Consider the following 922,746-nt stretch of genomic DNA (forward strand, 5'->3'; position numbering starts at 1 on the left):
ACAAGCTTCAATCAGTACAATACCTTCTGTTTTAATGTCGGCATCTGCTAGTTTCAGTACATTTTCTTCACAGATTATTGCTAGTGCATCAAGTTTATCTGTTGTTAATGCACCTATCGCAATGTTGAAGATGCAAATTATGACAATTACACCAGCGTTAGCAATGGCATCTGCTGGATTTTTAATGTTTGGAGCACAACTTAGCGTAGTTGCTGCAGCGTTTATCAGAGTTGGTTCAATGGCAGATATGACAGCTACACAGATTAATCAAGTGGCGACATCTTGTTTACTTGTATCTAGCGCATTTACTTCAATGCAGAGTGCAGTGCAATCAGCTATGCAGGCTATTTTGAGCACTGTTAGATCAGTCGGCTCTCAGATGCAAGCTGAGGGTACTAGAATTGGTAGACAAACAGCTCAAAATATAGCTAGTGGTATAAATGGTGGCATTGGATCAGCGGCAAGTGCAATGAATGCGTTAATGTCAGCAGTGCACTCTGCTGGAATGAGCGGTGTTGGTGCTATGCGTGGTATTGGTGCAATGATTGGCCAAGGTTTGGCTCAAGGTATGTATTCAGCGCTTGGAGCAGTAACAGCTGCAGCTAATGCACTAGTTGCCCAAGCGGAGAGAGCAGCACAAGCTAAGGCTAAAATTCACTCACCGTCTCGACTCTTTAGGGACAATGTAGGCCGTTATATCGCTCAAGGTATTGCAGTTGGTATTGAGAAAAATACTTCTGATGTAACAGATAGCCTAGCCTATGTTCAAAAAGAGATGTCATCCTTTAAGTTTGATGTAGAGGACTTAATTGGTTTAGGCAACGGAACATTGTCAAGTCAACTTAAACTTAAATCAAACACTGAGCAATCTATCAAGGCTGATCTTACTGCTAAAAAAGAGAAAAATGACAACTTAATCAATAAAGCTCTGGAAATCGCTAAGAAAGCAGTTGAGAAACCAACACATATTGATGTTAACGGTGAAACTATTGCCACAGCAACGAAAAATGAGACTTACAAAGTCCAAAAAGAAGTTAAAGAAAACATTGATAGGATTGAGGGATTATTTGCATGAGTGAGTTAACAGTTAAATTTAATAATGTTGATTTGTCACCATTTTTTAGAGTGGTTGACATTGACAGAGCAAATCAAGATGAGATTGTTCTCACTGTAAAAATGAAGACATCAGACAGTCGCAGTATGCAACAAAAAAAACGTGAATTACGCAAGATTGTGATGACTGATAACTATTATGAACTAATTTTCAGTGATGAACCTGAGTTAATGTACTATGCCAGAGTTGTTGAAAGATTTGATGAGTCAAATGGGATTTCATGGTTTCAAGATGTCAAAATCAAATTTCAAACGCTTGATGGCTATGCATACAGTACAAGTTATGAAGATATACCATCTGACAAGATAACGACAGCCAACAACATCATCACAGTTGATTTTGATAATCAGGGCACAGCACTAGCTTGCCCGATTATTGAAATGACTAATAATGCCGATAATGGATTTGTAGGGATTGCTACTGACAATAGCAGCCTTGAGATTGGCAATGTTGAGGAAGTTGATACTGTAACCGCTCAAAATTCAGAAATGATGGTTAATTTCAAGCCATTTAATGCTAATTTGATGTTATCATCTGGAACTCAGAGGGTAGGTATCGCCAATGACAAGTATCAATCGCTAACAGGAACGCTTGGAATTGTCAAACGAACAAATGGTATCTCTGATGTTGATTGGCTTTATCTTGCAAACTCTGGGACAGAAACCAATACACTTAACGGGCAATCATTGACCTATTCAGCAAAAGCTGATGTCAATGGTGAGGTTGGGACATTGTTCGACACGATTTATTGGCGTCAAGTGTTTCACACTGGTTTATTGCCTCAAAAATCGGCAATTAAGGTTTGTGTATCTGATGAAAATGGCAATTTCTTGTACGGTGTTGAGACTATCAAGAGATCTAACTCAAATATCGCAGAATTTAACTGTATGATTGCAAATCCTAACAATCCCGTTGGTTATGACATGGTTAGACGCTCAACATTCTTGGCTAGTCATATCCTGAACGAAAATCCGTTTATGAACTCAAATGGACATATGGCAATGTATAGAAATGATGATGTAATCACATTTTACGAGAGAGGGTATACAAAGCATCAATCCGATTATCTGAAAGGCAAGAAGAGCGCTAAAGTGCATGTATTTTTACTTAAATACAAAGGTAGTCAACAAGTGACAGACATGTTCATTAGTGATTTTATGTGGCAAAAACATCACGTTCCCGTAATTTTGGACGTTCCAAACAGGTATCCTAATAATGTAAATATTATTTTTAACAATGAGATTGGCAAAGTTACAGTTGATGGCATGCCAGAAAGCACAGTTTTAGGGTCAGAATATATCAAGTTGCCACCTGGAAAATCAACTATGAAAATGCATTTTTCAAGCTTTTTGACGACATTGCCAACGGTTAAAGTCAAGTATAGAAAGAGGTTTAGATAGTGCAAATAACGTTTTATGACAAAAATATGCATGAGACGGCAGTTGCTGATAATGCATTATTAAATGCTATCAAAATTAATAAAGCATCCTTGACCTCATTTTTTGAAGAGTCTACACATCAGGTTGAGTTTGAATTTTCAAAGGAAAGCGGTGAATGGTGGGGTATCAAGGAAAATGGTTATCTTGCATTTAGATTTTTAGGTGATTTCTTTAGATTTTCAATTGTTAAATTTAAAGAAAATGCCAAATCAAAAACCATTTCAATAATTGGTGATTATTTCAATCTTGAAATGTTAAGTGAAAATTGCTTAGCTTATGAAAATCAACCAGCTAGGACAATTGTTGAACATTTAACCGCAATGGAGTTTTTTCCATATGCCAATTTTGAAATTGGTGTGAACGAACTAGCAACAAGTAAGAAAACCCTCAAATATGAGGGTGAAGATGTTAAGTACAAACGTTTGATATCAATTATCAACAATTTTGGCGGTGAGTGTGAGTTTGAAATCAAGCAAAAACGTAATGGCCAATTTGATAAGCTGATCCTTAACATTTATAAAGCCAATGATGGTGTGAACTATCAGGGTGTTGGCCGAAATAGACGGGATTTTGAAATCACGATTGACAACTCAAATGATGTCAGCCGAACTTTTGATATGACTGATATTAAAACAGCCATTGAACCTATTGGCAAAGATGGATTGAGGCTTGGTAATCGTGGCACAGTTTGGAAAAACGAGCAAGGTCAAACTGAGTTTTATCAAAAAAATAATCGCATCTATGCACCGATAGCTGCTGAAAACATGCCAAAAGTGCTAGATATAGATGATTACTTGCTATGGAAATTAAACATTGATACTGATGATGTCGCAAAACTTGAGTCTGAGGGGTTGAAGTGGCTAAAAAATGTTTGTTACGGCAAAGAAACTATTGAAGTTACAGGGTCATTTGATGTCAGAGTTGGCGACACTGTAATTCTCAACCACAAAGGGATTGGTCGTTATGGCATCTTAGGATCATTACGAGTGATGAAGATTACTTGGAATTTGCTAACAGGTACAAACGAAGTCACATTTTCTAATTTCAAACGTTTAGCATCAAAAATTTCAGCTCAAGGTTTAGCATTACAAGACACAATTGAGAGTCCTGCTAGCTATGACATCGCATTTAATACGACAGCTGGAACAGTATTTAAAAACAATACAGGTGTATCAACAGTATCATTCAATTTCAAAAAGAATGGTTTGGATGCTGCTGTAATTGGTCAAAGATGGTATTCAGGAACTCAACTATTATCAACAGGTTTAGAATTCATGGTCAAACCTGCTAATTTAACCAATGATTTATTGACATTGAGATTAGAGGTTGATGTTACAACTGGAATCACATTCAGCAAAGAAATCACTTTCTTGAATGTAAATGATGGTGCAAAAGGTGATACAGGTAATGGGGTTGTATCAACTGAAAATTATTATTTAGTATCAGCTAGCAAAACAGGTATCTCCTCAACGACTGTTGGATGGGTTAAAGGTACTCCTCAAATTGCAACAGTGATAAATAAATATCATTGGCATTATCATGTTGATATATACAGCAATGGCACTAGAAAAGAAACTACTCCTGCAATTATTGGTATTTATGGTGATAAAGGTACTGACGGTGTCACATATTATCCTCATACTGCTTATGCAAATAAATCAAAAGATATTTTCTACGATTCACTACCTAGTTTTGCTAATTTACCTGGTTATCAAGGGGCATTGGTTTCATCAGTTCCTGAAAATGGTGCTTATAAGATAACTACTACCGGCGGAACTCATGTTTTGAAAACATTCGTTGGAATAAATGGTACATCTGGAAAGGCTTTGTGGACAATTGTCAGGTTAAAAAATACACATTCAACAAATAACCTAAGACTTGTCTTTAATGGCATAGGTGATGGTACGGTACTTAATGGTAGTTTTCCGACAATAGTAATAAAACCAGGCGAAGAATATTTTTTCATGAAGTCTGGAGTTGCTAGGAGTGATTACGATTTTATTCAGATAACTTTCCAAAGTGACTCTGCTGATAAAGATTTAGCTTTTACTTTGTATGAAGCTTCATTTTATAATTCCTCTCCATTTGTAAATTTTTCGTTTGTGCCTAATAATCATGATTTTCTTGGTTATTATACTGATGCATCAGTTAATGCAAGCACAGATATTACAAAATATAACTGGAATAAAACAAAAGGCGCATTAGACGAAGCACAGGTTGCTGAAATGAACAGCAAGATTGACACCAAAGCAGATGACGCTTTAACCCAAGAGCAACTAAATGCTCTCAATGAGAAAGCAGGTATTATACAAGCTGAACTAGATGCTAAAGCTAGTGCTGACACATTGGACAACTGGATTAAGGCTTACCAGGACTTTGTAAAAGCTAACGACGCAGCAAGAGCACAGGCTGAAAATGATTTGATTTCAGCCAGTCAGCGTGTCTCTACTATAGCTAAAGATCTTGGGGAACTCTCTGACCGTTGGAATTTCATTGATACCTACATGAGCTCATCAAATGAGGGTTTAGTTATTGGTAAGAATGACGGTAGTTCAAGTATGTTGTTTAGCCCTAATGGTCGTATTTCTATGTTTTCAGCAGGGGTAGAGGTTATGTATATCTCTCAAGGCGTTATTCACATTGAAAATGGTATTTTCTCAAAAACCATCCAAATTGGACGCTTTAGAGAAGAACAGTATCACCTAAATCCTGACATGAACGTTATCAGGTATGTAGGTTAGAAAGGAGTGATTTATGGCTGAATTTTGGTCAAATAATGACCGTGGATACCGTATTCGTCTATGGATAGACCAAACCTCTCAAAGTATTTCAGGAAATAGTAGTCAGGTTAGAGTAAGACTTGCCTTGCTTAATACAACAACTACTTTTGCACAGTATAGTTGTTCTGCATATGTTGACCTAAATGGTCAGCGGTTGAATTGGTCAGGTAGTCCAAATATGACCAGCTACAACTCTACAATCATGCTGATAGACCAAACTATCACAGTTGGTCACAATGCAGATGGTACTAAGACTTTTGGACTGGTGGCAAGTTTCTCAGGTAGCGGTGGTTGGTCTCCTGGAACATTAACTATCGGTGGTAATTCATTTACACTTACTACTATCCCACGCTCTAGCTCTGTTAGTGTTGGTGCTGGCGTTATTGGCAGTGCTATCACTATAAACATCAATAGACAAAGTTCTAGCTTCAAGCATACTGTCCGCTATGCTTGGGGAAGTAAGTCAGGAACCATTGCAAGTGGTGTGGATACTTCTACCACTTGGACTATTCCTCTTGATTTTGCTAGTGACATCCCAAACTCTACCAGTGGTAACGGCACTATCTATGTTGATACTTATTCAGGAAGCACACTGACAGGTACACAGTCAACAACACTGACAGCAAGTGTTCCAGATAGTATAAAACCAACATTTTCAGGAGTTTCACTATCCGATTTGAACACGGCAGCTCAAAATCTAATACCAGGTAACACCTTTATTCAGATTATCTCTAACATCAAGGTCAATTTTAGCGGTGAGGCTGGGTCTTATGGCTCATCTATCACTGGATACAAAGCTGAGATAGTTGGTAAGAACCAAACAACCAATGTGAACGGTGGAACCTTGGGCATTATGAACTATAACGGTACCGTCACTATCAGGGCAAGTGTTTCTGATAGTCGTGGTCGTTGGTCTGATACTAGAGATGTCTCAGTTACAGTGCTTGAGTACTTTGCTCCAGCACTTAGTTTTAGTATTGCTAGAACTGGCTTAACCTCTAGCACATTTACGGTGACAAGAAATGCTAAAGTGGCCTCTCTAACAGTTGGAGGTAGCCAAAAAAACACTATGACCCTCTCATTTAAAGTTGCTAAGTTAGGGACTACAACCTACACTGAAGATACAGGAGCGGCTTCTGGTACATGGACTAGTTTATCTAATCTGACAAACTCGCAGGCTAATATGGCTGGCAGCTATGTAGGTAATCAATCATGGGTTGTCATTGGGACACTTTCTGACAAATTTACTCAGACAGAGTTTGCTGTCAATGTTGCTACGGAAAGCGTGGTTTTTTCTTATGACCGTTCAGGTATCGGCGTTAACAAAATTAGGGAACGCGGTGTTATCGACGCTCAGGGTGATGTATATGTTGGCGGTAACATTTTTGCTAATGGCAAGCAAATTCAACAATTAATGCTTACAACAAATGACGGAACTCAAATAACAATAGCCGGTGATCTTAATAATTATAAGACCACCGGTTTTTATATGGGTAGTAATACAAACCTGACCAATCTGCCACCGGCAGTTTCTGGGTCACACACTTGGCATCATATCATAGTCCAACGGTACAGTCACCAATATGTGTTACAACAATCCGTTGATTTCAATGGTGTTATTACTGCATTTAGGGTTTGTCGTTCCGGCACTTGGCAAGGTTGGCAATATCTAACGCAAAGCACACACCCGAATCTGGTAAATACAGGCTGGATTTCAACTGGCGTGAGCGGTGTCTACTATAAGCGGACAGGCGATTTAGTCACTGTTAAAATGGAAGTGACAACAACAGCAAATGCTAACATGGATATTGGTAAGGTTCCATCATCACTTGTTCCTCCAAATGGTCTAATGTTACGTGTTACCGCATGGACAACAGACCATTTATTTGGTCGTAATTTACAAATAGGGGCTGAAGGTGGAATGACACTCATAACGACAGGCAGAGGCGATTTATTCAGAACACAAGTATCTTGGTTAATTTAAAGGAGAATTAATATGGCAGTAAATTTACCGTTCGAATACGTTCGGAAGTCTTTAAACTATGACGCTAGCGGTTCGCCGTCTGAATTAGTAGTATATCTAAATGTAAACGGCCAGGAAACGCCGTTTTTCTTATCGACCGAACATGAGAAAAAAACTAATACAGAATTATTTGATTTAGTGATGGAGTCAATCTATCAAGTCAATTTTCCCATGAGAGCTGAAAATGAAAAATTCAACTTACTTGGCACTAAAATCGCAGAAGTTGATAAGGCTACCGAAGAGTCAAAAAAAGCAACTGAAGATTTAATAGCTCAAACTGAAAAAACTAAGCAAGAGTTGCAAGATAAAATTGATAATGCAGTTGTAGAGCTTACAACTCTAATCACTTCTAGTCTATCTGGTACTGCTTAATGGAAAATATATTAAATATAATAACTACACTATTTTATATGTTAAAAAAAGGAGAATTTACTATGATTTTTACAACAAAACATTATATTGTCGACGTTTGGTATCGTAGAGTTGCAAATGGCATTTGTTCATTTGAAGAAGTACCTAAATTATTCAACCTGCGAGATGTAGTAAAAGAGTTGCTTGATCAAAAAGTAACTGACCAACCTGTTTCTGAATAACGAGGTGCATAAATGACAAATGATATTACACCAAACGTTGCACTAACAGACTTATTCGTTAACATGAAAGATGTTTTTCAAAGTCCTGTTTTTCAGTTTTTTATTTTCTTATTAGTAGTTGACATTTTAACAGGATATTCTAAAGCTTTTAAAACAAAGAAATTTGACAGCAAGATAGGCACAAACGGAATGCTACGGCATTTAATTGTAACTATCACTATTATTGCTGTTGGAGTTTTTGCTCGTGTTTTTGACTATCAATTGGTCTCAGTTTCTTATTGTATGTTTTATATCTGGACTTATGCTTACTCAATTTTGGAAAATTGGGAAGTATTAGGGTGGGGGTTCCCACCACAACTTAAACCATTTGTAAATCAAATGAAAAAACAAAGTGATCAGAAAGTAGCAGATGTATTAAAAGTTGATACTTTGAAAGTAGTTAATCCTGAAGTATCTGCTGAGCGAATAAAAAAGGGGGAATAAGATGACAGATAGTATATTAGAAATGCGTAGATTACAATCAATTCCTGTTAAATACGATATGGGAGACAGGTACGGAAATGATGCTGATCGTGATGGTAGGATTGAGATGGACTGCTCATCTGCGGTCTCTAAAGCTCTTGGCATCAGTATGACAAACAACACAGAAAGCTTGCAATCTGTACTACCTACAATTGGATATCCTAAGATTTTTGATGCGGTTGATGGCACTTTTGATATGCAAGCTTATGATGTCATTATTTGGGCGCCACGTGACGGTTCTAGCTCGTTAGGAGCTTTCGGGCATGTACTAATTGCGACAAGTCCAACAACGGCAATCCATTGCAATTATGGATCGGACGGAATAACTGAAAATGATTATAATTATATTTGGGATTTAAACGGTCGGCCTCGTGAAATTGTCTTTAGGAAAGGTTCTTCTACTACTGTTCAATCAGCACCTCAGTCTGATTTTGATAAAGAGCTAGCCGTTGAGGCTCGACTGGAGAAATCTAATCAACCTTACTACGAAGCTACGCTATCTGAAGATTACTTTGTAGAGGCAGGTCCTACAATTACTGCAAAAGACAAAGAATTCTTGCGAGCAGGAACACGTGTTAGAGTGTACGAAAAACTTAACGGTTGGTCACGAATTAATCATCCAGAGTCTGCACAATGGGTTGAAGATAGTTATCTTATTGACGCAACAGATATGTAAATGCGCTATTGATTATTAAAATATGTTTTGACTGTTGTACTAAACCACTCAAATCACTTGACACTAAAATAAAGATAATGTAAGATAAAGATAAACATACGAATCAAAATCTGTTAGCGTTTGTGTGTTGTAGTCTCAAAAGTCTACCTTTCCAGTTGGTAGCAAGAAAAAAATTGTTAAAGGATTTATATCCAACCTTCTAAAGCGCAGTTTGCAGACTGCGCTTTTTTTGTTTTGTTAGAATGTAAAAAAAGAGCTAGGATTGCAGTCCTAACTCTATGAAAAAAATTGTTATGCACGGACTATCGTTTGTGGCGACGGTCATGTACAACATCAGCTAAAATATTTGCCGCGAAAGAAACAGCAAATGCTCCAACTAATGCAAGGATGGTATCAACCATAGTCCAACCTCCTTTTTTTAAAATTGCTATTTTACTGGTAGCTCCAGCCCATGAAATCCTTAGGACTTAATGTTAATAATAATTATATCTAAATATTAAAAATAAAGAAAGTTGTTCTTCTCTAAAAAACACAATATTTTGGGGCCATAAAATAAATTACAATACAATAATTTTTTAAGTTTTTTCCGAATAAACAATCAGGAGGAAAAAATATGGACATCAAAATAGAAGACCGTGGAAAAATTATGATTAACAAAGTTGGCGAGTTATTAACAGTGAGGAAACGAATCAAAATAATGAAAATCTATTCTGGTTATATGACAACAATAACCAGAGACTGTGAATGCGACGAATTTTTTCTATCACTCTGCAATTATATCTACGTTGGTTATTCACCAGAGTATGATCTGTATTTGTATATTCAAAGTATATTTAAAGTCTATTTAAATGGACTTTTCACAATTAGTCTGTTTAAACAGCAAATTATATCGTGAATTTTAGTTACGATCATTGAAATGCTAATGGTCCTTCTGATCATCAGCGTGCTCATGCTCTTATTTATTCCCAATTTAAGCAAGCAAAAAGAAAAGGTAACAGATAAAGGAAATGCTGCAGTTGTGAAAATTGTAGAAAATCAAGCGGAGCTCTATGAATTGAATGAAGGGAAAAAACCTAGCTTAAGTGAGCTAGTACAAAAAGGAAATATTAGTGACAAACAACAAAAAGCTTATAATGACTATTATCAAAAACATAATGACGAGAGTCCAATACTATCAAAGTAAAGCCTTCACCCTTGCGGAGAGTCTGCTCTGTCTGGCAGTGACGACCTTTACCATTCTGTTGCTAAGTAGCTCTCTGGCGGGTGTTTATGAAAGTGTGGAAAGAGAGTTGTTTTTCATTTCCTTTGAACATTTTTATCGCCATTGTCAAAAAATGAGTGTTTTAAAACAAGAAGAAAGTGCTTTGCACTTTACAGCACATCGTATCACATATGGTCAGCGAGAATTAGTGATTCCAGATCATATTCGATTGTTAAATCAAGGGACTATCCCTTTTAACAAAACAGGTGGTAGTCATTCCTTAGCAAGAATTGAGTGGCAAACACCAAGGGAGAAAATGACATATCAGCTAAACTTGGGGAGTGGGAATTATCAAAAACGAAGACATTAAAGCTTATATCCTATTAGAAAGTCTTATAGCTCTTGCCATTATGGTTTTTATCGTCTCATTACTTTTATCGGCATTAAAAGAGTCTCAAAAGGATATTGCCCTTATGAGGCATAAGGAGGAAGTTATGGCAACAGGGCTTATGGCTATCCAAACCAAGCAGAGACAACTGGAACTAAATGATTGTCATGTTACCATAAATAGTGATCAAGGAGGACTCTCAATTTTAGAAAATGATCAAGAAATACTCAAAATTAGTCGCTTGTCCAACTAAAGCCTTTACACTTTTGGAAGCTCTAGTAGCCTTACTGGTAATATCAGGCTCGCTGTTACTCTATCAGGGCTTGACCAAATCTATTTTTTCTCAGATGACTTATTTAAGAGAAAACAATCAGGATAGATGGTTACTCTTTTCTCATCAGTTGCGAGCGGAGTTTATGGGTTCTCGTTTTCGAAAAGTTGAAAAGAATAAAATTTATGTGACCAAGGATGGTAAGGATGTAGCATATGGGCTTTCAAAAAGGGACGACTTTCGCAAAACATCGGCAAATGGTCATGGCTATCATCCCATGTTATTACACTTAAGTCAGGCCACAATTGAAGAAAAAGAAAGAACTGTCACCATTCATTTTGTTTGGAAGGATGGTCTGGAGAGGACATGGCTATATGATTTTAAAGAAAACCGTTAAAGGGGGAATTTTACTTTATGCTATCTTAATGACATCCATATTTCTCTTACTGGTGCAAGTATACTTGAAACAGATGGAAGCTTATAAGAGTGAATTTCGGGCCCAGAGATTACATGCTCAAGCACATATGATGGCAGAATGGGTCCACAGCTATGCAGAGAAAGACAAGGATGCTATTGCATTTAGGGAAGGTGACGCCCAATATCAGAAAAAGGATCAAATGCTTGAGGTCATCATTTCACTCAAAGATGGGCAAAAGTATCGTTTTAACTATCCTTTAACAGATGACAAGAAAGCGCAGGAAAGAAATGATGAGACGAAGGAAAAAGCTTCTTAGATTAGCTTCTTTCCATTTACCAGTGATTTTGTTATCATAGGTTTATGAACTTTGAAAAAATTGAAAAAGCTTACGAGCTAATATTGGAAAATGCCCAATTAATTGAAAATGATTTAAAAACTCACATTTATGATGCCTTAATCGAGCAAAATTCTTTTTATTTAGGTAGCCCAGGTGCTAGTGACCATGTTGTAAAAAACAATGAAGCGTTAGCCGCCTTGTCTTTAAGCAAGGAAGAATGGCGGAGAGCCTTTCAGTTTGTCTTCATTAAAGCTGGTCAGACGGAACAATTACAAGCCAACCATCAGTTTACTCCTGACAGTATTGCCTTTATTCTCTTATTTTTGTTAGAAGAATTGAGTTCAAATGATACCTTGGATATTCTAGAAATTGGAAGTGGTACTGGAAACTTAGCCCAAACTCTTCTAAACAATAGCAAGAAATCATTGGATTATCTAGGGATTGAATTGGATGATTTGTTGATTGATTTATCCGCAAGTATTGCTGAGATTATAGGATCTTCAGCACGTTTTATTCAAGAAGATGCTGTGCGACCTCAAATCTTAAAAGAAAGTGATGTGATCATCAGTGATTTGCCAGTGGGCTATTACCCGAATGATGACATAGCAAGACGCTACCAAGTGGCCAGTCCAAATGAGCACACTTATGCCCATCATTTATTGATGGAACAGTCATTGAAATACCTTAAACAAGGTGGCTATGCTCTATTCTTGGTGCCAAGTAATTTACTGACAAGCCAGCAAAGTGATTTGTTAAAAAAATGGTTGACAGATTATGCGCAGGTCATGGCTCTTGTTACTTTGCCTGAAACGCTTTTTGGGCATCCTTCAAATGCAAAATCGATTTTAGTTCTCCAAAAGAAAGCTGAAAAAGTGGGTGAAACCTTTGTTTATCCTCTAACTGATCTTCAAAATCCAGAAAACATTCGTCATTTCAGGACAGAATTTAAAAAGTGGAAACAAGATAATGTTTTTTCATAAAATTTTTGATATAATAAAATAGCATTACAGAAAACGATTTCAAGAGAGGTAAAACATGTCAAAAACAATTGCAATTAATGCCGGTAGTTCGAGTCTTAAATGGCAACTTTATCAAATGCCAGAAGAAACTGTTCTTGCACAAGGAATAATTGAACGTATTGGATTAAAAGATTCTATTTCAACGGTTAAATTTAATGGCAATAAAGAAGAGCAAGTTACGGATATTCCAGATCATACAACAGCTGTTAAAATCTTATTAAATGATTTGATTCATTTGAATATCATTTCAGCCTATGATGAAATTACTGGTGTTGGACACCGTATCGTTGCGGGTGGTGAGTATTTCACAGATTCTGTTCTAGTTGACGAAAAAGTTATTGAACAAGTAGAAGAACTTTCAGCATTGGCTCCGTTACATAATCCGGGTGCAGCTGCAGGAATTCGCGCTTTCCGTGAAATTTTACCTGATATCACAAGTGTTTGTGTTTTTGACAATGCTTTCCATATGACCATGCAAAAACATACTTATTTGTATCCAATTCCTCAAAAATATTACACAGAACATAAAGTTCGTAAATATGGGGCACATGGTACTAGCCACAAGTATGTTGCACAAGAAGCAGCTAAAATGCTTGGTCGTCCACTAGAAGAATTAAAATTAATTACAGCTCACATCGGAAATGGTGTTTCTATTACAGCTAACTACCATGGTCAATCAGTTGATACGTCAATGGGATTCACTCCGTTGGCAGGTCCTATGATGGGTACTCGTTCTGGTGATATTGACCCAGCTATTATTCCATACATTATTGAACGTGACCCTGAATTAAAAGATGCGGCTGATGCTATTAACATGCTCAATAAAAAATCTGGACTTGGTGGTGTATCAGGCATCTCTAGCGATATGCGTGATATTGAAGCAGGTTTGCAAGAAAAAAATCCTGATGCCGTTCTTGCCTACAACATTTTCATTGATCGTATCAAAAAATTCATCGGTCAATATTTTGCAGTCCTAAATGGTGCGGATGCTTTAGTTTTCACAGCAGGAATGGGTGAAAATGCACCATTAATGCGTCAAGATGTTATTAAGGGTATGTCTTGGTTTGGCATGGAAATTGATCCAGAGAAAAATGTTTTTGGTTATCGTGGTGATATTTCAACTCCAAATTCGAAAGTAAAAGTATTGGTTATCTCAACTGATGAAGAGCTTTGCATCGCGCGTGACGTTGAACGTTTGAAAAAATAAGCAGTTAAAAATGCTACCTGAAAATGAGGGTAGCATTTTTTTATCTTTTCAGTTGACAATAAATGTAAAGTTTACTATACTATAAATGTAAAGTTTATTAGACATTTTGGAGATCATATGGACAATCGAATACAGGAACTCCGCAAAGAGCATAAAATTAGTCAAGCTGAATTAGCAGAGGCCATGGAAGTGACACGGCAGACCATCATTTCGCTCGAAAAAGGTCGCTATAATGCTTCCTTGGAACTAGCTTTTAAGCTAGCAACCTATTTTAATCTTAGTATTGAAGACATTTTTATATATAAAGAAAGCGGGTATTAAGATGTTCGTTAGATTTTTTCAAGAGTTAAATAAGCCAAAAAGTGAACAAGACTTTATCAAGCGTTACCGCTTCTGGTCTCGATTTTTGCTGATTCTTACCATACTAATGGTAGCGCTCAATTTTCACTTAGATTTGCCATCTTACAGTAAAGGATTTTTGATAGGAATGTCCATTGCTTTATTGGCTCTTGCGCTTCGAAACTTGGTTAACTTAAAGCGACCGGCTTATTTGCATGGCTTATATATCAAGAGTCGCGATGAGAGGAATACCCAGATTGCACAAATCAGCAGTACCATTACCATGTTTATTCAAATTCTTTTGGTTGCTCTTTGTTTGATTTTGAACGCCTTTTGGCAGATTGACTTTAATTTTCGTCTTTTTCTGATAGCTGATTTATACATCATGCTTATTAGCCTCTTTGGGCTAACCTTCCTTTTAGAAAAATACATGTAGGAGATATTATGGAAACAGTATTAACAAAGTTAAAATGGCTTTTCATGGCCATTGGGATTCTAGTTGTGGAGCAAGCTCCCATGCTATTCATGAAAAAAGGGCAACCTCTTTGGCAGGTCATCGCTTTGACTGGTGTCATGCTTTTGGTTGTTCTAGCTTCCTTATGGATAGCCCAAAAATTGGGTTTCTTCGCTAAAGATCAAGAGAAAGCCCACGACAATGCCATCCTATGGATTGGCTTAGGTTTTGTAGCCTTAACGGCGGTTAAACTCTTTGGTGGCATTCTTCTTTACTTGCAACATGGTGCAGATGCCAATACGGTCAATCAAGCAGCCCTTGAAAAAGCAGGACTTCATCCAATCCTTCTCTTTACCTTAGCGGCCATTGTTGCGCCGGTAGTAGAGGAGCTCATATTCCGAGGCTTACTCTTTGGAAAACTCTTTGGACACAAGTCCATCATAGGCTTGCTTTTCAGTAGTTTTCTCTTCGGCCTCATTCACATGCCTTCTGATTTTGGTTCTTGGTTTATTTATGGTGGAATGGGCCTTGTCCTAGGTTTTGTTTATTACAAGACCGACAAATTGCATTACACCATGTGGATCCATTTCCTCAATAACGGCATAGCTGTGGTCTTAATGTTAATCATGCAACAAATGACGTAAAAAAAAGCTGATATCATCAGCTTTTTTATAATGTTTTGGCTTTTTCGATGGTTTTGTCAATAGCAGAGCTGACAGCATGCGTCAAGCCAGTCCGTTCAAGTTCCATAAGGCCTGCGATCGTTGTGCCCCCGGGACTGCAAATTTTATCAATCAGTGTATGAGGGCTATCTTGGCCCTGTAATAATTGTAAAGCGCTAGCCTGTACAGTTTGACTGACAATTTCCAAGGCAGTTTCTTTTGCGATACCATGTTTAACGCCCGCTTTGGCCATAGCCTCAATGAAAAGGAAAATGTAGGCTGGACTGGATCCTGCCAAGGCGGTGAAGGTATCAAAGTCTTTCTCAGTAATGTTGAAGCAAGAACCGAAACTTTCAACCATTTCCCTAACAGCTTGTAGGAGTGCGGGGTCCACTAAGTCGTTATGGGTTAAAGCGGTAGTGCTTTTTAAAATTTGGGCATTCATGTTTGGCATAATTCGAAAGAGAGGGACATGGTTTCCGATGAGTTCTTCAAGACGAGCTATGGTAACCCCAGCGGCCATGGACATGACGGGTTGTTTGAAGCTTAGGGGAGCCAGAACTGTTTCATAAAGTTGGGGTTTAATGCCTAAAATGACAAAATCAGATTGGTCAATAAGCTCTTGGTGGTTTTGGGCATAATCCACTTCCAGCTTCTGACCTATTTCTTTGGAACGTTCTAGGGAGGATCCAGAAATGATAATGTCATGACTTGTCGTTTTAAGGCCTTGGATGATAGCTGTTGCCATTTTACCAACACCGATAAATCCTATTTTCATGGGGAGAACCTCTTATTTTTCCTAGTACTTTTTGATTAAATCAACGGTTGAACGGTCAAGTTTCTTCACAATGGCTTGAAGGAAGGCTTGTGCTTGTAAGAAATCATCCATAGCGTAGAGGCTTTGATGAGAGTGAATATAACGTGCACAAACGCCAATTGTGGTTGACGGAATACCATGGTTTTTCAAATGAGCGACCCCAGCATCTGTACCACCTTTAGCGCAGTAATACTGATATTTAATGCCGGCTTCCTCAGCAGTGGTCAAGAGAAAATCACGCATGTCTTTTAACATAATATGACCAGGATCATAGAATCTAATGAGTGTCCCTTGTCCAATGGCTCCTTGATTACCATAAATATCTCCAGCAGGGGAACAATCCACTGCAAAAAAGAGCTCTGGATCAAATTTTGTGGTAGAGACATGAGCTCCTCGTAATCCCACTTCTTCTTGCACGTTAGCGCCAGCAATTAAGGTGTTATTTAGAGATAGGTCTTTTAAGTGCTCTAGCAACTCAGTGACCATTAGAAGTCCATAACGATTGTCCCAGGCTTTGGAAATGATATTTTTTTGGTTAGCAGTTAGTATTGTCTCGGATTGTGGGACAATAATATCTCCAGGAGCTATTCCAAAAGCTTCAGCTTCAGCCTTGTCGGCAAAACCACCGTCAAAAGGAATATCCTCAACTTTTGGCAATTGTTGGCCAGCCCCTCCGCGAAGGAAATGTGGCGGAACAGAGCCAGAAACGACAGGAATGGCTTTACCAGCGCGTGTGTAAAGGGTGAAGCGTTGGGAACTTACCACAAGGGGATTCCAACCACCAATACCAACAACGGAGAAACTGCCATTGGGATTAATATGGCTTAGCATAAAGCCAACCTCATCCATATGAGCAGCAACCATAATTCGCGGAGCATCCTCGGCCTGACTGTCTTTAATCCCAAAAATGCCTCCCAAGCCATCTGTTTCAACACGGTCAACTAAGGGACTTATTTTCTGACGCAAATAGTCTCTAACAGTGTGTTCGTATCCGGCAATGCCGTCTAATTCGGTTACTTCTTTAATTTTAGAAAATAGTTCTGACATTTTCATAATCCTTTCCGCTTTAACACTTTCCCAGCAAGGAAGGCGTCTAATCTTCTCTATTTTACCACTTTTAAAGCCTAGTGGCCAATTGCCCTCTTTCAAGTGATGCGCTAGCCTATTTGCCCTCTTTTATGATAAAATGAAAAGTATGAATAAAAAAACGAAAATGACGTGGACCGGTCTCATTGGAATTCCAACAGCAGCGGTGCTTGCCCTCTTGCTAAAAGAGAAATACCAGGATTATCAGCAAGAAAAAATGACAGCAGACATTCGTCAATTCTTCTCACAAAAGGGAGATATTGAACTTGTCTATTTTGATGTACCTCAACCACAGTCAAAAGAAAGAAATGGTGGTCTTGTGATGTCAGATGGACGTCAATATAGTTTCACTTATCAAAAAGGGGCCATCATCTATCAGGAGGAAAAAAATGATTGAACCAAAGAGTTACGAAGAATTGGCGCAAATCATCGAGAAACCCGAAAAAATTGTTTTGTTTTTCACAGCGGATTGGTGTCCAGATTGTCAATTTATCTATCCAGTTATGCCAGAAATTGAAGCAGAAAATACCGATTTTACCTTTGTACGTGTTAATCGTGATAACTTTATGGAAGTGGCACAAGAATGGAATATTTTTGGGATTCCAAGCTTTGTGGTCCTTGAAAATGGCAAAGAAATTGGTCGTCTAGTCAATAAATTGCGAAAGACAAAAGCTGAAATTAATGACTTTTTAGCAAGATTATAAAAGAGAAAAGGAATACAAATGATTTTTGCATATAACAAAGAACAAGTTGGTGATGTTTTGATGGTTATCCTTGAAGATAGCAAAGCCATAAAACGTCAGGTTGAGCGACATGGTAAAGTAGCCCGTGTCTTTGCTGAAGAAGGTGGTAGAACCCTTGCTTGGAATATTTTTGAGACGTCAACCCTCATTCCTATCCAAGGTAAGGGTCAAGTCTTTCCAAGTTCTGAAGATGTGGCTGTCTTAAATAAAGAATTAGCCAAAGAAGGATTTACAGAAGAGCTTGAGGTAAGTCCAAATCCTGTTTTTGTTGTCGGACAAATCATGGAAATGGTTGCTCATCCAGATAGTGATCACCTTAATATTTGTCAAGTCCAAGTAGCTGCGGATCAAAAAGTCCAAATAGTAGCAGGTGCTCCAAATGCTAAAGTTGGCTTAAAAACTATTGTAGCTTTACCTGGTGCTATGATGCCAAATGGAAGCCTTATTTTCCCGGGAAAACTACGTGGCGAAGATTCCTTCGGAATGATGTGTTCACCACGTGAATTAGCCTTACCAAATGCCCCACAAAAACGTGGTATTATTGAACTAGATGAGTCAGCTATTGTGGGCCAAGCCTTTGATGCTGATAAACATTGGCAAGGCTAGAAAATTTGTAATAAACGATTTAATGGAGACTCACAGCAAAATGTGAGTCTCTATTTTAATTGACTTTTGTCACTAAAAATAGTGATTTTTGTCATCTTAACAAAGTGACATATGTTTGGTGATAACGTTTTCTTATTTTGCTATGATCAATCTAAAGGTAAATACTGTCCCTATTCAAAAGGAGAAAGGAATTATGAAGCAAGAAAAGAAATGTGTTAATTGGTTTATGCGCAAGCGGGGGAAACAATGGATTTATGGTTGTGGCATTTTAATTTGTGGCTTGGTTTTCGGAGTTGAAGCTACTTCAGTCGCTGCTGAGACTATTCCAACAACAGCAACAGTTGAGACTTTAAATTCAGATGTAACAAGTAAGACATCTCAAGAAACACAGAAGACTACTGAAATAGCAACACCAGTTTCAGAAATAGTTATGCCATCTCAACAAAAAGTTGTTGAGGAGGTAACTCAAGAAGTTAGCGTACAAAATCAAGAGACGGTCATAAATATGCCTGTGTTAACTCAAGGAGTAAATATAGCAGGACCAAATGAAACGGCTATATTAACGGATTCGATTGTCCAAAACAATGTTCAACCTATTGATAGAGTTGAGAAAATGGAAACATCCTTTTCTACCGAATTGACTAAGAAAGCTGAAAGTAGCTATAATACAAATCTTCAAGATTTGAATTATGATCCAAATGTTTGGGAAGTTCGTGAAGATGGTTTGTATAGTAACGCTGTTGGAAAAGGTGACAATTTCCTATTTTCAGCATCAACTGGTGAAAACTTTATCTTCCAAACAGACGTAACCTTTCTTCAAAATACCGGAGCAGCTTCACTCGTTTTCCGTTCAAACAATGATCCTGAAAATCTCAATGGTTATGTTGTTAATCTTGATGGAAATTCACACAAAGCAAGGTTATGGCGTTGGGCTGAAGCAAATTTAATTAATGACAAAGAAATTCTAGCCAGTCCGGACAATAAATATTTCTTAAAAGTAGTGGCGACTAACGGATGGATTTCATACTACATTAATGGTATTTTGATTGCAAACTTGAGCGACTACACTATACAACGTGATGACCTTGGTCAAACGACATATATTAAAGATGGTCATTTTGGTCTTTTGAACTGGAATGGTGAAATGGTCTTCCAAAATACCTTCTACCGTGAATTGACAAATGAAGAGTTACCTCTTCTTAATGATGTGACGGTAACGTCAAAAAACGGTCCAGTTGAATCTAAAGGACAATTTTTTTCAGAGAGTTCAGTTTATATTCAATATGTATCAAACGATGCCTCAACGGTGGACTTGAGCTTTGATGCTAATAATTCAGATGCAATAATAACAGTGACTGATGCTCATGGTAAAGTTTATTCAAATCCAAGCGCAATTCCTGTAACTGTTGGACCAAATTATCTCACGGTGACAAGTACTTACACAACAACAGATGGCTACGTAATCCCCTCAACATACCGTATTAATGTTCACCGGCGTCAACCACAGTCAGTTTATTATAATGAAAACTTCCGTGATCAATATCATTACTCTGTTAAAGATGGCTGGGCAAATGATCCTAATGGATTAGTTTACTATAATGGTGTTTATCATATGTTTTACCAATTCTACGATGATACAAAATGGGGGCCAATGCATTGGGCACATGCAACAAGTACTGATTTGATTCATTGGGAAGACCAACCAATTGCTTTTTATCCAGACTATAATGGAACCATGTTCTCAGGCTGTATAGTGGCAGATGTTAATAATTCTAGTGGACTTTTTGATAGTGAAAATGGTGGATTAGTAGCTCTCATTACGATTAACGGAGAAGGGCAACGCATTAAACTTGCATATAGTACTGATGAAGGGAAAACCTGGCAAAAAGTGGATGAAATTGTAGCGGATTGGACTACAGACCCACTACAAACTCGTGATTTTCGTGACCCTAAAGTTTTCCGTTGGGAAAATAAATGGTTTATGGTAATTGCAGGTGGACCACTACGTCTTTATTCATCAGATGATCTTAAAAATTGGACTGTGGAATCAACGTATCCAGATCTTCATACAGAATGTCCGGATCTTTACCCAGTCTTGGCGGAAGATCAGACAGTGAAATGGGTTCTTTCTCGCGGTGGTCGTTATTACAAAGTTGGTGATTTACAACAAACTGACGGAAATTGGAAATTCATACCAGATGCTAATTACCAAGAAACAGATAGTATCATGAATTTTGGTAAAGATTCATATGCTGCGATGACATACTATGTACAAGATTTTGGTACAAAAGCTAATCCAACTATTCCAAAGATTATTGAATTGAATTGGATGAATACTTGGGATAACTATTGCAACCTTGTAGCTGATCGCTTAGGTCAGTCATTTAATGGGACTTTTAACCTTAATTTAGAACTTGGTCTTGTCAAAGAAGGTGATAAGTATGTTCTTACTCAGACACCGGTTGAAGCTTATGAAAGTTTACGTGATAATGACAACAAAGTTGAATACAAAAATGTTGTCGTTGGTAAAGAAAATGACCTTTTTAAAGATTTTTCTGGAGATACTTATGAAATTGTTGCTCACTTTAAACCGAGTGACAAAACAACAAAAGTTGGTTTCAACCTTAGAGTTGGTTCGGGGGAGATGACTAAGGTTTACTATGATTTGATAGCAGGACGAATCATTATCGACCGAAGTCAATCAGGCATTATATTGACGGAACTTTTTAGTAATATTGATAGTCAGGCTGTAACACGTAATATTGATGGAAGTATTGATCTACACATTTTTGTTGATCGTGCTAGTGTTGAAGTTTTTTCAAAAAATCATACAGTAGCAGGGGCTAACCAAATTTTCACATCAGCTCAAAGTCTAGGATTGGAAGTACTCATTGATGGTGAAGATGCTAAAGCAGATATTGTCTTATATCCATTAAAGAGCATCTGGAAAAATAAAATTATTGATACAACACCCCAAATTGTTATTCCAGCTAGTGAACCAAAAGTACGGATGAATGTGGGTGATAGCACAACCGTAAAAGCTTATGTTTCACCAGTTGGGGCGAGTCAAGATCTTATTTGGAATATTAGCAATCCAAGTCTAGTTTTAGATCAAATATCAGGTAATCAGGTTTTTCTTAAAGCGATTAAGAAAGGACAAGTTATTGTAAGAGCACAGTCACAATCTAATCCAGCAGTTTATCAAGATTTTATTATTGATATTTTAGAAGATAACTTCAATACAAATGTTAAAGATGTGAATGTATTTTCTGGCGATTGGTACGTTGATGGCGAATCTTTGAAAGTTGCAAATCACAATTCAAACGACATTTACATGTCAGCAGATAAGATACCATATGAAAATTATCAAATGGACTTGGATATAAAATATGGTCGAGGAATTGTAAATATCTTCTTTGCTTCAGGTAATCCTGACGCTAACAACGCTTATACTATCCAATTTGGTAGCAATAATTCAGTTCGTTTGTTCCGCTTCTACAGAGATACTATTTTTGAGGCGCCAATGATAGATGTGATTAATGACAATCAATTCCACCATGTTCGATTGGTGAAATCAGCAAATGTCATCCATGTTTATGTTGATAATGAAATGGTAATGTCTTACACATTTGATCAAGTTGAAGAGTTTTTCAACAATCCATACCTTGGCCTAGGTCTTTGGGATGGCGAACTAGCTGTTCAGAACTTTTATGTAATTGATTTAGATGCGCAAAATCCTGTTTTTGTTGAAGAGCATGAGAAAGAGAAACTACTATCAGAATTAAAAAAATCAGTGGTTAAAACAAGTTCATATTCAACTCTAAAAACAATAGAGACGTCTTCAAAAACAAATTCTGAGAACTTAGAAGCTCCAACTGTTTCTAAGAAAAACTTACCTATGACAAGTGATAGTAACAATAATTTAGAGGAACTGGGTATATTAGCAATTCTAACGACTTTAGGAGCTTTTTTAGGACGCGTTATTTTAAAAAAAGAAAAATAATCAAGAGAAAATTATATTTAGGATAATCAAATTATTAGGCGTAGTAGTATTTAAACTATTGCGCTTTATTTGTTGATTATTGAGAGTTTCGGTGGAAAAAATATTGAGAATATTTTTCTTATTTCCCCAACTATTTTCGAATGAATAGGTAGGAGGATATTTGATGTATAATAAAGTAATTTTAATAGGACGTTTAGTGGCTAATCCGGAATTGATTACCACTCCTAAAAACAAACAGGTTTGTCGGGTTTCGGTAGCTGTCAATCGCCGTTATAAAAATGCGGAAGGGGAAAGACAAGTTGATTTCATTAATTTAGTGCTTTGGGGGAAATTGGCAGAAAGTTTAGCCTCTTATGGAAGCAAAGGCAGTTTAATTTCCATTGATGGCGAATTGCGAACCCGTAAATATGAAAAAGATGGCAAGACCAGCTATATGACGGAGGTTTTAGGTCATTTTTATCAGCTCTTGGAGAGCCGTGCTCAAAGGGCTATGCGTGAAAATAACATGACTGATGATTTAACCGATTTGGTCCTTGATGAAGAGGAGGAGCTTCCTTTTTAAAAAATTTTTTGACATGACTTTTTCTCTTTCTCTAACCTCTCTTAAAAAGTAGTCTTATCAACCTTTCTGACGCCCTGTCATTGTCAGAATATTTCCAAAATAAGATGGTTTTTGGGAAAAAGTTTTGATTTTTGGCTTGACAGGTCTTTTAGAATGCATTATAATTTATAAAAATTAAACGAAGGAAAAAGGAGGTTGCTGTTATGGTAAACAATCAGTCAACTCATACACTTACTAAGCGTTATTACTTTAGCTTCTTTAGATAGTGTTTGTAGTCATGAGTTTCATGGATACAAACACGTTAAACGTTACGTTTGTATCTATGAGGCTAAGGACTTTTTGAGTTGTTTGTCCACATAGATAAAAATATCTAAGTGGACGCTACCATACAGCAAGAGTTCAGTGTATTTTCACCTACCTCTTTATATGTGTCAGACCATTTAGATATTCTAAATGGTCTTATTTTTATGCAAAAAAGAAAGAGGGTAGAAATGAAAAAAGGAATGCGATTTAGTCTCATCTTATTAGCTTTAATGACACTAACGGCTTGTCGTCAAGTCAGTGATAAATCTGGTCAGAGCGTTAAGGTCGGCATTGTTCAATATGCCGAGCATCCAGCCTTGGATGCCGCTCGACAAGGATTTATCCAAGTACTAGCTGATGGCGGCTATAAAGAGGGAAAAAATTTAAAACTGACTAAGAAAAATGCTCAGGGAGACCAGTCAAACCTTCAGACCATGGTCGAACAATTAGCAGGCAAAAATGATCTTCATTTTGCCGTTGCTACCCCTGCCGCGCAAGCTTTGTTAAACGCAGACCCTGATACACCAACCGTCTTTACTGCAGTCACAGACCCTGTTTCTGCAAAGCTGGTTAAGAGCTTAGCAAAACCCGGAGGGAATATCACAGGAACCCTTGATGCTACTGATGTTAAGCAGCAGATTGATCTGCTGACCAAGGTAGTCCCTCAAGCTAAAACTATCGGTATTTTCTACAATTCCAGTGAGGTTAACTCCCAAACCCAGGCTAAAATGGCGGAAAAAGCCATTAAGAAGAAAGGTCTCAAAGCAGTCGTCAAAACGGTGACAAGTAGTAACGATGTGCAACAGGTCATGACTAGCCTTGCCGGCCAAGTGGATGCCATCTACCTGCCAACTGATAACACCGTAGCCTCAACAGCAACAACCATTGGTCAAATCGTCAAAGAAGCCAAAGTACCAACCATGGGCAGTGATGATGCCTACCTAGATTCTCTTTTACTAACATCAGGCGTCAATTACAAGGAAATTGGTAAAGAAGCAGGGAAAAAGGCTCTTCTTATCTTGAAAGGCAAGAAGCCGTCAGAAATCCCCGTCGGAAAACCTAGAAAACCATTGGTTAAAATCAATCCTGACATGGCCAAGGCTTTGGGATTGGACGTGAAAACACTAGAAACAATTGTCGGTCAATAGCATAAAGGAGTACATAATGAAACTAAAAACTTATCTTCTCTTAGGCTTAACCAGCCTTCTCTTAGTCGGATGCCGAAACACAGAAAGTAGTCCAAATAAATCTTCCCAAAAAGTCACTGTCGGTATTTTACAATACATGGAGCATGATTCTCTAACAGCGGCCCGCAAAGGTTTTGAAACAGCACTAAAAGAAGGCGGCTATGAGGCAGGGAAAAACCTGACCATTGATTATCAAAATGCCCAAGGAGATCAATCAAATCTTCAAACCATGTCAGAGCAATTGGTCAAAAAAAGTGATGTGGTCCTAGCCATTGCTACTCCATCAGCTCAATCTCTGGCAACAGTTTCGACGGAAACGCCTGTCCTCTTCACAGCTGTGACGGATCCCTTATCCGCCAATCTTGTGAAAAGCATCAAAAAACCTGGTGGCTTGATAACAGGAACAAGTGACCAGGCTCCCATTGATAAGCAGGTGGACTTGCTCAAACAAGCTTTGCCACAAGCCAAAAAAGTTGGTATTCTTTACACCAGCAGTGAGCGCAACTCAGAAGTACAAGTCAAAGAGGCAGAAAAAGAACTGAAAAAAGCTGGGTATGAGATTGTTAAAAAAGGCATTTCATCAAGCAATGACGTGCAAGATGCAGCTACTAGTTTGATGAAAACATCAGATGCACTTTTTGTTCCGACAGATAATACAGTGGCTTCAACCATGACCATGCTTGGGCAACTATCCCTTGACAATAAGGTTCCCGTCATTGGAGGCTCAACGGATATGGTGGATGCCGGCGGCCTCTTAACCTATGGAACCAACTATACAGAACTTGGTAAACAGGTGGGCAAACAAGCCTTGAAAGTCTTGAAAGGACAAAAACCAGCTACAATTCCAGTTGAATACCCTAAAAAATTGGAATTGCATGTCAACCAAAAACAAGCAGAAGCATTAGGAATAGATGTTTCTCATCTGTCGCTAAAAAACTAAGAGACTAGAATTAAAGACAATCAAAAAGGAGATTTCATGGCACTCATATTATCTAGTATTTCACAAGGGCTTTTATGGTCAGTTATGGCCATAGGGGTTTACCTGACTTTCCGTATTTTAGACATTGCCGATTTGACGGCTGAAGGCTCCTATCCTTTGGGGGCAGCCATTTGTGCAAGCAGCATTGTTTCTGGTATGAACCCACTTTTGGCGACATTTTTAGCCTTTCTTGGAGGTATGTTGGCAGGCTTAATGTCTGGTTTTATTCACACCAAGTTAAAAATTCCTGCTCTCTTAACAGGGATTATTTCCCTGACGGCTTTGTATTCTATCAACCTAAAAGTTCTTGGTAAGGCCAACGTGGCGCTTTTGGGGCAAAAAACCTTGGTGTCGCAACTCTATGATATGGGCTTTACCAAAACTGCTTCGGTCATGATTGTTGGAGGGATCTTTGTAGGACTTGTTATTGTCTTACTCACCCTCTTAATGAAAACACAAATTGGTCTTGCTCTGCGATCCACCGGGGACAACATCCCAATGAGTGAGGCTAACGGGATTCAGACGGATCATATGAAACTCTTGGGCTACATGCTGTCTAATGGTTTGATTGCCCTTTGTGGGGCCTTGTTGTGTCAAAATAATGGCTACGCTGATTTGAATGCTGGTGTTGGAACTATTGTTATTGGGCTTGCGTCCATCATCATTGCTGAGGTGGTTATTCGTAACCTAAGTATTGGTTGGCGTTTGCTGTCGGTGGTTTTGGGTTCGGTGATTTACCGTCTCATTATCTTAGCCATTTTATCGATTCCAGGCATGGATGCGGATCTGGTTAAGCTCTTTTCAGCCATGTTACTGGCCGCCGTCCTTTACCTGCCGGAATGGCAAGCAAAACTCAAACTCGGTCAAGCTAAATTAGGATAGGAGTGCATATGTCATCATTATTATCAATCCAAAACATACATAAAGTTTTTGAAGCAGGAACAGTTAATGAAAACCATGTCTTGCGTGGTCTTTCTCTTGATGTTAACGAAGGGGATTTCATCTCCATCATCGGAGGCAATGGTGCGGGCAAGTCCACACTCATGAACTGTTTGGCGGGCACGCTCAGCCTTAACCAAGGGGACATTTTACTGGAGGGTCAATCCATAACTAACCAGTCTGCCGCCAAAAGAGCCAAAGCTATTAGCCGTGTTTTCCAGGATCCCAAGATGGGAACAGCTTCGCGCTTAACCATTGAAGAAAACATGGCCATCGCCCATCGTCGAGGCAAAAAACGGGGCTTAAGCTGGGGCGTTAAAGAAGACGAGCGTCTGATTTACAAGGAAGCCCTGAAAGAATTAGGACTCAATTTGGAGAACCGTCTCAAAGTTGATACCCAATTCCTTTCGGGTGGTCAACGGCAAGCATTGACTCTTCTCATGGCTTCGCTGGAAAAACCCAAAGTGCTACTACTTGATGAGCACACAGCTGCCCTAGACCCTAAAACCAGTGATATGGTTATGGCATTGACAGACAAAATTGTTAAAACACATGGGCTAACCACGTTGATGATTACCCATAACATGGAAAATGCCATTGCCTATGGCAATCGTTTGGTTATGCTCCATCAGGGCCGTATCGTGGTCGATGTCAAAGGCCAAGAAAAAGCCAACCTCACCGTCAACCAACTCATGGGCCTCTTCCAAAAAAATAGCGGCCAAAACCTAAGCGACGACGCATTGGTGTTGGGGTAAAAAGGCTTGAAAAGCCTTTTTTTTTGATATTTTTCAGATTATTAATTTTTATAATATTTTGATATTTTTCAGATTATTAATTTTTATAATATTTTGATATTTTTCAGATTATTAATTTTTATAATATTTTGATATTTTTCAGATTATTAATTTTTATAATATTTTGTTATTTTTAATAAAAATTATCAGTTAAAATGGATAAGTAGATATTTGTGCAAAATAAAAGTGAAACAAAATCTACTACATTTATCTTGGAAGCGCTTTTATAATATAGATAGACGAGGGATAACAAATGAAAAGTAGAACTATCAACCTGTTACATAGACTTTTACATTCAAAAATACCATTAACAATAAAGTATTTAGCTACAGAATTTGAGGTGAGTGAACGTACAATTCGAAATGATATTAGTGAAATTAATGAATTGTTGAATGAAAAGAATTTAAAACCAGTGACATTTAAAAGATCTAAAGGTGTTATTCTAAATTTAACTGATGATGAACAACAAAGGCTTTTTGAAGAAAATATAGAAGAAAGATACTTAAATAGAGAGGAACGAATAAGAGATTTAATATTAGATATTGCATTTGGTAACGATCCTGTTTTCTTAAATAAAAAAGAGATACTGTATCAAGTTTCGAAGTCTACTATTGATGAGGACATGAGACAAGTTCGAAAATTATTTAATAAATTTCAAGTGGAAGTGGTAAGTACTCCGAAATTAGGTTTACAATTGCAAGGTAAAGAACAATATTTGAGAACGATGCTTTTTTCTTTGTTGAATTATGAAATCTCAAAAACAAATTTTGAAGAAATTTTTGAAAAACATGTTTCTAAAGATATTTGGAATACACTTGATTTAATTTATAGTCAGTGTATTTCAGAAAAAGAAGACAGCCATTATAGAACCAATTTTAATTTATTGACATTGATTTGGCTTCAAAGGTTAAGTCAAGGGAACACTCTTCCTTCTTCAAAAATAAGCATAAATGAAACACTGACTAAAAATTATATTCTTAATTATATCAATTTGGTTTTACAAGAGTTTAGCTTTTCAGTATCCAAAACAGAAAAAAGATATCTATACTTTTTACTTAGTACACTTGATAACAATATTGATTTTCATCCCACAAATTGGTTGGATATTCAATTGATGATTTTAAAACTTATCGAATTTGTAGGAAGTGAGACTGGAATTCCGTTTGATAAAAAAGAGACTCAATTACAACAAGCTCTTTACAGTCATATTTCTAGCATGGTAATTCGTATAAACCAAAATTTACAGTTAATAAATCCCTTAAAGGAAAAGATTAAACAAAGCTACGGAATTGTATATTCAGCAATTGAAAAATTTATGAATTCTCCAGAATTTAATTTTGTTAATTCGATAACTGATGATGAAATTGCATTTTTAACCATTCATTTTTCTACAGCTTTAAGTGAATTAAATCAAGAAAGTACCTATTGGTTTCGAGCTATTGTAATTTGTAATTATGGAATTGCAACAGGTAAATTACTAGCAGAAAATTTGAAAGAATTTTTTAATATTGAAGTATTGGCAGTTTTGAGTAGCCGTGAAGTAGGATTAATTGAAAAGTTTGATGCTGATTTAATATTTTCAACTATCGAAATTCACTATAATTTGAAACCTGTCATGGTCATTGATTCTATTTTCAATGAAGAAACAAAGTTGCTTGTAAGTAACTTTTTAGAGGGTCACCGTGAATATAGAAGAATAGGACCTATTCAAAAGGACTATACGGAAATGTTTCAAAAAATTTTATCAATGATTGAATTAGAAAATGGAAGTGTTAGTAAAACTTTATACAACTCTATTGAAGAATTATTTCAGAATAACGATTTAATAATTAATGAAAGGGATATAAAACCTATGTTACAGGACTTATTAGAAGATAAATATATCATTTTTGAAAAAGATGAAACTGAATGGCAGAATGCCATAATCAAATCAGCAAAGCCTCTACTAGATAATGAAATTATTAATCAGGATTATATTGGCGCTATGATAGAGAGTGTGAAAGAATATGGACCATATATAGTCATAGGAAAACATCTTGCCTTAGCCCATGCTAGACCAGAAGATGGAGCATTAAAATTAGGATTAAGTCTGTGTCTTTTTGATAAACCAGTTATTTTTAATCATGAATTTAATGATCCTGTAAAAATCATATTTTGTTTATCCGCCATTGATTCTTATTCACATTTAAATGTTATGAAAGCTATTGTAAATTTGATTAAGGAAGACAATAATTTGAATAAGTTGTTAGAGGCAAAAGACATCGAAACAGTAAAAAAAATATTATATAAAATCGAGGAGGAAAATTAAATGGCAGGAAAGATTAATATTTTATTTGTTTGTGGAGCTGGACTTGGATCAAGTTTTGCTGCCCAAATGGCGGCAGAAGACGTGTTAAACAAATATCAAATTGATGCAAGGTTAGACCATGTTGATATCTCCACAGCAGCTTCTGTAGGACCAGATATTATTATTACGGCACAAAATTTTGAAAAACAATTTGCTAAATTTTCAATTGATGAGTCAAAAACATCTTTAGTGTTTTTAAAAAATATTGTTTCAAGTAAAGAAATTGAAGAAAAATTAATTCCAGTTCTAAAATCGCGTAACTTTATTTAATGGAGGTTATTTATCATGGGTGTAGTAAATTTTATTATTAATAATATTCTTACTCAAGCATCAATTACAATTGCATTAATCGCAATGTTAGGATTGATTTTACAAAAGAAGTCAGTAGGTCAAATAATTTCAGGTACTCTTAAAACTTTGCTAGGATTTCAAGTACTAAGTGCAGGATCGGGGATTATTGTTGGAAGTTTATTGTATTTTGGTGAAATCTTTAAAAAGGGATTTCATACTCAAGGTATCGTACCTTCTATTGAAGCTATTAATGGTCAAGCGATGAATGAACTTGGTCTGGGAAGTAGTATTGCACTAACTTTTTTAGCGATATTTATTTGTAATATTATTATTGCTCGTTTTACAAAGTGGAAATACATTTTCTTAACTGGTCAGGCATTACTTTGGATGGCCACTATGACAACTGTCTTTGGTTATTTTGCAGGTTTAAGAGGAATTTCACTTATTATTGTTGGAGGAATTGTAGGTGGTATCTTTACGGTTGCAATGCCAGCAATTGCCCAGCCGATTATTCGTCAAGTAACAGGTAGTAATGACATTGCGCTAGGACATTTCTGTACTATTGGTTATTTATTTGAAGCTGGGGTTGCAAAAATTTTTGGAGAACGAGGAGAAAACAAAAAATCTATTGAAGATATTGAAATGCCACAAGCATTTGAATTTTTACAAGATACATACCTCTCAGTAATGGTGGTTATGGTTCCACTGTACATAATTACTGCAATTTTTGCTGGTCCTCATGCTGTTGATACTGGTTCTCAAAATTATATTATGTATAGTTTCTTGCAATCTATTCAATTTGTTGTAGGTGTATACGTCTTATTATCAGGAGTTAGACTTCTATTAGGTGAAATTGTACCAGCCTTTCGAGGAATTGCTATGAAGTTAGTTCCTGATGCCATACCTGCTTTAGATTGTCCTGTATTCTTTCCGTATTCTCCTAATGCGGTAATATTAGGTTTTATTACAACTACAATAGGAACAGTTTTAGCAATGTTTCTTTTGCCAACAGTTGGCTTAGCAATGATTTTGCCTGGTATGCTAACAAACTTCTTTGCGGGAGGAACAGCAGGTATTTTTGGTAATGCGGTTGGAGGTAGAAGAGGAGCAATTATAGGTGGTATAGCGCATGGGTTCTTTATAACACTTTTACCGGCATTGCTAGTTACAGCATTTAATAAACTAGGATTTGTTAATGCAACAGCAACAGATGTGGACACTGTGACTGCAGCTCTACTTTATTATTGGATTTTAAATCCTATATTTAAAATGTTTTAATTTGTCATTACAACGCTGGTAAAGGAGGTCATGATGTTTAATTTTTTCAAAAAAAATCAAGATGAAAAAGCAGTCGGAGCTGTTGAAAATGTAAATACTCTAACTCAAGATGAAAAAGAATTACTTGAAAAAGAATTACGACTATTACTGGAAGAAAAAGAAAAACATCTAGAGGATGCTAGATATTTTGAACAGCTGGGAATGTTATATGCTAAGTTATCAAAAATGGATCAATCAATCAAAATGTTAGAAAAAAGCTTATCTTTGGAAATATCGATTGGAGAAGGCTATAAGCAACTAATGGCTTATTACAATCAAAAAAGGAAAGAAGCTGCCATTGATAAAGACGATGAACTCATTGAATATTATATGAATAAACTGGATGAAATGAGGAATATTGCTAAGAAAGGGACTTTAACTTCAAAATAGAGGGGTGATGAAAATGTATAGAACATTAAAAGAAGTAACTGATTATGCTGAAAAATTAAATATGACTATTGGTGCATTTAATATGCATAATTTAGAAATGTTACCTGAAATGATTAGAGCTGCAAAAGAAATGGGTGTTCCAATTATTATACAAACGAGTATAGATACTGCAAAATATATTGGCTATGACGTTGTTGTTGCGGTATGTAAGCAAATGGCAGAGAATAATATGGTAGATGTCGTATTACATTTAGATCATGCTCGTGATTTTGAGGCAATAAAAGATGCTATAGAAGCGGGCTATTCAAGTATTATGTTTGATGGATCTAATTTACCATTTAAAGAAAACATTGCAAAAACAAAAGCGGTAGTTGAATATGCTCATCAAAGAGGAGTATCTGTCGAAGGGGAGCTTGGGACAATAGGAGGTACAGAAGAAGGGATATCTGTATCTGAAAGTGATAAAGAATATACTCGACCTGAAGACGCTGTAACTTTTATAAAGGAAACAGGGGTAGATGCTCTTGCAGTAGGAATAGGAACAAATCATGGCCAATTTAAATCTAAAACAAATGTTAATATTCCATTGTTAAAAGAAATATATAAAGTTGTCGATAGACCATTAGTAATTCATGGAGGTACAGGAGTTAAGGAGGAAGATTATCCAGAACTGATTAATAATGGAATTAGAAAGTTTAATGTTGGTACTGAATTATTAGTAAATTGGACTCAGAAAGCAAAAGAATGTTTTGAAGAGACTGAACTAAATAAATCATTACGGTATAATATTATTCCATGTAATTTAGCAGTGAAAGAAATTGTAAAGCATAAAATTGGTTTATTCATGAATATAAATAATCAATAGGAATGGAATTTAGATTATGAAAAAGTATCTAATTTTAATTGCGGGGCCCCCGGCTACTGGGAAATCTTATTTGGTTGACTTAATAGAAGAAGTTTATCCAAAACTTTATAAAGTAACCCCAGATGAATTTAAAGAAGATATTTATGACAGCCAAGGTTTCAATAGTTTAAAGGAAAAAGAGCAGATTGAAAAAATTGTTTGGGAATCCTATTATTCTGCTTTGAATGCATATATGGCTATTGGAAAAAAAGTTATTTTAAGTGAATATCCATTTTCAGATAAACAAAGAGATAAATTGAATAATTTATGTTTACAATTTGATTATCGTCCAATTACTATCAGGCTAATTGCAGAATTCAGTATTCTTTGGAATCGTAGATATCTTCGTGACAGGGAAAAAGATAGGCATTTAGGCCATATTATGAGTCATTATCATTATGGTGATAAACTTGATGAAAGAGACTTAGCAGATAATCATATAACAGAAAAAGAATTTTATGATATTATCAATAAGAGAAATTATAATCATTTTCAGTTGGGTGAGCTATTTGAATATGATGTGAATGACTTCTCTCGAGTAGATTATTCACCAATATTAAATTATTTATCGAATTTAAATTTTTAAATAGTTAATCCCCCTATCTCAATAGAGTTAGGGGGATTTCTTTTTATAGTAAATCGAGTTCTTTGAGTTTGGTGTCAACCATTTCGAGCACGGTTTTGAGGTCGTCGGGGTTTTGGACGAAGTCCAGTTGGTTGCCGTCGATTTTCATTTTAGGGGAGACGTGGTAGTTTTCGTACCAGTCTGGGTACTCCCCGTGGACTTGGGCGTAGTAATCTTCTAGTCCTGGGTTGTCGTCTACCTGTTCAAAGGAACGGCCACGTTTTTCGATGCGTTCTAGCATTTTGTCAAAGGAAACATCGATGTAAATCAAGAGGTCTGGGCGTTTTTTAGGCATACCTTCTAATTCTTCTAGCATGTTGCCTAAGAGTTCTTGATAGATTTCCAATTCTGTCTTAGTCACATTGCCGTTTTTGTAGTTTAAAGTCAAAAAGAGCTCGTCTTCAAAAATGGAACGGTCTAAGATATTGTTGTCGGCCTTGTAGGCTTCCTTGATGGATTTGAAACGTTTGTTTAAAAAGAAAATTTGCAACAAAAAGGCATATTTCTTAGGGTCTTGATAATAAAGGTCAAGGACAGGGTTGTTGTCAACGGCTTCATAGAAGACCTCAGTTCCCAAATGCTCCCCAAGAGCAGCAGCAAGTGAACTTTTCCCTGCACCAATAGTTCCGGCTAGTACAATCAACATGATTCTCCTTCTATGGTATTAACGAACTTGAGCAAAAATACTTTCAACCTCAGCCAAAGTCTCCGCGCGTGACACGGCACCACGAATCTTAGCTGCACCTGCCGTACCACGTAAATAATGCGGCGCTAAACCACGAAACTCACGCACAGCAATGTTTTCGCCCTTGAGGTTAATCAAACGGCGCAAGTGGTCTTCAGCAATATCCAGTTTTTTGTCGAAAGGAAGATCAGGCAACTCTTCACCGGTTTCGAAGAAATGGTTGATTTGGGTAAATAAATAAGGATTGTTCATGGCTGCGCGGCCGATCATGACAGCGTCAACTCCGATTTCCTCAATCATAAATTTCGCGTCCTGAACCGTACGCACATCACCATTACCGATAAATGGAATTTTCGTAATGGCCTTCGAAACACGGGCTAAGGTTTCGTGGTCACAAGTACCAGTGTACATTTACTCACGGGTACGCCCATGCATGGCAAGGGCTGACACCCCAGCCGACTCCGCAGCCAAGGCGTTCTCAACAGCCAGTGAACTATCTGCCCACCCTGTACGCATCTTAACGGTCAAGGGAATGTCTAAAACAGAAGTCACTTCCGAAACAATGTGGTAGATTTTATCTGGGTCACGAAGCCATTTGGCCCCAGCTTCATTTTTAACCACTTTATTGACCGGGCACCCCATATTAATATCGACAATATCTGCCTTGGTGTTGGTTTGAATGAAGTCTGCCGCTCGTTTTAACCCTTCGGCATCTCCCCCAAACAACTGAATAGACATTGGGTGTTCGTTTTCATCAATGTGGAGCATGTGTAAGGTTTTTTCATTGTTGTAAAGGAGGCCTTTTTCGGAAATCATTTCCATGACCACCAGTCCAGCGCCGAACTCCTTAGCAATGGTCCGGAAGGCCGAATTGGTTACCCCGGCCATAGGGGCTAAAACAGTACGATGGGGAATCTCCACGTTCCCAATCATAAAGGAAGAATTAAGCTTTGTCATTGATAATCCCTTTCAAGTCGTCTTCTGAGAACTGATAACGTGTCTGACAGAACTGGCAGATGATTTCTGCACCATGGTCCTGGTCGATCATGTCTTGTAAATCCGTATTTGGTAAGCTCATGAGAGCTGACTCAAAACGGTCTTTTGAACAGTCACACTGGAAACTCAAGCTGTCTTCAGACAGGCGTTTGTAACCCTCATCCCCATAGATAGCAGCCAAGAGGGCATCGCTTGGGTCTTCAGCAGCTAAGAGTGTCGAAATAGCAGGCATTTCTTGCAGGCGTTTTTCATAACGGGCGATTTCTTCCTCAGAAGCTCCCGGTAAGGCTTGCACCATAAAACCACCAGCCACTTTAACCTTGTCTTCCTCGTCTAAGAGAACGTTAAGGCCAACAGCAGATGGTGTCTGTTCAGATTCTGTCAAATAATAGGCAAAGTCTTCCCCAATTTCACCTGTAATTAATGGTGTTGTTGAAGTGTAGGGATTGCCGGTACCATAGTCAATAATTGTGACAAAATGGCCATTGCCCATAAAAGGTCCAACCAAGACCTCACCGGTGGCTGTTTTTTTGATGTCGACACCTGTGTTTTGAATGTAACCTTTGACATGTCCTTTCGTATCAGCCACGGAAATGATGTGACCAAAAGAGGAGTCCCCAATGACCTTAACCGTGATTTTGCTGTCGCCTTTTTGGTTAGCCGCCAAGATTTGATTGGCAATGAGGGTGCGGCCAAGGGCTACTGTCGAAGATGACAAGGTTTGGTGCTTTTCTTGAGCTGTCTTCACAGTCTGTGTGCTGTCAAGAACAAAGGCTCTAAAAGAGCCTGTTTCTGAGATTGATTTAATGATTTTATCCATACCAAATATTATAGCATAAAGACTAGCCTCTGACCCAAGAGATGCCCTCAATTTTTTATGAAATGGTTTTCTTATCCGACCGCCAATGGTAGGAAAAAACTTAAGGTAAAGGGTTATTTAGTCACTGGCAAGGCTTTGGTTTATTCTTCCTTCGGTTCTTCTAAGAAATGCTTCTGAATTTTTTTCTTGAGGAACTTGTTCAGTTTTTCCAAGGCGATGCTTGGCACTAGCTGGCTAAAGTAGATGATGTCGACACCATCTACCACTTCTAAGGTCTGATCGGTCAGCACCACATCGTACTCCTCTTTGATCTTGTGCATATCAATCTGGTGATGCTCATGAATAGCAATGTCAAAGTACTGACCGGCATAAGCAATTAAAAACTGACCGGAATTGCAGGTTCCCTTTTCCACCACCAAGACCTTTTGCTTATCAATAGCACGGCTAATGTGGAAGAAAAGATTGTCCCAATTGACCAATAAAATGTAAAGTAAGTGGTTCTGCCTTTCTTTGGCTAGCTCCACGCCCTTGGCTTTAAAAGGGGATGACAAAGCCTCCTGAAAGGCCTCTAAAAGCTTAGGATAACTGTCCTTAAAGTAGGCAATATATGGCTCTCGGTAGTCATAAACCAAAAAGTTTTCATAGATATCATGTTCTTTTAAAATCAAGGCATTGTAAATCAAGAGACTGATTTCCGACTTATTAGCAATGACCATCCCGAAACGCTCTTCAATCCCCTCCAAAGTCTCAAGCATGTCCTCATAGGTCACCCCTTCAACTTCCTTATCCGTGTTTTGCCGATCCAATTCGGCATTTAAAATCAAGTCTTGACGAAAATAAGTCGAAAACATCTCCGACAAAGCCACCTGGTCTAAAGGTTTGCCAAAGTCACGCCAAAAGAGTTCGGAAAGATGCAGAAAAGTCGGATCCTCTTTAAGCTTTTCATAAAGGGAATAGCTGCGCGGGTAGACTTCATTAACACGATAACCTTTGGAAAAACGGATCAGATTGACCGCGCTCATGATTTTCAAGTAGGCAAAGAGCGAATGCGTCACTCGATGAGAGAACTTACTGGTTGTCACATCTACTAAGCTTGTCAGAGCAATCTCGTTGATACTATCTAAGAATGGCCAAGCGTAGTAGTCGTAGACTTCGGTAAAATATTTCAAATAGAGCAAGCGAACCGAGTGCTCAGGACCAACGATGCGTACCGATCGAACGTTAATCACGCAATTAAACCCCAACTGTAAATAAACATTGGTACGCTTAATCAGCCGTTTTAAAGTAGATAAGCTGGTAAAAAGAGCTTCCGCCAGTTCTTCTAAAGAGTCAAAGTCCTTATAAAAGAGAGCTTCTACCAAGCGCATCGAGGGGGTCTCGTTTAAGATGGATTGAAACAATTTTTGTGGACCAAATTCTGGTCGGTACTGAACTTCCAAATGGGGTTCCACATAAGGGAGAGCCCGAACTTCTCCAAAGGAAGCTAAATGTGCAATCTCTGTTTGCAAGGTTAAAAAGGAACAGTGCAAGTGCCGGCAAATGTGGGTATAGTCACTAGGTTCCTCACCATGGTTCAAGAGAACGGCCAGTTTGAGGCCGCGTAATTGCTGATTGGAAAAAAGGTTTTGTTTGATATACATCGGATCTCCTTAATATGGACCAAGAATCGGTCGCAATGATTATGATGTGATAAGGTGCTTCAACTTTCTACTATTATTAATACGAGAAAACCTGTCTCCTTTTGTGAGGAAACAGGAAATGATCTCAATCTAGCATTATATAGCGATAAAAACTCATTTATCATTCATTATTTTAATCAAAGATTAAAAAGTTGAGCTTTATTATCACAATAAACTAATATATACTAATTTTGTAGTTTCGAAAAGCCCTTTTAGCGTGCCTAAAACGTTATCATTTCAGCTTTTTACAAAAACTAACAAAATGAGAAAATTCTATTATAAGGAGAAGAAAATGGAAATCAAACAAAAACACCGCAAACATGCCCTACGCAAAGCGGTCACCGCAGCGGTCCTAGCAGGAACAGCCTTTTCAAGCCTAGGAGGCTTCGCAGGAGCAGTCACGACAGTAAAGGCGGATGAATTTATTTCTCAAATGGATGACAATGACAGTGAGAAACTTATTAGGATAGCAATTGAGAAGCGTTACGAGGATGACGACGCTACAGCTTTAGAGAAATTAAGAACCGTTTTAAGAGATGCAAAAACTGAAACTTTGAATGCTTTAATGTCGGGATTAGATAATGCTCGGTATGATTATTCAGATAGTAATAGTATTTATAACTTATATGCTACCTATATCGGTTCGTTTTCAAAAGAAAATGATGATTGGACTCATAAAGAAAAGTTAACACTTGCATCACTTTTAGTACAAGAACTTAAAAGTAGGGTAAAGCAAAATGAACAAAGAGGAAAAGAACTTTCCAAAAAGGAAGAAGAGCTAAAAGAGAAAGAAGATCAAGTTCTAAAAGCATTAAAAGAAAAAAGACATTTAGAGTCTGAACTAGATGAAAAAAAATCAGAAATTTCTAAGAAAGAAGATGAGCTTAAAGAAAAAGAGAAAGAAATTGCGGAAAATAATGAAGAGTTAACAAGTGCTTTAGGTGAACTTTATAAGGCTGAAGAAACAATTGAAGAAAAAGAAGCTAAAGTTAAAGATTTAGAAGAAAAACTTGAATCTTCAAAGAAAAACCATGCGGAGCTTGCTGAAGAGTTCGAAAAAACAAAAGCTGACTACGAGAAAGAATTAGCTGATAAACACGTTGCTTTAGGTGAAGCCGAAAAACAAAATCAGGATTTAACTAACGAAAACAAAGAACTGAAAGAAAACTTAGGTACAGCCGAAGAAATTACAAACGATCTTCAAAAGAAAGTCATGAATGCTGAAAAAGCCATGAAAGAACTTGAAGCAGAATTGAAATCTGAAAAAGAAGCTTTGGAAGCTGAGAAAGCTAAGTTAGCTGAGTCAGAAAAAGCTAATGCAAAACTGACTGAAGAACGTGATGCTGCTAAGAAAGAAGCAGAAAAAGTTCCTGAACTAGAAGAGCAAGTTGAAAAATTAGTTGAAGAAATTACTGCTGCTAAGAAAGAAGCGGAAGAACTTCAAGCTAAAGCAGAAGCTCTTGAAAAAGACTTTGAAGCCGTTAAAGCTGAGAAAGAAAAACTTGAAGCAGAGATTGCTAAGATGAAAGAAGACCACCAAAAAGAAGTGGACGCTCTCAATGCACTCCTTGCTGATAAAGAGAAAATGCTTAAGAACTTGCAAGACCAGCTTGACAAAGCTAAAGAAGAAGCTATGAAGAACGAGCAAATGAGCCAAGAGGAAAAAGCCAAATTGCAAGCTGAGTTGGACAAAGCTAAACAAGAATTGGCAGAAAAAATCAAAGACATGCCAAACAAAGTGGCTCCTCAAGCCGAAGGCAAAGCCAACGCAGGTCAAGCAGCTCCAAACCAAAACCAAAACAACCAAGCACAAGCAAATCAAACTAAGAACGGCAACAACCTCCCATCAACAGGTGACAAACCAGTTAACCCACTCCTAGTGGCAAGTGGTCTCTCCCTCATGATCGGAGCAGGTGCCTTCGTCTACGCCGGCAAACGCAAAAAAGGCTAAGCCATAACAAAGGACTTCCAGAAACTTTCCTAAAAAATTATTTTCTATTCATACTAAGACAGAAAACTCCCCTTACCAGTTGGTAAGGGGAGTTTTAGTTTGCTTAAAGGTAAATTGGCAACTCTGGGAAGAGAGCTTGTAAAATTTTAGGGGTGATGGCTTGGCCTGGCCCTTCCTGACAGTAAGTATGCATATACATGGAGGGGTTGAAGTTGAGCTCAATGCAATGGCAGTTAGGCTCTTCAAGACTAGCCTTTTGACTCGGGTCAGGAATAATCAAGTCCACACCACAGACCCAAGCCCCCATGGCATCCGCCATTTGAGCCGCTAATGCCTTGTAAGAAGGGTCCATCTCATCGGTCATATCAACCGAGTCGCCCCCAGTTGAAATGTTGGAGTTGCGGCGAAGTTCGACCTTCACCCCTTTGGCTAAGACGGAGTCGGGACCGTATCCCTCTTGAGCTAACATCAGTTTTTCAATATCACCTAATTGGATTTTCTCTAAGGGTGAACGGTGGTCAAGTCCTCGTAAAGGATTTTGGTTTTTCATATCAATCAATTCTTTGACCGTATGGACGCCGTCGCCCACCACATTAGCCGGTAAACGCAGTAAAACGGCCTCGCACTTGCCATTCAAGGTGAAGAAGCGGTATTCAGTACCGGCAATAAATTCTTCCACCAAGATGTCGCGGTCTTCCGCAAAGGCAATTTCCACGGCTTTTTCATAGTCAGCTTGACTGGCCGGCTTTTGGAAGATGGAAATGCCCAGTCCAAAATTGGTTGATTTAGGCTTGACCACAATGGCCTTGTCCGCTATCTGATTGAAGTAACGGATAGCCTGGTCTTTGCTGGCAAATTCCTGCCCTTTGGGAGTTGGAAAACCAGCTTGATCCAAGATTTTCTTGGTCACGGTTTTGTTGGCCATGGCCAGAGGAACCACATAGTTATCTTTGGAAGTCATGTTGCCGTTTTTAACATACTCGACATGGTCGCCGTGCCAGATCTTCAAAAATTGGTCATTTTCATCCAGGATGTCCAGATGAAGCCCCTTTTGGATAGCATCGAACATGAGCATTTGCGTTGACAACTCCATGCTTTCATAACCTTTGAGTGCGTAGGGAGCCTGGGTAGCCTCTTGGTGGTAGGTTTTTGCTTGGTCTAAGCCAAAGGCAGCCAGAGAAGCGTTAGCGATTTTGCCAAAAAGGTGTCCAGAGATGGTTCTTTCAGGTTCCTTGATAGCCAGTTCTAGGTCTGCCACCAAGTCTTGGTAGTAAGCATCCAAACCGAAGTGTTGAATCAGTTCTGTCATGGCCTTGAGGACCGGTCTTGCCCGTTCTGGGTCAGGCAGTGGGCTCATGGGGTGGGATAAGGCCACTTCTTCGTTGATTTGACGGGCTTTTGTCAGTTCTTGGTCGCTGTCTTTGAGGTCGTCTAGCCATAAGAGGCTGAGGAGGAAGAGGTGGAAGCTGTCTAAGGTTTTTTGGCTGATGCCTAGCTTGTCGAAGGGGTTGATGTCGAAGTTGCGGAATTCTAGGTAGGTGATGCCTTCTGACAAGTAGTCACGGCTATGTTTGCTGCCGCGGAGGCGGACTGGGGAGTAGAATTCTTTTTCTAGGGACAGGATACCGGTGTCCAAGGCATTTTCCATATCCTTGACATAGTTTCCAAGGGAGGAGAAGGAAATGGACAATTCCTCGTGGTTGCTGTATCCGTAACGGCGGCTAGCTCTTAAGGAACGGACGAGATCTGTTGGCATCTGAGGGTAGAAGTCTTTTTCGGCTAGTGGGCTAGCGCCAAAAAGGTAGGTGACCAGCCATTGGTAGTTGAGGAATTGGCGAGCCAACTTCATATAGATGGCATTTTTGAAGTCTTTAAGGTCTTCTTGGTCACTAAGGGCAAACAGGCTTTGGGTTAAGTTTTTACCTAGTTCTATGTTGTAATGGATACCGGAAATGGACTGAAGTTTTTTGCCGTAAGTTTGGGCGAGTTGTTCCCGGTAGCGGACTTCTTCGGCTTTGTCCAGTTTAGCAATCTGAATCTGGTCTTCTTCGATATAGGGGGGGATGGAAAGGGGCCAGATGACCTGGTCTTCTTCAAGACTACGCTGTGCGACATCAAAGATGGCGCCTAGGCGTCTTCTAGCCTCCTGTGTCGACTGAGAGATGGGGGTAATCAATTCCAGTTGTTGCTCACTAAAGTCGGTTTGGATATAGGGGTGGAAGCTTCGTGAACCAAGGGCTTTAGGGTGGTCTGTTTGGGCCAATATGCCTTCTTGTGTTAGGCGAAGGCCTTCACGTTCCAAGCCGAAAGTTGCCTCCAAAATGTCTGTATTTTGAGGGAGTTTTTGTAAGAGCTGATTAAGCATGCAAATGTCTCTTTTCCATAGTATTCTTCTTGTTACAGTTTACAATTTTAAAGGTCGAAATTCAATTTATTGATACGCTTTTCACAAAAAACCTGTTGAAACATCAACAGGTTTTGGAATAGGGTTATTGATTGAATTCAATTTAGCTATAATCAGTATAGGTTAATATATTTTAGGTCAGTGTCATGTCAATAAACTAATGCGTCTGAATAAATATTAAAATATCCTCAAAAGATAAATTAGATGAAGCTACTCCAATACCAAGATAGACTAATTCTTTATCGGTACAATCTAAAACAATACCATTAATCTCAAGTAAAACTAGCATAGCAAAGATACCAATTCGCTTATTTCCATCTAGAAAAGCATGATTTTTAATAAGTGAATAGCAGAGTCTAGCAGCTTTTTCTTCGATACTTTTATATTTTTCAACTCCAAAATAGCTATCAAATACATTAGCAATTGCTGATTCAACAAGTCCTTTATCTCTAGTTCCTTCAATACCTCCAGTTACTGAAATAAGTTGAGAATGTAGGGATATGATTTGTTCAGGTGTTAATTTCTTCATTTAGCTAGTTCCTTAAAGGCATCTAAATGCTTTGACAGGACAGCGTTTGCTACTTTGTCAAGGGTGTTTTTATCTGTTATTTCTACTTCCTTATGTTCTTCATTGATTAAAGTAGCGTAGTCAAGTAATACATATTTAGGTTTATTATTTTTGAGAATAACAGCTGTTCCCTTACTGTCAACCATACGGGCAACTTTTGAAAAATTTTGGTTTGCTTCTGTTATTGGTACTAGGTTTTCAAGATTAATTTGCATGATAAATTCCTCCTTAGAGTGATCATAACATCATTTATAGACAATTACAAGAAAAATAGGATGAATATATCCTATAAATAAAAAATAGTCAAAAGCCAAAACGTTTAAAGTATCAAAATGGTTGCTTTTATAGCCGTCTACTAATGCTTGCCAACTATGCAAAAAATGCCCATTTTAAAATGGGCATTTTTTTATTTCTCCACTTCTTTTTGTTGTTCACGTCCTTGGTCCAGGAGAGCTTGGACGATTTTTTCATCTCTGAGTTTGACGGAATCATTGATGGTTTCTGCCGACTGAATAATGGCGTGTTCCAATTGAGCGCGTTTATGGCGTCCGTCATCAATAGCAGCGATAATGCCATTGTTTTGTTCCACTAAGCTTTCAGCTAGGGCCGTGACGGATTGAATAGACAAGGTTGGGTTTTGAGCAGATCTTTCCAAAGCAGGGATAGCTTCCTTGCTGGTTTCCGCTAACATTTGAAGGGCTGCATTATTGGCATTAACAATAGCGTCAGCAGTAGCTCCCGATTTAACAGACTGTTGCAAAATGCCCAGTTGAGCAATGGAAAGTTTCATGGTTGGAATGGTGTTACGACGCAACATGCCTAATTTTTGGCGCATATCTGAGGAGACTTTGACCAAGTTGCGCATTTGAGGCGTCGTTGCCCAAGCCACGTAAAGGCGGCTGACATACTCAGTGTGTTGTTGCTCCAAGGTGTTGACCACTTCAGTTGTCCGTGCCAAAAGATCCGTTTTACTTTGGTATTCTGGCGTTACAGCGTCTAAACTCTTGAGTTCTGTTTGTAAAGCTTGCGCTCTTTGAGTCGCTTCCTTCAAGCTAGCTTCTACAAAAGCAATGACTCCAACTAAGTTTTCAATGGATTTGGTATTGTCTTCAATCAGAAGCTCTGCTGAGACGATATTTCGAGCGAGGGTGTCTTCTTGTTTGACCACAGCTGCCGCCATGCCATCCATTTTCTGCTCAATATTTTGGGCATCAAAGTAGAATTCTTGCAAGGTATTTTTGCTTTGCTTAAAGAGTTTTTGAAGTAGATTTGGCTTTTTCTCAAGGTCAGCAGGTCCAACGTCTTTGTATTTGGCTACAAAGCCATTTAATTCTTGATTGGTCTTTTTCAGCAAGTCATCCACTTGTGGGATTTCCAATTTCTTTTGTTCCCTTAAAATATGGTTGACGGTTGCATTGACTCCCTCAACGGCAGATTGACCAAAATCCAACAAGGTATTTTGATTGGCCATAAAGGAATCTACTAAAGCAGGTGCCTTGCTTGAAATGGCACTTTGTTGCTCTGGGCTTAGTTTTTCATAAAAGGAAATGGTCTTGCCGGATGTGTCCACTTGGTCAGTGATGATTTCTGTGGTTTTGTCATTTTTTGAGATGGCATTGTTAGCAATTTGGTCAATATCAAAGTTAAATTCTGACATGGTAACTCCTATTCTAGATCAGGTGCTATGGTATTTTGTTTCGATTTATCTTGCATCATGCGTAGGCTGACGTCAAAATCTTTGAGTTCACTTTCATTCAGTTTACGGAGGGTTTCATCAAGGTCTAAGTCAAATTGTTTTAGAGCTTGAAGGGCAGAGGCCAAACGTTCTTCTGCCTTATAGTAATCTTTGGGTGACGACTTGATTTTGAGGTAGCCGTTTAAGATGTCGTAGAAATGATCCATGCTGCTTTCTTGTAGTGCCGTTAGCTCGGCTTTGTCGTCAGCGGCTTCAATTTTTTCAAGGATGGTTTTGTTATCTCTGAGGACATTTTGGTAAATCTCTTGAATTTCGGGTGCCTGTTCCGTGATGATTTTATCAATCACGAATTGTTGGCTCATGTGGCTATCAATCTCTACCTGTTCCAACTGCAAGACGGTGTCAACGCGGACTTGATCCGCCTTATGATTGATGCGTTTGTAGACATCACTAGGGATGTGTCCTTGGAGCTGGTAGGATTCTTCTTTGATAAAATCCAGTTTAGGCAGTAATTGATTAGCCACAAGTTGGAAATTATGAGTGTCCTTATCAATCAAATACTGGTTCAAGAGTTTACTTTGTTTATCAGCTATCTGGACGGTATCTTTAAGTTGTTGAATGCGTTTGGCCAGCTGTTGTCCGCGAAGAAATTTTTGCCTTTTGCCGGTGTAGCGAAAGGCCATCCCTAGGCCAATTGCAGCGATTAAAAAAAGACCATCATGGACCACATCGCTAATGACACCTAGGCAGACAAAGTAGACGATTAGCCAAATCCATCCGGGAATGCGAGGAAGGTGTTCAATCAGTTTGTCAAAAGATTTTAGGTTCATATTGATTCTCGATTTCTATCTTACTATTCGTTTTTTCTATACTCTATTTTACCTCAAAAACCCCTTTTCTTAAAGCGTTTACCGTTAATTCTGCTAGCGCAGCTGAGATTTCAGCACTTTTGGAGTGGTAAAAACAGTGTAACGCTTTCATGTAAAATGTTCGTGTTTTACTTTTTTTCTTAAAAAATAGAGAAGCTTCAATGGTTTTTTTCTTAATTATTTTTTATGGGATGGCAATTTTTTTCATTTTTTGCTATAATGAATTGTAAGACAAACTCGCAGGTGAGATTCCTGCCATGTTTCTCAAGAAAGGTGAAGGCCTCTGCTTTTAGCATGCCGGTATCGTAAAAACATATGACATCAGTAGTAGTAGTTGGCACCCAATGGGGTGATGAAGGTAAAGGAAAAATCACTGACTTTTTATCTGCAGATGCAGAAGTGATTGCGCGTTATCAAGGTGGTGACAATGCAGGTCATACCATTGTGATTGATGGTAAGAAATTCAAATTGCATTTGATTCCGTCTGGTATTTTCTTCCCTGAAAAAATTTCTGTTATTGGTAATGGCGTTGTGGTCAATCCAAAATCATTGGTTAAGGAATTGGCATATCTCCATGAAGAAGGTATCACAACAGACAACCTTCGTATTTCTGACCGTGCGCACGTTATCTTGCCATACCATATTAAATTGGATCAATTGCAAGAAGATGCCAAAGGTGACAACAAAATTGGAACAACCATCAAGGGTATTGGACCAGCTTATATGGACAAGGCTGCGCGTGTAGGTATTCGTATCGCTGATCTTTTGGACAAAGAGATCTTTGCTGAACGCTTAAGAATTAACTTAGCCGAAAAAAATCGTCTCTTTGAAAAAATGTATGATAGTGAAGCTCTTGATTTTGATAGTATTTTTGAAGAATACTATGCCTATGGTCAAGAAATTAAAAAATATGTGACTGATACCTCTGTTATCCTTAATGATGCCCTAGATGCAGGTAAACGTGTTCTTTTTGAAGGGGCACAAGGGGTTATGCTTGATATTGACCAAGGAACTTACCCATTTGTAACCTCATCTAACCCTGTTGCTGGTGGTGTTACCATTGGTTCAGGTGTTGGCCCAAGTAAAATCAACAAGGTTGTAGGTGTATGTAAAGCTTACACTAGCCGTGTTGGTGATGGTCCATTCCCAACTGAACTCTTTGATGAAGTTGGCGATCGTATCCGTGAAGTTGGTCATGAATATGGGACAACTACAGGACGTCCACGTCGTGTCGGTTGGTTTGACTCAGTTGTGATGCGTCATAGCCGTCGTGTTTCAGGCATTACAAACCTATCACTTAACTCTATCGATGTGCTTTCAGGTCTTGACACGGTTAAAATCTGTGTGGCATACGACTTAGATGGTGAACGTATTGATTATTACCCAGCTAGCTTAGAACAATTGAAACGTTGCAAACCTATTTATGAAGAATTACCAGGTTGGTCTGAAGACATTACAGGAGTTCGTAGTCTTGATGATCTTCCAGAAAACGCTCGTAACTATGTTCGCCGTGTGAGTGAATTGGTTGGCGTTCGTATTTCAACCTTCTCAGTAGGTCCAGGCCGTGAACAAACAAATATCTTAGAATCTGTTTGGGCAAACATCTAACAAAGAATAAATCATTTTTTCTAGTGAAGACAACCTGATGTTGTCTTCGCTTTTTTGATATGTTTCTAATATGTTTTTTTGACTTAATTATTGTAGAATAATGAAAAAGGAGGAAATAACGATATGAAACATCTAAAAGGTAGATTTAACATCGTAGATACGGATTTTGGGACACAAATCATTATTGATAATGAGACAGGTGTGGAATATTATAAAAATGGATATCAGATCATTCCACTTCTAGAAGCAAATGGGAAACCCAAATTGAACAAAGACTGGTTGGCAAACCAATCGTAGCCTTTAGGATTGTAAAGTTAGGGCAGTAACAATAATGGAATTTTGTCTTTGGTGGAAAGGAAAAGAGGTCACAGTTATAAGATGTCACATAAAGTGTTTCAAATGGCCTTTGCCTCAATTTATCAGGCTTTGGTGGCAAAAGTAGAGCGAAAAGGGGGGCAGTCAGAGGATGTCGATGCCCTCATTTCATGGTTGATGGGCTATTCTGCAGAAAGGCTAGTAGCCTTAAAGTCGTCTCAAATAACTTATGGGGATTTCATTGACCAAGCCCCTCATTTCAATCCAGATCGCCAAAATATCACTGGTAAAATCTGTGGTGTACAGATAGAAGCCATAGAAGATGACCGCATGCAAAAATTACGACAATTGGATAAGTTAGTGGATTGGTTGGCAAAAGGGAAAAGTCCCCAAGAAGTGATTGCTAAATACAGTAAATAAGAAGTCCACATAAGATGACTGCTTACGGGCAGTCATCTTTTTATAATGAGTCTTAAAAACTACTTTTCTTATTTTTACAAAACTTAATGTTCGGAAATAGACTTTATTTTGAATAAAAAGAGAAAATTTTCTTAATAATATTCTGATATTGTGCTAGAATGGAAGTCTGTTGAAAAAAGAGTTTAAAAACTCACTGATTTACTACAATTTGGAGGAAAAACCGAACATGAATAAAAAATTAACATCCCTTGCCTTATTATCAGCTGCTATTATCCCATTAGCGGCATGTTCTCATAAAGGCCAAAAATCTGCTTCTTCATCAGATTTAAAAGTAGCCATGATTACTGACCAAGGGGGTGTTGATGATAAATCCTTTAACCAATCAGCTTGGGAAGGTCTACAAGCTTGGGGCAAATCAAAAAATTTGAAAAAAGGAAGTGATTTTAATTATTTCCAATCAACCAATGAATCAGAATATGTGACAAACCTTGATACTGCAAAGTCAAATGGTTTTAATGTCATCTTTGGTATTGGCTTTAACCTGACTGATTCTATTAAAAAAGCGTCTTCTGATAACGCAGATACAAAATACGCTATTGTCGATGATGTGATTGAAGGAAAAGACAATGTTGCAAGTATCACTTTTGCCGACAACGAAGCAGCTTATTTAGCTGGTGTTGCGGCTGCTAAAACCAGCAAAAGCAAACAAGTTGGTTTTGTAGGTGGTATGGAAGGAACCGTTGTTAAACGTTTTGAAAAAGGCTTTGAAGCAGGTGTTAAATCAGTTGATCCTTCTATCAAAGTATCAATCGCTTACGCAGGGTCATTTGCGGATGCTGCTAAAGGAAAATCAATTGCAGCAACACAATATGCAAGTGGTGCTGACGTCATCTATCAAGCAGCAGGTGGAACGGGTGCTGGTGTTTTCAACGAAGCCAAAGCTATTAATGAAAAACGTGCCGCTTCAGATAAAGTTTGGGTCCTTGGTGTAGACCGTGACCAAAAAGCTGAAGGTGAATACACTGATAAAGATGGTCAAAAAGGAAACTTTGTCCTTGCTTCAAGTATCAAAGAAGTTGGCAAAACCATGCAAAAAGTCATTGGTATGACTGAAAAAGGTGACTTCCCTGGTGGTAAAGTCAATACCTTTGGTTTAAAAGAATCAGGTGTTAACCTCACCACAAAAGATCTTCCAGAAGATGTTAAAAAAGCAGTTGAAACAGCACGCCAAGACATTATCTCAGGTAAAATCAAAGTCCCAGAAAAATAAAAAAAAAACAAACCAGTTGGCAACAACTGGTTTTTGGCTTTAAAAATAACATTTGATATGGTGATTGACAAAGACTTGGCGATACTCTTCCAGGTCTTCTGGGTGATAGGCTGGCACATTGGCCATGGCATAATCACGGTTTAAGAGTTTGTATTTGTTTTCGCCAAATTGATGGAAAGGCAAGAGTTGTACCTTGTCAATATCCAGTTGGTTAAAGAGTTGGCTAAAAGCTTGGGCATCTTCTAAGGAATCATTAAAGTCTGGGATGACTGGAATGCGTAAGACGATCTCTTTGCCTTGGGAGAAAGCGTAATGGATGTTGTCAACAATCAGGTTGTTGGTGACACCAGTGACTTGGCGATGCCTTAAGCTATCGTAATGTTTTAAATCAGTGTAAATAAAATCAACATATTGGATGAGATCTTTAAAATGTTCAGGTTTAGCATAGGCGGTGGTTTCAATAGCGGTGTGCAAGCCATTGGCTTTAGCTTCTTTTAAAATGGCTTTTGCAAAAGGGTATTGGGCAAAAATTTCGCCGCCAGATAGGGTCACCCCTCCACCAGATTCCTCATAGAAATCACGGTCTTTTAAGACTTCCTCCATCACTTCTGAGACTGTTTTTCGTTCTCCAACGGTTTCATGCCCCTTGCAGTCAGCTGTCAGCATCTCTTCTGGTGCCTTCTTTTGGGATTCGGGATTGGCACACCATGGGCATCGTAAAGGGCAACCTTTTAAAAAGACCGGTGTCCGAATGCCAGGGCCATCGTGAATACTAAAATGTTGAATGTTAAAAACAATACCTGATTCTGTCATAAGTCATTACCTTTCTTATTATCCTAATCATACCAAATAAACGTAAACAAATCAATTACGTTCGAAAGTTATTTTTTTCTTTTTATTTTGTTTAGAAACCTGATATAATAGCATTTGAGGTGTAAAATGAACAGATTAGAGAAAATTATCCAGTTAGTATCAGATCACAAACGCATAGATGTTAATAGCTTATCAGAATTACTAGGTGTTTCGAAAGTAACTGTTCGAAAAGACTTAGATAAGTTAGAAAGTAAAGGCTTGTTACGTCGCGAGCATGGTTATGCCGTTTTAAACAGCGGTGATGACTTGAATGTCCGCTTGTCTTACAATTATAATGTCAAACGTAAAATTGCTGAAAAAGCAGCGGAGTTGGTGCAGGACAACGACACCATCATGATTGAATCAGGTTCAACCTGTGCCTTGCTTGCTGAAGTCTTGTGCCAAACCAAACGCAATATTAAAATCATTACCAATTCTTGTTTTATTGCCAACTTTTTGAGGCAATATGATTCTTGCCAAATCATTCTCTTAGGAGGAAATTACCAACCTAACTCCGAAGTAACTGTCGGGCCATTGCTCAAACAAATGGTTGACCTTTTTCACGTGGATCGGGTTTTTGCGGGGACTGATGGCTTTAGCCCCGAGGTCGGTTTTATGTGTAAAGACATGATGCGTTGCGAAGGGGTGCAATACATGGCTGACGCAGCGGAAGAAACCATTATTCTAACCGATTCAAGCAAGTTCTCAAAACCTAGCTTGGTTCATCAGCTCAGCCTAGACCGGGTAAGTCGTGTCATTACAGATAAGGAGCTTGATGAAGAAAACCGCAACTTGTTAGGCTCCTTTGGGATTGCCCTAGATTTTGTCTAAACGATAAGGTGAGAGATGAGAGAAGAGAAACGGCGCTTATTGGCTAAATTAGCCTATATGTATTATATTGAGGAAAAAAGTCAGACGCAGATTGCTTCGGAAATGGGGATTTATCGAACGACGGTTTGCCGCATGTTGGCAAAGGCCAAGGAAGAAGGGATTGTGAAGATTGAGATTTCCGACTACAATCCGGAAATCTTTGCTTTGGAATCCTATGTGCAGGAAAAATATGGCCTTAAAAAAGTAGCTATTATTCCTTACCATGCTACGGACAGTCAGGCAGAAAGATTTGATCGCATTGCCAGTGAAGGGGCGGAATTTTTAAGGTCCATGGTTAAGGATGATGAGATGATTGGCATTTCTTGGGGGTCGACTATTAGTCGGATGATTGATCGGATGGACCCTAAGTCGCTTAAAGGCATTTCTGTCTACCCACTTGCTGGTGGGCCTAGTGCTATTAATGCCAACTTTCATGTCAATACCTTGGTCTATCGTCTGGCCCGTTTGTTCCACGGTCAGAGTTCCTTCATTAATGCAACCGTCATTCAGGAGAACCCAAATATTGCCCAAGGGATTCGGGAATCCAAATACTTTGAGAAGACCTTAGAGGCATGGAAAAAGCTAGACTGGGCTATTGTGGGCATTGGGGCAGAACCAGATTCTCAGAAGGAAAGCCAGTGGCGGGATTTGCTTATGGGCAGTGATTACGAAGCCTTACGTCGGTTGTCCGCTGTGGGAGAAATCTGTTGCCGCTTCTTTGACAAGGATGGGCAACCAGTCAATAGTCACCTGCAAGAACGCACTATTGGGATTAGCATTGAGGAGCTGCAAAAAGTACCAAAGGTCATGGCCATCGCTCATGGCCATGAAAAGGCAAGGGCTATTTTAGCTGCCTTAAAAGCTAATTGTATCAACTACTTGGTGACAGATGAGGCTACTATAAGGGCTCTCTTAGTGGCCGATGGAGATTCCTTTAGCCAGTAAAAATTTGTCCCTTTATGCACCTTTGTGCTTTTTAGGGGGCATTATACATTTTATGTGTAAGTATGCTTTTTTTGGAATATTTATCTTTGAAGCAGAATCAATCTATTGGGTGAGGATTGGACTGCTTTTTTGCTTTTTTTGAAAAGCGTGAAAATTTTGTTTTGGCCTTTCATGGAGAGATGAAAGCATAGTGGTTAAAAACACTTTCTGCTAGCTCGCTATGGGGAAAGCTTGTTGAGTTTTTGGTCACAGTGATTTTTCTGGCCAGGATCGGTGTGACGCTGGGCTTTTCTTTTGAAAAGAAAAATGAAAACCTTCCTTAATGGTCGGAGTTTTGACAGGATGCTTTTACCTTGGTTTCTTTTTAGGGGGATCTTTAGTCTGTTTAGAGGGGGAGGGGGTGGCTAGATTTTGGCAAAATTATAATTATTAATCTATGCAAATTATCTCCTTTTTTAAGGGATTTTCTTCCTTTTTTCCTTGCATTTTAAAGTTGACAGTTATTCAAGGCCCTTGTTATACTGTGAAATGTAACCGCTTTCGGTTCATGGTCTTACTTACGTTACTTAAAAATGCGCGCAAATAGTCAACTTAAGGAATCCATTTCACTTTACCCCTAAAGGAGAATTTACGCATGAGCGTTAATAACGAAGTACTCGCAAGAAATACAGAACTTGCTCCTAAAACTCTAGGATCCCATACTGTAGCCTTTTCACACTACAATAATTTTTCTGCTCAATTACCACTTGACCCTAAAACAGGTCAATTGGTTGAAGGAGGCATTAGAGAACAAGCTCAACAATGTTTTGAAAACTTAAAAGCAGTGATTGAAAGCATTGATCATGTCTTGTCAGATGTCGTAAGACTTTCTATTTTCGTTAAGGACATCCAAGATGTCGATACCATCAACTTAGTGCAAAAAGAATACTTCCCGACTTATGCACCATCACGTACTGTGGTTGCTGTTGATGATTTGCCAATGCAGGCTAAAGTTCAAATGGATGCTATCATCTCTAACGGTGAAGGGACTATTCCTAATGCTCCACAAGCTGGCGATTTAATCAAATTAACGAACAACACATACAATGCACCTGTTTCAGCTTTATCAACTCAAACAGTAGCTTTTTCACACTATAATAACGTGACTGCTCAATTACCAATTGACCCTAAAACAGGTCGCTTGGCCATTGGTGGTGTGAAAGAACAAGCTATCCAATGTTTGAAAAACATCAAAGCTGTCCTTGAAAGCATCGATGTACCTCTTGATGATGTTGTTAAAATGAATGTTTACCTAACTAACTTAGCAGATCTTGACGTCGTTAATGAAGTATACAAAACATTCTTACCAGATTCAGGTATTGCACGTGCTGTTAATTATTTACCAGCTCGTACTGTTGTTCCAGTTGCTGCTCTTGAAATGGGTGCATTAGTTCAAATGGAAGCAACTGTATCACACGGTGATGGTACTCCTCCACAAGCAATCGAAGACCGTCATGGCCTTATCATTGAACACTTTAACACTGAAAAAGCTCCTAAATGTGACTATTCTAGCCAAACAGTGGCTTTCTCACACTACAACCACATTTCAGGTCAACTTCCAGTTGATGCAACAAGTGGTGAATTAGTTGTTGGCGGTGTTAAAGAGCAAGCTCAAAAAGCCTTCGACCACATCCAAGCAATCATCGAAAGTGTAGATCACGTGATGGCAGATGTTGTTAAAATCAACGTTTACATGACTGATCTTAATGATATGGCTGCAGTAGAAGAAGTCTTCTCAGCAATCTTTGTTGAAACAAAACCAGCCCTTCGTTTCGTAGGTGTTTCTGAATTACCAAAAGGTGCCTCAGTTCAAATCGACGCAACAGTTGGAAACGCTGAAGGAACTCCTCCAGTAGCTTAATCTGAATAGCGGGAGTCATTGATCTTTATCGTAAAGAAAATGACTGATTGCGCCTTTAAACGAGAGAACGAATGTCACACACTTGAAGAATATTGCACTATTGTGCAATATTCTTTTTTCTTGGAAGAAGGTCACAGATGGGATAGAGCAGGACACTTTTCTATGATACAATGGTTGCGAAAGAAACAAAAATGTTTACGAAAGTAATAAGGAGCTGTGACCATGACCCAAACAAAACACTATTTTGGCCAATTAACAGATAGAATGAACAAGTATCGTGAAGCAGTCTTAACCAAAAAACCTTATATTGATGCGGAACGTGCCTTGCTAGTGACTGAAACTTACAAAAAACACATGGATAAGCCGGCCAATCTCAAAAGAGCATATATGTTGCAAAACATTTTGGAACATATGACCATTTATATTGAAGATGACAGTTTCATTGCTGGTAACCAAGCATCCTCTAATAAAGATGCTCCCATTTTTCCAGAATATACTCTGGAATTTGTCATCAATGAACTAGATCTCTTTGAAAAACGTGATGGGGATGTTTTCTACATCACTGAAGAAACCAAAGAACAATTACGTTCTATTGCGCCTTTCTGGGAAAACAATAACTTACGAGCACGCGCAGGAGCTCTCCTTCCAAAAGAAGTGGATGTCTACATGGAAACCGGCTTCTTTGGTATGGAAGGCAAAATGAACTCAGGCGACGCGCACTTAGCTGTTAACTATCAAAAAGTGCTAGAATATGGGCTTAAAGGATTTGAAGAAAGAGCGCGTGCTGCTAAGGATGCCTTAGATTTAACGGTTCCAGAAAACATCGATAAATACCATTTTTACGATTCCATTTTTATTGTCATTGATGCCGTTAAAACTTATGCGCATCGCTATGCTTCATTAGCTCGCGAAATGGCTGAAAATGCCAGTCCAGAACGCAAATCAGAATTGCTAGAAATTGCCCGTATTTGTGACAAGGTGCCTTACCAACCAGCGGAGACTTTTGCGGAAGCTGTCCAATCAGTTTGGTTTATCCAGTGTGTCCTTCAAATTGAATCAAATGGCCACTCCCTATCCTATGGCCGCTTTGACCAGTACATGTACCCGTATGCCAAGGCTGATATCGAAGCAGGCCGTGAAACAGAAGATTCCATTGTCGAACGCCTCACTAATCTATGGATTAAAACCCTAACCATCAATAAAGTGCGTAGCCAGTCTCATACCTTCTCATCTGCTGGTAGCCCAATGTATCAAAACGTAACCATTGGTGGTCAAACCAGAGACAAAAAAGATGCTGTCAATCCTATGTCTTACATGGTCTTGAAATCTGTAGCCCAAACTAAATTACCACAACCTAATCTAACAGTACGTTACCATAAAGGCTTGGATAATCATTTCTTGAATGAATGCATTGAGGTTATGAAACTTGGCTTTGGAATGCCTGCCATGAATAATGACGAAATCATTATTCCTTCCTTTATCAAAAAAGGTGTACTAGAAGAAGATGCCTATGACTACTCAGCTATTGGCTGTGTGGAAACAGCAGTACCTGGGAAATGGGGCTACCGTTGTACGGGAATGAGCTATATAAATTTTCCTAAAATCCTTTTGATTACCATGAATGATGGTATTGATCCGTCATCAGGCAAACGATATGCCAAAGGCCATGGTCATTTCACAGAGATGACCTCTTATGAGGAACTCAAAGCGGCATGGGATGAAACCCTACGTGAAATCACACGCATGAGTGTCATTGTGGAAAATGCCATTGACCTCGGGTTGGAGCGTGAATGCCCAGATATCCTGTGTTCAGCCCTAACTGATGATTGTATTGGTCGTGGTAAGACTTTGAAAGAAGGCGGAGCTGTCTATGATTACATCTCTGGCTTACAAGTAGGTATTGCTAACTTATCAGACTCCCTAGCAGCGCTGAAAAAATTAGTCTTTGAAGAAAAACGATTGACCACTAGTGAACTTTGGCGGGCCTTGGAGACTGATTTTGCTGGAGACCGAGGAGAAGAGATTCGTCAAATGCTCATCAATGATGCACCAAAATATGGTAATGACGATGATTATGCCGATCAACTTGTGGTGGATGCCTACGACACTTACATTGATGAAATTGCTAAATACCCTAATACGCGCTATGGTCGGGGACCTATTGGTGGGGTGCGTTATTCAGGTACCTCATCGATTTCTGCCAACGTCGGTCAAGGTAAAGGGACCCTGGCAACTCCTGATGGCAGACATGCCGGAACACCTCTAGCGGAAGGCTGTTCTCCGGAGCACAGCATGGACAAAAAAGGGCCAACCTCAGTTCTGAAATCTGTTTCTAAATTGAGGACGGATGAAATTGTGGGAGGAGTCCTACTCAATCAGAAAGTTAACCCTCAAACATTGGCTAAAGAAGAAGACAAGCTGAAATTGATGGCCTTGTTGCGGACCTTCTTTAACCGTCTACATGGTTATCACATTCAATACAATGTCGTTTCTCGTGAAACCCTGATTGATGCCCAAAAACATCCTGAAAAACACCGTGATTTAATTGTCCGTGTTGCTGGTTATTCCGCTTTCTTCAATGTGTTATCAAAAGCAACTCAGGACGATATTATTGAAAGGACAGAACATAGCTTATAGGAGGAAATAGATTTATGGAATATATGTTAGATACACTGAATTTAGAGGATATCAAAAAATGGTCTGCTATTTTACCACTAGCCGGTGTGACCTCTAACCCAACGATTGCTAAAAAAGAAGGAGACATTGATTTCTTTGAGAGAATCAAAGAAGTTCGCTCTATTATTGGTGAAGAAGCTTCTATTCATGTGCAGGTAGTTGCTCAAGATTATGATGGTATTTTAAAAGATGCCGCTCGGATTCGTGAACACTGTGGTGATAGCATTTATATCAAAGTGCCTGTGACAAAAGAAGGTTTGGCAGCTATGAAGACTTTGAAAGCTGAAGGCTATCGTATTACGGCAACGGCTATCTATTCTATCTTTCAAGGTTTATTGGCCATTGAAGCAGGAGCTGATTATTTAGCGCCCTATTATAATCGAATGGAAAATCTTAATATTGATGCCGAAGCAGTTATTGGACAATTAGCAGAAGCTATTGATAGAGAGTGTTCGGACAGTAAAATTTTAGCTGCCAGCTTTAAAAATGTTGGGCAAGTAAATAAGGCATTTGCTTTGGGAGCACAAGCTATTACTGCAGGACCAGATGTCTTTGAAGCAGGGTTTGCTATGCCTTCCATTCAAAAAGCCGTTGATGATTTCAGTGCTGACTGGGAAAGTGTTCATGGTCAAAAACAGATTTGATAACTAATGCCTGTGTGAAAATTAAAGCAGTCAAAAAAGGAAACACTTTATGGTGTTTCCTTTTTGTGGCTATCATCATTAACATATGGAACTGTTTTTTCTAATATGGGGAAATCAGTTTTTTTCTGTAGAAAAATGGCATTTTTTCGAACTTTTACAATACTTTTACAAAAAACATACGTGAACTTTAAGCTTAGTCGCTATACTTGAGATAGAGTTTGAATGAAGGAGCTTGTTATGGCCATTGTTTATTTATTGTTAGCCATACTGGCAGAAGTGATTGCCACCTCTGCTCTTAAGTTAACTAAGGGTTTGACCCTTTTGTGGCCCTCGCTTTTTTGCATTAGTATTTACATGATTTGTCATTATTACTTTGCTAAGGCCATTCAAGATTTAAATTTGGGCATTGCCTACGCCTTATGGTGCGGAGTTGGTATTCTCGTCACGGTTTTTGTTTCGGTACTTTTTTATAAAGAAAGTCTTTCTGTTACAGGAATCTTGGGAATCTTACTGATTTTATCAGGATGCCTTCTAGTGAATTTGGGAGGAAACTAGTTCATGTCACTTCAAAAAAGTCGACTTAGTAACAGCTTTTTAGTAGCTATGTTCGTATTGCCTGCTTTGATTCCTCTGTTTGTCTTTTGGATTTACCCTATATTACGAACAGTTTGGCTAAGTTTTACGGATTGGAATTTCATGTCACCAGATTATCAGATTGTTTTATGTGATAATTATAAGAGTCTTTTGACCGATTCGCGTTTTTACAATGCTTTGGTCAATACCTTAGTCTTTACTTTAGGGACACTTGGTCCAACCATTATTGGCGGTTTGATATTAGCACTCTTACTTCAAAAGAAGACTGCAGGTAGTGGCTTCTTCAAATTTATTTTATTCTCGCCATGGATTACGCCGACGGTAGCTATTTCTATTGTTTGGACCTGGATTTTTGAACCCAAAGGTGGTATCGCCAACCTCATTTTGGAGGCTATGCATTTGCCAGCCTTGAGTTGGTTGAAAAGCTCACAGACAGCCATGTTAGCCGTGATTATCGTGACAGTTTGGAAAAGTTTGGGCTATGCCATGATTTTCTACCTGTCAGCTTTGGAAAAAGTTCCTAAAGACATTTATGAAGCGAGTTCATTAGATGGTGCAAAACCTTGGCGTCAATTTATTGATATGACCTTACCAAGTATTTCACCGACAACTTTTTTCCTTATGATTATCACAATGGTAAATTCATTGCAGGCCTATGACCAAATCCAAATTTTGACTCAGGGTGGTCCGAGTGGTAGTACCAGAACCTTACTTTACATGTATTACCAATTAGGGTTTGAAGAATACAATATGGGGCAAGCAACAGCTGTTGCCGTTATCATGGTCCTAATTACCATTGTCTTATCCTATATGCAGTTTGTGGGTTCTAAAAAGTGGGTTCATTATTAAGGAGATCTTATGGAAAACCAAAATCAGCTTACGCTACAAGGGATTTTAGGGAAATGCCTTAAGTGGTTCCTACTCTTGTCCATCAGTCTTTTTACAGCATTTCCATTTATATGGATGTTAATTTCTTCGTTAAAAACGAAAGCAGAAGTGATGAATACAGAGGTCATTTGGCCTCATATCCCTCAATGGGGAAATTATCTAGAGATTTTTACGCAATCACCTATTCCAAAATACATTTGGAATAGTTTGTGGACATCTGTTGTCATTGTATTGATTCAAATTGTAACTGGAGCCATGCTTGCCTATGCCTTAGTTTTCTTGAGGTTTAAGGGGCGTCAGCTCATCTTTGCTATTGTTATGGGAACTTATATGTTACCAGCAGCAGCGACTTATATACCCAGTTATATCATCTTATCAAAAGGGGGGATGTTAAATACATTAACGGGTCTCATTGTATCAAGTACTATTAGTATTTTTGGAATTTTTCTTCTCAGACAAGCCTTCATGCAAGTTCCAAAGAGCTTAATTGAGGCCTCTCGCATGGATGGGGCTTCCCATTTTCGAGTATTGTGGGAAATTGTCTGCCCAATGACCAAATCGTCGTTTATTACCTTCGGTTTAATGAGCTTTATTGCAGCTTACAACAGCTACATGTGGCCTTCCTTAATTACAAATGATCAGCCAAAATATCTGGTTTCACAAGGATTGCGAAGCTTCTTTATTGAAGGCGGCGCCTATGGTACAGAATGGGCAAAAGTGATGGCGGCAAGTTCTGTCATTGTCTTACCTTTATTAGTGATATTTGCTTTCACACAAAAATGGTTTATTAATGGAATTGGTGGCGACACCGGAGTAAAAGGATAAAGAGGATCGTAAAATGAAAAAGAATTGGTTAACACTTGCATCAGTTGCTTTATTATCAACAGTTACACTTTCTGCTTGTGATGGCTCATCATCAGCAGCTCCAAAAACAAAAGATGGCAAAGTAGAAGTTGAATTTTGGTTTGCTGGTGGAAAAACAGCCGTAAATGTTTGGAAAGACATTATTAAAGAATACAATGCTTCTCAAGACAAATACGAAATTAAAGCTGTCACACAAGCTGACTATGAAGAAACATACACAAAACTACAAGCAGCAATTGCAGGTAACAAAGCTCCTGACTTAGTACTTCTTGATACCGCACCTTCACGTAATTTAGATAAGAAAAAACTGTTAGCAGATATTAACAGCTTAGCAAAAGATGACAAAGACTTTAAAGCGGATAACTATGTCAAAGTTTTTGCAGATCAAGGGACTAACAAAGAAGGTAAACGCTACGGTTTGCCAGCTTACGGTACAACTCAAGTCATGTACTACAACCAAGAAGCCTTTAAAGCTGCTAATATCCAACCAGAGTCTATCAAAACTTGGGAAGATATGGGTAAAGCTGCTAAAGCCATCAAAGATACTGGTAAATTTACCTATGGTTGGGAACCAATGTGGGGACCTTACAACTTGATTGATGCATCTTTAAGCAATGATGCCAAAATGTTCAGTGAAGATGGGAAAAAGGTTACCATTAATGCTAAAGAATGGGTTGATGTCTGGGAACAGTTTAGAAGCTGGATTCATGATGATAAAACCATGACTGTTAATTCTGGCGGACAAGGTTGGGAATATTGGTATAAGACCATTGATGATGTCTTAAACAATACTGCTGGTGGCTATATTGGTTCATCTGGAGACCAAGCTGACTTAGATTTCACCAAAGTACAAGCAATGGAACAACCTGCATGGGATGCAGATTCTAAATCTGCACCAGCAGCAGATGCTCTCTTAATGGATGTTCTTGCTAAGTCAACTAAGGAAGAACAAAAGGGTGCATTTGACTTTATGAAGTATTTTACAAATGTTGAAAACCAAGTCAAATGGACAAAAGCAGTTGGTTACGTTGCTGTGAATAAAGCTATCACAGAAAATGCTGACTACAAAGCCTATGTTAAAGATCATCCACAAGCCCTCGTACCATTTGAACAAGCTAAACATGGATCCGTTTTACCTGTTGATCCAACGGACGGTGCCATTTATGATGCCTTAAAAGTTGCTGCGGATAAAGTAGAACTCGAAAACGTACCTGCACAAGAAGCATTAGACCAAGCTCAAGAAACAGCTCAAAAAGCACTTGACAAGGCTCTCGAGAAAAAATAAAAGGAGTTGAGAAGATGAAGGAAACCTATCATTTTCAATTAGATAAAGACCAACAACGGTTATCAAAGGCAAGTTTTCAAATGCCTGAACAGTGTTCAGGGATAAGCTTGACTTACTCATTAGAAGAACCTTATACCATGTTAGTTCTTTTAATGATTCGGGATGACAAGGGTAGAATTCGTTTTCAAAAACAACTCAGTTACAGTAGTAAAACCATCTCCTTGAGTCAAGAATCAAAAACAACAACTATTGGTGGCTTACCAGGACAACTTGATCCTGGTGAGTGGACCATAGAAGCCATTTACAATCAAGAATATGGCAAACATTTTGATAAAGAAGTGATTGCTTTTGACATCGACTTAGTCTTTACAGAAAGTGACGTCAAAGAATCTATCTCAGGCCCCATTTGGGTTAATGAAGACTTTGAATACCGTTATTTGGACACCATCAAAAAGTATCAAAAAGGGAAACGCTGGTATAAAGGCGATTTTCATACCCACACCCAATTGTCTGATGGTAAAGAATTAATCCCTACGGTTACTGAAAAAGTGCTTGAAGAAGGATTAGATTTTTACATTGCCACTGAACATAACCTCTTGCATACTGGTTGGCAGAAAACACCGTTAATGGTTCTTCCAGGAATGGAGATGACAACCAATTTTGGACATGCCAATGTCTTTGGTTTAACCAAGAGACCAGAAACCTTGGATGACATTATTTTTAAGAGTGGTGAAAAAGATGTTCTTAAAGCTATCGATGCTTTTATTCAAGAGTGTCATGACAATGACTGGTTGTTTTCAATCAATCATCCCTTCTTATATTTATGGAAATGGCAGTTTAAGGATTTAGAACTGAGTCGATTAAACTGTTTAGAAATCATCAATGATCCCACTTATGAATTGGAGCCTAAGGCCCAAGGGAAATTAGCGAATCAACAAGCAGTTACTTTATCAGACTTATTTTGGTCCGAGGGCTACCGCATTTGTGCTATTGGAGGAAGTGATTCCCACATGTTGAAAGGGGAATGCTATCCAACGGCTCAAACCCCATCTGTACCAGGGGATCCAGCAACTTGGATATTGATGGATAACTTGACGGCACATGATTTGAAAGATGGACTTAAGGCTTGCCATAGTTATGTCACTCGTTTTTGTTCACTTGATATTACTTTACGCAGTGATTACGGGGAAGATATCTATTTTGGTGATATTTTGCCAGAACAAGCTCACTATTTAGACTTTGACATTCAGATTGCTATTGAGGACCAACCCATTTTCTTTTATATGATGAATCATCAAAAAGTCGTGGTTCCAACCGAAGAAATTGGAGCAGGATTATACCGTGCTTCAGGTCATATTCTGTTGGAAGCAGAAGACTATCAATGGGTCCGTTTTGGTGCTGAAACTCAAGACGGAGACTTCCGTTTTTATGCCAATCCGATTACCAAAGGACATAAAACACCTGAACTGAAAACTTTTGGTCAGGCTATTAAAGCATTAGGGATAGATCTATGATTAAAGGAATTTTATTTGATAAAGATGGGACCATCATCGACTTTTTTAAACTTTGGCAACCAGCAGTGGCACCTGTTTTAAACCGGTTGATTGACGATTATCAGCTTTATCCAAAAAGCCTTTATTTTCCGAAATTGGAAAGAGCTATTGGGATTTTGGATGGTCAAATTGATCCTGAGGGTGCCATAGCTTGGAAACCCTATCAGTTAATAGCCGAAGATTTGGGGCAAGTCATTCAAGAAGTCCAGGTGGATTTGGATTATCAGTTACTGACCCACCGCTTACAAGACTATTTTGCAGAAGCAGTTGCAGCCTTTAAAGGGGAAATTCCGACCTTCACAGATATGATATCACTCTTTTCAACATTAAAAGAAGAAGATATCGCTATTGGCGTCGTGACCACAGATACTTTCTTGTCCACATGGGATACGATGAGAGAACTTGGTTTGGACCACTTTATCTCATTTGTGGGAACCTGTGATAACAGCCGACCAATTAAACCAGATGGAGAATTGGTCAATCAGGCAGCTAAACTATGGGGTTGCCAAGCTGATGAAATTGTAGTCGTTGGAGATACACCAAATGATATGCGTTTTGCAAAAAATGGCAAAGCCGTCGCAGTTGGCGTAACTAGTGGTGCAGCAACAGAAGAAAGTCTGTCACATTACACTGCCTATATCATACCATCAGTCGCTGATTTACTGCCTTTACTGGAAAAGTTATAAGAAAAGAGGTACTTTGTGTCCAAGGTAGAATTAAAACATGTCAATAAAATGTATGGTGATAGTAAAGCCGTAGATGATTTTAATCTGGTCATAGACGATAAAGAATTTATTATCTTTGTAGGCCCATCAGGATGTGGAAAATCAACAACCCTTAGAATGATTGCAGGTCTTGAAGAAATCAGTTCGGGTGATTTATTTATGGATGGCCAAAAAATGAATCATGTCAGTCCAAGTGACCGAGACATTGCAATGGTTTTTCAAAATTACGCCCTTTATCCCCATATGACTGTTCGTCAAAACATTGCTTATTCCTTGAAAATTCGAGGCATGAGCAAAGAGGTTATTGCTGAGAAAGTCGCTGAAGTGGCCAAATTACTAAAACTAGAGCCATACTTAGATCGTAAACCGGGTCAATTATCAGGTGGGCAAAAGCAGCGGGTGGCCATGGGGAGAGCCATGGTAAGACATCCCAAAGTCTTCTTAATGGATGAACCCTTATCCAACCTTGATGCCAAGTTGCGTGGTGAAATGCGTATTGAAATTGCAAATCTGTATCAAAAATTAGATGCCACATTTATTTATGTGACACATGATCAAACTGAAGCAATGACTTTGGGCACACGGATAGTGGTGATGAAGGACGGGAAAATTCAACAGATTGACACGCCGAAAAATCTCTTTGAACACCCAGCAAATTTATTTGTTGCTGGCTTTATTGGGACACCACCAATGAACTTTTTAGATGCTACTTTAGACAAGGAGCGTGACTGTGTCTATCTCCAGACCAACCATCACGAACAGGAAATTAGTCTTGCCAAAGCTCAGGAATTTGAAGAAAATGGGGCTTTTGGCAAAAATCTGGTCTTAGGTATTCGTCCAAACGATGTTATTATCTCACAAACAATGACACCTTCAAGTTTAACAGGAAAGGTTCAAGTATATGAAATGCTTGGCGAAGATGCCATCGTTCATGTTCGTTTAGAAGAATCCCGTCAAACGGTCATTGTCAAGTCACCATCAACAGATAGCTATCAAGTGGGGGATAGTGTTTATCTCACATTCCCAGAAGATCGCCTTTATCTCTTTGATAAAGCAACGGAAGTAGCTTTAATAAATTAAGCAAAAAAAGCCTATGAAAATAGGCTTTTTTACTTGGGTGAGTTTTTCTGGGTGTTTGTGATGATTCTTAGATACCACCAATAAAGGCATCAATTAGATTTTTATAGTCGTAGTTACTATCTGCGTCACTCGTATCAACTGTCCATTTTCCGGTATCAGTATCTTTTGTCAATTTCAATTCATAGCCATCTCCAGGCATGTAATCAGGTGTTGACAATTGTGCAGCATCGTACCGTGTATGAACATTTTCAAAAATGAATTTTTCAGCATCACGGTAAAGGGCATCATAGTCCGAAAAGTTATCATCTTTATGTTGTTTGATGTATTCGTCTTTCAAACTGTCGGTATCGATGTCATTAAAGTTGATAACAGATGGTTTGACAGTAACAGTAGCTGATGTTGGTAAATAATCTTTAACAGTATATTCTACTTGTGCTCGTTTGGAATTAGCAGCAATATATTGTTGCGCAAATTTTTGAGCCTCTCCATCACCAGGTTTATAGTAAGACCAACCTTCTTTGGCTGCTTCAACGAAAGCTTTCATATAAGCAGAACGGTCCTCGTCAGCTTTATTTGCCAGTTCCCACTTGTCTGATTTTTCAGTTTTCTTAGCAAGAAGTTCCACTTCTGCATCACCGCTTGTGCTAGCAGCTTCAGCATCAGCACCATCAATAGTGGCTTTGTCATCAAGGAAGGTTTGTGTTACAAATGTTTTAGCTAGATCTTTAACTTTTTCACTGTTATCATCGTATTTGCTTGCATTGATCGGAATCTTAACTTCTGTTTCATCCTCACCAGGAATTGTTGACTCAACGACCAACTCATAGTCTTTTTCTTTTTTGTCAACTTCGTAGACTAAATAGCCAGATTTTGTTTGTCCTTTTGACACTTTTCCATAGCTAATGGTTTTAAATTGATTTTGAGAATCGTAAACATTACTTGGCTCAATAGCTTCGCCATCCTCTTTGGTGGTTAATGAGAAAGAGTCAGTTCCATAAGGGATGCTCTTGTCACCTTTATTTGTCAATTTGACTTGTAAGGCTAAGTAACCTTTTGATGAACTTGAGGATTTTAAATCCTTAGTTGTAATGTATTCACCATCCATTATTTTGACTTGTAAGCCATTTTTGGTTGTAGAACTATCTTTTGACTGCCCAGAACAGGCTCCTAAAATAAATACGGATGCTAGGGTAATAACACCTAAACCAATTGTTCTTTTTTTCATAACTATTCTCCTAATCCCAAACAATTGCAAAAAGCCAATAATTAAAAAAAGTTAATGTTTTTGTTATTTTTAATTGTTGCTTTTTTGCCCTTTACGCTTTCATAAATTCCTATAATATCACCTAAAATATACTCAGAACATCCCTCCTCCTTTTAAAATATTGTATCAACTTCATGTAAGGGCTGTCAATTATTTACCTAATTTTTAAACTATTTTCATAAAAATGGGTAAAAGCAGGTGAAAAAAATCAAATTCTCTATTGTTTTCATGAAAAAAGGCCCTGATAAACTTAACAAAATTAAATTGAATTAACAATTAGAAAAAATGACAGCTCTTAAAGCTCTCATTATACTTAAGAAAAAGTTTTATCAGATTTATCTCTTGCAATAAAGAAGCGAGAAATTCTTGGCTTGATTGGTCTTTCAGGTTCTGGTAAATCAACTTTAATTAAGTAAGCCATGGGCATGGAGAAGCCAGATTTTGGGTCATCACAGATTTTAGGATGTCATATGCCTAAACGACTTATTTTAGGAAAATTGGACTATATGGCCCAATCAGATGCTCTCTATCAGTCATTAACAGGCTATGAAAATCTAGTCTTCTTTGCACAGATGGCTGAAAAAGGCAGAGCTAGCAGAATCCATCAACCAGGTGGCAGCAATTGTTGATCTGACAGCTCACCTAGGCTAAAAAGAAAATGTCAAAGAAGCTTCAAAAAGAGTTGTTACCAAGTCAAAATCTTTACCAAAGTTTTACAGAAAAAAGGGGAGAATTTTACAATTGGTCACTATAATGGAATTATGGGGTACGTCACATCCTAAGGGAGTCTCCAACAGAATAAAGGCAAAAAAAGTTATCTCAGTTTTTCCTCCTAAAAAAGCTGCTAGATAATGTTAAGATCACTGAATCCTAATCCAATCAGTGGTCTTTTTTCTTTCCTTTAGATAACTGGTTCATTAAAACTTTACAGAACTTTTATAATAATCGTCATAAAATTTTACAATGACTCTTTAAAATAGACATGTAGACAAATGATTTAGGACAACAAAGGAGATTATGATGTCACCAAAGAAAAAATCACTCAAAAGCTTAGGTATGCTCTTGTTAGCTTCTTCACTAGTTTTAGGTGCTTGTTCACAAGAATCGGCTTTGAAGATTGACACTGATGCAGCCAACAGTAGCAAAAAAGCAGAAAAGACAGCTAATGGGAAATCTGTTCAAATGTACGACAGCAAACGTCCTAAGACAGAAGATTATTCTAAAGTGAATGATCATCAAGCTAAATATGTTTTCCTCTTTATTGGAGATGGTATGGGAGTCACTCCAGTCACTGCAGCTGAAAACTATTTAGGTTACACCAAAACCAATAAAGGTGAAGTTTATCCAACTCGAATGAATTTTACGGAAATGCCAGTCATCGGTTTGAAGTCACAGTATGATTGTCATTCCTTCATTCCGGACTCAGCTTCAACAGCGACAGCTTTTGCATCAGGAATCAAAACACAAACCAATACAGTTGGATTATCGGGTGATTTTGAAAAATCAAGTGATAGTGTTGCGGAAAAAGCAAAACGTGCAGGAAAATCCGTAGGGATTTTAACAACAGTGACCCTCAATCATGCTACGCCAGCAGCTTTTTATGCTAACGCAGAATCACGTTCTTCTTATTATGACATTGGTCTACAAATGGCGGACTCTAATTTTGATTTCTTTGCTGGAGGTTCCTTAAAAGATAGAACTGGTAAAGAAAATGACCAAAAAGATCTCTATGATGTCATGAAGGAAAAAGGCTATAATGTTGTTGAAACAAAAGCAGAAGCTGAAAAAGTAGATGCTAAGGCTAAAAAAACCTACATCGTCTCTGAAGAATTGCAAGATGATGGGGCAATGCCTTATAACATTGATAAAAAAGAGAGTACTCAAGATCTAAATGACATGGTCAAAAAAGGGATTGAGGTTATGGAAGATGATCCAGAAGGTTTCTTCATGATGGCAGAATCAGGTAAGATTGACTGGGCTGAACATGCTAACGATGGGGCGACGACTGTTAATGAAGTGATTGGTTTCCAAAAATCCATTCAAACAGCCATGGATTTCTATAATGAACATCCTGATGAAACCTTGATTGTTGTTACTGCAGACCATGCGACAGGTGGCTTTACTATTGGTAATGAATCAACAGGTTATGAAACATATTTTGACCAATTAACGAAACAAAAAGGGTCTCAAATTGAATTTGACAAAATTGTTACCAAGGCTTTGGAAGAAAATCCAGATATGACTTTCGAAGCATTTGCACCAAAAATTGAAGACTTCTTTGGCTTGAAACTTGATAAAAATGCTCCTTCAGAAAAAATTAGTGTTGAACAAGAAGAGGACTACCTTAAAAAACAAGCAGAGAACAGATCTCTTTGTTCACAAGAAGAATACAAAGCCTTGGAAGAAGCTTTTGAAGAATCTAAAAAAGCTCCAGAACAACAAAATACTAATTATGGTGAGTATATTCCGGTATCTATCACAGCAACTCGTATCTTAGATAAGAAAGCAGGCCTTGCTTGGTCAACTACTGACCATTCGGGTGAAAAAGTTCCCGTTTATGCCATGGGTTCAGGTGCAATCATGTTTGATGGAGAATACGATGACACGGATGTTGCTGTTCGCCTTGGTGAGGCCATGGGCTTTAACGGCAAAGATTCTAAACCCAAAGAACAAGTTGAGAAAAAAGCAAAAAAACCAAGTGGTGTAGGCTTAGAAGCACCAAAAGAAAAATAAAAAGTAAAAAAGGACCGAAAGGTCCTTTTTTACTTTTTATTGGTAATAGCACTTTTATCTGGGTCATTATGTGCTAGTCGGCTGGCTGCTGCTGCGGCAATGGCACAGACAATATCATCTAAAAAGGTATGGCAAGATTTGCCGTCTTTTGAATTAAGGCTGGCGATAATACCTGGTTTTTCTTTGTCCAGATAACCATAGTTGGTAAAACCAATAGAACCGTAGAGATTGACAATAGAAAGGGCTAAGATTTCGTCAATACCATAAAGACCTTCATCTGCTTTTAAGATGTCAAGGAGAGGTTGAGACAATTGATTCTGTTCAGCTAATTTATCCATTTCAATGCCTGTAATAATAGCATTTTGGACTTCACGTTTCTTTAGCACAGCTTGAATATTGTCTAAACATTCTTCCAAGGTTAAACTTGGGATGTACTTGTTTTGTAAGGAAAGTACCAGTTGGGCAATATCATTGAGATGAACCCCTCGCTCAGCTAAGAGCTGATAAGAAACTTCTTGTAATTGTTGATCACTTTTCATATGACGCCTCCTTTCTTTGATTATATCATAGTGCAATTCCTTTACCTATAAAAAGAGATAAGATAAACCTGTCACCTTTTGACCTCAAAAAGTAATGAAAATGTTCCATAAAAATGAAGAAAATTTTATGAAATTAGGGTATAGTAGATAATATACTATTGCTATCAAAGGCTATGTGGTAACCATAGACATGCTGACACCATAAAAATGAGATTTTTTTAATATTTTTAAAACCTCTGACTTTTTAAAGTTGGTTATTTTTAAAAACAATATTTTAAAAACTTAAATAATCAGTCATATCTGTGTAAAATGGATTTTATGAGGTAAAAAATGTTATGGAAAATAAAATTTTACAGGAATACATTTCAAAAAGAATACGACTGCTGAGGTTAGAAAAAGGCTTAACGCAGGAACAATTGGAAGAAAAAGCTGATCTTGGAACAAACTATGTTTATAAATTGGAAAATCAATCAACAAATATCAAAGTTAATACTTTGGAAAAAGTTATGACAGCATTAGACGTTGATTTTGAAGAATTTTTTGACATCAGTTTAGTGGAACAAAACTCAGACTTATCTGACTTAATGGTTCAGATTAAAGAGCTGTCATCGGGGCAACAAGATCGTGTCATTAAAGCATTATCAACATTAGTTGGAGAAATAAAAGGAAAATAATTCCTAAGTCCTAATCCTGTAGGGCTTTTTTCTTTTACCTTAAAAGGCACATTGATAATACTGCATTTTGATATTCTAATTTTTCAGACTATGATACAATAATGAGGGAACCAAGCAAAGGAGAGACTTATGGAAAAATTTTGCCAGTCATGTGCCATGCCCTTAACGCCAAAGGGACAAGATTTTAGAGGAAATAATGCCGATGCTAGTAAATCGGATACTTATTGTTACCTCTGTTATCTTAATGGGCAGTTCACAGAACCAAATATCACCTTCGAAGAAATGGTAGCAAAGGGTCAAAAAGGCATCGAAGCCAGTCCCGGAAATGCCATCAGTAAATGGGTGATGAAAAAATCTTATCCCATGATGCTTAAAAAAGTGAGCAGATGGCAATCATAGTGACTCAAAAGGCAAGAAGCGTTTGCCTTTTTTGTGTTGCCAAGAGCCTTTGACTCTATGCTATAATAAGTTTATGAAATTTCAAGACAAACACCCGATTCTTCTTGGCTCTTTAGCAGCCTTAACCTGTGAAAGTCTCTTTGGACTTTCTTATCTGTTTACAAAATCCGCCACCAGTCAATCCTCCCCTTTAGCCTTGTTGGGATGGCGCTTTTTATTAGCATTTTTGTTCATGCAATTGCTAGTTACTTTGGGTTGGGTTAAACTGACCATAAAAGGGAAATCCTTAGGACAGTTGGTAAAGATTTCATTTTTTAGTCCTGTCCTCTACTTTATTGGAGAAACCTTCGGCATCAAAATGACCACAGCCTCTGAGAGTGGTGCTTTTTTAGCCACCATACCGGTCATTGCCCTTATGGCTTCAAGCATTCTTTTAAGAGAAAAGCCAAATCGGCATCAGGTTATGGGGATTGGTTTGACCTTGGTTGGTGTACTTTTAACCGTCTTTGCCTTAGGCTTGTCAGCCAGTTTTTCCATTCCTGGCTATCTGATGCTGATCTTGGCTGTTATTGGTTATGCCTTTTATAGTGTTCATGTTGAAAAGGCCACAGCCTTTTCCGGAGCAGACATGACCTATATGATGCTCTTAGTTGGGGGCTTGGTTTTTCCCATTTTGGCTTTGGTAGAAGCGGTGCTAAAGCATCAGTTATATGAACTCCTCTTGTTACCTATTAGACATCAAGCTTTTTCCATAGCGGTGCTTTACCAAGCATTAGCTTGCTCAGTGATAGCCTTTTTCCTCTCCAATTTTGCTATTTCTAAAATCGGTGTTAACAAGGCTGCTTCATTCATTGGGGTTTCAACCTTGGTATCAATCCTAGCAGCAGTCCTCTTTTTAGGCGAAGCCTTTAGCCAATACCAAACTTTTGGTGCTTTTTTAATCATTCTTGGTGTCTATTTATCTAATATCCCTATCAAACAAAATAAGCCTTAGAGAATTCCTTTTCTTGAGGCTTTTTATGTTAGAATAGAAGAAATAATTGAGAAAATGAGAGTATCGAGATGACGATTTTAAGCCGTTTTGCTGAGAAAGAAAATTTTACGCCAACCGAGCAACTAATCATTGACTACTTGCAAAGCCATCAAGAAGAACTGGAATCACTGACTATTGGACAGCTGGCCAAGGGGACCTTTAGTTCAAATGCTAGCATCATCAGGCTTTGTCAAAAATGTGGTTATCAGGGTTTCAGGGATTTTCGCCTGGCCTTGGTATCAGAGTTGACGTCCAGTCGTTATCTGGGTAAAATCGTTGATTTTTCAAGACCTTTCCAGATTAAGGAATCCAGTCAAGAAATGGTCAACGGCCTGTTTTCTCTTTATAAAAGTAGTATTGACCAAGTCCAGTCCTTGCTTGATATTCCACAATTGGAGGAGATGGCAGAGCAGATTGCCCAGTCAAATCGTCTCTTTTTATTTGGTTATGGTGATGTCAAGTTAACCTTGAAGAGTTTCAGTAATAAATTGGTCAAAATCAACTATTTTCCAATTATGGCGACGGAAAACGAAGAGGAACATGAAATTGTTCCCCACATAACAAACGGGGATGTCGCCTTATTCGTTTCATACCGTGGAAAAAATGAAAAAATGGCTCAACACATTGTCTCCTTGAGACGACAAGGTGTTGCCACCTTTGTTATCACTGCTAATCAAAAGAGTCCTTTATTACCATACAGCAAAGGCTATCTCCTCATTCCAGATTTGGAAAAAGAGGATAAAATTGGAACCTTCTATTCTCAACTCTCTTTTGACTATCTCTTGAACCTGATTTACACCTTTCTTTATAAAAAACACTATGATTAATGGACTTTTTGTCCACCAAAATACTTGTTTTAGTGACAAATGATGAACCTTTTGACCTCTTTGGGGTCAAAGGGTTTTCTTCTGAACAAAAAAGCATAAACTGGAGGTATCAGATGGATTAAAGGAGAAATAGAATGAAATTAGGCATTATTGGAACAGGGATTATTGTTCAAGAATTTTTACCAAAATTAGTCAAGATTGAAGGGATTGAGGTCTTAGGGCTACAAGGCATTCCGCAAGAAATGGATTTGGTTAAACAACTGGCTGCTGAAAATGGGGTGGCCCATGCTGTTTCAGATTTTGAGGCTCTAGCTGCTTTAGCTATTGATACCGTCTACGTGGCCGTACCGAACTTTTTACATACGCATTATAGCAAGCAAGCTTTGCAAAGAGGTTTGAATGTTATCGTTGAAAAACCAGCGACCAGTAATGATAAAGAACTGCTTGAGTTAAAAGGCATAGCTAAAGAAAATGATGTCTTTATTTTTGAAGCCGTGACGACCCCTTACTTAAAAGGCTTTGCCAAAATCAAAGAATGGTTACCAGAAATTGGTGACATCAAATTAGTTCAAAGTCAGTACAGTCAATATTCTCGCCGCTATGATGCTTTTAAGGAAGGAACCATTTTACCAGCCTTTGATCCTCAAAAATCAGGGGGAGCCTTGATGGATTTGAACCTTTATAATTTGCATTTTGTCATGGGCTTATTTGGACAACCGCTATCAAGCACTTACCTAGCAAATATGGAAAAGGCTATTGATACCAGCGGTATTTTAAGCATGACCTATCCAAGTTTCCAAGCATTATGTATTGCTGCTAAGGATAGTAAAGGGATGACTGGTGCTCTCATTCAAGGAGATAAAGGGCTAATTAGAACCTTTGCGCCAGCCAATGCCATTGGCAAAGTGGTTTTAGAAAAATATGATGGGACAGTATTAAGCTTTGAAGAAGACTCCTTTGAGAATCGTCTCATTCCAGAATTTACAGAGTTTATCACGGCAATCAATACGAAAGACCAAGAATTCTATGAGGAGGCTATGGCTAGAAGTCTAGCTGTTAGTCGACTCCAAACACAAGCTCGTTTAGCCAATCAGATTATTTTTCCGGCAGATCAGGCATAGCAAAAGTGTAAAGGATAACCCTATATTTGTTATAATGGAAGAAAAATCAAAGGAGAAAAGCTATGGATGTGTTAAAAGATCAAATTCGCTTACGACATGGCGCCGTTTTAGATAGTCCGATTGTGCAACCGCCTATGTTAACCTACTCAGGTAAAAAGGGAGGTTTTGCCAGCGAGGAAACCTTAGCCTATTATGGGGCTAGGTCTCAATCGGCAGGCATGGTGATAACAGAATTTCACTATGTCTCTGAAAATGGTGGTCCCTGTTCACCGCTAGGTTTTCCAGAACAACTCGGTATTCAAGACGATGACCATATTGCCTCCATTCAAGCGATTGCTAAAACCATCAAAAAGGATGGCAGTAAAGCGATATTGCAGATACATCATGGGGGCTACCAAGCTGGGGCGCGTGCCGCTCAGGGAAAAGAAGTCCTGGCTGTTAGTGAGCTTGATGTTGACTTTTTACCTTATCCTGTTCGTGAAATGACAAATGAGGAAATTGAAGAGATTATCAAAGACTTTGGACGCGCCACAAAACGTGCCATCCAAGCAGGATTTGATGGGGTTGAAATTCATGGTGCCAACCATTATTTAATTCAACAATTCTTTTCCAAAACCTCTAATAGACGTCAGGATAAGTGGGGAGGTAGCCTTGAAAAATGCATGACTTTTGCACTGGAAGTGGTTAAAGAAGTGAAAGAGGTTATTGCTAAGGAAGCTCCAACCGACTTTATTTTAGGCTATCGCATTTCTCCTGAGGAAATCCATGGCTCTACGGTTGGTTATACTTATAAAGAATCGTTAGCACTTGTTAGCCAGTTAGCAAAAGAAGACTTTGATTACATCAGTTTATCTATTTGGGGAGGCTACGCTTCAAAACCAGTTGGTAGTGAAAAATCCTATGGACAACTGTTTAAAGAAGTCGTTGGCCCAGAAACCAAGATTATGCTTGTTGGTTCGGTCTTCACAGAGGACCAAGCCCGCGATGCCATAGAACATCACACCGACCTGATTGGAGTTGGACGAGGAACCTTGATAGACCCCCAATTTGCCCTTAAAATCAAGGAAAATAGAGGGCAAGACATTGTCCAAACCATCTCTCCAGAACAGGTAGCAAAAACAGGCTGGACAAGAGGTCTTCGGGAACAGTTTACCAAAGCAGACGCTGGCGGTTTACCCCCACTACCAGGACAAGACAGTATCCTTTCCCTACATCAAGGATTATTTGACTAAAAAGAAGTTCCGCAAGGAACTTCTTTTAATTCTTTTGAGCCACTAACATGTCTGCTGCGACTGTAATCTTGTGGATTGAGGCCAAGGGAATTGCTTTTGTGTTGACATTAAAGAAAAGTGGTGTCATTTGGACAAAATGAGCTAATGCCTTATCTTCTATTGGATAAGTTTGGCTGAGATGCGTCATGTTGAAATCAGGAAAAGCTTCTGCGAAGTGGTCAACAATGGCTTGATTTGAATAGGTCTTGGATTGTAATTGCGCAGCTGCTGCCTCACGCAACTCTTGAAGGTGGTCACTTGCTGTGACCATTTTTATCAGTTTGCCGCCCGGCTTTAACACCCGAAGAAATTCCTGATAGTTTGCAGGTGAGAAAATGTCAAGAATCACATCGACACTGTCATCGGCAAGGGGAAGTTTTGCTAAGTCTCCGACAAACCAGGAGACCCGCTTTTGGGGGTCTTTTTTGGCTGCTAATAAGACGGAGTCCTTTGATAAGTCGAAGGCTAATAGTTGGTAGGAAGGATTTTCGGACAATGCGCGTGCATAGTAGCCTTCTCCACAAGCGACGTCGAGAATGGTTAGACGATGATTGGAATCTAGTTCTTCTTTAAGAGCTTTTAAAATGTGACTGTAAAAGCCAGCCTCCAGAATCCGGCTACGCTGGATAAAGGAGTTTTTGTCATAATGAGGATCTTTTTTAGCATTCAATAGGAGATTGACATAGCCTTGCTTGGCCATATCAAAGGTATGCCTTTGCGGGCATAAAAGACTTGTCCCTGACAAATGGAGCGACATATGGCAAATTGGGCATTGAAACAGCGCAACAGATTGCGAAAACGAAGACATTTAAAACTTCCTTTCAAGATGAATCACTTGCTATCTATTATACACTAATATGAGGTGGGTGACTTGGGAAAATCTCTCTGTTCGTGTTTTTTGAGATTGAATAGAAAAACTATTGTGATATAATAGTGAAAATTATTTTGGGGGTATCTATGATTAAAACCGTTGGTATTGTTAGTCTTTCACGTGGCTTATTGGGTGAAGACTTTATCAAGCATGAATTAGACCTTGGCATTAAGCGACTCGAGGACTACGGATTAGAAGTTAGGTTCTTACCCAATGCTTTGAAAGGTATCGATTATATAGAGGAACACCCAGAGGCGCGTGCATCAGATTTACTTGAAGCTATGGCCGATGACTCCATTGACATGATCCTCTGTGCCATTGGTGGTGATGATGCCTATCGCCTCTTACCTCACCTTTTCGAAAATAAGCAATTGGAAAAAGTGGCGAAACAGAAGATTTTTCTAGGTTTTTCAGACACAACAATGAATCACTTCATGCTTCATAAAGTTGGCATAAAAACCTTTTATGGTCAGTCTTTTATCGCTGATATTTGTGAGTTAGATAAGAATATGTTGCCATATACTGAGCGCTATTTCAGAGAATTAATGCAAACTGGAAGTATTTCTGAAATTCGACCTAGTGAAGTCTGGTATGAAGAGCGTCAAGATTTTAGTGAAAATGCCTTAGGGACGCAGAGGATAGCCCATTCGAATCAGGGTTTCGAATTATTAAGAGGACCAGCAACTTTTTCTGGACCAATTTTAGGGGGCTGTCTAGAGTCTATCTATGATATCTTTGATAATAGCCGCTATTCAGATACTGTTGAGCTTTGCGACAAGTATAACCTTTTTCCTAGTTTGGAAGATTGGCGTGGCAAAATACTGTTATTAGAAACTAGCGAGGAGAAACCAAGTGTAGAAGAACATCGAAAAATGTTAGAAAAGCTCAAAGCTACTGGCCTTTTTAATGTTATCAATGGTATTATTGTTGGTAAACCTCAGGATGAGAGTCATTATCAAGCGTACAAAGAGAATTTCTTAGAGGTTATTGATGCTGATATTCCCATTCTCTATAATGTCAATGTCGGTCATGCAACGCCAAGAGCCATTGTTCCCTTGGGGCTCATGGCTCACGTCGATGCTGAAGAGCAAGTCATTCGCTTTGAAGACTAAAAATACTATTTGAGACAACATTTCCACAAAAAAAGCCCGCAAGGGCTTTTTAGTTATTCAACATCTAATTGATAGTAGGGTTGGTAATCAATACTAGCTCCTAAGCTAGATCCGTATATCCATTTTTCCCCTTTTAGACTGTTAAAGTTTTCTGACTTTCCGGTTAAAATAATTCCAGCAAAGCTGAGTTGATCAACATCTTTAATGTGTTTGTTATCCTTCAAGTAGTTATCTAAATCAGAGTAGATATTAACATTATTAATTCCAATATGAGGACTATTTTTTGAAACATTGAACATTGTGTTTATAGCTGAATGTATATTCTCGGTATCTGTACCAAATTGATTTGGCCATTGCGAAGTATCTAGTGTGGTATAGGTACCAATCCATAACCAATTTTGCTTAAGGTTTTTTGGCAGCATGGTCTTTATTTCTTTGTAAGTATATGGTTTATCAAAAGTGATAGCTACTTCAATGACCTTATCTTCTAGCTGGTTAAGGTATTTAAGATCTTGACTTGGACTGGTTTTGACGTCATTTTTGCTAAACTTGACCTTTGTGTTATAAAATTGTGGAATTTTCTGTAGGTTACCTCTATCATAAAGGAGTTTATTCTTGGAAAAAACATCACTTGCTCCAGCATTAAAGGCACCTGTCAAGCTATAATTGGCTTCGAAAGGCGAGTATGCGACTGGAATGCCATCTAAATCTTTGAAACGGTCGGCATGAACCTTACCGGAAAATTGTCCAGTTGGAAAATAGTAAAGACTATTATAAGAAATATTTGGGTAGGCAATCTCAGCCAACTGTTGGTAGTCATTATAAACTTTCTGCCCATTTTTGGCGGTCATATTGCTCAGCAATTTAAAACAAAGAGCAAAGAGGAGAAGAGTAGCTAGGAGACTGAAAACTATAGTCATTAAAAAGGTTTTTCTTCGGCGTTTTTTGGCTAGAAGGGCTAAGGGATCATTTGATTTCATGATGAGTGTATCCTTTCGATTGAAGTTCTTGTTTGAGCTGACGTCGAGCGCGCATCAATGTGATTTTAATATTAGATTGAGATTTACCGGTAATTTCAGCGATTTCCTTAATGGAGAAATTTTGAAAATAGAAAAGATCTAGGAGAATTCGGAATTTTTCATTCACTTGACTAATGGCTTCATCAAGCATGTCATAGCCTTCTTGATCGTAAGGGTTTAGGCTTTCTTGGGAAAAGAAGTCTCGCTTAAGGATATCGTAGTAGTGTTTATCTCGTCGATAGAGGTCAATGTAACGGCGAATGGCTGTGCGATACATCCATGCTCGAAGCTTACTGGAGGGTAAGCTATAATTAGCTTCCAGTATTTGGACAAAAACGTCTTGTGTCACGTCCTGTGCCTGATCAGGAGAAACCCCAGATTTCATCAAATAGGCTATGATTTCATTGGCATAGGACATCATTTCTTCTTCATAAGCATCAATATTAATGTGGAGATCCTCCTTTCTACTGTCTTTTCTTATCTTCACTAGTATAACGAATGGCAAGACCAAATAGTTACATGATTAAGATTTTTTTATATTTTATGATTATTGCTATATATTTTTCATTAATTTATAATGAAAGTGATAAAAAAGCAAGGAGATGATTTTCATGCAAAAACGGATTTTAGAAATGCCTACAAAAAGGTATCAGAAATTGCCTGCTTGGCTAATGATTCTACTAGCTTGTGGAATGGTGCAAGGCTTTATGCTTGTTGGTGGCCTATTAGCAGGGATGGTTTTTCTTCTCTTTATTCTCTTTATGATTATCCTTAGAGCTGGTGATACATCCATTCTGAGTCATCTGTCTAGCATGATGAACGGCTTGTATTTTCAATTAGCTTGTTTCGCTTTCTTTAGCTTGACAGTCATGGCCTGGGTCAAATGGTATGAAAGACGGCCTCTTCTTAGTCTTGGTTTTTACAAAGACAAATGGTTTTTTGAAATTCTAAAAGGTTGGCTGATTGGGACCCTTTTATTTGCTTTAAGTGTTGGTTTGTCCTATCTATTAGGAGGTTTAGCCTTTAAAGGATTTGATTTTTCTCCTAAAACCTTATGTTATGTGATTGGCATTATTCCGTTGTGGTTCATTCAGGGGGGGACGGAGGAACTCTTGACCAGAGGATGGTTACTTCCTCTGATTGCAAAACGAAGTCAATTAGCAACAGCTATTATCATTTCGAGCAGTCTTTTTGGAATGATGCATTTAGCTAATGACCATGTGACCGTTCTATCAGTCGTCAGTATTATACTTGTCGGTATTTTTATGGCTCTCTATATGCTTAAAACAGATAACATTTGGGGAGTTGCTGGTATTCATGGGGCTTGGAATTTCACTCAAGGAAATCTATGTGGCTTAGCTGTCAGTGGCCAAGCTTCTGGTCCGTCGATTCTGCAGTTCGACTCTAAAGTTGGCGCTCCAGAATGGCTTTCAGGCGGAGCTTTTGGGACAGAAGGTAGTCTGGTAGCAAGCTTGGTATTATTGTTTGGTATTCTCATTTTGGCTTGGCAATTTAAAAGGGAATATTCTGGAAAAAAATAAAAAGCGGGAAACTTATTTCACCGCTTTGATCATGGTATAGGCTGGGTAGCGTTCTCCGTCAATTAGTTTACCTTCTGTGAAGCCACATTTGTGGTACATCTCTTTTGCTATGGTATTGGGGTGATCGACTAGGAGGGTAATATAGTCGATATGGGGGAATTCTTTTTTGAGGAATTGAGGCAATGCGAGTAGAGCTGATTTGGCATACCCTCGATGCAAATGTCGCTTATCTGTTACAAAAGAACGGACATAAATGCTATTTGGTAGATCAAAGTCCTTCTCGAACTCGCTATGTTCTTGCAAGACAAAGAAGACGACGCAGTCACCATCATTATTGAAACCTAAGATTGGCTTACGACTAGGAACTTTTTCACTTAAGGGAATGTTATCTTGAGGAGATCGGACAAATAAGAGTTGTTCCCTTGTTACCTGAAAGTCTTCAATGTCTTGTTTAAATTGGGGTTGGTAGTGTTTTAGCTTCATCGGGATTACCTTTCATCTTCATGATTTTTTTATAGTATAACAAAAATTGTTAGAGGATATGGGATTGATAATTGATATGTAAAAAATCTTCCCTGGAAAAATAAACTATCCTTCTAAGGTATATATAAAACGACATAAGAAATAGTCTTTAATGAAAGGCTTTTTTGTCTTTAACAGGAAATTATTCCATTGTTGCTGCTTTTTCAGGGGTCAAAGAATTAAACTATTTGAGATAGCTAGTCAATATTCACAATTACCTGTCATCAAAAAATAGGTTAAGAAATGACATTCATCACTAGGAAGCAACTGTTTATCGTGTTAAACTCAGAATAAAAGGAGTTTTTATGGTTAGCATTATTTTTTCTGATATAGATGGTACCCTACTTAATGATCAGCATGAAGTTAGTTCTCGAACGAAGACAGCCATTAAGGAATGTTTGAGTAAAGGGATTTTATTTGTTCCGGTTTCTGCTAGAATGCCAGAAGCAATTAAGCCAATAACCTGTTCATTTTTGCCTGAAATACCTATCATTTCATATAATGGGGCATTTGTCCAAGATAAGACGGGCTATCCAATTAGCTCCTCACCAATGCCTTTTGATGTAGCTTTATCAATTTGTTCTACTGTTGAGGAGCAATTTAATGATATTGTCTGGAATATTTATAGCGGTGCAGAGTGGATTTCTCAAGATAGAGACAATAAGTGGGTAAAACGCGAGGAAGAGATTGTTTCTGTTACATCAATACAGATGGCCTTAGAAACTATTAGTCACTCCTTGACAATTCATAAGCTTTTATTAATGGGGGAGCCAGGTAGTATTGTAAAGGCAGAGCGCCTTTTTAAAGAAAACTATTCAGATTTATCAATTGCTCAGTCCTATCCATATTATTTAGAAATAATGGCAAGTGGGATAACAAAAGGCAAGGCTGTTACAGAATTAGCTACTAGTTATGGAGTAGAATTGGGAGATACGATTGCATTTGGTGATAACTTTAATGATTTGGATATGTTACAGACAGTTGGTAAAGGTTATGTCATGGGGAATGCTCCTACGGATCTTAAAAGTTTAATCGGGAATGTCACGACTGATAATAATCACGATGGTATAGCAGAAGTGCTTGAAAGAACGATCCTAACTTTATAGAATGGGTCTTAAAAGTAATTAATCTAAATTGGAGTTCTACTAGATAAGGTATTTTAAAAATGCTATACTCTTAACATCGTAATGATAAGGTAAGGTGACTAGATGAGACATTGGCTACAAAAATTTTCACTTTTTCTCATATTGTTAATGACAAGTTTATTGCTAATTGTTTATCTGATTGATCAACGTATCGAAAACTTAACCAAGCAAAGATTGTCTGTTGGAACAACTTATATGACCATGAATAACCCTTTTTATCAGGTTATTAATGCAGAAATTGAAAAAGAGATTACTGAAAAAGGAGGTATTGTCTATACTAGAGACTCTTCCCTTAATAGTGCTAAACAGGTTGAACAATTACATTATTTTATCAAAACAGGTGTTGATGTTATTGTGATTAATCCTGTGAAAAGTAAGGATAGAAATATCAAAAAAGCTGTTGAAGAAGCTGAACAAAAAGGAATCAAGGTAATTGTTATTGATAGTCAATTGTCAAAAGATGTGAAGGTAACATCTACTATTGTGTCAGACAATTACCATGCAGGAGAACTTCTGGCCAAAGATTTAATGTCCAAGAAGACAGCTGCTAGGATATTATTATTGGAGCATAAGGATGCTGTTTCTGGTGAACAAAGAATAAAGGGTTTTCTTGACACCATATCAGCTCAAAGACAATTTAAAGTCATGACGAAACTGGAGAGTTTAGGTCAAACAGAAATCGCTATGCCTGCGGTTGAAAAAATCATACAGTCTCAAAAAGATTTTGATGTGATAATGGCTTTAAATGATCAAGCTGCCATTGGTGCAGTTGCAGCCCTTGATAAACAAAAAGTTGATCATCCTATCTTAGTTTATGGAGTAGACGGTTCGCCGGATATGAAAAATCTGTTGGCTACCACATCTGATGTGACAGCAACGGTGTCACAGTCCCCGCTAAAGATGGGGAATCAAACGGCAAGGATTGCCATTAAAGTCGCTAATGGTGAGAGTGTTCCATCAAAAGTGACTGTTCCTGTCAAAATTATCACTAAAAAAAACATACAGGATTTTGATACGAAAGGGTGGCAATAATCATGAGGGGAATCAAACTGGTTCAGTTCAGTAAGTATAGTTTGTTACTTATCAATTTTCTGGCCGTTATTTTTTATGCTTCTGTTTTTCTTTTTGCCACTCAATTTATTTCAACTCAAAACGAAAGCCATGCTTTACTCGAGCAATTAAATGCGGTTCCTTATAAGCCAGAACTAATTTTTACAGTGACGGTAGTTCTCTTTTTTACTCTCATGACAATAATTGTTTTTAGAGATTATTCTAAGTCTTATAAAAACAGAGATTCAATTGATCAGTTGCTGTTGGCAGAGTTAATTGTTGCTTTAGGTTTATTAGTTAGTTTGCATTTTTCTTATAATGGTTTTTTATTACTAGTCTTTGCAGATGTCTTTTTTCACTTCAAAGATATGTATAATCTTATTGAAAAACGTTATTGGTTATTTTTCTTAATTCTCAGTTTTGGCTTACTTCTGTTAACTGATGCAAATGTCCTATCAACGTTCCTTCCTCTACCAGATATTAACACCTATATTAATTTTTTTCCTATTTATTTACGGATAGTGCTCATTTTTGTCAAAAACTTTTTGACCTCCTTAAACTTAATCGTTTTTATCATATCCTTAATTTTTTATATCATGAATGCTATTACAGAGAAACATAATTTAGAAGAAGAAGTGAGAATGGTTTCTCAGGTAAATGTTGAATTGAATAACTACGTTGCATTGACAGAAAAAATTACAGAAGATAGAGAACGTAAACGTATTTCTCGTGAGATTCATGACACTTTAGGACATGCTTTAACTGGGATATCTGCTGGAATCGATGCGGTTAAAGTCTTGATTGACATTGATCCTAAAAAAGCAAAAAACCAACTGGTTAGTGTCTCAAATGTTGTTCGAGAAGGAATTGTAGATGTTAGACGATCCTTAAAAAAACTGAGACCAGATGCCTTAGAAAGCAGAACCTTGCAAGATGCATTGAATAAAATTATCAATGATTATCAAGAAATTTCTCAAATTCAAATTGACTTTCATTATGACTGGCAAACAGCAGATTTGAGTGTGGCAGTTGAAGATATTATATTTAGGGTTATTCAAGAATCTATTACCAATTCATTACGACATGGACATGCTTCTAAAATTGACATCACCATGTCAGAAAATAATGACTATACCATTACAATCAAAGATAATGGAATTGGTGCAAAAGAATTTTCGCTTGGTTATGGGTTAATGCAAATGAGAGAACGCCTAGCTATAATCGGGGCACAGGTGACTTTTAATGGTGAAGATGGGTTTGAAACTTTCATTACCATACCAAAGACTAGGAGTAATTATGATAAAAGTAATGATAGCTGATGATCAGGAATTAATTAGGGAATCGTTGAAAATCGTTCTTTCGACACATAAAGATATTGTTGTGACCGCGTCTGTTTCAGATGGTTTTCAAGTGCTTGAAGCATTGGAAAAAGAATTACCTGATGTCATCTTAATGGATATTCGGATGCCCAAAATGGATGGCGTGGTTTGTACAAAAGAGGTAAAAAAACGCTATCCCACTATTAAAATTATTATCTTAACCACCTTTGATGATGATGAATTTATTTTTTCTGCCCTTAAATATGGGGCTTCAGGATATTTGCTTAAGGGAGTTTCAATGGAGGAGCTACATCAAGCGATTCAAACAGTCTTTAACGGTGGGGCTATGATTAATCCGGATATCGCGATTAAGGTATTTAAGGCGTTTTCAGAACTCCCAACGCTGAATAACACCATTAAAGTTTTTGAAGATGAAGTTGAGTCACTTTCAAAAGCAGAATGGAAGATTATCCAACAAGTGGGATTTGGCCTATCCAATAGGGAAATTGCTCAAAAACTCTTTCTTTCAGAAGGGACCGTCAGAAATTATTTATCGAATGTGTTGGCTAAACTACAGTTGCGTGATAGAACTCAGTTAGCGATTTGGTCCGTACAAACAGGTGTAACAGTCAGAGAAATTGAGGATGATGATGATTAAGTTTGAATCAAAAAAGGGCCAAAAACTTTTTCTATTTGGTCTGATAATGTGTTTTTGTTTTTATTTCCTGACACACCAAAAAGCGGAAACGGTTATCACTTTAGGAATACATGAAGGATCAAGTTGGGATGTTCCTCAGGGGCAAGATAATCATGTCTTAGATGATATTATAAAAAATTTTGAAAAGAAGCATCCAGGTGTTAAAGTTGTTTATGATAGCGGTATACGTAAAAGTGATTACTCGGATTGGTTAGCTGATAAAATTGTGACAGGGAAACAACCTGACGTGTTCATGGTTCCAGAGAAGGATTTTAACTTGTTTGCAACAAATGGGGTCCTCTATCGTTTAGATAAACTAATAAAAAAAGATATTAAACCTAATCAATTTTATTCTGTATCCTATCGTTCAGGAAGTTTTAGAAATTCACAGTATGCTCTTCCTTTCGAAAGTAATCCGATGATGATGTGTATTAATAAAGACCTTTTAAACCAGTCTGGATTTGATATTCCAAATCAAAATTGGACAATGGAAGATTTTTATACTATCGTTAAATCAACGACAAAAGATACCGATGGGGATAATCAAATTGATCAGTTTGGGATTGTAGATTATGACTGGTCGTATGGAATGTCTGCATTTGGGAATGCTATTTTCACCAACGATGGAAGTCACGTGAGACTAAATACCAGTCGCACAAAACAAGCCATGCATTTGATTACAAATTTGAATAGTTTATCAGGTTCTTATCAGGTTAGTACTCAAGATTTTGATAAAGGAAAAGTTGTCTTTAGACCAATGACTATGGCTGAGTATCGAACTTACAAACCCTACCCTTATCATGTTGCTAAGTATTCTAGCTTTGAATGGACATGTGTACCAATGCCTAAAGAAAAAGGATTGCATCAAACTTCTCAGGTTGATACCTCCTTATTTGCCATTTCAAAAAGAAATAAGAATGTGAAACTTTCTTGGGAACTGCTCAAATCACTTACCTATGATAAAAGATCACAACAAGAACTTGTGAAACAATCACAAGGGGTTTCTGTATTAAAAGATGTTATGAAATCATCTACAACCAAAAAAATCCTGCAAGAAGATAATTTTGGTAGTAATTCATTGAGGGTTGAAACCTTAGATCGGATTTTAAAAGACGGTGCAGAAAAACCCAAATTCAAACTATACAATAAGTTAAATGAGGAAGCTGATTATCTTATTTCTCAGTCTCTGAAACATGATACTATTGATCTCGATTTGGCTTCCATTGAGAAAAAATTAATTGAGAGTTTAAGACAATAAGAGCTAGTAGAAAATCTACTAGTTTTTTTTGATGACAATTGTCACTTAAGTGATGACATTTATCACTTTCTTTTGATGACAAATGACAATGGGCTAGAAATCAATAAAAGACTATACTGAAGTCACTAAATAAAGGAGATGGATCCATGAAATACTTAATACTTGTCAGTCATGGTGATTTTGCAATTGGTTTAAAAAACACATTAGCCATGTTTGTTGAAGAAAAAAGCAATCAGGTGATGGCATTTGGCTTAAAAGTCGGTGCCTCAGTTGAGACTTTCGCTGAAGATTTCCGAAATCAAATCAAGGATTTGACAGTAAATGATGACATTATTTTACTTGCTGATATTGTTGGCGGAAGTCCTTTGACGACAGCCCTAGAGGTTTTGAGCGATCGAAATCTTTTAGGACAAGTTACAGTTCTTGGGGGTATGAATTTACCTATGGCGGTAACTTCACTCTTAATGAAAGATGAGTTAGAGGGAGCAGCTTTTGTTGAAACTGTTCTATTTGAAGCTCGAAATGGTTTACAAGAATTTCAATTACAAGGGTTTGATTCTGATGAATTGGAAGAAGACATTTAAGGAAAAAAGGAAGAGGTAAAAAATGACAGTAACATTTGTTCGTATTGACGACCGTATGATTCACGGTCAGACAGTTACACGCTGGGCAAAGGAATACCCCTGTGATGGTTTAATTGCCGTAAATGATGCAGCAGCAACAAATAAAGTACTTACTCAGGCCTACAAAGGTGCCTCAGATAAAAAAACATTTGTTTGGTCTGTTGATGATTTTTCTAAAAAATCACAAAAAGTTTTAGATTCAGATACACGTTATTTTGTGATTACCAAAAATCCCATTGACATGAAAAAACTATTGGTAGATCAAGGATTTGTTCCAGGAAATATTAAAGAGATTATTATCGGTCCTGCAAATGACCGTCCGGGTGCCATTAAATTGGGAAACAACCAGTCTATTACTAAAGATGAAGCAGCAGCGATAGAAGAGATTGAAGCATTAGGTTATCGCGTTAAATTCCAATTGTTACCAGATGTTTCGATCGGTTACTGGTCTGATTTCAAAAATAAATTTGGTTATTAAAAAATAAGGAGATAAATGATGACAATATCATGGTTTCAAGCTGTTTTGTTGGGTATATTTGCTAGTTTAGCATCTATGCCAGGTATGGGTGGCTCAAGTATCGGTAATTATACTTTGGGTCGTCCACTTGTTGGTGGACTCGTTTGTGGCCTAATTCTCGGAGATTTAAAATTAGGAATTGTCTGTGGTGTCGCTATGCAATTGGTTTATATTGCCCTTGTAACTCCAGGTGGTACAGTATCTGCAGATGTTCGTGCCGTTTCTTATATTGGGATTCCCTTAGCAATGGTTGCCATTACCGCACAAGGCATCTCGGTAGGATCTGCTTCTGCGGCTGACTTGGCTAAATCAATGGGAACCTTAGTTGGTACAGTTGGTACGGTATTATTTTATGGGACAGCAACTCTTAATTTGGCTTGGCAACACATTGGTTGGAAAGCTGTTGAGGAAGGCAATTTTAAAAAATTGTATATGGTAGACTGGGGACTTCCATGGATTTCACACTTTGTTTTCTCTTTTTTACCAACACTAATCATGTGTAAATTAGGTGCTTCAGCAGTTACAGCTCTTCAATCTGCATTACCAATGGATGGTATTGCGATGAAAACACTCTTTACCGTAGGTGCATTGCTTCCATGTGTTGGGATTGCTATTTTGTTGAAACAATTAGTAGAAAAGGTTACTGATTTTATTCCATTTTTTGTAGGTTTTACTCTAGCTGCTTCTCTTGGCCTCAATCTTGTAGCCAGTGCTGTCATTTCGCTCATTTTTGCTTTGCTATTTTACGAAATTGACATGGCAAAATTAAAAGTTGCTTCACGTGCGGTGACAGATGCTACAGATTTAGATGATTTTGAGGAAGAGGAGGATATTTAAAATGGTTGAAATCAAGAAAATTTCTAAAAAAACGTTAACAAAGTCTTTCCATCACTGGTATTATGGACATTTAACATGTTTTTCACAAGAACACATGCAAACTTTTGGTTATTTAACCTCAATGCTTCCTATTATCGAAGAGCTTTATAATGATAAGGAATCACAAAAAAAGGCGATGCAAACTTACACAGCTTTCTTTAATACGGAACCTCAATTAGGAACCATTGTTGTTGGGGTTACAGCTGGTTTGGAAGAAGCGCGTGCAAATGGAGAATCAGTTGATGATGAAGCCATTAATGGTATGCGAGCAGGACTTATGGGACCAATTGCCGGTATTGGTGATTCACTCATTGTTGGAACTTTGATTCCAGTTTTATTGGGTATTGCACTAGGACTTTCTACGGATGGTTCACCAGTTGGGGCTATTTTCTATATCATTGTATGGAACTTATTAGCTTACTTTGGAATGAAATTTGCCTACTTTAAAGGTTATGAGTTGGGAGATAAGGCTGTTGAATTTCTTGTTGGCCCTCAAGGAATAGCTATTCGAAAGGCAATTGGAATTGTTGGAGGTATGGTTATTGGGGCAGTTGCGGCAACCTGGGTTTCTGTTAAAACCTCCTTCCAATTAGGAAGTGCCAAACACCCTTATCTTGTTTTGCAAAATCAATTAGATGCTGTTTATCCAGGTTTACTGACTGCTATTTTTATCGTATTTTGTTGGTGGTTAATGGCTAAGAAGAACATGTCCCCTATAAAAGTTATGCTTTTATTAGTTGTAATTGCTTTTGTCGGTGTATTGGTTGGTTTCTTCAATCCAGGTCTATCCTATTAAAATCATTCGTTAGAGGTGTTAATATGCTTAGTAAAGAAATTGTTGAAGGGTATGAGACTGAGATTTCATATCAAAAACATATGATTGAAAATTTAGGTAGGTGGTTATCCCTATTTCTTTTAATCTCCAGTATAGGGATTGTTTGGCTCTATTTTTTCTATCAGACAAGTATTTTCTTACAAGCAATTGGGTATTTCTTGCTATTTCTTGGAATTTTTGGGATGTCTATTTTTGGCTATGGGATTTATAAAGGGAAAAAGAATCTTCAAACTATTATTTTTCACTTTGAACAAAAAATAAAATATGCCAATACCTCAAAAGACCGAATGCTTAAAAATTGACTAGGAATGCGTATGTAGGTATACAAAAAAGCCTTCTTAAAAGGCTTTTTTGCTTTTGTCATGAGAAAAAGAAGTTAAGTTTTGGATTAATCTGCTTCCATTCCTGTTTGCATATAGTAAGCTGCCAAGATATCTTTGGTAATCCCGTGTTTTTCATAAATTTTATCAGCTTGCTGAGTTAGGATAGCCAGTTTTGCGTTGTATTGAGCTGTCTCTTGATCAAGGAGTAAGTCATTTTCTTTTAATTTTTTTTGCAATACCTCATCTTTATTAAAGTAGTCCTTTAATAGCTCTTTTTCAGAAGGTGAGAGAGTTGTCTCACTAATTAAATTGAGTGCTTCTTCTTTAGTATTCCAGATACGATTGCCAATTTTCTGATAAAACTTTTCTAATAGAGTTTCATTAAGATTTTCCAGTTGTTGAATTTCTGTTGTAATAGCTATTTCAGCAGGTTTAAAGCGGCTTGCCTTAATTTTTTCTATATTCATTTGAATACTATCCATTTCTTTGTATAATGGCTCTGCCTCTTTGTCAGCAATAGCTAACTGACCATCAATGGTTTTAATATTGACTGATGAGGATGACTCAGGATCTTGTGCATAGACTTTAGAATATTGAGTTGCTGAAAAGGTAGCAAGTGATAAAAGGGTCAAAAGTGATAAAGATGTTATTTTTTTGTAGTTTGCCATAAAGGTGACCACCTTTCTTTTATTAGGATAGCTTTAGTATAAGACAAGTGGACATTTAATTCCTCGCAATTTTGCGGAAATCGTGTGGCAATTTTGTGGCATTAAAAAGAAATGATGAACTGCGTTTCCTCGGGGTGACTGGTAACTTTTACTTTACCCTGATGTTGTTGAACAATCTCTTTAACCAGTGATAGTCCTATTCCGGTTTGCCCTTTTTCGCCTTTATAGAAGCGATCAAAAATGTAAGGAAGATCTTTTTCAGCAATTGGCGGTCCATCATTTGCTATGATGATGTGATGGTCACAAGCCCTAATGATGATATAGTTTTCAGCATAACGTAGGGCATTGCTTAGGATATTTGAGATAGCTTTTTCTAATAAATCGCTATTTCCAGTAATCATCAATTGGAAGTCATCATAATCTTGAATTAGTTGTAAATCTTTTTGCATGATGACGGGTTTAATATAAGAGACTGATTCTTGTAGGACATCATAAAGGGAAACAGCTTGCTTGTGGGCTTGCTTTTTACTATCTAAGCGAGATAGGAGCATGATGTCATCGACCAAGGTTTTCATTTTTTGGCTTTCTTCCAAGATGATCTGATAGGCTGATGACTCATCAAGGATGCCTGCTTGTAATCCTTCTGTATAACCTTGAATAGACATAAGGGGAGTTCGTAATTCATGTGATGCGTTTTGGAAGAAGGTTAATTGGCTTTTTTCGGCTTGTCGGATGCGCTCAGCCATTTCCTTGCTTTCTTGCAATAAGGGGTCAAAATCAGAAAAAATAATCCTCTCTTTTTTTGTTGATTTTTGATTATTCTCTCGCCATAAATGAGAAATATAATCCTGAACACTATGAATGGATTTTTGAATTCCTTTAAAGGTTCTTTGCATGATAAGGAACATGCAAAAAAAGATAATAATGAGTATTAGAAAAAGGAATAGATTGATTTGATCGATTAATTTCTGAGTATTGGTTATATCCGAAAAATTAATGACATGAAAGGGTTGTGAATTCCCATTTTTGGCTTTAAAAATGAAATCGTCTTCTAGTTTTCCATGATAATCTTTAACCATCACATAGTAGGTCTTGCCCTTCCAGGGGACAAATAACCCGTTTCGGGGACTAGCTTGAGACCAGAGATGATGCCTATTAAGGTAGGATACAATTGCATTGCTAATTTTTTTCTGATCTGAATTAGTGTATTTTAACTGATAATCTTTATCATAGATAGCATAGTTGGCCCAAACATAGATACTATCCTTTTTAGCAACTTGGTTGTCGGGAATGGGTTTGTGCTCATAAATACTATCAATAATGGTAAAGTTACCCTGTATAGCATTTGCTGTCATTTGTTGAACATAACGGCGAGCCACTTGATTAACAGAGAAAAAAATTAAGCAGAAGCCTAGAAAAAGGGTCAGACTATTGATAATAAAAAGTTGATTAATTAAATGTTTACGTTTCATAACTCTTCTACACTCAATTTAAAACCATATCCCCAAACGGTTTCAATGATGACAGGACTGTGGTGAGCCTTCAGTTTTTTTCGGAGTCGTTTGATGGTATCGTCAACAGCTCGACTTTCAATATCTTCAAAGCCCCAAATGCGATTTAATAATTCGTCCCGTGGAAAGGCTGTTTCGGGCTTTTGAATCAATACCGATAACAAATCAAACTCCGTTTTTGTGAGAGCTAGTTCTTTATCATCTAAAAGGCAGAGCCGTCTGTCAAGATTTAATGAAAGGCCTTTATATTGGAACAGTGTGCTTTGCTCAAGGGGAGTGGAAACTGTTCTTTTGAGGAGGGCTTTAACATGCAAGACTAATTTGATAGGAGAAAAGGGTTTGGTAAAGTAGTCATCACTACCTGCTTGAAAAGCTGTAATAAAATCAGCATCGGAATCCCGTGCGGTTAGCATAATAATTGGAAGTTGATCTCCCCTTTGCCGGATTTTTTTCATAATGGTTAAGCCGTCACTTCCAGGCATCATAATGTCTAAAATAATCAAATCGGGTTGGTTTATGAGGTATTCTTGATAAAGTAAATCCCCATTCTCAAAGGCTTTAACCTTAAAACCATCATGTTCTAAAAAGGGAATTAATAAGTCTCGAATATTCTTTTCATCATCGGCTAAATAAATAAGTTGCGTCATATATTCTCCTATAGCAACAAATGAGACAAGACTCTCATTTGTAAAATACTGTCTACCTAAATATAACAAAATCTCCCCTTTTTTTCTTGCAGAAATTGAGGCAAAGTTGTGGCAATTGGTTTTTTCTTGAAAGTTGAAGATTTTGGAAATGTGAAAGAATTTCCAAGAGAGTCAAAGATTTTTCTCTTTAAATTTGCAAACGCTTTATTGCTTAAATGGAAAAACATGGTTATAATTATAGAAAGTTTAATAATTTAACCCCTAAATTGATCAAGCATGTTATACAAATGATAAGAAAGAGTGCTATGGAAGAAAAATATTTTGAAATATTAGAATTATTATCGGAAGATTCTTATTGCTCTTCTGTTAAGCTTTCTGAGAAATTGGGAATCAGTGAAAAAACGGCTAGAACGCGTATCAAAGAACTCAATCATCAATTAGTAACATTTGGAGCCACTATTACATCCAAGAGAGGCTTGGGCTATAGTCTTGTAGTGACTGATCAAAAACAGTTTTTGGAGTCTGTAAATCGGTCAAGTAAGAATCGATCGGATGGTGATGTCCAAGATGAACTCTTTAGATTTCTATTGGATATGGAGGATTATCAAACCATTGATGATATCTCAGCTCAGTTATATATCTCCAGAAGTGTACTCACCAACCATTTAAAAAAAATTGAGACCTTGCTAAAACTTTATGATTTATCCATTGACCGTAAGCCACATTACGGTATCAAAATTATTGGAAGTGAAGCTAATAAAAGAACCTGTATTCAAACCAATAACTTATATCCACTTGATGATAGGGATTTGATTAGAAAATTAATGGATTACATCATAGTTGGTAACCAAAAATATCAGGTTTACATGTCTGAAGTTGCCATGGAAGCCTTAATCAACTATATTATGATCTCAATTTCTCGAATTAAACATCATTTTCCCATTGAACAGATTAAAACTGACCGTCAGGAAATTAGCCAAGCTAGTCAGAAAATTATTAGTGATTATATCAATTTCATTTTTAAAGAAACAAAAGTTTATTTTAATCAATATGAAAGAGATTATTTGGCTTTGCAGTTTACATCAAAATTAGCATCGAATTCCCTAAGTAAATTTGGTCCTAATTTTATTATCAGTTCACAAATTGATCAGCTTACATTTGAGATGTTAGACAGGGTTTATAAGCTTTTAAATCTTGATTTTAGAAATAATTTAGAACTGCGTATGGCCCTAAGTCAGCATTTAGTGCCAATGGATATTCGACTGCGCTACAATATCATGTTAGAAAATCCATTATCAGAACAAATACAAAAGGAATACCCTTTTCCTTATACCATTGCCAGCACAGCAGTGACAGTTCTAAATGAGTTTTATCAAAAAGATATTTCTCAGGGGGAAATGGCTTATATTGCTCTTATTTTTGCATTAGCAACTGAAAAAAGAAATCGAGACATTGCGAAGAAAAACATCCTATTGGTATGTATTTCAGGAACAAGTAGTTCCCAACTATTTAAATATAAGTATCTTCAAGCTTTTGGAGATTATATTAATAAGGTTTATGAATCATCCGTTTCAGATTTAGATTTCTTTGATTTCAAAGGTAATCACATTGATTATATTTTTACAACAGTTCCCTTAAGTAAAAAATACCCTATACCGATTTATGAAATTAATCTCTTTATTGATACAAATGATATTTTGACTTATAAACAGTTCTTTGAAGAAGGGGAGAAGAACTACCTTTTAGATTATTATTCCACTAATCTCTTTCTTCCACATTTAAAAGCAAGTACAAAAGAGGATGCCTTAAAACAAATGTGTCAACATATTTCCCGTTATGGAATAACACCTGATAGATTTTATGAGGCAGTTCTTCAAAGGGAAAGCTTAGGTCAAACCGCCTTTGGCGATATCGCCCTACCCCATCCTTATAAAGTTCTAACGGAAAAATCATTCGTTTGTGTTGCCATTTTAGAAGAGCCGATTTTTTGGGAAACAAAAGAGATTCAAGTCATTTTTTTAATGTCCATTGGAAAAGAGAAAGCTGATTCTTTAGAAGAATTTTACAAGACTACTAGTAATATTATGTTCAACGAGGAGGCTGTCAAAGCGTTAATTGAGACCCCTACCTTTGAAAATCTATTACAACAATTAAAATAGAACCGAAACCAACACCCTTTCTTTATTGACTGAATAAGGTTTTCAGAAGATGAATGTAAAGGTGTTGTTTTTTTGTGCTCTTTTTACCGTTATGCAACGGTAAAAAAAATAATGGTAGTTTCAATACAGATAACTTATGATTAACATGTAAAAACATTTGAAAGGACTATTATTATGAGTCAAGAAAAAATTTTATTAGTATGTTCAGCTGGAATGAGCACGAGTTTACTAGTGACCAAGATGAAAGATTATATCAATGCATCGGGTCTCGATTATGAGGTTAATGCTGTCGCATCTTCCGAAGCTTTAGATTATGCTGTGGAAAATAAAGTTAACGTTATTCTCCTCGGTCCACAGGTACGCTTTATGGAAGGTCAATTTAAAAAAGCACTTGCGGAATACAATATTCCAATTGATTTAATTTCACCTGTAAATTATGGAAGTATGAACGGTGCTAATGTTGTGAAACAGGCTCAAGAGTTGATGTCTAAATAAAAGGTGACTAGATGGAACAAAAAGATTTAGAAACCTCAATGAATTTAATCATCCATGCTGGGAATGCAAAATCCTCCGCCATGGAAGCTATTAGCTTAATTAAAGAAGGTAAGGCAGAAGAATGTGCTTTGAAAATGAAGGAAGCCGATCAGGAAATTGCGGAAGCTCATAAGGCTCAGACACAATTACTGACAAAAGAGGCTAATGGCGAGGTAACGCCATTCTCCTTATTACTGGTTCATAGTCAAGACCACTTAATGACTGCTATTACCTTTCTTGATTTAGCAAGGGAAGTTATTGACATTTACAAACACTTATAATTTTTTCAGGAGACGAAAATGGGAAATAAATTTTTAGACAAAATGACCACTGTTCTTGGCGGCTTTGCCAACTGGGTCAATTCTTTAAGATATATCATTGTTATTAAAAATGCCTTTGCTGCTTTGATTCCAGTAATCATTACCGGGGCTTTCGGGACATTGTTCTCTGCAATGGTATTTAATGCTGAAACAGGTTTAGCAAGATTTGAAGCTTTGCGATTCTTGGCAGACTTGCAACCAATCTCATCAGCAATCAGTTATGTAACTTTGAGCTTTTTAACCATCTATGTTGTTTTCTTAATGGGTATTGAGCTTTCAAAACTAAACAACCAAAATACTGTTTTTGCAGGTATCGTAGCTGTAATGAGTTACTTATCTGTTAACCCAACCGTTTTTGAATTTATCACAGAAACACAAAAATCTGTCATGGTTTCAAATGCCTTGGCAAAACAATATACTGATACAAAAGGTCTTTTCTTGGGAATGATTGTTGCTGTTCTTTCCATTGAATTATACTGCTGGTTAGCTCGTCAAGATAAACTCCAAATCAAAATGCCTGATACAGTACCGCCGAGTGTTGCCAAAAGTTTTTCAGCATTATTCCCAACTGTCATAACTGTTGCAACCATTGCTACTGGTGGATTTATTGTCAAATCAATCACTGGTTTATACGCTTATGACATCATCTATAATATCGTTCAAAAACCTCTAGAAGGTGTCGTTCAAGGTCTACCTGGAATTTTATTACTTGTCTTTGTCGCTCAAGTTTTCTGGGTTATTGGTATTCATGGAAATCAAATGGTAAAACCAATCCGCGAACCATTGTTATTAGCTGCAATTGCTGTCAACACAGAAGCCTTCCAAGCAGGTAAAGAACTTCCAAACATCATTACTATGCCTTTCTGGGATATGTACATGAGTATGGGGGGATCAGGTGTCACAATTGGTTTATTAGTATCAATCTTCTTAGTTGGTAAACGTGATGACATGAAAGAAATTACCAAACTTTCAATTGGTCCAAGTATTTTCAATATTAATGAGCCAGTTATCTTTGGTATGCCTATCATGCTTAATCCAATCCTAGCAATTCCATTTATCATCACACCATTAGTTACTGGTACCATTGGTTATTTCGCAACAGCAATGGGATTTGCAGCTAAAGCTGTTGTTATGGTTCCTTGGCCAACACCACCATTAATCAATGGTTACCTTGCAACCGCAGGAAACTGGGGAGCTGTAGCAACTCAAGCAGTATGTATTCTCGTTTCAATTCTTATTTATCTACCATTTGTAAAAATTGCAAATAGAGAACAATTAGCACAACAATAGGATTAAAAATGAAAATAAGGATTCCAGAAAATTTTATTCTTGGGGCTGCCGCATCAGCTTGGCAAACAGAAGGCTGGGTCGGTAAAAAGCCTGGCCAGGATTCATTTCTAGACAAATGGTATCAGGAAGAACCCTTTGTTTGGCATGCTGGTCAGGGTCCCAACATTGCGACAAATTTTATGGAGAAATATCAAGATGATATTGCATTAATGTCTGAAATTGGGATTACACACTACCGTACGTCCATTAATTGGTCTCGATTCTTTCTAGACTATGAAGAACTCGTTGTGGATGAAGATTATGCAATGCATATTGATAAGGTCATTGATGGATTATTAGCTTATAATGTTCAACCTATTATTTGTATGGAACATTATGAGTTGCCATATGCCCTCATGGAAAAATATGATGGTTGGTCAAGTAAAACAGTTGTTGAATTATTTGTAAACTATGCAGACATATTATTTGAGCGATATGGTGACAGAGTCCATCAGTGGGTGACCTTTAACGAGCCAATTGTGACGCAAACAAGGTGTTATTTGGATGCCATTCGTTGGCCACATGAACGTAACTCGAAAAAATGGATGTTATGGAATTATCATAAAACATTAGCAACTGCAAAAGTTGTTAAGCTTTTCCATGAGAAAGGTTTTGCTGGCCGTGTTGGATGTATTATCAATCCAGAAATGGTTTATCCCAGATCATCCTCAACGGAAGATTTAGAAGCTGCTCGCCTCTATGACTTGTTTTACAACAGGGTCTTCTTGGATCCAATGATTAAAGGATCCTACTCAGATGAATTCTTGCAGCTTTGCAAAGAAAATGATATTTATTTTAACCCAAGTCAAGAAGAACTAGCACTGATTTCAGAAAATACCCTTGATTTTGTAGGTTTAAATCAATATTATCCCAAAAGGGTCAAGTCGCAACGCTTTGAATGGCGAAAAGGTGAACCATTTCATCCGGAGAAATATGTCGAAGACTTTCAACTCCCAGGTCGACAAATGAATCAGTCCAGAGGTTGGGAAATGTATCCTAAAATCATGTATGATCTTTCCTTATATATGATGGAATATTATCCTGAAATTCCGTGGTTTATTGCTGAAAACGGGATGGGACAGGAAAATGAATCTCGATATATAGATGACTCGGGGATCATTAACGATGACTACCGCATTGATTTTATTGCAAAGCATCTTTATTATCTCTTAAAGGGAATTGAAGAAGGATCAAAATGTGAAGGTTATATGTTGTGGGCATTCACTGATTGTGTTTCTCCAATGAATGCCTTTAAGAACCGCTATGGTTTGGTATCTATTGATTTAGAACATAACAGAGAAAGACGCATGAAAAAATCAGCATTTTGGTTCAAATCCTTAATTGAAAATCACTCATTTGATATCAAATGATCGGATGAAACCATTTTGATAGACTGTTATCCAGTCATTACAAAAAATGACATGTTATATAGTAATCAAATTGCGCACATCCTGTTGAGCGCAATTTGTTTTTGAAATAGAAAAAGGTGAATGATGTTTGGAATTATCGGATTAGGAAAAATGGGATTAAATTTATCCTTTAATGGCGTTGATCATGGACAAGAAATGGTTGTCTATGATATCAACCAAGAAGCTGTCGCTACAGCTGCGCAATACTCTGAAAAAATTACGCCAGCAACAAGTGTTGACGAGCTTATCAGTAAATTGCCAAGTCCACGAATTGTTTGGGTGATGTTGCCTTCAGGTGATATCACAAATACCATGATTGATTATTTAATCAACCATCTGTCCCATAAAGACATCATTATTGATGGCGGTAATTCAAATTACAAGGACAATTTAAAACAGGCTGAAGTTGCTAAAGCAGCTGGCATTAACTATTTTGACGTCGGCACATCAGGTGGCATGTCAGGTGCTCGAAATGGTGCCAACTTTATGATTGGTGGAGATGAAGAAGCTTGGCCACTTGTTGAACCGATTATTGCAGCACTTGCTCAAGAAGATGGCTACCTCTTTACAGGTAAAGTTGGTAGTGGTCACTATTTGAAAATGATTCATAATGGGATTGAGTATGGTATGATGCAAGCCATCGCCGAAGGTTTTGAAATTTTAGATGCAAGTCCATATGATTACGATTTTGAAAAAGTGGCTAAACTTTGGAACCATGGATCTGTTATTAGAAGTTGGTTAATGGAGTTAGCTGAGCAAGAATTTGCGAAAGACCCTCATTTGGATAAGATTCAAGGACGCGTTCAAGCATCTGGTGAAGGTAAATGGACAGTTGAAGAGAGTTTAGATTTAGAAGTACCAGCTCCAGTTATTGCCCTTTCATTAATGATGCGTAATCGTTCCTTACAAGATGATACCGTGACAGGGAAAGTTCTTGCAGCTTTAAGAAATGGCTTTGGTGGTCATGATGTCACACGCAAATAGTAGGTGGACCTATGAAAGAAAATGATACATTTCCTAAAGATTTTCTCTTCGGTGGTGCCATAGCTGCCAATCAAGCAGAAGGAGCATGGAAAGAAGGTGGCCGAGGAGAAAGTAACATTGACTATATTCCTCATGGTAATGACCGCATGACAGTTAAATTAGGTTATCAACCAAATCCAATCCTCGATGATCAGCATTACTATCCTAGTCACACCGGTATTGACTTCTACCATAAATATGATCAAGACTTTGATCTACTTGAAGAACTTGGTTTGGATATTTTCCGAACATCGATTTCTTGGAGTAGGCTTTATCCAAATGGGGATGAGAGTCAACCTAATCCAGAAGGCATAGCCTTTTATAAACAGCTATTTGAATCCTGTCGTAATCACCATATGAAATTATTAGTGACTCTTGCTCATTTTGACATTCCAATGGGGTTGGTTCGAGGCTATGGTTCATGGAGAAATAAGAAAGTTATTGACTTTTATGTCAGATTTGCAGAAACATGCTTTAAAGAATTTGGTGACTATGTGGATTATTGGATTACCTTTAATGAAATCAATATCGTCATCCACAGTCCATTTTCTGGAGCAGGTTTGGCTATTCAAGAAAATGAAAACAGAGATCAAGTTCTCTTTCAAGCTGCCCACCACATGCTTTTAGCCAGTTCATTAGCGGTGAAATCCTTCAAGACACTTTGTTCTAATGGTCAAATCGGTTGTATGATTGCCGGAGGCAGTTTCTACCCTTACTCTTGTGCCCCAGATGATGTATGGCAAGCCATGATGGATGACAGATTAAACACTTTCTTTGTTGATGTTCAGGTAAATGGTCGATACCCATTCTACTTTAAAAATATTCTGAAAGAAAAAAATATCAGTTTGGAAGTGACTCCTGAAGAAGCCGAGATATTGAAATCGACTGTTGATTTTGTGGCTTTCAGTTATTATTCTTCAAGAACATCGATAGGTGATACCAGTAAGGTTGAAATGAATAGTGGGAATGTGGTTAAATCAGTCAAAAATCCTTACCTCAAACAGAGTGATTGGGGATGGGCTATTGATCCTAAAGGTCTCCGAATTACCATTAACAACCTCTATGAAAAATATAAAAAACCATTATTTATTGTTGAAAATGGTTTTGGAGCACAAGATGTTTTAGAGGAAGATAATGCCATTCATGATCCTTATCGCATTTCATATATGAATGAGCATTTAAAAGAAGTTGCAAATGCACTTGATGACAATATTCCTTTAATTGGATATATCTCTTGGGGCATTTTAGACTTGGTTTCAGCTTCAACTGGTGAAATGAAAAAACGATACGGTGTCATTTATGTTGATAAGGATGATGCTGGAAACGGAAGCTTTGCACGATATAAAAAAGATTCTTACTATTGGTATCAAAAGGTCATTGCAAACCGAAAATTAACCTAGAAAGAACAAAATGATGAATTATATTTTAGGCATAGATATTGGAACGACAGCTACTAAAGGTATTCTTTATAAAAGTGATGGACAAGCCATTTCTAGTCATAGCAGATCTAATCAATTGTTACGTGGAACAGATGGGCAGGCAGAACAAGATCCCAATGCAATTTATCAGGGAATTGTAGAACTTATTCAGGAAGTCACTGCTCGTTTGACTCCTGAAGATTGTCTTGATGCGGTGGCTTTCAGTTGTCAAATGCATTCATTGATTCTTTTAGATGACAATTGGTCTCTGTTGACGCCATCTATAACTTGGGCTGATACTAGGGCGCAATCCTATGCGGAGGCTATTAAGGACTCAGAAGTGGGGCAGAAATTTATGGGCACTTCTGGGACGCCAATACACCCAATGAGTTGGCTAGCTAAAATGAAGTATTTCAAAGTTGAAGAACCACAGTTAATAGCTAAAACCGCTCATTTAATGGGGATAAAGGATTACGTGTTTTATCAATTTTTTGGTGTTAATCTAACTGATATTTCAAGTGCGACGGGAACTGGTCTGGTTAATCTTGAATTATCTGATTGGGATCAAGGCATTTTAGACTATCTTGGTCTGTCAAACCAATTATTACCAGAAATTAAGGATTCCATAGATTATATTGAAGGCATTCCACAGGTACTACATGGCCTTAATGGAATAACAGATAAGACTCGCTTTATCTTTGGGGCAGGTGATGGCCCTATGGCAAATTTGGGAATTGGTAAAATGCCGGAACATGCAGCTGTTATCACAGTAGGCACCTCATCAGCCGTCCGTTTTATGTCTAAGGATTTACAGGTTGAAGAAAATGGAAGCCTCTTTACCTATGCCGTCAAAAAAGGCCTTTGGGTTATTGGGGGACCAAGTAATTCAGGAGGAAACATCTTAGAGTGGCTTCACAAAACTTTTTACGAAAGCCAGCCAATGGAAAGGATTTTCCAAGACATAAAAAGCGTAGAAATAGGTGCAGAAGGACTTTGTTTTCTCCCTTACTTAGGAGGTGAGAGGGCACCAATTTGGGATTCGGAAATCAGAGGTTCTTTCCATAACCTTACCTTTACCCATCAGAAAGCCCACTTTGCGTGTGCTTGTATGGAAGGACTTTTTTATAATATCAGAATGATTTTGGAGACTATTGAGGAGCACTTCCCAGTAGATACCCTTTATGTCAGCGGTGGACTCTTTCAAACGCAATTGTTTATTGAGCTCCTTGCTGATGTCACTGGAAAAGTGGTGGTTCAATCAGAAGAAAAAGAGGTAGGTTGTCGTGCCGCATTTCTGTTATCCAAAGAAGTGCTTGGTCAAGGTTTTATCAGTCAAAGCATTGAAAAAAGATACCTCCCTAACCCAACTCACTTCCAACGCTATACAAAATCTTACGAGAAAAGCTTTAAACCCTTACTCAAAAGGTAAGAAGCAAGAAAAAGAACGAAGGATAATTCCTTTGTTCTTTTTTGATGGCTTTATTGATTTGTGGGTAAAGTGATGTAAAAGCGACTTCCTTGGCCTGGGGTGCTTTCAAAATGAATGCTACCATTTAAGCTATCAATGATTTTTTTGACAATGGCGAGCCCCAAGCCATTGCCTTCTTGTGCGTGGGACTGATCTGCTTGATAAAATTGTTCAAAGATATGTCTTTGATTTTCTTTGGCAATTCCTATTCCTTTATCAGAAATAGTGACAAGAACTTTATCAGTTGCTTGCTTCACATCAACGTTTAGAAAGACCTGGTCAGAAGAGTATTTAATGGCATTGTCAATGACATTAACCCAGACTTGCATGGTCAAATCTGGATCAGTTTGACACATCACTGCTTCACTGTCGAACTCCAAGTGGATGGTTTTGTTTTTCCATTTTTCAGTCAACATAATCAGAGCTTGTCTGATTTGCTCGTCTAGGGCTACTGATTCTAACTGTGGGGAAAGGTGATTTTCTAGCTTTGTTAGGTTTAAAATGTCATCACATAAGCGGCTTAGGCGTAGACTTTCCGATTGTAAGATAGTCGTTAATTCCGTTCGGGTATCCTTTTCCAAAGAATCTGTCAGCAATAAGTCACTGATACCAACCAATGACGAAATAGGCGTCTTCAATTCGTGGGAGAGATTTGCTATGAACTGAGAACGGTGGCGGTCAGCATTTTTGATGTCTTCAGCCATTTGATTGATATTTTGCGACAGTTCATCGATTTCATTATGATAAGTGGCGCGATCCTTGGGATATGATTTGCGCACAATCTTACGGCTTAAATCTCCCTGAGAGATAGCTTTTACCGATTGGTTGAGGTCCGATAGGGGCTTTGTTAAATGGGTAGAACCGAACCACATGACTAAGGCACCAAGTATGAGAATGACGATGCTATAAATCAAGAGCCACAAGGTAAAACTGCCTGTCACATGGAGGCATTCTTTCAGAAAAACAATGGTCGCCATGCCGAATAAACTGGTTATCAAAAAAATAATCAGATAGAGTATTACAAAGTAGCGTCTTAAGGAAATTTGATAATCTTTTTTGTCAGTCATTTCGGAGACTCCCTTTATAGCCTAACCCCCGAACCGTTAGGACGTCAAAGTCAGGATTATTTTGGATTTTTTGGCGGAGCCGTTTAACACAAGCGTCGACCAAGCGTTCGTCTCGATCTTCTTCCATTCCCCAAATATCATCCAATAAGTCTAGGCGCGTAAAAATTTTCTCGGGATGACTCATTAATTTATAGAGGAGTAAAAATTCTTTTTGAGGTAATTGTAGCCGTTCATTTGAGTCTAAATAGGTTAATGTCTGGGCATCAAAATCAAGACGGGATCCTTTGAAGCTTAATTGACGATCACTTTCTAACTGAGACCTTCTTAATAAGGCTTGCACGCGTAAAGAAAGTTCAGGGAGTCGAATAGGTTTGACCAAATAATCATCAACCCCCAACTTAAAAGCAGTTTCTAAGGATTCTAATTGAGATTTTGCTGTAATCATGAGAACAGGTGTTTTGTAAAGTGTTTCTCTCAGCGTTTTGAGCAAGGAGTAGCCATCCACAATGGGCATCATAATGTCTGTAATGATGAGATCAATCTGATGGTTTTCCATGACTGAAAGGGCTTCTTGACCATTCGTAACAGAGTGGACAGTATAATGCTCTTGTTCCAATTTGGTAGTAATCATTTTATTAATAGCAAAGTCATCTTCAGCAACCAGTATGGTAAACATAGGCCTCTCCTTTCACATCATTATAACATAGGGCTTAAGAATGTTTGATTAATTGACCGTCGCTTAGGCTATAAATCGTATCAACATATTCCAAAATGGAACGGTCATGGGTCACCATTAAGGCTGCTTTTTCTTTTTCTTTGACTTCTTTTTGGATCAGTCGGGCAATTTCTTGTCCTCGTTTGGGATCCAAGCTGGCAGTCGGTTCATCTGCGAGTATCAACTGCGGATTTCCGATGAAGGCGCGTGCTATGGCAGCGCGTTGTTTTTGGCCACCGGACATCTGTTTAGGGTATTGTTGATAAGAGTCTTCAATACCTAATTCAGCAAGCAAGGTCTTAATGCTCTCTTGATTTTCTGCCTTGTCTTGGGACCCTTTCATCTTGGCGACTAAGTCTAATTGTTCTCCGATAGTCATATAAGACAGCAATTGATGGTCTTGAAAGATAAAACCGAGCAACTCTTTTCGTTTTTGGGTCCATTGGGCTTGTTTGAGTTGGGTCAAGTCTTGTTCTCCAATGATAATGTTTCCATTATCTGCAGATAATAAGAGTCCAGCGATTGATAGTAGGGTAGATTTTCCTGAACCTGAAGGTCCCAAGATGGCTACAAACTCTTTGGGGTTCACTTTTAAGGAGACGTCTTTCAGAATTTGTCGCCTTTGATTTCCATCTTGGAAGGATTTTGAGATGTGATTTAAGGTTAGTATTGGCATATTATTCTCCATTTACACCGATAACATCGAGAGGGTCTACTTTTCGAATCTTAAGTAGAGATAGGGCACCACAAGCAGTGGCTATCATGACAAAGCTGATAGAAACAAGAAGACTACTCTCAAGGGTCATGTAAAAAGGCATGCTGCTTGGAAGAACTTGAGCTAGCAAGATGGCAAGTGACAGTCCAGAAATAACCCCAAAAAGGGCGAGGAAGCCAATTTGGCTTAATTGGATCACACTGATTTGTGTCATGGACATGCCAATAGCTTTTAGGACCCCAAATTGTTTGAGTTTTTGCAAGGTTAAAATATAGAAGAAAACCCCTAAAATAGCAGAAGAAGCTATTAAAAGCACCCAAGTAATCAGGGTTAATGTCAAATGTTCAGCCATATAACCCGGAATTTTTTGAATGATAGCTTGTTTCTGATAAGCCTTGAGATGATTTGGAAGTTTTATTTGCGAAAGGTTTTGTTTGGTAACCAAGGCTTGAGCCTGCCAGCTATAATGGGGGTCTTTCTTCTGACGCATGGCAGTATAGGTATCAGCACTTATAAAAGCAAGGGCACTATGGCCATAAAAAGCTTCCTTAGCAAAACCCCTCACCGTCAAAGTAACTTGAGAAGCTTTATCAGTGACTTGATCTCCTAAGGCAATTCCCTTAGCCTGAAAGGAATCATCCAAAATTACCTCATTTTTCCCTGGATAAAAGGCAGTGCCATCCTCCTTTTTAGCTTGTAAAAAGCTCTGATGATTTGTCGCAAAATAGGTTAAATCGAGAGTTTCTTTTTTCTCTTTTGGGATAATAGCAGAGCGTTGAATCACAAGTTCGCCAAGTTGATCCTCTTTGAAAAGTGACTTGTCATTATTTTCAATACTGGAAAAGGGAATAATCCCTTCAGCATCCTCGGAAAGCAAATAGGTAACCGAACCATAATGATCAATCTGAGCAGAAACAGCTCTTCCCAAACCATTCGTTAACCCTGACAAAAAAATCACCATAAACATCATCAATACAATCAGCAATTCAATAAGTAAAAACTTTTTGGGCTGATAACGGATTTCACTCCAAGAAACCTTCATTTTCTATCCTCCTTAATCGTTAGTGACACCATTATAAAGGAGAAATATGACCTCAATATGACCAAAAAAGCCCCAAAGGGGCTTTTTTGATGTGATGACTAGCTAAATAGTTGGTTTTTTAATTACGTTTCCGATAGCTCTTTCAGCCATTTGTTGAATCTTAATGGTAGAGTTGTTTTGGTAAATCACACCATTGACCAGGGATCCATGGGCATAGAGAGTCGCTAAAATCCCATATTTTGGGGAAATCACTTGGCCGGTCTGGGGCAAAATGCTAAGCCCACCTTCGGGATCGATTTGAACCAAACCATCTCTAATCACTTGTTGAATCAAGGTCGTTGCTTGATGGACATTGGACTCTTTCAAATGGTAACCCGTTGCATTGATGACTGTTGCGACACTAAGCTCCTTTCCAACTTCTCGCTTAAGGACAAAACCGTAGTTACCCGCCTCAATGTCAGTGACAGCTTCAATGATTTGTAAGCGTCCTTGAGCAGTGGCTTCAATCAAGAGTCGACCAGCCTCTTCAGGCATAGGATTACGTAGATTAATAATAGCTTTCCCATAGTTTTCCTTATAATATTGGCGATTAGACAGGGTCATTTTAGGCCAAAAATCTGTCAACCAATCAACCAGGTGAGAAGCCAATTGTTGCAAAAGAAAGAGCTGTGCTGGGAAAGCTAGTGATAAGCTAATACCTGGAATACCTTCTGCCAAGAATTGACGACAGGTCTCTTCCCAATTTTGGAAACCTAGAGCTTGTAATTCGGATAAAAAGAGGTTTTCGAGACTTTTGAAATTAAAGCTGTTTTCTTCGAAGAGTTTTTGCTTGTTTGTATCAGTCAAAGATTGCCAATCAATGGTTTCCGTTTTAAGAATCCTTACAGTTGGAAATGTCATGGAAGGCGAAAAAGCAAGCAAGTCTGCTTGGCTATTCTTCAAAAGCCACTTTAGGGTATCAATAGCAGCGAGACCAGTTCCGATGATGGCAATCCGGTCCTTTTTGCCAGGCTGTTTGGGTAAGTTTTTGAGGGGATAGGGGTCAGCAATATAATTAGGGTTGCCTTGGAGATGGTAGGGGTCGAGGACAGGGAGTTCACCACAAGTTAAGTGGACTTCATCAAATCGTGTGGGGATGGTCCTTTGACTTGTGCCAATATTCCATTTTTGGCTGTCGGGTTCGTAGTTTAGTTGTGTGACCTTTTCGTGAATGACACTTGCCTTAAGTTTTTGAAGCAAGTCATGAGCTCTTTCGGTCATGTAGCGTCCATAGAGGGAACGGGGAACATAGCTTTGATCAGTGTCTAGACCTTTTTGTTCCATCCAGTTTTGAAAGTCATTCATGTCATGATAGTCATAGGATATGGCATCGATGGGCGAATTAATCCAAGCTGTTGAACTATCCTCTTGGAAGGGAATTCCTCTTCCAAAATGTTTTGGCTCGTCAAAACAAGTAATGTCTATCTTCTCTAAAAACTTATCTGGCAATTGCGATAGAGCTAACAAGACTGCTAACCCACTGACTCCCATCCCAATAATAGCCACCTGTTTTTTCACCATACCTAATCTCCTTATCTCCTTTTAACTACCCTATATGATAGCATAAAATAGGTGCTACTTCTAAGTATTATGTTATTGTTTATTGAATATAAAAAAAGGTTTAAAAGATGATTCTTTTAAACCTTTTTTAGCATTTTAGGATTTCAGTCCTTAAGGATTAGGATTTGACTTTTTTATGTTTCAATAAGTAACCGGCTATTCCTAAAATAAGTGAAAGTCCAATAAAGGTGAACAAGCGACTTCCTCTTTCTCCAGCCATTGGTAGGCCTTTTTTGACTTCTCCATGACCTGGCGCTTTTTTGTTGGCACCATTAGCATCGACTTGTTTTTCAGGAGCTTTTTCTTTTGCTTCTGATTGGTTTTGCTGAGGCATGTTTCCTTCTTTGCTTTCAGAGGTTTTTTCCAAATTAGTAGCAGCCTCGCTTGCTGTATTTTTAGGGCTTTCCTTCAGGATTTGATCAGCTCTTAAAAAGACATTACGGCTTGTATCTGGTTGAGTAGCATCAATTGTTTGACCATTTACAGCATAGGTGTAAAAGACACCATCTAATAGCTTGTCTGTGAAGATGACTTTCCCATTTGCATCTGTATTTGCTTCACCAATAACTTCTTTTAGGGGGTTGCTCAAGGTAACTTTTTGGTTAGCTAGAGGTTCACCTTCCTCATTAAGAACGCTAATCGTAATGGTTTTGTCACTGTATTTTGGTGTGTTTGTTCCCTGTCCATCGACATAGAAGGCAGATGAACGCACTTGTCCATTTTCACTGGTACGAGTGGTGTAGCCTTGAGCCACATCATCAATAAACACGGATAGATTTCGGTTGAGTGGTAACTGAGAAAATGATGCGATACCATTTTGATCAGAGACGGCACTCTGCACCAAAGTTCTGTTACCATCAGTAATGTCATAAAGACTTACGGTTTTACCAGCGACAGTTTTGCCGTTTTTTCCTAAAATAGTTGCTGTGAAAGTAAATCCTTCTTTAGCTAGTTGATTGGACTCTAAAAAGACACTTCTTTTTGAATCTGGCTGAGCAGAATCAATTGCTTTTCCGTTGACAGCATAGTTGTAAAAGACACCATCTAAAAGTTTATCCTTGAAAACAACATGACCATCTGCATCAGTCATTGCTTCGCCAACAACCTCTTTTAGGGGATTAGTTAAGGTTACTTTTTGATTGGCAAGTGGCTCAGCTTCCTCATTTAGGACACTAATAGTGATTGTCTTATCACTGTATTTTGGTGTGTTTGTTCCCTGTCCATCAATATAAAAGGCAGAGGAGCGTACTTGTCCACTTTCACTAGTACGTGTTGTGTAGCCTTGAGCGACATTATCTACAAAAACGGATAGATTTCGGTTGAGTGGCAACTGAGAAAATGATGCGATACCATTTTGGTCAGAGACGGCACTCTGCACCAAAGTTCTGTTACCATCAGTAATATCATAGAGACTAACCGTTTTCCCGGAAACTGTTTTGCCATTGTGATCTAGAAGAGTTGCATTAAAGTTAAAACCATTACTAGTGACAGTGGTTGTTGGGGATGTTGTGGGATTTTCAGCCAAAACAGAAGTGCTTTGCCAACCAGTAGCTAATACAGTTGTGGCAAGAACAGAAGTTGTGATTAGACCGTAACGACGTTTCAAATAAGATTTCATGTAATCTCCTTAAGATTCATTTATTTACTTAACCAGTTAAGTAAATAAATGATAACAAAATTAAAAATAAAGGTCAAGCCTATTTTCTATCAATTAATGTTGTTCAAGCAAAATAAAAAATGTACTGCTCATTAACCCCCAGCATGACAATTAAGAAGTCACTGAATGAGGTTAGCAAACAATACAGTTATTCATAAGCTTTTAATGGATTGACATCAGTTGTGCAATTAAGAAGAAAACATGTAAAAAGAAGAGCAAAAGTGCGAGAATAAGAGAAATTATCAATTTAACAGTATGTTTCCCTTGAGATGTTACTAAGTAATAAATGATAACGATGACATTAACAAATAGTAAAAAGCTACTTAGTTTAGGATAGCCAACAAGATAAATACTGGTAACTGAGACTAAATAGGTCAATAGTATGATTGTTAGAAGCCTATTTTCTTCTCTTATTTTAGGTAAATCATTCTTAACCATAGATTTCAATCAGTTTAGCAAGGCTTTCTTTTTGCCAAGGTGCTCCAAGCAATACCTTATTGATTAAAAAATGAGTTTTCTTATTTTCAGTATCGATAATAGTCATTTTATAAGAAATAGGCCCTTTTTTTAGAATGACTTCTTGAATCGCATCATGTGAAATAAAGAAGGATTTATCTTTCAAGAGTTTGTTACTGTAAGTGCTACGCTGAATGAATAAGAGACCATCTTTTTCAAGAGATAGATTGTAAAATTTAGAAGTTAGTGCGGCCAAATGACCGAGTAGCATGATTCTACCAAAAGAAGCAGCATTATTGCGGACATGGATATTGAGACTATCTGAATCATAGCCCAATTCTGCTTTAACGCGATTGATATAGTCTGGTTGATAATATTTGAACACTAGAAGGTCTCACTTTCTTTTTTTGTTATTTTTTAATTATAACTTAATAATGTCAAAAAGACAAAAAATTAAACTCAAAAAATAACGTAATAATAATAGAATAATGCAATTAAAATGAAAAAAGCTAAGGAGAAGATCCTTAGCTGCCTTGAATTATCGATAATTTCTAATGCTTGGTCCTTTATAGCTTTTTATAAAAGTTTCTATTTCTGTGAGATCATCCGAAAAAAGGATGCTATCTCTGTCTGATTGACTTAGGAATCCTTCAAGCACCATATGATCAAACTGATCCCTTAAAGCATTAAAATAACCATTGATATTAAAAAGGATACATGGCTTGTCATTTTGACCAATACGAGACCAGGAAATGACCTCTGAAATTTCTTCCAAGGTTCCGGGTCCTCCAGGCAAAGCAATAAAAGCTTGCCCCAAAGCCATCATTTTAGCTTTTCGTTTAGGCATGTCATCCACCACAATAAGTTCTGTCAGATAATCATGAGCAATCTCCCTGTCCTTTAAAAAAGTCGGCATAACGCCAATAGCCGTACCTCCATTCTCAATGATAGAGTCAGCGACAACACCCATTAAGCCAACTTTTCCCCCACCATAGACCAAGTCATGATGTTTATCAGACATCCATAAGGCTAATTCTCTAGCCCTTTCCCCTAAAAGGTCTATATGTCGTTGTAAGATAAAGAAAAAAGACTATATCTAGTAGGGTTATAAGATTTTCATTATAAGCGTATGAAACTGTTGACAGTACTTTCAAACAGGATTATAATGAGTTCAATTTATAAGATTATTAATGATTAGAAAGTGTGATTCCTATGGAAAACTTGGGACAAATTCTTGCATTTATCGTTTTTCTATTAGTTGTCTGGTTTATCTTTTCGTCTTTATTTAAAGGAATGGCTAAAGCGACAAAAACACGTGGTTACAACTATACCATCCATTTTGTGAATACAGACAAAGAGATTGAGTTAACCGAGAATTCACGAGTCATGGCACTCCTTCAAATCATTTCACATAGCAAGGGCAATAATGTCTATACCGTTCTTTCTAAAAGAAATGATAAGACCTTAAAGGAACTCTTAATGGTAGAATACCATTTACAAGCCAATCAAGTGGCCATAACCCCATTACAAAATGCTGGCCCTCTAGCATCTGTCTAAAAAGAAGCAGGTGACAATATGTTAACAAGTTTTTTAATCGCAAGCGAAAAAACAACAATAGTAGTTGGTGAAATAGCAGTCTTATTATTAATCATTGGCTTTTGTTACCAACTGTTTCGCCTTAAAAATCTAAAAAAATCAGAGAAACCCTATAGAACACTGATCAAAGTGACTGATCCCACAATACAAATAGATGATTTCCCGGAAATCAAAGCAATGACCAATTGGACCTTTCAAAGTTCCCAAAAAGCTTGGATTGGCCAAACAAGCCTACATCCCAATGAAATGAGACACCTAGTCAAAGAGCACTACCCCACAAAGGCCGATGCCATCACTATCCAGTTGATACCCTACACCTGGTGGACCATAAACAAATGAAAATAAGAACACGAAAAAGCTACTTGTGAACGCAAGATAAAATGATTAAAGGAAAAGACTTTCAGCATAAAGAGATAAGACATCATGTAAAATACAATAATCCCTTTAATGCTCAATTTTGTTTTATTTTACTACCAAATTTTTAGTCTATGAAATGCGGTGACCATGTCTCTAACTGATATTATAGGCATCGAGAGTTTCATATTTTTAGAATAACTTCTTACCATACTAACCAAATCTGAATTTAAAATCCGGATAATATTCATTTATGAATATTATCCGGATTTTCTTGTTTTTTTGATAACATAGTTAAAAAAGAAGAGGTATAAAATTTGAAATTAGAACAAATAAAAGAAAAAAACTATGAACAAGATTACAAAAATACAGTAAATGATTTTTTTGATTTTACTTATTCGAAAGTATATTCTGAACTATTGGATATTGAATTAGAATTTCAAATTAATTTTTTAAAAAACCAATATCTGATTGATAAAAGTAATAATTTTAAAGTTTTAGATTTATGTTGTGGTACTGGTCGACATATCAAAAAATTAAATGAGGATAATTTTCCAGTTGACGGAGTTGATTTCAACTTAGAAGCAGTAAAAGTTGCTAGAAAAAATGTTAGACTTGGAAAAGTATATTTGTCAGATGTTCAAAATTTTAATCCTGATGTTAAATATGATTTAGTTTACAGTATGGAAAGTTCAATAGGGTATCTTTCAGATAGTAAAACTATTGAAATATTTAAAAACATAAACAGGAATATAATTTCTGAAAAAGGAACTTTTATTTTGCATCTAACAAATAGAGATTATTTGATGCAAAATTTAACTCCTCGGATATGGTTTGGAAATAAAATTAGTGGCTATTTACTTGAAGATAGACAATTTAATTCAGAAAAAGGAATCTTAAAGATTAATCAAGTCAGAATTATCGAAGGCAATGACAATAAATATTCTATAGATTTACGTTTATACACTCTAAATGAAATAAAATATCTACTTAATGAAGCTGGTTTAGATATCGGGAAAGTTTATGGAAATTATGATTATGAAAACTATAGTATAAACTCTCCTTACATGATTGTTGAGTGTCATAAATAAAAATTTGAAAGGGGGTGATGATATGACCACAGTAAAAGGTCTCATTATCATTGCATAGTTTTGCTGTGTATTGAGTGAATGGTGATAAAACTAATTTTCTCCATTTACAAAATGCCTATTTAGTTAAAGCAAAATGTGATATGAGAATATTTCTTTTATCACATTTTGTTTTTTTCATTAAATATCATTAAAGCTAGGGAATAACATGACGACTTTTTTTCAAAAAAATAAACTCTTTGTTCAATTTGCCACCATTAATTTGTTGTCAAAGCTGGGAGATAGAATTTTTTACGTAGTAATGCTGACGGTGGCATCATCTTTACCAAAGGCTAACTTAGCCATTATAATTGTTTCCTTTTCAGAAACATTTCCTATTTTGCTAAGTTTGTTTTTGGGTGTAATTGCCGATAAACAAAAACAAAAAATTGGGCAGTTAATTGGAAGTTCACTTTTTCGAGTTGTTATGTATTTGGTTATTGGTTTGATATTTAAATATCCGTCAACATTAACTTTAGTAATCTTTGTTTCACTGTTGAATCTCTTCTCGGATATAAGTGGAAATTATTCAACTGCCTTATTTTCCCCTTTTACAAAGGTTCTGGTTAATCAAGAAGACATGGAGAAAGCGCAAGGTTTTATTAGTCTTGGAACACAGCTAGTTACTGTGTTATCGACCTTTATTGGAGCATTTTTATTAGGTATATTTTCTAAAAGTATACTTGCATTTTCCAATGCTATTCTATTCTTGTTCGTTGCTTTGTTTTATTGGACTATTCAGTTTCCTCTAAAAGCACAGACCAGAAATGTCAAGACATTAGAGCATGACGCAATGTTTACGATTGTAAAAGAAAATATTAAATCTATTCTATCTGATGATACATTACTCATTAATCTTATTCAATTATCAATGCTCAATGGCTTCTTTGGGGGTCTTACACCACTCTTTGCTTTATATTTAAAAGATAATAGTGACTTGGGTTTTCTAAGTCATCCAATTAAGATATCACTCTTGTCAGGAATGATTACCTTGTTCATGGTTTTAGGAAATAGTTTAACGGCATCGTTGTTTAGGAAATATTCTATTTTTCAGATAACTATTTGGTCGGATATGATGATTTTCTTAGTTGGAGTAGGTTTTATTGCTAATAGTATTTGGATTATTTTTCTATCTAATGCTTTCCTCTCTTTTTTTATAGGAATTGTTGCTCCTAGATTTTCTGCAGATATTATTAATCGATACTCAGTTGAGAGAATTGGTGGCATTATTACATCTGTCAATGCTTTTTTGGCCATAGTGCCCCCGTTGACCAGCTTGATTTTTCCAATTTTGTCAACAATTAGTTTACCATTTGCTTATAGCTGTTTTATTGTCTATGCCATAATACTGATTATAGTAAGTTTATTTTTAATAAAAAAGAACAGCTCATTTTAAACGGCACCCAAAAAGTTAGATTTTGTTTCTAATTTTTTGGGTGTAGTTCGTTTTTAGTGAGTCTTTTTTTATTATTAAATGAAATGATTCATACTCTCTTGAAGAAAGCTTGCAACTTCATTATGTCCCATATGATTCAAACTAGAAATGAAACGTTCTAAATCGTTCACTTTAACAGTCTTTTTTTGATGATAATCTAGAATAAGCTTTAAAAAGTTAAGTACAGTCTTTCCAAACATATCTTGATAAGTCAAAATAGATTCTAATTGTTGTATAAAATAACCAGAATAGTAGAATTGCTTTCGTTCCATTAAACTAAAAATAATATTTAAAAAGACTATTTTTGTTCGATCATTGTGATATGGGATGGATAAGTAAAGTGAACTCCGTTCAGTAAATGCCTTAGCAAGATATATAAGGTCACTATCTGACAAGACATGCAAGGTATTTCCAAAAATATAGAGTTCGTATTCCGTCCACTCGTCAATGCTATAAAGGTAAGTTGTCATAAATTCTTTATCATTTTCTGAAATTTTGTGATTCGGATTTAAATGATTAATAGCACATCGTATGACAAGTTTGTTAAGTCTGTTATAGACGTCGTATGTTTCTGGATTATCATCATAGAAATCTAAGAGTTCATGAAGCTTTTTGATATCTTTTTGTGAATGGTACTCAGAAATCAATTTTGCTTGTTTGAAAAAAGGTCTCTCTTCATATTGGTAATAGACATGTTCGAATTCAGCAAAACTCATATGTATGGCTGCTAATGCAATGAATAATTTATCAGCAGATAACATTGTTTGACCATTTTCAAATTTAGACAGATGTGCTTGTGATAATTTTTCATTAACAACATCTTTCATCTTCAGACCTCGAGCCAAACGGAGTTCTCTATAGAGTTCCCCCAGATGAAATGCATCTAATGGTGCCAAGGCATTTACCTCCAATTTAGATTTTGTTTCAATTTCTTATATGATAACATATAGAATTTATCTCAGAAACAAGTAATAGCAGTAACCTTACAAAAAGCAAGTGGACTTGGTATAATAAAGTGGACACGAAGTTAAATGATAACGAGGGAAAACATTATGCCAAGAAAGATATTTGATAGAGCATTTAAATTATCTGCTATCAAACTCATTATCGAGGAAGAACAGTCTGTCAAAATAGTTAGCTCGACTTTAGGGATTCATCCAAATAGTCTTTATCGTTGGGTCCAAGAATACGAAAAAGATGGAGGAAATGCGTTTCCAGGACATGGAAGTGCTCTTCGTCATGCCTAATTCGAGATTAAAAAACTCGAGAAAGGGAATAAACTATTATTAGAGTAGTTAGCTCTCCTAAAAAAGTTCCAGCTCTTCTTGAAGCCAAGCCGGAAATAAAGTTTCAGTTTCTACAAGAGAACAGAGATATCTTAACTATTGAGCATGCTTGTCAAACGCTTCAAGTTTCACGTTCAGGCTTCTATGCGTATATAAAACGCAGACCACCTTCAAGGAAAGTAGAAAATGAAGCATTAAAAGAAATAAGGAGTTAAAATGAATTTTAAAAAGATTGTATATATTCTTTTAGGGTTATTAATTGCAGTAGGTATTTTAGTAGGAGGACATAAATTGCAAGAAAAACGTGAATATGATCAAATGGTAGAAATAGTTGAAAGTAAAGAAGTTAAACAGCTTATTGAAGATGATTTTAAGTATTTTGACAAAAGTGCTTTAAAACAAGATGCAATTATTAAAAGTTATCATATTGAAAAAAATACAATTCGAAAAAATCCAATGGGAGGTATTATGTTCAAAGTTATTGTAAACAATCAAAAAGATCATTATATTAGATATACAATAATAAAAGGAATTAACGGAAAAGACATTGATGTTAGTGGACAAGTTATTTCTGAAGAGCTTAACAGAGAATTGAAAGATCAAAAATTATGAGTAAGGAATATAATGATTTTAATCGACAAAAAGTTGCAAGATTAGAATATGAGGAGCTTGACATCATTACATGTAAAAATAAATATATAAGTTGACTTTATTGTATACTATAAGTAAATTATTTAAGAGTTTGTTTATAGGATATTATAAAGGAGTTAAAATGAATTTAAAAAAGATTGTATATATTCTTTTAGGGTTATTAATTGCAGTAGGTATTTTAGTAGGAGGACATAAATTGCAAGAAAAACGTGAATATGATCAAATGGTAGAAATAGTTGAAAGTAAAGAAGTTAAAAATCTTATTGAAGATGATTTAAAATTCTTTGATAAAAATGCGTTATCAAATAAAGGTAGAGTTAAAGAATATAGTATTGATAAAAAATCAATAAAAAAAAATCCAATGGGTGGTATTAGTTTTGTAATACATGTTAACAATAATAAACGATATTATATCTCTTATACACTTGTAAAAGAATTACCTGATAAAAAGATAACGATAGGTGCTTCGGGGATGTCAGGTGATTTAGATATGTTAATAAAGGATAAAACAAATGAGTAAAGATAATTTAACAGAATTTGACCGAAGACTAATTACTGGAGAAGGATATTCTAATTACTCACCGAATGATAAAGTGAAAGTTATTAGTAAAGGTGAAAGAAAAGATATTGGTACTGTCCGTGAAGTCGTTACTGATGACTTCGGTCAAAAAGCTTATGTTATTCAAAGTGTTGATAAAAAGGAAGTTTCTGTTATCTACAGAGGATCAGAAGGACCAGGTACGAAAGGCTCTGCTGTGGATTGGCTCGAAAATGATATTCCAATGGCAGATAAAATCATAAATGGGAAAAAGGGGGTTACACCTCAATTAGCTACATCTGCAAATACTCTAAACAATGTTTTAGCGAATGATGACTATAAAGGTGCAGACATTGTCGTTTATGGTCATTCATTAGGTTCAATGGATGCTCAATATGCTTTGGCTAATGTAAAAGATCCTTCACGTATTAAAGGGGCTTATATTTACCAAGGGCCAAATATCTATGGAACTCTTTCAAAAGAGCAACAAGAAAAAGTAGATAGTATGAAATACCGTATTCAGAATTACGTTGACGAGAAGGATATCATTCCAATTGGGTACTTACCATATGGAAGTACTCAAGCAGTAGGTATAGTACATCACGTTGATAGTAAATGGTCAACATTTGATCCTAATATAACCAAAACAATTGGTGATCAACATTTGTGGGGAGGGTATCAGTATAATGCTGATGGTTCCTTGAAAATATTAGATACGACATCCCAAATGGAGACAACCTATTCTGAAGCTCTTGATGTAACAGCCACAGGTTTATATGTCTACGAGCAAGACAAGAAAAAATTCCAAAAATCTGGCAAGGGTATAAGCTCACATGAAAAAATCTTCTTGGATGCTGAACAAGCTACAGTTATTGCAAGTGGTTTAGTCTCTACTGCTGAAACTGCCTTAGAAGAAATCAAATCATCTGCGAAAGCAGCTGTTGAAGAAGCTGAAGAACTTTGGAATACAACTAAAAGCATGCCTTTTGGTATTACAGAGCTTACGGAAGCAGAGTTGGCAGAAGCCTATGCAGAAGGTGGTGTCACCTATGAGAGCATAGTAACTAAAACAGAGACCCATTTTGATAAAAAAGTCGCTAAAGCAGAAGAATTGGTAACTACTTACACGACTTTGAAAAGTGATATTCAATCTGGTGTTGAAACCATGTTGTCTAAGGATAGTGAATTAGCAGGAGATTTTAAAGCATGGGAAGCATAGACTCTTTAGATGATGAGCTCATGAAAAGTCAAGAAGATTTAGAAAAGTTGGAAGATCATTACCATCTAAATAGCTTAGCTATTTCCGAAAAATTCTATGAATTGGAAGATAGGCGTTCAGAATTTGAAAGGATGCTTCAGGAGACTTACGAAGCAACTAGTCATCAACTTCGTCAAGATGAATTTGTAGATGAAGAAGCCTTTATGGGCCTGACTCAGATTATCGAGTCATTTCAAGATGATTTTGATACAGAGTATGCTAAAGAAAACAGAAGATTAAGGACTTTAGAAGAAGATACGAACCAAGCGTATTATAAGAAACGACAGGATATCGAGAGAAAGATGGATCAATTGATGTCAGAAAGGAGAGACAATGGGAATCGTTGGTGATTATGTCACGGGGAAAACAGATATCAAAGCTTTAAAGAAGAAACTGGATAAATTGCTTGTCACAAGTGTTCATGCCCCACGCAAAAAACATAATCGAAGAAGTATTGTTTCTACATATGATGACAAGATTGAGACCACTGCTAGTACAGCTAAAGCAAGTATTACAGCAATTGCAGGTCAAATAGATACTGCTATTAAGGGACAGTTTAGAAGCAAAGTTGAAACGGTTCTTGATAATAACAGTACAAAATATGATGATATCTAAGAATTATATTTACTTATGGCATACGAGAATGGTTAGGGCTAAATAGTTTAGCTCTTTTTAATATTCTAAAGTTATCCTTTTTTGAATAAATAAATAACTTACTTTTTTCGGGGACAAATAGTGGGACGAATCCTCATTAGACAAGAAAAAAAGCCTTTAAACAAAGGCTTTTTCTTATATAGTTATATGCCCCCTACAGGATAAAACTGAGGTTTGTTAAAGTGCGATAAGTGATGTTATTAGGTGTTTAAGGCTGTTTTGAACCGATAATTAATGTTAAGTGATGTCATAAATTGAAATTTTGGTGGGCAATCGGTGGGCAAATAAGTAAAAATATAGAATAAATAAGGAAGTATAATTTTCGTATTTGTTGTGTATTTATACAATAACAAGAAATTGGTATCTTTTTATAAAATATTAGTGTTTTAATAAACAAAGTATTATAATGAGATTATAGAAAAGAGGATGCTTTATGTCACAAATAAAATTAACACCAGAAGAACTTCGTACATCAGCGCAGAAATATACAACTGGCTCACAATCTATTACAGATGTGTTAACTGCTTTAACGCAAGAGCAAGCAGTTATTGATGAGAATTGGGATGGTACAGCATTTGATAGTTTTGAAGCACAGTTCAATGAACTGTCACCAAAAATCACACAATTTGCACAATTGTTAGAAGATATTAATCAACAATTGCTTAAAGTAGCAGATGTTGTTGAACAAACAGACTCTGATATTGCTTCACAGATTAATCGGTAATTGGCTTTTTCCCATTCATAAGTATAACTTAGGAGGGCGTAAGCCTTCCTATTTTTAGTATGTTTAGTAGAGGGTATTTTATTGATTACATTAAAGGAGTTAAAATGAATTTTAAAAAGATTATATATATTCTTTTAGGGTTATTAATTGCAGTAGGTATTTTAGTAGGAGGACATAAATTGCAAGAAAAACGTGAATATGATCAGATGGTAGAAATTGTTGAAAGTAAAGAAGCAAAACTAGTTTTCGAAAAGACAATTTTTAATATAGAACCTAAAGCTTTTAAAGATGGAGCTATTATACAAAAGTATAAAATTGATAAAGATTCAATCAAACATAATCCTATGGGAGGGATAAATGTGACTTTAATTATTAATAATGACAAAACTTTAAAAATATATAGTTTACTAAATAGAGAAAGTGATGGTAAGTTAGTTGAAGAGGGTGGGGGATATTCAAAAAATCTTGTAAGGTTATTGGAGAAGAAAAATGACTCAATTAAGTGATCGTGATAGGATAAAGATAGCAAAACAAGAATATGAACCATATGGAGTTGGGGATCAAATGGTTGCTGGTTCAGAGACTGTAGGTACTGTCCGTGAAGTCATTACTGATGACTTCGGTCAAAAAGCTTATGTCATCCAGAGTGAGGATAAAAAAGAAGTATCAGTCATTTATAGAGGATCTGAGGGTCCAGGAACACCAGGATCAAAGGTTGATTGGCTCGAAAATGATATTCCAATGGCAGACAAAATCATAAATGGGAAAAAGGGGGTTACACCTCAATTAGCTACATCGGCAAATACTCTAAACAATGTTTTAGCGAATGATGACTATAAAGGTGCAGACATTGTCGTTTATGGTCATTCATTAGGTTCAATGGATGCTCAATATGCTTTGGCTAATGTAAAAGATCCTTCACGTATTAAAGGGGCTTATATTTACCAAGGGCCAAATATCTATGGAACTCTTTCAAAAGAGCAACAAGAAAAAGTAGATAGTATGAAATACCGTATTCAGAATTACGTTGACGAGAAGGATATCATACCAATTGGGTACTTACCATATGGAAGTACTCAAGCAGTAGGTATAGTACATCACGTTGATAGTAAATGGTCAACATTTGATCCTAATATAACCAAAACAATTGGTGATCAACATTTGTGGGGAGGGTATCAGTATAATGCTGATGGTTCTTTGAAAATATTAGATACGACATCCCAAATGGAGACAACCTATTCTGAAGCTCTTGATGTAACAGCCACAGGTTTATATGTCTACGAGCAAGACAAGAAAAAGTTCCAAAAATCTGGTAAAGGTATAAGTTCACATGAAAAAATCTTCTTGGATGCAGAACAAGCAACGGTTATTGCTAGTGGTTTAGTCTCTACTGCTGAAACAGCTTTAGAGGAAATCAAATCATCTGCACAAACAGCTGTTGAAGAAGCTGAAGAACTCTGGAACACTACTAAAGATATGCCCTTTGGGATAACAGAGCTTACGGAAGCAGAGTTGGCAGAAGCCTATGCAGAAGGTGGTGTTACCTATGAGAGCATAGTAACTAAAACAGATACCCATTTTGATAAGAAAGTCGCTAAAGCAGAAGAATTGGTAACCACTTACACGACTTTGAAAAGTGATATTCAATCTGGTGTTGAAACCATGTTGTCTAAGGATAGTGAATTAGCAGGGGATTTTAAAGCATGGGAAGCATAGACTCTTTAGATGATGAGCTCATGAAAAGTCAAGAAGATTTAGAAAAGTTGGAAGATCATTACCATCTAAATAGCTTAGCTATTTCCGAAAAATTTTATGAATTGGAAGATAGGCGTTCAGAATTTGAAAGGATGCTTCAGGAGACTTACGAAGCAACTAGTCATCAACTTCGTCAAGATGAATTTGTAGATGAAGAAGCCTTTATGGGCATGACTCAGATTATCGAGTCATTTCAAGATGATTTTGATACAGAGTATGCTAAAGAAAACAGAAGATTAAGGACTTTAGAAGAAGATACGAACCAAGAGTATTACAAGAAACGACAGGCTATCGAGAGAAAGATGGATCAATTGATGTCAGAAAGGAGAGACAATGGGAATCGTTGGTGATTATGTCACGGGGAAAACAGATATCAAGGCTTTAAAGAAGAAACTGGATAAATTGCTTGTCACAAGTGTTCATGCCCCACGCAAAAAACATAATCGAAGAAGTATTGTTTCTACATATGATGACAAGATTGAGACCACTGCTAGTACAGCTAAAGCAAGTATTACAGCTATAGCAGGTCAAATAGATACTGCTATTAAGGGACAGTTTAGAAGCAAAGTTGAAACGGTTCTTGATAATAACAGTACAAAATATGATGATATCTAAGAATTATATTTACTTATGGCATACGAGAATGATTAGGGCTAAACAGTTTAGCTCTTTTTAATATTCTAAAGTTATCCTTTTTTGAACTAAATAAATAACTTACTTTTTTCGGGGACAAATAGTGGGACGAATCCTCATTAGACAAGAAAAAAAGCCTTTAAACAAAGGCTTTTTCTTATATAGTTATATGCCCCCTACAGGGCTCGAACCTGTGACCCATAGATTAAGAGTCTACTGCTCTACCAACTGAGCTAAGAAGGCAAAAAAGAAAGCTGTATTGGCACCGGTGGTTCGCGTTTTGTATTGAACCCGCGCAATTAAGCAGGTGGGTAACCTGTTTTCTCTTTGCAGTTGCTTCCGCGTGAAACGGCTTGCATACTAGAGAAAAAACTTGTTTCCCGATAATACAAAAAAATAGTCGGTCAACACATAGATGCGAACTCGTATGCCACAGCAATTCTGTTTTTCTATGTCTTTATCATACCACTTTTTGGAAAATTTTCAAGTCTTCTTGACGATTTTTTGGAAACGGTTACCCAATTTCATGGTTTTTCATCACTGAGAAAGCTTGTCAATACGCGCTTTGTTAGCTCCTAGCGCACGTTCATATTTTCCTGTTTCATTGGCCTCAAAGTAATGACGTCCCACCAATTTGTCAGGCAAATATTGTTGTTTGACCCATTTTTCGGGGTATGCATGAGGATAGAGGTAATTTTGGGCGTTGCCCAGTTCTTTACTTCCGGAATAGTGGCCATCGCGAAGGTGTCTCGGAATTGGCAAGTTGCCTGATTTTTTAAGGTCACTAATTGCAGCATCCATGGCTTGGTAGGCAGAATTGGATTTTGGTGAAAGCGCCAAGTCGACTACAACGTTGGCAATTAATATCCTGGCTTCCGGAAACCCAATCTTTTGGGCGGCATCCAGTGCCGTAACGGTGTGAATTTGTGCATCAGGGTTGGCTAAGCCAATATCTTCGTAAGCAATGACCGTTAATCTTCTGGCAAGGCTTGGCAAATCACCAGCTTCTACCAATCTTGCAGCATAATGGAGACTGGCATTGACATCCGAACCGCGAATGGATTTTTGTAAGGCGGATAAAACATCATAATGACCATCTCCATTTTTATCCATAGTGATATAACTGCGTTGAAGACTGTTTTCCACGGTATCAAGTGTGATGTGTCTAAGACCGGCCTCGTTTGCTTGAGTCGACATAACGGCCAGGTCTAGTGAATTATAGGCAGATCTCAGGTCGCCATTAGTCGCTGTGGCTATGAAATCAAGAGCATCCTGATCCAATTCAATGGGGAAGTTATAGCCACGTTCTTTGTCCTTAATGGCTGTCGCGATAGCTTTTTTGATAGCCTCGTTAGATAAGGGTTCTAATTCAAAAATTTGGACTCGGCTTCGGATAGCTGGTGTAACTGAGAAAAAGGGGTTTTCTGTGGTGGCCCCTATCATGATAATATTGCCATTTTCTAAGAGGGGTAAGAGGAAGTCTTGTTTGGTTTTATCTAAGCGATGTATTTCATCTAGTAGGAGTACCAAGCCTCCTGAAAATTTGGCTTCTTCAGCGATTTCTTGGAGGCGTTTTTTGCTGTCGGTTGTAGCATTAAAGGTACGAAAGGCATATTGTGTTGTTCCGGCAATGGCGCTAGCAATTGAGGTTTTTCCAATTCCAGGCGGTCCGTAAAGAATCATTGATGACAACATATTAGCATCCACCATTCGGCGAATGATTTTGCCTTCCCCAACAAGATGTTCTTGTCCAATCACTTCGGAAATAGTTCGCGGTCTCATTCGTAATGCTAGATTATCTGGCATGACAGCCTCCTCTTGACGTTTGATAAGTATCCTTATTGTATCAAAAAATGAGAATTCTTTCAGTCTGCCTTGTTGTGACAAAAAGAAAAAGAACAGCAAAGTGTTCTTAAGATTTAAAATACCGGTATATATAGAAGACGCCACAAATAATGAGAAACAACTTAATAAGACAGATTAACCACATGAAATGATAGACAACATATACGATGACATGTGTCAGTAAAGTCCACCAAACAATCCAATTATCAAATATCATATCAAAGGGATTTATACATCTTTGCAGATTGATCAAGCATTTTTTCTAAAAGGCCACTGTGTTCTACAAAGAGATTGTATAAGGTATCTTCACTAAGTATGCTGAATGCGTCAGCATCGTTTGGGGTTTGTCGACTCTCATACCAGTCGTCACTTCCGTAAAAGGCTCTTAACTGGACAAAGTCTTGATAGTTTTGCTGGTAGTTTTCGAGGGTTTCTGCAAATTGTGCTTGTATCTGGGAAAAGTGTTGATACTTTTCTTCTAAGTTTGGTAGGGTATTTTTTTCCATATAATGCTGCTCAATTCTATGATGTAAAGATAATTAACCATTAACTTGGTAAAGTTCACAATATTGTTTAAGAGATTTTTTAAAGTCTATAGCTTCTTGCTCTGTGTCAAATTTAGTAACGGTTGGAACAGGTCTCCAACGTTTTGATTTTGTCATCGTTAAAACTTCCCAATGCATAGCAAACCTCATCGTTATCTCATTTAAGTCTATTTTTTTATAAATATTAATTTTAATATAACACAGTTTATAGGATACTTCAAATAGGGACCTATTATTTTTATTAATTGTTCGGAAAAATTAAAAAATCATAACCTAGATAGATAGGCTTAGCTAGCTACTTATATGTTATAATAAAGTGACAAGTCTTATGTAAATGGTAGGTCTTTGGTACCTCTTGGTAGCAATGACAACACACGTAAATAGAGAATAAAGGAAGAAAAGATGGCAAAATTTGGATTTTTATCAGTGTTAGAAGAAGAAATGGATAAACATTTTCATTATGATTATGCTATGGATTGGGATAAGAAAAACCATGCGGTTGAAGTGACCTTTGTTTTGGAAGCTCAAAATAAGGCTGCTGTTGAGACCATTGATGATCAGGGTGAAGTTTCTCAAGAAGATATCGTCTTTGAAGATTATGTGCTTTTCTACAATCCTGAAAAGTCACAATTTGATAAGGAAGACTACTTGATAGCCATTCCTTATGAACCCAAAAAGGGCTTGTCTCGTGAATTCATACAGTACTTTGCACAATTTCTCAACGATGTGGCGACTGAAGGGCAGGGCGATCTCATGGATTTCTTAGAAGATGACAGCAAGATTGACTTCGCTTTGGACTGGGATGCGGAAGCTTTTGAAAAAGGCAAAGCCGATTTAGAAGAAAAAGAATTCTTCGCCTATCCTCGATATTAATAAAGGAGTACTGACAGATGAAGACATGGCAAGAATTAACGATTACTGTGCACCGTGATGCCGAAGAAGCGGTTTCTAATATGTTGATTGAGGCGGGGAGCCAAGGGGTGGCTATCAGTGATAGTGCTGATTATTTGGGACAGCCGGATCGTTTTGGGGAAATTTTCCCAGATGTCACTCAGGATGATATGATTACGATTACTGGCTATTTTCCAGAAAGTTTTGCTATTACTGAAGTGACAGCAAGCCTTGAGAAACAAGTGGCTACCCTTAAATCAACGGGCTTAGAAACAGGTCCAGTGTCCATTGCTTCTCACGAATTGGAAGAAGAAGATTGGGCTGAAAACTGGAAAAAATATTATGAGCCAGCTCGTATTACCCATGATTTAACGATTGTGCCTTCTTGGACAGATTATGATGCAAAACCTGAAGAAAAAGTCATTAAATTGGATCCTGGAATGGCTTTTGGGACAGGGACACACCCAACCACAAAAATGAGCCTCTTTGCTTTAGAACAAGTTCTCCGTGGTGGTGAAACGGTGATTGATGTTGGAACAGGCTCTGGGGTCCTCTCCATTGCAAGTTCTCTTTTAGGTGCCAAAGAGATTTATGCCTATGATTTGGACGATGTGGCTGTGCGGGTGGCACAAGAAAACATTGACCTAAATGCCAATACAGAAAACATTCATGTGGCTGCTGGAGATCTCCTTAAAGGTGTGACTATTCAAGCAGATGTGATTGTTGCCAATATTTTGGCAGATATTTTAATTCATTTGACAGATGATGCCTATCGTTTGGTAAAAGATGAAGGCTATCTCATCATGTCAGGCATTATTTCAGAAAAATGGCCGATGGTAAGAGCCTCGGCTGAAAAAGCAGGATTTTTCCTTGAAACGCATATGATTCAAGGTGAGTGGAATGCTTGTGTTTTCAAAAAAACAGATGATATGTCAGGAGTGATTGGTGGCTGATGCAACAGTATTTTATGAATAGCCAAGCGCAAAGTCAGTTTCAGGTAACAGATAGAGAGACACTTAAACACATGTTTCAAGTCATGCGACTTTCTGAGGATGATCACGTAGTCATCGTTTTTAGCGACCACAGAAAACGTTTGGCTAAGGTCTTGGACAGTCAAAACCATCTTTTTGAAATTGTGGAAGAATTAGATGATAATGTGGAATTGCCAGTCCAAGTTACCATTGCCTCTGGCTTTCCCAAGGCTGATAAATTAGACTTGGTTACTCAAAAAGCTACCGAACTTGGAGCACATGCCATTTGGTCATTTCCAGCAGACTGGTCAGTGGTCAAATGGGATGGTAAGAAGTTAGCCAAAAAGGCCGAGAAACTGGAGAAAATTGCTTTAGGCGCAGCGGAACAAAGCAAGCGGAACCTGGTTCCAGAAGTTGCCCTCTTTGAAAGGAAAGTTGATTTTTTAGCGGAGCTGTCTCACTTCGACAAAATCTTTATTGCATATGAAGAATCTGCTAAAGATGGTGAAAAAGCAGCGCTTGCCAAAGCCCTATCAAGCCTTAAAAAAGGCGATAAGATCCTCTTCATTTTTGGTCCTGAAGGGGGCATTTCACCAAAGGAGATTGCTCTTTTTGAAGGGGCGGGAGCTATTAAGGTTGGTCTAGGACCTCGGATTATGCGGACCGAAACGGCTCCTCTTTATGCTTTAAGTGCAGTCAGCTATGCTTTAGAATTGAATGCCTAGACAGGAATCCTTGAAAAGGGATTCTTTTTTTGTCTTGACAGTTTTTGCTTAAATGACTATTCTATTAAAAAAGAGAAAGATTGGGGTATTCTTGACGTGGTTACCATAAAAGATGTTGCGCGATTGGCAGGTGTTTCACCGTCGACGGCTTCGCGTGCGATGCATGATAATGAAATGATTAGTCAGGCGACGAGAGATAAAGTCAAAAAAGTCATGGAAGAATTGAATTATTCTCCCAATTATTCTGCACAAAATTTGGTTAAGCGTCAGTCCAATACTGTGGGCATTATCTTACCCGTAAGAGAGAGCCAAGAAGCTTTAGGAGATAATCCTTTTTTCATGCAAATTATTCAGGGTATATCAGGAATCTGTACGAAAGAAGGACAAATGGTGTCCTTGGCAACAGGACAAAAAGAAGAAGATCTGTTAAAAAATGTTCAGAATATGATTCGAAGTGGTAATGTGCGAAAATTTATCTTTTTGTATTCCAAGACTGATGATCCCGTTTTTGACTTTATGAGAAAAGAAAAGGTTCGTTGTGTTGTTGTTGGACAACCCTATGACCAATCTCAAAAACAAGCCTATTTTGTCAACAATCATAATCAAGAGGCTGGTAAAGATGCCACGAATTTTTTACTTGATAAAGGCTATCAAGCTATCAGCTATGTCTATACAGATATGGACGAATTGGTGCAGGCAGAGCGATATATGGGCTATGCTGAAGCGATGAAAATAAGAAATCACCAAGCGCAGTCACTAAATGTCAGTTTAGTGGATCATGAAGCATCCAAAAAACAATTGTTGCAGCATTTAGAGCAAAGAGATGCTCAAGCATTTGTCACTAGTGATGATATGCTAGGCATTCATTTGCAACGTCTTTTAAAAGAGATTGGTCAGGAAAACAAGGCAATCATCAGCTTTAACAATTCCGTCTTAGCACAACTCGCCAACCCTGCTTTAACATCGGTTGATATTTTTCCATATTTACTGGGAGAAAGAGCAGCTAGTGTTCTTTTAAAGACGCACCAGGCCAAAGACGCCATTGACATTATCCCTCATAAAATTATTGAAAGAGAATCAACGCCCAACTTCCTAATCTGATTAGGAAGTTTTATTTGTAGAAAACGCTTTACAAAACACTAAAAGGCGAGTATAATATGGTTTAAGAAAAGACGCAAACGTTTGCGTAAAACGTTTGCGAAAGTCGTAAACGCCTGTTTATGGGAAAAGGAGATTCAGAATGAAAGCATCATTCAAACAGTTTTTTTCTTTCGAATTTTGGCAAAAATTCGGAAAATGCTTAATGGTTGTTATTGCTGTTATGCCAGCTGCTGGTTTAATGGTAAGTATCGGGAATTCTATTCCAATGATTAATCCTGATTCAGCAGTTTTGACTACAATTGGCCATGTGACTGCCGAAATTGGTTGGGCTGTTATTGGGAATTTGCATTTATTATTTGCTCTAGCTATTGGTGGTAGTTGGGCTAAGGAACGCGCTGGAGGAGCCTTTGCTTCAGGATTAGCTTTTGTTTTGATTAACAGGATTACAGGAGCAATCTATGGCATTAATGCCACTATGTTAGCTGATCCAGATGCTAAAATCAAGAGTTTTTTGGGAACTGAAATGGTTGTCAAAAATTACTTTACCAGTGTTTTGGAATCTCCTGCTTTAAATACCGGTGTTTTTGTAGGGATTATTGCTGGTTTTGTTGGTGCGACAGCCTATAACAAATACTATAATTATAGAAAATTACCTGAAGTACTCACTTTCTTTAACGGGAAACGTTTTGTACCTTTTGTGGTTATTTTACGCTCAACAGTGGTTGCGCTTCTTTTAGCACTTATTTGGCCAGTTATCCAATCTGGTATTAATGGCTTTGGGATGTGGATTGCTTCTTCACAAGATACGGCCCCTATTTTAGCACCTTTCTTATATGGTACATTAGAACGTCTTCTCTTACCTTTTGGTTTACATCATATGTTGACCATTCCAATGAACTATACAGCACTTGGTGGAACTTATGAAGTTATGACTGGGGCTGGTGCAGGTACAAAAGTATTTGGTCAAGATCCACTTTGGTTAGCTTGGGTTACCGACTTAGTTGGCCTTAAGGGTGCAGGTAAAACAGAAGCTTACCATCACCTAATGGCAACCGTGACTCCAGCTCGTTTTAAAGTTGGTCAAATGATTGGTGCAACAGGTACATTGATGGGAATTGCACTTGCTATGTACCGTAATGTCGATGCTGACAAAAAAGGCAAGTACAAAATGATGTTTATTTCCGCGGCTGCTGCTGTATTCTTAACAGGGGTAACGGAACCTCTTGAGTACATGTTTATGTTTGCAGCTATGCCACTTTATGTGGTTTACGCACTTGTTCAAGGAGCTTCATTTGCCATGGCTGACCTTGTTCATCTCCGCGTTCATTCCTTTGGGAATATTGAGCTGTTAACACGTACACCTATGGCCATTAAGGCTGGCCTTGGCATGGATATAGTCAACTTTGTTTGGGTATCTCTTCTATTTGCTGCTATCATGTATGTCATTGCAGACTTCATGATTAAGAAAATGAACCTTGCCACTGCTGGTCGACTTGGAAACTATGATGCCGATATGCTTGACGATGCTGCTCCTGCAGAAACAGGGAAAGTGGCAGATGGCAACTCTCAAACAGTTCAAATCATTAACTTACTTGGTGGCCGTGAAAACATTTCAGATGTTGATGCTTGTATGACGCGTCTACGTGTAACTGTAAAAGATGCTAACCAAGTGGGTTCAGAAGACTTATGGAAAAAAGCTGGCGCTATGGGACTTATTGTAAAAGGTAATGGTGTACAAGCTGTCTATGGTCCAAAAGCTGATATCTTAAAATCAGATATTCAAGACTTGTTGGATTCTGGAGCAAGCATTCCCGTGTCGGATTTTAATAAGTCAGAAAAAGTTGTGGCAAGATCAGTATTTAAAGGGATTAAAGAAGACATACTTTCGGTAGCTGACGGTCGGGTGATGTCAATTACAGAGGTTAATGATCAAGTTTTTGCTGGTAAAATGATGGGAGACGGCTTTGCTGTTGAGCCGGATTCAGGAAATATTTATGCTCCTGTATCTGGTGTGCTAACTAGTGTTTTCCCTACCAAACACGCTTTCGGGATTTTAACTGATAATGGGCTAGAAGTCTTAGTACATGTGGGACTAGATACTGTTGCCTTAAATGGCGTACCATTCTCCCTTAAAGTATCCGAAGGCCAACGTGTTGAAGCAGGGGATTTGTTAGTTGTTGCTGACTTAGCAGCCATTAAATCAGCTGATCGTGAAACCACGATTGTCGTCGCTTTCACAAACCAAAACGAGATTGAATCAGTGGCACTTGATGTGAGAGGTCAACAAGCAGCTAAGACAAAAGTCGCAACAGTGACACTATAAGGGACAGAGATAAAAAGAGTGATTTCTAAGGAAAGCTTTCCTGGTAATTGCTCTTCTTATCATTTTAAGGAGAAATGAATTATGGCTAAGTTCTTAACGCTTAATACCCATTCTTGGATGGAGGCCAATGCCTTGAAGAAGTTGGTGGATTTGGCAGAACATATTTTGGCTGAGAAGTATGATGTGATTTGTTTGCAAGAAATCAATCAGTTAATTAACAGTGAACTGGCTGAGGAAGATTTCTTTTACCAGCCTATTCCAGGAACACCTGCTCTTCACAAAGACAATTTTGCCTTGCTTTTAGTGAATTATTTACAAAAGCGGGGCCAGCATTATTATTGGTCTTGGGCTTATAATCACATTGGTTATGATATTTATCATGAAGGCGTAGCTATTTTTTCAAAAAAACCAATCACAGCGACAGATATTTTAATGAGTCAAGTTGATGATGAGCATGATTATCATACCAGAAGGGCCTTGTTGGCCAAAACCGAGATTGATGGGAAAGAAACGGCTCTTGTTTCTCTACATATGTCGTGGTTTGGAAAGGGGTTTGAAGGGGAGTGGACTACCTTGGAAACTGAGCTAAATGCACTAGGAATACCTTTAATGATCATGGGGGACTTTAATAATCCGACAGATTTGGAAGGGTATCAATTGATTGAAGCTAGCCCCCTTGGTTTGCGGGATAGTCATAAGGTTGCTGACAAGGTTTTTGGAGATTATAGTATTGTTGCGGATATTGATGGTTGGAAAGATAATAAAGAATCTTATAAAGTGGACCATGCCTTTGCAAGCAAGGAGTTTGATATTCTGAGGTCTGAAATTACCTTTGAAGGTGGATCTGCTCCAGTTATTAGTGATCATTTTGGTCTTGAAGTTACAACAAAATGGAAATCATAAAAAGAGCTAAGGAAACTTAGCTCTTTTTGGGTTTCTAGAAATAAAGGTAGAGATAGGCTATCAAAAAATAAAACTTACTCTTTTATAGTCTAATAATAGCCTCCGAATTGACGTTCGATTTCTTCCATGACTTTTTCAGGCTTCTGACCGGTGGTATTTAGGGTAATGTTTATCAGTGGATATCCCATTTTAAGATTGGCTTTTGTTGTCAGTCTTTGTAGAACGGTCATTTTTTTGAGATAGCTTTGCTGATCTTTGACGCTGATGCTAATAAAGGTCTGATTGAATAATGAGGTCAGTTGAATAGCTTCAATATCTTGCCAGGGGATAAAGCCGATGGCAATAGCTGTTGAATGATCGTAAACCCCTAAGTCATTAATCAATAAGATAGGTGTCTTATTGACGATTCTCTTTAGAAAGGTGATAAAACAGAGACCAAAGAAAAGAATGGTGATGACTCCAATGAACTGAATTAAAATATCAGGAATGAGACACATAAAGAAGCCGAAAAAAACAAATAGAAAAGACATTACAGCATAAAATAAGTTTCCGAGTTTATTCCTTGGAATGATAATAGGTTCAGTCATAGTGATTTCCTTTTTACGACTGTTGACTAGTAGCTTTAATCAACCATTGGACTTTTGAGGTAGGCATCCACCAGTTTTTCAGTAGCTTCAACAGAGTCACGGTGGGTGCGTTCGTATGAGTGGCTTGATTCAATGCCGGCTCCTAGGAGGGCATGTTTTACCTCGGCACCAGAGCGCATGGCAGCTGAGGCATCAGATCCATAGAATGGGTAAATGTCAAGTTTATAAGGAATGTTATTAGATTGACAGAGAGCAACCATATGTTGACGGAGTTCGTAATGGTAAGGTCCGGACGCATCTTTGACACAAATAGAGACGGTGTATTCATCTGTCGCTTGGTCATCACCCATAGCTCCCATGTCAACAGCCAAGTATTCAACAGCTTCTTTAGGGAGACTTGAATTAGCACCGTGTCCAACTTCTTCAAAGGCTGAGAAGTAGAAGTGTGTGGTGTATGGCAAGGTAACCTTATTTTCTTTATAGTCTTTAAGCAATTCAATCAGAATGGCGGCTGAAACTTTATCATCCAAATGTCGTGATTTGATAAAGCCAGATTCAGTGACCACGACACGAGGATCGAAGGAAATAAAATCACCGACTTCGATGCCCAAGGCGCGTGTTTCATCGGCAGTTCTAACCTTTTCATCCAAGCGAACTTCCATATTAGCTTGGTTGCGTTCAGCAGTTCCAGCATCTTTGTAAACATGCACGGAAGTTTGGTGGATGAGAATAGTACCAGAGATCTCTCTGCCATTTTTAGCGACGTGAACAGTACAGTTTTCGCCTTCAATGGCGTTATAGACAAAACCACCTACTAAATCCATTTTCAAACGGCCATCGGGTTTGATAGCGCGCACCATTGCACCTAAGGTATCAAGATGAGCTGTTACGACACGGTGTTTGCTATCATCTTTACCTTTTACGGAAACCATAACCCCACCTTTATGAGTACGAACAGGTTCATAGCCAAAGCTGGATAATTCAGAAGTGAGGTAGTCCATAATGGTTTTTGTAAATCCTGTTGGGGAGGGGATTTGAGTGAGTGTGGTAATGTAGTCAACGGTAGTTTTCACAAGATTTCCTCTTTTCATCATCAAAAATATGCTTACTTCTATTATAGCATGGGATTGCTGAAATGTGAGCTCATACTATCTTTGTGATCTAGTCTTTTAGAAAGGCTTCTTTCTCAGCCACAATAATCTTGGCAAGCCTTTCAATATCTGAGATGGTTCCACGTAATTCGAAATCTCCAATCATTGGAAAACCAAAACGTTTGGCATATTGCTTTGCTGTCAGGCAGTATTGATTATTAAAGTTTCGATTGCCAGAACCAATAATACCAAAGCAGCGCTTGTAATTATCATGAGCAGCGATGAAATCACCTAAAGGATTGGTAAGAATTTCAATATCACCAGAATCTAAGCCGTTTCCGCCTTCGAGATAAGTCGGTAAGATGGCTACAAAGGCTTCTTCAACCGCAAAAGTTTGATGATTTAATTCCTTGATGTTTATGGTTTTTGTTTCGATATCATAGCCTTCTTTAAGGTGTTGTGATAAGCGTTTGACAAAACTGAGGGTGTTGCCACTTAGGCTGATAAAAACTACGGTTACTGTAGACATTTGGTCTCCTTATACTATATCTTGTAATACAAGGTTTAGTTTACCACAAGATATAGTTGCAAACAAGTCATCACCTCTTTTTTAATTGTTAAATGGCATCAAAAAAAGCAAGCTCTAAAGCTTGCTTTTGAAAGATTATTGTCTTTCTTCTTTTTTCGTGATTAATCCGGCTAAACCAAGTAAGCTTAAGCCCATGAAGAATAAACCTTTAGACTCTTGGCTACCAGCTTTTGGTAATTCAGCCTTAGTAGTACTTGATGATGTCGCTTTTGTTTGATTGTAAACATGCGCAGCTAATTGATGAATTTCTTGACGACGGTTTTCAGTCAATTGGCTACCAGTTTCTTGTGGTGTTTCCACTGGATTTGCAGGTGTTTCTGGAGTGGCTACTGGTAATTCTGGTTTAACATATGTAAAGACGAAGTCACCAAAACCTTCAATAGTAGAAGGGCCGGCATAAGAAATATCAGCTTGGTCACCAATTAAATTCTTAGCAGTATCTGCACTTAAGAAGTGCAAATCAAGTCCTTGAATGGTATCTGCAAAGTACCAGTTGTTATCTGCACTTGGGTTAATGGTTTTTTCAGAAACAATATAATTGATGATGGCTTGTCGATTTTCAAGGTTAAGCAATCGATTAATGGTTGCATTTTTTACCCCTGGGAAACTTCCACTAGCACGGTAGTTATTAGTGACAACCATGAATTCTTGATTTGGATCGATTTCTTTACCTTGGAATTTAAGGTTACGAACACGACTAGCATTAGGGTTAAGAAGATTACCTTTGGCATCATACTTGTTAGGTTGTGTTACATCAAACTCGTAAGTAACGCCATCAATCACATCAAAGTTGTAAGTTCTATAATCCGTATTGACTAGGTTTTGAGGTCCAGCCACATTTGGATCGATGGTATTAAATTGTCCTGCTGACATCTCTAACCATTCTTTGATATCTGCACCTGTCAGTTTAAGGATAGCAGTGACGTTATCATATAAGTATAGGTCGGCAACGTTTTTAATGGCAATTGGTCCAGCCGGGATATCAGTATAAGCGGTTGGGTCATTACGAGTACCAGCTTTAAATGGTGCTGCTGCTGAAAGAAGAGGTAAGTCAGCTTCTGGAGTACCAGCTAATTGTTGTTTGGCATACCAAAGTTGTGCATTATTGACAATTTGAACAGATGGATCATCTTTGACTAGAGCGAAGTAGCTGTTAATTGGTGCAGTTGTTTCACCAACAGTTTGACGCACGTAATCAATTGTTCCAAGGTGAGATGCTTGAGCCAAAGCTAAAATATCAGCATCGGCGATGGTTGATTTGGTATCAATTTTACGGATTTCTGCATGGTTTTTATCGCGATTAACTGTCCATTTACCACCTGTATAGGACACATTTAAATCAATAATACCGATATGATCCCCGTATTTTCCTGCCATGGTAACAGGTGTTCCGTTAATTAAACCAGACACCCCGTCGACACCATTATAGGATTCGTAGAAACCAGTATCTTGTCCTGAAGGGAATTCTGCATGTGAGTGACCTGTTACGACCGCGTCAACACCAGCAAGACTTGCAATTTGGTAGCCGACATTTTCTTCACCAGTTTCATAAACATCATCACCGATACCAGTGTGGGCAAGGACTAAAACGATGTCAGCGCCAGCATTTTTGATGGTAGGAATGATTTCTGTCACAGCTTGCACGGCATCTTTGACCGTAACTTTACCTTCGAGGTTAGCCTTATCCAAAGCATGATTTGAGGTGGCACAATACCTGTGATACCAATTTTTAGGTCGACAGCTTGGCCATTAGCATCCGTAAAGCTTTTCGTAACGATAGCGTAAGGTTGGAAAAGGTATTCTCCTGTTGCTGCATCAAAGACGTTAGCATTTAGGATTGGTAGTCCAGCTGAAGCAATGGCATTTTCGATGAAGGTAAGCCCATAGTTGAATTCGTGGTTACCTAAAGTTGAAGCGTCAAAACCAAGTTTATCAAGGGCTGCGTACATTGGGTGCACTTCACCTGGTTGTAAAGGATCAATCAATGCTTCATAAGTTCCGAGTGGTGTACCTTGTAAGATATCACCGTTATCAACAAGAACAGCATTAGGATTTTCAGCTTTTGCTTGATCGATAAGAACGGCAGCTTTCGCTAAACCGATAGTTTGAGATGCTTTATCTTGATAGTAATCATAGTTGACTAAGTTAGAGTGAAGGTCAGTGGTTGAGATGATGCGCACATCAACTGTTTGGCCTTCAACTGGAGTTGTTGCCATTGTGTTAGCTGCTGGCGCAAGGCTAGCACTAGTGACATTAGTTGTAGGTTGAGCAGTTGCTGTCACAGGAGAGATGGCTGCTGCCTCCACTGGACTTGGAGTAGTAGTACTTGTTGTACCACTAGCATCAACGGTGATATTAGTATTTGGATCAAGAGCAGATGTCACAGTTGAAGTCGTGTTCGTTGTTGGAGTCGTACTTGCAGAGGCATCAGTAAGACTTGTTGCTGGGCTAGTTGTAGTTGTTGGTGTCTCAGCTTTTACGAATTGAGCTGAACCTGTTGCAACTAACATGGCTAAAAAAATGGCACTTTTTGAAACATAATGTTTTCTCATTTTAATCTCCTTATTTTATGTAAAAAATGCATTTGGACAATTATTATACCTTGAAAAAGGGCTTTCATCAATAGGATTTACGAACATTTTAAGGAAAATTTACAAAAAAGATACAATTGATGGTGGTGTTTTTTTAATTTTCTAATTATTAAAAACGTTTTATCTTATGCATACCATAAAGTATTCTGCCTTTTTCTTTTGTAGGGAACGTGTTAAAATAGGTAAAAGAAATTGATAGAGGATAAAAATGGCAAAAGAAAAAAATTTATCAGGAGAAGAAGTTGTATCCATTGCAGCGTCTTACATGAATAAAAAGGATATTGCATTCGTCAAAAAGGCATTGGATTATGCGACGACGGCACATTTTTATCAAGCAAGAAAATCGGGTGAACCCTATATCATTCACCCTATACAAGTTGCCGGAATTCTAGCTGATTTGCATTTAGATGCGACCACAGTTGCTTGTGGTTTTTTACACGATGTTGTTGAAGACACCGAAATAAGTTTAGATGATATTGAAGCCGAATTTGATAAAGATGTCAGAGATATCGTAGATGGGGTGACCAAACTAGGTAAGGTGGAATACAAATCTCATGAGGAGCAGCTGGCAGAAAATCACCGGAAAATGCTCATGGCCATGTCTAAAGATATTCGGGTTATCCTTGTCAAGTTGGCAGATCGTCTGCATAATATGAGAACATTAAAACATTTGCGCAAGGATAAGCAAGAACGTATCTCGCGTGAAACAATGGAAATTTATGCCCCTTTGGCCCATCGTTTGGGGATTAGTAGAATCAAATGGGAACTTGAAGATTTAGCCTTTCGTTATTTAAACGAGTCGGAATTTTATAAGATTTCTCATATGATGCGTGAAAAGCGTCGTGAGAGAGAGGCTTTAGTCGATGAAATCGTCGCAAAAATCGTGACTTATACCAATGAACAAGGCCTCTATGGAGATGTCTATGGTAGGCCAAAACACATCTATTCGATTTACCGTAAAATGCGGGACAAGAAAAAACGCTTTGATCAAATCTTCGATTTAATTGCCATTCGTTGTGTCATGGAGACCCAAAGTGATGTTTATGCTATGGTAGGTTATATCCATGAATTGTGGCGTCCAATGCCAGGTCGCTTCAAGGACTATATTGCTGCGCCTAAGGCCAATGGCTATCAATCAATCCACACAACGGTTTACGGTCCTAAAGGGCCAATTGAAATCCAAATTAGGACCAAAGAAATGCATCAGGTTGCTGAGTACGGGGTTGCAGCTCACTGGGCCTATAAGAAAGGTATTAAAGGTAAAGTAAACCAAACAGATCAAAAGGTTGGAATGAACTGGATCAAGGATTTGGTGGAACTCCAGGATGCTTCCAATGGAGATGCCAAAGATTTCGTCGATTCCGTCAAAGAGGAAATCTTCTCTGAACGTATTTATGTCTTTACCCCAAATGGAGCTGTCCAAGAACTGCCTAAAGATTCCGGTCCGATTGATTTTGCCTATGCTATCCATACACAAGTTGGCGAAAAAGCAACAGGGGCTAAGGTTAATGGGAAAATGGTGCCCTTGACTTCCAAACTGAAAACTGGGGACGTTGTTGAAATCGTGACAAATCCAAATTCCTTTGGGCCAAGCCGGGATTGGATTAAAATTGTAAAAACCAACAAAGCACGCAATAAAATTCGTCAATTCTTTAAAAACCAAGACAAAGAATTGTCTGTCAATAAAGGAAGGGAACTCTTAGTTAACTTTTTCCAAGAACAAGGTTATGTTGCCAATAAATACTTAGACCGAAAACGCATTGAGGAAATTTTACCGAGAGTAAGTGTTAAAAGTGTTGAATCCTTATATGCGGCAGTTGGCTTTGGCGATTTAAGTCCAGTTTCCATCTTTAACAAGCTAACCGAAAAAGAACGTCGTGAAGAAGAACGTGCTAAAGCCAAAGCAGAAGCAGAGGAATTGGTCAAAGGCGGCGAAGTTAAGCATGAGAATAAGGAAGTTTTAAAAGTTCGCAGTGAAAATGGTGTTATTATTCAAGGTGCTAGCGGCCTCTTGATGCGTATCGCTAAATGTTGCAACCCTGTTCCCGGTGATCCGATTGAAGGTTACATTACAAAAGGTAGAGGTATTGCCATTCACCGAGCGGATTGTAACAATATTAAGAGTCAAGATGGCTATGAGCAACGTTTGATTGAAGTTGAATGGGACCTTGAAAATTCAAGCAAGGATTATCAAGCAGAAATTGATATTTATGGCTTAAATCGTACAGGTCTCTTAAATGATGTCCTACAAATTTTGTCTAATTCAACAAAAACCATTACAACCGTCAATGCCCAACCAACCAAAGACATGAAATTTGCCAATATTCACGTCAGTTTTGGTATTGCTAATTTGGCTAGTCTATTGACTGTTGTCGAAAAAATCAAAGCGGTACCTGACATCTATAATGTCAAACGAACCAATGGTTAAAGGAGTTACACATGAAAATTGTCATTCAAAGGGTTTCAGAAGCCTCAGTCGCCATTGAAGGTGAGATAGTTGGTGCTATCCAGAAAGGGTTGTTACTTTTAGTGGGTTTTGGTCCTGAAGATGGTCAAGAGGATGTGGACTATGCGGTTCGGAAAATCACACAAATGCGCATTTTTTCCGATGCGGAGGATAAAATGAATTTATCACTTCTAGACATTAAAGGATCTATCTTGTCCATTTCACAATTTACACTCTTTGCCAATACCAAAAAAGGTAACCGCCCTGCTTTTACAGAAGCAGCAAAACCAGAAATGGCAAGTCAGCTGTATGAACAGTTTAACCAAGCTTTATCAGCTTTCTGTCCTCTTGAAAGAGGGGTCTTCGGTGCTGATATGAAAGTGTCGCTGGTCAATGATGGTCCAGTGACGATCATTTTAGATACGAAAAATAGATAGTCTGTTAAGAGACATGACATTCCCCTCGTTCATTTGGATGAGGGGTTCTGTGTTATAATATCTATAAGAAATGTCATATAGAGGTAGTTATGGATATCAAAACAATCTTTCCTGAGGTGAGGGTAAGCTCAGGACCAGCTAATGAAGAACAGTGGGTTTCAATTGAAGACGGTGACCAATTCTTATTATTTCCAAAGGAACAGTTATCATCGCGGGAATTGGCTTTACTGGAATTCTATTTGTCACCAGTTAAGAAGTCTTCCAAAAAAAGGACAGCTTGGGAAAAGTATTTATTAGAGGATGGTGCAGAACTTCCTGAAAGGCTTGAAGAGGGGCAATTTATTTATCTTAGCCATCAGTTGCCAATCCCTTCTGAAATGGTCGAGCTTTTGGAATCGATTTTTGGACAGCCAAAAGCCATTTTGTCTCTGAGTCAGACTCAGACGGTCTTTTTGTTAACAAGATCAGACTCCTTTGGGCAAATTGCTCTGATTAAAGATATTCTTCCAACACTTGAAAATGATTTTGGTTTGGCTTTAAGACTATTTATTGGGAATCATTGGTCATCTTTAACAGCTAATCAATTGCGAGACTATTTTCTTGAGGAAAGAGTTCTGTATGATGCTTACAGGACTCAAAATAGTGACGAGACCCTTATTCTCTATTCCAAAATCCTCTTATGGGCTTTAAATGCCGATCATATCCCAAAAGCTATCTGTCACTATTATCAAATGGTTTTAGGCAATCAAAAAGAAACAAGAGAATTGGTGGAAGCATTATGGGATTCACATGGAAATCTAGTCCAGACAGCGCAATCTTTATATATTCATAGAAATTCTCTCCAGTATAAATTAGACAAAGTATACCGTCAAACGGGTCTCCAACTGAAACAGTTAGACGATTTAGCTTTTGCTTATCTTTTTCTTCAAAAATCCTAATTTTGTGCAAGGTGCCCAAAGACTTTTGGGCGCCTTGTCTGTTTTATGAAAACGCTATCTTTGATATACTAAAACTAACAAAACAAGGAAAAGGTGTTCTCATGGTAGAATTAAATTTAAATCATATTTATAAAAAATACCCTAATACAAGCCATTATGCTGTTGAAGATTTTGACTTAGATATCAAAGATAAAGAATTTATCGTCTTTGTAGGACCTTCAGGATGTGGGAAATCAACAACCCTACGTATGATTGCGGGATTAGAAGACATTTCAGAAGGTGAATTGAAAATTGACGGTGAAGTTGTTAATGACAAATCTCCTAAAGATCGTGATATTGCCATGGTTTTCCAAAACTATGCCCTATACCCACACATGACTGTATACGATAATATGGCTTTTGGTCTTAAATTGCGTAAATACAAAAAAGCAGATATTGACCAACGTGTTAAAGAAGCAGCCCAAATCTTAGGATTAACGGAGTTCTTAGAACGGAAACCTGCTGATTTGTCTGGTGGACAACGCCAACGTGTTGCCATGGGTCGTGCTATCGTTCGTGATGCCAAAGTATTCTTAATGGATGAGCCTTTGTCAAACTTAGATGCTAAATTGCGTGTGTCAATGCGGGCAGAAATTGCTAAAATTCACCGCCGTATTGGTTCAACAACCATTTATGTTACCCACGACCAAACAGAAGCTATGACTTTGGCTGACCGTATTGTTATCATGTCAGCGACAAAAAATCCTGAAGGTAATGGAACAATTGGTAAAATTGAACAAGTTGGTTCACCGCAAGAATTATATAACCAACCTGCTAATAAATTTGTTGCCGGCTTTATCGGAAGCCCGGCGATGAACTTCTTTGATGTGACAGTGGAAGGTACACGTATTGTCAGCGAAGATGGTCTTGATATTACTATCACTGAAGGTCAAGCCAAAATGCTTAAAGAAGCTGGCTATGATGGCAAAAAAGTGACATTTGGTATTCGTCCAGAAGACATTTCAGCTAACCTTCTTGTCGAAGAAACATTCCCAAATGCCAATGTGGAAGCAGAAGTCTTAGTGTCTGAACTGTTAGGGTCTGAAACGATGCTTTATGTGAAACTTGGTCAAACAGAATTTGCCTCACGTGTTGATGCGCGTGATTTCCACAATCCAGGCGAAAAAGTGAGCCTAACCTTTAATGTTTCTAAAGGACATTTCTTTGACCTAGAAACAGAAAAAGCAATTCGTTAAAACGATTATCCTCCTATGAATAACACAAAGTCCTCGAAAGCTATTTTTGAGGACTTTGTGTCCCTTTGAAGAAAAATGAGAAAGTGAGACAAATGAAAAAACATTGGTGGCATCAAGCGACAATCTATCAAATATACCCACGCTCTTTCCAAGATACCAGTGGAAACGGCATCGGTGACCTCAAAGGCATCACCCAACATTTAGATTATTTACAGAACCTTGGAATCACAGCTATTTGGCTTTCACCTGTCTACCAATCCCCAATGGATGACAATGGCTACGACATTTCAGATTATCAGGCTATCGCTGATATCTTTGGTGACATGGCTGACATGGACCACTTGCTTTCAGAGGCCAAGAAGCGTGATATCAAAATCATAATGGATCTAGTGGTCAATCATACATCAGATGAACATGCATGGTTCATCGAGGCTCGGGAGAATCCGCAGAGCCCTGAAAGAGACTTTTACATTTGGAGAGACCAACCAAATGATCTCATGTCGACTTTTTCAGGCTCCGCTTGGCAACAAGATCCAGCTTCTGGCCAGTATTATTTGCATTTGTTCAGTAAGAAACAACCGGATCTGAATTGGGAAAACCCTGACTTACGACATAAAATCTATGAGATGATGAATTTCTGGATTGCTAAAGGTATTGGTGGTTTCCGCATGGATGTCATTGATTTAATTGGGAAAATTCCAGATTTGGAAATTACAGGCAATGGACCTAAATTACATGACTACCTAAAGGAAATGAATCAGGCAACTTTTGGTAAACATGATTTATTAACTGTTGGAGAAACTTGGGGAGCAACACCAGAAATAGCCAAACAATATTCTTGTCCAGAAAATAAAGAATTATCCATGGTCTTCCAATTTGAACATATTGGCTTACAGCATAAACCTAATCGACCAAAATGGGATTTTGTTGATGAATTGGATGTCCCAGCCTTAAAAAGGATTTTTAGCAAATGGCAAACAGAGTTGGAATTGGGACAAGGTTGGAATTCCCTATTTTGGAACAATCATGACCTGCCCCGAGTTCTTTCTATCTGGGGAAATGACCAAGAACACCGCCAAAAGTCTGGTAAAGCTTTAGCCATTTTACTTCATCTGATGCGCGGAACGCCTTACATTTACCAAGGGGAAGAAATAGGGATGACCAACTATCCATTTGACACTTTAGAGCAGGTGGATGATATCGAATCTGTCAACTACGCAAAGGAAGCTTTGGCAAATGGGGTATCTGAAGTTGCTATCATGGAAAGCATTCGCAGAATTGGTCGAGACAATGCCAGAACCCCAATGCAATGGGATGATAGTCTTCATGCGGGATTTACTAGCGCTGATAAACCATGGTTAGCTGTTAATCCTAACTATAAAGAGATTAATGTTGCTAAGGCCTTGGCTGACAAAGAGTCGCTTTTTTACACTTACCAAAAATTGATTACGCTCCGTAAAGAGCAGGATTGGTTGGTGGATGCAGATTTCAACTTGTTAGAGACTGCTGACAAAATCTTTGCCTACGAACGTCGACTTGAAAAGGAGACTTACTTGATTGTTGTCAACCTTTCTAATCAGACACAAGATTTCGAAGGCCTACCTGCCCACTATCAGACCATCATTTCCAATACCGATTTGAATCACATTGAAAAGACAGGACAATTAGCTGCCTGGGACGCCTTTTGTATCAAGAAATAAGACAAAAAATCCTTCATTTCGTGAAGGATTTTTTATAAATTGAAAAATGACAATTTGATTAATATATTAATTAAATATTGATATAAAATGAATTATATGTTAATATATAATTAGAAAACGTTTTCTTAAAAATGTTAATGAAAGGAAAACAATATGATTAATAAAAAAATTATATTTACAAGTTTGACAGTAATATGTATATCAAATTGTAACATTGTTTCCGCAGAAGATAAGGTAAGTAACGAATCGTACTTTCCGTCAAACCAAATTGAAAAATGGGAGAGAGATATACTAGAAAAGGCTGACCGAGATATACCAGTAGGTGATATAAAAGCAAATGATGGAAAAATTTTTCGTTCTTCTACTGGTTTATGGTCATGGAGGGATGGAATAATTTGTATTACTGACTCACATGCTAAAAGTCCTTTGTTTAACAATGGTCATGCGGGTATTGTTGCTGCGGCACCATACTATGATGCTACAATTGAAGCAAATCCTAATGATGGTGTTCAACCAAAATATGGTAAGTGGGATGAAAGATTTGGAGGTAGCAAAGTTTATCAATATGGTGTAACTAAAACAAGTGTTATCCAGGATCAAAACGCAGCTATTTGGGCGGCAAAACAGATTAATAAACCCTATAATCATAATTTCTTTGATATAGGCCGAAGAGATAGATTTTATTGCTCACAACTTGTCTGGGCAGCTTATAAAGATATTTCAGGAATTGATATTGGAACATGGGAATGGGGACATGCAATTCATCCTTTTGAGCTTATGAACTCAAAAGAAACGACATTACTTTACAGAAATAAATAAGCATGATGTCTAAAATTGTGAAGAAAATTTTCTTTTTAACAGCATTTTTGATAATATTTTTTCTTTCAGCTTGTGCCGCAAAACAGGCAAAAAAAGAATTTCAATTGGCTGTTTTTGATAAAAAGACGGTTCACACGTTTAAATTCTCTGGTAATCAAGTAGTTCCGGTAGAAAAGCTCTCAAGAAAGGGAAATATGTCTTTTGCTAGAGAGTCTTTTAAATCTGCTGGACAGCGTTATGTTACCAAAACCTTAGAAGGTGATGGTCTGACAGTATATCTAGAAAGCATTGATGGTAAAACTCTCGAAGAGACCATACAGCCTGCTTTAGGGAATGATGCCTATACCTCTACAACAGATGGAAATTATTTTTATGCAACAGCTGTCTTTACAGATCGTATTGATTGTTATAAATATGATTTACAGATGAAGAAAATTTTAAAAAAATCTATTCCTAATAACGAGGTTATTAATGCAAGTAATCAATTTTTAGTGATTGACAATTCATTGTATCTCTTGGTTTCTTATGTAGACAAATCGACCCAGCAACCAGGAACCTGTCTTTGGAAAATGAACAAAGACTTTAATATCCAGGAAATCATTGATTTAAATGATTCCTCAGCGTATCTACGTATGGCAAATGTTGGGGAAGTTCTATATATACCTGAATCTTATAAAGGGAGTGACAGTAATGGTGAGCCAAAAACAGGTAAGCAAATCATGGTTTTCGATTTAGTAAAACGAGAAAAACGTTATCTTCCGACTTCAGCCAAATATCCTAAATCGATTGTTTACAACCAGGAGAGTGAAAGCATCATCATTGAAAATGATGGCGCTTTCACCAAGGCTTTTTCCTGGACGATTCACAATTTACAAACTGGTCAAGAAAAATTGTTAACTCTTCCTGTTTCATATCGTCGAGGCTACCTACCTCCTTTTGTGAGCTATCAGAAAAATAGGATTTATTTTCTCTTTTCAGATTACCTCATACAATATGATATCTTGTCTGAAAAGATAGTTACCATTGACTTAAAAAAATATCATATTCACAACGCTCACGCTATGATTTTGAAGTGAAAAAACAAAATCTGTTGTAGCCATTTTTTAAGGACCCCGGCTTACATGAAACAATTATTACCAACGTTTGATTTGGATTTTGCTAGGGGATTAAAAATAATAGCAAAAGCTAACCCTTGTGGTTAGCTTTTAGTAATGAGTCAAAGTTGCTATTTATCTTAAGGATGCGTATAATGACATAAGAGAATAAGGTGTAAAAAAGCTAATGCCTCTTGAATTAGGATGAGTTTTTACACTCAGATTTGGATGCTTTCTTGGTTGGAAAGAATCGGATAATCTTAAACAAAGGAGAAATCTAATGGCGATATTAGTACTTGGTGGAGCGGGTTATATTGGTTCACATATGGTGGACTGGTTAATTGAACAGGACAAGAAAGAAGTTGTGGTGGTGGATAATTTAGTGACTGGTCATCGTCAGTCAGTTCATCCGGCTGCAAGATTTTATCAAGGAGATTTAGCTGATCAACCTTTTATGCGTCGTGTTTTTTCAGAAAATTCCATTGAAGCTGTCATTCATTTTGCTGCCTTTTCTCAGGTTGGCGAATCTATGCAAAATCCCCTTAAATATTTTGATAACAATACTGTAGGTATGGTTAAACTCTTAGAAGTTATGGCAGAAGCTGGTGTTAAACAGATTGTCTTTTCTTCAACGGCTGCGACCTATGGTATACCTGAAGAAATACCAATTAAGGAAGAAACGCCCCAAAACCCTATTAACCCTTATGGGGAAAGTAAGTTAATGATGGAAAAAATCATGTACTGGTGTGATCAAGCTTATGGTATTAAATATGTTGCTTTACGCTACTTTAACGTTGCTGGCGACAAACCTGATGGTAGTATTGGAGAGGATCACAATCCTGAAACGCATCTCATCCCAATCGTCCTCCAAGTAGCACAAGGTGTTCGTGATAAAATCACTATTTTTGGAGACGACTATCAGACAGCAGATGGAACGAATGTACGTGATTATGTTCATCCATTTGATTTAGCACAAGCCCATAGTCTCGCAGTGGATTATTTAGCCAAAGGTAATCCATCGACGGCTTTTAATCTAGGCTCTTCAACAGGATTTTCCAATCTTGAAATTCTTGAAGTGGCTAGAAAAGTCACAGGCAAGGAGATTCCTGCTGAAATTGGACCACGTCGTTTAGGTGACCCGGACAGTTTAATTGCTGACTCAAGCCGCGCCCGAGATATACTAGGCTGGAAACCCCAATTTGATCACATTGAAAAAATCATTGAAACAGCATGGACTTGGCATTCAAGTCATCCAAATGGATATGAGGATAACTAAGTCAATCAAATCATAACTGAGAGCATGAACTATAAAAATTAAAAAACGTAGGAAAGGATTATAAAAATGGATTTTCAAGAGGCTGTTTCTGGTTTTGAAGAAATCAGTATTTCAACGTTAGAGCAAAAGCTAAATTCCGAAGATGCTATTATCGTTTTCTTTGGACGCTCGACCTGTCCTTATTGTAGACGATTTGCCCCAAAGCTTGCTCAAGTAGCACAGGAAAATGCATTACAGGTCTATTTTATAGACACTGATAATCTTGCAGACTTCGAAGATATCCAGGATTTTAGGTACCAATACGGCATTAAAACCGTTCCCGGACTGCTTGTTGGGAATACTGAAAGTGTTGAGGTAGTTTGTGATTCCAGTTTGTCACCAACAGAAATAGCGACTTTTATCCTGGGCGGCGCCGAGAAATAATCAGCCCTTTCTTGCTAAGAAGCCTTAATTTTGATATAGTTAAACATGACTTTTATAAATTATTAAGGAGCAATTATGGGATTATCTACAATTTTAATGTTCGTTGTCATGCTAGGATTAATCTTTTTCATGCAACGTCAACAAAAGAAACAAGCGCAAGAACGTCAAAACCAATTAAATGCCATTCAAAAAGGCGATGAAGTGGTAACCATTGGTGGTATGTATGCCATTGTTGACGAAGTTGATTCAGTGGGCAACAAAATCGTTTTGGATGTCGATGGGGTTTTCTTGCCATTTGAATTATCAGCTATCAAGAGAGTCGTTTCAAAAGGTGATCACTATCCAGAAGCAGCAGTGGTTGCTGAATCAGAAACAGTGGTTGAACCTGAATCAGAAGTTGTTGAAGAATCAGCTATTGACAGTCATGATTCGAATGATTCCGCTATCGAATCACATTAAGTTAATTCAAAAGACCTATTTTTAAAAGGAGTCTTGGGTGGTCAAAACCAGTATTTTTTGACGCCTAAGGCTCTTTTTTTAAGGAAATCAATGTTAAAAGGCAAGTCAAATGGGTCTCTTTATGGTAAAATAGGTAGTAAGTACGCTCATGTAAGGAAAAAATATGTTACGTTTTAAGATGAAATCGAAAGAAGAAACAATCGAAAAAATTCCCAAACATATCGGGATTATTATGGACGGAAATGGTCGATGGGCAAAAAAACGCTTAAAACCACGTGTCTTTGGCCATAAGGCTGGAATGGATGCTTTGCAAGAGGTTACCATTGCCGCATCTCATTATGGGGTAAAGGTCTTGACAGTCTATGCTTTTTCAACAGAAAATTGGTCTCGTCCTCAAGATGAAGTTTCTTTTATTATGAATTTGCCGGTTGAATTTTTCGATAAGTATGTGCCGGAGTTAAACAAAAATAATGTTCGCATTCAAATGATCGGAGAAACACATCGTTTGCCAGAAGCTACCCTAAGTGCACTAAACAGGGCTATCGAGGCTACTCGTAAAAACTCAGGATTAGTCTTGAATTTTGCTTTAAACTATGGCGGACGTGCTGAAATCACCAATGCTGTGAAGTTGATTGCCCAAGATGTCCTTGATGCTAACTTAAATCCTGGAGATATCACTGAGGATTTAATTGCCAATTACTTGCTAACAGATCATTTACCTTACTTGTATCGTGACCCTGATTTCATTATACGAACAAGCGGAGAGCTTCGATTAAGTAATTTTTTACCTTGGCAATCTGCTTATAGTGAATTATACTTTACTCCAATTCTTTGGCCGGATTTCAAGAAAACAGCCTTTGAAGAAGCTTTGAGAGAATACAACCGTCGTCACCGTCGCTTTGGTGGCTTGTAAAAGGAGAAAACATGAAAGAACGTGTTATTTGGGGAGGGATTGCAGCGGCAATCTTTTTACCCTTTTTGCTAATTGGTAATCTACCTTTTCAATTATTTATAGGTATTTTAGCCATGCTTGCCGTCTCTGAATTGATGAAGATGAGACGTTTGGAAATTTTTTCTTTTGAAGGTGTGCTTGCTATGCTTGCTGCTTTTGTCTTAACAGTTCCAATGGATACCTATCTAACCTTTTTACCTATTGATGCTAGCTTTGCTAGTTTCGGCCTTATGGTATTTTTGCTATTAGCAGGAACCGTTTTTAATAGTGAACGCTATTCATTTGACGATGCGGCTTTTCCAATTGCTAGCAGTTTATATGTGGGAATTGGATTTCAAAATCTTGTTCATGCCAGAGTGTCAGGTATTGACAAAGTTTTACTAGCACTCTTTATTGTATGGGCAACTGATATGGGAGCCTACTTTATAGGGCGCCGATTTGGGAAACGCAAATTGTTAGCTAAAGTATCTCCTAATAAAACCATTGAAGGCAGTTTAGGTGGTATAGCTTCAGCAGTAGTTGTGGCTATGGTTTTCATGTTAATTGATAAATCAGTATATGCCCCATTTAACTTCTTTATGATGTTAATATTAGTGGTTTTTTTCTCTATCTTTGCTCAGTTTGGGGACTTAGTGGAAAGCGCCATTAAACGTCATTTTGGTGTTAAGGACTCTGGAAAGTTGATTCCTGGCCATGGTGGTATCTTGGATCGTTTTGATTCACTGATTTTTGTTTTTCCGATTATGCATCTCTTTGGCTTATTTTAAACAGTAAAACCAAGAAATACTTGAAAGGAAATCTATGTTAGGATTAATCACTTTTATCATTGTTTTTGGAATACTAGTCATTGTCCATGAATTTGGACATTTCTATTTTGCCAAAAAATCAGGAATTCTTGTCAGAGAATTCGCCATCGGAATGGGGCCAAAGCTTTATTCTCATGTGGATAAAGAAGGAACTCTTTACACCATCAGAAGTCTTCCTTTAGGAGGCTATGTTCGCATGGCAGGCTGGGGAGACGATAGTACAGAAATTAAGACAGGGACGCCGGCTAGCCTAAGCTTAGATGCCTCAGGTAAGGTAACACGCATTAACCTGTCACAAAATCGACTAGATCCCAATAGTTTACCAATGCATGTGACGGCATATGATTTAGAAGATAAATTGACCATCACAGGACTGGTACTAGAGGAGACAAAAGAGTTTGATGTGGCTCATAATGCTACAATAGTAGAGGAAGATGGCACCGAAGTTCGTATCGCACCACTTGATGTCCAATATCAAAACGCAAGTATTTGGGGAAGATTAATCACCAATTTTGCTGGTCCGATGAACAATTTCATTTTAGGCCTACTCGTCTTTATCTTTTTGGTCTTTTTACAAGGCGGAGCTTTGGATACTAATAGTAACCATATTAAGGTTGTTGACAATGGCGCAGCTGCCAAAGCAGGAATCAAAAGCGATGACCAGATCCTTCAGATAGAAAACATACCTGTCAGCAACTGGCAGGAATTGACAGGAGCCGTAGCTAGCTCCACAAAAGACTTGAAAGAAGGTCAATCACTGACGGTTAAGGTGAAATCTCAAGGAAAAGTCAAAGAACTATTCTTGAAACCACAAAAAGTTGGTGGCAAATTCGCTATCGGTGTTCAATGCCGCTTAAAAACCGGCTTTAAAGATAAACTTTTGGGTGGTTTTGAAATGGCCATTAATGGAGCGCTTTTAATCATAACGGCCTTGAAAAATTTAATGACTGGTTTTAGTCTAGATAAATTAGGCGGCCCTGTTGCCATGTATCAAATGTCATCACAGGCTGCAGCAAGCGGCATTGAGACAGTCTTGTCCATGATGGCCATGCTATCTATCAATCTAGGGATTTTCAACTTAATTCCTATCCCTGCTTTAGATGGTGGAAAAATACTAATGAATCTGATTGAAGCCATCCGCAGAAAACCTTTAAAAAGGGAAACCGAAACCTATATCACCTTTGTAGGTGTTGTCATTATGTTAGTCTTAATGGTCGCAGTTACTTGGAATGATATCATGCGCGCTTTTTTCTAAAATAGAGGAGAAATACAGATAAATGAAACAATCAAAAATGCTTATCCCAACCTTGCGTGAAATGCCAAGCGATGCGCAAGTTATTAGTCACGCTTTAATGATGAGAGCAGGTTATGTCCGACAAGTTTCTGCCGGAATTTATGCATACTTACCATTAGCTAATCGTACCATTGAAAAATTAAAAACCATCATGCGTCAAGAATTTGATAAAATTGGTGCTGTTGAAATGTTGGCGCCAGCCTTATTGACGGCTGATTTATGGCGTGAATCAGGTCGTTACGAAACCTATGGTGATGACCTCTATAAATTAAAAAACAGAGAGAGCTCTGATTTTATCTTGGGACCAACCCACGAAGAAACCTTTACCACATTGGTTCGTGATGCTGTCAAATCATACAAGCAATTACCTTTGAACTTATATCAAATTCAAGCCAAATACCGCGATGAAAAACGTCCTAGAAATGGTTTGTTAAGAACTCGTGAGTTCATCATGAAAGATGGTTATAGCTTCCATCAAAATTATGAAGATCTGGATGTGACTTATGAGGATTATCGCAAAGCTTATGAGGCTATTTTTACACGTTCGGGATTAGAATTCAAAGGCATTATTGGTGATGGCGGAGCTATGGGAGGAAAAGATTCTCAAGAGTTTATGGCTATCACACCTGAAAGAACCGATTTAAGCCGCTGGCTTGTCTTAGATAAGTCAATCCCATCATTAAGTGATATTCCTGAAGACGTTTTAGAAGAAATCAAAAAAGAACTAGCATCATGGCTCATCTCTGGGGAAGACACTATTGCCTATTCTAGTGAATCCAGTTACGCTGCTAACTTAGAAATGGCAAGCAATGCCTTTAGCCCAACAACGAAAGTTGCTGTAGCAGAAGACTTAAAAGAAGTTGCCACTCCAGATTGCAAAACGATTGATCAAGTTGCTGATTTCTTAAACATTTCAGCTGAGACAACCATCAAAACCTTATTGTTTATTGCCGATGAAAAACCTGTAGTGGCATTATTGGTTGGTAATGATCAGGTGAATGACGTCAAGTTGAAGAACTACTTGGGGGCAGACTTCCTTGATCCAGCCACTGAAGAAGAAGCCTTCCAAGTGTTTGGTGCACATTTTGGGTCACTAGGACCAGTTAACTTGCCAGACTCTGTTCGCATTATTGCTGACCGTAATGTTCAAAACCTTGCCAATGCTGTTTCCGGTGCAAACAAAGATGGCTTCCATTTGACTGGTGTTAACCCAGAGCGTGATTTTAAAGCAGAATTTGTTGATATCCGTGAAGTGAAAGAAGGCGAAGCTTCACCAGATGGTCATGGACATCTTCAATTTGCGCGTGGAATCGAAGTTGGACATATTTTCAAATTAGGTACCCGTTATTCTGATAGTTTAGGCGCAAACATTTTGGATGAAAACGGCAAATCTATTCCGATTGTTATGGGATGTTATGGTATTGGGGTTAGCCGTATTCTTTCAGCCGTTATTGAACAGCATGCACGCTTATTTGTTTCAAAAACTCCAAAAGGGGAATACCGTTATTCATGGGGCATTAATTTCCCTAAAGAATTAGCACCATTTGATATTCATTTAATCACTGTAAATACCAAAGATGAAGAGGCACAAACCTTAACAGATAAACTTGAGAAAGAATTGATGGCAAAAGGTTATGAAGTCTTGACAGATGATCGTAATGAGCGTGTTGGTTCTAAATTCTCAGATAGTGATTTGATCGGCTTACCAATTCGAATCACAGTCGGGAAAAAAGCCTCAGAAGGAATCGTTGAAATTAAGATAAAAGCAAGTGGTGATAGCATCGAAGTAAATGCCGAAAATGTTATCGAAACCCTTGAGATTTTAACCAAAGACCACTAATCCCAAAAATCAAGTAAAAACCTGTGAAAGTCCAACTTTCCAGGTTTTTTTGTTATACTAAGGTCATGAAAAAGCAAATGACCAAAAATGACCTCAAGTTACTTCTTAGGGAAAATAAAGAGCTAATGGAAATACTCAGTATTGTGCAAGAGCTTTCTTTAAAGGATAGTTGGGTGGCTGCGGGTGCTGTTAGAAATGTCATCTGGAATGCATTATCAGGCAAAGCAGGATTTGATTGGAATTCAGATGTGGATCTTGTCTTTTTTGATCCCAATATGACCTATGAGGACAGCCTTAAGATAGAAGAAGAGCTTAATAAACGCTATCCTATTTATCAGTGGCAAGTCAGAAATCAAGTCCATATGCATAGACATAACCCCAAGACGGCTCCCTATCTATCTGCCTGTGATGCCATATCTAAGTATCCTGAAACCTTTACAAGCATAGCCCTTCGCTTGCAAGGGGATGAACTAGACCTTTTTGCTCCCTATGGCATTGAGGCTAACCTAACGTTTGAATGTCATCCAACTCCATATTTTCTAGAAAATCCAGAAAGAATGGCAATCTACCGAAAACGGTTTTCACAAAAAAATTGGAGACAGAAATGGCCACGTTTAACCTTTTTTGAAGATTAGCCTAACCAATTGAAAGCACCATTGAGACATTTTCATAGGCTTAGATGACTGTCTTACCTAAATGGAAATGGTCGAAAATTTAAGAGGATTATGGTAAAATAAAGGTTAAGAAAATCAGGAGAAAACTATGTCAGACTTATTCGTTAAACTAATGGAACAAATAGAAATGCCACTTGAAATGCGAACTTCAAGTGTTTTTTCGACTGCTGACATTATTGAAGTAAAGGTTCATTCCGTCTCTCGACTTTGGGAATTTCATTTCCAAATGGCAGAAATCTTACCAATTGCTATTTATAAAGAGTTAGACTATCGTCTCAAAACGACCTTTGAACAGGCCGACATTAAAGCCGTTTTTGATATAAAGGCAGAAAGCATTGATTATTCAGATGATTTCTTGCAAGCCTACTATCAGGAGGCTTTTGAACACGCTCCCTGTAACGGTGCCTCCTTTAAATCGACTTTTTCGAAACTCAAGGTGCATTATGAGGACGGAAAATTACAGATTGCCACACCTCAATTTGTTAACAACGATCATTTTCGCAAAAACCACATTCCCAATTTAGCCAAACAAATGGAAGCCTTTGGCTTTGGCCCCATAGAAATTGAAATGGTTCCTGATGAAGAGATGACTCAGGTTTTAAAAGAGAACTTTACCTCTAGCCGTAAGGCCCTTTTGGAAAAAGCGGTGCAGGAAACCTTGGAAGCACAGAAATCCTTGGAAGCTATGCAACCTCCTGCTGAAGAGGTGACAAGTAAGCCGGTCTTCGACTATAAAGAAAGAGTGGCACAAAGACAAGCAGGTTTCGAAAAGGCAGAAATTACGCCGATGATTGAAATCGAAACAGAAGAAAATCGCATTGTTTTTGAGGGCTTGGTTTTTGATGTTGAACGCAAAACCACTCGTACGGGTCGTCATATCATCAATTTTAAAATGACGGACTATACCTCTAGTTTTGCAATGCAAAAATGGGCAAAAGACGATGATGAACTTCGTAAATATGATTTGGTTGCTAAAGGCGCCTGGTTACGGGTTCAGGGGAATATTGAAAATAATCCCTTTACCAAGAGCCTAACCATGAATGTGCAACAAATCAAAGAAATTGTGCATCATGAGCGTAAAGATTTAATGCCTGAAGGGCAAAAACGTGTGGAATTACACGCCCATACCAATATGTCAACCATGGATGCTTTACCAACAGTTGAAACCTTAATTGATACAGCAGCCAAATGGGGACATCCAGCCATAGCAATCACTGACCACGCTAATGTGCAATCTTTTCCTCATGGCTACCATAGAGCTCGAAAAGCTGGCATTAAAGCTATTTTTGGACTAGAGGCCAACATTGTTGAAGATAAGGTTCCTATTTCTTACCAACCGGTTTCAATGGATTTACATGAAGCCACTTATGTTGTCTTTGACGTGGAGACCACAGGTCTGTCAGCAATGAATAACGATTTGATTCAGATTGCTGCTTCAAAAATGTATAAGGGCAATATTATTGAACAATTCGATGAATTTATTGATCCGGGGCATCCATTGTCTGCTTTTACAACGGAATTAACGGGGATTACAGACAATCATCTAATTGGTGCTAAACCCTTGTTACAGGTTCTGGAAGAATTCCAAGCTTTCTGTCACGACACTGTCTTAGTGGCCCATAACGCAAGCTTTGATATTGGCTTTATGAATGCCAATTATGAGCGTAATGGTTTGCCACAAATTACCCAACCGGTCATTGATACTTTGGAGTTTGCGAGAAACCTATATCCAGAATACAAACGTCATGGTTTAGGTCCATTAACCAAACGTTTCCAAGTTTCATTGGAACATCACCACATGGCTAACTATGATGCGGAAGCCACGGGACGTTTGCTCTTTATCTTCTTGAAAGAAGCTAGAGAAAAACATGGTGTCACCGATCTTTTGGATTTAAACATCAAGCTTGTGGCAGAAGATTCTTATAAAAAAGCCAGAATTAAGCATGCAACGATCTATGTCCAAAACCAAACGGGTTTAAAAAACATCTTTAAACTGGTTAGTTTATCAAATGTTAAGTATTTTGAAGGTGTTCCAAGGATTCCTCGGACGGTTTTAGACCAATACCGAGATGGGTTATTACTGGGTTCAGCTTGTTCTGAGGGGGAAGTATTTGACGCCGTGCTAACCAAGGGGGTTGATGCTGCGACGGAAGTTGCTAAGTACTATGACTTCATTGAAATCATGCCTCCGGCAATTTACCACCCCCTTATTGCTAAAGAATTAATCAAAGACCAAGAAGGTGTTCAACAAACTATCTTGGATTTGATTGAGGTTGGTCGTCGCTTGAACAAGCCCGTTATTGCGACTGGGAATGTCCATTATATCGAACCTGAGGATGAGATTTACCGCGAAATTATTGTTCGTTCACTGGGTCAAGGTGCTATGATTAATAGGCCGATTGGTCGAGGGGAAGCGGCACAACCAGCTCCTTTACCAAAAGCTCATTTTAGGACCACAAATGAAATGTTGGACGAGTTTGCCTTTTTAGGAAAAGATTTGGCTTATCAAGTGGTGGTTCAAAATTCGCAAGAATTTGCTGATCTCATTGAAGAAGTGGAAGTGGTTAAAGGTGATCTTTATACGCCATTTATTGAGAAAGCTGAAGAAACCGTTGCGGAGTTGACTTATCAGAAAGCCTTTGAAATTTATGGGAATCCTCTTCCTGATATTATTGACCTTCGTATTGAAAAAGAATTAACCTCAATCTTGGGAAATGGCTTCGCGGTGATTTACTTGGCTTCTCAAATGTTGGTTAATCGTTCCAATGAAAGAGGTTATTTGGTTGGTTCTAGGGGGTCTGTCGGGTCAAGTTTTGTTGCGACCATGATTGGAATAACAGAAGTCAATCCAATGCCTCCTCATTATGTCTGTCCAAATTGCCAGCATTCAGAATTCATTACGGATGGTTCTGTCGGGTCAGGTTATGATTTACCCAATAAAAATTGCCCACAATGTGGTAGTCCTTATCAGAAAGATGGTCAAGATATCCCATTTGAAACCTTCCTAGGATTTGACGGGGATAAGGTACCTGATATTGATTTGAACTTTTCTGGTGATGACCAACCCAATGCCCACTTAGATGTTCGTGATATTTTTGGCGAAGAGTATGCTTTCCGTGCCGGAACTGTTGGTACGGTTGCCGAGAAAACCGCTTACGGCTTCGTAAAAGGTTTTGAACGTGACTATGGAAAATACTACCGTGATGCAGAAGTCGATCGTCTAGCTGCCGGTGCGGCTGGTGTCAAACGAACAACAGGTCAGCACCCGGGTGGAATCGTTGTAATCCCTAACTATATGGATGTTTATGACTTTACACCAGTACAATACCCCGCCGAAGACGTCACAGCTTCTTGGCAGACAACCCACTTTAACTTCCATGATATTGATGAAAACGTCTTAAAACTCGATATTCTGGGTCATGATGATCCTACCATGATACGGAAATTACAAGATTTGTCTGGTATTGATCCCAAGTCTATTCCGGCAGATGATCCTGGTGTCATGGCTTTGTTTTCGGGTACTGACATTTTAGGCGTTACCCCAGAACAAATCGGAACACCAACTGGAATGCTTGGTATTCCCGAATTTGGAACCAACTTCGTCCGTGGAATGGTTAATGAAACGCATCCAACCACTTTTGCCGAATTGCTGCAATTGTCAGGTTTGTCACACGGAACGGATGTTTGGTTAGGAAATGCTCAAGATTTGATCAAAGAGGGGATTGCTACCCTAAAAACAGTTATCGGTTGTCGGGATGACATCATGGTTTATTTGATGCACGCGGGCTTAGAACCGAAAATGGCCTTCACCATCATGGAACGGGTGCGTAAGGGCATGTGGTTGAAAATTTCTGAAGATGAACGCAATTCCTATATTCAAGCCATGCGGGAAAACAATGTCCCCGATTGGTATATTGAATCCTGTGGAAAAATCAAATACATGTTCCCTAAAGCCCATGCAGCTGCTTATGTCTTGATGGCTTTGCGCGTGGCTTACTTTAAAGTACACCACCCGATCATGTACTACTGTGCTTATTTCTCTATTAGGGCAAAAGCTTTTGAATTAAAAACCATGAGTGGAAGCTTAGATGCCGTCAAAGCACGCATGGAAGAGATTGCACTGAAAAAGAAAAATAATGAAGCGTCTAACGTTGAAAATGACCTCTATACCACCTTGGAAATTGTCAATGAAATGTTGGAAAGAGGCTTCAAATTTGGCAAATTAGATCTTTATAAGAGTGATGCCATTGAATTTCAAATTGAAGGGGATACCTTAATCCCACCATTTGTTGCTTTAGAGGGTCTTGGGGAAAATGTGGCCAAACAGATTGTTAAGGCTCGTCAAGATGGTGAATTTCTCTCCAAAATGGAATTACGCAAACGTGGCGGTGCCTCTCAAACCTTGGTTGAAAAAATGGATGACATGGGTATATTAGGTAACCTTCCTGAAGATAACCAATTGAGTTTGTTTGATGATTTCTTTTAAAAAGCCCTTAGCATAAAACAAGATAATTGATTTTATCACTAACTAGTTATAAAATAAGACAAAAAGAAAAGGAGGAAGTATGGGAGAATTTAAAAATGCTGCTGTTAAATCAATGGTCGTTATGCGTAAAGCTTTTCGAACCATTGATGCAAAAGTATCTGAAAGCTACAAAGAATTTGAACTTACCCCCACTCAATTTGCTGTTTTAGATGTCTTATATGCAAAAGGTACTTTGAAAATTGGTGAGTTAATCAATAGTATGCTAGCGACGTCTGGTAATATGACTGTTGTTATCAAAAATATGGAAAAAAAGGGTTGGGTTGAACGCATTATGTGCCCAAATGACAAACGCTCCTTTTTAGTCAGTTTAACGGAAGAAGGAGAAAGGGTCATTAAAGAAGCACTCCCTAAACATATCGAGCGGGTAGAAGAAACCTTTTCCGTTTTAACAGAAACTGAACAAGAAGAATTGATTCGCTTGCTGAAAAAATTTAAACAGAGTTAATCAACCATGATGACTAACTCATGCTATGATAGTAAAAAACTTGTAGGTCATTCTACAAGTTTTTTATTTCAAGTTAAAATTCTTGACATTACTAATTAGTAATAATATAATAACTACATAGTATTAATAAATCACTATATAGTGACTTAAAGGAGACAAGATGTCTATTATTGCTAAACTTAAAGGTATGTTTAAAGGAGAAAAAGAAATGAAAAACATTTTATTCATCGACGGATCATTACGTGAAGGATCATTCAACCATCAATTAGCTGAAGAAGCTGAAAAAGCATTTGCGGGTAAAGCAACAGTTTCTTACCTTGATTGGGCACAAGTTCCTGTATTTAGCCAAGATTTAGAAGCTAATGCTCCTGAATCAGTTGTTAAAGTTCGTGAAGCTATCCAAGCAGCAGATGCTATCTGGATTTTCTCACCAGTTTACAACTTCTCAATTCCAGGTTCAGTGAAAAACCTTCTTGACTGGGTATCACGTGCTCTTGACTTATCTGATCCAACTGGTCCATCAGCAATCAATGGTAAAGTTGTTACGGTATCTTCAGTAGCAAACGGTGGACATGAGCAAATGTTTGCTATTTACAACGATTTAATTCCATTTATCCGTACAACTTCTGCTGGTGAGTTTACAAAAGCTACTGTAAACCCTGAAGCTTGGGGAACTGGAGTTCTTGAAATTTCTGACGAAACAAAAGCAAGTTTAGCTGCACAAGCAGAAGCACTTTTAGCTGCTGTTTCAACTGAAGCTTAATCTGAAGCATAGTAAAAAAATCACAGAGCAATCTGTGATTTCTTTTTTTTATTCAATGATCAACATGCCTTCTTTGATGGCAAATGGGTTTTGACTATTAATGCGATCATAGAACATAATGCCATTAATATGATCAATTTCATGTTGGACAACAATGGCGTTATAACCTTTGAGTTTTATACGGTGTTTATCACCCTTTTTATCATAGTAATCAACAGTTACGCGTGAGTGGCGAACCACATAGCCTTCGACCAAACGATCAACAGACAAGCAACCTTCACCGTCAGCTAAAGCGGCTTCCTGTACAGAATGAGCAACAATTTTTGGGTTGTACATGATTTCTTGTAAGCTATAGGCTTCTTTTGGTGGATTACCCTCACTATCTTCCATATTGGGTACTAGAACTGCGATAATGCGTTTAGAAATATCCAATTGCGGAGCAGCTAATCCAACACCACCCCTTAAGCCTAGTTTTTCAGCCATAACGGGATCTTGGGAATGTTTTAAAAATTGCATCATTTTCTCACCGAGAATGATATCTTCATCACTAAGAGGAAGGCTAACTTCACTTGCTTCTTTTCGGAGAGTCGGATTTCCCTCGCGGATAATATCATCCATAGTGATCAAATGGCTTGCTTTAATGATTTTATCTTGTGCAGACATTATAACTCCTTTAGTATTCTTGGAAATACTATAACACAAATTCAGCTTTTTTAAAAGCCGAGCTTCTATTAGTCATTGCCTTCAATGATGTCAACCAATAAAGGCAAGTAATAAATAATAAGAGGAAAAATCGAGGCTTAAAGAAGCTAAGATATCAGTCGGGAAATGGTCTCGTAAATAAACCCGTGATAGTAATACCAATAGTGTAAAAACAAAGGTTATACAACGAATGCATAAACTTAAGAAAGTAGGATTCTCTTTTAATAGGAATAAAACCATCAATAACAACAAAACAGCACAAACACTATGACCACTCGGGAAGCTGAAGCCGGAATCTGGTAAGAGTTGATATAAAGGACGACTTCTATGGATAACCAATTTTAAAACTAGTGCAAGAGCACTTGTTCCAAAATAGAAGGTCATCAAGAAAAGAGCTTGCTTGCTTGACTGGCGATAGATGAGTATCAGTAAGATGAGAAGTAGGCTTGTGATGGCTGGACTTCCTATGTTGGAAATGCCAATCATCACCCCTGTTAACCAAGGGGAATGGTAATCGTATAAAAGATTGAACAGACCGTTATCAATGTAGGTCATCACTTTAAAGTGATTAATAATAGCAAACGCCAATAAAGTAAACATACTTGCTGATAACAGACTATAACGTAAATATTTCTTACTAGACATGGTTTCTCCTTATAATGATGCCTTAGTTTACACTGGAAAGCTTAAAAAATCCAAAAAATAGCAGAAATAAGTGGCCTATCTTTTTTAGACTAAAAGGAGATACTTGATTGGATTTGACCATACAAGTAGGATAAAACTGATTTTTTCTTTTCTTTTTTTGTAACAGACTACTTGTTTTTTTTATTAGCCTCCTGTATAATAAATCCAATCTCCAAACATAAGATTCTTCTAAAGAGAGAGAGAAGAAGATAGGACAATTAAAAGGAACCCTGCTGGGTTCCCTTTTTTATTTATTGATGAAATGATTCCAGAATTTGCGAAGCGGTGATTTTCTTTTGACTTTTTGAACAGATTCAAGTCTCAGTTGTCTCTGAAATTGTTTTTCAGCTTCGTCTATAAAGGTATCTTGTGACGAAAAGGCTTTTTGACCTTTAACCACAGGGATGGCTAAAAATTCTCCTTCTGGTGAAATCTTTCGACCTTTTAAAGTATCTGAGAATTGTTTGGTCATGTATGTCATGATACGTTTTTGAATTTTTTTATCATAAACTGGCGCAGCGATTTCAACCCTTTCTTCCATGTTTCGTGTCATCAAATCGGCTGAAGAGATGTACATAGCCATTTGGTCATCTTTACCAAAAATGTAAACACGAGGATGTTCTAAATAACGCCCGACAATACTATGAATCTCAATATTGTCGGTTACGCCTTCAACACCAGGTAAAAGACACGTAATACCTCTAATGATCAATTTAATGGTACAACCGGCTTGGGATGCCTCTACTAATTTATCAATGAAGACCTTGTCAGTAAAGGAATTGCATTTAAAGAAGAGGTAGCCATCTTTTCCTTTGGCTATTTCCCTGTCAATCAATTCCACAAATTGCTGACGCAAGCTTGATGGTGCTTGGAGAAGATGTTTATACTTGCCATTTAAGTTACCAAGAGCTAAGTGAGTAAAGAAATCATTTGCATCCAAACCAATTTCAGTATTCGCTGTTAGTAATGAGAAGTCGGTATAAATCCGTGAGGTCTTTTCATTATAGTTACCAGTACCTAATTGTGTTATGAAATGGATATTTTGGGAACTGTCTTTGAAAATAGCCAGGAAGACTTTGGAATGGGTTTTGAATTCTTCGAATCCATAGATGACATTGCAGCCAGCTTTTTCTAAGATGCTAGCATATTGAATATTGGATTCTTCGTCAAAACGAGCTTTTAACTCCATCAAAACGGTAACATCAATGCCATTTTCAGCTGCTTTAATTAACTGCTCTGCAATTTTAGACTGAGATGCCAAACGGTAAATGGTGATTTTGATGGCACGACATTGAGGGTCTTCCGCAATTTCTTTCAAAAGGGCAACAAAGGCATCGATATCATCATAGGGATATGACAAGAGTTGATCTTCTTGGCGAATCTTCTCAATGATAGATGGTGTATTCTTATATGGATTATAGGCATTAATTTTAGGATAGAGCATGTCATTTTTAACAGCTGACGGAACAATATCCATGACTTTAAAGACAAACTCCATGCTTAGAGGTGTTTGACTTTCTAAATAATGATCTTCATCAAGTCCTAATTTATCAAATAAAAATGCTTTACTTGTTTCTGAAAGAGGACCTTGTGATTCTAGTCGGACGATATTTAGACGTTTTCTTTTCTTCACAATAGCCTTCATGAAGTCACGATAGTTATCAAACATATCTTGATTTTCATTATCTGTATTCAAGTCAGTATTACGTGTGACAGCAATAATGCCTTTATTTAAAACCTTATAGCCATTGAAGATTTTCTCGATTTTCTCAAGAATCAATTCTTCGGTAAGTATATAATCCACTTGATGTCCAGGTAAGGTCAAGACTTGTTGGAAATCTTCTCTGATAGGAAGCAAGCCAAACATTTTTTGGTCATCTTTTTCCAACTCTGTCAAAATGTAATGTCTTTTATTTTCCAAAAAAGGAAGTGGATGACTCATGTCAATGATTTGCGGTGAAATCAGTTCATCAACCCTTTGTTTGAAAAAGCGATTGGCAAATGTTTTTTGTTCTTCGTTTAATTCCGAAAAACGGAGTTGTCTGATATGAAAATCTCTTAAATCAGACATAATGGTTTGATAAATGCGATCGCGTTTTTGGTATAAAGATGGCATCATGGCCAAAATGGCATCAATTTGTTGGGCTGCGGTCATGTCAGATTTGGAATCGATTTTATGTTTTTTCATTAACATTAAATCATGTAAAGTTCCAACTCGAACCATGAAAAATTCATCTAGGTTACTAGTAAAAATAGCGATGAATTTTAATTTTTCAAGTAAAGGTACTTCGGCAGCTTCTGCCTCGACTAAAACACGTTCGTTAAAACGTAACCAGGCAAGTTCACGATTTTGCATATATCTCGTGGGCATTATAAACCTCCTCTCCACTCAAATGCTTAGTTTGTAGTCTTCTTGTTTAGATAATCTAATAGATAGCCTTCACGAATACCTTTATTAGAAATGCGAATGGTTTTAACTTTAAAATCTTTGCAGGCTTCTAATAAAATAACGACTCCAGGAGTCAAGGTATGGATACGATCAGGAGCCACTTTGAAAACAGCCACCAAGGTTTTTTTATCCTTTTTCAAGAGTTTTTTAGACAAGGTTTTTAATTGATCAATGGTAAATTCAAGGGGGCTATCCAGATTTTCATTTTTTTGAATCACTTTTCCAATGGCCCGAACACTGCCGCCAATCCCAATTAAGGTGTCAAAGCTTGGTAAGTCATCGCTGTTTTTCTTGAGTGATTTTTTGACTTTATCAGACATTTGACTAAATTCATCTTGTGTTGGTAAAATCCCTTCAACATATTTCTTGTAAAATGATAAGCTACCATCAGATAAGTTAAAATCTTTCACAATTTGCTTGTCTTTGAAAATAGCAATCTCTGTTGACCCACCACCAATATCGATGGAAAGACCATTTGATTGGCCATAGACTTCTTCAATACCGATGTGTCCTAAACGAGCTTCTTCACTTTGGGCTAATAAATCGATAGTGACATTTAGGTCATCTTTAACTTCTTTGATAACCTCATCTTGATTGCTGACATTTCTTAAAGAAGCTGTCGCAAAATAATGGATGGATTCAAGTTCAACAAATTGAGTGACTTCCTCAATTGAAGAAATCGTCCTTTTCAAGGTGTCAATGCCATCACGGCTGAGTTTCCCATCTTCCACATAGGAAGCTAAACTGGCAGTATATTTTTTGGTAAATAATATGGAATATTCTTTTTTGTCAAGGCGGTAAATGTTCAGGCGAATGGTGTTAGAACCAATATCAACAATTGCAATGTTCATAAATATCTCCTTTTATCCCTATTATATAGGAAAATAAATGCCTTTTGTTCGACTTTGCTTAAAATTTACAAAATCTTTACAATAGTCCGATTCTTTACCAAAAGTGTCATTAAAATCCTTTCAGGAAAATCAAAATAAGAGATTATTCTTCTTTCAAAGCTAAGGCTTCTAAAGACTTAAAATCAGTAATACAATAGCTTTTGAAAGCTTGTCGTTCAATAATGTTTTGACTGATCAGTTGTTGAATGACTCGATGTATATGGCGGTAACTGGTCCCAAAAGAATCTGCTAAGAGGGATAATTCTAAACCAAAGACACCGTTGTTCTCTTGATCTAAAATATGTCTGGCCAAACGCTCTTTGACCGTATAGCCCATATTTTGAGTGGACTTGACGTTTTGTTGGTAAAAGTTATTTGCCAATACTTGGCCAATTCGATAGAGAAAATCTGGGTCTTTTAAAAGCTTTTTTTTGTCTCTAAGGGGCAGATAAATGAAGTAAGTGGACTTTAAGGCAATGACCGAAGTAACAGCCTTTTGATTAGTCAAGAGTTCAATATCTCCAATCAAAGATGGCCTGGCATGTGTTTCTAAAACATGCTCCTTACCATTTGGCAACCGTCTCACAATTTTGACAGCTCCTTCTAAAGCATAGCCAATAAAATCCAAGTCCTGATCTTGTAAACAAATGGCCTCATTTTTTTGAAAAAGCAGCAAGTGAAGGTCTTTTTGAACCGTACTTGGAAAAAAATGACTAAGTCCATGTTTCTTTAGTAGTTTATTTAATAAGTTGGTGTCTGAAATCGTCTTCATCTCTTTTTTATGACCTAGGTCCTATTTTTATTTCTTGCTATTGATTATACTGGAGATAACTTAAATAAACAAGACATGAGGAAACGAATCGCGATGAAAGACCAATTGAAAAAAATAAGCCTACTAAGCCTCTCTTTAATGATGATTTCACCCTTTTCGGTAGCGCCAGCCTTACCCCAAATGATGGCCGAATATAACGCAAAAGGTTACAGTGCCAGTCAGGTTACCATCCTCTTTTCCCTATCCTCCTTTGCCATCTTAGCCATGCTTTTCCTAAATCCAATCATCAGCCCCTACCTAACAGAACGAAAGATCATCAGTTCTGGCCTGCTTTTAATAGCCTTAGGAGGGGGCTTACCCCTAGTGACACAAGCTTACCCACTTGTATTTACCTCACGCCTCTTACTTGGAGCAGGCATTGGGCTCATCAATGCCAAAGTGATCAACATCATCAGTGAACGTTACCAAGGTAAAGAAAAAGTAAGGCTATTAGGTTATCGCTCCTCAGCAGAAGTGTTAGGTTCCTCAGTTTTTACCTTTTTAGCAGGATTTTTAGTCACCCTTGGTTGGTCAAAAAGCTTCGCTATTTACCTCTTTGCCTTGCTTATCCTAGCTCTCTATCTTCTCTTTGTTCCCCAACTTAAGGAAGACAAGCAAAAACCAAGAGCCACACAAATGGATAAGAAATCCTTTAATAGCAAAGATCGCTTAATGATTATAGGAATGGCAGTTTACGCTGGATTTGTCATCCTCATCAATACCTCAAATACCCTTCGGATCCCACTCGTCATCGAAAAAATGCAACTCGGAAGCCCAAAAGAAGCCAGTCTTATCCTAAGTTTGATGATGCTGATGGGCATCTTATCAGGAATCACCTTTAGCCGTCTCTTAGATATTTTCAAAGCATTTTTGTTACCAATAGTTGCCATCTCACTAGGGTTAGGCATGTTAGTCTTATGGGCAGCTGATAATCTCATCCTTGTCGGGCTAGGCGCTCTTGTGACAGGTTTTATCTACAGTGTCGGAGTCACTGTAGTCTTTAATCAACTGTCAGAAAAAATACCACCCCAAGAGCTTACCAAGGCAACAACCTATGTCCTCATTGGTTGCAATCTAGGTGGAGGCGGCGCAGCCATCGTGCTTGACCTTTTTTCTCACTTTCATCACTCGATTACTCTTCCCTACTTGGTATATGCCCTGCTGAGTTTAACGCTCGGTGTCATAATGCTTATCTGGATCAAAGGAAAGATTAAGCTGTCGGTCACTTTCAAGAAAAAGAGAAAATCTTGACCATAATGACTTAATTTGGTAGAATAGATAAGTCGCAAGACACACCAACTTTTTCTTGGTTTTAGGAGTGCCAATCCTAGGACTCGGATTAAGCAAAAAAAGGAGAAAAATTATGGCAATCTCAAAAGAGAAAAAAAATGAAATCATCGCTCAATATGCACGTCATGAAGGCGATACTGGTTCAGTTGAAGTTCAAGTAGCAGTACTTACTTGGGAAATCAACCACTTAAACGGACATATCAAAGAACACAAAAAAGACCACGCTACATACCGTGGTTTGATGAAAAAAATTGGTCACCGTCGTAACTTGTTAGCGTACTTACGTCGTACAGATGTTAACCGTTACCGTGAGCTTATTCAATCTCTTGGTTTACGTCGTTAATTTCAAGTTTAAAAAGCCCTCTGCCGTCGTTAGCTGCGATAAGGTAATCCCAAGATTAACCTTATCTTGCTGCCTAGGCAGTGGGCTTTTTAATTCTTGAAATACTTGATATTTGTATATATATTTCTTCGAATGGGCTTTGTCTGCGACACTTTATTCAGGGAACGATCTTTTTCCTGAATAAAGTTAGTCTGTCCTTTAGCTAAGTTCGCGATAGAACTTAGCGCGTTAAATCGGACGCCAGTCCAGATTTAACTAAGGAGAGGCCTTGTCAGAAGGAGATTTTAAATTTAATCAAAAGGACAGTTCGATTTTGAACTGTCCTTTCATTATGCCGTCGAAAGCTGCGATAAGGTAAACTTGAGTTTAACCGAGTGGGAGAGAGCCTACGACGCTTTTTTCAGGGAACGATGTTTTTCCTGAAAAAAGCTAGTCTGTCCTTTAGCTAAGTTCGCGATAGAACTTAGCGTGTTAAATCAGATGCTAGGCTAGGTTTAACTAAGGAGAGGGGCAGAGGGCTTTTTATTTATTGAGATACTTGTTAAATTGCATATAGATTTCCTCAAGGGGTCTTGTCAGAAGGAGATTTTAAATGGAATCAAAAAAGTTAGCTCATACTTGGGCTGACTTTTTTATATACCGTCGTTAGTTGCGATGTGTTAAACTTAAGTTTGACCGAGTGGGAGGGAGCCTTCGACAGATTTTCAGGGAACCATATGTTGACTAGGAATGACATGTTCTGACATTATCATTTTTGATTCAAAATATTTAGATAGGAGACGCTTTGATAATGGGGGTGTCTTTTTTTGCTATCACGGATTTTTTTGAGTTATCTCTTTTAAATCCTGGTTTTGATAAGTCTTTTTTAAAATCTTCTTTTGACAGCTAGGAGAAGGAAAAGTCTCTGGAAAGTGGTTTTAGCCCTGTGCTATTTTCATGATTTTATGGTAAAATTGTTTAGATACGACGTTTGATACAAAGAGGAGTTTAAGACCATTTCTTAGGTTGCTCTTTGTAGGAAAACATCGTATACCGAAAAATACCGAAAAACTTTTTGAAAGGAAAGAATGACTGAAGATGTCATTCTTCTAAGGAAATGATTTTATGTCAAAACAAACCTTTAGCACAACCTTTGCTGGCAAACCATTAGTTGTTGAAGTTGGCCAAGTGGCAAAACAAGCAAATGGAGCAACCGTTGTCCGTTATGGGGAATCAACTGTCTTAACAGCTGCTGTCATGTCTAAAAAAATGGCAACAGGAGACTTTTTCCCACTCCAAGTCAATTATGAAGAAAAAATGTACGCTGCAGGGAAATTCCCAGGTGGTTTCATGAAACGTGAAGGTCGCCCATCAACAGATGCAACCTTAACAGCACGCCTTATCGACCGCCCAATCCGCCCAATGTTTGCAGAAGGTTTCCGTAACGAAATCCAAGTGATTAACACCGTTCTTTCTTATGATGAAAATGCTAGCGCACCAATGGCAGCTATGTTTGGTTCATCATTAGCTCTGTCTATCTCAGATATCCCCTTCAACGGACCAATTGCAGGTGTTCAAGTTGGTTATATTGATGGTGAATTTATCATCAACCCAGACAAAGCGCAAATGGAGGCTTCGCTATTAGAATTAACAGTAGCAGGTAGCAAAGAAGCCATCAACATGGTGGAATCTGGAGCAAAAGAATTATCAGAAGACATCATGTTGGAAGCACTTTTGAAAGGCCATCAAGCCATTCAAGAATTGATTGCTTTCCAAGAAGAAATTGTGGCAGCCGTTGGTAAAGAAAAAGCAGAAGTTGAGCTCTTACAAGTTGATGCTGATCTACAAGCTGAAATTGTAGCTAAATACAATGCGGATCTTCAAAAAGCTGTACAAGTCGAAGAAAAGAAAGCCCGTGAAGCAGCTACTGAAGCTGTTAAAGAAACAGTTAAAGCAGAGTACGAAGCCAAATTTGCTGAAGATGAAAACCTAGCAACCATCATGCGTGATGTTGCTGAAATCTTAGAACAAATGGAGCATGCTGAAGTTCGTCGCCTGATCACAGAAGATAAAGTGCGCCCAGATGGACGTAAAGTTGATGAAATTCGTCCCTTGGATGCCCAAATTGATTTTCTTCCAAAAGTTCATGGATCAGGTCTCTTTACACGTGGACAAACGCAGGCACTCTCTGTTCTTACCTTGGCGCCAATGGGAGACACACAAATTATTGATGGCTTAGATGACGAGTACAAAAAACGCTTCTTACATCACTACAATTTCCCACAATACTCTGTTGGTGAAACAGGACGTTATGGTGCAGCTGGTCGTCGTGAAATCGGACATGGTGCTTTAGGTGAACGTGCCTTAGAACAAGTCTTACCAAGCTTAGAAGAATTTCCATATGCCATCCGTCTTGTTGCAGAAGTTCTTGAATCAAATGGGTCTTCATCACAAGCCTCTATTTGTGCGGGCACACTTGCCTTGATGGCTGGTGGTGTCCCAATTAAAGCGCCGGTAGCTGGTATTGCTATGGGTCTCATCTCAGATGGTACTAACTATACTGTGTTAACTGATATTCAAGGTCTTGAAGATCACTTCGGAGACATGGACTTTAAAGTAGCCGGAACACGTGACGGAATTACGGCCCTTCAAATGGATATCAAGATTGAAGGAATCACACCGCAAATCCTTGAAGAAGCCCTTGCTCAAGCTAAGAAAGCCCGTTTTGAAATCCTTGATTTGATTGAGGCAACCATTCCAGCACCACGTCCGGAATTGGCACCAACAGCACCAAAAATTGATACCATCCAAATTGATGTGGATAAAATCAAGATTGTTATTGGTAAAGGTGGCGAAACCATCGATAAAATCATTGCTGAAACAGGCGTTAAAATTGATATTGATGAAGAAGGATTGGTTCAAATCTTCTCAAGTGACCAAGCCGCTATTGATCGCACCAAAGAAATTATCACTAGCCTCGTTCGTGAAGCTAAAGTTGGTGAAGTTTACCATGCTAAAGTGGTCCGTATTGAAAAATTTGGAGCTTTTGTCAACCTCTTTGATAAGACAGATGCCTTAATCCATATTTCAGAAATTGCATGGACACGTACCGCAAATGTTTCTGATGTTCTTGAAGTCGGTGAAGAAGTAGATGTTAAAGTTATCAAAGTCGATGACAAAGGTCGTGTTGATGCTTCAATGAAAGCATTGATCCCACGCCCACCAAAACCTGAGAAAAAAGAAGAAAAAGCCTCTGAAGCTAAGGAAGCAAGTAATGACCAAGCTTCAAAAAGCCAATCAGAAACAGCAAGTGAAGAAAAATAGGAACCTTAAGGATGAATGAATTAGATACACGTCTTAGAGCTTTTATCAATAGTCCCGATAATTTTCTTGATAGTGTGGCATTGGTAAATGCCTTTCATCATTTTCCAGTTTGGGCAAGCAAAGAGTTTTATACCATCACTATTGAAGGTCAAGAACTAGTTCCAGTTTTTACAGATAAAGATGATATGGCCCTCTTTAAAGCGGATCAAACAGATGCTCAAAGCCAATATTGGTTAGAACGCTCAGCTATTGCCGTCCTAGAAGAAGTCATTAAAAAAGGCGCCTCTGGACTGGTTTTCAACCTCAAGAAAAAAGGGGATTTTGGGAATTCTACGGTTTTTAAAAGCAGTGATATGATTCGGTTTTTAAATACCTTTACCACCATCTTAAATCAGGTGATGAGTGATGAGAATCAAGAAGCTGACACCTTCGAGAAGATTTATTTCGTTCCAGCATTTGTTCAAGTAAAAAGCGAGAACTACTATGATCGTTTTTTCCCTACAATGTCGACACCAGAAGGAAAATCTTATATACCGGCCTTTTCAAATCTTCAAAGTTTTGCCAAATGGTATAACCAAGACGATTTTGGCGGTGCCTTTCGAAAAGCACAAGGTGTCATTCTGACCTGGAAATTGGAAGATATTTACCAACCACGTAATGGTGAAAATGAAAGAGATGAAACAGTCGGAGTAGCTGTTAATCCTTTCGATGAAGAACAGATTTTAATCGATTGGACAGATATCGAAAAGTAAAAAGGAGAATGAATGGGCTGGTGGAAAAAAAGCATTAATATTGTCAAAGACTTGGACCCGGCTGCCCGAAATTCCCTGGAAGTTCTATTAACCTACCCTGGAATAAAAGCTCTGGCAGCCCATCGCCTCTCCCATTTTCTATGGGAACACAACTTTAAGTTATTGGCACGAATGAATAGTCAGTTTTGGCGATTTCTGACCAACATTGAAATTCACCCTGGAGCCAAGATTGCTGCTGGTGTCTTTATTGACCACGGTGCAGGTTTGGTCATTGGTGAAACGGCTGAAGTTGAAGAAGGGGTTATGCTATACCATGGAGTAACCCTAGGAGGAACTGGTAAGGATAAGGGAAAACGCCACCCTACCATCCGCAAAGGAGCTCTCATTTCAGCTCATTCCCAAATCATTGGCCCAATTGAAGTAGGCGAAAATGCAAAAGTGGGTGCCGCTGCAGTCGTCTTATCAGACGTTCCAGCCGATGTAACAGTCGTTGGCGTACCGGCCAAAGTTGTCCGTGTTCATGGGCAAAAAGATGCCATTACCATAAAAAGCATGGAAGAAAAAAGAGAGGAATCTTATTATTCCTCAAAATTGTAAGCAAGAGTATAAAAAGGAAGACGGAATGATCAAAATATATGATACCATGACACGTCAATTACGTGATTTTAAACCGATCAATGACAATCAGGTCAATATGTATGTCTGTGGACCAACCGTTTACAACTACATTCATATCGGAAATGCCAGATCAGCAGTTGCCTTTGATACCATCCGTCGTTATTTTGAATATTCTGGCTACCAAGTCAACTATATCTCAAATTTTACTGATGTTGATGATAAAATTATCAAAGCAGCAGCAGAAAATGGTGTCACTCCCAAAGAACTAGCCGACCGCTTTATAGCAGCTTTTATGGAGGACACGTCGAAACTAGGCATTAAACCTGCCACAAAAAATCCACGCGTCATGGACTACATGGATGAAATCATTGCTTTTATTTCGGTTTTGATGGAAAAAGGCTTCGCTTATCAGGTAGCAGGTGATGTCTACTTTAGAGTAGCCAAGTCCGAAAATTATGCCCGCTTAGCCAATAAAACTTTGGCGGATTTAGAAGTCGGAGCAAGTGGACGCACAGATAGTGAAACAGACTTAAAAGAAAATCCCTTGGATTTCGCCTTGTGGAAATCCGCTAAAAGTGGCGAGATTTCTTGGGAAAGCCCATGGGGACCAGGAAGACCAGGCTGGCACATTGAGTGTTCGGTCATGGCTACGGAACTGTTAGGCCATACCATTGACATTCACGGTGGCGGTGCGGACCTGGAGTTTCCACACCATACCAACGAGATTGCCCAGTCAGAAGCAAAAACGGGTCATACCTTCGCAAACTATTGGATGCATAATGGTTTTGTCAATGTTGACAATGAAAAAATGTCTAAATCCTTGGGTAACTTTGTGACGGTTCATGACATGTTGAAAACTGTAGATGGACAAGTTTTACGTTTCTTCCTTGCAACCCAGCAATACCGGAAACCCATCAATTTCACAGAAAAAGCCATTCATGATGCCGAAGTGAACCTCAAGTATTTAAAAAACACTTATAGACTTCCAGTAGCTGAAACAAGTGATCTAGGCTATAAGACCTACATTGAGGCCTTTAAAGCAGCCATGGATGATGACTTTAATGCAGCCAACGGCATCACTGTCGTCTTTGACTTTGCCAAATGGATTAACTCTGGGCATTATTCAGCGGAAATCAAGACTGCTTTTGAAGAGATGCTAGCGGTTTTTGGTATCGTCTTTGAAGAAGAGGTTTTAGATGCTGATATTGAGGCCCTAATTGCCGAGCGCCAGGAAGCACGTGCTCAGCGAGATTTTGCCAAAGCCGATCAGATTCGGGATCAACTGGCTAGTCAAGGTATTAAGTTATTAGACACTAAAGATGGCGTGAGGTGGACACGTGACTAACGTAGATGTCAATCTGATCAATGGTATTGCTTTAGCTTTTGAAGGAGATGCGGTTTACTCTTATTATATCCGTAAGCACCTGATTTTTTCAGGGCAAACCAAGCCAAGTCAGTTACACCATATGGCGACGCGTTATGTGTCGGCTAAAGCACAAGCAAGCCTGATTCAAAAAATGTTAGAAGCCCAGCTTTTAACCGAAAAAGAAGAGGACATATACCGTCGTGGCCGTAACAGCCATAGCCATACCAAGGCCAAAAACGCTGACGTGGTGACTTATCGCATGTCAACGGGTTTTGAAGCTGTCATGGGTTATCTGGATATGACGGATCAAAAAGACCGTTTGGAAACATTGATCAATTGGTGTATCCAAGAAGTGGAAAAAGCTTAAAAGAGACATGGTCTCTTTTTTTCTGTCTTTAGATTAGGGAATTGACCACTCCATAAAAATATAGTGTGGTAAATATTTGAAACTTGTCATTTTTTTCTTTATAATGAAAAAAAGAAAGAATAAATGGAGGTTTTTTATGATTAAAATGAGAAAATTACAGTTGTCAGTCAGTCTTGCCCTTTTTGCCTTACTAACTTTTGTGGCTTCACCTATTTATGCCTTACAAACGAATCAAAACCAAGCTGGGCAAGCAGTCCAACAAGATAGTCTTGCTGTTACGGCCATTTTACAAGCTCAAAAACCTCTTTTAGATATTGCTATTCAGATACCAGCTCAACTGGCTCAAGGAGGTCAAGCTAAAGTGGAATTGCTTGATCAAACAGGTCAGGTCAAAAATACCATTAGCTATGACTTGCAAGCAGGATGGACACAAATGTCAGCCTGGTTTGACATGACAGGTTACCCAAGTGGTGATTATAGTGTTAAGGTTACCTACAATGGCATTAGCCAACAATCATCACCTATTCACTATTAAATGCTAGTCCCAAAAAGCTCTAGTATTGGCTAGGGCTTTTTTGAATGGAAATTAAATCACTGGCCGGTCACTTTTTAGAGACATTCATGGTATAATGAAAACTATGAAAGATAAACACTTACAAGAAACAACTGACATGGTTTACGGCGTGCATGCCGTCACCGAAAGCCTCAATGCCAATACCGGTAACAAGCTTTACATTCAAGAAGATTTACGTGGCAAAAATGTTGATGCCATTAAAGCTCTGGCAACAGAAAAGAAGGTCTCAATCTCTTGGACGCCTAAGAAGACCCTGTCTGAAATGACTGAAGGGGCAGTCCATCAGGGCTTTGTTTTGCGTGTGTCTGAGTACGCCTACGCTGAACTAGCAGACATCCTCAAAAAAGCTGAAAGTGAAGAAAATCCGCTAATCATGATCCTTGATGGCATTACCGATCCTCACAACTTTGGCTCGATTTTGAGAACGGCAGATGCTACTAAGGTTTGTGGGATTATTATTCCCAAGCACCGCGCTGTGGGGGTAACACCTGTCGTCTCCAAAACCTCAACAGGTGCAGTAGAACACCTCCCAATCGCCCGGGTTACCAATCTCAGCCAAACTTTGGATAAACTTAAGGAAGCGGGATTCTGGATTTTTGGGACAGACATGGATGGCACTCCCGTGCAAAAGTGGAACACGTCAGGCAAATTAGCCTTAATCATTGGCAGTGAAGGCAAGGGGATTTCTCACAATATCAAAAAACAAGTGGATGAGATGATTACCATTCCCATGGATGGCCATGTACAAAGTTTAAATGCCAGCGTGGCAGCAGCTGTGCTTATGTACGAAGTCTTCCGCAATAAACTCTAGGAACAAGTATGAAGAAAAGACGACTACTGGTTGATGGCTATAACATGATTGCCTTTTGGGAAGAAACACGACAACTCTTCAAAACCAATCAATTAGATCAAGCCAGAACAGTACTGCTGAATAAGCTCAATAACTACGCCCATTTTGAGAAGATTGAGATCACCTGTGTCTTTGATGCCCAGTTTGTCCCAGGTGTCCGCCAACGCTATGACCAATACATGATTTCAGTGATTTTTACTGAGGAAGATGAAACAGCAGACGCCTACATTGAACGCATGGCCGCAGAGTTAAATACCAGTCTAAACCTGGTCGAAGTGGCAACCAGTGATCTCAATGAGCAATGGGCCATTTTCTCCCAAGGCGCCCTGCGCGTCCCAGCCCGTGAATTAGAACGCCGAGTCAACACTGTCAAATCCGATTTGGAAAAAATGTCCAAATCCATCGAAATGAAAAAACCAAAACTCCGCCCCTTTGAGGAAGCTAATCTTCAAAAACTCAAAGACTTTATGGATGATTTGGGATGAGTGAGTTAAAAGAAAGAAGCACTTGGGTGCTTTTTTGTTTTCAAGGCAAGAAAACAGTTTCATGACAGATGCCCTTGCAGGACCCTTTAAATTTTGTTAGAATAACACAATAATAGTTTGATAATCAAACTAATCAAAGAAAAAAGGAGATGCTATGTCATTTGTATTATTGACAGATTCCACTGCTGATTTAGATGGCCAGTGGGCTAAAGCAAACAAAGTTGATCTACTAGGCTTAACCATTGAATGTGACGGGATTACCTATGAAACAGTGGGCCCCAATGCCCTTGACAGTGAGACTCTGCTGGCCAAAATGACGGCTGGCAGCAAGCCTAAAACCAGTCAAATCAACGTAGGGACCTTTGAAGAATATTTCCGACAAAAAGTCAAAGCAGGCCAAGCCGTTTTATATATAGCCTTTTCATCTATCCTATCGGGGACTTACCAGAGTGCTGTCATGGCCCGTCAAATGGTTCTAGATGACTATCCAGAAGCTGTGATTGAAATTGTGGATACCCTAGGTGCAGCTGGTGGTGAAGGCTACCTGGTCATGTTGGCGGTCGAGGCGCGTGATCAGGGACAGTCACTGGAAGCGGTCAAGTTGTTGATTGAGGATACCGCACCGCGCTTGCGGACCTACTTTTTGGTGGATGACCTTTATCACTTGATGCGTGGAGGCCGTTTGTCTAAAAGCTCCGCTATTCTAGGAAGTATCGCCAGTATCAAACCCATTTTGTGGATAGATGCTCAAGGGAAATTGGTGCCCATCTCCAAAGCGCGTGGTCGTAAAAAAGCCTTACGTGACATGGAAGAACGCATTGCCAGTGACATTGACGATTCACGGGTAGTTATTGCCCATTCCGTAGATCCAGAAGGGGCAGAGCAGTTAAAGGCAAGCTTGTTGGCTAATCCTAAGATTTCAGACGTGCTTGTGATGCCACTAGGACCAGTCATTGCCGCCCATGTTGGCCCCAAAACCCTTGCCGCTTTTGTCATTGGACACAAGGAAAGATAAGTCAGCCTGTAAAAGGAATAAAAATAAAAATAATACTGTCAAAGTACTTGCTAGCCACAAGTATTTTTGTTATTATAGTAGGCGGTATTGTTTACCCCATTTGAAAGGCCCCGGAACCTTCCAAATACCCTTTGATGGGACGGAACACCCATCAACACTTGTAAACAAATATTACGAATTCGTATAGGAGAAATCATGAACAAAACAACTTTTATGGCTAAAACTGGCCAAGTTGAACGCAAATGGTACGTTGTTGACGCAACAGATGTACCTCTTGGACGTCTTTCTGCAGTAGTTGCTAGCGTACTTCGCGGAAAAAACAAACCAACTTTCACACCACACACTGATACAGGTGACTTTGTAATTGTTATCAATGCTGAAAAAGTTAAATTAACTGGTAAAAAAGCAACTGATAAAATTTACTACACTCACTCAATGTACCCAGGTGGATTGAAAGCAATCTCAGCTGGTGAACTTCGTTCTAAAAACGCTGTTCGTTTGATTGAAAAATCTGTTAAAGGCATGCTTCCACATAACACTCTTGGACGTGCACAAGGCATGAAATTAAAAGTATTTGTTGGACCTGAGCACACACACGCTGCACAACAACCAGAAGTACTTGATATTTCAGGACTTATCTAAGAGGAAAGGAGCATTTAAATAATGGCACAAGCACAATATGCAGGTACTGGTCGTCGTAAAAACGCTGTCGCACGCGTTCGTTTAGTTCCAGGTACTGGTAAAATCACAGTTAACAGCAAAGATGTTGAAGAATACATCCCACACGCTGACCTACGTTTAGTTATCAACCAACCTTTCGCAGTAACATCTACTGAAGGTTCATATGACGTTTTCGTAAACGTTAATGGTGGTGGATACGGTGGTCAATCAGGAGCTATCCGTCATGGTATCGCTCGCGCATTGCTACAAGTAGACCCAGACTTCCGCGATTCATTAAAACGCGCTGGACTTCTTACACGTGACGCACGTATGGTTGAACGTAAAAAACCAGGTCTTAAAAAAGCCCGCAAAGCATCACAATTCTCAAAACGTTAATATCAGTGATATATCAACGTTTACAGGCACTTTGCAAGTCATTTGCAAGGTGTCTTTTTTATTGCCATTTTTACTTTTGATACCTTTTTTGATACCGTCTCGGAAATCTTTTGACTTGGTTTGTTTTGTTAAATTTGATTTTTTTAGATATTCAGCAAATTGTTTAATAGATTTATCTTCACCAACTGCTGTAGCATGACTATAGGTATCAAGAGTCATTTGACTGCTAGCATGTCCTAGTCTCTTAGCAGTATTAACTGGATCAACACCAATTTCAATCATTAATGTTGCATGAGTGTGTCTGAAACCATGAGGACTAATTTTTTTTAGATTATGTTTTTTAATGATTTTATCTAATAGGTTATTGATATAGTCGGCATGGAGAGGCTTTATATCCCCATTTCTTGAACAATAAGTGAAGAGATAATCGTTATCAATCGAAAGAGGTGCAACTGAAAGTTGTGCCTTTTTCTTTTAAACTAATGTCTTTCCATTGTTTTAGGATGCAAATTGTCTCAGAGTCAAGCTTAATTTGCCTAGTGGAAAATTGATTTTTAGTGCCTTTTTCAATAGCATGCCCATCAATCCGACCTAAACTTTTTGAAACAGAAAGTATTTCAGTAATGATGTTTAAGTCTTTCCACTTTAGAGCATATAACTCTCCCTTTCTCAAACCACTATAAGCTAGTAGTCTAAAGAGTGCATAATGTTTATATGGTTCTTCCTCGTGAACGATTGATAAGAAATGCTTTAGTTCATTAACTGACCAAAAATTATTAACTTGCTTTGTATTATTTCTAGGCATAATGACATCACTAATTGGATTATGTTGTAGTAATTTCATCTTCATTGCAAAGTCAAAAATCTGACCGGTATAAGACTTGATTTGTTTGATATTTTTAAATGTTTTAGCTTTATTAGTGATAAAGTTTTGACAATCAAGTGGGCTTATTTTACTAATTGGAAGTTGCCCAAATTCTGGAAGAATATGAAGACGAAACATATCATATGTTCGGGAAGCAGTCGTTTGCTCTACGGTACCTAAATAGGCTTGATACCATTCTTTGAACACTTCTTCATAGGTACGTTGGACAGGTTTAACAAAATCTTCTAACTTCCCAGAAGATTTTAGGTAGAGTATTTTCGCTTCATAGTCTTTAGCTTCTTTTCTAGTTCGAAAACCTCTTTTTATATGATCGTGTCGCTCACCGTCACGTATCATATAAACTTTAACAAAGTATAAATAACCTGATTTGGCTTTTTTGCTGGGATATTTGTGAATGGACATTGTAATTTCTCCTATATTTCTTAAGGTTAAAATAAAGAAATTACTAATTTTATTTCCAAGATTTAAAAAATGGAATACCTTGTTCGTCTATCTTTTTTAAAACATCTTCATTTCGTTTGATTTTTTCAGGTTCTTTTTCCCAAGATTGCCATAAGTAATGAAATTTACTTTTTGGATCACCACTTCTATTAGCTATAGCTGGGAGTTCTTCAATTTTTTCGTTTAAATTTTGCTTTAATAATTCAACAACTGCTGAAGGATATTTATTGGAATATAGTATATCTATATAGTTATCTAAAACTTGTTTATTTAACATATCATCCATTATTTCTACAATTGCATCCAGATATGGAGTAGAAGTAAGCATCATATCCAAAGTTTTACGACCCTTAATTTGTTCAGTTAAGCCCTTTACAATACTTTCATTAGTAAAATCTAGAATTTGTGGATTATTATCGAGTCCTAAAATATATGGTGTTGATACCCCAAAATAGTTAGCTAATTTCTGAGCATTTTCTTTCTTAGGAGTTCTGATTCCTTGATTATATCCAGAAAGTGTTGGATAAGCAATACCAGTATCTTCGCTAATCTCTGTAAGTTTTTTCCCACTTTCTTTGATAAGTTTTTCAATATTGTTCATATGATTCCTTTCATAAAGTTATTATAGTATATATTTTAACATAAATTATTCAAAATGAATAAAAAAAGATTGACATAAATTCAAAATGAATTTATAATGAATAAATATAATTCAAAATGAATTATTTCGGAGTTTATAAAATAAAGAATGGAGTCATGATGGCTTATAGTTTAGAAGAACAGGAAACATTTATCCAATTTGATGCTTTAACTAAAACTTGGACAATTGAAAGTAGTTATTCACCTCATGTGAATAGAATGCTCAAACAACCAGATGCATATAAAATACTTAATACTGAAGTAGAAGATGATAGGGTTATCTGGATGCAAGCTAATGTACTTATTGGGGAAGACTTTTCAATAAATATTTTTCCAAGAAAAAAGAGGAAATTAACTGAGGAGCAACGTAATGAATTATCTGAATGGATGAAAAAGACACGAGTGAGCCAATGAAAATAGGAGAATTTATAGATACAAAGCTAGGTTCGTGTTAATAACCAATTCTATTTGTATGCTTTACTTAATCAATGTAAATAGGAGATAAACTACTCTATTTAAATAAAATATAAGGGGAAGAAAGATGTTAGATGGAATAACAGTTCAACTGCCAAAAGCAACTGAGAAAAAAATTTTTGCAAAATACGATAGTATGGTTCAAATAGCCATTGCAAAAGCATTAGAAGATAAAGAATTACATAAGCCTTTAGTCCGTATGGCTGGGTTATGTAGGTGGTTGGATGTATCGACAACAACAATTGTTAAGTGGCAAAAAGAAGGGATGCCACATATGGTCATTGACGGAGTGACCTTATATGATAAACGTAAAGTAACCCAATGGCTAGAACAGTTTGAAAGGTAGTTGGTGAATATAATGGGTGATGTAAAATGGATCAAAATTACAACAGATATTTTTGATGATGAGAAGATTCAACTTATTGAGTCGATGCCTGAAGGAGATTCTTTAATAGTTATTTGGTTGAAATTACTTGTTTTAGCTGGAAAACAAAATTATAGTGGTGTTTTAGCACTTGGAAATAAAGTGTTTTACACAGAAGAAATGTTGACGACTGTTTTTAGAAAAAAGCCAACTACAATTAAACTTGCATTAAAAGTTTTTGAAGAATTCGGTATGATAAGATTTATTAATGGAGCTATTACAATTCCAAATTGGCAAAAACATCAAAATATTGAAGGAATGGAAAAAATAAGGGATCAGACTAGGGAAATAGTTGCTCGACATAGAGATAAGCAAAAAAGATTGGCAAATGGTGAAGTTGATATTTTATTAGAAAGTAACGTTACTAGTAACGTTACAGTAACGGATGGTAACGATGAAGTAACGCAACAGATTAAGAACAAGAAAGAGAAAAAGAAAAAGAATATTGATATTAGTTCTAGAGAGAAGTATCCAGAAGAATTAAAATCAGAGAATTATTATATTAAAACTGAATATTACTCACTACTACAAGTTATAGCAGATAAATATAATGACAAGTTTTGTTTTCCGAATGGCTATACTTTAACTCATCACCAAAAAATGAAAATTGGAGAGTATTTAAGTGAAAGGTTTGTAACTAGTGATGAAGTATTGTCTATTATAGAACGGATTCCTGAGGATGTAGAATCTCCGTTAGCCTATTTATTAAGTTCAATCGAACGATTGAAGGAAGAGAGAACAATTGAACAAAAAGCTATTGCATACGAAAATGATAGAAGAAGTCATAGTTGAGTAATTAAATATTATAAAATAACCTCATATAAGATATTAGGTTATTTTATGTTATTATATGTTTAAAGGAGCAAAACTATGTCATAAACTTATCAAAGGACTTTAGAAATTGAAGTTTTGAATGAATTAATTGCAGGTGCGGTAGCAACTCAATTTCATAAAACAAATGAAAAACCAAATAGATATAATAAAATGCTTTTAAATCAGCTTGAACAAGCCGAAAGAATTAATTTATTTGAGTTGGAGCTAGAAGAATTAAAAGAACTAACACTATACTGGAAAATGATGAATCAGTTAGTCTTGAAATCTTAAGTTGGTTTATGACCGAAAAGTAAAATAATGGATTTAAATCTTATATAAAATTTTAGAGATTGAGATCATAACTGAAGCTATTCAGGAATATAAAAGCAATGACTTAACAAAGTATTAACTCAAGTATTAGAAACTGATAACAACTTAATTTTTGATACTTTAATTCTTCAAAAAACGAAAAGCGTTAAACGTATTGAACTTTTTAACTGTAAAAAGAATGAACTTAAAAATATACTCTATTGTTCTGTTATGAATAATTTTACTCAAGTATAATTGATTAAATTTTATGAAAAAACGATATTAAGAATTATTTGATGTTGAATGTGATTAAGTATGATAAAAATAATAGGGATTTTACAAGGCACATGGAAAATAAGGATAAAACTGTGGGAAACTTTTTCTTAAGAGTTAATCAAATTAATAAAGTGATAACAGATGAATATCCAGAAGTAAAACGATTGAAAGACAAAACATTATCAAGTCATTCATTGGGATGTACATCACAGCAAATAGATATTCCAAAGATAGAAAAGTTTATATTAACAATTAATCAAATTAATTTAGCAATAACAGATGAATATTTTGAAGTAGTAGGATTGAATGATAAAGTTTTAATAAGAGATTATTTTGAAACTACATTACATGATATAGATGTCCAAGAAATTATAAAATTACGACTTGTATTTCATGAATCACTCAATGATTATTTAATGAAAACAATGACTGGAGATTTACCGCTTTTGTATCGTGTGAAATCATCGGAAAGAATTCAGAAAAAAATAAAGCAAAATATATCTGAAGGTGGAAAAGATATAAAAGAAATATTAAATGATATTCTTGGATTTAGGCTTATTTTAAACTCTTCACTAATTGAAGAATTACTGATAAATTTTGAAAGGTTTAAGAAGGAATATGGATTAATAAATTTGATTTCATATGAGCAAAAAGATTATCGTGGACTCCACCTATATTTTGAACAAGTAGGCTGTTTACCTTGGGAACTACAAATATGGGATGAGAAAGATTTATTATCGAATATTGAATATAAAAGATACGTTCACAAATAAAAAATGCTGGCTTAACTCATTCTAAATGATTTTCAATTAGAATGAGTTAAAGCCTATTTATTTTAAATTGGATTCTTTGTTGGAGAAAAATAGTATGTTCTTAAAACTTTCCCTTTAAAAATTATCTTAATAATTTTCAAATGCGCTCTTATACACCATAAAATTTTTCAAATTATTAATGGTATCCGTGCAGAAATTTTTTCTAAAAATTTCAAAGGCGCACTTACACACCACAAAATTTTTCAAATTTTATTATATTGTTTGTACTTGTTAACGAGTGAGAGTTTTAAGTATAAACCATATGTTGAAATTGTATTCGAGTAAGTAAAAATTTAAAATCATATATGATTTGGCCATCTTCTATTAAAAATTTGATGATATAATATAATAGGAAGAATACTTTATTAAAAATCAACTTAATAATTTTGAGGAGAAATATAGCTGTAAATGGAGTTAGTTTAAAAGCAAGTATGAATAAATATATTCAAGCAATCATGCCATTGGACGAAGAGAAACAAAGTTTTAATAGAAAAATTGTAAAATACTTATCGAGCTTGAAAAAAAACAAAAATGAAACGGAAGAGTTTCAAAAAAATTTACTAAAGGACTTCTTAGTAGAAGTACTTCCTAACAACTTCATGAATACGTCGAAGAATATTGATCTTGCTATATATAATTTTAAAGATTCGGAATCCACTTTAGGAGTTATTTTTGAATGTAAAAGTTTGAATAATAAGTTTGAGATGATGTCCAAAGAAAACTTTAATTCAAAAGCTTTTCAAGAAGCAGTTGCTTACTATTTGAAAGAAAGGATTGTTAATAAAAACATAGAGATAAAGAAGATTTCTTATATTACTGAAAGTGAAGGAAATTATGAGGTGTTTTATTATGGACGATGATTATATTTTAGCTAAGCGACAAGTTATTAAATCAATGAATGATAACTCTCTCATTCTATTTGTAGGAGCTGGAATCTCAGTAAATTCTGGGCTTCCAACTTGGGAAGGACTAATTAGTTCTTTTAAAGATGAGCTACAAATTTCAAAAAATGAAAAAAGTGCCAAAGATAATTTGAGAGTTGCACAATATTATTATGATACATTTGGTCAAAACCATTATATAAAAAAAATTGAGGATATGTTTTCTAAAGGTGAGACCCCATTACCGAATGAATTACACAGGCAAATCGCTAAAATCAGACCAAAACACATTATTACAACAAATTATGATACATTACTTGAACAACAATTTGACCAAGAAATTTTTAAATACAATGTAGTTGTTGAGGACAAAGATATTCCGTACACAGATTCGGAAAATTACCTATTAAAAATGCATGGAGATTTGAACAAAAAAAATTTTGTTCTTAAAGAGGATGATTACTTAGATTATCATTTGAACTTTCCGATGTTAATTACACTTATACAATCATTGATAATGAACAATACTTTATTGTTTGTCGGATATTCATTAGAAGATTCAACATTTAATTCAATATTTAGACTAATTCAAAATAGTTTTTCTTATGATGCCAAAATTGCCTATTTTTATACTACTTCCAAACCATCAAATATTGTTAGAGAATATTATAGAAAAAAAGGTATATACATAATCTCAAATGAAAGTGATGAATTAAAAGATGAAGCAAGTAGAAAAGACATTGATTCTAGATATTATTTAACACAGATATTTTTTAATGAAATTTTAGAAAATAATCAGGATAATATTATCAATAGTATAAGATTATGGGATAAGATATCGTTCCTGGATAAAATGAATTTTGTTGAGATAAACGATATACATAAATATTCCAGACTTTCTAATAGAGCAATACATCTTGATGATAAATATAATTGGGTTAAAGAAAGTGAAAGTAATTTTGATATAACAAACATCGAACTGATAAACTTTGTTAAAGAAAAAACTCTTCTAAGGAGTTTCTTTAATATAAACTTACCAGACGAAAGACAAATAAGAAAAAATGATTTATTATTTGAACCATATCAACTTTACAAAGAAAAAAAATATAAACTTGCTAAAGTGAAATATAGGGAGATTGCTAATTTATCATTTCAACGAAAAGATTATATTAACTTTTTGATTTGTGAATTTAATTTTAATCACATACATGATTCCTGGGGTCCTGAAGAAAATGACTATCCAAATCCTATAATATCAGTTGAACTAGAACAATTGACTCAACAACTAATCGATTCTTTATCAGGAGATGATAAAAAAATAATTGAATATTTTAGAGATAATATTCTTAATATGCATTTTTTGTATAGTAAACTGGAGAAAATTAATGATTTGTTTGATAAAATTCGTGATGAAAATCAGAATTATAGAAATGGAGGACGTTCTTTCAATAATAATCTAAATAAATCAGCATTTTTAATACGTAATCTACAACAATTCTTAGATTCAAATTGTTTATGTGTGGAGCAATACGCAATTTATAAATCAATAATAAACAGATATCTTGAAATATTACTTCTAAGTTACGATAATGCTAATACCGTACCTAAAACTACTATGTTTGGTAATGAAACAACATCGTCTATTTTGAAGGAAATAGATTTAGAAGATGTTAAAATTATTTTGCCTAATATTGATAAAAACAAAATTAAATATTACTTATCAAATTATTCTTTGAGTAGAATAAAAATATCTAAAGAGGCTAAAAGTTATATTTTTAAGCGTTTTGATACACTGGTTAATATGAATTTTTCTATGATTGATGATAATTTTCATGAATACAGACGAATCCTAACTTTATTGTCAATGATTGACTATGATGAGTTAACAAGTTTAATAGAAGCTGTAGGAAAAATAAATGTAAATTATGAACTAAGCTCAGAAATAAGGGGGATATTAAAAACAATAATTGAATACTCAGATTTGTTGACAGTAGAAGATAAGTTATCTCTTGAAGAAATTTTGATAAATCAAATATCGCTAATTGAAGAAAGTAATCATTCCACTTTTTATTCACTATATGAGTTATATAAGATAATTTTAGATATGTGTAATACTGATGAAAAAAGAGAAATAAAAGTAGAAAAATTAGAAATACAGTTATTGAAAATAAAATATAATAAAATTGAATCGAGCAATATTTTTGCATTTCATTCATTATTCCTTCATTTTTTTAATTATCTATCTGAAGAAACACAGAGTTTAGTATTGAAAATATTATCTACTTTTACAGAGGAGAATGTTAGTTCAGAATATTATCACAATATTATTGAAATTATGGACAAAAAAATATTTGATTTCCCAAATTTAAGAAATTTTATTTATGATAGCTTGATTAATGAAATTAATAAAAAAAATCAGGTTAGAGGAATACAGATATTTCCAGATCCTTGGAAAAGATCAATTTCACAACTTTTTAATCTGTGGAGGAAAGGATACTTTAATGATAAAGAAATATTATCAGATATTGAAGCTGAAATTGAAGGTATCTTTCCTGAGGTTGATTGGGTTTGGTTTAACAATCACAGTGAAAAAGTTATTGAAAAATTATTAGAGGACCGTGAATTATCAAATATTAAAGAATATTTTGCCACGACTATCGAAGAACAAAGAGAGTTGGATAATTATGTTGTTAAAACATATGATAAAAAAAGAATTAAAAAATAGTATAAAATTGGATAAACTTTTTGTTTCTTTATTTTATAAGCTCCAAAATAATTTTGATACCTTTTTGATACCGTAATGTATAATTTATTTGTGTATAAGTGAAAGATTTTACTATTTTATTATTAATAAATACTGTTAATACAGATATTTGTGTACAAGTGAGAATATTAACCAAAAACCAGGTCTTAAAAAAGCCCGCAAAGCATCACAATTCTCAAAACGTTAATATACTGTTATATCAACATTTGGAAACACTTCATGGTTCACACTATGGGGTGTTTTTTTTGTATTACTTCCTAAAGTGTGACGAAATTGACCTAGCTGTTGTGACTTTAGTCGCTTACAGATAAGACTGTAAAGGAAACGAAGTTTTAGTGATTCAATACGGATGTATTGTATTAGAAATTTTTTTAAAATTAATATCATGTGAGTTTTATATGTGAATCTAAAGATCAAAAATGCTATACTATACTCAATGAAAATTAGAGAAAATGTCACTTTCAAAATGGATATAAGAATAAAGTGTAATTTATAGATGTGAGTCTGGCTTTGCTTTTGACAACTTTGAAGTGTCATTTAAAAAAAGTCACTTAAAGTTTATAACTTGCCGAGTTATTAGAAAACATCAACCAAGTACATCCCTAAGTGTAGGAAGTTGCAACTCAAAATGGTTGAGGTATTTGTTCACAATTTTATTAATCCAATGATTGTAAGAAACGTTTAGGAAGGGATACGCTTTTTTGAATAGATGAGATAGGAGAGAGTATGGGAGAAGTTAAAAGTGATGCTGGTATAGCAGGGGATATCGCAAATTCAATACAAGCCGGTGTTAATGGTATTTCTGACGCAGGAACAGTATCAAAAGATGGAACCAGTCACTATCAAGGTAATACCAAAGCATCGTCTTATATAGATAAAGAGAATCAATACAGTATTGACTTATCATCAACAGTTACACAACTGATTGCTAGCATAAATAATATCCATAGTGACTTTGAGGCAATGGATGTTAAAATCAGTAATGAAATATCGAGCAATACTAACTCAACTAAGAAGTCGACAACTCCTAGACCTCATTTATTTCCAAGATAGGAAGAATCATGACGAAAATGACCTTAGACGAGTTGGAAGAAAAGAAAAAGTCACTCCAAGTTCAATTAGAAATTATTCAAGATAGAAGACGACAGTTGAGAGAATCTCAAGTTGAAACACAAGGGATACAAGTAGAAATCCTACAAAGTATGCGTCAATCTGAGTATTATATAAGTACTGAAAATGAAATGTCTACTCATCAAGATATATCTAAAGAGATAAGTCATCATTATCAGTTGATTGACGATTATTACGACCAACAATTTCAAAAATTGAAAAATGAAGAGGATCAGACTTTGGACTCAATTGACGATTTAACACGTGAGCAACAAAAACGATATTATCAGGAAGATGGAGGGCTAACTGACAATGGTTAAAGTGGATACCGGAACAATGGCTAGTCAAGTTTCCTCGGTCACAACTGTCATGGCAAACCGTGCAATAGGTTTACAAACAGCAAAATCTGCATTATCTGCCTTTGGTTCAACAGATGCATTGACTGGTTCAGCCTATTCAAGTGCTAAAAACTATTCAACAAGTGTTATCATTCCGTTAATTGATGGGATGACACTTTTATCAGATAGTTTAGAAGTTAGTGTGACTCAATGTCAAACACTTTATGATGAGATTTGTGATGGTGAAAGTCTAGATTCGGATGTACTAGAAGCAAAAATTGCATCAGATAAACAGACCTTATCATTAGTGAGAGAATTAAAAAAACACTTAAAAAAGCAATCTGCTACCCTATCAAAAGCATTTGATGGTGTTGAAGATAGTCTTGAAGTTGCCATCAAATCCAATCAGAAAAAATTAGATAATCTCATGAGATTTGATGGAGAATCGGTATCTGCTTTTAGTGATATGAAGGAGTTGAATACTGCCGTTAAAAATGGTTTAGGGACTGTTCAATCGGATATCTCAGCCTTTAAATCAGGTACAAGTCTCCCAGTATACACTGAAGACCAGTTGCCTTGGCAAAAAACGATTAAAGAACAGGAAGAAATCATTTATTCTAAAACTGTTGATGCTTATGTTGATATAGAGTTGAAGGATATGCCCAAAGCTGAAAAGGAAGCTATCCGTAAAGAACTAAAAGGTGATGTCAAATCATTAGGGGACGATGGTTGGACCTTAAGAGCTCTTAACAAAGGCTACCTGAGACAAGGAAAGAAACAAGAAGCAACAATCAAATCCTTGGATGATGCTCAAAGTCACTATAAGGATGCTCATATTGTCGGTTCAGAGACTTTCACATCTATGACAAAAGAAGCTTATAAGAATTCGAAAGAAGGACAAAAAGCAACCATAGTCATGCTTACAACAGTACTTGGTGGTGTCGTGGATAAAAACAACTTCCTTCAATTGGAAAAGGTTAAGTTCAATGATAAGAATCAGAAAGCAAACTACACCTTTACCAAAGACATTAATCAAGCGATAGCCTTTGATAATGCATTTGCTTCAATTGTTCAAGAGGCTTATCCAAAAGGCTTGCCTACTAGTGCAAAACCAGGAACGGCAGACTATAATTTAGCCCAAAAGACGCATCAATTCAGATATTATTTAGACAAACAAAATAACGACGCCCTAAGAGCAAGTTACCCTAAGGAAAAAAATGACTTAGAGCGCATAAAATCTTATAATAAAGATGAAAAAGCAGAGAATCACTTTAAAGGTGAAAAGGCAAGATTGCATAACAAATATCAAGGCTCACCAGAAAATTTTAAAAAGACATTTCCTTCCGTAGAGGATCAAAATGTAAAATACGTTACTTCTGAAAACGGGTTCCATAGTGAGTTTATTGTAGATAAAAACAATCATTTAGTTAGCCAGTGGAATGCTTATGGTGAACCGGATGAAAATGGACATTTCAAATCTTCTCCGCCTAAAAATGGCTTCACCCATGATCAGGAAAGTCAAATCGTTAATGGGAATAGTGTTAACTTTTCAGAGGATGCGGATACTTTACATTCGGAATATGATTCAAACCCAGTAAAAATGTACGATTCTGAAATTAGAGCAAATGTTGAAAAATGGAAAAGTCCTGTCACAGGAAATCGTAATAGAAATCTAGAAGATTATTTTGATGTTAATAAATCAGAGGAAGGGGCAAATAGAAGGATAAATGAGTAGAATAAAAAGATACGGGTTATTAATTGGACTGTTTCTTATAATTAATGTTGGAATTATAGGTTGTAATATGCAAAAGAAGATTAGTGTTGAAAAAATTCATGATGAAATATCATTTTCAAAAACAAATGAAACTGAACTGGTACAAAAATATGGAAAACCGGATACTATAGTAAATAAACCTAAATTAGTTAATGAAAGATATTTTTGTATTGGTAAAGATTCAAAAAGTATTATGAACAAAATTCAGAGTGGTAGTAAATTCGAGGAGACACTATCAATTGATACGAAAAAAATAGATAGACTTCTTGATAAGACAGAGGATGCTCCTTTTGATAAATACTATCAATATGATAATGTATCAGGACTGAAATATGTTAGATTCTATATTAGCAAAAATAAGGTTTACGATTATGAGTTTGGTGAAATTGTAGACAAAGAAAAGGCTAAGAAAGATAGATATCTCAGTCAAATAATGGATTAAAATCAGTTTACAAAACTGATTTTTCTTTTTGATAATGCATTTGCTTCAATTGTTCAAGAGGTTTATCCAAAAGGCTTGCCAACTAGTGCAAATCCAGGAACACCAGACAATAATTTAGCTCAAAAGACGCATCAATTCAGATATTATTTAGACAAACAAAATAACGACGCCCTAAGAGCTAGTTACCTTAAGGAAAAAATGACTTAGAGCGAATAAAAGCTTATAATAGAGATGAAAAAGCAGAGAATCACTTTAAAGGTGAAAAGGCTGCTCTACATAATAAGTATAAAGGCCCACCAGAAAACTTTAAAAAGACATATCCTTCCGTAGTGACCAAATGTAAAATACGTTACTTCTGAAAGTGGGTTCCATAGTGAGTTTATTGTGGATAAAAACAATCACTTAGTTAGCCAGTGGAATGCTTATGGTGAACCGGATGAAAATGGACATTTCAAATCTTCTCCGCCTAAAAACGGCTTCACCCATGATCAGGAAAGTCAAATCGTTAATGGGAATAGTGTTAACTATGCAGAGAAGGATGGAAGAAAACATTATAAAATTGACTCAGATTCAGTAAATAAATATGATTTTAATATTAGAAAAGTCATAATGAAAAACTGGGATAATCCTTCAAATGACAGTCGATCTGAAAAATATTTTCTACAGAGAAGTCTGAAAGTTATGCTAATTCTAAATTAGAGGTTCAGAATGAAAAAAATAAATTAATATTGATTTTTGTATCATTAATATTTATGCTGACACAATCTGCTTGTGTTCATAAAGAAACATTAACAACAGTTATACATGATCGTATTATTTTTGGGAAAACTAACACCAAAGAATTGGAAAATCAGTTTGGTAAGCCAAATGAGGTTGTTCATTCACTTAATAAAGTTAACCGAAAATTTGAAGCTGATAATTCAAAAGAAGGCTCAACAAATGACCTATTAGATGAATATACTAATTATTTTACTACTTTAAAGTATGCTAAAGGAACTCATAATGGTATCTATGAAGCTTATTATGAATATCAAAATAAGGATTATGGACTGGAATATGTTAGATTTTTTATAATAGATAATAAAGTTGAATATGCAATGTATGGTGATATTGTAGACGAAAAAAGTGCATCTAAAGATCCGTACTTAAAAAAGCACTCTCATTAAGTAAAGAATAGGAAACCTGCTGATAATAGGAAATTAGGTTATTTTAATATAACTAAAGCAGAAGAAGAGTTAAAAGAAGAATAATTGAATAAAATAAAAAAATAATAATTGAATAAAATAAAAAAATAATAATTATCTTTTGTTTGTTACTAACCTTGAGCTAGTAGCATGTAAAACTCATAAAAATATCACATTATCTTCAATAAGTAATTCAATAATTTTTGGAAAGACAACATCTGATGAACTTGCTAGATTTTTTGGAGAACCAAATATAATAGAGTGAAGCAAGACTACTGTGAATGAAAAAAGGAATAAACGATTAAATCAATGAAAAATAGTAATTATATAGAAAAATTAAACCATCAAACTTTACCTATTACTATTATTTTATTATTACTACTATTTTTATTAGGGCGATGTAGTTTGAAAAACAATCAATTAAGTTTAGAAAGTATTCAAAAAAATATTGTTCTTGATAAAACAACTGATTCTGATTTGGTAGAATATTATGGTCAACCTGATCTAATTGAAAAAAACAAAAATAAAGTTAAGCAAGAGTATCATTATTGGGAAAATCAAGAATCTGGAACCGATTATTTATTAGAAATGGATACAAATTATTGGGATGATTTAAAATCGAGTGAAAATATTGAGGAAGCCCACTATCCTGATAGTTATTATAGATATGAAAATAATCAAGTTGGATTAGAAAATATAACATTTTATATGAAGGAAAACAAAGTTTATTATTTACATTTTGGTAAAATAATAGATAGAAATGAAGCTAAAAAAGATAAATATCTCAGTCAAATTATAGATAAATAATATGAGGTTGTGATTATATAATAATTTGTTACTTGTATAATAGTAATAAAATTCTTCATTTTATAAGCTCCGAAAACGAATTTTTTGATAACCTTTTAATAACACCTCCGCTACCATATTGTAATACATAGTACACTATATCACACTATATATTACAGTTATCAGAGAAAACCAGGTCTTAAAAAAGCTCGCAAAGCATCACAATTCTCAAAACGTTAATTTGTTTGGATTTATATGCAATATACAAAAAGCATTCCCAATGGAATGCTTTTTTTGATTGAGCAATATTTATTATCACTGTTATCCATGTTTGAAGAGTGTAGAATTAACTATATGGATTTTTAAACGTGTTAAGTATACTGATTTTCAATTTCGAAACTCAATCGATATTAGAAAATGGAACGTTCTTTTTCAGCATTTTTTGAAGTTCTTCATCTACAGCAAAGAGATATAAACCATTTACACCTCGTGTCAATAAAACGTTTAACTCATTTTGGAGTAATGTCTCTCCAAATGACAGTTTACGCCCATCAGACAGTGTTCGACGTTCTTTAGCTTTGGCATTTTTACTTTCACTAGGATCAAAAACAACTTGGCCATTGCGATATTTAACGGAAGGTCCAATGATGACGGCAGCATAGTTTAAATCAAAACCTTGGATAGTATAAGTTGATCCAACCTCATCAATTGTTTGGGATTGTTCAGCCCAAGATAAATCCTTTTCTTTCCTAGATTTAGGTAATTGAAGATTCCAAGGGAGTTTGAAGTCTCCTATTTCTACGTAATAATAATCTTCTTCCGATTTAGTGTTTTTAAATGTCCAATCATAAGTTGCCAAAAGTCTGGAAATACCATTATCTTGGTTTATAGATTTTTTCTTAATTGCTGCATACATTTCTGTTGGAGAATCAAAAACTTTTAAATCATAAGTATTATCAGGAATATAAGGTTTAATCAGACCATCATCAATGAATTGTCGTATCCATGTAATTGTAGAATTATTAGCATTAATTCGCATTTGATTTTTTAACTTTATAACATCTCTTGCATCTAAACGAATTTCAGCCAAATCTTGAGACTCCCAAATTTGCTCAGCAGTTAAAATTTGTTTCTCATCAAAAACAGCTATAACTACTTTAGCATTTTCCAGAATATCCTTGAGATGATTCTTACCGCGATAAGATTGTTTTCCTCGAGTAAGTAGTAAATGAGCTTCGTCAATAATGACAATGTCGGCCTTTTGGTTACATTTAGATTGTTTATTTATGAAACTTGTTGGTTTAGCGACAACAGGCATTTTGTTTCTATTTTTAAGTCCTAATTTTTTAGATAATTGTTCGTAAACAACTAATTGTTGATCATGATTGACAAGTAAATGGATAGATAATTCATTGTTTTTTATGGGAAGTGATTCATCGCTAAACAAGTCATAAAGCAGATTACTCATTAAGACTGTTTTTCCAGAACCAGCTTCTCCTTCAACTAATAATAGTTGCCCTTCTAAATTCTGACTTAAAATTGAAATGGTTTTTAGGATGATGTCATTTTTAGCATCAATCTGTTCATCCGTTAATTTATGAAATGGAGAAGCTTTAAACAAAGCTGAATCTCTAATAATCGATTCAGTCGGAAAAAGTTCGGGATTCGTGCGATGCAATTTTCGCCATACTTTTGAAAAAATTGTTTCCATTGCTTCAGAAGTATAGTAGTTATTTTGTGGGTTTTCTTTTCGATTATTAACTTTTACTACAGCTTCAACACTTGATAGGTAATGTAATAACTTATTTTCTATATCTAAGGTAAGTGATTTATTGAAGTATTTATGCCCGATAATGAACATTTCAGCAGTAGTTGAATCACTTAATTCTATAAAATCTTCTCGGCCGTTACGAATATCATCGTATAAATGTTGTTTTGTTCGTCGACTGATATCATTTGTTTCTCCAATATAGACAATATATTTAGACTTTTGTTTACTGTCTTTATCATTAATAATGTATACGGTAGGATAGTCTAAGATTAAGGATTGATCATTTTCATTAAGTTTTTGAGATTTGATAGAATTTACTGTGAGTGAGTCATAGTTAACTTTAGTAATTACTGGACTATAATTGTTATTTAGTGACATCATAACTCCTAAATAGGTGATAGGTTTATTTTATCATAATTCATACTAATGTAATATAAGTTATGGTAGAATAATAATTAAGAGGTATAAGATGAAGAGTATAATTGACGAGATAAATACATTTAGAGATGAGAGAGAATGGCGACAATTTCATAGTGAGAAAGATTTAGCGATTTCAGTTTCCTTAGAAGCTAATGAATTACTCGAATTGTTTCAGTGGAAAACAAGTGAGGAGGTTATTGAAACGAAACGAGAAAATTTAAAAGAAGAAATTGCGGATGTTGTAATCTATGCATACATGTTAGCTGACAATTTAGGGTTTGATATGGATTCAATAATAAGGGAAAAACTTGCAAAAAATGCAGAAAAATACCCTGTTTCGAAAAGTAAAAATAGTAAAAAAAAATACACAGAATTATAAAAATGGGATATTAAAAGCCAACATCTGAAGATGTTGGTTTTTAATATAGTTTTAGATTCCTTTCTTAAAGCCTTAGCTATTACTATTAATGTTTCTCTATAATTCATTTTACAAAATATGAAATTATAAGATTTTATTTTTTATTCTAATTACCAAATATAGGTAATAGTCCGAAAATGATTATTAAATGAATCCAGTGGGCAAAAAGACTAGCTAAAGCAAGAATGGTAAATCTCATTTCTCTGGTGATTATTGAGATGAGTAACGATATAACACCACAAATGGGTAAGAGTACGTTTGCAACAATAAAGTAAGGATCTTGTCCCATAATTGTTATATCCCAAGGGATCAGTAAGGTAAAAAACCAAATGATGATAACAGAATATAAGTACAAACTTTTATATTTAGTGATGATTTTCTTAAGTTTTAGCATTTGATTACTCCTTTCTTTACCCAAAATAGCTTTTCTAAAGAGAAAAACGTATTATTCTATCTGGTGATTGAATTTTTCTAAGATTTGTGGTGATTAAACTAATAATAGTAAATCAAATCGATGAAGTCGAAACAACTTTTTAACTAATTGTAAAATGATGACAGTAATGAAGAATGATTTTCCTTGAATTCTAAAAGTTAGTCTAAAATTCTAGCAATTAGAGTATTTTTTATCAAAAGAATAAAATAATGATATTTTTTTCGAATGAATAGATAAGGAACTATTTTATAGTGATAGTTTAGTATTTATTAATTTTAACGACATAGGAGGACATTCAAATATGAGATTTTTAGAAACTGTAAACAACCAATTCAAATTAGCTACCCTTCAGTATATCAATCAGTTACATGTGAAATATGAAGATAGAATAGAAAACAGATGGATTTGGATTGTTGTTGCAATGATAGTGCTTGCTGCTATAGGGCTTTATGCCTGGTATTGTACAAGTCGTGGCTATTCTTTTGCCTTCAATATCAAGTATAATTGGCCCAAATCTGGTCAAATGGGCATCGCTTGTAAATAAGAACTGTTAGGAAGGAGCTTAGTGACTTTCAAGCTCTTTCTTTTTTGGGGGGTCTCATGTATAAAATTCATCATCTAAAAAAATCATATGGAAATAGAAGTGTTTTAAATGGGATTAATTGCCAATTTCCTAATAATGGGGTAGTCATTTTGGTGGGAACAAATGGATGTGGTAAAACAACATTTATGAATGTTTTGACAGAAATGACTAGCTTTATGTCTGGAAAAATTTTCTGTAACCAATTTGCTATTGGCAGTAGAGAGTATAAGGAACAAATATTTTATATTCCATCTGATTTTTATTTACCCGAATTCATGACTGGAAGAGAATATTTAGACTTTATCCTGAAGCGATATAAAACGTCAGATTTTAATAATATTGAGATATTACTTGAAGTATTTGATTTGAAAGGATTTGAAAATGAACTCATTGAAAAGTATTCTTTTGGAATGAAAAAGAAAATCCAAATTATTGCTGCATTTTGTTCAGGGACTCCCTATATCTTAGCGGATGAACTATTTAGTGGGTTAGATTTTGATACGGTCATTTTGTTAGAAGATATCATTGAATACCAAAAAAATAAGAAGTGTTTTATTATCGTATCACATGATAGAAATACTCTAGAGCGGTTTCCAAATCATATCTATATCATGTCAAAGGGTAAATTGCTCTCTTATCAGGATAGGGATAAATCTGTAAGTGATATGATTAGGCAAATGGGAGGGATAAGTGGAAAAATCAGTAAATTACAAGAACGTTTTGGAAATGATTCATCTCTTCCTTAATGACTCCTTTCATGGAATATGCAACCGATCTATTTTAAGAAATGCATATGGACGAGTTATTTTATCAATTTTATTTTGTTCAGCATACTTTTTATATTTTTATGTTAACGCCATAGAGTTTGCAAAACTTGGTCAAACACGACAGATATTTTCTGTTGAAGAATTAAATAAGGTGATTAAGCTTTCTATTGCAAGCTATAACAACTTATCTTTTATTTTAGGAATACTAATTTACCAATTAGCACAATATCTTATTTTAATCAAAAATAGCTCTTTATTTATTGTTAAATCCCTTCCTTACCCTAACAAAGAAATCAATTTTGCAATTCATCTCTTTAAACTTGGGGTATCTAGTATCATTTATGAATTATTTTTTATTGTATTGATGCCGGGATTGCAAGTCATTGGATCCGTAAACATAGCACTTTTTTTATTCTGTTCCTGTCATTTATTTTTTTTAATTGGTTATTTGACAAGCTTTCATGCCTATCGACTGGCTAATAAGTATTTGGACGTCATTTATTTGAAGATTAAACCGATCATTTCAGTGATTAACTTAAGTTTGACAGCGTATTACTATTATATTGGGAGATTTATAGTTGAATTCGCCTTATCAAAACAAGTAAGCAATGCATTAGAGTTAGCAATAGATAGTTTTATTTTTTCACTAGTGATAAGTATCCTACTCTTTAGTTTCTTTTCATTTCAAAATGAAGAATACTTTTTCAAGAACGTTTACCTACCTTTAGCGTTTCCAAAATATGTACCTCGATTATTACTTGGATTGCTTAGAACAAAATTGTTTGCTATTTCGAATGGCATATTGTTCCTACTGTCTTTGTACACCTTTACGATAGCTGGGTGTAAGGCGATGTTGGAAGTGACAGCTCCATTATATCCATTATTAAACATAATCTTTTTACGGTATATTGACACGACGATACATGTTCGAAAACTTTTTAATCATTTGAACATAACTGTGATTCAAGAATGGTTGAGTATTTTATTGAGTATACTCATTTATCAACTTCCTTTAATAGTGTTACAACTTGTTTTACCAATGGATTTCCGTAATGTTTGTTTTGGACAAGCTTTGGCATTGGCGTCAGTCATTATAGGCTATTTATTTCCTAAATCAGAAAGTAGTCTAAATGATACGGTAGCAGTGATTTTACTCTTTTTAATAGTAGTCATCATAATAATGGTAAAATCCTCGACTTTGTCAATTGTAATAGCCTATTCAGGGCTCAGTTTGTTCTTGTTTTATTTACTTGTTAGAGAAAGAAGGTTAACGTGATACAAAAATATTCAAAACAATTCTGTTATGTCAACTTATTTTGGGTTATTATCTTTTTAATTGATTATGGAATTGAATTATTCCAAGTCAGCAATTCCGAACGCATTACAATGATGGGTTTATTCATAAAGAATACAGAAAATGATAATGGCATTTACACAATATTTGGGATGACACCAAAATTATTTATGGTTTATTTTAGCATTGTGTTAGGGTGGTTGATGATTTATGCTATTTTTGAAAAAATTTGGAGGAAATCATAACATTGTCCACTTACTTATTGATGATTTTGATTACTTTTCTATTAGTATGTGTGCATGAAGGAATTCATTTTTTAACGGCTTATGTTATGGGATTGTCTCCAAAGTTGAATTGTCATGTTTTAAAACCGTCGGTTTATTTTAGGAATAAACGGAATGACATTAAAAATCTAATTGTCGCAGCAAGTTCCCCTTTACTACTAACTATTTATGGGGTAATGATGAATCCTGAAGATATCCTTACTTTATATACAAAAATACTTTGTCTAACAAATCTTTTAAATTTTTTACCTTTCACCTCGGATGGTGAAGTTATTTTAATATCTATTATCAATTTAGTGAGGCGAAAATGAAACGATATTTGCTTGTCTTATTTTCTTTTATGATCATTCTATTACTGTTAAATTCTGTTGCTTATAGAATGAATACTAGGGAAGGACAATTCGAAATTGAAAAATCGATCAGCTTGCTCCAAGAACCTGTTGATGTAACAATGAATCATTTAAGTCATAAAAAACCAGGAATTTATTATTTTGGGTATCAAAAATGTCCTTGGTGTGAGGAATTTATTCCCATACTTGATGAAGTGTTGAAGGAAAATAATCAAAAATCTATTGTTGTAAATATTAAGTCTAAGTCTTTTACTAAAAAGCATAAACGAGCGTTAAAGCAATTTTATGAGACTTATGAAAAAGGGGAAGTATCGGTCCCTTATCTCGTTATAATAAATTCAAAAGGTAATGTTTATACTCATGTTGGGACATTATCAGAACATAATGCGCACAAAGAAAAGCTAACAAATAGTCAAAGAAATAAACTAAAATCAGTATTACGAAGAAAATTAAGATACTAAAATCATACGAGTCAATATAAAAATAGCTTCTATATTGCTAACGTCTCTAAAGTTCCATTTAAGAAATCTGTGTTACACTTAAGCTATTATCTCGTTTTGAAAAGGGGTTTGTGGTGAATTTTAGGAATGGTGTGTCGGATGCGACGCTTGTGGAGCGCGGTTTTAAGACGGTTCTTTCTTTTAAGTTGCTTTTTGCTATTGGGGAGACCTTGTCTGGCCTTTTGCTCTTTCTATTTAACAATGCGACCATTCATCGTCTGATTGATGTTTTGACTGCTGGAGAATTGATGGAGGATCCCCACTCATTTGTGGCTCGGCATTTAGTCCAGTTAGGGCAAGTGATTACCTTATCCGGTCAACGGATGGCAGCTCTCTATCTTTTGTTGCATGGTATTCTGAAGTTGGGCACACTCTTGCTTTTATTTCGGAAAAAACTATGGGCCTATCCCTTATCCATCTTATTATTTATTGGATTTATCGGCTATCAAATCAGAGAATTTTTAGCCACACATCACATCAGCATGATTGCCTTAACACTGTTTGACTTGCTCATGATTGTCCTCACTTTTCTGGAGTACAAAGAGCTAAAAAAAATGTTTTGAACTCAAATCTTAAAGCTTTAAAACACTCCTTTTCACCAAAATAAGCTACAATAAAAGTATCAAAAAGTGAGGCAAGAGATGCTATTTCATACAAAATCAGGTCATCATATTTATTACGAGGTTCATGGCAAAGGCAAAGCCATGGTTTGCTTTCATGGCAACGGTCAGTCGGTTTCCTACTTCAACCCCCAACTACCCCTAGCGGCAGCTTTTCAACTCATCCTCATCGACACACCAGGGCATGGACAATCAAGTCCCCTAAAGGAAAAATTAACCTTTGCGGCCATTGCGACAGAGGTCAAAGAACTTTTAGATAGCTTAGATATGGAGGATTATGTTTTGGTTGGCCATAGTGATGGTGCCAATCTGGCCATCGCCTTTGAGAATGTATATCCCCAAAACGTCACAGGAATGTTATTGAACGCTGGAAATATCCGCTTTATGGGCTTAAAAGCGCATTCGGTTTTTAGCATCAGCCTTAAAGTCTTAAAGTTGGCGCTTCACAGTTTCTTTAATCCTAAACTCAAAAATGCTTACCATGTTGCCTGGTTAATGATGGCTAACCAGACCATAATCCCGTCAAGCTATTCCAACCAGATTCCCGTCTATGTCCTTGTCGGTGAGAAAGACATGATTCGTGCCAACCATTCACTGGCCATCGCTAAACGCTATGACAAAGGACGCCTAATCACCCTGCCTTACATGGGTCACAATGTCAATAAAAAACCAGAAGTCTTTAATGACATCATCACCCAACTGATGCAGGAGGTGGTGGGAGAAAATATTAAAAAATGAAGATTTTTATACAAATTAACTCTAGAGCTAAAAAAATAGTTCTCTTTTTGTAGCCAAGAGGAGACCTAGTGGATTGTTGGAAATAGAAAAAATGTCAATGGATACTCCTAAAGTGAAATATTATGATACATTAGGCACGTAAATGTGGCTGAGAAGAAAAAACTTTTCAGGAGAATGAGTAAGGATTTTATGATGCAATTTTGTTAGTAAGTATGATTCTATACCGTTTGAGATAGATTTGATGATAAGGCAATTGTATGTAATATTTTCTTTTGTCATGGTAGCTCTTCATGTTTTCTTAAATCCTGCCCTCGAAAAAGCTTTTCACTTTGCTCTAGATGGGTCATAATGTCAAAAAAACCAGAAGTCTTTAATCATATAATCCTAGAATTGGAAAAATAGTCATCTTTAGAATGACTATTTTTTGTAAGAAGTGAGTAAAAGGAAGTTACTGCTAGTAATATTGTTCCTATCTAAATTTAAGTCTTTTAATGTTATTATGGAAAACGATTCCAAAAAATGATAAGATATATGTAAATTAAGTAAAGGAGGTCTCTAATTCACTAATGAACAGAAAGTCATTTACCATGAAAGATGTTGCAAAAAGAGCTGGCGTTAGTGTTGGTACAGTTTCTCGAGTTATCAATCAAGAGTCAGGTATAAAAAAAGTAACACTAGAAAAAGTAACAAAGGCAATAGCTGAATTAAATTATGTTCCAGATAATTACGCTAGGGGAATGAAAACAAATAGAACAGAAACGGTAGCTTTGATTGTTCCGACCATTTGGCATCCATTCTTTTCTGAGTTTGCATTCTATATTGAAAAGGAACTTAGTAATATTAATTATAAGTTATTATTGTGTAATACAGATGGTGTAAAAAAAGAAATCGAGTACATCAACATGTTACAACAGAATAAAGTAGATGGAATAATTGCAATCACGTATAGTCCCATTGAAGACTACCTAGCAACAAATATTCCCTTTGTAAGTATTGACAGATCGTATGGAAATAAGGATATTCCTTGGGTAAGTTCGGATAACTATGCTGGTGGGCAAAAAGCAGCAGAGGTTTTAGTTGAGAATGGCTGTAAAAACTTACTTTTTGTAGGTAGTCATAATCAGACTATTAATGAAACTAAGAATAGAAGAAATGGGTTCGAAGATTTTTTAAGAGATAAGGGTGTTCATTTTAGTAGTTTTGATTTGGAAGAGCCAATTGAAAACTTTAATGAACAATTATATGAGTATTTAGCAGAACATTTAGAAATTGATGGTATTTTTGCTATTAATGATTTTACAGCTCTTGATATCATAGATGCCTTGGCAAAATTAGGAAAAAACGTTCCGCATGATGTACAAATAATTGGTTATGATGGAATCAAATTTGCTAAAGAAAAGTCTTTTCCGGTATCTACAATTAAACAACCATTAAAAGAAATGGCACAAGAAGCAGTTCGTATTGTATTAAGCATTATTGAGAATGAGCCACATAAATTACAGGTTACCCTACCAATCTCATATATTGATGGACCGACGACAAAAAAATAATATTTTGTATTGACAGAAAGCGCTATCAATGATAAAATTTACGTGTAAATAAGTTAGTTTACTTTTTTTATCACATAAAAATGAAACGTTTCAAATAGAGAAGAGTCTTACTTCTCTATTAAAAAAGCAAAAAAATGAAACGTTTCAAAAAGGAGCAAAGGATGAAACGTGAGGCTAAGAAAAATAGCTTTTTAGATAGGGTTAAGAGACAAAAACTTTTATTGTTAATGTTACTACCTGGTCTGATTTTGACATTTGTGTTTAAGTATATTCCTATGTATGGTGTTTTAATCGCATTTAAAGATTATAATCCGCTGTTGGGAATTTTAAAAAGTCCATGGGTTGGCTTCCTAGAATTTCGTCATTTTTTAGCCTCCCCTAATTTTTCTATTTTGCTATTTAATACGATTAAACTAAGTGTTTATGGCTTGTTGCTTGGCTTTTTGCCACCTGTATTTCTGGCGATTATGTTGAATCAATTAATGAGTGAGAAAGCCAAAAAAAGGATTCAGTTAATACTGTATGCTCCAAATTTTATCTCAGTAATTGTCATTGTTGGTATGATTTTCTTATTCTTTTCAGTTGAAGGGCCAGTAAATGATTTTTTGAAAATTTTTGGAATGAAAACGGATTTCATGACTAATCCGGGCTACTTCAGACCACTTTATATATTGAGTGGTATTTGGCAAGGTATGGGATGGGCTTCCACTCTGTATACTGCAACTTTGGTTAATGTCGATACCTCATTGATTGAAGCAGCGCAATTAGATGGTGCAAATATTTTTCAACGCATAAGGCATATTGATCTGCCGGCATTAAAACCAATTATGGTTATTCAATTTATTTTAGCGGCAGGAAATATTATGAATGTTGGTTATGAAAAAGCTTTTCTGATGCAAACTTCACTTAATTTACCTACTTCTGAAATTATATCAACCTATGTATATAAAGTTGGTTTAGTGTCTGGAGATTATTCTTACTCAACTGCTGTTGGCTTATTCAATTCTGTTATTAATATGATTTTATTATTTTCTGTTAATAAGTTTGTTGAAAAAATAAATGATGGTGAAGGGATATAGTGATAGGATGAATACGAATTTATATTCTGATTTTGACAAAAGGATTTTAATCCTTAATAAGATTATCATTGCTTTTTTAGTGTTAATAACGGTTTTGCCAATGGGCTATATCTTGATTGCTTCATTTATGGATCCCCAAGTTTTAGCTAATCAAGGCATCAGTTTAAATCCTCAAGATTGGACAGTCGATGGTTATAAACGTGTTTTAGGTGATAATGCCATACTAAGAGGATTTATTAATTCATTAATCTATTCTACGGCTTTTGCAGTATTGACGGTAATCATTTCCGTTTTAACAGCTTATCCACTTTCAAAAAAAGATTTAGTGGGTAGGCGTTGGATTAACTACTTTTTAATCTTTACCATGTTTTTTGGTGGAGGTTTAGTGCCTACTTATCTACTTATTAAGAACTTAGGTATGTTAAATACCATGTGGTCAATTATCGTTCCTGGAGCGGTTAATGTTTGGAATATTATCTTAGCGCGAACCTATTTTCAAGGTTTGCCTGATGAATTGGTTGAAGCGGCTGTGATTGATGGCGCTAACGATTTCCAAATTTTTTTAAAAATCATGTTACCGTTAGCAAAACCTATTATGTTTGTCTTATTCTTGTATGCCTTTGTTGGGCAATGGAATTCTTATTTTGACGCGATGATTTACATCAAAGATCCGAATCTTGCGCCACTTCAGTTGGTTTTACGTAATATTTTAATACAGAGTGAAGTTAGTCAAAATATGATTGGGGCACAAGCAGCCATGAATGAAATGAAAAAAATAGCTGAAATGATTAAGTATGCCACAATCATTATTTCAAGCCTACCGTTAATTGTTATGTATCCTTTCTTCCAAAAATATTTTGATAAGGGTATTATGGCAGGCTCTCTTAAAGGATAAAAAATAAATTAATTATAAATCAAAGGAGATTTACAATGAAAAAAAGATGGATTGCATCAAGTGTTATCGTACTAGCTAGTACAATTGTTTTAGGAGCCTGTGGTTCAAAAAATACAGTCTCAAGTCCTGATTACGAGTTGAAAAAAGTATCTTTCCCCTTGAAAGATAAAGTGACCTTAAAATTTATGACGAGTAGTTCTACCTTGGCACCAAAAGATCCAAACCAAAAATTAATCTTAAAGCGCTTGGAAAAAGAAACAGGTGTAAAAATAGAATGGACAAATTACCAATCAGATTTTGCTGAAAAACGAAATTTAGATATCTCCAGTGGGGATTTACCAGATGCAATTCACAATGATGGTGCTAGTGATGTCGAATTAATGTCCTGGGCAAAACAGGGTGTCATTGTACCTGTGGAAGATCTTATAAAGAAATATATGCCAAATCTTCAAAAGGTTTTAGATGAGAAACCTGAATATAAGTCAATGATTACAGCGCCTGATGGACATATTTATTCCTTCCCGTGGATTGAAGAATTAGGCGAAGGAAAAGAATCAATTCATAGTGTTAATGACATGGCCTGGATTAACAAAGCTTGGTTAGATAAGTTAGGCTTAAAAATGCCTCAAACCACAGACGAATTAGTAAAGGTTTTGGAGGCCTTTAAAACGCAAGATCCAAATGGAAATGGTAAGGAAGATGAAATTCCAATGTCATTTATCAATAAACCAGGTAACGAAGATTTTAAAGTCTTATTCGGTTCCTTTGGAGAAGGTGATAATGATGATCATCTTATCGTTTCTAATGACAACAAAGTGGATTTTACAGCAGATAATGATTCATACAAAGAAGGAGTTGCATTCATGCGCTCCTTACAAGAAAAAGGCTTAATTGATAGTGAAGCCTTTGAACAAGATTGGAATACCTATATTGCAAAAGGTGGAGAAGACCTTTACGGAGTTTACTTTACTTGGGATAAAAATAATATTTCAAAAAATAAAAGTGACTATGAAGTGTTACCAGTATTAGCTGGACCTAATGGACAAAAAAATGTGACACGTACCAATAATGTCGGTTTCTCAAGAGATCGCATGGTTATTACGAGTGCAAATAAGAATTTAGAATTAACTGCAAAATGGATTGATCAACAATATGCTCCGCTCCAGTCTGTTCAAAACAATTGGGGAACGTATGGTGACAAAAAACAACAAAATATTTTTGCGTTTGATAAAAATCAAAAAATGTTGAAACATTTACCGTTAGAGGGAACTGCACCAACTGAGATTCGTCAAAAAACGGAAGTCGGAGGTCCGTTGGCTATTTTAGATAGTTACTATGGAAAAGTAACAACTATGCCAGACGATGCGAAATGGCGTTTAGACATCCTAAAAGAAAATTACGTGCCTTATATGAAGAACGAATCTATTTATCCTAAAATCTTTATGAAAGAAAAAGATTTGGATAAAGTAGCGCAAATCGAGGCTGACATGAATGATTACATTGCTCGTAAGAGAGCAGAATGGATCACTAAAGGTGGTATTGATAAAGAGTGGGAGTCTTATAAGAAAGAGTTAGAGCGTTATGGATTAACTGAGTGGCTAACTATCAAACAAAAATATTATGATGATTATGTGAAAACTAAGGATAAGGAATAATAAATGATAGAAAAAACGTTTACGGTTGAAAGAGCTAATCACTTTATTGATAAAAATCAATCAATGGTTATTGATACTTATAAACCAGATGTACATTTTACTGCTCCAGTTGGTTGGATAAATGATCCAAATGGATTTGTCTATTTTAGAGGAGAGTATCATCTTTTTTATCAATATTATCCCTATGACAGTGTATGGGGACCAATGCATTGGGGCCATGCGAAAACTAAAAATTTTATAGATTGGGAAAATTTACCAGTAGCCTTAGCGCCAGATATGCCCTATGATAAAGATGGTTGCTTCTCTGGAAGTGCTTTTGTCAAAGATGATACCTTATGGATAATGTATACAGGTAATATCATTGACGAAGTGAATGGTAACAAGCAAGTGCAAAATATTGCTTTTTCTAAGGATGGTGTGAACTTTGAAAAAATAGCTACGAACCCAGTAGCTACAGGTGACATATTACCAGATACAATTGTAAAATCCGACTTTAGAGACCCAAAATTATTTGAAAAAGATGGTCGGTTTTATGCAGTGGTTGCCGCTCAGCATAAAGATAATGTAGGTTGTATTGTCTTATTAGGATCAGAAAACTTAATCGAATGGTCATTTGAGTCTATTTTATTGAAAGGTAATCATTCACAAGGTGTTATGTGGGAATGTCCAGATTATTTTGAGATGAATGGTCATTCGTACTTAATTCTTTCTCCAATGAAGTATCCCAAAGATGGCTTACATTTCTCCAATCTCAATTCCTCCATTATTATGAAAGGTACTGTAGACTGGGAACAGAAACAATTTCATGTGACATCCGTTCAAGAGCTAGATCAAGGTCATGATTTTTATGCTCCTCAGACCTTAATTGATGATAAAGGACGACGTGTGATGATTGCTTGGATGCACACATGGGGAAGAAGAGTTGTGACGCATGATTTCAAACATCATTGGTCAGGACAAATGACAATGCCAAGAATTTTATGCGATGAAAAGGGTATTGTGAAACAAAAGTTGCCAGAGGAAATAATGGCAAATCTCCCTACTTTATCTCTAAATAATGTTGTTAAAAATGCAGGTGTCTTATCTCTTGAAGGAGATAAATCTCATCATTTCATTCTTGGGAATGATGACGATTATATTTCATTTGGATATGATGATTTAAAAGAACTCGTTTATATCGATCGCAGTCAACAAGCCATTATAATAACTGGTGAAGAGGATTGGGACACTAACATGAAAGCAGCTGAAATCAAAGCTAGTAAATTAGATATTATCATTGATAAAAATACGATAGAAATATTTGTCAATGATGGAGAAGCTACCTTGAGTTCCACTTACTTTATTCAGAAACAACCAATATTACAAGAAAAAGTCTAGAGGAGAAACATGTCATGTATGCAAGTATTGAAGCAGGAGGGACAAAATTTGTCTGTGCTATCGGAAATGATAATTTAGAAATCATTGAAAAGACACAATTTGCAACGACAACTCCAGAAGAAACATTGAAAAAAACAATTGAATTTTTAAAGCCTTTTGAAAAGCTTTTGCAATCGATTTCGATTGGTTCTTTCGGTCCCATTGATGTCGATAAGAATTCTCCTACTTATGGATATATTACTTCGACGCCCAAAAAACATTGGAGTAATGTTAATCTTGTGGGGTGTTTAAAAGAAGCTTTTGATTTGCCGATTTATTTCACAACTGATGTCAATGCATCAGCTTATGGAGAGATGATTAGTCGTCAAAAAATAAACAACTTGGTTTATTACACAATAGGTACAGGTATTGGAGCAGGTGCTATTCAAGATGGTCAATTTGTTGGTGGCTTAGGACATACAGAAGCTGGGCATACCTATGTTATGTCGCATCCGACTGATATTGAAAATGGATTTACCGGTGTTTGTCCATTTCATACGGGATGTCTTGAAGGTATGGCTGCTGGACCAAGTTTAGAGGCAAGAACTGGTATCAGAGGTGAGCTGATTTCAAAGGATTCGCCAGTATGGGACATTCAAGCTTTCTATATTGCCCAAGCAGCTATACAAGCAACTATGCTCTATCGACCTCAAGTGATTGTTGTTGGTGGTGGTGTTATGGCTCAAGAGCACATGGTTGAAAGGGTTCATCGCCAATTTGAGAGTTTACTTAATGGGTACCTTCCAGTGCCAGATTTAAAATCGTATATTGTCACCCCAGCTATTGAAAATAATGGATCTGCAACAATTGGCAATATCGCATTGGCAAAATCTCTCGTAAAAAACACATGATTCACACCAAGCGTTCGCTATCTGTCACCATTCAGTAAGATAAAAAACCAGTAGGGTCTAGAAGGGCTTTACTGGTTTTTCTTTTGCTTTCCTTAGTTTTTCTGATTTTTTAGGTATATAATAATGGTAGGGGTTTCACTGAAAGGTGGATCAAAATTCAGAGATAGGTAAAGGAGTTTTGTATGGCTATTTTTAGAGATGATTTTCTTTGGGGTGGTGCCATTGCTGCCAATCAAGTAGAGGGTGCTTGGAATTTGGATGGTAAAGGCATGTCTGTTGCTGATGTGGCTAGCTTCAAGCCGCATTTGGATGTGAAGGATTATGCTGGACACAATAAAGTGACCTCGCAAATGATTGAGGAAGCTATGGCGGCGGGAGATTCAAAGGATTACCCCAAACGTCGAGGCATCGATTTCTATCACCATTATGAAGAAGATATTGCCTTGTTTGCTGAAATGGGCTTTAAAGCTTTGCGTCTGTCTATTGCCTGGACACGTCTTTACCCAACTGGGGAAGAAAGTGAACCTAATCCAGAAGGTATTGCTTTTTACAAGAGGGTTTTTGAGTGCCTTAAAGCACATCATATCCAACCCATTGTAACCCTATCTCACTATGAGATGCCCTTGCATTTGAGTGTCACTTACAATGGCTGGGTGGACCGTTCTATCATCGATCACTTTGTACGCTTTGCTGAAACCTGTTTCCGAGAATTTGGAGACTATGTGACCTATTGGTTGACCTTCAACGAAGTGGATTCTGTCGGTCGACACCCCTTCACCACAGCAGGTATCATTCCAGACCGTTGCACCGACTATAGTTTAGAAGAAGCAGTCTACCAAGCTCTTCACCATCAGTATGTCGCGGCAGCTTTGGCCACAAAGAAAATGCGACAACTCATCCTGGGCAGTCACATGGGCTGTATGCTAACCAAATTAACCACCTACCCTAACACCTGTCACCCTAACGACGTTCTCCTGTCCTTGTCTAAAAATCTGGAAAACTACGCTCATTCCGATGTTCAAATTTTCGGTTGCTACCCAAGGTTGTATCAGCATTTCTTGGCTTCCAAGGGCATTAGGATAAAAGCAGAGCGAGGAGATCATGCTATTCTGGCTGAAGGGAAAGCCGACTACCTAGCATTCTCATATTACATGTCGCGGACAGAATCAGCTGACCCCACTAAAGAACAAGTGGCGGGCAATACCATCATGAGTGTTAAAAACCCTTATCTAGCCTCAACAGACTGGGGTTGGCAGATTGATCCGGTTGGTCTACGTATTTCTCTCTTGGAACTCTATGACCGTTACCAAATTCCCTTGATGATTGTTGAAAACGGTATGGGAGCCCTTGATCACCTGGAAGAAGACGGGAAAATCCACGATTCCTACCGCATCGACTACCTCAGAGAACACATTGCTGAGATGGCAAAAGCAGTGGAAATGGGGGTTGATTTGTTGGGCTATACTAGCTGGGCTCCTATCGATTTAATCAGTGTCTCCACGTCACAAATGTCTAAACGCTATGGTTACATTTATGTGGATCAAGATGATTTAGGGCAAGGTAGTCTAGAACGTTACCAAAAAGATTCTTTCTATTGGTATCAAAAAGTCATCCAAAGTAATGGTGAGGATTTGGAGTAAGTCTTTCGGACGAGAGATAAAGGCCTCCTTATAAGCTTTCTTTATGGCATCGATAGGGAATTTCTAATACCAAGCTAGTGGCTTGTGTGCTAGAATTATCCTTATCATCTGACAGAGGGAAAGAATATGACAAAGCGACCAATCATTGGCATAACAGGAAATGAAAGCAAAGGCAAAGAGTCTTGGGAAAATGGTATTACCCGGACATACACGTCTAAGATTTTTTCAGATATTATCATGGAAAGTGGCGGACTGCCTATCGTGCTACCCATTGCCCATCCCGACTTTGTTGAAGACTACGTCGCAAGTATTGATAAATTAATGCTAACAGGTGGTCAACATGTTTTGCCTCACTTTTATGGGGAAAAGCGCAGCATCCAGAGTGATGATTACAATGAAGCGCGTGATCTTTACGAATTGCGATTGGTAGAGGAGACTTTAAAACAAGGGAAGCCTATCCTAGGCATTTGTCGTGGGTTACAATTAGTCAATGTTGCTTTAGGCGGTAGCCTAAACCAAATGCTCGCCAATCATTGGCATGAAACAGCACCAAGTCGTGGCCATCAGACGATTCGGATTGCGGATCAAAGCATTCTACATGATATTTTCGGAGATTACCACGACGTAAACAGCTTACACCTCCAATCTATTAAAACCTTAGCTACAGATTTAGAAGCAATTGCTTGGGATAGCAATGATCAAACCATAGAAGCAGTCATCAGTAGACGACATGCCATTTTAGGTTTGCAATGGCACCCAGAATTAATGGTCAGACAAAATCCAGTCAGCCAAAAAATCTTTGACTATTTTGTTAATGACATGGCATAAAAAAGCATACAAAAAATCCTGTCATCGACAGGATTTTTCTTATAGAAAGGGATTGTAAAATCTCCCCTTATTGAGGTAGAAAAGTAAGAGTGATACCAACAAGAGACTGACAGCCAATAGCACCGTCAATGCATCATTAAGATTAAAGGCTTGATACTTATACCAGGTCCTTTTTTTGAATTTGCCAAAGCGTCGCAGTTCCATAGCGGTTGAAACCGTATCGATGCGTTCCAAAGAACTAAAAATCAAGGGAATCAGAATCTGAAGATTGCCTTTAATGCGATCCAGGAGTTTGGCTTTTTTGGATAATTCTAAGCCTCGAGCTTCCTGAGATGTTCGAATCATAAAAAACTCTTCCTGAACATCAGGAATATAGCGCAAGGTCAGACTGACCGCATATGCGACTTTATAAGGTACCCCGATCTGATTAAGACTAGAAGCGAATTGACTGGGGTGGGTGGTTGTCAGGAATAAAATGGCCAAAGGCACTGTCGAAAAATACTTTAAACTCAGATTGACAAGGTAAAAGAGTTCTTCCAATGTTAAATAGAATGGGCCCATGCCTTCAAATAAGACTGTTCGAGAGTGGTAAATGCGTTCGCCATAGGAAGGGGCAAAAAGATAGACCATGACTACATTTAATATGGCAAAAAAGCTAACAAAGGTGATGATAAAAGAGATTTTTTGCCAAGGAACTTTGGCTATTTTTAACAGGAAAAGAGACAAGAGGCCAATGACAATAATGAGTCTGGTATCATAAGTGGTCATACAAGCGACCGACACTAAAATAAAGAAAATCAGTTTACTGGCACCAGACAAGTTATCAAAAAAAGGATTACCCTTCTGATAGCCAAGGAGTTTCTGTGACATGTCTTTTCCTTTCCATAGTAATGTAATAGTCGGTCAAATCCAGTGGTGAACAATGGAGCTTTTCAGCTAAGTGAAAGAGACTAGTCTTTTTCAAATAAGCCTTTTCCAAAATGTCAGCATCAGAAAGTATAGCTTGTGGTTGGTCATCAGCAATGATTTGGCCCTGACTCAATACAAGCGTCCGATCACAATGTTCTAACATCAGCTGCATATCATGCGTTATCATGATGATGGTGTGTCCTTCTAGATTCAAATGATCTAAAAAGGCCATCATCTCAGAATAATGTTTCTTATCCTGTCCGGCCGTCGGTTCATCAAGAACAATGATTTCAGGGTTCAGAACCAGGATAGCAGCAATGGTAACCCTCTTTTTTTGACCAAAGGAGAGGGCCGAAATCGGCCAGTTGCGAAATGGAAAGAGACCGCATACCTTAAGGGTTTGTTCAACCTTTTCGGTGACCTCATCCTCAGAGATTCCTCTTAACCGTAAGCCTTGAGCAACTTCATCAAAAAGCATAGTCTGACTAATCATTTGATTAGGGTTTTGCAAGACATAACCAATGCGGTCGGCTCTTTCTTTGATAGAATCAGCAGAAATATCATTGTCTTTATACAAAATGCTAGCATCACTCTCTAAAAAGCGACACAAGACCTTAGCCAAAGTAGACTTACCGGCGCCATTTTGCCCGACAATAGCAAGACGCTCCCCCTTACCAATCTGCAGATTGATCTCTTTTAAAATAGGCTGGTCTGACTGGTAAGCAAAATTCAGATGGCGTATGTCAAGTAGGATTTTCTTTTCCTCTTTAGGGGAATCGCTCCGCTTATTAGTGAGTTCAAGGCCTGCTAAATTTAGCGCATCCAGTTGACTTAATGGTTCCTGGTCAGAGACTTTGAAACCAAGGTCTTTGAGGCAAGTCAGGTACAAGGGTTCACGAATTCCATTTTGAGCCAATAAATCCGTAGCTAAAAGCTGGTCAGGACTGCCATCAAAGAGAATTCGACCATCGTTGATTAAAATGATTTTATCCACTGGATGATAAAGCACTTCTTCTAAGCGATGCTCGATGATAATAGTGGTTGCCTCAGTTTTTTGATGGAGTTTATCAATCAAATCAATCGTATCTAATCCCGTTTTAGGATCTAAATTGGCTAAGGGTTCATCAAAGAGTAAAATAGGACTCTCATCAACCAGAACACCTGCTAGGCTAACCCTTTGTTTCTGTCCACCAGATAAATCTTGTGGGCGGTGTTCCAAGTAGTCGGCTAATTCTAGTCGCTCGGCCCAGGTAGAGACGGTTGATTGCATCTCAGACTGTTGGATACAATCGTTCTCTAGAGCGAAAGCAATATCCTCAGCAACTGATAAGCCAATAAATTGGCCATCTGGATCTTGGAGGACGGTAGAGACCAATTTGGATTTGTCATAAATAGAAAGATCGAATGCATCCTGTTGATTAATCACTAGCTCCCCTTGATGAGTACCACTAAAATGGTTGGGGATAATGCCATTGAGACAATTGCCTAGAGTTGATTTGCCGCTTCCAGACGGTCCGATAATCAGGACTTTTTGACCTTTTTCAATAGTCAACTGGATATTTTTTAGGGTTGGTTCAGATTGGGCGTCGTATGTGAAACTAAAGTTGTTAAATGTGATAAGGTTTGTCATGGGGCTGACTACCTAATCTTTACGAAGACTGCCGGCCTTAGGACGAGAATTAGCATAGGCAATCAATAGCAATGTTCCACCAATACCAATGGTAAAGGTGTTGGCAAAGGCAGCAAAGAGTCCCTGTGTGAAGACCTTATTGGCAGGTTCTTGGTAAATCAGAATATCTCCCAATGGTGCTACAATAGCCCAAGAGATAAGATTGACAAGTGCTTGAACCAGGTTAAAACTAAGAATATCTTTTTTGCTGAAGATACCTTTATCAACCTTAAGGCGATTTTTTAGGCTACCAATCCCTAAGCCGACAAGTCCACTTGGTAAGACCCAAGACCACCAAACCCCATAGCCAGCAAACATGTCTTTGAGCATGTGGCCGATAAAACCAATAAAGAAACCAGCAACTGGTCCAAATAAAACAGAGAAGAGGGCTTGCACCGCATACTGCAATGAAATAGTGGTATTGGTAAAAATGGTAATTGGGACAAACAAACCAATAATAACAAAAAGTGCAGCGCCAATACCAATAGCAACGACAGTTTTAATAGAAGTGTTTTTCATGATAATCTCCTTTAAGCAATTTTCTTAATGGCAACATGCCAGTTTTGGCCTACACCAACATTATAGGCCTTTGCAAAAGACCCTTGGTTAATGGCAATGCCAACGCGATATAAAGAGTTGATATAAATAATAGGTTGACCGATGCGTACATCAGCAAATGACTTGCCATATGTCACTTGGTTTTGATAAACAAGCATATCGTTGTTATAAATAGTGACCTCAAAGCGGTCGCCAAACTCAGGAGTGAGATATAAAAATTCTTCTCGAGTAATAGAGGTCCAAAGTGAGCCAAATCGAACATCTAGGATATCAATGACACCAACAATGCCATCGTCTTCAATAGTAGTATCCACAACAGGAACCTCAACAATAGCATCGACGGATAATTCCGGCCCAACTTCTTCAAATGTGATATGGCCACTCGCTAGTTTTGCTCCTGTAAAGGCATAGACATCGCGTCCGTGGAAAGTATAGGAAAGTTCTGTGTTTTGGCGTCTATTTTTTGCCTCTGAAATTTCACGAATGGCTTTAATACCAATGTGTTTTTTAATATAAGAAAGTGTCCCATTATCAGGAGTGACAATGTAATGGTTGTTGGCTGTTAAAGCAACAACGCTCTTACGTTTGGAACCGACGCCAGGATCAACAACAGAAACAAAAGTTGTTTCCTCAGGCCAGTACTCAATTGTCTGAAAAAGACGGTAAGAGGCTTCAAAAATATTATAAGGTGTTATATCGTGTGTTAAGTGATGAATGCCTAAAGATGGATTTTCCTGTAAAGCGACTCCAATCATGGCAGAAACGGCTCCGTCGACTAAACCAAAATCGGATTGTAAAACAAGTAAGTTATTGCTCATTAAGACTCCCCTTTTCATTAAAATGGTGATACAACTTTATTCTAACATAAAGAGAAGGCAAGCTAAATAAGGAATCGAAGGCGTAAATCTATAGTCTAAAACTATAACGTCACATGAACAAGGAAAGTCAAGTATAAAATTGATATGTTATAATGGATTAGTTAAAGGAGATTTTATGTATAAATTAATTGCTTTTGATATGGACGGTACCCTTTTACAGTCAGATAAATCCATTGCAGAAACAAGTCTTTCTTCTATAAAAGATGCTTTCCAAAATGGAAAAGAAGTGGTATTGGCCACTGGCCGTCCAAAGTCAGAACTACACATGTACCAAAAGGAATTAGCAAATATACGTTATGGTATTTTAGAAAGTGGCGCCATCGTTTATGATTTTGTTAATGATAAGGTATTAATGAAAGAAGTTATCCCCAAAGATATCTCTGATAAGGTTTATGATATTGTTCAAACAAATGATGTGATGGTTGTCTTAATGATTGATGGACAAGGCTATATTCAACAAGACCATTTTGATCATATTGCGGATTACCATATGAGCATTTATGAGGATCTCTATCGAGACTCTGCGATATTTCTAGACAGTATTCTCCCTAAAATGGAGACTGAAGCAGGTCAATTTGAAAAGATTAATCTCTACTTTAAAACGAATGCTTTACGGGACCACTATTACAAAGTATTAAGCAATGAAAATGTCACCCTTGCAAAAGCAGAAGAAACTGCAATTGAAATAACAGCAAGAGGAGTTGAGAAAGGTCAAGGCCTCAAAAAACTTTGCCAAATTCTTGGCTACTCTATTGTAGAAGCTATCGCAGTTGGTGATGCCGACAACGATGAAAGCATGATTAGAGATGCAGGACTTGGTGTTGCCATGGCTAACGCTAACCAAAATATCAAAAAATTAGCAGATGTTATCGTATCTTCCAATGACAATGGTGGTATTCAGGAAGTTATTGAAAAATTTTTATTAAAAAGCTAAATAAAGCTATTGACAAGTTTGTGACATGTGGGTATACTAATAAAGCTGTCAGAAAGCGCAAGTTGATGGATAAAAAAGAAATAAAAAAGAAAAAATCTATTGACAAACGGCTCGTAACCTGATAGAATATAATAGTTGTCTCGCAAGAGACCAAAGACCTTTGAGAACTGAATAAGACAAAGAAACCAAACGTGAGGGTGATATGTTAGCGCATATTACCTGTCAATTAAGAAACACAATAAATCTGTCAGCGACAGAAACGAACGAGTAAGTTCAAACTAAAATGAGAGTTTGATCCTGGCTCAGGACGAACGCTGGCGGCGTGCCTAATACATGCAAGTAGAACGCTGAGGACTGGTGCTTGCACTGGTCTAAGGAGTTGCGAACGGGTGAGTAACGCGTAGGTAACCTACCTCATAGCGGGGGATAACTATTGGAAACGATAGCTAATACCGCATGACAATAGGGTACACATGTACCCTATTTAAAAGGGGCAAATGCTTCACTATGAGATGGACCTGCGTTGTATTAGCTAGTTGGTAAGGTAACGGCTTACCAAGGCGACGATACATAGCCGACCTGAGAGGGTGATCGGCCACACTGGGACTGAGACACGGCCCAGACTCCTACGGGAGGCAGCAGTAGGGAATCTTCGGCAATGGGGGGAACCCTGACCGAGCAACGCCGCGTGAGTGAAGAAGGTTTTCGGATCGTAAAGCTCTGTTGTTAGAGAAGAACGGTAATGGGAGTGGAAAATCCATTACGTGACGGTAACTAACCAGAAAGGGACGGCTAACTACGTGCCAGCAGCCGCGGTAATACGTAGGTCCCGAGCGTTGTCCGGATTTATTGGGCGTAAAGCGAGCGCAGGCGGTTTGATAAGTCTGAAGTTAAAGGCTGTGGCTTAACCATAGTTCGCTTTGGAAACTGTCAAACTTGAGTGCAGAAGGGGAGAGTGGAATTCCATGTGTAGCGGTGAAATGCGTAGATATATGGAGGAACACCGGTGGCGAAAGCGGCTCTCTGGTCTGTAACTGACGCTGAGGCTCGAAAGCGTGGGGAGCAAACAGGATTAGATACCCTGGTAGTCCACGCCGTAAACGATGAGTGCTAGGTGTTAGGCCCTTTCCGGGGCTTAGTGCCGGAGCTAACGCATTAAGCACTCCGCCTGGGGAGTACGACCGCAAGGTTGAAACTCAAAGGAATTGACGGGGGCCCGCACAAGCGGTGGAGCATGTGGTTTAATTCGAAGCAACGCGAAGAACCTTACCAGGTCTTGACATCCCGATGCCCGCTCTAGAGATAGAGCTTTACTTCGGTACATCGGTGACAGGTGGTGCATGGTTGTCGTCAGCTCGTGTCGTGAGATGTTGGGTTAAGTCCCGCAACGAGCGCAACCCCTATTGTTAGTTGCCATCATTAAGTTGGGCACTCTAGCGAGACTGCCGGTAATAAACCGGAGGAAGGTGGGGATGACGTCAAATCATCATGCCCCTTATGACCTGGGCTACACACGTGCTACAATGGTTGGTACAACGAGTCGCAAGCCGGTGACGGCAAGCTAATCTCTTAAAGCCAATCTCAGTTCGGATTGTAGGCTGCAACTCGCCTACATGAAGTCGGAATCGCTAGTAATCGCGGATCAGCACGCCGCGGTGAATACGTTCCCGGGCCTTGTACACACCGCCCGTCACACCACGAGAGTTTGTAACACCCGAAGTCGGTGAGGTAACCTTTTAGGAGCCAGCCGCCTAAGGTGGGATAGATGATTGGGGTGAAGTCGTAACAAGGTAGCCGTATCGGAAGGTGCGGCTGGATCACCTCCTTTCTAAGGATAAGGAACACGTTGGTTAAGTCTTATTTAGTTTTGAGAGGTCTTGCAAGACGCAGAGACAAACTGTGGGGCCTTAGCTCAGCTGGGAGAGCGCCTGCTTTGCACGCAGGAGGTCAGCGGTTCGATCCCGCTAGGCTCCATAGGATACAGTTCAACTGACCTTAATAGAAGTGAAGTTTCATTGTATCTTAGTATAGTCCATTGAAAATTGAATATCTATATCAAATTCCACGATCATGAAAATGATTGTAGAAAAGTAACAAGAAATAAACCGAAAAAAAGATAAACGCGAACATATTAAAAAAAATCAAGAAGGTCTAAGGACTGGAAATAAGGTTAAGTTAATAAGGGCGCACGGTGGATGCCTTGGCACTAGAAGCCGAAGAAGGACGTGACTAACGACGAAATGCTTTGGGGAGCTGTAAGTAAGCGCTGATCCAGAGATGTCCGAATGGGGGAACCCGGCATGTAATGCATGTCATCCATGACTGTTAAGGTCATGAGAAGGAAGACGCAGTGAACTGAAACATCTAAGTAGCTGCAGGAAGAGAAAGCAAACGCGATTGCCTTAGTAGCGGCGAGCGAAACGGCAGGAGGGCAAACCGAGGAGTTTACTCCTCGGGGTTGTAGGACTGCGAAGTGGGACATAAAGTTAATAGAAGAATTACCTGGGAAGGTAAGCCAAAGAGAGTAACAGCCTCGTATTTAAAATTGACTTTAGCCCTAGCAGTATCCTGAGTACGGCGAGACACGCGAAATCTCGTCGGAATCTGGGAGGACCATCTCCCAACCCTAAATACTCTCTAGTGACCGATAGTGAACCAGTACCGTGAGGGAAAGGTGAAAAGCACCCCGGGAGGGGAGTGAAATAGAACCTGAAACCGTGTGCCTACAACAAGTTCGAGCCCGTTAATGGGTGAGAGCGTGCCTTTTGTAGAATGAACCGGCGAGTTACGATATGATGCGAGGTTAAGTTGAAGAGACGGAGCCGTAGGGAAACCGAGTCTTAATAGGGCGTCATAGTATCATGTTGTAGACCCGAAACCATGTGACCTACCCATGAGCAGGTTGAAGGTGTGGTAAAACGCACTGGAGGACCGAACCAGGGCACGTTGAAAAGTGCTTGGATGACTTGTGGGTAGCGGAGAAATTCCAAACGAACTTGGAGATAGCTGGTTCTCTCCGAAATAGCTTTAGGGCTAGCGTCGATGTTAAGTCTCTTGGAGGTAGAGCACTGTTTGGGTGAGGGGTCCATCCCGGATTACCAATCTCAGATAAACTCCGAATGCCAAGTAGATATAATCGGCAGTCAGACTGCGAGTGCTAAGATCCGTAGTCGAAAGGGAAACAGCCCAGACCACCAGCTAAGGTCCCAAAATAATTGTTAAGTGGAAAAGGATGTGGGGTTGCACAGACAACTAGGATGTTAGTTTAGAAGCAGCTATTCATTCAAAGAGTGCGTAATAGCTCACTAGTCGAGTGACCCTGCGCCGAAAATGTACCGGGGCTAAAACAATTTACCGAAGCTGTGGATCCCTTAGGGGATGGTAGGAGAGCGTTCTATGTGTGAAGAAGGTATACCGTGAGGAGTGCTGGAACGCATAGAAGTGAGAATGCCGGTATGAGTAGCGCAAGACAGGTGAGAATCCTGTCCACCGTAAGACTAAGGTTTCCAGGGGAAGGCTCGTCCGCCCTGGGTTAGTCGGGACCTAAGGAGAGACCGAAGGGTGTATCCGATGGCCAACAGGTTGATATTCCTGTACTAGTATGTATAGTGATGGAGGGACGCAGAAGGCTAACTAAAGCGTGCGACTGGAAGTGCACGTCTAAGCAGTGAGGTGTGAGATGAGTAAAATGCTTATCTCTATAACATTGAGCTGTGATGGGGAGCGAAAATAAGTAGCGAAGTTAGTGATGTCACACTGCCAAGAAAAGCTTCTAGCGTTTAAATACATACTACCCGTACCGCAAACCGACACAGGTAGTCGAGGCGAGTAGCCTCAGGTGATCGAGAGAACTCTCGTTAAGGAACTCGGCAAAATGACCCCGTAACTTCGGGAGAAGGGGTGCTGTCAGCGATGACAGCCGCAGTGAATAGGCCCAAGCAACTGTTTATCAAAAACACAGCTCTCTGCTAAATCGTAAGATGATGTATAGGGGGTGACGCCTGCCCGGTGCTGGAAGGTTAAGAGGAGTGCTTAGCGTAAGCGAAGGTATGAATTGAAGCCCCAGTAAACGGCGGCCGTAACTATAACGGTCCTAAGGTAGCGAAATTCCTTGTCGGGTAAGTTCCGACCCGCACGAAAGGCGTAATGATTTGGGCACTGTCTCAACGAGAGACTCGGTGAAATTTTAGTACCTGTGAAGATGCAGGTTACCCGCGACAGGACGGAAAGACCCCATGGAGCTTTACTGCAGTTTGATATTGAGTATCTGTACCACATGTACAGGATAGGTAGGAGCCATCGAGAACGGGACGCCAGTTTCGTTTGAGGCGTTGTTGGGATACTACCCTTGTGTTATGGCTACTCTAACCCGGATAGGTGATCCCTATCGGAGACAGTGTCTGACGGGCAGTTTGACTGGGGCGGTCGCCTCCTAAAAGGTAACGGAGGCGCCCAAAGGTTCCCTCAGAATGGTTGGAAATCATTCGCAGAGTGTAAAGGTATAAGGGAGCTTGACTGCGAGAGCAACAACTCGAGCAGGGACGAAAGTCGGGCTTAGTGATCCGGTGGTTCCGCATGGAAGGGCCATCGCTCAACGGATAAAAGCTACCCTGGGGATAACAGGCTTATCTCCCCCAAGAGTTCACATCGACGGGGAGGTTTGGCACCTCGATGTCGGCTCGTCGCATCCTGGGGCTGTAGTCGGTCCCAAGGGTTGGGCTGTTCGCCCATTAAAGCGGCACGCGAGCTGGGTTCAGAACGTCGTGAGACAGTTCGGTCCCTATCCGTCGCGGGCGTAGGAAATTTGAGAGGATCTGCTCCTAGTACGAGAGGACCAGAGTGGACTTACCGCTGGTGTACCAGTTGTCTTGCCAAAGGCATCGCTGGGTAGCTATGTAGGGAAGGGATAAGCGCTGAAAGCATCTAAGTGCGAAGCCCCCCTCAAGATGAGATTTCCCATGATTTTATATCAGTAAGAGCCCTGAGAGATGATCAGGTAGATAGGTTAGAAGTGGAAGTGTAGTGATACATGTAGCGGACTAATACTAATAGCTCGAGGACTTATCCGAAAAAGATAAAAAGTTTATTGACAATGAGGTCAACTTCTTGATAAGATATAGATATTCAATTTTGAGTGGGTTAGCTTAAGTAATGAGAACGTAAAGAAATCTGTAAGAAAATAGGAAACAGACGCTGTGTCGCAAGACACAAGGAAGTTTATCTTTTTCACTAAGATTTTAGTTCGAATACAATTAGAGACCAACCGAAAAGTTAAGTGACGATAGCCTAGGAGATACACCTGTACCCATGCCGAACACAGTAGTTAAGCCCTAGAACGCCTGAAGTAGTTGGGGGTTGCCCCCTGTTAGATACGGAAGTTGCTTAGCTTTTATCCGCCATAGCTCAGTTGGTAGTAGCGCATGACTGTTAATCATGATGTCGTAGGTTCGAGTCCTACTGGCGGAGTCTTTAAAGATAGGGTCTCCTATCTTTTTTGATTTAAGGATAGTAACGTGTTATACTATTATTAGGTAAGCACCCTTAGCTCAACTGGATAGAGTACCTGACTACGAATCAGGCGGTTAGAGGTTCGACTCCTCTAGGGTGCATCAAAAAAAGAACATGACATTTGTGTCATGTTCTTTTTCTTTCCTTTTTTCTATAATTGAAAAATCTATTTGAAAAAGGCGTCGTACAACGCTTTAATAGCTTTCTTTTCATCTTTTGATTTCACAACAAACATTATGGAGAATTCACTGGAACCTTGAGACATCATGGTGATATTAATTTGATTGTCGGAAAGTGCTTTTGCAGCAGTTGCAGTTACCCCGATATGACTCTTCATATTTTCACCAACAATCATAATGATGGAGAGATCTTTTGTAATGGACAATTGATCGACTTCAATATTATGAACGAGCTGATTGACAATTTCATCTTGTTTTATAGGTGTTAATTCATGCTCACGAATGACGATAGATAAGTCATCAATTCCAGTTGGCATATGTTCCCAACGAATATTTAAATCTTCAAGGATTTGTAGTACTTTACGGCCAAATCCAACTTCTCTATTCATCAAATATTTGGCAATATTGATGCTGACAAATTTACCGTCTCCTGAAATACCTACAACTGGTGACTGGTTTTCTTTCCGTTCTAAAACGATTTTTGTTCCAGGGTGATCTGGATTATTTGTATTTTTGATGACTAAGGGGATTTTACCACGGTAAGCTGGGATTAAAGCTTCATCATGGAGTACTGTAAATCCTGCATAAGCCAATTCTCGCATTTCTTTGTAGGTTAATTCTTTAATAGAATGTGGTTTATCAACAACACCTGGATGGGCTGCAAAAATACCGTCCACATCCGTAAAATTCTCATACAGTTCTGCACCAACTGCTGCTGCAATTAAGGACCCTGTAATATCTGATCCACCTCTTGAAAAGGTACAAATATCTCCTTCAGCTGTGATACCAAAGAATCCTGGAATGACAAGAACCCCTTCATATTCTTTTAGTTTTTCTAATTTATCATAACTTGACGGAAGAATTCTGGCATTTTGAGGTTCACCAGTAACGAATAGTCCAGCTGTCTTAGGGTGCATGTAGCGCGCCATTAAACCATTACTACGGAAATATTCAGCAACCAGTTTAGCATTGTTATCTTCTCCAGCTGCTAAGAATGTGTCGTATAAAAATGGATTGTCTTCAATTTGATTTTCCGTTAGAGATAAAATGGATTCTTTGATTTGCTCCATAATTTTGTTATGAATATCTAAGTCTTCTGCTATATCTTGATACCTTTTAATAATCCAATTTTGGATTTGTCGGACGTCTCCACCTGTAACAAAAGTATCATGATAGGTGATTAGAGCGTCTGTAATTTTAGTATCTTTGGGATCCTGTTTTCCTGGAGCTGAAACGACAATAATTTTTCGCTCGGAATCTGACGCTACAATGTTAAAAACTTTTTTTAATTGGTTTGCAGATGCTAGTGAACTACCACCAAATTTTGCTACTTTCATCTCATGTCCTCAATTTTATGAATATTAGCACTAATTATAACAAAAAGCATAGAACTTGTCAGTAGTCTTGGCATCTTTTCTTAGATGTGTACGGGGACAGATAGCTAAAATTATATGTGACATCTGATTATTTCGTGCTAAAATGTTAACATGACTAGATATAAAGCAATTATTTCATATGACGGCAGTCAATTTCAAGGTTTTCAACGGCAATCCCATGCCAGAAGTGTTCAAGAGGAAATTGAAAAAACATTAACTAAATTAACAAATGGAAAAGAAATAAAAGTTCATGGTGCAGGAAGAACGGACTCTGGTGTTCATGCTTATGGTCAAGTTCTACACTTTGATTTAGATCAGGATCGTGATTTGGAAAAATTGCGATTTGCTCTGGATACACAATCTCCAGAGGATATTGATTTTATTAGTGTTGAGAAAGTTTCTGATGATTTTCATTCTAGATATACTAAACATCTTAAAACTTATGAGTTTATTGTAGATATTGGGAGACCTAAAAATCCAATGATGCGGCATTATGCGACCCATTTTCCTTATCCATTAGATTTGGACAACATTCAATTAGCAATAAAAGACCTGATTGGTACGCATGATTTTACAGGTTTTACAGCTTCTGGGACGACGATTGAAAATAAGGTAAGAACTATTATTGATGCTAGTGTTAGATATGAAGAGGATAAGAACTTCTTAATCTTCACCTTTACTGGGAATGGTTTTTTATATAAACAAGTTCGTAATATGGTCGGCACATTATTGAAAATCGGGAATAATAGAATGCCTGTTGATCAGATTAAAACCATTCTGGAGAAAAAAGATCGTCAACTGGCTGGTCCAACGCCAGCAGGAAATGGCTTGTACTTGAAGGAGATTATTTATGAAGACAAATAATATATTAGCAATTTCTGGTAATGATATCTTTAGCGGAGGTGGTCTTTATGCGGACCTAAATACTTTTGCCCATTATCAATTGCACGGTTTTTTGACAGTTACATGCTTGACTGCAATGACTAAAAGTGGTTTTGAGGTTTTTGGTATCGATAAAGCTGTTTTTAAACAACAATTAGATAGTCTCAAAACGGTTCCTTTTGAAGCCATCAAGATTGGTTTATTACCAAATGTCGAACTGGCAGAAATCACTTTAGATTTTATCAAAGGACACACAGATATCCCTGTCATTTTGGACCCGGTACTTGTCTGTAAAGAAAAGCAAGATGTTGCTGTAAGTCAACTGCGTGATGAGTTATTGAAATTCTTTCCTTATGTCACTCTCATCACTCCTAATTTGGTGGAAGCGGAGCTTTTGGCCCAAAAGAAAATTAGGACAGTTGATGATATGAAATTAGCTGCTCAAAAGCTTTACGCCTTAGGTGCTCGTCAAGTGGTGATAAAGGGTGGTAATCGCTTAAGTCAAGAGATGGCGATTGATTTGTACTATGATGGGACAGAATTTACCATTTTGGAATCCGCTATTTTAGAAGAAAATAATATCGGAGCAGGTTGTACTTTTGCTTCGGGTATAGCTAGTCAGTTGGCTTTGGGGATTTCTCCGCTAGACGCTGTTAGAGAGGCGAAATCATTTGTCTACCAGGCTATTTTACATTCAGATCAATATGGAGTGAAACAAATTTATGATGAAAACTAAGACAAGTCAAATGACTCTATTATCTATTTTAACAGCCCTTACAATCATTTTAGGGAAATTTGTGAGTATTGGGACCCCAACAGGTTTTTTGACATTGTTGGATGCAGGCATTTATTTTACGGCCTTTTATCTAGGAAAAAAGGAAGGCATGATTGTTGGTGGACTATCAGGCTTTCTGATTGACTTGATTTCAGGTTATCCCAATTGGATGTTTTTTAGTCTAATCGCCCACGGTGCACAAGGCTATTTTGCTGGGATGACAGGTAAACAAAGACCTCTTGGAATAATATTGGCTTCACTAGCTATGGTTGCGACCTATTTTGTAGCAACTATCCCAATGTATGGAATGGGAGCAGCAATCTCTAGTCTCCTAGGAAATGTGTGTCAAAATCTTTTAGGGATGATTGTTGGCTACCTTCTCTATATCAGTTTTTCAAAAGTGAAAAAGGCCTAAGAAAGGAGCAAATCAGCTATGATTTCATTAACAGACTTAAAAGTAGAAACACAAGCTATTGTTGTAGATATTGTAGAGCGCAGTGGTATCAAAAAAGGACAAGTTTTTGTTCTAGGCTTATCCTCTAGCGAAGTTCTAGGCGCTAAAATTGGAAAAAATTCAAGCCTTGAAGTTGGTGAAGTTATTGTCGAAACCATTTTAAAAGTCTTAAGGGAAAAGGGAATTTATTTGGCAGTTCAAGGTTGTGAACATATTAATCGAGCCTTGGTTGTAGAAGAAGCTGTCGCAGAGGATAAAGGATTTGAAATTGTCAACGTATTACCTAGCTTACATGCAGGTGGTAGCGGTCAATTAGCAGCCTTCAAATTAATGGAAAACCCTGTTGAAGTTGAAGATATCGTGGCTCATGCCGGTTTAGATATCGGTGATACCTCTATTGGCATGCATGTTAAAAAAGTACAAGTGCCATTAGTACCAATTCAAAGAGAATTAGGGGGAGCACATGTCACAGCTTTGGCTAGTCGACCTAAACTAATTGGTGGTGCTAGAGCCTTATATCAAAGTGATTCTATCCGTAAGAATTAAAAAAAGCCATATTGTAGAGCTCCTATTTGTTAGAAAATTTTCTAACTTTAAGGAAGTCATACAATAAAGGCTTTTTTATTTTGCTGTGGTGTGAATGGTGTTACTAGTTGGCAATTCAATGCCTTCTTTTAACAAGGCTTCTTGATACAACTTATAAAAGGTATGGTAGATATGATATTGTTGACCATTCTCTGTGAAGATAGCAATTCGGAATGAAAACTGACCATTTGTTGCTATTTGAGGTCCTAAAACATTTGGTTTGTCAATAATTTCAGGGAAGTGGCTGACTTCTCTCTTATTGACACTTTCGATAATATCTGAAACTTTTTCTAAATTTGTTGTGGAATACAAGGGGATTTCAATTAATGCTCGCATGTTTCCACGTGATTTATTACTAACAACGGTTATACTTCGGTTGGGAATAAAATGAAGGGTACCATCATATCCTCTCACTTGTGTCGTCCGAATTCCAACACTTGAAATGGTTCCATCGATTGATGCAATAGAGACATTGTCGCCAACTTCAAATTGATTTTCAAAAAGAATAAAGAAGCCATTAACGACATCGGATAAAAATCCTTGTGCCCCAAGACCAATAGCTACCCCAGCAATTCCAGCTCCAGCCAGTAAACTTGAAACAGGAACATTCAGAAGTGAAAGGACCCAGTAAATCAGTAAAAAGTATAAGAAATAATTTAAAAGATTATGGATTAATTTGGTAAGTGTATTTTTGCGAGCTTGACTCTGTCTTGAAAATGAGAAGGATTTTAGAATAGCTTTTTCAAAGAAACGATTAGTGAGTTGCTTTAAAATAGCAAAAAAAAAGGAACAATAGTATAAGCGAAATAACTTTTGAAAACAGTGTTACTAGTATTTCCTCAAGCTGCAGATGCTCAAGATAATTCATAATAAATGTCATGGTGAATCCTTTCTATCTAAGATAGTCTAACAAAAAAATGTCAAAATGAAAACTTTCTGGATAGAAATATCTTTCAATTACGCAAGTATCCGTGATTTAAAAGCATTTCAGTTGGAAAAGGGGGAAACTCTTTAAAAAATCACAAAAGAGGAAACTATTCAAACTGCTTTTCAGAAGTCTTGGCTTTTGCGATAAAAGACTTTAAAATAGCGCTAAAATATGATAGAATGAACTGTATCTAAATTATTTTAAGGAGAAATGACTTAATGTCTACATCATTTGAAAACAAAGCTACAAACCGTGGCGTCATTACATTTACAATTAGTCAAGATAAAATCAAACCAGCTCTTGATCAAGCATTTAACAAAATTAAAAAAGATTTAAACGTTCCAGGTTTCCGTAAAGGTCATCTTCCACGTCCAATTTTCAACCAAAAATTTGGTGAAGAAGTTCTTTATGAAGATGCTTTAAATATTGTATTACCAGCAGCTTACGAAGCAGCAGTAGCAGAACTTGATTTGGCTGTTGTTGCTCAACCAAAAATTGATGTGGTTTCAATGGAAAAAGGTAAAGATTGGGAAATTTCAGCTGAAGTTGTTACAAAACCTGAAGTAAAATTAGGTGAATACAAAGACTTAGCCGTTGAAGTGGAAGCATCTAAAGAAGTTACTGATGAAGAAGTAGACGCAAAAATTGAACGCGAACGCCAAAATCTTGCTGAACTTGTTGTTAAAGAAGATGCAGCAGTTGAAGGTGATACAGTTGTTATCGACTTCGTTGGTTCTGTTGATGGTGTAGAATTTGACGGTGGTAAAGGTGAAAACTTCTCACTTGAACTTGGTTCAGGTCAATTTATCCCAGGTTTTGAAGACCAATTAGTAGGTACAAAAGCTGGCGAAACAAAAAATGTTGAAGTTACTTTCCCAGAAGATTATCAAGCTGAAGATTTAGCTGGTAAAGCAGCAACATTCGTGACAACTGTCCACGAAGTAAAATCTAAAGAAGTTCCTGCTCTTGACGATGAATTGGCAAAAGATATTGATGAAGAAGTTGAAACGCTTGATGAATTAAAAGCAAAATATCGTAAGGAGCTTGAAGCTGCTAAAGAAATTGCTTTTGATGATGCCGTTGAAGGGGCAGCTATTGAATTAGCCGTTGCAAATGCTGAAATCGTTGAATTACCTGAAGAAATGGTTCATGACGAAGTACATCGTGCTATGAATGAATTTATGGGTAACATGCAACGTCAAGGTATTTCACCTGAAATGTACTTCCAATTAACAGGTACAACTCAAGAAGACCTTCACAAACAATATGAATCAGAAGCTGACAAACGTGTGAAAACTAACCTTGTTATCGAAGCTATTGCTAAAGCAGAAGGCTTTGAAGCAACTGATGAAGAAATTGAAAAAGAAATCAACGACTTAGCAACTGAATACAATATGCCAGTGGAACAAGTTCGTACGCTACTTTCAGCTGAAATGTTAAAACATGATATTGCAATGAAAAAAGCAGTTGAAGTGATTACAGAAACAGCAAAAGTAAAATAAGCAAAATAACTGTTGAAAAGAGAGATTGAAGTCATTGATTTCAATTTCTTTTTTTCGCTATTGGAGGGAAATAATGTTAAAGGCTGTCATTTTTGATATGGATGGTGTTATTGTCGATACTGAATACATTGATTTTCAATTACAAAGTGACTTTATTAAATCCATTGCCAAACATCCAGAACAATTGACTCATCATGATTTTTCGCAACTGGTTGGACGTTCAGGTCGAGATTTACTGGAAAGAATCCAAAGTTTATGTCAATCAGACATCAGTTTTGCAGAAATCTATAAGGGGTTTGATGCTATCAATGACCAAAAGTATAGCCAAGAAATGATCAAAACTCATTTCCGAAAGGATATTGTTAAGATTATTGAGTTTGCGAAAAAACATGGCATTGCTTTAGCTATTGCTTCTTCGAGTTCTAAACAACATATTCTCAAGGTATTAAAAACCTGTCGGATTGACGATGCCTTTAACCTCATAGTTTCGGGTGAAGATTTTAAGGAAAGCAAACCAAATCCTGCGATTTATCAGTTTGTTTTACGACAATTAGATATTCATGCTTCTGAGGCAATTGTCATTGAAGATTCTCCATCTGGAATTGCTGCTGCGAAGTCGGCTGGTATTCCTGTTATTGCTTATGAGGAAAAAAGAATGCTAGTCGATCAGAGCCAAGCAAATATTATTTTGCCTAATATGCAAGCTATCTCTGAAAAAATAATGAAAATAGTCCAGGAAGAAAAGATTTTTACTGAGAAAAACTTTGACGAATGAGGCATTTTAGCGTAAAATAGTAAGGAATGATAAAATAAGGAGAACTGCCTTGAAATTAGACATATTTGCGGGACAAGAAAAAAGCGAGCTATCAATGATTGAAGTAGCACGCGCTATTTTAGAAGAACGTGGACGCGATAACGAAGTTTATTTTAGCGATTTAGTGAATGATATCCAAACTTTTTTAGGAAAATCTGATGCGGATATCCGTCAAGCCTTGCCATTTTTCTATACCGATTTAAATACCGATGGTTCTTTTATTCCATTAGGTGATAACAAATGGGGACTTCGTTCTTGGTATGCCATTGATGAAATTGATGAAGAAATCATTACATTAGAAGATGAAGAAGACGGCGCTCCAAAACGCAAGAAAAAGCGTGTCAATGCCTTTATGGATGGTGATGAAGACGCAATTGATTACAGCGATGATGATCCAGAAGATGAAGATTTTACGGAAGAAACTTCTGATGTCGAATATGACGAAGAAGATCCAGATGATGAAAAATCTGAAGTGGAATCTTATGATTCTGAATTAAATGAAATCATTCCTGAAGATGACATTGAAGAAGTGGAAATCAACGAAGAAGACGACGAAGATGATGAGGAAGAAGAATAATTAGTTGTTTTTCCTTAGCATGTGATAATGTAAAAAAAGATATTTCTTGTATTTGACAAACAGTTAGATATAGTTTATATTATTATTCGGGCACCTCTTTAAGAGGTCGAATTAGGCTCCCTAGTAATAGGGAGCTATTTTTGTTTTTTCAGGCATAATCTTATGGATTTGGCAACTGTTTTGCCACTTAGGTGAGATTTCCCCAAATATAGAGATGTGACAGTGGTTACCGATTTGTGAAAGGTAACGTTTTTAAAAAAGGAGTTTAAATGACAAAGTACATTTTCGTAACTGGTGGCGTTGTTTCTTCCATTGGTAAAGGTATCGTAGCAGCAAGTTTAGGTAGATTACTGAAAAATCGTGGATTGAAAGTAACGATTCAAAAGTTTGACCCTTATATTAATATTGATCCAGGTACAATGAGTCCTTATCAACATGGTGAAGTCTATGTAACAGATGATGGTGCAGAAACCGATTTAGACTTAGGTCATTATGAGCGTTTTATCGATATTAACCTCAATAAATACTCTAACGTCACAACTGGTAAAATTTATAGCGAAGTTCTTCGTAAAGAACGTAAAGGTGAATATTTGGGAGCGACTGTGCAGGTTATCCCTCATATTACAGATGCCTTAAAAGAAAAAATCAAACGTGCAGCAACAACAACGGATTCGGATGTCATTATCACGGAAGTAGGTGGGACTGTAGGAGATATTGAAAGTCTTCCTTTCTTAGAAGCGCTTCGTCAAATGAAAGCAGATGTTGGTTCTGATAATGTCATGTACATCCATACGACCTTGCTTCCATATTTAAAAGCAGCGGGTGAAATGAAAACAAAACCAACCCAACACTCCGTAAAAGAGTTGCGTGGGTTAGGAATTCAACCAAACATGCTTGTCATTCGGACGGAAGAAGCTGTTGAACAAGGTATCAAAAATAAATTAGCACAATTTTGTGATGTTGAACCAGAAGCCGTTATTGAATCTCGTGATGTTGAACATTTATATCAAATTCCTTTGAATTTACAAGCCCAAGGCATGGATCAAATTGTATGTGATCATCTTAAATTAGATGTGCCTCAGGCAGATATGACGGAATGGACAACAATGGTAGATAAGGTGATGAACCTAAAGAAAACAACCAAAATTGCCTTAGTTGGAAAATATGTAGAATTACCAGATGCTTATCTTTCAGTCGTTGAAGCCTTAAAACACTCAGGCTATGAAAATGATGCTGCCATTGATTTAAATTGGGTTAATGCTAATGATGTGACTGAAGAGACTGTTGCTTCCCTACTTGGCGATGCTGATGGCATTATTGTCCCAGGTGGTTTTGGACAACGTGGAACAGAAGGTAAAATACAAGCCATCCGTTATGCGCGTGAGCAAGATGTGCCGATGCTTGGTATCTGTTTAGGTATGCAGTTAACCTGTATCGAATTTGCTCGCCATGTCCTAAATCTAGAAGGAGCTAATTCATCCGAGCTTGACCCAACAACACAATATCCTATTATCGATTTAATGAGAGATCAAATTGATATTGAAGATATGGGTGGGACCCTCCGTTTAGGTCTATACCCATGTAAATTAAAAGCAGGCTCAAAAGCGGCCGCAGCTTATGACAATCAAGAGGTTGTTCAAAGAAGACACCGTCATCGTTATGAGTTCAATACAAAATTCCGTCAAGAGTTTGAACAAGCTGGCTTTGTTTTCTCAGGAGTTTCACCAGACAATCGTCTAATGGAAATTGTCGAACTCCCAGAGAAAAAATTCTTTGTCGCAGCTCAATACCACCCAGAACTACATAGTCGTCCTAATCATGCTGAAGAATTGTACACAGCCTTTATCAGCGCAGCAATTGCTAACCAAAACTAAAGGTTTACTTGAAAGACGCCATTTAAAGGTGCTATAATAACCCAAAGAGGTTATCACATGATTACACTATTATTACCCCTACTCGAAAGGGTAGGACTCATTATCCTCTTGGCTAATCTTCTTATGATTAGCCCTTTTTATAAGCGGATGATGTATCATCGAGATACCTTGCGCCTGCGTTGGCTACTAATAGTCACCTTTAGTTTGTTTGCCATCATTAGTAATTTTACAGGAGTGCTAGTGAACGCTCCATTTGATATTGGAAACGGTGGCCTCGTAAGCCTTTTGTCTCATACTTCCATAGCCAATACCCGAACCTTAACCATTGGGATGTCAGGTCTCATCGGAGGACCCTTTGTCGGATTTTTTGTCGGACTCATCTCAGGAAGTGTTCGCTGGCTACAAGGTGGCAATGCTCCCTACACCTATTTCATCTCTTCCTTAGTCATTGGAACCTTATCAGGATTTGTTGGGCAAATCAGCTTGCGCAAAAAGACCTATCCAAAAATCTGGCAAGGAAGCTTATGTGGGGCATTAATGGAAGTCTTCCAGATGCTTTGTATCTATTTCTTATCGCCGGACAAGGCACAAGCGGTAGCATTGATTCAAACCATCGCCTTCCCCATGGTCTTCGTTAATGCACTAGGAACTGGCATCTTTCTTTCTATCATTTTAGGAACTTTGAGTCAGGAAGAAAGTATGAAAGCCATCCAAACCTATGATGTCTTAGAACTAGCAAACACGACCTTACCCTATTTCAGACAGGGTCTCACTTCGGAATCTGCAGAAAAAGCAGCCAAAGATTTTGGACAGGTGGAAGAATCCATGGGGTCAATAGCCTTAGTCATAGTGGGAGTCATTGTCACAGTAGTTGTTCCTATCTTTAGTAACCTCCTTCTTTAATAGTTTAAAAAAAGAAAGAATTTGCCTCTTTCTTTTTTGCTATCATTAAGGTAAACTAATAGTATGAAAATAGTTCGATTGTCAAAGTATTTAATGCTGTTATTTTTAGTTCTTTCAGTAATTAGTGTAGGTGCTAGTTTTTACTTCTTCCATGTGGCTCAAATCAGGGAGGAAAAATCCTTCATAAACACTAAAAAAAGGGGCAAAGAGGATCCCTTATATGATAAAGAAAAAGCTTTTGACGCCTTAAAAGTAGAAGAAAGGGTTATGTATAATAGAGGAAAACGTCAAGTAGCTTGGTATCTCCCGGCAGCTCAGAAAAGTCATAAAACAGCAGTCGTTGTTCACGGTTTTTTAAATAGTAAGGCTGGGATGAAGCCTTATGCCATGTTATTTCATGACTTAGGATATAATGTGTTAATTCCTGACAATGAAGCTCATGGACAGAGTCAGGGCCAAATCATAGGTTATGGTTGGAGTGATCGTGAAAATGTGATTGCCTGGACAAAAGAATTGATCCGCGAGGATGAGGCTAGTCGTATTAGCTATTTTGGACTGTCAATGGGTGCAGCAACCGTTATGATGGCAAGTGGTGAAAAGCTTCCAAAACAAGTTGTCAACATCATTGAAGATTGTGGCTATTCAAGTGTTTGGGATGAACTGAAATACCAAGCTAAGGCCATGTACAATCTCCCCGCTTTTCCAATACTATATGAAGTTTCAGCGATATCGAAATTAAGGGCTGGTTTTACCTACAAAGAAGCAAGTTCTGTCAAGCAGTTACAGAAAAATAAGCTCCCTGTTCTTTTTATTCATGGTGATAAGGATGATTTTGTGCCTACTCAAATGGTTTATGACAACTATAAAGCGACTAGAGGGCCAAAAGAACTCCTGATCATTAAAGGGGCTAAACATGCAGAAGCCTATAAAGTGAATATGAAGGAATATCAAGAAAAAATCAAAGATTTTTTGAAAAAATATCAATAGATTCTATTGACATCAAATCTCATAGTTGCTATAATATATGATGTTGCTGATGAGAAGCGGGGATGGCGGAATTGGCAGACGCGCAGGACTAAGGATCCTGTGACCGCTTTAGGTCGTGAGGGTTCAAGTCCCTCTCTCCGCATAGTTAAAGATGGGATTTCCCATCTTTTTTTGCTTTTAGTGATTAAAAATCGCGACAAACTCATTTTCCGACTTTGGAAAACGCTTTACCGTCATCAAAGACTAGAATTTTTTTGGCTATTGTGCTAAAATGAACAAGTAAACGGGTATAACCCGAAAAATTAGAGGAGGCCTAACAAATGGCAATCGTTTCAGCAGAAAAATTTGTACAAGCAGCTCGTGACAACGGATATGCTGTTGGTGGATTTAACACTAACAACCTTGAATGGACTCAAGCTATCTTGCGTGCAGCAGAAGCTAAAAAAGCTCCAGTTCTTATCCAAACTTCAATGGGTGCTGCTAAATACATGGGTGGTTACAAAGTATGTCAATCACTTATTTCTAACCTTGTAGAATCAATGGGGATTACAGTTCCTGTAGCTATTCACCTTGACCATGGTCATTATGAAGATGCTTTAGAATGTATCGAAGTTGGTTACACATCAATCATGTTTGACGGTTCACACCTTCCAGTTGAAGAAAACCTTGCTAAAACTAAAGAAGTTGTAGCTTTAGCACATGCTAAAGGTGTTTCTGTAGAAGCTGAAGTTGGAACTATCGGTGGTGAAGAAGACGGAATCATCGGTAAAGGTGAACTTGCTCCAATCGAAGATGCTAAAGCAATGGTTGAAACTGGAATTGATTTCCTTGCCGCTGGTATTGGTAACATCCACGGTCCATACCCAGAAAACTGGGAAGGTCTTGCTCTTGACCACTTAGAAAAATTAGCAGCAGCTGTACCAGGATTCCCAATCGTATTACACGGTGGATCTGGTATCCCTGATGATCAAATCAAAGCAGCTATCAAACTTGGTGTAGCAAAAGTTAACGTAAATACTGAAAGCCAAATCGCATTCTCTGATGCAACTCGTGAATTTGCACGCAACTTCGAAGCAAACGAAGCTGAATACACTGGTAAAAAATTATTTGACCCACGTAAATTCTTGGCTCCAGGTATGAAAGCTGTTCAAGGTGCCGTTGAAGAACGTATCGACGTTTTCGGTTCTGCTAACAAAGCTTAATCATAAAGCCAAATATAAAGAAAACTCACTTGAAAAAGTGGGTTTTTCTTTTGGAAAATCAAGCAAGGCTAGCTGACCTTTAATTTGAGAATATAAGAAAAAAAGTAGATAGAAAACTTGTTATAAAAAATCCTTGTCAAACGACTTGGCTTATGATAGAATAGTTTGGTATGTGGTGCTAGCACATCCGTAAACATATTCTACCTAGGAGGAAATCGATAAAATGGCTAAAGTATGTTATTTTACAGGTCGTAAAACAGTATCTGGTAACAACCGTTCACACGCTATGAACCAAACAAAACGTACAGTTAAACCAAATCTTCAAAAAGTGACTATCCTTGTTGATGGAAAACCAAAAAAAGTTTGGGCTTCAGCTCGTGCGCTTAAATCTGGTAAAGTTGAACGCGTATAATTGAAATGAGCCTTCGGGCTTTTTTTCTTTTCTTTCTTTTGCATTTTTTGGCTTTCACACCTCTCAGACTGATATGTTTTTACATTAGGCTCAAGATATGGTAAAATAAACTGATAAAAACTTTTTGAGGTAGTAAAAATGACTGTAAAAATTAATACAAAAGATGGTCTTATCGAACTTTCTGATGACGTTATTGCAACTGTTGTCGGTGGTTCTGCAACGGAAATTTTCGGCGTTGTCGGTATGGCTAGTAAAAGTGCATTAAAAGACAATTTCCAATCACTACTTCGCAAAGAAAACTATGCTAAAGGTGTGGTTGTGAAAGCAACAGATATGGGTATTTCTGTTGATGTTTATACTGTAATGAGTTACGGTGTTAAGATAAGTGAAGTCTCTAAAAATATCCAAGAACGTGTTAAATTTAATTTAGAAAGCCAACTTGGCTTAACTGCAGATATGGTCAATGTCTATGTGCAAAATATTAAAGTTGTAGGAGAAAACTAGTGTCAAAAATTACAGCAAGCTTGTTACAAGAGATGGTTCAAGCAGCCGCAACTCGTTTAGGAAAACAAGCAGAATATGTAAATTCACTTAATGTCTTCCCAGTACCAGACGGTGATACTGGTACCAATATGGGGATGACTATGGATAATGGTGCCAAAGAGGTTGCTGATAAGCCAGCTGATACTGTTGGGGAAGTTGGACAAATCTTATCCAAAGGTCTTTTGATGGGTGCACGTGGGAACTCAGGTGTTATCACATCTCAAATTTTCCGTGGATTTGGGCAAAGTATCAAAGGAAAAACTGAATTAGACGGTAAAGATTTAGCACTGGCTCTTCAATCAGGTGTTGAAGTTGCTTACAAAGCTGTCATGAAACCTGTTGAAGGAACTATTTTAACGGTTGCTCGTGGCGCTGCTAGTGCAGCTTTGAAAAAGTCTGATTCTACAAATGATGCTGTTGAAGTCATGGCTTCAGCTCTTAAAGGAGCGAAAAAAGCTCTTGCAAAAACACCAGAATTACTTCCTGTGTTAAAAGAAGTAGGCGTTGTCGATTCAGGTGGTCAAGGACTTGTCTTTATTTATGAAGGTTTCATGTCTGCATTAAATGGGGACTATGTGGCTTCTGAAGACTTCAAAGCAACTCCAGCGAATATGGCAGAAATGATTAATGCAGAGCACCATAAAGCTGTCGTTGGCCATGTCGCAACAGAAGATATTACTTATGGCTATTGTACTGAGATTATGGTTGCACTCCGCCAAGGCCCTACCTATGTTAAAGAATTCAATTATGAAGAATTCCAAGGCTACCTAAGCAATCTCGGTGATTCATTAATGGTTGTTAATGATGATGAGATTGTTAAGGTTCATGTTCATACGGAAGATCCAGGCCTTGTTATGCAAGAAGGTTTAAAATATGGCTCACTTGTAAAAGTTAAAGTGGACAATATGCGTAACCAACATGATGCTCAAGTTGAAAAAACAAATATAGCGACTAAACCACAAGAAGAAGCAAAAGAATTTGGTTTGATTGCTGTTGTAGCTGGTCAAGGCTTAGCAGATATTTTTAAAGCACAAGGGGTTGACTATATCATCTCTGGTGGACAAACCATGAATCCATCAACAGAAGATATCGTTAAAGCCATTGAAGCTGTTAATGCGAAACAAGTAATTATCTTACCAAACAATAAAAACATCTTCATGGCAGCCCAATCTGCAGCTGAAGTCGTGGATATTCCTGCACGTGTGGTTGAAACACGCACAGTACCTCAAGGATTTACGAGTCTATTAGCTTTTGATACAACTAAAACATTAGATGACAATGTTGCCAATATGACTGCTAGTCTATCTGAGGTTACCAGTGGAAGTATTACCTTAGCTGTTCGTGATACAACTATTGATGGTCTTGAGATTCATGAAAATGATTATCTTGGTATGGTTGATGGTAAAATCTTAGTTTCTGATGCAAACTTGGAAGCAGCCTTAAAAGCAACGTTTGAACAAATGATTACTGAAGACAGTGAAATTGTAACTATTTTTGTTGGTGAAGATGGTGAAGTGCCACTTGCAGAAGAACTTGCAGACTATCTTGAAGAAAAATATGAAGATATTGAAGTTGAAATTCACGAAGGAAATCAACCAGTTTATCCATATTTAATGAGTGTTGAGTAATTGAACAAGGCAATTGATGCCTTGTTTTTTTCTGTCAAAAAAATTTGAAAACATTAATATCATATTTGACAAAAAATAGAAATATCTTATAATTGTATCATAACAATAAGTCAAGATGCAGCAGATGGATTTTCCTAAAGAGCTAGCACGGACTGAGAAGGAGATAAAATGCTTTATTCATTAATCATTTTTAGTTTTTGGGCTATTTTTGCTTTAATTGTGATTGCAAGTAGCTTATATGTTGTTCGTCAACAGTCTGTTGCCATCATCGAACGCTTTGGGAAATACCAAAAAACGTCTCAAAGTGGTATTCATATTCGTATGCCTTTCGGTATTGATAAAATTGCTGCACGTGTCCAATTGCGACTCTTGCAAACAGAGATTATTGTTGAGACAAAGACAAAAGATAATGTTTTCGTTACCTTAAATGTTGCCACTCAATATCGTGTCAATGAAAACAATGTTACAGACGCCTATTATAAATTGATGAAGCCAGAGGCACAAATTAAATCTTATATTGAAGACGCCCTTCGTTCATCCGTACCTAAACTAACTTTGGACGAACTGTTTGAGAAAAAAGATGAAATCGCCTTAGAAGTTCAACATCAAGTGGCAGAAGAAATGTCAACCTATGGTTATATCATCGTTAAAACATTGATCACCAAAGTGGAACCAGATGCGGAAGTGAAACAATCGATGAATGAAATCAATGCTGCCCAACGCAAACGCGTAGCTGCCCAAGAATTAGCTGAAGCAGATAAGATTAAAATTGTCACAGCGGCATCGGCAGAAGCTGAAAAAGATCGCTTACACGGAGTTGGTATTGCCCAACAACGTAAAGCAATTGTCGACGGTTTAGCAGAATCTATCCAAGAATTAAAAGATGCTAATATTAGCTTAAGTGAAGAACAGATAATGGCTATTCTTTTAACCAATCAATATTTAGATACATTGAATACATTTGCCAGTCGAGGAAACCAAACTATTTTCTTACCAAATACGCCAAATGGAGTGGATGATATCAGAACACAAGTTCTCTCAGCACTTAAAGTCAAATAAAAAAAGCACCTAAGACGGAGGGATTTGTCTTAGGTGTTTTTTGTCTGACTTTATTTTTGAGAAGGTCTATTTTTTACCTGATCTCTTGTGCTCATGAATAATCTTTAAAGCACGTTTTTTTGTTTTAATGTTAGGACTTTTTAGTCTGCGATAAGCTGACGCCAAGTCAGTTTTTTCAGCCATAAGTACCTCCAATCACATAAATTATTAACGTTAACATCCTCAGTATAACACAAAATACTTAACTGGTAAAGTAAAAAACAAAAATTAAAGAACTCAAAATGAACTGCCCCCAATCGTTAGAATTTTTGTCTAATGATTGGGAAGCAGTTCAAGAGATTCTTTTATTTTAAGAAGCGTTGTAAAAATTCTTTTGTGCGTTCCTCTTTTGGATTTTCAAAAATTTCTTGTGGTGTACCTTCTTCAGCAATCACACCTTTATCCATAAAGATGACTCGGTTTGATACTTCTTGGGCAAAATCCATTTCATGGGTTACGATGATCATGGTTAATCCTGATTTAGCCAAATCTTGCATGGTTTTTAAAACTTCGCCAACCATTTCAGGATCAAGTGCAGAAGTAGGTTCGTCAAAGAGCATAGCTTCTGGATTAACAGATAATGCACGAGCAATAGCAACCCTTTGCTTTTGACCTCCGGAAAGTTGTTTTGGTTTTGCTTTCCAATATTGCTCGGTCATTCCAACCTTGTTAAGGTTTTCTTTAGCGATTTTCTCAGCTTCCTGACGACTTCTTTTTAAAACAGTGGTTTGTGCAACAATAGCATTTTCTAAGACGTTTAGATTATCAAAAAGGTTAAAGGATTGAAAAACCATTCCTAATTTTTCACGGTAGTGAATCAGATTATAATTGTCGTCTAGAACATTATTCCCATGGAAAAGAATTTCCCCAGCTGTTGGTTCTTCCAAAAGATTAATGGATCTCAGTAGTGTAGATTTACCAGAACCAGACGAGCCGATAATGGAAATAACTTCTCCTTTATTGACTGATAATGAAATATCTTTAAGGACTTCATTATTGCCATAAGATTTTTTTAAATGTTTGATTTCAATAATTGGGTTAGACATTACTCGTCTCCTCTCAAGGCAATTCATTAACTGTAGTTGTGTAATTGTCATCATCAATACGACGTTCTACATAGCGAAGAATGCGTGTAACGGTAAAGGTGAGGATGAAGTAAATGACAGCAATCACAGAGAATGTTTGGAAATATTGGTAGTTTTGAGTGGCAACAGTATTCCCTGAGAAATAAAGCTCTACAACGGAAATAACGTTTAACACAGAGGTGTCTTTGATATTAATGACAAATTCATTACCAGTTGCTGGTAAGATATTTCTTACAACCTGTGGTAAAACAATCTTACGCATGGTTTGGCCATGGGTAAAACCAAGAGCTGTCGCTGCTTCAAATTGGCCTTTATCTACTGCGAAAATACCACCACGAACAATTTCGGTCATGTATGCGCCAGTATTAATAGAAACAATAAAGATAGCGGCTAAGGTTCTATCGATAGAAATACCAAAGGCTTGAGCTGTTCCATAGTAAATAACCATAGATTGTACAATCATCGGAGTTCCACGGAAGACCTCAATATAAACATTAAGGAACCATCCAAATAATTTTTGGAAAAAAGCTAAAACCTTATGCTTTGATTTAGGAGCTGTTCTATAGATACCAATTAAGAGACCAATGATAAGCCCCACAATGGTACCAATGGTTGAGATAAGAAGGGTTAAACCAGTTCCTCGTAAGAATTGTTTCCAGTTCTTCGTTACAATAGACCACATCTGGTCAAGGAATGATGGTTGCACACCATTTTCGGCTTTCTTTTCTTTTGGCTGTAAAGTAACCATCTTATCCATCAAATCAAGACGATCATTAGCAGATAAATCAGCTAAAACAGTATTAACTTGAACAATTCTAGGATCGTCTTTACGCATACCAACAGCAATTGCGGCATCGGATTCATTGACAGTAAATGCTTTTTTTAAGACAACCATCTTAAAGGCTGAATTGACATTTTCAGCTGTCATTGCTTCAGGTCTTTCAGAGATATACCCATCAATGACACCTGATGAAAGGGCTTGACGCATTTGAGAGAAGTCTCCCATTGGTGTTTGTGCTTTAACACCATTGATTTGTGGAATGAGATTAACATGCCATACCCCTTGTTGGGCGGTGATTTTAGCTCCTGCAAAATCATCCAATGATTTGGCCTTTGCAAACTTGCTATCTGCTTTAACAACGATAACGGGTTCGCTCGTATAATAGCTATCAGAAAAAGCAATTTCTTTTTTACGTTCCTCGGTAGGACTCATACCAGCTGCAATCATATCAATTTTTCCTGATGTTAGGGCTGGAATCAAGCCTGTCCATGATGTTTTAACAACTAAAAGTTTCTTATTTAGTGATTTGGCTACTTTTTTAGCGACTTGAACATCATAGCCGTTTGCATATTGGTTGGTTCCTTCAATTGGTACGGCACCATTTGAATTATCATCTTGTGTCCAGTTGAATGGCGCGTAAGCTGCTTCCATTCCAACTCTTAAATATTGGTCTGCATCTGCCTGACTAACTCCTGCAAAAAGGAGGAGAAGAGCAGCGAAACAGCTCATTAAAAATTTCCTCATAAAAGACTCCAGTCTCAAATTATTATTATTACTTATTTTACAGTAAATAGGATTCTATTTCAATGTTTTGAGTTCAAAGAAATGGAAAAATATACAAAATATTGTTTAAAAATAAATAAATTTTAAAAAAATTAAATAAGATAGCGTTTTCTTAATCTGTTAAGATATGCTAAAATATATTTTAGAAAGTTAGGTGATGACATGAAAAAATGGTTTTTTTTATTCATACTATTTTTAGGTTTTTTTGGACAAAACATTTTGGCATCTGAAGTTGACTATCGTATTCCATTATATGAGGGATTTTTGACGGTCAATGAAGACAATAGTGCTGATTTTCGTCAAGAAGTGACTTATATTTTTTCATCGGATTACAATGGTCAGTACCTTAGTTTAGGAAAAGCTGGTAATATGCCTGATGGTTTTGGAATTGATCAAAATCCACAAGTTCAAGCCTATAAAAACGGTCAAAAAGTGGAAGTCTCTAGCTTCCTAGAGGATTTGGGTGATGGCTATCGCTTGAAAGTTTATAATTCTGGGCAAGCAACAGACAAAGTAAAAATTGTGGTAACCTGGAAGCTTCGCCATTTATTATCCAAATATCAAGATATTGCAGTCTTGAATTGGAAACCTATCTCAGACTGGGATGAAACTCTTGAAACTGTTCATTTCGCGATAAAAAGTCAGAAAACCAGCCAAGAACAGGAGATGTATCTTCATAGAGGCTATTTTTTCCCTGGTGCACATGAAAAAGGGAAAAATCAGATTGACATGAGAGCATCTAAAGTTAGTGGTGTCCTAGAATTTCATGGCTACTGGGATAGTAGCATTGTGACGGGAATGGCCGAAAATCAAAACTATTTGCCGAAATTTAAGAAGACAGAAGAAACAATAGCTAAAAACACGCGCTTAGCCAATAACATTGTCAACTACTACATCTATATAGTCGTCGCACTCCTTTTCTTATTGGCAGGTTTTTGTTGGTATCTCTTTAAAAAATCTGTTTTTCGATATAGCAATCATAAAGATGAACGGCTTTATGCCTTGCCTGGTGACCAGGCTCCCCTTGTCATTGCTCAAAAGATTTTTCATTTAGATCTTCAGAAGTTAAACCCAAGCCAGTCAATCCTTAAGGATGATAATATTAGCTTTGAAAATCTTGTTCAAGCAACTTTACTTGATTTAGTTGACCGCAAAGCTATTATGATGGAGAAAGAAGACAATCATTATTATTTAAGTTTAGTAAATGATAGCCATTTGTCTGATTTTGAGAAAGCTTTCGTCCGCATGGCATTTGGTGATCAGAAAAAATTAAAAACAGATCAGTTATTTGCGGATTACTTCTTTGACTCAGGTATTGAAAAGAAATTAAAAAAACAATATAAAGGTCAAGAGTTGCAACGCCAGGTGAATCAGCGAGGCAAGGAGCATTTAGATAAATTGGACCGCGCCTTTCGGAATCTGACGGAACTTGTCAAGAATCACATTGGTACAGAAGGTGATCACTATTATCGCTCCATGACTGTTAAAGAGAAAATCTATTTAGGGTTGGCTAATGCTTTCCTAGTTTTTATTATCATTATCCTTTTTTGCCTTGGATTTTATGTTATGGCTATGGCCAATGGTCGCAATCTCATCATTGATATTGTTTTAGCACTTATTGCCATTGTTGGCATTTATCAAATGACTAAACAGACCAGTAAAGACCTTCTGCAAGGCGTTCTAACACAAGAAGGACAATTGGCTCGTCAGCCTTGGGATGCTTTTATCCATATGCTCAAAGATATTGATCATTTTGAAAAAGCAGAGGTTGAAAGTTTAGTGGTTTGGAATAGAATGTTAGTTTATGCAAGTATGTTTGGATTTGCTGAACAAGTTGAAAAATACATGATTTTACATGGTATTCAGCTTGAGGATAAGAATCTAGGGCATCAGTATGGCTCGATTCACCCCTTCATGTATGGCATGACAAATAATCTAACAAGTTCTAGCATGGCCGCTTCAAATGCCAGTCATTTCAGTGTTTCTTCTGGAAGTAGTTCTGGTGGCTTTTCAGGTGGTGGCTTCTCCGGCGGTGGCGGAGGAGGCGGTGGTGGAGCTTTCTAAAAAGGGAAATGATAAGAAAATTTTAAGTTTTTCTGATACAATAGTTCTATCATTATTTTAGGAGACATCATGTTATTTTTTGAAATATTAAAAGCCATCTTTTTTGGAGTTGTTGAGGGAATAACGGAGTGGCTTCCAATTTCTAGCACTGGCCATCTGATTTTGGTTCAAGAGTTTATTAAAATGAATCAAGATAAAGATTTCATGGACATGTTTAATATTGTTATCCAACTGGGCGCGATTATCGCTGTTATGGTCATTTATTTTGAACGCCTTAATCCCTTTCAACCTGGTAAGTCAGCGCGTCAAGTCCAATTAACATGGCAGTTGTGGTTAAAAGTTGTCATTGCCTGTGTACCATCGGCTATTTTTGGATTATTGCTTGATAATTGGATGGAAGCTCACTTCTATAATTTTGTAGTTGTTGCTCTCATGCTCATTTTGTATGGCTACGCCTTTCTATGGATTGAAAAACGCAATGAAAAAGTTGAACCAAAGGTGACGGAACTATCTCGAATGTCCTATAAGACTGCCTTCTTAATTGGATGCTTCCAGGTACTCAGTATCGTCCCAGGAACAAGTCGTTCAGGGGCAACTATTTTAGGGGCAATTATCTTAGGAACAAGTCGACCGGTCGCTGCTGATTTCACTTTTTTCTTAGCCATTCCAACCATGTTTGGTTATAGTGGCTTGAAAGCTGTTAAATTCTTTTTAGATGGAAATCATTTAGCTTTTTCACAAATATTGATCTTACTTGTGGCTAGTTTGACAGCTTTTGTGGTTTCTATGTACGCGATTAAATTCTTGACGGATTATGTGAAAAAACATGATTTTACAGTTTTTGGGAAATATCGTATTGCTTTGGGATCGGTTCTCATTCTCTATTTCTTTGTTAGTTTATTTATGTAATAAGAACCAGCTTTTCTAAAGCTGGTTTTTCATTTCTTTGCCCATCGAGCACAAAATTGCGATTTCTATCTAATTCTAGTATAATAGAATGACTACGCGTGCGAGGTAATAACTATGGAAATGAAACAAATCAGCGAAACAACGCTAAAAATCACTATTAGTATGGATGATCTGGAAGAAAGAGGAATGGAGTTAAAAGACTTCTTAATCCCTCAAGAAAAAACGGAAGAATTCTTTTACACTGTCATGGATGAGCTAGACTTACCTGATAATTTTAAAGACAGTGGTATGTTAAGTTTCCGAGTTACTCCAAGAAAGGACCGTTTGGATGTCTTTGTCACCAAATCAGATTTGAATAAAGAAATTAATTTTGATGATTTGGCAGACTTGGGAGATGTTTCTCAAATGACACCTGAAGACTTCTTCAAAACAATTGAGAAGAGTATGATTGAAAAAGGTGATGTTAACGCTCATGAGAAACTCGAGAAAATTGAAGAAATGATGGAAGAAGCAGTGGATGCTGTTATGACGCAAAATGCTGAAGAGCAAAAGGAAGAAGAGTCACCTTTTGAACCTCTAGATTATGTGCATTACGTTTTGGATTTCATGACCATTCAAGATGCCATTACCTTTTCTAAAACAGTGACCTTCCCGATAGAAGCTTCTGAATTATATAAAAGTTCTGACCGATATCACATGACCATTTTATTGGATATTCAAAACCAACCTTCTTATTATGCCAATGTCATGTATGCTAGATTAATTGAGCATGCACTCCCAGGTAGTAAGACTAGAGCTTACTTGCAGGAACATGCCCATCAATTACTGGAAGATCATGCAGTAACAGAATTACAAAAAGTAGAGTTGGTGTAATGGCTTATGTTTCCATTTACGTTTGATTATGTTTTAGTGCTTATAGGGGCTTTTCTCATTTCACTCATTGCAACGCCATTCATCCGTTTTTTGGCTTTTCGTGTCGGAGCAGTGGATAATCCCAATGCTAGACGGATCAATAAGGTACCAATGCCAAGTAGTGGAGGTTTGGCGATATTTATAGCCTTCTTCATGGCAACACTGGTTTTTATGCCTTTTGTAAATCCTCAGGTTTTTATGAATGGCCATAGCTACTTGAGCTACATTTTGCCTGTTGTTTTGGGTGCCTTGATGATTGTGACGACTGGTTTTATTGATGACATTTATGAAATCAGACCTAAACTCAAAATGTTGGGCATTTTCTTTGGTGCCTTTATCATTTGGGCCTTCACCTCTTTCCGTTTTGATAGTTTTAAGATCCCTTTTGGGGGACCATTGCTCCATTTTGGACCAATTGTCACTTTCTTTTTGACGATTTTGTGGATTGTTTCCATCACCAATGCCATTAATTTGATAGATGGTTTAGATGGACTTGTTAGTGGTGTTTCTATCATTAGTTTAGTGACAATGGCCATTGTTTCTTACTTCTTTCTACCACAGACAGATTTCTTTCTTACGGTAACCATCTTGATTTTGATCGCATCGATTGCTGGCTTTTTTCCTTATAATTACCACCCAGCCATTATTTACCTAGGTGACACGGGTGCTCTATTTATTGGTTTTATGATTGGTGTTCTTTCATTGCAAGGTTTAAAGAATGCAACGGCAGTAGTCGTTGTCACTCCGGTCATAATATTAGGGGTTCCTATCATGGACACTGCAGTTGCTATTATTAGACGGAGTTTATCAGGTAAGAAGTTTTACGAGCCAGATAAAATGCACCTTCATCACCGTTTGCTTTCCATGGGATTTACCCACCGTGGTGCAGTCTTGGTGGTTTATGGTATCGCATTGCTTTTCTCTTTAACTTCATTGTTGCTTAATGTATCCAGTCGTGTCGGTGGACTTTTGCTAATGTTTGGTTTCCTCTTTGGACTTGAAGTCTTAATTGAAGGACTTGAAATATGGGGTGAAAAACGAACACCCTTGTTCAATATTTTGAAATTTATAGGGAACAGTGATTTTCGTCGAAGTCAAAGCGAAAAATGGAAAAAGAAAAAATGATCCTACTTTAAAGCTAAAACAAATAGTAGACTAGATAAAAAAGTAAAAGAGAATCCAAAGGATTCTCTTTTTTTATGGTTTTATAATTAGAAATAAACGATAAAATAATTATTGGTTAGGAAAATGTGTCAAAAAAAGATTGGCTTATTCAAATAAGAGATAAGAACAGGCCATCATTCAAAAAAACGTTGATTTTAAAGGGTTTTGCTTATAAGGTAAATGAGCTAATGTTACATAGAGATTATGTTAGATGTCATTTTTGTATTAATACCAAAAATTGTTGACAAATAAACATTAAATTCCTATAATAAAAACATAATCATAATTAAAGGAGAATTAAAAATGACATCTTTATTGAAAAAACTTTTTGTAACAGGCTTAGTAGCTTGTTCTATCGGTGCAGCAACAACATCAGTTTCTTATGCTGATGAAAAGCCAACAATTGACGAGATTGAGACTGCCAAATTTGGTGGTTATAATAATGCAATTAGCGGTGAAGAGCTAAATAATCCTTATAATAAAGAAGTTGAACCAGAGTTATACGAATTTTATGAAACATTTTATCAACATGGCACACTAGTTAAAAACAATGGGGAGAAAAATCCTTTTATTAGATTGTTTGAACATTTTTCATTAGAAAGAAAAAAATTAGAACAAAATAGATAGTTGTAACTAAGTACAGAATAAACTTTGTACTCGAATAGGGATTTAACTTGTGTATCTCATTATCCATTTTAATAAATAACTGTTTTTTAGCAAAAGAGAGAAAATCTTTCTCTCTTTTTTGTTGCCAAAATGAACTGTCGCTTTTATAAAGAGGTGCAGAGAATCTTTTTAAGAATCAAAAAGTGCATTGACTTTGGAAAGGACTAGCAATAGTAACAGAATAGAGCCAAAAAGGGAGCCTTATGTGGCTTTTTTTGTTAAAATAGAAATGTTAATATTAAGATAAGTGAAAATGAGAATGTCTCATTTGACTATAGAAAAAGAGGTATAAGATGTCTGTCCTTGAAATCAAAAATTTACACGTTTCTATCGAAGATAAAGAAATTTTAAAAGGGGTTAATCTAACCCTTAAAACAGGTGAAATTGCCGCAATCATGGGACCAAATGGTACTGGTAAATCTACCCTATCTGCGGCCATCATGGGGAATCCTAACTATGAGGTCACTGAAGGAGAAATTCTTTTGGATGGTGTTAATATCCTTGACTTAGAAGTGGATGAACGTGCTAGAATGGGACTCTTTCTAGCCATGCAATACCCATCTGAAATTCCTGGAATCACAAATGCCGAATTTATGCGTGCTGCAATGAATGCTGGAAAAGAAGATGATGACAAAATTTCAGTCCGTGATTTCATTACAAAGTTGGATCAAAAAATGGAATTATTAGGGATGAAGGAAGAAATGGCAGAGCGTTACCTTAATGAAGGTTTTTCAGGTGGTGAGAAAAAACGCAATGAAATTTTGCAACTCCTCATGCTAGAACCAAAATTTGCCCTTTTAGATGAAATTGATTCAGGTTTGGATATCGACGCCCTTAAAGTGGTTTCAAAAGGTGTCAATGACATGCGTCAAAAAGATTTTGGAGCCATGATCATCACCCATTACCAAAGACTCTTAAATTACATCACACCTGATTTAGTGCATGTGATGATGGATGGACGTATTGTCCTTTCTGGTGATGCACAATTAGCCCAACGACTTGAAAAAGAAGGCTATTCCGGAATCGCAGAAGAATTAGGCATCGACTATAAAGAAGAAGTTTAAAAATGATCTTTTTAGGGTCTGGGCTTTTGAAAAAAAGCGACGCCTTTAAAGGTCAGATCCAATAGTAAATGATACTCAGTAAGGTTAGAAGAGGAAAGATCATCATGACATTTGATAACATATTACGATTTTCGCAAGCAAAGGCAGAACCCGACTGGTTAGTTCAAAGACGCCAGGATGCCTTTAAAAAAATAGATGAACTGGAATTGCCAAGGATCGAACGGGTGAAATTTCATCGGTGGAACCTAGGCGATGGTAGTATTCAAGAAAGTCCAGAAGTAACAGCAGTGCCTGATTTCGTGGCCATTGGAGATAACCCAACCCTCCTTCAGGTTGGGACACAAACAGTCTTGGAACAGCTGCCAATGGATTTGATAGAAAAAGGAGTTGTTTTTACAGACTTTTATCAAGCTTTGGAAGAGATTCCAGAAATCATTCGAGACTATTTCGGAAGTGCACTAGCATACGACCAAGATAAATTAGCAGCCTATCATCATGCCTATTTTAATAGTGCTGCTGTTTTATACGTCCCTGATTTTGTTGAGATTTCTCAACCTATTGAAGGTATTTTCTTACAAGACAGTGATAGCGATGTTGCCTTTAATAAGCATATTCTCATTATTGCTGGGAAAGGAAGTCATTTTACCTATTTAGAAAGACTTGAGAGTATTGGACAAGGGTCAGCTAAAGCTAGTGCCAATATTAGCGTTGAAGTGATTGCCAAAGCGGATAGCCACATTAAGTTTTCTGCAATTGACCGACTTGGTGAAACGGTGACAAGCTTCATTAGCCGAAGAGGTCGACTCGAAACCAATGCTAGTATTGATTGGTCACTAGCCCTAATGAATGAAGGCAATGTCGTGGCAGATTTTGATAGTGACTTAATCGGTGACGGAAGTCAGGCAGATTTGAAAGTTGTTGCGGCCTCAAGTGGTCGTCAGGTTCAGGGGATTGATACACGCGTAACCAACTATGGTAAAAACTCAGTGGGTCACATCTTACAACATGGTGTTATTCTTGAACGTGGGACCTTGACCTTTAATGGCATTGGCCACATCATCAAAGGTGCTAAGGGTGCGGACGCCCAACAAGAAAGCCGTGTCTTAATGCTTTCTGATAAGGCACGCAGTGATGCCAATCCAATCCTTTTGATTGATGAAAACGAGGTGACTGCGGGACACGCAGCCTCTATTGGGCAAGTGGACCCAGAAGACATGTACTATCTCATGAGTCGTGGCTTAGACAAGGATACCGCAGAAAGACTTGTGATCAGGGGCTTTTTAGGGGCTGTGATTGCAGAAATTCCAGTCAAAGAAGTCAGAGAAAACATCATTTCTGTCTTGGATCAAAAATTAACAGCTCGGAACAAGCTTTAAGGAGCCATTTGTGATAAATAGTCAAGAACTTAAAAAAGACTTTCCAATATTGGATCAATTGGTGCATGATGAAGGTTATACCTACCTTGATAATGCAGCAACAAGTCAAAAACCTAAGCAAGTTTTAGATAGGATTCGTAGGTATTACGATTATGACAATGCGAATGTTCACAGGGGGGTCCATACGCTAGCAGAAAGAGCAACGCGAGATTATGAGGCCAGCCGTCAAAAAGTAGCTAACTTTATCAATGCCAATAGTAGCAAAGAAATTGTGTTCACCCGTGGGACAACAACCAGTCTCAACTGGGTGGCTCAATTTGCCAAGCAAATCCTAAAACCAGGAGATGAAGTCTTGATTTCCATTATGGAGCACCATGCTAATCTTATCCCTTGGCAAGAGGTCTGTCGCCAAACGGGTGCTTCATTGGTTTATGCTTATCTCAAAGAGGGAACTCTAGATTTGGATGATTTCAAGGCAAAAGTCACCTCCAAAACGCGATTTGTTTGTATGGCTCATGTCTCTAATGTACTAGGGTGTGTCAATCCTATTCAAGAAATAACAGCCATCGCCCATGGTGTTGGAGCTTATATGGTTGTTGATGGTGCGCAATCAGTTCCTCATATGGCAGTCGATGTCCAAGCGTTAAACTGCGACTTCTTAGCTTTCTCAGGTCATAAAATGTTGGGCCCAACAGGTATTGGTGTTTTATATGGAAAAGAAGAAGTCTTGAAACTCATGGACCCTGTTGAGTTTGGTGGGGAGATGATTGATTTTGTTTATGAGCAAGAAGCTTCCTGGAAAAGCTTGCCCTGGAAACTAGAAGCTGGCACTCCTAATATTGCGGGTGCCATAGGGCTTGCTGCAGCTATTGATTATTTAGAATCACTTGGCATGTCAGCTATTCAGAATCATGAAAGAGAACTGGTTTCGTATATTCTACCGAAATTACAATCCATTGACGGGCTTAAACTATATGGTCCGGGCAACCCTATGGACCAAACAGGTGTTCTTTCCTTCAACTTGGACGGTTTACACCCCCACGATGTCGCGACTGCTTTAGATTACGAAGGAATAGCCGTTAGAGCTGGCCATCATTGTGCGCAACCCTTATTGCGGCATTTGGGAATTTCGGCTGCGGTTAGAGCCAGTTTCTACATCTACAATACCAAGGAAGATTGTGATCGTTTAGTTGAGGCGATCCTTAAAACAAAGGAGTTTTTTAGTGGCACTCTCTAAATTAACGAGTTTATATATGGCAGTGGTCGCTGATCACTCCAAACACCCACATCACCAAGGGACTTTGGACGGGGTTGAAGCGGTGCTTTTAAACAATCCTACCTGTGGTGACGTCATCTCATTATCTGTCAAATTTGACGGGGATGTGATTGAAGATATTGCTTTTTCTGGAGATGGTTGTACCATTTCCACAGCTTCTGCAAGTATGATGACGGATGCTGTTATCGGAAAAACCAAGGCTGAAGCTCTTGAACTAGCTCGTGCCTTTTCAGATTTAGTTTCAGGTTGTCAGAATCCAAAACAAAAGGAACTAGGCGAAGCTGAATTACTGGAAGGAGTATCTAAATTTCCACAAAGGATCAAATGTTCAACCCTTTCTTGGCACGCCTTAGAAAAAGCTATTGAAAGAAGTCAAGAAGGGTCTGACGAAGAGTAATAAAGAAAGTGAAGTGACTTATGTCTGATAAAAATGAAAAAGTTGAACCAAAGCCTATTGATTTAGGGGATTATCAATTTGGTTTTCACGATGATGTGGAGCCTATTTACTCCACTGGTAAAGGTTTAAATGAAGCTGTTGTCAGAGAGTTATCTGCTGCTAAAGGTGAACCAGAATGGATGTTGGAGTTTCGTCTTAAATCCCTGGAAACCTTCCAAAAAATGCCTATGCAAACTTGGGGTGCTGACTTATCAGATATTGATTTTGATGACATTATCTATTATCAAAAAGCCTCAGATAAACCGGCTCGTTCTTGGGATGATGTTCCTGAGAAAATTAAAGAAACCTTTGAAAGAATTGGAATTCCTCAGGCTGAGCGTGCTTATCTTGCTGGAGCATCTGCTCAATATGAATCTGAAGTTGTCTATCATAATATGAAAGATGAATTCGAAAAATTGGGTATTATTTTTACGGATACTGATTCGGCATTGAAAGAATACCCTGATTTATTCAAACAATATTTTGCTAAATTAGTGCCACCAACTGATAATAAATTAGCTGCCTTGAATTCTGCTGTTTGGTCGGGCGGTACTTTTATCTACGTGCCAAAAGGGGTTAAGGTGGATATTCCACTTCAAACCTACTTTAGGATTAACAATGAAAACACTGGTCAATTTGAACGTACGCTAATCATTGTGGATGAAGGTGCTAGCGTTCATTATGTGGAAGGTTGTACTGCGCCAACTTATTCAAGTAATAGTCTTCATGCTGCTATTGTTGAAATCTTTGCCTTAGATGGTGCCTACATGCGCTATACCACCATTCAAAACTGGTCAGATAATGTTTATAACTTGGTAACAAAACGTGCCCGAGCTCTGAAAGATGCTACAGTGGAATGGGTAGATGGTAATCTAGGGGCCAAAACCACTATGAAATACCCATCGGTTTATCTAGATGGTCCTGGTGCGCGTGGGACAATGTTATCAATTGCCTTTGCGAATGCTGGGCAACATCAAGATACTGGAGCAAAAATGATTCATAATGCTCCGCATACTTCCTCATCTATTGTTTCGAAATCCATCGCAAAAGGTGGCGGAAAAGTGGATTATCGTGGCCAAGTGACATTTAACAAAGATTCGAAAAAATCAGTTTCTCATATTGAATGTGACACCATTTTAATGGATGATATCTCCAAATCAGATACCATCCCATTTAATGAAATCCACAACTCACAAGTTGCCCTAGAACACGAAGCAAAAGTCTCAAAAATATCAGAAGAACAACTCTACTATCTCATGAGCCGCGGCCTATCAGAAAGCGAAGCAACCGAAATGATCGTCATGGGCTTCGTCGAACCATTTACCAAAGAATTACCAATGGAATACGCCGTCGAACTCAACAGACTAATCTCGTATGAGATGGAGGGCTCAGTCGGATAACACAACTGTCTAGTAGACAGTTGTGTCCGACTGAGGTGGGAAATAAGGAAAACGTCAGTTTTCCTCATTAATAGATAAAAAAAGCAATTGAGTAGCTATGAAGCTACTCAATGCAATATCATCACCTACTGAGGTGGGAAATAGGGAAAACGTAGTTTTCCTCTCAAAATCTAATAAAAAATCAGCGACTTACAAGAGTCATGAAACTCTTGTAGTCCAAATTTTACCAACTGAAGTGGTGGATACGGAAAACGTCAGTTTTCCTCATTAATTAAGGATTCAGACGGACAAGTGGTTAAAGTAACAGTTGATGGTTCAGATAATTCAACCATCGACTCAGGATTCGTTAAAGTTGAACAACCAACACCAGGAAGCAATAGTTCTTCAGAATCATTATCACAATCAACAACACAATCAAGCAGCCAATCATCATCAGCAAAACCAGTGGCAAGTCAAACAGCAGCAGAACTTCCACATACAGGACAAGCTGAAAACAATGGTTTGTATGGTAGTGCAGCACTTGCAATCCTTGCAGCCCTTGGATTAGCAGGTAAAAAACGTGATGAAAAGTAAAAAATAATTTCCTTATTTAAATTCCGTTCGTTTTTAAGCTAGAAGACAACAGTCTTCTAGCTTTTTTTATGACAAAAAAACCACCAAAAATTTTTGGTGGTTTTTGATTATAGTTAATGAATGGCAAGGAGACTTAAAATGAGGACAAGTACAATAAAAATGGCAAGTCCGATAAATATAAAGGAGTGATTTCGATCAACAAATCTTTCGAATTTGTGAAAAAAACTTTGTCCCTGTTCGTGTTGACTTTTTTTGGCGGATGGTCTTCCAGAACTAGTTTGCTTTTTTTCATGGAATAAGTTCGAATATGGTATGTTATTTTTTTGTTTCAAGTCAGAGAAAGCTTTCTCTGTTAGAGCGTTGATAAAGGGATGTCTATAATATTCACCATCCTGATCTGACCAATCGCCAACTCCCATTACAATGGTGATAAGACGTTTCTGATTTCTTTTCGTTGTGACAATAGCATTAAATGCTCCACTTGGACTAGAACCTGTTTTTAGTCCATCAACCCCCGTCATCCCATAACGGTCACCCGGCAAGGAATAATTATAGGTTGTAAATTCCTCTTCATAAGGTGTCCCAACCATAGTTTTTACAATCCGTTGATTCGTATAGGTGACAATTTCAGGATATTCCTTCAAAAAATGATATGTCAGAATTGCTAAATCGTGAGCACTTGTTTGGTTGGGAGCAGATAAATCATACTTGTCGGGATTATAGAGTCCCTTAAAAGCCTCGGCTGCAGCCCCACTGGCATTAGAAAAAAAGGTGTCATGCATTCCTAATTCTCGTGCTTTTTGGTTTATTCGATCAATGAAAGCAGATGCATCATTATTTGACAAATAATTTGCAATCATGACAGTTGCGGCATTAGAAGAAGGAACAGCAGTCATAAAAATCAAATCTTTAATCGGGTATTCAACGCCAGAAATAATCTTATTATTGCTAATTTCATAGATGCCACTAATAGCTTGATCACGGTCGGTGGCAGTAATTGTTGTCTCTAAAGAAAGTTTCCCTTTTGATAAATCTTCAAATAAAAGATAAAGGGTAAACAATTTAGACATACTTGCAGGATCTCTATGTTCATTAATGTTGTCCTCCCAAAGAATATCACCATTCTTTGCATCAATGACGATAGACGATTTAGGTTTGTTTATCTCTTTAACAGAATAACCAGCTTTACGCGTAATGGTCATAATATCGTCAGAATCCTTTTCATTAGCTATGACGGGAATAGTACTGATAGTCACGGCAAAAATGGAAAGAAATAATAGGATTTTTTTGATCACAGAAAAAAGCTCCTTGTAAAATTTTATGATTATTATATCATTAAACTAATACAAAGCAAAGCTTTTTTTAATATTATTGCCATAGAATGGAATTAGTTAAAGCGAAACCATTTTTCAAAAAGTGATAATTTTTTAACAGTTTCAAATGAAAAAATGGCAACACTTGGTTTTTTCTTTAAATAGTCCGAAGAATCAATGAACTGAATACGACCAAGTTTTTCATCTTTCTCAATCGGAGCTTTTGTTTTTGATTTTTCTTGTATGACTTTGTAATTGATGGAATCATCATTTTTAGGTTGAACAATAGTGAAATCCTTATGGCTGATAAAGGCTACCTTTTTTTTCTTACCATCAATGATAGCTAATTTTGTTGCGTAAGGCTTAGCTTTGGGAATAGTTATTGATTGAAAATTTTGAAAAGCAAAATCAAATAATTTATTGGCCTCAACAAAGCGAGCCTCTGAATCTTGTTCAGCATTATTGGCATGAAGGATGACAACAATAACCCTCATATTATCCTGAACAGCAGTACCGATATAGGTTTGCCCCGCACGACCTGTTGTCCCCGTTTTCAAACCATCAACTCCCAATCTCCCCATACTTAAACCAGGGAGCAAATGATTGGAGTTTTGCAAAACATCATTTCCCCAATAAAGCTGTGATTGCGAACTAATCGCGAGTATTTCAGGAAATTCTGAAATGAGATGGCTAGCAACAATCGCCAAATTTTTAGCACTTAGTTGATTTTCATCGTTTGGTTTTGACTTGGGGTAAAGGTGCCCGTTTAGCATACTATTGTTGAGACCAGATGCATTCACTAATTGATAGTCTTGTATCCCCCAAGTTTGCAGTTGTTTTTTCATCATATCGACAAACTGTGGTTCGGATCCAGCAATTGTTTCAGCAAGAGAAATGGCTGCGCTATTAGAACTTACGACCATACTTGAATCGATCAATTCTTTAACCGTAAAGGTATCCTTATAGAGGCTTGGGTTACTCACATCAGGATTATTTGCAAGTTCCTTTGCATAGTCAGACATTTTTACAGGAGTATCCCAACTAATCTTCCCATTTTTAATCTCTTTTAAGGTGAGGTAAACCGTTAATATTTTTGTCAAAGACGCAATGGGAGCTTTTTGATTAGCCTCTTTTTGGTATAAAATTTTACCAGTTTCACATTCAACAGCAATAGCTTGCTTAGCATTAATAACCAATTTTTCTTGAGCAAGAACAAGAGTCGAAGGTGTCCAGAGGAAAAGACCTAGTATTATAGTAGAAAGAATCGTTTTTTTCATGGTTCTATTCTATCAAGTAAAAACTTAATGGTCAAAAAAAGAGGACAAGTAAAAACCTATCCTAACAGTTACAATTTAGTATTGACATAGTTGACAAAATGATTCCACCAAACCTTTAAAAAGAAACTCTTTTGCACATCTTTAGCTGCGCCTAAAGAGATAGTTGGTGTTTTGTCTAAATATCCAGTTCCAATGATTTCTTTGTCATTAAAACTAGCTCTTGCTAATGCTTCATTTCTTTTTACAGGCGCAAAAGTGCGCTTATTCTTATTATCAATTGTCACACTATCACCGTCTTGGCTACCAATTTTGCGAATCCCAATTAGGTTTTTTTTGGCAATTAAATTAACAGATTTTTGTTTCCCATCCAATAAGTTAAGTTTTGTTTTTGGAACCTTTTTGCCTTTTTCTAATAAAATAACAGGCTCAAAATGGTTTGAAATATAATTTAACAGGGTATTTGTTTCTCTGAAATGCCCTAATTCTTCCTCATTGCTTTGCTCAGCATTAAGAACAACTGTCACCACGGACATGTTATTTTCTGTGCTACTCGCAAGAAATGAAGCTCCGCTTTTCTCCGAGTAAGCAACAAAAAGACCATTCACTCCGTCTCGATAGTTCGGCATTCCTTTCAACATATAGTTGTATGAAAAGATTTTTTGGTTAGAAAATGTGGCAGATGCTTTCTGAGTTTGTTTGAGGACTTCAGGAAATTCACTTAACAAATGATTGCTAACAATCGCTAAATCTAAAGCGCTCATTTGATTTTCATCGTCGGATGTTGAGTGAGGGTAAATGTGATCTCCTAATATAGCATTTGATAATCCAGTTGCATTTACTAGCTTAGCATCTTTTATACCCCATTCTTTTAATTGCTTAGTCATTAAATCGACAAATCGAGGTTCAGTACCACTGATTTTTTCAGCTAAGGCAATTGCCGCGCTATTAGCGTTTGTTACTAATACCGCGTTTAAAAGCTCTTTCACAGTATACTGACGAGCATCGAGTGGTACATTACTTATAGAATAATTGGTTGTTAATTCGTAAGGATAATTTGAGATAGTAACTGGAGTATCCCAGGATAGTTTTCCGGATTTAACTTCTTTGTATACCAAATAAGTCGTTAATACCTTGCTCAATGAGGCAACAGGGAGAACTTCTTTTTCATTTTTTTGGTAAAGAACCTTCCCGGTTGAAACATCAAAAGCAATTGCACTTTTAGCCTTGACATGAAAGTCTTCAGTGGAGTCCGCATTAACAAAGTTAATCGGAAAAAGTATTAGAAAAATAAAACATAGTAATAGCATTTTTTTCATCAGATTACTTTCCTTAGTTAGTTCATTTCCAGTTCATTATAACATAAACAAGTAATGTTACCTAAAACCAAAGTAAATCATGTCTTTTAAAAAATTTAAAAAAGTCTATTGACAATAGAAAGAGAAGTGGGTATACTAATAAAGCTGTCAGAAAGCGCAAGTTGATGGATAAAAAAGAAATAAAAAAAGAAAAAATCTATTGACAAACGGCTCGTGACCTGATAGAATATAATAGTTGTCTCGTAAGAGACCAAAGACCTTTGAGAACTGAATAAGACAAAGAAACCAAACGTGAGGGTGATATGTTAGCGCATATTACCTGTCAATTAAGAAACACAATAAATCTGTCAGCGACAGAAACGAACGAGTAAGTTCAAACTAAAATGAGAGTTTGATCCTGGCTCAGGACGAACGCTGGCGGCGTGCCTAATACATGCAAGTAGAACGCTGAGGACTGGTGCTTGCACTGGTCTAAGGAGTTGCGAACGGGTGAGTAACGCGTAGGTAACCTACCTCATAGCGGGGGATAACTATTGGAAACGATAGCTAATACCGCATGACAATAGGGTACACATGTACCCTATTTAAAAGGGGCAAATGCTTCACTATGAGATGGACCTGCGTTGTATTAGCTAGTTGGTAAGGTAACGGCTTACCAAGGCGACGATACATAGCCGACCTGAGAGGGTGATCGGCCACACTGGGACTGAGACACGGCCCAGACTCCTACGGGAGGCAGCAGTAGGGAATCTTCGGCAATGGGGGGAACCCTGACCGAGCAACGCCGCGTGAGTGAAGAAGGTTTTCGGATCGTAAAGCTCTGTTGTTAGAGAAGAACGGTAATGGGAGTGGAAAATCCATTACGTGACGGTAACTAACCAGAAAGGGACGGCTAACTACGTGCCAGCAGCCGCGGTAATACGTAGGTCCCGAGCGTTGTCCGGATTTATTGGGCGTAAAGCGAGCGCAGGCGGTTTGATAAGTCTGAAGTTAAAGGCTGTGGCTTAACCATAGTTCGCTTTGGAAACTGTCAAACTTGAGTGCAGAAGGGGAGAGTGGAATTCCATGTGTAGCGGTGAAATGCGTAGATATATGGAGGAACACCGGTGGCGAAAGCGGCTCTCTGGTCTGTAACTGACGCTGAGGCTCGAAAGCGTGGGGAGCAAACAGGATTAGATACCCTGGTAGTCCACGCCGTAAACGATGAGTGCTAGGTGTTAGGCCCTTTCCGGGGCTTAGTGCCGGAGCTAACGCATTAAGCACTCCGCCTGGGGAGTACGACCGCAAGGTTGAAACTCAAAGGAATTGACGGGGGCCCGCACAAGCGGTGGAGCATGTGGTTTAATTCGAAGCAACGCGAAGAACCTTACCAGGTCTTGACATCCCGATGCCCGCTCTAGAGATAGAGCTTTACTTCGGTACATCGGTGACAGGTGGTGCATGGTTGTCGTCAGCTCGTGTCGTGAGATGTTGGGTTAAGTCCCGCAACGAGCGCAACCCCTATTGTTAGTTGCCATCATTAAGTTGGGCACTCTAGCGAGACTGCCGGTAATAAACCGGAGGAAGGTGGGGATGACGTCAAATCATCATGCCCCTTATGACCTGGGCTACACACGTGCTACAATGGTTGGTACAACGAGTCGCAAGCCGGTGACGGCAAGCTAATCTCTTAAAGCCAATCTCAGTTCGGATTGTAGGCTGCAACTCGCCTACATGAAGTCGGAATCGCTAGTAATCGCGGATCAGCACGCCGCGGTGAATACGTTCCCGGGCCTTGTACACACCGCCCGTCACACCACGAGAGTTTGTAACACCCGAAGTCGGTGAGGTAACCTTTTAGGAGCCAGCCGCCTAAGGTGGGATAGATGATTGGGGTGAAGTCGTAACAAGGTAGCCGTATCGGAAGGTGCGGCTGGATCACCTCCTTTCTAAGGATAAGGAACACGTTGGTTAAGTCTTATTTAGTTTTGAGAGGTCTTGCAAGACGCAGAGACAAACTGTGGGGCCTTAGCTCAGCTGGGAGAGCGCCTGCTTTGCACGCAGGAGGTCAGCGGTTCGATCCCGCTAGGCTCCATAGGATACAGTTCAACTGACCTTAATAGAAGTGAAGTTTCATTGTATCTTAGTATAGTCCATTGAAAATTGAATATCTATATCAAATTCCACGATCATGAAAATGATTGTAGAAAAGTAACAAGAAATAAACCGAAAAAAAGATAAACGCGAACATATTAAAAAAAATCAAGAAGGTCTAAGGACTGGAAATAAGGTTAAGTTAATAAGGGCGCACGGTGGATGCCTTGGCACTAGAAGCCGAAGAAGGACGTGACTAACGACGAAATGCTTTGGGGAGCTGTAAGTAAGCGCTGATCCAGAGATGTCCGAATGGGGGAACCCGGCATGTAATGCATGTCATCCATGACTGTTAAGGTCATGAGAAGGAAGACGCAGTGAACTGAAACATCTAAGTAGCTGCAGGAAGAGAAAGCAAACGCGATTGCCTTAGTAGCGGCGAGCGAAACGGCAGGAGGGCAAACCGAGGAGTTTACTCCTCGGGGTTGTAGGACTGCGAAGTGGGACATAAAGTTAATAGAAGAATTACCTGGGAAGGTAAGCCAAAGAGAGTAACAGCCTCGTATTTAAAATTGACTTTAGCCCTAGCAGTATCCTGAGTACGGCGAGACACGCGAAATCTCGTCGGAATCTGGGAGGACCATCTCCCAACCCTAAATACTCTCTAGTGACCGATAGTGAACCAGTACCGTGAGGGAAAGGTGAAAAGCACCCCGGGAGGGGAGTGAAATAGAACCTGAAACCGTGTGCCTACAACAAGTTCGAGCCCGTTAATGGGTGAGAGCGTGCCTTTTGTAGAATGAACCGGCGAGTTACGATATGATGCGAGGTTAAGTTGAAGAGACGGAGCCGTAGGGAAACCGAGTCTTAATAGGGCGTCATAGTATCATGTTGTAGACCCGAAACCATGTGACCTACCCATGAGCAGGTTGAAGGTGTGGTAAAACGCACTGGAGGACCGAACCAGGGCACGTTGAAAAGTGCTTGGATGACTTGTGGGTAGCGGAGAAATTCCAAACGAACTTGGAGATAGCTGGTTCTCTCCGAAATAGCTTTAGGGCTAGCGTCGATGTTAAGTCTCTTGGAGGTAGAGCACTGTTTGGGTGAGGGGTCCATCCCGGATTACCAATCTCAGATAAACTCCGAATGCCAAGTAGATATAATCGGCAGTCAGACTGCGAGTGCTAAGATCCGTAGTCGAAAGGGAAACAGCCCAGACCACCAGCTAAGGTCCCAAAATAATTGTTAAGTGGAAAAGGATGTGGGGTTGCACAGACAACTAGGATGTTAGCTTAGAAGCAGCTATTCATTCAAAGAGTGCGTAATAGCTCACTAGTCGAGTGACCCTGCGCCGAAAATGTACCGGGGCTAAAACAATTTACCGAAGCTGTGGATCCCTTAGGGGATGGTAGGAGAGCGTTCTATGTGTGAAGAAGGTATACCGTGAGGAGTGCTGGAACGCATAGAAGTGAGAATGCCGGTATGAGTAGCGCAAGACAGGTGAGAATCCTGTCCACCGTAAGACTAAGGTTTCCAGGGGAAGGCTCGTCCGCCCTGGGTTAGTCGGGACCTAAGGAGAGACCGAAGGGTGTATCCGATGGCCAACAGGTTGATATTCCTGTACTAGTATGTATAGTGATGGAGGGACGCAGAAGGCTAACTAAAGCGTGCGACTGGAAGTGCACGTCTAAGCAGTGAGGTGTGAGATGAGTAAAATGCTTATCTCTATAACATTGAGCTGTGATGGGGAGCGAAAATAAGTAGCGAAGTTAGTGATGTCACACTGCCAAGAAAAGCTTCTAGCGTTTAAATACATACTACCCGTACCGCAAACCGACACAGGTAGTCGAGGCGAGTAGCCTCAGGTGATCGAGAGAACTCTCGTTAAGGAACTCGGCAAAATGACCCCGTAACTTCGGGAGAAGGGGTGCTGTCAGCGATGACAGCCGCAGTGAATAGGCCCAAGCAACTGTTTATCAAAAACACAGCTCTCTGCTAAATCGTAAGATGATGTATAGGGGGTGACGCCTGCCCGGTGCTGGAAGGTTAAGAGGAGTGCTTAGCGTAAGCGAAGGTATGAATTGAAGCCCCAGTAAACGGCGGCCGTAACTATAACGGTCCTAAGGTAGCGAAATTCCTTGTCGGGTAAGTTCCGACCCGCACGAAAGGCGTAATGATTTGGGCACTGTCTCAACGAGAGACTCGGTGAAATTTTAGTACCTGTGAAGATGCAGGTTACCCGCGACAGGACGGAAAGACCCCATGGAGCTTTACTGCAGTTTGATATTGAGTATCTGTACCACATGTACAGGATAGGTAGGAGCCATCGAGAACGGGACGCCAGTTTCGTTTGAGGCGTTGTTGGGATACTACCCTTGTGTTATGGCTACTCTAACCCGGATAGGTGATCCCTATCGGAGACAGTGTCTGACGGGCAGTTTGACTGGGGCGGTCGCCTCCTAAAAGGTAACGGAGGCGCCCAAAGGTTCCCTCAGAATGGTTGGAAATCATTCGCAGAGTGTAAAGGTATAAGGGAGCTTGACTGCGAGAGCAACAACTCGAGCAGGGACGAAAGTCGGGCTTAGTGATCCGGTGGTTCCGCATGGAAGGGCCATCGCTCAACGGATAAAAGCTACCCTGGGGATAACAGGCTTATCTCCCCCAAGAGTTCACATCGACGGGGAGGTTTGGCACCTCGATGTCGGCTCGTCGCATCCTGGGGCTGTAGTCGGTCCCAAGGGTTGGGCTGTTCGCCCATTAAAGCGGCACGCGAGCTGGGTTCAGAACGTCGTGAGACAGTTCGGTCCCTATCCGTCGCGGGCGTAGGAAATTTGAGAGGATCTGCTCCTAGTACGAGAGGACCAGAGTGGACTTACCGCTGGTGTACCAGTTGTCTTGCCAAAGGCATCGCTGGGTAGCTATGTAGGGAAGGGATAAGCGCTGAAAGCATCTAAGTGCGAAGCCCCCCTCAAGATGAGATTTCCCATGATTTTATATCAGTAAGAGCCCTGAGAGATGATCAGGTAGATAGGTTAGAAGTGGAAGTGTAGTGATACATGTAGCGGACTAATACTAATAGCTCGAGGACTTATCCGAAAAAGATAAAAAGTTTATTGACAATGAGGTCAACTTCTTGATAAGATATAGATATTCAATTTTGAGTGGGTTAGCTTAAGTAATGAGAACGTAAAGAAATCTGTAAGAAAATAGGAAACAGACGCTGTGTCGCAAGACACAAGGAAGTTTATCTTTTTCACTAAGATTTTAGTTCGAATACAATTAGAGACCAACCGAAAAGTTAAGTGACGATAGCCTAGGAGATACACCTGTACCCATGCCGAACACAGTAGTTAAGCCCTAGAACGCCTGAAGTAGTTGGGGGTTGCCCCCTGTTAGATACGGAAGTTGCTTAGCTTTTATCCGCCATAGCTCAGTTGGTAGTAGCGCATGACTGTTAATCATGATGTCGTAGGTTCGAGTCCTACTGGCGGAGTCTTTAAAGATAGGGTCTCCTATCTTTTTTGATTTAAGGATAGTAACGTGTTATACTATTATTAGGTAAGCACCCTTAGCTCAACTGGATAGAGTACCTGACTACGAATCAGGCGGTTAGAGGTTCGACTCCTCTAGGGTGCATCAAAAAAAGAACATGACATTTGTGTCATGTTCTTTTTCTTTCCTTTTTTCTATAATAGCGATAATTATTATTGAAAGAGGAAAGAAATGTTTAATCATGATTTTGAAAACTGTTTTGAACAAGTATTACCAATTATTTTGAAATTGAAAAGAAGTTTTTATATACAATTATGGGATAGAGATGATTGGTTACAAGAAGGCCGGATTATTTTACATCATCTAATGGAGGATAATCCTGACTTAGCAGATAATAGAATGAAACTACTATGCTATTTTAAAACAAAGTTTACATCACATATTAAAGATACTTTAAGGTACCAAGAAAGTGCTAAGAGGAGATTTAACAGATTGCCATATGATGAAATTGGGGATGTATCACATAAAATTGCAGAGGATGGTTTAAAACTCGATGATATAGTTGCCTTCCATACCATTTTGAACCACCTAACTCCCAAACTTTCCGAAAACGAAATGAATCAGATTCAAGCGTTGTTTAGTAATAAAAGATTTTCAGGCCGTAAAAAACTATTACGGAAGTTAAAACCTTTTTTTGTTGATTTCCAGGATAATTTATAGTAATTTTTTAACTCAATTTCTATCAATAGTTGAAAATTTTAAGTACAGTTCATTTTCTTAATGTTATAAATGTCACACTGAATGATTATCTCTAATCCACTTACTTTAAGGCGATACAAGGGTTTCTTTCACAAAAAATGGCTTAAATAAGTATCCTAGACTGTGTTGGAAATATCTTAAAATTATATATAAAATATGATATAATAAGAGGTAATAATTTTTTTGGAGATAAAATGAGTATTGACGATTATAGGCCGACCTTTATGGTCGAAGCAGTATACGATTTAAGAGCTGATGATTTACTTAGACATGGAATTACAGCAGTATTTGTTGATTTAGATAATACATTAATTGCTTGGAATAATCCTGATGGAACTCCTGAAGTGAGAGCCTGGTTAGATGAAATGACAATTGCAGATATATCTGTTGTTGTTGTTTCCAACAACAATTATAAAAGGGTAGAAAGAGCAGTATCGCGTTTTGGTGTTGATTTTATAAGTAGAGCTATGAAACCATTTGCTCGTGGTATTAATATTGCAATTGAGCGTTATGGTTTTGATCGTAGTGAAGTGATCATGGTTGGTGACCAACTAATGACTGATATCAGAGCAAGTCATCGAGCAGGAATTAAGTCGGTTCTCGTAAAACCATTGGTCAAGTCTGATGCATGGAATACGAAAATTAATCGTTTTAGAGAAAAACGAGTTTTTTCAAAACTAGAAAAAAAGTATGGTAAATTAACATACCAAAAAGGAATTTAATGGAAGAATTATTTTGTATCGGTTGTGGAATCAGAATTCAAACTGAAGATAAAAACTTAGCTGGCTTTACGCCTAAAGCAGCGCTAGAAAAAGGATTAGAGTCTGGTGAGTTATATTGCCAACGTTGTTTTAGACTTCGTCATTATAATGAAATTACAGACGTCCATATAACTGATGATGAGTTTTTAAAACTTCTTCATGAAGTCGGTGATAGTGATGCACTGGTTGTCAATGTTGTTGATATTTTTGATTTTAACGGTTCAATCATACCTGGTCTTTCAAGATTTGTTGCAGGAAATGACGTGCTCTTAGTTGGAAATAAAAAAGATATCTTACCGAAATCTGTTAAAGATAGTAAGGTTACTCAGTGGCTCATAGAACGTGCCCATGAAGAGGGGTTACGACCAGTGGATGTCTTTTTGACTAGTGCTCAGAATAAATATGCTATAAAAGAGCTTATTAGTCGTATTGATCAATTACGTAAAGGAAGAGATGTATACGTTGTAGGAGTGACAAACGTTGGAAAATCAACTCTAATTAATGCTATTATTCAGGAAATAACCGGTGACAAAGATATTATTACAACATCTCGTTTTCCGGGTACAACCTTAGATAAGATTGAAATTCCATTGGATGATGGTTCCTTTATTTTTGATACACCTGGAATTATTCATAGACACCAAATGGCACATTATTTATCGGATAAGGATCTTAAGTATGTCAGTCCTAAAAAAGAAATTAAACCAAAGACTTATCAATTAAATCCTGAACAAACACTATTTTTAGGTGGTCTTGGTCGTTTTGATTTTGTAAGTGGGGAAAAACAAGGTTTTACAGCTTATTTTGATAATAATCTTAAGATTCATAGAACAAAACTTGAAGGTGCCAGTGATTTTTATCAAAAGCACTTAGGTAGCTTATTGTTACCACCTAATCATATTGATAAAGAATCATTTCCAAAACTTTCGTCCTTTGACTTTACAATCAATTCAAAGATGGATTTAGTTTTCTCTGGTCTGGGTTGGATACGTATTAATGGTAGTGAAGATAAGCCTGTAAAAATTACAGCTTGGGCTCCGGAAGGAGTTGCTGTTTTAACACGTAAAGCCATCATTTAAAAGTCTATAAGACAACTTATAAGGAAATATTATAGGATTAAAAAGGAATAGAACATGCTTACAAGTAAACAAAGAGCTTTCCTGAAATCGGAAGCACATCATTTGAAGCCAATTGTCCAAATTGGTAAAAATGGGTTAAATAATCAAATCAAAACAAGTGTCCGAAATGCATTGGATGCTCGTGAATTAATTAAGATTACACTACTTCAAAACACAGATGAAGACATAAATGATGTTGCTGATATTTTAGAAGAAGAAATTGGTTGTGACACAGTATTAAAAATCGGCCGAATCTTAATCTTATATAAAGTATCTGCTAAAAAAGAAAATCGAAAACTATCGCAAAAAGTTAAAGAATTATAAACAGTAATTTTTCTTTAGTTTGTAAAACACATATAAAAATAGTTTGAATTGTACGGAGAAATTATGGCTATAGAACTTTTGACCCCTTTTACAAAAGTAGAATTAGAAGTCAAAGAGAAGGATAAAAATAGAAAACAGATTGGTATTTTAGGTGGAAATTTCAATCCAATTCATAACGCCCATCTTATTGTGGCAGATCAAGTTAGACAACAGTTAGGGTTGGATAAAGTTTTTTTGATGCCAGAATATCTTCCTCCTCATGTTGATACCAAGTCTACAATCGATGAAAAACATCGTTTAGAAATGGTGAAACGAGCCATAGATTCAGCCGAAGGATTAGATGTTGAGACACTTGAACTTGAACGAAAAGGGGTCTCATACACCTATGATACGATGAAACTCCTCGTTGAAAAAAATCCAGATGTGGATTACTACTTTATCATTGGGGCTGATATGGTTGATTATCTGCCTAAGTGGCATAAGATTGATGAGTTGGTTAAAATGGTTCAATTTGTTGGTGTTCAAAGACCTAAGTATAAAGCAGGGACATCTTATCCATTGATTTGGGTGGACGTACCACTTATGGATATTTCTTCAAGCATGATTCGTCAATTTATTAAATCAAAACGTCAACCTAATTATTTACTACCGAAAGCAGTTTTGGAATACATTAATAAAGAAGGGCTCTACAAATGAGTTATCAAGATTATGTTCCTTATACTCGGGAGGAACTTTTAGAAAAAATTGCTGCGCAGATGTCTGAAAAAAGATTCAAACATGTTTTGGGAGTTGAAAAGGCAGCAATTGCTTTAGCTGAAAAGAATCAATGTAATACAGATAAAGCAGGATTAGCAGGACTTCTTCACGACTATGCCAAAGAATGTTCAGACGATGTTTTTAAAGATTATATAAAGAAATATAACCTTGATTCAGAACTTCTTGATTGGAATAATAATGTTTGGCACGGCATGGTAGGTATTTATAAAATACAAGAAGATTTTCAACTGAAAGATCCAGACATTCAGAGAGCTATTGAGATTCATACAGTAGGCTCAAAAACAATGTCTTTACTTGACAAAATTCTTTATGTAGCCGATTATATAGAGGAGGGGAGAGATTTTCCTTTGGTTGATCAAGCAAGACGGATTGCTGATGATAATTTAGATAAGGCAGTAGCCTTTGAAACAGTTAATACGGTTGCTTACTTGGCTTCTAAAGGCCAACCTATATATCCTCAAACCATAGAAACTTATAACGCATTTTGCCATTTTTTAAAGGAAGAATAAAAATATTATATGAAAAAAGAAGAACTTTTAGAAATTGTTGTTAAAGCTGCTGATGAAAAGCGTGCAGAAGATACTTTGGCGCTAAACCTAGAAGGCATCACAAGTTTAACGGACTACTTTGTGATTACTAGTGCTACTAATAGCCGTCAATTAGAGGCGATAGCTGACAACATTCGAGAAAAAGTTAAAGAACAAGGTGGAAATGCTAGTCACATTGAAGGTGATAGTGCATCAGGATGGGTTCTTTTAGATTTAAATGATGTTGTGGTTCATATATTTTCTGAAGAGCAACGCTATCATTATAATTTAGAAAAACTTTGGCATGATGCTCCAGTTGTTGATATTGCACCACTTTTAGCATAATAACAAATAAACAGTCTTGAATAGGCTGTTTTTTCAAAAAAAAGGATAGTTATGACGACATATGAAACATTTGCATCCGTTTATGATGCTATAATGGATGATTCACTCTATGATAAGTGGACTGATTTTTCTTTACGCCATTTACCTAAAACAAATGAAAAAAAGAATCTTTTAGAGTTAGCTTGTGGCACAGGAATTCAATCCCTACGTTTTTCTCAGGCAGGGTTTAGCGTTACTGGGTTAGATCTCAGTCATGATATGTTGGCTATTGCAAGAAAGAGAGCAGAAGCAGGTCATCAAAAGATTCACTTTATTGAAGGAAACATGTTGGATTTATCTGAGGTAGGGCAATATGACTTTGTTACTTGTTATTCAGATTCTATTTGCTATATGCAAGATGAAGTCGAGGTTGGAGATGTTTTCAAGGAAGTTTACAATTGCTTGAATCCGGATGGCATTTTTATTTTTGATGTCCATTCGACATATCAAACAGATGAGGTTTTTCCTGGCTATTCTTATCATGAAAATGCGGAAGATTTCGCAATGGTTTGGGATAGCTATGAAGATGATGCACCACATTCAGTTGTTCATGAATTGACATTTTTTATTAAGGATAACGACGGTCGTTTCACTCGTCATGATGAGGTTCATGAAGAAAGAACATACGATATTTTAACCTACGACATCCTTTTAGAACAAGCAGGTTTCAAATCCTTTCAGATATTTGCTGACTTTGAGGATAAGGAACCAAGTGAGAAAAGCCAGCGCTGGTTCTTTGTGGCACAGAAATAAGGAATTACTAAGGAGGTTTTATGGCTGTAACAGGTATTGTTGCTGAATTTAATCCTTTTCATTACGGTCATAAATACTTGCTTGAGCAAGCGGAGGGACTGAAAATTGTGGCCATGTCGGGCAATTTCGTCCAGAGGGGTGAACCGGCCATTGTGGATAAGTGGACTCGGGCTCAAATGGCATTGGAAAATGGTGCTGATATTGTGGTTGAGCTTCCCTTTCAAGTGGCTGTTCAGTCGGCTGACTATTTTGCGCAGGGAGCTGTCGACATTCTTTCTGCAATGGGTGCAGATACTTTGGCATTCGGCACAGAAGAAGACCTTGATTATAGTGAGATTGCTAGGATTTATGAAGAAAAAGCTGAGCAAATGACAGCTTTTCTAGAGACGCTAGATGATTCACTCTCATACCCTCAGAAGACACAAAAAATGTGGGAATCCTTTACAGGAATTGATTTTTCGGGTAATACTCCAAATCATATTCTGGCTTTAGCTTACGCAAAGTCTAGCGCGGGTAAGAATTTACGATTACAACCAATCAAACGGCAAGGCGCCGCATATCATTCCCAAGAGAAAAATCAGATGATGGCCTCCGCAACGGCCATCCGAAAACATATTTCAGACCGGACATTTGTGTTACAATCGACACCGAGTTCAGAGTTATTGCTTATGGCTCCACAAGTTAATTGGGAGAATTATTTTGATTTAGTAAGGTATCATATTCTGATTCAGGAACAATTGGATCATGTTTTTCAAGTCAATCAAGAAATAGCCAATCGTTTGAAATCTGCTATTCTGCAAGTTCATTCAATTGAAGAACTTGTGGACAAAGTGTCAACAAAACGGTATACTAAGGCACGTGTTAGACGAATTCTAACTTATATTCTAGTTAATGCAAGAGAAAATAACTTGCCAAATGGAGTGCATGTCTTGGGATTTACTGAAAAAGGGCAGGAGCACTTAAAAAAAATGAAGAAATCCATTTCTATTGTCAGTCGTATTGGAGCAGTTCCCTGGGACCAACAAACACAAACAGCAGATCGGATTTACCAGCTAGGGCACTCAGATATAAAGGAACAAAATTTTGGAAGAAGTCCAATTAGAATAGAAAAACTTGGTTGAACCAAGTTTTTTTCTTGTCCTTGACCCTAACCCTAGGTAATCGTTTATACTAGAGATAAGCTAGCTAAGATAAGGAAAGAAAGACAGAACGCTAACCGTTAAATAAGTTAGTCTACTAAGGGGTGTCACCATTTGAACCCTTTCATCATTATGATAAGATTGGTCTTCTAAAAGCGGCTCTAATTTAGGACAATGGCTATCCTTATTATGATGATGAGAATTTGCAAAGATTACAAGAGATATTTCTTATTAGAGAGTTGGAATTTCCACTTAAGGCTATTGATAAGATTATTAATCACAAGACTTATGACCGAAAAAAGGCTTAACGGACCACCATATTAAACTACTGGAATTAAAAGAAAGCAGGATAAACGTCATATTAACTTATGCTAGAACATTAGAAAAAGGAGTAGTCACAATGTCATTTGAAGTTTTTAAAGACAAAGAATATAAAGAGTTCCAAGCTGAGGTTAAGGAGCGCTGGGGCTCAACTCAAGCTTATGCTGAATTTGAGGAGAAAAAAGACAAAGTAAATTATCAGGCGGTCAGCCAAGAGATGGCGGCAATTTTCGCCCAATTTGGGGCCTTAAAAGATTTAGGAGCAGACCACGAAAAGGTGCAAGCTCAGGTTAAAATATTGCAAGATTATATAACTGAACATTTTTATACCTGTACTAATGACATATTAGCTGGCCTAGGACAAATATATATGTCGGATCAACGCTTTAGTGAGAATATTGACCAAATGGCTGGTCCTGGTACATCGGCCTTTGCCTCTCAAGCTATTGCCATTTATTGTCAAGATTAATTAAAGATGATATGATAATTGTAAAATGACTTAGGAGAAAAAAATGACTGAATTATCCCCACTACAATGGACCTTTATTTCAGAATGTCAGATTCCTGATGACGTTCGTGATATTCTTGTTTCCGGTGAAGAGCCAATTGCTGCTTATAAGACTATTCGTGACACAGCTATTTTTACTTCAAAAAGACTGATCGTTAAAGATGCTCAAGGTTTAACTGGAAAAAAAGTAGAGACGTACTCTTTACCATACAAATCAATTAACATGTGGTCAACTGAAAATGCAGGAACTTTTGATTTTAACTCTGAAGTTGAGCTTTGGACAAGAGCTGGCCATATCAAAATTCAATTAAAACGAGGCATCGACATTCGCCGATTTGATCGTGTTATTGCCAGCGTTCTTTTATAAATAATTATTCAAAGTGCCATAAAAAATGGCACTTTTAGCTTTTGGAAAAAGGAGATTATCATGACAAAAATTGCGATTACAGGTGTGACAGGCAAACTTGGTGGCTTCTTAGCTGAAGAATTGGCGCAAAAAGGTCTTGAAGCCCGCCATTTAGCCAGAAGTCCAGAAAAGGCTAAGCAATATCCAAAGGCAGAGATTAGGCAGTCTTTCTATGATGACTCTGAGCTAACCATTGCTTCCTTGAACGGGGTAGATGTTCTATTTATGGTTTCGGCTCGAGAGAGCCAGACACGCCTTGATGAGCACAAAGCCTTTTTGCGTTCTGCCCAAAAAGCTGGCATTAAGCATATTATCTATACCTCATTTATGGATGCAAAACCCAACTCAACTCAACCTTTACTCTGGCCCACGATCATGCTTGGACCGAGGCCTATATCAAAGAATTAGGCTTTACCTACACCTTTTTGAGGGATAATTTTTATCAGGATATGTTTTTGGAAATAGCTGAGCAGTCTAGCTTATTAAGAGGTCCAGCAGGGCAAGGAAAAGTTTCTGCAGTTCTTCGTTCCGATGTGGCGGCTGTTGCTTTAAGAATCCTCCGAGAACCCGCAAAATGGGAAAATCAAACCTTGAACTTAACGGGACCGCAAGCCTTATCTCTAGAGGAGATGGCTACTTTATTGTCCCAGTATTTAGGAAAAGAAGTTACTTCTTACGATGAAGGGAATGAAGAAGCTTATGAGTGGCGTAAGCAGTGGCCAGTTGAAGACTGGCAATATGATGCTTGGGTATCAACCTATACAGCTATTGCCAAAGATGAATTATCTATAGTCTCTAATGACATTGAAAAGGTCTTGGGTAGACCGGCAACTTCTTTGGAAGACTTCTTGAAAAATCGTTGATGGATTTTTCAGCTTTTGGCAGTTAATTTCCATTTTACCAATTGTCCTCAAAGTGCTATAATAATAGAGTTAATGGATAGCTCTGCTATTTGCAAAAAGAGCATTAAAAATATATTTCTAACGAGGAGAATCCAATGGGACGTAAATGGGCAAATATTGTTGCTAAAAAGACTGCAAAAGATGGTGCAACTTCAAAAGTATACGCTAAATTTGGCGTAGAAATTTATGTAGCTGCTAAGCAAGGAGACCCTGATCCGGAATCAAACTCAGCCTTAAAATTTGTTATTGATCGTGCAAAACAAGCTCAAGTACCTAAGCACGTTATTGATAAAGCTATTGATAAAGCAAAAGGAAACACTGATGAAACTTTCGTTGAAGGCCGTTACGAAGGTTTTGGACCAAACGGTTCAATGATTATCGTTGATACTTTGACATCAAACGTTAACAGAACGGCAGCTAATGTTCGTACCGCTTATGGAAAAAATGGTGGTAATATGGGAGCTTCAGGTTCAGTTTCTTACATGTTTGACAAAAAAGGAGTCATTGTCTTCGAGGGAGATGATGCGGATACTGTCTTTGAACAATTGTTAGAGGCTGATGTGGAAGTTGATGATGTTGAAGCAGAAGATGGAGCAATCACTGTTTACACTGCGCCAACTGATTTGCATAAAGGGATTCAAGCTCTTCGTGATAATGGTATTGAAACATTCAAGGTCACTGAACTTGAAATGATTCCTCAATCAGAAGTCACTTTAGAAGGTGATGACTTGGCAACATTTGAAAAATTGGTTGATGCCCTAGAAGCTGACGACGATGTTCAAAAAGTGTACCATAACGTTGCAGATTTTTAAGAAATCAGTTGAAAGAGTTGATATCATCAACTCTTTTTTTGTGTGATAGAGAACTATTATCATAGCGATAGTGAATCACTATTAGTCAGTACGATTCAGAGATGGTAAAATAGAGCAAACTAATAAAGGAGCAAAATGATGACATTGAAAAAGAATTTAGGGATCTTGAGTCTTACGTTGGGAACCTTAGCCATTTTAGCGGCATGTGGCAATAAAGCGTCAAACAATTCGGGAAAAGAAGAGGTCTTCTTTGCAACAGTAGGTACAACGGCACCTTTTTCCTATGAAAAGGATGGAAAATTAACTGGATACGATATTGAAGTTGCCAAAGCAGTCTTTAAAGATTCTAGTAAATATAAGGTAAGCTTTAAGAAAACGGAATGGTCTTCAATGTTTACTGGACTTGATTCTAGCAAATACCAGATGGCAGGAAATAATGTATCCTTTACCAAAGAAAGGGCATCAAAATATCTCTTTTCATACCCAACAGGTACCACTCCATCAGTATTAGTCGTGCCAAAAGATAGTAACATAAAAACTTACGACGATATAAAAAATCATTCAACTCAAGTTGTGCAAGGAACCACAACAGCGGCTCAACTAGAAGACTATAATAAAAGTAATCCTGATCATCAAGTAACCTTAAAATACACAAATGAAAATATTACGCAAATTCTAGCCAATTTAAATGATGGTAAGGCTGACTTTAAAATTTTTGATGCCCCTACGGTTAATACAATTATTAAGAATCAAGGGTTGGACCATTTAAAAACAATTCCTTTAGAAAGTAAAGAACAACCTTACATTTACTTTATTTTTGGACAAGATCAGAAAGATTTACAGAAATTTGTCAATAAACGCTTAAAAGAACTTCAAAAAGATGGTACTCTGCGACAATTAGCCAAAGAGTATCTTGGTGGAGAGTTTGAACCCCAAGCAGATCAACTAAAACTACCATAATAAAACAAAAAACTTCCTTATATTTAAGGAAGTTTTTTAATGACAATATAACTGCTTTGACAACCTATAGTTTTAAGCTATACATATAACTAAAATTTATCAATTTGAAAACTATACCTCAATGAGATACAATAATGACATTACAAATTGAAAAGAGGAATCTCAGATGTCATATAAAAAAATTCTCGGACTTATTGGACTTACATTAGTCTCTTCAGTATTGGTTGCATGTGGTAGTGATCAAAATGATAATAAAACCTTAACAGTAGGTGTGATGACCAAGACCTCATCAGACGATGCTAGATGGAAAAAAATAGAATCATTATTGAAAAAAGATGGCATCAAACTCAAATATAAAGAGTTTACGGACTATTCTCAACCCAATAAAGCTGTAGCAAATGGAGAAGTTGATATTAATGCATTCCAACATTATAACTTTTTAAATAATTGGAATAAAGAAAATAAGGAAAACTTAGTTTCTATTGCTGATACTTATATTAGTCCAATTCATCTCTTCTCTGGAACAACTCAAAAAGGCAAAGCTAAGTACACAAGTGTAGAAGATCTACCAAAGGGTGCACAAATTGCTATTCCAAATGATGCCACAAATGAGAGCCGTGCTCTTTATGTCTTACAGTCTGCGGGTCTGATTAAATTAAATGTTTCTGGCGACAAATTAGCCACAATAGCAAATGTCACAGAAAATAAAAAAGATCTGGATATTAAAGAATTGGATGCAAGTCAAACTGCACGTTCCTTAACATCAGCAGATGCAGCAATCGTCAATAATAGTTATGCCGTTCCTGCAAAAATTGACTATAAAACGTCTCTCTATAAAGAAAATGTCGATCAAAATTCTAAACAGTGGGTCAACATCCTAGCAGGGAAGAAAGATTGGGAAAAATCCGATAAAGCAGCTGCTATTAAGAAATTAGTCAAAGCCTACCATACGGATGAGCTTAAAAAAGTTGTTGAAGACACATCAGAAGGCATTGATGTTCCAGTTTGGTAAAAAATAGTTTGATAAGGCTAAGACCTAGAGTCTTTGCCTTTATCACTTTTTAGAACTTGAAAATAAAATGGACTATTTTAGGTCACATAAAGGGAGAGTTTGAGATGAATCAAAAGACAAGTCAATTGAGTCAAAAAATATTTGAAAGCAATCCTGTCATTACGTTTTACATTGATAAGTTAAATGAACTACTATCCATTAAATCTATTTTTGCCCAAGATGTGGGTCTGGAAGAAGCAGCCAATTTTTTGTCGTCACTTTTTAAAGAGGCCGGTGCAGAAGTAACACTGGATAAGAGTTTCAAAGCACCTTTTCTTATTGCACGCTTTAAGAGTTCATCTCCCAATGCCAAAACGCTGCTTTTTTATAATCATTATGATACAGTTCCTGCAGATTCTGACCAAAAATGGCACTTTGAACCTTTCACATTAAGTATTAAGGAAAATAAGATGTATGGTCGAGGAGTAGATGATGATAAAGGGCACATCATTGCTAGGCTGACAGCTGTTATCAATTATTTGAATAACCATAAAGACTTACCAATAAATGTGACCTTTATTATGGAAGGTGCGGAGGAGTCGGCATCTGTTGACTTGGAATCCTATTTATTAGCTCATCAAGAAGAGTTGTCAAAAGCGGATCTTTTAATTTGGGAGCAAGGGATTAAAAATGAGAAGAATCAATTAGAATTGACAGGTGGTAATAAGGGCATTTTGACATTTGACATGGCTGTTAAGAGTGCAGATAGTGACATACATTCAAAATATGGAGGAGTTGTGGATTCTGCCACTTGGTACTTGTTAAGAGCTATTTCAAGCTTACGTGATGATCAGGGACACCTTTTGGTTGATGGCATTTATGACAAAATCAAGCCTGCAAATCAACGTGAATTAGCTTTAGTGGAACAATTCGCCGTCGAAAACCCAGAAATTGTGAAAAAACTTTACGGACTTAGCCTACCTATGTTACAATCAGACAGACGTGCATTTTTGAGACGTTATTATTTTGAACCATCTGTAACCATACAAGGTATTTCCTCTGGTTATTTGGGGAGTGGGGTTAAAACCATCATTCCTTCCTATGCTTCTGCTAAAATGGAAATCAGATTGGTTCCTGGTCTTGATCCGAAAGAGGTTTTTGAAGCTGTTTCAAACCACTTGCGTGTCCATGGATTTGGTCTTGTGGAACTTAATTATACCTTGGGTGAGAAAAGCTATCGAAGTGATTTATCTTCGCCAGAAGTTAAAGCCTTGATTGATCTAGTATCACAAAATCATCCAGGAGGGGTTTGTTTGTTACCAACTTCGGCTGGAACAGGTCCGATGCATACGGTATATAGTGTTTTAAAGGTACCAATGGTTTCTTTGGGCATGGGAAATCCAAACAGTTCGGACCATTCAGGAGACGAAAACGTTCTAATTTCAGACTATCTAGAACATATCACACTTATTGAGGAGTTAATAAAAAGTTATGAGTGAAACCATGATTCAATTAGATCATATTGATATCACTTTTCATCAAAGAAAGCGCCAGATTGAAGCTGTCAAAGATGTTTCAATCGCTATTAATAAAGGGGATATTTATGGGATTGTTGGCTATTCAGGAGCAGGTAAGTCCACTTTGGTACGTGTCATTAATCTCCTTCAGATACCAACAGCGGGAACCATTACTGTGGACGGTGATAGAACTTTCATGGATGGAAAAGTTCAATTATCAACTCAAGAATTGCGTCAGAAAAGACGCGACATCGGGATGATCTTCCAGCATTTCAATTTGATGGCCCAGAAAACAGCCCGTGAAAATATTGCCTTTGCTTTAAGGCATTCAAAACTGTCAAAAGATGACATCAATCAAAAAGTAAATGAATTGTTAGCCTTAGTCGGTTTATCTGATCGTGCTGACAATTATCCCGCTCAATTATCTGGTGGTCAGAAACAAAGAGTTGCAATCGCGCGTGCTTTAGCAAACAATCCTAAAATCTTGATTTCTGACGAGGCGACATCAGCTTTAGACCCCAAAACAACTAAACAAATTTTAGCCTTATTACAAGAATTAAATCGAAAATTGGGATTGACTATTGTGATGATTACGCATGAGATGCAAATTGTTAAAGACATCTGTAATCGAGTTGCAGTTATGCAAAATGGTAGTCTGATTGAAGAAGGATCTGTTTTAGATATTTTTTCAAATCCTCAAAGACCATTAACTAAAGAGTTTATCACAACAGCTACTGGTATTGATGAGGCTTTGGAGAAAATTAATCAACAGGAGATTGTTCAACATCTTCCTAAAGATGCTTTACTAGTACAATTGAAGTATGCAGGTACCTCGACAGATGAACCCATTTTGAACCAAATTTATCGTCAATACGAAGTAACTGCCAATATTTTATATGGGAATATTGAAATTTTGGATGGTGTACCTGTGGGTGAAATGGTGGTTGTTTTAGAAGGTCAATCTCAAAATATCAAAGCAGCGGAAAAAGCATTGGTTGCTGCAGGTGTTTCTATTACAATTTTGAAGAGAGGGGCATAAATGTCTGAGTTATTACAAACTTATTTGCCAAATGTATATCAATTGGGATGGACAGGTGATGCTGGTTGGGGATTAGCCATTTGGAATACCCTTTATATGACTGTCGTTCCCTTTATTGTAGGCGGAGCCATTGGACTTTTTTTAGGTTTAATGTTAGTTTTAATGGGTCCAAATGGGGTAATTGAAAATAAAGCAGTTTGTTGGGTATTAGATAAATTTACTTCTATTTTTAGAGCTATTCCCTTTGTAATCTTAATTGCTATCCTTGCAAGTTTTACCTACATGATAATGGGGACAACGCTAGGAGCAACAGCAGCTTTAGTTCCCTTAACATTTGCGACCTTCCCATTTTTTGCGCGCCAAGTTCAAGTCGTTTTCTCAGAGCTTGATAAGGGTGTCATTGAAGCTGCCCAAGCTTCTGGAGCTACTTTTTGGGATATTGTTAAGGTTTATCTTGGTGAAGGGTTACCAGATTTGATTAGAGTATCAACAGTCACTTTGATTTCCCTGGTTGGCGAGACAGCCATGGCTGGCGCTATTGGGGCAGGTGGACTTGGGAATGTAGCCATTTCTTACGGATATAATCGATTTAATAATGATGTCACCTGGGTAGCGACACTTATTATTTTGCTGATTATTTTTGCTATTCAATTTTTCGGTGATTGGCTAACCAAGAAATTTAGTCATAAATAAAGCTAAGCTGATTTACTCAGCTTAGCTTTTTTTTATTTTTTTGATAAGAAGACTCATCACTGTTCCAATTATTGCAAATGGAATCCATCCTAAAGCAAATTGTCCAAGTGGCACCGTTTTTTCAAAAAATTGAGATAAGAGTGTAGGAACTTGAAAGAGTCCTGTCATTTTTGAAAGGGTTGATAAAGCATCATAAAGAGCAGGAATCGTAGTGAATAAAACTGTTATTCTATACACGAGGGCATCATTACCAAAGAAGTCCTTACATAGAACCAGAAATATGATGACAATGGTGAGAGGATATAAAAGGTAAAGAACTGGTGCAGACCATTTAATAATTTCATTTAAACCACCAAAATAAAAGAAGGTTGAAACAAGTGTAAAGAGACTTGCCCAGACAAAATAGGAAACTTTAGGTAGAAGTTTGTGGAAAAACTCAGCACTTGATGAGATAAGCCCAGTGGAAGTGGTTAAACAGGCTAGAAAAATGATAATGGCTAAACAGGTTTGCCCCAATCTGCCTAAATAAAAGTGAGCTGCATGGCTTAAAATTTGTCCTCCATTGACAGGGCGGTGATGTAATGTAAAATGACCATCTGAAAAAGAAAAGAGGTTTTGTGAAGTTGCACCAATACGGCCAATAAAAATGTAGACAAATGCTAAAAGCCCAATAGCAATCAGACCAGAAATGAGAGTCATTTGTGTAACTTCTCTATCTGACCTTGCTCCAAATTGTTTAACAGCATCTATGACAATAATGGAAAAAACTAAGGAAGCTAAAGCATCCATTGTTCCATAACCTTGGATTAATCCAGCCATAAAAGGAAAATCTTTAAAAGCATTATTAATTCCTGAATCCACATTGATGCTAGTGCCATAGGATCCTGCCGGATGTAAAAAGGATGAGATAATCAAAATAGCAATAACGATGAGAAGCGTAGGTGTTAAAAATTTCCCAATGTTTTCAGCTAAACGACTTGGACGAATAGCCAGATAATAAGATAGACCAAAAAAGAGCATGGCATAGAGACATTTGATGATAATGTTATCCCCAAAAATGGGTGCGATACCAACCGAAAAGGAAGTAGCTCCAGTTCTTGGTATGGCAAAAAAAGGACCAATTGATAAATATAATAGTGAAGAATATACAATTGCGAACCATTTTGAAATTGGAGCGGAAAGACTTTTGACATCTTCAGAACCAGATTTTGAAATAGCGATGACACCAAGTAAGGGCAATGAAACTCCTGTTAAGCAGAAACCTAGGATTGACCAAATAAGATTTTTCCCAGAGTATAAACCGAGAAAAGCAGGATAAATCAAGTTTGCAGCTCCAAAAAAAAGTGCAAAAAGCATAAATCCAATCATAATATATATTTTATGTTGTTTCATAAGACTCTTTCTAGTATTGTTTGTTTTGAATTTTCTAACAATTCAACCAACTAATTTAGAAAAAACGACATTTGCTATTATATCGAAAGAGTCTATATTCGTCAAGTATTGATAAATCAGGCTAATTTCTTGTTGTCAAAATAATCAGTTATCTTAAAAATTGATAAAGCATTTGAGGCAAAAAAAATAAGATTCAAGATCTTGAATCTTATTTTAAATAACCTAAATAATCAAATTTTTCAAAGGTGTGATCATTAGCAATAGCTGCTAAAATAGTATGTTCTTTTAAAGGTTCTATTGGGTTAACATTTGGATTTAAATTACCGTCTTTTTCAAGACGAGTACCGATGATATTTAACTCGTATTTTTGCCTAATGTCAAGTTCTGTAAGAGACTTTCCAACCCAAGATTTGGGAATTTCAAAATTAATAAGGGAAATACCATGTTCTAAATAAATGATACTTTCGATATGACGTTTTAAAATATTGGAGGCAACGCGTTTACCAGAATCTCTTTCTGGTGTGATAACTTTTGTGGCTCCAATACCATAGAGGACCTCTTCAAAAGTTTTATTTTTAGCTTTGGCAATAATAACTGGGACTTTTAATTTTTTACAATGCATGATGGCTAGAACTGAGGATTCCAGATTATTCCCAGTAGCAATCACAACAATATCACACTGGTCAATACCAATAGCTAATAAAAAATCTTTATCAGTCATATCCCCGACAGCGGCCTTAGTAACAAAGTCACCTATTTCGTCTACATAATGTTCATTGGTATCAATGGCAATTACATCTTGATCAAACTGACTCAATTGCTTAGCAACTGTTCGACCAAAAATACCAAGTCCTAGAACAGCAATTGTTTTTCGTTTCATTTTTATCTCCTTATCCTACTAATATATCAGTTGTTGCATATCGTATCGTTTTTTCTTTTCGTGCAATTAAACTCAATAAGAATGTAATAGGACCAACTCGTCCAATAAACATCAGTAACATAATGATAATCCTACCTGGAGTTGATAATTTTGGAGTTACATTCATTGTGACGCCGACAGTGTCAATAGCAGAGATGGCTTCAAATAATAAGGCGACAGGATCAATGTAAGGTTCAACGGCTAACAGAAGAATATAACCTATGGTGAGTATTGTGAAGAAGAATATTAAGACTGACATGGTTTGTTTGACGGTTTTACTTGCAATCATCCGATGATGAAAGGTTACTTGAGATTGTGCTTTTAATTCAGATTTTAACAGTAAAAAGACAATCGCAACTGTCGTCACTTTAACCCCACCTGCTGTACCCCCTGGAGCTCCTCCAATAATCATTTGAATCATGTATAAGAAGTTGGTTGGGGCTAAAGTGTCAGTATAGGAAAGGGTAGCAAAACCTGCGGTACGCATGGTGACTGTTTGGAAAAAACTAACCATCAATTGTTGCCATAGATTATAGTTTGCAATGGTATTAGGATTATCTTTTTCCAAAAACCAAGTGATTAAGGTACCTGTAATTAATATAATAAGTGTTGTTTGTAAAATCAGACGTGTTTGATTGGACAACTTTTGATAAAAGAGGCCATGACATTTTGGTTTATCATAAAAATAACGTTTTAAATTATTAGAGAGGTCATACCATACTGCAAAACCAATACCACCAAAAATAATGAGTAATGCAACGACAAAATTGATGGTAGGGTTGACGACAAAATCCGTCAAGCTGTTGGAACCAAAGTTATCAAAACCAGCATTACAAAAGGCAGACACAGCTAAGAAGAGGCTATTGAAGATACCATTCTTTAACCCAAATCGAGGAATAAAATCTGTCAAGATGACCAGAAATGCAATGCTTTCAATAGCAAATGTTACCTTATAAGCAAAGAAAAGGTAATGTTTGAGATTTGTACTATCATTTCTATTGAGGGCGGATTGTAATAAGGAATGGCCGGACAAATCCATTTTCTTTTGCAATGCAAAAGTACTAAAAGCAATCAAGGTAACTAATCCCAGTCCACCAATTTGCATTAAAATAATAGCAACCATCTGACCAAAACCGTTGTATACTTCAGAGATAGGGATTACTGAAAGTCCGGTTACACAAACCATTGAGACAACATTAAACAAATGGTCCAAATAGACAGACTCACTAGCATTTTGGTATTGAAAGAATGGAAGTGACAACAAGATACTTCCAATTAGAATCACCAAGGCAAAACTAAAGGTAAGCCGTCGTGTAATTGACCAGGTTCTAATCCATGAAAAAAACATAATGCCTCCTAAAATGTATCACTTTCATCATATCAAAAAAGAATGAAAAAAGCTAAATCAATATCTTTAATTTAGCTTTACAACAGTTATAATGGTTTTTTGTTAGGAGTGCCAGCTTTACGTGGGTATTTTCTAGGAGTTTCTTTTTTCTTTTCAACAATCGTAATATACCTAGAATCACCATTTGGAAGCTGATAATGATTGTTTTCAATAACTTGTGAGAACAAAAGTTTCAATGCATTTTGAGCGTCGGTTAATTCTTGATCGACGGCTTGAGCTTTTAATGCTAATAATTTTCCATTGAGTTTTAAAAAAGGAATGGTTAATTCGGATAAAATCTGCATTCGAGCAACTGCACGAGCCGTGACAATATCAAACTGAGCACGGAAGTTTATATCTTGCCCAAAATCTTCTGCCCTCCCGTGAAAGAAGTGAACACCTTCTAAGTGTAAGACTTCTGAAAGTTGTTTTAAAAATGTTATACGTTTGTTTAGGGAATCAATAATGGTGATATCTAATTGTGGATAAATAATTTTCATCGGGATACTAGGAAAACCTGCCCCTGCCCCAATGTCCAATAATTTGATAGGTTCATTTTTGATATAGCCATGTAAAATTGGCGCGATGGAATCATAAAAATGTTTTAAATAGACGTCATTTTTTTCTGTAATAGCTGTCAAATTTATTTTGTCATTCCACTCGACTAATGTTTGAAAATAGATGTCGAATTGTTCCTTTTGAAAATCATTGAGATGAATATCAAAATCTTCAAGAGCTTTGTAAAATACTTCGGGTGTCATTTTCTGCCTCAATCTTTAATTTTAATCTATTTTAACATAAAAGACAGGATAAAAAAATCATTCTTATCAGATAATAGGGATGTATATAGTTGCTATTACAGCAGAAATTGCTATAATTGAGACAAACGACATAAAGGAGAAAAAAGATGCCAATGTTTTTAATTATTTTAATCGTATTAGGACTGTTAGCGGTCTGGGTAATGATCAATTACAATAGCTTGGTGAAAAGCCGAATGCATACTAAAGAAGCTTGGAGTCAAATTGATGTACAATTAAAAAGAAGAAATGATTTAATTCCTAATTTAATTGAAACAGTAAAGGGCTATGCCGCATACGAAGAAAAAACCTTTGAAAAGATTGCTGAACTTCGTTCACAAGTAACCCATGCAGCAACTCCGGTTGCAACTATGGAGGCGTCAAATGAACTCACTAAGCAAGTTGCTAGTTTAATAGCCGTTGCTGAAAACTATCCTGAACTAAAAGCCAATACAAACTTCTTGAAACTTCAAGATGAATTAACCAATACGGAAAATAAAATTTCTTATTCCCGTCAATTGTTTAATACTACAACGTCTCAATATAATATGAAATTAGAAACATTTCCTAGCAATATTGTTGCAACTATTTTTGGATTTAAACCAAGTGAATTTCTTCAAACGCCAGAGGAAGAAAAAGCAGTTCCTAAAGTTGATTTTAATGTTTAAAAATTCATAAGACTGATGAGGAGAAAGGGAGTAGATGCTTTATCAACAAATTGCACAAAATAAACGAAAAACCATTTTCTTAATCCTTGCATTTTTCTTCTTGTTAACAGCTATTGGAGCAGCAGCTGGTTATCTATTAGTTGAATCTTATCAGTTTGGAATCGTCCTTGCCCTTATTTTGGGTAGTATTTATGCTTTTAGCATGATTTTTCAATCTACTAATGTGGTCATGGGAATGAATAAAGCTCGTGAAATCACAGTTGATCAAGCACCAGATTTTTTTCATATTGTTGAAGATATGGCAATGGTAGCACAAATTCCTATGCCCAAAGTTTACATTATAGATGACCCATCGTTAAATGCCTTCGCAACTGGTTCAAGTCCAGAAAATGCGGCAGTTGCAGCAACAAGTGGTCTTCTACAAGTGATGAATCGTGAAGAATTAGAAGGTGTTATCGGTCATGAGATCAGTCACATTCGAAATTATGATATCCGTATTTCCACAATAGCTGTTGCTTTGGCAAGTGCCATTACGTTAATTGCAAGTATGGGTAGTAGAATGATGTGGTATGGAGGAGGACGACAACGTCAGAATGATCGTGATAATAGTAGTCTGGGTATTGTCTTCTTAATTTTTTCACTGCTCTCTTTGATTCTTGCTCCGTTAATTGCAAGCATGGTTCAACTGGCTATTTCACGTCAACGTGAATACCTAGCTGATGCTAGCTCAGTTGAACTCACTAGAAATCCAGAGGGGATGATCAGAGCATTGGAAAAATTGAGTCAATCCCAACCGATGTCACATCCAGTTGATGATGCTAGCTCAGCATTATACATTAATGAGCCACAAAAAAGGGAAAGCCTTTCTTCGCTGTTTAGCACTCATCCACCAATCGCAGATCGAATTGAACGATTACGTCACATGTGAGAGTTTAAGGAAATCTTAAGCTCCTCTTTTTATGATTAGTTTAAATTAAATTATCAGTAAACGATTCGATATTCTAACTTTTTTAATGAAATGGAATTGGTTTAACCCTATTAAGAAAATAAAAAGCCAGATTCAGTTTATTTTTAAAGAAAAAAGTTGACAAAAGGAAAAAATAATAGTAAAAATAAATTAGAGTTTTATTAGGAGAAAATATGATTTTTATTTCAGACTTGAAAAAGAAACAAGAGCCTGTTCATTTTAAGGAATCGCTTGATATTAAAGATAAACTTTTGGAACGAAACAAAGATATCCTTGATATCAAAGACGTCCTTGCAATTGGAACTGTAAGCTATGAAGAGGGAATATTTCTGTTAAACTATCATCTTAGTTACACCCTAACCATGCCATCAAGTCGATCAATGAAAGCAGTAACTCTTTATCAAGAAAATGATATTAATGAGTTATTTATTGAAGAGAGTCAGGTCACTCAGAATAAGGATATCGTTGAAGAAGAACTCGTCCTAATTTTATCTGGAGAGACGATTGATATTGAAGAAAGTGTTATTGATAACATTTTATTAGATATTCCGCTTCAAGTTTTGGCCCCTGAGGAAGAAAATTCTGTTGACATGCCAAAGGGAAAGGAATGGACTGTATTAACAGAGGAACAATACCAATCTATGAAAGCTGATACGGCGAAAGAAAATAACCCGTTTGCAAGTTTAAATGGATTGTTTGATGAATAAAACTGACTATTTAAGAAAATTGTAATTTTTAATTGAAATATAGTTATTACTTTGGTATACTCTATACAGTATCTGATTAGTTTATGACATGCTTGTTTGAGAGTATTTAATGGATAGACATCTTTGTCCCGAACTAACGGATGATAAGACTGTCTATGGACAAAAAATAAGTGTGAACCTTTCATATATAAAAATAAAAATTGAAGGGAATAAGGAAAAAATATGACAAAGAAAATTTTAATCGTTGAAGATGAGAAAAATCTTGCGAGATTTGTATCTTTAGAATTACAACATGAAGGTTATGAAGTAACAGTCGAGGTAAATGGGCGTGAAGGTTTAGAAACGGCTCTTGAAAAAGACTTTGATTTAATCCTTTTAGATTTAATGTTACCTGAAATGGATGGTTTTGAAGTGACACGTCGCTTACAGACTGAGAAAACAACCTATATCATGATGATGACTGCACGTGATTCTATCATGGATGTCGTGGCAGGTTTAGACCGTGGTGCGGATGATTATATTGTTAAACCATTTGCCATTGAAGAGTTATTAGCACGTATCAGAGCGATTTTCCGTCGTCAAGACATTGAAACAGAGAAGAAAGCTCCCAATCAAGGAATCTATCGTGATTTAGTTTTAAATCCACAAAATCGTTCAGTCAACCGTGGTGATGATGAAATTTCATTAACAAAACGTGAATATGATTTGTTAAATATTCTTATGTCAAATATGAACCGTGTTATGACACGTGAAGAATTATTATCAAACGTTTGGAAATATGACGAAGCAGTGGAAACAAATGTTGTTGATGTCTATATTCGTTACCTTCGTGGAAAAATTGACATGCCTGGAAGAGAGTCATACATTCAAACAGTTCGTGGAATGGGATACGTAATTCGCGAGAAATAGAAAATGAAAAAAGAAATTCAGAAGAAACAAAAGTATAAAAGGTCACTTCCAAAACGACTTTCTAATTTATTCTTTGTCCTCTTTTTCTGTATTTTCTCTGCCTTTACTCTGATTGCTTATTATTCAACCGACTATTTTTTAGTCAAAAAAGAAAAGCAGTCATTGACACAAACCGTTAATTTAGTTAGAGTTCGTCTTTCGGAGGTGGACTCTAATTTTTCATTTGATAACCTGGCAGAAGTTTTATATAAAAATGATAAGAGTAATTTAAAGATTGACTCATCAGGTGATTCTGATATTATTAGAAGTCATAGAGATATAACTAATATATTAGATGCAAAACAAGAAATCTATATTTATAATGTAGAGAAACGGATGATTTTTACAACAGATGATGAAGAATTTTCTTATCAATTAGAAGGCCCACTAAATAAAGTCTTTACTGATGCTGTTGAAAATCAATACCGTGGCTTTTCAATCATCAAAAAAGTTTATTCTAAGAAAACGCAAAAAGTAATAGGTTATGTGCAAATCTATCAAGATTTAGAAGACTATTATGTTATTCGGGCTCGCTTACTGCTATGGTTGATTTTTGTGGAATTATTTGGCACATGCTTAGCCTATCTCATCATTTATTTTTCAACTCGAAAATTTTTAGAACCGATTAAAAATCTACATGAGGTTATGAGAAATATTTCCAAAAATCCCAATAACTTGGCCTTGCGTGCTCATATACAATCTGGTGATGAGATTGAGGAGTTGTCTATCATTTTTGATAACATGTTAGACAAGGTGGAAAATTATACGACCTTACAATCACGATTTATTAGTGATGTCAGTCATGAGTTGAGAACACCAGTTGCTATTATTAAAGGTCATATTGGTCTCCTTCAGAGGTGGGGAAAAGATGATCATGACATTTTAGAAGAGAGTCTTTCGGCAACCGCACATGAAGCAGACCGCATGGCTATTATGATAAATGACATGTTGGATATGATACGTGTTCAGGGGAGTTTTGAAGGTCATCAACACGATACCACACAATTGGAATCTTCTATTGAGACGGTTATTGGTAATTTCAGAGTCTTAAAAGAGGACTTCACCTTTAACTGGACACCAAGGGACAGCAAGACGCTTGCTAGAATTTATAAAAATCATTTTGAACAAGCTTTAATGATTTTAATCGATAATGCTATTAAGTATTCAAGAAATGAAAAAGTTATTTCAGTTGATTTAGACTGTGATGACCAATATGCTATATTGAAAGTATCTGATCGAGGTGAAGGCATCTCAGAAGAAGATATCAAGCATATCTTTGAACGTTTCTATCGAACGGATAAATCACGAAATAGAACTAGTACTCAGGCTGGATTAGGAATTGGCTTATCCATTCTTCAACAAATTGTCGAAGGCTATCATCTATCCATGAAAGTTGAAAGTCAGTTGAATCAAGGTTCTACTTTTATTATTTTCATCCCATTAGCTCAGCAAAAAGGGATTGAATAAAACTGTGACTGTGAGTCATAACAAAGAAGGAAAAGACTAGTTGTAACAAACTGGTCTTTTTGATTGACAACAGCTGATTTCGAAAGGATATATCCTTTTGAAATATGATTTTTTATGTTAAAATAGAGTACTAGATTAATTTGATAGAATTGGGGTGTTTGCGTGCGTTGTCCGAAATGTAATTATAATAAATCAAGTGTTGTTGATAGTCGTCAAGCCGAAGATGGAAATACGATTAGACGTCGCCGAGAATGTGAAAAATGTCATACAAGATTTACGACTTTTGAACGTCTTGAAGAACTCCCATTACTCGTGGTAAAAAAAGATGGTACTCGTGAACAGTTCTCGAGAGATAAAATTTTAAATGGTGTCGTTCAAAGTGCACAAAAAAGACCAGTTTCTAGTACTGATATCGAAAATTTGATCTCTCGTATTGAGCAAAAAGTTCGTGCAAATTACGAAAATGAGGTCTCAAGCACAGCTATTGGGAATCTGGTCATGGAAGAATTGGCGGAGTTAGATGAAATAACCTATGTTCGTTTTGCTAGTGTCTACAAAAGTTTTAAGGACGTGGACGAAATTGAAGCATTATTGCAACAAATTACTAACCGTGTCCGTGGAAAAAAGAAGAGTAGTATAGATGATGAAACCCATTGATACTTTTTATTACATCAAACATAATCAGGTACAAGTAAATGTAGGAAGTCTCATACAACTTTATTTCCCTATTATTGGTGGGGATGCTTTTGCACTCTATCATTACTTCACGCAATTTTTTGATAACGGCAGCAGAAGTCATAAATTGACAGAAGTTTTAAATCACTTGCAATTTGGAATGCCGCGGTTAGAAGAAGCTCTTTCCTTATTGACAGCTTTAGATTTATTATCTCTATATCAATTTTCAGATCATTACTTAATAAAAATTAATCCTCCATTGGACAAGGATACTTTCTTGTCAAATCCGGTATATAAAAGCTTGTTAGAAAAGGAAATTGGAGAATTAGCTCTTAGCGACATGATGATGACGGTGCCTTATGAAGCCCGTGAAATGTCTAAATCTTTTTCGGAAGTCTTTGGATCAAAAATCACAACAAGTGAGGCAATGACAAAGGCAAAAGCTTATGTACCAAAAATTCACTTCGATCTGGATAGTTTCAAAAATCTAATGATCAGGGACGGCCTTCAGTTTGAGGATGAAAAGAGTGATATTGTTCAATTATATTCCCTTATGGAACAATACAAAATGACCTGGTTTGATCTTTATCAATTGGCTAAAGAAACGGCCATAAATGGTAAAATAGCACCGTCAAGACTTCTAGTCAAAAAACAAGAAAGCCAACATATATCAGTAGATACTGCTCAGTTTACGGCTGCAGAGCAAATTATTCTTAAAGAAGCTAAGAATGATACAGCTCTTATTTTTCTAGAAAAGATAAAAAATGCTAGACATGCAAGGGTGACCAAAGATGAAAGAGAACTCTTAATTTCTTTGGCAAAAATGAATTTTTTAGATGAAGTTATCAATGTCATGGTTCTTTATACCTTCAATAAAACCAAGTCAGCTAACTTGCAGAAAAATTACCTCTTAAAAATAGCAAATGATTTTTCTTATCAAAGAGTTACTCGAGCAGAAGATGCCATTTTAAAAATGCGAACTTTTGAGGAACGTAAGTTACAAAGCACAGCTTCCACCAAGAAAGTAACTAAAAGCAACGTCCCGGCATGGAGTAATCCGGATTACAAAGAATCCACAAGTCCGGAGCAGCAAGCAGAGCTAGACCGTTTCAAAGAAGAAGCACTAAAACGATTAGAAAATTTAAGTAAAGGCGGTGAATAAATGGAAAAGATTGGAAACACCATCAGTAAGTTGCATCAAGCTAATCGAGGAAATTCCGAACAGCTTATTGAAAACATTCTGTCAGATCCAGAGGTCGCTGACTTCATTTCAAGCCATCATTTGACCCAAGATGAGATCCGTCTCAGTTTATCCAAGTTTAATCAGTTTTTAGTTGAAAGACAAAAATATCAAACGAATGATAATGCATACATTGCTAAGGGATATGCCCCGATTTTAGTCATGAATGAGGGGTATGCGGATGTTTCATATCTTGAAACCAAGGAATTGATCGAAGCTAAAAGGAAAGCTGCTATTTCCGAACGGATTAATCTGGTTAACTTGCCTAAATCGTATCGACATATTAAGATGTCAGATTTTGATATTAATAATGCCAGTCGTATGCGCGCCATGTCAGAAATTTTAGATTTTGTGGAAAATTATCCAAGTGCAGGGCAAAAGGGACTTTATTTATATGGCGATATGGGTATTGGCAAATCCTATATGATGGCAGCAATGGCTCGTGAGTTGTCCGAGAAAAAAGGTGTTTCAACAACACTCTTGCACTTTCCAACATTTACCATTGATGTGAAAAATGCGATTTCTTCTGGATCTGTCAAGGAAGAAATTGATGCTGTTAAAAGTGTACCAGTTTTAATTTTAGATGATATTGGTGCCGAACAAGCCACATCCTGGGTGCGAGATGAAGTCTTGCAAGTTATTTTACAATATAGAATGTTAGAAGAATTACCGACCTTTTTCACTTCTAACTATAGTTTAAGTGATTTAGAAAGAAAATGGGCTAATATTAAAGGAAATGACGAGACTTGGCAAGCTAAGCGAGTCATGGAACGTGTTCGCTATTTGGCGCGTGAGTTTCACTTAGAAGGTGTTAATCGTCGTTGATGAGAAATGTTTAGGTCATTCATTGAATGAGAAAAGAGAAGGAGAATCATGGTTTTACCTACAGTTGCCATTGTTGGACGTCCAAATGTTGGCAAGTCCACACTATTTAACAGAATTGCAGGAGAACGCATTTCCATCGTCGAAGACGTGGAAGGTGTAACACGTGACCGGATTTATGCGACGGGAGAATGGCTTAACCGTAAGTTTTCGATAATAGATACTGGTGGTATTGATGACGTTGATGCACCGTTTATGGAGCAAATTAAGCATCAAGCACAGATTGCTATGGACGAAGCGGATGTCATTGTATTTGTAGTATCTGGTAAAGAAGGTGTAACGGATGCTGACGAGTATGTAGCAAAAATGCTCTACCGAACGAATAAGCCTGTTATTTTAGCGGTTAATAAGGTTGATAATCCAGAAATGCGTAATGATATTTATGATTTTTATGCACTTGGATTAGGAGATCCTTACCCAGCTTCATCTGTTCATGGTATTGGTACTGGTGATATATTAGATGCTATCATCGAAAAGTTACCAGTTGAAGAAGAAGAAATTAATGATAATACCATACGTTTCAGTTTGATTGGACGTCCAAATGTTGGTAAATCAAGCTTGATAAATGCCATCCTTGGTGAAGAAAGGGTCATTGCTAGTCCAGTAGCTGGAACGACACGTGATGCTATAGATACACATTTTACAGATCAAGATGGCCAAGAATACAATATGATTGATACAGCAGGTATGCGTAAATCTGGTAAAGTATATGAGAATACTGAAAAGTATTCAGTTATGCGTGCTATGAGAGCCATTGATCGTTCGGATGTTGTTCTATTAGTCATTAATGCGGAAGAGGGGATTCGGGAATACGATAAGCGTATTGCAGGCTTTGCTCATGAAGCCGGAAAAGGGATGATTATTGTCGTAAACAAATGGGATTTACTTGAAAAAGACAATCATACTGTGGCAAAATGGGAAGCTGATATTCGCGACCAATTCCAATTTCTATCATATGCACCGATTATTTTTGTATCGGCACTTACCAAACAACGTCTGAATAAATTACCAGAATTGATTAAAAAAATTAGTGAGTCTCAGAATAAACGTATCCCATCTGCTGTACTTAATGACGTTATTATGGATGCTATCGCTATTAATCCGACGCCAACTGATAAAGGCAAACGTCTTAAAATTTTCTATGCTACCCAAGTATCCGTTAAACCGCCGACATTTGTTATTTTTGTAAATGAGGAAGAATTGATGCACTTTTCATACCTTCGTTTCTTAGAAAATCAGATTCGTGCAGCTTTTACCTTTGAAGGAACACCAATTCATTTGATTGCACGGAAACGCAAATAAGGTAGCTTAATTAAACTGCTTTTGCCATTGAGGTTTGAGTTTTTCTCGGCCTCTTTTTTGATGTAAACCTTTTGTAAAAATAAGATTTTTTAGAGTATTCCTCTTCTAAATTTGTTATAATTGAGGGATAAGGAAAAGGTAGGAGAAGTATGGCTAGATTAATTCCAGGACGTATCAGAAATCAAGGAATTGACCTTTTTGATAAAGGTCTTGTCTCCATTAATCATGAAAAAAAGGGTTTGATTAGTGCCCAAGTTGATTCTTACCAAGTCAGCTATGGTATTGAGGACAGTATGATTTCATGTCAGTGTTCTTTTTTTGAAACTAAAAAATATTGTCAACATATTGCGGCATTAGAACATTTTATGAAAAATAGTCAAGAAGGTAAAACCCTATTGACACGGTTAACTGACCAAAATAAAGAAAAAGATGAAGTAGACAAAATGACATCCTTTGGAAGTTTATTTCTAGACTCTTTAAAGATGAATGAGGATGATACAATTTCCTATAAACTTTCAGCAGTTGGTAGTAGGAGCCCCTTTTCATCAGATTTTTGGTGGAGTTTAAAAATCAAGCGTCTACCTGATCAAAGAACTTATGTAATCCGTGATATTAGAGGCTTTTTATCAATTGTGGAGAAAGAGGGCTATTATCAGATTGGAAAAAATTACTATGAACCTCTGTCATTAATTCAATTTGATATAGTAAGTCAGGAACTCATCCAATTTTTATGGCGTCTTGCACCAAATTTTGAAAAAACTGAAAATAGTCTCTTATTCCCCAATCATGCAAGAAATCTTTATTTGCCCTGCGGTTTTTTTGAAGAAGGCATCCGCTTGCTAACAGACTTAGAAGATTTTTCATTTGAAGGGCCACAAAAAACTTACTCACACGTTTGGGTAAGACCTTTAGATAATCAATTCGATTTATTTTGTTTCCATGTAGAAGTTCATCGAAAATCCATTGAATTGCAGATTAAAGAAAAAGCGATGCAATTTTTGTTTGATAATGAATATATCTTATTTCAGGATACCTTTTATCACCTTGATTTAAAACAACGGAAAATGGTAGCCGCGATTAGGAGTTTACCGATTCAAGCCGATTTGACAAAACATGTCCATTTTGACTTAGATGATCAGGCAAAGTTGGCAGCAAGTTTACTTGATTTTAAGGAGTTAGGGACTGTTACGGCACCAAAAAGTTTTGATATTAGAGATTTTGATGTCACCTTTCAGTTTTCCTTAGAAGATGCAAAAACGATACAGTTGCAGTTAATCTTTGATTTTGGAACTATCCAAGTTAGGGGTAAAGCAGATTTGGATCAGTTGCCATTTGCTAGCAACTACAAAAAAGAAGAGAAAATTTATCGTTCCTTGAAACAGTTTGGTTTTAGAGGTCATTTTATTTCCCGCTATGAGTTTCATGATGCCCATGATCTTTTTGATTTTTTCATGCAAACATTGCCTCATTTTGAAACCTTGGGTAAGGTCACAATAACAGAACAATTGGAAGCTTTAAGATTTACCCAATCCCCTCAGATAATAGTTGATAAAATGGGGAGCCTTTTAGATATTTCTTTTGATTTTTCAAGTGTATTTGAAAGTGATATTGATCAAGCGATGAGGGCACTTTTATCCAATAAACCGTATTTCGTTAGTGAAAAAGGTCAATTAGTTATCTTTGATGATAATACTCAAAAAATTAGTAAATCGTTGCAAGAATTGCGGGCCAAACAAGGATCAAATGGCCATATACAAGTAGATGGTATTGCTGCTCTCCAGGTGACGCAAATGTTTAATGGCATGGAAAATGTTCAATTGACCCAAGAAATTGCGGAACTTGTGATGGATTTGACCCATCCAGAGAATTTTGACCTACCAAAGCTGTCAGTTAATGCTACCCTTAGGGATTACCAAATTCATGGTATTAAATGGATGTCAACGTTGGATAAATATGGTTTTGGAGGTATCCTAGCAGATGATATGGGATTAGGTAAAACGTTGCAGACCATTACTTTTTTGGCAACGAAAATGACTTCGGAAACAAAAGTCCTTATTTTGACGCCGTCCAGTCTTTTGTATAATTGGTTGGATGAATTTGAAAAATTTTTACCACAATCAGACGTTGCAGTGGCTTATGGCTTAAAGCAATATCGTGATCAAGTTATTTCTGAAAATCATCAAATTACGATAACCAGTTATGCCTCTTTTAGGCAAGATTTCGACCGTTATCAAGATGATACTTTTGACTATTTGATTTTAGATGAAGCTCAGGTAATTAAAAATGCACAAACTAAAATTGCCCAAAGTTTAAGACATTTTAATGTTAAAAATTGTTTTGCACTTTCTGGGACGCCAATTGAAAATAAATTATTAGAAATTTGGTCCATTTTCCAAATTGTATTACCAGGTCTTTTACCTTCAAAAAAAGACTTTCAAAAAATGAAGGCAAAAGAAGTGTCAAAACGGGTTCGTCCATTTGTTTTACGTCGGAAAAAAGAAGATGTTTTACCGGAATTACCTGATTTAATTGAAATCACTTATACCAATGAAATGTCTGATGATCAAAAGGCGATTTATTTGGCACAATTGCGTCACATGCAAGATCGCATTAAAAATGCCTCAGATGCTGATATTAATAGACAAAAAATTGAAATATTATCAGGGATAACACGTTTACGTCAAATTTGTGATACCCCTAGTCTTTTTACGGAATATGATGGTGATTCTGGCAAATTAGAAAGCTTAAGGACACTATTACTACAAGTTAAAGAAAATGGTCATAGAGCATTGATATTTTCACAATTTAAAGGCATGCTAGAAATTGCTGAAAAGGAATTAGAAGAGATGGGATTGAATTCCTACAAAATAACGGGTTCAACTCCTGCAAATGAAAGACAGGAAATGACAAGAGCTTTCAATAATGGCTCGAAAGATGCTTTTTTGATTTCTCTAAAAGCTGGAGGTGTTGGACTAAATTTAACGGGGGCGGATACTGTTGTTCTGATTGATTTATGGTGGAATCCAGCTGTAGAAATGCAGGCCATCAGCCGTGCTCATCGCATTGGGCAAGATGACAATGTCGAAGTCTATCGTCTCATTACGCGAGGAACTATTGAAGAAAAGATCCTTGCCTTACAAGAAACAAAACGTAACTTAGTCACAACTGTTTTAGATGGTGATGAAAGTAGAGCTCACTTAACTGTTGAGGATATAAAAGAGATATTGGGAATCTCGTAAATATAGTAAAGAATAACATCTTAGCATTTACTCTAAGATGTTATTCTTTTTTTAAAAAAGAGTCTATTTTACTCTGGAAAAAATGGGATTAGCCTGATGGATTTTAAATAGTAAGGTAATGTATATTATCCAAGAAAACATAAATAGCACCATTTTAACTAAAATACTATGATCAGTATATGGACTGTTCCATGCAATATGAAGGAAGATAGGACAAAGGATAAAAAGATTAATAGCCCATTTTTGAGCTTTGGACTGCTGTTTCAAAAAGTAACTTCCAATCATCAAACTGGTCATCAACCAATGAGTAGCAAGTCCGAATTCAACTCTGGAAAATGCTTCAGTTATTGGAGATTGTTTGTCAACTATTGCTGCAATCAAATAGGTATAATCTTCGGAGATTTGAAAACCGAGTCCAACAGCTAGTCCAATAATTAGACAATGCCAAATATTATGAATTTTTGCAAGAAGTATGATAATGATTGCAAGTAAGAATTTTAGGACTTCTTCAAATAATGGTGGCGAAATACTTGGTGTCCAGTTCTTGATGAAATCTGAATGTGGGAAAAGCTGATTTAAAAGATTAGTGACATTGATATTAATCCAACCAGAAATTTGTCCAATGACAAAAATACCAAAGAATAGTGACATAAAAAACCAAATTAGAGAAATCTTTTTCTTGTAAAGAAATAGAATGCTCATGAAAGAGAGAGGCAGAATATAAGAAATGAGTAATATTCCAATTGCTGTAAATAAAGTTTGAAGCCCTCCTTTATCTAAGTTGAGCTGTAGCAATATTAGCAATTCTTGAAAAATCCTATAGGTTGAGAGAATCACAAGTGTGAAAAAAATACATTTGTTTTTCATAAATCCTCCGATTAAACAGCTATTATAAAATAACGAACTATGCTTAAACCTAATATATCAGCGATTGTATGTGATAGAAATATAGGATAGAGATTTTTGGATTTATTATTATAAAACCAAAAGTAGGTTATTCCGAGAAAAAGACCAATTCCAATTGCTGATAAGAGCCCTTGGTAGGTATGAAAAGAGATTCTGATGATTAACGAAAGAACAAAAATGAGCTTTTTTGCCTTTGGGATAATATAATTACAGATACCAATAAAAAATAATTCTTCATAAACACCATTTAATACAGCATAAAGTATTAAAGGAAAGTTTTTAAATTGGAGAATAATGTGCTTAACCCCCTCAGAGAAATTCCAGGGATAATAAAAAAGGGCATTTCGGAAATTTTCATCCAGAATAAAAAATAAGAGGTCCATCATTATAGCTAAAGTCAGAAATAGGAATAAAGCTATTGCAGTTGATTGTAGAGAAAACTGACACTGCCACTGTCTAAAATCAAATCTTCTAAAGTAAAGATAAGTGAGAGCAATTAGAATTAAAATTCCTTGAAAAATAATCATTTGAAAATTTTGAAGACTGCTAGTATAAGTTAAAGTTGAATCACCTAAACCTTTAGTATTTAAAAAGGATAAAGTAGATGAATAAATTGCTTGTCCGAATAAAATAATAGTTAAAATAATGACATCTACTATTTGTAAGTATTTTAGTTTTTGCAAAAGTTATGCCTCCAAATATTTATTTTTAGAGATATAATAATCTAATAAACTTAAACTAAAGTTAATTAAAAATTACAAAAATAACGAATTTTATCATAAATATTCTAAAAACCTTTTCAGATGCCAATTTTTAAGGGAATATTTTGAAAAATAATAGTATTTAGTTTATAATAGGGAATGCTATAGGAAGGTTGGATCAATTATGGTGAAAAATCAATTTCCACTTGTTGCTGATGATATGCCAGTGATTGAAAGTGGACGTCAAATGAATCTTTATGAAAATGAAGATCTTATTTCAAATATTCACGGCTTTTATCAAGACAAAGACTATAATGATGTGACTAGAGACTATCAACCAACATCACAACTACAAGCGGACTCATTTAATAATGGTCGTCAAGCTGTTATTGATGCAGGGCGAAGCTACGCTGAAGAAGCAAGAAAAAAAGCACGTCAAGATTTAAAAGAAAAACGCCAAGCTTATTTATCTAAAGAGCTATCTTATAATCCTAAGCAATCATTTCAAAAGTCAAAAGTGGAGAATCCAGCTGAACAGAGGACAAGACTTCGTCCTGAAAATAAATGGAGCCGATTAACACAAAAATTAGGTCAAGATTCTTATATCTTGGCAGAGCTTCCAAAGCAACAGCCAGAACCAAATACTGCTGCTGATAAGAAACAAGCTAAAAATAATTATGATTTTTTGAAACGAAGTCAAATATATAATAGTCAAGAAACCAGAATACAAAGAGAAAAAAGTATAGCACAAGAACTGAATTTGACCCGATTAGATGGCGTTAATTAAAACAAGTTTTTGGTACTAAATTTACAAGGAGTTAGAATGTCGTCAAAAACCTATCATTTTATTGGGATTAAAGGGTCAGGAATGAGTGCTTTGGCACTGATGTTACACCAAATGGGCCATAAAGTTCAGGGAAGTGATGTTGAAAAATACTATTTTACGCAACGTGGACTTGAAAAAGCAGGGATTGAGATTAAACCATTTAACAAGGATAATATATCGGAGGAAATGGAATTAATTGCAGGAAATGCTTTCCGAAAAGACAATAATGAAGAGCTTGCATATGCTATTGATAATCACATTCCATTCAAAAGATACCATGAATTCTTAGGGGATTTCATGAAACAATTTATCAGTTTTGGAGTTGCTGGAGCACACGGGAAGACGTCAACAACAGGTCTGCTTTCTCATGTCTTAAAAAATATTACAGATACTTCATTTCTAATTGGTGATGGTACTGGCCGTGGATCAGCAAATGCACAATATTTTGTTTTTGAATCTGATGAGTATGAAAGACATTTTATGCCATATCACCCAGAGTATTCTATCATTACAAATATTGATTTTGACCATCCAGATTATTTTACTGGGATTGATGATGTATTCTCTGCCTTTAACGATTATGCAAAACAAGTCAAGAAAGCTTTATTTGTTTATGGTGAAGATGAGGAACTTAAGAAAATAAGTGCAAACGCTCCTATCTATTATTATGGATTTGAAGACTATAATGATTTTGTAGCCTACGATATTACAAGAACAACCAATGGTTCAGATTTCAAAGTCAAACATAAGGATAATGTTATTGGATCATTCCACGTTCCTGCCTATGGTAAACATAACATTTTAAATGCGACAGCTGTAATTGCCAATCTTTATATCGCTGGCATTGACATGGATTTAGTTGCCAAACACATGTTAACCTTTTCAGGAGTTAAACGTCGTTTTACAGAAAAAATAATTAATGAAACCATTATTATTGATGACTTTGCCCATCATCCAACAGAAATTGTTGCGACGATAGACGCAGCAAGACAAAAATACCCAAGTAAAGAAATTGTGGCCATTTTCCAACCACATACGTTTACGCGGACAATCGCTTTGCTGGATGATTTTGCCCAAGCCTTGAATGAAGCTGACAGTGTCTATCTAGCTCAAATCTATGGCTCTGCGCGTGAAGTTGATAAAGGTGAGGTAAAAGTCGAAGATTTAGCGGCTAAAATCATCAAACCATCTAAAGTGGTAACTGTTGAAAATGTTTCACCTCTCTTAGATCATGATAATGCTGTTTATGTCTTTATGGGAGCTGGAGATATTCAATTGTATGAACGCTCATTTGAAGAACTCTTAGCTAATTTAACACATAACAATCAATAAAGAAATCCTGCCAATGGCAGGTTTTCTAGTAAAGAGGAATAACGATGCAAATTAGACATGTCAGAGAAGAAGACTGGCGGACTGTTTTTGCTATTGAAAGTAGCAATTTTTCTGAATCTGAAGCTGCGACTGCTACAGTTATTGAAGAAAGAACACGTGTCATTCCAGACACATTTCTAGTTGCGGAACTAGATCAAAGAGTAGTTGGTTACATTGAGGGACCTGTTGTTAAAGAGCCGAAATTAGTGGATTCCCTTTTTCATGGTGCTTGTCAAAACCCTGAAACAGGTGGTTTTGTTGCTGTGACTAGCTTGTCTATTGATCAAGCTTACCAAAAGCAAGGTATCGGAACAGCCTTAATAGCAGCTTTAAAAGATTTAGTCATTTTACAAGAGCGTCAAGGAATCGTTTTGACTTGTCATGATTATCTCATTGCATACTATGAAATGAATGGATTTGAGAATTATGGTTTGTCTGAATCAGAACATGGTGGTAGCGTCTGGTATGACATGGTTTGGAAAAACCCTCAGCTCTTGTCATCTGAATGAGAAAGCTTTATTAAAAATGAGTAACAAATATAAGAATTAATTGCTTTTAGAAGGTATTTGGGTTATAATTGCGATTGATTATGTTTAGGAGGAGTTGCTTTGACCGATGTAAAGGACGATGGGCAGAAAACTCAAAAAACGATGAGCTTTAAAGAGCACATTTTAGCTGAGTTAGAAAAAGCTAATCAAATTCGAAAAGAAAAAGAAGAACTATTAAAGCAAGGATTAGAAGAAGAAGAACTTCGTATCAAAGAAAAAGAAGCTCAAGAGGCAGCTAAGCGTACACTTGAGTTGTATAGAGAATATCAAGAAGAGGATTTGAAATCACGTCAAGCGCAAGTATATGATGATAATCAGGAAAAGCTTGTGAATGAGACAAGATCAGAAGAGGTTGATAAAGATAAGCAACCTGAGTCAGATATTCCAACAAGTGATACTTCAGATGCCAGTAATGCAAAGGACAAGACGATCTCTGATACTTATTCTAATCCTATTGACAAAAATAGGAGAGGTGACTCTCTTGAAGAAAAAGATTTTTCTGAAACGATTCCCTTCACACCCATAACAATCTTGGACCAATCCCAGTTGGGAAATCTGGAAGAGGTTCAGCATGGTGAAGAAATGGAACAAAATGACTCTAATCAATCTGAAGGTGATGTTGATCATGACAGAGTGACTAATAAAGAGAATCAGGGTTCAGAAAATCCTTTGCTGAGAGCACAATCTTCAAAACGTCATAGAGCAGACCGAGTGGCAAAAAAGATTTCGATGATGCTGATATCATCTATTCTCATTTTGATTATTCTTGGTGGTCTCTTGGCAACTCTTTTTGTTTATAATGCTGTTAATCCAGTAGATAAAAAAGATGATAAATATGTTCAAGTTGAAGTTCCAATGGGATCTGGGAATAAATTAATTGGTCAACTCTTAGAAGAAAAAGGCCTCATTAAAAGTGGTACCGTTTTTAATTTTTTCACAAAATTTAAGAATTATGGTAACTTCCAAAGTGGTTACTATAACTTCCAAAAGAGCATGTCTTTAGAGGATATTGCTAAAACATTACAAAAAGGTGGGACGGATAAACCGACCAAACCAGCACTAGGTAAGATATTAATTACTGAGGGATCAACAATAAAGCAAATGAGTGTTGCTATCTCAAACAATGTTAATACGAAAACAACTAAAGATAAGACCCCATTTAGTGCAAAAGAATTCTTAGATACGGTTCAAGATGAAGCTTTTATTAAAGAGATGGTTAAAAAATACCCTCGTCTCTTATCAAGCATACCTTCAAAATCAGAAGCAATTTATCAATTAGAAGGCTATCTTTTCCCGGCGACTTATAACTATTATAAGGAAACAAGGATGAAAGATTTAATTGATGAGATGTTGGCGACGACTGATGCAACCTTGTCACCTTACTATGAATCAATTGCAACTAGTGGAAAAACTGTCAATGACGTTTTGACCTTAGCTTCATTAGTGGAAAAAGAAGGTTCAACAGATGGCGATCGACGAGATATTGCGAGTGTCTTTTACAATCGTTTGAACAATGGTATGGCTCTTCAATCTAATATTGCTATCTTGTATGCAATGAATAAGCTTGGAGATAAGACAACACTTGCAGAAGACGCTTCTATTGACACCACAATTAAATCCCCCTATAATATCTATACTAATACTGGTTTAATGCCTGGTCCAGTTGCTAGTCCAGGGCTGTCAGCAATTGATGCTACCATTAAACCTACTAATACTGACTATTTATACTTTGTAGCAAATGTAAAAACTGGAGAAGTCTTCTATGCCAAGACTTACGAGGAACATTCAAAGAATGTTGAAAAATATGTCAATAGTCAAATTCAGTAAAACAAACATGGTGCAACTGCATCATGTTTGTATTTCTGAAATCAAATAAGAGAAAAGAGAGAACAAAAATGGCTGAAAAAACCTACCCAATGACAAAAGCTGAAAAAGAACAATTGGAAAAAGAATTAGAGGAATTAAAATTAGTCCGTCGCCCTGAAGTGGTAGAACGTATTAAGATTGCTCGATCATATGGAGATTTATCTGAGAACTCAGAATATGATGCAGCAAAAGATGAGCAAGCATTCGTTGAAGGTCAAATTTCGACATTAGAGACTCAAATTCGCTTTGCTGAAATTATTGATAGTGATGCCGTTGCAAAAGATGAAGTTGCAATTGGGAAAACAGTAGTTGTACAAGAAGTTGGAACAACTGATAAGGATACCTATCACATTGTTGGTTCTGCTGGTGCAGATATCTTTTCAGGAAAAATTTCAAACGAAAGCCCTATTGCTCAAGCCTTAATCGGCAAGAAAAAAGGAGATATCGCTGATATTGTTTCACCGGCTACTACTTATCAAGTAGAAATCATTAGTGTTGAAAAAACAAAATAAAGAGGTTGCTGGCAAACAGCGCTTTTTTATTGTCAAAAAGACCTCCCAAAATATTTTGGGAGGTCTTTATCATAGGCATAACCTAGCGATTTTTTTGTTTTCCGGCGTTACGATTTTTTCGATTCGTATTCGCTTTTGTAGAAATAGCTTGATTCTTTGAAGGTGTAACATCTTTTCGAGTTGATCCTGCTTTAGATGCTTTTGGTGGATTGTTTTTAAATTCTTCTTCAATTTGTTGACGAAGTTTTGGTTTTAAAACATAGGTTGTAATTAATTGTTGAATAATACTGAAGAAACCACCGACCAACCAATATAGTCCTACGCCCGCAGGTAAACTTAGCGTCATAAAAATCATCATAATTGGCATGGTATACATCATGGTTTTCATTTGCGCACGTTGTTCTTCTGCTACAGCTTGCATAGACAACCATGATTGGAAATAGTAGAGAACTGCAATAATTCCAGTTAAAACAAGGCTGCGACTTCCTAAATCAATTCCCATGAAAGTACTTGTAGAAATACCTTTAGTGTGTAGAGCGGCAAAGTACATGGCAGAGAAGAAAGGCATTTGAATCAATAAAGGAAGACATCCCATACCACCTAGCATATTGATACCATTTTCACGCTGTGCAGCCATTAATTCTGTTTGAGCGGCTAACTTTTCTTCTTGAGTTGTAGCATTTTTCATCTTTTGATTAATGGGATCAAAGATAGGTTTTAAAAATGCCATTTTTTCAGATTGGTAACTTGCTTTCCAAGATTGGTATAAGCCAAGCGGTAAAATCAATGTTCGCACAATAATGGTTACAATAATAATCGCAAGTCCAAAACCTAGACCAACATTATTAGCAAAATAGTTGATAAAATAAGACATTGGTTTGCCAAGTAAGTCCCAAATAATCCCTTTTGGATTGCCATGCGCATCACGGCCAACACACCCTGTTAAGGTAAACAGAATAGAGAGTGCTAGACCCGAAAAGAGAATACGATTTAATTTAATTTTCAATGTTATAATCCTTTTACATTTTAATATACTTATCTATTTTACTTTTTTTTCTTCAATTTAACAATACTTCCGTAGGCTGATTTTTAATTGGACATTTTAAAGTCATGAAAGTCTTTGAAGTTATCCATTTTAACGTCAACATAGGTTACTTTGGCCCATTTTGACGGTCCTTTACGAATTTCTTGAATAAACTTAGCCATCTTATCGGAGTTCTGTGATTGGGCTAATATTTCTACAGTACCATCATCATTGTTCCATACTCTACCATAGATATTACCAATTTCTAAGGCCAAAGCATAAGTGGAATAACGAAAGCCTACGCCCTGCACTTTTCCTGATACAATTATGCGTACTTTTTTCATAGGGGCCTCCTTTTTGTTCTATTATACCATAGTTCTATCCTCTAGATTCTTTGTACCCATTACTTAGAGTCAGTGAAATCTATGGTATAATGAAAGCATGATAATAAGTTCTAAAGCCAATCCAATAATTAAAAAAACAAAGAAGCTTCTTCAAAAAAAACATCGTAAAAACTCCTATTTGATTGAGGGGTGGCATCTCTTTGAAGAAGCACAAAAATCAAAACAGCCTATTTTATCAGTCTTTCTAACAGAAGAACTTGAAAACTTTAAAAATAGTGAATGCCCTATCTATATTGTGACACCAGAGGTTCTGAAAGAATTAACAGAATCTCCAAGTCCGCAAGGCATTGTAGCTGAAATTGCTATGCCGGATTCTCCGCTGCCACTTAGCCAAAAAGGGAAGTATCTTTTGCTAGAAGATGTGCAAGATCCTGGAAATTTAGGAACGATGATTCGAACGGCAGATGCAGCCTGTTTTGATGGGGTCATTTTATCAGAAAAAACAGTTGATCTTTACAATCAAAAAACCCTAAGGTCTATGCAAGGGAGTCATTTTCACCTTCCAGTTTGGCGAACAGATGTTTATAGCTTTTGTCAAACCATTCAGTCTAATGGAGTACCAGTTTTGGCAACAACCCTATCTAAGGACTCTATTGATTATAAAGCTCTGCCTCAAAATGATTCTTTTGTATTAGTAATGGGGAATGAAGGGCGAGGTATCAGTGATGAGATGGCTGCGCTTGCCAATCAACTGGTCCATATTAACATGCCTGGTCAGGCAGAAAGTTTAAACGTTGCCGTAGCCGCAGGCATACTTATTTTCAGCTTGATTTAAGGGATTATGTTATAATGTTCCTACGAGGTGAAATCTATGGAATATAATCAAGACCAAGAATTTATGGAACTCGTTGGACAATTGATTGAACACCCCAGATTTCAAAAATTAGAGTCAATTGTCCAACATCACCATTCAACTCGCTTTGAACATTCAATTAATGTAGCATATACAAGTTATAAACTGGCCAAACGTTTTGGTTGGGATGAAAGAAGTACGGCACGAGGAGGCTTGCTTCATGATTTCTTCTATTACGACTGGCGAGTTACCAAATTTAAAAAAAGTCATGCATGGGTTCATCCCAGAATAGCCTTACGTAATGCTAAAAAATTGACAGATATTAACAAGCGAGAAGAAGATATTATTTTGAAACATATGTGGGGAGCAACGGTTGCTTTTCCTAGATATAAGGAAAGTTATATTGTCACAATGGTCGATAAGTATTGGGCTGTGAAAGAAGCTGCAACTCCAATGCGAAACCGTTGGGCAAATCGCCGTTTGTTTAGAAGGAAAACCCTCAATAGTCATAATCGTTAAAAGGAGATTGCAATAATGAATGATAATGTTATTTATACTGAAACCGATGCTGGATTGAATCGTTTCTTTGCTAAAATATATAGTTTAGTGGGAATGGGAGTTGGCTTGTCAGCTTTTGTCTCTTATCTCATGTTGTTCCCATTTAGAGAAAATTTAATCTCTATTATTTCACAACATCCCTTTGTATATTATGGTGCAGCGGCTGTGGAATTGATTTTAGTTTTTATAGCTAGCTCTGCAGCACAGCGTAATACGCCAATGGCATTACCATTATTCCTAATCTATTCTGCATTAAATGGTTTTACGTTAAGTTTTATCATTGCAGCTTACACTGGAACAACTGTATTAGAAGCTTTTGTCTCTTCAGCAGCGGTCTTCTTTGCAATGGCCTTTATTGGTGCCCGTGTAAAGAAAGATTTATCAGGTATGCGTAAAGCAATGATGGCTGCCTTGATTGGTATTATTTTGGCTAGTGTCATCAATATTTTTATGGGTAGTGGTACGATGAGTTTTATTATTAGTATCATATCCGTCCTCATTTTTTCAGGATTGATTGCTTCTGATAACCAAATGATTAAACGTGTCTATGAGGCAAATAATGGTCAAGTTGGTGATGGTTGGGCAGTAGCGATGGCATTAAGTCTCTATCTTGATTTTATCAACTTATTTATTAGCTTACTTCGTATCTTTGGAAGAAATGATTAATAAGAACGGAAGTCAGTCTTCACTTTTGAAGACTGGCTTTTTATCTTGTCTTTCATTTAAGCATTGTGTTATACTATTTCTAATATTTTGAAGATTGGAAAAACAAAGCATGAAAAAACCGTTCATCAGCAAAGAAAAACTAGAAGATATGACGTCACAATACCCAACTCCCTTTCATCTATATGATGAAGCTGGAATTAGACAAAAAGCTCGAGAGGTGAACAAGGCTTTTTCTTGGAACAAGGGCTTTAAGGAATATTTTGCAGTAAAAGCAACACCAACCCCAGCCATCTTGAAAATATTACAAGAAGAAAACTGTGGTGTTGATTGTGCAACAGAAGTTGAATTAATGATGAGTCACGAATTGGGATTTAAAGATATTATGTTTTCTTCCAACAATACCCCGGCGCGTGAATACCAATATGCTCAAGAAGTTGGTGCGACAATTAATTTGGATGCCTATGAACAGATTGCTTACCTCGAAGAGACGAGTGGTCTTCCTGAAAAAATTTCTTTGCGCTATAATCCAGGTGGCGTTTTTGCTTTAGGAACAGATATCATGGATCATCCTCAAGATTCTAAATTTGGGATGACTAAAGAACAACTGTTTCAAGGTTATAAAGAACTAAAAGCTAAAGGTGTTAAGGAATTCGGCATTCATTCATTCCTTGCTTCTAATACTGTTACCAATGATTACTACCCCCAACTAGCTCGTCAACTTTTTCAATTAGCGGTTCAAATAAAAGAAGAACTTGATATCTCTCTAAGTTTTATCAATTTATCTGGAGGAATTGGTGTCAATTATTTACCAGACCAAAAAGAAAATGATATTGCTCAAATTGGTTTAGGTGTAAAAAAAGCATTTGAAGAAATTCTTGTACCAAATAATCTCGGTCACATCAGTATTTACACTGAGTTGGGACGATTTATGTTGGCTCCGCACGGCCATTTGATAACGCGAGTTCTTCATCGCAAAAAAACCTATAAAGATTATATCGGAGTAGATGCTTCAGCAGTCAATTTGTTAAGACCTGCAATGTATGGTTCTTATCATCACATCACAAATATTTCTAATCCAGATGGAGAAGTTGAACTGGTAGATGTGGTAGGCTCGCTTTGTGAAAATAATGATAAGTTTGCCAAGGACCGTGAATTACCTCAAGCGAGGCCTGGAGACTTATTAGTCATTCATGATACGGGAGCACACGGCTTTTCAATGGGGTATCAGTATAATGGGCGCTTGCGTTCTGCTGAAATGTTGCTTGAGGAATCGGGACAAGTTAGAATGATTAGACGTGCAGAAACCCCAGAAGATTACTTTTCAACTATCAGAGGTTTTGAGTTTTAATGAGTATAAAAAGAGAGTCTGATTGATATTGTTGTTTGTCAATTAGTATGAAATTTGGTATAATAGGTAGACTAAAAAACGAGGAGAAATTTTATTATATGTCTACAGCTATTTGGATTTTATTAATTGTACTTGCATTAATTGGTGGCTTATTTGGAGGGGTTTTTATTGCCCGTAAACAAATCGAAAAAGAAATCGGAGAACACCCACGTTTAACACCTGAAGCCATTCGTGAAATGATGAGTCAAATGGGTCAAAAACCAAGTGAAGCTAAAATCCAACAGACTTACCGCAATATTGTCAAACAATCTAAGGCTGCTGCAGCTAAAGGGAAATAAAAACCAAATTGGATTTTGGTGAAGTGAACAGTCATTGATGAGAAAGTTTTATAACTTTTTATTTCGAGTAGAGTTGTCAACTGTTCAGAGTTCAAAGAAAAACTCAGTTGGCTTTTTCCAACTGAGTTTTTTAGTGTCAATTAGGAAGTAGAAAAAATGGACAATAGACCGATTGGTTTTCTTGATTCTGGTGTAGGGGGCTTAACAGTTGTTCGAGAATTGATGAGACAACTGCCTCATGAATCTATCGTGTACGTGGGAGATTCTGCTAGAGCTCCTTATGGCCCAAGACCTGCAGATCAAATCAGGGAATTTACCTGGGAGCTTGTTAATTTCTTACTGACCAAAAATGTAAAGATGATCGTTTTTGCTTGTAATACAGCGACAGCAGTTGCTTGGGAAGAAGTCAAAAATGCTCTTTCTATACCTGTTTTGGGTGTTATTTTACCAGGCTCTAGCGCAGCCATTAAGTCAACGACCTCAGGAAAAGTAGGAGTCATTGGGACACCCATGACAATTCAATCAGATATATACCGCCAAAAAATTCAGTTGTTGGCCCCACAAATTGAGGTTTTGAGTTTGGCTTGTCCCAAATTTGTTCCTATTGTTGAGTCTAATGAAACAAAATCAAGTGTGGCTAAAAAGATTGTTTATGAGACCTTGGAGCCTCTTGTTGGAAAAGTAGATACTTTAGTACTGGGATGCACCCACTATCCCTTGCTTCGCCCTATTATCCAAAATGTGATGGGATCACAGGTTACCTTGATTGATAGTGGAGCAGAATGCATTCGAGATATCTCAGTTCTATTGAACTATTTTCAAATTAATGCTAGTCGTGAAGAAAAGAAAGCAGACAATCTTTTTTTTACCACTGCTGGCACCGATACTTTTAAAGAAATTGCCAATGCATGGCTAGAAGAATCTATTGATGTGGAGCATACGGATTTATGAGTGAAAAAATCTATGAGTATAAAGATGACAAAAACTGGTTTATCGGAAAATGGCAAGGTTATAATACCATCAAAAGATTAGGTCAGGGCATAAGTCAGGACTTGGACAGCTTATCAAGTCGTTTATCACAGTTTAATACCAATGATATTGAAGACAATTGGGAAAGCTTTGGTTATGATGTTGTCATTGTGACAAAAGACCAAGAATCAGATGTAGAGTTAGTAGCATTTGTACTTGATATGATAAACCAGGAATGTCACCGTCATTTACGTGTCACACATTTCCAAGGTGCACATTTAATTGTTGAAGATGACAAACTGTACGATATCTTTTTACCAAAATCTGGCATCTCGGCAGATGCCTTTCAAGACGACAATAAACTGATGTGGGATGATACTATACTGATAGCAACCCATAATAAAGGAAAGACCAAGGAATTTGCGGAATTATTTGGCCAATTAGGTTACAAGGTTCAAGATTTAAATGATTTTCCAGATTTACCAGAAGTTGAAGAAACAGGCATAACATTTGAAGAAAATGCTCGTTTAAAAGCTGAGACCATTTCAAACCTTACGGGAAAAATGGTTATTGCTGATGATTCAGGATTGAAGGTTGATGTTTTAGGTGGTCTCCCTGGAGTTTGGTCTGCTCGTTTTTCTGGACCAGAAGCTAATGATGATAAAAACAATGCTAAATTACTGCATGAATTGGCAATGGTTTTTGATCAGAAAGCACGCTCTGCGCAATTTCACTCCACCTTGGTTGTAGCTGCACCTGAAAAAGAAAGTTTAGTGGTGGAAGCGGATTGGCCTGGTTATATTGCCTTCCAACCAAAAGGAGATAATGGTTTTGGTTATGACCCCTTATTTATAGTAGGTGAAACAGGAAAACATGCTGCTGAACTCTTACCTGAAGAAAAAAATCAAATATCGCATAGAGGTTTAGCCTTTAAGAAGCTAATGGAGGTATTTCCAGAATGGCAAAGAAAACAACAATAATCGTTATGAGTGATTCTCATGGTGATCGTGAGGTTGTTGAGTCTATAAAAAACCGTTATTTAGATCAAGTGGATGCTATTTTTCATAACGGTGACTCAGAATTAAGAAGTACAGATCCCATCTGGGATGGCATTCATGTGGTTGCCGGAAACTGTGATTATGACAGTTCATATCCTCAAAAACTAGTTGTTCAATTAGACTCCTATGTGATTGCACAGACACATGGTCATCTCTATAACATCAATTTTACTTGGGATAAATTGGATTATTTTGCAAGAGAAAGCCAAGCTGATATTTGTTTATATGGGCATTTACATCGTCCGGCTGCTTGGCAGATTGGGCAGACCATTTTTGTTAATCCAGGTAGCGTTTTGCAACCTAGAGGTGACATCAATGAAAAATTATATGCGAAGATAGAAATGACAGAAAAAACCATAACTGTTGATTATTTTGACCTTAATCATTCTCTTTACCCTTCGCTTTCTAAGGAGTTTGAGCGATGATTGCTAAAGAATTTGAAAGCTTTATTTTGCAACACTTAGATAGTTATTTAATTCCTGCAGATGATTTAGCTATTTTTATTGATACTCATAATTCAGATCATGTCATGTTAATTTTGGTTAGTAATGGATTTTCAAGAGTACCAGTCATTTCAAAAGATAAAATTTTTAAAGGTACTATTAGTATTTCAGATATTTTAAATTATCAAGCTAAACATCAGTTAACAGACTGGGAGTTAAATCAAACCGACATTGGAGAAATGGTAAATACCAAAATAGAATCCATTTCCTTCAAATCCAGTTTAACCCTCATTATGCATAAATTGGTGGAATATCCCTTCTTACCAGTTGTTGATGATGAGAATCATTTTATTGGGATTATTACCAGAAAGTCCATTTTGAAAGCTGTCAATAGTCTCTTGCATGATTTCACTAATGATTACACAATAGAGAAAAAGCATGATTAAACACATAGAAGCATTTCTGGCTAGCAAAACTATTTCAGAGAATACCTTAAAATCCTATCGTTATGATTTGAATCAATTTTTGACGCTCATCGACCATAAGTTAAGCGATGAGAAATTAGTTCTTTATCAGAAGAGTTTGAATCATTTAAGTGCTTCTGCAAAAAAACGCAAGTTTTCCACTGTAAATCAATTCTTACATTATTTATACAAAGTTAATGTTACAGATCGTTTTTTTGAGCTATCAGGAAAAGTGTCCTTGCCTTCAACCAAAGTGCCTTTCACTTATCAGCTTGATGACAAGCGCTTTTACCAAAAAACACAACATCCCAGTGGACAACTGATTGCTTTACTTATTTTAGAATTGGGTCTTCTTCCAAGTGAACTGTCAAAGCTGCGCCTTTCAGAAATTGATCTGGATTTTCAGTTAATTCGTGTGGATAATGGGTCAACTGTAAAAGTGTTATCTTTTTCTCAAGCTTTTTTAAAACACTTAAGCGAAATGGAAGTTGGTTCGACATACCTTTTTGAGAATAAGGGGAAACCCTACTCAAGACAGTGGTTTTTCAATCAACTAAATGCTTTTTTGCTTGAAATTGGATATGACCAGCTGTCTGCCCAATCCTTACGAGAACAATTTATTATCAGGGAAAAAGAGAAAGGGACTTCGCTGATGGAGCTTACACAAAAACTTGGGTTGAAAAGTCCCATCACACTAGAAAAATATTATAGACTCTAATGGATATAAAAATAAACGATTTCGAAGGACCCCTTGATTTGCTCCTTCACCTTGTGTCAAAATACCAAATGGATATTTATCAAGTGCCAATTGTTGCAGTCATAGAACAGTATTTGGCCTATATTGAGACCTTGCAGGCTATGAAATTAGAAGTTGCGGGGGAATATATGGTCATGGCTAGCCAACTCATGTTAATAAAAAGTCGAAGACTTTTACCAACTATTACTGAAGTGAGTAGCGAGGAACTTGATCCAGAAGAAGACTTGCTTAGTAAAATTGAAGAATACAGTCGCTTCAAAGAACTCAGTCAGCAATTGGGATATCAACATGATCAGAGGGCCTTACTTTTTTCAAAACCAAAACAGGAACTCATTTTTGAGGATGCTGTACTAAATGAAGATAAAAGTATTACGGACCTTTTCTTAGCTTTTTCAAAGATTATGGCCATTAAGCAAGAGGAAGTCAAAAACAATCATACTGTTATTGAGAGAGATGATTTTCGTATTGAGGATATGATGGATCATCTAGACACAGTTCTAAATGCTAAAACAGAGATAACACTTTCGGAAGTTTTTAAAGATTGTACGTCCATAAATGAAGTCATCACCATGTTTTTAGCAACCTTAGAGTTAATCAAGATTCAAGCAGTGACAGTATTCCAAGAGGATAATTTTTCTGACATTATTTTAAGAAAGGAGAGCAGATGACATCTTATTTAGCACAAATTGAGGCCTTGTTATTTGTGGCTGGTGAAGAAGGCCTTTCCTTGAGAAGTTTAGCTTCCATGATAAATGTCAGTCCAACAGCTATTCAACAGCAACTCGAAAAACTAGCTGAAAAATATCAAGAGGATGATCAATCTGCTATATGCTTATTAGAGACTTCTCAAACCTATAAATTAGTTACTAAGGAAGAACATGCTTCATTGCTTAGAGATTTTGCCAAAGCTCCCATCAATCAAAGCCTTTCTAGAGCGACTTTAGAAGTTTTATCTATTATTGCATACAAACAACCCATTACCCGACTTGAAATCGATGAGATTAGAGGTGTGAATTCAAGCGGAGCTTTAAGTAAATTAATTGCCTTTGAATTAGTCAAAGAATCTGGAAAAAAAGAAGTAGTTGGAAGGCCAAATCTCTACGTGACTACAGATTATTTTCTAGATTTCATGGGAATTAACCACCTAGATCAATTGATTGATGTCTCAACAATAGAGATTCAAAATCAAGAGACTGCACTTTTTCAAAATAAAGATTAAAGTGCCTCATAGCGTCATAGAAAAGAGTAATTATGAGAATCAATAAATATATTGCACACGCCGGAGTTGCTAGCAGACGAAAAGCAGAAGAGTTGATAAAACAAGGCTTGGTAACTTTAAACGGCCAAGTGGTTAGCGATTTAGCGACAACAGTGAAATCAGGAGATACCGTTGAAGTTGAAGGAAGCCCCATCTATAATGAGGAGAAGGTCTACTATCTCTTAAATAAACCACGTGGTGTCATTTCCAGTGTCTCGGACGATAAAGGCCGTAAGACAGTCATTGATTTATTACCACAAGTCAAAGAACGTATCTACCCAGTTGGTCGATTAGATTGGGACACCTCTGGCTTATTGATTTTAACAAATGATGGTGATTTCACAGATAAAATGATCCATCCTAGAAATGAAATTGATAAAGTTTATTTGGCCCGAGTCAAAGGCATAGCCACAAAAGATAATTTACGTCCCTTAACTCGAGGGGTCGTTATTGATGGCAAAAAAACAAAGCCTGCGCGTTATAACATTATCCGCGTAGAGGCAGACAAGAACCGTTCCATCGTAGAATTAACGATTCATGAAGGTCGTAACCACCAAGTTAAAAAAATGTTTGAATCCGTTGGTTTAATTGTTGATAAATTATCAAGGACACGTTTTGGGACACTTGATTTAACAGGACTACGTCCTGGAGAATCAAGAAGACTGAACAAAAAAGAAATTAGTCAACTGCACAATGCAGCCGTAACAGATAAATAATGAAAAGTATTATTATCAATTTTGTCAGACTCTATCAAAAATGGATTTCGCCATTATTTCCCCCCTCTTGTCGCTATCGACCGACTTGCTCAACCTACATGATTGAGGCAGTGGAAAAACATGGGATCAAGGGTGTCTTAATGGGGATTGCACGTATCCTTCGGTGTCATCCCTTTGTTGAAGGTGGTGAAGATCCAGTACCAGATGAATTTACATTGAGAAGAAATCCCCAAAAAGGAAAAAAATGAAATTTTTTCTTAATTTTATCTTCAAAATGATTGACATGAGTTATCAAAGTGTTATAATAACAAATAAGAATTCGTTGGTTTAAATCAAACCTGTTATGATTTAAGGTAACGAATCACCACCAACCACATTGTTTGCTGAGATTGACTCCGGGCAGTGTGGTTTTTTAATGTTTAAAAAAAGTGAGAATTAAAATGCCAGTTGATGTTGAAAACCTAACTTATAGAGAAAGAAAATCCAAAAACCATGTTGTCTTGTTTGAACCTCAAATTCCACAAAATACCGGGAATATTGCAAGAACCTGTGCTGCCACAAATGCCCCTTTACATATTATAAAACCTATGGGCTTTCCCATTGATGATCGCAAAATGCGACGTGCCGGCTTAGATTATTGGGATAAATTAGATGTCAGATTTTATGATAGTTTAGATGATTTTGTTGAAAAATGTGACGGCAAACTCCATTTAATTAGTAAATTTGCTGAAACCGTATATTCAGATGAACGATTTGATGATGGGGAAAATCATTATTATTTATTTGGTCGAGAAGATAAAGGCTTGCCAGAAACATTTATGAGAAAGCATCCCGAAAAGGCCTTACGTATCCCAATGAATGATGAGCATGTTAGAAGTCTCAATCTCTCAAACACTGTATGTATGATTGTTTATGAAGCCTTAAGGCAACAATCCTTTGAGGGCCTCGAGTTAACGCATACCTATGCCCAAGATAAGTTGAAATAAGAAACTAGATAAAAGAGTAATGCTAAGAATCTTTAGCTTCTTTGATACAGAAAAATTTGAGTAATAGTCACTTTATTTTAAGGTCAATGATAAATGAAAACAGTCATGTGAGACTGTTTTTTTTTTTAGATGAGACAAAGGTCTTGCTATGGAGTAATATTTTTGCTATGCTATAAGTGTCTTCAGGGCAGGGTGAAATTCCCGACCGGCGGTGACTAGTCAACTAGAAGTCCGCGAGCGCAAGCTGATGTGGTGAAACTCCACAACCGACAGTAGAGTCTGGATGAGAGAAGACCGGGTTTTTTGAGTATGCTTTTTTGTGCTACTTAATTACGAAGGAACTTCTTTCAATTTGAAAAAATTGGAGGAATTTTTTATGTCAAAAACACATCGTTTGGTTATGGTTGCAATACTTTCAGCCATTTCATTTTTACTAATGTTTTTTAGTTTTTCAATTATCCCAGGTGCAGATTTCCTGAAAATTGAATTATCTATTATCCCTGTTTTATTGGGATTGGTTTTAATGGACTTAAAGAGTGCTTACGCTATTTTAATTTTGCGGTCACTTTTAAAACTAATCTTAAACAATAGTGGCGTGAATGACTTTATTGGTTTACCAATGAACATTCTTGCTTTAGGAATTTTCGTCACTGTTTTTGCCGTGATTTGGAACAATCAAAAAACCTTGAAACAATATATAGGGGCAAGTCTTATTGGAACGCTATCCTTGACCACTGCCATGCTAGCATTCAATTACTTTTATGCTATTCCCCTTTATGCTAAATTTGCAAATTTTGATATTGCTGCATTTATTGGCATTGCAAAATATCTTCTTGCAATGGTACTTCCTTTTAATATCATTGAGGGGTTCATATTTGCTATTTCATTCTATATTGTGTATATTGCTAGTAAACCTGTGTTAGAAAGATATACAAAATAATTTATGAAAAACAAACAAGACTACTTTATTCGTTCATCATTTGCTTTTTTATTTTTTGTGATGTTGGGCTATACTGTTCGTTTTTACCCAATGTCTTTAGTTACTTTTGATGATACCATTCAGAATGCCGTTAGAGGAAATCTCCCTAATAGTTTTACCCTTTTTTTTAAACATGTCACTGTGCTTGGTAACGTCCTGAGTCAGGTTATGTTGGTAGCAAGCCTTTCCCTTATTTTCTATCTTAAAAAATGGAAGGCCGAAGCCCTGTTTTTGCTAACCAATGGTTTAATGTCAGGTTTAGTTGTTATGATTTTTAAGCTAATTTACCAACGTTTGCGTCCAAGTTTGGAACATATTGTCTATGCTGGAGGGTTTTCTTTCCCAAGTGGCCATGCATTAGGATCAATGATGATTTATGGTGCTTTGTTAATTATTTTTTTAGGTCGTGTGACAAACAAGAAATGGCGATATCTATTAGTGTCATTTATGACAGGTCTCATCCTTTTGATTGGGATATCTCGTATCTATTTAGGTGTCCACTATCCAACTGATGTTATTGGCGGTTTTGTTTGTGGCTTTGGTTTCTTAAATCTTTTTTTCCCTTATTATCAAGAAAAACGTTTTAAATGGCGTTTTCAATCAAAACAAGAATAAACAAGAACATCTCATTTGGAGTTGTTCTTTTTTAGTGGTATTGTGCTAAAATAGGGATATGAAGAAACGATATAATACCCTAAACGACTACTATAGACAATTATTTGGGCAAAAGATTTTTAAGGTTCCAATTGATGCTGGTTTTGATTGTCCTAATCGAGATGGTACCGTGGCCCACGGAGGGTGTACTTTTTGTACAGTGTCAGGTTCAGGCGATGCCATAGTTGCTCCAGATGCACCAATAAGGGAGCAGTTTTACAAAGAAATCGATTTTATGCATCGCAAATGGCCAGAGGTCAGTCAATACCTGGTCTACTTTCAAAATTTCACAAATACGCATGCTCCAGTTGAAGTCATTAAGGAACGTTACGAACAAGCTATAAACGAACCAGGAGTCGTGGGCATTAATATAGGAACAAGGCCGGACTGTTTACCGGATGAAACGATAGCCTATTTAGCAGAACTGTCTCAACGAATGCATGTTACAGTCGAATTAGGATTACAGACAACTTATGAAACTACTTCAAAACTCATCAATAGGGCTCATTCCTATGACTTATATAAAGAAACAGTCAAACGGTTAAGAAAGTATCCTAAAATCGAAATTGTCTCGCATTTAATTAATGGTCTACCAGGTGAAACGGCTGAGATGATGATTGAAAATGTGAGACGCTGTGTAACGGATAATGACATACAAGGCATCAAATTGCACCTCTTACATTTAATGACGAATACACGCATGCAACGCGATTTTCATGAAGGCAGATTACAATTACTTAGTCAAGAAGAATATGTTTCAATTATCTGTGATCAATTGGAAATTATTCCCCAAAACATTATCATTCACCGGATTACGGGAGATGCCCCACGGGAGATGTTAATTGGCCCTATGTGGAGTCTAAATAAGTGGGAGGTCCTAAATGCTATAGATTTAGAAATGGAAAGACGAGGGTCTTTCCAAGGATGTCGTTTACTTTAGCAAAAAATATTGCTTAGTCGTCAAAAGGAGAAAAAATGGCTGAAAATATTATTACCATCGATCATCTCTCAAAATCTTATGGTCGTCATTTAGCTTTAGATCAGTTAAGCTTAACTGTTGAAAAAGGAGAAATTTTTGGTTTTTTAGGTTCAAATGGGGCTGGAAAATCAACAACCATTCGATGTCTTTTAGGACTCATAAAATACCGAAAAGGAAAAGTGACCCTCTTTAATGACCGTTATCATAGTTTGGAAGAAAGCTTGGACCATATTGGTTATATGCCTTCAGAAGCCATGTTTTATCCAAATATGACTGTCAAACAAGTCATTGACTTTGCTGCCAAAGCCCATCCAAATCATGATTGCAAAAGAGAAGCAGATAGACTTTGTAAACTTTTAGAAGTTCCCTTACAGAAAAAAATCCAAGATTTGTCTCTTGGAAATCGAAAAAAAGTGAGCATTGTTTGTGCCCTACAGCACCAGCCAGATTTACTTATTTTAGATGAACCAACCTCAGGTTTAGATCCATTAATGCAAGAGCGCTTTTTCCAAATCATTCTGGATGCTAAAGAAAAAGGGAAGACCTGCTTTTTATCTTCGCATGTCCTTTCTGAAGTCAAGGCCTATTGTGACCGAGTGGCAATCTTAAAAAAAGGGAAACTACTTGCCGTTGATAGGGTTGAAAATATCATGCATAGCCAGAAAAAGCAAGTGACCATTTGGAAAGATGGTCAATCCATTACAAAAACCTTTGAAGGGAAACTGTCTGATCTCCTTTCTGATTTATCAGAAATAAAGCCAGATGATTTACTCATTGAGGAACCAAGCTTAGAAGATTTATTTATGCATTATTATAAGGAGGATGTCAAATGATAAGACATGAATTACGGCAAGGCCGAAAGAGCCTCCTTATTTGGGCGATATGCGTTGGACTTAGCAGTGCCTTATGCATCCTCTTATATGAAAGCGTTGCAGATAGTATTAAAGAGATTGCCAACCTCTATCAAAATATGGGGGGTGTCTCCAAGGCTTTGGGAATGGACAAAGTCTCCATAGCGACATTAGGAGGCTATTATGCATCGGAGATTGCATTGATTTATTCCATAGGCGCAGCCATGTATGCAACCATGATAGGAATATCACTCTTGTCTAAGGAAGAAGAAGCACATACAGCTGAGTTTCTCTTTAGCCTACCAATTGGACGGGCCAAAATCTTGCGTCAAAAATTTGTCAGTATGTTATTTTCACTCATCATTTTTAATGGTATTGCTATTAGTATCGAATACCTGGCATTGGTTAAGGTAAATATGTCCTTTGATTATGGGGCCTTTGCTAGTTACCATTTGCTAGTCTTTTTATTACAAGTTGAAATGGCTAGTTTTTCTTTTATGATTTCTGCTTTTTCAAGAAAAAAACTGATTGGTTTTGGGATGGGATTAGCATTAATGGGATATTTTATGGATATTATTTGCCGTTTGGTGGATAAGGTCGATTATTTAAAATATGTGACACCTTTCTATTATGCTAATGCTACTGATCGCTTTGCAGGTGAAACATTAGATTGGCTGATGCTTCTCATTGCGGTAAGCGTTATTGTGATTTCCTATCTCATTGCTCATATTGTCTTTCGTAATCGTGATTTAGCAAGTTAAGGAGAAAAAATGAAAAAACCAATTCAAATGTCACATGACTTTTTAGAAGAATGGGTGACCAAAGATAGTATTTTTGTGGATGCTACTGTTGGAAATGGGAATGATACCCTGTATTTTGCACCTTTAGTTAAAAAAGTGTATGCATTTGATATTCAAAAAGAGGCGATCAGTCGTACCCAACAAAAATTAGAAGCCAATGGCATTGAGAATGTCATTTTGATTCATGATGGCCATGAAAATGTTAATCACTATGTGCAAGACATAGATGCAGCCATTTTTAATTTAGGTTATCTGCCTCATTCAGATAAAAAGATTGTCACCAAGTCTTCGACAACGCTTCAGGCCATCGAAAAAATTTATGAGAGACTGGTAAAGGGCGGTAGAATTGCTTTAATGGTCTATTATGGCCATGATGGAGGAGAAGAGGAGAAAGATGCCATTTTACAGTACCTAAGTACAATGGATCAAAAGCAAACAACAGTTATGGTCTATCAATCCCTTAATCAAGTTAATTGTCCCCCTTATTTAGTCATGATCGAGAAGTTAGCCAATTAAGACAATGATTTTTAAAAGATTAGTCTAAATTTTAGAATATTTAAGGATAAAACAAAGCTCCCACTATAAAACTATGATATAATGAATGTACTATAAACTTTTTTAGGAGTATCTATTAATGGAAGACCCTGTGAGTCAGCCCTTATATTTTCAATTATTATTGCTTATTTTCTTTACTATTTTAAATGCTTTTTTCTCAGCCAGTGAGATGGCTTTAGTTTCCTTAAACCGATCAAGAGTTGAACAAAAAGCAGCAGATGGTGATAAAAAATATATCCGCTTACTTAATGTCCTAGACAAACCTAATCATTTTCTATCCACCATTCAGGTTGGTATCACTTTTATTAGTCTGTTACAAGGGGCTAGTTTATCCGCTTCCTTGGGGGAAGTTATTTCAGGTTGGCTTGGTGGTTCAGCAACTGCCCAAACAGCCGGTACGGTCATTTCATTGATTTTCCTGACTTATATTTCGATTGTTTTGGGTGAACTTTATCCAAAACGTATTGCGATGAATCTCAAAGATAAGCTTGCCATCATCTCGGCTCCAGTTATTATCGTTTTAGGAAAAATCGTTAGTCCCTTTGTTTGGTTATTATCTGCCTCAACGAATCTTTTAAGCCGCATCACACCAATGACATTTGATGATGCTGATGAACAGATGACTCGTGATGAAATTGAGTACATGTTGACCAATAGTGAGGCAACCCTGGATGCAGAAGAAATAGAGATGTTGCAAGGGATTTTCTCTTTAGATGAGTTGATGGCGCGTGAAGTCATGGTGCCTCGAACAGATGCATTCATGATTGATATCAATGATGATACTTTGGAAAATATCCAAGAAATCTTGAAGCAAAGCTTTTCACGAATTCCAGTTTATGATGTGGATAAAGATAAGGTTATTGGGCTTGTCCATACCAAACGTCTCTTAGAAGCTGGCTTTAAAAAAGGCTTTGAGAATATCAATATGCGTCGCATTCTTCAGGAACCTCTCTTTGTCCCTGAAACGATTTATGTTGATGATTTATTGCGTCAATTACGTATTACACAAAATCAAATGGCGATACTACTCGATGAATATGGGGGAGTGGCAGGTCTTGTCACTCTAGAAGATCTTTTAGAAGAAATCGTTGGAGAAATTGACGATGAAACCGACAAGGCAGAACAATTTGTCCATGTCATTGGGGAAGATACCTATATCGTTGTTGGAACGATGACCCTAAATGAGTTTAACGAGTACTTTGAAACGGAACTTGAGAGTGATGATGTCGACACTATCGCTGGTTTTTATATAACAGGAATTGGAACCATTCCAAGTCAAGAAGACAAGAAACCCTTTGAATACGAAAGTAATGGCAAGCATTTAACTTTAATCAATGATAAAGTTAAAGATGGTCGCATTACCAAATTAAAATTGTTGGTTTCTAATATAGAACAGATAATTGAGGAAGACTAGGATAAGACCTAGTCTTTTTTATGAAAAATGATATAATGAAAATGTAAAAACGGTTACAAAAAACAAAGGAGCTGACATGGAAGAAATAGATTATGGACAAGTAACGGGAATGATTCATTCCACAGAAAGTTTTGGGTCTGTGGATGGTCCAGGAATCCGCTTCATCATTTTTATGCAAGGCTGTAAAATGCGTTGTCAGTATTGCCATAATCCAGATACCTGGGAAATGGAAACCAACAAGTCAAGAGAACGAACAGTTAGTGATGTCCTTAAAGAAGCATTACAATACAGACACTTTTGGGGCAAAAATGGTGGTATAACAGTATCTGGAGGCGAAGCTATGCTCCAAATTGATTTTATCACTGCACTCTTTATAGAAGCTAAAAAACTAGGTATTCATACCACTCTGGACACTTGTGGTTTTGCTTATCGTCCTACCCCTGAATACCATCAGATCTTAGATAAGTTATTGGCTGTCACTGACTTAATCCTCTTGGATTTAAAGGAAATTGACGAAGAGCAGCACAAGATTGTGACACGACAACCCAATAAAAATATTCTCCTTTTTGCACACTATTTGTCAGATAAAGGGATTCCGGTCTGGATTCGTCATGTCTTAGTACCGGGATTAACAGATATAGATGAGCACCTTGAAAGACTTGGTGACTTTGTCGCAAAACTAAAAAATGTTGATAAATTTGAAATCCTCCCTTATCATACAATGGGTGAATTCAAATGGCGTGAACTAGGTATTCCTTATCCATTAGAAGGTGTCAAACCTCCCACAAAAGAAAGGGTACAAAATGCAAAAACCATCATGAAAACAGAATCCTATACGGAATACATGAATCGCATTCACCGTTCGTAAGTAAGACTGAGAGTTTTTAGCTTTCAGTTTTTTTCATTTTTAGTAATTGACATACTTTGATTTTAGCTTCCATTTCTGCTAAAATAAAGTGAATAAAGAGAACGAGGTACTATAATGTCTAAAGTTTTAGTTTTTGGTCATCAAAATCCAGATACAGATGCTATTGCATCTTCATATGCTTTCGCCTATTTAGCAAAAAATGCTTACAAAATGGATGCTGAAGTGGTTGCTCTAGGTGAGCCAAATGAAGAGACAGCATTTGCGCTTGATTACTTTGGTGTTACTGCTCCCAGAGTTGTTGAATCAGCAAAAGCGGAAGGTGTTGACACAGTGATCTTAACTGACCACAATGAATTCCAACAATCCCTTTCTGATATTAGCGATGTTACTATTTTTGGAGTTGTGGACCATCATCGTGTTGCTAACTTTGAAACAGCTAATCCACTATTTATGCGTGTTGAGCCTGTTGGTTCAGCGTCATCAATTGTCTACCGTATGTACAAAGAAAATAATCTAGAAGTGCCTAAAGAAATTGCTGGTCTTTTACTTTCTGGTTTAATTTCAGATACATTACTTTTAAAATCTCCAACAACTCATATGACTGACCATAAAGTTGCTGAAGAGCTTGCAAATCTTGCTGGCGTTAACCTAGATGAATATGGTATGTCTTTATTGAAAGCAGGAACAAACTTAGCTAGTAAATCAGAGGCTGAATTAATTGATATTGATGCCAAAACCTTCGAGTTAAATGGTAATGCTGTGCGTGTTGCTCAAGTTAATACTGTCGATATTGCTGAAGTTTTAGAACGTCAAGATGCTATCGAAACAGCTATTTCGGATGCCATTGTAAAAGAAGGTTATTCAGATTTTGTCTTAATGATTACTGATATTGTAAACTCAAACTCTGAAATTTTAGCATTAGGTTCAAATATGGACAAGGTAGAAGCAGCCTTTAACTTTAAACTTGAAAATAATCATGCCTTTTTACCAGGTGCTGTATCACGTAAAAAACAAGTTGTCCCACAATTAACTGAAAGCTTCGGCGCATAACATGTCTTACATTGTTAATTTTAAAACAGTTGAAACGTCATTGTTGGAAGAGAGTCCGGTAAAAGATGTTCTAGCTGGTTTAAGAGCCAATGAGGCCCGTTATTTCTGGAATAAATATAAAATAGAGTACGAAGTTTTTACTCCAGAAGAAAGACCAGAAATTCTTCCATTTATCGAGTCAGTTTTAGCAGAACGTGATATGGTTTTTCCATATAAAGCACTATGTGTTTCGCAAATGGAAGTAGATGGCATCAATTGGTCTCATGTTTATTATGAAAATGGTTTAGCCGTTAATGTGCTTTATACCTTAGCAGAAGGTGGCAAGAGAGCTGTTGGTTTTAAATTATCCAATGGTATTGAGATTCCTAAAGAATTTGAAGGGAAATTCAAATTTGCCCGTCAACGCTCCAAATTAGCAGGAGAAATAAGAGGAACTTTCTTTGTTGTTAAAGGCAGTTACCTCTGAGAAAAAGTGGGCTAGCCCACTTTTTTTAGCTATCAGTCCGTCCAGAATTTGGTATAATAGGTCCATGTTAACAATTATAAATCCCAATAAGATGACCAAAGACCCATTTTTTCTAGACTTAATCAATTACCTGGATTCAGAAAATGATGTGACTTTAAGGCAATTAAAAAAAGCCTTTTCCCATATTCCAAACCTTGATCGGAAACTGGATACCTATATCAAAGAAGGTTTTGTTAGTCGTGCTAACCGAAGGTATCAATTAATGCTACCAGCCTTGCCTGAGTGGTCTGAATTAAGATTGGATCAGATGCTCCTGCTATCAACAACTAGTCCTTTTTATCAAACTTTGCAAGAATTAGAATTTGTAACAGAGCTCTGCAATCAAACAAATGAGTGTCTCATTTTAGAAAAGACCCGTTTTGAACGGCAAGAATTAAGCCTATCAAACTATTTCTACAAGCTCAAAAACGGCTATAAGCTAAGTCCAGAGCAAGAACCATTATATGCCTTGCTTGGAGATGTCAATCCAGAATATGCCCTAAAGTATATGAGCTCATTTCTTTTAAAATGTCTTAAAAAAGATAGTTTTAAACAGAAAAGACCCGATATATTTTGTCAGGCCTTGCTTATTTTGGGTTATCTTAAGGAAGTTGATTTTCAAACCTATGCCTTGAACATGGCAGTAGATAAGGAAAGGTTCATTTTTACAGCATTTTAAAAAGAGTTGGTTCCAATCAACTCTTTTTTGGTTTTTCTTGCATTAAATAAAGGAAATAAGGTGCTCCTAGAAGAGAGATAATGATTCCTGTAGGAATGTTTGAGCCCACTAAGAAGACGCGTGTCAATGTGTCAGCAAGTAGTAGGAAAATCATACCAAGCAAAAGACTTAAAGGGAGATTTAGGCGATGATCATCACCAATAAAGTAACGACTGACATGTCCAGCAATTAATCCAATAAAAGTGATGTTTCCAATCAAGGTCACACTGATTGCTGCGAGGCAGGTTGCCAGTGCAAGTATGATTTTTCGCTCTCTTTGGACATTCATCCCTAAGGCAGTTGCCATATCATCACTCATAAGGAGGATGTTTAAGGTATAGGATTTGCTGTAGGTAAAACCCCATAGAAGAACTAAGAGTGGTGCTGTTAACAGAATGGCATTCCAATCATCACCAATGATGCGGCCGCTTAACCAATTAAGAACGTAATCCACCTTATAACGATTCACATGACCCACGACAGCAATCATTAAACTGGATAACATCATGGAAAAACCAACACCGGTAATGATTAAAGCTGTCGGTTGAATGGTTTTTTGTTTGGATAAAGATGCCATATAAACAAGTACAAGTGTCAAAAGTGCTCCCAAAGTTGCCAAAAAAGGAAGGAAGGCCATATTTAAGGAATTGTCACCTTTTCCATGACTAATCAGCAAAGCAATCATAAACCCAGCCCCTGCATTAATCCCTAAAATTCCTGAATCAGCAAGAGGATTTCGGGTTAAGGTTTGAAGTAAGTTTCCGGCTAAAGCCAAAGAGGCTCCACCAAATAAGCAGGCTAGAATTCTGGGTAGTCTAATTTTTGTGATTATGAAGGTCATAGCTGGACTAGCCTTCCCAAACAAGCAATCCCAGACTACATGTATCGAAAAGCTAGAATCCCCAATGGACAGAGAAAGGAGTATTAATAGGATTAGGATAAGAGATAGACAAATTCCAAAATAGAAAAGCTTTTGTTTCTTCATTCTCGTCCTCCTTTTCTGACAAGCCATAGAAATACTGGTAAACCAACCAAACTAATGACAGCAGTTAATGGTGTCTCGTAAGGGGGGGTGATGGTTCGACAAATCAAATCAACGGCCATCATAAAAGTAGCACCGCTAATGGCAATTAAAGGCAGACGTCTTTGATAGGTAGATGGAAAAAGTGCTTTAACAAAGTGAGGAATAATAAGTCCAAGAAAGGAAATATTTCCAGCAAGAGCAACAGAAGCTGAAGCCATTAAAAGAACTAAAGCCATAAAAATAAGCGTCAGTAGCAGTGTATTTTGGCCTAAAGCTTTTGATCTTGTCTCGCTAAGGCTAAGAATCGTTAACTGATGAGCTAATAATTGTGTCATAATGAGGCCAAAGCCAATAATAGGGGCAATATGATAAAGCATTTGCCAATTGACTGCGACAAAACCACCTGCTTGCCAACCGATAATTCTGTTAGCGAGCTGAAAATAGGTTGTGATAGCCTGTCCTAATGCTGTCAAAAATGTTGATACCATAGCACCGGCAAGAATTAAGCGTAATTGTTGGTAGCCTTTTCCAATTTGATAAGAGAGACTAAAAACCATCAATGAAGCCAGAATCGAACCCGATAAACAGACCAGTATAATACTTGTGTAATGTAATTGATGGAAAAAAGCATAGGCAACCACTAATCCAAGGCCTGCACCGCTATTGATTCCGAGTAAGCCTGGGTCAGCAATAGGATTTCGAGTAATGCCTTGCATAACAGCACCAGATACAGCAAGTGCAGCTCCAACAATGATAGTGGCTAGTACTCTTGGGAGTCGGATATTTAGAAATGTAAGTGTCAAGCGTGATCTGTCAGTTGGGTTTTGGATGATATCTCCTAATGTGTCGTGTGAAAATGTGACAGCACCAAAACGAAGGCTGACATAACCTACAATAAAAAAGAGAAGTCCTAATGTGAAAAAAACAAGCCAAAAAGATTTTGGCTGTTTTAAGGAAGTTTGGTTTGTGTCCGTCATAAAAATCTTCCTAGTTGTGAGTTTTCTGAGTCAAGATAGCATCCGTTAAGGTTTTTAATTCATACTCTAATGACAGAGGGTCAGTGAAATAAAAGGTATTCGCATTAACTTTTATGACATGATTTTTTTGAACGGCTGGTATATTTTTCCAAAGGTCACTTTCATAAAGAGAAGAACCTGTTTTTTCATCCTCTGCAGCGACAACGACATAATCACCAATATAATCTGGAAGAACTTCTTGTGAAATGGACAAATAGCCTTTTGGGAAAACCTCCGTTTTTACTTTTTCTGGAGCTTGATATTGGAAGGCTTGGTGAATGATTTCGCCACCACGACCCCAATCTTTACCGAAAAGATAGATATCTTTCTCATATAATCCCATTATGGTAAAGGTAGCATCATTACCTGTAACTGCTTTAACGTCACTTTCAAAAGAAGCTGTTTTTGTTTTCCATTCCTGTAACCATTTGTCGGTTTCTTTGGTTTTGTTAAAGACTTTACCAAAATCTGAGAATACCTGTAAATAGTCATGTTTGCGGTATTCAATGGAAATAAGCGGAGCGATTTCAGCTAATTGACTGATATTTTCTTCATTTGAACCCACAATAATTAAATCAGGTTCCAAGGCCGTAATGCTTTCTAGGTCGGTTGCAGAGACAACTTTAGCATCCTTGATGTATTTCTTTAAGACGGGATTTTTGTGATCATAAGAAGTGATTCCAACTAGTGGGATATCGAGCTTTGCCAAATAACCGGTGTAGGTTGAAGATAAACTAACTACTCTTTTAGGGTTTTCTGGTACCTTCCCTTTATAGGTAAAACCAGAGATCTTTGGCATTTGTGATAGTTTTGTTTTATGTTCTTCTTGCTTTGTGCTTTGTGATGAACATGCAATCAATGATAATGTGCTGAAAATCAACACTAATGTGACAAGTAATTTTTTCATGAATTCTAATCTCCTAGAACAAATTTATATGAGTTTATAAGATAAAAGGATAGGACAGTTATAAATGGGATCTTGGGTAAGATGAGCTTCAATTCCAAAAATATCCCTGATAATTTCAGGAGTCATGATTTCAGAAGGGTCTCCTTGGTAGGCGATTTTACCATCTTTAATGCTAACCAAATAGTCTGAATATCGAGACGCTAGGTTTAAATCATGCAACACCATGATGATTGTCTTCTGAGATTCTTTATTTAAGGATTGGAGCAATTCCAAGATTTCCAATTGATGATTAATATCGAGATAGGTTGTAGGCTCATCTAAGAAAATTAAAGGAGTATCTTGGGCTAGAGCCATTGCAATCCATACACGTTGTTTTTGACCACCAGAAAGTTGGTCGACCAATTGGTTGGCCAGTTCTTGGGTTTTTGTCATTTCCAAGGCCCAATCAATGATCTTTTTATCGTCTTCGGTTAGCTTTCCTAAGCGACTTTGATAGGGATACCGACCGAATGAAACCAATTCATAAACACTGATGCCATCTGTAATGTCTTGCACCTGTGGTAGAAGTGCCATTTTTTTGGCAATTTCCATTGTAGGCATTTTAGCAATGTCTTGGCCATCTATCAGGATGTTCCCTTTTTGATTGGGAATGATACGAGTCAATGCTTTCAAAAGTGTTGATTTCCCACAACCATTAGAGCCTATCAGCGATGTTATTTTTTGACTGGGTAGGTTGATGGTCAAATCGTTAATGATGACTTTTTGGTCGTAAGCGACAGATAGATGATTGGCATTAATGGTTGACATAGGTCACCTCCTTCGTTAGGGATACTTACTAAAAGCTATCTCATTATAGCATAGAAAAAAGCCATCAGAAAGGTTTTTAAATGAGTTTTTTATTATTTTCTTTAAATAGTTTTTTAATTTAGAATGGTTAAAAAGAGTAGCAATAATGGTTATAAATAGTAAGAAAAAAGAAGGCTATCTGGCCTCCTTTTTGTAGAACAACTTTATGACAATGCTTTTTTGGCGATGGCTAAATCACCAGCATATTCTTCTTTTTTACCATTTACAATTTGGTAAGCATCAGCACCTTTTCCAGCAATAATCAAGGCATCACCACTTGTATGACAGTGTTTTAATCCCTCAATAATGGCGTTTTGTCGATCAACAATGATTGACACGTGTCGATTCACATGACTGGCAATTTCTTGACAAATGGTTTCAGGATCTTCAAAGTTGGGATCATCAGCTGTCAAAATCACATTAAGATTTGGATGATTATTGATAACACGACCAAAATCAGCACGACGACTTTCCCCTTTATTTCCTGTTGAACCAATGATTAAACTAATCTGGCCTTTTTGGTGGGTTTCAACGACAGAAACTAATTTTTCTAAGCTATCGCCGTTATGAGCATAATCCACAAAAACTTTTGCTCCATTAGGATGTGAAACGACTTCCATACGACCTGGTACCGTAGTTTGTGCGATGCCTTCATGAATATCAAGATGACTAGCACCAAGTTTTTGACAGGCTAGTCCAGCAGCAATAGCATTTTCTTGATTGAAACGACCGATGAGTTGGATATCATAGTGGCCAGCAATTTGTCCATTTACAGAGAATGCAAAGGCTTGGCTTTCCGTTAAGGCATTTTCGGACTGATCCCCATAGAAGACATGGTCTTTGTCTGCGACTTGTTCAGCCAAAATGTCAAAATGATCCATTCCACTATTAATGACAACTGCTCTGCTATTTTCCATTAAAAGGCGCTTATGGTAAAAATAATCTTCAAAAGTTGGGTGCTCAATTGGTCCGATATGATCTGGACTGATATTTAAAAAGACACCAACATCAAAGGTTAATCCATAAACACGGTCAACAAGATAAGCTTGGCTTGAGACTTCCATGATGACATGTGTCATACCATTTGAAACACAGCTTGCCATCATTTTAAAGAGATCTAGGCTTTCAGGAGTTGTTAGTTGAGATTTGAAGAATGTCTGACCATCTAAAGTGGTGTTCATGGTTGAAAACATTGCTGGTTTATAGTTTTGTTTTAGAATGTGATAGGCAAAATAAGCAGCAGTTGTTTTCCCTTTAGTACCGGTAAAAGCAAGGAGTTTCAGCTTTTCTTGAGGATTGCCATAAAAAGTCATTGCAATGATACTCATGGCTTTTTTGATATCAGAAACAATTATAGCAGGGATGCTTAATTGGTAATCTATTTCGGAAACGTATGCTTGCAATCCTTGATCTATGGCTTTTTTCAGATAGTCAACTTTAAATTGTGCCCCTTTGGCAAAAAATAAGGTATCTGCATCTACTTCACGACTATCATAACTCAGTTTCTGAAAACTTAATCCAGAGTAATTAAAATAATAGTGTTCTTGATGGATGACTTCTCTAAAGTTATGGTCTTTTTTTAAAAGTTCAATGGTTTTTTCAATTGTTATCATAATCCTTATTTTATCTCTAATGTTCAAGATTTACAAGTAACATGCAAAAGTTTATAATATAGCTAATAATGAAAAGAAAGTATAGCTATGTCAAAAAATAGAAATGATCTGACGCAAGAAGAACTGATGTTACAAGGGACTGTTTGGTCCACAGTTAGTAATTTTACCAGCCGTTTATTAGGTGTTATTTATGTTATCCCTTGGTTTATGTGGATGGGGGAACATGCTACTCAAGCTAACGCATTGTTTAATATGGGCTACAATGTTTATGCCTATTTTTTATTGATTTCAACAACGGGTTTAAATGTTGCCATTGCCAAACAAGTGGCTAAATACAATTCTATGGAGCAAGAAGAGCATAGCTACCAATTAATTCGAGGCACCTTGAAATTAATGGTGGTCTTGGGGCTGATTTTTTCAGCCATTATGTATATCACTGCACCTGTCTTTGCCAAATTATCAGGAAGTGATCAGCAACTGATACCAATCATGCATAGTTTATCCTTGGCGGTCTTGGTTTTTCCAACCATGAGTGTTATTCGTGGCATTTTTCAGGGATATAATAACTTAAAACCATCTGCATTAAGTCAAATTGCTGAGCAGATTATTCGCGTCATTTGGATGCTTTCCACTACCTTTGCTATCATGAAGTTGGGATCAGGGGATTATCTAAAGGCTGTGACGCAATCAACCTTTGCGGCTTTTATAGGAATGATTGCTAGCATGGCAGTCTTGATTTACTATCTAAAACAACAAGGCCTCTTGAAAGTGATTTTTTCAAAACCTCAATTGGAAACCCCTATTGATACCAAAGGCCTACTTATTGAAACCTTGAAAGAGTCCATTCCATTTATTGTGATAGGAAGTGCTATTCAGTTATTCCAGTTAATTGATCAATGGACATTCACTAATACAATGCTCCTTTTTACACAGTATACAAGAGCACAATTATTAATCCTTTTTGGTTATTTTAACGCCAATCCTGCCAAAATCACCATGATATTAATCGCAGTAGCAGCTTCGATAGGTGGCGTTGGGATTGCTTTATTAACTGAAAACTATGTCAAGAAAGACATGAAAGCCTCTGCCAAACTGATTATCAACAATATTGTTATGTTGTTGATGTTTATCTTACCGGCTTTAACAGGCGCCATTATTTTAGCAAGACCACTTTATTCGGTCTTTTATGGCTTTAGTGAGGCGCAAGCTATCTCTCTCTTTAGGGCTGTTTTGTTACAGACCCTCTTGTTGGCTTTTTATTCCCTACTTGCTCCAATGTTGCAGGCCTTATTTGAAAATCGCCGGGCCTTGACTTATTTTGCATACGGTATCTTGATTAAACTAGTCTTTCAAGTACCATGTATCTATTTGTTCCATGCCTATGGACCACTTCTTGCGACAACACTTGGATTATTAGTTCCAATTTACCTTATGTTCCGTCGTCTCCATCAAGTGACTAAATTTAACCGTAAACTCTTGTTTAAACAAAGCCTTTTAATTCTCATCTTAACAGGAATTATGGGCCTATTTGTGGCCATAGCAAATTGGTTATTAGGTTTTGCTTTTGTCCCGACAGGACGTCTATCAAGTCTCCTCTATCTCTTAATTGTGGGAACTTTTGGTATGTTAATCTATGGCTATCTAACCCTTGTTACGCGTCAATTGGATAAACTGATCGGAGAAAAGGCAGAGACTCTACGTAAAAAATTAAGAATCAATGTCTAACTTTTTTAAACTGGCTTTGCTTTACAGGGAGCAAAGTCTTTTTATATCTTTTCCTATCTGAAGCATTCATGATAAACTAGATAAGAGGTGACGAAAAATGATAGAATATGATTTTAAAAAACAACCCAACCGCTTACACGAATCTTCTGTAAAATGGAGAGAAAGTGAAAATAATCCAAATTTATTGCAACTTTGGGTTGCTGATATGGATTTTCAAGTCATGCCAGAAATTCGAGAGGCTTTGATTACCCATGTTAGTCAAGACATTTTAGGATATACCTATCCCAGACAAGACTTGTATCAAGCTATCATCAATTGGGAAATGATAGAACATGGCTATGGCATCTCTAAAGATTGTCTTTTATTTATTGATGGGGTGGTCCCAGCTTTATCAATTGCGCTTCAATCCTATACTCAGGAAGGGGATGCTGTATTAATCAATAGTCCCGTCTACCCTCCTTTTGCCAGAACCATTCAGGCCAACAATCGAAAAGTGGTTCGAAATGAATTGGTGATAAGTGAAGGACGGTATACCATAGATTTTGAGCAATTAGAGAAACAAATCAGTGAAGAGCAGGTCAAACTTTATTTTTTATGCAATCCTCATAATCCTGGTGGACGTGTTTGGTCACAGGAAGAGCTTTTTAAGATTGGTACTTTGTGTCAAAAATATCAGGTTTTATTAGTTTCGGATGAAATTCATCAAGATCTTGCTTTATTTGGAAACAAACACCATTCCTTTAATACCATTAGGAGTGATTTTAAAGACTTTTCGATTATCCTCAGCTCAGCGACTAAAACCTTCAATATTGCTGGAACCAAAAATAGTTTTGCAATGATTGAAAATCCTATTTTGCGCAGGCTTTTCAAAAAAACGCAAATTAAAAATAATCAACTGGAAATTCCAACTGTGGGCTTAGTGGCGACGGAAGCGGCTTATACTTATGGACGTGACTGGTTAAATCAATTGAAAAAGACCTTGGAAGAAAATATTACTTTTGTGACAGATTTTCTAGGGGAATATACTAAGATAAGAGTGATGAAACCAGAAGGAACTTATCTGATTTGGTTGGATTTTACAGCTTATGGTTTGGAGCAAAAAGATTTAATGACTAAGCTTAAGGAAGAAGCACATCTTGTTTTGAATGATGGTGAAACATTTGGAAAAAGTGGTAAAGGCTATGCTCGCTTTAATGCAGCAACTCCCATGTCTGTAATTGTTAAGGCCTGTCAACGTCTTGCAAGAGTATTTCCAAAATAAATTTAAAAAGATGCTTATTTTACTAAGCAAAAGGCAATCTTTTTTGGTATAATATTCAAAGTGTAAAAAATGAAGAAGGAAGTAAATCATCATGGGAAAATGTCAAGTTATTTCACATCCACTTATTCAACACAAATTATCCATTTTACGTCGTGAAGACACCTCTACAAAAAATTTCCGAGAGTTAGTCAATGAAATTGCCATGTTAATGGGGTATGAAGTGTCTCGTGACCTACCTTTGGAAGATGTTGAAATCCAAACTCCGGTTGCTAAAACCATTCAGAAACAATTGACAGGAAAAAAATTAGCCATTGTTCCAATTCTTAGAGCAGGTATTGGTATGGTTGATGGTTTCTTAAGCTTGGTACCAGCTGCAAAAGTAGGTCATATTGGTATGTACCGTGATGAAGAAACACTTGAACCTGTTGAATACTTGGTTAAACTTCCTGAAGACATTGATCAACGTCAAATCTTTGTTGTGGACCCTATGTTAGCAACTGGTGGTTCAGCTATTTTAGCAGTCGATTCCCTAAAAAAACGTGGTGCTGGCAATATTAAATTTGTTTGTTTAGTAGCTGCTCCAGAAGGTGTTAAGAAATTACAAGAAGCACACCCAGATGTTGACATTTACACAGCAGCATTAGATGAAAAACTTAACGAACATGGTTATATCGTCCCAGGCCTAGGTGATGCCGGCGATCGCTTGTTTGGTACTAAGTAAACATCCAGTGGATGTTTACTTAGGCGAGACTAGAAATTAAGACCCGAGCCACATCCAGTGGATGTTTACTTAGGCGAGACCAGAAATTAAGACACGAGCTACATCCAGTGGATGTTTACTTAGGCGAGACCAGAAATTAAGACCCGAGCCACATCCAGTGGATGTTTACTTAGGTGAGACCAGAAATTAAGACACGAGCCACATTCAGTGGATGTTTACTTAGGCGAGACCAGAAATTAAGACACGAGTCAAGTCCATTGGACATTACTTGTGTTCAAAAATGATTGGTTTTGCAAATTGTAAACGGATGACTTAGCTTCTTGCAAAGTAGGAATAACTTTCTAGTTACGACTGGAAAGTTTTTTAAAGAATAGTTATTATTTGACCTTATTTGACCAAAAGATTATAATAGGTTCAGTATTAAAAACTCTTACAGTAGTTTGTTAGAGTTAAAGAAAGATTGGAGAAAAGATATGATTCCTGTAGTTATTGAACAAACAAGCCGTGGGGAACGTTCTTATGATATTTACTCACGTTTACTGAAAGATCGTATTATCATGTTAACTGGTCCTGTTGAGGATAATATGGCAAATTCCATCATTGCTCAATTGCTCTTTTTAGATGCACAAGATAATACAAAAGATATTTATTTATACGTCAATACACCTGGCGGTTCTGTTTCAGCTGGACTTGCCATTGTTGATACAATGAACTTTATTAAATCTGATGTTCAAACCATTGTTATGGGTATGGCTGCTTCTATGGGTACCATTATTGCCTCATCAGGTACAAAAGGGAAACGTTTCATGTTACCAAATGCAGAATACCTCATTCACCAACCAATGGGTGGCACAGGAAGTGGCACACAACAAACCGATATGGCCATTGTTGCCGAACAACTTTTGAAAACACGTAAACGCCTTGAAAAAATCCTTTCTGATAACTCTGGAAAAACCATTAAACAAATTCATAAAGATGCCGAACGTGATTATTGGATGGATGCAAAAGAAACCTTAGAATATGGGTTCATTGATGCCATCATGGAGAACAACGAACTAAAATAAACAAAAAAACTAACTTATTCTTTTTAAGTTAGTTTTTTTACTATCGAGACAACTATAAAGAGTTATTTTTTTTACATAATAATGTTTTAAGACATTTCTAATAGGATGTGATATACTAATTATATATCCAAATATGACAATATTTGGGGAGAGAGAGTTAGTACCGTCATTTTGACGGTACTTTTTAAACCAGACTTGTTAAAGAAACCCTCTAAAAATAAACTTTATGATATAATCAAATTATGTTAGTCGTAAATGAAGAGTTAGTAAAGATTGATGATGCTATCGATTGTCTAGTTGATGATCTTTTAAAGTGCAAAACATTTCAAACTTATCTTGAAAAGAAGTCTCTTTTTGAAAATGACAGTGTTTTACAAAAAGATATTTTGACTTTTAAAGACTTAGCAGAAGAATATGATAAAAGGAAACATTTAATTGCCTTTCGTCCAGAACTATTGGACTTAAGGAAAGAAGTCTATGCTAAAAAACGTGCTTTGGATTTACATCCAAAGGTGGTTGACTTACGCCTAGCTGAAGTGGATTTTCAAGAAATTTTGGCCCAGGTCACCCAGGCAATTGCTGATACTGTGTCTTCACATATTTTTGTTGACACTGGTTTGCCTTTATCCCCCAAAAAAGAAAGATTTTCTCTTGGTATCTACCAAAATATTAAAGAAAAGGATAGCTAATGTTTGAAAAACAAAAACGAGTTGGTTTAGTTGTTTATCTTTATTACAATAGAGACGCTCGAAAAGTTCACAAATATGGAGACGTTTATTACCATTCCAAAAAAGGAAGATACTTGGTGATGTATGTCAATCAGAATGACCTCGAAGAAAAAATGAAAGAGTTGCAAAAACTGAAGTTTGTCAAAGAAGCAGTGGTTTCTGCATTTGATGAGATTGATCATCAATTTGTAGGCAATTTACATCGAGAAGCTAATTAATATAGTGAAGGGAGTTTGATGTTTTCATCGACTCCTTTTTTCTAATAAAAAAAATAAGTTTAAACTATTGACAATTTTCTGATAATTCTGTATTCTTGAAGACATATTAAATTAAGTATAGGTCGTGAGGAGTAAACTATGAAGAAGAAACTATTGGTTTCGACAATAGCTTGTTTATCGTTATTATCATTAGCTGCTTGTGATGCTGCTCCGCCAAGTAGTACATCCAATGCTAAAGGAACCAAAATTGGCAAAACAATTAAATTAGGACTCAATTTGGAACTGACAGGCGGAGTTTCGGCATATGGAAGTGCAGAAAAAGTAGGTGCTTTGATGGCTGTTAATGAAATAAACCGTTCTGGTGGGGTTGATGGAAAAAAGATTGAAGTCATCTCAAAAGACAACAAGTCTGAAAATGCAGAATCTGCGACAGTAACCACAAGTCTGGCGACACAGAGTAATGTAAATGTTATTATTGGCCCAGCAACTTCTGGTGCGGCAGCTGCTGCTTCTCCCAATGCCACCTCTGCAGCAGTTCCCCTGATTACACCATCGGGGACTCAGGATGATCTAACCATAGCAAAAGATGGTAAAACTTATGACTATATTTATAGAACAACATTCATTGACTCTTACCAAGGTGATGTGCTTTCAAAATTTGCTACTGAACAGCTAAAAGTCAAAAAAGTTGCTCTTTTTTATGACAATTCTAGCGATTATGCCAAAGGTATTGCAAAACGCTTTAAAAAAGTATTTAAGGAAACCATTGTTTCCGAATCTACTTATCAATCCGGAGATACTGATTTTCAATCTGCATTAACAAAAATGAAGAATCAATCCTTTGATGCCATCATTATGCCAGGTTATTATCAAGAAACGGGAACCATCATTAAACAGGCAAGAGAGATGGGAATTTCTGTTCCAATTGTTGGTCCAGATGGATTCGCAGATGCTAAACTTGTTGAATTGGCTGGGCAAGAAAATGTTAATAATGTCTATTATCTCTCAGGTTATTCAGCATCAACTTCTGAGAAAGCGTCAGCTTTTGCCCAAAAATATAAGAAAAAATATGGAGAAGAACCCTCAATGTTTGTTGCTTTAGCCTATGATTCAGTTTATATGATGGCTGATGCAGCAAAAGGAGCGAAAACCTCTAAAGACATTTCAAAAGCTTTAGCGCAATTGAAAGATTTTCAGGGTGTTACTGGTACAATGACAATTGATCAAAAACACAATCCCATCAAATCAGTGACAGTTATTGGTTTGACAAAAGGTAAAGAAAGTTCTGCTACGGTCATCAAAGCTGAATAAGAAAGTGTCTTAAAAAATATTTAGAAAGTATGGTAACTGAATGCTACAACAACTTGTTAATGGACTTATTTTAGGTAGTGTTTATGCCCTTTTAGCCTTGGGTTACACTATGGTTTATGGCATTATCAAATTAATCAACTTTGCCCATGGGGATTTATTTATGATGGGAGCTTTTATTGGTTTTTACCTGATTAATGTTTTCCATTTGAATTTCTTTTTGGCACTGGTGTTAACCATGATATTAACAGCTATTTTAGGGATGTTGATTGAATTTTTAGCTTATCGTCCACTCAGACATTCAACACGGATTGCGGCCTTAATCACCGCAATTGGTGTTTCCTTTTTGCTAGAGTATGGAATGGTTTATTTGGTCGGTGCTGAAGCGAGAGCCTTCCCACAAGCTTTGAAAACCGTTAAATATAATCTAGGACCAATTGCCATCACAAATGTTCAAGTCATCATTTTAACGGTTTCTTTACTATTGATGTTAGGTTTGCAATTTATTGTCAAACAAACGAAAATGGGTAAAGCCATGCGCGCCGTGTCAGTTGACAGCGACGCAGCTCAACTAATGGGGATTAATGTTAATTCAACCATTAGCTTTACCTTTGCCTTAGGGTCAGCATTAGCTGGCGCCGCTGGTGTATTAATTGGGCTTTATTACAATTCGATTAATCCTTTGATGGGTATGACACCGGGAATTAAAGCTTTTGTCGCTGCCGTTTTAGGCGGAATTGGTATCATTCCGGGCGCGGCTTTGGGTGGATTTATTATTGGGCTTTTGGAAACATTCTCGGTTTCTATTGGATTGTCGAGTTATAGAGATGCTATTGTCTATGCCGTTTTAATCGTCATCTTGTTGATTAGACCTGCGGGCCTATTGGGAAAAAATATAAAGGAGAAAGTGTAAGGATGAAGAAAAATAGTAAATCCATTATGGCGTGGTTTGGCATCATTGCACTGGTTTACCTGCTTTTATCTTTTTTAATTGGTAAGGATATAATAGGTCCATATTACGTCCAAATTTTAATGGGGATTGGTATCTCCATCATTATGGCTATGGGGACTAACCTTGTCTTAGGGTTTTCAGGTCAATTTCCTTTAGGACAAGCTGGTTTTATGGCAATTGGTGCTTATACCACAGCGATTTTTACTAACTCAATGCCAACTTATCTCGGTTTCTATCTTTCAATGGTATTAGGAGTACTTATAGCGGGTCTTGTGGCCGTTCTTGTTGGTTTTCCCACCCTACGTTTGAAAGGTGATTATTTAGCCATTGCAACTTTAGGGGTAGCTGAAATTATTCGTATTGCCATAGTTAATGGTGGAGATTTGACCAATGGAGCTGCCGGATTAACAGGGGTATTACGCTATACTTCTTGGCCAGTTGTCTATGCTTTTGTTATTTTAATCATCATCTTGACAATGAATTTTCTACGGTCCTCAAGTGGAAGGCAAGTCATTTCTGTTCGAGAAGACGAAATTGCGGCAGAATCAATGGGTGTTAATACGACTAAGATGAAAGTTATGACTTTTGCTTTTGCTGCAATGACAGCTAGTATTGCAGGTTCACTTTATGTCGGCTATATTGGAACAGTTGTTCCTAAAGATTTCACTTTAATGCGTTCAATTGATTATTTAATCATTGCTGTATTAGGTGGTTTAGGATCTATGACAGGTACTATTGTGGCCGCAATCGTCCTAGGTGCCTTAAACATGTACTTACAGAGTTTTTCAGATGTTCGAATGATTATTTACTCACTAGCATTAATCTTAGTTATGGTCTTTAAACCAAGTGGTTTGTTGGGGACAAAAGAATGTCAACTGTCTCATCTTTTTTCAAAGAATGACAAGGAGGGCAATTAATGGCACTACTAGAAGTTAAGAACCTAAGCAAACATTTTGGCGGCTTAACTGCTGTAGGTGATGTTTCAATGGAGCTTCATGAGGGAGAATTGGTCGGACTTATTGGACCAAATGGTGCTGGAAAGACAACACTATTTAACTTACTGACAGGAGTTTATGTTCCAAGTGAAGGGACAATTACTTTAGACGGTACCCTCCTCAATAAAAAAACACCCTATCAGATTGCTTCCTTAGGTTTATCCAGAACATTTCAAAACATCCGATTATTCAAAGATATGACGGTTTTGGATAATGTGTTAATCGGCATAGCCAACCAAGAAAAACCGCATCTTTTATCAAGCTTGCTTAGATTACCTTATTATTACCGTTCAGAGGCAGAGCTAAAAGAAAAAGCTCTACAATTATTAGCAATATTTGATTTAGACGGTGAAGCAAATACCTTAGCAAGAAATTTACCTTATGGACAACAAAGAAGACTTGAAATCGTAAGAGCACTTGCAACCAAGCCTAAAATTCTTTTTCTGGATGAACCAGCTGCGGGGATGAATCCTCAAGAAACGGCAGAACTAACGTCATTAATTCGTCACATTAAAGATGATTTTGGCATAACAATTATCTTAATTGAGCATGATATGAGTTTGGTAATGGAAGTGACAGAAAGGATTTATGTTCTGGAATACGGCCGTTTAATTGCTCATGGCAAACCTGACGACATCAAGAAAAATAAACGTGTTATTGAAGCTTACCTTGGAGGTGAAATCTAGTGGCTATGTTAACTGTAGAAAATTTATCCATTAACTATGGTGCTATTGAGGCTGTTAATGAGGTTTCTTTCCGTGTTGAAGAAGGGGAAGTGGTCACTCTAATTGGTGCCAACGGTGCTGGAAAAACCTCTATTTTAAGGACTATATCTGGCCTGGTTAGACCAAAAAGTGGTCGGATTTCATTCTTAGGGGAAGATATTCATAAATCGCAAGCGCGGAAGATAGTTGCCAAGGGCTTGTCCCAGGTACCCGAAGGGAGACATGTTTTTGCTGGTTTAACAGTAATGGAAAACCTTGAGATGGGAGCCTTTTTAAAGAAAGATAAGGCAGATAATCAAAAGACTCTCAAGATGATTTTTGATCGTTTTCCAAGGTTAGAGGAGCGTAAACATCAGGATGCTGCGACCTTATCTGGTGGTGAGCAACAGATGTTGGCAATGGGGCGTGCTCTTATGAGTAAACCTAAACTTTTGCTTTTAGATGAACCATCGATGGGTCTTGCTCCTATCTTTATTCAAGAAATTTTTGACATTATTCAGGACATTCAAAAGCAAGGTATGACTGTTCTTTTGATTGAACAAAATGCCAATAAAGCACTTTCGATTGCAGATAGGGCATATGTTTTAGAAACAGGGAAAGTTGTTTTATCTGGAAAAGGATCTGAATTGTTAGCATCAGACCAAGTTAAAAAAGCTTATCTCGGTGGTTAAAATCACTAAATGAGTGGTCTTAGAATGATCAATGTTACAATGGTTTAAAAGAAGATTGAGGATAAAAAAATGTCTGTAAAAGATTATATGACCAAAGACGTCATTGCTATAAGCCCTGAAACAGGAGTGGCCAAAGCTGCCGATATTATGAGAGATAACGATGTTCGTCGTTTGCCTGTATTAGAAAAGGGAAAATTAGTTGGTTTGGTGACGGCCGGAACAATGGCTGAAGCCAGTCCATCCAAAGCAACGAGTTTATCGATTTATGAAATGAACTATCTGCTGAATAAAACTAAAATACGTGATATCATGATTAAAAAGGTTATTACGGTGTCGCCAAATGCTAGTCTAGAAGATGCTATTTATCTGATGTTGCAACATAAGATTGGAGTTTTGCCAGTATTGGACAAGGATGAACTCTGTGGCATTATTACTGATCGTGATGTTTTCAAAGCATTTTTACATGTTTCAGGTTATGGCATTGAAGGGACAAGACTTGTTTTAGAGGCAGATAATGTGGTTGGTGTTTTAGCTAAAGTAGCTGATGCCATCTCAAAAGAGAACTTGAACATTCGCCGTACTGTGGTGGATTCCCGTCCGTCAGGAAAAACGGTGATTGAAATCCAAATTGATGGACATGGAGAAACGCTAACTCTTAAAGAGAACTTGGAGAAAATTGGTGTCATAGTTTCATCAATTGAGAAAACAAGTGAAAAGGAAAGTCTCCTTTAATCGGAAACGCTGTCAAAGAATTGACAGTGTTTTTTTGCTTATTTTTTGGTAGAATAGAAGTATAAAAACATGAAGGAAAGCAAATGACAAAAGGAAAAATTATCACACTCGAAGGACCAGATGGAGCTGGAAAAACAAGTGTTCTTGAACAACTTGTTTTGAAATTAGAAAAAGACAATGAGCAGTCTATTGTGACAACTAGGGAACCAGGTGGTGTGGCTATTTCAGAAAGTATCCGTAACATCATTTTAGATGTTAATAATACTGAGATGGATTTTAAGACAGAGCTTTTATTATATATTGCTGCTAGACGCCAACACTTAGTGGAAAAAGTACTTCCAAGTCTTTCGGCAGGCAAGCTTGTTTTTATTGACCGTTTTATTGATAGTTCAGTTGCTTATCAAGGCGAAGGAAGAGGTTTGAATAAAAGCGACATTGAGTGGTTAAATGATTTTGCTACTGATGGTATCAAACCAGATTTAACCCTTTTGTTTGATGTACCTTCAGAAATTGGCATAGCGCGCATTAATCAGAACGTCAACCGTGAAATTAATCGCTTAGATTTGGAAAAACTAGAAATGCATCAAAAAGTTCGTCAAGGCTATCTTGAATTAGCAAAAGCAAATCCTGATCGGATTGTCCTTATTGATGCCTCTAAACCATTAGATGACGTTGTCGATGAAGCATACAGAGTGATCAAAGAAAGATTTGCTCATTAAGAAAGAGTGACAGAAGTGACTATTGAAACCCAGGCCCCGAAGGCTTATTCGGCATTTAAACAAGTGTTACAAGAAGACCGATTAAACCATGCCTATTTATTTTCAGGCGATTATGCAAATCTTGAAATGGCTATTTTTCTTGCCAAATCTTGTTTTTGTCAGGAAAAAACGAATGGTCTCCCTTGTCAACATTGTCGAACGTGTCAATTGATTGAAAACAATGAATTTTCTGATATGACCTTGTTAGAACCATCAGGTCAAGTCATCAAAACAGAGACTGTCAAAGAAATGATGAAAAATTTTTCTCGGACAGGCTATGAAAGTGAAAAACAAGTTTTTATTATTAAAGATTGTGAGAAGATGCATGTTAATGCTGCTAATAGTCTCTTGAAATATATAGAAGAACCACAAAGTGCCTCCTATATTTTTCTATTAACAAACGATGATAATCTTGTTCTTCCAACTATAAAAAGTCGCACACAAATTTTTCATTTTCCTAAAGATGAAGCTTTTTTATCCCTTGAGGCTCAAAAAAAAGGACTCTTAAAAAGTCAGGCGGACTTATTGGCTAAGCTGGCTAAAAATCCCAAGGACTTAGAGCGATTGGCATCTGAAAATAAAGTGCTTGATTTAATGACACTTTGTCAAAAATTTGTATCAGTACTTATTAAAGACAAGGCCAAAGCCTATCTTGAAGTCAATCGTCTTAATCATGTAGCCAGTGAAAAAAGTGATCAAGATACGATTTTGAAATTATTAACTTTTATTTTGGCCAATAATTATAGTCAACCAAATGCCCTCCATTACCTTGATGCGCTTTATCAGGCCCGACTCATGTGGCAGAGTAACGTATCTTTCCAAAATAGTCTAGAATATATGGTGCTATCATGACAAAAACAATAGGACTTCATTTTCCAGAATTTAATGCCATCAAATATGTAAAAACAGATAAGGATTTTCCGCTTGGAACCTGGTTGCTTGTCAAAGATGACAAAGGTAGTCGATTAGCACAAGTTAAACAAGGCATGAAGCAACTGCAGCAGGCACAGTTGCCAGGTGATATGCCTTACGTGATTGGGAAAGCAAGTGATATGGATATGAAGGCATACCGCGCCAATTTAGCCTATGCGGAGGCATCTAAAGCGGATGTTAAGGCCTTAATTAAGCAAAACCAGTTGTCCATGAAGGTCATTGATATCATTTTCCCATTGGATAGAAGCTACGTCCTCATCACTTTTTCAGCAGAAGAACGAGTGGACTTTAGACAATTATTAAAGGATCTGGCTGCGCTTTTTAAAACACGCATTGAGTTAAGGCAATTAAATAATCGGGAAGAAGCAAAGGTCTACGGTGGTATTGGACCTTGTGGCAGACCTATTTGTTGTTCAACATTCTTGGGAGAATTTCCAGCAGTCTCTATTAAAATGTTGAAAAATCAGGATTTATCATTGAATTCAGGTAAATCATTGGGCTATTGTGGTCGTTTTTTGTGCTGCTTACAATACGAAGATGCCTTTTACAGTGACCGAAAGAAGAGGTTTCCTGATTATGGCACTTTAGTTGAAACAAAAGAAGGAAAAGGTAGAGTTGTTTCTGTTAATATTTTTGAGGAGACTGTAAAGGTTGCCTTTGAAGATAAACAGTCATGCATGACCTATATACTAGAGGAGATTAAGATTGGTCAATAAAAGAGAATTATTTGATGCTTTTGAAGGCTTTTCACAAAATCTAATGGTCACATTAGCTGATGTTGAAGCCTTAAAAAAACAAGTTCAAGGACTTGTTGAAGAAAATACGGTTTTACGGCTTGAAAATTCAAAGTTACGTGAACGACTTAGTCAAATGGAACATGAAACGAGTCCAAAGCCTAGCTCAAGAAATACCAATGACCATTTAGAAGGCATTTATGATGAAGGTTTCCATATTTGTAATTCCTATTATGGTCAAACGCGTGAAAATAGCGAAGAATGCCTATTTTGTACAGAGCTTTTAGATAGAAAGATGCATCATGAAGATTCAAAAAAGTTTTAAAAAAGACCAAATATTTGGGACACTCTATCTAGTACCAACACCAATCGGAAATTTACAAGATATGACATTTCGAGCTGTATCAACCTTAAAAGAGGTTGATTATATTTGTGCAGAAGATACACGTAATACAGGTATCCTACTGAAACATTTTGGTATTGAAACGCGACAACTTTCCTTTCATGAGCACAATGCTTTTGACAAGATACCGCAATTAATTGCTTATCTCAAGGAAGGCAAATCTTTGGCACAAGTCTCAGATGCAGGCATGCCTTCAATCTCAGATCCTGGCCATGATTTAGTTAAAGCAGCTATTGCTGAAGATATCAGCGTTGTTGCTTTACCAGGGGCGTCTGCGGGGATTACAGCTTTAATTGCAAGTGGTCTAGTTCCACAACCACATATCTTTTATGGCTTTTTACCCCGAAAATTAGGTCAAAAATTAGAATTCTTGCAGGATAAAAAGAACTATCCAGAGACACAGATTTTTTATGAATCTCCTCATCGAGTGAGTGACACTCTCAGACATATTAAGGATGTTTATGGGGATCGACAAGTTGTCTTAGTCAGAGAATTAACAAAGTACTATGAAGAATATCAAAGAGGCACAATTTCAGAATTAATAGAAGCTATTGACCAAGCCCCTTTAAAAGGTGAATGTCTTCTCATTGTTGAAGGTTATTTAGCAGACAAGCAAGTAGTTCTTGAGGACTTGGATCTTTTTTCACTCGTCAAAGCAGAAGTTGAACAGGGACTAAAACCCAATCAGGCCATTAAAAAAGTAGCAAAAACTTATCATATCAATCGCCAAGAAGTATATAATGCTTATCATGGATTGGATTAAGAGAATCACAAAAGCTTGATTCTCTTTCTAATGTGATATAAAAAATGACAAAAATATCATTTTTTTGTTATGATAGTCTTAGATAAGAAAAATGATCTCTAGGATCTGCTTGTAAAGGAGATATCATGACAGAAGACGAATTAATGGGATTGGTGATTTTAAGTGTTTATGGCATCATATTAGTTATTGTTGCCATTTCAGCACTATTAACAGTTATAGGGAATTGGCGATTGTTTGAGAAAGCTGGACAAAATGGTTGGTATGCTATCATCCCTTTTTATGGAGGTTTTATCAAACACAAAATTACATTTGGTGAAGCAAACAAGTGGTTATATTTTATTAGTTGGGTTTTTGCCATTTACTATGCTTATACTCACTTTTGCTATGTCAGAGCATTTGGTGGCTCAAAAGGTTTGGCAGTATTAAGTCTCTTTTTCCCGGGAATTACAACATTAATTCTCGCTTTTGGTAAGCTCTATCATGAAAAGAATTATCATGTAGTTCCCCACATTATTAATTAAAAAAATCAACAGATTTTCTCTGTTGATTTTTTTTAGACGATTTTTGTTCCGTGCAAGATGATGCTTCCGCTTTCTTGACTTAATCTAAGGGCATTTTGACTAGTAACTCCCCCACCCAACATGATTTCAATTTTCCCATTGGCATATTGAATCAAATCTCTAATATGGTCAAGGTTTTCAAAAATGTCATTCGCTTCAGTCGAACCATGTAGGAGAATGCGGATGAAACCATAATCTACCAAAGTATCAATAGCTGTTTTTTGATCTTTTTCTGGGATGTGGTCAAAGGCCATATGAAAGACCAGGGGTAAGCCTTGTGTTGCTGGTAATAATTGTTCGATAGCATCGCAATCTATTTGGTTATCTTTGGTTAAGAGTCCCATGACCAGAGCATCTGAACCTGCTTCAACTGCCTTTAAAATGTCTTCCTCCATTGCTCTTAATTCAAGGTCATTGTAGACAAAATCACCACCTCTTGGTCGAATCATTGTAGCAACGGTAATGGATTTTTCATGGAGTAAGTCACAAGCTTCCTTGATAACACCGAAGGATGGGGTTGTACCACCAACAGCAAGATTATCGCATAGTTCAACTCGATTAATCTGTTGACTGTTAAGCTGGGAAAGATTTGTTAAATTTTCAGCACAAAATTCTTTGATTAACATAATAAAATCTCCTTTTTATACCTTTTATTATATCATTTTTTGACTTGGAAAAAGCTCGAAAAATCTTTGTAAAATTCTGAAAATTATGCTATACTCTGTATTATTATACGCGGAGGTGTTTACATGACAATTTATAATTTTTCTGCAGGTCCTGCAGTATTGCCAAAACCCGTGCTTGAAAAGGCACAAGCTGAAATGCTTGATTACCGTTCCAGTGGTATGAGTGTTTTGGAGATGTCGCACCGATCCAAAGAATTTGATGCTATTATAAAAGATGCTGAGTATTTATTACGCGAATTAATGGCTATTCCTGATCATTATCGTGTATTATTTTTACAAGGTGGCGCATCGACGCAATTTTCTATGATTCCGTTAAATTTAGCAAAAGGAAAAAAAGCTTATTATCACGTGGCTGGTTCTTGGGGTAAAAAAGCTTATACTGAAGCCGTTAAACTCTCTAAAACAATTCCTTTTGAACCTATTTTATTGGCTTCTTCTGAGGAAGAAACTTTTAGCTATGTTCCAACGTTTGACAAAGACGTCATTGATCCTGATGCAGCTTACGTTCATTTAACAACGAATAATACGATTGAAGGCACAGCGCTTTACGATATTCCTGATACAAATGGTGTGCCTATAGTAGCAGATATGTCATCAAATATATTAGCAGTACGGTATAAGGTTAATGATTTTGGAATGATTTATGCAGGAGCTCAAAAAAATATTGGGCCTGCAGGCGTTACAGTAGTCATCATTCGAAATGATTTGCTGAATTCTGAGCCTGCATTATCCAGTATGTTGGACTATAAAATTCAAGCGGATGCTCAATCCTTATACAATACACCACCTGCTTATAGCATTTATATTGCCAAAATGGTTTTTGAATGGGTAAAATCCTTAGGCGGTTTAGATCAGATGGAAGTCAAAAATCGTGAAAAATCTGGCTTGCTTTATAGTTTTATTGAACAATCAAGCTTTTATCAAAGCCCGGTTAAAAATCCTAAGGATCGCTCGGTTGCAAACATCCCATTTACAACACCGAACAAAGACTTAGATGAAAAATTTGTGAAAGAAGCTGAAGCAGCAGGATTTAAGAATATTAAGGGACATAGAAGCGTAGGTGGAATGCGCGCCAGCTTATACAATGCCTTTCCTGTTGAAGGCGTCATTGCTCTTATTGATTTTATGAGAGTTTTTGAAAATCAAAATAGTCAATAAAGGGGAAAATCTTTTATGGAAATTAGATTGGCATTTCCAAATGAAATCCAAGATATCCTTGCCTTGATTGAAGGTGCTAAGGAAGTTATTGCTTCTTACGGTAGTGATCAGTGGCAAGATGGCTATCCTAACGAAGAAGTGATCATTAATGATATTTTATCTGGTCAGGGATATGTTGCTTTGGTTGATCATCACATTGTAGCCTATGCTGCTGCGATTTATGGCAATGAAGAGGCTTATAACCATATCTATGATGGCCAATGGTTGGTTGATAACCAAGATTATTTGACCTTTCATCGCATTGCTGTCTCAAAAGATATGCAAGGTCAAGCCTTGGCGCAAACCTTTATTCAGGGATTGATTGAAGGCTTTGATTTCAAAGATTTTCGTTGTGATACCCATGAAAAAAATCTTGCCATGCAACATATTCTACAAAAGCTTGGCTATCATTATTGTGGTAAAGTCCCTCTAGCTGGAATGCGACTTGCCTACCAAAAGATAAAAGAAGACCATGAAAGAGCGGACTATCAAGAAATTGATGAAGATAGTCGTTATGGCATTTAGTAATAGAAAAGACAGAAAAGGAGTGCTGGGGTGAAAACACCTCAGCTTTTACAACATATGGTATATAGTGTTAAAACGTTTAATAATATTAATCAAATTGGTTTAAAAGAATTGGGCAATGCTTTTCAGATAGATGGTGATTTATCTGAAAACCCAGATGCATATATTCTCAGAAGTCAAAACTTACATGGCCATCAATTTCCAGAAAAACTAAAGGCAATAGCAAGAGCGGGCGCAGGCACAAATAATATTCCTATTGAAGATGCTACAGCATCAGGTATTGTTGTTTTTAATACCCCTGGGGCGAATGCAAATGCTGTGAAAGAAGCGGTTATTGCTGCGATTCTCTTATCTGCTCGTGATTATCTAGCCGCCAATAAATGGGTAAATACGCTTACGGGTGATGATGTTCCAAAACAGATTGAAGCTGGAAAAAAACAATTTGCTGGCTCTGAAATTAGTGGAAAAACCTTAGGAGTAATTGGCTTGGGTGCCATTGGGGCTCGTATTGCTAATGACGCTTATCGTCTCGGGATGAATGTCTTAGGTTATGATCCTTATGTATCTATTGAGACTGCTTGGAACATTTCAAGTCATGTTAAACGTGTTAATGATATTAAGGAAATCTTTGCCTCAAGTGACTACATTACAGTACATGTTCCACTGACAGAGGATACCCGACATACCTTTAACAAGGAAGCTTTCCAATTGATGAAGAAGGGGACAAGTATCATCAATTTTGCCCGCGCGGAACTTGTTGATGAATTAGCACTCAATGATGCTATTGAAACGGGTGTGGTAAAGAATTATGTGACTGACTTTGGTCATCAAGGATTATTGAATCAAGATAAAATCACGGTTTTCCCACATGTAGGTGGCTCAACAGAAGAAGCTGAATTAAACTGTGCTATCATGGCCAGTCAAACCATTCGTCGTTTCTTAGAAACAGGTGAAATTACAAATGCTGTGAATTTTCCCAATGTTCATCAAGCTTTGTCAGCACCCTACCGCATTACCTTAATTAATAAAAACGTTCCAAATATCGTAGCTAAAATTTCAACTGCTGTTTCTGATTTGGATATAAATATTGATAACATTATTAACCGCTCAAAAGGAGATTATGCCTATACCTTATTGGATTTAGATGAATGTGACCGTGGGAAAATCGATCAACTTGTCGAAGAATTTGAAAAAAGCGACAACATTGTCCGTGTTCGATTAATTACAAAATAAAGTACAGCCTTGAATGACCTCAGGGCTTGCTTTATCAAGAGGAATAAGATGACTTTATATAAGACTATTTATCAATCACCCCTAGGTCCAATCTCCTTAATTGCGGATGAGTCAGCCCTAATTGGAGCCTGGTTTTTCAATCAAAAATACTTTGAAGATGGAATAAAGCAAGTTCCACTGGAGGGAGTCAACGCACCCTTAGCAGCGGCTTGTCAATGGTTGGACGCTTATTTTAAGCAGGAAAAGCCTGCTGCAGCTGACTTTATTGCTTTAAAAGGGACCGATTTTCGCCAGCGGGTTTGGACCTATTTGCAGACGATTCCCCATGGAGAAACAAGAACTTACGGTCAAATTGCCAAGGCTTTGAATTGCCAGTCGGCTCAGGCGGTCGGGGGAGCGGTTGGTCATAATCCCTTAAGCATTTTTGTGCCCTGCCATCGTGTTCTGGGATCTCAGGGTCAATTAACGGGTTATGCCGGTGGCCTTGATAAAAAAATCTGGCTATTAGAAAAGGAGAAAGGACAGACATGTACACTTTTTATGAATACCCAAAATGTTCCACTTGTCGAAAAGCCAAGGCAGATTTGAAGCAGTATATCTCCGATTTTGAGTCGGTCGATATCAAGACCACACCTCCTAAGGCAGAGCTTTTGAAGGAGTGGATGGAGACTTCAGATTTCACCATGAAGAATTTTTTCAACACCAGTGGTAACTCTTACAAAGAAATGGGTCTAAAGGATAAGATTGACGATTTAAGCATTGAGGAAGCTGCACAATTGCTCTCCCAAGATGGCATGTTAATCAAACGTCCCATTTTAGTAAAGGATAAACAAGTCATCCAAATTGGGGCTCGTAAACCCTACGGAGAATTATTTAAGTAAAAAAAGAAGTTAGGATTTTTCCTAACTTCTTTTTAGAAAACAAATTCTAGATGAATTTGATCAAATTTTTTTCGTAAATGATTCAATAAATCTGCCTTTTTTAAAGCAAACTGTGTGATAATGTGATGACTTTCAAGATCTAAAATTAATATTCTGACGTTTATTTGCATTCCTTGTTTATGAACAAAAATGTCATAATCATCTTGATGTTCTTTTAGATGGTGATTAACGATATAAACGATTGCTTCTTCAAGTTTTTCATTTTGAACTGTCGAATAGGCAAATTCTTTAAAGGAATGGATTAATATCGTTAAGGGTTCTTTAAAGGAAAGAAGCACTAATATAACCGTGATAAAAAAATCACCTGTGTAATGGAAAAAGCCCAGATGTCCATCTTGACTGATGAAATTTAGAAGAAAAACGGTTATTCCGATACCAATGGAGATAAGACCGTCTACTAAATTTGCCTTGCTTTCAGCATGTAAAATTGTACTAAGATTATTGATTGCCTTATTTTTTCGATAGTTATAGTAGGAAAGGGCGAAGCAAAGCATACCTGTTAGAATTGTATAGGGTAAAACGGGACCTGTGTGGATGAGTTCACCTTCACCATATGTAAAATATGAATAAGCGACTGCGCCACTTTCAAGAAGTGCAATCAGTAGTAACATTAAAGTAGCTATTGATTTTAATACCCCAAATAATGGCTCCAAGAAATAGAGACCCCTAGGAAAATTATCTGTTTTTTTGTGGCTATTTTTACTAATATAGATAGCAGCAATTGAAGAAACAAGTCCAATGACCGAAAAGACACTATCTAATAAAAGTGCGTTTAATCCCGTGATAATATAAATAAAAATACCAGCGAAAGCATTAATGCCATTAACAATTGAAGAGATTAAAAGTGCTTTTTTTTCTATATTTTTGTAGTTCATTTTTCCTCCTTTTTAATAATTATAATATTATTATATCATGAGAAAATTTAAAAAACAAAAGTGACTCTAAATGATGCAACTGATGATGTCTCTATCTGATTGAAGACAAATGTTATGTTTTAGGTATTTCTATTAAGATTTAATTGAATTCAAGTTCTAAAATAAGAAACTTTTCTTTTGAGCAAAACATAAAGTATAATAAGCAACTCGAAAATCATGAGTCGCTTAGGGCTCATGATTTAGGCATGTAATTACTGGGTTTTTCTCAAACAGTCAATTCACTGACTGTTTGACCTACCGTCCGAAACCGAAATAGAAAAGCATTAAAAAAGTAAAGTCTGATATTTTGTCTTTATATGCAAAGAAGTTAGGATTCTATTCCTAACTTCTTTTTGGATTAGTTTGCTAATTCAGTGTTGATTTGCCACATGATACCGAATTGGTCGATAAAGTTTGCATAAGCTGGGCTCCAGAACATTTCTTGGAGTTCCATAACGATTTCTTGAGCGTTTACTGTTAATTTAGCATATAGCTCTTGAGCTTCTTCAATGCTATCAACGATAAGTGCTGCTGACATGTTACCACCAACTTTGTATTCAAAATCAGGATTTTCATCTGATAATTGAAGACGGATGCCGTTAAATTCCATTTGTGCATTCATCACAAGATCTTCGCGATCTTTAGGGCAATCTGGAACACCATCTTTCCAGAACATTAAATTAGTGATTTCAGCATTGAAAGCGTCTTTGTAGAATTCAACAGCTTCTTTACCATTACCATTTGTAACTAAGTAGACATTAAGTGCAGTGACCATGTGTTTTCTCCTTTTAGAAAATTAAATTGTTTGACGAACAGCGATGTAGTTACCTTCATTATCTTGAAAGGTAAAATGAACCATGCCTTGGTATTCCATGATAGGATTAGTAGCAACTCCGTTTTCAGTAAGGGTTTTGTATTCAGCTTCTAAATCATCAGCTTCAAAAAGAAGTGATGGGAAGTCAACGTTCATTCCTGGGTTTGCTTGAGCAACCATATCTTTGTTGTGGATTCCAAATTTTGTTGCTGAATCTAGTGATGGGGCAACTTCAAAAGATTTGAAACCTTCTGAGTCAGCTTGGTCAGTAATGACAAAGCCCATTTTTTCAGTCCAAAATGTCATTGCAGCTTCAGTGTCATTAACATAAAGCATGGTTGTAGATTTAGAAATCATTTCGTGTCTCCAATTATTAATATATAGTGATGAGTTATTATATAATGATAGCACTAAAATAACAATTGATTTAACTTAAAATAATCAAAAAATTTAATGGATATTATGTTTGGAGAATAGAAGCCAATTGTCGTCTTTTTTAAAGGTACTTACTGGCTTCCCTGATAGAAAGTGGGGCTAACTTATCTCGATAAGTAGCAATGAAGTTTTTGACCCAATCAGGATTGATTTTAGAATAATCTCTTAGGGACCAGCCGATGGCTTTATTGATGAAGAATTCTGACGAGCCCAGATTGTTCAAAATAATAGCAGCCAAAAGTTCCGGCTTGGTTTTATCCTTCTTGCCCAACTGATGATCAATGGCGATGCGTCGCAACCAGAAATCCTCTGATAGCGAGAGCTCCAACATGAATGCATCCCGCCTGTCGTCCTCAATGCTTCCCAAAATGTGGTCAAAATGGTCTATGGTATCCCACCATTGGTTACTTTTAGCAAAACCAAGTATGGTTGGCACATCCTGGAAGCTCAGCCATTTTCCCAAAGCCTTAAGATAATCACAGACAAAGTAGTGCATTTCCCGTTTGGGACTGGCCCAAGCAAGGTCGAGCAAGTTCCAGTCGATTGACTTAGTCTTTTTATCGGCCGCGATGATATCTTTGTAGATGAGGCGACGAGGGCCCGCAGGAATGCCGTAAAAGTCAAAATGGTTTTTCATATAGGCCGCCATTTTTTCAGCTTGTCCGGCATCAGCTTGGGAGGTCATACGCTGCTCAAGCAAATCAAATTTTTCTTGGCTTGTCATCTTAGAGGTCAATTTCAAGTAGGATAGGAGTATGATCTTGGCGTTCCCCAGAATGGATCATTTCAGATTTGATGACTTTGTCAGCAATACGATTTGAGGTTAACCAATAATCAATTCTCCAGCCTGTATTGTTGATTTTACTGGTTTTACTGCGTTGAGCCCACCAAGTGTAGACATTTGGAATATCCCCGTGAAGATATCGGAAGGTATCGGTGAATCCTTTTGCCAATAATGCTGTAAATCCAACACGTTCTTCGTCCGTAAATCCAGCAGAACGTCTGTTGCTTGCAGGATTGGCGAGGTCAATTTCATGATGGGCAACATTATAATCACCTGTTGCTAAAACAGGTTTGTTTCTATCTAGTGATGCCAAATATTCTGCGTATTTAATATCCCACTCTTGACGCTCTGGAAGACGACGCAGTTGATCCCCGGCATTTGGCGTGTATACTTGTGTTACGTAAAAGTCGTCAAATTCGAGGGTGATAATACGTCCTTCAGCATCCATTGGATCTGGTGCACCTATTTCAGGAAAGGTCACTACTGGATTTAGAGTATTTCTATAAAGAAATAAGGTACCAGCATATCCTTTACGGGCAGGTTCTACGGAAGAGCGCCAAACATGAAGATGGTTAGGAAAATAACTAAGAAGTATTTCCATGTGTTTCTTTGTTGGCCCTGTTGCTGATAATTTTGTTTCCTGAATAGCCAAAATATCTGGGTCTTTAGTGACTAGAGTATCTAAAACAGCACGTGATAATAGAGCGCGTGGCGATTCACCGGTAAGGGCAGCATTTAAGGAATCAATGTTCCATGAGATTAGTTTCATAGTGTTCACTTTCTAAACTTCTTTTTTCGACTCTATTTTATCAGAAAAGAAAAGGTCTAGCGACTTTTTGGGTTTAAATCTATTTTAAAAAATTTCGAAATAGTTCTTGCATTCTCTGGAAATAGTGATACAATCTATTTAGAAATATTTCTAAATAGAAATAAGGAGGTAAATGCATGAGTTTTGCTCAGACATTTAAGGCTTTATCAGACCCTATTAGGAGAGACATTTTAACCCTTCTAAAAGATGGTCAAATGTCGGCAGGTGATATCGCAAATCAATTTGATTTGGCGCAAGCTTCCATTTCTTATCATCTCATGATTTTAAAAAAGGCTGATTTGATACAAGAGACAAAGGTTAAAAATTTTATTTATTATGATATTAATACATCTGTTTTAGAGGATATCATGATTTGGTTAAAAGAAATCAAAGGGGATTCTAAACATGAAAATGAATAAAAAATTATTAGTCTTAACAAGTTTTATTGTCTTAATACCAATTTTTATTGGACTTGCTTTGTGGAATCAAATACCGGATCAAGTACCAACCCATTTTGATTTTTCAGGAAATCCAGATGATTACTCAAGTAAGTTTCAAGCTGTTTTCTTCCTACCTTTTTTTCTATTAATCTTACATCTTTTCTGTTTATGGATAACGACCAAAGACCCAAAATCTGGTCGATTAGGAAAAGTGCAATATCTGGTTTATTGGATTGTTCCAATCATTTCTATTTTTGTGCAGACAATGGTTATTTTATCTTCAATTCATAAGGGTTTCCAATTTAATGCCAACCTATTTATGGGATTTCTCTTTCTCATATTAGGCAATTATTTACCAAAAATAAGGCAAAACTATACTGTTGGGATAAAAATTCCCTGGACCTTAAATAATGAAATGAATTGGAATAAAACACATCGCCTTGCAGGAAAAATATGGGTCACTGGAGGAATTTTATTTCTTTTAATGGGCATGTTGGGGATTACAAATCCTTTCCCTGTATTCGGATTGTTAATCATTTTGATTCTTATTCCAATGGCCTATTCTTATTGTCTTTATAAATATAAACAGCTCTAAAAGACTGATTTTTATCAGTCTTTTCTTTTTACATTGTGACCGATTTCATATGGTATAATAGAAGTATAATAGATTGAGAAAGATAGAGGTAGGCCTTATGAAGAAAAGAGTACAGTTGTTAGCTGCGGTGGTTTCCTTTTTTGTTCTAGTGAATTATTATTGGATGCATCTCCCACCAATCAATTTACTTAGTGGTGACTTTTGGCTATTTATGATTCTTATCTTATTTCTTATAGCCATTAACCTCATTATTGCTTCAGCATCAAACGGCTTAAAATTACTTTTTGGAAAGAAATCCAAAGTTAAAAAGGTGAAAGATGTTACTCAGTATGTTTCCCTTTTTTCACGTCCAATTCGATGGATTTTCTTGACCATCTTAGCCATTAGTTTAGGCTTAGGCATGATTTCCTTTTTTAATGGAAAAATGTTTAGAGCTAAAAGCTATGCAAATGTCATCAAGGTTAAAAATGCTGATTTCAAACAAGATTTTCCTGAAAGCAATCTTTCTACTTTAGCTTTGCTGGACAGAGAATCAGCTGAGAAAATAGGAGATACCTATTTAGGCACTATTGATAAGGTTTCGCAATTTGGCATTTCCAAAGATTATCGACAAATAACAATCGGTAAACAACCATTTCGGGTATCGCCTTTGGAGTATAAAAGCTTTTGGAAATGGTTGACCAATCGTCAGGTTGGGATAAATTACTATGTTAAAGTCAATCAAACAACAGGGAAAGCTGAGCTTGTCAAATTAAAAGAAGCAATGAAATATTCTGATTCGGAATATTTGTTCAGAGATACCAAGAGACACCTCCGCTTTTTGCATCCCTTTACCATTTTTGGTGATCCCTCATTTGAGGTTGATGATCAGGGGCATCCCTACTATGTAGCGACGACTTATGCACCGAAATTTGGTTTATCTTCTTTGGACCCTAATGGTGCCATACTATTGAATGCTGTGACAGGTAAAACCAAATATTATCACCTAAAAGATATTCCTAAATGGGTTGATCGTGTTTATTCTGCAGAAAATGTATTATCGAGGGTTAACGATCATTACACTTATCAAAAGGGTTATTGGAATACAGTCTTTAGTCAAACAGGAGTCAAACAAACGACAGACAGCTACAACTATATCACCATTGGTTCAAATATCTATTTATATACGGGGATTACCTCTGCCACTGCAGATGCTTCTAATTTAGGGTTCATCCTTGTCAATATGAGAACACGTGAAGTAACCAATTATCAGTTGGCCTCTGCCACTGAAAAATCTGCAATGACATCTGCTGAAGGAGAGGTTCAAGAAAAAGGCTATTCGGCTACAGCGCCAACCTTAGTTAAATTAAATGGCAAAGCTTACTACCTAGTTTCCCTAAAAGATGGCGGAAGTCTTGTGAAATCATATGCCCTCGTAGATGCTGAAGATTACCAACAAGTCACGGTTAATAATGATATTGAAACCTTGATTTCTCAATTTACAGATCGAGATACGAGTGGCTTAAGCTCAAACAGTTCAACTGGTAAAAAAGCTAAAATTGTTAGCGGACAAGTGGATCATCTTGCAAGTCAAATCATTTCAGGAACAACAGTCTATTACATCCTCTCTGGAAATGACATCTATAAGGTTAGAGCAAGTAAGGACACTCCGGATGAATTACCATTCCTTAAAATAGGTGATCACTTTAAAGCTGAATTAGGGGAGGCTAATTACCTTCAAAATCTTAAAATTAATGATGAAGCAGAAGAAGTGAAAAGTCAATGAGACCCTGTAAGTGAGAACAGTTCTGTTCTCACTTTTTTCGTTTAAAGATCTCATTACCTATTGTCTCAGACTATTACTTATGCTATACTAGCCTTAGTTTTTGGAGGATTACCCAAGTCTGGCTGAAGGGAACGGTCTTGAAAACCGTCAGGCGTGTAAAAGCGTGCGTGGGTTCGAATCCCACATCCTCCTTAATAAGTCATAAAATACTGTTAATCAGTATTTTTTTCGTGTAGTTAGAAAGGAAAACATGTCAAAGCGGAAAAAACAAAAGTACTTTGTTCACGAAGCACTACGTTGTGCAATTAGTTTGACCTTTATATCGGGTTATGTGAATGCTTTTACCTTTATGACCCAAGGACAACGATTTGCCGGAATCCAATCTGGTAATGTTGCTTCGCTAGCAATGAGTTTAGCCCAGGGTGATTATAGGAGGGCATTGGATTTTCTTTTGCCTATAGTTGCTTTTATGTTGGGGCAATCTTTTACCTACTTTATGCATCGATGGGCTAATAAGCATAAAATCCATTGGTATTTGTTTTCAAGCTTTGTTCTAACAGCCATCGCTTTTTTGACCTCTCTCTTAACCCCAATGCTATCTTCTTTTTACACGGTTTTTGGTCTTGCTTTTTTTGCATCCATTCAAGTTGATACCTTTAAATCGCTTCGTGGGGCAACCTACGCTAATGTCATGATGACAGGAAATGTAAAGAATGCTGCTTATCAACTGACAAAGGGACTGTATGAAAAGAATAAGGAAATCATTACGATAGGCCGAAATACGGCCTTAGTTATCATTACCTTTATCTTTGGTGCAATGCTTTCTACACTATTGTCACTTAAATATGGGGAGTATTCGTTAGGCTTTGTTCTTTTACCCTTAGCTTATGTGAATTATTTATTAGGTAAAGAGTATTATCATATTCAAACCAAAATAAAACCGTTTATGACAGATTATTCTGAGGAATAAACGGTTTTTTTGCTGTCTTTTATATGGTATAATCAATAATAGCCGCTCTATGAGCAAAATAATTCAAAAAGGTTTCATTAGCCTTGAAAGGAATCAAAATGACTGATAAAAAACCATTTTATATTACAACCCCAATTTATTACCCTTCTGGGAAATTGCATATTGGCTCAGCTTACACAACGATTGCTTGTGATGTCTTAGCGCGTTACAAACGCATGATGAACCATCAGGTTTTTTATTTAACAGGTTTGGATGAACATGGCCAAAAAATTCAAACAAAGGCTGAAGAAGCAGGCATCACTCCTCAAGAATACGTTGATGGCATGGCCAAAGGCGTTAAAGAATTATGGGAGCTCTTAGACATCTCATATGACAAATTCATCCGCACTACAGATGATTATCATGAGGAAGTCGTTGCAGCAGTATTTGAAAAACTATTAGCTCAAGATGATATTTATTTAGGGGAATATTCAGGTTGGTACTCAGTTTCCGATGAAGAATTTTTCACTGAAAGTCAATTAGAAGAAGTTTTCCGTGATGAAAATGGTAAAGTTATAGGTGGAATAGCCCCTTCAGGTCATGAAGTGGAATGGGTTTCAGAGGAATCATACTTCCTTCGTCTTGGCAAATACGCTGACAAGTTAGTAGCATTCTTTAACGAACATCCGGAATTCATTCAACCTGAAGGTCGTATGAATGAAATGATTAAAAACTTTATCGAACCAGGACTGGAAGACTTGGCAGTTAGTCGTACCACTTTTACCTGGGGTGTTAAAGTACCTTCTAATCCTAAACATGTGGTATATGTATGGATAGATGCCCTTTTAAACTATGCAACTGCACTTGGATATGGTCAAGAAGACAAGGCTAATTTCGAAACATTCTGGAACAATGGAACAGTCTTCCATATGGTTGGTAAGGATATTTTACGCTTCCATTCCATTTATTGGCCAATTCTTCTGATGATGTTAGATATGAAATTACCAGAACGTTTGATTGCCCATGGTTGGTTTGTCATGAAAGATGGTAAAATGTCTAAATCCAAAGGGAATGTTGTTTACCCAGAAATGTTAGTTGAACGTTTTGGACTTGATCCATTACGTTATTACCTCATGCGCTCTTTACCAGTTGGTTCTGATGGAACCTTTACTCCAGAGGATTATGTGGGACGTATTAACTATGAACTTGCCAATGACTTGGGAAATCTTCTTAACCGCACGGTCGCTATGATTAATAAGTATTTTGGCGGTAAGATTCCAGCATATACTGAAAATGTGACCTCATTTGATGGAGAGTTACAAGACTTAGTTACTGAGAAAATCACTGACTACCATAAACAAATGGAGACAGTTGATTACCCACGTGCCTTAGATGCTATTTGGGCAATTATTTCACGCGCTAACAAATACATTGATGAGACAGCTCCATGGGTACTGGCTAAAGAAGATGGTGATAAAGAACAATTAGCTTCTGTCATGGCTCACTTAGCTGCAAGTTTACGAGTGGTTGCTCATCTTATCCAACCATTTATGATGACAACTTCAAATGCTATCATGGAACAACTTGGTTTAGGGCAAAGCTTTGATTTGGAAAATCTTTCATTAGCTGGAATGCCGTCAGATATCACTGTTATCTCTAAAGGGCAACCTATTTTCCCTCGACTTGATATGGAAGAGGAAATTGCCTATATCAAGGAGCAAATGGAAGGTGGCTCAGCTATTCCTCAAGAAAAAGAGTGGATTCCTGAAGAAGTGGACCTAAAATCCGAAAAAGAAGAAATCAAATTTGAGACATTTGACGCCTGTGAAATTCGTGTTGCTGAAGTTAAGGAAGTTTCAAAGGTCGAAGGTTCTGATAAATTGCTACGCTTTAGATTGGACGCGGGAGATGGAGAAGATCGTCAAATCTTGTCTGGAATTGCTAAATTCTATCCAAATGAGCAAGAATTAGTTGGGAAAAAACTCCAAATAGTGGCTAACTTAAAACCTCGCAAAATGATGAAAAAATATGTCAGTCAAGGAATGATTTTATCTGCGGAACACGATGGAAAACTAACCGTCTTAACAGTTGATCCAGCTGTTCCAAATGGTTCAATCATTGGTTAATAGATTTTAAAGTGGAAGTTTAACCTTTCACTTTTTTCTTAAGCTTAATTTTATAAAAACTGTCTATGATAGAAGAAAATAGTTTAAGGATTCAAACATGAGATTTTTTCAAAAACTCCAACTCTTAAAAAGCAAGAATAGCCAGCTTACTCTAGATATACTGACAAACATTGTTGTTTATGTCATGGTTGTTTTATTTTACCTATCCGGAATATGATTACTAGTCACGATACCATCATCAACTTACCTATCATAAAAGATCGCTTTTATGGGCTTGCAAGTATTGTTTTGGTGAGGCAGGTTCCAAGTTTGGTTTTAGGCTTTGCACTGCTTATTTGTGGGAGGGCAATCGCCAATCGTAATGCGCGTGCTTTTTACCCGACCTTGGTTTTTTGATCCTTATTACTTAAACCATAGTAAGATTGCCTTATTAAAGTCCAATAATGGAACAGTTGTCGCTTTTGCAACTGTCGAAAAATCTCATTCAGAAAATTCTCTCTCAGTTGATTTTATGCCTTATTTAAATGAAGCTCCCAAAGGGGTTATGGATGTTTTATTCATTCATTTAATCCATTGCGCCAAAGAAGAAACTATTTCTACCTTTAACATGGGAATGTGTCCATTACCCAATGTTGGGAAAAACCGCTTTAGCTTTTTTAATGAAAAATTAGGGCACCTCCTTTATCAATTTGGATCACATATTTATTCCTTTGATGGGTTAAGACACTACAAAGAAAAATTTGCCAGTCATTGGCACCCTATTTTATATTGCTTACCCCAAACAAAGCCATTTTCTATGTGTGACCATGGCCTTATTATTGGTCTCCTATCAGTCAGAATAAGGTCAAGACCCGACAAAAAGACAAGCATTCATATGCAAGTCTTTTTATTTTGATAAATTTTTAGAAAATTTTGAAAAATCACTAGAAAATCTGATGTTTTTTGTTATAATAGAAAGCACTTATTTTGTTTTGGATACTGTTTTAAAGATGACAATTCAAATCAAAGATGAATTTTTGAGAAAGGTGTAAACGACCGTTTACAAAGTGGTATTTTATGGTTAAAAAAGGTTTTCTAACAGGATTGCTTTTATTTGGTATCTTTTTTGGAGCCGGTAACTTAATTTTCCCACCAGCTCTAGGGGTTGCTTCAGGGACAAACTTTTGGCCAGCGATTATTGGATTTTGTCTGTCAGGAGTTGGCTTAGCCATTATGACCTTATTGGTAGGCACCTTAACGAATGGTGGATTCAAACAGGAAATGGATATTAAATTCAGTCCATGGTTTTCCCTAAGCTTCCTGGTAGTCCTCTACTTAACCATTGGCCCACTTTTTGCTATTCCTAGAACGGCTACCGTTTCCTTTGAGGTCGGTCTCTCACCCCTTGTTGGTAATAGTCAATTGGCTTTGATGATTTTTTCCCTTTGCTTCTTTTTAGCGGCTTTTGCATTAGCCTATAACCCCAACAAAATCATGACTAGTGTGGGCAAGATTTTAACGCCGCTATTTGCTTTGCTGATTCTTTTGTTAGTAGTCGTAGGTGCTTTTAAATACGGACATGCTGACAGTGGCAAGGCTAGCGCTGAATATGTTGCTTCTGCCTTTGGAGGAGGTATTTTAGCCGGGTATAATACACTAGACGCCCTAGCATCAGTTGCCTTTTGTTTAGTAGCAACGGAGACTCTCAAGCAATTTGGTTTTTCAAGTAAAAAAGAGTATTTATCGACCATCTGGGTGGTCGGTATTGTGACTAGCCTAGCATTTAGTATCTTGTATTTGGGGCTTGCTTTCCTAGGAAATAAATTTCCTATCCCAAGCGCTGTATTAGCTGATCCTTCTATAAACAAAGGGGCTTATGTTTTAGCGCAAGCCTCCTATCAATTATTTGGTTCCTTTGGACGCCTTTTCCTCAGTGTCATGGTAGTATTAACATGTTTCACTACAACAGTTGGTCTGATTGTAGCTGTATCAGAGTTCTTTGCGAAACATTTTAAGGCACTATCCTATAAAGTGTATACCATTCTGTTCACCTTAGTTGGTTTTTTCATTGCGAATTTGGGTCTAAATACAGTCATTGCTTTTTCGGTCCCTGTCTTGACCCTACTTTATCCGATTGTCATTGTTCTTGTTATCATTATTTTACTCAATAAAGCTTTTGCGCTTTCAAAAAAAGGAATGTCATTGACCATTGCCTTGGTTACTGTAACTTCCTTCTTTGAAGTATTTGCTGGCCTCCTCCCTAAAACAGCTATTGCATCGCTAGTTGCTCACATTCCTTTCCATGCAATGTCTATGGGCTGGGTTCTGCCAACACTGATTGGACTAGTCATAGCTTTTGTCCTACCCGATAAAGTCAAAGGAGAAGCCTTTGACTTAAGTCAGTTTGAAGATCAAGCCTAACTAACCAAAAAAGAGCCAATAGGCTCTTTTTTTTGAGTTTATCTAAGTTTCCCTCTCAATTCAAAAAAATCAATTTGTGAATGCACTTTAGGGATAAACTTTCATTATTATTGTGTAGGGAATCTATAAGCAAGAGTATCAACAATGAGGTCTGAATCTGATAGCTGGTATTGATTCTTAAGCATTTCTTTTAGTTCTTTTCCATTCAGATGTGATGTTACTGAATAACTATTATCAGAAGGATGAGAGATAATGCTGATGTTTTGCATCATATTTTTATTTTCTCTTAAATCAATAGTAGGATTGTTTTTGAAGGTAATATGATAATTATGACCTCTTATTTGACTAGCAACTCGATTTCCTTTTGATGAAAGATGGACTATTAGCCATGTTATCACTAAGAAGACAACTAGGGCTGCTATTTTTAGAAAAATACTCATAGGATAACCTTTCCTTTAGTAGAATGACTAGATTATACGCTTGTTTGAAAACGTTGTCAATGGATTGCTATCTTTTTTAGAGTGAGTGACTAAATAGTAGGAGAAACTTTAAATGCTTTATCTGGTTATCCTGTATTTGTAAGGACTGATTCATGGTATAATGAAAAATAAGAATTGCAAAAGATAAAGGAGAAAAATATGACATTTGAAGAGATTTTACCAGGCTTGAAAGCCAAGAAAAAATATGTCAGAACAGGTTGGGGTGGGGCTGAAAATTATGTGCAACTTTTTGATTCCATTGAGCAGAATGGTCAAGCTCTGGAAGTGACACCCTATTTTCTGATTAATGTGTCAGGCGAGGGAGAGGGGTTCTCTATGTGGTCACCAACACCATGTGATGTCTTGGCTGAAGATTGGGTTGAAGTCCATGACTAAAAAAGTTCTTGTGACTGGTGTTTCGTCAGGCATTGGTCGAGCTCAAGCAGAACATCTTTTAGCAAAAGGGTATCAGGTTTATGGTCTGGATATCAGTCTCAAACCGGAATTAAAAGGAGACTTTCATTTTATGCGATTAGATTTGTCAGAAGATTTAAGTCCACTTTTTGATTGGCTACCCCAGGTTGATATTCTCCTTAATACAGCAGGTATCTTAGACGCTTATAAACCTCTATTAGAAATGCGTCAAACTGATTTTGAAAAGCTCTTTGCGACAAATTTCTTTTCTGTGGTTAAGCTTACCCGTTTTTATTTGGAAAAAATGCTAGCGCAACAAAGCGGAATCATCATTAACATGTGCTCAATTGCTAGCTTTCAAGCGGGAGGTGGCGGAGCTGCCTACACAAGCTCAAAACATGCCCTGGCTGGCTTCACTCGACAATTAGCTTTGGATTATGCCAAAGCAGGCATACAAGTTTTCGGGATTGCCCCAGGAGCTGTCCAAACAGGCATGACCGCTAGCGACTTTATAGAAGGTGGCCTTGCCGATTGGGTTGCCGAGCAAACCCCAATCGGAAGATGGACACAAGCTGAAGAAATAGCTGACCTGACAGATTTTTTAGTCTCCGGTAAAGCAGCTTCCATGCAAGGTGAAATTGTTAAAATTGATGGTGGTTGGACTTTGAAATAGGTTTCTGATTTCCCTTATGAGGAAATTAGGAATTATATTTTAAGGTAGAATTACTCTAAATAAGGAATTAAGTTCAAAAATAAGGAGAAAGATGACATGAAATTAACAGTAGTTGGAACAGGAAAAATCGTAGAAGAAGCCTTACCAATCATTACAGCCACAAATGGCATACAAGTCCAAGCCTTGGTTTCAACGCCTCGCAGTCAGGAAAAAGCCAAAGCTTTGGCTGACCACTATCAGATTCAAGATCTTTATACTGATTTAGAGGAGGCCTTAACTAATCCTAATACAGATACAGTTTATGTTGCTACGCCTAATCATTTGCACTATGAGATGACCAAGGCAGCTCTTTTAGCAGGTAAACATGTCATTTGTGAGAAACCATTCACCTTGAAGGAAGCTCAAGCACAAGAATTGGCAGAGATTGCTAAAAGGAAACAATTAATTCTACTAGAGGCTATTACCAATCTCTATTTAGAGAATTTTGCTGTCTTAAAAGAAGAATTAGCCAATTTGGGGGATATTAAGATTGTTGACTGTAACTATTCTCAATATTCGTCTCGCTATGATGCTTTCAAAGAGGGTGTGATTGCGCCAGCTTTTGACCCGGAAAAGGGAGGAGGGGCTCTTAGAGACCTTAATATCTATAATATTCATTTGGTGGTTGCTTTATTTGGTCTGCCGAAAACGGTCAATTATTTGCCAAATATGGAACGAGGAGTTGATACGTCAGGTATTCTACTTATGGATTATCTTGATTTCAAAGTGGTTTGTATTGCTGCCAAAGATTGTAGTGCAGAAGTTCGAACAACTATTCAGGGAAATCGAGGGTCATTAATTGTCGCTGGGGAAAGCAATACTTTGCCACAAGTTCAGGTAACGGAAAATGGTATCGAACCAAGAGTCATTAACAAAAACGGTTCGGAACATCGGATGGCAGCAGAGTTTAGAGTCTTTCAAGCCATTATTGATGAACGAGATTTTGAGCGTGCTCAAGAAGCATTGGACCATAGTTTGAAGGTTATGAAGGTACTTGATTTGGCCAGCCAAGGATTGTAACTCATATGAAAAAGCGAGCTGAGCTTTTTAGGGAAAGGATTTCTTTAAAAAGTCAGCTTTTCATTTTTCTGCAAAAAGCCTATTTCTATGCTATAATAGTAAGGAATTTTAAAAGATAAAAGGACATATTATGACAAATTACGCTATTATTCTAGCAGCGGGTAAAGGGACTCGCATGAAATCAGATCTACCAAAAGTTTTACATCAAGTTTCTGGTTTAACAATGTTAGAGCATGTTTTTAGAAGTGTTGCACATATCAATCCTCAAATGAACGTTACAGTCATTGGGCATAAGGCTGAACTGGTTCAAGAGGTCTTAAAAGAAAAGTCTGAATTTGTTTTACAAACTGAACAACTTGGTACTGGCCATGCTGTGATGATGGCAGAAGAAAAATTAGCTGACCTTGAAGGGAATACCTTAGTTATTGCAGGTGACACCCCATTAATTACTGGTGAAAGCTTAAAAAACCTTATTGATTTTCACGTTAACCATAAAAATGTAGCAACCATCTTAACTGCAAAAGCTGAAGATCCTTTTGGTTATGGCCGTATTATTCGAAATCATGATGATGAAGTGGTTAAAATTGTTGAGCAAAAAGATGCTAATGAGTATGAACAAAAAGTCAAAGAAATTAATACTGGTACTTATGTTTTTGATAATAAACGCTTATTTGAAGCATTGAAAAATATTAATACAAATAATGCACAAGGTGAGTATTATTTAACAGACGTAATCTCAATCTTTAGAGAAAACAAAGAAAAAGTAGGTGCATATGTCTTGAGAGACTTTAACGAAAGTCTGGGGGTCAATGATCGTGTCGCTCTTGCTACTGCAGAATCTGTCATGAGACGTCGTATTAACAAAGCGCACATGATTAATGGTGTGACCTTCCAAAATCCTGATGCAACCTATATAGAAGCAGATGTTTCAATTGCAGCTGATGTTATGATTGAAGCAAATGTTTCGTTAAAAGGGAATAGTTGCATTGGTGCCAAATCAGTTCTGACAAATGGTACCTGTATTGTAGATTCACAAATTGGTGAATCGGTGGTCATTACAAATTCAACAATCGAAGAATCATCTATTGCCGATGGTGTTACTGTTGGACCATATGCCCATATCAGACCGGGTTCTCAATTAGATAAGAATGTCCATATTGGTAATTTTGTTGAAGTTAAAGGCTCTCACATCGGTGAGAATACTAAAGCAGGTCACCTAACTTATATCGGGAATGCTGAAGTTGGTTCAGACGTTAATTTTGGAGCTGGCACCATCACTGTTAATTATGATGGAAAAAATAAATATAAGACAGTGATAGGAAACAATGTTTTTGTCGGCAGTAATTCCACACTGATTGCCCCTCTTGAAATTGGAGACAATGCTTTAACTGCAGCAGGTTCTACCATCACAAAAAATGTAGAGCCAGATAGTATTGCTATCGGAAGAAGCCGTCAAGTGATAAAAGAGGGCTACGCCAAAAGGTTACCCCACTATCCCCAAAAATAAGAAACAACTAGGAGTAGGATATGGATTTTGAGGAAGTCACTTTAAAAAGAAAAGACATTTATAAGGGAACTATTTTTGATGTCGTTGTTGATGATGTTCAATTACCGAACAATCTTGGGACCTCTAAAAGAGAACTCGTTTTACATCGAGGAGCAGTATCCATTTTAGCTGTAACCCCAGAAAATAAACTGGTTATTGTTAAACAATATCGAAAAGCTATTGAAGGTGTATCATTCGAAATTCCTGCTGGAAAACTTGAAATGGGTGAAAATGGGTCAGAGCTTGAGGCTGCTAAACGAGAATTAGAGGAAGAAACAGGTTATTCGGGTGATTTAGAACTCATCTATGAATTCTACACAGCTATTGGTTTTTGTAATGAAAAAATAAAGCTCTACTTAGCGACACAATTAAAAAAAGTAGAGAATCCAAGACCACAAGATGATGATGAGGTCTTAGAAATATATGAATTGTCTTATCAAGAATGTCTGGACTTGATTGAAACAGGCGAAATCTGTGATGCGAAAACCATAATAGCCATTCAATATTTTGGACAGCAGTATGGAGGTGATTTAGGATGAGAAAAGCCTTATTAACGGATGACATTATTGAGAAAGCTAAGCGCGGTGATGTCATTGAGGATGATTTTGATGTTGATTCTGAGACAAAAATCATGACTTTTTCTGATGACCGTGATGATTCCCATTCAAATAGAATTTATAAAAGTCGCAGAATAGAAAATGCTAAAAGAAATCAATTTCAGTCTAAGCTAAATCTCTTACTGATTGCTTTGGTATTGTTGATTGCTTTATTAATCTATGCTGTTTTCAACCTCTAAAGGAAGGTAAATAGAATGAAAATTGGTATTATTGCCGCCATGGAAGAAGAACTTCGCCATCTTGTCGATCAATTAGAGGATCGGCATGAAGAAATCGTCATGTCTAATCGTTACCATTTAGGTAAAATAGCTGGACACGATTTGGTCTTGGTTCAATCAGGTGTTGGTAAAGTCATGTCAGCCTTGACAGTTGCTATTTTAGTGGAAACTTTTAAAGTAGATGCTCTTATCAACACAGGATCAGCTGGCGCGGTTGCTTCCCATCTCCAAATTGGTGATGTCGTGGTTGCAGATCGATTGGTTTACCACGATGTCGATTTAACAGCCTTTGGCTATGATTATGGTCAGATGTCAATGCAACCCCTTTATTTTCAGGCAGACACTAACTTTGTAGAAACTTTTGAAGAAGTTCTAAAAAAAGAAAAGAGTCGACACGCCATCGGCCTCATTGCGACAGGGGATTCCTTTGTTGCAGGGCAAGATAAAATTGACGCCATTAAAAATCACTTTTCAGATGTTCTTGCTGTCGAAATGGAAGGTGCTGCTATTGCACAGGCAGCTTTGGCAACTGGCAAACCATTCATAGTCGTTCGTGCCATGAGTGATACGGCAGCACATGATGCCAATATTACCTTTGATCAGTTTATTCAAGAAGCTGGTCAAAAATCAGCAGAGACATTGATAAGATTTTTAGAACAGTTAACTTAAAAAAAGATTGGACTTTGATCCAATCTTTTTTAAGTTATTGAGGACTGACAAACAATTGTTTGGCAATGTGTTCAGGGATAATCAATTGTTTATCGTCGAAAGAGATAGTGTAGGTTTTAGCATAGCTATCGATTTGTTCAAGTTGAAAAAGTGTGTTTAGGGTAAACTGGTGCTGTTCCAAATAATTTAGCAAATCAAATTGATCTTGTACCCTTGTTAAACGATAACCTCCACATTTTTCCATTTGATAAAGCGTCAAATGATTAATTTCTTTTAAAGCCTGTCCTTTTCGGGGGATTGTGCCACCATGGGGACAAAATTCTGGAAATCCAAGCATTTGGTCAAGTCGATCGATGAAGGTTTCTGAAACGGTATGTTCTAAAATTTCAGCTTCTTGGTGAACTTCCTGAGAACTATAACCCAATTGATGAATTAAAAAGACTTCAATCAAACGGTGTTTACGGTAAAGGTTAGCGACCAAATCAACCCCTTTTTCTGTTAAAAAATAGCCTTTTTGTGAATCTTTAACAATCCAATCCTGAGCAATCATTTTTTTGATCATTTCTGAGACTGCAGGTGGAGAAACTTGCATCTTCTCAGCAATTTGTTTATTTGATATTTTTTTCTTTTCCTGACCAATTTCATAAATACACTTCAGGTAATCTTCTTTGTTAGGCGTCATAATAATCTTGCCTTTCTCTTATTTATAATCATTATTATAACAAAAAAATTGAAAAAAATCTTGACAAAAAGAAAGTTGTAATATATCCTAATTATATAATTAACCATACTTAATTAATTATATAATATAAATTAAGGAGAATTGAATGAAGAAGAAGTTATCGTTAGCAATCATGGCTTTTTTAGGTCTTCTAATGCTTGGAGCCTGTTCAGTAGGAAATGGTAGAAAAGCAACAGATGGCAAGTTGCAAGTAGTTGTAACTAATTCTATCATTGCTGATATGACTAAAAATATTGCAAAAGATAAAATTGATTTGCATAGTATCGTTCCTATAGGTCAGGACCCTCATGAATATGAACCGCTACCTGAGGATGTTCAAAAAACCAGTTCAGCTGATCTTATTTTTTACAACGGTATTAACTTAGAAGATGGTGGTCAAGCTTGGTTTACCAAATTAGTTAAAAATGCTGAAAAGAAGAAAAATAAAGATTATTTTGCTGTCAGTGATGGTGTTGATGTTATTTATCTTGAAGGTCAAAATGAAAAAGGAAAAGAAGACCCACATGCTTGGCTTAACTTAGAAAATGGCATGATTTATGCTAAAAACATTGCAAAACAATTGAAGGTAAAAGATCCTAAAAACAAAGATTATTATCAAAAAAATCTAGATCAGTATCTAGCAAAACTTGAAAAACTAGATCAAGAAGCTAAATCTAAATTCAACAAAATACCTGAAGCTAAAAAGTTAATTGTTACTAGTGAAGGCTGTTTCAAATACTTTTCAAAAGCCTATGGCGTTCCTTCAGCATATATATGGGAAATCAATACGGAAGAAGAAGGAACACCGGATCAAATTTCAAGTTTATTAGCTACCTTGAAAACCAAAAAACCTTCAGCACTTTTTGTTGAATCAAGTGTTGATAACCGTCCAATGAAATCTGTATCAAAAGACAGTGGTATCCCAATTTATTCTGAGATTTTCACCGATTCTATTGCAAAGAAAGGAAAAAACGGCGACAGTTATTATGCAATGATGAAATGGAATTTAGATAAAATTTCTGAAGGTCTTGCGAAGTAATAAAATAAAGCACAATATCACATTTTTGATTTGTGCTTTATTTATTTTAAGGGGGGAATATGATTACTACGGAAAATTTAACAGTTACTTATGACAATCAAAAAGAAATATTGCATCAAATAAATATAAATATTGAAAGTCCTGGTATTTATGGCATTCTTGGTCCAAATGGTGCTGGTAAATCAACATTTATGAAGGCTCTTTTAAATCTTATACATTATGATGGTAAAGTGCAAATCGGAAAAAGTATGAAATCTTTACTGAAACACCAAGTGGCTTATGTAGAACAACGGAGCAATATTGATTTAAACTTTCCAATAACGGTGAGGGAATGTGTCTCTTTGGGAACATTTTCCGATTTAAGGATTGGCCAAAAAGTGAAGAAAAAACAATATGACAAGGTTGACTTTTATTTGGATAAAGTTGGTCTGACGGATTATGCTAATCATCCAATCAAAGCTTTGTCTGGTGGTCAATTTCAAAGAATGTTAGTTGCAAGGTGTTTAGTTCAAGAACGTGATTATATATTTTTAGATGAACCTTTTGTCGGCATTGATTCAGTCAGTGAATCTATAATTGTAAATCTTTTAAAAGAACTTAAGGAAAAGGGAAAGACAATCTTAGTGGTTCATCATGATTTAAGTAAAGTCGAAAATTATTTTGATCAGATTATCTTACTAAATCGAAAATTGATTGCTTTTGGAGAAGTTTCACAAACTTTTACTGTTTCGAATTTAGCCCAAACATATGGTGATCAGTTGATTTTTTGTGGAAAGGAGTAAGTTTTGTTTAAATTTTTTGAAGCTTTAATGACCTATCACTTTTTACAAAATGCTTTGGTCACAGCCCTAGTCATAGGAATTGTTTCAGGTGCAGTTGGTTGTTTTATTATTTTAAGATCTATGTCACTTATGGGGGATGCCATCTCACATGCTGTTCTTCCAGGAGTAGCCTTATCCTTTATTCTCGGTATTAATTTCTTTATTGGGGCAATTGTTTTTGGCTTATTGTCTTCTTTATTGATTACCTTTATTAAAGAAAATAGTGTCATCAAAGGGGATACAGCAATAGGGATTACCTTCAGTTCTTTTTTAGCCCTTGGTGTTATTTTAATAGGAGTAGCTAATAGTTCAACAGATTTATTTCATATCTTATTTGGAAATATTTTAGCTGTTCAAGACAGTGATAAATGGTTAACCATAATAGTCTCAGCCACAGTATTGGCTTTGATAGTTTTATTTTTTAAAGAATTGTTGTTAACTTCATTTGATTCCGTTCTAGCAAAATCTATGGGCTATAATGTTGGTTTTTACCATTATTTGCTGATGGTGTTATTAACCTTAGTAGCAGTTACCGCTATGCAGAGTGTCGGAACAATTTTGATAGTAGCTATGCTTATTACTCCAGCAGCGACAGCTTATCTCTATACTAATAGTCTAAAACATATGATTTATTTGTCTTCAGGATTAGGAGCTCTTGCTTCATTATTAGGACTTTATCTAGGCTATACCTTTAACATAGCAGCTGGTTCAAGTATTGTCTTAACATCAGCTTTAATCTTTGCGGTTAGTTTTTTCATTTCACCCAAACAAAACATCCTCAAGCGAAACACTAAAAAGATTTGACTTGTATCCTAACAGTTAGACAAACAATAATAAATGGGGTGGATTTAGTATGATAAAGTGGATGTGAAAATTAGTGAAAACGAGAGAAATCTAATGCTAAGACTAGTATTTGATATCACATGTCAAATATCTCTTGTTAAACGCATTATCGAGGAAGAAGCAGTCTGTAAAATGGTTTGTCCAATCTTAAGGATTCATCCAAAACTCTATATAGTTGGTTTTTAGAATACGAAAAATAAGAAGAAAGAGCGTTTCCAGAAAATGGGACGCTCTTTGACATATCTAGTAGTCAATTAAAAACTCAAAAAGAGCTTGTCAATGATGCACATTTAGCATCTATTGAACAAGCCCAGATTAAACTTTTTAAATGATATTGAAATCTAAAACCAAAAGTCCTCAGTAAGCAATTGATTTGTAATCATCAATAGAGATTGAAAGAAGTCTATTGTATTAACTTTTATGACTAGCTTTTCTTTACGAGACCCTAAATACAATCATTTTATCCTTTTAATTTTTGTGTTTAAAATCATAATCTTTTTGAATGGTAATTGATGTGATAACAATATTTTCTTTAGGTTTATCATTAGCATCAACTTCTGACTTAGCAATGGCATCAACGACATCCATGCCAGCAGTTACTTGACCAAAAACAGTATAAGAGCCATCTAAACTAGGATTTCCACCCTTATGATAAGCTTCTATAATGGGTTTTGGATAATGTTCTTTGGAAAGAGCCTTTTCCTGATTTTCACTGTTTTGATTGATGAAGAATTGGCTACCATTTGTATCTGCCCCAGCATTTGCCATGGCAAGAGCACCTCGAATGTTATATAAGTAAGGACTGATTTCATTGGCAAAGCCGTTTCCAGAATCAATTTTAGGATCCTTACCATTCCAGATGGATTGACCACCTGTCCCATCACCATTTGGATCTCCAGATTGAATCATAAAGTCAGAAATAACTCGGTGGAAGGTGAGATTGTTATAGTAACCTTTTTTTGCATGAGTCAAAAAATTTTCAACTGCAAGTGGGGCAAATTTTGGAAAGAGTTTGATGGTAATATCACCTTTGCTCGTTTTTAAGAGAACCTGTGCTTGATTATCTTTCAATTCAGTGGAGAGTTGAGGGAAGTCATCTTTGTCAGCAACCATTGCTTTTTGAATCTGTGCTTCATATGCTTTGGCAGCTTGCTCGTTTTTTTTATTGGCAATTTGTTCATCAACATATTTGTCACCTTTAATGGCACGGTCAATACTTTCGCAAGCACTTAAACTAAATAGGCTAAGTGTTAACAGTGCGAAGGAAATAATCTTTTTCATGGAGACTCCTCGATATGATTTTTCTTTATTTTATCACAAAGCTGCTCTAATGATAAGTATATTTAATTATTACTAAAAAATGGTATAATGGTTGCATGGCTATAAGAAATCAACAGAAAAAAGGTGCTGGAAAAAAGCGCCAAACAAAAGCAGAAATTGAAAAACAAAAAGCAGTGAAACGAATGGTTTTTTCCATCTTATTGGCTTTCGTTTTGCTTTTTGCTGCAATCAGATTAGGTATTTTTGGGATTACAGCCTATAATGTTATCCGATTCATGGTAGGTAGTTTGGCTTATCTCTTTATTTTTGCCGTGATTACCTATCTTTTCCTCTTCAAATGGCTTCGTCAGCAAGAAGGGTTAATTGCGGGTTTTATCACAACCTTTATTGGCTTGTTAATTGAGTGGCACGCTTATCTTTTTGCCTTACCGACAATTAAGGACAAAGAAATTTTTACCTGGACAGCCCGTCTTGTGACCAGGGATTTACTGCATTTTAAAATCGAAACCTTTGTTGGTGGCGGTATGATTGGGGCCTTGCTCTACAAACCGGTTTCCTTCTTGTTTTCAAACATTGGTTCCTTTTTCATCGGTGCTCTAATTATCCTCTTGGGAATTTTTTTAATGACTCCTTGGGATGTTTACGACTTGGCTCATTTTGCTAAGTCTTGGTTGAAAGGCTTAGCCGATTACCATTATCGCAAAAAAGAGGAGAGCTTTATTAAACGGGAAGAGGCAAAAGCGCAGGCTGCGCAAGAACAATTGGAACGAGAAGCTATGGAAGCTGAACAAGCATTGCAAATGCAGAATCGTTCGGTGGACTATGAAACAGGTGAGATTTTAGAACACACAGATATCATTCCACTTGAGGGACAAGAAAATCAAATGGAAATGCTGGAACCTGAAATTATTGCTTATGAGTCTCATCCTGCTTCAGAATTGATTGATTTTCCTTTAGATGATTTGGAAAATATAAGTCAAGGTCAGGACAGTATAGCTGATGGGAACCCTCTGGATGAGATGATGGCAGAGGATGGTGACGATGAACCTGTCGAGGTTGATTTCACAGCCAAAGCAAACCTTCTATACAAATTGCCCACTATTGATCTTTTTGCACCGGACCGACCAAAAGACCAATCCAAAGAAAAGAACTTGGTGCGTAAGAATATTAAAGTTTTAGAAGACACCTTCAGGAGTTTTGGTATTGATGTTAAGGTTGAACGTGCTGAAATTGGCCCTTCTGTTACCAAATATGAAATAAAACCTGCAGTCGGAGTTCGCGTTAATCGCATTTCCAACTTGGCAGATGATTTGGCCTTAGCCTTAGCAGCTAAGGATGTTCGTATCGAGGCGCCTATTCCTGGTAAATCATTAGTAGGGATTGAAGTGCCTAATTCGGAGATTGCTACTGTATCTTTCAGAGAGTTGTGGGAACAGTCCAATACTTCTGAAGACAAACTTTTAGAAGTACCTTTAGGAAAAGCTGTCAATGGGAAGGCTCGTAGCTTTGATTTAACACGGATGCCTCATTTATTAGTAGCTGGCTCTACAGGTTCTGGGAAATCAGTAGCTGTCAATGGTATTATATCTAGCATTTTAATGAAAGCAAGACCTGATCAAGTTAAATTCTTGATGGTAGATCCAAAAATGGTTGAACTCTCGGTATATAATGATATTCCTCATTTGTTAATTCCAGTCGTTACCAATCCTCGAAAAGCTAGTAAGGCTTTGCAGAAGGTTGTTGACGAAATGGAAAACCGATACGAACTCTTTAGTAAAGTGGGGGTTCGTAATATTGCTGGTTATAATGCAAAAGTAGAAGATTATAATAGTCAGTCGGAACAAAAACAAATACCATTGCCTCTCATCGTTGTTATTGTCGATGAGTTAGCAGACTTAATGATGGTTGCTAGCAAAGAGGTAGAAGATGCTATTATTCGTTTAGGTCAAAAAGCGCGTGCAGCTGGTATTCACATGATCTTAGCCACACAACGTCCGTCAGTTGACGTTATCTCTGGTTTAATTAAAGCTAACGTTCCTTCACGGATCGCTTTTGCGGTTTCATCTGGAACAGATAGCCGTACGATTTTAGATGAGAATGGTGCGGAAAAATTACTTGGGCGTGGGGATATGTTATTTAAACCAATTGATGAGAACCATCCAGTCCGCCTTCAAGGGTCGTTTATCTCTGATGATGACGTGGAACGCATTGTTGACTTTATCAAAAATCAAGCTGATGCAGATTACGATGATGCTTTTGATCCTGGTGAAGTGACTGAAAATGATTTTTCTTCTGGCTCAGCTGATGCTTCAGAAGGTGATCCACTTTTTGAAGAAGCAAAAGCCCTTGTTTTAGAAACCCAAAAAGCTTCTGCTTCAATGATTCAAAGACGTCTTTCGGTTGGTTTCAATCGTGCCACTCGTTTAATGGATGAACTCGAAGAAGCTGGAGTCATCGGACCAGCAGAAGGAACGAAACCTCGAAAAGTATTGCAAACACAATAAAAAGATTGACTAGAGATAGTCAATCTTTTTATACTTTTGTGCTAAAAATCAGGATAACTAAAACCAGATAAGCAAACAGAGTGATTAAAAAGCCAATTCGCCAAAATAATTTAAAAAAACGAGGGTAATGAAACTTTTGTGACTTCATTACTAGCGTTAAGGAAATTGCAATAGCTAGCAATGATAGGACAATAAAATAATAAGGAAGTAGGTTGTTATCATAAAATTTCCCAGATACAAGAGCAATTTCAAGAGCAAACAATACAAATGCTAGGTCAGGGAATTTAATCCCATAGCGCTCAAGACGAAACAGTTTTACCATGATTTGGGAAAAAAGGGGTGTCAAAACAATAAATAAAAGTGCAATTAATTTATAGGTTATCATGCTTTTATTTTATACCCTTTCTAGGGTATTGTAAACTCTTTATTATCTACTGATTCTAAAATATCTGATCACTTTTATATAAAATAGAAGTGACTTGAATGACTAAATATATTTAATCAGAATTCACACAATTTAGCTTGCATTTTTTGAGAACTAGTGTATAATAGTAAGGTATGCTATATGCATACCTGTGGGAGGTAAAAATCTTAATTACCGCCAAAACCACAACAGGAGGATTTTAAAAATGGCTAAAAAAGTCGAAAAACTTGTAAAACTTCAAATTCCTGCTGGTAAAGCAACACCAGCTCCACCAGTTGGACCAGCACTTGGTCAAGCAGGTATCAACATTATGGGATTCACTAAAGAATTTAACGCTCGTACAGCTGATCAAGCTGGTATGATCATCCCAGTTGTTATCACAGTTTATGAAGACAAATCGTTTGATTTCATCACAAAAACTCCGCCAGCAGCAGTTCTATTGAAAAAAGCTGCAGGTGTTGAAAAAGGATCAGGCACACCTAACAAAACGAAAGTTGCAACAGTTACTCGTGCACAAGTACAAGAAATTGCTGAAACTAAAATGCCAGATTTAAACGCTGCAAACCTTGAGTCTGCAGTGCGTATGATCGAAGGTACTGCTCGTTCAATGGGATTCACAGTAACTGACTAATCAGTTTTGAACCCTATTACCCGCAAGACTTCATCATAATTTGATGAGTGACGTGGGAGATTTTAAATCAAATCGATATGACCACATTACAAGGAGAATTTTAAAATGGCTAAAAAAAGCAAACAAATGCGTGCAGCACTTGAAAAAGTGGATAGCACAAAAGCGTACAGTGTAGAAGAAGCTGTAGCATTAATCAAAGAAACTAACTTCGCAAAATTTGACGCATCTGTAGAAGTTGCCTACAACTTAAACATTGATGTTCGTAAAGCTGACCAACAAATCCGTGGTGCAATGGTATTGCCAAACGGAACTGGTAAAACACAACGTGTTCTTGTATTTGCACGTGGTGCTAAAGCTGAAGAAGCTAAAGCTGCTGGTGCAGACTTCGTTGGTGAAGATGATTTAGTAGCTAAAATCAATGGCGGATGGCTTGATTTTGATGTTGTTATTGCAACACCAGATATGATGGCAATCGTTGGTCGTTTAGGACGTGTCTTAGGACCTCGTAACTTAATGCCAAACCCTAAAACTGGTACAGTAACTATGGATGTTGCTAAAGCAGTTGAAGAGTCTAAAGGTGGTAAAATCACTTACCGTGCTGATAAAGCTGGTAACGTTCAAGCTATCATCGGTAAAGTATCATTTGATGCTGACAAACTTGTTGAAAACTTTAAAGCTTTCAACGATGTTATGGTTAAATCAAAACCATCAACAGCTAAAGGTACTTATATGACAAACGTGTCAATCACATCAACACAAGGTGTTGGTATCAAAGTTGACCCATCATCATTATAATGACAAGAAAAAAACTATCTTCGGATAGTTTTTTTGTTTGATTAGCAGTCAAAATTTCTTAATGACTCCTAACCATTGTCCTATTCATATTTCATCATTTATGGTAAAATAGTAAAGACAAAATAAGGAGATAAACATAGTGGAACCAAAATATCAACGTATTTTAATCAAATTATCCGGTGAAGCCTTAGCGGGTGATAAAGGTGTTGGAATTGATATCCCAACGGTACAAACCATTGCTAAAGAAATTGCTGAAGTTCACCAATCGGGTGTTCAAATTGCACTTGTAATTGGTGGTGGTAATTTATGGCGAGGCGAGCCAGCTGCAGAAGCAGGTATGGACCGTGTTCAAGCTGACTACACTGGAATGCTTGGAACAGTCATGAATGCCTTAGTTATGGCAGATAGCCTTCAACATTATGGTGTTGACACACGCGTACAAACAGCTATTCCGATGCAAAATGTTGCAGAATCCTATATCAGAGGACGTGCCTTACGTCATCTCGAAAAAGGTCGTATAGTTGTTTTTGGAGCTGGTATTGGATCCCCTTATTTTTCAACGGACACAACTGCGGCCTTACGAGCTGCGGAAATTGAAGCAGATGCCATTTTGATGGCCAAAAATGGCGTTGATGGGGTCTATAATGCTGACCCAAGAAAAGATGCCAATGCTGTTAAATTTGATGAATTGACCCATGGTGAAGTCATTAAACGTGGCCTAAAAATTATGGATGCAACAGCCTCAACACTTTCAATGGATAATGATATTGACCTTGTCGTCTTCAATATGAATGAAGCGGGCAATATCAAACGTGTTGTTTTTGGAGAACATATCGGAACGACAGTTTCCAATAAAGCAAACGACTAAAGAGATTATCAGTATTTAAGGAGAAAAAAGAAAACATGGCAAATGCTATTATAGAAAAAGCAAACCAACGCTTTGAACAATCATTTCAATCATTATCACGTGAATATGCAAGTATTCGTGCAGGTCGTGCAAATGCAAGTTTATTAGATCGTATTCAAGTTGAATATTATGGGGTTCCAACACCTTTAAATCAGTTAGCTTCAATCACAGTTCCAGAAGCTCGTGTATTATTGATTTCACCATTTGATAAATCATCTATCAAAGATATTGAACGTGCCATCAATGCTTCTGATTTAGGGATTACTCCGGCAAATGACGGTTCTGTTATCCGTTTAGTTATTCCAGCATTGACGGAAGAAACACGTAAAGAATTGGCTAAAGAAGTGAAAAAAGTCGGCGAAAATCAAAAGATTGCCATTCGTAACATCCGTCGTGATGCTATGGATGAAGCTAAAAAACAAGAAAAAGACAAAGAAATTACAGAAGATGAGTTGAAAGCTTTGGAAAAAGATATCCAAAAAGCAACTGACCAAGCTATCAAGCATATTGACGGCATGACTTCTGAAAAAGAAAAAGAACTGTTAACTGTCTAATAATGGCAGATAGTCCTTTTTCAACAATATCATTATCATAAAAGGAGGTAGACAATCATTTCAAAAATCTTTGTTTTGAACGGTTGTCTCCTTTTTTAAAAGAAAGAAAAAAACATGAATGAATTATTAGCAACAACAGTTACCGGATTAATTAGGGAAGAAAATGAACAGTCTTACTTTGTTCAAAAGGATGGTTTTATCATCACCTTGTCCAAAGAAGAGGGCCAACATGCCATTGGTGACATGGTAACCGGATTTGTCTATTTGGATATGAAACAAAAATTACGGATGACAACAAAAGCCATTCAATCAACTCGGGATAGTTACGGTTGGGGCGATGTTGTTGATGTACGACGTGATTTGGGGGTTTTCGTCGATACAGGCATTCCGGAAAAAGAAATTGTTGTCTCTTTAGACCTTTTACCTGAGATGAAGGAATTATGGCCTAAAAAAGGAGACCGTCTTTACATCAAACTGGAAGTAGATAAAAAGGATCGCATCTGGGGAATCCCTGCTGAACCAGAAGTATTTCAAAAAATGGCTGATCCCGCTTATAACAATATGCAAAATCAAAACTGGCCTGCGATTGTCTATCGCCTAAAATTATCAGGAACCTTTGTTTATTTACCAGAAAATAACATGTTGGGCTACATACACCCGAGTGAGCGTTATCAGGAGCCACGTCTTGGACAGGTTCTAGATGCTCGCGTTATTGGTTTCAGAGAGGTAGACAGAACCTTAAATTTATCCGTAAAACCACGATCATTTGAAATGTTAGAAAATGATGCCCAAATGATTCTTACCTATTTAGAATCAAATGGTGGCTTTATGACTTTAAATGATAAATCGACACCGGATGAGATCAAAGCGACCTTTGGCATTTCAAAAGGTCAATTTAAAAAAGCACTGGGTGGGTTGATGAAAGCAAAACGCATTAAGCAGGATGCAAGTGGCACTGAATTAATATAAAGCAGTGATAGAATTAAAAAACTTTGCTCTGGGCAAAGTTTTTTGCTACAATAAGTCCATTAGATTTTGTGATAGGAGCAGTTATGGAAAGAGCTATTTTTGCCGGTGGTTGTTTTTGGTGTATGGTTCAACCTTTTGAAGAATTGGATGGGATTGTTTCCGTACGCAGTGGCTATACAGGTGGACATGTACCTAATCCAAGCTATGAGCAAGTTTGTTCTAAAACAACAGGGCATACCGAAGCCGTTGAGATTATTTTTGATCCTCAAAAAATAGATTATTCTGATTTGGTTGAACTATACTGGCAGCAAACAGATCCGACAGACGCCTTTGGCCAATTCGAGGATCGTGGTGATAATTATCGCCCCGTTATTTTCTATTTTGACGAGCGCCAAAAGGAAATAGCCGAGCAATCCAGAGAAAACTTACAGTTATCAGGTCGCTTTCAAGACCCAATTGTCACTCAAATTGAAGAGGCTCAGCCTTTTTACCTAGCAGAAGACTATCACCAAGCTTTTTACAGAAAGAATCCAGAACGCTATGCGCAGAGCAGTAAACAAAGACACGACTTTTTAGAGGAGAATTGGCATTGAGAAAATCCTTTTACAGCTGGTTAATGACACAACGGAATCCCAAATCGGATGAACCGGTGGCAATATTAGCAGATTTAGCTTTTGACGATACAACATTTCCCAAACATAGCGATGATTTTGAGGTAATCAGTCGTTATTTAGAGGATCAAGCCATTTTTTCCTTTAACTTAGGTCACTTTGATGCTATTTGGGAAGACTATCTTAATCATTAAAACAGAGCTTTGCCAATATGGGCAGGCTTTTTTTAGTTGCTCATTTTGTTAGGAAGGCATGCCATGTAAACTTTAAAAGTTATCACTGTCTTCTCTTTTCTTTTAAAAAGGATTTATAATCACACCTTCTTATTTTTTTGTTATAATGAAAGTAGATATTGATAGAAAAGGAAGACACTTTTGCAAGAATACTCTGTTGAAATCACACTTAATCATCCAGATGATGTTTTAGCTTTATTTGGCAGCAATGAGCGTCACTTAAAACTAATTGAAAACCATTTAGAAGTTATCATTCATGCAAGAACAGAACGCGTTCAGATTATTGGCGATGACCATGACAATGTGGAACTGGCACGACTAACTATCCAAGCTCTGCAAGTGCTAGTGGGTAGAGGCATGATGGTAAATACTTCAGATGTAGTCACAGCGCTTTCCATGGCTGAAAAAGGGACCATCGATAAATTTGTGGCTCTCTATGAAGAAGAAATTATCAAAGATAATAATGGTAAAGCCATTCGTGTCAAAACACTGGGACAAAAAGTCTACGTTGATAGTGTTAAAAAACACGATGTTGTCTTTGGGATTGGCCCTGCGGGGACAGGAAAAACCTTTTTGGCAGTCACTCTAGCCGTTACAGCCTTAAAAAGAGGACAGGTTAAACGGATTGTATTGACCAGACCTGCAGTTGAAGCTGGCGAAAGCTTAGGGTTTTTACCAGGTGATTTAAAAGAGAAAGTGGATCCTTACCTCAGACCAGTTTATGATGCCCTTTATCAGATTCTAGGCAAAGAACAGACGACTCGACTGATGGAACGTGACATTATTGAGATTGCCCCCCTCGCTTATATGCGTGGAAGAACCTTAGAGGATGCATTTGTCATTTTGGATGAAGCCCAAAATACAACCATCATGCAAATGAAAATGTTCCTAACCCGTCTTGGTTTCAATTCCAAAATGATTATCAATGGTGATACCAGTCAGATTGACTTACCGCAAAAAGTAAAATCAGGTCTCGTAGATGCTAGTCAAAAGTTACAACACATCAAAGCCATTGATTTTGTTTACTTTTCTGCAAGTGATGTTGTACGACATCCAGTGGTAGCTGATATCATCAAAGCCTATGAGCATAAGGAAAGAGGCGGTGATATGGCTGGCGCGGGACAGAATCAACATGACATACCAAAAGAAAATGCTCAGACATCTGGCTTAACAAGCTATGAGGTTATCGGAGAATTACCTGAAGATAAGATTGACAAATAAAACGAGCTCTTCTTATGAAGAGCTTTTTGTGAAAGGAGCGCATCGTGGACAAGATTTTCAAAGAGATTATGGCTGATCCAGATAATAAGGCCTACACGGAAAAAGGGATAGAGCCACTGTATTCCTCGCCCAAAACTGCAAAAATTGTCATCGTTGGTCAGGCACCTGGAATTATAGCACAGGAGACCAAATTATTCTGGAATGATCGTAGTGGTCTGAAACTGAGAGAGTGGTTAGGCGTCGATAATGATACTTTTTATTACTCTGGCCATTTTGCCATTTTACCAATGGATTTCTATTATCCTGGTAAAGGAAAGTCAGGTGACCTACCACCTCGCAAAAATTTTGCTCCAAAATGGCATAAAAGGCTATTAGATCGTTTAGAAGAAGTTGAGTTAATCATTTTAGTTGGCCAATATGCCCAAAACTATTATTTGGGTGAGCGTCAGAAGAAAAACCTGACAGAGACTGTAAAAGCCTTTCAAGATTATCTACCAACATACTTTCCTTTAGTGCATCCTTCTCCACGAAATCAGATTTGGCTTAAGAGAAATCCCTGGTTTGAAGAGGAAGTTGTCCCGCAATTGCAAAAGAAAGTACAAAAGATTCTCCGTTCATAAATGCCCTTAAACTTGCCTCTTGGTAGCTCCACTCCCATTTTATCGGCTCTTATGATATAATGGACTGACAAAAGCATTGGAAAGAAGAAACTATGTACATTGAGATGATTGACGAAACTGGTTTGGTTTCGCAAGAGATTATGGAGCAAACGCTTGATTTGCTCAACTTTGCTGCTCGAAAAACGGGTAAAGACGAAAAAGAAATGTCAGTGACCTTTGTCACAAATGAAAGAAGTCATGAATTGAATTTGGAATACCGTGATACGGATCGTCCAACCGATGTGATTTCTTTAGAATACAAACCGGAATCTCCTATTTTGTTTGATGAAAGGGACTTGGAAGAAAATCCTGACCTAGCAGAAATGCTGTCTGAGTTTGATGCTTACATTGGAGAATTATTCATTTCCATCGATAAAGCTAAGGAACAAGCTCAAGAGTATGGTCATTCCTTTGAAAGAGAGATGGGCTTCTTAGCTGTTCATGGCTTTTTGCACATCAATGGTTATGATCATTACACGCCTGAAGAAGAAAAAGAAATGTTCACACTACAGGAAGAGATATTAACTGCTTATGGCCTTACAAGACAATCATAATTCCCAACGCAAATGGAAAAATAGAACAGTCACTTCAAGCTTAGAGTTCGCACTAACGGGGATATTAACGGCTGTTCAAGAAGAACGCAATTTAAAAAGTCATTTAGTATCAGCCTTTTTAGCCAGTTTTGCTGGTATTATCTTTAAGATTTCGGCGGTGGAATGGCTCTTTTTACTGTTGGCCATTTTCTTGGTGATTTGTTTGGAAATCGTCAATTCGGCTATTGAAAATGTTGTGGATTTAGCCAGTAGTTATCACTTTTCAATGTTAGCCAAGAAAGCAAAAGACATGGCTGCAGGTGCTGTTCTTGTGATGTCGCTTTATGCGGTATTAACAGGACTAATCATCTTTTTGCCCAAAATTTTTGCCCTTATATTTTAACTATCAGAAATCGGAGTTTATATGTCATTTAAATCAGGCTTTGTTGCCATCTTAGGTCGACCAAATGTCGGCAAATCAACTTTTTTGAATCATGTTATGGGTCAAAAGATTGCCATCATGAGTGATAAAGCGCAAACGACCCGTAATAAAATTATGGGGATTTACACTACAGATAAAGAACAAATTGTTTTTATTGATACCCCTGGAATTCATAAACCCAAAACGGCACTTGGTGATTTTATGGTCGAGTCAGCTTATAGTACCTTAAGAGAAGTCGACACTGTTTTATTTATGGTGCCTGCTGATGAGAAAAGGGGGAAAGGCGATGACATGATCATGGAACGGCTCAAAAATGCCAAAATTCCAGTTATCTTAGTCATTAATAAAATCGACAAAGTCCACCCAGATCAACTCTTAGAGCAAATTGATGACTTTAGAAGTCAAATGGACTTCAAAGAAGTGGTGCCAATATCTGCCCTTCAAGGAAACAACGTGCCAACTTTGATCTCACTCTTAACAGACAACTTAGAAGAAGGCTTCCAATACTTCCCTGAAGATCAAATTACCGACCACCCAGAACGATTTTTAGTTTCCGAAATGATACGTGAAAAGGTGTTACACTTAACACAACAAGAGATTCCGCATTCAGTTGCAGTTGTGATAGAATCCATGAAACGTGATCAGGTTACCGACAAAGTTCATATTAGAGCAACCATCATGGTTGAACGTGATAGCCAAAAGGGCATTATTATCGGAAAACAAGGTTCGATGCTCAAGAAAATTGGCCAAATGGCTCGACGAGATATTGAACTCATGTTAGGGGATAAGGTCTACCTAGAAACATGGGTTAAAGTCAAAAAGAATTGGCGCGACAAAAAATTAGACCTAGCCGACTTTGGCTATAATCAGAAAGAGTACTAAAAAAGTCCAGTGGACTTTTTTAGGTTTGAGCCTAGAAACCGAAGAGCGAGAAAAAGTCCAGTGGACTTTTTTAGGTTTGAGCCTAGAAACCGAAGAGCGAGAAAAACATTCAGTGGATGTTTTTAACCCGAGTTAGGAAACCAAAAAGAGTGGGTTTTTTTAGGTTTTCGAAACAAATGTTGAAAAACAGCTTAATTTCAAAAATATAACTAATACAAAATAACGAACACAGTTAAAAAGAGCTGTGTTCTTTGTTTTGTAGCGATTTCAGGACTTTTTTGACTTATAGGAAAAATGTATAAATGATGGTAAAATATCATTTATTAATTGAAATGATAAAAAAAGAAATAGCATTAAAATCGAATAAGTAAGTAAGGGAATAACAAAACAATAGAAATGAGGTATCAACGATGAAACGTAAGATAAGTCTCTTCTTATTCTTAGCAAGCATTTTTGCTACAACAAATAGTGTCTTTGCTGGAGCAAGACAAATAGGACAACTATCACATTTTCGAATTACACCTAGTTTTAGTGGGACAAGCTATCTGCAGAAAATGAATGATAGTTATTATGTTGTTAATTTGGAATCTAAGAATCCACAAATCAAAGTAAAACATTATCTAGCAAATTCGCAAGGTGTTAGAAGAAGCGATATCGATATGACCTGGACTGGTCAGAGAGGTGTTTACACGAACTTTGCGAAAAGTCATTACATCTATAATTTGAATTTGGCTCGAGAAAACTTCTGGGATAAAGGCTTCTTTATCGATGGGAGTTGGTCTCCAGATTCAAAATAAATTGAATTAAATTAAAATATAACTCATTTGTTATTCCCGATATTTTAAAGGAGAAGTAATGATTACGCTAAAATTATTGCCTTATAAAAAAACTTTTCTCTTAATCTGTTTACTATTTTTTCTCTTAATCTATAATCAAGCTTTCTTTCATATCTTGTTTTTTGATGACAGTGCTGCAGATATTGTCAAAGTTCATGGAGAATCGGTAAAGTTCAAATTTTTTTATGGTCTTTTATCTTTAAATAATGGACTATTTGAATATAATTTTTTCCAATCTTTTATGTTCCCCTTGTTAATGATTGTTATTGGAAAAGCTTATCACTACCTTAAAAATAGGTATTGTCGCTATTATTTGGGCAGGACACAATCCTATTATCCCACAATAAAAAAACTAAAGATTATTTTATCTATACTTAGTGTATTTATTTTTTCCCTTATTTTAGTCTTTATCATTACTGTATCTAAAGGAGTTGGCAAATTTGTTTTAAGTGGAATTGAATATTATTTTAATAACCATTCCATTCTTTCTTTTTTTGGGACAAGTACTATAAATTATCTGATTTATTATTTTTTAGTGAAGTCTTTCGCACTTTTAGCAGAGTCATTCTTAATATTTAAGATGATTGATTATTTCAATAATTTTACAAAATCTGCACTCGTTTATCTTCTATTTATGTGGGGAACAGCTCCCATATTATATTCCTTCTTGCCTTTTTATTTAGTCCCTATTTCCCATATTATGATAACTTCTTATGGCAATGTTTCCTTATGGATGATTTTAGCCTCTTACCTTCCAATTTGTATCTTCTATGCTTATTTAAAAAGAAAAAATGCCTATGATATTACATAAGTTTCGATATAGAGTGATAACGACCATTCTTACTTGGACAATTTGTTTCCTATTGCTAACAACTTACAATGAAAATAAAAATCTAGATTTGATTCATTTAGTGATTAATCAGTTTCTAAATCCACTCTCTTTTTCTCCTGGTCAAAAGTTACACTATTTAACCATTGTTATGCTTTTGGGTCTCTATTTTCTAAGTTTTTTTAGAACTTATCGGGTAATAATGGAAACGGCCAGCACCATAAAAGGAATGCTAAAATATCACTCAAATACACTTTTTTGCTACCAACTATCACTATATAACATTTTAATGGGTTTTTATATCAGAGATTTCATTTATCTGATAGGTTGCATCATTACAAGCTTATTTGTAATCAAACCCACGACTGTTACGATTATGGGCTTGGCCTATCTCGTTTGTATATGGTTTTTAGTCGATACATTAACATACTTTTGGATAGTCTATTTCTGCAATGACCATCTAGCAATTATTCTATTCATTTGTCTTGAAATTATTTTTAGATATATGCTGATGAAACTGTTCCTTGTCGTGGTAGTCGTCACAATCCTATGTCTTATTATTTTGTCTTTAAAGGAGGTTACAGGTGTTAGAAATTCAAAATGGAAGCATAATAAAAGGTAATCGTGTGTTATTAGATGAAATCAGTTTAAAGTTTGAAAATCAGAGAGTTTATGGTCTAGTTGGTATCAATGGTTCAGGAAAAACAATGATTCTCAAGGCTATTACGGGATTTCACCGTTTAACAAAGGGGCTCGTCTATCAAAATGGGACAATCATTGGACCAGGCAACAGAACGATATCAAAGACGGGATTAGTCCTTGGTGATCAAGAATTTATTTCCTATTTTACCCTAAAAGAAAATTTAACATTAATAAAGAAAATATGTCCAAATGCCAAAACAATTGATTTAGAGTATTGGATTAAACTCTTTCAAATTGAAAAGTACCAGGATATTCCTTATAAAGATTTATCTTTAGGAACAAAGAAAAAAATGGTTATTATTCAAGCCTTTATGGATAATCCAGATATTCTGATTTTGGATGAACCCATGAATGCTCTAGATGAAAAAAGTGTGGCAATAACCAAAATGTTGATCAAAAAACAAAAAGAAAAAGGCTTAGTTATTATGACCTCCCACTATAAAAATGATATTGAGGATTTATGTGACACCATCATACATGTACAGGAAGGAAAAATCCTTAAAAAGGATTAATCTTTGATGTGTGAGAAAGTACTAGGAAAAATTTTAAGACTCTTTCTTACAGATTTTAGTAACGAAGAGACTTTAAATTAAAATTCTTTTCAAAAGATGACATTGATTCTCTAATTAATATATCAGACAAACACAGGTTGATGTTAAAAGAATATTTTAATAACATTTTTAAATTAGGGTGGTAAGAATAAAGAGAAACACAGCTTAATGGTTGTGTTTTTTTGTTGACTTAAAATACTGGCAAAAGAATAGAATTAGAGAAGACTCTACAAATTATGATAAATGCCAAAATTTTCAATTGATGAAAAATAAATAAAAAATAATTGATAATAATTAGTTTAAAATGTATAATTGATAATAAAAAATTCAAGAAATTGAATAATACCATTTGTTATTATTCAAAATAATATATGCATTGGAGTTTTAGGTGAATATTTATATACTGGAAGACAATTTAAGTCAGCTATTCTACCTTGAAAAATTGATAAAACAAATACTTTTACAAAAAAATAGGCAAAATTGTAAAGTTAAAACTTTTGAACAACCGAAGGATTTAATAAATAATGTGAAAGAAAGAGGAAATCATCAATTATTTTTTCTTGATATTGAATTAGGTCAAAATGATAAGTTAGGGCTATTAACTGCAAAAAAGATTAAAGAACTTGACCCTTTAGCAATTATAGTATTTATTTCAAGCCATTCAGAGTTTTTGCCTTTAACTTTTAGATATCAAACGGAAGCCTTTGATTTTATTGATAAAAACCTATGCACGAAAGAAAAAATTGAAAGAATAACAAGAGCAATAAATTTTGTTATTAACAATAGTCATTCAATGAAGACTTCATTCTTTTTTGAAAATCAAAATAACATCCTGCAAATTCCTTTTGAAAAAATATTTTTTATTGAAACTTCGTCAGAATCACATCGACTTATCTTGCACGGGAAAAATGAAATTATTGAATTTTATGGAAGTATTTCTGAGGTATTAAAACAAGAACCAAGACTATTAAAATCTCATCGTTCTTATATAATCAACCCAAATAATGTGGTCAAAATTGATAAAAAAGAACGAACTATTTATTTTGAAAGAGGGATAAAGTGTTATGCTTCCCGTTCAAAATTAAAGTTTATTACAAATAGTATCAGTAACATAAGAAAGGAGAAATGAGCTGTTTATCTTCTTAGCAATTTTGGAAAAAATTTGTGACATTGCTGTCCCCATATTTTTATTTTATTTTATTACAAAGAGAAAAATAAAATTTAATGAAGTAGTGATTGGAGTATCAATAAGGCTATTATTGATATTACTATTTGTATTTTTTTATGAAAAATTGATTATTAGTGATATATTTACATATTTATCATTACCTTTATACATGTTTCTTTTTACTTCATATATCTATAAGTTTAATGTGAACCTGTTAACTATCTTTTATGCTCTATTTCCAATTACCTTATGGAATCTTATTTATCGAACTATTGTATTCTATCTATTACCCATTTTGGGAATTACTAATTCATACTTTCAGAAAAGTCTATTATTTCTACCTGTATATTTGTTATCAGTTACAATTTTAGTTTTATTTTTAGAAGCTTTTCATTATGATTTTTCAACGTTTTCAGAACAACAATTCAGTAAACAAGAGAAAAAACTAATAAGATTTGTAAATTTCTTTATGATAACTTACTATTTCATGATTCAGATCATTTCATTTTTTGATTATCAATTAGCAATTGATACTCTATTTTATCGTCAACTTATTGTAACTTTATATTTTTTATTATTTTTAGGTATTTTGAATTCTTTGGACAAGCAAATTAGAGAGAAGCTTCAAAAAGAAATTATTTTTCAAAAAGAAATTCAATTTCAAAACCTTGAAAATTACAGTCGACATGTTGAAGAGTTGTATGATCAGGTACGACATTTTAGACACGATTATGCTAATATCTTATCAACATTAAAGATTGGAATTGAAGAAGATGATATGACTATTGTAAAGGATGTATTTGAAAAAGTTTTAAAGGATTCAAATAGAGAATTGGAAAGTCATAAGTATGATATTACACGATTAGTGAATATCGAAGACAGAGCTCTGAAGAGTTTATTGGCTTCTAAATTTATCCGAATGGAAGAAAAAGGAATAACTGTTTCTCTAGAAATTCCTTATAAAATAACAATTTGTGAGATGGAATTGATAGATTTTATAACGATTGTATCAATATTTATTGATAATGCAATTGAGGAAACATTTTTATCAAAGAACCCTAAGATAACATTTGCATTTTTTGAGGATAGTAATAGACAAATCTGTATCATTGAAAATAGTACTCGAAATAATCAAATTGATATAACAAATATCTTTAATGAATTTGAAACTTCTAAAGGTAAGGGCAGAGGCATTGGACTTTATAAGGTATCAAGAATATTAAAAAAATATCATTCTGTAAATTTAAAGACCCAAAGCCTAGACTATAAATTTACACAAATATTAGAAATTATTTTTGAATAGGAACTATCTTTATCTTGAAAAGTTTCCAATTTTAATTGCTGCATTTTTAGTAGTCTTATTAAAAATAGAATTTATTGTCCGCCACAATGACTTTCCTCCAATTATTTGATTTAATTCCGATTCTGAAAGTGTTGAAAATTGTTTAAAATTATTCATAACATTTATTTTTCCTATCTTATTGTAAAAGATTTTTAAGAATTTAATAATTGATAGTAGGCACCTTTTCTTGAAATTAATTCTTTATGACTTCCCATTTCAGAAATTTTACCTCTATTCATTACAATAATTCGATCAGTTTTCTCAGCGATAGCTAATCGATGTGCTATAAAAATAATGGTTTTATTTTTTAATTTCAAGAGATTATTTATAATCAATTTTTCTGTTTGAATATCCAATCCACTCGTTGCTTCATCTAATATGAGAATGGGAGAATCACTTAACAATGCCCTAACTAAAGCGATTCTTTGCTTTTGTCCTCCAGAAAGGCCAAATCCATCACTGAATTTGGTATTAAATTTGAGTGGCATTTTCTCTATATCTCCTAGTATTGCAGCAATTCGACAAGCTTCCTCAATTTTTTCTTGAGAGATATCTTTATAGATACCAAATGTCAAATTTTCTATTATCGTCCCTGTAAATAAATAGGGTTGCTGTGGTAAATAGTTAATAAAATATCGGATTGTTTTTTTATTAATCTTATCCATATCATAATTATTAATAGTTATTTTACCTTCAGTTGGTTTTTGGAAACCAACAATCAACTTTGCAAGTGTCGTTTTTCCAGAGCCGCTAGTTCCAATTATACAAATTTTTTCTCCCTCCCTAATTGTTAAATTAATATTTTTCAAGAGATCGTGACCAATCCCATATTTAAAGGAGATATTTTTTAAATCTATGGTACGAAGTTTATCAATTTTTAATTTTGTATTCTGATTATTTTCGAATTCTGATTTCTCATAATATACTTCATTAAGTCTGTTATTTGCTTCTTTTGCAGATTGTATCTTATTTTGTAAATTTATTATATTTTCAATAGGAGTAGTGAAGTAAACAAGTAGTGCATTGAAAGTAATTAACTGTCCAATTGAAATTTTTCCAGAGATAACCAATTTTGCTCCAACCCACAAAATAATAACATTTAATATTTGTTGGGTACCTTTTTTTAAAGCACTCTGAAGTACTGTTAATTTTTGTAAACGAAATGATTTTTGTAGGACCTCTCTAAATTCATCATTAATTCTTTTAAAACTTTTTTCTTCACAAGATAGGGCTTTGATAGTTTCTATACCATTTAAATCTTCAATAATTGTTGAACTAACCAATGCATTTGCTTGCATTAATTCTTGATTCATTTTCTTAAATGATTTATAAAAAGATAATATGAGTATGGTATAAATTGGAATTCCAACTAAAGTAATAGTAAATAATATTTTATTTTGAAAAAAGAGTGTCATTCCGACACAAATTGTCATCAAAAAATCCAGAAAAATCGTTAATATAGTTGATGCTATGGCATCTATAATAGAATTAGCATCATTAAATCTAGAGGTTATTTCTCCAGTTCGCCTAGTTGAAAAAAAGGATAAAGGTAATTTAAAAAGATGTTGAATATAGGCTAATATTATATCAATACTTAGTTTTTGATTTAATAGGATAAGTAGGTAATCTCGAAAATAAGTTAATATTTCTTGAAGAATGAAAGTGCTAATTAATCCGAATGTGATGATTTCTAAAGCAGAAAACATTTTATTCGGAATGTAGAAATCTATCGTGGCTTGTAGGTAATAGGAAGATAATATACTTATAAGAGTAATTATTAAACTAATTATTGTTATCAGAAAAATCAGTGTAAGACGCTTACTAATGACTTTTGTATATGATACAGGAGAGAAAAAATTTTGATTTGTAGGAGAGTAATTTCGACTAGGTTTAAAAAGTAGGGCAACCCCAGTCCATTCCTCAGCAAACTTATCCTTTGCCATTTTTACGATTTTAACTGAGGGATCAGGATCTCCAATGAGGAGGTGATTTCTATATGATTTATAAACAATATAGTAATGTGCCAATTCATTATTTTTAATGACATGAACAATTAATGGGAAATCCAAATTTTTAATGTCAAAAAGTGATATATCCGCTTTAATAGCTTTTGTTTTGAAACCAAGTGCGTTTGCTGCATTTATTATTCCAAGAGCTGTAGTTCCTTCGCGTGTAGTATTAGCTAATTGTCGAAAATAGCTAATAGAATAATGTGATCCATAATATTTTGCAATAGAAGCTAATGCCGCCACTCCACAATCATTTTCGTCAACTTGTGAAGTATAGCTTTTGTAATAGTAGAACATAATATTTCCCTTCTAAATATTCCAATATTTACATTATGACAAAGATTTTGCAATGAAAATTCATTAATACCTAAATAACATGATTTAGTATTTATTGAAATATCAATAATAAATTTTGAGCCGTTCAGGCAATAATTGAACCATTTAGGGAAAAATCATTTTTCGAGACTTGAAAGTGATATATTTTGTATATCTCGAGATAAATACTGATATGGAGAAAGGAAATTTTCATAAAAACACTCGAAGATTTTTCAGATTTGAATAATACCTATCTTTGTGAAATTAAAGGTAGGGGAAAAGTTAACTGGGGTAAGGTAGGAACTTGCGCTGCTGGTATTGCTGTTGGAGCTGGTGAAGGGGAATTAGCAACAGCTGGAGGTACTGCTTTCTTAGGTCCATATGCATTTGGAACTGGAGCGATTGGAGCAGTTATAGGAGGAGTTGGTGGAGCGATAACTTGTTAAAAATAATGTAGAAATGAGAAAAATATTGGTAAACCAAAAAAATTAAATAAATTAAGATTAATAAGATTAGTTACAGGACAATTACCCATTTTTTATCTTATTTATTATTTAGTGATAAATCATGATGTGCTTAAGCATGTTTCTTTCCAAAGTGGATTTGTTTTATGTATGATCTTAGTGAACTCAGCAATCTGTAACTATTTTTTTACAAAAGAGATAAGAAAAGAGAAAGTAAAAGAAAACTTGACATCGAACATACTATTTTCTCAATTAATATTTATCGTTATTTTTATTACCTTAGGGATTACTTGTTTTTATCGTTTTTTTTTGTATTGAAAATTTAGTGTTTTACCAAAAAATAATAACAATCATTGTTGGTATTATTTCAATGATTTTCACGGTTTTATTGATTTGGGGAATAAAATATATAGATAAGTCGGATAAACATTAGAGCAAACAAGAAAAAATGTTTGATAACTATAAGATATGACACTTAAAATTATGATAAGTAGTAATTAGTTAGAGGTTACCTGTCAATTTTGAGTGGAATAATAAAGTATTTTAACGAAAATAATATTGGAAAAATTATTATTTCAGAAAAGAAAGGTGGACATTTTGATGAATTCAAATATCGAATTTGATAGTATTGATACAGAATTGCTTGAGAAAGTTATTGGCGGGAAAAATAATTGGCAGGCCAATGTTAGTGGTATTCTTGCAGCAGGTGCAGCAGGCGCGGCAATAGGAGCTCCAGTTTGTGGACTTGCATGTGGATATATTGGAGCAAAGACGGCAATTACATTGTGGGCAGGGGTAACTGGCGCTACTGGAGGATTTAAATAGGAGTATAGTTATGGATAAACATTTGGTACTTTCAAATCAACAATTATTAGATGTGGTAGGGGGGAATGCACCAGGGAATGCAGTATTAGGAGGACTGGGTGGATTGCAAACTGGAATAAAATATTGTAAAGTTCCTCATCCAGTTTTAAAAGGGGTATGCATCGTTGGTTTTACTACTGCAGGGGCATATTTAGCATACAAGGCAAATTAAATGACCTTCACGTTATTCATAATATTATTTTCATGTTTATTACTTTTTATTTTATATGACAGTTTAAAAGCAAAAGAGTTTAGAAAATTATCATCATATGTTGTATTTTTAGTATTTTTCCTATTATTACATAACGAAAAAAAGGTAAATTCTCTTTCAATTTTACTACTCATTTTATTTTTTGACCTCTATAATGAAAATAGAAAAAGATAAATATATTGTTTTCAATATGTTTCTTTTGTTAAAAGGGTTACTTCCGCTTAGTTTGACAACAATCTTAATAATTGTCTTTGGAAATGTATTAAAAATAGATTCTTGGAAATATACGAAATTAATTCTTAGTGCAGTCACTTTTGAATTAGTCTGTTTTCTCCTGTCCAGACCAAAAGATAAACACTATCTTTCATTAAAGGCAACTATCCAAAAATTTTCAACATTTATTAGACAAACAAAATATTTCTCTTCTAAATTCTCAAATATTAATATTTTGACAAAAAATACTTGAAAAATTACTATAATGCCAAAATAACATTTTATTACTTAAATTGAACTTTTAAGTGGTCAAATAATACCGTTTAAGTTATATTTGGACTTTTTAGGAAAAATAAAAAAACTAGCAAAGGAAAAGTGCTAAATTGTATTAGTCTCGAGATAAAAAATATAGGAGGTATTCTAAATGAAAACAAAGAGTAGTAAACAATTCACTGAATTAACAGTGAAAGATCTCTCTGCCGTAATTGGTGGTGCTAAAGGTGTCTGTAAGTATGTTTATCCTGGTTCAAACGGTTATGCATGTCGATATCCCAATGGTGAATGGGGATATATTGTCACAAAAAGTAACTTTGAAGCTACCAAAGATGTTATAGTAAATGGATGGGTTTCTTCATTAGGTGGTGGTTATTTCCACGGAAATAGAGGGTAAACATGAAAATAGATAATAATGAAATTATAAATGATGTTTATAATTTAATTTTAAGTAAATCACTAAAAAATGAAGAACGTGTTATTCTTACAAGATTTAAGGATAATATAGTTAATAGTAAAAATGTAAAAAAAGATATCTTAGAATTATCAGAAGAGTTAAGACAGTTAGCTGTTAAGAACATATCAAGAAAAGAAGTGATGAGTCGTGAACTAAATGAATTTTATAATAAAATTTCAGCCATTAAAGAAAAGGAACTCAACATTGGCAGAGGGATAGGTTCATTTGGTGTAGTAAGGTAGGAACTTGCGCTGCTGGTATTGCTGTTGGAGCTGGAGAAGGGTATATAGCAACAGCTGGAGGTACTGCTTTCTTAGGTCCATATGCATTTGGAACTGGAGCGATTGGAGCAGTTAGAGGAGGAGTTGGTGGAGCGATGACTTGTTAAAAATAATATAGAAATGAGAAAAATATTGGTAAACCAAAAAATTAAATAAATTAAGATTAATAAGATTAGCTACAGGACAAGTACCCATTTTTTATCTTATCTATTATTTAGTGAGAAATCATAATGTGCTTAAGCATGTATCTCTCCAAAGTGGCTTTGTTTTATGTATGATCTTAGTAAACTCTGCAATCTGTAATTATTTTTTTACAAAAGAGATTGAAAAGGAAAAAAGGCTTATGAACATGAGCCAAACTAATCTCGAAACACAAATTACTTTAATCCTTCTTTTTGTGATTTTAGCTGTTCTCTGCTTGTATCGAGTTTTTACTGTCCATGAATTTTATCAACAAGTGATTAGTGGTATTGGATTGATCATTTCTCTAATATTCAGTGGCCTTCTTCTATGGGGGATAAATTTTCTTAAAAATCATAAAAAACAATGACAGATATGAAAACTATTGAATCATGAAAGATTTCGGATAAGGATGCTCAAAGTCAGCTTTTATTAGCTAACTTTGAAATTTTTGAAAGGTAGTTAGATGGATTGGAAATCATTTTGTTTAGGTCTTTTCCTGGGTTTTTTATTACTCAAATGGGATAAGATTTTTATTAAATGACTAAATGCTATAAAGAAAAAAGGTAGTTTTTTAATGTAACAAAAGGAATTAAGTAAAATAGGAGATATTTAGAATGAGTAAAATGAAACAATTTAAGGTATTAAATGAGGAGTTACTGAAAAAGACTCTTGGAGGAACAAATGTTGCACCAGGTATTTATTGTGTTGATAAAAATGGAAAAGCTAAATGTTCGGTCGATTATAAAGAACTTTGGGGATATACAGGTCAAGTTATTGGAAATGGTTGGATTAATTATGGTCCTTGGGCTCCAAGACCTGGTTTTGGAGTGATTATTCCCTAAATAAATTATGTTATAAAAGTATTACTAATTAAATAGATGAAAGTCCTTAAAATGAATAGCAGGTATAGAAATAAAATGGGAACTAAAGAAGAGTTAGTAGTAAATGAATTTAAAAAATTATGTAATGATACGGAATTAAAACATTTTCCTGAGCTAAATACTCTAATCGTCACCTATTATGATAAATTAAATCAAGAAAACAAAGCTTATTTTCGATTGAAGTTAGTGGCAGAGTTGAGTAATGAATTATCTTATTATTTACTAAAGAATCGATTTCAAGCACCGAAATCAGTAATCGACTTTAGTCTTTTAATTGCAAAATCACAATCTCAATTTAGGGGGAAATTAGCAACGTTACAAATGTTAGCTTTTTCTTTAATGAATTCATTAAAATAGTCATTTCAATCCCAAATATAGCGACTAAATTTAGGAAAGTAAGAAAAAATAATTTGTCGATAAATGTAGCAAATTTAATCCTTAGTTCAGTTGTTAAAGAAGAAAGACAACTTTTAATAACATATAACAATCATATTGAGGATTATGAGGATATAGAAAACAGTATGATGAATTTATTCAATGAACGAAGACTATTAGCTGTCAAAAATATATCCTCATAAGAAGTAATGATTAGACACGTCAATGACTTTTATAAAAAATAAGTTCTTACAATAAATGACATAAAAATATTGCGCATGGATTAGGATCCTTAGGAATTGTGGGGTAGAAAATTGTGAAACTAAAAGTTTTTATTCCGATAAGTTTGTCAACCATCTTAATAGTTGTCTTCGGAAATGTGTTAAAAGCAGATTCTTGGACAATTACCAAATTAATTCTTAGTGCTGTCATTTTTGAATTAGTCTGTTTTCTCCTGTCCAGACCAAAAGACAAACACTATCTTGCATTAAAGGCAACTATCCAAAAATTTTCAATATTTATTAGACAAACAAAATATTTCTCGATTTTCTACCTTTTTTTCTTGATTTATGAACTTTGGAATGAGACTAATGTCTTAAATTTATTATTCTATATTCATATCATTTTTGTTTTTTATTCCATTGGATTCATCCTAAGTATGAATAATGTTCAGATGAAAGAGTAAAAAATGTTTGTGGTAGTTTTGTCTAATTAATAGAGCAGTGATTAATCGCTTTATCAATCATATTTTGGGAAATGAATTCTCTGGTTTTATAAGATAGTAAACCATTAAAGGAGTAGCTTATGTCAGATTTAAAATGGTTTTCAGTTGGTAAAGATAGAAAAGAAGAAGCAGTGACAATTCTTGATTTGTTGATAGCTTTGCATGCTCAAGGGAATAATCCTAGTCAGCGTTTTGTTAAGGTTTTGCGTCAATACCGCGATGAACTGCAATCAAATGGGACTTCGGTACCTTTAATTCTCAGTCGAATGAATGTTAAACTTGCTTCTGTCCTTAAAGAAGATAAGATTTCCTTAACTTCTCAAGAGTCTGACTATTTGAAACAATTGCGGGCGATTTCCAATATCCGCTATGGTTATTAGATGATATATTTATTTCACAAAAAACAGGCAAGTCATAACTTATGGGCTTGCTTTTTCATTACTCAGCTCTCCTTTTATCATGTTATAATAGGTGTAATGATGGAAATCAATGTCTAAAGAAACAAGAGTGTTAGTCAACATTTTGGATTAAAAAATAATGACTTGAACAAGGAGGAAGCATGCCAGAATTACCTGAGGTTGAGACAGTTCGTCGTGGCTTGGAAAATTTAATTATTGGGAAAGAAATCGCATCGGTGACTATAAAAGTGCCTAAGATGATTGTTTCCAATCCTGATACTTTTGCTGGCGATTTGATGGGGCAAGAAATTCTTTCTATTGGTCGCCGTGGTAAGTATTTGATTTTTCATTTCAGTGATTTAGTGATGGTTTCTCACCTACGCATGGAGGGGAAGTACTTGCTTTTTGAGGGCGGCATTCCGGAAAATAAGCATTTTCATTTCTTTTTCCATTTCACAGATGGCTCAACCTTGGTTTATCAGGATGTGCGTAAATTCGGCACCCTGGAACTGCTTGCTCAGGATGGGCTTGATTTGTACTTCAGTCAGAGGAAGCTTGGTCCTGAGCCGACGAAAAATGCCTTTAAACTTAAAGCCTTTGAGGCTGCTCTGCGATTGTCCAAAAAGCCAATTAAACCTTTACTTTTGGAGCAGAAGTTGGTAGTTGGTTTGGGGAATATTTATGTGGATGAGGTTCTTTGGGCGGCCCAGGTTCACCCTTTGCGGCTAGCATCAGAATTGAAAAAAGCTGAAGTAAAGAGGATTTACGATCAGACTATTGCCATTTTGGCTTTCGCTGTTGACAAAGGTGGTTCGACTATTCGGACTTATCAAAATACCCTAGGGATGAATGGTTCTATGCAAGACTATTTGCAGGTATATGGTCAAAAGGGGTCTCCTTGTCCACGTTGTGGGACAGAAATTGAGAAAATTAAAGTTGGAGGGAGAGGGACACATTTTTGTCCCAAGTGTCAAAAAATATGACGGTTATCGGAATTACAGGAGGAATAGCCTCTGGGAAATCAACTCTTGTGAAAGCCATTAGGGAAGCTGGTTTCAAGGTTATTGATGCTGACCAAGTGGTTCACGATTTACAGGCAAAAGGGGGGCGCTTGTATGAGGCTTTGGTGCAAACTTTTGGTCAGGGTATTTTGACATCTGATGGTCATTTGGATAGACCTAAGTTATCGGAGATGATTTTTTCCAGTCCAGAAAACAGGGAACTCTCATCAAGCATTCAAAATCATATTATTCATGAGGAATTAGCAAAGGCAAAGGACACATTAGCTGCTACAGAGGCTATTTTTTTCATGGATATTCCCTTATTAATTGAGTTGGGCTACCAAGAGTGGTTTGATGCTATCTGGTTGGTCTATGTGTCTCCTGATGTGCAAATTCAACGTTTGATGTCCAGAAATCATTACAGTAAAGAACAGGCTGAAAAACGCTTGGCGACGCAATTACCGATGGACCAAAAGAAAAAGTTTGCAGATGTCATCATTGATAATAATGGGTCTATTCAGGACTTAAGGGATCAGCTCGATCAGGCTCTAAAAGGACTAAAATAGGAGGATAAAATGGCATCTTTTATACCTATGACACCTTGGACGGGTAAACATTTGTGGTCCTTAGAACCCGTATCTCTTCTGGTTTTAGTTTTGGGATTAATACTATTTGGATTAGGGGAATCTTTTTTAGTCTTAGCTAACTTCGGTTCTGCCCCTTGGACAATCCTATCACTGGGGCTCTCGCAAACAACGGGTATGCCCCTTGGTTGGATGACTTTATTGATTAGTAGTCTTATCATGCTCTTATGGGTACCTTTGCACATCAAGCCTGGCTTAGGGACGGTCCTCAACATTCTCATTATTGCTTTTGTCATCGGTGAAGTGGTATCACATGTTCAACCGCCACAATCTTTACTTTTAAGGGTAACGCTATTAATAAGTGGTGTCTTGCTGGTTGGTATTGCTTCAGCTTTGTATTTAACCTCTCATAAAGGAGCAGGTCCCAGAGACGGACTTCTAGTTGGGCTTTGTTTGGCGACAGGCTGGCGTGTAGCTATTGTACGTACATTGCTAGAAGGGACAGTGTCTCTCATCGGTTGGTTTTTTGGAGGCCCCTTAGGTATAGGGACCCTCTGTTTTGCTTTTGGAGTTGGCTGGGCCATGCAATTGAGCTTATGGTTCTTGTCCAAGTTTTACAAAGCCTTAAATGTAGGTAACTAGCAGTGCTAGTAGAAAGCATTTTCACCAGTTTATGATATAATTGATTTAAATATTATAGTTTCAAAATGAAGTCTGACCTTCATCTTGTAAAGTACAGAAAAGAGGGTAATAATGGCAACCGTTACAATTGCGAAAGGAAATCAACCTGTTGATATCCAATTGAATATGCTTAATCGTCATGGCTTGATTGCAGGAGCAACCGGTACAGGTAAAACTGTAACCCTTAAAGTCTTAGCAGAACAGTTGAGCCTTTCTGGAATCCCAGTTTTTTTAGCCGATATTAAAGGGGATTTAAGTAACCTAGCAAAAGCTGGTCAAGTGACTGAAAAACTACAAGCCCGTCTTGATAAGTTGGGAATCTCAGATTACCAAGCTCAAGCTTTTCCAATTCGTCTTTGGGATGTGTTTTCTGAGGCTGGCCAACCTGTCCGTACGACGATTTCTGAAATGGGTCCATTGATGTTAGCCCGACTAATGGATTTGAATGATACGCAAACAGGTGTTTTAAATATTGTGTTTAAAATTGCTGATGAACGCGGCTGGCTTTTAATTGATTTAAAAGATCTTCAAGCAATTTTAAAAGAAGTTTCTGATCATTCCAGTGCCTATTCAGGTCAATATGGTAATATTGCAAAACAATCAATTGGGGCAATTCAAAGAAATCTATTGACCTTGGAACAAGAAGGTGCAGACCTTTTCTTTGGTGAACCTGCCCTTGATCTTGCGGATTTTATTCAATTGGATGTTGCTAGTGGACAAGGGGCAATCAATGTCTTAAATGCAACCAAACTCTTTAATTCACCAACCTTATATACCACTTTTTTACTTTGGATGCTTTCAGAACTTTATGAGTTACTTCCAGAAGTTGGTGATCTTGATAAGCCTAAAATGGTCTTCTTCTTTGATGAAGCGCATTTACTATTTAAAGATGCTCCCAAAGTATTTTTGGAAAAAGTCGAACAAATTGTCCGTTTAATCCGTTCTAAGGGCGTTGGTATTTTCTTTGTGACACAAAACCCACTTGATTTACCGGAAACTGTTTTGGCTCAATTAGGGAATCGTATTCAACATGCCCTTAGAGCTTATACGCCTAAAGAGCAAAAGGCAGTTCGCGTAGCGGCTGATACTTTCAGACAAAACCCAGATTTAGATGTGGCTACTGTGATTACGGAATTGGAAGTTGGTGAAGCTTTAATCTCTGTTTTAAATGAAAAAGGTCAGCCAAGTGTTGTTGAGCGTGCTTATATCATGCCACCTAGAAGCAGTTTTGAACAATTAACGGATGGGGAGTTACAAACATTAGTTCAATCATCACCTTTTGCAAGTAAATATGGTCAAGCCATTGACAGAGAATCTGCTTTTGAAAAATTAGCCCAAAAAGTTTTGGGAGAAGAAAAAGCTGCTCAAGAAGAGGCATTGAGACTTGAACAAGAAAAAGCAGCCAAAGAAGCTGCTAAAGAACGAGAAGCCGCTGACCGCCAAGCGCGTCGTTCTATGGGTCGTCCACGTAAAACAGTTGTCGAAAAAGCAACTGACGCCTTTATCAGTACGACTGTTCGTACCATTGGCCGTGAGTTGGTGAGAGGTTTGCTTGGTTCATTACGGAAATAAGCTGTTACCCTTTCCTTATCACTTTTGTTGAAAATGTGTTATAATGGTCGGAGCAGTTTTGAAAGAAGTGATGTCCTATTAGTAAAAATGTAGTAACAAAAGTAAATTGGAAACAAAATTTGAAAGTGGCTTGGCTCGGTACCTTTTTTACTGGGGCAAGCTTTTCGCTTGTCATGCCATTTATGGCTCTATATGTTGAAGAACTTGGTGTCGCTAAGAATCAAGTTGAGTGGTATGCCGGACTAGCTGTTGCTATTTCTGCCTTTGCTTCGGCTGTTTTTGCGCCGATATGGGGCCGTTTGGCCGATCGCTATGGTCGAAAACCAATGATGATTCGAGCTAGTTTGATGATGACTTTCACAATGGGGGGCTTAGCCTTTATCCCAAATGTCCAATGGTTATTAGTCCTAAGACTTCTAAATGGTATTTTTGCTGGCTATGTGCCTAACTCAACAGCTTTGATTGCCAGTCAAGTGCCTCGAGATAAGTCAGGCTATGCTCTGGGGACCTTGGGAACTGGTGTTACGGCAGGTATGCTAATTGGTCCCTTAATTGGCGGAGTGTTGGCCGAAATGTTAGGCATTCGTTTAGTCTTCCTTTTGGTTGGTCTTATCCTCTTACTGTGTACGTTTTTAACGGTTTACTTTGTCAAAGAAGATTTTGAACCGGTCAATAAAGCGGAGGTTGTTCCGACGCGTCTTATTTTAAAGCAGGTTAAGAGTCGGAAAATCATGCTTAGTCTTTTTGTCACAAGTATGATTATTCAGATTTCAGCCCAATCTATTGCCCCGATTTTACCTCTGTACATTCGTCATTTAGGACAAGTTCATAACTTGATGCTTATATCTGGTCTCATTGTTTCTGCAATGGGAGTTTCGAGCCTTCTAAGTAGTTCTACTTTGGGAAAACTTGGGGATAAGATTGGCAATCATAGGATGTTATTACTGGCTTTAGCTTATAGTTTTATCATGTATTTCTTTAGTGCCTTAGCTACAACTAGTATCCAATTAGGAGTGTTACGTTTTGCCTATGGATTTGGTGTGGGGGCTTTGATGCCAAGTATTAATTCCCTATTAACACGTATGACGCCAAGAGAAGGCATTTCCAGAATATTCTCCTTTAATCAAATGTTTATGAATATTGGTCAAGTAATAGGTCCTTTTATTGGTTCTAATGTGGCCATCCTCTTTGGCTATCGTTCGGTCTTTTTTGTAACAAGTGCCATTGTCTTTATCAATCTAATCTGGTGTATGATTAATTTTAGAAAATATCTTAAAGTTAGGGAAATTGCGTGAGAGTAAAAATCAATTTAAAGTGTAGTGAATGTGGTAGTAAAAACTACCTGACCAGTAAAAATAAAACGACACATCCTGATAAAATCAAGGTTCCTAAGTACTGTCCAAAAGAGAGAAAAGTAACCCTACATGTTGAATCTTAAAGGGATTTATGTTAGAATGATTGAGACTATAGTGGAGGAAAGAATATGTACAACTTACTACTGACAGTATTGCTTGTTTTATCAGTTTTACTTGTGATTGCAATCTTTTTGCAACCTCAAAAAAATCCAAGCAGTAATGTTTTTGATAGCAGTGGTTCAGAAGCCTTATTTGAGCGTACCAAAGCTCGTGGTTTTGAAGCATTCATGCAACGCTTTACAGCAATTCTAGTATTTTTCTGGCTAGCTATTGCACTTGTGCTTGCCGTATTATCAAGTAAATAAGGAGTGAGCTTGACAGAGTTAGTCTAGCTCATTTTTTTATGATAGACTCCCTATATTGACAGAAATAGAAAAAAGGTATTATGAGAGAAAACATTATTCAGTATCTAAAGGAACATGGAAAATCGGATATCAATACGATTGCTGCTGCTTTAGATATGGCTGGAGCTAAAAAGTTTCCAAGCTTAATTAAAGAAATTTCCCAAATGGAAAGCAAAAGGTTGTTGCGCTTTTCAGATGACGGTACGATTGCACTTCGAAAGCCGAAGGAAGAAAAAAAAGAGATTACTATACAAGGCGTTTTCCGAGCAAACAAGGCAGGCTTTGGTTTTTTACATGTCAATGATGATGAAGACGACATGTTTATAGGTCGCAATGATGTTGGATATGCCATTGATGGTGATACAGTTGAGGTTATTGTCAAAAAAACAGGTGACCGACTAAAAGGGACAGCAGCCGAGGCAAAAGTCGTTGGCATTGTTGAGAGATCCCTTCAAACAGTTGTCGGAAAATTTATTTTAGATGATGAAAAGCCTAAATATGCTGGGTATATTAAGTCTAAAAATCAAAAAATACAACAGAAGATTTACATCAAAAAGGAACCTGTACTCTTAGATGGAACTGAAATTATCAAAGTTGATATTGAAAAATACCCAACTCGAGGACATGATTATTTTGTTGGAAATGTCCGTGATATTGTGGGACATCAAGGGGATGTCGGTATTGATGTATTGGAAGTTTTAGAATCCATGGACATAGTCTCAGAATTTCCTGATGATGTTCTTGCTGAAGCTAATGCGATTTCCGATTCTCCAAGCTCCAAAGACTTAATCGGTCGCGTCGATTTACGTCAAGAAATAACCTTTACAATTGATGGCGCTGATGCAAAAGACTTAGATGACGCAATCCATATCAAGCCTTTGGGCAACGGCAACTATGAATTAGGGGTTCATATTGCGGATGTTTCTTATTATGTCACTGAAGGCTCAGCCTTGGACCGCGAAGCGGTGGCACGTGGGACCTCAGTCTACGTTACAGACCGTGTGGTACCAATGCTGCCAGAACGTTTATCTAATGGCATTTGCTCATTAAATCCTAATGTGGATCGCCTAACCCAGTCTGCCATTATGGAAATTGATTCCAATGGACGTGTCCTTAATCACCAAATTTGTCAGTCTGTGATTAAGACGACATATCGGATGACTTACAGTGCCGTTAATGACATGATTGCTGGAGATCAGGAAAGCCTTGAAACTTATGCTGCAATAGCTGAATCAGTGGAACATATGGTTAAACTTCACAAGATTTTAGAAAAGATGCGTGTCAAACGAGGGGCGCTCAATTTTGATACCTCTGAAGCTAGAATCATTGTCAATGATAAAGGGATGCCGGTTGATATTGTTGTTCGACAACGTGGAATTGCAGAGCGGATGATAGAGTCCTTCATGTTGGCAGCAAATGAGTGTGTGGCAGAACATTTTGCCAAAGCTAAGCTTCCATTCATATACCGTATCCATGAAGAACCTAAAGCTGAGAAACTGCAAAAATTCATTGATTATGCTAGTGTTTTTGGCATTCAAATTCAGGGATCTGCCAATAAAATTACCCAAGAAGCCTTGCAAAACTTTATGGCTAAAGTAGAAGGGAAACCTGGTGCGGAGGTTCTTAATATGATGTTATTAAGGTCAATGCAACAAGCCCGTTACTCTGAAAATAATCATGGTCACTATGGTTTAGCTGCTGAATACTATACCCATTTCACGAGTCCGATTCGTCGCTATCCGGACTTATTGGTTCATCGTATGATTCGTGACTACACACAAGCTACTGAGGATAAACGTGATCACTTTGCACAAGTTATCCCTGAGTTAGCATCATCATCATCTCGTTTGGAAAGACGTGCCATCGATGCGGAACGTGTAGTAGAGGCAATGAAAAAAGCGGAATATATGGAAGAATATGTTGGTGATGAATTTGACGGTATTGTTGCTAGTGTTGTCAAATTTGGACTCTTTGTTGAATTGCCAAATACCATAGAGGGACTAATTCACATCACTAGCTTACCAGAATATTATCAATATAATGAAAGAACAATGACTCTTCAAGGTGAAAAATCTGGAAAAGTCTTTAAAGTTGGTCAAGCAATTCGGGTTAAATTAACAAAGGCAGATAAAGAAACAGGCGATATTGACTTTGAGTATCTACCGAGTGAATTTGATGTGATTGAGAAAGTGAGCAAAGAGACGAAATCTAAAGCTCATAATCATAAAGGACCACGACATCAGAAAAAAACTCCTAAAACCGAACAAGAGGAGAAAGCAGGTTCTAAAAAAAGAAAATCAAGAAAACCTTTTTACAAAGATGTCGCAAAAAAGAAAAGTCGTAAAAGGAGTTAAGTATGGCAAAAGGCGAAGGTAATTTACTCGCACAAAATAAGAAGGCTAGCCATGACTATCATATCGTTGAGACTATTGAAGCGGGGATTGTGTTAACAGGGACTGAAATTAAAAGTGTCCGAGCTGCCCGCATTCAACTAAAGGATGGCTTTGCACAGATTAAAAATGGTGAAGCTTGGTTAATAAATGTTCACATTGCCCCATTTGAGCAAGGGAATATCTGGAATGCAGATCCTGAGAGAACACGAAAACTATTGCTCAAAAAACGTGAAATTAACCATCTTGCAAATGAATTGAAAGGGACAGGGATGACCCTGATTCCCTTAAAAGTTTACCTAAAAGATGGTTTTGCCAAAATCTTACTAGGTTTAGCGAAAGGTAAACATGATTATGATAAACGTGAGTCAATAAAACGACGCGAACAAGACCGTGACATTAAACGAGTGATGAAAAGCATTAATGCACGCTAAAAAGAGCTCCCAATTCATTTTGGGAACTCTATTTTTTTTCTTTAACGATATAGACAGGTCTTTTTTTAGTTTCTAAGAATATTTTTGAGATGTATTTACCAATAATCCCCATGCAGAAAAGTTGAATTCCCCCCATAAATAAGATAATGGAAACTGTACTAGCCCAGCCAGATACAGGGTCATCAAAGAGGAGCTTACGGACAACAATAAAGATGATGGCTAATAGGGAAAGAAGAAAGCTAAGGGTGCCTACCCAGGTTGCTAGTGCGAGTGGTACTTCCGAGAAATTGATAAAGCCATCTAAAGAATAGCGGATTAAGTCAAAAAAATGCCATGATGTTTTGCCCTTTTGCCGTTCACGGTTATCATAACTGATATAAGTCGTTTTGAAACCAACCCAGGAGAAAATACCTTTTGAAAAGCGATTTACTTCCCCAAGTTCCAGAATGCTTTCAAGGACCTGTCGGGTCATCAAGCGGAAATCTCGAACCCCATCGATCATTTCAGTGTCTGATATTTTTGCAATAAGGTAATAAAACAGTTTTGAGCAGATAGACCTAATAAAGGGTTCCCCTTTGCGGTTGATTCTTCGCGTACCAACCACGTCATAACCTTTTTGCAATTGTGCATACATCATTGGAATTAATTCTGGTGGATCCTGTAAATCAGCATCCATAACGGTAATGTAATCTCCTTTTGCTTCCTCTAACCCGGCTAATAGCCCAGCTTCTTTCCCAAAATTTCTTGAAAAAGAAAGGTAGTGAACATTGGCATGATTTGCATGTAATTGTCTTAGAATGTCTAGAGTCTTGTCTTTTGATCCATCATCAATAAAAATATACTCAAAAGTTAAGTCTTGTGTCATGGCATGCTCGATGACCTGCATCTGTTTAAAAAAAATCGGTATTGTTTCTTCCTCGTTAAAACAGGGAACAATGATTGATAATAATTTCATAGTCGCACTTTCATCTTTTTTGTCTATTGACAAATTGTAACATAAAAAGGTCTTGAATGAAAAGAAAAGGAGAGACCGAAGCCTCTCCTAATAGTTGTCATTATCTATTCAAGTCGATCACTTCAATTTTATAGCCATCTGGATCTTGGATAAAGTAATAGCGTGCCGATTTGTCTGTTAAACCTTTTATATCAGTCACAGAATAGCCTGCTTGGACATGTTTGTCATAATCAGCTTGGAAATCTTCTGAACCAATCGCAATATGGCCATAGCCATTACCTAAGTCGTAGGCCTCATGACCATAGTTATAAGTAAGTTCTAATTCGTAGTCTTCACCTTCAAGAGCAAGATAGACAAGTGTAAATTTACTATCTGGGAAATCACGTCGTCGCGTTTCCTTAAAAGGAAAAGCAGTGGTGTAGAATGCTAGGGATTCTTCTAAATTTTTAACACGGATACAAGTATGTAAAGCTTTCATTTAGGACTCCTTTTATTTAACAATTGAAATAACATCTTCGCGAGCTTTGCGCGTTTGTGGATGACGAGGATCTCTGAGACGATATCCAAGTGATAACATGCTAGCAATGCCTTCTTTCTCAGGGTCAATCACACCATGTTTCGCCAGAATGTCATCAACTTTTTGATAGTCAAAGCCTTCAATAGGACAGGAATCAATGCCCATGAGAGCAGCATTGGTCATCATGCTTCCAAGTGCAATGTAAGTTTGCTTAGCTGTCCAGTCAAACAAAGCGCGTGGATTGTCTGCCATATCCATATCACGTTTTTGAAATTCCTCATAGGTTTTCAAACGGCTTTTTAACCCATCTTCATCTGTGATGCCCCTACGAATCAAACTATCCAGATGTGATTGGCCGTCATAACGAGCGTTTTTTTCTGCTAGGAGTAAAATGAAGTGACTAGCTGTTTCTAATTGATATTGAGCACCCCATGCCACTTCTTTAATTTCGGATTTAATGTCTTGATTTTCCAAAACAACAAATCGCCAGCCTTCCAAACCAACGGAAGAGGGACTACGCCATGCCCCATCCAGTAAAAGATTCAAATCGTCATCGGAAATTTTCTGATCATTATAAACACGAACAGCAGTCCGGAAATAATAAGCATCATGAATGCGTTTTCTGATATCGTCCATATGTGAATATCCTCCCTGTTTCTGATACTTTTATGATAGCACAAAGCTAAGCGGAAAACAAAAACTCTTCTTGAAAATCCTGTCATCAAATATCAGATTGCTTAAGCATTGGTGCCCTTATTCGGGGCTATAGTTGAAAAAACATGCCAGAGGAGTAAGCATTCACAAATCACAGCAAGGCTCTTAAATAGGAAAATATCAGAAAAGTATTGACAACGCTTACATATGAGGGTATAATGCTTTTACGAAAGGCAAGACATTCTTTATAAAGGAGACATATGATGTTAGAAGTCTTATTGATTGTATCAACATTTTTTCTGTTCATAATTTTTATCTCCTTATTAATTGGGATAAAAAGAAGAAGTAGCCAGATGAGTGATCACCAATACCTTGTTTATTTTGAACAGGTCAATCACACCATTGATCTAAATGATAACAGTAATCTGAAAAATAAAGTGACAATACTTTCCGAAAATCCCGAAAAAGGAATTTATACCATAAGAACACACTTGACTGATATTAAGGTTAAAGAATTATTGATGAGGGAATACCGATTGACCTTAAGCCAAGTGTTTGTCATTACAGAACAGATTGAACACCAATTAGAATTAGTCTAAAAGCAATTACCAAAGGGGGTAATTGCTTTTTTAATAGGGAAAAATTTTTTGTCAACTTTCCAATTTCCGCATCATTACGGAAATAGTGTGTGTTGAAATTGAAAGCGTATACACATATAATTAAAATGTAAACAAAATAAATAAACATTAGGAGGCAGTCATAATGACTAAAGCGTTAATCATCTGTGCCGGAGGCATGTCATCATCACTCATTGCTAAAAAAACTCAAACTTTGCTTGCGGAACAAGGTGTTGAAGTTGAAATGAATGCCGTAGGTGTTCCAGAAGGAGCAAAACGCATCGCATCTTCTGAATATGATTTATATTTAGTAAGTCCTCAAACAAAAATGCACTTCAAACAATTTGCAGATGCAGGTGAAAAAGTTGGCAAACCAGTTGTTCAAATCCCACCTCAAGCTTATATTCCAATCCCAATGGGAATTGAAAAAATGGCTACACTTGTTAAAGAAAACATCTAATTTAATTTTTTGAAAATTTAGTATAATGGAGATAGGACTTTTTCAAAAAGGAGACAACAGATGTTGGGACAAAAAGAAAAACTTATCTTACAATACCTGTACTTAAATAGAGGAAATTTTGTCACGAGTAAGGAGTTGGCAGAACATCTATCTTGTTCGGATAGGACTGTTAGAACTTACATTAAAACCTTGATTTCATTTATTGAAAAGAAGGAAGGGCTAGAAATCATCTCAAAGCAGGGATATGGGTATCAGTTGGACTTAGCCAATGAATCTGTCTATCTTAATTTGATTTCGGATAATAACATTCGTTTAGGTACTGAAAATATTGACATTAACGATCGTCATAATTTCATCATTAACCAGCTTATCTTTGAACAGAAAGAGATTTTCTTTGATGATTTAATGGATCAATTATATGTCAGTAGATCAACATTATCCTCAGATTTTAAAAAAATTCGACATGAATTGGCTCGCTATGATTTAAAGATTGAAAGCAGAGCAAATAAGGGTGTCTATGTGAGTGGCGCTGAACATAATAAGCGCCACTTCATTATGGATTACTTCTTTAGTGGCAATTTCTTAAAAAATATTCATCAGTATGTTGGGGATGATTTCTTCAAGTTACCCATTAGTTTTGAAGAATTAACCATTATTGTTTTAGATGAATGCCGTAGTCAGTCTTTGAAACTATCTGACTTTGTTATTCAAAATTTAATTGTCCATATTGCTTTAGCTATTTCTCGAGTTAATGACGGATTTAAAATTTCTCAATTAAGCATTGATGAAAAAAAATTCAAAACAGAAATTTTAGTAGCCACTAATATACTTAGACGTGTGGAATATGTGACTGGAACAGATTTTCCAACGGAAGAAATTAACTACATTGCTTTACATTTGATTTCGGAGAGCATTCATACTGATAATTCAGAGTCCCTCGAACGGATTAGTTTAAGACAAGATTTGTCAGAAGCGGCAGCCGAGATTGATTTGCATTATGGTTACCAATTTGCACAAGATTTCACTTTTATTGAAGGGTTACTTAAACACCTAGAAGTGCTCCTGGAACGTGTTAAAAATAATGTCCGTTTGGATAATCCACTTTTAGATGACATTCAGTCGCAATATAAGGAAGCTTTTGTGATTTCCAGAAGTTTAATGAGTCATCTTAATTACTTTAAAGATTTTCACTTATCAGATGATGAAATTGCCTATGTGACCTTACACCTTTTAGCAGGCATTGAGCGTTTTTATCAAAACAATAAGATGAATGCTTTGGTTATTTGTGCGACGGGTTATGGTAGTGCACAAATGTTACGTATGCGTTTGGAAAATGAGTTGGGAAGACAGTTAAATATCGTCAATTTGGTCGGCTATTATGATATTACCGATGCCAGACTGGAAGGTATTGATTTGATTATCTCGACGATTGATTTATCGAATTTGGTCTTTTCAGTCCCTGTCTTTACAGTTAGTGTTTTTCTAAAGGATGAAGAAGTTCAAATGATTAAAGACGGCTTACTTCATTTAGAGTCAAAACACCATAGAAGTCAAAAGGAATCAGGTTCCTTATCAGACCAATCTAGCTTCAGTCGTTATTTCTCAAAAGATCGCTTTATCATTTTAGAAAAAAGCGATAAAAAAACAGTTCTTTCCAAACTAGTCGCTTTATTAGATGATGGTGATTGTGAGGAATACCAAGTTTCCATGCTTGACTTAATTGCTAATAGGGAATCCATGAGTACGGTTATTTTTGATCAAGAAATCGCTGTGCCTCATCCACTAAAAGCCATTGATAAGGAAGGGAAAATTGGGGTAGCTATCGTTCCTGATGGTGTCGATTGGGAAGAAGGATTTAACGCCATTAAGATTATCTTTCTTGTTTCCCCATCCATTTACAAGAATGACGGTCTAGCAAGTATGACCAAATTAATGGTAGATTTAACAGAAAACCCACAAGCAAAAGAAGCTATTATCAAATCTCAAACTTTTGATGAATTTAAAAACATAATATTAGACATGAAATAGGAGAATAGAATGACAACAGATGAATTACAAATGGCTGCTTTTGAAATTATTTTAAACAGTGGCAATTCTAGAACAACAGTTCATGAAGCATTTGCAGCAATGCGCGAAGGCAACTATGACAAAGCAGCGGAATTACTAGAGTCTGCTAACGAAGAATTACTTTTAGCGCATAAAGCACAAACACATCTCTTGCAAGAATACGCAGGTGGAACTGAAATCAAAATTGAAATTATTATGGTACATGCGCAAGATCACTTGATGACAACCATGACACTTAGAGAAGTAGCCTTAGAAATGTTGGAACTGTATAAAAAAGTACAATAAGGATTTAAGCAAAAGGAGTTTTTAGATGAACAGAGCAGAAAAAGAAAGAGTGGAAACACTACGTAAAACAAATGCGATTAAGACAATGTACTATACACGTTATTTTATGGTTCGATATGTCGTCACATTTTTCTTCTTTGTCAATCTTTATTGGGCAATTATGCTTTATTTATCAAAAGCTTCAGCAGTTGCTTTTCTTCCAATTTTATTAGGAGCTTTTGCAGGATTTGCCATGTGGGAACAGTTTAGAATGTTTACAACAGAGCAAAAAGAAGCAAAAGTTAGCAAATTATTTTTCAAAACAACGATTGCGGTAAACAGTTGTTTAATGATTTTGGCATTGACAGGTCAATCTCACTTTTTATATCCATTTTTCAATGAGAGTCAAGCTAGTCTGATTGTTATCATAACGTTATTAACTATTGGAATGCTCTTATCATTATGGATGTTAGTTAAAATATACCGCATTGATGCAAATAAAGACCGTCAATACGTTCGTATTAACCGTTATTTAGCATCACTCAAACTTGGCAAACATTATTAATGTAAATAAATTAGGAGGTAAGATTAATGTTTGAATTATTAGAGAAGTACCTCATGGGACCAATGGGTAAAGTTTCTACCTGGCGTCCTGTGCGTGCGATTGTGGCTGCTGGGATGGCAAGTATCCCATTAACAATCGTCGGTTCCGCTTTCTTGGTTTTAGGAGTTCTTCCTCAAGCCTTTCCATTCTTAGCTGGTATCTGGGCAGGTTCATTTGACAAATTTGCTGCACTCACTTTACTTGCTTATAAATGTTCAATGGGTATTTTAACCCTTTACTTCGCATTGGTTATTGGTTACGAATACACAAAAATCTATGCAGAAGAAGATGGTATCAATCTTGACCCATTAAATGGTGGTATTCTTTCAGTATTTGCTTTCTTCATGACCATTCCTGAATTAACATTTACTAAAGGAAGCATGGCTTTAGTAGCTTCTGAAACAACTATTAATGGTTGGACAGTTGGTGGCGATAGCTTAGCTCGTCTTTCAACATCAGGACTTTTCACAGGTATCTTAATGGCTATTCTTGCTGTTCAATTATACCGTCTCTGTGTTGTTAGAAACTGGGTTGTTAAAATGCCAGACGCTGTTCCTGAAGGGGTATCTCGTTCATTTACAGCATTGATTCCAGCATTTATCGTTGCTATCACAGTTATCCTTATCAATGGTGCCTTCATCATGATGGGAACTGATATCTACAAAGTTATCGCTATCCCATTTGGTTTCGTTAAAAACATTACCAACTCTATTGGTGGTATCATCGTTATTTACTTCCTAGTTCATGCTTTATGGTTAGTTGGTATCCACGGTGCAAACATCGTTATGGGTCTTGTTAACCCTATCCTACTTGCAAACATGGCTGAAAACGTTAATGGTGCACACTTTGCCTTCGCAGGTGAGTTCACTAACGCTTATGTAACAGTTGGTGGTTCAGGTGCAACTCTTGGTGTATGTCTCTTCATGGCATTCTTGGCTAAATCAGAACAATTGAAAATGTTGGGTCGTGCCGCTATTGGTTCATCAATTTTCAACATCAATGAGCCATTAATCTTCGGTTTACCAATCGTTTATAACCCAATCCTTGCTATTCCATTTATCACTGCTCCAGTTGTTTCAGCAGTATTAGCATACGTTGTAGTTAACTTAAACATTGTAAAAGAAGCTATCGTACAAACCCCATGGCCAACTCCTGGCGGATTTGGTGCCTTCATCGGATCTGGTGGGGATATCAAAGCAGCAATTCTTGCAATTGTATGTATTACTGTAGCATTCTTGATTTGGTTACCATTTATTAAATATTATGACAATAAATTATTAGCTGAAGAAAGAGAAGTTGCAGCAACTGTAGCATAATGCATTAAAAATACCTTGACTCACTTTGTGGATTAAGGTATTTTTTTACTAAAGGAGGAATTCTTATGGGAAAATTAGGTATATCCATTTATCCGTCTAAGTCCAGCATGTCTGAAATGAAAGCCTATATTGATTTAGCAGCCAAATATGGTTATCAACGCCTTTTTACGTCTATGTTAGAAGTCGCTGATAATGCTCAGGAAACAGTCGCTACCTTTACTGAAATCATTCAGTATGGAAGAGAAAAAGGCCTTAAAACCTCTTTGGATGTCAATCCCAATCTCTTCAAAGCCTTAAACATTTCCTATAATCAATTGGAAGTATTTGCAGAGATGGGCATCGATGCTCTTCGCTTAGACGAAGGATTCACAGGCTACGAAGAAGCTATGCTAACTCATAATAATTTTGGCATCACAATTGAATTAAATATCTCACGTGGCCAACACTACATCGATATGGTTAACGACTTTGGTCCAAACCAAACACAATTAATAGGATCACATAATTTTTATCCACAAGCCTATACTGGACTGTCCTTTGACTATTTCCTAAAAACGGCCAAACAGTATAAAAAATATAACCTAGAGACAGCAGCCTTTATTGATAGTCCTGACGGGAAAATAGGCCCTTGGCCACTCTCAGATCGGATGGTATCAGCTGAGTTGCAGCGGGATATGTCTTTAACTGCCCAAGTTTCCCTCTTGAAAATGACAGGTCTTATCGACGATATCTTGCTCTCATCAAGTCTTTTATCGGAGAAAGATTTGAAAGAAGTGGCTGACGCCTTCAAACAATCCTTACCTGTATTTCCAGTTAAGGTTCAGCAAGAATTATCGGCTGTAGAAAAAGAAATCCTTCTAGATAATCAACACCTTTATCGAGGAGACAAGTCGGATTACATGATTCGCTCAAGTCAACCTCGCGTGCTCTATAAAGACCATTCCATTGAACCATTCAATACAATTCCAATTAAAAGAGGAATGGTAACCATTGGTAATAATAATGCGGGTCAATATAAAGGTGAATTGCAAATCGCACTAAAAGATCGACCAAATGATGGCCGTCAAAATGTGGTCGCTCAGATTTCCCCTGAAAATGATATCTTGATTGATCTCTTAAGATTATGGCAAAGCTTTTTATTTATTGAAGAATAAAAAATGCGAAGACGCTTACGTCTTCGCATTTTTGGTGTTCCAGTCTTAAGAAGTGTCAAATTAGCCTTCAAAGTAGAGCAATTCTTTAGAAGTTTTGGTAAATGGTTGGAAACCGTCTTTAGTCACATGACCACAGTCTTCAATACGGACCCCAACTTTTCCTGGAATGTAAATACCAGGTTCAATAGAAAAGCACATGCCTTCTTCAATAATCATATCGTTACCGGCCATAATGGAAGGAAACTCGTGGACATCCATACCTAAGCCATGACCGAGACGGTGGTTAAAGTATTCACCATAACCAGCTTTTTCAATAACAGAACGAGCTGCGGCATCAACTTCTGCAGCCGTAACACCAGGTTTAACAAATTCTTGGGCTTTTAATTGGGCTTCGAGGCAAAGCTCGTAAATATCCAATTTGAACTGGTCAGGTTTGCCAACCGCCACTGTTCTGGTCATGTCACTGGTATAACCCAAGGTTTCCACTCCTAAGTCAAAGAGAAGTAGGGCATTGTTTTCAATTTTATTAGTACCAGGAATACCATGAGGGTCTGCAGCGTTATCTCCGGTTAAGACCATGGTGTCAAAACTCATTTTACTGATACCTTGTTTTTTCATTTCAAACTCAATCTGAGCAATAATATCAGTCTCAGTAGCTTCTAATGAAATATTGTCAAAACCAACCTTTACGGCTTTGTCAGCAAAATCTCCGGCAATCATCATTTTTTCAATTTCATCAGCCGATTTAATTAAACGCATGCCTTGAATAAATGGTGTTAGGTTTTCAAAACGACCTGAAAATACAGTTTGCAATCCTTGAAACTTGGTTACATTGAGATGATCAAATTCAGCATAAATGGTTTTAGCATCTGTGTTGGGTAATACCTTGCGGATTTTTTCCCAAGGGTTTTCAGAGTCCATGTAGCCAAAAACTGGGAAGTTGACGATTTTGCTGGCTCTCGCGACCTCCAATGCAGGAACAAACAATACGGGTACCAGTTGTTCATAAATAAAAAGGAACATCTGGCGTTCATGAGGGTCACAGGCAAAACCAGTCAAATAGTTAACAGTGACTGGATCTGAGAAAATGGCAAGTTCAGCCTTTTCTTCTGTTAAAAAATGTCTAATATGATCAATTTTAGTCATGAAAATACCTTCTTTCTACCCCTATTTTTTCAAAAAAATGGAGAAAATGCAAGCTTTCTCTCAAGTCTTGAAAACTTTTCAAAAATTAGCCTTTTATACTTGAAAGTGGTTTCAATTCATGCTAAAATAACGTTGAAAGCGTCATTTTCATAGAGAAAGGAAGATAAAAAAATGAACACAGATGATACCATTACGATTTATGATGTTGCTCGTGAAGCTGGTGTTTCAATGGCAACTGTCAGCCGTGTTGTAAATGGAAATAAAAACGTTAAGGAAAATACACGCAAAAAAGTTTTAGAAGTTATCGATCGTTTAGATTATCGTCCTAACGCCGTCGCTCGTGGACTTGCAAGTAAGAAAACAACAACTGTTGGTGTTGTTATTCCAAATATTGCCAATGCCTATTTTTCAATTTTAGCCAAAGGTATTGATGATATCGCAGCCATGTACAAATATAACATTGTCTTGGCATCTAGTGACGAGGACGATGATAAAGAAGTCAATGTTGTCAATACCCTCTTTGCCAAACAAGTTGATGGGATTATTTTCATGGGTCACCATTTAACAGAAAAAATTCGTGCAGAATTTTCACGTTCTAGAACCCCTATCGTTTTAGCAGGTACCGTTGACCTTGAACACCAACTTCCAAGCGTTAATATTGACTATCAAGCAGCAGTCGCTGAGGTTATTGATATTTTAGCAGAGAACCATAAGAAAATCGCATTTGTATCAGGTCCACTTATTGATGATATCAATGGTAAAGTACGTCTTTCTGGTTATAAAGAAGGCCTTAAAAAGAATAAATTAGATTATAAAGAAGGCTTAGTCTTTGAAGCCAATTATTCTTACAAAGAAGGCTATGAATTGGCACAGCGTGTGATTAATTCTGGAGCAACTGCAGCTTATGTCGGTGAAGATGAATTAGCAGCTGGTTTATTAAATGGTCTCTTTGCGGCAGGAAAAAGTGTACCTGAAGATTTTGAAATCATTACAAGTAATGATTCACCTGTTGTTGAATACACTCGTCCTAACTTGAGTTCAATTAGTCAACCAGTTTATGATTTAGGTGCCGTAAGTATGCGTATGTTAACAAAAATCATGAACAAAGAAGAATTAGAAGAAAAAGAGATTCTATTAAACCATGGCATCAAACGTCGTGGAACAACAAAATAAATCTGCCTTTTTAGGCGGATTTTTTTCTTAGGAGTAAGGCATGACAAATGAATTAATGTTTCAAGCTTTTGAATGGTATTTACCAGATGATCACAATCATTGGAAGAGGTTAAGAGAAGCTATCCCAGACTTTCAAAAAATGGGAATCAGTAAAATCTGGTTACCTCCTGCATTCAAAGGAACAGGCTCTAACGATGTGGGGTATGGTATTTATGACTTATTTGATTTGGGAGAGTTTGATCAAAACGGTACAGTTCCAACGAAATATGGCAGTAAGGAGGACTATTTAGCTTTAACAGCTGCCTTAAATGAAGCAGGCATTATGCCAATTGCAGATATTGTCCTCAATCATAAAGCTAATGCTGATCAAAAAGAAACCTTTCATGTTCTTAAAATGAATCCTGATAACAGACAAGAGCCTATTTCTGAACCCTATGAAATTGAAGGGTGGACGGGCTTTACCTTTCCAGGTCGTCAAGGCAAATATAATGATTTTACGTGGCACTGGTATCATTTTACAGGATTGGATTACGATGCTCGACACAATGAAACTGGTATTTTTTTAATCACAGGAGATAATAAAGGTTGGGCTAATCAAGAAAGTGTTGATAATGAAAAGGGCAATTTTGATTACTTGATGTTTAATGATATTGATTTTAAACATCCAGAAGTTCAAGAACATCTTAAGGTCTGGGCCAAATGGTTTTTAGATACCACAGCTGTCAAAGGATTTCGTTTGGATGCTATCAAACATATTGATGCCAACTTTATGAATAACTTTATTCGCTACGTTCGTGATCATTTTGCTGAGGATCTCTTTGTTTTTGGTGAGTATTGGAAAGACGATAGCGATGCTACTCACCATTATTTGGATGAAGTTGACATGCAATTTAATCTTGTTGACGTTGCACTCCACATGAACTTTTATGAAGCCAGTCATTCAGGTAATGCTTTTGATATGACAAAAATCTTTGAATCTAGCTTAATGCAAAGCCATCCAGATTTTGCCATAACCTTTGTTGACAATCATGATACTCAAAGTGGACAAGCCTTACAAACCCGTGTAGAAGATTGGTTTAAACCTTTAGCTTACGGACTCATACTTTTAAGACAAGAAGGAATGCCATGTCTATTTTATGGTGACTACTATGGAATAGAAGGTGACTTTGGTCAAATGTCTTTTAAAGATATTTTAGAGAAACTCACTTATCTTCGTCAAAAAACAGTTTATGGAAAACAAGTAGATTACTTTGATCATGCTAATTGTATTGGTTGGACTCAGTTGGGGAACGATGACAGTGATACCTGTTTAGCGGTTGTCATGACAAATGGTGACAGAGGTTGGAAACACATGGAAGTAGGGCAACTTTATGTCGGTCAAACTTTTGTGGATTATCTTGGACATTGCCCAGATGAAATAATGATTAATGAGGATGGTTGGGCAGATTTCAAAGTTGAACCGGGTTCCATATCAGCTTGGGTTCCAAAATCCTTTTTAGCTTTAGCATAAACAGAATCAGCCTAAGGGCTGATTTTTTTGCCTATTAGTGAAAATTCCTTGGAAATAAGCTATAATAGATTCTATGAAAGTCTTACTATACTTAGAAGCTGAAAATTTCTTACGAAAATCTGGGATAGGTCGTGCCATTAAACATCAAGTAAAAGCCTTGAGGTCTGTTGGACAAGCCTTTACGACAAATCCTAAAGATGACTATGACCTTGTTCATGTTAACACTTATGGCATTGCTAGCTGGTTGTTAATGACAAAAGCTAAAAAAGCTGGCAAAAAAGTGATCATGCATGGTCATTCTACAGAAGAGGATTTTAGAAATTCCTTTATTTTTTCTAATCAATTATCCCCTATGTTTAAAAAATACCTTTGTCTTTTTTATAAGAAAGCAGATGCCATCATCACGCCAACTCTCTATTCAAAATCTCTGATTGAAAACTATGGGATAAACAAGCCAGTTTTTGCCATTTCAAATGGGATTGATCTGAAACAATATGGTCCAAATCCTCAAAAAGAGGAAGCTTTCCGACGTTATTTTAATGTAAAAGATGGCGAAAAAGTTGTCATGGGTGCAGGGCTTTTCTTCAAACGAAAAGGCATTGATGATTTTGTAAAAGTTGCTGAAAAAATGCCAGATGTCACATTTATTTGGTTTGGAGAAATGAATAAATGGATGATTCCAGCTGAAATAAGAAAGATTGTTAATGGCAATCATCCTGAAAATGTTATTTTTCCAGGATACATTAAAGGTGACGTTTATGAAGGCGCAATGACAGGGGCTGATGCTTTCTTTTTCCCAAGTCGTGAAGAAACAGAAGGCATTGTAGTACTGGAAGCCTTAGCAAGTAAACAGCATGTCCTTGTCAGAGATATCCCTGTTTATTCTGGTTGGGTAAATCAAGATAGCGCGGAGATGGCTTCAGATGTAGATGGATTTGTTAAGGCATTACGGAAAATCTTAAATGGTCAAAGTCAGAAAACCATGGCAGGTTATCAGGTTGCAGAAAGCAGAAGTATTGAAAAAATAGCTTTGGAGTTAGTAGACACTTATCAAAAAGTAATGGAGTTATAAGATGCGAGTTGGTCTATTTACAGACACTTACTTTCCACAAGTTTCAGGTGTCGCAACCAGTATTCGAACCTTGAAAGAAGAGCTAGAAAAAGAAGGACATGAAGTCTATATCTTTACCACGACGGATAAAAACGTCAAACGCTTTGAAGATCCAACAGTGATTAGACTTCCAAGCGTCCCATTTGTGTCCTTTACGGATCGTCGAGTGGTTTATCGTGGACTTATTTCATCTTATAAAATAGCTAAGCAGTATCATCTAGATATCATACACACACAAACAGAGTTCAGCTTAGGGTTGCTTGGTAAAATGGTAGGCAAAGCCTTAAGAATCCCAGTTGTTCATACCTATCATACCCAGTATGAGGATTATGTGACCTACATCGCAAACGGTAAACTGATTCGACCAAGTATGGTAAAACCAATCTTAAAAAGCTATTTAAAAGATTTAGATGGAGTTGTCTGCCCAAGCCCTATCGTCTTGAATCTTCTAGAAGATTATCAAGTTAAATTACCAAAGCGGGTTATCCCAACAGGAATCGATTTGACACAATATATCCGAGACGATATTTCTAAGCAAGATATCGCTAGTCTTAAAGAGGAATTGCAAATCGCCGATGATGATACCTTTTTACTCAGTTTGTCGCGTGTTTCCTATGAAAAAAACATTCAGGCTATTATTCGACAACTGCCGGAAGTCTTGAAAGCTAATCCCAAAGTCAAATTAGTCATTGTAGGTGATGGTCCTTACCTGCCTGATTTGAAGGCTTTAGCGGATCAACTGACAATCAGCGAGAACGTTATTTTTACTGGCATGGTTCCACATGACAAAGTGGCTTATTATTATAAAGCTTGTGATTTTTTTGTTAGTGCTTCGACCAGTGAAACACAAGGATTGACTTACATTGAAAGCCTTGCAAGTGGAAAACCGATTATTGCTCATGGCAATCCTTATTTAGACGATCTTGTTTCTGATAAAATGTTTGGTACGCTTTTTTATCATGAGGATGAATTAGCAGATGCTATTATTGATGCTATCATTGAAACACCTGAAATGAATCCTGAAATGCTTAAGCAAAAACGTTTTGACATCTCAGCTGAGCATTTTGGACATTCGATGTATACCTTTTATCTGGATACCATCATCAATAAAAATAAGCCTCAACCTCAGCGACTTTCCTTACGTGTTACTGGTACAGGCAAACGAGAGCCAATCAAACTGGTTCAAACAGCGCGTCGTATTCCAAAACGAGCTTTTAAAGCAACAGCTGTCACCTCTGTAAAAGTTGTGAAGGCACCGCTTAAAATGGTTAATGCCATACGTGACTTTTTAGATTAAAAGGGTAAGTAGTAGTTGCCTAATAGAGGGGAAAATCATAAGACCTATCAAATTCATCTTAGTGACCCTTGCTATTTTTTGAAATCTTGATATAATAACAAAGAAGACATGTTAGTTTAGAAACATCTATTGGAGCGAGTGCTGGTTGGTGGAAAGAGCACAAGATGACTATGCTAATACTCCTTCCCATGATTTTATGCAAACATAAAAGGGTGGTTCCCTTATCGCCAATCAGAGGTCCTTGGCTTTTTTAGCATGGACAAATGAAGGTGGAACCACGTTGCGACGTCCTTTTGAGGATGTCGCTTTTTGTTTTCCATAAACTGTAAACAACTATATAAGGAGAGAAAAAGATGATTAACATTACATTTCCTGATGGTGCCGTAAGAGAGTTTGAATCTGGCATCACAACTTTTGACATTGCACAATCTATTAGTAATTCCCTTGCTAAAAAAGCTTTAGCTGGAAAATTCAATGGTCAATTAATTGATACTAATCGTCCTATTGACACAGATGGTAGTATTGAAATTGTGACTCCTGACCATGAAGATGCTTTTGGCGTTTTACGTCATTCTGCAGCACACTTATTTGCTCAGGCAGCAAAACGCTTGTTCCCAGACATTCATTTAGGTGTTGGCCCTGCCATTGCTGAAGGATTTTACTATGACACTGATAATAGTTCAGGCCAAATTTCTAATGAAGACCTTCCTCGAATTGAAGCAGAGATGCAAAAAATTGTTAAAGAAAATTATCCATGTATTCGTGAAGAAGTCACCAAAGAAGAAGCTTTAGAGATTTTTAAAGACGATCCCTACAAAATTGAATTAATCAATGAACACTCAGATGATGCTGCTGGATTAACCATCTATCGTCAAGGTGAGTTTGTGGACTTGTGCCGAGGCCCTCATGTGCCATCAACAGGACGGATTCAAGTCTTCCACCTTTTAAATGTAGCAGGTGCCTATTGGCGTGGTAATAGTGATAATGCTATGATGCAACGTGTTTATGGTACGGCTTGGTTTGATAAGAAAGACCTTAAAGCTTACTTGACCCGTCTTGAAGAAGCTAAAGAACGTGACCATAGAAAACTTGGTAAAGAACTTGACCTGTTTATGATTAGTCAGGAAGTAGGGCAAGGGTTACCATTCTGGCTACCAGATGGCGCAACCATTCGACGTACTCTAGAGCGTTATATCACAGATAAAGAGTTAGCATCGGGTTATCAACATGTTTACACCCCACCTTTAGCTTCTGTTGAACTCTACAAAACCTCTGGTCACTGGGAGCATTACCAAGAAGACATGTTCCCAACCATGGATATGGGAGATGGAGAAGAATTTGTTCTTCGACCAATGAACTGTCCTCACCATATTCAAGTCTATAAAAACCACGTGCATTCTTACCGTGAGTTGCCTATTCGAATCGCAGAGCTTGGTATGATGCACCGCTATGAAAAATCAGGGGCTTTATCTGGACTTCAACGTGTTCGTGAGATGACTCTGAATGACGGGCACCTTTTCGTCACACCAGAACAAATCCAGGAAGAATTCCAACGTGCTCTTCAATTAATCATTGATGTTTATGAAGACTTTAACCTAACAGATTATCGTTTCCGTCTATCATACCGTGATCCAAAAGATACTGAAAAATACTATGATAACGACGAGATGTGGGAAAATGCGCAAAGCATGTTAAAAGCAGCCCTTGATGAAATGGGTGTGGAATACTTTGAGGCAGAAGGGGAAGCAGCTTTCTATGGTCCTAAGTTAGACATTCAAGTGAAAACAGCTCTTGGTAACGAAGAAACCCTTTCAACCATCCAATTGGACTTCCTCCTTCCAGAACGCTTCGATTTGAAATACATTGGAGCTGACGGCGAAGAACACCGTCCAGTTATGATTCACCGTGGTGTTATTTCAACCATGGAACGCTTCACTGCTATCCTTATTGAAACCTATAAAGGAGCCTTTCCAACTTGGTTGGCACCTCATCAAGTGACGGTTATCCCAATTTCAAATGAGGCTCATATTGATTATGCTTGGGAAGTTGCTAAAGCCTTACGTGATCGTGGCATCAGAGCAGATGTTGATGACCGAAATGAGAAAATGCAATATAAAATCCGTGCTTCTCAAACCAGCAAAATTCCTTACCAATTAATTGTTGGTGATAAAGAAATGGAAGACAAATCAGTCAATGTCCGTCGTTACGGTAGCAAAGCAACGCATACAGAAAGCCTATCAGAATTTATGGATACCATTTTGGCAGATATTGCTCGCAAATCAAGACCAGTTGAAGACTAAAAAAAGTTCGCTTATGGCGAACTTTTTTTAGCATTTTACCAAGCAAAAGCATTGGTTGGTGCCTTGAGATAATCTAACCAAGCGGGGTCTTTTAGTCGAGCTAATGTAACAGATATGCCAGACATATCTAAGCTGGTCATGTATTTTCCATTTTTGATAAAGTGGATATGAAGACCTTCAAGATCTAATAATTGGCAAATATCATTTAGAAAAATACCTTGCTCCAAATCAGTTGCGGTGCCTAAATTATTAACAAGTAGGATAAAATCTTCTCTTTCTTGCCAATGAAATTTGATCTGTAATTTATTGATTATTTCAACGGCTAAGTGTTCTGACGAACTAAAAGGAACTGTTCGATAGCCTTCTTCACCATGAATGCCAATACCAAAGGAAATATGATCCTCTGGTAAATCAAATAAAGGTAGGGCAGCATTTGGGAAACGTGCTGACTTTGTCGCGAAGCCGATAGTCGCAATTTCAGTTGCTAAGTCAAAGGCTATTTTTTCCAACTGTTCTAGGCTCACACCATTTTGAGCGGCTTGTCCTAAGATTTTATGGAGCAATATGGTTCCTGCAAGTCCACGGTGTCGCATTTGAAAATTTTTTTGTGGTTCGACTGAAATGTCATCATGGGAAACGATGTATTTGACTTGGATGCCCTCTTTTCGAGCGAGGGTAATTGCTTTGCTAAATTCACGAATATCGGCATCGAAATTTTTAATAATGACAAATACGCCTTTACCCTTGTCTAAAAATCGGATGGCTTCAAGAATGTGATCATAAGTCGGTGGGGTAAATAAGTCACCGTAGACCGCAGCTGTTAACATCCCATCACCAACAAAGCCAATATGAGCGGGTTCATGACCTGAACCACCTCCAGATAGAATGGGAACTTTTTCAGGGTCATGATGCCTGTTATAGATAATTGGAAAATCTGGGACTTTCTCTAAATGAGAGTGAATATCTAGCATTCCTTTAATATATTGAGGGATCATTTGTTGTTTATGGTTCTGAATGGTAATCATATTTACTCCTAAATGTCTTCAAAACTTGCAAGAATAATCTTTTTTATCATTGTTAGGTCAGGGTGGTAGTTATTTTGGCTAACAAAAGCACGAATCATATCAGCAAGTGCTCGAGAATGGTATGTTTTTAAGAATTGGCGGTATTGAGGTGACAATTCCAAGTGATAGTTATGCTCATGTTCAGAGATAATCTTTTCCATTAAGACTAAGCAATAATCTCCAAAGTAGGAATAAAAATCATTTTGATCCCGAATCGAGAAAAGTTGCGCATAGAAACTTTTGTTAAGACTGAAATAGAAGAGAAGTTCTTCTAATAATTGAAAACCAGAAATGTAGTTTAAGTTATTGGTCACTTGCTCTTGTAACTCTGTCTCAAAAATCCAATCCAGCAGTTCAAATTTGTCAACAAAATAATTGTAGAAGGTTTGGCGTCGGATGCCTGCCTGATCCATAATATCGACAACTGAAATTTTCTCAATTGGCTTTTTTTCCAGCTGTTTTTTAAAGGCCTTGGCAATTCTTTTTTTAGTAATTAATGATGTTGCCATAAGTCTTCCTTTCCTTGATAATTCCGCATTCTAACTCTACTTTACCAAATTATATGAGAAAAAGAAAAGGACAAATAAGGAAATCTGTCCCTTATCAAGATTGCTAAAGTAGGATAAACTGAAAGCGTAAACAAAAAAGGAGGCAATCAAATGAAAAAGATTATGAACAATCCAGGTCAAATCGTTGACGACATGTTACAAGGTTTATCCTATATGCATGGGGACTTAGTGGAACGATTAGATGGATATGATGTTATTGTTCGAAAAGCTGCTAAAGATGGGAAAGTAGCCATTATTTCAGGTGGTGGTTCTGGACATGAACCTTCTCATGCAGGATTTGTTGGAGAAGGAATGCTTTCAGCAGCAATCTGTGGAGCTGTCTTTACCTCACCAACTCCAGATCAAATTTTAGAAGCCATAAAAGCAGCAGATGAAGGTGCGGGCGTCTTTATGGTTATTAAGAATTATTCTGGTGATATCATGAATTTTGAAATGGCGCAAGAATTAGCAGAGATGGAAGGCATTGCTATTTCAAGTGTTGTTGTTGATGACGATATTGCAGTTGAGAATAGCCTCTACACACAGGGCAAACGTGGAGTTGCAGGTACAATACTAGTGCATAAAATCTTAGGTTATGCTGCGCATCAAGGAAAATCATTGGAAGAAATCAAGGCAATAGCTGATGCATTAGTTCCACAAATAAAAACCATAGGGTTAGCTCTCACTGGAGCAACAGTTCCTGAAGTTGGTAAACCAGGATTTGTCTTAGCAGATGATGAATTTGAATATGGTGTAGGTATCCATGGAGAACCTGGTTATAAGAAAGAAAAAATGAAAGCCTCAAAAGAGCTAGCGGCAGAGTTAGTCGGTAAATTGGACCAAGAATTCCAGATGGAAGCGGGTCAATCATATGCTCTCTTAATTAACGGACTTGGCGGAACACCATTAATGGAACAATATGTTTTTGCAAATGATGTTGCGCAACTTTTAGAAGAAAAAAATATTACCGTTGCTTACAAAAAAATTGGTAATTATATGACCTCAATAGAAATGGCTGGATTGTCACTGACCCTCTTAAAATTAGAAAATCAACAATGGCTAGAGGCGTTGCAAGCAAATGTTATAACCCCAGCTTGGTAAGGAGAAATGATGGATATTCAACATGTAGAAAAATGGATGCGTCTATTTAATGACAAAATTAAAGAACATAAAGACTACTTGAGTGAGTTAGATACTCCAATTGGAGATGGTGACCATGGTGGGAATATGGCAAGAGGTATGGCAGCCGTTATTGCTGCTATGGAAGAAAAGACATTTGATAGCACTGCGGATTTGTTCAAAATGGTTTCTTTACAGTTGATTAGTAAAGTCGGTGGTGCCTCTGGTCCGCTTTATGGCTCTGCCTTTATGGGAATGGCTAAGGTTGCTCAAACCTCCTCCTCAAGTGAGATATTATCAGAAGGCTTAGCGATGATCCAAAAACGTGGAAAAGCCGAAAAAGGTGAAAAAACCATGGTGGATGTCTGGATTCCAGTCATTGAGGCTCTTGGTCAAGGGCAATTGGAAAAAGAGACCATTTGGGATGCTGTCAAGGCGACTGAGCCACTTGTTGCGACAAAAGGACGGGCTTCTTATGTGGGTGATCGTTCAAAAGGGCATATTGATCCGGGGTCATACTCATCAGGTCTCTTGTTTGAAGCTATGTTGGAAGCTGAGGTGGTTTAGTGTCTGAATTAGGTATTTTAATCGTTTCCCATTCAAAACATATCGCCCAAGGGGTTTATGATTTGGTTCAAGAAGTGGCCAAAGATGTGTCTATTACCTTTGTTGGTGGTGATCCTGATGGTGGTATTGGTACGAGCTTTGACCAGGTGCAACAGATTGTAGATGACAATCCTAAAGAAAAGCTTTTGGCCTTTTTTGACTTGGGTTCTGCTAGGATGAACCTTGAAATGGTTGCTGATTTCTCTGATAAGGAGATTCATATTGTTCAAGTACCAATTGTTGAGGGAACCTATACAGCAGCTGCTTTGATTCAAGCAGGTTTGGATCAAGACGGTATTTTAGCGCAATTGACTGAATTAGAGATTAATAAGTAAGGAGATTAGGATGTCATTTATTGGTGAATTTTTAGGAACACTGATTCTTGTTCTTTTAGGTGATGGTGTTGTTTCGGCAGTCTGTTTGAAAAAAACCAAGGCTGAAGCTAGTGGTTGGATTGCGATTGTATTAGGTTGGGGATTAGCTGTTGCCGTTGCGGTCTATATTACTGGATTTATGAGTGGTGCTCATTTGAATCCAGCTGTTACCTTAGCAATGGCTGCAACTGGAGCCTTGTCTTGGGGACAAGTGCCGGTCTATCTCATCGCACAAATGCTAGGTGCAATGGTTGGTGCCTTACTTGTTTATTTACATTACTTTCCACATTGGCAAGAAACAAAAGATTCTGCAACTGTTTTAGCTTGTTTTTCAACGGGGCCAGCTATCCGTCATACATGGTCAAATTTCTTAGGTGAGGCCCTAGGAACAGCAGTCTTGGTGATTACAGTTATGGCAATTGGACCAAATAAAGTTGCTCAAGGCTTTGGTCCCCTCATTGTTGGTTTAGTGGTTATGGCAGTTGGTTTCTCACTTGGTGGAACAACAGGCTATGCGATTAACCCAGCTCGTGATCTTGGTCCACGCATCATGCACTCGATTCTACCGATTCCTAATAAAAGTGATTCGGATTGGTCTTATGCCTGGATTCCTGTTGTAGCACCAATTGTAGGCGGTGTAGTAGGGGCTTTGATTTTCCAAATGGTATTAAATACAATGGCTTAACCTTCGAAAGAGACTTGCTTGCAAGTCTTTTTCGTTTTTTTAAGCTGAATTTTATTCGAGATTGGGCTATAATAAGAAAATGACTAATGAGAAATGGAGGAGGTTACAATGACTCTTGAAAAACGCTATAAGACACTTAGAAACCTTTCTCTGTTAGGATGGAGAAAAGAAGAATTAGCTCTTTTCTCTGACCAGAAAATGATTGATGATCGGATTGGATCACCTGTTTTTCTTCGTTTTTGGAAAAAAGCTCAAAAAACGTATCCTGGTAAAGTCTTACTCAAGATAATCCTGGATATGAGTAAGATGCCCTTAGAACTTTCTGGAGAATTGTCAGAAACACAAGCCTTATTAAAAAGGTTTCATCCTGACTTAAGTCCAGATGCTTCCTTTTGGCCAGAATTTGCGGCTCTTGTTAATCAGACTTTTCCAGAAAGGACTTTGGGAAAAGAGGGAGCCTTGGAAAAACGATTGCATCAATTTCGTTATCTCATCTCAAGTCAGCAAGCACAATATATACGTGACCATTTCGGAAAAGGTCAGAAAAAAGATAGTCAAGCCCTAGCCGATTTTTTGCGCGCCAAAAAGGGTCCAACTTTTTGGCGAAAAGCGGTTGACTACTCCTTATCGGAATCTTCCCGTCTCCATAACAAGCTCAAAATTGAGGATAATCGTGTTCAATTTCCTGATAATGACATTTCCTACAACATCAAATTATTAATGGGCTTTCATACTGAATTTATCTTAGATGATAAGGGGAAATTTTTAAATGAATTAGATGCGGAAAAAATGACAGAAAAAGGGATTGTTAATGGAGCTAGTTTTAATTATGGCACTGCAGGGCAAAGACATTGGGATTTAGATGTCGATCCCATCAGAAAACATGATCCCCAATTTAGGCGTTTGGTTGCGCGTGGTTATCGTTCACCAAAACATATTGTTAAAAAATGGTATCAGCGTCAGCTAGATGATTTTGAGCATTCTTATTTTAATAAAAAGGGTATTTTTGGATATGGAGGGAAGTCGAGTTATCACTATGTCAAAAAACAAAGTTGGCGTTATAAATGGTTTATTCGCTATTTGAAACTTCTTTCTTTTTTTAAAAAATACCGCTAAAAAGGATGCCATTGGCATCCTTTTTAGTATTAATTGGCTTGTGCCCATTTTTTGGCAAGACGCCTTGATAGGCTTGAAATGATAAAGTTTATGACAAAATAAATGAAGGTAATTAAGGCATATAAGGCAAAAACTTGTTCTGCTTGGAAATATTTACCCATTAAAATTTGACTTTTACCAAATAATTCCTGTATGGCAATAACAGAGTACAAGAGAGAAGTATCTTTGATGACTGTTACAAATTGTGAAATAATAGCTGGCAACATTTTGCGATAGGCTTGAGGAAAGACAATCAGTAGAAAAACTTGACTGGCAGAAAAGCCTTGTGCTAATCCAGCTTCAGTTTGTCCTGCATCAACCCCATTCAAGCCCCCCCGTATGATTTCAGCAAGTGCAGCAGAAGTAAAGACGGTAAATGCCGTTATACCTGCGGGTGTGGATTTCATTTGAAAGACAAGAAAAATGATAAATATCCAAAGGAGATTTGGAACATTTCGGACAAATTCAATGTAGATACTAGCAACTAGTTTTAAAAAGGTGTTCTTACCATTACGCATAATGGCTAGGAAGGTCCCAAAAATAGTAGATAAAACAATGGAAATTAGGGAAATGTAAAGGGTTAAACCTAGACCTTCAAGAATAAAGGAAAGGTTTGAAGGTGTAAATAATTGAGCCATGCCATTTCCTCCTTTCTATACGGAATAAGTTTTTTTGTTTGCTTCTTCTTTGCGTCTAGCCCAGTTTGCAAGTGGGTAACACAGGATAAAGTATAAAATGGCAGCACCAGCAAAGGCAGGTACATAGTTGGTTGTTTCGTATGCCCATGCTTTCGCAGTAAACATAATATCGGCTCCTGAAATAATGGCAACGACAGAAGTGTTTTTGATCAGATTGACCACTTGATTGGTCATCGGTGGTAAAATTGTCCGCACAGCCTGAGGAAGCACGATTAAGCTCATAGTCTGTTCATAGGTGAATCCTTGTGAAAGCGCAGCTTCAATTTGACCCTTAGGAACAGCTTCGATACCTGATCGGATAACCTCAGCAATATAAGCACCGTGATAAATACCAACACAAAGCACAGCAGTAAAAAATGTTGAAATCATGATAAGGCCATTACTGATAATGGCTAAGCCATAGTAGACAAAAACAAACTGAACTAAGAGTGGTGTGTTCTGGTATAATTCAACATAAACTCGGGCTATCGCTTTTAAAGTTTTGTGTTTGGAGGTTGACATGGCGCCAAACAGAATACCAAGAACGAGAGCTAATAAAAGGGCTAAAAAAGACATGCCTAAAGTGTAAAGGAAAGCTTTGATAAAGAGGTCGAAATGACTGAAAAATGCTTGCCATTTTGATAAGGCGAAGGGGCTATCAACTGCTAATAGTATCATCTCATTCTCCTTTCTTATTTCTCAGACTTTGCCGGTTTCAAACCGTAGTTTTTGTAAATAGCTTGCAAACTGCCATCATTAGTCCATTCTTCAATTAATTGGTTGATATATTTCGTTAATTGGCTATTGGCTTTTGAACTTGCAATGCCATAGGATTGTTGGTTAAAACCGTCTGGAAGGATTGCGGTTTGTTTGCTGACATAACCAGATAAGATAGACTTGTCAACTGAAAATGCCTGTATTCTTTTTGAATAAAGCGAAATTGCTAGTTCTGGATAGGATCCTAATTGTACGAATTTAAAGTCAAGATGATGTGCTTTGCCGTATTCTTCAATAGCAGCTTTTGTCGTTGATCCTTGTGCCACTCCGATGGTGCGATGATTTAAGTCTTTAATGGAATCAATCTTTTCAGATTGATTCACTAAAAAGCCGACTTCATCACGATAATAGGGAATGGAGAAGGAGTAGTTTGCTTGACGTTCAGGTGTTATGGTGTATGTCGCAATAATGATGTCTAATTGACCGTTATCTAACAATGCTTCCCGTGTCTGAGCAGTAACTGCTGTGAAAACAGGTTTGACCTTTAACTTTTTAGCGATTTTTCGAGCAAGATCAACTTCCATACCTTCATATTTTCCGGTATCAGCACTATAATAGCCAAAATTTGGAACATCCTGTTTGACGCCAACTCTCAGCACACCCGCTTTTTTGATAGTTTGAATACTTTTTGTTTTAAGTAATTGATTGTCATCAGCACTTGCTTTTGGCATAAATATAAGGGTTAGAAGTGTCATTAAGCAAAAGAAAGTCCATTTTTTGAATTGGTTCATAGCAATCCTCCTCTTAATGTCTGATTTTTTTCTTGGCTTGAACTTTTTCACTCGTATGGTTAATGATTTTACTTAAGAACTGTTGCGCTCGAGGCTCTTTTGGATGGTCAAAGAAGCCAGTAACATCTGTTGTGTCTTCTAATATTTCACCATCAGCCATAAAAATAATACGATCGGCTACCTCACGAGCAAATCCCATTTCATGGGTCACAACAATCATGTTCATTCCATCTGCAGCAAGGTTTTGCATGACAGCTAGGACATCACCAATTGTTTCTGGGTCAAGAGCTGAAGTTGGTTCATCAAAGAGTAGAATTTCAGGATTCATAGCAAGGCCTCTTGCAATAGCAATACGTTGTTTTTGACCTCCTGATAGCATTGAAGGGTAGGAGTCTTTACGATCCCACATATTGACAAAGGTTAGATACTTTTCAGCCACTTTTTCAGCTTCGCTTTTACTCATGCCTAGTACTTTAATTGGAGCTAAAGTAACATTTTCTAACACAGTTTTATGGGGATATAAATTGAAGTGTTGGAAGACCATACCGACTTCTTTTCGTAGTGCCACTAATTCTTTGGCTGAAGCGTTTACAATTTCTTTGTTGTTAACTTTTAAACTACCGGTTTCAATTTTTTCCAAAGCGTTGATAGTCCTTATAAGTGTTGATTTTCCTGAACCAGAAGGTCCTAATAAAACAACCACTTGTCCTTTTTCAATGCTGAGGTTAATATTTTTTAATGCATGGTAGGAACCATAGTATTTTTCAACATTTTTAAATTCAATAAGTGCCATATCTTTCTCCTATCTAAAATTATGTTAGGTTTTCTGACACAGAAAACGGTTGATTTATTTTATCATTTTCGAAAAGCACTGTCAATATTTTCTGAATAGTTAGAATAAAGTGAAGAAATCGCCTCAAATCGTAGCTCTGATTGTCATTTATATAGATTTTTTGGTATAATCATAGAGATATAAGTATAGAGAAAGTCCTTTTTAAAAGGAATTTAGATATTTGAAACACAAGATTTCAATATAGGAGTATTAAGATGAAAAAAATTCTTATCGTGGATGATGAAAAACCCATCTCTGATATTATCAAGTTTAATTTAACCAAGGAAGGCTATGACATTGTGACAGCTTTCGATGGTAAAGAAGCGGTTCTTGCTTTTGAGGAAGAAAAGCCTGACTTAGTGATTTTGGATTTGATGTTACCAGAAATGGATGGTTTAGAAGTCGCCAAAGAAATTCGTAAAACCAGTCATATTCCTATCATTATGCTTTCAGCTAAAGACAGTGAATTTGATAAGGTTATCGGATTGGAAATTGGGGCCGATGACTACGTCACAAAACCTTTCTCTAATCGTGAATTATTGGCACGTGTAAAAGCGCATTTGCGAAGGACCGAAACTATTGAATCAGCGGTAGCAGAGGAAAATGCGTCTGCAGGCAGTCAAGAGTTGACTATCGGTAATTTACAAATATTGCCGGATGCCTTTTTAGCCAAAAAATATGGAAAAGAAGTTGAATTAACCCATCGTGAATTTGAGCTTTTACATCATTTGGCCAACCACATTGGTCAGGTCATGACACGTGAGCACCTTTTAGAAACAGTATGGGGTTATGATTATTTTGGAGATGTGCGTACTGTTGACGTGACAGTTCGTCGCCTAAGAGAAAAAATAGAAGATACACCAAGCCGTCCGGAATACATTTTGACAAGACGTGGCGTTGGCTATTACATGAAATCACATGACTGAGAACCTAATCGGAAATTTATCGTTATTCGAACTTTCAATCTTATTATTACTTATTTTTGTTGCTGCATATTTTATTTATTTAGCAGTTCGTGACTATCGAAATGCCAAAATTATTCGGCAAATGAGTCATAAAATCCGTGACCTAATCAATGGTCGTTACACGGATGAAATCAATGAAAAAGCTGATATTGAGCTCATAGAACTTTCTGAGCAACTCAATGATCTATCGGATGTCTTTCGATTGACCCATGAAAATCTTGCCCAGGAAAAAAATCGCTTAGCCAGTATTTTGGCCTACATGAGTGATGGGGTTTTGGCAACAGACCGAACTGGTCAAATCATGATGATTAACGAAACCGCCCAAAAACAATTGAATATTTCGAAAGAAGAAGCCCTTTTAATGAATATCACGGATTTGTTAGGGCAAGACACTCCCTATACCTACCGGGAATTGGTTTCCAAAACACCGATTGTTACCTTGAATAGACGCGATGAGACTGGTGAATTTATCACCCTCAGGCTGCGCTTTGCCTTGAATAGAAGAGAAAGTGGATTCATTTCGGGGCTCGTTGTTGTCCTACATGACACTACCGAACAGGAAAAAGAAGAACGTGAGCGTCGCCTCTTTGTTTCGAATGTTAGTCACGAATTAAGAACGCCATTGACATCAGTCAAATCCTATTTGGAAGCCCTGGATGAGGGTGCCTTAAAAGAAGATATCGCACCAAGTTTCATCAAAGTTTCATTAGATGAAACCAATCGGATGATGCGAATGATTTCGGACTTGTTAAACCTGTCTCGTATTGATAACCAAGTCACAGCTCTAGCGGTTGAAATGACCAATTTCACAGCTTTTATGACTTCTATACTAAATCGTTTTGATTTAGTGAGAAACCAAAATACAGTTTCAGGGAAAAGCTATGAAATTATACGAGACTATCCTATTACTTCTGTTTGGCTAGAAATTGACAATGATAAAATGACACAAGTCATTGAAAACATTTTAAATAATGCTATCAAATATTCACCTGATGGTGGTAAAATTCGTGTTAAGATGAAAACAACAGATAGTCAATTGATTATCTCTATTTCGGATCAAGGATTAGGAATTCCAAAGAAAGATCTTCCTTTGATTTTTGACCGATTTTATCGGGTGGATAAAGCACGCAGTCGTGCACAAGGTGGAACAGGTTTAGGACTTGCCATTGCTAAAGAAATTGTAAAACAACATAATGGTTTTATATGGGCAAAAAGTGACTATGGCAAAGGATCGACCTTTACAATTGTATTGCCATATGAAAAAGATGTTGTTGCAGGAACAGATGATGAATGGGAGGATGATATTGACTAATTTATGGAAATAGAAGGATTTAATTACAGTATATTAGCATCAGGGTCAACGGGAAATAGTTTTTATTTAGAAACACCTAAAAAGAAAATTTTAGTTGATGCTGGTTTAACTGGCAAAAAAATAACCAGCCTTTTAGCAGAAATTGATCGAAAACCAGAAGATTTGGATGCTATTTTCATCACCCATGAACATTCAGATCATATCAAAGGGGTTGGAGTATTAGCTCGAAAATACCACTTAGACGTATATGCTAATGAGAAAACCTGGCAAATTTTGGATGAACGCAATATGATTGGGAAAATTGATGTTTCCCAAAAACATGTCTTTGAAAGAGATAAAATGATTACTTTTGGAGATATTGATATTGAAAGTTTTGGAGTGAGTCATGATGCTTATGATCCTCAATTTTATCGTTTCATGAAAGATAACAAATCTTTTGTCATGTTGACTGATACGGGTTATGTTAGTGACAGAATGTCTGGTATTATTGAAAATGCAGATGCCTATTTGATAGAATCCAATCATGATATTGAAATATTGCGGTCAGGTTCATACCCTTGGAGTTTAAAACAACGTATCCTTTCTGATAAAGGCCATCTTTCAAATGAGGATGGCGCAGGGGCGATGATTCGTAGCATGGGAAATAAAACCAAAAAAATTTATTTGGGACATTTGAGTAAAGAAAATAACATCAAAGAATTAGCTCACATGACCATGGAAAATCAGTTGGCAAAAGCCGACTTACCAGTTGGATCAGCATTTAAGGTATTAGATACTTCTCCTGATTCAGCTTGCCCTTTAACCAGCATATAACCATAAAAAAATCATTAGTTTTCATGCTAATGATTTTTTTATGGGAATGTGACTAAAAACTGTGATAGGAGGCCATAGAATTCAGTCTAGGACTGCAAGCTTTTTCATTTTTTGGTATAATAGAAAGGTCCATCGTGGACAAAGGAAAAGGAGAAATCATGAAGAATCTGGAAGCCTTACTGAAATCATCATTCGCTATTGAATTTGAAGATAAAACCTTATTAGAAACAGCTTTTACACACACTTCTTACGCAAATGAACATCGCCTCCTAAACATTTCACATAATGAGCGTTTGGAATTTTTAGGAGACGCCGTTCTACAATTAATTATTTCAGAATATTTATTTAAAAAATACCCTCATAAAGCTGAAGGGGAACTTTCAAAACAACGATCTATGATTGTACGTGAAGAAAGCTTGGCAAGTTTTTCAAGACATTGTGCTTTTGAACCCTATATCAAATTAGGAAAAGGAGAAGAAAAATCTGGTGGTCGCAATCGCGATACCATTTTAGGAGATCTCTTTGAGGCCTTTTTAGGTGCTTTGCTTTTAGATAAAGGTGTTGAGGAAGTTAGACGCTTTTTAAACCAAGTGATGATTCCTCAAGTGGAAAAAGGTAACTTTGAAAAAGTTAATGATTATAAAACGTCTTTACAGGAAATTTTACAAGCTAAAGGAGATACCATTATTGACTACAAAGTCATCAATGAAAGTGGTCCTGCACATGCAAAACAATTTGAGGTAGTAGTTTTGGCCAATCAAGTGGAACTCAGTAAAGGTATTGGCCGTTCAAAAAAATTGGCTGAACAAAATGCTGCAGAAAATGCCTTGAAAGCTTTAAGTGAGGAATAAATGTATTTAAAAACAATTGAAATGCAAGGCTTTAAATCTTTTGCAGACAAAACAAAAATTGAATTTGAAAAAGGGGTAACAGCCGTTGTAGGTCCAAATGGTTCAGGTAAATCAAACATCACTGAGAGTCTTCGTTGGGCACTAGGGGAATCAAGTGCAAAAAGTTTACGTGGTGGAAAAATGCCAGATATTATTTTTGCGGGTACAGAAAGCAGAAATGCCTTAAACTTTGCCGAAGTAGCTATTGTCCTGGATAATTCAGATGCATTTATTAAAGATGCTCCAAAAGAAATTAGAGTTGAAAGACATATCTATCGTAATGGTGACAGTGATTACATCATAGATGGTAAAAAAGTAAGATTGAGAGATGTTCATGATTTATTCATGGACACTGGTCTGGGGAGAGATTCTTTTTCCATTATTTCACAAGGCCGTGTTGAGGAAATTTTTAACAGTAAACCTGAAGAACGTCGAACGATTTTTGAGGAAGCAGCTGGAGTTTTAAAATATAAAACACGTAAAAAAGAAACTCAGAGCAAATTGACTCAGACTCAGGACAATTTAGACCGTCTGGAGGATATCATTTTTGAGCTTGATAATCAGGTAAAGCCGCTTGAAAAACAAGCTGAAATAGCAAAAAAATTCTTGCATTTGGATGCAGATCGTAAACAACTTCAGTTGGATATCCTAGTGGAAGATGTTCAACAAGATCAAAAAAGCATGGCTGAGAAAGAAGAAGACCTTGGCCAATTAAAAGAAAATCTTAGGGTTTACTATGAGCATCGAGACAGTCTGGAAAAAGAAAATCAAAGTTTAAAACATCTCAGACAAGAGCTTGTTCGTCAGCTTGACGACCACCAAGCAACTTTACTAGATTTAACAAACTTATCAGCAGATTTGAAGCGTCAGATTGATAGAATTCAATTGGAGACACATCAAAAGAATGAAAAAGAAGCAGAAGCAAAAGTCCAGCTTGAAAATCTATCACAGGATTGGGAAAGACTTCAAGAACAGATTCAAGAAAAACGGAATACTATTACGAGCTTAGAAAGTCAACACTCATCGCTTTATGAAGAAATCGATAATCTGAAAAATGAATTACAACGCTATTCAAATGACCCAGACCAATTAATAGAAAGTCTTCGTGAAGAATTTGTCAGTTTAATGCAAAAAGAAGCTGATTATTCAAATCAGTTAACCCTTCTTATTTCTGATATGGAAAAAGAGAGTCAAGAGAGAGCCTCAAATGCTCAAGAGTGTGAAGAAATGTTGGCAAAAGTACAGCATTTGAAAGCAGATTTTCAAACTGTCCAGTCAGATTATGATGACAAACAACTTGCTGTAAGACAACTTTTGGAAGCTTATCAAAAGCTTGAAGGACAAATTGCCAAGCAAGAAGTGACTTACCAAGCAGAGCAATCACAATTATTTGATTTATATGATCAGAAAAAAGCCAAGGAAGCTAGATTAGCAAGTCTTGAATCTATTCAAAAAAACCATAGTCAGTTTTATGCAGGTGTCAAATCAGTCCTGCAAGCAGCTCAAACAATTGGTGGTATTTTAGGAGCAGTTTCAGAACACCTTTCCTTTGATAGCCAATATCAAACAGCATTGGAAATTGCTTTGGGGGCAAGCAGCCAACATATTATTGTTAAGGATGAAGTTGCAGCAAAATCAGCAATCTCATTTTTGAAAGAAAATCGACAAGGACGTGCAACTTTCTTGCCTTTAACAACCATTAAACCACGCTTTTTATCTGATAATCAATTGCATCAAGTCCAACAGTATCAAGGTTTTTTGGGGACCGCAGAGTCATTAGTCTCATATGATCACCGTTTTAAAACTATTTTTCAAAATCTCTTAAATACAACGCTCATATTTGATACGGTTGATCATGCTAATCTAGCGGCCAAAGCTTTACAGTATAAGGTCCGTATTATTACATTAGATGGAACGGAATTGAGACCGGGGGGGTCATTTTCTGGTGGTTCAAATCGACAAAATAATACCACCTTCATTAAGCCAGAAATGGATTTGATTCAAAAGGAATTATCTCGTTTAGAAGGACAACTAAAAGAAAAAGAAACGCTTGTTTCAGATTTAAAGCTTGTCTTAAAAGAAGAAAAAGAAAAATTACAGGATTTAAAGGGGAAAGGTGAAGAGGCGAGGTTTGCTGAACAAAAAGCAGAATTGCATTACCAACAATTAAAAGAAACTTTAGCGGATTCGGAAGAAATACTGCGCCTGATGATAGAGCAGACAGATAAATCTAGCTTGAATGATTTTGAAACCCAAAAAGAAGAGTTGCAAAATCAATTAAGTCAATTGGAAACAGACAAAAACCAATTGAGTCAACAGATTGATGAAATTAAGGGAAATAAAAATCTCATTAATGAGAAAAAGTCTGAACTGACGAATCAATTATCTCAGTTACAGTTGAAAGAACGTGATGTGACCAATCAGAGTCGTTTCGAAAAGACAGATTTATCACGTCTTGAATCTGATGCAGAAGCTTGCCGTCTTAATATTGATAAGCTGTCACAGCTGTTACAAAATCCTGTGTCTCAAGAAGAAATGGACCGCCTTCCTTTACTTGAGAAACAATTGCAAGACGTTGAATCCAAAAAAGCAGATGTTGAGCAAAAACGTATTCAACTCCGTTTCAAATCGGAGGATTGTCAAGCACAGTTAGAAGATTTAGAAGAGCAATTGTCTAAAGAACAAGCCAAAAATGAAAATTTTATTCGCCAGCAAACAAAATTAGAAGCTGAAATGGATTATCTGAAAGATCGGTTGAGAACTTTTGCCAAAACTTTATCCGAGGACTTCCAAATGAGTTTTGAGGAAGCTAAAGAAATGGCTAATCCAATCCAGTCTATGATTTCTGAGAAACAAAGGCTTAAGCAATTACTTAAGACCATAAAGGCTTTAGGTCCAATCAATTTAGATGCTATTAGTCAATTTGACGAGGTTTCTGAACGTTTGGAATTCCTTAATAGTCAGAAGTTTGATTTGAACAAGGCCAAGAATCTCTTGCTAGATACTATTAACAGTATGGATAATGAAGTGAAAGCTCGTTTCAAGGTCACTTTTGAAGCCATTCGTGAGAGTTTCCAAGAAACCTTTAAACAAATGTTTGGTGGTGGTTCTGCTGATTTGGTTCTTACTGAAGGAGACTTGTTGTCAGCAGGGGTGGAAATTTCCGTGCAACCTCCAGGTAAAAAAATTCAGTCACTTAATTTAATGTCTGGTGGTGAAAAAGCTCTGTCTGCTTTAGCTTTGCTATTTGCAATCATACGAGTGAAAACCATTCCCTTCGTTATCCTTGATGAGGTTGAAGCAGCTCTTGATGAAGCAAATGTCAAACGTTTTGGGGATTATCTCAATCGTTTTGATAAGAACAGTCAGTTTATTGTTGTCACTCACCGGAAAGGAACAATGGCTGCCGCAGATAGTATTTATGGTATTACGATGCAAGAATCAGGCGTTTCTAAAGTTGTTTCTGTGAAATTGAAAGATTCTGAAGACCTCGCATTTTTAAACTAAAAAAGAAGAGAAAGAATAAGAATGATAAAATTAGTTGCAACGGATATGGACGGCACCTTTTTAAAAGATGATCTGAGCTATGACAAAGAAAGATTAGCGACATTACTTCCCAAATTAAAAGAAAAAGGCATTCTTTTTGCAGTTGCTAGTGGAAGATCTCTTTTAGCCATTGATGCCATGTTTGAAGAGTTTCTAGACCAGATTGCAGTCATTGCTGAAAATGGATCTTTAGTGCAATATCAAAATAAGGTATTATTTGCTGATTTTTTGACCAAAGAACAGTATGTTGAAATTGCTGATGCCATTTTGGCAAATCCTTTTTATGTTGAAACCGGAATGTTGTTTTCTGGTCAAAAAGCGGCCTATATTTTAAAAGGGGCTAGTCAAGCCTATATCGATCGTATGTCCCTTTTTTACGAAAATGTGCGCGTCATTTCCGATTTTGATGAGATGGATGATGATGTTATTTTTAAAATCACAACCACATTTACTGGCGAAACGGTTTTAGAAGGTAGTGATTGGCTAGATCAACGCTTACCATATGTGACTGCAGTTACAACTGGATTTGAGTCCATCGATATTATCTTGTCTGAAGTTAATAAAGGTTTTGGCATTGATCACCTTTGTCAAGCCTTAGGCATTACAGCAACGGAAGTAATGGCTTTTGGTGATAATTTAAATGATTTGCAGATGTTAGAATATGCTGGAACAGCGATTGCCACAGAAAATGCTCGACCTGAAATTAAAGCAGTAGCAGATCAGGTTATCGGGGACTGTAATCAAGAGTCAGTTATGGCTTATTTGGAAGGATTAGTTTAGAATGCATACGATAAAATTATTAGCACTCGACTTAGATGGCACATTATTTAACGCGGAAAAAACGATTAGTGACGCTAATAAGCTTGCCATCCAAAAGGCAAGTGCAAAAGGTGTCAAAATTGTTATTACCACAGGAAGACCTTTGGCAGCAATTGGAAATGTATTGGAAGAGCTTGGTTTAACAAGTGATGATGATTACTGTATTACTTTTAATGGAGGATTGGTGCAAAGGTGCACAGGTCAAATCCTTGATAAAAGTAGTTTAAGCTATGAGGAAGTTGCTACTGTTCACCAACACTTAGAAAATTTAGCTTTACCAACAGATATCTTGAGTGAAGGTAAAGTTTACAGTATTCCTAGTAAAGACGGCCGTCATTCCCAATACCACCTTGCAAACCCACTCCTACAATTTATTGAAATCAATTCTTTAGAAGACTTACCTAAAAATATTGTTTATAATAAAATTGTAACCGTTACAGATGCCGATTTTTTAGATCAGCAATTAAGTCTCCTACCACCATCTACTTTTGATGCTTTCGAATCTTTTAAATCAAGAGATATCATTTTCGAAGTGATGCCAAAAGGTGTTCATAAAGCCTTTGGTTTGCAGCTCTTATGCAGTCACTTAAAAATAGAAGCTAAAGAGGTCATGGCTATGGGAGATGAAGCGAATGATTTTACCATGTTGGAATGGGCTGGTTTAGGCGTTGCAATGGCTAACGCGGTAGCCGAAGCTAAACAAATTGCAGATGCTGTAACCAGTCAAACCAATGACCAATCTGGTGTAGCGGAAGCCATTGAAAAATATATACTAAACGAGGATATCTAATGGGATTATTTGATAAATTATTTGGCAAGAAAACGAAGGAACAGCAGGATGAAAAGGACCAAGTCGAAAATGAACTAGGCGTGGATTCTTCTTTTCCTGAAGAAAGCCAAGCTGAAGAGCAAAATATTTTTGAAAAGCCAGCAAATAGCCAGCATATTGAAGAAGAGTTGAGCTTAGCTTCCGATCCAGCTTCAATTGAAGAAGTCATCATTCAACAACAAGAATTAACGCAATCTGAGAATTTGGAAACTGTTATTGAAGGTGATCATCTGGATAATAAAGACATTCAAGGTGAGAATTCAGATTTAGAAAGACAGGAACAAGTTTCTGACCATGCTGACCATCAGCTTGACAATTTAGTCGAAAATGCTGAAGAAAATCAGGAGCAAGAGCTTTCTACTGAAAAGACATATTCAATTGTTGACGAGTATTATCAACGTAAGGCAGCCTTTGAAGAAGGTCTTCAAAATGGAGATTTTGAACCACTAAGTCAAAATGACATCACCCCTTCTCCAAAGCCACAGCTTGAAGAAAGTGACCAAGAAAAATACCAACGAAGCTTGAAGAAAACACGGAACGGTTTTGCGGCCAGGTTAAATGCTTTTTTTGCCAACTTTAGAAGTGTTGATGAGGACTTCTTTGAAGAACTTGAAGAAATGTTAATTCTGTCAGATGTTGGTGTGTCAGTTGCTACCGAATTAACAGAGGAGCTCCGCCAGGAAGCAAAACTTGAAAATGCTAAGAAACCAGATGATTTGAAACGTGTTATTATCGAGAAACTCGTTGATATTTATGAAAAAGATGGCACTTTTAATGAGGCTATTAATCTCCAAGAAGGCTTGACAGTCATGCTTTTTGTGGGTGTTAATGGCGTTGGTAAAACAACCTCTATTGGGAAATTAGCCTATCGCTATAAAGCTGAAGGTAAAAAGGTGATGTTGGTTGCAGCTGATACCTTCCGAGCAGGTGCGGTTGCACAATTGGCAGAATGGGGCCGTCGAGTAGATGTTCCTGTGGTTATGGGAGCTGAAAAGGCAGACCCTGCTTCTGTTGTCTTTGATGGTGTTGAAAAAGCAGTGGCACAAGGAGTTGATATTCTCTTGATTGACACAGCTGGACGCCTACAAAATAAAGAAAATTTGATGGCTGAGCTAGAAAAAATGGGACGTATTATTAAGCGCGTTATTCCAGATGCACCCCATGAGACTCTTTTAGCCCTAGATGCTTCAACTGGTCAAAATGCCCTAAGTCAAGCGAAAGAGTTTTCTAAAATATTACCATTGACAGGTCTCATTTTGACTAAGATTGATGGGACTGCAAAAGGTGGTGTGGTCTTAGCAATACGTCAGGAGTTAGAAATTCCAGTGAAATTTATCGGTTTTGGAGAAAAAATTGATGATATTGGAGAATTTGATTCAGAAGATTTTATGAAAGGCTTGCTTGCTGATATTATCTAAGGCTTGAAAAAGAAGAAGGTAACCATTTCATGACATCTCAAAAGATAGCTATCGAACGCTACAAACAATTAGCACAGCAGAAACAAAAAGAACATCGTCAATTTCTGATGACACTCAAAAAGAAAGCCCCCAAAAATCTAGATAAAGTGGTACAAGATGTTCATAAGGAAGTCTTTCAAGAAATTGATTGCACGGCATGTGCTAACTGCTGTAAAAGTTTAGGCCCTTTATTTACAGAAGCTGATATTGCAAGAATTTCCAAGCATTTTAGAATGTCTTTGTCAGCATTTGAAGAGCTTTATTTAGAAACAGATGAAGATCAGGATAAGGTTTTTAAATCAATGCCCTGTCCGTTTTTAGGTGACGATAATCTATGTAGTATTTACGATGTTAGGCCAAAGGCCTGTCGTGAATTTCCCCATACAGATCGTAAAAAAATCTATCAAATCAATCACCTAACCCTGAAAAATACCTTGATATGTCCAGCGGCTTATCTATTTGTTGAAAAGTTAAAGGATAGAATCTAAAAGAAATCTCGGCAGAACTTTCCTGCCGAGATTTCTTTTAAATACGATTATAATACATTTGAACCAATTCTAAAAAGTCAGAAATGGAATACGTTGTCCCAAAAAAACGGTATGCAGATTGTGACCAATAATCCGTTGGATCAATATGATCTGTACCTCCTAAATAAAGGGAAATCATTTCATGTGTCCATAAAGTACCCTCTCCATTTTCTTGACCAAGGGTTAAGGGAAGGTTATTTTCTTTTAAAGTTTTCGCTGTATAATAGGCTGCGTTTGCTAGCTGCTTAGCAAATGCTTCTTGACTATAGACATGTGGCATTTCAAATTGAACAAAGTAGGGATTGGCTTTTGGTCCAGCACCTTGAGCCATAAAATGATTATCTGCAATGTTTAGGATTTCTTGGTCATCAATGAAGGTATGAACAAAGATACCTTCTTTTTTGTAGTTTTTGACCATATAGTAGATTTCATCGGCAATACTTGACTGTTCAGTTCCTGTGTCATGGATAATAATTCCTTTTGGCTTTGCTTGACTTCCAAAGTATGGCCTTTTAGGGAATGTTTTTATTAACTTGTTTTTGATTTGAACTTTTGGGAAGTCAAGGGATTGAAGATAGGCATTGACAGGGTTGGTTAGTTCAATATCAAGACTCTTACTTTCTACAAGGTATGAATTACCCTGATAGGTGACTTCTGCAAAAAGGATTTTTTGTCCTCTAACACGTCCTAACTCGTATCCAGTCACAGTTACTTTTGTTTTTTCGGGAATTTCTTTCAGGCTAAACAAGCAATGAGAAGGATAGAGCTTGGTTTCTTTAGTGACAATTTCAGCTGCCTGAGTGTACTTATATTTTGTCAAAGGTGTTAGATTAAAGGTATAATGAAAGAGAAGTGCTAAAGCTAATGCTATAAGAAGGATGGTAAGATTTTTTTGGTTAAGGTGTTTTTTGTAGTGCTTCATTGTTAATTGACTTAGAGACATGTTTTCTATTTTAACAGAAAAAGGGCTAGAATGGCTAAAATAAGAAGTGAAAATATTATTTTTTAACATTTCTAATGCTATTAAGGAGAAGGATGAAACTATTAATATTAGGTGGAAATGGCTTTTTAGGCCAAGAGTTGATTCATTCTGCTATAAAAAAAGATTACGATGTCACTTATTTATCAAGACATTCTGGAAATGGCGCTATTTTTTCACATCCAAAAGTGACTTATCTTAAAGGGGACATTTTTCATGCTCTTTCATGTGATAAAGAGCAGACTTACGATTGTGTGATAGACTGCGTCGGAACGATTCATCCAAAATACTTACAAAGCCTAAATGTGGATGCTACTAAAGAAGCTATCATTTTAAGTCAAAAGCTATCTATAAAGCATTTTGTCTATATTTCTGCAAATAGCGGTTTTTCTTCTTACCTAAGAAGTAAAGAAAAGGCGGAAAGAATGGTTAAAGAAAAGGCGGAAAGAATGGTTAAAGAAAAGGCAAGTAGTTATTTGATTGTTAAGCCGGGTTTGCTTTTTGGTCCTAAACGCCCATTGTCATTACTTTTAATGGTTTTTTTCAAAATGATCCTACTATTACCTATTTATCCATCAGTCATTGATGAAATTTATCCTTTAGATGTCCGAAAAGTCGCTGAAGTGATTATTGCTCATCTTGAAAAGAGTTACGGTGAGAAAACTATCTTATCTCTAAATGACTTAAAAGGGACTATTTTAGCTATTCAGAAGTAACTTTAAAATTCAACATAAAAAAGTCTTTTCCAGAAATTTTTGGAAAAGACTTTTTCATTTAAAAAATGCGGTAAACATATGGATTACTAGGTTGTTTGCTTTCTTTAACTTCCTGAATATGAAGGACAGGTAGGGTTTGTCTTAAATTTTTATCATATTCTGTCTGCAAACGCCCCTTTACCGTCAACCAGGTATTATCACTATATGTTGAAGCAGTTCCAGTAGTTAGCAAGCCATAGACACCGGAGTCTGCAATACAATGAATGATACCAAAACGGAAAAGAAATTGATAGTTATCATGACCTGGTTCATTATAAACAAAACCGGTATACTGAATGTCTCGTTGACTAAATTCTTCAGGGAAAAGATAAATCAATTCCATAACTTCCATATAGTTTTCGGTTGTAATCGTTAAGGGCTTATCTCCTTTAAATTTTTGGAGCTCTTTCTTCATCTCTCTTTGATAGGCAGATTTTGTAAAATAAAGACTCGTATCAGGCTTTAAATATTGAACAGCTGTACCATCGTCACTGATGCCGGACTTGCTTGAGCCTGCAGCAAGGGGAAAGTGATAACCTTTTGCAGACACAGTGGTAGAATCTAAACTGACTGTAGGTACTAAAAGGCCAACTAGGACAGGAAAAACAAGGATAAAGGGACTAGACATCTTTGCAAGCTTACCAGTCAAGTGACTGTGAACCTTGATGTTTTTCATCCAAGTATAGAGTTGAACAAGAGCTAGTAAGAAGGTTAGAACCATTGAAATATAGGCAAGATAAGCGTATTTGGTATTGATGTATTGATCTAACTTACCTGATAATTGAAGGTACATGGTTAATTCAAAATAAGCTGCTAAAACAAGAAAACGTATCATACAAGAACCCCCACTAGCAAGCAATAAATCATTATCATGAAACAGGAGAGGCTAATAAATTGAACAATAAATTTCCCTTTGAAAGCCTTAATCATCATCATTAGATTTTTGATATCAACCATTGGACCAATCAAGAGAAAGGCTAAGACAGGCGCCATTCCAAAAGTAGAGAGTAAGGAAGCACCAATAAAAGCGTCAGCTTCACTACATAAGGAAAGAATAAATGCTAGAAGCATCATCACTAGGATTGCTGTCAAGGGATTGTGACCAATGCTTGTTAAGATTTTTGTTGGGACATAGATTTGCATGGCTGAAGCAATAAGCGTTCCAAAAACAAGGTAACGGCCAGTATCGAAGAATTCATCAATAGCATGAACTAAGGCCAAATAGATTCTTTTGAGGAGGTTTTCGTGACGGTAGTCATGAAAATGACTGGGTTCAGCACTCTCTTTTAAGATATCGTCATCAACAAAGAAGGCTAACATAACCCCTAAGGCTAAAGCAACTAAAATAGCCCCAAGCAATCTAAGAATCAAAAAACGTAAGGAATTTCCAAAGGCAGAATAAGTTGCAAATAGAACAATTGGGTTAATAATGGGTGCAGTTGCTAAAAATGGCACTGCGGTATAGCTTGGAACTTTCTTTTCTAAAAAGCGATTAATAATTGGAATAATACCACATTCACAGGAAGGAAAAACAAAGCCAATTAAGGTTCCAAAAAGAATTCTTGGAAATTTAGCTTTTGGTAGGTATTTTTGAACTAAATCAGGTGTCACAAAAACTTCAATACATCCAGATAAAATAGTTCCAAGCAAGACAAAAGGGAGAGCCTCAATGATGATGGAAAGAAAAATAGCAAACCACTGAAGCATACTATCAGGTAATTGAGAAAAAAGATCTAACATAAAATTTCTCCCGGATGTGCACTACAATTGTCAATACAAATAAAGGCCCCCTTAATCATTTTTAGCATCCTTTTTATCAGCCTCTTTGCTAATTGTTTCTTCGGCATCTGTATTGAGAGGTTTGTCGAAATTTGGAATATTGGCAAAGCCAGACATTAATTTTTCTAACTCGTCGTTTCGTTTATGTGTAATTGCCATATCAAGACCTACTTTCTATATTATAAGCTCTATTATACTATCATTCGTCTATAAATGAAAAGAGAAACCAAAAAGTAAGCAATAAGTGGAAATACATTCGAATGATAGTATGGTAATGCCCTTTTTTTGTACAAGATTTTTGAATCAAAAAGGACTATACTGATAGGGAAAAAATAAAGTGAGGTAAAACGATGAAAGTAAAAGTGGATCATATTGGATTATGGGCTAAAGATATTGAAGCAATGAAAGCATTTTATTGTAACTATTTTGATGCGACTTCTACCAGTTTGTACCATAACCCCAAAACAGGATTTTATTCGTATTTTTTAACATTTGAATCAGGTGCTCGTTTGGAAATCATGCATAAAGAAACGATAAATGAAGCTGAAGGAGAACATTTCGGCTTTGCCCACCTAGCCTTTGCTTTAGGATCAAAAGAAGCTGTTGATGAATTTGCTTACTATATGGATAGTCAAGGATTTCCAATTCAAAATGGACCTAGAACAACAGGAGATGGGTACTATGAAGCAGTCATACATGATATTGAAGGCAATATCATTGAATTAACCATATAAAAGAATTGCAAGACTTTTAGTCTTGCTTTTTTACGTTCAACTCCTCCTTCTTCTAAAATAAATGTCAAAAAAGAGTTACAAAATAACAGAAAGAAAATAAAATTAGAAAACTTAATCAGTATGATATAATGGAACTGATAGGAGCGAAAAATGAAAAAACATATTTTATTAGTCGATGATGAAGAACATATCTTACGTCTATTAGATTATCATTTGAAAAAAGAAGGTTATGAGACAGATCTTGCTGAGGATGGTAGGACAGCGCTAAAACTAGCAGAATCTGAACATTATGATTTTATTTTATTAGACATTATGTTGCCACAATTAGATGGTATTGAAGTCTGTAAAAGAATCCGTTCCAAGGGAAACAAGACTCCAATTATGATGGTATCTGCTAAAGGGGAGGAGTTTGATAAAGTACTAGCACTTGAACTTGGTGCTGATGATTATATGACAAAACCTTTTAGTCCTAGAGAGTTAATTGCCAGATTAAAGGCTATTTTAAGACGAACTGAAAAAACTGAAGAAGAGGATACTACAGGTTTACCAGAAGAATATTGGACTATTAATCACTTGGTTATTTATCCTGAAAGGCATGAAGTTTATAAAAATCAAAAGTTACTAAATCTAACACCGAAAGAATTTGAACTCTTACTTTATCTAGTCAAACATCCTAATATGACTCTAACAAGAGAACGACTCTTAGAACGGATATGGGGTTATGATTTTGGACAAGAAACCCGTTTGGTAGATGTCCATATTGGTAAGTTGAGAGAAAAAATTGAGGATGATCCTAAAAAACCAGTGTTTATCAAAACGATTCGTGGATATGGTTATAAATTTAAGGAGCTAAAGGATGAAACAAAATCTTAGAAAAATCGAGATCTTGCTTTTTTTATCCTTGTTGAGTTTTGTGTTGGCTATTTTAGAAACCAAATGGGAACTTTTTTTTCATCTGATAAGTGCTCTATTATTAGCTTCAACCTTGTTTCCTTTACGACAATTAATGCTTTGGGAAAAGCAATTTCAACTTTTGGAAAAAGAGGAATATGCTAGTCCGGAAACCTTTATGCCTGATAGTCAGAAAGACTTAAGACAGATTTTTTCAAAACATGGTGCTTTAAAAAAAGAATTAGCAAAGCGAAAAGAAGAGAGTCAAAAGTTATCTAGTAATCTAGAAGCCTTAACTTCTCATTTAACCATGGGCATGTTCTTAGTTTCCGAAACAAAAGACATTCAGTTATATAGCAAATCATTACCCCATTATTTCCCAGATGCTGATAAACCTTTTCAAAAAATTGAAGATATTGGACGAACAGATGTCAAGGCTGTTGTTGCGCAAGCTTTTATTACAAAAAAAACCATCAAAAAAGAGCTTAAGGGCTATCATGATGGTGATTTGATTTTAGAGGTGACAGCAGTACCCATCTTTAACCAATATGGGACCGTTTTTCAAGTTCTTGTCTTACTCTATGATTTAACCACGATTAGAGATTATGAGAAACTCAATATGGATTTCATTTCCAATGCCTCTCATGAATTAAGAACCCCGGTAACTTCAATTAAGGGATTTGCTGAAACGATAAAGAATATGCCAGAAGAAGAGCAAACCTTAAAAGACGAGTTTTTAGATATCATTTACAATGAAAGTTTGCGTTTAGAGCATATTGTTGAACATATGTTGACACTTTCCAAAGTTAATAAAACCCAGCTTCAAAAAACGGAAATAGCTTTAAATGATTTTCTCTATTATATTGGTAATAGTATGAAACATCAATTGCATGAGAAACATTTACAGTTAAGCTTTGACTTAGCAGAAGATGTCACCATCAAATCTGATAAATATTTACTTTCGCAAATTTTACTTAATCTTATGTCCAATGCCATTCGCTACACAGATGAAGGTGGTAAGATTACCATTTCAACGGCATTTAAAGAGGGAAAAATCCAAATTACGGTGTCTGACACTGGGATAGGGATTAGTAAGTTAGAACAAGATCGTATATTTGAGCGCTTTTACCGTGTTAACAAAGGACGTAGCCGCCAAAGTGGTGGAACAGGATTAGGTTTATCGATTGTTAAAGAACTCAGTCAGGTTTTAGGAGGCCAGGTTTTCGTAAAAAGTCAGATTGGAAAAGGTAGTCATTTTACCTTAGAATTTCCTAAGTCCATAACGTCATAAATGTTAATATTTTAGTACCATTTAGATTTTAAAATGGTACTTTTTTTATACAAATATAAATCTTTACAAAAACTTTACAATAATCACTTATAAATCTTTACAAAGACTTGATAGACTATAACTGTAGCAAACCTACACAAGAAATTTATCAAATCAAAAAAAGGTGAAAATTATGAAAATGAATAAAATGCTAACTTTAGCAGTTCTTACTTTGTCAAGTTTTGGTCTTGCAGCTTGTGGAAATAACAATGCAGACTCTGGTTCAGGATCAAAATCAGGTGGTAAAATTGAAGTTATCACTCGTGAAGAAGGATCTGGTACTCGTGGAGCATTTACAGAAATCACTGGTATCTTGAAAAAAGATGGTGACAAAGAAGTTGATAATACTTCTAAATCTGCAGTCGTTCAAAACAGTACTGAAGGTGTTATCTCAGCAGTTTCTGGTAACAAAGATGCTGTAGGTTATGTGTCACTTGGTTCATTAAATGACAGCGTTAAAGCTATAAAAGTTGACGGTGTAGAAGCAACTTCAAAAACAGTTTCTGATGGTGAATACCCAATACAACGTCCATTCAACATCGTATACAATGATAGCCTTTCTGAATTAGGTAAAGATTTCATCAAATACATCCATTCAAAACAAGGTCAAGCAGTTGTTAAAGAAAATAAATTCGTAGAAGCTAAAGCTGAACAAGCTGAGTACACTTCACAAAAAATGTCTGGTAAACTTTCAGTAGTTGGTTCTACTTCAGTTTCACCTTTGATGGAAAAACTTGTTGAAGCCTACAAAAAAGAAAATCCAGATGTAACAATCGATATTACTTCAAATGGTTCATCAGCAGGTATCACAGCTGCTAAAGAAAAAACAGCTGATATTGGTATGGTTTCTCGCGAGTTAACTCCTGAAGAAGGAAAAGACTTAAAACATGATGCGATTGCACTTGACGGTATTGCAGTTGTTATTAATAAAGACAATTCAGCAGAAGAAGTTAAAATGCAAACAATCACTGATATCTTTACTGGCAAAGTAACAAGCTGGGATAAAGTTAAATAAGTCGATTAATTTGTAAGGGGGACAACGGTCTCCCTTACTTTTCATTGTTTTAGAAAGGAAAGCGTGTGAAAAAACAAGCTTTAAAAGAAGATATCTTTAGGATTATATTCTTCCTTAGTGCCGCAACAGCAATTATTGCCATTCTATTGATTTGTGTTTTTATCTTTATGAATGGTCTTCCATTCATTGGTAAATATGGAGTTAGTAATTTCCTTTTAGGACAAGATTGGTCACCATCAAATAAACCAGCAAGTTTTGGTATATTCCCAATGATCATGGGGTCCGTTTTAATTACTTTAGGTGCCATTATCATTGGTGTACCTACAGGTATTTTTACTTCTGTCTTTATGGTTTATTATTGTCCTAAACAAATCTACCATTTTTTGAAATCTGCCATTAACTTGATGGCAGCTATTCCATCAATTGTTTATGGATTTTTTGGTTTACAATTACTTGTACCGTGGATAAGGACATTTTCTGGAAATGGGATGAGCGTCTTAACAGCATCTATTTTGTTAGGAATCATGATTCTTCCAACGATTATCAGTTTGTCAGAATCAGCAATTCGAACAGTTCCAAGTAGTTACTACTCAGGAAGTTTGGCCTTGGGAGCAAGCCACGAACGTACTATTTTTAAAGTTATCGTTCCAGCTGCTAAATCAGGAATATTCTCTGCCATTATCTTAGGTGTAGGACGTGCCATCGGTGAAACAATGGCGGTTATCCTTGTTGCAGGAAATCAACCCTTATTACCAAGCGGACTCTTTGAAGGAACCAGAACGATGACAACAAATATTGTTTTGGAAATGGCTTATGCGTCTGGTCAACACCGTGAGGCATTAATTGCAACGTCAGCCGTTCTCTTCGTCTTTATCTTATTAATTAATGCTTGCTTTGCATATGTGAAAGGAAAATCCGTTCATGAGTAAATATATTTTGAAAGGCTTGGTTTATCTTTTTTCATTATTAACTTTTGGGTCACTTTTCCTGATCATTGGTTTTATTCTCGTTAAAGGTTTACCAAATATCACCCCACAACTTTTCCAATGGCACTACACATCAGAAAATGTTTCTTTAATGCCAGCTATTATCTCAACCGTGATTTTGGTTTTTGGTTCATTATTGTTAGCTCTCCCAATTGGTGTTTTCGCAGGCTTTTACTTGGTCGAATATGCTAAAAAAGGGTCTATCTGGGTTAAAATGATGCGTATTGCTTCAGATACCTTATCTGGGATTCCATCAATTGTATTTGGTTTATTTGGGATGTTATTCTTTGTTGTTTTCCTTGGTTTCCAATATTCATTACTATCAGGAATTTTAACTTCAGTTATTATGGTGCTACCTGTTATCATTCGTGCAACGGAAGAAGCCTTACTTGCAGTTAGTGATAGCATGCGTCAAGCAAGTTTTGGATTAGGTGCCGGAAAATTGAGAACAATTTTTAAAATTGTTCTTCCAGTAGCAATGCCTGGTATTTTGTCAGGTGTTATCCTAGCTATTGGCCGTATTGTTGGAGAAACTGCAGCACTCATGTATACTTTAGGAACTTCTACCAACATGCCAACAAGTCTAATGGCCTCTGGGCGTTCATTGGCACTTCATATGTATATGTTATCTAGTGAGGGTCTCCACGTCAAAGAAGCTTATGCAACTGGCGTTATCCTAATTATTACTGTATTGATTATCAATTCTATTTCTAGCTTATTATCTCGTCGTCTTGTGAAAGGAGCATCCTAAAATGGGAACTTTTTCCGTTAAAAACTTAGATTTATATTATGGGGACTTTAAAGCCCTTAAAAATGTTAATATTGAACTTCCTCAAGGGGAAATTACAGCTTTAATTGGTCCTTCAGGATGTGGGAAATCGACATTCTTAAAAACCTTAAATCGTATGAATGATCTAGTTCCTGGATGCCGTATCGAAGGTGAGATTCTATTAGATGGTGACAATATTTATGACAAAAATATGAACCTTAACTCCCTTCGCAAACGTGTTGGAATGGTTTTCCAACAACCTAATCCATTTGCAATGTCTATTTATGACAATGTAGCCTATGGCCCAAGAACTCACGGTATTAAAGATAAAGCGCAATTGGATGCTATTGTTGAAAAATCTTTAAAAGGCGCAGCTATTTGGGACGAAGTTAAAGATGACTTGAAAAAGAATGCTATGTCACTTTCAGGTGGACAACAACAACGTATTTGTATTGCAAGGGCTTTAGCAGTAGAACCAGATGTCCTTTTAATGGATGAGCCAACTTCAGCGTTAGATCCTATTTCAACCTTAAAAATTGAAGACTTGGTTCAAAAATTGAAAAAAGATTATACCATTATCATTGTGACACATAACATGCAACAAGCATCACGGATTTCAGACAAAACAGCATTTTTCTTAACAGGGGAAATTTGCGAGTTTGGCGATACCGTACAAATTTTCACCAACCCACTAGATAAACGGACAGAAGATTACATTTCTGGACGCTTCGGCTAAAGAAAGGACAAGCCATGAGAGATCAATTTGAATTAGAATTACAAGAGCTTGAGCAAAAGTTTTTAGAAATGGGCAGTGCCGTATTAGAATCAGCTTCTAAAGTACTACTAGCTTTAGCAGCCAAAGATACAGATATGGCAGAATTAATCATCAAAGAAGACAAATTAATTAACCAAGCACAGCTTGATATTGAATTAACATGTGCTAATCTTCTTGCTCTTCAACAACCACAGGTAACGGATTTAAGATTTGTACTGACAATCATGTCAGCTTGTTCTGACTTAGAGCGTATGGGTGACCATATGACAGGAATTGCCAAAGCCATTTTAAACTTAAAAGAAATTGATACCCTTGATGTCATTGAAGAGCATATTCATGATGCAGGACAAAAAGCTTTGAAAATGATGTCTGACTTATTACTGGTTTTCCCTAAACGAAATGCTGATAAAGCTATTGCTATCGCAAATCAAGATGAAGCCATTGATCAACTTTACTATAGTATTTCAAAAGAAATTTTGACAGTAATGAAAGAACAAGAAACATCAGTTCGAAATGGTGCACAATACCTATACATGATGGGGCACATTGAACGATTCGGTGACTATATCTCTAACATTTGTGAACGCATTGTTTACCTTGAAACTGGTGAACTAGTTGAATTGAATTAAGAACAAAATCGCTCAGAGATGAGCGTTTTTTTTATGGTATTTTGTGTATTTTTCACCACTCATCTTTAATAAAGAATGGGATAACTTGGGCTTTTTAAGCGACTTTTATGGTATAATATGAGTATTATGGAAAATACAACTATTGAAACAATTTCAAAGAATTTATCGATTTCTCAAAAACAAATCGAAGATGTTTTAAGCTTAACTGCTGAAGGGAACACGATTCCATTTATTGCTCGTTATCGTAAAGAAGTTACTGGAAATTTGGATGAAGTAACCATTAAAGCAATCATTGACCAAGAAAAGTCGCTCAACAATCTTAGAGAAAGACGAGAAACGATTCTTTCGAAGATAGAGGAGCAAGGAAAATTAACAGATAGTCTAAGATTGGCTATTGAATCAGCAGAAAAATTAGCCGATTTAGAAGAGCTTTACTTACCTTATAAAGAAAAAAGAAGAACAAAAGCAACTATTGCACGAGAAGCAGGGCTCTTTCCTTTAGCTCGACTTATCTTGCAAAATAAATCTAATCTAGTAAAGGAAGCTGAAGCATTTATTTCAGAAAGTTTCCCGACAGCTGAAAAAGCTTTGTCAGGAGCAGTAGATATACTGGTTGAAGCCATGTCAGAAGATGCCAAGTTGCGATCATGGACCTATAATGAAATTTGGAACTATTCTAATATTCTTTCTCAAGCCAAAGATTTAAGCTTAGATGATAAAAAGATTTTTCAAATCTATTATGACTTTTCGGATAAAGTTAATAAAATGCAAGGCTATCGTACGTTAGCGTTAAATAGAGGTGAAAAGTTAGGTGTTTTAAAAGTGTCATTTGACCATCATTTAGATAAAATGATGCGTTTTTATAGTGCACGATTTAAAGAAAAAAACGCCTATATCGAAGAAGTTGTTTCACAGACAGTCAAGAAAAAGATTGTTCCTGCAATGGAACGCCGTATTCGTTCTGAGTTAACGGAAGCAGCAGAAGATGGCGCCATTGCACTTTTCTCAGAAAACTTGAGAAATCTGTTATTGGTATCCCCTCTAAAAGGGAAAATGGTTTTAGGATTTGATCCTGCTTTCCGAACAGGAGCAAAATTAGCCGTTGTTGACCAAACCGGAAAATTGATGACAACTCATGTTATTTATCCGGTCCCACCAGCAAGTCAAACTAAGATCCAACTTGCCAAAAAAGAATTAGCAGAAATCATATCAAGTTATGATATTGAAATTATTGCCATTGGTAACGGTACGGCAAGTAGAGAAAGCGAAGCTTTTGTAGCAGACGTGTTAAAAGATTTTCCAAACACCTCCTATGTTATTGTCAACGAAAGCGGTGCTTCGGTCTATTCAGCATCTGAATTGGCAAGACATGAATTCCCAGAATTAACAGTTGAAAAACGATCAGCTATTTCAATTGCAAGACGACTCCAAGATCCTTTGGCTGAGCTGGTGAAAATAGATCCAAAGTCTATCGGTGTCGGACAATATCAACATGATGTGAGTCAAAAGAAATTATCTGAAAACCTTGATTTTGTTGTGGATACCGTTGTTAACCAAGTCGGTGTTAATATCAATACCGCTAGTGCCGTCTTACTAGAACATGTCTCAGGTCTTAATAAAACGATTTCTGAGAATATTGTGAAGTATAGGGAAGAAAATGGACGAATTCAAAGCCGAACAGAAATTAAAAAAGTCCCTCGTTTAGGAGAAAAAGCCTTTGAACAAGCGGCAGGTTTCTTAAGAATTCCAAATGGGAAGAATTTTTTAGATAATACAGGTGTTCACCCAGAATCTTATCCTGCAGTCAAAGAATTATTAAAACAACTAAACATTGAAGAATTGGATGATCGTGCGAAAGTTGTCTTGAAATCTGTTCAAATCCCACAAATGGCAAATCAAATTGGTCTAGGTGAGGAAACACTCAAAGATATTATCAAGGATTTGTTAAAACCAGGTAGAGACTTAAGGGATGATTTCCAAGCTCCTGTCCTACGTCAGGATATTTTAGATTTAAAAGATTTGGAAATTGGTCAAAAACTGGAAGGCACTGTTCGCAATGTTGTTGATTTCGGAGCTTTTGTTGATATCGGTGTACATGAAGATGGACTTATTCACATCTCAGAAATGAGTAAGACTTTTGTTAACCATCCAAGCCAGGTCCTTTCTGTGGGGGATTTGGTCACTGTTTGGGTCTCAAAAATCGATTTGGACAGACACAAAGTTAATTTGAGTTTATTAGCACCAAATGAATCTCACTGATTACGTCAATGAAGTTTCACTAGAAGACTTCGGTAAACCTTTTAAGCATCATGCTTATTGGAATAAGCGACTCAGAACAACTGGAGGACGCTTTTTTCCTAAAGATGGACATCTAGATTTTAACCCCAAAATGTTTCAAGAATTTGGCCAAGAGACCTTTCGACGAATCGTTAGACATGAGCTTTGTCACTATCATCTCTACTTTGAAGGCAAAGGTTATCAGCATAAGGATCTAGACTTTAAAAGGTTATTAAAAGAAGTGGATGGACTTCGCTATGCACCGAGAAGCACAAAAGAGCGGGGAAGCATTAACTATCGTTGCCAGAAATGTGGGCATTGCTATAAACGTCAACGGAGAATCAACCTACAAAAATATGTTTGTGGTTATTGCAGAGGACACTTAAAAGAAATAAATCAGTCGAAAGACTGATTTATTTTACTATGTATGGGTCTATAATAATGATATTGAATAAAAGAGGAGAGTACCATGGAAAGTAAGTTTTATAAACAAAGAAAAAACAGACTTTTAGCTGGTGTTGTTGCAGGTTTAGCAGATAAATATGGCTGGGATTTACCCCTAGCGCGTGTTTTCGCAGCCTTAGTCATTTATTTTTCAGGTTTTGGGGTTCTGATATATATCCTTTTAGCCATTTTTTTACCTTATAAAGAAGATTTAATCGCCAATAAAAATGGCAATGGGTCAAGACGTCGTAAAAATGCTGACGTCATTAATGACGACGAAGAAGATGGTTGGTTCTGGTGAGAGTATCACAAATTTCTTCTTTAATGGTAAACAGGACATTTAAAGAAGTGCTTTTAATACAAATGACTAGAATCCTTATTACTTGCAATAAGGATTCTTCTTTCTTTAGCTAGAAAAGCTTTATTTTAGATGTCTTTCTAACAGTTTACTTTGGATTATGTGTTATAATATGAAAAAGGAGAAAATATGACTGTTACGGTAAAAAAGCTCATTGAACGATTAAAATTAGAGATTATTTATGCTAACGATCAATTGTTAGAAAAAGAAATTACAACATCAGACATCTCTCGTCCCGGACTTGAAATGACAGGTTATTTTGATTATTATTCCCCAGAACGGATTCAGTTATTCGGTATGAAAGAATGGTCATACATGACCAAAATGACTGCTCATAACCGTTATTCTGTTTTAAGAGAAATGTTTAAAAAAGACACACCAGCTGTCATTGTTTCCAGAGATTTACCTATTCCAGAAGAAATGGTAAAAGCTGCTGAAGAAGAAGGCATTGCACTCTTAAGAAGTAAAATTTCCACAAGTCGACTTTCTGGAAGTATTTCCTATTATTTGGATGCTTTACTTGCTGAACGAACGAGTGTACATGGTGTCTTAATGGATATTTATGGCATGGGAGTTCTCATTCAAGGGGACTCCGGTATTGGTAAAAGTGAAACAGGTTTAGAACTTGTGAAACGTGGGCATCGCTTAGTAGCAGACGATCGCGTGGATGTCTATGCCAAAGATGAGGAAACGCTTTGGGGTGAACCGGCAGAAATATTACGGCATCTCCTTGAAATACGTGGAGTCGGCATTATAGATGTCATGTCTCTATACGGAGCAAGTGCCGTAAAAGATTCTTCTCAAGTCCAACTGGCAATCTACTTAGAAAATTTTGAAGCTGGAAAAGTCTTTGACCGTCTCGGAAATGGACATGAAGAAGTAGAATTTGCAGGAGTTAAAGTTCCTCGCATTCGTATCCCAGTTAAAACAGGACGAAATGTTTCAGTTGTTATTGAAGCAGCAGCAATGAATCATCGTGCTAAACAAATGGGGTTCGATGCTACTAAAACCTTTGAAGAACGCCTCACCAACCTCATAAGTAGAAATGAGGAGATGAAATGATAGATCCTGTTGCCATTCAGATTGGACCATTTGCTATCCATTGGTATGCCTTATGTATCATGACCGGCCTCGTTTTGGCAGTCTATCTTTCAAGTAAAGAAGCGCCACGAAAAAAAATGACAAGTGATGATGTCATTGATTTTATTATTATTGCTTTCCCAATTGCTATTGTTGGAGCGCGCCTTTACTATGTCATTTTTGAATGGTCCTACTATTCCAAACATTTAAATGAATTATTAGCCATTTGGAATGGAGGCATAGCGATTTATGGTGGTTTAATAACTGGTGCAATTGTCTTATTCATTTATTGTTATTATAAGGTTTTGAACCCCATTCGTTTTCTAGATATTATTGCTCCAGGTCTTATGCTAGCCCAAGCAATTGGAAGATGGGGGAATTTTATTAATCAGGAAGCTTATGGCCGAGTTGTTAAAGCATTGCCTTATTTACCAAGTTTTATTCAAAAACAAATGTTTATTGATGGTCATTATCGTATGCCAACCTTTTTATTCGAATCTGTCTGGAATATCATTGGTTTTACTATCATTTGTTATCTTAGACGTCAGAAGAAACTTTTATTAGAAGGTGAGGTATTGGCATTTTATCTCATATGGTATGGTATTGGTCGATTTGTCATTGAAGGGATGCGAACAGATAGTCTGATCTTTATTGGACTTAGAGTTTCACAAATCGTTTCAATTGTCTTAATTATCTTAGGTATTGTATTCGTCATTCTAAGACGACGCCAAAAGGGAATCCCTTATTATCAAGAATAAGGAAAAGGAGAAATTTATGGATTTAGTCGGAATCTCACTTATTATTATTGCATTAGCCTTTGTGGCACTGGTTATCTTTTTGATTATCGTTTTGAAAAAAGTATCAGAAACTATTGATGAAACGAAGAAAACGATCTCTATTTTAACAAGTGATGTCAATGTCACCTTATATCAAACGAATGAGATTTTAGCTAAAGCCAATGTATTAGTCGAAGATGTTAATGGCAAAGTCTCAACGATAGATCCCTTATTTGTTGCTATTGCAGACTTATCTGAAAGTGTCTCTGATTTAAATGTACATGCTCGAGATTTGGGACAAAAAGCTCGCAATGCTTCAAGTAATGTATCTTCAGTTAGTAAAGCAGCAATTGTAGGTAAAGTTGCTTCCAAAATTTTTAATAAAAAAGGAGAAAAATAATGGGTAAATTATTGAAGTCATTAGTAATTGGTACGGCAACCGGCTTAGCAACAGCCTATTTCTTAAGTAGTGAAAAAGGTAAAGAAATCAAAGCAAGAGCTGAAAAAGCCTTCGAAGCTTATAAAGAAAATCCTGAAGAATATCATCAAATGGCAAAAGATAAAGGTCAGGAGTATAGCCATCTTGCTAAAGAAACATTCTATGATTATAAGCAAAAATTTGAAAATGGTGATATAACGCCTGAGCAAGTTTTTGAAACGGTCAAAGAAAAAACAAACCAATTTGTGAAACAAGCTAGTCAAACATTTGCCGATAAATCTGAAAATACTTCTGAAACGGAAGTTAACCTATCAGAAGAGGATATTATCTTCGACTATACAGATCCAAAAGAAGATGTTCCAATTATCAGCCAATCAGAATTGACAAGTACAGAGGAAAACTTGTCGTCGGAAATAAGCTCCAAATCAGAAGAAGTAAAATCAGAAACGAATGATTTAGACAATCATTTTTAAACATAAAAAAATACTGGAAATCTTTCCAGTATTTTTATGATAAGAATGAATGAACTGATTTAGAAATGAGTATTGTAATACCAAAACTCATCAGACTTGAAAATAGAAAGGCCCAAACAGGTGCAAAATTAATTGCGAGAAGGACGAATGCAAAGAAAACACTGACTAAACTAAAAATAGCAACACGAGCAAAGAAAAATAATTCTTGTAGTTTAGTACTCTCAAAATTGATTTCTTGAAAATCTTGGTATTTAGGTTCTTGTTCAAGATAACTATTGTTTTCTTCAAACTCATAGTTTTTCTTCAATTGAGCTGGCATAGTCCTCTCCTTTCTATTGGGATACTAAATCATTCTAACATAAAAAAAAACTTTTGTCATCCTATTTTAAAAAAAGTGAAAAAATAAGCACAATTTCTCATTTTTTACAAGAAATGTGCTCCTAATATCCTGAAAATTTGATATAATATTGCAGATATGAATAAAATTATTATAACCGCAACAGCTGAAAGCATTGAACAAGTTAAAAAGCTTTTAGCTATTGGCGTTGATCGCATTTACGTTGGGGAAGCAAACTATGGTTTGCGTTTACCTCATAACTTTTCAACTGATGAGTTGAAAGAAATCGCTCATTTAGTCCACGAAGCTGGAAAAGAGTTAACAGTTGCTTGTAATGCCCTGATGCATCAAGATATGATGGATAATATCAAGCCTTTCTTAGAATTAATGAAGGAAATTCAAGTTGATTATCTTGTTGTAGGGGATGCGGGTCTTTTTTATGTCAATAAAAGGGATGGCTATAACTTTAAACTCATTTATGATACTTCTGTTTTCGTAACATCAAGTAGACAAGTTAATTTTTGGGGGAAGCATGGTGCAGTTGAGACAGTATTAGCAAGAGAAATTCCATCTGCTGAATTATTTACTTTAGCTGAAAATTTAGAATTTCCAGCAGAAGTACTTGTTTACGGGGCATCAGTCATTCATCACTCTAAACGTCCACTTTTAGAAAATTATTACCATTTTACCCACATAGATGATGAAGTTACCCGTGAGAGAGGACTTTTCTTAGCGGAACCAGGTGATTCTGAAAGTCATTATTCCATCTATCAAGATAATCATGGAACACATATTTTCATGAATAATGATATTGATATGATGACCAAGTTAGATCAACTGTATGACCATGGTTTATGCCATTGGAAGCTAGATGGTATCTATTGTCCAGGTGATGACTTCGTCGCCATCTGTCAATTATTTATGAAAGCTAAAGAAAGTCTTCTGTCAGATCAATGGTCAAGTCAATTAGCTGATGATCTGAATCAAAAAGTCAAAGCCTTACATCCAAAAGGCAGAGGGTTAGATACTGGTTTTTACGAATTTGATCCGGATACTGTAAAATAGAAGTTTAGACTGTTTGGTAGAAAAAGTTTTGCTATTTCAAGAGCTACCGACACTAATCATGAAATCCACTATCACTTTTTATCACACTATCTTGAAAATAGAAAGAATAAAAAATGTCACAATTAAAAAAACGACCTGAGGTTTTATCACCTGCAGGAACCCTTGAAAAACTAAAAGTTGCTATTGATTACGGTGCTGATGCTGTCTTTGTTGGTGGTCAGGCCTATGGCTTAAGAAGCAGAGCAGGTAACTTCTCAATGGAAGAGTTACAAGAAGGCATTGATTATGCCCATGCTAGAAATGCAAAGGTCTATGTTGCTGCAAATATGGTTACCCACGAAGGAAATGAACTGGGAGCTGGCGAATGGTTCAGACAATTGCGTGATATGGGCTTGGATGCTGTCATTGTTTCTGACCCGGCATTGATTGTTATTTGTTCAACCGAAGCACCTGGTTTAGAGATTCATCTATCTACCCAAGCATCTTCTACTAATTACGAAACCTTTGAATTTTGGAAAGAAATGGGCTTAACACGTGTCGTATTAGCTCGTGAAGTTAATATGGCTGAGTTGGCTGAAATTCGAAAACGGACTCAAGTGGAAATTGAGGCTTTTGTCCATGGTGCCATGTGTATCTCTTATTCTGGTCGATGTGTCTTATCTAATCATATGAGTCACCGGGATGCCAATCGTGGGGGCTGTTCACAATCTTGCCGTTGGAAATATGACCTTTATGATATGCCTTTTGGAAGCGAGCGAAAATCCTTACAGGGTGAAATCCCTGAGGAGTATTCGATGTCATCAGTTGATATGTGTATGATTGAACATATTCCAGACTTAATCGAAAACGGAGTGGATAGTTTAAAAATTGAAGGCCGTATGAAATCAATTCACTATGTTTCGACGGTTACCAACTGCTATAAAGCAGCTGTAGATGCCTATATGGAAAGTCCAGAGAAGTTTTATGCCATCAAAGATGATTTAATTGATGAACTTTGGAAAGTTGCACAAAGAGAACTAGCTACTGGTTTTTATTACGGAACACCAACTGAAAATGAACAACTCTTTGGTGCTCGTCGTAAAATTCCACAATATAAATTTGTTGGCGAAGTTGTTGATTTTGATTCCTCAACGATGATTGCTACTGTGAGACAGCGTAATGTTATTCATGAAGGTGATCACATTGAATTCTATGGCCCAGGTTTCCGTCATTTTGAAACCATTGTGCAAGATTTACATGATGAAAATGGCAACAAGATTGACCGTGCACCAAACCCGATGGCACTTTTAACCATTAAATTACCAAATTCTGTTAAAGCAGGCGATATGATACGTGCCCGAAAAGAAGGTCTAGTTAATTTATACCAAAAGGACGGTAAAAGTCGTACTGTGAGAGCCAAAGCTTAATGGAAAAGCTCTAGATTTGTCGTGATTACTGAAGGTTTGAGGAAAGATCATACCTTAGGGAGTCATTTCAAATGCTAGAGCTTTTTTATGGGATTTTATCTTTTGATAGGCAAAAGACTAATTTTTTGAATATCTTTTAGCTCGATAACTGTTGATAAATTTTTTGATTGATTATTTAAAATAAGTCTTCTTTTCTCTTTATCATAATGGACAATCTGTCCTGTGAAACTTTCAGAATTGGAGATAATATGTACTGGGGTTTGCTCTAATGTTGCTTTTGAAATAGTAGCTATCATTTGATTAGAGTATAAGGAAATCGACTTTTTTTCAGTAGGAGAGTTTTCAATAAAATTCACTAAATGGATTTTAAAGTAATGTAACAGTGATTTCATGGCGCTATTCCTCAAAAATTGATAAAATGGTTTTATAGTATTTTACCTTAATCGTAAAAAAATGCAAAGAAAAATCATTTTTTCGAATAAAGAGATAAGGAGGATTATATGGCAGAATTTTCTTTTAAAATAGAAGAACATCTACTGACACTATCAGAGAGTGAAAAGGGATGGACCAAAGAGCTTAACCGCGTCTCATTTAATGGAGCAGAAGCGAAATGGGACATTCGCACTTGGAGCCCTGACCACACAAAAATGGGTAAAGGTATTACATTAACGAATGAAGAATTTGATAAAATTGTAAAAGCTTTTAAAAATTAGGGAAAAAGCTACTGGTAAGAAAACTTATCAGTAGTTTTTTATACTTTATTATACAAATAAAAATACAAGGTAAAAAATATTCTAAATAGTTTGACAATTTAAAAATCAAGTGATATGATTGATAGCATAACCTTATCCAAGAGGGTTTATAAAATTTTAGGAGAAGTCGTTATGAAGAATTTGAAAAAATATTCTAGTTTAGGATTGTTGGTTATAAGTGCTACAACTTTGGTAGCCTGTGGAACAAAAAGTGCTTCTGGTAATAGTGAATCGAGTGATGTTATTAACTGGTATACACCAACAGAAATCATTACCTTAGATGTTTCTAAAAATACGGACCGTTATTCAGCTATGGCTATTGGAAATTCTGGTAGTAATTTACTTCGCGTTGGCAAAAATGGTAAATTACAACCTGATCTTGCAACAAAAGTCGATATTTCAAAAGATGGCAAGACTTATACTGCAACACTCCGTGACGGACTAAAATGGTCAGATGGTAGTGATTTAACTGCTGATGATTTTGTTTACACATGGCAACGTATGGTGGATCCTAAAACAGCATCAGAATACGCCTATCTTACAACAGATGCTCATCTCTTAAATGCCGATAAGATTATTTCTGGACAAGAAACAGATTTGTCAAAACTTGGAGTAAAAGCTGAAGGGAATAAAGTTATTTTTACTTTAGAAACCCCTGCTCCACAATTTGAAAGCCTCCTTTCATTCTCTAATTTTGTTCCACAGAAGAAATCATTTGTTGAAAAAGAAGGTAAAAATTATGGAACAAACTCTGAAAAACTTCTTTATTCTGGACCCTATAAAGTTTCAAATTGGAATGGAACTAGCGGTAGTTTCAAACTTGTCAAAAATAAATACTACTGGGATGCTAAGAATGTAAAAACAAAAACTGTTAAGGTACAAGCTGTCAAAAAACCTGATACAGCGGTACAAATGTATAAACAAGGACAGCTTGACTTTGCTAATATCTCTGCTACATCAGCTATTTATAACGCCAATAAAAATAACAAAGATAATGTTAAGATTGCAGAAGCTCGAGCTGACTACCTTGTTTATAATGAAACAGGTAATGTAAAGGCATTAAGTAACCTTAAAATTCGTCAAGCCCTTAACCTAGCAACTGATCGGGAAGCTTTAGTCAAAGCAGCAGTTGATACAGGTTCTAAAGCAGCAAAAACCTTGGTACCATATGGTCTTTCAACTTTATCAGATGGAACAGATTTAGCTGAACATACAGCTCAACCTTATACTTACGACAAAGAAAAAGCGGCTAAGCTTTTTAAAGAAGGCCTTGCTGAACTTGGTACAGATAAATTAACGTTAACCCTCTTGGCTGACTCTGATAATCCAGCTAAAAAAGCAGCAGTTGACTACTTAAAAGAAGCATGGGAGAAAAACTTGCCAGGTTTCACTCTAGAAGAAAAATTTGTAACCTTTAAACAACGTTTAAAAGATACATCAGAACAAAATTTTGATATTGCCTTTGTAAGTTGGGGTGGAGATTATCCAGAAGGATCCACATTCTATGGATTGTTCACATCAACATCAGACTATAACTATGGAAAAATTAACAGTCCAGAATATGATGCAGCTTATCAAAAAGCTTTAACAACAGATGCACTTGATAAAGATGCAGCAGCTGATGATTATAAAGATGCTGAAAAAGCTTTATATGAAGGTGCTCACTATAGCCCACTTTATAATCTATCCAATGAAGGACTCCAAAATCCTAAAATCAAAGGCTTGGTTCGTAATTCGACAGGACTTGATGTAGACTTCACGCATGCTTACAAAACAAAATAAGCCAAAAAATAACTCCTAAGGGAGTTATTTTTTATTTTTATAATGGTCTGCTAAACCAATCAAAGCTAAAGCACACCCTAAAAAGATAAAAATGAATTTATGACTAAATAGGCCATATAGAATAAAAATAGCGGCTGATAGATAACTAATGTGTTCCTTTTTCATAGCTTGCTCCTTAACGAATTTTATTCTATTGTATCACAAAGCTCTCAAAATTTTCTTTTAGCAATCACAACGAACATGGCAACACTCTAAATCATCTAGGAACATGTTATTCTTTTTAAACCAAGTTAGTATTTCTTGGTCAATCCTAATATTTTCACGCTTTGCGATTTCACAAATCAATGGTACAAATCTTTGTCTAAATTTGTAAATGTAGCAAAAAATGGTATCTTTCTGTCTTAGACTTGGTCCAATTAAAAAGCAGTTTGATAGAATTGTTGATTCGTCTTTTTCGGATACTAATGGAAGTAGGTTTTTGTCGTAGTTAAAAATTTGCTGTCCGCCAATATCATGACAAGTGTTCAAAAATCCAGTGGCTAAAATAGGCTTGTGTTTACTTATTGCTGTTGATCCATCTGAAAATGTAACTTGATAACTATTGTTAAGTTCTTCAATAAGTCTAGCTTTCTTCTTTTCAGTTATGGTAACACGATATTGAGGATTTGTTTGAATATGGTGTAATCTTTCCTTGGTAATGGGAGATAAGGAGATACTTGGATCGGGATGCCCCGCCTTTTGACCAAAGTCTTCAGTAAATAGGTGGACTTCATTGCCTAAATATGCTAGATGCGTCAGAGCATCACAAGCACTCTCATTTCCACCAATAATAATAAATGGATCATCGGATTTTACATGAAAATGTTCAACATTACCATAATGAATGCCTAATTCAGCTCCCTTTATACCAGCTTGATTTGGGTTTTGAAACTCACCACTTGCTATTATGAGATAGGTTGCATTGTAAATTTCTTGATCACATTCAACACGAAAGTGGTTATTTTCCTTAGCGATACTTGTAACTAATGTTTTCAACTTAATAGGTAAGTCATAATGAGAAGCTACTAATTGTAGATGTTGGGCATATTCCATTCCATTCAAATGTTCTTTCTTAAAGGAAAATGCAGGTGATGTATCAGCTATAACAGCATTTAAATCAGGAAAACCGAAGCCGTTACTTGTAAATGATGGCGTAATAAATTGCGTTGTCTTAGGCCATTTCAGAAAGCTATCTCCAATTACTCCTTTTTCTAAAATCACAAAATCATCGATTCCACATTTTTTCAGACAAGCTCCGAAGCCAATTCCGGCAGCTCCTGCTCCAATAATTATAATCTTATAGTTTTCCATTTCTTTCTCCTTGACAAAAAGGTTCATGACATCATATACTTAACCAGTTAACTATATTAGTGTAACAAAATCAGATTTTTTTGTAAAGAAAGAGGTAGAGATGTTTATTTGCATTTGTATATTAGTGATGTGGTTAATGATTTTTGGTGTAGCAAGTTACTATTTTGCTTCCTTGAATCCCAAGGTTGAAGAAAAAATCATCTATCAATTTGTACTCATGATATTAATCAGTACTTTAACTTGGATTGCCCTTGTCTATAACCTTTGCCTTGGGGATGGAAATCCTTTCTCTTTTTTCCAAAAATCACCAGACCCTCATAGGATACTTGATCTTATTTTCCGACTGTGTTTTTGTTTGTACGCAGTAGTCATGCTATTTGGTTCTGTCATCGATCGTATATCAAGTATGCGTTTAACAGCAATCGTAGTATTATGGATTTTATTCGTTTATGGTCCTTTGGTTTATCTCTTTTGGAATCCCAGAGGTATTTTAGCTATTTTGGGGGTAAAAGATTTTTCAGGTGGTATGGTTGTGCACCTCTCAGCAGGGCTTTCCAGTTTAATTTTAGCTAAAAAAATAGGGAAATCGCCCTATCATCATCAAGGGCATGATAGAATCGAATGGCAATTTATCAGCATGGTGATGATTAGTCTAGGTTGGTTTGGATTTAATATGGGGCCAGCTGGTAGCTTGAATGATGTTGCCATCAAGGCATTCTTAAATACCTTAATAGCCATTTGTTGTGGAGGTTTAACCTGGGCTTTATTAGATATGAGTTTGAAAAAAGTGCCTTCAGCATCTGGATTACTCAACGGTATTTTGGTGGGCTTGGTATCAAGTACCGCTGGAGTTGGGTATCTTCAAACTATTGAGATGGCTGGTATCTGTACTTTTGCAGTACTAGCAACTTATCTTGTCGCATTATGGTTTCAAGAAAAATCTGGTATCGATGATGTTGTAGACTCTTTTGTGATGAATGGTATAGGTGGTCTTACTGGCTCTTTATTAGTCATTGTCTGTGAACCAAAGGTTTTATTCGTTCAATTACTGGCACTTTTCATAACAATTATCTTGTCCACAGTGATGACAGTTTTAATCTGGTATCTGACACATATCGTGAAAAATTAATCAGTGGCAGTTAGATTGTCTAGAGATTCTGATAAGTGATTTTTTGACAGGTTAAACCCATTTGACTAGAGAAAGCAAGGAACGATTTTTCAATGTAGGCTTTTTCACTTTTATTGAATTCTGTTAATGATGACACTGAAAAGCTGATACTAGAAGTGCTTTTACGGAATGTCCATGTCGCTTGAAATTGACCTTCTTTTAAGATGATTGCAGCTATCTGACCAGCTTTTTTCCAAACCAAAGAATGGTATTTAGGGTCAATGATAATTTCTTTGTCATGATATGAAACGAGAAGTGGATCAAATTTCCCTAGAATAAGTAACTTAGGAAGACTTAACTGTTCATTAAGTTCATGATAATAGAAGATTTTATTTTTATAAGTGATTTGTTGGAAATGGCTGAGATCAAAATGTCCAACTTCAGTCTTTGACATTCCCAAAAAATGACCTAAATCTGAGAGAGTAGCAGGCCCGTAAGCCTTAAAATAAGTATCGATAAGACTTTGTTTTTGACTAGCTATTATAGTTTCTTGATCCCAAAAAACCAATCGATCCTTAGCATCTATTGCCCACTTATGATAAAGGTGACCTTGCCTTGAATGTAATAAAAACAGTGCACTCCATTGAAATAGGGTTTTACCTTTTTCGCCGAAGGCTTCTAAAATGGCTGTACGAGAAAGTGGTTCTTGTAAGAGTTCTTCTAAAAGTGCACTGTGTTGGTCTAAGTCAATACCTTGATCGCTAAGAAACTTTTGTGGCCAAAGACTTTGTTTAGATAATAGCTGACAGATATTTTTCCAATCCTTATAATCATAAAAATGATAAGTTTGTCTTTGACCCCATGCCAAGATGCTAGTGTCAGCTAATTCTTTGAAAGCAAATGGATAGCTTTGTGGTAAACGATTGTAAATATTAAAAAGGGCATGGTTAATATATTGAGCTTGAATACCCAATGTTTTATGAAGAACATCAAGAGGTGAACTTAAGGGCTCGATGAGACCTTGATTGTATAAGCGATTGCATAAAATAATCTTTTGTGACAATAAACTATTTCCTTCCGAATCAACTATGTTAATTATATCAAAAAAGCTATTCAAAAGATTGAATAGCTTTTTCTTTATTTCATCGTTGGGAAAAGGAGGACATCACGGATTGTAGTTGTATCTGTTAGCAACATACAAAGTCGGTCAATACCAATTCCAAGTCCACCAGTTGGTGGCATTCCGTATTCAAGTGCTTCTACGAAATCATAATCGATACCAGTAGCTTCATCATCCCCAAGCTCTTTTGCTTGCGCTTGAGCTTCAAAACGTGACAGCTGGTCAATTGGATCATTTAATTCTGTAAAGGCATTGGCATATTCTTTAGTGACAATAAACAATTCAAAACGGTCGGTGAAACGATTATCCTCTGGATTTTTCTTAGCTAGAGGTGAAACTTCAACTGGATGACCAAAAACAAAGGTTGGCTGAATTAAAGTCTCTTCAACAAATTCTTCAAAGAATGCATTGATAATATGTCCGACGCTAGTAAAATGTTTTTCTAATGGGACATGTTTTTCTTGTGCTAACTGAATGGCTTCTTCCACTGTCATTTCTTTCCAGAAATCAACACCTGTAACTTCTTTAATAGCATCAACCATATGGATGCGTTTGAAAGGTTCATTAATCTTTATAACTTGACCTTGATATTCAATCGGACCGTCACCTTTAACGGCTTTAGCGGCGTGTTGAATAATACCTTCTGTTAAGTTCATGATATCTTGGAAATCTGCATAAGCTTGGTAAACTTCAATCGATGTAAATTCAGGATTATGGGTAGCATCCATACCTTCATTACGGAAGATTCTACCAATTTCATAAACCCGTTCCATTCCACCGACAATAAGACGTTTCAAATGAAGTTCAGTTGCAATGCGCAATACCATATCCATATTTTGAGCATTATGATGTGTTATAAATGGACGAGCAGCAGCGCCCCCTGCCTCATTATGGAGAACTGGTGTTTCAACTTCTAAGAAGTTAAGTCCATCTAAATAGCGACGGATTTCAGAAATCATTTTAGAACGTGTAACAAAGCGATTAAAGCTGTCACGATTTGAAATAAGGTCTAGATGACGTTTACGGTATATGGTTTCAATATCCGTTAATCCATGGAATTTTTCTGGAAGTGGGCGTAAGGCTTTTGATAGATGCGTTAATTTTGTTGCCTTGATAGAGAGTTCTCCCATATCAGTACGCATAATGTCACCTTCAACACCTAGGAAATCTCCTAAATCTGCTTTTTTAAAGATTTCATAATTTTCGTCACCGACGGCATCTTTACGGACATAAATTTGAATTTGACCATCTCTGTCTTGGATATGGGCAAAACCAACTTTTCCTTTACCACGTTTGGTCATAAGGCGACCAGCAATGATAGCAGTTTCTTCTAAGTCATGTAATTCTTCTTTTGATTTATCAGCAAATTGGTTGATTAATTCGGCAGAAGTAGCAGTACGCTCAAAGCGTTTTCCAAAAGGATCGATTCCTTGTTCTGCTAAAGCGACCATTTTTTCACGACGTACAATTTGTTGATCATTTAATTCTTCAATGTGTTCGTTTGACATGGTGTCCTCCAATAAATATTCCCTTTTATTGTAACATAAAATAAGGCTTAGTACATACCATTTTCCACTTTAAAAGCAATCAAAAGTGGAAAAATATGATGAAAAATGGTAGTTTGAAATGCTTTGTTAAAAATAGTATAATAACAAAGTATAAAAAATTAGAAAAGAAAAGAGACTCATGATAACAGCTATTGTTTTTGATGTTGATGATACCATTTACGATCAACAAGCCCCTTATCGAATTGCCATGGAAAAATGTTTTCCAGAATTCGATATGTCTTTTATCAATCAAGCTTATATTCGTTTCAGACATTACTCGGATATTGGTTTTCCAAGAGTTATGGCCGGAGAGTGGACAACGGATTATTTCCGATATTGGCGTTGTCGTGAGACTTTGCTTGAATTTGGTCACCCTGAAATTGATGAAGAGGCAGGAAAAGCATTTCAAGTTGTTTATGAGGATGAACTCCAAAATATTACCATGTTGGATGAAATGCGAATGACATTAGATTTCTTGAAATCAAAAGGTGTTCCAATGGGAATTATTACAAATGGTCCGACAGAACATCAATTAAAAAAAGTCAAAAAACTAGGTCTTTATGACTATGTTGATCCCAAAAGGGTCATTGTTAGTCAAGCAACAGGTTTTCAAAAACCGGAAAAAGAAATTTTTAACTTAGCAGCTGAACAATTTGATATGAACCCTCAAACAACCCTTTATGTCGGCGATTCTTACGACAATGATATTATGGGGGCCTTTAATGGTGGTTGGCATTCTATGTGGTTTAATCATAGAGGAAGGACCTTGAGACCAGGAACAAAACCAGTATATGATGTGGCCATTGATAACTTTGAACAACTGTTTGGTGCTGTAAAAGTTTTATTTGATTTGCCTGATAATAAATTTATTTTTGACGTCAATGATAAGAAAAATCCAGTCCTTGAGATGGGCTTGAATAACGGACTCATGATGGCTGCTGAGCGTCTTCTTGAGAGCAACATGAGTATTGATAAAGTTGTCATGCTTTTAAGACTGACAAAGGCCCAGGAAAAAGTCTTACGTATGAAATACGCAAATTAAAAAAATCTTTAGAGTCTATCTAAAGATTTTTTTAATGGATATTATCTTCCAAATAAGACTTATCGTTCCATAAAAGACAATCAAATTTTTGAAAGTCTTCTGTTTCTAAAATGGTTAAGCTAAGATTATCTAAACCACCTAATGCTCTTAAAAGAGCAGGTTCGAAACCTAATAATGATCGAATGGTAGCAGTGAGGTTTGCGCCGTGTCCGACAATCAAGACATGTTCAAAAGGCTGATCTTTTAATGAATAAATAACATTTTTGACACGATTTGTCGTTTGATAGATCGTTTCAGCATCAAATTGGCTCGCATTGAATTTAGCTAGGTTATGTCTAAATGCAGTCATTTGACTAGGGTATATTGCTGACATAGTCGCTATTTTAGCCCCTTCTAATTTTCCAAGATGCCATTCTCTCAATGCGCTTGAATAAGTGATTGGTAGAGAGAAATCTGCAGCTTCAGCCAGTAATTGAGCCGTGTCTTTTGCTCTTTTTAAATCACTTGAGTAAATAGCATCGAAGGGAATCTCTTTTAAACGATTTCCAAGAATTTTAATCTCATGTATGGATTCGTCTAATAAGGGAGAATCCCCATTGGAACCTTGAAAACGGCCTTCTAAATTCCATTGTGTTTTACCATGTCGTATAAAATACAGTTTCATCAATGATACTTTCCTTTCTACTTAGAATAAATTTGAGATCCAAAAGGAAACAAGCTTATTTTAGCCAATTTAAGAGATTGCATAGCAAAGGGAATTCCGATAACAGTAACACATAAAATGAAAGCAGACGTTAGATGAACAATGGCTAATTGCCATCCAAATACAAGAATCCATATGAGATTAAGAACTAAACTTGTTCCAGACTGTCCAATAAGTATTTCTTTTCCAAAAGGGAATAATCCAAAATTGGCTATTTTAAAACATTGTACTCCAATAGGAAAACCTACAATCGTCAGACAGAAAAGTAAACCGACCAGTGACCATGACACCCATGCCCAGAGACCTGAACAAACAAACCAAATAGTATTTCCAATAAAACGCATTGATTACTCCTTAATATCAGCAAATTCTGCCTTAACAAATTCAGCTAGTAGTTGACTATCAATTTTCAGAGATCTGCCAACTTCTCCAGCAGAAACAATCATTTCTTTCTTCTCGATTGCAGAAATGTCTATAAAAATAGGATAGTTGTGTTTTTGTCTAATGCCAACAGGATTATTAGCACCATGAATGTAACCTGTTGTTTTTTGCAAGTCTTTTTGAGGAATCATGACGACTTTTTTATTGCCAGAAAGTTTGGCTAATTTTTTCTCAGAGAGATGTTCGGTGATTGGTAAAATGCCAATAACGGGTCCAGTTTTATCCCCTTTTAAGGCTAGGGTCTTAAAAATATCCGAGGATGACACATCAGTAGGAATCTCATTTTTTAATGCGTTTAGACTTAAACTTTCAAAGGGAATACTCTCTTTTTCTAAAATTTGTTCAACAAGTGTTTTCTTTAATTTTGTTTTTTTGGCCATTTGACTTTCCTAAATAATACATAAAAAATGGTATAATACCGTAATTATACCATTTTTTATTGCTTCATTAAAGGTTAGTGTTTGAGAACAACCTTATTTCTCAAACAGTTTTGGCATTGCTTTGGCTAAGAGTATCATAACAACAATGGTTAAAATTGCTGACGGAATAATATAACTCATATTGTAAGTTAATGAATAAATCCAAACGGGAGTACCTTTTGGTGCATAGGATCCGTAAAAAATGATACCGGACAAGAAGTTACCGATGAAACGGAAGAATGCAGAAACTAGTGTAGCAAGGGAAATGAGTCCTATTAGTTTCTTAGAAGATGGAGTTTCTTTGATGGAAGCTGAAAACATTCCAGCCAAGCCAATGCCTGCATAAGAAACAATATAGTCCAAGAATACCTGAGCAATATTTAGGAAATAGCCACCAAAGAATAACTGAATCAAGCCAACTAATAATCCAGTTACAATTCCCTCAACAATTCCCCAACGGATGGCAACGATGATAATCGGTAACATAACTAAAGAAACAGAGCCGCCTTGTGGCATTGTAAACAAGACTAGCTTATCTAAGACAAGAGCTAATGCAGTCATGATAGCCATTTCAGTTAAAGATCGAAGATTAAATTGAGACATATAAAAAAACTCCTTTTCTTCACAAAAAGAGCCTGAAATTCAAGATGATAATGAATATCAAGATCACAATCCCTACGCTTGTATTAACAAGATCAGGTATTTAGGATTTCGCAAATGCGATCTCAGCGGAAGCACTCCTTTGTGAAATATATTATTTTTACTTTGTTCATTATAATCGAGTTGAAAGTGTTTTGTCAAGGAAAGGCATTCTTTCAATAAAAAAAGACCAAAAAGGTCTCCTTTATTGTTTACCAAAAAGTTTTTCATAAGTTGATTTGGTATCTTTTGTAACAGCTATTTGATTTAAATCAAGTGGGTTGTTAAAACCTGGGAGGTAACCTTGTGAGGTATACTGATGTAAATCATAATCTAAATCAGTGTTTGGTGCCGCTTCATAGTAGCCTGAGTCACTTCCATATGTTGGAATCCAAATGGCGTCAAAGCCTTCAGTAGAAATTTTCTGTTCTTGCATAAAATAAGTGCCAATGTAAAGGCCAATGTTTTCAGCACCTAAGTGTTCTAATTCTTCTCGAAAGGCTTTTACACCTTTATTCATATCCTTCATGGTAGCCTCTTCAACGTCAATCCAATAAAATGTTGGATTGTAAGGAGAAGCATTTTTATAAAAGGCACGTGCCTCAGCTCTCATTTCTTCTGAGCTTGATCCTAATGCGTAACTGTATACAGCAACAGGAACTTTTCGTTTTTGAAACTCTTTAATATGTGTTTTGAAAGATTTGTCAATACCGGTTGTATAAGCGGCATTATTTTTTGAAGTAATCTGGGAGCCACCAAAAACACGAACGATAGCACCCGAAATGTTTTTCGATAGGATATCGTAATCAATATCTCTTGGTAGTTGCCAACCAGAAACATCCACGATGGGATTTAAGATAAATTCTTCGGTATCCGTTGTACTGGAAGGTTTTGTTTCTTCTTTGCTTGAAACTATTGGGACACTTGATTTTGCTATTTTGAGTTCCTTTTCTTTCAAATGATCTGAATGTGTTTTACCAATAATTAATAAAAGAGCAAATAAGAGAAAAAAAACAAGTACAACAATTGGTTTAATTCTTCTTCTCATTATTGTTATTGTACCCTAAACGGTTTAAAAAATCAAAAATTCCTAACTATATTCTTATATTGTCTTACATTTTAAGAACTAAAGGGTTCAATTTTTGATAATGGAATTTAAAAGGACATGAGTAAGCTTAACTTCCAATTCACTTGTTGCATTTTTATAAAAGTTTACCTCAAAACCATCACCATTTTTGACATTTTATTGTATTTTTTTTCGATTATCTTAATCTTGTGTTAAGATAATCTAATTTTACAGTCTTTTTAAATGAAATTTTGCTAGTCAAGCCATTCAAAATCTGTCATAATAGATAAAAAACGAGAAAGTATAGTTATGTCCCTTAAACAGATAACCCGTATTTCCATACTGGCCGCTTTAGCTTTTGTTTTGCGGCTAACCTTTTCACACTTGCCAAATATTCAACCTGTAACGGCTATGTTTTTAGTATTAGCTATTTTAAGTTCTTATTATGAAGCTATCTTAGTCATGTCAGTCTGCATGCTGACCAGTTCCTTTTTATTAGGATTTGGTCCATGGGTTTTTTGGCAAATAACGACCTTTAGTTTTATTTTATTCTTATGGCACTATGTTCTTTATCCTCTATCAAAAAAAATGGGTAAACAGGCAATGCTATTTCAGTGCCTTTTTGCTGCTTTATTAGCATTGTTTTATGGCATTATCATTGATAGTTTCTTTACCATAATCTATCAAATGCCTTGGTGGAGCTATATTCTTGCTGGTATGCCATTTAACCTCATGCATGCCCTTTCTACCCTTCTTTTTTATCCAATTTTTATCATCATTTTTAGGAGGTTCGCCCATGGGAAACTATTTTAAATCACTTTGTCTTTTGCTTTTTAGCTTTTTATTAGTAGCTTGTTCGTCTTCAAATGGACAAAATACAAGTAAGCATCAAAAGCCTAATGATGGTTATGTGAGACTTATAGTTAAGGAAGATACCAATACGATTGACGAAAAAGTCCCATTCCAAAAAGGGGATACTGTAATGGAAATTCTAAAGGAAAACTATAAAGTCAAAGAAGAAAAAGGGTTTATTAAAGCCATTGATAACTATCATCAAGATGAAAAGAAACAAGTGTATTGGTTTTTCAAAGTAAACGATAAGATGGCTTCAAAGGGAGCTGATGCACTCCAAGTAAAAAAGGGTGATGTCATATACTTTTATTTAGATAGCGTCAAGTAATTGAAACAAAAGCATCGTAAGGCTAATTCTGACGATGCTTTTTATTTTATCAGGACAATTCTTAACTATTTTCAACAATCTCATTTGAATATGCAATGATTTGATTGACAGTATCATCAAGGAATTGAATGGTATCTCTAAGTGGTTTTTCAGTTGAAATATCGGCTTTGATAAGTCGAGCAGTTTCAATAGGTGTTTTGCTTCCACCAGATTTGAGGAAGTCAAGCCAATCTTGGGCTCCGCTAGGAGATTGTTTTAAATTGAGATAGCCGACAGTAGAAATGACTAAGCCTGCGGAATAAGTATAGCTGTATAAGCCCATGTAATAATGTGCTTGTCTCATCCAAGTTAAGGCAGCATCGTCATCAATCTCAATAGCATCACCCCAAAATTCGGTCAATACTGACTTCATCAACTCATTTAGTTTTTCAGCTCCAAATGTCCCACCATCCTCAATTAACTGATAAACTTTTCTTTGGAAAGCTGCTTCTAACAGATGTGTTATGAAGTTATGGAAGTAGGTGTCTGTTAAGCGATGCGCCAATGCAAAACGTTTTTGTCGGGCATCTTCAAACTGATTTTCCAAATAATCTGACAAGAGTAACTCATTAAAAGTAGAAGGGGCTTCGACATAATAAGTTGACATGTGCGTGTTAAAGTAACTTTGATGATTATCGGAAAAGATAAACTGTCCTGAATGTCCAATTTCATGTATTAATGTGTAGACATCAGACATGCGTCCTGTCCAACTCATAAGGATATAGGGATGAACTTTATAGGGATCTGCGGCATAACCTCCAGAATCTTTATGGTCATTCGCTGCAAAATCAACCCACCGTTCTTTCTGATATCGGGCGATTTCTTTTTCATATTCTGCTCCGAGTGGAGCTACTGATTTCATGACCAAATCATAGGCATCCTCGTTAGAGACCTCAGGATTCAAGGCATTATCAATGTCAAGTTTCCAATCAGCAAAGGTCATCTTTTCCAAGTGATTTACTTTGGCCACATGTTTGAGGAATTTTTGAGCAATAGGACCAAATTCTGACATGATTAAATCAATTTGTCGATCAAAGAGAGATTTATCAACCTCTTGTTCGGCTAAAAGATAATCAAAAACAGAATCATAGCCACGTAAATCAGAAATCATTTTTTCAGCTTTTACTTTTGCAAGATAAGCTGCCGCTGCCGCATTTTGGTGAAGGCGAAGACCTTTTGAAAAGGAACGAAAAGCTTTTTCTCTAACAGCAGCGCTTTCATGATTTTGATAAAAATTTTCATAACTAACAAATGAGTTAGAATAGGTTTTTCCATCAACCTCAAAAGATTCCATTTTGAAATCACCAGCTCGCATCTTTGTATAAATATCATAAGGGGCATTTAAAACATCTCTAAAATGGCTTAAAACTTTTTCAATTTCAGGTGATAAGAGATGTTCTTTTTGAATTTTTGCTTGACGAATAAGTGCTGTAAAGTGATCATTCTTTTCAAGTTCATCTAAGATCTCGCTATCAGCTGATGCTAATGCAGTTTTAAAGAAGCTTAATGCGACATTTGCTTTTGTTAAAAAGTCATCACCAGCTTTAGCTATTTCTGCGAAGGTTTCATCAGAGAAATCTGTTGTTTGTGGCATGAATGAGTATGTTTCGATATGACTCATTTGAATGTAAATCGGTTCAATCTCATATAATGCTCTCTCGTAATCTTCAAAGTGATGTAAGTGACCATCGTAATTTTTTTGAAATTCAAGAACATCATGTAAGGCTTTTTCAATAGCTCGTAAAAAGTCTTGGCGATCTTTATAAAGGGCACTTAAATCCCATAACTCTGTTTCCGGAAATTCAGACCGTTTTTTTAATTCCATTGTTTTACCTCGTCTATTTGATAGGTTTAGTATAACAAAAAAGTACTGTGTTGGCGAAAATCAGTGATAAACAAACTTTTTTTAGTAAAAGAAATAAAAAATGATAAAGAAAACAAACATTTTGGGACTTGTCCCTTACAATTTTCAGAAAAAGTGGTATCATTTTATTAAGTAACAGATAAGGAGTGAATGATTTGGCTGTGAAAAAATTAGAGAGTAGTAGTAATCAGGCAATTATTGCTGAGGAAGTTGCGATTTTAAAAACTATTTTAGAAACAATCACCCGTGACATGGTTGGGGATGAGACCTTTTTAAAAATTGAGCAAATTGTAAAACTCTCAGAACAAGATGATTACATTCAACTTGAAAAAATGATTGAATCCTTGACTGATGATGAGATGGTTATTATGTCTCGTTATTTTTCAATTTTGCCATTGCTGATCAATATCTCTGAAGATGTTGATTTAGCATATGAGATAAATTTTCAAAATAATAAAGGAATCAATTATCTTGGTAAATTGTCTCATACCATTGAAGAAGTTGCTTCCAAAGAAAATGCAAAGGACATTTTGGAGAACGTTACAGTCGTTCCTGTTTTAACAGCACACCCAACGCAAGTTCAACGCAAAACCGTTTTGGAATTAACTAATAAAATTCATGGCCTCTTAAGGCAGTATCGCGATGTCAAATCTGGCGTTATCAATGAAGAAAAATGGTTAGAAGAATTACGTCGTTACGTTGAAATCATCATGCAGACAGATATCATTCGTGAAAAGAAACTTAAAGTTAAAAATGAAATCACCAATGTTATGGCATATTATCATTCATCGATCATTCCAGCGGTTACTCGGTTAACACTTGCTTATAAAGAATTAGCAAAAGAAAAAGGGCTTGAATTAGAAAATCCGAAACCGATTACAATGGGAATGTGGATTGGTGGCGATCGTGATGGAAATCCATTTGTAACAGCTGAAACGCTCCAATTATCTGCTTCAATTCAGAGTCAGGTAATCATTGAATACTATTTAGAAAAGTTATCTAAATTATACCGTTCATTGTCATTATCTTCTCGTTTTTCAAAAACCAGCAAAGCTCTGGACGACTTAGCGGCACTATCAAGTGATACTTCGATATATAGGGAACACGAACCTTATCGCAAAGCTTTCCACTATATTCAGTCAAAAATGTCAAATACTTTAACCAGTATCAAAGAGAATGCATCACATGATAAACAGCCTTCTGATATCTATGAGACAGCAGAAGACTTCAAAAAAGACTTGTTGATTATTAAAGATTCTCTTGTTCAAAATGGCGAAGGAACACTTATCTCGGGAGATTTTTCAGACTTACTCCAAGCTGTTGATGTTTTTGGTTTCTTCCTAGCAAGTATTGATATGAGACAGGATTCAAGTGTTCAAGAGGCTTGTGTGGCTGAATTGCTTAAATCGGCAAATATTGTGGACGATTATAGTGCATTAAACGAAACTGAAAAATGTCAAATACTTCTTAAGGAACTCGAAGAAGACCCCCGTATACTTTCAGCAACCGCTGTTGAAAAATCAGAATTACTAGAAAAAGAATTAGCAATCTATAAAGCAGCTCGTTATCTTAAAGATAAATTGGGTGAAGATGTTATTAAACAGCATATCATTTCACATACTGAAAGTGTTTCGGATATGTTTGAGTTGGCAATTATGCTTAAAGAAGTGGGGCTTTTGGATAAACATATGGCGCGTGTTCAGATTGTACCACTCTTTGAAACGATTGAGGATTTGGACAATTCAAATGCCATTATGACAGAGTACTTGAGTTATGATATTGTCAAAAATTGGATTGCATCTAATCACAACTATCAAGAAATTATGTTAGGCTATTCCGATAGTAATAAAGATGGAGGCTATTTAGCTTCGGGGTGGACTTTATACAAAGCGCAAAATGAACTGACCGAAATTGGATCAAAAAATGGAATCAAAATTACTTTCTTCCATGGTAGAGGTGGTACGGTTGGACGTGGTGGAGGTCCATCATATGATGCCATTACATCACAACCATTTGGTTCAATAAAAGATAAAATTCGTCTAACAGAACAAGGCGAAATCATTGAGAATAAATTTGGAAATAAAGACGCCGCTTACTATAATTTGGAAATGCTTATTTCAGCGTCTATTAATAGAATGGTGTCTAGAATGTTGACTAATCCAAATGAAATTGATGGCTTTAGAGAAACTATGGAAGGTATTGTTTCCTATAGTAATAAAGTATACCGTGATTTAGTTTTTGACAATCCAAACTTTTATGATTATTTCTTTGAAGCTAGTCCGATTAAAGAAGTTTCTAGTTTAAATATTGGGTCAAGACCAGCGGCTCGTAAAACCATAACTGAAATCACAGGTTTAAGAGCCATCCCTTGGGTATTCTCATGGTCTCAAAACAGGATAATGTTCCCTGGTTGGTATGGTGTAGGATCTGCTTTTAAAGATTTTATTGATAAAGAAGAAGGTAATTTAGCTAAGCTTCAACACATGTATAAAACTTGGCCATTTTTCCACTCCCTTTTATCAAATGTCGATATGGTGCTTTCTAAGTCTAACATGAATATTGCTTATCAATATGCTCAACTTGCAAATACTCAAGAAGTCAAAGATATTTACTATATTCTTTTGGATGAATGGCAATTGACTAAAAATATGATTTTAGCAATTGAAAATCATGATGAGCTATTGGAAGACCATCCTTCATTGAAACATAGTTTGGAATTTAGATTACCTTATTTCAATATCTTAAATTATATTCAAATTGAGTTGATAAAACGCCTAAGACAAAACCAATTAGGTGAAGGATACGAAAAATTAATCCATACAACAATCAATGGAATTGCTACTGGATTACGTAATTCTGGTTAATGTGTAGAGAGGAGAAGGGGCTTAAACCCATCTCCTTTTCTCTTTTTTTTAAAAGTGAAAGATGGTATAATGCTAAAAGATTATCTCGAAAATAGGGGAAAATATGAAAATAGAAAAAAAGCATTTGTTGAATTATTCTATTTTAGTACCGTATTTAATTCTGACGGTTATAGGATTAATTATTGTCTATTCCACAACAAGTGCTACTTTAATTCAAAATCAGCTAAATCCATTTAAATCGGTAATGACTCAAGGTGCCTTTGGTATCGTTAGTTTAGTTGCCATGTTTTTTATTTATAAGTTAAAATTAGATTTTTTGAGAAATAAAAAACTCCTGACATACGCTATGGTTTTTGAGGGCATTTTGCTATTAATCTCACGATTTTTTACACCAACAGTAAATGGAGCTCATGGTTGGATTGTTATGGGACCAATTAGTATTCAACCTGCTGAATATTTAAAAGTCATCATCGTTTGGTTTCTAGCAAGCAATTTCGCTCTTAAACAAGAAGAGATTGCTCGATATGACTACCAAACCCTGACTAGGAGAACTTGGTGGCCTAAATCTTGGAGTGATTTATACGACTGGCGAGTAGGTGCTCTTGTTTTAGTTGGACTTGTTGCCATCCAACCAGATTTAGGAAATGCTGTTATTATTGTCTTAACTGGGGTCCATGTTTTTTCTGCTTCAGGGATAGGCTATCGCTGGTATGCAGCTTTACTTGGTATTATTTTTTTGATTTCAACAACAATATTAGGTTCTATTAAAATCATCGGTGTTAAAACAGTGGCAAAAGTCCCCGTTTTTGGGTATGTTGCTAAACGTTTTAGTGCCTTCTATAATCCATTTGTTGACTTATCAGATTCAGGACATCAGTTAGCTCACTCTTATTACGCTATGAGTAATGGGGGGTGGTTTGGTGTTGGCTTAGGGAATTCCATTGAAAAAAGAGGCTACCTTCCAGAAGCTCAAACCGATTTTGTCTTTTCAATTGTTATTGAAGAATTAGGACTTATTGGAGCAGGCTTAATTTTAGCTTTAGTATTCTTTTTGATTTTAAGAATTTTAAATGTTGGCATCAAAGCCAAAAAACCATTTAATGCCATGATGGCTTTAGGCATCGGTAGTATGATGTTAATGCAAGTTTTTGTTAATATTGGCGGTATTTCTGGTTTAATTCCGTCAACTGGTGTGACATTCCCTTTCTTATCTCAAGGGGGAAATAGCTTATTAGTTCTTTCAGTTGCTATTGGCTTTGTCCTAAATATTGATGCCAATGAAAAACGTGAAGAAATTCTAAAAGAAGCAGAGCTAACCTATCGCAAAACAGTTAGAACTGAAAATGACAAAATTGTTGATATTAGTCAATTTAAATAAAAACTCCCTTTATTTGAAAATTTAGGGAGTTTTCTCTTTTTCCAACTCAAAAAAGATAAGGAAAGAAATCTTGAATGTAAAAATAAAGAAAGGGCAAAAAGCATAAAATACTTGCAATTTCCCTATAATTTGCTACAATAGTAAGGTAAAGTTAGACTGTATTGCCTACCGTCTATCTATAAAATATATTTTATTGGAGGCTTTTCCCAAAATGGCAAAAGAAAAATACGATCGTAGTAAACCCCACGTTAACATTGGTACAATTGGACACGTTGACCACGGTAAAACTACTTTGACAGCTGCAATTACAACTGTACTTGCTCGTCGCTTACCAACTTCAGTTAACCAACCAAAAGATTACGCTTCTATCGATGCTGCTCCAGAAGAGCGCGAACGCGGAATCACTATCAACACTGCACACGTTGAGTACGAAACTGAAACTCGTCACTATGCCCACATTGATGCCCCAGGACACGCGGACTATGTTAAAAACATGATCACTGGTGCTGCCCAAATGGACGGAGCTATCCTTGTTGTTGCATCAACTGATGGACCAATGCCACAAACTCGTGAGCACATCCTTCTTTCACGCCAAGTTGGTGTTAAACACCTTATCGTTTTCATGAACAAAATCGACCTTGTTGACGATGAAGAATTGCTTGAATTAGTTGAAATGGAAATCCGTGACCTTCTTTCAGAATACGATTTCCCAGGTGATGACCTACCAGTTATCCAAGGTTCAGCTCTTAAAGCTCTTGAAGGTGATTCTAAATACGAAGACATCATCATGGAATTGATGAAAACTGTTGATGAGTATATTCCAGAACCAGAACGTGATACAGACAAACCATTACTTCTTCCAGTCGAAGACGTATTCTCAATCACAGGTCGTGGTACTGTAGCTTCAGGACGTATCGATCGTGGTACTGTTCGTGTCAACGACGAAATTGAAATCGTTGGTATCAAAGAAGAAACTAAAAAAGCAGTTGTTACTGGTGTTGAAATGTTCCGTAAACAACTTGACGAAGGTCTTGCAGGAGATAACGTAGGTATCCTTCTTCGTGGTGTTCAACGTGACGAAATCGAACGTGGACAAGTTATTGCTAAACCAGGTTCAATCAACCCACACACTAAATTCAAAGGTGAAGTTTACATCCTTTCTAAAGATGAAGGTGGACGTCATACTCCATTCTTCAACAACTACCGTCCTCAATTCTATTTCCGTACAACTGACGTAACAGGTTCAATCGAACTTCCAGCTGGTACTGAAATGGTAATGCCTGGTGATAACGTGACAATCAGCGTTGAGTTGATCCACCCAATCGCCGTTGAACAAGGTACTACTTTCTCAATCCGTGAAGGTGGACGTACTGTTGGTTCAGGTATTGTTTCAGAAATCGAAGCTTAATTTTAATTAAGTTCCCAGATTAACAATTAGGGTCAGACAACTCAATTGTAAAAGCCTCCTATTTGGAGGCTTTTTTATTTATATGAATTGATATTTTGTTTCCATTTTGCAATTATTTTTGTCTATTCTCTAGGGAAATGTTTTCTGAAATTATCACAAAATTTGTGAAAATTATCCCAAAAAACTGGACATTTTCTTTTATTAGATGTAAAAATGTGATAAAATAATAATTGTAAATAAAAAAAGAAGAGGTATGTGAAATGTCACGTAAACCATTTATTGCTGGTAACTGGAAAATGAACAAAAACCCTGAAGAAGCTAGAGCTTTCATTGAAGCTGTTGTTTCAAAATTACCTTCATCAGAGTTAGTTGAAGCTGGAATTGCTGCACCTGCTCTTGATCTTTCAACAGTTCTTGAAGCTGCAAAAGGTTCTGATCTTAAAATTGCTGCTCAAAATGCTTATTTTGAAAATGCTGGAGCTTTTACAGGTGAAAATAGTCCTAAAGTTCTTGCTGAAATGGGAACAGATTATGTTGTTATTGGTCATTCAGAACGTCGTGATTACTTCCATGAAACTGATGAAGACATCAATAAAAAAGCTAAAGCTATCTTTGCAAACGGTTTAACACCTATTATTTGTTGTGGTGAATCATTAGAAACATACGAAGCTGGTAAAGCGGTAGAGTTTGTGGGAGCTCAAGTTTCTGCAGCATTAGCTGGTTTAACAGAAGAACAAGTTTCTTCTCTTGTTATTGCATATGAGCCAATCTGGGCAATCGGAACTGGTAAATCTGCAACTCAAGATGATGCACAAAACATGTGTAAAGCAGTTCGTGATGTTGTAGCTGCTGACTTTGGTCAAACAGTTGCTGATAAAGTACGTGTTCAATATGGTGGTTCTGTTAAACCTGAAAACGTTGCTTCATATATGTCATGTCCAGATGTTGACGGTGCTTTAGTTGGTGGAGCATCACTTGAAGCAGATAGCTTCTTAGCATTACTTGACTTTGTTAAATAATAGATTTTAAGGTTCCAGAATTTTTCTGGAATCTTTTTTTACTCTTATGCAAAAAACCAAGTGCTTAAGCACTTGGTTTTTGATTAGTATCGATTGAGTAATTTTTTGATAGAGGAGAGAAGTTTATGTTTGAATGGTTTAGGATAATACATAAATGCTCCTAGGTTTCGTTCCACGTGACCATTGAAATTTTGTTTAAAACCAAGGACACCATCACTTCCATCAAAAACACCTGAAATTCCTAATAAATTATAACGCTTAATACCTTGTGAGATAGCCTTAATCATAACATGTTCTTGGAGAACTGCTGGTGCGTAGAATTTGTTAAATTCTGGGTAAGAACCACTAAAGAAGTAGACTGCTTCTTGCTTTGTGAAGATGAATACAGAACCAGCTAAGATAACATCTTGATCATTGTATTTTTCAATGAAATGATTTGCTTCTTCTTTGCGAATCTCAAAGGTTTGGTATTGGCTAGAGAATTCTTTGTGTTGATTTCTTTTTTTCTCGGAATTAGGATTAACTTCCAAATCCTTTTCCAGTTTATCAATTTTAGCTTTTATTTTAGCTTGATCTTTTTCCAAGTTAGCATAATACTCTTTAAAATTTAAAGTTGCTACTAAGAATTCAGCTTTGTCCTTAAAACTATCAAATAAAAATTCGTAATACTCTAGAGGTTTATCATTATAATCTCGTCGATCAGAAGTAGCAGAAGTAATGTCCTTAAACAGATCGAGTTCATCACGTTTTAATTGACGAATACTGATTCCAAATGTTTTAGCTTTTTTGACCAGTGGTTTTCCTTTTTTACTAAAGGAATTGAGCAATTGACTTTCTGTCAAACCTTCAAGATTTTTAATATAATGCCAATCGGCTTCCTCAAAACCTGTCGTTAACCCTTCATAAGTGAAGTTTGCATCTGTAAAATAAGGTATTAATTCTTCATGAGTTTCAGAAATTGGCTTTCCATGGTCGTCATATTGTTGATAAATAAAATAAGGTTTAACTTTTAATTCAATAACCTTATTTTGTTTAGCATACTCTGTTAACCCAACAAGAAATTCTTTTAAATAGGACGTTTCATGATAAATAGGTCCATAATGGATTTCCATGTGTAGTCCACCTGCAACTGCAGTACTAAATGTTACTGCAGCAACCTGAATCGTATCTTTTTGATCTTTAAATCCGACCAATTGGGTTTGGTAACCCCTTTTATGTAGCAAATCTCTCATAGAAAGAGATTGTTCAAAAAAACGGTGATCAACTGATTCAGAAAAGGTTTCAAATTCTAAATCATTTAATATTACAAAAGGCATTAGTGTTTACTCCTTAATTGTTTGCGTAAATTATAGGCTAACATCGCTGGTCTGTATAGAAGACTAACGGGTATGTTAAATTCACCTGCAAATTCTTCAATTTGTGGATTTAATTTGGATTTAAAATGGTAAAGACCGCCATCTAATTGATTTTCAATCCCTCCCATGTTTTGCCACAAACAACCTCGTTGAAAAGCTTCAGTTGCTGTTTCGAACCAAGTTAATAAGGGTGCCTGATATTGCTTAAATTCCTCATCCATTCCAGCATATAGATTTTCTGACGTTTTTCCGAAAATAAGTGTTAAAGTTGCTGCTAATGGTACAAGTGTTGAACCAGCATTCATTTTATCGCTTAAGAAATCTAATTCCTGTTGAATTCTTGAAATGGCACTGGCTGTTTCTTTTTTCTTGCCTTCTTTTGTTTTTTCGTTAAATTTTGATTGGTTGGTCAACAACTCAGAAAGTTGCTGTTCTAATAACTGATGGCGTTCAGCTAAGTTGAGGCGTGACATTGTAATATAGGAATCTTCAGGATATGTTTCCATTAATTTTTGATAATAGTCGAGACCACGCAGGTGAATATTTTTACGTTCCTCTGTTTTTTTCATTAATTGTGCAAAGGATTCTAGTAATTCTTGACCGCCTATGATGGTCTCAATACCCTTATTTTGTGCTGTTCGAATAGCTTGCTTGGTTTTCTTAGGTAAGGTTTGCAAGCTAAATTGATTCGCATAAATGTTTGCCTGTAATCGGGGTTGAATCGTTTGCGCAATATCTTTTGTTCTACCAGACCATTCAACACCTCGTTTTTTTAAAAATTCAATAGCTGAAAGTGTAATATCAATTTCTTCAATTTCATTGTTTATCTCAGAAATCGAAAACTGTTTGAGGAAAAGACTTGGATCACATTTAATAAAAAGTGCCTTTTGTTTCTTTCCATACTTTTTTAAGGATTCCAGAACAAAATCGACTAATTCAAAATCTGAATAATCCATAATTGGACCACGAGGAATATAGATTAAACTTTTACCAAGAGGTAATTTTTTGATGAGAAGAGTAGTAGATGCGACCAGTGTTTTATTATCATAAAACCCAATGATTTCATGGTCCCAATTGTCTTTTATAGTTGCCCATTTTGAACTTTGTAAAAGATTGCATTTGGGATTAGCTAAAACAAATGCATCATGTTCTTTTTCTGAAATTCCAATTTTATAGGTATACATTAGTCTAAAACCCACTGACGTAATGCATAAGCTACGCCACTTTCATTATTTGATTTGGTAATGTATTTTGCTATTTTTTTTAATTCAGGAACACCATTTTCCATGACAACAGGATTTCCAACAACTTCTAACATAGCTCTATCATTTTCAGCATCTCCGATTGCCATAGTTTGTGACATGTCTAAACCTAATTTTTCGGCAAGATGGATGATGGCATTTCCTTTTGAAACGGTTTTATTGGTAAATTCTAAGTAGAAGGGGGTTGATTTGACGATATTATATTTGTCATGAAATTCTTGTGGAATGTCTTGGATAGCGCGATCCAAAATTTCTGGTTCGTCAATCATCATTATTTTAACAATTTCTTTATCTACCATTTCTTCTGGGGTTCTGTAAAAAATAGGCATATTAACGAGAGTTGATTCATGCACAGTATATTTACCAATATTTCTATTAGCTGTATATATTCCTTCTTTAGTAATAGCATGCATGTGCACATTTAATTTTCGACTTAAAAACTCAATATCCAAATAATCTTCGTATGTCATGGTCTCTTTGACAATTTCTTCTCCGGTTTGTGCATCTTGGACTAAGCCACCATTAAAAGTAATGACATAATCTCCCTGATGGTTAAGATTTAGGTCATCTAATAGTTGAGTAACACCTGCAATTGGGCGGCCAGTAGCAATGACAACATGAACCTCTTGTTTTTTGGCATCTTGCACTGCTTCAAATACCTGATCAGTAATTTTTCGGTCATCAGTAATTAATGTGCCATCGATATCAACAGCAACGAGTTTGATAGACATGAAAATCTCCTTATAAATTATCCTATTAGTTAACATTAAAAAATATCTATCCTCTATCATACTAAAAAAGCTCTTATTTGTCATGAAATCTAATGGATATTTACATTAAGCCAGACTGAAAACGATTTAAAATAAAAAGAAGGAATATAAAATACCCTTCTTAATTTGGAAAATGAAAATGTTCATTTTGAATATAGGAAACAAATTCTTCTTTATAACCTGCAAATAAGTCATCAGCTATCAACATTTCTTTTGGGAAATAGAAACGGCGGTCTCCATAGGTAGTACCTGTCAAAGTTTTTACAATTGGGGATAAATGGGAAAGCTCCGCACGGCTACCATCTTTCTGAATCATTTCAATTTGTGTTCTTGGATTTTTGGTTTCAGGACGGTAGACGTCGTAAGGTAAATCAAAGTTAACATGTATTCCAGTATAATAATCAGGATTAAAACCGACGGCTTCTACCAGTTCTCTAAGATGGTCTAATTTGCCTTCAGTATGCTCATCGAATGTGACAGATTTAAGAATTTTACGATTGATAAAACGGCTGGCCAAATCAGATAAAATGTGATCGTCACTTGAAATCCAGGTTTGGAAGTATGTGTTGAGGACACCGTCATCTAAAAACAAATAGTCATTTAAAGTAAATTGATTTTTTAAAAAGGGGATTAGTGACGGTGCCGTTTTGCAAATATAGTCAGGATTTTTTTCATACATCCGTTTTGCTCGTTTTAACAGATTTTGAAGGGTTAGTTCGACACCACGACTTGCCGGATGAAAATACACTTGCATATACATTTGGAATCGGCTAACAATATAATCTTCTACAGCATGCATGCCATTTTTCTCAAAGACGATTCCATTTTCAACTGGCCTAATGACACGTAAAATGCGCATTAAATCAAATTGCCCATAATTAGCTGCAGAAAAATAAGAATCTCGCAATAAATAGTCCATCCGGTCACAATCTATTTGACTAGAAATCAATTGGACAACTTGTTTATTAGGATAGCTATGATTGATGACACTAGCTACTTTATCAGGAAAATCAGGTGCAACACGGCTTAAGATTTGATTAATTTCAGTTTCTGGATTTGTAATAATTTCTTGAGTTATGGCTTCATGGTCTGTTTGAAATAATTTTTCAAAGGTATGAGAATAGGCACCATGACCAATATCGTGAAGTAATCCAGCAGTCATGGTAAGAAGCGATTCTTCCTTATCCCATACTTGAGGATATTTTTCCTCAAAAATCTCTGTAACTCGTCGAGCAATTTCATAGACACCTAGACAGTGTGAAAAACGACTATGCTCAGCTCCATGAAAAGTGAAGGCAGTAGTCGGAACTTGTTTAATTCGTCTTAAGCGTTGAAATTCTTTGGCGTTAACCAAGTCGTAAATAACCTGATGGTTGATATGGATGTAATTGTGAACAGGGTCACGGAAAACTTTTTCGTTCATATATATATTATATCAAAAATTGATAAAATAAGGATAAATTGGTAGAATGTACAAGGTAACAGGAATGGAACGGAGCACATATGAAAATAGAAATAACAAATGAAATTAGTTCAGATGGTCAACTTGAGAAAATAAAGGAAGTAAGAGACTGTCAGGTATATGAAAAAGGTGATTTTAGCTATCTGCTATATTATAATGATGAAAATGAAAAAGTAATCATTAAGAGTAACCAGTCTCAAATGATGATGACTCGATTTTCCAAGCCCAAAACCATCATGACTTTTATCGCTGGTCAACCCCAATCTTTTGTTATTCCTACACCACTTGGTTTACAACAATTTCAAATTGACACTCATGATTATGACTTTAATCTTAATGATAGAACGATTACATTAAACTATTGTTTACTACAGGCGGATGGGAAAGAAACATTTGCAACTTATCGTCTAGAAATAAAATGGTATTCCGATGAACAATAAGGAACATGAAGGAGTGGCTAGCGCCATTCTTGCTTAATCTCAAATATTTTAGTGGCCCTTTCTAAATTAGTTGCCTACCTTTTTTTGGGATCCGTAGCTATGATGAACGAATCCATTCATAGTTTAGTTGACTGTGGTAATCAATTATTACTTCTAATTGGGGACAAAAAAGCTAGGGAATTAGCTTCTAAGAGTCCCCCTTTTGGTGAAGCAAGAGCTAAGTATTTCTATTCCACCATTGCTGCCATGATGCTTTACTTTGGTGGTGGTGTACTGGTAATTATGGAAGCCATGAAAAACTCTTTGAGCCAGAACATGCAATTAGCAATTTTGCCTTAATAATTGCTGTCCTCATCTCTGGGATGCTTGTAGAAAGTGCCAGTTTAAGTGGAGCGTCTTATTGATTTAAACACGATTCATTTAAGTGCCACAGATGTGATGGTTACTGCAAAAATCGAAATGGATTCCCCATTTTTAACAGAGGCGACCTCTGTCATTAATCAGCTTGAATCTGAAATGAGAAATGCTTTACCCGAATACAAACTTTATATCTATATCGAAATGGATACTTATACAGATAGTTATGAATAACAATTATTGAATTAGAAATGAAAACTAATCCTTGTTTTTTTAATGTTTTTTTTCTATAATAATAACTATATCAAGGGAGTAGCAGACGGGTTTACCCGTGATTGTATCGTCACTACGGAATTTCGATTTCCGGTGCAATCTGAAACAGCGAGACTTGTTTAACTAAATTAAACAGGTCTTTTTATATCCTTTTAAAAGGCCAGGGAGGATGGAGAATTTGTCAAAAGAACAAAGTAAAAAAGTGTATTACACACAATCCGAAGAGACTGTACTTGAAGAATTACAATCAAGTCAAGACGGTCTTTCAACCAGTGAAGCCAAAAGCCGTTTAGACCAATATGGTCGTAACGAGCTTGATGAGGGCGAAAAAAGAAGCCTATTCATGAAGTTTCTTGATCAGTTCAAGGATTTAATGATTATTATCTTGATCGTTGCAGCTGTGCTTTCAGTTATCACTGAAGGAACTGAAGGGATGACAGATGCTATAATCATCTTAGCTGTTGTTGTTCTTAATGCGGCATTTGGTGTTTACCAGGAAGGCCAAGCAGAAGCAGCTATTGAAGCTTTAAAGTCAATGTCCAGCCCGCTAGCGCGTGTTCGTCGTGATGGACATGTGATCGAGCTTGATTCCAAAGAATTAGTTCCCGGTGATATCGTTCTTTTAGAAGCTGGAGACGTTGTACCAGCTGATATGCGTCTTCTTGAAGCTAACTCATTGAAAATTGAAGAGGCAGCTTTAACTGGTGAATCTGTTCCAGTTGAAAAAGATCTTTCAGCAACTGTGGCAGAAGATGCTGGTATCGGTGACCGTGTCAATATGGGGTACCAAAACTCAAACGTTACCTATGGACGTGGTATGGGTGTTGTCACAAATACTGGTATGTATACTGAAGTTGGTCATATTGCTGGGATGTTAGCAAATGCTGATGAAACAGATACGCCACTTAAACAAAATTTAGACCACCTGTCTAAAATTTTAACTTACTTGATTTTAGTTATTGCAGCCGTTACATTTGCAGTTGGTGTTTTCGTTCGTGGACAACATCCATTAGAAGGTTTAATGACATCGGTAGCCCTTGCCGTTGCAGCTATTCCTGAAGGTTTACCAGCGATTGTAACAGTAGTTCTTTCATTAGGAACTCAAGTATTAGCAAAACGTAATGCTATTATCCGTAAGTTACCAGCAGTAGAAACCCTTGGTTCAACTGAAATTATCGCATCTGATAAAACTGGTACCCTTACCATGAATCAGATGACTGTTGAAAAAATTTATACTAATGGCCAGTTGCAATCAGCTGGATCTGATATTGATTTTTCAAACAGCACTCTTCGCGTCATGAACTTTGCTAATGATACGAAAATTGATCAATCTGGTAAATTGATTGGTGACCCAACTGAAACAGCTTTAGTCCAATATGGTTTAGATCATGGATTCGATGTGCGTGATATCTTAGTTAATGAACCACGTGTCGCTGAATTACCTTTTGATTCTGACCGTAAATTGATGGCAACTATTCATAAAGAAGCTGATGCTAAATATTTTGTTGCCGTTAAAGGTGCGCCTGATCAACTCTTAAAACGTGTGACTCAAATTGAAGATAATGGAACTATCCGCCCAATTACTGAGGCTGATAAAACTGCTATCTTGGATATGAATAAATCATTGGCAAAACAAGCCCTTCGTGTCTTGATGATGGCTTATAAATATGTTGATACTATACCAACTCTTGATAGTGAAACAGTTGAAGCTGAGTTAATTTTCTCAGGTCTTGTCGGTATGATTGACCCAGAACGTCCTGAGGCAGCGCAAGCTGTGAAAGTAGCTAAAGAAGCTGGTATTCGTCCAATCATGATTACTGGTGATCACCAAGATACTGCGGAAGCCATTGCCAAACGTTTAGGCATCATTGATGAAACTGATAACGAGGATCATGTTTTTACTGGTGCAGAACTCAATGAGATTTCAGATGAAGAGTTCCAAAAAGTCTTCAAGCAATACTCCGTTTATGCGCGTGTATCTCCTGAGCATAAAGTTCGTATTGTTAAGGCTTGGCAAAATGAAGGTAAAGTGGTTGCCATGACTGGTGATGGTGTAAATGATGCACCGTCTCTTAAGACAGCTGATATCGGTATTGGTATGGGTATCACTGGTACAGAAGTATCTAAAGGTGCTTCTGATATGGTACTTGCAGATGACAACTTTGCAACAATCATTGTTGCTGTTGAAGAAGGACGTAAAGTCTTCTCAAATATCCAAAAAACAATTCAATACTTGCTTTCAGCAAATATGGCTGAGGTCTTCACTATTTTCCTTGCAACTTTATTTGGTTGGGATGTATTGCAACCGGTTCACTTGCTTTGGATTAACTTGGTAACAGATACTCTTCCAGCTATCGCTTTAGGTGTAGAACCTGCTGAGCCAGGTGTTATGAGTCATAAACCTCGTGGTCGTAAGTCTAGTTTCTTTGATGGCGGTGTTAAAGAAGCTATCCTTTACCAGGGTGCTTTCCAAACCATGCTTGTTTTAGGCGTTTATGCTTTCGCACTTAAGTTCCCAGAACATTCAACTTATAAAGAGATTCATGCGGATGCCTTGACTATGGCATATGTAACCTTAGGATTAATCCAATTGGTACATGCATATAATGTTAAGTCAGTTTATCAATCCATGTTTAAAGTTGGACTCTTTAAAAATAAATTGTTCAACTATTCCATTCCAGTTGCTTTCATTATGTTAATGATAACTGTAGTAGTTCCTGGTTTCAATAAATTCTTCCATGTGGCACATTTAAGTGCTAGCCAATGGCTAGTTGTCATTGTTGGCAGCTTACTCATGGTAGTATTAGTTGAGCTTGTGAAAGCTGTACAACGTGCTATGGGCATGGATGAAAAAGCTATTTAACAAACCAAAAAAAAACGATTCTATAGTGTAGAATCGTTTTTTATTCTTTTATAAATCGATAACTTGGTAATAATGCAATTGGAATAATAGAAAATCCTAAAAAGGTGTTGATGAGACTTGTTGAAGGTAATGTTTTTTTGAAAAAATAGATAAAGAAAAAATAAATGAGTATGTAAGCCCATCGGATCGTTAGCGTAATATAATTGCGCTTTATGATAATATGGTCACCGTTTGAGACTTTAATATTTGGGTAATCAAGAAATTGATAGGAAAGTAAAGTCATATTATTTGGAATGTCGAGTGCAATGGTTTCTTTATTTCCTACTTCAGCAACATACTTTTTATTTAAGCGAATAGCTAATTTTGGACTAAATGTCGTCATTACTCTCGCTTGACATGTAATTGTAATTGACATAAGCACCTCCGAAAACGATTACTATGGTATTATAGCATTTTTTGAACCTCTTAGCCTTATTTCCTCAAGAACTTGTGGTAAACTATTAGTAGAAATGGATTGAGGAGATCGGCATGACAGTCATTTTTGCCCATAGAGGGAGTAAGTGTAATCGCCCTGAGAACACTCTAGCAGCTTTTAAGGAGGCTATCAGAGTTGGCGCAGACGGGATTGAATTAGATGTCCATAGAACATTGGATCATGAGTTAGTCGTTATACATGATGAAACTGTTGATCGCACAACAAATGGTTATGGCTTAGTAAGGGAATTGACCTTAAGTCAGATAAAGGAACTAGATGCGGGTTCTTGGTTTTCCCCTGTTTATTTTGAAGAAAAAATACCAACTTTAAAAGAAGTCTTAGACTTTCTGGTTTTGGAGAAGTTTGACGGGACTTTAAATATTGAAATCAAAACGGATAAATACCATTACCCCAATATTGAAGCAGATATTGCTTCTATAATGCATTCCAGACCTTGGCCATTTAAATATCTTTATTGTAGTTTTAATTTTCGCAGTCTCAAATTAATGGAGACATGTGATCCAGGCATTGAGTTGGCATTTCTCATGAAAACAAACCCATTCCAAATCTGGTTAGGACGAAAGTCAGCTTTTGTTGGTGCCATTCATCCTAATAAATTATGGGTATTTAATGCTAAAAATAAATTGAACACCATCGGAAAATCCATAAGACCTTGGACACTTAACAAAGAAAAGCAGATTGAGCAGGCTTTTCAATTAGGTTTAGCTGGTTTTATGACGGATAATCCTGAGTTAGCCATGACAGTTAAAAATCGTTTAGAAATATAAATACAAGGATAAAAATCCTTGTATTTTTTTGTATCTATTTCTAAAAATTCAATAATCAATAATGGTCATGGCTAGACGAAATTCTTGAGATAATAAGTCTTTTTTATAGTTTTGGAAGGATTCTCGATTTTTAATGGCTGTGTATAATTGATTTGGTTTTCTTCTTGAGCTATCAATCAAATCTTTTTGACTTTTAATAAAGTCAGCAGTTAGTTGCCATTCTTTTTGATACCCTAAAGGTTTTGAGTGATAGCAAATAGTGTCTATTTGTCTTGCTTGCATGCGACGATGGTTATGACCAAAGACAACATCTGTGACTGGATACTGTTCAAAGATGTCATGAAATTTGTGGCTACCTAAAAAGGCATTAAAGGGTTTAAACTTTGGATGTGTTAGTAAGAAATCACGATGGGGTACAAAATGCATGGAGACTATGATTCTTTGAAAAGTGGATTCTGACAGTTTTTGGTCTAGTTTTTGACAGATGCTAGCTGTTAAAGAGGGATCCTCTTCCAGTCGTCTCAGTCTCCGGTCGAACCAGAATTGTTGCTTAAAAGCTCGATTTTGAGCGAAGCTTTTCTCCGGGAAAAAACTATAGTCATACCAACCATGAAAGCTTAATAATAGCGTTTCTTTTGATAAAAGTGTTTCCTGAAAATCAAGCTCTTGAATTGTTTTTTCGGATAAGCCCAGCATGTCATGATTACCCAAGTTGAAAGTCAGGGGGATGTCTTTCTCTATAGCCTTAATGAAAGGAAGACTGAGTCCTATAAAATCATTTGAAATATCTCCAGCAAGGTGGAGATGATCAATTTTTTCCTCTTTAAGAATTTGTATGAGCAAATCTTGCTCTTCTTCTTGAATGTGGTTGAGATCAATATGTAAGTCACTCATAACAGCTAATTTTTTCATAAATCTATTTTATCAAAAAAGTTTTTGTCAAACCATTATGATAGAATAGGTGGTAGGAGGTATCTCAATGATTAAAGGTATTATTTTTGATATGGACGGTGTTCTTTTTGATACAGAACCTTTCTATTTTAAACGGAGAGAAACATTTCTAGGAATAAAAGGCATTTCGATTCAAGATAAGTCTCCGAAGGATTTTATTGGTGGGCATATGGAACAAGTATGGAAAGAAATTCTGGGTCAAGAATTGGACCAAGAGTCTGCCAATATTTTTCTTGAAGACTATAATGCCTATAAACTCGACCATAAGGCTCCCTATCCTGACTTGATTTTTCCAGAAGTCAATGAAACGTTAATGCGTTTAAGAGATAAAGGCTTGAAATTGGCTCTGGCTTCTAATAGTAATAAAGAGGATGTTCTAAGTGCCTTAGATCAATGCCAACTTAAGGACTATTTTTCAGTTATTTTAGCACGTGAAGATGTGCTTTCACCAAAACCAAACCCTGAAATATATGAAAAGGCTCATGAGTTACTCAGTCTCGAGAAAGATTCTTTGGTGGTCATCGAAGATAGTGAGAAAGGCATTCAAGCGGGTAAAGCTGCAGGTTTGACGGTTTGGGCGATTAAGGATTACCGTTATGACATTAATCAAGAACAAGCTGATCGCTTAATTGATCATTTAGGGGACATTTTGGAATCTCTCTAAGCTTTTTAATCTCAAATCATTTTAGCAGTTTTAAGATGCTAATCTAATGTCACTTAAACTCCGATAGGAGTTTTTGTTTACGCTTTCATATTTTTGCTAGCCTTTTTTTAAAATTAGTTTTAAAATGACAAAGGAGATAGTGTTTCCCATTTGTCATAATGAAAGGAAGAAAAATAATCATCATGTCACAGTATTTTAGTCTTTTAAAAGAGAAATTTCCTACGAAATCCTCCCTCCTTACGGAAATGATAAATTTAGATGCCATTTGTCATTTACCAAAAGGGACGGAGTATTTTTTAAGTGATTTACATGGAGAATACCAAGCTTTTGACTATTTACTTAGAAATGCTTCAGGTTCAATCAAGAAGAAATTGCAAGAATGTTTTCCTGAAAAAGCTTCTGAAGACATTGACAAACTGTGTCAGTATATTTATTATCCTTCTGAAAAAATTGCTGCCCAGCAAGAAACTCTAGGAGAAAAGGCTCTCCAAGAAGAATTGTCTTTCTATCTTCCAGATCTCATTCAGTTTGTTAAATACACGGGGAGTAAATACACCCGTTCGAAAGTTCGAAAAATGTTACCGGCTGATTATGCCTATATTATGGAGGAACTATTGACTGAGGAGCAGCCTGATAAGAATAAACATTTTTATTATCAAGCTATTCTTGCCAAAGTCATTGAATTGGAGCAATTAGACAATCTTTTTGTCGCTTTTGCTCAGCTGATACAAAAGCTTTCAATTGATCATTTGCATATTGTTGGTGATATTTTTGACCGTGGGAAATACCCTGACTTCATTTTAGAGAAATTAAGATCCTTTCGAAATATTGATATCCAATGGGGAAACCATGACATCACTTGGATTGGGGCTATTTCTGGTTCCTATATTTGTATGATTAATGTGATTAGAATTGCCGCGCGCTATAATAGCATTGATTTAATTGAAGACCGTTATGGTATTAATTTGCGTCGACTCATAGAATATAGCCAAAGTCATTTTCAAGAAGAAGATGTTTTTAATCCCATTTTGGATGGAGAGGAAATTGCTGATAGTGAAAGAATGGTTTTGAATCAATTGCAACAAGCGACAGCACTCCTGCAATTTAAATTGGAGCATCAATTGATTAAAAGACGGCCTTGTTTTGGGATGGAGGCTGGTCTTCTATTTTCAAAAATAGATACAGAAAATCAGACGATTACCATTGGTGACATAACATACCCCTTACAATCATTTCCATTTGAGATGATGGATTGGGACAAACCCGACAGTTTAACAGAGGAAGAAGAAGCTCTTTTGAAAGGATTAATGTATCGATTTCAGAATTCTACTCTCTTAAAAGAGCATGTTGACTTTTTGATTGAAAAAGGAGGCATGTATCATATTTCCAATAACCATCTCTTGTTTCATGGTTGTATGCCGATGCATTCAAATGGTGATTTTAAATCCATGGTTTTTGGAAAACAAGCTTATTCTGGCAGAGCTTTGCTTGATTTTTTTGAAGAGCAGGTTTTGGAGTCCTACAAGAATCCAGATAGTCATGAAGATTTTCAAACTGATATTTTCTGGTATCTGTGGTGTGGTGAAGTGTCCTCACTTTTTGGCAAAGATCGGATGACGACCTTTGAACGTTATTATATTGCAGATAAAAAGAGTCATGTGGAACATAAAAACCCCTACTATAAGTTAAGGGAAAATGAAGAAATTTGTTTGAGGATTTTGGAAGAGTTTGGATTAGATAAGTCCGCCCATATTGTTAATGGTCATACGCCGGTTAAAGAAAAAGGTGGGGAGCTGCCCATCAAAGCCAATGGTCGAATGATCATTATTGATGGTGGTTTGGCCAAAGGCTATCAAAAAACAACTGGTATTGCTGGTTATACCTTGATTTCCAATTCCTATGGTTTGGAGTTGGTGGCCCATAAGCCCTTTTCATCTGTTCAAGATGTTCTTGAAGGAAAATGCGACATCATTTTTATCAAACGATTGGTTGAAATTGTCGAAAACCGGACACTGGTGAAAGAAACAGATAATGGTCAGTTGCTTTTAAAAGAAATTGCCGATCTGGAATACCTTTATCACCATTTTGATCAATTTTGATGTCTTTTAGAAAAACTTTTTGTTACTACAATTTAATAATTGTTACAAGAAGTAATTCCTTAGTCTTGAAGTCTTTATATTTTTCATTTATGATAGTAACATGGACATTAAGGCAGAAATTATAAGATTAGCCCATGAGATAGGCATTTCAAAAATTGGTTTTACAACAGCAGACGATTTTTCCTATTTGGAAAAATCGTTGCGTTTAGCGGTCGAAGAAGGTCGTAACTCAGGTTTTGAACACAAAGTGATTGAGGAGCGCATTCAACCCAAGCTTTCACTGTCATCAGCTAAAACCATTATTTCCATTGCAGTAGCCTATCCACATAAATTACCCATTAGTCCTCAAAAAACCGCCTTTAAACGAGGGAAAATTACTCCTAATTCTTGGGGGAATGATTACCACCATGTTTTGCAAGAGAAAATGCAACAACTGGCTGAGGGAATAGAGATATTAACCCAAGATTTTGAATACAAAGGCATGGTTGATACGGGTGCTTTGGTGGACACTGCCGTAGCAAGGCGAGCCGGCATCGGATTTATTGGAAAAAATGGTCTGGTAATCTCTAAAGAATTTGGTTCCTACATGTACCTAGGAGAATTAATTACCAATCTGGAAATCGAGCCTGATCAACCAGTAGATTATGATTGCGGAGATTGTAGGCGCTGTTTAGATGCTTGTCCAACCTCTTGCTTGATTGGTGATGGCACCATGAATGCCAAACGGTGTTTGTCCTTTCAAACGCAAGATAAAGGCATGATGGATTTAGAATTCCGAAAAAAAATAAAAACGGTGATCTATGGTTGTGACATTTGTCAGATTTGTTGCCCTTATAATAAGGGCATTTCAAATCCTCTGGCAAGTGCCATTGATCCTGATTTGGCTATGCCAGAATTGATTCCGTTTTTAGAATTGTCCAATAAAAGTTTTAAGGAAAAATTTGGTCACATAGCGGCTGCTTGGCGTGGGAAAAATATTTTGCAACGAAATGCTATTATAGCATTGGCAAATGGCCATGATCGAACTGCTATTGTTAAGTTGATGGAAATTATTGATAAGAATAATAATCCCATTCATACAGCGACAGCCATCTGGGCACTTGGTGAAATTGTCAAAAAACCTGATCAAGCCATGCTTGATTTTGTGCTCAGCATTAAGCCAAAGGAAGATGAGAGTCAAAAAGAATTGGAATTACTTTTGGCAAAATGGCAATTATAAAGGCAATGTGATAAAATAGGAAAGATTAAAGGATGAAGAGGTAAGTTCATGGAAGTGGCAGAAATTCGCCAAAAAATAGTAGAAAATAAAGAGAAGTTGACTAGCTTCAGGAGGTCTCTTTGACTTAGATGGTCTTGAAGAAGAGATTGCGCTTTTAGAAAATAAGATGACGGAGCCAGATTTTTGGAATGACAATATTGCGGCTCAAAAAACGTCTCAAGAACTCAATACGCTTAAATCAACTTTTGAAACCTTCCACGATATGCTAGAGTTGTCGGATGAAACAGAACTCTATTTGGAAATGTTAGCTGAAGATGAGTCAATAAAAGAAGAGTTAGAAGAAGCCCTTGTCAAGTTAGAACAGATTTTATCCCAGTATGAGATGACCTTGCTCCTTTCGGAGCCTTATGATCATAACAACGCTATTTTGGAAATTCACCCTGGCTCAGGGGGTACGGAGGCTCAGGACTGGGCTGATATGCTTTTTCGAATGTATACGCGTTTTGGAAATGCCAAAGGATTCAAGGTTGAAACCTTGGATTACCAAGCGGGTGATGAAGCGGGTATTAAGTCTGTGACCTTATCATTTGAAGGACCAAATGCATATGGTTTTTTAAAATCAGAAATGGGCGTTCACCGTCTGGTTCGTATTTCGCCTTTTGATTCAGCTAAACGTCGGCATACCTCTTTTACATCAGTGGAAGTTATGCCAGAATTAGATGATACTATTGAGGTTGATATTCGAGATGATGATATTAAAATGGATACCTTCCGATCAGGTGGTGCAGGTGGACAAAATGTCAACAAGGTATCAACAGGTGTTCGTTTAACACATATTCCAACTGGGATTGTTGTTGCTTCTACAGTTGATAGAACCCAATATGGTAACCGTGATCGTGCCATGAAAATGTTACAAGCCAAGCTGTATCAACTAGAACAAGAGAAAAAAGCTGAAGAAGTTAACGCATTGAAAGGTGATAAAAAAGAAATCACTTGGGGAAGTCAGATTCGCTCTTATGTCTTTACACCATACACGATGGTAAAAGACCACCGTACTAATTTTGAGGTGGCCCAAGTGGACAAAGTCATGGATGGGGAAATTGATGGTTTCATTGATGCTTATCTTAAATGGCGAATGGGTGATGACTAAGTCTCGACTTCCATTAGAATGAAAATGAATAAGAAAGAAGAACAAAATGGCATTAATTGAAATGAAAGGTGTTACCAAAAAATACCGTCGATCAACAACAGCCTTGAGAGATATCAATTTTACAGTCAATCAAGGAGAATTTGTCTATTTGGTTGGTCCGTCAGGAGCTGGTAAATCAAGTTTGATTAAATTACTTTATCGCGAGGAACAAGTAACATCAGGTTCACTATTTGTTGGTGAATTTAATTTAACAAAACTTAAAGGAAAACATGTTCCTATTTTACGCCGTAATATTGGTGTTGTTTTCCAAGATTATAAATTACTTCCAAAGAAAACGGTTTTTGAAAATGTAGCTTATGCTATGGAAGTTATTGGTGAGAAACGTCGTCATATCAAAAAACGTGTGCCTGAGGTTTTGGAACTAGTTGGCTTAAAACATAAAATGAGATCATTCCCAGATCAGCTTTCGGGTGGTGAGCAACAACGTGTGGCCATTGCTAGAGCGATTGTCAATAATCCAAAACTATTAATTGCTGATGAGCCAACAGGAAATTTAGATCCTGAAATTTCATGGGAAATTATGCAGTTATTAGAAAGAATTAATGTTCAAGGGACAACCATTTTAATGGCAACACATAATAGTCATATCGTTAACTCTCTACGTCATCGAGTGATTGCTATTGAAGACGGACGTATTGTCCGTGATGAAGAGGAAGGAGAGTACGGTTACGATGATTAGAAATTTTTTCCGTCATATTTGGGAATCTATTAAGAATCTCAAACGAAATATTTGGATGACAATTGCGGCAGTAAGTTCGGTTGCGATTACCTTAACATTAGTTGGTATTTTTGCAGCAACTTTATTAAATATTGACCGTGTTGCATCTGGTGTACAAAATAATATTCGAATCAATACCTATCTACCCGTTGACTCGACTGATACTGCGAAAGTGGTTCAGACAGTTGAAGGTAAACAAGTTGATAACGAAAAATACCATAAGATATACGATAATATTAAAAAAATCAAGGGAGTTGATAAAATCATCTTTTCAAGTAAAGATGAGCAGTTGAAAAAACTCCAAGATACTATGGGAGATGTCTGGAAAATGTACGACCAAGACACCAACCCTTTACAAGATATTTATATTGTTGAAACAGAAGAGCCGTCTCAGGTCAAACAAGTTAGCAAAGCCATTAAATCGCTTGATGGTGTTGAAGATGTCGACTACGGAGGTATAAATTCCGATAAGCTCTTTAAATTCTCATCATTTATTAAGACATGGGGATTAGCAGGTACAGGTCTATTACTCTTAGTTGCGGTGTTCTTGATTTCCAATACCATTCGAATGACCATTATGAGTCGTCAAAGAGATATTGAAATCATGCGATTGGTAGGAGCAAAAAATTCTTATATTCGTGGTCCTTTCTTCTTTGAAGGCGCTTGGGTTGGTTTCTTAGGTGCTATCATCCCTTCTTTAATTATTTATTATCTTTATGAGTATGCTTACCGTCAATTTACCCCACAATTACAATTAAATGGTTTATCCATGTATCCAGTTAACTATTATTTGTATATATTAATTGCTGTATTATTTATTATTGGTATTATCATTGGTTCGTTGGGGTCAGTTTTATCCATGAGACGGTATTTGAAGTTTTAACTTAGCAAGTTTATCTAATGATTGAAAATCATTGATAAACTACGGAAGCCGCTATGAGCGGTCTTCCTAGCTAACTTACTAAGTCCGTTTTCAAAATAATATCGATTTTGAAAACTCCCTGTCGTAACTGTAAGAAATAGGGTGATTACAAAAAAGAGGATTTCTAAGTTTATTAGAATTCCTCTTTTATGATGTCAATTCTTAATCGTATAGCAAATTTATCTAATGATTGAAAATCATTGATAAACTACGGACTCCGCTATAAGGCGGTAATCCTAGCTCACTTACTAAGTTGCCAAACCAAATGGAATCGATTTGGCTTGTCAACTGTCGTTGTTGTTTTAGAAGAGACTAGAGGGTCTTTTCTTTTTTTTAGAGTATTCTATAGCTTAAATCGTTTGAATTTTATAGATAAAAGAGAAGACAATGGCATTGTCTTCTCTTTGCTTTATTTTAGGAAAGGATTCACATTTTTCTCGTGTCCGATGCTTGTTTTTTGTCCATGTCCTGGGTAAACAGTGAAAGGATTTGGCAAGGTGAAAAGTTGATTCTTAATGGAATCTATTAGTTGTTGGTAATTGCCTGTTGGTAGGTCATACCTTCCGATGCTTTCTTTAAAGAGGGCATCACCGGAGAAAATGACTTCTTCTTTATTAAAAATGATGGAAACACCACCAATGGAGTGCCCTGGTGTTTCTCTAACAGCAAAGGTAAAACCTCCAATATGATAGTCTTTCTGATATTGAAACAGATTTTCAGCAGGAGTAGTGATGATATCTGGAATATCATTGTGTCTGATATGTCCCGAGAGATTATCCTTAGGGCTATACAACCAAGATGCTTCTTTGCTAGAAACATAGACAGGTGGATTTTCAAATGTTTTTCGAACAAGGTCTAGGCTCATGATATGGTCATAATGCGTATGTGTTAATAAGATCGCAGAAACAGGTTTCTTTTCGTCTTGAATCGTTTTTAAGATTTTCTTTGCATTGCTTCCTGGATCGATAACAATGACAGATTCCTGATTAACAAGAATATAAGTATTTTCGCTGGCAATATCATTTAAAATAGTTATTATTTTCATAGCTTCGAAATAAAAATTCTTTCTAGAATCCACACATGAATGAGATTGTGACGATTCAAATTGGTTTATTAATTAAAGAGATGTTTTAAAAAATTAGGAAAATAGCTTGCCCAGACACTTTCCGTGTGGTGTGCATTTGCAATAATATGAAAGTCTATTTGGTCAATTGGTAGACCTTGTTTAATCAGGAGGTTGTAATAATTTAAACTATTAGTAATATACAATTGATTTTTTTCAGAACCGCCCCTTTCTCCAACAGGGTCTCCTTCATTGGTACCAACTTGGATAAAAACAGATATATCCTGAGGCAAGGGATGATGACTACAAAATTCTAAAAATGCTTCTTCATTAATCCAAGATGCCATTGAAAAAATACCGATACCTCCAAAGACATTTGGGTATGCACTAGCCATGTACGCAGTAATTAGCCCCCCCATTGAAGAACCTGCTAAAAATGTATTTTTGACATCTGCTTTAGTTCGGTAATGCTCATCAATAAATGGTTTGAGCTGATTGATGAACCATTGAGCATATGCTTTCCCATCACCTTTATAACTTGGATGGTTAAGATGCAAGACATTCTTTACCGGCCATGGTGCATATTCAGGGACCCGAAAGGCTTCTGCATGATCAATGCCTACAACTATCATTGGAGGAAAATCAGGGTTTGTTAAACTATCGATAACTCCCCAGGACTTTCCTGAATAGGATTCATGATCGAAAAAAAGATTTTGTCCATCATGCATATAAAGAACAGGGTAGTTAGCATGTGGTTGGTCGTGATACTCTGTGGGTAAAAGTACTCTGATACGACGTTTTTCATCAGCATAGGGCAATGCTAAAAAGTGTGTTTCTATCAAAAGATTTTGACCTTTCATTTCTAACCAATCCTTTTCCTTTTATCAGCAACATTATAACATGTTCAAGAGAATATTGGTAACATCTTAGGAAGTGAATTTTGAGGAAAGAGTAACTTTTTAAGGCGTTCCAAGGAAATCATTGTCTATCAAAAAATGGTATAATATTGTTACTATGATCAAGGAATTCGAAAAAAAATATGCCGTCATTGATTTAGAGGCGACAAATGCTGGTTCAACAGCTAGTATCATTCAAGTTGGAATTGTTATCTTACAAGGAGGGGAAATAAGAGAAACCTTCCAAACAGATGTCAATCCGCATGAGCCTTTATCTGAACATATTAAATCACTTACTGGTATTAGTGATGAGCAACTTTCTAAAGCACCAGATTTTTCTCAAGTAGCTAAAACAATTTACGATTTGATTCATGATTGTATTTTTGTGGCTCATAATGTCAAATTTGATGCAAATCTTTTAGCAGAATCTCTTTTTTTTGAGGGGTTCGAATTAAGAACAGCCAGAATTGACACCGTAGAATTGGCACAAGTGTTCTATCCAACTTTTGAAAAATACAATCTATCTGTTTTATCAAGTGAATTGGGTCTGGACTTGTCTGATGCTCACACAGCAATAGCTGATGCTATCGCGACAGCCAAGTTATTTCTCAAATTACAAGAAAAAATAAGTCAGATCCCTTTAGAAACCTTAGAAGGCTTAGCCGATTTATCAGATAATCTGATTTTTGAAACGGGGCAGATGATTAGGGATGCCTTAATAGAGGCAAAACCATATGATGAAAGAATTTACGAAAAGGTTAATCATATTGTCCTTCGAAGAAGAGAGCAAGTTCATACGCCATTAAAATTATCACAAGATTTTGCCATTAATACTGCTCTTTTAGGTTTGGACAATAGACCTTTGCAGAATGATTTTGCCCATCTGGTTGAATCACATTTTACGGATCAGAGAGCCAGCTTTATCCAAGCTCAAGCGGGAATTGGTAAAAGTTACGGCTATCTTCTACCCTTAATTGCTAGGGCAGAGGACAAGCAAATTCTCATTAGCGTCCCCACAAAAATACTCCAAGACCAAATGATGGCTAAGGAGCTAAAAAGCATTGAGGAAGCCTTTCATGTTGATTGTCATTCGATTAAAGGGCCGGCTAACTATATCAAGCTAGACCGTTTTTATCAAAGTCTTCAAAAGGTCGATGACAACCGTTTGGTAAATCGGTATAAAATGCAACTTCTTGTTTGGCTCTTGGAAACGAAGACTGGTGATCTCGATGAAATCAAACAAAAACAACGATTTGCTGCCTATTTTGAAATGATAAATCATGATGGTGATTTGCTTCTGACTTCACCTTTTTCTTCTTATGATTTTTGGCAACGGAGTTATGAAAAAGCAAAGCGAGCTAGTGTATTATTAACCAATCATGCTTATTTTTTACATCGTGTCGAGGATGATAAGGCTTTCGCTAAGGGAAAAATTGTGGTCTTTGATGAAGCTCAAAACTTAATCATCCAACTAGATCAGTTAGCGCGTAAGCAACTTAATCTAACACAGTTTTTACAGGACTTACAAGGTCATATTGAAGCTTCACCAAGTCTCCTACAAAAACGCTTATTAGAAGGTCTGTCTTTTGAATTAGAAGAAATGGCTAACCATTTTTATTTGGGAAAGGAAAAGGAAGCCAAACATGACCAGATTGAGAGAATTCAAAAAATACTCTCGGAATTAGATTCTAGTTTATTTCAAGAGATAAGGGATATTTTCAGATATGAAGATGGAGATTATTGGATTAGTAGTGAAAAAAATGACGAAAAACGCTTTACCTATTTAAATAGCAGTAGTAAACAGTTTACAGATTTTAAACAGTTTTTACCAGATACCCTTAAAACCTATTTTATTTCAGCTACTCTACACATAAGTTCTCAAGTCACTTTAGCACAACTATTGGGTTATGAAGATTATCTTTTTGCCACTATTGCCAAAGAAAAGTCACAGCAACAATTGGTGATTTTAGACAAAGATATGCCCCAAATTAATCAAATAGATGACGAGACCTATGCTTATGAAATTGCTGAGCGTTTAGCCAGATTACTTGTGCTTCAAAAACCGATTCTCGTGCTATTTAATTCCCGAAAACATATGTTAATGGTATCTGACTTATTAGATCAGTCACACATTTCTCATCTCACACAAGAAAAAAATGGGACAGCTTATAATGTCAAAAAACGTTTTGATCGTGGTGAACAAAAACTGCTACTTGGCATGGGATCTTTCTGGGAAGGTGTTGATTTTTTCCATGCTGATCGTATGATTGAGGTCATCACTCGTCTTCCTTTTGATAATCCGCAAGACTTATTTGTAAAACGGATGAATACCTATTTAATTGATCAAGGCAAAAAACCCTTTAATGACTATTTCTTGCCAATGACCCTCTTAAAATTAAAACAGGCTATTGGTCGCACCATGAGAAGGGAAAATCAGAAGTCTGCGGTCCTGATTTTAGATAATCGTATTCTGACGCAACATTATGGACAATTTATCTATGATAGTCTGCATGAAGAATTTCTGACAACTTACGAAAATTTTGACAATTCTATGGTTGAAATGAGCCAATTTCTGATATAATGGAAAGGATAACACTTCTGTAAAAATCTTTATCAATAAGGGATAAGTTACCTGATAGTGTCCGTATCAAAAAGTGTTACCAATAGAAATGAAGCAATGGATTCACAGTTCATATCATTTATGACTCAGAGCTTAAAGATAGTTTTGTGAGTGAAATGAAGGAGAAGGAATGACAAAGTTATCTAAACGTGTTTTAGAAATGAATGAAAGTATCACTCAAGCAGCAGGTGCTCGTGCGAAGGCCTTAAAAGCGGAAGGACGTGATATTTTAAGTTTGACTTTAGGTGAACCTGATTTTGTGACACCCAAAAATATTTGTCAAAAAGCTATTTCATCCATCGAAAATGGGAAAGCAAGTTTTTATACGATTGCTAGTGGGATGCCTGAGTTAAAAAAAGCTATTGCCACCTATATGGAAAATTATTATGGTTATTCTGTTACAAATAACCACATTTTAGCAGCAACGGGTGCAAAGTTTGTGCTCTATGCTTTTTTTATGGCCGTTTTGAATCCTGAAGATGAGGTTATTATTCCGACTCCTTATTGGGTTTCCTATGCAGATCAAGTTGAAATGGCTGAAGGTGTTCCTGTTTTTGTTGACTGTCAAGAATCAAATCATTTTAAGGTTACAGTTGAGCAGTTAGAAACAGCTCGTACTGAGAAGACCAAAGTTCTCTTAATCAATTCCCCCTCAAATCCAACTGGTATGATATATGAAAAAGAAGAATTACAAGCAATTGGAGACTGGGCTGTTGAGCATGATATCCTGATTCTGGCTGATGATATATATGGTCGCTTGGTTTATAATGGGAATCATTTCACACCAATCTCAAGTTTATCAGAAAGTATCCGCAATCAAACCATCACTGTTAATGGGGTTGCTAAAACCTATTCAATGACAGGTTGGCGCGTGGGATTTGCTGTTGGTAACCCAGAAATCATTTCAGCAATGTCCAAAATTATTGGTCAAACAACCTCTAATTTAACCACTGCTGCTCAATATGCTGCCATTGAAGCTTTTACTGGAGATCAAAGTGCAGTGGAGGAAATGCGACTTGCTTTTGAAGAACGCTTAAATACGATTTATCCATTGCTAAACCAAGTCCCTGGTTTTAATGCTGTTAAACCACAAGGAGCATTTTATCTATTTCCAAATGTCTCTAATGCTATGGAAATGACTGGTTTTACAGATGTTACAGCTTTTACAGATGCTATTTTAGAAGAGGTTGGTGTGGCAATGGTAACAGGAGCAGGCTTTGGCTCCCCTCAAAATATCCGTTTAAGTTATGCAACTGATATGGAAACCTTAAAAGAAGCTATTCGTCGATTAAATGCTTTTATGGATAAACACACATTGGATAGCTTTAAAAAATAAAATATAGAAAAGAGAGAATATGTCTACTGAATTAATTGCAATCAAAAACGTTAACAAACATGTTGGTGAGGAAATTACCATTGGTGCCTGGGTTGCCAATAAATCAGGGAAAGGTAAATTAGCCTTCTTACAATTACGTGATGGGACTGCCTTTTTCCAAGCTGTTGCCTTTAAACCAAATTTTATTGAAAAGTTTGGTGAAGAAGTTGGAGCAGAAAAATTTGATACTATCAAACGCTTAAGTCAAGAAACATCTGTTAAAGTAAGCGGAATTGTCAAGGAAGATGATCGTTCAAAATTTGGTTACGAATTGGATATCACAGACTTGGAAGTTATCGGTGAATCAGTAGAATATCCTATTACACCAAAAGAACACGGAACGGATTTCTTGATGGACAATCGTCATCTGTGGTTACGTTCGCGCAAACAAATGGCTATCATGCAAATTCGTAATGCCATTATTTACGCTACTTATGAATTCTTTGATCAAAACGGCTTTATTAAGTTTGATAGCCCAATTTTATCGGGTAATGCAGCAGAAGATTCGACTGAGCTCTTTGAAACGGATTATTTTGGAACACCGGCTTATTTAAGTCAATCCGGTCAATTGTATCTTGAAGCTGGAGCTATGGCTTTAGGTCGTGTATTTGACTTTGGTCCTGTTTTTAGAGCTGAAAAATCAAAAACCCGTCGTCATTTGACAGAATTTTGGATGATGGATGCTGAATATTCCTTCTTAAATCATGACGAATCCTTGGACCTTCAAGAAGCTTATGTTAAAGCTTTAATCCAAGGGGTTATTGATCGCGCCCCTCAAGCACTTGAGATTTTAGAACGTGATGTCGATGCTCTCAAACGTTATATTGCAGAACCATTTAAACGCGTTTCTTATGATGATGCGATTTCACTTCTACAAGAACATGAAGCTGATGAAGATACTGATTATGAACATTTAGAACACGGCGATGATTTCGGTTCTCCGCACGAAACATGGATTTCAAATTATTTTGGAGTACCAACATTTGTCGTTAATTATCCAGCAAGCTTTAAAGCCTTCTATATGAAGCCAGTACCTGGAAATCCTGAACGTGTTTTATGTGCCGATTTACTTGCACCAGAAGGTTACGGCGAAATTATTGGTGGTTCTATGCGTGAAGATGATTACGAAGCACTTTCTGCAAAAATGGATGCTTTAGGTATGGATAAATCTGAATACGAATTTTATCTTGATTTACGTAAATACGGCTCTGTTCCACATGGTGGATTTGGAATTGGTATTGAACGTATGGTAACATTTGTTGCGGGAACAAAACATATTCGTGAAGCTATTCCATTCCCACGTATGTTACACCGTATTAAACCATAATCAGAATTGAAGCAGGCCTTTTCATCCAATCCAGCCATTCAGGTTTTCAACTTCTCCTAATACAGTCAGAAAATCAAAGTGAATGAAATAAGCCAAAATACCTATTTTTATAGGTATTTTCTTCATTATAGATAGGGTTTATTGAAATCTTTAGGCCTTGAACGTTGATAAAAAGAAAGTTCTTTTCAAAATAAGACCGTTTTTGACAAGCTTTCTAAGACATCATTTTTATATGATATAATGAAATTAAGAAAGGGGTCGAAAAATGTCACAAAAAAAAATTGATCTTGTTATCGTTACAGGGATGAGTGGAGCAGGTAAGACAGTTGCTATCCAATCTTTCGAAGATTTGGGTTATTTTACCATTGATAATATGCCTCCAACTTTAGTTCCAAAATTTTTAGAAATTATTGAACAAAATAATGATAATAAGCGTGTTGCACTAGTTGTGGATATGCGAAGTCGTACTTTCTTTAAGGAAATTACCCTTATTCTAGATCAGATTGAACAAAATTTTGCTATTGATTTTAGAATACTTTTCTTAGATGCAACAGATAATGAACTTGTATCACGTTATAAAGAAACCAGAAGAAGCCACCCGCTCGCTGCTGATGGTCGAGTGATGGATGGTATCAAGTTAGAGCGGGAATTATTAGCTCCCCTTAAGAGTATGAGTCAAAATGTTGTCGATACATCAGATTTAACACCAAGACAACTCAGACAAGTTATCACTGAACAATTTTCAAGTGATTCTAATTCAGTATCGTTCCGAGTTGAAGTGATGAGTTTTGGCTTTAAATATGGAATACCTCTAGATGCCGATTTGGTTTTTGATGTCCGTTTCCTACCAAATCCTTATTATCTTCCTGAATTGAGGGAAAAAACAGGATTGGATCAGGAAGTCTATGATTATGTGATGAAGTATCAGGAATCAAATGATTTTTACAAACACTTGGTGGAACTGATTTTACCAATTCTGCCAGGTTACCAAAAAGAAGGAAAGTCCTTACTAACCATTGCAATTGGTTGTACAGGAGGACAACATCGAAGCGTAGCTTTTGCCCATAGACTAGCCGAAACTGTTAAGAAAGATTGGCCTGTCAATGAAAGCCATCGCGATAAAGACAAACGTAAGGAAACTGTAAATCGATCATGAAAAAACCCAAAATGACCGTAATAGGTGGTGGTACGGGTATTCCCGTTATCTTAAAAAGTTTACGCAATGAAGCCGTTGATATCACAGCAGTGGTCACTGTTGCTGATGATGGAGGTTCTTCTGGAGAAATTCGAAATGCCATGCAAGTGACACCTCCTGGTGATCTTCGTAATGTGCTTTTAGCAATGAGTGACATGCCGAGATTTTATGAAGAAGTTTTTCAATACCGTTTTAATGAAAATGATGGTGTTTTGGCGGGGCATCCCCTGGGAAACCTAATTATTGCTGGCATTTCAGAAATGCAAAATTCTACTTATAACGCCATCCAAATTTTAACCAAATTTTTCCATATTACAGGTCGTGTTTATCCCTCAAGTGAGCAAGCTTTGACCTTACATGCAGTCTTTCAAGATGGCCATGAAGTAACAGGTGAGAGTCATATCGCTGAATATTCAGGTATGATTGACCATGTCTATGTGACCAATACCTATAATGATGAAAAACCCAAAGCTAGTCGAAAAGTGGTTGACGCTATTCTTGAAAGTGACATGATTGTGCTAGGTCCTGGTTCACTTTTCACCTCAATATTGCCAAATTTAGTGATTCCAGAAATTAATGAAGCGCTTAGAACGACTAAAGCAGAGGTTGTCTACATTTGCAACATCATGACACAACATGGTGAAACAGAACACTTTTCTGATGCTGATCACCTCGCTGTATTAAATAAACATTTGGGGCAAGACCTAATCGATACAGTCTTAGTTAATATTGAACAGGTCCCTAAAGCTTATATGAACAGTAACAAATTCGATGAATATTTGGTCCAAGTTGAGCATGATTTTCAGGGCTTGCGCAATGAGGCTAAAAAAATCATTTCCTCCAATTTCTTACGTTTGGAAAATGGCGGAGCTTTTCATGATGGTGATTTAGTTGTAGAAGAATTGATGAACTTAGTAAGGGAAAGACAGTTATGAGTTTCACGACAAAGGTTAAAGAGGAATTAATCCATCAATCCACAACTGATAAGAAAGAACTATCTGCTATTATCAAACTTTCTGGAAGTTTAAGCTTAAATCAACAAGCTCTAACCCTTGCTATTACAACGGAAAATGCGAAAATAGCACGCTATATCTATTCTCTTTTTGAAAGTTATTACGCGATTCAACCCGAGATTAAATATCACCAGAAGACAAATCTTAAGAAAAATCGTGTCTACACCGTTTTGATTAACCAAATGGTGGATAAGATTCTATCTGATTTAAAGCTGGCAGATTCATTTTTTGGACTTGAGACAGGTATTGAGTCGGAAGTGTTAACAGATGATGAACTTGGCAGATTTTATTTAAAAGGTGCATTTTTGGCATCTGGCACTGTAAGAGATCCAGAATCTGGAAAATACCAATTGGAAATTTATTCTGTCTATCTTGACCATGCACAAGATTTAGCTAAATTACTTCATAAGTTTATGCTTGATGCCAAGACAATTGAGCATAAAAGTGGCGCAATAACCTATCTTCAGAAAGCTGAGGATATTATGGACTTTCTCATTGTTATTGGAGCAATGGAGAGTAAAGATGCTTTTGAATCTGTAAAACTTTTACGAGAAGCACGTAATGATATTAATAGAGCTAATAATGCTGAAACAGCAAATATCGCCAAAACAATCAAGGCAAGCATGAAAACCATCAACAATATTGTAAAAATCATGGAAACTGTTGGTCTCGAAAGTTTGCCCATTGAATTACAACAAATTGCTCAAATGCGTATTAATCATCCGGATTATTCTATTCAGGATATTGCGGATCATTTAGAGTTTCCCTTATCAAAGAGTGGCGTTAATCACCGCTTACGAAAACTCAATAAAATTGCAGATGATTTGTAACAACTATGATGACCTCATAAGGCTATAGAAAAATAAATAGAAAAAGGATAGGAGAATATCAAATGGGTTGCACTACTATACTAGTTGGAAAAAAAGCTTCTTACGATGGCTCAACCTTGGTTGCTCGTACGGAAGACTCTGCGAATGGTGATTTCACGCCCAAAAAAATGGCATTAATGACAGCGGAAAACCATCCTAAACAGTATCAATCCGTCTTGTCAACTTTTTCAATTGACTTACCAGATAATCCTTATACCTATACCTCTGTCCCAGATGCTCTAGGTAAAGATGGTATTTGGGGAGAGGCCGGTGTTAACGAAAAAAATGTTGCAATGAGTGCAACTGAAACCATCACAAGTAATCCTAGAGTCTTAGGGGCGGATCCTCTGGTTGAATCTGGAATTGGGGAAGAAGATATGTTTACCTTGGTCTTACCTTATATTTCTACGGCTCGAGAAGGTGTTTTACGGCTAGGTCAATTACTAGCTCAATATGGAACCTATGAATCAAATGGTATTGCTTTTTCGGATAAAGATGAGATTTGGTGGCTAGAGACAATTGGTGGTCAACATTGGATTGCTCGAAAAGTTCCTGATGATGCTTATGTGACGAATCCAAATCAGTTAGGAATGGATCATTTTGAGTTCAATAACCCAGAAGAATTTTTATGTTCTGATGATTTAAAAGACTTTATCGTCAAATACCATCTTGATTTAACTTATAGTAATCAGCATTTTAATCCTCGCTATGCTTTTGGAAGTCAAAGAGACAAAGATCGTCACTACAATACCCCAAGAGCTTGGATGATGCAAAAATTCCTAAATCCAGAAGTTGAGCAAGACCCAAGAAGTTTTGATATACCCTGGTGTCGAAAACCATACCGAAAAGTGACAATAGAAGACATTAAATATGTTTTAAGTAGTCATTATCAAGATACACCATATGATCCCTATGGACCTGAAGGAAATGCTGTCAGTCAAAAGACTTTCAGAACAATTGGAATCAATAGAACAAGTCAATTATCTATTTTACAGATTAGACCAAATCTACCAGAAGCGATTAGGGCTATCCATTGGTTAGCCTTTGGCTCAATGCCATTTAATACTATGGTTCCATTTTTCACACAAGTGACGACTTTCCCGGATTATGTTACAAATACTGAGGAAGATGTTTCGACCAATAATTTCTACTGGGTAAACCGTCTGATTGCTGCCATTGCAGATCCTCATTTCAAACATCATGAGTCAGATATTGAAAATTACATGGAAAAGACTATGGCTCAGGGACATTTTATGTTGCATCAGGTTGAAGAGGCTGTCTTAAACAATGAGCATATTGACTTGACTCAAAAAAATCAAGAAATGTGTGATTACATTCAAGTGGAAACTCAAAAATTGTTAAACAAAGTCTTATTTGATGCTAGTAATTTAATGACCAATCGTTTCGGTTCTAGTGACTAATTATAAAAGTATAATTTAACTAAACTTGGTTAAATTATACTTTTTTTGATGCTAGAAACAAAAAAACTTGCAAAAAAATATCAGTGTGGTATACTTAACCAGTGAACTGTTAACCGGTTAATAAAAGGAGGCATTATGAAGAAAAAAACACTTGTCATGATGGGATTGGCAGGACTAGTAGTAGGCGGTCAACTCTATCAAGCCAAAGCAGTTTTAGCAGACCAAGAAAAACTCAAAGTGGTAACCACTTTTTATCCTGTTTATGAATTTACAAAAGGTGTGGTAGGTAAAGAGGGAGATGTTTCCATGCTGATGAAGGCTGGAACTGAGCCACATGACTTTGAACCCTCAACAAAAGACATTAAAAAAATACAAGATTCACAAGCCTTTATTTATATGGATGACAACATGGAAACTTGGATTCCAGAAGTGAAAAAAGCTATTAAGTCGAAAAAAGTAGCCTATATTGAAGGTACTGGCGACATGATATTAGCAGCTGGAACGGAAGAAGGTCACGATCATGAAGGAGAAGATGACCATCATCATGATGGTGAAGATAAACATGGTCATGAAGAACATAGTCATAAATTTGATCCACATGTTTGGTTATCTCCATATCGCAGTATTTCTGTCGTTGAACATATACGTGATTCACTTTCTAAAAAATATCCAGAAAAAGCAGAAAAGTTTAATGCCAACGCTCAAGCCTATATTGAAAAATTGAAAAAGCTTGATTCGGAATATACAGAAACTTTATCATCTGCTAAACAGAAGAGTTTTGTGACGCAACACGCGGCATTTGGATATATGGCATTGGATTATGGCTTGAATCAGGTTGCTATTAATGGTATTTCAGCAGAGAGTGAACCATCAGCTAAGCGTATTGCTGAATTGTCTAAATATGTTAAAAAATATGATATTAACTATATCTATTTTGAAGAAAATGCTTCAAATAAAGTAGCTAAGACCCTTGCAAATGAAGCAGGTGTCAAAGCTGTTGTTTTAAGCCCTCTTGAAGGTCTGACCCAAAAAGAAATGGATAAGGGAGAAGATTACTTCTCTGTCATGCGTGACAATTTAAAAGCCCTTCAGTTGACAACCGAACGTGAAGGTAAGGAAATTGAGCCAGAAGAAGATGCAAGTAAATCTGTTTATAATGGTTATTTCAAAGATTCTGAAGTCAAAGACCGTAAATTAAGCGATTGGTCTGGTGATTGGCAGTCCGTATATCCATACTTACAAGATGGTACCCTTGATCAGGTTATGGATTACAAAGCCAAAAAGTCTAAAGGTGAAAAATCTGCGAAAGAATTCAAAGACTATTACGAAGCAGGTTATAAAACAGATGTCAACAAGATTCAAATTGATGGCAAAAAGAAAACCATCACTTTTGAAAGAAATGGGGACAAGAAAACCTTTACTTATCAGTATTCAGGCAAGAAAATCTTAACATATGAAAAAGGAAACCGTGGTGTCCGTTATATGTTTGAAACTAAGGATAAAGATGCGGGCGAATTCAAATACATTCAATTTAGTGATCATGGCATTGCTCCCGAAAAAGCAGGACATTTCCACATTTATTGGGGTGATCAAGGACATGATGCCCTTGCTTCAAAATGGGATCATTGGCCAACTTACTATGGTTCTGATTTAAGTGGTCGTGAAATTGCCCAAGAAATGAATGCTCATTAAGTTCCCCTTGTTAAAAGAACTGAATTCAAATTCAGTTCTTTTTTTGATAAAAAAACCCACTTCCAAAAAGAAGTGGGTTGATAATAAAAAGCTTATTTTGCTGCGTTTGCGTCTTTGAGACCGTATTTTTTGTTGAAACGATCGACACGTCCGTCTGCTTGTGTGAATTTTTGACGACCAGTGTAGAATGGGTGTGAATCTGAAGAAATTTCTACACGGATAAGAGGATAAGTTTCCCCTTCAAACTCAATAGTTTCTTTGCTAGATTTAGTAGATCCGCTAAGGAACTTGTAACCTGTAGTTGTATCTAAAAATACAACTGGACGATAATCTGGATGGATGTCTTTTCTCATCTAAAAAAATTTCCTTTCTGCCATGGTGCTCGTGCCCCATAGTTATTAACCTAACTAATATAACAAATTTCCTTATTTTTGACAAGGCATTTACCAAATAATTTTAATTATTCTTCAAAAAGAGCTTGCATTTCATTAAAAATTTGGTCATTTTCTTCTAAACTATAAGAGTTAGCCCCACTTGCTAGTGGATGTCCACCACCATCGTGATTTTTAGCAATGCCATTAATCACTTTGGATTTGCTGCGCAATCTGACACGATAGTGCCCCTCCTCTAACTGAACAAAAATCGCCCAGACTTGAACAGTGTCAATTTTTCCAGGTGTTGCCACAATAGCAGAGCTTTCAGCAGGCGTAATATCAAATGCTTTTAAAACATCTTGAGTTAGAACAACACGGGCAACGCCTTTGTCAGTCATTTCCAAATGGTCAAAAACGTAACCTTGTAATTTGGCAATTTTTAAAGGGAATGAATCCATTTGTCTTGAAATAGCTGAAAAATCAAAGTCAAATTGGCGTAATTTAGCAGCGATCTCAAAGGTTTTATCAGTTGTTGCAGGGTATAAAAAGCGACCTGTGTCACCAATAATACCAATATATAAAAAGCGAGCAATAGTTGCTGTTAAGTCAAGCTGACATGAGAGAGCAAAGTCTGCAATAATTTCACTAGCGCTAGATGCATTTGTATTCACATGACAGATATCCCCGTATGGGTCTTCATTAGGATGATGATCTATTTTGATAAGATAGTCTCCTTTAGTATATCGACCACCATCAATACGTGGTTGATTAGCAGTATCAAGGACAATGACAAGTGCTTTATCATAATCTGACTCGGATACAGAGTCCATGCAACCAATCCAAGTTAAACTAGGTTCATCAAAGCCGCACGCTAGCACTTTTTTATCAGGAAAATGTGTTTGAATCAGTTCTTTAAGTCCCAACTGACTCCCAATGGCATCGGGGTCAGGATTTTGATGTCGCTGGATAATGATGGTTTGGTAGTGTTTAATTTTTTCTAAAATTGCTTGAAAATCAGTCATGAATGCCTCAATCTTTCTTTATCATGTCAATGTGGGGAATGTTATCTTCTAAATAAACGTCAGAAATAGCTTCAAAGCCAAAAGAACCATAAAAATTCTGAAGATAGGCTTGTGCTTGAGCAAATACTGGCCTGTCTGGGTAGTGTTCTTGACAATAATCCAAGGCTTTTTCAACTAAGGATTTCCCATAGGCTTTCTTTCGGTACTCTTCAACGACCAAAACACGACCTAATTTGATGCAATCATGATCTGGTATCAGACGGCAATAGCAAAGTAAGGCCCCTTCTTGATTCTGTTTAAAGAGATGAATGGATTCTTTATCGAAATCATCTATTTCAGGATAAGGACATTCTTGTTCCACAACGAATACAGTAACCCGTTCTTTTAGAATGTCAAATAATTCTTCTGTTGTTAAGTCTTGAAAAGCTTTTATTTTCCACATAGCTAGAACTCCTTGATCGCATTTGCTATGACTATTATAACATAAAGAATCTCAGAAAATACAAAAATGTAGGTATAATTATTCATTTAGTTATTGACAATTGAATAATTATGTTATAAGATATAACACATATCGAAAAGGAGAAGCAAATGAAAACGAAAAAAATACTAAAAGCTGCAATTGGATTAATGACTCTAGTGTCAATGACCGCTTGTTCAACAGAAAATAGCAAAGATACTCAGGATAAAATCGTCGATAAAGGAACTTTGGTAGTTGCGGTGAGTCCAGATTATGCTCCATTTGAGTTCCAGACTTTAAAAGATGGTAAAAATACTATTGTTGGGGCAGATATCACTTTAGCTCAAGATATTGCTAAAGAACTCAAGGTAAAATTGAAATTATCTCCTATGAGTTTTAATAATGTCTTGTCTAGTCTTCAATCTGGCAAAGCAGATATTGCCATTTCCGGTATTTCATACACTAAGGAAAGATCTAAAGTGTATGATTTCTCAAAATCATACTATGATACGGAAAATGCCATTGTTGTCAAAAAAGACAAGTTGACAAGCCTAACGTCTATGGCTTCTTTAGCAGGTAAAAAAGTTGGGGCACAAAAATCGTCTATCCAAGAAAACCTTGCTAAAACACAATTAAAAGATTCACACATTGTTAGTCTAACTGATATGGGTGAGGTGGTAAACGAACTTAAAAACGGGCAACTTGATGCCATAACAATGGATGGTCCTGTTGCAACTGGTTATGTTGCTCAAAATAAAGATCTAGCCATCGTTGATTATACTTTCAAAACCAATAATGCAGATGCTAAGGTTGTAGCTATGCCAAAAGGGTCCCCAAAACTTCAAAAGACGATTAATAAGGTTGTTGAAAAGGTTAAAGGTGAGACCTTTAAAGGCTACATAGAAGAAGCAGCACAGTATACAGAAAGTCAGAAATAAAGCTTATGAATGCCATCAGAGGTTTACGTGACCTTAAAGCCTTTGTTCCAGGTGAACAACCAAATGAAAAAGAAATTATCAAGCTTAATACCAATGAGAACCCCTATCCTCCAAGCCCAAAGGTCTCTGAAAAATTAAACAATTTCAATGTAGATCAGTTAAAGCGTTATTCACCTGTCGAACAAATTGCTTTGAGAACAGCAATTGCGAATCACTTGGGAATCACAAAAGACATGGTCATGATTGGAAGTGGCAGTGATGAGGTCTTAGCTATGGCTTTCTTAGCTTTCTTCAATAATCCAGAACCTATCTTATTTCCCGATGTCACCTATGGTTTTTATAAAGTATTGGCTGAACTATATGGCATTCCCTTTCAAGAAATCCCATTAGATGAATCGTTTGAACTGACAAATCAAGGGTATTTACAAAAAAATGGTGGTATCGTTCTAGTGAATCCTAATGCTCCAACAGGCTTAGCAAAACCTTTAACTGAGATTGAAGACCTTTTAAAAGCTAATCCACGTGTCATGGTTGTTGTAGATGAGGCTTATATCAGCTTTGGAGGTCAATCAGCTCTTTCACTCGTAAAAGATTACCCAAACCTATTTATCGTTCGAACCTTTTCAAAGGATGCCTCGTTGGCTGGATTACGTGTTGGGTATGGGATTGGCCATCCTGAAATCATCCAGCTCATGCACGCTATTAAAGATTCTGTTAATCCTTATAATTTGGATAGTATTGCTGAAGCATTAGCTATTGCAGCTGTTGAAGACTGGACTTATTATGAGGGGACCATAGCAGCTATTTGCCAAACCAGAGATTGGTTCAGTCAGGAACTGAGTCAGCTTGGTTATAAGGTTTTACCGAGTTCTACCAATTTTCTTTTGGTAAAACCGCGGAGCTTTTCAGCCAAATACCTTTATGAAACCTTAAAAGAAAAGCACATTTATACTAGATACTTTGCTGACGCTGATAGAATCAAAGATTATTTAAGAATCTCAATAGGTAGTCAAGAAGAGATGGAAAGTGTTCTGAGCATTATTAGAGAATTGGAAAAAGGATAGCCTTAGCTATCCTTTTTTAATCAATTTCTATGAGATTTTTTGTAAGAGCACTTTTGACAGCAGGTCTTTGTCCAATACGGTCAGCCCATTCTTGAAGATTATGATAGTCAGCTACATTTAAGAAAGTAGCTGCATCCTTATAAAGACGATCTTGAACAAGTTGACCATACCAAGACCAAATGGCAATATCAGCAATGCTATAAGCGTTTCCTGCAATATAGTCTTTTGTTGCCAACTCTTTATCTAAAAGGTCCAACTGGCGTTTTGTTTCCATGGTGTAACGATTAATGGGATATTCTAATTTTTCAGGTGCATAATGGAAGAAGTGGCCAAAGCCCCCTCCAACAAAAGGCGCTGCCCCAGTTTGCCAAAATAACCAGTTGAGAATTTCATGACGTTCAATGGCATTTTCTCCTAAAAAGTGATGGTATTTCTCTGCAAGATAAAGAAGGATATTTGCCGATTCAAAAAGACGAATGACCTTCTCAGAACTCTTATCAAGCATTGCAGGTATTTTAGAATTGGGATTTATTGAAACAAAGTCACTTCCAAATTGTTGTCCATCCCCAATTTTAATTTTATAAGCCTCATAATCGACATCTTTGATACCTAATGCTATCAATTCTTCTAACAGTATTAAAGGTTTAATACCATTAGGTGTTGCCAAAGTATAGAGTTGATAGGGTTGAGGACCTTGTGGTAATTTTTGCTCAAAACGACTACCGGCAGTTGGTTGATTATTATCATCGACCTTTGCCGTATTTTGCCAAACGTCAGGTAAAATATAGTCAGTCATATATGAACCTCCTTGTCTTTGATAGTGTCATCATATCAAAAATGACTTTTTTCTACAAAGAAAGAAACTTGTCAAGAATTGACAAACCCAGGATTTAATGTGTTTAGAATATAGAAAATGCCTTACGCTTTTAAAGCATGAATTGACTAGTGATTTTCTTTAAAAAATGTGATAGAATAAGTACAGTTTAATTTTTGGAGGAAAATATGGCATTAGCAAAAATCGTTTATGCCAGCATGACCGGGAATACTGAAGAAATCGCTGATATTGTGGCAAATAAACTGCAAGAATTAGGGCATGACGTTGAATGCGACGAATGCACTTCAGTGGATGCTTCAGAATTTGAAGATGCTGATATAGCAATTGTTGCAACCTATACATACGGCGATGGTGATTTACCAGACGAAATCGTTGATTTTTATGAAGATTTACAAGATTTGGATCTTTCTGGAAAAATATATGGTGTTGTTGGCTCTGGTGATACCTTTTACGATTATTTTTGTAAATCAGTTGATGAATTTGAAGAACAGTTTGCTCTAACTGGAGCAGTCAAAGGCGCAGATTCAGTAAAAGTAGATCTAGCAGCTGAAGATGAGGATATTGACAATTTAGAGGCTTTTGCAGAAGCTATTTCGGAAGCTGCAAATCAACTTTAAGTCACTAGAAACAAATGGAAATGCTAGGTATGACCTAGTTTTTTTCTTTTTAACGATGAAAAGAGAGTATTGTGTTGGATTTAGTAAAAATCAGAACTGAAATTGATAAGATTGACCAAGAATTGGTACAATTACTTGAAAAACGCTTAGAATTAGTGTCTTTTGTAGCTGACTATAAGAAAAATAATAAGCTTGATGTACTAGATAGGAATCGTGAAGAAGTTGTCCTTGAAAAGGTAGCTTCAACTGTAAAAAATAAAAAACTTGAAAATGCGATTAAGCTGACTTATCAAGGCATTATGGCAAGTTCGCGTCATTATCAAAAAGAAAGATTGAAGAAACATGACGAACATCAGTGAATTAAAAATAGTTAATCTCAAAGAAACGACTCTCCTGTCATTATTTGCCCTTGTTATAGGACTTGTGGTAGGAGTTATTGATTTTATTTTTGGTAAAGGACTTCTTGACATATCAGCCTTTAGAGACAATCATCTGATCATGTTGCTACCATTTCTAGGACTTGGAGGTTTGTTGATCGTCTATCTCTATAATCGCTTTGGGGGTAAGGCTAAAGCTGGTATGGGACTTATTTTTGATGTTGGTCGTGCCCAAGAAGAGGACATACCACTCGTTCTGATTCCTTTAGTCATTTTTTCAACCTGGCTAACCCATTTATTTGGGGGAAGTGCTGGACGAGAAGGAGTAGCAGTACAAATTGGTGCTACTCTCTCTCATTACTTTGCCCCCTATACCAAAAATAAAGATCTTTCAAAACCATTTTTACTCATTGGAATGTCGGCAGGTTTTGCTGGACTTTTTCAGACGCCTTTGGCGGCAATTGTGTTTGCACTTGAGATTTTAGTATTAGATAGTATCAAGTTGAATGCTTTAATTCCAATGACTCTGGCTGCGCTGACAGCATCAGCGACTTCCCATAGATTAGGTTTAGAAAAATTTTCGGTTGCTATTGGGAACCCAGAACCGATTACCCTTTTATTAGTGCTTAAACTTGCCCTATTAGGACTTTTATTTGCCGTTGCGGGAAATGTATTTGCCTACCTGCTTTCTTATGGCAAAAACCTACTTGCTGAACGCTTCCCTAATCCCTACTTACGAATTGCTGTAATGGGTTTGCTATTGAGTTTGCTTTTATTTCTCTTTTATCAGGGGCGATACAGCGGCTTAGGAACTAATTTGATTCAACTATCATTCACAAATCATGCGATTAAGCCTTACGATTGGTTCTTTAAGCTATTCTTTACAGTTGTAACCATTGCTGCGGGTTTTCAAGGGGGAGAAGTCACCCCTCTCTTTTCCATAGGTGCTTCTTTGGGAATCGTTCTAGCCCCTATTTTTGGTTTACCCCTCGAAACAGTTGCTGCCCTTGGTTATATTTCTGTTTTTTCTAGTGCTACGAATACCTTTTTAGCTCCCTTCTTGATTGGTTTTGAAGTCTTTGGACCAGAACATTTTTTGTATTATTTTATCGTACTTGTTTTTGCCTATAGTATCGATCGCAAGCACAGCATTTATCCAAAGCAAAAGCTCCAACTTTTGTAAAGAAAAAAACTTTACAAGATTTTCTTTTTATAGTAAAATAATCCTTGTGTGTAATGGACACATGAAATTACGGCTAATCCGCTGGGACAAGTACTTATGATTAGTAAGATAGGAGAATAGAAAATGAATCCATTAATCCAAAGTTTGACAGAAGGTCAACTTCGCTCTGATATCCCTGAATTCCGCGCTGGAGACACTGTACGCGTTCACGCAAAAGTTGTCGAAGGAACTCGCGAACGTATTCAGATCTTTGAAGGTGTTGTTATTTCACGTAAAGGTCAAGGAATTTCAGAAATGTACACAGTACGTAAAATCTCTGGCGGTATCGGAGTTGAGCGTACATTCCCAATTCACACACCACGTGTTGATAAAATTGAAGTTGTTCGCTACGGTAAAGTTCGTCGTGCGAAACTTTACTACTTACGTGCATTACAAGGTAAAGCAGCACGTATCAAAGAAATCCGTCGTTAATCTAAGATACCAAGGTTGTCTAGAAATCGACAGAAAATTAGGAAACTGCCTCTGTGACATTGTCACAAGGCAGTTTTTTTATTCTCCGAAATTTCAGCCCGAGCTCAATTCATAAAAAAGATGAAAAGTTCCTCAGAGGAGAAAAGCAAAAATAGGAATCTCGACGAAGAGACCTAGGACTCTAGGGAAGATTATCTTTTTTGCCACACTCGTAGGCCGTGCTCAGTTGCGTCGAGAAGCGTCACCAGAAATGGTGGGCTTTTTCTTTTTCAAGAATCATCAATGGGAACATCTTTTTAAAGGATTATTTTTTATGTTTAAAAAATAATATACAGCCTTAAAAATATTTTCCGATTTCTGATTTTTTTTAATCAAAGTTGCTAGTCCTGTGATACAATATTTTCATAGAAAAAGAAAGCATATGGTGAGTGAGATTAATGACCGAAAAAAAACTAGTAGCCCCAAGTGTAATGTCCGATTTACGCAAAGAAATTATCAAAATGCCCGAAGTGATTCGTGAATGTTCTGGTATTTATGTCTATGGAAGACGCATAAAATCGGTCTTATTTAGTACGGATGTTGCCTTGATTGCAAATAATAATGCAGATGCTGTGTTAGCAGTGTACCCTTTTACACCAAATCCAGCTGTCTTAAAAAGTATTATGTTGGTATCGTCTGTTCCTGTTCTTGCTGGTGTAGGTGGTGGTTTAACAACTGGCTTTAGATCGGCAAATATGAGTTTGTTCTCTGAATCTGAGGGTGCATTTGCTGTTGTGGTCAATGGCCCAACAAAAATTGATACCATAAAAGATATTAATGATTTTATTGACATCCCTATTATTTATACCGTTGTCTCCGAGTTTTCCGATATTAGAGGAAGGATAGAAGCCGGAGTAGATATTCTAAATGTCAGTGGCGGGCCAAACACTGTTAAAATTGTTAAAAAAATTCGTGAAGAATTTCCTGATTTTCCTATTATGGCAACTGGTGGTCCAACAGAAGAAACGATTCGTGAAGTAATCGCCGCTGGGGCCAATGCTATTACCGTAACCCCCCCTACAAATGGAGAACTTTTCAAAAAGAAAATGGAAAAATATAGAGAAAGTCATAAAGACTAAAGGAATAATCTTGCAATTCATCATTTTCTAGGCTAAAATAGAAAATGTGATTTTGCATTGACCCCTTAGTTCAATGGATATAACAACTCCCTCCTAAGGAGTAGTTGCTGGTTCGATTCCGGCAGGGGTCATTTCATATCAAAAATAGTGACCATTTTTGGTCCTTTTTTCATTTTTTAGCTGTATGAATGGTATAATTTCTTAAGAGAAAGAAGGTTTCGATGGTATCCTTAAAAAAAACAATTGATAATAAAATTGATTATGGAATTATTACGCCTGTTTTTTGTTTAATTCTGATTGGGTTACTGTCTATCTATGTTGCGACATATCATGACTATCCTCAGAACCTTTCAAAAGTAATGCTTCAGCAGGTACTTTGGATTGCTTTTGGATCACTCTTGGCATTTATACTAATGTTTTTCAGCACGAAAAGCCTATGGAAACTGACTCCTTTTCTTTATTTATTAGGAATTGGTTTAATGATTTTACCTCTAATCTTTTTTAGTCCCAACTTGGTAGCTGCAACAGGTGCAAAGAACTGGGTAACGATTGGATCGGTAACAATCTTTCAGCCGTCCGAATTTATGAAAATCTCTTACATTCTTGCTTTGGCAAGGATGACGGTTTGGTATAAAGGGAAAAAAGATAGAACACATTTTCAAGATGATTGGAAACTTCTTGGACTTTATCTTCTGTTAACAGGACCTGTTTTAATTTTACTTGGGCTGCAAAAAGATTTGGGAACGGCCATGGTATTTCTTGCCATTTTATGTGGTGTCATACTCATTTCGGGGATATCTTGGTGGATTATTTTGCCAATTGTCTTAGGAACCTTGCTGTTGATATTGGCATTCTTTTGTGTCTTTTTATCCCCACAAGGTAAGACGCTTTTATATAAAATGGGTATGGATGCTTACCAGATGAATCGAATTTCGGCATGGTTAACACCCTTTGACTTTTCTGAAGGAATTGCCTATCAACAAACTCAGAGTATGATTTCGATTGGTAGTGGTGGTTTTTTAGGAAAAGGCTTTAATCATTTGGACTTGCCAGTTCCAGTTCGCGAAAGCGACATGATATTTACAGTTATTGCTGAAAATTTTGGTTTTCTGGGTGCCATTTTTCTACTGACACTCTATTTAACACTTATTTATCGTATGTTAAAGGTTACTTTTCAGTTTAATAATCTTTTTTACACCTATATCTCAACTGGATTTGTCATGATGATACTTTTTCATATTTTTGAAAATATTGGCGCTGCAATCGGTATTTTACCTCTAACAGGAATTCCCTTACCTTTTATTTCTCAAGGAGGTTCCTCATTGATCTCTAACCTTATTGGAGTCGGTCTAATACTATCCATGCATTACCAGCATATTCTGGAATTGGAAAATGAAAGCCGCCAACAGTTACGCCGTAGTTATAAATACGATTAATGATTTTAGTAGAACTGCTTAATGGCAGTTCTTTATTTGTATAAAATGCTACATAATATACTGAAAATATGTTATAATTAGGGGTATGAACTATCAAGATTATATTTGGGATTTAGGTGGAACTTTGCTTGATAATTATGAGTTGTCAACGCAAGCTTTTATCCAAACCTTAAAAGAATTTGAACTTTCTGGAAGCCATGATGCTGTCTATCAAAAATTGAAAGAATCAACTGAAATCGCTGTTGAAACATTTGCAGCCTCTGAGCCTGGTTTTTTACAACGTTATAAACATAATGAAGCAAAAAAACTCGCAAATCCTATCTGGAAAGAAGGGGCAAAAGAGATTCTTAAAAAAATTGTAGCAAGTGGTTCTCGGAATTTTTTAATTTCACATCGTGACCAGCAAGTTTTATTTTTGTTGGCACAGGCGGAATTATTGGACTACTTTACTGAAGTAGTCACTGCAGCAAATGGTTTTGCAAGAAAACCAAACCCCGAAAGTATAATCTATTTAAAAGATAAATATCATATTGACAATGCTTTAGTGATTGGAGACAGGGAAATTGATCACTTAGCTGGACAAAAAGCTGGATGTGATACCCTGATTGTTGATGAAAAAAAATCCCTATTGGAGATAGTAAAATAAATGATTGATGAAAATAAAAACCTCGAAGAAAACGTACAAGAATATGATGCCAGTCAGATTCAGGTATTAGAAGGATTGGAAGCGGTTCGAATGAGACCTGGTATGTACATTGGTTCAACCTCATCCGAAGGCTTGCATCATTTGGTTTGGGAAATTGTAGACAATTCGATTGATGAAGCACTAGCAGGATTTGCTACTCATATTGAAGTCTTTATTGAGGAAGATAATTCGATAACCGTTGTCGATGATGGTCGTGGAATCCCTGTTGACATTCAGGCTAAAACAGGTCGACCAGCTGTTGAGACAGTTTTCACCGTACTCCATGCTGGTGGAAAATTTGGCGGAGGCGGCTATAAAGTTTCAGGAGGCCTCCACGGAGTGGGTTCCTCTGTCGTTAATGCTTTATCAACACAATTAGATGTTCGTGTTTATAAAAATGGAAACATTCACTTCCAAGAGTTTAAACGAGGTGTCGTTGTTGACGATCTAACTATTATCGGAAGTACTGATTTAACTGGTACAACGGTTCATTTCACACCAGATCCTGAAATTTTTACAGAAACTGTTGAGTTCAACTACGATAAATTAGCCAAACGTATTCAAGAGTTGGCATTCTTGAACCGCGGCTTAAGAATTTCAATTGCCGACAAACGTAAAGGTATTGAACAAAACCATGATTTTCATTATGAGGGTGGTATTTCTTCATACGTTGAATACTTAAACGAAAAGAAAGATGTTATTATCGAAACACCTATCTATACTGACGGTGAAATGGATGGCATTGCTGTTGAAGTAGCTATGCAATATACCACAGGTTATCATGAGAACGTTATGAGCTTCGCTAATAATATTAATACCCATGAGGGTGGGACACATGAGCAAGGCTTCAGAACAGCTCTAACTAGAGTTATTAATGACTATGCCAAAAAGAATAAAATTCTTAAAGAAAACGATGATAATCTGACAGGTGAAGATGTTCGTGAAGGATTGACAGCAGTCATTTCAGTAAAACACCCTAATCCTCAATTTGAAGGTCAAACAAAGACTAAATTGGGAAATTCAGAAGTTGTTAAAATTACCAATAGATTGTTTAGTGAGGCTTTTCAACGCTTTTTATTAGAAAATCCTCAGGTAGCCCGTAAGATTGTTGATAAAGGAATATTAGCTTCAAAAGCTCGAATAGCTGCTAAAAGAGCTCGTGAAGTCACCCGTAAAAAATCTGGTTTAGAAATTTCTAATCTCCCTGGTAAATTAGCGGATTGTTCTTCAAATGATGCTAGTCAAAATGAACTTTTCATCGTCGAAGGAGACTCAGCTGGAGGGTCAGCTAAATCAGGAAGAAACCGTGAGTTTCAAGCTATCTTGCCAATTAGAGGTAAAATTTTAAACGTTGAAAAGGCAACAATGGATAAAATTTTAGCTAACGAAGAAATTAGAAGTCTTTTCACTGCTATGGGTACTGGTTTTGGCTCAGACTTTGATGTCACAAAAGCGCGCTATCAAAAATTGGTTATCATGACAGATGCAGATGTTGATGGAGCACATATTAGAACCTTGCTTTTAACTTTGATTTATCGCTTTATGAGACCGGTATTGGAAGCAGGCTATGTTTATATTGCTCAACCACCAATTTATGGAGTAAAAGTGGGAAATGAGATTAAACAATATATCCAGCCAGGTATCAATCAAGAAACGGAATTGCAAGAAGCATTAGAAAAATACAGTGTCGGCCGATCAAAACCTTCTGTTCAACGGTATAAAGGTCTTGGTGAAATGGATGATCATCAACTATGGGAAACAACAATGGATCCTGAAAATAGGCTGATGGCTCGTGTTACGGTTGATGACGCTGCGGAAGCAGATAAAGTTTTCGATATGTTGATGGGTGATCGTGTCGAACCAAGACGTGAGTTTATTGAAGAAAATGCAGTCTATAGTACGCTTGATATTTAGCCAAATATCCTTTGAAAAGCGTTTTAAAGTATGTTATAATCGTAACGTTATAATGTATTTTTGATAAATTTTAATAAAATGGCGATTGATTGCTAAGGAAACTTCACTAGTATTAGCATTTGGCAAATCGTTAAACAATAAGGAGATTAAGATGTCAAGCGGAATTATCTTGCTGATTGTAGCCATAGTCCTTCTAGTGATTATTGCCTATTTAATTGGCGTCATTATTCGTAAACGTAATGATTCAATGATCGGTACTTTAGAAGATCGAAAACAACATCTCTTTGGCCTACCTGTGAATGAAGAGATTGAAGAAGTAAAAGAACTCCATTTGATTGGTCAAAGTCAAACGTCTTTTCGAGAATGGAATCAAAAATGGGTTGACTTAACTCTTAATTCGTTTGCTGATATAGAAAATCATTTATTTGAGGCTGAAAAATATAACGATACCTTTAATTTTATTCGCGCAAAGCATGAAATTAATAATGTTGAAAGTCAATTGAATCTTGTCGAAGAAGATATAACCTCAATTCGAGAAGCTTTAAGTATCTTAAAAGAGCAAGAAGAAAAAAATAGTGCTCGTGTAACACATGCACTTGATTTATATGAAAAATTACAGTCTTCAGTGGCAGAAAATGATAGTCATTTTGGAACGACAAAACCAGAAATTGAGAAACAAATGAAAAATATTGAGACAGAATTCTCACAATTTGTAACTCTAAATTCTTCTGGTGACCCTGTAGAAGCATCTGAAGTTTTGGATCGAGCAGAAGAGCATACGATTGCATTAGGTCAAATTACTGAGCAAATTCCAGCAATCGTTGCCAAACTTGAAGATGAATTTCCGGATCAACTTGATGATTTGGAGTCAGGTTACCGTCGTTTACTTGAAGATAATTATCATTTTGCAGAAAACAATATCGAAGAAAAATTCCAAGAAATCCGAGAAGCCATTCGTTCAAATGCTTCAGAATTAGTCAGCTTAGACTTGGATCGTGCCCGTGAAGAGAATAGTCATATTCAAGAGCGTATCGATAACATGTATGCCCTTTTTGAGCACGAAATTAAAGCCTTTAAAGTTTCTGCTAAACATAGTAAAATCATACCTTCTTACTTAGAACATGCAAAAAGTAACAATGATAAGTTAAAAGAAGAAATGACACGTTTATCTCGCAAGTACATTTTAAATGAGAATCAGGCTTCAACGGTTCAGGGATTTGAAAAAGAAATCGAAGATGTTGAAAAAAATGTTCTCGAACTTGCAAAAGACTTTAAAGGACAAGAAATTCCATATTCTGAACTTCAGGTTGTTTTTGAGAAAAACCTTAAGACCTTATCAGCAGTTGAATCAGGTCAGATGGAAGTTTTTGAGTCAATCAAAAATATTGAGAATATTGAAGAAGATGCTCGTAAAGAGGCTGATTTATATGTGACTCAATTACATATGATTAAACGATTTATGGAAAAACGCCATCTACCAGGAATTCCTCAGGATTATCTAAATGTTTTCTTCACAACAAGTACTCAATTGGAAGCCTTGATGGATGAATTGAGTAAAGGGAAAATTAATATTGAAGCTGTTTCACGCTTGAGAGATGTGGCTAGTGCGTCGATAGCTAATTTAGAAGATTACACTTATCAAGTTGTCGAAAATGCTACATTAACTGAGCAGTTGTTACAATATTCAAACCGTTATCGTAGCTTTGAAGCTGGTGTCCAAAACTCTTTTGAAATTGCTATGCATCTCTTTGAAGTAGAATACGATTATCAAGCTTCGTTTGATGAAATTTCCTATGCTTTAGAAACGGTAGAACCTGGTGTTACCGACAGATTTGTTTCTTCCTATGAACGGACTCGTGAACACATTAGATTTTAAAAAGCTTTGAGTTAATTTACTCAAGCTTTTTTATTTACTTGCATGTCCTTATTTGTTTTTGTAGAATAGTTAAAAGTTAAATCATAGCAGTAAAGAAAGGTAGAAAAGATGACAGATGTTAAAGGCTTATTAGTGATGGATGTTGATTCAACATTAATAGAAGAGGAAGTCATTGACTTATTGGGCGAACATGCCGGATTTGGAAGGGAAATTGCTCAAATTACTGAAGATGCCATGAATGGGCAATTGGATTTTAAGGAAGCACTTATGAAAAGAGTCGCTTTATTGAAAGGCTTGCCAGTTTCAATTTTTGATAAGGTTTATCAAGATATTCATTTTCAAAAAGGTGCACGTGAATTGGTCGAAAACTTACATAAGCATTCCTTTAAAGTTGGCTTGGTATCAGGAGGATTTCATGAGACAGTTGATCGACTAGCCCAGGAATTAGATATTGATTATGTGATGGCTAATCGTTTAGAAGTTATGCACGGGGAGTTAACAGGTCGCACAATCGGTGATGTTGTTAGCAAAGAAACAAAATTAAATAAATTATTGGATTGGGCTAAAGAAAATCATTTAGACCTTTCTCAAACGGTCGCAGTTGGAGACGGAGCAAATGATTTGCCAATGATTAAAGCTGCAGGAGTGGGGATTGCCTTCTGTGCTAAGGATTTGGTGAAACGGGAAGCGCCATTTCAAGTCAATAAAACTGATTTAATGGAAGTCTTCTCTATATTAAATGACGAGGGAATGTTCACTAATGACTAAAATGAATCGAATCAATATCATCTGCCTCGGTGTCCGAAATATGGCACACTCTGTTTCTTTTTATAGAGATGGATTGGGTTTTGAGACCAAAGAGTCAAATAATAATCCAGAAGTTATTTTCTTTCAAACCGATGGCCCTATACTGGAACTATACCCTTTAGAACTTTTAGCAAAGGCTTTTAATCAAACTTTGCCTACTCTTGAACCGGGGCGATTTAATGGGATGACGTTAGCTTATAATGTTAAAGAAAAAGAGGACGTTTTTCACATTATATCCTTGGCTCGAAGTGCTGGGGCAACCATTTTAAAGGAACCAAGTGATGTTTCTTGGGGAGGATTTCATGCCTATTTTGCTGATCCTGATGCTTATGTTTGGGAAGTTTGTTGGAACCCAACAATGCCTTTAGATGAAATGAATAGGGTGCAGGTCTAATGAACTATGTTTTGTTATTAAGAGGTATAAACGTGGGGGGAAAGCATAAAGTTAGCATGCCCATTTTAAAAGAATCATTAAGTCAAATCGGCTTTGCTAATGTCTCTTCGTACATCAATAGTGGCAATTTATTTCTTGAATCCGAATGGAATGACAGTCAAATCATTGAAGCCATTAACTCCCTTTTTGAAAAAGAATTTGACTTCCCCATCCCCTTTTTGTTGCTTTCAAAAAGGAAGTTACTTAAGGAGGCTCAATCTTTGCCAAGTTGGTGGTATGAGGATTTTTACAGAAAAAATGTGCTTTTTTTCTTACCTTCTCTGACTTCAGAGGAAAGAGACTTATATGTGAGTCAAATTATACTTAGAAGTGGCGAAAATCTTCATATAGGCGCGCATGCTTTATTTTGGGGCATTGAAAAAGAGGAAAATTATGTAAAATCCTATTACCATGCTCAATTCTTGAAAAATAAACTTTACAAACATGTCAGCGTTCGTAATCATAGAACCTTTCAATACTTGGTTGATCAAAAATAAAAAAAGTCCTATGGACTTTTTATTTTTTGAATAAATTTTCCCAAAAGGAAGGTTTCTTTTGAGTATTTTCAGTAACTTTGTTCGACTGATCAAGGCTAGTGGCTATTGATGTTTCGTCTAAATTGACAGCGTGATCCGTATGAAGAACTAAAGCAAATGGGGAATTAGCGCCAGTCTCATCAATAATAGTTGTTGGAATCCCCTTTTTGCTAGCTAACTTCATATAAAACATTTGATACTCTGAGTCTAATTCTGAAGAAAGTTTCAATGATAAAGGTTGGTATTTCTCAACATAGGAAGGTAATAGTCGTTTGAATTCAATTTTAGCAATGTCTTCCTCAATTCCTTTTAAGGGAATGGTTAAGAGAACTCTTTCTGAAAAAGTTCCTAAATAGTAGCGTTGTTGATCAGGATCAAGTCTCTTTTCACCTAAAGCATTTTTTAAGACTTTTTTATCTAGTGACTCCATAACGTCCTCCTTAGTGGAAATCAAGTTAACTTCATTATACTGATTTTTCAATTAAAAAGCTATTAAAACCCGTATTCATTGGATTTCTGAAATGTAAGGAAAGATTCAGAAAATAAAATTGGAAGAAAGTGAAATTTTTCATTAATACGTATTTTAAGTTGAAAATCGATACTTTTTGTGATATTATGGACATGTAAAAAATTAAAACTCATAAGGAGAGTATTATAATGTCAATTATTACTGATGTTTACGCTCGCGAAGTCCTTGACTCACGCGGTAACCCAACACTTGAAGTGGAAGTTTATACTGAATCAGGAGCTTTCGGACGTGGAATGGTTCCTTCAGGAGCATCTACTGGTGAACACGAAGCTGTTGAACTTCGTGATGGTGACAAATCTCGTTACAATGGTCTTGGTACTGAAAAAGCAGTTGACAACGTTAACAACATTATCGCTGAAGCTATCATCGGTTATGATGTACGCGATCAACAAGCTATCGACCGTGCAATGATTGCTCTTGATGGTACTCCAAACAAAGGTAAATTAGGTGCTAACGCTATTCTTGGTGTTTCTATTGCTGTTGCACGTGCTGCTGCAGATTACTTAGAAGTGCCACTTTACAACTACCTTGGTGGTTTCAATACTAAAGTTCTTCCAACACCGATGATGAACATCGTTAACGGTGGATCTCACTCTGATGCTCCAATTGCTTTCCAAGAGTTTATGATTATGCCAGTTGGTGCTTCAACATTTAAAGAAGCTCTTCGTTGGGGTGCTGAAGTTTTCCATGCTCTTAAGAAAATTCTTAAAGAACGTGGTCTTGAAACAGCTGTTGGTGACGAAGGTGGTTTCGCTCCTAAATTTGAAGGAACTGAAGACGGTGTAGAAACAATCCTTAAAGCTATCGAAGCTGCAGGATATGAAGCAGGTGAAAACGGAATTATGATTGGTTTTGACTGTGCATCATCTGAATTCTACGATAAAGAACGTAAAGTGTATGACTACACTAAATTTGAAGGTGAAGGCGCTGCAGTTCGTACTTCAGCAGAACAAATTGATTACCTTGAAGAATTAGTAAACAAATACCCTATCATCACAATTGAAGATGGTATGGATGAAAATGACTGGGATGGATGGAAAGCTCTTACTGAACGTCTTGGTGGCCGTGTACAATTAGTTGGTGACGATTTCTTCGTTACAAACACTGATTACTTAGCACGTGGTATCAAAGAAGAAGCTGCTAACTCAATCCTTATCAAAGTTAACCAAATTGGTACGCTTACTGAAACTTTTGAAGCTATTGAAATGGCTAAAGAAGCTGGTTACACTGCAGTTGTATCACACCGTTCAGGTGAAACTGAAGATTCAACAATCGCTGATATCGCAGTTGCTACAAATGCTGGACAAATCAAAACTGGTTCATTATCACGTACAGACCGTATTGCTAAATACAACCAATTACTTCGTATCGAAGATCAACTTGGTGAAGTAGCACAATACAAAGGAATCAAATCATTCTATAACCTTAAAAAATAAAATAGTTCAGTGAACTATTTTATCCTGAGCTAAGAAATTAGCGAAGTTTTAAAATGATTAAAAGCTTAGGTATATCCTAAGCTTTTTTCGTACGGTAAGACAGAAATTGGTCATTCGCAGAATGGGATTTCGTAGTCGCACCCCCGTCAGGCTGACTAGAATGGTCACGACAATAGGAGTGAGCGTTCGGACAGCTACGATGCAAAACTGATAGAATAGAAAGCTTGGGATTTCCCAAGCTTTTTTTCTTTCTATAGAGTGAAAACTAATTGTAGACTAAATTATCAAAAGCTGATTTTTTAGCGAGGTAATGTTATTGGAGAAGGCTTGGAAAAAATCCAAGTCTTCTCTTTTTGCTTAAGACAAAAATTTCTCAATTGAAGATTACGATTTCGTAGTCGCACCCCCTTTCAGGATAGCTAGTATGGTCAAGATAAACGAAGACAAGTCTGAGATGAAAGTGTCAAAGAATTTCTACTAATGTTGGAAAAATCTCCAGTTTACAAAATATTAGAATAAAAGGTGACTCTATCGGTTTTTATATTTTCTTAAACTTTTTAAACTTTTTTTAAAAATAAAAGTGAAATTTCATCTTTTTCATTGACATATAGATCAGATACTGTTAAAGTTAAAGAGTAATAAGTTTTTCACGAGTCAAAGTATCAGTTTATCTATGTTTTATCTCTTTGAAAATTTTTACAAATAATATTAAAAGAGGTATATCTCAGATGGCACAAGGTACAGTTAAATGGTTTAACGCAGAAAAAGGTTTTGGTTTTATTTCACAAGAAAATGGTGATGATGTCTTTGCACATTTCTCAGCTATTCAATCTGACGGATTTAAATCATTAGACGAAGGTCAAAAAGTTGAATTTGATATTGAACAAGGTCAACGTGGTCTTCAAGCTACAAACATTACTAAAGTTCAATAATAATGTAAAGATCTTAAGAATTTTCTTAAGGTCTTTTTTTCTGTCATTCTTTATGCTACAATAATAAAGTTGCTTAGCAACCCTTGGTGCTTAGTTCCCTTTCGCCAAGCATAATACAAACGGCATCAATCATTTTCAATTGATGTATCGTTAAAGGAGAAAAAAATGAAAAATTATACTGTCCGTGACTATGTTCACATAGCTCTTGTTGCAGCTTTGTATGTCGTACTTACCATAACACCACCTCTTAATGCCATTTCCTATGGTATGTATCAATTTCGAGTGGCTGAAATGATGAACTTTCTTGCTTTTTTCAATAAAAAGTATATTATTGCGGTAACATTAGGCTGTATGATTGCAAACTTTTATAGTTTTGGACTTATTGATGTTTTTGTAGGAGGCGGTTCTACACTCTTATTTGTAACTTTAGGTGTATTATTGTTTAAAAAATACAAGAATGATTATGTTTTTAATGGTCTTTTTAACAAGGCATTTTTCTATTTTTCACTCTTTTTTGCTGCTTCGATGATTACAGTTGCTATTGAATTGTCATTTTTTGGATCACCCTTTTTATTGACTTGGTTTACAACAGCAATGGGTGAATTAGCATCCTTATTAATTGGTTCGATTATCATTGATAAGTTATCAAAACGTATGCATTTAGAGCAATAAAATCCATAAATCCTAGAACCCATAAAGTTTTCTTACAATGTAAGAAAACTTTATTTATTTTAAGAATGCTTAGTGAAGCAATAGCTTATTTATCAGGAAATGTGATAAAATAAAACTATGGAAAAAAGAATTAGAGAATTGACGTCTTTACTGAATCAATATCGTCAAGAATATTATACCAATGATAATCCAAGTGTTAGTGATCAGGAGTATGACAAACTCTATCACGAACTCATTGACTTAGAAAAAGAATACCCAGAATATATTCAAAAAGATAGTCCATCACAAGCAGTGGGAGGGCTTATTTTATCTGGATTTGAAAAATACCAACACCCATTCCCTCTATACAGTTTGCAAGATGCTTTTTCAAAAGAAGAATTGGAAACATTTGATCGTCGCGTAAAATCAGAATTTCCCAAAGCAGAATACATTGCTGAATTAAAAATCGATGGCTTATCTATTTCTTTGAGCTATGAATCAGGCCGATTGGTAACGGGAGCAACGCGTGGTGATGGCAGTGTTGGGGAAAATATTACTGAAAACATCAAAAAAATAAAAGATATTCCCCATCAATTGAAGGATGACATTACAATTACTGTTAGAGGCGAAGCCTACATGTCACGAAGTTCTTTTCAAAAAATTAATTTGGAACGACAAGAAAATGGTGAAACGGAGTTTGCTAATCCAAGGAATGCTGCAGCTGGTACTTTAAGACAGTTAGATACTTCAATTGTTGCCAGACGAGAATTGGCAAGCTTTTTGTACCAAGAGGCGAGTCCTAGTCAAGCTCAAAATCAAGAAGATGTATTAGAAAAGTTGGAAGCTTTGGGCTTCTCAGTAAATAAAAAGCGTCTTATCAGTTCCTCTATGGAAGACATATGGTCATTTATTACTCAAGTAGAGGACGAACGAGATAACCTAAGCTATGATATCGATGGTATCGTGATTAAGGTCAATAATTTAGCAATGCAAGAAGAATTAGGCTTCACCATTAAAGCTCCTCGATGGGCCATAGCTTATAAATTTCCAGCAGAAGAAAAAGAAGCTGAAATCCTTTCAGTGGATTGGACAATCGGTAGAACAGGGGTGGTTACGCCAACAGCCAATTTAACACCAATTCAACTTGCTGGGACTACTGTTAGCCGAGCGACTCTTCATAATGTCGATTATATTGCAGAAAAAGATATTAGGATCGGTGATACTGTCATTGTTTATAAAGCTGGAGATATTATTCCAGCGGTTTTACGGGTAGTAGACACAAAACGGGACCAACAATTACCGATGCCTATTCCTAAAGTGTGCCCCTCTTGTCAGAGTGATTTAGTTCACCTTGAAGCTGAAGTGGCTTTACGCTGTATCAATCCTCTTTGTCCAAGTCTTATTCAAAGGAGTTTAGAACATTTTGCCAGTCGAAATGCAATGAATATTGCCGGACTTGGCCCTGCTATTGTTGAAAAACTCTTTTCGGCCCAATTAATTCACGATGTGGCGGATATTTACCAATTGTCATTAGACAGCTTATTGACTTTGGAAGGGATTAAAGAAAAGTCTGCTCAAAAATTGTTGGATGCGATTCAATCTTCCAAGTCTAATTCAGCAGATAAATTATTATTTGGATTGGGTATAAGACATGTTGGTGCAAAAGCTAGTCGTTTGTTATTAGAGACTTTTGGAAGTGTTGAAAATCTAATGAAAGCTGATGATCAATCCATAGCTCAAATCGATGGTTTGGGTCATGTTATTGCAAATTCTATTAAAAATTATTTTGCAAAAGAGGAAGCTAAACAATTAATTTTCGAATTAAAAGATAAGGGTGTTAATCTTGATTATCTTGGAAAAAAAGTTGACACCTCTGCTCAATTGTTTGGTCTTACTGTGGTACTCACAGGCAAATTAGAAGAAATGACGCGTCAAGAGGCGAAAGAAAAGTTAGAAAATATGGGCGCCAAAGTTACTGGCAGCGTTTCAAAGAAAACGGATTTAGTTATTGCCGGAAGTGATGCTGGTTCGAAATTAGATAAAGCTCGTAGTCTAGGCGTTGACGTAAAAGATGAAAATTGGTTACTCCAATTATAAGTAATGAGGAAAAGTAATGACAAAACTAAAGAAAGCAAGATTAATTTATAATCCAACCTCTGGCCAAGAGATCATGAAAAAAAATGTGGCAGATGTCTTGGATATTTTGGAAAGTTATGGGTATGAGACTTCAGCTTTTCAAACTACAGCAGAACCTAAATCAGCTTACTTTGAAGCTAAAAGAGTTGCGGAAGCTGGATTTGATCTTATCATTGCTGCGGGTGGTGATGGAACTATTAATGAAGTCGTTAGTGGTATTGCTCCCTTACCGCACCGTCCCCAAATGGCCATTATTCCAACTGGAACAACTAATGATTTTGCCAGAGCTTTAAAAATTCCAAGAGGTAATCCTATTAAGGCAGCTCATTTAATTGGGAAAAAACAGACCATAAAAATGGATATCGGTAAGGCTAGAGAAGATCAGTACTTTATTAACATTGCGGCTGCAGGTAGTTTAACAGAACTAACCTATAGTGTTCCAAGTCAACTAAAAACCATGTTTGGTTACTTAGCTTATTTGGCTAAAGGGGTTGAATTACTACCACGTGTCAAAAATGTTCCTGTCAAAATAACTCATGATGAGGGCGTTTTTGAAGGTAAAGTTTCAATGATTTTTGCTGCAATTACAAATTCTGTTGGTGGTTTTGAAATGATTGCCCCAGATGCTAAACTTGATGATGGCATGTTTACCTTGATACTGGTTAAAACAGCAAACCTTTTTGAAATTGTACATCTGTTACGTCTGGTCATAGATGGCGGTAAGCATATCACAGATCGTCGAATTGAATATTTAAAAACAAGTAAAATCGTGATTGAACCGAAATCACAAAATCCGATGATGATTAATTTGGATGGTGAATATGGTGGGGATGCTCCAATTGTTTTGGAGAATCTCAAAAATCATATTACTTTTTTTGCCAACACAGATTTGATTTCAGATGATGCCTATGGTATGGAGGAAGATGAGCCCGAAATTGAAGAAATAGCCCAAAAATTTGCCCATGAAGTAGAAGATTATGAAGAAAAAAATGGGGGACTATTAGATAATGAATAATTCAGTTCTTGTCCATTATCATAGTCATCAAGGCAATTACTTTAATATGAGTCTTTGGCAATGGCAAGATGGTAAATTAGGAAAGGATGCGTTTTTTTCACGTTTTGATAGCTTTGGTGCCGTTGCACTATTGGATTATGAAGCTCCTTATTTTTTAAGCCATGTTTTCCTGATCATTAAAGAACAATATTGGAAAAAACAGTCCATTGATTATAAGGTGGAAAGAGATTTTGGTATCCCCAAAACAGAAGTTTGGATTGTTGATGGCGATGAAACGGTCTATTATTCGAGACAAGCTGCTATTACGAGCCGTTTTTATAAACAGCGTCAGTCTCATGCCTTTGATATGGCTGTTAATAGCAAAGCTTTCGATTATAAATGGGGATTTTCAGATTGGTTGGGATTTCGTTACCAAAATGACCAGACGACTTTTCGTCTCTGGTCTCCAACAGCTGAGCTAGTAGAATTAATTCTGTACAGTTCTACTGATGATAGAGCGAGTGTATCTGCAGTTTACACAATGACTCGTGGACAAATTAGTAGTCCAGAGAATCATTTTACAAATAACCAAGGGGTCTGGGAACTGACCTTGGATGGCGATTATGATTATCAAGCATACTCTTATCGTGTGCACCATAGAAAAAGGTTCTTTGTTGATTCACGGGACCCCTATGCAATTGCTGCTACCTCTGATGGGAGAAGATCAGTTGTTATTGCGCCTGAGAACTTGAAACCAAAAGGATTTGAAGTTAAGCAAGGAGCAGAAGCTACCTGGAGGCTAGACAATTCTCTCCAATCTGTCATCTATGAGATGCATGTAAGAGATTTTTCAAAATCAAGTAGTTCTGGTGTACGAGAAGAATTTAGAGGTAAATTTCAAGGTTTGTGGGAAAAAGGAACAAAAAATCAATTTGGTGATTCCACTTGTTTTGATTATGTGAAAGAATTAGGGATAACTCATGTACAACTGCAACCCATTTTTGATCATCATCAGACCCTAACGGAAGATGGAGAATATGCCTATAACTGGGGCTATGATCCAGAAAACTACAATGTTCCCGAAGCTAGTTTTACTAGTAATCCTCATGAACCTGCAACTCGTATTTTAGAGTTGAAAGAAGCCATACAAGCCTATCATGATGCTGGTTTAAATGTCATCATGGATGTGGTTTATAATCATACTTTTTCTTCTCGTGATTCAGCATTTCAATTAACGGTACCAGATTACTATTATCGTATGAATGCAGATGGTTCCTTTCAAAATGGATCTGGTTGTGGGAATGAGACAGCTAGTGAAAAAGAGATGTATCGCAAGTATATGATTGATTCCATACTTTATTGGATAAATGACTATAATATTGATGGTTTCCGTTTTGATTTGATGGGCTTACATGATATTGAGACCATGAATGCGATTCGCAAAGCCGTTGATAACATTGACCCGAGAATCCTCCTTTTTGGAGAAGGTTGGGATATGGGAATTGGACTTTTACCGGAAGAAAAAGCCAAAAAAGAAAATGCTCATCTAATGCCTAGAATTGGATTTTTCAATGACGATCAACGTAATGCGATTAAGGGGGCAGAAGTTTTTGGTGCTTTGGAAGAAGGCTTTGTGTCTGGAGCTGGAACCGAAGATATTGTTGCAAAAGCAATACTTGCCAGTGATGAGCTTGTGAATTATCGAAGTCCTGATCAAGTCATTAACTATGTGGAAGCACATGATAATTATAATTTAAATGATTTGTTTTGGGCATTAAATCCTAATGATAGCCTTGATATCCATACCAAGCGTGTCCAATTAGCTTCTGCCATGAATTTACTTATGCAAGGCATTAGTTTTATGCAGATTGGACAAGAATTTTTAAGAACAAAACTTTTTCCAACTGGCGAAAATAATGAGTTGACACATGAAGATAGGGAGCGCGCTATGAATTCTTATAATGCCCCCGATCAAGTGAATCAAGTCAATTGGAACTTAGTTACACAAGAAAAAGAGTCCATTCAATTTATTAAACAATTAATAAAACTAAAAACAAAGACTCCCTTGTTTTCATATCCAACTTTTGAAGACATTAGAAAGCATGTTTTCGTGGAAAGTGCTCAAACAAATTCAGGTTATATCAGCTTTATCATTGATGATATAAGAAAATACCAAATTATTTTCACGATTTTTGGTAAACAATTGAAAATAAATTGTCAGAATGTTATAATTGAAACAAATGATAAGCGTTTTCAAAAACAAGACGGCATTATCAATAATTTAACGGCGATGGTCCTTGATATCACGGAATAACCTGATTTAATTCAGGTTATTTTTGTTTTTTAAAAGGAATTATCAAGCATTAGGAGTGAAAGGGTGGTGTGATGGATAAAGAGTTAGCGGAATACAGTTTCGGAACAGGTGAAAATTTTCAACTACATCAATTTCTGGGTGTTCATGCGGAATCTAGGGATGGTCAAGATGGATTTATCTTTAGAGTGTGGGCTCCAAATGCGGAAATGGTCTATCTGATGGGCGATTTTTCTCAATGGAATCAAGCAAAAATCCCAATGACAAGACGCGAGTCTGGGATCTGGGAAGTTTTTTCACACTTGCCTCATGAGGGGGATATTTATAAGTATTTGGTAAGACGCAAAGGCGGACAAGAAATTGATAAGATAGATCCAATGGCTATCTGTTTTGAATCTCGTCCTGGAACAGGTGCAATTATCAAAACCCTTACTGAGAAAAAATGGAAGGATAGCCTTTGGATGGGCAGAAGGAAACGATTTGGTTTTGAAAAAAGACCGGTCAATATCTATGAAGTTCATGCCAATTCCTGGAAAAAAGACCAAAACGGGAAACCTTACCAATTTAAAGAACTTAAAGAGTGCTTAATACCTTACCTCAAACGGATGAACTACACACATGTGGAGTTCATGCCTCTAATGACCCATCCCTTAGGGATGAGTTGGGGTTATCAACTCATGGGATATTTTGCTTTTGACAGCACCTTTGGTAGTTTAGAAGATTTTAGAGATTTTGTTGAAGAGTGCCATCTGAATAATATAGGAGTTCTAGTTGACTGGGTTCCAGGTCATTTTACACAGAATGATGATGCCTTAGCTTATTTTGATGGAACACCAACTTATGAATATCAGGATCATCACAGAGCTCACAATTATGGATGGGGGGCATTAAATTTTGATTTAGGGAAAAATCAAGTTCAGTCCTTTCTCATTTCAAGTGCATTATTTTGGTTGGAAACCTTCCATCTAGATGGTATTCGTGTTGACGCAGTTAGCAATATGCTCTATTTAGATTACGACCAGGGTCCATGGACCCCAAACCTAGAAGGTGGAAATCATAATTTAGAAGCGATAGCTTTTCTCAAGAAACTCATTAAGATAATAAAGACTTCTCATCCTGACGTGATGATGATTGCTGAAGAGGCAACTGCGGAGATACCAATTACGAAGTCTCAAGACCAAGGTGGCTTAGGTTTTGACTATAAATGGAATATGGGTTGGATGAATGACATCTTGAGATTTTACCAAGAAGATCCTCTGCAACGAAAGTTTCATTACAATTGGGTAACCTTCAGTTTTATGTACTGTTTTAATGAGCATTATATTCTTCCTTTTTCTCATGACGAAGTGGTTCACGGAAAGAAAAGCCTTATGCATAAAATGTGGGGGGATCGTTATAATCAGTTTGCTGGTTTGAGAAATTTATTAGCCTACCAGATATGTCATCCTGGGAAAAAATTGCTTTTTATGGGATCTGAATTTGGTCAATTTTTAGAATGGAAATATGATGGTCAGTTGGTCTGGGAAAATTTGGATGACGACTTAAATGCCAAAATGTTAGATTTTACCAGTCAGCTCAATGCCTTTTATAAAGAAAATAATATGCTTTGGCAAAATGATATGTCCTATGATGGTATTGAAATTATTGATGCAGATAATAAAGAGGAGTCGGTCCTTTCTTTCCTTCGAAAAAACGATAAAGGTGAATTTCTACTTTGTGTTTTTAATATGACTCCAGTTGAAAGAAGAGACTTCACTATAGGTGTCCCTATATCTGGTTTTTATGAAGAAGTATTGAATACGGAAATGTCACAATTTGGAGGTGTATGGCAAGAACATAATCCAATAACGCAAAGTCAAAGTGAAAAATGGAAAAATTATCATAATACATTACATTTTACAGTCCCAGCTTTAGGAGCAAGTATTTGGAGGTTAAAAAAGAGAAAAAAATAATGCAATAGCCAATCTGTCTTTGTAACAATATGTGATGGTCATTTGACCATGAAAGGATCCTATATGAAAAATGAAATGTTAGCCCTCATTTTAGCAGGAGGACAAGGAACTCGCCTTGGAAAACTTACTCAAAATATTGCAAAACCAGCAGTTCAATTTGGAGGACGATATCGTATTATTGACTTTGCACTATCAAACTGTGCTAATTCCGGAATAGATAATGTCGGTGTTATCACACAGTATCAACCTTTGGCATTAAATAGTCACATTGGAAATGGTTCATCTTGGGGTCTTGAAGGCATTAATAGAGGTGTTACCATTCTTCAACCCTATTCAGCAACTGAAGGAAATAAATGGTTTGAAGGAACTAGTCATGCGATTTATCAGAATATAGATTATATTGATAGTATTAATCCTGAGTACGTTTTAATTTTATCTGGTGACCATATTTATAAAATGGATTATGAGGAAATGTTGCAGGTCCATAAGGACAATATGGCAAGTCTAACAGTGGCAGTTTTAGACGTTCCATTAAAAGAAGCCAGTCGATTTGGCATCATGAATACAGATTCTAATGATAGGATTGTAGAATTTGAAGAAAAGCCAGAACATCCAAAATCGACAAAAGCCTCTATGGGAATCTACATTTTTAACTGGCCACGCTTGAGAAACATGTTAGTAGACTCAGAAAATGGCAATATTGATATGTCTGACTTTGGGAAAAATGTCATTCCAGCTTATTTAGAATCTGGTGAACGTGTTTACACTTATAATTTCAATGGTTATTGGAAAGATGTGGGTACCATTGAATCGCTTTGGGAAGCTAACATGGAATATATCGCTGAAAACAATCCGTTAGATAGTCGAAACCGTTCATGGAAAATTTATTCAAAAAATCACATTGCTCCGCCAAACTTTATTTCTGAACATGCAGAAGTGACTGATTCTTTAGTTGTTGATGGATGCTTTGTTACCGGAAAAGTAGATCATTCGATTCTTTCAGCAAATGTTCACATGAAACAAGGAGCTGAAATCAAAGATTCCTTTATTATGAGTGGTGCTGTTATCGGTGAGGGAGCAAAAATTAATAGAGCTATTATAGGTGAAGGTGCTATTATTGGTAATAATGTCGTTATTGATGGCACAGATGAGATTCAAGTTGTAGGCTATAATGAAGTTGTGGGGGTTTCAAATGAAAATTGATAAATATTCAGCTATTTTAGGTAGCTCAATTGGTTTCCCAGAAATGGGTGGATTGACAGATAAACGTCCATTAGCAAATTTACCATTTGGCGGTAAATACCGTCTTATTGATTTTCATTTGTCTAACTTAGCTAATGCTGGGGTTCGAAGTATATATGGGATTTTCAGGACTGAAAATATTCGCTCAGTCTTTGACCATGTCAGAAGTGGTCGCGAGTGGGGTCTTAATTCATTACTCAGCCATTATTTTCTAGGATTTTATAATACACAAGAAAATACTAAGGAAGCTGATCCAGATTATTATGATCAAATTTTAACTTATCTAAAGCGGTCAGGGACTGATCAAACCATTTATATGAGTTGTGATATGTTATGTAATATTGAATTAGAGCAGGTAATTCACCTTCATAATTCAAACCATCGCAATATTACTGTTGTCTATAAAAAGACGCCTGTTGACTCTATTTCACCTGATAATGATATTTTAGAGATTGATGAAACGGACACAGTAGTAGGACGAAGTCATATCAATGACTCATCCAGTATCGAAAAAATGTCAGCTGGTATTTATATCGTTAATACTCAGTGGTTAATCGAAGAGATGGAAAAAGAAGTTCAAAAGGAACATCCGCAAAAATTACGGTTCTTATTGAGAGATTTAACAATTAGTGAAGGGGCCTTAGCTTTCGAATATACTGGGTATTTAGCAAATATTCATTCTATCAAATCCTACTATGATGCTAATATGGATATGCTTGAGCCCTTAAAATTCTATTCATTACTTTACTCCAATCAAAAAGTTTATACACGCGTTAAAAATGAAGAAGCGACTTATTTTTCAGCGGAGTCTGATATCAATAACTCTCAGTTTGCTTCAGGTAGTGTGATTAAAGGAAAAGTAGATCATTCAATTGTTGCAAGAAATTGTTATGTATCCCCAAATGCAAGAATCAAGAATTCTATCTTATCACCAAAAGTTACCATTGGTGAAGGGGCGAGTGTTGAATATGCTATTATTGATAAGTCTGTGACAGTTCAAGCGGGTATTACTATTAGAGGAACGGAAGAAGAACCTATTGTTGTTTCAAAAGGAAGTTGTGTTGTTGAGGATATGGTGAAATGAAATTATTGTTTATTGCAGCAGAAGGCGCACCCTTTGCTAAAACAGGGGGATTAGGTGATGTTATTGGAGCATTACCAAAATCTCTAGCCAAAAATGGAAATGAAATCGCAGTCATTCTCCCCTATTATGATGTGATTGATCAACAATTTGGAAATCAGGTAAAAGACCTTTTTTACTTCTATACTAATGTTGGGTGGCGACATCAGTATGTTGGCATCAAAGAAATGATTAGAGACAATGTGACCTTTTACTTTATTGATAATAGAGATTATTTTTTCCGTGGCCATATTTATGGAGATTGGGATGATGGTGAACGTTTTGCTTATTTCCAACTGGCAGCTTTGGAAGCGATGGAGAAGATAAATTTCATTCCTGATGTCCTACATGTTCACGACTACCATACTGCCATGATTCCTTTCTTGTTGAAAGAAAAATACCATTGGATTCAAGCATATCAGAAGATAAGAACTGTTTTTACCATTCATAATATTGAATTCCAAGGTCAATTTGGTCCAGGAATGTTAGGAGATTTATTTGGTGTCGGTTCAGAACGTTATGAAGATGGTACACTTCGTTGGAACAATTGCTTAAATTGGATGAAAGCTGGTGTTCTATATGCAGATCGCGTGACAACGGTTTCCCCGTCTTATGCCAATGAAATTCAAACGGTAGCTTTTGGAAAAGGTTTAGATCAAGTGATGAGAATGGAATCGGGAAAACTTTCTGGAATTGTGAATGGTATTGACACAGAGCTTTATAATCCAGAAAATGATCCCCATGTGACTTTTCCATTTTCTATCAATGATTTAAGTGGTAAGGCTAAAAATAAAAAAGAACTTCAAGAACAATTGGGTCTCCCTGTTAATGAAAACATTCCATTAATTGGTATAGTTTCCAGACTTACTGATCAAAAAGGCTTTGATATTCTTGTTTCAGAACTTGAAAGTATCTTACAACAAGACCTTCAAATGGTAGTATTAGGCACAGGCTATCAGCAATATGAAGAAGCATTTAGATGGTTTGCCAATTGCTATCCTGAAAAACTTTCTGCCAATATCACTTTTGATATAGGATTGGCTCAGAAAATATATGCCTCCTCTGATATGTTTTTAATGCCAAGTGCCTTTGAACCTTGTGGCTTATCTCAAATGATGGCAATGCGTTATGGGACCTTGCCAATTGTTCATGAAATTGGTGGTTTAAAGGATACTGTTGAACCTTTTAACCCGTTCGATAAAACGGGTACAGGTTTCGGTTTCAATCATTTTTCAGGTTTTTGGATGACAAATACATTATTATTTGCCTTAGATATTTTCCATAACCATAAAGAAGATTGGCAAACCATTCAGAAAAATGCCATGTCTGCTGATTTTTCTTGGGATACTGCAAGTTTAGCTTATGAAAAACTTTATTTGGATTTAAAACATTTTTAGGAGTTTATCAAAGAAAATGAAAGTCACAAAAGAAAAATTCATTCGCGATTTTAAAGATACTTTGCATGAAGAATAATTAGTCAAAATACCAAATGCTAGTGAGACAGAAATATTCTTCGCTCTAGCTAAATTAGTTCGCATATATTACACACGCATATGGTTAGAACGTAACCGTCAATTAACGGAGAATCAAGAAAAAGTTGCCTATTATTTTTCAATTGAGTTTTTACCTAGCCGTATGTTAGAAACTAACTTGTTGAATTTAGGCATCCTTAGCACTACAAAAGAGGCTTTTAATGAGTTAGGGATTGATTTTGAAGCCGTTAAAGAAGCTGAACATGATATGGCGCTCGGGAATGGTGGTCTTGGAAGATTAGCAGCTGCTTTCATGGATTCATTGGCTACAACAGGTTATCCGGGTTTTGGGAACGGCCTCCGTTATCAATATGGACTGTTTAAACAAAGAATCGTAGATGGCTATCAAGTTGAATTGCCGGATACTTGGTTTGGTTCAACAGGAAATGTTTTGGAAACGATGTGATCAATAATCTCCGCTTATGGGATGTTGAAATACCTGTAGAAGATGAGTTGGATTACCCTACGCTTGAGTCTAGAAGAGCTGTTCAAGATATCACAGCAGTTTTATATCCAGATGATAGCAATTATGAAGGAAAAAACTTCGATTGATTCAGGAATACTTTATGACAAGTGCGGGCCTGCAATCTATCATAAAATCTTATTTAAAACAAGGTATGCCCTTAAAAGATTTTTACCAAAAAGTATCTCTCCATATTAATGATACACATCCGGCTGTCGCACCAGCGGAACTAATGAGACTTTTAATAGATGACTATGGCTTGGAGTGGGATGAGGCTTGGGAAGCAACTGTTAAGACCATGAGTTATACGAACCAACCATACCATTTTATCTGAAGCATTGGAGAAGTGGGGTACAGAGCTCTTTAAATTTGTTTTACCACGTGTTTATCAAATCATCCTTGAAATTGAAAATCGCTATGTTAAAGATTTGGCACAAAAAGGAATAGAAGCGGAACTGATTGAACATACAAGAATTGTTAAAGACCGTTTTATCCATATGGCACATTTAGCTATAATTGGAGGACACTCAGTCAATGGTGTGGCAAAACTGCACACAGAACTCTTAAAAGAAGATACCTTAAGAGCTTTTTACCAACTTTATCCAGAAAAATTCAATAATAAAACTAATGGAATAGTGCAAAGACGCTGGACTCAGATTGCAGCTCCTGGATTATCAAGAGTAATTGATAGCACTATCGGAGAGGATTGGCGTAGGGATATCCATCGTCTGAGGAAACTGGAAAACTTTCAAAATGACCCTCAGGTTTTAAAACAGTTTCATCAAGTCAAGCAAATTGCAAAATAAAAATTGGCTAAGTATATCTTAAAAACGGCGGGTGTCGTTGTGTTATCTGATGCTATTTTTGATGTCCAAGTAAAACGCCTTCATGCCTATAAACGTCAGTTGCTTAACGTCCTTCATATTATGAAACGTTATCTTGATTTGAAAGATAATCCTGATTTGGACTGCCTTCCAAGAGTTTTTATTTTGGGAGCAAAAGCTGCGCCGAGTTACCATTTTGCAAAATTGGTCATTAAAAGAATTAATGAAATGGCTAATCTTATCAATAATGATGCCTCTTTAAATGGAAAGCTTAAGCTTGTTTTCTTAGAAAACTATAACGTTAGTCTGGCAGAATTAATTATTCCTGCTGCTGATGTATCAGAACAGATTTCTTTAGCTTCCAAAGAAGCTTCAGGAACGTCAAACATGAAATTTATGATGACGGGATCTATCACATTAGCTACCTTAGATGGTGCTAACATAGAAATAAAGGATCAAGTTGGAGATGATAATATTATCATTTTTGGAATAACAAAGGATCAAGTTTATCAACATTATGAAAAACATGACTATAATTCCAGAGTACTTTATGAGACAAATCCGGAGATTAGACGTATTGTTGATAGTTTCGTGAACGGTGCTATTCCTAATTGTCAGAATGAAGGTATGGAAATTTATGAGGCTTTAATCACTCATAATGAAGACTATTTCTTATTAGAAGATTTGCCAGCTTATATTGAAGCCCAAAATAAAATTGATCTTTTATATCGTGATCAAAAGAAGTGGTCACAAATGTCGTTAGTTAATATTGCTCATTCAGATAGATTTACTTCAGATGATACGATTGAGGAGCATACCAATGAGATTTGGCATTTGAATAAAATAAATCATTAAAAATATCAATAGTTGAGACGGTTTTCCCCGTCTCTTTTTGGAATTTGTCAAACTTTGAAATAAAGCTAAATTACTGTTATAATTGAATTGTCAAGCTATTTACCTTGATAAGATAATCGTGTTTCTAAGAAAACTCTAAACTTTGGTTAGTAAAGGTTTAAGAAAGCGTAATCAAACGTTGGATTTCTGTTGACATTCTTATTATTAAGGAATAGAATAGCAAAGTAAAAAAATTTTTAAGGAGAATTCTAAAATGAGTCCTATTTTCGCATTGGCATTTGCCTGTTTTGGTGTATCACTTGCAGAGGGTTTCTTGATGGCAAATCTATTTAGATCTGCAGCTCGCCAACCTGAAATTATTGGTCAACTTCGTTCATTAATGATTTTAGGTATTGCCTTTATCGAGGGAACTTTCTTCGTTACATTAGCAATGGCATTTATTTTGAAATAAGCAAAAGCTTCAAAAAATTAGTAAGGATAGCGTTATTTGTTTATGTATCATAAATACAGACATGTGTAACGTCATCTAAGACCGATATCAAAGGAGGGAAGAGGTTGGAAGAAATAACTCCAACACTGACACTAGGTCCTGTGACCTTTAATTTGACCCTGCTTGCTATGTGTATTATTACTATAGTTATTGTTTTTTCATTTGTTTATCTAGCAAGTCGAAATATGAGCTTGCGTCCAAAAGGTAAACAAACTGCTTTAGAATTCATTTTGGATTTTATTTCAGGCGTTACCGATGAGCATATTGAAAAACCATTTCGTAGTCGCTATGCACTTTTCTTTTTCTGTGTCTTTCTTTTTGTAATGGTTGCAAATAATTTAGGACTAATGACAAAGTTGGAAACGCCAGATAAGATGAATCTTTGGACGTCACCAACTGCTAATATTGGTTTTGACTTATCATTATCATTATTAGTTGCCATAATTTGCCATGTTGAAGGTATTCGTCAACGAGGATTTATTCCTTATTTAAAACGATTTGCAAGTCCTACAATTATGACACCCATGAACCTTTTAGAAGAAGTAACCAATGTTTTATCGCTAGCATTACGTTTATACGGAAATATTTTTGCTGGTGAAGTCGTGACGGGTCTTATTCTAAAAATGTTAGTTGCAAATATGGCATGGTTTCCAGTTGCATTTATTTTAAATATGGTTTGGACAGCATTTTCAGTCTTTATCTCATGCGTTCAGGCTTATGTATTTACTAAATTAACATCAATGTATCTTGGAAAAAAAGTCAATGAGGAAGAAGAATAAGAAAGGAGTAATTCTATGGAATTAACTGTAGGAGAAGTTATTGGGAATTTTATTCTCGTAACGGGTTCAATTCTTGTTTTGTATCTTTTGCTGAAAAAATTTGCATGGGGTTCAATAAGTGGCATTTTAGAAGAACGCTCTGCTAAGATTTCTAGTGATATTGATCGTGCTGAACAAGCACGAATTGAAGCAGAGAATCTTGCTCAAAAACGTGAAAATGAATTAGCAGGTGCTAAACAAGAAGCAAGTAAAATTATTACGGATGCCAAAGAACTTGGTCAAGTAAAAGGTGAACAATTAGTAGCTGAAGCAAGTGCCGAAGTAAGTCGTCTAAAAGAAAAAGCTCAAGCAGACATCCAACAGAGTAAAACAGATGCTATTTCAAGTGTTAAGTCAGAGATGACAGATTTAACGGTTCTTTTAGCCGAAAAAGTATTAGGAGCAAATCTGGATAAGTCAGCACAAAGCCAACTTATTGATAGTTATCTTGATGACTTAGGAGAAGCTTAATGACAAAAAAAGAACTGGCTCTGATTGAGCAATATGCGAAAAGTCTCGTTGAAGTAGCAATCGAGAAAGATTTCTTAAATGCTTTGAAGGAAGATGTTTATGCTATTCTTGAAACCATGAAAGCATCAAATCTCGATAAAATATTATCAAGTCTTGCTTATGCTCCAGATGATAAGGCAAATTTAGTTAGGTTACTGAAAGATTCTAGTTCAGTTTATGTAAACAATTTTCTTGATGTGGTCCTTCAAAATCAAAGAGAGTATTTATTATTTGATATGCTCAAAACAGTTTTGAAAGAAATCGCTCAAGAAACAAACACCTATGATGTAACTGTTACATCAGCAATACCTCTTACTGAGGAACAAAAAAATCGTGTCATATCTGTTGTTATGTCTAAGTTTGGCATCCAAACAGGTCGTTTAATTGAAACAATTGATGCTTCTATTATTGGAGGCTTCATTATTTCAGTTAATAATCAAGTTATTGATACAAGTATTAAACGACAATTACATGACTTTAAAATGAAATTAATATAGAAAGTGGTGTGACTTTTGGCAATTAATGCACAAGAAATTAGCGCTTTAATTAAAAAGCAAATTGAGAACTTCCAGCCAAATTTTGATGTCACAGAAACTGGTGTCGTTACTTATATTGGTGACGGTATAGCTCGTGCTCGTGGTTTAGATAATGCCATGAGTGGAGAACTTCTTGAATTTTCAAATGGTGCATTCGGAATGGCTCAAAACCTTGAGTCTAACGATGTTGGTATCATTATTCTTGGTGAGTTTTCAACAATCCGTGAAGGAGATGTTGTAAAACGTACAGGGAAAATTATGGAAGTTCCAGTTGGTGAAGCTCTTATTGGACGTGTTGTCAATCCTCTTGGTCAGCCAGTTGATGGTTTAGGAGATATTGCAACGACTGGTTTCAGACCAGTTGAGGCAGTTGCTCCGGGGGTAATGCAACGGAAATCTGTTTCAGAACCACTTCAAACAGGTTTGAAAGCTATTGATGCTCTTGTACCAATTGGTCGTGGGCAACGTGAGTTAATCATTGGGGACCGACAAACAGGTAAAACTTCTGTTGCTATCGATGCCATTTTGAATCAAAAAGGTCAAGATATGATCTGTATTTATGTGGCAATTGGTCAGAAAGAATCAACAGTTCGTACTCAAGTGGAAACCTTACGTCGATATGGTGCTCTTGACTACACGATCGTTGTGACTGCTTCTGCCTCTCAACCTTCTCCATTGTTGTTTATTGCCCCTTATGCAGGCGTAGCAATGGCAGAAGAATTCATGTATCAAGGCAAGCATGTCCTAATTGTATATGATGACTTATCAAAACAAGCCGTAGCTTACCGTGAATTGTCATTACTATTAAGACGTCCTCCAGGTCGTGAGGCTTACCCTGGTGATGTTTTCTATCTCCATAGTCGTCTATTAGAACGTTCTGCAAAAGTATCTGATGACTTAGGTGGCGGTTCAATTACTGCCCTACCGTTTATTGAAACACAAGCTGGAGATATTTCTGCTTATATTGCGACAAACGTAATTTCAATCACTGATGGACAAATTTTCTTACAAGAAAGCTTATTTAATTCGGGTATTCGTCCAGCAATTGATGCGGGGTCATCTGTATCACGTGTAGGTGGTTCAGCTCAAATTAAAGCAATGAAAAAAGTTGCTGGAACATTGCGTTTGGACTTAGCATCCTATCGTGAATTAGAAGCATTTACGCAATTTGGTTCAGATTTAGATGTTGCAACGCAAGCAAAATTGAATCGTGGTCGTCGTACAGTTGAAATTTTAAAACAACCGCTACATAAACCATTACCTGTTGAAAAACAAGTTGTTATTCTTTATGCCTTGACCCATGGTTTCTTAGATGATGTTCCGGTCAATGATATTTTAGCATTTGAAGAAGCGTTATATGATTACTTCGATATGCACTATAGCCACTTATTTGAAACAATTCGTACGACTAAAGATCTTCCTGAAGAAAAAGATCTGGACGATGCTATTAAAGCATTTAAAGATCAAGCAAACTTTAATTAATAGTGGGAGGATACTAGTATGGCAGGCTCTCTAAGTGAAATTAAAGCAAAAATTAATTCTACTGAGAAAACAAGTAAAATAACAAGTGCCATGCGGATGGTTTCTTCAGCCAAACTCGTTAAATCTGAACAATCAGCTCGCGATTTTCAGATTTATGCATCAAAAATTCGCCAAATTACTACTGATTTATTAAAAGCAGAGTTAACCTCAGGATCTACAAATCCTATGTTAGTTTCTCGTCCTGTAAAGAAAACAGGTTATATTGTCATTACTTCAGATAAAGGACTAGTTGGAGGATACAACTCCAAAATCTTAAAATCAGTAATGGAAATGATTGAGGAATACCATGCGGATGGAAGTTATTCCATTATATCAATTGGAAGTGTAGGTTCTGATTTCTTCAAGGCAAGAGGTATGAATGTATCTTTTGAACTTCGCGGCTTAGCAGATCAACCTAGCTTTGAAGAAGTTGGAAAAATTATTTCTCAGTCAGTAGCAATGTATCAAAATGAGATTTTTGATGAGCTGTATGTTTGTTATAATCACCATGTCAATAGTTTAACTAGTCAGGTTCGTGTTCAGCAAATGTTACCTATTTCAGATTTAGTAGCTGAAGAAGCTAATGATGAAGGAGTAGTTGGTTTTGAATTAGAACCAGATAGAGATACAATCCTAAATCAATTATTACCTCAATTTACAGAGAGTTTGATTTATGGAGCTATTATTGATGCTAAAACTGCTGAACATGCTGCTGGAATGACAGCCATGCAAACAGCAACTGATAACGCTAAAAATGTTATCAATGATTTAACGATTCAATACAATAGGGCTCGTCAAGCAGCAATTACGCAAGAAATTACAGAAATTGTTGCTGGTGCGAATGCTTTAGAGTAGGCAAAGAGATACAATCTTGCAAAAACAAGTTATAGTGACTCTTTTTATTGATGAGATAAAGAGAAATTGGAGAAACCTTGCCTATTTGGCAAGTGTTTTAAAACTGACATAAGGAGAAATAAATGAGCTCAGGCAAAATTGCTCAGGTTGTTGGTCCTGTTGTAGACGTTGTGTTTGCAAACGGTGAAAAATTACCAGAGATTAATAATGCATTGATAGTTTATAAAGGTAGCGATAAAAAACAAAAGATTGTTCTTGAAGTTGCTTTGGAACTTGGGGACGGAATGGTTCGTACAATCGCTATGGAATCAACTGATGGGCTTACACGTGGATTAGAAGTTTTAGATACTGGCCGTGCCATTAGTGTACCAGTCGGAAAAGAAACTTTGGGTCGTGTTTTCAATGTGCTTGGTGAAACCATTGATTTGGATGAACCATTTGCCGCTGATGCTGCAAGAGAACCCATCCATAAAAAAGCCCCAGCATTTGATGAACTATCAACGTCTTCAGAAATTCTTGAAACCGGAATAAAAGTTATTGACTTATTAGCCCCTTATCTCAAAGGTGGTAAAGTTGGTTTATTTGGTGGTGCCGGAGTAGGTAAAACGGTTTTAATTCAAGAATTAATTCATAATATTGCACAAGAACATGGTGGTATTTCAGTATTTACCGGTGTTGGTGAAAGAACTCGTGAAGGTAATGACCTTTATTGGGAAATGAAAGAATCTGGCGTTATTGAAAAAACAGCCATGGTATTTGGACAAATGAACGAACCACCAGGAGCACGTATGCGCGTTGCTTTAACAGGTTTAACCATTGCTGAATATTTCCGGGATGTTGAAGGTCAAGATGTTTTGCTCTTTATTGACAACATTTTCCGTTTCACGCAAGCTGGTTCAGAAGTTTCAGCCCTATTGGGTCGTATGCCTTCAGCGGTAGGATACCAACCAACACTTGCTACCGAAATGGGACAATTGCAAGAAAGAATTACCTCAACTAACAAGGGATCTGTTACTTCTATTCAAGCTATTTACGTTCCAGCAGATGACTATACTGACCCAGCGCCAGCAACTGCATTTGCTCATTTGGATTCAACAACAAACCTTGAGCGTAAATTAACTCAAATGGGAATCTACCCAGCGGTTGACCCACTTGCATCAAGTTCTCGTGCCTTGTCACCAGAAATTGTTGGTCAAGAGCACTATGAGGTTGCAACAGAGGTTCAACGTGTTCTTCAACGTTACCGTGAATTACAAGATATTATTGCCATTTTAGGAATGGATGAATTGTCTGATGATGAGAAAGTCTTGGTTGGACGTGCCCGTCGTATTCAGTTCTTCCTATCACAAAACTTTAATGTGGCAGAACAATTTACAGGACAACCTGGTTCATACGTTCCAGTTGCAGACACTGTCCGTAGCTTTAAGGAAATCTTAGAAGGGAAATATGATCATATTCCTGAAGATGCTTTCCGCTCTGTTGGACCAATTGAGGATGTACTTGAAAAAGCGAAATCAATGGGTTATTAGTGAGGTGTAACTTATGACACAAATGACCGTTCAGGTAGTAACACCAGATGGTATGAAATATGATCACCAAGCCAAATTTATTTCCGTTGAAACGACTGATGGTGAGATGGGAATTCTACCACGACATATCAATTTGATTGCTCCCCTTGTTATCCATGAAATGAAAATTCGTCGCACAGATGATGATAATCATGTGGATTGGGTTGCTATTAATGGTGGTATTATTGAAATTAAAGATAATGTGGTAACAATAGTAGCAGATTCTGCTGAGCGTTCGCGTGATATTGATGTTAGCCGTGCCGAACGTGCTAAGTTAAGAGCTGAACGCGAGATTGAAGCTGCCAAGTCAGCACATGATATTGATGAGGTTCAACGAGCTCAAGTAGCCTTAAGACGTGCCTTGAATCGTATCAATGTTGGTAATAAATAAAAATAGTCTCTCTTGAAGAGTCTATTTTTTTACCCTAAAAAAGCTATCATCATCCTTCAATTTTTTTGATATAATAAGCATATGGAATATATTAATAATTTATTAAAACTCATTAGTCACCTACTGTTTATCGGTATTAGTTTTCAGTTGTTGATGGATATTTTTGATTGGTCAAAAATAACACGACATCATCTTGAAAATATTGGTAAGATAAAGCTTTTTGTTTTTTTCTTAGCCATTATCATGGGCTATCTTGTGAGTCATTTTATGCTTGAATTGATTCAAATGAGTCAAACACTCTTTTAGTGTTCGAAAAAGGTAGAAAGGTTAGATTTGTGATATAATTTTGATATTACTTGTCAAATGAAATGGAGAAGAAAGTGGATAAAATAGTCATTGAAGGTGGTCAAACCAGATTACAAGGTGAAGTTGTTGTAGAAGGAGCAAAAAATGCAGTTCTTCCATTGTTAGCAGCAACAATATTAGCTTCAAAAGGTAAAACTCTTTTGAGAAATGTACCTATTCTTTCTGACGTTTATACAATGAATAATGTTGTAAGAGGTCTAGATATTACAGTCGACTTTGACGAAGAAAGAAATGAAATAAGTGTCGATGCTTCAGGAAACATTCTAGATGAAGCGCCTTATGAGTACGTTAGCCAAATGCGCGCTTCAATTGTTGTACTAGGCCCTATCCTAGCTCGAAATGGACATGCAAAAGTATCCATGCCAGGAGGCTGCACAATTGGTAGCCGTCCAATTGATTTGCATTTAAAAGGGTTAGAAGCTATGGGGGCAGTTATCAAACAAAGTGGTGGTGATATCACTGCAACTGCTTCAAAACTAAAAGGTGCAACGATTTATATGGACTTTCCGTCTGTAGGGGCTACTCAAAATTTAATGATGGCTGCTACCTTAGCAGATGGCGTGACAGTTATTGAGAATGCAGCGAGAGAACCAGAGATTGTTGACTTAGCACAACTCTTGAATAAAATGGGTGCCAAAGTGAGAGGTGCCGGAACAGAAACCTTAACCATTAAAGGTGTTGCAGAACTTGTCGGTGTTGAACATGATGTGGTTCAAGATCGCATCGAAGCGGGAACTTTTATGGTCGCAGCAGCTATGACATCAGGTGATGTCCTTATCAAAGATGCGGTTTGGGAGCATAATCGTCCATTAATCTCAAAATTGAAGGAAATGGGTGTTTCCGTAACGGAAGAAGAAAATGGCATTCGCGTTCAATCTCAGGTTGAAAACTTAAAACCTGTCACCGTTAAAACATTGCCTCATCCAGGTTTTCCTACGGATATGCAAGCTCAATTTACAGCATTAATGGCTGTTGTCAAAGGCGAATCAACAATGATCGAAACGGTATTCGAAAACCGTTTCCAACATTTAGAAGAATTGCGTCGTATGGGCTTACACTCAGAAGTATTGCGTGATACTGCAATGATTCATGGTGGTGAAGAATTACAAGGCGCACCTGTAATGTCTACTGATTTAAGAGCAAGTGCGGCATTAATCCTTAGTGGTCTCGTTGCCCAGGGAAAAACAACGGTTACAAAATTAAGTCATCTTGATCGTGGTTATTATCAATTTCATCAAAAACTTGCAAAATTAGGAGCAAAAATCGAACGTATAAGTGAGGACTAAAACATGTCAAGTGGTTGGAGATATGTGGTTCGGCAAGTAGGTTTACTATTACTTGTTGCATTACTAGCTTGTCTATTTTTAGCGATCGGTTTAATGGTGGGATATAGTGTTATTGGCGACGGCCAATATGCTAGTTCCATTTTATCCATTGACAAATGGACAGATTTAATTCATAAATTTACAGGAAAGTAGGGATTGACCTACTTTTTCAATGAGAGGAAACATGTCAAATAAACACCCAAGTGGCAAAAAAATAAGTGCCATTCTAATAGCTCTGCTCATTACAGGATTAACAGCTCTTTCTCAGGGCAATCAATCTGCCAATAATCCAATTGCTCATGTTTTGCAGAGCATTTCCGGGCAGGGAAATAGGCAGAGCAATCAAAAAGATTCTCAAAATCCGGATACTCCCAGTTATCAATTAGCAAGTTCTGTGCTTACAAATCAAGTCAAGCAACAATTAGGTAATCAGATTGAATGGAATGGCGCCGGAGCTTTTATTATTAATCACAATAAGACAGATTTAAAGGCAAAAGTTTCAAGTTTACCTTACGCACATAATGAAACGAAAATGGTACAAGGTCAAAAGGTACCAAGTCGAGCTAATGCCTTACTTGCTCGCTCAACGAGACAATATAGAGATCGAAACGAAACTGGAAATGGTTATACTTTTTGGAAACCAGTTGGATGGCATCAAATACATGGTCTATCAGGGGAATATGACCATGCCGTTGATCGCGGGCATTTATTAGGCTATGCCTTAGTCGGAGGATTAAAAGGTTTTGATGCTTCAACAAGTAATCCAGAGAACATTGCTGTTCAAATGTCATGGGCTAACCAAGCATATCTGTCCGATTCTACTGGACAAAATTACTATGAAACCTTAATTCGAAAAAGTTTAGATAAGAATAAGCGGGTTCGCTATCGAGTGACCTTAATTTATGAAGGTGACAATCTGATTTCGAGTGGTAGTCATTTGGAAGCAAAGTCGGATGATGGCAGCTTAGAATTCAATGTTTTTGTACCAAATGTTCAAAAAGGGTTAAAAATGAATTACTATAATGGTAGCGTTGAAAAAGATGCTTACCAGAAAGCAAGTTAATGCGGAAAGAACAAAGGAATGCCTTTAGAAATCTTATTGTCATTTTGGTACTTTTTTGATAGAATAATAGTAATTGAATAGAAGTCAGCAAGACTAGTAATTACAGGGAAATCACCAGGGATTGAGGGCCATAGACTGGAAGCCTTCTTGATGAAAGTGTAATGAATTCACTTGCCAAATGACTGTTAATTAAGGTCTGACAAGTCAGATAAAAACGGATGGTACCGCGTGTCAACGCTCCGATATATTGGAGTATTGGCATGCTTTTTTTATGATTTATTGTTCCAATCAAGGGGGAAAAAATGGATTTACAACAACAATTAGAAGAACTGAAACAGCAAACACTTGAACACTTAACATCATTAACTGGTGATCATAGTAAAGAACTCCAAGACTTAAAGGTTTCAGTCTTAGGGAAGAAAGGGACATTAACTGAACTATTAAAAGGGCTTAAAGATTTGTCTGCAGACATGCGTCCAATTATTGGAAAACAGGTTAATCAAGTGCGTGATGTCCTCAATACAGCTTTTGAAGAACAAGCTAGAATTGTAGAAGAAGCCAAAATTCAGGCAAAATTAGAGTCTGAAAGTATTGATGTTACCTTGCCTGGACGCCAAATGAAACTGGGTAATAGACATATCTTGACACAAACTAGCGAAGAAATTGAAGACATCTTCTTAGGTATGGGCTTCCAAATCGTTGATGGTTTTGAAGTTGAAAAAGATTATTATAACTTTGAACGCATGAATCTTCCAAAAGATCATCCGGCGCGTGATATGCAAGATACTTTCTATATCACTGAAGAAATATTACTTCGTACCCACACCAGTCCCGTTCAAGCACGTACTTTGGATCAACACGATTTTTCTAAGGGTCCCCTTAAAATGGTATCTCCAGGTCGAGTTTTCCGTCGTGATACAGATGATGCTACTCATTCACACCAATTTCATCAGATTGAAGGATTAGTCGTTGGTAAAAATATTTCAATGGGTGACCTAAAAGGGACCTTGGAAATGATTATTAAGAAGATGTTTGGTGAAGAGCGTAAGATTCGCCTACGTCCTTCTTACTTCCCATTTACAGAGCCATCTGTTGAGGTTGACGTCTCATGTTTCAAATGTGGTGGTAAGGGTTGTAATGTATGTAAAGGAACTGGTTGGATTGAAATCCTTGGTGCAGGTATGGTTCACCCACGTGTTCTTGAAATGTCAGGTGTGAATTCAGAAGAGTATTCTGGTTTTGCCTTCGGCCTTGGACAAGAACGTATTGCCATGCTTCGTTATGGGATTAATGATATTCGTGGATTCTATCAGGGAGACATGCGTTTTTCAGAACAATTCAAATAAAAAGGGTCTTGTTCAAAGTAATTGATGAATTTTTGGGGGAATTGCCATGCAGAAAGAACTATCCATTGACCTGGTAAAAGATGAAGAAGTCGCAATATTAAGAGACTTAGCCATTCAGACATTTACTGAAACCTTTGGCGGTCATAACACCGATGAACAGTTACAAGAGTTTTTTGAACAAGATTATACCTTAGAGGTCCTCGGCAAAGAATTAAAAAGTACTGAAAATGAAGTCTATTTTTTGAGAAGAGACGGGGAAGTCGTTGGTTACCTCAAAGTCAATTGGGGAGAGGATCAAACAGAGCAAGAGTTAGAGGACTCTTTTGAAATTCAAAGAATTTATATCTTAAATGCCTATCAAGGTCATGGTTTGGGTAAATTTCTTTTTGAATTTGCTTTGGAAAGAGCTTATGCTTCTGGGAAGAGCTGGGCATGGTTAGGTGTTTGGGAAAATAATCTAAAGGCTCAAGCCCTTTATCGCAAATATGGATTTGAAAAGTTTTCTGAGCATTCCTTTGCCGTTGGTGATCTAGTAGACACTGACTGGTTAATGAAAAAAGCCTTAAAATAGAAAGAAAGAGTAGTATGTTAGTATCTTATAAATGGTTAAAAGAATTAGTTGCGATTGATGTTCCATCAGCAGAATTAGCTGAAAAAATGTCAACGACTGGTATCGAAGTTGAAGGTGTCGAAATTCCTGCTGAAGGACTGTCGAAATTAGTAGTTGGTCATGTCTTATCTTGTGAAGATGTGCCTGAAACACATTTACATCTTTGTCAGGTTGATACTGGAGATGATGAACCGCGCCAGATTGTTTGTGGTGCACCTAATGTTAGAGCAGGAATCAAGGTCATTGTTGCTATTCCTGGAGCCCGTATTGCGGATAATTACAAAATTAAAAAAGGTAAAATCAGAGGAATGGAATCTCTAGGAATGATTTGTTCTCTCCAAGAATTAGGTCTTCCTGATGCCATAATTCCAAAAGAATTTTCGGAAGGTATTCAAATCCTGCCAGATAATGCTATTCCTGGTGACTCTATTTTCTCATACCTCGATTTAGATGATGAAATCATTGAATTATCCATCACGCCAAACCGTGCGGATGCCCTATCAATGCGTGGTGTGGCACATGAAGTGGCTGCTATTTATGGTAAAGAGCTTAAATTCCCAGTTAAGATCCCTCAGGAAAGCTCAAAAGCTACTTCTGATTTGATTTCAGTTGCAATTGAATCAGATAAGGTCTTAACTTATGCAAGTCGTGTGGTTGAAAATGTAACCGTGCAAGCAAGTCCTCAATGGTTACAGAACCGTCTTATGAATGCTGGCATCCGTCCTATTAACAATGTTGTCGATGTGACGAATTATGTGCTCCTTTACTTTGGCCAACCCATGCATGCTTTTGATTTCAATAAATTTGAATCAGGTGACATTCTTGCCCGTCAAGCTCGCAATGGTGAAAAAATAGTAACTCTAGATGGTGAAGAACGTGACTTGATTGATCAGGATATCGTCATTGCTGTCAATGACAAACCTGTTGCTTTAGCAGGTGTCATGGGTGGGAAAGCTACTGAAATTGATTCTCATTCGAAAACAGTTGTTTTAGAAGCTGCCGTATTTGATGGAAAGGCCATTCGTAAGACAAGTGGCCGTCTAAACCTCCGCTCAGAGTCCTCTTCGCGCTTTGAAAAAGGTGTTAACTATGATACAGTCATTGAAGCCCTTGACTTTGCGGCAGCTATGTTAGAAGAATTAGCTGGTGGGCAAGTACTAGCAGGTTACCTTCAAGCTGGACAAGTGCCAACAGAACCTGTTCAAGTATTAACAACCTTAGATTACGTTAATGTCCGTCTGGGTACAAATTTAGCTTATTCTGACATTGAGGATGTCTTTGCCAAGCTTGGCTTTGGCTTGGCTGGAGATGCGCAAGCCTTTACTGTCTCAGTTCCACGCCGTCGCTGGGATATTAGCATTCAGGCTGATTTGGTTGAAGAAATTGCGCGAATCTACGGCTATGATAAGCTTCCAACGACTCTTCCAGAAGCTGGCGGAACAGCTGGTGAATTGACCGCTAGTCAGCTTTTACGGAGACGTGTTCGCGCTATCGCCGAAGGAGCAGGGCTAACAGAAATTATTTCTTATGCTCTAACGACACCAGAGAAAGCACAGGCTTTTGCTATTGAAAGTAGCCATTTGACGGAATTGATGTGGCCTATGACCATTGAGCGTTCGGCTTTACGTCAAAATATCGTGTCTGGTATGTTAGATACCATTGCCTACAACGTTGCTCGTAAACAAAAGAATTTAGCTATCTATGAAATTGGAAAAGTTTTTGAACAAAATGCTGATCCGAAAGTGGACCTTCCAAATGAAAGGGATACCTTTGCCTTTGCCTTAACAGGTTTAGTTGCTGAAAAAGATTTTCAAACTCAAGCCACAGCAGTTGATTTCTATTATGCAAAAGGGATTTTAGAAAGCTTATTTAGCAAATTAAACCTTAAAGTAACCTTTGTGGCTGAAAAAGATATGGCAAGCATGCACCCAGGCCGTACAGCTAGAATTCTCTTAGGTGAAGAAACAATAGGGTTCCTAGGTCAAGTGCATCCTCAAGTAGCTAATGACTATGATATTCCTGAAACTTATGTGGCAGAATTAAATCTTCAAGCAATTGAGGCCAACATGGCTTCAACACAAATCTTTACTGAAATAAGCAAACAGCCCGCTGTTTCAAGGGATATTGCACTTTTGGTTGATGACCAATTAAGCCATCAAGACATTGTTACGATCATTGAAGGCCTAGGGCTTAAATACCTAGAAAGTATCAAACTTTTTGATGTTTATGCTGGAGCAAATATTGAGCCTGGTAAGAAATCTATGGCATATAGCTTAACTTTCCAAAATCCGCAAGAAAGTTTACGTGATGAAGAAGTTGCTAAGTACATGAATAAAATTAGCGAAGCTTTACTCGAAAAAGCTAATGCACAAGTTCGTTAATGCTTAAAAGAACCTAGTCAAAACCATAAAGCACTCAAAGCTAAATGGTATAGATCTAGGCTCTTTTTTGTTATAATGGAAGAGTTTAAAGGAGTAATGACATGTATCAAACTGAAATATCTGGTGATTATTTATACCATACGACATCAAAAGGCTATGGCAGTTCAGTCGAATTATTTGGGGTGACAGAGGATGGTGAAACGCCAATGAGTCTCTTAAACATAGCACTCGCTTCTTGTGTCACCATGTGCCTTCAGTCCTATTTTAATCTCTATCATAAGATATCGGAAATGCCTGTAAAGGTGAATGCAATCTATGATAATCGAGCTTTTCAATTGACGATTCGTCTACAAAATGAGATTGATAAGGATGAAAAAGAAAAAATAGTTGCTTTTGTCAAAAGGAAATGTAGGGTTAGTCAATTACTTGCTGATGATGTTTCACTGATGATTAACTTCGTTACCAATGTAGACTAATAAGTTCAGAATTTAGGGGGATAAAGCTATTGTTTTTAGCAATCAATGAAATAAAAGCGTCTAAGTTTAGGTATGGTTTAATTGTTGGTCTCTTATTTCTTGTGGCCTATCTTATGTTTTTTCTGTCAGGCTTAGCCTATGGTTTAATACAAGAAAATCGCTCAGCTATTGATTTATGGAAGGCGGACAAAGTCATTCTTTCTAAGAATGCCAACAATACTTTGAATCTGTCTACACTAGATATCAAGGATAAAGAAAAGATTGAGGCTTCTCATGTTAGTGCCTTAGCTCAAATGAACACTGTTGTTTGGAATAAAAAAGATCCGAAAGAGTCAGAAAAAGAGAAAGTAAGTATTTTTGGTATTAATCCAAATGAATTTTTGAAACCTAAAATGATGAAGGGTCATGCCATTAGTTCAGATGAAGAAGTTGTTATTGATCAGTCACTTGCTAAGCGCTCGGGTTTTGACATAGGTGATAGCTTATTTCTAGCGAATTCTGATCAAAGCCTAAAGATTGTTGGGATTAGTCAAAAGGCAACCTTTAACGTTTCTCCGGTTATTTATATTTCTTTAGATGGTTTCCAAAAGTTGACTCCTATGTCGTCTGGTAAGTATGGAAACAATAGTCAAAAGCTTAACGCATTTGTTGTTAAAGGGCACCTTAATTCTTATGATAAAGAAAAATTCCAAATCTTATCTATTAAAAGCTTTATCAATAAGTTACCGGGATACAGTGCTCAAACAGTGACGTTTGGTTTCATGATAGGTTTTTTAATTGTTATTTCGGCAATTATCATTGGCATCTTTATGTATGTTTTAACAATCCAAAAAGCTCCAATCTTTGGAGTCATGAAAGCTCAGGGCATTTCAAATAAGACAATAGCAAATGCTGTATTATCTCAAACCTTTTTACTAAGCTTAATAGGCAGTGTTTTGGGATTAGTAGTCAATTGGTTGACTTCTTTACTTCTGCCGGAAACAGTTCCATTTCTAGGAAATTGGTATTTTTACGCTGTTATTTTTATGAGCATTATTCTATTTTCCTTACTTGGCACTCTTTTTTCTGTTTTGGCTATCGTCAGAATAGAACCTTTAAAAGCAATTGGATAGGAGTTTTAAATGACTGTTTTAGAATTCAAACATGTTACCAAGTCTTTTAAAGATGGACAAACACAGATAGAAGCCCTAAAAGAAACGAATTTTCTTGCAAAAAGAGGCGAATTTATTGCTGTTATTGGACCATCAGGATCTGGTAAATCAACATTTTTAACATTAGCTGGTGGTTTACAGACACCGACTCATGGTCGCGTTATTATTAATGGGAATGATTTTACAGCACTAAATGAAAAAGAAAGATCTCAATTACGATTTAGAGACATCGGCTTTATATTACAAGCCTCTAATTTAATCCCATTTTTAACCGCTAAACAACAACTTGAATTAGTTGATAAATTGATGAAACGTAAGAATGAGAACTTACAAGTCGCTTTATTTGAGGATTTAGGGATTTCTCATCTCAAAAATAAATTACCTGGTGACTTATCTGGTGGCGAAAGGCAACGCTTAGCCATTGCTCGGGCACTTTACAATGATCCTGCCATTGTGCTAGCTGATGAACCGACAGCTAGTCTGGATTCTGAAAGAGCCTTTGAAGTGGTTTCATTACTATCAAAAGAGTGTAAGGAAAAAGAAAAGACCGTTATTATGGTAACCCATGACAAACGCATGATAGAATCTTGTGATCATATCTATGAAATCCGTGATGGTGTCTTAAGCCAACAAAAATAAGGAACTGTAAAACAAAAATAAGGAACTGCATGCAGTTCCTTATTTTTTCATTTCTTATAAATCAGTATAGGCAATGCTGAAGGTATCACCGTGTTCAATATCGCCATATTCAAAACCTTTATTAAACCAACGTTGACGTTGTTCAGATGTACCGTGTGTAAAACTATCAGGGACCGTACGACCATATGCTTCTTTTTGTAGGGTATCATCCCCGACGGATTGTGCTGCAGTCATGGCTTCCTCAAAATCACCTTTATCTAACAATCCTTCGCCTTGGACATAATTTGACCAAGCCCCTGCTAAATAATCAGCTTGCAATTCTAATTGGACATTCAATTTATTAGCATCGGCTTCACTTTTTCCTTGTCTTGCACGGGCATATTTTTCCATTGTTCCTAGCTCATTTTGAACATGGTGACCAACCTCATGGGCAATCACATAGGCCATCGCAAAATCTCCTGCAGCACCATATTTTTCAGATAAATCATTATAAAATGAAATGTCAAGGTATACCTTATTGTCCCCAGAACAATAGAAAGGTCCTGCAGATGCTTGTCCTTGTCCACAAGCAGTCGTGATAGATCCGGTGTATAAAACCAATTTTGGTTTTTTGTAAGTTAAGCCTCTTTTTTCAAATTCCTTTGTCCAATAATCTTCAGTAGAGGCAAATACTTTACTAACGAATTCAACTTGTTGATCTGTAGCTTTATCCCCAGAAGTTCTACTAACTTGGGTTGTTTGGTGAGAATTACTTGTGCTACCAGATTGACCACCAGTTAATACACCAGAAAGACCACCGCCTCCCATTACTAACATGATGATTAGTATCACTAATTTCGTTTTCCAACTACCTCTAGAAAAGAGTAGTTGCAGTAATAATCCGGCGCCTCCGCCGCCACCATAGGAACCAGAAGATTCACCACGTCTATCTTCAACGTTTTGACTTTCCCTCATATTATCTATTTTCATACGAATTCTCCTCGCTTTGATATTAATTCTATTATAAATTATTTTTTTTAGAATTGCATGAATATTAAGTTGAAAGCCCTATTTTTTTAATAAGGAGCTGGCGATATGATTCGCAATTCATATCTCGAATTGATATAATAATGGTATTATATAACCGGAGAAAAAGTTTACCATGAAACTACTTTATACAGATATTGAAAATTCCTTAACAGAAATTTTAGTTCAAGAAGCAGAGGTTTTTGCTAATTCTGGGGCGCGTGTTTTTTATATTGCGCCAAACTCCTTATCTTTTGAAAAGGAGAGGACTGTCTTAGAACATTTGACCAAAGAATCGTCATTTTCAATTACGGTTACGCGCTTTGCACAGATGGCCAGGTATTTTACTTTAAATAAACAAAAAGCTCAAAAATCATTGGATGATCTTAGTTTAACCATGCTATTTCACCTTGTGTTACATGATTTATCCCAAAATGAATTGCCGATTTACCATGCCTTAAAAAGTGATCAAACCTTTATTAAGCAATTAGTTGATTTATTCAAAGAGATGCAATCAGCTAATCTCACGATTGCCGATATCGAAATGGAAAATCTTGCACGAAAAGAAGATTTAATCACTATTTTTTCAGCACTTTCTAGGGAGTTGCTACGATATGATTTCCAACAAATGAGTTCCCTTGCTGTTTTTCAAGAAGCAATAAGGTCAGGTCTATTAGACCAAGAACTTGCAAAAACAGTCGTAATAATAGATGGTTTCACGCGATTTTCTGCTGAAGAAGAAAGTCTTATTCACCAATTACATCAAAAATGTCAAGAAATTGTTATCGGGACTTACATCAGTTCTAAGGCAATTAAACAGAATTTTACAAAGGGAAATCTTTATGAAGCCAGTATTGATTTCCTAAGACAATTATCAGTAACTTATCAGGTTAAATCACTTTATCTTTCTGGGGAAAAGACCTTTAAAAACTCGTTCACAACAATGTCCAGGCTGTTAGAAAGTCAATATGATTACAGTCTAACAGAGCTAACAATAAGCGAAGACATCAAAAATGATGTACAGATTTGGCAACAGTTAAATCAAAAAGAAGAAATCGAAAACATTGCTAGAGACATTAGACAGAAATTGAATGAAGGATATCGCTATAAAGATATTTTAGTCTTATTAGGTGATGTCGAAGCTTACCAACTTCAAGTTGGTCCAATTTTTGATAAATATGATATTCCCTATTATTTAGGTAAAGCTGAATCCATGTCTCATCATCCACTAGTTCAATTTATGGATTCTTTAGAAAACTGTAGACGCTATAATTGGAGAAAAGAAGATATCATTAATCTCTTGAAATCCAGAATGTTAGGAGATTTCACAATTAGGGAATGTGATCAATTTGAATCTTATCTAAACTATGCTGATATTAATGGTTTTACAGCCTTTTCGAAAGACTTCACAGCAAATACTTTTAACCAAAAAAATGAGAAGGGGTATGATTTAGACAAGATTAATCTTATTAGGAAGTATCTGTTCTCTCACTTAAATCAATTCTTTAAAAGCAGAGCCCAGAAAGGCTCCAATATTTTAAATCATTTTCTTCAATTTTTAAGTGATATTGATTTTGTCTCCTCTTTTCAAAGGCTAAGTCAAAAACAATCGGCATTACAGCAGGAAAAAGATGAAGAGGTTTGGAAAAGCTTCACAAGTATTTTAGAAAGTTTCTACAATATTTTTAAAGATGAAACCCTAACGCAAGAACTGACATTGATGCTCATAAAATCAGCAATGCAAGCGGCTGATTACCGCGTCGTTCCTGCTACGCTAGATGTGGTCTCTGTTAAATCATACGATTTGGTTGAACCCCATAGCAAGTCCCTTGTTTATGCACTAGGATTGACGCGTACGCATTTTCCAAAAACAGTTCAACAAACTGGCTTAATCAGTGATCAAGAACGTGCAAAAACTAATGAAAAATGGGATAGTCACCATAGGTTTGATATTAGTAGTATAGAAAACAGTAAGAAAAATCATTATACCGCTTTGTCATTATTTAATGCCGCGACTGATAAACTGGTCTTGAGTTATCCTATGGTTTTAAATGAAGTTGTGGAAGAAGCATCTCCCTATCTAAAACTCTTGCATTCATTTGGAATTCCAATAGTTGAAAAACAGAAAAATACATTTTCAGATTTCGAAAATGGTATTGGTAACTATAAGTCCTTACTATCTCAATGGATTGCATTAAATCAAGAACCTTTAACGGAAGAACTTGACCAAGAAGAAAAGTCATTCTGGTTGGTTATGTCTAGGTATCTCAAAAAACAATTAGCAGCGAAAAAATTGACTTTTCCGGAGCAAAAAAGTCATCTGGCCACAAGTCGCTTATCGCCTGAAGTTTTAGCTATCAAATACCCAGATCATCAACCCCTAAGTTTATCCAGCTCGGCTCTAACAGTTTATCATGATAATCAGTACAAGTATTTCTTACAATATGTTTTGGGATTGCAGGAATTAGAGTCCATCCATCCTGATGCAAGGCATCATGGAACCTATTTACACCGTGTTTTTGAGTATGTTGTGGATGATCAACGGTCAATACCATTTGATGACAAAATAGAAGAGGCCATTCAACGTACAAATCAAGAAAGACTTTTTCAAACTTACTATCAAAGCGATGCTGAAAGTAGGTTTAGCTTGTCTTTACTGGAAGATATTGCCAAAAGCACTGCAAGTATTTTCCCAATAACCCCAACCAAAGTATTAAGTCAAGAAGAAAGATTCCAATTGCATTTTGATGAAAAGGTAAGGGTTAATGGCATCATTGATCGTATTGATCAACTGGATGATGGTAGCATAGGAATTGTTGATTATAAATCAAGTCAGACCGTTTTTGATATTGGTAAATTTTACAATGGATTGAATTCTCAATTGCCAACTTACTTGGAAGCACTAAATACGAGGGAAAAATCAAAGGATACGCCCCCACAACTTTTTGGTGCAATGTACTTACATATGCAAGATCCGAAAATGGATTTAAATGAATTCAAATTATTCGATGACAAGGTAGTAGAAAAACTGTATAGCCGATTGACTTACAAAGGTATCTTTCTTGAGAGAGAAAAGGAGCATTTGGCAAGCGGAGCTTATCAGATGAAATCAAATCTTTATTCAGAAGAGGAATTAAGAAATCTCTTGGACTATAATCAGTTTTTATATTTAAAAGCAGAAAAAGAAATTCGCGCTGGTCACTTTTTAATTAATCCATATACTGAAGATGGAAAAACGGTCAAGGGTGATCAATTGAAGGCTATTACGCGATTTGAAGCGGATTTAGATTTAGGACAAGCTAGAATGTTGTTAAAATTGCCGACAAAGGAAAAAAGAGAGGGCTTTCTCAAACTGATGAAAGAAGACATGAAAGGAGGAAAAAAAGATGAGATTTGAACCATTTTTAAATCAGGAAGAGATAAGGCAATTACAAGAGTTTGAAAAAAATGGCAGTAAAGCACAAAAAAGAACACCAGAACAAATTGAAGCCATCTACACCAATGGACAAAATATCTTAGTATCTGCTTCGGCAGGATCTGGTAAAACCTTTGTCATGGTTGAACGGATTATAGATAAAGTGTTACGTGGTATCTCTATCGAGAACATGTTTATATCTACTTTTACAGTAAAAGCAGCCAATGAACTCAAGGAAAGACTTGAAAAAAAATTAAGAGAAGGCATTCTAATGACGGATGACCCTGAAATGAAAGCCTATCTTAATGATCAAATGCAGGCTATTGCCTTAGCTGATATTGGTACAATGGATGCTTTTACTCAAAAGCTGTTAAATGAACATGGTTACTTGTTAGGGATTCCTCCTAAGTTTCGAATCATGCAGGATAAATCTGAGCAAGAGTTGCTCAAAAATGAAATTTATAAATCCTTATTTGAAAACTACATGGCATCTGACCATTCACAGGTATTTTTAAGATTAGTCAAAAACTTTTCTGGTAACCGAAAAGATTCCAAAAGTTTTCGAGATCAGGTCTATAAAATTTATCAATTTAGCCAATCAACGGAGAATCCCAAACAGTGGTTGGAAAATAATTTTTTATTAGCCGCAAACCAGTATCAAGATTATGATGATTTACCTGATGAAACCATTGACGCCTTGCTACAAAGCATGAAAGAAACAGCTATTTCTTTAAGAGATCTTACAGATTTAGAAGAATACGGGCAAATGACGAAAGCCGGGAAACCAGCCGCCAAATATGTCAAGCATTTGACTATGATTGAGGCATTAAATGATTGGTCAATGCATTTTGATAGTTATTACGGAAAAAGTCAGATTGGAAAATTAGCACAGGATTTGTCAGCTCTCTTACCTTCAGGAACTGACGTCACAGTTGCTGGTCAAAAATACCCTATTTTTAAAGACATTCAGTCTAAAATAAGCCAATTTCGGCATTTAGCAACCCTCTTAACTTATCAACCTGAGACCCTTCCTCTTTTATTAGAATTGCAATCTTTTGTCATCGATTTTACAGAAGCTTACTTGGAGGCGAAAAAATCTGAAAATGCCTTTGAATTTACAGATATAACGCATTTTGCTATTGAAATTCTTCAAAATCAAGAAGCAATCAGAAAGGTATATCAAAGCAAATACCATGAAGTCATGGTAGATGAGTATCAGGATAATAACCATATGCAAGAATGTCTCTTGGAATTACTGTCAAATGGACATAATCGTTTTATGGTCGGAGATATCAAGCAGTCTATTTACCGGTTTAGGCAAGCCGACCCACAGATTTTTAATCAAAAATTTAAAGACTATCAAGAGAATCCTGAAAATGGCAAACTGATATTACTGAAAGAAAACTTCCGTAGCCAATCTGAAGTAATAGATGCAACAAATGCTGTTTTTTCTCATTTAATGGATGAAGCCGTAGGCGATATCTTGTATGATGACAACCATTATTTAAAAGCTGGAAGTGACAAGCAAAAGGTAAGGTACCCAGAGAATAATTGTCAAGTACTTATCTATGATACTGATCAAAAAGATAACGGAGAAGATGAACACGACAAAGAGGATGAAAGGCGTACTGAAGGGCAAGAAACTCTTTCACCTGGGGAAGTCAATATCTTGGTCAAAGAGATTATTCGACTCCACCAAGAAGAAGCTGTACCTTTTTCTGATATTACCTTATTGGTTTCATCGCGAACACGCAATGACTTGCTTTTTAAAACATTTAATCAGTATGACATCCCATTGGTTTCAGATGGAGGTCAGGAAAACTATTTAAAATCGGTTGAAGTAATGGTCATGCTCGATACCCTTCGATCAATCAATAATCCTTTAAACGATTATGCCTTGGTGGCCCTTATGCGTTCACCAATGTTTGCATTTAACGAGGATCAATTAGCTCGCATTGCATTACAAGATAGTCAAGAGGGGAAAGTAGAGCATTTTTATGAGAAAGTTCTCAATAGTTTGTCACATCATGGACAGCATGCCGAACTGATTACTCAAGAACTACATGATCAGTTGAAACTATTTGACCAATCCCTCAATGCTTGGAGAGATTATTCCAGAACGCATTCTTTATATGAATTGATTTGGAAGATTTATAATGATCGTTTCTATTTTGATTTTGTCGGCTTAAGTCCCAAAGCTGAGCAAGCCCAAGCTAATTTATATGCACTAGCTTTAAGGGCAAATCAGTTTGAAAAAACGACTTTTAAAGGGTTAACTCGGTTTATTTCAATGATTGATAATATCTTGAATACTGAAAATGACCTAGCAGATGTTGATTTAGCTAAGCCAAAAGAGGCTGTCAATGTTATGACGATTCATAAATCAAAAGGTCTTGAATTTAAATATGTTTTTATTTTAAACTGTGATAAAAAGTTCAGCATGGCAGACATTCATTCTCCATTGATTTTAAGTAGACAAAAGGGGGTAGGTATTAAATTTTTAGCGGATGTTAAAAAAGAACTAAATGCGACACATTTGCCAAGTGTTAAACTGTATTTAGAAACCTTACCTTATCAAATCAATAAAAAGGAATTAAAAATAGCAACACTTTCTGAGCAAATGAGACTCTTATATGTTGCAATGACTAGGGCTGAGAAAAAACTTTATTTAATCGGGAAAGGTAGCCAAGAAAAATTAAGTCAGAAATTTGACACAAAACGAGAAGGACAACACTTACCTAAGGCATTACGTGAAAGTATCACCAACTTCCAAGATTGGTTACTAGCCATCCACCAAGTTTTTGACTCAAAAGACTTATCATTTACCATTGATTTCGTAACAGATAATGAGTTAGGACCTGAATCGATAGGGTCAATTTCACATCAATCAAATATCATGATTGATGACCTAAGAGATAATAGGCAGTCTGATTCCATTGCGCGTGCGATTGATATGCTCAATAATGTTAACCAATTAAACCAAAAGTATGAAGCAGCCATAAATCTTCCAACTGTCAGAACACCTAGTCAATTGAAGAAATTTTACCAACCAATAATGGATATAGACGGTGTTGAGATTTTGGCTGACAAGAGTCAGACTCCAACAACCTTTGAATTACCTCAATTTTCAAAGGCTAAGCAAGTAACATCAAGTCAAGTTGGTTCTGCTCTACATGAACTCATGCAACGGATAAAGATTACAAGTCATGTTACCGAAAAAGACATTCAGCAGGCTAGTCAACTGGTTGATGCTGAAGCAGAGGTGATGGCAAAGATTGATTTACATAAAGTAAAATCCTTCTTCGAATCAACAGAACTGGGACGTTTAATACAAGTTCACCACGATAAGCTTTATCGTGAAGCACCATTTGCTATGTTAAAAACTGATCCACAAAGTCAGGAAAAATTTGTAATACGTGGTATTGTTGATGGCTTTTTACTCTTTGATGATAAGATTGTTTTATTTGACTATAAGACGGATCACTATAAAACGTCTTTAGAAATGAAACTAAAATATCAAGAACAAATGGCTTTATATGCAGAATCCTTGCGAAAAGCTTATGATATATCGACAATTGAAAGCTTTTTAATTTTAATGGGTAAAGAAACGGTAGAAATCGTTGAATGTTCTTAAGAAACACTGACAAGAGACATTCAATCACAAACAAGAAGCGGAACAAGGTTCTAGCTTCTTTTTCGTGAATAAATATGCTATTATATAATAATTATAACAATTTAAAGAGGTATAAATATGCATCTACCGGAGTTTGGCGTTGAATCATGGTTAAATAAATATGAAAACGAAGCGCGATATGACATTGCTAATGTATCGGTTCAACCAATCAGTCTTAAAGAATTATGTCATATTAGTCACAGATCAATGAATTCATTGATGAAAGAAATAAGAGAAACAAGATTAGACTATGGTTGGATAGAAGGATCACCAGAATTTAAAAAGCTGGTTTCATCTTTATATGTCAAGATGAAACCAGAAAATATTCTGCAGACCAATGGTGCGACCGGAGCTAATCTCCTTGTTTTGAGTGCGCTTATACAGCCCGGCGATCATGTTGTTGCTCACTATCCAAGTTACCAACAATTGTATGATTTGCCAAAAGCACTTGGTGCCAATCTTGATTACTGGCCAATAAAAGAAGAATTAGGTTGGTTACCTGATATTCAAGAATTGAAAAGATTAGTTCAAGAAAATACAAAATTGATTATCATAAACAATGCCCACAATCCTAGTGGAGCTTTAATGGATGATGCCTATTTGCAAGAAATTATTGATATTGCTTCGTCATGTGGCGCCTATGTTCTTGCTGACGAAGTCTATCATTCCTTTGAAAAAGAAAGAATTTCCGGGATAGCTGATTTGTATCAAAAAGGGATATCGGTAAACAGTATGTCGAAAACCTTTTCATTACCTGGAATCAGAATAGGTTGGGTAGCTTGTTCAGAAAGCTTATGTCATGAATTAAAATCTTACCGTGATTACACAATGATTTCAGCAGGTGGTATTAATGATAAGATAGCCCAATTAGCCCTCGAATCTTCAAATCTTCTTCTTGAAAGAAATAAACAGATATTAAGAGAAAATCTCAAGCTTTTAAAGGACTGGATAGAAGGAGAGCCGAGACTATCTTTTCATCAGCCGTTTCATGTTCCGACAACTTTAATCAAATTAAAAGGGCATTTTTCCGAAAAAGAATTTGCTTTGGATTTATTGAAAGAAACGGGAACGTTAGTAGTACCAGGTTCTTGTTTTGGTATTGCTAATCATTTCCGAATTGGCTATGCTTGTGACCGTCATACTTTGGAAAAAGGATTAGATTGTATCTCGATGCAATTAAAAAAGGAAAAATATTCAATAAACTATTGACAATGGTATAAAAATACATTAATATTATCTCCAACAACAAAAAGGAGAATAAATATTCTATGAAAAAAATCAAGTTAATTTTTACTGCCTTGTCCCTATCTTCATTAATGCTTTTAACTGCCTGTTCTCAAAATTCCAGTGCCTCTTTACAAACTAAGATAAAAGATAAAGGGAAACTAGTGGTTGCACTCAGTCCAGATTATGCTCCTTTTGAATTTAAAACCTTAAAAGATGGCAAAGATACTATAGTAGGGTCAGATATCATGCTAGCTCAAGAAATCGCGAATAAATTAGACGTGGCATTAGAGTTATCTCCTATGAGTTTTGATAATGTTCTATCCAGTCTTCAAACGGGAAAAGCAGACTTAGCAATTTCTGGAATCTCTTATACAAAAGAAAGAGCGAAAGTATACGATTTTTCAAAACCATACTATTCGACAAAAAATGCCATGTTAATAAAAGGTGAATCCAAAAATGACTTGAAATCTTTGGAAGATTTAGCAGGGAAGAAAATAGGAGTCCAAAAAGGAACTATTGAAGAATCGCTGTCCAAAAAACAACTGAAAGCGTCACATATTGTCTCTCTAACGACCATGAGTGAAGCGATAAATGAATTGAAATCAGGGCAAATTGATGCTGTCGATTTGGAAGGACCAGTTGCCGAAGGGTATTTAGCCCAAAATGAGGATCTGGTACTAGCACCATTTAAATTGAAAACTGGTGAAGGAGATGCCAAAGCAATTGCTATGCCAAAAGGCAGTAAAGACCTAAAAAAAACAGTTGATCAAGTGATCTCAAAAATGGAAAAAGAGAATCAATATGAAACATTTGTTAAAAAGGCTGCCGCATTAACAGGAAAAGAGGAGAAATAGAAGAGCCCTGAAAAATCTTGTGAAGTCCCGCTTCTATTCAAGAAAATACTATTGACATTTTCATAAAAGTTATGTAATATGTTAAAGAACGTGAAAATGTTACGATATCTTGAGGAGGTGAAACACATGTCAAAAACAGTAGTACGTAAAAATGAATCACTTGACGATGCACTTCGTCGTTTCAAACGTTCTGTTACTAAAGCTGGTACTCTTCAAGAATCACGTAAACGTGAATTCTACGAAAAACCTTCTGTAAAACGTAAACGTAAATCAGAAGCAGCTCGCAAACGTAAAAAATTCTAGTGATTTTAAAGTTGATAAAAAACAGCCTTATATGAAGGCTGTTTTTTTTGTGTGTTTCCATAAAAAAAGATTGAAACAAACTGTTTCAATCTAAATGACTTATTTGTTAGCAAGTAAATCACGGATTTGAACAAGAAGTTCTTCTTGAGTCGGACCAGCGACAACTTCTTCTTCGGTTGCTTTTCTGTAGCTCATTGCTTTGTTTGCAGCTTTCACTACAAAGAATAATGTAGTACCAACGATTAAGAAGTTGATAACTGCTGCAAGGAAACTACCATATTTAACACCGTTCCAAGCAAGTTGAGCAATATTTTCAACACCTGCAGCTTTAAGAACTGGATTTAAGATAAGTGGAGTAACAACATCAGCTACCAATGAGTCAATAATAGCTTTAAAAGCGGCACCAATAACAACGGCAACTGCTAAATCTAAGACATTACCTTTAAATAAAAATTCTTTTAATTCTTTAATCATGAGAATTCCCCTTTTTTTTAATTTATTTCATCATAGCAAGTTTTCATGAAAATGACAATTAATTGCACTCGCTTTTATAAATTTACAAATGAATAGCCACGTGATATAATAAAATGTAAAAAATAAAATGGGTTTACTGTGGGGAGGAGACATTTTGGCAATAGACAAAGAGACAATTTCCCAAATAAAAAACAGCGTGAATATTGTTGATGTGATTGGCGAAGTGGTCGCTCTTTCAAGGTCAGGAAGGCATTATTTAGGTCTTTGTCCTTTCCATAAAGAAAAGACGCCCTCCTTCAATGTTATTGAAGATCGTCAATTTTTCCATTGTTTTGGTTGCGGTAAATCAGGCGATGTCTTCAAATTTATTGAAGAATATCGGCAAGTGCCATTTTTGGAAAGTGTCCAAATCTTAGCTGAAAGGAGTGGCCTTGCTATTGAGCCACTTACTCCAAATCAGCAAGCAAGCTCATCTAAAAGACCTCATCAGCTTTTGTTGGACATTCACGAAGATGCACAGAAGTTCTATCATGCCGTCTTAATGACAACTAAAATCGGTCAAGAAGCGCGTGATTATTTATACCAGCGTGGCTTAGATGATGACTTAATTGCCCATTTTAAGATTGGTTTAGCTCCAGCGGAAATGGATTATTTATACCGGTCACTTTCTCCAAAATATGGTGAAAAAGAACTTTCAGCATCGGGTCTTTTTAATTTATCAGAGTCTTCGAATACTATTTATGATGCTTTTCGAAACCGCATTATGTTTCCTTTGACTGATGATAAAGGTAATACCATTGCTTTTTCAGGTAGGATTTGGACTGAGGAAGATCAAGCTAAAAAGATTGCGAAGTATAAAAACTCTAGAGCGACGGTTCTTTTTAATAAGTCTTTTGAGTTTTATCATTTGGATAAGGCAAAGCCAGTTATCGCCAAAAAACATGAAGTTTTTTTAATGGAAGGTTTTATGGACGTGATTGCAGCCTATAGAGCAGGTCATGAAAATGCTATCGCTTCAATGGGGACTGCCTTGACCAATGAACATGTCCAACATCTGAAATCATTGACGAAAAAAGTCATTCTAACTTACGATGGTGATGATGCTGGTCAAAAGGCTATTGCTAAATCTTTAGAGCTTTTAAAAGACTTTCAAGTTGAGATTGTTAGAATACCTCATAAAATGGACCCGGATGAGTTTATTCAAAAAAATTCACCAGAAGACTTGTCACAATTATTGGAACATTCTCGGATTAGTGATGTGGAATTTTTGATTGAGTTTCTTAAACCCGAAAATATGGATAACCTCCAATCTCAAATTGCTTATGTTGAACAGATTGGGCGGATTATTGCAGCTGCGCCTTCCATTACGGCACAGAATTCTTACATTAATAGAGTGGCTGATTTATTACCAGATTTTGATTATTTGCAAGTTGAACAAACGGTTAATAGTTATCGACTTGAAGAAAGGCAACAGAGACAAGGCAGTGCTTTGAGTCCAGTGACAAAAATGGTTACCTTGCCTCTTTCGAAAAATCTTTCAGCAATTGCCAAAGCGGAAAATCAATTATTGCATCGATTAATCCACCACGACTATCTTTTGAATGAATTTCGACATAAGGAAGAGTTTTACTTTGACACCCCACAATTGCAACAGTTATATCATATCTTAAAAACAAATGGAGAAATAAGCTCTCTAGATTTATCTACCCTTTCTGAAGACGTTAATCACGCTTATTATCGTGTTTTGGAAGAAAACCTTCCCCCGGAAGTGTCCAATGGAGAAATCGATGACATTTTAAGGAAAAGGCAAAAATTGCTAAATGAACGAGATATTCAAAAGCAAGGTAAACAGGTGAGAGAATCGAGTAACAGCGGTGATCATCAATTAGCTTTAGAAGTTTTAGAGAACTTAATCGCACAAAAAAGGAAAATGGAATAGAGGAAAATATGGCAAAAGAAACCGAAATAACAACGTTTAATGTCCAAGTTGCAGATTTTATTAGAAATCATAAGCAAGCAGGGACAGCTATTGATGATGAAGTAACAGAAAAACTTGTTATTCCTTTTGAACTAGATGCGGATCAAATTGACGATTTGCTTGAACGGTTAACTGATGGTGGTATATCGATTACTGATAAAGATGGCAGTCCATCATCAAAATATATTGTTGAAGAGCCTAAACCTGAGGAGCTAACGGATGAGGAACTAATAGGTAGCAATTCCGCGAAAGTGAATGATCCGGTTAGAATGTATCTCAAAGAAATTGGTGTTGTTCCATTGTTGACTAGCGATGAAGAAAAAGAATTAGCCATTGCTGTTGCTGCTGGAGATGTCGATGCTAAACAACGACTTGCTGAAGCGAATTTACGTTTGGTGGTATCTATTGCTAAACGTTATGTGGGTCGTGGAATGCAATTCTTGGATTTGATTCAAGAAGGTAATATGGGTCTAATGAAAGCCGTTGATAAATTTGACTATTCTAAAGGATTCAAATTTTCAACCTATGCAACTTGGTGGATTCGTCAAGCTATTACGCGTGCCATTGCGGATCAAGCACGTACCATTCGTATTCCAGTTCACATGGTTGAAACCATTAATAAGTTAGTTCGTGAACAACGTAATCTCCTTCAAGAGCTAGGGCAAGATCCTACACCTGAACAAATTGCTGAACGCATGGAAATGACACCGGATAAGGTTCGTGAAATCCTTAAAATAGCTCAAGAACCTGTTTCATTGGAAACACCAATTGGTGAAGAAGATGATAGTCACTTGGGAGATTTTATCGAAGATGAAGTTATTGAAAATCCAGTTGACTATACCACTCGTGTTGTGTTAAGAGAACAATTAGATGAAGTTTTAGATACTTTAACTGACCGTGAAGAAAACGTTCTTCGCCTTCGCTTTGGACTTGACGACGGAAAAATGAGAACCTTAGAGGATGTTGGTAAAGTCTTCAATGTCACTCGTGAACGTATCCGTCAAATAGAAGCCAAAGCCTTAAGAAAATTACGCCACCCAAGCCGTAGCAAACAATTAAGAGACTTTATAGAGGACTAAAACACCACAGAGTGGTGTTTTAGGTTGATGCCGTGAAATAAAAGAACATTGAAGCTCCGGTGAACCGTTTTAGAGTGCCTTGATATTCCTTTGAGAATGTTTTGCTTTCGTTAAGATGTGATATTCCTAGGATTGAAAGAATGGTTGACTCTGATTGAGTTTTAGGGAATAAGGAAAGGAATTAAGATGTCTGAAAAAAGTAATTATTCTGAAGAAGAAGTTTCAGCCATAAAGGACCGAATTTTAGAAGCCTTAGAAATGGTGATTGATCCAGAATTAGGGATTGATATTGTCAATTTGGGGCTCGTCTATGAGATTCGCTTTGAAGATAATGGGCATACAGAAATTGATATGACTTTGACAACAATGGGTTGTCCATTAGCGGACCTTTTAACAGACCAGATTTATGATGTTTTGAAAGAAGTTCCAGAAGTAACAAGTTCTGAGGTGAAATTGGTTTGGTATCCGGCTTGGACGGTGGATAAAATGAGTCGCTATGCAAGAATTGCACTAGGAATTCGATAAAACGTATTTAAGGGATGAAATATTCCCTTTTTTGGTGTAAAATGAATAGGAAAATAATGAGTGCTTAAAACAAGTGCTAGTATAATCCTTGAAGGAGAAAATGATGATTTTAATCACTGGAAGTAATGGACAACTTGGTACGGAATTACGTTATTTGTTAGATGAACGTAACGTGGAATATGTGGCCGTAGACGTTGCGGAAATGGATATCACAAATCCAGATATGGTTGATGAGGTATTTGCGCAAGTAAAACCAACATTGGTTTACCATTGTGCAGCTTACACAGCAGTTGATGCAGCCGAAGATGAAGGTAAAGCCCTTAATCAGGCTATCAATGTTGATGGTACAGTAAATATCGCAAAAGCATGCCAAAAATACAATGCTACATTAGTTTATATTTCAACAGACTACGTTTTTGATGGTACTAGAACTGTTGGTCAAGAATGGTTCGAAACAGATATTCCGGATCCGAAAACGGAATATGGACGTACAAAGCGTCTAGGTGAAGAAGCTGTTGAAAAATACGTTGATCAATTTTATATTATCCGAACAGCTTGGGTATTTGGTCATTATGGAAAAAACTTTGTGTTTACAATGCAAAACTTAGCAAAAACGCATCCTAAATTGACAGTTGTCAATGATCAATATGGTCGTCCGACTTGGACAAGAACCTTGGCAGAATTCATGTGTCATCTTACTGAAAATCAGAAAGACTATGGTTACTACCATCTTTCCAATGATTCAAAGGAAGACACCAGTTGGTACGATTTTGCAAAAGAAATCTTGAAAGATACGGATGTAGAAGTAGTACCCGTTGATTCATCAGCTTTTCCGGCTAAAGCAAAAAGACCATTAAATTCAACCATGAATCTCGACAAAGCAAAAGCAACAGGCTTTGTTATTCCGACATGGCAAGAAGCTCTTAATGAGTTTTATAAACAAGAAGTTAAAAAGTAAAAAGATAAAGTCAAGTGGTTGAAGCTTGGCTTTTTCAGTTGGATTAAAAGTCGCAATGAGATTGGATTTGTGCTATAATATCAATTGATTATATTTTAGAATGGGGCATTGTGACATGCAAGATGTTTTTATTATTGGTAGTCGCGGATTACCTGCAAAATACGGAGGTTTTGAGACATTTGTTGAAGAATTAATATCTCATCAAACAAACCCTAACATCACCTATCATGTTGCATGTTTAAGTGATACTAAGCACAAAGAGCACTTTGATTTCAAGGGAGCAGATTGTTTTTATATTAAAGCTCCGAAAATTGGTCCGGCTAGAGTTATTGCCTATGACATGATGGCGATTAACTATGCACTACAATATATTGATAAACATCACATTGAAAACCCCATTTTTTATATTTTAGGGAATACAATTGGTGCGTTTATTGCCTCATTTACTAAAAAAATTCAGAAACGTCACGGAAAACTGTTTATTAATCCTGATGGTTTAGAATGGAAAAGAAGTAAATGGTCAAAGCCGGTTCAATGTTATTTAAAGTTTTCCGAAAAAAAAATGAGTCAAAATGCCGACTTGGTTATTTCTGATAATAAAGGTATTGAGTCCTATATTAATGAAACCTATCCTTGGGCTAAGACAACTTTTATTGCTTATGGAACGGAAACAAAATCATCAGATTTATCATTTGAGGATGATAGTGTTCGAGATTATTATTATAGAACCGGAATAAACGAAAAGGATTACTATCTCGTTCTTGGACGGTTTGTCCCAGAAAATAATTATGAAACTATTATTACTGAATTTATGATGAGTGATAGCAAGCGGGACTTGGTCATCATTTGTAATCATGAAGGAAATCCATATTTTGAGGAACTCAAAACGTTAACGCATTTTGAAGAAGATAAACGTATTAAGTTTGTAGGGACTCAATATAATCGTCAATTATTAACCTACATTCGTGAAAATGCTTTTGCTTATATTCATGGCCATGAAGTAGGAGGAACCAATCCTGGACTCCTAGAGGCATTGGCACATACAGATTTAAACCTGGTTATGGATGTTGATTTTAATAAATCAGTTGCAAAGACAGCAGCGCTCTATTGGAATAAAGAAAAAGGAAGCTTATCTTCACTGATTAGTAGTGTTGATCATCGCCTTCATTATGAAGATTTAGGGCGTTCTGCCAAAGCAATCATTCAGGATAACTATACTTGGGATAACATTGTTGGGGAGTATGAGGCTTTATTTTTAAATGAAAATTAATATTTTGATGTCGACTTATAATGGTGAAAAGTTTCTAGCAGAACAAATTGAAAGCATTCAAAAACAAACTGTTACAGACTGGACCCTCTTAATCAGAGATGATGGCTCAAGTGATAGGACACCGGAAATCATTCAAGACTTTGTTGCCAAAGATAGTCGCATTCATTTTATCAATGCGGATCATCGTATTAATTTTGGTGTCATTAAAAATTTCTTTACACTGCTAAAGTATGAAGAAGCTGATTACTATTTTTTTAGCGATCAAGATGATGTTTGGTTACCACATAAAATTGAAACATCACTAAATAAAGCAAAAGAATTAGAAAAGAATCGTCCTTTTCTTATTTATACAGACTTAACCATTGTCAACCAATCCTTAGAGACAATTCACGAAAGTATGATTAGTTTCCAATCAGATCATGCCAATACAACATTGCTTGAAGAATTAACGGAAAATACAGTTACCGGTGGTACTGCCTTAATCAATCATGCTTTAGCTGAACTGTGGACTGATGATAAAGACCTATTAATGCATGACTGGTTTTTAGCTTTATTAGCATCGGCTATGGGGAATTTAGTTTATATCAATGAAGCTACAGAACTCTATCGACAACATGACAGGAATGTTTTAGGTGCAAGAACATGGTCAAAACGCTTGAAGACTTGGTCAAAACCTCATCTTATGTTAAATAAATATTGGTGGTTGATTCAATCTAGCCAACAACAGGCACAAAAACTATTGGATTTACCTCTTTCATCTGATAAAAGAAAATTGGTTGAACACTATGTCACATTACTTGAAAAACCTTTGATGACTAGACTCAGAGATTTAAAAAAGTATGGTTATAAGAAAAATAGAGCCTTCCACACGTTTGTGTTTCGAATGCTAATCATTACGAAAATAGGCTATAGGAGAACAGTTAAAAATGGAATTATTCAGTAAAAAGAATCGAATTCTTTTGAAAGAACTTGTCAAAACAGATTTTAAATTAAGATATCAAGGAAGTGCGATTGGTTATCTATGGTCAATTTTAAAACCTCTGTTAATGTTTACCATTATGTATTTAGTTTTTATTCGCTTCTTAAGATTGGGAGGAAGTGTTCCTCACTTTCCAGTAGCCCTATTGCTTGCTAACGTGATTTGGTCTTTCTTTTCTGAAGCAACTGGTATGGGTATGGTGTCAATCGTTACAAGGGGTGACTTGTTACGAAAACTTAATTTTTCAAAACACACTATCGTTTTTTCAGCTGTACTAGGTGCACTCATCAATTTCTCAATTAACTTAGTTGTTGTTTTGATTTTTGCTTTAATTAATGGTGTAACCATTTCACCATTTGCCTATTTGGCTATCCCACTTTTTATTGAATTATTAATACTTGCCGTGGGTGTAGCTTTATTATTATCGACATTGTTTGTATATTACAGAGATTTAGCTCAAGTTTGGGAAGTTTTAATGCAAGCAGCCATGTATGCCACACCGATTATTTATCCAATTACATTTGTTTCAGATAAGAACCCTCTTGCAGCAAAAATATTAATGTTAAATCCCTTAGCTCAAATGATTCAAGATTTACGTTTTCTTTTAATTGATCGCGCAAATGCAACTATCTGGCAGATGTCAAACCATTGGTACTATGTGATGATTCCTTATCTTATTCCTTTTCTTGTATTAGCGTTGGGAATCCTTGTCTTTAATAAAAATGCTAAGAAATTTGCGGAGATTATTTAATGTCAACGAGAGATATTGCAGTAAAAGTAGAACATGTTAGTAAATCATTTAAATTGCCTACGGAAGCAACAAAGAGTTTCAGAACAACTCTGGTTAATCGTTTTCGAGGAATCAAAGGTTACACAGAACAAAAAGTCTTAAAGGATATCAATTTTGAAGTGAAAAAAGGTGATTTTTTCGGAATTGTTGGACGTAACGGTTCAGGAAAATCAACACTCTTAAAAATTATTTCTCAAATCTATGTTCCTGAAAAAGGGACTGTTACTGTTGAAGGGAAAATGGTATCTTTTATCGAACTCGGTGTCGGTTTTAATCCTGAATTAACAGGTCGTGAAAATGTCTATATGAACGGTGCAATGCTTGGATTTACACAAGAAGAAGTAGATGCCATGTATGAAGATATCGTTGATTTTGCAGAGCTTCATGACTTTATGAATCAAAAGCTAAAAAATTATTCTAGTGGGATGCAAGTCCGTTTAGCTTTCTCTGTTGCTATCAAAGCCCAAGGCGATGTGCTTATTTTGGATGAAGTGCTAGCCGTAGGGGATGAAGCTTTCCAACGAAAATGTAATGATTATTTTATGGAAAGAAAAGAAAGTGGCAAAACAACGATACTGGTCACACACGATATGGCTGCCGTAAAAAAATATTGTAATCGTGCTGTTTTAATTGAGGATGGATTGGTTAAGGCGCTAGGGGATCCTGATGACGTCGCCAATCAATACAGTTTTGATAATGCTATTGCTTCAGAGACTGTTGAGAAGAAAGAAGATGGAAAGAGCACTGAGAAAAAAGAAAGCCAATTGATATCAGATTTTTCGGCGCAATTATTAACCAAACCTCAAATATCTCCTGATGAGGATATAACAATTTCATTTTCTTATAATGTCTTGAAAGATATGGAAACACATGTTGCCCTATCTTTCATTGATATTGACACAAATTTAGGGTTATATAATGACAATTCAATGTCACTAAAAACAAATGGTCAAGGTCAAAAAACAGTGACAATGACATGTCAAATGTCTTATTTGAACCATGCCAAACTAAAACTTGCGGCTACCGTTCGAGATAAAGATAAGCATCCATTAGCTTTTCTCCCAGTAAATGAAATTCCTGTCATTTTAATTGATAGAAAAGTTGATGCTTCCAATGAATCTGAGTGGGATGCTAATACTGGTATTCTTAGAAGAAGTAGTCAGTGGACATAATATTGGAGTCTTAATGAAAAAGATACTTTTTGTTTCTCCCACAGGTACATTAGATAATGGTGCGGAGATTTCAATAACTAATCTAATGGTATTACTAACTCAAGAGGGTTACGATATTATTAATGTTATTCCTAAAATAAAACATAGTACTCATGATGCATATCTTCATAAAATGAGAGAAAATCAGATTAAAGTCTATGAATTGGATTACACCAATTGGTGGTGGGAATCTGCACCTGGGGTTAAAATAGGTCATTTAGAAGATCGGTCGGCTTACTACCAAAAATATATCTATGAAATCAGAAAAATTATTGCTGAAGAAGCCGTTGATTTAGTTATAACGTCAACCGCTAATCTTTTTCAAGGGGCTTTGGCTGCAGCATGTGAGAGAATCCCACATTATTGGATTATTCATGAATTTCCATTGGATGAGTTCGCCTATTACAAAGAACTGATTCCATTTATTGAAGAATATTCAGATAAGATTTTTACAGTTGAGGGAAAATTGACCGAATTTCTTCGACCTCTACTTAAAGAGTCACAAAAGTTATTTCCTTTTGTACCTTTTGTTAATATTAAGAAAAATAATAACCTCAAAACTGGTGAAGAAACAAGGCTTATATCTATCAGTCGAATTAATGAAAATAAGAATCAATTGGAATTATTAAAAGCCTATCAGTCAATGGCAGAACCGAAACCAGAGTTGCTATTTGTTGGGGATTGGGATGATAGTTACAAAGAAAAATGTGATGATTTTATTCAAAGTCATCAGCTTAAAACGGTTCGTTTTCTAGGACATCAAAGTAATCCTTGGAATCTTATGACGGACAAAGATATTTTGGTTTTGAATTCCAAAATGGAAACGTTCGGTCTTGTTTTTGTTGAAGCTCTTATCCAGGGAATTCCCGTTTTGGCGTCAAATAATTATGGTTATTCCTCTGTGGTCGATTATTTTGGATGTGGTAAACTTTATCACCTTGGTGATGAGAAGGAGTTGGTGGCTTTACTTAATGAGTTTGTGACGAACTTTTCCGAAGAAAAAAAGAAATCACTAACTCAGTCATTTATGGTTGAAGAAAAATATACCATTGAAAAATCTTATTGTACATTATTAGATGCTATTTCAAATGAGAATAGTGTTAAATCTGATAGACCGATTTGGTTGAGCCAGTTTTTGGGTGCCTATAATCCCTTAAGCACCTTTTCACCGGCTGGTAAAGAGTCCATTAGCATCTATTACCGTGATGAAAATGGCAATTGGTCTGAAAACCAAAAACTAGTATTTTCTTTATTTAATAGGGATAGTTTTACTTTTTCTGTCCCAAAAGGAATGACAAGAATAAGATTGGATATGTCTGAACGACCAAGTTACTATGACAAAATAACATTAGTTGATAGTGACACAATGACGCAATTATTGCCAACAAACGTATCAGGATTTGAAGAAAATAATTCATTTTACTTCAATCATTCAGATCCTCAGATGGAATTCAATGTTTCCTTTTCAAAAAATAATGTTTTTCAACTAAGCTACCAATTAGCAAATTTAGAAAATATCTTTCAGGATTCATTTTTACCAAATCAATTAGTTCAAAAATTGTTAAGTTTTAAAGAAAAGCAAAGTGATTTAGAAATGTTGAAGATTGAAAATCACCAGTTACAGGAAAAAAATAAACTCAAACAAGAACAATTAGAAGAAATGGTAGTTCGATATAATTCTGTCATTCATTCTAGACGTTGGTCTATTCCAACAAAAATGATTAACTTTCTAAGGAGAAAAAAATGAAGCGTCTGCTTTTGTATGTGCATTTTAATAAGTATAATCGATTAAGTCCACATGTACTTTACCAACTTAAGAAGATGCGACCATTATTTTCAAATCTAATTTTCATTTCAAATAGTAGCTTGAATGATTCCGATCGACAAGAGTTGCTTTCTTCTGGATTAGTCAATGAAGTCATCCAACGTCAAAATATCGGTTTTGACTTTGCAGCATGGCGAGACGGCATGGCAACTGTTGGATTTGAATCTCTTTCCGAATATGATAATGTCACCATTATGAATGATACTTGTTTCGGTCCTTTGTGGGATATGAAGCCGTATTTTTTAACGTATGAAGATGATGAAGAAGTCGATTTTTGGGGTTTGACAAATAATAGACAGACCAAGGAATTTGATGAGCATATTCAAAGCTATTTTATTTCATTCAAAAAGACGGTTCTTTCAAATGAAACCTTTCTTCATTTTTGGCGAACAGTTCAGGATTTCACAGATGTTCAGGATGTTATCAAGAACTATGAGACACAAGTAACAACAGGTTTATTAAAAGAAGGCTTCCGTTATAAATGTATTTTCAACACGGTGACAGCTGATGCAAGTGGTATGTTGCATGCTGACTTCTCATACTATAATCCGACAGCCATTTTAAAACATCAGGTCCCATTCATAAAAGTCAAAACAATTGATGCCAATCAAAGTATTGCTCCTTATTTATTACAGGTAATAAAAAATCAAACTGACTATCCTGTAGATTTGATTGTTAGTCACATGTCTGATATTCACTATCCCGATGCACCTTATTTACTTTCTCAAAAGTATCTCGAGAAACAGGAAGAGAGTGATTTAAAGGTGAGTGAACATAGTATTGCTGTTCATCTTCATGTTTTTTATGTGGATTTACTGGAAGAATTTTTACATGCCTTCACATCTTTTAAATTCCCTTTTGATCTTTATATTACAACGGATAAAAGTGAAAAAGAGTCAGAAATAAAAGCTATTTTGGATAGCTTCCGAGTATCAGCAAAAATAGTAGTGACTGGTAATATAGGCCGTGATGTCTTACCAATGTTAAAACTTAAGGATGAGTTGTCACAATATGACTATATTGGGCATTTTCACACGAAAAAATCTAAAGAGGCTGATTTTTGGGCTGGAGAATCTTGGCGCAGTGAACTTATTGACATGCTAATTAAACCAGCAAATACGATCATAAATCAATTTGAAGATCCTGCAATAGGTATTATCATTGCGGATATTCCAAGTTTCTTCAGATTCAATAAAATTGTAACGCCACTTAATGAACACCTAATAGCTCCAGAAATGAATAAGCTCTGGGAAAAAATGAATTTATCAAAAACGATTGATTTTGAACAATTTGATACTTTTGTGATGAGTTATGGTACTTTTGTATGGTTTAAATATGATGCTCTCAAACCTTTATTTGATTTAAATTTAAAAGATGGAGATGTTCCAAAGGAACCCTTACCACAAAACTCTATTTTGCATGCAGTTGAAAGGTTGTTGATTTATATTGCTTGGGATTGTCATTTTGATTTCCGAATAGCTAAAAATAATGTTGAATTAACTCCCTTTCTGGATAATAAATTATTTAATGACAAATCCAATAGTTTACCCAATACCTATGTTGATTTCACCTACATGGGTGGAATAAAAGGAGCTCTCAAATATATTTTCATAGGGCCGGCGAGAGCGATTAAATATATCATTAGAAGGTTAGGTGAGAAAATTAAAGAATGATCTTAGCACTTGAAAAAATGAATTGGAGAAGGATAATCCATTCTACATTGATATTTGTTCTAGCTTTCTATCTTAATCTTTACTTAATCAATATGCAAATCATGGATGATATTCCAAAAATTGCAGAGCCCTTTAAAGAATTTATTTCATTTTCTAAGTTCACAGCTTTCATTAGTCTAATTGGAATAATCTTATATATAATCGTAAGTATAAACCAAAAATTTTTTAAAAAAATCTTATTGGCTTATATCACTTTTATTTTGGCACGGTATTTCATTGTTATTACTCGAAATTTAAATAATAAGAGTTTTGAAATATCAAATTTTTTGAAGAATAATATTTTCCAAGTAGAAGTTTTGTATATCCTTTTACTATTCTTAATTCCAAGTATTATTCTTTATTTTATTTTAAAAAGGTATGATCAATATGATCGTCTTTTCAATCTGTTTGAAAATTTTAATGCTGAGAATGTATTAATTGGAATCATATTTTCAATCGCTTTTTTTAAAACAAATGAAAGTTTAGTCTTCTATATTGATCGCATTCCTGATCTAACAAGTGGAAATAGTTTTCTAAAATACCTAAAAGTTATTTCAGAAGTAAACATCTCCATCTCTATATTGATAACGCTCATCACTTATTCACTTTTAAAATCCTTTAAACATATCAAAAAACTTAAGCCAAGTTTACAACTCTCTTTTACATCAAGTTTATTTTTCGCAATAATTTTTAATTACACATTACAATATGGGGTTCGAACGGATACTGACTTATTGGGTCTTTATATTTTTCCAGGAGCAACAAGTTTTCAAATATTTGTTTTATTGCTTCTTTTCCTACTTGTCTATGTTGCTACAAATCGTTATTTGGCATCAACACTTTTAATTGCAACTTTAGGAATTATTATTTCAATCGCAAATATTATAAAAGAGAAAATGCGAAGTGAACCTTTATTACCGATTGATTTTTTATGGGTAAAAGATTTAAAACTGGTTTTATCTTTTGTTGATAATAGTATTATTATTTATTTATTCTTTGCTTTAATTATTCCTGTACTACTTTATTTCTTAATCAAACACTTTGTTGATGTAACCCCAATTTTTAATAAGCAAAGCTATCGTTTTATTTGTTTTTTGACCTTAAGTTGTTTATTCATTACAGGATTTTATATATTTAAAAATGAAGAAGATGGTAAAATTGCGGAGAATATTCCTCTGGTTTCAAAAGTCAATAATTTTATTGATGTTGAGTGGATGGGATTTGATGTTAATGCTAGGTATAAGTCAGTAATGTATGTTTGGACTAAGCAATTAACAAAGCGGATTATGAAAGAGCCTAAGACATATGATGAACATCAAATGAAGGCTATTGCAAAAAAATATAAAGATTTATCAGTTATGATAAATAAAGAGAGAAGTCAATCGATTAACAATCAGACTGTCATCTTTATTTTAAGTGAAAGTCTTTCAAATCCAAATAGAATTGATGGAGTTTCTACGTCTACTCCATTATTGCCAAATATTGAATCAATTAAAAATACTACTACAAGTGGTATAATGCACTCAGACGGATATGGTGGAGGAACAGCTAATATGGAATTTGAGGCCATTACAGGTCTGCCATACTATAATTTTTCCCCTAGTGTATCAACTTTGTATACTGAAGTTGTACCAAAATTAAAATATTTTCCTTCCTTAAGTCATTTTTATCACAAAAAAGATAGATATGTTCTTCATCCTTCTAATTCAAATAATTATAACAGAAAACAAGTTTACGAAAAGTTAGGATTTGATCATCTCATTTTTTCAGATTCTACCAAGGAAAAATTTACTTATGATTCTAATATCGGAGTAAATATGAGTGATGACTCTCTTTATAATAATATCATTAACAAAATTGATAGTTCTTCAAATCAGTTTTTCTCGATTATAACAATGCAGAATCATGCACCATGGTCGGTTGGTTCACCAGAAGACGTTATTGCTACGGGTGAAAATTTTTCTGAGTCAGAAAATAATAACTTTACGGAATATGCCAGATTACTGACATATACAGATGACTCGACAAAGAAATTTTTAGATAATCTTAATCGAAAAGATAAAGAAATCACAGTGGTATTCTATGGGGACCATTTACCGGGGCTCTATCCAGACAGTATTTTTAAAAATTCACCAGATGTTCAATATCAAACAGATTACTTTATTTGGAGTAATCATAACAAAAATCAACTGAATCACCCATTAGTAAACTCAAGTGACTTTCCAGCATTATTATTAAAACATACTCATTCCAAAGTAACACCTTATTATGCCTTACTCACTAAAGTACTTGAAAATGCTACTGTTGATAAAGAAAACTTAACTGACGAACAGGAGAAAATCTTGGATGACCTAAGACTAGTACAATTTGATATGACTCTAGGTAAAAATTATCTCGAAAATTTAAATTTCTATAAAATAGGAGAATGAAAATGACAGAAAAAATAGCAGTATTGTTACCTGCATACAATGAGGAAGTAACAATTCAAAAAGTAATCAAAGATTTTCAACATTATCTGCCAGAAGCTGATATTTATGTCTATGACAATAATTCTAAAGATAAAACAAATCAACTTGCCCAGGAAGCAGGTGCAATTGTTCGTTTTGAACCAAGGCAAGGAAAAGGTAATGTTGTTAGGTCAATGTTTAGAGAAATTGATGCTGATTATTATATCATGATAGACGCAGATGACACATATCCAGCCGCAGAAGTAGAAAAGTTATTAGAACCTCTTAGATCTGGTTTAGCAGATATGACTATTGGTGATAGGTTATCTAATGGGACGTACGCAAAAGAAAACAAGCGTGGTTTTCATGGATTTGGGAATAATCTAGTTAAAACATTGATTAATAAATTGTATAAAGGAAATTATCAAGATATCATGACAGGATATCGAGGATTTAATAGACTTTTTGTAAAAACTTTTCCCGTATTGTCACCTGGTTTCGAAATTGAAACAGAACTTTCTATTCATTCATTGGATAAGCGTTTCAAACTAGTAGAAGTTCCAATAACTTATCAAGATCGCCCTGATGGTAGTGAATCAAAATTGAATACATTTTCAGATGGTTTTAAAGTTTTAAAAATGATTTTTAATCTATTTAAAGATTATAAACCGTTACTATTTTTTAGTATTGTTTCAGTTGTCTTATTCATATTTGGTTTAATTGTTGGAATTCCAGTGATTAGTGAGTTTGCAAGGACTGGTATGATTGCCAAAATGCCTTCAGCTATTTTAGCAACTGGTTTAATGATTTTAGCTGCTTTATCATTTGTATCAGGATTTATCTTAGATACAATTGTAAGACAAAATAGAATGCAGTATGAATTAAGTGTGTATCAATACTATGAAAGTATTAGAAATAAAAATAATTTATAAAAACTCGATCTTTTAGAGATAAGTCAAAAACAAAAAATACTTGGTTAGCATAATCTACATTTTTTAATATAAATTCAGTCATATATCTAACTCACTTTAGATGCCCGAGTTTAAATTTGTTCTAGGGGGATAATAAAACTATAATGAAGACGCTTAAATTTATTATTTCACGTTTATTAAAATGGCGTTATTTAATAGCAGTTGTTTTTTTTGTAATAGGTGTATCATTTCAGTTACATGGTTCCTCTATTTCTAATTGGAATAATTTTGGAGTAACTGAAACTACACAAGGAAAGAAAATCAAAACAATTAATCAGTTTACTCAGTCTGAAGAAGGTGCAATTAGTATTCCACATGAATTAAAAAATTGGATTTCTCTATCTCCCAGAGAAGACGGTACTTTAATTGGTGTTCCAAGAATGATTCGGACAGATGAATGGTTAGTTCAAACCCCGTTTTATATTTCACAGTCAAATACAGGAGCAAAATTAGTCAATGATTCCTATGGAATAGATGGTCAAAATATGATGATTGCTTATAATGCTCCAGTAAAGGATATTTCGGTGGTCGGTAAACCTTTTAATTGGGGCTTTCTTTTCCTTGGCCCGAATTATGGCTTATCTTGGTATTGGTGTTTAAAGATTATTTTATTTTTACTAGTTTCATTTGAGTTTTCTTTGATTTTAACCAAAAGAAATACATTTATTTCTTTAATAGGAAGTCTATGGATAACATTTACACCTGCAACGCAGTGGTGGTTTATGCAACATTTAGGGGATGTTGTGTTTTACAGTTTAGCAATAATGGTTTTGATTTATCACTATTTTAGACAGAAGAAGGTGCTTCGTAAGATAGGTATAGCTCTATTACTCACTATGTCGATAATAGGATTTGTTTTAATTATTTATCCAGCTTTCCAGGTTACTTTTGCCTATATTATTTTGGCATTTTTACTAATAGAAATCTATTTATCTATTGCAGAAAAGAGATTTTCAAAGTTTGATTTTGGTATCATGATTGCAACACTGATAAGTTCGTTTGCAGTTATTGGAATAACATTATTACGTAGCAAAGAAGCTATAGATGCAACACTGAATACAGTTTATCCTGGTCATCGGGTATCATCAGGTGGAGCAATAGGATTAGAACGACTATCAGATGTTTTTCTGAATCCAATTCTTCCTTTTAAAATTCCAAATTTTTCAAATCAAGTTGAGGTGTCAACTTCAATTAGTTTATTCCCAATGTCTATTGTTACAATCCCCTTCGTTTTTAAAAAGTCAACACTAAAAGATAATCTTTTTGGCTATTTTTTACTGATTTATAGTTTATTCTTGTGTATATATACCTTTTTGGGAATTCCTGAATCTTTAGCAAAACTGTCATTATTTTCGTATGTAACATCGGGTCGATCATGGCAGACACTAGCAGTTGTATCTGTTTTTCTATCTATTTGGTTAATTGCCTATTTATGGGAAAAAAGACAAGATTATTCTCCAGTGATTTTAGGCTTAATTAGCTTTCTGGTAGTGACGGCACTTGCCTTACAGACTTATTTTTCTCCAGATTATATAGGTTTCATCGGAAAAAAATATCTTCTTTTGATATCGTTTGCTTTATTAACTATCTACCTCTCGGTAATTTTTAAACGGAAATGGCTTTTATTATTTTCATTACTTCCCTTCATAATTGTCAGTGGCATGACTGTCAATCCAGTTGTAAAAGGAATAGACGTTTTAATAGATAAGAGACTGTCACAAGGTATTATAGGAATTGTAAAAAAAGATCCAGAATCTAAGTGGATATCTGAAGGTGGATTGTATAACTTTCCTCAGATGTTTGGAGCACATAGTTTAAATAGTGTTAGGTTTTATCCGGATAAAACTTTGATGCATAAACTTGATACTAGAAATTCTTATGAAAATGCATGGAATAGATATTCACACATGCAAGTCTTTTTGACAAAAAATGAAACACGAATGGAAGCTCCTGTTCCAGACGTTTTAAATGTACAACTTGGTTTGGATAAACTTGATTCCCTTCATGTAAAATATGTCCTAACTCATAGAGATTTAGAAAAAGAGTATGGATCAAAGTTCCAAGTCATATATGGGCCAGATAAAGATGGGATACGTATTTTCAGAATAGATAATAGAAGGGATTAACCTAATGAGGTCAAAACTTAATCATTTTTTTCAAACAGAAGTATTTAAATACCTATTTTTTGGTGTCCTCGCAACAGTTGTCTATCTGGTTTGCAGATTAGTCATGTATGCCATTTCTGGTGAAGCAACCTTATCAGCACTTGTTGCAAATGTTGCTGCTATTCTTTTTGCCTTTGTCACAAATGATATCTATGTTTTTAATCAAGTTCGACAAGGCTGGTTGCAACGCTTCATAAAATTTGTTATTGCTCGCATATTTACGCTCTTGTTAGATGTCTTTTTGGCTTATCTTTTAGTAGAGAAATTTCCATCCCTCATTGGTAAATTTGTTCATCATAACCTCAGTCTTGTAAATACAATTGAAACCCTTTTAGGACAAGTCTTAGTCATTATCCTAAACTACATTTTAAGTAAACTCTTTATTTTTAAAAATTCAAAATAGAATGAAAACCTCAATATGTGCACAGTTGATTAACGAGTCAGTTGTCCAAGTATTAGGTTTTTTCTTTTGTCACATTTGAATGACTAACTTATTAATGTTATAATTATCTAAATATTTAAAGTGAAAGTAAGGTTATATCTTGAAATCTAAAAAGTCTTATGTTTTATTATTAGCACCGTTTGTTCTGGCTTCATTTTGGCAGTCAAAGATGGTGTCTGCTTCAGAAATCGCCAATCAAAACGTGACAGTTGATTCAAGTGCAAATAATAACATGTCATCTAAGTTGTCTACTTCAAATTTAGATACAATTCCAGAGAGTACTTCTGAAGTAACTGTTTTGGATCAGTCGACAAATTTAGTAACAGAAAATGTAGTCCAAGAAAAGGCGCTAGCATCATCAGAAATACAAACAGATGAGAGTATCATAGTATCATCTCCATCAGGTGACCTCAGTGCTTCAGAAGATAACACACTTTCTGAAGGGAATGCTTTATCAGCAGTAGGGGCAGTAAAATCTAGTTTTCAATCAGTTAATACTGATGTATCAAGCAATCTCAAAACTGCTAAACAGGAAACGGTCGTTTCTTTAACTGCTCAAGTAGCAGAGCCCGTAACTGCAACTGTAGATGACAAAGGCATTAGCATTCAATACAATGAGTTGATACCACAAAATACAAGTATTTTGTTTGCAGTTTGGGGTGATAAACAAGATCAGAATGATTTGGTCTGGTATAATGCTTCATCCACTGGTTATGCCTATGTTGACTTTTCAAGACATAAGGAATATGGGGTGTATCATATTCATACATATGCAAAGCGTAATGGCAACATGTATGGAATTAGTGCTCTTCAAGTTACACTTTTGACACCACAAATTACTAGTCAAATCGCTCAAAAGGATGCTAGCTCCTTCACAATTACAGTCTCTAATGTCCCTTCTACAATCACCAGTGTTAAGATTCCAGTTTGGACAGATAAAGATGGCCAAAATGATTTGATTTGGTATAATGCCGGTCAAGTGTCAAAAGGAACCTATCAAGCACTGGTGAATACAGCCAATCATAATAATGAAAAGGGCCTCTATCACATACATATTTATGGCTATAGTACAATTTTAGGTGGTCAGATTGGGCTTGCAACCAAAACCTTCAGTAATGTGGAAAGTCGCCCAAATGCTACAGTATCAGTTGTAAATTATGCCGAAAATAAAACCACCTTTACCGTTAATGTTGTTGGTTCAACAAATACAAAAGTATTAACAGGCGTTCAAATTGCAGTATGGTCTGAAACAAATGGTCAGGATGATTTAAAATGGTATAAGCCTCTTATTTCTGGGAATAGTGCTAGTCAAACGATTGATATTGCTAACCATAGTAATACCAGTGATCAATATATTATTCATGTCTATACGGATTATACTGATGGCAGTCGTGTTGGAACGAATTTAGGGGCCTATAAAATTGTTAAAGAAATTCTGCCCGTCGTAAAACCTAATGTGATTGTTCAAAATTACCAAGCTGACAAGGGGTCACTTGAAGTCAAGGTTCAGGAAGGTAGTAAAGCAATCTCAAAAATAAGCGTAGCAGCATGGTCGACTGCAGATCAATCAAATCTTCATTGGTATCAAGAAATTCCAATAGCTGGTCAAGAGACGATTATTAAAGTCAATCAAGCCTACCATGATTTTTTAGTTGGAAATTACACTGTTCATACTTATATTGATTATACGGACAAGTCACGAGATGGCTTCAATCTAGGAAATTATGAATTTCCTGTTAAAGTTGGCCTTTCTGCTTCACAAGGAAATTACGATATTGTCAATAAGGTCATTTACCTAGATGCTGGTCATGGCGGTTATGATCCAGGAGCAGTTTATTTTGGGACATCTGAAAAAACCTTGAATTTGCAAATGCAAACCTTGGTAAAAAGTAAATTAGAAGCTCAAGGCTACACAGTCGTAACTACAAGAACAGATGACTCCTTTACAGATTTGCTTCCACGTTCGGAAAAAGCAAATAACAGTCTTTCGGATCTCTTTGTTAGCCTCCATTTTAATGCCTCTACAAGTTCGCAAGCCTCTGGAATTGAAACTTATTACTATGAATACTACGAAGAGTATCCTTCACGCATTAATGAGATTTTTCATAATGATCCTGAACGTTTGAGTCGAAGTAGTGTTTTAGCCGAAGCTATTCAGGCGGCGACCACTGCTAAAACTGGCGCTAAAAACAATGGTGTTTTGAGAAATACATTTGCAGTATTAAGAGAAACAACAGCCCCAGCAGTGCTAGTAGAATTAGGTTACATGTCAAATGCTAGCGAGTTCCAAAATATTAGCAATGTGAACTATCAAGAAAAATTAGCACAAGGAATTGTTTCAGGGATTTTATCCTATTATCAAACCTACAGTGTTTAAGGAAAAAGGCGTAAAAACTTACACTGCGTAACGATTTTTATGCCTTTTTATGCTATAATTAAATTGAGAAAATATTGAGGTGACATATGGTTTATAACAACCTTTTAGAAAGATTTATCAAATACGTTAAAGTTAATACAAGAAGTAATCCAACCAGTCAAACAACTCCAAGTACACAAAGTCAAGTCGATTTTGCATTACAAGTTCTTAAACCTGAAATGGAAGCTATCGGTTTAGAGGATGTTCATTACTTAGAACACAATGGTTATATCGTAGGAACGCTTCCTGCAAATGCACAGCATTTGACGCGTAAAATTGGTTTTATTTCACACATGGATACAGCTGATTTCAATGCGGAAGGTATTAATCCTCAGGTTATTGACAAATATGAAGGCGGAAATATCACTTTGGGACAGTCAGGCTATCTTTTGAAACCAGATGACTTCCCACAGCTAAATAACTATCTTGGTCAAACCTTGGTGACTACTGATGGAACGACTTTGTTAGGGGCGGATGATAAATCTGGTATTGCTGAAATTATGACCGCTATTGAGTTTCTCGTAGCAAATCCAACAATTGAACACTGTGAAATCCGCGTAGCTTTTGGACCGGATGAGGAGATTGGTACGGGGGCTAACAAATTTGATGTTGAAGATTTCAATGTTGATTTTGCCTACACAGTTGACGGTGGCCCATTAGGAGAGTTGCAATATGAAACCTTTAGTGCAGCTGGTTTGGATGTACAGTTTTTAGGCCGTAATGTTCATCCGGGGACAGCTAAAGGGCAAATGATTAATGCTTTGCAATTAGCCATTGATTTCCATAACCAATTACCAGAAACAGATAGACCAGAAAAAACAGATGGCTATCAAGGCTTCTATCATTTATTAGATTTATCAGGGACAGTAGAAGAAGCTAGTAGCTCATACATCATTCGTGATTTCGAAGATGACTCATTTAAATCACGCAAAGCGTTTATTGAGCAATTAGCTCAAAAAATGAATGATGAATTAGGTGAAAATAGAGTTGTCATTTCTTTACAAGATCAATACTACAACATGAAAAAAGTAATTGAGAAAGATATGACACCCGTGAACTTAGCCAAAGAGGTCATGGAAGATTTAGACATTAAACCAATTATTGAACCCATTCGTGGTGGAACAGACGGGTCAAAAATTTCGTTTATGGGTATCCCTACTCCAAACATTTTTGCTGGTGGTGAGAACATGCATGGACGCTTCGAATTTGTCAGTCTTGAAACGATGGAGAAAGCTGTTGATGTTATCCTTGGCATAGTCCAAAAACCATAATCTTAGAATAGGAGTAGACAAAATGATCAAAATTTTTGGAAAAGTAAGGTATCATTGGCAACCAGAATTATCTTGGTCAATTATCTACTGGTCAATTGCATTTTCTCCCATTTTTATCGGCTTATCTTTACTTTATGAACGGACCGAGATTCCAAGTCATATATTTATCTTGTTTGCTTTATTTATTGCTTTAGTAGGTATAGGGTTACATCGCTATTTTGTTATTGAAAACAATGGCATCCTAAAGGTTGTTTCCTTAAATATTTTTGGTCCACGCAAAATTGTCATATCAAACATTAAAAAAATAGAAGTTACAAAAACGACTGTTACCTTATGTGTGGATGAGAAACGCTATATATTTTATATGAGAAAATGGCCAAAGAAATATTTTTTAGATGACTTAGTTATTAATCCCTATTTTCAAGGTGAGGTTGATTTAGTTGATAATTTTGTGAATATGGATTATTTTGAACTTTATAAGGATGAAAAAAAGACTCTTACTTTATTGTAAGAGCTTTAGTGGGACATGATTTTACTGCAAGAATAGTGTCTTGGTCGGTTTCCGAAATAGTCAGAGATAATAATGGAGAGTCTGCAAATTTCACAATACCATCGTCTTGATAATCAAAGCGTTTAGAGTAGGTCTGGCAAAGACCACAAGCAATACATTTTTCTGGAATAATAGATACTTTCATAGTATTATTTTAATATGATTTTTGTAATTAAACAAGGGGGAGAATCATGGCTAAAGAACCATGGGAAGAAAAAATCGTTAATGAAAACACTGAGACAAGATCTCGCAAATCAAGAGGTCCACTTTTAAGTACACCTTGGCTAACGGCTTTACTTAGTGTCTTTTTTGTCATCATTGTTGCCATTCTCTTTATTTTCTTTTACACATCAAATAGTGGGGGAAATCGGGAAACAGAAACTAGTGGCTTTTATGGTGCTTCTGTTTCTAAGTCAAAAGAAAAAGTAAAATCTGAAAATAAATCAAAATCTTCAAAGACAAAAGAATCATCTACAGAGGCTAGTGAATCAACTAGCCCGGAATCATCATCTAGTACAGAGACGTCAAGTAGTACGGAAGCAGGTAAAGGTCAAACAATCATTGTTCAACCAGGAGAAGGAGCAGCTTCAATTGCTGCTAGGGCTGGCATTAGCGTTGACCAATTACAAGCTCTAAATCCATCTCATATGACCTTGGGTTATTGGTATGCTAATCCAGGAGATGCTGTTTATATTAATTAAAAGAAGAGGAATTCATGAAAGCTATTAGAATTGCTATTGATGGTCCTGCTTCTAGTGGAAAAAGTACTGTAGCCAAGATTATTGCAAAAAATCTTGGCTACACTTATTTGGATACTGGAGCTATGTACCGTTGCGCTACATATATTGCATTAAAAAACAACTATTCAGAAAATGATATATCTGCTATTTTAAAGGAATTGTCAGAACATCCTATTACTTTTAAAAAAGCAGATGATGGCAGTCAGCTTGTCTTTTTAGGGACTGAAGACGTCACCTTAGCTATTAGACAAAATGATGTGACTAATAATGTTTCTTGGGTTTCGGCGATTGCTGAAATTCGTGAGGAATTAGTTGCTCAACAAAGACGGATTGCTCAGGATGGTGCTATCATTATGGATGGTAGAGATATTGGCACAGTTGTTTTACCAGATGCCGAATTAAAAATATTTTTAATTGCTTCGGTAGATGAAAGGGCAGAGAGACGTTATCGCGAAAATCTTGAAAAGGGAATTGACAGTGATTTCGAGACATTAAAAGAAGAAATAGCAGCTCGTGACTTTAAAGATAGCCATCGTGAAGTCTCACCTTTAAAGGCTGCAGATGATGCCATTGTTTTTGATACCACAGGTGTAACGATTCAAGGTGTTGTCCAATTTATTCAAGAAAAAGCAGAAAAAATCATTGACATGTCATAAGTGCTATGGTAAGATAGTAACAATGAGAAAAGTAGAAGTGAGAGCTTCTCGCCTTGCGACTTAGGTTGTCTGGCCCAACATGTCAAAATCCAATTTGGATATTTATGTGTGCGGGCTTGATTTATCAAGTCCGCTTTCGTTTTTCTCTAAAAAAATAAAGAGGTGAAGATCATAGCTAAAAAAGATCTATTCATTAATGATGAAATTCGCGTTCGTGAAGTTCGTCTAGTCGGTCTAGAAGGTGAACAATTAGGTATTAAGCCCTTATCAGAAGCACAAGCTATTGCAGATGCTGCTAATGTTGATTTGGTTTTAATCCAGCCACAAGCTGTTCCTCCAGTAGCCAAAATCATGGACTATGGTAAGTTCAAATTTGAGTTTCAAAAGAAACAAAAAGAACAACGCAAAAAACAAAGTGTTGTGACTGTTAAAGAAGTGCGTCTCAGTCCTGTAATTGATAAAGGGGATTTTGAAACAAAACTTCGTAATGGCCGTAAATTCCTTGAAAAAGGAAATAAGGTGAAAGTTTCTATTCGCTTTAAAGGGCGTATGATTACTCATAAAGAGATTGGTGCAAAGGTTCTGGCTGAATTTGCTGAAGCAACTCAAGATATTGCTATCATTGAGCAGAGAGCAAAAATGGATGGTCGCCAAATGTTTATGCAACTTGCACCGATTTCAGACAAAAAGTAATTGTCACAGATTTATACAATGTAAGAGGAGAATAAAAATGCCAAAACAAAAAACACACCGCGCATCAGCTAAACGTTTTAAACGTACAGGTTCTGGTGGTTTGAAACGCTTCCGTGCCTTCACATCACACCGTTTCCATGGAAAAACTAAAAAACAACGTCGTCATCTTCGTAAAGCTTCAATGGTGAGTTCAGGTGACTTTAAACGTATTAAAGCAATGCTTACAGGTCTTAAATAAGAGATATTTGTAAACATTTACTAGATTATTAGAATTATTTGGAGGAAATATAAATGGCTCGTGTTAAAGGTGGAGTTGTTTCACGTAAACGTCGTAAACGTATATTAAAATTAGCAAAAGGTTACTATGGTGCAAAACATATCTTGTTCCGTACTGCAAAAGAACAAGTAATGAATTCTTATTACTATGCATACCGTGACCGTCGTCAAAAGAAACGTGATTTCCGTAAATTATGGATCACACGTATCAATGCCGCTGCTCGTATGAATGGTTTATCTTACTCTCAATTAATGCATGGCTTAAAACTTGCTGATATTGAAGTAAACCGTAAAATGCTTGCTGATTTAGCAGTAAATGATGCTGCTGGTTTTACAGCTCTTGCTGATGCAGCAAAAGACAAAGTTGCAAAATAATACAAAAAGCTAAGAATGTTTCATTCTTAGCTTTTTAGTTACTAACATTTTGGTATCAAAAAAACTCTCATTTAAAATGAGAGCTTTTTGATATCATTTACTTTCCTCAGAAGGTGAACTTGATTCCGTATTATCTTTGCTATCCTTCTCGTCTTCTTTAGGATTTAACTCAAGATAAGATGGTGCTTTAAATAGTTTAGAGGTTGTTTTACCACCATATTTAGAATATAAACTGCTTGATTTTGAACCTAAGTCTTTTTCAATTTTTTTCATCTGCTGTAATTGTTTTGTGTAAACAAATTGTGTTGCATCGATAGGTTTCAAGCCATTTTGTTTGTCGAAGCGAAGGAGGTCCCCAGTTTGGACAGCATCAGAAACTTGTAATTGCCTGCTAATGGCTTCACGAATGGCTTTCGTTTTTTCAAGTGTTTTTTCATCAGGGTTTGTAATTTCAACCCCTGTTTTAGTGTTATAAAGGCGACCACCGTAATTGGTGTATTCAGGTGTCATATATGTTCCAGAGGTCCTTTGAGCTACAATCTGGCTGTTTTGTGGGGAAAGTAAGTCTTGACCGAGTTGAGTGTAATGACTGGTGTCAACTCCTAAAATATGTAAGAGTGTTGGCAAGGCATCAATTTCTCCACCAAAGGTATCTTTAATCCCACCTCCAGTATACCCAGGGATGTGAATCATATATGGAACTCTTTGTAGCATGGCATTATCATATTCTGACCAGGTCTCTGGATCTTTACCAAGTAATTCTGCAAGACTTGAATTCCTTGAATTTGAAATACCATAATGGTCACCGTAGAGAACAATAATAGAATTGTCATATAAACCAGATGCTTTTAAATAATCGAAGAAGGATTTAATAGAGGCATCTAGATAGTTAGCAGTTGCAAAATAACCATTAATTGTTTCATCGTCAGTTTTTGCTAATGGGAAACCTTCTTCATCTTTTTCCCCCTTTAAACTTGTGTATGGATAGTGGTTACTTACAGTAATAAATTTTGTGTAAAAAGGTTGTTGCATTCTTTCTAAATATTTAATAGAATCTTTGAACATGTATTTATCATTGAGTCCATATTGGAAAGAATTCTTTTTTGTCTGCTTAGAAAAATAAGATGAATCGAAGAAATAATGGTAACCCCATTGTTTATAGGCGTTGTTTCGATTCCAAAAAGTTCCGACATTTCCGTGAAATACTGCACTGCTGTAATTTCCATTTTGAGACAAAATAGTTGGCGCAGCAAACTGTGTATTTTCACCGCCATAGTTAACCATGAATGAGCCACTATTTAGACCAAATAAGGAATTTTCCATCATTGTTTCAGCATCAGAGGTTTTTCCGGCTTTAACTTGATGGAAAAAATTTGAAAAGGCAATAGTAGAATTAGAGTTGTAAAGCGAATTTAAGAAAGGAGTGACTTCGTGTTCTTTATCGTCTACTTTTAATTTATAATCAATGATAAATTGCTGGAAACTTTCCAAGTGAAGAACAATAACATTCTTTCCTTTTGCAATGCCATAATAGTCAGGATTTGGTGCCGCGTAATGCTCATTAACGTAATTTTTGACATCCGTTAATTCTTCAGCAGTGGCACCGTTTCTTTCTTTTTGTGCTTGATAGGTCTGGTTTCCACTGTATAAGGTAAATGCTGGTAAGCCGAGTGCTCTAACAATATAAGTATTAGAGAAACCTCGAGTTAAAAGTTCTGGACGGTCAATTTCAGCTAAAAAAAGGTTAATAGACATCAGCAAACAAGAGAGTGCGGTAATGGCAAAGGAAGCTCTCTTATTAAAGGGACGATTGTCTGCCTTGATTTGCTTATGCATGCTAAAACTAATAATAATGATGAAATCAAGAATATAAATGATATCCCAAATTCTTAAAAGGTTTAGGGCAGAGTCTCCAAGTCCAGCTGATACTTTACTTGACGCAAGCATAGCACTCACAGTTATAAAGTCAGAAAACTCTCTGTAGTATATGGCATTTGAAATGAGTAGTAAATTTAATACAATGTAGGCAATCCACGAAGCAGTATAGAATGCTTTGGTGTTTTTAAAATAAAGAGCAAATCCCAATAGTAATAATGCTAATGGGATTGGATTAATAATTGTTAAAAAGACTTGATAAATATTTCCTAAATCAAGTACAAAATCCATATGATAGGCCCAAAGGGTTTTTACCCAATAAGCAAATAACAAAGTTAAAATAAATCCTAATCGCGTATTTGTAAATTTTAATAATATTGTTTTTAATTTCGTCACCGTAGGAACTTCCTTATTCATTTTTTCCTAAAGATAAAATCTCAAACTAAATTATAACAAAAAAAAGAGGCTTGTGCTCGCTATAAGTTTAAATTTAGTAGGAATTTTCCTTGGAATTTGATATAATAAAGACTATGAATAAACTCTATATAAATTCTTTTGTTGAAAAAAAGATAGCAAATGGGGTACAATTATTAGATGAAAAGGACTTTGATCACTTAGATGAAACTGATCAATTGGTAGAACTCTTTTCAAAATCTAATCATTCTATCGGCTTTGCCTATCTTTCAAAACAAAATAAAGGAATTGGCTGGTTTCTTGGGAAGACTGTTAATACTTTAAACCAAGAATATTTTGAAACCTTATTTCAAAATGCCAAAATAAGGCGAAAAAGTGAATCTCGGTCTGATGATACAAATGCTTATCGCGTTTTTAACCAAGACGGTGATTTCTTTGGTGGTCTCACCATTGATCTTTATGCAGATTACGCTCTATTCACTTGGTACAATACCTATGTTTTTCAGTTGAAAGAGGTCATCGTTAAAGCTTTCCAAACTATTTTTCCAGAAATCCTTGGTGCCTATGAGAAAATGCGCTTTAAGGATACTTTCGAGGAATCGGCTCACTTATACGGTGTGGAAGCTCCAGAAAAATTTTTGATTTTAGAAAACGGTGTGAACTATAGTGTCTTTCTAAATGACGGTTTAATGACGGGGATTTTCCTTGATCAGCATAATGTCAGAAAAGAGTTAGTAGATGGACTAGCTTTAGGTAAGACAGTGCTCAATCTTTTTTCCTATACTGCAGCTTTTTCAGTTGCCGCAGCGATGGGAGGTGCTATTGAAACTCGATCGGTTGATTTAGCTAAAAGATCTATAGAGTTGTCTCAAGCCCATTTTATTGAAAATGGCTTGGATCTAAGTCAGCATTATTTTCATGTTATGGATGTTTTTGAGTATTTTAAATATGCAAAAAGAAAACAACTAACTTTTGATATCATCGTAATTGATCCTCCAAGTTTTGCTCGTAATAAGAAAAGAGTATTTTCTGTCTTGAAGGATTATCATAAATTAATTACAGAAGCACTTGAAATTTTAAATCCAAATGGAACGATTATTGCATCAACAAATGCTTCAAATATGACAAAGGAGCAATTTAAAAAGCAAATTTTGAAAGGCTTTGGTAATCATAAGATTGAAGAGATGCAGTTACAACAACTTCCCCATGATTTTACAGTTAATAAAGCAGATGAAAGAAGTAATTATTTAAAGGTATTTACAATAAAGGTAAAAGAATGAAAATAGTAGCTCCAATCATGCCAACAAATTTTGAAGAAGCTCAGACCATTGACGTTTCTAAATACGAAGGTGTCGATTTAATCGAATGGCGAGCGGACTTTCTTCCTAAAGAGGATATTATTACAGTTGCTCCAGCTATCTTTGAAAAATTTGCAGGTAGAGAAATAATCTTTACGCTTAGAACGCGTCAAGAAGGTGGTCAGATTGAACTAACCGATCGAGAATATCTTGATTTGATTAAGGAAATCAATGCCATTTACAATCCAGATTTTATTGATTTTGAATATTTTTCACATAAAGCAGTTTTTAACGAGATGTTAGATTTTCCAAATCTTGTCTTGTCATATCATAATTTTGAAGAGACACCAGAAAATTTAATGGAATCATTTTCTGAAATGACTAAACTTGCCCCTCGTGTTGTTAAAATTGCCGTGATGCCTAAAAATGAACAAGATGTTCTTAATCTGATGAATTATACTAGAGGATTCAAAGCTCTTAATCCTGAACAAACATATGCCACCATGTCTATGGGGAAATTAGGACGTATTTCTCGCTTAGCAGGTGATATTGTTGGTTCATCTTGGACATTTGTATCCATTGATGAGGCTAGTGCACCTGGACAAGTGTCACTATGTGATATGAAAAAAATCATTGATATTTTAGATTCGGATATGTAATACCATTATCCTCAAAAAGAATGTTTGCATTATTCTAAGAGTTTTTTAGAATAATGTTTTTCTTTATCCCTATAATGAAATTGGAGAATTTTCTATGAGATATTTAACAGCTGGTGAATCTCACGGTCCGTCCTTAACGACCATTATTGAAGGAATACCATCAGGTTTAGAACTAAGTTCAGAAGTTATTAATCTTGAGTTAAAAAGAAGACAGGGGGGCTATGGCAGGGGTGCCAGAATGACCATTGAAAATGATAAGGTCAGTATTACATCAGGTGTCAGACACGGCAAAACAACAGGTGCTCCCATTACATTAATTATTGAAAATAAAGACCACAAAAAGTGGACGGATATTATGGCTGTTGAAGACCTACCTGATAAATTGAAGCGAAAACGCAAGGTTATCCATCCGCGTCCAGGACATGCTGATTTGGTTGGAGGGATAAAATATGGTTACTCTGATTTACGAAATGCACTAGAGAGATCTTCGGCGCGTGAAACTGCTGCCCGGGTTGCTGTCGGTGCAGTAGCTAAATGTTTATTAAGTCAATTAGGTATAGAGACCATGCATCATGTCTCTGTTTTTGGCGGGGTTACTATTGATATTCCTGAGACACTAACCTATGAAGAATTAAGAACAAAGGCTCAAAAGTCAGAGCTTTCAATTGTCAACTCAGAACAAGAAGTAGAAATTAAAACCTATATAGACCAGATAAAGAAAGATGGTGATACATTAGGAGGGGTTGTTCAAACAATCGTGACTGGTGTACCTGTCGGATTAGGCTCTTATGTTCAATGGGATAAAAAATTGGATGCCAAATTAGCACAGGCAGTTATGTCAATAAATGCTTTTAAAGGTGTTGAATTTGGGGAAGGTTTTGCCATGGGATATCAAAAAGGTTCTGAGGTGATGGATGAGATTATTTGGAGTGAAGAAGAAGGTTATAGTCGCAAAAGTAACCATCTCGGAGGATTTGAAGGAGGGGTTACAAATGGTCAACCCCTCTTAATAAAAGGTGTCATGAAACCTATTCCTACACTTTATAAACCCTTGCAATCTGTAAATATAGAAACACATCAACCCTATAAAGCTAGCGTTGAACGCTCAGATCCTACAGCATTACCAGCAGCAGGTGTTGTCATGGAAAATGTGGTAGCAACAGTTTTAGCGCAAGAAATTTTAGAAAAGTTCTCTTCTGATACCATGAAAGAACTAACGAAAGCATTTCAAGACTACACCAACTATACAAAACGCTATTAAATAAAAGACAGAATGACATGAGTGTGTTAAGATACAAGTATAAAATGATAAAGGAGTAACAAAATGACACAAGAAATCTATGAGTATGCTAATAAAATAGAACGGGCACTTCGTAATTTGCCAGAATATAAAAAAGTCGTAGCCGCAAAAGAAGATATCGAAAAAGACAGTGAAGCTAGTAACATTTTTGAAGAATTTTTCAAATTACAAGCAAAGTTAAAGGAAATGATTCAAAACGGTCAAACGCCTTCTAACGAAGAACAAGAGACCATTCATCAATTAAGCGGTAAAATCGAGTCTAATGAGTTATTGAAGGCTTACTTTGAAGCACAACAAAGCCTCTCAGTTTACATTAACGATATTGAACGCATTATTTTCAATCCATTGAAAGACCTCATTTAGACATAAAAAAGGCGTTAAAGGAGGAACTGCTCTAAAAAGGGAGTTAGTTCCTTTTCTATCAAGTAGATAAGGGAGAAAATAGTGGAGCATTTTGATTATATTGTAATTGGCGGTGGTAGTGCGGGTATTGCTTCAGCAAATAGGGCTGCAATACATGGTGCAAAAGTCTTATTAGTTGAGGCTAATGACATTGGGGGAACCTGTGTCAATTTAGGTTGCGTTCCCAAAAAAGTGATGTGGTATGGTGCTCAAGTAGCCGAAACCATCCATACTTACGCAAAAGATTATGGCTTTAACATAGCAGAAAGTCAATTTCATTTTGAAACCCTAAAGAAGAACAGACAAGCCTATATTGATCGCATCCATGCATCCTATCAAAGAGGTTTTGAGACGAATGGAGTAACTCATCTCAAAGGATTTGCACGTTTTAAAGAAAGCCATCTTATCGAGGTTAATGGGGTTGACTACAGTGCCCCCCATATCTTGATAGCTACAGGTGGCAGGCCCAAAGTGCCAGAAATTCCGGGTGCAGAATATGGTATCACCTCAGATGGATTTTTTGAACTGGATGCTATTCCTAAGAGAACAGCAGTGGTTGGAGCAGGCTATATAGCTGTTGAAATTGCAGGTGTTTTAAATGCACTTGGTTCAAAAACATCACTCTTAGTCCGACATGATAGACCTTTAAGAGCATTTGATAAGGATATTGTCCAAAGCTTAGTGAAAGAGATGGTATCTGGAGGAATAGAATTAATTACAGAAACGAGTGTTGAAGAAGTCCTCAAAAATGACAATCAATCCCTAACCTTAAAACTTAATAATGGTAAAACTCTTGAGGTTGATCAAGTGATTTGGGCAATTGGTCGACAACCGAATGTTGACGGTTTTGGTTTAGAAAATCTGCCATTAACATTTACTGAAAAGGGATTTATCCAAACAGATGCCTATGAAAACACCTCAATTCCAGGTATTTATGCTGTTGGAGATGTCAATGGGAAACTGGCCTTGACTCCAGTCGCTGTAGCAGCAGGAAGACGACTATCAGAACGCCTTTTTAATCAAAAAACCAATGAAAAATTAGATTACGATAATGTCGCAACGGTTATTTTCAGTCACCCCTCTATTGGCTCAATTGGTTTAAGTGAAGAAGCTGCTATTGAAAAGTATGGGCAAGATAAAATTAATGTTTATCAATCACAGTTCACTTCAATGTATACAGCAGTGACAAGTCATCGTCAAGCTTGTTTAATGAAACTCATAACTCTTGGTCCAGAGGAAAAAATCATTGGCTTACATGGTATTGGTTATGGAGTTGATGAAATGATCCAAGGATTTGCTGTAGCTATAAAAATGGGGGCAACAAAAGCAGACTTTGATAACACAGTAGCTATCCATCCGACCGGTGCAGAAGAATTTGTCACCATGCGTTAAAAAGACCTTTCAAGTGAAAGGTCTTTCTTTTATGGGGTGCTTGTTGAACTAGTAGTACTCGATTGTGGACTCTCTGAAGGTGTTTGGCTATTTTCAGAAGGACTGGTGGTTGATGGTGTTGATTGGGATGAAGGTGTTGTTGGGATAGAGCTACTAGAGAGTGTTGTATCTGTTTGAGTTTCAGGTGATTGCTTCCCAGAGCTGTCTTTTTCAATAATTTTGACAATGGTAGATGTTGACTGTGGGCTTGAATCTTTTGAGCCTTGGTTTGATTCCGGATGTAAGGCTTTGTAAATCGTGATACTGGCAACAATAATACTTAAAATACTACCAATAAAGGCAATCGATTTTTGAAAAGCTGTTAAACCCGTTTTGATGTGTTTTGTTGGTCTTATTGTATTTTGAGATTTACTTTTATCTTGACGTGAATAATGTGAAGGCATATTTTCTCCTTTTCATTTTTAATTGAAACAACTCAGATAACTTATAAAAGTTCAATTCTTAGTATAGACTTGTAAGAAATTGAAGTCAATTATTTACCTTATCAAGCTATCTAGTTGATGTCAAAAAAACAGATTAAAACTTAAGCTTAAAGTATCTATTTTTTCCTTTTCATTAAATTGTGGTAAAATAGAGTATTGAGTAAAAAACGAAGGTGACAAATGATTTATTTTGATAATTCTGCAACAACGATTCCATTTAGTGAAGCTTTAAGAAGCTATCACGAAGTTTCCGAAAAAATATACGGGAATCCTTCTAGTCTACATGATCTTGGTACCAAATCGAGTCGGATTTTAAAAGCCTCCAGAAAACAAATAGCAGATTTGTTAGGGTGTAGCGAAGAAGAGATTTTTTTCACATCGGGTGGAACGGAAAGCGACAATTGGGCATTAAAAGGAACAGCTTTTGAAAAAGCCTCTTTTGGAAAACACATCATTGTTTCAGATATTGAACATCCTGCTGTAAAAGAAAGCGCTAAATGGTTAGCTACCCAAGGATTTGAAGTTTCTTTTGCACCAGTTGATCATAAAGGCTTTATTGATCTTGAAAAATTGAAAGCTTTAATTAGAAAAGATACCATTTTACTTTCAGTAATGGCAGTTAATAATGAAATTGGTTCGGCTCAGCCAATTGAGGCTATTTCATCAATTCTTTCTGATAAACCTGGCATTACCTTTCATGTAGATGCTGTGCAGGCCATTGGGAAACGACCTTTAAAAGATTATTTAACGGATCGTGTGGATTTAGCTTCTTTTTCAGGACACAAATTTCACGCCGTTCGAGGCGTGGGAATCCTTTATAAAAAAGCAGGTAAAAGAATAAGTCCATTACTTCATGGCGGTGGTCAAGAATCAGATTTACGTTCAACAACTGAGAATCTTGCTGGGATTGCTAGTATGGCAAAAGCGCTAAGGATGACAGTGGAAAATGAAGAAGTGGCCTTAAAGAGATTGACAAAGATGAAGTCAGTATTATATCAGGCTTTGAGTGCTTATGATGATGTTATGATTTTCTCTGAAATGGATCATTTTGTGCCAAATATCTTAACATTTGGTATCAAAGGTGTTCGTGGAGAAGTAATCGTTCATGCTTTCGAGAGTCATGGCATTTATATTTCAACGACCAGCGCTTGTTCATCAAAAGCCGGTAAACCAGCTGGGACCTTAATTGCTATGGGCGTCCCAGTAAAAGATGCTCAAACAGCTGTTCGAATTAGTTTAGATGAAACCAATAACATGGAAGAAATGGAACAATTTTTAACCATTTTTAAACAAATACATGAAAAAACAAAGAAAGTAAGATAATATGCAATACTCAGAAATTATGGTTCGTCACGGCGAACTATCTACAAAAGGTAAAAACAGAATGCGTTTTATTAATAAATTAAAACGTAATATTCAAGAAGTTTTATCACCGTTTCCAAATATAAAGGTCAGATCAGACAGGGATAGAACACATGTCTTTTTAAATGGTACTCCTTATGAGCCTGTAGCTGAAGCCTTAAAAAATGTTTTTGGTATTCAGGCTTTTAATCCTGTTTATAAACTGGAGAAAAATGTCGACCTTCTTATTGCTTCAGTTCAAGAAATTATGAAAGACTTATATGTTGATGGAATGACTTTCAAAATTTCAAGTAAACGGAGTGACCATCACTTTGAGTTAGATAGTAGAGACCTTAACTTTGTTTTAGGAAACGCTGTCTTTGATGTGTTACCTAACATTAAGGCACAAATGAAAAAGCCAGATGTTAATCTAAAAGTTGAAATTAGAGATGAAGCAGCTTATATCTCCCATGAAGAGATAAAGGGTGCTGGTGGTTTACCTGTAGGGACTTCTGGAAAAGGCATGCTTATGCTTTCTGGTGGCATAGATTCTCCGGTGGCTGGATACTTGGCACTAAAACGTGGTGTCGAAATCGAAGCGGTGCATTTTGCTAGTCCACCTTATACTAGTCCAGGTGCTCTCAAAAAAGCTCAAGATTTAACCAGAAAACTCACCAAATTTGGCGGCAATATTCAATTTATAGAGGTGCCTTTCACAGAAATTCAGGAAGAAATTAAAGATAAAGCACCTGAAGCTTATTTGATGACCCTAACCAGACGGTTTATGATGCGAATCACGGATGCGATACGTGCTTCTCGTAGTGGTTTGGTTATTGTCAATGGCGAGAGCTTAGGACAGGTAGCCAGTCAAACATTAGAAAGTATGCAGGCAATTAATGCCGTCACAGCTACGCCTGTCATTCGACCAGTTGTGACGATGGACAAGCTCGAAATTATAGAATTAGCTGAAAAAATTGATACCTTTAGCATTTCAATCCAACCATTTGAAGACTGTTGCACCATTTTTGCGCCAGATCGTCCGAAAACAAATCCTAAATTAAAAAATGTTGAAGAGTATGAAAAACGTTTTGATATCGATGGGCTTGTTCAAAGAGCTGTTAAAGGGATCAAAATAACGGAAATTAAACCAGAAGCAGAAGCAGATGATGTGGATCTTATGCTTGATGCGTTATTGTAAGAAAAAGAGATTTTCCATGGAAAATCTCTTTTTTATTGAGAAATTGAGACAACAAAATGCTATAATGAGTAAGAAAGGAGGCGGAAATAGTGGTAAAAAACAGACATTATATGAAAATAATTGTTTCTTGTTTAACATTTATCTTCGCTACTCTCTTATTTTCACTCGTTTATGATTTTTTAGGTTTTCACCGTCATGACCAACTTGGTCAAAGCATTGAAAAAAGTGATATCACAAAAACGGCACAAGTGGTTGCAAACGGAGATATACTATTGCATGATGTTTTATATACAAGTGCAGAAAAACCGGATGGAACATACGATTTCACTCCCTATTTCGAATATGTTAAAGAACGGATTTCAAAGGCTGATTTGGCTATAGGTGATTTTGAGGGTACCATTAGTCCGGATTATCCTTTAGCTGGCTATCCTCTCTTTAATGCACCCAGTTCAATCGCAAACGCAATGCAATCGATAGGTTATGACGTGGTTGACTTGGCTCACAATCACATCCTTGACTCAGGTTTAGATGGAGCTTTGAATACCCAATCGACTTTTGAAAGATTAGGGTTGTCGACTATTGGAATCTATAAGAAAGATCGTCAATCGGAGAACTTTCTCATTAAAAAGGTCAATGGTATTAAAATTGCGATTTTAGGTTATTCCTATGGCTATAATGGCATGGAAAGCAATTTAACAGATGATGAGCAAGAAAAACATCTATCAGATTTTAACAAAGATAAGATGAAGGCTGAAATTCAAGAAGCTGAAGCAAAAGCAGATGTTACTATTGTTATGCCACAATCAGGCACAGAATATGCCTTGGAACCAACAGAAGAACAACAATCACTCTATCGCTCTATGATTGATTGGGGTGCAGATGTGGTTCTAGGTGGTCATCCCCATGTAGTGGAACCTGCTGAAACGATTGTCAAAAACCATGAGAAGAAATTCATTATTTATTCAATGGGAAATTTCATCTCCAATCAGCGTTATGAAACTTTAGAAGATATCTGGACAGAAAGAGGTCTTCTGATGGATATTACCTTTGAAAAAAAAGCTAAAAAAACAATTATAAAGACGGTTAAAGCTCATCCTACCATGGTACTTGCAAAACCCAAAGGCACTTTTGCAAAGGAAGGATATGAACTATACAACTATCGCACCTTAGTTTTAGAAGATTTTATTGAAGGTGGTAAATATCGAAACCAAATCGATCAAGAGACGCAAGAAAAAGTGGATGTCGCTTATAAAGAAATGAATGAACATGTTCAATTGAATTGGAAATAATCATTTTAAAAAGCAAAAAGCCAAGCTGACATGAGCTCGGCTTTTTCTGTTATTTATATAAATTGTGAAAGCATCCAATTTTCAAATTGCTCTGGATCGACATTTAAACAAACTTTTTTAGTTTCTAATTTTTCTGGTACAGGTTCGTATTCAGAATTCGTAATAATTGCGCCGGTAGCAAGTCCTTCAGTAATAACTCGCAAATATTTCATTTCTGTTTTAAAGAGATCAGGCTGCGTTAGATATGCTATGGTACTTGCATCGTGAATGGTCATTCCGTGGTCAAGGCCATGGCCTCCATAATGTTCAAAGAGTTGGTATAACATTTCCCCAATCTGCCCAGTCTCTTTTATTTTTAAAGCTGCCTGTCTATACAAAAGAGCTTTCTCTGTTACATCTAAACCAATCATTGTCAGTGGAATTTCTGATTTAAAAACCAGATCTGCTGCGTGAGGATCGCTAGCAATATTAAACTCTGCAATAGAGGACGTATTGCCACCATGAATAGCTCCTCCCATCATGACAATTTCAGAAATATGATTTTTCATTTCTGGATACATGGCTAGCAGTAGGGCAAGATTTGTCATTGCGCCAATTGAGACAATTGTAATATCTTTGGAATGTTTTAAGATAGTCTGACGCATAGCTTCAACAGCATGCATATCTAGCGGCGCTTGAGCAGGTGTAGGAAAATCGTAGCCGTCCATACCAGTTTCCCCATGAATACTTGGTATGGTCTTTAGTTCTTTCAATAGCGGTTTTTCCGAACCACGTGCAACTGGTACATCTGCTTTCATAAACTCTACTAATTTTAAAGCATTAGTAGTCGCCTGATCAACAGTCACATTTGCGCCAACAGTAGTAATAAGACGAACAGTGAGATTAGGGTGCTTTAAGGCAAGTATGATTGCTGTAGCATCATCAATACCAGGATCCGTATCAATAATAATATTCTTTTTCATATGAAACCCCTTACTTTTTATCAGTTATTATGATAGTATCATTTTAATGCTATTCTGAAAATAGAAAAAATAAAAAGTCTTCTCTTTCAAAGAAAAAAACTTGCAAAAAAATCCAGTTAGTGATAGACTTGTAATGTTGACTAAATGCACATCCTGTGCAACCGCACGAAAATCGTTTAAGTAGAGAAATCTCACGATTCCAGGCGAGTCTTCACAGAGGGAAACCTCGTCAAAATATTTATAGGAGGTGCATCATGAGCACATACGCAATCATCAAAACTGGTGGAAAACAAGTTAAAGTTGAAGTAGGTCAAGCTATCTACGTTGAAAAAATTGACGCTGAAGCTGGCGCAGAAGTAACTTTTAACGAAGTTGTTCTTGTCGGTGGTGACAAAACTGTAGTTGGTACTCCAATTGTTGAAGGAGCTACTGTTGTTGGAACTGTTGAAAAACAAGGAAAACAAAAGAAAGTTGTTACTTTCAAATACAAACCTAAAAAAGGTAGTCACCGTAAACAAGGTCATCGTCAACCTTACACTAAAATTGTCATCGACGCTATCAACGCTTAATGTTATCTGATGATTAAAGCAATTTTTACACGTGACAAAGATGGTTCTTTAGTCAGTGCTAAGCTGACGGGCCATGCTGGAAGTGGTGAATATGGCTTTGATATTATCTGTGCCTCGGTAAGTACCTTAGCGATTAACTTTGTTAATTCAGTCGAAGGGCTAACGGATGTACAACCAAGTCTGATACTAAATGAAGTTGAAGGTGGGTATATGAAAATTTCTATCCCACATGACAATCAGGAGAAGGTTCAACTCTTGTTTGAATCATTTCTTCTGGGAATGACAAATTTGTCCGAGAATTCTCCAGAATTTGTGGACACACGCGTCATCTAAATTTATTTTAAGAGAGGAAACAACATTATGTTAAAAATGAATCTTGCTAACTTGCAACTTTTCGCCCACAAAAAAGGTGGAGGTTCTACATCAAACGGACGTGACTCACAAGCAAAACGCCTTGGCGCTAAAGCTGCTGATGGTCAAACAGTTACTGGTGGTTCAATTCTTTTCCGTCAACGCGGAACTCATATCTATCCAGGTGTGAACGTTGGCCGTGGTGGAGATGACACACTTTTCGCAAAAGTTGAAGGTGTTGTACGTTTTGAACGTAAAGGTCGTGACAAACGTCAAGTATCTGTTTACCCAGTTGCTAAATAAGACTTAAATTGTATATAGAAGAGTTACCTATTTTTTGGGTAACTCTTTTCTGTTGAAGAGATGCTTTGAATCACTTCTTTATGGTATAATAACAATTACCAAATTAAGGATGTAAAAATGAATATACAACAATTAAGATACGTTGTGGCTATAGCTAATAATGGAACTTTCCGAGAAGCGGCTAATAAGCTTTATGTGAGTCAACCTAGTCTTTCTGTATCCATAAAAGACTTAGAGGAAGAATTAGGATTCCAAATTTTCAACCGAACAACAACGGGAACAGTCTTAACAACTCAAGGACTCATTTTTTATGAAAAAGCTTTGGAAGTCGTTAAGTGTTTCGATTCTTTTGAAAAACAATTTTCGGAATCTGAGCTTGATCAGAATGAGTTTTCAGTGGCAAGTCAACATTATGATTTTATGGCACCAATTATCACTAAATTTGCTGAAATAAGTGCTGAACACAAATTACTTCGTCTCTTTGAAACAACAACAATTCAGATTTTAGACGAAGTCGCTCAAGGAAATAGCGAAATTGGTATTATCTATCTGAATGCGCAAAATCGTAAGGGTCTTTTCCAGCGTATGGAGAAGCTAGGTCTTGAATTTACAGACTTGATGTCATTTCAAACCCATATTTATTTAGGAAAAAACCATATTCTTGCAGAAAAAGAAGAACTGAGATTAGCAGATTTGGAAGGTTTTCCGGTTGTTAAATTCACACAGGAAAAAGATGAGTATCTCTATTACTCTGAAAACTTTGTTAATACAAATGAAACAGGTCTTATTTATAATGTAACGGACAGAGCTACCTTAAATGGGATTTTGGAGCGAACCAATGCTTTTGCTACAGGATCTGGATTTATTGATCGCAATAGTGTTAATGCCATAAAAGTTATCCCTTTGATTGACCACTTGGAAAATAAAATGGTTTATATTAAACGTCAAGACAAAGATTTATCTCTTGCTGCCGTCACTTTTATAAATTTACTTAAAGACTATTTTGAACAATTTAAAGAGAAAGATAGATAATGAGATTAATGAAATTATGTTTGGGGTCGCTTGTCCTTATTGCTTTAGACCAACTAAGCAAATTGTGGATTGTCACTCATATTGGTTTGGGACAGGTAAAATCATTTCTACCTGGTCTGGTAAGTTTGACCTATTTGCAAAATAGAGGCGCAGCTTTTTCAATCCTCCAGAACCAACGATGGTTTTTTACCATCATTACCTGTATAGTGGTGAGCGCAGCTTTTATTTACTATATCAAAAGAGCACCAATGTCAAAGTTAAAGGAATGGGCCCTAATCCTGATTATTTCAGGAGCCATTGGTAATTTTATTGACCGTATGCGCCTCAGTTATGTGGTTGATATGATTCACTTAGATTTTATGAATTTTGCCATTTTCAATGTTGCCGATTCCTATCTATCGATTGGTGTTGTGCTTTTGATGATTATCCTTTGGAAAGAAGAGTGAGATGGAACTTATTATAAAGACTGGAGGGGCTCGTTTAGACAAGGCTCTCGCTGACTTGACGGATTTATCCAGAAGTCAAGCAAATGATGAAATAAAAAAAGGTACTGTTTTAGTAAACGGTGAACCAGTAAAAGCTAAATACACTGTTAAGGAGGGAGATATCATCAGTTATCAACTTCCTGAAGAGGAAATATTGGATTATGAAGCTGAAGATATTCCAATTGATATTGTTTATGAGGATGAAGATTTAGCTATTATCAATAAAGCTCAAGGCATGGTTGTTCACCCATCTGCAGGTCATAGCTCTGGTACTTTAGTTAATGCACTTTTGTATCATATCAAGGATTTATCTACTATAAATGGGGTGGTACGCCCTGGAATTGTCCATCGGATTGATAAAGATACCTCAGGCCTTTTAATGATTGCCAAAAATGATAAAGCCCATCATATTTTGGCGGACGAACTAAAAGCCAAAAAATCATTAAGGAAATATCTGGCCATTGTTCATGGAAATCTACCAAATGATCGTGGAATGATTGAAGCTCCAATTGGTCGCAGTGAAAAGGACCGTAAGAAGCAGGCTGTTACTGCAAAAGGAAAAGATGCCATCACTAGGTTTCAAGTGGTGGAACGGTTTGGAGATTTTACGCTTGTTGAGTTAAGTTTAGAAACTGGCAGAACACATCAAATCAGAGTGCATATGGCTTATATTGGGCATCCAGTTGCAGGTGACCCTTTGTATGGACCTAGGAAGACCTTGGCTGGTAACGGTCAATTCTTACATGCTCAAACTCTAGGTTTCACACATCCTAGTACCGGTGAAATGGTTACTTTCACAGCGGAACCACCAATCATTTTTAGGCAGACACTTGAAAAGCTTAGAAATAGATAGATTAATCTTTCTAGGTTTATTCAATAGTGTTCCAAAAAAGATAAAAAAATAGAAAAAGCACTTGTTTTTATTTTTGAAATTTGCTATACTATTAAAAATTTGATATTCCTTTAAAACGGTCCCGTGAGGCTGTCAAGGAGACAATTCAAGACATAAGTGTACGCTTTTTGGTGTACGATTATTTTGTGAAATCTCCTTGTTTTCAAGGGGATTTTTTTTTGTAACTATTTAGGAGGATTTTGATGAAGAAAAAGGAAATCGTTGATGATGTTACTATGAAACGAGCTATCACTCGTATTACCTATGAAATTATTGAACGAAACAAAAGTCTAGACAACCTAGTGTTGGCCGGTATTAAAACAAGAGGTGTTTATCTAGCAAGACGTATTCAAGAACGATTAAAACAACTTGAAGGCATAGAACTTCCAATTGGAGAACTTGATATCAAACCATTTAGGGATGATATGAAAGTTGAAGAAGACACAACAGATATGCCATTTGATATTAATGGTAAGGATGTTATTTTGGTTGACGATGTTCTCTATACAGGAAGAACAATTCGAGCAGCCATCGATAATTTAGTTAGTCTTGGCAGACCAGCACGTGTTGGGCTAGCCGTTTTAGTTGATAGGGGTCACCGGGAGTTACCCATTCGAGCTGATTATGTTGGGAAAAATATCCCAACAAGTAGTATCGAAGAAATTGTTGTCGAAGTTATCGAAGTTGACGGCAAGGACTGTGTTAGTATCGTAGATCCATCATAAGAAGGGAAGAAAAAATGAAAGAAATCATGTATGATGTTGAAGAAATGCCAAAAGCAGGAATGCTCATAGGCTTATCTTTCCAACACTTGTTTGCTATGTTTGGGGCTACCGTACTTGTTCCGATTTTAGTTGGAATAGATCCATCAGTAGCCTTATTATCAAGCGGTCTAGGAACACTAGCACATCTTAGTGTAACCAAATTTAAAATTCCTGCCTATATGGGTTCAAGTTTTGCCTATATTGCAGCCATGCAAATGTTGATGAAGACAGATGGTATTGGAGCAGTTGCACAAGGGGCTATCACAGGTGGTTTCGTCTATCTGATTGTCGCATTGATTGTAAAAGCTATTGGAAACGATTGGATTGACAAGATTTTGCCACCAGTAGTCGTTGGTCCAATAGTTATGGTGATAGGATTAAGTCTTGCCACAACTGCCGTAAATAGTGTTATGCTAAACAACGGAAAATATGATTTGACCTATCTTTTGATAGGTATGGTTACACTTTTAGCTGTTATCTTCTTTAATATATATGGAAAAGGCATTATCGCCATCATTCCAATTCTATTGGGATTACTGGTAGGTTATCTTTTCACCTTAATGATTGGAATGGTAACTGGTCACGAAATTATTCAGTTTGCAGCAGTTGCCAAGGCTAAATGGATAAGCATACCTAGTGTTCACATTCCTCTCCTTAGTTATGGTTTCAAATTTTACCCAAGTGCAATCTTAACTATGGCGCCTATTGCCTTTGTAACCATGACAGAACATTTTGGTCATGTTATGGTATTAAATAGCTTGACTAAAAGGGATTATTTTAAAGATCCTGGACTAGAAAAAACTTTGACTGGAGATGGTTTAGCTCAAATCATTGCAGGTTTCCTTGGTGCTCCGCCAGTGACATCTTATGGAGAAAACATTGGCGTTATGGCACTCAACAAGATTTTCTCAGTTTATGTCATTGCAGGTGCGGCCGTCTTTGCAGCTTTACTCAGCTTTGTTGGAAAAATTTCAGCTCTTATTCAATCCATTCCGTCACCAGTTATCGGTGGGATATCAATCGCTTTATTTGGTGTCATTGCATCTAGCGGCTTAAAAATTCTCATTGAATCAAAAGTGGATATGGATAATAAGAAGAATCTTTTAATTGCTAGTGTTATCTTAGTTTCTGGTATTGGTGGTCTAATGCTTCAAGTAAATGGCCTTCAAATTTCAGGAGTTGCTTTCTCAACAATTCTTGGAATACTCTTATATCAAATCTTACCAGAAAATAAATAAAGTCACTTCATCATTCAAGCGAGTAAAGGGGAGAAAATCATGCCAGTCATCAATAATCAAGTTGTTTTAAAGCATTTAGTGTCCATGGAACTTCTAACAAATGAGGAGGTTCTAGGGCTCATTAGTCGTGGTTCGGAATTTAAAGCGAAAAATGTTCCAATTGCAAACAATAGTCACTATTTCACTTCAAATCTCTTTTTTGAAAATTCTACACGAACTCATAAGTCATTTGAAATGGCTGAGCGACATATGGGGCTACAGGTTGTTGAATTTAATACAGATACGAGCTCTGTAAATAAAGGTGAAACCTTATATGACACTATCCTAACAATGAGTGCTTTGGGTGTTGATATCTGTGTGGTAAGACATCCAGAAGTTGATTATTACCAATCACTTATAAAGAGCCCAAGTATTACAGCGTCTATCGTAAATGGAGGCGATGGTTCTGGTCAACACCCTAGTCAATGTTTACTTGATTTGATGACAATTTATGAAGAATTTGGTCATTTTGAAGGTCTAAAAATAATGATTGCTGGAGATTTAGTACATTCTCGTGTCGCAAAATCCAATATGCAAATTTTGAAACGTTTAGGTGCAGAGATTTATTTTTCTGGTCCTGATGAATGGTATTCAAAAGAATTTGAAGCATATGGCGAATATCGAAAAATTGATGACATTATTGATCAATTGGACGTTTTAATGTTGTTGCGTGTGCAACATGAGAGACACAATGGCTCAGCTGGTTTTAGTAAAGAAGAGTATCATAAAAACTTTGGTTTGACCGAGGAACGGTACGAAAAATTGAAAGATACAGCAATTATAATGCATCCAGCCCCAGTTAACCGTAATGCCGAAATTGCTGACTCCTTAGTTGAAGCGAAAAAGGCGAGAATTGTTGCTCAAATGGAAAATGGTGTTTATGTCCGTATGGCCATTTTAGAAGCCATACTAAATGGTAGATCTGCCTAATGGTACAACTGGATTTAGAAAGGGGACATATCGCATGACAAAAAGACTATTAATTTTAGAAGATGGCACAATATTTGAAGGAACTGCAATTGGAGCAGATATTGATACAATAGGTGAATTGGTATTTACAACAGGCATGACTGGATATCAAGAAACCATTTCCGATCAATCTTTTAATGGACAAATAATTCTTTTCACCTATCCCCTAATTGGTAATTATGGCATTAACCGTGATGACTCTGAATCAATCCAACCAAGTTGTAAAGGGGTTATTGTTTCGGAAGCTAGTCGATTGGCAAGTAACTGGCGAAACGAAATGAGCCTCCATGACTTTTTAGTTTATAAAAAAATCCCTGGTATTTCTGGAGTAGATACCAGGGCTTTAACTAAAATCATTAGAAAAAATGGAACCATGAAAGCTACAATTGTCAATGGTGGTGATAGTTTAGAACACATCATGGACCAATTTAGGGCAACGGTTTTACCAAGCAATCAAATCGAATTAGTTTCAACTAAGAAAGCCTATGTGGTACCTGGAGTGGGTAAAAAGGTAATTCTTGTAGATTTTGGAGTCAAAGAATCTATCTTAAAAGAGCTTGTAAGACGTTCTTGTCATGTAACAGTCTTACCCTTTGATGCGACTGCTGAAGAAATTTTAAAAGAGCATCCAGATGGTGTTATTCTTTCAAACGGCCCAGGTGATCCCAAGAGTCAAATGGCTGCTTTAGATATGATAAGAAGTATTCAAGGTAAAGTTCCTCTTTTTGGGATTTGTATGGGACATCAATTATTCTGTTTAGCGAATGGAGCAGATACTTACAAAATGACCTTTGGTCATCGTGGAATGAATCATGCTGTTCGTGAAATTGCTACCGGAAAAGTTGATTTTACGAGCCAAAATCATGGATATGCAGTTGATCGAAAATCTTTGCCGACATCCTTATTAATTACCCATGAGGATATTAATGACTTATCGATTGAAGGTGTTAAACATAAAGATTACCCTGCCTTCTCAGTTCAATTTCATCCAGAAGCATCGCCTGGTCCACACGATACTACCTATTTATTTGATGATTTCATCGAAATGATGGAGGTTTTTAAGGAAAATCAAAAGTCGTCCTTGGAAAGAAAGTAAAAACTTGATATTTAATGTTTTCCCGAGAGTTAACAAATATAGAGAGGAAATAAAATGCCTAAACGTACGGATATCATAAAAATTATGGTTATTGGATCTGGTCCTATTGTCATAGGTCAAGCAGCAGAATTTGACTATGCAGGAACACAAGCCTGTCTAGCTTTGAAAGAGGAAGGCTATGAGGTTGTTTTGGTTAATTCCAATCCAGCAACCATAATGACAGATAAGGAAATTGCAGATAGAGTTTATATTGAGCCTTTAACGACTGAGTTTGTGAGCCGAATTTTAAGGAAAGAACGACCGGATGCCTTATTGCCAACATTGGGTGGGCAAACAGGTCTCAATTTGGCAATGTCTCTGTCAGAAACAGGTATCTTAAATGAATTAGGCGTTGAATTATTAGGAACAAAATTATCAGCAATTAATCAAGCAGAAGATAGGGAACAATTTAAAGCTTTAATGAAGGCATTGAAGCAGCCAATTCCAGAATCTGACATTGTACATTCTGTTGAAGAAGCTTTGCTTTTTGCAAGTCAGATAGGTTATCCAGTTATTGTTAGGCCAGCATTTACACTTGGAGGAACTGGTGGTGGCATTTGTACAAATGATATTGAATTAGAGGATATTACTGCTAAAGGCTTAAAACTATCTCCTGTAAATCAATGTCTCATTGAAAAATCAATTGCAGGATTCAAAGAAATTGAATATGAAGTTATGAGAGATTCTGCTGATAATGCCTTAGTTGTCTGTAATATGGAAAACTTTGATCCGGTTGGCATTCATACAGGGGATTCCATCGTTTTTGCCCCGAGTCAAACGCTCTCCGATTATGAACATCAGCTCTTAAGAGATGCAAGTTTAAAAATTATTAGAGCTTTAAAAATTGAAGGTGGTTGTAATGTCCAACTAGCGCTTGATCCCAATTCATTTGATTATTATGTCATCGAAGTTAATCCCAGAGTATCTAGATCTTCAGCTTTAGCTTCAAAAGCGACGGGATACCCCATTGCAAAAATAGCCGCCAAAATTGCCATAGGTTTACAATTAGATGAAATGATTAATCCAATTACAGGTAAAACCTATGCTATGTTTGAACCTGCCTTAGACTATGTCGTTGCTAAAATGCCGCGATTCCCATTTGATAAATTTGAAAGTGCAGACCGTCAATTGGGAACTCAGATGAAAGCAACAGGAGAAGTGATGGCCATAGGACGTACAATTGAGGAATCATTACTCAAAGCTTGTCGCTCATTAGAAATAGGTATCTATCACAATGAGTGCAAAGAGTTTTCTCTAGTAGATGATCAAGAGCTACTAATGAATCTAATAAAGGCACAGGATGATCGCTTATTTTATCTTTCAGAAGCATTAAAAAGAGGGATGACGATAGATGAATTATCTCAGCTTACAAAGATAAATCCCTTCTTCTTGGACAAATTGTTGCATATTTTAGAAATTGAAAGACAGCTTAGTCTAGAAAAATGGCAAAAGTGGCCACTAGAACATGCCAAAAAATATGGCTTTTCCGATAAAAAAATAGCAGAATTATGGCAAGCTTCAGAAAGTGATATTAGAGATTTTAGGATTCAACATGGCATTAAGCCCGTCTATAAAATGGTTGATACCTGTGCAGCCGAATTTGAATCTCAAACCCCTTACTATTATTCGACTTATGCCGTCGAAAATGAATCACAAGCAAGTCCAAACAAATCGATTTTGGTCTTAGGTTCAGGACCAATCAGAATTGGTCAGGGTATTGAATTTGATTATGCTACTGTTCATTCTGTCAAAGCAATCCAAGCAGCGGGATATGAAGCTATAATCATGAATTCAAATCCTGAAACGGTTTCTACGGATTTTTCAATTTCTGACAAGCTTTATTTTGAACCGTTAACAGTCGAAGATGTCATGAATGTCATTGATTTGGAAAGACCTGAAGGGGTTATTTTACAGTTTGGAGGTCAGACAGCTATCAATTTAGCTGAAGCCTTGGATAAAGCCAATGTGCCCATTTTAGGTACTCAAGTAAGGGATTTAGATAGAGCAGAAAATCGCCAGTTATTTGAAAAAGCTTTGCATGCCATCAATATACCACAGCCATTAGGACAAACCGTTACAAACGAGCAAGAAGCCTTGCAAGTGGCTAGAAGAATTGGTTTTCCAGTGTTAGTTAGACCCTCTTATGTAATAGGGGGAAGAGCTATGCAAATCGTTACCCAAGAAGAAGATTTGTTAACGTATATGCAGTCTGCTGTAAAGGTTAGTTCTGATCAACCAGTATTAATTGATTCCTATATTTTAGGTCAAGAATGTGAAGTGGATGCTATTTCGGATGGTCAGGATGTTTTGATTCCTGGAATTATGGAACATATTGAAGCAGCAGGAGTACATTCCGGAGATTCCATGGCAGTGTATCCACCTCAAAATCTGTCAGAAGATATCATCCAGACAATAATTGATTATACAAAGCGCCTGGCAATAAACTTAAACTGCAAAGGGATGATGAATATTCAGTTTGTTGTTAAAGATAAAACGGTTTATGTTATTGAAGTCAATCCCAGAGCTAGTCGAACGGTCCCATTTATGTCAAAAGTAACTGGTATTCCAATGGCTCAAGTTGCGACTAAACTGATATTAGGTTCAAGCTTAAAAGAACTGGGATATGAGGATGGCTTATACCAGAAGTCTTCTCTTGTTCATGTTAAAGCTCCTATCTTTTCCTTCAATAAACTTTCCAAGGTAGATAGTTTACTTGGTCCAGAAATGAAATCGACTGGCGAAGTGATTGGATCTGATAGTAGTCTTGAAAAAGCATTATATAAAGCCTTTGAAGCAAGTTATATGCATGTCCCGGATTTCGGTAATATCATCTTTACCATCTCAGATGACCAAAAGGCAGAATCGTTAAGACTGGCAAAAGGTTTTAGTGCACTTGGCTATCGTATTTTTGCAACATCTGGAACATCTGACTATTTTTTGCAACATCAGCTTAAGACTCAGAAAATTCACAAAATTGGAGAGCAATCAGATCATATTCTTGAATTAATGAAATCAGGCAAAATACAAGCAGTGATTAACACAGATAGCAAAAATGGGATGATGAATCGAGATGGACAGTTGATACGTTCTATCGCAAATGAGCAAGGGATTCCGCTATTTACCTCATTAGATACTGCTAAAGCCATGCTTCGCGTTTTAGAAAGTCGCAGCTTTTCAATCCAATCCTTATGAAAAAGTCATCCTTCTAAAAGGATGACTTTTTATTACAAAATTGTCATTTTGCTAATGATTTTTTATGTTAAATTAAAAACATAGACCTTTATATTAAATATCCTTCACAAAAATGTAATGTTTTTTCTTGACAAGTTTTTTAAAAGGTCATATACTTGTCTTATATTAATAATACAAAATTGGGAGCATGGTATGTCTAGAGGAAGAACAACTAAAATGTCTAAAAAAACAAAATATATCATTTCTGGTGTCATAGTCGCATCAATTGTCTTAATTGGAGGGATTTTGTATTTTCAGCAGAAGAATCAATTAACTGAAAATGACCAAAAAGTTGATTATTCTACTGTAAATGTCAAAGAAGGGACAATTTCTTCGACAACACTTCTTTCAGGGACTGTTAAAGCTTTGTCAGAAGAGTATGTTTATTTTGATCAATCAAAAGGGACAGATGCTACTGTAACTGTTAAGGTTGGTGATACAGTATCTGAAGGTCAGCAGTTGGTCCAATATAATACAACAACAGCTCAAGCTGCCTATGATACTGCTGTAAGAAATTTAAATAAAGTTGGTAGGCAAATTAATCACCTCAAAACTTATGGAGTTCCTGCCGCAAAAACAGAGATTATACCTGGAGAAGGAGAGGAAGTTCAGAGCAGTCAAGTAACGATTCCGCCAAGTCAACAAGAAACAGCTAGTTATAATCAACAATTACAAGACTTAAATGATTCCTATGCTGATGCTCAAGCAGAGGTTAATAAAGCACAAGAATTGTTAAACCAAACAGTTATCGTGAGTGGTGTTTCGGGAACAGTGGTTGAAGTTAATAATGATGTGGATCCTTCTGCCAAAAATAGTCAAACACTTGTTCATGTTGCTTCTGAAGGGCAACTACAAGTAAAAGGCACATTAACAGAGTATGATTTAGCTAATCTTAAAGTAGGACAAAATGTAAAAATCAAATCAAAGGTATATGCAGATAAAGAGTGGACTGGAAAGATAGCTTATATATCCAATTATCCAATGGAGAAATCTGTATCAACTTCTGATACCGCAGCGACCGGTGGAACAAGTGCATCAAACTATGAATATAAAATTGACATAACGAGTCCTATTGAAGAACTTAAACAAGGTTTTTCTGTTTCTGTTGAGGTATTGAACGAAGAAAAACATTTACTTGTTCCGGTAAGTGCACTAGTTCAAGAAAAAGATAAACATTATGTGTGGGTTTACGATGATAACAATTCTAAAGTTACAAAAACGGAAGTTACCATTGGAAATGCCGATGCCAAAAGTCAAGAAATTTTAACCGGTTTAACCGTTGGTCAAATTGTCATCTCAAATCCTGATAAGGAGTTAAAAAATGGTCACAAGGTAGAAAATATTTCATCAGAAGATCTTGAACAAAAGAATAAAAATGACAAAAAAGAAACTGGGGAGAATAAGTAGTGGCTGATGTTAAACAAGAACTTATTTCTTTAAAAAATATCGTTAAGAGCTATAAAAATGGTGACCAGGAATTACAAGTGCTTAAAGGTATCAATCTTGAGGTATATGAGGGTGAGTTTGTAGCCATTATGGGACCTTCAGGTTCTGGTAAGTCAACATTGATGAATATTATTGGACTCTTAGATAGACCGACTAGTGGTGATTATTCATTAAATGGAAAAAAAGTTGAAACTCTAAGTGACCGTCATCTTGCATCTGTTCGAAATAAAGAGATAGGATTTGTCTTTCAACAATTTTTTCTACTTTCTAAGCTGAATGCCTTACAAAATGTTGAACTACCATTAATCTATGCTGGAGTATCTGTTTCTCAACGTCGTCAGTTAGCAAAACAGTACTTGGAGAAAGTGGAACTAGAGAAACGAATGAAACACCTTCCCTCAGAGTTATCTGGTGGTCAGAAGCAAAGAGTAGCCATCGCGCGTGCTTTAGTCAATAATCCTTCAATTATTTTAGCTGATGAGCCGACAGGAGCTCTTGATACAAAAACAGGCGAACAAATTATGGCACTATTAACAGCTCTAAATCGTGAAGGAAAAACAATTATTATGGTCACGCATGAACCAGATATTGCTGATTATGCCACCCGAAAAATTGTTATTAGAGATGGGGAAATAACAGCTGATACTACTGAAAGTGTTCGCATTGAGTAAGGGGGGAAGCTATGGAAAATTGGAAATTCGCACTCAGCTCAATTTGGGGACATAAGTTAAGGTCTTTATTAACGATGCTGGGGATAATTATCGGAGTGGCAGCGGTTGTAATCATTATGGGATTGGGAAACTCTATGAAAAATAGTGTGACAAATTCCTTCTCTAGCAAGCAAAAAGAAATAAGAATTTATTATAAAGATAAAACTGAAGAAGAAAATCCCTTTGGAATATTTGGGACAGACGATAATAAACGGCTTGTTAAACATGAATGGTTAGAACATATTGTTAAAAGTATAGATGGCATTGATTCTTATTATTTTACTAATAATACGTCTTCAACAATCTCTTTCGGTAAACGAAAGATGAAAGATGTCAATATTACTGGAGTAAGTAAAGATTACTTTAAAATAAAAAAATATAACATTGTTGCTGGTCGAACCTTGAATGATCAAGATTATCGTAATTTTTCTAGAATTATTTTTATTGATACAGCTTTGTCAGATGAGTTGTTTGGAAACAAGCAGTATGAAAAGGCTCTAAATAAAGTCGTCTCATTAAAAGGGAAGGATTATTTGGTTGTTGGCGTTTATAAAACCGACGAGTCTGCAATTTCAATGACAGGACAAATTATGGGCGGTGCGGTTATGGCAAACACTCAAGTTTCTTCAGAATTTAATGTTAACGAAGTTGGTGCTATCTTCGTCCATGTCCAAGATGTTAAAGAGAGTATTCCACTAGGAAAAGAAGCTGCAAGGATGTTAACAGAATTGTCACATGTTAAAGACGGTAAATACACCATTCCTGATAATAGTAGCTTTATCGATAGTGTAAATAAGCAATTTGGAATAATGACAACTGTTATTGGTTCTATTGCAGGAATTTCATTATTAGTTGGTGGAATTGGGGTAATGAATATTATGCTAGTTTCAGTGACTGAGCGAACAAGGGAAATTGGATTACGGAAGGCTTTAGGAGCAACTCGATTAAAAATTTTAACTCAGTTTTTAATTGAATCTGTTGTTTTAACTATCTTAGGTGGTATAATTGGGTTACTACTAGCTTATGGTGCGGTAGGTGGACTGGGAAGTTTGTTAAAACTAAAAGGTGCTACTGTATCTTTTGATGTAGCCATGATTGCAATATTGTTTTCTGCAACCATCGGTATTATTTTTGGTCTCCTTCCTGCAAATAAGGCAAGTAAATTGGATCCTATAGAGGCTTTGAGATATGAATAACTTTGGATTAAAACATGCCAAATTAAAAAAACTCTTTAAGATAATTGGTATTTTATCCATTCTATTTTCAATCATTTTTGTAGCTTATTTAGTCGGTAAAATTGATATTTTTAATAACCCTAAAGCGTTATCAGAACTGATCAAAAATCATATTGTATTGGGTTCGGTATTATTTTTTATCTTTCAAATTATTCAAGTTGTCATTCCTATCATTCCAGGAGGAGTGACAACAGTGGTTGGCTTTTTAACTTTTGGACCCTACCTAGGCTTTTTGTTGAATGTCTTAGGGATAATGATTGGTTCAGCTATTCTTTTTCTTCTAGTGAGAAAATTTGGAAAACCATTTATTCAATTATTTATTGAAGATGATAAAATCCAACTCTATGAGAAAAAATTAGCTACTAAAACCTATGAGCGTTTCTTTATCTTAAATATGATTTCACCAATGGCTCCAGCAGATGTTATGATTATGATTACAGGACTTAGTCAAATCAGCTTTAAGCGATTTTTGGTGATTATTTTGATCTGCAGACCTATTTCCATGATAACCTATAGTTATTTTTGGATTTATGGCGGTCAAGCCCTGAGACATTTATTTTAATGCCATTAATGACTTCTAGTTGATATTTTCAACTAGAAGTTTTTAAATGATGATTCTGGAGAAATACGAAAAATGTATAAAACAGTAATGAAGAACTTATCTCAAGTTGATGTGATGACTTTGGTTAGAATGTCGTTTTTTGAAATGATCTTTATATCCCTTTCTCAGTTTATACTGAGTGAAAGTTTTTATTTATTAATGGCTTTGGTGGGGTTTGACCATATTGATAAAACTAATTTCTTAACTTTTATAAAGAACCCCTTGTCAATAGCATTATTATTAATATATTTTTTTATTCTTGCTTTCCTGATTCATTTAGAGTTCTTTATTCTTTATAGAATAATTGAAGATAAAACCTTTAGTCTTAGAGTGAGTGTCCAAGATGTTAAAAAATATCTTTTTAGAATTTGGCATTCATTTCAAGGGATTAACCTTTTATGCTTTATGGCTTATCTTTTATTGACTATTCCAGTCTTGCAATTTGGCTTAAAATCAGTTATTACAGAGAAACTTTATATCCCAGATTTTATTATTGGGGAGTTATTAAAGAATCCTTCTTCAAAACTTTTTATATTGCTCCTTGTTATGGTGATTTTTTATCTTAACATAAGGTTTGTTTTTGTATTACCTTTGCTGAGCATTCATTCAATGACCGTACTTGAGGCCATTAAAGTAAGTTGGAATAAAACAAAAAAGAAAAGTTTTTATTATACTGGAACTCTAGGTTTTTTGGGTTTATTATCCTTTATTACCTTAACGCTATTAATCATTTTTTTCTTTTTTGTGGACACTATTTTCAACCCTAGCGGTAGTCATTATTTGTTTCAATTCTTTTTAATGGTATTGATTTGGGAAAGTGTCTTTTTCGTTACGATATTTTTTAAAATATCGATTGCTATTTTTTTGAAGAATCAATTGAAGAGAAATGCTACGCCAAGAAAAAATGTAAGTGTAAAATGGTCCCGTTTAATCACTTTGATGATTTTTGTTACGGTTCTTTTTACTATTAAAGCTTTTGATAGCCTAGCTGTCATTCAACCTCCTCGTCAAAAAATGATTATTGCACATCGCGGTTATACAAATGGTGGCGTTGAAAATTCTATTGAATCTCTCCAAGCAGCAGCAAAAGCAAAAAGTGATTTTGTTGAAGTTGATTTGCTAATGACTAAAGATAAAGAATTGGTTGTTTGTCACGATAATCATTTAAAACGCTTGGCTGGCTTAGATAAAACTATTTCAGAAATGACGTTAAAAGAAGTTGAAAAAACAACCATTAAGCAAGGTAAGTTTAAAAGTAAAATTGTTTCTTTTTCGACCTTTTATAAAGAAGCTAAAAAATTGAAAATGCCTCTTTTTATCGAATTAAAACCTAAGGAAAACCAAGTAGAAGAATATGTTAATGTGTTTTTAAAAGCATATCAACAATTAAGCATAGAAGCTAATAATAGGGTTATGTCTTTAGATTTAGAGTCCGTTAAAAGAATAGAAGAAAAAGCTCCTCAAATTGTGACTGGCTATATTATTCCTTTTCAGTTTGGGTTTTTGGGAAATGAAAAAGTTGATTTTTATGTGATTGAAGATTTTTCCTACCGTTCACATATTGCAAGCCAAATAAAATTGCAGAAAAAACAACTATTTGTATGGACTATCAATGATATGAATAGAATGCAAAACTATTTGCAGAAACCCATAGATGGTTTAATTACAGATTATCCTAGTCAAGTGCCAGAAGCATTAAAAGAGCTAAAAAGACACGACAGTTATCTGGATCAATTAATGAGATTGTTATCAAATTCCTACTAATTAGTGCTATGTTTTTAAGATTTTTGTCTAAAATAAATTATTTTTACTCTGTCAAGAAAAAAACTTGACAGAATCAGAAGATGATTGTATACTAGTTAGAGTAAGAAATATAGCTTGTATTTCTTGAAATTACATTTAAAGAAAAGAGATTTTATATCATGGCAGTAAAAATTCGTTTAACTCGTATGGGTTCTAAGAAAAAACCTTTCTACCGTATCAACGTTGCTGATTCACGTGCTCCACGTGATGGTCGTTTCATCGAAACAGTTGGAACATATAACCCACTTGTAGCTGAAAATCAAGTGACACTTAAAGAAGATCGTATCCTTGACTGGTTGTCAAAAGGTGCACAACCATCTGATACTGTTCGTAACCTTCTTTCTAAAGCTGGAGTTATGACTAAATTCCACGATCAAAAATTCTCAAAATAATTAATGCCTATGGATACCATTGAAAATCTTATTATCGCCATTGTGAAACCCTTGATTTCACAACCTGACAATCTTACCATTAAAATTGAAGATACTCCTGAATTTCTTGAGTATCATCTTGACTTGGATGCACAAGACATCGGTCGTGTTATCGGAAAAAAAGGTCGTACCATTACAGCGATAAGATCGATTGTCTATTCGGTTCCAACACAAGGGAAAAAAGTTAGACTTGTTATTGATGAAAAATAATGAGTTCTTTTTCAAAAAACTTATCTCAAGTCCACGGCTTAGATAAGTTTTTTTGTTTTACAATAGTTTTACATAAAAACTGCACAATGCTATTGGTCAATTCTTTTTTCATGGAAAGGTATTGGAACTGCTGGCTATCTATAAAAGCAGGTGCAAAATTACTCTTAAGATGTTAAAATAGTAAATGATTTTAATGACTGATAAGAGGTCTAATTCAAGTAAAAATCTCAGTTTAAAATAGGAGTAAGAATGGAATTTTATAATGTCGGGAAAATTGTAAACACACAAGGTTTACAAGGCGAAATGCGGGTTTTATCCGTAAGTGATTTTGCTGATGAGCGTTATCGGAAAGGCTCACAATTAGCCTTGTTTGACGAAAAGGATCACTTTTATAGTGAGGTTGAAATTGCTAGTCATCGTCGTCAGAAAAATTTTGATATTATTAAATTTAAAGGGATGAATCATATTAATGATATTGAAAAATTTAAAGGCTTTACCTTAAAAGTTTCCCAACAACATCTTTCGGATTTGGATGAAGGTGAATTTTATTATCATCAGATTATTGGTTTAGAAGTTTATGAAAATGATGTTTATATTGGGACGATTAAAGAAATTCTACAACCAGGTGCTAATGACGTTTGGGTTGTCAAACGTCAAGGAAAAAAGGATTTGTTGCTACCCTTTATTCCCCCTGTAGTCTTGAATGTTGATGTAGAGGCCAATCGTGTTGACGTAGCTATCATGGAAGGGCTTGATGATGAAGATTGATATTTTAACTCTCTTTCCTGAGATGTTTGCCCCATTAGAGTCATCTATTGTGGGTAAAGCAGTTGAAAAAGGATTGTTGGATATTAGGTATCATAATTTTCGTGACAATGCAGAAAAAGCTAGGCACGTTGATGACGAACCTTATGGTGGTGGTCAAGGCATGCTTTTAAGGGCACAGCCTATTTATGATACGATTGATAAAATTGACGCCAATAATCCCCGAGTCATCTTATTAGATCCGGCAGGAAAAACGTTTAATCAGTCCTATGCTGAAGAATTAGCTCAGGAGGATGAGTTGATTTTTATTTGTGGCCACTATGAAGGCTATGATGAGCGCATCAAACAATTGGTTACTGATGAGATATCCCTCGGAGACTTCGTCTTAACGGGAGGAGAACTAGCGGCTATGACAATGGTAGATGCAACAGTTAGATTAATCCCTAGTGTTATTGGAAAAGAAGCCAGTCATCAAGATGATTCTTTTTCTTCGGGATTATTAGAATATCCACAATATACACGCCCTTATGATTTTCGTGGAATGACAGTTCCAGATGTTTTAATGAGTGGACATCATGAAAATATTAGACGTTGGCGTTTAGAAGAAAGTTTGCGGAAAACCTACTTAAGGCGTCCTGATTTATTGGAAAAGTATCCATTAAATCAAGAAGAAAGTGACTTGTTAGCAAAAATTAAAGAAGAAATGTAAAGGAGTCGTTTGTGACTGAAAAACAATATGATATTACCATTATTGGTGGTGGTCCTGTAGGACTATTTGCCGCATTCTACGCGGGTCTACGCGGAATGACTGTCAAAATCATTGAAAGTTTATCAGAGTTGGGAGGGCAACCTGCCATTTTATATCCTGAAAAGGTGATTTACGATATACCAGCATATCCAGCACTTACTGGTGCGGAGTTGACTGATAACCTTATAAAACAAATTAGTCGATTTGAGGATCGAACAACCGTATGTTTGAAAGAAGAAGTTCAATCTTTTGAAAAAAACAATCAAGGTTTTACTATTCAAACTAATAAAGGTCAACATAGTAGTAAAGCCATTATCATAGCTTGTGGAAATGGGGCGTTTGCTCCAAGAACCTTAGGCTTAGAAGGTGAAGAAAGCTTTGCTGAAAAGAATATTTTTTATAATGTTCATCAATTAGACCAGTTTGCTGGTAAAAATGTTGTCATTTGTGGTGGTGGTGATTCTGCAGTTGACTGGGCATTAGCTTTATATGGTTTGGCAGAAAGTGTTACCATTGTTCACCGACGGGATGCCTTTAGAGCTCACGAACACAGTGTTGAACTTTTGAAAGCTTCTGGGGTTAAGATATTAACACCTTATATTCCCAATCAATTGATTGGTGAAAATGGGCAAGTTTCACAAATCGTTTTACAAAAGGTTAAATCAGAAGACAGTCTAACACTTGACTTGGATGCATTAATTGTTAGCTTTGGATTCTCAACATCTAATAAAAACTTAAAAAATTGGCAACTGGACTATAAGCGTTCAAGTATATTGGTCAATCATCTCTATCAAACGAATCAAGAGGGTGTTTTCGCCATTGGAGATGCCGCCGATTATGAAGGCAAGGTAGATCTAATTGCTACAGGCTTTGGAGAAGCACCTATTGCAGTCAATCAAGCCATTAATTATATTTATCCTGAACGAGATAATAGAATTGTACATTCTACTTCATTGATAGAAGATTAAACATGAAAAACGGACATGAAATGTTCGTTTTTTTCTATTGTTAGTTATTATAGAACTATAAATTTTTCGAATGGTAAATATTGAAAATCTCTATGACAAGCGTTTGCGCTTGTGATATAATGAACTTGTAAATGTGATGAATTTCACACTATAAAAATAAGCGAGGTCACAACATGACAACAACTTCTAAAGAGACATTTAGCTCTTTCATGAATAAAGTACTTGCGGGTACTGCAACGGCAATCGTAGTTGCCTTAATTCCAAATGCTATTTTAGCAACTTTTTTAAAGCCACTATTACCTAATGCAACAGCGGCAGAATTCTTACATATTGTTCAAGTTTTCCAATTCTTCACACCAATTATGGCAGGATTCTTAATTGGTCAACAGTTTAAATTCAATCCAATGCAACAACTTGCTGTAGGTGGAGCTGCCTATATTGGTTCAGGAGCATGGGTATATACAGAAGTAATGCAAAAAGGGATTGCTGTTGGTAGTTTCCAATTAAAAGGTATTGGCGATTTAATCAACATGATGATTACTGCCAGCCTTGCTGTATTAGCTGTTAAATGGTTTGGAAATAAATTTGGTTCACTTACTATTATCTTATTACCAATTATTATTGGTACAGGTGTAGGCTACATTGGTTGGAAATTACTACCTTATGTATCATACGTAACAACTTTGATTGGTCAAGGTATCAACTCATTTACAACACTTCAACCTGTTTTAATGTCTATTTTAATTGCTATGGCTTTTGCTTTGTTAATTGTAAGTCCAATTTCAACAGTTGCAATTGGTTTAGCAATCGGTTTGAATGGAATGGCAGCAGGTGCAGCTTCTATGGGAATTGCAGCTACAACAGCAGTATTGGTTTGGGCAACTTTAAAAGTTAATAAATCAGGTGTTCCAATTGCTATTGCACTTGGAGCAATGAAAATGATGATGCCTAACTTTTTAAAACATCCTATTATGGCAATTCCAATGTTAATCACTGCAGCCATCTCTTCATTGACTATTCCAATCTTTAACTTAGTTGGGACACCAGCATCTTCTGGATTTGGTTTAGTAGGTGCCGTTGGGCCAATCGCCTCTTTAGCAGGTGGAAGCAGTGTTCTTATTATTATTCTTGCTTGGTTGGTCATTCCCTTTGGTGTTGCATTTGCATCACATAAAATATGTAAAGACGTGCTAAAACTTTATAAAGATGATATCTTTGTATTTGAAGGATAAAAAAGGAGGAAAAATATGTTAGTTTATATTGCAGGATCAGGAGCTATGGGGTGTCGTTTTGGTTATCAAATTTCCAAAACAAATAACGAAGTTATCCTATTAGATAACTGGGAAGATCATATCAAAGCTATTCAAGAGAATGGTCTCAAAATTACTGGAGATGTTGAAGAAACTGTTAAACTTCCAATTATGAGACCAACTGAAGCTACAAGAGAAGCTGATTTAATTATCTTGTTTACAAAAGCAATGCAATTGCCACAAATGCTTCAAGACATTAAAGGAATCATTGGTAAAGAAACTAAAGTGTTATGCCTATTAAATGGTCTTGGACATGAAGATGTTATTCGTCAATATATTCCAGTTCATAACATCCTTATGGGCGTAACAGTATGGACTGCTGGATTAGAAGGTCCTGGTCATGCTCACTTGCAAGGTGTTGGTGCTTTGAACTTACAAAGTATGGATCCAGAAAATCAAGAAGCAGGACATCAAGTTGCAGAATTGTTAACAGAGGCTAAACTTTTTGCCACATATGATGAAAATGTGGTGCCAAACATCTGGAGAAAAGCATGTGTTAATGGAACAATGAATTCGACTTGTGCCTTATTGGACTGCACAATTGGTGAATTATTTGCCAGTGAAGACGGTTTGAAAATGGTTCATGAAATTATTCATGAATTTGTTACTGTTGGAAAAGCTGAAGGTGTAGAACTTAACGAAGAAGAAATTACAAAATATGTTATGGATACATCGGTGAAAGCTGCGCATCACTACCCATCAATGCATCAAGACCTTGTGCAGAATCATCGTTTAACAGAAATTGACTTTATCAACGGGGCAGTTAATACTAAAGGGCAACAATTAGGAATTGACACTCCATATTGTCGATTGATTACACAATTAATCCATGCCAAAGAAGACATTTTAAAAATAAAATAAGAAAGAAGAGTCGAAAGACTCTTTTTTTTTAGGGTAAATGAAAGAAAATGATAGATTGTGCTTGACTTTGGAAGATAAAAACGTATAATATAGTTGTAACCGATTTCAGAAAGAGGTGATACTATCTTAAAATCGAAACGTAAAAAACTAATCATGGAAAGAATCACTAAAGAAAATTATGTAGCTTTAGATGATTTAATGATTATGTTAGACTCCTCTGAATCAACAGTTCGAAGAGACTTAGATGAACTTGAAATGGAAAACAAACTGCATCGTGTACATGGTGGAGCAGAACTGAGTCATTCCCTTCAAGAAGAACTTTCCAACAAGGAAAAATCTGTCAAAAACAGTCAATCGAAAGAAAAAATTGCTCAGAAGGCTTCTGACTACATTAAGGATGAAGACATCATATTTATTGATGCAGGAACGACTACGGAATTCTTAATTCCCAAGATTGGGCAAAAAAATATTACAGTCGTGACCAATTCCATCCATCATGCTTCCAAACTGGTTGATATGAATGTTAAAACGATTATCATTGGAGGATTTGTTAAGCGAACGACAGATGCAAGCATTGGAAATGTCGCTCTAGAACAAATTCGAAGAATGAATTTTGATTTGGCTTTTTTAGGAATGAATGGTATTGATGCTCAGCATTTAACGACACCTGATATTGAGGAAGCTGTCATTAAAGAAGCTGTTTTAAAGAATGCCAAAACGACTTTCATTTTGGCAGATGCTACAAAGATTGGCCATGTTTCCTTTATTAAGGTAGCCCCTATTGATGATGTCGTTATTCTAACGGAAGCGTCTTCATCGGCACTTCTTAAAAAAATTAAGGAAAAAGCAAAGGTGATTGAAGTATGATTTACACAGTAACATTGAATCCTTCAATTGATTTTATCGTCCGTATCGACCATCTAGAGACAGGTTCTGTCAATAGAATGGCAAGTGATGATAAATTCGCAGGAGGTAAAGGTATTAATGTGAGTCGTGTTTTACAACGACTCGGCATAGAGAATACTGCAACAGGTTTCTTAGGTGGCTTTACAGGAAAATTTATTGAGGACAACTTAAAAGCAGAAGGAGTTCACACACAATTTGTTTCTGTTAAAGATGATACACGAATCAATGTCAAAATAAAATCCGAAGAAGAGACTGAAATTAATGGTCGCGGACCAGAAATTTTGGATAATGATCTAGAGTCACTCAAAGCTATACTTTCGTCGTTAAGTATTGAGGATACCGTTGTTTTTGCAGGATCTGCTCCTTCCAACATAGGGAATCAGGTTTATAATCAACTCATTCCGTTTGTTAGAGAAACTGGTGCAGAAGTTGTTTGCGATTTTGAAGGCCAAACATTGCTAGATTCTTTATCCTATCAACCATTGCTTGTTAAACCGAACAATCATGAGTTAGAAGCTATTTTTGATGTCACTATTGAAGGTTTAGATGATGTTGAAAAATATGGTCGAAAACTGTTAGAAATGGGAGCACAAAATGTCATTATTTCAATGGCAGGAGATGGCGCTCTGTTAGTGACTAAAGATTCCACTTACTTTGCTAAACCAATCAAAGGAATTGTAAAAAACTCTGTTGGCGCTGGTGATTCGATGGTAGCTGGTTTTACAGGAAAATTTGTAACAACAAAAGAACCAGTTGAAGCTTTGAAATGGGGAGTTGCTTGTGGTACCTCTACAGCATTCTCTGATGATTTAGCAACAATTGATTTTATTAAAGAAACATATCAAAAAGTTGAGGTAGAAAAAAGATGAAAATTCAAGATTTATTAAAAAAAGACTTGATGTTACTTGATTTACAGGCAACTTCTAAAGAAGCTGCAATTGATGAGATGATTTCTCGCTTAGTCTCTAAGAATGTCGTCTCAGATTTTGATACCTTTAAAAAAGGTATTATGGCACGTGAAGCTCAAACATCAACAGGTTTGGGTGATGGCATTGCCATGCCCCACAGTAAAAATGCAGCTGTTCGTGAAGCAAGTGTTTTATTTGCAAAATCTAATAATGGAGTTGACTATGAATCCTTAGATGGTCAACCAACAGACTTGTTCTTCATGATTGCTGCACCAGACGGTGCTAATGATACCCACCTAGCAGCTTTGGCACAATTATCACAATATCTATTAAAAGACGGTTTTGCAGATAAGTTAAGACAAGCAACTTCTGCTGATGAAGTCATTACTGCTTTTGACGCAACTGAAGAAAAGAAAGAAGAAGTTTCAACTTCTCTTGGAAAAGATTTTATTGTTGCTGTTACAGCTTGTACTACTGGGATTGCTCATACTTATATGGCAGAAGAGGCTTTGAAAAAACAAGCTGCAGCAATGGGTGTTGGCATTAAAGTAGAAACAAATGGTGCATCTGGTGTAGCCAATCGTTTGACGGCTGAAGATATTAAAAATGCAAAAGGTGTCATTATTGCAGCAGATAAAGCGGTTGAAATGGATCGTTTTGATGGAAAACCATTGATTTCACGCCCTGTAGCTGATGGTATTAAGAAAAGTGAGGAATTGATTCAATTCATTCTTGATGGCAAAGCGTCAGCATACCATGCAAAAAATGATCAGAAAGCATCTGTATCTTCAACCGAAAAATCAAGTTTAGGCGGTGCTTTCTACAAACACCTTATGGGTGGGGTTTCTCAAATGCTACCATTTGTTATTGGTGGTGGTATTATGATTGCTATTGCCTTCTTGTTAGACAACATGTTAGGTGTTCCAAAAGACCAGTTGAGTAACCTTGGTTCTTACCATGAAATGGCTGCTATTTTTATGAAAATTGGTGGAGCGGCCTTCTCATTTATGCTTCCAGTATTAGCTGGTTATATTGCCTATTCAATTGCAGAAAAACCTGGATTGGTTGCTGGATTTGTAGCAGGAGCTATTGCATCTAGTGGTTTAGCTTTTGGTAAAGTACCATTTGCTTCTGGTGGTGAAGCAAGCTTGGCCTTAGCGGGTGTTCCTTCAGGGTTCTTAGGTGCCTTAGTTGGTGGTTTCCTAGCAGGTGGTGTCATTCTTGCTCTTCGTAAAGCCTTATCAGGTTTACCACGCTCACTTGAAGGTGTTAAATCAATTCTCTTATATCCATTGCTTGGAGTATTGTTAACTGGATTCCTAATGCTATTTATTAATATCCCAATGGCTGCAATTAATACAGCTCTTAACAATTTCTTACAAGGACTTTCTGGTAGCTCAGCAGTACTTATGGGACTGTTAGTTGGTGGTATGATGGCTGTGGACATGGGTGGTCCAGTTAACAAGGCAGCCTATGTCTTTGGTACGGGTACACTTGCAGCTACAGTAGCACATGGTGGTTCAGTAGTTATGGCTGCTGTTATGGCTGGTGGCATGGTTCCACCATTAGCAGTATTTGTGGCAACCCTACTATTTAAAGATAAATTTACAAAAGAAGAACGTGAATCTGGATTAACGAACATTGTTATGGGTCTATCTTTCATTACTGAAGGAGCAATTCCGTTCGGTGCTGCTGACCCAGCGCGTGCAATCCCTAGTTTCATTGCAGGTTCTGCCTTAACTGGTGCCTTAGTTGGTTTATCAGGAATTAAATTAATGGCTCCTCACGGTGGTATCTTCGTTATCGCTTTGACAAGTAATCCACTTTTATACTTAGTCTTTATCGCTATTGGTGCGATTGTCTCAGGTGTATTATTTGGAGCTTTACGTAAAAAACTATAATCATATATTCTGAGTATTCAAACTAGAATCTGAAAGGATTCTAGTTTTTTGTTATAATAGAAGAAATAATAAGATGGGAATGAAAGACTAGTGGCTAAAAACTATCGCAAGAAAGTAAGACGAAAACCAAAATCCAGTAAGACTTTTGAAAATAGTATCATTTCCTGGATATTATTGTCTCTCATCATAAGCGTCATCAGCCTTAAGTATTATCAGCGTCAACTCATTTCCTATCACGGAAACGAGAGCATTCAATTTATTGGAAAAGTATCACATTCGGCACAAAAGGTTGCTCAGCAAAAAGATCTCTATAGCTCTGTCATGATAGCACAAGCTATCTTGGAATCAAACAATGGGAAATCTCAGCTTAGCCAAAAACCATACTATAATTTTTTTGGCATAAAAGGAGAATACAAAGGAAAGTCAGTTGTTTTACCAACATTAGAAGATGATGGGCAAGGAAATTTATTTAAGATCGATGCAAACTTCCGTTCCTACGGAAGTTTGACAAATGGCTTTAATGATTACGCCAAGGTTCTAGAAGATCCCTTGTATAAGACAACTCATCAGTCTCAAACAAGAAGTCATAAGGAAGCGACAGCAACATTAACAGGCCATTATGCAACAGATACTTCATATCATGAAAAACTAAATAAAATCATTGAGGTATACCAATTAACGCTTTTTGATTACCCTTTTTAAGTTCAAATATTTCAATTTTGATACAAAGGGATATCAAAAAAATTAAAAATCAAAGATTGTAGCGAAATACTAAAAACTTGTGTTATAATATTATCCAAGACTAAAAAGAAGGATTATGGATTACAATGCGATTTTTGAAAGGTAAAAAAGTTTTTCTAGCTGTTATAGGTTTGGCAGTCATGATGACACTTGTCATAATGTTCCAACCACAAGCAAAAAATAAGAGTGTATCTGCTGAAACCCTAGCTTCAGGGCAAACACAAGCATTTATCAATCAAATCGCGGGTACTGCAAGCCAAATCGCAGCTGAACGAGATTTATATGCGTCAGTCATGATTGCCCAAGCGGTTTTAGAATCTAGTAGTGGCCAATCAGGTTTAAGTCAGGCGCCATATTATAATTTTTTTGGGATTAAAGGAAGTTATAATGGTGGCTCAGTTACAATGAAAACTTGGGAAGATGATGGATTGGGAAATCCTTATGAAATTGATCAGGCTTTCCGTGCCTATCCAAGTATTTATGATTCCCTTTATGATTATGCTAATTTGTTAAGTTCACCAACTTATGTCGGAGCAAGACGATCTAATACCTTATCTTACCAAGATGCAACAGCTGCTTTAACGGGATTATATGCAACAGATACTTCCTATAATGTTAAATTGAATGCCATTATACAAAATTATGGCTTGACAGCATATGATGTTGTTAATCCTGCAGTTGCAACTTCCACAACAGATGTCCCTAGTGATAGTGTTGCAACTGTTGATACTAGCCAATACGTTTGGAACAAACACAGAGGAAGTTACACAGATACTAGCACTTTAGCACAAGACGATGCTTGGTCTCTTTTCATAAAAGGCTATTAACTAAAATTGAACAGATTAATCATCCTTCGGGGTGATTTTTTTGATATAATGGTTCTATGAAAACGATAAAAGAGATTTATGAAAATCATAGTGAAATGCCTTATGTTCATCCCAAGTTTGAACACGAACTGATACAGAAACCAATACCAAAACGTAATATGATTCGGACTAAAGAAGGACTATTGCCCGGTCATATCATTATGTTGTGGCGAATCAATTTTGGAACATATACAACTGAGAATCCTCATCATAAATATTTTTACACAAGTTATGGTATTGATGCTCAAAAAGAATTGGATTGGCTTATTGCTGAAAAGTATGTCCAAGTGGATACTGCCTTTGTTTCTTTAAAACATTTATCAGCTCTCCAGTTGAAAGAGTTTTTAAAGGAGAAAGGTGTTTCAGGACTGTCTAAGTTAAAAAGGCAGGAGCTTGAAGCTGCAATTTTTAGTCATTATACGGAAGAAGAACTAGGACAAAAATTTGCCCTCAGATCTTATAGTTTATTAGAAAAAGGATTAAAAACATTAGAAATATATCCGGAAATTATCGAGAAACATCCACAGAAAAAATACTAAGAAAGAGCAACTTTTATAATCATCAAAACTATGCTATAATGAGTGATATCGCGCTCAAGGAGACTATAGAATTATGCAAGTATTAAGAGAAAAAGAATTTGTTAACCAATATCATTATGATGCTAGAAATTTAGAATGGGAAAAAGAAAATGGTACCCCTGAAACGAATTTCGAAGTTACTTTTCAATTGATTAATAAAGATGAAGAAAAAAATGAGACAGTAATGGTTTCTGTCCTACAATTTATCATTGTCAAAGAAGATTTTGTTATTAGTGGTGTTATTTCTCAAATGGTACGCATTATTGATCGTTTGATTGAAAAACCAAGTGAATTCACACAAGAAGAAGTTGAATCTCTTGCTGCACCATTATTAAATATGGTTCAACGTCTAACATACGAAGTCACAGAAATAGCATTAGATCAACCTGGAGTAAATTTGGAGTTTAAAAGTTAATGAAATTAGCAATCATTACTGATAATACAACAGCTATACCGGCGGAATTATCAGGTCACAAAGATATCTTTGTTTTAAATATCCCAGTTATTATTGAAAATGAAACCTACTATGAAGGGATTAATCTAAGTCTCGAAGACTTTTATCAGATGATGTCTCAAAGTGAGGACTTACCTAAAACAAGCCAACCCTCTTTATCAGAGTTAGATGAGTTATTGACAGATTTATCTGCAAATGACTACACTCACGTTATTGGACTCTTTTTAGCGGGCGGTATTTCAGGTTTTTGGCAGAACATCCAATTTCTTGTTGAAGAGCATCCAGATTTAACCATTGCTTTTCCAGATAGTAAAATTGCTTCAGTTCCTGTTGGAAATATGATTGCAAGTATTTTAAACTGGCAAAAGAATGGTCTTGATTTTGAACAATTATTGTCTAAACTCCAACAAAAAATTGATGGCACTTCAGCTTTTATATTGGTTGATGATTTAAATCATTTGGTTAAAGGTGGCCGTTTATCGAATGGTTCTGCTTTAATTGGGAATCTCTTAAGTATCAAGCCAATTCTTTATTTTGATGATCAGGGGAAAATTGTCGTTTACGAGAAAATCAGAACTGAGAAAAAGGCCATGAAAAAAATGGTTGAACTGTTAAATGAGCAGGCTGCAAAGGGTGACTTTGAATTCTCTATTATCAATGCTAATGCCAGTGAAAAAGCTCAACAATTAAAGGAAATGTTAGTCGAAAGTGGGATGCCGGACACCTTCATTGAGTCGCATTTTAGTGCTGTTGTGGGAACACATTTAGGATCAAATGCAGTAGCTTTAGGTTTCTCACCAATAATAAAATAATATTATAAGGAGAAGAGATGGGTATCAGAATTATCATAGCAGGTTATCGAGGTAAAATGGGTTCGACAGCTCTCTCCATGGCACAAAACGAAGAGGACTTTGAAGTAGTAGCCTTATTGGATCCTAATGCGAAGGAAAAGGAATTTCAAGGTATTCCTGTTTATAATCTAAAAGAGGATTTAAAAACAATTGATGCAGAGGTCTGGGTGGATTTTACCCATCCTGAAGTTGCTTTTGAAAACACACATTTTGCAATTGAACAAGGCTTTGCACCTGTCGTTGGGACAACAGGATTCACAAGTAAAGAGATTGAGAACTTAATCCAACTGTCATCTGATAAAAACATAGGTGGTCTTATTGCACCAAATTTTGCAATTGGAGCTTTATTACTAATGGAGTTTGCAGAAAGAGCAGCTAAGTATTTTCCAAATGTTGAAATTATTGAACTACACCACGATCAGAAAAAAGATGCACCAAGTGGGACTGCTTTAAAAACTGCAGAAGTGATTTCAAAAGAACGTCAGGAAATAACTCAGGGGCATCCTGATGAAGTCGAAAGCTTGCCAGGAGCACGTGGTGCCAATTACCAGGGGATGCACATTCATAGTGTTCGCTTGCCAGGATTAGTTGCTCATCAAGAAGTGCTTTTTGGTGGACCTGGAGAAGGGTTGACCTTAAGACATGATTCTTATGACCGACAGTCCTTTATGCAAGGGGTTAAGATCGGAATAAGAGAAGTTGTTAAACGAAATCAATTGGTATACGGATTAGAGAAACTATTATGAAATTAATGAAACTGCCTTCTGAATTTCAGAAGGCTTTACCAATATTAAAGAAAATAAAAGAAGCTGGTTTTGAAGCCTATTTTGTAGGTGGCGGAGTACGCGATATCTTATTAGATAGACCAATTCACGATGTTGATATTGCTACAAGCTCATATCCTGAAGAAACAAAAGCTATTTTTTCTCGCACAGTTGATATTGGTATTGAACATGGAACAGTTCTTGTTTTAGAAAATGATGCGGAATATGAGATAACAACATTTAGGACTGAGGATATCTATGTGGACTATCGCAGACCGAGTAATGTCTCTTTTGTCCGCTCATTGGAAGAAGATTTAAAAAGACGTGATTTTACAGTTAATGCTTTAGCCTTGGACGAAACTGGTCAGGTTATCGATAAATTTCATGGTTTACAGGATTTAAAACGAAAAGAACTCAGGGCTGTTGGAAAAGCCGAAGAACGTTTTCAAGAAGATGCTTTACGGATTATGCGAGGTTTCCGGTTTGCAGCAAGCTTAGATTTTAAAATCGAAGATGAAACATTCGAAGCCATGAAAACACATGCACACTTATTGCAAAAAATTTCTGTCGAACGCTCTTTTATCGAGTTGGATAAACTCTTTATGGCTCCAAACTGGAAACTCGGTTTGACTTATTTCATTGAAGCACAAGCTTATAACTATTTACCAGGTCTTGAAAATAGACAAAGCGAATTGACAGGTATGATGGACCATTTCGATGCACATTTTGTTTTTGATTCAAGTGAACAAGCTTGGGCTAATATGATTATTGCATTGTCATTGGATAAAGAAAAGGCATTCTTAAAAAGTTGGAAGACCTCAAATGACTTTCAAAAACAGGTGACACAGATTGTGACCCTGTATCGAAAAAGGGAGAGCGCTTTGTTAAGCAAAATGGATCTTTATGTGTATGGAAAAGAAGCTGCTATTTTAAGTGAAAACCTTAGAAAAGCTAAAGGTCTACCAACTGACTTTAATCATATGATGAGGACTTACGATGACTTAACCATTTATGATAAACATGAGATAGTGGTAAATGGGCGTTACCTGATGGAAAAACTGAACATGAAAGCTGGCCCTCAATTGGGTCACCTCTTAAAAAAGGTTGAAAAGGCTATTGTGGAAGGAACCTTAGCAAACAAGGTAGGTGACATTGAAGCTTTTATTATGAAGGAGTTGGAAAATGAGTGATTTTTTAGTAGAAAGTCTTAGCAAGACGGTTGGTGATAAGACTGTCTTTCAAGATATTTCTTTCATCATACATGAGAATGATCGTATTGGCATAATTGGTGTCAATGGGACAGGTAAAACGACTCTTTTAGATGTGATTTCAGAAAAAATTGGATTTGATGGCGATGTTTCCCCATTTTCAAAACCAAATCACTATAAAATAGCTTATTTGACACAAAATCCTCAATTTCAAGAAGACAAGTCCGTTCTTGAAACAGTTCTATCCTCTGACTTACCTGAGATGACTGTCATTCGGGAATACGAGACATTGATGTCATCATATACTGAGCAAGAACAAGAACGGTTGGAATACTTGATATCGGAAATGGACCGTTTAGACGCATGGTCTGTTGAAAGTGATGTAAAAACTGTTCTCAGTAGGCTTGGTATAGTTGAACTTAACCAAAAAGTGAGCCAATTATCTGGTGGCATGAGAAGAAGAGTTCAATTAGCTCAAGTTTTACTAGGTAATTCAGATTTACTTTTGCTGGATGAACCGACTAACCATTTAGATATTGAAACAATTGCTTGGTTGACAAACTATTTGAAAACGAGTAAAAAAACCGTTTTATTTATTACTCATGATCGTTATTTTTTAGATAGTATTGCAACGCGTATTTTTGAACTTGATCGGGCAATGTTAAGGGAATATCAAGGAAATTACCAGGATTATGTTCGACAAAAAGCAGAGCAAGATGAGAGAGATGCTGCTTCTTTTCACAAGAAAAAACAATTGTATAAACAAGAACTGGCTTGGATGCGGACGCAACCTCAAGCTAGAGCTACGAAACAGCAAGCTCGTATTAATCGTTTTAATGTCTTAAAAGAGGATCTTTCCTTAACAAATACAAAGGAAGAGCTTGATATCAATTTTGAAACCAGTCGTATTGGAAAAAAAGTCATTCAATTTGAAAATGTTTCATTTGGCTATACGAGTGACAAACCTTTGATTCAAGACTTTAATATCATTATCCAAAATAAAGATCGAATTGGAATAATTGGAGATAACGGGGTTGGTAAATCCACCTTAATGCATCTCATCAATGGGGAATTAAAACCTGATACAGGAAAAGTAGATATTGGTGAAACGATTAAAGTTGGCTACTTTTCACAACAGATTAAAGATATGGATGGATCAAAACGTGTCATTAGCTATTTACAAGAGGTGGCTGATGAAGTTAAGACCAGTCATGGCACAACCAGTATTAGTGAACTGCTAGAGCAATTTTTGTTTCCAAGGTCTAGCCACGGCAGTTTAATTGCAAAATTATCGGGAGGCGAGAAGAAACGCCTATACCTTTTAAAAATATTATTGGAAAAACCAAACGTTCTTTTGTTAGATGAACCAACAAACGATTTGGATATAGCGACTTTAACAGTCTTGGAGAATTTTTTATCAACCTTTAATGGACCAGTGATTACGGTTAGTCATGATCGTTATTTCTTGGATAAAGTGGCTAATAAATTATTAGTCTTTGAGAACGGGAAAATTAATGTCTTTTTTGGTAACTATAGTGACTATTTGGATGATAAAGCCTTTCAGGAAAATCTTCCCGTTCTAAAAGCCAAAAAAGCCCCTAAAATGGAAGCTAAAATCCTATCAGATAAAAAACGCATGTCATATCTTGAAAAACAGGAATGGGCCATGATTGAAGATACTATTGCTGAATTAGAAGGTGACATTGAAATTGTTGAAGCTGAAATGTTAACAGTTGGAAGTGATTATGGAAAATTAGCTGATTTACAAAAAACCTTAGATCAACTGAATCAACAATTGTTAGAAAAATATGAACGATTTGAATACTTAAGTCAGTTAGAGGAATAAGTTGAATGGATATTCAAAGGATTAGAGAAGAAGATAATGCTGACATTTCTGTAATTATCAAAGCTTCTTTAGAAGCTGTCGGCTTAAATATTCCAGGGACTGCCTATACGGATCCGCAACTGAACGATTTATTCCATTACTATCAGAATCAAGATAGAGCTGCCTATTTTATAGCCTTGGATAATGATAAGGTGATTGGTGGAGTGGGATTTGGTCCTGTTACAGATTCTATTTGTGAACTGCAAAAATGTTATGTTAAGGCGTCAGAGCGAAACCAGGGCGTCGGTCAAGAACTACTCAAACATGTCATCAATGAAGCCAAACGAAATGGTTTCAAATACATGTATCTTGAATCATCGCATTTATTGCAAGAAGCAATTCCCTTTTACGAAAAAAATGGCTTTCGTAGTCTTAACAAACCATTACCAAATCAGCAAAATCACCATGCAATGGATATTTGGATGCTTAAAGAGATTTCAAAAAGTTGCTAAAGGAATCTCTCATTTTCAGAAATACGGTTCTCTAAGAGAGTGCCTTAAGCACTTTCTTTTACTATCGGTTATTATGAGGAGGTGTTTATGTCTTTATTATGGACTTATTTAAAAAAACGTCATCATTTACTTTTTTTGAATGGCCTAGGTGCCATCCTTTTTGTCATTGTTAATTTAGGTTTGCCAACAATTTTGGCTAGGATGATTGATGAAGGTCTTGTCTTAAATAATGAGAAATCGTTATATTTTTGGGCATTTATTATGGTAATTGTCGTCCTCCTTGGTGTTGTTGGAAGAATTATTTTATCATACGCCTCTAGTCGTTTAACAACGGGCATGATTAAAGAACTTAGAAATGACATGTTTCATAAGCTTCAAGATTATTCTCATACGGAATATGAAAAAATTGGTGTTTCTTCCTTGGTAACACGTATTACCAATGACGCTTTTATTCTAATGCAGTTTGCTGAGATGGCACTCCGATTGGGGGTAATTACTCCTTTAATGATGATTTTTTCAGTCATCATGATTTTATTAACAAGCCCTTCTTTAGCTTGGATTGTTGCAGTTTCAATGCCCTTTTTGATCATCGTTGTTCTCTATGTTGCTATTAAAACCAAGCCATTATCAGAAAAACAACAAAAAACATTAGATGATCTGAATCAGTTGGTCAGAGAAAATTTAACTGGTCTGAGAGTCATCCGAGCATTTGCAAGAGAAGACTTTCAAGAAGAACGATTCTCAGAAAAAAATTCAGCTTACGCTCAAACATCAAAAAAGCTATTTGTCCTAACTGGATTAACGGAACCCTTATTTGTGCAAATTATTATTGCTATGATTGTGGCTATTGTTTGGTTTGCATTAGAACCGCTTTCTTTAGGAGTATTTAAGCTAGGTGATTTAGTTGCTTTTATTGAATATAGCTTTCATGCCATGTTTGCCTTTTTGATTTTTGCAAATCTTTTTAATATGTACCCAAGAATGACAGTTTCTAGTCAGAGAATTCAAGAGGTATTAGACATGCCTGTCTCCATATCGAAAAATGAAGATGGTGTCAAAGAAAGTCAAACCCATGGTTATTTAGAGTTTGAAAATGTCACCTTTTCCTATCCTGGTGAGACAGAGTCTCCTGTCATCTCCAATATTTCATTTTCAGCTAAGCCTGGAGAAACTATTGCCTTTATTGGTTCAACTGGATCAGGTAAATCGTCTCTTGTAAACCTTATTCCGCGTTTTTATGATGTGACCTTTGGCCGCATTTTGGTGGATGGAATAGATGTCAGAGACTATGAGCTCAAGGCTTTGCGGTCAAAAATTGGTTTTATCCCTCAAAAAGCATTATTGTTTACTGGTACCATAGAAGAGAACATCAAATATGGTAAAGAGCAAGCAACTGATCAAGAAATTCATAAAGCTAGTGAGATTTCCCAGGCTAGAGAATTTATTGAAAGTAAAAAAGAAGGATTTCAAACCCATCTTGCTGAAGGAGGAAGTAATCTTTCAGGTGGTCAAAAGCAACGCTTATCCATTGCGCGTGCGTTGGTTAAAAATCCTGATATCTATATTTTTGATGATTCCTTTTCTGCTTTAGATTATAAAACAGATGCTGAAGTTCGTAAACGCTTGAAAGAAGTCACCGGTGATGCGACGGTCATCATTGTCGCTCAACGTGTTGGAACTATTATGGATGCTGATCAGATTATTGTTTTAGATCAAGGTCAAATCGTTGGTAAAGGCACACACGAAGAGCTTCTAAAAACAAATGACATCTATCATGAAATAGCTAACTCCCAATTGAATCATGGTCAGAAAGAAAGTGAGGTAGCAGAATGAAATCAAGACATGTTTTTATGCGATTATGGTTTTATTTAAAACCATATAAAATGTCAATTCTACTCGCATTTTTTCTAAAAGTACTGAGTGTTGTCATGAGTGTGTTAGAACCTTTTGTTTTAGGATTAGCCATTACTGAAATTGGGAATAACTTAATAGCAATAGCTAAAGGAGTAGAAGGTGCTTCTATGAATTACTCTTATATAGCTGCGATATTAGCTCTTTATTTCGTTCGAGCCCTCTTTTTTGAAATAGGTTCCTTTGGAGCTAATTATTTCATGACAAAAGTTGTTCAAGCCTCTATAAAAGATTTACGCTCAGCGCTGAGCCAAAAAATTAATAAAATTCCCATTTCTTATTTTGACAAACATCAATTTGGTGATTTGCTAGGGCGATTCACCTCGGACGTCGATAGTGTTTCAAATGCCCTACAGCAATCCTTTCTTCAAATGGTTAACGCTATATTAACCATAGTCTTAGCGCTTGCTATGACATTTTACATTGATTCTGGATTGTCATTAATATTATTACTAGCAGTCCCTTTGATTTATTTTTCTAGTCAATTTGTCCTCAAAAGGTCTCAACCTTATTTTAAAGAACAAGCAAAGGTATTGGGTGAGATGAATGCCTTTGTTCAAGAACGTTTGACTGGGTTTACCGTTTTAAAATTGTATGGTCGTGAAGAAACTAGTATTAATGAATTTCACGATATCACAAATAAGTTAGAAAAAGTTGGATTTAAAGCTAGTTTCATTTCTGGATTGATGATGCCGGTTTTACATTTCATTTCTGATTCTGTTTATTTGGTGATAGCTTTAGTGGCTGGCTTAAAAGTATTAGCAGGAAAACTAACCATTGGGAATATGCAAGCCTTTGTACAATATACTTGGCAAATCAGTCAACCTATTCAAACAATGACCCAATTGGCTCCAATGATTCAAAGTGCCAAATCATCATTAGAAAGGATTTTTGATGTTTTAGATGAAGCAGATGACTTGTCAATGGAGAAGTTTGTTTTGACCAAACCTTTATCTGGACAGGTTTCTTTTAAAAATGTTAACTTTTCTTATCGAGCAAATCAGGAATTAATAAAAGATTTTAATTTGGAAGTTAGTCCTGGTGAGATGGTTGCTATTGTTGGACCAACAGGAGCTGGAAAAACAACCTTAATCAATTTACTGATGCGTTTTTACGATGTGACCTCTGGGTCAATTACTGTTGATGGCTATGATATTAGAGACTTATCTCGAAAGGATTATCGTCGTCAATTTGGTATGGTTTTACAAGATGCTTGGCTTTTCGGAGCGAGTATTAAAGAGAACCTTCAGTTTGGAAACTTAGAAGCTAGCGACACTGACATCATTGATGCAGCAAAAACAGCTAATGTTGATCATTTTATCAGAACCTTGCCAGGAGGTTATGATATGGTTATTAATCAAGAGTCCTCTAACATTTCCTTAGGACAAAAACAACTGTTAACCATTGCAAGAGCGCTTTTGGCTAACCCGAAAATTTTAATTTTAGATGAGGCAACTTCATCTGTAGATACACGTCTGGAATTATTAATTCAAAAAGCTATGAAAGTTTTGATGCAAGGAAGAACAAGTTTTGTGATAGCTCATCGCTTATCTACAATACAAGAAGCTGATAAAATCTTGGTTTTGAAAGATGGTCGTATCATAGAACAAGGGAATCATCAGAGCCTTTTGGAACAAAATGGTTTTTACAGTGAACTTTATCATAGTCAGTTTAAAAATGCTCAGTAAAAGAACTTTCCTATCGGAAAGTTCTTTTTTTAGAATAAAGCCAAAGATAAAAACTTGACAAGAATATTCTGAAAATTTATAATATTTAGTATCTTAAAAAATAAGTTATGAAAGGTATGAATATGATAAGTGGAAAAGAATATGTAACATCTGTATTTGAAAAAGTAAAAAAAGAAAATGCTCACGAGGAAGAATTTTTACAAGCTGTAGAAGAGGTCTTTCAATCTCTTATTCCTGTTTTTGATAAATACCCTAAATATATAGAAGAAAATATTTTAGAAAGACTTGTTGAACCGGAAAGAGTGGTTTCATTTAGAGTACCTTGGGTTGATGATAAAGGACAGGTTCAAGTCAATAGAGGATACCGTGTTCAGTTTTCTTCTGCAATCGGTCCTTATAAAGGTGGCTTACGTTTTCATCCTTCAGTTAATCAATCTATTGTTAAATTTTTAGGCTTTGAGCAAATTTTAAAGAATTCATTGACAGGACAACCAATTGGTGGAGGCAAGGGTGGTTCAAATTTTGATCCAAAAGGAAAATCAGACCAAGAGGTTATGCGTTTTACACAAAGCTTTATGACAGAACTTCAGAAGTATATTGGTCCTGATTTAGACGTCCCTGCAGGTGATATTGGTGTAGGTGGTCGAGAAATAGGTTACCTTTTTGGACAATATAAACGCTTAAATGGCTATCAAAATGGCGTTTTAACTGGTAAAGGATTAACTTATGGTGGATCACTGGTGCGTACAGAAGCGACTGGTTATGGAGTGGTTTATTTTGCTGAACAAATGCTTAAATCTGTAGGAGAAAGCTTTACTGGGAAAAGAGCAATCGTTTCTGGATCAGGTAATGTTGCTATTTATGCTATTGAGAAATTACAAGAACTTGGTGCGGTAGTTGTTGCTGCATCTGATTCATCTGGTTATATTTATGATGAAGAGGGTATTAATTTAAAAACATTGAAATGGATTAAAGAAGAAAATCGTAACCGTATTTCAACTTATCTGGAAAAACATCCAAATGCGACATTTATTAGTTCAGATACTGGTAAGAAAATTTGGTCCATTAAGGCTGACTTAGCATTCCCTTGTGCAACGCAAAACGAATTAGACGAAAAGGATGCTCAAGTCCTTATTGAAAATGGCCTTTTAGCTGTTTCTGAAGGAGCCAATATGCCTTCAACCTTAAAAGCCATTTCGATATTCCAAGAAGCAGGTATACTTTTTGGTCCTGCAAAAGCAGCCAATGCTGGTGGTGTAGCTGTTTCTGCCTTAGAAATGGCTCAAAATAGTGGTAGAACATCGTGGTCATTTGATGAAGTGGATGCTAAATTGTATGACATCATGAAAACCATTTATGAAAATGCTTCTGAATCAGCAAAAGAGTATGGTCAAGAAGGGAATTTAGTTCTTGGTGCAAATATTGCAGGATTCCTGAAAGTAGCAGAAGCTATGTCTGCTCAAGGAATTATTTAGAAATTTTGATAAAGAAACCCTATGTTAAATAGGGTTTCTTTTTTGATATAATAGCATTAATGAAAGTAGAGGTAACAAAGTGATAAGAGATATTGTAAAAGATCCCCTGTTCTTACAGCAAAAATCTGTTCTTGCTACAAAAGAGGATATCAAGATTGGAACAGATTTACTTGATACATTAGCCTACCATCGAGAAAATTGTCTTGGAATGGCAGCTAACATGATTGGAGAGTCCAAGCGTATTATTATTATTTCCATGGGTTTTGTAGACTTAGTCATGTTTAATCCTATGATTATCAGTAAAAAAGATTCATTTCATGCGGAAGAGTCCTGTTTATCTTTGAGTGGGTCCCGGAAAACAACACGCTATAAAGAAATTAAAGTAGACTATTTAGATCATCATTGGATGAAAAAATCGTTAACTTTAACAGGTTTGCCAGCACAAGTTTGTCAACATGAATTAGACCATTTAGAGGGTATTTTAATATAAAAAAATAACATGCCTGAGTTAAACTGCTCCAGAAGTTAGATGATGTTCTAACATTAGGAGTGATGTTTACGAAGCATGTTATTGTTTAGTTTGGATTAGTTATTTTCTTTTTTCTTTAATGCTACCGCCATTGCTAGACTTGATGCACCAAGTAATGAAAGTAGAATTGCTGTGTCTTCTTGACTTGAAGTAGTTGGCAATTGTTTTTTGTCACTTGCTTTTTGTGCTTGCTGACCTGCTTTTACTGCTGTTAAGCTTTGACCATATTTTGGTGTTTTAACAGGAATCTTAATAGAGTTAACAGCTGGTTTAGGTGTTTCAGTTTCTTCAACAGGAGCTGGAGTGAAGAGGTCGGAAACGACTTCTGTAGCAACAATTTTTCCATCACGATCACGGTAAACACGATTGATAATTTCATGAGTACCACTTGCATCAGTAGTTGTTGAAGGCTCAAGGGCCGTTGTAACATAGGTTTTAACCCCTGTTATTGCAGCTGTTACTGGTTTGCCAGCAGCTTCTAAGTCTTTGATATATTTAATAAAGACCTCAGTATCAGGATTAATTGCTCCTAATAATTTCCCTTTTTTGAATGTTGCAAAACCATCACCACCACCATATAGGAAGTCATTAATGACTAATTTATAAGTAGCATTTGGATCGATTTCTTCTCCATTGTCTTTGTAAACTTTCACAACTTTAAATGGAACAAGAGGGTCAGTTGAGCCACTATCAGTGTATGTATAGCGTAAGCCTGACATTTGGAGGAAGTATTTTTGCCCCTCATCATACTGTTCATTTAAGGCATCGTATATTTCTTGACCAGTTAGCTCAACTATTTGTAGGATATTTCCAAAAGGTTGAACTGCTTGAGCAGCACCCCAAGTAATGCTTTGATCACTACTTACTAGTAAATCTGCTCGGATTCCTCCGTTATTTGTAATAGCAAAATCAACATCAGGATATGTTTCACGAGCAACTGTCAATTGTGCAGTTGTGATGAGATTTCCTACTGCAGATTCTTTATCTACATTTACTTCACGTGAAATTAATTCTGAACTTGCGGCAGTTCCGATTTTTTGATCAGTCACTTGTTTAACAATTGTATTAGCTTCATCAACAATAGCTTGGATTTCAGCTGTGCCTGTTAAAACGCCAGGTGCAACTGCAACAACTTGAGCAGTAGGGGTAGCTATAAAGTCTTGTGTATCAGTGTCAAGTGTACCACGCACATCAGCGTATGCTTTACCCTGGGATAGTGCTTCAACAATTCGAGTAGAACCGATGGTTCCATTTGTATACTGGTGATTATGACCTGCAAAAATAATATCAATGCTATTGTCAGGATATAATTGGTTAACCTTATCCATTATTGTAGCGATTTCGTCGCCTACTATACCATCTTTACCACTTGTTGCAGGAATATGAGCTAATACAACTAAGGCATTAACATTTTGTCCTTGTAATTCTTTGGCATATTTGGCAATAGTTTCCGCTTCGTCTAAGAAATTGTATTGCTCATAGTTTTGTTTTAAGACGAGATTTGGAATTTCTGTTGTAACAACTCCAATAAAACCGATATTCACAGAAGTGTTGTTTACAGGAATATTTTTTATAGCATATGGTTGCCAGTTATACGGAATCTCTCCAGTTGTTTTATCAACCACGTTAGCGATAACAATTGTTTGGTCCGATGGAATGTGTGTATAATCTTTTGTAATTTGGTTGATGCTTGAATCAGCTGCAGGTGCAGTGCCAGTCATAATACGGTTATACTCAGCTAATCCTTCATCAAATTCATGGTTTCCTAGTGTTCCGTATTCAACGCCCATTTCATTAAATACTTGGACTGTAGGCTCATCTTGTAGTAATCCAGAATTTGCAGGACTTGCACCGACCATATCACCAGCTTGTACACGGATACTTGTTCCAGTTGGACTAGTTTGGTTAAAATCTGCTTGCGCTTGATCCATGTATGCATCTAATTGAGCCGCTGTCCCAGCCCCAGACACTTTTCCATCAGGCATATAAGCTGAACCAGTTTGATCCAGTGCACCGTGGAAATCATTAACTCCTAGAATTTGAACATCAACTTGATCAGCTTGTACAGATGATACTAAAACTGACATTCCAGCGACAAGACCTAAAATACTGCTTTTTAACACAATATGCTTTTTCATAAATACTCCTAAGAAATTAAAATTAGTTTACAAGTTTAGTTTACTATGCTTTTAAGGCTTAGACAAGTAGAATTTTAGCTAAAACACATATATTTTTTCTATACATTTTGTGAAAGATGGATTTATTGGATAAAAAACAGATATTACATTTTTCATGGCGTTTTTTGTTCGTATTTATCTTATTTTTATAATCACTTTAGTAGCATTAATAATTTAGAAAACGAAAATAAAAAAAGGAAAAATATTTGGCTTTTATTTTTTCAGAAGATGTAAATGATTGATTTGCTAAAGAATTACTAATGATAAGAGACATCAGATGTCTTGATTGCAAGCAAACTTAACCTTTTCTGAAAGATGGTAACTTATCGCATTTTTATGACTTTTAGTGTAAAATAGTAAGGTAATAGTAAAAATGAAAAGTTATGAAAAGATAAGGATATGAACGAAAAAATAGGAATTGGTAGGTCGCATAGCAAAATCATTTTGATGGGAGAACATTCTGTCGTCTATGGCTTTCCGGCAATTGCCCTACCTTTAAAAGATATAGAGGTCACGTGTCGTATTAAGGCATCAGATACCCCATTAAGATTTGATTTTTATGACACTTTGTCAACGGCTATTTATTCTGGCTTGGATTATCTAAAGATTAAAAATCACCCTATCTCATATGATATTGTATCTCAAGTGCCTCAAAAAAGAGGAATGGGTTCATCTGCAGCAGTTTCAATTGCTGCGATAAGAGCAGTGTTTGATTACTTCAATGAAGAATTATCTGATGAGTTGTTGGAAATATTGGTCAATAAGGCAGAAATTATTGCACATACTAATCCTAGTGGCTTAGATGCCAAAACTTGTCTCAGTGACCAAGCCATAAAGTTCATTAGAAATGTGGGCTTTGAAAGTCTGAATATCAACCTTGATGCCTATTTGATCATTGCAGATACAGGCATTCATGGACATACCAGAGAAGCTGTTCAAAAAGTTGCAAAGTATGAAGAAACGAATCTTCCATATCTAAAACAACTTGGCCAACTGACAGAAGATGTTGAAAATGCTATTAAAAATAGAGATATCAAAACAATTGGCTATTCCATGACACAAGCACATGAGGCCCTTAAAGCAATTGGGGTCAGTATCGCTAAAGCCAATCAATTAGTTGAGGAAGCTTTGAAAGAAGGAGCTTTGGGAGCCAAAATGTCTGGTGGTGGCTTAGGAGGTTGTATCATAGCCCTTGTTGACCAAAAAGAAAAAGCAGATGCAATCAGCCAAAAATTAAGAGAAGAAGGGGCCGTGAATACGTGGATCCAAAAACTGTAACAGTTAAATCGTACGCTAATATTGCCATTATTAAATATTGGGGAAAAGAAAATCAGGAAAAAATGATACCGTCAACCAGTAGCATTTCTCTGACTTTAGAAAATATGTATACTGAAACAAGTCTTAAACGATTAGATCATGGTGCTCAAAAGGACTTGTTTTATATTGATGATTACTTGCAAGATCAAGCAGAGCATCAAAAAATTTCTGCGATTATTGATCAATTTCGAACGGATAAGAATCAATTTGTAGAGGTTAGAACTCGAAATAACATGCCGACAGCTGCAGGTTTGTCCTCCAGTTCAAGCGGCTTATCTGCCTTGGTTAAAGCATGTAATCTTTTCTTCAACTGTCGCTTGAATCAGAAAGAATTGGCCCAAAAAGCCAAGTTTGCATCAGGGTCGGCCTCACGATCTTTCTTTGGGCCACTCTCTGCCTGGGACAAGGATAGCGGGGATATTTATCAGGTTGAAACAGATTTGAAATTGGCAATGATTATGTTGGTTGTCAATGACGCTCGTAAACCAATCTCAAGCCGTGAAGGTATGAAACTTTGTCGAGAAACGTCAACAACTTTTGATCAATGGATACAGCAATCAGAACAGGATTATCAAGAGATGTTGCTGTATTTAAAGAACAATGATTTTGAAAAAGTAGGTCAATTAACTGAGAAAAATGCTTTGGCAATGCATGCGACAACACGGACGGCTAAGCCTTCTTTTTCATATCTTACAGAGGATTCTTATCAGGCAATGGATAAAGTCAAAGCATTACGGGAAGAAGGTTTCCAATGCTATTTTACAATGGATGCGGGTCCCAATGTTAAGGTACTTTGTCTTGAGAAAGATTTAGATAGTCTTTCAAAACGCTTCGCAGAGGATTATTCAATTATCGTTTCAAAAACAAAGGAAATTAGTCATGACTAAAGTAGTAGTCCAAACTGGAGGAAAACTTTATCTTGCAGGAGAATATTCTGTATTATGGCCGGGACAAAAAGCAATCCTAGTCCCTATCCCCATTTTAATGACGGCAGAAATGGTAAAGTCGGATACTATTAGACTGTGTTCAGATATGTTTGATTACTCCGTTGGCATGGAAGCCGACCCAAATTACCGTATTATTCAAGAAACTATTTCCACTTTCTCGAAATTACTTGGAAAATCGTTAGAAGAGTTGCCTGCTTTTCAACTCACCATTACGGGTAAAATGGAATCCGAGGGGAAAAAATATGGTATTGGTTCTAGCGGTAGTGTGACCGTTTTAACCCTTAAAGCTTTAGCTGACTTCTATCATATTAGTCTCTCACAAGATTTACTCTTTAAGTTAGCAGCATATACCTTGTTAACATTAGATGACAATGGTTCCATGGGAGATATTGCCTGTATCGCTTATAATGACCTGATTTGCTTCCAATCATTTGATCGACAAAAAGTCCAAAACATGATTTCAGTTCTCAGTTTTGAGGATGTGTTAAAAAATGATTGGGGTTATCAGATTGAAGTCATTAAGCCAAAGTTAGATTTAACTTTTCTTGTTGGTTGGACAAAAATCCCCTCTATTTCAAAAGAAATGATTAATAAAGTCAAAAAAAATATCACTTCAGATTTTTTAGAAGCAACCCAATTAGCAGTTATAGAGTGCCAAAAAGCTTTAGAAGAGGGTGATAAGTATCTTTTCACTTTAGCTATTGCTAGAATAAGTGATTTACTGCAACAGCTACATCCAGCCATCTATCATCCTAAGTTACTTCAATTAAAAGAAGCAGCAACTGGAAAAAATGCCATTGCGAAGTCTTCAGGATCTGGCGGAGGAGATTGTGGTATCGCTTTTTGCTTTGATCATCAATCAAAAGATAGCATACTTCAAGAGTGGAAGACACAAAACATTGACCTTATTTATCAAACACAGTGGAGAGCTTTATGACAAATCGAAAAAATGATCATATCAAATATGCTTTAAAATATCAGTCCTCTTATAATTCTTTTGATGATATGGAACTGATCCACTCATCTTTGCCCAAATATGATGTCGATGAGATAGAATTGTCCACACATTATGCTCAACAGGATTTCGAATTTCCTTTTTACATTAATGCCATGACAGGTGGGAGTGAAAAAGGCAAAGCCGTCAATGCGAAATTAGCACGTGTTGCTCAAGCAACTGGCATTCCTATGGTAACAGGGTCCTATAGTGCTGCTTTAAAAAATCCTCAAGATGACTCTTATCGATTAAAAGACATTGCACCAAATTTAAAATTGGCAACCAATATTGGACTGGATAAAGACATCTGTTTAGGGATGCAAACTGTTTCCGAAATGAACCCAATCTTTTTACAAGTCCACGTCAATGTGATGCAAGAACTCTTAATGCCAGAAGGCGAGAGACAGTTTAAACATTGGCGACAGCATTTGAAAGAATATGCCGAGCAGATACCAGTTCCAATTATATTAAAGGAAGTTGGATTTGGTATGGATGTTAAAACCATCCAGACTGCCCAGGCTCTAGGTATTCAAACATTTGATATTTCCGGACGAGGTGGGACATCCTTTGCCTACATTGAGAATCAACGCGGTGGCAATAGATCCTATTTAGATCAGTGGGGACAAAGTACTGTTCAGTGTTTATTAAATTGTAAAGATTTGGTGAATCAGGTGGAAATTTTAGCATCAGGTGGTGTTAGACATCCTTTAGACATGATTAAATGTTTTGTTCTTGGTGCTAGAGCAGTAGGTTTATCACGAACATTTTTAGAATTGGTCGAAACGTATCACGAAGAAGAAGTGATTGAAATCATTAATGGCTGGAAAGAAGATTTAAAACGCATCATGTGTGCTTTAAATTGTAAAACCATCGCTGACCTAAGAGAGGTAGATTACCTTCTATATGGTCGCTTAAAAGAAGCTAACAGCTAAAAAATGTACCAAAAAGAACCTTGATAATCTCAAGGTTCTTTTCTTTCATCAAGTTTTTGCAATAGGGCTTTGGCCGTTTCTAAATTCATGTGTTTTTCTTTGAGCAAGAGTGGGACTAATTTGGGAAGTGTCTTCTCAGTTGCACCGGCTAAAAGAGCAAGTGATTTTGCTTGTAATTTCATATGTCCTGCTTGAATTCCGGTATTTGTCAGTGCTTTTAGGGCAGCAAAGTTTTGAGCTAAACCAAGACTGACAATGACTTGCGCTAATTCTTTAGCATTTGGATCATGTAATAACTGGTGGGCCATTTGGACACTTGGATTTAGGCCTATTGAGCCTCCTTTTGTAGCAATTGGCATTGGTAAGGTCAGTTGACCAATAATACAATGGTTTTCCTCGTCAACCGTCCAGGTACTTAATCCCCTATAAGTGCCATCTTTTGCTGCGAAAGCGTGGCCACCAGCTTCGATGGCTCGCCAATCATTTCCTGTAGCCATTACGACTGCATCAATGCCATTAAATATTCCTTTGTTATGCGTTGCTGCACGATAGGGATCAATTTGGGCTAAATGACTGGCAAGTACCATTTTTTTAGCTAGAATTTTAGCTTCATTTGGATCACGACTTAGAAAACGAAAATCAATACTGCATTCTGCACTGACCAAAGATTCACTTGCATAATTTGATAGAATTGCCATTAAAGCTTTACCTGAACTCAATTGTTCTAGCTCAGGTGTGATGGCTTCCATCATCGTATTAACCATATTGGCACCCATGGCTTCTTGAGTATCAACTGTCATATAGATAATCAAAAATTGGTCTTTTATTTGCGCAGAAAGTTCTCGGGCTCCCCCTCCTCTCTTGACAATGGAAGGGTAGGCTTGATTAGCTAGGTTGATTAAATCGTCTTTTTGGGTCAGAATAGCTAATTTTGCGACTTCCATATCCTCCAAATCATAGAGAGCTACTTGTCCAATCATTTGACGGTTATGAACCTTTGTTTTGAAACCACCACAACGTTTTATGATTTTAGCTGCAAAAGATGCTGCAGCAATGACAGAAGGTTCTTCTGTAACCATCGGTATTTGATAGGTTTTACCGTTTACGAAGACATCAGGGACAATACTAAAGGGTAAAGCTAGTCTTCCGACAACGTTTTCGGTCATTTGATTAGCTGTTTCCAATGATAGTAACTCTTGTTGCATTAAGATGTCTTCGCTTCTTTCATCAAGGAGTTGATATTCTTTTAACAGCTGCATTCTTTCTTGGGGTGTTTTTTTGTAAAAACCAGACCAATTTAATTTAGGCATTGTCATTTTTTTTATAAATCCTTTGGTGTTCTTGAATTTCAGTCAAGCTAAAGTCATTTGTTCGATACTGTTTGAGCTTGGCATTTCCTGAGTCGTCTAATTCGCATTCTTCATAGAAAAGGTCTTCATATTCTGAAACTGTTAACTTTTGACGGCTATTGAGGTAGTGGATTCTTTCTGTATTCAACTGTTTTTCATAGCCTTCAACCAGTTGTAGGCTAAAAATTTCGCTAACTGCGCCAGAGCCATATGAGAACATGCCAATTCTATCTCCTGCTTTGACTGCGGAGCTATTTTCCAAAAGGGAAAGAAGTGACATGTAAAGTGAACCTGTGTAAATGTTTCCTACTTTTCGGCTATACTGTATAGAGGCCTGAAAGGCTTCTTGTAGGGCATTTTTGTGCTGAGGTGTTAGTGATTTATCCATTAGTTTAGTTAAGCCTTTAAAGGCTAATTTGGGGAAAGGAATATGAAAACAAAATGCTGCAAAATCACTGAGTGTCACTTGGTTTTGATCTTGATAGTATTTCCATGTTGTTTTTAAGGAATCCAAGTATTGTTTTGTTGAATAGATGCCATTAACATAAGGGGTTGTGGAATAATTTGGCCGCCAAAAATCCATAACATCTCGAGTTTGAGCGACATTATCCTTGTTCAAAATAGCAATGCGAGGATTGGTTTTGATTAATAGGGCGACACTTCCAGAGCCTTGTGTAGGCTCTCCAGCAGATTTAATTCCATATTTGGCGATATCGCTTGCTATGACAAGCACCCTTGACTCTGGATGCATTGTGACATGTAATTTTGCATAGTCTAAAGCTGCAGTAGCAGCATAGCAAGCTTCTTTCATTTCAATAGAGCGTGCAAAAGGTTGGATACCTAATAAATGATGGACATAGACACTTGCTGCTTTTGATTGATCGATGGAGGATTCAGTTGCTAGGATAACCATGTCAATCTTTTTCTTATCTTCTTCATCTAAGATGCTTGCTGCGGCACTCGCAGCTAAAGTTACGATGTCCTCAGTTATGGGAGAAATGCTGATGGCATCTAACATTAATCCTTGACTAAACTTTTCGGGATCGGTTTGTCGTGCCTGAGCCAAGTCCTCCATGTTAAGGACATATTGACCAGTGGCAAATCCAATTTTATCTATTCCTATATTCATTTTTTACCTTCTTTTATACAAATTATGTCGTTAATATTCTATCATATTTTCGATGAAAACATAGCTTTCAGACTGATACTTTTACATTTGAAAGCATATTCTTGAGCAATTTGATTCTTAAAAAGGATTTCTTCTAGCTATTTTGGTGAATTTTGGTAAAATAATAAACAGTACAAACTAGGGAAGGAATTATCATGACAAAAGCAGATGTGATTTTTAAAGATAATATCAAGAAAATTTTGATGGATGGTGTTCTAAGTGAAAATGCTAGGCCAAAATATAAGAATGGACAAACTGCCAATTCCAAATATATCACAGGAGCTTTTGCGGAATATGATTTGTCTAAAGGTGAATTTCCCATAACCACATTGAGACCTATTCCCATTAAATCTGCTATAAAAGAGCTGCTTTGGATTTATCAGGACCAAAGTAATTCTTTGGATGTTTTAGAAAATAAATATAATGTCCACTATTGGAATGATTGGGAAGTGGGAACGACTCGCACAATAGGTCAACGATATGGGGCTATTGTTAAAAAACATGATATCATGACAAAGATTTTGAAACAATTATCGGATAATCCTTGGAATCGTCGCAATATTGTTTCTCTTTGGGATTATGAGGCATTTGAAGAAAGTGAGGGATTACTTCCTTGTGCTTTCCAAACCATGTTTGATGTTCGTCGTGTCAATGGCGAGATTCATTTGGATGCTACTTTGGTTCAACGGTCTAATGATATGTTGGTCGCTCATCATATTAATGCTATGCAATATGTTGCTTTCCAAATGATGATTGCTAAGCATTTCGGATGGAAATTGGGTAAATTCTTCTATTTTGTTAATAATCTTCATATTTATGACAACCAGTTCCCTCAAGCAGAGGAACTGTTAAAGAGGGAAGAAAGTGACTGTCATCCTCAGTTAGTCTTAAATGTTCCTGACGGGACCAATTTCTTCGACATCCGTCCTGAAGATTTTGAGTTATTGGATTATAATCCAGTAAAACCTCAATTAAGCTTTGATCTTGCCATCTAAAATTGGCAATCAATTTTAAATTCAGCAAAAAGGCTTAAAATTTGGTAGAATTAAGAGAATGATATAAAGGACTGGAAGAATGACAAAAGAAATAATTGCTATTTGGGCTGAAGATGAAAATGGTGTGATTGGTGCAAATGGAACCTTACCCTGGTATTTACCAAAAGAACTTCAGCATTTTAAAAACACAACGTTAAATCATGCTATTTTGATGGGACGTGTTACCTTTGAGGGAATGAAACGACGTCTTTTACCGAATCGACAAACCTTGGTTTTAACTAGTGATGAGTCTTATCATGTGGATGGAGCCTTAACCATGACAAGTTTGGAAAAAACTTTAGAATGGTATCATGCTCAAGAAAATAACCTCTATGTGATTGGTGGTCAAAAAGTTCTGCAAACATTTGATGGCCATTTTAATAAAATCATTAAAACAGTTGTTCATCATCAATTCGATGGAGATACCTACCGTCCAGAATTAGATTTGAGTCCATTTGTTGAAGAAGATTGTTTTTTCTATGAAAGAGATGATCAGAATCCTTATGATTTTACAGTGCATATTTTGGTCCGGAAATAGCTGGTTCGAGGAGAAAGTTAATTCATGCAACGTAGTCTATTTGGAGTATTTACGGCGTTTTTGTGTGCCATTTGTATTCTTTGTGCGATTCCTGCATTTAGGAAAAATCGTTATGGTTTAGGTATTTTGTTCTTACTAAATGCCTTTACCAACTTAGTCAATACAATACACGCTTTTTATAGCACGCTATTTTAGAATAGGAAAAGAGAAAGTAAAATATGGCAGGAAATAGAAGCACTGATATTAAGGTACATTGTTCATTTTGTGGTAAAAGCCAAGATGAAGTTAAAAAAATAATCGCAGGTAATAATGTTTTTATCTGTAATGAATGTGTTCTTTTATCACAAGAAATTATTAAAGAAGAGTTAGCAGAAGAAGTCTTAGCTGATTTAACAGAAGTTCCAAAACCAAAGGAACTTTTAGATGTTTTAAACCAATATGTAGTCGGTCAGGACCGTGCTAAAAGAGCATTGGCTGTTGCGGTTTACAATCATTATAAACGCATTTCATTTTCTGAAAGTCGTGATGAAGAGGAAGTTGAATTGCAAAAATCAAACATCTTGATGATTGGGCCAACAGGATCTGGTAAGACCTTCTTAGCCCAAACCTTGGCAAAAAGTTTAAATGTGCCTTTTGCCATTGCTGATGCAACATCATTAACAGAAGCAGGCTATGTCGGAGAAGATGTTGAAAATATTTTGTTGAAACTTATCCAAGCTGCTGATTACAATGTTGAACGAGCAGAACGTGGTATTATTTACGTAGACGAAATAGACAAAATTGCCAAAAAAGGTGAGAATGTCTCTATCACACGTGATGTATCAGGAGAAGGAGTTCAACAAGCCTTGTTGAAAATCATTGAAGGGACAGTTGCATCTGTTCCACCTCAAGGAGGCCGGAAACACCCTAATCAAGAGATGATTCAAATTGATACCAAAAATATTTTATTTATCGTTGGCGGTGCTTTTGATGGCATTGAAGAAATTGTCAAACAGCGATTGGGTGAAAAAATCATTGGCTTTGGTCAAAATTCCCGTAAGATTGATGAAGATGCTTCTTATATGCAAGAAATCATTTCTGATGATATTCAAAAATTCGGTCTTATACCAGAATTCATTGGTCGCCTACCAGTTGTAGCTGCTTTAGAACAGCTCAACATAGATGACCTCATTCAAATTTTGACAGTTCCGAAAAATGCTTTGGTTAAACAATATCAAGCCCTATTGTCATATGATGGTGTTGAATTGTCATTTGATCAAGATGCTTTAGAAGCTATTGCGGCGAAAGCTATTGAAAGAAAAACAGGTGCGCGTGGTTTACGTTCCATTATTGAAGAAACCATGTTAGATATTATGTTTGAAATTCCTAGTCAGGAAGATGTAGTCAAAGTACGTATTACCAAGGAATCTGTCAATGGTGACGCAAAACCGATTTTAGAAACAGCGTAGAGAGGGTAAAATGGCTGAAGAACAAGTACTAAATACCCACAATGCTTCCTTATTGCTCAGTGCAGCTAATAAGTCCCATTACCCAGAAGATGACATCCCTGAAATTGCTTTAGCCGGCAGGTCAAATGTTGGTAAGTCAAGCTTTATCAATACCTTATTAGGCCGAAAAAATCTTGCAAGAACATCAGGGAAACCAGGAAAAACACAACTCTTAAACTTTTTTAATATTGATGATAAGATTCGATTTGTTGATGTTCCAGGTTATGGCTATGCAAAAGTGTCTAAAGTTGAGCGTGCTAGATGGGGCAAGATGATTGAGGAATATCTGACGAGTCGAGATAATCTTCGTGCTGTAGTCAGTTTGGTAGATTTACGGCATGAACCATCAACTGAAGATGTCCAAATGTATGAGTTTCTAAAATATTACGAGATTCCTGTTATTGTAGTAGCGACCAAAGCTGACAAAATTCCACGTGGAAAATGGAATAAGCATGAATCAATGATTAAGAAAAAACTGAATTTTGAACAAGAAGATGCTTTTATTCTGTTTTCATCAGTGGATAGAATTGGTATTGATCAAGCATGGGATGCTATTTTAGAACAAATTTAAACCAAAAACTGTAAGTCGTATATTGTTACTTACAGTTTTTTTGCTTACTTTATTTTGACATTGTCCTCATGGAGTTATAATAGTATCATATTCCTTTAAAACATTGACTATAAAATGAGAAAATGTTAGTCTTAGTAATAGGAGACGACGAGATGGACTCAAAATATGTTAAAGATAAAATGTATTACTCGGAGATAAAGGAAAAAAAGAATCTTTCTAGACCAATTATCATACTTGTTTTTGGACTAATATTTTCATTCATTTTCTTTTTTGCCTATCAAACTAGCTCAATAGAAGGAAAATGGACTTCTGTGTCAAATAATCCCTTTCTATTAAAAGAATTTACAAAGATGAAGTCGTCGACAAAAGAGTTACATTCAATTTCTTTTTCCAATTCGATGACAAATCCTGAAGTCGAATTGACCGTTAATGATGATACTTTTAACATGTTTTATCAAGTATCCATAAATAAAAAAGCACTGATCAATCAAATTCAGACCTACGCTAAAAGCGAAACTGCTAAGCTTCTTACCCCAGAAAATCAAGGACAAAGAGTTTTACCTACAGAAGTAAAAAGAGAAGTCCTAGAGCAACTCCCAACTGCCAAGGAAACAGAAGAAACAATTGATATCATATTGTCAGAAAAAGCTCATCAAGTGGGTGGAAAATATGATAAAAAGACAGGCTCGCTAACCTTCATGGTCATGTCGGGAAAAGTTAACCGTTTCAGTAATACCATTGATTTAAAAAAAGATGCTTCACAATCAAAAAAACAAAGTTTTAAAGGTGATAAGGCTTGTTTTGACTACATGAGAGATGGCCAACAATTAATTTTAGAAGGTGACAAATCTCTCGTTTTTAAACGGCAGAAGTAAACAGACTCCAGAAAAAAACTGCACTCTGATGTTTGAACTCATCAGAATGCAGCTAAATCTGGTGTTTTTTTAGTTTTTAGCAGTAATGATAATGTCATCGTTGATGATGCTAGCTTTTAAGTGTTTTTCCTCAGAATGATCTAAATAGAAATCGGTCATTTTATCACGGATTTCTTGTTCAATGATACGTCTTAATGGTCTCACACCCATAGTCGGATCATAACCTAAAACCATCAATTTTTCTTTAACCTCATCAGTGACTTCTAGTGTCATTCCCTTTTTGACAATTGTCTTATTAACGTCTGCTAACATTAAATCCACAATTTCTTTGAGGTCTTCTTTTGCTAGAGATTTAAATTCAATTAAAGCGTTAAAACGGTTGAGAAATTCAGGCCTGAAATAAGGTTTCAGTCTATCCATGAGTGTCACCTTAGCATCGTCGGTTTGATTAGGATATCCAAAGCCAGCATTTGATGTTGCAATAATAACTGTGTTTTTAAAATTAATGGTATTACCTTGGCCATCTGTTAAACGACCATCATCAAGTACTTGCAAAAGAAGGGTTATAACTTGATCATCAGCTTTTTCAATTTCGTCTAATAGAATAATGGCATAAGGATTACGACGGACACGTTCTGTTAAGGTGTTATTGTTATCGTCATATCCAACATAACCAGCAGTGGTCCCAATTAATTTAGAAACAGCTGTACGATCACTATATTCTGACATATCTAGCCTAATGATGGCTTCTTTAGAACCAAACATATCTAAGGCTAATTGTTTTGCTAATTCCGTTTTACCAACACCTGTTGGACCAACAAATAAAAATGAGCCTATTGGTCGGTGACCATCATCAAAACCAGCACGATTACGTCGTATGGCTCTAGCAACAGCTTCAACAGCTTGATTTTGACCAATCACGTGTTGTTTCAAACGAGAATCCATTTCTTTTAAGCGTTCCAAGTCGCTATTCCCCATTTTTGATACAGGAATACCTGTCAACCGTTCAACTGATTGTGCGATATCATTAATGGTTGCAGAGACCCTCTGACCAACTTGATGATCAGACATGTGCTGTTTCAGTTCTTCAATGCGAGTTTTGGATTTTAAAGCAGCTTCGAAATCTTCAGAGGCAACAGCTTTTTCCTGTTTGACTTTCTCATTTTCCATTTCTTGTTCCAATGCTTTTAGATTGGTCACAGGATGTTGTGCTGCTAGGTGGGCAGCTGTCATATCCACTAAGTCAATAGCTTTATCTGGCAAACTGCGTTGTGGAATGTATTGGATAGAATAATCAATGGCAGCTTTCAAGACACTATCGGGTAAGTCAACATTATGATGTTTTTCATAGAGATGACGAAGCCCTAATAGTATGTGGAAGGTATCTTCAGCAGAAGGAGCATTAATTTTGACTTCATTGAAACGACGAGCAAGCGCAGCATTTTTAAGAATGGTATTGCGGTATTCGTCTTGAGTTGTTGCACCAATAACAGTCAATTCTCCGCGAGACAAGGCTGGTTTTAAAATATCAGCCAAGCCTTTTGAACCAGAATCACCTCCTGTTGAACCTGCTCCCAGTATCTGATGAATTTCATCAAAGAAAAGAATAATATTTCCAGCAGCTTTGACCTCATTGACTAATTGTTGAATGTTTTCCTCAAAGCTTCCACGGTATTGCGTTCCAGCCTCTAAGGAAGAAATATCGATGGAAATAATGTCTTTATTTTTGATAGAAGCTGGGACGTCACCACAAACAATTGCTTGCGCAAGTCCTTCAATAACTGCCGTTTTACCGACTCCGGCTTCTCCGACAAGAACAGGATTATTCTTGGTACGTCTTGAGAGAATTTCTGCTGTGTCCTGGATTTCCTTGTTTCGACCGATTACAGGATCCAATTCACCTTGACGGGCTTGTTCCGTTAGGTTTGTTCCAAGTTTCGTTAATAGATTTCCTTCAGAAGCAGGTTGTTCTTGATGAGAAAGAGGTTGTGGTGCATTTTCTCCTGGAAACTGACCGCTTTTACGATAGCTATTGAATTGTTCAGGTGTCATTTCTACCCCATTCACGTGGTAGCGTTGTTGGGACTTGTTAAAATTGGACATATCACCCATTAGTTGATTAAAAATATCATCCATTTGTCCAAATGGATCTCTTCCAAAATTGTTTGTCATAGTTTTTACCTCTTTTTGTTAATAGTTCTGTTCAGTATTTGAACAGTTAAGGCCTTTTTAATAGATAATGGAATGGTTCTTTCCCCTTAGACTGACCTTTCCTGACCTTATAAAGTAAGTATATACCTTTGGTCAAAAAAGGTCAAGAAAAAACTGACCTTTTTTGACCTTTTTTAATTTTAAAAAATAACTGATTTATTTGTTGACAATTGGGAAGAGATAGAGTATACTAATAAAGGTTTTGAAAAAAACTGACCTAAGACAGTAGGGGAGCAATGCTCGTAATATTCCTACCGAGGCACAAAACGTCATTAAAGAAATAACGTATTTGTACTTTCGTGTCTAGGTTTAGGTGCGTTTTTTTTGTACCTAACCAAAAAATAATTACGGAGGTAAACTAATGAGTGAAGCAATTATTGCTAAAAAAGCTGAACAAGTTGATCTAGTTGCTGAAAAAATGAAAGCAGCAGCAAGTATTGTTGTTGTTGATTCACGTGGTCTTACAGTTGGTCAAGATACTGAACTACGTCGTTCACTTCGTGAAAGTGGCGTTGAGTTCAAAGTTATCAAAAACTCAATCTTGTCACGTGCAGCTGAACAAGCTGGTCTTGGCGACATGAAAGATCTTTTCGTAGGTCCATCTGCTGTAGCATTTTCAAATGAAGATGTTGTTGCACCTGCAAAAATTATCAACGATTTTGCTAAAACTGCAGACGCTCTTGAAATCAAAGGTGGAGCAATTGAAGGTGCTGCTTCTTCAAAAGAAGATATCCAAGCACTTGCATCATTGCCAAACCGCGAAGGAATGCTTTCTATGCTCCTTTCAGTACTTCAAGCGCCAGTTCGCAACGTTGCATATGCTGTCAAAGCTGTTGCAGAAAGCAAAGAAGACGTCGCTTAAGTCGACAAAAAGTAGCCTAAGGCTATCATTAACAATTTAAAAACAAATATTTGGAGGAAATTACAATGGCATTGAACATTGAAAACATTATTGCTGAAATTAAAGAAGCTTCAATCCTTGAGCTTAACGATCTTGTAAAAGCTATCGAAGAAGAATTTGGTGTAACTGCTGCTGCACCTGTAGCTGCTGTAGCTGCTGGTGGTGCTGAAGAAGCAACTAAAGATTCATTCGACGTTGAATTAACAGCTGCTGGCGACAAAAAAGTTGGCGTTATCAAAGCTGTTCGTGAAATCACAGGACTTGGTCTTAAAGAAGCTAAAGGTCTTGTTGACGGTGCACCTGCTAACATCAAAGAAGGTGTTGCTGCAGCAGAAGCTGAAGAAATCAAAGCTAAACTTGAAGAAGCTGGAGCTACAATCACTCTTAAATAAGAAGCACATAGCAATTTGAGAGCGGAAACCCGATTTACCAGTCTTTTAGAGCTTATAGCGATTTAGAGAAACTGATAAATTGATTTGGTTTCCTGCCCAAAATCCTGCCAAAAAAACTTTGGCAGGATTTTTGTTTTTATATAAATAAACTGTGCAAAGTTGCTATTTCTTAAACATTCTTATTACTAGGAATATATTTTTATGTGAGCGAGAACATTTTAATAAGTGTTCTCGCTTTTTTTATTTTCAGGAGGAAAATCATGCAAAAGAATGAACAGTCATCACGACAAATTGTGATGTGTCATCTCATGGCTATCATGCGAATCGATATTGAGAAAGCGACATGGATAGTTGGTGAGATGGAAGATTCTGGCTTAATCCAGTTTGATGACATGGGGAATGTTGGTCTGTTAGTGTTGGAGGGACAATCATGAAACGTATTACCGCAAATCACTATCAAACGTCAGAGCGTTACTATAAGCTCCCAAAACTCTTGTTTGAGTGTGAGCGCTACAAAGACATGAAACTTGAGGTTAAGGTTGCTTATGCTGTTCTAAAAGATCGCTTGGAATTGTCATTAAGTCGAGGGTGGATAGATGAAGATGGAGCTATTTATCTGGTCTATTCCAACTCAAAACTCATGGCATTGCTTGGCTGTTCCAAGTCAAAATTACTGACGATTAAGAAAACCTTACGAGAGTATGGTTTGATTGATGAAGTCCAACAGTCTTCCAGTGAAAAAGGACGAATGGCTAATAAGATTTACTTAGGGGAGTTGGAACATGAACCTACCCCAGTCTCAAATTCAGACGGGGGTAGTGTTCAAAAAATACCAGGGGGGTATCAAAATCAGCTGGGGCCCGTCTTAAATTCAGCCACTAGTGAGACTGAAGTTAGTGAGACTGATATGAGTGAAACTAAAGGGAGTGAGTCAGTCATTGAGGACGAGGAGGAGAAAGAAAGTCTAACAAGTAAGAAAAGTGACAATGACAATTTTCAACGTAAAGTAGACCGAGTCACAAGATACGACAAAGATTACATTTGGGGTTTGGTTCATGACCAGTTGAGACAAGTCGGTCTTTCACAGGCTGCTAGTGATTATGCCATGATCTATTTTGATCATCGTTATCAGTACGCTTTAGAGAATATGAGGTTTGCGGACAGGGCAGAAACGATAGCGGAATACGTCTTTAATGGTGTTTTATCCGAATGGACCAAGGTCCAACGCTTAAAAGAACTAAAAGGGGGTGAGTAAGATGTTTTGGTGGATATTATTAGGTATTTGGGGATTAGGAATGATTTGGTTCATTTTTGAACTTATCACTGCCCCAGAAATGGAAGATCATTGTTAAGAAAGGACGTTACGCAAGAAGTAAGGTCCTTTTTAATTTTGTCAGAAAGGAATGAGAGACATGAAGTTTTTAGATTTGTTTGCAGGAATTGGAGGCTTTCGACTGGGGTTAACTCGTCAGGGCCATGAGTGTATTGGCTTTTGTGAGATTGACAAGTTTGCGAGGAAATCTTACAAGGCTATCTATGAGACCAAAGGAGAAATAGAATTTCATGATATTAGACAAGTCACAGATCAGGACTTTAGACAACTTAGAGGGCAAGTGGACATCATCTGTGGGGGATTCCCTTGCCAGGCATTTTCACTCGCAGGCAGACGATTGGGATTTGAGGATACTAGGGGAACTTTGTTCTTCGAGATTGCTCGAGCGGCCAAACAGATCCAACCACGTTTTTTATTCCTCGAAAATGTCAAGGGGTTACTCAGTCACGACAAGGGAGAGACATTTCGAACAATCCTCACCACATTGGATGAGTTGGGGTATGATGTCGAATGGCAGGTGCTTAACAGTAAAGATTTCCAAGTACCGCAAAACCGTGAAAGAATTTTTATTATCGGACATTCTAGAAGATACCGTCCCCGATTCCTATTTCCTCTCAGAGGAGAAAACAGCTCAGCTAGTCTTGAACGATTAGGTAATGTTAATCCGTCAGGCAAAGGAATGAATGGAGAAGTCTATTTATCACGTGGGATAGCACCAACCTTAACAAGAGGAAAAGGTGAGGGAACTAAAATTGCCATTCCTGTTTTAACTCCTGATAGGCTAGAAAAATGCCAACATGGGAGACGCTTTAAACGGAACGATGATCCAATGTTTACTTTAACTAGCCAAGATCGGCATGGTGTAGTTGTCGCAGGAACTTTACCAACTTCTTTTATCCAAACTGGACGAGTTTATGATCTTTCAGGGCTTTCTCCAACGTTGACCACGATGCAAGGAGGGGATAAAGTTCCTAAGATTCTCTGTCGTGAAGAAGCGCCACATTTGAAAATTAGGGAAGCGACCAAACTAGGCTATGCCAAGGCAATAGTGGGAGATTCTGTCAATCTTGCTTACCCAGAGTCTACCAAACGCAGAGGACGAGTGGGAAAGGGGATTTCAAATACTTTAACCACTTCTGACAATATGGGAGTGGTTGTTGCTGCTTTGGAATACCGTAAGGACAAGTGGTATGAAGTGACTGGAATAATCCTAGATGGAAAACTGTATCGGTTGAGAATCAGACGCCTAACACCTAGAGAATGTTTTAGACTTCAGGGGTTTCCTGATTGGGCTTACGACAGAGCGGAGAGGGTATCCAGTAAAAGCCAGTTGTATAAACAAGCAGGCAATAGCGTAACCGTCACCGTTATCGAGGCCATTGCTAGAGAATTTAGAAAGATTGAAGAGGAAGAAAAACAAGAAAAAATCGCCACCTTGAACAAGATGGCGGAAGTGCTTATCAATCTAAAGAGTGATGATCCGAATAGTCGAAAATTAGCAAGGTATGATTTTTCAAAACTGAATATGACAGAATCAATTTCAATAGAACAAGTGAATAAAGAGATTGTCATGGTTCAACAGGATTTCAAACTTTATGTGAATGACTATGAGAAGAGTACAAAAAGACTGGAAAAATTTCTAAAAATCCTGAATTTTGATAACGGAGTTGACAAGCAGTTTGATGAGGAGATTTCGTTATAGTATAAAGATATTCAAGATTTATTAGAAGCAAGCGCTTAATATTCATATTTTGACTTAATTGTTCACACCTTAATAAGAAAATAGTAATAATAATTTATCTATGAGTTTTGTTTAAAAAACAAACAAAAAATGTTGAATAATGTTTAAGGAAGAGATATAATAAAATAAAGGAGGCTGTAAAATGAATAAATTTCAACGTTTAGAAGAGATTACGAAATTAGTTAACAAAAAAGGGACTGTTCGTATTTCTGAAATTATGGAATCTTTTGGTGTAACAGATATGACCGTTCGTAGAGACTTAATCGAACTGGAAGAACAAGGTTTGCTAAAAAAAATTCATGGTGGAGCAAGAAGTAATTCAGCTTTCCAATACCGAGAGATTTCACATAAAGAAAAACATACATTAAATATAGAAGAAAAACGCCATATTGCTAAATTAGCCGCAAATATCATTGAAGAAGGGGATACTATCTTTTTAGGTCCTGGTACTACGGTTGAGAGTTTTGCAGAAGAAATCAATAATCAACGATTGAGTGTCGTAACAAACTGTTTGCCTGTATTTAATATCTTACTTAAGAAAAAATCAGAGACATTTAAAGTTTTTCTCTTAGGAGGTGAGATGCGGCAGGTCACGGAATCATTTGTAGGAGAAGTGACAAATACAAGTCTAGAAAAAATGCACTTTAGTAAAATGTTTTTTAGTGCAAATGGTAATCGTGAAGATGATGTTATGACTTCAACAGTTGAAGAGGCTTATACCCAACGTTTAGCGATTAGCCGATCGGTTGAACAATATCTTCTGCTGGATAGTTCAAAAATAGGAAAAGAGGATTTTTCAGTCTTTTGCCAACTTTCACAGTTAACAGCTGTTATAACCGATAAAAAAGACGAGGAAAAGGTCAGTCAACTCGCGAAATGGACGGAAATAATTAATTAACAAGGCTTAAATTCTTGCCAGGCAAAAATAATGTTAACATTATCGTCTTCGCAGCTAGTTTGGTCATGATTTAAAAGAACATTCTATGATAGATGTTCTTTTTTTTAGAAACAAACAAACAAAAAATAAACAAAAAATAAACAAAAATGGTTGACAAGATGTTTTTTAATGTTTATAATATAATTGTAAATCAAACAAAACAACATTTTTAAACAGGAGAAAACAGATGACAGTTATTATTGGTGCTGATAAAGCAGGCTTAGAATTGAAAGAAATCGTTAAATCTTATTTGGTAGAACTTGGTCATGATGTCCAAGATGTTTCTGCTGAAGGACGTGATTTTGTTGATACAACACTAGCAGTAGCTAAAGAAGTAACTGCTAACGATGTTAACCTAGGAATCGTAATTGATGCATACGGTGTTGGCTCATTTATGACGGCTACTAAAATTAAAGGCATGATTGCTGCTGAAGTCTCAGATGAACGTTCAGCTTATATGACCCGTGGGCACAATAATTCTCGCATTATTACAATGGGGTCTGAAATTGTTGGTCCTGGCGTTGCAAAAAACATTGCTAAAGGATTTGTCGAAGGTGAGTATGACGGTGGTCGTCACCAAATCCGTGTCGACATGCTTAACAAAATGTGCTAATAAAAAATAATATAATCAAGAGGTAAAATAAGATGAAAATTGCTGTTGGCTGTGACCATATTGTAACAAACGATAAAATTGCTGTTGTTGACTACTTGAAGACTCAAGGTTATGAAGTCATTGATTGTGGAACCTATGACAATGTTCGGACTCACTATCCAATTTTTGGAAAAAAAGTGGGTGAAGCTGTTGCGAGTGGTGAAGCAGATTTAGGTGTTTGTATCTGTGGAACTGGCGTCGGAATCAATAATGCTGTAAACAAGGTGCCAGGAATTCGTTCAGCTTTAGTCCGAGATATGACTTCTGCAATCTACGCTAAAGAAGAGTTGAATGCTAATGTAATTGGTTTTGGTGGTAAAATCACTGGTGGCTTATTAATGACGGATATTATTGAAGCATTTATCCATACAGAATATAAACCAACTGAAGAAAACAAAGCGTTGATTGAAAAAATTGCAAAAGTTGAAAGTTTGAATCAAGGACAAGCTGATCCGCATTTCTTCGATGAGTTTTTAGAAAAATGGGATCGCGGAGAATACCACGACTAAGAGGTGAATCATGATTTTAACAGTCACTATGAATCCGTCGGTTGATATTGCTTATCAACTGGATGTCTTTAATCTAGATACGGTTAACCGTGTTGCTGAAACACACAAAACCCCTGGAGGTAAGGGCTTAAATGTTACACGAGTTCTTTCTAAAGTCGGAGATGATGTTCTTGCTACTGGTTTATTGGGTGGCAAAATTGGTGAATTTATCCAAAAGGAATTAGATCAAGTTGGTATTGAGCATGATTTTTCACCAATATCAGGAGAAACACGTAACTGTATTGCGATTTTACATGAAGGTCAGCAAACAGAGATTTTAGAGTCAGGACCAACTATCTCTGATGAGGAAGGTAAAGTTTTTTTAGAGCACTTTGAAAGACTGGTCAAACAAGTAAGTATTATTTCTATTTCAGGTAGCTTGCCAAAGGGATTGCCTGTGGACTTTTACTCTAAAATGATTGAGATTTGTGAGAGTTATCAGAAGCCTGTGGTGTTAGATTGTTCTGGCCAAGGCTTATTAGAAGTTTTGAAGGGACATGCAAAACCGACAGTAATCAAGCCCAATACAGAAGAATTGTCTCAGCTCTTAAATATGGAAGTTACGAGTGATACTAGTGTTTTAAAAGCAGCCCTTGATCAAGATTTATTTGACGGAGTAGAATGGGTGATTGTATCACTAGGTTCTAAGGGTGCTTTTGCCAAACATATTGATTCGTATTATCAGGTGACGATTCCAAAAATAGAAGTAGTCAACCCAGTAGGTTCGGGTGATTCAACGGTAGCAGGAATTACATCAGCTCTTTACCATGCAGAATCAGATGAAGAGCTATTGAAAAAAGCCAATTGTTTGGGGATGTTAAATGCCCAGGAAAAACAAACCGGCCATGTTAATATGGCAAACTATTCAGCATTATTTGAACGTATTAAAGTAGAAGAGGTATAATCATGGTATTAACAGAACAAAAACGTCGTTATATGGAAAAATTAAGTGATGAAAATGGTATTATTTCAGCATTAGCATTTGACCAACGTGGTGCTCTAAAACGTTTGATGGCACAACATCAAACTGATGAACCAACAGTTGCTCAAATGGAAGAGCTTAAAGTATTGGTTTCTGAAGAATTGACGCCATTTGCTTCATCTATGCTTTTGGATCCTGAATACGGTTTGCCTGCCACTAAGGTACTTCATAAAGACGCAGGGTTGCTTCTCGCTTATGAAAAAACAGGCTATGACACCACTAGCACGAAACGCTTACCAGATTGCTTAGTTGATTGGTCTGTAAAGCGTTTGAAAGAAGAAGGGGCAGATGCCATTAAATTCTTGCTCTACTATGATGTCGATAGTGATGAAGCGACAAATCGTCAGAAACAAGTTTATATTGAACGTATCGGTTCAGAATGTACAGCTGAAGATATTCCGTTTTATCTCGAAATTCTGGCATATGATGAGAAAATCGCTGATTCTTCAAGTGCAGAATATGCCAAAGTTAAACCACGCAAGGTTATTGAAGCAATGAAAGTCTTTTCTGATGACCGTTTTGGTATTGATGTCTTGAAGGTAGAAGTTCCAGTCAATATGAATTTCGTAGAAGGCTTCGGTCAAGCTGAAGTGGTCTATACTAAGGAAGAAGCTGCTTCTTATTTCAAACAACAGGATGAAGCGACTCACCTTCCATATATCTACCTGAGCGCAGGCGTATCAGCTAAGCTTTTCCAAGACACTTTGGTTTTTGCTAAAGAATCTGGTGCAAACTTTAACGGTGTCCTTTGTGGGCGTGCAACTTGGGCCGGCAGTGTCAAAGACTATATTGAACAAGGTGAAGGAGCTGCTCGTGAGTGGTTACGTACTACCGGATTCCAAAATATTGATGAATTGAACAAGGTCTTGAAAGAAACAGCAACACCTTGGACAAAACGCATTTAAACATTATAACAACATAAAACAAACAAAATTTTAAAAAATGTCATTTTTTTAAACAGAAAGGGTTTACAAACCTCTTGTCCTGTGTTATAATAAGTTCATAAATCGAATACGGGTAGATCGTAACTATTACGAATAGGCGAGACTACAAATGAATGGAAGGTAAGCCTTTGCTATCTTTAGTTTATTTGTGGTCTCTTTTTCTATCCAATTATAAATCAAGAGGGGGAGGTAATAAATGTATCGTGTTTTACAAGCCCTTAATAATAATGTCGCTTTAGTAAAAGATGAGCATGATCAACAGTTTGTGGTGATGGGACTTGGGATTACTTTTCAGAAACGAAAAGGAGATCTCGTTATTGCTGATAAGATTGAAAAAGTCTTTTCCTTAAAAAGCACAGAATCGCAAGAAAATTTCATGACCTTGCTAAAAGATGTGCCATTAGACTTTATCACAGTCACCTATGATGTGATTGAAACCTTGTCAAGCAAATATTCCTATCCTGTTCAAGAATATCTCTATGTTACCTTAACGGACCATATTCATTGTGCATATAAGGCGGTTCTTGAAGATAATTATCAAGAAAGTAAGTTGCCGAATATTTCACAAGAATATAGCATAGAGTATGTCATTGCAAAAGAAGCTTTGGCGATGTTTCGTCAGAAACTCTTGAATGATTTACCTGATGATGAGATTGGGAGGATAGCCTTACATTTCATCAATGCAAAAGGGGTAACGGCTGTTGAAAAGTCACCTAAAGTAGACTTAACACGATCGGTGTTATCAAAAGTGCAAGAAGAGTTAGAAAGATTAGGAATTAAGCGAACAAAAGAAAATAGTAATTTTTACGATCGCTTAATGATCCATCTAACATACTTCCTTCAATATTTGGATAGAAGTCCAAATGATAATGGGCCTCTCATGGATATGGGGAAACATATTCAGATAGCCTATCCTGAAGCTTATGATGTTGGTGATAAAATTTATCAAATCATAGCCTCAGAAACAGGTGTAGCGATTCATGAAAGTGAAAAGTTTTATATTGTATTACATGTACAACGCTTACTCTAATCACTGAAATCAAAAATGAATAAAGGAGCTTATAAAATGAATAGAGAAGAAATTACCCTCTTGGGATTTGAAATTGTATCTTATGCTGGTGAAGCACGTTCCAAATTATTAGATGCTTTAAAAGCGGCACAAAATGGCGACTTTGAAAAAGCTGAAGAGTTGGTGGAATCTGCTAATTCAAGCATTGTTGAAGCACACCATGCTCAAACAAGTCTACTTCAAAAAGAAGCAGCAGGTGAAGATCTAGCCTTTAGTGTGACTTTGATGCACGGGCAAGACCACTTGATGACAACTCTTCTATTGAAAGATATGATGAAACATATGATCGAACTTTATAAGAGAGGTACAAACTAATGAATAAACTAATTGCTCAAATTGAAAAAGGGAAACCATTTTTCGAGAAAATCTCACGTAATATCTACTTACGTGCTATCCGTGATGGCTTTATTGCCAGCATGCCAGTTATCTTATTCTCAAGTATTTTCCTTCTGATTGCTTTTGTTCCAAACATCTTTGGATTTAATTGGAGTGAAGAAGTAGTTGGGATGTTGATGAAACCTTACAACTACACAATGGGTGTGGTCGCACTTTTGGTTGCTGGAACAACTGCAAAATCATTAACTGATTCTGTAAACCGTGATCTTGAAAGTACAAACCAAATCAACTTCTTGTCGACTATGCTTGCCTCAATCACTGGTTTCTTGATTTTGGCATCAGATGCAATTGAAGGAGGCTTTGCAAGTGGCTTCTTAGGGACTAAAGGTCTTCTTTCAGCCTTCGTCTCAGCTTTTGTCATTGTCAATATCTACAAAGTCTGTGTAAAAAATAACGTTTCTATTCGCATGCCAGACGAAGTTCCACCGAACATTTCGCAGGTTTTCAAAGACTTAATCCCATTCACATTATCAATTGTAACTCTCTATGCTCTTGATATCATTGTTCGTAATACTGTTGGTACAAGTGTTGCTGAAGCAATCGGAACATTACTTGCACCGCTCTTTACAGCAGCTGATGGTTATCTTGGAATCACGATTATCTTTGGTGCCTATGCTCTTTTCTGGTTCGTTGGTATTCATGGGCCATCAATCGTTGAACCTGCTATTGCTGCTATTACTTATGCCAATATTGAAACAAACTTCCAATTACTTCAAGCTGGACAACACGCTGATAAAATCTTGACTTCAGGAACTCAAATGTTTATCGTAACGATGGGTGGTACAGGTGCAACTCTTGTGGTGCCATTCATGTTCATGTGGTTGACAAAATCAAAACGTAACCAAGCAATCGGTCGTGCATCAGTTGTTCCAACCTTCTTCGGTGTTAATGAGCCAATCTTATTTGGTGCACCTCTTGTTTTGAACCCAATCTTCTTTATTCCATTTGTTTTTGCTCCAATTGCAAACGTATGGATCTTCAAATTCTTCGTTGATGTTCTTGGTATGAACAGCTTTAGTGTGAACTTGCCATGGACAACACCTGGTCCTCTAGGTATTATCATGGGTACTGGTTTTGGTCTTTGGTCATTTGTTCTTGCTTTGACTTTGATTGTTGTAGACGTACTTATTTACTACCCATTCTTGAAAGTCTATGACCAACAAATTTTAGAAGAAGAACGTTCAGGTAAATCATCTGATAGTTTGAAAGAAAAAGTTGCTGCTAACTTCAACACAGCAAAAGCAGACGCTATTCTTGAAAATGCTGGCGTTACTAAAGAAATTAAAGAACAAACAAACGTTCTCGTCCTTTGTGCAGGTGGCGGTACAAGTGGTCTTCTAGCGAATGCCTTGAACAAGGCTGCTAAAGAATACGGAGCTCCTGTAACAGCTGCGGCTGGTAGTTATGGTGCTCACCGTGAAATTTTACCTCAATATCAATTAGTTATCTTGGCGCCTCAAGTGGCATCTAACTATGAAGATATGAAATTAGAAACTGACAAACTCGGTATTAAGTTGGCTAAAACTGAGGGTGCACAATATATCGGATTGACCCGTGATGGTCAAGGTGCTTTGGACTTTGTAACACAACAAATCGAAGGCTAATGCTATACATGTAAGGGAATAGTGAGATTAACGGAGTAGCTTATCCGAGAATAATCTGCTCTTCCCTTTCTTTTTTTCATTAGAAAGAGGAATTGAAATGACTAAAACATTACCAAAAGACTTTATTTTCGGTGGAGCAACAGCAGCTTACCAGGCAGAAGGAGCAACTAAAACAGATGGTAAAGGCCCGGTTGCATGGGATAAATATTTAGAAGACAATTATTGGTACACAGCAGAACCTGCAAGTGATTTTTATAATCGTTATCCTGTCGACTTAAAGCTGGCTGAAGAATACGATGTCAATGGAATCCGTATTTCGATTGCTTGGTCTCGTGTATTCCCTACTGGATATGGTGAGGTCAATCGCAAAGGAGTTGAGTACTATCATAATTTATTTGCAGAATGTCATAAGCGTGGTGTAGAACCATTCGTTACCTTGCATCATTTTGATACACCAGAAGCCTTGCATTCAAACGGTGATTTTTTAAATCGTGACAATATTGACCATTTTGTTGCCTATGCTGCCTTCTGTTTCGAAGAGTTTCCGGAAGTGAACTACTGGACTACCTTCAATGAAATTGGACCTATCGGTGACGGGCAATACTTAGTTGGTAAGTTCCCTCCAGGTATCCAATATGATTTGGCAAAGGTCTTCCAATCTCATCATAATATGATGGTTTCCCATGCACGTGCAGTTAAGCTTTATAAAGATAAAGGTTACAAAGGAGAAATCGGTGTCGTTCATGCTCTACCAACTAAATACCCTTATGATCCAGCTAATCCAGATGACGTGCGTGCTGCAGAATTAGAAGATATTATTCACAACAAATTTATCTTGGATGCGACTTACCTTGGCCGTTATTCTGAGAAGACAATGGAAGGCGTTCAGCACATTTTAGCAGCAAACGGAGGTGAACTAGATCTTCGTGAAGAAGACTTTTCTATTCTCGAAGCGGCTAAAGATTTGAATGATTTCCTTGGAATTAACTACTACATGAGTGATTGGATGCAAGCTTTTGATGGTGAGACTGAAATCATTCATAACGGTAAAGGTGAAAAAGGAAGTTCCAAATACCAAATTAAAGGTGTTGGTAGAAGAGAAGCACCAGTAAATGTTCCGAAAACAGATTGGGATTGGATTATTTATCCTCAAGGTCTATATGATCAAATTATGCGGGTAAAAGCAGACTATCCTAATTATAAAAAGATTTACATTACTGAAAATGGTCTTGGTTATAAGGATGAATTTGTAGACGGAACAGTTTATGATGATGGTCGTATTGACTACGTGAAAAAACATTTGGAAGTGATTTCTGATGCGATTTCAGATGGTGCTAACGTTAAAGGATACTTTATCTGGTCTCTGATGGATGTTTTCTCATGGTCAAATGGATATGAGAAACGTTACGGTCTCTTCTATGTTGATTTTGAGACACAAGAACGTTATCCTAAAAAATCAGCGCATTGGTACAAGAAAGTTGCTGAAACTCAAGTCATTGATTAATCCTTACTATGAAAGTGTGTACCTATGTTTAAAACATTAAAAAGAGTGACAGACGGTGTTTTAACTTCTGCCTATGAAAAAGTTTATATTGTTAATTTTGAAAAATGTCCATATATTCTATACATCGATCAGAATGTTTTAAAATCTCTAGGGAAATGGTATGTCTCTACTGGAGGAGAATGGATTTGTCATTCAGATTTAGAATGGGATGACTTCAAAACATTGTTTAACAATCTCTTAGAAGGTTCGTTAAAAGGGAATGTTAGATATGAAATGGACTATATGCCTTTTCAGCAATCATAGAGTATAATTGGGGAATCAACTAATGAAATTAAAAAATGATGAATTAACGGTTGAATTTAAACCAGAGGGGGCGACCATCAGTTCGATTAAAGATCGAGATGGTGTGGAATATCTTTGGCAAGGTAATCCAGAGTACTGGGGTGGTCAGGCACCAGTTCTCTTTCCTATCTGTGGTAGTCTAAGAAATGATGGGGCCACTTTTCAGGTTGGTGAAAAAACAATTTCTGGATCCATGCCTCGCCATGGGATTGTCAGAAAACGCACTTTTGATTTAGTAAAACATACCGAAAATGAGATACAGTTTCGTATTTTATCTGACGACGAGATGTTAAAGCAATACCCATTTCCATTTGAACTCCAACTAACCTACCGCTTGGATGGTAAGAGGTTGGAAACAGAATATGCAATTCGATATTTAGGTGAGTTAGATGCGATGCCATTCTTTATTGGAGGCCATCCAGGATTTAATTGTCCATTATTAGAGGATGAAGCATTTGATGACTATTACCTAGAATTCGAATTGGAAGAAGATTGCACGATTCCAGAAAGTTTCCCAGAGACGGGACTTCTTGATTTTTCAAAACGTCAACCAATGCTATCTAAAACAAGAATTTTAGACTTGAATTATGAACTGTTTAAACATGATGCGTTGACGTTTGATAACCTTAAATCTCGAAAGGTTGCTTTGAAAACCAAAAATCATCAAAAAGGATTAAAGGTATCATTTGAAGATTTTCCTTTCTTAGTTGTTTGGACAACAACCAATAAAGGACCATTTATTGCTCTGGAACCGTGGAGTGGCTTATCTACCTCTTTGACAGAAACGGACAACTTTATCGATAAAACTCATGTCACTTATGTTGAAAAAGGCGAAGTATCTCGCAAAGCATTTACAATTGAAATTTGTTAATGAATTTGGCAATTAGCTTAATAATATTTACTTTAATATTTTTACTTATATCATGAAATTATGATTTATTGATTTAAATTTTATCAATAAACTTCAGTAATATTGAGGTAATATATCAGCTGTCATATTATGACAATTTCCAAGTTTTCTTCTAAAAGTATTCTATACTTTTCATAGGAGAAAGCTATATGTACCAACGTATAAGGGACTTGAGAGAAGACAATGACTTCACTCAGAAATTTGTAGCTGAAAAACTATCGTTCTCTTCCACAAATTATGCAAAGATTGAGAGAGGTGAGATAGTTCTTACAGCTGAAATACTTATAAAACTCTCTGCACTCTATAACGTTAGTACGGATTATATTCTTGGACTATCAGACTGTCCTCAAAGAATTAAACAAAAAATAAAATAGTCTCTCCTTGATTTGTTCATTGACAATTGAATAAACCGAGGTGGGACTTTCTTATTTGTCGAGCAATTTAGTGAGATACGCCGTGATAGGAGCGAAAATTATTAGCTATAAAATAGAGTGGTTCTCTATCTGCCATGACCACAAATAAGGACAATGATACTTCTGAACGTTCAGGCTGCCATCGTAAAAGGACAGCGGGTGAGATGCCCATGCACGATTTAACCAATCATACCCACGGAGGAAGTAATTTTTTTGACAGGAGTGGAGGTATGAAAACAGTAACATATAAAAACTTGATGAATATTGGTTTTCCGGAACATACGGCAAGAAATATCATTAAAGAAGCAAAAAGAATAGCAGTAAAAAAGTTTGAAGAAGCTCGCAATGTTGACCATAATGCGGTACAATTAAGTAAATCGCCCTTTGACAATAGAAGACTTGGTATTGCTCCTAAAGATATTGTAGAAGAGTTAATCGGAATTTCACTCTCTGAAGAAAGTTTAGAAAGTGAGAATTAAAGATGACTACAAAAAATCAAAAAAAATACAAAGGTGTTTATTGTGATAAGAATGGTAAAATATTTTATCAAGCTGATCTTGGTGTTGACCCTGTAACAGGTAAACGAGTTCAAAAGAAAGCTAGAAAGAATCAGTATGGTAAGCCATTTAGTACAATGAAAGAAGCGTATGATGAACTGGTCCGAATTAGGTATGAGTTTAATAATAATCTTAGTATTGAAAATTACAATATAACATTTGAAAGTTACATGAATAGCATTTATCTAAGAGCCTATAAGCAAAAGGTTCAAGCTGTAACTTATAAAACTGCTTTGCCACATCACAAGTTATTTATTCAGTATTTTGGCTCCAAACCTTTAAAAGGGATAACAGCTAGAGATTGTGAATCTTTTAGATTACATATCATTGAACATTACTCTGAAAACTACGCGAAGAATTTATGGTCACGATTTAAGGCATGCATGGGTTATGCTGAGAGATTAGGATATATTTCAACTATGCCATGTAAGGCGTTAGATAATCCTAGAGGCAAGCACCCTGATACACCATTTTGGACTTATATTGAGTTTCAGAACTTTATTAAATCATTTGATTTGCAAGATTATGAAGAATTACAGTGGTTTACAACTATTTGGTTATATTATATGACAGGTGTTCGTGTGAGTGAAGGTTTATCGTTATGGTGGGAAGATGTCGATTTCGAACACAAATTCTTGAAGGTTCATACAACCTTGGAAAAGGATGAAAATGGAAATTGGTATCGCAAAGACCAAACCAAAACACCAGCAGGAGAGCGCCTAGTTGAATTAGATGATGTGACAATATCAGTATTGGAAAACTGGCGAAAAAATCAAGTTTCCAATCAAGATACAGATTACATCATTTCACGATTTGGTGAACCGTTTTGTAAATCAACAATCTGTCGAATTATCAAGAGAAAAGCTCAAGAAGTTGGAGTACCGGTGATAACAGGAAAAGGTTTGAGACATAGCCATGCTTCCTATCTTATAAATGTTTTGCAGAAGGACATTTTATATGTAGCAAGACGAATGGGACATGCTGATAAATCTACAACTTTGAATACATATAGTCACTGGTTTAATGCATTAGATAAAACAGTATCAGAAGAAATCACTCAAAATGTAATTAGTGCAGGACTAGATTCCATTTTATGCCAAAATTCCTGCCAAACTCTGAGTAAAGGCTAAAAAGCCTATTATATCGCCAACAGAGTAACTTGTGTTATTGTTACTCTTAAATAATAGAGTTGATAAGCACAGTAAAACCTCACTACATTATTGTAGTGAGGTTTTTTATGATCGAACCAAATGTCAAAGCTCTAATGACTTAATCTATCTATGCTTGTTTAGTGCTTTCTTCCTGACACATTTTTCTGACTTTTGGATCTTTGATTTGAATACCTTCTTTTTCCAATTGGGCTATTTTTTTGGAGAATTGTGGAAGGTGTTTTTTGTGTGCAAGAAGGAGTTCGTTCAACACATTTTTGGCGCTTTCCCCTGATGGGATTAAGGGATTGATGGTGAATGCTTGTAAAGCAGTTCCATAATCCCCTGTGACAGCAGCATCAATAGTTAAGAGTTCCGTGGCTTTCATGACTTGTAACCAGCCCTTTTCAGCGGTTGGTAAATGACCAAAGGCTACATTTCGAGCACCAGCTGCACCGATTGCTGCTGTGACTTCTACAGCACAATCTGCTGGCAAGTCGGTTAGGGCACCATTATTGCGCGTTGAAACGACCATTTCCGTATTTTTGTTACTATAGATTGATGCAATGGTTTCGCAAGCAGCATCAGAATAATGGGCACCGCCACGTTCTTCTAATTCTTTGGGTTTGTAATTGAGTTCTGGATCACGATAGAGGTCAAAAAGGCTTTCCTCTAAGGCAAAAACTTGCTCTGCACGTGTTCCGATAGTCTCATACTCCTTGATGCCATGTGCCAACATTTCCTCAAAACGGTAATAGTAATTGTGATAACCACAAGGAATCATCTTCATCTGTTCTAATTGTTCTTTGAAGAATGGAACATCAAAAATGTTTTTTGGTAGGTGATTGTCATCTTCATACAATTTATCAATTAAGGACATGGTCAAGTCCTGTCCTTTGTTATCAGCGACTCTGTGCCAGTGAAAATGGTTTAAACCTGCAAATTTGTAGATGAGGTCCTCCTCAGACATTTCCAGAACTTTGGCCTCCACTTTTTTGGCCATTACGGGTAGATTACATAGTCCCATAACTTTTTCCCACTTACCATAACGCAGTACGGCTTCGGTGACCATACCTGAAGGGTTGGCAAAGTTAATCAACCAAGCATCAGGACAGAGGCGCTTCATATCTTCAACAATATCAAGAATTACTGGAATGGTACGAAAGGCTTTGAATATACCCCCAGGGCCATTTGTTTCTTGCCCCAACATGCCATAAGATAGAGGAATTCTTTCATCTTTAATTCTCGCATTTAATTGCCCCACACGAAATTGAGTGGTTACAAAATCAGCGTCTTTAAGGGCTTCCTCACGATCAAGCGTCAAATGAACGGTAACATCATAGGGACTAGCATCCCACATGCGCTGAGCCATGGCACCAACAATTTCCTGCTTTTCTTTTCCTTCCTCGACATCAACTAACCAGATATCTGTTACAGGAAATTCTTCATAACGTTTGATAAATCCTTCCATAAGTTCTGGGGTATAGCTGCTGCCTCCACCAATAGTTGCAATTTTAAGCATGATTTCCTCCTTATGTCATTTCATCTTATAACCAGAGTATAATCTATATTCGCTGAGAAACAAGATATCCTTGAAGACTTGAAATTTTTTTTACAAATATTTTCATTTTTTAAATGCCTTTTGTAAATAAATTTGTTACTCTAGGAGTGAGTTCAAAAGGAGGGTAGCAGATGTTAATTAAAGAAGAGTTGGAGACTTATCCTTTTTCACCAGCAGAAGCTGTAACGGTAGCATTTATCCTGAGAGAAGTGGAAGTGCTTGAAAATTTAAGTGTTCAAGCTATTGCCAAAAAGACTTATACCCAACCATCAACATTGGTTAGGATTGCTAAAAAGCTCGGCTTTAAAGGTTGGGTTGATTTTAAAAAAGCCTATTTAGCGGAACATGATTATTTGACTAGAAGTTTTACCAAAGTTGATAGTAATATTCCCTTTTCCGCACTAGACAATCCCATGTCGATTGCTAAAAAAATTGGTATTTTAGAAAAGGCTACAATAGATGATTTAATCAGCTTATTACACTACGATCAATTATCTAAAGCTAAGAAATTGCTGAGTCAAGCTGAGATGATTTATATTTTTGCTCAAAGTGCCAATATCATTTTAGCAGAGGATTTCGCCCTTAAAATGAGGCGAATTGGTAAAACCGTTCATATCGCAACAACACTTGGCGAAGAGCGTTATGTTGCCCATAATATGATGCCAAATGCCATAGCCATTTTTATTTCAACATCTGGTGAAACACAACCAATCCTTGATATTGTTTTAATTGCAAAAAAAGCCAAGATCAAAACTATTGGCATAACAAGTATTGGAAATAACCAATTATCGCAAGAGGTCGATCTTTTTTTACCAATGACGACACGTGAAAAATTATTTTCAAAAATCGGGAACTTCACCACTAATATTTCTGTGCATGTCTTACTTGACATTCTCTATTCGCTAACCTTTTCAAGCCAGTACGATTTTCATCTAGAACATCTTAAAGAAAGTGGACAAAAAATAGATTTTAGAAATTCTGCAACTACTATAATGGAGGAATAAGTTTTAACTTTACAAAATACCTTATAGGGTATATAATAAGCTATAGAAAAACTTAAGGAGTTCTTATGGCTAAAAAAATTCTTATCATTGGTGGCGTTGCAGGGGGAGCGACTGCAGCAACCAGATTACGTCGTTTAAATGAAGAAGATCAGATTATTTTATTTGAAAAAGGGGAATATATTTCTTTTGCTAATTGTGGCCTCCCCTACCATATTGGTGGTAGCATCAAGGAACGTGACAATTTATTGCTTCAGACAGTTGAAGGAATGAGTGCACAGTATGGAATTGACATTCGAAACTTTTCAGAAGTAAAGTCTATTGATAAAGATGCCAAAACAGTAACTGTATATGATTATAAAAGACAAGAAGAATATGTAGAGTCTTTTGATGAACTGATCATCTCGACTGGAGCCAAGGCAATCAAACCAAACATTCCGGGCTTTGAAACGGCAAACAATGTTTTTACCTTAAGAAACATTCCAGATATGGATTTGATTAAAGCTTATATTGCTGAACATCATGTTCAAACGGCAACAGTTATTGGTGGTGGTTTTATTGGATTAGAAATGATGGAAAACCTAGTCGAATTAGGCTTATCAGTTAATGTGATTGAAATGGCACCACAAGTTATGCCATCACTTGACTTTGAAATGGCACAACAATTACATGCTCAAATCAATATGCATGGTGTTAACCTTATTTTGAATGATGGCTTATCAAAAATTGTTGATCAGGGAAACCTCCTATTGTTGAATAGTGGCAAATCTCTAGCGACTGATATGACCATTTTATCAATTGGTGTTCTTCCAGAAAACACACTAGCTGAAAATGCAGGCTTAGAACTAGGCTATAAAGGGGCTATCAAAGTAACTCCTAATCTGCAAACCTCGGCAGAGCATATTTATGCTATCGGTGATGTAATTGAAGTAGTGGATACCATTACTGGAAAACCAACTAATATTCCACTAGCTTGGCCAGCAAATCGACAAGGACGTATAGTGGCAGATGTGATTAATGGCATAGATACAGCTTATCCTGGAACTCAAGGGACATCTGTCGCAAAAATCTTTGAATTAACGGCAGCCTCAACAGGAAATAGCGAACGCCAACTCAAAATGAATAAGATTGAATACAATGCCATTCATATCCATCCAAATTCTCACGCAGGTTATTACCCTGGTGCCTCACCAATTGCCCTTAAATTACTTTTTGGAAAAGAGGGTCAGATTCTTGGTGCTCAAGCTGTAGGAACAGAAGGGGTTGAAAAACGAATTGACGTCATAGCTACCGCTATTAAATTTGGGGCAAGAGCTGATCAATTGGCAGCTGTAGAATTAGCTTATGCCCCACCTTATTCATCAGCAAAAGATCCAGTAAACATGCTAGGTTATGTTGCAGATAACGTGATGTCTGGTAAGCTTGAGACATTCCAATGGTCAGACATTGAAGAGCTTAAAGAAAAAAATGCCTTCTTTTTAGATGTCCGTGAAGACTTTGAATTAACAACAGGAACAATTGAGGGGTCCGTTCAGATTCCACTCAATCAACTGCGAGACCGTTTAGGGGAACTACCGAAAGACAAGACCATTTATGTCTATTGCCAAGTTGGTCAACGAGGTTATAATGCTACCCGTGTTTTAGAACAAGCTGGATTTTCCGCTAAAAATTTAGATGGTGGTTACAAGACCTATAAACATGCTAATTATCAATTGAAGGAGTTCTATGTGAAAAAAGAAGACTTCGTTGACCCTTTAGAGGATATCAAAACCAATAATCATTCTCAGTCAATTAATCAAGAAATGATGACATTGGATGCTTGTGGCCTTCAATGTCCTGGCCCCATCTTAAAAGTCAAACAAGCTATGGATAAGATGCAAGATGGCCAAGTCTTAAAAGTAGAAGCCAGTGACTTTGGTTTTTCAGCAGATGTTGAAAATTGGGCTGCTAATACCGGAAATACTATCCTAGACAATAAAATTGAAAACAATAAGGTCATTGCAACTTTGAAAAAAGGTCGTGGTCAAGAAGTAGCTCAGAAAAGTTTAATGCCTCAAGAAGGGGTCCTTCAAGAAACCAAAAATGGTGCCACAATGGTTGTTTTCAGTGGTGACTTTGACAAGGCTATTGCTTCGATGATCATAGCTACGGGAGCGGCATCTTTTGGTAAACCTGTCACCATCTTCTTTACCTTCTGGGGACTCTCTATTCTCAAGAAGGAACCGGTTAAGAAAAAGGGAATGGCAAAGCTATTTGACATAATGTTGCCTAAGAGTGCTAATCAATTGCCATTGTCTAAAATGAATATGGGCGGTGCCGGACAAAAAATGATTAAGAAAATCATGAAAGACAAAAACGTTGACGCTCTTCCAGAAATGATTCAACAAGCTCATGAACTTGGCGTAAAATTTGTGGCATGCACCATGTCAATGGATTTAATGGGGATTGAAAAAGAGGAACTCTTTGATTTTGTTGAGTATGGAGGAGTCGCAACATTTATTGGAGATAGTGAACAAGCCAACATGCAATTATTTATCTAAAAAAATGTCTTCTGAAAAACTTCAGAAGACATTTTCTTATGGTATCTTAATTTGCGATAACAGGATTTCGGCACTGGTATTGGGTAAGATACGAACTCTGTTAAGCGAAAGTAAACCATCATCAGCACTGGCTAGTCCTTCATTTGTTGTTAAACCTAATTGATAGTCTAACTGTTTTGCGATATCAAGTGTTGTCTCATTATAACGACCGGCCGGATAGGCAATAGCTATCGTCCTTTGATCGAGTTCTTGGTTAAGGTAAACCATAGAATCTTTCATTTCAAGTTCTTGTGTGGCAGAATCTTGTTGTGATAAGTCAGGATGATTAACAGTATGGTCTTGGAAGGACATGCCATGTTCTTTCATCTCTTTCATTTGAGGGACTGTCAAATTAGCCACACTTGCTTTTTCTGTTAAACCAGTGATGACATTATTTGTAGCCTTGGCATTGTATTTTTTTAGAATTGGATAAGCTACATGATAAAAATCAATCATGCTATCGTCAAAAGTCAACCAGACTATTTTTTCGGATGGAACTTCGTTTTTAGTAAGAACACGGTAAGTTTCTTCAGGTGTTAGGAAGTAGTAACCAGCTTCCTTCAAGGCTTTGATTTGACTTTCGAAAAGGTCGGGTGCAACAATTAAATTGGCATTTGCTGCTTCCTCAGGAGCCATAACATGGATAGCGTGGTACATTAAAATAGGAACTTTAACAGGACTAGTTTTTTTGATCCAAGTTTGAGAATCATTGGAAAGAGATTGCCTTTTTTTGGCCTGATTAGTGGTATTTTTTGAAACCTTGTTAGACTTATTGACAGTCTCAGTTCTGTTTTGAGAAGGTAAAAGTTTTGCTTGGAGTTCTTTTTTGAATAAAAATCCTGTAAAGAGCAAGAGTGTTGAAAATAACAGGATTAGAAAAAGGGGAATGATTTTCTTTTGTTGTTTTTTTTGCCGGCGCATGTTAGTTACCTCATAAAGTGATAGTTGTATTATAACATTTTAAAAATAAAATGGGCATTAAATTTCTCTCTAAAAATAACAAATAATGATTGTCAATCTTCTGTAAAATTTGAAAAAAATCTGGTATAATAATGCAAATATCAAAAAGATATCACTGTAAAGAAAGATTGTGTCAGTAAGGAGAAATGTATGTCACTAAAAATAGCATTACTTGGTTTTGGAACAGTTGCCAGTGGAATTCCTTTTTTATTAGAGGAAAATGGTAAAAAAATGACAGCAGCGCTAGGAACGGACATTCAAATCTCAAAAGTTTTAGTGCGTGATGAAAATGAAAAACAACGATTGCTAGACAAAGGCTATCACTATGATTTTGTAACTTCTATTGATGCCATAGTGTCAGATCCTGATTGTCAAATTGTTGTTGAACTTATGGGCCGTATTGAGCCTGCCAAAACCTTTATTTTAAAAGCTCTCGAAGCTGGAAAACATGTTGTTACAGCCAATAAGGATTTGATTGCATTGCATGGATCTGAAATTAGAGGGTTTGCTGAAGCACGTAACCAGGCTTTTTATTACGAAGCAGCAGTGGCAGGTGGCATTCCTATTTTGAGAACCTTAGCAAATTCATTTACGTCAGATAAAATTACGCGTGTTCTAGGGGTCTTAAACGGTACCTCTAACTATATGATGACTAAGATGGTTGAAGAAGGTTGGTCCTATGAGGAAGCATTGTCTAAGGCACAAGCATTGGGCTATGCTGAAAGTGACCCTACAAATGATGTTGAAGGGATTGATGCGGCATATAAAGTGGCTATCTTAAGCCAATTTGCTTTTGGAACAACAATAGATTTTGAAGAAGTTAGACACCAAGGTATTTCAACGATTACTCCTGATGATGTTGCTTTGGCGCAACAACTGGGTTATGTCGTCAAATTAATTGGTTCTGTGGAAGAAAAAGAATCGGGCATTTCAGCAGAAGTTTCCCCAACTTTTATCCCTAAAGAGCACCCACTAGCTAGCGTGAATGGTGTGATGAATGCTGTTTTTGTCGAATCAATAGGTATTGGACAAGCCATGTTCTATGGCCCTGGAGCAGGTCAAAAGCCAACTGCAACATCAGTTATGGCTGATATCATTCGGATTGGACAACGTTTGAAAGATAAGACTGTTGGTAAACCCTTTAATGAATTCAAGAGAGAAGCTCGCCTAGCTGATAAATCAGATAGAACCAGTCATTATTATTTCGCTATCGAGACACCTGACCAAAAAGGTCAATTACTGCGTTTAGCAAGCATCTTTAATGATCAAGAGGCTTCTTTCCAACAAATCTTACAACAAAAAGCTAATGCAGGTCGAGCACGTTTGGTCATTATTACCCATATGATGAACCAAATTCAATTGGATAATTTATTACAGGCATTGGCAGATGATCAAGAATTCAAATTGTTAAATGTTTTCAAAGTTTTAGGAGAGTAAAATGATTATTAAAGTGCCTGCAACTTCAGCAAATTTAGGTCCAGGTTTTGATTCTGTTGGAATTGCCGTAACTAAATATTTAGAAATCGAAGTTCTAGAAGAAAGAGACGATTGGTATGTTGAACACACTCTGGAAAATGTTCCAAGTGATCATCATAATTTGTTAATTCAAACAGCTTTGCGCTTAGCACCCGACATCAAACCACATCATATTCTGATGCGATCTGATATTCCTCTTGCAAGGGGGCTGGGGTCTTCTTCTTCAGTGATTGTTGCTGGTATTGAATTGGCAAATCAGTTAGCTAAGCTAGAATTGAGTATGGATCGTAAGTTTGCCATTGCAACTGAAATTGAAGGGCACCCAGATAACGTAGCACCTGCCATTTTTGGTCAACTGGTGATAGCATCTCAATTAGATAACCAATTGGATTATATTAGGGCACCTTTCCCAGAAGCAAGTTTATTAGCATTTATTCCTAACTATGAGCTAAAAACGTCAGATTCGCGTGACGCTTTACCCAAACACCTTTCCTATAAGCAAGCAGTGGCTGCATCCTCAATCGCAAATTTAGCAATTGCTGCTCTATTAAAAGGGGACATGGAGAAAGCTGGTCGGGCAATTGAAAATGACTTGTTCCATGAACTTTATCGTCAACGCTTAGTCAAAGAATTTCATAGCATCAAACAGATTTCAAAGAAATCTGGTGCTTACGCCACCTATTTATCTGGTGCTGGTCCAACAGTGATGATTTTATGCCCACACGAAAAAGTTGAAGGCATTTTCCAAGAATTGACTGATTTGTCTTTAGATGGTCTATTGGAAAGATTGCAAATTGACGAAAAAGGCTTGCAAGTTCTTTTTTAGAAAAGAAATTCATAAAAAATAGTACTCACATGCTATAATATTACTTATGGTATAGTGAGTGCTATTTTATTAAGTGAGGCAATATGAATTATCAAGAAGCATTAGATTGGATACATGGTCAGTTAAAATTTGGTATTAGACCAGGATTGAAAAGAGTTCTTTGGGTTTTAGACAAGTTAGGTAATCCACAAGAAAAGATTTTTGGCATCCATGTCGTTGGAACTAATGGAAAAGGATCGACCGTTAACAATATCCAGCATATGTTAACGGAATCGAGTTACAAAGTGGGTACCTTTACTTCACCCTTTATCATGGATTTTAGGGAGCGAATTAGTATCAATGGTCAAATGATTTCAAAAGAAGATCTGGTTTCCATTTGTGACAAAATTAAACCTATAACGGAAGAATTGTTTTTGGAAACTGATTTAGGTTCAATAACTGAATTTGAAATTATTACAGTCATCATGTTTTATTATTTTGTGGAAATCAATCCCGTTGATATTGCTATTATCGAAGCAGGGCTAGGTGGATTATATGATTCGACCAATGTCTTTAAAGCATTTGCTGTTGTTTGTCCATCCATTGGCTTAGACCACCAAGATATTCTTGGAAAGAGTTATCGTGAGATTGCTAGTCAAAAAGCTGGGGTTATCAAAGGTGGAGAACATGTTCTTTTTGCCATTGATCAAGAAGAGGCACGCGCTACTTTTATCGAAAGATGCCAACTGACACAAAGTAAGATACATGAATTCCAAAGTGATTTTAAACTGCAAAAGCAAACTGAAGGCTATTGCTTTATGTCTGGTAAAACACTCATCACATCAATTCAACTGGCGATGCCCGGAGACCATCAAGTTTCAAATGCAGCATTAGCCATACAAACCTGTCTCTTATTAAAAGAAAAACTGCCTGATATTAGTGATGACAGCATTAAAAAGGGGCTTGAAAAGAGTTATTGGTTAGGTCGTACAGAATTAATGGCAGCAAATCTTATGATTGATGGAGCTCATAATAATGAGAGCATTCAGGCCTTGATATCTGTTTTAAAAGAAAAGTATTCTTCTAAGAAACTTCATCTCTTATTTGCAGCGATCAATACCAAACCCGTTGATCAAATGCTTGCCTGTTTAAGTGAGTTAGGAGATGTTCAGGTTACCCAATTTGATTATCCTCGAGCAGTTGAATTAGCTAATTATCCAGCAAAATACAAAAGGGTTAGCAACTTTAGAGAATGGCTCTCTCAACGAAATAATGACAGTGAAGAGGATTTTTATGTTATCACGGGGTCACTTTACTTTATTTCAGAAGTTAGACAGTATCTCAAGCAAAAAGAAACGTCAGTGTAATAAGTTAAAAGAGGAATCACATTTATGATGGATATCAAAAAAGCAGAAGACGCAATATACCAACTTTTAGAAGCAATAGGTGAAGATCCCCAGAGAGAAGGCTTACTAGAGACACCAAAGCGAGTTGCCAAAATGTATGAGGAAATGTTCTCAAGCTTAAAGTCAGATGCTAAAGAAGCTTTTACAGCAGTATTTACAGAGGCCTACGATGACCTGGTTTTGGTTAAAGATATTCCTTTTTACTCAATGTGTGAACACCATTTAGTTCCTTTCTATGGTGTAGCTCACATTGCTTATTACCCCCAAAATGGTAAAGTAACGGGATTAAGTAAATTAGCACGAGCAGTAGAAATTGCAAGTAAAAAGCCTCAATTACAAGAGCGACTTACTAGCCAAATTGCTGATGCCCTAGACCAATCACTTCATCCGCGTGGCGTTTTTGTGATGGTGGAAGCAGAGCATATGTGCATGACGATGAGAGGCATAAAAAAACCAGGCAGTAAAACGATGACAACCACGGCCAGAGGCATCTTTACAGAAGAAAAAAAAGAACAAGCCTATGTGCTATCATTAATTAAAGATTAGTAGGTGAATTGATGAAAATTGGTAAATTTAATGTAGAAGGCAATGCTGCCATCATGGGCATTCTCAATGTGACCCCTGATTCATTTTCCGATGGTGGTTCTTACACTGAATTGGAAAAAGCATTAGAACAAGTCAGAGTGATGATTGATCAAGGAGCTAAAATTATAGATGTGGGTGGAGAATCTACACGCCCAGGCTTTGAATTTGTTCCTGCAAAAGATGAAATTGACCGTATTGTCCCAGTTGTTAAAGCCATCAAGGAACGCTTTAATGTTTTAGTTAGCATCGATACTTATAAGACAGAAACTGCTCGTGCAGCCCTTGATGCAGGAGCTGATATACTCAATGATGTTTGGGCAGGGCTTTATGATGGGCACATGTTAGATTTAGCTGCAGAATATCAGGTTCCCATTATTTTGATGCATAACCAAGAAGAGGAAAGATATACAAATGTAGTGGAAGATGTTTGCAAGTTCTTGGAAGAAAGAGCAGAACAAGCTTTGGCTGCAGGCCTTTCAAAAGAGAATATATGGATAGATCCAGGATTTGGCTTTGCAAAAAACGTTGAACAAAATATTGACTTGCTTAAGGGTCTAGATCAGGTTTGTCAATTGGGTTATCCAGTCTTATTTGGCATCTCTCGGAAACGCGTTGTTGATGCCTTATTAGGTGGGGGGACTATAGCCTTAGAAAGGGATAAAGGGACAGCTGCCTTATCAGCATTTGCTATTAACAAAGGCTGTCAGATTGTTCGTGTCCACAATGTTGCTGAAAATAAGGACATTGTTACGGTATTAGGTCAATTGAGGTAAAAATGGATAAAATAGTATTGAATGGTTGTCAATTTTATGGTTATCATGGTGCCTTACCTGAAGAGCAAGTGATTGGTCAAATTTTTAAGCTTGATTTGGAATTAGATGTTGATTTAAAAGCGGCTTCTTTATCTGACCAACTCGAAGATACTGTCCATTATGGTCAGGTATTTGAAAGAGTTCAAAAGATTGTTGAAACACAACGCTTTGCACTCATCGAACGTCTAGCTGGTTTTATATGTGAAGATCTCTTTGAGTATTTTCCAAGCATTAGTGCTATTAAGATTTCTGTTTTGAAGGAAAATCCACCAATTCCAGGTCATTATGATTCTGTGGGTATCGTATTGGAGAGAAAAAGATGACAGCAGTGTACCTTAGTTTAGGAAGTAATCTTTTAGACCGTTATCATTTATTGAAGGAAGCCCTTAATCGACTGTCACAATTGCCAGAAACACATTTATTGGCTAAGTCTTCCATCTATGAGACACCTGCCTGGGGAAATACTAATCAAGGGGATTTTTTAAATATGGCTTGTTATTTAGAAACACGTTTAGAACCTCTCGAATTTCTCCATTATTGTCAATCCATTGAAACGGATCTTGGCAGAATAAGGCATGAAAAATGGGGCCCAAGAACAATTGATATTGATATCTTATTATTTGGTCACCAACACCTTGATACTGAAGAATTACAACTTCCCCATCCTTTTATGAAAGAAAGAGCTTTTGTTTTACTGCCTTTGCTTGAAATAAATCCAGAACTAACCAGTGATGGGAAGAGTGATTTTCTAAAAAACTATTTAAGGAATCTTGATAAACAAGGTATTAAAAAGTATGGTCAAACAGATGAGAAGAACTTTTCATAATTATCGTTATTTTTAACAAAATTTGATATAATAGAGTCGGCTTAATGCCGATTTTTTATTGTAAACAGTATTGATTTGAAAGAAGATTAAGATGATTGAAGAACTTGCCGGTATTGATATCCGGATTAATGAACCCTTAAAAAAATACACTTATACCAAAGTTGGTGGTCCAGCTGACTACTTGGTATTTCCAAGAAATCGTTTGGAGTTAACGCGCGTTGTCAAATATGCTAACAATCATAGTATCCCATGGATTGTCTTAGGAAATGCTAGTAATCTGATTGTTAGAGATGGCGGCATCAGAGGTTTTGTAATCATGTTTAATAAATTGAACATGGTTACAGTTGATGGTTATACCATTGAAGCAGAAGCTGGTGCAAACTTGATTGAGACAACAAAAGTTGCTAAATTCCATAGCTTGACGGGATTTGAATTTGCCTGTGGCATTCCTGGAAGTGTTGGTGGTGCCATTTTTATGAATGCAGGAGCATACGGTGGCGAAATCGCAAACATATTTCTGTCCGCAAAAGTTTTAACACCAGAGGGTGATATTAAAACGATGACTGCTAGAGAAATGGCCTTTGGCTACCGTCATTCGGCTATTCAAAAGTCTGGAGATATTGTTATTTCTGCTAAATTCGCATTGAAGCCAGGTGATTTTGAGCAAATTTCCCAAGAAATGAATCGTTTAAATTACTTAAGACAATTGAAACAACCCCTTGAATACCCTTCTTGTGGATCTGTTTTTAAGCGTCCAGAAGGTCATTTCGCAGGTCAGTTGATTATGGAAGCTAACCTAAAAGGGTATCGTATTGGAGGCGTTGAAGTTTCTGAAAAACATGCTGGTTTTATGATTAATGTTGATCATGGTACGGCAAAAGACTATGAGCATTTGATTGCCCATGTCATTGAAACAGTTGAACACAATTCAGGTATTCGCCTGGAAAGGGAAGTGCGTATTATCGGAGAGCAAGAATCTCTCAATCAAAAAGAAAAATCCTAGGGGAGGAGTAAAACCATTGGCAAATCCTATAATTTCATTTAAAAACGTTTCAAAGGTTTTCGAAGATAGTGGAACAACTGTTCTTAAAAATATCAATTTTGACCTTGAAGAAGGTAAGTTTTACACCTTATTAGGTGCTTCAGGTTCAGGAAAATCAACAATATTAAATATTATTGCTGGACTTTTAGACGCGACAAGTGGAGATGTCTTTTTGGATGGGAAACGCATTAACGACCTGCCCATTAGTAAGCGTGATGTCCATACAGTATTCCAAAATTATGCTCTCTTCCCACACATGAACGTTTTTGACAATGTCGCCTTTGCCTTAAAGTTAAAAAAAGTACCAAAAGATGAGATTGCAAAAAGGGTCCAAGAGACCTTAAAAATGGTTCAACTCGAAGGTTTTGAAAAAAGACCTATTGAAAAGTTATCCGGTGGTCAAAGACAACGTGTTGCTATTGCGCGTGCTATAATCAATCAACCACGTGTTGTCCTACTGGATGAACCTTTGTCAGCCCTAGACTTAAAATTAAGGACCGAGATGCAATACGAATTGCGCGAATTACAACAGAGGTTGGGCATTACCTTTGTTTTTGTAACGCATGATCAAGAAGAAGCACTGGCGATGAGTGATTGGATTTTTGTCATGAATGATGGGGAAATTGTTCAATCCGGTACACCAGTTGATATTTATGATGAACCTATTAATCATTTTGTCGCTAACTTTATTGGGGAATCCAATATCATTAACGGTACTATGATTGAAGATTATCTGGTGTCTTTCAATGGTAAAAGTTTTGAATCTGTTGACGGGGGAATGAGACCAAATGAGCCGGTAGAGGTTGTCATTCGTCCGGAAGATCTACAGATCACTCTCCCTGAAGAAGGTAAGTTACAAGTTAAAGTGGACACTCAACTGTTTAGAGGGGTTCACTATGAAATTATTGCTTATGATGAGTTAGGCAATGAATGGATGATTCATTCAACGCGTAAAGCTATTGAAGGTGAAGTTATAGGTCTTGATTTTTCACCTGAAGATATTCATATTATGCGTTTGAACGAAACAGAAGAAGAATTTGATGCTCGTATTGAAGAATATGTTGATCTTGAGGAACAAGAAGAAGGTCTACTCAATGCGATTGAGGAGGAGAGAAATGAAGAAAACCAATAAGCTTTATTCAATTCCTTATTTTCTTTGGATAGTGCTTTTTGTATTGGCTCCAGTCGCTCTTCTCATTTACAAATCCTTCTTTGATATTGAAGGTCATCTCACTTTGGCTAACTATCAGACATTTTTTAGCTCATGGACCTATTTGAGAATGAGTTTCAATTCCATTTTGTACGCGGGTATTATTACTCTTGTAACCCTATTAATTGCATACCCAGCCGCATACTGTTTGACCAAATTAAAACATAAACAATTATGGTTGATGCTAATTATTTTGCCAACTTGGGTCAATTTACTTCTTAAAGCTTATGCTTTTATGGGAATTTTTGGACAACAAGGTGGTATTAATGCTTTTCTAAGTTTTATAGGTATTGGACCACAACAAATTCTATTTACGGATTTCTCCTTTATTTTTGTAGCATCCTATATTGAATTACCCTTCATGATGTTACCTATTTTCAATGCATTAGATGACATTGATCAAAATGTCATAAATGCTAGTCGTGATTTAGGAGCTAGTGAAGTTCAAACCTTTTCAAAAGTAACCTTTCCCTTATCATTGAGTGGTGTTAGAGCAGGGGTTCAATCTGTCTTTATTCCAAGTTTGAGTCTCTTTATGTTAACCCGTTTAATTGGTGGGAACCGTGTCATTACACTTGGTACTGCCATTGAGCAACATTTCCTAACAACGCAAAATTGGGGAATGGGGTCAACCATAGGGGTTATCTTAATATTAACAATGCTCTTTATCATGTGGTTAACAAAGGAGAGAAGAAAATGAAAAAATTTGCAACTCTTTATTTAACCTTTACCTTTGCTTTGCTTTATATTCCCATTTTTTACCTCATTTTTTATTCTTTTAATAAGGGTGGGGATATGAATCAATTTACAGGAATGACGTTTGACCATTACCAGACACTTTTTTCAGATAGTCGTTTGATGTCCATTTTGCTTCAGACCTTTCTATTAGCCTTCCTAAGTGCCCTATTAGCAACCGTTATTGGTACTTTTGGTGCCATTTATATACATCATGCGCGTCAAAAATACCAAAATGCTCTTTTATCAACCAATAATGTCCTGATGGTTTCACCAGATGTTATGATTGGAGCTTCCTTTTTAATTTTATTTACGACCTTAAAATTCAAATTAGGCATGTCATCCGTTTTATTAAGTCATATCGCCTTTTCCATTCCAATTGTGGTTTTGATGGTTTTACCTAGGCTGAAAGAGATGAATCAAGATATGATACATGCAGCTTATGATTTAGGTGCAAGTCAGTTCCAAATGATGAAAGAAGTCATGTTACCCTATTTGACACCTGGCATCATTGCAGGTTATTTCATGGCCTTTACCTATTCTTTGGATGACTTTGCAGTGACTTTCTTCCTAACAGGCAACGGTTTTACGACTCTGTCGGTCGAAATATATTCGCGGGCCCGTCAAGGTATTTCTTTAGATATTAATGCCCTGTCAACAATTGTCTTTTTCTTCTCAATTGTCCTAGTTTTGGGCTATTATTACATTTCACAAGACAAGGAGGAAAAAGATGCGTAGACTGTATTCCTTTATTGCTGGCGTCCTAGGCATAATCCTCATTTTGGCGTCTTCGACTTTTATCCTTCAAAAAAAGACAGGGTCGGCAAATCAATCTGACAAATTAGTCATTTATAACTGGGGAGATTATATTGACCCAGCTTTGCTAAAAAAATTCACTAAGGAAACGGGCATACAAGTTCAGTATGAAACTTTTGATTCCAACGAAGCCATGTATACGAAAATCAAGCAAGGTGGAACAACTTATGATATTGCTGTGCCAAGTGACTATACCATTGATAAAATGATTAAGGAAGACTTACTTGTGAAGTTGGACAAGTCTAAATTAAAAGGTATGGAAAATATTGGGATAGAGTTCCTGGGTAAGAGTTTTGATCCAAAAAATGATTATTCTATTCCTTATTTTTGGGGAACTGTTGGTATTGTGTACAATGATCAAATGGTGGATAAAGCTCCTAGACATTGGAAAGATTTGTGGCGTCCAGAATATCAAAATGACATCATGCTAATTGATGGTGCGCGTGAAGTTATGGGGCTTGGCTTAAATACATTTGGTTACTCTTTGAATGCAAAGAACATGTCCCAATTGAATCAAGTGGAAAACAAGTTACAAAGCTTGACACCAAATATAAAAGCTATTGTAGCTGATGAGATGAAGGGCTACATGATCCAAGGAGATGCTGCTATTGGCATCACTTTCTCTGGTGAAGCAAGTGAGATGCTTGATGGCAATGACCATTTGCATTATATAGTTCCGTCAGAAGGATCCAATCTTTGGTTTGATAATCTGGTTTTGCCTAAAACCATGAAACATGAAAAAGAGGCATATGCTTTCTTAAACTTTATTAATGAACCTAAAAATGCAGCTCAAAATGCTGAGTATATTGGTTATGCAACTCCAAATAATAAGGCCAAAGAACTTTTGCCCAAAGAGGTCAAAAATGATAAAGCCTTTTATCCAGATCAAGAAACAATCAAAAAACTTGAAGTTTATGACAATCTTGGAGATAAATGGTTGGGCATATACAATGATTTATACTTACAATTCAAAATGTACCGCAAATAAGAAAAAGCCTATCCTGAGGGATAGGCTTTTTACTGTATCTGGTAGACCTTGTAGGGACGACCGACTTTTGTATAAATTTGTTCACTCACTAATTGATTATTCTCTTCCATATAGGCAATGTATTTTCGAACTGATACATGTGAAAGGCAGGTTTCTTCCGTAAGATCTTGGATTGTAAATGGTTTGGAAAGTCTCTGAATGGCATCTATAATCAGTTGATAGGTATCTTGCGAGAGCCCTTTTTCAAGAAGAAGATTTGTCTTGTTAGTGATAGCTTGTTTGTCATTGCTTTGTTGGGATTTTAGAAAATCAATGGCCGATTGTTTGATAACCATCTGATTTAATTGTTTTTGGTGATCAAAAAAACGACGGATGCTTTCTTCAAATCTGTCAAAAGTGAAGGGTTTAATCAAGTAATCAATAATACCAAAATGAAAGCCAGTTTTGATGATATTACCGTCATTAGCTGCCGAAATGATAATGACTTCACAATTGATATGGTTAGCTCTAATATATTCTAAAAGGTTTAAGCCATTGCCATCTTTGATGTGAATATCCAGTAAAATAAGTTGAATAGAGAATTGAACTAATTTTTCTTTAGCATCACTAATGGAATCGCTGGATAAGATGTTTTGAAAGTGATTGATTTTTTCCAAATAATTGCGATGGATAAAATCAACCATTGGATCGTCTTCTATGATAAGTACATTCATGTTAAGCTCCCAAATAAGGTATATTGACAGAAAATGATATCTGATCTTTTGAACTGTTGTTGTTAAAATAACTCTTAGTATCCATTAAAAGTTGTGTAAAATAACTTGTTTTTAATAACTGATTGAGGTCATCGGTACTAAAGCCATCATCAAGAATATGGTAAGTCGTATAGAGGAAATTGTCTTTATAACAGACGGTCGTCATGACTTTTTTGGTTTCCATTTCAGACAGGAGATGTGTGTGTAAATAGCGGTAGATCATTAAGACATTATTGAGCTGACTTTGTGATTGACATGCAGGAATGTCACTGCTAACCTCAACATGTAAATGGATACCCTGTTCCTTGTATTTTTCTTCTTCCCCAATAAAAAAGCTGGCTAGTAATGGTTCTTTGATCAATACAGAGAGGCTGGTCAATTTATCTGTTTCATCTTCTAAAAGACTATCCAAATAAATTTTCAATTGATCGTTGTAATTGATATCAACCAGTCCATAAATCACATGGAGGTGATTCATGAATTTATGGGTTTGAGCTTGTAGGGCAGAAGCATAGGTTGTTGTATAAACTAATTGGTCCATCGTATAGATGGCATCAGCAGCTTTTCTGAGGAAAATAAGGTAGCCACGTAAATCATTCTTAACGGTAATTGGTGAAATGCTGATCAGATAATCCTCATCAAGAAATCGAAACAATTGGTCATGTGTCTTTGTGATATCTAACTGAGCAAACTGAGGAAAAAGACTTTCAAATTTCTTACCTTGAATGTTGGTTAAAGAGAGTTTGTCGGCTATTAATCCTTTTGCAGACTGATTGGTTAAAGATATTTGGTGCTGTTTATTGATAATAAAAACGGAGTGACCAATTTGATCCAACATGGCATTTCGTTCTTCTAGTAATTGATAAATTTCACTTGGTTCTAAATTGTGTAATTGTTTTTTTAAGTGAATTGAGATGAAACTTGTCACTAGTAGACCAATTAAAATACAAATCAATAAAGCAGATGTGTACTTTTGTTTGCTGTCACTAACGACTTCATTTAGCGATTTTAAGGTTAGTCCAACGGCAATGGCACCAATTTGCTTTTTGTGAGAATCATAAACTGGAATGAGGTAGCGGATCGATTTTCCTAAACTGCCTTTTGCTGTCGAAATAACCTCCTGACCCTGCAAAGCAGTTTTTTCATCGCCACCTTGGAAGGGCTTCCCAATTTTTTCAGGATTAGGGTGGGTTAAGCGAATCCCTTTCATATTCATAATGACGACATAATCCAAGTCATAGTTGTGGGCAACCATTTGACAATAGGTGATAAGTTTTTGATTCGATTCATCTTTCAGGAGAGCTTTTTGTATCTCTTCATTTTGAGTTAACATGTTACCCGTTGAGGTTAAGAGGTGCGTTTCTTGAACCTTGATGGTTTGGTAGGTTTCATGAATCATAATAGCATAAAAAATAGTTGTTGTTAGGGCAATCATGGTCACTAATACTAATGATAAGCTCGCCCATAAAGTTAATTTTCTTGGCATAGTGTCTCCTATTATTTGAGTATATCACAGGCATAATTCCGAAACTAGCTTAAATTAATTAAAAAAATGGAATATCTTTAATTACTTAAACTAATTAAATAATCTTTATGACCTGTTAGGACCGAGATATACTTAAATCAATTACAAAAGGAGGTCCTATCATGGAAACACTACAAAAAAGTGTTGTCAATCCATCTGCTGACTTAGTACAGGCGAAAAAAAATTCTACTTTTAAAATTGGTTCGGTTCCATTTCCTGTCTATCTCACTTTGGCAACACTGATTTTTATCACAGGTTATTTGCAACAACTACCGGTTAATATGTTGGGTGGTTTTGCTGTTATTTTAACAATGGGTTGGTTATTAGGTACTATCGGTGCCAATATTCCCGTTTTGAAAAATTTCGGTGGGCCGGCAATTTTATCTCTATTGGTTCCTTCGGTTTTGGTATTTTTTAATCTCCTAAATCCAAATGTATTAGAAGCGACCAATGTTTTAATGAAACAAGCAAATTTTCTTTATTTTTATATCGCTTGTTTGGTTTGTGGTAGTATTCTAGGGATGAATCGCAAGATTCTGATTCAAGGTCTTTTTAGGATGATTATTCCTATGCTGCTTGGGATGATTTGTGCCATGGCTGTAGGAACTGTAGTAGGAATCCTTTTGGGTATGGAATGGAAACATGCTTTATTCTATGTTGTCACTCCTGTTTTAGCTGGTGGGATTGGTGAAGGCATTTTGCCACTTTCTCTTGGTTACAGTGCTATTACTGGTGTTTCTAGTGAGCAGTTAGTAGCACAGCTTATTCCAGCGACAATCATCGGAAATTTCTTTGCTATTATGTGTACTGCCTTGCTTTCTCGTTTTGGGGAGAAGCACCCATCTTACTCTGGTCAAGGTCAACTTGTTAAGGCTGGTAAAGGTGAGGATATGAGTGATGCCTTGCAGGACAACTCTGGTCAGCTAGATATTAAGTTGATGGGTGGTGGTGTTTTAACAGCATGTTCCCTCTTTATTGCTGGAGGTTTGTTGCAACATTTGACAGGATTCCCGGGACCTGTTTTAATGATTATCTTAGCTGCTATGTTAAAATACATGAATGTGATTCCACAAGAAACGCAAAATGGTGCGAAGCAACTCTATAAATTTATTTCTGGTAATTTTACATTTCCACTGATGGCTGGACTGGGTTTGCTCTACATTCCTCTTAAAGATGTTGTGGCGACACTCAGTTGGCAATATTTCATTGTTGTTATTAGTGTTGTGTTTACGGTTATTTCTGTTGGCTTCTTTGTCTCTCGTTTTTTAAACATGCATCCAGTGGAAGCTGGCATCATTTCAGCTTGTCAAAGTGGAATGGGTGGAACAGGAGATGTTGCTATTCTTAGTACAGCTGATAGAATGAATTTAATGCCTTTTGCTCAGGTTGCAACACGTTTAGGTGGTGCAATAACTGTTATTACAATGACCGCAATTTTACGTATTTTATTCCATTAAAAAAGTGAGGTAGATTATATGACAAATGAACTTGGACAATTAGCTATAGAACAAGCTAGACATTTTGGTGGTAAATTAGAAATCAGCCCTAAAGTTACTATAGAAAACAAACATGACTTAAGCATCGCCTATACACCTGGAGTTGCTAGTGTTTCTTCAGCAATAGCTGACGATATCTCACTAGGATATGATCTAACCACAAAGAAAAATACAGTTGCAGTAGTTAGTGACGGGTCCGCTGTTTTAGGATTAGGCAATATTGGGGCAACAGCAGCAATGCCAGTTATGGAAGGTAAAGCAGCATTATTTAAAGCTTTTGCAGGCGTTGATGCTATACCAATTGTTTTGGATACCAACGACACTGAAGAAATTATTAGAATAGTAAAAGTTATTTCACCAACATTTGGTGGTATCAACTTGGAGGATATTTCAGCACCACGCTGTTTTGAAATTGAACAAAGACTTATTGAAGAATGTGATATTCCTGTCTTTCATGATGACCAACATGGTACAGCAATTGTTGTTCTTGCAGCTATCTTTAATGCCTTAAAACTGATTGAAAAAACAATTGAAGAAGTTAAAGTTGTTGTCAATGGTGGTGGTTCTGCCGGTCTATCAATAACACGAAAACTATTGGCAGCAGGTGCTAAAGATATAACCGTTGTTGATAAATTTGGAATCATAAATGAAAAGGAAAGTCATAAACTACAACCTCACCATCAGGACATTGCCAAATTGACAAACCGTGAGTTTAAATCTGGTAATCTAGAAGAAGCTTTAGATGGAGCAGATATTTTCATTGGAGTATCTGCACCAGGAGCTTTAAAAGCAGAATGGATTTCAAAAATGGCTGAGAAACCCGTTATTTTTGCAATGGCAAATCCAGTTCCAGAAATCTATCCTGACCAAGCTTTAGAAGCAGGTGCTTATATTGTGGGAACTGGACGTAGTGATTTTCCAAATCAAATTAATAATGTTCTAGCCTTCCCAGGTATCTTCCGTGGTGCCCTAGATGCAAGAGCTAAGAAAATCACAGTTGACATGCAAATTGCAGCAGCCAAAGGAATTGCTAGTCTGATTCCAGAAGATGAATTGTCTACAACAAATATTATCCCTGATGCCTTTGAAAAAGGCGTAGCCGAAATTGTCGCAAAAAGTGTTAGTGACGCTGTCTAAAGTTTGAATTATGTAAAAAAAAACAACTTTTACCGAGAAAGTTGTTTTTTATTTTCTAAGATAATGAGTAAAAAAAGAAAAACCTTGCAAAAGATTATATTATAGATATAATATTATTAAGTATACTTAATAATAAAAATAAACTAAATTAAAAAAGTCGACGGATAGTTTTAATGGCAGACAAGGAGGTTACAATTGCGATATAAAAAAATGACGAGATCGTCAAATAGCAGAATAGTTTTACAATCGACACTGATTATGATTTTTGCTTCAAGCTGTGTAAACCATTTTAAAGGAACAATTCATGCAGATGAAAAAGTGATTAATGGTTCAGAAGCTTCAATCCAAGTTGATCATACATTGAATACTGCATCTGAAAACAGACAAATTCCAGAAGAAAAGGTAACTGAGGAAGCTACAAATGATCAGCCGGAACTTTTAGAGAAGCAAGCGGCATTTTTACATGAAGGCCGTGAAAAAAATACTGAGAATTTGCCTTTAGATGGTAGAGGAAGTCTGATTGCTAGTATTGATTCTGGAGTTGATATTAAGCACGAGGCATTTGCAAATAATGATGATAACCATGATTTTCATAAAGAGACAGAAGTTTCTGAAGGTTCTACTTCAAAAATTCCCTTTGTTTATGATTTTCTTAGTGGTGATACCAGTGTGAGAGATGACGAAGAACATGGTATGCATATTGCAGGAATCTTAGTTGGTGATTCTAAAAAAGGTTTCAAAGGGATGGCACCTAAAGCACAGCTAATTGCATATCGAACTTGGAGTAAAAATAATAGTGAAGGTTATCAAGAAGCAAACCAGTTTTTTGCAATGAAAGATGCCATCAAACGTGGTGCTGACGTGATTAGCTTGAGTATTGGTGAGATTGGTAGTGGGCAAAACGATGATATTTGGGCAAAGGTATTAGAAGAAGCGAAAAAGAAAAATGTTGTTGTCGTTGCAGCAATGGGAAACTATGGGACATCAGCAACAAGTAATACTTTTGATCAAGTTGTTGATGAAACTTTCCCACAAACCGATAGTTCCACTTTGCTTTCTGTATCTGCAAATCCCGAAGTCATTGGTGTTGGCTCTATTTTTGAAAAAGAAATGTATTTACCAACACTAAAAATTGATACTTTAGAAGTACCTTATGAAAATATCAACTGGCAAAATTATTACCTTTTTAAGCAAGAAAAGCAAGAACGTATTTCTTTTAATGAAATGTTAATAACCTTAAACCAATCAAAAGAAGAAGGAAGTTTAAAAGATAAAGTTGTCATCATAGAACGTCAAGCAGAAAATATTTTTCCTCAATTAAAAGAAGTGATGAAAAAAGGTGCTAAAGGTGTTATTTTGATTAACCAATCAGGACCAACTACTTATGGTAACTATGAGACAGTTCCAGAATTAAGAAATACCTTATTAGATGATGAAGATGGTGATTTCAAAAAAACATGGGCTGTTAGCATTTCAGCAAACGATGGTAAAGCATTGAAAGATTACCTTCAAAAACAAGACAAGAAAAAAAGCTATTCACTTGTGTTTAATACAAAACCACAATTGAAACATGTTTTCAAATATCCAGGTGTATCAGGTTTTAGTACTTGGGGGCCAGGTCTTGATTTAACCCTTAAACCTGATATAGTAGCACCGGGAGAAAATATTTATTCTACAGGTAATGATAATAGCTATTTTATTAGTAGCGGGACTTCAATGTCTGCTCCAAAAGTCGCAGGGGCAAGTGCCATGTTTCTCCCAGTGACAAAAAAATGGCAAAAAAAATGGGAAAAACAAAATATTTCCATGTCTATACCACAATTAACGAAGTTATTGTTCCAAAATACAGCGGATATTCTTTATGATCATAGTGTCCCAAATGGTAAACCTATATTACCTTACTCACCTCGAAGACAAGGGGCAGGAGCTTTAAATGTGAAAAAAGCAGCACAGACGAATGTTTTTGTAACTTCTGCAGATAATAAAGGAGCAATACTGTTAAAAGATTTTAAAGAAAGTCGTAAAGAGTTTGATATTGTGATCAGAAACTTTTCGGATCAAGTCAGACGCTTTAAAATTGAACCAGGATCAGTTTTAGGAAAGATTCTTTATTCAAAAGACAGAAAAAATTATGATAAAAATGAGACTATTCAAACCGTGCACTCTAGGGTTATTAAAGATTCGGCCATTGAGAGTCCATTATATGTTCAAATAGCTCCAAACAGTTCAATGATTCTTCCTCTAAAACTTAATGTGGGAAAAGCAGTTGAAAATGAATTTGTGGAAGGGTTTATAAAGCTTCGCTCATTAGAGAAAGATCAACCGGATTTAAACATTCCATTCATGGGATTTTATGGTGATTGGAACTCAGAAAACATTTTAGATCCAGTAGCCTGGCAAGAAGGAAGCAAGACTCGTTTAACTGGTATCGTTCATCCATATGGTTTAGGAGAAGATAAATTTGATATCGTGCCTTGGGGGGTTGACTATGAAAAATGGAAGCAAGACCCTAAAGCTTTAGATGCAGATCAACGGTTTTATGTTATGCAGAGTCAGGGTGGCATTGCCAACCATGCTAAAATGCGTCTACGTTTAATATTTATGCGACATGCTAAGGATTACCGTGTTGATATCCTAAATTCTCAAAAAGACAAGGTTTTAAAAACCTTAAAAACAGGTCATCACGCCCCTAAGTATATGGAAAGTGCATTATTAGAACATGGAGATCAATATCAAATGCAATTTGCAGATTTTGATCCTGATTTAGAATGGGATGGAAGTGTCTATAATCCTAAAACAAACACTGAAGACCCCTTACCTGACGGAAACTATTTTATTCGGGTTTCCTCCAGAATCAGTAAAAATCGTCCATATCAAGAGCATATTATTCCCTTTGCCATTGATAATCAAAAACCTAAAGTAAAAATTGAAGAAAAAACTGCTCTTCAAGTTGTTTTTCATGTTGATGATGCTCACCTTCAAGGAATAAGGCTAGTAAAAGATAATAAGATTATTCAAACCTTAGAAACAGACACTCAAGGAAGATTTCGACTTAATCTTGCTGATTTCCAAGGTAAGGGATTTGAATTAGAGGCTATAGATTTTGCAGAAAATAAAACAATCATAGATTTAGATTCTCTTAAAGAAAAAGAAGTAGGATATTTATTTGGCGCAAGTAGTAGTTATAACAAATCCAGGTATCGATCACCAAGGTCAGTAGCCCATAAAAATGCTGAAGATATTCTTCATGAGAATTCAGAGGAAAGTGAGGAGATAGCATCAGCATTAACTTTTGAAGATGGGAGTGATTTTCACGATGGTAAGAAAACAAATGCGTATTCAGAGATTAACAAAAGTAATGATAATAGTGTCCATTTAAAAGATAATACTTATTATCGTGACTATTATATCCATTTAAAAGAAGGGCAACGTCTTTTAGTTACCACAACAAATGCATTTCATAATAGTAAACAAGGAAATGATATCACAGCGCCAACATGGCAAGCTAACTATACTTATGATCCTTCGACAAATCAGGGACAATATTATCGTAAGATTGCTATTCCGATTTATCAAGGATCAAATACTATAAATGTAAAAGCATTTTATAAGGATAAATTAATATTTAATAAAGGATACGCGGTAAAATTAGATACAGAAGTTCCTCAATTAACTTTTGATAATCCAAATATTAGCTTTACATCTGATAAATGGCAAAACCTATCTGATGATGAGTATGATGACGATAATATTGTTGGTACTATCACAATTCCAAATAATACCTTAAGATTATCCGGGAAGATTCGAGACGGTCTAGATGGATGGAGAATGTTTATTAATGGAGACATGGTCGATAGTGATATTAAACTAGGTGAATATGATGATATTTTTCAACAAAATAGAAGACAATGGAAATATGAAAAACAAGTTGAAAATGATGACTATGTGCTCATAAAACTGAGTGATCATGTTAAAAACAGCCGAAGTTACCTCTTTAAAGTAAAAATTGATCCTACTGTTTCAGAGTATCATTTCACAAACAAAAATGACATTATTGATGATGACAAAACATTGTTAACATTAAACACCTTAACCGATAGCTCATTGGGATATGCTAATAAACTTTTAAATATGCCAAAAGATTTGATTAAATCAACAGATGATCTTTTTAAAGCCATGACGATGTTATTTAAAAAGGAAAGTTTTTTCCTTTATCCGCTTAAAAATGATTTAAATACTAATGGAACTAGTATGATGACAAGTTTGGTGCAGTTCCAAGCAAAGGATGTTAAAGAAAATATACCATTAGAATGGGAAATAAAAACCAAAGCATCCGACTCAAGGCAAGTTCTTTATCAAAATCTTAAGAACGAAAAAGAAAGGTTGGATCAGATTTCCACTAATCCACTAGCTCATCAATTACCTCTGGAAAATTCTAATCAAGAAAATGGACAAGACGCTATTTTGACAAGTACAAAAGTCTTACCAATGTCCAAATCATCTATATTCAGAGACTCGTTACGTGAGACGAGTCTGCCAGAAACTCGTGACTCTTCATCAATGGCAAATTGGTCATTAGCTTTCTTCTTATCTGCAGTGATATGTTTCTTTAAAGGAAGAAGAAAAAGACTGAATAAGTTATAAGTATGTTTCATTAAAACACTTTCCAATTGTTTGGAAAGTGTTTTTTAACAAAAGGATGACATCGGAACTAGAAAGTTGCCATCGGCTTTGATAGAATAAAAGAAGAAGTTTTTAAGAAAGGCGGTATACCGTGGAAAAATATCAACATGACTACGATTTTAGTGAAGAATCCATTATTTCATTTGTATGGCGAGGCGTTATTGTTGGCATTATTGCTGGTGTTATAGTTAGTTTATTTAGACTGATGATTGAGGTGTTATCTCATGAGGTGAACCATATTTATCAGCTATCACAGGATAAACCAAGTATACTGTTAGCAATTATTGGCATTAGTTTTTTACTTCTAATGCTTATCGGACTTTTTATAAAAAGTGAGCCAGATATCAAGGGATCGGGTATTCCTCATGTCGAAGGAGAGTTAAAGGGTTTACTATCCCCAAATTGGTTTAGCGTTTTATGGAAAAAAATGATTGCAGGAACCATTGCTATTTCAATGGGATTTATGTTAGGTCGAGAAGGTCCCTCTATCCAGTTAGGTGCAATGACTGGTAAAGGCTTAGCTCAATGGTTAAAGTCAGGCAGATTAGAAACTCGAGTCCTCATTGCCAGTGGCGCCGCAGCAGGTTTATCTGCAGCATTTAATGCCCCTATTGCTGGACTTTTATTTGTCGTTGAAGAAATTTATCATCATTTTTCTCGATTGGTATGGATAACTGCCTTGGTGGCCAGTTTGGTAGCAAACTTCATTTCCTTAAATATTTTTGGTTTAAAACCAGTGCTATCTATGCCTCAAACCTTGCCCTTCCTAGATTTGAAGGATTATTGGATACTTATTGTTCTAGGTGTTTTCCTAGGAGTTTTAGGCTTTCTTTATGAAAAAGTTATTTTAGTTTTTCCAAAAGTCCTTATCCTATTTGGACAAAAATGCCATCTACCTTCCCATCTTTACAGTGTTATTGCGCTTGTTGTCATCATCCCAATTGGATACCTTTTTCCTCATTTATTGGGAGGAGGCAATGGCTTAATCATAGGATTATCATTAGAACATCCAACACTGATGCTTGTTATTTTATACTTTAACTTGCGTTTTATAGGCAGTATGTTTTCTTATGGTAGTGGTTTACCAGGAGGTATTTTCTTACCTATTCTGACACTTGGTGCTTTAGCAGGTCTATCTTTCGGCTTGGCCTTTCATAGTATTGGACTACTAAACAACACCTACATGCCTTTATTTATGGTATTAGGGATGGCTGGATATTTTTCTGCCATTTCAAAAGCTCCGCTAACTGCAATGATTTTAGTAACGGAGATGGTTGGAGATTTAAAACCATTAATGGCTATCGCAGTGGTAACCTTTGTAGCATATTTAATTATGGATCTCCTAAAAGGAGCTCCCATTTATGAAGCCATGTTAGAAAAAATGTCTATTGCACCACCCAGTCAATTACTTGAACCAACTCTGATAGAATTAGTTGTCGGAGAGCGATTAGCAGGACGCCTTGTCAAAGAGTTAAAACTTCCTGAAAATGTCTTAATGACCACACAAATCATTCATGGGAAAAGACAAGTAGTTTCAGGAAATACTAGATTGATTTCTGGGGCAACGCTCTTTATAGTTGTTAATGAAAGTGAGATTGGGTTGGTGCGCGACTTATTATTAGGGAAATGATTGTAAATAGTGATTGAAAACAAGTTTGATATCTGTTAAGATGAATAACGTTATGACGAAAAGGATTGGGAGACTGGTAGGGAATGAAAATTGATAAAGTTTATAACAATAATGTCGTTCAAGTTATCAATGATAATCAACAAGAAGAGATCCTTATGGGGAGAGGTTTAGGATTTCAAAAAAAAGTTGGTGATCAGGTTGAATTAAGTCAGATTGAAAAGCGCTTTATTCTTCAAGATAAGAATGTCATGAAAGACTTATCGTCCGTTTATACTGATTTGAGTCTAGAAGAAATTGAAACCATCTCAACTATTATTGAGCATGGTCAAGACATTTTGGGAACGGTTTATGATTTAGCCCTTTATATTTCTTTAGCTGACCATTTGCATTATACTCTGGAAAGGGTAGAAAAAGGTCTTGTCATTAGTAATCCTCTCAGCTGGGAGATACGTAAGTTCTTCCCAAAAGAGTTTCAAGTGGGAAGAGATGCTCTGCTTATTGTTAAGGAAAAATTAAAGGTTGACTTGCCAGAAGATGAAGTGGCCTCTATTGCATTGCATTTTATAAATGCGCAAAAAGATGCTAATGCGAGTGAATCCGGTCAAAAAATGGCAAAAATTGTTACGACTATTTTAGATATTGTCAGATTTCAATTTGGACATATCTCTGATAAGGATGCACTGACTTATAATCGTTTTGTGACCCATATTCAGTATTTTGCCCAAAGGGTGGTTAATGGTTTAGTACAGGGAACAAACGATAGTTTCTTATATGAGCAGGTGCGTTTAAATTATCCCGAAGCCTTTGCTTGCTCTGAAAAGATAAAAGCTTATGTTGAAAAAACCTATGATTTTCCAATGAGTAAAGATGAGCAAGTCTATTTGACGATTCATATTCAACGATTAGAAAAGTAGCTGAAAGTTTTTTCAGCTTTTTTTATTTTTTTCAAAAAAACGCTTGCAAAAGGAAACGCTTTCTGATATTATAGAACCACAATTAAGGATTGTTACTGATAAGCAGGCAAAACCTAAATAAATACGAGATATGATGTTGTAGCAGTAGCTATACATTTATTTGGTATTTGTTTGGGTTTTTTCTATTGTCAGAAATCCCAATTATCCTTTTAAGGGAAGGAATTCAGAAAGGAGCCAAAATGGCTAAGAAAGATTATACAGAGCTCGCTAAAGACATCGTAGCTCATGTTGGTGGAAAAGAAAACGTAACGAATGTTCGTCACTGTGTTACCAGATTAAGATTCGTTTTAAAAGATGAATCTAAAGCAGATACAGATTACTTAAAACAACGTGATGGTGTTGTTACTGTGGTTAAAGCAGGTGGACAATACCAAGTTGTCATTGGTAACCATGTCCCTGATGTCTATGAAGCCGTTCTTGGGCAAGGTGTGTCAGGAGTTGGCGCAATTGACGCTGATGAGGGGGATGTGGCAACTGGTAATTTGTTTGATCGTTTTGTAGACTTAGTTTCCGGAATTTTCCAACCATTCCTAGGTCCATTAGCTGCTGTCGGTATCATCAAAGGATTAGTTGCTATTTTAGCTGCTAGTCTAGGATGGAATGCAAGTAATAGTGCTTTATATGTCATTTTGAATGCAGCTGGTGATGGCTTTTTCCAATTCTTACCAATATTAATTGCGATTACTTCAGCTCGTAAATTCAAAATGAATGAATTTACAGCAGTTGCCATTGCGTCAGCATTAGTTTACCCAGATATTGCGACATCAGTGACTGGACTTACAAAGGCTGGTCTTGCCAATGTTTTTGGAATTCCCTTTGCCTTGCCAGTGAGTGGTTATCTTTCTACCGTAATGCCTGCGATATTAGCCGTTTGGGTGGCTTCATTAATTGAAAAATTCATGAAGAAAATCACACCTGATGTGGTAAAAATGTTCATTGTCCCATTTGTAACCATTTTAATTACAGTTCCATTAACTTTCTTATTGGTAGGACCAATTGCAAATTTGATTGCTGATGGTTTAAGTGCTTCTTTTAAAGCAATAATGGGCTTTAGTCCAGTTGTTTACGGTTTCGTTCTAGGAGCTATGTGGCAAGTCATGGTAATGTTCGGTCTTCACTGGGCGGTGGTACCATTAGCAATTTTAGATGTGGCAACAAAAGGTCAATCTTCCATTTTAGTACCAGCTTTACTACCAAACTTTACCCAAACAGGTGTCTTACTTGCTATTCTTTTGAAAACGAAAGAGCAAAAAGTTAAATCCATTACAGCACCAGCTCTTATTTCATCAATCTTCGGTGTAACAGAACCAGCTATTTATGGGGTTACACTTCCAATGCGTACACCATTTATTATCTCATGTATCGTTTCAGGTTTTATAGGTGCAGGCGTCATGTTCTTTAAAGTTATTGGTTATTCTATTGGTGGAATGGGAATTTTCTTATACCCATCCCTTGTAAACCCTAAAACTGGTGATACTTCAGGAATGATTGCTGCTATCGGTTTAACAGTACTTGCCATTGTAGCTTCATTTATTATTCAATACCTAATGCCTGTTCCAAACTTATTTGGATCAACTGAAGTATCAGTAGAAAAAGATAATGATTCAAAAGTAGTGACTCCTTTAAAAGACATTAAACAAGAAATTATTGCTAGTCCATTAAATGGAGACATTCTTCCATTAGATCAAGTTCCAGATGAAGTATTTGCTTCAGGGGCTATGGGTAAAGGTATCGCTATCAACCCAAGTGAAGGCGTTGTTTATGCACCTACAAAAGGTACTGTAAGTTTAGTATTTGCAACGAAACATGCTATTGGTTTCCAAACAGAAAACGGTGCTGAACTTTTGATTCACGTTGGAATGGATACTGTTTCACTTGAAGGGAAAGGTTTCAAAGCATTAGTAGAAGTAGGGGATACTGTTGAAGCTGGCCAAAAACTCCTAGAATTTGACATGGATGCCATCAAAGCATCAGGCTTGCCAACGATTACTCCGATCATCGTTACCAATACAGATGTTTATGAGGACATCCTTGTAAGCCAAGAAAAAACAGTTAAAACAGGTGACTACCTCTTAACAACAGTTAAATAAAACAAAAAGGAAATGTCAACCATGGGCATTTCCTTTTAACTTAGTTTCGGTGGGTTAATCAGTGTTCGACTCTCTTTAGGTTTTGTGTATTTCTTACGGTATTGGCTAGGTGTTAGATTGTAATAGCGTTTAAATTGTCGATTGAAGTTAGATAAGTTATTAAAGCCTATTTCATTGGCGATTTCTAAAATGGGTCTAGTGGAATGAATGAGTAATTCACAAGCTTTACTTAATCTTACTTGGATGACAAATTCTGTGCAAGAAGTGCCAGTATGTTGTTTAAATACTGTCATGAAGTGTGTTTTACTGTAACCAATAAATTGAGATAGAAAATCAATTGTTAAATTATCGCTATAATGATTATTGATGTAGTCGATGAGTTGACGAATTTTTTCATTTTTCCGATAGGTATCATCAGTATTTTTTTTAACCACATATCTATGGAAATAGAGCAAGTAAATAAACTCATGTAATTTGGATTTTAGCAGTATTTCAAAATGCCGACTTTCTTCTTTTGCTAATGAAAAAATATCAAATAAACAGGCTTTGATATCATCGTAACCAGGCATGTGGGGCTTGATACAATGGACAAATTTATTGACACTGTTTTGAAGTGGCTGAAGATAATGCAAGCTAACCTGATCAACAACAGAAAGACCCAACATGTCTAAATGAAATTGAAAATTATCGGTGATGTGTTTTTCTTTAGCGATTGGATGAATAGAGTGCATTCCATTAGGACGAATCAAGATAATGTCTCCAGCTTGACTATTAAAGAAGTCATAATCAATATGGTAGCGAGCGGTTCCTTCACAAACATATGTCACTTCTAATTCAGGATGCCAGTGAAAAAGAATATCGGGTCTGCCGTTTTTGACTTCATTATGAAAAAAGCGGTAGGGAAGTAAATGTTTTCGTTGCTCTTCGTTAGGTGTTGTTTGTAAGCGTGATAATAACACGATGTTTTCTCCTCAATTGACCAAAATTCATACAATAGTATTATATCAAAAAGCTTTCACGATGAGATAAAAAAACTTTCCTTTGATGAAAAAAACAAACTCTTATTTCAAATGTGTACAATAACGATAACTTCAACCTTTTTGGACTATACCAATTTTGAATATAAACTGGAATAGTTGACTTACATTTAAAGTGATTAATCAAACGACTCCATTTCATAATAGGATAGTATTATTTTCTCAAAGAATAGTGTTAGATTCTTCAAATGTAAAAAGATATACTAAAGCTACAGTTTGGATTTTCTTTAAATTATTATGAAAAAAAGGAAGATTCACTTGTTTTGTTAAGTATTTTCTTTGATAAAATTAGATAATCTTCCTAAAGGTTCATTTTTATAAAATAGTGACCTGCTCTTCATTTGTATTTAGATTTCTTCTGAACGAACTTTGAAATGACTGTTGAATCCATCGACACTCATTATGTCAGTTAATAAACATACCTGATTCAAATCTCCTATCAGGTATTTTTTTATGTGCAACTAACTCTTGATAGGATAATAGTATCATGAAACCGTAACATATTGGTGGATTCATAACTTTTTGATTATTATAATATAATTATTATGTTGAAAGAAGGTCATAACATGACGAAAACACAATTTCCAAAAGATTTCTTATGGGGTGGGGCTATCGCTGCCAACCAAGCTGAAGGGGCTTACAATGAGGGGGGACGTGGACTTGTTCAAACTGATGTAACAACAGGAGGATCAGTTAACTCCCCACGATATGCAACCTATATTGACAAGGATGGAAAACCAGGAAAATTAGCTTCAATGGGACATACAGCCAAATTACCTGAGGGCGCTCGATTTGCTATTTTAGAAGATGAATATTATCCTAATCATGAGGCTGTTGACTTTTACCATAGATACAAGGAAGACATCAAACTTTTTGCAGAAATGGGATACAGTATTTTTAGATTATCTATTTCTTGGGCACGTATTTTTCCAAATGGAAATGATGCAGAGCCAAATCAAGAAGGATTAGATTTCTATCGATCTGTTTTTGAGGAATGTCGTAAATACAATATAGAGCCCTTAGTTTCAATTTGGCACTTTGACACACCATTAGCCTTAGAAGAAGAATTTGGTGGATGGACAAACCGAAAATTGATTGATTTTTATGTGACATATGCCGAAACTATTTTTAAAGAATATAAAGGTTTAGTTAAATATTGGCTTACATTTAATGAAATCAATAATACCGTTATGTTCTTAGACATGTTTGGTGGTAATGCGACTGATAAGGAGTATCAGGAAGCTTATCAACATTTGCATCATCAATTTGTAGCATCAGCAAAAGCAGTTCACATCGGACACCAAATTGATCCTGATTATCAAATTGGAAATATGATTTGTGGAATAACCTTTTATCCAGCAACATGTGATCCAGCAGATATACTTGCTACCGAACATAAATGGCAACAAGGTATTTACTATTGTGGAGACGTTCAAGCAAAAGGGAAATATGGCACTTACGCTCAACGGCTTTGGAATGAACATCACGTAGAGCTTGATATTAGAGATGAAGATATTGCTATTTTAGAAGAAGGAAAAGTTGATTTTTATTCTTTCTCTTATTATATGTCTAATAATATTACGACTCACGAAGTGACAGATAAGGTTTCAGGTAACTTTTCAGCTGGAGTTCGTAATGAATACCTTACCTATTCTGATTGGGGATGGGCTCAAGATCCTATAGGATTGCAATACTATTTAGAAAAAATTTATGACCGTTATCAAATTCCGTTGATGGTTGTCGAAAATGGCTTGGGTGCCTTTGATACGGTTGAAGAAGATGGTTCTATTCATGATGATTATCGTATTGATTACCATAGGGCTCATGTGAAAGCTATGTCGGATGCTATTGCGAATGGTGTTGATTTAATTGCCTATACAACTTGGGGCTGTATTGACATTGTCTCAGCTGGAACGGGTGAAATGCGGAAACGTTATGGTTTCATTTATGTTGATAAAGATGACCAAGGAAATGGAACTTTTGAAAGAAGACCAAAAGATAGTTTTTATTGGTACAAGAAAGTCATTTCATCTAATGGACAAGATTTAGATTAGAAAACAGTAAAACGGTTTCATGAAAATTTTCATGCAGAAAGACTGTTTCATTCATTTCTTTTTGATATACTTGAAGTAAGGAAAAGGAGAAAAAATGCTTGAAACAGTTTCTGCAGAGTTATTAGCTTATCAAGAAGACCGTTTGGATTCTTATCGTGAACTTAACCAAACGACTAAACCTGGTGGTATTGTTTTTGCAGGTGATTCTATTATTGAATTTTACCCTTTAAAAAAATATTTAGGCCGCTCTCTCCCTATACATAATAGAGGGATAGCTGGTATTGATAGTCAATGGTTGCTTAATCATATTGACGAACATATTTGCCAATTGTATCCTGAAAAAGTTTTTCTGCTAATTGGTACCAATGATATTGGTTTAGGTTATTCAAATTCAGAAATTAAAACAAGAGTCTCAGAGATTATTGCCAAGATTCAATCAAAAAATGAAAACTGTAACATCTATCTTTTGTCAGTTTTACCAGTTTCTGATAATCCTAACTATCAAAACACTGTTAAAGTGAGAGATAATAAAGGTATTGATGAATTAAATGACGCATTAAAAACCATACCAACAATTAACTATATTGATTTGGCAAGCAGTCTTAAAGATAATACGAATGGTTTAGCTGATGGATTTACGAAAGATGGTCTTCATCTTAATTTGAAAGGCTATGAAAGAATTTCAAACTGTTTATTGAATTATTTATAAGTCGAAAGAAAGGGGAAACCTTTTATTATGACCATAAAAATGATTGCAAGTGATATGGACGGCACTTTTTTGAATGAAAAAGGTGTTTACAATCGTGAAAAATTTATTAGCATTTTGAATCAATTAGATGCATTAGGCATTCATTTTGTTGTTGCAAGTGGAAATAATATGGACCGACTAAACATGATTTTTAAAGGTCTAACGGACCGCATGTCTTTTGTTGCAGAAAATGGTGCCCATATTGTAGAAGAAGGAAAAGATTTGAAACGTCACGTTTTAGATCAAAAAGATGTTGATTTATTCCTAGACTATTTTCGTGATGATCTTGCAAAGAATGCTGTGATTCTATCCGGAAAAAAACAGTCTTATATGCATGAAAATGCTAAATTGCCAGAGGCTTTTGCTATTGAACCAGAACAATTTAAACAATTTTTCTCTAAAATAAAACTCATTGATGACTTCTCAAAAGTCGGCCAAGAGCCTATTTTAAAAATTTCCATGATGCTTCCAGTAGATGAGTGTGATCATGTGATTGAAAGCTTTAATAAGGAATTTAAAGGCAATTTAACAGCTGTGACCAGTGGGTTTGGTGCAGTAGATATCATTCAAACAGGCATTCATAAAGCTTGGGGCTTAAGTCTCTTGATGGAGAAATATGGCATTAGCTCTGATCAAGTCATGGCTTTTGGTGATGGTGGAAATGATATTGAAATGCTGCAACTAGCAGAATATTCTTATGCCATGGAAAATGCACCTGAGGTTGTTAAAAAGGCAGCAAAATTCATTGCTCCTCATCACAAACATGAAGGTGTTCTTCAAACCTTAGAAACTTTTTTAGCTGACATTGCTAGAGAAATAGAATCCTAAAAAAGATTGGTTGTTACCAATCTTTTTTGCTTGCCATCATGTTATAGTATTAGAATTCAAGATTATCTAATAAGAAATCGGTTTCAGAATATGATAATATTATCATAATAGAAAGAAAGGTAAGATGAAATGACAAAAGTATTTCCAAAAGATTTCCTCTGGGGAGGAGCAACAGCAGCAAATCAATACGAAGGTGCTTGGAATGAAGGTGGACGTGGACCTGCAACTTCTGATACCTCTCGTGCGGTCAACCCTGAAGATCGCAAATCACTAGGAAGTGAATTTTTAACGCCGATGAATCGAGAAAAATTAGACTTTGCCTTAAATGATTCAGATGGGTTATATCCAAAACGTTGGGGATCAGATTTTTACCATCGATACAAAGAAGATATTGCTTTAATGGCTGAAATGGGCTTCAAAACTTTCCGTATGTCAATTGCTTGGTCACGTATTTTCCCTAAAGGGGATGAAATGGAACCAAATGAAGAAGGATTAGCATTTTACGATGCTGTCTTTGATGAATTAAATAAATATGGCATTGAACCATTAGTTACTTTATCACACTACGAATTTCCTATTCATCTGGTGACAGAATATGGAGGATGGAAAAATCGTAAAATCATTGATTTCTTTGTTCATTACGCGGAAACAGTCTTGAAACGTTATAAAGGTAAAGTGAACTATTGGTTAACCTTTAATGAAATTAATATTTTAGGAATGACGGGTTATCTTTCAGGAGGACTTCTTTTTGAAGATGGCAAGTTAAACCTACAAGAAATGTATCAAGCAGTTCACCATCAATTTGTTGCTTCAAGCTTAGCTACAAAAATTGCTCATGAAGTGGATCCTAATAATAAAGTGGGTATGATGTTGGCCCGCATGGAAGCTTATCCAGCAACTTGTCACCCAGATGATATCATGCAATCTATCCATAAAGATCATGAAAATCTTTTCTATTCTGATGTCCAAATTAGAGGGAAGTACCCAAGTTATATGAAACGCTTCTTCAAAGAAAATAATATTGAGCTTGTTTTTGAAGAAGGTGATGAAACTATTTTAAAAGATTATCCAGTTGATTTCATGAGTTTCTCTTATTATATGTCTTCTGTTACGCGTCATCCGAACAATCAAACAGATGGACAAAAAACAGCTGGAAACTTAATTATGGGTGAATCAAACCCTTACTTAGAAGCTTCTGATTGGGGTTGGCAAATCGATCCTATCGGATTAAGAGTTACTTTAAATAAACTTTATGACCGCTATCAAGTACCACTATTTATTGTTGAAAATGGTTTAGGTGCTCTTGATAAACTTGAAGAGGATGGAAGTGTACATGACTCTTACCGCATTGATTATTTGAAAAAACACATTCAACAAATGCATGAAGCCATCGAAGATGGCGTTGACTTAATGGGTTATACCATGTGGGGTTGTATTGATTTAATTTCAGCGTCTACTTCGGAAATGTCAAAACGCTACGGTTTTGTTTATGTTGATGCCGATGACCAAGGTAATGGTAGCTTCAATCGCTATAAGAAAGATTCTTTCTATTGGTTTAAAGAAGTCATTGAAACACAAGGGGCATCCATTCTTTAAATGATTATAGAGATACTGAGGAAGAACTAAGATGAAATGTTTTTTAATGCGACATGGACAAACCTTATTTAATACCCAAGGTAGAGTTCAAGGTGCATGTGATTCACCATTAACAGAGCTTGGAATAGAGCAGGCCCTATTAGCGAAGCGTTATTTTGAAGAGCAGCAGATAACTTTTGATCGTGTCTATTCATCAACACAAGAAAGAGCAACAGACACTGCAAAATTGTTAGCAGATCAGGAAGTGCTTCAACTGAAAGGTTTAAAAGAAATGGATTTTGGCCGCTTTGAAGCTCAACCCGAATATCTATTACCTCATCATAGACCAGGTGCTAATTCTTATGAAGATCAATTGGTTCCCTATGGGGGAGAAGATATTAGAAAGGTTGGTATTCGAGTTCGCAACGCTATTGAATCTGTCTCGAATGAAAACCCTGATTCAACAGTGCTAATGGTCAGTCATGGAGCGGCTATGTGGGGGCTTTGTTTAGAATTAGGCATCAGTTTTCCTCCAGGGGTTCATTTTTCAAACTGCTCCATTTGCGAGTTTGACGTGTTCGACTCAAAATGGCAACTAAAACGGTTAATTCAACCAACGAAAAATTTTGACATTATTGACTTTTAAAAAGGGAACAAACATGCAAAAAACGTTTTATCTCATGCGACATGGACAAACCTTATTTAATGTTCAAGGTCGCATCCAAGGTGCTTGTGATTCCCCCTTAACGGAACTGGGAATTGCACAAGCAAAAGCTGCGCGTGACTACTTCGAACAAGAAGGCATTCGCTTCGATAGCATATATAGTTCAACACAAGAACGCGCCTGTGACACTGCAGAACTAGTGACAGGTAGAAAAGACTATATCCGTTTAAAGGGACTCAAAGAATGGAATTTTGGGAGTTTTGAAGCTCATCAGGAATACCTCAATCCTCCCCTACATAAAGAAGATGGTTCCGGCTATCGTGATTACTTTGTTAGATATGGCGGCGAATCAAATGTTGAGGTTTATCAACGAATGGCCGCTACTATAAAGTCAGTCCTTGATCACGAACCAGAGCATCATAAAAGCTTGTTTGTTAGTCATGGAGGAGCTATTGCACAATTTTACCGCCATGCAACAGTGGATGCACCAGTTCCGAAAAGTCGCATGGCCAATTGTGCTATTTTAAAAATAAACTATGATGGCGAAAAAATGCAAGTAGAGTCTATTTATAATCCAATGGAAAAAGACTTTGTATTTCAACGATAAAAAAGAGAAGGATTTCAAATTAAGATGCAAGCTTTTAACACATTAGCACCAGTATTTTTTATGCTAGTATTAGGATATATGGCTAGACAAAAAGAGTGGGTTGGCACCGAGGCTAAAAATGGAACAAATACAATTATTTTTACCATTCTCTTCCCCATTCTCATTTTTCATCTCATGATGAATGCTGAGATGAAAATGTCCACAGTACCAGTTATTCTATATACTTTAATAGCATTTATATTAGCTGTTTTTACAGGACAGTTGTTAAAAGGGTTTATTGGCCTTGAGCGCTCTCATTTTGCCAAATATCTATTACCAACAGTTGAAGGTGGTAGTGTAGCCTTACCCTTGTATTTATCTATTGTAGGTGTTTCTAGTAACACCGTCATATTTGACATTGCGGGTTCAGTGACAGCTTTTCTGATTTTACCAATTTTGGTTTCAAAAGCTGCCGCAAGCCAAACGAATAAGAGGGACTTGGTTATATCAATCATAAAGCATCCCTTTGTACTCGCTATTGTATTTGGATTACTAGCCAATCAGCTGCAATTGCCTCAACTTATTGCAAAAAGTCCTTTTGCCCCTGCTTATGACGGTATTATATCTAGAGCAACAGCACCTATTGGTGGACTCATTTTATTCATTTTAGGTTATGACTTGAAAATAGATTTGTCAACTATTAAGCCTTTATTAAAATTGCTTCTAGTACGTGTTACTTTTTATATGCTAACGATTTTAGGATTTTTCCTACTTTTTCCACAGTTCATGCGCAATCATGACTTTAAGTTAGCTGTTCTGATTTATTTTATGTGTCCAACAGGGTTTGCCATTCCATCCATTATTTCTCCGGTATTTCAGTCGGAGGAAGATGAAATGTTCTCGGCAACATTTATTTCCCTGTCATTAATTGTGACACTCATTGTTTATACTAATATTGTTATCTTTATGGCTTAATTGGCCAAAATATAAAAAAGGAGAAAATGAAATGTCAACTAAACAATTTCCAAAAGGTTTTTTATGGGGTGGCGCAACAGCTGCCAACCAGCTTGAGGGTGCATACGATGTTGATGGTCGTGGTCTTGCAAATGTGGATTTGTCACCTGTTGGTGAAGCTCGCTTAGAAGTCATTACTGGTCAACGCAAAATGTTTGATTTTGAAGATGACTATTTCTATCCAGCTAAAGAATCAATTGATTTTTACCATCGTTATAAAGAAGATATTGCTCTGTTTGCTGAAATGGGCTTTAAAACTTTCCGCATGTCTATTGCTTGGTCACGTATTTTTCCTAAGGGAGATGAAACTCAACCAAACGAAGCTGGCTTAGCTTTCTATGAAGATGTTTTTAAAGAATGTCATAAATATGGTATTGAACCATTGGTGACCATTACTCACTTTGATATCCCAATGCATTTAGTGACAGAATATGGTGGTTGGAGAAACCGTAAATTAGTTGATTTTTATGCTAATCTTGTTACTGTTCTTTTCAAACGTTATAAAGGGTTGGTTAAATATTGGTTAACCTTTAACGAAATCAACATTTTATTACATGCACCATTTATGGGGGCTGGTATTGTCTTTGAAGAAGGAGAAGACCGCAATCAAGTTCTTTATACTGCAGCTCACCATGAGTTAGTTGCATCAGCTTTGGCCACAAAAATCGGACATGAGATTGACCCTGAAAACAAAATTGGATGTATGTTAGCTGCTGGTAAATTCTACCCACTTTCTCCACGTCCAGAAGATGTTTTTGCAGCAATGGAAAAAGACAGAGAAAACTATTTCTTTATTGACGTCCAATCGCATGGTGAATACCCATCATACGCTCTTAAATTCTTTGAACGTGAAGGCATCTCAATTCCTTTTGAAGAAGGTGATAAAGAACTTCTTAAAGAAAATACTGTTGATTTTGTTTCCTTCTCTTACTATGCAAGTCGTGCAGCACAAGCTCAAAAAGCTGATCAATCAGAAGCTAACTTGCTTGCATCATCAGAAAATCCATACCTTGAAAAAACAGATTGGGGTTGGGCAATTGACCCATTAGGATTCCGTATCACCTTAAACGATATTTATGATCGTTACCGTAAACCACTTTTCGTTGTTGAAAATGGACTAGGGGCAGTTGACGAACCGGATGAAAATGGTTATGTTGCAGATGATTACCGCATTGATTATCTTCGTCAACACATCGAAGCTATGCGCGATGCTGTGACCGAAGATGGTGTTGATCTGTTAGGTTATACAACTTGGGGACCAATTGACTTAGTTTCAGCTGGAACAGGTGAAATGAAAAAACGTTATGGATTTATTTATGTTGACCGTGATAACTACGGAAACGGAAGCTTGAAACGTTCTAAGAAAAAATCATTTGATTGGTATAAGAAAGTCATTGCCTCAAATGGTAGTGATTTAGATTAAAATCACTTTCTGATGGTTTAAGGGAGCTTCAAGCTCCCTTTTTTAATTGGCATCTCTGTTCATTTTTGTCTTTTAGTGTATAATAAATGAAAGGAGTTTTTATGACGTTTGAAAAAAAACATGTATTTTATCTCATCTTATTATTTGTTGCTTGTCTGGCTATTCAAGCTAATTGGGATACAGGGACAGGGATCATCAAAACAATTGTTAAAACAAGTCTTCCATTTCTCTATGGTGCTGCGTTAGCTTATATTGTCAATATTGTGATGTCTGCTTATGAAAAGTTATTGAGTCGCTTTCTTAAAGGTAATCATCTCTTTCACCTTAAAAGAGCTATTTCAATGATTTTGGCTTATTTTACTTTCATAGCCATTTTGTTTTGGATCGTGTCAATTGTCATTCCTGATCTCATTGCAAGCATTAACACAATGATGTCTTTTGATACAAGTTCTATAAAAGAAGTCATTCGTGATTTGAGTCATAATAAAGCTCTGGCACGATTAATCAATTATGTTGGCGGAGATGCACAAGTTACCAAAACAATAAGTAATTATAGTCAACAGCTTTTAAGACAATTCTTATCAGTCTTAACAAATATTTTGACATCAGTTACTTTAATCGCGTCAGCCATTATTAATGTCTTTGTTGCCTTTGTTTTTTCTCTATATGTATTAGGGAATAAAGAGCAACTCTGTCGACAAGGTAACCTTTTGGTGGATACTTATGCAGGCAAATATGCTCAAAGAATCCACTACCTAGTAGAATTATTGCATGATCGTTTTAGAGGATTTTTCGTCAGTCAAACAATTGAGGCTATGATTCTAGGATCTTTAACGGCAGTAGGAATGTTTTTATTTAAGTTACCATTTGCGGCAACTATTGGTGTCTTAGTAGCCTTTACAGCATTATTACCAGTAGTTGGTGCTTATATTGGTGTGACAATTGGATTTGTTTTAATCATGACCCAATCTCTTTCTCAAGCTATTTTCTTCGTTATTTTCCTTATTATACTTCAACAATTTGAAGGAAACCTGATTTATCCAAGAGTAGTGGGGGGATCTATTGGTTTGCCGGCCATGTGGGTATTGATGGCTATTACCATAGGCGCTTCTCTAAGAGGAGTCGTTGGCATGATTATTGCTGTCCCATTGGCAGCGACATGTTATCAAATGATCCGTGATAATATTGAAAAAAAACAAGCGATTCAAAAAAAGCAGATTTCGTAAGAAATTTGCTTTTTTTTCGGATATTAGTTTAGGAGGACAGGATATGTATGCTGTTAAACTAAATAAAGACACACTTTTACCAAGAGAAAAACTTGTTCAATATGGTGTTGAACAACTCAGTCACCAAGAATTATTAGCCATCTTACTGCGGACTGGAAATAAAGAAAAACATGTTATGGAGTTAGCTTCGCATATTTTACATTGTTTGGAGAGTCTAGCAGATTTCGATAAATTATCTCTACAAGAATTACAACGATTACCAGGGATTGGAAAAGTAAAAGCGATAGAATTGAAAGCAATGGTAGAACTATGCCATCGTATCCAAAAAGCAAAATCTTCCCACTCTATTCAGATTTTATCAAGTTACCAAGTGGCTAAACGAATGATGCACGAGTTAGGTGATAAAAAACAAGAACATCTGATTGCTATCTATCTGGACACACAAAATCGTATCATAGAGGAAAAAACTATTTTTATAGGTAGTGTCAGACGTTCCATTGCAGAACCAAGGGAAATCTTACATTTCGCCTGCCGCAATATGGCAACTAGTTTGATTGTTGTTCATAATCATCCGTCAGGTTTGACCATTCCCAGCGAAAATGATGTTGCATTTACTAAAAAAATAAAACGATCATGTGATCACTTGGGCATAAACTGCCTAGATCACATCATCGTTGGAAAAAAACAATATTATAGTTTTCGAGAAAAATCTGACATTTTTTAAGAGGTAAACTCATTAATAAAATAATCAAATAATCTTAAATCTTCTTGACGAGCAGCTTGTAATAATTCAGGATGCCACTGAACCCCAATAAATGGGATTTTAGGATTGGTGCTGACTACGGCTTCAATTGTTTCATCACGAGGATCAAAAGCAATGACTTTCAAATCTTTTGCCAATACTTTGATACTTTGGTGGTGAAAGGAGTTGATAAATGGTTTATCACCGTAGATAGCTTGTAAAAATGATTCAGCTTCAATTGTGATGCTATGGTTCAAAGAATCTGATGGAGCATGTTGCCAATGGTTAGCAATGTTTTGATGTAAAGAACCACCCAAATAAACATTCATTAGCTGCATGCCACGACAAATCCCTAGAACCGGTTTGTTTTGTTTCATGGCTTCCTCAATGATTGCCATTTCAAACAAATCGCGTTCTAACAAAAAATCATCATCATATGCAGCTTTTTCTTCATTATAAAATTGGGGATCAACATTTTGGCCACCTATTATAATGATTTTATCAACTAAAGATACATAGGTTTTCGCAGCCTCTTCATCACCAATTGGAAGCAAAAGTGGTGTGGCTCCAGATTTGATGACTGCCTCTGAAAAGCCTGCAGGTGCGTAAGTCCAAGGAAGATCATCAAGCGCTATGTTCAGTCTTTGATTTGCTGTAATACCAATAATTGGCTTTTTCATATTCGTGTTCAAACTCTTTAATCCTGTGATTGATTCATAAAATAGAGTAGTGTTTGCAATTCACTTGTCAAATCAACGTATTGCACAATAATACCTTTTGGTACTTGGAGATGCACCGGAGAAAAACTAAGAATCCCTCGAATACCAGCTTCAATTAATTGATCAGCTACCTCTTGTGCATGTGTACTTGGTACAGTTAAAATGGCTGTCTCAATATCTGCTTTTTTGACATGGTCATTGATGGTTGAGATTCCGTAAATGGGAATACCATCAGCTGTTTTAGTACCAACCATTGGATGATCATCAACATCAAATCCCATTGAGATTTGCATTTTATTACGGTCATGGAAACGGTAGTGCAAGAGTGCTCGACCAATATTACCACATCCAACTAATAAAACGTTAGTCGTAGAGTGATCATTTAACAAATCTGCAAAAAAGTTCATCAATTTGGTGACGTCATACCCAAAGCCGCGTCGTCCAAGTTCACCAAAATAGGAAAAATCACGACGAACTGTTGCAGAATCAATCCCCATTGCATCTGCGATTTGTTTGGAACTAGCTTTTTCCACTTGATCAGCGTAAAAGCGTTTAAAAATTCGATAGTATAAGGACAGGCGTTTTGCTGTCGCTTTTGGAATAGATTTATCAATAGCCACTTTTTTGCTCCTTTAGGAAATTCCTATTATTATCATGTTACTATTGTAACAAATACTTTGTGAATAATGCAATGATTTGCGTAAAGATATTCATAAATAAGACAAAAATTACAAATTTTAATGAGAAAAGAACCATTTTCACATAAATGGTTCCTATCTGATATTAAAAAAAGGTGTGCTTTTCCTTTAATAAGAAAAAGTATAAATCGCCATAATTTCCTTGATAATCGATTTTTTGACCATTAATGGTTAAGGAAACAATTTTTAGATAATCTGGTGTTGAAATATCGCAAGAATGCTGAGCTCTCTCTAATTCTGAAAAATCAGGAAAGGTGAGCAATTTTTCTTGTTTGCTTTCGTTCAGATAGATAATTTCAATCATAGAAATCCTTCATTTTTCTTTTTTGTAAACTAACTAACAGTATTCTTTATAAAGATATCACGTTCCACAAGACTATCCATTAAGAAATAAAACTTATCTTGCAAAATTTTATGTTCTTCTGATTTAAAAATATTTACCATTCTTAAACCAGATTGATCAGTAATAGCTAACTTAAAGGAAGTTAAGTCCTTGTTGATGGTAATTTTCAATGGAAAGCCTTCGCCTGAATTTGGCACTTTTTCTAAAAGTCTTGTTAACTCATAGTGGCCAATTTTTGTTTCCGAAAAAGTTGTATCTCGTAAAGTATATTTTTTAATCTTTGGGCTGATAGTATAGGAATACTTACAATCGGTTAAATGAATTGTTGTTTCAAATGCCATTTTTATCCTCCGATAATTTTCTTAATGCTATCTGTCACTTGGATGACTTCTTCAGAGCTATTCTGATCAGACAGAGAAATTCTTACAGATTCGTCTAATTGAGTGGCTCCTTGACCGTAGAAAGCCTCTAAAACGTGACTAGGTTCAACGGTCCCTGCAGTACATGCCGAACCAGTGGAAATAGCAATATTGTCAATGTCTAATCTGGTTAAAAGGATGCCGTTTTGATGGTTTGGAAAACCAATATTTAGCACATGTGGTAAGGATGGTTGATTTTTATTAAGATAAAATGGAATACCCTCTAACTGACTCAGTAGTTGACGAGATAACTCCTCAATCTTGTTCCAGTTATTATCCATTTCAGCATATGCATCTTTTAAGGCTCTGACCATTCCAATAATACCAATTAAGTTTTCTGTGCTAGCGCGTCTTTTTTCTTCTTGGTCTCCGCCATGAAGCAGAGCATCAAAGTGATTTGAATGAGAGAAAAGGAAACCTATCCCTTTTGGACCGTGGAATTTATGAGCTGAAGCTGATAAAAAATCAATTCCTAACTCCAATGGATAGATTGGTCTTTTCCCCATCAATTGAACCGCGTCAACATGAAAAGCAGCTGGATGATCCCTTAACAATTCTCCGATTTCAGCAATCGGTAGTAAGTCACCTGTTTCGTTGTTTGCAGCCATAATGCTAACTAGTATGGTATCCTCACGTAATGCTTCCTTTACTTGCTCTGCACTGATATGTCCATTTTTAGGTGTCAAATAAGTGACTTCGAAATGAAAGGTTTTTTCAAGATAAGCCATAGTATGAAGGACAGAATGGTGTTCAATAGCCGTAGTGATAAGGTGTTTTCCCTTGTTTTGATTTGCTAAAGCATAGCCTTTTATAGCGGTGTTATTACTTTCAGTACCACCTGAGGTAAATATAATATCTCTAGCAGGTACTTTCAATAATTGAGCAATATCTTGACGACTTTCCCTCAAAAGTTTGTTGGATTCCCGACCGAAAGCATGAATGCTAGAGGGATTTCCAAAAGTGTCTTTCATAACTGTTGTCATCGCTTCAATAACAGAATCCGTTAGAGGCGTAGTAGCAGCATTATCAAAGTAAATAGAAGCTTTATTTTTCATCTGCATGGAATTCAAATAATGGACTTAATGGTTTTCTCTCATGAATGCGGATAATAGCATCCGCGATTAATTGACTTGCTGAGAGATAATGTAGATTTTGTGGTTTTTTGTTTTCCGTTAGGACAGAGTCTGTAATAATAATTTCTTTGATAGGAGCTGTATCTAAAATATCTGCAGCACCACCTGCAAAGAGTCCGTGACTAGCAACTGCATAAATATCTGTTGCACCGCTTCTGTCCAAAATTTTAGCGGCTTCAGCAAAAGTAATACCAGTGTTCAAGATATCATCTATGATAATCGCTTTTTTACCTTCAACCTCACCAATGATATAACCTTCTTCACGACCGGCTTCATCTTCAGCGTAATCAATAATGGCAATTGGCGAATTTAAAAGTTCAGCAAGAGCTCTAGCACGTTTGATTCCTGAGTTTTTGGGGCTAACAATGACCACATCTTCACCATATAAGCCTTTTTGATGATAGTGAGTAGCAAAAAGTGGAACAGTGAAAAGGTTGTCTACTGGAATATCAAAGAAACCTTGAACTTGAACAGCATGTAGATCAAGCGTAAGAACACGATCAATACCGGCTTTTGTTAACATATTTGCAACTAACTTAGCAGTGATTGGTTCGCGGGATTTTGACACACGATCTTGACGAGAATAACCAAAGTAAGGAAGGACAACGTTTACAGAATTTGCACTCGCACGTTTACATGCATCAATCATGATAAGAAGTTCCCAAAGGTTATCATTCACTGGGAAACTTGTTGATTGGACAATATAGATATCATCACCACGAACAGTTTCTTCAATGTTAATCATTATCTCACCATCTGAAAATTGACGAGAAGTGATTTTTCCTAGTGGAATCCCTGATGCCTCAGAAATTTTTTCCGCGATAGGGAGATTTGAAGTAAGAGAAAACAGTTTGATTTGCTTGTCAGCATATCGTTCAGTCATGATTATTTTTGCTCCTTGCTTAAATGATAGAGTAGAAATTTTGTTGTTTCTACTCATAGGTTATAATAAACACTATTATTTTAACAAAAAAACAGAAAAATTGCATTTTTCTGTCATATTATTTTTGATGAGAAAGTGTTTGGCTAAAGCGAGCCACTTTGCTTTTGGCATATTTAAAAGTAATCTTATTTTTTTCCAAAAAATCATAAAATGCTTTTTCTCCGCTTTCAGCATCCTCAACTTCAAGCTCGAGTTCATAATCTACAATAGTTGCATATTGGTTTAAGTCCAATGCCATTTTACCAATAGCAGTTGTTTCTTCTCTACGAAGTGTAGTGAGTTGTCCAAAATTAATTAAATCATCTGAGTTTATGCCTGTATTTTGAATCACATCAAGGATATCGGACTGAGGAAGTTGGCACGTCTTTAAAATCTCTTTAGCTTCTTCATGGCTTAAAGATAAATTATATTCACGATTTCCAACTTTTTCAGGAACCTTTAAGGTTAGCTCTGCTTGGTGTGGAAGCGTACGAATTCTGAGAGACATTCGATTAGCTTTCAAATCAAACTGTGGTGTGTCAATATAATAATTGGTTTGATTAATGGGATTAACATGGGTCATTTGTCGTAATAATCGTTGATATTCATCTTTCGTTAATAGTGTCTTATATTCAATTTCTAGGTTAGACATGTCACGTTCCTTTTAGATTATTTTATGCTATAATTAGTTGTTATTTCAATTTTATATTAAAGTTCTATGATTGACAAGAAAGGTGTGATAACGTGGCTTTAGATTGGGAAGAATTTTTAGACCCATACATTCAAACCGTTGGTGAATTAAAGATTAAACTCAGAGGCATTCGGAAGCAATTTCGAAAGCAAAATCGTTACTCACCCATTGAATTCGTAACAGGTCGAGTTAAATCTGTTGATAGTATTAAGCAAAAAATGCAGCTTCGCGGTGTCTTAGAGGAAAATATCGCACGCGATATTCAGGACATTGCAGGTCTCCGTATTATGGTTCAGTTTGTCGATGATATTGAAGAAGTTCTAAACCTCTTACGACAACGACAAGATATGACGATTGTTTATGAACGTGATTATATTAGAAATATGAAAGCCAGTGGCTATCGTTCCTATCATGTGATTGTTGAATATCCGGTCGATACCATTGATGGACAAAAACGTGTTTTAGCAGAAATTCAAATTAGGACCTTAGCCATGAATTTTTGGGCAACCATAGAACATTCGCTTAATTATAAATATAAAGGGGAATTTCCGGAAGAAATTAAAAAAAGACTATCTAGAACAGCAAAAATAGCTTTAGAATTGGATGAAGAAATGCGAAAAATTCGTGATGATATTCGTGAAGCTCAGCTCTTATTTGATCCAGGTAGTCGTAGTTATAGTGATGGTTTAGGAAATAGTGATGACACAGATGAATTATACAGATAAGGTAACACGAGTAGCAATTATCGCAAATGGCAACTATCATAGTAAACGTGTTGCTTCCAAATTGTTTGCCATTTTTAAAGACGATCCTGATTTTTATCTTTCCAAAAAGAATCCTGATATTGTTATTACAATAGGTGGAGATGGGATGTTGTTATCAGCATTTCACATGTACGAAGATCAACTGGATACAGTTAAATTTGTAGGGATTCATACAGGGCATTTAGGATTTTATACGGATTATCGTGACTTCGAAATCGATGAATTAGTTGAAAATCTCCGCAATAATAAGGGGGAAAAAGTATCCTACCCTATTTTAAAAGTGGTCATTACGCTAGACAGTGGTCGAGTCATAACTGCGCGTGCCTTAAACGAAGCAACAATTAAACGGATTGAAAAAACAATGGTTGCAGATGTTTATATCAACAAGGTTAAATTTGAGAGTTTCCGAGGGGATGGTATGTCTGTTTCAACCCCTACAGGAAGTACAGCATACAACAAATCACTTGGTGGTGCTATTTTGCATCCGACAATAGAAGCCTTACAATTGACTGAAATTTCAAGTCTGAATAATCTCGTCTTTCGAACAATTGGTTCCTCACTTATTATCCCTAAAAAAGATACCATTGAAATTGTACCGCAACGAACAGGTATTTATACAATATCAGTTGATAATAAAACCTATAACGTCAAGAATGTGGTCAAAGCAGAATACTTTTTAGATTCTAAAAAAATCAATTTTGTATCAACACCTAGTCACACTAGTTTCTGGGAAAGGGTAAAAGATGCTTTTATTGGTGAGATTGAATCATGAGGTTTGATTTTATTGCGGATAAAAGGTCCAAAGTGAAAACGCTTCTAAAAAGTCATGATGTTTCTAAAGGCTTATTAGCAAAAGTTAAATATAAGGGTGGCAATATTCTGGTTAATGGACAAGAACAAAATGCCATTTATTTAGTTGATGTTGGTGATGTTGTAACCATACACATACCTGATGAACTTCCTTTTGAAAAATTAGAAGCAGTACCCCATCCTTTGGATATTGTTTATGAAGATGATCATTTTTTAGTATTGAATAAACCAGTTGGCTATGCCAGTATTCCAAGCGCTATCCATTCAAACACGATTGCTAATTTTATAAAAGCTTACTATTTTGAGCAAAATTATCCCAACAAACAAGTGCATATCGTTACACGATTGGACAGGGACACGAGCGGTTTAATGCTATTTGCTAAGCATGGTTATGCCCATGCAAGATTAGATAAACAGCTTCAAAAAAGGTCCATAGAAAAACGGTATTTTGCTTTGGTTTCAGGAAATGGACAATTGCCTGATTTTGGGGAAATTGTAGAGCCGATTGGCCGTTCTAAGGATAGTATCATCACTCGCACAGTTGATCCAATGGGAAAATATGCTAAAACGACATATGAAGTTGTTGCACGTTTTGCTGAAAATGTTCATTTGGTAGATATCAAATTACATACCGGAAGAACACACCAAATTAGAGTTCATTTTTCACATATTGGTTTTCCACTTTTGGGAGATGACCTTTATGGTGGTAGAATGGATTTAGGAATTGAACGTCAAGCCTTGCATTGCCATTTTTTGAGTTTCTATAATCCGTTTACAGAAAATGAAAGTATTCATACAATAAATTTGACAGAAGACTTTGAGAACGTTATCATAGATTTACAGAAAAAATAAATTGAGGGGTTAAATAATGAGTATTAGAAGTTTATTTGGTAGTTTGAAAGAAAAAGTTGTCGGTAAAAATGTTAAAATCGTTTTTCCTGAAGGCAATGATGAACGTGTTGTTCGAGCTGCTGCACGTTTAAAATTTGAAGGCTTAGTTGAGCCTATCATTTTAGGAAAAGCAGAGGACATTCGAGCTTTATTGACTAAATTAGGCTTTGCTGATCAAGATTACCAAATTATTAATCCAGAAGATTATGCTGATTTTGAAAAAATGAAAGCAGAATTTGTTGAGATTCGTAAAGGAAAAGCAACGATTGAAGATGCTGATAAACTCTTAAGAGATGTCAACTATTTTGGTGTAATGCTTGTTAAAATGGGCTTGGCTGATGGTATGGTTTCAGGTGCCATTCATTCAACAGCTGATACAGTTCGTCCAGCTCTACAAATTATTAAAACAAAACCAGGTATTTCTCGCACATCAGGCGTATTCTTGATGAACCGCGAAAACACAAATGAACGTTATATTTTTGCAGACTGTGCCATTAATATTGATCCAAATGCACAAGAATTAGCTGAAATTGCTGTCAATACAGCTGAAACAGCTGCAATTTTTGATATTGATCCAAAAATTGCAATGTTAAGTTTCTCTACAAAAGGATCAGGAAAAGCTCCACAAGTTGATAAGGTTGCAGAGGCAACACAAATCGCTAAGAGTTTAAATCCTCAAATAGCTTTGGATGGTGAATTACAATTTGATGCTGCATTTGTTCCAGAAACAGCAGCAATCAAAGCACCAGATTCAGACGTTGCAGGTAAAGCTAATACCTTTATTTTCCCTGATTTACAATCTGGAAATATTGGTTATAAAATTGCTCAACGTTTAGGGATGTTTGATGCTATTGGTCCAATTCTTCAAGGCTTAAACAAACCTGTTAATGACCTATCACGTGGATCAAGTGCAGAAGATATTTATAAATTAGGTATTATTACAGCTGCTCAAGCTATCGAAGCTAAATAGACTTTAGAAAGAGTGAAATCTTGTTTTGAAACAAGGTTTTACTCTTTCTTTTTAGAAGGAGTAGGAAGATGAAGAAAATTGCTTTAGTGACAGGAGCTTCTGCTGGATTTGGTTTATCCATTGTTACGGAATTGGTTAAGGAAGGGTATCGTGTTATCGGTGCAGCTCGTCGTATGTCAATTTTGAAATCATTGGAAGAACAATTTGGTAGTTCACATTTTTTCCCATTAGAGATGGACGTGTCTAAGACTAATAGTATCGATGAAGCATTGGCTAAACTTCCAAAAGAATGGCAGGAAATTGACGTTCTGATTAACAATGCAGGCTTAGCCCTAGGTTTGGACAAAGCCTTTGAGGCTGATTTTTCCAATTGGATGACGATGATTAACACTAATATTGTTGGTTTAACCTATCTTACTCAAAAAATCCTTCCTCAAATGGTTGAACGAAATTCTGGGACGATTATTAATTTAGGGTCAACTGCGGGAACCATTCCTTATCCTGGTGGGAATATTTACGGAGCAACAAAAGCTTTTGTTAAACAATTCTCTTTAAATCTTAGAGCTGATTTAGCTGGAAGCAAAATTAGAGTTTCTAACATTGAACCTGGTCTCTGTGAAGGGACTGAATTCTCATCAGTTCGATTTAATGGGGATGAAGAAAGAGTAAAGAACCTTTATGAAGGTGCTCATGCTATTCAGCCAATTGATATTGCTAAAACGGTATCTTGGATTCTGAGTCAACCAGAACATGTCAATATTAATCGTATTGAAATCATGCCAGTATCACAAAGTTATGGGCCACAACCTGTTTTTCGAGATTAATAAAAGAAGTAGGATTATCTCCTACTTCTTTTATTAATCATTTGAAATGGATGGACCTGAAGTGACGTCTGACCAACCGACAATGGCTTGTGCTGTCTCTTCTAAATATTGAGCAAGAATTGGCTTCAAATCTTGAACCATGTCAAAACTACCTAAGTATTGTCCTTCTTGATTTCTGAGTGCAAAATAGGACTGAAAATAAATATGGTCTAAAGATGCAGATGGTAGCAAGAAATGTTTTTCAGATAAATTCTTTTGATTTTGAAATTGGCTTAATATCCAAGCTTCCAAAGTGCTTTCTTGATCTGGAAAAAAGCTTCCGTTAAATTGTTGATTATGCCAAATAAAATCCCCATTTTGATGGGCAAGTCGCATTTGGTAGGGAAACTGATTTAAAAGAGCATCGTTTAATTGCTGAAAAAATTGAATCAAGTGTCTACTTAAATCTAAGCTGCTCTGCCCATTTTCAAAAGTACTTGGACTAATATAAAATGACAGGTCATCACCTGTCTCCTGTTCTGAAAAAAGCAAGAGTGGACAGCTGACTTCTAGTGATGAAAAAGAGAAGACACCAGAATAATTGTTGATATCATAACTTTCCTTCTGGTCAATAATATCCATTAAGAAAAGATCATGGAAAGTTTCTTTAAGCTTTTCAAAAGCGAATTTTTGAAAGAGATGGTCAGCATCAAAAAGTGCTAAAATAGGAAATCTTTTTATCATAAGATAATGATAACGATTTTGAGGGAAAATAGCAATTAATGGAACTAAGGTCATAGGAAAGTATCAGTAAATCACAACAAAAGCCTAGAAAAGCTAGTTTAAAGAATTATATAATAAAACTATCAATAATATGAGGTGATGAAATGACGCAAAAAGTTATTTTTTTAGATGTTGACGGAACACTTGTTGATTATGACAATGTCATTCCAGAATCAGCAATTAAAGCCATAAAAAAAGCTCGTGAAAATGGACACCTAGTTTATGTATGTACTGGTCGAAGCAGAGCTGAAATGCCAGAAATGATTTGGAATATTGGTTTAGATGGAATGATTGGTGGGAATGGTTCTTATGTAGAACATCATAATGAAGTCATTATGCATCAGTTGATTTCAAAAGAAGACAGTAAACACATTGTTGATTGGCTTCATGAACGAGGACTTGAGTTTTATTTAGAATCTAATAATGGTCTTTTTGCCAGTGAAAATTTTAAAGAAGCTGCAAGACCAGTTTTAAAAACCTATGCAATGAGAAAAGGGAAAACTGAGGAAGAAGTCAAGGATCAAGAAGCTGAAGATGCCTTGCATGGACTGGTTTATGGTGGAAATTTATATCGAGACGATCTAAACAAAGTATCCTTTATCTTAAATTCTTATCAGGATCATCTTGACTCTGTTGAGGAATTCCCAAATTTGGAAGCCCACACGTGGGGTGGCCGAGGAGAAACGGCCTTATTTGGAGATTTGGGAGTGAAAGACATTAATAAAGCTCATGCTGTAGATGTTCTGATTAATCATTTAGGTCTAAATCAAAAAGATACAATTGCTTTTGGTGATGCTAAAATTGATATTCCTATGCTGGACTATTGTGCCATAGGTGTTGCTATGGGAAACGGTGGCCCGGAAATTTTAGCGATGGCTGATATGATAACAGACGATGTTGCTGAAGATGGTCTGTATAATGCCTTTGCAAAGCTAAACTTAATCTAAAAAAGTTGACTAAGATATGCCTTATCTCCTTTGGAGGTAATTGGTTAATCTTGGTCAACTTTTTTACAGTTTAAATAGTAAAAATATTTGACTATATCGATTGTTTAGGTTATGATTAGTAAAAATATTTGACCATTAATGGTTATTGTCGATTGATAATTAAAGTGAGGCAACAAATGAAAGCTATTCAAGTCAAAAATGCTGGCGGTCCAGAAGTTTTAAATCTTGTCTATCTTCCAAAACCTAAAATTAAGACGGGTTGGACTTTGGTAAAGGTTAAAGGATTCGGAATTAATCGTTCAGAAATTTTTACAAGACGAGGCTATTCGCCAAGTGTTGTCTTTCCTAGGGTTTTAGGAATTGAGTGTGTTGGTATTGTTGAAGAAACGTCAGATACCCAAAAATTCCAAGTTGGCCAAAAAGTGATTTCAATCATGGGTGAAATGGGCAGGGATTATGATGGGTCTTATGCTGAGTATGTTTTAGTTCCAAATAATTCACTCTATGCCATAGATTCTAATTTATCTTGGCAGTTATTAGCCGCACTCCCTGAAACCTTTTACACAGCTTATGGTTCCTTGAAACAATTGAGGATTAGCCAAAATGATACCGTACTGGTACGAGCTGGATCATCAGGAGTAGGAATTGCTTTTCTTTGTTTAATGAAAGCACTATTCCCTGAAGTTCCGGTTTATGCAAGCGTTCGAAATGAAAAGAAATGCGAAGAGTTGAAAAGACTTGGTTTTAAAGATGTATTTATTGAAAAAAATGGTAAAGTGATGACACATTTGACATTTTCAAAAATGCTAGATCTCGTTGGACCAAAAACAATAAGTGATAGTATTCTATTAATGACTACAGGTGGTATAGTCTGTTCAAGTGGTCAACTGGGTGGTCAATGGTTTTTAAGAGATTTTGACCCCATTGATGCTTTAAAGAACAACATATATTTAACCACATTCTACTCAGGAAATGTGAATCAAGCTTCAATTCAAGAGTTATTTACAATAATCTCTAAAAATAATGTTCACATACCGGAACCAAAAGTGTTTAAACTTGAAGAAATACAGGATGCACATTATTATTTAGAAAATGGGGAGTCAATTGGGAAAGCAATTGTTTTGTTAGGAGAATAGAATGGAAACTGTTAAAATAGAATCTAAAAAAATTGTTAGAATTTTAGATCAACAAAAAAGTATTTATGAGAACTACGCCAAAGAGAATGGTTTGCAAGGTAGAAGCTTACAATTACTTCTTTGGATATACTATAATCAAAAGGGTGTATCACAAAGCTATTTGGTAGAGAAAACCCTTCTGTCTAAGCAAGTTGTTAATGCAACTATTCAAGTATGGCAAAAAAAGGGCTATATTGAACTGGTTTCAACTGAAAATGATAAACGACAAAAGCTAGTGAAATTAACAGAAAAAGGAAATCAAATTTCAAAAAAAATTCTAGATCCTTTAGAGACAGTTGAGGTTAGAGCTTTATCAACACTTAGTAATGAAGAAAGACAGCTTTTCCAAACACTATTCAGTAAATATACTCAAGCCCTAAAAAAGGAAATGGAGGCCTTATGATTCGATTTGATAATGTGTCAAAGTCTTTTGGAAAAAGTCTGGTTCTAAAAGAGCAAAGTTTTCATATCAAAGATAGGGAATTTTTTGTCCTAGTTGGTTCAAGTGGTTCCGGTAAAACGACTTTGTTAAAAATGATTAATCATCTGGTTGAACCAAGTTCTGGTGAGATTTTTCTAAATGGTAAAGCACAGAAAGAAATGCATTTAAGGGATATGCGTCTGCAAATTGGCTATGTTTTACAACAAATTGCCTTATTTCCCAATCTAACCGTAGCAGAAAATATTGCCATCATTCCCAAAATGAAAAATTGGTCGAAAGATGAGATTGAGCAAAGAACAAATGATTTATTAAATAGAGTTGGTCTGGATGCTGAAAAATATAGCCATCGTTATCCTAGAGATCTTTCAGGTGGGGAACAACAACGTGTTGGAATTGTCCGTGCTATCATTTCTCATCCTAAAATATTATTAATGGATGAACCTTTTTCGGCATTAGACCCAATTTCCAAAAAGCAACTACAAGATCTTATGATCGAATTGCATCATGATTTTGATATGACCATTGTTTTTGTTACACATGACCTTAAAGAAGCCATTAAATTAGGTGATCGTGTAGCCATATTAGACCAGGGTGAGATTATTCAAATCGATAGTCCAGAAGTCATTATGGCAAATCCTGCCAATGATTTTGTAGCGAATCTATTTGGAGGTGAAGGATATGAATGAATTGCTTTTGACCTTTGAAGACCGTTTTTCGGAATGGCTAAAGGCACTTGGTGAACACCTTCAAATCTCATTACTCTCTCTCTTGATTGCTATATTAATAGGAATTCCTCTGGCAAGCCTACTCACTAAAAGTAAACGTTGGTCTGATTTTGTTCTCCAATTAACGGGTGTTTTTCAAACCATACCATCATTAGCTCTTTTGGGATTATTTATTCCTTTGATGGGAATTGGAACGATACCAGCAGTTAGTGCCTTGGTGATATATGCTGTATTTCCTATCATTCAAAACACGATTACAGGCTTGAATGGTATTGAGCCTAGTTTAGTGGAAGCAGGAACTGCATTTGGTATGTCAAAATGGGAACGACTTAAGACATTTGAAATTCCTATCGCTATGCCTGTTATCATGTCAGGCGTCAGAACGTCTGCTGTCATGATTATTGGGACGGCAACTTTAGCTTCTTTAATTGGTGCAGGTGGTTTAGGGACATTCATACTGCTTGGTATTGACCGAAATAATACCTCATTGATTCTGATTGGTGCCATCTCGTCAGCTCTGTTAGCTATCTTGTTTAATAGCATTTTGCAATACCTGGAAAAGGCTTCTTTAAGGAAAATATTACTTGCTTTTTCACTGATTGTCATTGCTCTTCTAGCATCTTACAGTCCAAAAATCTTTTCAAGATTCCATAAAGAAAAAGAAAGGATTGTCATTGCTGGTAAGTTAGGGGCAGAACCTGATATTTTAATTAATCTTTACAAAGAAATGATTGAAAACCATACTGATTTACAGGTTGAGGTTAAATCAAATTTTGGTAAAACAACCTTCTTATATCAGGCCTTGAAATCTGGTGATATTGATATATATCCTGAGTTTACGGGGACCATTACCTCAAGTCTCTTAGAGGAGAAACCAAGTCTTTCAAATGATCCAAAAAAGGTTTATGAAGATGCTCGAGATGGTATCGCTAAACAAGACCAATTGGTTTTATTAAAGCCTTTTGCCTATCAAAACACATATGCTATTGCTGTTCCGGAAAGCTTAGCGCAGGAGAAGAAGTGGCGGAAGATATCTGACTTGCTTCCTTACCAGAATCAGATTAAAGCAGGTTTCACTTTAGAGTTTAAAGACCGACCAGATGGCAATAAAGGTTTGCAAGAAACATATGGTTTGCAGTTGCAGGTTTCAACCATGGAGCCAGCATTACGTTATCAAGCCATTGCTTCCAATGATATTCAGGTTACAGATGCCTATTCTACAGATGCAGAACTCCGTAAGTATCATTTAAAAGTACTTGAAGATGATAAACACCTTTTTCCTCCATACCAGGGTGCGCCATTACTGAAAAGAAGTTTACTCAAAAAACATCCTGAATTAAAGACAATTTTAAATCGATTATCTGGAAAAATTTCAGAAACCGAAATGCAAAATATGAATTATAAAGTTTCTGTCCAAGGTCAATCGGCTAATCAAGTTGCTAAAGATTATTTAATCAAGGAAAAGTTAATCAAACCCTAAAAGCTGACTACGGTCAGTTTTTTTAAAATCCTATAATAGTATCATGAATACCTTTTATATTATTAGTTTTTTTAGAAAAAGAAAGATATAATATAAGTATCACGATATAAAAGGAGATTATCTGATGTTGCATAAAACTTTGAAACCTTTTCCTGAAGACTTCTTTTGGGGGGCATCTACCTCAGCTTACCAAGTTGAAGGAGCAGCTTTAGAAGATGGTAAAGGACCATCATGTCAAGATGTTAAGGAAATTCCTGAAGGAACTTCTGATTTGTCTGTCTCTGTAGATCATTACCATCGTTTTAAAGAGGACATTGCCTTAATGGCGGAAATGGGATTTAAATCCTATCGTTTTTCAATTTCATGGACACGTATTTTGCCTGAGGGCACAGGACGTGTCAATCAAGCAGGGGTTGATTTTTATAATCAGCTCATTGATGAGTGTTTAAAATATGATATTGAGCCAATTGTAACCATGTTCCATTTTGATATGCCTGCTGCATTAGATGAAAAAGGGTCTTGGTCAAAACGTGAATCCATTGATTGGTTTGCTGAATTCGCAACAGTTCTCTTCAAAGAGTTTGGAGACCGTGTTAAGTATTGGTTAACCATTAATGAACAAAACATGTTGACATTAGTTGGACCAGTTATCGGAACCTTACATGTTCCAGAAGGAACAACAAATCTTACCAAAGAAATTTACCAACAAAATCACCACCAACTTGTAGCACAAGCCAAAGCCATGCAAATTTGTCATGAAATGCTTCCAGAAGCAAAAATTGGTCCAGCTCCTAATATTTCACTCGTTTATGCTGCCTCTTCAAAACCAGAAGATGTTTTAGCGGCACAAAACTATAATGCTATTCGTAACTGGTTGTATCTTGATGCTGCAGTACATGGTGTTTATAACTCTCTTGTATGGGCATATCTTGAGGAATTGGATGCAACTCCAGAGGTGACTGCAGATGACTTGGCAACTATGCAAGCAGGAAAACCTGATTTTATTGGTTTTAACTACTATAATACAGCAACTGTTGAAGCATCTGACGGTAGTGAGACACTTGATCCTTCTGCAGATCAACAAACACAACGAGGTGAAGCAGGTTTCTATCGTGGAACAGATAATCCAAATCTTCCAAAAACAGAATTCGGATGGGAAATTGACCCAATGGGATTCCGTGCGACAATGAGAGAAATGTATAGCCGTTACCGCCTTCCAATGTTGGTAACAGAAAATGGTCTTGGTGCCTATGATACCTTAACAGAAGATGGTAAAATTCATGACCAATACCGCATTAATTATTTACGCGCCCATATTGAACAAATTCAATTAGCCATCAGTGATGGCGTAGAAATGCTTGGCTATAATCCATGGTCAGCTATCGATTTGATTTCAACACATGAAGGTATCAAAAAACGTTATGGCTTTATTTATGTTGACCGTGATGAATTTGACTTAAAAACTTTGAATCGTTACCGTAAAGATTCTTTCTACTGGTATCAAAAAGTGATTAAAACAAATGGTCAAGATTTAAGTGATATGTAAAAAGAAGTCTCCCTAGCAAACTAGGGAGATTTTTTGATTAAAATCCGAACAAAACGAAAATTATATCCTGAAAAATTGACAAAAAATAAACGTTGCTGTAAAATATCTCTAGGAAGGGTAAGTTTTTACCTAGCGATGTCTCTTTTAGAGATTATAGGAAGGTCATTTAATTATTGTTTTGATGTGATTTTAGAACACATCAATGTCTTTTAAAAGGAGAAAAACTTATGTTTAATGACATGCCTGTATTTGATTATGAAGATATTCAATTAATTCCTAATAAGTGTATCATTAATAGTCGTTCTGAGGCTGATACAAGCGTTCAACTTGGAAAATACAGTTTTAAATTACCAGTCATACCAGCTAATATGCAAACGATCATTGACGAAACGATTGCTGAACAATTAGCAAAAGATGGTTATTTTTATATCATGCATCGATTCGATGAAGAAAGCCGTAAGCCTTTTATTAAGCGCATGCATGAGCAAAACTTGATTGCTTCCATTTCAGTTGGTGTAAAGGAATATGAATACGATTTTGTCACTTCTTTAAAAGAAGATGCCCCTGAATTTGTGACAATTGATATCGCCCATGGACACGCCAATAGTGTTATCAAGATGATTCAGCACATCAAAAAAGAATTACCAGAGACATTTGTTATCGCTGGCAATGTTGGGACACCTGAAGCAGTACGTGAATTGGAAAATGCAGGAGCAGATGCAACAAAAGTTGGCATCGGACCTGGTAAAGTATGTATCACAAAAGTTAAAACTGGTTTTGGAACAGGTGGCTGGCAATTAGCTGCTTTACGTTGGTGTGCCAAAGCTGCGCGTAAACCAATAATCGCGGATGGTGGTATTCGCACTCATGGAGATATTGCCAAGTCTATCCGATTTGGTGCAACTATGGTCATGATTGGTTCGCTTTTTGCAGGACATCTTGAAAGTCCTGGTAAACTCGTTGAAATCGATGGTGAAACCTTTAAAGAATACTATGGTTCAGCATCTGAGTATCAAAAGGGAGAACACAAAAATGTTGAAGGTAAAAAAATCTTATTACCAACAAAAGGTCATCTTTCGGATACCTTAACAGAAATGAAACAAGATTTGCAATCCTCAATTTCATATGCGGGAGGAAAAGATTTAGCTGCTCTTCGTCGCGTCGATTACGTTATTGTCAAAAATTCCATCTGGAATGGTGATTCTATCTAAGAAGGTCTTGAATTTTCAGAAATTCGTGATATGATAGTCATAACAAAAATTGAATAAACTACTTATTTATACTGTGAATTGGCGCAGTGTTTCTACAAGACACCGTAATGTCTAACAATAAGTAAGCTAAAAAGCTTGCTTGGTTTTAACCTTGCAAAGCAGGAGGAGTAGTGTCCTCTTGTTTTGTGGCAAGCTTTTTTTGTTTTTAGAAAGAGGTCATCATGAAATTACTTGAAGAACGTATTTTAAAAGATGGTAACGTTCTAGGCGAAAACATTTTAAAGGTTGATAGTTTTCTAACACATCAAGTGGATTATCACTTGATGCGTGACATTGGTAAAGTTTTTGCTGAATCATACGCGGATGCTGGTATCACGAAGGTTGTGACAATCGAAGCATCTGGTATTGCTCCAGCCGTTTATGTCGCGGAAGCTTTAAAAGTCCCTATGATCTTTGCAAAGAAACATAAAAATATCACCATGACCGAAGGTATTTTAACTGCGGAGGTATACTCATTTACTAAACAGGTAACCAGCACGGTTTCTATTGCAAGTAAATTTTTGAGTAAAGATGATAAAGTCTTAATTATTGATGACTTTTTAGCTAATGGTCAAGCCGCAAAAGGCCTAATTGAAATTATTCAACAAGCGGGTGCCAGTGTTGAAGGTGTTGGCATTGTGATTGAAAAGTCATTTCAAGATGGTCGTCAATTACTTGAAAATATGGGAGTTAAGGTTACTTCTCTAGCACGTATCAAAAATTTTGAAAATGGAAGATTAAACTTTATGGAGGCCGACGCATAATGCAAACGGAAACACAACATTCACATTCACAATCAGCGATTTTAGGATTACAACATTTATTATCAATGTATGCTGGTTCTATTCTAGTTCCCATCATGATTGCTGGAGCTTTAGGTTACTCTGCTAAAGAATTGACTTATTTGATTTCAACAGATATTTTCATGTGTGGCCTTGCAACTTTTTTACAGTTGCAATTTAATAAGTACTTTGGAGTGGGACTACCTGTCGTTCTTGGTTGTGCTTTTCAATCAGTGGCACCTCTATCAATTATTGGGGCTAAACAAGGTTCTGGTGCTATGTTTGGTGCCTTGATTGCCTCAGGTCTTTTTGTCATTCTTATCGCAGGCGTTTTTTCAAAAATTGCGCGTTTCTTCCCAGCAATTGTAACAGGTTCGGTTATTACAACCATTGGTCTTTCATTAATTCCAGTTGCAATGGGAAATATGGGCAATAATACACCAAAACCAACAGGTCAAAGCCTTATTTTAGCCTTTTTAACTATTTTTATTATTTTGGCTATTCAAAAATTTGCGACTGGCTTTATCAAATCAATTGCTATCTTAATTGGCTTAATTGCCGGAACTCTGGTTGCAGCCTTGATGGGACTTGTTGATACTTCAGCTGTTTCTAGTGCCCCATGGGTCCATGTACCAACACCATTTTACTTTGGAGCACCAAAATTTGAAATTACTTCAATTGTTATGATGTGTATTATTGCAATTGTTTCGATGGTGGAGTCAACAGGTGTATATTTAGCCCTATCTGATATTACCGATGAAACACTTGATAGCAATCGTTTAAGAAATGGTTACCGTGCGGAAGGTTTAGCTGTTTTGTTAGGCGGAATCTTTAATACTTTCCCCTATACAGGTTTTTCTCAAAATGTAGGATTGGTTAGATTGTCTGGTATTAAAACGAGACGTCCAATCTATTACACTGCAGCCTTTCTTGTAGTTATCGGTTTACTTCCAAAATTTGGAGCTTTAGCTCAAATGATTCCAAGCCCAGTTCTTGGTGGAGCAATGCTTGTTTTATTTGGTATGGTAGCATTGCAAGGCATGCAAATGTTAAATCGTGTTGATTTCCAAGGAAATGAACATAACTTTATTATTGCAGCTGTTTCAATTTCAGCCGGTGTTGGCTTTAATGGAACCAACCTATTTGCAAGTTTACCTTCAACCGCAAATATGTTTTTGACAAATGGGATTGTCATTGCAACAGTAACAGCGGTACTTTTAAATCTCATTTTTAATGGTAATACAAAAGAAAACTAAGCAGGATGTGCTGCTTAGTTTTTTTAGTTGTATAGAAGAGTCCACTTATCTTTAAGACCATTTGAAACAGCTATGCGATTATCTTTAGTTACAATGATGCCTTCAATAGTTGGTAACTGATTGAGAATGTGAAAGACCTTTAAACTATCAAGTCCAAAAAGTCTCGTTGTCCAGATTTCACAATCTAAGGAAGCGTCAGCTATGATTGTTAAGGAGGCCATATCTGTTTCGATTGGGTAACCTGTTTCTTTGTCAAAAATGTGATGGTATTCTTTGTCAGCAATTTTTAGGCGACGCTCGTAAATACCGGAAGTCACTACAGATTGGTTTTTGATTTTAACCAGACCTAAATTATGTCCTCTTTTTTTCTCAGGATGTTGAATACCGATGTAAAAAAGACCATCGGGACGCTTGCTATTGTCCCCATAGACTAAAACATTGCCTCCTAAATTAATCATGGCACTTTTGATACCGTCTTGAACGAGATAATCCATGATAAGGTCTGCAATGTACCCTTTGGCAAGTGCACCTAGGTCAATTTTCATACCGGGCTCTGTCAAAAAAACGGATGATTTCTCGTGATCAAGAATGATATTTTCTGGATTCGTTAGCGCTAGTTGTTTTTTTATCGTAGCATCGCTTGGAAGGTGAGCATCTGAAAAGCCAATTCTCCAGCTTTGAACTAATGGACCAATGGCGATGTTAAGGTTGCTAGTATCAGCTAAACTGTGTTCTTTTCCAATTTGAATTAATTCAAACAATTGTGGGTGTACAACAATGGCTTTCTGACCAGCATGGTCATTAATGGCCATTAATTCTGAGTCAGCATCATTGGCACTGAATCGATTCTTATAGGTTTCAAAGAGTTGGCAAACAGTCGTTAATTGTTGGTCAGCTCTGCCAGAATCAATTTGTATATCAATTAGAGTTCCCATCATTTTGAGTTGATGTGTGACAAGCATAGCAATCTCCTTAAACAAGTAGCGCAAGAATCAGAAAAAGAAGGCTAAATTGCTTTAGCCTTTTTAGTCTAGTTTTTGGTTTTCATTTCTCCATGAGGAAAGTAGCTTCCTTCAGGCATATCATTGATCATGACATGAATGTTTTCTTTTGGTGCTTGAGCAATTCTTGAAACCACTTCTGTGACTTCACGAGCGAGTTCTATTTTTTGTTCTTGGCTACGCCCTTCAAATAAATCAATGGTAACAAATGGCATTTTCATGACTTCCTTTCTTTTTCTGCATCTATTTTACCATGTTTTTGGATTTTTGACTATTGAAACCGCTATTATGAAAATGGATTATTTTCATTTCATAATAAGTTAGTGGATTTAGTAAATAAGTATTTTTCCCATAAAAGGATAGTCTTCGTATAGTATCTATTAGAGTTTTAGAAACTTAAATCTTTGAAAGCTTACATCGCAAAATGATGACTTTTGTGGTAGAATAGTTTAGATAAATGAAGAAGGTAGGACCCAATTGTGGCTCAGTTATACTATAAGTATGGGACAATGAATTCAGGTAAATCCATTGAGATTTTAAAAGTTGCCCACAATTACGAAGAGCAAGGAAAACCAGTTGTCATTATGACAAGTGCACTTGATACTAGGGATGGTTTTGGCATCGTTTCAAGTCGAATTGGTATGAGAAGAGAAGCAGTACCCATCACAGATGAGATGGATATTTTTAACTACATTGATGCATTGGACGATAGACCATATTGTGTCTTGATTGATGAGTGCCAGTTTCTAAGCAAAAAAAATGTTTATGATTTAGCACGGGTTGTGGATGAATTGCAAGTCCCAGTTATGGCCTTTGGTTTAAAAAATGATTTTCAAAACGAACTCTTTGAAGGTTCCAAATACCTTTTGTTACTAGCTGATAAAATTGACGAAATCAAAACGATTTGTCAATATTGCAGTAAAAAAGCCATTATGCAATTGCGGATGAAAGACAATCGTCCCATATACGAAGGCGAACAAATTCAAATTGGCGGTAATGAAACTTACATTCCAGTTTGTCGTAAACATTATTTTCACCCACCGATTAATGAAGATTAAGGAGAACGATTCATAACATGAATATATATGATCAACTACAAAGTCTTGAAGATAGATATGAAGAGTTAGGGGAACTCTTAAGTGACCCAGAGGTTGTTTCAGATACCAAACGCTTTATGGAATTATCAAAAGAAGAAGCGAATACCAGAGAAACAGTTGCTACATATCGCCAATACAAAGATATTATTCAGTCCATTTCAGATGCTGAAGAAATGATTAAAGAATCAGGTGGCGATCCTGAAATTGAAGAAATGGCTAAAGAGGAATTAAAAGAATCAAAAGCCGCTAAAGAAGATTATGAAGAAAAATTAAAAATCCTCTTACTACCTAAAGATCCTAATGATGATAAAAATATTATCTTAGAAATTCGTGGTGCAGCTGGTGGAGATGAAGCGGCACTTTTTGCAGGAGATCTCTTGGATATGTATCAACGCTTTGCTGAATCACAAGGCTGGCGCTTTGAAGTAATGGAGGCATCATACAATGGTGTTGGCGGAATTAAAGAAGTGGTAGCCATGGTTTCTGGTCAATCAGTTTATTCAAAACTAAAATATGAATCGGGAGCTCACCGTGTGCAACGTGTTCCTGTGACAGAAAGTCAAGGACGTGTCCACACTTCTACGGCAACTGTATTGGTTATGCCAGAAATCGAAGATGTCGAGTATGACATTGATCCTAAAGATCTAAGAATTGATATTTATCACGCTTCAGGAGCTGGTGGTCAGAACGTCAATAAAGTAGCAACGGCCGTTCGTATTGTCCATCTCCCAACCAATATCAAAGTTGAGATGCAAGAAGAACGAACCCAGCAAAAAAACAGAGATAAAGCCATGAAGATTATTCGAGCTCGTGTGGCTGACCATTTTGCACAAATTGCTCAAGACGAGCAAGATGCTGAGCGTAAATCAACTATTGGTACTGGAGATCGTTCAGAACGTATTCGAACATATAATTTCCCTCAAAACCGTGTGACTGATCATCGCATTGGCTTAACCTTGCAAAAATTAGATACCATCTTGTCAGGTAAAATGGATGAAGTGATTGATGCACTCGTTATGTATGACCAAACTCAAAAACTAGAAACTTTGAATCAATAATGAATTATGCTAAGCAGTTAAAAGCCTACGGTGATCAGCTAGAGGCCATAGGAGAAGACCGAGAAAACCTTGTTTACGTCTTACGTGAATTAAAAAAATGGTCAACCTTAGATTTTATTCAACACCAAAACCGTGAAGTAACTCCTGAAGACCAAGAATTATTGAAAGCTATTATGGCTGAACTCAATCAGCATCGATCTCCCCAGTATATTGTTGGTCAGGCATATTTCCGTGATTTGGTTCTGTCAGTCGATGAGCGCGTTCTTATCCCACGACCTGAGACAGAGGAACTAGTAGATTTGATTCTTGCGGAGAATTCCACACAAAGCTTGCGACTTTTAGATATTGGAACTGGTAGCGGAGCCATTGCTATTAGCCTCAAAAAAGAGCGTCCAGATTGGGATGTTTTTGCTTCTGATATTTCTCCAGAAGCTTTGGCTTTAGCAAACTACAATGCAGAGCAGTTAGGGTGTCAGATTACATTTGTGGAATCAGATATTTTTAGGTCCATTACAGGAAGCTTCGATATAATTGTTTCCAATCCACCTTATATCGCCTTTGAGGATAAGGAAGAAGTTGGGATAAATGTCTTGGAATCAGAGCCACACTTAGCCCTTTTTGCGGAGGAAAATGGCTATGCCATCTATCGAAAAATCATAGAAAAAGCCGCTTTCTACCTCAAAGAAAATGGAAAGCTTTACTTCGAAATAGGCTACAAACAGGGAAAAGTCATAAGGGAAATGTTAGAATCAAGCTTTCCTCACAAAAGGGTACGTCTGTTACAGGATTATTTTGGAAAGGATAGGATGATTTGTCTTGATTGAAGAATTTGAAGAAATTTTAAATAATGGTGGCGCCTTGGTTTTACCAACTGAAACAGTTTATGGTATTTTTGCGAAAGCATTAGATGAAACTGCTGTTAATCATGTTTATCAACTTAAAAAACGGCCTAGAGATAAAGCTATGAATTTAAATGTTGCTGATTATCAGACTATTTTAGAGTTTTCAAAAGAGCAACCAAGTTACTTAAAGGATCTGTTTGAGGCTTTTTTACCTGGTCCCTTAACCATAATTTTGAAAGCAAATAATAAGGTTCCCGTTTGGATTAATTCTGGGAAAAGCACTGTTGGTTTTCGTCTGCCTAACCATTCACTTACTGCTGACTTGATTAAAAAGACTGGCCCATTAATTGGGCCATCTGCAAATATTTCGGGAAATGAAAGTGGTAAAGAATTCGCATCAATCCAGGCTGCATTTGATCATGAAGTTGCTGGTTATGAGGATGATCAAGCTATTACTGGCCAAGATTCCACCATCGTAGATTTATCAGGTGAGAAGGCAAAAATCTTACGTCAAGGTGCCTTAACAGTTGATGAACTCAAAAAAGTTGTCCCTCAGTTAGTTTTTGAAAGCTAATTTGGAGAGTATAAAGGAGTAATATATGATTTTTGATAAAGACAATTTCCAAGAATATGATAAAGAACTTTGGGATGCTATTCATGCCGAAGAAGAAAGACAAGAACATAATATCGAACTGATTGCATCAGAAAATGTCGTTTCCAAAGCTGTCATGAAAGCCCAAGGAACCTTATTAACAAATAAATATGCTGAAGGTTATCCTGGTAAACGATATTACGGTGGAACGGAATGGGTAGATGTTGTTGAAAATTTAGCCATTGAACGTGCCAAGACACTTTTTGGGGCAAAATTTGCGAATGTTCAAGCTCATTCTGGTAGTCAGGCAAATGCCGCGGCTTACATGGCTTTAATTGAATCAGGTGATACAGTCTTAGGCATGGACCTTGCGGCTGGTGGTCACTTGACACATGGGTCACCTGTTAATTTTTCAGGAAAGACTTATAACTTTGTTGGCTATTCGGTAGATAAAGAAACTGAAATGTTAGATTATGAGGCCATTTTAGAACAAGCTAAGGAAATTAAACCAAAACTGATTGTTGCTGGTGCATCAGCTTATTCTCGCATCATTGATTTCAAAAAATTCCGTGAAATTGCAGATGAGGTTGGCGCTTATCTTATGGTTGATATGGCCCATATTGCTGGTTTAGTTGCAACTGGCCTTCACCCTAGTCCAGTAGCTTATGCCGATGTCACTACCTCAACAACCCATAAAACCTTAAGAGGTCCTCGTGGAGGTTTGATTTTAACGAATGATGAAGGATTGGCTAAGAAAATTAATTCTGCTGTTTTCCCTGGATTGCAGGGGGGACCTTTAGAACATGTTATTGCAGCTAAAGCGGTATCCTTTAAAGAAGCGCTAGACCCAGCCTTTACAGATTATGCTAAACAAGTCGTCGCAAATACAGCTGCTATGGCCAACGTTTTTGCAGAGGACAATCGCTTCCGCCTTATTTCTGGAGGCACAGATAATCATGTCTTCCTTGTGGAAGTAACAGGCGTTATTGAAAGTGGGAAAGCAGCTCAAAATCTTCTTGACGAGGTTAATATTACCCTAAACAAGAACTCAATCCCCTTTGAAACCTTATCCCCATTTAAAACCTCTGGTATTCGTATCGGATGTGCAGCCATAACCAGTCGTGGTATGGGAGTTGAGGAAAGTCAACAGATTGCTCAGTTAATTATTAAAGCACTTGTAAACCATGATAATTCATCTATCTTAGAAGAAGTGCGTCAAGAAGTGAGAACCATTACTGATCGTTTCCCACTCTATGAGAACCTTTAAAATATGTTAGATATCTATATACGAAAGATCATCATTCATCAGTTTTCACCGAATGATACAGCTATTTTATTTGGTGAAACTGAAATTACGGTGACCCCTAGAATTGACGAATACTTCCGAAAAAAACTTGCAAAAGTTTTTTCCGAGGATGCCAAACGAGGCCAATTTAAGTCAGACAATCCCTTTTACACACTTATTACTGATGATTTTATGGCAAGCAGTCAATCGATTTCCCAAATGTGGAAGGAAGCTTTTGTCATTTCGGAAGATCAAAAAACAAACGATCTTGTTTTCATCAAGTTTGACAAAGATGGCCAAAACTATTTTGCTTTTTTGAGACTGACCTTAAAAGAATCGTTTGCTCATCTTTCAGATAGTCAGGACAACCCACTCAGTATCACTCAAAATAATTTACCAAGTGCTGCTCAGGCTCCAGACGAAGCATTAGTCATCAATTTAGACACTGGCAACTTCTACTTAATTGAAAAAAGAGTAAAACATAATGGTAGTTTTGAACATTATTTTTCGGAAACCCTTTTAAAAGTCACTCCTGAACAATCCGTAAAAAAATCAATCAAAACCATTGAACAAACAGCTCAAAAAATTGCTGAAAATTTTAACCAAGATGATTTTGCTTTTCAATCAAAAATGAAAACTGCTATTTACAAAAATTTAGATGAAGATGAAGAACTTTCACCTGAAAAGTTAGCGGATCAGTTATTTGAAGATAATTTGACTGCCCGTCTAACTTTTGTTGATCAAGTTAAGGAAAAAATTCCAGAAAAGATTACTGTTAGTGATATCGACTCTTCAAGACAGATTAAGAAATTGGAAAGTCAAAAATTATCCTTGTCAAATGGTATTGAATTGATTGTTCCCAATGCTGTCTATCAAGATGCGGAATCTGTTGAATTTTTGATGAATGATGACGGGACTTATTCAATCTTAATAAAGAATATCGAGGATATTAAAAGTAAATAAATGTTTAAATTTTTAAAGCGTGTTGTTTTTCTAGCTTTTCTGATTTTTTGTTTTTATCAAGCTTATATAACACATCAAAATGTACAAAATGTCATGCAATACAAACCAATGGTTGAAAAAACCTTGGCTGAAAATGATACGACTGCCAATGTTAATTTAGTTTTAGCAATGATCTACACAGAAACAAAAGGTGGTCAGGCAGATGTCATGCAATCTAGCGAAAGTAGTAGTGGTGTGACTAACTCAATTACCGACAGTCAATCTAGTATTCAACACGGTGTCAAACTCTTGTCTGAGAATTTGACTTTAGCTGAGAAAGCTGGAGTAGACTCTTGGACTGCAGTACAAGCTTACAATTTTGGAACAGCTTACATTGATTATGTGGCAAAAAATGGTGGTGACAACACCATCTCTTTGGCTAGTCATTATTCTAAAAGTGTTGTAGCTCCAAGTTTAGGGAATAAGGATGGAAAAATGTATTTATATTACCATCCAATTGCCCTCCTCTATGGCGGTAAACTTTATCAAAATGGTGGTAATATTTATTATTCACGAGAAGTTCATTTTAATTATTACCTCATACAATTATTATCTAAATTTTAATCCTACAAATTTTAAAAAACACATTGATATTAATGTGTTTTTTTATTTTTAGAAACATTCGGAAATGATAAACTTTTTCACAAAATCAGCTATTTTAGTTTGTAAAATCACAAACAAATAATCGAAATATTGTGAATTTATGAACTAAAGCGCGAAAATGCTTTTATTTAGGGATTTTTCAGAATTTGTTATTGAGTGAAAAAAGTAACGATTTGTGAGCATAATGCTTGGAAGCGTTTTATTCCTGTGTTATAATGAAACCCTAAATAAAAATATTGTGAAAAGAGGAACAAATAGATATGAGTAAAATCGTTGTCGTTGGAACAAATCATGCTGGAACTGCAGCTATCAAAACCATGCTAAGTAACTATGGATTAGAAAATGAAATTGTTACATTTGATCAAAATTCTAATATTTCTTTTTTAGGTTGCGGGATGGCATTATGGATTGGCGAACAAATTGATGGTCCAGAAGGCTTGTTCTACTCAAATAAAGAAGAACTTGAATCAATGGGTGCAAAAGTTTATATGGAATCACCTGTTTTAAACATTGATTACGATAAAAAAGAAGTAACGGCTCTTGTAGATGGTAAAGAACACGTTGAATCATATGATAAATTAATTCTTGCGACAGGTTCTCAACCTATCATTCCCCCAATTAAAGGTGTTGAAATTGTTGAAGGGTCACGTGAATTTAAAGCTACCTTAGAAAACCTACAATTTGTGAAACTCTACCAAAACTCAGCCGAAGTTATTGAGAAATTGGAAAAGCCTGGAATTAATCGTGTGGCAGTAGTAGGGGCTGGATATATCGGCGTCGAATTAGCGGAAGCTTTCCAAAGAAAAGGAAAAGAAGTTGTACTTGTTGATATTGCAGAAACTTGTATGGGTGGTTACTATGACCGTGACTTCACTGATTTGATGAGTAAAAATCTTGAAGAACATGGTATTCAATTAGCCTTTGGGCAAGCTGTAAAGGCAGTTGAAGGCAATGGAAAAGTAGAGCGCTTGGTAACTGACAAAGACAGCTTTGATGTCGACATGGTCATTATGGCAGTTGGTTTCCGTCCAAATACAGCTCTTGGTCGTGGTCAGTTGGAAACATTCCGAAATGGTGCTTGGGTCGTTGATAAAAAACAAGAAACCAGCATGAAAGATGTTTATGCAATTGGAGATTGTGCAACTGTTTACGATAATTCAAGAGATGATGTCAATTACATTGCCCTTGCTTCAAATGCAGTTCGTACAGGAATTGTTGCAGCTCACAATGCTTGTGGACATGAACTTGAAGGTGCGGGTGTTCAAGGTTCTAATGGCATTTCAATTTATGGACTAAACATGGTTTCAACTGGATTAACACTAGAAAAAGCTAAAGATGCTGGTTATAATGCTACAGAAACCGGATTTAATGATTTACAAAAACCAGAATTTATTAAACACGACAACCACGAAGTGGCTATCAAAATTGTTTACGATAAAGACAGTCGTGTCATCCTAGGTTGCCAAATGGTTTCAAAAGAAGATGTTTCAATGGGGATTCACATGTTCTCCTTAGCCATTCAAGAAAAAGTAACCATTGAAAAGCTATCTTTAATGGATATCTTCTTCCTACCACATTTCAACAAACCATACAACTATATTACAATGGCAGCTTTAGGCGCAAAATAAAGTCAGCTATGATATGATAAAAGTGTCCATCTTTGGACACTTTTTTAGGAGGAAATAATGAGACCATTAGTTGTTAATATTGCAATGAGCTTAGATGGCTTTATTGCTCGAGAAGACGGTTCTTATGATTGGATTGAAGATCATGGAACTGATGCATATGATAGTCCTAAACAATTTGATAACCCTAAATTTTTTAAATCATGTGATACTGTCATTATGGGAAGAAAAGCCTACGAAGACTGTCCCCTTGAAGACATCGAGGATTATCAAGATAAGCACTTTTATGTTGCCAGTCATCATGAGTTAAAAACGTCATATCCCAATCTCACCTTTACAAAAGACATAGTCGCAGTTGTGAAAGAGGAAAAAGCAAAAGTTGGAGGCCCCATATGGCTTTTTGGAGGTGCTGATCTCTTGCAATTGATGATCGAAGAAGACTTAATTGATCGTTATGTGATTGGGATAATACCAACAATTTTAGGTCAGGGGCGCCCCTTATTTAAAGGTCAAAGTATAGAACACAAGTTACGCTTGATAGAATCAACAGTAACAGATGGTATTGCCATGCTCGTTTATGAAAAGCGATAAAAAAAAGAGGTCTTAGACCTCTTTTTTTGATTAGTTTTTAGCAACAGAAGCAAATTCTTCTTTAGCAAAAGCTTCGTCAATAATATCTTTTAATTGTTTTGCAGATGCTTGCATTTTTTGCAACTCAGCATCGTTTAATGGAATGTTTACTGGACGGACAACACCGTAGGCACCGACGATAGCTGGTTGTCCAATGTAACAATCTTCAACACCTTCATATTGGCCTTCTTGGAAAACAGAAAGTGGAAGTACTGCATTTTCATCATCAAGGATAGCTTTAGTAATACGGGCTAAAGCAACAGCAATACCATAGAATGTTGCCCCTTTTTTGTTAATGATTGAGTAAGCTGCATCACGAACTGATACAAATAGATCAATCAAACCTTGTTCATCAATGTCGCGGTTATCTTGTAACCATTGTTCAAGTTTTACACCAGCAACGTTGGCATGTGACCAAACTGCAAATTCTGAGTCACCGTGTTCACCCATGATGTATGCGTGAACGGAACGAGCATCAACACCAATTTTATCAGCAAGCGCTTGACGGAAACGAGCAGAATCAAGTGAAGTACCTGAACCGATAACACGTTCTTTAGGGAAACCAGAGAATTTCCAAGTTGAGTAAGTAAGAACGTCTACAGGGTTAGCTGCTACTAAGAAAATACCGTTGAAACCAGAAGCAACAATTTGTGTTACGACTTCTTTGTTGATACGAAGGTTTTTCTCAACAAGATCAAGACGAGTTTCACCTGGTTTTTGAGGAGCACCAGCAGTCAAGACAACAAGGTCAGCATCATGACAGTCTGAATACTCAGCAGCATAGATTTTTTTAGGTGATGTAAAGGCTAAAGCGTGGCTTAAATCTTCAGCATCTCCTTGAGTTTTTTCTTTGAAAATATCAATAATTCCAAGTTCTTGTGCAATATTTTGAGTAACAAGTGCAAAAGCGTAAGAAGACCCTACAGCACCATCACCGACTAAGATTACTTTTTTGTGTTGTTTAGTTGCAGTCATTTCTAAACATCTCCTTAATTTTTTTAGGCAAGTGGCCCATACAAATTCATTTTAACACTTTGTGAATAGTTTGTCACGACTTTCACGAAAATAATGAAAATAGTTTTCTGACAGCGGTTGCAAAATAGGATAAATAAAGATTTTATGGTATAATGTAATAGAGTTTTGACTAGAAAAGGAGCATTCCTTAAATGCAAGATAGAAATTTAATTGATGTCAATCTAACCAGTGAGATGAAAACATCTTTCATTGACTATGCAATGAGTGTTATCGTCGCTCGTGCCTTACCTGATGTTAGAGACGGTCTAAAACCAGTTCATCGTCGTATTTTATATGGAATGAATGAACTCGGCGTAACGCCAGATAAACCCCATAAAAAATCTGCACGTATTACCGGTGATGTTATGGGTAAATACCATCCACATGGGGACTCTTCTATTTATGAAGCAATGGTAAGGATGGCACAATGGTGGTCATACCGTCATATGCTTGTCGATGGTCATGGAAACTTTGGTTCTATGGACGGAGATGGAGCAGCTGCTCAGCGTTATACAGAAGCTCGTATGAGTAAAATTGCCCTCGAGTTATTAAAAGATATTAATAAAAACACAGTTGATTTCCAAGATAACTACGATGGTAGCGAGCGTGAACCTCTTGTTTTACCGGCGCGTTTCCCTAATCTTTTGGTAAACGGTGCAACAGGTATTGCTGTCGGGATGGCAACTAATATTCCTCCTCACAATTTAGGAGAATCAATTGAAGCTGTAAAGATGGTCATGCAAAATCCAGATTGTACAACGCGTGATTTAATGGAGGTCATCCCAGGACCCGATTTTCCAACAGGAGCATTGGTTATGGGGCGTTCTGGTATTCATAGAGCATATGATACTGGAAAAGGATCCATTGTTCTTCGCTCACGGACCGAAATTGAAACAACGTCAACTGGTCGAGAACGCATTGTTGTTACAGAATTCCCATATGGTGTTAATAAAACTAAAGTTCATGAGCATATCGTACGTTTAGCACAAGAAAAACGTTTAGATGGCATTACCGCTGTTCGTGATGAGTCTAGCAGAGAAGGTGTTCGATTTGTTATCGAAGTGAGACGTGATGCGTCAGCCAATGTGATTTTGAATAATCTCTTCAAACTAACAAGCCTTCAGACTAATTTTAGTTTTAACATGTTAGCCATTGAAAATGGCGTTCCTAAAATTCTAACCTTAAGACAAATCATTGATAATTACATCAAACATCAAATAGAAGTGATCACAAGACGGACGCAGTTCGACAAAGATAAAGCCGAAGCCCGTGCTCATATCTTGGAAGGTTTGTTAATTGCTTTAGATCATTTAGACGAAGTTATTGCTATTATTCGTAATAGTGAAACAGACGTGATTGCTCAAACTGAATTGATGTCTCGTTTTGACCTTTCCGAAAGACAAAGTCAAGCCATTCTTGATATGCGCTTGCGTCGTTTGACAGGTTTGGAACGTGATAAAATTCAATCTGAATATGATGATTTGATTGCTTTAATTGATGATTTGACTGATATTCTTGCTAATCCTGAGCGTGTTAAAGCAATCATTATTGAAGAAATGGATGAGATTAAACGCAAGTATGCTGATGCACGTCGCACAGAACTCATGATTGGTGAGGTCTTGTCATTAGAAGACGAGGACTTGATTGAAGAAGAAGACGTCTTAATTACCTTCTCGAATAAAGGCTATATTAAACGTCTCGCTCAAGATGAATTCCGTGCTCAGAAACGTGGCGGACGTGGCGTGCAAGGGACAGGCGTCAATGATGATGATTTTGTCAAAGAGCTCGTTTCAACAAGTACTCATGATACCTTACTCTTCTTTACTAATAAGGGGCGTGTTTATCGTCTCAAGGCCTATGAAGTACCAGAATATGGTAGAACAGCCAAAGGGTTACCAGTTGTCAACTTATTAAAACTCGATGAAGAAGAAACCATTCAAACTATTATCAAAGCAAAACGTGAAGATATTGAAGGTAAATATTTCTTCTTTACTACAAGACAAGGTCTTGTCAAGCGAACCAATGCATCAGAGTTTCACAATATCAGACAAAATGGTCTACGAGCTCTAAACCTGAAAGAAGGAGATGAGCTTATTAATGTCTTAATGACTAATGGTCAGGAAGATATTATTATTGGAACGCGTTTAGGCTATTCGGTTCGTTTTAATGAATCAAGTATCCGTCAAATGGGACGTTCTGCAACAGGTGTTCGTGGCGTTAAATTACGTGACCAAGATTTAGTTGTAGGAGCGGCTCGTATTACTAATGATCAAGAAGTTCTCATTATCACTGAAAATGGCTATGGGAAGAAGACCTTAGCCAGTGAGTATCCAACTAAAGGCCGAGGCGGTAAAGGGATTAAAACAGCCAATATCACAGCTAAAAACGGTCCAATAGCAGGACTTGTGACAGTATCTGGACAAGAAGATATCATGATTATCACTAATAAAGGGGTTATCATTAGAACTCATATTTCTGATGTGTCACAAACTGGACGGGCCACACTTGGTGTTAAGGTCATGAGATTGGACCAAGATGCGAAAATTGTAACCTTCGCTTTGGTTAATCCTGAGGAGGATGAGCCAGAATTAGCAGAAGAACAGAAGGTTAAATTAGATTCACCTTCTGAAGAAATGAATGAGGAGTGAAGATGAAAAAGTTTTTACAAAATATTAAAGGGAATTTGCGTTCTCGCAACCTCATAGCTATCATATTATTAATTATTGGTTTAGGACTTATGTTCAACAAAACAATTAGAAACTCAATGATTGCTTGGAATTCAAATAAATACCAAGTACAACATGTTTCTAAAAAAACCATAAAACAGAATGAAAAATCTAAAGGGAATTTTAATTTTGATTCTGTTAAACCAATTTCTACTGATTCAGTATTACAAGCCCAAATGGCCTCACAAAAGTTACCTGTAATAGGTGGTATTGCAATACCAGATATTGGTATTAATTTACCGATATTTAAGGGAGTGGGTAATACAGAATTAATTTATGGTGCTGGAACTATGAAAGAGAATCAAGTTATGGGTGGAGAAAATAATTATGCTCTAGCAAGTCACCATATCTTTGGAATAGCTGGTTCTTCAAAAATGTTGTTTTCTCCTCTAGAGAAAGCAAAAAAAGGGATGAAAATCCTTGTTACTGATAAGGAGAATATTTTTCAATATGATATTGTTTCAATTGAAACAGTAACCCCTGAGCGAATTGATGTCATTGAAGATACTTTAGGAAAAAGTGAAATTACCTTAGTCACTTGTACAGATGCAGAAGCAACTGAACGAATCGTAGTTAAAGGTGAACTAAAAAAAGGAATGGCATATAAAGATGCTCCTGATTCAGTCATGAATGCTTTTAATCATTCTTATAATCAAGTTGCAGTTGAATAATGAATTAGAAGCTATGACATTTCGTCTTAGCTTCTAAAACATTTAAATAAAATTTTCATAAAATATAGGAGTGCAAATGAAATTAGAAGCAGTCCACCATGTGGCCATTATCGTATCAGATTATGAAAAATCCAAAGATTTTTATGTTAATCAACTTGGATTTGAGGTTATCCGAGAAAACCACCGTCCAGAACGACATGATTATAAATTAGATTTAAAATGTGGGGACATTGAATTAGAGATTTTTGGTAATTCAAAAAAAGATCCTCATTATCAAGCTCCTCCAAAACGTGTGGGTCGTCCTGAATGTGATCGCGAAGCTTGTGGCTTAAGACATCTTGCTTTTTATGTTACCAATATCGAAGGCTATGTTGACGAATTAAAGGAAAAAGGAATTCCAGTTGAAGAAATCCGTTATGATGATTATACCGGGGAAAAGATGACCTTCTTTTTTGACCCGGATGGTCTACCTTTAGAATTACATGAATAAGACACAGACCAGGATAACTCCTGGTTTTTCTCTTATGTTTGACCTATCTGTCATCACTTGCTTGAAGTTTTTTAAGCGTTATTTAAAGGAGAACATGCTATAATGAGGTCATTGGATTTATGAAAAACGAAGTTATCATTGACTGTTATGGGTAATGACTAGAATTCAAAGGAGATACTCATGTTTAAAAAGAAATTAATGCTTACAGGTCTTATCCTCTTTTCTGGAATGACCGTTTCAACGGCATCTGCAGCAAGTAATGATGTTCAGTCTGTCATCAATGAAGCCTATGTTCAACCTGATTATGTGCTTGGCTATTCCTTAAGTGAAGAACAAAGAAATCAAACTCTTTCCCTGTTGAATTATAATCAAGGCAGTGACACTCAAATCAAAACCTTAAATACAAGTGCCTATGCGAAAATCATGAATGTGGCGGATGATCCAAGCATCCAATTGTACTCATCAGTCAAAATTGAGAAATTAGGTGCTAAGGAAGTCTTGAAGGTTTCAATTGTGACACCTGAAAATATTACCAAAGTTACAGAGGACATGTATCGAAATGCTGCGGTAACCTTAGGCATTGAACATGCCAACATTAGTGTAGCTTCGCCTATAAAAGTGACGGGAGAATCGGCTTTAGCGGGAATTTACTATTCTCTTGAAGAAAATGGGGCAACTGTTCCTCAAGAAAATAAAGACCTGGCACAAGAAGAATTATCAACCTTATCTGGTATTAATGAAGCCAATGCAGGTAAAGAAGGTTATGATGCTGATAAGCTAAATGTTGCTTTAACAGATATTAAGAAAGCTGTCGCAGAAGGCGGAAAAAACCTCACAAAAGAAGATGTTCAAAAAATTGTAAACGAGACATTGGACAGATATGGGATAAAAGATGCCATGTCATCGGATCAGATTAATCTGATTGTCAATTTTGCTGTAAATTTGTCAAATAGTGGTGTTATTAGCAACACCAACTTTACCAATACCCTACAATCCTTAAAAGATTCTATTGTATCTAAATCAGGTTCTACTTTTAAAGATATCAATCTCAATTTTGATTCCACAAAGGCTATTGAAACGGGTAAAAGCATTTGGCAACAAATCGTAGAATTTTTTAGAAATTTAATAGGATAAACAATGAAAGATGACATATTGTCATCTTTTTTTGATGAATAAAAGATTTTTTAGTCGATTTCGATAGTGAAATGAAGATTTTTTCTTATTTAAAACACATTTTTCTCATTTTCTTCTTGACAAAAGGATTTTTCAAGCTTATACTTAACTGGTTAAGTTAATAGAAGAGAAAGGAGATTAATGTGAAACGAAAATTTCTATCGTTCATACTTGTTTTAACTTTTTTTCTACCATTTCTTGTTGGACTTTCTGCCTGTCAAAAACAGCATGCCAAAAAAGGAGATGGTTTACATATTGTTACTAGTTTTTATCCCATCTATGCTATGACAAAATATATTTCGGGGGATTTAAATGATGTTAAGATGATTCGAACGCATTCTGGTATTCATGCTTTTGAGCCTTCTCCAAATGACATCGCAGCTATCTATCATTCGGATCTTTTTATTTATCATTCCCATACCTTAGAAGCTTGGGCAGGTAGTTTAGATGCAAGTAGTCACCACTCAAAGGTCACCATTTTTGAAGCTTCTCAATCATTACCCTTGGATAGAGTTCAGGGGTTAGAAGATATGGAGGTCGGAAAAGGTATTGATCCAGCTACTTTATATGATCCTCATACCTGGTCAGATCCAATCCTAGCGGCTAAGGAAGCAAAAGCAATTGCAGACAAACTTTCTCAGTTAGATAGTAAACATAAAGAGGATTATCAAGCAAGAGCAAAATTATTTATCAAAGAAGCTAAGGCTATTACGGAAAACTATCGTGAAAAATTTAATAAGCTTAAAAATAGGACATTTGTGACACAACACACAGCCTTTTCTTATCTTGCTAAACGTTTTGGCCTTGAACAGTTAGGTATTTCAGGAATTTCACCTGAACAAGAACCAACAGCAAGACAATTGAAGGAGATTCGAGATTTCATCAAGTCTTATAAAATTAAGACGGTCTTTGTTGAAAAAAATGTTTCTCAAAAAATGGCAAAAACAGTTGCTAAGTCGACAGGAGCACAACTAAAAATGTTAAGTCCCTTAGAAGCAGATCCTGAGAATAACAAATCGTATTTGGAAAATGTTGCGGAAAATCTTGAGATTTTATATCAAGAATTAAAATAATAGGAGGATATCATGAAACATAAAAAACTTATTGGTACTGGTACAGTTCTAGCTCTTCTTTTCAGTGCTTGTGGATACCAATTAGGTCAATACAATGCCAATAAAAACCATGAAAATAGCATTTCATATATTAGTGAAAATCAAAAAACGAAAGTAAAAAAAGATGCTTCTGACAAATCGCCGGATGCCATTAGTCAGGAAGAAGGAATCTCTGCTGAACAAATTGTTATCAAAATTACAGATAAGGGGTATGTTACATCTCACGGGGACCATTATCATTATTATAATGGAAAAGTGCCTTATAATGCCTTAATCAGCGAAGAATTGATTATGAAGGACCCAAATTATGTCTTTGATCAATCTCATGTTATCAACGAAGTTAAAGACGGCTATATCATTAAAGTAGATGGTCGTTATTACTTATATCTCAAAGAAGGTAGCAAGCGAGAAAATGTCAGAACAAAAGAACAAATTGCAGAGCAAGCAGCAAAAGGTGCAAAGGAAGCTCAGGAAAAAGGCTTAACAAAAGGCAAGGCTTCTTTACATTCTGGACATGGTTCTGCGAATACCCAAGCAATAAAAGCAGCTAAACAAGAGGGTCGTTATACAACTGACGACGGTTACATTTTCAGTCCATCGGACGTGATTGAGGATACAGGGGATGCATATATTGTTCCACACGGAAATCATTTCCATTATATTCCTAAAGCAGACTTATCTCCAAGTGAACTTGCTGCCGCACAAGCTTTTTGGGCAGCAAAATCTGGTCAAGGTTCAACGAAACCGTCATTACCAGTAGCAAATCCGATGCCTATAAATGTTGGTGGTTCAGGTTCCCATGGGCAAAATGGTGGTAATGGTAATCATCCCAATACACCAATTTATTATCCACCAGCTATCAATCATCCAGTTCCGGCACCACATCATCCAAATCCAATTACACCTGTTGAACCAAAAAATCCTGATAAGAACAATTCATCAACAGTTATGACATATCAAGAATTGTTGCAAAAACTTTATCAACAGCCTGAAAATAAACGTCATAAGGAAGAAGACGGTCTTATTTTTGATCCTAATCAAGTCACTAAGTTAACCAGTCGTGGCTATGTTATTCCTCATGGTAATCATTGGCATGTTGTTCCAGAGGATCAACTATCACCATTAGAAATTTACTTAGCAAGAATGCATTTATCTGGTCAAAATCACGTTGAAAAAGCTCTTGCGGACCAACTTTTAGGTTTAAATGGCAATCAGACACCTAAACCAATTGATCCAAAACCAATTCAGCCTGATAAAAACGATAAGAAAAAATTGGATTTATTAGATGGTTCGATTAAGAAAACGAAACAAGGATTAGATGGTAAACCATATAGTACTGATGATGGCTATGTCTTCTCAATAGATTCTATAACCTCTTATGATGATGAAGGAGTTATTGCTGATCATGAGGGCCATGAACACTATATTCCATTTAGTGAATTAGAAGATAGTGAATTAAAACAAATCCAAGATGCCATTAATGCTAAAGATAGTGACATTGTAAAAGTGGATGAAACAAAATATAGTAAAGCAGAAATTGATAAAAAACTTCAATACTTAGCTTTACAAAATAATGTTCCGGTAGAAAAACTTAAAGTTACTGGAAATAAAGTCATTATTCCTCATGGTAATCATACCCATACTGCTGAATTAAAAGATATTCCAACAAATCTATTACCTAGTCAGTTTGAAGATCAAGAGGAGTATGAAACATTGATTATGCAATTAAAGATGGGGAAAGCTAAGAAAGATTATCAAACAAGCGATATTATGCGTTCTGGTTCAGAGATAATCATTTATCTAAAAGATGGTACAACAAAACGTGTTCCTTTAAATGACATAAAACTCCCTCTGGATTATCAAGAAGTAGACTTTTCTAAACTTGTAGCGGAAGTTGATCCTAATGATGAGAAATTAGACTATATTGCTAAACAGTATAAGGTTCCGAGAACGCGCTTTATGATTTTAGGTGACATTGTAGTTGTACCAGATAAACCATCAGTTTCTCTTAAATTAGTGAACGTCAATGATCCAATTATCTATACTTTAAATAAAGATTACAAACCGACACCAGTCAAAGAAGAAGAAACAGTTCCTAATAATGAGACAGAAAAAGATACAGAACCTGTAGAAGATAATACGGATGCATCTGAAATACCAGAAACTCCTGTAGATTCCGAAGATAAGGAAGAAGAAGTTGAAGAAGTTGAAGAAGATGACCCTTATGAAATCAAATTACAAAATCTTGCAAAACTATACGGTCTCACTAAAGCTGATTTTCAGCAACGTATCATTCAACTGTCATTTAAATATGGCGTCAGCTTAGAACAAATTACTTTTGGACAACAGTTGACATTTGTTTCAAATGGAAAAACAGTAACTTATGATATTGTTGGAAATAAAGAAATTTCTTCATAAATCAAAAAACCACCTGAAGGTGGTTTTTTTGTCCTTAAAGATAAGCGACTAGTACGGCGAATAAAAGCGCAGGTAGCATGTTGGCCACTCGAATTTTTTTGCCCCAGATAAGATTTAAGCCGACGCAGAAAATGAGGATTGAACCAATCATCGAGATATTTGCTAGGGCTGTAACTGTCATTAAAGGTTCTACCAATTTCGCAAATAAGGTAATGGTACCTTGTATCAGTAAAACAGGAATAGCTGAGAAGGCTGCGCCTTTCCCTAAAGATGTGGTTAAGACGATTACAATAATAAAATCTAATATGCTTTTCGTCAAAAGAATAGAAGGATTTCCAGACATACCATCCTGTATTGGACCGATGATAGCCATTGCTCCAATACAAACGGTGAGTGTAGCTGTTACGAAGGCAACCACAAAACTATTATCCTTTTGACTACCTGTTTTACGCTTCAACCAATGTCCCAGATCATCAAATTTATCTTCGATATTTAGTAATTCTCCTAAAAATGCTCCTAAGGCTAAGCAGGCTACAACCAGTAATGTATGACCATTCGTTAAGGAATCGTTGGAAAGTTTTAGCATGCCAGACATGGCACCTGAAATACCAATAAAAAGAACACTGACACCAGAAGCCATGGTTAAACTATTTTGATGTCTTTCTGTTAAATGATGTCCAAAAAGACTACCAATAATTCCTGCTAAAATAATAGCTAAGGTATCAACTACCGTTCCAAAACCAAAGAAATAAGTCATGATTGTAAGCACCTCCAAAATGCATCTATGGCTATTATACATCAGAAGATAAGGATGTCAACAAAAAATCTAATAATAATAATATCATTAAAAATATAGACTATTCAAAATCGTTTAAAGAGTAGGATAAAGCCTATCATTTAGGCAATTCAAATCATTCAAAAATTATCATTATTTTCTCATAATGATACATTAACCATAGCGTTGCTCATCAATAAAGCCTTTAAAATGTGAAATCATACAAAAATAACATAATGTCTTTCAGAGATTGAAATTTATTCAGAAAGAGAAAAAAGAAAAGTGTCACATTATGCTATAATTAGTCTAGGTAACCTAATGCTGGTATTTGAAAGATAAGGAGTGTCATTGTGAACCCATTTGAGATAATTGCAGAAGATATCCGTTGCAAAATTTTGAGTGAAGTATACAAGCAGGATCAAATGATTCCTGATCAGTTTCAGCTCTCAAAAGAATACCATGTTAGTCGTATGACCATTCAAAAGGCTATCAATTTGCTTAAAATTGAAGGGTTTTTATATTCAAAAAGAGGTAAAGGAACTTTTGTTTCATTCCCTGTTTTGCAGCAAGATAAATATGGTTCTGATGTTGGTAAAATTGTAGGGACTTCAAGTTATTTTTCCAATCAAGGAAAAATGTCCAGTAAAGTGATTTCCTTTGAAGCGAGATTTCCAGAGCAAGAAGAGATGAATAAATTAAAATTACGATCTAATCAAGCTGTTTTTGACATTATTAGACTACGGTATTTGAATCAGGAACCTTTTCATCTAGAGTATTCCATATATCCAATTGATATTATTCCAAATATTACGGATACTGTTTTAGACAATTCCATTTACCAATATATTATAGAAGATTTAAAGCTTGAAATTGGATCGGCTATACGACAAATCAGAGCAGATAAACCAGATCAGTTTGATCATGATTATTTGGAATGTCAGACAAATGACCCTGTTTTGGAAATCGAACAAGTTGTCTTTTTAAAAGATGGTAGACCCTTTGAATATTCACAAACAAGAGCAAGGTATGATAAAGCAACTGTCAATTACATTGATTTTAGATAAGTAATAGTTTATGTAAAGGACCGCCTTTACATGAAAAAGAAGTGACCTATGCAAAGGGCACTTCTTTTTATATACTGATATTGAAAACGATTACAAAAATAAAAAGGAGAAAAAAATGGAAAAGTTCTTTTGGGGAAACTCGGTCTCCAGTATGCAAACCGAAGGTGGATGGAACCAAGGTGGAAAGTCATTATCAGTCTACGATATCAGAGAACCTAAGGATGGTCTAAGTGATTGGCATTTTGCTAATGATAATTACAATCATTACACACAAGATTTTGATTTTATGCAAGATTTAGGAATGAATATGTATCGCTTCCAAATTTCCTGGTCCCGTGTCGTAAAAGATGGTGATGGCGATTTTAATGAAGAAGGTATTGCCTACTATTCTCAATTTATTGATGATCTAATAGCGCGTGGCATAGAGCCTATGATTTGTTTATATCATTTTGATATGCCTTTACATTTAGCCAGAGACTATAACGGCTTTATGTCAAAACATGTTAAAGATGCTTTCATCCGTTTTGGTAAAGAAATGGTGGATCGTTTTAGTGAAAAAGTCAAATATTGGATTACTTTTAATGAGCAAAATATTTTCCATTTCAGCGAAGGTTTTAACATTTCAGGTTATGAACAAGGTGAAAAATCAATACAAGATCTCTATCAAATAGCTCATAATGTCATGGTTTGTCATGCTGAAATTTGTAACTATATTCATGAAAAGACCGATGCTAAAATTGGCGGTATGCTTGCCTATTCTGAAGTTTATCCAGCAACTTGTGATCCTGAAGATGTGAGAGTAGCTCGAGAATGGGATGAATTTGTAAACCATACTTTAGTAGAATGTTTTGTCAATGGACGTTATTCCAAACAACATTTAGCTTATGCAAAAAATAATGGCATTGATATGGGAATTATTGAAGGTGAGATGGAAAGCATCAGCAAGATGCAAAGCGACTTTATGAGCTTTTCATATTATAGTTCAACAACCATTTCAGCAAAGCTAATTCCAGATGGAACCGCGCCAAATTTTTATCTTGACTTTGGTAAAGTCGAAAATCCATATATTGGAACCACGGAATGGGCTTGGCAAATTGACCCTCAAGGTTTCAGAGATGTTCTCAACAAACTTTATCAGAGATATCACATTCCAGTCTTCCCAATCGAAAATGGCATAGGCGTCAGAGAGACTTGGGACGGTGAAAATCCAATCCAAGATGATTATCGAATTGACTATCATAGAGACCATTTAAAAGCAATGTATGATGCCATGAATAAGGATGGTGTCGAAATCATAGGTTATCTTGGATGGGGCTTGATCGATATTTTAAGTTCTAAGGGCGATATGGAAAAACGTTACGGTTTAGTTTATGTCAATCGTAGTAATCAAGACTTAAAAGATATGAAACGCGTTCCTAAAAAGAGCTACGCTTGGTTTAAAGAAGTGATAGCAAGTAATGGTGCATCACTCTATAAGAATTAAAGGAGTCTAGAAATGGGAAACAATTCAAAAGTGGACAAATTTTTAGAAAAATTTGCAGAATTTTCAGCTAAACTTGGCAATCAGATTCATCTGAGAACATTGCGCGATGCTTTCACAACCATTATGCCTCTATTTATTTTGGCAGGTTTAGCAGTTCTTTTAAATAATGTTATATTTACAACTTTCTTTAAAGGAGAAACATTAGCTCAATTTCAATCCTATGGTAACATGCTAACAAACGGCTCTCTAAACATCGCAGGACTATTAGTAACACCATGTATTGCTTATTTCCTATCTCTTCATCGTGACTTTGACAAACCCATTAGTTCTATTGCGGTATCTCTAGCCTCTTTATTTGTCATGCTTCCTATGGAAAAATCGATATTACCATTAGCAGCCAAAAAAGCAGTAGATGTTTCTGGCTTAGTCACTTTTGATGAAATTGGTACAAAAGGACTTTTTGCAGGAATCATCATAGGAATGTTAGCAACGGAAATGTTTATAGCTTTAGCAAAAAGTAATAAGTTTAGAATTAATTTGGGAGAAGATGTACCCCCGGCAGTTGGAGAATCATTCTCGACTATGATTCCTTTAATCATTACCGTTTCCTTCTTTGCTTTAATCTCAGCCTTGCTTTTAAACCTATTCCATACAGATATGGTGACTATCATTACGAATTTGGTTCAAGAGCCACTCAGACGAGTAAATACTTCCTTGTTTGGCTATCTGCTTATTTATTCAACAGGTAACTTCTTATTTACACTAGGTATCCATCAATCTGTCATTAATTCAACCTTAACAGAACCAATGATGCTTTTAAATATGAACGAAAATATGGCAGCTGCTCAAGCAGGTAAAGAAGCCCCACATATTTTAAACTCGGCTTTCCAAACTTGCTATGCTCAAATGGGTGGAACAGGTGGCACCTTTGCATTAATCTTAATCGTACTCTTGGCTGTTAATTATAAACCTTTCAAAGATATTATCAAATTATCTGTTGGACCAGGCTTATTTGAAATTAATGAACCGATCATCTTTGGATTTCCAATTGTCTTCAACTTACCAATGATTATCCCATTCGTATTAAGTCCTGTTATTGGAGCCATAATTGGTTATTTTGCAACTGTCATTGGATTTGTAAAACCACTGACGGTCATGGTCCCTTGGACCACACCACCCCTCATTAGCGGATTCTTGGCTTCACAGGGAGACATTAAAGTTGTTATTTTACAAATAATCATCTTAATTGTGACAGGCTTGTTCTATTGGCCTTTCGTTATTGTCGCTAAAAAAGCAGCTATCAAACAGTCTGAATTAGAAGTCGAATAATAGTAGGAGATAAATGATGAAACAAGTAATGATATTTTGCAACGCAGGGATGTCTTCTTCGCTGATGGCTAAAAAGGTAACGGATTTATTGCAAAAAAAAGGACATGAGATTCACGTCGATGCCACAACAACCAGTGATGCTAAAAATATTGTCAATAAGAATTTTTATGATTTGTACCTTGTTAGTCCACAAACAAAAATGTATTTTAAACCTATAACTGAATATGCAGAGCCACATCAAAAACCGGTAGATAATATTCCATTTAATGCCTATGTTCCAACACCAGCAGGATTGGAAAACTTATCTAAGATTATTTTGAAGCATATTGGTTAATGAAATTTCATTTGGTTTTTGAATCTTATCCCTAAAAAGCCTCATTAGAGGCTTTTTGAATTTATAACTTTAACTCTAATCTTGAATTTGTAATCATTATTGATTATTAAAAAATCTCTTCATTACAATGTATACATAACTATAATTATGCAACAAATAATACGACTCAAATTTCTCGTTTTTTTAGGACTAATAGGGTATGATGAGTTCAGGATATTTTTAAGAAAGTTTGATTGGTGTCTTATATGAAATGTGTTCCTCATTTATGGTTTGATGACAATGCTGTTGAAGCTGTGGCTTTTTATTGTTCTCTTTTTGAAAACAGCCGGCTTCAGTGGCAGTATTCTATTAAGGACACACCTTCTGGGGAGTGTGATTTATTAGCTTTTGAGCTTGATGGTCAGGCTTTTTCAGCTATCTCAGCAGGGCCATACTATCAGTTGAATGAATCTGTCTCAATTATGGTTACCTGTTCGTCACGCGCTGAAGTGCTCCGCCTTTACCAAGCCTTTATGAAAAAGGGAGATTTTTTAATGCCCTTGCAAGAGTATGCTTTTAATCCTTATTACGCTTGGGTTCGGGATGCTTTTGGTGTGACTTGGCAGCTGCTTTTAGATGAAAATCAGGAGTCTTTCTATCAATTTGATTTTTGCCTTCTTTTCGCTTCGGAAAACTGTGGCAAGGCCAGCGAAGCCTTGGATTTCTATGCTGCTCTTTTTGATACTTCTATTGAAAGCATCGCTCTTTATCAAGAAGGTCAAGCTCATGAAGCACGCGCAAAGGTTTCCTATGCGTCCTTGAATTTGGGAAGTAATCGTTTGGTTCTGATGGATCATGCTTATACTGGCGATAAGCTTTTTAATGAGGCTTTTTCCTTTATGATCCTTTGTGACAGTCAGGATGAGATTGATTTATACTGGCAAGCCCTATCAGCAGTGCCAGAGGCAGAACAATGTGGCTGGTGTAAGGATTCCTTTGGACTTTCCTGGCAAATTCTTCCTTCTTGGTTAATGTCTCTTTATGAAAATAGCCAAGCTGAAAAATTAAATAAGATTCAAAAGAAACTTTTAAAGATGAGGAAAATCGATAGTCAATCCTTAAAGGATGAACTGTAAATCATTATCGAATCAAAGGAAATCATTACTTTTTTGTAATATAGAATACGCTAGCTTTATGCTATAATAAAGGATATGATATGATTAACGCATCAAAAATAAGAAATTTATTAGGAGTATGAGATGTCTAAGCCAATGACAAAGAAAAAAAAGGCTATTTTTATTCAAAAGTCTGTAAAACCAATTTTAGGTTTTACCTTCGGAGCCCTATTATTATCAACTGTTTTTACACCTTCCGTATTTGCTGAAGAAGTAGCGTCTTCATTAGGGCACGCAACAAGTGGTTTGCTGTCTGTATCAGTTCCCAAAGAATTAACCAGTCTTGAGACAACGACCTACTTAATGGCAAGTGAGTCTCCAAGTAACACTCTAACTTCGGATACCATTTCTAGTGATAATGGAGGGACGGTTTCAAATCCAAATGAAATAGTAACCACAGAGACAACCAGCGAGGCGATTCCTTTCGACACAGAAGTCATTCAAAATCCGGATTTACCTATAGGTGAGATTAAGGTAGTTCAAGAAGGAGTAGCTGGTGAAGTAACAGTTACAAAGACAACCACAACTATTACTCAAAATGGTGTTTCTCAGTCAACTACAACTGAGTCAAGGGTACCTGTCAAAAAACCTATTAATAAAATTATTGAAGTCGGTGCAAAAGAGATTAGTACAAGTCCAAGTAGTTCAGATGTTATTACAGTCAGTCCATCACCCTCTTCAACTTCATCAGAGTCTAATCAGCAAGGTTCGTTAACTCCGGCCCCTAAATCACGTCAAAATAGTCAGGAAAAGAAAGGTAGTCAGACTAAAAAATCCAAAGATGACGCCAAAGAAAAAGAGGGGGATAAGAAAGAACTTCCCCCAACTGGCTCACAAGAAAGTGGCATTTTTTCTCTATTTTCTGCACTTATTAGCACAGCTTTAGGTCTTTTCCTATTAAAATCAAATAAAAATGATTAATGATATTAAAAAACGGATTCCATAAGGAATCCGTTTTTTTGTATTCATTATTTAATACCAGCCATTAATTTATCAATACGAGGCACATAGAAGAAGAGTAGGAAACCAAATAAGATGGTAATAGTACCTACGATACCATAATAGGCCACTTCATTGCCAGAAGTATAGAATTTAACAATTTGTGCATTGATGGCTTGTGCTGATGCATTACTCAGGAACCAGATGGACATCATTTGTGCTTGGAAAGCTTTTGGTGCTAATTTCGTAGTTATAGAGAGTCCAATAGGTGAAATTAACATTTCAGCAACAATAACAATTGCCCAACTGATGATAAGCCACATTGGACTTACTTTAGCATGGACACCAAATAGCATTCCAGGAAGCATCATCCAAACAAATGAAAGACCAGCAGCAATTAAGCCATAAGCAAATTTTTTAGCTGCAGATGGTTGTTTTTCTCCTAATTTAGCCCAGAACCAAGCAAAGAATGGTACATAGAGCATGATAAAGAGTGGATTAATACTTTGGAAGTAAGATGATGGGAAGTTGATATGGTGACCAAATAGATTGAAATATAATCTGGTCTGTTCATCAGCAAAAAGCGCTAAAACAACAGATCCTTGTTCTTCAATAGACCAGAATAAGATAGAAGCAATAAACAAGGGAATATAAGCCCAAACACGTGAACGTTCCGTTTCTGAAATCTTATTACTGCTTAAAATTTTTATGAAATAGTAAATTGGAATAATAATAGCAATAGCTGTAAAGATATTAATAATGGTATTAATGGTTAAAAGATTAACCAATTTCAAGAAGGCAAGTATAATGGCAACGATAATTGAAACCACGAGTGCTTTCTTCTTAAGTTCAGCTTTTTCGTTTTCAGATAGTGGATCAGTTGGGTGTAAACTTGATTCTGGTAAATATTTTTTACCATCAATAACATATTGAACTAATCCAAAAAACATACCAACAGCTGCTAGTGAAAATCCAAGATGGAAATTAATTTCTTGACCAAGGTAACCAACGAGAGCTGGTGCCACAAAAGCTCCTAAGTTAATTCCAAAAACAAAGATACTAAAACCGGCATCGCGTCTTAAATCTCTTTCGTCATAAAGGCTTCCTACCATATCAGATACATTTGGCTTTAAGAAACCTGTCCCTAAGATAATCAATGCAATCGAAATAAAGAGTGCTGTCTTACCAAATGGTGTCGCTAAGGCGATATGTCCTATCATGATCAGAATGCCACCATAAAGAACAGATTTACGGCTTCCAAGAATTCTATCACTGACAAATCCACCAATAACAGAGGCTAAGTAAACGAGTGAACCGTAGATAGCCATTATAGAAGCAGCAGTTACTTTATCAAAACCAAGTCCGCCTTGGCTGACACTATAATACATGTAGTAGAGTAAGATGGCTCGCATGCCATAGTATGAAAATCTTTCCCACATTTCAGTGAAAAAGAGAGTGGACAAACCACGAGGATGTCCAAAAAAGGTTTTTGATTCGTTATGATTCATTTTAATCCTATTCTCCTTCATTTTAACCACTAAATAGAATACCCTAAAGGTGTTATGATGTCAATCTCATCAAGTGAAAATATCTGATAATTTTTATTAAAAAAGTCGGATAAAAACCCATGTTTTTAGTTGATTGTATGAGACTTTCGGAACTTTTTAGATTGGTATAGATAACTATGTAAAGACATCAGGTAAAAAACGAATAAAAAAGCCATTAAGGCTTTTCTGAATGAAAGGAAATTTTTAAGATAAATGGAGCAATGATGGTGGATAAAATAACGACTAAAACCAAGATGGAATAGAGGTCTGTCGAAATAAGTTTTTCAGCAAGGCCAATTTGAACAATAATTAAAGCCATTTCTCCACGACTAACCATTCCACCACCGATGGTTAGAGATTCTTTTTTCGTAAAGTGAAAAGCTCTAGCGACATAATAACAAGGAATGAGTTTGGACAGGGCTGCTAACACGGTAAAAATGATGATCAGCCAAACATGTTCAAAGATACCATTTAATTGCAAAGGTAGTGAAATCGAGGCAAAGAAAATTGGAATGAAAAACATATAGGAGAATTGAGCCACTTCATGGGTAATTTCTTCAGCTTTTCGTGTTTGACCTATGGCTAGGCCGGCAAAGAAAGAGCCAATAACCGAACTCATTCCAACTTTAGTTGCTAGTATTGACATACTAAAACACAAAATGAGTGCTAAAAAGGTATCTTTTTCAAAATAATCCATTTTTTCTGTAAATCTATAAATGGCGGGAACAATATATTTGACTAATAAAAGTAGGAAAAATAGGAAAAGTACTTGTAAGACCATTTGCCAAATCAATTGACTGGAACTTCCAGAACCATTTGTCGTTGAAACAAAGAGACTTAGGAGCAGGACTGCTAAGATATCATCAGCAACGGCCGCACCTAAAATGACAGCACCAGTATCTGTTTTAACTTTATTATATTCCTGAAGCACTTCAACAGTTATTGAAACACTTGTTGCAGCAAAGACGATACCGTAAAAGACTGATATTTGGGTCGGATAGCCTAAGAATTGGGTGTAAAGATAAAAAAGTGCTACTGGAATGAGAACCCCTGAGACAGCGACAACTAAACTGGGTCTCAGATATTTTTTTAGCAATGCCAGATTTGCTTCGAGTCCTGCTAAAAACATGAGAAGAATGACACCTAATTCAGATAAAAAATGTACCATTTCCCCTTGGTGTACAAAATTAAGAAAGCTAGGTCCAATAACAATACCAACTAATAACTGACCGACAACAGCAGGAATACCTACTTTTTTGGAAAGCTCAATGGCTAAAAAACTTGATACCAAAATAATTGTAATTTGTAAAAGTTCTTGCATAAATCCCCCATAATATAGATTGTGACAGGCTTTATTATACCATGATGAGAAGATTAAAAAAAGAATGCTGTCTGTTCTAAAATGGTATTTATCATAAAAATAATCCTTAGCTTAGAGTACCTGATTCATTCTCTTTTTAAGGTTATGTAAATAAGTCTATTGGATCAGAAAAAACAAGTAACCAATTGGTTACTTGTTGTCTTTCAGAAGGCTTTTAAATTTCTAGGCTCAGGCAAAAAAGGTCCACTGGACCTTTTTTCTACTCCCATTCTACGACGCCCTCAGAAATAGTCATTAGTCAATCCTATTTCTTTCGGTTGCATGCTGAAGGGTTGACATCAATTCTGCTCATCCTTTTTCGCTTCATTGTGTCAAACGTAAAAAAGAAGCCAAAGGCTTCTTTTTTTACTCCCATTCTACTGTTGCGGGTGGTTTGCTGGTGATATCGTAGACGATACGGTTGACGTGGTCAACTTCGTTGACGATGCGTGTTGAGATTTTTTTAAGGACATCCCAAGGGAGTTGGGCAAAGTCAGCTGTCATACCATCAATAGAAGTGATGGCACGAATTGCGATGGTGTAATCGTAAGTACGGCCGTCTCCCATAACACCAACAGAACGAACACCTGTATTAACAGTGAAATACTGCCAAACATCACGGTCAAGACCAGCTTTAGCAATTTCTTCGCGAAGAATCGCATCTGATTCACGGACAGTTTCTAATTTTTCTTCTGTGATAGCACCCATGACACGAATGGCAAGACCTGGTCCTGGGAAAGGTTGGCGCCAAACAATGTTTTCTGGCATTCCAAGTGCAATACCTAACTCACGAACTTCATCTTTAAACAAGGTGTTGAGTGGTTCAATTAATTGGAATTGCATGTCTTCTGGTAGGCCACCCACGTTATGATGAGATTTGATGGTTTGAGCTGTTTCTGTTCCTGATTCAATAATATCAGTATAGAGGGTTCCTTGAGCAAGGAAGTCAACACCTTTCAATTTACTTGCTTCATCATCAAAGACATAAACAAATTCATTCCCAATGATTTTACGTTTTTTCTCTGGATCATCAACACCTGCAAGAAGTTCTAAGAAACGATCTTTAGCATCAACACGGATAATATTAAGACCAAATTTGCCTCCAAGCATACCCATGACTTGATCACCTTCATCTTTACGTAAAAGACCATGGTCCACAAAGATACAGGTTAATTGGTCTCCGATTGCTTTTTGTAATAGGACACCAACGACTGAAGAATCAACACCACCAGAAAGTCCTAGTAGTACTTTTTTATCTCCGACAGTTTCTCTGATTTTCTCGATTTGCATATCAATGAAGTTGTCCATAGACCAATCCCCACGAGCACCGCAAATGAAGATAGCAAAGTTTCTCAAAATATCATTTCCATACACCGAATGTCTAACTTCTGGATGGAATTGAATGCCGTAGATATGTTTTTCTGAATTTTCAATTGCAGCATACGGGCAGTCATTTGAATCACCGACCAGATGGAAACCATCAGGAATCTCAGTTACCGCATCACCATGACTCATAAGAACTAGTTGTTCATCAGGGGTATCCGCAAAAAGTTTTGAAGCTGTACGAATGTTTAGAGTTGATTGTCCATATTCGCGATTTCCCGCTTGACCAGCAGGAACAACTTTACCGCCTAGTTGATCTGTGATTAATTGCATTCCATAACAGATCCCAAGAATAGGAATACCTAATTCAAAAATTTCTGGATCAATACCAAAGGCATTGTCGGCATAAACTGAGTTTGGACCACCAGATAAAACAATCCCGATTGGATTAATTTCTCGAATCTCTTGGGCAGTAATTTTATGGCTTTTCAATTCAGAAAATACACCAAACTCACGAATGCGTCTAGCAATTAACTGATTGTATTGACTACCATAATTAAGAACGATAATCTTTTGAACGTCTTTCAACATTGAAATTTCAGTCATTGTAATCCTTTCATTTTATCAACTTTTTAGTCAATAGTTTTCACCCCATTTTAGCATAAATTGGCTAATTTGGCATTAATTATTGAAAATAAGGTCTCTTTTTTTCTTATTTCCGAATGTTCAGATGAGACGTCATTTTAGCCCCAAAAGAACAAACCCCTGTTTGGAAATCTTTAAGTTTTCTTTAGTATTCTTATTTTATTAAAATATGAGGTCTTCATTATGGTTACCAAAAGAAAGATAATAAAGTATAGCATCAATTTCTTGTTGGTCTGTCTCCCCTTATGGTTCGGATTATTTCTCATCAATCACAAGATCCAAAAAACAGAGACAAGGTTAGATTTCAAAAGTCGGTGGGTTACTTATCATTGGGAAGATGGTCGCATATCCATTGGTAAAGCTTTTGGGAAAGCTGGCGCCTCAAAAGTGATCAGTGTCGATTGGCAGAGCGAGAAGCATTTACCCAGTCCTTCAAATAGTATTTCCCAAAAAGAAATTCATGAAACGCTTGCTGTCAGCTTAAAAGCGAAAGCTTCCGCCAAAGAAAATAATGCTATCTTAAAAAAGGCATTTGATTTTGCCAGAAAACATCCTGGAACTGATTTGATTTTTCCAAAAGGTCATTTTAAACTAGGAACTTTAACCCCGGATAAAGATTATCAAGTCTTGCCAAGTCACACTAGTCTCATAGGCCGTCAAACGACCTTGCTTATTTCTGGTTCGGAGTATTGGCTTGGCTTACCGTCAGGCCCTAAAGCTGAAGATGGGGTCAGTGATTTTAGAATGACAGGTTTGCATTTTAAGGCCCAGAACCTGGTCAAAGGTGATAAACTGTTGATTATGGTAGATCATGGTAAAGACTGGTTTATTAGTCATAATCGTTTTACCTTGGTTCATCAAAAAGGAAGTCACGTTTTTGACCTAGGATCGCTTCAAAACTCGCGATTCAGTGAAAATGAATTCTATGGTTATGCCCCTGGTTTAGATTCTCAAGAACTGTTCAAAAAGGGTCACAATTTACATGATTTTTATGCGGAAGCCATTCAATTAGATGCTGCGGATCCTAATGGGGTTTGGGATGCGGGAATTATCAAGTCCATTCAAGCTAATAACCATCTCTATAATCAAACAAGATTTTTATGTAATGGAATCAGTATTGACCATAATCACTTCTTGCCTTATAAAAATGAAAAAGGGAACATTATTGCCTATGGGGCGTCAATTGGTCAGCATTCTTCTAAGGTTGGTCAGGTTTCTATTCGACATAATGTGTTTGAAAATTGTATTGTTTCCCAGTTTTCCCCTGTCAAATCATGGGTCTTAGCACCTATTCATGTTTTAAGTGATCAATTAGACAGTTTTAACAATGTTTTTAAAGAATGACGGTCCCTTTTCCTTAGAAATGTGATAAACTATGATATAAGAAAATTCTGAGGAGATGGATGCATGTTGCCAGCCTATATCAAGATTCATGATGCTATAAAAAAAGATATCGATGAAGGTGTTTGGCTTATTGGGGATCGTTTGCCAAGTGAACGCGATTTAGCTGATCATTTTGAGGTGAGTCGGATGACTCTACGTCAGGCCGTTACCCTTTTAGTTGAAGAAGGTATTTTGGAGAGACGCGTTGGAAGTGGTACCTATGTTGCTAGTCATCGGGTACGTGATAAGATGCGTGGTACAACCTCTTTTACAGAAATTGTCCATTCTCAAGGGAAAACACCATCATCTAAACTTATTTCTTATCAAAGGCAATTGGCTTCTGATACAGAAATAAAAGAACTTCAATTAGAGCCGTCCGACTATGTCATTCGCATGGAACGGATTCGTTACGCGGACAATATTCCCTTGGTTTTTGAAGTGGCTTCAATTCCTGAAAAGTTTATTAAAGACATGAAACGTGACGAAATCACGGAACACTTTTTTAAAACTCTTGTTTCTCATGGTTTTGAAATTGGCAAAAGCCGTCAAACCATTTATGCCAAAACAGCTAGTGAACGTGTTGCGAGTTATTTATCCGTAAGCCGCGGCCACGCTATTTTGGCCCTAACCCAAGTATCTTATTTTAGCAACGGGAATCCATTTGAGTATGTGCGTAGCCAATATGTTGGTGATCGTTTTGAATTCTATCTGGAAAATAATTGATGAAAGAGTTTGAAAAACTCTTTTTTTCTTTTATATTGGAAGGAAGCCTAGCTGAAACCTGTTTTAAAGCATTTCCTATTGTTAATCTGCCTTAAGATATGGTAGAATGAAGATTATGGAAATTGAAAAAACAAATCGAATGAATGCTCTTTTTGAGTTTTATGCTGCCCTTTTGACGGACAAGCAGATGAACTATATTGAGCTTTATTACGCCGATGATTATAGTTTAGCAGAGATTGCTGAGGAATTTGGAGTAAGTAGACAGGCTGTCTATGACAATATAAAGCGGACGGAAAAGATTTTAGAATCTTATGAAATGAAGTTACACATGTACTCTGATTACATTGTCCGTAGTGAAATTTTCGACAGTATTATGCAAAAATACCCTGATGATAGGTTTTTGCAGGAAAAATTGGCCATTTTGGTAAGTATAGATAATAGAGATTAAGAGGAGTTTGGTATGGCTTTTGAAAGTTTAACAGAGCGTCTTCAAGGCGTTTTTAAAGCAATTCGTGGGAAGAAAAAATTATCTGAAAAAGATGTTCAAGAGGTCACTAAGGAGATTCGTCTGGCCCTTTTAGAAGCTGACGTTGCTCTTCCTGTTGTTAAGACATTCATTAAACGGATTCGTGAACGTGCGATTGGTCATGAAATTATTGACACACTAGATCCAACACAACAAATCCTTAAAATTGTCAATGAAGAATTGACTCAAATTTTAGGATCAGAAACGGCTGAGATTGTGAAATCACCAAAAATTCCAACCATTATCATGATGGTCGGTCTTCAGGGTGCTGGTAAAACAACCTTTGCTGGAAAATTAGCTAATAAATTAATCAAAGAAGAAAATGCAAGACCGTTGATGATTGCGGCCGATATTTATCGACCTGCAGCCATTGATCAGTTAAAAACTTTAGGTCAACAAATCAATGTCCCTGTATTTGATATGGGAACGGACCACTCTGCAGTGGAAATTGTGACAAAAGGGCTTGAGTTGGCGCGTGACAATCGTAATGACTATGTCTTAATTGATACGGCTGGTCGTCTCCAAATTGATGACAAATTGATGGCTGAATTGCGTGATATCAAGGCTTTAGCTAATCCGAACGAAATTCTCTTAGTAGTGGATAGCATGATTGGTCAAGAAGCAGCCAATGTTGCTTACGAATTTAATCACCAATTAAGTATTACAGGGGTTGTTTTAACAAAAATTGATGGGGATACCCGTGGGGGAGCGGCCTTATCAGTTCGTGAAATTACTGGAAAACCAATCAAATTCACTGGTACTGGTGAAAAAATCACCGACATTGAAACCTTCCATCCAGATCGTATGTCTAGCCGTATTTTGGGTATGGGTGACCTGCTTACCTTGATTGAGAAAGCAAGTCAGGAATACGACCAACAACGTTCCTTGGAATTGGCTGAAAAAATGCGCGAAAATACTTTTGATTTCAATGATTTCATTGAACAATTGGATCAAGTGCAAAACATGGGGCCAATGGAAGACCTCCTTAAAATGATTCCAGGAATGGCTGGTAACCCAGCTCTTGCTAATATCAAAGTTGATGAAAAACAAATTGCTCGCAAACGTGCTATTGTTTCTTCGATGACAAAAGAAGAACGTGAAAATCCAGAACTTTTAAACCCAAGTCGTCGTCGTCGAATTGCGGCAGGTTCTGGTAACTCTTTTGTAGAAGTTAATAAATTCATTAAGGACTTTAACCAGGCAAAAGCGATGATGCAAGGTGTGATGTCTGGGGATATGAACAAGGCTATGAAACAAATGGGGATTGATCCTAATAGGCTTCCTAAAAACATGCCTGCTGGTTCTATGCCAGATATGGCTGGTCTCGAATCCATGATGGGACAAGGTGGTATGCCTGATATGTCGGCTTTGGGTGCTGATATGGATATGAGTCAGCTCTTTGGCGGAGGTTTGAAAGGCAAAATGGGTCAATTTGCGATGAAACAAGCCATGAAACGTCAAGCTAATAAAATCAAAAAAGCTAAGAAAAAACGTAAGTAGTTCCTTCTTAGTCTTAGTTTTCAAAAAATCTTCTTCTCCGAATAAAGGGAAGAAGATTTTTTCTTACACTTTTTGTCTGCATATTTTCCTTTTGTAAGATCATTAGGTGATATAAACTTGTCTAGGGGGATTTATTTATTAAAATTTTAGTTTTCTTTAAGACAATTCCTTTATTCTTATTTATAATCAATCTAAAGAGAGTGAGTCTATTGATAATGATCAAAAAAATCTTTGCTGTATCCTTTACTGTTATTGCAGGTCTTTCGGCCCTGATTGACGGTTATCTTTTGTTTTTTAAATCACCTGATACTAGCAATCAGACAAACCATGTTTCTCAAGAGGCTAAAGCCAAATCTACAAATACCATTAGCTCAAGTGCGCAAGACTCATCTTCTGTTGACAGCAGTAGCGCAGTTTCCACCCAAACAAGTGGCCTCAAAGATGGTACTTATACAGGTGCTTCAACAAGTACGGAATGGGGCGATGTTCAACTTCAAATTAAAGTATCTGGTGGTAAGATGACAACTATCACGGTTTTAGCGCATCCTGATTCTCAAGGCCATTCTATCGCCATTAATGAGCAAGCTTTACCTATTTATAAAAAAGAAGCATTAGCTGCTCAAAGTTCTGCTATTGACCAAATTTCCGGTGCTACTGAAACTTATAAAGGTTTCACTGGATCCTTACAAGATGCCATTAATCAGGCAACAACAGGAGTTTTAAATGGATAATGTCCTTAAAGTCTCCCAGACAATTGAAGCGATGACCATTCCTTTTACGGTGACTCTCGCGACAAATGATAGAGTTAAAGCACAGCAAAGTTTAGAAAAGCTTCTGCCTATGATTCAAAAAGAGTTGGATCGTATTGATCATAGGTATTCAGCTTTTCGCCAAGACAGCCTGCTTTCTCGCTTTAATGCCGGAGAGGAATCCATTCTGATAGATGATCTTGAATTTTACCAGGTATATGCCAACTGTGCGCAAGCTCAGATTCAAACGGATAATCATTTTAATCCTTATTTCAGTGGGGTCTACAATCCTACAGGCTATGTCAAGGGCTGGGCGATTGAGAAAATTTTTAAGGAAAAAATGCTGCCGCTAATGGATGAAGAGCATATCCTAGGACTTTGTTTGAACGGTGGTGGAGACATACAGTTCGCTAGCAGTGCGGCGACTGACTTTTCCTGGAGAGTAGCCATTGAATCCCCAGAGAATCCACAAGAAGTGATTGCTATTTATGATTTAAAAAACGGGGCTATTGCCACCTCTGGGTTTAGTAAAAGAGGCAAGCATAGTCACCAAGCAGAAGGTTCAAAAACACAACAGGTTACCATTGTCGCAGATTGCTTGTCACTTGCTGATCTTTGGGCAACCGTAGGGCTAGTAGCAAGTTTAGAGGATTTTGAAGGATTAATGAAGCAGGAGAAACTGTCTGGCATCTTATGTCAAAATAATCATCTTGCTGTCTTTTCTAAAGGGGATTGGGTTCATGATTAAAAAATTAACAGGAAATGTAGGTCTAGCTTGGTTGACCATTTTATTTGTCATTCCGCTGCCATTTCTATACACCTTAAAAACAGGATTAACGGGTATCCATGCTAATAGTAGTTTGGGCATTTTACTAGGTGCCCTTGCTTATGTTTGGATGTTAGTATCCATTTATATTGGAACAAAACCTAAGTGGTTGGATCGTCTGATTGGTTTACCAAGTGCTTTTATGATTCATGGTATGATTAGCTTATTAGCTATTTTACTTGCTTTTTTACATAAAGAACTCGATCCTTCAGCTGGTTTTATTAAATGGACTGGTGATGTAGCCTTTGTGATTTTTCTTGGGCTAGCTGCCTATTCCATGATTTTTATGGCTGGTTGGTTAACTACTAGAATTCCACTTTTACAAGAGATAAAGAATTTTTTAGAGAAACTATTCAAACATGAAATTTCTGTTTGGTTACACCGTCTTAATCTAATAGCTACTTTGCTAGTCTTTATTCATATGCAACTTATTGATTACATTTTTGCTATTAAGTCATTTATGGCTTTGATTTGGTTAGCAACTTGTTTTGTCTTTGCCAGTTACTTGCTCTTTCATTTTAAACCTAATGCACATGGGATTGCTGCCGAACTTGTTTCAAACACAGAAGTAGCTCCTAATGTCAGAGAGCTTATTGTTCAATTACCTCGTAAATCACGGATGAAGTTTCAAGCTGGTGATTTTGCCTTTATTTCTTTCCCTGATATTTCAGGAATGTCTGAACCCCATCCTTTTTCTCTATTGAATGCTCCTGATAAAAGCAAAGAGCTACGCTTTGCCATTAGAGGAGATGGTGATTTTACACGCCAATTGGCTCATATTCCAAATCATAGTCCTATTCGGGTGGATGGCGCTTATGGAAAATATCAACAGGTCATCAAGCGCTTTAAGCCTAAAGAACTAATTGTTATTGGTGGTGGTATAGGTGTGGTTCCTCTTTTTTCTATTGTTGATGGGAATCCTGATATACCGACACAGTTTTATTATACGGTTAAAGATGAGAGTCAGTTTCTTTACTTAGATAAATTCAAGGACTGGGCAAGCCGCTGCCATTTCAAAGGGAGATACCAAGTTGGTCGTTTTTCAGATGAGCTTATTTTGTCCCAACTTCCTGATAAGCAAGATTACATTGTCTTATTAGGTGGTCCTATTTCAATGGGAAGGCATTGGAAGAAAGTTTTTGAAAACTATGGATTAGATCCTGAACGGGTTTATTTCGAAGAGTTTTCATGGTAAGAAAAAGCATTTACTTCTTGTAAATGCTCTTTATCATTTTTAAATGCTCTTCTGGTAGGGCCTGACGAACGCCAATATAGTTGTAAATGCTGATTTCCGAATTTTTCCCATTGGGAGTCAGTTCAAAACAAAAGTAGTGGTCTTTCTGGTCAATAGCATTTTCTTTGTTTAATTTAAAAAAGGGTAATTGAGATTGGCCCATTGTTAAGAGAATATCATCTGTTAAAAAGGTAAGTGGAATATGAAGGGCGGAATATTTATAAAAGTCACTTTCAAACATACGATAACTTTTACTAAAAAAATCAAATTGATACTTATTTTGATTAAAGGTATGACTAGCCATGAGCTTCTTTATCCTCCTGCTCGATAGTAATCAAGGAGTCAATGGAAAATGTTTTATAGCTCTTCTTTGTTTTAAGTTGAAAGTGGTTAGAAGTTATTTTAGAAATCAGTCCTTCATACTTTTGTAACTGATTATGATCAAAAACACGGATGATAACAGGTGATTGCTGACTATAGGCTTGACCTAGATAGAGATGTTTATCCTCCAAATCCAGTAAACTAATGATTGACTTTTTATGACGATCTTTCTCTAGTGAATGATTGTGTTCGGATAAAAAAAAGCCCATCCATTTAGCCATTTTACGATCATAATAAGAACGTGCTGAGGAAAATGGTAAATAAGAACGATCAATCATAAGACTTTTTCCTTTCTTTAACATTACTGGCAGAATGTCCTCCAATTAATTGGCTACGTTCTGCGACGCGTGAAGCTTCTAAGAGTGAACTTGCTTTTTGTAGCGATAGGACACCAAACTGGTCCCTAATGGTGTCAATGGTAGCTTCTAGCTGATTTTCTTTTTCTTTTTGATCATAGTCATCAAATAAAGAGAAGACTTCTAGGGATTGGTCTACTAAGTCATCACACCTCACACCGATTTGTCGGACAATATGACCTTTATAGTGCTTTCTAAAAAGCATGATTACTGTTTGGCTGATGATTTTATTGCTAGAAGCAGGATCGATTTTCATTTGTGCATTGATTGGTTTACCGCGTTGCCCTTTGGAGTATCCTACAAAGAGTGCAACTGTTGTTGCCTTTTTTTGTTTTCGCCGTAATCTTCTTGCGACATGCTCAGCCATTTCCTTCAAAACCAATTCAATATCGGATTGGAGAATATAATCTCTTGGTAAAATTTGTGAGTTACCAATTCCCCTTGCTTTGGGTATATAAGGTTGATGGACATTACTCTCATCAACACCATTGGCATGAAACCAAAGTTGCAAACCAATAATACCCAATTCTTTTTTCAACAGGTCAGGATTAGAATTGGCTAATGCTTTGATAGTAAAAATCCCAAGTTTTTGAAGTCGTTTGGCCATCCTAGGACCAATTCCCCAAAAATCAGTTAGCTGTTTAATCTGCCAAACCTTTTCTTCCACGTCATCATAAGACCAATTAGCGCGCATCTTTTCGGCGTATTTAGCGTCATTATCGAGGGCTAACTTGGCTAGTAAAGGGTTAGAATTGCTAAGCCCAATAGTTGATATGATTCCTGTTTCTTTCCAAATATGGTATTGGATGCGATCTGCTAATGCATCTAATTTTTCTTTTCGCGTAAGCTCATTACTTGGAATAAAATAATTAATAGAAGAACTTAAATCCAGAAAACTTTCATCAATGGAATAAGTAAGGATATCTTTGGGGGAAGCAAACTCATGGAAAATATGTTGAATTTGGAGATTTTTTTCAATGTATCGGTCCATCCTAGGAGAGACGATAAGTGTATGTTTTGCCCAAGATTCAATATAGTTAACAAAGTCAGTTGTAACCTTCCAGCCTTCTCTTTGAGCGACTCGATAGTTGAACCGTCTTGTATGGATATTAAAAGGCAAATCATAGGAGCGACCAACATTTGATTTGCCAAAAACACGTTTAAAAGTAGGAGAAGAGGCTAAAATGAGTCCATTGCTATTATCTGCTCGACTCATCACACAGAGTGAGGTGCGTAAGGGGCTTAAGCCGCGATCAATACACTCGATGCTTGCATAAAATGATTTCATATCCACAAAGGCAATATCTGACCTTGGTTCACGTGAATAATCAATGTAAGACATTTTGCCGTTTAGACCTCCAAAGGCATAAAGTTTGCAATGATTTTACCGATGATACGTGGATTCTCGTCAAATGGTGCAAACTTATCTGAGTACTTTTTATTTAAAGAAACCAGACGTAGGCCATCTTCTTCACGGTAAACCTTCTTAATGTAAGTTTGTCCATCCCACTCGACAGCATAGATTGCTCCATCGTAATCAAAACCTTCTTGTTTGATTAAAACAACTTCACCATTTAAATAAGTTGGTTCCATGGAGTCACCGAAGACCCATGAAGCAAAATCATAATCCAATTGTTCATCATAGAAGACTTCGTCATAATTACCGTCGCCAAAATAAGAGAAACCAGTACCGGCTGATAAACTTTCGTAAACACGATAAACATAGAGTTTTTTCTGACTTTGCGATAGTTGGACAATCTTGTTTTGTTCCTCTAATAATTCTTTTGAATAGGTAACAACTTTTTCTTGATTTAGAGATGTTAGTTGTTTATAAGGAAGGATAATAGCTTGATAAGGATTGAAGCTATCAGCATCAAGGTGAAAAATCTCTAATAGCTGATTAAGATGCTTCTGATTTGGAACATTTTTCCCCTTTTCCCAGTTAGAGATTGTCATTTTATTGACACCAAGTTTTTGCCCAAGACTTTCTTGACTCATTTGGTGTTTTTGTCGAATCGTTTTTAATTGTTTTCCTGAGAACATAGTAGTGACTCCTTTAGTAAAGTTATAACTTTACTAAAGTATATCAGAGATTTTTTGAGATTTCAAGCTAAAGATGGATAAAAATGAGTATATTTTGACAATTAAAAAAATAAATCGTATCATTATACTAGTTCATTTTGTGAAGGTTTTCATTTAGATGATACCATGCATTTATCAAAGAGAAAAAAGGAGATTCTCATGTTAACAATTGCCTATATTGGAAATGGTAAAAGTGCTAATCGTTACCACATGCCTTTTGCAACACAATTGGAAGATATCAAAATAAAAACGATTTACTCTCCAGCACCTAGTCCCTGGGAACCAATTCCAGGAGTCATTTATACAGATAAAATTGAGGATGTCTTGGAAGATCCAGAAATTCAATTGGTTATTCTCTCAATCCCTCCGTCAGCACATTACAGTGTTGCAAAGCAATGTTTATTAGCTGGAAAAAATACCCTAGTTGAGAAACCTTTCACTGAAACAGCTGAAGAAGCTAGAGAGCTATTTGCTATTGCCAATGAAAAAGGTCTCTTCCTTCAAGCCTATCAAAACCGTCGTTTTGATTCCGATTTCTTGACTGTTCAAAAAGTGATTGATAGTGGCGTTTTGGGAGATATTTTAGAAGTAGAAATGCATTTTGATTATTTCCGTCCAGAAATTCCAGAAAGCACCACAGAATATTCAATCAACACAAGTTATCTCTATGGTCACGCTTGTCATACTATTGACCAAGTTATTTCATACTTTGGAATGCCAGAAAAAGTCCATTACGATGTGCGTCAATTACTAGGTAAAGGACGCATGAATGACTATTTTGATTTAGATTTCTACTATGGACCTAAAAAAGTTTCCATTAAGTCAAGTTATTTCCGTATTAAAGAACGTCCAAGTTTTGTTGTTTATGGTAAAAAAGGGATGTTTGTAAAAGCTACTAAAGACCGTCAGGAAGATGATTTAAAACGTTTTTACATGCCAACAAATCCTGATTTTGGAATGGATAGTCCAGAACACTACGGCACTCTAACTTATGTAGATGATAATGGCGTTTATCATGAAGAAAAAGTTATCTCAGAAGTTGGTAACTATGCTCGGATGTATCAAGCTATTCATGATAGCATTATTCTTGGAAAAGAAAAAATCGTTAAAGACGAAGAAACCATTCGCCAGATTGAAATTATCGAAGAAGGTATCCGCCATATGAATCAAGATTAATGTGCTGAGACTGACTATTTATTCTCAAAAAAAGGTTGCTTCGGCAACCTTTTTTTGAGACTTTTTAGTCCTGTCTCGCTATAATAAAACTAAAGAGAGGGGAAGTATCAATGCAATACCAAGCAGACACTATTGAAGACTATTTAGAGGCTTTACCTGAAGAACGCAGACATGTGATGAACCAGTTGCGTCGTGTCATAAAAAACAATCTTCCTGATGATTATGAAGAGAAAATACAATATAACATGATATCTTATGTGGTGCCAAGGCAAGTTTTTCCAGATGGCTACCATTGCAATCCAGATGATGACCTGTCATTCATTACCATTGGATCGCAAAAAAATCATATTGCAATCTATCACAACGGTATTTACCTCTTTGAGACTATTAGAGAGTGGTTTTTACAGGAATATCCTAAACATTTGAAAACCAAACCTGACGTTGGAAAATCTTGCATTCGTTTTAAAAATATGAAAACTATTCCATATGATTTAATTGGTCAACTCTGCCGAAAGGTCAGTCAGGAAGACTTCATCAAAACATACTTAGAGAACAGACCTAACTAAAAAGAGAAGGAGTCCAATGATCAATCATTCAAAAAACAATTCACTTGACTTAGAGTCAACTCCAAGTACTAAAATAGTGCTAAACAAGAGAAAAGAGGATAGACCATGTCAAAAAATATCTTATTAAACGACGGTAATAGCATTCCAAGTATTGGTTTTGGGGTTTTTCAAATTCCTGCTGATGGTTCAACGTACAATGCTGTCTGTGAGGCTTTAAAAGTTGGTTATCGACATATTGACACTGCTGCGGCCTATATGAATGAAGCGGAAGTGGGGAAAGCTGTGCGCGATAGCGGCCTTCCTCGAGAAGAAATCTTCATCACGAGCAAATTATGGATTCAAGACTTTGGTTATGAAGCTGCACGAAAAGGAATAGCGACATCACTTGAAAAATTAGGAATGGATTATATTGATTTATATCTTTTGCATCAACCTTATGGTGATGTATTAGGTGCTTGGAAGGCCTTGGAAGAAGCCAAAGCCAAAGGGCTTCTAAAATCCATTGGTATCAGTAATATGACACCTAGATTCTATAAAGAATTTGTTCCTCAATTTACCAATAAGCCAGCTGTTAACCAAGTAGAGTGTAACCCCTATTTTCAACAAAAAGCCCTTCGGGAAGTAATGGCTGCAGATGATGTTAAAATTGAATGTTGGGCACCGCTAGGGCAAGGAAATCCTGAACTATTTAAAGAACCTGTATTGGTTGACTTAGCAAGTAAGTACAAAAAAGATGTTGGACAAATCATTCTTGCTTTTGAAGTACAAGAAGGCTTCATTGTTTTACCAAAATCAGTAACGCCATCTCGTATCGCAAGTAACCTTGATATTGATGATATCAAACTCACTGAAGAGGAAATGGAAGCTATCCGTGCTTTAGATAAAGGTAAGGGGAAACATGATCCTGATGCTCCCGGTGTTGGAGAATACCTCTTAGAACATTATAAAATTCATGATTAACCTAAAAACCTAGACAATCCATGTCTAGGTTTTTTGAATATGCTGATGAACATCGGGCTGAAAACTTATCTGTCGTTTTCCAATGCCTGTGAAAGATTTAATTTTCGAATATAATTTTTCATATAATCAGCTTTGAAATAAACAGCATATAAGGTGTTGAGAATAAATAAAATAGATTCTTCTGTTGAAAAATTGCCAATTTTTTTATGCTTATCTTCACGGGTACAAATTTGGAAAAAAGCATTGGAATGTTCTTTGAGATAGTGGCCATTTTGACTAGAGAGACCAATGCGAAAAACCTTATTTTTTTCCAAAAGGGGAAGGTGGCGTAAGGTGTCGTTTTTTTCAGAAATACCTGAATAAGAAATCAAGATAGCAACATCATCTTGGGATAAAGAAGCAGCTGTTAAACCAAATTCACTTGAATGAGCAATCTCAATATTTTTCCCTAAAGTCAGCATTTTACGTTTAAAGAGATGGGCTAAGTAGTCATTTGGGCTAAGGCCGAAAACCACAATTCGCTTAGCTTTAGCTAATTGTTGGCTTGCTTTTTCCAATTCTTCTTGGGAGAGTTGATCGGCTGTATCTTGTATGCTTTCTTTCTCAATGGTTGCGATTTTTTGGATAATAGCCTTTATAGAATCATCCTGATTAAAGGGGAGACTATGGTCAATATTTGAGTAGTGGGCATCAGCGTAGATACGTTCTGATAGCAAAGCTGGTAGAAAATCTACCCATCCTTTGAAACCTAGGGATTGTGCAAAACGAACGACGCTTGATTTCGATGTGAAACTTAAGCGAGCAAGGTCTTCTAAAGATAATTGTTCAATACTGTTAAGATGCTCCAAAATCGTTTCTGCTATGGCAGCTTTTGAAGACTGTTTTTGTTGGGCTAGTAACTGAATATCCTCTAACATAATGGGCACCTCTTTCAATACATTTCAGTTTTTAAGGTCTATCTTTAGAAAAGATGAAACCGCATACCAAGTTTACCTAAAAGTGAATGATTTGTCTACTTACTTTCTTATAATAGTCGCAAGAACAAAATATGGAAAGAAGGAAAAGGATGTTACCAAAAAACTTTTTATGGGGTGGAGCTGTTGCTGCCAACCAAGCTGAAGGTGGTATTTTAGAAGATGGTAGAGGTCTTAGTAATATCGATTTGTTGCCACTTGGTCCAGATAGAATGGCCATTGCTAAGGGGCAGCTAACTAACCTTGAGCGAAGAAAAGACTATTATTACCCCTCTGAAGAAGCTATTGATATGTATCACCATTACTTAGAAGATATTGATCTTCTAGCTAGAATGGGTATTAAGGTGTTTCGTTTATCTTTATCTTGGACGCGTATTTTCCCAAATGGGGATGACGAGTTTCCTAATGAAGCGGGTCTGCAATTCTACGAAAAAATATTAAAGACCTTGCAGGAAAAAGGGATTGAACCTTTAGTCACTCTTGCCCATTTTGATGTTCCTGTAGCCTTGATCAAAAAATATGGGGCTTGGCGTGACCGGCGTATGGTTGATGCTTATGCCAGATATGCAGAAACAGTCATGACACGTTACAAGGGATTGGTCAAGTACTGGTTAACCATTAATGAAATTAACATTCTCTTACACCAACCTTTTATTGGAGGAGGGTTAATTCTGACTGATGAGGATAAGCAAGCGCAGGTTATTTACCAAGCAGCCCATCATCAGTTGTTGGCGTCAGCCATGGCGACTAAGATTGCCCACGAGATTGACCCCGAGAATCTGGTAGGTTGTATGTTAGCGGGCGGAAGCCATTACCCCTATACTTGTCGACCAGAGGACTATTTGGAAGCTATCCATCGAGACAACGGGGAGTATTTCTTTATTGATGTGCAAGCCAGGGGCTATTACCCAAGTTATGCCCTTAAAAAGTTTGAAAGGGAAAATATTCATTTGGAATTCGGCGAGAGCGACAAAGAATTATTAAGATGTCATCCAGTTGACTTCGTCTCTTTTTCTTATTATTGTTCACGAACGGTGACAGCTTTTGAGGACGATTATAAGGAGACAACTGGTAATCTCTTTAAATCAGTCAAGAACCCTCATCTGTCCTCGACGCAATGGGGTTGGCAGATTGATGCATTAGGATTACGTTCGTCGCTTAATATGCTCTATAATCGCTATCAAAAACCACTTTTTATTGTTGAAAATGGTTTGGGGGCTATTGATAGCCCAGATGAAGAAGGTTATGTTAAAGATGACTACCGTATCTCATATATTAGAGAGCATATTAAGGCATTTAAGGATGCGGTGACTATTGATGGGGTTGATCTGATGGGTTACACTACCTGGGGGATTTTAGATTTAGTGGCTGCTTCAACAGGACAAATGAGTAAACGTTACGGTTTTATTTATGTGGATAAAAATGATGATGGAAGTGGAACTTTAAAAAGAGTTCCCAAAAAATCCTATTCTTGGTACCAAAAAGTCATTGCCTCAAATGGAGAAAATTTAGAATGAATTCTTTAGATAAAATTGCTTTTCTTTTGACTTGTAATCGCTTTTATGATATTACTATAGTATAGATTAATTAGAATAAATCTAATTAAAATAAATTTATGGAGGCCGGCATATGACATTCGATTATAAGGATCATGGTAAAGAAAAGTATATCGTCAATATCGAGGATTATACTAAAGAAAACGAAAACTATCGTACTACAATTTGGACAGGTGAAAAGCTCCAAGTGACTTTAATGTCTATCCAACCAGGTGATGACATTGGTTTGGAAGTGCATAAAGGGATTGACCAATTCCTTCGTATCGAAGAAGGAAAAGGCTTATGTCAAATGGGAGATGCCGAAGACAATCTAAGTTTTGAACAAGAAGTGACTGATGACGATGTGATTTTGGTCCCGGCAAATACATGGCATAATGTGACCAATACAGGAAATCAACCCCTTAAGATTTACTCAATCTATGCTGGTCCAGATCACGTTCCTGGAACCATTCATAAAACACATGAAGATGCAGAGAACGATCCAAATGAGCATTAATCTTGCCTAAAAGAATATCACTAGGGTGATATTCTTTTTTTATGTCAAATGAAAAGAAAGCGCAAACATGGTTGGTTTAAAAGTGTTTTGACAAGTTATTAAAAATTATGAAAACAGTTGCATTTTCTTCATTTTAGGCATATATTAGAAGTGAACAAATATTGGGAGGTATTTCACAAATGAAATTAGTAGCTATACTAGGTACCAATTCAGAACGGTCAACGAATCGCAAACTGTTACAGTTTATGCAAAAGCACTTTGCTGATCAGGCGACGATTGAATTGTTAGAAATTAAAGACTTACCGGCCTTTAATGAACCAGAATCTAAAGAAGCTCCAAGTGCTGTTCAGAGCTTTTCTCAAAAAATAGCTGACGCTGATGGTGTCATCATTGCCACGCCTGAGTATAATCATACGATTCCGGCACCTCTTTCTAGTGCGCTAGAGTGGATTGCTTATACTAGTCGTGTTCTCATTAATAAACCAACCATGATTGTAGGAGCATCCTTAGGTTCTTTGGGTTCTTCTAGGGCTCAAGGGCATTTACGTCAGATTTTAAATGCTCCTGAATTAAAGGCAAGAACAATGGCTGGAAGTGAATTTTTACTTGGGCAATCCGAACAAGCCTTTAACGCTGAAAATGACTTGGTATTTGAAGATAAGGTAACAGAACTGGAAGATTATTTTGCAGAATTTTTAGAATTTCTAAATATCACAAATACAATTGTTAAACAGTCGGATACAGATCGAAAACGTCGTTTCGCTTGGGAAGAAAACCAATAAGGAGGGAAGGCATGAAATTTATTGGTATAATCGGTACAAATGCTAAAAAATCTTACAACCGTCAATTGTTATCTTTTATGAGAGAGCATTTTGCTTCAAAAGCTGAGATTGAAGTCTTGGAAATTGACCAGGTTCCGATGTTCAATGAAACAAATGATCAGACAGAAAGCGAGATTATCCAGACCTTTAATCGAAAGATCTCAGAAGCAGATGGTGTCATTATTGCAACGCCAGAACACAATCATACCATTCCTTCAGCACTCAATAGTTTGATAGAGTGGTTATCCTTTAAAGTTCACCCTTTGACCGGAAAACCAGTCATGATTGTAGGAGCTTCCTACAGTGAGCAAGGATCGTCACGAGCGCAGCTTCACCTTAGACAAATATTAGATGCTCCAGGCGTTAATGCCATGGTTATGCCGGGGAGCGAATTTTTACTAGGAAATGTTCATAAGGCTTTTGATGAAGCAGGTCACTTAAAAGATTTAAGAACGATTGATTTTTTAGACTCTTGTTTCTTTAGATTTTTACGATTTGTGACAATTGCTAACCAACTTAACCAACCAGAAGATATTGTCTTTGAACCTGGTATCTATACAGTAACGACTCCAGGTCATAACGGAGACTTGCCAATGTCTGTCACTTTCTCACAAGACCGTATTGAAAAGATTGACATTGATTCTTCTGGAGAAACCGGTGGTATTGCAGATATTGTATTTACCAGAATTCCAAATGAAATTATTGAAGGTCAAACCCTAAATGTAGATACCGTTTCGGGTGCTTCTGTTACCTCAAATGGGGTACTTGATGGGGTTGCGCGTGCTGTTAAGAAAGCAGGAGCTAATCCTGAAGTTTTAAGAAGTCGTCCAAAAGCTCCTTCAGCTCTAGATAAAGAAGATAAAAGCTACGAAGCTGATTTAGTTGTTGTTGGCGGCGGTGGCGCAGGTTTGGCAGCAGCTGCGCGTGCCCTCCAAGCAGGTAAAAAGGTGATTGTGCTTGAGAAATTCCCAAGTGTAGGGGGGAATACAGTTCGGGCTGGTGGACCAATGAATGCGCCAGATCCAAAATGGCAAAATAGCTTTGCAGCAAATCCTGGTGAAGATCATAATTTACAAGAATTGAAAAACATAGATGAAAGTCAGATTGATCCAGAATTTTTGGAAGATTTCCGTGCCCTGAAACAAGAATTGGAAGAATACTTAAAAAATCCAACTTATCTTTTTGATTCTAACTTACTTTATCGTATTCAAACTTACCTAGGTGGAAAACGGAAAGACTTGCAAGGCAATGAAATACATGGCAATTACGACCTGATAAAAATCTTGACAGAAAGAGCTCTAGAATCCGTTCGTTGGTTAGAAGACATTGGTGTTGAGTTTGACCATAGCGAAGTCACAATGCCTGTTGGTGCCTTGTGGCGTCGGGGACATAAACCTTTTATGCCAATGGGGGTAGCCTTCATATCAGTACTAAATGATTATGTCCTTAAACATGGTGGCATCATTCTAACAGATACACCTGTTAAAGAACTGATTGTAGAAAATGGTCAAGTCAGAGGTGTCATTGGAAGTGGTCGAAATGGACAAACCATAACGGTCAATGCTAAAGCCGTTATTTTAGCCTCAGGTGGTTTTGGAGCCAACACCAAAATGCTTCAACAGTATAATACCTATTGGACTGAAATTGCAGATGACATTAAAACCTCAAACACGCCTGCAGTCACAGGAGACGGTATTCTTTTAGGTCAAACTGTTGGAGCAGATTTAGTTGGTATGGGCTTCACACAAATGATGCCTGTGTCAGATCCAGAAACAGGAGCACTATTCTCAGGACTTCAAGTCCCACCGGCTAATTTTATCATGGTTAATACCAAAGGAAAACGTTTTGTAGACGAATATGGCAGTCGAGATCAACTATCGCAAGCAGCTATCGACAATGGAGGGCTCTTCTATTTGATTGCCGATGACCTTATCAAGGAAACAGCCTACAATACAAGTCAGGAAAAAATTGATGCCCAAGTTAAAGCAGGAACCCTTTTCCGTGCAGATACCATTGAAGAATTAGCTGAGCAACTCAATATGGAACCAGGTGTTCTCTCTGAAACCATTACCAACTATAACAAATACGTCGACCAAGGATATGACCCAGAATTCCATAAAGGCGCTTTTGATTTGAAAGTTGTTAAAGCACCATTTTATGCAACACCTCGCAAACCAGCTGTCCACCATACAATGGGTGGTTTGAAAATTGATACACATGCTCATGTTATTAATCTTCAAGGACAAGTTATTCCAGGCTTATATGCAGCAGGAGAAGTAGCAGGAGGCCTTCACGCTGGTAACCGACTCGGTGGCAATTCCTTAACAGATATCTTCACTTTTGGACGCATTGCAACAGAAACGGCCATAAAAGAGCACTGCTAAAAAAGAAGAAGAATACAAAGAACAGTCTATCAACTGTTCTTTTTTTCTGAAAATTGTAACCTTCTTAACACCCATATGGTCAGGAGAAATGATATACTAAGAAAGAGAAAATGACCTTTCGAAAGGAGCAAATCAATGGCTATAAGAGATGTATTATCCCATTTGAACGACATTAAAGACTGGCAAGAAGAAAGCTATAAACACCTTCATAGTCATCCTGAACTCTCTATGCAAGAAAGAGAAACGGTTGCCTATATCGAAGACAAATTGAAGACATTTGGCTATGAGACACAGAAAATTGGTGGCGGACTTGTTGGTATTTTAGAGAATGGTCCAGGAGAAACAGTCCTTTTTCGAGCAGATATCGACGCTCTCCCTGTTAAAGAAGAAACGGGATTAGACTATGCCTCAACTGTTGAAACAACGGATTTGGATGGCAATCATGTGCCTGTCATGCATGCGTGTGGTCATGATATGCATATAGCGGCTGCTCTAGGGGTTGCTTGGGCACTTGCCAATCATAAGGAAGAATGGACAGGAACCTATATTGCACTCTTCCAACCAGGAGAAGAAATTGCGGCTGGAGCAAAGTCAATGCTCGAAGATGGGCTACTTGAAAAAATACCACATCCAGATATTGCTTTAGCACAACATGTTCTAACTGAGCCAGTGGCTGGAAAAGTTGGAGTCATGTCAGGCCCCTTCCTATCAACCGCAGCATCTGTAAAAATTGTTATTAAGGGCAAAGGAGCTCATGGCTCAATGCCACATATGAGTATTGATCCAATTGTTATTGGTTCAGCAATTGTTACAAGACTTCAAACCATTGTTGCAAGAGAAGTTGATCCTTTTCAATTTGCTGTTGTCACAGTTGGTGCTTTCAATGCTGGCTTAAAAGCTAATATCATCCCTGAAGAAGCAACTCTTCTCTTAAATATAAGAGCCTATAGTGATCAGGTAAAAGAACAATTAATTGATGCCATTGAACGAATAGCTCGCGCAGAATGCCAAGCAGGAAATTGTCAAGAAGCACCTCTTATTGAAGTGTATGATAATTTCCCACTGACAGACAACTCTCCAGAAGTGGTTGAAAAAGTAAAAGTCTCCTTCGAGAATTATTTAGGAACAGAACAGGTCGTCAGCTATCATCCAATGACAGCTTCAGAAGACTTTAGTGCTATTCCTAGAGCTTTAAAAATTCCGTATTTTTATTGGGGATTTGGTGGTTTTACAGAGGATCAAGCTGTATTTGCTAATCATAATCCGAAGTTTGCCCCGGCTATCCACCCTACTCTTGAAACGGGTACCAAAGCTGCTGTTGTAGCTATCTTAACATATCTAGGTAAGTAAAGGTCATGACTGAAAAATATAATAAATATGTGGTAAAAGTAGCAACTTTAGCTGGCATTACCATGTTAGAATCCAACGCGGAATGTTACCGCGTTGAAAATACGGTTTCGCGTATTTTACAAATTACCAAACAACCCATTACAGAGGTTTTTGCGAATACAACAGGTCTTTTTATTACATTGGATGGACCTGATTTTGATGAGCCCATCACCTTAATTAAACGTATCACCAAAAGAGATACAAACCTAAGGAAAATTCATCATGTCAATCAAATCTCAAGAGATTTAACATCCAATACCATTAGCATTGAAGATGCTCATCAAAAAATGGTGACTATTGATCAACGAAATTACACTAAAAAAACAATTTCCTTATCAACCATTTTATTAGTTTTATCTTTTGCCGTCTTATTAGGGGGAGGTAAAATTGAGATTGCCCTTTCTTTTGTAGCAGCACTAATCCTTTTGTCTACATATCAAATGAAGGAGAAGCTCCAGTTAAATGACTTTATTTTTGGGACCTTATCAACCTTATTTGTAGCCATGATTATTCCTATTTTAATGCATTTATGGCAAGCCCAATCAGCCTCTTTTGATACAGTCATCATCTCTGTCCTAATGCCCCTTTTTCCGGGAACCGCTTTCACCAATGGTTTTAGGGATTCCTTTAAAGGCGATTATGGAGCAGGTTTGAGTAAGATTGTTGAAGCACTCGTTATTGCTGTTAGTTTAGGAGTCGGAGTTGCTATGGGATTATTTATTGCAAAGGGGATAATATCATGGCTATGATTTTTCAAATACTAGGTGCTTATGTGGCAACCGTGACTTCAGGAATTATTTTAGAAATACCGAGACATCTCCGCTTTCAAACCGGCTTTATTGGAGCAGCAGGTTATACCGTTTATCTATTAACTTTACCCTATGTTGATTTAGCAGTAGCAACACTTTTAGGTGGTATTGTCATTGCTCTCTTTTCACAAATAGCTGCAAGGGTCTTAAAATCACCTGTTACCGTTTTTTACATTCCAAGTTATTTCCCACTGGTTCCAGGAGCAGGTGTTTATAAAATAGCTTATTACTACATTCAGGGAAATATTCCCTTATCAGGCAAAAATTTCATTGAATCCATGTTCGTTTCAGGGGCGATTGCTTTATCAGTCTTCTTAGTGGACTCAGCCCTTGAAATTTACACAACAGTTAAAAAGCCAAAAATCAATTAATTGAGATAGGAGGTAAGGATGGGAATTATCAATTACTTGAAACGAAAAGCAGAAAAAAATAACCCTCAAAGAGAAAACTACATTGAAAAACATCGCCTATCTTATCAAAATGAATTGGCAGAGCTAAACCACAATATTGATCAATTAAAATCCACCAAAAGCAAAAACCAAACTAGATTGAGCCTCTTAGAAAAACGTAAAGCACGCGTCGAAAAAATACTGAAACACGATATCTAACCTGAATGATTTAAGGTTGGATATTTTTTATGCTGTTAGTTTCTGGCTAGCATGTCCAATTTATTAGTTCTAATATTTCCTATAACATCTTTCCGAAAAACTATAATTTTCTTGAAAAACATTCAAGGATATGGTATACTACTCTTAAAGAAAAACAATTAATAAGTCATGAGATAAAGGAAAAAACAATGCGACGTGAATTACTGTTAGAAAAAATTGAAGAATACAAAGCAATCATGCCATGGTTTGTTTTAGACTATTACCAATCCAAATTATCTGTGCCTTACAGTTTCACGACCTTATATGAATACCTTAAAGAATACAAACGCTTTTTTGATTGGCTCATTGACTCTGGAATTTCAGATGCTCCCAGAATTGCTGATATAAAGCTAGATGTCTTGGAACATTTGACAAAAAAAGATATGGAATCTTTTATTCTTTATTTGCGTGAAAGACCGTCACTAAACACCTATTCAACAAAATCTGGTCTTTCTCAAACAACCATCAATCGTACCTTATCAGCCCTCTCTAGCCTCTATAAATATCTCACTGAGGAAGTTGAAAACGATCAAGGGGAACCATACTTTTATCGAAACGTTATGAAAAAGGTTGCTACCAAGAAGAAAAAAGAAACCTTAGCCTCAAGAGCAGAAAATATCAAACAAAAGCTCTTTCTAGGTGATGAAACCATGGAGTTTCTCGATTATGTAGATTGTGAATATGAAAACAAGCTATCAAATAGAGCAAAATCATCATTCCAAAAAAATAAAGAACGCGATTTAGCCATCATAGCCCTACTTCTGGCTTCTGGCGTCCGACTCTCCGAAGCCGTTAATCTCGACTTAAAAGATGTCAATCTCAAAATGATGGTTATTGAAGTGACTCGAAAGGGTGGGAAACGTGACTCCGTTAACGTAGCATCTTTTGCTAAACCTTACCTTGAGCATTACTTGGAAATCCGTCAGAAACGCTATAAAGCTGACAAGCAAGATCAAGCATTTTTCCTAACGGAGTATCGTGGGGTCCCCAACCGCATTGATGCTTCAAGTATTGAAAAAATGGTGGGCAAATATTCACAAGATTTTAAAATCCGAGTAACTCCTCATAAGTTAAGGCATACGCTTGCTACCAGGCTTTACGATGCCACCAAGTCTCAGGTATTAGTCAGTCATCAACTAGGCCATGCCTCTACACAAGTTACAGATTTATATACCCATATTGTCAATGACGAACAAAAAAATGCCTTAGATAAATTATAAGTTTAGAAGCATTAAATTGACATTGCTATATTTTTACATAATTATAGTTATGCAAAACAAGATGCTAAAAAAATCACTGAGAATCTTCTCAGTGATTTTGTGTTATTCGTGCTCGTTAATGACGGCGTTTATGTACCCCATACTGTTCACGCATTTCAAAACACATTCTGATTTTGCTATCAAAGTAAGGAATAAAGATTCCTTGATTAATCATTTGAGTGATATCATTGTAAGATGCCCATTTAACATCCTGAACTTCATTATCTAGAAAGGTGATATTCTCAATGGTTATGTTTTCAACCACTAAAAAGGTATCATCAAACCCATTGTCAAAATTTATGGTAAAGGCTGGCATTGTTTCAGATAGGTCTAAACTTAATCCTATTTCTTCTTTGACTTCGCGCATTGCAGCTTCTTGGGCAGTTTCACCTGCTAATGCACTGCCACCAACAGTAAGATCCCAATACTCAGGCCATGAGTCTTTATCTTTATGACGTTGCTGAATCAACATTTGCCCCTTATCATTAAAAAGGCAGACATGTACAACTAAATGACGAGCCCCCTCAGGAAAAGCTTGACCTCTAATCATTCTTTGTCCAGTTAGTTGACGTTCTTTCGTATAGATATCCCAATATTCTGTCATTCAAAGTCTCTTTAATGCAGATAGGCTGTCTGAAGTAAGTTTTTTACAGTATCATCCACTTCTTCTACTGAACTTAAACGAAGATTATTGTGCCAGCGATTCTTAGATACTTGTTCATTTTTGGTAATCAGAGGATGATCAATGGCTTGATTGCTCACGATATTCAGATCTAACCATTTCTTTTTTGGGTGAACGCCTAGAAATGCTTTTTCCTTGACCAAATGGAGGCTAGTCTTTTTGACTTCAATCTGGTATGGGCCAAATTGCTCAAGTATCGATAAGATAGTTTCAAGCAATTCGCTGACTGTTTTTTCTTTGTTAACTAGTAAAGGTAGGTAGTCTGACATATTCTTTATTCCTTTTCTTTAATGATGACAAGAGTTCCCTGGTCAATGTGACTCTGTATGGTGATAGCTAAATGTAGCTGCTCTAATACGGTTCTAGTCATGTAGAGACCAAGGCCAGAGGCTTTCTGTAATTCATGACCATTAAAACCTGTGAATCCCTCATCGAATAAGCGAGGTAAATCTTCCTCTAGTATTCCAATACCTTCATCTGATATCTCTATACTTTTTTTGTTTAAACGGATGCTTATATGACCACCGTGATGAGAATATTTAATAGCGTTATCGAGAAGCTGCGTGAGAGCAAAACTGAGCCATTTTTTATCACTTGTCATTGTAGCATCCCCACTTATGCTGATACTTATTTCTTTTGCGATGCAGACGGGACTCATTTGTTTAATGATTGCATTAAATAAAGCTCTTAAATCTATTTTTTCAAATCTAAAATCATCTTGATGTTGGCTAAATTTTATATAATTTAGAAGTCGATTTAAATAATTCTCCAGCCGCATAACCTGTGTTTTTACTAATAATGGATTATATTCTTGGGTTTGACTCATTAAAGATAAGGCTGATAAGGGTAATTTCATTTGATGGGACCATATTTTAATAAAGGTATCTTGCTTTTTTCTATTTTCTTTTTCCAACTGTAATTTTTGATTCTCTAGATTCAGTCTCTTTTTTAGGAGATTTTGATAAGCTAGATCAGTTGGTGATGTTAATGCTTTTAATTGATTTACATAAATATATTCTTGTAAAAAAATCATTTTTTTGCGGAATTGCCAAAATTTCCAAATGGAATAAAGCAATAAAAATGTAAGAGATGTTAGACTTGCAATAAGAAAATAATATAAAGGTAGTTGGTAGAGTGCAAAGACCAATAAGTTTAAGAGGTATAAAATAAGAAATTGAAAATACCATCCTTGATATTCTTTGAAAAATTGACCTATCATTTGATTATATAGCCTACTCCTCTCACAGTGTGAATACTTTCGAAGCCAATCTCCACTAATTTTTTTCGTAACCTCGCCATATTTACATTCAAGGTATTATGATCAATATATTGATCACTATCCCAAAGTGTCATTAGCAGTTCTTCTTTAGTAACAATCTTTTCTCTTCTTTTTAATAAAAGAGCAAACAACTTGTGTTCGGTCAGGGATAATTGGAGTTTTTCCTTTCCGTTTGTAAAGGTACCGTCGAAGTGTAGACTATAATTTTCAAATTCTAAATGATCCGAAGAAAATTCCATAGACCGACGTAAAAAAGCTGCTATTTTAGCATCTAAGATGGTCAACGAAAATGGTTTTGTGATAAAATCGTCCCCGCCCATATTTAAGGCCATAACCGTATCCATTTCGTCAGTTGAACTTGAGATGAAAATAATAGGTACCTTTAAATGTTTTCGAATTTCTGTTGTCCAATAAAAACCATTATAAAAAGGAAGAGTGATATCCATTAAAATGAGATCTGGATCAAGAGCTAGCACCTCATTTTTAATATCACGAAAATTGCTGACACAGGTAACTTGATAAGAATGTGCCAAATGTTTTTTTAATAATTCTTGTATGGTTTTATCATCTTCAACCATATAAATTTTTGGAAAACTTGTCATACCCCCATTTTAACAGAAAAGCAGCGAAAAAACTCGCTACTTCTTCTACCTTTCAATAATTTTATAATATGTTTTACTGGTCAGTTTGTAAATGACATAATAGATTAGAATAATAAGGCTAATTGTAAGGGCACTGACATTGTAAATCATATGAACATCAGTCACACCAAAGAGTAATAACATTTGTTTGATCATAACCATAGCTGCACTAAAATGCAAAATAGCAAGTGATATGGGCATAAAGAAGACCACTAATAATTGAGAATTGATTGCTTTTTTGATTTGGTCAATACTCATACCGACCTCTTGTAAAATGGTATAGGATTTTTTATCTAAATGCCCTTCTGTGTACTGCTTGTAATAAATGATTAATGCGGCACCTAATATGAAACTTAGTCCTAATAGAAATCCAGTGAAAAGGAATCCCCCAGTAATGACATAATAGTCTTTCTGGAAATTCTCTTTTCGTTCATAGTATGCTAGATAATCTTTACCATGACTGATAGCTACTGAATTTGGATCTGCAATGCTCTTCATTTCTTTTTCAGATAATTCTGCTAAAACTGTTAAGTCTGAAGTGATATTTGCTTTCATACCTGAATGTTTATTAAAACTATCAATAATCTGGCGCATTATCTTGAGGTCCTTTACGACCATGATCGTTGGGTTATAGGTATTTGCGATTTCTGGCAATTTTGCAGTTTTAAGATTTTTAACAACGTGATAGTTTTTACCAAAGATAGAAATTTCATTTAAATGACTAGTGTTTTTTTGTTGGAAAAAAATCATTTGATTATCCTTCAAAGTTGGAACAGTATTTCCTAAGGCTCTAAAATCCTTTTCAGGGATAATAAAACTATTGGTCAGTGTTTTAAAGTTAGGGTTTTGAAGGCTTTTTTTTGTAATGGCAATTTTTTTATCATTATCATTGTTAAAGTTTACCATTGCGCTAGTATAGCTTATATAATCACTTTCACGTAACTGTAATTTAGGCAATATCAGTTCTTGAAATTGTTTTTGATGATTAAGATCATTTGGATTATCAAAGGTAATCTTAGTATTTTTTGGGAACAGCTGATTTAACTGAGATTCTGAGTTAGTATATAATGCTGTAGATGTTGCTATGGCAACAAAAGCCATGACAGCTAATATGGTGATATTGGCAAGGCCGACTGCATTTTGTTTCATACGAAAAATCATTTGTGCTGTTGTGATGAAATGCTTAGGTTGATAATAGTATCTTTTATTTTGTCTTTTTCTCTTAAGATACCAAGTCATAAAGGAAATATAAAAGAGGTAGGTTCCTATGATAACGAAAATCACTGCAATGAAAAATCGATAAATAACGGCCATGGCTGCAATTTTTGTTGAGGACAGTGATAAATAATAACCAAAACCAATAGATAGGAGTGCTAAAGCAGCTAAGAGCTTATTGCCACGTGGTTCTACTTCTCCTTGTTCTTGATCTCTAAACAGTAATAATGGTGACGATTTGCCAATCTTAACCATTCCAATGATTTCAAGGAGGAGAAAAATAAACCCAAAGAGTACAATTGTTATTAGAAAGGCAATGAAGTTAATATGCAACCTAAGGTCTTGATAGTGAAGGAGGTTTGCAAAAATCAGATAAAAAAGATGGGAAAAAATCCCAGAAAAGAGACTCCCCAAACCAATCACACCTAAATAAGTGATTAAGAGTTCATAACTAGCAACAAGACCTACTTGCTTTTTTGTCATACCTAGTACAGTGTATAACCCAAATTCACGACTCCTTTGCTTTATAAAAAAGAGATAAGAGTAGATTTCCATAATAGTAGCAAAAATAAGGAGGACAACTGAAGCCAACAATAACAGTATTTTACCATTTTGCATATTTTCTGAAACCGGGCCGGTAAGGAGTATCATAACAATTGTATTTAGCATAAATAAGACAATACTCGCTAAGATAAAAGGGACAACAACTTCTTTTGTTTTTTTGAGATTGTTCCATGCCATTTTGAGATAAAACATCTTATTCACCTCCTAGCAAGCCTGCCATGGCTAAAGAAATATCTTTACTAAATTCCATATTTGTCCGATTTCCTCGATGCATTTGATGATAAATTCGACCATCCTTAATGAAGAGTACACGTTTTGCATGGCTAGCAGCATTGGCCGAATGGGTAACCATTAGCAGGGTTTGTCCGTCAAGATTAATGTCTTCAAAAAGGTTTAGTAGGTCCTCTGAGTTTCGATAATCTAAAGCTGCTGTAGGTTCATCAGCTAAAAGGAGTTTAGGATTGGTGATCAAACTTCTAGCAATGGCTACTCTTTGTTTTTGGCCCCCTGATATTTCAAAGGGTCTTTTTTCTAATAGCTCTTGAATTCTTAATTTGGGAGCTAATTGTTGCAAACGACTTTCCATTTCCTTTATAGATTTACGAGCTAAAACCAGTGGTAAAAAAATATTGTCTTTGATCGACAGGGAATCTAGAAGATGAAATTCCTGAAAAACAAATCCCAAATTCTCTAGTCGAAATTGTGCTAGTTTTTTGTCTTTAATTTGAGTTATATCTTGACCATTTAGTATGACTGAACCACTTGTTGGTTTTTCAAGAGTAGCTAAAATATTGAGTAAGGTTGTTTTACCAGAGCCAGACTCACCCATTATTGCAATAAATTCACCAGATTCAACTTTAAAATCAACATCTTGTAATGCCCTTGTCTCTTCTTTTGAAAATCTTGTGCGATAAACTTTTTCTAAATGCTGTATATCTAATAACATGTCATTCTCCTTACACTATTATAACTTATTTTACTTGACCAGATAGCCATTTTTGGGCATCTTCAAGGGCTGTACTTGATACTTGGTCAGGGATAATAGGTTGATTCTCATAGCTTTGCCCATTTCGATCAATGGTTTTGGCGATACTAAGCATCATTTCAGCTCCATCATATAATGGAAAGGTCATATTTACCGTCGTATAAGAAGCTGAATTGACACCAAAATAACGTGTTTTTTCCATACCTTTAAATGATAAGGCAACCATTTCAGCAGAGGATGCTGTTTTTCCATTAATGACTAGTGCAATTGGTACTTTTTGTTTATGAATAGCCTTTTGCAATTTGATTTTGGCTTGATTTTTGAGCTTATTCTTGGCTAAGAGGTAATCTGTTTTTTGCTGATACTTATCTTGACTTGAAAAGAGTTTGCCGTCAGGTAACAAGGAAGACAAGCCTATTAGCATGGGTGCCATATTGCCTCCGCCATTATTGGCTAAATTGATAATGACAGCCTTGTAGTGATCATAAGATAAATGATTGTTGAGGGCATCAGCATATTTTGCCATTTCCTTGGGATCACTTCCTAGAAATTCAGGTAAGGTGACAAGTAAAGTCTGTTGTTCCAGCATTTTTACTGTAGGTAGCTGTTTTTTTGCCTTGGTTTGACTTATTTCTTGCTTGGATTGGATAAAGGAATGTTTACCTCCAGCTTCTTTAACCACCTTTGATAGAACTTTTCTAGCTTGGCTATATGTGGAAACTGTTTTGAGTTCTTTTTCAGCTGAATTTTTTGCTTTATTCCAGTCATCCCCCTGAGCGTAGAGCCCTATACTATCCATTTGCTTCAAGGCTATTTGTCCATAGGTTCTAGGACTCGGAGGAATTAGATAGAAATTGGATTTAGGGCCTAGATAAAGGACTGCTCCTATAAGTAATGAAAGTGATAAAGCTAGCGCTGCAAATATTGAATAGACTTTAGACTTTTTCATGGTCTTGTTCCTCTTTCCTTTTAATAAGTTTATTTTACACTTATTGATCAGTTTGAGACTTACATTTAGAAAGTGAAAACTTACAATTTCGTAAGTTTTCACTAAGAGAAACAGAGTTACATCTGATATAATAGATTCAAGAATTGCCTTCTAAGGAGAATACTATGGCTAAATTAAGTAAATTTTCAAAATCGTTAGGGGCCTTTGGGAAAATTATTTCTGTGATTCCTGATACTACCGAATTAATTGGTAAGGGTATGGACAACACTCGTCCAATCATTGAAAAATATATGGATCAAAGGCAAGCACGTCAAGAAAGATTGAGAACTATTGATGATGTTATTAATTTACCCTTAGATCAGGCGAAAGAACACCTTGAAAAACAAGGATTTGTTGTGGCGTCTATACCTGCAAAACCTGATAAAAAATGGTTAACGGCTTCTATTAATGAGGTTGTTTCAATGTCTCCGAGAACTGGTAGGCACCGATTAGGAAGCTTGGTCAAGCTTTATTATGTCACTACTGAAGTCTTAGAAAAAAGTCAATCGTTATTGGATCAAGATAATTTGAAAAAAGTTGAACGCAATCAAAAAATTGCTGATACATTGGAAACAGTTAAACACATCAAAATGCCTTTTGGAAAAAAATAAAAAAATAAAAACCATCCCTTGGGATGGTTTTTAGCTATTTAGAAAGGCTTCTAAATCTTTGAGCGATCTTTCCGCTATAGCTTCGTAACGCTCTTTCTTATCACGGATTCGTTTGCCTTCTAATTCTTTGATAATACCAAAATTAACATTCATTGGTTGAAAATGTTTACTGTCTGTATGTGTGACATAGTGTGGCAAGCTACCAATTGCTGTTGTTTCAGGGAAAATAATTGCCTCTTCTCCTTTGAAGAGTCTAGCAGCATTAATACCAGCAATAAGTCCAGAAGCTGCTGATTCCACATAACCTTCTACTCCAGTCATCTGACCTGCGAAGAAGAGGTTTTCATTTGCGCGTGATTGGAAGGTTTGTTTCAGTAAATTTGGTGAATCCATATAGGAATTACGATGCATAACTCCATAACGAACAAACTCAGCATTTTCAAGTCCTGGAATCATTTGGAAAACACGTTTTTGCTCGCCCCATTTCAAATGTGTCTGGAAACCAACCATATTATATAAGCTTCCTGCCGCATTGTCTTGACGTAATTGAACAACAGCGTATGGTGTTTTATAGTCACCATCACGTGGTCCTTTATAATCATCTGGGTATTCTAAACCAACGGGTTTCATTGGACCATATAGCATAGTTTTAATGCCACGTTTTGCCATAACTTCGATTGGCATACAGCCTTCAAAATACTTTTCTTTTTCAAAAGAGTTCAAAGGTGCTTCTTCTGCTGTTGTCAAGGCTTCATGAAAAGCCAAAAATTCCTCTTTTGTCATAGGACAATTGAGATAGGCAGCTTCACCTTTGTCGTAGCGTGACTTTAGATAAACTTTGTCCATATTGATGGTTGACTTATCAATAATCGGTGCTGCTGCATCATAGAAGTAAAATCCTTCTCCGCCATTTAGGGCATGAATTTTTTCAGCCAATGCATCGGATGTTAATGGACCGGTTGCTATAACAGTGATGGCATCATTTGGAATTTCTGTGATTTCACCCCTGATAACTTCGATAAGTGGATTATTCTCAAGCTCTGCTGTGACAGCTTCAGCATAACCTACTCGGTCAACTGCCATGGCTCCACCAGCTGGAACGCGGTGCGCTTCCCCGGCACGCATAATAATGGAATCAAGGCGTCGCATTTCTTCTTTTAGGAGACCTACGGCGTTTGTTAAACTATCCCCTCTGAAAGAGTTGGAACAAACTAATTCTGCAAAGTTGCTTGTTTTATGTTGCGGTGTGGCTTTAACCCCACGCATTTCATAAAGTTTAACAGGGATACCTCTTTTAGCGATTTGGTATGCGGCCTCTGAGCCGGCAAGACCCGCGCCGATAACGTTAATATAAGATTGAGACAATAGACTAATACCTCTTTGGAAAGTATACCTTCCCACAAATCTTTCTTTAAATTTTACTTGCTATATTATAGCAGAAAAAGACTCAAAAGCAAAAGAATGTTGATGTTTTACTCTTTTCTTTTTGGAAAAAGGTGCCCTTTAAAAGCAAATACAGTAAGCTAGAAAAACACTTAAAATACTAAAAAGGGATCCTATTAGATAATATTCAGCAAAAGCAGGGCTTTCAGAAATTTTATTGTAGCGTGCGATAGACTTAGCTGTGAAAACTAAGCCGATTGAGGCATATTGCCCCATGACCATACAAATACCAATAACTATTCTTTCCAATGTCCCAATCATAGCTCCTGCGCCACTAATGGTATCTAGTTTGACGCCTTCTGCAGGCTGATATTTTTCAAAGAGAATCTTAAAAAGGATATTACTTGGTTTTGTTATTAAAATAATGAAGAGTGCTGTTGTAAGTAAGCTGTTATCTAAATAAACTACTTTTGAATAGTTGTGAGCATTTATCACTGCAAGGCTGGCGATAATCGTCAGATGAAACAATTGATCAAGGATAAACGATTGTTTGATATTGAGTTTTAAAAGCCTTGCAAATTTAGATTTTGATAAATCAATGACGGCATGGCTCAACCAAATGATTAGATAGGTTAGCCATTGATTGGGTATGAGAACAAACAGGGGCATTAAAGTCACACCAACAAGTAAGATATGCTTAAGTAGATAGCGCTTGTCACTTAGCTTTTTTTCCGCCATTTGTGGACTTTGAAAGTGAAAATCGGCTAGGAAATGACATATTAAAAGGAGTAACAATAAGGGATTGCTTTTTAAATATTCTGCGATACTAGGCATTTTGATTTCCTTCTATTCTAAGTTTATTGATCAACTCTTTTGCAGCATTTCGGGTTCGAAAATAGACTTTAACACTACTACTTTTTAGCCTTTTAGATAGGCTACTTGCCGTCAAGCCTAGTTTTTCTGAAACTTCTTTTTGATCAAAATTTTCTTGGTAATAGTTTAAGTGTAAAATTGTTTCAAAGACTTCTTCTTGACTTGCTCGCCAATTACTTTTAATGGCATCTCCTGCAGAAATCAAGGCATTAATGACAACGTCTGTTTCTAAATCTTTTGTTCTTATCGCTATTTTTGTTTGCCCATAATCATTTTTTTGATGAATATAGGTTATGGCTTCTCTCGCCTGCCAATATGCTGGTCCGTCTGCTCCAATACTCATTTCAGGATTGATTTCTGTTATAATTTGACCGATTCCAATACCATATCTTATGGAATGAGGTTTCATAGCAAGAGAAATGTCATCAATCATTTGGAAAACATTTGCTTCTATCTTAAGCAAGCCTTGGAATTCATCTCCTAATGTAATTGAAAATTTTGAGACAATATCTTTTTGATATTTTTGATTGATTTTTTCTAAGGCTTTCTTGAATTTTTCCTGAAATTGATAGCGCTGTTCAACTTGTTTTGAATCGATAAAATCACCAATAACTGCAATATAATTCATTATGCTCCTCCATTTTAGTCCATTATAACAGACTAAATCAGAAAAGTCCATTATAACAGACTAAATAAAAAAGTCCATTATAACAGACTAATCATAAAAAGTCGTTTATAATAGACTTTTTATGATTGATGTAAAGGTTTATTGATAAAAAGGGGTAAGACCATAAACTTTGATAGATCTATGGTATACTAGAGTTAAATAGGAGAGATCTATGGAAATTAGGCAATTAAATTATTTTATTACAGTAGCAGAAACAAAGAATTATTCTCATGCTGCTAAAAGTCTATTTGTGACACAACCGACTTTGTCACAATCGATAAAAAAACTTGAACAGGAATTAAATACAGCCCTTTTTATTCAAAATGGCCGTCAGTTACAATTAACCGAGGCCGGTGAAATTCTTTATCAACGAGGAAAAACCTTGCTAAAAGATTTTAATCTCTTGCTTGAAGAAATTCATTTATTGAATCAAGAAAAAAAAGAATCTATAAGAATAGGATTAACATCACTATTTGCTATTCAATTTATGAAACAAATTTCAACATTTATGGCAACACATTCAAGTGTTGAAGTTTCCTTAATTCAAGATGGTTCTAGAAAATTACAAGAATTATTAGCAAAGGGAAAAATCGATATCGGTCTCCTATCATTCCCATGTCTAAGAGATGATATTACCATTGAACCATTACAAACATCAACACATGGGTATAAAGTTAGTATTGTTATGCCCAAAACGCACCCATTAGCAAATCATAAATCATTACGGTTAATTGATCTCAAAGATTGTCGCTTTGCTACTTTAAACGAGCATTTTATGTTAGGTGAAATGTTGCCAAGACGAGCTAGATCACTCGGTTTTGAGCCTAATATTGTTTTCAAACACAGTGATTGGGAAGTTATCATTCACAGTCTTGAAAGCCTTGATGCTGTAACGATTTTAGCTAGTGAATTTGAAAGTTTAAGTCAAAAAAACGATCTCATTTGGATACCGTTTCAAGATAAAAATGATTTTTACCCAATAGGCATTGCTTATCGCGACAATTACACTTTTAGTCCAACTATTGAAGAATTGTTAGCACTTTTAAAAACAAATTAAATAAAGTTAGAGTCATTTACTCTAACTTTATTTTTATTTGATTTTTTCTTCTTTGTAGTCGCATGACTCACTGCTACAAACGACTTGTTTGCCACCACCTCGAATTTTCTTTTCAACGAGATAATCACCTGATTTAGGACACTCTCTTCCTACAGGAATATCCCATGAGGTGAATTCACATTCTGGATAGCGGTCACAGCCATAAAAAACACGATTTTTCTTGGTTTTACGTTCTATAACTTGTCCTTTTTTACAGATAGGACAGGTCACACCGATTTCTTTAGTTATTGCTTTTGTGTTACGACAATCTGGGAAGTTGCTACAAGCATAAAACTTTCCAAATCGACCTAATTTAATAACCATAGGGTGACCACAAAGATCACAATCAAAACCTGCTGGTTCATCTTTAATTTGAATTTTTTCGATTTCATCTTCAGCTTTTTCTAAATCTTTTGCAAAAGGTTTGTAGAAAGTATCGATGACCGTTTGCCACTGTCTTTCACCAGTTTCAACCTGATCAAGTTTTGCTTCCATTTCGGCTGTAAATGTAACATTGACGATATCTGGGAAAAATTCAACGATTAATTTATTGACGATTTCACCAAGTTCTGTTGGTTCAAAACGTTTTGCTGAAAGTTTCACGTAATAGCGTCTTTGAATGACTTCTAAGGTTGGAGCATAAGTAGATGGTCTCCCAACCCCATTCTCTTCTAGTGTTTTAATGAGGGTTGCTTCAGAATAACGGGCAGGTGGTTGTGTGAAATGTTGCTCAGGATTTGTAGACTCTTTTGTAACGACTTCTCCTTGTGTCATTTCTGGCAGCATTTTATTTTTATCAGAATCATTATAAACTGCCATATAACCATTAAATTTAATTTGACTACCATTGGCAATAAATGAAACGCTATTTTGTTCAAGCGTCACTTTGACGGTATCAAAAATTGCTGCAGTCATCTGACTTGCTACGAAACGATTCCAGATAAGCGTATATAATTTTAACTGATCTTTATTTAAGTATTTTGCAATTGATTCAGGTGTATAGTGGACATTGGAAGGTCGAATGGCTTCATGGGCATCTTGAGCGCCATTAGTATTTTTTACCTTGTTACCGTGTTTTGAATAATTACTACCAAATCTCTCGGTAATGAAGGCTGCTGCTTCATTTTGTGCAATAGGACTAATTCTTGTTGAATCAGTACGCATGTACGTAATGAGACCTTGAGTACCGTTACTACCAAGATTAATCCCTTCATAAAGTTGTTGTGCAACCATCATAGTTTTACGCGTTCGAAAGTTTATCTTATTGGCAGCATCTTGCTGTAATGATGAAGTGGTATAAGGCATTGGTGCATTTCGACGGCGTTCTTTCTTTTCAACAGTTGTAACGTCGAAAGCATCACTTTTAAGGTGAGACAAAACAAACTTGACATCATCATTTGTTTCTAACTTCATTTTCTTTCCATTCAGTCCGTAAAAACTTGCTTGGAATTTTTGTCTCCCCTTTTTGAATAAACCATCTATAGTCCAATATTCTTCAGGTACAAAGGCCTTGATTTCATTTTCACGATCAATAATAAGTTTCAAAGCAACAGACTGAACACGTCCTGCTGAAAGTCCTTTTTTGACTTTTTGCCATAAAATAGGTGAAATAGAATAACCTACAATACGATCTAAGACGCGTCTTGCTTGCTGAGCATCAACTAAATCCATGTCAATGACTCTTGGTTCTAAGAAAGCATTTTTAACAGCATCTTTGGTAATTTCGTTAAAAACGACACGGTTTTTGTCATCACTTTCAAGACCTAAAATATGGGAAAGATGCCATGAAATAGCTTCTCCTTCTCTATCCGGGTCACTTGCTAAGAAAACTTTTTTGGCGTTTTTAGCTTCCTTTTTGAGAGAATTTATTAAAGGACCTTTTCCCCTGATATTAATATATTCCGGTTCATAATTGTTTTCAAAATCAATAGACATAGATGATTTTTTTAAATCACGAATATGACCCACTGATGCAACAACTTTATAATTTCGGCCTAAATATTTCTCAATTGTTTTAGCTTTAGCAGGTGATTCCACAATGACCAGATTTTTTTGAGGACTCGTGGATTTCTTTTTTGTAGCTTTTTTCTTTGCAGGTTTTGCTACGCTTTTCGTTTTAGTTACCAATTTGACACACTTCCTATAACTTAATGGTTAAAGCTTATAGAATAATATCCCATTTTTAATAGACTGTCAATAAAAAAATTTATATATAGGAAGAAAGTTTAAACTCAAAAAAGTTCAGAACTGATTTGAAAGCCATTGGTCACGCACTTTGCGCCTTCTTGAATCAATAAATTACAACCATCAGAAAATCCATCGATAATATTTCCTGGAATAGCATAAACGTCACGTCCTTCATCCAATGCATGTTGACAGGTTATCAAACTTCCAGAGCGTTTTTTTGCTTCAACTACTAATACTGCTTTTACGAGACCTGCAATAATACGATTTCGTTCAGGAAAGTGAAAGGAATATGGCTTATCATTAGGGGCATATTCTGATATAAGGAGATGATGTTGACCAATATAATCTTGTAAGCGGCGATTTTCTTTAGGATATATGTTATTAAAACCAGAGCCAATAATTGCAATTGTTTGACCACCATTTCTTAAACTACTGAGGTGAGCGGCTGTGTCGATGCCTCTAGCAAGTCCACTGACAATAACATATTTATTATTTAATTCTTCAACAATTTTTTGGACACTTTTTATTCCTGTTTCGGAAGCCTTTCTAGACCCAACAATAGCTAGTTTAGGTGAATCTAGTAGTTTGATATTTCCTTGGTAGAAGAATAAAACTGGTGGATTATGAATTTCTTTTAATAGAGCTGGGTATTCCTTATCTAGAATAGAAATGGAAGGATATTCCATGAAAATTTTTCTAAGTTCCTTACTTTTTAATGCTTTATAGTTCTCTATGAATGTAATGGGATCACTACATTTGGATACAACAGCCATATTTCGTAAAGATAAAGAAAGTGATTGTGTAGAGTGTTTCATGTAGGCGATGATATTCAGAATGTGATGATTTTTTAGTCCGGCACACTTAAGTTTAAAAATGTCAAAATTATTCATTAAATTACCTCTCTACCTAACTATTCGAAAAAAACCTTGAGAAAATCTCAAGGTTTTTTAGAGGTGTTTAATGATTTTGGCAGGGTTACCTGCCAATACAAGATTATCTCCAAATGATTTAGTAACGACGCTCCCAGCACCCACAACAACATTATCTCCTAAAGAAACACCAGGTAGAATGGTTACGCCGCCTCCTAACCAAACATTATCTCCAATTGTTATTGGAGCCCCATATTCAAGGCCTGATATACGCTCATCAGCATTTAAAGGATGTAAAGGTGTCAGTAATTGGCAATTAGGACCAAACATAGCATTATTACCAATTCGGATTTCGCAGACATCTAAGAGGGTTGTATTATAGTTGGCATAAAAATTCTCTCCTACATAAATGTTACTTCCATAGTCACAAACGAAATAAGGTTCCATATAGATAGATTCACCAGTGCTTCCAAGCCAATTTTTTAGGATCTGACTTCTTTTATGACCGTTTCCTTCAGAATTAAAAAGAGCAATCTGTTGACGTGCTTCCTGTCTCATTTGTTTTAATGTCGAATCGCTTGCATTGTAAAGCTCTCCGGCAAGCATTTTTTCTAACTCAGTCAATTTTAAAATAGCCTCCAATTGAAATGATAATCATAACATTGATTTAATAGGTTCATAGCTTGTTCGATGAATAGGTGTCACTCCAAATTGTTTGAGTCCATTTAGATGTGACGTAGTACCGTAACCAGCGTTTTTTGCAAAATTGTAGCCTGGAAAAGCTTTTTCATAATCCATCATTAAACGATCTCTCGTAACTTTGGCAACGATGGACGCTGCTGCAATTGACATAGAATTGGCATCCCCTTTTATGATAGATTGTTGGGGAATCGGAGTCTCCAAAGTCATAGCGTCAATTAACAAATAGTCTGGTTCTGTCACATCCCCTTTAATATTTTTAATCGCTTCAATCATGGCAACTTTTGTAGCTTGATAGATATTGATGTCATCAATGACATGATTATCAACGATACCAATACCAATACCTAAGGCTCTTTCTTGAATCGCTTGAAAGATAGAAAGATGTTTGGATTTAGGAATCTTTTTGGAATCATTTAGGCCCTTAATTTTACAATCTATAGGAAGAATCACACAAGCAGCCACAACTGGACCAGCTAAAGGTCCTCTGCCAACTTCGTCAATACCAGCAATTAATGAAAACCCTTCTTGATAAAGCACTTTTTCATAGCTGAGCATCTTATCCAGTCTAAGTTCTTCATCAATCATTGCTTGTATGGCTTTTCTTCGCTTGTTTACAGCTTTTTTAACCCCTACCCTATCATCTGATTCTAATTCAATAAAATAGGGGTCAGAGAGCTCAGAAATAGCCTCTAAAAGCCTATTGATTTCTTTAATGGTTTTTGTCATCAATATCACCTACTTGATCGAGGGTAAAAACGCCAAGTTTTCCATCTCTGATTTCTTTGATAAAAAGGTTATAGAAACGATCATAATCATCCTTGAAGCCTAAATTCTTTGTCATTTCCATGATTATTTCAGGAGTTTCTAAATCTAAATTAATACCTTTAAATCGCTCTTCCAATCTACTGGGATAATGGTGTTTGAAATAATTCAAACCAAAAATGGTTACTTCATCTAATGGTAAAAGTTGGTCTTTTATAGCACCTGTTAGAGCTAATTTTAAACCGACTTCTTCGTCTTCAAATTTTGGCCAGAGAATTCCTGGTGTGTCCAATATTTCTAAGTCTTTATTGCTTTTAAGCCATTGTTGTCCTTTGGTGACACCAGGTTTGTTTCCAACGACAGCAATTTTTTTTCCAGCTAAGCGATTCATTAAAGTTGACTTACCTGCGTTTGGAATTCCAATAATCATAGTACGTAAACTTTGTTTTTGGATGCCTCTTTCCTGCAATTTTTGAAGTTTTTCTGCCATTAATTTTTTGGCTGCCTCAGTAACTTTTTTGACTGTAGCTTGTTCTTTCGAATTAATGGCCAATGTTTTTATCCCTTGTTCTTCGTAATAGCGGCACCATTCTTTTGTTAAACTTTGGTCTGCTAAATCAGCCTTATTCAAAATCATTAATTTGGGTTTTTCACCGACTATTTTCGTTAACATAGGATTTTGACTGGAGAGTGGTAAACGAGCATCGACCAAAATTGTCACAAAATCAACGTGTTTTAAATTTTCTTGTACTTGTCTTCTCGCCTTGGACATATGTCCAGGGAACCATTGTATTATTGGCATGTTTTTTCCTTTCAAAAAGTCATTCGTTATCATAATTGCATCATACTCCCTATTATAACATAAGAAATATTGTTAAAAGGATAACAGATAGGGAAAATAGTTTATGACTTGATTTAAGTTTTATAAAAATGTATAATCTAGTTATTGAAACTAGATGTAGGAGTTTTTAAAAATGTATTTATTACCAAAATGGGACGAACTTCCAAATCTTGACCTGTATTTGGATCAAGTTATTTTATATGTCAATCAAACAACTTATGAAAAGAGTGCTTTTACTATTAAAGAACTAACATCTTCTATGATTAACAATTACGTTAAACATGGTTATCTCGGAAAGCCAATTAAGAAAAAGTATCGTAGGCATCAAATTGCAAGACTCATTGCACTGACCGTTTTGAAAAAAGCTTTTCCAATTCAAGAAATCAGTTATGTTTTGCAAAAATTACAAAATGATATGACATCGGAAGATTTATATAATTGTTTTGTTGACTATTGGAATACTGGAAATGAGATAGAAACACCAGAAATCATTATTGCAGCTTGTCAAACAATAAAATCCTATGACAAAACCATGCTATTAATGTCATTTATTGAGAAGAATGAGGAATAAAAATGAATCAAAGCTTTAAACAAACTCTCCCTTTGTCATTTGGTGAAGAAGTCGCAAATGCTACAACTCATGCTATTGGAGCCTTCCTAACCCTATTACTTCTGCCCTTTTCAGCAATTTATGCTTATCAAAGCTATGACCTCCGGGCTGCGATTGGCATCTCAATCTTCGTGATTAGTCTATTCTTAATGTTTTTATCATCTGCCATTTATCACTCCATGTCATATGGTAGCCCACAAAAATATATCCTTAGAATCATTGATCATAGTATGATTTATATTGCAATTGCAGGTAGTTATACTCCTGTTGCTCTATCACTTGTTGGTGGTTGGGTAGGCTATAGTATTATAGTTTTACAATGGAGTATTACTATTTTTGGAATATTATACAAGATTTTTGCAAAGTCCATCAATGAAAAGTTTAGTTTAAGTTTATATCTCATTATGGGGTGGCTTATTATCTTCATTCTACCAACAATAATTTTTAAAACATCACTTTCATTTGGTTTATTAATGCTTTTTGGTGGTCTTTCCTATACTATTGGAGCAGCTTTTTATGCCAAAAAACGACCATACTTTCATATGATTTGGCATCTCTTTATTCTTCTTGCGTCGTCTCTTCAGTTTCTTGCGATTGTCTTTTATATGTTATAAATGGCAATAGAATGTTAACAGATTTAGAACAAGCTTAAAAAATGCTATAATAAAAGACAAAGTCAGGAATGGAAGGAATTATCATGAAAACGGTCTATATCATCTTTAACCCATTATCAGGTAAGAAAAATGATAGCCTTGCTGCTTTGGTTAAAGAGGAACTCATCGAAAAGGGATTTCAAGCTGAAAATATTAAACTTGTTACACCTCATTCTGCTGAGGAAGCATTTTTGAAAGCCAAAGAAATATCCCAAAATAAAATTGATCTCGTTATTCCGCTAGGTGGCGATGGAACTATTAATAAAATCATTGGAGGAGTTTATGAAGGAGGAGCTTTTACAAAAATTGGCCTCATACCTTCTGGAACAGTCAATAATTTTGCCAAGGCCCTTGATATTCCTCTCTCAATGAAACAGGCTATTGATGTTATTGCAAATGGTAAAGAGAAAAAGGTTGATATTTGCAAAGTTAATGGGCAATATATGATTAGTAGTTTAACCTTAGGTCTATTAGCTGATATTGCGGCAGATGTTACACCGCAAGCTAAAAGAAGGTTTGGACCATTTGCTTTTTTAAAGGATGCTGGTCGCATCTTGAGACGTAATAGAACCTATTCACTCGTGGTTGAAATCGGAGATAAGACAATAACTACGACCACCAAATTCCTTCTTGTGACCATGTCAAATACTATCGCTGGCTTCCCCTCCTTTTCCCCAAATGCTTTAGTTGATGATGGTATGATGCAAGTTTATACGATGAAACAGATTCATTTCTTAAAATTTCTTTTTCATATTAATGCTTTTAGACGAGGAGATTTTTCGAAAGCTGAAGAAATTTCACACTTTCAAACCCATCAATTGACCATACGTCCAGCAAATCGTAAAAAGTTTTCACGATCTAGAACTCGCATTGATGGTGATAAAAGCGATTATATTCCTGTTTCAATGTCGGTCTTGAAAAAAGCTATTACCGTCATTGTCCCATAATAAAAAGACCTTAAGGTCTTTTTATTTGTCTTATCGAAAATCTTTTTTAAAATGAGTCCTCCTTGTGATTCTTTAATTCCTTAAGATATTCCTCAACTTGTTCAGAATAGACATCAACAGTTGATTTAGCCTTATCGAAAAGTTCTTCAGCTTTTTCAGTTGCTAATTGTTTAAACCCATCCAAATTTTTTTTGGAATAATCTATTTTTGCATTTGCACCTTGCAAGAAATGGTGATTTAATTCTTTAATAAGCTTATTAATGTCGTCTCGTTTTTCTTCACTTTCTTTCAGTAGGAGATTTTTATCTGAATGCGAAAGTGACAAATAAGAAAGAGTGCCAGCAACTACACCTGTCACTAAACCAATAATTAGCCCATCCCTTTTTGCTTTCATATGATACCTCTATTTCATTTTACGATCATTAAGTATCTTTTTAGCTAATTTATAAACAGGTACAAGTAATAGAATTAGTTGGAAGACTTCCGCAACATTAACATTATTTTTGCTGTTTGTTGAATTAGCTTTTACTGAATGTTTTTTTCTAAAATTCATTTTAACTCACTCCTTTTTTCACCCGTTCAAGAAGTCACTTTTGTCTTATCGAAAAGAAGTCTTTTCAAAGTGACAACATGAAAAAATAATATGGTGTTTATAGTCATAAATAAAAATATATTATCCTATCACATTTGCTAAAGTAACCTTAAATAGTGACATATCCATAAGTGACAACACATATATTTTTTTATATTGTCATTATACAATGAAAAAGGATGCTCGTCAAGAATTTAGTATCAAAATAAAAAAACTAGAAAAATCTAGTTTTAGGTTAAGCTGTTAAAGTCCCAAATATCAGTTACCCACCCTTCGTAAAAATCGGGTTCATGACAGACCATTAATATAGATCCTTTATATTCTTTTAGAGCTCTTCTTAATTCATCTTTAGCATCGACATCTAAATGGTTTGTGGGCTCATCTAAGATTAAAACATTATTTTCACGGTTCATCAACAAGCAAAATCTAACTTTGGCTTGTTCTCCACCTGACAAGACTTGAATTTGACTTTCGATATGTTTTGAAGTTAGACCACATTTTGCAAGAGCTGCCCTTACTTCTGCTTGGTTTAAAGCGGGAAAAGCATCCCAAACAGCCTCTAACGGAGTTTGTCGATTGCTTCCTACTACTTCTTGTTCAAAATAGCCTAATTCAAGAAAATCTCCTCGCTCTACTTCTCCATCTAAGGGTTTTATAATGCCAAGTAAACTTTTTAAAAGAGTTGATTTACCGATACCGTTAGCGCCAATGATGGCAATTTTTTGATTGCGTTCAAAAGTTAAATCTAAAGGAGATTTTGTTAATGGTTTATCATAACCAATCACAAGATTTCTTGTTTGGAAGATAAAACGACTAGGTGTTCTACCTTCTTTAAAGGTAAAACTAGGTTTAGGTTTTTCAGATTGTAACTCAATAATTTCCATTTTGTCCAATTTTTTTTGTCTGGACATAGCCATATTACGTGTAGCAACTCGAGCTTTATTTCTGTTAACAAAATCTTGCAAATCAGCAATCTCTTTTTGTTGACGTTCATAGGCAGCCTCAAGCTGTGCTTTTTTCATAGCATAGACATCTTTGAACTGATAATAATCACCAGAGTATCTGACTAGATCAAGATTTTCAACATGATAAACGATATTGATAACATCATTTAAAAATGGTATGTCATGAGAAATCAATACAAAGGCATTTTCATAATTTTGAAGATATCTTTTTAACCATTCAATATGTTCAGCGTCAAGATAGTTTGTGGGTTCATCAAGTAATAAGATATCTGGTTTTTCAAGCAAAAGCTTAGCTAATAATACTTTTGTTCTTTGGCCACCAGATAATGCTGTCACATCAGACTCCATGCCAAAATCCATGACGCCAAGAGCGCGAGCGACTTCGTCAATTTTTGCGTCTAGGGTATAAAAATCTCTAGATTCTAATCGGTCTTGTAATTCTCCTACTTCTTCCATAAGGGCATCGACGTCTGCATTTTCATCGGCCATTGACATATAGATGTCATTGATGCGTTCTTCAGTTTTAAACAAATCATCAAAGGCTGTTCTTAAGACATCGCGTACAGTTTGCCCGGCTTCTAAAGCGGTATGCTGATCAAGATAACCAGCAGTAACGTACTTAGACCACTCAATCTTTCCTTCATCAGGCTGTAAGTGGCCAGTAACAATACTCATGAAGGTCGATTTACCTTCTCCATTTGCCCCTACTAATCCGATGTGCTCCCCTTTTAAGAGTCTAAAAGAGACATTTTCAAAAATAGCTCGATCTCCAAAACCGTGACTTAAATTCTTAACTTCTAAAATACTCATTTCATTATCCTATCATTATCACTAAAAAAGCCGTTAAAACGGCTTTTCTTATTGTCATTATGGCAAATTTGGTCTTATTTGTCAATCTTTGATTATTTACCGTTAGCTTGTTCTTTTTTGTGTTTCAGTGTAAAATATGAGAAAAGTGTATGGGGACAAATATGAAAGCTATTTATCAAAAAATTTATCAAGAATTAAGTGATGCAATTGCAAGTAATCACTTAAAAAAAGGGGAAAAGTTACCATCTATTCGATTTTTAAGTCAAAAATATCAATGTAGTAAGGATACTGTTCAAAGAGCCTTATTAGATTTAAAATATGCCAATAAAATTTATGCTATTCCCAAAAGTGGTTATTATGTATTAGGATCTACGAATGAATTGGCTATGCCGCATCTTAGTATTGATGATTATAATGATTTAGCTTATAAAGATTTTCAGTCCTGTCTCAATGAGACCCTCTCTCAGCGGGATGCATCTTTGTTGAACTACTATCCTAATCCGCAGGGTCTAGAAGAATTAATTCACTCACTTCACAATTATTTCACTTTAAATGCCATTTATGCCAAAGAAAACGATATTATCATTACTTCTGGTACGCAACAAGCCTTATATATTTTAAGTCAAATGTCTTTTCCAAATCAAAAAGAGGTCATTCTTATTGAAAAACCCACTTATGGAAGAATGGAGAATATTTTGACAACATTAGGAATCCCATTTGTGACAATAAATCGTCATTTTCAAGGTTTTGATTTGAAAGAATTAGAAAATCATTTTGCAAATGGTAATATTAAATTTTTTTATACCGTTTCTCGTTATTCGTCACCTTTAGGCCTGTCTTATCGAAAAAACGAAAAAGAAAAAATCGTTTTCTTAGCAAAGAAGTATAATGTCTATATTATTGAAGATGACTTTTTAGGAGACTTTAGCAGTCAAGGGGATCTTCCGCTTCATTATTTTGATACAAATCAACGGGTTATTTACTTGAAGTCTTTTTCTATGTCCGTCTTTCCCTCTTTAAGAATTGGAGCACTTGTGCTACCACAAAATTTACAGGATCCCTTCTTATCTCATAAGTCAATGATCGATCTGGATACCAACTTGATTATGCAAAGAGCCTTGTCGCTCTATTTAAGTAATGGTATGTTTGAAAAAAATTTAAAATTATTAAAGGACTTCTTTTTCAAACAAGTAACACTTCTAGAGGAGATTTTACAGAATACCTTTCCAAAGGATCACTATCGTTTTACCCCTCAATACTTGATTCTTGAAACAAGTCATAACCCTTCTAAGATAAGAAATCTCAAGTCAACTCCATATGATAGTTTAAACATTGGAAATTCTTTTTATCTTAGAATGAGTTTATCCCTATTAACACAAAAGCAATTAAAAGAAGTCATTGACGAAATATCAAAATAAAATACTGATTAGGATTTTTTCCTAACCAGTATTTTTTATTTCGTTTGTTCAAATCGAAGATGGACGATAATACTATCACCATAACCATTTCTTTCAAGGTCTCTTTGTAAACGATAAGAAATATAATGTTCGGCAATGTTAATATAACCAGCATCCATTAAGCGGTTTTCAACTAATGATTGAATCATATTAATGGTTGGTTTCTCAACTTTTGCTTCCTCTAGGTCTATAACCACTTTCTTGGTTACTTGAGCTAAATTTTGACGCCAGTTTTCATCGATAACATATACTGTTTGAGCAGCTTTTATAATTGCCTGATAAATTTTGTCTGGATCAAATTCAGCAACTTGTCCGTCACGTTTAATAATTTGCATGATACGGCCTCTTTTCATCGGTTTTCAGTTCTACTTACATTATGCAAATCTTTTGAATCTTTGTCAAGTGATTGCTCTAAAGATAAGAGAAATCACTAATAGTCGGGTCTTAAAACCCCCTTTGTGACATATTCTTTTGGTGCCTTATCTAAAACAATATTGATAATAGCATCAGCCTCTTGACGGGTGCAGGCTACTAGTGGCAGTCTCAATGGACCAACATTAAACCCAAGATAATTTAGCACAGCTTTGACAGGAGCTGGACTTGAAACGGAAAAGAGCGCATTAACTTTTGGAAGAAAGCGTCTTTGTATTTGTGCTGCTTCTTTAATCCTTCCATTAGTAATATGGTTAATCATTTCAAAAATTTCAGAGCCATTTGTATGTGAAGCAACACTAATCACCCCGTCTGCTCCTAAATTCATCGCATGAAAAATTTGTCCGTCTTCTCCAGTGTAAATCAGAAAATCTTCAGGTTTATTTTCAATAATATAAGCTAAATGATCTAGGTTTGTGCAATCTTTTACCCCAATAATATTCGGGTGTTGGGCTAATTTTAGTAAAGTATCTGGATGCAAATCAACAACAACACGACCAGGAATATTATAGATGATGATAGGTAAGGAACTAGCTTCAGCAATAGCTAAAAAATGTTGGTACAAGCCTTCTTGTGTAGGTTTGTTGTAATAAGGAACAATAGCTAATCCTGCAGCAAAACCTCCGAAATTAGCAACTTCTTTGGCGAAATCGACAGAGTCGCGTGTATCATTTGTACCAATACCAGCAATTAACGGTACCCTACCATTTACGATTCGTTGAACTTCAGAGAATAATTCAAGTTCTTCTTCATGAGTTAACGTAGGACTTTCAGCTGTTGTACCTGCTAAAAGTAGGGCCTGTGTATGATTGTTTAAAAGATGCTCGATTAATTCTGGTAAAGCTTTAAAATTGATGGAACCATCCGCATGAAATGGGGTAACAAGAGCTGTAATAATCTGACAGTTTTTTAATTGAGATAGCGTCATAGGAGATTACCTTTCTGATGACATCAGGTTGAAAACAATAACATGTTATTTATTGAAGAGGGAATTTTAAGTCTTTCGTTGCTCGTACTAGTCCTCGATCATGGAGGCTTTCAGCAATTTGTACTGAGTTCCAAGCCGCACCTTTTAATAAGTTATCAGAAACAACCCACATATGGATACCATTTTCAATATCTAAATCTTTGCGAATACGCCCCACAAATGTTTCTTTTTTTCCAACTGCATTGACTGCTTGAGGGTAGATTTGATGATCAGTATCATCCTCTAAGATTGCACCAGGAAATGCTGAAATTGCTGCTTTGACTTCGTCAATTGGCGCAATGTCTTTGGTCTCGATATAAATAGACTCAGAGTGACCTGACAAAACAGGGATACGAACACATGTGGCTGAAACTTTAATACTGTCATCTGCCATTATTTTTTTCGTTTCCTTTGTCATTTTCATTTCTTCGTAGGTATAAGCATTTTCTGTGAAGAGGTCAATTTGTGGTAAAGCATTAAAAGCGATTGGATAGTGTTTTTTGTCACCTGCTGATGGTAAAATTTCAGCAGTCACTGTTTTTGGATTGAGTTTATCGTTAATAACTTGATGATATTGAGCCATTGTCTCATTAATAGCAGATTGTCCGGCACCTGAGACTGCTTGATATGTGGATACAATGATACGGTCTAATCCCCATTTTTGTCGAACAGGCTCTAGTGCAACCATCATTTGAATGGTTGAACAATTGGGGCAAGCGATGATGCCATTATGCTTGTCTAAGGCATCAGGATTAACCTCTGGGACAACTAGAGGTACATCTGGGTTTTGGCGAAAATATGAAGTATTATCTACAACAACTGCTCCTGCTTTTACAGCATAAGGTGCAAATTTTGCTGATGTAGACCCCCCAGCAGAAAATAAGGCAATATCAACACCTTCAAAGGCGTTTTCGGTTGTTTCCTCAATCGTTATCATTTGATCCTTGAAGGGTAATTCTTTTCCCGCTGAGCGAGCTGAAGCTAATAGTCTAACCTTGCTTATTGGTAAACGACTTTCTTCTAACATTTTAATCATCTGAGTACCAACAGCACCGCTTGCTCCAACAATTGCAACAGTATATCCCATATTTTCACCTCATTGTTTAAAATTGGTTGTTAAGTTAAAAATTTTCTAAAAATTTATATAAATGTTATTATAGCGTATTTTTACGCATTTGCAAAGAGTAAAAAAAGACCTCTGTCATTTCTGACAGAGGTCGGGGGCATTCGGTGAATGTGATAAAAAGGTTCACACAATTTATCAAAGTCGGCTCCTGCCTTAATGACCTCCCCCGCGCAAAAATGGTAAAAATACCATAATCGACTCATCGCATGAAACTATGATACCAAAATGTCACGATATTTACAAGAGCGGTGCAATAGTTTTTACTAATAGTCCTATTAATTTTTGATACCAAGGGCGATTTTGTAATTGTTGATAGGATACCTGAACACATTCCGCTTGTGTATTCTCAAAGTCTTTAACAACATCTGAAATGGCAGATGACCGGTATAGGTATGTGGCACATTCAAAATGATGATATAAACTACGGTAGTCAAGATTGATTGATCCGACAACAGCTTTCATATTATCACTGACAAAAATTTTTGAATGGACAAATCCAGGAGAATATTCATAGATTTTTACACCTGATTGCATTAAGGACTTATAGTAGGTTTTTGCTAAGGCATAAGGGATTGGTTTGTCTGGTTTACCAGGCATAATAATTCTAATGTCAACTCCCCTTTCAGCCGCAAAGCGAAGTGCATGCTCCATCTCACTATCAAGAATAAGATAAGGTGTCATGATATAGACATAATTTTTTGCGTGGTTCAAAATATCAATATAGACATTTTCACCAATTTTATCGGTATCTAAAGGTGAGTCCCCAAAAGGAATGAGGAAACCATCTGAAGGTAATTTAGGTGTGTGTGAAGAAAGATAAGGTGAAATGAGAAGCTCTTTTTCAGTTATGGACCACATTTGTAAAAAGAGGATTAAGAAACTATCAACGGCTTCTCCTTCAATTCTTAGGCCAGCATCTTTCCAATGGCCAAATCGTTCCAATTCATTGATGTACTCATCGGCTAAATTAATACCACCTGTATATGCAATTTCACCATCAATTACAATAATTTTTCGATGATCTCTATAATTATAATAAGTCGAAATAAAAGGAGATATAGGAAGGAATGCTTTTGCTTTGATACCAATTTCAGCAAGTCGTTGTGAATAATCAGAGGATAATGTAGATAATTCTGTCATCCCATCGTACAAAACCCGTACTTCTACGCCTTCTTTGACTTTATTTTCTAAAATAGAAAGTATTTCACCCCACATGAGACCTTCAGCTATAATAAAAAATTCTAAAAAAATATATTTCTCAGCTTTCAGTAAATCTTGCTTAAGATGCTCAAAAAATGCTTCACCACCAGAGAAGTATTTTGTTTGACTATTATTGTATACAGGAAAGCTTGCCCGACTTCTTTGTAAATATTGCACCAAATGATAGGTCGTTGATGTGTTATCTTTTAGAATATCAACAACGGCTTCATCATCTTTTAAATAAGGTCGACTGAGTTCAACCAGATGATTGATACGATTTTTGAGTCCTCTGTAGCCCCAATCTAATTTAGTATAGACCAAGAGCAAAGAACCAAATAAGGGAGCAATCATAATCAAGATCAACCAAGTAACCCGTGAAATGGCATCCATGTCACTATTGACGAGATAGAGAACAATGGCAATGGCAAAAATGGTTTCCACAATGGTAAGCCAAAAACGGTATTGTTCCACCCAAGCGTAAGTAGAAATAAGAAAGCCTAGCTGTAATAGGATTAAGATTGTAATGAGAGTCGCACGGCTAAAGATACCTCTCAAAAACCCTAGTTTACTTTTGTGAAGTAAATGTTTTACTTTGATTTTTTTATTGATAGGAATGTCCTCCCTTTTTCTTATCAATTTGCTAATGATAAAAATGTCATTTTGAAGAATCAATCGCCTTCTTCAACAGTTATATCTACAGTATCTCCGATTGATTTTCCGATTGCTTTTTGAATATCTTTTCTAATGCCAATGATATAACAAATACTGCCATCCTTGTTTTTAACCCCCATATTGACAACCGAACCATCATAGGGATAGCCATCAAAAGTGACATGAACCTTGGCACGGCCTTTACCAAATGCTTCTCTAACATCAAGTGGGAAAATGGTATAGGCACCACCTTTTCCTTCTACAGGATAGATTTTTGACTGAAATGAATAGATTTTCCCTGACATCGTCTCTTCCTTTAGTGAATGATATTAACTTATTTTATCATTTCTTCTTCAATAACAAAAGAAAACCAATAGGATTGAATGATTTTCTCAGATCCTATTGGTTTTTAAAAAGTTAGTTTTGATTTTTAGAAAAGTCCGATAGCCGTTCCTTCTTCTGAAACATCCATATTTAATGCTGCTGGATGCTTAGGTAAACCTGGCATCGTCATCACATCACCGGTAAGGGCGACAATAAATCCGGCACCAGTTTTTGGAACAAACTCTCGAATAGTGATGTCAAATCCACTAGGTGCTCCAAGAAGGTTTGGATTATCAGAAAAACTGTATTGGGTTTTTGCCATACATACAGGTAGTTTGTCCCAACCAAATTCGGCAAATTGTTTTAATTGATTTTTAGCTTTTGCTGAAAATTGAACAGCATCACCACCGTATATATTTTTAACAATTTTTCTTACTTTTTCTTCAACACTATCTTGATCATTGTATAGACGTTGATAGTTTGCTTTTTCTTGTTCGATGACCTTAACCACTGTTTCTGCTAGTGCGACACCACCTTCAGCTCCATTAGCCCACACGCTTGCAAGTTCAACAGGAACGTCAATTGACTGGCACAATTCCTTAAGGACAGCAATTTCAGCCTCAGTATCAGCAACAAATTCATTAATAGCGACAACAACTGGTACTCCGTACTGACGCATATTGTTAACATGACGTTCAAGGTTAGCGAAACCAGTTCGAACTGCTTCCACATTTTCTTGGTTAAGATCTGTTTTGGCCACGCCACCATGCATTTTCAAGGCTCTTAATGTTGCGACAACAACTACAGCATCAGGACTCGTTGGGAGATTTGGAACTTTAATATCTAAAAACTTCTCAGCTCCTAAATCAGCTCCAAATCCAGCTTCTGTTACTGTGTAATCTGCTAATCGCAAAGCTGTTGATGTTGCTAAAACAGAGTTACAACCATGTGCGATATTGGCAAAAGGTCCACCATGGACAAGGGCTGGCGTTCCATAGATAGTCTGTACCAAGTTTGGCTTGATAGCGTCACGAAGAATCAGAGTTAGAGCTCCTTCTACTTTTAAATCACGAACGTAAACAGGCTTACGATTGTAGTCATAGGCAACAACAATGTTTGCGAGTCTTTCTTTCAAGTCTTTCAAATCAGTTGCCAAGCAAAGGATAGCCATAATTTCTGAGGCCACAGTAATATCAAAACCATCTTCACGAGGAACACCGTTAACTGGGCTGCCAAGACCAACAATGACATGGCGTAAAGCACGATCGTTGAGGTCTAAAACACGTTTCCAAATGATACGTCTTTGATCTATCCCTAATTCATTACCTTGTTGCAAATGATTATCAATTAAAGCTGATAAGGCATTATTTGCAGTTGTGATGGCATGCATATCACCAGTAAAGTGCAGATTAATGTCTTCCATTGGTAATACTTGTGCGTAACCGCCACCAGCTGCTCCTCCTTTTATGCCCATAACTGGCCCTAAAGAAGGTTCACGCAAAGCAATCATGGTTTTTTTACCAATTTTATTTAAGGCATCTGCTAGGCCGATACTCATTGTTGATTTACCTTCACCAGCTGGTGTTGGATTGATTGCAGTAACTAAAATGAGTTTACCAACTGGATTGCTTTTAACCTCATTAATTTTATCAAAAGACAATTTAGCTTTATATTTTCCATAAAGTTCGATATCGTCAAAAGCAATACCAACTTTTTCAACTATTTCTGTGATGGGTTTTAATGCAATACTTTGTGCAATTTCAATATCTGATTTCATGCTAAACTCCTTATTATTAACTTGAATCCATTATAGCATATTTAATTTAATTTCTTATTCTTTTAGATTTATTTTTTTATATTGTTCGTTTTTATACCACGTTATTTTCTATATGGTGTCTATTTTTCAATAAAAAGTATAACATTAACGAACATTCTGGTGTTGTTTCGGAAGGTTAAGGATATGATAAAACGCTTACTATGCTAGATGGAGTGTTTTATGGTAAAATAGAGCCATGAAAATTCTAATTACATCAGGTGGAACGACGGAACAAATCGATTCCGTTCGTGGCATTACTAATCACTCAACTGGAAAACTTGGAAAAGAAATGGCAGAACACTTTCTAAAAGCCGGTCACCAAGTTTCTCTAGTAACAACTAAAGCAGCGGTTAAGCCAAATGCAAGTGAACAGTTATCTATATATCGCATTACAAATGTTGCTAGTCTTATTCAAACATTAAAACCTTTGGTTGAAAATCATGATGTTCTGATTCATTGTATGGCTGTCTCAGATTATACACCTGTCTATATGACAGATCTTGAAGAGGTTAAAGAAACAACTGATATTGAGACTCTCTTAAAAAAATCGAATCAGGAAACCAAGATTTCTTCATCTTCAGATGTTCAGGTTTTGTTTTTGAAGAAAACACCTAAAGTCATCAGTATGGTCAAAGAATGGAATCCCAATATTCAATTAATTGGCTTTAAGTTGCTCGTTGATGTTACAGAAGACCAGTTGATTTCTGTTGCCAAAGATAGCTTAACAAAGAATAAAGCAGACTATATTGTGGCTAATGATTTAGCAACAATATCTGCAGACAGTCACAAAGCTCTCTTGGTTAGTAAAGATGAGGTTCTTTCCTTGGCAACCAAATCAGAAATAGCTGAAACGCTTTTAAAGAAGGTGACTTATTATGACTAAAAAAATTATTTTAGCTGTAACTGGAAGCATCTCTGCCTATAAAGCCGCTGACTTAACCAGTATTTTAAGCAAACAAGGCTATGATGTTACAGTTCTCATGACAGAGGCTGCTCAGGCTTTTATTACTCCTCTTACCTTGCAAGTTCTCTCGAAGAATAAAGTACACGTAGACACAATGAAAGAGGACGATGTTTCTATTGTTAATCACATTGATTTAGCTAAGAAGGCGGATCTTTTTCTGCTAGCGCCAGCTTCAGCCAATACCATTGCGCATTTATCTTATGGATTCGCTGATAATATGGTTACTTCGGTTGCCTTAGCTTTACCAGAAACGACACCTAAACTGATTGCACCTGCCATGAATACCAAAATGTTTCTAAACCCCGTTACCCAGGAAAATTTAAAGAGACTTGAATCTTTTGGATATGAGATGATTGAACCAAAATCTAGTCTTTTAGCATGTGGTGATACGGGTATAGGCGCACTTGCGGATATTAATCACATTGTAGATTGTGTCAATGCTATTTTGGAAAGTTGAAAGGCTTTTCATATTTCTTAATTTTAGGTATAATAGAAAAAAATTTAATGGAGATTGACCTTAATGAGACGTCAGAAATCATCTACAATAGCAAAAGTTTCTATCTTTTTTGCTATTATGTTAGTTATTCACTTTATTAGTACACTTGTATTTAATATATGGCCGGTTCCAATTAAGCCAACTTTAGTTCATATTCCAGTAATAATTGCATCAATTATTTACGGGCCACAAATTGGTTCCATTTTAGGGTTATTAATGGGAATAATCAGTGTGATAACAAATACAGTAATCTTACTTCCAACAAGTTATCTATTTTCTCCCTTTGTAGATCATGGCAATATCTATTCTTTAATCATTGCTATCGTCCCTCGTGTTTTAATAGGAGTTGTTCCCTATTTTGTCTATAAAATACTTTCCAATAGAGTTGGTTTAGTCCTTTCTGGTCTCCTTGGTTCTCTGACAAATACTGTTTTTGTTTTGGGTGGTATTTTTATCTTCTTTTCGTCAGTGTTTGGAGGAAATATTAAAGCTCTTCTCGCAGGAGTTGTTTCTACTAATGCTATTGCTGAAATGGTTATTTCTGCTATAGTAGTGACAGCAATTATTCCAAGTTTATCCAAATTAAAAAAATGAAATTCATTGCCTTTTTCAGTTTGAGAAAGGCTTTTTTTCTGAAAACATCTTTATGAAAAATCTTGCAAACTCATGTAAAAATTAGTGATTTTTCCTCGTCAAAGTGTTATAATGAAAGCGGTTAATAATATTAAGGAGAAAATGAATGACTTATATTGAAAATTACCAAAAATGGCTTAACAATCCGTCACTGCCAGAATACCTACACAAAGAGCTTCTTGAAATGGATGAAAAAACGAAGGAAGACGCTTTTTATTCTCATTTAGAATTTGGTACTGCAGGAATGCGTGGCTATATTGGTGCAGGAACAAATCGTATTAATGTCTTTGTTGTCAGACAAGCAACTGAAGGTTTGGCAAAACTCATTGAATCAAAAGGTGATCAAGCAAAAGCTAACGGTGTTGCTATTGCTTATGATTCTCGCCACTTCTCACCTGAATTTGCTTTCGAATCTGCTCAAGTCTTAGCTGCACATGGTATCAAATCTTATGTCTTTGAAAGTCTTCGTCCTACACCTGAACTTTCATTTGCCGTTCGTCATCTTGGAGCTTTTGCTGGAATTATGGTGACTGCAAGTCATAATCCTGCTCCATTTAATGGTTATAAAGTATATGGTTCAGACGGTGGACAAATGCCACCTGCTGATGCAGATGCTTTAACAACTTATATTAGAGCTATTGAAGATCCATTTTCAATTACTCTGGCTGATTTGGAAGAAGCAAAATCAAGTGGCTTAATTGAAGTTATTGGGGAAGCAATTGATAGTGAATACTTAAAATTAGTTAAAGATGTCACTATTAATCAAGAACTCATTAATCAATACGGCAAGGATATGAAAATTGTCTACACTCCTCTTCATGGAACTGGAGAAATGTTAACAAGACGTGCACTAGCCCAAGCAGGATTTGAATCTGTTGAAGTCGTTGAATCTCAAGCGAAACCAGACCCAGATTTCTCAACAGTTAAATCTCCTAACCCTGAAAGTCAAGAAGCATTTGCACTCGCTGAAGAGTTAGGTCGCCAAGTAAATGCTGACGTTCTGGTAGCAACTGATCCAGATGCTGACCGACTAGGCGTAGAAATTCGTCAAGCTGACGGATCTTATTGGAATTTATCAGGTAACCAAATAGGGGCATTAATTGCAAAATATATCTTAGAAGCCCATAAACAAGCAGGAACGTTACCATCAAACCCTGCTTTAGCGAAATCAATTGTCTCAACAGAATTAGTTACTAAAATTGCTGAGAGTTATGGCGCAACCATGTTTAATGTCTTAACTGGTTTTAAATTCATTGCTGAAAAAATTCAAGAATTCGAAGAAAAACATAATCATACTTATATGTTTGGATTTGAAGAAAGCTTCGGTTATTTAATCAAACCTTTTGTACGAGACAAAGATGCTATTCAAGCTGTTTTAATTGTAGCTGAAATTGCTGCCTACTACCGCTCACGCGGTCTGACTTTGGCCGATGGAATAGCTGAGATTTACAAAGAATATGGATACTTTGCTGAAAAAACCATTTCTATTACTTTATCTGGTGTTGATGGCGCAGCTGAAATTAAAAAAATTATGGATAAATTCCGTCAGAATGCACCAAAACAATTCAACCATACTGATATTATCTTGACAGAAGATTTCTTAGAACAAACTGCTAAAAGCCAAACAGAAACGACTGTATTAACAACACCGCCGAGCAATGTTCTGAAATACACTCTTGCTGATGATTCTTGGTTTGCTGTCCGTCCTTCAGGAACAGAACCAAAAATCAAATTCTATATTGCAACAGTTGGACAGTCTTTAGAAGATGCACAACAAAAAATGACTGCTATTGAAGCAGAAATTAATACCTTTGTAGGTTAAAAACAAAAAAGAGTTTTCGCTTGAAAACTCTTTTTAAACATTAAAAATAAAGAGCCATAGGCTCTTTATTATTTTGATTTAATGTAATTAACCCCATCTGCTTTTGGAGCAACAGATTGACCAAAGAAGGCAGCCAGGATAATAATAGTGAATAAATACGGAGCAATTTGAAGATATACTGCAGGAATCTTTTGTAGGAGAGGTAATTGAGCACCTATTACTGCTAAACTTTGAGATAAACCAAAGAATAGACTTGATAGCATAGCTCCAATAGGATTCCACTTCCCAAAAATCATGGCTGCAAGTGAAATGAAACCAGGACCTAAGATTGTTGTAACAGCAAAGTTTACAGAAATTGATTGAGCATAGATTGCTCCTCCCATTCCTCCAAGGAAACCAGATATCATAACACCATAATATTTCATTAGATAAACATTGATACCTAAAGTATCAGCAGCTTGTGGGTGTTCTCCGACAGAACGAAGACGTAATCCAAAGCGTGTTTTATAAATGATAAACCATGCTAAGAATGAAAAGGCAATGGCTAAATAACCCACAATAGTAGTATTTTTGAAAAATATTGGTCCTAGGACTGGAATATCAGCTAAAAGTGGAAAATCAAATTTTCCAAAGGAAGCTTGAATGTTATCAGTTTGCCCTTTTCCGTAAAATACTTTTACTAGGAAAACAGCTAAGGAAGGAGCTAATAAATTAAGTACTGTACCAGAAACAATGTGGTCAGCACGGAAATTAATTGTTGCTAACGCGTGTAATAGGGAAAATAAGAGTCCTACAATTCCTCCAACAAGAACGGCTATCCAAGGTGTTGCTTTCCCGAAAGCATTAGCAAATTCTAAGTTAAAGATAATACCAGAAAATGCCCCCATAACCATGATTCCTTCAAGACCGACATTAACTACGCCAGCTCTTTCTGAGAAGGTACCACCAATACTTGTAAAAATAAGTGGAGTTGCGTAAATAAGCATTGAAGAAACTAATAAAGCAAGTATCGTTACAATTGACATCTTATTTACCTCCTTTCAGAGCAGATTTTTTTGAACGAATCATATAACGTTCGATGAGGTAGTGAGCACCAACAAAGAAGATGATAGATGCTGTTACAATTTTAACAAGTTCCGGTGGAATACCTGCAATATTCATACCAGGTGCACCAATGTTTAAGACACCAAATAGGAATGATGAGAATAAGATACCGATTGGGTTATTAGCAGCAAGCAAGCTTACAGCCATACCATCAAAACCAATAGCTAGAGAACTTGACTGTACAAAGACATTTTCAAAAGTTCCAAGTCCTTCAACGACTCCACCTAATCCAGCTAAGGCACCAGAAATGATCATTGACATGATAATGGTTCTCTTAGCAGACATACCAGCATACTCACTAGCATGAGGATTCAAACCAACAGAGCGTATTTCAAATCCTAGAGTTGTTTTGTTTAAAAGGAACCAGATAAGAGCAATCGCAATGAAGGCAAAAAAGATACCAATATTAATCCGTGAATTATTGGTTAACTCAGATAACCAAGGACTTTGATAAGTAGCATTTTGACTAACTTGAATTGATGAGTCAATACTTTGTTTTAAGTTATTGGCAAATCCTTTTTGAATAATGGCATTGCCGATATACAAAATAATATAGTTCATCATAATAGTGACGATAACTTCACTAGTTCCAAGGAATGCTCTTAAAATACCAGGTATGGCACCAGCAATTCCACCTGCTAACATACCAATAATAACAGTGCAAAGAATCAACAAAGGTCGAGCCATATGAGGATTTTCTAAAGCAAACCAAGTAGCTGAAATCCAACCAGCCAAAGCTTGACCAGATAAACCGATGTTAAAGAAACCAGCTCTACTAGCAACTGTAAAACCAAGTGCTATTAGAATGAGTGGTCCCATTGCTCGGAATATCTCACCAATATTTTTAACACTACCAAAGGCAATTTGGAACAATCCCTCATATCCCCAAATCGGGTCGTAACCAAAAATAAACATGATAATGGCACCCAGTACAAATCCCAACAAGACGGAAATCACTGGAACTGCTATTTTTTGTGCCTGTTTAGACATTTTCTTCCTCCTTATTGATTGTACCACCAGCCATCAAAATACCTAATTCTTGTTTATTAGTATTTTCAGGTGTCACAATGCCTTGGATTTTACCATCGTGAATAACAGCAATCCGATCTGATACATTTAAAATCTCATCTAGTTCAAAGCTGACAACTAACACAGCTTTTCCTTTATCACGCTCTGTGATAAGGCGTTTATGGATATACTCAATGGCACCAACATCAAGACCACGAGTTGGTTGACTGACAATAAGAAGATCAGGGTTACGATCAACTTCTCGAGCAATAATGGCTTTTTGTTGGTTTCCTCCAGAGAAGCCTCTTGCAGGAACGAGCTCATTTGCACCACGAACATCAAATTCTTCCATTAAACGACGAGCATATTCATTAATTTTTGAATAGTTAAGGATACCATTTTTACTTAATGGTTCTTTGTAGTATGTTTGAATGGCTGTATTTTCTGCCAAAGTCAAATCTAGAATTAAACCATCTCTATGTCTATCCTCGGGCACGTGACCAACGGATAATTCTGTAATTTTACGAGACGATAAATGAGTTACTTCTTGCCCTTTTATCGTAATTGAACCAGATTTTACTTTTCTTAGACCGGTTATTGCTTGGATCAGTTCACTTTGACCGTTTCCATCAATTCCAGCGATACCAACAATCTCACCAGCTCTAACATCTAATGAAAGCCCCTTTACTGCAGGGATACCACGATTTTCATTAACAACTAAATCTTTTACAGATAAAACAATTTCTTTAGGATTTGAAGCGACTTTTTCTGTTTTAAAGGAAACAGAACGTCCTACCATCATTTCAGCCAATTCACTTGAACTTACACCCGCAACTGATGCTGTTTCAATACTTTTTCCTCGACGGATAACTGTTACTCTGTCTGCTACAGCTCTAATTTCATCGAGTTTATGTGTAATTAAAATAATCGATTTACCTTCTTTGACCAAGTTTTTCATGATAACCATTAATTCTTGAATTTCAGATGGTGTTAAAACTGCAGTTGGTTCGTCAAAAATTAAAATGTCAGCGCCTCGGTAAAGTGTTTTTAAAATCTCAACACGCTGTTGAGCACCTACTGAAATATCAGCTACTTTTGCATCTGGATCGACGGCTAAACCGTATTTGGTTGATAATTCTTTGATATCTTTACTGGCTTGTTTAAGGTCAAGGACACCATTTGTAACTGTTTCATTTCCCAAAATAATGTTTTCAGCAACAGTAAATGCTTCAACAAGCATAAAGTGTTGATGTACCATTCCAATGCCTAGTTTTGAGGATTTTGTCGGAGAATCAATTTGAACTGTTTCTCCGTTGATTACAATTTCGCCTTCAGTGGGTTCTAACAAACCTGCCAACATATTCATTAAAGTTGATTTTCCAGCACCATTTTCACCTAAAAGGGCATGAATTTCACCTTTTTCTACTGATAAATTAATATGATCATTTGCGACAAATTCACCAAATTTTTTAGTAATGTCTCTCATTTCAATGACATGTTGTGTCATAGGATCGCTCTTCCTTTCAATTACACTCTTTTATTTCAGCAAAGCTTGTCAAAAATCACAAGCTTTACTGAGATAAAAGTTATCTCAGTCCTAAAAAGGGCGACCGACTAAGGTCGCTCCACATTTCAAATTATTTTTCAGGAACTTTTACATCGCCAGAAATAATTTTTTCTTTAGCTTCTTTAACAGCTTTTATAGCATCATCAGAAAGGTTTGTTGTTGCAATATCAACACCACCATCTTTTAATCCATAAACAGTTGTTTTTCCACCAGGGAATTTTTTATCAGTAACAAGTTTGTTAATCAGTTGTACAGATTTACCAACTTGTTTAATTGAAGATGCTAGAACAAAGTTAGATTCTTTACCGTCTTTTGAAGTGTATTTACCTTCCTCTTTTTGGTCACGGTCTACACCGATTACCCAAACTTTATCAGCTTCATCTTTTTTCTCATTTACAGCTTTAGCTTCATTGAAGACACCTGCTCCAGTACCACCAGCGGCTTGATAAATAACGTCAGCACCACCTGCATATTGAGCTGCGGCAATTGTTTTACCTTTAGCAGCATCACCAAATGATCCAGCGTAGTCAACTTTGATTTGGATAGAATCATCAACTGATTTCACTCCCGCCTCAAAACCTTTTTCAAAACGAGTGATAACAGTACCTTCCATACCACCTACAAAACCTACTACTTTAGTTTTTGTAGTTTTAGCTGCAGCAATACCAGCAAGATAAGCAGCTTCGTTATCCGCAAAAGTTACACTTGCAACATTGTCTTTTCCTTCGATGACATCGTCAACGATAACATAGTTAACATCACTATTGTCACCAGCAGCTTTATCAATTGCATCTTTAAGGGCAAATCCGATTCCATATACTACGTTATAACCACTTGAGACAGCAGTGTCAAGATTAGTAGCATATTCTGATTCACTATTTGATTGGAAGTAGTCGAAACCAGCACCTTTTTTAAGCCCATTTTCTTTACCCCAAGCTTGTAAACCTTCCCAAGCAGATTGGTTAAATGATTTATCATCAACACCACCTGTATCAGTAACAATAGCAGCTTTTAAATCTGTTTTAGCATCTTTGCTATCAGATTTTGAAGCACCACGGTTGCCACATGCAGCTAAACTTAATATAGCTACTGAAGCTAAACCAAGACCAATAAATTTCTTGTTCATGAAAATGAACCCTCCTAAAAAAGTTTCTAGCAATTGCTTGCTGAAATATTATATTTAGCCTTATGGCCAATAACAAAAATAAAGTCAGATTTATGATAAATCTGTAAAAGAATAAGGGAGTAAATCTCCGACTGTGGTTTCTTTAGTGCTATTATCCTTTGCAATTAAAATGACTTTAGCACTAGGTTCAAAAAATTCAGCCATAACTTGACGACAAGCTCCACAAGGTGAAACAGGTTGAAGTGTTTCACCATAAATGGCAATTTCTGAAAATTCTCTATAACCTTGAGAGACAGCTTTGAAAATAGCCGTTCTCTCGCCACAGTTCGTTAACCCAAAACTCGCATTTTCAATATTACAACCTGTAAAAATGTGACCATCTTTTGTTCTAACGGCTGCTCCTATTGGAAAATGTGAGTAGGGAACGTAGGCATTTTTACTTGCTTCGATTGCTAAAGATACTAAATTAGTAGCCACCTTTGACAGCCTCACCATTTATTATTTTAACTCCTGCAGACGTTCCAATACGAGTTGCCCCTGCTTCAATAAAAGCTAATGCATCTTCTAAAGAACGAGCACCACCTGCTGCTTTAACACCAATTTCTGGACCAACTGTTTGTCTCATTAACTTAACATCAGAAATGGTAGCTCCTCCAGTTGAAAAACCGGTTGAGGTTTTAACAAAATCAGCACCCGCTGCAACTGATAACTGACATGCTTTTATTTTTTCATCGTCAGTAAGTAAGCATGCTTCAATAATAACTTTAACTAATTTGTCACCACTTGCTTCAACTACTGCACGGACATCGTCCTCAACTGCTTGATAATCGCCTTGTTTTAGCTTGCCAATATTTAATACCATATCGATTTCATCAGCGCCATTCTCAATAGCATTCTTTGTTTCAAATGCTTTTGTTTCAGGGGTTGTTGCTCCGAGTGGAAAACCAACTACAGTACAAACTTTAACATCGCTTCCTTTTAAGGCTTCTGCACAATAAGAAACCCAACCTGGATTTACACAAACACTTGCAAATTCATGAGTTTTGGCTTCAGATAGTAACTGATCAATTTGACTTTGAACGCTATCGGCTTTTAATAAGGTATGGTCAATGTATTTGTTTATTTTCATTTTTAACTCCTTAAGAGATCACTTTAATGATCTCTTTTATTTCAAGTTGCTCTAGTCCTATTTTAACATTTTTTTCAAATTCTGTAAGCACTTTTTTATCCAAAACCTGATTAGAATAGATAGTTGCAATTTTATCGCCTTTAGCAACAAAATCCCCTATTTTTCTATCGAAAACAATACCACTTTCATAATCTAATGTATCGGATTTAACAGCACGACCAGCCCCAAGTCTCATCGCTAAAAGACCAAATTCTAGTGCTGGTAACTCAGTGATATATCCTTCCATAGGTGATAAAATTTCAGTCTGGTATTTTGCTTGAGATAGTCTGTATAAGTCCTCTAAATCTCCGCCTTGATATGCAATCATCTCTTCAAATTTATGGAGGGCAGGACCAGAAATAAGATGTTCACGTATTTCGGTTAGTGGTTTAGAAACTCCTGCTAACTCTAACATCAGTTGCCCAAGTTCACAAATAAAGTCTGAGATATCTTCTCTACCTTTTCCTTGCATGATTTCAATAGCTTCAAGTACTTCTAAGCGATTTCCAATTGCACGACCTAATGGTTGACTCATATTTGTAATTACTGCAACAGTTTTTCGGCCAACTTCTTTTCCTAAATCTACCATGAGTCGAGAAAGTTTCTCAGCATCTTCAATCGTTTTCATGAAGGCACCATCTCCAACCGTGACATCTAATAAAATACTATCAGCCCCAGCTGCAATCTTCTTACTCATTACAGAACTAGCAATTAGTGGAATAATGTCTACAGTTGCCGTTACATCTCTTAGTGCATAAAGTAGTTTATCTGCTTTAACCAATTTATCCGATTGACCAATAACTGATAGACCAATATCTTGAACTTGTTTGATAAACTCATCCTGACTTCGATCAATTTGGTACCCCTTGATTGCTTCTAGTTTATCAAGAGTTCCTCCAGTATGGCCCAGTCCTCTTCCACTCATTTTAGCAACTGGAACACCAAAACTTGCAACTAAAGGTGCTAAGATAAGCGTAACTTTATCTCCAACTCCACCAGTTGAGTGTTTATCCGTCTTAACCCCTGGAATTGCACTTAGATCAATTTGATCCCCAGTTGCAACCATACACATCGTTAAATCTTTGGTTTCCCTCGTAGACATACCTTTGAAATAAACAGCCATTGCAAAAGCTGACATTTGGTAATCAGGAATTGACCCATTAGCATAGCCAGAGATTAACCATTCGATTTCTTGGGTTGATAATTCTAAGCCATCGCGTTTTTTTTGAATTAAATCTACTGCTCTCATTCCTTAATACTCCTTAGGATATAATAGCCTTTATCTTTTTTTAAAATATGAACATTTCCAAACATGTTTTCCATTTTTTCTTTTGCACTTGGAGCCCCTTGTTTCTTCTGGATAACAATTGTTAGGTCCCCACCTTTATTTAAAAACAATTGAGATTTTTCTATTATTTCGTGAACAACCTTTTTACCAGCTCTAATTGGAGGATTACTAATAACATGGTCAAAAGTTCCAGAAACCTTTTCGTAGATATTCGATTGAAAAATAGTTGCTGAGACATTATTAATAACTGCATTTTTCTTAGCTAACTCAATAGCTCGATTATTAATGTCAACTAATGTTGCCTGAACACCTTGTGCTTTTGCTAATGATATGCCAAGCGGCCCATAGCCGCATCCGACATCTAATACCGTATCGCCTTTATCAAATAACAGTGTTTGCAATAAAACTTGACTACCATAGTCAATCATTTTTTTTGAAAAGACTCCAGAATCGGTATAAAAAGTAAAGGGAGTATCCAAAAGTTTCACTTTCAATTCATGAATATCATGTTTACTGTCTGGATTTTCATCATAATACATTTTTGACATAGTTTTTCCTATCTTTTATCGATGCTTTTACATTCTATCACACTTTGAAATGGTTTACAAGACGCTTGTTTTAAAGGGTTTTTCTTTTAATGTTCGCTTTTTACGAATGTTCTAGGGAATGTATAATTTTAAACCATAATGTAAACAAATATACCTATGTAGGTGTCATGAAATGTTAGGAAATAGTTAAAATAGTGGTTTATTTTTCCAAATATTTTAGTGTCATGTTATAATTTTGATATTGCCATTTATTAGGAGAACTTATGTCAAATGAATTTATCAATTTTTTAAAACTTAATCGTGAATCTTGGAAATTGTTACATCAAAAGTCACGACCCTTGTTAACAGAAGACGAATTGGAAACAATTACCAGTCTAAATGACAACATTGATATTCAGGATGTGACTGAGGTATACTTACCTTTATTGAATCTCATTCAGATTTACAAAATTAATCAAGAAAATTTATCCTTTTCCAAAAGCCTTTTTCTAAAAAAAGAAGCTCATAATAGACCTTTTATTATTGGAATATCTGGTTCAGTGGCAGTCGGTAAATCGACGACTAGTCGTCTCCTTCAACTACTTCTTGCTAGGACATTTAAATCAAGCAAAGTTGAAATGGTAACGACCGATGGATTTTTATACCCTAACAGCTATTTGGTTGATCATGATATTTTAAATCGTAAAGGTTTTCCAGAATCTTATAATATGGAATTATTGCTAAACTTTTTAGATGGTATCAAAAATGGCTTAACGAAATCCATACCCGTTTACTCACATGAAATTTATGATATTGTACCTGATCACGTTCAAACGATTGAGAGTCCAGACTTTTTAATTGTTGAAGGGATTAATGTTTTCCAAAATCAACAAAATAACCGACTATACATGAGCGATTACTTTGATTTTTCAATCTATATCGATGCAGATAGCAAACATATTGAAAACTGGTATATCGAACGATTCGAAAGAATCTTGGACTTGACTAAAGATGATGACTCTGGTTTTTATTCTAAATACGCTGAAATGCCACGTCCTGAAGCTGTTCAATTCGCTAAAGAAGTTTGGAAAACAATAAATCTAGAGAACTTAGAAAAATTTATCGAACCAACACGAAACCGTGCTGAGATTATTTTGCATAAAGCAAAAGATCATAAAATAGATGAAATTTACGTCAAAAAATGAATTTGACTTGCCAAACAGATATAATTTCTATATAATAGTGTAGTTAGATTAATACGGAGGTGAAAACATTGGCAAATATTAAATCAGCTATCAAACGCGCTGAACTTAACGTTAAAGCAAACGAAAAAAACTCAGCACAAAAATCAGCTATGCGTACTGCTATCAAAGCATTTGAAGCAAACCCAACTGAAGAGCTTTTCCGCGCTGCTTCTTCAAGCATCGACAAAGCTGAATCAAAAGGTTTGATTCACGCTAACAAAGCTAGCCGCGATAAAGCACGTCTTGCTGCAAAACTTGGCTAATAAATATCCAATGAAAACTCCTCTAGGAGTTTTTTTCATATTCAAAAAGTGCTAGGTTACTATACCAAGCACTTTTTTAAAATTTGACTTCAAAAATTGTCCCTTTAGGCCTATTATCCTTAACGACAATACTTCCTTTTAAAGATTGAACGATTTGTTGAGCTAAGGCTAATCCTAATCCAAATCCACCCTTACTTCTTGTTCTGGCTTTATCGACTCTATAGAATCTGTCAAAAATTTTCTTTTTGTCAATATCATTAATGCCAGGTCCATTATCTAAGACAGTAAGATAGAGATGTTTATCCCCAGTTGAAACCTGTATTTCAATCTCACCGTCAGCATCAGTATATTTTATGGCATTGTCAAAAAGAATCGTTAACAATTGTTTGAGTAGAGCTTTATCAGTTTTTACTTTTCTATGAACTTGATTATCAAACTGGAATGATTTGCCATTTTCTTCTGCAATAAGGCTATAATTTTCAAAAATACTATTAAAGAATTGAGCATCAATTTCTTCCCAGTCGGGTTTTATACCATCGTCACGTCTCGCAAGATTAAGAAGATTAGTGGTTAGTATTCTCATATTTCTGACTTCATCTAAGCTTGACGCAATGGCTTCGCTATTATCAAGAATACTCTCATTTGGCTTTCGAAATAAACTTTCTAAACGATTCTGTAAAACGGCCAAAGGCGTCCTTAATTCATGACTGGCATTTTCAACAAACATTTTTTGTTTTTCATAGCTCTCAATGATAGGCTTACTACTCCAATTTGCCAGATATATACTAGCAATAATGGAAATGAGCCAGAACACAATCATAACGATTATGATAAATTTCTCATATCGTTCATTTGTTTTTTCTGACTGTTCAACATTTACTACGGCCATCATATAGGCGATTGCAGGGTAGTTTTTGGAATGTACCCTTACTGTAATGGTATGAAATTTTTCTTCATGGCCATAGTAATTGACTAATTTTTGCGTTTGAATCGTATTTAATTCGTTTTTATTCAGCGTAAAATTTTGAAAATTGGAAAGCGCATCAAAACTGTTGATAACAATACCGTTTGAACTAAAGAGTAAGATATCTGTATTTGCAACCGGCTCATTATCATTCTTTATTTTAAATGCTTCTGTACTAGCTTTAAAATGACCACTTTGGTTATCAAAATAAAAGGAAGAAATCCTCTCCATGGTCTTATTGGTATAATTCTCTGAATTCTTGGCAACTGTCAATAAACTACTATCAACAGATGAATAGACACCAAATTTCATAATCTGAAGGATAATGAAAGTCATAACCGCAAAAATGCCCGTAAATACAGAAAAATAATGGGAAAAGTGATTGAAATTATCGGATTTAAGTAATTCTTTATATTTAGTCATTAGATTTCAAAATATAACCAACACTTCTTAGTGTTTGTAAATTAGTGGCAAAATCAGTAGATTTTAGTTTTTTTCGAATTTTAGAAATGTAAACCTCTACTACTGAGATGGTTGTGTCACTATCAAATCCCCAAATTCGATCAAAAATTTGAGATTTAGGAAGAATGACATTTTGATTTTGTAGAAAATAAATCAGAAGTTCATATTCTTTACCTAATAATTCAATGTTTTCTTGGTTAACAGTAACCATATTACGGTCTGTATCAACTTGAATGTTCCCGTAACGAATAAGGTTATTATTGAACTTTCCAGACCTTTTAAGCAAGGCTTGGATGCGCATTTTTAACTCTTCTAAATAAAAAGGTTTCGTTAAATAATCATCCGCTCCTAGTTCAAAACCATGACCTTTATCATCAATGGTTTCCTTAGCGGTCATGATTAAGACCGGTGTTTTGATATCTTTTTCTCTTAATTCTTTCAATACTTGAAAGCCATTTTTTTCTGGTAACATCAGATCCAATAAAATAAGATCATAGACACCACTTTCTGCCTCGTATAGTCCTTCTTCACCATCAAAGACCTGCATGACATCTGCAAAATCATCTAGAAAGTCAAAGATGGAATTGGATAAGCTTAAATCATCCTCTACCAATAAGAGTTTTATCATTTGGAATCTCCCTAAATCTTAATATTGACATGTTTTTACACTTGTGACCTTAACATACACTAACTTTCTTAATTGAAACTAAACTGAAAAAGAAAGCATCAAACAAGATGCCTTCTCATCATTAGAGGTTTTGAAGAGTTAAAAGTACGGCTTCTTTTTCTTTTTCAATCAAAGCAACGCGGGCTTTGATTTCGTTTATGCCCATCTTAATATTTCGACGGATTGCCATATCATCAAGTTTAGGTTCAAAGAAAGCTTTGTATTCTGATAACCGTTGTTCGGTTTTGAAGTGATTTGCTGGTAAAATGACAAATTTATCAAAACTCATATCACCACCAAGTGCAGCTTGAATCCATTCCCAGTCATGGCGAGCCCATTCCCAAATAGGATTTTGCGTGAATTCTTGAGATAATAAAACATTATACCACATTGATAGATCCTGTGGTTTAATAATACTTTTATCTTTTAGACTTGCGATGATACGCTTCAATGTCATCATATTTTGAGTTTTTGATAATGCATTTGCTAAATCCAAACGTATGTTATTGTCTGTAGTATTGATATACAGGTCGAAATACTGATCAACAAGAGCATCTGTTTCAAAATGTTTGATCTGGTTAACTAGGACAAATCTCCTGATAGCTGCCGGAATGTCTGCTAAGTTATTAGAATAGTCTTTGAATAGGGAATTTGCTTTACCGATAGCATCACTATAATCAACTGCAATTAATTGATTTAAGACAATTTGTCTAATCATCTCATCTTCGTCACTTTCACCCTCTTGTTTATTAAAGCCCAATCTATGATAGTCAGATGAAAATACTTTCGAGACAAGTGTTTTAAAGTTTTTCTCTTCTTCAGAGTTTTCTGGAATAAAACGTTCTAGTCCACTAATAATTTGCTGTATAGCAGAAGTTACTAAGTAAGATTTTTCACTATCGAAAAGTGACACCAACTGAATTAACTCAGCATAGCGAATATGACCACTTTCAGCCAAAAGTCTTCGTTCTTGAATGATTTGCAACTTTGTAATTTCACTCAACTCTGAAACTGAACTCTTAAGACTCTCCCAAAGTTGTCCTTGATAATCGGTAATATAATGGGCAGTGTTTTCAGTATTAAGTAATAGTGGGCCATTATTTTCAGATAGTAATTGATTAAAGTTCGGAATGACCATTGTTTTTTCTGTTAAAACATCTGGTATGCCAGTCCACGACGCGTTTAATGGGACTGACCAAAATCTATCGTGTTTTTTATGGTCTCCAATAAAGAATTGCTCTTGACTAATGATTAATTGATCATTTTCTACCTTAACGGTAAGCAATGGATAACCAGGCTGTTCTAGCCATGAGTCCATGAAACTTCCTACATTTTTTCCTGAGGCATCAGATAAAGCCTTCCATAGATCTCGGCCAATCGTATTACCGTATTGATGTCTTTCAAAATACACTTTAAGTCCTTTGGCAAAAGCATCATCTCCTAACCAACGACGCAACATGTGCATTAAGCGACTGCCTTTAGCATAGACAATAGCCGGATCAAAAAGCGTATTGATTTCATCTGGGTGGTTTACTGCAACATGGACAGACTGAACACCATCTGTTGCATCTCTTTTAAGAGCTAATGGTGCTCCTCCTGTTTGAAAATCTTCAAAAATATTCCAAGATGGTTCAATAGCATCTACTGACACATACTCCATCATATTAGCAAAACTTTCGTTCAACCATAAATCATCCCACCATTTCATGGTTACTAAATTTCCAAACCATTGATGTGCTAATTCATGTGCCACGACTAGGGCCACTTGTTGGCGGCTTGAGGCAGTTGAATTGCTATCAACTAAGAGATAAATTTCACGGTAGGTAATTAATCCCCAATTTTCCATTGCACCGGCTGAGAAGTCAGGTAGAGCCACATGGTAAGATTGTGGAATTGGGTAAGAGACACCAAAGTAATCCTCATAGAAATCGATGATTCTTACAGCTATATCAAGAGAAAAGGTTAAAGAAGTACTTGGATGAGCTTTGGTAGCAAAAATACCAACTTCTGTTCCATTTTTACTTTTTGCTGTAATACCATGTAATTCACCTAGTGCAAATGCAAGCAAGTAGGATGACATTTTGGGAGTTGTATCAAAGGTCCAAAGTCCAGTCTCTTTTCTCAATTCAACATTTATTTCAGGCATATTTGAAAGGACAATTTCATCCTCTTTTTGGTCGAATTTGATACTTAAGTCAAAAGTCGCTTTAGCTTCAGGTTCATCAATACAAGGAAAGGCTTCTCTTGCAAAGTGACTTTCAAATTGTGTTGAAATAACTTCCTTTGAGACACCTTCAACAGTATAATAAGAAGGATAAATTCCAGTCATATTATCTGTGATTTTTCCTGAAAACTCTATGACAAGTGTCATTAGTCCCGTTACAGGTAGTTCAACATGAACCGTTTCTGATTTATGATCTTCATGAAAAATGACAGGTTCATTATCCAATAAAATTGATTGAATGCTGAGATCTTTTTGATGGAAGGACACGATGTGATCAAGCGCTTCACCATTAATGGCTACATTGCCACTAAATGTCTTTGTATCACGATTAATATCCAAAAAGATATTATAATTTTCAGGAACAAACTTTTCAATCAAGTATTCTACAGTATTCATAAAGCTCCTTATTTCTTAAAAAAAATAGTGATTAGAAAAAACTTTCTAACCACTATTATATCATATTTGCTTATAATTCAATAATTTTTCCAGTTTTGAGATAAACAATCCACTCACATAAATTTCTTGCATAGTCTCCAATGCGCTCTAAATACATTAAAACTTGAAAATATTCTTTACCAGCAAAAACAGCATCTGGTGTCTTTCTGATTTCTTCAACTGCTAAAGCTTGAATATCTCTGAAATAATTATCAATAATTTCATCATTTGCTGCTATTTCATAGGCTTTGGCTTCATCCGCAGTAATATATGCATTTAAAGCATCCTCAACCATTCTTTTTACGGCTTTGCCCATTTGATTAATTTGTTCTTCAACAATTGGTAAACGCTCTTCACCCTTCATTCTGATGGTTGCTTTAGCAATTGAGGAAGCGTGGTCTCCAATTCTTTCAATATCGCTGGATGCTTTTAAAACAGTTATCACGGTTCGTAAATCGTTTGAAACAGGTTGTTGCAAGGCGATGATTTCTAATGATTTTTTTTCAAGTTTTGTTTCAAACTCATTAATCAAATCATCTTCTTCGATAACCTCTTTTGCTAAATCACGATCATGGCTAACAAAAGCACGGACTGTCTTATTCAGTTGGGCTAAAACCTCTGTTCCCATTGAATAAAATTGGTTGTGTAGTTTATCTAATTCTTCTTCAAATTTCGTTCGTAACATATGAATTCCTCAATTTCTATTATCCAAACTTACCAGAGATATAATCTTCTGTTTCCTTACGTTTTGGATTCATAAACATGGTTTTTGTGTTTCCAAATTCAAGCAAATCTCCAGCTAAGAAAAATCCTGTTCTGTCTGATAAACGTGATGCTTGTTGCATTGAACGTGTTACTACTACCATTGTGTAATCATTTTTCAAGGCAAAAAGTGTTTCTTCAATTTTCCCTGCAGAAATGGGATCTAATGCAGATGTTGGCTCGTCTAATAAAATGATTTTTGGACTTGTCGCAAGAACTCTAGCAACACATACGCGCTGTTGTTGTCCTCCAGATAGTCCAAGTGCTGAATCATGCAAACGGTCTTTGACTTCTTCCCAAATGGAAGCGCCTTTTAAAGAAGTTTCGACAGCTTGGTCCAATACATGTTTATCTTTTATGCCGTTGATCCGTAATCCAAAGACCACATTTTCATATATTGACATCGGAAAAGGATTTGGCTGTTGAAATACCATACCGATTTCTTTTCTTAGATCAACTGTATCAGTTCTAGGACTATATATATTATGACCATTGTAACTAATTGATCCAGTGACAGTTACTTCAGGGTTTAAATCACTCATTCGATTAATAGCACGTAACAAAGTGGACTTTCCTGACCCAGACGGTCCAATAAAAGCAGTGATTTCATTTGGATACAAATCGAGTGAAACATTTTTGAGTGTTTTCTTTTTGTTATAGTAAACAGATAAATCTTTTATCTGTAAAATGGGTTCTGACATCGTTTCTCCCTTCTATCCAAAATGACCAGAAACATAGTCATTGGTTGATTGACATTTCGCATTTTGGAAAATATTCCTAGTTTTATCATACTCAATCAAATCGCCTAAGTAGAAAAAGGCTGTGTAATCACTTGCACGGGCTGCTTGTTGCATGTTATGCGTTACAATGATGATTGTATAATTTTTTTTCAATTCGAACATTGTTTCTTCTAACTGCATCGTTGCAATTGGATCAAGTGCTGAGGCTGGTTCGTCCATCAATAGGATATCAGGTTTAACAGAAATTGCTCTAGCAATACAAAGTCTCTGTTGTTGACCACCTGATAAGGTAAAAGCAGATTTATGTAAGTCATCCTTTACTTGATCCCAAAGTGCTGCTTGTTTTAAAGATGTTTCAACGATCTCATCTAATATTTTACTATCTTTAATGCCAGCTCTTTCGTGAGCAAAAGTAATGTTCCGATAAATTGATTTAGCAAATGGATTTGGTCTTTGGAAAACCATACCAATGTGTTTTCGAACTTCGTAAACATTCATTTCAGGTTTATTAATATCAATACCTTGATACATGATTTCACCTGTAACTTTAGCCACATCTATTGTATCATTCATACGATTTAGACTTCGAAGATAGGTTGATTTACCACATCCAGATGGTCCAATCAAAGCAGTAATTTTATTTTTTTCAAATTGCATATCAATCCCTTTAATGGCTTCTTTGCCACCATAATAGACATGTAAATCTTTTGTTGATAATGCCACTGATTCTTCTGGGAAAGTTTTGATATGACGTTCATTCCAATTATATTCTGTCATCTTATCTCCTCTATTTATTTGGCTGCAGTCATTTTAGAATGTAGTTTTTTACCGATATAACGAGCAGATAAATTAAAAATTAGGATAAAAATTAATAAAACTGCTGCGCTACCTGCTGAAACCAAGGTGCCATCAGGAATCGTTCCTTCACTATTGACCTTCCAAATGTGAACTACTAAGGTTTCAGACTGACGGAAAATCGAGATAGGACTTGTGACGCTTAAAGGATTCCAGTTTCCCCAGTCTAAAGCTGGCGCTGATTGACCTGCTGTGTAAATAAGTGCTGCTGCTTCTCCAAAAATACGACCAGATGCTAAAACTACCCCTGTAACAATACTTGGTAGCGCCTCTGGAATAACAACATGGAAAACAGTTTCCCATCTTGATAATCCCAATGCTAAGCCTGCTTCTCTCTGTGTATGGTGAACATGTAATAAACTGTCCTCCACATTACGTGTCATTTGCGGTAAATTAAAAACAGTTAAAGCAAGTGCTCCAGATAGAATGGAAAATCCATATTGAAATTGAACAACAAATATCAAATAGCCAAACAAACCAACAACTACTGATGGTAGAGATGATAAAATTTCAATACAAGTTCGAATGAAATTAGTTAATGGACCTTTTTTGGCATATTCAGCAAGATAGATACCCGCACCTGTAGATAATGGAATAGAGATAATTAGTGTAACGACTAATAAGAAAAAGGAATTGTAAAGTTGAATACCGATTCCTCCTCCTGCTTCATATGAAGAGGAATTACCTGTTAAAAAGTGCCAACTAATATGCGGGATTCCTCGCAGAAGAATGAATAAGATTAATGAAGCTAAAATAGCTACAATGATTCCAGCAATGGTATATAAAATCCCAGTTGCTAATTTATCGACTTTTTTAGCGTTCATAATTTCTCTTTCTCTCTTTCGTAATTAATTTAACAAGTGAGTTAAAGGCTAGACTCATTAATAATAAAACTAAAGCAAGTGACCAAAGCACATTATTTTGTACAGTTCCCATTACAGTGTTTCCAATACCCATAGTTAATACTGAAGTTAAGGTTGCTGCAGGGGTAATAAGTGATGTTGGCATGACAGCTGAATTTCCGACAACCATTTGAATTGCTAGTGCCTCACCGAATGCTCTTGCCATACCAAAAATGATTGCTGTAAAAATTCCTGGTCTTGCAGCATTTAACACAACGCGCCAGATGGTTTGCCATCTGGTTGCACCCATTGCCATACTTGCTTCCCGGTAATGTCTTGGAACTGCTTTAAGACTATCGACTGTCATGAAGGTTACAGTAGGTAAAATCATAACAAAAAGTACACAGACACCTGATAAAATACCAAAACCAGTACCACCGAAAAGTGTTCTAACAAATGGAACTACAATTTGTAAGCCAATAAAACCGTATACTACCGATGGGATACCAACTAAAAGCTCAACTGCTGGTTGTAACAGTTTTGCTCCATATTTTGGAGAAATCTCTGTCATAAAGACTGCTGCTCCAATTGCAAATGGAGTAGCGATGAGAGCTGATAAAATGGTTACTAAGAAAGACCCACTTATCATTGGCAATGCTCCTAAAATAGGTAAACCATTTTTACCTTTGATACTAGGTTGCCATTCTTTTCCAAATAAAAAGTCAAAAATATTTACCTTATCTACAAAAAATGTTGATAAGCCTTTTTGTGCAACAAAGACTAAAATCATTGCAACAATAAATACTATGAGTCCCAAACAAAGAAATGTTAAGGTTTTACCAAACTTTTCTAATCGTGAATTCTTTGAAGGAGACACTAATTTCTTTGCTAATTCTTGATTATTCATATTTCCCCCACTACTTTTTAGTGACTTTGCCATCATGTGATTTAATGACTTTCATATCAGTCATTGGAATATAACCCATGTGAGTGACAATATTCTGTTGCACTTTTTCTGAAAGCATGTAATCAAGAAATTCTTTTGTCAATCCCTCTGCTTTGCCATAAGTGTACATGTGCTCGTAGGACCAAATTGGCCATTCATTTGTTTTGACATGTTCAGGTGTTGCGGAAAAACCATTTAAATTAACTGACTTAACTGATTCATCTACATAAGAAAATGCAAGGTAGGAAATTGCTCCTGGTGTCTGTGAGACAATCGATTTTACCATACCATTTGAATCTTGCTCTTGACTTTGTTTAGGGTTAACATCACCCATAATAACATTGTCAAAGGTTGCTCGAGATCCAGAACTTGCTGCTCTGTTTATCACAGAAATTTTTAAGTTTTGTCCGCCTACTTGATTCCAATTAGTATATTCACCTGAGAAAATTTTTCGCAACTGATCTGTTGTGAGATTTGATACTTTAGTTTTAGGATTAACAATAACTGCCAACCCTGCGACAGCAACTTGATGGTCGACTAATTTACTTGCATCAATGCCATCTTTTTCTTCAGCAAACAAGTCACTGTTACCAATTTGGACGGCTTGCGATTGTACTTGTGACAAACCAGTACCTGAACCACCACCTTGGACATTAATGGTTTTACCCAAATGATGTTTCCCAAATTCATCAGCAGTGGCTTCAACCAAAGGTTGTAATGCAGTTGATCCTACTGCTGTAATAGATTCACCCTTTTGAATCCAACTAGAACAAGCAGTTAAGGTTAACATCGAAAGAGTTAACATACCTACTAAAAAGAACTTCTTCATATTCACTTTTTCCTATTCATCAAAAATACAGGAGTTTAAAACAAACTCAATCATAATAATAACATATCTGACAGTTCACATAAAGAACTTTCAAGCTAAAAGCCAGAATTTTTTTACCAAACTTTTACCTATCCTTTACATAAAATTTATATAAAAATGGGCAAAAAAAATTATTTAAACAAATAATTTTTTATCATTTCGAGTTCGCATTCCGGTAAAAATATCACTTTTTCCCTGGTTTCAAAATCAGGTTTTTCCCCTTCAAGTGTTAGAAGGACATAACCTAATTTTTCCCCTAAAACCATGGCTGCTGCATAATCCCACGGCTGAATGTAAGAAATATATGCTAATAATTCGCCAGTCATGACTTTCATCATTGAAATGCCGGCACCACCATAAATTCTCACACCTAGAGAATGCTTTATAAGATTACCTACCCCCTTATCATTAGTTAAATACATACCTGAATTACAGGCTATCAAAGAGCGATCAAGAGGTTTAGAGTGGTATCTTTCAATCGTGAAATCATTCAGATGGACATCATATGAACCCCCACCTGAAAGAAGTTGGTCATTCATAACATCATAAATGAGCCCAAATTGTCCTATTCCATTTTCAAAATAAGACAACATAATCGCAAAATGATTTCTCTGTACAATAAAATTTACCGTTCCATCAATTGGGTCGATAACCCAAACGTTACCATCAGAAATTGGATGTCTCACATCATCTTCTTCTGCCAAAATATGATCATCTGGAAAATGCTCAAGAATGCGCTTAATCATCATGTCTTGTGTTTCTTGATCAACGTTTGTAACTAAATCGTCGTAATTGCTTTTTATTTGGACGGAAAGATTATCCTGCATTCTATTCTTAATGAAAAGAGATGCTTCTTTGATTAGTTGTTTTGCAAATGAAAATTTATCTTCCAAGTGAAAAATACCCTTTCTCAACTTCTTTTGCTTTCTGGACTGCCCTATAAGTAGAGTAACCGCTACTTTTTTCAAACTCACGATCAATTTGTTTTTCTTGAGATTTGCTAGTTACTATTTCTTTAAATACTCTATAAGATTCCAAGAGTTGATTCGCATCTACTTTTGATTCATATGCTTTTTCAACTTGATTTAAAAAATGAAGCACTGATGTTATCTCGTCAGTGCTCCAATTTATATCAAGAGGATAATTATAATTATCTGACATGTTACCCCTCAATTTCTGCCTTTATAGTGGCTTGACGTAATTCTTGTTTACGATAGTCTCTTGGTAAAAAGGCTCTAATTTCATCCTCGTTAAATCCAATTTGCATTCTTTTTTTATCCATTATGATTGGACGACGCAAAAGACTTGGATTTTCAGCAATTAAGTCAATTAAATCAGAGATAGAAAGCTCTTCGACATCAATGTTTAATTTCTGAAAAACTTTAGATCTGGTTGAAATAATATCTTCAGTTCCATTTTCTGTGAAGGATAAAATTGCCATTAATTCATCACGACTTAGTGGACTTGTTATGATATTGTGTTCTTCGAAATTAACTTCGTGTTTCATGAGCCAAGCCCTTGCTTTACGGCAACTGGTACAACTCGGTGATAAAAATAAAGTAACCATACTCTTCCTCTGTCGTTATTCTTACTTTATTATACAAAAATTTAATAAAATTGGCTATCCTTTTTCTAGGATTTCTCAGAATTCTTCACCATGTTTGGCCATTCTAATGCAATCTGTTTATCAGCATGTAACTGATCCACTAAATCTTCAATTCCAGAGAATTTTGTCATCTCTCTTATTTTAGATAACCAAATGATTTCAATAGATTCACCATAAATATCACGATCAAAATCAAAGATGTTAGCTTCTAATCGTAACTCAGTTCCCCCAAAAGTGACGTTTTTTCCAATACTTGTCATTGATCGATGTCTTTTACCATTAACAATGACATCTGTCACATAGACTCCATCAGCTGGAAGATAAGTACGATCAATTGGTGCTAAATTTGCTGTTGGAAAGCCTAAGGTTCTTCCTCTAGCATCCCCATGAACAACCATTCCTCGGGTAGAGAACTCATAACCTAATAATTGATTGATCTTTGACACGTTACCTTCTTTAATTAATTCCCTGATCCATGTTGAAGATATTTTTCGTCCATCAATTGAAACTTCGTCAATCGTATAAACTTTTCCCTCAAAATTTCGTTGAAGATAGTCAGAGTTTGTACGATTATGACCAAATTTGTAATCGAATCCTACAACAATATATTTAGCTTTTAATTGTCCAATATAGTACTTTATGAAATCATCAGAAGACACTTTTGAAAAATCTGTTGTAAAATCAATAAGATAAAGGTGGTCAACGCCATATTCTGAAAATTTTTCATAACGTTTTTCAGGGTAGGCAATATGTAGCAATAAATCCGGCGTGAAGCGAGTAAAAGCTAATTTGGGGCTTTCATTAAACGTCAGTGTTACGATTTTTAAAGACTCTTTTTCAGCCAGTTTTTTGGCTTGATCAAAAAGAGCTTTATGACCAAGATGGAGACCATCAAAATAACCGAGAACTAAAATAGTTTCATCGTTTTCTGCTATGTCTTGATATGACTTGATTTGAGTAATTTCCATTCCCTATCTTTGCTCCTCTATATTTGACACTAATACTTTTTTAGGTTTATAACTATCGTCACGTTTTTCCAAAATAGCTACTAGTGAATCTTCGAAAAATACTGCTAGTGTTGGTTCATTACTTGGTAAATTAACTCTTCTTCCGTGAACAATATCACTTTTTTCCGAATCAGTAATAACCAATTTGGGTAAACCTTCAACACCTGCTTCAATTGGAAGTAAAAAATCTTGTTTGTCTTGAGAAATCAATGTTTCAATCTCATTTAAAGTATAAGACTTATCAATAGTAAGTCCAGCTGAAGCTGTCCGTCTCAGATAGGACATATGGCTTGCAAAACCTAATTTTTCCCCTAGATTTACGGCTAAGGTTCGAACATAAGTTCCTTTACTACATATAACTTTAAAATCAAAAGTGCAGAGATTATCTTTAAATGTTAAGTCACTAGTACGAATAAATTGTTCAATTCTTACTTTTCTAACAGGTCTTTCCACAGTTTGGCCCGCTCGAGCATACTCATATAGTTTTCGACCGTTCACTTTAACGGCAGAATACATAGGTGGTATCTGTTCAATATCACCTTCAAATGATTTCATTGCAAAATCAACTTCAGCTTCACTAAGTGGCCGATTGACAGGTGTCCTTAATACGATATCACCACTGGAATCTTCTGTTGTTGTTGAATAGCCTAGTGTGACTGTACCTTCGTAAACTTTGCCGGCATTGGTCATGTACTCAATGACACGTGTTGCTTTTCCTACCGCTATGGGTAACACACCCGAAACATCTGGGTCCAAGGTACCACCATGACCAATCTTTTTTTCATGTAAAAGACGTCTTAGTTTGAAGACTGCATCATGAGAAGTCATACCAGCTTCTTTATAGAGATTAATTATTCCGTTTTTCATTTTATACTTTCATTTTTCATTGCATTTAACCTTTTTATTATACCCATTTTTTGAGGTAATTGACAAGAAAAAGCTCAATGGACAAGCTTTTTCTAGTGATTATTTAACTGATCAAATTTTTCACGCATTGTCGGATTATGGCGTGTTAGTTTTTTGACAGATACGTCATCTAATTTATTGTTTGCTAACCTTAGTTGATTCTCACTGGTCGTTAAGAAACGTTTGACTTCTTCCATGCGTTTAATAGATTTATCAATTTCATCAATTGCTTTTTTGAAATTACTGCTGGCCGAATTATAGTTTTTAGCAAACGCTGTTTTAAAATGGTCTAAATCTTCTTCGAAGTGAGTAATATCAATATTCTGTTCTTTAACCAAAGCCAACTCTTGTTTGTATGCTAAGGCATTTAGCGAAGCGTTTCTCAATATTCCTATAAGCTGAATAAATAACTGTGGTCTAACAACATACATTTTTTCATATTCATGACTGACATCAACGATTCCAGTATTGTAATAATCATTGTCGGCTTCTAGCATGGTTACAAGGACAGCATACTCACAATTTTTTTCCTGGCGATCTTTATCCAATTCTTTAAAGAAATCGCTGTTTTTATGCTTTGTTTTAGTGGTATCAGCTTCATTTTTCATTTCAAACATGATGGACAATATTTCAACACCATTGTCATCATATTCACGATAAATATAATCCCCCTTGGATCCTCTACTCGAAAGTATGTTGTCTTTAGTAAATTCTGCATTTGGGAAAGCATAGCTTCTGACCTTATTAAATTCCCTTTCAGCATAAAGCTCCAGGCTTTCCCCAATCGCTTTTGTCGACTGCTGAGTTTTAAAATTCTTATAAAATTCTACCTGTTCATTTGCTGCTTTTAATTGAATCTGATAGTCATTCCGAAGTGAAGCTAAAGATAATTCATTTTCCTTTTCTTGAACGACTAATTGACTTTTTAAAGAATCTCTTTCTTTTTCAATTTGTGACAGTTCAGTTTGTCGTTTATGCTGATTTTCTAGTTCGATTTTTTCCAGTTGATTGGTTAATGTCGCTAAAGCTTTATCTTTTTCTGCTAATTGTTGAGCTAGATTTAGGGCATTCTGAGACTCTAATTGTTCAAGCTTTTGTTGTAATGCGGTTATTTCGCGCTCCTTAACATTTAAGATTTCATTTTGTTGATGTTTATAGTCTTTTTCCAAGCTGTCAAGCTGGTTTCGATATTGCTGAATTTGAGTATCTTTTGATGCTAATTGCTCTTGTAATTGATTCTTTGATTTTTCTTCTAAAAGCGCTATCTCATTGTGCATTCTTTCCGTAAGTTCTTTTTCGAATTCAGCCCCACGAACTTGAGCCAAGAGTTGACTATATTCAGATTCATCAATAGCAAAAACAGTCTGACAGTGTGGACATTTGATTTCTTTCATAATTTCTCCATTCTTGCAATTCCTACCTCTATTATAACAGAAAAGACCAGTACAAGTATCCTGATCTTTTAATGATTATTACGGATTGTAACGCTGATAAAACTCTGTTTTTTCTCTAATAAAATCTTCCAACGTTTGCAACAGTTTAAACAATTGTGCACGATTTTCAAATTCAGATCTTGTTTTTGGTAACTCTCTTTGTCGATATGTCTCCAATAAAAGATGAATATCATCAATTAGTGTCTTGGCTGAATTTTTTTCACTTAATTGACTAGCTGTCTCATGAATAAAATGGGCGAGTAGAACAGTCTCTCGCTGACTTTCCCAAATATTTTGACTTATTTTCACCATTTCTCTGAGTAGATGACATTGCCTACGACGCATTTCAAAATAATGAATCTGATAATCAGTTTGCTGAAATAGTTGATTAGCACTTTCACGGTAAACCAGAGCTAAAGCGTCTTCCAAAAGATTCTCTAGTAGTTTGACATTATCCATTAAATCATCTTGGTGTTTCAACAATAATCTCTCTTCTAACAAAAATAAATGAGCCTTTAACTCCTTCTCTATTAGAGAATGATATTTTTGAATTTTATGATCATTTGTCGTCATGTAACTATTTAAAAGAAGTGCTAGACTTGTTCCTACCAGAAAAAGGACAAACTCATTTGTAACAATTGATAAGGAGACACTTTTTTCCAACATAAGATGTGTCACTAGAACGGTAATTGGTACCAATCCAGATTCCAGATTCTTCCAATATAAAAGAGGTATAGTTAACATTAAATAAATAGAAAAGGCAAGAATGTCATAGCCAAGAATAGAAAAGGTCACGATTGCGATGAGAAAAGCAATAACAAAAGCTATCAATCGATTTTTTGCAATTTGCAAAGATGTTTGTCTTGTATCTAAAATACTTAACAAAGCAATTATTCCTGATGAAGTGGCGAAGTGTAATCCTAAATAATCTGCTATTACAATTGATAAAATAGTTGCTAAAACCATTTTTATACTTCTTTCAACTAATGGCATAACCCCTCACTTAGATTTTAATGTAAACTTTTCTCAATCTCTGATTGAATAAACAGCCATTCTTGCTCAGCTCTTTTTAGTTTTCTGTGATAATCACTTAAACCTCGCAAATATTGATTTATAAGATAATCTTGTTTGACAAGTGGTATCAATGAAACTGGAATATCAAGCAGTTCCTTTGTTGATAGATTAATCACATCTTTACCATGGTCAGCTGCATCTAAAAATGACTGACCAATTTCTGAGTCCAAGAAGAATTTGATATAATATCCTCTTAATTTTTCAATTGGCCTTAATACTGTAATATTAGAAGAAGCAACAAATTCTCTTTTTTGTTTATGAAAAATGCAAACTTTTTTCACAGTCCCTTTTGAGGCAATCAAAACATCACCATCTTCTAGAAAATAACGCAAGAGTTGTCTTCTATCCAAATGAAAGGTCCTAATGCCCTCATAGTTAATCCCTTCTTTTGTCATATCAGAAAGGTTTATTAAACCAAATTCTCCATCTTCCACTTTACTAGAAATAGCTTTACCTTTGAAACAATCTACAACATCCCCTAGTCTAATTTTTTCTTTGCCATCTTCCAAGTAATCTCTCAGCAACTCTTCCATAGTTTTAGTATCCTTCTATTATCTTGTGGTATTTAAATACTATCACTTTTTCACTCTAATAGCAAGATAAAAAGAAGTAAAAGTTTCAACTTTTACTTCTTTTCTTTAATCAACCGATTTTAATGCCTCTAACATATTTAATTTCTTCAATTTAGTATGTACTATTATTCCTAAGGCAAAGACTAATAGGGCGATGGCAATAATCGGTATAAGGTAAACATAAAGATCAACATCTTTACCGAAATTCATATTAGCAGCACTAATAACTGTCATTATATAGGAATGCAAATACCTGCCCACTACTATTCCAATAGCTATCCCTAAGGTGGATAAAATAACGGTTTCCCTGTAAATGTATAAGGTAACTTCACTATCATGAAATCCTAAAACTTTTACAGTAGATAACTCACGCAAACGTTCTGCTATATTGATTGTTGTTAAATTGTATAAGATAACTAAGGCTAACAAGACTGATAATATCACAAGAAATAACATGATTTGGTTAAGAGAATTTACCAAAGCATTAACTGTTTTTATTAGAACCGTATTTTGAATGACTGACTCAGTAGCATTTAAATCGAATGCCTTTCTAGCTATTTTTTTAACGGCTTTTTCATCTGAATCTTTTAGACTAATATAATAGGCTGGTTGTGCTTTAACTTTACTAAAAACGGATCGGTAGTAATCATTAGACATGACAAGATAATGTCCGACATTTGTCTCAATAATATTTGCCACTTCAACCTTGAAATGTCTGCCTTGATTATCCGTTAAGATTACTTTTTGCCCAACTTTAGCCTTGTAAAAACGGGCTAATTTCTCTGACATTAACACCCCATTTTCAGGGATATCGACAGAAGATTTTGTCTTAATCTCTTTAAAATTCAGAAGTGGAGATAATTGCTTCTCATGAGAAATAATAAGCGATGAGGTTTGAAGCTCATGAAGACCAGAAATTGATAAAGCAAGACTTGCAAAATCACTTTTTTTATAATCTTTAATCGCATTATTTTTTAAAAATGACTGAACAGCTTTGCTATTTTCAAAATCATTATCATTTCCAATAACAAGTAAGTGATAAGGGCTCAACTGGTTAAATTGGTGATCCAGAACTTTTGATAAAGATGAACGGATGCCTAAACCAGAAAAGAGTAAGGCGACAGAACCAGCAACACCAAAAATAGTCATAAGCATTCTTTGCTTATACCGAAAAATATTTCTAAGGGTTACTTTTTGCGTGAAACTTAATTTCTGCCATAATATTGTAATCGATTCTAAAATGATTTTCGATCCCTTGGTCGGAGCTTTTGGCAATAAAAGCTGTGCTGGAACTTGGAAAAGTTCCTTTCTAACAATAAGATAGACAGGCAATAAAGCTGACAAACTTGCTAAAAAATAGGCCAAACAGGCATCCTTCCAATAGAAATAATAACGGATTTCCGTTAGAATTAATGGCTTGGTGATAATTTTTGCAATCTGAGAAGAGAGTAAATAGGTGCCTCCTAGAATACCAACTGTTGAACCAAGAAAACTTGCTAAAAATCCATATATTAAAAATTTTCTTAAAACATCATTTTTGGAATAGCCAAGTGCAGCATAGAGGCCAGAATTAACTCTTTCTTCATCTACAAAACGTGTCATTGTGGTAAATGTCACTAAAGCTGCAACTAAATAAAGGACAACCGGAAAAATATGACCTACTTTGGTAATTGAGCCTACTGAAGATTTGTAAATTTGATACCCCTCACCACCAGGTAAAAGCGTTCTACTAAATAAGCTATATTGAGGTGTTGGAAGATTTTCGATTGCTTTTTGATGTTTTTCGAGTTCCTCTTCTTGAGCTAATATTTTTTCTTTTGCTTGATCAATCTTATTCTTAGCAATGGTTGCCTCATCCTCATCTAAATAGGATAACACTTTTTCTTGTGTGCTTATCTCAGCTTTAGCTCTCGTTAGTTCTGCCTTAGCAATGGTCAAACTTTTTTGACTTTGTAACTGTATTTCCTTTAATCTGGCTATTCCATTATCCTTTAGTTTTTTTTGGAGTTTGTTTTCATATTTTTCCAAAAGTTCTTGATAAGCATTCGAGAAACTATCCATTTTTGCAAGTTTATCATATGTGATACGAGCAAGATTAGAGGACATGTTAAAAACATCAGATTTTATAAAAGCGTAATAGGAAAGTTGACCATCACCCGAACCAGAATTGCCTAAATTTTTCTTTGACCAGATTTCTGAAGAGTCGACAAAACCAACAACTTTAAACTGTTTTTCCTTTAAAAGCTTGCTTTCCTTTGCAGAAAAAGTGATTGATTCTCCAATCTTATAACGTTTTTTTTGCCAACTAGCTAATGCAATTTCGTTATTCTGTTCGGGTAGTTTCCCTTCTTTCAGTATTGGTTTAGAAAGTTTTTCTGGAAGAGAATATAAACGAACTGAATCCTTATTTTCAACTTCTTCAACATCTAAAAGATTAGCAAACTCAATACTTGCATTGGGAATTTCCTCTAATTCCTTTTTGTCTTGTTCTGACAGACCAGAAGAGGCTAATACTGACAAGTCCATCACCTTATTACTTTGAATAAATTGATTGCCACTTCTAGCTAAATCTGGACCAGTCACCTTTAAGCCAATTAGAGCAAAGGAACCTATTGTCATTAATAAAAATAGGGATAAAAAACGGGCTTTGGAGGTCCTAATGGATCTTAATATGTCTTTTCGTAGTGTTTTTTTCATAGCGTTCACTCTTAGTATTCAATCTCATCAATAGATTTAGGGGTTTTATTGATGACTGTTTTAATCACTTTTGCATCATGCATATAGATGACGCGATCAGCAATCGAGGCTAAGGCACTATTATGTGTTACAATGACAACTGTTGTTCCATTATCTTGAGCTGTACTTTGTAATAATTTTAAAATTTGCTTTCCCGTTTTATAATCCAATGCACCTGTAGGCTCATCACATAATAACAATTTAGGTTTTTTAGCAATGGCTCTCGCAATTGAAACTCTCTGTTGTTCACCTCCAGACAATTGACTAGGAAAATGATCAAACCTATCTGCTAATCCAACTGAACTAAGAACATCTTTAGGATTTAAAGCATCTGAAACAATCTCTGCTGCGAATTCAACATTCTCCTTGGCTGTAAGATTTGGAACTAAATTATAAAACTGAAAAACAAAGCCAATTGCTCTTCTCCGATATTCTGTTAATTGTTTTGCATTAAAGGAAGAAATATCTTGACCATCAATAATAACCTGTCCACTATCATTGGTGTCCATTCCTCCCAAAATATTCAATACAGTTGATTTTCCAGCACCAGACGCTCCTAAAATGACTGCAAGTTCTCCTTTCTCAACAGAAAAAGAAACTTTATTATTAGCAATGATTCTATGTTCTCCAACTTTATAGGATTTGCAAGAATCTTTCATTTCAATATAGGCCACTTCAATTCTCCCTTATTTGAACATTATGTTGATTTAACCATAAGCATATTATATAATGAGGCAAAAGAATCGACAAGAACAAAAAATAGAAAGCTGTCTATTTAAGAAAGAAATCTATGAAAAAAAGAAAAACAGAATCTAAAAAGCGATTACAAGAAGCACTTACTCAACTATTATTTGAAAAAGATTTTGAGAACATTACTATTTCTGATTTATGTCAAAAAGCAGGCATCAATCGAGGAACATTTTACCTACACTATAAAGATAAAAATGATATGATTGATCAGTTGAAGAATCAAAGTCTGGACAAACTTTTTCATCTATTAGACAGTCCTTCTATTTATACAGATACCAAACAATTACTTATTGAAACACTAACACTTTTAAAAGAAAATTTTCAATTTATAGAAGCCGTTTCTCAATCATCATCTTTACAATTCACACAGACTATCAAGGATTTTATTTACCGAGTCTTAGTTACAGTTGAAAATCATGATCATATTGTAAGGCAACAATATGGTGGCATACCCTATGAATATGCTTTAGAAGTCTATTTATCTAGTATCGAAAGTATCATTTCTTATTGGATAAAAAGTGGGGGAAAAGAATCACCTGAAGCATTAACGACTATTATCCTCAAAGCGGTTACTTTAGATCAAAACTAAAAGGACTTCCTTCTATCTGTTATAGAAGGAAGTCCTTAACTTTTCATTTAAGGTTCAATACTAGTCATTAAGGGACTGAGCCTTTTGTTGATTATTGAATTGATTTTAGTGCTGTTATTGCAGAAACATAGTCCGGTTCAGAGTTTACATTTTCCAGATATTGAGTATATACAATTTGATTATCCTCATCTAAAACCAAGACTGCTCGTGCTAAAAGATGCCACTCTTCCATAAGTAAGCCATAAGCTTTTCCAAATGAATGATCATAGTAATCTGAAAGCATTATGGCCTTATCTAAACCTTCGACTCCACACCATTTTGCTTGTGCAAACGGTAAATCAACTGAAATAGTAATGACGTGAGTATCGTCAAGTTCAGATAATTCTTTATTAAATGTACGTGTTTGCGTTGAACAAATTCCTGTATCGATAGAAGGAACGACACTAATAACCTTTTTTCCTTTAAAATCAGATAATGATTTCATTTCTAAACTTGGCGTTATTAATTTAAAATCAGGAGCAGTTTCTCCAACTTGAAATTGTTGTCCTGATAAAGTTACAGGTTTTCCAATAAATGTGGTCATAATGCTTACCTCCTTGAATTCAGCAAAGTCAATAAATAGTTTATAGGTCTATTTTAACTTATCCTAAAGAACATTACGATTAATTTGACTTATTTTAAAAAGAAAAAGCAAGATGAGTCATCTCGCTTTATAGTCCCATAGACAGATTAAAAAAGTTTTTCATACGTGAATATACAGAGTCATCACCAACAAAGTAGATATGATCTCCTTTTTCAATCACTGCATAAGGACCTGGAGAAATCAAAAATTGGCCTTCATGTTCAATAGCTACTACAGTAGCCCCAGTTTGATGCCACAAATTTAAAACGCCAATTGATTTTCCAAAATGATCAGTATCCTTATTGACAATAATTTCGTATGGTGCAAGAGGAAATTGCTTACTGATATTTTGACTTTGCATCAAAAAATCATTGACCAATGATGACAATTCTTCCATCCCCCCTTGTTGATGACGAATATTTTGACGTATTTTTTCCTTTATTACGGCAATAGAATGAGTGGATTCATATTGATTAATAAATTCAATTGCTTTTTCCTTGGATAGGACAATAGCCCCACTACCATGTTTTAAAGTTAAAATATTTAAATCTGCTAGAATGTTCAATCCTTTACGTGCTGTTTCTGGAGAAACATTGAATGTTGACGCTATCGTCGTACGTGACTTCAATTTCTCGCCAACTTCATATTCACCACTTGCGATGCGTTGAGCTACAGAAACTGCAATCTTTTGATATTTGGAAGTTGTCACTTCGCTCTTATTACCTGTAGTCATACTACTTCTCCTTTACTGACTAACTCAAACATTCCTATTAAATCATATTTTCACAAAGAATTCAATAGCATCTCACTTTGAATAGCCATAAATCAAGAGCTGGTTTTTGACCAGCTCTCATCTTCTACCATTTAAAGTTGTTTGGAAAACTAGTTAAGAGGAGCTTCCCTTGTATCGCTATTAGAGACCGCTTCTTTCATTTGCTCTGTTTTTAAGCTTACGAACTGAGAAGTTGAATTAGCAGCATTTGAAACTTTATCTTGAACAGTTACTTCCGCCTGAGCTTGTTCTTCTTTTGTTCGGATATCGACAACATTAACGTTAACTTCTACGACATTTAAATGTGTCATAACATCAACATTTTTGGCGACAATTTCTTTAATGGCATCCGCAATTTTTGGTATATCTTTACCATACTCAACAATGACATCTAAATCGACGGCCACTTCTTTGCTGCCAACTTCGACATGAACGCCATCCGTAACGGAATTCGAGTTAACGACATTCTTTTTAAGATTTGAAAAGAAACCACCGCTCACAGCGAGTAAACCATCAACTTCTTCAAGAGCATGTCCAACAATTTTCTCGATGACTTTATCGTCATATGTTAGTGTACTTTTGATATCATTTATAGTCATAGAATCTCCTTTATTTATCTTTTTTGAGACCATCTGAAAATCCCTTGATAGAATCTTTTGCATCAGCAGCAAATTCTTCTAATTTACCAGATGTTTTTTCAACTTTACCTTCTGTTTCCAATGATTTGTCACCTGAAACTTTTCCAATAGTTTCTTTGACTTTACCACTAATTTGACCTAATTTAGCTTTTACTTTTTCATCCGACATACTGAGTCCTTCTTTCTAAAATGCAATAGCAGAAATGATGATCTTATTGAACACGCGGTTCAGTTGAAACTGCGTTATCGGTAGCAGATTTTACGTTACCTATTTGTTTGCTCGTAAACTGACTGGTTGCATGTGCAGCATCTGTCACTTTATCTTGTAATGTAACTTTATCAGCTTCGTGTTGTTCTTTTGTTTTGATGTCAACAACATTAACATTGACTTCGATGACATCAAGGTCTGTCATTTTTTTAACTTCTGTTTCAACAATAGCTTTAATCTCATCAAAGATAGTTGGAACATGTTTTTGATATTCTGCAATGATATCTAAATCGACAGCAACTTGTTTTTTACCTACTTCTACATTAACTCCGTCACGAACTGAGTCTGTATTAACAAGCTTATTTTTAATATTTGATAGATAACCACCATTAACTGCGAGTAAGCCATCAACATGTTCAATTGCTAGTCCTACAATTTTTTCAATAACTTTATTTTCATATGTTAATTCACCACGAATGGTTGGAGTTTGAGTTGGTTGTGTGTTTTTAATAAATGTATCAGTCATAGTCTTTTTCTCCTATTCTACATTGTAAAAAAGTTCCTGTTATGAAAAGTGATATTATGTAAATGTATTACCGACGGTTTTGTTTAAACAGTTGTTCTAATATGCCAGTTTTTTTAACAAATAGCCCAGCATAAACACCTAAAATGATAAAAATAATAGCTAAAAGTGTTTTAAATAATCCAAATGACATTAGCAATACAGCTAAAACTAAACCAAGGATACCACCAATAATGGGATACTTGTATTTTTCGTAAAACTCCATATTGTATCTCCTATTCTACACGATTGCGCTTACCGTATTTCATTTCGGTTTCTGCTATGTCTTTAACATAAACATTAAATTTGACAGGTTTATCAATTCCAAAAAAGTCATTTAAACCTTTTTCGATACCCTCTTTTATGCCATTGACTTGTTCACTAACAGCAACCCGTGAATCAAGTTTTCCAGCAACATTAATATTAAATTTACGTTTGTAAAGTTCAGCAGTTACACTCGGTTTTGTCATCAAACCTGATTGTTGCATAGCTGTCCTAACATAACCTTCAATAGCAGATTTTTTTAAAAGTAAAGAACCTTGATTTTTACTTAATTGAACTTCAGTATAGGTTCTTGGGTAAAAAATAATGACTAAAATACCAATAATCGTTAATAAGGCAAGTGTTACTGCTATCCAGTAGAAATAATAGTAAAGTCCAGGATTAAGGAAACCTGGGATTTTATCTAAATCCCAAGCAAACCAATTAAGACTAGACGGCATCTTTAAGTAGCCTTGAGTCACACCCATTACCATGATAAAAATGGATAAAAGGATTAGACCCAAAAGACTATAAATAATCTTTAGAAATTTCGCCATACTGACCTCTTTCTATGTCCTTCTCTTTTAATCGGGAGTTTTTATGTTTTAAAAATGATTAATTGAGTTTGCTAAGAATAAATGAAGTCACAATAACCACAATCACTGCACCAATAATTGATGGAATCAATGCCATTCCAGCTAATGATGGACCCCATGTTCCTAATAGAGCTTGACCAATGTAAGCTCCGACTAAACCTGCAAGAATATTAGCAATCCATCCCATTGATCCACCGTGCTTTGTTAATGCACCAGCGATAAGTCCAATAATACCACCTACGATTAATGTCCAAATAATTCCCATAATAATTCTCCTTTAATTTATTCTCTTTAATTTCAGTTATCAATAACTACTTAATGATACTGACTAATTTAATTTACTTAGAATAAATGAAGTCACAATAACTACAATCACTGCACCAATAATTGATGGAATCAATGCCATTCCAGCTAATGATGGACCCCATGTTCCTAATAGAGCTTGACCAATGTAAGCCCCTACTAAACCTGCTAGGATATTAGCAATCCATCCCATTGATCCACCGTGTTTTGTCAATGCACCAGCGATAAGTCCAATAATACCACCTACGATTAATGTCCAAATGATTCCCATGATAATTCTCCTTTTCTTTTGGTACTATTGTACCTAGGGTTTACGTTATGAAAAATGAAATTCATTTTTCTTACTAACAGCAATCACTTGACATTCCAAAGTGACTACCTAAATATAATATCTAGTGTCATTTAATAACAAATTACAATCATAGATAAGAAATCAGTTGATTTATACACGTTATTAAAGTGACCACTCGATATTTTATTTATATTGTTATTATACATTACTAAAATGAATTTGCAAGAAAAAAGCATTATTTTATAAAAAAAAGAAAGCTATGTAAATTAGCCTTCAATTATATCTTATTTATTTTTTCAATTGGAGCAACGCTTGCAAGTAATTTTTTGAGTCCAACTTCTGGAAATTTTATTTTAAGTTCCGTACTCTGTCCATTCCCTGTTACTTCTAAAACAGTACCATCTCCCCACTTTTTATGTCTAGCCAGGTCTCCGATTTCCCACGTCACATTTTCATTTGAATGATTTGAAACAGCTATCTGTGTCTGTTGTACCTGTGCTTTACGACTTTGAATAGCTTGCGATAAGGACATGCCTTTTCCAAATTGATGTTGCTTTTCGTTAGAGTAACGAACACCAAATGAACTATTCGCAGGTCGCGCCAATCCTTGAAAGGCTAATAAGTCTTCAGAAATTTCTCTTAAGAACCGTGATGGACGATTGTAATTCGTTTTACCAAACAAGGTACGTGTATTGGCATTAGTTAAGAATAAAATTTGTTCTGCTCTCGTGATACCTACATAAGCAAGACGTCTTTCTTCCTCTAACTCATCTTGATCTTCAGATGCTCTAGATAAAGGAAAGACACCTTCCTCCATACCGATTAGGAAGACAACTGGAAATTCTAGCCCTTTTGCAGCGTGCAGGGTCATTAAGGTTACTTCTGCACTCTCCGTTTTATCATCATCAGTATCCGCAATTAAGGCTAAATCATTTAAAAAACGACCCAATGTATCAATGCCACTTTCATCATTGGTAGGCGACTGGTTATCATCAAAGTTTTTGGTAACTGATAAAAACTCTTCAATATTTTCAATTCGAGCTTGACTTTCTAGTGTATTTTGAATTTTTAATTGTTCCAAGTAACCGGTTTTTTCTAATAATGCTTCAGCTAATTCGGTAATGGATAAATGATCTAAGTCTTGCCTTAGTGATGTCAATAAAGTGGCCAAATCAGTTATTGCTTGAGCTGCTTTTCCTTTTAATGGGGATAAAAACAAATTACTAGATGCCTCTAATAATGACAATTGACTATCATAGGCATATAGTCGTAATTTCTCTAAGGTACCAGGACCAACTCCTCGCTTGGGTTCATTGACAATTCTTTCAAAAGAAATATTATCTGATGGATTGGCTACGATATTGAGATAAGCAATAAGATCACGAATTTCTTTACGACTGTAGAATTTTGTACCGCCAACCATCGTATATGGTATATTGGATTTTAAAAAGGCTTCCTCAATTGTGCGAGATTGGGCATTTGTACGATAAAGGACTGCAAAATCCTTGAAACTTTTTCCCAACTCTAAACACATATTAGAAATTGTAGATGCAATAAAGACCGCTTCGTCTCGTTCATCATTGGCTCTATGGTAAACAATCTTTTCACCCTGATCATTTTGAGTCCATAATTTCTTTTCTTTGCGATTTTTATTATACCTAATCACATCGTTAGCTGCTTGCAATATTGTTTTGGTAGAACGATAGTTTTCTTCTAATAGAACTACTTTTGCCTTAGGATAGTCTTTTTCAAAATCTAATATATTCTGCATGTCAGCGCCACGCCAGCCATAAATAGACTGGTCAGCATCACCAACCACACAGATGTTCTGAAATCTGGATGCCAGTAATTTTACCAACTGATATTGAGCATGGTTGGTATCTTGATATTCATCCACATGGATATACTGATAGCGTTGTTGGTAATAAGAAAGAACCTCTGGATTTTTATCAAACAGCCTTAATGTCATCATGATTAAGTCATCAAAATCCATTGCTTCACTACGTCTTAGTTCTTCCTGATAGGCTTTGTAGCAACGTGCTACGATTTGCGAATACATATCAGATGCTTGCGCTTCATATGCCATTTCATCTAATAAATCATTTTTAGCATTTGAAATTGTTCCCAGAATTGAGCGTTCATTCCATTTTTTGGGATCCAAGTTTAGGTTTTTCAGGATACGTTTCATCAATGTCCGTTGTTCCCCAGGATCAACAATGGTAAAGTTTCGATTGTAGCCAATATGATCAGCTTCTCTTCGTAAAATTCTGACACACATTGAGTGAAAGGTAGCAATCAAAGTTTCTTGAGTTGCTGGATTTAATAAGAGTGCCCTTTCACGCATTTCACGCGCAGCTTTATTGGTAAAGGTAATGGCTAGAATATTCCATGGATTAACACATTTTTCATCAATCAAATAGGCAATTCGGTGTGTTAATACGCGTGTCTTACCCGATCCAGCTCCAGCCATGATTAAAAGAGGGCCCTCAGTTGTTTCTACGGCTTCTGCTTGTCTATCATTCATTCCATTTAATAAAGGATTCATGCTTTCTCCTACTTACTTGTTTTGCTAGTCATTTTCTTCTATCAACCTTAAAATTATAACATGATATTGATTAAATGAAAAATTGTATTAATTTTCAATACTATCTGTCGAAATATTATCGATAAAATAGTAAAAAGCAAATTATTTTTAAAATTTTATTGACATCATTCGTTATTTATTTTATGATAGAAGCAATTTAATAACACCGAATGATACCACACAGGAGAAGAAAGTAATTTCGCCGAAGGAGTTAAACTCTCAGGTGTTCAGAAATGAACGGGACTGTTGGTGGACGGACTTCTGGAGAGACCTTTTTAGGCGCCGAAGGGGCAAGGCAACTGTGCTCAATCTCTCAGGCAAAAGGACAGAAGGTAACAGATAAATAGATTAAGTATGTCTTTTCACATTACTTATGTTTTTTTGTCACCTATTTCAGAAGTCATCTCATGAGATGACTTCTTTTCTTTTGGGGTATCATTCTCTATTTTTTAAGGAGATATTTCATGTTACCATATGCAATTGCAGTCGATAATTTTGTTTGGGGACCGCCCTTACTGATTCTTTTAGTAGGTACTGGTATTTATTTATCTATTCGTTTAAGACTTCTACAAATTCTAAAGTTGCCACTGGCCTTTCGTTTAATTTTTGCGGAAGATCAAGGACACGGTGATATTTCAAGCTATGCTGCGCTTGCTACTGCTCTTGCCGCAACAGTGGGAACAGGAAATATAGTTGGGGTGGCAACAGCAATCAAATCTGGTGGTCCAGGTGCCTTGATTTGGATGTGGGTAGCAGCCTTTTTTGGTATGGCTACTAAGTATGCTGAAGGCGTTTTGGCCATAAAGTATCGAACCAAAGACGCAAAAGGCGAGATTTCAGGTGGGCCGATGTATTACATTGTTAATGGTATGGGGACAAAATGGCGACCTCTAGCCATCTTATTTGCTATTTCAGGTATTCTGGTCGCTTTATTTGGGATTGGTACCTTTGCGCAAGTCAATTCAATCACCTCTGCTATTAACCATAGTTTTGGATTATCCTCTCAAATAACGAGTATCCTTATCGCAATCGTAGTGGCTTGTATCATTTTTGGTGGGATACAATCTATTTCTAAGGTAGCTGAAAAAATTGTTCCATTTATGGCTATTATTTACATACTCGCAACACTTGCCATTATTCTTGCAAATAGCAAAATGCTTCTCCCAACTTTTATGCTGATATTTAAATCGGCCTTTACACCAACTGCTGCACTTGGGGGATTTTCAGGCGCTTTGGTTAAAGATGCCATTCAAAAAGGAATTGCTCGTGGTGTATTCTCAAATGAGTCCGGCTTAGGATCTGCTCCGATTGCTGCCGCTGCAGCAAGAACCAACGAACCTGTTGAACAAGGACTGATCTCAATGACAGGAACCTTTATTGATACCATCATCATTTGTAGTCTTACAGGATTTGCCATTTTAATAACAGGACAATGGACAAGTCATTTAGAAGGTGCCCCGTTAACACAGGCAGCATTTGCTTCTGTTTTTGGACATGTAGGTATTCACGCTCTGACATTTTCATTGGTACTCTTTGCATTTACAACAATTCTTGGCTGGTCATACTATGGCGAGAGATGTTTCGAATTCCTTTTTGGCACAAAAGGCATTACACTCTTTAGACTTTTCTTTGTTTTTATGGTAGGTTTAGGCGGCTTTTTAAAATTAGAATTAATTTGGATTATCGCAGATATTGTTAATGGTTTAATGGCCTTGCCCAACTTAATTGCCCTGTTGGCTCTCTCACCCATTATTATTAGTGAAACGCAACGCTATTTTAACAAAAAGTAAGTCATTTGATATTTTTTTCTCCTTCTAAAAATATGCTATAATAAGGGCATTGAATAAAGAGGAGAAAACATGAATCAAAATCCAATTGAAAATTTAAGAATAGCTAAACGTGGTCCCATTGTAAGTATTGTTGCATATCTTGTGATTAGTATTGCCAAACTTATCTTTGGATATAGTTTTCATTCAAATTCCCTCGTTGCTGACGGTTTTAACAACTTATCAGATATTGTAGGCAATGTGGCCTTATTGTTTGGATTGCATTTGGCTAGTCAACCAGCAGATGCTAATCATAAGTTTGGCCACTGGAAATTTGAAGATTTGTCCAGCCTTATCACATCCTTTATTATGTTTATTGTGGGTTTTCAAGTCTTAATACAAACCCTTCAAGCCATCTTTTTTGGAAAAGAAACCGCCATTGATCCCTTAGGTGCTATTGTAGGAGTCATCTCAGCACTCATCATGCTTTTGGTTTATGCTTATAATAAACGCCTCTCCAAGAGAGTTAAATCCAGTGCCTTAGTTGCAGCTTCTAAGGATAACTTGTCAGACGCTATCACTTCAATTGGAACATCAATAGCCATCGTTGCAGCTTCCCTCCATTTACCTATCATTGATAGAATAGCTGCAATTGTTATCACATTTTTCATTCTTAAAACAGCTTATGATATTTTTATGCAAAGTGCCTTTAGCTTATCAGATGGATTTGACAATAAGCATCTTAAAAAGTATGAAGCTGCTATTCTTGAAATTCCCAAAATTACAGCGGTTAAATCACAAAGAGGACGTACATACGGAAGCAATGTTTACCTTGATATTGTTCTAGAAATGAATCCTGACTTATCCGTATACGAAAGCCATGCTATTACTGAGCAAGTAGAGCAACTGCTAAGTGAACGATTTGCAGTATATGATATTGACATTCATGTGGAACCTTCCAAAATACCAGAAGATGAACTCATGTCCAATGTCACAAAGAAGCTATTCAAAAATGAAAAGATTATCCTTTCAAAAATCCCTGACTATGAAGACTTTATTTCTCCAGACTTTAAGTTAATTGATAAAGATGGACAGATGTATAGTCATGATGAATTTATAAAAAGAAAAACCTTTTACCCTAGTAATTTTGAACAATTTCATGTACAATCTATTAGCCAGAAAACCAAACTAATTAGCTATGTTTTAGAAGGGAATCGACATACAAGTATCTGGCGAAGAAATGAAGTTTGGTACCTCATTTTCCATCAGATTTCAGCAAATGATACTCTCAAAGCTAAAACAAAGAATTATAAAATTACAAAACTATACTAAAAAAGAAAGGCATTTATTTGCCTTTCTTCTTTTATTGTTTCATCTTATCCGTCGCAACATCTTCTCCAAACCATTTTTGAGAAATTTCTTGGAATTTTCCATTCTTATAAAGTTTAGTAAATGCTGAATTGATATTTTTAAGTAATGTTTTGTCTTCTTTACGAACGCCAACTGCAAAATCTTCGCCATCAAATTCACTCTTGACAATATTGTAATTGGTTAACTCGCCTTCTTGTTTCAAATAATAGTTAGCATAAACTTTATCAATTAAAAGACCATCAATACGGTCGTTTTTTAAATCAATAAAAGCTTGGGTAAAGGTTTCATATTGAGTTGCATCTTTATCTTTAACAATATCTTTTAAAATTTTAGGATTGCTTGTAAATGCATCATAACCAGATGATCCAGATTGAGCTCCCAAAACTTTTCCTTTCATAGCAGCAAATGAATTGATATTTGAGGATTTTTTGGTTACTAAAACTTGTTCATTTTTCATATATGGAGTAGAAAAAGCAACTTTTGCTTGACGTTCTTTTGTCACAGAGTAACCATTCCAAATCATGTCTATTTTTCCATTTTTCAATTCAGTTTCTTTTAAATCCCAGTTAATTGGTTGGAATTTGACTTTAATTCCATATTCCTGGAAAACGGCTTTGGCTAATTCAACATCAAAACCAGTGTTCTTACCTGATTCATCTTTAAATCCCATTGGAACAAAAGTATTATCAAAACCTAAAGTGATACTCTTTTCTTTTTTATAAGTATCCCACTGATCAGTTTTAGCAGCACTGCTTTTTCCGCATGCTACTACAAACAATGTACTTGCTAATGCTAATGTTGTTAGGAGTATTTTTTTCAAGTTCATTACTATATCCGCCTTTTTTCTTATTTCGGATTTACTTTTAAAATGCGATCCGATATGGATTCAGCAAAAGCTAAATCATGGGTTACGACAATTTGTGTCATACCCATTTCCTTGTTTTGTAGAATCAATTTCTCAACTTCTTGCCGTAGTTCTGGATCCAAAGCACTTGTTGGTTCATCATAACCAATAATCTGTGGATCAATCATCATAGCTCTGGCAAGGGCGACCCTTTGTTTCTGTCCACCAGAGAGAGAGTGGGGATACACCAACAGATGGTCTTTTAAGCCCAAGCGAGTTAAGAGTTCAATAGCTTTATTCTTTGCTTCTTCTTTTTTAAGCCCCATCGTTATCGTTGGAGACAATATCAAGTTGTCCAAAACTGTCAAATGTGGGAAGAGCTGAAAGTCCTGAAAAACAAAACCTAAGAGATTTCTATTTTCCAAATGGTTTATAGGAACCTGTTCACCATTATAGAAAATATCACCGGAATCAATAGGTTCTAATCCAGCAAGCATTCGAAGGAGGGTTGTTTTTCCACCACCAGAAGGCCCAACTAGAGAAAGAATTTGGCCATCTTCAACAGTTAAGTTAAAATGATCGAAAATATGTTTTTGACCAAACTTCTTTGAAATATTTTTGAGTTCTAACATATGGCCTCCTTATTTATAATAACTAAATTTTTTCTCTACTTGTTTTGAAATAATCGTTACAATTCCAATTAATAGTAAATAGATCAATCCAGCAATGAACATTGGTGCTAAAGTAGCATCTCTGTTTGCGGCTGTTTTACTAGCTAATAGCAAATCACCGACACCCAAGACGTATACCAATGAGGAATCTTTAACAAGGTTGATAACCTCGTTAAAAACACTTGGTAAAACGATTTTAAAAACCTGAGGTAAAATGATATGCTGTATGGTTTGAAAAGGTGTTAATTTTAAAACCTTAGCTGCTTCATACTGACCTTTAGGGATTGCTTCAATACCGCCTCTGAAAATTTCCGCGAAGTAAGCGGCATAATTCATGGTAAATGCCAAAATAGCTGCCGGCATACGGTCAAAGGTGACACCTACACTTGGTAAGACGTAATAAAAGAAAATGAGTTGTAAGAGCAATGGTGTACCCCTCATTATCCAAACATAAAGTGTCAAAAACCATTGCAAAGGTTTAAAATTCACTTTCATGAGAAAAGCAAAAACTGCCCCTAATGGAATGGATAAAATAATAACAATAAAAAAAACTTGAAGTGTAATTTTGGCACCATCCAATAGACTCGGAAGCACCTGTAAAATATATGACATGATTTCTCCTAAATTTAAATAGGTGTTCTCATTATATCAAATTATCAGACATTTCGGGAGAACTTTGTATAAAAATACAATCCAATATATAAGGATTATAGTTTTTTGACAAATTCTGATTTCAATTTCATGGCACCAAAACCATCAATTTTACAATCAATATTATGATCACCTTCTACTAATCGAATATTTTTGACACGCGTACCTTGTTTAATATCTTTGGGTGCACCTTTAACTTTTAAATCTTTAATAACAGTTACTGTATCGCCATCTGATAGAAGATTACCATTGCTATCACGAACTTCTATTTGTTCTGAATGCTCTTCTTCTTGCCCTGGAGTCCATTCAAATGAACACATAGGACAAATTAATAGATGTCCATCTTCATAAACATATTCTGACTGACAGTTTAAACAATTTGGTAATGACATATTAGCCCCCTTAAATGATGAATCGAAATTCTTATTTCATATATTCTACTTTAGTATATGGATTTTGACAAGATGAATGCGTTATCAGAAATATTTTTATAAAAAAACTCTCTTTTTTGAAGAGAGTTTTCGAATGATTAAGATAAGGACTCTATACTGTCGATGATTTCTGAAATCAATTCTTGGTCTTCTAGACCTGTCACATCTCTAACAACTTTTTCAAGGTCATTGTCTGAAAGCATGACTTGCAGTTGTGTACTTTGTTCATCATTAGGATCTTTGTAATTGAAAACATAGGCAACTGTTTTTAAAAGATTTTGGTAAGAAAGACCACGTTCTTTTAACTCGCGTATTGGTCGAATAAAACGTTCATCAAAACCAAGTTTACGAATCGGTGTACGAGCAACACGTACTACATCATCGACAATATATGGGTTTTCGAAACGACTAATAATAACACCATGATAAGCTTTCAACTCTTCATGATCAAAGTCCCATTTTGCGACTAAGAGGCTTCTAATTTCTTCTAAGACAGCTTCTAACTGTTCTTTGACCTCTGGTAATTGCAAAGCTTCTAAAATTGTTTTAGCACCAGCATAGGCACCTGTGTAAGCTGAGGTTGCATGTCCTGAGTTAACAGAGAATAATTTACGTTCAATAAATGGCTCTAAATCCTCTTCATAGTGAACACCTTCTAAACGTAGCTCTTTATTTTTCATACGTCTAGTTTCAACAACCCATTCATTAAACGGTTCTACTACAACAAACAAGGGATCTTCATGGCTTTGAGCCGGAACAATACGGTCAACAGCTGCATTTGGGAAACCTACGTATGTATCTACATAAGTCATATCTTCTTCCGTCAAATACTTTTGTACTTCTTCAAGTAAAAATTGAGAGCCACCAATCATATTTTCGCAGGCTAAAACATCAATAGCTTGCTCAGATCCATTCTCACGACGTTTTTGAATACCTTTGGCAACCAATTCAGCAATAAAAGGTAAGATATTTGGACCGATTGCTGTTGTTATTAAATCAGCTTCAGCAATTGCTTCAACCACTTGTTCAGGATTAAGACGATTATTAATACCAGAAACATGTTCAACGGTCACATGACGTTTACCATCCTCTGCAATTTCGATGTCATATGAATGTCTTTCATTTAAGGCATTAATAATAGCTTCGTTAACATCTACGAATTGAATAGCGAATTGATTGGCTGATAAAATTTCACCAATAAATCCGCGACCAATATTTCCCGCTCCAAAATGTACTGCTGTTTTCATTATGTTCTCCTCTCACATTAACAGATACTACTCAACAGAATTGAGTAATGTAATCACTTCTTCACTTGTTTTAGCATCAGCTAGTTTGATGACATTATCAACATCAGCGCAGAAAATGGATATTTTTTGAATCAACTGAAGGTGTTCATCTCCAATGCCAGCGATTCCAAATAATACTGTTGCAATTTGAGGTTTTTCTTCAGTTCCAAAATTAACACCATCTGGGACTTGAACAACAACTAGTCCTGATTTTTTGACTTTTTCTTTTGCTGCATCTGTTCCATGTGGTATCGCAATAAAGTTCCCCATATAAACAGAGAGTTCATTATTTCGATCTACCATTGCTTGAATATAATCTTCTTCAACATAATCAAAATGATAAAGAAGTTGACCACAAAAACGAATGGCTTCTTCATAATGAGTGAAGGATTGATTCAATTTGATTAATTCTTTTTGAAATTCCATTTTAATTCTCCAAATGTTTTATTTTTTCTGTAAAAATTTGATTGAGTAATTGGTAAATAATATCATAATTACCCGTTTTGTATATTTCAGTATAGAGATGATTTTCAATGATTGATTGACTTATTGCAGTCATCAAATCTCTGATTTCCTCATCTTCTTCTAGCCGCGTCAGCATGACTAAAATCCGTTTAACTTCCTCATCTTGTCCATTCATCGATGTTGCAATAACTGGATTTTCCAATTCAACAACCTTAAAGGAAGATTTTTGAACTTTACTAGATTGGGTATGAAGTAATGCCAATCCTGTTTCTGGAATAGCCATAGGACTCTCTTTAAAACGATTTAATAACTTTTGACTTAAATAAGGGTAATCAGTAACATCTTCTAGTCTTCTAATCAGTTCAACAACGGTTTGTTCAAAAGAATTGTCATTTTTTAGGCTTGTCAAACTAAAATGGTTCAAAATCAATTGCGAAGCATTGAAATAGTCTTTAAATATTGGAGGCTGAAAAAATGTTGAATCCTCGCGTCGTTTAATGTCACGATTGATCTGAATGTTTTGTAACCACTGTTCTAGTTCAATTAATTCGTTTGGAGTTGGGAAAGTTGAGACTAAATGAACCTTGTCATTAGCAAATAATTTTGTAGATAAAACAGCGTCATATCTCTCAAAATCCTCCTCATCCAATTGAGAACTTCCTTTTGTTTGAATATATTCCACAAAAGGCGCTATTTGTTTTAACCGTGACATGAGAAGTTCAGTGGCTAAGGGACGTTCATCCGTTAGTAAGAGTAAGCGAATGGGATAAATTGTCGGACTTCTTCTCAAACTGGATGCAAAATGAAGTGTTATGAGTTCGAACTCCGATTCACTTTGAAGGTACGTTGGAAAAATTTCAATCACTAACAGACGAATAAGGCGATGAAGGTAATCGTTATGATGGAGCGCTTCATGTGCTAAATCTGATATGTTACTATCAGCAAATATGATAGGCACCGCTAGACTTAATCTGATGTGGTTAAATAAAAATTTAAATAGTGTCTTATCTTTTGTAAAATTAATTTTGGTATATAAAGCTACCTTATCAATTAGGTTAGAAACATTGTAATAAAATTCGCTATCAAAATTTTCTTGAAAAAGTGGGGTCTCTTGACGTTTTAAAACGAATTGATCTAAAAGTCGAGCAAAATACAAGATCTCTTGAATAGAATATAAGGATTTGGTCTCTTTAGAAAATTCTCCATAAACTTTTTGAGAAAAATCCAAAGCCAGTTTACTCACTTGGTGTGAGGAACTCTCAATCTCTTGCCAATTACTTAGTGCCAAAAGGATTGAGAAAAACTGCATTAACTTTGAATCCATTTCAGGAATATCTGACTGATATTTTTGAAATGTATCTCTAGCTGCCCTCATTCGATCTAAAGGAATAAGATCAAAATAACCTGTTTTCAACTTCCAAAAATCAGAAATGGATTGATTATTAGATAAAAGGACTGCTAATAACCATCTTTTTTGCTTTTGGGAATCGGTTACCTGGTAACCCTTTTGACGCTTGAGTAGAATGTTGAAATCTGCCAAACGTTTCTCAACAATGGCAATATCCTGAATAATAGTGACATTACTGACAGCTAATTTCTCTTGTAAGAATTCATTTGTGATTTCTTGATTGGCTATCAAAAGATAATACGTAATCAAGTTCAGTCTTTCATTTTTTGAGAAATTATCCTGACTTGAAAATGCTCTTAATTCTTCAAGTTCACCTGTTAAATAATATTTTTGATCTTCCTTAATAATACTGATATTCAAACTCTCAAGACTGTCCGTCAACTCATTTAAAACACGATATACCGTCCGTCTTGATACTTTTAAAATATCTCCCATATTATCAATTGAAAGCTTTCCATAATTCAGGAAAGCTTTCAATAATTGTTCTTCACGTTTTGTTAGTAGCATAATGTCATTATACACCATTTTGTCGTTATTTATGCATGCGATCTACCATTTTATCATATTCTGGAGTTGTTACTAGACTATCAACTACTAGTAATTGAGCTTGTGGTGCGAATTGCTGCGCTACAGATTGGTTAGCAATGTTAGTGACAACTAAAATATTTTTAGAATTGAAAGCAACTAGTTGATGATTTTCAACTTTAGAAACTGGAATTCCAACGCCTCTATTTTTGAAAATTTCGACCAGGGTTGCCTGACCCATTGTTGCTGAACCTTTGTTCTCACCATAGGCAAATACAACTTCATCAATATAATTTAAATCAACAACTTCTTCTTTTGCTGAAGCTTGCTCAAAATCTTTTGCAAGTTCAGCACTAGACTTTTTTGCTAATTGAGCAACAATTTCGTCATATTTTGGAGTGGCTAAGAAGTTATCAACTGAAACATGAACAGCACGTGGTGTTTTCTGAGCAGCGCGCGGTGCAAGCTCTTGTTGAGTAACAATTAATGTGTTAGTTACATCTGTTAAATTTGAAATAGCTTTGTTGGTTACAGGTATTGAAAGTCCTGCTTTTTTTACTTTATCACGAAGGATTGAAGCACCCATTGCAGAGCTACCCATTCCTGCATCACAAGCAAAGATAATTTGTTGAATATCATCACTTGAAAATTGTGCTGATGCTTGAGAGGAAAGAGTTTGGCCTTTTGATTCTGCTTTTGCTGCTTGAGTTGCTGCCTGAGCTTCAGCCAATGCGCTTTCATCATCTACTGATTTATCTGCTTTAAGAATAACAGAAGCAATTAAGAATGAAACAAGTGCTGCTGAGAAAACACCTGTTAAAACAGCTAAGTAGCTTCCACCTTTAGGAACCATACTTAAGATAGCAATGATGGAACCTGGTGAAGCTGGTCCACCAAGACCTGAACCTAATAATTGGTTAAAGAATGTACCTGTAACCCCACCACCGATGACAGCTAAGAATAAAGCTGGTTTCATCATGACATAAGGGAAGTAAATTTCGTGGATACCTCCAAGGAAGTGAATGATTAATGCACCCCATGAAGAAGATTTAGCAGCACCTTTACCAAAGACTAAGTAAGCAAGTAAAATACCAAGACCTGGCCCAGGGTTAGCTTCTAATAAGAAAAGAATTGATTTTCCTGTTTTAGCAACTTGTTCAGCTCCAAGTGGTGTAAAAATACCATGGTTTAGAGCGTTATTAAGGAAAAGAATCTTAGCTGGTTCAATTAGGATATTAGCTAACGGTAATAATTTCATATCAACGATAGCTTGTACACCATTACCAATAGCTGTTGTAAAGATTGCCACAAATGGACCAACTAATTTAAAGGCTAACAAGAGTAAACCAAATCCAATTAATCCAGCTGAGAAATTGTTTACTAACATTTCAAAACCTGGACGAATTTTTTCTTGGAAAGCTTGGTCAAATTTTTTAATTGCCCAACCTCCAAGTGGTCCCATTGCCATTGCACCGATAAACATTGGTACTTCAGAACCAGCAACTGCACCGAAGGTTGCGATTGCACCAACTACTGCTCCGCGTTGTCCATGAACAACATAACCACCAGTGTAACCAATTAATAGTGGTAGCAAATAAGTGATTGCAGGACCTACCGCTTTTGCAAATTCTGCATTTGGTAACCAACCTGTTGGAATAAATAGGGCTGTTAAAACACCCCAGGCAATAAATGCGCCAATGTTAGGCATAACCATATTTGATAATGCTGTACCTAATTTTTGGACTTTAACTTTAAGTGAAGATTTTTGTTCCATTAGAACGCCTCCTAAATTATTTACAATTTTATCTTATCATGGAAACGCTGACATCAGAACTCAAACTTTGGCACAAAAGCTGTGACACAAAAAAGACATCTGAAAGATGCCTTTAAAATCTATTATTCTACAGTAACGGCTTTTGCCAAATTACGTGGTTTGTCAACATCAAGGCCACGTTGTAATGATGCATAGTAAGCAATAAGTTGTGTCGGAATGACCATTCCAATAGTTGCTAAATATGGATGTACTTTATTGACAACAATGTCATCACCTTCACGGTCCAAACCTTCTTCAACAACAGTTAAGACACTAGCTCCACGTGCTGCAACTTCTTGGATATTTCCACGAGTATGAGCTGCAACAAGTTCACTTGAAGAAATCAAGCCGATAACAGGTGTGCCATCTTCAATGAGAGAAATTGTACCATGTTTTAATTCACCAGCTGCAAACCCTTCACATTGAATGTATGAAATTTCTTTTAATTTCAAAGAAGCTTCCATGGCAACATAATAATCATTACCACGACCAATATAGAAAGCATTGCGGGTTGTCGCTAATAATTTCTCAACTTTTGATGCAATGAAATCTTTTTCAGAAAGGGTTGCTTCAATAGATTGAGCGACTAGAGAAAGTTCATGGACTAAGTCAAACTCTAAAGCTTCTTTTTTACCATTTGCTTCACCAACTGCTTTTGATAAGAAAGCAAGTGCTGCAACCTGAGCAGTATAGGCTTTTGTTGAAGCAACTGCAATTTCTGGTCCAGCATGTAGTAACATGGTGTAGGTAGCTTCACGTGACAGTGTTGAACCTGGTACGTTTGTGACCGTTAAACTTGGGATCCCCATTTGGTTAGCTTTAACCAAAACTTGTCGACTATCAGCAGTTTCACCTGATTGACTCAACAAGATAAACATTGGTTTTTGACTTAAGAGTGGCATATTATACCCCCACTCAGAAGCAACACCAAGTTCAACAGGTGTATCAGTTAATTGTTCAATCATTGCTTTTGAAGCAAAACCAGCGTTGTAAGATGTACCTGCAGCTAAGATGTAAATACGATCTGCTTCTTGAACAGTTTTGACAATGGCAGGATCAATTGCCATTTTTCCAGATTCATCAGAATAAGTTGAAATCAATTTACGCATAACAGTAGGTTGCTCATCAATTTCTTTTAACATGTAGAAAGGATAAGTTCCTTTTCCAATGTCAGATAAGTCTAATTCTGCTGTATATGAATCTCTTTCAAGTTGGTTACCATCATAATCTAAAACAGTCACTGAATCTTTTGTTAAGATAACAAGTTCTTTATCATGAATTTCCATAAATTGGCTGGTTTCACGAATCATAGCCATCGCATCAGAACATACCATATTATAGCCTTCGCCTAAACCAATGAGCAATGGAGATTTATTTTTAGCAACATAGATTGTATCAGCATCCTCTGTATCAATCAGGGCAAAAGCATATGAACCTTCAATAATTGAAAGTGCATTTTTAAATGCTTCCAGTACTGATAAACCATCTTCTTCTACAAATTTACCAATTAAATGAACAGCGATTTCAGTATCTGTTTGACCTTTAAATTCATGGCCTACTAAATACTCTTCTTTCATTTGAAGATAGTTCTCGATAACACCATTATGAACGAGTACAAAGCGGCTTGATGCAGAAGTATGTGGGTGAGCATTTTCAACGGTTGCTTGTCCATGAGTTGCCCAACGTGTATGTCCAATACCTGTACTACCAGCTACATCAATACCAATTTTTGAACGCAAATCTGCAATTCTTCCTACAGACTTAACTAGACTTGACTTGTCACCATTGGCAACAAAAATACCAGCTGAATCATAACCACGGTATTCTAATTTCTCTAAACCTTGCATCAAAATATCAGTCGCATTTCGATTTCCTACGACTCCAACAATACCACACATTATTATTTACCTTAGTAAGAATAACTTACTACCTTTTCTTATTAATTAAATTGGTATAGTCAAATAAAACTACCCAAAAAGCTATGTTTTAAGTATATACCACCTATTTTATCTTGTCAAACATTTTATTGGTATAGTCTAATTTTAAAAATGAGTAGTCAATTGACTACTCATTTTCTATAAATCCAAATTGATCTAGAGGTAGAATTTTAAAGGTAATAACACCCTTAATCTGTGACTTATCAATTAAACCAAACTCACGACTATCATTTTTATTTTGACGATTATCATTTAATAAAAGGTATTTTCCGCTTGGAATAACTTTATTATTACCCTTAGAAATGGTTGTGATATTAAAATCTTCAGTAAACAATGACCCCATTGGAGAGGTTGTCAAAAAATCATTTTTTGTTTTTTCAATATAGGGTTCATCAACAACTTGATTATTGATATATAAAATATCATCCATGGATGTAGCGCTTTGACCAGCACTGGCAATCACACGACTGACATAATCTTTGTCATCAATCCTATATACAACAAAATCTTTATACTTTGGCTTAATGTTTCTACGTATCGTTACTAAATCTCCATTTTTTAGATATGCATTTTCAGCTTCTTTATGAATTTCAAAAGTAGAAAAAACAAAAATTCTTAAGAGAATAAAGATAACGATAGCTAACAAAGCTAATATGATATTTCTGATAAAATCTCTTTTAACCATGACTACTCCTAATCTTTATTCTATTATAGCATGTTATCCAGAATAACAAAAGTTTGAAAAACTGATTGTTTACCAACTATTTTCAAGAAGACAATAAAAAAGCCATGAAAACTCATGGCTGAAACGAGATTATTTTACGGTACGAACGCGCATTGTGTTTGTTCCGCCTGATCCTACTGGAACACCAGCTACAATCACAATATTATCACCTGATTGAACAAGACCTGTTTCAAGGGCAACTTGTTCAGCAACTTCAAACATATCATCTGTAGAAGATGGTTTTTCTGCAAGAACTGGAGTAACACCCCAATAGATCATCAAAGCACGTTGAACTTTTTCATCAAAAGTAACAGCTAAGATGTCAGCATCAGGACGGAATTTAGAAATCGCACGTGCTGTATTACCAGTTTCAGTGATAGTAACAACAAGTTTGATATCCATTGACTGTGTAGCATCTTTAACAGCTGATGCGATAACATCTGTTTTATTTGTACGTGGGAATTTAGAAGAATCTAAACGACCATATTCGTTAAGAAGTGTTTGAGCATTCTTATCAATTGTAGCCATTGTACGAACAGATTCAACTGGGTATTTACCATTTGCAGACTCACCAGAAAGCATTGTAGCGTCTGTACCATCGATAACAGCGTTAAAGACGTCAGAAACCTCTGAGCGTGTTGCACGTGGTTTTTCAGTCATTGTTTCAAGCATATTTGTAGCTGTGATAACAGCTTTACCAGCGGCATTTACTTTTGTGATAATCATTTTTTGGAATACTGGAACCATTTCAAATGGTACTTCAATTCCCATGTCACCACGGGCAATCATGATACCATCAGCAGCTTCAATGATTTCATCAAGATTATCAATACCTTGTTGGTTTTCAATTTTAGCAAACAATTGAACGTGTTCATTACCTGTTTCACGACAGATTTGACGAACTTCTTCAACATCTTTTGCAGTACGAACAAATGAAATAGCGATAAAGTTAAGTCCTTGTTCAAGACCAAAACGGATATCAGCATTGTCACGCTCTGCTAAAGCTGGGAATGGGATTTTTGTGTTAGGGATATTAACACCTTTTTGTTTTGCAATAATCCCATCATTTTCAACTTCAACAACAAATTGACGAGTTGCAATGTCTTTTTCAATAACTTTAAGTCCTAATTTACCATCATCGATAAGGATAGTGTGTCCAACTTCGACTTCGTCGTAAATATCAAGTCCACCAGCAACGCTAAGCGCAATAACATCACGGCTTGATAGAACTCCTTGCTCAGTTGTAACACGGATACGTTCACCAGTTGTGTAGCTGTATTCTTTTGCATCATCAGCAAATAATTCAGTACGCATTTCTGGACCTTTAGTATCTAAAAGAAAGGCTACTTTTTGACGAGCCATTTCTTCTGCACGTCTTACAGTTGCCATACGGTCACCTTGTTCTTTGTGGTCGCCGTGTGAGAAATTGAAACGGAAAACATTAGCGCCAGCTTCGATTAATTCAGCAATCTTTTTAGCTGATGCTTCAACATCAAGTTGACCAGCCCAATAGCCATCTTCTCCATATTTTTTTCCGCCACGGATTTCTACCGCAGGACCAAGTGTTGCAACAATTTTTACGCGTTTATTCATATTAAATGAAACTCCCTTTTATTTTTGTCGATTACCGACGATTTACAAAAAATGATTAAATGAGTGACTTATCTTGAAAGTGAACGATTTAATTTAGCGAAATCAAGACGTGCTCTATGTGGATTGTTAACGATGATTTTACCATCTTCACCCAATGAGAATAAAGCACCTTCTTCTGCACTACCTAAAATTGGACTTTCAACAAGTTCTTCATTATGAATACCAACTGCAAAACCACCTTTACCTTGTTTAAGTAATTCAACAGCGTGTGATCCCATCCAAGATGCAATAACACGGTCACGTGCAGTTGGTGAACCACCACGTAGAATATGTCCAAGGTTTGTCACACGGAGATCACTTGTATTTCCAGCTGCTTTTAATTCTTGAGCAAATTGGTCACCACTCATAACACCTTCAGCTAAAACAATGATGTGGTGATTTTTACCTTGTTTTTTGAAATCATCATCGATTGTTTTGACAACTTGTTGGATATTGAATTCTTCTTCAGGTACGATAATTTGGTCTGCACCACTTGCAATACCTGCCCAAAGAGCAATATCACCAGCGTTACGTCCCATAACTTCAACAACAAATGTACGTCCATGACTTGAAGAAGTATCACGCAATTTATCAATTGCTTCAACAGCAGTATTAACTGCAGTATCAAATCCGATAGTGTAATCTGTACCAGCAATATCGTTATCGATTGTTCCTGGGATACCAACTGCAGGGAAACCATGCTCAGTTAGTCTCATAGCTCCATGATAAGAACCATCTCCCCCAATAACAACAACACCTTCAATGCCATGTTTTTTAAGTTGTTCAATACCTGCTAATTGTCCTTCTAAATTAGCAAATTCAGGATAGCGAGCAGAATATAAGAAAGTTCCACCACGAGAAATTTTGTCACCAACACCTTTAGAGCTAATTGGGAAAATATCTCCGGCAACTAAACCAGCATAACCATGGTTTACTCCGTAAACTTCCATTCCTTCTGAGATTGCTTTACGAACAACCGCTCTAATCGCAGCATTCATACCAGGGGCGTCACCACCACTGGTTAAAACAGCAATACGTTTCATTTTTAGGTACTCCTTTAATTAATTTAACGTTTTAATTATAGCATATTACTTTGCAAATTTCTTCACTATAGAGCTTTTTTTATCGATAAACCGTTTTCAGTACAAAATCTTTTAGTTCAGACTCTAAATCTTCACTGACTCGAACTAAAATACCAGGTATTTTAAGGGTTTCTTTGCTCTCTTTATAATGAATAATGACTGGAAAATCACCGGGGTGGCGTCTTAAAATGCTTGCAATCATCTTATCATTTTCATGAGATTCAACTAACAACCAAAAATTCTTACTGCTAGCCATTTCAATGTTTTCTAGAACAACTTGCAAACGACCATCTCGTTCTTTAACGCGTCCTTGTATAAAGACCATTTGCCCCTCAACAAGCAAGGAGTGCACTTTACTGAACTGCTCTGGAAAAACGGTGACATCGCACTTTTTCTTGGTATCAGTGACTGTTAGAAAGGCCATTTGTTGTCCATTTGATTTAGTTCGAATAACTCTTACTTTCTCAATTTGCACCAGCAATGTCACATCTGTATCTTTATAGAGTTTTGAAATAGGCGTAAAGTCCCTAGAGGTTTTTTCAGCAATCTCCAACAAGGGATGTTGACTTAATCCAATACCAATATACTCCTCTTCCATTCGATATTTTTCACTACTCGAAAAATCTTCGCATTCCGTCCAATTAAAAGAAGAATCAGCAAATAATGAACCAAGTTCTTTAACAAATACAAGTAAACCTTCATAATTTTGTAAAACTTTTTTACGGTTTTTTTCAAAAACATCAAACAAACCTACAGAGATAAGCGCTTCTAATATCTCTTTTTTCTGGTATTTGTCAGGCAGTTGGGTCAAGAAATTCTCAATACTTGTAAATGGCCTAGCTTCAATGATCCAATAAGCCAAATCACGAGGAAGATGCTTAATATTTTTCATTCCCATTAAGATGGTTCTGCCTTCCACCTTATCGTTGAATGGAATAGAATTAATGGATAAAGGCACAACGTTAAACTCAGAATCAAGGGCATCACTGATGTAATCACTTGTCGAATAATTCATAATCACATCAAAGAAAACAGATGGATAATGGACCTTGAAATATGCCAGTTGAAATGCTAGTGCTGAATATGCATAGGCATGACTCCTATTAAAACCGTACCCTGCAAACTTTTCCATGCGATTAAAAAGGAGTTTAGCTGTTTCTTCTGATCTTCCTAAAGCTCTTGCACCTTCCAAAAATTCAGACTCTAACTTCTTCATTTCAGAAATTTTCTTTTTGGACATAGCACGGCGTAAAAGATCGGCTTTGCCTAGGCTAAAACCTGCAAAGACTTGTGCAATCTGCATCACCTGTTCTTGATATAGCATAATGCCATAAGTTGGTTCTAAAATAGGAGCAATTATCGGATCGATTAAATCAATGGTTTCTTTTCCATTTCGACGCTTGATAAAATTACTGGTATAATCACTAGCCCCTGGCCTGTTCAAACTCGTTGTTGCAACGATTTCTTCAAACTTAACAGGTTTTATCCGTTTCAATAAACTGATGGCACCGCTTTGTTCAAACTGAAAAATCCCTTTGGTATCACCCTTGGCAAAGAGTTCTAATGTCTTTGGATCTTCTAAGTCAATCTCTTCAATAATGATGTTTTTCCCAAAATCTTTGGCAACTTTTTCTTTCATTTTTTGAACAAAAGTTAAGTTACGAAGACCTAAAAAGTCCATTTTCAAGAGACCATTAGCTTCAACTGAAGGTGCATCGTACTGGGTGATCATCATTTCATCCCCTTGTTTTAAAGGGATAAAATCTGTTAGGTTACTATCACTCATGACAATCCCAGCAGCGTGAATGGACGTTTGACGAGGGTTACCCTCTATACGTTTAGCAATGTCAAAAGCTTTTTGATATTCTAATCGACTCGCGATGGTCTGTCTAAAACTGATGTTATTATCATAGACAGAATGAAGTGAATCTTTAAATCCGATTTTCTTGGTCAGATGACTAATCTCGTATTCAGGTACTCCAAAACGCTTTAGAACATCTCTTAAGGCTTGTTTTGGACCGAACGTTGAGAAGGTTACAATCTGAGCTGAATGATTTGTACCATACCGATTCCGAACATATCTTAAAAATTCCATACGATAAATATCCGGTAAGTCAATATCAATATCAGGCATGCTAAAGCGTTCATTGTTTAAAAACCGTTCAAAGAGCAAGTTATTTTTGACAGGATCAATTCCAGTAATTTCCAATGCAAAAGCAACTAAACTCCCTGCAGCTGAACCTCGTCCCATCCCCATGTAGTAGCCTTTACTTCTTCCAAAACGAAGTAAATCCCAGACAATTAAAAAATAGTCCTCAAATCCCATTTCGGAGATAATGGTTAATTCATGATGTAAGCGACTGATATAGTTATCTTGCCACAATCCTCTTTTTTCAAGTCCTTCTTTGGTTAAGGCATACAATTGCTCTTTTGCTGGAACTTCGCGATTAAATCGTGGTAACTTAAATTGATTATCAAATTGGTAATGAATCCCCGAAACCAGTTTGTTTAGCCTTTCAATTGAACCTGGAAACCGTGTTTCAAAAATAGTAGAAATCTTCTGACTATCTTCAAACTTTTGATCTCCTTCAACAATTGCTGTTTCATTAAGACTAACGTTATCTCTTATTGCGTGTAACACTTGCAATGTCTGACGGTCTTCATCTTCGAAATAACGAACTGTTCTTAATGGAATAAGCTTTTTATGAGAATGTGGGAATTCTGTATCTTCGTAAACCCCAATATAATACTCAAATGGAAATGCTATTTCTTCCATATGTTTAAAATAGGGAATGATAACTTCCAAACCATCTAAATATTCCTTAAAATGCCTTTGGACATTTTCGGAAGACATGATTTGTGTGGATAATTTCAGGAGGTTTTGGTAACCCAAATTATTTTTAGCAATTAAAAATATGGGAATGAATTGATCACTGATGTGATAGTCAATTTCTAGTCCAAGGATAGCCTGAAGTCCATGACGTTCACAGCCTTTGATAAAATGATAAGCAGCATAGAGATTGTCTTTATCCATAATACCAATACTGCTATAGCCCAATTCTTTCGCCTTAGAAAAATAGCTTTCTAAATCTATTAGACTATCCATAAAGCTGTATACAGTTTTCGTATCGAGTTGTACAAACATGGCTACCCCTTCCTTAGTGTATTACAATTATTATACTATGATTTTCATTTTGTTGCTCTATTTATGGATTAATCTATGAAATTGACGGTTAGAATACAGCCTTAGCCTTGACATTTGCTACTATTTTCTGTACCATTTAAATAGTACAAGTGATTGCAAAATCAGATAGAGAGGAGAACGTATGTCCTGGAATTTCGATGAGAAATCGCCCATTTATGCACAAATTGCTCAACGCATCAAGATGCAAATTGTCAGTCAAGAAATTAAAAGTGGCGATCAATTGCCAACAGTACGTGAGTATGCTGAAACTGCTGGTGTGAATCCAAACACTATGCAGCGTGCCTTTACTGAGCTTGAACGTGAAGGTATTGTTTATTCGCAACGTACCGCTGGACGATATGTTACAGACGACCAAACACTAATCTCAGAAAAAAGACGCGAGTTATCACGAAGTGAATTAGAATCTTTTGTTATCAATATGATAAAGATGGGTTTTACTAAAGATCAATTAATACCTGAGTTAGAAGCATTTTTAAGGGAGGATTCCTAGTATGACACATCTTTTACAACTACATCATGTGACAAAATCCTATAAAGGTAAAACCGTTATTGATGACTTAACCCTAACCATACCTTCTGGAAAAATTATTGGCTTATTAGGTCCAAATGGTTCTGGAAAGACAACATTAATTAAATTGATTAATGGTTTGATTCAACCTAATAAAGGCGAAATCGTGATAGATGGCTACAGGCCATCAATTGACACAAAGAGAATTATTTCTTACTTACCCGATACTTCCTATTTGAGAGAAGAAATGAAAATTTCTGATATTGTAGAATTATTTTCTGATTTTTATGATGATTTTGATAAAGCAAAGGCTCATAGTTTATTTCGAGATTTACAGCTTGATTTAAATGATCGTTTAAAAAATCTTTCAAAAGGTAATAAAGAAAAAGTCCAGCTCATTCTAGTTATGAGTCGTAGGGCTAAACTTTATATTTTAGATGAACCTATTGGTGGTGTTGATCCTGCTGCTCGTGACTATATTTTGCGGACCATCATCAATAACTACTGTGAAGAAGCTTCTGTTCTTATCTCTACCCATTTAATTTCAGACATTGAACCTATTTTAGACGAAGTTATTTTTCTTAAAGATGGCAAAATCTCCCTTTCTGGCAATGTAGATGACTTAAGAGAAAGTCATGCAAGTTCTATTGATACATTGTTTAGATCAACTTATAAGGTATAGGAGGCTGTCATGTTTGGAAAATTATTAAAATACGAGTTTAAATCTATTGGAAAATGGTATTTCGCCTTAAATGGCGGTATTATCGCCATTGCTGCATTATTATCCTTTGTGATCAAGGTTCTTGCATCAGAAAATACGAGTGAAAGCTCTTTTAACTTCACATCACAGTTGATACCATTAACATTAATCTTAGTTTTTGGAGCTTTAATTGCTGGCTCACTTCTTGCTACACTCCTTATTATTATTAATCGTTTCAATAAAAACATTTTCGGTAGAGAAGGTTATTTAACCATGACCCTACCCGTTTCTGAACACCATTTGATTTTATCGAAGTTATTATCATCCTTTATTTGGAGCGTTTTTAACTTTCTCATCTTAGGAGTTGCTACTGCTATTTTAGTGTTACCACAGGTTCAAAAAAATCAGTTATCAACCATGTTAGCTGAAATTGGAAAAAGTGCCCCTCAATATTTCCATGTCATTATTTATGCATTTGTCTACTTTATCTTATCAACAATTGCAGGTATACTTTCAATTTATTTAGCTATTTCAGTTGGTCAACTTTTTAGCAATAGACGTGGTCTAAAAGCATTCGTTGCTTACTTTGCTATTCAAATTCTTTTAAGCATTATTTTTACCTTGGTAAATACCCATCTTTTAGGAATGGATCCTAGCAATACAGAATTAGACATTACATCTAATTACTACTTCTTAGTTTCTTCGCTCGAAATGCTTGTTCAAATATTAATTTATTATGTTGGAACACATGTCATTATCAAACACAAACTTAATCTACAATAAAAGATCTGGTGCATACCAGATCTTTTCGTTTAATCAGCCAATGAAATCACTTATTTATGAAAATATCTCAAGATATCCTCTCCAAAAATGAAAAGATAGCTATAACCTATAATGGAAAATGGTTTTGTGAGAATCATAATTGTCATAAAGCGTTTGACGGACATATTTGTCAAACCAGAAATCATGACCATAATATCAGCCGGTGAAATCGGCGAAGCCATTGAAAAAATAAACAATTTTTCATAGCCTGGCGTCTCTAATTTTCGTTCATATCGATTAAAGGTTTTTTCATCGATAAATAATAAAATGAATCGTTTACCATAAATCCTTACCAAAATAAATAATAGGTAACTGCCAATGAGAATTCCAATGTAATTATAAATAAAACCATTAACGGGTCCAAAAATCAAAAAACCAAACACTGTCGTAATTCCACCAGGAATTACTGGAAAAACAATTTGAAATATTTGAATAACAATAAAAATGAATGGCCCCCAATATTTATAATGGTGAATCACATCTTTTAATACATTCTTATCATTAAAAATGCCTAATTTGTATAGCCAAATAGCTAAAACAATTGAACAACATATAGCTACTATTCCTAGAACTTTAAAGAGTCCTTGAAAAAAAGTATACATTTTTTCGTTTTTCATTTTCATAACTAAATCATACCATAAAAGAAGATTATTTTGCTATTTAAAAAAATTTTTGTTATAATATTTTTCAGTAAGTTTTTCTTACATATTATGGGGTTGTTACGGATTCGACAGGCACTATGAGGCATGTTTTGCAACTCATCGGCAGATGTAAAAATGCCAGTTAAATATAACTGCAAAAAATACAAACTCTTACGCTTTAGCTGCCTAAAAACCAGCTAGCGTGACTTCTTCAAGATTGCTTGTGTCCTGATAGAAGTCTCAAAAACAGCAAGCTACGACTAAAGCCTTGTCTAGAGCCTTAGTAAGAGATTTATAGACTCGCTAAGTAATGGCTTGAGTTATGTGTCCTTACTTAGTCAAAACAAGACATAACCTATGGTTGTAGACAAATATGTTGGCAGGTGTTTGGACGTGGGTTCGACTCCCACCAGCTCCATTATTACTGTTCATCAGTTACCGTAACTCACCAAGACCTTGTTAAAGCAAGGTTTTTTCTTTTTGTAAATCACATATCTTATGCAATATCCCATCTTATTTTAATGCAGTATGGTATAATAGGATTGAAAAATTGAAATGATTGGTCTACTTATGAAAACACAAAAATCAATAACACTACTTTTACTTTCCGTCTTATGCTTTTCGCTAGGAGCATGTTCTATCAAGGAATCAAATGCTTCGAAGAAAGGGGAAAAAACTGCATTAACAGCCAAAAAAAATGAACCCGCTAGCCATCAAGACAAGCGATTGGCTTTTGAAAAAATAAAAGTTGCTACTGCTCAGGAACAATTCAAGGGCGGAACCAGTATAGAAGAGTTAAAAGAGCTCTTTGGAGAACCTAGCAGTTTTGAACAGAAGCCTGCTGGTAATGTAACCCTGGATCACTATACTTGGACCTTTGATCGCGTTTCCATTCAAGTCAACCTTTTTGAAAATAGTACTATTGTTAAATCCATTACTAATTTTGCCTTTAATCGTGATTTAAACATATCATTAAAAGATTACAATAAAATCAAAAAAGGAATGTCTTATAATGAAGTCACGAAAATTTTAACGGAACCTGATGATTATTCACATGCTAGTTCCAGTGACAAAAGTCAACTTCAAGCCATCTGGGTCAGTGGGTTAAAAACCAAAACTCGAGGAAGTCATATCTCATTGTTATTTGAAAACGATCAATTAATCGAAATGAGTCAAACAGGCTTAATTGATTAATGCAAACACCTATCTTGGAAGACCAGAGTCTTCCTTTTTTTTATTAAGATAATAAAAAAAGCCTACATAATATAGACTTTTAAAAGCGTCAAAATCCACCTTGAGGGAATCGAACCCCCATTTCAAGAACCGGAATCTTACGTGATATCCATTACACTAAAGGTGGCAATACCTTATAAGTATACCACAATCATCGTTTAAAATAAATGCGTTCTAGTGATAAAAATCAAAAAAAGCTAAAGATTCCTTTAGCTTTTTGAATTATTATAATTCAATATCACCGAACAAGTCAGCCATTGAGAAACCAGTTTGAGTTTCTGGTAATTCATAGTCACGTTTTTGTTCACGTTTTGGACGACGTGGACGTGATTGACGTTCGCTGTTGTTATTGTTATTATTGTTTTCGCCTTCTGCTTGCGCTGGACGTTCTTCAAGAGCTTTGATTGAAAGTGATACACGTTCATCAGCAGCATTAACTTCAAGAACTTTAACAGTAACTTCTTGACCTACAGAAAGTACATCTTTTGGATTTTCAACGCGTTTGTGTGAGATTTGTGAAATGTGAACAAGTCCATCAATTCCAGGTAATACTTCAACGAAAGCACCGAAGTCAGTTAAACGTTTAACTTTACCTTCTACAACATCGCCTTGAGCAAGTTTTTGTTCAACCCCATCCCATGGTCCAGGTGTTGTAGCTTTAAGAGAAAGTGATACACGTCCTGCTTCTTCATCGATAGAAAGAACTTTAACTTCTACTTCATCTCCAACTGAAACAACTGATTTTGGTGAAACGTTACGTTCATGTGATAATTCAGTCACGTGAACAAGTCCATCAACACCACCAAGATCAATAAAGGCACCAAAGCTTGTTAAACGAGCAACTGTACCAGTAACAACTGAACCTTCAGAAAGTTTTGAGAAAACTTCTTGACGAGCAGCAGCTGTTGTTTCTTCAATCACTTCACGACGTGATAAGATAAAACGGTTTTCAGCAGCATCAACTTCTTTGATTTTAGCATCAAATTCTTGACCAACAAATTTTTCAGTGTTACGTACAAAACGAGTGTCAATCATTGAAGCTGGAATAAATCCACGTAAACCTTCAAATTCAACTGAAAGGCCACCTTTGACAGCGCGAGTTCCTTTAACAGTAACTACTTCACCTTCACGACCGATAAGTTTGTCCCATGCTTTGCGAGCTTCTAAACGTTTTTTAGATACTAGGAAAGTTACAGTATCTGTATCTTTACCTACAACTTGACGAAGAACAAGTACTTCAACTGTGTCGCCAGCTTTAACAAAATCGTTAATATCAGCATCACGTTCATTAGTCAATTCACGAAGTGTTAAGACACCTTCAACACCAGTACCTTCGATAACAACGTTTGCTTGACCGTTATCAACTGTTAAAACTTCCGCAGTGACTACATCACCAGGGTTGACTTCGCTAACACTGTTTAGCAAATCTTCAAATTCATTCATTCTAAAAAATCCTCCAACAAAAGCTAGCTAGTGCTAGCTTTTGATAACAATATATTTTCTCAAGGTAACCCGCAACGACAACAACTTTTATCTTTGACGGTCTCAGATAATTCTGATACCTCTGACTGGGGTAGCTGGATTCGAACCAACGCATGAGGGAGTCAAAGTCCCTTGCCTTACCGCTTGGCTATACCCCATGAAATGGAAAGAGAGGGATTCGAACCCCCGAACCCGAAGGAGCGGATTTACAGTCCGCCGCGTTTAGCCTCTTCGCTATCTTTCCATAACAACAAAAACTATTCTAACATAGTTTTTGAGTCCACGCAAGTGTTTTTACCCACTTTTAGTTATTCAAATTGTAGTTTTCAATGATATTTTCAACTGCTTGTTCCAAGCTTTTGAAGATGCTTTCAACACTTCCATTTTTAACAACGACAAACTTATCATCAAGCTCAGCAATTTCTCCAACTAAGCGTTTTCCAATTTGCAAATGATAGCCGTCAATCATATTATTTTCGAGTGAAACTTTATGATCAATCATTTGAATTTCAATTTTTTTATCTTTTTTACTCATTCTATACCTCACTTTTACCATTTTACAAAAAAAGAAAAAAGCTTGCAAGAGCAAGCTCTATTTTTAATCAACTTTAACAATCCAACCTTCTGGTGCTTCAATATCACCAAACTGAATGCCAACTAACTCGTCATAAAGACGACGAGTAACCGGACCTACTTCTGTTTCAGAATAGAAAACGTGACGTTTATCCTTGAATTGGATACCTCCGATTGGTGAAATGACAGCTGCCGTTCCACAAGCACCCGCTTCAACAAAACGGTCAAGTTCAGCAATTGGAACATCACCTTCAATAACAGTCATCCCAAGTCTCTTTTCAGCAAGCTCAAGAAGAGAGTATTTAGTGATAGATGGCAGAATTGATGGACTAAGTGGCGTTACAAATTCGTTATCAGCAGTAATACCAAAGAAATTGGCTGCACCTACTTCTTCAATTTTAGTGTGCGTTGCAGGATCTAAGTAAATCACATCGGAATAGCCATTTGATTTAGCCTGTTTACCTGGAAGAAGGGATCCGGCATAGTTTCCACCTACTTTAGCAGCACCTGTTCCATAAGGAGCTGCACGGTCATAGTCTTCTGATACAATAAAGTTTGTTGGAACAAGACCACCTTTGAAATAAGCACCTACCGGCATTGCAAAAACAGTAAAAATATATTCATTTGCTGGTTTTACACCAATAATATCACCTACACCAATTAAGAGTGGTCGTAAATAAAGTGTCGCACCTGTTCCATATGGAGGAACATAGTCTTCATTCGCTTTAACCACTTGTTTAACGGCATCAATAAATTGTTCTGTTGGAACTTGAGGCATTAGGAGGCGATCAGCTGTTGCTTGAAGGCGGGCAGCATTACGATCAGGTCTAAACAATTGAATAGAACCATCTTTGGTACGATAAGCTTTTAACCCTTCAAAAGCTTGTTGCCCATAATGTAAGGCTGGCGAAGCTTCAGAAATATGTAAAGTAGCGTCTTCAGACAATTGACCATTGTCCCATTGACCATCCTTATAATACGAAACATATCTATATGGTAATTTATGATATTCAAATCCTAGGTTATCCCAATCAATTTCTACTGTCATCCTAATACCTCATTTCTTTTTTTATTATTTTACCTTAAATTGATATTTTATCAAGTGTTATTATAATATTTTTAATATTCGGAATATTCCACAAAAATAAAACAAAAGGCAATGCCTTTTATTTTATCGTTGCTGTTAGAACTTCTTGTTCAGATATTGTATCTGAAATAAAGGAACCATTACTAGTCCGTTCAGCCAAAGAATAACTTCTTAAATCAATGACATATTCTTGACCTGTTTTACTAATAACAAGAAGTTCTTGTGCCTGATTACTTTCTTCTACTGGATCATTGAATAGATCTATAGTACTCGTTGGTGCATCTCCATGAACAGCGCCCGCAAAGAAGACACGGTGAGGTTTATTTTTTAATTCTCTAAGTACCAGTAATCCCCGGTTTGCACGGCTCGTCTGCGGGATATCACTTGTTGCCACACGTTTGAGACTTCCGCGTTGTGTTAAAACAAAGAAACTATCCGTACTTGCCAAAAAGGCGGCAGCTATGTGATCACCGGCTTTAAGATTCATAGCTTTTACTCCTGCAGATTTCAAACCTTGAACAGGTACTTCTTCGGCAGAAAATCGTAAAGCATAACCTTGGTGAGAAACTAACAAAATATCTTCAAAGAAAATAGGAGCTACTGTAACAATACGATCTTGCTCGTTTTTGAGTTTAGCATACTTGGTTGATTTTGTTCTATAAGTACGCCATGGCGTTAAATCTTTACGGTCAAAGCGTTTGATTTGTCCAAGCTGAGTCACTGAGAAATAAGAGCCTTTTTCAAAATGATCAACAATCTCAGCATGTAAAATGAGTTCATCTGTGGCGAAGTTAGTAATATGCTGCGACAGATGTTCTCCAATTTCTTTCCATTTGATATCTTGGAGCTCATGAATTGGTCGATATATGACATTCCCTTGATCCGTAAAAAGAAGCAAGTGTTGTGTTGTTTTAGCATTTTCGACAAAAATCAAATGATCATCATCACGTTTCCCAATTTCCTCAAGACTGGATGCGTTAAAGGAACGTGGACTAGTCCGTTTGATATAACCACTTTTTGTGACACTAACAAAAGTTTCTTCTTCGACAATTAATGATGCCGTATCGATTTCAATAGTTTGAGCCTCTTTTTGAAGTTCAGAACGACGTTCATTGCCAAATTTTTTCTTAACATCACGCAATTCCCGTTTCATGACATTGTACATGGTAGCTTCATCACCAATAATAGCAGTCAACGTTTTGATCAAGTCGTTGAGCTCATCTTCTTCTTTTTGCAAGGTTAAGATATCTGTGTTCGTCAAACGGTAAAGTTGCAAGGTTACAATAGCTTCCGCTTGTTCTTCGGTGAAAGCATAGCTGACTTTCAAGTTTTCTTTGGCATCCGCTTTGTTGTCAGATGCACGGATTAAAGCAATAACCTCATCTAGAATTGACAAGACCCTGATTAAGCCTTCAACAATATGAAGTCTCTTTTCAGCTTTTGCCTTATCAAATCTGGAACGCTCAATAATAATAGACTTACGATGTGCAATGTAAGAACTAAGAATTTTCTGAATGCCAACTTGGTGAGGGGTAAAATGATCAATGGCCACCATGTTGAAATTATAGTTAACTTGTAAATCTGTGTATTTTAATAAATAGTTTAATACGGTCTCTGTATCAGCATCTTTTTTCAATTCGATAGCAATGCGAAGACCCGTTCTATCAGATTCATCTCTGACTTCAACAATTCCTGGTACTTTATTATTGACGCGGACATCATCAATCTTTTTGACCAAGACAGACTTATTGATTTCATAAGGAATCTCTGTGACAATTATTTGTTGTTTGCCACCTTTCAACTCTTCAATTTCTGTCCTAGAACGAACAACAACGCGCCCTTTACCCGTTTCATAAGCTTTTTTAATTTCATCTGCACCTTGAATGATTCCACCTGTTGGAAAATCAGGGCCAGGAAGAAATTCCATCAATTTTTCCAATTTAGCATTGGGATGGTCAATCATATAAACTGTCGCATCAATCACTTCCGCTAAATTATGGGGCGGAATATCGGTTGCATAACCAGCAGAGATTCCTGTTGCTCCATTCACTAAAAGATTAGGAAAGGCAGCGGGTAAAACAGTAGGTTCCTTTTCCGTATCATCAAAGTTCCATGCAAAAGGAACCGTATTTTTGTCAATATCTTGAAGTAAAAAACCAGATATTTCCGATAAACGGGCTTCCGTATAACGCATGGCAGCCGGTGGATCACCATCCATAGAACCATTATTACCATGCATTTCTACTAAAATTTCACGATTTTTCCAGTCTTGACTCATCCGAACCATGGCATCATAAATAGAGGAATCTCCATGGGGATGGAAATTACCCATGATATTACCAACAGATTTAGCAGATTTACGGAAACCTTTTTCAAAGGTATTACCGTCCTTATTCATGGAATAAAGAATACGGCGTTGTACAGGTTTCAGACCATCCCGTATATCAGGAAGAGCCCTCTCCTGGATAATATATTTAGAATAGCGCCCAAAGCGCTCTCCCATTATGTCTTCTAAAGACATGTTTTGAATATTACTCATACATTAAGATACCAAGCCCGTGAAAATGCAAAGTAAAAATAGGAAATCGATAGCTCATCCTGATGAGTTAGAGATTTGTCTTTTTTACACAGCAATTAGGGCAGGTTCAATTCCTTTCTATAAAGTGAAAAGAGTTAAAGTTTAAATAGAAACTGAAAGGAGTTTAGCCTTTGTTCAGTTTCTATTGATTTAGAAAGTTTAAGATTTTTTAGAATGAAAACTACTGTGGACTTTATCTTAAAGTCAACCATTCTTTTGAAAGATAATGACCATATTTTTCTTTCTGACACAAAATATCAAGACAAGCTAAGAAAGGGGATCTTGCCTATGCTTGTCTTGAAATCATGTGGTAATGTGGTCATTCCAATACCCTAAATGGGTAACTATTATTGTGTAAGCTTACGGCTGGCTTTCCATTGACGGTAGTCCTCAATATCTTTATTTACCATTTTCCAACATGCTCCTACTACTAAAGCATCATCTAATTGACCAAGAAAAGGAATCCAATCTGGAATTAAGTCAACTGGTGATAAAAAGTAAAGTAAAGCACTAATAATAGCTAAAATCGTTCCTCGAGGTACACGCGTGTAATCCTTTTTCAAATAAGAACGAATCATGCTAATAAATATAGGAATTAATTTCAGTTCTTGACGAATAAAGGGAATCCACTTCAAGCGTTTTTCCACTTTTTCTAAAAAAGTATCCATTTTAGCATCGTCTTTTAATAAAGTATCAGCCTTCTGGTAACCTTTTTGTAACTCTTCCATCGCACGCTTTGAATTCAATTTTTTTCTCATTTCATGCCCCTCCAATTAGATCTATCATTTAGTAAAACAGTTCTATCGTTGGTAGTGACCAACTTATCCTTATTTTAGCATAAGTTAAAGAGATCATTAAATGAAAACATTGACATGCAAAAGCAGCAAGTGTTTTATGAAGAGGTGCATTAGCACCCTTCTTGAAATTCAGAATATCACGACGAGAGAAAAGAAAATCGATACCATTTTCTTTTCGAACTAGTGAGGGAGTTAGCTTGACCGCATTATAGCGGCAAGCGTCTTGTGAAGAGGTGCTTTAGCACCCTTCACAAGTACTCAATCAAGAACCGTATTCTCTTCTAGGGTAAACTTAACATTATCTTCAATCCATTGACGACGAGGGGCAGCCTTATCCCCCATTAAAACAGAGACACGACGCTCGGCACGCGCTAAATCATCAATGGTAACACGAATCAAAGTTCTGGTTTCAGGATCCATTGTAGTTTCCCATAATTGATCTGCATTCATTTCACCAAGACCTTTATAGCGTTGAAGCATAGCACCCTTACCAAACTCTTTACGCAAGTCTTCAAGCTCCCCATCTGTCCAAGCATAAGCCACTTTTTCCGTTTTCCCTTTCCCTTTAGCCATTTTGTACAAAGGCGGTAATGCGATATAAACATGGCCTTCTTCAACTAGTGGTCGCATATAACGGTAAAAGAAGGTTAAAAGCAAGGTTTGAATATGAGCACCATCCGTATCGGCATCGGTCATAATAATAATTTTATCGTAGTTAATATCATCAATAGCGAAATCAGCACCAACACCTGCACCAATTGTATGGACCATGGTATTAATTTCTTCGTTTTTGAGAATATCAGCCATCTTGGCCTTCTCTGTATTTAAGACTTTCCCACGTAAAGGTAAAATGGCTTGGAATTTCCGATCTCGACCTTGTTTAGCTGAACCGCCGGCAGAATCCCCTTCGACTAAGTAAAGCTCATTTTTCTTAGCATTTTTAGATTGGGCTGGGGTCAATTTTCCAGACAACAAGCCCTTATCTTTTTTATTCTTCTTACCGTTGCGTGACTCGTCTCGTGCCTTACGAGCAGCTTCGCGAGCGTCACGAGCTTTAATAGCTTTACGGACTAAGTTCGTCGCTAATTCACCATTCTCTAAAAGGAAGAAAGTCAGTTTCTCAGATACAATACCATCAACTACAGGGCGAGCCAAAGGACTGCCAAGCTTATCCTTTGTTTGCCCTTCAAATTGTAAATGTTGCTCAGGTACTAATATGGAAAGGACGGCAGATAAGCCTTCACGGTAATCTGAACCTTCTAAATTTTTATCTTTTTCTTTTAAAAGATTGGTTTTACGGGCATAGTCATTCATGACTTTAGTGATAGCAGATTTCAAACCCGTTTCGTGACTACCACCATCTTTAGTACGCACATTGTTTACAAAAGATAGGATATTGTCTGAAAAGCCATCATTGTATTGAAGGGCAACTTGAACTTGAAAATCTTGGTCTTCTCCTTCAATGTAAATGACAGGAGTCAGAGTTTCTTTATCTTCATTAAGGTACTCAACAAAGTCTTGAACACCATTTTCATAATGGAATTCTTCAACTTGTGGCTCTTCACCTCTTAAATCCGTCAATGACATGCGAACGTCTTTTAAAAGGAATGCTGATTCTTTAAGCCGCTCTGCTATGGTATTAAATTTGAAATCTGTCGTTGAAAAGATGCTATCGTCTGGCATAAAGGTGACTGTGGTCCCAGTCTTGCTTTTTGCTGCAGTACCAATTTTCTTTAAGGTAGTAACAGGCTTACCACCGTCTTCAAAGCGCTGCTTATAAACCGAACCGTCCCGAGTAATTTCAACTTCTAACCATTTGGATAAGGCATTAACCACGGAAGATCCAACACCATGGAGACCTCCAGAAGTTTTATACCCCCCTTGTCCAAATTTTCCTCCTGCGTGAAGAACCGTAAAGATTACTTGTACGGTTGGAATTCCCATGGCATGCTTCCCTGTAGGCATACCACGTCCACTATCTGCCACGCTAACAGAACCGTCTTTATTTATGGTTACTTTTATCTCATTCCCAAAACCTGATAATGCCTCATCTACTGCATTATCAACGATTTCCCAAATGAGATGGTGTAATCCAGTTGCATCTGTTGAACCGATGTACATCCCCGGTCTTTTTCGAACCGCATCAAGTCCTTCTAAGACTTGGATGGCATCGTCATTATAATTCGTAATGCTTATTTCTTTTTTAGCCAAGAGTGACCTCCAGATTTTTTCATCCTTTTAATCTTACAAGTTTTTTTCAGATTTTGCAAAATTATTTTTTGATTTCCTCCGAAAATCTGATGACTTTCACGGCTCATTGTGCACCTTTATGGTATAATATGGAATATGAAAATAACATTACTCATTATCATTGCCTACTTGTTAGGCTCAATTCCAACCGGATTATGGATTGGACTCTATTTCTATAAAATCAATCTTCGTGAACACGGTTCTGGTAATACCGGTACGACCAATACCTTTCGTATTTTAGGAGTAAAAGCGGGTCTGATAACCCTATTTGTGGATATTTTAAAAGGAACTATCTCAACAATCTTACCACTTCTTCTTGGTGTGCATAGCATATCACCTATTTTGATTGGTTTTTTTGCTGTATTAGGTCATACCTTCCCACTATTTGCTCAATTTAAAGGAGGAAAAGCTGTTGCAACCAGCGCCGGTGTTCTACTTGGTTTTGCACCACTATTTTTCCTCTTTTTGGCCGTCGTTTTTGTTCTAATATTATACCTCTTTAGCATGATTTCATTGTCTAGCATATTGACTGCCGTCGTCGCTGTTATTATGGTTTCTTTGTCACCTTATTTCGGCTTTTTGATACCACATCGCGACCTCGTCTTTGTCCTGACAGTTCTCATGCTAGCTAGTATCATCATCTACCGCCACATGGATAACATCAAACGCATTCTTGCTAAAAAAGAAAATCTTGTTCCTTGGGGACTCAATCTCTTAAAACAAGCAAAATAAATCATCCCTCTTCGTATGGAAGAGGGACTTTTTTAATCTTGAAAAACGACTTGACCATCACAAATAGTGTAATGGACTTTCCCTTTTAGTAAGTCACCTATAAAGGGTGAATTACTTGCTTTTGAAGCAAATTTGTCTGTCATCAAACGATCTGCATCAGGATCAAAAATCACCAAATCTGCAGGACCATTTTCCGCCAAATAACCCGCATCAAATTCATAAAGCGAAGCTGGGTTAATAGTCATTTTCTCCAGTAACTCCATTAAGGATAAATGCCCTTCGGCCACCAGATGGGTAATCCCTAAAGAAAGAGAGGTTTCAAGCCCAGTCATGCCAGAGGGAGCCTGACAGATATCAGCAACAGCTTTTTCAGACTGATGATGAGGGGCATGATCTGTCGCAATGACGGAAATAACACCTGATTTCAAACCTTCAATAACAGCCAATCGATCGCTTTCACGACGTAAAGGGGGATTCATCTTGGCATTAGCGCCTGCCAGTAAGAGCAAATCTTCCGTTTTCGAAAAATGTTGAGGAGCTACTTCAGCCGATACATGAGCACCTAAAGATTGGGCAAAGGCAACTACCTTAACCGATTCCGCCTTCGATAAATGCTGAATATGCACATGGGCTTGGCAATCATAGGCAATCATGACATCACGCGCAATCATACTGTATTCAGCAACACCAGTCGCCCCACAAAAATGAAAAGCCCGCTCTGCAATATCCTCATTAATCCCCAAAATACCGTTAAGTTGCGGATCTTCTTCATGCAAAGAGATAAAGCTTCCTTCCTTCTTGGCTAAAAGCAGTGCCTCCTTCAACACTTTAGAGCTTTCCAAAGGAATGCCATCATCAGAAAAACCAACAGCTCCCGCCTCCAGCAAAGCTTTAAAATCCGTTACCGTTTCGCCATCGAAATGGCGAGTCACACTAGCATTGGCATAAATATGAATAGCTTCTTTTGCTGCGCTTTCCAAAACTTGAGCCAAAACATCGCAATCGGAAATGACGGGATTGGTATTTGCCATCATAACAACACTTGTGACCCCACCTGCTGCTGCCGCTAAAGCACCCGTATGGATATCTTCTTTGTGGGTTTGACCAGGCTCTCTAAAATGAACATGAATATCCACCAGACCAGGAGCGACAACTAAACCGGTAGCATCAATCACCTGATCCGCAGCTAGATTTATACGATCAGCAATTTGTAGAATACTTTTACCCTCTACTAAAATATCCGCTTTTTGATCAAATCCCGTTTTAGGATCCATAACACGACCATTTTTAATTAATAATGTCATTTGATTCCTTTCTCGCTACTGTAACCAATCAATCGGCTCTAATTGATTTTCTTTTAGGAAGGCATTGCATTTTGAAAAGGGACGACTGCCAAAGAAGCCTCTATAAGCCGACAAAGGGCTAGGATGAGCACTTTCAATCACCAAATGCTTGGGATTGGTAATGAATGCTTTCTTTTTACGGGCAAAGCCTCCCCAAAGGATAAAGACCACTGGGCTTTCTTTTGCATTAGCAAGTTGAATAACAGCATCTGTAAAAGGTTCCCAAATCAATCCTGCATGAGCATTGGCTTGGTGTTCTGGTACGGTTAAGCAAGCATTAAGCAATAAAACCCCTTGTTTAGCCCAGGAAGTTAAATCATGATGATCTCGTTTGCCAATATCCTCTGATAACTCTTTTAAAATATTTTGTAAAGAAGGTGGGGCTGCAATAGAGTCAGGAACTGAAAAGGATAAGCCTTGGGCTTGTCCAGGACCATGATAAGGGTCTTGTCCCAGAATTAAGACTTTTAAGTCTTCATATGGGGTTTCGGTTAAGGCCTTAAAAATATGCTCTCGCTTTGGATAAACTCTACCTTGACTATAAACCTGGTCAAGGAATTGGTTGATACGAGCAAAGTAATCAGGAGGTAGGCTCTCCTTAATTTTTCGGTGCCAAGTTGAATGTTCCATAAATCACCTTTCTATCACATGAATTCCAGTCAATCACTTGGCTCTATTTTAACATAAAGCAAAAAGAAAACCCTAGAAAAATAAGATTTCTAGGGAAAATATTCGTTTTTTATCCTTATGTTGGAATGCGTAACCTGTCTTCTAAGTAGGATTGAAATCTTTCAAAGAGATAACAAAGAACCCAATAAATGAAAGCTACCAATATATACATGGACATGTAATCCCATTCTCTACCACCAACTATTTTGGCATTTTGAAAAATGTCTGGAACTGTAATCATTGCGGCTAAAGACGAACTTTTAATCATATCAACCACTACATTACCAAGCGGAGGAATGGCTATTCTAAGAGCTTGAGGAAGAATCACTTTTTGAATAACACGCTTCTTACTGATACCTAAAGCTTGAGCTGCCTCCCATTGACCATGATCTACCGCATTAATGGAAGATCTGAAAATTTCAGATATATAGGCTGAACTAACCAAAGAAAAACCAATATAGGCACATAATAGGGCTGGCAACTGGAGATTAAAATAGGGCATGCCAAAATATAACATAAATAGGACAACTATCATTGGAACACCCCGCATGATAGAGACATAAACTTTAACCATCTTTTGCAAGATCCTATGCTGCGATCTGCCCATTATGGCTAATAAAATCCCTAAAGTCACACCAGTCATAAAACTCAAGGCCGAGATTCCAATAGTGTAAGGTAAGCCTGATAAGACAAACCAGAGGCTATCCTTCATTAAATTAAAGTCAATAAATTTCATTTCAATGACCTTAGACCTGACTATTCGACATCAGAAACATCAATCGTTTTAAAGTCGTATTTTTTCTCTTTAGACACATCTTGTCCAGCAAAGAATTCTTTAGATAACTTGGTTAAGGTACCATCTTTTTCCATGTCTGCTAATGCTTCATTCATTTTCTTTTGTAGCACTTTATTATCCAGTTTCAAAGCAAAGTTGGCTTGTGAAGGATTATAATAAACGCCTTTTAAGACTTTAACAGGAATATCTGGTAATGCTTTACTTGCCATGGTTTGAAGGTAATAATCGTTCAAGATAACATCTGTACGACCATTGGCAACATCTTCAAGATAAACATCATTGGTCACATTATCATAAATGACTAATTCTGCTCCAAATTTTTTGGCCACTTTCATATAAGATGTCGTAGAAGCACCCGCTGCTTTTTTCCCCTTAAGGTCTTTCAAGGATTTAATACCAGAATCATCTGATTGACGGACAATCATTGAACCATAGGAATATTTGTGAGCATCTGTATAAAGGAATTTCTTAGCATTTTTGCTGTCTTTCTCAATAGAATAACCAGCAACATCAATTTGACCACTGTTTAAGGCTGATAACATACCGTCAACACCCATTTCAGTAAAGTCGATTTTTAAACCAAGACGTTTCCCAATTTCTTTTAAAATTTCGACATCATAGCCCGTTAGTTTATTGCTTTTATCATGATAAGACTGTGGAAAGAGGGTTCCAGAAGTTGCAACTTTTAAACTGCCTTTTTTCTCAATCTTATCCCATTGAGCTTGACCATTGGCATCTGACTTGGAAGAACATGCTCCAAGAACAAGTAGGGAAAAAGCTAAACTAAGATAGATAAATAATTTTTTCATTAGAAAAACAACTCCTTTTTTTAATATCCTTAGTATACCATTCCCTATAAAGATACAGAATGAGAATGCTTACAAAAAACAAGAACCTATCCTATAATAGATTCTTGTTATTATATATCAATTTTTCATTTCAAAACATCCAGCTGCTTCAAACTGCTCCGCAAGATTTAATAAAAGGTCTTCTCTCCCTTTAGCTGCCATAAACTGAACCCCAAGTGGGTATTTATCTTGGACCAAATAAAGTGGTAAAGATAATGCTGGCAGACCAGTTAGATTGGCCAGAGGAGTATAGGGATTGAGGGCTAAGCCTTTGGTGAACATGCTTTTCACTAACTGCAATTGCTCCTTGCTAGAATAAACTTCCGCCTGCGCAAGCTTTTCCCTTAAGGCAGGATCAGGATCAAGTTGACCATGTTTAGGGGCAATATCATGTGTTGCGGGAGTTATCAGAATATCGTAGTCCGTTAGAAACTGAGACATGATAGCACTATAAGTATCCCAAGCAGAAATGATTCTAGAATAGTCTTTTGCAGGAAGATCCTGGCCAGCTTGAAGAATAGCCCAGGTCATGGTTTCCATATCAGTCTTCTCAACAGGACGCCCTATAGCCTCTTCAATCTGATCAAACATGGCTGCTGTCTCAGCAGCATTCATAAAGTAATAAGAATCAATCAAGGCTTCCATATCAAGTGGTAAATCCTTGATTGGAGTAACTTCATGTCCCTGACTGACCAAGAAAGTTGTTGCCTTGTTTAAGGCTTGATTAACATGGTCAGAAAAAGCATTTCCATGCCAATCTTGGGTCAAAAGAGCTACTTTCAGGGGTTTAAGTGGTGTTTGGAAGAGATCCTTTTCACTTAATTTTGGTAAAGGAAATGGCCCTTCCATTTGGCAATCTTGTAAGTGATAGAGCAATGTCTTGGTATCACGAACTGATTTGGTTAAAGCAAAATGTACCGAAGCTCCCTGCCAACTACGGAAGGAAGTTGGTCCCGTCGGAATACGACCTCGACTGGGTTTCAAACCAATCAAACCATTAAAAGAAGCTGGAATACGAATAGAACCACCACCATCACTAGCAGCGGAAATAGTAGTCACACCTGATGTTATCAAAGCCGCTGCTCCTCCAGAAGAGCCACCCGCATTACGACTGGGATCAAAAGAAAGATTAACAGGCCCATTAGCTTTACTATCACTAATATTCTTGAAACCAAATTCTGGGACATTGCTTTTGCCTAAAATGATAAATCCTAAATCTTGTAGACGTTTGACATAGGTGCTAGTAATCTTTGAAATATTATTTTGGAAAAGGGCAGAGCCTGAAGCGGCTGGCATACCAGTTAATTCTTGTCCTAAATCCTTAATAAAAATGGGAACACCCCCAAATGGCAAGCCAGAAAAATCTCTATGCTTTGCTTCTTCTAAAGCTTCTTCATAACGCGTTGAAACAATAGCATTGAGTTGTGGATTGAGTTCTTTTGCTTTGGAAATAGCTGTTTGAACAAGTTCTAAGGGAGTTACTTCTTTATGGCGTACGGCATCGGCCATAGCTGTTGCATCTTGATAATTAATCATCTTAGTATTCTCCTACTAATATTAGTTCAGCCTTAGCTAATTGGTGTTTTGCAACTTCATCATATAAATGGTTCAAGAAAAACCCATTTTCTAAAGATAACATGTCATCTAAGGCATAGACCGTTAAGTGATAACGATGATCCTTATCAGGCGGCTTAGGGCCAATATATTGTTGATCAATACTTTTGACCTGTTCTGGTAAAAATTTGCTGACTAGGCTATTTTTACCTTCTAAATGGTGACTATCCTCTATGGAAAAATTCTCTGGAATAGTCGTCATTTGAACAGGGACATTGGCTACTAACCAGTGAATATAGGGAAAACCACAAACTGGAACGGCATCATAATCAATAAAGGTCCATGCCAGACTCTTGGTTCCTTCCGGTAAGTCACTAATTTGAAAGGGAAAAGATTTAATGGCCATTCCATGAATCGTTTCACTGGCTTTTTTAGCATAAGCATCTGGTAATATCGCGTCGACAAATGCATGTGATAATTTCATCTTAATAGTTCTCACTTTCTTTTAGCTGAGATTCTTACAATGGTATAGTTTCAGTATAAACCACTTTGTCCTCTAAATCAAAGTATCTACATGTTTTTGTCACTAAATCAACAACCCATCTGCAAACACCATTTGTCGCACAATCCTGACAAAAGGTAGGAATATCAGTTTCTTTAGCTTGATGGTTTCTCAATTTCTCTAAAAATTGACTAGGATCACTCTTAGATTTAACATTTTCAACTTGATATGCTGGCAAATCACACTTTTGGCCATTTTTTGTCACATAAGCAGCCTGGCCTGTTTGAATATTAATTGCATATGTGACAATACCTAAAGCAATATAAGCCTTAACCAATGAAGGAAAATCATTCCCTGAAAATCTTTCTTGCGCGGCGATAATGTCGTCTCTCAACATATCAAACTCCTTCTTCTCTGAACTATTTTCTCTATTAAACCATAAGCTTTTGCCAATGGCTAGATAAAAGAAAAAAACAAGGAAAAGCTTGTTTTAATTTCTATCTGAACTTCTCAATGCTGTCCAATAATAAGAGACTTCTTCATAACCTTGATGTTGATACATATTACGATTGATTTCTTCAGCTATAAGTATAGCTGACGGGAAGCCGTCACTGGCTACTTTTTGTAAAGCAGAGCCTATACCTTGACCACGATAGTTTTCCTTTACCGAAAAATCATCCATTTCAACAAACTGACCATAGTCCCATGCCGTTAAATCACCAATAATTTGATTGCCATCAAATGCAAGATAAACAGTAGAACCTGGTTCAGGCAGGTGCTTTTCATTAAAAACAAGCATTTCATCTGCATAGGCTTTACCATAGGCCAGGTTTTGTTGGTATTTGTATTCTAAGTAGCACTTTCTATTATCAACACTTAAGGGACGAATACTAATCCCATTTACTGCCTGTTTACTCAAAGAAAGATTATCAATGGAGCAAGTGAAAATAAGGTGTTTTTCTAAGTGAAAACCAGCAACTCTCAAATGATTCTGAATTTCACCAGGAAGGTCCACTTTTTCTGGGAAAAAGAGCATGGCATAATCAGTTGGATAATCCTTTTGCTCAACTTTCAAATAGAGAAGATCTTCCTTGAGACTAACTAAGCTTGGCAATACCTTATAATCTAGATAGTTGGAATAATAACGGGTTGGCCTGGTCTCATCCTTTAAATGATAAAAACGATCATTTTCAAAATAAACCTGTGAATAGGAATAAAGTAACTTTTTATAGGTCATCATTTGCTCCTTCTTGTCAGACTCATTTTATCTCATAACGGATATGATATCAAAAAAGAAAAGCTTTTAAAATCTAATATCTTAAGACTGCCAATTTTCTTGGTCTTCTTTAAAGCGTTTCAACAACTCTAAACCATCAGCATTAATATAGCCTTTTACCTTAGCAACCTTAATGAGTTCTGAGTAATTGGATAAGGTTAAGAGCTCTACTCCCGCTTTTTCAAAATTGGCTTGCGCCTTTGGCAGCTCATAGGTAAAGATAGCCACAACTCCAAGAACTTCAGCACCTTCACGGATGGCTGCCGCTGCTGCATCAAGTACTGAACCGCCCGTAGAAATCAAATCCTCAATAATAACCATCTTTTGCCCCTTAGTGACGCGTCCTTCAATCTGGTTTCCAGCCCCATGATCCTTTGGTTTGCTACGAATGTAAGCAAATGGCAGATTCATCTTATCAGCAATAATGGCTCCGTGAGGAATACCAGCCGTTGCAGTACCAGCAATAACTTCCACATCTGGATAGTTAGCTTTAATCGTTTCCACAAAGCCATCTTCAATGAGAGTTCTCGTCTCAGGGTAAGATAAGGTAATGCGATTATCAGTATAAATAGGTGACTTGATTCCTGATGCCCAAACAAATGGATCTTCTGGTTTTAAGTAAACTGCTTGAATATCTAATAGGTCAGCGGCGATTTGGCTTGCTAATGTCATCTTTCTCTCCTTTAATAAATGGTCTTAGGCGTTCCAGTCTGCTTTAATAGCATGATAGGCAGCTAATGGATCTGGTGCTTGAGTAATTGGTCGGCCAACAACAATAAAGTCACTGCCGATAGCTTTTGCTTCTTGTGGTGTCATCACACGTTTTTGATCACCAATATCAGTGCCTTTAGGACGGATACCCGGCGTCAAGCAAAGAAAGTCTTTAGAGGTTACTGATTTAATGGCTTCCACTTCATGTGCTGAACAGACAACGCCATCCAATTTTGCCAGAGCTGTTCGCTTAGCATAGTGAAGAACGGACTCTGTTAATGTGGTTTGGATATTTTGATCTTCTCGCATTTGCTCTTCGCTGGTTGATGTTAATTGTGTCACTGCAATGAGAATAGGATCATCTCCTAATCCTTCACGCGCAGCTTGTAACATTTCCACGCCACCAGCTGCTTGAACAGTAGTCATGTCAATGCCCATTTTGGCAAGGACTTTCATCGTTGATTTAACTGTGTTTGGAATATCGTGAAGTTTTAAATCAAGAAAAACACTATGTCCTAATGACTTCACATAACGAACGATTTCTGGACCAACAGCATAGTAAAGTTCCATCCCAATTTTGACATACAAAGCTTCGTCTTTAGGGAATTGATTCAAAAAGTCTTTCAAGGTGTCAAAATCTGGAAAATCTAAGGCAATAATAGGGCGTTGTTCGCGCATAAAGGGGGTTCCTTCCTCAAGTGAAATATAAAAATCCAAATAAAAACCTTGCTTCCAAAGAAGCAAGGTTACACGAAAGTTAGGAGTGACATGCCGTCCTCCTGTTTCTACTTGTAAACCTTTTTGTCTCTCTGGACATGTTTAAAGGTATTTGATTTGTTTCATTATAGCTTTTTAAACTATTTTTGTCAAAAGAATATCAAAAAAGCTACCAAAAGGTAGCTAATTACCGAACGATTTGTTCAGCATTAAAGGAGGCTTCCTGAGCCATTTGTTTGGGACTTTGATAATGCTTGCGAAATGCTTCTTCTTCAATATTAACCATTTTAATTTGTTCGTAAAGAACAGGTGGAACTGGCACTTCTTTTAAAGACATAATAATAATCTTCAAGGATGAGAAAACATCTGTCAAAACACCAAAAACACGAATTCTCTTGTCACCCAGTATAGCCTGAAAGACTTCCTTTGATTGGCAAAGATTGACCAAATCATCTAAACCTTTAACCCAATTATCAACAATTTGTAGGGTCTTATTCATCAATTTAAAGGCCTTTTCCTCATACCAAAAGGTAGACTCAATAAGGCGTTGCTGTTTGTCTAAGGTATCAATGGATTTAACAATATCCCCTAATTCGGATTGCACCGCCGTGGGAGCAAAGATCCCACCAAGAATCGAAGGTGTCCGTTCGACCAATTGAAGTTCGTCTTTAAAAAGCGTCAAATAATGAATACTGACCAACAATTTTTGAATTAAAACCTTATGACTATCTTGCCCAGTACCACTCATACGACACCATCCTTCTCAAAACACTCTACCATAGAAATCTATATTATTAATATAACACAAGAAAATTAAAAGGGCAATGCTGAGCAGTCACAAAGAAATGACAAATTGTAACCTTAATCCCGGTGGAAGATGTCTCTCGTATAAACTTTTTCACGCACATCATCGAGACTTGAATCGTATCGATTGGCAATGATAGCTTGTGATTTAACTTTAAAGGTTTCTAAGTCGTTGACAACTTCACTACCAAAGAAAGTAACATTTTCATCTAAGCTAGGTTCAAAAATAATAACTTTTGCACCTTTAGCTTTAATACGTTTCATAACACCTTGAATTGAGGATTGTCTAAAGTTGTCGCTATTACTTTTCATGGTCAAACGGTAAACACCCACCACTACCTCTTTTTCAAGCTCAGGGTTGAAATCACTAGAACCTTGATAGGCTCCAGCAAGCTCTAAGACTTTCTCAGCAATATAATCTTTTCGGGTACGGTTACTTTCCACAATAGCCGTCATCATATTTTGTGGAACATCTTTGTAATTTGCTAAGAGTTGTTTAGTATCTTTAGGGAGACAGTAGCCACCATAGCCAAACGATGGGTTATTATAATGATCACCGATACGTGGATCTAATCCAACACCATCAATAATGGCTTTCGTATCCAATCCCTTACTTTCGGCATAGGTGTCTAATTCATTGAAGTAGGAGACACGCAAAGCAAGATAGGTATTTGAAAAGAGTTTAACAGCTTCTGCTTCAGTGAAACCCATGATAAGTGTTTCAATAGGATTTTTGATGGCTCCTTCTTGCAATAAGTGAGCAAACGCTTCTGCTTTATGTGTTAAGACGGCATCCTGCTTATCCGTTCCAACAATGATACGACTTGGATAGAGATTATCATACAAGGCGCGAGATTCTCTTAGAAACTCTGGACTAAAGATAATATTGTTAGTGTCATACTTGCGACGAACACTTTCTGTATAGCCAACAGGAATGGTTGATTTAATGACCATGATAGCATCGGGATTAACCTCCAACACCTTTTCAATAACTGTTTCAACAGCACTTGTGTCGAAGAAATCTCTTTTACTATCATAGTTAGTTGGTGCTGCAATAATCACATATTCAGCATCCCTATAAGCCATATCAGCATCCAAAGTCGCAAACAAATGAAGGTCTTTAGTAGCCAAGAACTCTTCAATTTCCTTATCCTGAATCGGTGATTTCTTAGCATTAATCAAATCAACCTTTTCAGCAATAATATCAACTGCTGTTACTTGATGATGTTGTGCCAACAGAACAGCCATTGACAAACCAACATAACCCGTACCAGCTACAGCTATTTTTTTCATTACATTTTTCCCTTTGCTTATTTTTTTATCCACATATTTTCATTTTCAAAAATAAGCTTTTTCTTTTCTTCCTTTGATAAATTTTTAAAGTTAAATATTTTTTCAATATTTTTTTGTGTAAAATTTTCAACATTACCAATTGATTTAGCGGGGTTTCCTGCAATTATTTGCCCAACATTAAATACACTTTTTGTTACCACACTACCTGCTGCAATAATCGTATTATCAGCAATCTCTACACCAGGTAATATAATAGAGTTCATACCTATGAAGCATTTTTTCCCAACTGTTATTGGTCCAACCAAATCTGTACCTTGTGAAGACTTACTAATTGAATTGTCGTGCGTAATAAATTTTACACCTGAAGAAATTGTTGTATCATCGCCAATACTAATTAAATAGGATTCTGAACTTGAAACTGGAGAAAATGCTCGAACATTTTTCCCGATTTTAGAACCATAGTACCTATATCTTTTTAATTTCAACTTCATTGGATCTTTACCTATCAACATAAAAAAATACTCCAAAAATCTTAAGTAATTAATATATATTTTTGACATTTTTTTCTCTTTTCTGATTATTATATTTATTCATAATATATTTCAAAGCAGGTAGCTTGGAAAAATAACAAAGCGAAAGATATACAATAGTTCCAATAATAATGTCTAAAAACATTATCAAAATATAATTAAAGTTATTGAATAACAATTTATTAGTTACTATTATAAAAAAATACATTAGTGTTCCAAAAATTACTGGGAAAAATACATCCTTAATTTGAGAAATTATTTTAATTCTATATTTAAAATTATTAAAAGTAAAACAAGTAAATAGGGCTATTCCTCTAGAAACAACTGACATTAAAGCGATTATGTATATACCTCTATTAATTGATAATATAATTAACAAAATTCCAGAAAAACCGTCTATTGCTTCCATAAACAAAGAAATTTGACTTTTTCCCATAGCTTTATAAATTTGTAAATAGGTTGTATAAACAGAAGATAACAGATAAAACATACATCCAATTACTAAATAAGGATAAGAAGGTAGCCATTTATCAGTAAGAAGTAATTTTATTAACCCTTCTCCAATAGCAGCTAATCCAAACATAATTGGTGAAATTATAGTAGCCGTCATCTGAGTCGAAAGACGTCCTGCATTCATCAATTTTATTTGATCATCTTGGAATTTAGATAAGACTGGAAATAATACTGAAGAAATTGAATTATTAAGGTTTGTCATAAACAACTGTGGAAATTGATTCCCCCGTGAATAATAACCTAAATCCGCACTAGAATATTTTTTCCCAATAATTAATGTTCTTAAATTATCGTAAAGTGCTCCAATAAGTGCTGCTAATAGCAACTTCCATCCAAAATCTAAAAGTAACTTCAATCGATTATAGGAAAAAGATAAAATTGGACGCCATTTTACAATTTTCCAAAGTACAAGGGAGTAAATAAATGAGTAAACTAAGTATTGATAAACTAATGACCAAACTCCAAAGCCATTAAATGCCATAGCTACACCAACGATAGCGGAAATTATTGTAGCTGAAATGGTTGACAAAAATATTTTTTTAAAAATTAACTGCCTAATTGTATATGCTTCTTGAACTGAGTTTAGTGACCCTAATATTACTCTTAAACCTAAAACTCTAAGCGTAGGAGATAAAATTGGCATATTATACCAATTTGCTATGTTAGGTGCTAAAAAGAATAGTAAACTATAAATTACTAATGAAACTACGAAAGTAAAATAAAATACTGATGAAAAATCTAAATTATCAGTTTCTTTTTTTTGAATTAAAGCTGACGAAAAACCATTTACTACAAAAACATTGGCAAAAACAATAAATACATTCAATATTGTAATCACACCAAAATCTTTAGGACCTAAAAGTCGTGCCAATAATATTGAAACTCCGAAAGTAACAATTTGAGCACTTAACCTTTCCATAAATTTCCATAAAAAATTACTAATAATTGATCTCATAAAATTCCTATTAAATTCCTACTCTTGCAACAATTGAACTTGAATATAATTCATCTGAGAAACTTAAAACATCAACATCACCTAATTCAGCAGTATGTTTTCCAGGAATTATAGTTCTTTTCTTAGCAGATTTTAAATACCACTCAAACTCAGAATCTAAATGACCGATATCAACACCCCAAAATCCATATTTATTTAAATCAACAACTAATGGTTTAGAAGTGGGACCTAAAGCTACTAAAATAATAATATCTTTTTGATTTTTAGCAATATCAATGGATGCATTTAGAATATCGTCATAATAATCAAAAGCATTTGTGGAGGGGCAAAGAATTCTTTTAATGGCCTTTGCATTGTCAAATAATGTATTTCCTACACCTGTTCTACTGAATTCACCCTCAATAAGAATAATATTTTTTTCATCCCACATTTGTTTAAACATATCAAAACATATTTTTGCATCCTTTTTATCACTAAAAACTAAATATGGTCGAGATACAAATGAATTACCATAAACTCGATTTGTAGGTATGACTTTATTATAAAATTTTATATTTTCACCAATAACATTCGTCCAGTGTATTTTTGATTTTAAGATAAGATTTTCCATTGATTTCAGTGGTTCTGGTAAACAAATTAAAATATTATCATTATTTAGTTTCAAAATTTCCAATAATTTTTCGCTCAAGTCTAAATTTTTTTTTTGAAAATCGAATTCTTTCCCTTTTATTATAAGAAGTTCTCCATCTCCATACCGGACAATTGATTTTTTTTCATGGATAGCTTTTTTTAAAGTATCGGTTTTGGATAGAATACGAAATTTTGGGGGACTAACTTTTAAAATAATACTATTCTTAATGTATAATGTTAGAACTTTTGTGATTCTGAAAAATTTTTTTATCATTGTTTTTTTCCTAAATAATATGTTTTATTTTTTTTATAAAAAATGTTGAATATATATAATTTTAATAGAATTAATATATATTTACTATTCAAAGTAAATTTGAATTGTTTCAATTCTTTAATTATTTTTCTTTTAGTTGAAAGTGGTAGACTGGGATCAAAACAAACATTTGACATTGGGACTGAAATAAGAAAATTATTTAGTGAAGATTTCTCAATATAATCTTCCCATGACTTAATCCAATTAAAAGAAGCCTTCCAATTGTTTACCTTTCCAACACTATTTACGCTGTCCTGATGATATATCACAAGAGGCTCAGCTAAATAAATGAAATTTATTTTTCCTAGAATCCTAGCTTTTAATACCCAATCCCAATCTTGATGTTTAGGTAATCTTTCTGTAAATGGAATTTCGATAAATAAATTTCTCGGTCCAAAAAATGATGAAGTTTGTATAAAACCAGCCGTTCTTCCGAATTTCGGTTTAAAAAGATATTCATCAATCTTTAAACTATTTTCCCATTTTTTTCTAGGAAGATAGTACTTTTTCCCACCATTTATCACTAAAGTCTTTGTAAAACAAAAATTATTCTTACCTAGATTAATTATTGAAGAAAGTTGTTTCTCAATTTTCTGAGGGAACCATTCATCATCATCATCTAAAAAAGCAATCCAATCACCGGTAGATTTACTAACACCAAAATTTCTAGCACCCGCTCCCCCTCTTTTTGATACTGTCTCAAATACTATTAAATTAGATACGTTCAAATTTTCTAACCAGTCTACAACTTCTGCATTACTACCATCGATTACGACAATTATCTCCCAAGGTACCAATGTTTGGCTTCTGACAGAATTGATTGATCTTTGTAAAAACTTTTTATTACCTAAACTAGTTATTATTACTGAAATCCTTTCTTTCACTATTTTCCCCTTTCAATATATAGTATGAGATAAACCAAAAGTAAGGGTTAGTCCAGTATACATTAGAAAATAGTAATTGGATAAAAACTCCTACAAAAAATATTAATAAAACTTCTCTTTTTAACAATATTATCTCTCTTATTAATTTATATAAAATATATATTACTAAAGCTAGATAAAGCACTCCTCCCTCGATAATATATTGAATAATAATATTGTGCGAGTATATTCCTATTGTTTTTTCTATGTAACCAACGCCTTTACCAAAAATATAGTCTTTTGGTCCAAGTCCTTCTAGTATTTTATTAATAAGAAATTGACGCCCACTATCAAAAGTTTTTCCTGACTCAATCAAGTTTATTGATTTAGTTAATGCCTCGAACTCAAAACCAATACCCCTTAAAATATTCTGAATACTTAAAAGCAATAATTTGAAATCATTAAACACTAAGCAAAGTATAGAAAGAAAAAAAATAGAAACATATCTCAAAAATTTATTAAATCCATTTGAAAAAAGTAAACTTCTAATTATTAAATAAAGACTAATACAAAGTATAACTCCTCTATTACCCTTTAAAATAAAAAATGCTGAATAACTAATAATATTTACAAAAGATATAAAATCTATAAATTTCAATTTTTTTAAATCTATACTACCTAACTTGAGATGATGAAATGAAGAGAGATAGCCAGGAAGAAATATATATGAAATTCCGAGTAAAAAACCTATATCAGTTACCTTAAAACAAATAACTAAATATGGTAAACAAAAGAATAAAACATATGACAGAAACTTAGTCAATTTCTCCAAATCAACATGAGAAAGTTGAACTGATAATATTGTATATATAAGGAAATAATATAAATATTGAGTTGCAACACTATAGTGCAGAAAAAAAATTGAATATAAAAGAATTGAAAATGTTAATAAAAAAAATAAAAAGTTTGATCTAAACGACTTTATTGCGGGAGAAAAAAACGAAAGAAAAATTAGGATTACTGGCATAACAAATTTGGAAACTCCAATTGGAGAAAGTATATTTTGAAAAAGCAAATTTGATAAACCTAATGCACCTAATAAATGATATAAAGTAGATTTATTTAGTTTTATCATATTAATCCTCATTTAATTTCTGTTTTATCATATTAATGAGCTTTCTCGAAATAACACTATCAAACTTTCTTGCCATAAAAGCATCTTTTTCAATCAAATATTTATAATCTGAAGCAGTCCATATGACTGGAACACCATTAACAAACTTAATAACTCGTTTTATTGATTTATAATTATCGTTGAAATTATCATCATATAAACGTTTACGAAAAACTTCACTATTAAATAGTAAAGTTTGCATAAAACTTTCATCAGGTATCAAAGTTTTTGAATAAACTTCATCAATCCATTTTTCTTTTAAAAGAACATAATTTGCAAAATCATTGGTTATACTAAACCATTGAGAACCCATTTTTAATTCAAAATCCTTATTTTTTAATCTATTAACATTTAAAAGTCTTTGAGTTGCAACAAAAAAGCGTCTTTTTATATGATAGATTGTTTTTAATATGACTGTCTTTTTTGGGGGATATAATGGATGATACAACTCATATCTCTCTTTAAAAATTTTTTTATTTTCCTTTTCTATTGACCAAAAATGAACAAACTCATTATTTTTATGTTCATTAAAAAAATTATATATTTTTTCTGGTTTTTTAAGAATGAAATCAGCACCTGAAACTAAATGATAAAATGAGTAATTATTTTTTTTTGCTTCTTTTAATAATTTTAGTTCAGCTTTAACAATTGAATAATCACCCCATCTAACGAGTTCTCTATCATCTTCAGAAATAAAAAAGATTTTTGAATACTCTAAATTTGAAAATTGTTTTTGAAATTCACAGAGATTAGATTTCTTATCTACATGTATATAGATGTCAAAAAAAGGACTATCTATTAAGTCAATTAAGTCAATTAAGTTAGGAGTTAATTCATGTACCAAGAAAAGAAATACCTGCTTATCATACACATCCATTATTCATAACTCTCAATTCTATTAAAAATTTTTTCCATTAAAGTTTTATTTTTTGTAGTACGAGTGACAACAAAACCAATTTTTTTATAAAAATTTATTGCCCTAAGATTACCAGGTAAAACAGAAAGATAATAATTACTTTGGTTTAACATACTCAAATCTTGTTCAGTATTTTCAATGAGTTTTTGAGAAATATTTTTCCCTTGAAATGAACTATCTACTGCAAGTGACAATAAGGTATATCCTTTGGGATTAGTAACAGGATCTTCTTTAAGAAAAAGTGCTTTACTTATTCTTGAAAATGTATTTTTTAGAATTACTTTATCTAGTCTAAATAAGCCTTTTATAAGGCCTTTAATTATTAAACTTTTCGCTGATTTATAAAATTTTGAAATCGTATTTTCAAAATCTTTCACTGTTAAGGCAATTCCTATAACTTTATTATCATTAATTGCGATATATGTAATTGATCCAGGATTCATAATAAAGTGATTATAATATGAATATAATACATCGTATCCTAAATGAGATAAATAATAGTCTGAAAAAATTCGTTTGTGGAAATTACATATTTCAGAGATGTCATTTTGTGTTGCATTTCTAATTTCTACCATATTATTTTTTTCTCCTCAATAAATTTTTAAAAACTATTTCTCTTAACTTATTTGGCATTAATGTAACAAAGAATTGGATAATAATAATTGTGATATGCTCAAATAAATTTACAAAGCCAGTTTTATATATTTCATTTCTAGCATTTACAATTTTCTTGAAATAGTCAAATCCGCCTCTCCTTTTATATAAATTCTCATCAGCTCTGGCATAAACTAAAACTTCAGGAATATTGGCTGCAATACCACCTTTAAGAAAAAAGTTCACCCATAACATTGTATCTTCCATTAAAGGCCAATTACCATAATTTCCAGCTTTAATAATTGAACTCTTTTTATACATTACAGTCATATGATTAAAACTATCTCTAAATTTTTGATATTTGACAATTTCAGAGTTACTTATAGGAACTTTTCTAATTCCAATTGATATTTTAGGATCAATATTAAATTCAGAAATATAACCTCCTAATAGTTCTACATCAGGATGCAATCTAAAAAAATTAATTTGCTTTTCAAATCTTCTATCATCAGCAATGTCATCCGTATCCATTCGAGCAACTAGCTCATTATTACAATGGAGAATACCTTCTCGTAATGCAAGACCCAACCCAACATTCTTTTCTAATTTAACTCGTTTAATTAATTGTGGAAATTTTTTTTCATATTGAGAAAGAATTTCATACAATTCTTTAGTCAATGGACCATCTTCAACAATTATCCATTCATTTGGTTTTATTGTTTGACACATGAGACTTTCAAAACACTCAATTAAATTATTTGGAGACTCCTTCCAATATAATGACATCAAAACTGAAAATTCACCAGTTTCCATTTTTTCTCCTTATGTAAAATCTATAGAACTAAATAAAATTAATCATAATTCCAAATTTTTTTGCATAAAATTTTATCAAATTTAATGTTCTTGTCTTTAGCAAATAATTTTTACCTATTTTTTATTTCTTCTTTTCGCCTATCAAATTCAAATAATCATATTTAATAATATAAAAAAATACTACCTACAAAAAAATTCAGAACCATTTAATTAGAAACTCTCATTTCCTATTCCGTTGTAAATTCTTCAAGTACTAATTTCAAAGATTCAATAATGTAGTTAACTTCTTCATCACTCAGTTTAGTATGTAATGGTAAAGTCATAGTATTATTGAAGTATTTTAATGCGTTTGGAAAATCATTAACTTCAAATCCCATATTCTTATAGGCTGTTAACATCGGAAGAGGTTTGTAATGAACATTACAAGCAATACCAGCTTCAGCCATTTTTTGAATTATTGAATCACGTTGAGCTCTATTTAATCCTTCCAAATGTACTATATAAAGATGCATTGATGATTTATACGATTCATCTGATGGTAAATGAACTAACGGTTTAACATTTGTGCCTTTGAATCCATTATTATACATTTCAACAATTTCACTTCTTCTGTTCAATAGACCCTCGTAACGATCTAATTGAACTAACCCAATTGAAGCCATAATATCTGTCATATTACATTTATAACCAGGTACTAAAATATCATACTCCCAAGATCCAATTTTTGTTTTTTCTAATGCATCTTTTGTTTGTCCATGTAAAGAATATATTTGAAATTGTTTATATAAGTCATCACTATTCAATGGTAATTTATTACTCCAAGTTACTGCCCCACCTTCAGCTGTTGTGAAATTTTTTACAGCATGAAAAGAAAAGACAGAAAAATCAGAGACCTGTCCAATCATATTGTTTTTATATTTTGCTCCAAAAGCATGAGCACTATCAGAAAGTATTGTAACCCTTCCAATTAACTCTTGAATTTTGGAATTAGGAACAAATTTAAAGGCTTCTTTTTCAACTATTTCATATAACTTGTCATAATTACATGGTATACCTGCCAAATCTACTGGTATAATAACTTTTGTTTTACTTGTAATAGCTTTTCTTAATAAGTCATAATCAAATTGGAATGAATCCTCTTGGATATCGATAATCACTGGAGTTGCTCCAACATGTTCTATAACGCTACAAGAAGCTGTATATGTCATAGCTGGGACGATAACCTCATCACCTTCTCCTATACCAAGGATTCTTAAGACTAATTCCAACCCTGCTGTTGCAGAATTTAGACAAACAACTTTTTTTGTCCCAAGATATTCTGCAATGTTTTTTTCTAACAACTTAGTTTTTGGGCCTGTTGTAATCCAACCAGAACGTAATGCTTCTGTAACTGCAGATATTTCTGATTCGGTAATATCAGGGGGAGAAAAAGGAATATTGATAGTTTTCATAATGTGCTTCTTTCTATTTATTTCATTACATTAATAACCGTTGAAACCATAATTGTTAAATCATCAAAAAAATTAAAGTTATAAACATATTCAATATTTCGTTGCATTTTTATGGGTAAAATCTTTTCAATATAAGCTTGATCTACGGTCAACCCATTTTCTGTATACTTCTTAATAAGGATTTCCTCATCCTTAAATTCTATACTTGAACGAGAAGTAACACCTGCAGGTAATAATAATGAAACTTTCATTTCATCTGTATAGTTTTGGACATATTTCAAAACTTCAGGTCTTGCTCCAACAAAACTCATGTCTCCCTCTATAATATTTAACAATTGAGGAATTTCATCTAATCTATATTTTCTTATTACAGAGCCAATCTTTGTAATCCTCGAATCATTCTCGGTTGTAACAAGTGAACCAATTTTATCTGCATTTAAAACCATTGTTCTAAATTTATAGATTTTAAAAATTTTACCATTCTTTGTTACCCGCTCCTGTCGGTAAAAAACGGGTCCCTTATCCTCTAATTTTATCAAAATACCTATGATAATAAATATTGGACTAAGCAAAATAAGCATGAACAATGCAATAACTTTATCAAAAATCAATTTCAATAATAAATCATTTTTTCTTTTATTTAAGTAAAATTCTGCTTTTTGTACTTCTTTACAATTGAAATAATCACTGTTCATTTATGAAATTTACTCCTGTTTGGCGTTTTGAATTAAGGTTTCTTTTAGTTCGGTTTCAGATAATTGGTCTAAATGATTGATGATTTCTTCGACTTCTTCAAGCGGTTTCGATGTTACTCTACCGACAAAAATCTTATCATGAATTTGCTCTTGTACGCGCTCACTGGTAGATAACAGTTCTTCGTAGAGTTTTTCACCAGGTCTAATCCCTGATTCCACAATTTGAATGTCTTCTTCCGTGTGACCACTTAGTTTGATGATTTTTTTAGCTAGGTCTAAAATGCGAACTGGCTCGCCCATATCAAGGACAAAGACCTCACCACCCTTAGCAAGATAACCTGCTTGGATAACCAGACGGCTAGCTTCTGGAATGGTCATAAAGTAACGGGTCATCCTAAAGTCAGTGACCGTAATAGGTCCGCCCTTTTTGATTTGTTCTTTAAATAAAGGTACCACACTACCACGACTTCCTAAGACGTTGCCGAATCGCACAGCTGCAAACTGTGTCTTACCAGGTTCATTCAAACCAGTTACAATCATTTCAGCGAAGCGTTTAGTTGCCCCCATAACATTTGGTGGGTTAACAGCCTTGTCCGTCGATACCATGACAAACTTAGGGATGCCTGCGGCTTTGGCAGCTTCTGCCACATTTTTAGTCCCAAAAATATTATTTTTAACAGCTTCACGAGGGTTGTATTCCATTAAAGGAACATGTTTGTGTGCTGCTGCATGGTAAACCACATCGGGTTTGTACTCACGCATCAGTTTGAACATTAAATCCCTGTCCTGAATATCCGCAATAATGGGGACAATCTGAATCGAGTCACGGTATTTTGATGATAATTCACGATTTATCAGATAGATGGAATTTTCACCGTGACCTAAAAGTAAGAGACGTTTTGGTGCAAACTTAGAAACCTGACGGCAGATTTCAGAACCAATAGAACCACCTGCTCCAGTCACCATAACGGTTTTATCTCTAAAATAGTCTAATAAAGACGATTGATCTAAAATAACTTCTTTTCGTCCTAATAAATCCGCAATATCAATTTCTTTATATTTATTTAATGAGACATTACCGAGAACAATGTTTTCAATACTTGGCATATTGTTTACAGGAACATTGGCCTGTTGACAGATATCCAAAATGGCTTCACGCTCTTCACCTGATAAGCTAGGAATGGCAATGGTTACCTGGTCCACTTCATAATCAGCTACAATTCGTGGAATGGAATGTTTGTTTCCTAAGACTTTAATGCCATGTAAGTAGGTCCCAAATTTGTTAATATCAGAATCAACGATACCGATAATGTCAACATCTTTTGACTTGTTGATGATAGTCTGAATAAAGGCGCTACCACCTTCGCCAGCTCCTACTACCAAGACTTTTTTACGTTGTTTTTCTTTTTTCTGACGGTAACGTGGGTTTAAATCATGCCACATGCGCCATGACATCCGCGGTAAAACAACCAAGAAAGTACTAAAAAGATAGGTTAAGAAAATAAAACGACGACTGAAACTATCAAAGTAAAAGAGCGAAGTCCCATAGGCAGCAACAGCTGCGAATAAAAGACTCATGATAATTGCAAAAATAATTTTATAGTCTGTGAAACGATTGATGATTGAAAAGATGCGGAAACGAATACCAAAAAGGGTATAAACGAAAAGCATGACAAATAAAGAGACATAGAATTCGCTAACACTTAGCCTATTACTATAAGCTAATAAAAATTGGTAAGCAAACACATGTGATATAGAGATCATAAATAGATCAATGAAATATAATACGACTCTTTTTTGACTTCTTTTCATTTCTTTCACTTTCTAACACATGGAACTATGAAAATGACTCTCAAAGTTCCCAGGGACTATCTATTTTCTACGACGATTTTTCTTTTTTGATTTTGTTTCTTTTTTTCCGTAATTGCCATAATTGCCATAGGCACCGTAAGCACCATAACCACCGTAGGAATCAATGACTTCTTCAACTTTGTTTAAAATAACACCTAAGAATAAGGCACCACTTTGTTCCATTTGATCTTTAGCTTTTTGGATAAAGCGACGTTTAATAGCACCAGCTTGCGTCACTATTATACTACCGTCAGCTTTTTGTGCAATAATAGCAGCATCAATAACGAGTCCAATTGGTGGGCTATCAATGATAATATAATCAAAAACTTCTTTTAGTGTATCAATCATATAATTGAAATTACTGTTTTGAAGTAAGGTTGTTGGGTTAGGAGCCACTTGTCCTGCTGGAATAACCATGAGATTTTCAACACTTGTATGAGAAATCACACTAGATAAATCGGCATTTCCTGATAAATAACTAGAAAGCCCCTCATACTTTTCATCTGCCTTAAAGGTACCAGACATAACCGAATTACGAATATCCGCATCGATAAGAAGGGTTTTTAAACCAGCTTTAGCAAATGAAACGGCTAAATTAACCGATGTTGTTGATTTTCCTTCATTGGGTTGAACGGAAGTTAAGACAATAACTCTTAAATCACGTCCACTAAATTGAATATTTGTACGAATGGAATTATAGTATTCCTCTGCACTTGTATATAACTCTTGCTTTGATCTTACTAATTCTAACTGTGCCATGTCTTACCTCTTACATTTTGTCTATGTTTGGAACGATACCTAGTAGTGTCATACCAAGCACTTCTTCTACATCTTCCGGACGTTTAACACGGTCATCTAAAACTTCTTTGATAACAATGATAACAATTGTAAACAATCCACCAATTAACATGCCAATCATTGTGTTACGTTTAATATTTGGTGATGAGGGTTTTGACGGAAGCTGTGCTTTTTCTAAAGGAGTAACATCCTGAACTTTTGTGACAGATTTGATTTTTTCAGATGCAACTTCGCGGATAGAATTAGCTAGGTCTTTTGCTTGTTGTGGGTCATGATTCGTAACCGTAATTGAAATAACACGAGTATCTGCTGGAATGGTTACTGAAATCATTTTGCTCAAGGTATCTGGTGAAAGAGATAAACTGTTTGTCGCAATAACATCTTTCATGACATCACGAGAAGTGATAATTTCCTTGTAGTCATTGACCAAGAAAGACCCAGCCTGTAAATCAGTTGCAGTGATGTTTTCAGCATTTTGTTGATTAATAACGTAGATACGTGTTGATGCTGAATAGGATGGTTTGATTAAAAAGATACTTCCTAATAAAGCTAATGTTCCAAAGAACAAGGCCATAAAAAGGATGAGGAATTTCTTCATCCAAAGTTTTTTCAAAAGGCTTAAAACATCAATTTCCATTGACGGTGTTTCAGTCGTATTCATTTTTTCTCCTATAAATAGTCATTATTAAGCAAAGCTTGTGGATTCGTTTCAAATAGCATGCGGGCACGTTTCATACCGTAGTCGTTTCTAACGATTTTTCGTGCTTCTTTCATACATGGTGGACGTTTCTTGAGATTGTGCATGTCACTGGCAATACAATGAACCAGATCTTCCTCTAAGAAATATTTAGCCCGTTTTTTGAAAACTTTCAAGGAATCTCCAAACCATTTGGCCTTGACAACATGTGCGCTGTTAATCTGAGTATAACAGCCCATATTGATAAGTTCTTTGACGCGTTCTTTTTTAAAGGCTAGAGCATCGTAACGTTCGATATGGGCGATGACTGGGGTAATTCCTAACATCAAGATTTGAGTTGCGGCGCTGTGGATGTCCTTCCAAGGCGTAGCCATGGAGAACTCGATCAGGGCATAACGCGTGTCATTTAGACGGGGTACAATATGCTGTTCTAACTTTTCCAAAATATCTCGGGTATAATAAAGTTCACCACCATAAAGAATGGTTAAGCCCTCAAAACGGTCTTCTGCTTCTCGTTTCACTTGTTGGAACTTATTAAAAATATCATCTTCTGGTGTTTCAAACATGCCTTTTCGACGGTGAGACGTTGAAACAATGGTACGGACGCCTTGTTTATAACTTTCTTCAATTAAAGCTAAACTTTCATCTATTGTTAGCGGACCATCATCCACATCAAAAACGATATGGGAATGGATATCGATCATTTACTTTCCTCCATTACTGCCTTTATGGCTTCTTTTGCCTGGTTAACACTACTTTCATCCAATTGATACATGTATAAGGCAGAACCCGGCATAGCATATGATGGAAGTTCACCTGTTGATCCTGTTCCAGTAACATCCTGTGACGTAATGGTAAATGCTTTACTGTCCTCAAGTTGTGTGTTTACGATAGCCATCATCTGGTCTAATGTCATATCGGTTTGAACTGAACTTTGCAAACCAGTCATGATTGCTGAAAACTGTGATGGTGACTTAATGCTGCTTAACTTATTAATAATAGCCGCGATAACTTTCTCTTGGTTTTTACCACGGTCATTATCTCCACCTTCGAGGGCATGTCGTTCACGAACAAATACAAGTGCCTGTTGCGAATTTAAAGATATGGTTCCTGCTGGGAAATCCAGACCATTTGCTGAGAAAGCTCTTGTATTCTCCACTTCAATACCACCTAATTGGTCAATGAGATTGATGAATGAAGTGAAATTGATACGTGCATAGTGATCAACACTGATATCATAAAGATTGGACAAGGTCTTCATGGAGGTTTCAACACCATAAATACCTGCATGTGTTAATTTATCATATTGGTTACCACCACCATCTGGTATTTTAAGGTAGGAATCCCGTGGTGTAGTGGTGAGCAAGACTTTATGTGTGTTCATGTTTAAGGTAATGATAATATTAACATCAGACCTTGAAACAGTGGAGATTGGTCCATAGGTATCAATACCACTGACATAAATGTTATAAACACCTTCTTTGTTACTTGTCTTTGCTTGTGTTTTAATGTCTTTTTTGACTTTATAGCTATAAAGCGTTTTGACTTTTGAAGAGTAATCGGGATCATTTTGCTCAATTAAAGAGCTATAAGCACTATTGATGACCATAGCTTGAGAGGATCCTGAAAGGAGATTTTCGTAGGCTTTTTGGTAAGAATCAACCTCAACTGTTTCTAAATCAACCTTTTTTTCAATCTTTGCCTGCTCAAGCAAGGCTTCAATATTAGAGCGATCCATTTTCGTAGGTGCTTCAACAGACTTAAGGTCTTGAATGGATGCTATCGAACTATCCTTAGCAGCAATAACAGACATTTCTACCTCAGAAAATGAGGCTGTTTTGTTCATTTGGCCAGTAAAGTCAATAGTTGATTTGAAAGCAAAAAGCGTGACAGCCAAACCAATATTAGCCAAAATGAGACCAATCATAGTTAGCAGTTTCGCTTTCTTTAAAATAATGAGGAGCAAGCTTACAATAAAAAGAGCCAGTAACCCAAGTGCAACTATCAGATTGAGGTGATGAAAAGCTAAGAAATTATAACTATACATCATAAATGATACGATTAGCGCAAGTAAGGCAAATAAGGTTACTAATGCTAAATTAATAATGGTAAAACTACTACTTTTTTTATTTTTCGAACTCTTATTACTTCTGGATTCAGATATCATTGTTGTCTCCACTTTTTAATAAATACACAAAATATAGGTTGATTATAGCATTTTGGGCCATAAAATGCAATTTCAGAAAACCGATAACAGCTCGCTTTTTTAACCTTATTATCATTTATATTTAATAGATGTTAGAATTTCATTTTTGTCCAAAGGCCAGGTATTGTGATAAATTGTACAATTATTAACAATGTAAGCACTTTAACAACTTTTTCTTGAAACTTTATTTTTTTTAAGATAGACTGTTTTTATGAGATTACAACAATTGCATTACATTATAAAAATCGTCGAATGTGGCTCCATGAATGAAGCTGCTAAACAACTTTTCATTACTCAACCTAGCCTTTCTAATGCTGTCAAAGATTTAGAAACTGAAATGGGCATTAAGATTTTTAACCGTAATCCTAAGGGCATTACCTTAACAAAAGATGGAGTAGAATTCTTATCCTATGCTCGTCAGATTATTGAGCAAACAGCACTTTTAGAAGATCGTTACAAAAATCATAATAGTAATCGTGAACTTTTTAGTGTCTCGTCACAACATTATGCCTTTGTGGTCAATGCATTTGTTTCACTTTTAAAAGAAACAGACATGACTCAGTATGAACTTTTTTTAAGGGAAACCAGAACTTGGGAAATCATTGATGATGTCAAAAATTTCCGGTCTGAAATTGGCGTTCTCTTTTTAAACGACTACAACCGTGATGTTTTAAGCAAACTACTTGAGGATAATCACCTGATTGCTGAAATGCTCTTTCAAACCAAACCTCATATCTTTGTCAGTGAAAAACATCCACTTGCAAAACAAGCATCGCTTCAATTCTCAGATTTGGAAGCATATCCCTACCTCAGTTATGATCAAGGTTTTCATAACTCTTTCTACTTTTCCGAAGAGATGATGTCGCAGGTCCCTCATGAAAAATCAATAGTTGTTAGTGACCGAGCGACACTCTTCAACCTCATGATGGGCTTAAATGGCTATACTGTAGCAACTGGTATTTTAAACAGTCAACTCAATGACAATCAAATTGTTGCGATTCCACTTGATGTCCCTGACATTATCGATGTCGTTTATATCAAGCATGACAAAGCAAACTTATCCAAGATGGGTGAAACCTTTATTGCCTTATTAAAAGAGGAAGTCAAATTCAAGCCAAAAAAATAAAGCTAACCCATTAGCTTTATTTTTTTGGTGAAAATTGCGATTCAATAACGGTGTTTATTTGATCAAAGTAAAATGGTTCACGTTGATACATCACACCCGAGTAAGTTGCTAATTCTATTATTTTATTCAAAAATTCTAGGGATGAAAATTGGGTTGTCCGGTGCAACTCTTCTTCATCAAAGGCTTTAATCAGGTGAGCTAGCGGATTTCGGACAGACTTTTCAAATTGGCGCAATTGTCTAACGGTTTCTTTAACATTTTCTGGCAACTGTGACAGCTGCAACAAATCCGCTAGGCTACGCGTTGTGACATTACGACTTTGTCTTTGTCCCAAAAAACTCTCAAAAATAGGATGTTGCGCTTCTTTCATGCGATCAAACTCCCATGTGTCATATTGATCATTTTTGGCGTCACGAACATATTGATCAAAGTTAGGGATTTGCTTTCTGATTAAGCGCAAAAATAAGCGGTACAAAATAGGTGAGACGGAGCGCACAAAATCGATGATTTCACCATTCTTCACCTTTATTTCCAAATCGTAAATGTAATTAGCAAGTTGCTCTTCTTCAATGGAGTCGTTAACCTGCAAGCTGATACCATATTGGCTTTCAATGTCAGCTACTTCTTTTGCATGCTGACTGAGAAAGTCTAAATTCAATTCCCGTCTTTCTTTTAGCAACTCAATTAAAAAGAGAGCATCAGAAGGAAATTGGGGAATAGACTTAGCTACTCTAAAAGCATGGTTATAGGCATAAACATCCAGAAGAATATGAAGCGTATTTTCAAGATCAGTCATTGGCAATTAGCGTTTCTAGTCCAACCTTCATCATATCCGTAAATGTGGTTTGACGTTCTTCAGCACTAGTGTCTTCACTAGGATCGTTAAGATTATCAGAAATAGTCATAATCCCAAGAGCCTTAACCTGATGTTGAGCTGCCAAATAGTAAAGGGCCGCAGCTTCCATTTCAATAGCCTTAACTCCTAGTTTACCAAGAGCCATGTTGCGTTCAGGCATATTGGAATAGAAAACATCCGAAGATAAAACACTACCCACATGAGTGGTCATACCAAGGTCTTTAGCAATGTGATAAGCTTTATCTAAAAGACCAAAGTCGGCAATTTGAGGGAAATCAAATTCAGGGAAGTCATTACGAATGATGTTTGAATTCGTAGCTGCCGCTTGAGCAAGAACCAATTCACGGACATGCACGTTCGGATCGATAGAACCAGCAGTTCCAACACGAATCAAGGTTTTGACCCCATAATCAACAATTAATTCACGAGCATAAATGGAGATGGAAGGCATACCCATACCCGTTCCCATAACAGAAACGCGATGACCTTTATAAGTCCCAGTATAACCAAGCATCCCACGAATCTCATTAAAACAAACAGCATCTTCCAAAAAATTCTCAGCAATAAACTTAGCCCGCAAAGGATCCCCAGGAAGTAAAATTTTATCAGCAATATCGCCCACACGCGCAGAAATGTGAATACTCATATAAGATACCAAGGCCGAGTTCAAATGCTTGAACCCGACACCCTTTCTTTCTTTCAATTTTTTTAAAGGAGTTTTCCGAGCTTTCACCTCGTCTTTTGGATTTCTATGACGAGGCTAGGAATCATCCACTGGATCATTTCCACAAGTTCAGTTCCTTTCTTTCTCTATTTTAGGAGGATAGCCCGAGTTCAAATGCTTGAACCCGTCACCCTTTTAATGAGTTGAACCTATAAAACTATCTTATAACTCAACCAAGATTTCTTTGATTAACGTTTTGAAGTTCTCTTTAATGCCTTGTGTTACTTCGACAACTTCTTCATGGTTTAACTCTGATTGGAAACCTGCAGCAAAGTTAGTAATAGCAGAAATACCAAGAACTTTCATACCAGAATGAGCTGCCACAATCACTTCTGGAACAGTCGACATGCCGACCGCATCAGCACCCATGGTTTTGAAAGCACGAATTTCAGCAGGTGTTTCATATGTCGGACCCGTTACACCAATATAAACTCCGCCCTCCAATTTAATGCCTAAACGATTGGCAACTTGATTAGCAATCTGACGGTATGCAGCTGTATAAGCATCTGACATATCAGGGAAACGAGGGCCAAAATCATCAAGATTTTCACCAATCAATGGATTTTGACCAGTAAAATTGATATGGTCTGTGATGGTCATTAAAGTACCAGGACCATAACCAATACCACCAGCGGCATTTGTGACAACGAGTCCTTGACAACCCAATGCTTTCATGACGCGAACTGGAAAAGTAACTACTTCAATAGGGTTGCCTTCATAAAAATGAAATCGTCCTTGTAAAGCTAATACTTTACGCCCTGAAAGTTCTCCATAAACTAATTTTCCTGCATGTCCAACAACTGTAGATTGACCCCAGTTAGGAATATCGGCATAATCAATCACAACGGCATTTTCAATTTCCTCAGCCAATTCGCCTAAACCTGAACCTAAAATCAAACCAAATTCAGGCGCTTTAATCCCTTTAAACTGTAAAAAATCTTTT

General features: G+C 36.2%; 901 protein-coding genes, 13 tRNA genes, 6 rRNA genes, 2 other RNA genes, 14 pseudogenes, 5 riboswitches and 3 other annotated features (2 of these 944 cut by a window edge). Of the genes and pseudogenes, 663 read left to right on the forward strand and 273 right to left on the reverse strand.

What is annotated here, in order from left to right; all coding sequences use genetic code 11:
• The 18 genes from DQM95_RS00990 to DQM95_RS01075 form a co-directional block, all read left to right on the forward strand.
• A protein-coding gene (locus DQM95_RS00990; RefSeq protein WP_037592930.1) for a tape measure protein crosses the window boundary here: on the forward strand, positions 1-1,075 show its 3' portion. 2,303 nt of this gene lie to the left of the window's left edge; 1,075 of the gene's 3,378 nt are visible here — the last part of the coding sequence; its start codon lies beyond the left edge, outside the window; its stop codon occupies positions 1,073-1,075.
• On the forward strand, positions 1,072-2,514 hold the full coding sequence (locus tag DQM95_RS00995) for a distal tail protein Dit (protein WP_111685888.1): 1,443 nt from the start codon (positions 1,072-1,074) through the stop codon (positions 2,512-2,514). Before DQM95_RS00990 ends, DQM95_RS00995 begins: the two co-directional genes overlap by 4 nt.
• Entirely contained in the window at positions 2,514-5,294 is a 2,781-nt protein-coding gene (locus DQM95_RS01000; RefSeq protein WP_037592928.1) for a phage tail spike protein, read from the forward strand. The genes DQM95_RS00995 and DQM95_RS01000 overlap by 1 nt, the downstream gene beginning before the upstream one ends.
• Positions 5,295-5,307: 13 nt before the next feature.
• Positions 5,308-7,317, forward strand: coding sequence for a DUF859 domain-containing protein (locus tag DQM95_RS01005; protein ID WP_037592924.1), 2,010 nt, complete (start codon positions 5,308-5,310; stop codon positions 7,315-7,317).
• Between the two features lie 12 nt (positions 7,318-7,329).
• Entirely contained in the window at positions 7,330-7,728 is a 399-nt protein-coding gene (locus tag DQM95_RS01010; RefSeq protein WP_037592923.1) for a DUF1366 domain-containing protein, read from the forward strand.
• A 62-nt stretch (positions 7,729-7,790) separates the two neighbouring features.
• Positions 7,791-7,949: a hypothetical protein gene (locus tag DQM95_RS10030; RefSeq protein ID WP_170123116.1), complete on the forward strand. Its 159-nt coding sequence runs from the start codon at positions 7,791-7,793 to the stop codon at positions 7,947-7,949.
• Between the two features lie 12 nt (positions 7,950-7,961).
• Positions 7,962-8,432 (forward strand): phage holin family protein, encoded by a 471-nt coding sequence (locus tag DQM95_RS01015; protein WP_111685889.1) that lies wholly within the window; start codon positions 7,962-7,964, stop codon positions 8,430-8,432.
• 1 nt (position 8,433) lies between these two features.
• Positions 8,434-9,147, forward strand: a complete 714-nt coding sequence (locus DQM95_RS10190) for a peptidoglycan amidohydrolase family protein (protein WP_037592922.1) — start codon at positions 8,434-8,436, stop codon at positions 9,145-9,147.
• A gap of 916 nt (positions 9,148-10,063) precedes the next feature.
• Positions 10,064-10,330 carry a competence type IV pilus major pilin ComGC gene (gene comGC, locus DQM95_RS01030; protein WP_037592920.1) on the forward strand — a complete coding sequence of 89 codons (267 nt, stop codon included), beginning with the start codon at positions 10,064-10,066 and terminating at the stop codon, positions 10,328-10,330.
• Positions 10,281-10,718: a competence type IV pilus minor pilin ComGD gene (gene comGD / locus DQM95_RS01035; RefSeq protein ID WP_111685890.1), complete on the forward strand. Its 438-nt coding sequence runs from the start codon at positions 10,281-10,283 to the stop codon at positions 10,716-10,718. Before comGC ends, comGD begins: the two co-directional genes overlap by 50 nt.
• The gene (gene comGE / locus DQM95_RS01040; protein WP_111685891.1) at positions 10,690-10,989 is read left to right on the forward strand and encodes a competence type IV pilus minor pilin ComGE; all 300 of its coding nucleotides are present in this window, start codon (positions 10,690-10,692) and stop codon (positions 10,987-10,989) included. The genes comGD and comGE overlap by 29 nt, the downstream gene beginning before the upstream one ends.
• A complete protein-coding gene (comGF, locus tag DQM95_RS01045; protein ID WP_037592918.1) occupies positions 10,949-11,404 on the forward strand; it encodes a competence type IV pilus minor pilin ComGF in 456 nt (151 codons plus the stop codon). The genes comGE and comGF overlap by 41 nt, the downstream gene beginning before the upstream one ends.
• Positions 11,382-11,741 carry a competence type IV pilus minor pilin ComGG gene (gene comGG / locus DQM95_RS01050; protein WP_037592916.1) on the forward strand — a complete coding sequence of 120 codons (360 nt, stop codon included), beginning with the start codon at positions 11,382-11,384 and terminating at the stop codon, positions 11,739-11,741. The genes comGF and comGG overlap by 23 nt, the downstream gene beginning before the upstream one ends.
• A 44-nt stretch (positions 11,742-11,785) precedes the next feature.
• Positions 11,786-12,742, forward strand: a complete 957-nt coding sequence (locus tag DQM95_RS01055; protein WP_037592915.1) for a class I SAM-dependent methyltransferase — start codon at positions 11,786-11,788, stop codon at positions 12,740-12,742.
• A gap of 55 nt (positions 12,743-12,797) precedes the next feature.
• On the forward strand, positions 12,798-13,988 hold the full coding sequence (locus DQM95_RS01060) for an acetate kinase (protein ID WP_037592914.1): 1,191 nt from the start codon (positions 12,798-12,800) through the stop codon (positions 13,986-13,988).
• Positions 13,989-14,105: 117 nt separating this feature from the next.
• Positions 14,106-14,309 carry a helix-turn-helix transcriptional regulator gene (locus DQM95_RS01065; RefSeq protein ID WP_012657682.1) on the forward strand — a complete coding sequence of 68 codons (204 nt, stop codon included), beginning with the start codon at positions 14,106-14,108 and terminating at the stop codon, positions 14,307-14,309.
• Between the two features lies 1 nt (position 14,310).
• Positions 14,311-14,763: a hypothetical protein gene (locus tag DQM95_RS01070; RefSeq protein ID WP_037592912.1), complete on the forward strand. Its 453-nt coding sequence runs from the start codon at positions 14,311-14,313 to the stop codon at positions 14,761-14,763.
• A gap of 8 nt (positions 14,764-14,771) precedes the next feature.
• Positions 14,772-15,425 carry a CPBP family intramembrane glutamic endopeptidase gene (locus DQM95_RS01075; RefSeq protein WP_012657684.1) on the forward strand — a complete coding sequence of 218 codons (654 nt, stop codon included), beginning with the start codon at positions 14,772-14,774 and terminating at the stop codon, positions 15,423-15,425.
• 25 nt (positions 15,426-15,450) lie between these two features.
• Here DQM95_RS01075 and proC read toward each other — a convergent pair whose 3' ends face one another.
• Together proC and pepA are read right to left on the reverse strand one after the other, a co-directional pair.
• Positions 15,451-16,221: a pyrroline-5-carboxylate reductase gene (proC, locus tag DQM95_RS01080; protein ID WP_111685892.1), complete on the reverse strand. Its 771-nt coding sequence runs from the start codon at positions 16,219-16,221 to the stop codon at positions 15,451-15,453.
• Between the two features lie 21 nt (positions 16,222-16,242).
• Positions 16,243-17,307 (reverse strand): glutamyl aminopeptidase, encoded by a 1,065-nt coding sequence (gene pepA / locus DQM95_RS01085; RefSeq protein WP_111686022.1) that lies wholly within the window; start codon positions 17,305-17,307, stop codon positions 16,243-16,245.
• Between the two features lie 148 nt (positions 17,308-17,455).
• Here pepA and DQM95_RS01090 point away from each other — a divergent pair, with 148 nt between their 5' ends.
• From DQM95_RS01090 to DQM95_RS01160, 15 genes are all read left to right on the forward strand, one after another.
• Entirely contained in the window at positions 17,456-17,743 is a 288-nt protein-coding gene (locus DQM95_RS01090; RefSeq protein ID WP_037592911.1) for a DUF4651 domain-containing protein, read from the forward strand.
• Positions 17,736-18,050: a thioredoxin family protein gene (locus DQM95_RS01095; protein ID WP_037592909.1), complete on the forward strand. Its 315-nt coding sequence runs from the start codon at positions 17,736-17,738 to the stop codon at positions 18,048-18,050. Before DQM95_RS01090 ends, DQM95_RS01095 begins: the two co-directional genes overlap by 8 nt.
• A gap of 18 nt (positions 18,051-18,068) precedes the next feature.
• Positions 18,069-18,695 carry a YtpR family tRNA-binding protein gene (gene ytpR, locus DQM95_RS01100; protein ID WP_037592907.1) on the forward strand — a complete coding sequence of 209 codons (627 nt, stop codon included), beginning with the start codon at positions 18,069-18,071 and terminating at the stop codon, positions 18,693-18,695.
• 193 nt (positions 18,696-18,888) lie between these two features.
• The gene (locus tag DQM95_RS01105; protein WP_111685893.1) at positions 18,889-22,698 is read left to right on the forward strand and encodes a GH32 C-terminal domain-containing protein; all 3,810 of its coding nucleotides are present in this window, start codon (positions 18,889-18,891) and stop codon (positions 22,696-22,698) included.
• Positions 22,699-22,861: 163 nt separating this feature from the next.
• Positions 22,862-23,260, forward strand: a complete 399-nt coding sequence (locus tag DQM95_RS01110; RefSeq protein WP_012657691.1) for a single-stranded DNA-binding protein — start codon at positions 22,862-22,864, stop codon at positions 23,258-23,260.
• A gap of 491 nt (positions 23,261-23,751) precedes the next feature.
• On the forward strand, positions 23,752-24,711 hold the full coding sequence (locus DQM95_RS01115) for an ABC transporter substrate-binding protein (RefSeq protein ID WP_111685894.1): 960 nt from the start codon (positions 23,752-23,754) through the stop codon (positions 24,709-24,711).
• A 16-nt stretch (positions 24,712-24,727) separates the two neighbouring features.
• Positions 24,728-25,690: an ABC transporter substrate-binding protein gene (locus tag DQM95_RS01120; RefSeq protein ID WP_037592900.1), complete on the forward strand. Its 963-nt coding sequence runs from the start codon at positions 24,728-24,730 to the stop codon at positions 25,688-25,690.
• Between the two features lie 36 nt (positions 25,691-25,726).
• Positions 25,727-26,611: an ABC transporter permease gene (locus DQM95_RS01125; protein WP_037592899.1), complete on the forward strand. Its 885-nt coding sequence runs from the start codon at positions 25,727-25,729 to the stop codon at positions 26,609-26,611.
• A gap of 8 nt (positions 26,612-26,619) precedes the next feature.
• The gene (locus DQM95_RS01130) at positions 26,620-27,423 is read left to right on the forward strand and encodes an ABC transporter ATP-binding protein (protein ID WP_046388461.1); all 804 of its coding nucleotides are present in this window, start codon (positions 26,620-26,622) and stop codon (positions 27,421-27,423) included.
• A 292-nt stretch (positions 27,424-27,715) separates the two neighbouring features.
• Positions 27,716-29,770, forward strand: a complete 2,055-nt coding sequence (locus DQM95_RS01135) for a BglG family transcription antiterminator (protein ID WP_037592898.1) — start codon at positions 27,716-27,718, stop codon at positions 29,768-29,770.
• Positions 29,771-30,079, forward strand: coding sequence for a PTS sugar transporter subunit IIB (locus DQM95_RS01140; RefSeq protein WP_037592897.1), 309 nt, complete (start codon positions 29,771-29,773; stop codon positions 30,077-30,079). It abuts the gene before it with no gap.
• A 15-nt stretch (positions 30,080-30,094) separates the two neighbouring features.
• The gene (locus DQM95_RS01145) at positions 30,095-31,378 is read left to right on the forward strand and encodes a PTS sugar transporter subunit IIC (protein ID WP_037592896.1); all 1,284 of its coding nucleotides are present in this window, start codon (positions 30,095-30,097) and stop codon (positions 31,376-31,378) included.
• Positions 31,379-31,411: 33 nt separating this feature from the next.
• Complete coding sequence (locus DQM95_RS01150) at positions 31,412-31,807, forward strand: tetratricopeptide repeat protein (protein ID WP_037592895.1); 396 nt, start codon at positions 31,412-31,414, stop codon at positions 31,805-31,807.
• Positions 31,808-31,820: 13 nt separating this feature from the next.
• Positions 31,821-32,672, forward strand: a complete 852-nt coding sequence (locus DQM95_RS01155; RefSeq protein ID WP_037593017.1) for a class II fructose-bisphosphate aldolase — start codon at positions 31,821-31,823, stop codon at positions 32,670-32,672.
• 16 nt (positions 32,673-32,688) lie between these two features.
• Entirely contained in the window at positions 32,689-33,297 is a 609-nt protein-coding gene (locus DQM95_RS01160; protein WP_046388931.1) for a phosphotransferase-like protein, read from the forward strand.
• A 43-nt stretch (positions 33,298-33,340) separates the two neighbouring features.
• On the opposite strand, the gene DQM95_RS01165 is transcribed toward DQM95_RS01160, so the two are convergent.
• From DQM95_RS01165 to DQM95_RS01180, 4 genes and pseudogenes are all read right to left on the reverse strand, one after another.
• Complete coding sequence (locus DQM95_RS01165) at positions 33,341-33,982, reverse strand: deoxynucleoside kinase (protein WP_012657696.1); 642 nt, start codon at positions 33,980-33,982, stop codon at positions 33,341-33,343.
• Positions 33,983-34,000: 18 nt separating this feature from the next.
• Positions 34,001-34,978, reverse strand: a pseudogene (gene dusB, locus DQM95_RS01170) (tRNA dihydrouridine synthase DusB).
• Positions 34,965-35,837, reverse strand: coding sequence for an Hsp33 family molecular chaperone HslO (gene hslO / locus DQM95_RS01175; RefSeq protein WP_037592892.1), 873 nt, complete (start codon positions 35,835-35,837; stop codon positions 34,965-34,967). Before hslO ends, dusB begins: the two are co-directional and overlap by 14 nt.
• Before the next feature lie 140 nt (positions 35,838-35,977).
• Positions 35,978-37,477: a M protein trans-acting positive regulator PRD domain-containing protein gene (locus tag DQM95_RS01180; RefSeq protein WP_037592890.1), complete on the reverse strand. Its 1,500-nt coding sequence runs from the start codon at positions 37,475-37,477 to the stop codon at positions 35,978-35,980.
• Positions 37,478-37,808: 331 nt separating this feature from the next.
• Between DQM95_RS01180 and DQM95_RS01185 the strand changes: the two genes are divergently transcribed.
• Positions 37,809-39,467 (forward strand): LPXTG cell wall anchor domain-containing protein, encoded by a 1,659-nt coding sequence (locus tag DQM95_RS01185; protein WP_037592889.1) that lies wholly within the window; start codon positions 37,809-37,811, stop codon positions 39,465-39,467.
• Positions 39,468-39,570: 103 nt separating this feature from the next.
• On the opposite strand, the gene gshAB is transcribed toward DQM95_RS01185, so the two are convergent.
• The 5 genes from gshAB to DQM95_RS01210 all read right to left on the reverse strand — a co-directional run bounded on the left by gshAB (position 39,571) and on the right by DQM95_RS01210 (position 44,965).
• On the reverse strand, positions 39,571-41,832 hold the full coding sequence (gene gshAB / locus DQM95_RS01190) for a bifunctional glutamate--cysteine ligase GshA/glutathione synthetase GshB (RefSeq protein WP_111685895.1): 2,262 nt from the start codon (positions 41,830-41,832) through the stop codon (positions 39,571-39,573).
• 196 nt (positions 41,833-42,028) lie between these two features.
• Positions 42,029-42,400 carry a type II toxin-antitoxin system death-on-curing family toxin gene (locus DQM95_RS01195; protein WP_037592882.1) on the reverse strand — a complete coding sequence of 124 codons (372 nt, stop codon included), beginning with the start codon at positions 42,398-42,400 and terminating at the stop codon, positions 42,029-42,031.
• Positions 42,397-42,654 carry a type II toxin-antitoxin system Phd/YefM family antitoxin gene (locus DQM95_RS01200; protein ID WP_037592880.1) on the reverse strand — a complete coding sequence of 86 codons (258 nt, stop codon included), beginning with the start codon at positions 42,652-42,654 and terminating at the stop codon, positions 42,397-42,399. The genes DQM95_RS01195 and DQM95_RS01200 overlap by 4 nt, the downstream gene beginning before the upstream one ends.
• 191 nt (positions 42,655-42,845) lie before the next feature.
• Positions 42,846-44,096 (reverse strand): toxic anion resistance protein, encoded by a 1,251-nt coding sequence (locus DQM95_RS01205; protein ID WP_037592879.1) that lies wholly within the window; start codon positions 44,094-44,096, stop codon positions 42,846-42,848.
• Between the two features lie 8 nt (positions 44,097-44,104).
• Positions 44,105-44,965 (reverse strand): hypothetical protein, encoded by an 861-nt coding sequence (locus tag DQM95_RS01210; RefSeq protein ID WP_037592877.1) that lies wholly within the window; start codon positions 44,963-44,965, stop codon positions 44,105-44,107.
• A 354-nt stretch (positions 44,966-45,319) separates the two neighbouring features.
• Here DQM95_RS01210 and DQM95_RS01215 point away from each other — a divergent pair, with 354 nt between their 5' ends.
• The 4 genes from DQM95_RS01215 (at position 45,320) to DQM95_RS01225 (ending at position 48,617) form a co-directional block, all read left to right on the forward strand.
• Positions 45,320-46,612: an adenylosuccinate synthase gene (locus DQM95_RS01215; RefSeq protein WP_012657706.1), complete on the forward strand. Its 1,293-nt coding sequence runs from the start codon at positions 45,320-45,322 to the stop codon at positions 46,610-46,612.
• 123 nt (positions 46,613-46,735) lie between these two features.
• On the forward strand, positions 46,736-46,909 hold the full coding sequence (locus DQM95_RS10035; protein ID WP_170123117.1) for a DUF6440 family protein: 174 nt from the start codon (positions 46,736-46,738) through the stop codon (positions 46,907-46,909).
• Between the two features lie 81 nt (positions 46,910-46,990).
• On the forward strand, positions 46,991-47,347 hold the full coding sequence (locus DQM95_RS01220) for a DUF2200 domain-containing protein (protein WP_111685896.1): 357 nt from the start codon (positions 46,991-46,993) through the stop codon (positions 47,345-47,347).
• Between the two features lie 226 nt (positions 47,348-47,573).
• Complete coding sequence (locus DQM95_RS01225) at positions 47,574-48,617, forward strand: BMP family lipoprotein (protein WP_046390817.1); 1,044 nt, start codon at positions 47,574-47,576, stop codon at positions 48,615-48,617.
• 39 nt (positions 48,618-48,656) lie between these two features.
• Here the strand turns inward: DQM95_RS01225 and DQM95_RS01230 are convergent, their stop codons facing one another.
• A complete protein-coding gene (locus DQM95_RS01230) occupies positions 48,657-49,430 on the reverse strand; it encodes a glycyl-radical enzyme activating protein (RefSeq protein WP_037592876.1) in 774 nt (257 codons plus the stop codon).
• 126 nt (positions 49,431-49,556) lie between these two features.
• On the opposite strand from DQM95_RS01230, the gene DQM95_RS01235 reads away from it, so the two are divergent.
• From DQM95_RS01235 to DQM95_RS01290, 12 genes are all read left to right on the forward strand, one after another.
• Entirely contained in the window at positions 49,557-50,300 is a 744-nt protein-coding gene (locus DQM95_RS01235; protein WP_037592875.1) for a DeoR/GlpR family DNA-binding transcription regulator, read from the forward strand.
• Positions 50,301-50,315: 15 nt separating this feature from the next.
• Positions 50,316-51,284 carry a sugar-binding transcriptional regulator gene (locus DQM95_RS01240; protein ID WP_046388470.1) on the forward strand — a complete coding sequence of 323 codons (969 nt, stop codon included), beginning with the start codon at positions 50,316-50,318 and terminating at the stop codon, positions 51,282-51,284.
• Positions 51,285-51,918: 634 nt separating this feature from the next.
• The gene (locus tag DQM95_RS01245) at positions 51,919-53,184 is read left to right on the forward strand and encodes a RidA family protein (protein ID WP_111685897.1); all 1,266 of its coding nucleotides are present in this window, start codon (positions 51,919-51,921) and stop codon (positions 53,182-53,184) included.
• Between the two features lie 222 nt (positions 53,185-53,406).
• Complete coding sequence (locus DQM95_RS01250; protein ID WP_037592872.1) at positions 53,407-55,821, forward strand: glycyl radical protein; 2,415 nt, start codon at positions 53,407-53,409, stop codon at positions 55,819-55,821.
• Positions 55,822-55,835: 14 nt separating this feature from the next.
• Complete coding sequence (locus tag DQM95_RS01255) at positions 55,836-56,504, forward strand: fructose-6-phosphate aldolase (protein ID WP_037592870.1); 669 nt, start codon at positions 55,836-55,838, stop codon at positions 56,502-56,504.
• A 237-nt stretch (positions 56,505-56,741) separates the two neighbouring features.
• The gene (locus DQM95_RS01260) at positions 56,742-57,059 is read left to right on the forward strand and encodes a DMT family transporter (RefSeq protein WP_012657716.1); all 318 of its coding nucleotides are present in this window, start codon (positions 56,742-56,744) and stop codon (positions 57,057-57,059) included.
• A 3-nt stretch (positions 57,060-57,062) separates the two neighbouring features.
• A complete protein-coding gene (locus DQM95_RS01265) occupies positions 57,063-57,947 on the forward strand; it encodes a carbohydrate ABC transporter permease (RefSeq protein WP_037592868.1) in 885 nt (294 codons plus the stop codon).
• Between the two features lie 9 nt (positions 57,948-57,956).
• Complete coding sequence (locus DQM95_RS01270; RefSeq protein WP_100911851.1) at positions 57,957-58,811, forward strand: carbohydrate ABC transporter permease; 855 nt, start codon at positions 57,957-57,959, stop codon at positions 58,809-58,811.
• Positions 58,812-58,824: 13 nt separating this feature from the next.
• Positions 58,825-60,135, forward strand: coding sequence for an ABC transporter substrate-binding protein (locus DQM95_RS01275; RefSeq protein ID WP_111685898.1), 1,311 nt, complete (start codon positions 58,825-58,827; stop codon positions 60,133-60,135).
• A 14-nt stretch (positions 60,136-60,149) separates the two neighbouring features.
• On the forward strand, positions 60,150-61,649 hold the full coding sequence (locus tag DQM95_RS01280) for a CehA/McbA family metallohydrolase (protein WP_037592866.1): 1,500 nt from the start codon (positions 60,150-60,152) through the stop codon (positions 61,647-61,649).
• Positions 61,646-62,374: an HAD family hydrolase gene (locus tag DQM95_RS01285; RefSeq protein WP_037592865.1), complete on the forward strand. Its 729-nt coding sequence runs from the start codon at positions 61,646-61,648 to the stop codon at positions 62,372-62,374. The genes DQM95_RS01280 and DQM95_RS01285 overlap by 4 nt, the downstream gene beginning before the upstream one ends.
• A 15-nt stretch (positions 62,375-62,389) precedes the next feature.
• Positions 62,390-63,493 carry an ABC transporter ATP-binding protein gene (locus DQM95_RS01290; protein WP_037592864.1) on the forward strand — a complete coding sequence of 368 codons (1,104 nt, stop codon included), beginning with the start codon at positions 62,390-62,392 and terminating at the stop codon, positions 63,491-63,493.
• 67 nt (positions 63,494-63,560) lie between these two features.
• On the opposite strand, the gene DQM95_RS01295 is transcribed toward DQM95_RS01290, so the two are convergent.
• A complete protein-coding gene (locus DQM95_RS01295; RefSeq protein WP_052713353.1) occupies positions 63,561-64,718 on the reverse strand; it encodes a DUF4352 domain-containing protein in 1,158 nt (385 codons plus the stop codon).
• A gap of 377 nt (positions 64,719-65,095) precedes the next feature.
• Here DQM95_RS01295 and DQM95_RS01300 point away from each other — a divergent pair.
• The 3 genes and pseudogenes from DQM95_RS01300 to DQM95_RS01310 all read left to right on the forward strand — a co-directional run.
• A pseudogene (locus DQM95_RS01300) lies at positions 65,096-65,173 on the forward strand (ATP-binding cassette domain-containing protein); the annotation flags it as partial.
• 54 nt (positions 65,174-65,227) lie between these two features.
• Positions 65,228-65,386 carry a hypothetical protein gene (locus tag DQM95_RS10040; protein ID WP_170123118.1) on the forward strand — a complete coding sequence of 53 codons (159 nt, stop codon included), beginning with the start codon at positions 65,228-65,230 and terminating at the stop codon, positions 65,384-65,386.
• A gap of 391 nt (positions 65,387-65,777) precedes the next feature.
• On the forward strand, positions 65,778-67,490 hold the full coding sequence (locus tag DQM95_RS01310) for an alkaline phosphatase (RefSeq protein WP_111685900.1): 1,713 nt from the start codon (positions 65,778-65,780) through the stop codon (positions 67,488-67,490).
• Positions 67,491-67,519: 29 nt separating this feature from the next.
• Here the strand turns inward: DQM95_RS01310 and DQM95_RS01315 are convergent, their stop codons facing one another.
• Positions 67,520-68,029, reverse strand: a complete 510-nt coding sequence (locus DQM95_RS01315) for a phosphatidylglycerophosphatase A family protein (RefSeq protein WP_012657718.1) — start codon at positions 68,027-68,029, stop codon at positions 67,520-67,522.
• A gap of 335 nt (positions 68,030-68,364) precedes the next feature.
• Between DQM95_RS01315 and DQM95_RS01320 the strand changes: the two genes are divergently transcribed.
• The 6 genes from DQM95_RS01320 (at position 68,365) to DQM95_RS01345 (ending at position 73,315) form a co-directional block, all read left to right on the forward strand.
• On the forward strand, positions 68,365-68,703 hold the full coding sequence (locus tag DQM95_RS01320) for a helix-turn-helix domain-containing protein (protein ID WP_012657719.1): 339 nt from the start codon (positions 68,365-68,367) through the stop codon (positions 68,701-68,703).
• Positions 68,704-68,832: 129 nt separating this feature from the next.
• Positions 68,833-69,102, forward strand: coding sequence for a zinc ribbon domain-containing protein (locus DQM95_RS01325; protein ID WP_111685901.1), 270 nt, complete (start codon positions 68,833-68,835; stop codon positions 69,100-69,102).
• Positions 69,103-69,175: 73 nt separating this feature from the next.
• A complete protein-coding gene (locus DQM95_RS01330) occupies positions 69,176-70,096 on the forward strand; it encodes a DMT family transporter (RefSeq protein ID WP_111685902.1) in 921 nt (306 codons plus the stop codon).
• A 68-nt stretch (positions 70,097-70,164) separates the two neighbouring features.
• Entirely contained in the window at positions 70,165-70,962 is a 798-nt protein-coding gene (locus tag DQM95_RS01335; protein ID WP_037592863.1) for a MurR/RpiR family transcriptional regulator, read from the forward strand.
• Between the two features lie 134 nt (positions 70,963-71,096).
• Positions 71,097-72,083 (forward strand): Gfo/Idh/MocA family protein, encoded by a 987-nt coding sequence (locus DQM95_RS01340; RefSeq protein ID WP_111685903.1) that lies wholly within the window; start codon positions 71,097-71,099, stop codon positions 72,081-72,083.
• Between the two features lie 62 nt (positions 72,084-72,145).
• Positions 72,146-73,315 (forward strand): NADH-dependent flavin oxidoreductase, encoded by a 1,170-nt coding sequence (locus DQM95_RS01345; protein WP_111685904.1) that lies wholly within the window; start codon positions 72,146-72,148, stop codon positions 73,313-73,315.
• A gap of 25 nt (positions 73,316-73,340) precedes the next feature.
• On the opposite strand, the gene DQM95_RS01350 is transcribed toward DQM95_RS01345, so the two are convergent.
• Entirely contained in the window at positions 73,341-74,162 is an 822-nt protein-coding gene (locus DQM95_RS01350) for a putative RNA methyltransferase (protein ID WP_037592860.1), read from the reverse strand.
• Between the two features lie 149 nt (positions 74,163-74,311).
• Between DQM95_RS01350 and DQM95_RS01355 the strand changes: the two genes are divergently transcribed.
• Entirely contained in the window at positions 74,312-75,337 is a 1,026-nt protein-coding gene (locus DQM95_RS01355; RefSeq protein ID WP_037592859.1) for a S66 family peptidase, read from the forward strand.
• A gap of 53 nt (positions 75,338-75,390) precedes the next feature.
• Here DQM95_RS01355 and DQM95_RS01360 read toward each other — a convergent pair whose 3' ends face one another.
• Both DQM95_RS01360 and DQM95_RS01365 read right to left on the reverse strand, forming a co-directional pair.
• The gene (locus DQM95_RS01360; protein WP_111685905.1) at positions 75,391-76,317 is read right to left on the reverse strand and encodes an anti sigma factor C-terminal domain-containing protein; all 927 of its coding nucleotides are present in this window, start codon (positions 76,315-76,317) and stop codon (positions 75,391-75,393) included.
• Entirely contained in the window at positions 76,304-76,804 is a 501-nt protein-coding gene (locus tag DQM95_RS01365) for an RNA polymerase sigma factor (RefSeq protein ID WP_408646213.1), read from the reverse strand. The genes DQM95_RS01360 and DQM95_RS01365 overlap by 14 nt, the downstream gene beginning before the upstream one ends.
• A 163-nt stretch (positions 76,805-76,967) precedes the next feature.
• Between DQM95_RS01365 and DQM95_RS01370 the strand changes: the two genes are divergently transcribed.
• Positions 76,968-77,897, forward strand: a complete 930-nt coding sequence (locus DQM95_RS01370; protein ID WP_111685907.1) for a CPBP family intramembrane glutamic endopeptidase — start codon at positions 76,968-76,970, stop codon at positions 77,895-77,897.
• Between the two features lie 12 nt (positions 77,898-77,909).
• On the opposite strand, the gene DQM95_RS01375 is transcribed toward DQM95_RS01370, so the two are convergent.
• Positions 77,910-78,380, reverse strand: coding sequence for a GNAT family N-acetyltransferase (locus DQM95_RS01375; RefSeq protein ID WP_012657730.1), 471 nt, complete (start codon positions 78,378-78,380; stop codon positions 77,910-77,912).
• Positions 78,381-78,724: 344 nt separating this feature from the next.
• On the opposite strand from DQM95_RS01375, the gene DQM95_RS01380 reads away from it, so the two are divergent.
• The 10 genes from DQM95_RS01380 (at position 78,725) to DQM95_RS01425 (ending at position 87,041) form a co-directional block, all read left to right on the forward strand.
• On the forward strand, positions 78,725-79,525 hold the full coding sequence (locus tag DQM95_RS01380) for a Cof-type HAD-IIB family hydrolase (RefSeq protein WP_037592857.1): 801 nt from the start codon (positions 78,725-78,727) through the stop codon (positions 79,523-79,525).
• Between the two features lie 102 nt (positions 79,526-79,627).
• On the forward strand, positions 79,628-80,596 hold the full coding sequence (locus tag DQM95_RS01385) for a substrate-binding domain-containing protein (RefSeq protein WP_037592856.1): 969 nt from the start codon (positions 79,628-79,630) through the stop codon (positions 80,594-80,596).
• Between the two features lie 2 nt (positions 80,597-80,598).
• On the forward strand, positions 80,599-81,933 hold the full coding sequence (locus tag DQM95_RS01390; RefSeq protein ID WP_037592855.1) for a sensor histidine kinase: 1,335 nt from the start codon (positions 80,599-80,601) through the stop codon (positions 81,931-81,933).
• The gene (locus DQM95_RS01395; RefSeq protein ID WP_012657734.1) at positions 81,911-82,591 is read left to right on the forward strand and encodes a response regulator transcription factor; all 681 of its coding nucleotides are present in this window, start codon (positions 81,911-81,913) and stop codon (positions 82,589-82,591) included. The genes DQM95_RS01390 and DQM95_RS01395 overlap by 23 nt, the downstream gene beginning before the upstream one ends.
• Entirely contained in the window at positions 82,584-83,888 is a 1,305-nt protein-coding gene (locus DQM95_RS01400) for an extracellular solute-binding protein (protein WP_037592854.1), read from the forward strand. Before DQM95_RS01395 ends, DQM95_RS01400 begins: the two co-directional genes overlap by 8 nt.
• Positions 83,889-84,034: 146 nt before the next feature.
• Entirely contained in the window at positions 84,035-84,472 is a 438-nt protein-coding gene (locus tag DQM95_RS01405; RefSeq protein ID WP_037592853.1) for a PTS sugar transporter subunit IIA, read from the forward strand.
• 22 nt (positions 84,473-84,494) lie between these two features.
• Positions 84,495-84,989 carry a PTS system mannose/fructose/N-acetylgalactosamine-transporter subunit IIB gene (locus DQM95_RS01410; RefSeq protein ID WP_037592852.1) on the forward strand — a complete coding sequence of 165 codons (495 nt, stop codon included), beginning with the start codon at positions 84,495-84,497 and terminating at the stop codon, positions 84,987-84,989.
• 18 nt (positions 84,990-85,007) lie between these two features.
• Complete coding sequence (locus tag DQM95_RS01415; protein WP_012657738.1) at positions 85,008-85,865, forward strand: PTS mannose/fructose/sorbose/N-acetylgalactosamine transporter subunit IIC; 858 nt, start codon at positions 85,008-85,010, stop codon at positions 85,863-85,865.
• A 1-nt stretch (position 85,866) separates the two neighbouring features.
• The gene (locus DQM95_RS01420; RefSeq protein WP_012657739.1) at positions 85,867-86,700 is read left to right on the forward strand and encodes a PTS system mannose/fructose/sorbose family transporter subunit IID; all 834 of its coding nucleotides are present in this window, start codon (positions 85,867-85,869) and stop codon (positions 86,698-86,700) included.
• 23 nt (positions 86,701-86,723) lie between these two features.
• Positions 86,724-87,041 carry a hypothetical protein gene (locus DQM95_RS01425; protein ID WP_012657740.1) on the forward strand — a complete coding sequence of 106 codons (318 nt, stop codon included), beginning with the start codon at positions 86,724-86,726 and terminating at the stop codon, positions 87,039-87,041.
• 86 nt (positions 87,042-87,127) lie between these two features.
• Here DQM95_RS01425 and DQM95_RS01430 read toward each other — a convergent pair whose 3' ends face one another.
• The 3 genes from DQM95_RS01430 to DQM95_RS01440 form a co-directional block, all read right to left on the reverse strand.
• Complete coding sequence (locus DQM95_RS01430) at positions 87,128-87,730, reverse strand: hypothetical protein (RefSeq protein WP_037592851.1); 603 nt, start codon at positions 87,728-87,730, stop codon at positions 87,128-87,130.
• Between the two features lie 101 nt (positions 87,731-87,831).
• Positions 87,832-89,202 (reverse strand): sensor histidine kinase, encoded by a 1,371-nt coding sequence (locus DQM95_RS01435; RefSeq protein WP_037592850.1) that lies wholly within the window; start codon positions 89,200-89,202, stop codon positions 87,832-87,834.
• Positions 89,199-89,888: a response regulator transcription factor gene (locus tag DQM95_RS01440; protein WP_037592849.1), complete on the reverse strand. Its 690-nt coding sequence runs from the start codon at positions 89,886-89,888 to the stop codon at positions 89,199-89,201. The genes DQM95_RS01435 and DQM95_RS01440 overlap by 4 nt, the downstream gene beginning before the upstream one ends.
• A gap of 305 nt (positions 89,889-90,193) precedes the next feature.
• Here DQM95_RS01440 and DQM95_RS01445 point away from each other — a divergent pair, with 305 nt between their 5' ends.
• From DQM95_RS01445 to DQM95_RS01480, 8 genes are all read left to right on the forward strand, one after another.
• The gene (locus DQM95_RS01445) at positions 90,194-92,047 is read left to right on the forward strand and encodes a BglG family transcription antiterminator (RefSeq protein WP_037592848.1); all 1,854 of its coding nucleotides are present in this window, start codon (positions 90,194-90,196) and stop codon (positions 92,045-92,047) included.
• Between the two features lie 174 nt (positions 92,048-92,221).
• Positions 92,222-92,542: a PTS sugar transporter subunit IIB gene (locus DQM95_RS01450; RefSeq protein ID WP_012657746.1), complete on the forward strand. Its 321-nt coding sequence runs from the start codon at positions 92,222-92,224 to the stop codon at positions 92,540-92,542.
• An 11-nt stretch (positions 92,543-92,553) separates the two neighbouring features.
• A complete protein-coding gene (locus tag DQM95_RS01455; protein ID WP_012657747.1) occupies positions 92,554-92,862 on the forward strand; it encodes a PTS lactose/cellobiose transporter subunit IIA in 309 nt (102 codons plus the stop codon).
• An 18-nt stretch (positions 92,863-92,880) separates the two neighbouring features.
• Positions 92,881-94,191, forward strand: coding sequence for a PTS sugar transporter subunit IIC (locus DQM95_RS01460; protein WP_037592847.1), 1,311 nt, complete (start codon positions 92,881-92,883; stop codon positions 94,189-94,191).
• Between the two features lie 8 nt (positions 94,192-94,199).
• Entirely contained in the window at positions 94,200-95,600 is a 1,401-nt protein-coding gene (locus DQM95_RS01465) for a glycoside hydrolase family 1 protein (protein WP_111685908.1), read from the forward strand.
• A gap of 120 nt (positions 95,601-95,720) precedes the next feature.
• The gene (gene gnd, locus DQM95_RS01470) at positions 95,721-96,623 is read left to right on the forward strand and encodes a phosphogluconate dehydrogenase (NAD(+)-dependent, decarboxylating) (protein ID WP_012657750.1); all 903 of its coding nucleotides are present in this window, start codon (positions 95,721-95,723) and stop codon (positions 96,621-96,623) included.
• An 11-nt stretch (positions 96,624-96,634) separates the two neighbouring features.
• Positions 96,635-98,062 (forward strand): 6-phospho-beta-glucosidase, encoded by a 1,428-nt coding sequence (ascB, locus tag DQM95_RS01475; protein ID WP_037592845.1) that lies wholly within the window; start codon positions 96,635-96,637, stop codon positions 98,060-98,062.
• A gap of 10 nt (positions 98,063-98,072) precedes the next feature.
• Positions 98,073-99,509, forward strand: a complete 1,437-nt coding sequence (locus DQM95_RS01480; protein ID WP_111685909.1) for a gluconokinase — start codon at positions 98,073-98,075, stop codon at positions 99,507-99,509.
• 50 nt (positions 99,510-99,559) lie between these two features.
• Here the strand turns inward: DQM95_RS01480 and DQM95_RS01485 are convergent, their stop codons facing one another.
• The 9 genes from DQM95_RS01485 to DQM95_RS01525 form a co-directional block, all read right to left on the reverse strand.
• Positions 99,560-100,615: a HAMP domain-containing sensor histidine kinase gene (locus tag DQM95_RS01485; RefSeq protein WP_037592844.1), complete on the reverse strand. Its 1,056-nt coding sequence runs from the start codon at positions 100,613-100,615 to the stop codon at positions 99,560-99,562.
• Positions 100,608-101,291: a response regulator transcription factor gene (locus DQM95_RS01490; protein ID WP_037592842.1), complete on the reverse strand. Its 684-nt coding sequence runs from the start codon at positions 101,289-101,291 to the stop codon at positions 100,608-100,610. The genes DQM95_RS01485 and DQM95_RS01490 overlap by 8 nt, the downstream gene beginning before the upstream one ends.
• Before the next feature lie 34 nt (positions 101,292-101,325).
• Positions 101,326-102,006, reverse strand: a complete 681-nt coding sequence (locus DQM95_RS01495) for an ABC transporter ATP-binding protein (protein WP_111685910.1) — start codon at positions 102,004-102,006, stop codon at positions 101,326-101,328.
• A gap of 1 nt (position 102,007) precedes the next feature.
• Positions 102,008-103,087, reverse strand: coding sequence for an ABC transporter permease (locus tag DQM95_RS01500; RefSeq protein WP_111685911.1), 1,080 nt, complete (start codon positions 103,085-103,087; stop codon positions 102,008-102,010).
• Between the two features lie 102 nt (positions 103,088-103,189).
• Positions 103,190-104,647, reverse strand: a complete 1,458-nt coding sequence (locus tag DQM95_RS01505; RefSeq protein WP_154590283.1) for an FAD/NAD(P)-binding protein — start codon at positions 104,645-104,647, stop codon at positions 103,190-103,192.
• A gap of 157 nt (positions 104,648-104,804) precedes the next feature.
• The gene (locus DQM95_RS01510) at positions 104,805-106,304 is read right to left on the reverse strand and encodes an MSCRAMM family protein (RefSeq protein ID WP_037592841.1); all 1,500 of its coding nucleotides are present in this window, start codon (positions 106,302-106,304) and stop codon (positions 104,805-104,807) included.
• Positions 106,305-106,505: 201 nt separating this feature from the next.
• Positions 106,506-106,781 carry a hypothetical protein gene (locus DQM95_RS01515; protein WP_037592840.1) on the reverse strand — a complete coding sequence of 92 codons (276 nt, stop codon included), beginning with the start codon at positions 106,779-106,781 and terminating at the stop codon, positions 106,506-106,508.
• On the reverse strand, positions 106,774-107,184 hold the full coding sequence (locus DQM95_RS01520; protein ID WP_037592839.1) for a hypothetical protein: 411 nt from the start codon (positions 107,182-107,184) through the stop codon (positions 106,774-106,776). Before DQM95_RS01520 ends, DQM95_RS01515 begins: the two co-directional genes overlap by 8 nt.
• A 153-nt stretch (positions 107,185-107,337) precedes the next feature.
• On the reverse strand, positions 107,338-107,877 hold the full coding sequence (locus tag DQM95_RS01525; protein WP_037592838.1) for an LOG family protein: 540 nt from the start codon (positions 107,875-107,877) through the stop codon (positions 107,338-107,340).
• A gap of 134 nt (positions 107,878-108,011) precedes the next feature.
• Here DQM95_RS01525 and DQM95_RS01530 point away from each other — a divergent pair, with 134 nt between their 5' ends.
• From DQM95_RS01530 to DQM95_RS01545, 4 genes are all read left to right on the forward strand, one after another.
• The gene (locus DQM95_RS01530; RefSeq protein WP_195847618.1) at positions 108,012-108,356 is read left to right on the forward strand and encodes a hypothetical protein; all 345 of its coding nucleotides are present in this window, start codon (positions 108,012-108,014) and stop codon (positions 108,354-108,356) included.
• An 18-nt stretch (positions 108,357-108,374) separates the two neighbouring features.
• On the forward strand, positions 108,375-108,734 hold the full coding sequence (locus DQM95_RS01535) for a hypothetical protein (RefSeq protein WP_037592837.1): 360 nt from the start codon (positions 108,375-108,377) through the stop codon (positions 108,732-108,734).
• Between the two features lie 332 nt (positions 108,735-109,066).
• Positions 109,067-109,840: a class I SAM-dependent methyltransferase gene (locus tag DQM95_RS01540; RefSeq protein ID WP_037592835.1), complete on the forward strand. Its 774-nt coding sequence runs from the start codon at positions 109,067-109,069 to the stop codon at positions 109,838-109,840.
• A gap of 205 nt (positions 109,841-110,045) precedes the next feature.
• Complete coding sequence (locus DQM95_RS01545) at positions 110,046-111,272, forward strand: MFS transporter (RefSeq protein ID WP_037592833.1); 1,227 nt, start codon at positions 110,046-110,048, stop codon at positions 111,270-111,272.
• Between the two features lie 74 nt (positions 111,273-111,346).
• On the opposite strand, the gene DQM95_RS01550 is transcribed toward DQM95_RS01545, so the two are convergent.
• A complete protein-coding gene (locus DQM95_RS01550) occupies positions 111,347-112,207 on the reverse strand; it encodes an Rgg/GadR/MutR family transcriptional regulator (protein ID WP_037592832.1) in 861 nt (286 codons plus the stop codon).
• A 156-nt stretch (positions 112,208-112,363) separates the two neighbouring features.
• Between DQM95_RS01550 and DQM95_RS01555 the strand changes: the two genes are divergently transcribed.
• The 11 genes from DQM95_RS01555 to DQM95_RS01610 all read left to right on the forward strand — a co-directional run bounded on the left by DQM95_RS01555 (position 112,364) and on the right by DQM95_RS01610 (position 118,792).
• Positions 112,364-112,558: an IS3 family transposase gene (locus tag DQM95_RS01555; RefSeq protein ID WP_046391074.1), complete on the forward strand. Its 195-nt coding sequence runs from the start codon at positions 112,364-112,366 to the stop codon at positions 112,556-112,558.
• Positions 112,559-112,813: 255 nt separating this feature from the next.
• On the forward strand, positions 112,814-113,209 hold the full coding sequence (locus tag DQM95_RS01560) for a DUF1310 family protein (protein WP_037592831.1): 396 nt from the start codon (positions 112,814-112,816) through the stop codon (positions 113,207-113,209).
• Positions 113,210-113,369: 160 nt separating this feature from the next.
• Entirely contained in the window at positions 113,370-113,768 is a 399-nt protein-coding gene (locus tag DQM95_RS01565) for a DUF1310 family protein (protein WP_037592829.1), read from the forward strand.
• Entirely contained in the window at positions 113,761-115,005 is a 1,245-nt protein-coding gene (locus DQM95_RS01570) for an Mbeg1-like protein (RefSeq protein WP_111685912.1), read from the forward strand. The genes DQM95_RS01565 and DQM95_RS01570 overlap by 8 nt, the downstream gene beginning before the upstream one ends.
• Positions 114,993-115,394 (forward strand): hypothetical protein, encoded by a 402-nt coding sequence (locus DQM95_RS01575; protein WP_037593614.1) that lies wholly within the window; start codon positions 114,993-114,995, stop codon positions 115,392-115,394. The genes DQM95_RS01570 and DQM95_RS01575 overlap by 13 nt, the downstream gene beginning before the upstream one ends.
• Entirely contained in the window at positions 115,378-115,659 is a 282-nt protein-coding gene (locus DQM95_RS01580; RefSeq protein WP_046393228.1) for a hypothetical protein, read from the forward strand. The genes DQM95_RS01575 and DQM95_RS01580 overlap by 17 nt, the downstream gene beginning before the upstream one ends.
• A 472-nt stretch (positions 115,660-116,131) precedes the next feature.
• Complete coding sequence (locus DQM95_RS01590) at positions 116,132-116,422, forward strand: WXG100 family type VII secretion target (RefSeq protein ID WP_037593610.1); 291 nt, start codon at positions 116,132-116,134, stop codon at positions 116,420-116,422.
• Between the two features lie 104 nt (positions 116,423-116,526).
• Positions 116,527-116,928, forward strand: coding sequence for a DUF1310 family protein (locus DQM95_RS01595; protein ID WP_037593612.1), 402 nt, complete (start codon positions 116,527-116,529; stop codon positions 116,926-116,928).
• Positions 116,912-118,138 carry an Mbeg1-like protein gene (locus DQM95_RS01600; protein ID WP_111685913.1) on the forward strand — a complete coding sequence of 409 codons (1,227 nt, stop codon included), beginning with the start codon at positions 116,912-116,914 and terminating at the stop codon, positions 118,136-118,138. The genes DQM95_RS01595 and DQM95_RS01600 overlap by 17 nt, the downstream gene beginning before the upstream one ends.
• A complete protein-coding gene (locus DQM95_RS01605) occupies positions 118,126-118,527 on the forward strand; it encodes a hypothetical protein (protein WP_037593617.1) in 402 nt (133 codons plus the stop codon). Before DQM95_RS01600 ends, DQM95_RS01605 begins: the two co-directional genes overlap by 13 nt.
• Positions 118,511-118,792 (forward strand): hypothetical protein, encoded by a 282-nt coding sequence (locus tag DQM95_RS01610; RefSeq protein ID WP_046393228.1) that lies wholly within the window; start codon positions 118,511-118,513, stop codon positions 118,790-118,792. Before DQM95_RS01605 ends, DQM95_RS01610 begins: the two co-directional genes overlap by 17 nt.
• Positions 118,793-118,980: 188 nt before the next feature.
• Here the strand turns inward: DQM95_RS01610 and DQM95_RS01620 are convergent.
• From DQM95_RS01620 to DQM95_RS10045, 5 genes are all read right to left on the reverse strand, one after another.
• Positions 118,981-119,053: transfer RNA gene (locus DQM95_RS01620), tRNA-Lys, on the reverse strand.
• Positions 119,054-119,057: 4 nt separating this feature from the next.
• Positions 119,058-119,252: non-coding RNA, 6S RNA (gene ssrS / locus DQM95_RS01625), on the reverse strand.
• Positions 119,253-119,347: 95 nt separating this feature from the next.
• Entirely contained in the window at positions 119,348-120,616 is a 1,269-nt protein-coding gene (locus tag DQM95_RS01630) for a replication-associated recombination protein A (RefSeq protein WP_046387839.1), read from the reverse strand.
• A gap of 257 nt (positions 120,617-120,873) precedes the next feature.
• The gene (locus DQM95_RS01635; RefSeq protein ID WP_037593179.1) at positions 120,874-121,161 is read right to left on the reverse strand and encodes a DUF4298 domain-containing protein; all 288 of its coding nucleotides are present in this window, start codon (positions 121,159-121,161) and stop codon (positions 120,874-120,876) included.
• A gap of 33 nt (positions 121,162-121,194) precedes the next feature.
• Entirely contained in the window at positions 121,195-121,350 is a 156-nt protein-coding gene (locus tag DQM95_RS10045) for a hypothetical protein (RefSeq protein WP_154626473.1), read from the reverse strand.
• A gap of 252 nt (positions 121,351-121,602) precedes the next feature.
• Here DQM95_RS10045 and DQM95_RS01640 point away from each other — a divergent pair, with 252 nt between their 5' ends.
• The 6 genes from DQM95_RS01640 (at position 121,603) to DQM95_RS01665 (ending at position 128,114) form a co-directional block, all read left to right on the forward strand.
• Entirely contained in the window at positions 121,603-122,073 is a 471-nt protein-coding gene (locus DQM95_RS01640; protein ID WP_037593181.1) for a DUF3013 family protein, read from the forward strand.
• A 17-nt stretch (positions 122,074-122,090) separates the two neighbouring features.
• Positions 122,091-123,044, forward strand: coding sequence for a 50S ribosomal protein L11 methyltransferase (gene prmA, locus DQM95_RS01645; RefSeq protein WP_012657783.1), 954 nt, complete (start codon positions 122,091-122,093; stop codon positions 123,042-123,044).
• Entirely contained in the window at positions 123,044-123,787 is a 744-nt protein-coding gene (locus DQM95_RS01650; RefSeq protein WP_037593182.1) for a 16S rRNA (uracil(1498)-N(3))-methyltransferase, read from the forward strand. The genes prmA and DQM95_RS01650 overlap by 1 nt, the downstream gene beginning before the upstream one ends.
• Before the next feature lie 96 nt (positions 123,788-123,883).
• On the forward strand, positions 123,884-124,888 hold the full coding sequence (locus tag DQM95_RS01655) for a LacI family DNA-binding transcriptional regulator (RefSeq protein ID WP_012657785.1): 1,005 nt from the start codon (positions 123,884-123,886) through the stop codon (positions 124,886-124,888).
• A gap of 139 nt (positions 124,889-125,027) precedes the next feature.
• Entirely contained in the window at positions 125,028-127,211 is a 2,184-nt protein-coding gene (locus DQM95_RS01660) for a PTS transporter subunit IIBC (RefSeq protein ID WP_037593184.1), read from the forward strand.
• Positions 127,212-127,292: 81 nt separating this feature from the next.
• Positions 127,293-128,114, forward strand: coding sequence for an endonuclease/exonuclease/phosphatase family protein (locus DQM95_RS01665; protein ID WP_046391086.1), 822 nt, complete (start codon positions 127,293-127,295; stop codon positions 128,112-128,114).
• An 89-nt stretch (positions 128,115-128,203) separates the two neighbouring features.
• Here DQM95_RS01665 and DQM95_RS01670 read toward each other — a convergent pair whose 3' ends face one another.
• The 4 genes and pseudogenes from DQM95_RS01670 to DQM95_RS01685 all read right to left on the reverse strand — a co-directional run bounded on the left by DQM95_RS01670 (position 128,204) and on the right by DQM95_RS01685 (position 132,933).
• Complete coding sequence (locus DQM95_RS01670; protein WP_037593186.1) at positions 128,204-128,701, reverse strand: STM3941 family protein; 498 nt, start codon at positions 128,699-128,701, stop codon at positions 128,204-128,206.
• Positions 128,702-128,736: 35 nt separating this feature from the next.
• Entirely contained in the window at positions 128,737-129,774 is a 1,038-nt protein-coding gene (locus tag DQM95_RS01675) for a M42 family metallopeptidase (protein WP_037593188.1), read from the reverse strand.
• Positions 129,775-129,862: 88 nt separating this feature from the next.
• The gene (gene nrdI / locus DQM95_RS01680; protein ID WP_037593190.1) at positions 129,863-130,321 is read right to left on the reverse strand and encodes a class Ib ribonucleoside-diphosphate reductase assembly flavoprotein NrdI; all 459 of its coding nucleotides are present in this window, start codon (positions 130,319-130,321) and stop codon (positions 129,863-129,865) included.
• A 135-nt stretch (positions 130,322-130,456) separates the two neighbouring features.
• Positions 130,457-132,933 (reverse strand): annotated as a pseudogene (locus tag DQM95_RS01685) (bifunctional 2',3'-cyclic-nucleotide 2'-phosphodiesterase/3'-nucleotidase).
• 247 nt (positions 132,934-133,180) lie between these two features.
• On the opposite strand from DQM95_RS01685, the gene DQM95_RS01690 reads away from it, so the two are divergent.
• The 18 genes from DQM95_RS01690 to DQM95_RS01775 all read left to right on the forward strand — a co-directional run bounded on the left by DQM95_RS01690 (position 133,181) and on the right by DQM95_RS01775 (position 155,119).
• Positions 133,181-135,400 (forward strand): RelA/SpoT family protein, encoded by a 2,220-nt coding sequence (locus DQM95_RS01690; RefSeq protein WP_046393239.1) that lies wholly within the window; start codon positions 133,181-133,183, stop codon positions 135,398-135,400.
• An 11-nt stretch (positions 135,401-135,411) separates the two neighbouring features.
• Positions 135,412-135,855: a D-aminoacyl-tRNA deacylase gene (gene dtd / locus DQM95_RS01695; RefSeq protein WP_012657793.1), complete on the forward strand. Its 444-nt coding sequence runs from the start codon at positions 135,412-135,414 to the stop codon at positions 135,853-135,855.
• 89 nt (positions 135,856-135,944) lie between these two features.
• Entirely contained in the window at positions 135,945-136,793 is an 849-nt protein-coding gene (locus DQM95_RS01700) for a helix-turn-helix domain-containing protein (protein WP_037593192.1), read from the forward strand.
• A 101-nt stretch (positions 136,794-136,894) separates the two neighbouring features.
• Positions 136,895-138,028 carry an ABC transporter ATP-binding protein gene (locus DQM95_RS01705; protein WP_037593195.1) on the forward strand — a complete coding sequence of 378 codons (1,134 nt, stop codon included), beginning with the start codon at positions 136,895-136,897 and terminating at the stop codon, positions 138,026-138,028.
• A 92-nt stretch (positions 138,029-138,120) separates the two neighbouring features.
• Positions 138,121-139,728 carry a glycoside hydrolase family 13 protein gene (locus DQM95_RS01710; protein WP_037593197.1) on the forward strand — a complete coding sequence of 536 codons (1,608 nt, stop codon included), beginning with the start codon at positions 138,121-138,123 and terminating at the stop codon, positions 139,726-139,728.
• Positions 139,729-139,881: 153 nt separating this feature from the next.
• A complete protein-coding gene (locus tag DQM95_RS01715; RefSeq protein ID WP_037593199.1) occupies positions 139,882-140,547 on the forward strand; it encodes a YiiX/YebB-like N1pC/P60 family cysteine hydrolase in 666 nt (221 codons plus the stop codon).
• Between the two features lie 2 nt (positions 140,548-140,549).
• The gene (locus DQM95_RS01720; protein WP_080939220.1) at positions 140,550-141,623 is read left to right on the forward strand and encodes a hypothetical protein; all 1,074 of its coding nucleotides are present in this window, start codon (positions 140,550-140,552) and stop codon (positions 141,621-141,623) included.
• Positions 141,624-141,921: 298 nt separating this feature from the next.
• A complete protein-coding gene (galE, locus tag DQM95_RS01725) occupies positions 141,922-142,917 on the forward strand; it encodes a UDP-glucose 4-epimerase GalE (RefSeq protein WP_037593202.1) in 996 nt (331 codons plus the stop codon).
• Between the two features lie 66 nt (positions 142,918-142,983).
• On the forward strand, positions 142,984-143,340 hold the full coding sequence (gene traF / locus DQM95_RS01730) for a conjugal transfer protein TraF (protein ID WP_111685914.1): 357 nt from the start codon (positions 142,984-142,986) through the stop codon (positions 143,338-143,340).
• Positions 143,341-143,415: 75 nt separating this feature from the next.
• Entirely contained in the window at positions 143,416-143,799 is a 384-nt protein-coding gene (gene yajC / locus DQM95_RS01735; protein WP_037593206.1) for a preprotein translocase subunit YajC, read from the forward strand.
• Between the two features lie 163 nt (positions 143,800-143,962).
• Positions 143,963-144,712 carry an isoprenyl transferase gene (locus tag DQM95_RS01740; RefSeq protein WP_037593209.1) on the forward strand — a complete coding sequence of 250 codons (750 nt, stop codon included), beginning with the start codon at positions 143,963-143,965 and terminating at the stop codon, positions 144,710-144,712.
• Between the two features lie 11 nt (positions 144,713-144,723).
• Positions 144,724-145,518, forward strand: coding sequence for a phosphatidate cytidylyltransferase (locus tag DQM95_RS01745; protein ID WP_012657802.1), 795 nt, complete (start codon positions 144,724-144,726; stop codon positions 145,516-145,518).
• 34 nt (positions 145,519-145,552) lie between these two features.
• Positions 145,553-146,812 carry an RIP metalloprotease RseP gene (rseP, locus tag DQM95_RS01750; RefSeq protein ID WP_037593211.1) on the forward strand — a complete coding sequence of 420 codons (1,260 nt, stop codon included), beginning with the start codon at positions 145,553-145,555 and terminating at the stop codon, positions 146,810-146,812.
• Between the two features lie 22 nt (positions 146,813-146,834).
• Positions 146,835-148,691: a proline--tRNA ligase gene (locus DQM95_RS01755; RefSeq protein ID WP_037593212.1), complete on the forward strand. Its 1,857-nt coding sequence runs from the start codon at positions 146,835-146,837 to the stop codon at positions 148,689-148,691.
• Between the two features lie 77 nt (positions 148,692-148,768).
• A complete protein-coding gene (locus tag DQM95_RS01760; RefSeq protein WP_037593214.1) occupies positions 148,769-149,326 on the forward strand; it encodes a nucleotidyltransferase family protein in 558 nt (185 codons plus the stop codon).
• A gap of 127 nt (positions 149,327-149,453) precedes the next feature.
• On the forward strand, positions 149,454-153,851 hold the full coding sequence (locus DQM95_RS01765; protein ID WP_037593217.1) for a PolC-type DNA polymerase III: 4,398 nt from the start codon (positions 149,454-149,456) through the stop codon (positions 153,849-153,851).
• A 79-nt stretch (positions 153,852-153,930) separates the two neighbouring features.
• Positions 153,931-154,356, forward strand: a complete 426-nt coding sequence (locus DQM95_RS01770; protein ID WP_012657807.1) for a MarR family winged helix-turn-helix transcriptional regulator — start codon at positions 153,931-153,933, stop codon at positions 154,354-154,356.
• A gap of 208 nt (positions 154,357-154,564) precedes the next feature.
• The gene (locus tag DQM95_RS01775) at positions 154,565-155,119 is read left to right on the forward strand and encodes an NADPH-dependent FMN reductase (RefSeq protein ID WP_197710591.1); all 555 of its coding nucleotides are present in this window, start codon (positions 154,565-154,567) and stop codon (positions 155,117-155,119) included.
• A 48-nt stretch (positions 155,120-155,167) separates the two neighbouring features.
• Here the strand turns inward: DQM95_RS01775 and def are convergent, their stop codons facing one another.
• The 5 genes from def to DQM95_RS01800 all read right to left on the reverse strand — a co-directional run bounded on the left by def (position 155,168) and on the right by DQM95_RS01800 (position 160,616).
• On the reverse strand, positions 155,168-155,782 hold the full coding sequence (gene def, locus DQM95_RS01780) for a peptide deformylase (RefSeq protein WP_012657809.1): 615 nt from the start codon (positions 155,780-155,782) through the stop codon (positions 155,168-155,170).
• Positions 155,783-155,872: 90 nt separating this feature from the next.
• On the reverse strand, positions 155,873-156,466 hold the full coding sequence (locus tag DQM95_RS01785) for a phosphatase PAP2 family protein (protein WP_111685915.1): 594 nt from the start codon (positions 156,464-156,466) through the stop codon (positions 155,873-155,875).
• 286 nt (positions 156,467-156,752) lie between these two features.
• Positions 156,753-158,876 (reverse strand): RNA degradosome polyphosphate kinase, encoded by a 2,124-nt coding sequence (locus tag DQM95_RS01790; RefSeq protein WP_037593223.1) that lies wholly within the window; start codon positions 158,874-158,876, stop codon positions 156,753-156,755.
• 26 nt (positions 158,877-158,902) lie between these two features.
• Positions 158,903-159,805, reverse strand: coding sequence for a Ppx/GppA phosphatase family protein (locus DQM95_RS01795; RefSeq protein ID WP_037593225.1), 903 nt, complete (start codon positions 159,803-159,805; stop codon positions 158,903-158,905).
• A gap of 142 nt (positions 159,806-159,947) precedes the next feature.
• The gene (locus DQM95_RS01800) at positions 159,948-160,616 is read right to left on the reverse strand and encodes a cyclic nucleotide-binding domain-containing protein (RefSeq protein WP_037593228.1); all 669 of its coding nucleotides are present in this window, start codon (positions 160,614-160,616) and stop codon (positions 159,948-159,950) included.
• A gap of 93 nt (positions 160,617-160,709) precedes the next feature.
• Here DQM95_RS01800 and DQM95_RS01805 point away from each other — a divergent pair, with 93 nt between their 5' ends.
• The 13 genes from DQM95_RS01805 (at position 160,710) to rpsI (ending at position 172,674) form a co-directional block, all read left to right on the forward strand.
• On the forward strand, positions 160,710-161,906 hold the full coding sequence (locus DQM95_RS01805) for an MFS transporter (RefSeq protein WP_046391098.1): 1,197 nt from the start codon (positions 160,710-160,712) through the stop codon (positions 161,904-161,906).
• Between the two features lie 112 nt (positions 161,907-162,018).
• Complete coding sequence (rpsO, locus tag DQM95_RS01815) at positions 162,019-162,288, forward strand: 30S ribosomal protein S15 (RefSeq protein WP_003083869.1); 270 nt, start codon at positions 162,019-162,021, stop codon at positions 162,286-162,288.
• 1,104 nt (positions 162,289-163,392) lie between these two features.
• Complete coding sequence (gene pnp, locus DQM95_RS01820; protein WP_037593233.1) at positions 163,393-165,591, forward strand: polyribonucleotide nucleotidyltransferase; 2,199 nt, start codon at positions 163,393-163,395, stop codon at positions 165,589-165,591.
• An 11-nt stretch (positions 165,592-165,602) separates the two neighbouring features.
• On the forward strand, positions 165,603-166,343 hold the full coding sequence (locus tag DQM95_RS01825) for an SseB family protein (RefSeq protein WP_037593235.1): 741 nt from the start codon (positions 165,603-165,605) through the stop codon (positions 166,341-166,343).
• A gap of 12 nt (positions 166,344-166,355) precedes the next feature.
• The gene (cysE, locus tag DQM95_RS01830) at positions 166,356-166,940 is read left to right on the forward strand and encodes a serine O-acetyltransferase (protein WP_012657817.1); all 585 of its coding nucleotides are present in this window, start codon (positions 166,356-166,358) and stop codon (positions 166,938-166,940) included.
• Between the two features lie 25 nt (positions 166,941-166,965).
• Positions 166,966-168,306, forward strand: coding sequence for a cysteine--tRNA ligase (gene cysS, locus DQM95_RS01835; protein WP_012657818.1), 1,341 nt, complete (start codon positions 166,966-166,968; stop codon positions 168,304-168,306).
• Entirely contained in the window at positions 168,299-168,694 is a 396-nt protein-coding gene (locus tag DQM95_RS01840) for a Mini-ribonuclease 3 (protein WP_012657819.1), read from the forward strand. The genes cysS and DQM95_RS01840 overlap by 8 nt, the downstream gene beginning before the upstream one ends.
• Positions 168,695-168,830: 136 nt before the next feature.
• Positions 168,831-169,229 carry a hypothetical protein gene (locus tag DQM95_RS01845; RefSeq protein ID WP_037593240.1) on the forward strand — a complete coding sequence of 133 codons (399 nt, stop codon included), beginning with the start codon at positions 168,831-168,833 and terminating at the stop codon, positions 169,227-169,229.
• A 103-nt stretch (positions 169,230-169,332) separates the two neighbouring features.
• Positions 169,333-170,079, forward strand: a complete 747-nt coding sequence (gene rlmB / locus DQM95_RS01850) for a 23S rRNA (guanosine(2251)-2'-O)-methyltransferase RlmB (protein ID WP_037593292.1) — start codon at positions 169,333-169,335, stop codon at positions 170,077-170,079.
• Positions 170,080-170,087: 8 nt separating this feature from the next.
• On the forward strand, positions 170,088-170,603 hold the full coding sequence (locus tag DQM95_RS01855) for an NYN domain-containing protein (RefSeq protein ID WP_037593242.1): 516 nt from the start codon (positions 170,088-170,090) through the stop codon (positions 170,601-170,603).
• 154 nt (positions 170,604-170,757) lie between these two features.
• Entirely contained in the window at positions 170,758-171,618 is an 861-nt protein-coding gene (locus DQM95_RS01860) for a DegV family protein (protein ID WP_037593245.1), read from the forward strand.
• A 195-nt stretch (positions 171,619-171,813) separates the two neighbouring features.
• Positions 171,814-172,260 (forward strand): 50S ribosomal protein L13, encoded by a 447-nt coding sequence (rplM, locus tag DQM95_RS01865; protein WP_012657823.1) that lies wholly within the window; start codon positions 171,814-171,816, stop codon positions 172,258-172,260.
• A gap of 21 nt (positions 172,261-172,281) precedes the next feature.
• Complete coding sequence (rpsI, locus tag DQM95_RS01870) at positions 172,282-172,674, forward strand: 30S ribosomal protein S9 (protein WP_012657824.1); 393 nt, start codon at positions 172,282-172,284, stop codon at positions 172,672-172,674.
• Positions 172,675-172,809: 135 nt separating this feature from the next.
• Here the strand turns inward: rpsI and DQM95_RS01875 are convergent.
• Positions 172,810-173,962 (reverse strand): annotated as a pseudogene (locus DQM95_RS01875) (tyrosine-type recombinase/integrase); the annotation flags it as partial.
• Positions 173,963-174,011: 49 nt separating this feature from the next.
• Positions 174,012-174,602 carry a helix-turn-helix domain-containing protein gene (locus tag DQM95_RS01880; protein WP_037593247.1) on the reverse strand — a complete coding sequence of 197 codons (591 nt, stop codon included), beginning with the start codon at positions 174,600-174,602 and terminating at the stop codon, positions 174,012-174,014.
• 158 nt (positions 174,603-174,760) lie between these two features.
• Here DQM95_RS01880 and DQM95_RS01885 point away from each other — a divergent pair, with 158 nt between their 5' ends.
• The 15 genes and pseudogenes from DQM95_RS01885 (at position 174,761) to DQM95_RS10050 (ending at position 187,048) form a co-directional block, all read left to right on the forward strand.
• Positions 174,761-175,054 (forward strand): hypothetical protein, encoded by a 294-nt coding sequence (locus tag DQM95_RS01885; protein ID WP_037593249.1) that lies wholly within the window; start codon positions 174,761-174,763, stop codon positions 175,052-175,054.
• Positions 175,055-175,181: 127 nt separating this feature from the next.
• A complete protein-coding gene (locus DQM95_RS01890; RefSeq protein ID WP_037593251.1) occupies positions 175,182-175,460 on the forward strand; it encodes a hypothetical protein in 279 nt (92 codons plus the stop codon).
• Between the two features lie 12 nt (positions 175,461-175,472).
• Complete coding sequence (locus DQM95_RS01895; protein ID WP_037593253.1) at positions 175,473-176,330, forward strand: phage replisome organizer N-terminal domain-containing protein; 858 nt, start codon at positions 175,473-175,475, stop codon at positions 176,328-176,330.
• Positions 176,331-176,429: 99 nt separating this feature from the next.
• Positions 176,430-176,642, forward strand: a pseudogene (locus DQM95_RS01900) (antitoxin); the annotation flags it as partial.
• A 365-nt stretch (positions 176,643-177,007) separates the two neighbouring features.
• Complete coding sequence (locus DQM95_RS01905) at positions 177,008-177,709, forward strand: nucleotidyltransferase family protein (protein ID WP_170123119.1); 702 nt, start codon at positions 177,008-177,010, stop codon at positions 177,707-177,709.
• Between the two features lie 437 nt (positions 177,710-178,146).
• Positions 178,147-178,551, forward strand: a pseudogene (locus DQM95_RS01910) (DUF7149 domain-containing protein); the annotation flags it as partial.
• A gap of 46 nt (positions 178,552-178,597) precedes the next feature.
• Positions 178,598-181,354: an SIR2 family protein gene (locus tag DQM95_RS01915; RefSeq protein WP_037593259.1), complete on the forward strand. Its 2,757-nt coding sequence runs from the start codon at positions 178,598-178,600 to the stop codon at positions 181,352-181,354.
• Between the two features lie 765 nt (positions 181,355-182,119).
• Positions 182,120-182,446, forward strand: a complete 327-nt coding sequence (locus tag DQM95_RS01920) for a TIGR04197 family type VII secretion effector (protein ID WP_037593261.1) — start codon at positions 182,120-182,122, stop codon at positions 182,444-182,446.
• A gap of 8 nt (positions 182,447-182,454) precedes the next feature.
• Positions 182,455-182,823: a hypothetical protein gene (locus tag DQM95_RS01925; protein WP_037593263.1), complete on the forward strand. Its 369-nt coding sequence runs from the start codon at positions 182,455-182,457 to the stop codon at positions 182,821-182,823.
• Positions 182,816-184,576 carry a DUF3114 domain-containing protein gene (locus DQM95_RS01930; protein WP_111685919.1) on the forward strand — a complete coding sequence of 587 codons (1,761 nt, stop codon included), beginning with the start codon at positions 182,816-182,818 and terminating at the stop codon, positions 184,574-184,576. Before DQM95_RS01925 ends, DQM95_RS01930 begins: the two co-directional genes overlap by 8 nt.
• Positions 184,569-185,057: a hypothetical protein gene (locus tag DQM95_RS01935; protein ID WP_037593265.1), complete on the forward strand. Its 489-nt coding sequence runs from the start codon at positions 184,569-184,571 to the stop codon at positions 185,055-185,057. The genes DQM95_RS01930 and DQM95_RS01935 overlap by 8 nt, the downstream gene beginning before the upstream one ends.
• 18 nt (positions 185,058-185,075) lie before the next feature.
• Entirely contained in the window at positions 185,076-185,264 is a 189-nt protein-coding gene (locus DQM95_RS10195; protein ID WP_369123177.1) for a DUF3114 domain-containing protein, read from the forward strand.
• Positions 185,265-185,405: 141 nt separating this feature from the next.
• A pseudogene (locus DQM95_RS01945) lies at positions 185,406-185,756 on the forward strand (DUF3114 domain-containing protein); the annotation flags it as partial.
• Between the two features lie 29 nt (positions 185,757-185,785).
• Positions 185,786-186,223 (forward strand): hypothetical protein, encoded by a 438-nt coding sequence (locus tag DQM95_RS01950; RefSeq protein ID WP_037593269.1) that lies wholly within the window; start codon positions 185,786-185,788, stop codon positions 186,221-186,223.
• A 327-nt stretch (positions 186,224-186,550) separates the two neighbouring features.
• Positions 186,551-187,048 (forward strand): hypothetical protein, encoded by a 498-nt coding sequence (locus tag DQM95_RS10050; protein WP_037593270.1) that lies wholly within the window; start codon positions 186,551-186,553, stop codon positions 187,046-187,048.
• A gap of 379 nt (positions 187,049-187,427) precedes the next feature.
• Here the strand turns inward: DQM95_RS10050 and DQM95_RS01960 are convergent, their stop codons facing one another.
• Positions 187,428-189,176 (reverse strand): DUF2075 domain-containing protein, encoded by a 1,749-nt coding sequence (locus DQM95_RS01960; protein WP_037593271.1) that lies wholly within the window; start codon positions 189,174-189,176, stop codon positions 187,428-187,430.
• A 91-nt stretch (positions 189,177-189,267) separates the two neighbouring features.
• Between DQM95_RS01960 and DQM95_RS01965 the strand changes: the two genes are divergently transcribed.
• Positions 189,268-189,597 (forward strand): nucleotide pyrophosphohydrolase, encoded by a 330-nt coding sequence (locus tag DQM95_RS01965; RefSeq protein WP_037593272.1) that lies wholly within the window; start codon positions 189,268-189,270, stop codon positions 189,595-189,597.
• A 145-nt stretch (positions 189,598-189,742) separates the two neighbouring features.
• On the opposite strand, the gene DQM95_RS01970 is transcribed toward DQM95_RS01965, so the two are convergent.
• The gene (locus tag DQM95_RS01970; protein ID WP_037593273.1) at positions 189,743-190,030 is read right to left on the reverse strand and encodes a hypothetical protein; all 288 of its coding nucleotides are present in this window, start codon (positions 190,028-190,030) and stop codon (positions 189,743-189,745) included.
• A 340-nt stretch (positions 190,031-190,370) separates the two neighbouring features.
• Here DQM95_RS01970 and DQM95_RS01975 point away from each other — a divergent pair, with 340 nt between their 5' ends.
• The 15 genes from DQM95_RS01975 (at position 190,371) to DQM95_RS02050 (ending at position 205,119) form a co-directional block, all read left to right on the forward strand.
• Positions 190,371-190,613 carry a hypothetical protein gene (locus tag DQM95_RS01975; RefSeq protein WP_046390832.1) on the forward strand — a complete coding sequence of 81 codons (243 nt, stop codon included), beginning with the start codon at positions 190,371-190,373 and terminating at the stop codon, positions 190,611-190,613.
• Positions 190,614-190,669: 56 nt separating this feature from the next.
• On the forward strand, positions 190,670-191,398 hold the full coding sequence (locus DQM95_RS01980) for an ATP-binding cassette domain-containing protein (protein WP_037593274.1): 729 nt from the start codon (positions 190,670-190,672) through the stop codon (positions 191,396-191,398).
• Positions 191,343-192,695, forward strand: coding sequence for a hypothetical protein (locus DQM95_RS01985; protein WP_037593275.1), 1,353 nt, complete (start codon positions 191,343-191,345; stop codon positions 192,693-192,695). The genes DQM95_RS01980 and DQM95_RS01985 overlap by 56 nt, the downstream gene beginning before the upstream one ends.
• Entirely contained in the window at positions 192,692-192,958 is a 267-nt protein-coding gene (locus DQM95_RS01990) for a hypothetical protein (RefSeq protein ID WP_012657841.1), read from the forward strand. Before DQM95_RS01985 ends, DQM95_RS01990 begins: the two co-directional genes overlap by 4 nt.
• A 346-nt stretch (positions 192,959-193,304) precedes the next feature.
• Positions 193,305-193,808: a TlpA family protein disulfide reductase gene (locus DQM95_RS02000; protein WP_111685923.1), complete on the forward strand. Its 504-nt coding sequence runs from the start codon at positions 193,305-193,307 to the stop codon at positions 193,806-193,808.
• Between the two features lie 113 nt (positions 193,809-193,921).
• Positions 193,922-194,410 (forward strand): DUF2127 domain-containing protein, encoded by a 489-nt coding sequence (locus tag DQM95_RS02005; protein WP_037593277.1) that lies wholly within the window; start codon positions 193,922-193,924, stop codon positions 194,408-194,410.
• A 78-nt stretch (positions 194,411-194,488) separates the two neighbouring features.
• Positions 194,489-195,205: an alpha/beta fold hydrolase gene (locus DQM95_RS02010; protein WP_037593278.1), complete on the forward strand. Its 717-nt coding sequence runs from the start codon at positions 194,489-194,491 to the stop codon at positions 195,203-195,205.
• A 566-nt stretch (positions 195,206-195,771) separates the two neighbouring features.
• Positions 195,772-196,755, forward strand: coding sequence for a LacI family DNA-binding transcriptional regulator (locus DQM95_RS02015; protein ID WP_012657846.1), 984 nt, complete (start codon positions 195,772-195,774; stop codon positions 196,753-196,755).
• Positions 196,756-196,916: 161 nt separating this feature from the next.
• The gene (locus tag DQM95_RS02020) at positions 196,917-197,834 is read left to right on the forward strand and encodes an ABC transporter permease (RefSeq protein ID WP_012657847.1); all 918 of its coding nucleotides are present in this window, start codon (positions 196,917-196,919) and stop codon (positions 197,832-197,834) included.
• Positions 197,835-197,841: 7 nt separating this feature from the next.
• On the forward strand, positions 197,842-198,729 hold the full coding sequence (locus tag DQM95_RS02025) for a carbohydrate ABC transporter permease (protein WP_046389070.1): 888 nt from the start codon (positions 197,842-197,844) through the stop codon (positions 198,727-198,729).
• Positions 198,730-198,764: 35 nt separating this feature from the next.
• A complete protein-coding gene (locus DQM95_RS02030) occupies positions 198,765-200,384 on the forward strand; it encodes an ABC transporter substrate-binding protein (RefSeq protein ID WP_037593279.1) in 1,620 nt (539 codons plus the stop codon).
• 3 nt (positions 200,385-200,387) lie between these two features.
• Positions 200,388-201,761, forward strand: coding sequence for a glycoside hydrolase family 32 protein (locus DQM95_RS02035; RefSeq protein ID WP_037593280.1), 1,374 nt, complete (start codon positions 200,388-200,390; stop codon positions 201,759-201,761).
• A gap of 14 nt (positions 201,762-201,775) precedes the next feature.
• Positions 201,776-202,651, forward strand: coding sequence for a fructokinase ScrK (scrK, locus tag DQM95_RS02040; RefSeq protein ID WP_037593281.1), 876 nt, complete (start codon positions 201,776-201,778; stop codon positions 202,649-202,651).
• A 182-nt stretch (positions 202,652-202,833) separates the two neighbouring features.
• Positions 202,834-204,291 (forward strand): glycoside hydrolase family 1 protein, encoded by a 1,458-nt coding sequence (locus DQM95_RS02045; protein ID WP_037593282.1) that lies wholly within the window; start codon positions 202,834-202,836, stop codon positions 204,289-204,291.
• A gap of 126 nt (positions 204,292-204,417) precedes the next feature.
• On the forward strand, positions 204,418-205,119 hold the full coding sequence (locus DQM95_RS02050) for a gamma-glutamyl-gamma-aminobutyrate hydrolase family protein (RefSeq protein ID WP_037593283.1): 702 nt from the start codon (positions 204,418-204,420) through the stop codon (positions 205,117-205,119).
• Positions 205,120-205,158: 39 nt separating this feature from the next.
• On the opposite strand, the gene DQM95_RS02055 is transcribed toward DQM95_RS02050, so the two are convergent.
• From DQM95_RS02055 to DQM95_RS02070, 4 genes are read right to left on the reverse strand one after another with little or no spacing between them, the layout of a single operon-like run.
• Positions 205,159-205,989, reverse strand: coding sequence for an energy-coupling factor transporter transmembrane component T family protein (locus DQM95_RS02055; protein ID WP_037593284.1), 831 nt, complete (start codon positions 205,987-205,989; stop codon positions 205,159-205,161).
• Positions 205,955-207,658, reverse strand: coding sequence for an ABC transporter ATP-binding protein (locus DQM95_RS02060; protein WP_111685925.1), 1,704 nt, complete (start codon positions 207,656-207,658; stop codon positions 205,955-205,957). The genes DQM95_RS02055 and DQM95_RS02060 overlap by 35 nt, the downstream gene beginning before the upstream one ends.
• Before the next feature lie 12 nt (positions 207,659-207,670).
• Positions 207,671-208,216 (reverse strand): ECF-type riboflavin transporter substrate-binding protein, encoded by a 546-nt coding sequence (locus DQM95_RS02065; RefSeq protein WP_012657856.1) that lies wholly within the window; start codon positions 208,214-208,216, stop codon positions 207,671-207,673.
• 11 nt (positions 208,217-208,227) lie between these two features.
• Complete coding sequence (locus DQM95_RS02070; RefSeq protein ID WP_037593285.1) at positions 208,228-209,073, reverse strand: SAM hydrolase/SAM-dependent halogenase family protein; 846 nt, start codon at positions 209,071-209,073, stop codon at positions 208,228-208,230.
• Between the two features lie 175 nt (positions 209,074-209,248).
• On the opposite strand from DQM95_RS02070, the gene DQM95_RS02075 reads away from it, so the two are divergent.
• The 7 genes from DQM95_RS02075 to DQM95_RS02105 all read left to right on the forward strand — a co-directional run bounded on the left by DQM95_RS02075 (position 209,249) and on the right by DQM95_RS02105 (position 215,676).
• Entirely contained in the window at positions 209,249-210,067 is an 819-nt protein-coding gene (locus tag DQM95_RS02075) for a Cof-type HAD-IIB family hydrolase (RefSeq protein ID WP_037593287.1), read from the forward strand.
• Positions 210,068-210,346: 279 nt separating this feature from the next.
• A 16S ribosomal RNA gene (locus tag DQM95_RS02080) occupies positions 210,347-211,895 on the forward strand.
• A 73-nt stretch (positions 211,896-211,968) separates the two neighbouring features.
• Positions 211,969-212,041: transfer RNA gene (locus tag DQM95_RS02085), tRNA-Ala, on the forward strand.
• A 194-nt stretch (positions 212,042-212,235) separates the two neighbouring features.
• Positions 212,236-215,136: ribosomal RNA gene (locus DQM95_RS02090) — 23S ribosomal RNA — on the forward strand.
• Between the two features lie 202 nt (positions 215,137-215,338).
• A 5S ribosomal RNA gene (gene rrf, locus DQM95_RS02095) occupies positions 215,339-215,454 on the forward strand.
• The 16S, 23S and 5S rRNA genes sit together here with 3 tRNA genes alongside, the layout of an rRNA operon.
• Positions 215,455-215,459: 5 nt before the next feature.
• A tRNA-Asn gene (locus tag DQM95_RS02100) sits at positions 215,460-215,533 on the forward strand.
• 69 nt (positions 215,534-215,602) lie between these two features.
• A tRNA-Arg gene (locus DQM95_RS02105) sits at positions 215,603-215,676 on the forward strand.
• A gap of 65 nt (positions 215,677-215,741) precedes the next feature.
• Here the strand turns inward: DQM95_RS02105 and DQM95_RS02110 are convergent.
• Positions 215,742-217,091, reverse strand: coding sequence for an aspartate kinase (locus tag DQM95_RS02110; RefSeq protein WP_037593551.1), 1,350 nt, complete (start codon positions 217,089-217,091; stop codon positions 215,742-215,744).
• Positions 217,092-217,241: 150 nt separating this feature from the next.
• Here DQM95_RS02110 and truA point away from each other — a divergent pair, with 150 nt between their 5' ends.
• From truA to DQM95_RS02130, 4 genes are read left to right on the forward strand one after another with little or no spacing between them, the layout of a single operon-like run.
• Positions 217,242-217,994 carry a tRNA pseudouridine(38-40) synthase TruA gene (gene truA, locus DQM95_RS02115; RefSeq protein ID WP_037593550.1) on the forward strand — a complete coding sequence of 251 codons (753 nt, stop codon included), beginning with the start codon at positions 217,242-217,244 and terminating at the stop codon, positions 217,992-217,994.
• Positions 217,981-218,748 (forward strand): bifunctional hydroxymethylpyrimidine kinase/phosphomethylpyrimidine kinase, encoded by a 768-nt coding sequence (locus tag DQM95_RS02120; RefSeq protein ID WP_037593549.1) that lies wholly within the window; start codon positions 217,981-217,983, stop codon positions 218,746-218,748. The genes truA and DQM95_RS02120 overlap by 14 nt, the downstream gene beginning before the upstream one ends.
• Positions 218,735-219,202: an ECF transporter S component gene (locus tag DQM95_RS02125; RefSeq protein WP_012657862.1), complete on the forward strand. Its 468-nt coding sequence runs from the start codon at positions 218,735-218,737 to the stop codon at positions 219,200-219,202. The genes DQM95_RS02120 and DQM95_RS02125 overlap by 14 nt, the downstream gene beginning before the upstream one ends.
• An 18-nt stretch (positions 219,203-219,220) precedes the next feature.
• Positions 219,221-219,787 (forward strand): TIGR01440 family protein, encoded by a 567-nt coding sequence (locus DQM95_RS02130; protein WP_111685926.1) that lies wholly within the window; start codon positions 219,221-219,223, stop codon positions 219,785-219,787.
• A gap of 75 nt (positions 219,788-219,862) precedes the next feature.
• Here the strand turns inward: DQM95_RS02130 and DQM95_RS02135 are convergent.
• Positions 219,863-220,706 (reverse strand): annotated as a pseudogene (locus DQM95_RS02135) (mechanosensitive ion channel family protein).
• A 266-nt stretch (positions 220,707-220,972) separates the two neighbouring features.
• On the opposite strand from DQM95_RS02135, the gene tig reads away from it, so the two are divergent.
• From tig to DQM95_RS02195, 12 genes and pseudogenes are all read left to right on the forward strand, one after another.
• On the forward strand, positions 220,973-222,256 hold the full coding sequence (tig, locus tag DQM95_RS02140; protein WP_037593548.1) for a trigger factor: 1,284 nt from the start codon (positions 220,973-220,975) through the stop codon (positions 222,254-222,256).
• 73 nt (positions 222,257-222,329) lie between these two features.
• Positions 222,330-223,031 (forward strand): HAD family hydrolase, encoded by a 702-nt coding sequence (locus tag DQM95_RS02145; protein ID WP_037593546.1) that lies wholly within the window; start codon positions 222,330-222,332, stop codon positions 223,029-223,031.
• Between the two features lie 49 nt (positions 223,032-223,080).
• Positions 223,081-223,647 carry a DNA-directed RNA polymerase subunit delta gene (gene rpoE, locus DQM95_RS02150; RefSeq protein ID WP_012657867.1) on the forward strand — a complete coding sequence of 189 codons (567 nt, stop codon included), beginning with the start codon at positions 223,081-223,083 and terminating at the stop codon, positions 223,645-223,647.
• A gap of 269 nt (positions 223,648-223,916) precedes the next feature.
• Positions 223,917-225,521, forward strand: coding sequence for a CTP synthase (locus DQM95_RS02155; RefSeq protein ID WP_037593544.1), 1,605 nt, complete (start codon positions 223,917-223,919; stop codon positions 225,519-225,521).
• Between the two features lie 57 nt (positions 225,522-225,578).
• Positions 225,579-226,319 (forward strand): annotated as a pseudogene (locus DQM95_RS02160) (LytS/YhcK type 5TM receptor domain-containing protein); the annotation flags it as partial.
• 168 nt (positions 226,320-226,487) lie between these two features.
• Positions 226,488-227,411, forward strand: a complete 924-nt coding sequence (locus DQM95_RS02165; protein ID WP_037593542.1) for an alpha/beta hydrolase — start codon at positions 226,488-226,490, stop codon at positions 227,409-227,411.
• Between the two features lie 56 nt (positions 227,412-227,467).
• Positions 227,468-227,553: transfer RNA gene (locus tag DQM95_RS02170), tRNA-Leu, on the forward strand.
• Between the two features lie 178 nt (positions 227,554-227,731).
• Positions 227,732-228,613 carry a class II fructose-bisphosphate aldolase gene (locus tag DQM95_RS02175; protein ID WP_012657870.1) on the forward strand — a complete coding sequence of 294 codons (882 nt, stop codon included), beginning with the start codon at positions 227,732-227,734 and terminating at the stop codon, positions 228,611-228,613.
• A gap of 223 nt (positions 228,614-228,836) precedes the next feature.
• On the forward strand, positions 228,837-229,025 hold the full coding sequence (gene rpmB, locus DQM95_RS02180; RefSeq protein ID WP_003025909.1) for a 50S ribosomal protein L28: 189 nt from the start codon (positions 228,837-228,839) through the stop codon (positions 229,023-229,025).
• Positions 229,026-229,163: 138 nt separating this feature from the next.
• Positions 229,164-229,529 carry an Asp23/Gls24 family envelope stress response protein gene (locus DQM95_RS02185; RefSeq protein WP_012657871.1) on the forward strand — a complete coding sequence of 122 codons (366 nt, stop codon included), beginning with the start codon at positions 229,164-229,166 and terminating at the stop codon, positions 229,527-229,529.
• Positions 229,529-231,196, forward strand: coding sequence for a DAK2 domain-containing protein (locus tag DQM95_RS02190; protein ID WP_012657872.1), 1,668 nt, complete (start codon positions 229,529-229,531; stop codon positions 231,194-231,196). Before DQM95_RS02185 ends, DQM95_RS02190 begins: the two co-directional genes overlap by 1 nt.
• 168 nt (positions 231,197-231,364) lie before the next feature.
• Complete coding sequence (locus tag DQM95_RS02195; RefSeq protein ID WP_012657873.1) at positions 231,365-232,255, forward strand: SPFH domain-containing protein; 891 nt, start codon at positions 231,365-231,367, stop codon at positions 232,253-232,255.
• Between the two features lie 66 nt (positions 232,256-232,321).
• Here the strand turns inward: DQM95_RS02195 and DQM95_RS02200 are convergent, their stop codons facing one another.
• From DQM95_RS02200 to DQM95_RS02210, 3 genes are all read right to left on the reverse strand, one after another.
• A complete protein-coding gene (locus DQM95_RS02200; protein ID WP_003105912.1) occupies positions 232,322-232,438 on the reverse strand; it encodes a putative metal homeostasis protein in 117 nt (38 codons plus the stop codon).
• 161 nt (positions 232,439-232,599) lie between these two features.
• Positions 232,600-233,340, reverse strand: coding sequence for an amino acid ABC transporter ATP-binding protein (locus tag DQM95_RS02205; RefSeq protein ID WP_037593541.1), 741 nt, complete (start codon positions 233,338-233,340; stop codon positions 232,600-232,602).
• Between the two features lie 13 nt (positions 233,341-233,353).
• Complete coding sequence (locus DQM95_RS02210) at positions 233,354-234,904, reverse strand: ABC transporter substrate-binding protein/permease (RefSeq protein ID WP_037593540.1); 1,551 nt, start codon at positions 234,902-234,904, stop codon at positions 233,354-233,356.
• 201 nt (positions 234,905-235,105) lie between these two features.
• Here DQM95_RS02210 and DQM95_RS02215 point away from each other — a divergent pair, with 201 nt between their 5' ends.
• The 11 genes from DQM95_RS02215 to DQM95_RS02265 all read left to right on the forward strand — a co-directional run bounded on the left by DQM95_RS02215 (position 235,106) and on the right by DQM95_RS02265 (position 246,783).
• Positions 235,106-237,007, forward strand: a complete 1,902-nt coding sequence (locus DQM95_RS02215) for a DUF2207 domain-containing protein (protein ID WP_046393291.1) — start codon at positions 235,106-235,108, stop codon at positions 237,005-237,007.
• A gap of 69 nt (positions 237,008-237,076) precedes the next feature.
• Positions 237,077-237,916: an undecaprenyl-diphosphate phosphatase gene (locus tag DQM95_RS02220; RefSeq protein ID WP_012657877.1), complete on the forward strand. Its 840-nt coding sequence runs from the start codon at positions 237,077-237,079 to the stop codon at positions 237,914-237,916.
• Positions 237,917-238,030: 114 nt separating this feature from the next.
• Complete coding sequence (gene mecA / locus DQM95_RS02225; RefSeq protein ID WP_012657878.1) at positions 238,031-238,789, forward strand: adaptor protein MecA; 759 nt, start codon at positions 238,031-238,033, stop codon at positions 238,787-238,789.
• Positions 238,790-238,795: 6 nt separating this feature from the next.
• A complete protein-coding gene (locus DQM95_RS02230; protein WP_037593539.1) occupies positions 238,796-239,953 on the forward strand; it encodes a glycosyltransferase family 4 protein in 1,158 nt (385 codons plus the stop codon).
• Positions 239,954-240,295: 342 nt separating this feature from the next.
• A complete protein-coding gene (locus DQM95_RS02235; RefSeq protein ID WP_037593538.1) occupies positions 240,296-240,619 on the forward strand; it encodes a hypothetical protein in 324 nt (107 codons plus the stop codon).
• 332 nt (positions 240,620-240,951) lie between these two features.
• Positions 240,952-241,722, forward strand: a complete 771-nt coding sequence (sufC, locus tag DQM95_RS02240; RefSeq protein WP_037593536.1) for a Fe-S cluster assembly ATPase SufC — start codon at positions 240,952-240,954, stop codon at positions 241,720-241,722.
• Positions 241,723-241,826: 104 nt separating this feature from the next.
• Entirely contained in the window at positions 241,827-243,098 is a 1,272-nt protein-coding gene (gene sufD, locus DQM95_RS02245) for a Fe-S cluster assembly protein SufD (protein ID WP_037593535.1), read from the forward strand.
• Between the two features lie 10 nt (positions 243,099-243,108).
• Positions 243,109-244,335, forward strand: coding sequence for a cysteine desulfurase (locus DQM95_RS02250; RefSeq protein ID WP_046387896.1), 1,227 nt, complete (start codon positions 243,109-243,111; stop codon positions 244,333-244,335).
• Complete coding sequence (gene sufU / locus DQM95_RS02255; protein ID WP_037593533.1) at positions 244,322-244,771, forward strand: Fe-S cluster assembly sulfur transfer protein SufU; 450 nt, start codon at positions 244,322-244,324, stop codon at positions 244,769-244,771. Before DQM95_RS02250 ends, sufU begins: the two co-directional genes overlap by 14 nt.
• 20 nt (positions 244,772-244,791) lie before the next feature.
• Positions 244,792-246,210: a Fe-S cluster assembly protein SufB gene (sufB, locus tag DQM95_RS02260; RefSeq protein ID WP_012657885.1), complete on the forward strand. Its 1,419-nt coding sequence runs from the start codon at positions 244,792-244,794 to the stop codon at positions 246,208-246,210.
• A 291-nt stretch (positions 246,211-246,501) separates the two neighbouring features.
• Entirely contained in the window at positions 246,502-246,783 is a 282-nt protein-coding gene (locus tag DQM95_RS02265) for an LPXTG cell wall anchor domain-containing protein (RefSeq protein WP_037593531.1), read from the forward strand.
• 113 nt (positions 246,784-246,896) lie between these two features.
• On the opposite strand, the gene DQM95_RS02270 is transcribed toward DQM95_RS02265, so the two are convergent.
• From DQM95_RS02270 to pbp3 (DQM95_RS02280), 3 genes are all read right to left on the reverse strand, one after another.
• Positions 246,897-248,078, reverse strand: coding sequence for a D-alanyl-D-alanine carboxypeptidase family protein (locus DQM95_RS02270; protein ID WP_037593529.1), 1,182 nt, complete (start codon positions 248,076-248,078; stop codon positions 246,897-246,899).
• 92 nt (positions 248,079-248,170) lie between these two features.
• Positions 248,171-249,373: a D-alanyl-D-alanine carboxypeptidase PBP3 gene (gene pbp3, locus DQM95_RS02275; protein WP_037593527.1), complete on the reverse strand. Its 1,203-nt coding sequence runs from the start codon at positions 249,371-249,373 to the stop codon at positions 248,171-248,173.
• A gap of 68 nt (positions 249,374-249,441) precedes the next feature.
• Positions 249,442-250,689, reverse strand: coding sequence for a D-alanyl-D-alanine carboxypeptidase PBP3 (pbp3, locus tag DQM95_RS02280; RefSeq protein WP_037593525.1), 1,248 nt, complete (start codon positions 250,687-250,689; stop codon positions 249,442-249,444).
• Between the two features lie 379 nt (positions 250,690-251,068).
• Between pbp3 (DQM95_RS02280) and DQM95_RS02285 the strand changes: the two genes are divergently transcribed.
• The 24 genes and pseudogenes from DQM95_RS02285 (at position 251,069) to DQM95_RS02400 (ending at position 270,945) form a co-directional block, all read left to right on the forward strand.
• Positions 251,069-252,617, forward strand: a 16S ribosomal RNA gene (locus DQM95_RS02285).
• 73 nt (positions 252,618-252,690) lie between these two features.
• A tRNA-Ala gene (locus DQM95_RS02290) sits at positions 252,691-252,763 on the forward strand.
• 194 nt (positions 252,764-252,957) lie between these two features.
• Positions 252,958-255,858: ribosomal RNA gene (locus DQM95_RS02295) — 23S ribosomal RNA — on the forward strand.
• Between the two features lie 202 nt (positions 255,859-256,060).
• Positions 256,061-256,176: ribosomal RNA gene (rrf, locus tag DQM95_RS02300) — 5S ribosomal RNA — on the forward strand.
• A 5-nt stretch (positions 256,177-256,181) separates the two neighbouring features.
• Positions 256,182-256,255 (forward strand) — tRNA-Asn (locus DQM95_RS02305).
• 69 nt (positions 256,256-256,324) lie between these two features.
• Positions 256,325-256,398: transfer RNA gene (locus tag DQM95_RS02310), tRNA-Arg, on the forward strand.
• A gap of 87 nt (positions 256,399-256,485) precedes the next feature.
• Entirely contained in the window at positions 256,486-256,974 is a 489-nt protein-coding gene (locus DQM95_RS02315) for a sigma-70 RNA polymerase sigma factor region 4 domain-containing protein (protein WP_012657889.1), read from the forward strand.
• 233 nt (positions 256,975-257,207) lie between these two features.
• Positions 257,208-257,735 (forward strand): YqeG family HAD IIIA-type phosphatase, encoded by a 528-nt coding sequence (locus tag DQM95_RS02320; protein WP_037592480.1) that lies wholly within the window; start codon positions 257,208-257,210, stop codon positions 257,733-257,735.
• Positions 257,735-258,853, forward strand: a complete 1,119-nt coding sequence (yqeH, locus tag DQM95_RS02325; protein ID WP_037592478.1) for a ribosome biogenesis GTPase YqeH — start codon at positions 257,735-257,737, stop codon at positions 258,851-258,853. Before DQM95_RS02320 ends, yqeH begins: the two co-directional genes overlap by 1 nt.
• A gap of 54 nt (positions 258,854-258,907) precedes the next feature.
• Positions 258,908-259,216, forward strand: a complete 309-nt coding sequence (yhbY, locus tag DQM95_RS02330; RefSeq protein WP_012657892.1) for a ribosome assembly RNA-binding protein YhbY — start codon at positions 258,908-258,910, stop codon at positions 259,214-259,216.
• Positions 259,217-259,279: 63 nt separating this feature from the next.
• Positions 259,280-259,912 carry a nicotinate-nucleotide adenylyltransferase gene (locus DQM95_RS02335; protein WP_037592475.1) on the forward strand — a complete coding sequence of 211 codons (633 nt, stop codon included), beginning with the start codon at positions 259,280-259,282 and terminating at the stop codon, positions 259,910-259,912.
• Positions 259,909-260,502, forward strand: a complete 594-nt coding sequence (gene yqeK / locus DQM95_RS02340; protein WP_037592472.1) for a bis(5'-nucleosyl)-tetraphosphatase (symmetrical) YqeK — start codon at positions 259,909-259,911, stop codon at positions 260,500-260,502. The genes DQM95_RS02335 and yqeK overlap by 4 nt, the downstream gene beginning before the upstream one ends.
• 9 nt (positions 260,503-260,511) lie before the next feature.
• Positions 260,512-260,865 carry a ribosome silencing factor gene (gene rsfS, locus DQM95_RS02345; protein ID WP_012657895.1) on the forward strand — a complete coding sequence of 118 codons (354 nt, stop codon included), beginning with the start codon at positions 260,512-260,514 and terminating at the stop codon, positions 260,863-260,865.
• 51 nt (positions 260,866-260,916) lie between these two features.
• Entirely contained in the window at positions 260,917-261,657 is a 741-nt protein-coding gene (locus tag DQM95_RS02350; protein WP_037592468.1) for a class I SAM-dependent DNA methyltransferase, read from the forward strand.
• Between the two features lie 20 nt (positions 261,658-261,677).
• Positions 261,678-262,778 (forward strand): nucleotidyltransferase, encoded by a 1,101-nt coding sequence (locus DQM95_RS02355; RefSeq protein WP_037592463.1) that lies wholly within the window; start codon positions 261,678-261,680, stop codon positions 262,776-262,778.
• 130 nt (positions 262,779-262,908) lie between these two features.
• A pseudogene (locus DQM95_RS02360) lies at positions 262,909-263,586 on the forward strand (MerR family transcriptional regulator).
• A 43-nt stretch (positions 263,587-263,629) separates the two neighbouring features.
• Positions 263,630-263,992 carry a PH domain-containing protein gene (locus DQM95_RS02365; RefSeq protein WP_012657898.1) on the forward strand — a complete coding sequence of 121 codons (363 nt, stop codon included), beginning with the start codon at positions 263,630-263,632 and terminating at the stop codon, positions 263,990-263,992.
• A gap of 60 nt (positions 263,993-264,052) precedes the next feature.
• Positions 264,053-264,894: pseudogene (locus tag DQM95_RS02370) on the forward strand (SDR family oxidoreductase).
• A 134-nt stretch (positions 264,895-265,028) separates the two neighbouring features.
• A complete protein-coding gene (locus tag DQM95_RS02375) occupies positions 265,029-265,745 on the forward strand; it encodes a YebC/PmpR family DNA-binding transcriptional regulator (protein ID WP_012657900.1) in 717 nt (238 codons plus the stop codon).
• Between the two features lie 138 nt (positions 265,746-265,883).
• A complete protein-coding gene (locus DQM95_RS02380; RefSeq protein ID WP_041817550.1) occupies positions 265,884-266,705 on the forward strand; it encodes an amino acid ABC transporter substrate-binding protein in 822 nt (273 codons plus the stop codon).
• A gap of 166 nt (positions 266,706-266,871) precedes the next feature.
• Positions 266,872-267,717, forward strand: coding sequence for a MetQ/NlpA family ABC transporter substrate-binding protein (locus tag DQM95_RS02385; RefSeq protein ID WP_012657902.1), 846 nt, complete (start codon positions 266,872-266,874; stop codon positions 267,715-267,717).
• A 104-nt stretch (positions 267,718-267,821) separates the two neighbouring features.
• Positions 267,822-269,195 (forward strand): M20/M25/M40 family metallo-hydrolase, encoded by a 1,374-nt coding sequence (locus tag DQM95_RS02390; protein ID WP_046393297.1) that lies wholly within the window; start codon positions 267,822-267,824, stop codon positions 269,193-269,195.
• Positions 269,188-270,252: a methionine ABC transporter ATP-binding protein gene (locus DQM95_RS02395; RefSeq protein WP_037592461.1), complete on the forward strand. Its 1,065-nt coding sequence runs from the start codon at positions 269,188-269,190 to the stop codon at positions 270,250-270,252. The genes DQM95_RS02390 and DQM95_RS02395 overlap by 8 nt, the downstream gene beginning before the upstream one ends.
• Entirely contained in the window at positions 270,253-270,945 is a 693-nt protein-coding gene (locus DQM95_RS02400) for a methionine ABC transporter permease (RefSeq protein WP_012657905.1), read from the forward strand.
• Between the two features lie 21 nt (positions 270,946-270,966).
• On the opposite strand, the gene brnQ (DQM95_RS02405) is transcribed toward DQM95_RS02400, so the two are convergent.
• The 4 genes from brnQ (DQM95_RS02405) to rsmG form a co-directional block, all read right to left on the reverse strand.
• Positions 270,967-272,337 carry a branched-chain amino acid transport system II carrier protein gene (gene brnQ / locus DQM95_RS02405; RefSeq protein ID WP_037592460.1) on the reverse strand — a complete coding sequence of 457 codons (1,371 nt, stop codon included), beginning with the start codon at positions 272,335-272,337 and terminating at the stop codon, positions 270,967-270,969.
• Between the two features lie 208 nt (positions 272,338-272,545).
• Positions 272,546-273,217, reverse strand: a complete 672-nt coding sequence (ktrA, locus tag DQM95_RS02410; protein ID WP_012657907.1) for a potassium uptake transporter gating subunit KtrA — start codon at positions 273,215-273,217, stop codon at positions 272,546-272,548.
• Between the two features lie 10 nt (positions 273,218-273,227).
• Positions 273,228-274,619: a potassium uptake transporter channel subunit KtrB gene (gene ktrB / locus DQM95_RS02415; RefSeq protein ID WP_269441091.1), complete on the reverse strand. Its 1,392-nt coding sequence runs from the start codon at positions 274,617-274,619 to the stop codon at positions 273,228-273,230.
• A gap of 71 nt (positions 274,620-274,690) precedes the next feature.
• The gene (gene rsmG / locus DQM95_RS02420) at positions 274,691-275,404 is read right to left on the reverse strand and encodes a 16S rRNA (guanine(527)-N(7))-methyltransferase RsmG (protein ID WP_012657909.1); all 714 of its coding nucleotides are present in this window, start codon (positions 275,402-275,404) and stop codon (positions 274,691-274,693) included.
• Between the two features lie 146 nt (positions 275,405-275,550).
• On the opposite strand from rsmG, the gene DQM95_RS02425 reads away from it, so the two are divergent.
• The 10 genes from DQM95_RS02425 to DQM95_RS02470 all read left to right on the forward strand — a co-directional run bounded on the left by DQM95_RS02425 (position 275,551) and on the right by DQM95_RS02470 (position 287,535).
• A complete protein-coding gene (locus DQM95_RS02425; protein WP_012657910.1) occupies positions 275,551-276,108 on the forward strand; it encodes a LemA family protein in 558 nt (185 codons plus the stop codon).
• A gap of 34 nt (positions 276,109-276,142) precedes the next feature.
• On the forward strand, positions 276,143-277,036 hold the full coding sequence (gene htpX / locus DQM95_RS02430; RefSeq protein ID WP_012657911.1) for a zinc metalloprotease HtpX: 894 nt from the start codon (positions 276,143-276,145) through the stop codon (positions 277,034-277,036).
• Between the two features lie 212 nt (positions 277,037-277,248).
• Positions 277,249-277,782 (forward strand): YceD family protein, encoded by a 534-nt coding sequence (locus DQM95_RS02435; RefSeq protein ID WP_012657912.1) that lies wholly within the window; start codon positions 277,249-277,251, stop codon positions 277,780-277,782.
• A gap of 222 nt (positions 277,783-278,004) precedes the next feature.
• Entirely contained in the window at positions 278,005-278,691 is a 687-nt protein-coding gene (gene covR, locus DQM95_RS02440) for a two-component system response regulator CovR/CsrR (protein WP_012657914.1), read from the forward strand.
• 3 nt (positions 278,692-278,694) lie between these two features.
• Positions 278,695-280,197, forward strand: a complete 1,503-nt coding sequence (locus DQM95_RS02445) for a HAMP domain-containing sensor histidine kinase (protein ID WP_037592457.1) — start codon at positions 278,695-278,697, stop codon at positions 280,195-280,197.
• Positions 280,198-280,359: 162 nt separating this feature from the next.
• Positions 280,360-280,854: a transcriptional regulator NrdR gene (gene nrdR, locus DQM95_RS02450; protein ID WP_012657916.1), complete on the forward strand. Its 495-nt coding sequence runs from the start codon at positions 280,360-280,362 to the stop codon at positions 280,852-280,854.
• Positions 280,838-282,034: a replication initiation and membrane attachment family protein gene (locus DQM95_RS02455; RefSeq protein WP_037592455.1), complete on the forward strand. Its 1,197-nt coding sequence runs from the start codon at positions 280,838-280,840 to the stop codon at positions 282,032-282,034. The genes nrdR and DQM95_RS02455 overlap by 17 nt, the downstream gene beginning before the upstream one ends.
• Positions 282,035-282,937: a primosomal protein DnaI gene (gene dnaI / locus DQM95_RS02460; RefSeq protein WP_012657918.1), complete on the forward strand. Its 903-nt coding sequence runs from the start codon at positions 282,035-282,037 to the stop codon at positions 282,935-282,937. It begins immediately after the preceding gene.
• 48 nt (positions 282,938-282,985) lie between these two features.
• Positions 282,986-284,296 carry a ribosome biogenesis GTPase Der gene (gene der, locus DQM95_RS02465; RefSeq protein WP_037592454.1) on the forward strand — a complete coding sequence of 437 codons (1,311 nt, stop codon included), beginning with the start codon at positions 282,986-282,988 and terminating at the stop codon, positions 284,294-284,296.
• A 149-nt stretch (positions 284,297-284,445) separates the two neighbouring features.
• Positions 284,446-287,535, forward strand: a complete 3,090-nt coding sequence (locus DQM95_RS02470; protein ID WP_037592453.1) for a DEAD/DEAH box helicase — start codon at positions 284,446-284,448, stop codon at positions 287,533-287,535.
• Positions 287,536-287,598: 63 nt separating this feature from the next.
• On the opposite strand, the gene DQM95_RS02475 is transcribed toward DQM95_RS02470, so the two are convergent.
• Both DQM95_RS02475 and DQM95_RS02480 read right to left on the reverse strand, forming a co-directional pair.
• Positions 287,599-288,186, reverse strand: a complete 588-nt coding sequence (locus DQM95_RS02475; protein WP_111673078.1) for a PrsW family glutamic-type intramembrane protease — start codon at positions 288,184-288,186, stop codon at positions 287,599-287,601.
• Positions 288,187-288,413: 227 nt separating this feature from the next.
• Complete coding sequence (locus DQM95_RS02480) at positions 288,414-289,124, reverse strand: CPBP family glutamic-type intramembrane protease (RefSeq protein WP_037592451.1); 711 nt, start codon at positions 289,122-289,124, stop codon at positions 288,414-288,416.
• A gap of 202 nt (positions 289,125-289,326) precedes the next feature.
• Between DQM95_RS02480 and DQM95_RS02485 the strand changes: the two genes are divergently transcribed.
• From DQM95_RS02485 to greA, 5 genes are all read left to right on the forward strand, one after another.
• Entirely contained in the window at positions 289,327-289,929 is a 603-nt protein-coding gene (locus DQM95_RS02485; RefSeq protein ID WP_037592450.1) for a hypothetical protein, read from the forward strand.
• A gap of 36 nt (positions 289,930-289,965) precedes the next feature.
• Positions 289,966-291,300, forward strand: coding sequence for a UDP-N-acetylmuramate--L-alanine ligase (gene murC, locus DQM95_RS02490; protein ID WP_012657924.1), 1,335 nt, complete (start codon positions 289,966-289,968; stop codon positions 291,298-291,300).
• 44 nt (positions 291,301-291,344) lie between these two features.
• Positions 291,345-291,848, forward strand: a complete 504-nt coding sequence (locus tag DQM95_RS02495) for a GNAT family N-acetyltransferase (protein WP_012657925.1) — start codon at positions 291,345-291,347, stop codon at positions 291,846-291,848.
• Positions 291,849-291,947: 99 nt separating this feature from the next.
• Entirely contained in the window at positions 291,948-293,714 is a 1,767-nt protein-coding gene (gene mltG / locus DQM95_RS02500) for an endolytic transglycosylase MltG (protein ID WP_037592449.1), read from the forward strand.
• Positions 293,715-293,782: 68 nt separating this feature from the next.
• Positions 293,783-294,265, forward strand: coding sequence for a transcription elongation factor GreA (gene greA / locus DQM95_RS02505; RefSeq protein WP_012657927.1), 483 nt, complete (start codon positions 293,783-293,785; stop codon positions 294,263-294,265).
• Between the two features lie 82 nt (positions 294,266-294,347).
• Here the strand turns inward: greA and yidC are convergent, their stop codons facing one another.
• On the reverse strand, positions 294,348-295,271 hold the full coding sequence (gene yidC / locus DQM95_RS02510) for a membrane protein insertase YidC (protein WP_037592448.1): 924 nt from the start codon (positions 295,269-295,271) through the stop codon (positions 294,348-294,350).
• An 83-nt stretch (positions 295,272-295,354) separates the two neighbouring features.
• Positions 295,355-295,633, reverse strand: a complete 279-nt coding sequence (locus DQM95_RS02515; RefSeq protein ID WP_012657929.1) for an acylphosphatase — start codon at positions 295,631-295,633, stop codon at positions 295,355-295,357.
• Positions 295,634-295,730: 97 nt separating this feature from the next.
• Between DQM95_RS02515 and DQM95_RS02520 the strand changes: the two genes are divergently transcribed.
• The 26 genes from DQM95_RS02520 to DQM95_RS02650 all read left to right on the forward strand — a co-directional run bounded on the left by DQM95_RS02520 (position 295,731) and on the right by DQM95_RS02650 (position 315,381).
• Complete coding sequence (locus tag DQM95_RS02520) at positions 295,731-296,468, forward strand: TrmH family RNA methyltransferase (RefSeq protein WP_012657930.1); 738 nt, start codon at positions 295,731-295,733, stop codon at positions 296,466-296,468.
• Positions 296,469-296,504: 36 nt separating this feature from the next.
• Positions 296,505-297,005, forward strand: coding sequence for an HD domain-containing protein (locus tag DQM95_RS02525; RefSeq protein ID WP_012657931.1), 501 nt, complete (start codon positions 296,505-296,507; stop codon positions 297,003-297,005).
• Between the two features lie 15 nt (positions 297,006-297,020).
• A complete protein-coding gene (locus tag DQM95_RS02530) occupies positions 297,021-297,710 on the forward strand; it encodes a Bax inhibitor-1/YccA family protein (RefSeq protein ID WP_012657932.1) in 690 nt (229 codons plus the stop codon).
• Positions 297,711-297,819: 109 nt separating this feature from the next.
• Entirely contained in the window at positions 297,820-299,058 is a 1,239-nt protein-coding gene (locus DQM95_RS02535) for a diaminopimelate decarboxylase (protein ID WP_012657933.1), read from the forward strand.
• 98 nt (positions 299,059-299,156) lie between these two features.
• Positions 299,157-299,396: a YneF family protein gene (locus tag DQM95_RS02540; protein WP_012657934.1), complete on the forward strand. Its 240-nt coding sequence runs from the start codon at positions 299,157-299,159 to the stop codon at positions 299,394-299,396.
• Between the two features lie 156 nt (positions 299,397-299,552).
• A complete protein-coding gene (gene racE / locus DQM95_RS02550) occupies positions 299,553-300,347 on the forward strand; it encodes a glutamate racemase (protein ID WP_037592447.1) in 795 nt (264 codons plus the stop codon).
• Positions 300,344-301,345 (forward strand): nucleoside-triphosphate diphosphatase, encoded by a 1,002-nt coding sequence (locus DQM95_RS02555; protein WP_111685929.1) that lies wholly within the window; start codon positions 300,344-300,346, stop codon positions 301,343-301,345. The genes racE and DQM95_RS02555 overlap by 4 nt, the downstream gene beginning before the upstream one ends.
• Positions 301,324-301,848, forward strand: coding sequence for a metallophosphoesterase (locus DQM95_RS02560; RefSeq protein WP_012657937.1), 525 nt, complete (start codon positions 301,324-301,326; stop codon positions 301,846-301,848). The genes DQM95_RS02555 and DQM95_RS02560 overlap by 22 nt, the downstream gene beginning before the upstream one ends.
• Positions 301,845-302,312, forward strand: a complete 468-nt coding sequence (gene cbpB / locus DQM95_RS02565) for a cyclic-di-AMP-binding protein CbpB (protein WP_012657938.1) — start codon at positions 301,845-301,847, stop codon at positions 302,310-302,312. Before DQM95_RS02560 ends, cbpB begins: the two co-directional genes overlap by 4 nt.
• Positions 302,305-303,048: a site-specific tyrosine recombinase XerD gene (gene xerD / locus DQM95_RS02570; protein WP_037592446.1), complete on the forward strand. Its 744-nt coding sequence runs from the start codon at positions 302,305-302,307 to the stop codon at positions 303,046-303,048. The genes cbpB and xerD overlap by 8 nt, the downstream gene beginning before the upstream one ends.
• Complete coding sequence (locus DQM95_RS02575) at positions 303,048-303,755, forward strand: segregation/condensation protein A (protein ID WP_037592445.1); 708 nt, start codon at positions 303,048-303,050, stop codon at positions 303,753-303,755. Before xerD ends, DQM95_RS02575 begins: the two co-directional genes overlap by 1 nt.
• Complete coding sequence (gene scpB, locus DQM95_RS02580; protein ID WP_037592443.1) at positions 303,752-304,306, forward strand: SMC-Scp complex subunit ScpB; 555 nt, start codon at positions 303,752-303,754, stop codon at positions 304,304-304,306. The genes DQM95_RS02575 and scpB overlap by 4 nt, the downstream gene beginning before the upstream one ends.
• 32 nt (positions 304,307-304,338) lie before the next feature.
• Entirely contained in the window at positions 304,339-305,061 is a 723-nt protein-coding gene (locus tag DQM95_RS02585) for a pseudouridine synthase (RefSeq protein ID WP_012657942.1), read from the forward strand.
• Positions 305,061-305,309, forward strand: a complete 249-nt coding sequence (gene yidD, locus DQM95_RS02590; protein ID WP_012657943.1) for a membrane protein insertion efficiency factor YidD — start codon at positions 305,061-305,063, stop codon at positions 305,307-305,309. The genes DQM95_RS02585 and yidD overlap by 1 nt, the downstream gene beginning before the upstream one ends.
• A gap of 192 nt (positions 305,310-305,501) precedes the next feature.
• Positions 305,502-306,047 carry a tRNA (cytidine(34)-2'-O)-methyltransferase gene (locus DQM95_RS02595; protein ID WP_012657944.1) on the forward strand — a complete coding sequence of 182 codons (546 nt, stop codon included), beginning with the start codon at positions 305,502-305,504 and terminating at the stop codon, positions 306,045-306,047.
• 174 nt (positions 306,048-306,221) lie between these two features.
• A riboswitch (FMN riboswitch) is annotated at positions 306,222-306,346 on the forward strand.
• Positions 306,347-306,423: 77 nt separating this feature from the next.
• A complete protein-coding gene (locus DQM95_RS02600; protein WP_037592441.1) occupies positions 306,424-306,987 on the forward strand; it encodes an ECF transporter S component in 564 nt (187 codons plus the stop codon).
• Between the two features lie 3 nt (positions 306,988-306,990).
• Entirely contained in the window at positions 306,991-307,641 is a 651-nt protein-coding gene (locus DQM95_RS02605) for a phosphatase PAP2 family protein (RefSeq protein ID WP_012657946.1), read from the forward strand.
• 58 nt (positions 307,642-307,699) lie between these two features.
• Positions 307,700-308,620 carry a TIGR01212 family radical SAM protein gene (locus tag DQM95_RS02610; protein WP_012657947.1) on the forward strand — a complete coding sequence of 307 codons (921 nt, stop codon included), beginning with the start codon at positions 307,700-307,702 and terminating at the stop codon, positions 308,618-308,620.
• A gap of 35 nt (positions 308,621-308,655) precedes the next feature.
• Positions 308,656-309,492, forward strand: coding sequence for an ABC transporter ATP-binding protein (locus DQM95_RS02615; RefSeq protein ID WP_012657948.1), 837 nt, complete (start codon positions 308,656-308,658; stop codon positions 309,490-309,492).
• Complete coding sequence (locus DQM95_RS02620; RefSeq protein WP_037592438.1) at positions 309,489-310,271, forward strand: ABC transporter permease subunit; 783 nt, start codon at positions 309,489-309,491, stop codon at positions 310,269-310,271. The genes DQM95_RS02615 and DQM95_RS02620 overlap by 4 nt, the downstream gene beginning before the upstream one ends.
• Positions 310,272-310,280: 9 nt before the next feature.
• Entirely contained in the window at positions 310,281-310,826 is a 546-nt protein-coding gene (locus DQM95_RS02625; RefSeq protein WP_012657950.1) for a tRNA (mnm(5)s(2)U34)-methyltransferase, read from the forward strand.
• Positions 310,827-310,944: 118 nt separating this feature from the next.
• Complete coding sequence (locus tag DQM95_RS02630; RefSeq protein ID WP_012657951.1) at positions 310,945-312,279, forward strand: hemolysin family protein; 1,335 nt, start codon at positions 310,945-310,947, stop codon at positions 312,277-312,279.
• Positions 312,280-312,355: 76 nt separating this feature from the next.
• The gene (gene pflA / locus DQM95_RS02635; RefSeq protein WP_012657952.1) at positions 312,356-313,147 is read left to right on the forward strand and encodes a pyruvate formate-lyase-activating protein; all 792 of its coding nucleotides are present in this window, start codon (positions 312,356-312,358) and stop codon (positions 313,145-313,147) included.
• A gap of 114 nt (positions 313,148-313,261) precedes the next feature.
• Positions 313,262-314,197 (forward strand): manganese-dependent inorganic pyrophosphatase, encoded by a 936-nt coding sequence (locus tag DQM95_RS02640; RefSeq protein ID WP_012657953.1) that lies wholly within the window; start codon positions 313,262-313,264, stop codon positions 314,195-314,197.
• Position 314,198: 1 nt separating this feature from the next.
• Entirely contained in the window at positions 314,199-314,663 is a 465-nt protein-coding gene (locus DQM95_RS02645; protein WP_012657954.1) for a hypothetical protein, read from the forward strand.
• 64 nt (positions 314,664-314,727) lie between these two features.
• Positions 314,728-315,381: a DUF1803 domain-containing protein gene (locus DQM95_RS02650; RefSeq protein WP_037592535.1), complete on the forward strand. Its 654-nt coding sequence runs from the start codon at positions 314,728-314,730 to the stop codon at positions 315,379-315,381.
• A 16-nt stretch (positions 315,382-315,397) separates the two neighbouring features.
• Here DQM95_RS02650 and DQM95_RS02655 read toward each other — a convergent pair whose 3' ends face one another.
• From DQM95_RS02655 to DQM95_RS02675, 5 genes are all read right to left on the reverse strand, one after another.
• Positions 315,398-316,405 carry a FecCD family ABC transporter permease gene (locus DQM95_RS02655; RefSeq protein WP_037592437.1) on the reverse strand — a complete coding sequence of 336 codons (1,008 nt, stop codon included), beginning with the start codon at positions 316,403-316,405 and terminating at the stop codon, positions 315,398-315,400.
• Positions 316,402-317,421, reverse strand: a complete 1,020-nt coding sequence (locus tag DQM95_RS02660; RefSeq protein WP_037592436.1) for a FecCD family ABC transporter permease — start codon at positions 317,419-317,421, stop codon at positions 316,402-316,404. The genes DQM95_RS02655 and DQM95_RS02660 overlap by 4 nt, the downstream gene beginning before the upstream one ends.
• 10 nt (positions 317,422-317,431) lie before the next feature.
• Positions 317,432-318,367, reverse strand: a complete 936-nt coding sequence (locus DQM95_RS02665) for an iron-hydroxamate ABC transporter substrate-binding protein (protein ID WP_037592435.1) — start codon at positions 318,365-318,367, stop codon at positions 317,432-317,434.
• Positions 318,368-318,391: 24 nt separating this feature from the next.
• Positions 318,392-319,174 carry an ABC transporter ATP-binding protein gene (locus DQM95_RS02670; RefSeq protein ID WP_037592434.1) on the reverse strand — a complete coding sequence of 261 codons (783 nt, stop codon included), beginning with the start codon at positions 319,172-319,174 and terminating at the stop codon, positions 318,392-318,394.
• 203 nt (positions 319,175-319,377) lie between these two features.
• Positions 319,378-320,826, reverse strand: a complete 1,449-nt coding sequence (locus DQM95_RS02675; RefSeq protein ID WP_037592432.1) for a UDP-N-acetylmuramoyl-L-alanyl-D-glutamate--L-lysine ligase — start codon at positions 320,824-320,826, stop codon at positions 319,378-319,380.
• Positions 320,827-320,913: 87 nt separating this feature from the next.
• On the opposite strand from DQM95_RS02675, the gene DQM95_RS02680 reads away from it, so the two are divergent.
• The 18 genes from DQM95_RS02680 (at position 320,914) to DQM95_RS02765 (ending at position 336,038) form a co-directional block, all read left to right on the forward strand.
• Positions 320,914-322,551: a putative polysaccharide biosynthesis protein gene (locus tag DQM95_RS02680; protein WP_012657961.1), complete on the forward strand. Its 1,638-nt coding sequence runs from the start codon at positions 320,914-320,916 to the stop codon at positions 322,549-322,551.
• 97 nt (positions 322,552-322,648) lie between these two features.
• A complete protein-coding gene (locus DQM95_RS02685; RefSeq protein ID WP_012657962.1) occupies positions 322,649-323,812 on the forward strand; it encodes a MalY/PatB family protein in 1,164 nt (387 codons plus the stop codon).
• Positions 323,813-323,903: 91 nt separating this feature from the next.
• Entirely contained in the window at positions 323,904-324,533 is a 630-nt protein-coding gene (gene upp, locus DQM95_RS02690) for a uracil phosphoribosyltransferase (RefSeq protein ID WP_012657963.1), read from the forward strand.
• 473 nt (positions 324,534-325,006) lie between these two features.
• The gene (gene clpP, locus DQM95_RS02695; RefSeq protein WP_012657964.1) at positions 325,007-325,597 is read left to right on the forward strand and encodes an ATP-dependent Clp protease proteolytic subunit ClpP; all 591 of its coding nucleotides are present in this window, start codon (positions 325,007-325,009) and stop codon (positions 325,595-325,597) included.
• Between the two features lie 242 nt (positions 325,598-325,839).
• A complete protein-coding gene (locus tag DQM95_RS02700) occupies positions 325,840-326,286 on the forward strand; it encodes a YlbF family regulator (protein ID WP_111685930.1) in 447 nt (148 codons plus the stop codon).
• Positions 326,286-326,543, forward strand: a complete 258-nt coding sequence (locus tag DQM95_RS02705) for a YlbG family protein (protein WP_037592428.1) — start codon at positions 326,286-326,288, stop codon at positions 326,541-326,543. The genes DQM95_RS02700 and DQM95_RS02705 overlap by 1 nt, the downstream gene beginning before the upstream one ends.
• 138 nt (positions 326,544-326,681) lie before the next feature.
• Positions 326,682-327,854, forward strand: a complete 1,173-nt coding sequence (locus DQM95_RS02710) for an ABC transporter substrate-binding protein (protein WP_037592425.1) — start codon at positions 326,682-326,684, stop codon at positions 327,852-327,854.
• A gap of 40 nt (positions 327,855-327,894) precedes the next feature.
• Complete coding sequence (locus tag DQM95_RS02715) at positions 327,895-328,764, forward strand: branched-chain amino acid ABC transporter permease (protein WP_037592423.1); 870 nt, start codon at positions 327,895-327,897, stop codon at positions 328,762-328,764.
• Positions 328,765-328,766: 2 nt separating this feature from the next.
• The gene (locus DQM95_RS02720) at positions 328,767-329,720 is read left to right on the forward strand and encodes a branched-chain amino acid ABC transporter permease (protein ID WP_037592420.1); all 954 of its coding nucleotides are present in this window, start codon (positions 328,767-328,769) and stop codon (positions 329,718-329,720) included.
• The gene (locus DQM95_RS02725) at positions 329,720-330,484 is read left to right on the forward strand and encodes an ABC transporter ATP-binding protein (RefSeq protein WP_012657970.1); all 765 of its coding nucleotides are present in this window, start codon (positions 329,720-329,722) and stop codon (positions 330,482-330,484) included. Before DQM95_RS02720 ends, DQM95_RS02725 begins: the two co-directional genes overlap by 1 nt.
• On the forward strand, positions 330,484-331,194 hold the full coding sequence (locus DQM95_RS02730; protein ID WP_037592418.1) for an ABC transporter ATP-binding protein: 711 nt from the start codon (positions 330,484-330,486) through the stop codon (positions 331,192-331,194). The genes DQM95_RS02725 and DQM95_RS02730 overlap by 1 nt, the downstream gene beginning before the upstream one ends.
• A 69-nt stretch (positions 331,195-331,263) precedes the next feature.
• Positions 331,264-331,926: a CBS domain-containing protein gene (locus tag DQM95_RS02735; RefSeq protein ID WP_037592416.1), complete on the forward strand. Its 663-nt coding sequence runs from the start codon at positions 331,264-331,266 to the stop codon at positions 331,924-331,926.
• 83 nt (positions 331,927-332,009) lie between these two features.
• Positions 332,010-332,645 carry a dTMP kinase gene (gene tmk / locus DQM95_RS02740; protein ID WP_012657973.1) on the forward strand — a complete coding sequence of 212 codons (636 nt, stop codon included), beginning with the start codon at positions 332,010-332,012 and terminating at the stop codon, positions 332,643-332,645.
• A 15-nt stretch (positions 332,646-332,660) separates the two neighbouring features.
• Entirely contained in the window at positions 332,661-333,536 is an 876-nt protein-coding gene (locus tag DQM95_RS02745; protein ID WP_037592413.1) for a DNA polymerase III subunit delta', read from the forward strand.
• Entirely contained in the window at positions 333,533-334,333 is an 801-nt protein-coding gene (gene ricT, locus DQM95_RS02750; protein WP_037592412.1) for a regulatory iron-sulfur-containing complex subunit RicT, read from the forward strand. Before DQM95_RS02745 ends, ricT begins: the two co-directional genes overlap by 4 nt.
• Positions 334,334-334,376: 43 nt before the next feature.
• Positions 334,377-334,676: a DNA replication initiation control protein YabA gene (gene yabA, locus DQM95_RS02755; protein ID WP_046387966.1), complete on the forward strand. Its 300-nt coding sequence runs from the start codon at positions 334,377-334,379 to the stop codon at positions 334,674-334,676.
• A complete protein-coding gene (rsmI, locus tag DQM95_RS02760; protein ID WP_046388571.1) occupies positions 334,654-335,517 on the forward strand; it encodes a 16S rRNA (cytidine(1402)-2'-O)-methyltransferase in 864 nt (287 codons plus the stop codon). The genes yabA and rsmI overlap by 23 nt, the downstream gene beginning before the upstream one ends.
• Positions 335,518-335,642: 125 nt before the next feature.
• Entirely contained in the window at positions 335,643-336,038 is a 396-nt protein-coding gene (locus DQM95_RS02765; protein ID WP_037592411.1) for a DUF5684 domain-containing protein, read from the forward strand.
• Between the two features lie 32 nt (positions 336,039-336,070).
• Here DQM95_RS02765 and DQM95_RS02770 read toward each other — a convergent pair whose 3' ends face one another.
• Positions 336,071-336,703 (reverse strand): copper homeostasis protein CutC, encoded by a 633-nt coding sequence (locus DQM95_RS02770; RefSeq protein ID WP_012657979.1) that lies wholly within the window; start codon positions 336,701-336,703, stop codon positions 336,071-336,073.
• A 123-nt stretch (positions 336,704-336,826) separates the two neighbouring features.
• Between DQM95_RS02770 and serC the strand changes: the two genes are divergently transcribed.
• From serC to DQM95_RS02795, 5 genes are read left to right on the forward strand one after another with little or no spacing between them, the layout of a single operon-like run.
• Positions 336,827-337,921, forward strand: a complete 1,095-nt coding sequence (gene serC / locus DQM95_RS02775; protein ID WP_037592410.1) for a 3-phosphoserine/phosphohydroxythreonine transaminase — start codon at positions 336,827-336,829, stop codon at positions 337,919-337,921.
• A gap of 15 nt (positions 337,922-337,936) precedes the next feature.
• Positions 337,937-338,485, forward strand: a complete 549-nt coding sequence (locus DQM95_RS02780) for a GNAT family N-acetyltransferase (protein ID WP_037592409.1) — start codon at positions 337,937-337,939, stop codon at positions 338,483-338,485.
• A 57-nt stretch (positions 338,486-338,542) separates the two neighbouring features.
• Complete coding sequence (locus DQM95_RS02785; RefSeq protein ID WP_037592534.1) at positions 338,543-339,718, forward strand: phosphoglycerate dehydrogenase; 1,176 nt, start codon at positions 338,543-338,545, stop codon at positions 339,716-339,718.
• Between the two features lie 48 nt (positions 339,719-339,766).
• Positions 339,767-340,306, forward strand: coding sequence for a methylated-DNA--[protein]-cysteine S-methyltransferase (locus DQM95_RS02790; RefSeq protein WP_046390851.1), 540 nt, complete (start codon positions 339,767-339,769; stop codon positions 340,304-340,306).
• A complete protein-coding gene (locus DQM95_RS02795) occupies positions 340,246-340,599 on the forward strand; it encodes an arsenate reductase family protein (RefSeq protein WP_037592408.1) in 354 nt (117 codons plus the stop codon). The genes DQM95_RS02790 and DQM95_RS02795 overlap by 61 nt, the downstream gene beginning before the upstream one ends.
• A 32-nt stretch (positions 340,600-340,631) precedes the next feature.
• On the opposite strand, the gene DQM95_RS02800 is transcribed toward DQM95_RS02795, so the two are convergent.
• From DQM95_RS02800 to DQM95_RS02820, 5 genes are all read right to left on the reverse strand, one after another.
• Positions 340,632-341,534, reverse strand: coding sequence for a cation transporter (locus tag DQM95_RS02800; RefSeq protein ID WP_012657985.1), 903 nt, complete (start codon positions 341,532-341,534; stop codon positions 340,632-340,634).
• A 397-nt stretch (positions 341,535-341,931) separates the two neighbouring features.
• A complete protein-coding gene (locus DQM95_RS02805; RefSeq protein ID WP_037592407.1) occupies positions 341,932-342,348 on the reverse strand; it encodes a VOC family protein in 417 nt (138 codons plus the stop codon).
• 21 nt (positions 342,349-342,369) lie between these two features.
• Positions 342,370-342,744, reverse strand: coding sequence for a glyoxalase/bleomycin resistance/extradiol dioxygenase family protein (locus tag DQM95_RS02810; protein ID WP_012657987.1), 375 nt, complete (start codon positions 342,742-342,744; stop codon positions 342,370-342,372).
• 139 nt (positions 342,745-342,883) lie between these two features.
• Complete coding sequence (locus tag DQM95_RS02815) at positions 342,884-343,546, reverse strand: DNA alkylation repair protein (RefSeq protein WP_037592533.1); 663 nt, start codon at positions 343,544-343,546, stop codon at positions 342,884-342,886.
• Between the two features lies 1 nt (position 343,547).
• Positions 343,548-344,375: an exodeoxyribonuclease III gene (locus DQM95_RS02820; RefSeq protein ID WP_037592406.1), complete on the reverse strand. Its 828-nt coding sequence runs from the start codon at positions 344,373-344,375 to the stop codon at positions 343,548-343,550.
• 176 nt (positions 344,376-344,551) lie between these two features.
• On the opposite strand from DQM95_RS02820, the gene DQM95_RS02825 reads away from it, so the two are divergent.
• From DQM95_RS02825 to brnQ (DQM95_RS02860), 8 genes are all read left to right on the forward strand, one after another.
• Positions 344,552-344,833, forward strand: coding sequence for an autorepressor SdpR family transcription factor (locus DQM95_RS02825; RefSeq protein ID WP_037592405.1), 282 nt, complete (start codon positions 344,552-344,554; stop codon positions 344,831-344,833).
• Entirely contained in the window at positions 344,820-345,449 is a 630-nt protein-coding gene (locus DQM95_RS02830) for an SdpI family protein (protein ID WP_037592404.1), read from the forward strand. The genes DQM95_RS02825 and DQM95_RS02830 overlap by 14 nt, the downstream gene beginning before the upstream one ends.
• Before the next feature lie 97 nt (positions 345,450-345,546).
• Positions 345,547-347,214: a hypothetical protein gene (locus DQM95_RS02835; RefSeq protein WP_111685931.1), complete on the forward strand. Its 1,668-nt coding sequence runs from the start codon at positions 345,547-345,549 to the stop codon at positions 347,212-347,214.
• A 102-nt stretch (positions 347,215-347,316) separates the two neighbouring features.
• Positions 347,317-347,406 (forward strand) — tRNA-Ser (locus DQM95_RS02840).
• Positions 347,407-347,464: 58 nt separating this feature from the next.
• The gene (locus DQM95_RS02845) at positions 347,465-348,184 is read left to right on the forward strand and encodes a YoaK family protein (RefSeq protein WP_012657993.1); all 720 of its coding nucleotides are present in this window, start codon (positions 347,465-347,467) and stop codon (positions 348,182-348,184) included.
• A gap of 98 nt (positions 348,185-348,282) precedes the next feature.
• Entirely contained in the window at positions 348,283-350,289 is a 2,007-nt protein-coding gene (gene metG, locus DQM95_RS02850) for a methionine--tRNA ligase (RefSeq protein ID WP_037592403.1), read from the forward strand.
• Between the two features lie 337 nt (positions 350,290-350,626).
• Positions 350,627-351,184 (forward strand): phosphatidylglycerol lysyltransferase domain-containing protein, encoded by a 558-nt coding sequence (locus DQM95_RS02855; protein WP_231909966.1) that lies wholly within the window; start codon positions 350,627-350,629, stop codon positions 351,182-351,184.
• A 161-nt stretch (positions 351,185-351,345) separates the two neighbouring features.
• Positions 351,346-352,689 (forward strand): branched-chain amino acid transport system II carrier protein, encoded by a 1,344-nt coding sequence (brnQ, locus tag DQM95_RS02860; protein ID WP_037592401.1) that lies wholly within the window; start codon positions 351,346-351,348, stop codon positions 352,687-352,689.
• 107 nt (positions 352,690-352,796) lie between these two features.
• Here the strand turns inward: brnQ (DQM95_RS02860) and DQM95_RS02865 are convergent, their stop codons facing one another.
• Positions 352,797-353,129: a hypothetical protein gene (locus DQM95_RS02865; RefSeq protein WP_052713356.1), complete on the reverse strand. Its 333-nt coding sequence runs from the start codon at positions 353,127-353,129 to the stop codon at positions 352,797-352,799.
• A gap of 198 nt (positions 353,130-353,327) precedes the next feature.
• Here DQM95_RS02865 and DQM95_RS02870 point away from each other — a divergent pair, with 198 nt between their 5' ends.
• The 7 genes from DQM95_RS02870 to DQM95_RS02900 all read left to right on the forward strand — a co-directional run bounded on the left by DQM95_RS02870 (position 353,328) and on the right by DQM95_RS02900 (position 358,364).
• Complete coding sequence (locus tag DQM95_RS02870) at positions 353,328-353,564, forward strand: DUF2829 domain-containing protein (protein WP_012657998.1); 237 nt, start codon at positions 353,328-353,330, stop codon at positions 353,562-353,564.
• Positions 353,557-354,255: a 3-oxoacyl-ACP reductase gene (locus DQM95_RS02875; protein WP_012657999.1), complete on the forward strand. Its 699-nt coding sequence runs from the start codon at positions 353,557-353,559 to the stop codon at positions 354,253-354,255. Before DQM95_RS02870 ends, DQM95_RS02875 begins: the two co-directional genes overlap by 8 nt.
• 96 nt (positions 354,256-354,351) lie before the next feature.
• On the forward strand, positions 354,352-355,314 hold the full coding sequence (locus tag DQM95_RS02880; protein ID WP_037592400.1) for a Gfo/Idh/MocA family protein: 963 nt from the start codon (positions 354,352-354,354) through the stop codon (positions 355,312-355,314).
• Positions 355,315-355,444: 130 nt separating this feature from the next.
• Positions 355,445-356,821, forward strand: coding sequence for a bifunctional UDP-N-acetylglucosamine diphosphorylase/glucosamine-1-phosphate N-acetyltransferase GlmU (gene glmU / locus DQM95_RS02885; protein WP_037592399.1), 1,377 nt, complete (start codon positions 355,445-355,447; stop codon positions 356,819-356,821).
• Between the two features lie 20 nt (positions 356,822-356,841).
• Positions 356,842-357,399, forward strand: a complete 558-nt coding sequence (locus DQM95_RS02890) for an NUDIX hydrolase (protein WP_012658002.1) — start codon at positions 356,842-356,844, stop codon at positions 357,397-357,399.
• Positions 357,396-357,656, forward strand: a complete 261-nt coding sequence (gene macP / locus DQM95_RS02895) for a cell wall synthase accessory phosphoprotein MacP (protein WP_037592398.1) — start codon at positions 357,396-357,398, stop codon at positions 357,654-357,656. Before DQM95_RS02890 ends, macP begins: the two co-directional genes overlap by 4 nt.
• Positions 357,657-357,671: 15 nt before the next feature.
• The gene (locus tag DQM95_RS02900; protein WP_012658004.1) at positions 357,672-358,364 is read left to right on the forward strand and encodes a 5'-methylthioadenosine/adenosylhomocysteine nucleosidase; all 693 of its coding nucleotides are present in this window, start codon (positions 357,672-357,674) and stop codon (positions 358,362-358,364) included.
• A gap of 34 nt (positions 358,365-358,398) precedes the next feature.
• Here the strand turns inward: DQM95_RS02900 and DQM95_RS02905 are convergent, their stop codons facing one another.
• A complete protein-coding gene (locus DQM95_RS02905; RefSeq protein ID WP_037592397.1) occupies positions 358,399-359,046 on the reverse strand; it encodes a metal-dependent transcriptional regulator in 648 nt (215 codons plus the stop codon).
• Positions 359,047-359,191: 145 nt separating this feature from the next.
• On the opposite strand from DQM95_RS02905, the gene DQM95_RS02910 reads away from it, so the two are divergent.
• The 3 genes from DQM95_RS02910 to DQM95_RS02920 are packed head-to-tail and all read left to right on the forward strand — an operon-like array spanning position 359,192 to position 361,749.
• Complete coding sequence (locus tag DQM95_RS02910; RefSeq protein WP_037592396.1) at positions 359,192-360,124, forward strand: metal ABC transporter substrate-binding protein; 933 nt, start codon at positions 359,192-359,194, stop codon at positions 360,122-360,124.
• A 59-nt stretch (positions 360,125-360,183) separates the two neighbouring features.
• Positions 360,184-360,906, forward strand: a complete 723-nt coding sequence (locus tag DQM95_RS02915) for a metal ABC transporter ATP-binding protein (protein WP_037592395.1) — start codon at positions 360,184-360,186, stop codon at positions 360,904-360,906.
• 3 nt (positions 360,907-360,909) lie between these two features.
• Entirely contained in the window at positions 360,910-361,749 is an 840-nt protein-coding gene (locus tag DQM95_RS02920) for a metal ABC transporter permease (protein WP_268243700.1), read from the forward strand.
• Positions 361,750-362,256: 507 nt separating this feature from the next.
• On the opposite strand, the gene DQM95_RS02925 is transcribed toward DQM95_RS02920, so the two are convergent.
• A complete protein-coding gene (locus DQM95_RS02925) occupies positions 362,257-363,069 on the reverse strand; it encodes a peptidylprolyl isomerase (protein WP_037592394.1) in 813 nt (270 codons plus the stop codon).
• Positions 363,070-364,109: 1,040 nt separating this feature from the next.
• Between DQM95_RS02925 and DQM95_RS10200 the strand changes: the two are divergent.
• Positions 364,110-365,573: pseudogene (locus tag DQM95_RS10200) on the forward strand (DNA translocase FtsK); the annotation flags it as partial.
• 28 nt (positions 365,574-365,601) lie between these two features.
• On the opposite strand, the gene DQM95_RS02935 reads toward DQM95_RS10200, so the two are convergent.
• Positions 365,602-365,958: a DUF3397 domain-containing protein gene (locus DQM95_RS02935; protein WP_012658012.1), complete on the reverse strand. Its 357-nt coding sequence runs from the start codon at positions 365,956-365,958 to the stop codon at positions 365,602-365,604.
• A 244-nt stretch (positions 365,959-366,202) separates the two neighbouring features.
• On the opposite strand from DQM95_RS02935, the gene rplK reads away from it, so the two are divergent.
• From rplK to DQM95_RS03030, 18 genes and pseudogenes are all read left to right on the forward strand, one after another.
• Complete coding sequence (rplK, locus tag DQM95_RS02940) at positions 366,203-366,628, forward strand: 50S ribosomal protein L11 (RefSeq protein ID WP_037592392.1); 426 nt, start codon at positions 366,203-366,205, stop codon at positions 366,626-366,628.
• Between the two features lie 105 nt (positions 366,629-366,733).
• A complete protein-coding gene (rplA, locus tag DQM95_RS02945; RefSeq protein ID WP_012658014.1) occupies positions 366,734-367,423 on the forward strand; it encodes a 50S ribosomal protein L1 in 690 nt (229 codons plus the stop codon).
• Between the two features lie 139 nt (positions 367,424-367,562).
• The gene (gene pyrH, locus DQM95_RS02950) at positions 367,563-368,291 is read left to right on the forward strand and encodes a UMP kinase (protein WP_012658015.1); all 729 of its coding nucleotides are present in this window, start codon (positions 367,563-367,565) and stop codon (positions 368,289-368,291) included.
• A 35-nt stretch (positions 368,292-368,326) separates the two neighbouring features.
• Positions 368,327-368,884 (forward strand): ribosome recycling factor, encoded by a 558-nt coding sequence (gene frr, locus DQM95_RS02955; protein WP_037592390.1) that lies wholly within the window; start codon positions 368,327-368,329, stop codon positions 368,882-368,884.
• Positions 368,885-368,998: 114 nt separating this feature from the next.
• Positions 368,999-369,853, forward strand: coding sequence for a CvfB family protein (locus tag DQM95_RS02960; protein ID WP_037592389.1), 855 nt, complete (start codon positions 368,999-369,001; stop codon positions 369,851-369,853).
• 83 nt (positions 369,854-369,936) lie between these two features.
• A complete protein-coding gene (msrA, locus tag DQM95_RS02965) occupies positions 369,937-370,446 on the forward strand; it encodes a peptide-methionine (S)-S-oxide reductase MsrA (RefSeq protein ID WP_012658018.1) in 510 nt (169 codons plus the stop codon).
• Entirely contained in the window at positions 370,443-370,658 is a 216-nt protein-coding gene (locus DQM95_RS02970) for a YozE family protein (protein ID WP_012658019.1), read from the forward strand. The genes msrA and DQM95_RS02970 overlap by 4 nt, the downstream gene beginning before the upstream one ends.
• A gap of 180 nt (positions 370,659-370,838) precedes the next feature.
• Positions 370,839-371,918, forward strand: a complete 1,080-nt coding sequence (locus DQM95_RS02975; RefSeq protein WP_012658020.1) for a PhoH family protein — start codon at positions 370,839-370,841, stop codon at positions 371,916-371,918.
• 44 nt (positions 371,919-371,962) lie between these two features.
• Complete coding sequence (locus tag DQM95_RS02980) at positions 371,963-372,538, forward strand: uracil-DNA glycosylase family protein (RefSeq protein ID WP_012658021.1); 576 nt, start codon at positions 371,963-371,965, stop codon at positions 372,536-372,538.
• 92 nt (positions 372,539-372,630) lie between these two features.
• Positions 372,631-373,131 carry an rRNA maturation RNase YbeY gene (gene ybeY, locus DQM95_RS02985; RefSeq protein ID WP_012658022.1) on the forward strand — a complete coding sequence of 167 codons (501 nt, stop codon included), beginning with the start codon at positions 372,631-372,633 and terminating at the stop codon, positions 373,129-373,131.
• Positions 373,109-373,513, forward strand: a complete 405-nt coding sequence (locus tag DQM95_RS02990) for a diacylglycerol kinase family protein (protein ID WP_037592387.1) — start codon at positions 373,109-373,111, stop codon at positions 373,511-373,513. Before ybeY ends, DQM95_RS02990 begins: the two co-directional genes overlap by 23 nt.
• A gap of 21 nt (positions 373,514-373,534) precedes the next feature.
• Positions 373,535-374,434, forward strand: a complete 900-nt coding sequence (era, locus tag DQM95_RS02995) for a GTPase Era (RefSeq protein ID WP_012658024.1) — start codon at positions 373,535-373,537, stop codon at positions 374,432-374,434.
• Positions 374,435-374,844: 410 nt separating this feature from the next.
• Positions 374,845-375,231: a hypothetical protein gene (locus tag DQM95_RS03000; protein ID WP_012658025.1), complete on the forward strand. Its 387-nt coding sequence runs from the start codon at positions 374,845-374,847 to the stop codon at positions 375,229-375,231.
• Between the two features lie 58 nt (positions 375,232-375,289).
• Positions 375,290-376,081, forward strand: a complete 792-nt coding sequence (locus DQM95_RS03005) for a hypothetical protein (RefSeq protein WP_111685933.1) — start codon at positions 375,290-375,292, stop codon at positions 376,079-376,081.
• Positions 376,082-376,683: 602 nt separating this feature from the next.
• Positions 376,684-377,313 (forward strand): ATP-binding cassette domain-containing protein, encoded by a 630-nt coding sequence (locus tag DQM95_RS03015; RefSeq protein WP_012658028.1) that lies wholly within the window; start codon positions 376,684-376,686, stop codon positions 377,311-377,313.
• Positions 377,314-377,358: 45 nt separating this feature from the next.
• Positions 377,359-377,498, forward strand: a pseudogene (locus DQM95_RS10205) (DNA mismatch repair protein MutT); the annotation flags it as partial.
• A 242-nt stretch (positions 377,499-377,740) separates the two neighbouring features.
• Entirely contained in the window at positions 377,741-378,481 is a 741-nt protein-coding gene (locus tag DQM95_RS03025; protein ID WP_012658029.1) for a response regulator transcription factor, read from the forward strand.
• 526 nt (positions 378,482-379,007) lie between these two features.
• Positions 379,008-379,823 carry a sensor histidine kinase gene (locus DQM95_RS03030; RefSeq protein ID WP_170123120.1) on the forward strand — a complete coding sequence of 272 codons (816 nt, stop codon included), beginning with the start codon at positions 379,008-379,010 and terminating at the stop codon, positions 379,821-379,823.
• 9 nt (positions 379,824-379,832) lie between these two features.
• On the opposite strand, the gene DQM95_RS10210 is transcribed toward DQM95_RS03030, so the two are convergent.
• A complete protein-coding gene (locus tag DQM95_RS10210) occupies positions 379,833-379,979 on the reverse strand; it encodes a ComC/BlpC family leader-containing pheromone/bacteriocin (RefSeq protein ID WP_080502297.1) in 147 nt (48 codons plus the stop codon).
• Positions 379,980-380,014: 35 nt separating this feature from the next.
• Positions 380,015-382,168, reverse strand: a complete 2,154-nt coding sequence (locus DQM95_RS03040) for a peptide cleavage/export ABC transporter (RefSeq protein WP_012658032.1) — start codon at positions 382,166-382,168, stop codon at positions 380,015-380,017.
• A gap of 281 nt (positions 382,169-382,449) precedes the next feature.
• Here DQM95_RS03040 and DQM95_RS03045 point away from each other — a divergent pair, with 281 nt between their 5' ends.
• The 17 genes from DQM95_RS03045 (at position 382,450) to smpB (ending at position 395,931) form a co-directional block, all read left to right on the forward strand.
• The gene (locus DQM95_RS03045; protein WP_111686027.1) at positions 382,450-382,632 is read left to right on the forward strand and encodes a ComC/BlpC family peptide pheromone/bacteriocin; all 183 of its coding nucleotides are present in this window, start codon (positions 382,450-382,452) and stop codon (positions 382,630-382,632) included.
• Between the two features lie 618 nt (positions 382,633-383,250).
• The gene (locus tag DQM95_RS03050; protein WP_046388584.1) at positions 383,251-383,475 is read left to right on the forward strand and encodes a Blp family class II bacteriocin; all 225 of its coding nucleotides are present in this window, start codon (positions 383,251-383,253) and stop codon (positions 383,473-383,475) included.
• 10 nt (positions 383,476-383,485) lie between these two features.
• The gene (locus DQM95_RS03055) at positions 383,486-383,686 is read left to right on the forward strand and encodes a hypothetical protein (RefSeq protein WP_012658034.1); all 201 of its coding nucleotides are present in this window, start codon (positions 383,486-383,488) and stop codon (positions 383,684-383,686) included.
• 676 nt (positions 383,687-384,362) lie between these two features.
• Positions 384,363-384,608 (forward strand): garvicin Q family class II bacteriocin, encoded by a 246-nt coding sequence (locus tag DQM95_RS03065; RefSeq protein WP_012658036.1) that lies wholly within the window; start codon positions 384,363-384,365, stop codon positions 384,606-384,608.
• Between the two features lie 2 nt (positions 384,609-384,610).
• Complete coding sequence (locus tag DQM95_RS03070; protein ID WP_012658037.1) at positions 384,611-384,910, forward strand: bacteriocin immunity protein; 300 nt, start codon at positions 384,611-384,613, stop codon at positions 384,908-384,910.
• An 836-nt stretch (positions 384,911-385,746) separates the two neighbouring features.
• Positions 385,747-385,974, forward strand: coding sequence for a bacteriocin (locus tag DQM95_RS03080; protein ID WP_012658038.1), 228 nt, complete (start codon positions 385,747-385,749; stop codon positions 385,972-385,974).
• 75 nt (positions 385,975-386,049) lie between these two features.
• Positions 386,050-386,370 (forward strand): bacteriocin immunity protein, encoded by a 321-nt coding sequence (locus DQM95_RS03085; protein WP_111686028.1) that lies wholly within the window; start codon positions 386,050-386,052, stop codon positions 386,368-386,370.
• 822 nt (positions 386,371-387,192) lie between these two features.
• Complete coding sequence (locus DQM95_RS03100; RefSeq protein ID WP_037592378.1) at positions 387,193-387,492, forward strand: bacteriocin immunity protein; 300 nt, start codon at positions 387,193-387,195, stop codon at positions 387,490-387,492.
• A gap of 179 nt (positions 387,493-387,671) precedes the next feature.
• On the forward strand, positions 387,672-388,493 hold the full coding sequence (mutM, locus tag DQM95_RS03105) for a DNA-formamidopyrimidine glycosylase (RefSeq protein WP_037592377.1): 822 nt from the start codon (positions 387,672-387,674) through the stop codon (positions 388,491-388,493).
• Positions 388,490-389,077, forward strand: coding sequence for a dephospho-CoA kinase (coaE, locus tag DQM95_RS03110; RefSeq protein WP_012658043.1), 588 nt, complete (start codon positions 388,490-388,492; stop codon positions 389,075-389,077). Before mutM ends, coaE begins: the two co-directional genes overlap by 4 nt.
• Positions 389,078-389,086: 9 nt before the next feature.
• Positions 389,087-389,737: a membrane protein YczE gene (yczE, locus tag DQM95_RS03115; RefSeq protein WP_037592376.1), complete on the forward strand. Its 651-nt coding sequence runs from the start codon at positions 389,087-389,089 to the stop codon at positions 389,735-389,737.
• A gap of 111 nt (positions 389,738-389,848) precedes the next feature.
• Entirely contained in the window at positions 389,849-391,348 is a 1,500-nt protein-coding gene (locus tag DQM95_RS03120; RefSeq protein ID WP_012658045.1) for a helicase HerA-like domain-containing protein, read from the forward strand.
• A 125-nt stretch (positions 391,349-391,473) separates the two neighbouring features.
• Positions 391,474-392,643, forward strand: coding sequence for a multidrug efflux MFS transporter (locus tag DQM95_RS03125; protein ID WP_331813044.1), 1,170 nt, complete (start codon positions 391,474-391,476; stop codon positions 392,641-392,643).
• Positions 392,640-392,786, forward strand: coding sequence for a 50S ribosomal protein L33 (rpmG, locus tag DQM95_RS03130; RefSeq protein WP_012658047.1), 147 nt, complete (start codon positions 392,640-392,642; stop codon positions 392,784-392,786). Before DQM95_RS03125 ends, rpmG begins: the two co-directional genes overlap by 4 nt.
• 45 nt (positions 392,787-392,831) lie before the next feature.
• Positions 392,832-393,068, forward strand: a complete 237-nt coding sequence (gene secG, locus DQM95_RS03135; RefSeq protein WP_012658048.1) for a preprotein translocase subunit SecG — start codon at positions 392,832-392,834, stop codon at positions 393,066-393,068.
• Between the two features lie 80 nt (positions 393,069-393,148).
• Positions 393,149-395,461 carry a ribonuclease R gene (rnr, locus tag DQM95_RS03140; protein ID WP_170123121.1) on the forward strand — a complete coding sequence of 771 codons (2,313 nt, stop codon included), beginning with the start codon at positions 393,149-393,151 and terminating at the stop codon, positions 395,459-395,461.
• 2 nt (positions 395,462-395,463) lie between these two features.
• The gene (gene smpB, locus DQM95_RS03145; RefSeq protein ID WP_037592373.1) at positions 395,464-395,931 is read left to right on the forward strand and encodes an SsrA-binding protein SmpB; all 468 of its coding nucleotides are present in this window, start codon (positions 395,464-395,466) and stop codon (positions 395,929-395,931) included.
• A 28-nt stretch (positions 395,932-395,959) separates the two neighbouring features.
• Here the strand turns inward: smpB and DQM95_RS03150 are convergent, their stop codons facing one another.
• The 3 genes from DQM95_RS03150 to DQM95_RS03160 all read right to left on the reverse strand — a co-directional run bounded on the left by DQM95_RS03150 (position 395,960) and on the right by DQM95_RS03160 (position 398,039).
• The gene (locus DQM95_RS03150) at positions 395,960-396,886 is read right to left on the reverse strand and encodes a glycosyltransferase family 2 protein (protein ID WP_037592371.1); all 927 of its coding nucleotides are present in this window, start codon (positions 396,884-396,886) and stop codon (positions 395,960-395,962) included.
• A 100-nt stretch (positions 396,887-396,986) separates the two neighbouring features.
• Entirely contained in the window at positions 396,987-397,364 is a 378-nt protein-coding gene (gene gloA / locus DQM95_RS03155) for a lactoylglutathione lyase (RefSeq protein ID WP_037592370.1), read from the reverse strand.
• A gap of 12 nt (positions 397,365-397,376) precedes the next feature.
• Positions 397,377-398,039: an NAD(P)H-dependent oxidoreductase gene (locus DQM95_RS03160; RefSeq protein WP_037592369.1), complete on the reverse strand. Its 663-nt coding sequence runs from the start codon at positions 398,037-398,039 to the stop codon at positions 397,377-397,379.
• A 281-nt stretch (positions 398,040-398,320) separates the two neighbouring features.
• On the opposite strand from DQM95_RS03160, the gene DQM95_RS03165 reads away from it, so the two are divergent.
• From DQM95_RS03165 to DQM95_RS03195, 7 genes are all read left to right on the forward strand, one after another.
• On the forward strand, positions 398,321-398,656 hold the full coding sequence (locus DQM95_RS03165; protein WP_037592368.1) for a hypothetical protein: 336 nt from the start codon (positions 398,321-398,323) through the stop codon (positions 398,654-398,656).
• A gap of 160 nt (positions 398,657-398,816) precedes the next feature.
• Entirely contained in the window at positions 398,817-399,134 is a 318-nt protein-coding gene (locus tag DQM95_RS03170) for a PTS cellobiose transporter subunit IIB (RefSeq protein WP_172455904.1), read from the forward strand.
• A 60-nt stretch (positions 399,135-399,194) separates the two neighbouring features.
• Positions 399,195-401,162: a BglG family transcription antiterminator gene (locus DQM95_RS03175; protein WP_037592367.1), complete on the forward strand. Its 1,968-nt coding sequence runs from the start codon at positions 399,195-399,197 to the stop codon at positions 401,160-401,162.
• Between the two features lie 9 nt (positions 401,163-401,171).
• On the forward strand, positions 401,172-401,486 hold the full coding sequence (locus DQM95_RS03180) for a PTS cellobiose transporter subunit IIA (RefSeq protein ID WP_012658057.1): 315 nt from the start codon (positions 401,172-401,174) through the stop codon (positions 401,484-401,486).
• Positions 401,487-401,511: 25 nt separating this feature from the next.
• The gene (locus DQM95_RS03185; RefSeq protein ID WP_012658058.1) at positions 401,512-402,030 is read left to right on the forward strand and encodes a hypothetical protein; all 519 of its coding nucleotides are present in this window, start codon (positions 401,512-401,514) and stop codon (positions 402,028-402,030) included.
• A gap of 26 nt (positions 402,031-402,056) precedes the next feature.
• On the forward strand, positions 402,057-403,385 hold the full coding sequence (gene celB, locus DQM95_RS03190; RefSeq protein ID WP_037592366.1) for a PTS cellobiose transporter subunit IIC: 1,329 nt from the start codon (positions 402,057-402,059) through the stop codon (positions 403,383-403,385).
• A 65-nt stretch (positions 403,386-403,450) separates the two neighbouring features.
• Positions 403,451-404,539, forward strand: coding sequence for a DUF871 domain-containing protein (locus DQM95_RS03195; protein WP_037592365.1), 1,089 nt, complete (start codon positions 403,451-403,453; stop codon positions 404,537-404,539).
• Positions 404,540-404,599: 60 nt separating this feature from the next.
• On the opposite strand, the gene DQM95_RS03200 is transcribed toward DQM95_RS03195, so the two are convergent.
• On the reverse strand, positions 404,600-405,685 hold the full coding sequence (locus DQM95_RS03200) for an aminopeptidase P family protein (RefSeq protein WP_037592364.1): 1,086 nt from the start codon (positions 405,683-405,685) through the stop codon (positions 404,600-404,602).
• Between the two features lie 171 nt (positions 405,686-405,856).
• Here DQM95_RS03200 and ccpA point away from each other — a divergent pair, with 171 nt between their 5' ends.
• The 5 genes from ccpA (at position 405,857) to thrS (ending at position 413,076) form a co-directional block, all read left to right on the forward strand.
• Positions 405,857-406,858: a catabolite control protein A gene (ccpA, locus tag DQM95_RS03205; protein WP_012658062.1), complete on the forward strand. Its 1,002-nt coding sequence runs from the start codon at positions 405,857-405,859 to the stop codon at positions 406,856-406,858.
• A 40-nt stretch (positions 406,859-406,898) separates the two neighbouring features.
• Positions 406,899-408,368 carry an alpha-amylase gene (locus tag DQM95_RS03210; RefSeq protein ID WP_037592363.1) on the forward strand — a complete coding sequence of 490 codons (1,470 nt, stop codon included), beginning with the start codon at positions 406,899-406,901 and terminating at the stop codon, positions 408,366-408,368.
• A gap of 73 nt (positions 408,369-408,441) precedes the next feature.
• The gene (locus tag DQM95_RS03215; RefSeq protein WP_037592362.1) at positions 408,442-409,440 is read left to right on the forward strand and encodes a glycosyltransferase family 4 protein; all 999 of its coding nucleotides are present in this window, start codon (positions 408,442-408,444) and stop codon (positions 409,438-409,440) included.
• A gap of 1 nt (position 409,441) precedes the next feature.
• Positions 409,442-410,776, forward strand: coding sequence for a glycosyltransferase family 4 protein (locus tag DQM95_RS03220; protein WP_012658065.1), 1,335 nt, complete (start codon positions 409,442-409,444; stop codon positions 410,774-410,776).
• A 353-nt stretch (positions 410,777-411,129) separates the two neighbouring features.
• Positions 411,130-413,076: a threonine--tRNA ligase gene (gene thrS, locus DQM95_RS03225; RefSeq protein ID WP_012658066.1), complete on the forward strand. Its 1,947-nt coding sequence runs from the start codon at positions 411,130-411,132 to the stop codon at positions 413,074-413,076.
• A gap of 35 nt (positions 413,077-413,111) precedes the next feature.
• On the opposite strand, the gene dhaQ is transcribed toward thrS, so the two are convergent.
• Both dhaQ and dhaS read right to left on the reverse strand, forming a co-directional pair.
• Positions 413,112-414,101, reverse strand: coding sequence for a DhaKLM operon coactivator DhaQ (dhaQ, locus tag DQM95_RS03230; RefSeq protein WP_037592361.1), 990 nt, complete (start codon positions 414,099-414,101; stop codon positions 413,112-413,114).
• 8 nt (positions 414,102-414,109) lie between these two features.
• Entirely contained in the window at positions 414,110-414,649 is a 540-nt protein-coding gene (dhaS, locus tag DQM95_RS03235; RefSeq protein ID WP_037592360.1) for a dihydroxyacetone kinase transcriptional activator DhaS, read from the reverse strand.
• Between the two features lie 150 nt (positions 414,650-414,799).
• Between dhaS and dhaK the strand changes: the two genes are divergently transcribed.
• The 5 genes from dhaK (at position 414,800) to DQM95_RS03260 (ending at position 418,588) form a co-directional block, all read left to right on the forward strand.
• Positions 414,800-415,789: a dihydroxyacetone kinase subunit DhaK gene (gene dhaK, locus DQM95_RS03240; protein ID WP_012658069.1), complete on the forward strand. Its 990-nt coding sequence runs from the start codon at positions 414,800-414,802 to the stop codon at positions 415,787-415,789.
• 9 nt (positions 415,790-415,798) lie between these two features.
• Positions 415,799-416,374 (forward strand): dihydroxyacetone kinase subunit DhaL, encoded by a 576-nt coding sequence (dhaL, locus tag DQM95_RS03245; protein ID WP_012658070.1) that lies wholly within the window; start codon positions 415,799-415,801, stop codon positions 416,372-416,374.
• Positions 416,374-416,748 carry a dihydroxyacetone kinase phosphoryl donor subunit DhaM gene (dhaM, locus tag DQM95_RS03250; RefSeq protein ID WP_012658071.1) on the forward strand — a complete coding sequence of 125 codons (375 nt, stop codon included), beginning with the start codon at positions 416,374-416,376 and terminating at the stop codon, positions 416,746-416,748. The genes dhaL and dhaM overlap by 1 nt, the downstream gene beginning before the upstream one ends.
• Before the next feature lie 10 nt (positions 416,749-416,758).
• Entirely contained in the window at positions 416,759-417,472 is a 714-nt protein-coding gene (locus tag DQM95_RS03255) for an MIP/aquaporin family protein (RefSeq protein ID WP_012658072.1), read from the forward strand.
• 108 nt (positions 417,473-417,580) lie between these two features.
• A complete protein-coding gene (locus tag DQM95_RS03260; RefSeq protein ID WP_111685936.1) occupies positions 417,581-418,588 on the forward strand; it encodes a DUF3114 domain-containing protein in 1,008 nt (335 codons plus the stop codon).
• A gap of 29 nt (positions 418,589-418,617) precedes the next feature.
• Here DQM95_RS03260 and DQM95_RS03265 read toward each other — a convergent pair whose 3' ends face one another.
• The 4 genes from DQM95_RS03265 to DQM95_RS03280 are packed head-to-tail and all read right to left on the reverse strand — an operon-like array spanning position 418,618 to position 421,605.
• Positions 418,618-419,265, reverse strand: coding sequence for an amino acid ABC transporter permease (locus DQM95_RS03265; protein WP_012658074.1), 648 nt, complete (start codon positions 419,263-419,265; stop codon positions 418,618-418,620).
• Between the two features lie 15 nt (positions 419,266-419,280).
• Positions 419,281-419,982 (reverse strand): amino acid ABC transporter permease, encoded by a 702-nt coding sequence (locus tag DQM95_RS03270; protein WP_012658075.1) that lies wholly within the window; start codon positions 419,980-419,982, stop codon positions 419,281-419,283.
• 14 nt (positions 419,983-419,996) lie between these two features.
• Positions 419,997-420,812, reverse strand: a complete 816-nt coding sequence (locus tag DQM95_RS03275; RefSeq protein ID WP_012658076.1) for a transporter substrate-binding domain-containing protein — start codon at positions 420,810-420,812, stop codon at positions 419,997-419,999.
• Positions 420,813-420,825: 13 nt separating this feature from the next.
• Positions 420,826-421,605: an amino acid ABC transporter ATP-binding protein gene (locus tag DQM95_RS03280; protein WP_012658077.1), complete on the reverse strand. Its 780-nt coding sequence runs from the start codon at positions 421,603-421,605 to the stop codon at positions 420,826-420,828.
• Between the two features lie 254 nt (positions 421,606-421,859).
• Between DQM95_RS03280 and yycF the strand changes: the two genes are divergently transcribed.
• From yycF to DQM95_RS03325, 9 genes are all read left to right on the forward strand, one after another.
• On the forward strand, positions 421,860-422,570 hold the full coding sequence (gene yycF / locus DQM95_RS03285) for a response regulator YycF (RefSeq protein ID WP_015912156.1): 711 nt from the start codon (positions 421,860-421,862) through the stop codon (positions 422,568-422,570).
• Positions 422,563-423,921 (forward strand): cell wall metabolism sensor histidine kinase VicK, encoded by a 1,359-nt coding sequence (gene vicK / locus DQM95_RS03290; protein ID WP_012658078.1) that lies wholly within the window; start codon positions 422,563-422,565, stop codon positions 423,919-423,921. The genes yycF and vicK overlap by 8 nt, the downstream gene beginning before the upstream one ends.
• Positions 423,922-423,924: 3 nt before the next feature.
• Positions 423,925-424,734 carry an MBL fold metallo-hydrolase gene (locus DQM95_RS03295; protein ID WP_046393354.1) on the forward strand — a complete coding sequence of 270 codons (810 nt, stop codon included), beginning with the start codon at positions 423,925-423,927 and terminating at the stop codon, positions 424,732-424,734.
• 158 nt (positions 424,735-424,892) lie between these two features.
• Positions 424,893-425,585 (forward strand): ribonuclease III, encoded by a 693-nt coding sequence (gene rnc / locus DQM95_RS03300; protein ID WP_012658080.1) that lies wholly within the window; start codon positions 424,893-424,895, stop codon positions 425,583-425,585.
• The gene (gene smc, locus DQM95_RS03305) at positions 425,586-429,131 is read left to right on the forward strand and encodes a chromosome segregation protein SMC (protein ID WP_037592359.1); all 3,546 of its coding nucleotides are present in this window, start codon (positions 425,586-425,588) and stop codon (positions 429,129-429,131) included. It begins immediately after the preceding gene.
• 21 nt (positions 429,132-429,152) lie between these two features.
• Complete coding sequence (locus DQM95_RS03310) at positions 429,153-429,950, forward strand: Cof-type HAD-IIB family hydrolase (RefSeq protein WP_037592358.1); 798 nt, start codon at positions 429,153-429,155, stop codon at positions 429,948-429,950.
• Between the two features lies 1 nt (position 429,951).
• Positions 429,952-430,779, forward strand: a complete 828-nt coding sequence (locus DQM95_RS03315; RefSeq protein ID WP_037592357.1) for a Cof-type HAD-IIB family hydrolase — start codon at positions 429,952-429,954, stop codon at positions 430,777-430,779.
• Positions 430,779-432,236 carry a signal recognition particle-docking protein FtsY gene (gene ftsY, locus DQM95_RS03320; RefSeq protein WP_037592356.1) on the forward strand — a complete coding sequence of 486 codons (1,458 nt, stop codon included), beginning with the start codon at positions 430,779-430,781 and terminating at the stop codon, positions 432,234-432,236. Before DQM95_RS03315 ends, ftsY begins: the two co-directional genes overlap by 1 nt.
• Before the next feature lie 29 nt (positions 432,237-432,265).
• The gene (locus DQM95_RS03325) at positions 432,266-432,763 is read left to right on the forward strand and encodes a YkgJ family cysteine cluster protein (RefSeq protein WP_012658085.1); all 498 of its coding nucleotides are present in this window, start codon (positions 432,266-432,268) and stop codon (positions 432,761-432,763) included.
• Positions 432,764-432,800: 37 nt separating this feature from the next.
• Here the strand turns inward: DQM95_RS03325 and DQM95_RS03330 are convergent, their stop codons facing one another.
• Positions 432,801-433,814 carry a peptidoglycan recognition protein family protein gene (locus DQM95_RS03330; protein WP_230080762.1) on the reverse strand — a complete coding sequence of 338 codons (1,014 nt, stop codon included), beginning with the start codon at positions 433,812-433,814 and terminating at the stop codon, positions 432,801-432,803.
• 23 nt (positions 433,815-433,837) lie between these two features.
• Here DQM95_RS03330 and DQM95_RS03335 point away from each other — a divergent pair, with 23 nt between their 5' ends.
• A complete protein-coding gene (locus DQM95_RS03335) occupies positions 433,838-434,497 on the forward strand; it encodes an NAD-dependent epimerase/dehydratase family protein (RefSeq protein WP_037592354.1) in 660 nt (219 codons plus the stop codon).
• A 58-nt stretch (positions 434,498-434,555) separates the two neighbouring features.
• Here DQM95_RS03335 and DQM95_RS03340 read toward each other — a convergent pair whose 3' ends face one another.
• The 3 genes from DQM95_RS03340 to DQM95_RS10055 are packed head-to-tail and all read right to left on the reverse strand — an operon-like array spanning position 434,556 to position 436,474.
• Positions 434,556-435,371, reverse strand: a complete 816-nt coding sequence (locus DQM95_RS03340; RefSeq protein ID WP_037592353.1) for a TIGR03943 family putative permease subunit — start codon at positions 435,369-435,371, stop codon at positions 434,556-434,558.
• Positions 435,368-436,276, reverse strand: coding sequence for a permease (locus DQM95_RS03345; RefSeq protein WP_037592352.1), 909 nt, complete (start codon positions 436,274-436,276; stop codon positions 435,368-435,370). The genes DQM95_RS03340 and DQM95_RS03345 overlap by 4 nt, the downstream gene beginning before the upstream one ends.
• 51 nt (positions 436,277-436,327) lie before the next feature.
• Positions 436,328-436,474 carry an SPJ_0845 family protein gene (locus DQM95_RS10055; protein ID WP_012658090.1) on the reverse strand — a complete coding sequence of 49 codons (147 nt, stop codon included), beginning with the start codon at positions 436,472-436,474 and terminating at the stop codon, positions 436,328-436,330.
• A gap of 191 nt (positions 436,475-436,665) precedes the next feature.
• On the opposite strand from DQM95_RS10055, the gene DQM95_RS03350 reads away from it, so the two are divergent.
• From DQM95_RS03350 to DQM95_RS03420, 15 genes are all read left to right on the forward strand, one after another.
• Positions 436,666-437,049, forward strand: coding sequence for a VOC family protein (locus DQM95_RS03350; protein ID WP_012658091.1), 384 nt, complete (start codon positions 436,666-436,668; stop codon positions 437,047-437,049).
• Between the two features lie 150 nt (positions 437,050-437,199).
• Positions 437,200-437,922 (forward strand): response regulator transcription factor, encoded by a 723-nt coding sequence (locus DQM95_RS03355; RefSeq protein ID WP_012658092.1) that lies wholly within the window; start codon positions 437,200-437,202, stop codon positions 437,920-437,922.
• The gene (pnpS, locus tag DQM95_RS03360; RefSeq protein WP_037592351.1) at positions 437,906-439,231 is read left to right on the forward strand and encodes a two-component system histidine kinase PnpS; all 1,326 of its coding nucleotides are present in this window, start codon (positions 437,906-437,908) and stop codon (positions 439,229-439,231) included. The genes DQM95_RS03355 and pnpS overlap by 17 nt, the downstream gene beginning before the upstream one ends.
• A 172-nt stretch (positions 439,232-439,403) precedes the next feature.
• The gene (locus DQM95_RS03365) at positions 439,404-440,285 is read left to right on the forward strand and encodes a substrate-binding domain-containing protein (RefSeq protein WP_012658094.1); all 882 of its coding nucleotides are present in this window, start codon (positions 439,404-439,406) and stop codon (positions 440,283-440,285) included.
• 65 nt (positions 440,286-440,350) lie between these two features.
• Positions 440,351-441,214 (forward strand): phosphate ABC transporter permease subunit PstC, encoded by an 864-nt coding sequence (gene pstC / locus DQM95_RS03370; protein WP_012658095.1) that lies wholly within the window; start codon positions 440,351-440,353, stop codon positions 441,212-441,214.
• On the forward strand, positions 441,207-442,022 hold the full coding sequence (pstA, locus tag DQM95_RS03375) for a phosphate ABC transporter permease PstA (RefSeq protein ID WP_012658096.1): 816 nt from the start codon (positions 441,207-441,209) through the stop codon (positions 442,020-442,022). The genes pstC (DQM95_RS03370) and pstA (DQM95_RS03375) overlap by 8 nt, the downstream gene beginning before the upstream one ends.
• Position 442,023: 1 nt before the next feature.
• Positions 442,024-442,776 carry a phosphate ABC transporter ATP-binding protein PstB gene (pstB, locus tag DQM95_RS03380; RefSeq protein ID WP_037592350.1) on the forward strand — a complete coding sequence of 251 codons (753 nt, stop codon included), beginning with the start codon at positions 442,024-442,026 and terminating at the stop codon, positions 442,774-442,776.
• Positions 442,777-442,790: 14 nt separating this feature from the next.
• The gene (gene phoU / locus DQM95_RS03385; protein ID WP_012658098.1) at positions 442,791-443,444 is read left to right on the forward strand and encodes a phosphate signaling complex protein PhoU; all 654 of its coding nucleotides are present in this window, start codon (positions 442,791-442,793) and stop codon (positions 443,442-443,444) included.
• 126 nt (positions 443,445-443,570) lie between these two features.
• Positions 443,571-445,703 carry a Tex family protein gene (locus DQM95_RS03390; protein ID WP_037592349.1) on the forward strand — a complete coding sequence of 711 codons (2,133 nt, stop codon included), beginning with the start codon at positions 443,571-443,573 and terminating at the stop codon, positions 445,701-445,703.
• Entirely contained in the window at positions 445,690-446,133 is a 444-nt protein-coding gene (locus DQM95_RS03395; RefSeq protein ID WP_037592348.1) for a SprT family protein, read from the forward strand. Before DQM95_RS03390 ends, DQM95_RS03395 begins: the two co-directional genes overlap by 14 nt.
• Positions 446,134-446,190: 57 nt before the next feature.
• Complete coding sequence (locus DQM95_RS03400; protein ID WP_037592347.1) at positions 446,191-446,466, forward strand: PspC domain-containing protein; 276 nt, start codon at positions 446,191-446,193, stop codon at positions 446,464-446,466.
• A gap of 186 nt (positions 446,467-446,652) precedes the next feature.
• Positions 446,653-447,585 carry an HPr(Ser) kinase/phosphatase gene (gene hprK / locus DQM95_RS03405; RefSeq protein ID WP_012658102.1) on the forward strand — a complete coding sequence of 311 codons (933 nt, stop codon included), beginning with the start codon at positions 446,653-446,655 and terminating at the stop codon, positions 447,583-447,585.
• A complete protein-coding gene (gene lgt / locus DQM95_RS03410) occupies positions 447,582-448,361 on the forward strand; it encodes a prolipoprotein diacylglyceryl transferase (RefSeq protein ID WP_037592346.1) in 780 nt (259 codons plus the stop codon). The genes hprK and lgt overlap by 4 nt, the downstream gene beginning before the upstream one ends.
• Positions 448,362-448,377: 16 nt before the next feature.
• Positions 448,378-448,779, forward strand: a complete 402-nt coding sequence (locus DQM95_RS03415; RefSeq protein WP_012658104.1) for a DUF948 domain-containing protein — start codon at positions 448,378-448,380, stop codon at positions 448,777-448,779.
• Positions 448,779-449,291, forward strand: coding sequence for a YtxH domain-containing protein (locus DQM95_RS03420; protein ID WP_012658105.1), 513 nt, complete (start codon positions 448,779-448,781; stop codon positions 449,289-449,291). The genes DQM95_RS03415 and DQM95_RS03420 overlap by 1 nt, the downstream gene beginning before the upstream one ends.
• Positions 449,292-449,325: 34 nt before the next feature.
• Here the strand turns inward: DQM95_RS03420 and DQM95_RS03425 are convergent, their stop codons facing one another.
• Positions 449,326-449,610 (reverse strand): DUF3270 domain-containing protein, encoded by a 285-nt coding sequence (locus DQM95_RS03425; protein WP_012658106.1) that lies wholly within the window; start codon positions 449,608-449,610, stop codon positions 449,326-449,328.
• Positions 449,611-449,766: 156 nt separating this feature from the next.
• Here DQM95_RS03425 and DQM95_RS03430 point away from each other — a divergent pair, with 156 nt between their 5' ends.
• On the forward strand, positions 449,767-450,693 hold the full coding sequence (locus tag DQM95_RS03430; RefSeq protein ID WP_012658107.1) for a peptidase U32 family protein: 927 nt from the start codon (positions 449,767-449,769) through the stop codon (positions 450,691-450,693).
• Between the two features lie 113 nt (positions 450,694-450,806).
• The gene (locus DQM95_RS03435; RefSeq protein ID WP_012658108.1) at positions 450,807-452,099 is read left to right on the forward strand and encodes a peptidase U32 family protein; all 1,293 of its coding nucleotides are present in this window, start codon (positions 450,807-450,809) and stop codon (positions 452,097-452,099) included.
• Between the two features lie 95 nt (positions 452,100-452,194).
• Here DQM95_RS03435 and DQM95_RS03440 read toward each other — a convergent pair whose 3' ends face one another.
• A complete protein-coding gene (locus DQM95_RS03440; protein WP_012658109.1) occupies positions 452,195-452,491 on the reverse strand; it encodes a hypothetical protein in 297 nt (98 codons plus the stop codon).
• A 108-nt stretch (positions 452,492-452,599) separates the two neighbouring features.
• Between DQM95_RS03440 and DQM95_RS03445 the strand changes: the two genes are divergently transcribed.
• Both DQM95_RS03445 and DQM95_RS03450 read left to right on the forward strand, forming a co-directional pair.
• Positions 452,600-452,812, forward strand: a complete 213-nt coding sequence (locus DQM95_RS03445) for a YdbC family protein (protein ID WP_012658110.1) — start codon at positions 452,600-452,602, stop codon at positions 452,810-452,812.
• Between the two features lie 171 nt (positions 452,813-452,983).
• Positions 452,984-454,633 (forward strand): peptide ABC transporter substrate-binding protein, encoded by a 1,650-nt coding sequence (locus tag DQM95_RS03450; protein ID WP_012658111.1) that lies wholly within the window; start codon positions 452,984-452,986, stop codon positions 454,631-454,633.
• Between the two features lie 24 nt (positions 454,634-454,657).
• On the opposite strand, the gene DQM95_RS10060 is transcribed toward DQM95_RS03450, so the two are convergent.
• Together DQM95_RS10060 and DQM95_RS03455 are read right to left on the reverse strand one after the other, a co-directional pair.
• Entirely contained in the window at positions 454,658-454,798 is a 141-nt protein-coding gene (locus tag DQM95_RS10060) for a hypothetical protein (protein WP_046389200.1), read from the reverse strand.
• Between the two features lie 57 nt (positions 454,799-454,855).
• A complete protein-coding gene (locus DQM95_RS03455; RefSeq protein ID WP_037592345.1) occupies positions 454,856-455,983 on the reverse strand; it encodes an NAD(P)/FAD-dependent oxidoreductase in 1,128 nt (375 codons plus the stop codon).
• 100 nt (positions 455,984-456,083) lie between these two features.
• Between DQM95_RS03455 and DQM95_RS03460 the strand changes: the two genes are divergently transcribed.
• Positions 456,084-457,112 carry an ammonium transporter gene (locus tag DQM95_RS03460; RefSeq protein WP_111685938.1) on the forward strand — a complete coding sequence of 343 codons (1,029 nt, stop codon included), beginning with the start codon at positions 456,084-456,086 and terminating at the stop codon, positions 457,110-457,112.
• Positions 457,113-457,131: 19 nt separating this feature from the next.
• On the opposite strand, the gene DQM95_RS03465 is transcribed toward DQM95_RS03460, so the two are convergent.
• Entirely contained in the window at positions 457,132-458,154 is a 1,023-nt protein-coding gene (locus DQM95_RS03465) for a DNA glycosylase AlkZ-like family protein (protein ID WP_037592344.1), read from the reverse strand.
• 74 nt (positions 458,155-458,228) lie between these two features.
• Positions 458,229-459,719 carry a lysine--tRNA ligase gene (gene lysS / locus DQM95_RS03470; protein ID WP_037592343.1) on the reverse strand — a complete coding sequence of 497 codons (1,491 nt, stop codon included), beginning with the start codon at positions 459,717-459,719 and terminating at the stop codon, positions 458,229-458,231.
• A gap of 178 nt (positions 459,720-459,897) precedes the next feature.
• On the opposite strand from lysS, the gene DQM95_RS03475 reads away from it, so the two are divergent.
• Positions 459,898-460,800, forward strand: a complete 903-nt coding sequence (locus tag DQM95_RS03475) for an HAD family hydrolase (RefSeq protein WP_012658116.1) — start codon at positions 459,898-459,900, stop codon at positions 460,798-460,800.
• A 31-nt stretch (positions 460,801-460,831) separates the two neighbouring features.
• On the opposite strand, the gene DQM95_RS03480 is transcribed toward DQM95_RS03475, so the two are convergent.
• From DQM95_RS03480 to DQM95_RS03500, 5 genes are all read right to left on the reverse strand, one after another.
• Complete coding sequence (locus tag DQM95_RS03480) at positions 460,832-461,464, reverse strand: histidine phosphatase family protein (protein WP_037592342.1); 633 nt, start codon at positions 461,462-461,464, stop codon at positions 460,832-460,834.
• 17 nt (positions 461,465-461,481) lie between these two features.
• Positions 461,482-461,847 (reverse strand): YccF domain-containing protein, encoded by a 366-nt coding sequence (locus DQM95_RS03485; RefSeq protein ID WP_037592341.1) that lies wholly within the window; start codon positions 461,845-461,847, stop codon positions 461,482-461,484.
• A 3-nt stretch (positions 461,848-461,850) separates the two neighbouring features.
• Complete coding sequence (locus tag DQM95_RS03490; protein ID WP_037592340.1) at positions 461,851-462,324, reverse strand: aminoacyl-tRNA deacylase; 474 nt, start codon at positions 462,322-462,324, stop codon at positions 461,851-461,853.
• Positions 462,325-462,417: 93 nt separating this feature from the next.
• Complete coding sequence (gene thiT / locus DQM95_RS03495; RefSeq protein ID WP_037592339.1) at positions 462,418-462,966, reverse strand: energy-coupled thiamine transporter ThiT; 549 nt, start codon at positions 462,964-462,966, stop codon at positions 462,418-462,420.
• Positions 462,967-463,018: 52 nt separating this feature from the next.
• Positions 463,019-463,115, reverse strand: a riboswitch (TPP riboswitch).
• Positions 463,116-463,207: 92 nt separating this feature from the next.
• Entirely contained in the window at positions 463,208-464,050 is an 843-nt protein-coding gene (locus DQM95_RS03500) for a glycoside hydrolase family 25 protein (RefSeq protein ID WP_012658121.1), read from the reverse strand.
• A gap of 327 nt (positions 464,051-464,377) precedes the next feature.
• Between DQM95_RS03500 and DQM95_RS03505 the strand changes: the two genes are divergently transcribed.
• Both DQM95_RS03505 and DQM95_RS03510 read left to right on the forward strand, forming a co-directional pair.
• Positions 464,378-464,881 (forward strand): ECF transporter S component, encoded by a 504-nt coding sequence (locus DQM95_RS03505; protein WP_012658122.1) that lies wholly within the window; start codon positions 464,378-464,380, stop codon positions 464,879-464,881.
• A complete protein-coding gene (locus tag DQM95_RS03510) occupies positions 464,865-465,248 on the forward strand; it encodes a DUF4430 domain-containing protein (protein ID WP_012658123.1) in 384 nt (127 codons plus the stop codon). The genes DQM95_RS03505 and DQM95_RS03510 overlap by 17 nt, the downstream gene beginning before the upstream one ends.
• Before the next feature lie 61 nt (positions 465,249-465,309).
• On the opposite strand, the gene pepF is transcribed toward DQM95_RS03510, so the two are convergent.
• Positions 465,310-467,112, reverse strand: a complete 1,803-nt coding sequence (pepF, locus tag DQM95_RS03515) for an oligoendopeptidase F (protein ID WP_037592338.1) — start codon at positions 467,110-467,112, stop codon at positions 465,310-465,312.
• 194 nt (positions 467,113-467,306) lie between these two features.
• Here pepF and ppc point away from each other — a divergent pair, with 194 nt between their 5' ends.
• The 4 genes from ppc (at position 467,307) to tpiA (ending at position 473,820) form a co-directional block, all read left to right on the forward strand.
• On the forward strand, positions 467,307-470,015 hold the full coding sequence (ppc, locus tag DQM95_RS03520; protein ID WP_037592337.1) for a phosphoenolpyruvate carboxylase: 2,709 nt from the start codon (positions 467,307-467,309) through the stop codon (positions 470,013-470,015).
• Positions 470,016-470,118: 103 nt separating this feature from the next.
• Positions 470,119-471,393 (forward strand): cell division peptidoglycan polymerase FtsW, encoded by a 1,275-nt coding sequence (gene ftsW / locus DQM95_RS03525; protein ID WP_012658126.1) that lies wholly within the window; start codon positions 470,119-470,121, stop codon positions 471,391-471,393.
• Between the two features lie 211 nt (positions 471,394-471,604).
• The gene (gene tuf, locus DQM95_RS03530; RefSeq protein ID WP_037592336.1) at positions 471,605-472,801 is read left to right on the forward strand and encodes an elongation factor Tu; all 1,197 of its coding nucleotides are present in this window, start codon (positions 471,605-471,607) and stop codon (positions 472,799-472,801) included.
• A gap of 260 nt (positions 472,802-473,061) precedes the next feature.
• Positions 473,062-473,820, forward strand: coding sequence for a triose-phosphate isomerase (tpiA, locus tag DQM95_RS03535; protein ID WP_037592335.1), 759 nt, complete (start codon positions 473,062-473,064; stop codon positions 473,818-473,820).
• Positions 473,821-473,903: 83 nt separating this feature from the next.
• Here tpiA and DQM95_RS03540 read toward each other — a convergent pair whose 3' ends face one another.
• From DQM95_RS03540 to DQM95_RS03555, 4 genes are all read right to left on the reverse strand, one after another.
• A complete protein-coding gene (locus tag DQM95_RS03540; protein ID WP_037592334.1) occupies positions 473,904-475,136 on the reverse strand; it encodes an aminoacyltransferase in 1,233 nt (410 codons plus the stop codon).
• Positions 475,136-476,359 carry an aminoacyltransferase gene (locus tag DQM95_RS03545; RefSeq protein WP_046389212.1) on the reverse strand — a complete coding sequence of 408 codons (1,224 nt, stop codon included), beginning with the start codon at positions 476,357-476,359 and terminating at the stop codon, positions 475,136-475,138. Before DQM95_RS03545 ends, DQM95_RS03540 begins: the two co-directional genes overlap by 1 nt.
• On the reverse strand, positions 476,359-477,168 hold the full coding sequence (gene yidA / locus DQM95_RS03550) for a sugar-phosphatase (protein ID WP_012658131.1): 810 nt from the start codon (positions 477,166-477,168) through the stop codon (positions 476,359-476,361). Before yidA ends, DQM95_RS03545 begins: the two co-directional genes overlap by 1 nt.
• 160 nt (positions 477,169-477,328) lie before the next feature.
• Positions 477,329-478,630: an HD domain-containing protein gene (locus DQM95_RS03555; RefSeq protein WP_037592333.1), complete on the reverse strand. Its 1,302-nt coding sequence runs from the start codon at positions 478,628-478,630 to the stop codon at positions 477,329-477,331.
• Positions 478,631-478,710: 80 nt separating this feature from the next.
• On the opposite strand from DQM95_RS03555, the gene DQM95_RS03560 reads away from it, so the two are divergent.
• The 4 genes from DQM95_RS03560 to DQM95_RS03570 all read left to right on the forward strand — a co-directional run bounded on the left by DQM95_RS03560 (position 478,711) and on the right by DQM95_RS03570 (position 482,602).
• Positions 478,711-479,109, forward strand: a complete 399-nt coding sequence (locus DQM95_RS03560) for a DUF1934 domain-containing protein (protein WP_037592332.1) — start codon at positions 478,711-478,713, stop codon at positions 479,107-479,109.
• 51 nt (positions 479,110-479,160) lie between these two features.
• Positions 479,161-479,448, forward strand: coding sequence for a cation transporter (locus DQM95_RS10215; RefSeq protein WP_374188168.1), 288 nt, complete (start codon positions 479,161-479,163; stop codon positions 479,446-479,448).
• 48 nt (positions 479,449-479,496) lie between these two features.
• Positions 479,497-479,700: a hypothetical protein gene (locus tag DQM95_RS10220; RefSeq protein ID WP_037592331.1), complete on the forward strand. Its 204-nt coding sequence runs from the start codon at positions 479,497-479,499 to the stop codon at positions 479,698-479,700.
• Between the two features lie 208 nt (positions 479,701-479,908).
• On the forward strand, positions 479,909-482,602 hold the full coding sequence (locus tag DQM95_RS03570; protein WP_408646212.1) for a cation-translocating P-type ATPase: 2,694 nt from the start codon (positions 479,909-479,911) through the stop codon (positions 482,600-482,602).
• A gap of 40 nt (positions 482,603-482,642) precedes the next feature.
• On the opposite strand, the gene DQM95_RS03575 is transcribed toward DQM95_RS03570, so the two are convergent.
• A complete protein-coding gene (locus tag DQM95_RS03575) occupies positions 482,643-483,017 on the reverse strand; it encodes a hypothetical protein (protein ID WP_012658136.1) in 375 nt (124 codons plus the stop codon).
• 113 nt (positions 483,018-483,130) lie between these two features.
• On the opposite strand from DQM95_RS03575, the gene DQM95_RS03580 reads away from it, so the two are divergent.
• Positions 483,131-483,865 (forward strand): glycerophosphodiester phosphodiesterase, encoded by a 735-nt coding sequence (locus DQM95_RS03580; RefSeq protein ID WP_012658137.1) that lies wholly within the window; start codon positions 483,131-483,133, stop codon positions 483,863-483,865.
• Positions 483,866-483,913: 48 nt separating this feature from the next.
• Here DQM95_RS03580 and DQM95_RS03585 read toward each other — a convergent pair whose 3' ends face one another.
• On the reverse strand, positions 483,914-484,777 hold the full coding sequence (locus DQM95_RS03585) for a metallophosphoesterase (RefSeq protein WP_037592330.1): 864 nt from the start codon (positions 484,775-484,777) through the stop codon (positions 483,914-483,916).
• Between the two features lie 67 nt (positions 484,778-484,844).
• On the opposite strand from DQM95_RS03585, the gene DQM95_RS03590 reads away from it, so the two are divergent.
• From DQM95_RS03590 to ftsX, 6 genes are all read left to right on the forward strand, one after another.
• Positions 484,845-485,480 carry an HAD family hydrolase gene (locus DQM95_RS03590; protein WP_037592329.1) on the forward strand — a complete coding sequence of 212 codons (636 nt, stop codon included), beginning with the start codon at positions 484,845-484,847 and terminating at the stop codon, positions 485,478-485,480.
• 182 nt (positions 485,481-485,662) lie between these two features.
• Entirely contained in the window at positions 485,663-487,579 is a 1,917-nt protein-coding gene (locus tag DQM95_RS03595) for a fructose-1,6-bisphosphatase (RefSeq protein ID WP_111686029.1), read from the forward strand.
• Between the two features lie 100 nt (positions 487,580-487,679).
• Positions 487,680-488,798, forward strand: coding sequence for a tRNA epoxyqueuosine(34) reductase QueG (gene queG, locus DQM95_RS03600; RefSeq protein ID WP_012658141.1), 1,119 nt, complete (start codon positions 487,680-487,682; stop codon positions 488,796-488,798).
• A gap of 48 nt (positions 488,799-488,846) precedes the next feature.
• A protein-coding gene (gene prfB, locus DQM95_RS03605; protein ID WP_012658142.1) for a peptide chain release factor 2 occupies positions 488,847-489,948 on the forward strand; the annotation gives its coding sequence in 2 pieces (ribosomal slippage) (positions 488,847-488,918 and positions 488,920-489,948; 1,101 coding nt in all).
• 46 nt (positions 489,949-489,994) lie between these two features.
• Positions 489,995-490,687 (forward strand): cell division ATP-binding protein FtsE, encoded by a 693-nt coding sequence (ftsE, locus tag DQM95_RS03610; protein WP_012658143.1) that lies wholly within the window; start codon positions 489,995-489,997, stop codon positions 490,685-490,687.
• On the forward strand, positions 490,680-491,609 hold the full coding sequence (ftsX, locus tag DQM95_RS03615; RefSeq protein ID WP_037592327.1) for a permease-like cell division protein FtsX: 930 nt from the start codon (positions 490,680-490,682) through the stop codon (positions 491,607-491,609). The genes ftsE and ftsX overlap by 8 nt, the downstream gene beginning before the upstream one ends.
• Before the next feature lie 448 nt (positions 491,610-492,057).
• Here the strand turns inward: ftsX and DQM95_RS03620 are convergent, their stop codons facing one another.
• Together DQM95_RS03620 and DQM95_RS03625 are read right to left on the reverse strand one after the other, a co-directional pair.
• Positions 492,058-492,693, reverse strand: a complete 636-nt coding sequence (locus DQM95_RS03620) for an MBL fold metallo-hydrolase (protein WP_012658146.1) — start codon at positions 492,691-492,693, stop codon at positions 492,058-492,060.
• 68 nt (positions 492,694-492,761) lie between these two features.
• Positions 492,762-493,571, reverse strand: coding sequence for an alpha/beta hydrolase (locus tag DQM95_RS03625; RefSeq protein WP_111685939.1), 810 nt, complete (start codon positions 493,569-493,571; stop codon positions 492,762-492,764).
• Positions 493,572-493,725: 154 nt separating this feature from the next.
• Between DQM95_RS03625 and DQM95_RS03630 the strand changes: the two genes are divergently transcribed.
• The 8 genes from DQM95_RS03630 to DQM95_RS03665 all read left to right on the forward strand — a co-directional run bounded on the left by DQM95_RS03630 (position 493,726) and on the right by DQM95_RS03665 (position 505,119).
• The gene (locus DQM95_RS03630) at positions 493,726-496,188 is read left to right on the forward strand and encodes a bifunctional DnaQ family exonuclease/ATP-dependent helicase (RefSeq protein WP_111686030.1); all 2,463 of its coding nucleotides are present in this window, start codon (positions 493,726-493,728) and stop codon (positions 496,186-496,188) included.
• A 169-nt stretch (positions 496,189-496,357) separates the two neighbouring features.
• A complete protein-coding gene (locus DQM95_RS03635; RefSeq protein WP_037592326.1) occupies positions 496,358-497,563 on the forward strand; it encodes a pyridoxal phosphate-dependent aminotransferase in 1,206 nt (401 codons plus the stop codon).
• A 19-nt stretch (positions 497,564-497,582) separates the two neighbouring features.
• Entirely contained in the window at positions 497,583-498,929 is a 1,347-nt protein-coding gene (gene asnS, locus DQM95_RS03640; protein WP_012658150.1) for an asparagine--tRNA ligase, read from the forward strand.
• A 265-nt stretch (positions 498,930-499,194) separates the two neighbouring features.
• Positions 499,195-500,085, forward strand: a complete 891-nt coding sequence (gene rapZ / locus DQM95_RS03645; RefSeq protein WP_037592325.1) for an RNase adapter RapZ — start codon at positions 499,195-499,197, stop codon at positions 500,083-500,085.
• Complete coding sequence (locus DQM95_RS03650) at positions 500,082-501,059, forward strand: YvcK family protein (RefSeq protein ID WP_012658152.1); 978 nt, start codon at positions 500,082-500,084, stop codon at positions 501,057-501,059. The genes rapZ and DQM95_RS03650 overlap by 4 nt, the downstream gene beginning before the upstream one ends.
• Complete coding sequence (whiA, locus tag DQM95_RS03655) at positions 501,056-501,967, forward strand: DNA-binding protein WhiA (RefSeq protein ID WP_037592324.1); 912 nt, start codon at positions 501,056-501,058, stop codon at positions 501,965-501,967. Before DQM95_RS03650 ends, whiA begins: the two co-directional genes overlap by 4 nt.
• A gap of 62 nt (positions 501,968-502,029) precedes the next feature.
• Positions 502,030-503,427, forward strand: coding sequence for a C69 family dipeptidase (locus DQM95_RS03660; protein ID WP_037592323.1), 1,398 nt, complete (start codon positions 502,030-502,032; stop codon positions 503,425-503,427).
• Positions 503,428-503,562: 135 nt separating this feature from the next.
• Entirely contained in the window at positions 503,563-505,119 is a 1,557-nt protein-coding gene (locus DQM95_RS03665; RefSeq protein ID WP_111685940.1) for a zinc ABC transporter substrate-binding protein AdcA, read from the forward strand.
• A gap of 92 nt (positions 505,120-505,211) precedes the next feature.
• Here DQM95_RS03665 and DQM95_RS03670 read toward each other — a convergent pair whose 3' ends face one another.
• From DQM95_RS03670 to DQM95_RS03680, 3 genes are all read right to left on the reverse strand, one after another.
• A complete protein-coding gene (locus DQM95_RS03670; RefSeq protein WP_012658156.1) occupies positions 505,212-505,472 on the reverse strand; it encodes a type B 50S ribosomal protein L31 in 261 nt (86 codons plus the stop codon).
• Between the two features lie 107 nt (positions 505,473-505,579).
• The gene (locus tag DQM95_RS03675) at positions 505,580-506,515 is read right to left on the reverse strand and encodes a DHH family phosphoesterase (protein ID WP_037592322.1); all 936 of its coding nucleotides are present in this window, start codon (positions 506,513-506,515) and stop codon (positions 505,580-505,582) included.
• A 7-nt stretch (positions 506,516-506,522) separates the two neighbouring features.
• Entirely contained in the window at positions 506,523-506,957 is a 435-nt protein-coding gene (locus tag DQM95_RS03680) for a GNAT family N-acetyltransferase (protein WP_037592321.1), read from the reverse strand.
• Positions 506,958-507,106: 149 nt separating this feature from the next.
• Between DQM95_RS03680 and DQM95_RS03685 the strand changes: the two genes are divergently transcribed.
• Positions 507,107-507,913: a transporter substrate-binding domain-containing protein gene (locus tag DQM95_RS03685; RefSeq protein ID WP_012658159.1), complete on the forward strand. Its 807-nt coding sequence runs from the start codon at positions 507,107-507,109 to the stop codon at positions 507,911-507,913.
• Positions 507,914-507,918: 5 nt separating this feature from the next.
• On the forward strand, positions 507,919-508,977 hold the full coding sequence (hisC, locus tag DQM95_RS03690) for a histidinol-phosphate transaminase (RefSeq protein WP_037592320.1): 1,059 nt from the start codon (positions 507,919-507,921) through the stop codon (positions 508,975-508,977).
• 16 nt (positions 508,978-508,993) lie between these two features.
• Here the strand turns inward: hisC and yghU are convergent, their stop codons facing one another.
• On the reverse strand, positions 508,994-509,773 hold the full coding sequence (gene yghU / locus DQM95_RS03695) for a glutathione-dependent disulfide-bond oxidoreductase (protein WP_012658161.1): 780 nt from the start codon (positions 509,771-509,773) through the stop codon (positions 508,994-508,996).
• Positions 509,774-509,979: 206 nt separating this feature from the next.
• Between yghU and DQM95_RS03700 the strand changes: the two genes are divergently transcribed.
• From DQM95_RS03700 to DQM95_RS03760, 13 genes are all read left to right on the forward strand, one after another.
• A complete protein-coding gene (locus tag DQM95_RS03700; protein ID WP_037592319.1) occupies positions 509,980-510,429 on the forward strand; it encodes a flavodoxin in 450 nt (149 codons plus the stop codon).
• Positions 510,430-510,500: 71 nt separating this feature from the next.
• Complete coding sequence (locus tag DQM95_RS03705) at positions 510,501-510,788, forward strand: chorismate mutase (protein WP_407574488.1); 288 nt, start codon at positions 510,501-510,503, stop codon at positions 510,786-510,788.
• Positions 510,772-511,989: a chloride channel protein gene (locus tag DQM95_RS03710; RefSeq protein WP_111685941.1), complete on the forward strand. Its 1,218-nt coding sequence runs from the start codon at positions 510,772-510,774 to the stop codon at positions 511,987-511,989. The genes DQM95_RS03705 and DQM95_RS03710 overlap by 17 nt, the downstream gene beginning before the upstream one ends.
• A 123-nt stretch (positions 511,990-512,112) precedes the next feature.
• Positions 512,113-512,460 carry a 50S ribosomal protein L19 gene (rplS, locus tag DQM95_RS03715; RefSeq protein ID WP_001068667.1) on the forward strand — a complete coding sequence of 116 codons (348 nt, stop codon included), beginning with the start codon at positions 512,113-512,115 and terminating at the stop codon, positions 512,458-512,460.
• Between the two features lie 437 nt (positions 512,461-512,897).
• The gene (locus DQM95_RS03720; protein ID WP_012658165.1) at positions 512,898-513,578 is read left to right on the forward strand and encodes a beta/alpha barrel domain-containing protein; all 681 of its coding nucleotides are present in this window, start codon (positions 512,898-512,900) and stop codon (positions 513,576-513,578) included.
• A gap of 59 nt (positions 513,579-513,637) precedes the next feature.
• Positions 513,638-513,709 (forward strand) — tRNA-Arg (locus tag DQM95_RS03725).
• Between the two features lie 90 nt (positions 513,710-513,799).
• Entirely contained in the window at positions 513,800-515,014 is a 1,215-nt protein-coding gene (locus DQM95_RS03730; protein ID WP_012658166.1) for an FtsW/RodA/SpoVE family cell cycle protein, read from the forward strand.
• Between the two features lie 85 nt (positions 515,015-515,099).
• Positions 515,100-515,660 (forward strand): HAD-IA family hydrolase, encoded by a 561-nt coding sequence (locus DQM95_RS03735; protein ID WP_012658167.1) that lies wholly within the window; start codon positions 515,100-515,102, stop codon positions 515,658-515,660.
• Positions 515,661-517,613 carry a DNA topoisomerase (ATP-hydrolyzing) subunit B gene (gene gyrB / locus DQM95_RS03740; RefSeq protein ID WP_037592318.1) on the forward strand — a complete coding sequence of 651 codons (1,953 nt, stop codon included), beginning with the start codon at positions 515,661-515,663 and terminating at the stop codon, positions 517,611-517,613.
• 151 nt (positions 517,614-517,764) lie between these two features.
• Positions 517,765-519,489 (forward strand): septation ring formation regulator EzrA, encoded by a 1,725-nt coding sequence (gene ezrA / locus DQM95_RS03745; protein WP_012658169.1) that lies wholly within the window; start codon positions 517,765-517,767, stop codon positions 519,487-519,489.
• A gap of 108 nt (positions 519,490-519,597) precedes the next feature.
• A complete protein-coding gene (serB, locus tag DQM95_RS03750; protein WP_037592317.1) occupies positions 519,598-520,257 on the forward strand; it encodes a phosphoserine phosphatase SerB in 660 nt (219 codons plus the stop codon).
• Position 520,258: 1 nt separating this feature from the next.
• Positions 520,259-520,690, forward strand: coding sequence for a VOC family protein (locus DQM95_RS03755; RefSeq protein WP_037592523.1), 432 nt, complete (start codon positions 520,259-520,261; stop codon positions 520,688-520,690).
• Positions 520,690-521,226 (forward strand): DUF1697 domain-containing protein, encoded by a 537-nt coding sequence (locus DQM95_RS03760; RefSeq protein WP_111685942.1) that lies wholly within the window; start codon positions 520,690-520,692, stop codon positions 521,224-521,226. Before DQM95_RS03755 ends, DQM95_RS03760 begins: the two co-directional genes overlap by 1 nt.
• Positions 521,227-521,245: 19 nt before the next feature.
• On the opposite strand, the gene DQM95_RS03765 is transcribed toward DQM95_RS03760, so the two are convergent.
• Complete coding sequence (locus DQM95_RS03765) at positions 521,246-521,695, reverse strand: YueI family protein (protein ID WP_012658172.1); 450 nt, start codon at positions 521,693-521,695, stop codon at positions 521,246-521,248.
• Between the two features lie 227 nt (positions 521,696-521,922).
• On the opposite strand from DQM95_RS03765, the gene eno reads away from it, so the two are divergent.
• The 29 genes and pseudogenes from eno to DQM95_RS03910 all read left to right on the forward strand — a co-directional run bounded on the left by eno (position 521,923) and on the right by DQM95_RS03910 (position 554,288).
• Entirely contained in the window at positions 521,923-523,230 is a 1,308-nt protein-coding gene (eno, locus tag DQM95_RS03770; protein ID WP_012658173.1) for a surface-displayed alpha-enolase, read from the forward strand.
• A 728-nt stretch (positions 523,231-523,958) separates the two neighbouring features.
• Positions 523,959-524,162 (forward strand): cold-shock protein, encoded by a 204-nt coding sequence (locus tag DQM95_RS03775; RefSeq protein WP_012658174.1) that lies wholly within the window; start codon positions 523,959-523,961, stop codon positions 524,160-524,162.
• 51 nt (positions 524,163-524,213) lie between these two features.
• Positions 524,214-524,330: riboswitch (PreQ1 riboswitch) on the forward strand.
• Complete coding sequence (locus tag DQM95_RS03780; protein ID WP_012658175.1) at positions 524,328-524,834, forward strand: QueT transporter family protein; 507 nt, start codon at positions 524,328-524,330, stop codon at positions 524,832-524,834. Its footprint overlaps the riboswitch before it by 3 nt.
• A 117-nt stretch (positions 524,835-524,951) precedes the next feature.
• On the forward strand, positions 524,952-526,910 hold the full coding sequence (ligA, locus tag DQM95_RS03785) for an NAD-dependent DNA ligase LigA (protein WP_037592316.1): 1,959 nt from the start codon (positions 524,952-524,954) through the stop codon (positions 526,908-526,910).
• A gap of 16 nt (positions 526,911-526,926) precedes the next feature.
• Complete coding sequence (locus tag DQM95_RS03790) at positions 526,927-527,964, forward strand: diacylglycerol kinase family lipid kinase (protein WP_037592315.1); 1,038 nt, start codon at positions 526,927-526,929, stop codon at positions 527,962-527,964.
• Positions 527,957-530,257 (forward strand): type I pullulanase, encoded by a 2,301-nt coding sequence (gene pulA / locus DQM95_RS03795; protein WP_037592314.1) that lies wholly within the window; start codon positions 527,957-527,959, stop codon positions 530,255-530,257. The genes DQM95_RS03790 and pulA overlap by 8 nt, the downstream gene beginning before the upstream one ends.
• Positions 530,258-530,328: 71 nt before the next feature.
• Complete coding sequence (gene glgB, locus DQM95_RS03800) at positions 530,329-532,206, forward strand: 1,4-alpha-glucan branching protein GlgB (protein ID WP_037592313.1); 1,878 nt, start codon at positions 530,329-530,331, stop codon at positions 532,204-532,206.
• Positions 532,207-532,269: 63 nt separating this feature from the next.
• Positions 532,270-533,409 carry a glucose-1-phosphate adenylyltransferase gene (locus DQM95_RS03805; RefSeq protein ID WP_037592312.1) on the forward strand — a complete coding sequence of 380 codons (1,140 nt, stop codon included), beginning with the start codon at positions 532,270-532,272 and terminating at the stop codon, positions 533,407-533,409.
• Positions 533,399-534,532, forward strand: a complete 1,134-nt coding sequence (gene glgD / locus DQM95_RS03810; protein ID WP_037592311.1) for a glucose-1-phosphate adenylyltransferase subunit GlgD — start codon at positions 533,399-533,401, stop codon at positions 534,530-534,532. The genes DQM95_RS03805 and glgD overlap by 11 nt, the downstream gene beginning before the upstream one ends.
• Positions 534,529-535,965 (forward strand): glycogen synthase GlgA, encoded by a 1,437-nt coding sequence (glgA, locus tag DQM95_RS03815; RefSeq protein WP_037592310.1) that lies wholly within the window; start codon positions 534,529-534,531, stop codon positions 535,963-535,965. The genes glgD and glgA overlap by 4 nt, the downstream gene beginning before the upstream one ends.
• 16 nt (positions 535,966-535,981) lie before the next feature.
• Positions 535,982-538,242, forward strand: a pseudogene (locus tag DQM95_RS03820) (glycogen/starch/alpha-glucan phosphorylase).
• A 253-nt stretch (positions 538,243-538,495) separates the two neighbouring features.
• On the forward strand, positions 538,496-538,693 hold the full coding sequence (locus tag DQM95_RS03825; protein ID WP_012658184.1) for a F0F1 ATP synthase subunit C: 198 nt from the start codon (positions 538,496-538,498) through the stop codon (positions 538,691-538,693).
• A gap of 104 nt (positions 538,694-538,797) precedes the next feature.
• The gene (gene atpB, locus DQM95_RS03830) at positions 538,798-539,511 is read left to right on the forward strand and encodes a F0F1 ATP synthase subunit A (protein ID WP_012658185.1); all 714 of its coding nucleotides are present in this window, start codon (positions 538,798-538,800) and stop codon (positions 539,509-539,511) included.
• A gap of 15 nt (positions 539,512-539,526) precedes the next feature.
• A complete protein-coding gene (gene atpF / locus DQM95_RS03835; RefSeq protein ID WP_012658186.1) occupies positions 539,527-540,021 on the forward strand; it encodes a F0F1 ATP synthase subunit B in 495 nt (164 codons plus the stop codon).
• Entirely contained in the window at positions 540,021-540,557 is a 537-nt protein-coding gene (locus DQM95_RS03840) for a F0F1 ATP synthase subunit delta (protein WP_012658187.1), read from the forward strand. The genes atpF and DQM95_RS03840 overlap by 1 nt, the downstream gene beginning before the upstream one ends.
• A gap of 15 nt (positions 540,558-540,572) precedes the next feature.
• Positions 540,573-542,078 (forward strand): F0F1 ATP synthase subunit alpha, encoded by a 1,506-nt coding sequence (gene atpA / locus DQM95_RS03845; RefSeq protein ID WP_111685943.1) that lies wholly within the window; start codon positions 540,573-540,575, stop codon positions 542,076-542,078.
• 18 nt (positions 542,079-542,096) lie between these two features.
• Positions 542,097-542,972, forward strand: coding sequence for a F0F1 ATP synthase subunit gamma (locus DQM95_RS03850; protein WP_012658189.1), 876 nt, complete (start codon positions 542,097-542,099; stop codon positions 542,970-542,972).
• A gap of 122 nt (positions 542,973-543,094) precedes the next feature.
• Positions 543,095-544,501, forward strand: a complete 1,407-nt coding sequence (gene atpD / locus DQM95_RS03855; protein WP_111685944.1) for a F0F1 ATP synthase subunit beta — start codon at positions 543,095-543,097, stop codon at positions 544,499-544,501.
• A gap of 13 nt (positions 544,502-544,514) precedes the next feature.
• Positions 544,515-544,931, forward strand: coding sequence for a F0F1 ATP synthase subunit epsilon (locus tag DQM95_RS03860; protein WP_037592309.1), 417 nt, complete (start codon positions 544,515-544,517; stop codon positions 544,929-544,931).
• Positions 544,932-545,012: 81 nt separating this feature from the next.
• Positions 545,013-545,237 (forward strand): DUF1146 family protein, encoded by a 225-nt coding sequence (locus tag DQM95_RS03865; RefSeq protein WP_012658192.1) that lies wholly within the window; start codon positions 545,013-545,015, stop codon positions 545,235-545,237.
• Between the two features lie 74 nt (positions 545,238-545,311).
• On the forward strand, positions 545,312-546,583 hold the full coding sequence (murA, locus tag DQM95_RS03870; RefSeq protein ID WP_111685945.1) for a UDP-N-acetylglucosamine 1-carboxyvinyltransferase: 1,272 nt from the start codon (positions 545,312-545,314) through the stop codon (positions 546,581-546,583).
• 3 nt (positions 546,584-546,586) lie between these two features.
• Positions 546,587-546,775 (forward strand): DNA-directed RNA polymerase subunit beta, encoded by a 189-nt coding sequence (locus tag DQM95_RS03875; protein ID WP_037592308.1) that lies wholly within the window; start codon positions 546,587-546,589, stop codon positions 546,773-546,775.
• 31 nt (positions 546,776-546,806) lie between these two features.
• Positions 546,807-547,685 (forward strand): DNA/RNA non-specific endonuclease, encoded by an 879-nt coding sequence (locus tag DQM95_RS03880; protein WP_037592307.1) that lies wholly within the window; start codon positions 546,807-546,809, stop codon positions 547,683-547,685.
• A 302-nt stretch (positions 547,686-547,987) separates the two neighbouring features.
• Positions 547,988-549,031, forward strand: a complete 1,044-nt coding sequence (pheS, locus tag DQM95_RS03885; protein ID WP_037592306.1) for a phenylalanine--tRNA ligase subunit alpha — start codon at positions 547,988-547,990, stop codon at positions 549,029-549,031.
• Between the two features lie 46 nt (positions 549,032-549,077).
• Positions 549,078-549,602, forward strand: a complete 525-nt coding sequence (locus DQM95_RS03890) for a GNAT family N-acetyltransferase (RefSeq protein WP_037592305.1) — start codon at positions 549,078-549,080, stop codon at positions 549,600-549,602.
• 14 nt (positions 549,603-549,616) lie between these two features.
• Positions 549,617-552,022, forward strand: coding sequence for a phenylalanine--tRNA ligase subunit beta (pheT, locus tag DQM95_RS03895; protein WP_037592304.1), 2,406 nt, complete (start codon positions 549,617-549,619; stop codon positions 552,020-552,022).
• A gap of 101 nt (positions 552,023-552,123) precedes the next feature.
• The gene (locus DQM95_RS03900) at positions 552,124-552,498 is read left to right on the forward strand and encodes an OsmC family protein (RefSeq protein WP_037592303.1); all 375 of its coding nucleotides are present in this window, start codon (positions 552,124-552,126) and stop codon (positions 552,496-552,498) included.
• A gap of 29 nt (positions 552,499-552,527) precedes the next feature.
• Entirely contained in the window at positions 552,528-553,610 is a 1,083-nt protein-coding gene (locus DQM95_RS03905) for an ABC transporter permease (RefSeq protein WP_037592302.1), read from the forward strand.
• Between the two features lie 9 nt (positions 553,611-553,619).
• Positions 553,620-554,288 carry an ABC transporter ATP-binding protein gene (locus DQM95_RS03910; protein ID WP_037592301.1) on the forward strand — a complete coding sequence of 223 codons (669 nt, stop codon included), beginning with the start codon at positions 553,620-553,622 and terminating at the stop codon, positions 554,286-554,288.
• 54 nt (positions 554,289-554,342) lie between these two features.
• Here DQM95_RS03910 and ypfJ read toward each other — a convergent pair whose 3' ends face one another.
• Positions 554,343-555,257 carry a KPN_02809 family neutral zinc metallopeptidase gene (gene ypfJ, locus DQM95_RS03915; RefSeq protein ID WP_012658202.1) on the reverse strand — a complete coding sequence of 305 codons (915 nt, stop codon included), beginning with the start codon at positions 555,255-555,257 and terminating at the stop codon, positions 554,343-554,345.
• A 172-nt stretch (positions 555,258-555,429) separates the two neighbouring features.
• Between ypfJ and rexB the strand changes: the two genes are divergently transcribed.
• The 5 genes from rexB (at position 555,430) to rpsU (ending at position 564,765) form a co-directional block, all read left to right on the forward strand.
• Positions 555,430-558,690: an ATP-dependent nuclease subunit B gene (gene rexB, locus DQM95_RS03920; RefSeq protein WP_037592300.1), complete on the forward strand. Its 3,261-nt coding sequence runs from the start codon at positions 555,430-555,432 to the stop codon at positions 558,688-558,690.
• On the forward strand, positions 558,680-562,342 hold the full coding sequence (gene addA / locus DQM95_RS03925) for a helicase-exonuclease AddAB subunit AddA (protein WP_111685946.1): 3,663 nt from the start codon (positions 558,680-558,682) through the stop codon (positions 562,340-562,342). The genes rexB and addA overlap by 11 nt, the downstream gene beginning before the upstream one ends.
• 117 nt (positions 562,343-562,459) lie before the next feature.
• Complete coding sequence (locus tag DQM95_RS03930; RefSeq protein WP_037592299.1) at positions 562,460-563,590, forward strand: aminotransferase; 1,131 nt, start codon at positions 562,460-562,462, stop codon at positions 563,588-563,590.
• Between the two features lie 59 nt (positions 563,591-563,649).
• On the forward strand, positions 563,650-564,462 hold the full coding sequence (locus tag DQM95_RS03935) for a transporter substrate-binding domain-containing protein (protein WP_037592298.1): 813 nt from the start codon (positions 563,650-563,652) through the stop codon (positions 564,460-564,462).
• A 126-nt stretch (positions 564,463-564,588) separates the two neighbouring features.
• Positions 564,589-564,765, forward strand: coding sequence for a 30S ribosomal protein S21 (rpsU, locus tag DQM95_RS03940; RefSeq protein ID WP_000048058.1), 177 nt, complete (start codon positions 564,589-564,591; stop codon positions 564,763-564,765).
• 99 nt (positions 564,766-564,864) lie between these two features.
• Here rpsU and mscL read toward each other — a convergent pair whose 3' ends face one another.
• The gene (gene mscL / locus DQM95_RS03945) at positions 564,865-565,239 is read right to left on the reverse strand and encodes a large conductance mechanosensitive channel protein MscL (RefSeq protein WP_037592297.1); all 375 of its coding nucleotides are present in this window, start codon (positions 565,237-565,239) and stop codon (positions 564,865-564,867) included.
• 127 nt (positions 565,240-565,366) lie between these two features.
• Here mscL and dnaG point away from each other — a divergent pair, with 127 nt between their 5' ends.
• From dnaG to DQM95_RS04030, 17 genes are all read left to right on the forward strand, one after another.
• Positions 565,367-567,178, forward strand: a complete 1,812-nt coding sequence (gene dnaG / locus DQM95_RS03950) for a DNA primase (RefSeq protein WP_111685947.1) — start codon at positions 565,367-565,369, stop codon at positions 567,176-567,178.
• 8 nt (positions 567,179-567,186) lie between these two features.
• On the forward strand, positions 567,187-568,296 hold the full coding sequence (gene rpoD / locus DQM95_RS03955) for an RNA polymerase sigma factor RpoD (protein ID WP_012658209.1): 1,110 nt from the start codon (positions 567,187-567,189) through the stop codon (positions 568,294-568,296).
• Between the two features lie 186 nt (positions 568,297-568,482).
• A complete protein-coding gene (locus tag DQM95_RS03960; RefSeq protein ID WP_012658210.1) occupies positions 568,483-568,821 on the forward strand; it encodes a metal-sulfur cluster assembly factor in 339 nt (112 codons plus the stop codon).
• A gap of 103 nt (positions 568,822-568,924) precedes the next feature.
• Positions 568,925-569,779 carry a dTDP-4-dehydrorhamnose reductase gene (gene rfbD, locus DQM95_RS03965; protein ID WP_037592296.1) on the forward strand — a complete coding sequence of 285 codons (855 nt, stop codon included), beginning with the start codon at positions 568,925-568,927 and terminating at the stop codon, positions 569,777-569,779.
• A gap of 115 nt (positions 569,780-569,894) precedes the next feature.
• The gene (cps2T, locus tag DQM95_RS03970; protein WP_037592295.1) at positions 569,895-571,049 is read left to right on the forward strand and encodes a beta 1-4 rhamnosyltransferase Cps2T; all 1,155 of its coding nucleotides are present in this window, start codon (positions 569,895-569,897) and stop codon (positions 571,047-571,049) included.
• Entirely contained in the window at positions 571,039-571,992 is a 954-nt protein-coding gene (locus tag DQM95_RS03975; RefSeq protein ID WP_012658213.1) for a glycosyltransferase family 2 protein, read from the forward strand. The genes cps2T and DQM95_RS03975 overlap by 11 nt, the downstream gene beginning before the upstream one ends.
• The gene (locus tag DQM95_RS03980; protein ID WP_037592294.1) at positions 571,976-572,779 is read left to right on the forward strand and encodes an ABC transporter permease; all 804 of its coding nucleotides are present in this window, start codon (positions 571,976-571,978) and stop codon (positions 572,777-572,779) included. The genes DQM95_RS03975 and DQM95_RS03980 overlap by 17 nt, the downstream gene beginning before the upstream one ends.
• On the forward strand, positions 572,779-573,990 hold the full coding sequence (locus DQM95_RS03985) for an ABC transporter ATP-binding protein (RefSeq protein ID WP_037592293.1): 1,212 nt from the start codon (positions 572,779-572,781) through the stop codon (positions 573,988-573,990). Before DQM95_RS03980 ends, DQM95_RS03985 begins: the two co-directional genes overlap by 1 nt.
• A gap of 13 nt (positions 573,991-574,003) precedes the next feature.
• Entirely contained in the window at positions 574,004-575,776 is a 1,773-nt protein-coding gene (locus DQM95_RS03990) for a glycosyltransferase (protein ID WP_037592292.1), read from the forward strand.
• The gene (locus tag DQM95_RS03995) at positions 575,773-577,527 is read left to right on the forward strand and encodes a rhamnan synthesis F family protein (protein WP_037592291.1); all 1,755 of its coding nucleotides are present in this window, start codon (positions 575,773-575,775) and stop codon (positions 577,525-577,527) included. Before DQM95_RS03990 ends, DQM95_RS03995 begins: the two co-directional genes overlap by 4 nt.
• Entirely contained in the window at positions 577,524-579,995 is a 2,472-nt protein-coding gene (locus DQM95_RS04000) for an LTA synthase family protein (protein WP_037592290.1), read from the forward strand. Before DQM95_RS03995 ends, DQM95_RS04000 begins: the two co-directional genes overlap by 4 nt.
• 2 nt (positions 579,996-579,997) lie before the next feature.
• Positions 579,998-580,945 (forward strand): glycosyltransferase family 2 protein, encoded by a 948-nt coding sequence (locus tag DQM95_RS04005; RefSeq protein WP_037592289.1) that lies wholly within the window; start codon positions 579,998-580,000, stop codon positions 580,943-580,945.
• A 143-nt stretch (positions 580,946-581,088) separates the two neighbouring features.
• A complete protein-coding gene (locus DQM95_RS04010) occupies positions 581,089-583,110 on the forward strand; it encodes a DUF7657 domain-containing protein (protein ID WP_037592288.1) in 2,022 nt (673 codons plus the stop codon).
• A 4-nt stretch (positions 583,111-583,114) separates the two neighbouring features.
• Entirely contained in the window at positions 583,115-583,552 is a 438-nt protein-coding gene (locus DQM95_RS04015) for a GtrA family protein (RefSeq protein WP_037592287.1), read from the forward strand.
• A 139-nt stretch (positions 583,553-583,691) separates the two neighbouring features.
• Positions 583,692-585,968 (forward strand): GBS Bsp-like repeat-containing protein, encoded by a 2,277-nt coding sequence (locus DQM95_RS04020; protein WP_037592286.1) that lies wholly within the window; start codon positions 583,692-583,694, stop codon positions 585,966-585,968.
• Between the two features lie 86 nt (positions 585,969-586,054).
• Positions 586,055-587,278, forward strand: a complete 1,224-nt coding sequence (gene pepT / locus DQM95_RS04025) for a peptidase T (protein WP_037592285.1) — start codon at positions 586,055-586,057, stop codon at positions 587,276-587,278.
• Positions 587,279-587,300: 22 nt separating this feature from the next.
• Complete coding sequence (locus DQM95_RS04030) at positions 587,301-587,789, forward strand: EbsA family protein (protein WP_012658224.1); 489 nt, start codon at positions 587,301-587,303, stop codon at positions 587,787-587,789.
• Here the strand turns inward: DQM95_RS04030 and DQM95_RS04035 are convergent.
• Entirely contained in the window at positions 587,776-587,973 is a 198-nt protein-coding gene (locus tag DQM95_RS04035; protein ID WP_012658225.1) for a ferredoxin, read from the reverse strand. The genes DQM95_RS04030 and DQM95_RS04035 overlap by 14 nt on opposite strands.
• 46 nt (positions 587,974-588,019) lie before the next feature.
• Between DQM95_RS04035 and DQM95_RS04040 the strand changes: the two genes are divergently transcribed.
• From DQM95_RS04040 to rplT, 5 genes are all read left to right on the forward strand, one after another.
• Positions 588,020-588,529 carry an SAG1386/EF1546 family surface-associated protein gene (locus tag DQM95_RS04040; protein WP_012658226.1) on the forward strand — a complete coding sequence of 170 codons (510 nt, stop codon included), beginning with the start codon at positions 588,020-588,022 and terminating at the stop codon, positions 588,527-588,529.
• 14 nt (positions 588,530-588,543) lie between these two features.
• The gene (cmk, locus tag DQM95_RS04045; RefSeq protein WP_012658227.1) at positions 588,544-589,224 is read left to right on the forward strand and encodes a (d)CMP kinase; all 681 of its coding nucleotides are present in this window, start codon (positions 588,544-588,546) and stop codon (positions 589,222-589,224) included.
• A gap of 23 nt (positions 589,225-589,247) precedes the next feature.
• Positions 589,248-589,372: a sequence feature (ribosomal protein L20 leader region), on the forward strand.
• A gap of 14 nt (positions 589,373-589,386) precedes the next feature.
• On the forward strand, positions 589,387-589,917 hold the full coding sequence (gene infC, locus DQM95_RS04050) for a translation initiation factor IF-3 (RefSeq protein ID WP_012658228.1): 531 nt from the start codon (positions 589,387-589,389) through the stop codon (positions 589,915-589,917).
• A gap of 37 nt (positions 589,918-589,954) precedes the next feature.
• Positions 589,955-590,155, forward strand: a complete 201-nt coding sequence (rpmI, locus tag DQM95_RS04055; RefSeq protein WP_012658229.1) for a 50S ribosomal protein L35 — start codon at positions 589,955-589,957, stop codon at positions 590,153-590,155.
• A gap of 53 nt (positions 590,156-590,208) precedes the next feature.
• Positions 590,209-590,568 (forward strand): 50S ribosomal protein L20, encoded by a 360-nt coding sequence (gene rplT / locus DQM95_RS04060; protein ID WP_037592284.1) that lies wholly within the window; start codon positions 590,209-590,211, stop codon positions 590,566-590,568.
• 93 nt (positions 590,569-590,661) lie between these two features.
• Here the strand turns inward: rplT and DQM95_RS04065 are convergent, their stop codons facing one another.
• Positions 590,662-592,839, reverse strand: a complete 2,178-nt coding sequence (locus tag DQM95_RS04065) for an LTA synthase family protein (protein ID WP_037592522.1) — start codon at positions 592,837-592,839, stop codon at positions 590,662-590,664.
• A 134-nt stretch (positions 592,840-592,973) separates the two neighbouring features.
• Between DQM95_RS04065 and DQM95_RS04070 the strand changes: the two genes are divergently transcribed.
• The 5 genes from DQM95_RS04070 (at position 592,974) to gorA (ending at position 597,908) form a co-directional block, all read left to right on the forward strand.
• A complete protein-coding gene (locus DQM95_RS04070; RefSeq protein ID WP_037592283.1) occupies positions 592,974-594,137 on the forward strand; it encodes a class I SAM-dependent rRNA methyltransferase in 1,164 nt (387 codons plus the stop codon).
• A complete protein-coding gene (aroD, locus tag DQM95_RS04075; RefSeq protein WP_012658233.1) occupies positions 594,134-594,814 on the forward strand; it encodes a type I 3-dehydroquinate dehydratase in 681 nt (226 codons plus the stop codon). Before DQM95_RS04070 ends, aroD begins: the two co-directional genes overlap by 4 nt.
• 94 nt (positions 594,815-594,908) lie before the next feature.
• Positions 594,909-596,075 (forward strand): chorismate synthase, encoded by a 1,167-nt coding sequence (gene aroC, locus DQM95_RS04080; protein WP_012658234.1) that lies wholly within the window; start codon positions 594,909-594,911, stop codon positions 596,073-596,075.
• Between the two features lie 63 nt (positions 596,076-596,138).
• Positions 596,139-596,477: a YlbF/YmcA family competence regulator gene (locus DQM95_RS04085; protein WP_037592282.1), complete on the forward strand. Its 339-nt coding sequence runs from the start codon at positions 596,139-596,141 to the stop codon at positions 596,475-596,477.
• Between the two features lie 78 nt (positions 596,478-596,555).
• The gene (gene gorA, locus DQM95_RS04090) at positions 596,556-597,908 is read left to right on the forward strand and encodes a glutathione-disulfide reductase (protein ID WP_196295943.1); all 1,353 of its coding nucleotides are present in this window, start codon (positions 596,556-596,558) and stop codon (positions 597,906-597,908) included.
• Between the two features lie 29 nt (positions 597,909-597,937).
• Here the strand turns inward: gorA and DQM95_RS04095 are convergent, their stop codons facing one another.
• Complete coding sequence (locus tag DQM95_RS04095) at positions 597,938-598,351, reverse strand: DUF6556 family protein (RefSeq protein ID WP_037592281.1); 414 nt, start codon at positions 598,349-598,351, stop codon at positions 597,938-597,940.
• Positions 598,352-598,570: 219 nt separating this feature from the next.
• Between DQM95_RS04095 and DQM95_RS04100 the strand changes: the two genes are divergently transcribed.
• The 3 genes from DQM95_RS04100 to DQM95_RS04110 all read left to right on the forward strand — a co-directional run bounded on the left by DQM95_RS04100 (position 598,571) and on the right by DQM95_RS04110 (position 602,218).
• Complete coding sequence (locus DQM95_RS04100; RefSeq protein WP_037592280.1) at positions 598,571-599,713, forward strand: cysteine desulfurase family protein; 1,143 nt, start codon at positions 598,571-598,573, stop codon at positions 599,711-599,713.
• Position 599,714: 1 nt separating this feature from the next.
• The gene (gene thiI, locus DQM95_RS04105; protein ID WP_037592279.1) at positions 599,715-600,929 is read left to right on the forward strand and encodes a tRNA uracil 4-sulfurtransferase ThiI; all 1,215 of its coding nucleotides are present in this window, start codon (positions 599,715-599,717) and stop codon (positions 600,927-600,929) included.
• Positions 600,930-601,018: 89 nt separating this feature from the next.
• Positions 601,019-602,218 (forward strand): CapA family protein, encoded by a 1,200-nt coding sequence (locus DQM95_RS04110; protein WP_037592278.1) that lies wholly within the window; start codon positions 601,019-601,021, stop codon positions 602,216-602,218.
• Between the two features lie 53 nt (positions 602,219-602,271).
• Here the strand turns inward: DQM95_RS04110 and DQM95_RS04115 are convergent, their stop codons facing one another.
• A complete protein-coding gene (locus DQM95_RS04115; RefSeq protein ID WP_037592277.1) occupies positions 602,272-603,180 on the reverse strand; it encodes a nucleoside hydrolase in 909 nt (302 codons plus the stop codon).
• A 149-nt stretch (positions 603,181-603,329) separates the two neighbouring features.
• Positions 603,330-603,401 (forward strand) — a sequence feature (ribosomal protein L21 leader region).
• A gap of 33 nt (positions 603,402-603,434) precedes the next feature.
• On the opposite strand from DQM95_RS04115, the gene rplU reads away from it, so the two are divergent.
• The 39 genes from rplU to DQM95_RS04310 all read left to right on the forward strand — a co-directional run bounded on the left by rplU (position 603,435) and on the right by DQM95_RS04310 (position 642,354).
• Positions 603,435-603,749, forward strand: a complete 315-nt coding sequence (gene rplU / locus DQM95_RS04120) for a 50S ribosomal protein L21 (protein WP_012658242.1) — start codon at positions 603,435-603,437, stop codon at positions 603,747-603,749.
• A 9-nt stretch (positions 603,750-603,758) separates the two neighbouring features.
• The gene (locus DQM95_RS04125; protein ID WP_012658243.1) at positions 603,759-604,082 is read left to right on the forward strand and encodes a ribosomal-processing cysteine protease Prp; all 324 of its coding nucleotides are present in this window, start codon (positions 603,759-603,761) and stop codon (positions 604,080-604,082) included.
• Positions 604,083-604,109: 27 nt separating this feature from the next.
• Positions 604,110-604,403: a 50S ribosomal protein L27 gene (rpmA, locus tag DQM95_RS04130; protein WP_012658244.1), complete on the forward strand. Its 294-nt coding sequence runs from the start codon at positions 604,110-604,112 to the stop codon at positions 604,401-604,403.
• A 117-nt stretch (positions 604,404-604,520) separates the two neighbouring features.
• Positions 604,521-605,435 (forward strand): LysR family transcriptional regulator, encoded by a 915-nt coding sequence (locus DQM95_RS04135; protein ID WP_037592276.1) that lies wholly within the window; start codon positions 604,521-604,523, stop codon positions 605,433-605,435.
• Positions 605,435-605,881, forward strand: coding sequence for a signal peptidase II (gene lspA, locus DQM95_RS04140; RefSeq protein ID WP_037592275.1), 447 nt, complete (start codon positions 605,435-605,437; stop codon positions 605,879-605,881). Before DQM95_RS04135 ends, lspA begins: the two co-directional genes overlap by 1 nt.
• 1 nt (position 605,882) lies before the next feature.
• A complete protein-coding gene (locus DQM95_RS04145) occupies positions 605,883-606,773 on the forward strand; it encodes an RluA family pseudouridine synthase (RefSeq protein ID WP_037592274.1) in 891 nt (296 codons plus the stop codon).
• Between the two features lie 242 nt (positions 606,774-607,015).
• The gene (gene pyrR / locus DQM95_RS04150; RefSeq protein ID WP_012658248.1) at positions 607,016-607,537 is read left to right on the forward strand and encodes a bifunctional pyr operon transcriptional regulator/uracil phosphoribosyltransferase PyrR; all 522 of its coding nucleotides are present in this window, start codon (positions 607,016-607,018) and stop codon (positions 607,535-607,537) included.
• A gap of 14 nt (positions 607,538-607,551) precedes the next feature.
• Positions 607,552-608,814 (forward strand): uracil-xanthine permease family protein, encoded by a 1,263-nt coding sequence (locus tag DQM95_RS04155; protein ID WP_012658249.1) that lies wholly within the window; start codon positions 607,552-607,554, stop codon positions 608,812-608,814.
• A 39-nt stretch (positions 608,815-608,853) separates the two neighbouring features.
• Entirely contained in the window at positions 608,854-609,783 is a 930-nt protein-coding gene (locus tag DQM95_RS04160; RefSeq protein ID WP_012658250.1) for an aspartate carbamoyltransferase catalytic subunit, read from the forward strand.
• Positions 609,784-609,817: 34 nt separating this feature from the next.
• Positions 609,818-610,918: a carbamoyl phosphate synthase small subunit gene (locus DQM95_RS04165; protein ID WP_037592273.1), complete on the forward strand. Its 1,101-nt coding sequence runs from the start codon at positions 609,818-609,820 to the stop codon at positions 610,916-610,918.
• A 54-nt stretch (positions 610,919-610,972) separates the two neighbouring features.
• Positions 610,973-614,149 carry a carbamoyl-phosphate synthase large subunit gene (gene carB, locus DQM95_RS04170; protein ID WP_037592272.1) on the forward strand — a complete coding sequence of 1,059 codons (3,177 nt, stop codon included), beginning with the start codon at positions 610,973-610,975 and terminating at the stop codon, positions 614,147-614,149.
• A gap of 192 nt (positions 614,150-614,341) precedes the next feature.
• Positions 614,342-615,595 carry an efflux RND transporter periplasmic adaptor subunit gene (locus tag DQM95_RS04175; protein WP_037592271.1) on the forward strand — a complete coding sequence of 418 codons (1,254 nt, stop codon included), beginning with the start codon at positions 614,342-614,344 and terminating at the stop codon, positions 615,593-615,595.
• Positions 615,595-616,305 (forward strand): ABC transporter ATP-binding protein, encoded by a 711-nt coding sequence (locus DQM95_RS04180; RefSeq protein WP_012658254.1) that lies wholly within the window; start codon positions 615,595-615,597, stop codon positions 616,303-616,305. Before DQM95_RS04175 ends, DQM95_RS04180 begins: the two co-directional genes overlap by 1 nt.
• 11 nt (positions 616,306-616,316) lie before the next feature.
• A complete protein-coding gene (locus tag DQM95_RS04185; RefSeq protein ID WP_012658255.1) occupies positions 616,317-617,540 on the forward strand; it encodes an ABC transporter permease in 1,224 nt (407 codons plus the stop codon).
• Positions 617,533-618,141, forward strand: a complete 609-nt coding sequence (locus DQM95_RS04190; RefSeq protein ID WP_012658256.1) for a TVP38/TMEM64 family protein — start codon at positions 617,533-617,535, stop codon at positions 618,139-618,141. Before DQM95_RS04185 ends, DQM95_RS04190 begins: the two co-directional genes overlap by 8 nt.
• A 72-nt stretch (positions 618,142-618,213) precedes the next feature.
• The gene (locus tag DQM95_RS04195; protein ID WP_111685948.1) at positions 618,214-619,944 is read left to right on the forward strand and encodes a glycerophosphodiester phosphodiesterase; all 1,731 of its coding nucleotides are present in this window, start codon (positions 618,214-618,216) and stop codon (positions 619,942-619,944) included.
• 158 nt (positions 619,945-620,102) lie between these two features.
• The gene (rpsP, locus tag DQM95_RS04200; RefSeq protein ID WP_012658258.1) at positions 620,103-620,375 is read left to right on the forward strand and encodes a 30S ribosomal protein S16; all 273 of its coding nucleotides are present in this window, start codon (positions 620,103-620,105) and stop codon (positions 620,373-620,375) included.
• 9 nt (positions 620,376-620,384) lie between these two features.
• Positions 620,385-620,624: a KH domain-containing protein gene (locus DQM95_RS04205; RefSeq protein WP_012658259.1), complete on the forward strand. Its 240-nt coding sequence runs from the start codon at positions 620,385-620,387 to the stop codon at positions 620,622-620,624.
• A 249-nt stretch (positions 620,625-620,873) separates the two neighbouring features.
• Positions 620,874-621,392, forward strand: a complete 519-nt coding sequence (rimM, locus tag DQM95_RS04210) for a ribosome maturation factor RimM (protein WP_037592270.1) — start codon at positions 620,874-620,876, stop codon at positions 621,390-621,392.
• Complete coding sequence (gene trmD / locus DQM95_RS04215) at positions 621,382-622,098, forward strand: tRNA (guanosine(37)-N1)-methyltransferase TrmD (protein ID WP_111686031.1); 717 nt, start codon at positions 621,382-621,384, stop codon at positions 622,096-622,098. Before rimM ends, trmD begins: the two co-directional genes overlap by 11 nt.
• A gap of 11 nt (positions 622,099-622,109) precedes the next feature.
• Positions 622,110-623,105, forward strand: coding sequence for an NAD(P)/FAD-dependent oxidoreductase (locus DQM95_RS04220; RefSeq protein WP_012658262.1), 996 nt, complete (start codon positions 622,110-622,112; stop codon positions 623,103-623,105).
• A 173-nt stretch (positions 623,106-623,278) separates the two neighbouring features.
• Positions 623,279-624,337, forward strand: a complete 1,059-nt coding sequence (locus DQM95_RS04225; RefSeq protein ID WP_012658263.1) for a PTS transporter subunit IIC — start codon at positions 623,279-623,281, stop codon at positions 624,335-624,337.
• Positions 624,338-624,352: 15 nt separating this feature from the next.
• Positions 624,353-625,276, forward strand: coding sequence for a 2-dehydropantoate 2-reductase (locus tag DQM95_RS04230; protein ID WP_012658264.1), 924 nt, complete (start codon positions 624,353-624,355; stop codon positions 625,274-625,276).
• Positions 625,277-625,426: 150 nt separating this feature from the next.
• Positions 625,427-626,143, forward strand: coding sequence for a DeoR/GlpR family DNA-binding transcription regulator (locus DQM95_RS04235; RefSeq protein ID WP_257737263.1), 717 nt, complete (start codon positions 625,427-625,429; stop codon positions 626,141-626,143).
• Positions 626,140-627,051: a 1-phosphofructokinase gene (pfkB, locus tag DQM95_RS04240; protein ID WP_037592269.1), complete on the forward strand. Its 912-nt coding sequence runs from the start codon at positions 626,140-626,142 to the stop codon at positions 627,049-627,051. The genes DQM95_RS04235 and pfkB overlap by 4 nt, the downstream gene beginning before the upstream one ends.
• Positions 627,048-628,991, forward strand: a complete 1,944-nt coding sequence (locus DQM95_RS04245; RefSeq protein ID WP_037592268.1) for a PTS fructose transporter subunit IIABC — start codon at positions 627,048-627,050, stop codon at positions 628,989-628,991. The genes pfkB and DQM95_RS04245 overlap by 4 nt, the downstream gene beginning before the upstream one ends.
• Positions 628,992-629,081: 90 nt before the next feature.
• Positions 629,082-629,693, forward strand: a complete 612-nt coding sequence (locus tag DQM95_RS04250) for a glycoside hydrolase family 73 protein (RefSeq protein ID WP_012658268.1) — start codon at positions 629,082-629,084, stop codon at positions 629,691-629,693.
• Positions 629,694-629,872: 179 nt separating this feature from the next.
• Complete coding sequence (locus DQM95_RS04255; RefSeq protein WP_425532598.1) at positions 629,873-630,559, forward strand: glucosaminidase domain-containing protein; 687 nt, start codon at positions 629,873-629,875, stop codon at positions 630,557-630,559.
• Between the two features lie 56 nt (positions 630,560-630,615).
• Complete coding sequence (locus DQM95_RS04260) at positions 630,616-631,137, forward strand: hypothetical protein (RefSeq protein WP_012658270.1); 522 nt, start codon at positions 630,616-630,618, stop codon at positions 631,135-631,137.
• 73 nt (positions 631,138-631,210) lie between these two features.
• Positions 631,211-631,591, forward strand: coding sequence for a DUF1149 family protein (locus DQM95_RS04265; protein WP_012658271.1), 381 nt, complete (start codon positions 631,211-631,213; stop codon positions 631,589-631,591).
• On the forward strand, positions 631,591-632,442 hold the full coding sequence (locus DQM95_RS04270) for a DegV family protein (protein WP_012658272.1): 852 nt from the start codon (positions 631,591-631,593) through the stop codon (positions 632,440-632,442). The genes DQM95_RS04265 and DQM95_RS04270 overlap by 1 nt, the downstream gene beginning before the upstream one ends.
• Before the next feature lie 17 nt (positions 632,443-632,459).
• A complete protein-coding gene (dapB, locus tag DQM95_RS04275) occupies positions 632,460-633,227 on the forward strand; it encodes a 4-hydroxy-tetrahydrodipicolinate reductase (RefSeq protein ID WP_012658273.1) in 768 nt (255 codons plus the stop codon).
• Complete coding sequence (locus tag DQM95_RS04280; protein WP_046389270.1) at positions 633,224-634,435, forward strand: CCA tRNA nucleotidyltransferase; 1,212 nt, start codon at positions 633,224-633,226, stop codon at positions 634,433-634,435. Before dapB ends, DQM95_RS04280 begins: the two co-directional genes overlap by 4 nt.
• Positions 634,428-636,299 carry an ABC-F family ATP-binding cassette domain-containing protein gene (locus tag DQM95_RS04285; RefSeq protein ID WP_037592267.1) on the forward strand — a complete coding sequence of 624 codons (1,872 nt, stop codon included), beginning with the start codon at positions 634,428-634,430 and terminating at the stop codon, positions 636,297-636,299. The genes DQM95_RS04280 and DQM95_RS04285 overlap by 8 nt, the downstream gene beginning before the upstream one ends.
• A gap of 5 nt (positions 636,300-636,304) precedes the next feature.
• Positions 636,305-636,790: a GNAT family N-acetyltransferase gene (locus tag DQM95_RS04290; RefSeq protein WP_012658276.1), complete on the forward strand. Its 486-nt coding sequence runs from the start codon at positions 636,305-636,307 to the stop codon at positions 636,788-636,790.
• An 87-nt stretch (positions 636,791-636,877) separates the two neighbouring features.
• Positions 636,878-638,623, forward strand: coding sequence for an ABC transporter ATP-binding protein (locus DQM95_RS04295; protein ID WP_111685949.1), 1,746 nt, complete (start codon positions 636,878-636,880; stop codon positions 638,621-638,623).
• Complete coding sequence (locus tag DQM95_RS04300) at positions 638,620-640,389, forward strand: ABC transporter ATP-binding protein (RefSeq protein ID WP_037592266.1); 1,770 nt, start codon at positions 638,620-638,622, stop codon at positions 640,387-640,389. The genes DQM95_RS04295 and DQM95_RS04300 overlap by 4 nt, the downstream gene beginning before the upstream one ends.
• Positions 640,390-640,511: 122 nt before the next feature.
• Positions 640,512-641,864: an NADP-specific glutamate dehydrogenase gene (gdhA, locus tag DQM95_RS04305; RefSeq protein WP_012658279.1), complete on the forward strand. Its 1,353-nt coding sequence runs from the start codon at positions 640,512-640,514 to the stop codon at positions 641,862-641,864.
• A gap of 79 nt (positions 641,865-641,943) precedes the next feature.
• Positions 641,944-642,354: a peptide deformylase gene (locus DQM95_RS04310; RefSeq protein WP_037592265.1), complete on the forward strand. Its 411-nt coding sequence runs from the start codon at positions 641,944-641,946 to the stop codon at positions 642,352-642,354.
• Between the two features lie 95 nt (positions 642,355-642,449).
• Here DQM95_RS04310 and DQM95_RS04315 read toward each other — a convergent pair whose 3' ends face one another.
• Positions 642,450-644,531 (reverse strand): surface-anchored 5'-nucleotidase, encoded by a 2,082-nt coding sequence (locus DQM95_RS04315; RefSeq protein WP_046393417.1) that lies wholly within the window; start codon positions 644,529-644,531, stop codon positions 642,450-642,452.
• A 438-nt stretch (positions 644,532-644,969) separates the two neighbouring features.
• Here DQM95_RS04315 and mvk point away from each other — a divergent pair, with 438 nt between their 5' ends.
• Genes mvk through fni form a run of 4 tightly spaced genes read left to right on the forward strand, consistent with a single transcriptional unit; the run spans position 644,970 to position 648,760 of the window.
• Positions 644,970-645,848 carry a mevalonate kinase gene (gene mvk / locus DQM95_RS04320; protein WP_037592264.1) on the forward strand — a complete coding sequence of 293 codons (879 nt, stop codon included), beginning with the start codon at positions 644,970-644,972 and terminating at the stop codon, positions 645,846-645,848.
• Positions 645,830-646,774, forward strand: a complete 945-nt coding sequence (mvaD, locus tag DQM95_RS04325) for a diphosphomevalonate decarboxylase (RefSeq protein WP_037592263.1) — start codon at positions 645,830-645,832, stop codon at positions 646,772-646,774. The genes mvk and mvaD overlap by 19 nt, the downstream gene beginning before the upstream one ends.
• Complete coding sequence (locus tag DQM95_RS04330; RefSeq protein WP_037592262.1) at positions 646,767-647,771, forward strand: phosphomevalonate kinase; 1,005 nt, start codon at positions 646,767-646,769, stop codon at positions 647,769-647,771. The genes mvaD and DQM95_RS04330 overlap by 8 nt, the downstream gene beginning before the upstream one ends.
• On the forward strand, positions 647,768-648,760 hold the full coding sequence (gene fni / locus DQM95_RS04335) for a type 2 isopentenyl-diphosphate Delta-isomerase (RefSeq protein ID WP_012658284.1): 993 nt from the start codon (positions 647,768-647,770) through the stop codon (positions 648,758-648,760). Before DQM95_RS04330 ends, fni begins: the two co-directional genes overlap by 4 nt.
• Positions 648,761-648,789: 29 nt before the next feature.
• On the opposite strand, the gene DQM95_RS04340 is transcribed toward fni, so the two are convergent.
• On the reverse strand, positions 648,790-650,076 hold the full coding sequence (locus DQM95_RS04340) for a hydroxymethylglutaryl-CoA reductase, degradative (protein WP_046393419.1): 1,287 nt from the start codon (positions 650,074-650,076) through the stop codon (positions 648,790-648,792).
• Positions 650,063-651,238, reverse strand: a complete 1,176-nt coding sequence (locus DQM95_RS04345) for a hydroxymethylglutaryl-CoA synthase (RefSeq protein ID WP_046393420.1) — start codon at positions 651,236-651,238, stop codon at positions 650,063-650,065. The genes DQM95_RS04340 and DQM95_RS04345 overlap by 14 nt, the downstream gene beginning before the upstream one ends.
• Before the next feature lie 194 nt (positions 651,239-651,432).
• Between DQM95_RS04345 and DQM95_RS04350 the strand changes: the two genes are divergently transcribed.
• The 5 genes from DQM95_RS04350 to DQM95_RS04375 all read left to right on the forward strand — a co-directional run bounded on the left by DQM95_RS04350 (position 651,433) and on the right by DQM95_RS04375 (position 655,782).
• A complete protein-coding gene (locus DQM95_RS04350) occupies positions 651,433-652,272 on the forward strand; it encodes a thymidylate synthase (RefSeq protein ID WP_037592261.1) in 840 nt (279 codons plus the stop codon).
• A gap of 79 nt (positions 652,273-652,351) precedes the next feature.
• Entirely contained in the window at positions 652,352-652,849 is a 498-nt protein-coding gene (locus DQM95_RS04355) for a dihydrofolate reductase (protein ID WP_012658288.1), read from the forward strand.
• 218 nt (positions 652,850-653,067) lie between these two features.
• Positions 653,068-654,297 carry an ATP-dependent Clp protease ATP-binding subunit ClpX gene (clpX, locus tag DQM95_RS04365; RefSeq protein ID WP_012658290.1) on the forward strand — a complete coding sequence of 410 codons (1,230 nt, stop codon included), beginning with the start codon at positions 653,068-653,070 and terminating at the stop codon, positions 654,295-654,297.
• A 10-nt stretch (positions 654,298-654,307) separates the two neighbouring features.
• A complete protein-coding gene (gene yihA, locus DQM95_RS04370) occupies positions 654,308-654,907 on the forward strand; it encodes a ribosome biogenesis GTP-binding protein YihA/YsxC (RefSeq protein ID WP_012658291.1) in 600 nt (199 codons plus the stop codon).
• A gap of 152 nt (positions 654,908-655,059) precedes the next feature.
• Positions 655,060-655,782 carry a hypothetical protein gene (locus DQM95_RS04375; protein ID WP_012658292.1) on the forward strand — a complete coding sequence of 241 codons (723 nt, stop codon included), beginning with the start codon at positions 655,060-655,062 and terminating at the stop codon, positions 655,780-655,782.
• A 69-nt stretch (positions 655,783-655,851) separates the two neighbouring features.
• Here the strand turns inward: DQM95_RS04375 and DQM95_RS04380 are convergent, their stop codons facing one another.
• Positions 655,852-657,954, reverse strand: coding sequence for an AAA family ATPase (locus tag DQM95_RS04380; RefSeq protein ID WP_012658293.1), 2,103 nt, complete (start codon positions 657,952-657,954; stop codon positions 655,852-655,854).
• A gap of 237 nt (positions 657,955-658,191) precedes the next feature.
• Positions 658,192-658,327: a sequence feature (ribosomal protein L10 leader region), on the forward strand.
• A 27-nt stretch (positions 658,328-658,354) separates the two neighbouring features.
• Between DQM95_RS04380 and rplJ the strand changes: the two genes are divergently transcribed.
• From rplJ to DQM95_RS04475, 19 genes are all read left to right on the forward strand, one after another.
• Positions 658,355-658,855 (forward strand): 50S ribosomal protein L10, encoded by a 501-nt coding sequence (gene rplJ, locus DQM95_RS04385; protein WP_012658294.1) that lies wholly within the window; start codon positions 658,355-658,357, stop codon positions 658,853-658,855.
• Positions 658,856-658,920: 65 nt separating this feature from the next.
• Positions 658,921-659,286 carry a 50S ribosomal protein L7/L12 gene (gene rplL / locus DQM95_RS04390; RefSeq protein WP_012658295.1) on the forward strand — a complete coding sequence of 122 codons (366 nt, stop codon included), beginning with the start codon at positions 658,921-658,923 and terminating at the stop codon, positions 659,284-659,286.
• Positions 659,287-659,546: 260 nt separating this feature from the next.
• Positions 659,547-659,720, forward strand: a complete 174-nt coding sequence (locus tag DQM95_RS04395; RefSeq protein ID WP_001171244.1) for a hypothetical protein — start codon at positions 659,547-659,549, stop codon at positions 659,718-659,720.
• A complete protein-coding gene (locus DQM95_RS04400) occupies positions 659,717-660,541 on the forward strand; it encodes a replication initiator protein A (RefSeq protein ID WP_003050356.1) in 825 nt (274 codons plus the stop codon). The genes DQM95_RS04395 and DQM95_RS04400 overlap by 4 nt, the downstream gene beginning before the upstream one ends.
• 157 nt (positions 660,542-660,698) lie before the next feature.
• On the forward strand, positions 660,699-662,321 hold the full coding sequence (gene dcm / locus DQM95_RS04405) for a DNA (cytosine-5-)-methyltransferase (protein WP_111685950.1): 1,623 nt from the start codon (positions 660,699-660,701) through the stop codon (positions 662,319-662,321).
• 181 nt (positions 662,322-662,502) lie between these two features.
• The gene (locus tag DQM95_RS04410) at positions 662,503-663,258 is read left to right on the forward strand and encodes a DeoR/GlpR family DNA-binding transcription regulator (protein ID WP_037592260.1); all 756 of its coding nucleotides are present in this window, start codon (positions 662,503-662,505) and stop codon (positions 663,256-663,258) included.
• A gap of 226 nt (positions 663,259-663,484) precedes the next feature.
• Positions 663,485-663,910 (forward strand): galactose-6-phosphate isomerase subunit LacA, encoded by a 426-nt coding sequence (gene lacA, locus DQM95_RS04415; RefSeq protein WP_000215993.1) that lies wholly within the window; start codon positions 663,485-663,487, stop codon positions 663,908-663,910.
• A 32-nt stretch (positions 663,911-663,942) separates the two neighbouring features.
• Positions 663,943-664,458 (forward strand): galactose-6-phosphate isomerase subunit LacB, encoded by a 516-nt coding sequence (lacB, locus tag DQM95_RS04420; protein WP_000686149.1) that lies wholly within the window; start codon positions 663,943-663,945, stop codon positions 664,456-664,458.
• 10 nt (positions 664,459-664,468) lie between these two features.
• Positions 664,469-665,401 (forward strand): tagatose-6-phosphate kinase, encoded by a 933-nt coding sequence (gene lacC / locus DQM95_RS04425; protein WP_000604310.1) that lies wholly within the window; start codon positions 664,469-664,471, stop codon positions 665,399-665,401.
• A 2-nt stretch (positions 665,402-665,403) separates the two neighbouring features.
• Positions 665,404-666,384, forward strand: coding sequence for a tagatose-bisphosphate aldolase (gene lacD / locus DQM95_RS04430; RefSeq protein WP_000244544.1), 981 nt, complete (start codon positions 665,404-665,406; stop codon positions 666,382-666,384).
• A gap of 235 nt (positions 666,385-666,619) precedes the next feature.
• The gene (locus DQM95_RS04435) at positions 666,620-667,453 is read left to right on the forward strand and encodes a PRD domain-containing protein (RefSeq protein ID WP_037592259.1); all 834 of its coding nucleotides are present in this window, start codon (positions 666,620-666,622) and stop codon (positions 667,451-667,453) included.
• A 36-nt stretch (positions 667,454-667,489) separates the two neighbouring features.
• Positions 667,490-667,807 carry a PTS lactose/cellobiose transporter subunit IIA gene (locus DQM95_RS04440; RefSeq protein WP_001078262.1) on the forward strand — a complete coding sequence of 106 codons (318 nt, stop codon included), beginning with the start codon at positions 667,490-667,492 and terminating at the stop codon, positions 667,805-667,807.
• A complete protein-coding gene (locus DQM95_RS04445) occupies positions 667,807-669,492 on the forward strand; it encodes a lactose-specific PTS transporter subunit EIIC (RefSeq protein WP_037592258.1) in 1,686 nt (561 codons plus the stop codon). The genes DQM95_RS04440 and DQM95_RS04445 overlap by 1 nt, the downstream gene beginning before the upstream one ends.
• A gap of 97 nt (positions 669,493-669,589) precedes the next feature.
• Positions 669,590-670,996, forward strand: a complete 1,407-nt coding sequence (gene lacG / locus DQM95_RS04450; protein ID WP_037592257.1) for a 6-phospho-beta-galactosidase — start codon at positions 669,590-669,592, stop codon at positions 670,994-670,996.
• Between the two features lie 24 nt (positions 670,997-671,020).
• Positions 671,021-671,299: a DUF3884 family protein gene (locus tag DQM95_RS04455; protein ID WP_037592256.1), complete on the forward strand. Its 279-nt coding sequence runs from the start codon at positions 671,021-671,023 to the stop codon at positions 671,297-671,299.
• A gap of 22 nt (positions 671,300-671,321) precedes the next feature.
• On the forward strand, positions 671,322-672,209 hold the full coding sequence (locus DQM95_RS04460; RefSeq protein WP_000769127.1) for an aldose 1-epimerase family protein: 888 nt from the start codon (positions 671,322-671,324) through the stop codon (positions 672,207-672,209).
• 188 nt (positions 672,210-672,397) lie between these two features.
• Positions 672,398-672,622 (forward strand): helix-turn-helix domain-containing protein, encoded by a 225-nt coding sequence (locus DQM95_RS04465; protein WP_037592255.1) that lies wholly within the window; start codon positions 672,398-672,400, stop codon positions 672,620-672,622.
• 269 nt (positions 672,623-672,891) lie between these two features.
• On the forward strand, positions 672,892-673,140 hold the full coding sequence (locus DQM95_RS04470) for a DUF3173 family protein (protein ID WP_037592254.1): 249 nt from the start codon (positions 672,892-672,894) through the stop codon (positions 673,138-673,140).
• A 2-nt stretch (positions 673,141-673,142) separates the two neighbouring features.
• A complete protein-coding gene (locus DQM95_RS04475; RefSeq protein ID WP_037592253.1) occupies positions 673,143-674,348 on the forward strand; it encodes a tyrosine-type recombinase/integrase in 1,206 nt (401 codons plus the stop codon).
• A gap of 148 nt (positions 674,349-674,496) precedes the next feature.
• Here DQM95_RS04475 and DQM95_RS04480 read toward each other — a convergent pair whose 3' ends face one another.
• Positions 674,497-675,888, reverse strand: coding sequence for a 6-phospho-beta-glucosidase (locus DQM95_RS04480; protein ID WP_037592252.1), 1,392 nt, complete (start codon positions 675,886-675,888; stop codon positions 674,497-674,499).
• A 170-nt stretch (positions 675,889-676,058) separates the two neighbouring features.
• On the opposite strand from DQM95_RS04480, the gene DQM95_RS04485 reads away from it, so the two are divergent.
• Together DQM95_RS04485 and DQM95_RS04490 are read left to right on the forward strand one after the other, a co-directional pair.
• On the forward strand, positions 676,059-676,931 hold the full coding sequence (locus tag DQM95_RS04485; protein WP_037592251.1) for a MurR/RpiR family transcriptional regulator: 873 nt from the start codon (positions 676,059-676,061) through the stop codon (positions 676,929-676,931).
• A gap of 65 nt (positions 676,932-676,996) precedes the next feature.
• Positions 676,997-679,468: an FAD-dependent oxidoreductase gene (locus tag DQM95_RS04490; protein ID WP_111685951.1), complete on the forward strand. Its 2,472-nt coding sequence runs from the start codon at positions 676,997-676,999 to the stop codon at positions 679,466-679,468.
• A gap of 36 nt (positions 679,469-679,504) precedes the next feature.
• Here DQM95_RS04490 and DQM95_RS04495 read toward each other — a convergent pair whose 3' ends face one another.
• Complete coding sequence (locus tag DQM95_RS04495) at positions 679,505-680,428, reverse strand: polysaccharide deacetylase family protein (RefSeq protein WP_037592250.1); 924 nt, start codon at positions 680,426-680,428, stop codon at positions 679,505-679,507.
• Between the two features lie 189 nt (positions 680,429-680,617).
• Between DQM95_RS04495 and DQM95_RS04500 the strand changes: the two genes are divergently transcribed.
• From DQM95_RS04500 to DQM95_RS04555, 12 genes are all read left to right on the forward strand, one after another.
• Positions 680,618-681,904 (forward strand): homoserine dehydrogenase, encoded by a 1,287-nt coding sequence (locus DQM95_RS04500; RefSeq protein WP_037592249.1) that lies wholly within the window; start codon positions 680,618-680,620, stop codon positions 681,902-681,904.
• Position 681,905: 1 nt separating this feature from the next.
• Positions 681,906-682,769, forward strand: a complete 864-nt coding sequence (gene thrB, locus DQM95_RS04505) for a homoserine kinase (protein WP_012658319.1) — start codon at positions 681,906-681,908, stop codon at positions 682,767-682,769.
• A gap of 83 nt (positions 682,770-682,852) precedes the next feature.
• Positions 682,853-684,115: a bifunctional folylpolyglutamate synthase/dihydrofolate synthase gene (locus DQM95_RS04510; RefSeq protein ID WP_111685952.1), complete on the forward strand. Its 1,263-nt coding sequence runs from the start codon at positions 682,853-682,855 to the stop codon at positions 684,113-684,115.
• A gap of 24 nt (positions 684,116-684,139) precedes the next feature.
• The gene (gene folE / locus DQM95_RS04515) at positions 684,140-684,700 is read left to right on the forward strand and encodes a GTP cyclohydrolase I FolE (protein WP_111685953.1); all 561 of its coding nucleotides are present in this window, start codon (positions 684,140-684,142) and stop codon (positions 684,698-684,700) included.
• Positions 684,701-684,711: 11 nt separating this feature from the next.
• Entirely contained in the window at positions 684,712-685,512 is an 801-nt protein-coding gene (folP, locus tag DQM95_RS04520; RefSeq protein ID WP_111685954.1) for a dihydropteroate synthase, read from the forward strand.
• A gap of 2 nt (positions 685,513-685,514) precedes the next feature.
• Positions 685,515-685,874 (forward strand): dihydroneopterin aldolase, encoded by a 360-nt coding sequence (gene folB / locus DQM95_RS04525; protein ID WP_037592248.1) that lies wholly within the window; start codon positions 685,515-685,517, stop codon positions 685,872-685,874.
• Positions 685,871-686,377 (forward strand): 2-amino-4-hydroxy-6-hydroxymethyldihydropteridine diphosphokinase, encoded by a 507-nt coding sequence (gene folK, locus DQM95_RS04530; protein ID WP_111685955.1) that lies wholly within the window; start codon positions 685,871-685,873, stop codon positions 686,375-686,377. The genes folB and folK overlap by 4 nt, the downstream gene beginning before the upstream one ends.
• A gap of 91 nt (positions 686,378-686,468) precedes the next feature.
• On the forward strand, positions 686,469-687,380 hold the full coding sequence (gene murB, locus DQM95_RS04535) for a UDP-N-acetylmuramate dehydrogenase (RefSeq protein WP_037592247.1): 912 nt from the start codon (positions 686,469-686,471) through the stop codon (positions 687,378-687,380).
• A gap of 16 nt (positions 687,381-687,396) precedes the next feature.
• Positions 687,397-688,551 (forward strand): ABC transporter ATP-binding protein, encoded by a 1,155-nt coding sequence (locus tag DQM95_RS04540; RefSeq protein ID WP_037592246.1) that lies wholly within the window; start codon positions 687,397-687,399, stop codon positions 688,549-688,551.
• Positions 688,535-689,329, forward strand: coding sequence for an ABC transporter permease (locus tag DQM95_RS04545; protein ID WP_012658327.1), 795 nt, complete (start codon positions 688,535-688,537; stop codon positions 689,327-689,329). Before DQM95_RS04540 ends, DQM95_RS04545 begins: the two co-directional genes overlap by 17 nt.
• The gene (locus DQM95_RS04550; RefSeq protein WP_012658328.1) at positions 689,326-690,102 is read left to right on the forward strand and encodes an ABC transporter permease; all 777 of its coding nucleotides are present in this window, start codon (positions 689,326-689,328) and stop codon (positions 690,100-690,102) included. Before DQM95_RS04545 ends, DQM95_RS04550 begins: the two co-directional genes overlap by 4 nt.
• Complete coding sequence (locus DQM95_RS04555) at positions 690,095-691,168, forward strand: ABC transporter substrate-binding protein (RefSeq protein WP_037592245.1); 1,074 nt, start codon at positions 690,095-690,097, stop codon at positions 691,166-691,168. The genes DQM95_RS04550 and DQM95_RS04555 overlap by 8 nt, the downstream gene beginning before the upstream one ends.
• A gap of 29 nt (positions 691,169-691,197) precedes the next feature.
• On the opposite strand, the gene DQM95_RS04560 is transcribed toward DQM95_RS04555, so the two are convergent.
• Both DQM95_RS04560 and DQM95_RS04565 read right to left on the reverse strand, forming a co-directional pair.
• Complete coding sequence (locus DQM95_RS04560; protein WP_012658330.1) at positions 691,198-691,881, reverse strand: response regulator; 684 nt, start codon at positions 691,879-691,881, stop codon at positions 691,198-691,200.
• A 1-nt stretch (position 691,882) separates the two neighbouring features.
• On the reverse strand, positions 691,883-693,406 hold the full coding sequence (locus tag DQM95_RS04565; RefSeq protein ID WP_037592244.1) for a Spo0B domain-containing protein: 1,524 nt from the start codon (positions 693,404-693,406) through the stop codon (positions 691,883-691,885).
• A 161-nt stretch (positions 693,407-693,567) separates the two neighbouring features.
• On the opposite strand from DQM95_RS04565, the gene DQM95_RS04570 reads away from it, so the two are divergent.
• From DQM95_RS04570 to DQM95_RS04595, 6 genes are all read left to right on the forward strand, one after another.
• A complete protein-coding gene (locus DQM95_RS04570; RefSeq protein ID WP_037592243.1) occupies positions 693,568-694,902 on the forward strand; it encodes a 2-hydroxycarboxylate transporter family protein in 1,335 nt (444 codons plus the stop codon).
• Positions 694,903-694,920: 18 nt separating this feature from the next.
• Complete coding sequence (locus tag DQM95_RS04575; RefSeq protein WP_037592242.1) at positions 694,921-696,078, forward strand: NAD(P)-dependent malic enzyme; 1,158 nt, start codon at positions 694,921-694,923, stop codon at positions 696,076-696,078.
• 195 nt (positions 696,079-696,273) lie between these two features.
• Positions 696,274-700,722 (forward strand): S8 family serine peptidase, encoded by a 4,449-nt coding sequence (locus tag DQM95_RS04580; protein WP_128861511.1) that lies wholly within the window; start codon positions 696,274-696,276, stop codon positions 700,720-700,722.
• Between the two features lie 130 nt (positions 700,723-700,852).
• Positions 700,853-702,391, forward strand: a complete 1,539-nt coding sequence (locus tag DQM95_RS04585; protein WP_037592241.1) for a ClC family H(+)/Cl(-) exchange transporter — start codon at positions 700,853-700,855, stop codon at positions 702,389-702,391.
• Between the two features lie 83 nt (positions 702,392-702,474).
• On the forward strand, positions 702,475-703,305 hold the full coding sequence (licT, locus tag DQM95_RS04590) for a BglG family transcription antiterminator LicT (RefSeq protein WP_037592240.1): 831 nt from the start codon (positions 702,475-702,477) through the stop codon (positions 703,303-703,305).
• 239 nt (positions 703,306-703,544) lie between these two features.
• A complete protein-coding gene (locus DQM95_RS04595) occupies positions 703,545-705,455 on the forward strand; it encodes a beta-glucoside-specific PTS transporter subunit IIABC (protein ID WP_037592239.1) in 1,911 nt (636 codons plus the stop codon).
• Positions 705,456-705,490: 35 nt separating this feature from the next.
• Here the strand turns inward: DQM95_RS04595 and DQM95_RS04600 are convergent, their stop codons facing one another.
• On the reverse strand, positions 705,491-706,414 hold the full coding sequence (locus DQM95_RS04600) for an AraC family transcriptional regulator (RefSeq protein WP_037592238.1): 924 nt from the start codon (positions 706,412-706,414) through the stop codon (positions 705,491-705,493).
• Positions 706,415-707,058: 644 nt separating this feature from the next.
• Here DQM95_RS04600 and DQM95_RS04605 point away from each other — a divergent pair.
• The 10 genes from DQM95_RS04605 (at position 707,059) to radC (ending at position 717,334) form a co-directional block, all read left to right on the forward strand.
• Positions 707,059-708,546 (forward strand): family 1 glycosylhydrolase, encoded by a 1,488-nt coding sequence (locus DQM95_RS04605; RefSeq protein ID WP_037592237.1) that lies wholly within the window; start codon positions 707,059-707,061, stop codon positions 708,544-708,546.
• A gap of 94 nt (positions 708,547-708,640) precedes the next feature.
• Positions 708,641-709,255 (forward strand): SGNH/GDSL hydrolase family protein, encoded by a 615-nt coding sequence (locus tag DQM95_RS04610; protein ID WP_037592236.1) that lies wholly within the window; start codon positions 708,641-708,643, stop codon positions 709,253-709,255.
• A gap of 27 nt (positions 709,256-709,282) precedes the next feature.
• Positions 709,283-710,122 carry a Cof-type HAD-IIB family hydrolase gene (locus DQM95_RS04615; RefSeq protein WP_037592235.1) on the forward strand — a complete coding sequence of 280 codons (840 nt, stop codon included), beginning with the start codon at positions 709,283-709,285 and terminating at the stop codon, positions 710,120-710,122.
• 129 nt (positions 710,123-710,251) lie between these two features.
• Entirely contained in the window at positions 710,252-711,718 is a 1,467-nt protein-coding gene (locus DQM95_RS04620) for a glycoside hydrolase family 1 protein (RefSeq protein ID WP_012658341.1), read from the forward strand.
• Positions 711,719-711,749: 31 nt separating this feature from the next.
• Positions 711,750-712,343: a histidine phosphatase family protein gene (locus tag DQM95_RS04625; protein ID WP_037592234.1), complete on the forward strand. Its 594-nt coding sequence runs from the start codon at positions 711,750-711,752 to the stop codon at positions 712,341-712,343.
• 13 nt (positions 712,344-712,356) lie between these two features.
• Entirely contained in the window at positions 712,357-712,968 is a 612-nt protein-coding gene (locus tag DQM95_RS04630; protein ID WP_037592233.1) for a histidine phosphatase family protein, read from the forward strand.
• A gap of 78 nt (positions 712,969-713,046) precedes the next feature.
• Entirely contained in the window at positions 713,047-713,922 is an 876-nt protein-coding gene (locus DQM95_RS04635) for an AEC family transporter (protein ID WP_231909967.1), read from the forward strand.
• Between the two features lie 31 nt (positions 713,923-713,953).
• A complete protein-coding gene (locus DQM95_RS04640; RefSeq protein WP_037592231.1) occupies positions 713,954-715,384 on the forward strand; it encodes a 6-phospho-beta-glucosidase in 1,431 nt (476 codons plus the stop codon).
• 101 nt (positions 715,385-715,485) lie between these two features.
• On the forward strand, positions 715,486-716,610 hold the full coding sequence (locus DQM95_RS04645; protein ID WP_037592230.1) for an AI-2E family transporter: 1,125 nt from the start codon (positions 715,486-715,488) through the stop codon (positions 716,608-716,610).
• Positions 716,611-716,653: 43 nt separating this feature from the next.
• Positions 716,654-717,334: a RadC family protein gene (radC, locus tag DQM95_RS04650; RefSeq protein ID WP_037592229.1), complete on the forward strand. Its 681-nt coding sequence runs from the start codon at positions 716,654-716,656 to the stop codon at positions 717,332-717,334.
• On the opposite strand, the gene DQM95_RS04655 is transcribed toward radC, so the two are convergent.
• The 7 genes from DQM95_RS04655 to DQM95_RS04685 form a co-directional block, all read right to left on the reverse strand.
• The gene (locus tag DQM95_RS04655; RefSeq protein WP_037592228.1) at positions 717,331-718,032 is read right to left on the reverse strand and encodes a gamma-glutamyl-gamma-aminobutyrate hydrolase family protein; all 702 of its coding nucleotides are present in this window, start codon (positions 718,030-718,032) and stop codon (positions 717,331-717,333) included. The genes radC and DQM95_RS04655 overlap by 4 nt on opposite strands.
• Positions 718,033-718,049: 17 nt before the next feature.
• A complete protein-coding gene (locus DQM95_RS04660) occupies positions 718,050-718,691 on the reverse strand; it encodes a redox-sensing transcriptional repressor Rex (protein WP_012658349.1) in 642 nt (213 codons plus the stop codon).
• A gap of 163 nt (positions 718,692-718,854) precedes the next feature.
• Positions 718,855-719,073, reverse strand: a complete 219-nt coding sequence (locus DQM95_RS04665) for a DUF4649 family protein (RefSeq protein ID WP_012658350.1) — start codon at positions 719,071-719,073, stop codon at positions 718,855-718,857.
• Positions 719,074-719,102: 29 nt separating this feature from the next.
• On the reverse strand, positions 719,103-719,453 hold the full coding sequence (locus tag DQM95_RS04670) for a DUF1831 domain-containing protein (protein ID WP_037592227.1): 351 nt from the start codon (positions 719,451-719,453) through the stop codon (positions 719,103-719,105).
• Positions 719,454-719,455: 2 nt separating this feature from the next.
• The gene (locus tag DQM95_RS04675) at positions 719,456-720,586 is read right to left on the reverse strand and encodes a cysteine desulfurase family protein (RefSeq protein WP_037592516.1); all 1,131 of its coding nucleotides are present in this window, start codon (positions 720,584-720,586) and stop codon (positions 719,456-719,458) included.
• The gene (locus tag DQM95_RS04680) at positions 720,576-721,547 is read right to left on the reverse strand and encodes a ribose-phosphate diphosphokinase (RefSeq protein WP_037592226.1); all 972 of its coding nucleotides are present in this window, start codon (positions 721,545-721,547) and stop codon (positions 720,576-720,578) included. The genes DQM95_RS04675 and DQM95_RS04680 overlap by 11 nt, the downstream gene beginning before the upstream one ends.
• A gap of 118 nt (positions 721,548-721,665) precedes the next feature.
• Entirely contained in the window at positions 721,666-722,238 is a 573-nt protein-coding gene (locus DQM95_RS04685; protein ID WP_037592225.1) for a CYTH domain-containing protein, read from the reverse strand.
• Positions 722,239-722,330: 92 nt separating this feature from the next.
• Between DQM95_RS04685 and DQM95_RS04690 the strand changes: the two genes are divergently transcribed.
• The 5 genes from DQM95_RS04690 to DQM95_RS04710 all read left to right on the forward strand — a co-directional run bounded on the left by DQM95_RS04690 (position 722,331) and on the right by DQM95_RS04710 (position 726,536).
• Positions 722,331-723,002, forward strand: a complete 672-nt coding sequence (locus DQM95_RS04690) for a GTP pyrophosphokinase (RefSeq protein WP_012658355.1) — start codon at positions 722,331-722,333, stop codon at positions 723,000-723,002.
• Positions 722,977-723,813: an NAD kinase gene (locus DQM95_RS04695; protein WP_012658356.1), complete on the forward strand. Its 837-nt coding sequence runs from the start codon at positions 722,977-722,979 to the stop codon at positions 723,811-723,813. Before DQM95_RS04690 ends, DQM95_RS04695 begins: the two co-directional genes overlap by 26 nt.
• The gene (locus DQM95_RS04700; RefSeq protein ID WP_037592224.1) at positions 723,810-724,703 is read left to right on the forward strand and encodes an RluA family pseudouridine synthase; all 894 of its coding nucleotides are present in this window, start codon (positions 723,810-723,812) and stop codon (positions 724,701-724,703) included. The genes DQM95_RS04695 and DQM95_RS04700 overlap by 4 nt, the downstream gene beginning before the upstream one ends.
• A gap of 16 nt (positions 724,704-724,719) precedes the next feature.
• The gene (gene pta / locus DQM95_RS04705; protein WP_037592223.1) at positions 724,720-725,712 is read left to right on the forward strand and encodes a phosphate acetyltransferase; all 993 of its coding nucleotides are present in this window, start codon (positions 724,720-724,722) and stop codon (positions 725,710-725,712) included.
• A gap of 68 nt (positions 725,713-725,780) precedes the next feature.
• Positions 725,781-726,536 carry an SDR family NAD(P)-dependent oxidoreductase gene (locus tag DQM95_RS04710; protein ID WP_037592222.1) on the forward strand — a complete coding sequence of 252 codons (756 nt, stop codon included), beginning with the start codon at positions 725,781-725,783 and terminating at the stop codon, positions 726,534-726,536.
• A gap of 33 nt (positions 726,537-726,569) precedes the next feature.
• Here DQM95_RS04710 and DQM95_RS04715 read toward each other — a convergent pair whose 3' ends face one another.
• Positions 726,570-727,313: a hypothetical protein gene (locus DQM95_RS04715; RefSeq protein ID WP_230081952.1), complete on the reverse strand. Its 744-nt coding sequence runs from the start codon at positions 727,311-727,313 to the stop codon at positions 726,570-726,572.
• Positions 727,314-727,402: 89 nt separating this feature from the next.
• Between DQM95_RS04715 and DQM95_RS04720 the strand changes: the two genes are divergently transcribed.
• The 9 genes from DQM95_RS04720 (at position 727,403) to DQM95_RS04760 (ending at position 736,901) form a co-directional block, all read left to right on the forward strand.
• The gene (locus DQM95_RS04720) at positions 727,403-728,245 is read left to right on the forward strand and encodes a Cof-type HAD-IIB family hydrolase (protein ID WP_012658361.1); all 843 of its coding nucleotides are present in this window, start codon (positions 727,403-727,405) and stop codon (positions 728,243-728,245) included.
• Positions 728,246-728,421: 176 nt separating this feature from the next.
• Positions 728,422-729,381: a zinc-binding alcohol dehydrogenase family protein gene (locus DQM95_RS04725; protein ID WP_037592221.1), complete on the forward strand. Its 960-nt coding sequence runs from the start codon at positions 728,422-728,424 to the stop codon at positions 729,379-729,381.
• A gap of 1 nt (position 729,382) precedes the next feature.
• Positions 729,383-729,823 (forward strand): MarR family winged helix-turn-helix transcriptional regulator, encoded by a 441-nt coding sequence (locus tag DQM95_RS04730; RefSeq protein WP_037592220.1) that lies wholly within the window; start codon positions 729,383-729,385, stop codon positions 729,821-729,823.
• Positions 729,820-730,548, forward strand: a complete 729-nt coding sequence (locus DQM95_RS04735; RefSeq protein ID WP_037592219.1) for an ABC transporter ATP-binding protein — start codon at positions 729,820-729,822, stop codon at positions 730,546-730,548. Before DQM95_RS04730 ends, DQM95_RS04735 begins: the two co-directional genes overlap by 4 nt.
• Positions 730,541-732,067: an ABC transporter permease/substrate-binding protein gene (locus tag DQM95_RS04740; RefSeq protein WP_037592218.1), complete on the forward strand. Its 1,527-nt coding sequence runs from the start codon at positions 730,541-730,543 to the stop codon at positions 732,065-732,067. The genes DQM95_RS04735 and DQM95_RS04740 overlap by 8 nt, the downstream gene beginning before the upstream one ends.
• A 124-nt stretch (positions 732,068-732,191) precedes the next feature.
• Positions 732,192-733,613 (forward strand): glycoside hydrolase family 1 protein, encoded by a 1,422-nt coding sequence (locus tag DQM95_RS04745; RefSeq protein ID WP_037592217.1) that lies wholly within the window; start codon positions 732,192-732,194, stop codon positions 733,611-733,613.
• 227 nt (positions 733,614-733,840) lie between these two features.
• Positions 733,841-734,824, forward strand: a complete 984-nt coding sequence (gene guaC / locus DQM95_RS04750; RefSeq protein ID WP_037592216.1) for a GMP reductase — start codon at positions 733,841-733,843, stop codon at positions 734,822-734,824.
• Between the two features lie 42 nt (positions 734,825-734,866).
• Positions 734,867-734,962: riboswitch (purine riboswitch) on the forward strand.
• 83 nt (positions 734,963-735,045) lie between these two features.
• Entirely contained in the window at positions 735,046-735,627 is a 582-nt protein-coding gene (locus DQM95_RS04755) for a xanthine phosphoribosyltransferase (RefSeq protein ID WP_037592215.1), read from the forward strand.
• Positions 735,627-736,901, forward strand: coding sequence for a nucleobase:cation symporter-2 family protein (locus tag DQM95_RS04760; RefSeq protein WP_012658369.1), 1,275 nt, complete (start codon positions 735,627-735,629; stop codon positions 736,899-736,901). Before DQM95_RS04755 ends, DQM95_RS04760 begins: the two co-directional genes overlap by 1 nt.
• Positions 736,902-736,924: 23 nt before the next feature.
• Here DQM95_RS04760 and DQM95_RS04765 read toward each other — a convergent pair whose 3' ends face one another.
• Entirely contained in the window at positions 736,925-737,863 is a 939-nt protein-coding gene (locus tag DQM95_RS04765; RefSeq protein WP_037592213.1) for an FAD:protein FMN transferase, read from the reverse strand.
• 68 nt (positions 737,864-737,931) lie between these two features.
• On the reverse strand, positions 737,932-738,117 hold the full coding sequence (locus DQM95_RS04770; protein WP_012658371.1) for a 4-oxalocrotonate tautomerase: 186 nt from the start codon (positions 738,115-738,117) through the stop codon (positions 737,932-737,934).
• A gap of 264 nt (positions 738,118-738,381) precedes the next feature.
• Between DQM95_RS04770 and DQM95_RS04775 the strand changes: the two genes are divergently transcribed.
• From DQM95_RS04775 to DQM95_RS04815, 9 genes are all read left to right on the forward strand, one after another.
• Positions 738,382-738,960 carry a thymidine kinase gene (locus DQM95_RS04775; protein WP_037592210.1) on the forward strand — a complete coding sequence of 193 codons (579 nt, stop codon included), beginning with the start codon at positions 738,382-738,384 and terminating at the stop codon, positions 738,958-738,960.
• Positions 738,961-738,977: 17 nt separating this feature from the next.
• Positions 738,978-740,057, forward strand: coding sequence for a peptide chain release factor 1 (gene prfA / locus DQM95_RS04780; RefSeq protein WP_037592208.1), 1,080 nt, complete (start codon positions 738,978-738,980; stop codon positions 740,055-740,057).
• On the forward strand, positions 740,057-740,881 hold the full coding sequence (prmC, locus tag DQM95_RS04785; protein ID WP_046391271.1) for a peptide chain release factor N(5)-glutamine methyltransferase: 825 nt from the start codon (positions 740,057-740,059) through the stop codon (positions 740,879-740,881). The genes prfA and prmC overlap by 1 nt, the downstream gene beginning before the upstream one ends.
• Positions 740,877-741,473: an L-threonylcarbamoyladenylate synthase gene (locus DQM95_RS04790; RefSeq protein ID WP_037592513.1), complete on the forward strand. Its 597-nt coding sequence runs from the start codon at positions 740,877-740,879 to the stop codon at positions 741,471-741,473. Before prmC ends, DQM95_RS04790 begins: the two co-directional genes overlap by 5 nt.
• A gap of 25 nt (positions 741,474-741,498) precedes the next feature.
• Positions 741,499-742,758, forward strand: coding sequence for a serine hydroxymethyltransferase (glyA, locus tag DQM95_RS04795; RefSeq protein ID WP_037592206.1), 1,260 nt, complete (start codon positions 741,499-741,501; stop codon positions 742,756-742,758).
• A gap of 3 nt (positions 742,759-742,761) precedes the next feature.
• The gene (locus tag DQM95_RS04800) at positions 742,762-743,739 is read left to right on the forward strand and encodes a nucleoid-associated protein (RefSeq protein ID WP_037592204.1); all 978 of its coding nucleotides are present in this window, start codon (positions 742,762-742,764) and stop codon (positions 743,737-743,739) included.
• The gene (locus DQM95_RS04805; protein WP_012658378.1) at positions 743,740-744,342 is read left to right on the forward strand and encodes a lysozyme family protein; all 603 of its coding nucleotides are present in this window, start codon (positions 743,740-743,742) and stop codon (positions 744,340-744,342) included.
• Positions 744,343-744,641: 299 nt separating this feature from the next.
• Positions 744,642-746,009, forward strand: coding sequence for a H2O-forming NADH oxidase (nox, locus tag DQM95_RS04810; protein ID WP_037592202.1), 1,368 nt, complete (start codon positions 744,642-744,644; stop codon positions 746,007-746,009).
• 57 nt (positions 746,010-746,066) lie between these two features.
• Entirely contained in the window at positions 746,067-746,597 is a 531-nt protein-coding gene (locus tag DQM95_RS04815; protein ID WP_037592201.1) for a dihydrofolate reductase family protein, read from the forward strand.
• 30 nt (positions 746,598-746,627) lie between these two features.
• Here DQM95_RS04815 and DQM95_RS04820 read toward each other — a convergent pair whose 3' ends face one another.
• Positions 746,628-747,611, reverse strand: a complete 984-nt coding sequence (locus tag DQM95_RS04820) for an L-lactate dehydrogenase (protein ID WP_012658381.1) — start codon at positions 747,609-747,611, stop codon at positions 746,628-746,630.
• A 191-nt stretch (positions 747,612-747,802) separates the two neighbouring features.
• Here DQM95_RS04820 and gyrA point away from each other — a divergent pair, with 191 nt between their 5' ends.
• The 6 genes from gyrA to DQM95_RS04850 all read left to right on the forward strand — a co-directional run bounded on the left by gyrA (position 747,803) and on the right by DQM95_RS04850 (position 756,240).
• Positions 747,803-750,298 (forward strand): DNA gyrase subunit A, encoded by a 2,496-nt coding sequence (gene gyrA, locus DQM95_RS04825; RefSeq protein WP_111685956.1) that lies wholly within the window; start codon positions 747,803-747,805, stop codon positions 750,296-750,298.
• A 2-nt stretch (positions 750,299-750,300) separates the two neighbouring features.
• On the forward strand, positions 750,301-751,047 hold the full coding sequence (locus DQM95_RS04830) for a class A sortase (protein WP_037592200.1): 747 nt from the start codon (positions 750,301-750,303) through the stop codon (positions 751,045-751,047).
• Between the two features lie 76 nt (positions 751,048-751,123).
• A complete protein-coding gene (gloA2, locus tag DQM95_RS04835) occupies positions 751,124-751,537 on the forward strand; it encodes an SMU1112c/YaeR family gloxylase I-like metalloprotein (RefSeq protein WP_037592199.1) in 414 nt (137 codons plus the stop codon).
• A 180-nt stretch (positions 751,538-751,717) separates the two neighbouring features.
• Positions 751,718-752,671 carry a DUF1002 domain-containing protein gene (locus tag DQM95_RS04840; protein ID WP_046391275.1) on the forward strand — a complete coding sequence of 318 codons (954 nt, stop codon included), beginning with the start codon at positions 751,718-751,720 and terminating at the stop codon, positions 752,669-752,671.
• Between the two features lie 182 nt (positions 752,672-752,853).
• On the forward strand, positions 752,854-753,783 hold the full coding sequence (locus DQM95_RS04845; protein WP_037592197.1) for a metal ABC transporter solute-binding protein, Zn/Mn family: 930 nt from the start codon (positions 752,854-752,856) through the stop codon (positions 753,781-753,783).
• Between the two features lie 12 nt (positions 753,784-753,795).
• Positions 753,796-756,240: a pneumococcal-type histidine triad protein gene (locus DQM95_RS04850; protein WP_037592196.1), complete on the forward strand. Its 2,445-nt coding sequence runs from the start codon at positions 753,796-753,798 to the stop codon at positions 756,238-756,240.
• Between the two features lie 34 nt (positions 756,241-756,274).
• On the opposite strand, the gene DQM95_RS04855 is transcribed toward DQM95_RS04850, so the two are convergent.
• Positions 756,275-756,997: a DUF554 domain-containing protein gene (locus tag DQM95_RS04855; protein ID WP_037592195.1), complete on the reverse strand. Its 723-nt coding sequence runs from the start codon at positions 756,995-756,997 to the stop codon at positions 756,275-756,277.
• A 368-nt stretch (positions 756,998-757,365) separates the two neighbouring features.
• On the opposite strand from DQM95_RS04855, the gene DQM95_RS04860 reads away from it, so the two are divergent.
• The 6 genes from DQM95_RS04860 to DQM95_RS04885 all read left to right on the forward strand — a co-directional run bounded on the left by DQM95_RS04860 (position 757,366) and on the right by DQM95_RS04885 (position 763,300).
• Positions 757,366-758,079, forward strand: a complete 714-nt coding sequence (locus DQM95_RS04860) for a GntR family transcriptional regulator (RefSeq protein WP_037592194.1) — start codon at positions 757,366-757,368, stop codon at positions 758,077-758,079.
• Positions 758,080-758,194: 115 nt separating this feature from the next.
• A complete protein-coding gene (locus tag DQM95_RS04865; protein ID WP_037592193.1) occupies positions 758,195-759,562 on the forward strand; it encodes a glycoside hydrolase family 1 protein in 1,368 nt (455 codons plus the stop codon).
• A 12-nt stretch (positions 759,563-759,574) separates the two neighbouring features.
• Positions 759,575-760,891, forward strand: coding sequence for a PTS sugar transporter subunit IIC (locus DQM95_RS04870; protein WP_037592192.1), 1,317 nt, complete (start codon positions 759,575-759,577; stop codon positions 760,889-760,891).
• A 16-nt stretch (positions 760,892-760,907) separates the two neighbouring features.
• A complete protein-coding gene (locus tag DQM95_RS04875) occupies positions 760,908-761,225 on the forward strand; it encodes a PTS cellobiose transporter subunit IIB (RefSeq protein WP_037592191.1) in 318 nt (105 codons plus the stop codon).
• Between the two features lie 245 nt (positions 761,226-761,470).
• Positions 761,471-762,340: a VOC family protein gene (locus DQM95_RS04880; protein ID WP_037592189.1), complete on the forward strand. Its 870-nt coding sequence runs from the start codon at positions 761,471-761,473 to the stop codon at positions 762,338-762,340.
• 123 nt (positions 762,341-762,463) lie between these two features.
• Positions 762,464-763,300 (forward strand): G5 domain-containing protein, encoded by an 837-nt coding sequence (locus tag DQM95_RS04885; protein ID WP_037592187.1) that lies wholly within the window; start codon positions 762,464-762,466, stop codon positions 763,298-763,300.
• A gap of 47 nt (positions 763,301-763,347) precedes the next feature.
• On the opposite strand, the gene DQM95_RS04890 is transcribed toward DQM95_RS04885, so the two are convergent.
• The 3 genes from DQM95_RS04890 to guaA all read right to left on the reverse strand — a co-directional run bounded on the left by DQM95_RS04890 (position 763,348) and on the right by guaA (position 768,154).
• Positions 763,348-764,826: a peptide MFS transporter gene (locus DQM95_RS04890; protein ID WP_046389329.1), complete on the reverse strand. Its 1,479-nt coding sequence runs from the start codon at positions 764,824-764,826 to the stop codon at positions 763,348-763,350.
• A gap of 214 nt (positions 764,827-765,040) precedes the next feature.
• Entirely contained in the window at positions 765,041-766,186 is a 1,146-nt protein-coding gene (locus DQM95_RS04895; RefSeq protein ID WP_046391280.1) for a cation:proton antiporter, read from the reverse strand.
• Between the two features lie 405 nt (positions 766,187-766,591).
• Entirely contained in the window at positions 766,592-768,154 is a 1,563-nt protein-coding gene (guaA, locus tag DQM95_RS04900) for a glutamine-hydrolyzing GMP synthase (protein ID WP_037592185.1), read from the reverse strand.
• A gap of 222 nt (positions 768,155-768,376) precedes the next feature.
• On the opposite strand from guaA, the gene DQM95_RS04905 reads away from it, so the two are divergent.
• From DQM95_RS04905 to DQM95_RS04935, 7 genes are all read left to right on the forward strand, one after another.
• On the forward strand, positions 768,377-769,537 hold the full coding sequence (locus DQM95_RS04905; protein WP_111685957.1) for a hypothetical protein: 1,161 nt from the start codon (positions 768,377-768,379) through the stop codon (positions 769,535-769,537).
• Between the two features lie 63 nt (positions 769,538-769,600).
• Entirely contained in the window at positions 769,601-770,299 is a 699-nt protein-coding gene (locus tag DQM95_RS04910; protein WP_012658394.1) for a GntR family transcriptional regulator, read from the forward strand.
• 115 nt (positions 770,300-770,414) lie between these two features.
• Positions 770,415-770,747 carry a putative DNA-binding protein gene (locus DQM95_RS04915; RefSeq protein WP_012658395.1) on the forward strand — a complete coding sequence of 111 codons (333 nt, stop codon included), beginning with the start codon at positions 770,415-770,417 and terminating at the stop codon, positions 770,745-770,747.
• Positions 770,748-770,759: 12 nt separating this feature from the next.
• Positions 770,760-772,325, forward strand: a complete 1,566-nt coding sequence (gene ffh, locus DQM95_RS04920) for a signal recognition particle protein (protein WP_111685958.1) — start codon at positions 770,760-770,762, stop codon at positions 772,323-772,325.
• Between the two features lie 215 nt (positions 772,326-772,540).
• Entirely contained in the window at positions 772,541-773,056 is a 516-nt protein-coding gene (locus tag DQM95_RS04925; protein ID WP_037592183.1) for an FMN-binding protein, read from the forward strand.
• Positions 773,049-773,822 (forward strand): FAD:protein FMN transferase, encoded by a 774-nt coding sequence (locus DQM95_RS04930; RefSeq protein ID WP_111685959.1) that lies wholly within the window; start codon positions 773,049-773,051, stop codon positions 773,820-773,822. The genes DQM95_RS04925 and DQM95_RS04930 overlap by 8 nt, the downstream gene beginning before the upstream one ends.
• Positions 773,815-775,095: an FAD-binding oxidoreductase gene (locus tag DQM95_RS04935; protein WP_037592508.1), complete on the forward strand. Its 1,281-nt coding sequence runs from the start codon at positions 773,815-773,817 to the stop codon at positions 775,093-775,095. Before DQM95_RS04930 ends, DQM95_RS04935 begins: the two co-directional genes overlap by 8 nt.
• A 10-nt stretch (positions 775,096-775,105) precedes the next feature.
• Here the strand turns inward: DQM95_RS04935 and DQM95_RS04940 are convergent, their stop codons facing one another.
• Genes DQM95_RS04940 through DQM95_RS04955 form a run of 4 tightly spaced genes read right to left on the reverse strand, consistent with a single transcriptional unit; the run spans position 775,106 to position 777,914 of the window.
• A complete protein-coding gene (locus tag DQM95_RS04940; protein WP_037592181.1) occupies positions 775,106-775,438 on the reverse strand; it encodes a DUF5960 family protein in 333 nt (110 codons plus the stop codon).
• Entirely contained in the window at positions 775,431-775,793 is a 363-nt protein-coding gene (locus DQM95_RS04945) for a hypothetical protein (RefSeq protein ID WP_037592506.1), read from the reverse strand. The genes DQM95_RS04940 and DQM95_RS04945 overlap by 8 nt, the downstream gene beginning before the upstream one ends.
• Positions 775,786-777,213, reverse strand: a complete 1,428-nt coding sequence (locus DQM95_RS04950; RefSeq protein WP_037592179.1) for a Y-family DNA polymerase — start codon at positions 777,211-777,213, stop codon at positions 775,786-775,788. The genes DQM95_RS04945 and DQM95_RS04950 overlap by 8 nt, the downstream gene beginning before the upstream one ends.
• Positions 777,214-777,221: 8 nt before the next feature.
• A complete protein-coding gene (locus DQM95_RS04955; RefSeq protein ID WP_012658400.1) occupies positions 777,222-777,914 on the reverse strand; it encodes a LexA family transcriptional regulator in 693 nt (230 codons plus the stop codon).
• 198 nt (positions 777,915-778,112) lie between these two features.
• On the opposite strand from DQM95_RS04955, the gene DQM95_RS04960 reads away from it, so the two are divergent.
• The 3 genes from DQM95_RS04960 to DQM95_RS04970 all read left to right on the forward strand — a co-directional run bounded on the left by DQM95_RS04960 (position 778,113) and on the right by DQM95_RS04970 (position 780,655).
• The gene (locus tag DQM95_RS04960; protein ID WP_012658401.1) at positions 778,113-779,129 is read left to right on the forward strand and encodes a Gfo/Idh/MocA family oxidoreductase; all 1,017 of its coding nucleotides are present in this window, start codon (positions 778,113-778,115) and stop codon (positions 779,127-779,129) included.
• Between the two features lie 110 nt (positions 779,130-779,239).
• Complete coding sequence (locus tag DQM95_RS04965; RefSeq protein WP_037592177.1) at positions 779,240-779,695, forward strand: DUF1801 domain-containing protein; 456 nt, start codon at positions 779,240-779,242, stop codon at positions 779,693-779,695.
• 105 nt (positions 779,696-779,800) lie between these two features.
• On the forward strand, positions 779,801-780,655 hold the full coding sequence (locus DQM95_RS04970) for an aldo/keto reductase (protein ID WP_037592175.1): 855 nt from the start codon (positions 779,801-779,803) through the stop codon (positions 780,653-780,655).
• A 65-nt stretch (positions 780,656-780,720) separates the two neighbouring features.
• On the opposite strand, the gene DQM95_RS04975 is transcribed toward DQM95_RS04970, so the two are convergent.
• Entirely contained in the window at positions 780,721-781,572 is an 852-nt protein-coding gene (locus DQM95_RS04975; protein WP_046393449.1) for a MurR/RpiR family transcriptional regulator, read from the reverse strand.
• Positions 781,573-781,721: 149 nt separating this feature from the next.
• Here DQM95_RS04975 and DQM95_RS04980 point away from each other — a divergent pair, with 149 nt between their 5' ends.
• The 9 genes from DQM95_RS04980 (at position 781,722) to xerS (ending at position 790,951) form a co-directional block, all read left to right on the forward strand.
• Positions 781,722-783,146, forward strand: a complete 1,425-nt coding sequence (locus DQM95_RS04980; protein WP_046389340.1) for a 6-phospho-beta-glucosidase — start codon at positions 781,722-781,724, stop codon at positions 783,144-783,146.
• Positions 783,147-783,258: 112 nt separating this feature from the next.
• Entirely contained in the window at positions 783,259-783,681 is a 423-nt protein-coding gene (locus DQM95_RS04985; RefSeq protein WP_037592174.1) for a cupin domain-containing protein, read from the forward strand.
• 179 nt (positions 783,682-783,860) lie between these two features.
• Positions 783,861-784,463: an NADPH-dependent FMN reductase gene (locus DQM95_RS04990; RefSeq protein ID WP_037592172.1), complete on the forward strand. Its 603-nt coding sequence runs from the start codon at positions 783,861-783,863 to the stop codon at positions 784,461-784,463.
• A gap of 11 nt (positions 784,464-784,474) precedes the next feature.
• Positions 784,475-786,886, forward strand: coding sequence for a flavocytochrome c (locus DQM95_RS04995; RefSeq protein ID WP_037592170.1), 2,412 nt, complete (start codon positions 784,475-784,477; stop codon positions 786,884-786,886).
• 135 nt (positions 786,887-787,021) lie between these two features.
• Positions 787,022-788,236: an amidohydrolase gene (locus tag DQM95_RS05000; RefSeq protein WP_037592167.1), complete on the forward strand. Its 1,215-nt coding sequence runs from the start codon at positions 787,022-787,024 to the stop codon at positions 788,234-788,236.
• A gap of 5 nt (positions 788,237-788,241) precedes the next feature.
• Positions 788,242-789,024, forward strand: a complete 783-nt coding sequence (locus DQM95_RS05005; protein WP_037592166.1) for a threonine/serine exporter family protein — start codon at positions 788,242-788,244, stop codon at positions 789,022-789,024.
• Positions 789,015-789,455, forward strand: a complete 441-nt coding sequence (locus tag DQM95_RS05010; RefSeq protein ID WP_037592165.1) for a threonine/serine exporter family protein — start codon at positions 789,015-789,017, stop codon at positions 789,453-789,455. The genes DQM95_RS05005 and DQM95_RS05010 overlap by 10 nt, the downstream gene beginning before the upstream one ends.
• Positions 789,456-789,473: 18 nt before the next feature.
• Positions 789,474-789,692, forward strand: a complete 219-nt coding sequence (locus tag DQM95_RS05015; protein ID WP_037592164.1) for a hypothetical protein — start codon at positions 789,474-789,476, stop codon at positions 789,690-789,692.
• Positions 789,693-789,880: 188 nt separating this feature from the next.
• Positions 789,881-790,951, forward strand: coding sequence for a tyrosine recombinase XerS (xerS, locus tag DQM95_RS05020; protein WP_037592163.1), 1,071 nt, complete (start codon positions 789,881-789,883; stop codon positions 790,949-790,951).
• A gap of 115 nt (positions 790,952-791,066) precedes the next feature.
• Here xerS and DQM95_RS05025 read toward each other — a convergent pair whose 3' ends face one another.
• Genes DQM95_RS05025 through DQM95_RS05055 form a run of 7 tightly spaced genes read right to left on the reverse strand, consistent with a single transcriptional unit; the run spans position 791,067 to position 797,305 of the window.
• The gene (locus DQM95_RS05025; protein WP_037592161.1) at positions 791,067-791,594 is read right to left on the reverse strand and encodes an NUDIX hydrolase; all 528 of its coding nucleotides are present in this window, start codon (positions 791,592-791,594) and stop codon (positions 791,067-791,069) included.
• Positions 791,595-791,605: 11 nt separating this feature from the next.
• Positions 791,606-791,941, reverse strand: a complete 336-nt coding sequence (locus DQM95_RS05030; protein WP_037592160.1) for a DUF5655 domain-containing protein — start codon at positions 791,939-791,941, stop codon at positions 791,606-791,608.
• Between the two features lie 5 nt (positions 791,942-791,946).
• Complete coding sequence (locus DQM95_RS05035; RefSeq protein ID WP_037592159.1) at positions 791,947-792,891, reverse strand: sensor histidine kinase; 945 nt, start codon at positions 792,889-792,891, stop codon at positions 791,947-791,949.
• Positions 792,888-793,553, reverse strand: a complete 666-nt coding sequence (locus DQM95_RS05040) for a DNA-binding response regulator (protein WP_037592158.1) — start codon at positions 793,551-793,553, stop codon at positions 792,888-792,890. Before DQM95_RS05040 ends, DQM95_RS05035 begins: the two co-directional genes overlap by 4 nt.
• 45 nt (positions 793,554-793,598) lie before the next feature.
• Positions 793,599-795,563, reverse strand: a complete 1,965-nt coding sequence (locus tag DQM95_RS05045; protein ID WP_046390889.1) for an ABC transporter permease — start codon at positions 795,561-795,563, stop codon at positions 793,599-793,601.
• A 1-nt stretch (position 795,564) separates the two neighbouring features.
• Complete coding sequence (locus DQM95_RS05050) at positions 795,565-796,317, reverse strand: ABC transporter ATP-binding protein (protein WP_037592157.1); 753 nt, start codon at positions 796,315-796,317, stop codon at positions 795,565-795,567.
• 25 nt (positions 796,318-796,342) lie between these two features.
• On the reverse strand, positions 796,343-797,305 hold the full coding sequence (locus DQM95_RS05055; RefSeq protein WP_037592156.1) for a S41 family peptidase: 963 nt from the start codon (positions 797,303-797,305) through the stop codon (positions 796,343-796,345).
• A gap of 164 nt (positions 797,306-797,469) precedes the next feature.
• Here DQM95_RS05055 and DQM95_RS05060 point away from each other — a divergent pair, with 164 nt between their 5' ends.
• A complete protein-coding gene (locus DQM95_RS05060; RefSeq protein WP_037592155.1) occupies positions 797,470-797,955 on the forward strand; it encodes a PASTA domain-containing protein in 486 nt (161 codons plus the stop codon).
• Positions 797,956-797,985: 30 nt separating this feature from the next.
• Here DQM95_RS05060 and trmFO read toward each other — a convergent pair whose 3' ends face one another.
• The 3 genes from trmFO to DQM95_RS05075 form a co-directional block, all read right to left on the reverse strand.
• The gene (trmFO, locus tag DQM95_RS05065; RefSeq protein WP_037592154.1) at positions 797,986-799,320 is read right to left on the reverse strand and encodes a methylenetetrahydrofolate--tRNA-(uracil(54)-C(5))-methyltransferase (FADH(2)-oxidizing) TrmFO; all 1,335 of its coding nucleotides are present in this window, start codon (positions 799,318-799,320) and stop codon (positions 797,986-797,988) included.
• A gap of 138 nt (positions 799,321-799,458) precedes the next feature.
• On the reverse strand, positions 799,459-800,172 hold the full coding sequence (locus DQM95_RS05070; RefSeq protein ID WP_037592153.1) for a DUF3307 domain-containing protein: 714 nt from the start codon (positions 800,170-800,172) through the stop codon (positions 799,459-799,461).
• A complete protein-coding gene (locus DQM95_RS05075) occupies positions 800,165-800,839 on the reverse strand; it encodes a SatD family protein (RefSeq protein ID WP_037592152.1) in 675 nt (224 codons plus the stop codon). Before DQM95_RS05075 ends, DQM95_RS05070 begins: the two co-directional genes overlap by 8 nt.
• 211 nt (positions 800,840-801,050) lie before the next feature.
• Here DQM95_RS05075 and DQM95_RS05080 point away from each other — a divergent pair, with 211 nt between their 5' ends.
• Positions 801,051-801,935 (forward strand): LysR family transcriptional regulator, encoded by an 885-nt coding sequence (locus DQM95_RS05080; protein WP_037592151.1) that lies wholly within the window; start codon positions 801,051-801,053, stop codon positions 801,933-801,935.
• Positions 801,936-801,968: 33 nt separating this feature from the next.
• Here the strand turns inward: DQM95_RS05080 and topA are convergent, their stop codons facing one another.
• From topA to ylqF, 5 genes are all read right to left on the reverse strand, one after another.
• Positions 801,969-804,101: a type I DNA topoisomerase gene (gene topA / locus DQM95_RS05085; RefSeq protein ID WP_037592149.1), complete on the reverse strand. Its 2,133-nt coding sequence runs from the start codon at positions 804,099-804,101 to the stop codon at positions 801,969-801,971.
• Between the two features lie 104 nt (positions 804,102-804,205).
• Positions 804,206-805,051 (reverse strand): DNA-processing protein DprA, encoded by an 846-nt coding sequence (gene dprA / locus DQM95_RS05090; RefSeq protein ID WP_012658425.1) that lies wholly within the window; start codon positions 805,049-805,051, stop codon positions 804,206-804,208.
• A gap of 57 nt (positions 805,052-805,108) precedes the next feature.
• Positions 805,109-805,654: a sugar O-acetyltransferase gene (locus DQM95_RS05095; RefSeq protein WP_037592147.1), complete on the reverse strand. Its 546-nt coding sequence runs from the start codon at positions 805,652-805,654 to the stop codon at positions 805,109-805,111.
• A 30-nt stretch (positions 805,655-805,684) separates the two neighbouring features.
• On the reverse strand, positions 805,685-806,458 hold the full coding sequence (locus DQM95_RS05100; protein ID WP_037592145.1) for a ribonuclease HII: 774 nt from the start codon (positions 806,456-806,458) through the stop codon (positions 805,685-805,687).
• Positions 806,442-807,296: a ribosome biogenesis GTPase YlqF gene (ylqF, locus tag DQM95_RS05105; protein ID WP_037592143.1), complete on the reverse strand. Its 855-nt coding sequence runs from the start codon at positions 807,294-807,296 to the stop codon at positions 806,442-806,444. The genes DQM95_RS05100 and ylqF overlap by 17 nt, the downstream gene beginning before the upstream one ends.
• A 172-nt stretch (positions 807,297-807,468) precedes the next feature.
• Between ylqF and DQM95_RS05110 the strand changes: the two genes are divergently transcribed.
• From DQM95_RS05110 to DQM95_RS05120, 3 genes are all read left to right on the forward strand, one after another.
• Positions 807,469-807,906, forward strand: a complete 438-nt coding sequence (locus DQM95_RS05110; protein WP_037592141.1) for a DUF1836 domain-containing protein — start codon at positions 807,469-807,471, stop codon at positions 807,904-807,906.
• Positions 807,907-807,908: 2 nt separating this feature from the next.
• Positions 807,909-808,559 (forward strand): PAQR family membrane homeostasis protein TrhA, encoded by a 651-nt coding sequence (trhA, locus tag DQM95_RS05115; protein ID WP_012658430.1) that lies wholly within the window; start codon positions 807,909-807,911, stop codon positions 808,557-808,559.
• Positions 808,560-808,642: 83 nt separating this feature from the next.
• Positions 808,643-809,545 (forward strand): diacylglycerol/lipid kinase family protein, encoded by a 903-nt coding sequence (locus tag DQM95_RS05120; RefSeq protein ID WP_037592139.1) that lies wholly within the window; start codon positions 808,643-808,645, stop codon positions 809,543-809,545.
• 46 nt (positions 809,546-809,591) lie between these two features.
• On the opposite strand, the gene DQM95_RS05125 is transcribed toward DQM95_RS05120, so the two are convergent.
• Both DQM95_RS05125 and DQM95_RS05130 read right to left on the reverse strand, forming a co-directional pair.
• On the reverse strand, positions 809,592-809,939 hold the full coding sequence (locus DQM95_RS05125) for a hypothetical protein (protein ID WP_037592137.1): 348 nt from the start codon (positions 809,937-809,939) through the stop codon (positions 809,592-809,594).
• A 428-nt stretch (positions 809,940-810,367) separates the two neighbouring features.
• Entirely contained in the window at positions 810,368-811,912 is a 1,545-nt protein-coding gene (locus DQM95_RS05130) for an ABC-F family ATP-binding cassette domain-containing protein (protein WP_046389356.1), read from the reverse strand.
• Between the two features lie 161 nt (positions 811,913-812,073).
• Here DQM95_RS05130 and DQM95_RS05135 point away from each other — a divergent pair, with 161 nt between their 5' ends.
• The gene (locus DQM95_RS05135; RefSeq protein WP_037592503.1) at positions 812,074-813,330 is read left to right on the forward strand and encodes an aminotransferase-like domain-containing protein; all 1,257 of its coding nucleotides are present in this window, start codon (positions 812,074-812,076) and stop codon (positions 813,328-813,330) included.
• Positions 813,331-813,365: 35 nt separating this feature from the next.
• Here DQM95_RS05135 and DQM95_RS05140 read toward each other — a convergent pair whose 3' ends face one another.
• The 6 genes from DQM95_RS05140 to DQM95_RS05170 form a co-directional block, all read right to left on the reverse strand.
• Positions 813,366-813,704 carry an ATP cone domain-containing protein gene (locus DQM95_RS05140; RefSeq protein ID WP_012658436.1) on the reverse strand — a complete coding sequence of 113 codons (339 nt, stop codon included), beginning with the start codon at positions 813,702-813,704 and terminating at the stop codon, positions 813,366-813,368.
• Positions 813,705-813,799: 95 nt separating this feature from the next.
• Positions 813,800-814,729, reverse strand: a complete 930-nt coding sequence (gene dapA, locus DQM95_RS05145) for a 4-hydroxy-tetrahydrodipicolinate synthase (protein WP_012658437.1) — start codon at positions 814,727-814,729, stop codon at positions 813,800-813,802.
• Between the two features lie 49 nt (positions 814,730-814,778).
• Positions 814,779-815,855, reverse strand: coding sequence for an aspartate-semialdehyde dehydrogenase (locus DQM95_RS05150; protein WP_012658438.1), 1,077 nt, complete (start codon positions 815,853-815,855; stop codon positions 814,779-814,781).
• A 276-nt stretch (positions 815,856-816,131) separates the two neighbouring features.
• Positions 816,132-817,709, reverse strand: a complete 1,578-nt coding sequence (gene cls / locus DQM95_RS05160) for a cardiolipin synthase (protein ID WP_111686032.1) — start codon at positions 817,707-817,709, stop codon at positions 816,132-816,134.
• A gap of 53 nt (positions 817,710-817,762) precedes the next feature.
• The gene (locus DQM95_RS05165; RefSeq protein WP_037592135.1) at positions 817,763-818,050 is read right to left on the reverse strand and encodes a DUF1905 domain-containing protein; all 288 of its coding nucleotides are present in this window, start codon (positions 818,048-818,050) and stop codon (positions 817,763-817,765) included.
• Between the two features lie 125 nt (positions 818,051-818,175).
• Positions 818,176-819,846 (reverse strand): formate--tetrahydrofolate ligase, encoded by a 1,671-nt coding sequence (locus tag DQM95_RS05170; RefSeq protein ID WP_037592134.1) that lies wholly within the window; start codon positions 819,844-819,846, stop codon positions 818,176-818,178.
• A 235-nt stretch (positions 819,847-820,081) separates the two neighbouring features.
• On the opposite strand from DQM95_RS05170, the gene DQM95_RS05175 reads away from it, so the two are divergent.
• From DQM95_RS05175 to DQM95_RS05190, 4 genes are all read left to right on the forward strand, one after another.
• Positions 820,082-820,768, forward strand: coding sequence for a phosphopantothenate--cysteine ligase (locus tag DQM95_RS05175; protein ID WP_037592132.1), 687 nt, complete (start codon positions 820,082-820,084; stop codon positions 820,766-820,768).
• On the forward strand, positions 820,761-821,306 hold the full coding sequence (coaC, locus tag DQM95_RS05180; protein ID WP_012658443.1) for a phosphopantothenoylcysteine decarboxylase: 546 nt from the start codon (positions 820,761-820,763) through the stop codon (positions 821,304-821,306). The genes DQM95_RS05175 and coaC overlap by 8 nt, the downstream gene beginning before the upstream one ends.
• A gap of 63 nt (positions 821,307-821,369) precedes the next feature.
• Positions 821,370-821,939 (forward strand): ECF transporter S component, encoded by a 570-nt coding sequence (locus tag DQM95_RS05185; protein WP_037592130.1) that lies wholly within the window; start codon positions 821,370-821,372, stop codon positions 821,937-821,939.
• Positions 821,940-822,084: 145 nt separating this feature from the next.
• The gene (locus DQM95_RS05190; protein WP_046391824.1) at positions 822,085-823,800 is read left to right on the forward strand and encodes a phospho-sugar mutase; all 1,716 of its coding nucleotides are present in this window, start codon (positions 822,085-822,087) and stop codon (positions 823,798-823,800) included.
• Positions 823,801-823,868: 68 nt separating this feature from the next.
• Here DQM95_RS05190 and DQM95_RS05195 read toward each other — a convergent pair whose 3' ends face one another.
• From DQM95_RS05195 to DQM95_RS05230, 8 genes are all read right to left on the reverse strand, one after another.
• Complete coding sequence (locus DQM95_RS05195) at positions 823,869-824,825, reverse strand: ABC transporter permease (RefSeq protein ID WP_012658446.1); 957 nt, start codon at positions 824,823-824,825, stop codon at positions 823,869-823,871.
• 1 nt (position 824,826) lies between these two features.
• Positions 824,827-825,894 (reverse strand): ABC transporter permease, encoded by a 1,068-nt coding sequence (locus DQM95_RS05200; protein WP_046391299.1) that lies wholly within the window; start codon positions 825,892-825,894, stop codon positions 824,827-824,829.
• Entirely contained in the window at positions 825,887-827,419 is a 1,533-nt protein-coding gene (locus DQM95_RS05205) for an ABC transporter ATP-binding protein (RefSeq protein WP_012658448.1), read from the reverse strand. Before DQM95_RS05205 ends, DQM95_RS05200 begins: the two co-directional genes overlap by 8 nt.
• 130 nt (positions 827,420-827,549) lie before the next feature.
• Complete coding sequence (locus DQM95_RS05210; protein WP_037592127.1) at positions 827,550-828,605, reverse strand: BMP family lipoprotein; 1,056 nt, start codon at positions 828,603-828,605, stop codon at positions 827,550-827,552.
• Positions 828,606-828,695: 90 nt separating this feature from the next.
• Positions 828,696-829,082, reverse strand: coding sequence for a cytidine deaminase (locus DQM95_RS05215; protein ID WP_307935650.1), 387 nt, complete (start codon positions 829,080-829,082; stop codon positions 828,696-828,698).
• Positions 829,072-829,734: a deoxyribose-phosphate aldolase gene (gene deoC, locus DQM95_RS05220; RefSeq protein ID WP_012658451.1), complete on the reverse strand. Its 663-nt coding sequence runs from the start codon at positions 829,732-829,734 to the stop codon at positions 829,072-829,074. The genes DQM95_RS05215 and deoC overlap by 11 nt, the downstream gene beginning before the upstream one ends.
• A gap of 10 nt (positions 829,735-829,744) precedes the next feature.
• Positions 829,745-831,022, reverse strand: coding sequence for a pyrimidine-nucleoside phosphorylase (locus DQM95_RS05225; protein WP_012658452.1), 1,278 nt, complete (start codon positions 831,020-831,022; stop codon positions 829,745-829,747).
• On the reverse strand, positions 831,019-831,609 hold the full coding sequence (locus DQM95_RS05230) for a class I SAM-dependent methyltransferase (protein ID WP_012658453.1): 591 nt from the start codon (positions 831,607-831,609) through the stop codon (positions 831,019-831,021). Before DQM95_RS05230 ends, DQM95_RS05225 begins: the two co-directional genes overlap by 4 nt.
• Positions 831,610-831,872: 263 nt before the next feature.
• On the opposite strand from DQM95_RS05230, the gene coaA reads away from it, so the two are divergent.
• Both coaA and rpsT read left to right on the forward strand, forming a co-directional pair.
• Positions 831,873-832,793 (forward strand): type I pantothenate kinase, encoded by a 921-nt coding sequence (gene coaA, locus DQM95_RS05235; protein ID WP_037592124.1) that lies wholly within the window; start codon positions 831,873-831,875, stop codon positions 832,791-832,793.
• 59 nt (positions 832,794-832,852) lie between these two features.
• The gene (rpsT, locus tag DQM95_RS05240; protein ID WP_160463058.1) at positions 832,853-833,095 is read left to right on the forward strand and encodes a 30S ribosomal protein S20; all 243 of its coding nucleotides are present in this window, start codon (positions 832,853-832,855) and stop codon (positions 833,093-833,095) included.
• 76 nt (positions 833,096-833,171) lie between these two features.
• Here rpsT and DQM95_RS05245 read toward each other — a convergent pair whose 3' ends face one another.
• The 19 genes from DQM95_RS05245 to DQM95_RS05335 form a co-directional block, all read right to left on the reverse strand.
• Positions 833,172-834,482: a sensor histidine kinase gene (locus DQM95_RS05245; protein WP_037592122.1), complete on the reverse strand. Its 1,311-nt coding sequence runs from the start codon at positions 834,480-834,482 to the stop codon at positions 833,172-833,174.
• Positions 834,475-835,149 (reverse strand): response regulator transcription factor, encoded by a 675-nt coding sequence (locus DQM95_RS05250; protein ID WP_012658457.1) that lies wholly within the window; start codon positions 835,147-835,149, stop codon positions 834,475-834,477. Before DQM95_RS05250 ends, DQM95_RS05245 begins: the two co-directional genes overlap by 8 nt.
• A 121-nt stretch (positions 835,150-835,270) precedes the next feature.
• On the reverse strand, positions 835,271-837,808 hold the full coding sequence (locus DQM95_RS05255) for a M1 family metallopeptidase (protein WP_037592121.1): 2,538 nt from the start codon (positions 837,806-837,808) through the stop codon (positions 835,271-835,273).
• Positions 837,809-837,878: 70 nt separating this feature from the next.
• On the reverse strand, positions 837,879-838,532 hold the full coding sequence (gene phoU / locus DQM95_RS05260; RefSeq protein WP_012658459.1) for a phosphate signaling complex protein PhoU: 654 nt from the start codon (positions 838,530-838,532) through the stop codon (positions 837,879-837,881).
• A gap of 19 nt (positions 838,533-838,551) precedes the next feature.
• Positions 838,552-839,310 (reverse strand): phosphate ABC transporter ATP-binding protein PstB, encoded by a 759-nt coding sequence (gene pstB / locus DQM95_RS05265; RefSeq protein WP_012658460.1) that lies wholly within the window; start codon positions 839,308-839,310, stop codon positions 838,552-838,554.
• Between the two features lie 12 nt (positions 839,311-839,322).
• Positions 839,323-840,126 (reverse strand): phosphate ABC transporter ATP-binding protein PstB, encoded by an 804-nt coding sequence (gene pstB / locus DQM95_RS05270; protein ID WP_012658461.1) that lies wholly within the window; start codon positions 840,124-840,126, stop codon positions 839,323-839,325.
• Between the two features lie 14 nt (positions 840,127-840,140).
• Positions 840,141-841,028, reverse strand: coding sequence for a phosphate ABC transporter permease PstA (pstA, locus tag DQM95_RS05275; protein ID WP_037592119.1), 888 nt, complete (start codon positions 841,026-841,028; stop codon positions 840,141-840,143).
• Entirely contained in the window at positions 841,018-841,953 is a 936-nt protein-coding gene (pstC, locus tag DQM95_RS05280) for a phosphate ABC transporter permease subunit PstC (protein ID WP_012658463.1), read from the reverse strand. The genes pstA (DQM95_RS05275) and pstC (DQM95_RS05280) overlap by 11 nt, the downstream gene beginning before the upstream one ends.
• A 10-nt stretch (positions 841,954-841,963) precedes the next feature.
• On the reverse strand, positions 841,964-842,821 hold the full coding sequence (locus DQM95_RS05285; RefSeq protein WP_154590529.1) for a phosphate ABC transporter substrate-binding protein PstS family protein: 858 nt from the start codon (positions 842,819-842,821) through the stop codon (positions 841,964-841,966).
• A gap of 170 nt (positions 842,822-842,991) precedes the next feature.
• Complete coding sequence (locus DQM95_RS05290) at positions 842,992-843,753, reverse strand: inositol monophosphatase family protein (protein WP_012658465.1); 762 nt, start codon at positions 843,751-843,753, stop codon at positions 842,992-842,994.
• On the reverse strand, positions 843,743-844,021 hold the full coding sequence (locus DQM95_RS05295; protein ID WP_012658466.1) for a UPF0223 family protein: 279 nt from the start codon (positions 844,019-844,021) through the stop codon (positions 843,743-843,745). The genes DQM95_RS05290 and DQM95_RS05295 overlap by 11 nt, the downstream gene beginning before the upstream one ends.
• 1 nt (position 844,022) lies before the next feature.
• Positions 844,023-844,427, reverse strand: coding sequence for a Spx/MgsR family RNA polymerase-binding regulatory protein (locus tag DQM95_RS05300; protein ID WP_037592118.1), 405 nt, complete (start codon positions 844,425-844,427; stop codon positions 844,023-844,025).
• 65 nt (positions 844,428-844,492) lie between these two features.
• Entirely contained in the window at positions 844,493-845,434 is a 942-nt protein-coding gene (locus tag DQM95_RS05305; RefSeq protein WP_012658468.1) for a bifunctional riboflavin kinase/FAD synthetase, read from the reverse strand.
• A gap of 3 nt (positions 845,435-845,437) precedes the next feature.
• Positions 845,438-846,340, reverse strand: coding sequence for a tRNA pseudouridine(55) synthase TruB (gene truB / locus DQM95_RS05310; protein ID WP_012658469.1), 903 nt, complete (start codon positions 846,338-846,340; stop codon positions 845,438-845,440).
• 92 nt (positions 846,341-846,432) lie between these two features.
• Entirely contained in the window at positions 846,433-847,773 is a 1,341-nt protein-coding gene (locus DQM95_RS05315) for a DUF2130 domain-containing protein (protein WP_037592117.1), read from the reverse strand.
• 78 nt (positions 847,774-847,851) lie between these two features.
• Positions 847,852-848,805 (reverse strand): aromatic acid exporter family protein, encoded by a 954-nt coding sequence (locus tag DQM95_RS05320; RefSeq protein ID WP_037592116.1) that lies wholly within the window; start codon positions 848,803-848,805, stop codon positions 847,852-847,854.
• Between the two features lie 17 nt (positions 848,806-848,822).
• A complete protein-coding gene (locus tag DQM95_RS05325) occupies positions 848,823-849,419 on the reverse strand; it encodes a restriction endonuclease subunit S (RefSeq protein WP_012658472.1) in 597 nt (198 codons plus the stop codon).
• Positions 849,420-849,524: 105 nt separating this feature from the next.
• Complete coding sequence (locus DQM95_RS05330; protein WP_037592115.1) at positions 849,525-852,155, reverse strand: ABC transporter permease; 2,631 nt, start codon at positions 852,153-852,155, stop codon at positions 849,525-849,527.
• 11 nt (positions 852,156-852,166) lie between these two features.
• Positions 852,167-852,868, reverse strand: coding sequence for an ABC transporter ATP-binding protein (locus DQM95_RS05335; protein ID WP_037592114.1), 702 nt, complete (start codon positions 852,866-852,868; stop codon positions 852,167-852,169).
• A gap of 116 nt (positions 852,869-852,984) precedes the next feature.
• Between DQM95_RS05335 and DQM95_RS05340 the strand changes: the two genes are divergently transcribed.
• Positions 852,985-853,533, forward strand: a complete 549-nt coding sequence (locus tag DQM95_RS05340) for a TetR/AcrR family transcriptional regulator (RefSeq protein ID WP_012658475.1) — start codon at positions 852,985-852,987, stop codon at positions 853,531-853,533.
• Positions 853,534-853,624: 91 nt separating this feature from the next.
• Here DQM95_RS05340 and tpx read toward each other — a convergent pair whose 3' ends face one another.
• From tpx to pcrA, 10 genes are all read right to left on the reverse strand, one after another.
• A complete protein-coding gene (gene tpx / locus DQM95_RS05345; protein ID WP_037592113.1) occupies positions 853,625-854,116 on the reverse strand; it encodes a thiol peroxidase in 492 nt (163 codons plus the stop codon).
• A 127-nt stretch (positions 854,117-854,243) separates the two neighbouring features.
• Positions 854,244-854,888, reverse strand: a complete 645-nt coding sequence (locus tag DQM95_RS05350) for a TrkA C-terminal domain-containing protein (RefSeq protein ID WP_111685960.1) — start codon at positions 854,886-854,888, stop codon at positions 854,244-854,246.
• 149 nt (positions 854,889-855,037) lie between these two features.
• The gene (locus tag DQM95_RS05355; protein ID WP_037592112.1) at positions 855,038-855,526 is read right to left on the reverse strand and encodes an Asp23/Gls24 family envelope stress response protein; all 489 of its coding nucleotides are present in this window, start codon (positions 855,524-855,526) and stop codon (positions 855,038-855,040) included.
• A 10-nt stretch (positions 855,527-855,536) separates the two neighbouring features.
• Positions 855,537-855,734 (reverse strand): CsbD family protein, encoded by a 198-nt coding sequence (locus DQM95_RS05360; RefSeq protein ID WP_037592109.1) that lies wholly within the window; start codon positions 855,732-855,734, stop codon positions 855,537-855,539.
• 43 nt (positions 855,735-855,777) lie between these two features.
• Positions 855,778-856,299 carry an Asp23/Gls24 family envelope stress response protein gene (locus DQM95_RS05365; protein ID WP_037592108.1) on the reverse strand — a complete coding sequence of 174 codons (522 nt, stop codon included), beginning with the start codon at positions 856,297-856,299 and terminating at the stop codon, positions 855,778-855,780.
• A gap of 67 nt (positions 856,300-856,366) precedes the next feature.
• Entirely contained in the window at positions 856,367-856,561 is a 195-nt protein-coding gene (locus DQM95_RS05370; RefSeq protein ID WP_012658481.1) for a DUF2273 domain-containing protein, read from the reverse strand.
• A 10-nt stretch (positions 856,562-856,571) separates the two neighbouring features.
• Positions 856,572-857,153 (reverse strand): alkaline shock response membrane anchor protein AmaP, encoded by a 582-nt coding sequence (gene amaP / locus DQM95_RS05375; RefSeq protein WP_037592106.1) that lies wholly within the window; start codon positions 857,151-857,153, stop codon positions 856,572-856,574.
• A 58-nt stretch (positions 857,154-857,211) separates the two neighbouring features.
• Entirely contained in the window at positions 857,212-857,457 is a 246-nt protein-coding gene (locus DQM95_RS05380; RefSeq protein WP_012658483.1) for a GlsB/YeaQ/YmgE family stress response membrane protein, read from the reverse strand.
• A gap of 63 nt (positions 857,458-857,520) precedes the next feature.
• Positions 857,521-857,766, reverse strand: a complete 246-nt coding sequence (locus DQM95_RS05385) for a GlsB/YeaQ/YmgE family stress response membrane protein (protein ID WP_012658483.1) — start codon at positions 857,764-857,766, stop codon at positions 857,521-857,523.
• A gap of 298 nt (positions 857,767-858,064) precedes the next feature.
• The gene (gene pcrA, locus DQM95_RS05390; protein ID WP_111685961.1) at positions 858,065-860,332 is read right to left on the reverse strand and encodes a DNA helicase PcrA; all 2,268 of its coding nucleotides are present in this window, start codon (positions 860,330-860,332) and stop codon (positions 858,065-858,067) included.
• Positions 860,333-860,622: 290 nt separating this feature from the next.
• Positions 860,623-860,710: riboswitch (glycine riboswitch) on the forward strand.
• 125 nt (positions 860,711-860,835) lie between these two features.
• Here pcrA and DQM95_RS05395 point away from each other — a divergent pair.
• Positions 860,836-862,161 (forward strand): alanine/glycine:cation symporter family protein, encoded by a 1,326-nt coding sequence (locus tag DQM95_RS05395; protein ID WP_046391310.1) that lies wholly within the window; start codon positions 860,836-860,838, stop codon positions 862,159-862,161.
• A gap of 69 nt (positions 862,162-862,230) precedes the next feature.
• Positions 862,231-863,469 carry a cation diffusion facilitator family transporter gene (locus DQM95_RS05400; RefSeq protein ID WP_037592104.1) on the forward strand — a complete coding sequence of 413 codons (1,239 nt, stop codon included), beginning with the start codon at positions 862,231-862,233 and terminating at the stop codon, positions 863,467-863,469.
• A 31-nt stretch (positions 863,470-863,500) separates the two neighbouring features.
• Here DQM95_RS05400 and DQM95_RS05405 read toward each other — a convergent pair whose 3' ends face one another.
• The 13 genes from DQM95_RS05405 to DQM95_RS05465 form a co-directional block, all read right to left on the reverse strand.
• Entirely contained in the window at positions 863,501-864,334 is an 834-nt protein-coding gene (locus tag DQM95_RS05405) for an amino acid ABC transporter substrate-binding protein (protein ID WP_037592103.1), read from the reverse strand.
• Positions 864,335-864,354: 20 nt separating this feature from the next.
• Entirely contained in the window at positions 864,355-864,984 is a 630-nt protein-coding gene (locus tag DQM95_RS05410; protein WP_037592101.1) for an amino acid ABC transporter ATP-binding protein, read from the reverse strand.
• Between the two features lie 9 nt (positions 864,985-864,993).
• Positions 864,994-865,635, reverse strand: a complete 642-nt coding sequence (locus DQM95_RS05415; RefSeq protein ID WP_012658490.1) for an amino acid ABC transporter permease — start codon at positions 865,633-865,635, stop codon at positions 864,994-864,996.
• Between the two features lie 95 nt (positions 865,636-865,730).
• Positions 865,731-866,066, reverse strand: coding sequence for a zinc ribbon domain-containing protein YjdM (locus tag DQM95_RS05420; RefSeq protein ID WP_037592099.1), 336 nt, complete (start codon positions 866,064-866,066; stop codon positions 865,731-865,733).
• Between the two features lie 137 nt (positions 866,067-866,203).
• Entirely contained in the window at positions 866,204-867,352 is a 1,149-nt protein-coding gene (locus DQM95_RS05425; protein ID WP_037592097.1) for a mannitol-1-phosphate 5-dehydrogenase, read from the reverse strand.
• A gap of 27 nt (positions 867,353-867,379) precedes the next feature.
• Complete coding sequence (locus tag DQM95_RS05430; RefSeq protein ID WP_012658493.1) at positions 867,380-867,817, reverse strand: PTS sugar transporter subunit IIA; 438 nt, start codon at positions 867,815-867,817, stop codon at positions 867,380-867,382.
• A gap of 1 nt (position 867,818) precedes the next feature.
• Positions 867,819-869,771 carry a BglG family transcription antiterminator gene (locus DQM95_RS05435; RefSeq protein ID WP_037592095.1) on the reverse strand — a complete coding sequence of 651 codons (1,953 nt, stop codon included), beginning with the start codon at positions 869,769-869,771 and terminating at the stop codon, positions 867,819-867,821.
• A gap of 25 nt (positions 869,772-869,796) precedes the next feature.
• The gene (locus DQM95_RS05440; protein ID WP_037592093.1) at positions 869,797-871,563 is read right to left on the reverse strand and encodes a PTS mannitol-specific transporter subunit IIBC; all 1,767 of its coding nucleotides are present in this window, start codon (positions 871,561-871,563) and stop codon (positions 869,797-869,799) included.
• A gap of 122 nt (positions 871,564-871,685) precedes the next feature.
• A complete protein-coding gene (gene glmS, locus DQM95_RS05445) occupies positions 871,686-873,500 on the reverse strand; it encodes a glutamine--fructose-6-phosphate transaminase (isomerizing) (protein WP_037592091.1) in 1,815 nt (604 codons plus the stop codon).
• A gap of 166 nt (positions 873,501-873,666) precedes the next feature.
• On the reverse strand, positions 873,667-874,224 hold the full coding sequence (gene lepB, locus DQM95_RS05450; protein ID WP_012658497.1) for a signal peptidase I: 558 nt from the start codon (positions 874,222-874,224) through the stop codon (positions 873,667-873,669).
• 129 nt (positions 874,225-874,353) lie between these two features.
• Complete coding sequence (pyk, locus tag DQM95_RS05455) at positions 874,354-875,856, reverse strand: pyruvate kinase (protein ID WP_012658498.1); 1,503 nt, start codon at positions 875,854-875,856, stop codon at positions 874,354-874,356.
• Between the two features lie 68 nt (positions 875,857-875,924).
• Entirely contained in the window at positions 875,925-876,938 is a 1,014-nt protein-coding gene (gene pfkA / locus DQM95_RS05460) for a 6-phosphofructokinase (protein ID WP_012658499.1), read from the reverse strand.
• Positions 876,939-877,017: 79 nt separating this feature from the next.
• Positions 877,018-880,122: a DNA polymerase III subunit alpha gene (locus tag DQM95_RS05465; RefSeq protein WP_012658500.1), complete on the reverse strand. Its 3,105-nt coding sequence runs from the start codon at positions 880,120-880,122 to the stop codon at positions 877,018-877,020.
• A 181-nt stretch (positions 880,123-880,303) separates the two neighbouring features.
• Between DQM95_RS05465 and DQM95_RS05470 the strand changes: the two genes are divergently transcribed.
• The 3 genes from DQM95_RS05470 to DQM95_RS05480 are packed head-to-tail and all read left to right on the forward strand — an operon-like array spanning position 880,304 to position 882,173.
• The gene (locus tag DQM95_RS05470; RefSeq protein ID WP_012658501.1) at positions 880,304-880,672 is read left to right on the forward strand and encodes a GntR family transcriptional regulator; all 369 of its coding nucleotides are present in this window, start codon (positions 880,304-880,306) and stop codon (positions 880,670-880,672) included.
• 1 nt (position 880,673) lies between these two features.
• Complete coding sequence (locus tag DQM95_RS05475; RefSeq protein ID WP_037592088.1) at positions 880,674-881,372, forward strand: ABC transporter ATP-binding protein; 699 nt, start codon at positions 880,674-880,676, stop codon at positions 881,370-881,372.
• A gap of 9 nt (positions 881,373-881,381) precedes the next feature.
• A complete protein-coding gene (locus DQM95_RS05480) occupies positions 881,382-882,173 on the forward strand; it encodes a hypothetical protein (protein ID WP_037592086.1) in 792 nt (263 codons plus the stop codon).
• Between the two features lie 50 nt (positions 882,174-882,223).
• Here DQM95_RS05480 and DQM95_RS05485 read toward each other — a convergent pair whose 3' ends face one another.
• Positions 882,224-882,835, reverse strand: a complete 612-nt coding sequence (locus DQM95_RS05485; RefSeq protein WP_111685962.1) for a TVP38/TMEM64 family protein — start codon at positions 882,833-882,835, stop codon at positions 882,224-882,226.
• Positions 882,836-882,924: 89 nt separating this feature from the next.
• Here DQM95_RS05485 and ssrA point away from each other — a divergent pair.
• Together ssrA and DQM95_RS05495 are read left to right on the forward strand one after the other, a co-directional pair.
• Positions 882,925-883,274: a transfer-messenger RNA gene (ssrA, locus tag DQM95_RS05490) on the forward strand.
• A gap of 149 nt (positions 883,275-883,423) precedes the next feature.
• Positions 883,424-884,047 carry a DUF3862 domain-containing protein gene (locus tag DQM95_RS05495; RefSeq protein WP_012658505.1) on the forward strand — a complete coding sequence of 208 codons (624 nt, stop codon included), beginning with the start codon at positions 883,424-883,426 and terminating at the stop codon, positions 884,045-884,047.
• Positions 884,048-884,141: 94 nt separating this feature from the next.
• Here the strand turns inward: DQM95_RS05495 and DQM95_RS05500 are convergent.
• The 9 genes from DQM95_RS05500 to parE all read right to left on the reverse strand — a co-directional run bounded on the left by DQM95_RS05500 (position 884,142) and on the right by parE (position 892,814).
• A tRNA-Arg gene (locus DQM95_RS05500) sits at positions 884,142-884,213 on the reverse strand.
• A gap of 98 nt (positions 884,214-884,311) precedes the next feature.
• Positions 884,312-885,529, reverse strand: a complete 1,218-nt coding sequence (gene rpsA / locus DQM95_RS05505; protein WP_012658506.1) for a 30S ribosomal protein S1 — start codon at positions 885,527-885,529, stop codon at positions 884,312-884,314.
• Between the two features lie 125 nt (positions 885,530-885,654).
• Positions 885,655-885,726: transfer RNA gene (locus DQM95_RS05510), tRNA-Gln, on the reverse strand.
• 5 nt (positions 885,727-885,731) lie between these two features.
• A tRNA-Tyr gene (locus DQM95_RS05515) sits at positions 885,732-885,812 on the reverse strand.
• 60 nt (positions 885,813-885,872) lie between these two features.
• Entirely contained in the window at positions 885,873-886,103 is a 231-nt protein-coding gene (locus DQM95_RS05520; protein WP_012658507.1) for a DUF2969 domain-containing protein, read from the reverse strand.
• A gap of 63 nt (positions 886,104-886,166) precedes the next feature.
• On the reverse strand, positions 886,167-887,189 hold the full coding sequence (locus DQM95_RS05525) for a branched-chain amino acid aminotransferase (RefSeq protein WP_012658508.1): 1,023 nt from the start codon (positions 887,187-887,189) through the stop codon (positions 886,167-886,169).
• Positions 887,190-887,307: 118 nt separating this feature from the next.
• Positions 887,308-889,767, reverse strand: a complete 2,460-nt coding sequence (gene parC, locus DQM95_RS05530; RefSeq protein WP_037592083.1) for a DNA topoisomerase IV subunit A — start codon at positions 889,765-889,767, stop codon at positions 887,308-887,310.
• Between the two features lie 386 nt (positions 889,768-890,153).
• A complete protein-coding gene (locus DQM95_RS05535) occupies positions 890,154-890,564 on the reverse strand; it encodes a YkvA family protein (RefSeq protein ID WP_037592080.1) in 411 nt (136 codons plus the stop codon).
• Positions 890,565-890,861: 297 nt separating this feature from the next.
• Complete coding sequence (gene parE, locus DQM95_RS05540) at positions 890,862-892,814, reverse strand: DNA topoisomerase IV subunit B (RefSeq protein ID WP_037592078.1); 1,953 nt, start codon at positions 892,812-892,814, stop codon at positions 890,862-890,864.
• A 135-nt stretch (positions 892,815-892,949) separates the two neighbouring features.
• Between parE and plsY the strand changes: the two genes are divergently transcribed.
• Positions 892,950-893,585, forward strand: coding sequence for a glycerol-3-phosphate 1-O-acyltransferase PlsY (plsY, locus tag DQM95_RS05545; protein ID WP_046390895.1), 636 nt, complete (start codon positions 892,950-892,952; stop codon positions 893,583-893,585).
• 32 nt (positions 893,586-893,617) lie between these two features.
• Here the strand turns inward: plsY and DQM95_RS05550 are convergent, their stop codons facing one another.
• From DQM95_RS05550 to cpsA, 27 genes are all read right to left on the reverse strand, one after another.
• Positions 893,618-894,889 (reverse strand): dihydroorotase, encoded by a 1,272-nt coding sequence (locus DQM95_RS05550; RefSeq protein WP_037592076.1) that lies wholly within the window; start codon positions 894,887-894,889, stop codon positions 893,618-893,620.
• 15 nt (positions 894,890-894,904) lie between these two features.
• Positions 894,905-895,558 carry a uracil-DNA glycosylase gene (locus DQM95_RS05555; protein WP_012658514.1) on the reverse strand — a complete coding sequence of 218 codons (654 nt, stop codon included), beginning with the start codon at positions 895,556-895,558 and terminating at the stop codon, positions 894,905-894,907.
• A 115-nt stretch (positions 895,559-895,673) separates the two neighbouring features.
• The gene (locus tag DQM95_RS05560; RefSeq protein ID WP_037592074.1) at positions 895,674-896,333 is read right to left on the reverse strand and encodes an amino acid ABC transporter permease; all 660 of its coding nucleotides are present in this window, start codon (positions 896,331-896,333) and stop codon (positions 895,674-895,676) included.
• Between the two features lie 20 nt (positions 896,334-896,353).
• On the reverse strand, positions 896,354-897,202 hold the full coding sequence (locus DQM95_RS05565) for a transporter substrate-binding domain-containing protein (protein ID WP_037592072.1): 849 nt from the start codon (positions 897,200-897,202) through the stop codon (positions 896,354-896,356).
• A gap of 117 nt (positions 897,203-897,319) precedes the next feature.
• Entirely contained in the window at positions 897,320-898,774 is a 1,455-nt protein-coding gene (locus DQM95_RS05570; RefSeq protein ID WP_197710592.1) for an amidase, read from the reverse strand.
• A gap of 4 nt (positions 898,775-898,778) precedes the next feature.
• On the reverse strand, positions 898,779-899,279 hold the full coding sequence (locus DQM95_RS05575; RefSeq protein ID WP_037592071.1) for a YbhB/YbcL family Raf kinase inhibitor-like protein: 501 nt from the start codon (positions 899,277-899,279) through the stop codon (positions 898,779-898,781).
• Between the two features lie 34 nt (positions 899,280-899,313).
• Positions 899,314-899,694, reverse strand: coding sequence for a DUF1398 family protein (locus tag DQM95_RS05580; RefSeq protein WP_037592069.1), 381 nt, complete (start codon positions 899,692-899,694; stop codon positions 899,314-899,316).
• A gap of 93 nt (positions 899,695-899,787) precedes the next feature.
• A complete protein-coding gene (locus tag DQM95_RS05585; protein ID WP_037592068.1) occupies positions 899,788-900,534 on the reverse strand; it encodes a GNAT family N-acetyltransferase in 747 nt (248 codons plus the stop codon).
• Between the two features lie 81 nt (positions 900,535-900,615).
• Entirely contained in the window at positions 900,616-901,245 is a 630-nt protein-coding gene (gene pyrE, locus DQM95_RS05590; RefSeq protein ID WP_037592066.1) for an orotate phosphoribosyltransferase, read from the reverse strand.
• 24 nt (positions 901,246-901,269) lie between these two features.
• Entirely contained in the window at positions 901,270-901,962 is a 693-nt protein-coding gene (gene pyrF / locus DQM95_RS05595) for an orotidine-5'-phosphate decarboxylase (RefSeq protein WP_037592501.1), read from the reverse strand.
• Between the two features lie 226 nt (positions 901,963-902,188).
• Entirely contained in the window at positions 902,189-902,749 is a 561-nt protein-coding gene (locus DQM95_RS05600; protein WP_037592064.1) for a hypothetical protein, read from the reverse strand.
• Positions 902,750-902,862: 113 nt separating this feature from the next.
• On the reverse strand, positions 902,863-904,098 hold the full coding sequence (locus DQM95_RS05605; RefSeq protein WP_037592062.1) for a nucleotide sugar dehydrogenase: 1,236 nt from the start codon (positions 904,096-904,098) through the stop codon (positions 902,863-902,865).
• A gap of 17 nt (positions 904,099-904,115) precedes the next feature.
• Positions 904,116-904,658: an acyltransferase gene (locus DQM95_RS05610; RefSeq protein WP_052713364.1), complete on the reverse strand. Its 543-nt coding sequence runs from the start codon at positions 904,656-904,658 to the stop codon at positions 904,116-904,118.
• Positions 904,639-906,096, reverse strand: a complete 1,458-nt coding sequence (locus DQM95_RS05615) for a lipopolysaccharide biosynthesis protein (protein ID WP_037592060.1) — start codon at positions 906,094-906,096, stop codon at positions 904,639-904,641. The genes DQM95_RS05610 and DQM95_RS05615 overlap by 20 nt, the downstream gene beginning before the upstream one ends.
• Before the next feature lie 10 nt (positions 906,097-906,106).
• Positions 906,107-907,000: a GT-D fold domain-containing glycosyltransferase gene (locus DQM95_RS05620; protein ID WP_052713365.1), complete on the reverse strand. Its 894-nt coding sequence runs from the start codon at positions 906,998-907,000 to the stop codon at positions 906,107-906,109.
• Positions 906,997-907,923, reverse strand: a complete 927-nt coding sequence (locus DQM95_RS05625; protein ID WP_046391333.1) for a glycosyltransferase family 2 protein — start codon at positions 907,921-907,923, stop codon at positions 906,997-906,999. The genes DQM95_RS05620 and DQM95_RS05625 overlap by 4 nt, the downstream gene beginning before the upstream one ends.
• A complete protein-coding gene (locus tag DQM95_RS05630) occupies positions 907,892-909,037 on the reverse strand; it encodes a hypothetical protein (RefSeq protein WP_037592058.1) in 1,146 nt (381 codons plus the stop codon). The genes DQM95_RS05625 and DQM95_RS05630 overlap by 32 nt, the downstream gene beginning before the upstream one ends.
• 1 nt (position 909,038) lies before the next feature.
• On the reverse strand, positions 909,039-909,953 hold the full coding sequence (locus tag DQM95_RS05635) for a beta-1,6-N-acetylglucosaminyltransferase (RefSeq protein ID WP_037592057.1): 915 nt from the start codon (positions 909,951-909,953) through the stop codon (positions 909,039-909,041).
• Positions 909,953-910,567 (reverse strand): GNAT family N-acetyltransferase, encoded by a 615-nt coding sequence (locus tag DQM95_RS05640; protein WP_037592056.1) that lies wholly within the window; start codon positions 910,565-910,567, stop codon positions 909,953-909,955. Before DQM95_RS05640 ends, DQM95_RS05635 begins: the two co-directional genes overlap by 1 nt.
• 1 nt (position 910,568) lies before the next feature.
• Positions 910,569-911,399, reverse strand: a complete 831-nt coding sequence (locus tag DQM95_RS05645) for a glycosyltransferase (RefSeq protein WP_037592055.1) — start codon at positions 911,397-911,399, stop codon at positions 910,569-910,571.
• Positions 911,400-911,626: 227 nt separating this feature from the next.
• A complete protein-coding gene (locus DQM95_RS05650) occupies positions 911,627-912,850 on the reverse strand; it encodes a DegT/DnrJ/EryC1/StrS family aminotransferase (RefSeq protein ID WP_037592054.1) in 1,224 nt (407 codons plus the stop codon).
• A 17-nt stretch (positions 912,851-912,867) separates the two neighbouring features.
• Complete coding sequence (locus tag DQM95_RS05655; RefSeq protein ID WP_037592053.1) at positions 912,868-913,545, reverse strand: sugar transferase; 678 nt, start codon at positions 913,543-913,545, stop codon at positions 912,868-912,870.
• Positions 913,546-913,554: 9 nt separating this feature from the next.
• Entirely contained in the window at positions 913,555-915,357 is a 1,803-nt protein-coding gene (locus DQM95_RS05660; RefSeq protein ID WP_037592052.1) for a polysaccharide biosynthesis protein, read from the reverse strand.
• Positions 915,358-915,417: 60 nt separating this feature from the next.
• A complete protein-coding gene (locus DQM95_RS05665; RefSeq protein WP_037592051.1) occupies positions 915,418-916,155 on the reverse strand; it encodes a tyrosine-protein kinase in 738 nt (245 codons plus the stop codon).
• Between the two features lie 10 nt (positions 916,156-916,165).
• A complete protein-coding gene (locus tag DQM95_RS05670; RefSeq protein ID WP_037592050.1) occupies positions 916,166-916,855 on the reverse strand; it encodes a Wzz/FepE/Etk N-terminal domain-containing protein in 690 nt (229 codons plus the stop codon).
• 8 nt (positions 916,856-916,863) lie between these two features.
• A complete protein-coding gene (cps4B, locus tag DQM95_RS05675; RefSeq protein ID WP_037592049.1) occupies positions 916,864-917,595 on the reverse strand; it encodes a capsular polysaccharide biosynthesis protein Cps4B in 732 nt (243 codons plus the stop codon).
• Positions 917,592-919,058, reverse strand: a complete 1,467-nt coding sequence (gene cpsA / locus DQM95_RS05680; RefSeq protein WP_037592048.1) for an LCP family glycopolymer transferase CpsA — start codon at positions 919,056-919,058, stop codon at positions 917,592-917,594. Before cpsA ends, cps4B begins: the two co-directional genes overlap by 4 nt.
• Before the next feature lie 250 nt (positions 919,059-919,308).
• Here cpsA and DQM95_RS05685 point away from each other — a divergent pair, with 250 nt between their 5' ends.
• Positions 919,309-920,223: a LysR family transcriptional regulator gene (locus DQM95_RS05685; RefSeq protein WP_012658540.1), complete on the forward strand. Its 915-nt coding sequence runs from the start codon at positions 919,309-919,311 to the stop codon at positions 920,221-920,223.
• 16 nt (positions 920,224-920,239) lie between these two features.
• Here DQM95_RS05685 and DQM95_RS05690 read toward each other — a convergent pair whose 3' ends face one another.
• The 3 genes from DQM95_RS05690 to DQM95_RS05700 form a co-directional block, all read right to left on the reverse strand.
• Positions 920,240-921,019: a hypothetical protein gene (locus DQM95_RS05690; protein WP_037592047.1), complete on the reverse strand. Its 780-nt coding sequence runs from the start codon at positions 921,017-921,019 to the stop codon at positions 920,240-920,242.
• Positions 921,012-921,725 (reverse strand): purine-nucleoside phosphorylase, encoded by a 714-nt coding sequence (deoD, locus tag DQM95_RS05695; protein ID WP_037592497.1) that lies wholly within the window; start codon positions 921,723-921,725, stop codon positions 921,012-921,014. Before deoD ends, DQM95_RS05690 begins: the two co-directional genes overlap by 8 nt.
• 240 nt (positions 921,726-921,965) lie before the next feature.
• Positions 921,966-922,746: the 3' portion of a purine-nucleoside phosphorylase gene (locus tag DQM95_RS05700; protein ID WP_037592046.1), read on the reverse strand. The gene runs 29 nt beyond the window's last position; the window shows 781 of its 810 coding nt (coding positions 30-810); the start codon falls outside the window, past its right edge — the gene reads right to left on this strand; the stop codon is at positions 921,966-921,968.

Source organism: Streptococcus uberis, assembly GCF_900475595.1.
Lineage (GTDB): Bacteria > Bacillota > Bacilli > Lactobacillales > Streptococcaceae > Streptococcus > Streptococcus uberis.

Excerpts from the sequence above, each read along its gene's own strand:
- DQM95_RS01805 (WP_046391098.1), top strand. The coding sequence starts at position 160,710 with ATGAAAGACCAATTGAAAAAAATAAGCCTACTAAGCCTCTCTTTAATG.
- rpsA (WP_012658506.1), bottom strand. The coding sequence starts at position 885,529 with ATGAATGAATTTGAAGATTTGCTAAACAGTGTTAGCGAAGTCAACCCT.
- DQM95_RS05315 (WP_037592117.1), bottom strand. The coding sequence starts at position 847,773 with ATGAAAGAAATCAAATGTCCACACTGTCAGACTGTTTTTGCTATTGAT.
- DQM95_RS04300 (WP_037592266.1), top strand. The coding sequence starts at position 638,620 with ATGAAATCAAGACATGTTTTTATGCGATTATGGTTTTATTTAAAACCA.
- DQM95_RS10050 (WP_037593270.1), top strand. The coding sequence starts at position 186,551 with ATGAAAAATAGTAATTATATAGAAAAATTAAACCATCAAACTTTACCT.
- rimM (WP_037592270.1), top strand. The coding sequence starts at position 620,874 with ATGGAATTTTATAATGTCGGGAAAATTGTAAACACACAAGGTTTACAA.
- DQM95_RS01195 (WP_037592882.1), bottom strand. The coding sequence starts at position 42,400 with ATGAAGAAATTAACACCTGAACAAATCATATCCCTACATTCTCAACTT.
- DQM95_RS02145 (WP_037593546.1), top strand. The coding sequence starts at position 222,330 with ATGTTAAAGGCTGTCATTTTTGATATGGATGGTGTTATTGTCGATACT.
- DQM95_RS02395 (WP_037592461.1), top strand. The coding sequence starts at position 269,188 with ATGAGTGAAACCATGATTCAATTAGATCATATTGATATCACTTTTCAT.
- DQM95_RS03790 (WP_037592315.1), top strand. The coding sequence starts at position 526,927 with ATGACAAAACTAAAGAAAGCAAGATTAATTTATAATCCAACCTCTGGC.
- yycF (WP_015912156.1), top strand. The coding sequence starts at position 421,860 with ATGAAAAAAATTCTTATCGTGGATGATGAAAAACCCATCTCTGATATT.
- DQM95_RS02925 (WP_037592394.1), bottom strand. The coding sequence starts at position 363,069 with ATGAAAAAGATTATTTCCTTCGCACTGTTAACACTTAGCCTATTTAGT.
- DQM95_RS01385 (WP_037592856.1), top strand. The coding sequence starts at position 79,628 with ATGAGACATTGGCTACAAAAATTTTCACTTTTTCTCATATTGTTAATG.
- DQM95_RS04625 (WP_037592234.1), top strand. The coding sequence starts at position 711,750 with ATGAAATGTTTTTTAATGCGACATGGACAAACCTTATTTAATACCCAA.
- DQM95_RS02535 (WP_012657933.1), top strand. The coding sequence starts at position 297,820 with ATGAAAAAACCGTTCATCAGCAAAGAAAAACTAGAAGATATGACGTCA.
- sufB (WP_012657885.1), top strand. The coding sequence starts at position 244,792 with ATGTCTGATAAAAATGAAAAAGTTGAACCAAAGCCTATTGATTTAGGG.
- DQM95_RS03765 (WP_012658172.1), bottom strand. The coding sequence starts at position 521,695 with ATGGAGTCACTAGATAAAAAAGTCTTAAAAAATGCTTTAGGTGAAAAG.
- DQM95_RS05555 (WP_012658514.1), bottom strand. The coding sequence starts at position 895,558 with ATGGAACATTCAACTTGGCACCGAAAAATTAAGGAGAGCCTACCTCCT.
- prmC (WP_046391271.1), top strand. The coding sequence starts at position 740,057 with ATGAATTATGCTAAGCAGTTAAAAGCCTACGGTGATCAGCTAGAGGCC.
- DQM95_RS05665 (WP_037592051.1), bottom strand. The coding sequence starts at position 916,155 with ATGGCACAGTTAGAATTAGTAAGATCAAAGCAAGAGTTATATACAAGT.
- thrB (WP_012658319.1), top strand. The coding sequence starts at position 681,906 with ATGATTATTAAAGTGCCTGCAACTTCAGCAAATTTAGGTCCAGGTTTT.
- ftsE (WP_012658143.1), top strand. The coding sequence starts at position 489,995 with ATGGCATTAATTGAAATGAAAGGTGTTACCAAAAAATACCGTCGATCA.
- metG (WP_037592403.1), top strand. The coding sequence starts at position 348,283 with ATGACTGATAAAAAACCATTTTATATTACAACCCCAATTTATTACCCT.
- DQM95_RS02530 (WP_012657932.1), top strand. The coding sequence starts at position 297,021 with ATGAATGATAATGTTATTTATACTGAAACCGATGCTGGATTGAATCGT.
- DQM95_RS03065 (WP_012658036.1), top strand. The coding sequence starts at position 384,363 with ATGAAAACAAAGAGTAGTAAACAATTCACTGAATTAACAGTGAAAGAT.
- gloA (WP_037592370.1), bottom strand. The coding sequence starts at position 397,364 with ATGAAAGCTTTACATACTTGTATCCGTGTTAAAAATTTAGAAGAATCC.
- DQM95_RS03720 (WP_012658165.1), top strand. The coding sequence starts at position 512,898 with ATGACCGAAAAAAAACTAGTAGCCCCAAGTGTAATGTCCGATTTACGC.
- DQM95_RS02540 (WP_012657934.1), top strand. The coding sequence starts at position 299,157 with ATGTCTACAGCTATTTGGATTTTATTAATTGTACTTGCATTAATTGGT.
- DQM95_RS01350 (WP_037592860.1), bottom strand. The coding sequence starts at position 74,162 with ATGTCTTCGTTTTCGCAATCTGTTGCGCTGTTTCAATGCCCAATTTGC.
- queG (WP_012658141.1), top strand. The coding sequence starts at position 487,680 with ATGGACATTAAGGCAGAAATTATAAGATTAGCCCATGAGATAGGCATT.
- DQM95_RS02660 (WP_037592436.1), bottom strand. The coding sequence starts at position 317,421 with ATGACGGACACAAACCAAACTTCCTTAAAACAGCCAAAATCTTTTTGG.
- rexB (WP_037592300.1), top strand. The coding sequence starts at position 555,430 with ATGAAACTACTTTATACAGATATTGAAAATTCCTTAACAGAAATTTTA.
- DQM95_RS04345 (WP_046393420.1), bottom strand. The coding sequence starts at position 651,238 with ATGAATATAGGAATAGATAAAATTGGATTTGCCACTGGTCAATATGTC.
- DQM95_RS03425 (WP_012658106.1), bottom strand. The coding sequence starts at position 449,610 with ATGCCAGCTCAATTGAAGAAAAACTATGAGTTTGAAGAAAACAATAGT.
- DQM95_RS01400 (WP_037592854.1), top strand. The coding sequence starts at position 82,584 with ATGATTAAGTTTGAATCAAAAAAGGGCCAAAAACTTTTTCTATTTGGT.
- DQM95_RS01390 (WP_037592855.1), top strand. The coding sequence starts at position 80,599 with ATGAGGGGAATCAAACTGGTTCAGTTCAGTAAGTATAGTTTGTTACTT.
- dcm (WP_111685950.1), top strand. The coding sequence starts at position 660,699 with ATGAAGTTTTTAGATTTGTTTGCAGGAATTGGAGGCTTTCGACTGGGG.
- DQM95_RS03270 (WP_012658075.1), bottom strand. The coding sequence starts at position 419,982 with ATGATACTATTAGCAGTTGATAGCCCCTTCGCCTTATCAAAATGGCAA.
- DQM95_RS03445 (WP_012658110.1), top strand. The coding sequence starts at position 452,600 with ATGGCAGAATTTTCTTTTAAAATAGAAGAACATCTACTGACACTATCA.
- greA (WP_012657927.1), top strand. The coding sequence starts at position 293,783 with ATGGCTGAAAAAACCTACCCAATGACAAAAGCTGAAAAAGAACAATTG.
- DQM95_RS01560 (WP_037592831.1), top strand. The coding sequence starts at position 112,814 with ATGAATTTTAAAAAGATTGTATATATTCTTTTAGGGTTATTAATTGCA.
- prfA (WP_037592208.1), top strand. The coding sequence starts at position 738,978 with ATGAATATATATGATCAACTACAAAGTCTTGAAGATAGATATGAAGAG.
- DQM95_RS01135 (WP_037592898.1), top strand. The coding sequence starts at position 27,716 with ATGAAAAGTAGAACTATCAACCTGTTACATAGACTTTTACATTCAAAA.
- macP (WP_037592398.1), top strand. The coding sequence starts at position 357,396 with ATGAGAAAAGCCTTATTAACGGATGACATTATTGAGAAAGCTAAGCGC.
- htpX (WP_012657911.1), top strand. The coding sequence starts at position 276,143 with ATGCTTTATCAACAAATTGCACAAAATAAACGAAAAACCATTTTCTTA.
- DQM95_RS05380 (WP_012658483.1), bottom strand. The coding sequence starts at position 857,457 with ATGGGAATTATTTGGACATTAATCGTAGGTGGTATTATTGGACTTATC.
- coaA (WP_037592124.1), top strand. The coding sequence starts at position 831,873 with ATGTCAAATGAATTTATCAATTTTTTAAAACTTAATCGTGAATCTTGG.
- DQM95_RS04830 (WP_037592200.1), top strand. The coding sequence starts at position 750,301 with ATGAAAAAGTTTTTACAAAATATTAAAGGGAATTTGCGTTCTCGCAAC.
- DQM95_RS04260 (WP_012658270.1), top strand. The coding sequence starts at position 630,616 with ATGAAAACGATAAAAGAGATTTATGAAAATCATAGTGAAATGCCTTAT.
- DQM95_RS04670 (WP_037592227.1), bottom strand. The coding sequence starts at position 719,453 with ATGGCATTTGAAACAACAATTCATTTAACCGATTGTAAGTATTCCTAT.
- DQM95_RS02315 (WP_012657889.1), top strand. The coding sequence starts at position 256,486 with ATGTTTAATCATGATTTTGAAAACTGTTTTGAACAAGTATTACCAATT.
- DQM95_RS02990 (WP_037592387.1), top strand. The coding sequence starts at position 373,109 with ATGGCCTTACAAGACAATCATAATTCCCAACGCAAATGGAAAAATAGA.
- DQM95_RS02790 (WP_046390851.1), top strand. The coding sequence starts at position 339,767 with ATGACTTTATATAAGACTATTTATCAATCACCCCTAGGTCCAATCTCC.
- parC (WP_037592083.1), bottom strand. The coding sequence starts at position 889,767 with ATGAGTAATATTCAAAACATGTCTTTAGAAGACATAATGGGAGAGCGC.
- DQM95_RS04615 (WP_037592235.1), top strand. The coding sequence starts at position 709,283 with ATGACCATAAAAATGATTGCAAGTGATATGGACGGCACTTTTTTGAAT.
- pstC (WP_012658463.1), bottom strand. The coding sequence starts at position 841,953 with ATGAATAATCAAGAATTAGCAAAGAAATTAGTGTCTCCTTCAAAGAAT.
- DQM95_RS01090 (WP_037592911.1), top strand. The coding sequence starts at position 17,456 with ATGAATAAAAAAACGAAAATGACGTGGACCGGTCTCATTGGAATTCCA.
- smpB (WP_037592373.1), top strand. The coding sequence starts at position 395,464 with ATGGCAAAAGGCGAAGGTAATTTACTCGCACAAAATAAGAAGGCTAGC.
- DQM95_RS03430 (WP_012658107.1), top strand. The coding sequence starts at position 449,767 with ATGAATAAAATTATTATAACCGCAACAGCTGAAAGCATTGAACAAGTT.
- DQM95_RS02025 (WP_046389070.1), top strand. The coding sequence starts at position 197,842 with ATGAATACGAATTTATATTCTGATTTTGACAAAAGGATTTTAATCCTT.
- DQM95_RS02680 (WP_012657961.1), top strand. The coding sequence starts at position 320,914 with ATGTCAAAAAATAGAAATGATCTGACGCAAGAAGAACTGATGTTACAA.
- DQM95_RS05480 (WP_037592086.1), top strand. The coding sequence starts at position 881,382 with ATGTTTGGAAAATTATTAAAATACGAGTTTAAATCTATTGGAAAATGG.
- DQM95_RS03980 (WP_037592294.1), top strand. The coding sequence starts at position 571,976 with ATGGAATTATTCAGTAAAAAGAATCGAATTCTTTTGAAAGAACTTGTC.
- DQM95_RS01480 (WP_111685909.1), top strand. The coding sequence starts at position 98,073 with ATGATGAATTATATTTTAGGCATAGATATTGGAACGACAGCTACTAAA.
- DQM95_RS01005 (WP_037592924.1), top strand. The coding sequence starts at position 5,308 with ATGGCTGAATTTTGGTCAAATAATGACCGTGGATACCGTATTCGTCTA.
- DQM95_RS01095 (WP_037592909.1), top strand. The coding sequence starts at position 17,736 with ATGATTGAACCAAAGAGTTACGAAGAATTGGCGCAAATCATCGAGAAA.
- DQM95_RS02890 (WP_012658002.1), top strand. The coding sequence starts at position 356,842 with ATGGATTTTGAGGAAGTCACTTTAAAAAGAAAAGACATTTATAAGGGA.
- DQM95_RS02020 (WP_012657847.1), top strand. The coding sequence starts at position 196,917 with ATGAAACGTGAGGCTAAGAAAAATAGCTTTTTAGATAGGGTTAAGAGA.
- DQM95_RS10030 (WP_170123116.1), top strand. The coding sequence starts at position 7,791 with ATGATTTTTACAACAAAACATTATATTGTCGACGTTTGGTATCGTAGA.
- nox (WP_037592202.1), top strand. The coding sequence starts at position 744,642 with ATGAGTAAAATCGTTGTCGTTGGAACAAATCATGCTGGAACTGCAGCT.
- DQM95_RS05560 (WP_037592074.1), bottom strand. The coding sequence starts at position 896,333 with ATGAAATTTATTGACTTTAATTTAATGAAGGATAGCCTCTGGTTTGTC.
- xerD (WP_037592446.1), top strand. The coding sequence starts at position 302,305 with ATGATTAAACACATAGAAGCATTTCTGGCTAGCAAAACTATTTCAGAG.
- DQM95_RS03575 (WP_012658136.1), bottom strand. The coding sequence starts at position 483,017 with ATGTCAATTACAATTACATGTCAAGCGAGAGTAATGACGACATTTAGT.
- DQM95_RS02475 (WP_111673078.1), bottom strand. The coding sequence starts at position 288,186 with ATGTCACTATTCTTTGGTATTTTTGTCATTGGACAAATTTCTGGTTGG.
- DQM95_RS02825 (WP_037592405.1), top strand. The coding sequence starts at position 344,552 with ATGAGTTTTGCTCAGACATTTAAGGCTTTATCAGACCCTATTAGGAGA.
- tmk (WP_012657973.1), top strand. The coding sequence starts at position 332,010 with ATGACAAAAGGAAAAATTATCACACTCGAAGGACCAGATGGAGCTGGA.
- DQM95_RS04965 (WP_037592177.1), top strand. The coding sequence starts at position 779,240 with ATGCAATACCAAGCAGACACTATTGAAGACTATTTAGAGGCTTTACCT.
- atpF (WP_012658186.1), top strand. The coding sequence starts at position 539,527 with ATGGAATTAACTGTAGGAGAAGTTATTGGGAATTTTATTCTCGTAACG.
- pepT (WP_037592285.1), top strand. The coding sequence starts at position 586,055 with ATGGTTTATAACAACCTTTTAGAAAGATTTATCAAATACGTTAAAGTT.
- DQM95_RS05205 (WP_012658448.1), bottom strand. The coding sequence starts at position 827,419 with ATGACACAACATGTCATTGAAATGAGAGACATTACTAAAAAATTTGGT.
- DQM95_RS02060 (WP_111685925.1), bottom strand. The coding sequence starts at position 207,658 with ATGACAAACCTTATCACATTTAACAACTTTAGTTTCACATACGACGCC.
- rsmI (WP_046388571.1), top strand. The coding sequence starts at position 334,654 with ATGAAGATTCAAAAAAGTTTTAAAAAAGACCAAATATTTGGGACACTC.
- DQM95_RS03650 (WP_012658152.1), top strand. The coding sequence starts at position 500,082 with ATGAAAAAACCCAAAATGACCGTAATAGGTGGTGGTACGGGTATTCCC.
- DQM95_RS05230 (WP_012658453.1), bottom strand. The coding sequence starts at position 831,609 with ATGTCAAAAATGTATTATGATGAAAATCCAGACAGTAAACATGATATT.
- DQM95_RS03635 (WP_037592326.1), top strand. The coding sequence starts at position 496,358 with ATGACAAAGTTATCTAAACGTGTTTTAGAAATGAATGAAAGTATCACT.
- DQM95_RS05470 (WP_012658501.1), top strand. The coding sequence starts at position 880,304 with ATGTCCTGGAATTTCGATGAGAAATCGCCCATTTATGCACAAATTGCT.
- DQM95_RS10040 (WP_170123118.1), top strand. The coding sequence starts at position 65,228 with ATGCCTAAACGACTTATTTTAGGAAAATTGGACTATATGGCCCAATCA.
- DQM95_RS05040 (WP_037592158.1), bottom strand. The coding sequence starts at position 793,553 with ATGACAAGTTTTCCAAAAATTTATATGGTTGAAGATGATAAAACCATA.
- DQM95_RS04295 (WP_111685949.1), top strand. The coding sequence starts at position 636,878 with ATGTCTTTATTATGGACTTATTTAAAAAAACGTCATCATTTACTTTTT.
- DQM95_RS04655 (WP_037592228.1), bottom strand. The coding sequence starts at position 718,032 with ATGAAAAAGCCAATTATTGGTATTACAGCAAATCAAAGACTGAACATA.
- DQM95_RS01250 (WP_037592872.1), top strand. The coding sequence starts at position 53,407 with ATGACCCAAACAAAACACTATTTTGGCCAATTAACAGATAGAATGAAC.
- radC (WP_037592229.1), top strand. The coding sequence starts at position 716,654 with ATGTATGCTGTTAAACTAAATAAAGACACACTTTTACCAAGAGAAAAA.
- DQM95_RS05415 (WP_012658490.1), bottom strand. The coding sequence starts at position 865,635 with ATGTCATATATTTTACAGGTGCTTCCGAGTCTATTGGATGGTGCCAAA.
- rplT (WP_037592284.1), top strand. The coding sequence starts at position 590,209 with ATGGCTCGTGTTAAAGGTGGAGTTGTTTCACGTAAACGTCGTAAACGT.
- carB (WP_037592272.1), top strand. The coding sequence starts at position 610,973 with ATGCCTAAACGTACGGATATCATAAAAATTATGGTTATTGGATCTGGT.
- DQM95_RS05055 (WP_037592156.1), bottom strand. The coding sequence starts at position 797,305 with ATGAAAAAGTCTAAAGTCTATTCAATATTTGCAGCGCTAGCTTTATCA.
- DQM95_RS01235 (WP_037592875.1), top strand. The coding sequence starts at position 49,557 with ATGAACAGATTAGAGAAAATTATCCAGTTAGTATCAGATCACAAACGC.
- DQM95_RS01495 (WP_111685910.1), bottom strand. The coding sequence starts at position 102,006 with ATGCCAATACTAACCTTAAATCACATCTCAAAATCCTTCCAAGATGGA.
- traF (WP_111685914.1), top strand. The coding sequence starts at position 142,984 with ATGGATTTTCAAGAGGCTGTTTCTGGTTTTGAAGAAATCAGTATTTCA.
- DQM95_RS01105 (WP_111685893.1), top strand. The coding sequence starts at position 18,889 with ATGAAGCAAGAAAAGAAATGTGTTAATTGGTTTATGCGCAAGCGGGGG.
- guaA (WP_037592185.1), bottom strand. The coding sequence starts at position 768,154 with ATGACTGAAATTTCAATGTTGAAAGACGTTCAAAAGATTATCGTTCTT.
- DQM95_RS02365 (WP_012657898.1), top strand. The coding sequence starts at position 263,630 with ATGACTGAATTATCCCCACTACAATGGACCTTTATTTCAGAATGTCAG.
- DQM95_RS03775 (WP_012658174.1), top strand. The coding sequence starts at position 523,959 with ATGGCACAAGGTACAGTTAAATGGTTTAACGCAGAAAAAGGTTTTGGT.
- lysS (WP_037592343.1), bottom strand. The coding sequence starts at position 459,719 with ATGTCAAACGAACACATTGAAGAATTAAATGATCAACAAATTGTACGT.
- DQM95_RS01015 (WP_111685889.1), top strand. The coding sequence starts at position 7,962 with ATGACAAATGATATTACACCAAACGTTGCACTAACAGACTTATTCGTT.
- licT (WP_037592240.1), top strand. The coding sequence starts at position 702,475 with ATGAAAATTGATAAAGTTTATAACAATAATGTCGTTCAAGTTATCAAT.
- DQM95_RS03580 (WP_012658137.1), top strand. The coding sequence starts at position 483,131 with ATGACAGTCATTTTTGCCCATAGAGGGAGTAAGTGTAATCGCCCTGAG.
- dhaK (WP_012658069.1), top strand. The coding sequence starts at position 414,800 with ATGAAAAAGATTATGAACAATCCAGGTCAAATCGTTGACGACATGTTA.
- DQM95_RS04695 (WP_012658356.1), top strand. The coding sequence starts at position 722,977 with ATGACACAGATGAATTATACAGATAAGGTAACACGAGTAGCAATTATC.
- DQM95_RS05340 (WP_012658475.1), top strand. The coding sequence starts at position 852,985 with ATGAAAAAAAGAAAAACAGAATCTAAAAAGCGATTACAAGAAGCACTT.
- DQM95_RS02710 (WP_037592425.1), top strand. The coding sequence starts at position 326,682 with ATGAAGAAGAAACTATTGGTTTCGACAATAGCTTGTTTATCGTTATTA.
- DQM95_RS01580 (WP_046393228.1), top strand. The coding sequence starts at position 115,378 with ATGGGAATCGTTGGTGATTATGTCACGGGGAAAACAGATATCAAAGCT.
- cbpB (WP_012657938.1), top strand. The coding sequence starts at position 301,845 with ATGATTGCTAAAGAATTTGAAAGCTTTATTTTGCAACACTTAGATAGT.
- pepF (WP_037592338.1), bottom strand. The coding sequence starts at position 467,112 with ATGGAATTAAAAAAACGGTCTGAATTTCCGGAAACAGAGTTATGGGAT.
- DQM95_RS01430 (WP_037592851.1), bottom strand. The coding sequence starts at position 87,730 with ATGGCAAACTACAAAAAAATAACATCTTTATCACTTTTGACCCTTTTA.
- DQM95_RS01410 (WP_037592852.1), top strand. The coding sequence starts at position 84,495 with ATGACAGTAACATTTGTTCGTATTGACGACCGTATGATTCACGGTCAG.
- DQM95_RS05245 (WP_037592122.1), bottom strand. The coding sequence starts at position 834,482 with ATGACTAAATATAAAGAATTACTTAAATCCGATAATTTCAATCACTTT.
- DQM95_RS04545 (WP_012658327.1), top strand. The coding sequence starts at position 688,535 with ATGAAGAAAACCAATAAGCTTTATTCAATTCCTTATTTTCTTTGGATA.
- DQM95_RS03310 (WP_037592358.1), top strand. The coding sequence starts at position 429,153 with ATGATAAAATTAGTTGCAACGGATATGGACGGCACCTTTTTAAAAGAT.
- DQM95_RS05420 (WP_037592099.1), bottom strand. The coding sequence starts at position 866,066 with ATGTCATTACCAAATTGTTTAAACTGTCAGTCAGAATATGTTTATGAA.
- DQM95_RS01310 (WP_111685900.1), top strand. The coding sequence starts at position 65,778 with ATGTCACCAAAGAAAAAATCACTCAAAAGCTTAGGTATGCTCTTGTTA.
- DQM95_RS02645 (WP_012657954.1), top strand. The coding sequence starts at position 314,199 with ATGTCTTACATTGTTAATTTTAAAACAGTTGAAACGTCATTGTTGGAA.
- ezrA (WP_012658169.1), top strand. The coding sequence starts at position 517,765 with ATGTCAAGCGGAATTATCTTGCTGATTGTAGCCATAGTCCTTCTAGTG.
- DQM95_RS04870 (WP_037592192.1), top strand. The coding sequence starts at position 759,575 with ATGGGAAACAATTCAAAAGTGGACAAATTTTTAGAAAAATTTGCAGAA.
- DQM95_RS05075 (WP_037592152.1), bottom strand. The coding sequence starts at position 800,839 with ATGAATTATATTGCAGTTATTGGTGATTTTATCGATTCAAAACAAGTT.
- DQM95_RS01500 (WP_111685911.1), bottom strand. The coding sequence starts at position 103,087 with ATGAAGGTTTCTTGGAGTGAAATCCGTTATCAGCCCAAAAAGTTTTTA.
- pnp (WP_037593233.1), top strand. The coding sequence starts at position 163,393 with ATGTCAAAACAAACCTTTAGCACAACCTTTGCTGGCAAACCATTAGTT.
- ktrA (WP_012657907.1), bottom strand. The coding sequence starts at position 273,217 with ATGAAACGAAAAACAATTGCTGTTCTAGGACTTGGTATTTTTGGTCGA.
- nrdI (WP_037593190.1), bottom strand. The coding sequence starts at position 130,321 with ATGTCTACAGTAACCGTAGTTTTTATCAGCCTAAGTGGCAACACCCTC.
- DQM95_RS01970 (WP_037593273.1), bottom strand. The coding sequence starts at position 190,030 with ATGCTAAAACTTAAGAAAATCATCACTAAATATAAAAGTTTGTACTTA.
- tpiA (WP_037592335.1), top strand. The coding sequence starts at position 473,062 with ATGTCACGTAAACCATTTATTGCTGGTAACTGGAAAATGAACAAAAAC.
- DQM95_RS05225 (WP_012658452.1), bottom strand. The coding sequence starts at position 831,022 with ATGAGAGCAGTAGATTTAATTCAAAAAAAACGCGATGGCTTAGAATTA.
- DQM95_RS02785 (WP_037592534.1), top strand. The coding sequence starts at position 338,543 with ATGGTATATAGTGTTAAAACGTTTAATAATATTAATCAAATTGGTTTA.
- cmk (WP_012658227.1), top strand. The coding sequence starts at position 588,544 with ATGAAAGCTATTAGAATTGCTATTGATGGTCCTGCTTCTAGTGGAAAA.
- DQM95_RS05050 (WP_037592157.1), bottom strand. The coding sequence starts at position 796,317 with ATGTTATTAGATATACAGCATTTAGAAAAAGTTTATCGCACAAGATTT.
- DQM95_RS05355 (WP_037592112.1), bottom strand. The coding sequence starts at position 855,526 with ATGACTATAAATGATATCAAAAGTACACTAACATATGACGATAAAGTC.
- mscL (WP_037592297.1), bottom strand. The coding sequence starts at position 565,239 with ATGATTAAAGAATTAAAAGAATTTTTATTTAAAGGTAATGTCTTAGAT.
- ffh (WP_111685958.1), top strand. The coding sequence starts at position 770,760 with ATGGCTTTTGAAAGTTTAACAGAGCGTCTTCAAGGCGTTTTTAAAGCA.
- DQM95_RS01415 (WP_012657738.1), top strand. The coding sequence starts at position 85,008 with ATGACAATATCATGGTTTCAAGCTGTTTTGTTGGGTATATTTGCTAGT.
- DQM95_RS04955 (WP_012658400.1), bottom strand. The coding sequence starts at position 777,914 with ATGTTCTCAGGAAAACAATTAAAAACGATTCGACAAAAACACCAAATG.
- trhA (WP_012658430.1), top strand. The coding sequence starts at position 807,909 with ATGAATCAAAGCTTTAAACAAACTCTCCCTTTGTCATTTGGTGAAGAA.
- ftsX (WP_037592327.1), top strand. The coding sequence starts at position 490,680 with ATGATTAGAAATTTTTTCCGTCATATTTGGGAATCTATTAAGAATCTC.
- rseP (WP_037593211.1), top strand. The coding sequence starts at position 145,553 with ATGTTAGGATTAATCACTTTTATCATTGTTTTTGGAATACTAGTCATT.
- aroD (WP_012658233.1), top strand. The coding sequence starts at position 594,134 with ATGAAAATAGTAGCTCCAATCATGCCAACAAATTTTGAAGAAGCTCAG.
- sufC (WP_037593536.1), top strand. The coding sequence starts at position 240,952 with ATGTCTGTCCTTGAAATCAAAAATTTACACGTTTCTATCGAAGATAAA.
- DQM95_RS05630 (WP_037592058.1), bottom strand. The coding sequence starts at position 909,037 with ATGATAAAACTAAATAAATCTACTTTATATCATTTATTAGGTGCATTA.
- DQM95_RS04125 (WP_012658243.1), top strand. The coding sequence starts at position 603,759 with ATGATTAAAGCAATTTTTACACGTGACAAAGATGGTTCTTTAGTCAGT.
- DQM95_RS02585 (WP_012657942.1), top strand. The coding sequence starts at position 304,339 with ATGAGAATCAATAAATATATTGCACACGCCGGAGTTGCTAGCAGACGA.
- DQM95_RS04205 (WP_012658259.1), top strand. The coding sequence starts at position 620,385 with ATGGATACCATTGAAAATCTTATTATCGCCATTGTGAAACCCTTGATT.
- DQM95_RS01855 (WP_037593242.1), top strand. The coding sequence starts at position 170,088 with ATGAAGAAAAGACGACTACTGGTTGATGGCTATAACATGATTGCCTTT.
- DQM95_RS03890 (WP_037592305.1), top strand. The coding sequence starts at position 549,078 with ATGCAGAAAGAACTATCCATTGACCTGGTAAAAGATGAAGAAGTCGCA.
- DQM95_RS01345 (WP_111685904.1), top strand. The coding sequence starts at position 72,146 with ATGGATGTGTTAAAAGATCAAATTCGCTTACGACATGGCGCCGTTTTA.
- DQM95_RS05195 (WP_012658446.1), bottom strand. The coding sequence starts at position 824,825 with ATGTCAATTGTAACGATACTTGCTTTATTAGTTTCTTCAATGCTTATT.
- DQM95_RS01325 (WP_111685901.1), top strand. The coding sequence starts at position 68,833 with ATGGAAAAATTTTGCCAGTCATGTGCCATGCCCTTAACGCCAAAGGGA.
- covR (WP_012657914.1), top strand. The coding sequence starts at position 278,005 with ATGACAAAGAAAATTTTAATCGTTGAAGATGAGAAAAATCTTGCGAGA.
- DQM95_RS01010 (WP_037592923.1), top strand. The coding sequence starts at position 7,330 with ATGGCAGTAAATTTACCGTTCGAATACGTTCGGAAGTCTTTAAACTAT.
- DQM95_RS01570 (WP_111685912.1), top strand. The coding sequence starts at position 113,761 with ATGAGTAAAGATAATTTAACAGAATTTGACCGAAGACTAATTACTGGA.
- gdhA (WP_012658279.1), top strand. The coding sequence starts at position 640,512 with ATGATAAGTGGAAAAGAATATGTAACATCTGTATTTGAAAAAGTAAAA.
- tig (WP_037593548.1), top strand. The coding sequence starts at position 220,973 with ATGTCTACATCATTTGAAAACAAAGCTACAAACCGTGGCGTCATTACA.
- DQM95_RS04460 (WP_000769127.1), top strand. The coding sequence starts at position 671,322 with ATGAAATTAAAAAATGATGAATTAACGGTTGAATTTAAACCAGAGGGG.
- msrA (WP_012658018.1), top strand. The coding sequence starts at position 369,937 with ATGGAAAGAGCTATTTTTGCCGGTGGTTGTTTTTGGTGTATGGTTCAA.
- DQM95_RS01545 (WP_037592833.1), top strand. The coding sequence starts at position 110,046 with ATGACGACTTTTTTTCAAAAAAATAAACTCTTTGTTCAATTTGCCACC.
- dnaG (WP_111685947.1), top strand. The coding sequence starts at position 565,367 with ATGGGTTTACTGTGGGGAGGAGACATTTTGGCAATAGACAAAGAGACA.
- DQM95_RS01610 (WP_046393228.1), top strand. The coding sequence starts at position 118,511 with ATGGGAATCGTTGGTGATTATGTCACGGGGAAAACAGATATCAAGGCT.
- DQM95_RS05485 (WP_111685962.1), bottom strand. The coding sequence starts at position 882,835 with ATGAAAATGAAAAACGAAAAAATGTATACTTTTTTTCAAGGACTCTTT.
- DQM95_RS03215 (WP_037592362.1), top strand. The coding sequence starts at position 408,442 with ATGAAAGTCTTACTATACTTAGAAGCTGAAAATTTCTTACGAAAATCT.
- DQM95_RS04285 (WP_037592267.1), top strand. The coding sequence starts at position 634,428 with ATGAGTGATTTTTTAGTAGAAAGTCTTAGCAAGACGGTTGGTGATAAG.
- DQM95_RS02845 (WP_012657993.1), top strand. The coding sequence starts at position 347,465 with ATGTCAAAGCGGAAAAAACAAAAGTACTTTGTTCACGAAGCACTACGT.
- DQM95_RS02665 (WP_037592435.1), bottom strand. The coding sequence starts at position 318,367 with ATGAAAAAATTACTTGTCACATTAGTGTTGATTTTCAGCACATTATCA.
- dhaS (WP_037592360.1), bottom strand. The coding sequence starts at position 414,649 with ATGGCAACATCATTAATTACTAAAAAAAGAATTGCCAAGGCCTTTAAA.
- def (WP_012657809.1), bottom strand. The coding sequence starts at position 155,782 with ATGTCTGCACAAGATAAAATCATTAAAGCAAGCCATTTGATCACTATG.
- DQM95_RS02810 (WP_012657987.1), bottom strand. The coding sequence starts at position 342,744 with ATGATTTCTAAATCTACAACCATGCTTTATGTTAATGACACTGAAGCT.
- DQM95_RS02110 (WP_037593551.1), bottom strand. The coding sequence starts at position 217,091 with ATGAAAGTAGCAAAATTTGGTGGTAGTTCACTAGCATCTGCAAACCAA.
- rpoD (WP_012658209.1), top strand. The coding sequence starts at position 567,187 with ATGGCAAAAGAAACCGAAATAACAACGTTTAATGTCCAAGTTGCAGAT.
- DQM95_RS04100 (WP_037592280.1), top strand. The coding sequence starts at position 598,571 with ATGATTTATTTTGATAATTCTGCAACAACGATTCCATTTAGTGAAGCT.
- DQM95_RS04095 (WP_037592281.1), bottom strand. The coding sequence starts at position 598,351 with ATGCCTTCACATTATTCACGTCAAGATAAAAGTAAATCTCAAAATACA.
- DQM95_RS02935 (WP_012658012.1), bottom strand. The coding sequence starts at position 365,958 with ATGATAACCTATAAATTAATTGCACTTTTATTTATTGTTTTGACACCC.
- DQM95_RS05435 (WP_037592095.1), bottom strand. The coding sequence starts at position 869,771 with ATGCTACTAACAAAACGTGAAGAACAATTATTGAAAGCTTTCCTGAAT.
- DQM95_RS03780 (WP_012658175.1), top strand. The coding sequence starts at position 524,328 with ATGAAAAATTATACTGTCCGTGACTATGTTCACATAGCTCTTGTTGCA.
- DQM95_RS02185 (WP_012657871.1), top strand. The coding sequence starts at position 229,164 with ATGACTGTAAAAATTAATACAAAAGATGGTCTTATCGAACTTTCTGAT.
- DQM95_RS02900 (WP_012658004.1), top strand. The coding sequence starts at position 357,672 with ATGAAAATTGGTATTATTGCCGCCATGGAAGAAGAACTTCGCCATCTT.
- DQM95_RS02640 (WP_012657953.1), top strand. The coding sequence starts at position 313,262 with ATGTCTAAAGTTTTAGTTTTTGGTCATCAAAATCCAGATACAGATGCT.
- DQM95_RS05640 (WP_037592056.1), bottom strand. The coding sequence starts at position 910,567 with ATGGTAGAAATTAGAAATGCAACACAAAATGACATCTCTGAAATATGT.
- phoU (WP_012658459.1), bottom strand. The coding sequence starts at position 838,532 with ATGTTACGAACGAAATTTGAAGAAGAATTAGATAAACTACACAACCAA.
- DQM95_RS02620 (WP_037592438.1), top strand. The coding sequence starts at position 309,489 with ATGATAAGACATGAATTACGGCAAGGCCGAAAGAGCCTCCTTATTTGG.
- rlmB (WP_037593292.1), top strand. The coding sequence starts at position 169,333 with ATGAAAGATAAACACTTACAAGAAACAACTGACATGGTTTACGGCGTG.
- DQM95_RS03420 (WP_012658105.1), top strand. The coding sequence starts at position 448,779 with ATGGGTAAATTATTGAAGTCATTAGTAATTGGTACGGCAACCGGCTTA.
- DQM95_RS02560 (WP_012657937.1), top strand. The coding sequence starts at position 301,324 with ATGGCAAAGAAAACAACAATAATCGTTATGAGTGATTCTCATGGTGAT.
- dprA (WP_012658425.1), bottom strand. The coding sequence starts at position 805,051 with ATGAATAATTTTGACATTTTTAAACTTAAGTGTGCCGGACTAAAAAAT.
- pflA (WP_012657952.1), top strand. The coding sequence starts at position 312,356 with ATGGAAGAAATAGATTATGGACAAGTAACGGGAATGATTCATTCCACA.
- vicK (WP_012658078.1), top strand. The coding sequence starts at position 422,563 with ATGACTGAGAACCTAATCGGAAATTTATCGTTATTCGAACTTTCAATC.
- DQM95_RS05140 (WP_012658436.1), bottom strand. The coding sequence starts at position 813,704 with ATGCAAATTATTAAACGTGACGGACAAGTTGCTGAATTTGATCCAGAC.
- DQM95_RS02780 (WP_037592409.1), top strand. The coding sequence starts at position 337,937 with ATGGAAATTAGATTGGCATTTCCAAATGAAATCCAAGATATCCTTGCC.
- DQM95_RS03330 (WP_230080762.1), bottom strand. The coding sequence starts at position 433,814 with ATGTTAAAAAATAATATTTTCACTTCTTATTTTAGCCATTCTAGCCCT.
- DQM95_RS05320 (WP_037592116.1), bottom strand. The coding sequence starts at position 848,805 with ATGCCATTAGTTGAAAGAAGTATAAAAATGGTTTTAGCAACTATTTTA.
- DQM95_RS04440 (WP_001078262.1), top strand. The coding sequence starts at position 667,490 with ATGAATAGAGAAGAAATTACCCTCTTGGGATTTGAAATTGTATCTTAT.
- DQM95_RS01890 (WP_037593251.1), top strand. The coding sequence starts at position 175,182 with ATGTTAGATGGAATAACAGTTCAACTGCCAAAAGCAACTGAGAAAAAA.
- DQM95_RS01435 (WP_037592850.1), bottom strand. The coding sequence starts at position 89,202 with ATGAAACGTAAACATTTAATTAATCAACTTTTTATTATCAATAGTCTG.
- DQM95_RS02655 (WP_037592437.1), bottom strand. The coding sequence starts at position 316,405 with ATGAAGAAACAAAAGCTTTTCTATTTTGGAATTTGTCTATCTCTTATC.
- DQM95_RS04975 (WP_046393449.1), bottom strand. The coding sequence starts at position 781,572 with ATGTTAGAGGATATTCAGTTACTAGCCCAACAAAAACAGTCTTCAAAA.
- rplJ (WP_012658294.1), top strand. The coding sequence starts at position 658,355 with ATGAGTGAAGCAATTATTGCTAAAAAAGCTGAACAAGTTGATCTAGTT.
- ccpA (WP_012658062.1), top strand. The coding sequence starts at position 405,857 with ATGAACACAGATGATACCATTACGATTTATGATGTTGCTCGTGAAGCT.
- pbp3 (WP_037593525.1), bottom strand. The coding sequence starts at position 250,689 with ATGAAAAAAATGCTATTACTATGTTTTATTTTTCTAATACTTTTTCCG.
- DQM95_RS02520 (WP_012657930.1), top strand. The coding sequence starts at position 295,731 with ATGATAATAAGTTCTAAAGCCAATCCAATAATTAAAAAAACAAAGAAG.
- atpD (WP_111685944.1), top strand. The coding sequence starts at position 543,095 with ATGAGCTCAGGCAAAATTGCTCAGGTTGTTGGTCCTGTTGTAGACGTT.
- DQM95_RS05110 (WP_037592141.1), top strand. The coding sequence starts at position 807,469 with ATGTATTTATTACCAAAATGGGACGAACTTCCAAATCTTGACCTGTAT.
- DQM95_RS03760 (WP_111685942.1), top strand. The coding sequence starts at position 520,690 with ATGAACTATGTTTTGTTATTAAGAGGTATAAACGTGGGGGGAAAGCAT.
- DQM95_RS05520 (WP_012658507.1), bottom strand. The coding sequence starts at position 886,103 with ATGAGTAAAAAAGATAAAAAAATTGAAATTCAAATGATTGATCATAAA.
- coaE (WP_012658043.1), top strand. The coding sequence starts at position 388,490 with ATGACGGTTATCGGAATTACAGGAGGAATAGCCTCTGGGAAATCAACT.
- DQM95_RS04595 (WP_037592239.1), top strand. The coding sequence starts at position 703,545 with ATGGCTAAGAAAGATTATACAGAGCTCGCTAAAGACATCGTAGCTCAT.
- DQM95_RS01490 (WP_037592842.1), bottom strand. The coding sequence starts at position 101,291 with ATGTTTACCATACTGGTTGCTGAAGATGACTTTGCTATTAATAAAATG.
- DQM95_RS04940 (WP_037592181.1), bottom strand. The coding sequence starts at position 775,438 with ATGGCTAGTCATACCTTTAATCAAAATAAGTATCAATTTGATTTTTTT.
- DQM95_RS01160 (WP_046388931.1), top strand. The coding sequence starts at position 32,689 with ATGAAAAAGTATCTAATTTTAATTGCGGGGCCCCCGGCTACTGGGAAA.
- comGD (WP_111685890.1), top strand. The coding sequence starts at position 10,281 with ATGACTATTATCAAAAACATAATGACGAGAGTCCAATACTATCAAAGT.
- DQM95_RS03865 (WP_012658192.1), top strand. The coding sequence starts at position 545,013 with ATGGAATATATTAATAATTTATTAAAACTCATTAGTCACCTACTGTTT.
- DQM95_RS03435 (WP_012658108.1), top strand. The coding sequence starts at position 450,807 with ATGTCACAATTAAAAAAACGACCTGAGGTTTTATCACCTGCAGGAACC.
- DQM95_RS04270 (WP_012658272.1), top strand. The coding sequence starts at position 631,591 with ATGAAATTAGCAATCATTACTGATAATACAACAGCTATACCGGCGGAA.
- DQM95_RS03335 (WP_037592354.1), top strand. The coding sequence starts at position 433,838 with ATGAAACTATTAATATTAGGTGGAAATGGCTTTTTAGGCCAAGAGTTG.
- clpX (WP_012658290.1), top strand. The coding sequence starts at position 653,068 with ATGGCAGGAAATAGAAGCACTGATATTAAGGTACATTGTTCATTTTGT.
- ftsW (WP_012658126.1), top strand. The coding sequence starts at position 470,119 with ATGAAAATAGAAAAAAAGCATTTGTTGAATTATTCTATTTTAGTACCG.
- DQM95_RS05400 (WP_037592104.1), top strand. The coding sequence starts at position 862,231 with ATGAATCAAAATCCAATTGAAAATTTAAGAATAGCTAAACGTGGTCCC.
- DQM95_RS03195 (WP_037592365.1), top strand. The coding sequence starts at position 403,451 with ATGGGAAAATTAGGTATATCCATTTATCCGTCTAAGTCCAGCATGTCT.
- DQM95_RS05250 (WP_012658457.1), bottom strand. The coding sequence starts at position 835,149 with ATGATAAAACTCTTATTGGTAGAGGATGATTTAAGCTTATCCAATTCC.
- fni (WP_012658284.1), top strand. The coding sequence starts at position 647,768 with ATGACAAATCGAAAAAATGATCATATCAAATATGCTTTAAAATATCAG.
- DQM95_RS04685 (WP_037592225.1), bottom strand. The coding sequence starts at position 722,238 with ATGTCTAACCTAGAAATTGAATATAAGACACTATTAACGAAAGATGAA.
- DQM95_RS02030 (WP_037593279.1), top strand. The coding sequence starts at position 198,765 with ATGAAAAAAAGATGGATTGCATCAAGTGTTATCGTACTAGCTAGTACA.
- DQM95_RS04490 (WP_111685951.1), top strand. The coding sequence starts at position 676,997 with ATGGCTAAAAAAATTCTTATCATTGGTGGCGTTGCAGGGGGAGCGACT.
- serB (WP_037592317.1), top strand. The coding sequence starts at position 519,598 with ATGACAGATGTTAAAGGCTTATTAGTGATGGATGTTGATTCAACATTA.
- DQM95_RS05025 (WP_037592161.1), bottom strand. The coding sequence starts at position 791,594 with ATGACAGAATATTGGGATATCTATACGAAAGAACGTCAACTAACTGGA.
- hprK (WP_012658102.1), top strand. The coding sequence starts at position 446,653 with ATGACTGTTACGGTAAAAAAGCTCATTGAACGATTAAAATTAGAGATT.
- DQM95_RS04165 (WP_037592273.1), top strand. The coding sequence starts at position 609,818 with ATGACAAAAAGACTATTAATTTTAGAAGATGGCACAATATTTGAAGGA.
- tpx (WP_037592113.1), bottom strand. The coding sequence starts at position 854,116 with ATGACCACATTTATTGGAAAACCTGTAACTTTATCAGGACAACAATTT.
- rsfS (WP_012657895.1), top strand. The coding sequence starts at position 260,512 with ATGAAAAAAGAAGAACTTTTAGAAATTGTTGTTAAAGCTGCTGATGAA.
- eno (WP_012658173.1), top strand. The coding sequence starts at position 521,923 with ATGTCAATTATTACTGATGTTTACGCTCGCGAAGTCCTTGACTCACGC.
- DQM95_RS02615 (WP_012657948.1), top strand. The coding sequence starts at position 308,656 with ATGGCTGAAAATATTATTACCATCGATCATCTCTCAAAATCTTATGGT.
- gloA2 (WP_037592199.1), top strand. The coding sequence starts at position 751,124 with ATGAAATTAGAAGCAGTCCACCATGTGGCCATTATCGTATCAGATTAT.
- DQM95_RS03340 (WP_037592353.1), bottom strand. The coding sequence starts at position 435,371 with ATGATACGTTTTCTTGTTTTAGCAGCTTATTTTGAATTAACCATGTAC.
- DQM95_RS04280 (WP_046389270.1), top strand. The coding sequence starts at position 633,224 with ATGAAATTAATGAAACTGCCTTCTGAATTTCAGAAGGCTTTACCAATA.
- DQM95_RS04710 (WP_037592222.1), top strand. The coding sequence starts at position 725,781 with ATGAAGAAAATTGCTTTAGTGACAGGAGCTTCTGCTGGATTTGGTTTA.
- DQM95_RS02230 (WP_037593539.1), top strand. The coding sequence starts at position 238,796 with ATGTTTCCATTTACGTTTGATTATGTTTTAGTGCTTATAGGGGCTTTT.
- DQM95_RS04560 (WP_012658330.1), bottom strand. The coding sequence starts at position 691,881 with ATGAATGTACTTATCATAGAAGACGATCCAATGGTTGATTTTATCCAT.
- DQM95_RS03505 (WP_012658122.1), top strand. The coding sequence starts at position 464,378 with ATGTCCCTTAAACAGATAACCCGTATTTCCATACTGGCCGCTTTAGCT.
- DQM95_RS02630 (WP_012657951.1), top strand. The coding sequence starts at position 310,945 with ATGGAAGACCCTGTGAGTCAGCCCTTATATTTTCAATTATTATTGCTT.
- proC (WP_111685892.1), bottom strand. The coding sequence starts at position 16,221 with ATGAAAATAGGATTTATCGGTGTTGGTAAAATGGCAACAGCTATCATC.
- DQM95_RS01225 (WP_046390817.1), top strand. The coding sequence starts at position 47,574 with ATGAATAAAAAATTAACATCCCTTGCCTTATTATCAGCTGCTATTATC.
- DQM95_RS02470 (WP_037592453.1), top strand. The coding sequence starts at position 284,446 with ATGGCTAGATTAATTCCAGGACGTATCAGAAATCAAGGAATTGACCTT.
- DQM95_RS05405 (WP_037592103.1), bottom strand. The coding sequence starts at position 864,334 with ATGAACTTGAAAAAAATACTCCTAACAACATTAGCATTAGCAAGTACA.
- DQM95_RS03005 (WP_111685933.1), top strand. The coding sequence starts at position 375,290 with ATGATTACGCTAAAATTATTGCCTTATAAAAAAACTTTTCTCTTAATC.
- pyrF (WP_037592501.1), bottom strand. The coding sequence starts at position 901,962 with ATGCGCGAACAACGCCCTATTATTGCCTTAGATTTTCCAGATTTTGAC.
- DQM95_RS05550 (WP_037592076.1), bottom strand. The coding sequence starts at position 894,889 with ATGACATTATTAATTAAAAATGGTCGTGTTATGGATCCTAAAACGGGA.
- DQM95_RS03595 (WP_111686029.1), top strand. The coding sequence starts at position 485,663 with ATGTCACAGTATTTTAGTCTTTTAAAAGAGAAATTTCCTACGAAATCC.
- DQM95_RS01130 (WP_046388461.1), top strand. The coding sequence starts at position 26,620 with ATGTCATCATTATTATCAATCCAAAACATACATAAAGTTTTTGAAGCA.
- DQM95_RS01145 (WP_037592896.1), top strand. The coding sequence starts at position 30,095 with ATGGGTGTAGTAAATTTTATTATTAATAATATTCTTACTCAAGCATCA.
- DQM95_RS01405 (WP_037592853.1), top strand. The coding sequence starts at position 84,035 with ATGAAATACTTAATACTTGTCAGTCATGGTGATTTTGCAATTGGTTTA.
- DQM95_RS01825 (WP_037593235.1), top strand. The coding sequence starts at position 165,603 with ATGAATGAATTAGATACACGTCTTAGAGCTTTTATCAATAGTCCCGAT.
- lgt (WP_037592346.1), top strand. The coding sequence starts at position 447,582 with ATGATAGATCCTGTTGCCATTCAGATTGGACCATTTGCTATCCATTGG.
- DQM95_RS04770 (WP_012658371.1), bottom strand. The coding sequence starts at position 738,117 with ATGCCATTTGTTACCATTGATTTATTTGAAGGGCGTAGCCAAGAACAA.
- DQM95_RS04265 (WP_012658271.1), top strand. The coding sequence starts at position 631,211 with ATGCAAGTATTAAGAGAAAAAGAATTTGTTAACCAATATCATTATGAT.
- DQM95_RS01260 (WP_012657716.1), top strand. The coding sequence starts at position 56,742 with ATGGCCATTGTTTATTTATTGTTAGCCATACTGGCAGAAGTGATTGCC.
- lepB (WP_012658497.1), bottom strand. The coding sequence starts at position 874,224 with ATGGTTAAAAGAGATTTTATCAGAAATATCATATTAGCTTTGTTAGCT.
- DQM95_RS05645 (WP_037592055.1), bottom strand. The coding sequence starts at position 911,399 with ATGGAAACTGGTGAATTTTCAGTTTTGATGTCATTATATTGGAAGGAG.
- DQM95_RS02715 (WP_037592423.1), top strand. The coding sequence starts at position 327,895 with ATGCTACAACAACTTGTTAATGGACTTATTTTAGGTAGTGTTTATGCC.
- DQM95_RS01295 (WP_052713353.1), bottom strand. The coding sequence starts at position 64,718 with ATGAAAAAAAGAACAATTGGTTTAGGTGTTATTACCCTAGCATCCGTA.
- DQM95_RS02720 (WP_037592420.1), top strand. The coding sequence starts at position 328,767 with ATGAAGAAAAATAGTAAATCCATTATGGCGTGGTTTGGCATCATTGCA.
- yqeH (WP_037592478.1), top strand. The coding sequence starts at position 257,735 with ATGGAAGAATTATTTTGTATCGGTTGTGGAATCAGAATTCAAACTGAA.
- DQM95_RS03490 (WP_037592340.1), bottom strand. The coding sequence starts at position 462,324 with ATGGCCAAAAAAACAAAATTAAAGAAAACACTTGTTGAACAAATTTTA.
- DQM95_RS04455 (WP_037592256.1), top strand. The coding sequence starts at position 671,021 with ATGTTTAAAACATTAAAAAGAGTGACAGACGGTGTTTTAACTTCTGCC.
- DQM95_RS02070 (WP_037593285.1), bottom strand. The coding sequence starts at position 209,073 with ATGAGCAATAACTTACTTGTTTTACAATCCGATTTTGGTTTAGTCGAC.
- ftsY (WP_037592356.1), top strand. The coding sequence starts at position 430,779 with ATGGGATTATTTGATAAATTATTTGGCAAGAAAACGAAGGAACAGCAG.
- guaC (WP_037592216.1), top strand. The coding sequence starts at position 733,841 with ATGTTTAATGACATGCCTGTATTTGATTATGAAGATATTCAATTAATT.
- yabA (WP_046387966.1), top strand. The coding sequence starts at position 334,377 with ATGGTCACATTAGCTGATGTTGAAGCCTTAAAAAAACAAGTTCAAGGA.
- DQM95_RS02705 (WP_037592428.1), top strand. The coding sequence starts at position 326,286 with ATGTTTGAAAAACAAAAACGAGTTGGTTTAGTTGTTTATCTTTATTAC.
- DQM95_RS01765 (WP_037593217.1), top strand. The coding sequence starts at position 149,454 with ATGTCAGACTTATTCGTTAAACTAATGGAACAAATAGAAATGCCACTT.
- DQM95_RS04185 (WP_012658255.1), top strand. The coding sequence starts at position 616,317 with ATGGAAAATTGGAAATTCGCACTCAGCTCAATTTGGGGACATAAGTTA.
- DQM95_RS04350 (WP_037592261.1), top strand. The coding sequence starts at position 651,433 with ATGACAAAAGCAGATGTGATTTTTAAAGATAATATCAAGAAAATTTTG.
- secG (WP_012658048.1), top strand. The coding sequence starts at position 392,832 with ATGTACAACTTACTACTGACAGTATTGCTTGTTTTATCAGTTTTACTT.
- ybeY (WP_012658022.1), top strand. The coding sequence starts at position 372,631 with ATGTACATTGAGATGATTGACGAAACTGGTTTGGTTTCGCAAGAGATT.
- DQM95_RS05005 (WP_037592166.1), top strand. The coding sequence starts at position 788,242 with ATGACTGAAAAATATAATAAATATGTGGTAAAAGTAGCAACTTTAGCT.
- DQM95_RS03735 (WP_012658167.1), top strand. The coding sequence starts at position 515,100 with ATGAACTATCAAGATTATATTTGGGATTTAGGTGGAACTTTGCTTGAT.
- DQM95_RS03935 (WP_037592298.1), top strand. The coding sequence starts at position 563,650 with ATGAAAAAAATCAAGTTAATTTTTACTGCCTTGTCCCTATCTTCATTA.
- dhaL (WP_012658070.1), top strand. The coding sequence starts at position 415,799 with ATGGATATTCAACATGTAGAAAAATGGATGCGTCTATTTAATGACAAA.
- DQM95_RS01205 (WP_037592879.1), bottom strand. The coding sequence starts at position 44,096 with ATGTCAGAATTTAACTTTGATATTGACCAAATTGCTAACAATGCCATC.
- DQM95_RS03660 (WP_037592323.1), top strand. The coding sequence starts at position 502,030 with ATGGGTTGCACTACTATACTAGTTGGAAAAAAAGCTTCTTACGATGGC.
- DQM95_RS02165 (WP_037593542.1), top strand. The coding sequence starts at position 226,488 with ATGAAAATAGTTCGATTGTCAAAGTATTTAATGCTGTTATTTTTAGTT.
- glgD (WP_037592311.1), top strand. The coding sequence starts at position 533,399 with ATGAAAATTGATAAATATTCAGCTATTTTAGGTAGCTCAATTGGTTTC.
- addA (WP_111685946.1), top strand. The coding sequence starts at position 558,680 with ATGAGATTTGAACCATTTTTAAATCAGGAAGAGATAAGGCAATTACAA.
- DQM95_RS03030 (WP_170123120.1), top strand. The coding sequence starts at position 379,008 with ATGATTCAGATCATTTCATTTTTTGATTATCAATTAGCAATTGATACT.
- DQM95_RS05565 (WP_037592072.1), bottom strand. The coding sequence starts at position 897,202 with ATGAAAAAATTATTTATCTATCTTAGTTTAGCTTTTTCCCTACTTGTT.
- DQM95_RS02765 (WP_037592411.1), top strand. The coding sequence starts at position 335,643 with ATGACAGAAGACGAATTAATGGGATTGGTGATTTTAAGTGTTTATGGC.
- ypfJ (WP_012658202.1), bottom strand. The coding sequence starts at position 555,257 with ATGAAAATAGATAATATGAGGGAAAGTCAAAACGTTGAAGATAGACGT.
- yidD (WP_012657943.1), top strand. The coding sequence starts at position 305,061 with ATGAAAAGTATTATTATCAATTTTGTCAGACTCTATCAAAAATGGATT.
- DQM95_RS03555 (WP_037592333.1), bottom strand. The coding sequence starts at position 478,630 with ATGAACGAAAAAGTTTTCCGTGACCCTGTTCACAATTACATCCATATC.
- DQM95_RS04550 (WP_012658328.1), top strand. The coding sequence starts at position 689,326 with ATGAAAAAATTTGCAACTCTTTATTTAACCTTTACCTTTGCTTTGCTT.
- cps2T (WP_037592295.1), top strand. The coding sequence starts at position 569,895 with ATGCAAGATGTTTTTATTATTGGTAGTCGCGGATTACCTGCAAAATAC.
- DQM95_RS01110 (WP_012657691.1), top strand. The coding sequence starts at position 22,862 with ATGTATAATAAAGTAATTTTAATAGGACGTTTAGTGGCTAATCCGGAA.
- DQM95_RS05185 (WP_037592130.1), top strand. The coding sequence starts at position 821,370 with ATGAGACGTCAGAAATCATCTACAATAGCAAAAGTTTCTATCTTTTTT.
- DQM95_RS04995 (WP_037592170.1), top strand. The coding sequence starts at position 784,475 with ATGAAATTTATTGGTATAATCGGTACAAATGCTAAAAAATCTTACAAC.
- DQM95_RS01575 (WP_037593614.1), top strand. The coding sequence starts at position 114,993 with ATGGGAAGCATAGACTCTTTAGATGATGAGCTCATGAAAAGTCAAGAA.
- rpmB (WP_003025909.1), top strand. The coding sequence starts at position 228,837 with ATGGCTAAAGTATGTTATTTTACAGGTCGTAAAACAGTATCTGGTAAC.
- DQM95_RS05045 (WP_046390889.1), bottom strand. The coding sequence starts at position 795,563 with ATGTTTTATCTCAAAATGGCATGGAACAATCTCAAAAAAACAAAAGAA.
- DQM95_RS01280 (WP_037592866.1), top strand. The coding sequence starts at position 60,150 with ATGAAGGAAACCTATCATTTTCAATTAGATAAAGACCAACAACGGTTA.
- amaP (WP_037592106.1), bottom strand. The coding sequence starts at position 857,153 with ATGGCGAAATTTCTAAAGATTATTTATAGTCTTTTGGGTCTAATCCTT.
- DQM95_RS05410 (WP_037592101.1), bottom strand. The coding sequence starts at position 864,984 with ATGTTAGAACTCAAAAATATTTCAAAGAAGTTTGGTCAAAAACATATT.
- pheS (WP_037592306.1), top strand. The coding sequence starts at position 547,988 with ATGGATTTACAACAACAATTAGAAGAACTGAAACAGCAAACACTTGAA.
- DQM95_RS04000 (WP_037592290.1), top strand. The coding sequence starts at position 577,524 with ATGATCTTAGCACTTGAAAAAATGAATTGGAGAAGGATAATCCATTCT.
- dhaQ (WP_037592361.1), bottom strand. The coding sequence starts at position 414,101 with ATGATTACCATTCAGAACCATAAACAACAAATGATCCCTCAATATATT.
- DQM95_RS05165 (WP_037592135.1), bottom strand. The coding sequence starts at position 818,050 with ATGTCAGGGAAAATCTATTCATTTCAGTCAAAAATCTATCCTGTAGAA.
- hisC (WP_037592320.1), top strand. The coding sequence starts at position 507,919 with ATGAATGCCATCAGAGGTTTACGTGACCTTAAAGCCTTTGTTCCAGGT.
- thrS (WP_012658066.1), top strand. The coding sequence starts at position 411,130 with ATGATTAACATTACATTTCCTGATGGTGCCGTAAGAGAGTTTGAATCT.
- DQM95_RS03200 (WP_037592364.1), bottom strand. The coding sequence starts at position 405,685 with ATGACTAAAATTGATCATATTAGACATTTTTTAACAGAAGAAAAGGCT.
- prmA (WP_012657783.1), top strand. The coding sequence starts at position 122,091 with ATGAAGACATGGCAAGAATTAACGATTACTGTGCACCGTGATGCCGAA.
- DQM95_RS05360 (WP_037592109.1), bottom strand. The coding sequence starts at position 855,734 with ATGTCGGATGAAAAAGTAAAAGCTAAATTAGGTCAAATTAGTGGTAAA.
- DQM95_RS03685 (WP_012658159.1), top strand. The coding sequence starts at position 507,107 with ATGAAAACGAAAAAAATACTAAAAGCTGCAATTGGATTAATGACTCTA.
- DQM95_RS03000 (WP_012658025.1), top strand. The coding sequence starts at position 374,845 with ATGAAACGTAAGATAAGTCTCTTCTTATTCTTAGCAAGCATTTTTGCT.
- deoC (WP_012658451.1), bottom strand. The coding sequence starts at position 829,734 with ATGAAAATAAACAAATACATTGACCATACCTTATTAAAAGCCGATAGC.
- DQM95_RS01230 (WP_037592876.1), bottom strand. The coding sequence starts at position 49,430 with ATGACAGAATCAGGTATTGTTTTTAACATTCAACATTTTAGTATTCAC.
- DQM95_RS02210 (WP_037593540.1), bottom strand. The coding sequence starts at position 234,904 with ATGAGGAAATTTTTAATGAGCTGTTTCGCTGCTCTTCTCCTCCTTTTT.
- DQM95_RS03675 (WP_037592322.1), bottom strand. The coding sequence starts at position 506,515 with ATGACTGATTTTCAAGCAATTTTAGAAAAAATTAAACACTACCAAACC.
- DQM95_RS01270 (WP_100911851.1), top strand. The coding sequence starts at position 57,957 with ATGGAAAACCAAAATCAGCTTACGCTACAAGGGATTTTAGGGAAATGC.
- DQM95_RS02670 (WP_037592434.1), bottom strand. The coding sequence starts at position 319,174 with ATGTCAACCATTAATGCCAATCATCTATCTGTCGCTTACGACCAAAAA.
- yqeK (WP_037592472.1), top strand. The coding sequence starts at position 259,909 with ATGAGTTATCAAGATTATGTTCCTTATACTCGGGAGGAACTTTTAGAA.
- DQM95_RS01905 (WP_170123119.1), top strand. The coding sequence starts at position 177,008 with ATGGAAAATAAGGATAAAACTGTGGGAAACTTTTTCTTAAGAGTTAAT.
- DQM95_RS04510 (WP_111685952.1), top strand. The coding sequence starts at position 682,853 with ATGAATTATCAAGAAGCATTAGATTGGATACATGGTCAGTTAAAATTT.
- DQM95_RS04085 (WP_037592282.1), top strand. The coding sequence starts at position 596,139 with ATGACACAAGAAATCTATGAGTATGCTAATAAAATAGAACGGGCACTT.
- DQM95_RS01975 (WP_046390832.1), top strand. The coding sequence starts at position 190,371 with ATGAGATTTTTAGAAACTGTAAACAACCAATTCAAATTAGCTACCCTT.
- DQM95_RS02795 (WP_037592408.1), top strand. The coding sequence starts at position 340,246 with ATGTACACTTTTTATGAATACCCAAAATGTTCCACTTGTCGAAAAGCC.
- DQM95_RS01565 (WP_037592829.1), top strand. The coding sequence starts at position 113,370 with ATGAATTTAAAAAAGATTGTATATATTCTTTTAGGGTTATTAATTGCA.
- DQM95_RS04435 (WP_037592259.1), top strand. The coding sequence starts at position 666,620 with ATGTATCGTGTTTTACAAGCCCTTAATAATAATGTCGCTTTAGTAAAA.
- DQM95_RS04880 (WP_037592189.1), top strand. The coding sequence starts at position 761,471 with ATGAAATGTGTTCCTCATTTATGGTTTGATGACAATGCTGTTGAAGCT.
- DQM95_RS02770 (WP_012657979.1), bottom strand. The coding sequence starts at position 336,703 with ATGTTAATCAAAGAATTTTGTGCTGAAAATTTAACAAATCTTTCCCAG.
- DQM95_RS03265 (WP_012658074.1), bottom strand. The coding sequence starts at position 419,265 with ATGGCTCAATTATTTACACCTTCAAACCTTTCCTTTATTCTTGAAGGT.
- yghU (WP_012658161.1), bottom strand. The coding sequence starts at position 509,773 with ATGACTGACTATATTTTACCTGACGTTTGGCAAAATACGGCAAAGGTC.
- DQM95_RS04735 (WP_037592219.1), top strand. The coding sequence starts at position 729,820 with ATGATTCGATTTGATAATGTGTCAAAGTCTTTTGGAAAAAGTCTGGTT.
- DQM95_RS01665 (WP_046391086.1), top strand. The coding sequence starts at position 127,293 with ATGGCTAAGTTCTTAACGCTTAATACCCATTCTTGGATGGAGGCCAAT.
- DQM95_RS01460 (WP_037592847.1), top strand. The coding sequence starts at position 92,881 with ATGGGAAATAAATTTTTAGACAAAATGACCACTGTTCTTGGCGGCTTT.
- DQM95_RS03590 (WP_037592329.1), top strand. The coding sequence starts at position 484,845 with ATGATTAAAGGTATTATTTTTGATATGGACGGTGTTCTTTTTGATACA.
- DQM95_RS04950 (WP_037592179.1), bottom strand. The coding sequence starts at position 777,213 with ATGTCTTACATTGATTATTCACGTGAACCAAGGTCAGATATTGCCTTT.
- DQM95_RS01335 (WP_037592863.1), top strand. The coding sequence starts at position 70,165 with ATGACGATTTTAAGCCGTTTTGCTGAGAAAGAAAATTTTACGCCAACC.
- DQM95_RS04865 (WP_037592193.1), top strand. The coding sequence starts at position 758,195 with ATGGAAAAGTTCTTTTGGGGAAACTCGGTCTCCAGTATGCAAACCGAA.
- DQM95_RS01915 (WP_037593259.1), top strand. The coding sequence starts at position 178,598 with ATGGACGATGATTATATTTTAGCTAAGCGACAAGTTATTAAATCAATG.
- racE (WP_037592447.1), top strand. The coding sequence starts at position 299,553 with ATGGACAATAGACCGATTGGTTTTCTTGATTCTGGTGTAGGGGGCTTA.
- DQM95_RS04970 (WP_037592175.1), top strand. The coding sequence starts at position 779,801 with ATGTCAAAAAATATCTTATTAAACGACGGTAATAGCATTCCAAGTATT.
- DQM95_RS05305 (WP_012658468.1), bottom strand. The coding sequence starts at position 845,434 with ATGGAAATTACTCAAATCAAGTCATATCAAGACATAGCAGAAAACGAT.
- DQM95_RS03220 (WP_012658065.1), top strand. The coding sequence starts at position 409,442 with ATGCGAGTTGGTCTATTTACAGACACTTACTTTCCACAAGTTTCAGGT.
- DQM95_RS02435 (WP_012657912.1), top strand. The coding sequence starts at position 277,249 with ATGATTTTTATTTCAGACTTGAAAAAGAAACAAGAGCCTGTTCATTTT.
- DQM95_RS01885 (WP_037593249.1), top strand. The coding sequence starts at position 174,761 with ATGGCTTATAGTTTAGAAGAACAGGAAACATTTATCCAATTTGATGCT.
- DQM95_RS01880 (WP_037593247.1), bottom strand. The coding sequence starts at position 174,602 with ATGAACAATATTGAAAAACTTATCAAAGAAAGTGGGAAAAAACTTACA.
- deoD (WP_037592497.1), bottom strand. The coding sequence starts at position 921,725 with ATGAGTATTCACATTTCTGCGCGTGTGGGCGATATTGCTGATAAAATT.
- gyrB (WP_037592318.1), top strand. The coding sequence starts at position 515,661 with ATGATTGATGAAAATAAAAACCTCGAAGAAAACGTACAAGAATATGAT.
- DQM95_RS02320 (WP_037592480.1), top strand. The coding sequence starts at position 257,208 with ATGAGTATTGACGATTATAGGCCGACCTTTATGGTCGAAGCAGTATAC.
- DQM95_RS05610 (WP_052713364.1), bottom strand. The coding sequence starts at position 904,658 with ATGTCAAAAATATATATTAATTACTTAAGATTTTTGGAGTATTTTTTT.
- xerS (WP_037592163.1), top strand. The coding sequence starts at position 789,881 with ATGCGACGTGAATTACTGTTAGAAAAAATTGAAGAATACAAAGCAATC.
- DQM95_RS04245 (WP_037592268.1), top strand. The coding sequence starts at position 627,048 with ATGAAAATTCAAGATTTATTAAAAAAAGACTTGATGTTACTTGATTTA.
- DQM95_RS01630 (WP_046387839.1), bottom strand. The coding sequence starts at position 120,616 with ATGCCAGATAATCTAGCATTACGAATGAGACCGCGAACTATTTCCGAA.
- rpmA (WP_012658244.1), top strand. The coding sequence starts at position 604,110 with ATGTTAAAAATGAATCTTGCTAACTTGCAACTTTTCGCCCACAAAAAA.
- DQM95_RS03315 (WP_037592357.1), top strand. The coding sequence starts at position 429,952 with ATGCATACGATAAAATTATTAGCACTCGACTTAGATGGCACATTATTT.
- DQM95_RS05685 (WP_012658540.1), top strand. The coding sequence starts at position 919,309 with ATGAGATTACAACAATTGCATTACATTATAAAAATCGTCGAATGTGGC.
- DQM95_RS03680 (WP_037592321.1), bottom strand. The coding sequence starts at position 506,957 with ATGTGGAAAATAAAAGCTTTTCAAGACTTAACAACAGAAGAATTATTT.
- pepA (WP_111686022.1), bottom strand. The coding sequence starts at position 17,307 with ATGTCAGAACTATTTTCTAAAATTAAAGAAGTAACCGAATTAGACGGC.
- yajC (WP_037593206.1), top strand. The coding sequence starts at position 143,416 with ATGGGATTATCTACAATTTTAATGTTCGTTGTCATGCTAGGATTAATC.
- ylqF (WP_037592143.1), bottom strand. The coding sequence starts at position 807,296 with ATGCCAATAATACAATGGTTCCCTGGACATATGTCCAAGGCGAGAAGA.
- DQM95_RS02445 (WP_037592457.1), top strand. The coding sequence starts at position 278,695 with ATGAAAAAAGAAATTCAGAAGAAACAAAAGTATAAAAGGTCACTTCCA.
- DQM95_RS03485 (WP_037592341.1), bottom strand. The coding sequence starts at position 461,847 with ATGCGTTTTATTGGAAATACTATTTGGTTTGTTTGTTCAGGTCTCTGG.
- DQM95_RS03355 (WP_012658092.1), top strand. The coding sequence starts at position 437,200 with ATGAAAAAACATATTTTATTAGTCGATGATGAAGAACATATCTTACGT.
- DQM95_RS04190 (WP_012658256.1), top strand. The coding sequence starts at position 617,533 with ATGAATAACTTTGGATTAAAACATGCCAAATTAAAAAAACTCTTTAAG.
- DQM95_RS05255 (WP_037592121.1), bottom strand. The coding sequence starts at position 837,808 with ATGAATACTGTAGAATACTTGATTGAAAAGTTTGTTCCTGAAAATTAT.
- gyrA (WP_111685956.1), top strand. The coding sequence starts at position 747,803 with ATGCAAGATAGAAATTTAATTGATGTCAATCTAACCAGTGAGATGAAA.
- DQM95_RS00995 (WP_111685888.1), top strand. The coding sequence starts at position 1,072 with ATGAGTGAGTTAACAGTTAAATTTAATAATGTTGATTTGTCACCATTT.
- DQM95_RS01180 (WP_037592890.1), bottom strand. The coding sequence starts at position 37,477 with ATGTATATCAAACAAAACCTTTTTTCCAATCAGCAATTACGCGGCCTC.
- DQM95_RS03275 (WP_012658076.1), bottom strand. The coding sequence starts at position 420,812 with ATGAACCAATTCAAAAAATGGACTTTCTTTTGCTTAATGACACTTCTA.
- DQM95_RS05440 (WP_037592093.1), bottom strand. The coding sequence starts at position 871,563 with ATGGAACAAAAATCTTCACTTAAAGTTAAAGTCCAAAAATTAGGTACA.
- DQM95_RS04400 (WP_003050356.1), top strand. The coding sequence starts at position 659,717 with ATGAAACGTATTACCGCAAATCACTATCAAACGTCAGAGCGTTACTAT.
- DQM95_RS01595 (WP_037593612.1), top strand. The coding sequence starts at position 116,527 with ATGAATTTTAAAAAGATTATATATATTCTTTTAGGGTTATTAATTGCA.
- DQM95_RS02875 (WP_012657999.1), top strand. The coding sequence starts at position 353,557 with ATGACTAAAAAAGTTCTTGTGACTGGTGTTTCGTCAGGCATTGGTCGA.
- DQM95_RS05285 (WP_154590529.1), bottom strand. The coding sequence starts at position 842,821 with ATGAAGAAGTTCTTTTTAGTAGGTATGTTAACTCTTTCGATGTTAACC.
- DQM95_RS04715 (WP_230081952.1), bottom strand. The coding sequence starts at position 727,313 with ATGACCTTAGTTCCATTAATTGCTATTTTCCCTCAAAATCGTTATCAT.
- DQM95_RS02335 (WP_037592475.1), top strand. The coding sequence starts at position 259,280 with ATGGCTATAGAACTTTTGACCCCTTTTACAAAAGTAGAATTAGAAGTC.
- DQM95_RS02385 (WP_012657902.1), top strand. The coding sequence starts at position 266,872 with ATGTCATATAAAAAAATTCTCGGACTTATTGGACTTACATTAGTCTCT.
- rplM (WP_012657823.1), top strand. The coding sequence starts at position 171,814 with ATGAACAAAACAACTTTTATGGCTAAAACTGGCCAAGTTGAACGCAAA.
- DQM95_RS02675 (WP_037592432.1), bottom strand. The coding sequence starts at position 320,826 with ATGATAACAATTGAAAAAACCATTGAACTTTTAAAAAAAGACCATAAC.
- DQM95_RS04680 (WP_037592226.1), bottom strand. The coding sequence starts at position 721,547 with ATGACTGAACGATATGCTGACAAGCAAATCAAACTGTTTTCTCTTACT.
- DQM95_RS02425 (WP_012657910.1), top strand. The coding sequence starts at position 275,551 with ATGCCAATGTTTTTAATTATTTTAATCGTATTAGGACTGTTAGCGGTC.
- cysE (WP_012657817.1), top strand. The coding sequence starts at position 166,356 with ATGGGCTGGTGGAAAAAAAGCATTAATATTGTCAAAGACTTGGACCCG.
- DQM95_RS01860 (WP_037593245.1), top strand. The coding sequence starts at position 170,758 with ATGTCATTTGTATTATTGACAGATTCCACTGCTGATTTAGATGGCCAG.
- lacA (WP_000215993.1), top strand. The coding sequence starts at position 663,485 with ATGACAGTTATTATTGGTGCTGATAAAGCAGGCTTAGAATTGAAAGAA.
- DQM95_RS01360 (WP_111685905.1), bottom strand. The coding sequence starts at position 76,317 with ATGAAATCAAATGATCCCTTAGCCCTTCTAGCCAAAAAACGCCGAAGA.
- DQM95_RS03455 (WP_037592345.1), bottom strand. The coding sequence starts at position 455,983 with ATGGAAAACTATAAGATTATAATTATTGGAGCAGGAGCTGCCGGAATT.
- DQM95_RS01255 (WP_037592870.1), top strand. The coding sequence starts at position 55,836 with ATGGAATATATGTTAGATACACTGAATTTAGAGGATATCAAAAAATGG.
- DQM95_RS05325 (WP_012658472.1), bottom strand. The coding sequence starts at position 849,419 with ATGGAAGAGTTGCTGAGAGATTACTTGGAAGATGGCAAAGAAAAAATT.
- tuf (WP_037592336.1), top strand. The coding sequence starts at position 471,605 with ATGGCAAAAGAAAAATACGATCGTAGTAAACCCCACGTTAACATTGGT.
- DQM95_RS01650 (WP_037593182.1), top strand. The coding sequence starts at position 123,044 with ATGCAACAGTATTTTATGAATAGCCAAGCGCAAAGTCAGTTTCAGGTA.
- DQM95_RS02835 (WP_111685931.1), top strand. The coding sequence starts at position 345,547 with ATGAAGAAAAGAGTACAGTTGTTAGCTGCGGTGGTTTCCTTTTTTGTT.
- rpsO (WP_003083869.1), top strand. The coding sequence starts at position 162,019 with ATGGCAATCTCAAAAGAGAAAAAAAATGAAATCATCGCTCAATATGCA.
- DQM95_RS04380 (WP_012658293.1), bottom strand. The coding sequence starts at position 657,954 with ATGACAAACAATTTTGGAAGAGATCCATTTGGACAAATGGATGATATT.
- scrK (WP_037593281.1), top strand. The coding sequence starts at position 201,776 with ATGTATGCAAGTATTGAAGCAGGAGGGACAAAATTTGTCTGTGCTATC.
- DQM95_RS10045 (WP_154626473.1), bottom strand. The coding sequence starts at position 121,350 with ATGAGGTTTGCTATGCATTGGGAAGTTTTAACGATGACAAAATCAAAA.
- DQM95_RS02525 (WP_012657931.1), top strand. The coding sequence starts at position 296,505 with ATGGAATATAATCAAGACCAAGAATTTATGGAACTCGTTGGACAATTG.
- DQM95_RS01420 (WP_012657739.1), top strand. The coding sequence starts at position 85,867 with ATGGTTGAAATCAAGAAAATTTCTAAAAAAACGTTAACAAAGTCTTTC.
- DQM95_RS02355 (WP_037592463.1), top strand. The coding sequence starts at position 261,678 with ATGGCTGTAACAGGTATTGTTGCTGAATTTAATCCTTTTCATTACGGT.
- rplL (WP_012658295.1), top strand. The coding sequence starts at position 658,921 with ATGGCATTGAACATTGAAAACATTATTGCTGAAATTAAAGAAGCTTCA.
- DQM95_RS04315 (WP_046393417.1), bottom strand. The coding sequence starts at position 644,531 with ATGAAAAAGCATATTGTGTTAAAAAGCAGTATTTTAGGTCTTGTCGCT.
- DQM95_RS02605 (WP_012657946.1), top strand. The coding sequence starts at position 306,991 with ATGAAAAACAAACAAGACTACTTTATTCGTTCATCATTTGCTTTTTTA.
- DQM95_RS04610 (WP_037592236.1), top strand. The coding sequence starts at position 708,641 with ATGCTTGAAACAGTTTCTGCAGAGTTATTAGCTTATCAAGAAGACCGT.
- DQM95_RS03570 (WP_408646212.1), top strand. The coding sequence starts at position 479,909 with ATGGAGAATTTGTCAAAAGAACAAAGTAAAAAAGTGTATTACACACAA.
- DQM95_RS01590 (WP_037593610.1), top strand. The coding sequence starts at position 116,132 with ATGTCACAAATAAAATTAACACCAGAAGAACTTCGTACATCAGCGCAG.
- DQM95_RS05130 (WP_046389356.1), bottom strand. The coding sequence starts at position 811,912 with ATGAGTATTTTAGAAGTTAAGAATTTAAGTCACGGTTTTGGAGATCGA.
- DQM95_RS05015 (WP_037592164.1), top strand. The coding sequence starts at position 789,474 with ATGGGAATTATCAATTACTTGAAACGAAAAGCAGAAAAAAATAACCCT.
- DQM95_RS02035 (WP_037593280.1), top strand. The coding sequence starts at position 200,388 with ATGATAGAAAAAACGTTTACGGTTGAAAGAGCTAATCACTTTATTGAT.
- DQM95_RS04555 (WP_037592245.1), top strand. The coding sequence starts at position 690,095 with ATGCGTAGACTGTATTCCTTTATTGCTGGCGTCCTAGGCATAATCCTC.
- DQM95_RS02735 (WP_037592416.1), top strand. The coding sequence starts at position 331,264 with ATGTCTGTAAAAGATTATATGACCAAAGACGTCATTGCTATAAGCCCT.
- DQM95_RS01740 (WP_037593209.1), top strand. The coding sequence starts at position 143,963 with ATGTTACGTTTTAAGATGAAATCGAAAGAAGAAACAATCGAAAAAATT.
- serC (WP_037592410.1), top strand. The coding sequence starts at position 336,827 with ATGACAATTTATAATTTTTCTGCAGGTCCTGCAGTATTGCCAAAACCC.
- thiT (WP_037592339.1), bottom strand. The coding sequence starts at position 462,966 with ATGTCTCAATTTAATCTTCGATCTTTAACTGAAATGGCTATCATGACT.
- DQM95_RS01375 (WP_012657730.1), bottom strand. The coding sequence starts at position 78,380 with ATGAAGCTAAAACACTACCAACCCCAATTTAAACAAGACATTGAAGAC.
- DQM95_RS03930 (WP_037592299.1), top strand. The coding sequence starts at position 562,460 with ATGCATCTACCGGAGTTTGGCGTTGAATCATGGTTAAATAAATATGAA.
- DQM95_RS04330 (WP_037592262.1), top strand. The coding sequence starts at position 646,767 with ATGACTAAAGTAGTAGTCCAAACTGGAGGAAAACTTTATCTTGCAGGA.
- DQM95_RS03255 (WP_012658072.1), top strand. The coding sequence starts at position 416,759 with ATGTCATTTATTGGTGAATTTTTAGGAACACTGATTCTTGTTCTTTTA.
- DQM95_RS03150 (WP_037592371.1), bottom strand. The coding sequence starts at position 396,886 with ATGAAATTATTATCAATCATTGTTCCCTGTTTTAACGAGGAAGAAACA.
- DQM95_RS03080 (WP_012658038.1), top strand. The coding sequence starts at position 385,747 with ATGAGTAAAATGAAACAATTTAAGGTATTAAATGAGGAGTTACTGAAA.
- DQM95_RS04570 (WP_037592243.1), top strand. The coding sequence starts at position 693,568 with ATGGAAACACTACAAAAAAGTGTTGTCAATCCATCTGCTGACTTAGTA.
- pyrR (WP_012658248.1), top strand. The coding sequence starts at position 607,016 with ATGAAGAAAAAGGAAATCGTTGATGATGTTACTATGAAACGAGCTATC.
- DQM95_RS05365 (WP_037592108.1), bottom strand. The coding sequence starts at position 856,299 with ATGACTGATACATTTATTAAAAACACACAACCAACTCAAACTCCAACC.
- rplU (WP_012658242.1), top strand. The coding sequence starts at position 603,435 with ATGAGCACATACGCAATCATCAAAACTGGTGGAAAACAAGTTAAAGTT.
- DQM95_RS02350 (WP_037592468.1), top strand. The coding sequence starts at position 260,917 with ATGACGACATATGAAACATTTGCATCCGTTTATGATGCTATAATGGAT.
- DQM95_RS02010 (WP_037593278.1), top strand. The coding sequence starts at position 194,489 with ATGCTATTTCATACAAAATCAGGTCATCATATTTATTACGAGGTTCAT.
- DQM95_RS02610 (WP_012657947.1), top strand. The coding sequence starts at position 307,700 with ATGAAGAAACGATATAATACCCTAAACGACTACTATAGACAATTATTT.
- mecA (WP_012657878.1), top strand. The coding sequence starts at position 238,031 with ATGGAAATGAAACAAATCAGCGAAACAACGCTAAAAATCACTATTAGT.
- DQM95_RS05605 (WP_037592062.1), bottom strand. The coding sequence starts at position 904,098 with ATGAAAAAAATAGCTGTAGCTGGTACGGGTTATGTTGGTTTGTCAATG.
- DQM95_RS02220 (WP_012657877.1), top strand. The coding sequence starts at position 237,077 with ATGTTATTTTTTGAAATATTAAAAGCCATCTTTTTTGGAGTTGTTGAG.
- DQM95_RS05600 (WP_037592064.1), bottom strand. The coding sequence starts at position 902,749 with ATGAGTGGTACTGGGCAAGATAGTCATAAGGTTTTAATTCAAAAATTG.
- DQM95_RS03160 (WP_037592369.1), bottom strand. The coding sequence starts at position 398,039 with ATGGACGATATCAGAAAACGCATTCATGATGCTTATTATTTCCGGACT.
- DQM95_RS01120 (WP_037592900.1), top strand. The coding sequence starts at position 24,728 with ATGAAACTAAAAACTTATCTTCTCTTAGGCTTAACCAGCCTTCTCTTA.
- smc (WP_037592359.1), top strand. The coding sequence starts at position 425,586 with ATGTATTTAAAAACAATTGAAATGCAAGGCTTTAAATCTTTTGCAGAC.
- DQM95_RS01060 (WP_037592914.1), top strand. The coding sequence starts at position 12,798 with ATGTCAAAAACAATTGCAATTAATGCCGGTAGTTCGAGTCTTAAATGG.
- DQM95_RS04070 (WP_037592283.1), top strand. The coding sequence starts at position 592,974 with ATGAATAAACTCTATATAAATTCTTTTGTTGAAAAAAAGATAGCAAAT.
- DQM95_RS04630 (WP_037592233.1), top strand. The coding sequence starts at position 712,357 with ATGCAAAAAACGTTTTATCTCATGCGACATGGACAAACCTTATTTAAT.
- gshAB (WP_111685895.1), bottom strand. The coding sequence starts at position 41,832 with ATGCTTAATCAGCTCTTACAAAAACTCCCTCAAAATACAGACATTTTG.
- DQM95_RS03120 (WP_012658045.1), top strand. The coding sequence starts at position 389,849 with ATGGCAACCGTTACAATTGCGAAAGGAAATCAACCTGTTGATATCCAA.
- DQM95_RS05430 (WP_012658493.1), bottom strand. The coding sequence starts at position 867,817 with ATGGAATTTCAAAAAGAATTAATCAAATTGAATCAATCCTTCACTCAT.
- comGC (WP_037592920.1), top strand. The coding sequence starts at position 10,064 with ATGCTAATGGTCCTTCTGATCATCAGCGTGCTCATGCTCTTATTTATT.
- DQM95_RS03995 (WP_037592291.1), top strand. The coding sequence starts at position 575,773 with ATGAAGCGTCTGCTTTTGTATGTGCATTTTAATAAGTATAATCGATTA.
- DQM95_RS03975 (WP_012658213.1), top strand. The coding sequence starts at position 571,039 with ATGAAAATTAATATTTTGATGTCGACTTATAATGGTGAAAAGTTTCTA.
- DQM95_RS03900 (WP_037592303.1), top strand. The coding sequence starts at position 552,124 with ATGTATCAAACTGAAATATCTGGTGATTATTTATACCATACGACATCA.
- folE (WP_111685953.1), top strand. The coding sequence starts at position 684,140 with ATGATGGATATCAAAAAAGCAGAAGACGCAATATACCAACTTTTAGAA.
- DQM95_RS02865 (WP_052713356.1), bottom strand. The coding sequence starts at position 353,129 with ATGAGTATTTTTCTAAAAATAGCAGCCCTAGTTGTCTTCTTAGTGATA.
- DQM95_RS03185 (WP_012658058.1), top strand. The coding sequence starts at position 401,512 with ATGAACAGAGCAGAAAAAGAAAGAGTGGAAACACTACGTAAAACAAAT.
- DQM95_RS02120 (WP_037593549.1), top strand. The coding sequence starts at position 217,981 with ATGAAGACAAATAATATATTAGCAATTTCTGGTAATGATATCTTTAGC.
- pfkB (WP_037592269.1), top strand. The coding sequence starts at position 626,140 with ATGATTTACACAGTAACATTGAATCCTTCAATTGATTTTATCGTCCGT.
- DQM95_RS04820 (WP_012658381.1), bottom strand. The coding sequence starts at position 747,611 with ATGACTGCAACTAAACAACACAAAAAAGTAATCTTAGTCGGTGATGGT.
- DQM95_RS04575 (WP_037592242.1), top strand. The coding sequence starts at position 694,921 with ATGACAAATGAACTTGGACAATTAGCTATAGAACAAGCTAGACATTTT.
- DQM95_RS04895 (WP_046391280.1), bottom strand. The coding sequence starts at position 766,186 with ATGCAAGAACTTTTACAAATTACAATTATTTTGGTATCAAGTTTTTTA.
- DQM95_RS02915 (WP_037592395.1), top strand. The coding sequence starts at position 360,184 with ATGATTACTACGGAAAATTTAACAGTTACTTATGACAATCAAAAAGAA.
- DQM95_RS05120 (WP_037592139.1), top strand. The coding sequence starts at position 808,643 with ATGAAAACGGTCTATATCATCTTTAACCCATTATCAGGTAAGAAAAAT.
- DQM95_RS04005 (WP_037592289.1), top strand. The coding sequence starts at position 579,998 with ATGACAGAAAAAATAGCAGTATTGTTACCTGCATACAATGAGGAAGTA.
- DQM95_RS02195 (WP_012657873.1), top strand. The coding sequence starts at position 231,365 with ATGCTTTATTCATTAATCATTTTTAGTTTTTGGGCTATTTTTGCTTTA.
- rsmG (WP_012657909.1), bottom strand. The coding sequence starts at position 275,404 with ATGACACCCGAAGTATTTTACAAAGCTCTTGAAGATTTTGATATTCAT.
- DQM95_RS02815 (WP_037592533.1), bottom strand. The coding sequence starts at position 343,546 with ATGACAAGCCAAGAAAAATTTGATTTGCTTGAGCAGCGTATGACCTCC.
- DQM95_RS01505 (WP_154590283.1), bottom strand. The coding sequence starts at position 104,647 with ATGGTGAAAAAACAGGTGGCTATTATTGGGATGGGAGTCAGTGGGTTA.
- DQM95_RS02495 (WP_012657925.1), top strand. The coding sequence starts at position 291,345 with ATGCAAATTAGACATGTCAGAGAAGAAGACTGGCGGACTGTTTTTGCT.
- lacG (WP_037592257.1), top strand. The coding sequence starts at position 669,590 with ATGACTAAAACATTACCAAAAGACTTTATTTTCGGTGGAGCAACAGCA.
- pyk (WP_012658498.1), bottom strand. The coding sequence starts at position 875,856 with ATGAATAAACGCGTAAAAATTGTTGCAACACTTGGTCCTGCGGTAGAA.
- DQM95_RS03390 (WP_037592349.1), top strand. The coding sequence starts at position 443,571 with ATGGAAAATACAACTATTGAAACAATTTCAAAGAATTTATCGATTTCT.
- DQM95_RS05525 (WP_012658508.1), bottom strand. The coding sequence starts at position 887,189 with ATGACAGTAGAAATTGATTGGGATAACCTAGGATTTGAATATCATAAA.
- DQM95_RS05100 (WP_037592145.1), bottom strand. The coding sequence starts at position 806,458 with ATGACAAAAACCATTAAAGAAATCAATAGGCTTTTAGAGGCTATTTCT.
- DQM95_RS04605 (WP_037592237.1), top strand. The coding sequence starts at position 707,059 with ATGACGAAAACACAATTTCCAAAAGATTTCTTATGGGGTGGGGCTATC.
- DQM95_RS04885 (WP_037592187.1), top strand. The coding sequence starts at position 762,464 with ATGTCTAAGCCAATGACAAAGAAAAAAAAGGCTATTTTTATTCAAAAG.
- DQM95_RS01775 (WP_197710591.1), top strand. The coding sequence starts at position 154,565 with ATGAAAAACATTTTATTCATCGACGGATCATTACGTGAAGGATCATTC.
- DQM95_RS03850 (WP_012658189.1), top strand. The coding sequence starts at position 542,097 with ATGGCAGGCTCTCTAAGTGAAATTAAAGCAAAAATTAATTCTACTGAG.
- plsY (WP_046390895.1), top strand. The coding sequence starts at position 892,950 with ATGAAAATAACATTACTCATTATCATTGCCTACTTGTTAGGCTCAATT.
- DQM95_RS05425 (WP_037592097.1), bottom strand. The coding sequence starts at position 867,352 with ATGAAAACAGCAGTACATTTTGGAGCGGGAAATATTGGTCGCGGATTT.
- glmS (WP_037592091.1), bottom strand. The coding sequence starts at position 873,500 with ATGTGTGGTATTGTTGGAGTCGTAGGAAATCGAAATGCGACTGATATT.
- DQM95_RS03585 (WP_037592330.1), bottom strand. The coding sequence starts at position 484,777 with ATGAAAAAATTAGCTGTTATGAGTGACTTACATATTGATCTCAACCAC.
- DQM95_RS04815 (WP_037592201.1), top strand. The coding sequence starts at position 746,067 with ATGAGACCATTAGTTGTTAATATTGCAATGAGCTTAGATGGCTTTATT.
- DQM95_RS05350 (WP_111685960.1), bottom strand. The coding sequence starts at position 854,888 with ATGACTACAGGTAATAAGAGCGAAGTGACAACTTCCAAATATCAAAAG.
- DQM95_RS01660 (WP_037593184.1), top strand. The coding sequence starts at position 125,028 with ATGAAAGCATCATTCAAACAGTTTTTTTCTTTCGAATTTTGGCAAAAA.
- DQM95_RS02595 (WP_012657944.1), top strand. The coding sequence starts at position 305,502 with ATGCCAGTTGATGTTGAAAACCTAACTTATAGAGAAAGAAAATCCAAA.
- DQM95_RS04700 (WP_037592224.1), top strand. The coding sequence starts at position 723,810 with ATGAGGTTTGATTTTATTGCGGATAAAAGGTCCAAAGTGAAAACGCTT.
- cysS (WP_012657818.1), top strand. The coding sequence starts at position 166,966 with ATGATCAAAATATATGATACCATGACACGTCAATTACGTGATTTTAAA.
- comGG (WP_037592916.1), top strand. The coding sequence starts at position 11,382 with ATGATTTTAAAGAAAACCGTTAAAGGGGGAATTTTACTTTATGCTATC.
- DQM95_RS04985 (WP_037592174.1), top strand. The coding sequence starts at position 783,259 with ATGACATTCGATTATAAGGATCATGGTAAAGAAAAGTATATCGTCAAT.
- DQM95_RS04010 (WP_037592288.1), top strand. The coding sequence starts at position 581,089 with ATGAAGACGCTTAAATTTATTATTTCACGTTTATTAAAATGGCGTTAT.
- scpB (WP_037592443.1), top strand. The coding sequence starts at position 303,752 with ATGACATCTTATTTAGCACAAATTGAGGCCTTGTTATTTGTGGCTGGT.
- glmU (WP_037592399.1), top strand. The coding sequence starts at position 355,445 with ATGACAAATTACGCTATTATTCTAGCAGCGGGTAAAGGGACTCGCATG.
- DQM95_RS05585 (WP_037592068.1), bottom strand. The coding sequence starts at position 900,534 with ATGACCTATAAAAAGTTACTTTATTCCTATTCACAGGTTTATTTTGAA.
- DQM95_RS03990 (WP_037592292.1), top strand. The coding sequence starts at position 574,004 with ATGAAAAAGATACTTTTTGTTTCTCCCACAGGTACATTAGATAATGGT.
- DQM95_RS02960 (WP_037592389.1), top strand. The coding sequence starts at position 368,999 with ATGAATGAATTATTAGCAACAACAGTTACCGGATTAATTAGGGAAGAA.
- DQM95_RS03325 (WP_012658085.1), top strand. The coding sequence starts at position 432,266 with ATGACATCTCAAAAGATAGCTATCGAACGCTACAAACAATTAGCACAG.
- DQM95_RS02400 (WP_012657905.1), top strand. The coding sequence starts at position 270,253 with ATGTCTGAGTTATTACAAACTTATTTGCCAAATGTATATCAATTGGGA.
- DQM95_RS04925 (WP_037592183.1), top strand. The coding sequence starts at position 772,541 with ATGATCAAAAAAATCTTTGCTGTATCCTTTACTGTTATTGCAGGTCTT.
- rpsU (WP_000048058.1), top strand. The coding sequence starts at position 564,589 with ATGTCAAAAACAGTAGTACGTAAAAATGAATCACTTGACGATGCACTT.
- DQM95_RS10055 (WP_012658090.1), bottom strand. The coding sequence starts at position 436,474 with ATGGCAATTACACATAAACGAAACGACGAGTTAGAAAAATTAATGTCT.
- DQM95_RS01440 (WP_037592849.1), bottom strand. The coding sequence starts at position 89,888 with ATGACGCAACTTATTTATTTAGCCGATGATGAAAAGAATATTCGAGAC.
- DQM95_RS01980 (WP_037593274.1), top strand. The coding sequence starts at position 190,670 with ATGTATAAAATTCATCATCTAAAAAAATCATATGGAAATAGAAGTGTT.
- DQM95_RS01605 (WP_037593617.1), top strand. The coding sequence starts at position 118,126 with ATGGGAAGCATAGACTCTTTAGATGATGAGCTCATGAAAAGTCAAGAA.
- aroC (WP_012658234.1), top strand. The coding sequence starts at position 594,909 with ATGAGATATTTAACAGCTGGTGAATCTCACGGTCCGTCCTTAACGACC.
- DQM95_RS03440 (WP_012658109.1), bottom strand. The coding sequence starts at position 452,491 with ATGAAATCACTGTTACATTACTTTAAAATCCATTTAGTGAATTTTATT.
- pnpS (WP_037592351.1), top strand. The coding sequence starts at position 437,906 with ATGAAACAAAATCTTAGAAAAATCGAGATCTTGCTTTTTTTATCCTTG.
- DQM95_RS01055 (WP_037592915.1), top strand. The coding sequence starts at position 11,786 with ATGAACTTTGAAAAAATTGAAAAAGCTTACGAGCTAATATTGGAAAAT.
- DQM95_RS05655 (WP_037592053.1), bottom strand. The coding sequence starts at position 913,545 with ATGAACAGTGATTATTTCAATTGTAAAGAAGTACAAAAAGCAGAATTT.
- DQM95_RS01530 (WP_195847618.1), top strand. The coding sequence starts at position 108,012 with ATGGAAAACTTGGGACAAATTCTTGCATTTATCGTTTTTCTATTAGTT.
- DQM95_RS02075 (WP_037593287.1), top strand. The coding sequence starts at position 209,249 with ATGTATAAATTAATTGCTTTTGATATGGACGGTACCCTTTTACAGTCA.
- sufD (WP_037593535.1), top strand. The coding sequence starts at position 241,827 with ATGACATTTGATAACATATTACGATTTTCGCAAGCAAAGGCAGAACCC.
- DQM95_RS04500 (WP_037592249.1), top strand. The coding sequence starts at position 680,618 with ATGTCACTAAAAATAGCATTACTTGGTTTTGGAACAGTTGCCAGTGGA.
- DQM95_RS01370 (WP_111685907.1), top strand. The coding sequence starts at position 76,968 with ATGCAAAAACGGATTTTAGAAATGCCTACAAAAAGGTATCAGAAATTG.
- DQM95_RS03100 (WP_037592378.1), top strand. The coding sequence starts at position 387,193 with ATGTCAGATTTAAAATGGTTTTCAGTTGGTAAAGATAGAAAAGAAGAA.
- DQM95_RS01150 (WP_037592895.1), top strand. The coding sequence starts at position 31,412 with ATGTTTAATTTTTTCAAAAAAAATCAAGATGAAAAAGCAGTCGGAGCT.
- DQM95_RS03625 (WP_111685939.1), bottom strand. The coding sequence starts at position 493,571 with ATGAAAGGTCAAAATCTTTTGATAGAAACACACTTTTTAGCATTGCCC.
- pcrA (WP_111685961.1), bottom strand. The coding sequence starts at position 860,332 with ATGAATCCTTTATTAAATGGAATGAATGATAGACAAGCAGAAGCCGTA.
- dnaI (WP_012657918.1), top strand. The coding sequence starts at position 282,035 with ATGGAAAAGATTGGAAACACCATCAGTAAGTTGCATCAAGCTAATCGA.
- DQM95_RS05030 (WP_037592160.1), bottom strand. The coding sequence starts at position 791,941 with ATGTCAGACTACCTACCTTTACTAGTTAACAAAGAAAAAACAGTCAGC.
- DQM95_RS01515 (WP_037592840.1), bottom strand. The coding sequence starts at position 106,781 with ATGGTTAAGAATGATTTACCTAAAATAAGAGAAGAAAATAGGCTTCTA.
- DQM95_RS04030 (WP_012658224.1), top strand. The coding sequence starts at position 587,301 with ATGATCAAAATTTTTGGAAAAGTAAGGTATCATTGGCAACCAGAATTA.
- DQM95_RS03295 (WP_046393354.1), top strand. The coding sequence starts at position 423,925 with ATGGAAATAGAAGGATTTAATTACAGTATATTAGCATCAGGGTCAACG.
- DQM95_RS10035 (WP_170123117.1), top strand. The coding sequence starts at position 46,736 with ATGAAACATCTAAAAGGTAGATTTAACATCGTAGATACGGATTTTGGG.
- DQM95_RS02130 (WP_111685926.1), top strand. The coding sequence starts at position 219,221 with ATGATTTCATTAACAGACTTAAAAGTAGAAACACAAGCTATTGTTGTA.
- DQM95_RS03055 (WP_012658034.1), top strand. The coding sequence starts at position 383,486 with ATGGATAAACATTTGGTACTTTCAAATCAACAATTATTAGATGTGGTA.
- DQM95_RS05650 (WP_037592054.1), bottom strand. The coding sequence starts at position 912,850 with ATGAAAACTATCAATATTCCTTTTTCTCCCCCTGATATTACCGAATCA.
- DQM95_RS02575 (WP_037592445.1), top strand. The coding sequence starts at position 303,048 with ATGGATATAAAAATAAACGATTTCGAAGGACCCCTTGATTTGCTCCTT.
- DQM95_RS04195 (WP_111685948.1), top strand. The coding sequence starts at position 618,214 with ATGTATAAAACAGTAATGAAGAACTTATCTCAAGTTGATGTGATGACT.
- DQM95_RS02390 (WP_046393297.1), top strand. The coding sequence starts at position 267,822 with ATGAATCAAAAGACAAGTCAATTGAGTCAAAAAATATTTGAAAGCAAT.
- DQM95_RS04290 (WP_012658276.1), top strand. The coding sequence starts at position 636,305 with ATGGATATTCAAAGGATTAGAGAAGAAGATAATGCTGACATTTCTGTA.
- DQM95_RS01800 (WP_037593228.1), bottom strand. The coding sequence starts at position 160,616 with ATGAAGACGATTTCAGACACCAACTTATTAAATAAACTACTAAAGAAA.
- DQM95_RS05210 (WP_037592127.1), bottom strand. The coding sequence starts at position 828,605 with ATGAACAAGAAATTTATTGGTCTTGGTTTAGCTTCAGTAGCTATATTA.
- rplS (WP_001068667.1), top strand. The coding sequence starts at position 512,113 with ATGAATCCATTAATCCAAAGTTTGACAGAAGGTCAACTTCGCTCTGAT.
- mutM (WP_037592377.1), top strand. The coding sequence starts at position 387,672 with ATGCCAGAATTACCTGAGGTTGAGACAGTTCGTCGTGGCTTGGAAAAT.
- clpP (WP_012657964.1), top strand. The coding sequence starts at position 325,007 with ATGATTCCTGTAGTTATTGAACAAACAAGCCGTGGGGAACGTTCTTAT.
- ricT (WP_037592412.1), top strand. The coding sequence starts at position 333,533 with ATGACAAAAACAATAGGACTTCATTTTCCAGAATTTAATGCCATCAAA.
- DQM95_RS03165 (WP_037592368.1), top strand. The coding sequence starts at position 398,321 with ATGTTAGAAGTCTTATTGATTGTATCAACATTTTTTCTGTTCATAATT.
- dtd (WP_012657793.1), top strand. The coding sequence starts at position 135,412 with ATGAAAATTGTCATTCAAAGGGTTTCAGAAGCCTCAGTCGCCATTGAA.
- murC (WP_012657924.1), top strand. The coding sequence starts at position 289,966 with ATGTCGTCAAAAACCTATCATTTTATTGGGATTAAAGGGTCAGGAATG.
- DQM95_RS04470 (WP_037592254.1), top strand. The coding sequence starts at position 672,892 with ATGAAAACAGTAACATATAAAAACTTGATGAATATTGGTTTTCCGGAA.
- DQM95_RS04410 (WP_037592260.1), top strand. The coding sequence starts at position 662,503 with ATGAATAAATTTCAACGTTTAGAAGAGATTACGAAATTAGTTAACAAA.
- DQM95_RS01115 (WP_111685894.1), top strand. The coding sequence starts at position 23,752 with ATGAAAAAAGGAATGCGATTTAGTCTCATCTTATTAGCTTTAATGACA.
- comGF (WP_037592918.1), top strand. The coding sequence starts at position 10,949 with ATGATCAAGAAATACTCAAAATTAGTCGCTTGTCCAACTAAAGCCTTT.
- DQM95_RS05295 (WP_012658466.1), bottom strand. The coding sequence starts at position 844,021 with ATGTCAGATAATTATAATTATCCTCTTGATATAAATTGGAGCACTGAC.
- rapZ (WP_037592325.1), top strand. The coding sequence starts at position 499,195 with ATGTCACAAAAAAAAATTGATCTTGTTATCGTTACAGGGATGAGTGGA.
- DQM95_RS04990 (WP_037592172.1), top strand. The coding sequence starts at position 783,861 with ATGAAATTAGTAGCTATACTAGGTACCAATTCAGAACGGTCAACGAAT.
- DQM95_RS02155 (WP_037593544.1), top strand. The coding sequence starts at position 223,917 with ATGACAAAGTACATTTTCGTAACTGGTGGCGTTGTTTCTTCCATTGGT.
- DQM95_RS05670 (WP_037592050.1), bottom strand. The coding sequence starts at position 916,855 with ATGAATACGACTGAAACACCGTCAATGGAAATTGATGTTTTAAGCCTT.
- DQM95_RS02725 (WP_012657970.1), top strand. The coding sequence starts at position 329,720 with ATGGCACTACTAGAAGTTAAGAACCTAAGCAAACATTTTGGCGGCTTA.
- DQM95_RS02910 (WP_037592396.1), top strand. The coding sequence starts at position 359,192 with ATGAAGAAGAAGTTATCGTTAGCAATCATGGCTTTTTTAGGTCTTCTA.
- brnQ (WP_037592401.1), top strand. The coding sequence starts at position 351,346 with ATGGTTAAAAAAGGTTTTCTAACAGGATTGCTTTTATTTGGTATCTTT.
- DQM95_RS05200 (WP_046391299.1), bottom strand. The coding sequence starts at position 825,894 with ATGTCTAAACAGGCACAAAAAATAGCAGTTCCAGTGATTTCCGTCTTG.
- DQM95_RS05300 (WP_037592118.1), bottom strand. The coding sequence starts at position 844,427 with ATGGTTACTTTATTTTTATCACCGAGTTGTACCAGTTGCCGTAAAGCA.
- DQM95_RS01770 (WP_012657807.1), top strand. The coding sequence starts at position 153,931 with ATGGGAGAATTTAAAAATGCTGCTGTTAAATCAATGGTCGTTATGCGT.
- pstB (WP_012658461.1), bottom strand. The coding sequence starts at position 840,126 with ATGACAGAATATAATTGGAATGAACGTCATATCAAAACTTTCCCAGAA.
- DQM95_RS05580 (WP_037592069.1), bottom strand. The coding sequence starts at position 899,694 with ATGTTGAGAGACGACATTATCGCCGCGCAAGAAAGATTTTCAGGGAAT.
- DQM95_RS03260 (WP_111685936.1), top strand. The coding sequence starts at position 417,581 with ATGACTCTTGAAAAACGCTATAAGACACTTAGAAACCTTTCTCTGTTA.
- DQM95_RS01240 (WP_046388470.1), top strand. The coding sequence starts at position 50,316 with ATGAGAGAAGAGAAACGGCGCTTATTGGCTAAATTAGCCTATATGTAT.
- DQM95_RS01165 (WP_012657696.1), bottom strand. The coding sequence starts at position 33,982 with ATGTTGATTGTACTAGCCGGAACTATTGGTGCAGGGAAAAGTTCACTT.
- DQM95_RS01720 (WP_080939220.1), top strand. The coding sequence starts at position 140,550 with ATGATGTCTAAAATTGTGAAGAAAATTTTCTTTTTAACAGCATTTTTG.
- DQM95_RS05385 (WP_012658483.1), bottom strand. The coding sequence starts at position 857,766 with ATGGGAATCATTTGGACATTAATCGTAGGTGGTATTATTGGACTTATC.
- DQM95_RS03510 (WP_012658123.1), top strand. The coding sequence starts at position 464,865 with ATGGGAAACTATTTTAAATCACTTTGTCTTTTGCTTTTTAGCTTTTTA.
- DQM95_RS03880 (WP_037592307.1), top strand. The coding sequence starts at position 546,807 with ATGTCAAATAAACACCCAAGTGGCAAAAAAATAAGTGCCATTCTAATA.
- DQM95_RS02375 (WP_012657900.1), top strand. The coding sequence starts at position 265,029 with ATGGGACGTAAATGGGCAAATATTGTTGCTAAAAAGACTGCAAAAGAT.
- glyA (WP_037592206.1), top strand. The coding sequence starts at position 741,499 with ATGATTTTTGATAAAGACAATTTCCAAGAATATGATAAAGAACTTTGG.
- glgB (WP_037592313.1), top strand. The coding sequence starts at position 530,329 with ATGGATAAAGAGTTAGCGGAATACAGTTTCGGAACAGGTGAAAATTTT.
- yczE (WP_037592376.1), top strand. The coding sequence starts at position 389,087 with ATGGCATCTTTTATACCTATGACACCTTGGACGGGTAAACATTTGTGG.
- rnc (WP_012658080.1), top strand. The coding sequence starts at position 424,893 with ATGAAGAATCTGGAAGCCTTACTGAAATCATCATTCGCTATTGAATTT.
- DQM95_RS04230 (WP_012658264.1), top strand. The coding sequence starts at position 624,353 with ATGTTAGTTTATATTGCAGGATCAGGAGCTATGGGGTGTCGTTTTGGT.
- DQM95_RS04255 (WP_425532598.1), top strand. The coding sequence starts at position 629,873 with ATGATGACACTTGTCATAATGTTCCAACCACAAGCAAAAAATAAGAGT.
- DQM95_RS01510 (WP_037592841.1), bottom strand. The coding sequence starts at position 106,304 with ATGAAATCTTATTTGAAACGTCGTTACGGTCTAATCACAACTTCTGTT.
- DQM95_RS01670 (WP_037593186.1), bottom strand. The coding sequence starts at position 128,701 with ATGACTGAACCTATTATCATTCCAAGGAATAAACTCGGAAACTTATTT.
- truA (WP_037593550.1), top strand. The coding sequence starts at position 217,242 with ATGACTAGATATAAAGCAATTATTTCATATGACGGCAGTCAATTTCAA.
- DQM95_RS04225 (WP_012658263.1), top strand. The coding sequence starts at position 623,279 with ATGACAACAACTTCTAAAGAGACATTTAGCTCTTTCATGAATAAAGTA.
- DQM95_RS02625 (WP_012657950.1), top strand. The coding sequence starts at position 310,281 with ATGAAAAAACCAATTCAAATGTCACATGACTTTTTAGAAGAATGGGTG.
- DQM95_RS03620 (WP_012658146.1), bottom strand. The coding sequence starts at position 492,693 with ATGAAAATAATAACTATTTTAAATGATATTGCCAGCGAAAATACTTAT.
- DQM95_RS03985 (WP_037592293.1), top strand. The coding sequence starts at position 572,779 with ATGTCAACGAGAGATATTGCAGTAAAAGTAGAACATGTTAGTAAATCA.
- murB (WP_037592247.1), top strand. The coding sequence starts at position 686,469 with ATGATTGAAGAACTTGCCGGTATTGATATCCGGATTAATGAACCCTTA.
- DQM95_RS04160 (WP_012658250.1), top strand. The coding sequence starts at position 608,854 with ATGCCAGTCATCAATAATCAAGTTGTTTTAAAGCATTTAGTGTCCATG.
- DQM95_RS02235 (WP_037593538.1), top strand. The coding sequence starts at position 240,296 with ATGACATCTTTATTGAAAAAACTTTTTGTAACAGGCTTAGTAGCTTGT.
- DQM95_RS04175 (WP_037592271.1), top strand. The coding sequence starts at position 614,342 with ATGTCTAGAGGAAGAACAACTAAAATGTCTAAAAAAACAAAATATATC.
- DQM95_RS01640 (WP_037593181.1), top strand. The coding sequence starts at position 121,603 with ATGGCAAAATTTGGATTTTTATCAGTGTTAGAAGAAGAAATGGATAAA.
- ascB (WP_037592845.1), top strand. The coding sequence starts at position 96,635 with ATGAAAGAAAATGATACATTTCCTAAAGATTTTCTCTTCGGTGGTGCC.
- DQM95_RS04765 (WP_037592213.1), bottom strand. The coding sequence starts at position 737,863 with ATGCTTGTCACACATCAACTCAAAATGATGGGAACTCTAATTGATATA.
- DQM95_RS01125 (WP_037592899.1), top strand. The coding sequence starts at position 25,727 with ATGGCACTCATATTATCTAGTATTTCACAAGGGCTTTTATGGTCAGTT.
- DQM95_RS04800 (WP_037592204.1), top strand. The coding sequence starts at position 742,762 with ATGTTAGATATCTATATACGAAAGATCATCATTCATCAGTTTTCACCG.
- hslO (WP_037592892.1), bottom strand. The coding sequence starts at position 35,837 with ATGGATAAAATCATTAAATCAATCTCAGAAACAGGCTCTTTTAGAGCC.
- DQM95_RS03960 (WP_012658210.1), top strand. The coding sequence starts at position 568,483 with ATGTCTGAAAAAAGTAATTATTCTGAAGAAGAAGTTTCAGCCATAAAG.
- DQM95_RS01185 (WP_037592889.1), top strand. The coding sequence starts at position 37,809 with ATGGAAATCAAACAAAAACACCGCAAACATGCCCTACGCAAAGCGGTC.
- DQM95_RS02125 (WP_012657862.1), top strand. The coding sequence starts at position 218,735 with ATGATGAAAACTAAGACAAGTCAAATGACTCTATTATCTATTTTAACA.
- celB (WP_037592366.1), top strand. The coding sequence starts at position 402,057 with ATGTTTGAATTATTAGAGAAGTACCTCATGGGACCAATGGGTAAAGTT.
- DQM95_RS03175 (WP_037592367.1), top strand. The coding sequence starts at position 399,195 with ATGTTGGGACAAAAAGAAAAACTTATCTTACAATACCTGTACTTAAAT.
- dapA (WP_012658437.1), bottom strand. The coding sequence starts at position 814,729 with ATGACGCTATCTCAATTAAAAAACTGTCAGATTATTACAGCTCTTGTT.
- rfbD (WP_037592296.1), top strand. The coding sequence starts at position 568,925 with ATGATTTTAATCACTGGAAGTAATGGACAACTTGGTACGGAATTACGT.
- DQM95_RS05535 (WP_037592080.1), bottom strand. The coding sequence starts at position 890,564 with ATGAGAAAAAAATTGAATTCAAAGCGTGCGATGGAAGAGTTACAAAAA.
- DQM95_RS01795 (WP_037593225.1), bottom strand. The coding sequence starts at position 159,805 with ATGAACATTGCAATTGTTGATATTGGTTCTAACACCATTCGCCTGAAC.
- DQM95_RS04475 (WP_037592253.1), top strand. The coding sequence starts at position 673,143 with ATGACTACAAAAAATCAAAAAAAATACAAAGGTGTTTATTGTGATAAG.
- DQM95_RS01065 (WP_012657682.1), top strand. The coding sequence starts at position 14,106 with ATGGACAATCGAATACAGGAACTCCGCAAAGAGCATAAAATTAGTCAA.
- DQM95_RS01715 (WP_037593199.1), top strand. The coding sequence starts at position 139,882 with ATGATTAATAAAAAAATTATATTTACAAGTTTGACAGTAATATGTATA.
- DQM95_RS04945 (WP_037592506.1), bottom strand. The coding sequence starts at position 775,793 with ATGATTGATCGTTCTTATTTACCATTTTCCTCAGCACGTTCTTATTAT.
- DQM95_RS03365 (WP_012658094.1), top strand. The coding sequence starts at position 439,404 with ATGAAAATGAATAAAATGCTAACTTTAGCAGTTCTTACTTTGTCAAGT.
- truB (WP_012658469.1), bottom strand. The coding sequence starts at position 846,340 with ATGAAAAACGGAATAATTAATCTCTATAAAGAAGCTGGTATGACTTCT.
- upp (WP_012657963.1), top strand. The coding sequence starts at position 323,904 with ATGGGAAAATGTCAAGTTATTTCACATCCACTTATTCAACACAAATTA.
- era (WP_012658024.1), top strand. The coding sequence starts at position 373,535 with ATGTCATTTAAATCAGGCTTTGTTGCCATCTTAGGTCGACCAAATGTC.
- DQM95_RS01445 (WP_037592848.1), top strand. The coding sequence starts at position 90,194 with ATGGAAGAAAAATATTTTGAAATATTAGAATTATTATCGGAAGATTCT.
- galE (WP_037593202.1), top strand. The coding sequence starts at position 141,922 with ATGGCGATATTAGTACTTGGTGGAGCGGGTTATATTGGTTCACATATG.
- lspA (WP_037592275.1), top strand. The coding sequence starts at position 605,435 with ATGAGATTAATGAAATTATGTTTGGGGTCGCTTGTCCTTATTGCTTTA.
- DQM95_RS02200 (WP_003105912.1), bottom strand. The coding sequence starts at position 232,438 with ATGGCTGAAAAAACTGACTTGGCGTCAGCTTATCGCAGACTAAAAAGT.
- DQM95_RS03050 (WP_046388584.1), top strand. The coding sequence starts at position 383,251 with ATGAATTCAAATATCGAATTTGATAGTATTGATACAGAATTGCTTGAG.
- DQM95_RS03475 (WP_012658116.1), top strand. The coding sequence starts at position 459,898 with ATGATAACAGCTATTGTTTTTGATGTTGATGATACCATTTACGATCAA.
- DQM95_RS04720 (WP_012658361.1), top strand. The coding sequence starts at position 727,403 with ATGACGCAAAAAGTTATTTTTTTAGATGTTGACGGAACACTTGTTGAT.
- DQM95_RS02050 (WP_037593283.1), top strand. The coding sequence starts at position 204,418 with ATGACAAAGCGACCAATCATTGGCATAACAGGAAATGAAAGCAAAGGC.
- DQM95_RS03070 (WP_012658037.1), top strand. The coding sequence starts at position 384,611 with ATGAAAATAGATAATAATGAAATTATAAATGATGTTTATAATTTAATT.
- frr (WP_037592390.1), top strand. The coding sequence starts at position 368,327 with ATGGCAAATGCTATTATAGAAAAAGCAAACCAACGCTTTGAACAATCA.
- DQM95_RS05635 (WP_037592057.1), bottom strand. The coding sequence starts at position 909,953 with ATGGATGTGTATGATAAGCAGGTATTTCTTTTCTTGGTACATGAATTA.
- DQM95_RS04445 (WP_037592258.1), top strand. The coding sequence starts at position 667,807 with ATGAATAAACTAATTGCTCAAATTGAAAAAGGGAAACCATTTTTCGAG.
- ligA (WP_037592316.1), top strand. The coding sequence starts at position 524,952 with ATGGAAAAAAGAATTAGAGAATTGACGTCTTTACTGAATCAATATCGT.
- DQM95_RS03665 (WP_111685940.1), top strand. The coding sequence starts at position 503,563 with ATGAAGAAAAAAACACTTGTCATGATGGGATTGGCAGGACTAGTAGTA.
- DQM95_RS01320 (WP_012657719.1), top strand. The coding sequence starts at position 68,365 with ATGGAAAATAAAATTTTACAGGAATACATTTCAAAAAGAATACGACTG.
- DQM95_RS01140 (WP_037592897.1), top strand. The coding sequence starts at position 29,771 with ATGGCAGGAAAGATTAATATTTTATTTGTTTGTGGAGCTGGACTTGGA.
- DQM95_RS01635 (WP_037593179.1), bottom strand. The coding sequence starts at position 121,161 with ATGGAAAAAAATACCCTACCAAACTTAGAAGAAAAGTATCAACACTTT.
- DQM95_RS03540 (WP_037592334.1), bottom strand. The coding sequence starts at position 475,136 with ATGCCTTTTGTAATATTAAATGATTTAGAATTTGAAACCTTTTCTGAA.
- DQM95_RS05125 (WP_037592137.1), bottom strand. The coding sequence starts at position 809,939 with ATGAAAGCAAAAAGGGATGGGCTAATTATTGGTTTAGTGACAGGTGTA.
- DQM95_RS03545 (WP_046389212.1), bottom strand. The coding sequence starts at position 476,359 with ATGTATACCTATAAAATTGGAATTTCAGAAAAAGAACATGATGCATTT.
- DQM95_RS02065 (WP_012657856.1), bottom strand. The coding sequence starts at position 208,216 with ATGAAAAACACTTCTATTAAAACTGTCGTTGCTATTGGTATTGGCGCT.
- DQM95_RS02015 (WP_012657846.1), top strand. The coding sequence starts at position 195,772 with ATGAACAGAAAGTCATTTACCATGAAAGATGTTGCAAAAAGAGCTGGC.
- DQM95_RS04495 (WP_037592250.1), bottom strand. The coding sequence starts at position 680,428 with ATGCGCCGGCAAAAAAAACAACAAAAGAAAATCATTCCCCTTTTTCTA.
- DQM95_RS01785 (WP_111685915.1), bottom strand. The coding sequence starts at position 156,466 with ATGTCTAGTAAGAAATATTTACGTTATAGTCTGTTATCAGCAAGTATG.
- DQM95_RS04745 (WP_037592217.1), top strand. The coding sequence starts at position 732,192 with ATGTTGCATAAAACTTTGAAACCTTTTCCTGAAGACTTCTTTTGGGGG.
- DQM95_RS04740 (WP_037592218.1), top strand. The coding sequence starts at position 730,541 with ATGAATGAATTGCTTTTGACCTTTGAAGACCGTTTTTCGGAATGGCTA.
- DQM95_RS03755 (WP_037592523.1), top strand. The coding sequence starts at position 520,259 with ATGAATCGAATCAATATCATCTGCCTCGGTGTCCGAAATATGGCACAC.
- DQM95_RS03400 (WP_037592347.1), top strand. The coding sequence starts at position 446,191 with ATGGAAAGTAAGTTTTATAAACAAAGAAAAAACAGACTTTTAGCTGGT.
- lacD (WP_000244544.1), top strand. The coding sequence starts at position 665,404 with ATGGTATTAACAGAACAAAAACGTCGTTATATGGAAAAATTAAGTGAT.
- DQM95_RS02000 (WP_111685923.1), top strand. The coding sequence starts at position 193,305 with ATGAAACGATATTTGCTTGTCTTATTTTCTTTTATGATCATTCTATTA.
- DQM95_RS05475 (WP_037592088.1), top strand. The coding sequence starts at position 880,674 with ATGACACATCTTTTACAACTACATCATGTGACAAAATCCTATAAAGGT.
- DQM95_RS03180 (WP_012658057.1), top strand. The coding sequence starts at position 401,172 with ATGACAACAGATGAATTACAAATGGCTGCTTTTGAAATTATTTTAAAC.
- DQM95_RS01070 (WP_037592912.1), top strand. The coding sequence starts at position 14,311 with ATGTTCGTTAGATTTTTTCAAGAGTTAAATAAGCCAAAAAGTGAACAA.
- cps4B (WP_037592049.1), bottom strand. The coding sequence starts at position 917,595 with ATGATCGATATCCATTCCCATATCGTTTTTGATGTGGATGATGGTCCG.
- rpsI (WP_012657824.1), top strand. The coding sequence starts at position 172,282 with ATGGCACAAGCACAATATGCAGGTACTGGTCGTCGTAAAAACGCTGTC.
- cpsA (WP_037592048.1), bottom strand. The coding sequence starts at position 919,058 with ATGATATCTGAATCCAGAAGTAATAAGAGTTCGAAAAATAAAAAAAGT.
- DQM95_RS02800 (WP_012657985.1), bottom strand. The coding sequence starts at position 341,534 with ATGAACTACAAAAATATAGAAAAAAAAGCACTTTTAATCTCTTCAATT.
- phoU (WP_012658098.1), top strand. The coding sequence starts at position 442,791 with ATGAGAGATCAATTTGAATTAGAATTACAAGAGCTTGAGCAAAAGTTT.
- DQM95_RS05620 (WP_052713365.1), bottom strand. The coding sequence starts at position 907,000 with ATGATAAAAAAATTTTTCAGAATCACAAAAGTTCTAACATTATACATT.
- DQM95_RS04980 (WP_046389340.1), top strand. The coding sequence starts at position 781,722 with ATGTTACCAAAAAACTTTTTATGGGGTGGAGCTGTTGCTGCCAACCAA.
- DQM95_RS01600 (WP_111685913.1), top strand. The coding sequence starts at position 116,912 with ATGACTCAATTAAGTGATCGTGATAGGATAAAGATAGCAAAACAAGAA.
- pbp3 (WP_037593527.1), bottom strand. The coding sequence starts at position 249,373 with ATGAAAAAAACGATTCTTTCTACTATAATACTAGGTCTTTTCCTCTGG.
- DQM95_RS01455 (WP_012657747.1), top strand. The coding sequence starts at position 92,554 with ATGGAACAAAAAGATTTAGAAACCTCAATGAATTTAATCATCCATGCT.
- DQM95_RS05690 (WP_037592047.1), bottom strand. The coding sequence starts at position 921,019 with ATGACTGATCTTGAAAATACGCTTCATATTCTTCTGGATGTTTATGCC.
- DQM95_RS01395 (WP_012657734.1), top strand. The coding sequence starts at position 81,911 with ATGATAAAAGTAATGATAGCTGATGATCAGGAATTAATTAGGGAATCG.
- thiI (WP_037592279.1), top strand. The coding sequence starts at position 599,715 with ATGCAATACTCAGAAATTATGGTTCGTCACGGCGAACTATCTACAAAA.
- pstA (WP_012658096.1), top strand. The coding sequence starts at position 441,207 with ATGAGTAAATATATTTTGAAAGGCTTGGTTTATCTTTTTTCATTATTA.
- brnQ (WP_037592460.1), bottom strand. The coding sequence starts at position 272,337 with ATGAAACAACATAAAATATATATTATGATTGGATTTATGCTTTTTGCA.
- DQM95_RS01380 (WP_037592857.1), top strand. The coding sequence starts at position 78,725 with ATGGTTAGCATTATTTTTTCTGATATAGATGGTACCCTACTTAATGAT.
- DQM95_RS03805 (WP_037592312.1), top strand. The coding sequence starts at position 532,270 with ATGAAAAATGAAATGTTAGCCCTCATTTTAGCAGGAGGACAAGGAACT.
- DQM95_RS05190 (WP_046391824.1), top strand. The coding sequence starts at position 822,085 with ATGACTTATATTGAAAATTACCAAAAATGGCTTAACAATCCGTCACTG.
- DQM95_RS02380 (WP_041817550.1), top strand. The coding sequence starts at position 265,884 with ATGACATTGAAAAAGAATTTAGGGATCTTGAGTCTTACGTTGGGAACC.
- DQM95_RS01285 (WP_037592865.1), top strand. The coding sequence starts at position 61,646 with ATGATTAAAGGAATTTTATTTGATAAAGATGGGACCATCATCGACTTT.
- lacB (WP_000686149.1), top strand. The coding sequence starts at position 663,943 with ATGAAAATTGCTGTTGGCTGTGACCATATTGTAACAAACGATAAAATT.
- folP (WP_111685954.1), top strand. The coding sequence starts at position 684,712 with ATGAAAATTGGTAAATTTAATGTAGAAGGCAATGCTGCCATCATGGGC.
- DQM95_RS05035 (WP_037592159.1), bottom strand. The coding sequence starts at position 792,891 with ATGATAGGTCAATTTTTCAAAGAATATCAAGGATGGTATTTTCAATTT.
- DQM95_RS04915 (WP_012658395.1), top strand. The coding sequence starts at position 770,415 with ATGGAAATTGAAAAAACAAATCGAATGAATGCTCTTTTTGAGTTTTAT.
- DQM95_RS03210 (WP_037592363.1), top strand. The coding sequence starts at position 406,899 with ATGACAAATGAATTAATGTTTCAAGCTTTTGAATGGTATTTACCAGAT.
- pta (WP_037592223.1), top strand. The coding sequence starts at position 724,720 with ATGAGTATTAGAAGTTTATTTGGTAGTTTGAAAGAAAAAGTTGTCGGT.
- DQM95_RS01920 (WP_037593261.1), top strand. The coding sequence starts at position 182,120 with ATGGGAGAAGTTAAAAGTGATGCTGGTATAGCAGGGGATATCGCAAAT.
- der (WP_037592454.1), top strand. The coding sequence starts at position 282,986 with ATGGTTTTACCTACAGTTGCCATTGTTGGACGTCCAAATGTTGGCAAG.
- DQM95_RS01895 (WP_037593253.1), top strand. The coding sequence starts at position 175,473 with ATGGGTGATGTAAAATGGATCAAAATTACAACAGATATTTTTGATGAT.
- DQM95_RS01245 (WP_111685897.1), top strand. The coding sequence starts at position 51,919 with ATGAGCGTTAATAACGAAGTACTCGCAAGAAATACAGAACTTGCTCCT.
- DQM95_RS03085 (WP_111686028.1), top strand. The coding sequence starts at position 386,050 with ATGGGAACTAAAGAAGAGTTAGTAGTAAATGAATTTAAAAAATTATGT.
- DQM95_RS05465 (WP_012658500.1), bottom strand. The coding sequence starts at position 880,122 with ATGTTTGTACAACTCGATACGAAAACTGTATACAGCTTTATGGATAGT.
- DQM95_RS04840 (WP_046391275.1), top strand. The coding sequence starts at position 751,718 with ATGTTTAAAAAGAAATTAATGCTTACAGGTCTTATCCTCTTTTCTGGA.
- DQM95_RS02045 (WP_037593282.1), top strand. The coding sequence starts at position 202,834 with ATGGCTATTTTTAGAGATGATTTTCTTTGGGGTGGTGCCATTGCTGCC.
- trmD (WP_111686031.1), top strand. The coding sequence starts at position 621,382 with ATGAAGATTGATATTTTAACTCTCTTTCCTGAGATGTTTGCCCCATTA.
- DQM95_RS04355 (WP_012658288.1), top strand. The coding sequence starts at position 652,352 with ATGACAAAAGAAATAATTGCTATTTGGGCTGAAGATGAAAATGGTGTG.
- DQM95_RS01075 (WP_012657684.1), top strand. The coding sequence starts at position 14,772 with ATGGAAACAGTATTAACAAAGTTAAAATGGCTTTTCATGGCCATTGGG.
- DQM95_RS03415 (WP_012658104.1), top strand. The coding sequence starts at position 448,378 with ATGGATTTAGTCGGAATCTCACTTATTATTATTGCATTAGCCTTTGTG.
- DQM95_RS02205 (WP_037593541.1), bottom strand. The coding sequence starts at position 233,340 with ATGTCTAACCCAATTATTGAAATCAAACATTTAAAAAAATCTTATGGC.
- DQM95_RS03700 (WP_037592319.1), top strand. The coding sequence starts at position 509,980 with ATGGCATTAGCAAAAATCGTTTATGCCAGCATGACCGGGAATACTGAA.
- DQM95_RS05080 (WP_037592151.1), top strand. The coding sequence starts at position 801,051 with ATGGAAATTAGGCAATTAAATTATTTTATTACAGTAGCAGAAACAAAG.
- DQM95_RS04675 (WP_037592516.1), bottom strand. The coding sequence starts at position 720,586 with ATGAAAAATAAAGCTTCTATTTACTTTGATAATGCTGCTACTACGCCT.
- pheT (WP_037592304.1), top strand. The coding sequence starts at position 549,617 with ATGTTAGTATCTTATAAATGGTTAAAAGAATTAGTTGCGATTGATGTT.
- DQM95_RS03670 (WP_012658156.1), bottom strand. The coding sequence starts at position 505,472 with ATGAGAAAAGACATCCATCCAGATTATCGTCCAGTTGTATTTTTAGAT.
- DQM95_RS10060 (WP_046389200.1), bottom strand. The coding sequence starts at position 454,798 with ATGAAAAAGGAACACATTAGTTATCTATCAGCCGCTATTTTTATTCTA.
- DQM95_RS01330 (WP_111685902.1), top strand. The coding sequence starts at position 69,176 with ATGAAATTTCAAGACAAACACCCGATTCTTCTTGGCTCTTTAGCAGCC.
- DQM95_RS01485 (WP_037592844.1), bottom strand. The coding sequence starts at position 100,615 with ATGACTGACAAAAAAGATTATCAAATTTCCTTAAGACGCTACTTTGTA.
- DQM95_RS01790 (WP_037593223.1), bottom strand. The coding sequence starts at position 158,876 with ATGCCCACGAGATATATGCAAAATCGTGAACTTGCCTGGTTACGTTTT.
- DQM95_RS02455 (WP_037592455.1), top strand. The coding sequence starts at position 280,838 with ATGATGAAACCCATTGATACTTTTTATTACATCAAACATAATCAGGTA.
- DQM95_RS04910 (WP_012658394.1), top strand. The coding sequence starts at position 769,601 with ATGTTGCCAGCCTATATCAAGATTCATGATGCTATAAAAAAAGATATC.
- gnd (WP_012657750.1), top strand. The coding sequence starts at position 95,721 with ATGATGTTTGGAATTATCGGATTAGGAAAAATGGGATTAAATTTATCC.
- yhbY (WP_012657892.1), top strand. The coding sequence starts at position 258,908 with ATGCTTACAAGTAAACAAAGAGCTTTCCTGAAATCGGAAGCACATCAT.
- DQM95_RS04145 (WP_037592274.1), top strand. The coding sequence starts at position 605,883 with ATGGAACTTATTATAAAGACTGGAGGGGCTCGTTTAGACAAGGCTCTC.
- DQM95_RS03860 (WP_037592309.1), top strand. The coding sequence starts at position 544,515 with ATGACACAAATGACCGTTCAGGTAGTAACACCAGATGGTATGAAATAT.
- DQM95_RS01930 (WP_111685919.1), top strand. The coding sequence starts at position 182,816 with ATGGTTAAAGTGGATACCGGAACAATGGCTAGTCAAGTTTCCTCGGTC.
- DQM95_RS05395 (WP_046391310.1), top strand. The coding sequence starts at position 860,836 with ATGTTACCATATGCAATTGCAGTCGATAATTTTGTTTGGGGACCGCCC.
- whiA (WP_037592324.1), top strand. The coding sequence starts at position 501,056 with ATGAGTTTCACGACAAAGGTTAAAGAGGAATTAATCCATCAATCCACA.
- DQM95_RS01275 (WP_111685898.1), top strand. The coding sequence starts at position 58,825 with ATGAAAAAGAATTGGTTAACACTTGCATCAGTTGCTTTATTATCAACA.
- dapB (WP_012658273.1), top strand. The coding sequence starts at position 632,460 with ATGGGTATCAGAATTATCATAGCAGGTTATCGAGGTAAAATGGGTTCG.
- DQM95_RS01845 (WP_037593240.1), top strand. The coding sequence starts at position 168,831 with ATGATTAAAATGAGAAAATTACAGTTGTCAGTCAGTCTTGCCCTTTTT.
- DQM95_RS01710 (WP_037593197.1), top strand. The coding sequence starts at position 138,121 with ATGAAAAAACATTGGTGGCATCAAGCGACAATCTATCAAATATACCCA.
- DQM95_RS03480 (WP_037592342.1), bottom strand. The coding sequence starts at position 461,464 with ATGAAACTGTATTTTATACGACATGGTAAAACACAATGGAATTTAGAA.
- DQM95_RS04015 (WP_037592287.1), top strand. The coding sequence starts at position 583,115 with ATGAGGTCAAAACTTAATCATTTTTTTCAAACAGAAGTATTTAAATAC.
- pstA (WP_037592119.1), bottom strand. The coding sequence starts at position 841,028 with ATGAACGCTAAAAAAGTCGATAAATTAGCAACTGGGATTTTATATACC.
- DQM95_RS02870 (WP_012657998.1), top strand. The coding sequence starts at position 353,328 with ATGACATTTGAAGAGATTTTACCAGGCTTGAAAGCCAAGAAAAAATAT.
- DQM95_RS03825 (WP_012658184.1), top strand. The coding sequence starts at position 538,496 with ATGAGTCCTATTTTCGCATTGGCATTTGCCTGTTTTGGTGTATCACTT.
- DQM95_RS05070 (WP_037592153.1), bottom strand. The coding sequence starts at position 800,172 with ATGCCTAGTATCGCAGAATATTTAAAAAGCAATCCCTTATTGTTACTC.
- DQM95_RS05615 (WP_037592060.1), bottom strand. The coding sequence starts at position 906,096 with ATGAGATCAATTATTAGTAATTTTTTATGGAAATTTATGGAAAGGTTA.
- DQM95_RS04115 (WP_037592277.1), bottom strand. The coding sequence starts at position 603,180 with ATGAAAAAGAATATTATTATTGATACGGATCCTGGTATTGATGATGCT.
- DQM95_RS01760 (WP_037593214.1), top strand. The coding sequence starts at position 148,769 with ATGACCAAAAATGACCTCAAGTTACTTCTTAGGGAAAATAAAGAGCTA.
- DQM95_RS02880 (WP_037592400.1), top strand. The coding sequence starts at position 354,352 with ATGAAATTAACAGTAGTTGGAACAGGAAAAATCGTAGAAGAAGCCTTA.
- DQM95_RS04485 (WP_037592251.1), top strand. The coding sequence starts at position 676,059 with ATGTTAATTAAAGAAGAGTTGGAGACTTATCCTTTTTCACCAGCAGAA.
- DQM95_RS05000 (WP_037592167.1), top strand. The coding sequence starts at position 787,022 with ATGGCTATAAGAGATGTATTATCCCATTTGAACGACATTAAAGACTGG.
- DQM95_RS02685 (WP_012657962.1), top strand. The coding sequence starts at position 322,649 with ATGATAGAATATGATTTTAAAAAACAACCCAACCGCTTACACGAATCT.
- DQM95_RS04395 (WP_001171244.1), top strand. The coding sequence starts at position 659,547 with ATGCAAAAGAATGAACAGTCATCACGACAAATTGTGATGTGTCATCTC.
- asnS (WP_012658150.1), top strand. The coding sequence starts at position 497,583 with ATGTCTACTGAATTAATTGCAATCAAAAACGTTAACAAACATGTTGGT.
- lacC (WP_000604310.1), top strand. The coding sequence starts at position 664,469 with ATGATTTTAACAGTCACTATGAATCCGTCGGTTGATATTGCTTATCAA.
- DQM95_RS04725 (WP_037592221.1), top strand. The coding sequence starts at position 728,422 with ATGAAAGCTATTCAAGTCAAAAATGCTGGCGGTCCAGAAGTTTTAAAT.
- DQM95_RS05170 (WP_037592134.1), bottom strand. The coding sequence starts at position 819,846 with ATGAAATCAGATATTGAAATTGCACAAAGTATTGCATTAAAACCCATC.
- yihA (WP_012658291.1), top strand. The coding sequence starts at position 654,308 with ATGGCTGAAGAACAAGTACTAAATACCCACAATGCTTCCTTATTGCTC.
- DQM95_RS01450 (WP_012657746.1), top strand. The coding sequence starts at position 92,222 with ATGAGTCAAGAAAAAATTTTATTAGTATGTTCAGCTGGAATGAGCACG.
- DQM95_RS04465 (WP_037592255.1), top strand. The coding sequence starts at position 672,398 with ATGTACCAACGTATAAGGGACTTGAGAGAAGACAATGACTTCACTCAG.
- DQM95_RS05175 (WP_037592132.1), top strand. The coding sequence starts at position 820,082 with ATGAAAATTCTAATTACATCAGGTGGAACGACGGAACAAATCGATTCC.
- DQM95_RS01690 (WP_046393239.1), top strand. The coding sequence starts at position 133,181 with ATGGCAAAAGAAAAAAATTTATCAGGAGAAGAAGTTGTATCCATTGCA.
- DQM95_RS10190 (WP_037592922.1), top strand. The coding sequence starts at position 8,434 with ATGACAGATAGTATATTAGAAATGCGTAGATTACAATCAATTCCTGTT.
- DQM95_RS01705 (WP_037593195.1), top strand. The coding sequence starts at position 136,895 with ATGGTAGAATTAAATTTAAATCATATTTATAAAAAATACCCTAATACA.
- DQM95_RS01265 (WP_037592868.1), top strand. The coding sequence starts at position 57,063 with ATGTCACTTCAAAAAAGTCGACTTAGTAACAGCTTTTTAGTAGCTATG.
- DQM95_RS03460 (WP_111685938.1), top strand. The coding sequence starts at position 456,084 with ATGTTTATTTGCATTTGTATATTAGTGATGTGGTTAATGATTTTTGGT.
- DQM95_RS01465 (WP_111685908.1), top strand. The coding sequence starts at position 94,200 with ATGAAAATAAGGATTCCAGAAAATTTTATTCTTGGGGCTGCCGCATCA.
- DQM95_RS01535 (WP_037592837.1), top strand. The coding sequence starts at position 108,375 with ATGTTAACAAGTTTTTTAATCGCAAGCGAAAAAACAACAATAGTAGTT.
- DQM95_RS04645 (WP_037592230.1), top strand. The coding sequence starts at position 715,486 with ATGACGTTTGAAAAAAAACATGTATTTTATCTCATCTTATTATTTGTT.
- DQM95_RS04850 (WP_037592196.1), top strand. The coding sequence starts at position 753,796 with ATGAAACATAAAAAACTTATTGGTACTGGTACAGTTCTAGCTCTTCTT.
- DQM95_RS02905 (WP_037592397.1), bottom strand. The coding sequence starts at position 359,046 with ATGACGCCTAACAAAGAAGATTACCTGAAGTGTATTTATGAAATTGGT.
- DQM95_RS02175 (WP_012657870.1), top strand. The coding sequence starts at position 227,732 with ATGGCAATCGTTTCAGCAGAAAAATTTGTACAAGCAGCTCGTGACAAC.
- DQM95_RS04155 (WP_012658249.1), top strand. The coding sequence starts at position 607,552 with ATGAAAGAAATCATGTATGATGTTGAAGAAATGCCAAAAGCAGGAATG.
- rpsP (WP_012658258.1), top strand. The coding sequence starts at position 620,103 with ATGGCAGTAAAAATTCGTTTAACTCGTATGGGTTCTAAGAAAAAACCT.
- DQM95_RS01220 (WP_111685896.1), top strand. The coding sequence starts at position 46,991 with ATGTCACATAAAGTGTTTCAAATGGCCTTTGCCTCAATTTATCAGGCT.
- DQM95_RS02055 (WP_037593284.1), bottom strand. The coding sequence starts at position 205,989 with ATGTCACAGAAACTCCTTGGCTATCAGAAGGGTAATCCTTTTTTTGAT.
- mvk (WP_037592264.1), top strand. The coding sequence starts at position 644,970 with ATGAACGAAAAAATAGGAATTGGTAGGTCGCATAGCAAAATCATTTTG.
- DQM95_RS04480 (WP_037592252.1), bottom strand. The coding sequence starts at position 675,888 with ATGCTTAAAATTGCAACTATTGGTGGAGGCAGCAGCTATACCCCAGAA.
- DQM95_RS04340 (WP_046393419.1), bottom strand. The coding sequence starts at position 650,076 with ATGACAATGCCTAAATTAAATTGGTCTGGTTTTTACAAAAAAACACCC.
- DQM95_RS05060 (WP_037592155.1), top strand. The coding sequence starts at position 797,470 with ATGGCTAAATTAAGTAAATTTTCAAAATCGTTAGGGGCCTTTGGGAAA.
- DQM95_RS05495 (WP_012658505.1), top strand. The coding sequence starts at position 883,424 with ATGAAAACACAAAAATCAATAACACTACTTTTACTTTCCGTCTTATGC.
- DQM95_RS02515 (WP_012657929.1), bottom strand. The coding sequence starts at position 295,633 with ATGAAAAAAGTACGCATAATTGTATCAGGAAAAGTGCAGGGCGTAGGC.
- pstB (WP_037592350.1), top strand. The coding sequence starts at position 442,024 with ATGGGAACTTTTTCCGTTAAAAACTTAGATTTATATTATGGGGACTTT.
- DQM95_RS04890 (WP_046389329.1), bottom strand. The coding sequence starts at position 764,826 with ATGAATCATAACGAATCAAAAACCTTTTTTGGACATCCTCGTGGTTTG.
- DQM95_RS02820 (WP_037592406.1), bottom strand. The coding sequence starts at position 344,375 with ATGAAACTAATCTCATGGAACATTGATTCCTTAAATGCTGCCCTTACC.
- rnr (WP_170123121.1), top strand. The coding sequence starts at position 393,149 with ATGAGAGAAAACATTATTCAGTATCTAAAGGAACATGGAAAATCGGAT.
- DQM95_RS10210 (WP_080502297.1), bottom strand. The coding sequence starts at position 379,979 with ATGAATAATTTTAAACAATTTTCAACACTTTCAGAATCGGAATTAAAT.
- DQM95_RS01745 (WP_012657802.1), top strand. The coding sequence starts at position 144,724 with ATGAAAGAACGTGTTATTTGGGGAGGGATTGCAGCGGCAATCTTTTTA.
- DQM95_RS04960 (WP_012658401.1), top strand. The coding sequence starts at position 778,113 with ATGTTAACAATTGCCTATATTGGAAATGGTAAAAGTGCTAATCGTTAC.
- folK (WP_111685955.1), top strand. The coding sequence starts at position 685,871 with ATGACAGCAGTGTACCTTAGTTTAGGAAGTAATCTTTTAGACCGTTAT.
- DQM95_RS04855 (WP_037592195.1), bottom strand. The coding sequence starts at position 756,997 with ATGACTTATTTCTTTGGTTTTGGAACGGTAGTTGATACCTTAGCTATT.
- pulA (WP_037592314.1), top strand. The coding sequence starts at position 527,957 with ATGAATAATTCAGTTCTTGTCCATTATCATAGTCATCAAGGCAATTAC.
- pyrE (WP_037592066.1), bottom strand. The coding sequence starts at position 901,245 with ATGACATTAGCAAGCCAAATCGCCGCTGACCTATTAGATATTCAAGCA.
- DQM95_RS04040 (WP_012658226.1), top strand. The coding sequence starts at position 588,020 with ATGGCTAAAGAACCATGGGAAGAAAAAATCGTTAATGAAAACACTGAG.
- DQM95_RS03840 (WP_012658187.1), top strand. The coding sequence starts at position 540,021 with ATGACAAAAAAAGAACTGGCTCTGATTGAGCAATATGCGAAAAGTCTC.
- DQM95_RS02215 (WP_046393291.1), top strand. The coding sequence starts at position 235,106 with ATGAAAAAATGGTTTTTTTTATTCATACTATTTTTAGGTTTTTTTGGA.
- ytpR (WP_037592907.1), top strand. The coding sequence starts at position 18,069 with ATGATTTTTGCATATAACAAAGAACAAGTTGGTGATGTTTTGATGGTT.
- DQM95_RS01210 (WP_037592877.1), bottom strand. The coding sequence starts at position 44,965 with ATGAACCTAAAATCTTTTGACAAACTGATTGAACACCTTCCTCGCATT.
- DQM95_RS01425 (WP_012657740.1), top strand. The coding sequence starts at position 86,724 with ATGCTTAGTAAAGAAATTGTTGAAGGGTATGAGACTGAGATTTCATAT.
- DQM95_RS02600 (WP_037592441.1), top strand. The coding sequence starts at position 306,424 with ATGTCAAAAACACATCGTTTGGTTATGGTTGCAATACTTTCAGCCATT.
- glgA (WP_037592310.1), top strand. The coding sequence starts at position 534,529 with ATGAAATTATTGTTTATTGCAGCAGAAGGCGCACCCTTTGCTAAAACA.
- DQM95_RS01700 (WP_037593192.1), top strand. The coding sequence starts at position 135,945 with ATGGATATCAAAACAATCTTTCCTGAGGTGAGGGTAAGCTCAGGACCA.
- DQM95_RS02805 (WP_037592407.1), bottom strand. The coding sequence starts at position 342,348 with ATGGTCACTGCACTTAATGTCTACTTAGTTACAAATGGTAATGGTAAA.
- rplK (WP_037592392.1), top strand. The coding sequence starts at position 366,203 with ATGGCTAAAAAAGTCGAAAAACTTGTAAAACTTCAAATTCCTGCTGGT.
- DQM95_RS03280 (WP_012658077.1), bottom strand. The coding sequence starts at position 421,605 with ATGGCACTTATTGAATTTAAAAATGTTGAAAAATACTATGGTTCCTAC.
- DQM95_RS04875 (WP_037592191.1), top strand. The coding sequence starts at position 760,908 with ATGAAACAAGTAATGATATTTTGCAACGCAGGGATGTCTTCTTCGCTG.
- DQM95_RS04135 (WP_037592276.1), top strand. The coding sequence starts at position 604,521 with ATGAATATACAACAATTAAGATACGTTGTGGCTATAGCTAATAATGGA.
- folB (WP_037592248.1), top strand. The coding sequence starts at position 685,515 with ATGGATAAAATAGTATTGAATGGTTGTCAATTTTATGGTTATCATGGT.
- DQM95_RS01755 (WP_037593212.1), top strand. The coding sequence starts at position 146,835 with ATGAAACAATCAAAAATGCTTATCCCAACCTTGCGTGAAATGCCAAGC.
- DQM95_RS01340 (WP_111685903.1), top strand. The coding sequence starts at position 71,097 with ATGAAATTAGGCATTATTGGAACAGGGATTATTGTTCAAGAATTTTTA.
- pstB (WP_012658460.1), bottom strand. The coding sequence starts at position 839,310 with ATGTCAGAACCCATTTTACAGATAAAAGATTTATCTGTTTACTATAAC.
- DQM95_RS05330 (WP_037592115.1), bottom strand. The coding sequence starts at position 852,155 with ATGAAAAAAACACTACGAAAAGACATATTAAGATCCATTAGGACCTCC.
- DQM95_RS01355 (WP_037592859.1), top strand. The coding sequence starts at position 74,312 with ATGATTAAAACCGTTGGTATTGTTAGTCTTTCACGTGGCTTATTGGGT.
- DQM95_RS05150 (WP_012658438.1), bottom strand. The coding sequence starts at position 815,855 with ATGGGATATACTGTTGCAATTGTTGGAGCAAGCGGTGCTGTTGGTACT.
- DQM95_RS04565 (WP_037592244.1), bottom strand. The coding sequence starts at position 693,406 with ATGCCAAGAAAATTAACTTTATGGGCGAGCTTATCATTAGTATTAGTG.
- DQM95_RS05660 (WP_037592052.1), bottom strand. The coding sequence starts at position 915,357 with ATGAAAAGAAGTCAAAAAAGAGTCGTATTATATTTCATTGATCTATTT.
- DQM95_RS03500 (WP_012658121.1), bottom strand. The coding sequence starts at position 464,050 with ATGAGAAGAAGAATTAAACCAATTGTTGTACTTGTTTTTTTTCTCTTA.
- DQM95_RS02700 (WP_111685930.1), top strand. The coding sequence starts at position 325,840 with ATGTTAGTCGTAAATGAAGAGTTAGTAAAGATTGATGATGCTATCGAT.
- DQM95_RS04620 (WP_012658341.1), top strand. The coding sequence starts at position 710,252 with ATGACAAAAGTATTTCCAAAAGATTTCCTCTGGGGAGGAGCAACAGCA.
- DQM95_RS01925 (WP_037593263.1), top strand. The coding sequence starts at position 182,455 with ATGACGAAAATGACCTTAGACGAGTTGGAAGAAAAGAAAAAGTCACTC.
- DQM95_RS02650 (WP_037592535.1), top strand. The coding sequence starts at position 314,728 with ATGTTAACAATTATAAATCCCAATAAGATGACCAAAGACCCATTTTTT.
- DQM95_RS04805 (WP_012658378.1), top strand. The coding sequence starts at position 743,740 with ATGTTTAAATTTTTAAAGCGTGTTGTTTTTCTAGCTTTTCTGATTTTT.
- DQM95_RS04640 (WP_037592231.1), top strand. The coding sequence starts at position 713,954 with ATGTCAACTAAACAATTTCCAAAAGGTTTTTTATGGGGTGGCGCAACA.
- DQM95_RS03395 (WP_037592348.1), top strand. The coding sequence starts at position 445,690 with ATGAATCTCACTGATTACGTCAATGAAGTTTCACTAGAAGACTTCGGT.
- DQM95_RS04755 (WP_037592215.1), top strand. The coding sequence starts at position 735,046 with ATGAAATTACTTGAAGAACGTATTTTAAAAGATGGTAACGTTCTAGGC.
- DQM95_RS02830 (WP_037592404.1), top strand. The coding sequence starts at position 344,820 with ATGAAAATGAATAAAAAATTATTAGTCTTAACAAGTTTTATTGTCTTA.
- coaC (WP_012658443.1), top strand. The coding sequence starts at position 820,761 with ATGACTAAAAAAATTATTTTAGCTGTAACTGGAAGCATCTCTGCCTAT.
- DQM95_RS05575 (WP_037592071.1), bottom strand. The coding sequence starts at position 899,279 with ATGAAATTATCACATGCATTTGTCGACGCGATATTACCAGATGCTTAT.
- DQM95_RS01555 (WP_046391074.1), top strand. The coding sequence starts at position 112,364 with ATGCCAAGAAAGATATTTGATAGAGCATTTAAATTATCTGCTATCAAA.
- DQM95_RS01960 (WP_037593271.1), bottom strand. The coding sequence starts at position 189,176 with ATGTCACTAAATAACAATTATAGTCCAGTAATTACTAAAGTTAACTAT.
- DQM95_RS04035 (WP_012658225.1), bottom strand. The coding sequence starts at position 587,973 with ATGAAAGTATCTATTATTCCAGAAAAATGTATTGCTTGTGGTCTTTGC.
- DQM95_RS01155 (WP_037593017.1), top strand. The coding sequence starts at position 31,821 with ATGTATAGAACATTAAAAGAAGTAACTGATTATGCTGAAAAATTAAAT.
- pfkA (WP_012658499.1), bottom strand. The coding sequence starts at position 876,938 with ATGAAACGTATTGCTGTTTTAACCAGTGGTGGTGACGCCCCTGGTATG.
- DQM95_RS04375 (WP_012658292.1), top strand. The coding sequence starts at position 655,060 with ATGGACTCAAAATATGTTAAAGATAAAATGTATTACTCGGAGATAAAG.
- yidA (WP_012658131.1), bottom strand. The coding sequence starts at position 477,168 with ATGTCTATCAAACTCGTTGCTGTTGATATCGATGGCACATTAATTACT.
- DQM95_RS03730 (WP_012658166.1), top strand. The coding sequence starts at position 513,800 with ATGGTATCCTTAAAAAAAACAATTGATAATAAAATTGATTATGGAATT.
- DQM95_RS01315 (WP_012657718.1), bottom strand. The coding sequence starts at position 68,029 with ATGAAAAGTGATCAACAATTACAAGAAGTTTCTTATCAGCTCTTAGCT.
- DQM95_RS03345 (WP_037592352.1), bottom strand. The coding sequence starts at position 436,276 with ATGTTAGATCTTTTTTCTCAATTACCTGATAGTATGCTTCAGTGGTTT.
- DQM95_RS04930 (WP_111685959.1), top strand. The coding sequence starts at position 773,049 with ATGGATAATGTCCTTAAAGTCTCCCAGACAATTGAAGCGATGACCATT.
- DQM95_RS02485 (WP_037592450.1), top strand. The coding sequence starts at position 289,327 with ATGGTGAAAAATCAATTTCCACTTGTTGCTGATGATATGCCAGTGATT.
- DQM95_RS05010 (WP_037592165.1), top strand. The coding sequence starts at position 789,015 with ATGGCTATGATTTTTCAAATACTAGGTGCTTATGTGGCAACCGTGACT.
- DQM95_RS03910 (WP_037592301.1), top strand. The coding sequence starts at position 553,620 with ATGACTGTTTTAGAATTCAAACATGTTACCAAGTCTTTTAAAGATGGA.
- DQM95_RS05135 (WP_037592503.1), top strand. The coding sequence starts at position 812,074 with ATGAAAGCTATTTATCAAAAAATTTATCAAGAATTAAGTGATGCAATT.
- DQM95_RS04665 (WP_012658350.1), bottom strand. The coding sequence starts at position 719,073 with ATGATTGAAATTATCTATCTGAACGAAAGCAAACAAGAAAAATTGCTC.
- DQM95_RS03875 (WP_037592308.1), top strand. The coding sequence starts at position 546,587 with ATGTCAAGTGGTTGGAGATATGTGGTTCGGCAAGTAGGTTTACTATTA.
- DQM95_RS03450 (WP_012658111.1), top strand. The coding sequence starts at position 452,984 with ATGAAGAATTTGAAAAAATATTCTAGTTTAGGATTGTTGGTTATAAGT.
- DQM95_RS04935 (WP_037592508.1), top strand. The coding sequence starts at position 773,815 with ATGATTAAAAAATTAACAGGAAATGTAGGTCTAGCTTGGTTGACCATT.
- DQM95_RS03040 (WP_012658032.1), bottom strand. The coding sequence starts at position 382,168 with ATGTTCTACTATTACAAAAGCTATACTTCACAAGTTGACGAAAATGAT.
- DQM95_RS01965 (WP_037593272.1), top strand. The coding sequence starts at position 189,268 with ATGAAGAGTATAATTGACGAGATAAATACATTTAGAGATGAGAGAGAA.
- rpmI (WP_012658229.1), top strand. The coding sequence starts at position 589,955 with ATGCCAAAACAAAAAACACACCGCGCATCAGCTAAACGTTTTAAACGT.
- rplA (WP_012658014.1), top strand. The coding sequence starts at position 366,734 with ATGGCTAAAAAAAGCAAACAAATGCGTGCAGCACTTGAAAAAGTGGAT.
- DQM95_RS05370 (WP_012658481.1), bottom strand. The coding sequence starts at position 856,561 with ATGGAGTTTTACGAAAAATACAAGTATCCCATTATTGGTGGTATCCTT.
- DQM95_RS03630 (WP_111686030.1), top strand. The coding sequence starts at position 493,726 with ATGATCAAGGAATTCGAAAAAAAATATGCCGTCATTGATTTAGAGGCG.
- DQM95_RS02555 (WP_111685929.1), top strand. The coding sequence starts at position 300,344 with ATGAGTGAAAAAATCTATGAGTATAAAGATGACAAAAACTGGTTTATC.
- DQM95_RS03560 (WP_037592332.1), top strand. The coding sequence starts at position 478,711 with ATGAAAATAGAAATAACAAATGAAATTAGTTCAGATGGTCAACTTGAG.
- DQM95_RS03710 (WP_111685941.1), top strand. The coding sequence starts at position 510,772 with ATGACGAACATCAGTGAATTAAAAATAGTTAATCTCAAAGAAACGACT.
- DQM95_RS04905 (WP_111685957.1), top strand. The coding sequence starts at position 768,377 with ATGGTTACCAAAAGAAAGATAATAAAGTATAGCATCAATTTCTTGTTG.
- DQM95_RS04635 (WP_231909967.1), top strand. The coding sequence starts at position 713,047 with ATGGCTAGACAAAAAGAGTGGGTTGGCACCGAGGCTAAAAATGGAACA.
- DQM95_RS03350 (WP_012658091.1), top strand. The coding sequence starts at position 436,666 with ATGAAAGTAAAAGTGGATCATATTGGATTATGGGCTAAAGATATTGAA.
- DQM95_RS01215 (WP_012657706.1), top strand. The coding sequence starts at position 45,320 with ATGACATCAGTAGTAGTAGTTGGCACCCAATGGGGTGATGAAGGTAAA.
- DQM95_RS01200 (WP_037592880.1), bottom strand. The coding sequence starts at position 42,654 with ATGCAAATTAATCTTGAAAACCTAGTACCAATAACAGAAGCAAACCAA.
- DQM95_RS04760 (WP_012658369.1), top strand. The coding sequence starts at position 735,627 with ATGCAAACGGAAACACAACATTCACATTCACAATCAGCGATTTTAGGA.
- DQM95_RS04730 (WP_037592220.1), top strand. The coding sequence starts at position 729,383 with ATGGAAACTGTTAAAATAGAATCTAAAAAAATTGTTAGAATTTTAGAT.
- DQM95_RS01935 (WP_037593265.1), top strand. The coding sequence starts at position 184,569 with ATGAGTAGAATAAAAAGATACGGGTTATTAATTGGACTGTTTCTTATA.